This window comes from Allorhizobium sp. GW101-3B10 (genome assembly GCF_059424725.1).
In genome coordinates this window covers 734195-1639985 of record NZ_JBWKZR010000001.1, presented here as the reverse complement: position 1 = coordinate 1639985, position 905791 = coordinate 734195, and the positions used below count along the sequence as shown (strand labels likewise).

General features: G+C 64.2%; 864 protein-coding genes, 5 tRNA genes, 2 other RNA genes, 10 pseudogenes and 1 riboswitch (2 of these 882 cut by a window edge). Of the genes and pseudogenes, 408 read left to right on the top strand and 473 right to left on the bottom strand.

The window, feature by feature from the left end; all coding sequences use genetic code 11:
• From AC07Y0_RS07835 to AC07Y0_RS07805, 7 genes are all read right to left on the bottom strand, one after another.
• On the bottom strand, nt 1-1063 hold the 5' portion of the coding sequence (locus tag AC07Y0_RS07835; RefSeq protein WP_498676102.1) for a hypothetical protein. Its footprint begins 77 nt before the window's first position; 1063 of the gene's 1140 nt are visible here — the first part of the coding sequence; its start codon is at nt 1061-1063; the stop codon falls past the left edge of the window.
• Nucleotides 1063-2247: a hypothetical protein gene (locus AC07Y0_RS07830; RefSeq protein WP_498676099.1), complete on the bottom strand. Its 1185-nt coding sequence runs from the start codon at nt 2245-2247 to the stop codon at nt 1063-1065. The genes AC07Y0_RS07835 and AC07Y0_RS07830 overlap by 1 nt, the downstream gene beginning before the upstream one ends.
• A gap of 103 nt (nt 2248-2350) precedes the next feature.
• Complete coding sequence (locus AC07Y0_RS07825; protein WP_498676097.1) at nt 2351-2482, bottom strand: hypothetical protein; 132 nt, start codon at nt 2480-2482, stop codon at nt 2351-2353.
• A gap of 377 nt (nt 2483-2859) precedes the next feature.
• On the bottom strand, nt 2860-3351 hold the full coding sequence (locus AC07Y0_RS07820) for a histidine kinase (protein ID WP_498676095.1): 492 nt from the start codon (nt 3349-3351) through the stop codon (nt 2860-2862).
• A gap of 412 nt (nt 3352-3763) precedes the next feature.
• Nucleotides 3764-6919, bottom strand: a complete 3156-nt coding sequence (gene uvrB / locus AC07Y0_RS07815; protein ID WP_498676093.1) for an excinuclease ABC subunit UvrB — start codon at nt 6917-6919, stop codon at nt 3764-3766.
• Nucleotides 6920-7042: 123 nt separating this feature from the next.
• On the bottom strand, nt 7043-7936 hold the full coding sequence (locus AC07Y0_RS07810) for an HNH endonuclease (protein ID WP_498676091.1): 894 nt from the start codon (nt 7934-7936) through the stop codon (nt 7043-7045).
• Between the two features lie 75 nt (nt 7937-8011).
• Nucleotides 8012-10006 carry a putative bifunctional diguanylate cyclase/phosphodiesterase gene (locus AC07Y0_RS07805; protein WP_498676089.1) on the bottom strand — a complete coding sequence of 665 codons (1995 nt, stop codon included), beginning with the start codon at nt 10004-10006 and terminating at the stop codon, nt 8012-8014.
• 313 nt (nt 10007-10319) lie between these two features.
• Here AC07Y0_RS07805 and AC07Y0_RS07800 point away from each other — a divergent pair, with 313 nt between their 5' ends.
• The gene (locus tag AC07Y0_RS07800) at nt 10320-10670 is read left to right on the top strand and encodes a DMT family protein (RefSeq protein WP_498676087.1); all 351 of its coding nucleotides are present in this window, start codon (nt 10320-10322) and stop codon (nt 10668-10670) included.
• A gap of 33 nt (nt 10671-10703) precedes the next feature.
• Here AC07Y0_RS07800 and AC07Y0_RS07795 read toward each other — a convergent pair whose 3' ends face one another.
• Entirely contained in the window at nt 10704-11090 is a 387-nt protein-coding gene (locus tag AC07Y0_RS07795; RefSeq protein ID WP_498676084.1) for an acyl-CoA thioesterase, read from the bottom strand.
• 214 nt (nt 11091-11304) lie between these two features.
• Between AC07Y0_RS07795 and AC07Y0_RS07790 the strand changes: the two genes are divergently transcribed.
• On the top strand, nt 11305-13122 hold the full coding sequence (locus tag AC07Y0_RS07790; protein ID WP_498676082.1) for a methyl-accepting chemotaxis protein: 1818 nt from the start codon (nt 11305-11307) through the stop codon (nt 13120-13122).
• 69 nt (nt 13123-13191) lie between these two features.
• Here AC07Y0_RS07790 and AC07Y0_RS07785 read toward each other — a convergent pair whose 3' ends face one another.
• Nucleotides 13192-13701 (bottom strand): hypothetical protein, encoded by a 510-nt coding sequence (locus AC07Y0_RS07785; protein ID WP_498676081.1) that lies wholly within the window; start codon nt 13699-13701, stop codon nt 13192-13194.
• A 125-nt stretch (nt 13702-13826) separates the two neighbouring features.
• On the opposite strand from AC07Y0_RS07785, the gene AC07Y0_RS07780 reads away from it, so the two are divergent.
• The 3 genes from AC07Y0_RS07780 (at nt 13827) to AC07Y0_RS07770 (ending at nt 16130) form a co-directional block, all read left to right on the top strand.
• Nucleotides 13827-14231 carry an NAD(P)H-dependent oxidoreductase gene (locus AC07Y0_RS07780; RefSeq protein ID WP_498676080.1) on the top strand — a complete coding sequence of 135 codons (405 nt, stop codon included), beginning with the start codon at nt 13827-13829 and terminating at the stop codon, nt 14229-14231.
• 177 nt (nt 14232-14408) lie between these two features.
• Complete coding sequence (locus tag AC07Y0_RS07775; protein ID WP_498676078.1) at nt 14409-15002, top strand: hypothetical protein; 594 nt, start codon at nt 14409-14411, stop codon at nt 15000-15002.
• Nucleotides 15003-15308: 306 nt separating this feature from the next.
• Complete coding sequence (locus AC07Y0_RS07770; RefSeq protein ID WP_498676077.1) at nt 15309-16130, top strand: sulfite exporter TauE/SafE family protein; 822 nt, start codon at nt 15309-15311, stop codon at nt 16128-16130.
• Between the two features lie 19 nt (nt 16131-16149).
• Here the strand turns inward: AC07Y0_RS07770 and AC07Y0_RS07765 are convergent, their stop codons facing one another.
• The 3 genes from AC07Y0_RS07765 to AC07Y0_RS07755 form a co-directional block, all read right to left on the bottom strand.
• The gene (locus AC07Y0_RS07765) at nt 16150-17169 is read right to left on the bottom strand and encodes a GlxA family transcriptional regulator (protein WP_498676075.1); all 1020 of its coding nucleotides are present in this window, start codon (nt 17167-17169) and stop codon (nt 16150-16152) included.
• A 297-nt stretch (nt 17170-17466) separates the two neighbouring features.
• The gene (locus AC07Y0_RS07760) at nt 17467-17679 is read right to left on the bottom strand and encodes a hypothetical protein (protein WP_498676072.1); all 213 of its coding nucleotides are present in this window, start codon (nt 17677-17679) and stop codon (nt 17467-17469) included.
• Between the two features lie 74 nt (nt 17680-17753).
• Complete coding sequence (locus AC07Y0_RS07755; RefSeq protein ID WP_498676070.1) at nt 17754-17960, bottom strand: hypothetical protein; 207 nt, start codon at nt 17958-17960, stop codon at nt 17754-17756.
• Nucleotides 17961-18069: 109 nt separating this feature from the next.
• On the opposite strand from AC07Y0_RS07755, the gene AC07Y0_RS07750 reads away from it, so the two are divergent.
• On the top strand, nt 18070-18966 hold the full coding sequence (locus AC07Y0_RS07750; RefSeq protein WP_115669485.1) for a LysR family transcriptional regulator: 897 nt from the start codon (nt 18070-18072) through the stop codon (nt 18964-18966).
• A gap of 46 nt (nt 18967-19012) precedes the next feature.
• On the opposite strand, the gene AC07Y0_RS07745 is transcribed toward AC07Y0_RS07750, so the two are convergent.
• Complete coding sequence (locus tag AC07Y0_RS07745) at nt 19013-19741, bottom strand: pyridoxamine 5'-phosphate oxidase family protein (protein ID WP_498676066.1); 729 nt, start codon at nt 19739-19741, stop codon at nt 19013-19015.
• Nucleotides 19742-19808: 67 nt separating this feature from the next.
• On the opposite strand from AC07Y0_RS07745, the gene pdxR reads away from it, so the two are divergent.
• Nucleotides 19809-21215: a MocR-like pyridoxine biosynthesis transcription factor PdxR gene (gene pdxR / locus AC07Y0_RS07740; RefSeq protein WP_498676064.1), complete on the top strand. Its 1407-nt coding sequence runs from the start codon at nt 19809-19811 to the stop codon at nt 21213-21215.
• Between the two features lie 160 nt (nt 21216-21375).
• Here the strand turns inward: pdxR and AC07Y0_RS07735 are convergent, their stop codons facing one another.
• The 11 genes from AC07Y0_RS07735 to AC07Y0_RS07685 form a co-directional block, all read right to left on the bottom strand.
• Nucleotides 21376-21582, bottom strand: coding sequence for a CsbD family protein (locus AC07Y0_RS07735; protein WP_498676062.1), 207 nt, complete (start codon nt 21580-21582; stop codon nt 21376-21378).
• A 198-nt stretch (nt 21583-21780) separates the two neighbouring features.
• Nucleotides 21781-22848, bottom strand: a complete 1068-nt coding sequence (locus tag AC07Y0_RS07730) for an AI-2E family transporter (RefSeq protein WP_498676060.1) — start codon at nt 22846-22848, stop codon at nt 21781-21783.
• 205 nt (nt 22849-23053) lie between these two features.
• A complete protein-coding gene (locus AC07Y0_RS07725; protein ID WP_498676059.1) occupies nt 23054-23434 on the bottom strand; it encodes a VOC family protein in 381 nt (126 codons plus the stop codon).
• Between the two features lie 352 nt (nt 23435-23786).
• Nucleotides 23787-25826: an ASKHA domain-containing protein gene (locus tag AC07Y0_RS07720; protein ID WP_498676057.1), complete on the bottom strand. Its 2040-nt coding sequence runs from the start codon at nt 25824-25826 to the stop codon at nt 23787-23789.
• Nucleotides 25823-26131 carry a hypothetical protein gene (locus tag AC07Y0_RS07715; RefSeq protein WP_498676055.1) on the bottom strand — a complete coding sequence of 103 codons (309 nt, stop codon included), beginning with the start codon at nt 26129-26131 and terminating at the stop codon, nt 25823-25825. Before AC07Y0_RS07715 ends, AC07Y0_RS07720 begins: the two co-directional genes overlap by 4 nt.
• Nucleotides 26132-26173: 42 nt before the next feature.
• A complete protein-coding gene (locus AC07Y0_RS07710; protein ID WP_498676054.1) occupies nt 26174-27136 on the bottom strand; it encodes a methyltetrahydrofolate cobalamin methyltransferase in 963 nt (320 codons plus the stop codon).
• 90 nt (nt 27137-27226) lie between these two features.
• Entirely contained in the window at nt 27227-28330 is a 1104-nt protein-coding gene (locus AC07Y0_RS07705; RefSeq protein WP_498676052.1) for a methylenetetrahydrofolate reductase, read from the bottom strand.
• The gene (locus AC07Y0_RS07700; protein ID WP_498676050.1) at nt 28327-28911 is read right to left on the bottom strand and encodes a methylenetetrahydrofolate reductase C-terminal domain-containing protein; all 585 of its coding nucleotides are present in this window, start codon (nt 28909-28911) and stop codon (nt 28327-28329) included. The genes AC07Y0_RS07705 and AC07Y0_RS07700 overlap by 4 nt, the downstream gene beginning before the upstream one ends.
• Nucleotides 28904-29206, bottom strand: coding sequence for a virulence factor (locus AC07Y0_RS07695; protein WP_028735177.1), 303 nt, complete (start codon nt 29204-29206; stop codon nt 28904-28906). The genes AC07Y0_RS07700 and AC07Y0_RS07695 overlap by 8 nt, the downstream gene beginning before the upstream one ends.
• A 98-nt stretch (nt 29207-29304) precedes the next feature.
• Entirely contained in the window at nt 29305-30096 is a 792-nt protein-coding gene (locus AC07Y0_RS07690) for a formyl transferase (RefSeq protein ID WP_498676046.1), read from the bottom strand.
• An 18-nt stretch (nt 30097-30114) separates the two neighbouring features.
• The gene (locus tag AC07Y0_RS07685) at nt 30115-30762 is read right to left on the bottom strand and encodes an exopolysaccharide biosynthesis protein (RefSeq protein ID WP_498680193.1); all 648 of its coding nucleotides are present in this window, start codon (nt 30760-30762) and stop codon (nt 30115-30117) included.
• A gap of 263 nt (nt 30763-31025) precedes the next feature.
• Between AC07Y0_RS07685 and AC07Y0_RS07680 the strand changes: the two genes are divergently transcribed.
• Nucleotides 31026-31184, top strand: coding sequence for an entericidin domain-containing protein (locus AC07Y0_RS07680; RefSeq protein WP_104368096.1), 159 nt, complete (start codon nt 31026-31028; stop codon nt 31182-31184).
• Nucleotides 31185-31221: 37 nt separating this feature from the next.
• Here AC07Y0_RS07680 and AC07Y0_RS07675 read toward each other — a convergent pair whose 3' ends face one another.
• The gene (locus AC07Y0_RS07675; RefSeq protein WP_498676044.1) at nt 31222-31824 is read right to left on the bottom strand and encodes a DUF1638 domain-containing protein; all 603 of its coding nucleotides are present in this window, start codon (nt 31822-31824) and stop codon (nt 31222-31224) included.
• Between the two features lie 90 nt (nt 31825-31914).
• Between AC07Y0_RS07675 and AC07Y0_RS07670 the strand changes: the two genes are divergently transcribed.
• Both AC07Y0_RS07670 and AC07Y0_RS07665 read left to right on the top strand, forming a co-directional pair.
• Nucleotides 31915-32037, top strand: a complete 123-nt coding sequence (locus tag AC07Y0_RS07670) for an entericidin domain-containing protein (RefSeq protein ID WP_232363877.1) — start codon at nt 31915-31917, stop codon at nt 32035-32037.
• 86 nt (nt 32038-32123) lie between these two features.
• Complete coding sequence (locus AC07Y0_RS07665; RefSeq protein ID WP_498676042.1) at nt 32124-32264, top strand: hypothetical protein; 141 nt, start codon at nt 32124-32126, stop codon at nt 32262-32264.
• Nucleotides 32265-32291: 27 nt separating this feature from the next.
• Here AC07Y0_RS07665 and AC07Y0_RS07660 read toward each other — a convergent pair whose 3' ends face one another.
• Nucleotides 32292-32993 (bottom strand): corrinoid protein, encoded by a 702-nt coding sequence (locus tag AC07Y0_RS07660; protein ID WP_454745938.1) that lies wholly within the window; start codon nt 32991-32993, stop codon nt 32292-32294.
• Nucleotides 32994-33259: 266 nt separating this feature from the next.
• On the opposite strand from AC07Y0_RS07660, the gene AC07Y0_RS07655 reads away from it, so the two are divergent.
• On the top strand, nt 33260-34822 hold the full coding sequence (locus AC07Y0_RS07655; protein WP_498676040.1) for a trimethylamine methyltransferase family protein: 1563 nt from the start codon (nt 33260-33262) through the stop codon (nt 34820-34822).
• A 333-nt stretch (nt 34823-35155) separates the two neighbouring features.
• Complete coding sequence (locus AC07Y0_RS07650; RefSeq protein WP_498676038.1) at nt 35156-35860, top strand: ferredoxin; 705 nt, start codon at nt 35156-35158, stop codon at nt 35858-35860.
• Nucleotides 35861-35864: 4 nt separating this feature from the next.
• On the opposite strand, the gene AC07Y0_RS07645 is transcribed toward AC07Y0_RS07650, so the two are convergent.
• Entirely contained in the window at nt 35865-36575 is a 711-nt protein-coding gene (locus tag AC07Y0_RS07645; RefSeq protein ID WP_498676036.1) for an AAA family ATPase, read from the bottom strand.
• 209 nt (nt 36576-36784) lie between these two features.
• Between AC07Y0_RS07645 and AC07Y0_RS07640 the strand changes: the two genes are divergently transcribed.
• The gene (locus tag AC07Y0_RS07640; protein ID WP_498676034.1) at nt 36785-37534 is read left to right on the top strand and encodes a phosphodiester glycosidase family protein; all 750 of its coding nucleotides are present in this window, start codon (nt 36785-36787) and stop codon (nt 37532-37534) included.
• A gap of 16 nt (nt 37535-37550) precedes the next feature.
• Here AC07Y0_RS07640 and AC07Y0_RS07635 read toward each other — a convergent pair whose 3' ends face one another.
• Together AC07Y0_RS07635 and AC07Y0_RS07630 are read right to left on the bottom strand one after the other, a co-directional pair.
• The gene (locus AC07Y0_RS07635) at nt 37551-37904 is read right to left on the bottom strand and encodes a hypothetical protein (RefSeq protein ID WP_498676032.1); all 354 of its coding nucleotides are present in this window, start codon (nt 37902-37904) and stop codon (nt 37551-37553) included.
• Between the two features lie 60 nt (nt 37905-37964).
• A complete protein-coding gene (locus AC07Y0_RS07630; protein WP_498676030.1) occupies nt 37965-39713 on the bottom strand; it encodes an O-linked N-acetylglucosamine transferase, SPINDLY family protein in 1749 nt (582 codons plus the stop codon).
• A 214-nt stretch (nt 39714-39927) separates the two neighbouring features.
• On the opposite strand from AC07Y0_RS07630, the gene AC07Y0_RS07625 reads away from it, so the two are divergent.
• Nucleotides 39928-40962, top strand: coding sequence for a glycosyltransferase (locus AC07Y0_RS07625; protein WP_498676028.1), 1035 nt, complete (start codon nt 39928-39930; stop codon nt 40960-40962).
• Nucleotides 40963-40969: 7 nt separating this feature from the next.
• Here the strand turns inward: AC07Y0_RS07625 and bmt are convergent, their stop codons facing one another.
• The 4 genes from bmt to AC07Y0_RS07605 form a co-directional block, all read right to left on the bottom strand.
• The gene (gene bmt / locus AC07Y0_RS07620; RefSeq protein WP_028735189.1) at nt 40970-41986 is read right to left on the bottom strand and encodes a betaine--homocysteine S-methyltransferase; all 1017 of its coding nucleotides are present in this window, start codon (nt 41984-41986) and stop codon (nt 40970-40972) included.
• A gap of 96 nt (nt 41987-42082) precedes the next feature.
• The gene (locus tag AC07Y0_RS07615) at nt 42083-43132 is read right to left on the bottom strand and encodes a quaternary amine ABC transporter ATP-binding protein (RefSeq protein ID WP_498676025.1); all 1050 of its coding nucleotides are present in this window, start codon (nt 43130-43132) and stop codon (nt 42083-42085) included.
• Nucleotides 43125-44030 carry an ABC transporter permease gene (locus AC07Y0_RS07610; RefSeq protein ID WP_498676023.1) on the bottom strand — a complete coding sequence of 302 codons (906 nt, stop codon included), beginning with the start codon at nt 44028-44030 and terminating at the stop codon, nt 43125-43127. Before AC07Y0_RS07610 ends, AC07Y0_RS07615 begins: the two co-directional genes overlap by 8 nt.
• A 137-nt stretch (nt 44031-44167) precedes the next feature.
• Entirely contained in the window at nt 44168-45166 is a 999-nt protein-coding gene (locus AC07Y0_RS07605; RefSeq protein ID WP_498676021.1) for an ABC transporter substrate-binding protein, read from the bottom strand.
• Between the two features lie 673 nt (nt 45167-45839).
• Here AC07Y0_RS07605 and AC07Y0_RS07600 point away from each other — a divergent pair.
• The gene (locus AC07Y0_RS07600) at nt 45840-47294 is read left to right on the top strand and encodes a cobyric acid synthase (RefSeq protein WP_498676019.1); all 1455 of its coding nucleotides are present in this window, start codon (nt 45840-45842) and stop codon (nt 47292-47294) included.
• Between the two features lie 42 nt (nt 47295-47336).
• Here AC07Y0_RS07600 and AC07Y0_RS07595 read toward each other — a convergent pair whose 3' ends face one another.
• The 3 genes from AC07Y0_RS07595 to AC07Y0_RS07585 form a co-directional block, all read right to left on the bottom strand.
• The gene (locus AC07Y0_RS07595) at nt 47337-47459 is read right to left on the bottom strand and encodes a hypothetical protein (protein WP_498676018.1); all 123 of its coding nucleotides are present in this window, start codon (nt 47457-47459) and stop codon (nt 47337-47339) included.
• 207 nt (nt 47460-47666) lie between these two features.
• Nucleotides 47667-48062 (bottom strand): hypothetical protein, encoded by a 396-nt coding sequence (locus AC07Y0_RS07590; RefSeq protein WP_498676017.1) that lies wholly within the window; start codon nt 48060-48062, stop codon nt 47667-47669.
• Between the two features lie 149 nt (nt 48063-48211).
• A tRNA-Ser gene (locus AC07Y0_RS07585) sits at nt 48212-48301 on the bottom strand.
• 331 nt (nt 48302-48632) lie between these two features.
• Here AC07Y0_RS07585 and AC07Y0_RS07580 point away from each other — a divergent pair.
• The 8 genes from AC07Y0_RS07580 to AC07Y0_RS07545 all read left to right on the top strand — a co-directional run bounded on the left by AC07Y0_RS07580 (nt 48633) and on the right by AC07Y0_RS07545 (nt 56353).
• On the top strand, nt 48633-49667 hold the full coding sequence (locus AC07Y0_RS07580) for a septal ring lytic transglycosylase RlpA family protein (RefSeq protein ID WP_498676015.1): 1035 nt from the start codon (nt 48633-48635) through the stop codon (nt 49665-49667).
• A 68-nt stretch (nt 49668-49735) separates the two neighbouring features.
• On the top strand, nt 49736-50899 hold the full coding sequence (locus tag AC07Y0_RS07575) for a D-alanyl-D-alanine carboxypeptidase family protein (protein WP_498676013.1): 1164 nt from the start codon (nt 49736-49738) through the stop codon (nt 50897-50899).
• 107 nt (nt 50900-51006) lie between these two features.
• Nucleotides 51007-51702: a dTMP kinase gene (gene tmk, locus AC07Y0_RS07570; RefSeq protein WP_498676011.1), complete on the top strand. Its 696-nt coding sequence runs from the start codon at nt 51007-51009 to the stop codon at nt 51700-51702.
• Nucleotides 51699-52724 (top strand): DNA polymerase III subunit delta', encoded by a 1026-nt coding sequence (locus AC07Y0_RS07565; protein ID WP_498676010.1) that lies wholly within the window; start codon nt 51699-51701, stop codon nt 52722-52724. Before tmk ends, AC07Y0_RS07565 begins: the two co-directional genes overlap by 4 nt.
• Nucleotides 52725-52870: 146 nt before the next feature.
• Nucleotides 52871-54427 (top strand): methionine--tRNA ligase, encoded by a 1557-nt coding sequence (gene metG, locus AC07Y0_RS07560; protein ID WP_498676008.1) that lies wholly within the window; start codon nt 52871-52873, stop codon nt 54425-54427.
• Nucleotides 54428-54434: 7 nt separating this feature from the next.
• On the top strand, nt 54435-55217 hold the full coding sequence (locus tag AC07Y0_RS07555) for a TatD family hydrolase (protein ID WP_498676006.1): 783 nt from the start codon (nt 54435-54437) through the stop codon (nt 55215-55217).
• A 2-nt stretch (nt 55218-55219) separates the two neighbouring features.
• On the top strand, nt 55220-56044 hold the full coding sequence (locus AC07Y0_RS07550) for an MBL fold metallo-hydrolase (RefSeq protein WP_498676004.1): 825 nt from the start codon (nt 55220-55222) through the stop codon (nt 56042-56044).
• 72 nt (nt 56045-56116) lie between these two features.
• Nucleotides 56117-56353: an Lrp/AsnC family transcriptional regulator gene (locus AC07Y0_RS07545; protein WP_028735203.1), complete on the top strand. Its 237-nt coding sequence runs from the start codon at nt 56117-56119 to the stop codon at nt 56351-56353.
• A 179-nt stretch (nt 56354-56532) separates the two neighbouring features.
• Here the strand turns inward: AC07Y0_RS07545 and recX are convergent, their stop codons facing one another.
• Nucleotides 56533-57105 (bottom strand): recombination regulator RecX, encoded by a 573-nt coding sequence (recX, locus tag AC07Y0_RS07540; protein ID WP_498676002.1) that lies wholly within the window; start codon nt 57103-57105, stop codon nt 56533-56535.
• Between recX and AC07Y0_RS07535 the strand changes: the two genes are divergently transcribed.
• From AC07Y0_RS07535 to AC07Y0_RS07520, 4 genes are all read left to right on the top strand, one after another.
• Nucleotides 57088-57372: a hypothetical protein gene (locus AC07Y0_RS07535; protein ID WP_498676000.1), complete on the top strand. Its 285-nt coding sequence runs from the start codon at nt 57088-57090 to the stop codon at nt 57370-57372. The genes recX and AC07Y0_RS07535 overlap by 18 nt on opposite strands.
• Nucleotides 57369-57608 (top strand): hypothetical protein, encoded by a 240-nt coding sequence (locus tag AC07Y0_RS07530; RefSeq protein ID WP_498675998.1) that lies wholly within the window; start codon nt 57369-57371, stop codon nt 57606-57608. The genes AC07Y0_RS07535 and AC07Y0_RS07530 overlap by 4 nt, the downstream gene beginning before the upstream one ends.
• A gap of 127 nt (nt 57609-57735) precedes the next feature.
• The gene (locus tag AC07Y0_RS07525; RefSeq protein WP_498675997.1) at nt 57736-58713 is read left to right on the top strand and encodes a glutathione S-transferase family protein; all 978 of its coding nucleotides are present in this window, start codon (nt 57736-57738) and stop codon (nt 58711-58713) included.
• Between the two features lie 2 nt (nt 58714-58715).
• A complete protein-coding gene (locus AC07Y0_RS07520; RefSeq protein WP_498675994.1) occupies nt 58716-59327 on the top strand; it encodes an alpha/beta hydrolase in 612 nt (203 codons plus the stop codon).
• A gap of 242 nt (nt 59328-59569) precedes the next feature.
• Here AC07Y0_RS07520 and tgt read toward each other — a convergent pair whose 3' ends face one another.
• The 5 genes from tgt to coaD all read right to left on the bottom strand — a co-directional run bounded on the left by tgt (nt 59570) and on the right by coaD (nt 63501).
• Nucleotides 59570-60700: a tRNA guanosine(34) transglycosylase Tgt gene (gene tgt / locus AC07Y0_RS07515; protein WP_498675992.1), complete on the bottom strand. Its 1131-nt coding sequence runs from the start codon at nt 60698-60700 to the stop codon at nt 59570-59572.
• A 4-nt stretch (nt 60701-60704) separates the two neighbouring features.
• Nucleotides 60705-61790, bottom strand: a complete 1086-nt coding sequence (queA, locus tag AC07Y0_RS07510) for a tRNA preQ1(34) S-adenosylmethionine ribosyltransferase-isomerase QueA (RefSeq protein WP_498675991.1) — start codon at nt 61788-61790, stop codon at nt 60705-60707.
• A gap of 76 nt (nt 61791-61866) precedes the next feature.
• Nucleotides 61867-62376 (bottom strand): peptidylprolyl isomerase, encoded by a 510-nt coding sequence (locus AC07Y0_RS07505; RefSeq protein WP_498675989.1) that lies wholly within the window; start codon nt 62374-62376, stop codon nt 61867-61869.
• Between the two features lie 34 nt (nt 62377-62410).
• On the bottom strand, nt 62411-62980 hold the full coding sequence (locus AC07Y0_RS07500; RefSeq protein ID WP_498675987.1) for a peptidylprolyl isomerase: 570 nt from the start codon (nt 62978-62980) through the stop codon (nt 62411-62413).
• Nucleotides 62981-63006: 26 nt separating this feature from the next.
• The gene (gene coaD, locus AC07Y0_RS07495; protein ID WP_498675984.1) at nt 63007-63501 is read right to left on the bottom strand and encodes a pantetheine-phosphate adenylyltransferase; all 495 of its coding nucleotides are present in this window, start codon (nt 63499-63501) and stop codon (nt 63007-63009) included.
• A gap of 196 nt (nt 63502-63697) precedes the next feature.
• Between coaD and AC07Y0_RS07490 the strand changes: the two genes are divergently transcribed.
• From AC07Y0_RS07490 to AC07Y0_RS07480, 3 genes are all read left to right on the top strand, one after another.
• Nucleotides 63698-63871, top strand: coding sequence for a hypothetical protein (locus tag AC07Y0_RS07490; protein WP_498675982.1), 174 nt, complete (start codon nt 63698-63700; stop codon nt 63869-63871).
• Between the two features lie 81 nt (nt 63872-63952).
• Nucleotides 63953-64102 (top strand): hypothetical protein, encoded by a 150-nt coding sequence (locus AC07Y0_RS07485; protein ID WP_454745970.1) that lies wholly within the window; start codon nt 63953-63955, stop codon nt 64100-64102.
• Nucleotides 64103-64166: 64 nt separating this feature from the next.
• The gene (locus AC07Y0_RS07480) at nt 64167-64301 is read left to right on the top strand and encodes a hypothetical protein (RefSeq protein WP_498675980.1); all 135 of its coding nucleotides are present in this window, start codon (nt 64167-64169) and stop codon (nt 64299-64301) included.
• Nucleotides 64302-64473: 172 nt separating this feature from the next.
• Here the strand turns inward: AC07Y0_RS07480 and gyrA are convergent, their stop codons facing one another.
• On the bottom strand, nt 64474-67296 hold the full coding sequence (gyrA, locus tag AC07Y0_RS07475; RefSeq protein WP_498675979.1) for a DNA gyrase subunit A: 2823 nt from the start codon (nt 67294-67296) through the stop codon (nt 64474-64476).
• 191 nt (nt 67297-67487) lie between these two features.
• On the opposite strand from gyrA, the gene AC07Y0_RS07470 reads away from it, so the two are divergent.
• On the top strand, nt 67488-68117 hold the full coding sequence (locus tag AC07Y0_RS07470) for a MarC family protein (protein ID WP_498675976.1): 630 nt from the start codon (nt 67488-67490) through the stop codon (nt 68115-68117).
• Nucleotides 68118-68158: 41 nt separating this feature from the next.
• Here AC07Y0_RS07470 and AC07Y0_RS07465 read toward each other — a convergent pair whose 3' ends face one another.
• Both AC07Y0_RS07465 and AC07Y0_RS07460 read right to left on the bottom strand, forming a co-directional pair.
• Nucleotides 68159-68413 (bottom strand): hypothetical protein, encoded by a 255-nt coding sequence (locus tag AC07Y0_RS07465; protein ID WP_498675974.1) that lies wholly within the window; start codon nt 68411-68413, stop codon nt 68159-68161.
• 98 nt (nt 68414-68511) lie between these two features.
• The gene (locus tag AC07Y0_RS07460) at nt 68512-69039 is read right to left on the bottom strand and encodes a single-stranded DNA-binding protein (protein ID WP_498675973.1); all 528 of its coding nucleotides are present in this window, start codon (nt 69037-69039) and stop codon (nt 68512-68514) included.
• Nucleotides 69040-69318: 279 nt separating this feature from the next.
• On the opposite strand from AC07Y0_RS07460, the gene uvrA reads away from it, so the two are divergent.
• The 5 genes from uvrA to AC07Y0_RS07435 all read left to right on the top strand — a co-directional run bounded on the left by uvrA (nt 69319) and on the right by AC07Y0_RS07435 (nt 75819).
• Nucleotides 69319-72243: an excinuclease ABC subunit UvrA gene (uvrA, locus tag AC07Y0_RS07455; RefSeq protein ID WP_498675971.1), complete on the top strand. Its 2925-nt coding sequence runs from the start codon at nt 69319-69321 to the stop codon at nt 72241-72243.
• 12 nt (nt 72244-72255) lie between these two features.
• Nucleotides 72256-72843: a hypothetical protein gene (locus AC07Y0_RS07450; RefSeq protein WP_498675969.1), complete on the top strand. Its 588-nt coding sequence runs from the start codon at nt 72256-72258 to the stop codon at nt 72841-72843.
• A 65-nt stretch (nt 72844-72908) separates the two neighbouring features.
• On the top strand, nt 72909-73172 hold the full coding sequence (locus AC07Y0_RS07445) for a hypothetical protein (RefSeq protein ID WP_498675967.1): 264 nt from the start codon (nt 72909-72911) through the stop codon (nt 73170-73172).
• Between the two features lie 23 nt (nt 73173-73195).
• Nucleotides 73196-73999 carry a DUF72 domain-containing protein gene (locus tag AC07Y0_RS07440; protein ID WP_498675966.1) on the top strand — a complete coding sequence of 268 codons (804 nt, stop codon included), beginning with the start codon at nt 73196-73198 and terminating at the stop codon, nt 73997-73999.
• 173 nt (nt 74000-74172) lie between these two features.
• Nucleotides 74173-75819, top strand: a complete 1647-nt coding sequence (locus AC07Y0_RS07435) for a Na/Pi cotransporter family protein (RefSeq protein ID WP_498675965.1) — start codon at nt 74173-74175, stop codon at nt 75817-75819.
• 9 nt (nt 75820-75828) lie between these two features.
• Here the strand turns inward: AC07Y0_RS07435 and AC07Y0_RS07430 are convergent, their stop codons facing one another.
• The gene (locus tag AC07Y0_RS07430) at nt 75829-76710 is read right to left on the bottom strand and encodes an EamA family transporter (protein WP_498675963.1); all 882 of its coding nucleotides are present in this window, start codon (nt 76708-76710) and stop codon (nt 75829-75831) included.
• A gap of 71 nt (nt 76711-76781) precedes the next feature.
• Nucleotides 76782-78251, bottom strand: coding sequence for an NAD(P)H-hydrate dehydratase (locus AC07Y0_RS07425; RefSeq protein WP_498675961.1), 1470 nt, complete (start codon nt 78249-78251; stop codon nt 76782-76784).
• A 344-nt stretch (nt 78252-78595) separates the two neighbouring features.
• Here AC07Y0_RS07425 and AC07Y0_RS07420 point away from each other — a divergent pair, with 344 nt between their 5' ends.
• Together AC07Y0_RS07420 and glnA are read left to right on the top strand one after the other, a co-directional pair.
• Complete coding sequence (locus tag AC07Y0_RS07420) at nt 78596-78934, top strand: P-II family nitrogen regulator (protein WP_015916113.1); 339 nt, start codon at nt 78596-78598, stop codon at nt 78932-78934.
• A gap of 63 nt (nt 78935-78997) precedes the next feature.
• A complete protein-coding gene (gene glnA, locus AC07Y0_RS07415; protein WP_028735222.1) occupies nt 78998-80407 on the top strand; it encodes a type I glutamate--ammonia ligase in 1410 nt (469 codons plus the stop codon).
• 130 nt (nt 80408-80537) lie between these two features.
• On the opposite strand, the gene AC07Y0_RS07410 is transcribed toward glnA, so the two are convergent.
• A complete protein-coding gene (locus AC07Y0_RS07410; RefSeq protein ID WP_498675959.1) occupies nt 80538-81581 on the bottom strand; it encodes a TAXI family TRAP transporter solute-binding subunit in 1044 nt (347 codons plus the stop codon).
• A 17-nt stretch (nt 81582-81598) separates the two neighbouring features.
• Nucleotides 81599-82672 (bottom strand): hypothetical protein, encoded by a 1074-nt coding sequence (locus tag AC07Y0_RS07405; protein WP_498675957.1) that lies wholly within the window; start codon nt 82670-82672, stop codon nt 81599-81601.
• A gap of 199 nt (nt 82673-82871) precedes the next feature.
• On the opposite strand from AC07Y0_RS07405, the gene AC07Y0_RS07400 reads away from it, so the two are divergent.
• Together AC07Y0_RS07400 and hspQ are read left to right on the top strand one after the other, a co-directional pair.
• On the top strand, nt 82872-83804 hold the full coding sequence (locus AC07Y0_RS07400; RefSeq protein WP_498675956.1) for a DMT family transporter: 933 nt from the start codon (nt 82872-82874) through the stop codon (nt 83802-83804).
• A 73-nt stretch (nt 83805-83877) separates the two neighbouring features.
• A complete protein-coding gene (gene hspQ / locus AC07Y0_RS07395) occupies nt 83878-84207 on the top strand; it encodes a heat shock protein HspQ (RefSeq protein WP_454745984.1) in 330 nt (109 codons plus the stop codon).
• Nucleotides 84208-84303: 96 nt separating this feature from the next.
• On the opposite strand, the gene AC07Y0_RS07390 is transcribed toward hspQ, so the two are convergent.
• Nucleotides 84304-84945, bottom strand: a complete 642-nt coding sequence (locus AC07Y0_RS07390) for an invasion associated locus B family protein (protein ID WP_498675951.1) — start codon at nt 84943-84945, stop codon at nt 84304-84306.
• A gap of 267 nt (nt 84946-85212) precedes the next feature.
• Here AC07Y0_RS07390 and AC07Y0_RS07385 point away from each other — a divergent pair, with 267 nt between their 5' ends.
• From AC07Y0_RS07385 to AC07Y0_RS07375, 3 genes are all read left to right on the top strand, one after another.
• Nucleotides 85213-87015, top strand: coding sequence for an extracellular solute-binding protein (locus AC07Y0_RS07385; protein WP_498675949.1), 1803 nt, complete (start codon nt 85213-85215; stop codon nt 87013-87015).
• A 125-nt stretch (nt 87016-87140) separates the two neighbouring features.
• A complete protein-coding gene (locus AC07Y0_RS07380; protein WP_498675948.1) occupies nt 87141-87812 on the top strand; it encodes a DsbA family oxidoreductase in 672 nt (223 codons plus the stop codon).
• A gap of 58 nt (nt 87813-87870) precedes the next feature.
• On the top strand, nt 87871-88812 hold the full coding sequence (locus AC07Y0_RS07375; protein WP_498675946.1) for a DMT family transporter: 942 nt from the start codon (nt 87871-87873) through the stop codon (nt 88810-88812).
• A 51-nt stretch (nt 88813-88863) separates the two neighbouring features.
• Here AC07Y0_RS07375 and AC07Y0_RS07370 read toward each other — a convergent pair whose 3' ends face one another.
• The 3 genes from AC07Y0_RS07370 to AC07Y0_RS07360 all read right to left on the bottom strand — a co-directional run bounded on the left by AC07Y0_RS07370 (nt 88864) and on the right by AC07Y0_RS07360 (nt 93624).
• Nucleotides 88864-89589: a DNA helicase gene (locus AC07Y0_RS07370; RefSeq protein WP_498675943.1), complete on the bottom strand. Its 726-nt coding sequence runs from the start codon at nt 89587-89589 to the stop codon at nt 88864-88866.
• Between the two features lie 214 nt (nt 89590-89803).
• Nucleotides 89804-93310 carry a transcription-repair coupling factor gene (gene mfd, locus AC07Y0_RS07365; protein ID WP_498675940.1) on the bottom strand — a complete coding sequence of 1169 codons (3507 nt, stop codon included), beginning with the start codon at nt 93308-93310 and terminating at the stop codon, nt 89804-89806.
• On the bottom strand, nt 93307-93624 hold the full coding sequence (locus tag AC07Y0_RS07360) for an FAD assembly factor SdhE (RefSeq protein ID WP_454745990.1): 318 nt from the start codon (nt 93622-93624) through the stop codon (nt 93307-93309). Before AC07Y0_RS07360 ends, mfd begins: the two co-directional genes overlap by 4 nt.
• 98 nt (nt 93625-93722) lie before the next feature.
• On the opposite strand from AC07Y0_RS07360, the gene recG reads away from it, so the two are divergent.
• Complete coding sequence (gene recG, locus AC07Y0_RS07355) at nt 93723-95828, top strand: ATP-dependent DNA helicase RecG (RefSeq protein ID WP_498675939.1); 2106 nt, start codon at nt 93723-93725, stop codon at nt 95826-95828.
• Between the two features lie 14 nt (nt 95829-95842).
• Here recG and AC07Y0_RS07350 read toward each other — a convergent pair whose 3' ends face one another.
• The 9 genes from AC07Y0_RS07350 to pcsA all read right to left on the bottom strand — a co-directional run bounded on the left by AC07Y0_RS07350 (nt 95843) and on the right by pcsA (nt 105999).
• Nucleotides 95843-96514, bottom strand: a complete 672-nt coding sequence (locus AC07Y0_RS07350) for a DUF502 domain-containing protein (RefSeq protein WP_454745992.1) — start codon at nt 96512-96514, stop codon at nt 95843-95845.
• A 10-nt stretch (nt 96515-96524) separates the two neighbouring features.
• Nucleotides 96525-97028 (bottom strand): GNAT family N-acetyltransferase, encoded by a 504-nt coding sequence (locus tag AC07Y0_RS07345; protein ID WP_498675937.1) that lies wholly within the window; start codon nt 97026-97028, stop codon nt 96525-96527.
• On the bottom strand, nt 97025-98851 hold the full coding sequence (gene glmS, locus AC07Y0_RS07340; RefSeq protein WP_498675935.1) for a glutamine--fructose-6-phosphate transaminase (isomerizing): 1827 nt from the start codon (nt 98849-98851) through the stop codon (nt 97025-97027). The genes AC07Y0_RS07345 and glmS overlap by 4 nt, the downstream gene beginning before the upstream one ends.
• 110 nt (nt 98852-98961) lie before the next feature.
• Nucleotides 98962-100323 (bottom strand): bifunctional UDP-N-acetylglucosamine diphosphorylase/glucosamine-1-phosphate N-acetyltransferase GlmU, encoded by a 1362-nt coding sequence (gene glmU / locus AC07Y0_RS07335; protein WP_498675933.1) that lies wholly within the window; start codon nt 100321-100323, stop codon nt 98962-98964.
• Nucleotides 100324-100459: 136 nt separating this feature from the next.
• Nucleotides 100460-101533, bottom strand: a complete 1074-nt coding sequence (locus AC07Y0_RS07330) for a BMP family ABC transporter substrate-binding protein (RefSeq protein ID WP_498675931.1) — start codon at nt 101531-101533, stop codon at nt 100460-100462.
• Between the two features lie 38 nt (nt 101534-101571).
• Nucleotides 101572-102489: an ABC transporter permease gene (locus AC07Y0_RS07325; RefSeq protein WP_498675930.1), complete on the bottom strand. Its 918-nt coding sequence runs from the start codon at nt 102487-102489 to the stop codon at nt 101572-101574.
• Entirely contained in the window at nt 102486-103580 is a 1095-nt protein-coding gene (locus AC07Y0_RS07320; protein ID WP_498675927.1) for an ABC transporter permease, read from the bottom strand. The genes AC07Y0_RS07325 and AC07Y0_RS07320 overlap by 4 nt, the downstream gene beginning before the upstream one ends.
• Nucleotides 103570-105117, bottom strand: coding sequence for an ABC transporter ATP-binding protein (locus AC07Y0_RS07315; protein ID WP_498675925.1), 1548 nt, complete (start codon nt 105115-105117; stop codon nt 103570-103572). Before AC07Y0_RS07315 ends, AC07Y0_RS07320 begins: the two co-directional genes overlap by 11 nt.
• A 150-nt stretch (nt 105118-105267) precedes the next feature.
• Nucleotides 105268-105999 carry a phosphatidylcholine synthase gene (gene pcsA / locus AC07Y0_RS07310; protein WP_454746000.1) on the bottom strand — a complete coding sequence of 244 codons (732 nt, stop codon included), beginning with the start codon at nt 105997-105999 and terminating at the stop codon, nt 105268-105270.
• 197 nt (nt 106000-106196) lie between these two features.
• Here pcsA and AC07Y0_RS07305 point away from each other — a divergent pair, with 197 nt between their 5' ends.
• Nucleotides 106197-107396: a UbiH/UbiF family hydroxylase gene (locus tag AC07Y0_RS07305; RefSeq protein WP_498675924.1), complete on the top strand. Its 1200-nt coding sequence runs from the start codon at nt 106197-106199 to the stop codon at nt 107394-107396.
• Here AC07Y0_RS07305 and AC07Y0_RS07300 read toward each other — a convergent pair.
• A complete protein-coding gene (locus tag AC07Y0_RS07300; RefSeq protein ID WP_498675922.1) occupies nt 107373-108335 on the bottom strand; it encodes an AEC family transporter in 963 nt (320 codons plus the stop codon). The two genes, AC07Y0_RS07305 and AC07Y0_RS07300, sit on opposite strands and share 24 nt — an antisense overlap.
• Before the next feature lie 54 nt (nt 108336-108389).
• Nucleotides 108390-109139: a cytochrome c biogenesis CcdA family protein gene (locus AC07Y0_RS07295; protein WP_498675921.1), complete on the bottom strand. Its 750-nt coding sequence runs from the start codon at nt 109137-109139 to the stop codon at nt 108390-108392.
• A 188-nt stretch (nt 109140-109327) separates the two neighbouring features.
• On the opposite strand from AC07Y0_RS07295, the gene AC07Y0_RS07290 reads away from it, so the two are divergent.
• Nucleotides 109328-109403, top strand: a tRNA-Lys gene (locus tag AC07Y0_RS07290).
• A gap of 106 nt (nt 109404-109509) precedes the next feature.
• Here AC07Y0_RS07290 and AC07Y0_RS07285 read toward each other — a convergent pair.
• From AC07Y0_RS07285 to AC07Y0_RS07270, 4 genes are all read right to left on the bottom strand, one after another.
• Complete coding sequence (locus tag AC07Y0_RS07285; protein WP_498680192.1) at nt 109510-111051, bottom strand: phospholipase D family protein; 1542 nt, start codon at nt 111049-111051, stop codon at nt 109510-109512.
• 94 nt (nt 111052-111145) lie between these two features.
• Complete coding sequence (locus tag AC07Y0_RS07280) at nt 111146-112264, bottom strand: ABC transporter permease (protein ID WP_498675920.1); 1119 nt, start codon at nt 112262-112264, stop codon at nt 111146-111148.
• Entirely contained in the window at nt 112261-112968 is a 708-nt protein-coding gene (locus tag AC07Y0_RS07275) for an ABC transporter ATP-binding protein (protein ID WP_498675917.1), read from the bottom strand. Before AC07Y0_RS07275 ends, AC07Y0_RS07280 begins: the two co-directional genes overlap by 4 nt.
• A gap of 10 nt (nt 112969-112978) precedes the next feature.
• Nucleotides 112979-113608, bottom strand: coding sequence for an ABC transporter substrate-binding protein (locus tag AC07Y0_RS07270; protein WP_498675914.1), 630 nt, complete (start codon nt 113606-113608; stop codon nt 112979-112981).
• A 218-nt stretch (nt 113609-113826) separates the two neighbouring features.
• Between AC07Y0_RS07270 and AC07Y0_RS07265 the strand changes: the two genes are divergently transcribed.
• From AC07Y0_RS07265 to AC07Y0_RS07245, 5 genes are all read left to right on the top strand, one after another.
• On the top strand, nt 113827-114519 hold the full coding sequence (locus tag AC07Y0_RS07265; RefSeq protein WP_498675912.1) for a ceramidase domain-containing protein: 693 nt from the start codon (nt 113827-113829) through the stop codon (nt 114517-114519).
• A 220-nt stretch (nt 114520-114739) separates the two neighbouring features.
• Nucleotides 114740-116032, top strand: a complete 1293-nt coding sequence (locus tag AC07Y0_RS07260; RefSeq protein ID WP_498675911.1) for an efflux RND transporter periplasmic adaptor subunit — start codon at nt 114740-114742, stop codon at nt 116030-116032.
• A gap of 9 nt (nt 116033-116041) precedes the next feature.
• Complete coding sequence (locus tag AC07Y0_RS07255) at nt 116042-116761, top strand: ABC transporter ATP-binding protein (protein ID WP_498675909.1); 720 nt, start codon at nt 116042-116044, stop codon at nt 116759-116761.
• On the top strand, nt 116751-117956 hold the full coding sequence (locus AC07Y0_RS07250; RefSeq protein ID WP_498680191.1) for an ABC transporter permease: 1206 nt from the start codon (nt 116751-116753) through the stop codon (nt 117954-117956). The genes AC07Y0_RS07255 and AC07Y0_RS07250 overlap by 11 nt, the downstream gene beginning before the upstream one ends.
• Before the next feature lie 220 nt (nt 117957-118176).
• Nucleotides 118177-118800 carry a GntR family transcriptional regulator gene (locus AC07Y0_RS07245; protein ID WP_498675907.1) on the top strand — a complete coding sequence of 208 codons (624 nt, stop codon included), beginning with the start codon at nt 118177-118179 and terminating at the stop codon, nt 118798-118800.
• A gap of 92 nt (nt 118801-118892) precedes the next feature.
• On the opposite strand, the gene AC07Y0_RS07240 is transcribed toward AC07Y0_RS07245, so the two are convergent.
• From AC07Y0_RS07240 to cysG, 5 genes are all read right to left on the bottom strand, one after another.
• Nucleotides 118893-119705: a ferredoxin--NADP reductase gene (locus tag AC07Y0_RS07240; protein WP_498675905.1), complete on the bottom strand. Its 813-nt coding sequence runs from the start codon at nt 119703-119705 to the stop codon at nt 118893-118895.
• A gap of 188 nt (nt 119706-119893) precedes the next feature.
• Nucleotides 119894-120406 carry a DUF934 domain-containing protein gene (locus tag AC07Y0_RS07235; RefSeq protein WP_498675904.1) on the bottom strand — a complete coding sequence of 171 codons (513 nt, stop codon included), beginning with the start codon at nt 120404-120406 and terminating at the stop codon, nt 119894-119896.
• Between the two features lie 12 nt (nt 120407-120418).
• Nucleotides 120419-122089 carry a nitrite/sulfite reductase gene (locus tag AC07Y0_RS07230; RefSeq protein ID WP_498675902.1) on the bottom strand — a complete coding sequence of 557 codons (1671 nt, stop codon included), beginning with the start codon at nt 122087-122089 and terminating at the stop codon, nt 120419-120421.
• 8 nt (nt 122090-122097) lie between these two features.
• A complete protein-coding gene (locus AC07Y0_RS07225; RefSeq protein WP_498675901.1) occupies nt 122098-122412 on the bottom strand; it encodes a DUF2849 domain-containing protein in 315 nt (104 codons plus the stop codon).
• A 1-nt stretch (nt 122413) separates the two neighbouring features.
• Complete coding sequence (cysG, locus tag AC07Y0_RS07220; protein ID WP_498675899.1) at nt 122414-123856, bottom strand: siroheme synthase CysG; 1443 nt, start codon at nt 123854-123856, stop codon at nt 122414-122416.
• Between the two features lie 331 nt (nt 123857-124187).
• Here cysG and AC07Y0_RS07215 point away from each other — a divergent pair, with 331 nt between their 5' ends.
• Together AC07Y0_RS07215 and mazG are read left to right on the top strand one after the other, a co-directional pair.
• Nucleotides 124188-124700 (top strand): deaminase, encoded by a 513-nt coding sequence (locus AC07Y0_RS07215; RefSeq protein ID WP_498680190.1) that lies wholly within the window; start codon nt 124188-124190, stop codon nt 124698-124700.
• A 21-nt stretch (nt 124701-124721) separates the two neighbouring features.
• Nucleotides 124722-125561 carry a nucleoside triphosphate pyrophosphohydrolase gene (gene mazG / locus AC07Y0_RS07210; RefSeq protein ID WP_498675898.1) on the top strand — a complete coding sequence of 280 codons (840 nt, stop codon included), beginning with the start codon at nt 124722-124724 and terminating at the stop codon, nt 125559-125561.
• A 94-nt stretch (nt 125562-125655) separates the two neighbouring features.
• Here the strand turns inward: mazG and AC07Y0_RS07205 are convergent, their stop codons facing one another.
• From AC07Y0_RS07205 to dusB, 10 genes are all read right to left on the bottom strand, one after another.
• Nucleotides 125656-126243 (bottom strand): YdeI/OmpD-associated family protein, encoded by a 588-nt coding sequence (locus tag AC07Y0_RS07205; RefSeq protein WP_498675896.1) that lies wholly within the window; start codon nt 126241-126243, stop codon nt 125656-125658.
• 800 nt (nt 126244-127043) lie between these two features.
• Nucleotides 127044-128459 (bottom strand): GTPase HflX, encoded by a 1416-nt coding sequence (hflX, locus tag AC07Y0_RS07200; protein WP_498680189.1) that lies wholly within the window; start codon nt 128457-128459, stop codon nt 127044-127046.
• Nucleotides 128455-128706 carry an RNA chaperone Hfq gene (gene hfq, locus AC07Y0_RS07195; RefSeq protein ID WP_028735264.1) on the bottom strand — a complete coding sequence of 84 codons (252 nt, stop codon included), beginning with the start codon at nt 128704-128706 and terminating at the stop codon, nt 128455-128457. The genes hflX and hfq overlap by 5 nt, the downstream gene beginning before the upstream one ends.
• A gap of 108 nt (nt 128707-128814) precedes the next feature.
• Nucleotides 128815-129678 carry a D-amino-acid transaminase gene (locus AC07Y0_RS07190; RefSeq protein ID WP_498675895.1) on the bottom strand — a complete coding sequence of 288 codons (864 nt, stop codon included), beginning with the start codon at nt 129676-129678 and terminating at the stop codon, nt 128815-128817.
• A 22-nt stretch (nt 129679-129700) separates the two neighbouring features.
• Entirely contained in the window at nt 129701-131077 is a 1377-nt protein-coding gene (gene trkA, locus AC07Y0_RS07185; protein ID WP_498675893.1) for a Trk system potassium transporter TrkA, read from the bottom strand.
• A gap of 60 nt (nt 131078-131137) precedes the next feature.
• Nucleotides 131138-132502, bottom strand: a complete 1365-nt coding sequence (gene ntrX / locus AC07Y0_RS07180) for a nitrogen assimilation response regulator NtrX (protein ID WP_498675891.1) — start codon at nt 132500-132502, stop codon at nt 131138-131140.
• Entirely contained in the window at nt 132492-134750 is a 2259-nt protein-coding gene (locus AC07Y0_RS07175) for a sensor histidine kinase NtrY-like (protein WP_498675888.1), read from the bottom strand. Before AC07Y0_RS07175 ends, ntrX begins: the two co-directional genes overlap by 11 nt.
• A 148-nt stretch (nt 134751-134898) precedes the next feature.
• Entirely contained in the window at nt 134899-136350 is a 1452-nt protein-coding gene (ntrC, locus tag AC07Y0_RS07170) for a nitrogen regulation protein NR(I) (protein WP_498675886.1), read from the bottom strand.
• On the bottom strand, nt 136347-137483 hold the full coding sequence (locus AC07Y0_RS07165) for a two-component system sensor histidine kinase NtrB (protein ID WP_498675884.1): 1137 nt from the start codon (nt 137481-137483) through the stop codon (nt 136347-136349). Before AC07Y0_RS07165 ends, ntrC begins: the two co-directional genes overlap by 4 nt.
• The gene (gene dusB, locus AC07Y0_RS07160) at nt 137480-138484 is read right to left on the bottom strand and encodes a tRNA dihydrouridine synthase DusB (protein ID WP_498675882.1); all 1005 of its coding nucleotides are present in this window, start codon (nt 138482-138484) and stop codon (nt 137480-137482) included. Before dusB ends, AC07Y0_RS07165 begins: the two co-directional genes overlap by 4 nt.
• Nucleotides 138485-138655: 171 nt before the next feature.
• Between dusB and AC07Y0_RS07155 the strand changes: the two genes are divergently transcribed.
• The 3 genes from AC07Y0_RS07155 to AC07Y0_RS07145 are packed head-to-tail and all read left to right on the top strand — an operon-like array spanning nt 138656 to nt 141634.
• Nucleotides 138656-139867 carry a bifunctional 2-C-methyl-D-erythritol 4-phosphate cytidylyltransferase/2-C-methyl-D-erythritol 2,4-cyclodiphosphate synthase gene (locus AC07Y0_RS07155; protein WP_498675881.1) on the top strand — a complete coding sequence of 404 codons (1212 nt, stop codon included), beginning with the start codon at nt 138656-138658 and terminating at the stop codon, nt 139865-139867.
• Nucleotides 139864-140361: a CinA family protein gene (locus tag AC07Y0_RS07150; protein WP_498675879.1), complete on the top strand. Its 498-nt coding sequence runs from the start codon at nt 139864-139866 to the stop codon at nt 140359-140361. Before AC07Y0_RS07155 ends, AC07Y0_RS07150 begins: the two co-directional genes overlap by 4 nt.
• A 10-nt stretch (nt 140362-140371) precedes the next feature.
• Nucleotides 140372-141634, top strand: a complete 1263-nt coding sequence (locus AC07Y0_RS07145; RefSeq protein ID WP_498675877.1) for a family 8 glycosyl hydrolase — start codon at nt 140372-140374, stop codon at nt 141632-141634.
• Nucleotides 141635-141648: 14 nt separating this feature from the next.
• Here the strand turns inward: AC07Y0_RS07145 and AC07Y0_RS07140 are convergent, their stop codons facing one another.
• The 15 genes from AC07Y0_RS07140 to AC07Y0_RS07070 form a co-directional block, all read right to left on the bottom strand.
• Nucleotides 141649-142098 carry a type II toxin-antitoxin system RatA family toxin gene (locus AC07Y0_RS07140; RefSeq protein ID WP_454286812.1) on the bottom strand — a complete coding sequence of 150 codons (450 nt, stop codon included), beginning with the start codon at nt 142096-142098 and terminating at the stop codon, nt 141649-141651.
• A gap of 9 nt (nt 142099-142107) precedes the next feature.
• Nucleotides 142108-142677, bottom strand: coding sequence for an AAA family ATPase (locus AC07Y0_RS07135; RefSeq protein ID WP_498675875.1), 570 nt, complete (start codon nt 142675-142677; stop codon nt 142108-142110).
• Nucleotides 142678-142876: 199 nt separating this feature from the next.
• Nucleotides 142877-143842, bottom strand: coding sequence for a lipoyl synthase (gene lipA, locus AC07Y0_RS07130; protein WP_498675872.1), 966 nt, complete (start codon nt 143840-143842; stop codon nt 142877-142879).
• 201 nt (nt 143843-144043) lie between these two features.
• Nucleotides 144044-144298 carry a GlsB/YeaQ/YmgE family stress response membrane protein gene (locus AC07Y0_RS07125; protein ID WP_498675869.1) on the bottom strand — a complete coding sequence of 85 codons (255 nt, stop codon included), beginning with the start codon at nt 144296-144298 and terminating at the stop codon, nt 144044-144046.
• A 68-nt stretch (nt 144299-144366) separates the two neighbouring features.
• Nucleotides 144367-145812 carry a dihydrolipoyl dehydrogenase gene (lpdA, locus tag AC07Y0_RS07120; protein ID WP_498675866.1) on the bottom strand — a complete coding sequence of 482 codons (1446 nt, stop codon included), beginning with the start codon at nt 145810-145812 and terminating at the stop codon, nt 144367-144369.
• A 76-nt stretch (nt 145813-145888) separates the two neighbouring features.
• Entirely contained in the window at nt 145889-146128 is a 240-nt protein-coding gene (locus AC07Y0_RS07115; protein ID WP_498675864.1) for an HP1242/YdcH family protein, read from the bottom strand.
• Nucleotides 146129-146221: 93 nt separating this feature from the next.
• Complete coding sequence (locus AC07Y0_RS07110) at nt 146222-146860, bottom strand: SGNH/GDSL hydrolase family protein (protein WP_498675863.1); 639 nt, start codon at nt 146858-146860, stop codon at nt 146222-146224.
• Entirely contained in the window at nt 146857-147324 is a 468-nt protein-coding gene (locus tag AC07Y0_RS07105) for a hypothetical protein (protein ID WP_498675861.1), read from the bottom strand. The genes AC07Y0_RS07110 and AC07Y0_RS07105 overlap by 4 nt, the downstream gene beginning before the upstream one ends.
• 14 nt (nt 147325-147338) lie before the next feature.
• The gene (locus AC07Y0_RS07100; protein ID WP_498675859.1) at nt 147339-148679 is read right to left on the bottom strand and encodes a pyruvate dehydrogenase complex dihydrolipoamide acetyltransferase; all 1341 of its coding nucleotides are present in this window, start codon (nt 148677-148679) and stop codon (nt 147339-147341) included.
• 15 nt (nt 148680-148694) lie between these two features.
• Entirely contained in the window at nt 148695-150074 is a 1380-nt protein-coding gene (locus AC07Y0_RS07095) for a pyruvate dehydrogenase complex E1 component subunit beta (protein ID WP_498675857.1), read from the bottom strand.
• A 15-nt stretch (nt 150075-150089) separates the two neighbouring features.
• Nucleotides 150090-151136 carry a pyruvate dehydrogenase (acetyl-transferring) E1 component subunit alpha gene (gene pdhA, locus AC07Y0_RS07090; protein WP_454746041.1) on the bottom strand — a complete coding sequence of 349 codons (1047 nt, stop codon included), beginning with the start codon at nt 151134-151136 and terminating at the stop codon, nt 150090-150092.
• A gap of 145 nt (nt 151137-151281) precedes the next feature.
• Nucleotides 151282-151602 (bottom strand): FtsB family cell division protein, encoded by a 321-nt coding sequence (locus AC07Y0_RS07085; protein WP_454746042.1) that lies wholly within the window; start codon nt 151600-151602, stop codon nt 151282-151284.
• 143 nt (nt 151603-151745) lie between these two features.
• The gene (eno, locus tag AC07Y0_RS07080) at nt 151746-153020 is read right to left on the bottom strand and encodes a phosphopyruvate hydratase (RefSeq protein WP_498675855.1); all 1275 of its coding nucleotides are present in this window, start codon (nt 153018-153020) and stop codon (nt 151746-151748) included.
• 175 nt (nt 153021-153195) lie between these two features.
• The gene (gene kdsA, locus AC07Y0_RS07075; RefSeq protein WP_498675853.1) at nt 153196-154044 is read right to left on the bottom strand and encodes a 3-deoxy-8-phosphooctulonate synthase; all 849 of its coding nucleotides are present in this window, start codon (nt 154042-154044) and stop codon (nt 153196-153198) included.
• Complete coding sequence (locus AC07Y0_RS07070; RefSeq protein WP_498675852.1) at nt 154041-154934, bottom strand: VOC family protein; 894 nt, start codon at nt 154932-154934, stop codon at nt 154041-154043. The genes kdsA and AC07Y0_RS07070 overlap by 4 nt, the downstream gene beginning before the upstream one ends.
• A 250-nt stretch (nt 154935-155184) precedes the next feature.
• Here AC07Y0_RS07070 and lexA point away from each other — a divergent pair, with 250 nt between their 5' ends.
• A complete protein-coding gene (gene lexA, locus AC07Y0_RS07065) occupies nt 155185-155892 on the top strand; it encodes a transcriptional repressor LexA (RefSeq protein WP_498675850.1) in 708 nt (235 codons plus the stop codon).
• On the opposite strand, the gene AC07Y0_RS07060 is transcribed toward lexA, so the two are convergent.
• A complete protein-coding gene (locus AC07Y0_RS07060) occupies nt 155873-158425 on the bottom strand; it encodes a ComEC/Rec2 family competence protein (RefSeq protein WP_498675848.1) in 2553 nt (850 codons plus the stop codon). The two genes, lexA and AC07Y0_RS07060, sit on opposite strands and share 20 nt — an antisense overlap.
• A 283-nt stretch (nt 158426-158708) precedes the next feature.
• Here AC07Y0_RS07060 and gltA point away from each other — a divergent pair, with 283 nt between their 5' ends.
• A complete protein-coding gene (gene gltA, locus AC07Y0_RS07055) occupies nt 158709-159998 on the top strand; it encodes a citrate synthase (RefSeq protein ID WP_498675846.1) in 1290 nt (429 codons plus the stop codon).
• A gap of 80 nt (nt 159999-160078) precedes the next feature.
• Here the strand turns inward: gltA and AC07Y0_RS07050 are convergent, their stop codons facing one another.
• Nucleotides 160079-162718, bottom strand: coding sequence for a cation-translocating P-type ATPase (locus tag AC07Y0_RS07050; RefSeq protein ID WP_498675844.1), 2640 nt, complete (start codon nt 162716-162718; stop codon nt 160079-160081).
• A 278-nt stretch (nt 162719-162996) separates the two neighbouring features.
• Here AC07Y0_RS07050 and AC07Y0_RS07045 point away from each other — a divergent pair, with 278 nt between their 5' ends.
• Genes AC07Y0_RS07045 through AC07Y0_RS07025 form a run of 5 tightly spaced genes read left to right on the top strand, consistent with a single transcriptional unit; the run spans nt 162997 to nt 168454 of the window.
• On the top strand, nt 162997-164886 hold the full coding sequence (locus AC07Y0_RS07045) for a peptidylprolyl isomerase (RefSeq protein ID WP_498675841.1): 1890 nt from the start codon (nt 162997-162999) through the stop codon (nt 164884-164886).
• 19 nt (nt 164887-164905) lie between these two features.
• Complete coding sequence (gene trpD, locus AC07Y0_RS07040; RefSeq protein ID WP_498675839.1) at nt 164906-165928, top strand: anthranilate phosphoribosyltransferase; 1023 nt, start codon at nt 164906-164908, stop codon at nt 165926-165928.
• A gap of 5 nt (nt 165929-165933) precedes the next feature.
• Nucleotides 165934-166746, top strand: a complete 813-nt coding sequence (gene trpC, locus AC07Y0_RS07035) for an indole-3-glycerol phosphate synthase TrpC (protein ID WP_498675837.1) — start codon at nt 165934-165936, stop codon at nt 166744-166746.
• The gene (moaC, locus tag AC07Y0_RS07030; protein ID WP_498675835.1) at nt 166746-167231 is read left to right on the top strand and encodes a cyclic pyranopterin monophosphate synthase MoaC; all 486 of its coding nucleotides are present in this window, start codon (nt 166746-166748) and stop codon (nt 167229-167231) included. Before trpC ends, moaC begins: the two co-directional genes overlap by 1 nt.
• The gene (locus tag AC07Y0_RS07025; protein ID WP_498675832.1) at nt 167231-168454 is read left to right on the top strand and encodes a molybdopterin molybdotransferase MoeA; all 1224 of its coding nucleotides are present in this window, start codon (nt 167231-167233) and stop codon (nt 168452-168454) included. Before moaC ends, AC07Y0_RS07025 begins: the two co-directional genes overlap by 1 nt.
• Nucleotides 168455-168565: 111 nt before the next feature.
• On the opposite strand, the gene AC07Y0_RS07020 is transcribed toward AC07Y0_RS07025, so the two are convergent.
• The 5 genes from AC07Y0_RS07020 to AC07Y0_RS07000 all read right to left on the bottom strand — a co-directional run bounded on the left by AC07Y0_RS07020 (nt 168566) and on the right by AC07Y0_RS07000 (nt 174575).
• Nucleotides 168566-169099: a DUF992 domain-containing protein gene (locus AC07Y0_RS07020; protein ID WP_498675830.1), complete on the bottom strand. Its 534-nt coding sequence runs from the start codon at nt 169097-169099 to the stop codon at nt 168566-168568.
• A 1354-nt stretch (nt 169100-170453) separates the two neighbouring features.
• Nucleotides 170454-172091, bottom strand: coding sequence for a CTP synthase (pyrG, locus tag AC07Y0_RS07015; protein WP_498675828.1), 1638 nt, complete (start codon nt 172089-172091; stop codon nt 170454-170456).
• A gap of 134 nt (nt 172092-172225) precedes the next feature.
• A complete protein-coding gene (gene secG / locus AC07Y0_RS07010; RefSeq protein WP_498675826.1) occupies nt 172226-172651 on the bottom strand; it encodes a preprotein translocase subunit SecG in 426 nt (141 codons plus the stop codon).
• A 103-nt stretch (nt 172652-172754) separates the two neighbouring features.
• Nucleotides 172755-173528 carry a triose-phosphate isomerase gene (gene tpiA / locus AC07Y0_RS07005; protein ID WP_498675822.1) on the bottom strand — a complete coding sequence of 258 codons (774 nt, stop codon included), beginning with the start codon at nt 173526-173528 and terminating at the stop codon, nt 172755-172757.
• Between the two features lie 159 nt (nt 173529-173687).
• Nucleotides 173688-174575, bottom strand: coding sequence for an alpha/beta hydrolase (locus tag AC07Y0_RS07000; RefSeq protein ID WP_498675820.1), 888 nt, complete (start codon nt 174573-174575; stop codon nt 173688-173690).
• A 238-nt stretch (nt 174576-174813) separates the two neighbouring features.
• Here AC07Y0_RS07000 and parE point away from each other — a divergent pair, with 238 nt between their 5' ends.
• The gene (gene parE / locus AC07Y0_RS06995; RefSeq protein WP_498675818.1) at nt 174814-176874 is read left to right on the top strand and encodes a DNA topoisomerase IV subunit B; all 2061 of its coding nucleotides are present in this window, start codon (nt 174814-174816) and stop codon (nt 176872-176874) included.
• 299 nt (nt 176875-177173) lie between these two features.
• Nucleotides 177174-177608, top strand: a complete 435-nt coding sequence (locus tag AC07Y0_RS06990) for an alpha/beta hydrolase family protein (protein ID WP_498675816.1) — start codon at nt 177174-177176, stop codon at nt 177606-177608.
• Between the two features lie 22 nt (nt 177609-177630).
• On the opposite strand, the gene AC07Y0_RS06985 is transcribed toward AC07Y0_RS06990, so the two are convergent.
• Nucleotides 177631-178764, bottom strand: coding sequence for a DUF2336 domain-containing protein (locus tag AC07Y0_RS06985; RefSeq protein ID WP_498675815.1), 1134 nt, complete (start codon nt 178762-178764; stop codon nt 177631-177633).
• A gap of 86 nt (nt 178765-178850) precedes the next feature.
• Here AC07Y0_RS06985 and AC07Y0_RS06980 point away from each other — a divergent pair, with 86 nt between their 5' ends.
• A complete protein-coding gene (locus AC07Y0_RS06980) occupies nt 178851-179606 on the top strand; it encodes a hypothetical protein (protein WP_498675811.1) in 756 nt (251 codons plus the stop codon).
• Here AC07Y0_RS06980 and AC07Y0_RS06975 read toward each other — a convergent pair.
• A complete protein-coding gene (locus AC07Y0_RS06975) occupies nt 179597-180220 on the bottom strand; it encodes a flavin reductase family protein (protein ID WP_498675807.1) in 624 nt (207 codons plus the stop codon). The genes AC07Y0_RS06980 and AC07Y0_RS06975 overlap by 10 nt on opposite strands.
• Nucleotides 180220-180804 (bottom strand): nitroreductase family protein, encoded by a 585-nt coding sequence (locus AC07Y0_RS06970; RefSeq protein WP_498675804.1) that lies wholly within the window; start codon nt 180802-180804, stop codon nt 180220-180222. Before AC07Y0_RS06970 ends, AC07Y0_RS06975 begins: the two co-directional genes overlap by 1 nt.
• A 109-nt stretch (nt 180805-180913) precedes the next feature.
• On the opposite strand from AC07Y0_RS06970, the gene AC07Y0_RS06965 reads away from it, so the two are divergent.
• Nucleotides 180914-181861, top strand: coding sequence for an RgsD C-terminal domain-containing protein (locus tag AC07Y0_RS06965; RefSeq protein WP_498675801.1), 948 nt, complete (start codon nt 180914-180916; stop codon nt 181859-181861).
• 124 nt (nt 181862-181985) lie between these two features.
• Here AC07Y0_RS06965 and thrS read toward each other — a convergent pair whose 3' ends face one another.
• The 4 genes from thrS to AC07Y0_RS06945 all read right to left on the bottom strand — a co-directional run bounded on the left by thrS (nt 181986) and on the right by AC07Y0_RS06945 (nt 185374).
• Nucleotides 181986-183992, bottom strand: coding sequence for a threonine--tRNA ligase (thrS, locus tag AC07Y0_RS06960; protein ID WP_498675798.1), 2007 nt, complete (start codon nt 183990-183992; stop codon nt 181986-181988).
• A 122-nt stretch (nt 183993-184114) separates the two neighbouring features.
• Complete coding sequence (locus AC07Y0_RS06955; protein WP_498680188.1) at nt 184115-184543, bottom strand: DUF2267 domain-containing protein; 429 nt, start codon at nt 184541-184543, stop codon at nt 184115-184117.
• Complete coding sequence (yidD, locus tag AC07Y0_RS06950) at nt 184540-184923, bottom strand: membrane protein insertion efficiency factor YidD (protein WP_498675796.1); 384 nt, start codon at nt 184921-184923, stop codon at nt 184540-184542. The genes AC07Y0_RS06955 and yidD overlap by 4 nt, the downstream gene beginning before the upstream one ends.
• Before the next feature lies 1 nt (nt 184924).
• On the bottom strand, nt 184925-185374 hold the full coding sequence (locus tag AC07Y0_RS06945; protein ID WP_498675794.1) for an iron-sulfur cluster assembly scaffold protein: 450 nt from the start codon (nt 185372-185374) through the stop codon (nt 184925-184927).
• Nucleotides 185375-185652: 278 nt separating this feature from the next.
• On the opposite strand from AC07Y0_RS06945, the gene folE reads away from it, so the two are divergent.
• The 3 genes from folE to AC07Y0_RS06930 all read left to right on the top strand — a co-directional run bounded on the left by folE (nt 185653) and on the right by AC07Y0_RS06930 (nt 187808).
• On the top strand, nt 185653-186258 hold the full coding sequence (gene folE, locus AC07Y0_RS06940; RefSeq protein ID WP_498680187.1) for a GTP cyclohydrolase I FolE: 606 nt from the start codon (nt 185653-185655) through the stop codon (nt 186256-186258).
• 25 nt (nt 186259-186283) lie between these two features.
• Nucleotides 186284-186745 carry a phosphoribosyl-AMP cyclohydrolase gene (gene hisI, locus AC07Y0_RS06935; protein ID WP_498675792.1) on the top strand — a complete coding sequence of 154 codons (462 nt, stop codon included), beginning with the start codon at nt 186284-186286 and terminating at the stop codon, nt 186743-186745.
• Nucleotides 186746-186848: 103 nt separating this feature from the next.
• A complete protein-coding gene (locus AC07Y0_RS06930) occupies nt 186849-187808 on the top strand; it encodes a patatin-like phospholipase family protein (protein ID WP_498675790.1) in 960 nt (319 codons plus the stop codon).
• Between the two features lie 61 nt (nt 187809-187869).
• Here the strand turns inward: AC07Y0_RS06930 and AC07Y0_RS06925 are convergent, their stop codons facing one another.
• Both AC07Y0_RS06925 and AC07Y0_RS06920 read right to left on the bottom strand, forming a co-directional pair.
• Entirely contained in the window at nt 187870-188304 is a 435-nt protein-coding gene (locus AC07Y0_RS06925) for a CBS domain-containing protein (RefSeq protein WP_498675788.1), read from the bottom strand.
• A gap of 115 nt (nt 188305-188419) precedes the next feature.
• Nucleotides 188420-189184 (bottom strand): rhomboid family intramembrane serine protease, encoded by a 765-nt coding sequence (locus AC07Y0_RS06920; protein ID WP_498675786.1) that lies wholly within the window; start codon nt 189182-189184, stop codon nt 188420-188422.
• Between the two features lie 319 nt (nt 189185-189503).
• Between AC07Y0_RS06920 and AC07Y0_RS06915 the strand changes: the two genes are divergently transcribed.
• Complete coding sequence (locus AC07Y0_RS06915) at nt 189504-190115, top strand: PilZ domain-containing protein (protein WP_498675784.1); 612 nt, start codon at nt 189504-189506, stop codon at nt 190113-190115.
• A 16-nt stretch (nt 190116-190131) separates the two neighbouring features.
• On the opposite strand, the gene AC07Y0_RS06910 is transcribed toward AC07Y0_RS06915, so the two are convergent.
• Complete coding sequence (locus AC07Y0_RS06910) at nt 190132-193485, bottom strand: hypothetical protein (RefSeq protein WP_498675782.1); 3354 nt, start codon at nt 193483-193485, stop codon at nt 190132-190134.
• Between the two features lie 178 nt (nt 193486-193663).
• Between AC07Y0_RS06910 and AC07Y0_RS06905 the strand changes: the two genes are divergently transcribed.
• From AC07Y0_RS06905 to AC07Y0_RS06880, 6 genes are all read left to right on the top strand, one after another.
• The gene (locus AC07Y0_RS06905; protein WP_498675780.1) at nt 193664-194131 is read left to right on the top strand and encodes a peroxiredoxin; all 468 of its coding nucleotides are present in this window, start codon (nt 193664-193666) and stop codon (nt 194129-194131) included.
• Nucleotides 194131-194961, top strand: a complete 831-nt coding sequence (locus tag AC07Y0_RS06900) for a ferritin-like domain-containing protein (protein ID WP_498675778.1) — start codon at nt 194131-194133, stop codon at nt 194959-194961. The genes AC07Y0_RS06905 and AC07Y0_RS06900 overlap by 1 nt, the downstream gene beginning before the upstream one ends.
• Nucleotides 194962-195066: 105 nt before the next feature.
• On the top strand, nt 195067-196356 hold the full coding sequence (locus AC07Y0_RS06895) for a M23 family metallopeptidase (protein WP_498675776.1): 1290 nt from the start codon (nt 195067-195069) through the stop codon (nt 196354-196356).
• A gap of 52 nt (nt 196357-196408) precedes the next feature.
• Nucleotides 196409-197032, top strand: coding sequence for a LysE family translocator (locus AC07Y0_RS06890; protein WP_498675774.1), 624 nt, complete (start codon nt 196409-196411; stop codon nt 197030-197032).
• Between the two features lie 144 nt (nt 197033-197176).
• A complete protein-coding gene (locus tag AC07Y0_RS06885; RefSeq protein WP_498675772.1) occupies nt 197177-198697 on the top strand; it encodes a DEAD/DEAH box helicase in 1521 nt (506 codons plus the stop codon).
• On the top strand, nt 198698-199105 hold the full coding sequence (locus AC07Y0_RS06880; protein WP_498675770.1) for an NUDIX domain-containing protein: 408 nt from the start codon (nt 198698-198700) through the stop codon (nt 199103-199105).
• A 33-nt stretch (nt 199106-199138) separates the two neighbouring features.
• Here AC07Y0_RS06880 and AC07Y0_RS06875 read toward each other — a convergent pair.
• The 7 genes and pseudogenes from AC07Y0_RS06875 to AC07Y0_RS06845 all read right to left on the bottom strand — a co-directional run.
• Nucleotides 199139-199453, bottom strand: a pseudogene (locus AC07Y0_RS06875) (TfoX/Sxy family protein); the annotation flags it as partial.
• A 4-nt stretch (nt 199454-199457) separates the two neighbouring features.
• The gene (locus AC07Y0_RS06870) at nt 199458-201095 is read right to left on the bottom strand and encodes an NTP transferase domain-containing protein (RefSeq protein WP_498675768.1); all 1638 of its coding nucleotides are present in this window, start codon (nt 201093-201095) and stop codon (nt 199458-199460) included.
• Nucleotides 201092-201799 carry an XdhC family protein gene (locus AC07Y0_RS06865; protein ID WP_498675766.1) on the bottom strand — a complete coding sequence of 236 codons (708 nt, stop codon included), beginning with the start codon at nt 201797-201799 and terminating at the stop codon, nt 201092-201094. Before AC07Y0_RS06865 ends, AC07Y0_RS06870 begins: the two co-directional genes overlap by 4 nt.
• Entirely contained in the window at nt 201799-202128 is a 330-nt protein-coding gene (locus AC07Y0_RS06860; RefSeq protein WP_498675764.1) for an XdhC family protein, read from the bottom strand. The genes AC07Y0_RS06865 and AC07Y0_RS06860 overlap by 1 nt, the downstream gene beginning before the upstream one ends.
• A complete protein-coding gene (locus AC07Y0_RS06855) occupies nt 202125-203387 on the bottom strand; it encodes a vWA domain-containing protein (RefSeq protein WP_454746089.1) in 1263 nt (420 codons plus the stop codon). The genes AC07Y0_RS06860 and AC07Y0_RS06855 overlap by 4 nt, the downstream gene beginning before the upstream one ends.
• Before the next feature lie 3 nt (nt 203388-203390).
• Nucleotides 203391-204320, bottom strand: a complete 930-nt coding sequence (locus tag AC07Y0_RS06850; protein ID WP_454746090.1) for an AAA family ATPase — start codon at nt 204318-204320, stop codon at nt 203391-203393.
• Nucleotides 204321-204347: 27 nt separating this feature from the next.
• Entirely contained in the window at nt 204348-204842 is a 495-nt protein-coding gene (locus tag AC07Y0_RS06845) for a flavin reductase (RefSeq protein ID WP_498675762.1), read from the bottom strand.
• A gap of 186 nt (nt 204843-205028) precedes the next feature.
• On the opposite strand from AC07Y0_RS06845, the gene AC07Y0_RS06840 reads away from it, so the two are divergent.
• The gene (locus tag AC07Y0_RS06840) at nt 205029-206105 is read left to right on the top strand and encodes a branched-chain amino acid ABC transporter substrate-binding protein (protein WP_498675760.1); all 1077 of its coding nucleotides are present in this window, start codon (nt 205029-205031) and stop codon (nt 206103-206105) included.
• A 16-nt stretch (nt 206106-206121) separates the two neighbouring features.
• On the opposite strand, the gene AC07Y0_RS06835 is transcribed toward AC07Y0_RS06840, so the two are convergent.
• Nucleotides 206122-206886, bottom strand: a complete 765-nt coding sequence (locus AC07Y0_RS06835) for an SDR family NAD(P)-dependent oxidoreductase (RefSeq protein ID WP_498675758.1) — start codon at nt 206884-206886, stop codon at nt 206122-206124.
• Nucleotides 206887-207057: 171 nt separating this feature from the next.
• On the opposite strand from AC07Y0_RS06835, the gene rpe reads away from it, so the two are divergent.
• From rpe to AC07Y0_RS06810, 5 genes are all read left to right on the top strand, one after another.
• Nucleotides 207058-207735 carry a ribulose-phosphate 3-epimerase gene (gene rpe / locus AC07Y0_RS06830; RefSeq protein WP_498675756.1) on the top strand — a complete coding sequence of 226 codons (678 nt, stop codon included), beginning with the start codon at nt 207058-207060 and terminating at the stop codon, nt 207733-207735.
• Nucleotides 207732-208463 carry a DUF2259 domain-containing protein gene (locus AC07Y0_RS06825; protein WP_498675754.1) on the top strand — a complete coding sequence of 244 codons (732 nt, stop codon included), beginning with the start codon at nt 207732-207734 and terminating at the stop codon, nt 208461-208463. Before rpe ends, AC07Y0_RS06825 begins: the two co-directional genes overlap by 4 nt.
• Nucleotides 208460-208987, top strand: a complete 528-nt coding sequence (locus tag AC07Y0_RS06820) for a hypothetical protein (protein ID WP_498675752.1) — start codon at nt 208460-208462, stop codon at nt 208985-208987. The genes AC07Y0_RS06825 and AC07Y0_RS06820 overlap by 4 nt, the downstream gene beginning before the upstream one ends.
• A 59-nt stretch (nt 208988-209046) precedes the next feature.
• Nucleotides 209047-210348, top strand: a complete 1302-nt coding sequence (purB, locus tag AC07Y0_RS06815; RefSeq protein WP_498675750.1) for an adenylosuccinate lyase — start codon at nt 209047-209049, stop codon at nt 210346-210348.
• Between the two features lie 138 nt (nt 210349-210486).
• A complete protein-coding gene (locus AC07Y0_RS06810; RefSeq protein WP_498675748.1) occupies nt 210487-210789 on the top strand; it encodes a MafI2 family immunity protein in 303 nt (100 codons plus the stop codon).
• A 130-nt stretch (nt 210790-210919) separates the two neighbouring features.
• On the opposite strand, the gene AC07Y0_RS06805 is transcribed toward AC07Y0_RS06810, so the two are convergent.
• Nucleotides 210920-211390 carry a low affinity iron permease family protein gene (locus AC07Y0_RS06805; protein ID WP_498675746.1) on the bottom strand — a complete coding sequence of 157 codons (471 nt, stop codon included), beginning with the start codon at nt 211388-211390 and terminating at the stop codon, nt 210920-210922.
• A gap of 172 nt (nt 211391-211562) precedes the next feature.
• Here AC07Y0_RS06805 and AC07Y0_RS06800 point away from each other — a divergent pair, with 172 nt between their 5' ends.
• The 3 genes from AC07Y0_RS06800 (at nt 211563) to AC07Y0_RS06790 (ending at nt 216330) form a co-directional block, all read left to right on the top strand.
• The gene (locus tag AC07Y0_RS06800) at nt 211563-213017 is read left to right on the top strand and encodes a ferredoxin reductase family protein (protein WP_498675744.1); all 1455 of its coding nucleotides are present in this window, start codon (nt 211563-211565) and stop codon (nt 213015-213017) included.
• An 88-nt stretch (nt 213018-213105) separates the two neighbouring features.
• The gene (locus AC07Y0_RS06795; protein ID WP_498675742.1) at nt 213106-213654 is read left to right on the top strand and encodes an RBBP9/YdeN family alpha/beta hydrolase; all 549 of its coding nucleotides are present in this window, start codon (nt 213106-213108) and stop codon (nt 213652-213654) included.
• A 117-nt stretch (nt 213655-213771) separates the two neighbouring features.
• Nucleotides 213772-216330: a sensor domain-containing protein gene (locus tag AC07Y0_RS06790; RefSeq protein WP_498675740.1), complete on the top strand. Its 2559-nt coding sequence runs from the start codon at nt 213772-213774 to the stop codon at nt 216328-216330.
• Between the two features lie 45 nt (nt 216331-216375).
• Here AC07Y0_RS06790 and AC07Y0_RS06785 read toward each other — a convergent pair whose 3' ends face one another.
• On the bottom strand, nt 216376-216690 hold the full coding sequence (locus AC07Y0_RS06785; protein WP_498675738.1) for a DUF1476 domain-containing protein: 315 nt from the start codon (nt 216688-216690) through the stop codon (nt 216376-216378).
• Between the two features lie 234 nt (nt 216691-216924).
• Here AC07Y0_RS06785 and purC point away from each other — a divergent pair, with 234 nt between their 5' ends.
• The 6 genes from purC to AC07Y0_RS06755 all read left to right on the top strand — a co-directional run bounded on the left by purC (nt 216925) and on the right by AC07Y0_RS06755 (nt 220012).
• Nucleotides 216925-217689 carry a phosphoribosylaminoimidazolesuccinocarboxamide synthase gene (gene purC, locus AC07Y0_RS06780; protein ID WP_115669323.1) on the top strand — a complete coding sequence of 255 codons (765 nt, stop codon included), beginning with the start codon at nt 216925-216927 and terminating at the stop codon, nt 217687-217689.
• Between the two features lie 22 nt (nt 217690-217711).
• On the top strand, nt 217712-217954 hold the full coding sequence (gene purS, locus AC07Y0_RS06775) for a phosphoribosylformylglycinamidine synthase subunit PurS (RefSeq protein ID WP_454746103.1): 243 nt from the start codon (nt 217712-217714) through the stop codon (nt 217952-217954).
• Nucleotides 217955-217972: 18 nt separating this feature from the next.
• Nucleotides 217973-218230: a hypothetical protein gene (locus AC07Y0_RS06770; protein WP_498675735.1), complete on the top strand. Its 258-nt coding sequence runs from the start codon at nt 217973-217975 to the stop codon at nt 218228-218230.
• Nucleotides 218227-218898 (top strand): phosphoribosylformylglycinamidine synthase subunit PurQ, encoded by a 672-nt coding sequence (gene purQ / locus AC07Y0_RS06765; protein WP_498675733.1) that lies wholly within the window; start codon nt 218227-218229, stop codon nt 218896-218898. Before AC07Y0_RS06770 ends, purQ begins: the two co-directional genes overlap by 4 nt.
• 47 nt (nt 218899-218945) lie before the next feature.
• Nucleotides 218946-219329, top strand: a complete 384-nt coding sequence (locus AC07Y0_RS06760) for a hypothetical protein (protein WP_498675730.1) — start codon at nt 218946-218948, stop codon at nt 219327-219329.
• 116 nt (nt 219330-219445) lie between these two features.
• Nucleotides 219446-220012, top strand: a complete 567-nt coding sequence (locus AC07Y0_RS06755; RefSeq protein ID WP_498675728.1) for an acyloxyacyl hydrolase — start codon at nt 219446-219448, stop codon at nt 220010-220012.
• Between the two features lie 84 nt (nt 220013-220096).
• Here the strand turns inward: AC07Y0_RS06755 and AC07Y0_RS06750 are convergent, their stop codons facing one another.
• Complete coding sequence (locus tag AC07Y0_RS06750; RefSeq protein WP_498675726.1) at nt 220097-220375, bottom strand: DUF1127 domain-containing protein; 279 nt, start codon at nt 220373-220375, stop codon at nt 220097-220099.
• An 82-nt stretch (nt 220376-220457) separates the two neighbouring features.
• On the opposite strand from AC07Y0_RS06750, the gene AC07Y0_RS06745 reads away from it, so the two are divergent.
• From AC07Y0_RS06745 to AC07Y0_RS06720, 6 genes are all read left to right on the top strand, one after another.
• The gene (locus AC07Y0_RS06745) at nt 220458-221876 is read left to right on the top strand and encodes an aminotransferase-like domain-containing protein (RefSeq protein WP_498675724.1); all 1419 of its coding nucleotides are present in this window, start codon (nt 220458-220460) and stop codon (nt 221874-221876) included.
• A gap of 146 nt (nt 221877-222022) precedes the next feature.
• Nucleotides 222023-224245 (top strand): phosphoribosylformylglycinamidine synthase subunit PurL, encoded by a 2223-nt coding sequence (gene purL / locus AC07Y0_RS06740; protein ID WP_498675722.1) that lies wholly within the window; start codon nt 222023-222025, stop codon nt 224243-224245.
• 32 nt (nt 224246-224277) lie between these two features.
• The gene (locus AC07Y0_RS06735) at nt 224278-224511 is read left to right on the top strand and encodes a BolA/IbaG family iron-sulfur metabolism protein (RefSeq protein ID WP_028735353.1); all 234 of its coding nucleotides are present in this window, start codon (nt 224278-224280) and stop codon (nt 224509-224511) included.
• A gap of 30 nt (nt 224512-224541) precedes the next feature.
• The gene (locus AC07Y0_RS06730; RefSeq protein ID WP_454746111.1) at nt 224542-224769 is read left to right on the top strand and encodes a hypothetical protein; all 228 of its coding nucleotides are present in this window, start codon (nt 224542-224544) and stop codon (nt 224767-224769) included.
• A gap of 113 nt (nt 224770-224882) precedes the next feature.
• Nucleotides 224883-225215, top strand: a complete 333-nt coding sequence (gene grxD / locus AC07Y0_RS06725; protein WP_028735355.1) for a Grx4 family monothiol glutaredoxin — start codon at nt 224883-224885, stop codon at nt 225213-225215.
• A gap of 141 nt (nt 225216-225356) precedes the next feature.
• Nucleotides 225357-226562, top strand: coding sequence for a multidrug effflux MFS transporter (locus AC07Y0_RS06720; protein WP_498680186.1), 1206 nt, complete (start codon nt 225357-225359; stop codon nt 226560-226562).
• A gap of 78 nt (nt 226563-226640) precedes the next feature.
• Here AC07Y0_RS06720 and AC07Y0_RS06715 read toward each other — a convergent pair whose 3' ends face one another.
• The 4 genes from AC07Y0_RS06715 to rpsD form a co-directional block, all read right to left on the bottom strand.
• Nucleotides 226641-227462, bottom strand: a complete 822-nt coding sequence (locus tag AC07Y0_RS06715) for an inositol monophosphatase family protein (protein ID WP_498675718.1) — start codon at nt 227460-227462, stop codon at nt 226641-226643.
• A gap of 2 nt (nt 227463-227464) precedes the next feature.
• Entirely contained in the window at nt 227465-228346 is an 882-nt protein-coding gene (gene ttcA, locus AC07Y0_RS06710; RefSeq protein WP_498675716.1) for a tRNA 2-thiocytidine(32) synthetase TtcA, read from the bottom strand.
• Nucleotides 228347-228409: 63 nt separating this feature from the next.
• On the bottom strand, nt 228410-229336 hold the full coding sequence (locus AC07Y0_RS06705) for a glutaminase (RefSeq protein WP_498675715.1): 927 nt from the start codon (nt 229334-229336) through the stop codon (nt 228410-228412).
• A gap of 113 nt (nt 229337-229449) precedes the next feature.
• Nucleotides 229450-230067 (bottom strand): 30S ribosomal protein S4, encoded by a 618-nt coding sequence (rpsD, locus tag AC07Y0_RS06700; RefSeq protein WP_115669309.1) that lies wholly within the window; start codon nt 230065-230067, stop codon nt 229450-229452.
• A 336-nt stretch (nt 230068-230403) separates the two neighbouring features.
• Between rpsD and AC07Y0_RS06695 the strand changes: the two genes are divergently transcribed.
• The 3 genes from AC07Y0_RS06695 (at nt 230404) to AC07Y0_RS06685 (ending at nt 233212) form a co-directional block, all read left to right on the top strand.
• The gene (locus tag AC07Y0_RS06695; RefSeq protein WP_498675712.1) at nt 230404-231402 is read left to right on the top strand and encodes a TerC family protein; all 999 of its coding nucleotides are present in this window, start codon (nt 230404-230406) and stop codon (nt 231400-231402) included.
• Between the two features lie 149 nt (nt 231403-231551).
• Entirely contained in the window at nt 231552-232790 is a 1239-nt protein-coding gene (gene pepT, locus AC07Y0_RS06690) for a peptidase T (RefSeq protein ID WP_498675710.1), read from the top strand.
• The gene (locus AC07Y0_RS06685; protein ID WP_498675708.1) at nt 232787-233212 is read left to right on the top strand and encodes a DUF1810 domain-containing protein; all 426 of its coding nucleotides are present in this window, start codon (nt 232787-232789) and stop codon (nt 233210-233212) included. The genes pepT and AC07Y0_RS06685 overlap by 4 nt, the downstream gene beginning before the upstream one ends.
• A gap of 11 nt (nt 233213-233223) precedes the next feature.
• On the opposite strand, the gene AC07Y0_RS06680 is transcribed toward AC07Y0_RS06685, so the two are convergent.
• The 8 genes from AC07Y0_RS06680 to AC07Y0_RS06645 form a co-directional block, all read right to left on the bottom strand.
• Nucleotides 233224-234744 carry an ATP-binding protein gene (locus AC07Y0_RS06680; protein ID WP_498675706.1) on the bottom strand — a complete coding sequence of 507 codons (1521 nt, stop codon included), beginning with the start codon at nt 234742-234744 and terminating at the stop codon, nt 233224-233226.
• Nucleotides 234745-235020: 276 nt separating this feature from the next.
• Nucleotides 235021-235257, bottom strand: coding sequence for a DUF1127 domain-containing protein (locus AC07Y0_RS06675; protein WP_498675704.1), 237 nt, complete (start codon nt 235255-235257; stop codon nt 235021-235023).
• Between the two features lie 446 nt (nt 235258-235703).
• Entirely contained in the window at nt 235704-236993 is a 1290-nt protein-coding gene (locus AC07Y0_RS06670; RefSeq protein WP_498675703.1) for a hemolysin family protein, read from the bottom strand.
• A 97-nt stretch (nt 236994-237090) separates the two neighbouring features.
• Nucleotides 237091-237924, bottom strand: coding sequence for a glutamate racemase (gene murI / locus AC07Y0_RS06665; RefSeq protein WP_498675701.1), 834 nt, complete (start codon nt 237922-237924; stop codon nt 237091-237093).
• Nucleotides 237905-238735: an RNA methyltransferase gene (locus AC07Y0_RS06660; protein WP_498675699.1), complete on the bottom strand. Its 831-nt coding sequence runs from the start codon at nt 238733-238735 to the stop codon at nt 237905-237907. The genes murI and AC07Y0_RS06660 overlap by 20 nt, the downstream gene beginning before the upstream one ends.
• Nucleotides 238736-238804: 69 nt before the next feature.
• Nucleotides 238805-239362: a hypothetical protein gene (locus AC07Y0_RS06655; RefSeq protein ID WP_498675698.1), complete on the bottom strand. Its 558-nt coding sequence runs from the start codon at nt 239360-239362 to the stop codon at nt 238805-238807.
• A 76-nt stretch (nt 239363-239438) separates the two neighbouring features.
• A complete protein-coding gene (locus AC07Y0_RS06650) occupies nt 239439-239660 on the bottom strand; it encodes a hypothetical protein (RefSeq protein WP_498675694.1) in 222 nt (73 codons plus the stop codon).
• A gap of 36 nt (nt 239661-239696) precedes the next feature.
• A complete protein-coding gene (locus tag AC07Y0_RS06645) occupies nt 239697-240221 on the bottom strand; it encodes a hypothetical protein (RefSeq protein ID WP_498675691.1) in 525 nt (174 codons plus the stop codon).
• Nucleotides 240222-240451: 230 nt separating this feature from the next.
• Between AC07Y0_RS06645 and AC07Y0_RS06640 the strand changes: the two genes are divergently transcribed.
• From AC07Y0_RS06640 to AC07Y0_RS06630, 3 genes are all read left to right on the top strand, one after another.
• Entirely contained in the window at nt 240452-241666 is a 1215-nt protein-coding gene (locus AC07Y0_RS06640; protein ID WP_498675689.1) for an NADP-dependent isocitrate dehydrogenase, read from the top strand.
• Nucleotides 241667-241814: 148 nt separating this feature from the next.
• Complete coding sequence (locus AC07Y0_RS06635) at nt 241815-242435, top strand: glutathione S-transferase family protein (RefSeq protein ID WP_498675688.1); 621 nt, start codon at nt 241815-241817, stop codon at nt 242433-242435.
• A 198-nt stretch (nt 242436-242633) separates the two neighbouring features.
• Nucleotides 242634-244262 (top strand): SulP family inorganic anion transporter, encoded by a 1629-nt coding sequence (locus tag AC07Y0_RS06630; RefSeq protein WP_498675686.1) that lies wholly within the window; start codon nt 242634-242636, stop codon nt 244260-244262.
• A gap of 123 nt (nt 244263-244385) precedes the next feature.
• Here AC07Y0_RS06630 and alaS read toward each other — a convergent pair whose 3' ends face one another.
• Both alaS and recA read right to left on the bottom strand, forming a co-directional pair.
• Nucleotides 244386-247046 carry an alanine--tRNA ligase gene (gene alaS / locus AC07Y0_RS06625; protein ID WP_498675684.1) on the bottom strand — a complete coding sequence of 887 codons (2661 nt, stop codon included), beginning with the start codon at nt 247044-247046 and terminating at the stop codon, nt 244386-244388.
• A 158-nt stretch (nt 247047-247204) separates the two neighbouring features.
• Nucleotides 247205-248290: a recombinase RecA gene (recA, locus tag AC07Y0_RS06620; RefSeq protein WP_498675681.1), complete on the bottom strand. Its 1086-nt coding sequence runs from the start codon at nt 248288-248290 to the stop codon at nt 247205-247207.
• Between the two features lie 242 nt (nt 248291-248532).
• On the opposite strand from recA, the gene AC07Y0_RS06615 reads away from it, so the two are divergent.
• Nucleotides 248533-249477: a carbohydrate kinase family protein gene (locus tag AC07Y0_RS06615; RefSeq protein ID WP_498675678.1), complete on the top strand. Its 945-nt coding sequence runs from the start codon at nt 248533-248535 to the stop codon at nt 249475-249477.
• Between the two features lie 28 nt (nt 249478-249505).
• Entirely contained in the window at nt 249506-250432 is a 927-nt protein-coding gene (locus AC07Y0_RS06610) for a pseudouridine-5'-phosphate glycosidase (protein ID WP_498675676.1), read from the top strand.
• Nucleotides 250433-250445: 13 nt separating this feature from the next.
• Here the strand turns inward: AC07Y0_RS06610 and AC07Y0_RS06605 are convergent, their stop codons facing one another.
• Together AC07Y0_RS06605 and cckA are read right to left on the bottom strand one after the other, a co-directional pair.
• Complete coding sequence (locus AC07Y0_RS06605) at nt 250446-251168, bottom strand: helix-turn-helix transcriptional regulator (RefSeq protein ID WP_498675674.1); 723 nt, start codon at nt 251166-251168, stop codon at nt 250446-250448.
• A 152-nt stretch (nt 251169-251320) separates the two neighbouring features.
• On the bottom strand, nt 251321-253957 hold the full coding sequence (gene cckA, locus AC07Y0_RS06600) for a cell cycle histidine kinase CckA (protein WP_498675672.1): 2637 nt from the start codon (nt 253955-253957) through the stop codon (nt 251321-251323).
• A gap of 275 nt (nt 253958-254232) precedes the next feature.
• On the opposite strand from cckA, the gene AC07Y0_RS06595 reads away from it, so the two are divergent.
• Nucleotides 254233-255642, top strand: a complete 1410-nt coding sequence (locus AC07Y0_RS06595; protein WP_498675670.1) for a flagellar biosynthetic protein FliO — start codon at nt 254233-254235, stop codon at nt 255640-255642.
• Between the two features lie 107 nt (nt 255643-255749).
• On the opposite strand, the gene dksA is transcribed toward AC07Y0_RS06595, so the two are convergent.
• Nucleotides 255750-256169, bottom strand: a complete 420-nt coding sequence (dksA, locus tag AC07Y0_RS06590; protein ID WP_028735380.1) for an RNA polymerase-binding protein DksA — start codon at nt 256167-256169, stop codon at nt 255750-255752.
• Nucleotides 256170-256450: 281 nt separating this feature from the next.
• On the opposite strand from dksA, the gene AC07Y0_RS06585 reads away from it, so the two are divergent.
• From AC07Y0_RS06585 to AC07Y0_RS06570, 4 genes are all read left to right on the top strand, one after another.
• Nucleotides 256451-256945, top strand: coding sequence for a SixA phosphatase family protein (locus AC07Y0_RS06585; protein ID WP_498675668.1), 495 nt, complete (start codon nt 256451-256453; stop codon nt 256943-256945).
• A 116-nt stretch (nt 256946-257061) separates the two neighbouring features.
• Complete coding sequence (locus AC07Y0_RS06580; RefSeq protein ID WP_498675666.1) at nt 257062-258537, top strand: YcjX family GTP-binding protein; 1476 nt, start codon at nt 257062-257064, stop codon at nt 258535-258537.
• Nucleotides 258534-259616 carry a YcjF family protein gene (locus AC07Y0_RS06575; RefSeq protein ID WP_498675664.1) on the top strand — a complete coding sequence of 361 codons (1083 nt, stop codon included), beginning with the start codon at nt 258534-258536 and terminating at the stop codon, nt 259614-259616. Before AC07Y0_RS06580 ends, AC07Y0_RS06575 begins: the two co-directional genes overlap by 4 nt.
• A 130-nt stretch (nt 259617-259746) precedes the next feature.
• A complete protein-coding gene (locus tag AC07Y0_RS06570) occupies nt 259747-260292 on the top strand; it encodes a hypothetical protein (protein WP_498675662.1) in 546 nt (181 codons plus the stop codon).
• A 48-nt stretch (nt 260293-260340) separates the two neighbouring features.
• Here the strand turns inward: AC07Y0_RS06570 and folK are convergent, their stop codons facing one another.
• Genes folK through folP form a run of 3 tightly spaced genes read right to left on the bottom strand, consistent with a single transcriptional unit; the run spans nt 260341 to nt 262083 of the window.
• Nucleotides 260341-260865 (bottom strand): 2-amino-4-hydroxy-6-hydroxymethyldihydropteridine diphosphokinase, encoded by a 525-nt coding sequence (gene folK / locus AC07Y0_RS06565; protein ID WP_498675661.1) that lies wholly within the window; start codon nt 260863-260865, stop codon nt 260341-260343.
• On the bottom strand, nt 260849-261217 hold the full coding sequence (folB, locus tag AC07Y0_RS06560) for a dihydroneopterin aldolase (RefSeq protein WP_498675659.1): 369 nt from the start codon (nt 261215-261217) through the stop codon (nt 260849-260851). The genes folK and folB overlap by 17 nt, the downstream gene beginning before the upstream one ends.
• Nucleotides 261214-262083, bottom strand: coding sequence for a dihydropteroate synthase (folP, locus tag AC07Y0_RS06555; protein WP_498675657.1), 870 nt, complete (start codon nt 262081-262083; stop codon nt 261214-261216). Before folP ends, folB begins: the two co-directional genes overlap by 4 nt.
• Before the next feature lie 99 nt (nt 262084-262182).
• On the opposite strand from folP, the gene AC07Y0_RS06550 reads away from it, so the two are divergent.
• Nucleotides 262183-262809 carry a DUF922 domain-containing Zn-dependent protease gene (locus tag AC07Y0_RS06550; RefSeq protein WP_498675656.1) on the top strand — a complete coding sequence of 209 codons (627 nt, stop codon included), beginning with the start codon at nt 262183-262185 and terminating at the stop codon, nt 262807-262809.
• Nucleotides 262810-263083: 274 nt separating this feature from the next.
• On the opposite strand, the gene AC07Y0_RS06545 is transcribed toward AC07Y0_RS06550, so the two are convergent.
• Nucleotides 263084-263404, bottom strand: coding sequence for a 2Fe-2S iron-sulfur cluster-binding protein (locus AC07Y0_RS06545; RefSeq protein ID WP_498675654.1), 321 nt, complete (start codon nt 263402-263404; stop codon nt 263084-263086).
• Between the two features lie 139 nt (nt 263405-263543).
• Entirely contained in the window at nt 263544-263915 is a 372-nt protein-coding gene (locus tag AC07Y0_RS06540; protein WP_498675652.1) for an Hpt domain-containing protein, read from the bottom strand.
• Between the two features lie 480 nt (nt 263916-264395).
• Here AC07Y0_RS06540 and AC07Y0_RS06535 point away from each other — a divergent pair, with 480 nt between their 5' ends.
• A complete protein-coding gene (locus AC07Y0_RS06535) occupies nt 264396-270065 on the top strand; it encodes an apolipoprotein A-IV repeat region-like domain-containing protein (protein ID WP_498675650.1) in 5670 nt (1889 codons plus the stop codon).
• Between the two features lie 153 nt (nt 270066-270218).
• On the opposite strand, the gene AC07Y0_RS06530 is transcribed toward AC07Y0_RS06535, so the two are convergent.
• The 6 genes from AC07Y0_RS06530 to AC07Y0_RS06505 all read right to left on the bottom strand — a co-directional run bounded on the left by AC07Y0_RS06530 (nt 270219) and on the right by AC07Y0_RS06505 (nt 275982).
• A complete protein-coding gene (locus AC07Y0_RS06530) occupies nt 270219-270818 on the bottom strand; it encodes an ABC-type transport auxiliary lipoprotein family protein (protein WP_498675648.1) in 600 nt (199 codons plus the stop codon).
• A 47-nt stretch (nt 270819-270865) separates the two neighbouring features.
• A complete protein-coding gene (locus AC07Y0_RS06525; protein ID WP_498675645.1) occupies nt 270866-272236 on the bottom strand; it encodes an MlaD family protein in 1371 nt (456 codons plus the stop codon).
• On the bottom strand, nt 272236-273063 hold the full coding sequence (locus AC07Y0_RS06520) for an ABC transporter ATP-binding protein (protein ID WP_498675642.1): 828 nt from the start codon (nt 273061-273063) through the stop codon (nt 272236-272238). Before AC07Y0_RS06520 ends, AC07Y0_RS06525 begins: the two co-directional genes overlap by 1 nt.
• Nucleotides 273064-273073: 10 nt before the next feature.
• Nucleotides 273074-274222 carry an ABC transporter permease gene (locus tag AC07Y0_RS06515; protein ID WP_498675640.1) on the bottom strand — a complete coding sequence of 383 codons (1149 nt, stop codon included), beginning with the start codon at nt 274220-274222 and terminating at the stop codon, nt 273074-273076.
• Between the two features lie 193 nt (nt 274223-274415).
• On the bottom strand, nt 274416-275276 hold the full coding sequence (locus tag AC07Y0_RS06510) for a UDP-2,3-diacylglucosamine diphosphatase (RefSeq protein ID WP_498675638.1): 861 nt from the start codon (nt 275274-275276) through the stop codon (nt 274416-274418).
• Nucleotides 275277-275376: 100 nt separating this feature from the next.
• Nucleotides 275377-275982 (bottom strand): TetR/AcrR family transcriptional regulator, encoded by a 606-nt coding sequence (locus tag AC07Y0_RS06505; protein WP_498675637.1) that lies wholly within the window; start codon nt 275980-275982, stop codon nt 275377-275379.
• Nucleotides 275983-276172: 190 nt separating this feature from the next.
• Between AC07Y0_RS06505 and AC07Y0_RS06500 the strand changes: the two genes are divergently transcribed.
• The 5 genes from AC07Y0_RS06500 to AC07Y0_RS06480 all read left to right on the top strand — a co-directional run bounded on the left by AC07Y0_RS06500 (nt 276173) and on the right by AC07Y0_RS06480 (nt 281771).
• On the top strand, nt 276173-276358 hold the full coding sequence (locus AC07Y0_RS06500; protein WP_498675635.1) for a lipoprotein: 186 nt from the start codon (nt 276173-276175) through the stop codon (nt 276356-276358).
• A 180-nt stretch (nt 276359-276538) separates the two neighbouring features.
• Nucleotides 276539-278851, top strand: coding sequence for an NADP-dependent malic enzyme (locus AC07Y0_RS06495; protein ID WP_498675632.1), 2313 nt, complete (start codon nt 276539-276541; stop codon nt 278849-278851).
• A 153-nt stretch (nt 278852-279004) separates the two neighbouring features.
• Nucleotides 279005-279754, top strand: coding sequence for a helix-turn-helix transcriptional regulator (locus AC07Y0_RS06490; RefSeq protein WP_498675630.1), 750 nt, complete (start codon nt 279005-279007; stop codon nt 279752-279754).
• A 129-nt stretch (nt 279755-279883) separates the two neighbouring features.
• Nucleotides 279884-280525: an acyl-homoserine-lactone synthase gene (locus AC07Y0_RS06485; RefSeq protein WP_498675627.1), complete on the top strand. Its 642-nt coding sequence runs from the start codon at nt 279884-279886 to the stop codon at nt 280523-280525.
• 160 nt (nt 280526-280685) lie between these two features.
• Entirely contained in the window at nt 280686-281771 is a 1086-nt protein-coding gene (locus tag AC07Y0_RS06480) for a DUF2865 domain-containing protein (protein ID WP_498675625.1), read from the top strand.
• Between the two features lie 178 nt (nt 281772-281949).
• On the opposite strand, the gene bluB is transcribed toward AC07Y0_RS06480, so the two are convergent.
• The 3 genes from bluB to AC07Y0_RS06465 all read right to left on the bottom strand — a co-directional run bounded on the left by bluB (nt 281950) and on the right by AC07Y0_RS06465 (nt 285495).
• Complete coding sequence (bluB, locus tag AC07Y0_RS06475; RefSeq protein WP_498675624.1) at nt 281950-282651, bottom strand: 5,6-dimethylbenzimidazole synthase; 702 nt, start codon at nt 282649-282651, stop codon at nt 281950-281952.
• Nucleotides 282652-282697: 46 nt separating this feature from the next.
• Nucleotides 282698-282905, bottom strand: a riboswitch (cobalamin riboswitch).
• Between the two features lie 41 nt (nt 282906-282946).
• Nucleotides 282947-283780 carry a TolB family protein gene (locus AC07Y0_RS06470; RefSeq protein WP_498675622.1) on the bottom strand — a complete coding sequence of 278 codons (834 nt, stop codon included), beginning with the start codon at nt 283778-283780 and terminating at the stop codon, nt 282947-282949.
• A gap of 35 nt (nt 283781-283815) precedes the next feature.
• The gene (locus AC07Y0_RS06465) at nt 283816-285495 is read right to left on the bottom strand and encodes an NAD+ synthase (protein ID WP_498675620.1); all 1680 of its coding nucleotides are present in this window, start codon (nt 285493-285495) and stop codon (nt 283816-283818) included.
• A 220-nt stretch (nt 285496-285715) separates the two neighbouring features.
• On the opposite strand from AC07Y0_RS06465, the gene AC07Y0_RS06460 reads away from it, so the two are divergent.
• Together AC07Y0_RS06460 and AC07Y0_RS06455 are read left to right on the top strand one after the other, a co-directional pair.
• A complete protein-coding gene (locus AC07Y0_RS06460; protein WP_498680185.1) occupies nt 285716-287635 on the top strand; it encodes an LTA synthase family protein in 1920 nt (639 codons plus the stop codon).
• 224 nt (nt 287636-287859) lie between these two features.
• Complete coding sequence (locus AC07Y0_RS06455) at nt 287860-288786, top strand: hypothetical protein (protein WP_498675618.1); 927 nt, start codon at nt 287860-287862, stop codon at nt 288784-288786.
• Here AC07Y0_RS06455 and AC07Y0_RS06450 read toward each other — a convergent pair.
• Entirely contained in the window at nt 288765-289166 is a 402-nt protein-coding gene (locus tag AC07Y0_RS06450; RefSeq protein ID WP_498675615.1) for a GFA family protein, read from the bottom strand. The two genes, AC07Y0_RS06455 and AC07Y0_RS06450, sit on opposite strands and share 22 nt — an antisense overlap.
• 87 nt (nt 289167-289253) lie before the next feature.
• Nucleotides 289254-290630 (bottom strand): class II 3-deoxy-7-phosphoheptulonate synthase, encoded by a 1377-nt coding sequence (locus tag AC07Y0_RS06445; RefSeq protein ID WP_498675614.1) that lies wholly within the window; start codon nt 290628-290630, stop codon nt 289254-289256.
• A gap of 265 nt (nt 290631-290895) precedes the next feature.
• On the opposite strand from AC07Y0_RS06445, the gene AC07Y0_RS06440 reads away from it, so the two are divergent.
• Nucleotides 290896-291786: an alpha/beta hydrolase family protein gene (locus tag AC07Y0_RS06440; protein WP_498675612.1), complete on the top strand. Its 891-nt coding sequence runs from the start codon at nt 290896-290898 to the stop codon at nt 291784-291786.
• Nucleotides 291787-292331: 545 nt separating this feature from the next.
• Here the strand turns inward: AC07Y0_RS06440 and gor are convergent.
• The 3 genes from gor to rpiA form a co-directional block, all read right to left on the bottom strand.
• On the bottom strand, nt 292332-293720 hold the full coding sequence (gor, locus tag AC07Y0_RS06435) for a glutathione-disulfide reductase (protein ID WP_498675610.1): 1389 nt from the start codon (nt 293718-293720) through the stop codon (nt 292332-292334).
• 117 nt (nt 293721-293837) lie between these two features.
• Nucleotides 293838-294365 (bottom strand): DUF2059 domain-containing protein, encoded by a 528-nt coding sequence (locus AC07Y0_RS06430; RefSeq protein WP_498675607.1) that lies wholly within the window; start codon nt 294363-294365, stop codon nt 293838-293840.
• Between the two features lie 18 nt (nt 294366-294383).
• Nucleotides 294384-295082, bottom strand: coding sequence for a ribose-5-phosphate isomerase RpiA (gene rpiA / locus AC07Y0_RS06425; RefSeq protein WP_498675605.1), 699 nt, complete (start codon nt 295080-295082; stop codon nt 294384-294386).
• 156 nt (nt 295083-295238) lie between these two features.
• Here rpiA and gph point away from each other — a divergent pair, with 156 nt between their 5' ends.
• Nucleotides 295239-295922, top strand: coding sequence for a phosphoglycolate phosphatase (gph, locus tag AC07Y0_RS06420; protein ID WP_498680184.1), 684 nt, complete (start codon nt 295239-295241; stop codon nt 295920-295922).
• Between the two features lie 16 nt (nt 295923-295938).
• Here gph and AC07Y0_RS06415 read toward each other — a convergent pair whose 3' ends face one another.
• From AC07Y0_RS06415 to AC07Y0_RS06400, 4 genes are all read right to left on the bottom strand, one after another.
• Nucleotides 295939-297813 (bottom strand): L,D-transpeptidase family protein, encoded by a 1875-nt coding sequence (locus AC07Y0_RS06415; protein WP_498675602.1) that lies wholly within the window; start codon nt 297811-297813, stop codon nt 295939-295941.
• Nucleotides 297814-298140: 327 nt separating this feature from the next.
• Nucleotides 298141-299187 (bottom strand): ACR3 family arsenite efflux transporter, encoded by a 1047-nt coding sequence (gene arsB / locus AC07Y0_RS06410; RefSeq protein WP_498675601.1) that lies wholly within the window; start codon nt 299185-299187, stop codon nt 298141-298143.
• A gap of 43 nt (nt 299188-299230) precedes the next feature.
• The gene (locus AC07Y0_RS06405; protein WP_498675599.1) at nt 299231-299725 is read right to left on the bottom strand and encodes an arsenate reductase ArsC; all 495 of its coding nucleotides are present in this window, start codon (nt 299723-299725) and stop codon (nt 299231-299233) included.
• A gap of 11 nt (nt 299726-299736) precedes the next feature.
• Complete coding sequence (locus tag AC07Y0_RS06400; protein ID WP_498675597.1) at nt 299737-300069, bottom strand: ArsR/SmtB family transcription factor; 333 nt, start codon at nt 300067-300069, stop codon at nt 299737-299739.
• Nucleotides 300070-300224: 155 nt separating this feature from the next.
• Between AC07Y0_RS06400 and fumC the strand changes: the two genes are divergently transcribed.
• The 4 genes from fumC (at nt 300225) to AC07Y0_RS06380 (ending at nt 304967) form a co-directional block, all read left to right on the top strand.
• A complete protein-coding gene (gene fumC / locus AC07Y0_RS06395) occupies nt 300225-301616 on the top strand; it encodes a class II fumarate hydratase (protein ID WP_498675596.1) in 1392 nt (463 codons plus the stop codon).
• A gap of 85 nt (nt 301617-301701) precedes the next feature.
• Entirely contained in the window at nt 301702-301962 is a 261-nt protein-coding gene (locus tag AC07Y0_RS06390) for a ribbon-helix-helix domain-containing protein (protein ID WP_498675594.1), read from the top strand.
• A gap of 106 nt (nt 301963-302068) precedes the next feature.
• The gene (locus AC07Y0_RS06385; protein WP_498675592.1) at nt 302069-303676 is read left to right on the top strand and encodes a fumarate hydratase; all 1608 of its coding nucleotides are present in this window, start codon (nt 302069-302071) and stop codon (nt 303674-303676) included.
• A 223-nt stretch (nt 303677-303899) separates the two neighbouring features.
• Nucleotides 303900-304967, top strand: coding sequence for a GGDEF domain-containing protein (locus AC07Y0_RS06380; protein WP_498675590.1), 1068 nt, complete (start codon nt 303900-303902; stop codon nt 304965-304967).
• Between the two features lie 13 nt (nt 304968-304980).
• Here AC07Y0_RS06380 and AC07Y0_RS06375 read toward each other — a convergent pair whose 3' ends face one another.
• The 3 genes from AC07Y0_RS06375 to AC07Y0_RS06365 form a co-directional block, all read right to left on the bottom strand.
• On the bottom strand, nt 304981-305778 hold the full coding sequence (locus AC07Y0_RS06375) for a M15 family metallopeptidase (RefSeq protein ID WP_498675588.1): 798 nt from the start codon (nt 305776-305778) through the stop codon (nt 304981-304983).
• Between the two features lie 112 nt (nt 305779-305890).
• Entirely contained in the window at nt 305891-306499 is a 609-nt protein-coding gene (locus tag AC07Y0_RS06370) for a pyridoxamine 5'-phosphate oxidase family protein (protein ID WP_498675587.1), read from the bottom strand.
• 72 nt (nt 306500-306571) lie between these two features.
• Complete coding sequence (locus AC07Y0_RS06365) at nt 306572-307510, bottom strand: alpha/beta fold hydrolase (protein WP_498675585.1); 939 nt, start codon at nt 307508-307510, stop codon at nt 306572-306574.
• Between the two features lie 47 nt (nt 307511-307557).
• Between AC07Y0_RS06365 and AC07Y0_RS06360 the strand changes: the two genes are divergently transcribed.
• The gene (locus tag AC07Y0_RS06360; RefSeq protein ID WP_454746180.1) at nt 307558-308025 is read left to right on the top strand and encodes a MarR family winged helix-turn-helix transcriptional regulator; all 468 of its coding nucleotides are present in this window, start codon (nt 307558-307560) and stop codon (nt 308023-308025) included.
• Between the two features lie 43 nt (nt 308026-308068).
• On the opposite strand, the gene AC07Y0_RS06355 is transcribed toward AC07Y0_RS06360, so the two are convergent.
• Nucleotides 308069-308431, bottom strand: coding sequence for a gamma-butyrobetaine hydroxylase family protein (locus AC07Y0_RS06355; protein ID WP_498675582.1), 363 nt, complete (start codon nt 308429-308431; stop codon nt 308069-308071).
• A gap of 206 nt (nt 308432-308637) precedes the next feature.
• Here AC07Y0_RS06355 and moaA point away from each other — a divergent pair, with 206 nt between their 5' ends.
• From moaA to mobB, 5 genes are all read left to right on the top strand, one after another.
• Nucleotides 308638-309627 carry a GTP 3',8-cyclase MoaA gene (moaA, locus tag AC07Y0_RS06350; RefSeq protein ID WP_498680183.1) on the top strand — a complete coding sequence of 330 codons (990 nt, stop codon included), beginning with the start codon at nt 308638-308640 and terminating at the stop codon, nt 309625-309627.
• 151 nt (nt 309628-309778) lie between these two features.
• Nucleotides 309779-310690, top strand: a complete 912-nt coding sequence (locus tag AC07Y0_RS06345; protein ID WP_498675580.1) for a DMT family transporter — start codon at nt 309779-309781, stop codon at nt 310688-310690.
• 42 nt (nt 310691-310732) lie between these two features.
• Nucleotides 310733-311953, top strand: a complete 1221-nt coding sequence (locus tag AC07Y0_RS06340) for a multidrug effflux MFS transporter (RefSeq protein WP_498675578.1) — start codon at nt 310733-310735, stop codon at nt 311951-311953.
• Nucleotides 311953-312579, top strand: a complete 627-nt coding sequence (mobA, locus tag AC07Y0_RS06335) for a molybdenum cofactor guanylyltransferase MobA (protein ID WP_498675576.1) — start codon at nt 311953-311955, stop codon at nt 312577-312579. Before AC07Y0_RS06340 ends, mobA begins: the two co-directional genes overlap by 1 nt.
• Nucleotides 312576-313100: a molybdopterin-guanine dinucleotide biosynthesis protein B gene (gene mobB / locus AC07Y0_RS06330; RefSeq protein ID WP_498675574.1), complete on the top strand. Its 525-nt coding sequence runs from the start codon at nt 312576-312578 to the stop codon at nt 313098-313100. The genes mobA and mobB overlap by 4 nt, the downstream gene beginning before the upstream one ends.
• 83 nt (nt 313101-313183) lie before the next feature.
• Here the strand turns inward: mobB and AC07Y0_RS06325 are convergent, their stop codons facing one another.
• Nucleotides 313184-314857: an OmpA family protein gene (locus AC07Y0_RS06325; RefSeq protein ID WP_498675573.1), complete on the bottom strand. Its 1674-nt coding sequence runs from the start codon at nt 314855-314857 to the stop codon at nt 313184-313186.
• On the opposite strand from AC07Y0_RS06325, the gene AC07Y0_RS06320 reads away from it, so the two are divergent.
• The 5 genes from AC07Y0_RS06320 to AC07Y0_RS06300 all read left to right on the top strand — a co-directional run bounded on the left by AC07Y0_RS06320 (nt 314783) and on the right by AC07Y0_RS06300 (nt 319065).
• Nucleotides 314783-315688, top strand: a complete 906-nt coding sequence (locus AC07Y0_RS06320) for a hypothetical protein (RefSeq protein ID WP_498675571.1) — start codon at nt 314783-314785, stop codon at nt 315686-315688. The genes AC07Y0_RS06325 and AC07Y0_RS06320 overlap by 75 nt on opposite strands.
• Nucleotides 315689-316058: 370 nt before the next feature.
• Nucleotides 316059-316835 carry a transporter substrate-binding domain-containing protein gene (locus tag AC07Y0_RS06315; RefSeq protein ID WP_498675570.1) on the top strand — a complete coding sequence of 259 codons (777 nt, stop codon included), beginning with the start codon at nt 316059-316061 and terminating at the stop codon, nt 316833-316835.
• Between the two features lie 108 nt (nt 316836-316943).
• Nucleotides 316944-317747, top strand: a complete 804-nt coding sequence (locus AC07Y0_RS06310; RefSeq protein WP_498675567.1) for an ABC transporter permease — start codon at nt 316944-316946, stop codon at nt 317745-317747.
• Complete coding sequence (locus tag AC07Y0_RS06305; RefSeq protein ID WP_498675566.1) at nt 317744-318574, top strand: ABC transporter permease; 831 nt, start codon at nt 317744-317746, stop codon at nt 318572-318574. Before AC07Y0_RS06310 ends, AC07Y0_RS06305 begins: the two co-directional genes overlap by 4 nt.
• 224 nt (nt 318575-318798) lie before the next feature.
• Complete coding sequence (locus tag AC07Y0_RS06300) at nt 318799-319065, top strand: usg protein (RefSeq protein WP_498675563.1); 267 nt, start codon at nt 318799-318801, stop codon at nt 319063-319065.
• A gap of 6 nt (nt 319066-319071) precedes the next feature.
• On the opposite strand, the gene AC07Y0_RS06295 is transcribed toward AC07Y0_RS06300, so the two are convergent.
• A complete protein-coding gene (locus AC07Y0_RS06295) occupies nt 319072-319704 on the bottom strand; it encodes a DUF2270 domain-containing protein (RefSeq protein ID WP_498680182.1) in 633 nt (210 codons plus the stop codon).
• A 280-nt stretch (nt 319705-319984) separates the two neighbouring features.
• Here AC07Y0_RS06295 and AC07Y0_RS06290 point away from each other — a divergent pair, with 280 nt between their 5' ends.
• From AC07Y0_RS06290 to AC07Y0_RS06275, 4 genes are all read left to right on the top strand, one after another.
• Nucleotides 319985-320800: a class I SAM-dependent methyltransferase gene (locus tag AC07Y0_RS06290; protein WP_498675561.1), complete on the top strand. Its 816-nt coding sequence runs from the start codon at nt 319985-319987 to the stop codon at nt 320798-320800.
• A gap of 82 nt (nt 320801-320882) precedes the next feature.
• On the top strand, nt 320883-321149 hold the full coding sequence (locus AC07Y0_RS06285) for a c-type cytochrome (protein WP_498675559.1): 267 nt from the start codon (nt 320883-320885) through the stop codon (nt 321147-321149).
• Between the two features lie 89 nt (nt 321150-321238).
• Nucleotides 321239-322111 carry an NAD(P)-dependent oxidoreductase gene (locus tag AC07Y0_RS06280; protein ID WP_498675558.1) on the top strand — a complete coding sequence of 291 codons (873 nt, stop codon included), beginning with the start codon at nt 321239-321241 and terminating at the stop codon, nt 322109-322111.
• A complete protein-coding gene (locus AC07Y0_RS06275) occupies nt 322108-322800 on the top strand; it encodes a DNA alkylation repair protein (protein WP_498675556.1) in 693 nt (230 codons plus the stop codon). Before AC07Y0_RS06280 ends, AC07Y0_RS06275 begins: the two co-directional genes overlap by 4 nt.
• 15 nt (nt 322801-322815) lie before the next feature.
• Here the strand turns inward: AC07Y0_RS06275 and AC07Y0_RS06270 are convergent, their stop codons facing one another.
• The 4 genes from AC07Y0_RS06270 to AC07Y0_RS06255 form a co-directional block, all read right to left on the bottom strand.
• Nucleotides 322816-323304 carry an Lrp/AsnC family transcriptional regulator gene (locus AC07Y0_RS06270; protein ID WP_028735436.1) on the bottom strand — a complete coding sequence of 163 codons (489 nt, stop codon included), beginning with the start codon at nt 323302-323304 and terminating at the stop codon, nt 322816-322818.
• A gap of 64 nt (nt 323305-323368) precedes the next feature.
• Complete coding sequence (locus AC07Y0_RS06265) at nt 323369-324028, bottom strand: uracil-DNA glycosylase family protein (RefSeq protein ID WP_498675552.1); 660 nt, start codon at nt 324026-324028, stop codon at nt 323369-323371.
• A gap of 8 nt (nt 324029-324036) precedes the next feature.
• Nucleotides 324037-324648, bottom strand: coding sequence for a glutathione S-transferase (locus tag AC07Y0_RS06260; RefSeq protein WP_498675549.1), 612 nt, complete (start codon nt 324646-324648; stop codon nt 324037-324039).
• A gap of 21 nt (nt 324649-324669) precedes the next feature.
• Entirely contained in the window at nt 324670-325242 is a 573-nt protein-coding gene (locus AC07Y0_RS06255) for a thermonuclease family protein (protein ID WP_498675547.1), read from the bottom strand.
• Between the two features lie 122 nt (nt 325243-325364).
• Between AC07Y0_RS06255 and AC07Y0_RS06250 the strand changes: the two genes are divergently transcribed.
• Entirely contained in the window at nt 325365-326039 is a 675-nt protein-coding gene (locus AC07Y0_RS06250) for a hypothetical protein (RefSeq protein ID WP_498675545.1), read from the top strand.
• Between the two features lie 56 nt (nt 326040-326095).
• Here the strand turns inward: AC07Y0_RS06250 and AC07Y0_RS06245 are convergent.
• A protein-coding gene (locus tag AC07Y0_RS06245) for an IS3 family transposase (RefSeq protein WP_498673386.1) occupies nt 326096-327195 on the bottom strand; the annotation gives its coding sequence in 2 pieces (ribosomal slippage) (nt 326096-326943 and nt 326943-327195; 1101 coding nt in all).
• Nucleotides 327196-327260: 65 nt separating this feature from the next.
• Here AC07Y0_RS06245 and AC07Y0_RS06240 point away from each other — a divergent pair.
• Together AC07Y0_RS06240 and AC07Y0_RS06235 are read left to right on the top strand one after the other, a co-directional pair.
• Nucleotides 327261-328127, top strand: a pseudogene (locus tag AC07Y0_RS06240) (sensor histidine kinase); the annotation flags it as partial.
• A gap of 105 nt (nt 328128-328232) precedes the next feature.
• Entirely contained in the window at nt 328233-329198 is a 966-nt protein-coding gene (locus AC07Y0_RS06235; RefSeq protein ID WP_498675544.1) for an endonuclease/exonuclease/phosphatase family protein, read from the top strand.
• A 12-nt stretch (nt 329199-329210) separates the two neighbouring features.
• On the opposite strand, the gene AC07Y0_RS06230 is transcribed toward AC07Y0_RS06235, so the two are convergent.
• Both AC07Y0_RS06230 and cobT read right to left on the bottom strand, forming a co-directional pair.
• Nucleotides 329211-329621 (bottom strand): diacylglycerol kinase, encoded by a 411-nt coding sequence (locus tag AC07Y0_RS06230; protein ID WP_498675542.1) that lies wholly within the window; start codon nt 329619-329621, stop codon nt 329211-329213.
• Entirely contained in the window at nt 329614-330636 is a 1023-nt protein-coding gene (cobT, locus tag AC07Y0_RS06225; RefSeq protein WP_498675540.1) for a nicotinate-nucleotide--dimethylbenzimidazole phosphoribosyltransferase, read from the bottom strand. The genes AC07Y0_RS06230 and cobT overlap by 8 nt, the downstream gene beginning before the upstream one ends.
• A gap of 129 nt (nt 330637-330765) precedes the next feature.
• Between cobT and AC07Y0_RS06220 the strand changes: the two genes are divergently transcribed.
• The 3 genes from AC07Y0_RS06220 to AC07Y0_RS06210 are packed head-to-tail and all read left to right on the top strand — an operon-like array spanning nt 330766 to nt 332508.
• Nucleotides 330766-331548, top strand: a complete 783-nt coding sequence (locus AC07Y0_RS06220) for an adenosylcobinamide-GDP ribazoletransferase (protein WP_498675539.1) — start codon at nt 330766-330768, stop codon at nt 331546-331548.
• A 40-nt stretch (nt 331549-331588) separates the two neighbouring features.
• Nucleotides 331589-331810, top strand: coding sequence for a DUF1289 domain-containing protein (locus AC07Y0_RS06215; RefSeq protein WP_454746202.1), 222 nt, complete (start codon nt 331589-331591; stop codon nt 331808-331810).
• Nucleotides 331807-332508 carry a TIGR02281 family clan AA aspartic protease gene (locus AC07Y0_RS06210; RefSeq protein WP_498675537.1) on the top strand — a complete coding sequence of 234 codons (702 nt, stop codon included), beginning with the start codon at nt 331807-331809 and terminating at the stop codon, nt 332506-332508. Before AC07Y0_RS06215 ends, AC07Y0_RS06210 begins: the two co-directional genes overlap by 4 nt.
• Before the next feature lie 7 nt (nt 332509-332515).
• On the opposite strand, the gene AC07Y0_RS06205 is transcribed toward AC07Y0_RS06210, so the two are convergent.
• The 8 genes from AC07Y0_RS06205 to hmuQ all read right to left on the bottom strand — a co-directional run bounded on the left by AC07Y0_RS06205 (nt 332516) and on the right by hmuQ (nt 340787).
• Entirely contained in the window at nt 332516-333277 is a 762-nt protein-coding gene (locus AC07Y0_RS06205; protein ID WP_498675535.1) for an ABC transporter permease, read from the bottom strand.
• Nucleotides 333274-334200, bottom strand: coding sequence for an ABC transporter ATP-binding protein (locus tag AC07Y0_RS06200; protein ID WP_498675532.1), 927 nt, complete (start codon nt 334198-334200; stop codon nt 333274-333276). The genes AC07Y0_RS06205 and AC07Y0_RS06200 overlap by 4 nt, the downstream gene beginning before the upstream one ends.
• A gap of 109 nt (nt 334201-334309) precedes the next feature.
• Nucleotides 334310-335647 carry a diguanylate cyclase gene (locus tag AC07Y0_RS06195; RefSeq protein ID WP_498675530.1) on the bottom strand — a complete coding sequence of 446 codons (1338 nt, stop codon included), beginning with the start codon at nt 335645-335647 and terminating at the stop codon, nt 334310-334312.
• Between the two features lie 117 nt (nt 335648-335764).
• Complete coding sequence (locus AC07Y0_RS06190) at nt 335765-336586, bottom strand: response regulator (protein WP_498675529.1); 822 nt, start codon at nt 336584-336586, stop codon at nt 335765-335767.
• 307 nt (nt 336587-336893) lie between these two features.
• Entirely contained in the window at nt 336894-337157 is a 264-nt protein-coding gene (locus tag AC07Y0_RS06185) for a hypothetical protein (RefSeq protein WP_498675528.1), read from the bottom strand.
• A gap of 119 nt (nt 337158-337276) precedes the next feature.
• Nucleotides 337277-339760, bottom strand: a complete 2484-nt coding sequence (locus AC07Y0_RS06180) for a mechanosensitive ion channel family protein (protein ID WP_498675527.1) — start codon at nt 339758-339760, stop codon at nt 337277-337279.
• Nucleotides 339761-339912: 152 nt separating this feature from the next.
• Nucleotides 339913-340434, bottom strand: a complete 522-nt coding sequence (gene hutX, locus AC07Y0_RS06175) for a heme utilization cystosolic carrier protein HutX (protein WP_498675525.1) — start codon at nt 340432-340434, stop codon at nt 339913-339915.
• Nucleotides 340435-340445: 11 nt separating this feature from the next.
• On the bottom strand, nt 340446-340787 hold the full coding sequence (gene hmuQ, locus AC07Y0_RS06170; protein WP_498675523.1) for a heme-degrading protein HmuQ: 342 nt from the start codon (nt 340785-340787) through the stop codon (nt 340446-340448).
• Between the two features lie 231 nt (nt 340788-341018).
• On the opposite strand from hmuQ, the gene AC07Y0_RS06165 reads away from it, so the two are divergent.
• Genes AC07Y0_RS06165 through AC07Y0_RS06155 form a run of 3 tightly spaced genes read left to right on the top strand, consistent with a single transcriptional unit; the run spans nt 341019 to nt 343797 of the window.
• On the top strand, nt 341019-341912 hold the full coding sequence (locus AC07Y0_RS06165) for a heme/hemin ABC transporter substrate-binding protein (RefSeq protein WP_498675521.1): 894 nt from the start codon (nt 341019-341021) through the stop codon (nt 341910-341912).
• Between the two features lie 5 nt (nt 341913-341917).
• A complete protein-coding gene (locus AC07Y0_RS06160) occupies nt 341918-342997 on the top strand; it encodes a FecCD family ABC transporter permease (protein ID WP_498680181.1) in 1080 nt (359 codons plus the stop codon).
• Complete coding sequence (locus AC07Y0_RS06155; protein ID WP_498675520.1) at nt 342997-343797, top strand: heme ABC transporter ATP-binding protein; 801 nt, start codon at nt 342997-342999, stop codon at nt 343795-343797. Before AC07Y0_RS06160 ends, AC07Y0_RS06155 begins: the two co-directional genes overlap by 1 nt.
• A gap of 237 nt (nt 343798-344034) precedes the next feature.
• Here AC07Y0_RS06155 and AC07Y0_RS06150 read toward each other — a convergent pair whose 3' ends face one another.
• From AC07Y0_RS06150 to AC07Y0_RS06130, 5 genes are all read right to left on the bottom strand, one after another.
• Entirely contained in the window at nt 344035-344364 is a 330-nt protein-coding gene (locus AC07Y0_RS06150; protein WP_498675519.1) for a hypothetical protein, read from the bottom strand.
• Between the two features lie 238 nt (nt 344365-344602).
• Nucleotides 344603-344678 (bottom strand) — tRNA-Lys (locus AC07Y0_RS06145).
• Nucleotides 344679-344803: 125 nt separating this feature from the next.
• On the bottom strand, nt 344804-345721 hold the full coding sequence (locus tag AC07Y0_RS06140; protein WP_498675517.1) for a PhzF family phenazine biosynthesis protein: 918 nt from the start codon (nt 345719-345721) through the stop codon (nt 344804-344806).
• 73 nt (nt 345722-345794) lie between these two features.
• A complete protein-coding gene (locus AC07Y0_RS06135; RefSeq protein WP_498675515.1) occupies nt 345795-346535 on the bottom strand; it encodes an NUDIX hydrolase in 741 nt (246 codons plus the stop codon).
• Nucleotides 346535-347641, bottom strand: a complete 1107-nt coding sequence (locus AC07Y0_RS06130; protein ID WP_498675513.1) for an endonuclease/exonuclease/phosphatase family protein — start codon at nt 347639-347641, stop codon at nt 346535-346537. The genes AC07Y0_RS06135 and AC07Y0_RS06130 overlap by 1 nt, the downstream gene beginning before the upstream one ends.
• A 305-nt stretch (nt 347642-347946) precedes the next feature.
• On the opposite strand from AC07Y0_RS06130, the gene AC07Y0_RS06125 reads away from it, so the two are divergent.
• Nucleotides 347947-348285: an Imm42 family immunity protein gene (locus AC07Y0_RS06125; RefSeq protein ID WP_498675511.1), complete on the top strand. Its 339-nt coding sequence runs from the start codon at nt 347947-347949 to the stop codon at nt 348283-348285.
• 214 nt (nt 348286-348499) lie between these two features.
• On the opposite strand, the gene AC07Y0_RS06120 is transcribed toward AC07Y0_RS06125, so the two are convergent.
• On the bottom strand, nt 348500-349615 hold the full coding sequence (locus AC07Y0_RS06120; protein WP_498675509.1) for an IS110 family RNA-guided transposase: 1116 nt from the start codon (nt 349613-349615) through the stop codon (nt 348500-348502).
• 16 nt (nt 349616-349631) lie between these two features.
• Here AC07Y0_RS06120 and AC07Y0_RS06115 point away from each other — a divergent pair, with 16 nt between their 5' ends.
• Nucleotides 349632-350099 (top strand): Imm42 family immunity protein, encoded by a 468-nt coding sequence (locus tag AC07Y0_RS06115; RefSeq protein WP_498675508.1) that lies wholly within the window; start codon nt 349632-349634, stop codon nt 350097-350099.
• Here the strand turns inward: AC07Y0_RS06115 and AC07Y0_RS06110 are convergent.
• From AC07Y0_RS06110 to AC07Y0_RS06090, 5 genes are read right to left on the bottom strand one after another with little or no spacing between them, the layout of a single operon-like run.
• Complete coding sequence (locus tag AC07Y0_RS06110) at nt 350062-350457, bottom strand: hypothetical protein (RefSeq protein ID WP_498675506.1); 396 nt, start codon at nt 350455-350457, stop codon at nt 350062-350064. The two genes, AC07Y0_RS06115 and AC07Y0_RS06110, sit on opposite strands and share 38 nt — an antisense overlap.
• On the bottom strand, nt 350454-351167 hold the full coding sequence (locus AC07Y0_RS06105; RefSeq protein WP_498675505.1) for an ABC transporter ATP-binding protein: 714 nt from the start codon (nt 351165-351167) through the stop codon (nt 350454-350456). The genes AC07Y0_RS06110 and AC07Y0_RS06105 overlap by 4 nt, the downstream gene beginning before the upstream one ends.
• Nucleotides 351168-351171: 4 nt before the next feature.
• The gene (locus tag AC07Y0_RS06100) at nt 351172-352305 is read right to left on the bottom strand and encodes an ABC transporter permease (RefSeq protein WP_498675504.1); all 1134 of its coding nucleotides are present in this window, start codon (nt 352303-352305) and stop codon (nt 351172-351174) included.
• Complete coding sequence (locus AC07Y0_RS06095) at nt 352302-353465, bottom strand: efflux RND transporter periplasmic adaptor subunit (RefSeq protein WP_498675502.1); 1164 nt, start codon at nt 353463-353465, stop codon at nt 352302-352304. Before AC07Y0_RS06095 ends, AC07Y0_RS06100 begins: the two co-directional genes overlap by 4 nt.
• A complete protein-coding gene (locus AC07Y0_RS06090; protein ID WP_498675500.1) occupies nt 353462-354076 on the bottom strand; it encodes a TetR/AcrR family transcriptional regulator in 615 nt (204 codons plus the stop codon). Before AC07Y0_RS06090 ends, AC07Y0_RS06095 begins: the two co-directional genes overlap by 4 nt.
• A gap of 208 nt (nt 354077-354284) precedes the next feature.
• Between AC07Y0_RS06090 and AC07Y0_RS06085 the strand changes: the two genes are divergently transcribed.
• Nucleotides 354285-354662 (top strand): DUF4189 domain-containing protein, encoded by a 378-nt coding sequence (locus AC07Y0_RS06085; RefSeq protein WP_498675498.1) that lies wholly within the window; start codon nt 354285-354287, stop codon nt 354660-354662.
• Nucleotides 354663-354701: 39 nt separating this feature from the next.
• Here the strand turns inward: AC07Y0_RS06085 and AC07Y0_RS06080 are convergent, their stop codons facing one another.
• The 3 genes from AC07Y0_RS06080 to AC07Y0_RS06070 are packed head-to-tail and all read right to left on the bottom strand — an operon-like array spanning nt 354702 to nt 358405.
• A complete protein-coding gene (locus AC07Y0_RS06080; protein ID WP_498675496.1) occupies nt 354702-355730 on the bottom strand; it encodes an ABC transporter ATP-binding protein in 1029 nt (342 codons plus the stop codon).
• Nucleotides 355718-357412, bottom strand: coding sequence for an ABC transporter permease (locus AC07Y0_RS06075; protein WP_498675494.1), 1695 nt, complete (start codon nt 357410-357412; stop codon nt 355718-355720). Before AC07Y0_RS06075 ends, AC07Y0_RS06080 begins: the two co-directional genes overlap by 13 nt.
• Before the next feature lie 12 nt (nt 357413-357424).
• The gene (locus AC07Y0_RS06070) at nt 357425-358405 is read right to left on the bottom strand and encodes an ABC transporter substrate-binding protein (RefSeq protein ID WP_498675492.1); all 981 of its coding nucleotides are present in this window, start codon (nt 358403-358405) and stop codon (nt 357425-357427) included.
• Nucleotides 358406-358665: 260 nt separating this feature from the next.
• On the opposite strand from AC07Y0_RS06070, the gene AC07Y0_RS06065 reads away from it, so the two are divergent.
• Nucleotides 358666-360567 carry a CASTOR/POLLUX-related putative ion channel gene (locus AC07Y0_RS06065; RefSeq protein WP_498675490.1) on the top strand — a complete coding sequence of 634 codons (1902 nt, stop codon included), beginning with the start codon at nt 358666-358668 and terminating at the stop codon, nt 360565-360567.
• A 100-nt stretch (nt 360568-360667) separates the two neighbouring features.
• On the opposite strand, the gene AC07Y0_RS06060 is transcribed toward AC07Y0_RS06065, so the two are convergent.
• The 3 genes from AC07Y0_RS06060 to AC07Y0_RS06050 form a co-directional block, all read right to left on the bottom strand.
• Nucleotides 360668-361891 carry an aminotransferase-like domain-containing protein gene (locus tag AC07Y0_RS06060; protein ID WP_498675487.1) on the bottom strand — a complete coding sequence of 408 codons (1224 nt, stop codon included), beginning with the start codon at nt 361889-361891 and terminating at the stop codon, nt 360668-360670.
• A gap of 364 nt (nt 361892-362255) precedes the next feature.
• Nucleotides 362256-363275 (bottom strand): ketol-acid reductoisomerase, encoded by a 1020-nt coding sequence (ilvC, locus tag AC07Y0_RS06055; RefSeq protein ID WP_498675484.1) that lies wholly within the window; start codon nt 363273-363275, stop codon nt 362256-362258.
• A gap of 39 nt (nt 363276-363314) precedes the next feature.
• Entirely contained in the window at nt 363315-363986 is a 672-nt protein-coding gene (locus tag AC07Y0_RS06050; RefSeq protein ID WP_498675482.1) for a TetR/AcrR family transcriptional regulator, read from the bottom strand.
• Between the two features lie 368 nt (nt 363987-364354).
• Here AC07Y0_RS06050 and AC07Y0_RS06045 point away from each other — a divergent pair, with 368 nt between their 5' ends.
• The 4 genes from AC07Y0_RS06045 to AC07Y0_RS06030 all read left to right on the top strand — a co-directional run bounded on the left by AC07Y0_RS06045 (nt 364355) and on the right by AC07Y0_RS06030 (nt 365838).
• Nucleotides 364355-364600, top strand: a complete 246-nt coding sequence (locus tag AC07Y0_RS06045; RefSeq protein WP_498675480.1) for a hypothetical protein — start codon at nt 364355-364357, stop codon at nt 364598-364600.
• A 101-nt stretch (nt 364601-364701) separates the two neighbouring features.
• Nucleotides 364702-364962 carry a hypothetical protein gene (locus AC07Y0_RS06040; protein ID WP_498675478.1) on the top strand — a complete coding sequence of 87 codons (261 nt, stop codon included), beginning with the start codon at nt 364702-364704 and terminating at the stop codon, nt 364960-364962.
• Between the two features lie 81 nt (nt 364963-365043).
• Complete coding sequence (locus AC07Y0_RS06035) at nt 365044-365289, top strand: hypothetical protein (RefSeq protein ID WP_498675476.1); 246 nt, start codon at nt 365044-365046, stop codon at nt 365287-365289.
• A 159-nt stretch (nt 365290-365448) separates the two neighbouring features.
• Entirely contained in the window at nt 365449-365838 is a 390-nt protein-coding gene (locus tag AC07Y0_RS06030; RefSeq protein WP_498675475.1) for a DUF4087 domain-containing protein, read from the top strand.
• 1 nt (nt 365839) lies between these two features.
• On the opposite strand, the gene AC07Y0_RS06025 is transcribed toward AC07Y0_RS06030, so the two are convergent.
• A complete protein-coding gene (locus tag AC07Y0_RS06025) occupies nt 365840-366304 on the bottom strand; it encodes an Lrp/AsnC family transcriptional regulator (RefSeq protein ID WP_498680180.1) in 465 nt (154 codons plus the stop codon).
• Between the two features lie 159 nt (nt 366305-366463).
• Here AC07Y0_RS06025 and AC07Y0_RS06020 point away from each other — a divergent pair, with 159 nt between their 5' ends.
• Both AC07Y0_RS06020 and AC07Y0_RS06015 read left to right on the top strand, forming a co-directional pair.
• Nucleotides 366464-367180, top strand: coding sequence for an aspartate/glutamate racemase family protein (locus AC07Y0_RS06020; protein WP_498675474.1), 717 nt, complete (start codon nt 366464-366466; stop codon nt 367178-367180).
• A gap of 76 nt (nt 367181-367256) precedes the next feature.
• Nucleotides 367257-368180, top strand: a complete 924-nt coding sequence (locus tag AC07Y0_RS06015) for a bifunctional helix-turn-helix transcriptional regulator/GNAT family N-acetyltransferase (RefSeq protein WP_498675471.1) — start codon at nt 367257-367259, stop codon at nt 368178-368180.
• A 9-nt stretch (nt 368181-368189) separates the two neighbouring features.
• Here AC07Y0_RS06015 and AC07Y0_RS06010 read toward each other — a convergent pair whose 3' ends face one another.
• Entirely contained in the window at nt 368190-368594 is a 405-nt protein-coding gene (locus AC07Y0_RS06010) for a winged helix-turn-helix transcriptional regulator (RefSeq protein WP_498675470.1), read from the bottom strand.
• 139 nt (nt 368595-368733) lie between these two features.
• Here AC07Y0_RS06010 and AC07Y0_RS06005 point away from each other — a divergent pair, with 139 nt between their 5' ends.
• Nucleotides 368734-369615: an SDR family oxidoreductase gene (locus tag AC07Y0_RS06005; protein ID WP_498675469.1), complete on the top strand. Its 882-nt coding sequence runs from the start codon at nt 368734-368736 to the stop codon at nt 369613-369615.
• Between the two features lie 47 nt (nt 369616-369662).
• On the opposite strand, the gene AC07Y0_RS06000 is transcribed toward AC07Y0_RS06005, so the two are convergent.
• Nucleotides 369663-370415, bottom strand: a complete 753-nt coding sequence (locus AC07Y0_RS06000; protein ID WP_498675467.1) for a pyridoxine 5'-phosphate synthase — start codon at nt 370413-370415, stop codon at nt 369663-369665.
• A 316-nt stretch (nt 370416-370731) separates the two neighbouring features.
• Between AC07Y0_RS06000 and AC07Y0_RS05995 the strand changes: the two genes are divergently transcribed.
• The 3 genes from AC07Y0_RS05995 to AC07Y0_RS05985 all read left to right on the top strand — a co-directional run bounded on the left by AC07Y0_RS05995 (nt 370732) and on the right by AC07Y0_RS05985 (nt 373245).
• A complete protein-coding gene (locus tag AC07Y0_RS05995; protein WP_498675465.1) occupies nt 370732-371760 on the top strand; it encodes a hypothetical protein in 1029 nt (342 codons plus the stop codon).
• Nucleotides 371761-371950: 190 nt separating this feature from the next.
• Nucleotides 371951-372643: a MerR family transcriptional regulator gene (locus AC07Y0_RS05990; RefSeq protein WP_498675463.1), complete on the top strand. Its 693-nt coding sequence runs from the start codon at nt 371951-371953 to the stop codon at nt 372641-372643.
• Nucleotides 372644-372732: 89 nt separating this feature from the next.
• Nucleotides 372733-373245 carry a DUF4405 domain-containing protein gene (locus AC07Y0_RS05985; protein ID WP_498675461.1) on the top strand — a complete coding sequence of 171 codons (513 nt, stop codon included), beginning with the start codon at nt 372733-372735 and terminating at the stop codon, nt 373243-373245.
• Nucleotides 373246-373263: 18 nt separating this feature from the next.
• Here the strand turns inward: AC07Y0_RS05985 and AC07Y0_RS05980 are convergent, their stop codons facing one another.
• A complete protein-coding gene (locus AC07Y0_RS05980; protein ID WP_028735485.1) occupies nt 373264-374391 on the bottom strand; it encodes an ATP-dependent DNA helicase in 1128 nt (375 codons plus the stop codon).
• A gap of 50 nt (nt 374392-374441) precedes the next feature.
• Nucleotides 374442-375368: a helix-turn-helix domain-containing protein gene (locus tag AC07Y0_RS05975; RefSeq protein ID WP_498675459.1), complete on the bottom strand. Its 927-nt coding sequence runs from the start codon at nt 375366-375368 to the stop codon at nt 374442-374444.
• Nucleotides 375369-375535: 167 nt separating this feature from the next.
• Here AC07Y0_RS05975 and AC07Y0_RS05970 point away from each other — a divergent pair, with 167 nt between their 5' ends.
• The 9 genes from AC07Y0_RS05970 (at nt 375536) to AC07Y0_RS05930 (ending at nt 381130) form a co-directional block, all read left to right on the top strand.
• On the top strand, nt 375536-376681 hold the full coding sequence (locus AC07Y0_RS05970) for an amine dehydrogenase large subunit (RefSeq protein WP_498675457.1): 1146 nt from the start codon (nt 375536-375538) through the stop codon (nt 376679-376681).
• The gene (locus tag AC07Y0_RS05965) at nt 376678-377211 is read left to right on the top strand and encodes a MauE/DoxX family redox-associated membrane protein (protein WP_498675456.1); all 534 of its coding nucleotides are present in this window, start codon (nt 376678-376680) and stop codon (nt 377209-377211) included. The genes AC07Y0_RS05970 and AC07Y0_RS05965 overlap by 4 nt, the downstream gene beginning before the upstream one ends.
• A 26-nt stretch (nt 377212-377237) precedes the next feature.
• Nucleotides 377238-377837, top strand: coding sequence for a methylamine dehydrogenase accessory protein MauD (gene mauD, locus AC07Y0_RS05960; RefSeq protein WP_498675454.1), 600 nt, complete (start codon nt 377238-377240; stop codon nt 377835-377837).
• Nucleotides 377838-377858: 21 nt separating this feature from the next.
• Nucleotides 377859-378395 (top strand): methylamine dehydrogenase light chain, encoded by a 537-nt coding sequence (locus AC07Y0_RS05955; protein ID WP_498675452.1) that lies wholly within the window; start codon nt 377859-377861, stop codon nt 378393-378395.
• Nucleotides 378392-378835 (top strand): c-type cytochrome, encoded by a 444-nt coding sequence (locus AC07Y0_RS05950; RefSeq protein WP_498675450.1) that lies wholly within the window; start codon nt 378392-378394, stop codon nt 378833-378835. Before AC07Y0_RS05955 ends, AC07Y0_RS05950 begins: the two co-directional genes overlap by 4 nt.
• Nucleotides 378832-379308, top strand: coding sequence for a c-type cytochrome (locus tag AC07Y0_RS05945; protein WP_498675448.1), 477 nt, complete (start codon nt 378832-378834; stop codon nt 379306-379308). The genes AC07Y0_RS05950 and AC07Y0_RS05945 overlap by 4 nt, the downstream gene beginning before the upstream one ends.
• A gap of 118 nt (nt 379309-379426) precedes the next feature.
• Nucleotides 379427-379798 carry a COG4315 family predicted lipoprotein gene (locus tag AC07Y0_RS05940; protein ID WP_498675446.1) on the top strand — a complete coding sequence of 124 codons (372 nt, stop codon included), beginning with the start codon at nt 379427-379429 and terminating at the stop codon, nt 379796-379798.
• Nucleotides 379782-380336, top strand: a complete 555-nt coding sequence (locus AC07Y0_RS05935; RefSeq protein WP_498675442.1) for a sigma-70 family RNA polymerase sigma factor — start codon at nt 379782-379784, stop codon at nt 380334-380336. The genes AC07Y0_RS05940 and AC07Y0_RS05935 overlap by 17 nt, the downstream gene beginning before the upstream one ends.
• Nucleotides 380333-381130, top strand: coding sequence for an anti-sigma factor family protein (locus AC07Y0_RS05930; protein ID WP_498675440.1), 798 nt, complete (start codon nt 380333-380335; stop codon nt 381128-381130). The genes AC07Y0_RS05935 and AC07Y0_RS05930 overlap by 4 nt, the downstream gene beginning before the upstream one ends.
• A gap of 55 nt (nt 381131-381185) precedes the next feature.
• Here AC07Y0_RS05930 and AC07Y0_RS05925 read toward each other — a convergent pair whose 3' ends face one another.
• The 5 genes from AC07Y0_RS05925 to AC07Y0_RS05905 all read right to left on the bottom strand — a co-directional run bounded on the left by AC07Y0_RS05925 (nt 381186) and on the right by AC07Y0_RS05905 (nt 384481).
• The gene (locus AC07Y0_RS05925) at nt 381186-382046 is read right to left on the bottom strand and encodes a choice-of-anchor Z repeating domain-containing protein (RefSeq protein ID WP_498675438.1); all 861 of its coding nucleotides are present in this window, start codon (nt 382044-382046) and stop codon (nt 381186-381188) included.
• Nucleotides 382047-382131: 85 nt separating this feature from the next.
• The gene (locus tag AC07Y0_RS05920; protein WP_498675436.1) at nt 382132-382509 is read right to left on the bottom strand and encodes a nitrile hydratase accessory protein; all 378 of its coding nucleotides are present in this window, start codon (nt 382507-382509) and stop codon (nt 382132-382134) included.
• On the bottom strand, nt 382496-383155 hold the full coding sequence (gene nthB, locus AC07Y0_RS05915) for a nitrile hydratase subunit beta (RefSeq protein WP_498675435.1): 660 nt from the start codon (nt 383153-383155) through the stop codon (nt 382496-382498). The genes AC07Y0_RS05920 and nthB overlap by 14 nt, the downstream gene beginning before the upstream one ends.
• Nucleotides 383152-383817, bottom strand: a complete 666-nt coding sequence (gene nthA, locus AC07Y0_RS05910; protein ID WP_498675434.1) for a nitrile hydratase subunit alpha — start codon at nt 383815-383817, stop codon at nt 383152-383154. Before nthA ends, nthB begins: the two co-directional genes overlap by 4 nt.
• 70 nt (nt 383818-383887) lie before the next feature.
• The gene (locus AC07Y0_RS05905) at nt 383888-384481 is read right to left on the bottom strand and encodes a LysE family translocator (RefSeq protein WP_498675432.1); all 594 of its coding nucleotides are present in this window, start codon (nt 384479-384481) and stop codon (nt 383888-383890) included.
• Nucleotides 384482-384628: 147 nt separating this feature from the next.
• On the opposite strand from AC07Y0_RS05905, the gene AC07Y0_RS05900 reads away from it, so the two are divergent.
• From AC07Y0_RS05900 to AC07Y0_RS05885, 4 genes are all read left to right on the top strand, one after another.
• Complete coding sequence (locus AC07Y0_RS05900) at nt 384629-385474, top strand: aldo/keto reductase (RefSeq protein ID WP_498675431.1); 846 nt, start codon at nt 384629-384631, stop codon at nt 385472-385474.
• Between the two features lie 39 nt (nt 385475-385513).
• Entirely contained in the window at nt 385514-386797 is a 1284-nt protein-coding gene (locus tag AC07Y0_RS05895; RefSeq protein ID WP_498675430.1) for an SDR family oxidoreductase, read from the top strand.
• A gap of 1 nt (nt 386798) precedes the next feature.
• The gene (locus tag AC07Y0_RS05890; RefSeq protein WP_498675428.1) at nt 386799-387272 is read left to right on the top strand and encodes a DUF2269 family protein; all 474 of its coding nucleotides are present in this window, start codon (nt 386799-386801) and stop codon (nt 387270-387272) included.
• A 135-nt stretch (nt 387273-387407) separates the two neighbouring features.
• Complete coding sequence (locus AC07Y0_RS05885; protein WP_498675427.1) at nt 387408-387869, top strand: metalloregulator ArsR/SmtB family transcription factor; 462 nt, start codon at nt 387408-387410, stop codon at nt 387867-387869.
• A gap of 99 nt (nt 387870-387968) precedes the next feature.
• On the opposite strand, the gene ilvN is transcribed toward AC07Y0_RS05885, so the two are convergent.
• Nucleotides 387969-388541 carry an acetolactate synthase small subunit gene (gene ilvN / locus AC07Y0_RS05880; RefSeq protein WP_498675426.1) on the bottom strand — a complete coding sequence of 191 codons (573 nt, stop codon included), beginning with the start codon at nt 388539-388541 and terminating at the stop codon, nt 387969-387971.
• 22 nt (nt 388542-388563) lie between these two features.
• Entirely contained in the window at nt 388564-390342 is a 1779-nt protein-coding gene (locus AC07Y0_RS05875; RefSeq protein ID WP_498675424.1) for an acetolactate synthase 3 large subunit, read from the bottom strand.
• A gap of 346 nt (nt 390343-390688) precedes the next feature.
• Between AC07Y0_RS05875 and AC07Y0_RS05870 the strand changes: the two genes are divergently transcribed.
• The gene (locus tag AC07Y0_RS05870; protein WP_498675422.1) at nt 390689-392899 is read left to right on the top strand and encodes an ATP-binding protein; all 2211 of its coding nucleotides are present in this window, start codon (nt 390689-390691) and stop codon (nt 392897-392899) included.
• 432 nt (nt 392900-393331) lie between these two features.
• On the opposite strand, the gene miaA is transcribed toward AC07Y0_RS05870, so the two are convergent.
• Nucleotides 393332-394225: a tRNA (adenosine(37)-N6)-dimethylallyltransferase MiaA gene (miaA, locus tag AC07Y0_RS05865; protein ID WP_498680179.1), complete on the bottom strand. Its 894-nt coding sequence runs from the start codon at nt 394223-394225 to the stop codon at nt 393332-393334.
• Here miaA and serB point away from each other — a divergent pair.
• Nucleotides 394224-395114: a phosphoserine phosphatase SerB gene (serB, locus tag AC07Y0_RS05860; protein ID WP_498675420.1), complete on the top strand. Its 891-nt coding sequence runs from the start codon at nt 394224-394226 to the stop codon at nt 395112-395114. The genes miaA and serB overlap by 2 nt on opposite strands.
• A 19-nt stretch (nt 395115-395133) precedes the next feature.
• On the top strand, nt 395134-395685 hold the full coding sequence (locus tag AC07Y0_RS05855; protein ID WP_498675419.1) for a GNAT family N-acetyltransferase: 552 nt from the start codon (nt 395134-395136) through the stop codon (nt 395683-395685).
• Nucleotides 395686-395697: 12 nt separating this feature from the next.
• Here the strand turns inward: AC07Y0_RS05855 and AC07Y0_RS05850 are convergent, their stop codons facing one another.
• Nucleotides 395698-396459 carry a TylF/MycF/NovP-related O-methyltransferase gene (locus tag AC07Y0_RS05850; RefSeq protein WP_498675417.1) on the bottom strand — a complete coding sequence of 254 codons (762 nt, stop codon included), beginning with the start codon at nt 396457-396459 and terminating at the stop codon, nt 395698-395700.
• A gap of 274 nt (nt 396460-396733) precedes the next feature.
• Between AC07Y0_RS05850 and AC07Y0_RS05845 the strand changes: the two genes are divergently transcribed.
• The gene (locus AC07Y0_RS05845) at nt 396734-399121 is read left to right on the top strand and encodes a putative bifunctional diguanylate cyclase/phosphodiesterase (protein ID WP_498675415.1); all 2388 of its coding nucleotides are present in this window, start codon (nt 396734-396736) and stop codon (nt 399119-399121) included.
• A gap of 60 nt (nt 399122-399181) precedes the next feature.
• On the opposite strand, the gene AC07Y0_RS05840 is transcribed toward AC07Y0_RS05845, so the two are convergent.
• From AC07Y0_RS05840 to AC07Y0_RS05810, 7 genes are all read right to left on the bottom strand, one after another.
• A complete protein-coding gene (locus AC07Y0_RS05840) occupies nt 399182-400735 on the bottom strand; it encodes a Do family serine endopeptidase (RefSeq protein WP_498675413.1) in 1554 nt (517 codons plus the stop codon).
• A 100-nt stretch (nt 400736-400835) separates the two neighbouring features.
• Nucleotides 400836-401021 carry a DUF2065 domain-containing protein gene (locus tag AC07Y0_RS05835; protein WP_498680178.1) on the bottom strand — a complete coding sequence of 62 codons (186 nt, stop codon included), beginning with the start codon at nt 401019-401021 and terminating at the stop codon, nt 400836-400838.
• Between the two features lie 8 nt (nt 401022-401029).
• The gene (gene hflC / locus AC07Y0_RS05830; RefSeq protein ID WP_498675411.1) at nt 401030-401962 is read right to left on the bottom strand and encodes a protease modulator HflC; all 933 of its coding nucleotides are present in this window, start codon (nt 401960-401962) and stop codon (nt 401030-401032) included.
• Between the two features lie 2 nt (nt 401963-401964).
• The gene (gene hflK / locus AC07Y0_RS05825; RefSeq protein WP_498675409.1) at nt 401965-403080 is read right to left on the bottom strand and encodes an FtsH protease activity modulator HflK; all 1116 of its coding nucleotides are present in this window, start codon (nt 403078-403080) and stop codon (nt 401965-401967) included.
• Between the two features lie 146 nt (nt 403081-403226).
• Nucleotides 403227-403751: a dihydrofolate reductase gene (locus tag AC07Y0_RS05820; RefSeq protein WP_498675408.1), complete on the bottom strand. Its 525-nt coding sequence runs from the start codon at nt 403749-403751 to the stop codon at nt 403227-403229.
• A gap of 32 nt (nt 403752-403783) precedes the next feature.
• Nucleotides 403784-404578: a thymidylate synthase gene (locus tag AC07Y0_RS05815; RefSeq protein ID WP_498675406.1), complete on the bottom strand. Its 795-nt coding sequence runs from the start codon at nt 404576-404578 to the stop codon at nt 403784-403786.
• Between the two features lie 87 nt (nt 404579-404665).
• Nucleotides 404666-404974, bottom strand: a complete 309-nt coding sequence (locus AC07Y0_RS05810) for a DUF2853 family protein (protein WP_498675405.1) — start codon at nt 404972-404974, stop codon at nt 404666-404668.
• 210 nt (nt 404975-405184) lie between these two features.
• Here AC07Y0_RS05810 and AC07Y0_RS05805 point away from each other — a divergent pair, with 210 nt between their 5' ends.
• The 6 genes from AC07Y0_RS05805 to AC07Y0_RS05780 all read left to right on the top strand — a co-directional run bounded on the left by AC07Y0_RS05805 (nt 405185) and on the right by AC07Y0_RS05780 (nt 408063).
• On the top strand, nt 405185-405901 hold the full coding sequence (locus tag AC07Y0_RS05805) for a hypothetical protein (RefSeq protein ID WP_498675403.1): 717 nt from the start codon (nt 405185-405187) through the stop codon (nt 405899-405901).
• Between the two features lie 20 nt (nt 405902-405921).
• Nucleotides 405922-406290, top strand: a transfer-messenger RNA (tmRNA) gene (gene ssrA / locus AC07Y0_RS05800).
• A gap of 141 nt (nt 406291-406431) precedes the next feature.
• Complete coding sequence (locus tag AC07Y0_RS05795) at nt 406432-406941, top strand: SspB family protein (RefSeq protein WP_498675402.1); 510 nt, start codon at nt 406432-406434, stop codon at nt 406939-406941.
• Nucleotides 406942-407001: 60 nt separating this feature from the next.
• Nucleotides 407002-407193 (top strand): DUF4169 family protein, encoded by a 192-nt coding sequence (locus tag AC07Y0_RS05790; protein ID WP_498675399.1) that lies wholly within the window; start codon nt 407002-407004, stop codon nt 407191-407193.
• Nucleotides 407194-407287: 94 nt separating this feature from the next.
• Nucleotides 407288-407506 (top strand): ribbon-helix-helix domain-containing protein, encoded by a 219-nt coding sequence (locus AC07Y0_RS05785; protein WP_498675397.1) that lies wholly within the window; start codon nt 407288-407290, stop codon nt 407504-407506.
• A 185-nt stretch (nt 407507-407691) separates the two neighbouring features.
• Nucleotides 407692-408063: a hypothetical protein gene (locus tag AC07Y0_RS05780; RefSeq protein WP_498675395.1), complete on the top strand. Its 372-nt coding sequence runs from the start codon at nt 407692-407694 to the stop codon at nt 408061-408063.
• Between the two features lie 52 nt (nt 408064-408115).
• Here AC07Y0_RS05780 and AC07Y0_RS05775 read toward each other — a convergent pair whose 3' ends face one another.
• The 3 genes from AC07Y0_RS05775 to AC07Y0_RS05765 all read right to left on the bottom strand — a co-directional run bounded on the left by AC07Y0_RS05775 (nt 408116) and on the right by AC07Y0_RS05765 (nt 415125).
• Nucleotides 408116-409822, bottom strand: coding sequence for a hypothetical protein (locus AC07Y0_RS05775; protein WP_498675394.1), 1707 nt, complete (start codon nt 409820-409822; stop codon nt 408116-408118).
• Nucleotides 409823-409927: 105 nt separating this feature from the next.
• Nucleotides 409928-413641: an AsmA family protein gene (locus AC07Y0_RS05770; protein WP_498675391.1), complete on the bottom strand. Its 3714-nt coding sequence runs from the start codon at nt 413639-413641 to the stop codon at nt 409928-409930.
• A 74-nt stretch (nt 413642-413715) separates the two neighbouring features.
• Nucleotides 413716-415125, bottom strand: coding sequence for an FAD-binding oxidoreductase (locus AC07Y0_RS05765; RefSeq protein WP_498675390.1), 1410 nt, complete (start codon nt 415123-415125; stop codon nt 413716-413718).
• 176 nt (nt 415126-415301) lie between these two features.
• Between AC07Y0_RS05765 and AC07Y0_RS05760 the strand changes: the two genes are divergently transcribed.
• Nucleotides 415302-416264, top strand: coding sequence for an alpha/beta hydrolase (locus tag AC07Y0_RS05760; protein WP_498675388.1), 963 nt, complete (start codon nt 415302-415304; stop codon nt 416262-416264).
• Nucleotides 416265-416274: 10 nt separating this feature from the next.
• Here AC07Y0_RS05760 and AC07Y0_RS05755 read toward each other — a convergent pair whose 3' ends face one another.
• Genes AC07Y0_RS05755 through AC07Y0_RS05745 form a run of 3 tightly spaced genes read right to left on the bottom strand, consistent with a single transcriptional unit; the run spans nt 416275 to nt 421482 of the window.
• A complete protein-coding gene (locus tag AC07Y0_RS05755; RefSeq protein ID WP_498675386.1) occupies nt 416275-417021 on the bottom strand; it encodes a dienelactone hydrolase family protein in 747 nt (248 codons plus the stop codon).
• A 40-nt stretch (nt 417022-417061) separates the two neighbouring features.
• On the bottom strand, nt 417062-420238 hold the full coding sequence (locus AC07Y0_RS05750) for an efflux RND transporter permease subunit (protein WP_498675385.1): 3177 nt from the start codon (nt 420236-420238) through the stop codon (nt 417062-417064).
• On the bottom strand, nt 420235-421482 hold the full coding sequence (locus AC07Y0_RS05745) for an efflux RND transporter periplasmic adaptor subunit (protein WP_498675383.1): 1248 nt from the start codon (nt 421480-421482) through the stop codon (nt 420235-420237). The genes AC07Y0_RS05750 and AC07Y0_RS05745 overlap by 4 nt, the downstream gene beginning before the upstream one ends.
• Nucleotides 421483-421785: 303 nt before the next feature.
• On the opposite strand from AC07Y0_RS05745, the gene AC07Y0_RS05740 reads away from it, so the two are divergent.
• Together AC07Y0_RS05740 and AC07Y0_RS05735 are read left to right on the top strand one after the other, a co-directional pair.
• Nucleotides 421786-424410: an ATP-dependent helicase gene (locus tag AC07Y0_RS05740; protein ID WP_498675381.1), complete on the top strand. Its 2625-nt coding sequence runs from the start codon at nt 421786-421788 to the stop codon at nt 424408-424410.
• A gap of 52 nt (nt 424411-424462) precedes the next feature.
• Nucleotides 424463-425704, top strand: coding sequence for a hypothetical protein (locus AC07Y0_RS05735; protein WP_498675380.1), 1242 nt, complete (start codon nt 424463-424465; stop codon nt 425702-425704).
• A 29-nt stretch (nt 425705-425733) separates the two neighbouring features.
• Here the strand turns inward: AC07Y0_RS05735 and AC07Y0_RS05730 are convergent, their stop codons facing one another.
• Entirely contained in the window at nt 425734-426012 is a 279-nt protein-coding gene (locus AC07Y0_RS05730) for a DUF6074 family protein (RefSeq protein WP_498675378.1), read from the bottom strand.
• 1532 nt (nt 426013-427544) lie between these two features.
• On the opposite strand from AC07Y0_RS05730, the gene pncA reads away from it, so the two are divergent.
• The 3 genes from pncA (at nt 427545) to panB (ending at nt 429969) form a co-directional block, all read left to right on the top strand.
• A complete protein-coding gene (gene pncA, locus AC07Y0_RS05725) occupies nt 427545-428174 on the top strand; it encodes a bifunctional nicotinamidase/pyrazinamidase (RefSeq protein ID WP_498675377.1) in 630 nt (209 codons plus the stop codon).
• 93 nt (nt 428175-428267) lie between these two features.
• Entirely contained in the window at nt 428268-429140 is an 873-nt protein-coding gene (gene panC / locus AC07Y0_RS05720; protein ID WP_498675376.1) for a pantoate--beta-alanine ligase, read from the top strand.
• Nucleotide 429141: 1 nt separating this feature from the next.
• A complete protein-coding gene (panB, locus tag AC07Y0_RS05715) occupies nt 429142-429969 on the top strand; it encodes a 3-methyl-2-oxobutanoate hydroxymethyltransferase (protein WP_498675375.1) in 828 nt (275 codons plus the stop codon).
• A 33-nt stretch (nt 429970-430002) separates the two neighbouring features.
• Here panB and AC07Y0_RS05710 read toward each other — a convergent pair whose 3' ends face one another.
• A complete protein-coding gene (locus AC07Y0_RS05710; protein WP_498675373.1) occupies nt 430003-430251 on the bottom strand; it encodes a DUF2164 domain-containing protein in 249 nt (82 codons plus the stop codon).
• Between the two features lie 250 nt (nt 430252-430501).
• On the opposite strand from AC07Y0_RS05710, the gene AC07Y0_RS05705 reads away from it, so the two are divergent.
• Together AC07Y0_RS05705 and AC07Y0_RS05700 are read left to right on the top strand one after the other, a co-directional pair.
• Nucleotides 430502-431215, top strand: coding sequence for an AzlC family ABC transporter permease (locus AC07Y0_RS05705; protein WP_498675371.1), 714 nt, complete (start codon nt 430502-430504; stop codon nt 431213-431215).
• Nucleotides 431212-431523 (top strand): AzlD family protein, encoded by a 312-nt coding sequence (locus AC07Y0_RS05700; RefSeq protein WP_498675370.1) that lies wholly within the window; start codon nt 431212-431214, stop codon nt 431521-431523. The genes AC07Y0_RS05705 and AC07Y0_RS05700 overlap by 4 nt, the downstream gene beginning before the upstream one ends.
• Here the strand turns inward: AC07Y0_RS05700 and AC07Y0_RS05695 are convergent.
• Nucleotides 431501-433348, bottom strand: a complete 1848-nt coding sequence (locus AC07Y0_RS05695) for an aminopeptidase P family protein (RefSeq protein WP_498675369.1) — start codon at nt 433346-433348, stop codon at nt 431501-431503. The two genes, AC07Y0_RS05700 and AC07Y0_RS05695, sit on opposite strands and share 23 nt — an antisense overlap.
• Before the next feature lie 296 nt (nt 433349-433644).
• Here AC07Y0_RS05695 and AC07Y0_RS05690 point away from each other — a divergent pair, with 296 nt between their 5' ends.
• Complete coding sequence (locus AC07Y0_RS05690; RefSeq protein WP_498675367.1) at nt 433645-433818, top strand: hypothetical protein; 174 nt, start codon at nt 433645-433647, stop codon at nt 433816-433818.
• A gap of 199 nt (nt 433819-434017) precedes the next feature.
• On the opposite strand, the gene AC07Y0_RS05685 is transcribed toward AC07Y0_RS05690, so the two are convergent.
• The 3 genes from AC07Y0_RS05685 to AC07Y0_RS05675 form a co-directional block, all read right to left on the bottom strand.
• Nucleotides 434018-434908 carry a 50S ribosomal protein L11 methyltransferase gene (locus tag AC07Y0_RS05685; protein WP_498675365.1) on the bottom strand — a complete coding sequence of 297 codons (891 nt, stop codon included), beginning with the start codon at nt 434906-434908 and terminating at the stop codon, nt 434018-434020.
• A gap of 125 nt (nt 434909-435033) precedes the next feature.
• Nucleotides 435034-435633: an SCO family protein gene (locus AC07Y0_RS05680; RefSeq protein ID WP_498675363.1), complete on the bottom strand. Its 600-nt coding sequence runs from the start codon at nt 435631-435633 to the stop codon at nt 435034-435036.
• Between the two features lie 136 nt (nt 435634-435769).
• The gene (locus tag AC07Y0_RS05675; RefSeq protein WP_498675362.1) at nt 435770-435928 is read right to left on the bottom strand and encodes a hypothetical protein; all 159 of its coding nucleotides are present in this window, start codon (nt 435926-435928) and stop codon (nt 435770-435772) included.
• Between the two features lie 141 nt (nt 435929-436069).
• Between AC07Y0_RS05675 and AC07Y0_RS05670 the strand changes: the two genes are divergently transcribed.
• The 3 genes from AC07Y0_RS05670 (at nt 436070) to AC07Y0_RS05660 (ending at nt 439533) form a co-directional block, all read left to right on the top strand.
• A complete protein-coding gene (locus tag AC07Y0_RS05670; RefSeq protein WP_498675360.1) occupies nt 436070-436858 on the top strand; it encodes a DUF2189 domain-containing protein in 789 nt (262 codons plus the stop codon).
• Nucleotides 436859-437095: 237 nt separating this feature from the next.
• On the top strand, nt 437096-439066 hold the full coding sequence (locus tag AC07Y0_RS05665; RefSeq protein ID WP_498675358.1) for a methyl-accepting chemotaxis protein: 1971 nt from the start codon (nt 437096-437098) through the stop codon (nt 439064-439066).
• 2 nt (nt 439067-439068) lie between these two features.
• The gene (locus tag AC07Y0_RS05660) at nt 439069-439533 is read left to right on the top strand and encodes a chemotaxis protein CheW (protein ID WP_028735539.1); all 465 of its coding nucleotides are present in this window, start codon (nt 439069-439071) and stop codon (nt 439531-439533) included.
• 502 nt (nt 439534-440035) lie between these two features.
• Here AC07Y0_RS05660 and AC07Y0_RS05655 read toward each other — a convergent pair.
• Nucleotides 440036-440524, bottom strand: a complete 489-nt coding sequence (locus AC07Y0_RS05655) for a CreA family protein (protein WP_498675356.1) — start codon at nt 440522-440524, stop codon at nt 440036-440038.
• A gap of 49 nt (nt 440525-440573) precedes the next feature.
• Nucleotides 440574-441185 (bottom strand): 3'-5' exonuclease, encoded by a 612-nt coding sequence (locus tag AC07Y0_RS05650; RefSeq protein ID WP_498675354.1) that lies wholly within the window; start codon nt 441183-441185, stop codon nt 440574-440576.
• A 257-nt stretch (nt 441186-441442) separates the two neighbouring features.
• Here AC07Y0_RS05650 and AC07Y0_RS05645 point away from each other — a divergent pair, with 257 nt between their 5' ends.
• The 3 genes from AC07Y0_RS05645 to AC07Y0_RS05635 all read left to right on the top strand — a co-directional run bounded on the left by AC07Y0_RS05645 (nt 441443) and on the right by AC07Y0_RS05635 (nt 445151).
• Nucleotides 441443-443527, top strand: a complete 2085-nt coding sequence (locus AC07Y0_RS05645; protein WP_498675351.1) for a DEAD/DEAH box helicase — start codon at nt 441443-441445, stop codon at nt 443525-443527.
• Between the two features lie 335 nt (nt 443528-443862).
• On the top strand, nt 443863-444732 hold the full coding sequence (locus tag AC07Y0_RS05640) for a TIGR02587 family membrane protein (protein WP_498675348.1): 870 nt from the start codon (nt 443863-443865) through the stop codon (nt 444730-444732).
• 8 nt (nt 444733-444740) lie between these two features.
• On the top strand, nt 444741-445151 hold the full coding sequence (locus AC07Y0_RS05635; RefSeq protein WP_498675346.1) for a hypothetical protein: 411 nt from the start codon (nt 444741-444743) through the stop codon (nt 445149-445151).
• Between the two features lie 29 nt (nt 445152-445180).
• Here the strand turns inward: AC07Y0_RS05635 and AC07Y0_RS05630 are convergent, their stop codons facing one another.
• From AC07Y0_RS05630 to AC07Y0_RS05485, 30 genes are all read right to left on the bottom strand, one after another.
• The gene (locus AC07Y0_RS05630; protein WP_498675345.1) at nt 445181-446161 is read right to left on the bottom strand and encodes an NAD-dependent epimerase/dehydratase family protein; all 981 of its coding nucleotides are present in this window, start codon (nt 446159-446161) and stop codon (nt 445181-445183) included.
• A gap of 32 nt (nt 446162-446193) precedes the next feature.
• Nucleotides 446194-447405, bottom strand: coding sequence for a glycosyltransferase family 4 protein (locus AC07Y0_RS05625; protein ID WP_498675343.1), 1212 nt, complete (start codon nt 447403-447405; stop codon nt 446194-446196).
• A gap of 372 nt (nt 447406-447777) precedes the next feature.
• Complete coding sequence (ligA, locus tag AC07Y0_RS05620) at nt 447778-449943, bottom strand: NAD-dependent DNA ligase LigA (RefSeq protein WP_498675342.1); 2166 nt, start codon at nt 449941-449943, stop codon at nt 447778-447780.
• A gap of 84 nt (nt 449944-450027) precedes the next feature.
• Entirely contained in the window at nt 450028-450843 is an 816-nt protein-coding gene (locus AC07Y0_RS05615) for an endonuclease/exonuclease/phosphatase family protein (protein WP_498675340.1), read from the bottom strand.
• A 115-nt stretch (nt 450844-450958) separates the two neighbouring features.
• On the bottom strand, nt 450959-452407 hold the full coding sequence (locus AC07Y0_RS05610; RefSeq protein WP_498675337.1) for a phospholipase D-like domain-containing protein: 1449 nt from the start codon (nt 452405-452407) through the stop codon (nt 450959-450961).
• 64 nt (nt 452408-452471) lie between these two features.
• Nucleotides 452472-454145, bottom strand: coding sequence for a DNA repair protein RecN (gene recN, locus AC07Y0_RS05605; RefSeq protein ID WP_498675334.1), 1674 nt, complete (start codon nt 454143-454145; stop codon nt 452472-452474).
• A 32-nt stretch (nt 454146-454177) separates the two neighbouring features.
• Nucleotides 454178-454987: an outer membrane protein assembly factor BamD gene (locus AC07Y0_RS05600; RefSeq protein WP_498675330.1), complete on the bottom strand. Its 810-nt coding sequence runs from the start codon at nt 454985-454987 to the stop codon at nt 454178-454180.
• 303 nt (nt 454988-455290) lie between these two features.
• Nucleotides 455291-456247 carry a UDP-3-O-acyl-N-acetylglucosamine deacetylase gene (lpxC, locus tag AC07Y0_RS05595; RefSeq protein WP_498675328.1) on the bottom strand — a complete coding sequence of 319 codons (957 nt, stop codon included), beginning with the start codon at nt 456245-456247 and terminating at the stop codon, nt 455291-455293.
• A 285-nt stretch (nt 456248-456532) separates the two neighbouring features.
• Complete coding sequence (ftsZ, locus tag AC07Y0_RS05590; protein WP_498675327.1) at nt 456533-458287, bottom strand: cell division protein FtsZ; 1755 nt, start codon at nt 458285-458287, stop codon at nt 456533-456535.
• A gap of 96 nt (nt 458288-458383) precedes the next feature.
• Entirely contained in the window at nt 458384-459715 is a 1332-nt protein-coding gene (gene ftsA / locus AC07Y0_RS05585) for a cell division protein FtsA (protein ID WP_498675325.1), read from the bottom strand.
• Nucleotides 459712-460611, bottom strand: a complete 900-nt coding sequence (locus tag AC07Y0_RS05580; RefSeq protein WP_498675319.1) for a cell division protein FtsQ/DivIB — start codon at nt 460609-460611, stop codon at nt 459712-459714. The genes ftsA and AC07Y0_RS05580 overlap by 4 nt, the downstream gene beginning before the upstream one ends.
• Nucleotides 460612-460631: 20 nt before the next feature.
• Nucleotides 460632-461558: a D-alanine--D-alanine ligase gene (locus tag AC07Y0_RS05575; protein WP_498675315.1), complete on the bottom strand. Its 927-nt coding sequence runs from the start codon at nt 461556-461558 to the stop codon at nt 460632-460634.
• 230 nt (nt 461559-461788) lie between these two features.
• The gene (locus AC07Y0_RS05570; protein WP_498675312.1) at nt 461789-462643 is read right to left on the bottom strand and encodes a GGDEF domain-containing protein; all 855 of its coding nucleotides are present in this window, start codon (nt 462641-462643) and stop codon (nt 461789-461791) included.
• A gap of 151 nt (nt 462644-462794) precedes the next feature.
• Nucleotides 462795-463769, bottom strand: coding sequence for a UDP-N-acetylmuramate dehydrogenase (gene murB, locus AC07Y0_RS05565; RefSeq protein WP_498675308.1), 975 nt, complete (start codon nt 463767-463769; stop codon nt 462795-462797).
• The gene (murC, locus tag AC07Y0_RS05560; protein ID WP_498675301.1) at nt 463770-465182 is read right to left on the bottom strand and encodes a UDP-N-acetylmuramate--L-alanine ligase; all 1413 of its coding nucleotides are present in this window, start codon (nt 465180-465182) and stop codon (nt 463770-463772) included.
• Complete coding sequence (gene murG / locus AC07Y0_RS05555; protein WP_498675299.1) at nt 465179-466300, bottom strand: undecaprenyldiphospho-muramoylpentapeptide beta-N-acetylglucosaminyltransferase; 1122 nt, start codon at nt 466298-466300, stop codon at nt 465179-465181. The genes murC and murG overlap by 4 nt, the downstream gene beginning before the upstream one ends.
• A gap of 6 nt (nt 466301-466306) precedes the next feature.
• Nucleotides 466307-467461, bottom strand: coding sequence for a putative lipid II flippase FtsW (ftsW, locus tag AC07Y0_RS05550; protein WP_498675297.1), 1155 nt, complete (start codon nt 467459-467461; stop codon nt 466307-466309).
• 1 nt (nt 467462) lies between these two features.
• Nucleotides 467463-468872 carry a UDP-N-acetylmuramoyl-L-alanine--D-glutamate ligase gene (gene murD, locus AC07Y0_RS05545; RefSeq protein ID WP_498675295.1) on the bottom strand — a complete coding sequence of 470 codons (1410 nt, stop codon included), beginning with the start codon at nt 468870-468872 and terminating at the stop codon, nt 467463-467465.
• A 7-nt stretch (nt 468873-468879) separates the two neighbouring features.
• Nucleotides 468880-469980: a phospho-N-acetylmuramoyl-pentapeptide-transferase gene (gene mraY, locus AC07Y0_RS05540; RefSeq protein ID WP_498675294.1), complete on the bottom strand. Its 1101-nt coding sequence runs from the start codon at nt 469978-469980 to the stop codon at nt 468880-468882.
• Nucleotides 469981-470004: 24 nt separating this feature from the next.
• Nucleotides 470005-471438, bottom strand: a complete 1434-nt coding sequence (locus AC07Y0_RS05535; RefSeq protein WP_498675293.1) for a UDP-N-acetylmuramoylalanyl-D-glutamyl-2,6-diaminopimelate--D-alanyl-D-alanine ligase — start codon at nt 471436-471438, stop codon at nt 470005-470007.
• Nucleotides 471435-472895: a UDP-N-acetylmuramoyl-L-alanyl-D-glutamate--2,6-diaminopimelate ligase gene (locus AC07Y0_RS05530; RefSeq protein WP_498675291.1), complete on the bottom strand. Its 1461-nt coding sequence runs from the start codon at nt 472893-472895 to the stop codon at nt 471435-471437. The genes AC07Y0_RS05535 and AC07Y0_RS05530 overlap by 4 nt, the downstream gene beginning before the upstream one ends.
• A 61-nt stretch (nt 472896-472956) precedes the next feature.
• Complete coding sequence (locus AC07Y0_RS05525; RefSeq protein ID WP_498675290.1) at nt 472957-474708, bottom strand: peptidoglycan D,D-transpeptidase FtsI family protein; 1752 nt, start codon at nt 474706-474708, stop codon at nt 472957-472959.
• Nucleotides 474708-475082 (bottom strand): cell division protein FtsL, encoded by a 375-nt coding sequence (gene ftsL / locus AC07Y0_RS05520; protein ID WP_498675287.1) that lies wholly within the window; start codon nt 475080-475082, stop codon nt 474708-474710. The genes AC07Y0_RS05525 and ftsL overlap by 1 nt, the downstream gene beginning before the upstream one ends.
• Nucleotides 475083-475085: 3 nt before the next feature.
• The gene (gene rsmH, locus AC07Y0_RS05515; protein WP_498675285.1) at nt 475086-476111 is read right to left on the bottom strand and encodes a 16S rRNA (cytosine(1402)-N(4))-methyltransferase RsmH; all 1026 of its coding nucleotides are present in this window, start codon (nt 476109-476111) and stop codon (nt 475086-475088) included.
• A gap of 14 nt (nt 476112-476125) precedes the next feature.
• Nucleotides 476126-476566 carry a division/cell wall cluster transcriptional repressor MraZ gene (gene mraZ, locus AC07Y0_RS05510; protein WP_498675283.1) on the bottom strand — a complete coding sequence of 147 codons (441 nt, stop codon included), beginning with the start codon at nt 476564-476566 and terminating at the stop codon, nt 476126-476128.
• Nucleotides 476567-476985: 419 nt separating this feature from the next.
• Nucleotides 476986-477384, bottom strand: an RNA gene (gene rnpB, locus AC07Y0_RS05505) — RNase P RNA component class A.
• 82 nt (nt 477385-477466) lie between these two features.
• A complete protein-coding gene (locus AC07Y0_RS05500) occupies nt 477467-478654 on the bottom strand; it encodes an NAD(P)/FAD-dependent oxidoreductase (RefSeq protein WP_498675282.1) in 1188 nt (395 codons plus the stop codon).
• Between the two features lie 242 nt (nt 478655-478896).
• A complete protein-coding gene (locus AC07Y0_RS05495; protein ID WP_498675280.1) occupies nt 478897-479418 on the bottom strand; it encodes a lytic transglycosylase domain-containing protein in 522 nt (173 codons plus the stop codon).
• A 267-nt stretch (nt 479419-479685) separates the two neighbouring features.
• Nucleotides 479686-480447, bottom strand: coding sequence for an N-acetylmuramoyl-L-alanine amidase (locus AC07Y0_RS05490; protein WP_498675276.1), 762 nt, complete (start codon nt 480445-480447; stop codon nt 479686-479688).
• On the bottom strand, nt 480444-481181 hold the full coding sequence (locus AC07Y0_RS05485) for a TerB family tellurite resistance protein (protein WP_498675273.1): 738 nt from the start codon (nt 481179-481181) through the stop codon (nt 480444-480446). Before AC07Y0_RS05485 ends, AC07Y0_RS05490 begins: the two co-directional genes overlap by 4 nt.
• A gap of 234 nt (nt 481182-481415) precedes the next feature.
• Here AC07Y0_RS05485 and AC07Y0_RS05480 point away from each other — a divergent pair, with 234 nt between their 5' ends.
• From AC07Y0_RS05480 to AC07Y0_RS05465, 4 genes are all read left to right on the top strand, one after another.
• Nucleotides 481416-482291, top strand: a complete 876-nt coding sequence (locus AC07Y0_RS05480) for a DMT family transporter (protein WP_498675271.1) — start codon at nt 481416-481418, stop codon at nt 482289-482291.
• Between the two features lie 93 nt (nt 482292-482384).
• On the top strand, nt 482385-483599 hold the full coding sequence (locus AC07Y0_RS05475; RefSeq protein WP_498675268.1) for a pyrophosphate--fructose-6-phosphate 1-phosphotransferase: 1215 nt from the start codon (nt 482385-482387) through the stop codon (nt 483597-483599).
• A 47-nt stretch (nt 483600-483646) separates the two neighbouring features.
• Nucleotides 483647-484282, top strand: coding sequence for a LysE family translocator (locus AC07Y0_RS05470; protein ID WP_498675266.1), 636 nt, complete (start codon nt 483647-483649; stop codon nt 484280-484282).
• A gap of 105 nt (nt 484283-484387) precedes the next feature.
• The gene (locus AC07Y0_RS05465) at nt 484388-485344 is read left to right on the top strand and encodes a transglycosylase SLT domain-containing protein (protein ID WP_498675264.1); all 957 of its coding nucleotides are present in this window, start codon (nt 484388-484390) and stop codon (nt 485342-485344) included.
• 123 nt (nt 485345-485467) lie between these two features.
• Here the strand turns inward: AC07Y0_RS05465 and AC07Y0_RS05460 are convergent, their stop codons facing one another.
• Nucleotides 485468-486841, bottom strand: a complete 1374-nt coding sequence (locus AC07Y0_RS05460; protein ID WP_498675263.1) for a serine hydrolase domain-containing protein — start codon at nt 486839-486841, stop codon at nt 485468-485470.
• A gap of 187 nt (nt 486842-487028) precedes the next feature.
• Here AC07Y0_RS05460 and AC07Y0_RS05455 point away from each other — a divergent pair, with 187 nt between their 5' ends.
• The 5 genes from AC07Y0_RS05455 (at nt 487029) to AC07Y0_RS05435 (ending at nt 492410) form a co-directional block, all read left to right on the top strand.
• A complete protein-coding gene (locus AC07Y0_RS05455) occupies nt 487029-488276 on the top strand; it encodes a BtaA family protein (protein ID WP_498675260.1) in 1248 nt (415 codons plus the stop codon).
• On the top strand, nt 488276-488941 hold the full coding sequence (locus AC07Y0_RS05450; RefSeq protein ID WP_498675259.1) for a class I SAM-dependent methyltransferase: 666 nt from the start codon (nt 488276-488278) through the stop codon (nt 488939-488941). The genes AC07Y0_RS05455 and AC07Y0_RS05450 overlap by 1 nt, the downstream gene beginning before the upstream one ends.
• 135 nt (nt 488942-489076) lie before the next feature.
• A complete protein-coding gene (locus AC07Y0_RS05445) occupies nt 489077-489862 on the top strand; it encodes a glycoside hydrolase family 25 protein (RefSeq protein ID WP_498675258.1) in 786 nt (261 codons plus the stop codon).
• Nucleotides 489863-490082: 220 nt separating this feature from the next.
• Entirely contained in the window at nt 490083-491267 is a 1185-nt protein-coding gene (locus AC07Y0_RS05440; protein ID WP_498675255.1) for a lytic murein transglycosylase, read from the top strand.
• Between the two features lie 225 nt (nt 491268-491492).
• The gene (locus tag AC07Y0_RS05435) at nt 491493-492410 is read left to right on the top strand and encodes a DMT family transporter (protein ID WP_498675253.1); all 918 of its coding nucleotides are present in this window, start codon (nt 491493-491495) and stop codon (nt 492408-492410) included.
• Nucleotides 492411-492860: 450 nt separating this feature from the next.
• Here the strand turns inward: AC07Y0_RS05435 and metF are convergent, their stop codons facing one another.
• From metF to ettA, 3 genes are all read right to left on the bottom strand, one after another.
• Nucleotides 492861-493775, bottom strand: a complete 915-nt coding sequence (gene metF, locus AC07Y0_RS05430) for a methylenetetrahydrofolate reductase [NAD(P)H] (RefSeq protein WP_498675251.1) — start codon at nt 493773-493775, stop codon at nt 492861-492863.
• Nucleotides 493776-494795, bottom strand: a complete 1020-nt coding sequence (locus AC07Y0_RS05425; RefSeq protein ID WP_498675249.1) for an ArsR/SmtB family transcription factor — start codon at nt 494793-494795, stop codon at nt 493776-493778.
• A 197-nt stretch (nt 494796-494992) separates the two neighbouring features.
• On the bottom strand, nt 494993-496642 hold the full coding sequence (gene ettA, locus AC07Y0_RS05420) for an energy-dependent translational throttle protein EttA (protein WP_498675248.1): 1650 nt from the start codon (nt 496640-496642) through the stop codon (nt 494993-494995).
• Between the two features lie 256 nt (nt 496643-496898).
• On the opposite strand from ettA, the gene AC07Y0_RS05415 reads away from it, so the two are divergent.
• The 4 genes from AC07Y0_RS05415 to AC07Y0_RS05400 all read left to right on the top strand — a co-directional run bounded on the left by AC07Y0_RS05415 (nt 496899) and on the right by AC07Y0_RS05400 (nt 501829).
• The gene (locus AC07Y0_RS05415) at nt 496899-497876 is read left to right on the top strand and encodes an alpha/beta fold hydrolase (RefSeq protein WP_498675245.1); all 978 of its coding nucleotides are present in this window, start codon (nt 496899-496901) and stop codon (nt 497874-497876) included.
• A gap of 127 nt (nt 497877-498003) precedes the next feature.
• Nucleotides 498004-498966: a DMT family transporter gene (locus AC07Y0_RS05410; protein ID WP_498675243.1), complete on the top strand. Its 963-nt coding sequence runs from the start codon at nt 498004-498006 to the stop codon at nt 498964-498966.
• Nucleotides 498967-498977: 11 nt separating this feature from the next.
• Nucleotides 498978-500180 carry a succinate--glutarate CoA-transferase gene (gene caiB, locus AC07Y0_RS05405; RefSeq protein ID WP_498675241.1) on the top strand — a complete coding sequence of 401 codons (1203 nt, stop codon included), beginning with the start codon at nt 498978-498980 and terminating at the stop codon, nt 500178-500180.
• Entirely contained in the window at nt 500177-501829 is a 1653-nt protein-coding gene (locus AC07Y0_RS05400) for a thiamine pyrophosphate-binding protein (RefSeq protein ID WP_498675239.1), read from the top strand. The genes caiB and AC07Y0_RS05400 overlap by 4 nt, the downstream gene beginning before the upstream one ends.
• Here the strand turns inward: AC07Y0_RS05400 and AC07Y0_RS05395 are convergent.
• Nucleotides 501826-502725, bottom strand: a complete 900-nt coding sequence (locus tag AC07Y0_RS05395; RefSeq protein ID WP_498675237.1) for a LysR family transcriptional regulator — start codon at nt 502723-502725, stop codon at nt 501826-501828. The two genes, AC07Y0_RS05400 and AC07Y0_RS05395, sit on opposite strands and share 4 nt — an antisense overlap.
• Before the next feature lie 106 nt (nt 502726-502831).
• Between AC07Y0_RS05395 and AC07Y0_RS05390 the strand changes: the two genes are divergently transcribed.
• Complete coding sequence (locus AC07Y0_RS05390; RefSeq protein WP_498675235.1) at nt 502832-503656, top strand: SDR family oxidoreductase; 825 nt, start codon at nt 502832-502834, stop codon at nt 503654-503656.
• Between the two features lie 62 nt (nt 503657-503718).
• On the opposite strand, the gene AC07Y0_RS05385 is transcribed toward AC07Y0_RS05390, so the two are convergent.
• From AC07Y0_RS05385 to AC07Y0_RS05370, 4 genes are all read right to left on the bottom strand, one after another.
• Nucleotides 503719-504060, bottom strand: a complete 342-nt coding sequence (locus tag AC07Y0_RS05385) for a RidA family protein (RefSeq protein ID WP_498675233.1) — start codon at nt 504058-504060, stop codon at nt 503719-503721.
• Nucleotides 504061-504129: 69 nt separating this feature from the next.
• Entirely contained in the window at nt 504130-504468 is a 339-nt protein-coding gene (locus AC07Y0_RS05380; RefSeq protein ID WP_498675232.1) for a protein tyrosine phosphatase family protein, read from the bottom strand.
• Nucleotides 504469-504561: 93 nt separating this feature from the next.
• Nucleotides 504562-505392, bottom strand: a complete 831-nt coding sequence (locus tag AC07Y0_RS05375; RefSeq protein ID WP_498675230.1) for a DUF4432 family protein — start codon at nt 505390-505392, stop codon at nt 504562-504564.
• Nucleotides 505389-505922, bottom strand: a complete 534-nt coding sequence (locus tag AC07Y0_RS05370; RefSeq protein ID WP_498675228.1) for a MarR family winged helix-turn-helix transcriptional regulator — start codon at nt 505920-505922, stop codon at nt 505389-505391. Before AC07Y0_RS05370 ends, AC07Y0_RS05375 begins: the two co-directional genes overlap by 4 nt.
• A gap of 129 nt (nt 505923-506051) precedes the next feature.
• On the opposite strand from AC07Y0_RS05370, the gene AC07Y0_RS05365 reads away from it, so the two are divergent.
• Nucleotides 506052-507383, top strand: a complete 1332-nt coding sequence (locus tag AC07Y0_RS05365) for a L,D-transpeptidase (RefSeq protein ID WP_498680177.1) — start codon at nt 506052-506054, stop codon at nt 507381-507383.
• Between the two features lie 99 nt (nt 507384-507482).
• On the opposite strand, the gene AC07Y0_RS05360 is transcribed toward AC07Y0_RS05365, so the two are convergent.
• From AC07Y0_RS05360 to AC07Y0_RS05325, 8 genes are all read right to left on the bottom strand, one after another.
• On the bottom strand, nt 507483-508202 hold the full coding sequence (locus AC07Y0_RS05360; protein ID WP_498675225.1) for an AAA family ATPase: 720 nt from the start codon (nt 508200-508202) through the stop codon (nt 507483-507485).
• A gap of 232 nt (nt 508203-508434) precedes the next feature.
• Nucleotides 508435-509580 (bottom strand): iron-containing alcohol dehydrogenase, encoded by a 1146-nt coding sequence (locus tag AC07Y0_RS05355; RefSeq protein ID WP_498675223.1) that lies wholly within the window; start codon nt 509578-509580, stop codon nt 508435-508437.
• On the bottom strand, nt 509577-510962 hold the full coding sequence (locus AC07Y0_RS05350; protein ID WP_498675222.1) for an aldehyde dehydrogenase family protein: 1386 nt from the start codon (nt 510960-510962) through the stop codon (nt 509577-509579). The genes AC07Y0_RS05355 and AC07Y0_RS05350 overlap by 4 nt, the downstream gene beginning before the upstream one ends.
• 18 nt (nt 510963-510980) lie before the next feature.
• A complete protein-coding gene (locus AC07Y0_RS05345; RefSeq protein WP_498675220.1) occupies nt 510981-511400 on the bottom strand; it encodes a type II toxin-antitoxin system VapC family toxin in 420 nt (139 codons plus the stop codon).
• Entirely contained in the window at nt 511390-511815 is a 426-nt protein-coding gene (locus tag AC07Y0_RS05340; protein WP_498675219.1) for a helix-turn-helix domain-containing protein, read from the bottom strand. The genes AC07Y0_RS05345 and AC07Y0_RS05340 overlap by 11 nt, the downstream gene beginning before the upstream one ends.
• A gap of 79 nt (nt 511816-511894) precedes the next feature.
• Nucleotides 511895-513259 carry a glutamine synthetase family protein gene (locus AC07Y0_RS05335; protein ID WP_498675217.1) on the bottom strand — a complete coding sequence of 455 codons (1365 nt, stop codon included), beginning with the start codon at nt 513257-513259 and terminating at the stop codon, nt 511895-511897.
• Nucleotides 513260-513369: 110 nt separating this feature from the next.
• Entirely contained in the window at nt 513370-514920 is a 1551-nt protein-coding gene (locus AC07Y0_RS05330) for an amino acid permease (RefSeq protein ID WP_498675215.1), read from the bottom strand.
• A gap of 109 nt (nt 514921-515029) precedes the next feature.
• Nucleotides 515030-515803, bottom strand: a complete 774-nt coding sequence (locus AC07Y0_RS05325; protein ID WP_498675213.1) for an N-formylglutamate amidohydrolase — start codon at nt 515801-515803, stop codon at nt 515030-515032.
• A 180-nt stretch (nt 515804-515983) separates the two neighbouring features.
• On the opposite strand from AC07Y0_RS05325, the gene AC07Y0_RS05320 reads away from it, so the two are divergent.
• The 8 genes from AC07Y0_RS05320 to AC07Y0_RS05285 all read left to right on the top strand — a co-directional run bounded on the left by AC07Y0_RS05320 (nt 515984) and on the right by AC07Y0_RS05285 (nt 523808).
• Nucleotides 515984-516856 carry a MurR/RpiR family transcriptional regulator gene (locus AC07Y0_RS05320; RefSeq protein ID WP_498675211.1) on the top strand — a complete coding sequence of 291 codons (873 nt, stop codon included), beginning with the start codon at nt 515984-515986 and terminating at the stop codon, nt 516854-516856.
• Nucleotides 516857-517006: 150 nt separating this feature from the next.
• Entirely contained in the window at nt 517007-518113 is a 1107-nt protein-coding gene (locus AC07Y0_RS05315; protein ID WP_498675209.1) for an ABC transporter substrate-binding protein, read from the top strand.
• Between the two features lie 94 nt (nt 518114-518207).
• Nucleotides 518208-519098 (top strand): ABC transporter permease, encoded by an 891-nt coding sequence (locus tag AC07Y0_RS05310; RefSeq protein WP_498675208.1) that lies wholly within the window; start codon nt 518208-518210, stop codon nt 519096-519098.
• Entirely contained in the window at nt 519095-519877 is a 783-nt protein-coding gene (locus tag AC07Y0_RS05305) for an ABC transporter permease (protein WP_498675206.1), read from the top strand. The genes AC07Y0_RS05310 and AC07Y0_RS05305 overlap by 4 nt, the downstream gene beginning before the upstream one ends.
• 12 nt (nt 519878-519889) lie before the next feature.
• Nucleotides 519890-520948: an ABC transporter ATP-binding protein gene (locus tag AC07Y0_RS05300; protein WP_498675205.1), complete on the top strand. Its 1059-nt coding sequence runs from the start codon at nt 519890-519892 to the stop codon at nt 520946-520948.
• Nucleotides 520949-521110: 162 nt separating this feature from the next.
• Nucleotides 521111-522271 carry a polyamine ABC transporter substrate-binding protein gene (locus AC07Y0_RS05295; RefSeq protein WP_498675203.1) on the top strand — a complete coding sequence of 387 codons (1161 nt, stop codon included), beginning with the start codon at nt 521111-521113 and terminating at the stop codon, nt 522269-522271.
• A 476-nt stretch (nt 522272-522747) separates the two neighbouring features.
• Nucleotides 522748-523236: an HPP family protein gene (locus AC07Y0_RS05290; RefSeq protein WP_498675201.1), complete on the top strand. Its 489-nt coding sequence runs from the start codon at nt 522748-522750 to the stop codon at nt 523234-523236.
• Nucleotides 523237-523238: 2 nt separating this feature from the next.
• Nucleotides 523239-523808, top strand: a complete 570-nt coding sequence (locus AC07Y0_RS05285; RefSeq protein ID WP_498675200.1) for a TetR/AcrR family transcriptional regulator — start codon at nt 523239-523241, stop codon at nt 523806-523808.
• Between the two features lie 9 nt (nt 523809-523817).
• Here AC07Y0_RS05285 and metH read toward each other — a convergent pair whose 3' ends face one another.
• Nucleotides 523818-527585 carry a methionine synthase gene (metH, locus tag AC07Y0_RS05280; RefSeq protein ID WP_498675199.1) on the bottom strand — a complete coding sequence of 1256 codons (3768 nt, stop codon included), beginning with the start codon at nt 527583-527585 and terminating at the stop codon, nt 523818-523820.
• Nucleotides 527586-527779: 194 nt separating this feature from the next.
• Between metH and AC07Y0_RS05275 the strand changes: the two genes are divergently transcribed.
• Nucleotides 527780-529036 (top strand): AGE family epimerase/isomerase, encoded by a 1257-nt coding sequence (locus AC07Y0_RS05275; RefSeq protein WP_498675197.1) that lies wholly within the window; start codon nt 527780-527782, stop codon nt 529034-529036.
• Between the two features lie 7 nt (nt 529037-529043).
• Here AC07Y0_RS05275 and AC07Y0_RS05270 read toward each other — a convergent pair whose 3' ends face one another.
• The 5 genes from AC07Y0_RS05270 to AC07Y0_RS05250 form a co-directional block, all read right to left on the bottom strand.
• Nucleotides 529044-529511, bottom strand: a complete 468-nt coding sequence (locus AC07Y0_RS05270; RefSeq protein WP_498675195.1) for a hypothetical protein — start codon at nt 529509-529511, stop codon at nt 529044-529046.
• 75 nt (nt 529512-529586) lie between these two features.
• Nucleotides 529587-530789, bottom strand: a complete 1203-nt coding sequence (locus AC07Y0_RS05265) for an efflux RND transporter periplasmic adaptor subunit (RefSeq protein ID WP_498675193.1) — start codon at nt 530787-530789, stop codon at nt 529587-529589.
• 4 nt (nt 530790-530793) lie between these two features.
• On the bottom strand, nt 530794-533157 hold the full coding sequence (locus tag AC07Y0_RS05260) for an ABC transporter permease (protein WP_498675191.1): 2364 nt from the start codon (nt 533155-533157) through the stop codon (nt 530794-530796).
• A 4-nt stretch (nt 533158-533161) separates the two neighbouring features.
• Entirely contained in the window at nt 533162-533869 is a 708-nt protein-coding gene (locus tag AC07Y0_RS05255; RefSeq protein WP_498675189.1) for an ABC transporter ATP-binding protein, read from the bottom strand.
• Between the two features lie 90 nt (nt 533870-533959).
• Nucleotides 533960-535144 (bottom strand): PAS domain-containing HWE histidine kinase family protein, encoded by a 1185-nt coding sequence (locus AC07Y0_RS05250; protein ID WP_498675187.1) that lies wholly within the window; start codon nt 535142-535144, stop codon nt 533960-533962.
• A 142-nt stretch (nt 535145-535286) separates the two neighbouring features.
• Here AC07Y0_RS05250 and AC07Y0_RS05245 point away from each other — a divergent pair, with 142 nt between their 5' ends.
• Nucleotides 535287-535661, top strand: coding sequence for a hypothetical protein (locus AC07Y0_RS05245; RefSeq protein WP_498675186.1), 375 nt, complete (start codon nt 535287-535289; stop codon nt 535659-535661).
• 57 nt (nt 535662-535718) lie between these two features.
• Here AC07Y0_RS05245 and AC07Y0_RS05240 read toward each other — a convergent pair whose 3' ends face one another.
• Genes AC07Y0_RS05240 through AC07Y0_RS05230 form a run of 3 tightly spaced genes read right to left on the bottom strand, consistent with a single transcriptional unit; the run spans nt 535719 to nt 539457 of the window.
• The gene (locus AC07Y0_RS05240; protein ID WP_498675183.1) at nt 535719-536399 is read right to left on the bottom strand and encodes an acyltransferase; all 681 of its coding nucleotides are present in this window, start codon (nt 536397-536399) and stop codon (nt 535719-535721) included.
• A gap of 32 nt (nt 536400-536431) precedes the next feature.
• On the bottom strand, nt 536432-537745 hold the full coding sequence (locus AC07Y0_RS05235) for an HlyD family type I secretion periplasmic adaptor subunit (RefSeq protein ID WP_498675182.1): 1314 nt from the start codon (nt 537743-537745) through the stop codon (nt 536432-536434).
• Nucleotides 537742-539457: a type I secretion system permease/ATPase gene (locus AC07Y0_RS05230; protein ID WP_498675180.1), complete on the bottom strand. Its 1716-nt coding sequence runs from the start codon at nt 539455-539457 to the stop codon at nt 537742-537744. Before AC07Y0_RS05230 ends, AC07Y0_RS05235 begins: the two co-directional genes overlap by 4 nt.
• Nucleotides 539458-539752: 295 nt before the next feature.
• On the opposite strand from AC07Y0_RS05230, the gene AC07Y0_RS05225 reads away from it, so the two are divergent.
• From AC07Y0_RS05225 to AC07Y0_RS05215, 3 genes are all read left to right on the top strand, one after another.
• Complete coding sequence (locus tag AC07Y0_RS05225; RefSeq protein WP_498675179.1) at nt 539753-541639, top strand: sigma-54-dependent Fis family transcriptional regulator; 1887 nt, start codon at nt 539753-539755, stop codon at nt 541637-541639.
• A gap of 163 nt (nt 541640-541802) precedes the next feature.
• Nucleotides 541803-542876, top strand: a complete 1074-nt coding sequence (locus AC07Y0_RS05220; protein WP_498675178.1) for a 2,3-butanediol dehydrogenase — start codon at nt 541803-541805, stop codon at nt 542874-542876.
• A gap of 119 nt (nt 542877-542995) precedes the next feature.
• Complete coding sequence (locus AC07Y0_RS05215) at nt 542996-544798, top strand: NAD(P)/FAD-dependent oxidoreductase (RefSeq protein ID WP_498675176.1); 1803 nt, start codon at nt 542996-542998, stop codon at nt 544796-544798.
• A 94-nt stretch (nt 544799-544892) separates the two neighbouring features.
• Here AC07Y0_RS05215 and AC07Y0_RS05210 read toward each other — a convergent pair whose 3' ends face one another.
• From AC07Y0_RS05210 to AC07Y0_RS05200, 3 genes and pseudogenes are all read right to left on the bottom strand, one after another.
• The gene (locus AC07Y0_RS05210) at nt 544893-545099 is read right to left on the bottom strand and encodes a Rid family hydrolase (RefSeq protein ID WP_498675174.1); all 207 of its coding nucleotides are present in this window, start codon (nt 545097-545099) and stop codon (nt 544893-544895) included.
• A 32-nt stretch (nt 545100-545131) separates the two neighbouring features.
• A pseudogene (locus tag AC07Y0_RS05205) lies at nt 545132-545593 on the bottom strand (DDE-type integrase/transposase/recombinase); the annotation flags it as partial.
• Entirely contained in the window at nt 545530-545721 is a 192-nt protein-coding gene (locus tag AC07Y0_RS05200; protein WP_498675172.1) for a transposase, read from the bottom strand. The gene AC07Y0_RS05200 and the pseudogene AC07Y0_RS05205, both read right to left, overlap by 64 nt.
• A gap of 387 nt (nt 545722-546108) precedes the next feature.
• Here AC07Y0_RS05200 and AC07Y0_RS05195 point away from each other — a divergent pair.
• From AC07Y0_RS05195 to AC07Y0_RS05155, 9 genes are all read left to right on the top strand, one after another.
• Nucleotides 546109-547208, top strand: a protein-coding gene (locus tag AC07Y0_RS05195) for an IS3 family transposase (RefSeq protein ID WP_498675171.1) whose coding sequence is annotated in 2 segments (ribosomal slippage) — nt 546109-546361 and nt 546361-547208 — 1101 coding nt in all. Because the reading frame shifts where the segments join, the coding sequence is not laid out codon by codon here.
• Between the two features lie 141 nt (nt 547209-547349).
• Nucleotides 547350-547565 carry a type II toxin-antitoxin system Phd/YefM family antitoxin gene (locus AC07Y0_RS05190; protein ID WP_498675169.1) on the top strand — a complete coding sequence of 72 codons (216 nt, stop codon included), beginning with the start codon at nt 547350-547352 and terminating at the stop codon, nt 547563-547565.
• Nucleotides 547562-549544 carry a type I restriction-modification system subunit M gene (locus tag AC07Y0_RS05185; RefSeq protein ID WP_498675166.1) on the top strand — a complete coding sequence of 661 codons (1983 nt, stop codon included), beginning with the start codon at nt 547562-547564 and terminating at the stop codon, nt 549542-549544. The genes AC07Y0_RS05190 and AC07Y0_RS05185 overlap by 4 nt, the downstream gene beginning before the upstream one ends.
• Nucleotides 549541-550950, top strand: coding sequence for a restriction endonuclease subunit S (locus AC07Y0_RS05180; protein WP_498675163.1), 1410 nt, complete (start codon nt 549541-549543; stop codon nt 550948-550950). The genes AC07Y0_RS05185 and AC07Y0_RS05180 overlap by 4 nt, the downstream gene beginning before the upstream one ends.
• Nucleotides 550951-550952: 2 nt before the next feature.
• Nucleotides 550953-551594 carry a type II toxin-antitoxin system toxin DNA ADP-ribosyl transferase DarT gene (gene darT / locus AC07Y0_RS05175; protein WP_498675161.1) on the top strand — a complete coding sequence of 214 codons (642 nt, stop codon included), beginning with the start codon at nt 550953-550955 and terminating at the stop codon, nt 551592-551594.
• A gap of 11 nt (nt 551595-551605) precedes the next feature.
• Nucleotides 551606-552640, top strand: coding sequence for a type II toxin-antitoxin system antitoxin DNA ADP-ribosyl glycohydrolase DarG (gene darG, locus AC07Y0_RS05170; protein WP_498675159.1), 1035 nt, complete (start codon nt 551606-551608; stop codon nt 552638-552640).
• Nucleotides 552637-555654 carry a type I restriction endonuclease subunit R gene (locus tag AC07Y0_RS05165; protein ID WP_498675158.1) on the top strand — a complete coding sequence of 1006 codons (3018 nt, stop codon included), beginning with the start codon at nt 552637-552639 and terminating at the stop codon, nt 555652-555654. The genes darG and AC07Y0_RS05165 overlap by 4 nt, the downstream gene beginning before the upstream one ends.
• A 232-nt stretch (nt 555655-555886) precedes the next feature.
• The gene (locus AC07Y0_RS05160) at nt 555887-557134 is read left to right on the top strand and encodes a DNA cytosine methyltransferase (RefSeq protein ID WP_498675156.1); all 1248 of its coding nucleotides are present in this window, start codon (nt 555887-555889) and stop codon (nt 557132-557134) included.
• Nucleotides 557112-557591, top strand: a complete 480-nt coding sequence (locus AC07Y0_RS05155) for a very short patch repair endonuclease (RefSeq protein WP_498675154.1) — start codon at nt 557112-557114, stop codon at nt 557589-557591. The genes AC07Y0_RS05160 and AC07Y0_RS05155 overlap by 23 nt, the downstream gene beginning before the upstream one ends.
• A gap of 63 nt (nt 557592-557654) precedes the next feature.
• Here AC07Y0_RS05155 and AC07Y0_RS05150 read toward each other — a convergent pair whose 3' ends face one another.
• The 4 genes from AC07Y0_RS05150 to AC07Y0_RS05135 form a co-directional block, all read right to left on the bottom strand.
• On the bottom strand, nt 557655-563768 hold the full coding sequence (locus tag AC07Y0_RS05150; RefSeq protein WP_498675153.1) for a DEAD/DEAH box helicase: 6114 nt from the start codon (nt 563766-563768) through the stop codon (nt 557655-557657).
• Nucleotides 563765-567025 (bottom strand): STY4851/ECs_5259 family protein, encoded by a 3261-nt coding sequence (locus AC07Y0_RS05145; RefSeq protein WP_498675152.1) that lies wholly within the window; start codon nt 567023-567025, stop codon nt 563765-563767. The genes AC07Y0_RS05150 and AC07Y0_RS05145 overlap by 4 nt, the downstream gene beginning before the upstream one ends.
• A gap of 650 nt (nt 567026-567675) precedes the next feature.
• Nucleotides 567676-568869: an IS91 family transposase gene (locus AC07Y0_RS05140; RefSeq protein WP_498675150.1), complete on the bottom strand. Its 1194-nt coding sequence runs from the start codon at nt 568867-568869 to the stop codon at nt 567676-567678.
• Between the two features lie 3 nt (nt 568870-568872).
• On the bottom strand, nt 568873-569781 hold the full coding sequence (locus tag AC07Y0_RS05135; protein ID WP_498675149.1) for a tyrosine-type recombinase/integrase: 909 nt from the start codon (nt 569779-569781) through the stop codon (nt 568873-568875).
• 431 nt (nt 569782-570212) lie between these two features.
• On the opposite strand from AC07Y0_RS05135, the gene AC07Y0_RS05130 reads away from it, so the two are divergent.
• The 3 genes from AC07Y0_RS05130 to AC07Y0_RS05120 all read left to right on the top strand — a co-directional run bounded on the left by AC07Y0_RS05130 (nt 570213) and on the right by AC07Y0_RS05120 (nt 571970).
• Nucleotides 570213-570434, top strand: coding sequence for a helix-turn-helix transcriptional regulator (locus AC07Y0_RS05130; protein ID WP_498675147.1), 222 nt, complete (start codon nt 570213-570215; stop codon nt 570432-570434).
• A gap of 294 nt (nt 570435-570728) precedes the next feature.
• Nucleotides 570729-571490 carry a helix-turn-helix domain-containing protein gene (locus AC07Y0_RS05125; protein WP_498675145.1) on the top strand — a complete coding sequence of 254 codons (762 nt, stop codon included), beginning with the start codon at nt 570729-570731 and terminating at the stop codon, nt 571488-571490.
• 144 nt (nt 571491-571634) lie between these two features.
• Nucleotides 571635-571970 carry a MobC family plasmid mobilization relaxosome protein gene (locus AC07Y0_RS05120; RefSeq protein ID WP_498675143.1) on the top strand — a complete coding sequence of 112 codons (336 nt, stop codon included), beginning with the start codon at nt 571635-571637 and terminating at the stop codon, nt 571968-571970.
• Here the strand turns inward: AC07Y0_RS05120 and AC07Y0_RS05115 are convergent.
• Nucleotides 571853-572548 carry a hypothetical protein gene (locus AC07Y0_RS05115; protein WP_498680335.1) on the bottom strand — a complete coding sequence of 232 codons (696 nt, stop codon included), beginning with the start codon at nt 572546-572548 and terminating at the stop codon, nt 571853-571855. The genes AC07Y0_RS05120 and AC07Y0_RS05115 overlap by 118 nt on opposite strands.
• 193 nt (nt 572549-572741) lie before the next feature.
• Here AC07Y0_RS05115 and AC07Y0_RS05110 point away from each other — a divergent pair, with 193 nt between their 5' ends.
• The 3 genes from AC07Y0_RS05110 to AC07Y0_RS05100 all read left to right on the top strand — a co-directional run bounded on the left by AC07Y0_RS05110 (nt 572742) and on the right by AC07Y0_RS05100 (nt 575469).
• On the top strand, nt 572742-573215 hold the full coding sequence (locus tag AC07Y0_RS05110; RefSeq protein ID WP_498680334.1) for a hypothetical protein: 474 nt from the start codon (nt 572742-572744) through the stop codon (nt 573213-573215).
• A 3-nt stretch (nt 573216-573218) separates the two neighbouring features.
• Nucleotides 573219-573551 carry a hypothetical protein gene (locus AC07Y0_RS05105; protein ID WP_498680333.1) on the top strand — a complete coding sequence of 111 codons (333 nt, stop codon included), beginning with the start codon at nt 573219-573221 and terminating at the stop codon, nt 573549-573551.
• 67 nt (nt 573552-573618) lie between these two features.
• The gene (locus tag AC07Y0_RS05100; RefSeq protein ID WP_498675142.1) at nt 573619-575469 is read left to right on the top strand and encodes a type IV secretory system conjugative DNA transfer family protein; all 1851 of its coding nucleotides are present in this window, start codon (nt 573619-573621) and stop codon (nt 575467-575469) included.
• A gap of 92 nt (nt 575470-575561) precedes the next feature.
• Here the strand turns inward: AC07Y0_RS05100 and AC07Y0_RS05095 are convergent, their stop codons facing one another.
• Entirely contained in the window at nt 575562-576494 is a 933-nt protein-coding gene (locus AC07Y0_RS05095; protein ID WP_498675140.1) for a hypothetical protein, read from the bottom strand.
• Between the two features lie 399 nt (nt 576495-576893).
• On the opposite strand from AC07Y0_RS05095, the gene AC07Y0_RS05090 reads away from it, so the two are divergent.
• From AC07Y0_RS05090 to AC07Y0_RS05080, 3 genes are read left to right on the top strand one after another with little or no spacing between them, the layout of a single operon-like run.
• Nucleotides 576894-577127, top strand: coding sequence for a type II toxin-antitoxin system Y4mF family antitoxin (locus tag AC07Y0_RS05090; protein WP_498675136.1), 234 nt, complete (start codon nt 576894-576896; stop codon nt 577125-577127).
• A gap of 23 nt (nt 577128-577150) precedes the next feature.
• The gene (locus tag AC07Y0_RS05085) at nt 577151-577579 is read left to right on the top strand and encodes a very short patch repair endonuclease (RefSeq protein ID WP_498675134.1); all 429 of its coding nucleotides are present in this window, start codon (nt 577151-577153) and stop codon (nt 577577-577579) included.
• Nucleotides 577572-579035 (top strand): DNA cytosine methyltransferase, encoded by a 1464-nt coding sequence (locus AC07Y0_RS05080; protein ID WP_498675133.1) that lies wholly within the window; start codon nt 577572-577574, stop codon nt 579033-579035. The genes AC07Y0_RS05085 and AC07Y0_RS05080 overlap by 8 nt, the downstream gene beginning before the upstream one ends.
• Here the strand turns inward: AC07Y0_RS05080 and AC07Y0_RS05075 are convergent, their stop codons facing one another.
• The 5 genes from AC07Y0_RS05075 to AC07Y0_RS05055 form a co-directional block, all read right to left on the bottom strand.
• The gene (locus AC07Y0_RS05075) at nt 579036-580157 is read right to left on the bottom strand and encodes a protein NO VEIN domain-containing protein (RefSeq protein WP_498675130.1); all 1122 of its coding nucleotides are present in this window, start codon (nt 580155-580157) and stop codon (nt 579036-579038) included.
• A 10-nt stretch (nt 580158-580167) separates the two neighbouring features.
• Nucleotides 580168-582141, bottom strand: coding sequence for a hypothetical protein (locus AC07Y0_RS05070; RefSeq protein WP_498675127.1), 1974 nt, complete (start codon nt 582139-582141; stop codon nt 580168-580170).
• 195 nt (nt 582142-582336) lie between these two features.
• Nucleotides 582337-582618, bottom strand: coding sequence for a helix-turn-helix transcriptional regulator (locus AC07Y0_RS05065; protein ID WP_498675125.1), 282 nt, complete (start codon nt 582616-582618; stop codon nt 582337-582339).
• A 200-nt stretch (nt 582619-582818) separates the two neighbouring features.
• A complete protein-coding gene (locus tag AC07Y0_RS05060) occupies nt 582819-583172 on the bottom strand; it encodes a hypothetical protein (protein WP_498675124.1) in 354 nt (117 codons plus the stop codon).
• The gene (locus AC07Y0_RS05055; RefSeq protein WP_498675122.1) at nt 583169-583579 is read right to left on the bottom strand and encodes a helix-turn-helix domain-containing protein; all 411 of its coding nucleotides are present in this window, start codon (nt 583577-583579) and stop codon (nt 583169-583171) included. The genes AC07Y0_RS05060 and AC07Y0_RS05055 overlap by 4 nt, the downstream gene beginning before the upstream one ends.
• Nucleotides 583580-583674: 95 nt before the next feature.
• On the opposite strand from AC07Y0_RS05055, the gene AC07Y0_RS05050 reads away from it, so the two are divergent.
• From AC07Y0_RS05050 to AC07Y0_RS05040, 3 genes and pseudogenes are all read left to right on the top strand, one after another.
• Nucleotides 583675-583893: a helix-turn-helix domain-containing protein gene (locus AC07Y0_RS05050; protein ID WP_498675120.1), complete on the top strand. Its 219-nt coding sequence runs from the start codon at nt 583675-583677 to the stop codon at nt 583891-583893.
• 10 nt (nt 583894-583903) lie between these two features.
• Complete coding sequence (locus AC07Y0_RS05045; RefSeq protein ID WP_498675117.1) at nt 583904-584170, top strand: helix-turn-helix transcriptional regulator; 267 nt, start codon at nt 583904-583906, stop codon at nt 584168-584170.
• A pseudogene (locus tag AC07Y0_RS05040) lies at nt 584136-585113 on the top strand (site-specific integrase); the annotation flags it as partial. The gene AC07Y0_RS05045 and the pseudogene AC07Y0_RS05040, both read left to right, overlap by 35 nt.
• Before the next feature lie 200 nt (nt 585114-585313).
• Here the strand turns inward: AC07Y0_RS05040 and AC07Y0_RS05035 are convergent.
• A tRNA-Ile gene (locus AC07Y0_RS05035) sits at nt 585314-585389 on the bottom strand.
• 156 nt (nt 585390-585545) lie between these two features.
• On the opposite strand from AC07Y0_RS05035, the gene AC07Y0_RS05030 reads away from it, so the two are divergent.
• The gene (locus AC07Y0_RS05030; RefSeq protein WP_498675115.1) at nt 585546-586286 is read left to right on the top strand and encodes an SIMPL domain-containing protein; all 741 of its coding nucleotides are present in this window, start codon (nt 585546-585548) and stop codon (nt 586284-586286) included.
• A 111-nt stretch (nt 586287-586397) separates the two neighbouring features.
• Here AC07Y0_RS05030 and AC07Y0_RS05025 read toward each other — a convergent pair whose 3' ends face one another.
• On the bottom strand, nt 586398-586766 hold the full coding sequence (locus AC07Y0_RS05025) for a hypothetical protein (RefSeq protein WP_498675113.1): 369 nt from the start codon (nt 586764-586766) through the stop codon (nt 586398-586400).
• Nucleotides 586767-586911: 145 nt separating this feature from the next.
• Nucleotides 586912-587334 carry a secondary thiamine-phosphate synthase enzyme YjbQ gene (locus AC07Y0_RS05020; RefSeq protein ID WP_498675112.1) on the bottom strand — a complete coding sequence of 141 codons (423 nt, stop codon included), beginning with the start codon at nt 587332-587334 and terminating at the stop codon, nt 586912-586914.
• A gap of 254 nt (nt 587335-587588) precedes the next feature.
• On the opposite strand from AC07Y0_RS05020, the gene AC07Y0_RS05015 reads away from it, so the two are divergent.
• Nucleotides 587589-588065 carry a heme-degrading domain-containing protein gene (locus AC07Y0_RS05015; protein WP_498675110.1) on the top strand — a complete coding sequence of 159 codons (477 nt, stop codon included), beginning with the start codon at nt 587589-587591 and terminating at the stop codon, nt 588063-588065.
• A 22-nt stretch (nt 588066-588087) separates the two neighbouring features.
• On the opposite strand, the gene AC07Y0_RS05010 is transcribed toward AC07Y0_RS05015, so the two are convergent.
• Nucleotides 588088-588462, bottom strand: coding sequence for a nuclear transport factor 2 family protein (locus tag AC07Y0_RS05010; RefSeq protein ID WP_498675109.1), 375 nt, complete (start codon nt 588460-588462; stop codon nt 588088-588090).
• A 34-nt stretch (nt 588463-588496) separates the two neighbouring features.
• On the bottom strand, nt 588497-589426 hold the full coding sequence (locus tag AC07Y0_RS05005; protein ID WP_498675107.1) for a LysR family transcriptional regulator ArgP: 930 nt from the start codon (nt 589424-589426) through the stop codon (nt 588497-588499).
• A 91-nt stretch (nt 589427-589517) separates the two neighbouring features.
• On the opposite strand from AC07Y0_RS05005, the gene AC07Y0_RS05000 reads away from it, so the two are divergent.
• Both AC07Y0_RS05000 and AC07Y0_RS04995 read left to right on the top strand, forming a co-directional pair.
• Nucleotides 589518-590123 (top strand): LysE/ArgO family amino acid transporter, encoded by a 606-nt coding sequence (locus AC07Y0_RS05000; RefSeq protein WP_498675106.1) that lies wholly within the window; start codon nt 589518-589520, stop codon nt 590121-590123.
• Between the two features lie 80 nt (nt 590124-590203).
• Nucleotides 590204-591352, top strand: a complete 1149-nt coding sequence (locus AC07Y0_RS04995; protein ID WP_498675104.1) for an amidohydrolase — start codon at nt 590204-590206, stop codon at nt 591350-591352.
• Between the two features lie 23 nt (nt 591353-591375).
• Here AC07Y0_RS04995 and AC07Y0_RS04990 read toward each other — a convergent pair whose 3' ends face one another.
• The 4 genes from AC07Y0_RS04990 to dnaG form a co-directional block, all read right to left on the bottom strand.
• Nucleotides 591376-592497 carry a DUF930 domain-containing protein gene (locus tag AC07Y0_RS04990; RefSeq protein WP_498675102.1) on the bottom strand — a complete coding sequence of 374 codons (1122 nt, stop codon included), beginning with the start codon at nt 592495-592497 and terminating at the stop codon, nt 591376-591378.
• A 162-nt stretch (nt 592498-592659) separates the two neighbouring features.
• Nucleotides 592660-594714 carry an RNA polymerase sigma factor RpoD gene (gene rpoD, locus AC07Y0_RS04985; RefSeq protein ID WP_498675100.1) on the bottom strand — a complete coding sequence of 685 codons (2055 nt, stop codon included), beginning with the start codon at nt 594712-594714 and terminating at the stop codon, nt 592660-592662.
• 429 nt (nt 594715-595143) lie between these two features.
• Nucleotides 595144-596427, bottom strand: a complete 1284-nt coding sequence (locus AC07Y0_RS04980) for an adenylate/guanylate cyclase domain-containing protein (RefSeq protein WP_498675098.1) — start codon at nt 596425-596427, stop codon at nt 595144-595146.
• Nucleotides 596428-596504: 77 nt separating this feature from the next.
• Complete coding sequence (dnaG, locus tag AC07Y0_RS04975; protein WP_498675096.1) at nt 596505-598508, bottom strand: DNA primase; 2004 nt, start codon at nt 598506-598508, stop codon at nt 596505-596507.
• Nucleotides 598509-598603: 95 nt separating this feature from the next.
• Here dnaG and AC07Y0_RS04970 point away from each other — a divergent pair, with 95 nt between their 5' ends.
• Nucleotides 598604-598963, top strand: a complete 360-nt coding sequence (locus tag AC07Y0_RS04970) for a BrnT family toxin (RefSeq protein ID WP_498680176.1) — start codon at nt 598604-598606, stop codon at nt 598961-598963.
• On the top strand, nt 598926-599258 hold the full coding sequence (locus AC07Y0_RS04965) for a BrnA antitoxin family protein (protein WP_498675094.1): 333 nt from the start codon (nt 598926-598928) through the stop codon (nt 599256-599258). The genes AC07Y0_RS04970 and AC07Y0_RS04965 overlap by 38 nt, the downstream gene beginning before the upstream one ends.
• Nucleotides 599259-599311: 53 nt before the next feature.
• On the opposite strand, the gene AC07Y0_RS04960 is transcribed toward AC07Y0_RS04965, so the two are convergent.
• Nucleotides 599312-599764, bottom strand: coding sequence for a GatB/YqeY domain-containing protein (locus AC07Y0_RS04960; RefSeq protein WP_454746450.1), 453 nt, complete (start codon nt 599762-599764; stop codon nt 599312-599314).
• A gap of 326 nt (nt 599765-600090) precedes the next feature.
• Here AC07Y0_RS04960 and carA point away from each other — a divergent pair, with 326 nt between their 5' ends.
• Nucleotides 600091-601296, top strand: coding sequence for a glutamine-hydrolyzing carbamoyl-phosphate synthase small subunit (carA, locus tag AC07Y0_RS04955; RefSeq protein ID WP_498675092.1), 1206 nt, complete (start codon nt 600091-600093; stop codon nt 601294-601296).
• A 37-nt stretch (nt 601297-601333) separates the two neighbouring features.
• Here the strand turns inward: carA and AC07Y0_RS04950 are convergent, their stop codons facing one another.
• The 5 genes from AC07Y0_RS04950 to AC07Y0_RS04930 form a co-directional block, all read right to left on the bottom strand.
• A complete protein-coding gene (locus AC07Y0_RS04950) occupies nt 601334-602734 on the bottom strand; it encodes an MATE family efflux transporter (protein WP_498675090.1) in 1401 nt (466 codons plus the stop codon).
• Between the two features lie 158 nt (nt 602735-602892).
• Complete coding sequence (ypfJ, locus tag AC07Y0_RS04945; protein WP_498675088.1) at nt 602893-603819, bottom strand: KPN_02809 family neutral zinc metallopeptidase; 927 nt, start codon at nt 603817-603819, stop codon at nt 602893-602895.
• 113 nt (nt 603820-603932) lie between these two features.
• A complete protein-coding gene (locus tag AC07Y0_RS04940; protein ID WP_498675084.1) occupies nt 603933-604607 on the bottom strand; it encodes a glutathione S-transferase family protein in 675 nt (224 codons plus the stop codon).
• Between the two features lie 114 nt (nt 604608-604721).
• On the bottom strand, nt 604722-605444 hold the full coding sequence (locus AC07Y0_RS04935) for a DUF1868 domain-containing protein (RefSeq protein WP_498675082.1): 723 nt from the start codon (nt 605442-605444) through the stop codon (nt 604722-604724).
• Nucleotides 605445-605523: 79 nt separating this feature from the next.
• Nucleotides 605524-607008, bottom strand: a complete 1485-nt coding sequence (locus AC07Y0_RS04930) for an amidase (RefSeq protein ID WP_498675080.1) — start codon at nt 607006-607008, stop codon at nt 605524-605526.
• A 220-nt stretch (nt 607009-607228) separates the two neighbouring features.
• Between AC07Y0_RS04930 and AC07Y0_RS04925 the strand changes: the two genes are divergently transcribed.
• A complete protein-coding gene (locus AC07Y0_RS04925) occupies nt 607229-609577 on the top strand; it encodes a methyl-accepting chemotaxis protein (protein ID WP_498675078.1) in 2349 nt (782 codons plus the stop codon).
• A 247-nt stretch (nt 609578-609824) separates the two neighbouring features.
• On the opposite strand, the gene AC07Y0_RS04920 is transcribed toward AC07Y0_RS04925, so the two are convergent.
• The gene (locus AC07Y0_RS04920; protein ID WP_498675077.1) at nt 609825-610769 is read right to left on the bottom strand and encodes a phosphatase PAP2 family protein; all 945 of its coding nucleotides are present in this window, start codon (nt 610767-610769) and stop codon (nt 609825-609827) included.
• Between the two features lie 276 nt (nt 610770-611045).
• On the opposite strand from AC07Y0_RS04920, the gene carB reads away from it, so the two are divergent.
• From carB to AC07Y0_RS04885, 7 genes are all read left to right on the top strand, one after another.
• On the top strand, nt 611046-614528 hold the full coding sequence (gene carB / locus AC07Y0_RS04915) for a carbamoyl-phosphate synthase large subunit (protein ID WP_498675075.1): 3483 nt from the start codon (nt 611046-611048) through the stop codon (nt 614526-614528).
• A gap of 79 nt (nt 614529-614607) precedes the next feature.
• The gene (locus tag AC07Y0_RS04910; RefSeq protein WP_498680175.1) at nt 614608-614892 is read left to right on the top strand and encodes a type II toxin-antitoxin system RelE/ParE family toxin; all 285 of its coding nucleotides are present in this window, start codon (nt 614608-614610) and stop codon (nt 614890-614892) included.
• The gene (locus AC07Y0_RS04905; RefSeq protein ID WP_498675074.1) at nt 614864-615184 is read left to right on the top strand and encodes a HigA family addiction module antitoxin; all 321 of its coding nucleotides are present in this window, start codon (nt 614864-614866) and stop codon (nt 615182-615184) included. Before AC07Y0_RS04910 ends, AC07Y0_RS04905 begins: the two co-directional genes overlap by 29 nt.
• A gap of 114 nt (nt 615185-615298) precedes the next feature.
• Nucleotides 615299-615652, top strand: a complete 354-nt coding sequence (locus tag AC07Y0_RS04900; RefSeq protein ID WP_498675072.1) for an ArsR/SmtB family transcription factor — start codon at nt 615299-615301, stop codon at nt 615650-615652.
• Nucleotides 615645-616091 (top strand): SRPBCC family protein, encoded by a 447-nt coding sequence (locus AC07Y0_RS04895; protein ID WP_498675070.1) that lies wholly within the window; start codon nt 615645-615647, stop codon nt 616089-616091. The genes AC07Y0_RS04900 and AC07Y0_RS04895 overlap by 8 nt, the downstream gene beginning before the upstream one ends.
• Before the next feature lie 2 nt (nt 616092-616093).
• Nucleotides 616094-616558: an SRPBCC family protein gene (locus AC07Y0_RS04890; protein ID WP_498675068.1), complete on the top strand. Its 465-nt coding sequence runs from the start codon at nt 616094-616096 to the stop codon at nt 616556-616558.
• Between the two features lie 91 nt (nt 616559-616649).
• Nucleotides 616650-618188, top strand: a complete 1539-nt coding sequence (locus AC07Y0_RS04885) for an MFS transporter (protein WP_498675066.1) — start codon at nt 616650-616652, stop codon at nt 618186-618188.
• 97 nt (nt 618189-618285) lie between these two features.
• Here AC07Y0_RS04885 and AC07Y0_RS04880 read toward each other — a convergent pair whose 3' ends face one another.
• Complete coding sequence (locus AC07Y0_RS04880; protein ID WP_498675065.1) at nt 618286-619326, bottom strand: endonuclease/exonuclease/phosphatase family protein; 1041 nt, start codon at nt 619324-619326, stop codon at nt 618286-618288.
• Nucleotides 619327-619447: 121 nt separating this feature from the next.
• Between AC07Y0_RS04880 and AC07Y0_RS04875 the strand changes: the two genes are divergently transcribed.
• The 4 genes from AC07Y0_RS04875 (at nt 619448) to AC07Y0_RS04860 (ending at nt 623622) form a co-directional block, all read left to right on the top strand.
• Nucleotides 619448-620677: a T6SS phospholipase effector Tle1-like catalytic domain-containing protein gene (locus AC07Y0_RS04875; protein WP_498675064.1), complete on the top strand. Its 1230-nt coding sequence runs from the start codon at nt 619448-619450 to the stop codon at nt 620675-620677.
• 188 nt (nt 620678-620865) lie between these two features.
• Entirely contained in the window at nt 620866-621342 is a 477-nt protein-coding gene (greA, locus tag AC07Y0_RS04870; RefSeq protein ID WP_498675061.1) for a transcription elongation factor GreA, read from the top strand.
• 22 nt (nt 621343-621364) lie between these two features.
• Entirely contained in the window at nt 621365-622417 is a 1053-nt protein-coding gene (locus AC07Y0_RS04865) for a glycosyltransferase family 4 protein (RefSeq protein WP_498675060.1), read from the top strand.
• Nucleotides 622418-622428: 11 nt separating this feature from the next.
• Nucleotides 622429-623622 (top strand): capsular polysaccharide export protein, LipB/KpsS family, encoded by a 1194-nt coding sequence (locus tag AC07Y0_RS04860; protein ID WP_498675058.1) that lies wholly within the window; start codon nt 622429-622431, stop codon nt 623620-623622.
• On the opposite strand, the gene AC07Y0_RS04855 is transcribed toward AC07Y0_RS04860, so the two are convergent.
• The gene (locus tag AC07Y0_RS04855) at nt 623580-624503 is read right to left on the bottom strand and encodes a WaaZ-like lipopolysaccharide core biosynthesis protein (RefSeq protein ID WP_498680174.1); all 924 of its coding nucleotides are present in this window, start codon (nt 624501-624503) and stop codon (nt 623580-623582) included. The two genes, AC07Y0_RS04860 and AC07Y0_RS04855, sit on opposite strands and share 43 nt — an antisense overlap.
• A gap of 160 nt (nt 624504-624663) precedes the next feature.
• Here AC07Y0_RS04855 and AC07Y0_RS04850 point away from each other — a divergent pair, with 160 nt between their 5' ends.
• Both AC07Y0_RS04850 and AC07Y0_RS04845 read left to right on the top strand, forming a co-directional pair.
• On the top strand, nt 624664-625707 hold the full coding sequence (locus tag AC07Y0_RS04850) for a polysaccharide pyruvyl transferase family protein (RefSeq protein WP_498675057.1): 1044 nt from the start codon (nt 624664-624666) through the stop codon (nt 625705-625707).
• Complete coding sequence (locus tag AC07Y0_RS04845) at nt 625704-626789, top strand: glycosyltransferase family 29 protein (protein ID WP_498675055.1); 1086 nt, start codon at nt 625704-625706, stop codon at nt 626787-626789. Before AC07Y0_RS04850 ends, AC07Y0_RS04845 begins: the two co-directional genes overlap by 4 nt.
• A 25-nt stretch (nt 626790-626814) precedes the next feature.
• Here AC07Y0_RS04845 and AC07Y0_RS04840 read toward each other — a convergent pair whose 3' ends face one another.
• Nucleotides 626815-627282 (bottom strand): Lrp/AsnC family transcriptional regulator, encoded by a 468-nt coding sequence (locus AC07Y0_RS04840; RefSeq protein ID WP_454748813.1) that lies wholly within the window; start codon nt 627280-627282, stop codon nt 626815-626817.
• 227 nt (nt 627283-627509) lie between these two features.
• Between AC07Y0_RS04840 and trxB the strand changes: the two genes are divergently transcribed.
• The 4 genes from trxB (at nt 627510) to AC07Y0_RS04820 (ending at nt 631244) form a co-directional block, all read left to right on the top strand.
• Nucleotides 627510-628484 (top strand): thioredoxin-disulfide reductase, encoded by a 975-nt coding sequence (trxB, locus tag AC07Y0_RS04835; protein ID WP_498675052.1) that lies wholly within the window; start codon nt 627510-627512, stop codon nt 628482-628484.
• Nucleotides 628485-628504: 20 nt separating this feature from the next.
• Complete coding sequence (locus AC07Y0_RS04830; RefSeq protein ID WP_454746473.1) at nt 628505-629401, top strand: LysR family transcriptional regulator VtlR; 897 nt, start codon at nt 628505-628507, stop codon at nt 629399-629401.
• A gap of 387 nt (nt 629402-629788) precedes the next feature.
• Nucleotides 629789-630082, top strand: coding sequence for an ArsR/SmtB family transcription factor (locus tag AC07Y0_RS04825; RefSeq protein WP_498675049.1), 294 nt, complete (start codon nt 629789-629791; stop codon nt 630080-630082).
• 61 nt (nt 630083-630143) lie between these two features.
• Nucleotides 630144-631244, top strand: coding sequence for an alkene reductase (locus tag AC07Y0_RS04820; RefSeq protein ID WP_498675047.1), 1101 nt, complete (start codon nt 630144-630146; stop codon nt 631242-631244).
• 43 nt (nt 631245-631287) lie between these two features.
• Here AC07Y0_RS04820 and AC07Y0_RS04815 read toward each other — a convergent pair whose 3' ends face one another.
• Both AC07Y0_RS04815 and AC07Y0_RS04810 read right to left on the bottom strand, forming a co-directional pair.
• Nucleotides 631288-631695 carry a DUF6220 domain-containing protein gene (locus AC07Y0_RS04815; RefSeq protein ID WP_498675045.1) on the bottom strand — a complete coding sequence of 136 codons (408 nt, stop codon included), beginning with the start codon at nt 631693-631695 and terminating at the stop codon, nt 631288-631290.
• Nucleotides 631692-632717, bottom strand: a complete 1026-nt coding sequence (locus AC07Y0_RS04810; RefSeq protein WP_498675043.1) for an NAD-dependent epimerase/dehydratase family protein — start codon at nt 632715-632717, stop codon at nt 631692-631694. The genes AC07Y0_RS04815 and AC07Y0_RS04810 overlap by 4 nt, the downstream gene beginning before the upstream one ends.
• Nucleotides 632718-632818: 101 nt before the next feature.
• Between AC07Y0_RS04810 and AC07Y0_RS04805 the strand changes: the two genes are divergently transcribed.
• Nucleotides 632819-633712 carry a LysR family transcriptional regulator gene (locus AC07Y0_RS04805; RefSeq protein WP_498675041.1) on the top strand — a complete coding sequence of 298 codons (894 nt, stop codon included), beginning with the start codon at nt 632819-632821 and terminating at the stop codon, nt 633710-633712.
• Between the two features lie 10 nt (nt 633713-633722).
• Nucleotides 633723-634199 carry a bleomycin resistance protein gene (locus tag AC07Y0_RS04800; RefSeq protein WP_498675039.1) on the top strand — a complete coding sequence of 159 codons (477 nt, stop codon included), beginning with the start codon at nt 633723-633725 and terminating at the stop codon, nt 634197-634199.
• Here AC07Y0_RS04800 and AC07Y0_RS04795 read toward each other — a convergent pair.
• Nucleotides 634196-634462 carry a DUF2188 domain-containing protein gene (locus AC07Y0_RS04795; protein WP_028735661.1) on the bottom strand — a complete coding sequence of 89 codons (267 nt, stop codon included), beginning with the start codon at nt 634460-634462 and terminating at the stop codon, nt 634196-634198. The two genes, AC07Y0_RS04800 and AC07Y0_RS04795, sit on opposite strands and share 4 nt — an antisense overlap.
• 145 nt (nt 634463-634607) lie before the next feature.
• On the opposite strand from AC07Y0_RS04795, the gene AC07Y0_RS04790 reads away from it, so the two are divergent.
• The 3 genes and pseudogenes from AC07Y0_RS04790 (at nt 634608) to AC07Y0_RS04780 (ending at nt 635401) form a co-directional block, all read left to right on the top strand.
• Nucleotides 634608-634925 carry a hypothetical protein gene (locus AC07Y0_RS04790; protein ID WP_498675038.1) on the top strand — a complete coding sequence of 106 codons (318 nt, stop codon included), beginning with the start codon at nt 634608-634610 and terminating at the stop codon, nt 634923-634925.
• Between the two features lie 66 nt (nt 634926-634991).
• Nucleotides 634992-635175: pseudogene (locus tag AC07Y0_RS04785) on the top strand (site-specific integrase); the annotation flags it as partial.
• The gene (locus AC07Y0_RS04780; RefSeq protein WP_498675036.1) at nt 635141-635401 is read left to right on the top strand and encodes an IS1096 element passenger TnpR family protein; all 261 of its coding nucleotides are present in this window, start codon (nt 635141-635143) and stop codon (nt 635399-635401) included. The pseudogene AC07Y0_RS04785 and the gene AC07Y0_RS04780, both read left to right, overlap by 35 nt.
• 118 nt (nt 635402-635519) lie before the next feature.
• Here the strand turns inward: AC07Y0_RS04780 and AC07Y0_RS04775 are convergent, their stop codons facing one another.
• The 4 genes from AC07Y0_RS04775 to AC07Y0_RS04760 are packed head-to-tail and all read right to left on the bottom strand — an operon-like array spanning nt 635520 to nt 640127.
• Nucleotides 635520-636650 carry an NAD(P)/FAD-dependent oxidoreductase gene (locus tag AC07Y0_RS04775; protein ID WP_498675034.1) on the bottom strand — a complete coding sequence of 377 codons (1131 nt, stop codon included), beginning with the start codon at nt 636648-636650 and terminating at the stop codon, nt 635520-635522.
• A 44-nt stretch (nt 636651-636694) separates the two neighbouring features.
• On the bottom strand, nt 636695-637702 hold the full coding sequence (locus AC07Y0_RS04770; protein ID WP_498675032.1) for a Gfo/Idh/MocA family protein: 1008 nt from the start codon (nt 637700-637702) through the stop codon (nt 636695-636697).
• Between the two features lie 19 nt (nt 637703-637721).
• Complete coding sequence (locus AC07Y0_RS04765) at nt 637722-639230, bottom strand: amino acid ABC transporter permease/ATP-binding protein (RefSeq protein ID WP_498675031.1); 1509 nt, start codon at nt 639228-639230, stop codon at nt 637722-637724.
• Nucleotides 639231-639290: 60 nt separating this feature from the next.
• Nucleotides 639291-640127, bottom strand: coding sequence for an ABC transporter substrate-binding protein (locus AC07Y0_RS04760; RefSeq protein ID WP_498675029.1), 837 nt, complete (start codon nt 640125-640127; stop codon nt 639291-639293).
• A 228-nt stretch (nt 640128-640355) separates the two neighbouring features.
• On the opposite strand from AC07Y0_RS04760, the gene AC07Y0_RS04755 reads away from it, so the two are divergent.
• Nucleotides 640356-641426, top strand: coding sequence for a LacI family DNA-binding transcriptional regulator (locus AC07Y0_RS04755; protein WP_498675028.1), 1071 nt, complete (start codon nt 640356-640358; stop codon nt 641424-641426).
• Nucleotides 641427-641460: 34 nt separating this feature from the next.
• Here AC07Y0_RS04755 and AC07Y0_RS04750 read toward each other — a convergent pair whose 3' ends face one another.
• The 9 genes from AC07Y0_RS04750 to AC07Y0_RS04710 all read right to left on the bottom strand — a co-directional run bounded on the left by AC07Y0_RS04750 (nt 641461) and on the right by AC07Y0_RS04710 (nt 651488).
• Nucleotides 641461-641808 (bottom strand): cupin domain-containing protein, encoded by a 348-nt coding sequence (locus AC07Y0_RS04750; RefSeq protein WP_498675025.1) that lies wholly within the window; start codon nt 641806-641808, stop codon nt 641461-641463.
• A 63-nt stretch (nt 641809-641871) separates the two neighbouring features.
• The gene (locus tag AC07Y0_RS04745; RefSeq protein ID WP_498675023.1) at nt 641872-643197 is read right to left on the bottom strand and encodes an NAD(P)/FAD-dependent oxidoreductase; all 1326 of its coding nucleotides are present in this window, start codon (nt 643195-643197) and stop codon (nt 641872-641874) included.
• Nucleotides 643198-643208: 11 nt separating this feature from the next.
• A complete protein-coding gene (locus tag AC07Y0_RS04740) occupies nt 643209-644099 on the bottom strand; it encodes an ABC transporter permease (protein ID WP_498675019.1) in 891 nt (296 codons plus the stop codon).
• A gap of 41 nt (nt 644100-644140) precedes the next feature.
• Nucleotides 644141-645091 (bottom strand): ABC transporter permease, encoded by a 951-nt coding sequence (locus tag AC07Y0_RS04735; RefSeq protein WP_498675016.1) that lies wholly within the window; start codon nt 645089-645091, stop codon nt 644141-644143.
• Between the two features lie 126 nt (nt 645092-645217).
• A complete protein-coding gene (locus AC07Y0_RS04730) occupies nt 645218-646882 on the bottom strand; it encodes a peptide ABC transporter substrate-binding protein (protein WP_498675014.1) in 1665 nt (554 codons plus the stop codon).
• 136 nt (nt 646883-647018) lie between these two features.
• Entirely contained in the window at nt 647019-648350 is a 1332-nt protein-coding gene (locus AC07Y0_RS04725) for an NAD(P)/FAD-dependent oxidoreductase (RefSeq protein ID WP_498675013.1), read from the bottom strand.
• Nucleotide 648351: 1 nt separating this feature from the next.
• On the bottom strand, nt 648352-649065 hold the full coding sequence (locus AC07Y0_RS04720; RefSeq protein WP_498675011.1) for an SDR family NAD(P)-dependent oxidoreductase: 714 nt from the start codon (nt 649063-649065) through the stop codon (nt 648352-648354).
• Complete coding sequence (locus tag AC07Y0_RS04715) at nt 649062-649547, bottom strand: MarR family winged helix-turn-helix transcriptional regulator (protein WP_498675008.1); 486 nt, start codon at nt 649545-649547, stop codon at nt 649062-649064. Before AC07Y0_RS04715 ends, AC07Y0_RS04720 begins: the two co-directional genes overlap by 4 nt.
• A 300-nt stretch (nt 649548-649847) precedes the next feature.
• Entirely contained in the window at nt 649848-651488 is a 1641-nt protein-coding gene (locus AC07Y0_RS04710) for an ABC transporter ATP-binding protein (protein WP_498675006.1), read from the bottom strand.
• 98 nt (nt 651489-651586) lie between these two features.
• Between AC07Y0_RS04710 and AC07Y0_RS04705 the strand changes: the two are divergent.
• Together AC07Y0_RS04705 and AC07Y0_RS04700 are read left to right on the top strand one after the other, a co-directional pair.
• Nucleotides 651587-652522: pseudogene (locus AC07Y0_RS04705) on the top strand (type II toxin-antitoxin system HipA family toxin); the annotation flags it as partial.
• A 184-nt stretch (nt 652523-652706) separates the two neighbouring features.
• Complete coding sequence (locus AC07Y0_RS04700; RefSeq protein ID WP_498675004.1) at nt 652707-653228, top strand: DUF995 domain-containing protein; 522 nt, start codon at nt 652707-652709, stop codon at nt 653226-653228.
• A 166-nt stretch (nt 653229-653394) separates the two neighbouring features.
• Here the strand turns inward: AC07Y0_RS04700 and AC07Y0_RS04695 are convergent, their stop codons facing one another.
• Together AC07Y0_RS04695 and galE are read right to left on the bottom strand one after the other, a co-directional pair.
• Nucleotides 653395-653667 (bottom strand): hypothetical protein, encoded by a 273-nt coding sequence (locus AC07Y0_RS04695; protein WP_498675001.1) that lies wholly within the window; start codon nt 653665-653667, stop codon nt 653395-653397.
• Nucleotides 653668-653817: 150 nt separating this feature from the next.
• Nucleotides 653818-654810, bottom strand: coding sequence for a UDP-glucose 4-epimerase GalE (gene galE, locus AC07Y0_RS04690; RefSeq protein WP_498675000.1), 993 nt, complete (start codon nt 654808-654810; stop codon nt 653818-653820).
• 261 nt (nt 654811-655071) lie between these two features.
• On the opposite strand from galE, the gene AC07Y0_RS04685 reads away from it, so the two are divergent.
• Nucleotides 655072-656028, top strand: a complete 957-nt coding sequence (locus tag AC07Y0_RS04685) for a glycoside hydrolase family 26 protein (RefSeq protein WP_498674998.1) — start codon at nt 655072-655074, stop codon at nt 656026-656028.
• Nucleotides 656029-656116: 88 nt separating this feature from the next.
• Here the strand turns inward: AC07Y0_RS04685 and AC07Y0_RS04680 are convergent, their stop codons facing one another.
• The 5 genes from AC07Y0_RS04680 to AC07Y0_RS04660 all read right to left on the bottom strand — a co-directional run bounded on the left by AC07Y0_RS04680 (nt 656117) and on the right by AC07Y0_RS04660 (nt 662026).
• Complete coding sequence (locus tag AC07Y0_RS04680; protein WP_498674995.1) at nt 656117-657091, bottom strand: glycoside hydrolase family 26 protein; 975 nt, start codon at nt 657089-657091, stop codon at nt 656117-656119.
• Between the two features lie 17 nt (nt 657092-657108).
• Nucleotides 657109-657675, bottom strand: coding sequence for a DUF995 domain-containing protein (locus AC07Y0_RS04675; RefSeq protein WP_498674993.1), 567 nt, complete (start codon nt 657673-657675; stop codon nt 657109-657111).
• Nucleotides 657676-657696: 21 nt separating this feature from the next.
• Nucleotides 657697-659100, bottom strand: a complete 1404-nt coding sequence (locus tag AC07Y0_RS04670) for a UDP-glucose dehydrogenase family protein (RefSeq protein ID WP_498674991.1) — start codon at nt 659098-659100, stop codon at nt 657697-657699.
• A gap of 16 nt (nt 659101-659116) precedes the next feature.
• Nucleotides 659117-660976 carry a glycosyltransferase family 2 protein gene (locus tag AC07Y0_RS04665; RefSeq protein ID WP_498674989.1) on the bottom strand — a complete coding sequence of 620 codons (1860 nt, stop codon included), beginning with the start codon at nt 660974-660976 and terminating at the stop codon, nt 659117-659119.
• A gap of 69 nt (nt 660977-661045) precedes the next feature.
• Nucleotides 661046-662026 carry a UDP-glucuronic acid decarboxylase family protein gene (locus AC07Y0_RS04660; protein WP_498674987.1) on the bottom strand — a complete coding sequence of 327 codons (981 nt, stop codon included), beginning with the start codon at nt 662024-662026 and terminating at the stop codon, nt 661046-661048.
• Nucleotides 662027-662368: 342 nt separating this feature from the next.
• Here AC07Y0_RS04660 and AC07Y0_RS04655 point away from each other — a divergent pair.
• From AC07Y0_RS04655 to AC07Y0_RS04645, 3 genes and pseudogenes are all read left to right on the top strand, one after another.
• Nucleotides 662369-662518: pseudogene (locus AC07Y0_RS04655) on the top strand (transposase); the annotation flags it as partial.
• Nucleotides 662519-662713: 195 nt separating this feature from the next.
• Nucleotides 662714-663162 (top strand): annotated as a pseudogene (locus AC07Y0_RS04650) (calcium:cation antiporter); the annotation flags it as partial.
• A 155-nt stretch (nt 663163-663317) separates the two neighbouring features.
• Nucleotides 663318-664541 (top strand): OpgC family protein, encoded by a 1224-nt coding sequence (locus AC07Y0_RS04645; protein WP_498674985.1) that lies wholly within the window; start codon nt 663318-663320, stop codon nt 664539-664541.
• A gap of 77 nt (nt 664542-664618) precedes the next feature.
• On the opposite strand, the gene AC07Y0_RS04640 is transcribed toward AC07Y0_RS04645, so the two are convergent.
• Entirely contained in the window at nt 664619-665821 is a 1203-nt protein-coding gene (locus AC07Y0_RS04640; protein ID WP_498674983.1) for a pyridoxal phosphate-dependent aminotransferase, read from the bottom strand.
• On the opposite strand from AC07Y0_RS04640, the gene AC07Y0_RS04635 reads away from it, so the two are divergent.
• From AC07Y0_RS04635 to AC07Y0_RS04620, 4 genes are all read left to right on the top strand, one after another.
• Nucleotides 665811-665981 (top strand): hypothetical protein, encoded by a 171-nt coding sequence (locus tag AC07Y0_RS04635; protein ID WP_498674981.1) that lies wholly within the window; start codon nt 665811-665813, stop codon nt 665979-665981. The genes AC07Y0_RS04640 and AC07Y0_RS04635 overlap by 11 nt on opposite strands.
• Nucleotides 665982-666039: 58 nt before the next feature.
• Nucleotides 666040-666963 carry an EAL domain-containing protein gene (locus tag AC07Y0_RS04630; protein ID WP_498674979.1) on the top strand — a complete coding sequence of 308 codons (924 nt, stop codon included), beginning with the start codon at nt 666040-666042 and terminating at the stop codon, nt 666961-666963.
• Nucleotides 666964-667128: 165 nt separating this feature from the next.
• A complete protein-coding gene (locus tag AC07Y0_RS04625; protein WP_498674977.1) occupies nt 667129-667593 on the top strand; it encodes a hypothetical protein in 465 nt (154 codons plus the stop codon).
• Between the two features lie 313 nt (nt 667594-667906).
• Nucleotides 667907-669073 (top strand): PQQ-dependent sugar dehydrogenase, encoded by a 1167-nt coding sequence (locus AC07Y0_RS04620; RefSeq protein WP_498674975.1) that lies wholly within the window; start codon nt 667907-667909, stop codon nt 669071-669073.
• On the opposite strand, the gene AC07Y0_RS04615 is transcribed toward AC07Y0_RS04620, so the two are convergent.
• Entirely contained in the window at nt 669070-669699 is a 630-nt protein-coding gene (locus AC07Y0_RS04615) for a DUF1176 domain-containing protein (protein WP_498674973.1), read from the bottom strand. The genes AC07Y0_RS04620 and AC07Y0_RS04615 overlap by 4 nt on opposite strands.
• 118 nt (nt 669700-669817) lie before the next feature.
• Between AC07Y0_RS04615 and AC07Y0_RS04610 the strand changes: the two genes are divergently transcribed.
• The 3 genes from AC07Y0_RS04610 (at nt 669818) to AC07Y0_RS04600 (ending at nt 671963) form a co-directional block, all read left to right on the top strand.
• Nucleotides 669818-670708: a DMT family transporter gene (locus tag AC07Y0_RS04610; RefSeq protein WP_498674971.1), complete on the top strand. Its 891-nt coding sequence runs from the start codon at nt 669818-669820 to the stop codon at nt 670706-670708.
• 460 nt (nt 670709-671168) lie between these two features.
• Nucleotides 671169-671384, top strand: coding sequence for a cold-shock protein (locus AC07Y0_RS04605; protein ID WP_454746489.1), 216 nt, complete (start codon nt 671169-671171; stop codon nt 671382-671384).
• 150 nt (nt 671385-671534) lie between these two features.
• Nucleotides 671535-671963 carry a BA14K family protein gene (locus AC07Y0_RS04600; protein WP_498674968.1) on the top strand — a complete coding sequence of 143 codons (429 nt, stop codon included), beginning with the start codon at nt 671535-671537 and terminating at the stop codon, nt 671961-671963.
• 76 nt (nt 671964-672039) lie between these two features.
• On the opposite strand, the gene AC07Y0_RS04595 is transcribed toward AC07Y0_RS04600, so the two are convergent.
• Nucleotides 672040-672687 (bottom strand): MBL fold metallo-hydrolase, encoded by a 648-nt coding sequence (locus AC07Y0_RS04595; RefSeq protein WP_498674966.1) that lies wholly within the window; start codon nt 672685-672687, stop codon nt 672040-672042.
• A 257-nt stretch (nt 672688-672944) separates the two neighbouring features.
• On the opposite strand from AC07Y0_RS04595, the gene AC07Y0_RS04590 reads away from it, so the two are divergent.
• The 4 genes from AC07Y0_RS04590 to AC07Y0_RS04575 are packed head-to-tail and all read left to right on the top strand — an operon-like array spanning nt 672945 to nt 676185.
• Complete coding sequence (locus tag AC07Y0_RS04590; protein WP_498674964.1) at nt 672945-673460, top strand: MarR family winged helix-turn-helix transcriptional regulator; 516 nt, start codon at nt 672945-672947, stop codon at nt 673458-673460.
• A gap of 1 nt (nt 673461) precedes the next feature.
• Nucleotides 673462-674163 carry a response regulator gene (locus AC07Y0_RS04585; protein ID WP_028735674.1) on the top strand — a complete coding sequence of 234 codons (702 nt, stop codon included), beginning with the start codon at nt 673462-673464 and terminating at the stop codon, nt 674161-674163.
• 34 nt (nt 674164-674197) lie between these two features.
• Nucleotides 674198-675577, top strand: a complete 1380-nt coding sequence (locus AC07Y0_RS04580; protein WP_498674962.1) for an ATP-binding protein — start codon at nt 674198-674200, stop codon at nt 675575-675577.
• Between the two features lie 23 nt (nt 675578-675600).
• Nucleotides 675601-676185, top strand: coding sequence for a DUF1349 domain-containing protein (locus tag AC07Y0_RS04575; RefSeq protein WP_498674960.1), 585 nt, complete (start codon nt 675601-675603; stop codon nt 676183-676185).
• 14 nt (nt 676186-676199) lie between these two features.
• Here AC07Y0_RS04575 and AC07Y0_RS04570 read toward each other — a convergent pair whose 3' ends face one another.
• The 4 genes from AC07Y0_RS04570 to AC07Y0_RS04555 form a co-directional block, all read right to left on the bottom strand.
• Complete coding sequence (locus AC07Y0_RS04570; protein ID WP_498674959.1) at nt 676200-676559, bottom strand: tRNA-binding protein; 360 nt, start codon at nt 676557-676559, stop codon at nt 676200-676202.
• Nucleotides 676556-677374: a pyrroline-5-carboxylate reductase gene (proC, locus tag AC07Y0_RS04565; protein WP_498674957.1), complete on the bottom strand. Its 819-nt coding sequence runs from the start codon at nt 677372-677374 to the stop codon at nt 676556-676558. Before proC ends, AC07Y0_RS04570 begins: the two co-directional genes overlap by 4 nt.
• Nucleotides 677375-677376: 2 nt before the next feature.
• Nucleotides 677377-677877, bottom strand: coding sequence for a type III secretion system chaperone family protein (locus AC07Y0_RS04560; RefSeq protein ID WP_028735679.1), 501 nt, complete (start codon nt 677875-677877; stop codon nt 677377-677379).
• A gap of 470 nt (nt 677878-678347) precedes the next feature.
• Nucleotides 678348-678608, bottom strand: coding sequence for an accessory factor UbiK family protein (locus AC07Y0_RS04555; protein WP_498674955.1), 261 nt, complete (start codon nt 678606-678608; stop codon nt 678348-678350).
• A 191-nt stretch (nt 678609-678799) separates the two neighbouring features.
• Between AC07Y0_RS04555 and lgt the strand changes: the two genes are divergently transcribed.
• From lgt to AC07Y0_RS04520, 7 genes are all read left to right on the top strand, one after another.
• Nucleotides 678800-679645 (top strand): prolipoprotein diacylglyceryl transferase, encoded by an 846-nt coding sequence (gene lgt / locus AC07Y0_RS04550; protein WP_498674952.1) that lies wholly within the window; start codon nt 678800-678802, stop codon nt 679643-679645.
• Nucleotides 679646-679666: 21 nt separating this feature from the next.
• On the top strand, nt 679667-680767 hold the full coding sequence (locus AC07Y0_RS04545; protein WP_498674950.1) for a class I SAM-dependent methyltransferase: 1101 nt from the start codon (nt 679667-679669) through the stop codon (nt 680765-680767).
• A 124-nt stretch (nt 680768-680891) separates the two neighbouring features.
• Nucleotides 680892-681686, top strand: coding sequence for a peptidoglycan editing factor PgeF (gene pgeF, locus AC07Y0_RS04540; protein ID WP_498674949.1), 795 nt, complete (start codon nt 680892-680894; stop codon nt 681684-681686).
• A 1-nt stretch (nt 681687) separates the two neighbouring features.
• Nucleotides 681688-682839 (top strand): M24 family metallopeptidase, encoded by a 1152-nt coding sequence (locus tag AC07Y0_RS04535; protein ID WP_498674948.1) that lies wholly within the window; start codon nt 681688-681690, stop codon nt 682837-682839.
• Nucleotides 682840-682956: 117 nt separating this feature from the next.
• Nucleotides 682957-683802 (top strand): hypothetical protein, encoded by an 846-nt coding sequence (locus tag AC07Y0_RS04530; protein WP_498674946.1) that lies wholly within the window; start codon nt 682957-682959, stop codon nt 683800-683802.
• 116 nt (nt 683803-683918) lie between these two features.
• Nucleotides 683919-684851, top strand: coding sequence for a ribose-phosphate pyrophosphokinase (locus tag AC07Y0_RS04525; RefSeq protein WP_498674945.1), 933 nt, complete (start codon nt 683919-683921; stop codon nt 684849-684851).
• A 119-nt stretch (nt 684852-684970) separates the two neighbouring features.
• Entirely contained in the window at nt 684971-687250 is a 2280-nt protein-coding gene (locus tag AC07Y0_RS04520; RefSeq protein ID WP_498674944.1) for a methyl-accepting chemotaxis protein, read from the top strand.
• A 65-nt stretch (nt 687251-687315) separates the two neighbouring features.
• Here the strand turns inward: AC07Y0_RS04520 and AC07Y0_RS04515 are convergent, their stop codons facing one another.
• From AC07Y0_RS04515 to AC07Y0_RS04505, 3 genes are all read right to left on the bottom strand, one after another.
• Nucleotides 687316-687714: a DUF779 domain-containing protein gene (locus AC07Y0_RS04515; protein WP_498674942.1), complete on the bottom strand. Its 399-nt coding sequence runs from the start codon at nt 687712-687714 to the stop codon at nt 687316-687318.
• 112 nt (nt 687715-687826) lie between these two features.
• Complete coding sequence (gene adh / locus AC07Y0_RS04510) at nt 687827-689341, bottom strand: aldehyde dehydrogenase (RefSeq protein WP_498674940.1); 1515 nt, start codon at nt 689339-689341, stop codon at nt 687827-687829.
• A 139-nt stretch (nt 689342-689480) separates the two neighbouring features.
• The gene (locus AC07Y0_RS04505) at nt 689481-690440 is read right to left on the bottom strand and encodes a helix-turn-helix domain-containing protein (protein ID WP_498674938.1); all 960 of its coding nucleotides are present in this window, start codon (nt 690438-690440) and stop codon (nt 689481-689483) included.
• A gap of 364 nt (nt 690441-690804) precedes the next feature.
• Here AC07Y0_RS04505 and AC07Y0_RS04500 point away from each other — a divergent pair, with 364 nt between their 5' ends.
• The 6 genes from AC07Y0_RS04500 (at nt 690805) to AC07Y0_RS04475 (ending at nt 697049) form a co-directional block, all read left to right on the top strand.
• Nucleotides 690805-691404, top strand: a complete 600-nt coding sequence (locus tag AC07Y0_RS04500; protein ID WP_498674936.1) for a 50S ribosomal protein L25/general stress protein Ctc — start codon at nt 690805-690807, stop codon at nt 691402-691404.
• 231 nt (nt 691405-691635) lie between these two features.
• Nucleotides 691636-694011, top strand: a complete 2376-nt coding sequence (locus tag AC07Y0_RS04495; RefSeq protein WP_498674934.1) for an EAL domain-containing protein — start codon at nt 691636-691638, stop codon at nt 694009-694011.
• 31 nt (nt 694012-694042) lie between these two features.
• Nucleotides 694043-694759 carry a substrate-binding periplasmic protein gene (locus tag AC07Y0_RS04490; protein WP_498674932.1) on the top strand — a complete coding sequence of 239 codons (717 nt, stop codon included), beginning with the start codon at nt 694043-694045 and terminating at the stop codon, nt 694757-694759.
• A 92-nt stretch (nt 694760-694851) separates the two neighbouring features.
• A complete protein-coding gene (gene pth, locus AC07Y0_RS04485) occupies nt 694852-695589 on the top strand; it encodes an aminoacyl-tRNA hydrolase (protein WP_498674931.1) in 738 nt (245 codons plus the stop codon).
• 4 nt (nt 695590-695593) lie between these two features.
• Nucleotides 695594-696052, top strand: a complete 459-nt coding sequence (locus AC07Y0_RS04480; protein WP_498674929.1) for a GNAT family N-acetyltransferase — start codon at nt 695594-695596, stop codon at nt 696050-696052.
• 70 nt (nt 696053-696122) lie between these two features.
• Nucleotides 696123-697049: an oxygenase MpaB family protein gene (locus AC07Y0_RS04475; RefSeq protein WP_498674927.1), complete on the top strand. Its 927-nt coding sequence runs from the start codon at nt 696123-696125 to the stop codon at nt 697047-697049.
• A gap of 16 nt (nt 697050-697065) precedes the next feature.
• Here the strand turns inward: AC07Y0_RS04475 and clpS are convergent, their stop codons facing one another.
• Nucleotides 697066-697377: an ATP-dependent Clp protease adapter ClpS gene (gene clpS / locus AC07Y0_RS04470; RefSeq protein ID WP_498674925.1), complete on the bottom strand. Its 312-nt coding sequence runs from the start codon at nt 697375-697377 to the stop codon at nt 697066-697068.
• Between the two features lie 194 nt (nt 697378-697571).
• On the opposite strand from clpS, the gene ychF reads away from it, so the two are divergent.
• Complete coding sequence (ychF, locus tag AC07Y0_RS04465) at nt 697572-698675, top strand: redox-regulated ATPase YchF (protein ID WP_498674923.1); 1104 nt, start codon at nt 697572-697574, stop codon at nt 698673-698675.
• A gap of 48 nt (nt 698676-698723) precedes the next feature.
• Here the strand turns inward: ychF and AC07Y0_RS04460 are convergent, their stop codons facing one another.
• The 3 genes from AC07Y0_RS04460 to AC07Y0_RS04450 form a co-directional block, all read right to left on the bottom strand.
• The gene (locus tag AC07Y0_RS04460) at nt 698724-699815 is read right to left on the bottom strand and encodes a hypothetical protein (RefSeq protein WP_498674922.1); all 1092 of its coding nucleotides are present in this window, start codon (nt 699813-699815) and stop codon (nt 698724-698726) included.
• A 205-nt stretch (nt 699816-700020) separates the two neighbouring features.
• Nucleotides 700021-700227 carry a YgaP family membrane protein gene (locus AC07Y0_RS04455; RefSeq protein WP_498674920.1) on the bottom strand — a complete coding sequence of 69 codons (207 nt, stop codon included), beginning with the start codon at nt 700225-700227 and terminating at the stop codon, nt 700021-700023.
• Between the two features lie 78 nt (nt 700228-700305).
• A complete protein-coding gene (locus AC07Y0_RS04450; protein ID WP_498674919.1) occupies nt 700306-700968 on the bottom strand; it encodes a Crp/Fnr family transcriptional regulator in 663 nt (220 codons plus the stop codon).
• A gap of 67 nt (nt 700969-701035) precedes the next feature.
• Between AC07Y0_RS04450 and AC07Y0_RS04445 the strand changes: the two genes are divergently transcribed.
• The 5 genes from AC07Y0_RS04445 (at nt 701036) to AC07Y0_RS04425 (ending at nt 703960) form a co-directional block, all read left to right on the top strand.
• Nucleotides 701036-701503 carry a MaoC family dehydratase gene (locus AC07Y0_RS04445; RefSeq protein WP_498674917.1) on the top strand — a complete coding sequence of 156 codons (468 nt, stop codon included), beginning with the start codon at nt 701036-701038 and terminating at the stop codon, nt 701501-701503.
• On the top strand, nt 701500-701967 hold the full coding sequence (locus tag AC07Y0_RS04440) for a MaoC family dehydratase (protein WP_498674914.1): 468 nt from the start codon (nt 701500-701502) through the stop codon (nt 701965-701967). Before AC07Y0_RS04445 ends, AC07Y0_RS04440 begins: the two co-directional genes overlap by 4 nt.
• Before the next feature lie 12 nt (nt 701968-701979).
• Nucleotides 701980-702459, top strand: coding sequence for a glutathione peroxidase (locus tag AC07Y0_RS04435; protein WP_498674912.1), 480 nt, complete (start codon nt 701980-701982; stop codon nt 702457-702459).
• 4 nt (nt 702460-702463) lie between these two features.
• A complete protein-coding gene (locus tag AC07Y0_RS04430) occupies nt 702464-703270 on the top strand; it encodes an AraC family transcriptional regulator (RefSeq protein ID WP_498674910.1) in 807 nt (268 codons plus the stop codon).
• 78 nt (nt 703271-703348) lie between these two features.
• Nucleotides 703349-703960 carry a LysE family translocator gene (locus AC07Y0_RS04425; RefSeq protein ID WP_498674908.1) on the top strand — a complete coding sequence of 204 codons (612 nt, stop codon included), beginning with the start codon at nt 703349-703351 and terminating at the stop codon, nt 703958-703960.
• A 10-nt stretch (nt 703961-703970) separates the two neighbouring features.
• Here AC07Y0_RS04425 and AC07Y0_RS04420 read toward each other — a convergent pair whose 3' ends face one another.
• From AC07Y0_RS04420 to petA, 4 genes are all read right to left on the bottom strand, one after another.
• Nucleotides 703971-704513, bottom strand: coding sequence for an adenine phosphoribosyltransferase (locus tag AC07Y0_RS04420; protein WP_028735706.1), 543 nt, complete (start codon nt 704511-704513; stop codon nt 703971-703973).
• Nucleotides 704514-704636: 123 nt separating this feature from the next.
• Complete coding sequence (locus tag AC07Y0_RS04415) at nt 704637-705515, bottom strand: cytochrome c1 (RefSeq protein WP_498674906.1); 879 nt, start codon at nt 705513-705515, stop codon at nt 704637-704639.
• Nucleotides 705516-705539: 24 nt separating this feature from the next.
• Complete coding sequence (locus AC07Y0_RS04410; RefSeq protein WP_498674904.1) at nt 705540-706808, bottom strand: cytochrome b; 1269 nt, start codon at nt 706806-706808, stop codon at nt 705540-705542.
• A gap of 14 nt (nt 706809-706822) precedes the next feature.
• A complete protein-coding gene (gene petA, locus AC07Y0_RS04405) occupies nt 706823-707401 on the bottom strand; it encodes a ubiquinol-cytochrome c reductase iron-sulfur subunit (protein WP_498674903.1) in 579 nt (192 codons plus the stop codon).
• A 285-nt stretch (nt 707402-707686) separates the two neighbouring features.
• Between petA and AC07Y0_RS04400 the strand changes: the two genes are divergently transcribed.
• Nucleotides 707687-708634, top strand: coding sequence for an endonuclease/exonuclease/phosphatase family protein (locus tag AC07Y0_RS04400; RefSeq protein ID WP_498674902.1), 948 nt, complete (start codon nt 707687-707689; stop codon nt 708632-708634).
• Between the two features lie 21 nt (nt 708635-708655).
• Here the strand turns inward: AC07Y0_RS04400 and AC07Y0_RS04395 are convergent, their stop codons facing one another.
• The 4 genes from AC07Y0_RS04395 to AC07Y0_RS04380 form a co-directional block, all read right to left on the bottom strand.
• Complete coding sequence (locus AC07Y0_RS04395; protein ID WP_498674900.1) at nt 708656-710554, bottom strand: ABC transporter ATP-binding protein; 1899 nt, start codon at nt 710552-710554, stop codon at nt 708656-708658.
• 106 nt (nt 710555-710660) lie between these two features.
• Nucleotides 710661-711083 (bottom strand): DMT family transporter, encoded by a 423-nt coding sequence (locus AC07Y0_RS04390; RefSeq protein ID WP_498674897.1) that lies wholly within the window; start codon nt 711081-711083, stop codon nt 710661-710663.
• The gene (locus tag AC07Y0_RS04385; protein WP_498674896.1) at nt 711083-711553 is read right to left on the bottom strand and encodes a DMT family transporter; all 471 of its coding nucleotides are present in this window, start codon (nt 711551-711553) and stop codon (nt 711083-711085) included. The genes AC07Y0_RS04390 and AC07Y0_RS04385 overlap by 1 nt, the downstream gene beginning before the upstream one ends.
• Before the next feature lie 167 nt (nt 711554-711720).
• Complete coding sequence (locus AC07Y0_RS04380; RefSeq protein WP_498674893.1) at nt 711721-713574, bottom strand: ABC transporter ATP-binding protein; 1854 nt, start codon at nt 713572-713574, stop codon at nt 711721-711723.
• A 380-nt stretch (nt 713575-713954) separates the two neighbouring features.
• Here AC07Y0_RS04380 and AC07Y0_RS04375 point away from each other — a divergent pair, with 380 nt between their 5' ends.
• Complete coding sequence (locus tag AC07Y0_RS04375) at nt 713955-714410, top strand: tRNA (cytidine(34)-2'-O)-methyltransferase (protein WP_498674891.1); 456 nt, start codon at nt 713955-713957, stop codon at nt 714408-714410.
• A 212-nt stretch (nt 714411-714622) separates the two neighbouring features.
• Nucleotides 714623-716089, top strand: coding sequence for a cell envelope biogenesis protein OmpA (locus AC07Y0_RS04370; RefSeq protein ID WP_498674889.1), 1467 nt, complete (start codon nt 714623-714625; stop codon nt 716087-716089).
• A 121-nt stretch (nt 716090-716210) separates the two neighbouring features.
• On the opposite strand, the gene AC07Y0_RS04365 is transcribed toward AC07Y0_RS04370, so the two are convergent.
• Together AC07Y0_RS04365 and AC07Y0_RS04360 are read right to left on the bottom strand one after the other, a co-directional pair.
• A complete protein-coding gene (locus AC07Y0_RS04365; RefSeq protein WP_498674887.1) occupies nt 716211-717170 on the bottom strand; it encodes a flagellin N-terminal helical domain-containing protein in 960 nt (319 codons plus the stop codon).
• A 212-nt stretch (nt 717171-717382) separates the two neighbouring features.
• Complete coding sequence (locus AC07Y0_RS04360) at nt 717383-717643, bottom strand: hypothetical protein (RefSeq protein WP_498674883.1); 261 nt, start codon at nt 717641-717643, stop codon at nt 717383-717385.
• A 165-nt stretch (nt 717644-717808) separates the two neighbouring features.
• Here AC07Y0_RS04360 and hemF point away from each other — a divergent pair, with 165 nt between their 5' ends.
• The 3 genes from hemF to AC07Y0_RS04345 all read left to right on the top strand — a co-directional run bounded on the left by hemF (nt 717809) and on the right by AC07Y0_RS04345 (nt 719476).
• Nucleotides 717809-718723 carry an oxygen-dependent coproporphyrinogen oxidase gene (gene hemF / locus AC07Y0_RS04355; RefSeq protein WP_498674881.1) on the top strand — a complete coding sequence of 305 codons (915 nt, stop codon included), beginning with the start codon at nt 717809-717811 and terminating at the stop codon, nt 718721-718723.
• 153 nt (nt 718724-718876) lie between these two features.
• Nucleotides 718877-719149: a hypothetical protein gene (locus tag AC07Y0_RS04350; RefSeq protein ID WP_498674879.1), complete on the top strand. Its 273-nt coding sequence runs from the start codon at nt 718877-718879 to the stop codon at nt 719147-719149.
• Nucleotides 719150-719290: 141 nt separating this feature from the next.
• A complete protein-coding gene (locus AC07Y0_RS04345) occupies nt 719291-719476 on the top strand; it encodes a DUF1059 domain-containing protein (protein WP_498674878.1) in 186 nt (61 codons plus the stop codon).
• A 119-nt stretch (nt 719477-719595) separates the two neighbouring features.
• Here AC07Y0_RS04345 and AC07Y0_RS04340 read toward each other — a convergent pair whose 3' ends face one another.
• The 3 genes from AC07Y0_RS04340 to AC07Y0_RS04330 are packed head-to-tail and all read right to left on the bottom strand — an operon-like array spanning nt 719596 to nt 722101.
• Nucleotides 719596-720852, bottom strand: coding sequence for a CCA tRNA nucleotidyltransferase (locus tag AC07Y0_RS04340; RefSeq protein WP_498674876.1), 1257 nt, complete (start codon nt 720850-720852; stop codon nt 719596-719598).
• Entirely contained in the window at nt 720849-721481 is a 633-nt protein-coding gene (locus AC07Y0_RS04335; RefSeq protein ID WP_498674874.1) for a CoA pyrophosphatase, read from the bottom strand. Before AC07Y0_RS04335 ends, AC07Y0_RS04340 begins: the two co-directional genes overlap by 4 nt.
• Nucleotides 721478-722101, bottom strand: coding sequence for a DUF1285 domain-containing protein (locus AC07Y0_RS04330; RefSeq protein WP_498674871.1), 624 nt, complete (start codon nt 722099-722101; stop codon nt 721478-721480). The genes AC07Y0_RS04335 and AC07Y0_RS04330 overlap by 4 nt, the downstream gene beginning before the upstream one ends.
• 159 nt (nt 722102-722260) lie before the next feature.
• Here AC07Y0_RS04330 and AC07Y0_RS04325 point away from each other — a divergent pair, with 159 nt between their 5' ends.
• From AC07Y0_RS04325 to AC07Y0_RS04300, 6 genes are all read left to right on the top strand, one after another.
• On the top strand, nt 722261-723274 hold the full coding sequence (locus tag AC07Y0_RS04325) for an AAA family ATPase (RefSeq protein ID WP_498674869.1): 1014 nt from the start codon (nt 722261-722263) through the stop codon (nt 723272-723274).
• Between the two features lie 23 nt (nt 723275-723297).
• A complete protein-coding gene (locus AC07Y0_RS04320; RefSeq protein WP_498674867.1) occupies nt 723298-724218 on the top strand; it encodes a DUF58 domain-containing protein in 921 nt (306 codons plus the stop codon).
• Nucleotides 724215-727022, top strand: a complete 2808-nt coding sequence (locus AC07Y0_RS04315) for a DUF4159 domain-containing protein (RefSeq protein WP_498674865.1) — start codon at nt 724215-724217, stop codon at nt 727020-727022. Before AC07Y0_RS04320 ends, AC07Y0_RS04315 begins: the two co-directional genes overlap by 4 nt.
• A gap of 1 nt (nt 727023) precedes the next feature.
• A complete protein-coding gene (locus tag AC07Y0_RS04310) occupies nt 727024-729093 on the top strand; it encodes a hypothetical protein (RefSeq protein ID WP_498674864.1) in 2070 nt (689 codons plus the stop codon).
• A gap of 147 nt (nt 729094-729240) precedes the next feature.
• A complete protein-coding gene (locus tag AC07Y0_RS04305) occupies nt 729241-729564 on the top strand; it encodes a type II toxin-antitoxin system RelE/ParE family toxin (protein ID WP_498674860.1) in 324 nt (107 codons plus the stop codon).
• A 13-nt stretch (nt 729565-729577) separates the two neighbouring features.
• The gene (locus AC07Y0_RS04300; protein ID WP_498674857.1) at nt 729578-729895 is read left to right on the top strand and encodes a helix-turn-helix domain-containing transcriptional regulator; all 318 of its coding nucleotides are present in this window, start codon (nt 729578-729580) and stop codon (nt 729893-729895) included.
• Here the strand turns inward: AC07Y0_RS04300 and AC07Y0_RS04295 are convergent.
• Nucleotides 729892-730455: an alpha/beta hydrolase gene (locus AC07Y0_RS04295; protein WP_498674855.1), complete on the bottom strand. Its 564-nt coding sequence runs from the start codon at nt 730453-730455 to the stop codon at nt 729892-729894. The genes AC07Y0_RS04300 and AC07Y0_RS04295 overlap by 4 nt on opposite strands.
• A gap of 135 nt (nt 730456-730590) precedes the next feature.
• On the opposite strand from AC07Y0_RS04295, the gene AC07Y0_RS04290 reads away from it, so the two are divergent.
• Nucleotides 730591-731010, top strand: a complete 420-nt coding sequence (locus tag AC07Y0_RS04290; protein ID WP_498674853.1) for a GNAT family N-acetyltransferase — start codon at nt 730591-730593, stop codon at nt 731008-731010.
• Here the strand turns inward: AC07Y0_RS04290 and AC07Y0_RS04285 are convergent.
• Complete coding sequence (locus AC07Y0_RS04285) at nt 730994-731956, bottom strand: LysR family transcriptional regulator (RefSeq protein WP_498674851.1); 963 nt, start codon at nt 731954-731956, stop codon at nt 730994-730996. The genes AC07Y0_RS04290 and AC07Y0_RS04285 overlap by 17 nt on opposite strands.
• Nucleotides 731957-732053: 97 nt before the next feature.
• Between AC07Y0_RS04285 and AC07Y0_RS04280 the strand changes: the two genes are divergently transcribed.
• Nucleotides 732054-733028: an MBL fold metallo-hydrolase gene (locus tag AC07Y0_RS04280; RefSeq protein ID WP_498674849.1), complete on the top strand. Its 975-nt coding sequence runs from the start codon at nt 732054-732056 to the stop codon at nt 733026-733028.
• Here AC07Y0_RS04280 and AC07Y0_RS04275 read toward each other — a convergent pair.
• Nucleotides 733006-733581 carry a GNAT family N-acetyltransferase gene (locus tag AC07Y0_RS04275; protein ID WP_498674847.1) on the bottom strand — a complete coding sequence of 192 codons (576 nt, stop codon included), beginning with the start codon at nt 733579-733581 and terminating at the stop codon, nt 733006-733008. The genes AC07Y0_RS04280 and AC07Y0_RS04275 overlap by 23 nt on opposite strands.
• Before the next feature lie 257 nt (nt 733582-733838).
• On the opposite strand from AC07Y0_RS04275, the gene AC07Y0_RS04270 reads away from it, so the two are divergent.
• The gene (locus AC07Y0_RS04270; RefSeq protein ID WP_498674845.1) at nt 733839-734852 is read left to right on the top strand and encodes a glutathione S-transferase family protein; all 1014 of its coding nucleotides are present in this window, start codon (nt 733839-733841) and stop codon (nt 734850-734852) included.
• Here the strand turns inward: AC07Y0_RS04270 and AC07Y0_RS04265 are convergent.
• Entirely contained in the window at nt 734830-735321 is a 492-nt protein-coding gene (locus AC07Y0_RS04265; protein ID WP_498674844.1) for an NUDIX domain-containing protein, read from the bottom strand. The genes AC07Y0_RS04270 and AC07Y0_RS04265 overlap by 23 nt on opposite strands.
• 41 nt (nt 735322-735362) lie before the next feature.
• On the opposite strand from AC07Y0_RS04265, the gene AC07Y0_RS04260 reads away from it, so the two are divergent.
• Nucleotides 735363-736271, top strand: coding sequence for a metallophosphoesterase family protein (locus tag AC07Y0_RS04260; protein WP_498674842.1), 909 nt, complete (start codon nt 735363-735365; stop codon nt 736269-736271).
• 6 nt (nt 736272-736277) lie between these two features.
• Here the strand turns inward: AC07Y0_RS04260 and AC07Y0_RS04255 are convergent, their stop codons facing one another.
• The 7 genes from AC07Y0_RS04255 to AC07Y0_RS04225 form a co-directional block, all read right to left on the bottom strand.
• Nucleotides 736278-736961: a CerR family C-terminal domain-containing protein gene (locus AC07Y0_RS04255; RefSeq protein ID WP_498674840.1), complete on the bottom strand. Its 684-nt coding sequence runs from the start codon at nt 736959-736961 to the stop codon at nt 736278-736280.
• Between the two features lie 303 nt (nt 736962-737264).
• Nucleotides 737265-738038, bottom strand: a complete 774-nt coding sequence (locus tag AC07Y0_RS04250; protein ID WP_498674839.1) for an alpha/beta fold hydrolase — start codon at nt 738036-738038, stop codon at nt 737265-737267.
• Nucleotides 738039-738041: 3 nt separating this feature from the next.
• The gene (gene leuA, locus AC07Y0_RS04245) at nt 738042-739769 is read right to left on the bottom strand and encodes a 2-isopropylmalate synthase (RefSeq protein ID WP_498674837.1); all 1728 of its coding nucleotides are present in this window, start codon (nt 739767-739769) and stop codon (nt 738042-738044) included.
• Nucleotides 739770-740168: 399 nt separating this feature from the next.
• Entirely contained in the window at nt 740169-741350 is a 1182-nt protein-coding gene (locus AC07Y0_RS04240) for a benzoate/H(+) symporter BenE family transporter (RefSeq protein ID WP_498674835.1), read from the bottom strand.
• Between the two features lie 196 nt (nt 741351-741546).
• Nucleotides 741547-742680, bottom strand: coding sequence for a hypothetical protein (locus tag AC07Y0_RS04235; RefSeq protein ID WP_498674833.1), 1134 nt, complete (start codon nt 742678-742680; stop codon nt 741547-741549).
• 256 nt (nt 742681-742936) lie between these two features.
• Nucleotides 742937-743518, bottom strand: a complete 582-nt coding sequence (locus tag AC07Y0_RS04230) for an ATP-dependent Clp protease proteolytic subunit (RefSeq protein ID WP_498674832.1) — start codon at nt 743516-743518, stop codon at nt 742937-742939.
• Between the two features lie 114 nt (nt 743519-743632).
• Complete coding sequence (locus AC07Y0_RS04225; RefSeq protein WP_498674830.1) at nt 743633-744064, bottom strand: Lrp/AsnC family transcriptional regulator; 432 nt, start codon at nt 744062-744064, stop codon at nt 743633-743635.
• A gap of 125 nt (nt 744065-744189) precedes the next feature.
• Here AC07Y0_RS04225 and AC07Y0_RS04220 point away from each other — a divergent pair, with 125 nt between their 5' ends.
• Nucleotides 744190-745293: a saccharopine dehydrogenase family protein gene (locus tag AC07Y0_RS04220; protein WP_498674828.1), complete on the top strand. Its 1104-nt coding sequence runs from the start codon at nt 744190-744192 to the stop codon at nt 745291-745293.
• Between the two features lie 383 nt (nt 745294-745676).
• Here the strand turns inward: AC07Y0_RS04220 and AC07Y0_RS04215 are convergent, their stop codons facing one another.
• Together AC07Y0_RS04215 and AC07Y0_RS04210 are read right to left on the bottom strand one after the other, a co-directional pair.
• The gene (locus AC07Y0_RS04215) at nt 745677-747113 is read right to left on the bottom strand and encodes a coniferyl aldehyde dehydrogenase (protein WP_498674826.1); all 1437 of its coding nucleotides are present in this window, start codon (nt 747111-747113) and stop codon (nt 745677-745679) included.
• A 458-nt stretch (nt 747114-747571) separates the two neighbouring features.
• Nucleotides 747572-747775, bottom strand: a complete 204-nt coding sequence (locus tag AC07Y0_RS04210; protein ID WP_498674825.1) for an addiction module antidote protein — start codon at nt 747773-747775, stop codon at nt 747572-747574.
• A 321-nt stretch (nt 747776-748096) separates the two neighbouring features.
• On the opposite strand from AC07Y0_RS04210, the gene AC07Y0_RS04205 reads away from it, so the two are divergent.
• The gene (locus AC07Y0_RS04205) at nt 748097-749641 is read left to right on the top strand and encodes an anti-phage dCTP deaminase (RefSeq protein WP_498674824.1); all 1545 of its coding nucleotides are present in this window, start codon (nt 748097-748099) and stop codon (nt 749639-749641) included.
• Between the two features lie 16 nt (nt 749642-749657).
• Here the strand turns inward: AC07Y0_RS04205 and AC07Y0_RS04200 are convergent, their stop codons facing one another.
• Together AC07Y0_RS04200 and AC07Y0_RS04195 are read right to left on the bottom strand one after the other, a co-directional pair.
• The gene (locus AC07Y0_RS04200; RefSeq protein WP_498674820.1) at nt 749658-752219 is read right to left on the bottom strand and encodes a GcvT family protein; all 2562 of its coding nucleotides are present in this window, start codon (nt 752217-752219) and stop codon (nt 749658-749660) included.
• Between the two features lie 219 nt (nt 752220-752438).
• A complete protein-coding gene (locus AC07Y0_RS04195; RefSeq protein WP_498674819.1) occupies nt 752439-753182 on the bottom strand; it encodes an SDR family NAD(P)-dependent oxidoreductase in 744 nt (247 codons plus the stop codon).
• Between the two features lie 135 nt (nt 753183-753317).
• On the opposite strand from AC07Y0_RS04195, the gene AC07Y0_RS04190 reads away from it, so the two are divergent.
• Nucleotides 753318-754205 (top strand): AraC family transcriptional regulator, encoded by an 888-nt coding sequence (locus AC07Y0_RS04190; protein WP_498674817.1) that lies wholly within the window; start codon nt 753318-753320, stop codon nt 754203-754205.
• Between the two features lie 30 nt (nt 754206-754235).
• Here the strand turns inward: AC07Y0_RS04190 and AC07Y0_RS04185 are convergent, their stop codons facing one another.
• The gene (locus tag AC07Y0_RS04185; protein WP_498674815.1) at nt 754236-755705 is read right to left on the bottom strand and encodes a protein adenylyltransferase SelO; all 1470 of its coding nucleotides are present in this window, start codon (nt 755703-755705) and stop codon (nt 754236-754238) included.
• 317 nt (nt 755706-756022) lie between these two features.
• Between AC07Y0_RS04185 and AC07Y0_RS04180 the strand changes: the two genes are divergently transcribed.
• The gene (locus AC07Y0_RS04180; RefSeq protein WP_498674813.1) at nt 756023-756526 is read left to right on the top strand and encodes a hypothetical protein; all 504 of its coding nucleotides are present in this window, start codon (nt 756023-756025) and stop codon (nt 756524-756526) included.
• 230 nt (nt 756527-756756) lie between these two features.
• Nucleotides 756757-757329: a HupE/UreJ family protein gene (locus AC07Y0_RS04175; RefSeq protein WP_498674811.1), complete on the top strand. Its 573-nt coding sequence runs from the start codon at nt 756757-756759 to the stop codon at nt 757327-757329.
• An 82-nt stretch (nt 757330-757411) separates the two neighbouring features.
• Here the strand turns inward: AC07Y0_RS04175 and AC07Y0_RS04170 are convergent, their stop codons facing one another.
• From AC07Y0_RS04170 to AC07Y0_RS04155, 4 genes are all read right to left on the bottom strand, one after another.
• Nucleotides 757412-759640 carry a bifunctional diguanylate cyclase/phosphodiesterase gene (locus AC07Y0_RS04170; protein WP_498674810.1) on the bottom strand — a complete coding sequence of 743 codons (2229 nt, stop codon included), beginning with the start codon at nt 759638-759640 and terminating at the stop codon, nt 757412-757414.
• Nucleotides 759641-759776: 136 nt separating this feature from the next.
• Complete coding sequence (gene queF / locus AC07Y0_RS04165) at nt 759777-760241, bottom strand: preQ(1) synthase (RefSeq protein ID WP_498674809.1); 465 nt, start codon at nt 760239-760241, stop codon at nt 759777-759779.
• Nucleotides 760238-761167, bottom strand: coding sequence for a cation diffusion facilitator family transporter (locus AC07Y0_RS04160; RefSeq protein WP_498674807.1), 930 nt, complete (start codon nt 761165-761167; stop codon nt 760238-760240). The genes queF and AC07Y0_RS04160 overlap by 4 nt, the downstream gene beginning before the upstream one ends.
• 174 nt (nt 761168-761341) lie before the next feature.
• Nucleotides 761342-761938 (bottom strand): TetR/AcrR family transcriptional regulator, encoded by a 597-nt coding sequence (locus tag AC07Y0_RS04155; protein WP_498674805.1) that lies wholly within the window; start codon nt 761936-761938, stop codon nt 761342-761344.
• A gap of 156 nt (nt 761939-762094) precedes the next feature.
• On the opposite strand from AC07Y0_RS04155, the gene AC07Y0_RS04150 reads away from it, so the two are divergent.
• The 3 genes from AC07Y0_RS04150 to AC07Y0_RS04140 are packed head-to-tail and all read left to right on the top strand — an operon-like array spanning nt 762095 to nt 765085.
• Nucleotides 762095-763438 carry a flavin-containing monooxygenase gene (locus AC07Y0_RS04150; RefSeq protein WP_498674804.1) on the top strand — a complete coding sequence of 448 codons (1344 nt, stop codon included), beginning with the start codon at nt 762095-762097 and terminating at the stop codon, nt 763436-763438.
• Nucleotides 763435-764301 carry an alpha/beta hydrolase gene (locus AC07Y0_RS04145; protein ID WP_498674802.1) on the top strand — a complete coding sequence of 289 codons (867 nt, stop codon included), beginning with the start codon at nt 763435-763437 and terminating at the stop codon, nt 764299-764301. The genes AC07Y0_RS04150 and AC07Y0_RS04145 overlap by 4 nt, the downstream gene beginning before the upstream one ends.
• Before the next feature lie 10 nt (nt 764302-764311).
• Nucleotides 764312-765085 (top strand): SDR family NAD(P)-dependent oxidoreductase, encoded by a 774-nt coding sequence (locus tag AC07Y0_RS04140; protein WP_498674800.1) that lies wholly within the window; start codon nt 764312-764314, stop codon nt 765083-765085.
• Nucleotides 765086-765375: 290 nt separating this feature from the next.
• On the opposite strand, the gene AC07Y0_RS04135 is transcribed toward AC07Y0_RS04140, so the two are convergent.
• Nucleotides 765376-767565, bottom strand: a complete 2190-nt coding sequence (locus AC07Y0_RS04135; protein ID WP_498674798.1) for an anthranilate synthase — start codon at nt 767563-767565, stop codon at nt 765376-765378.
• Nucleotides 767566-767900: 335 nt separating this feature from the next.
• Between AC07Y0_RS04135 and AC07Y0_RS04130 the strand changes: the two genes are divergently transcribed.
• Nucleotides 767901-768815, top strand: coding sequence for an extensin-like domain-containing protein (locus AC07Y0_RS04130; RefSeq protein WP_498674796.1), 915 nt, complete (start codon nt 767901-767903; stop codon nt 768813-768815).
• Nucleotides 768816-768896: 81 nt separating this feature from the next.
• Here AC07Y0_RS04130 and AC07Y0_RS04125 read toward each other — a convergent pair whose 3' ends face one another.
• Together AC07Y0_RS04125 and AC07Y0_RS04120 are read right to left on the bottom strand one after the other, a co-directional pair.
• Nucleotides 768897-771110, bottom strand: coding sequence for a TonB-dependent hemoglobin/transferrin/lactoferrin family receptor (locus AC07Y0_RS04125; RefSeq protein ID WP_498674794.1), 2214 nt, complete (start codon nt 771108-771110; stop codon nt 768897-768899).
• Between the two features lie 284 nt (nt 771111-771394).
• Nucleotides 771395-773074, bottom strand: a complete 1680-nt coding sequence (locus AC07Y0_RS04120; RefSeq protein WP_498674792.1) for a formate--tetrahydrofolate ligase — start codon at nt 773072-773074, stop codon at nt 771395-771397.
• A gap of 273 nt (nt 773075-773347) precedes the next feature.
• On the opposite strand from AC07Y0_RS04120, the gene AC07Y0_RS04115 reads away from it, so the two are divergent.
• Nucleotides 773348-773866 (top strand): TIGR00645 family protein, encoded by a 519-nt coding sequence (locus tag AC07Y0_RS04115; protein ID WP_498674790.1) that lies wholly within the window; start codon nt 773348-773350, stop codon nt 773864-773866.
• A 40-nt stretch (nt 773867-773906) separates the two neighbouring features.
• Here AC07Y0_RS04115 and putA read toward each other — a convergent pair whose 3' ends face one another.
• The gene (putA, locus tag AC07Y0_RS04110; protein WP_498674789.1) at nt 773907-777026 is read right to left on the bottom strand and encodes a bifunctional proline dehydrogenase/L-glutamate gamma-semialdehyde dehydrogenase PutA; all 3120 of its coding nucleotides are present in this window, start codon (nt 777024-777026) and stop codon (nt 773907-773909) included.
• A 110-nt stretch (nt 777027-777136) separates the two neighbouring features.
• On the opposite strand from putA, the gene AC07Y0_RS04105 reads away from it, so the two are divergent.
• The 3 genes from AC07Y0_RS04105 (at nt 777137) to AC07Y0_RS04095 (ending at nt 778989) form a co-directional block, all read left to right on the top strand.
• Nucleotides 777137-777598 (top strand): Lrp/AsnC ligand binding domain-containing protein, encoded by a 462-nt coding sequence (locus tag AC07Y0_RS04105; protein ID WP_498674786.1) that lies wholly within the window; start codon nt 777137-777139, stop codon nt 777596-777598.
• Between the two features lie 166 nt (nt 777599-777764).
• A complete protein-coding gene (locus AC07Y0_RS04100; RefSeq protein WP_498674784.1) occupies nt 777765-778487 on the top strand; it encodes a response regulator transcription factor in 723 nt (240 codons plus the stop codon).
• A 49-nt stretch (nt 778488-778536) separates the two neighbouring features.
• The gene (locus AC07Y0_RS04095; RefSeq protein ID WP_498674782.1) at nt 778537-778989 is read left to right on the top strand and encodes a PAS domain-containing protein; all 453 of its coding nucleotides are present in this window, start codon (nt 778537-778539) and stop codon (nt 778987-778989) included.
• Nucleotides 778990-779032: 43 nt separating this feature from the next.
• Here AC07Y0_RS04095 and AC07Y0_RS04090 read toward each other — a convergent pair whose 3' ends face one another.
• The 8 genes from AC07Y0_RS04090 to AC07Y0_RS04055 all read right to left on the bottom strand — a co-directional run bounded on the left by AC07Y0_RS04090 (nt 779033) and on the right by AC07Y0_RS04055 (nt 787845).
• The gene (locus AC07Y0_RS04090; RefSeq protein ID WP_498674780.1) at nt 779033-780142 is read right to left on the bottom strand and encodes a DUF2333 family protein; all 1110 of its coding nucleotides are present in this window, start codon (nt 780140-780142) and stop codon (nt 779033-779035) included.
• Entirely contained in the window at nt 780135-781433 is a 1299-nt protein-coding gene (locus AC07Y0_RS04085) for a DUF6638 family protein (RefSeq protein WP_498674778.1), read from the bottom strand. Before AC07Y0_RS04085 ends, AC07Y0_RS04090 begins: the two co-directional genes overlap by 8 nt.
• A complete protein-coding gene (locus AC07Y0_RS04080; protein ID WP_498674776.1) occupies nt 781430-781834 on the bottom strand; it encodes an endonuclease domain-containing protein in 405 nt (134 codons plus the stop codon). Before AC07Y0_RS04080 ends, AC07Y0_RS04085 begins: the two co-directional genes overlap by 4 nt.
• 167 nt (nt 781835-782001) lie before the next feature.
• On the bottom strand, nt 782002-783918 hold the full coding sequence (locus tag AC07Y0_RS04075; RefSeq protein ID WP_498674773.1) for an AAA family ATPase: 1917 nt from the start codon (nt 783916-783918) through the stop codon (nt 782002-782004).
• Between the two features lie 3 nt (nt 783919-783921).
• Nucleotides 783922-785070 (bottom strand): hypothetical protein, encoded by a 1149-nt coding sequence (locus tag AC07Y0_RS04070; RefSeq protein ID WP_498674772.1) that lies wholly within the window; start codon nt 785068-785070, stop codon nt 783922-783924.
• A gap of 45 nt (nt 785071-785115) precedes the next feature.
• The gene (locus AC07Y0_RS04065) at nt 785116-786021 is read right to left on the bottom strand and encodes a prohibitin family protein (protein ID WP_498674771.1); all 906 of its coding nucleotides are present in this window, start codon (nt 786019-786021) and stop codon (nt 785116-785118) included.
• 122 nt (nt 786022-786143) lie between these two features.
• Complete coding sequence (locus AC07Y0_RS04060) at nt 786144-787232, bottom strand: hypothetical protein (RefSeq protein WP_498674770.1); 1089 nt, start codon at nt 787230-787232, stop codon at nt 786144-786146.
• A gap of 229 nt (nt 787233-787461) precedes the next feature.
• Nucleotides 787462-787845 carry a c-type cytochrome gene (locus tag AC07Y0_RS04055; RefSeq protein ID WP_498674768.1) on the bottom strand — a complete coding sequence of 128 codons (384 nt, stop codon included), beginning with the start codon at nt 787843-787845 and terminating at the stop codon, nt 787462-787464.
• Nucleotides 787846-788216: 371 nt separating this feature from the next.
• On the opposite strand from AC07Y0_RS04055, the gene AC07Y0_RS04050 reads away from it, so the two are divergent.
• The 5 genes from AC07Y0_RS04050 (at nt 788217) to AC07Y0_RS04030 (ending at nt 792319) form a co-directional block, all read left to right on the top strand.
• A complete protein-coding gene (locus AC07Y0_RS04050) occupies nt 788217-789098 on the top strand; it encodes a choline ABC transporter substrate-binding protein (protein WP_498680173.1) in 882 nt (293 codons plus the stop codon).
• A gap of 79 nt (nt 789099-789177) precedes the next feature.
• Nucleotides 789178-790053 carry a choline ABC transporter permease subunit gene (gene choW / locus AC07Y0_RS04045; RefSeq protein ID WP_498674765.1) on the top strand — a complete coding sequence of 292 codons (876 nt, stop codon included), beginning with the start codon at nt 789178-789180 and terminating at the stop codon, nt 790051-790053.
• Nucleotides 790050-791096 carry a choline ABC transporter ATP-binding protein gene (gene choV, locus AC07Y0_RS04040; protein ID WP_498674763.1) on the top strand — a complete coding sequence of 349 codons (1047 nt, stop codon included), beginning with the start codon at nt 790050-790052 and terminating at the stop codon, nt 791094-791096. Before choW ends, choV begins: the two co-directional genes overlap by 4 nt.
• 45 nt (nt 791097-791141) lie before the next feature.
• The gene (locus AC07Y0_RS04035; protein WP_498674761.1) at nt 791142-791891 is read left to right on the top strand and encodes a HugZ family pyridoxamine 5'-phosphate oxidase; all 750 of its coding nucleotides are present in this window, start codon (nt 791142-791144) and stop codon (nt 791889-791891) included.
• 110 nt (nt 791892-792001) lie between these two features.
• On the top strand, nt 792002-792319 hold the full coding sequence (locus tag AC07Y0_RS04030) for an ArsR/SmtB family transcription factor (RefSeq protein WP_498680172.1): 318 nt from the start codon (nt 792002-792004) through the stop codon (nt 792317-792319).
• Nucleotides 792320-792717: 398 nt separating this feature from the next.
• On the opposite strand, the gene AC07Y0_RS04025 is transcribed toward AC07Y0_RS04030, so the two are convergent.
• The gene (locus AC07Y0_RS04025) at nt 792718-792936 is read right to left on the bottom strand and encodes a hypothetical protein (RefSeq protein ID WP_498674759.1); all 219 of its coding nucleotides are present in this window, start codon (nt 792934-792936) and stop codon (nt 792718-792720) included.
• Here AC07Y0_RS04025 and aptA point away from each other — a divergent pair.
• Entirely contained in the window at nt 792929-794257 is a 1329-nt protein-coding gene (aptA, locus tag AC07Y0_RS04020; RefSeq protein ID WP_498674757.1) for an omega-aminotransferase AptA, read from the top strand. The genes AC07Y0_RS04025 and aptA overlap by 8 nt on opposite strands.
• 452 nt (nt 794258-794709) lie before the next feature.
• Here the strand turns inward: aptA and AC07Y0_RS04015 are convergent, their stop codons facing one another.
• From AC07Y0_RS04015 to AC07Y0_RS04005, 3 genes are all read right to left on the bottom strand, one after another.
• The gene (locus AC07Y0_RS04015; protein WP_498674755.1) at nt 794710-794922 is read right to left on the bottom strand and encodes a hypothetical protein; all 213 of its coding nucleotides are present in this window, start codon (nt 794920-794922) and stop codon (nt 794710-794712) included.
• A gap of 168 nt (nt 794923-795090) precedes the next feature.
• Complete coding sequence (locus AC07Y0_RS04010) at nt 795091-795501, bottom strand: SRPBCC family protein (RefSeq protein WP_498674754.1); 411 nt, start codon at nt 795499-795501, stop codon at nt 795091-795093.
• A complete protein-coding gene (locus tag AC07Y0_RS04005) occupies nt 795498-795821 on the bottom strand; it encodes an ArsR/SmtB family transcription factor (RefSeq protein WP_498674751.1) in 324 nt (107 codons plus the stop codon). The genes AC07Y0_RS04010 and AC07Y0_RS04005 overlap by 4 nt, the downstream gene beginning before the upstream one ends.
• 269 nt (nt 795822-796090) lie before the next feature.
• Here AC07Y0_RS04005 and AC07Y0_RS04000 point away from each other — a divergent pair, with 269 nt between their 5' ends.
• Entirely contained in the window at nt 796091-797197 is a 1107-nt protein-coding gene (locus tag AC07Y0_RS04000) for a branched-chain amino acid ABC transporter substrate-binding protein (RefSeq protein ID WP_498674748.1), read from the top strand.
• Nucleotides 797198-797332: 135 nt separating this feature from the next.
• On the opposite strand, the gene AC07Y0_RS03995 is transcribed toward AC07Y0_RS04000, so the two are convergent.
• Nucleotides 797333-798130, bottom strand: coding sequence for an SDR family NAD(P)-dependent oxidoreductase (locus tag AC07Y0_RS03995; RefSeq protein ID WP_498674745.1), 798 nt, complete (start codon nt 798128-798130; stop codon nt 797333-797335).
• A 384-nt stretch (nt 798131-798514) separates the two neighbouring features.
• Here AC07Y0_RS03995 and ade point away from each other — a divergent pair, with 384 nt between their 5' ends.
• The 6 genes and pseudogenes from ade to AC07Y0_RS03965 all read left to right on the top strand — a co-directional run bounded on the left by ade (nt 798515) and on the right by AC07Y0_RS03965 (nt 802174).
• Complete coding sequence (gene ade, locus AC07Y0_RS03990; protein ID WP_498674743.1) at nt 798515-800209, top strand: adenine deaminase; 1695 nt, start codon at nt 798515-798517, stop codon at nt 800207-800209.
• Between the two features lie 52 nt (nt 800210-800261).
• Nucleotides 800262-800462, top strand: coding sequence for a hypothetical protein (locus AC07Y0_RS03985; protein WP_498674741.1), 201 nt, complete (start codon nt 800262-800264; stop codon nt 800460-800462).
• A pseudogene (locus tag AC07Y0_RS03980) lies at nt 800459-800712 on the top strand (ParE family toxin-like protein). The gene AC07Y0_RS03985 and the pseudogene AC07Y0_RS03980 overlap by 4 nt, the downstream one beginning before the upstream one ends.
• A 137-nt stretch (nt 800713-800849) precedes the next feature.
• A complete protein-coding gene (locus AC07Y0_RS03975; protein WP_498674739.1) occupies nt 800850-801113 on the top strand; it encodes a type II toxin-antitoxin system Phd/YefM family antitoxin in 264 nt (87 codons plus the stop codon).
• A 3-nt stretch (nt 801114-801116) separates the two neighbouring features.
• Complete coding sequence (locus AC07Y0_RS03970; protein WP_498674737.1) at nt 801117-801383, top strand: Txe/YoeB family addiction module toxin; 267 nt, start codon at nt 801117-801119, stop codon at nt 801381-801383.
• Nucleotides 801384-801391: 8 nt separating this feature from the next.
• Entirely contained in the window at nt 801392-802174 is a 783-nt protein-coding gene (locus tag AC07Y0_RS03965; protein ID WP_498674736.1) for a potassium channel family protein, read from the top strand.
• A 12-nt stretch (nt 802175-802186) separates the two neighbouring features.
• Here AC07Y0_RS03965 and aac(6') read toward each other — a convergent pair whose 3' ends face one another.
• On the bottom strand, nt 802187-802633 hold the full coding sequence (gene aac(6') / locus AC07Y0_RS03960; RefSeq protein WP_498674733.1) for an aminoglycoside 6'-N-acetyltransferase: 447 nt from the start codon (nt 802631-802633) through the stop codon (nt 802187-802189).
• A gap of 15 nt (nt 802634-802648) precedes the next feature.
• Nucleotides 802649-804313: a beta-galactosidase BglA gene (bglA, locus tag AC07Y0_RS03955; protein WP_498674730.1), complete on the bottom strand. Its 1665-nt coding sequence runs from the start codon at nt 804311-804313 to the stop codon at nt 802649-802651.
• Between the two features lie 310 nt (nt 804314-804623).
• On the opposite strand from bglA, the gene AC07Y0_RS03950 reads away from it, so the two are divergent.
• Nucleotides 804624-805691: a glycosyltransferase family 4 protein gene (locus AC07Y0_RS03950; protein WP_498674728.1), complete on the top strand. Its 1068-nt coding sequence runs from the start codon at nt 804624-804626 to the stop codon at nt 805689-805691.
• Between the two features lie 18 nt (nt 805692-805709).
• Here the strand turns inward: AC07Y0_RS03950 and der are convergent, their stop codons facing one another.
• From der to AC07Y0_RS03935, 3 genes are all read right to left on the bottom strand, one after another.
• On the bottom strand, nt 805710-807137 hold the full coding sequence (der, locus tag AC07Y0_RS03945) for a ribosome biogenesis GTPase Der (RefSeq protein ID WP_498674726.1): 1428 nt from the start codon (nt 807135-807137) through the stop codon (nt 805710-805712).
• 38 nt (nt 807138-807175) lie between these two features.
• Entirely contained in the window at nt 807176-807847 is a 672-nt protein-coding gene (locus AC07Y0_RS03940; RefSeq protein ID WP_498674724.1) for a tetratricopeptide repeat protein, read from the bottom strand.
• 119 nt (nt 807848-807966) lie between these two features.
• On the bottom strand, nt 807967-808545 hold the full coding sequence (locus tag AC07Y0_RS03935) for an NnrU family protein (RefSeq protein ID WP_498674721.1): 579 nt from the start codon (nt 808543-808545) through the stop codon (nt 807967-807969).
• A gap of 126 nt (nt 808546-808671) precedes the next feature.
• On the opposite strand from AC07Y0_RS03935, the gene AC07Y0_RS03930 reads away from it, so the two are divergent.
• The gene (locus AC07Y0_RS03930) at nt 808672-809667 is read left to right on the top strand and encodes a polysaccharide deacetylase family protein (protein WP_498674718.1); all 996 of its coding nucleotides are present in this window, start codon (nt 808672-808674) and stop codon (nt 809665-809667) included.
• Between the two features lie 377 nt (nt 809668-810044).
• On the opposite strand, the gene sbmA is transcribed toward AC07Y0_RS03930, so the two are convergent.
• Both sbmA and AC07Y0_RS03920 read right to left on the bottom strand, forming a co-directional pair.
• On the bottom strand, nt 810045-811310 hold the full coding sequence (sbmA, locus tag AC07Y0_RS03925) for a peptide antibiotic transporter SbmA (protein ID WP_498674715.1): 1266 nt from the start codon (nt 811308-811310) through the stop codon (nt 810045-810047).
• A 165-nt stretch (nt 811311-811475) separates the two neighbouring features.
• A complete protein-coding gene (locus AC07Y0_RS03920) occupies nt 811476-812645 on the bottom strand; it encodes a YbfB/YjiJ family MFS transporter (protein WP_498674711.1) in 1170 nt (389 codons plus the stop codon).
• Between the two features lie 180 nt (nt 812646-812825).
• Here AC07Y0_RS03920 and AC07Y0_RS03915 point away from each other — a divergent pair, with 180 nt between their 5' ends.
• Complete coding sequence (locus AC07Y0_RS03915; protein WP_498674708.1) at nt 812826-813056, top strand: hypothetical protein; 231 nt, start codon at nt 812826-812828, stop codon at nt 813054-813056.
• 42 nt (nt 813057-813098) lie between these two features.
• Here the strand turns inward: AC07Y0_RS03915 and map are convergent, their stop codons facing one another.
• Both map and AC07Y0_RS03905 read right to left on the bottom strand, forming a co-directional pair.
• On the bottom strand, nt 813099-813848 hold the full coding sequence (gene map / locus AC07Y0_RS03910; RefSeq protein ID WP_498674707.1) for a type I methionyl aminopeptidase: 750 nt from the start codon (nt 813846-813848) through the stop codon (nt 813099-813101).
• Nucleotides 813849-813902: 54 nt separating this feature from the next.
• Nucleotides 813903-814949, bottom strand: coding sequence for an LLM class flavin-dependent oxidoreductase (locus tag AC07Y0_RS03905; protein WP_498680171.1), 1047 nt, complete (start codon nt 814947-814949; stop codon nt 813903-813905).
• Nucleotides 814950-815418: 469 nt separating this feature from the next.
• Between AC07Y0_RS03905 and AC07Y0_RS03900 the strand changes: the two genes are divergently transcribed.
• The 4 genes from AC07Y0_RS03900 to xdhC all read left to right on the top strand — a co-directional run bounded on the left by AC07Y0_RS03900 (nt 815419) and on the right by xdhC (nt 821554).
• Nucleotides 815419-816192 carry a 3-hydroxybutyrate dehydrogenase gene (locus tag AC07Y0_RS03900; RefSeq protein WP_498674706.1) on the top strand — a complete coding sequence of 258 codons (774 nt, stop codon included), beginning with the start codon at nt 815419-815421 and terminating at the stop codon, nt 816190-816192.
• Nucleotides 816193-816224: 32 nt separating this feature from the next.
• The gene (gene xdhA / locus AC07Y0_RS03895; protein WP_498674704.1) at nt 816225-817694 is read left to right on the top strand and encodes a xanthine dehydrogenase small subunit; all 1470 of its coding nucleotides are present in this window, start codon (nt 816225-816227) and stop codon (nt 817692-817694) included.
• Between the two features lie 398 nt (nt 817695-818092).
• Complete coding sequence (gene xdhB / locus AC07Y0_RS03890; protein WP_498674703.1) at nt 818093-820429, top strand: xanthine dehydrogenase molybdopterin binding subunit; 2337 nt, start codon at nt 818093-818095, stop codon at nt 820427-820429.
• 327 nt (nt 820430-820756) lie between these two features.
• Entirely contained in the window at nt 820757-821554 is a 798-nt protein-coding gene (gene xdhC / locus AC07Y0_RS03885; RefSeq protein WP_498674701.1) for a xanthine dehydrogenase accessory protein XdhC, read from the top strand.
• A gap of 102 nt (nt 821555-821656) precedes the next feature.
• Here the strand turns inward: xdhC and AC07Y0_RS03880 are convergent, their stop codons facing one another.
• Nucleotides 821657-821899 (bottom strand): hypothetical protein, encoded by a 243-nt coding sequence (locus AC07Y0_RS03880; protein WP_498674698.1) that lies wholly within the window; start codon nt 821897-821899, stop codon nt 821657-821659.
• A 108-nt stretch (nt 821900-822007) separates the two neighbouring features.
• On the opposite strand from AC07Y0_RS03880, the gene AC07Y0_RS03875 reads away from it, so the two are divergent.
• The 5 genes from AC07Y0_RS03875 to AC07Y0_RS03855 all read left to right on the top strand — a co-directional run bounded on the left by AC07Y0_RS03875 (nt 822008) and on the right by AC07Y0_RS03855 (nt 826481).
• Complete coding sequence (locus tag AC07Y0_RS03875; protein WP_498674696.1) at nt 822008-822925, top strand: LysR substrate-binding domain-containing protein; 918 nt, start codon at nt 822008-822010, stop codon at nt 822923-822925.
• Between the two features lie 120 nt (nt 822926-823045).
• Complete coding sequence (gene puuD / locus AC07Y0_RS03870; RefSeq protein WP_498674694.1) at nt 823046-824281, top strand: urate hydroxylase PuuD; 1236 nt, start codon at nt 823046-823048, stop codon at nt 824279-824281.
• Entirely contained in the window at nt 824278-825588 is a 1311-nt protein-coding gene (guaD, locus tag AC07Y0_RS03865; protein ID WP_498674692.1) for a guanine deaminase, read from the top strand. Before puuD ends, guaD begins: the two co-directional genes overlap by 4 nt.
• A gap of 7 nt (nt 825589-825595) precedes the next feature.
• Nucleotides 825596-826024 carry a hypothetical protein gene (locus tag AC07Y0_RS03860; protein WP_498674690.1) on the top strand — a complete coding sequence of 143 codons (429 nt, stop codon included), beginning with the start codon at nt 825596-825598 and terminating at the stop codon, nt 826022-826024.
• 19 nt (nt 826025-826043) lie between these two features.
• Nucleotides 826044-826481, top strand: a complete 438-nt coding sequence (locus AC07Y0_RS03855; RefSeq protein WP_498674687.1) for a potassium channel family protein — start codon at nt 826044-826046, stop codon at nt 826479-826481.
• Between the two features lie 23 nt (nt 826482-826504).
• Here AC07Y0_RS03855 and AC07Y0_RS03850 read toward each other — a convergent pair whose 3' ends face one another.
• Both AC07Y0_RS03850 and AC07Y0_RS03845 read right to left on the bottom strand, forming a co-directional pair.
• The gene (locus AC07Y0_RS03850; RefSeq protein ID WP_498674684.1) at nt 826505-828523 is read right to left on the bottom strand and encodes a RiPP maturation radical SAM C-methyltransferase; all 2019 of its coding nucleotides are present in this window, start codon (nt 828521-828523) and stop codon (nt 826505-826507) included.
• 211 nt (nt 828524-828734) lie between these two features.
• Complete coding sequence (locus tag AC07Y0_RS03845) at nt 828735-828923, bottom strand: hypothetical protein (RefSeq protein WP_498680332.1); 189 nt, start codon at nt 828921-828923, stop codon at nt 828735-828737.
• A 157-nt stretch (nt 828924-829080) separates the two neighbouring features.
• Between AC07Y0_RS03845 and AC07Y0_RS03840 the strand changes: the two are divergent.
• Nucleotides 829081-829248, top strand: a pseudogene (locus AC07Y0_RS03840) (alpha-hydroxy-acid oxidizing protein); the annotation flags it as partial.
• Nucleotides 829249-829309: 61 nt separating this feature from the next.
• On the opposite strand, the gene AC07Y0_RS03835 reads toward AC07Y0_RS03840, so the two are convergent.
• From AC07Y0_RS03835 to AC07Y0_RS03795, 9 genes are all read right to left on the bottom strand, one after another.
• Entirely contained in the window at nt 829310-830119 is an 810-nt protein-coding gene (locus AC07Y0_RS03835; RefSeq protein WP_498674682.1) for an anti-sigma factor family protein, read from the bottom strand.
• Nucleotides 830116-830715 carry an RNA polymerase sigma factor gene (locus AC07Y0_RS03830; RefSeq protein ID WP_498674681.1) on the bottom strand — a complete coding sequence of 200 codons (600 nt, stop codon included), beginning with the start codon at nt 830713-830715 and terminating at the stop codon, nt 830116-830118. Before AC07Y0_RS03830 ends, AC07Y0_RS03835 begins: the two co-directional genes overlap by 4 nt.
• A gap of 116 nt (nt 830716-830831) precedes the next feature.
• Nucleotides 830832-831368 carry a tetratricopeptide repeat protein gene (locus AC07Y0_RS03825; protein WP_498674679.1) on the bottom strand — a complete coding sequence of 179 codons (537 nt, stop codon included), beginning with the start codon at nt 831366-831368 and terminating at the stop codon, nt 830832-830834.
• 88 nt (nt 831369-831456) lie between these two features.
• Nucleotides 831457-832197 (bottom strand): metallophosphoesterase family protein, encoded by a 741-nt coding sequence (locus tag AC07Y0_RS03820; protein WP_498674678.1) that lies wholly within the window; start codon nt 832195-832197, stop codon nt 831457-831459.
• Complete coding sequence (uraH, locus tag AC07Y0_RS03815; protein WP_498674677.1) at nt 832197-832553, bottom strand: hydroxyisourate hydrolase; 357 nt, start codon at nt 832551-832553, stop codon at nt 832197-832199. The genes AC07Y0_RS03820 and uraH overlap by 1 nt, the downstream gene beginning before the upstream one ends.
• Nucleotides 832550-833050, bottom strand: coding sequence for an ureidoglycolate lyase (locus tag AC07Y0_RS03810; protein ID WP_498674675.1), 501 nt, complete (start codon nt 833048-833050; stop codon nt 832550-832552). The genes uraH and AC07Y0_RS03810 overlap by 4 nt, the downstream gene beginning before the upstream one ends.
• Before the next feature lie 6 nt (nt 833051-833056).
• The gene (locus AC07Y0_RS03805; protein WP_498674674.1) at nt 833057-833422 is read right to left on the bottom strand and encodes a HepT-like ribonuclease domain-containing protein; all 366 of its coding nucleotides are present in this window, start codon (nt 833420-833422) and stop codon (nt 833057-833059) included.
• The gene (locus AC07Y0_RS03800; protein ID WP_498674672.1) at nt 833419-833709 is read right to left on the bottom strand and encodes a nucleotidyltransferase family protein; all 291 of its coding nucleotides are present in this window, start codon (nt 833707-833709) and stop codon (nt 833419-833421) included. Before AC07Y0_RS03800 ends, AC07Y0_RS03805 begins: the two co-directional genes overlap by 4 nt.
• Nucleotides 833710-833848: 139 nt before the next feature.
• Nucleotides 833849-834889 (bottom strand): glutamine synthetase beta-grasp domain-containing protein, encoded by a 1041-nt coding sequence (locus AC07Y0_RS03795; RefSeq protein WP_498674670.1) that lies wholly within the window; start codon nt 834887-834889, stop codon nt 833849-833851.
• Between the two features lie 399 nt (nt 834890-835288).
• Between AC07Y0_RS03795 and AC07Y0_RS03790 the strand changes: the two genes are divergently transcribed.
• A complete protein-coding gene (locus AC07Y0_RS03790; protein ID WP_498674669.1) occupies nt 835289-835465 on the top strand; it encodes a DUF2735 domain-containing protein in 177 nt (58 codons plus the stop codon).
• A gap of 21 nt (nt 835466-835486) precedes the next feature.
• On the opposite strand, the gene alc is transcribed toward AC07Y0_RS03790, so the two are convergent.
• The 7 genes from alc to AC07Y0_RS03755 all read right to left on the bottom strand — a co-directional run bounded on the left by alc (nt 835487) and on the right by AC07Y0_RS03755 (nt 840820).
• Nucleotides 835487-836509 (bottom strand): allantoicase, encoded by a 1023-nt coding sequence (alc, locus tag AC07Y0_RS03785; RefSeq protein ID WP_498674666.1) that lies wholly within the window; start codon nt 836507-836509, stop codon nt 835487-835489.
• A gap of 1 nt (nt 836510) precedes the next feature.
• The gene (gene uraD, locus AC07Y0_RS03780; RefSeq protein ID WP_498674665.1) at nt 836511-837008 is read right to left on the bottom strand and encodes a 2-oxo-4-hydroxy-4-carboxy-5-ureidoimidazoline decarboxylase; all 498 of its coding nucleotides are present in this window, start codon (nt 837006-837008) and stop codon (nt 836511-836513) included.
• 135 nt (nt 837009-837143) lie between these two features.
• A complete protein-coding gene (locus tag AC07Y0_RS03775) occupies nt 837144-837422 on the bottom strand; it encodes a helix-turn-helix domain-containing protein (protein ID WP_498674663.1) in 279 nt (92 codons plus the stop codon).
• Nucleotides 837419-837730: a type II toxin-antitoxin system RelE/ParE family toxin gene (locus AC07Y0_RS03770; protein ID WP_498674662.1), complete on the bottom strand. Its 312-nt coding sequence runs from the start codon at nt 837728-837730 to the stop codon at nt 837419-837421. Before AC07Y0_RS03770 ends, AC07Y0_RS03775 begins: the two co-directional genes overlap by 4 nt.
• A 70-nt stretch (nt 837731-837800) precedes the next feature.
• Entirely contained in the window at nt 837801-838718 is a 918-nt protein-coding gene (gene puuE / locus AC07Y0_RS03765) for an allantoinase PuuE (RefSeq protein ID WP_498674661.1), read from the bottom strand.
• A gap of 111 nt (nt 838719-838829) precedes the next feature.
• The gene (locus AC07Y0_RS03760; protein WP_498674658.1) at nt 838830-839537 is read right to left on the bottom strand and encodes a DUF1045 domain-containing protein; all 708 of its coding nucleotides are present in this window, start codon (nt 839535-839537) and stop codon (nt 838830-838832) included.
• A 104-nt stretch (nt 839538-839641) separates the two neighbouring features.
• Nucleotides 839642-840820, bottom strand: a complete 1179-nt coding sequence (locus AC07Y0_RS03755) for an NAD(P)/FAD-dependent oxidoreductase (protein ID WP_498674655.1) — start codon at nt 840818-840820, stop codon at nt 839642-839644.
• Between AC07Y0_RS03755 and mnmC2 the strand changes: the two genes are divergently transcribed.
• The gene (gene mnmC2, locus AC07Y0_RS03750) at nt 840819-841565 is read left to right on the top strand and encodes a tRNA (5-methylaminomethyl-2-thiouridine)(34)-methyltransferase MnmC2 (protein ID WP_498674653.1); all 747 of its coding nucleotides are present in this window, start codon (nt 840819-840821) and stop codon (nt 841563-841565) included. The two genes, AC07Y0_RS03755 and mnmC2, sit on opposite strands and share 2 nt — an antisense overlap.
• On the opposite strand, the gene AC07Y0_RS03745 is transcribed toward mnmC2, so the two are convergent.
• The 3 genes from AC07Y0_RS03745 to AC07Y0_RS03735 all read right to left on the bottom strand — a co-directional run bounded on the left by AC07Y0_RS03745 (nt 841539) and on the right by AC07Y0_RS03735 (nt 846716).
• Complete coding sequence (locus AC07Y0_RS03745) at nt 841539-845618, bottom strand: PAS domain-containing protein (protein WP_498674652.1); 4080 nt, start codon at nt 845616-845618, stop codon at nt 841539-841541. The two genes, mnmC2 and AC07Y0_RS03745, sit on opposite strands and share 27 nt — an antisense overlap.
• A 259-nt stretch (nt 845619-845877) precedes the next feature.
• Nucleotides 845878-846450, bottom strand: coding sequence for a cytochrome b/b6 domain-containing protein (locus AC07Y0_RS03740; protein WP_498674650.1), 573 nt, complete (start codon nt 846448-846450; stop codon nt 845878-845880).
• A complete protein-coding gene (locus AC07Y0_RS03735; RefSeq protein ID WP_498674648.1) occupies nt 846450-846716 on the bottom strand; it encodes a PepSY domain-containing protein in 267 nt (88 codons plus the stop codon). The genes AC07Y0_RS03740 and AC07Y0_RS03735 overlap by 1 nt, the downstream gene beginning before the upstream one ends.
• Nucleotides 846717-846887: 171 nt before the next feature.
• On the opposite strand from AC07Y0_RS03735, the gene AC07Y0_RS03730 reads away from it, so the two are divergent.
• The 4 genes from AC07Y0_RS03730 (at nt 846888) to AC07Y0_RS03715 (ending at nt 850195) form a co-directional block, all read left to right on the top strand.
• The gene (locus AC07Y0_RS03730) at nt 846888-847187 is read left to right on the top strand and encodes a PepSY domain-containing protein (RefSeq protein ID WP_498674646.1); all 300 of its coding nucleotides are present in this window, start codon (nt 846888-846890) and stop codon (nt 847185-847187) included.
• Nucleotides 847187-847852, top strand: a complete 666-nt coding sequence (locus AC07Y0_RS03725) for a response regulator transcription factor (RefSeq protein WP_498674644.1) — start codon at nt 847187-847189, stop codon at nt 847850-847852. Before AC07Y0_RS03730 ends, AC07Y0_RS03725 begins: the two co-directional genes overlap by 1 nt.
• The gene (locus tag AC07Y0_RS03720) at nt 847852-849195 is read left to right on the top strand and encodes a sensor histidine kinase (RefSeq protein WP_498674642.1); all 1344 of its coding nucleotides are present in this window, start codon (nt 847852-847854) and stop codon (nt 849193-849195) included. The genes AC07Y0_RS03725 and AC07Y0_RS03720 overlap by 1 nt, the downstream gene beginning before the upstream one ends.
• Nucleotides 849196-849286: 91 nt before the next feature.
• A complete protein-coding gene (locus AC07Y0_RS03715) occupies nt 849287-850195 on the top strand; it encodes a purple acid phosphatase family protein (RefSeq protein ID WP_498674641.1) in 909 nt (302 codons plus the stop codon).
• Nucleotides 850196-850216: 21 nt separating this feature from the next.
• Here the strand turns inward: AC07Y0_RS03715 and AC07Y0_RS03710 are convergent, their stop codons facing one another.
• Together AC07Y0_RS03710 and AC07Y0_RS03705 are read right to left on the bottom strand one after the other, a co-directional pair.
• The gene (locus tag AC07Y0_RS03710) at nt 850217-851338 is read right to left on the bottom strand and encodes a DNA alkylation repair protein (RefSeq protein ID WP_498674639.1); all 1122 of its coding nucleotides are present in this window, start codon (nt 851336-851338) and stop codon (nt 850217-850219) included.
• A 6-nt stretch (nt 851339-851344) separates the two neighbouring features.
• Complete coding sequence (locus tag AC07Y0_RS03705) at nt 851345-851644, bottom strand: hypothetical protein (RefSeq protein ID WP_498674638.1); 300 nt, start codon at nt 851642-851644, stop codon at nt 851345-851347.
• A gap of 86 nt (nt 851645-851730) precedes the next feature.
• Between AC07Y0_RS03705 and AC07Y0_RS03700 the strand changes: the two genes are divergently transcribed.
• Entirely contained in the window at nt 851731-852414 is a 684-nt protein-coding gene (locus tag AC07Y0_RS03700; protein ID WP_498674637.1) for a helix-turn-helix transcriptional regulator, read from the top strand.
• 322 nt (nt 852415-852736) lie between these two features.
• The gene (locus AC07Y0_RS03695) at nt 852737-854119 is read left to right on the top strand and encodes a DEAD/DEAH box helicase (protein ID WP_498674635.1); all 1383 of its coding nucleotides are present in this window, start codon (nt 852737-852739) and stop codon (nt 854117-854119) included.
• A gap of 77 nt (nt 854120-854196) precedes the next feature.
• Here the strand turns inward: AC07Y0_RS03695 and AC07Y0_RS03690 are convergent, their stop codons facing one another.
• Nucleotides 854197-855081, bottom strand: a complete 885-nt coding sequence (locus AC07Y0_RS03690) for a DMT family transporter (protein ID WP_498674633.1) — start codon at nt 855079-855081, stop codon at nt 854197-854199.
• A 392-nt stretch (nt 855082-855473) separates the two neighbouring features.
• Between AC07Y0_RS03690 and AC07Y0_RS03685 the strand changes: the two genes are divergently transcribed.
• The 4 genes from AC07Y0_RS03685 (at nt 855474) to AC07Y0_RS03670 (ending at nt 859246) form a co-directional block, all read left to right on the top strand.
• On the top strand, nt 855474-856883 hold the full coding sequence (locus tag AC07Y0_RS03685; RefSeq protein WP_498674631.1) for a circularly permuted type 2 ATP-grasp protein: 1410 nt from the start codon (nt 855474-855476) through the stop codon (nt 856881-856883).
• A gap of 7 nt (nt 856884-856890) precedes the next feature.
• The gene (locus tag AC07Y0_RS03680; RefSeq protein WP_498680170.1) at nt 856891-857832 is read left to right on the top strand and encodes an alpha-E domain-containing protein; all 942 of its coding nucleotides are present in this window, start codon (nt 856891-856893) and stop codon (nt 857830-857832) included.
• Between the two features lie 26 nt (nt 857833-857858).
• Entirely contained in the window at nt 857859-858677 is an 819-nt protein-coding gene (locus AC07Y0_RS03675; protein ID WP_498674630.1) for a transglutaminase family protein, read from the top strand.
• Between the two features lie 104 nt (nt 858678-858781).
• Nucleotides 858782-859246: a hypothetical protein gene (locus tag AC07Y0_RS03670; protein ID WP_498674626.1), complete on the top strand. Its 465-nt coding sequence runs from the start codon at nt 858782-858784 to the stop codon at nt 859244-859246.
• An 18-nt stretch (nt 859247-859264) separates the two neighbouring features.
• Here AC07Y0_RS03670 and AC07Y0_RS03665 read toward each other — a convergent pair whose 3' ends face one another.
• Nucleotides 859265-859732, bottom strand: a complete 468-nt coding sequence (locus AC07Y0_RS03665) for a MarR family winged helix-turn-helix transcriptional regulator (RefSeq protein WP_498674623.1) — start codon at nt 859730-859732, stop codon at nt 859265-859267.
• Between the two features lie 250 nt (nt 859733-859982).
• On the opposite strand from AC07Y0_RS03665, the gene AC07Y0_RS03660 reads away from it, so the two are divergent.
• Together AC07Y0_RS03660 and cysQ are read left to right on the top strand one after the other, a co-directional pair.
• Nucleotides 859983-860059 (top strand) — tRNA-Arg (locus tag AC07Y0_RS03660).
• 135 nt (nt 860060-860194) lie between these two features.
• Nucleotides 860195-860968 carry a 3'(2'),5'-bisphosphate nucleotidase CysQ gene (cysQ, locus tag AC07Y0_RS03655; protein ID WP_498674620.1) on the top strand — a complete coding sequence of 258 codons (774 nt, stop codon included), beginning with the start codon at nt 860195-860197 and terminating at the stop codon, nt 860966-860968.
• Between the two features lie 39 nt (nt 860969-861007).
• On the opposite strand, the gene AC07Y0_RS03650 is transcribed toward cysQ, so the two are convergent.
• Nucleotides 861008-862699, bottom strand: a complete 1692-nt coding sequence (locus AC07Y0_RS03650) for a sulfatase-like hydrolase/transferase (protein ID WP_498674617.1) — start codon at nt 862697-862699, stop codon at nt 861008-861010.
• A gap of 285 nt (nt 862700-862984) precedes the next feature.
• On the opposite strand from AC07Y0_RS03650, the gene AC07Y0_RS03645 reads away from it, so the two are divergent.
• On the top strand, nt 862985-864340 hold the full coding sequence (locus AC07Y0_RS03645) for a hypothetical protein (protein WP_498674616.1): 1356 nt from the start codon (nt 862985-862987) through the stop codon (nt 864338-864340).
• Here the strand turns inward: AC07Y0_RS03645 and AC07Y0_RS03640 are convergent.
• Together AC07Y0_RS03640 and AC07Y0_RS03635 are read right to left on the bottom strand one after the other, a co-directional pair.
• Nucleotides 864315-866090, bottom strand: coding sequence for an FAD/NAD(P)-binding protein (locus AC07Y0_RS03640; RefSeq protein ID WP_498674614.1), 1776 nt, complete (start codon nt 866088-866090; stop codon nt 864315-864317). The genes AC07Y0_RS03645 and AC07Y0_RS03640 overlap by 26 nt on opposite strands.
• Nucleotides 866091-866322: 232 nt before the next feature.
• Nucleotides 866323-866940: a recombinase family protein gene (locus AC07Y0_RS03635; RefSeq protein WP_498680169.1), complete on the bottom strand. Its 618-nt coding sequence runs from the start codon at nt 866938-866940 to the stop codon at nt 866323-866325.
• A 355-nt stretch (nt 866941-867295) separates the two neighbouring features.
• On the opposite strand from AC07Y0_RS03635, the gene AC07Y0_RS03630 reads away from it, so the two are divergent.
• The 5 genes from AC07Y0_RS03630 (at nt 867296) to AC07Y0_RS03610 (ending at nt 870902) form a co-directional block, all read left to right on the top strand.
• Nucleotides 867296-867991, top strand: a complete 696-nt coding sequence (locus AC07Y0_RS03630; protein ID WP_498674613.1) for a hypothetical protein — start codon at nt 867296-867298, stop codon at nt 867989-867991.
• A 136-nt stretch (nt 867992-868127) separates the two neighbouring features.
• Nucleotides 868128-869090 (top strand): trypsin-like serine peptidase, encoded by a 963-nt coding sequence (locus AC07Y0_RS03625; RefSeq protein WP_498674611.1) that lies wholly within the window; start codon nt 868128-868130, stop codon nt 869088-869090.
• 153 nt (nt 869091-869243) lie between these two features.
• The gene (locus tag AC07Y0_RS03620) at nt 869244-869999 is read left to right on the top strand and encodes an EAL domain-containing protein (RefSeq protein ID WP_498674610.1); all 756 of its coding nucleotides are present in this window, start codon (nt 869244-869246) and stop codon (nt 869997-869999) included.
• Between the two features lie 136 nt (nt 870000-870135).
• Nucleotides 870136-870525 carry a globin domain-containing protein gene (locus AC07Y0_RS03615; RefSeq protein WP_498674607.1) on the top strand — a complete coding sequence of 130 codons (390 nt, stop codon included), beginning with the start codon at nt 870136-870138 and terminating at the stop codon, nt 870523-870525.
• 5 nt (nt 870526-870530) lie between these two features.
• On the top strand, nt 870531-870902 hold the full coding sequence (locus tag AC07Y0_RS03610) for a DUF423 domain-containing protein (RefSeq protein WP_498674604.1): 372 nt from the start codon (nt 870531-870533) through the stop codon (nt 870900-870902).
• Between the two features lie 109 nt (nt 870903-871011).
• Here AC07Y0_RS03610 and AC07Y0_RS03605 read toward each other — a convergent pair whose 3' ends face one another.
• The 4 genes from AC07Y0_RS03605 to pobA all read right to left on the bottom strand — a co-directional run bounded on the left by AC07Y0_RS03605 (nt 871012) and on the right by pobA (nt 873473).
• Nucleotides 871012-871401, bottom strand: a complete 390-nt coding sequence (locus tag AC07Y0_RS03605; RefSeq protein WP_498674602.1) for a DUF8817 family protein — start codon at nt 871399-871401, stop codon at nt 871012-871014.
• 44 nt (nt 871402-871445) lie between these two features.
• Entirely contained in the window at nt 871446-871712 is a 267-nt protein-coding gene (locus tag AC07Y0_RS03600; RefSeq protein ID WP_498674600.1) for a hypothetical protein, read from the bottom strand.
• Nucleotides 871709-872113 carry a DUF2325 domain-containing protein gene (locus AC07Y0_RS03595; RefSeq protein WP_498674597.1) on the bottom strand — a complete coding sequence of 135 codons (405 nt, stop codon included), beginning with the start codon at nt 872111-872113 and terminating at the stop codon, nt 871709-871711. The genes AC07Y0_RS03600 and AC07Y0_RS03595 overlap by 4 nt, the downstream gene beginning before the upstream one ends.
• 190 nt (nt 872114-872303) lie before the next feature.
• Nucleotides 872304-873473 (bottom strand): 4-hydroxybenzoate 3-monooxygenase, encoded by a 1170-nt coding sequence (pobA, locus tag AC07Y0_RS03590; protein WP_498674595.1) that lies wholly within the window; start codon nt 873471-873473, stop codon nt 872304-872306.
• Nucleotides 873474-873581: 108 nt separating this feature from the next.
• Here pobA and AC07Y0_RS03585 point away from each other — a divergent pair, with 108 nt between their 5' ends.
• The 5 genes from AC07Y0_RS03585 to AC07Y0_RS03565 all read left to right on the top strand — a co-directional run bounded on the left by AC07Y0_RS03585 (nt 873582) and on the right by AC07Y0_RS03565 (nt 881213).
• Nucleotides 873582-874466: a helix-turn-helix domain-containing protein gene (locus AC07Y0_RS03585; RefSeq protein ID WP_498674593.1), complete on the top strand. Its 885-nt coding sequence runs from the start codon at nt 873582-873584 to the stop codon at nt 874464-874466.
• 116 nt (nt 874467-874582) lie between these two features.
• Complete coding sequence (locus AC07Y0_RS03580; protein WP_498674592.1) at nt 874583-875944, top strand: NAD(P)-dependent oxidoreductase; 1362 nt, start codon at nt 874583-874585, stop codon at nt 875942-875944.
• Between the two features lie 24 nt (nt 875945-875968).
• Nucleotides 875969-877282, top strand: a complete 1314-nt coding sequence (gene preA / locus AC07Y0_RS03575) for an NAD-dependent dihydropyrimidine dehydrogenase subunit PreA (RefSeq protein WP_498674590.1) — start codon at nt 875969-875971, stop codon at nt 877280-877282.
• Nucleotides 877283-877490: 208 nt separating this feature from the next.
• Complete coding sequence (locus AC07Y0_RS03570; RefSeq protein ID WP_498674588.1) at nt 877491-880175, top strand: bifunctional diguanylate cyclase/phosphodiesterase; 2685 nt, start codon at nt 877491-877493, stop codon at nt 880173-880175.
• Between the two features lie 111 nt (nt 880176-880286).
• Nucleotides 880287-881213: a DMT family transporter gene (locus AC07Y0_RS03565; protein WP_498674586.1), complete on the top strand. Its 927-nt coding sequence runs from the start codon at nt 880287-880289 to the stop codon at nt 881211-881213.
• Here the strand turns inward: AC07Y0_RS03565 and AC07Y0_RS03560 are convergent, their stop codons facing one another.
• Nucleotides 881214-881867, bottom strand: coding sequence for a TetR family transcriptional regulator C-terminal domain-containing protein (locus AC07Y0_RS03560; RefSeq protein ID WP_498674583.1), 654 nt, complete (start codon nt 881865-881867; stop codon nt 881214-881216).
• Between the two features lie 297 nt (nt 881868-882164).
• On the opposite strand from AC07Y0_RS03560, the gene AC07Y0_RS03555 reads away from it, so the two are divergent.
• The 3 genes from AC07Y0_RS03555 (at nt 882165) to hydA (ending at nt 885804) form a co-directional block, all read left to right on the top strand.
• Nucleotides 882165-883418: a Zn-dependent hydrolase gene (locus AC07Y0_RS03555; protein WP_498674581.1), complete on the top strand. Its 1254-nt coding sequence runs from the start codon at nt 882165-882167 to the stop codon at nt 883416-883418.
• Nucleotides 883415-884056 (top strand): endonuclease domain-containing protein, encoded by a 642-nt coding sequence (locus tag AC07Y0_RS03550; protein WP_498674579.1) that lies wholly within the window; start codon nt 883415-883417, stop codon nt 884054-884056. Before AC07Y0_RS03555 ends, AC07Y0_RS03550 begins: the two co-directional genes overlap by 4 nt.
• A 293-nt stretch (nt 884057-884349) precedes the next feature.
• Nucleotides 884350-885804 (top strand): dihydropyrimidinase, encoded by a 1455-nt coding sequence (gene hydA / locus AC07Y0_RS03545; RefSeq protein WP_498674578.1) that lies wholly within the window; start codon nt 884350-884352, stop codon nt 885802-885804.
• A 383-nt stretch (nt 885805-886187) separates the two neighbouring features.
• On the opposite strand, the gene AC07Y0_RS03540 is transcribed toward hydA, so the two are convergent.
• Nucleotides 886188-886601, bottom strand: a complete 414-nt coding sequence (locus tag AC07Y0_RS03540; RefSeq protein WP_498674576.1) for a cupin domain-containing protein — start codon at nt 886599-886601, stop codon at nt 886188-886190.
• 124 nt (nt 886602-886725) lie between these two features.
• Here AC07Y0_RS03540 and AC07Y0_RS03535 point away from each other — a divergent pair, with 124 nt between their 5' ends.
• The 7 genes from AC07Y0_RS03535 (at nt 886726) to AC07Y0_RS03505 (ending at nt 896456) form a co-directional block, all read left to right on the top strand.
• The gene (locus AC07Y0_RS03535) at nt 886726-887514 is read left to right on the top strand and encodes an ABC transporter ATP-binding protein (RefSeq protein WP_498674573.1); all 789 of its coding nucleotides are present in this window, start codon (nt 886726-886728) and stop codon (nt 887512-887514) included.
• Between the two features lie 228 nt (nt 887515-887742).
• Nucleotides 887743-888627 (top strand): ABC transporter permease, encoded by an 885-nt coding sequence (locus AC07Y0_RS03530; RefSeq protein WP_498674571.1) that lies wholly within the window; start codon nt 887743-887745, stop codon nt 888625-888627.
• The gene (locus tag AC07Y0_RS03525; protein WP_498674569.1) at nt 888624-889490 is read left to right on the top strand and encodes an ABC transporter permease; all 867 of its coding nucleotides are present in this window, start codon (nt 888624-888626) and stop codon (nt 889488-889490) included. Before AC07Y0_RS03530 ends, AC07Y0_RS03525 begins: the two co-directional genes overlap by 4 nt.
• Before the next feature lie 20 nt (nt 889491-889510).
• Nucleotides 889511-890503, top strand: a complete 993-nt coding sequence (locus AC07Y0_RS03520; protein ID WP_498674568.1) for an ABC transporter substrate-binding protein — start codon at nt 889511-889513, stop codon at nt 890501-890503.
• Between the two features lie 353 nt (nt 890504-890856).
• Nucleotides 890857-892047, top strand: a complete 1191-nt coding sequence (locus AC07Y0_RS03515; protein WP_498674566.1) for an efflux RND transporter periplasmic adaptor subunit — start codon at nt 890857-890859, stop codon at nt 892045-892047.
• Between the two features lie 13 nt (nt 892048-892060).
• A complete protein-coding gene (locus tag AC07Y0_RS03510) occupies nt 892061-895387 on the top strand; it encodes an efflux RND transporter permease subunit (protein ID WP_498674565.1) in 3327 nt (1108 codons plus the stop codon).
• A gap of 445 nt (nt 895388-895832) precedes the next feature.
• Nucleotides 895833-896456: a Crp/Fnr family transcriptional regulator gene (locus tag AC07Y0_RS03505; protein WP_498674563.1), complete on the top strand. Its 624-nt coding sequence runs from the start codon at nt 895833-895835 to the stop codon at nt 896454-896456.
• 39 nt (nt 896457-896495) lie between these two features.
• On the opposite strand, the gene ureG is transcribed toward AC07Y0_RS03505, so the two are convergent.
• From ureG to AC07Y0_RS03435, 14 genes are all read right to left on the bottom strand, one after another.
• The gene (ureG, locus tag AC07Y0_RS03500; protein WP_498674561.1) at nt 896496-897107 is read right to left on the bottom strand and encodes an urease accessory protein UreG; all 612 of its coding nucleotides are present in this window, start codon (nt 897105-897107) and stop codon (nt 896496-896498) included.
• Nucleotides 897104-897541, bottom strand: coding sequence for a DUF3995 domain-containing protein (locus AC07Y0_RS03495; RefSeq protein WP_498674559.1), 438 nt, complete (start codon nt 897539-897541; stop codon nt 897104-897106). The genes ureG and AC07Y0_RS03495 overlap by 4 nt, the downstream gene beginning before the upstream one ends.
• Nucleotides 897538-898221: an urease accessory protein UreF gene (locus tag AC07Y0_RS03490; RefSeq protein WP_498674557.1), complete on the bottom strand. Its 684-nt coding sequence runs from the start codon at nt 898219-898221 to the stop codon at nt 897538-897540. The genes AC07Y0_RS03495 and AC07Y0_RS03490 overlap by 4 nt, the downstream gene beginning before the upstream one ends.
• On the bottom strand, nt 898214-898684 hold the full coding sequence (ureE, locus tag AC07Y0_RS03485) for an urease accessory protein UreE (protein ID WP_498674555.1): 471 nt from the start codon (nt 898682-898684) through the stop codon (nt 898214-898216). Before ureE ends, AC07Y0_RS03490 begins: the two co-directional genes overlap by 8 nt.
• 65 nt (nt 898685-898749) lie before the next feature.
• On the bottom strand, nt 898750-899619 hold the full coding sequence (locus tag AC07Y0_RS03480) for a GGDEF domain-containing protein (RefSeq protein ID WP_498674553.1): 870 nt from the start codon (nt 899617-899619) through the stop codon (nt 898750-898752).
• Nucleotides 899620-900016: 397 nt separating this feature from the next.
• The gene (locus AC07Y0_RS03475; protein WP_154722680.1) at nt 900017-900553 is read right to left on the bottom strand and encodes a peroxiredoxin; all 537 of its coding nucleotides are present in this window, start codon (nt 900551-900553) and stop codon (nt 900017-900019) included.
• 227 nt (nt 900554-900780) lie between these two features.
• Nucleotides 900781-902493 (bottom strand): urease subunit alpha, encoded by a 1713-nt coding sequence (ureC, locus tag AC07Y0_RS03470; protein WP_498674551.1) that lies wholly within the window; start codon nt 902491-902493, stop codon nt 900781-900783.
• A 5-nt stretch (nt 902494-902498) separates the two neighbouring features.
• Nucleotides 902499-903137: a Urease operon accessory protein gene (locus tag AC07Y0_RS03465; protein WP_498674549.1), complete on the bottom strand. Its 639-nt coding sequence runs from the start codon at nt 903135-903137 to the stop codon at nt 902499-902501.
• A gap of 28 nt (nt 903138-903165) precedes the next feature.
• Nucleotides 903166-903579: a lysozyme inhibitor LprI family protein gene (locus AC07Y0_RS03460; RefSeq protein WP_498674546.1), complete on the bottom strand. Its 414-nt coding sequence runs from the start codon at nt 903577-903579 to the stop codon at nt 903166-903168.
• Nucleotides 903580-903596: 17 nt separating this feature from the next.
• On the bottom strand, nt 903597-903902 hold the full coding sequence (locus AC07Y0_RS03455; RefSeq protein WP_498674543.1) for an urease subunit beta: 306 nt from the start codon (nt 903900-903902) through the stop codon (nt 903597-903599).
• Nucleotides 903903-903920: 18 nt separating this feature from the next.
• On the bottom strand, nt 903921-904178 hold the full coding sequence (locus tag AC07Y0_RS03450; protein WP_498674541.1) for a DUF1272 domain-containing protein: 258 nt from the start codon (nt 904176-904178) through the stop codon (nt 903921-903923).
• A gap of 12 nt (nt 904179-904190) precedes the next feature.
• Nucleotides 904191-904493 (bottom strand): urease subunit gamma, encoded by a 303-nt coding sequence (locus AC07Y0_RS03445; RefSeq protein WP_028736400.1) that lies wholly within the window; start codon nt 904491-904493, stop codon nt 904191-904193.
• A gap of 25 nt (nt 904494-904518) precedes the next feature.
• Nucleotides 904519-905337: an urease accessory protein UreD gene (locus tag AC07Y0_RS03440; protein WP_498674540.1), complete on the bottom strand. Its 819-nt coding sequence runs from the start codon at nt 905335-905337 to the stop codon at nt 904519-904521.
• A protein-coding gene (locus AC07Y0_RS03435; protein ID WP_498674538.1) for a CE1 family esterase crosses the window boundary here: on the bottom strand, nt 905280-905791 show its 3' end. 634 nt of this gene lie beyond the right edge of the window; 512 of the gene's 1146 nt are visible here — the last part of the coding sequence; its start codon lies off the right edge, out of view; the stop codon is at nt 905280-905282. The genes AC07Y0_RS03440 and AC07Y0_RS03435 overlap by 58 nt, the downstream gene beginning before the upstream one ends.

Genomic DNA, 905791 nt, shown 5'->3' with positions numbered 1-905791 from the left:
CAAGAAGTTCATCGTCTATTACCTCCCTCGGCTCTATCGGATTTGTGTCCTCGAAGTCTTCCTTGTGAACAAGTATGTTCCTTATTTTGTACAAGCGACGTCCAACTGCCGCCGCCTTTGCCATCGGCTCTGAATCTGAATTATTTATATCTTTAAATAGTTCAATTTTATTGAAACTCAATTCCTGCAGTAGCTCGTACCCAACCATCGAAAACAGGCCCTTAATTGACTCATCTTCCTTAGCTCGCCACTTGAGCTGCCGTCTGCAGTCAAGGGCTATGGGGACGGCGACTCCGCCAAGATTAAAGTTGCTTTTCAAAGCGATACCCCACGGCAGAGAAAATACATTTTCATAGTACCTATATATCTCTAGGAATATCTGACTGTGATGGGTAGATGTAAGGCTGTTGTATATGTTCTCAACGTCGCCGTGTGTGTGTTTCGAAAGGTTTATCAATTCGTTGTTGAGTCTCTCTCCAACAATGTCGGATCTCAAGCTTCTTATCTGGCTGGTGATGTATACAGGAAGAATCCAGGGGGAGCTTTGATATTCAGTTGCGTCGCAATCAATGCTGTATAGAGAAATGGACTGAAATAATTCAATAAGGTCGACAAATCTATGTCCTGTATAATCATTTTCCTTAGCTGGAGAGAGAATATCTGCGCAGTAATCTCTTCTTCTATATTCAGACTTAAGTTTATAGAAATCGTTCAGGTGAAACCGTGCCAATAGAAAATGGCAGGGCAAAAACTCTTCACGGGTAAAGCCAGCGGCACCCATCGTTTCGTCGAGTAGTTTGACTTCGTCAATACTGAGTGAATCTGTACCAATAAAGTAGTAGTTTCTGTTTTCATACGATGATTTTAAATAAGGCGCGCCCCCGCCAAGCGCCAGTGGTCTACTTTCAAATTTCATTGAATTCACGATGGGCGACTGATGTTGGAGGTCGTCAGGCGGCAATCCTTCAGTTGTTAGGCTGAACTGTTGTGCAGTAGCTCCTGCACACTCAAGTATGGGGACAAAAGTGTTCGCGATCAGTTCGTTGATTGTCGGCTTTGGCACTAGTGGGCCATCCATACAGGTTCGAAGTTCGTCAAGCGATCGGCATGTGTGAACATTGCCTTGAATGCGCTGGTAAACAGTTCGCGTTCATACCTCCCCACTTGGCCCGTGCGGCGCGACAGCAGCTCGTTTAGTGTTTGCAGTCTCAAAAATGCCCTGAATTCGCTCTGATCTGCTTGCTCGTTGAGCGACGCGCATATCTTTTCAACTGCATCCCGGAGTTGAGCCATCTTTGACGGAACATCAGTCCAGTTGGTTTCAAATCCTGGCAAATCAAAGAGATACAGTGATGCAGCTGCGCAGAATCCTGCCATGGCCGGGAATGAATTAAAAAGGTCCTTCCCTTCCGCTATCTTCACGTTTTCCGTGCTTTCATCCTCTTTGCTTGAAAACCGGGAAAGAGCCTGGTCAAACTTCGTCAGAAGCGAGAGAACATCTGTGAAATAGCCGATAAATTCAGAGTGAGATGTGGATTCAATAGCGTTCATCCGCGCGAAGTCTTCAGATATTTTGTCGCGCAAATCTACCTCGGCCTTTCTTGAGGTAAAGATGATAAACAGCTCGATTATCGATTGGCCTTGATACTGAGAATGCTGGCGGCGCCTCCGATTGTCATCTTTGGCAAAGATTTCAATTTCGTCGCCGATTTTGTCTCTGACGATCTTTACGATTTGCCCATAGACAGTCTCCAGTTGCCGACCGATTTCCCATGGAACCTGGCCAGTGTTGAGTACAAGCATGCGGTAAATCAGCGAGTTGACCTCAAGGGCGATCCAGAATTCTACTCTTACTAAGTTATTTCCGATATTACGGCCCGCGTTGATTGCCTCTTGCAGAGCAGTAGTGCGCTGCATCCCGTCGATGATTGACAGGCTATCAGTTTGGTCTTTGCCCAAAATCTGCAGCAACTCTTCTTTGGACGTTGAGCGCGATATGCGCTCATAGTTGTCGCCGTCGGTCTGGTAACCGATGACAACTGGAGGGAGAACTGCTCCCCTGGCGACATCCTCTACCATCCGCTGGCGAATTGTTTGCGCAGTTTTCGTGGTTAACTTACTTCGCTGTCCCTCGATCCCACCTTTGTTATGGTAAGCGTTCTCTGCCAACGCAAGATACTCAGTTACCGTGAGTGAGATCATTATGGAGAGGCACTTAACTCGGTGGTCTTCAATGAGGCTAAACATCAGTTTCTTCAAACTTTGTCGTTGATAGGTTTCCGCCAGCGGTGGGAACTACGGCCGGCGAATGCGTTTATCGCCTTAATTGTCGCACCCGTAAAGATTGTTTTTAGATCACCGTGCCGAACGCTCCGTTGCCCTTGGTCTCGCGCTTGCGCTTCTGGTTGCCGTCCGGGCCACTCGGACCCTCAACCTCATAGGAGTTGGCGCCGGGTTTGGAGCAGATGAGGGTCGGGGACAAGACCCCCTCACCAAGTTCGCCACGCCAATCGGCTTCGCCTCTTGGGGCGAACTATCCTCTCCCACCAGGGGAGAGGAGGGCGTCGCGTTTGTGGCTTGCCTCCGGCCAGCGCCACCTCTCCCCTTGTGGGAGAGGTTACAAAATCAACAGCTTAGCCGAAGGCTAAGTGTTAGATTTTGTTGGTGAGGGGGTGGTTGCTGGCGGCAATGGAAAGACCCCCTCACCTAGTTCGCCGAGCCAATCGGCTTCGCCTCTTGGGGCGAACTATCCTCTCCCACAAGGGGAGAGGAGGGCGTCGCGGGCTTTGGCCTTGCCCCTCATCCGCCCTGCCGGGCACCTTATCCCCGCAGGCGGGGAGAAGGAGACTCGTGGTCGGCCTACTTGACCGGCTTCAGCGAGTTGATGATCGCCACCAGGTCCGTGGCGTGTTTTTCCTGCTCTCCCTTGGTGCCCCAGTAGGTGATGACCAGCAGCTTTTCCGGATTGGGGGCGACGATCGACATGCCGATCGACACCGGCCCGTCCTTGTCGGTGCCGTCCCAGTCGAGATTGACCATGTCCATGCCGTTCAGCTTGTCGGTCGACTGCTTGAGGCTGGCCGGGTCGACGGTGACGCCGTTCTCGGTGAGGAAGTCGGCGGCGTCGTCGATGACGGCGTCGGTGGTCTTGGCGTCGGCGACGTCGATGAAGAAGTAGATCGCCTCGTCCGGCGAGGTGACCTCGGCGCCGGTGTCGGTTTCGTCCAGTGTCCAGCTGTCCGGCACGGTGATCGAGGCGATCGGCGCGTCGGACGGGAAGGACAGTTCGCCGGCCTTTGCGGCGGTGGTCAGGAGAAGGGCGGCGAAGGCCGCGGTGGCGAGGGTTTTCATGGGCGTGCTCCTTGGGCGGGCCGGATTGTTGCGGGCGCGAGCATAGCCGATGAGCGTGAACGGCGCGTGGCCCGGCTCGGGCGAAGCGACGGGATTTTGCCGCTTGGACCGAAAAAGGTCCGGGTGGGGCAAGGGGCGGAGGGGGTGGCGGCGGGGGCGGATGCGGCGAGGGCCTTGCCCCCCAATGCTCCCCACAAGGGGGAGGGTGCCCGTCCTGCCCGGCGGCCGAAACCCACCTCTCCCCTTGTGGGAGAGGTTACAAAATCAACGGCTTAGCCGAAGGCTAAGTGTTAGATTTTGTTGGTGAGGGGGTGATCGCCGAGGTTCGGTCTTGCCCCCTCACTTGGAATTTCTAGCACTTAGCTTTGCTAAGGTGCTGAAATTCCATTCTCCCCCACCGAGGGGGAGAAGGTTACCGCCCCGGCCGGCCGGTCTTGCCCTTGGTGCGGGTCTTGCGTTTCTGGTCGCCAGGATCCTCGTAGGAGCCGGCGCCGGGTTTGGCGCGGATGATCGGGCGGGGATCGTCGGCGGCGGGCCGGGAGACACCCCCCTCTGTCGCCTTCGGCGACATCTCCCCCTCAAGGGGGGAGATCGGACCGCGGTCGGGCTCGGTCTTCGGTTTCTGCGGCAGTTTGCCGGGCACCGGCTTTTCCGTGCGGCCGACGGTCATTTCGTCGAGGCTGTTCTGGCGGAACAGGCTCCTGGATGCCGGCGTCGGCATGTCGGTCCCCGGGCCCATGTCGTCGAGCGTCGGCTTGGCGAAGTAGGATGCGGTCTCCGATCTCCCTCCTTGAGGGGGAGATGTCGGCGGAGCCGACAGAGGGGGGTGGTCTCCGGGCGCCGCATCTTCGGGGGCTGCCCCCCTCGGTCCCTGCCGGGACATCTCCCCCTCAAGGGGGGAGATCGACCCGGGGCGGCCGTCCGTGTCCCGCGGCCGGCCGGTCTTGGAGCGGCCGGAGAGCGAGATGCGGGGTTCGCCGCCGCGTTCCAGTTGCCGTGCCTCGTCCTTGGCCATCGGGTCGTCCATGGCGGCGAGTTCGACGGCCTTGAGGCGCTTGATCTCGTCGCGCAGCCGCGCGGCGGCCTCGAAGTCGAGATTGGCGGCGGCGTCGCGCATCTGCTTTTCCAGCGCGTTGAGATGGGCCTGCAGATTGCCGCCGACCAGATGGCCGCCATCGGCAAAGCCCTTGCCGGCGACGCCGGAAATGTCGGCGCGCACATGGTCGCGCTCGTAGACCGAATCGAGGATGTCGGAGATGTGCGCCTTGACCGATTCCGGCGTGATGCCGTGCTCGATATTGTAGGCGGTCTGCTTCTCGCGGCGGCGCGCCGTCTCGTCCATGGCGCGCTGCATCGATCCGGTCACCTGGTCGGCATAGAGGATGACCTTGCCGTCGACGTTGCGCGCCGCGCGGCCGATGGTCTGAATAAGGGACGTCTCCGAGCGCAAAAAACCTTCCTTGTCGGCGTCGAGGATGGCGACGAAGCCGCATTCGGGAATGTCGAGGCCTTCGCGCAACAGGTTGATGCCGACCAGCACGTCGAAGGCGCCGAGGCGGAGATCGCGGATGATCTCGATGCGCTCCAGCGTGTCGATGTCGGAGTGCATGTAGCGCACCCGCACGCCCTGCTCGTGCAGGTATTCGGTGAGGTCCTCGGCCATGCGCTTGGTGAGCACGGTGACCAGGGTGCGGTAGCCCTTCAGCGCCGTCTCGCGGATCTCGCCGAGCACGTCGTCGACCTGGCTCTTGGCCGGGCGGATCTCGACCGGCGGATCGATCAGGCCGGTCGGGCGGATGACCTGTTCGGCGAACACGCCGCCGGCCTGTTCCATCTCCCAGTTGCCGGGCGTGGCCGAGACCGCGACCGTCTGCGGCCGCATGGCGTCCCATTCCTCGAAGCGCAAGGGGCGGTTGTCGAGGCAGGAGGGCAGGCGAAAGCCGTATTCGGCCAGCGTCGCCTTGCGGCGGAAGTCGCCCCGGTACATGCCGCCGATCTGGGAGACGGAGACGTGGCTCTCGTCGATGAACAGCAGGGCATTGTCGGGGATGTATTCGAACAGGGTCGGTGGCGGCTCGCCGGGGCGGCGGCCGGTGAGGTAACGCGAATAGTTCTCGATGCCGGCGCAGGAGCCGGTCGCCTCCAGCATCTCGATGTCGTAGCGGGTGCGCTGTTCCAGCCGCTGCGCCTCCAGCAGGCGGCCGCCCTTTTCCAGTTCGGCGAGGCGCTGTTTCAGCTCCTCCTTGATCGACTTGATGGCGCCGTTCAGCGTCGGCCGCGGGGTGACATAGTGCGAATTGGCGTAGATCTTCACCGATTTCATCTCGCCGGTCTTCTTGCCGGTCAGCGGATCGAATTCGGTGATCGCGTCGATCTCGTCGCCGAACATCGAGATGCGCCAGGCGGCATCCTCCAGGTGGGCGGGGAAGATCTCGATCGTGTCGCCGCGCACGCGAAAAGAGCCGCGGACGAAATTGATGTCCTGGCGCTTGTACTGCTGGGCGACGAGGTCGGCGAGCAGCTGGCGTTGGTCGAGCCGGTCGCCGACCGTCATCTGGAAGGTCATGGCGGTATAGGTCTCGACCGAGCCGATACCGTAGATGCACGAGACGGAGGCGACGATGATGCAGTCGTCGCGCTCGAGGATGGCGCGGGTGGCGGCGTGGCGCATGCGGTCGATCTGTTCGTTGATCGACGATTCCTTCTCGATGAAGGTGTCGGAGCGCGGCACATAGGCTTCCGGCTGGTAGTAGTCGTAATAGGAGACGAAATATTCCACCGCATTGTCGGGGAAGAAGTTCTTGAACTCCGAATAGAGCTGGGCGGCCAGCGTCTTGTTGGGCGCGAGGATGACGGCCGGGCGCTGCGTCGCCTCGATCACCTTGGCCATGGTGAAGGTCTTGCCGGAGCCGGTGACGCCGAGCAGCACCTGGGTGCGGTCGTCGTTCGCCAGGCCCTCGACCAGGTCCTTGATCGCCGTCGGCTGGTCGCCGGCCGGCTGGTAGTCGGACACCATGCGGATCGGAATGCCGCCCTCGGACTTGTCCGGCCGGGCCGGGCGGTGCGGCGTCCAGATCTTGCCGTCCTTGAACAGCGGATTGCCGCTCTCGATCAGCGAGGACAGCGCCTCGACGGTCGCGGTGACTGCGCCGGGCGCAAGCGTGCCGGCATCCTCCAGCGACACGTCCATGCCGGCGACCGGGTTGAGGCCGGCCGCCGCGCGGGTCTTCGGATCGGAGGAGCCGCCCATCGAGGTGCCGCGCGCGCTGCGGCCGGCGCTCGGTCCGGCCGCCTTGCCTTCGGCCGCCTTGGCCCCGGACTTGGTCAGCGTCTTGGCCAGCGCCACCTGTTCGGAATGCTTGCGCGCCTCAATCTCGATCTTCTTGCGGTGCTTGCCGGCCTTGGAGGCGAGCTCGCGCTGGCTCTCGACGGTCGACGCCTCGGCCTCCGCCTCGAGCTGTTTCACCCAGTCGGACACGCTGCCGGAGAGGGGCGCGCCGTCGAACGATGCCTGGGGAGCCTCCTCGAAACCTGAGGGGGCGGCGGGATTTTTCGGTGTCTTGGCCATGCGGCGAATATGGCGAGAGTCAGGGCGAAAGGGAAGGGGGGGCAACCGAGAACGAGAACAAAAAAGCAACTGCTGTCGTCCTGCTGACGGAAACTGTCAGGGGGGCGAACGGGTGCCCAGAGACTATCGCTTGAAGATGTTGTCTCGATGCCACGCGAGAAAATGGGGATGCGGCCGCAAATATGATGGTTCCGGCACACGCGCCGCCAGATCTCGGACCAGAAGGTGAGAAATGTCCTCGTTCAGGTGCCTCGACCGCAGGATCGTGAAGTCGTCCGACATCGACAGAAGTCCGCGGTCGAACATCCAGTGCACCGTGCCCGACAGGGCAATGCCGTTCTGGATGGAGTCATTACCGCCGCGCTCCACCGGCACTATGTGCGCGGCTTCGACCTCGGGGCGGCCTCCGCCGTTGATCAGCCGTAGGCCGGTAAAGGCGCAGGTTCGGTCATAGACATGGCGGACATGCTGGCGGAACTTGGCATCGCGGAAGGGGCGATTGATCGTCTGCTGCAGGATCGGGCGATCGAACGAGGGCACGACGTAGGCTGACTGTCCGCCTTCGTCGATCTGGAACGGGGCCGCGACAGAATCCGTCCTATCGGGCCACTCGTCTGGTTCGCAGAGGCCAGCTTCCACGATGGCGGCGAATTCGCGTTGATCGATGATGCGCACAGCCTGTACGCTGCGGCCGGGATTGACGATCCCCTCAGGGCTGACCAACTGCAATTCATAACCGCCGTTCTCGCGGTAGTCGAGCGGCCGATCGAAATCGATGTACTGATCGAGAAACGCGTAATGGTGGCCCGCCAAGTCTGGATCCGGCTCGACTGAAACAACGCGCGCCATGCCCGTGTAGTAGCGACTTGGTGACTGCGGAATGGGACCATAGTAGATAATCCAATCCCCGACCGTCTGCAGTACGCGGGAGTGGTAGGATTTGGGGTAGTGGTACCGCTTGCCCCGGATGTCCTTATAAGCACTCCCGTCCTTATGGTAGAAGATTGCGTTTGCCATGGTGTCTCCGAAACATGCCGCTGCGTCAGCATAGCAGACCAATCCGAGTCGGCCCTCTCCAGCGATTGCTCGTCCTCAGGCGACAGCCTTGCGGACGTCCTTGGTCTCGCCGTGGCGGGCGATCCAGGCGACCAGGCTTTCGACCGGCATCGGGCGGGCGAAGTGGTAGCCCTGGGCGATGCGGCAACCGAGTGCTTCGAGCACTGCGGCGTCCTGTTCGGTTTCGACGCCTTCGACGACGATGTCGAGCTTGAGGGCATTACCGAGACCCACCAGCGCGGCGATCAGGTCCTGGTTGGCGCGCGAGTCCGCCACGCCCTTGGCAAAGCTGCGGTCGATCTTCAGCCGGTCGACCTTGAGGCTGATCAGATAGGCCAGCGACGAGTGGCCCATGCCGAAATCGTCGACTGCCAGCTTGTAGCCGGCATTCTCCAGCCGCTTGAGCTGATAGCCGGCGCCCTCGGTGTCGAGGATCGCCTCCTCGGTGATCTCGATCTCGAGACGGGCCGGATTGATGCCGTGCTGCGAGGTCACGAGTTCGAGCATGTCGGCGACGGAATAGAGGGCGAATTCGCGCGGCGAGACATTGAGCGCGACGGTCACTTCGGCGAGGTCGAGCGCCGGCAGGCGGCTCAACAGGCGGCAGACGGCGGCGGCGACATGCGCAGTGAGCGACTCCGCCAGATGCAGCGACTGGGCGGCGGCGACGATTTCCGGCGGCGACACGAAGCCGAGCTGCGGGTGGTGCCAGCGCACGAGTGCCTCGAAGCCGGCAATGGCTCCGGTTTCGAGATTAACCTGCGGCTGGAACCAGGTCTCGACCCCGCCGCCGCGAATGGCAGCTTCGAGATCCTGCTCGATCAGGCGCTGGCGGTCGGCAAGCGCCTTGAGGCCCGGATCGAATTCGCGGATCTGGCGGCGGCCCTTGCCCTTGGCGTCGTAGAGCGCCATGTCGGCGGAGGCCAGCAGTTCGTCGGCGCTGGTGGCGTGGTCGGGGAAGGTCGCCAAGCCCATGCTGAGCGCGATGACCGACTGGCTGCCGCCGAAGGAGATGGGAGCGAGGCTTTCCTGCAGCAGGGCCTCCGCATGATCGCGGCAACGCCAGCGGGCGTTCGGGCCGGACACGATGATGGCGAATTCGTCGCCGCCGAGGCGCGCGATCAGGCCGTCGTCGCGCACGGTGGCGCTCAGGCGTTCGCCGACAGCGCGCAACAGCGCGTCGCCGGCACTGTGGCCGAGCGTGTCGTTGATCTGCTTGAAGCGGTCGAGGTCGATCAGCAGCAGTGCGACTTCGCCGCCGATGGTCTTTTCCCGGGCGATGTCACCGAGAAGCCGGCCGTTGAAATGCATGCGGTTGGCGAGGCCGGTGATCGTGTCGCGATTGGCCAGAACCTCGAGCCGGCGATTTTTCTGGTGGATCGCGTCATTGGCGATTTCGAGGGATTCCGCGAGCGTGGTCGCTTCGAGCTTGGCGATCTCGTTGCTGACGAAGACGCGTTCGGCGGTCATGTTGCTCTGTACCATCACGACCATGAGGCCGAGCACGTCGAGGGCCATGATCGCGGACGAGGTGTCACCGACATACGACAGCCAGGCGACGATCGACAGCAGAATCGGCACGGCAAAGGCCATCGACATCTGCGAATAGCCGATGCCGCGGATCATCGAGCCGGCCGAGATGCCGACCATGATCAGGCTGATGGTGGCATCCTTGCCCGCAGCGCTGAAATCCGGAACATAGAATGGCAGGGAAGCCCAGAGCAGTCCCGTCACCAGGGCGCCGAGGGACATGACGCGCAGTGCATAGTCGGGGTCGGTCGCGATATAATTGAACCGCACGAGACGGTGAGCGGAAAAGGCGCGGTAGGCCGCAGAGAGGATGATCGCCGAAAGCCATAGGGCGATGGGCACGGAAACGCCGTAGCCGAGCACGACGATCAGGACGGCCGACAGGGAGATCGCGATGTTGAAGGAGAGCGTCGACCGCAAGCCGGTGACGATGTGGACCGCCTGTGCCCGTCTCGTGGCGGACAGCAATTCGGTCGCTGGAGGAATTGCTTGCTGACTCAAATGCAATATCCGATTGAAAATCGTTTTTGGGAAAAACGGCTGTGATCCCTAGCCGTCACGCTCGCATGATTCTGATAAAATTCATTTAACGCCGAAGGGCGCCCGGGTCCGCCGTCCTTTTTCATAGGCATTCCTGCGCACTTTGGGTTGCAATTGGCGTGTGCAGCGGGGGCGTAGGCCTGCGGACGGATTGGACGCGGCGCGGTTGTGCGGCATGGTTTGACGATCGTCCGCGGATTCGTTATCGACGTCGCGCGATCGTCCATGGCCGTGCAAGGCTGACGTTCTCCGCCAACAATCCCAAGGAATATCGATGCCGACCTTCAGTCCCGCCGCCGTCTTGCCGATCGCAATGCTGGCGCTTTCCAACGTGTTCATGACGTTCGCCTGGTATGGCCACCTGAAGTTCAAGGGCTCGGCGATCTTCCTGGCCATTGTGGTCAGCTGGGGGATCGCCTTTTTCGAATACTGCCTGGCCGTGCCGGCCAACCGCATCGGCGCGCAGGTCTATTCGGCGGCCCAGCTGAAGACGATCCAGGAGGTCATTACCCTGCTGGTGTTCTCCGGTTTTTCCGTCTTCTGGCTGAAGGAATCGCTGACGATCAACCATCTGCTCGGATTTGCTCTGATCGCCGGTGGCGCGGCGCTGATCTTTCGCGCCTGAGCGGGCGGTGCGCGCCGGAACTGTCGCGCAGGCCTATTCGGCCGGGACCGGCGTCGGCTTTCCCTCTTGGTCGAGCGCCACCATGACGAAGGTGGCGGCCGTCACCTTTTCCATCGTGTGGGTGAGGTAACGCTGCGCCCAGACCTCGACGGCGAGCGTCATGGACGTGCGCCCGACCTTCGTGATGTCGGTATAGACGCACAGCGTGTCGCCGATCTTGACCGGCATGGCGAAGGCCATTTCCTGAACCGCGGCGGTGACGACGCGGCCACGCGCGCGCTCGGCGGCGCGGATGCCGCAGGCGAGGTCCATCTGCGCCATGACCCAGCCGCCGAAGATGTCGCCGGCGGCATTGGCGTCGCCCGGCATGGCAAGCGTCCGCAAGGTGAGTTCGCCGGTGGTTGCTGCTGCGCTGTGCATGGTCTTTCCCATCTGCTGTCGTCCGGGCCGCGATCCGGTTCGGGAATCGTCCGTCGGCCGAGCAGAGGGTATGAAATTGCCTGGCCGCGGGCAACACACCGCAGCGAGGCCTCATACTTAAGTACCCACCGCTAAATTTAGGGGATCGGCGTTTATCGATTTCGTAAGTTTCAAATGAGAATTTGCGGGTGAAAACTATGGGGGAGTTACAACCGTGAAAAATCTCAGCATTTCGACAAGGCTGTACCTGCTGGTGGCGCTCGCGCTCTGCGTGCTGGTAGCGACGCTGACCTTCAGCCTGTTCTATTCCTACAATTCGCTGGCCGACGAACGTCGCGCCGGTCTTGCCTCGATCGACCAGACGGCGCTCGCGGTCTTCTCCAAATATCACAAGATGGAGCAGGACGGAGCGATGACCCGCGAGGAGGCGCAGGCCAAGGCGCTCGAGGTCGTGGGCGCCATGCGTTACGGCAAGGACGGCTATCTCTGGGTCAACGACATGCAGCCGGTCATGGTCATGCATCCGATCAAGCCGGAGCTGAACGGCAAGAACCTGAGCGAGAACAAGGACCCCAACGGCAAGCACATCTTCCTGGAATTCGTGAAGACCGTGAAGGAAAGCAAGGAAGGCTTTGTCGACTACTACTGGCCGAAGCCGGGCTTCGAGGCGCCCGTCCTGAAATTCTCCCACGTCGTCGGCTTCGAGCCCTGGGGCTGGATCGTCGGCACGGGCGTCTACGCCGACGACCTGGCAGCCATGTTCTACAGCAATGCCATGTGGTTCGGCGCCATCATTGCCGCCAGCGTGATCATCATTCTCGCCTGCGCCTATGCGGTCGTCCGCAGCGTGGTCGCTCCGGTCGGCCGCCTGAGGGCCGCCATGGGCCGGATCGCCGAGGAGAAGGTTGACACCGAGATCGTCGATGCCGACCGCAAGGACGAGATCGGCGGCATGGCCGATGCATTGATCGTGCTGCGCGACTCGGTGCGCGACCGCATCACCATGCGCGGCCGCGAAGCCGAGCAGCAGCAGCGGCTGGACGCCGAGCGGCAGAACAACGAGACTGTGCTGCGCAGCGCCTCCGAGCGACAGAACTACGCCATCCACGAGATCGGCGACGCGCTCGAGCGCCTGGCCCAGGGCGACCTGACGGTCAATGTCGGCGAGATCGGCGCCGAGTACGACAAGCTGCGCCGCGACTTCAACGCCGCCGTGGCCGCGCTCAGCAGCGTCATGGGCTCGATCAACCAGACGAGCAACGTGGTCAGCGACAGCGCCGGCGACATCAGCGAGGCGACCAACAACCTGTCGCGCCGCACCGAGCAGCAGGCCGCCGCCCTCGAAGAGACCGCAGCCGCGCTCGACGAGATCACGGTGGCGGTGCGCACTGCCTCGGACCGTGCCAACGAGGCACGCGACATGGTCGCCGAGACCAAGAAGAGCGCCAACCGCTCCGGCGAGATTGTCCGCAACGCGGTCGACGCCATGGGCCGCATCGAGAGCTCGTCAAGCCGGATCAACCAGATCATCTCGGTGATCGACGAGATCGCCTTCCAGACCAACCTGCTGGCGCTGAATGCCGGCGTCGAGGCGGCACGCGCCGGGGAGGCCGGTCGCGGTTTCGCGGTCGTCGCCCAGGAAGTGCGCGAACTCGCCCAGCGTTCGGCCAATGCCGCCAAGGAGATCAAGACGCTGATCAGCGACTCGGCCGCCGAAGTCGGCAACGGCGTGGCGCTGGTGCGCTCGACCGGCGAGGCCCTGGTGGAGATTGAGAAACTGGTGAACCAGGTCAACGACCACGTCAACAGCATCGCCACCGCGTCGCGCGAACAGGCGACCGGCCTGCAGGAGATCAATACCTCGGTCAACCACATGGACCAGATGACCCAGCAGAACGCCGCCATGGTCGAGGAAACCTCGGCCGCCGGCCAGACGCTGGCGGAGGAAAGCCGGCACCTGCGCGAACTGCTGTCGCGGCTCAAGCTCGATGCCAGCGCCGCGGTGCAGCCGAGCCGGCGTCGCGCGGCCTGAGCAACGCCTTGAACGGCAAAGCGCCGGCGGGTCGCTCCCGCCGGCGCTTTCGTTTGTCCGGTCGTGTGGTCAGCGGGCGCCGCAGGTGGGGCCGAGCCGGCCGAGCGCGGCAGACGAGCCCTTGAGCGTGAATCGCCGCGCCTTGAAGGCCGTCTCGTCCGGGGTCAGCGTGACGTCGCTGCCGGCACGCAGGAGGGCGGTGAGCGGGCCGGAAAAGGCGGCGGGCGCATAGAGAACACCGTCCATCGCCTCGTACATCATCGTCACCTCCAGTTGCGTCCTGCCGTCGGAGAAGACCACGCGGCCGCTCCATTCCGGATTGCCGCCCGGCGGGTCGCCCTGGCCGCCGTCGTCGAAGCGCAGGGCGAACGCACCCTCCTCGCCGCATTGCAGGTAGAGCATCGGTTCACGCTCGCCGCCGGTCGCCGGCGCGCAGATATGGGCGGTGAGCGCCTTGCCGCCCTCGACCTCCCAGACTTCGGCCTTCCAGGCGCCGCAATCGGCGGCACGCGCGGGCAGGGTCGTGACGAGACCAAGGAGCGGCAGCAGGCTTGCTGCGAGGCAGGGTATCAGGCGCATTCTCGTATTCCCTGTTGCAGGGGCGGTTGAATTCGATCCAATCTAGGTCCGCTCCGCCCTGCCAGACAAGGGCAGAAAGCGCCTGTTCTTTCAGCCGTGCGCGCAAGCCGGCGCGGGAGACCGCCATGAGGCGCATCCTGATCATCCAGGGCCGTCCCGACGCCAGCGAGCCGCATTTCTGCCATGCGCTCGCCGACGCCTATGCCCAGGCGCCGCCGGGGCCGGTCAAGGTCTTCTTCGAACAGGCGCTCCGGCCGGGCTTTGCCTATTCCAGCGAGCTCGGACCGTTCAAGGAGGCGCTGCTCAAGGGCCGGTCGCTGCGGATCGTCATCACCATGGGCATGCCGGCTTGGTTCTCCCGGCTGGTCTACGGTGCGCACGGCCTCAAGGCGATGAAGGTCGGCATCTTCGCTTTCGTCGGCTTCAAGCCGATCCGGACAAGCCTCATCGGCAATGTCGCCGGCACGGACGGACGCGGGTGGGAGAGATGGATCGCAAGCATGAAGGCGCTCGGCGCGGCAGCCGCGTAACGGGCGGCGCGGCGCTATACCAAGGCTTAACGGCCGCATGGTAGCGTCGATGGGGCAGATTTCCGGCTTGCGGCTGCGGCAGAGTGGGTTTTCAGTATGGCGTCCTCGACTTTCCTTAAGCGTTCAGCTCTGGTCCTCCTGCCGGCCGCGGGCCTCGTGTCCTGTGTCGGCGACGGCATGGCACCGCCGACGGAAGTTGGCGCGGCCCGGCCGGCGCTCTCGGCCCGTGCCGAGCCGGAGGGCCGCGTTGCCGACCGGGAACTGCTCGGTCCGGTCGGAGCGCCTGCCGCCTATGCGCCGGCACCCGCCAGCACCAGCCGTGCCTCCGCAGCAATCGACTATCTCGACACGCCGAATCTCGCCGGGATCGACAGCCAGGCGGACGAGGATCCGCTCGGTGTCAACGATCCGCGGGGCGGTCCGGCGCCGGCCGCTTCGGACGATCCGATGCGATCAGCCGACCCGCAGGCGCCGTTCTTGCGCGAACAGGCCCTGCAGCAACCCATGCCGCAGGCCGCCGCCTATGACATTCCGGCAGACGGGGTGAATATCGATGCCGAACTCGGCGTCGGCGGCGAAAACCTCCTGGGCGTCGGCGAGCCCGCACCGCAGGCGCCGGCAGCACCCGTGGCCGCCCAGATCATGGTGCCGCAAGGGCCGATGGCGATCGCTGAAGGCCAGACCAGCCAGCCGGTGGTCGACGGCATCGGCACCGACAATCCGACGCCTGTGATTCTGCCGCAGGGCCAGGCGGCCGATCCCTCGCTGTAGCGGAGCCAGCGCATCCTGAGCTGAAGGCCAATGTAAAAGCCGGCGCGAGCGCCGGCTTTTGACCGTTTGGCAATGGGGCGGGGGACATTGCCGCCGGTCGCAAAGGGATGAGTGAAAAGCGCTGTCTGAAATCGCATCGTCAAAAGAGGCAGGGCTTTGGTGGCGTTCAAGCCTGGATCGTCTGCGCGGCGTACCGCTTGGCTGCTACCGGACCTTGCCTGCGGGTGACGTTAGGCTAGAAGCATCACGGATTGATGACAGTCGCGGCAACCTTGCGGGGATAGTGCCGGGAAAGGACCTCGCGTGATGGTGCCCGTTTCGGAACTGCTGATGTTTGCCGGCCTGCTGGTGATTGCCGGCGGCGTGGCCGGGCTGCTCGCCGGCGTCTTCGGCATCGGCGGCGGTGCCGTGCTGGTTCCGGTGTTCTACCAGGTCTTCGGCGTGGCCGGCGTGGATCCGGCCGTGATCATGCATCTGGCGGTCGGAACCTCGACGGCGATTATCGTGCCGACCTCGATCCGCTCGTTCGCCGCCCACCGGGCGCGCGGCGCGGTGGACATGGACCTGCTCAAGGGCTGGATCGTCGCTGTGCCGCTCGGGGCGGTGCTCGCCGCCGTCGTCGCCTCGCACGCGTCGAGCGAGATGCTGCGGCTGATCTTCGCGGTGATCGCGCTTCTGCTCGCGGCCCGCATGGCTTTCCTCAGCGGCCGCCTGCATCTCGGAACGGAACTGCCGGGCGAGCCGGCACGCTTTGCCGTCGGTACGGTGTTCGGCCTGATCTCGGGCCTGATGGGGATCGGCGGCGGTGTGCTCAACAACACCTTCATGACGCTCTACGGCCGGCCGATCCACCAGGCGGTGGCAACCTCGGCCGGCGTCGGCGTGCTGATCTCGATCCCGGGCCTGTTCGGCTATATCTGGGCGGGCTGGGGCGACAAGGGCCTGCCGCCCGCCTCGACCGGCTTCGTCAACTGGATCGCCGTGGCGCTGATCATCCCGATCGCCATGCTGGTCACGCCGCATGGCGCGAGACTGGCGCATGCCATGAGCAGGCGCCAGCTCGAGGTCGGCTTCTCGCTCTTCCTCGTCTTCGTCTCGGCGCGCTTCTTCTACAGCCTCTACGGCTGAGTGTCCGGCACGGTCTTCTTCAGGCGACGACGCCGGTGCGGCTTGCCGACATGGTCAGCTTGCGTTCGGCGCGCTCCTGCTGCGGCGAGCGGTTGTAGAGTTCGCGATAACACTTGGAGAAGTGCGAGGCCGACACGAAACCGCAGGCGACCGCCACCTCGACCACCGGCATGGACGACTGGACCAGCAGGTGGCGGGCACGGTCGAGACGGATCTCCAGATAGTAGCGGGCCGGCGAGCGGCCCATTTCCTGGCGGAACAGGCGTTCGATCTGGCGCCGCGACAGGTCGGCATCGTCGGCGATCTCCAGCAGCGACAGCGGTTCGGCGAGATTGCTCTCCATCAGTTCGATGATCGACAGCACCTTGGAGTTCTGCACACCGAGGCGGGCCCGGAGCGGCAGGCGCTGCCGGTCGGTCGGGCTGCGCACCCGGTCGGTCAGGTGCTGCTCGCAGACCCGGTTGACCAGACCCTCGCCGAAGTCCTGGCCGATCAGGTTCAGCATCATGTCGAGCGAGGCGGTGCCGCCGGCGCAGGTGTAGAGATTGCTGTCGACCTCGTAGAGATCGGCATAGACCTCCGCCTGCGGGAAGGCCTCGGAGAAGCCCGGCAGGTTTTCCCAGTGGATGGCGCAGCGCTTGCCGTTGAGCAGGCCGGCCTGGGCCAGCACATGGGCGCCGGTACAAAGGCTGCCGACGGCCGCGCCCCGGTTATAGGCCTCGCGCAGCCAGGCATTGACCGACTTGTTGTGGAATTCCTCCACATAGACGCCGGAACAGACGATCACCATGCTCGGCCGGTTTTCGCCGGACAGAAAGCGGCGTTCGTCGGCCAGCGAGGAGTTGACCTCCATGCCGATGCCGCTCGAGGAATGGACCTTCTGCCCATCCGTCGAGGCCAGGCGCCATTCGTAGGCCGAATAGCCCAGCATGCGATTGGCGATGCGCAGTGTCTCGATCGCGCCTGCGAAGGGCAAGAGCGTGAAATGGGGGACGAGAAAGAAGACCAGCGAACGTTTCTTGGTCGGCGCCTTGTTCATGTGTGTGATGCCCAGTGTTCCCGCGTTTTTCCGCTATTCCTTGCGTGGCAGGCGTCATGGAGATGTTCCGAATGCGACGCATGTCTCTAGGAACACGGCAGAATAGCGCGCTGGGGGCAAAAATGCGACATCCGTCACGCACTTTTCTCATTGCGACCCGGTTTGTCGCGGCGCATTTCGGGCACTTGAGGCATCAAGTTGAAAGTCCGATGGAATTTCGGGCGCGAGCCGGGAAATGGGGAAAACCCGGCTCGGCCCGATTGCGACGCGGCGGGGCGGGCCGTGTCGCAAATGCCGTCAAAGCGTGCGCGCCGGGCGGTCGTTGGCCGGCCAGCCGAGGTCCTTGCGCAGGTCGAAGGGCAGGGCTTCGAGCGCCCGGGCATCGGCCCGCCGTTCCTGCCACTGCCGCACGGCCCGGCCGGCGGTCATGAGAATTGCGAGAGGGTGCGCGACCGTCGGCAAGCGGCGGCTCTGCAGGGTGATCCGGCTATCAAATCCAACGAGGGTCATCGTCATCTTCCTTTTCGGTGGCCTTGGGGGCCTTTGCGTTTTGCTCCTGTATCATTCATCATTCAAACGAATGTTTATGATGCGAGCGATCGATTTTTGTTGTGTTTGTGGTGTGGCGACATGGCCGGATATTCTTCCGGCGGCCAGCCGATATCGCGCTGCAGTTCTGGCGGCAGGGCGGCCATTTCCCGGCGCGCCTTGAGATTTTCACGGGCGGTCGGCGTCAACGGCAAGCCGCTCTGCCAGCGGCGCATCATGTGGAGCATGGTTGCAATCAGCATTTCGGCCTCCTTGTGTTCTCTTGATGGTTGCAGCATGCACCCTGATTGACATTCAATCAAACGCGATGATATCGTTCTTAAGATCAGTTTTATTGAAGGATGCGCACCGATGACCCTGATGATCCGCCAACCGCTACCGCTGCTCGACAACGATATCCTGCGCACCTTCGTCGCCATTGCCGAGACCGGCAGTTTCACCTCTGCGGCCGACCGGGTGTTCCGCACACCGTCGGCGGTCTCCATGCAGATCAAGAAGCTGGAGGAGCAGCTGAGCGCGACGCTCTTCCTGCGCGACGCGCGTTCCGTCACCCTGACGGAGAGCGGCGAGACGCTTCTGCCCTATGCCCGGCGTATGCTGGCGCTGTCCAACGAGGCGGTCGGACGGTTCCGCATGCCGGAAATGAAGGGCGTGGTCCGCCTTGGCGCGCCGGACGACATCGGCGAGCGTTTCATGCCGACTATTCTGCGCCGCTTCGCCGAAATCTATCCGGCGATCATGGTCGACCTGACGGTCGATACCTCGGGGCAGCTGCGCCGCCGCCTGCAGGAGCAGCGCCTCGACCTCACGCTGGTCAATTGCGCGCCCGGCATGGTGAGCCATGACGGCGAGGTGATCCATACGGAGCAACTGGTCTGGGCCGGTGCCAAGTGCGGCACAGCCCACCTGCGCGATCCGCTGCCGGTGTCGATCTGGGAGGACGGCTGCTGCTGGCGGGCCGACGCGTTGTCGCGCCTCGACCGCGACAAGCGGCCCTACCGCATCGCCTATCTGTCCGCCCACACCATGGCGCAGCGCGCCGCGGTCATTGCCGACCTCGCCGTCGCGCCGCTGCCGCGCAGCTACCTGACCGACGACATGACGGCGCTCGGCTCCAAGCAGGGCCTGCCGGATCTCGGCTCGTTCGAAGTGCGCCTGCTGACCGGGCCGGAGACCAGCGAAACCATCCGCGCTGTGGCCGACAGCGTGCGCTTCGCCTTTTCCGAAATGATCGGCATCGCCGCCTGATCAATCGGCTGCGGGGATCGGCGCGCCGTTCGCCGCTGTCGTCGTCTCAGCCGGCCCCCTTCTCGTACAGCGCCTGGGCTTCGCGCAGGACCTGGTCGAGCCGGCGGCCCGGGCGGTAGGGCGCAAGGTGCTCCGGCATTGCCACGCCGGCCGGCACATGCGGGCTGATTTCGGCCTTGCCGACCACCGTCTCGACCGGAATGACGCCCGCCCAGACCGGCAGGCCATAATCCTCCTCGTCGTCACCGACGCCGGCGGCGCGGTGTTTCGCCGAGGCATCCTCGATCCGCATGCCGATGACCTTCGTCGCCTTCAGTTCCTGGGGATTGTCGGCACGCATTTCCGCGCTGCGGCCCGGATAGAAGCGGTCGACGATGGCCTTGAGCGCGCGGGCCTTCTCCTCCGGTTCGTCGATGATGCCGGCCGTGCCGAAGCACATGGCGGAGCGGTAGTTGGCGGAATGGTGGAAGCCGGAGCGGGCGAGCACCAGACCGTCGAGATGTGAGACCGTGAGGCAGACGGGCGCGCCCTTTTCCAGCTGGCGCAGCATTCGGCTCGCCGAGGAGCCGTGCCAGTAGAGCCAGTCGCCCTCTCGCCAATGGATCGTCGGCGTGCAGAAGGGCTGGCCGTCGATCACATAGGCGACGTGACAGAGGAAGGCACTGTCGAGCACGGCATAGACAGCGTCGCGGTCGTAGCTGCCGCGTTCGTGCAGGCGCTTGACGCGGTTGCGCGGCGTTGCGGGGAAGGATTTTTCCGGGGTCTGGATCGTCATGCTTGCCTCCTTGGCTGGCTTGAGGCAGAGCTACGCCGTTCGATTGGTTTGCAGAAGGTCCAATTCCATGAAGAAAAGTCGGACCAATGTGCCGGATTGGTCAAGCTCCGTGCCGGTGCTGCCGAAGGCCGGGCCGCGGCGGCTGGCGCTCTATCGCGAACTGCGCCGGCTGATCGAGGGCGGCTCGCTGCCGCCAGGGGCCAAACTGCCGACGACGCGGGATCTCGCCAACCGCTTCGGCCTGTCGCGCGGTGCGGCGGTTGCCGCCTACGAGATGCTGGTGGCGGACGGCTTTGCCGAGGCCCGCGTCGGGGCGGGCACTTATGTGGCGGCCGCCGTGCCGACGCGCGCCGCGCCGCAGCCGCCGGTGCTGCGGAATGCGCGCGAGGAAACCGGTCCGCTGCCGGGCGCGCTCGGCTGCTCGGCGGCCGATGCCCGCACCATCCAGGTCTTCCGCACGTTGCTGAACCGCCATCTGATGTTGCCGTCGCCCCGGCATTTTCACTATGCCGAGCCGGCCGGATCCCCGGAACTGCGCGAGGAAGTCGCCGCCTATCTCAGAGCCGCGCGCGGAGTGAACTGCACGGCCGATCAGGTGGTGCTGACCTCGGGCACGCAGCAGGCGCTGGACCTCGTCATCCGCACGGTGCTCAATCCCGGCGATCCGGTCTGGGTGGAGGATCCCTGCTATCCGATGGCCAGGGTCGCCCTTGCCGCCGCCGGCATGCGTATCACCGGCGTGCCGGTCGACGCCGAGGGGATCGATCCGGAGGCGGGGAATGCGCGTGCGCCGCATGCCCGCGCCGTCTACGTCTCGCCGTCGCACCAGTTTCCGCTCGGCGTGACCCTCTCCATGCGCCGGCGTCTGGCGCTGATCGACTGGGCGGTGCGCAACGACGCCTTCATCATCGAGGACGATTATGACAGCGAATATCGCTTTGCCGGCCCGCCGCTCTCGTCGATGCAGGGGATCGATGCGCAGGGCCGGGTGATCTATGTCGGCACCTTCTCCAAGGTGCTGATGCCGGGCTTGCGGATCGGCTATCTGGTCCTGCCTCCGGCGCTGTGCGCGGCCCTGCTCGACGTGCGGGCCCGCACCGACCGTTTTCCCTCGACGCTGGCCGAAGCGGCGCTGGCCGAATTCCTGCGCGAGGGCCATTTCGCCGCCCATGTGAAGCGGGCGCGGCGGCGGGTCAGGCAGGCGCGCGACAGCCTGGTCGCGGCGCTCGAAGGTTCGGGGCTCGAGGTGACCAGACCCGAGCAGGGCCTGCATCTGGTGGCCGGCCTGCCGGACGGCGTGCGCGACCTCGACATCAGCACGGAGGCCACGCGGCATGGCTTTGCCGTGCGGGCGCTCTCGCCGATGTATGTCGATGCCGAGCCGCGCCAGGGACTGGTGATCGGCTTTTCCGGCTTCCCCGCCGAGGTGCTGGGCGGCGCGGCGCGCCGCTGGGCGGCGTCGCTCCGGTTCTGACCGGGAGCGCGACTGACTGCTCGCGGTTTCTCCGCCGCCGGCATATTAGCTGATCCCGGGTTTGCCGAGGCGCTGACCTATGGGGTGACCGCCGCGCCGACGCGCGCACCACCGGAAAAGAGGCCGGAGGAGCCGGCCTCCTGCTGCATCGATCGTGAACTCAAAGCTTCTTGTTGAGCGTGTCGGCCACTTTGTTGGCGACATCCTTCGTGGCGGCCTTCAGATCACCAACGGCCTCTTGTACGTGGCCCTTGGCCACCTGGGCCGAGCCTTCGGCCTGAAGGCGCTCGTTTCCTACCGCTTCGCCGACCTTCTTCTTGATCGTTCCCGCCGCCTTGTTTGCCAGACCTGCGGTCTTGTCGCTCATGCTTCCCATCTTGGTCGCTCCCTCGTGGCGAATGATCCGAACCGTCTCGAACGGCTTGCCATGCCACGTCCTGGCATTTGGAGCATACATCACGGCAGGCGCCGGAGATTTGACAAAGGCCAGGAAATGGCGGGAACTTCAGTCTGGCGCCTTTCCTGCGAACCGTCGGGGGCGAAAGAGACACGGCCCGTACTGGGTTCAGCGAATACCGTCATTTCCCTCGACGCGTTGTCTCGACGCGGAGAATATGTCCCAGGCTGCGAAGAACATGGCGGCGATGACCGGACCGATGACGAAACCGTTGAGCCCAAATGTGACGATGCCGCCGAGCGTCGAAATCAGTACGACGTAGTCGGGCATCTTCGTATCCTTGGCGACAAGGATCGGACGAAGGAAATTGTCCACGAGGCCGATGACGAGCGCACCGAAAGCAATCAGGATGACGCCTTTCCCTATGGCGCCGGTCGCCAGGAGATAGATGGCGACAGGAACCCAGATCAGGCCGGAGCCGATGGCGGGCAGCAAGGAAAACGCCGCCATCACCACCGCCCACAGCAGCGGGGCGCCAATTCCAAGAAGCCAGAATATCAGTCCGCCGAGACCACCTTGCAGGAGCGCCACCAGAAGATCGCCTTTGACGGTGGCACGGATCACGATGGTGAACTTCTCGAGAAAGGCCTGTTTCTGCTCCAGCCGCAACGGGATGGCGTAGCTGATCCTTCTGTATAGAAGCCCCTCGTCCCTGAGCAGGAAGAACAGCAGGTACAGCATCACTGCTATGTTTGCCATGAACTGGAATGTACTCTGGCCGATGACGATGGCCTGGTTGGCGATATACTGGCTGCCATAGATGAGGCCGGTTGTTATTTCACTCTGCAGCGCCTCGAGACTGACGAGTCCGAAGCGATGGAGAAGGTCGGTAACCCACGTCGGCAAGAGGGCAAAAACCTGGCGAAACAGGAGAGCGAGATCGATGTCGCCCGACTGCACCTTGGTGTAAAAGGCAATTGCCTGCTGTGTCAGCGAAGCGCCAATCAGCGCCACCGGCAGGATCACGATCAGGACAATCAGGACAAGCGTCAGGAAGGCAGCAAGGTTTCGCGCCTGATGCGTTGCGCTCAGAATGCGACGGTACAGCGGAACGAAAAGGATCGCGATGATCGTTCCCCACAGGATCGCCCCGTAAAAGGGCCAGAGTACCCACGCGAACGCGAGGGAGACGACGATGATCAGCAGCAGAAAGGCATTGTCTTCGATACTGCGCATGCTGGACGGTTCCTGAGATTGGCCTAGGGCGTCGGGAAGTCTTCCGCATTGCGCGAATTGCCGGCCGGGCAATGCCGCAAGCCACAGTGTTATACCAAGTCTCGACGATATGAACCCATTGCGCCGGACGATTTTGGTTCCCGGCTAGGAGAAAACCACAATCGGACCTCTTGGTCCGGTGAGGATTCTCGACGACGACTTGGTATCAGATCGCGGCCGGGTCGGCTTGAAGGACGCCAAACAACAGCCCTCCGGGCTCGGCGCACGTGCAAAACCAGCCAATTCCAGGAATCGCGCGTTTCGGCTCGACGACGCGCCCGCCGTTTTGCTCGACCTTGCCAACAACGTCGTCCAGGTCAGGAACCGGGATCGTCATCAGAGTGAGCGGTCGGCCTTCCGACTGAGGGAAGTCTTTCGCTGCACCGATGCCGCCATCGATACCGGGCTCCCCTGGCGCTCCGGCCTCAATCCGATAGTACCCAGGGATCGGCTCGAATGGTACAAACCGCCATCCTAGGCACGCCTCGAAGAATCGCCTGGCCGTCTCAACGTCCGTCCCGGTGAGGTCAAAATACTGTGGCTTCAAAGCCTAGTTCTCCATGACCGATCAGGCAGGTTTCCCGCCGATGCTGGCGTTTGCGAGCCTAGTGGTTACGCACCGGCATCTCCATCGAAGTTTCGCCATCGGATCGCCGCCGCCGGGAGACGACGATCCGCCACCGCAACGCCGCTGAAAAGCACGTCTGGCGTGCTGCTCAGCGCCGATCGCCTCGGAACGCTCGGGGATCATGCGCCGGACGGGCGATCGGTGCAACGCCTGGCACCGAGAGCGAGTCCGGGGGCTTCAGAATGAGGAAGGCAGTGACGTTACACGCGGCTTGCACGGCATCAGCCCGTACAGGGACTGTTGCGGCATGCTGGAACGGGTTCTCGTCCAGTCACTCCCGGCTGCGGCGCCTCCTGCGGCCGCCGCCTTCGCCGTCGCCGTCCGAGAGGATCTTGCGTTCCGGCAGCGTCACCGCCGCGGCGAGCTTCGGGAAGGGGTCGACCTTGTTGGGCAGCGCCATGGCGTCGATGAAGAGCTGTTGAAAATGCGGCTCCAGCGCCGTCTCGATCTTCTCAATGCGGGTGACGGTGTCCTCGATCTCGCGGCGGTGGCCACGGTTCAAGAGCGCCATCAGTGCCCCGGTGCCGGCCGCATTGCCGACCGCCTTGACCTCGGAAAGTTCGCAGTCGGGAATGAGCCCGAGCACCATGGCGTATTTCGGATCGATGAAGGAGCCGAAGGCGCCGGCAAAGCGGATCGTGTCGACCGTCTCGACGCCGAGCTTTTCCATCAGGAGCTTGATGCCGGCATAGAGGGCGGCCTTGGCGAGCTGGATGGCGCGCACGTCGTTCTGCGTCACCGTGATCGTCTGGGCGCCGTCATGCAGCAGGTAGGAGAAGGTGCGGCCGGTCGCGAGGATGCGCGGGCTTTTCGCCGCCATGCCGCCATCCACCACGCCGTCAGTGGAGATGACGCCGGAGAGATACATTTCCGCGACGACCTCGATGATCGCCGAGCCGCAGATGCCGGTGATGCCGGTGCTGGCCGCGGCCTCGGCAAAACCGTCCTCGTCGGACCACTGCTCGACGCCGATCACCTTGAAGCGCGGCTCGAGCGTTACCGGATCGATGCGCACGCGCTCGATGGCGCCGGGGGCGGCGCGCTGGCCGCAGGAGATTTCCGCGCCCTCGAAGGCAGGACCCGTCGGCGAGGAGGCGGCGACGGTGCGTTGGCGGTTACCGAGCACGATCTCGGCATTGGTGCCGACATCGACCAGCAGCATCACGCGGTCCTGGCGGTGCGGGCCTTCGGCGAGGGTCGCGCCGGCCGCATCCGCGCCGACATGGCCGGCGATGCAGGGCAGGAGATAGGTGCGGGCGCCGGGATTGAGGACGAGCTCGATGTCGCTCGCGGGGCACGAGACTGCGCCGGAAACGGCGAGCGCGAAGGGTGCCTGGCCAAGCTCGGTCGGATCGATGCCGAGGAACAGGTGATGCATGATCGGATTGGCGACGAACACCGAATCGAGAATGTCGGTGCGGGCGACGCCGCCCTCCGCGCAGACCTTGTCGACGAGTTCGGACACCGCCTGGCGCACCGCCTTGGTCATGGCTTCCCGGCCGTCCGGGTTCATCATGACGTAGGAGACGCGGCTCATCAGATCCTCGCCGAAGCGAATCTGCGGATTGGACGTGCCCGACGAGGCGACGACGCGGCCCGAGAGCAGCGAGACGAGATGCATGGCGATCGTCGTCGAGCCGATATCGCAGGCAAGGCCATAGGCCTCGTTGTGCAGGCCGGGCCAGAGCGCAATGATGGTCGGGCGCTGGGTGTCGCTGTCGCGGTGGATGGCGGCGGTCACCGTCCAGTTGCCCTTGCGCAGGATCTTCTGCACCTGCGGAAGCAGATAAGGTTCGACCTGCAGGTCAGTATAGCCCCAGTCCTTCTCCAGCATGACCTTCATGCGGTCGAGATCGCCGAGCGGCTTGTGCATGTCGGGCTCATCGACCTCGACATAGCAGAGATGGACGGCGGGATTGCGCTCGATCACCCGGTCGCTGGCGGCCTTGCGCACCACCTGGGCATTGACCACGGCATCCTGCGGCACGTCGACGACGAGATCGCCCTCGATGGTCGCGGAACAGGAAAGCCGCCGGCCTTCCGGCAGCGTGCGCACCTCGGCATAACGCTTTTCCTTCGGCCCGGGCGGCGAGATGTGGTCGTTGGACGAGACGATGCCGTGCTTGGCGAAATTGCCTTCCTGCACCTCGATCTGGCACCGCCCGCAGGTGGCCCGCCCGCCGCAGACGCTCTCGACATAGACGCCGAGCTGGCGGGCTGCATCGAGCACCGGCGTGCCGACCGGGAACCGGCCGCGCTTGCCGGACGGCATGAAGAGGACGAGGGGGTCTGTCTGGCGCGATTCGGTCATGGTGCGGGCACTGCGGAAAGTTTCACGTAAAGGACAGCAATCGCAAGGATTGCGGCGAAGAGAACGGAGCTAATCCAGAACCACAGGTTTGCCAGTCGCTCAACTTTGGCAGCGCTGAAACCCGCCTGCCGAGCGTAGACCATATGCGCCACCGTCACGCCGCCCGTCACCAGGAGGACGGGCACCAGATAGGCCTGGAGCAATTCGCCGAAACGCAGGAACTCGCCCTTTTCGGTAAGGACGACGAAGTACAGGAGAAGCGCCAGCGGGGCCGCGACGAGAAGTACGGTCTTGCATGTTTTCAATACGTCTACTCCTCGACGCGACCGCGTCGCTGTCAGTTCAGTTCACTCCGTCGCGGCACCCGCACCCGCCCGGGCCGCACGGCCGCCGCGGCGGCCGGAGGAGGCGCCCGGGGCGGTGGTGGAGGCGGCGGCGCCGGGTTCTGCCGGCTTGTGGTCGCGGTAGGTCATGATCCAGTTGCCGCAATTGGGGTCCGTGCCGTTCAGCACGTTGGCGGCGCGCACGGCCTCCATTTCCTGCGGGCGGCAGGGGTTCATGATGGCCGACGTCATGCCGGCACCGATGACCATGGGGATGAAGCCGGCATTGATGCCGTGGCGGTGCGGCAGGCCGAAGGAGATGTTGGAGAGGCCGCAGGTGGTGTTGACCTTGAGCTCGTTGCGCAGGCGGTAGAGCAGGGCAAAAACCTGGCGGCCGGCATCGCCGAGCGCGCCGATCGGCATGACCAGCGGGTCGACGACGATGTCGCAGGGCTTGATGCCGTAATCCATGGCGCGTTCGACGATCTTCTTGGCAACGGCGAAGCGCACGTCCGGATCCATGGAAATGCCGGTCTCGTCGTTGGAGATGGCGACGACCGGCACGTCGTACTTCTTGCAGAGCGGCAGGATGGCCTCGAGCTTTTCCTCCTCGCCGGTCACCGAATTGACCAGCGGACGGCCCTTGGCGACCTTCAGCGCGGCCTCGATCGCGGCGGTGACGGAGGAGTCGATCGACAGCGGCACGTCGACCAGGCCCTGGACGATCTCCATGGTCTTGACCAGCAGGCCCGGCTCGGTCTCGTTCGGGTTGACCGAGGTGACGCCGGCATTGACGTCGAGCATGGTGGCGCCGGCGGCGACCTGTTCCAGCGCGTCCTTGATGACGGTGTCGAAATTGCCCTCGATCATTTCGGCGGCGAGCTTCTTGCGGCCGGTCGGATTGATGCGTTCGCCGATGACGCAGAAGGGCTGGTCGAAGCCGATGATGATTTCGCGGGTGGCGGATGCGACGATGGTACGGGTCATTCTGGTTCTCCAGTCAGGGCGCGTCGACGAGGTCTAACGTGCCGGCATGAGGGTTACAAGGGCGGCGGAGGGCGCTCCGTCCGGCTCTCTTCAATGCGGATTCTTCGGCTGGTGCTGGGCGGCGAGACCGGCGAGCTGCTGCTGGTCCTCGACCTTGTCCCCGCGGATCGATTCAAGCCGGTCGGCGACCATGGCGTCGGTCGGGTTGGCCTCGCGCGTCCACGGCTTGCGACCTTTCAGCACGCCCGATTCATGGACGATCTCGGCGACATATTCCTCCTGCCGGTAGGCCATGACATGCATGCCGGAAATGCCCTCGATCTCCTTCACCTCGTTGATGATGTCGATGCAGAGCTGCTTGCCTTCCTTCTTCTGGTCCTGCGCCCCTTCGAGACGCTTGATGACCGAATCGGGGATATGGATGCCCGGCACGTTGGAGCGGATCCACTTGGCCGTCTTGGCCGAGGCGAGCGGTCCGACCCCGACCAGGATGAAGCACTTTTCGTGCAGGCCGAGATCGCGCACCTTCTTCATGTATTCGCGGAACATCGGCACGTCGAAGCAGTACTGGCTCTGCACGAACTGCGCGCCGGCCTCGATCTTCTTGGCGAGCCGGTAGGGGCGGAAGTCGTAAGGCGGGGCGAACGGATTGATGGCCGCGCCGAGGAAGACGTGCGGTGGGGTGGAAAGCTTGCGGCCCGAGAGGAATTTCGATTCGTCGCGCATGGTGCGCACGGTTTCGAGCAGCGACATGCAGTCGAGGTCGAAGACCGGCTTGGCGCCCGGCTGGTCGCCGGCCTGCACGCCGTCGCCGGTCAGGCACATGATGTTCTGCACGCCCATGGCGGAAGCGCCGAGCACGTCGCCCTGGATGGCGATGCGGTTCTTGTCGCGACAGGCGATCTGCATGATCGGCGCATAGCCCATGCGGGTCAGAAGGGCGCAGATGCCGACCGAGGACATATGGCAGTTGGCGCCGGAGGCATCCACGGCATTGATGCCGTCGACCCAGCCGTCGAACACCGAGGCGCGCTCGTAGACGTCCTGCGGGTCGGCGCTGTCCGGCGGGTTGAGTTCGGCGGTGACGGCAAACTCGCCGCGCCTGAGCACCCGTTCCAGCCGGCCGCGCGAGGAATGGCCGGGAAGGGGATCGAGCGGTGCGCCGGGATCATGCGGGTTGATGTCAGGGCTCATGATTTCCGTTCCGAAGTGGACGTTTCGCGGGACGCGGCGGCCTCTGCCGTGACGCGCAGCCAGGACGAGGTTTCGCGCAGCGACTGGTTGACCGGCTTCTGCACCTTGAGGATCGCGTCGCCATTGGCCATGTTGCGGGAGCCGGCCCAGGCCTGCACCCAGACGCAGGGCATGTCCGGCTCGACCTCGCAATTGCCGTTGGCGCGCACGCCGCCGCAGGGGCCGTTGCGCAGCTGTTTCGGACAGTTCATCGGGCAGGACATGCCGGTCGAAGACAGCACGCACTGGCCGCACATGCGACAGTCGAACAGCAGGCCCTTGACGTTGCGCTCGACGAAGGTCACCGGCCGTTCGACCCGGGCATAGCCGAGCTTGTTCCACACGGGATGAAGCAGCAGGAAGGCATTGGCGAAGCGGCCGTAGAACCATTCGAGGAAACGCGAATGGCGGACCGACCACAGCCGGATCGTGTAGGAACGCCGGGCCCGACGATTGGGCGAGACGCTGCCTGGCGTATAGGCGCCGGTCGCGGCCTTCTTGGCGGGGGCGGCATTGCCGGGGGCGGGCTTTCCGTCAACCATTGTCGCGACCTCCGGCATGAACGAGAGAAACCAGGCGGGCCTTGTCATAGGCCGCTTCGAGTTCGGCGGCGGCCTTGTCGGCTTCCGCCTCCAGGTCGTCGCCGACCGGCAACGGATCGCCCTTGCGCCATTCGGCGAGATAATCGTCGGTTTCGGCGGCGCCGGTGCGCATGGCGGCCATGTCGATCGCCTCGGTGAACCGCAGCGACAGCTCGCGCTTGGCGGTCTTCCTGCCCTGCTTGACGATCACCTGGGCGGGAATGTCGCGCCAGTAGACGATGATCCGGTCGGCCATGTCCTCACTCTCCCTTTTCCGTCACAATGCACAGGCCGAAAGCGACGGACTGCGCTTGCGACGACGTCGCACAGAGCAAAAAGCGACGTGGCCAAGATTTACCAGATTCGCCGGCGGATTCCGTTCGCAAGCCAGGTCCAGATCGGCGGCGGAAATCGCAGCGCCGACGGCCCCTCCGGCTGGAAGGGCGCGAGACGACCGTCGACCGCATCCTGGACCGACTGGAGAGTGATGTCGATCGCCGTGACCGTCAGCAGCAGCGGGTAGGTTGCGATGAAATCGCCCCGGTCCGGCAGGGTGCGTACTTCGTAGAGCGTTCCCCCCGTATCCGTGCCCTGGTCGACCAGATGAAGGGTGGCGCCGAAATTGCCGGCATCCTCCTCGACCAGCGACCAGTAGCCGCCCATCTGGCCGCGATATTGCGGATTGATCCCGGCATGCAGGTTGATGACGGGGCAGGGCATGGCGGCAAGGGCGGCGGAACTCATCAGCCGGGTGCTGACGAGCAGGATGGCGGAGGGTTTGAACTGCGTGACCAGCGCGCGGGTCTCGTCGTCGTTGATCGAGGCGACCGCGTGGATCGGGACGCCGGGCGGGATGACGGGCGAAACGCCGGACGAGGCGAGAATGGACGCGATCCGCCGGCTGGCGAGAGGCCGCAGCAGCCGTGCGGCGATCATCGTGGCCAGCTGCCCGAGCGCCTGGATCCAGCCGAGCCGGGCGGCCCGGCGCCGCGTGATCGCCCATTTCGATTCCGGCTGCTCGACGACGACGTGAATGCTGGGGAAGCGCCTGGCGAGCGCGTTGATGACGAGCGCCGGATTGGCCCCGCCGGCCGTCATGACCATGACGGTCGGGGATTGGGGGTGGTCGGGTTGCTGCGCGCTCATTCCCATCGGCCCCCTCGATCAGATGACCAGGAACAGCACGGCGCCGGCCGTGTAGACGACGAAGGACGCGACGAGCAGGGAGACCGCGCCGACCGCGGTGCCGATCAGCACGCCGAAGCCGTCGCATTGGGAATGGGCAAAGCCGATGATGGCGAGTGCTAGCGCCGGCAGCCAGTTGCCGAGCGGGATCGGCAGGAAGACGACAACCGCGAGCACCAGGGCAAAGAAGCCGATCAGGCGTTCGGACAGGCGGCTTTCGAGGAACCAGAAACGCGGCTTGACGCACGTTTCCGCCCGCTTCAGCCACGGAGAAAGACGGTCGACGACGAGCTCGAAGGTCGCGGTGGTCACCCCATAGTCGCCGATGCGGCGGGGAAGGTAGATGCGGCCCTCGGCCGAGGCGAACATCTGCCAGGCGATGAACATCAGCGGCAGGCCGAGAAACAGCGTGGCACCCGGAGGCATGGGCACGAGATTGGGCAGCGCGAAGACGAGGAGGAAGGCGCCGAACGAGCGGTCCTGGAGGGCGATCGCGATGTCGCGAATGGTGATCGTCGGCTTGTCGTGGCGCGACAGGCGGACGAGAACCGCCGAGAGAGGCTCCGGCACCGCCTTCTCGCCGGCTGCCGTGAAATCATACGCTAAAGTTCCCACCCCGTCGGTCATGCGTTTCAAGCCTTTTCATTGTTGCTTCGACCTGGTCCCATCCTGCTATGGGTGGATTGCCGTGGCATTAAGGCGCAACTTATTTAGAGAGGCATGCTGAAAGTTGAGTTAAAGACAATCTATCGCCGCACCTCCCGCGGTGTGCTCCGTAACGTCAGCTTGGCATATCCGCGCAATCGGCGCCCGCTTTTTTCCGTTGCCATGTTTTTGGCCAAAGCCGGTGCCATGGACGCGAAATACGAACTGATCTTTCGGGGGACGATATGTCTGCAAAACGTATTTCGACGGCCGTGGCACTCGGCCTGGCACTCCTTGCTCTGACCGCTTGCGGCAACACGATCCGGGGCCTTGGCCGGGACATGGGCAATGCCGTCGACGCCACGCAGGATGCCGGCCGCAGCGTCGCCAATTCGGTGAAGTGAGCCGCAAGGCGGGGCCGATCGGCCCGCCCGGCCGGTCCTAGCCCAGGGCGCGCAGCGCCGGGTCCAGGTCGCCATAGCCGGTGAAGTGGTATTCATAGTCCAGGCCGAGATAGTCGGCCGCCCATTTCGCCTTCGCCTGCAGGGCGGGATCGTCCGTCTGCGCCAGATAGACGATCTTGGTGTAGTTGCCGAACACCATGTCGCGCAGCTCCGGATGCCTGTCGAGCTTCAGGGGCTCGATGACGAAGGCCTCGAACTGGCGGGTGATCAGGTCCGTCAGGTAGAAGGCGGTGAATTCGTGCTCGCATTCGGTCAGGAACTTTTCCGTGCCGGAGAAGAAGGCGTAGCAGTGCGGCCCGGCGATGCGCTCGATGCCTTCCTCGGCGCAGATCCTGTCGATCTCGCCCTGGGTGCCGCATTCGGCATAGCCGATGAAGATGCGCCCGTAGCCGGCGGCTTTTGCCGCTGCGATCTTTTCGCGCAGCGCCGGCGCGATCTTCTCCGGATGGACATGCCAGATCGCCGGCAGGCATTCGAGGTCGATATGGTCGAGCCCGTTGGCGTCGCGAATCGCCAGGATTTCGCGCGCGATCGCGCCGCAGGCGATGATCTGAACTTTTTCGGCGTTCGCGCGTTTCATGGTCGTATTCTCGACATTTTTCGAAGATGCCCACCCAACATGGAGCTTTCTATCATGAACACCCGGAAACTCACCCTCGCCGTCGTCCTCATGGCATCGGCCTTCGGCCTTGCTTCGTGCGGCAACACCATTCGCGGCATGGGCAAGGATACCGCCAACACCGTCAACGCGACGCAGCAGGCCGGGCAGGACGTCGGCAACGCCGCGAACTGACAATTGCAGGGGCCGAGGTCGGACCGGACGCCGGGCATTTTCCCGGCCGGTCACCGGGACGACCGGAGCCACGAGGAGATCGGATCATGACGCTCGATACCGTCGCCAAGTTCAGCGCCGTCTACATCCTGACCATCGTCGTGTCCGCGAGCGGCTATACGCTGTGGGAGGGATACCATCCCCGCACGACCGGCGTCTCCGCCGAATACCAGACAGCCGACCGCTGACCGCGGTCGGCTTTGTCGTGTCAGGCCTCAGGCCTGGGCCGCCAGGCTGTTGTGCTTGCGGGCGATGAACTCCTTCGCCGTCTCGACGGCGACGGCCGCATCGCGACAATAGGCATCGGCGCCGACCGCCTTGCCGAATTCCTCGTTGAGCGGCGCACCGCCGACGAGCACGATATAGTCGTCGCGCATGCCCTTTTCCTTGAGCGTGTCGATGACGACCTTCATGTAGGGCATGGTCGTGGTCAGAAGCGCCGACATGCCGAGAATGTCCGGCTTTTCCCGCTCGATCGCTTCGAGATAGTTCTCGACCGGATTGTTGATGCCCAGGTCGATGACGTCGAAGCCGGCCCCTTCCATCATCATGCCGACCAGGTTCTTGCCGATGTCGTGGATGTCGCCCTTGACGGTGCCGATGACCATCTTGCCCTGCTTCGGGGCGCCGGTGGCGGCGAGAAGCGGACGCAGGATGGTCATGCCGGCCTTCATGGCATTGGCCGACAGCAAAACTTCCGGAACGAACAGGATGCCGTCGCGGAAATCGATGCCGACGATGCGCATGCCCTCGACCAGGGCCTGGGTCAGCACGTCATAGGGCGTCCAGCCGCGCTCGAGCAGGATGCGCGTTCCCTGCTCGATTTCCTCTTTCATGCCGTCGTAGAGGTCGTCGTGCATCTGCTGCACAAGCTCTTCGTCGGACAGATCTTCGAGAATGATTTCGTCGTCTGACATGGGGCGCATCCCGCTTGGTGTTTGGCGATTCAGATCGCAGTCGGCTAAAAGACTGCCTCATCGGCAGTTAAACCTCAAGTTCGCTAAAATCTCTTTTCGAAAGCGACGTCGCAGCCGTGAAAAGCGACGGGGACGAATCCGGGTTCTGTCGCAGCCAATGTCTGTCTGGCGCAAGTGGTTGGCGCATTAAGGAATGTTTCCCACGCGAATTCGAATAGCATATTGAAAAGGAAGCAGCGCGAAGCGCGACAACGAGGAAGCCCAAGATGGACGAGATCACAGAGACCGGCGCGGGCCGCCGCACCCGAAGCGAAGGTCGCGGCGCAGCCGCCAGGCGCGCATCGCGCACCGGTGGCGGTGCCGGGCCTTCCATGCCCTATATCCAGCGCAAGATCCCCGTCTATGAAGTGCTCGACGAGGAAGGCCTGCAGATCATCGAGCGCAATGCCGACATCATTCTCGAGGAGATCGGCATCGAGTTTCGCGACGACGCCGAAGCGCTCGACATGTGGCGCGCCGCCGGCGCCGAGGTGAAGGGCGAACGGGTGCATTTTCCCAAGGGCCTGTGCCGCGAACTGCTGAAGACCGCGCCCTCCGAATTCACCTGGCACGCCCGCAATCCGGCGCGCAGCGTGCAGATCGGCGGCAAGGCCACCGTGTTCGCGCCGGTCTACGGGTCGCCCTTCGTGCGCGACCTCGACGGCAACCGCCGCTATGCGACGCTCGAGGACTTCCGCAATTTCGTCAAGCTCGCCTATATGGCGCCGTCGATCCATTCGTCGGGCGGCACGGTGTGCGAGCCGGTCGACATTCCGGTGAACGAGCGTCACCTCGACATGGTCTACAGCCACATCAAATATTCCGACAAGCCGTTCATGGGTTCGGTCACCGCGCCGGAGCGCGCCGAGGATTCGGTCGCCATGGCCAAGCTGGTCTTCGGTGATGAGTTCGTCGAGAACAATTGCGTGATGCTGAACCTCATCAACGCCAATTCGCCGATGGTGTTCGACGAGACCATGCTGGGCGCCGCCAAGGTCTATGCCCGCCACAACCAGGCCTGCGTTCTCTCGCCCTTCATCCTGTCGGGTGCCATGAGCCCGGTCACGGTGGCCGGCACGCTCACCCAGATCCTTGCCGAAGTGCTGGCGGGTGCGTCCTTCACACAGCTGGTGCGCCCCGGCGCGCCGGTGCTGTTCGGCACCTTTGCCGCCTCGATCTCGATGCAGTCGGGCGCCCCGACCTTCGGCACGCCGGAGCCGGCGCTGGTATCCTACGGCGCGGCCCAGCTCGCCCGCCGCCTCGGCCTGCCGTTCCGCACCGGCGGCTCGCTCTGTGCGTCCAAGGTTCCGGACGCCCAGGCCGCGCATGAGAGCGCCAACACGCTCAACATGACGCTGCTCGCCGGCACCAATTTCGTGCTGCATGCCGCCGGCTGGCTCGAGGGCGGCCTGTCGGCCTGCTACGAGAAGTTCATGATCGACCAGGACCAGCTCGGCATGATGCAGAAGATGGCGATGGGCGTCGACCTGTCGGAAGACGGCCAGGCGATGGACGCGATCCGCGAAGTCGGTCCCGGCGCGCACTATCTCGGCTGCGCCCATACCCAGGCCAATTTCCAGACCGCCTTCTACCGTTCGGCGCTGGCCGACAACAATTCCTTCGAACAGTGGGAAATCGAGGGCAAGAAGCGCGTCGAGGATCGCGCCAATGCGCTCTGCCGTTCGTGGCTCGACAGCTACGAAGCCCCGCCGCTCGATCCGGCGATCGACGAGGCGCTCACCGCCTACATCGCGGGCCGCAAGGATTCGATGCCCGACGCCTTCAGCTGAATCAATCCCGGCACCGCCAGGGAGCAAGGCGGAGCGGCGAAGGTCGCGGACATGATCCAGGAATCGGTCTGGCGACCGCACTACAAATACGAGGGGCCGCGATGAGCGGCCTTTCGGTTTTCTTCTCCCCAGCGGGGAGAAGGTGGCGCGCAGCGCCGGACGAGGGGGCCCTTGGCGCTAGGCAGAATGGCTTCGCCCCCCTCATCGCCTCGCATGCGCTCGGCACTTCTCCCCGATGGGGAGAAGAGGGTCTCCATGATCGCGCTTCGACAGTGTTGACGAAAACACCGTCGGCTGATCCCGTAGGGTCAACTCGGCAGTAAGGGAGGCGCGATGAGCAGCCTTTCACCCTTTCAAGATAGCATCGCGGCGCGTCTCGCGCCGCATGGGCTGCACCTGCGCGGCACTGCGCGCTTTCCGCACGGCGAGTGCGGGCCGCGGCTCGCCGACGGGCAAACGGCGCGTTCGGTGCTGCTGATCGGCAATGTCGGCGGCTCGATGTGGCCGGCCTTCTGCGCCTGGCGGGCGGCACAGCCGGACTGGGGCGGGGATCATCCGCTCGACCGCTGGTCCAAGGCGGTGATCGGTGCGCTTGCCGAGGCGACCGGTGCGACCGCCTACTATCCGTCAGACCCGCCTTACCAACCATTCCAGCGCTGGGCGGTCATGGCCGAAGACCTGCGGGCATCGCCGCTCGGCATCCTCATTCACCCGCGATACGGCCTCTGGCACGGCTATCGCGGGGCGCTGGGGTTTGCCGAGGAACTGGATGAGGTAGAGGGGCACTTGTCCGCGGCCCATCCGTGCGACGCTTGCCCGGACAAGCCGTGCCTGACGCGTTGCCCGGTGGGGGCGGTTGCGGCCGGCCGCTTCGATGTCGCGGCCTGCCGGCAGTTTCTCGCCGCCGACCCGGATGGTGCACACTGCATGGACAAGGGTTGCCTTGCCCGTGGTGCCTGTCCGGTCGGCCCGGAATTTCGCTATTCGGAAGGGCAGTTGCGCTTCCATATGGAAGCGCTCGGCCTGCTTCCCGGCTAGAGGATCAGGCCGCCCTGGCGACCGGGACCTTGCGTGCGGCAGCCGGGCGGGCGGCCCTCTGCGGCATCATGGCGAGGACCGCGTCGGCGAGACGCGCGGCATTCTCCAGCGCCTTCGGCAGGTTGGAGACGTCGTTCGGGTTCATCGCCTGCAGCATGCCGCCCTTGTCGAAGACGTCGCGATAGGCGGCGCGCTCGGCAATCGCCGCAGACAGGGTGGAAATGCCGCGTGCGGCGAGGAAGTCCTTGGCGGCCTGAAGTGCGCGGGTTGTCACCGCGGCATTGACGCGAGTCAGCACGACGGAGTGCGGAATGCGCACGTCGCAGCTTTCGTCGAGTTCCCTCAGCAGTTCCAGCACCTCGGCGCCGCCCTGGGCATCCATGGCGCAGCCCTGGACCGGGATCAGAACGTGGTCGGCGAGGCCGACGGCCTTGGCGAGCAGCGCGTCCTGGCTGGACGGCAGGTCGATGAGGATATAGCCGCCGCGCTTCTTCGCCCTGGCGGTCGCGGCTTCAATCGTCTCTTCGTTGACCGGGGCAACCGAAATCAGGCTGCTGGCGCCGGCAATCGCATGCCAGCGGCTGATCCAGCCGCGCGGGTCGGCATCGAGGATGGTCACGCGGTTGCCGCGTCCGGCGAGTTCGCTGGCGAGAATGAGGACTGCCGTGGTCTTGCCGGCGCCGCCCTTGGTGTTGGCAAATGTCAGTACTGGCATTTCGTTTCCTTCATGAAAAAAGGGTCCGAGCCGAGTCATCGCTCCAATTGGCAGCGTGGGGCATGCTGCCGACGGACATCCTTGGCGGCGATGGTTAACGAAAGGTAAATGCCCGGCATGTTTCGTTAATGATCGGTGGGGCCGATCTCCGGCTGGCGGTGCGCCGATGAAGGCGGTAAAGCTGTCCCCGGACTTTAAGGCGGGGCGTCATGCGGTTGATTTTCATCACCTTGTTTTTGCTGCTTGCGGCGCTGCCGGCGGCGGCTGCGAAGGCCGAGGACACTTGTTCGGCGCTCCAGCACGGCGGGATTTCCTATACCGTCTGCACCGTCGATCCCGCCCGGTCCCTGATGCGAATCTATCACCGCGACCCACAGGGCCAGCCTTTCGGCAGTTTTGATTCCCTCGCACGCCAGCTCTGGAAGGAGCGGCACTACCCGATCGTCGCGATGAATGGCGGCATGTATCACGACGATCTGTCGGCGGTCGGGCTGTTCGTCGAGCACGGATTCGAGCGGCAGGCGATCAGCACCAAGGCGGGCTGGGGCAATTTCCACCTGCTGCCGAACGGCGTCTTCTGGCTGAAGGGTGGCCAGGCAGGGGTGACGGAAACCAGGCGCTACCTGATGGATAAGATCGCGGCGGACTATGCCACCCAGTCGGGGCCGATGCTGGTGATCGACGGGCAGATCCACCCGCGTTTCCTGCCTGACAGCGACAGCCTGAAGTTCCGCAACGGCATCGGCGTCGATCAGGCGGGCAGGGTGCACATGGTTATTTCGGAGACGCCGGTGCGGTTCTACGACTTTGCCCTGCTGTTCCGCGACGTCCTCGGCTGCCGCAATGCGCTCTACCTCGACGGCACGATTTCGAGCCTTTACGACGCGGGAACCGGGCGGCGCGACCGCCTTTTCCCGCTCGGGCCGATCATCGCGGTGATCGGCACGGTTCCGCAATAAGGCGACGAACCGCGTCTCAGACCGCCGCCTTCGGATAGGCGCGCTCCAGTCCGCCGGAGCGGACGAGGCCGTTGCGCAAGGCGAGATAGGCGGGATGCTGGCTCGAGCGGGCGGCTTCCATCAGGCGGATCTGCAGCCGGGCGGGCGCGGCATTGCCGAGCCATTCGCCGCAGCGCTCCAGCTTCAGCGAGTTGAGGAACTTCGCCTCGCTTTCGCGATCGATATGGAGCGCCAGGCCGTCGAACAGGATGTTGTCGTGTTCCGGGTTTTCAAAGACGAGCTGGAGAAAGGCCTTGTCGGTCTCGACCAGGCTGCGCAACTTGTCGGCGACCATGGTGCTGTCGAGGGTGGATGTCTGGGTTTGCGGCATTGACGCCTCCTTCTTCCATGCATGTTTGGCTGTCGTGATAGTCCTGGACGGGCCCGATGATCAAGGTCGGCCGGCGGAAAACGGGCCATCCGGAGAGGGCAGTTCCGGCACGTCGAAATGGTCGGGTTCGAGCCCCTGCCGCGCGCGCTCGACCATCATCTCATAGGCCCGCTCGAGATGGCGGGTGAAACGGAGAGTGTCGAAAAGCGGCGCGACGAAGCGGTTTGTCGCGATCCGCCCGCGGATCTCGGCAAGGCGGCCGGGATCGCGGGCCAGCGTGACGCAGAGTTCGACCATGCCGTCCTCGTTCTCGGTCACCAAATCCGGCAGACCGAGCGCGGTCAGCAGGCTTTCCGACACCCGCGAGGTGAAATTGCGTCCCTTGCAGGTGATCACCGGCAGGCCCGCCCAGAGCTTGTCGGAGGTCGTGGTGTGGCCGTTGGTCGGAAAGGTGTCGAGGGCGATATCGGCGGCCTGAAGGCGAGCGACATGCTCGGGATAGTCCGCGCGCCGGGCAAAGTGGATGCGCTCGGCGCCGATGCCGAGCGTCGCCATGAAGGCGCAGAAATTCGCCTGGGCGTCCGGGTCGTCGCACATCATCCAGAGAATGCTCTCCGGAATGGCCGCGAGCACGCGGGCCCAGAGCCTCGCGGTGCGCGGCGATACCTTTCTGACCGCATTGAACGAGGCGATGACGAAGGCGTCGGCCGGCAGGCCGAGGCTGTCGCGCGAGGCGGCAGGCGGCAGGGCGCGGTGCACACTGTCATTGGCCTGGTAGCTGTGCGGCAGGCGGCAGAGCTTCTCGTGGTAAAAGGGCTTCGACGCATCGGGCGTGACGATCCGGTCGGACACGATGTAGTCGCAGTCGATCCCGGTTCCGCAGCCGGGAAAGCCGAGATAGGCCACCTGGATCGGCGCCAGGCCGCGATTGACGAGACTGACGCGCGCACCGCGCGTATGGCCCTTGAGGTCGACGAGAATGTCGATGCCGTGCGACCGGATCAGCGCCGCGGCCGCCTCGTCGTCGAGTGCGCGGATCGGCACGATCGGCCCGTACAGCGCCCGCATGCCCTGATCGACCGACAGCACGTCGTCGTCGGTGTAGCAGAAGAGGGTGACGTCGAAACGCTCGCGGTCGTGGGCCATGAGCACACCCTGGAACAGGCGCATGGTGGCGTGCTGGTCGCAGACGTCGTTCGACAGATAGCCGATGCGGATCCGCTCGGCGAAGGCGTGGGGCACGCCGCGCCGCGCAGCGCGCGACTGCGGCGTGAAGGCGGAGCCGCCATGCATCCGGGTGATCCTGGCATTGAGGCTCTCGTCGTCGCACCACATGATGTGGTCGTGCGGGTCGTCCACGCCGAAGGCGGCGGCCTCTCCGGCTTTCATCCGCTCAAGCAGGCGGGCATCCTGGGCCTCGCATTCCTCGAGGCACAATTGCTCGCGCAGCAGGCTGCGATAGGTATTTTCCGCCTCGATGTCAAAGGGACCGCCGCGGGCCGACTGGCGGGCAAGAACGAGGGCGGGTGCCCGGCGTCTCGCCCGCTTGTAGCTCCGGGCGGCCAAAAGGCGCAGCATGCGGGCGTTCTGCGGGTCGAGATCGGCGGCCTTCGCATAGAATTGGGCCGCCTGTTCCGAATTGCCGAGCTTGGCATGGCTCTGGGCGGCCATCAGCACCAGCTTGGTATCGGTCGCGGTCCGGGCGAGCAGGGGCGTCAGCAGGGCGACGCAGTCCTGGTAGCGACCGGCCCGGTAGGCATTGATCGCGTCCGGTAGTCCTTTTGCCGGCAGTCCTTTGGGCAGTGGCATTCTCGGCAGTGCTTCCCTGAGGTCGACAGTTCGGCAACAGGCTAGGGGCCGAGGCTTATCCAAGGCTGGTGCGAGCCCTGCCGCCGGCGTGGCGTTTGGTTGACAGGCAAGGCGCGAATGGAAAGGCTGTCGCGACGATTGGCCGTCGATTCGCGCCAAGACAACCATGACGTCGCGTACCGCGGCGGGCGCCTTCCAGGTCGGAGCCTACACAATGCCAGAATTGTCCATCTGCATGCCGAGCAATCGCAATCTCGAGCAGTCGCGCGCGGCGATCGACAGCGCGATCGCCTATTGCGAGGCACGCGACGCGGTCCTGATCGTGTCCGACAATTCCGGCGATCCGGAGAAGCAGGCCCATTTTCAGAACCGCTCGCCGCGCCTCACATGGATCGACGCCGGCAACGCCTCGCCCTTCGCCAACATGCGGCTGGCGCTGGACGCGGCCAAGACTCCCTTCGTCATGCCGATGGGCGACGACGACGAGATCCACGCCGTCGAGGGCCAGCCATCCTTCGATCTCGCCGGCCTTCCCTATGACTACATGGGCGTGCTGCCGGTGAGCGTCGTCTTTGCCGAGAAGCACGGCACGATGCATTCCAAGGCCTTCGCGCTGACCGACGAGGATCCGGGCGAGCGCATGGGCCAGTACATCAGCGGCGCCAAGGGCAATAACAGCCTCTACTACAGCATGTTTCGCCGGGACGTCTTCTCCGCGCTGCTGCACGACTTCGTCGAGCATCATCCGACCAAGGGCATGTATTGCGACTGGGCGCTGCTGCTGGCGCTCATCTGTTACGGCAAGATGGCGCACGATCCGGGCACGGTCTTCCGCTACAACATGGGCAACTGGGATTCTGCGGAAAAGATCGGCGACATGTATGTCGACCTCTATCGCAATGCCGGACTGCCGGCCGAGGCGATCAAGTTCGACAGCCTGCTGATGTATCTCGACACCTTCGTGTTCGCCATGCGCCAGGGAAGCCCGGTGCCGCCGGACCAGCGCCAGCGCCTCGGCCGGATCATCACCAACCGGCTGCTCGGCTCCTTCATCCAGAAGGTCGCCAACGCGCCGGAGGCCTACGACGGCACCGTCCGGCATCTGGCGACCATGGCGCTCGAGGAGCCGGACAGCTTTGTCGAGTTCCAGATCGCCATGATGATGGTCGACCGGCTGCAGCCGGGCCTGAAGGATCGCTACGTGACCTTCGTCAGGACCCTGATGGCACCGGCCGGAACCGGCGCCTGAGGACGTCTCAGCCGCGGCGGCGCGTGCGCCGGCCGCTTTCCTGGGCGCCGGATTCCGTCGCGGTCTTGTTGCGCAGCGGACCGATCTTCTCGACGATCGTCTCGATGGTCGGGCGCGGTCCCGGCGTATAGCCGTCGATCGCGGCTCGCATGGCGGCGAGATGGCCGCAGGACGTGCCGCAGCAGCCGCCGATGATCTTCGCGCCGGCATCGCGCGCCAGTCTCGCATATTCCGCCATCAGCGGCGGCGTGCCGGAATAGTGGATCTCCGTGCCGCGGAATTCCGGAATGCCGCAATTGCCCTTGACGATCACGGTCGCGGCCGGATCGGCGGCGGTCATGTCGAGCAGGCTCGCCAGGATGTCCGAGGCGCCGACGCCGCAATTGGCGCCGACCGCGAGCGGCCCCGGACCAATGTCCTTGGCGACGCCGTGGATGTCCTTCGGGTCGAGCCCCATCATCGTCTTGCCGGCGGTGTCGAACGAGCCGGTATAGGTATAGGGCAGGCCGACCTTGACGGCGGCTTCGGCCGCGGCCCGAATCTCGTCGGCCGAGGACATGGTCTCGATCCAGGCGACATCGGCGCCGCCGGCCTTCAGGCCCTCCATCTGCTCGACGAAGGCGGCCACCGCCTCGTCATAGGTCATGGCGCCGAGCGGTTGCAGCAGTTCGCCGGTCGGGCCGACGGAACCGCCGACGATGACCTTGCGCGGCGCCTTGTCGGCAACGGCACGGGCGATCTCGGCCGCCTTCTTGTTGAGCGCATGGACGCGATCCTGGGCATGATGGAGCTTGAGGCGATGGCGCGTGCCGCCGAAGGAATTGGTGAGGATGATGTCGGCGCCGGCATCGACGAAGTCCTGATGCAGCTTGGTGATCTTTTCCGGCTGGCTCTCGTTCCACAGTTCCGGTGCTTCGCCGGCCTCGAGCCCCATGGCGAAGAGATTGGTGCCGGTCGCGCCATCGGCGAGCAGCACGCCCTTCTCGGCCAGAAGTTCGGAAAGCGGATTGGGTGCGGTCGCCATGGTTCTCGGTCCTCGTGAGATCTGTGCTGCAGGATTTAAAGGCTAATGGCCTGGGCCGCAACGGACAAACGCAGGGCAGGGTGACCGCGCCTGCCTTTATTGCGCGGCGTCGAAGCGATGGGGATGGCCGGCCGGCGTCACCATGGCGGCCATGGTCGCCGTCATGTCGATGGAACCGACGACCTGTCCCGCAGCGTCGACGATCTCCGCTGCGGTCGCGCCGGCCTCCAGCATGATCCGGGCCGCGATTTCCAAGACGGCGTCGACGGGGACGGTCGGACTTCCCGGCGGTGCCGGCTTAGGCGTCATGATCGCCCCGGCGCGTATCACCCGTGCCCGGTTCACCTCGCGCACGAAGGCCGAGATATAGTCGTCGGCCGGCTGCAGCACGATGTCCTGGCCGCTGCCCTGCTGGACCACTTCGCCGTCGCGCAGCACGGCGATCCGGTCGCCGAGCCTCAGTGCCTCGTCGAGATCATGGGTGATGAAGACCACCGTCTTCTTCAGCTCCCGCTGCAGATCGAGCAGCATGGTCTGCATGTCGACGCGGATCAGCGGATCGAGCGCGGAAAACGCCTCGTCCATCAGCAGGATGTCGGCATCGGTGGCGAGCGCCCGGGCAAGGCCGACGCGCTGTTGCATGCCGCCCGACAGCTGGTTGGGATAGTGGCTCTCGAAGCCTGAAAGACCGACGCGCTCGATCCAGCGCCGCGCCCTGGTCAGGCTGTCCGAGCGGTCGATGCCCTGGATGTCGAGGCCATAGGCGGTGTTTTCCAGGACGGTGCGATGCGGCAGGAGGGCGAATTTCTGGAACACCATGGCGGTGCGGCCGCGGCGGAACGCCCGAAGTTCGGAAGGCGACATGCTGCAGACGTCGACGCCGTCGACCAGGACTTCGCCGACCGTCGGCTCGATCAGCCGGTTGATGTGGCGGATGAGCGTCGACTTTCCCGAGCCGGACAGGCCCATCACCACCGTGATGCAGCCGGCCGGCATGGTGATGTCGATGTCCTTGAGGGCCAGAACATGGCTCGATCGCTCGTTGAGCTCGGCCTTGCCGATGCCGCCCTTCACCGCCGCGACGAAATCGCCGCCACGCGGTCCGAAGATCTTGTAGAGGCCCCGGATCTCGATGCTGCTAGCCATGGACGACCTCGGTATAGCGCTGGATCCGCTTGCCGAAGGCCTGGCTGGTGCGGTCGAAGATGATGGCGATGACGACGAGCGCGAAGCCGTTGAGGAAGCCGACGGTGAAGAACTGGTTGGTGATCGCCTGCAGCACGTTCCGGCCCAGCCCGCCAACGCCGATCATCGAGGCGACGACGACCATGGCGAGCGCCATCATGATGGTCTGGTTGATTCCGGCCATGATGGTCGGCAGCGCCAGCGGGATCTGCACGTCGAACAGCTTCTGCCGCGGCGAGGATCCGAAGGCGTCGGCCGCTTCGAGCACTTCGCGGTCGACCAGCCGGATGCCAAGATTGGTGAGCCGGATCATCGGCGGGACGGCATAGACCACGACGGCGATTAGGCCCGGCACCTTGCCGATGCCGAAGATCATCACGACGGGGATCAGGTAGACGAAGCTCGGCAGGGTCTGCATGACGTCGAGCACCGGGTTCACGGTCGACTGAACCCGGTCGGAGCGAGCCATCAGGATGCCGATCGGCAGGCCGGTGACGATCGCGATCAGCGTGCAGACGGTGACCATGGCGAGCGTCACCATCGTGTCCTGCCAAAGCCCGACCAGGCCGATCGCGGTCATGGAGAGGAGCGTGCCAAGCGTGATCCGCAGGCTGTGGCTGGCGAGGTAGACGATCGCCGCCAGGATCGCCAGGAAGACGATCCACGGCGCGCCGACGAACAGGTTTTCCAGCCAGTTGAGGAACCATTGCAGCGGCTGAAGCGCGCTGTCGAGCGTGTCGCCATAGGCGCGCACGAAGGCCTTGAAGCCGGCGTCGACGGACTTGCGCATCTCGCGCAGCAGGTCAGCGTCGAGCGCCGGAAACTCGCAGAGCCTTTGCGGCAGATAATCGCAAAGCATGTCCTACCCCCTCCAGTCCCTTCGGCCGCCCGGGGCGCCGCCTACGCCCCGTCAACCCTCCCGGGCCAACTCCCGCCAGCACGGCGGACCGCGCATCGCACGCGGGCCGCCGAACGGTCACCGCCTACGGCAAGGGATCAGAGGCCGGCCTTGACCTTCTCGGCGATGTCGGCTGCAAGCCAGGTGGTCCAGACCTCCGGATAGGTTTCGAGAAAATGCTTTGCCGCCTCCTCGTTGGTCGCCTGGTTCTCGTCCATCCAGGCCAGCACCTTTCCGACGGTGTGGTTGTCCCACTTGCGCGTCTTCAGATAGTCGATCGCCACCGCATTCTTCTCGGCGAATTCCTGCGTGACGATCGTGTAGACGTCCGAGACCGGATAGGAGTTCACCTTCGGCGCGGCGCAGTCGGCGACCGCGGTGCAGGCGTCCCATTCCGCCTTATCGTGCCCGACGCCGAAGGACAGCTTCACCATTTCATACTTGCCGAGGATGGCGGTCGGCGCCCAGTAATAGCCGAGCCAGCCGGTCTTCTTCTCGAAGGCACTGGCGATCGATCCGTCGAGGCCCGCGGCGGAGCCGGTGTCGATCAGCTCGAAGCCCTTCTCCTTGGCGCCGAGCGCCTTGTAGAGATTGGCCGTCGATATCTGACAGCTCCAGCCGGAGGGGCAATTGACCACCGCGGCCTTGGACGGATCCTCGGGCGCGGGGAAGAGTTCCGGGTGTTCGAGCGCCTGCTGCACAGTTTTGATCTCGGGATTGGCGTCGGCGATGAATTTCGGAATCCACCAGCCCTCGACACCGCCGTCGCTGAGGATTGGCGCGAGCTGCAGGAGGCGGCCTTCGGCGACGGCCTTTTCCAGCACTTCGCGGGCCGAGTTCACCCACATTTCCGGGGCGATGTCCGGCTCGCCCTTCTCGTTCATCGAGGTGAAGGTCGGCATGGTGTCGCCGGTCACCAGCGTCGCCTTGCAGCCGTAGCCGCTGTCCAGGATCATCCTGTCGACATGGGCGGCGACGCCGGCCGAAGCCCAGTTCATCTCGGCAATCGTCACCTCGCCGCATTCGGCGGCCTGGGCCGCGCCCGGCAGAGCATAGAGGGCTGCGGCAAGGATGGTGGACGCGATGAGCTTGTTCATGGGTTTAAGACCTCCCAGTCTCGATCTTTGGCGACGCACAGGCGACGCGAGGGACATGGTGCTGATCCTTGGCACCTAGGGCGAAATCGGCAGGAAACAAGCCATGCCCGTATTGGTGTCGAACGGTCGGTGCCGGCGGATCGATCGGGCCATGCAGTTCAGCCTACGGGTTCCGGCGCAGAAATCAATCTCGGATGGTCGATCGGGCACCTGTCCATGATCGGCTGACAGGAAGGACCCACGCTATAGGCCGAACGCGCCCGGCGAAAAAAATCCAAAATTCGTCAATCGATTACGGAGAGCTAACCATCCGGTAAGAAATGCCGCGCTACAACGCTCCCAACGGCGCGTAACTGCCGTCAGCGCCTCCGGAGTTGGTATTGCGTCCCGGAGCGCTGCAGTTCTTTCGGCGAAAGGGTCCTGTAGGGACCCGCCGCTTCTTCCCTCGACATCGTAGAACCGACCCATCCGCGCGCCCAAGGCGTCGCGGTCAGCCTATTGTGATTCCAGGCGAACTGGCGCAAGGGGGAAGCGTCGCGCGGCGCCGCGGGCGGTCCCGCCACGATCGCGTGCGGCGTGGACGCGGTGCGCCATGACGCGGCCGGGCGGGTGTCTTTGCCCACGGTCGTGTTTAGCTGGCCTCGCGTGAGACGATGACCATTGGGGACGAGCGATGGCAAAGGCTGTGATGCTGCAGGGAACGGGGTCCGACGTCGGCAAGACGGTTCTCGTCGCGGGGCTTTGCCGGCTTGCCGCCAATCGCGGCCTCAAGGTCAGGCCGTTCAAGCCGCAGAACATGTCCAACAATGCCGCCGTTGCCGACGATGGCGGCGAGATCGGCCGGGCGCAATGGCTGCAGGCGCTGGCCTGCCGGGTGCCGTCCTCGGTGCACATGAACCCCGTGCTGCTGAAACCCCAATCCGAGACCGGCAGCCAGATCATCCTGCAGGGCAGGGTCTTCGGCCAGGCCAGGGCGCGCGACTATCAGAAGCTGAAGCCGCAGCTGCTCTCCGCCGTGCTGGAGAGCTTCGAGACGGTCAAGGACGGCGCCGATCTGGTCGTCGTCGAAGGGGCGGGCTCACCGGCCGAGATCAACCTGCGCGCCGGCGACATCGCCAATATGGGCTTTGCCACCCGGGCCGGCGTGCCGGTGGTGCTGGTCGGGGACATCGACAGGGGCGGGGTGATCGCCTCGCTGGTCGGCACGCATACGATCCTGCCCGACGAGGACCGCCGCCAGATCGTCGGCTACATCATCAACAAGTTCCGCGGCGACGTCAGCCTGTTCGACGAGGGCATCGAGGCGATCGGCCGTTTCACCGGCTGGCCCTGCTTCGGCATCGTGCCCTGGCTGAAGGCTGCCGGTCGCCTGCCGGCCGAGGATTCGGTGGTGCTGGAGCGGCTGGCGAGCGGCCGAGCCGGCGCGCTGAAGATCGCCGTGCCGGTCCTGTCGCGCATTGCCAATTTCGACGATTTCGATCCGCTGGCCGCCGAGCCTGAGGTGGACCTCGTCTATGTGCGGGCCGGCGAGCGCCTTCCCGTCGATGCGGGCCTGGTCATCCTGCCGGGGTCGAAATCGACGATCGGCGATCTCGAGGACCTGCGGGTCAATGGTTGGGACGCCGATCTCGCCGCCCATGTCCGGCGCGGCGGCCGGGTGATCGGCATTTGCGGCGGCTACCAGATGCTCGGGCGCACCGTCGCAGATCCGCTCGGGCTCGAGGGAGAGAGCCGCACCGTCGACGGTCTCGGCCTGCTGGATGTCGACACGGTGATGGCGCCGGAAAAGACGGTGCGCAACAGTCGCGCCCGCTCGGTCGAATTCGATGCGGATCTATCAGGCTACGAGATCCATCTCGGCGTCACGCAAGGCCCGGACTGCGCCCGCGCGGCGGTGCTCATCGAAGGGCGGCCGGACGGCGCGCGTTCCGCGGATGGCCGGGTGATGGGCAGCTATCTGCATGGCCTGTTTGCCAGCGATACCTACCGGGGCAGACTTCTGGAGAGTTTCGGGATCAGCGGCGGGGGAGGCGACTACCGCCGGAGTGTCGAAACGGCGCTGGACGAACTGGCCGAAGAGCTTGAGGCGCGCCTGGCGCCCGAGTGGCTGGGGCAGTGGCTGGGCTAGCGCGTCGCGGCCGGTCAAGCCGCGGCATCGCGCCCGAGAACGCTATTCCGCGGCGACGTCGATCGGCGAGGCCATCAGCTGGTTCTGGCCCATCGAGTTGTCATTGTACTTGAAAGCCAAGATGCTGAGCACCGAGGCGATGATGACGAAGAATATGGCGCGCATGTATTTGCTCCTAATGCTCGCTCCTATAACCACATTGCGGCAAAACTGGTTCCATTGCGCCTAAATCCATCGGTAAAATCCGAACGGTCGGCGTTTTTCAATTCACATGGCGATGGCAGAGCCTCAGTGAGGTTGAACCCACTTCACGGGCAACGGGCCCGAGCACCTGATATCGGCCGGAAGGACCGGGGTGCCACCCTCAGAAGATCATGGCGCTGGCGCAAAATCGATCGGCCATTCCGCAATGTCGGAATATGCGCTCGTGTACTCCGCTTCATCGGTGACAATTTTGCTTCGGCAATCGATCCCGCATTGACAATAATCATGCGAATTCAAGAGCTTCCCGTCCGAGAAGTAGTATTGAGATTTGACGCGACTGCCCTTGTTCACCACACCGAGGCTCAAACTGGCTGTCAGCGTTGCTGAGGTGATCTTGTCAGCCTGAATATTGTTGTCTGCCAAGTCCTTGGCAAACCAGAACTGCAACTCACCGGCTATCGCCAGGCTTGGAACATTTTCGCCATTGAAACGGCACCGTCCGCTCACAACATCGATTGCGAGGGTGCCGCTGCCCAGTTCTGCAATCTGCTTATAGCTATTCATCAGCCTCCAGCCACAGAACATGTGGCAGAGCGTGAAGACTGCATACTTCAGGCGCTTTCTTCTCATGTCTCCACACCCTGCCGATGTCCCTGACAGACAAGTGCCACTTCGAACTATTGCGCCCTAAAGCTGCTGATTTCGGTCGACCTTGGCGGAGGAGGTGGGATTCGAACCCACGGTACGGTCTCCCGCACGCCGGTTTTCAAGACCGGTTCCTTAAACCGCTCGGACACTCCTCCGGTGAACCGCCTTATGCGCAATGACAGGGCGCTTGGCAAGACGGTTTTGAGCACGGCGGGGAAACGGCCGGGGCCCTGCATCGCGACGGTTATCCGGGTTCGTCTCCGCAACTACCGTCTATTCCGCAGATAGTATGTCGTGATTGTTGTTATCTTTCTATTAACCATGTCGGCATTTGTTCTGGACAGTTTGAGCCAATTGTTCGCAATTCTGCCATGTTGTGGCCCGTTTACTGCATCGTATCAGGACGGTCGGCAGGTTGCCTCAGGGCAGACCGGCGGCGGCAGGGGGCCGTGACCGGGAATTCGGCAAGTGGGACAGATGACGGACATGAGCGGCGCAACTCTGATCAGCGGAGCGAAATGGCTCGCATTGACCGTGCTCTGCGCCAGCCTCGCCTCCTGCGCCACGACCGGTGGCAAGAGCCAGAACAAGAACAAGCGCTCCAAGGAATACTTTGCCGAATCGGAGTATGGCGTGAAGGCCAGCCCCCGCATGGTGAAGAACGGACCGGTGCCGAAGGGCGGCGGACGCTACATGGTCGGCAAGCCCTATACCGTGAAGGGCAAGGTCTACGTGCCCAAGGACAATCCGGCCTATGACAAGACCGGCATCGCCTCGTGGTACGGCTCGGCCTTCCATGGCCGGCAGACCGCCAATGGCGAGCTTTATGACCAGCATTACCTGTCCGCTGCCCATCCGACGCTGCCGCTGCCGAGCTATGCACGCGTCACCAACCTGACCAATGGCAGCTCCGTCATCGTGCGCATCAACGATCGCGGACCTTTCCATTCCGACCGCATCATCGACCTGTCCAACAAGACCGCCGACATGCTCGACATGGCGCACAGCGGCACCGGCAAGGTCCGGGTGCAATATGTCGGTCCGGCCCGCATGGACGGTCACGACATGCCCTATCTGATGGCCTCCTACATCAAGAAGGGCGACCGTTCGCCGGCCGTCAACCCGCAAGGGCAGATCGCCAGCGGCGTGATGGTCGCCTCGGCCGACAATTCGGTCATGCCGATGAACCCGTCCTATGCCGCACCGACGATGACCAGCCTGGCCGGCCCGACGCCGTCCGCGCCCTATCCGGCCGGCGGCATGGCGGCGTCCGCTACCGGCGCCTTCGACCAGTTCGTCATGTTGCCCGATTTCGGGCCCATGCCGACCGAACGTCCGCTCGACGGCCAATATCTCAGGCTCCCCGCCTCAAGCGCCGCATCGGCCTATGCCGAGGAAGCGGCCACAGCGCCCTCCGCGCTTGCCTTCGAGGCGATTATGGTGCGCAATGACGGCCTGTCCGAGGCGTCGATTCTGTCCTCGGTCGCGCGCGGCGCTACAAAGCTGTCCGCGCGTCGTTAGACACCAGGCCGGTCGATGCGCCGCAAACCGGGGCGTGCGGCCCCAGCGGCGATGAGCAGAAGTAGACCATGCGACACAGCCTTGCCCTTGCCCTCCTGTTCGTCGCCTCAATTCTTTCCTCTTCCGTCCTCGCCCAGCAGGCTGCCCCGCGCCTGTTCGAGACCAAGGCCGCCCAGGTCCTGATGATCGAGGCCTCGACCGGCACCGTGCTGCTCGCCAAGGGCGAGGACAAGCCGCTGCCGCCGGCATCGCTCGCCAAGCTGATGACGCTCGAGGTCGTGTTCGATGCAATCAGGCGGCGCGAGATCGGGCTCGACACGGTCTACAAGGTCTCCGAACACGCCTGGCGCACCGGCGGCGCGCCGTCGCGCACCGCCACCATGTTTGCGGCGCTGAAATCCGAGCTGCGCGTCGAGGATCTGCTGAAGGGCGCAGCCGTGCAGATGGCGAACGACGCCTGCATCATCCTCGCCGAAGGCATCGACGGCAGCGAGGAGAAATTCGCCGCCCGCATGAACGCGCGCGCCAAGGCGCTTGGGCTTGCCGCCAGCACCTTCGTCAATCCGACCGGCCTGCCGGATCCGGGCAACCGCACGACGCTGCGCGACATGGTCACGCTGGCGCGGCATCTGCAGTCGACCTATCCGGACTTCTACCGGCTGTTTGCCCAGCCCGAATTCGAATGGAACAAGATCCTGCAGCGCAATCGCAATCCGCTGATCGGCCGTGCCGCCGGGGTGGACGGCTTGGCTTCGGGCTTTGCCGAGGAGAGCGGCTATGCGCTGGTGGCTTCGGCGGAGCGCAACGGACGCCGGCTGTTCCTGGCGATCAGCGGGTTGGCGAGCGACAAGGAGCGGACGGAAGAGGCCCTGCGGCTGTTCGACTGGGCCTTCGGCACCTTCGAGATGCGGCATCTGTTCAAGCCGGGCCAGACCATCGGCGCGGCGAGCGTCTATGGCGGCGATTCCGGCGCGGTCGACCTGGTCGCGGCCGGGCCGGTCGATGTCTTCGTGCCGATCGACGATCCGCAGCGGCTGCAGGCACGCATCGTCTACCGCTGGCCGCTGCGAGCGCCGCTTGCTGCCGGCACGGAGGTGGGCGTTCTCCAGCTGCTGGCGGGCGAGCGGCTGCTGCGCGAGGTCAAGCTGCAGAGTGCCGCCGCGGTGGGCGAGGGAACGCTGCGCCAGAAAGCCGGCGACGCCCTGTTCGAACTGCTGTTCTTCTGGCTCTGAATCCTGTCTCGCCGATCTGGAGGCTTCCGATTGCGGTTTCGCGGCCCTAAGGAATGCGCTAAACAGGGCGAAATGGCCGGCGTGGCCGAAAATGCAGGGCGAAGATAGTGTCGACGGGTGCCGGATTGTTCGTAAGTTTCGAGGGAGGCGAGGGGGCCGGCAAGTCGACCCAGATTCGCCGTCTGGCCGACAGCTTGCGCCGCAGGGGCCTCGACGTCATCACCACGCGCGAACCGGGCGGCTCCGCCGGCGCCGAGGCGTTGCGCCACGTGCTCTTGTCCGGCGCCGCCGAGCCTTTCGGCATCCGCATGGAGGCGCTGTTGTTTGCCGCCGCCCGCAACGACCATGTCGAAACGGTGATTCGCCCGGCACTCGCCAAGGGTTTCGTCGTGCTGTGCGACCGCTTCATGGATTCCTCGCGCGTCTACCAGGGCGTGACCGGCAATCTGGAAGTGGAATTCATCGACGCGCTGGAGCGCATTGCGGTGAACGGCGTGGTGCCCGATCTGACGCTGGTTCTCGATCTTCCGGCAGCCACCGGCCTCGAGCGCGCCCGCGGCCGTCTGGCCGCGGAGGCGAGCGGCGAGGCGGCGCCGGACCGCTTCGAGCGCGAAGAACTCGACACCCATGAAAAGCGCCGCCAGGCCTTCCTCGACATCGCCGCCGCCAACCCGAAGCGCTGCCGCGTGATCGACGCCGACCGCAGCGTCGGCGAAATCGCCGAGAGCATAGCCGAGGCGGTTGAGCCGCTGCTTGCCGGCCTCAAGCCGGTGAGCCAGCCGGAAACGGTCGGCGCCGAATGAGCGAGGAACGCCACGGGATCCTCGACGGGGCGATCGCGCCGGCCGCCAACACGCGGCTCTTCGGCCATGAGGCGGCCGAAGGGTTCCTGGCGCGCACCTATCGCTCCGGCAAGGGCCATCATGCCATCCTGATCGAGGGGCCGGAGGGCATCGGCAAGGCGACGCTCGCCTTCCGCTTCGCCAATCATGTCCTGTCGCATCCGGATCCCGAGAGCGCGCCGGAGCGGATCGCCGACCCGGATCCGGCCTCTGGGGTGAGCCGCCAGATCGCCTCGGGCGCCAGCCACAACCTGCTTTACCTCGCCCGTCCCGTCGACGAGAAGACCGGCAAGGTCAGAACCGCGATCACCATCGACGAGGTCCGCCGCGCCGGACATTTCTTCTCGCAGACCTCGGGCACCGGCAACTGGCGCATCGTCATCATCGATCCCGCCGACGACCTGAACCGCAATGCGGCGAACGCCATCCTGAAGATCCTCGAGGAGCCGCCCAAGCGGGCCATGTTCCTGGTGCTCTCGCACGCGCCGGGCAAGCTCCTGCCGACCATCCGCTCGCGCTGCCTGCCGCTGAAGCTCGCGGCGCTCCCGGACGAGGCGATGCGCCAGGCACTCGGTCAGCTCGGCCTGTCGATTTCCGAGCCGCAGGCGGGGCCGATCCTGTCGCTCTCCAAGGGCAGCGTGGCGCGGGCGCTGAAGCTGGCGAACTACGGCGGCGCCGACATCATCGAAGCCTTCGAAAAGCTGCTCAGCGAGCAGGGCCCGGCGGCGCGGCGCACCATGTACAAGCTTGCCGACGCCTTGAGCGCCAAGGACAGTGACGTCGCCTTCGGCTTCTTCACCGAGCATCTCGGCGAATTCCTGATGGAACAGGCACGCGCCGCCGCGATCGCCGGCGATCTTGGCCGGGCGGAGCACTATGCGCGGCTCTCCGCCTCGATCACCGAGCAGCTATCCATCGCCGGCGCCTACAATCTCGAGCGTAAGCAGACCATCCTCGACATCCTCGCCACCGTCGCCGCCTAGACGGCGAAGATGGCCCCGACTGCCGCGCCATCGCCCCGGCGCAAGGCAGCTGTTCGATAAAACTGCTGTTTCTAAAGGCGCAGGAATGCTCTAAGAACCGGCGATACTCCCACAGGCGCAATCGACGCGGATCACAAAGACCGACCATGAACGACACCTACTTCATCACCACAGCCATCGCCTATCCGAACGGCAAGCCGCATATCGGCCATGCTTACGAGCTGATCGCCACCGACGCCATGGCGCGGTTCCAGCGGCTCGACGGAAAGGACGTCTTCTTCCTCACCGGAACGGACGAGCATGGCCAGAAGATGCAGCAGACGGCGCGGGCCGAGGGCATCGCGGTCGAGGATCTCGCCAAGCGCAATTCCGACGAATTCCGCGCCATGGGCAGGATGCTGAACTCGTCGAACGACGACTTCATCCGCACCACCGAACAGCGCCACCACATCACCGTCCAGGAAGTCTGGCGCCGGATGGAGAAGAACGGCGACATCTACAAGGACAGCTATGCCGGCTGGTATTCGGTCCGCGACGAAGCCTATTACCAGGAAGAAGAAACCGAGCTGCGCGCCGACGGCGTGCGCTACGGGCCGCAGGGCACGCCGGTCGAATGGGTCGAGGAGGAAAGCTATTTCTTCCGTCTCTCGGCCTATGAGGACAAGCTGCTCAAGCTCTACGAGGACCAGCCCGATTTCATCGGCCCGAACGAGCGCCGCAACGAAGTGATCTCCTTCGTGAAATCCGGTCTCAAGGACCTGTCGATTTCGCGCACCACCTTCGACTGGGGCATCAAGGTTCCGAACGATCCCAAGCACGTCATGTATGTCTGGGTCGACGCGCTGACCAACTACATCACCGCGACCGGTTATGTCGAAGACGAAAACGGCCCGCGCGCCAAGTACTGGCCGTGCGACGTGCACATCATCGGCAAGGACATCATTCGCTTCCACGCCGTCTACTGGCCGGCCTTCCTGATGTCGGCGGGCCTGCCGCTGCCCAAGCGCGTCTTCGCGCACGGCTTCCTGCTCAACAAGGGCGAGAAGATGTCGAAGTCGCTCGGCAACGTCGTCGACCCGGTCGACCTGGTCAACCATTTCGGCCTCGACCAGGTGCGCTACTTCTTCCTGCGCGAGGTTTCGTTCGGCCATGACGGCAGCTACAGCGCCGAGGCGATCGCCACCCGTATCAATGCCGACCTCGCCAACGGCATCGGCAATCTCGCCAGCCGCTCGCTGTCGATGATCGCCAAGAACTGCGACGGCAAGATCCCGGCGCCCGGTCCGCTGACCGACGCAGACAGGGCGATGCTGGCGACCGCCGACGCCATGCTCGCCACCTGCCGCGCCGAAATGGCCGAGCAGGCCATCCACAAGGCGGTGGCCACGATCATCGGCACGGTCAACGAGGCCGACCGCTATTTCGCCGCGCAGGAACCCTGGGTGCTGCGCAAGACCGACGTGCCGCGCATGGAAACCGTGCTCTACGTCACGGCCGAAGTGGTGCGCCAGATCGCCATCCTCTTCCAGCCGATCATGCCGGCCTCGGCGGAGAAGCTGCTGGATCTGGTCGCCGCACCCGCCGACAAGCGCAACTTTGCCGCCCTTGGCGAAGCCGGCCGTCTGGTTCCCGGAACCGAGCTTCAGGCGCCGGCGCCGGTCTTCCCGCGCTATGTCGCGCCGGAAGCGGACGCGAAGGCTTGATACGTCCATGCTGATCGATACCCATTGCCATCTCGACTTCGCCGACTTCGACGCGGAACGCGACGAACTGGTCGCCCGCGCCACGCAAGCCGGCGTGGCCCAGATGGTGACGATCTCCACCCGGGTGAAGAAGCTCGATACGCTGCTGGCCCTGACGGAACGCTATCCGGGCGTCTTCTGCTCGGTCGGCACCCATCCGAACAATGCCGACGAGGAGCTGGACGTCACGGCCGACGATTTCGTGCGCCTGGCGGAAAGCCATGACAAGATCGTCGCCATCGGCGAATGCGGGCTCGACTATTTCTACGACACGCAGAAGCCGGAAGATCAGAAGACCGGCTTCCTGCGCCAGATCGAGGCCTCGCGCCGCACGCAGCTGCCGCTTGTCATCCACAGCCGCAGCGCCGACGAGGACATGGCGGCGATCCTCACCGAGGAAATGGGGAAGGGGGCCTTCCCTTTCATCCTGCACTGCTTCTCCTCCGGTGAAGCGCTGGCCAAGACCGGCATCGAGCTCGGCGGCTATGTGTCCTTCTCCGGCATCCTGACCTTCCCGAAGTCGACCGAACTGCGCGACATCGCCAAGGGCCTGCCGCTCGACCGGCTGCTGGTCGAGACCGACGCGCCTTATCTCGCGCCGAAGCGCTGGCGGGGCAAACGCAACGAGCCGTCCTATGTGGTCAACACGGCCGAGGTCCTGGCCGAGACCATGGGTGTGAGCTTTGACGAGATGGCACGGATCACCACCGACAACGCGTTTCGCCTCTTTTCCAAGATGCCGAGGCTCTGAGCATGATCTATCGCCGCCGCTTCACCATCCTCGGATGCGCGTCGTCACCGGGCGTGCCGCGCATCAACGGCGACTGGGGTGCCTGCGATCCGAACAATCCGCGCAACCGGCGCACCCGCGCCTCCTTCATGGTGCAGCAGTTCGCGCCCGACGGCGGCATGACGACGGTGATCGTCGATACCGGTCCGGACTTTCGCGAGCAGATGGTCGCCGCCAAGGTGCAGCATGTCGACGCGGCGATCTATACGCATGCCCATGCCGACCATCTGCACGGCATTGACGACCTGCGCGGCTATTTCGTCATGCAGAAGCATCGCATTCCGATCTATGCCGAGGCCGACACCATGGCGCGCATCCGTCAGGGCTTTGGCTATTGCCTGGAAACGCCGGCCGGCAGCAACTATCCGCCGATCGTCCTGCCGATCATCATCGAGGATCTTTCGCAGCCGCTGGAGATCACGGGGAAGGGCGGCACAATCCGCTTCCAGCCGCTGGTCCAGCAGCATGGCGACATTCCCTCGCTGGGGCTGAGGATCGGCGATGTCGCCTATTGCTGCGACGTCAGCGACTTCCCCGACGAGACGGTCGCCAGGATGGACGGCCTCGACGTGCTGATCATCGACGCGCTGCAATACCGGCATCATCCGAGCCATCTGTCGCTCGAACAGGCGCTCGGTTGGATCGAGCGGCTGAAGCCGCGCCGCGCCTATCTGACCCATATGCATATTCCGCTCGATTATGAGACGGTGATGGCGGAAACCCCGCCGCATGTGGAACCGGCCTATGACCAGCTCGCCTTTGAGGTCGAGGTCGAGGCTGCGGCCTGAAATGTTCGCTCCGCACATGAGAAGTGTTCGGCAAGCTGTTGATTTCGTGAATGTTCAGCGAGGAGATCTACGATGAACTGCATTTTCATCCAGGTGCGCTGCCGGCCCGGCAAGACCTATGAGGTGGCGGACCGCATCTACGAAAAGGAAGTCGTGTCCGAACTCTATTCGACCAGTGGCGAATATGACCTCCTGGCCAAGATCTACGTTCCCGACGGCCAGGACGTAGGCAAATACGTCAATGCGATCTTCGTCGACATTCCCGATGTCGACCGCACGCTGACGACGTTGACATTCCACGCATTCTGATTTTGACAGCGCCTGGTCTCAAGCCGAGTTAGGCCTATGGCTGCCATGGTCAAATGCTGCGGACACCCCGTTCCCAGTATCTGGTAAAGTTCCATAATCTATCTTATGCGATCTTTGTATGTGGCTTTGGCCAACCCCCGCTGCTGCGCCTTCCGCCCGCTATCGGCAGCTCCCCGCCATCATACAAATGGCCGTCCTGCCAGCATCTCCTCCGCCTCGTCGCGGTCCATAGCCATCACCCTTCGACCGATCTCGAAGCCGAAGCCGTTGCGGGCGAAGGCGGAAAATTCCTTCGACTGGCGCTTGTCGTCGACCTCGACGTCAGGCCGGCGGTACGGACCGAAGGCCCGCTTGCGGGCGAAGACCAGAGCCGAGAGAAAATCGTCGGTCTCTTCCAGCGCCTGCTGTACGATCTCGCGATCAACGCCCTTCTCGATCAGCTTGCGGCCGATGGCGCGCTTCGACTTGCCGCTGCGTGCCGACGAGCGCGCCCGGATCTCGGCATAGGCCGTATCGTCGAGCGCCAGCATGCTGCGGCCGAATTCCACCGCCGCCGCCGATAGCGCCTTCACCTGCGCCTCCGAAATGTCCTCGAACTTCTGCTTTGCCTTGCGCGCGATGGCGTCGGACAGCTCCCGCTCGGTCATCATCCGGCGCGACAGACGATAGAGCGCCGAATTGCGCGACCAGGCCAGCATGCGCGGCGTCGGTGTGTCGGCCGCCGGCTCTCCCTGATGTTCGTCGTCGCTCACGCTCTTCCCATTCTCGCCGATGCGCTGTCCGCCCTGGGCCCGTTCGCGGGATATCATATTCGCCGACGTTTGCGCCATCCCGGATCGCCGCGGTGGCGCTGGCCCGGCATGGAGTATGACGACGGTGCGGCCAAAGAAAAGATCCGGCAAAAAGACGACGACAGCCTAACCTTGCTCCCGACAATAATAGAAAGAAAACATGCTCTGATATTCTTTGTAAACGAATCGACAGAAGAAGTTTTCGCAAAACTGAAAGTGAACCCATGAACGAGCGCGAACAACGTGAAGTATGGGCACTGCGTCGCGCAGAAGAGATAGCCTTGCGCGAGGGCGTCGGCCTGATGCAGGCGGCCCAATGGCTCGACAAGAAGCTGACGGTTCGGACCTCCAAGCAATTGCGAAACGCGATTTGCGATTCGCTGCTCGAGGCCATGGCCATGCCGCGCTTGCCCTCCCCGCAGGAACAGGCCCATTTGCAAAACAAGATCGACGCCAGGCCATAGGCGCCGGCATCCCGCTTTCCTTCATTGTTCGTGATCCGGCAACGGTTTGTCGCACAGCTCCGGCATTTCCCCGGCCGCCTGGGCGGTCTATGGGTGGATCTCACGAAACGCGGGAGACAGACCAACCATGCTCGTCAACGGAAAATGGACGGCCGACTGGCAGCCGGTACAGGCGACCGACGCCAAGGGCGGCTTCGTGCGCCAGACCTCCGGCTTCCGCAACTGGGTGACCGTCGACGGGCAAGCCGGCCCGACCGGCACTGGCGGCTTCAAGGCCGAGGCGGGACGCTATCATCTCTATATCGGGTTGATATGCCCCTGGGCCTCGCGCACCCTGATCGGACGCCAGTTGAAGGGGCTCGAAGACGTGATCTCGGTATCCGTGGTGGAACCTGCCCTCACCGACTTCGGCTGGCGTTTCGGCGATTTCCCCGGCGCCGATCGCGATACGGTCAATGGCGCCACCTACCTGCACGAGATCTATATCAGGGCCGATCCAACCTATACCGGCCGCGCCACCGTGCCGGTGCTGTGGGACAGGAAGACCGGCACGATTGTCAACAACGAGTCCGCCGACATTCTGCGTATGATGAATACTGGTTTCGGGACCTTGGCAAAGAACGCCATCGACCTCTATCCGGAGACGTTGCGCGAGGAGATCGAGGCGATGAATGCCGAGATCTATCCGAAGCTCAACAACGGCGTCTATCGCGCCGGCTTCGCCACGACGCAGGTCGCCTATGAGGAAGCCTTCGCCGACGTCTTCCACATGCTCGACGCGCTGGAGGCGCGGCTGTCCGACGGACGGGCCTATCTGAGCGGCGATCAGGTGACGGAGGCCGATATCCGCCTGTTCGTCACGCTGGTGCGTTTCGACGCCGCCTATCACGGCCTGTTCAAGTGCAATCTGCGCCGGCTTGCCGACTATGCGGCGCTCTCCGCTTATATGCTGCGTTTCCTTGCCCTGCCCGGCGTGCGCGAGACGGTGAGCATTCCCCATATCAAGCATGGCTACTACTCGATCAAGGCGCTCAACCCGAACCTGATCGTGCCGATCGGCCCGGACCTGCCCGGCCTCGATCCCGTCACCGTGTCGAGGGTCTGATCATGCATGACGCAACCCGCCTCGTCGTCTTCCTCCATGGCGTCGGGAGCCGGGGTGAAGACCTCCTGCCGCTCGCGGGCCCCTTGCGCCACGCCCTGCCCGGCACGGCCTTTGCCGCGCCCGATGCGCCCTTCCCCTTTCCCTACGGCATGGGCCAGCAGTGGTTCAGCATTGCCGGCGTGACCGAGGAGAACCGGGCGGGCCGCATCGAAGCCGCACGCGCCGACTTCGATCGCGTCATTCGCGAGACCATCGAGACATACGGATTTACCGAAAAGCTCGACCGGGTCGCCTTCGTCGGCTTTTCGCAGGGCACGATCATGGCGCTCGACGCGTTGGTTTCCGGACGTTGGCCGGTCGGCGCCATCGTCGGATTCTCCGGCCGCCTCGCCTCGCCGCTTCCGCTTTCGCCGGGCCTGGCAACGCCGGTGCTGCTCGTCCATGGCGCGGCGGATTCGGTGATCCCGGCTGCCGAGACGGTCAAGGCGGCTGCCACCTTGCAGGCGCTGGGCGTTGACGTCGATAGCCGGATCCTTCCCGGTCTCGATCACACGATATCGGCGGAAGGCATTGAACTGGCAGGAGAGTTTCTCGCCGTCAGGCTCGGCGGCTAAGCGAGGTTCGCCCAACCTCTAGCCTTTAGCCGGCAAGAGATTGCAGACCACTTCGCGAAAGACCCCCTCTGGCCTGCCGGCCATCTCCCCCACAAGGGGGGAGAAGACGAGCGGTTCGCTCCTCGGTTCGACCAAAACGACGACGTTAGCCCCTCCCCCTAGTGGGGAGGGGTTGGGGAGCGCAATTGCGGACCGAATGCAGCGGAAGGCTAACAAGCGCCCTCGTCTGCCCCGCCGCCCCGTCAAACCGGATCGATGTCGCCGCGGGCCCACATTTCCATCGTCTCCGCCTTGAAGTCCTCGAAGCGGCCCTCCTCGATCGACTTGCGGATGCCCTGCATCAGTTCCTGGTAGTAGGACAGGTTGTTCCACGACAGGAGCATGCCGCCGAGCGCTTCGTTGGAGCGGACCAGGTGATGCAGATAGGCGCGGGAATAGTCGCGGCTGGCCGGGCAATTCGACTGGTCGTCGAGCGGCCGCATGTCCTCGGCGTGGCGGGCATTGCGGATATTGACCTTGCCGCGGCGGGTGAAGGCGAGGCCGTGGCGGCCGGAACGGGTCGGCATGACGCAGTCGAACATGTCGATGCCTTCGGCCACCGATTTGAGGATGTCGTCGGGCGTGCCGACGCCCATCAGGTAGCGCGGCTTTGCCGTCGGCAGCACCGGCAGCGTGATGCCGAGCATTTCCAGCATGACGTGCTGCGGCTCGCCGACCGCGAGGCCCCCGACCGCATAGCCCTTGAGATCGAGTTGCTTCAGGCCCTCGGCCGAGCGCACGCGCAGGTCCGGGATGTCGCCGCCCTGGACGATGCCGAACATCGCCTTGCCCGGCTGGTTGCCGAAGGCGACGCGGCAGCGCTCGGCCCAGCGCAGCGACATTTCCATCGCCCGCTCGATGTCCTTGGGCTCCGCCGGCAGCGCCACGCATTCGTCGAGCTGCATCTGGATGTCGCTGTCGAGCATGCCCTGGATCTCGATCGAGCGCTCCGGCGACATATGGTGGGTCGAGCCGTCGACATGGCTCTTGAAGGTCACGCCCTGCTCGTCGAGTTTCCTGAGGCCGGACAGCGACATGACCTGGAAGCCGCCCGAATCGGTGAGGATCGGGCCAGGCCAGCGGATCAGCTCGTGCAGGCCGCCGAGGCGCGCGACGCGCTCCGGGCCGGGGCGCAGCATCAGGTGATAGGTGTTGCCGAGAATGATGTCGGCGCCCCCTTCCCGCACCTGGTCGAGATACATGGCCTTGACCGTGCCGACCGTGCCGACCGGCATGAAGGCCGGCGTGCGGATCACGCCGCGCGGCATCGAGATCTCGCCGAGACGGGCCTTGCCCGACGTGGCCTTGAGGGTGAACTGGAAGGTGTCGTGCATCGGTTCAGGTGTCTTTCCGGAAGAGCAGGCTGGCATCGCCATAGGAATAGAAGCGGTAGCCGTCCGCGATCGCATGGGCGTAGGCCGCCCGCATGGTGTCGAGGCCGGCAAAGGCCGAAACCAGCATGAACAGCGTGGATTTCGGCAGATGGAAATTGGTCATCAGCACATCGACGGCGCGGAATCGGTAGCCGGGCGTGATGAAGATGTCGGTCGCACCCGACCAGGGCTGGATCTCGCCCGCCTCGGAGGTGGCGCTCTCAAGCAGGCGCAGCGACGTGGTACCGACCGAAACGATCCGCCCGCCCCGCGCCCTGACCGCATTGAGCGCCGAGGCGGTGGCGCGCGAGACCTGGCCGATCTCGTGGTGCATCTTGTGATCGGCGGTGTCTTCCGCCTTCACCGGCAGGAAAGTGCCGGCGCCGACATGCAGCGTGACGAAATGGCGTTCGATCCCGGCGGCGTCCAGCCGGGCGAAAAGCTCGGGGGTGAAATGCAGGCCGGCGGTCGGGGCGGCGACCGCCCCTTCCTCCCGCGCATACATGGTCTGGTAGTCGGTCCGGTCCTTCTCGTCCTCCTCGCGCTTGGAAGCGATATAGGGCGGAAGCGGAATGTGGCCGACGGTGGCGATCGCCTCGTCGAGCGCCGAACCGGAGAAGTCGAAGCGCAGGGTCACCTCGCCCGCCTCGCCCTTTTCCTCGATGACGGCACCGAGCGTGCCGAGCAGGCAGGCATTGCCGGAATGGCCGAATTCGATACGGTCGCCAAGCTTGATGCGCTTGCCCGGCCGGGCAAAGGCCTTCCAGCGGCTGCCATCGACCCGCATGTGCAGGGTGGCGGAGACCGGCGTTCGCTCGGCCCCCTCGCGCAGCCGCACGCCTTCGAGCTGGGCCGGGATGACCTTGGTGTCGTTGAACACCAGCGCATCGCCGGGTTTCAGGAACGACGGCAGGTCGCAGACCCGGGCGTCCGACAGCACGGGCTTGCCGTCCGGCCGAACGACGAGCAGCCGGGCCTGGTCGCGCGGGCTCATCGGCCTCAGCGCGATATTCTCGTCGGGAAGGTCGAAATCGAACTGGTCTACGCGCATTGCTGCGACACCTCTTCAAAACGCGAAAACCCGCCCGGGCGCGATACGCCGGGGCGGGTCTCCAAATCAAGCCCGATCAAGCGTCGGCGGCAACCTTCATCGATACGATCGAGTCGGGATCGCTGACGGGCTCGCCCTTCTTGATCTGGTCGATGACGTCCATGCCGTCGATGACCTGACCCCAGACCGAATACTGCTTGTTGAGCCACGGGGCATCGGTGAAGCAGACGAAGAACTGCGAATTGGCCGAGTTCGGGCTCTGCGAGCGGGCCATGGAGCAGGTGCCGCGCACGTGCGGGGTAGCCGAGAATTCGGCCTTCAGGTCGGGCTTGTCCGAACCGCCCATGCCGGCACGGCCCGGGTTGAAGCTCTCGCCGCCCTTCTTGCCGAACTTCACGTCGCCCGTCTGGGCCATGAAGTCGGGAATGACGCGGTGGAAGACGACGCCGTCATAGGCGCCTTCGCGCGACAGTTCCTTGATGCGGGCCACATGGCCGGGGGCCAGCTCCGGGAAGAGCGCGATCACGACCTTGCCCTTGGTGGTTTCCATGATGACGGTGTTTTCCGGATCCTTGATCTCGGCCATGATATTTCTCCTCTTTGGGGCGGATGCCCGATTGTTACTTCTTGCCGACGGTGACCTTGATCATGCGGTCGGGATCGGACACTTCGCCGTTGCCGCCGTCGCCGCGCTTGATCTTGTCGACCAGCTCCATGCCCGACAGGACCTTGCCGACGACGGTGTATTCGCCGTTCAGCGGCGGATAGTCGGCGAACATGATGAAGAACTGCGAATTGGCGGAGTTCGGATCCTGCGACCGGGCCATGCCGACCACGCCGCGTTCGAAGGGAACCTTGGAGAACTCGGCCGGAAGGTCGGGCAGCTTGGAGCCGCCGGTGCCGGCGCGGCCGGCATTGAAGCCGTCTTCCATGTCGCCGAATTCGACGTCGCCGGTCTGGGCCATGAAGCCCTCGATGACGCGGTGGAAGGCGACGTTGTCATACTCGCCCTTGGAGGCCAGTTCCTTGATCTGCGCGACGTGCTTCGGCGCGACGTCGGGCATCAACTCGACGACGACCGGGCCATCCTTCAGCTGGATGGTCAGGGTATTGTCGCCCGAGGCGGCGTGCGCCGGGCCGATGGCGGCGACGGCGAGGAAAAGGGCAGCGGCAATTTGAAAGAGTCTCATGATCACTCCAATGACTTCAACGATGATCAGCGCGAGAGTTTGGACTTCAGCGCCTGGAAGACGACGGGCGGCACGAAGGCACTGACGTCGCCGCCCATGGAGGCGATCTGACGCACCAATGTGGCCGTAATGGGCCGCGAGGCCGTGCCGGCCGGCAGGAAGATGGTCTGCAGGTCCGGCGCCATCTGGTAGTTCATGCCGGCCATCTGCATTTCGTAGTCGAGATCGGTGCCGTCGCGCAGGCCGCGGATGAGGAGCCTCGCGCCGTTCTGGCGCGCCGCATCGACGGCGAGGCGATCGAAGGCGACGACGGAGACGTCGCCGGCACGGTCCGGAAGGCTTTCGGCGAGGGCGGCGGCGATCAGGCCTGCCCGCTCCTGATAGCTGAACAGCGGCGTCTTTCCCGGATGAACGCCGATCGCGACGATCACCTTCGATACCACGTTCAGCGATTGCACGAGCACATCGAGATGGCCGTTGGTCATCGGATCGAATGAGCCGGGATAGAAAGCGATCGTCATGGCAGCCCGATGGTTGTTTCGACGCCTTTTGTCATGGAAGCGCGCCAGCCGCAAGTGATTTGGGCCCGCCCCGCCCCTGCCCGGCAGATGAACGGATGCTGAATGCGGCGTTCAAGACGGCTTCAGCGGCCAGGGTTCATAACGCTGTCAGACGGGGCAGGCAAACATGCCGCCCATCCTGTGCCAGGGGACCACGATGCTTGCACTTCTCGCCATTTTCGCCGCAGTCGCGGCACTTTTCACCGAGTTCGGCCTGCTGCTGCTGCGCGCCTACCTTGAGGCCGGCGGATCCGCGTTCGGCCTTTTCCGTCGCGAAGATGAACGCCAGATGAACGGAACGTTAAGGCGCGTTTCACCTCGCCCCGAATAAAACCGATTGAATGGCATGAACGTTTGTTCGTGCCGCGCATTTTTACGGCAATCCAGGCCGTATTCCGAAAGGACGACTTCGATGCACGACAAGGTTACGATGATCAATCTCGTATGGGTGGCCATGATGACGGCGATGCTCGCCACCTCCGCCACCTTCTACATGAACGACCGGGCCGAGGCGAACAACTACGGTCCGCAGCTTGCCCGCTATTATCCGGTCGGACGTTAGTCGCACCGCATAGCCAGTCGAATGCCGGAATACGTGCCGCAGGATAAAGAAAGGAAGGACGAGCATGTTCACGACCCTGACGATACTCGCCGCCCTGATCTGCGGCATGTTCCTCGCGTCGGTCGCCTCGACGATCAACGCGCTTCGCCGTGAAGGCGACGAATTCCGGGCCATGGCCGAACGCCACCGGGCGTTCTGACAAGGCCCCGCCGCCGCTGCGGTCACACCCGCCCGGATCCACCCGGCCAGGCCAGTCCGCAGACGCATCATTCCTGACATTCGCTGCATGACCTCCAATGAAAAAGGCCGAAGCATCTTGACGATGCTTCGGCCTTTCCATGTCGAACCCGCCGCTTCCGGCGGGCTCTTTGTCATTCCTCGGTGTCTTCCGGCGCCGATGCGTCGTCCGCAGCCGGTGCGGCGCCGGCATCCGGCATGGTCTCGTCACCGGATGCGGGAGCGGCTTCGAGATCGCCCTCCTCATCGCCTTCCGGCTCGTTGATGCGCTCGACCGACACGACCTTCTCATCTTGGGCGGTCGAGAAGATGGTGACGCCCTTCGTTGCGCGGCTGGCAAAACGGATGCCGTCGACCGGGACGCGGATCAGCTGGCCGCCGTCGGATACGAGCATGATCTGGTCCTTGTCCTCGACCGGGAAGGCGGCGACCAGTTCGCCGATTTCGTTCGTCTTCGACGTGTCGGTGGCACGGATGCCCTTGCCGCCGCGGCCCGAGATACGGAAGTCGTAGGACGACGAACGCTTGCCGTAGCCCCGCTCGGAAACCGTGAGCACGAACTGTTCGCGTGCCTTGAGCTCCTCGTAGAACTGGTCGTCGAGCTGACCTTCCTCGGTCACCTCCTCACCGACGAGCGCGATGTCCTCCTCGTCCACGCCGCTGGCGCGGCGTTCGGCGGCCGAACGCTTGAGGTAGGCGGCACGCTGCCACGGCTCGGCATCGACATGGCCGAGAATGGTCATGGAGATGATCCGGTCACCGTCGGCGAGCGTGATGCCGCGCACGCCGATCGAGTTGCGGCCGGCGAAGACGCGCACGTCGTCGACGGGGAAGCGGATCGCCTGGCCGAGTGCTGTGGTCATCAGCACGTCGTCGCGTTCCGTGCATGTTTCGACCGACAGGATCTCGTCGCCCTCGTCCTCGAGCTTCATGGCGATCTTGCCGTTGCGGTTCACCTGGACGAAGTCGGAGAGCTTGTTGCGGCGAACCGTGCCGCGGGTCGTCGCGAACATGACGTCGAGATTGTCCCAGCTCTTTTCATCCTCCGGCAACGGCATGATCGTCGTGATGCGTTCGCCGGGTTCCAGCGGCAGCATGTTGATCAGCGCCTTGCCGCGCGAGGTCGGCGTGCCGATCGGCAGACGCCAGACCTTTTCCTTGTACACGATGCCGCGCGAGGAGAAGAACAACACCGGCGTGTGGGTGTTGGCGACGAACAGGCGGGTGGCGAAATCCTCGTCCTTCATCGCCATGCCGGAGCGGCCCTTGCCGCCGCGCCGCTGGGCGCGATAGGTGGCGAGCGGCACCCGCTTGATGTAGCCGGCATGGGACACGGTCACGACCATGTCCTCGCGGGCGATCAGATCCTCGTCGTCCATTTCCGGACCGCCTTCGATGATCACCGTGCGGCGCGGCGTGCCGAACTCGTCACGAACCGCCGTCAGCTCGTCCTTGACGATGGTCTGGATGCGCAGGCGCGACGACAGGATGTCGAGATAGTCGCTGATCTCGGCGCCGATCTTGTTCAGTTCCTCGTCGATTTCGTCGCGGCCGAGGGCCGTCAGGCGGGCGAGGCGCAGTTCGAGGATGGCGCGGGCCTGTTCCTCCGAGAGGTTGTAGGTCAGGTCCTCGTTGATGCGGTGGCGCGGGTCGTCGATCAGGCGGATCAGCGACTCGACGTCATGGGCCGGCCAGCGGCGGGTCATCAACTGCTCGCGGGCGGTCGCCGGATCGGGCGCGCGGCGGATCAGGCCGATGACTTCGTCGATATTGGCGACCGCGATGGCCAGGCCGACCAAGACATGGGCGCGTTCGCGCGACTTGCGAAGCAGGTACTTGGTGCGCCGGCTGACCACTTCCTCGCGGAAGGAGACGAAGGCGCGCAGCATGTCGAGCAGGCTCAGCTGTTCCGGCTTGCCGCCGTTGAGCGCCACCATGTTGCAGCCGAACGAGGTCTGCAGCGGGGTGTAGCGATAGAGCTGGTTGAGGATGACGTCGGCATTGGCGTCGCGCTTCAGCTCGATCACGACGCGATAGCCGTCGCGGTCGGACTCGTCGCGCAGGTCGGAAATGCCCTCGATACGCTTGTCGCGCACCAGTTCGGCCATCTTCTCGATCATCGTCGCCTTGTTCACCTGATAGGGAATTTCGGAGATGATGATATGTTCGCGGTCGCCGCGCATGGGTTCGATGCGGGCAACGCCGCGCATGATGACCGAGCCGCGGCCGGTCTCGTAGGCCGAGCGGATGCCGGAACGGCCGAGGATCATCGCGCCGGTCGGGAAGTCGGGACCCGGAATGATCTGCATCAGGTCCGACAGCTCGATCGCCGGATCGTCGATCAGGGCGATGCAGCCGTTGATCACTTCGGTGAGGTTGTGCGGCGGGATATTGGTCGCCATGCCGACGGCGATGCCGCCGGCGCCGTTGACCAGCAGGTTGGGGAAGCGGGCCGGAACGACCGACGGCTCGCTCATCGTGCCGTCATAGTTGTCGCGGAAATCGACGGTTTCCTTGTCGAGGTCGTCGAGCAGCGAATGCGCGACCTTCTCAAGACGGCACTCGGTATAACGCTGGGCTGCCGGCGGATCGCCGTCGACCGAGCCGAAATTGCCCTGACCGTCGATCAGCGGGAGGCGCAGCGACCAGTCCTGCGCCATGCGGGCCAGCGCATCATAGATCGCGGAATCGCCGTGCGGATGGTACTTACCCATCACGTCGCCGGTGACGCGGGCCGATTTCACGTATTTCTTGTTCCAGTCGATCCCCATCTCGCTCATCGAGAAGAGAATGCGGCGATGCACGGGCTTCAGACCGTCGCGGACGTCTGGAAGCGCGCGGCTCACGATCACGCTCATCGCGTAGTCGAGATACGACCGCTGCATTTCCTCCATGATGGAAATAGGCTCGATGCCTTGCGGGTACTTGCCGCCGCCGGGAGTGTTTTGCTCAGTCAAATCAGGTCACGATCTCTGTTCGGAATCACTGCGAAGTTTATAGCCGAAAGGGCTGGAAAGCGCCAATTTTGCCCGGCCGCACGGGGTGGTTATAAACAGTCTTTTGGCGCGTGGGAAAGCCAAGCCGATCAAGAACTTGCCAAGACTGCTCGGCTGGCATTTAAATGCTCCGGCAAAGCGGGGGAATATCCATGGTCGGTACGGATTCGATGATCAACGCCTTCACGACGTTGCTGGTCACGGTCGACCCGCCGGGGCTGGCACCGCTGTTCCTCGGGCTGACGGTGGGCATGAATCCCGGCGAGCGCCGCCAGGTCGCGGTGCGCGGCTCGCTGATCGCCTTTGCCGTGCTGGCCGTCTTCGCCCTGTTCGGCGCCAGCATCCTCGGCGCGCTCGGCATCTCCATGGGCGCCTTCCGCATCGCCGGCGGGCTGCTGCTGTTCGCCATTTCCTTCGAGATGATTTTCGAGAAGCGCAACGAGCGCAAGGAAAAGACGTCGGATGCGGCGATCACCAAGGATCACATCCACAATCTCGCAGTCTTCCCGCTCGCCATCCCGCTGATCGCCGGGCCCGGCGCGATTTCCGCCACCGTGCTGATCGCCGGCACGATGGACGGCGTCACCGGCAAGATCCAGCTGATCGCCGTCATCGCCGTCTGCCTGGCGCTGGTCTTTGCCGCGCTGATCCTCGCCGAACGGTTGAACCGCTTCCTCGGCGTCACCGGCCGGGCGTTGCTCACCCGCCTGCTCGGCGTGCTTCTGTCGGCTCTCTCGGTGCAGTTCGTCGTCGACGGCGTGAAATCGGCCTTCCCGGGCTGATGCGCCGGCCGGACGAAGCCGGCCTGCCGCCTGCGGCGAACTCAGCGCTGCGCCTTCAGGATGCGCTTCCAGATCGTGCCGCCGAGAAAGCGGTTGAAGACGATGAAGTAGGCGATGACCAGGGCAAACAGGATCAGCGCCGGCAACCCGTTCAACTGGAACCCCTCCTCCGTTCGTCCGCCCGCCACCGATGCGACGGCAAAGCCGAACACGAAGAAGGCGGTGAAGAAATCGAGCAGAAAGGCCAGGATGATGCGCCATGAGGCCGGCCCGGCTTGCGGTTTCATTTCTTCCATAGTGGTCCCCCCTAGTATCGGTCATCAATCATGCAAAGCGGCCCCGTTTCCCGCCGGAGACCCCCAACGAAAAAGCGGCGCCGAAGCGCCGCCATGAATCAGAACGGGATGTCGTCGTCGAGATCGCGGGAGAAGCCGCCCGACGGGGGAGCGCTGGCGCCGCCCCGCTGCTGGCCGCCGCCGCGCTGGGGTGCCGGCGCGCCGTAATCGTCGCCGCCGCCGCTATAGCCGCCACCGAAGTCGCTGCCGCCGCGCGCGGCGCCGGCGCCGTCGCCACGACCGCCGAGCATGGTCAGGTTGCCGTTGAAGCCCTGCAGCACAACTTCCGTCGAGTAGCGGTCCTGGCCGCTCTGGTCCTGCCATTTGCGGGTCTGCAACTGGCCTTCGACATAGACCGTCGAGCCCTTCTTCAGATACTGCTCGGCAACCTTGCAGAGACCTTCGTTGAAGATCACCACGGTGTGCCACTCGGTCTTCTCCTTGCGCTCGCCGGTGTTCTTGTCGCGCCAGCTTTCCGACGTCGCAATGCGCAGATTGGCGATCGGACGGCCGTCCTGGGTCCGGCGGATTTCCGGGTCCGCGCCAAGATTGCCGATCAAAATTACCTTGTTGACGCTGCCAGCCATATTACTCACCTTGCTGCCGCCATCATGCGGCTCCGAAACAGAGAAATCCGCCCACCTTAAACCAAACCGTCTTGCGGTTGGGCGGCGATCGGGGTTAATCCACAACGAAAATGTTCTTTATTTGTTCTAGTAATGCACTAGGATGCTGTCAATAGAATCATTTTACCGCCCTTTAATCCACTCCCGCCGCTCGACAGGGGCGCGGGCGTCACTAAATAAGGAGAGCTCTCCTCCCGAGTGCCCTCCCTGCAGAGCTTTGTCCAGTCGAGACCAGTCCACATGAGCGATTTGAAACATATCTCCATCCGCGGCGCGCGCGAGCATAATCTCAAGGGCATCGATCTCGATCTGCCGCGCAATTCGCTGATCGTCATGACCGGCCTGTCCGGCTCGGGCAAGTCCTCGCTCGCCTTCGACACCATCTATGCGGAGGGCCAGCGCCGCTATGTCGAGAGCCTGTCGGCCTATGCCCGGCAGTTCCTCGAAATGATGCAGAAGCCGGATGTCGACCAGATCGACGGTCTGTCGCCGGCGATCTCGATCGAGCAGAAGACCACCTCGCGCAATCCGCGCTCTACGGTCGGCACGGTCACCGAGATCTACGACTACATGCGCCTGCTGTTTGCCCGCGTCGGCGTGCCCTATTCGCCCGCCACCGGCCTGCCGATCGAGAGTCAGACGGTCTCCCAGATGGTCGACCGCATCCTCGCCTTCGAGGAAGGCACCCGCCTCTACATCCTGGCGCCGATCGCGCGCGGCCGGAAGGGCGAGTACAAGAAGGAGCTGGCGGACCTGATGAAGAAGGGTTTTCAGCGCGTCAAGATCGACGGCCAGTTCTACGAGATCGCCGAGGCGCCGGTGCTGGACAAGAAGTTCAAGCACGACATCGACGTGGTCGTCGACCGCATCGTGGTCAGGCCCGACATCGCAAGCCGGCTGGCCGACAGTCTCGAGACCTGCCTGCACGTTCTGTCCGACGGCCTGGCGATTGCCGAATTTGCCGACAAGCCGCTCCCTCCGGAAGAGACGGCGGCCGGCGGCAGTGCCAACAAGTCGCTCAACGACACGCACGAGCACGTGCTGTTTTCGGAAAAGTTCGCCTGCCCGGTTTCCGGCTTCACCATTCCGGAGATCGAGCCGCGGCTGTTCTCCTTCAACAATCCCTTCGGCGCCTGCCCGACCTGCGACGGCCTCGGCTTCCAGCAGAAGATCGACACCGCCCTGATTGTGCCGGAAAGCCAGCGCCGGCTGAACGACGGCGCGATCGCCCCCTGGGCGAAATCCTCCTCGCCCTATTACGACCAGACGCTCGAAGCGCTCGGCAAAGCCTTCGGCTTCAAGCTCTCGAGCAAATGGTCGGATCTGAAGGAGGCGGCGCAAAACGCGATCCTCTACGGCACCGAGGAAAAGATCGACTTCCACTATGCCGACGGCGCGCGCTCCTACACCACCACCAAGACCTTCGAGGGCATCGTGCCGAATCTCGAACGGCGCTGGAAGGAGACTGACAGCGCCTGGGCCCGCGAGGAGATCGAGCGCTACATGTCGGCGGCCCCCTGCCCGTCCTGCAACGGCTTCCGCCTGAAGCCCGAGGCGCTCGCGGTCAAGGTCAACGGCCTGCATATCGGCCAGGTGACCGAGATGTCGATCCGGGTCGCGCGCAACTGGTTCGTCGACCTGCCGGAAAAGCTGACGACCAAGCAGAACGAAATCGCCGTACGCATCCTCAAGGAGATCCGTGAGCGTCTCGCCTTCCTGAACGATGTCGGCCTCGACTATCTGAGCCTGTCGCGCAATTCCGGCACGCTGTCGGGCGGCGAGAGCCAGCGCATCCGGCTTGCCTCGCAAATCGGTTCGGGACTGACCGGCGTGCTCTACGTTCTCGACGAACCGTCGATCGGCCTGCACCAGCGCGACAATGCCCGCCTGCTCGATACGCTCAAGCACCTGCGCGACATCGGCAATACGGTGATCGTCGTCGAGCATGACGAGGATGCGATCCTGTCGGCCGACTATGTCGTCGACATCGGCCCGGCAGCCGGCATCCATGGCGGCGAGGTGATCGCCCAGGGCTCGCCGCAGGACATCATGGCCCATCCGAAATCGTTGACCGGCAAATATCTGACCGGCGAGCTCGGCGTCGCGGTGCCGTCCGAGCGCCGCAAGCCGAAGAAGGGCCAGCAGGTCAAGGTCGTCGGCGCACGCGGCAACAACCTGAAGAACGTCACCGCCGCCATCCCGCTCGGCGTGTTCACCGCCGTCACCGGCGTTTCGGGCGGCGGCAAATCGACCTTCCTGATCGAGACGCTCTACAAGGCCGCCGCACGCCGCGTCATGGGCGCGCGCGAAAACCCGGCCGAGCACGACCGCATCGACGGCTTCGAATTCATCGACAAGGTGATCGACATCGACCAGTCGCCGATTGGCCGCACGCCGCGTTCCAACCCGGCGACCTATACCGGCGCGTTTACCCCGATCCGCGACTGGTTCGCCGGCCTGCCGGAAGCCAAGGCCCGCGGCTACCAGCCCGGCCGCTTCTCGTTCAACGTCAAGGGCGGCCGCTGCGAGGCCTGCCAGGGCGACGGCGTGATCAAGATCGAGATGCACTTCCTGCCCGACGTCTACGTCACCTGCGACGTTTGCCACGGCAAGCGCTACAACCGCGAGACGCTCGACGTCACCTTCAAGGGCAAGTCGATCGCCGACGTGCTGGACATGACGGTCGAGGAAGGCGTCGACTTCTTCTCCGCCGTGCCGGCGGTGCGCGACAAGCTGCAGGCGCTGTTCGACGTGGGGCTCGGCTATATCAAGGTCGGCCAGCAGGCCAACACGCTGTCGGGCGGCGAGGCGCAGCGCGTCAAACTCGCCAAGGAACTGTCGAAGAAGTCGACCGGCCGCACGCTCTATATCCTCGACGAGCCGACCACCGGCCTGCATTTCCACGACGTCGCCAAGCTTCTCGAAATGTTGCAGGAACTGGTCAACCAGGGCAATTCCGTGGTGGTCATCGAGCACAATCTCGAAGTCATCAAGACCGCCGACTGGATCCTCGACTTCGGCCCCGAAGGCGGCGACGGCGGCGGCATGATCGTCGCCGAAGGCACGCCGGAGGACATCGTCAAGGTCGAGAAGTCCTATACCGGCCAGTTCCTCAAGGAACTGCTGGAACGGCGACCGCTGAAGAAGCGCCAGGCGGCGGAGTGAGGACGAACGGCGTTGAATCCGACTGATGCGTATTTTCAACTCATGCTAAGGATTCGCAGTCGGTTCGTCGTTTGTGATGATCGCAATCTGGGACTAGGTGATAACCTTGTGCGGGCTGAACTTATAGCTCTGAACGTGCGGAAGATTATCGAAGGAGTGGTATTTGCTTCCTTGAGTGCCGCAGAGATAAGAAATCAAAGGTTGCTCGCCCAGCAGCGAACCAAGGACCCCGACAAGCTTTTGAAATGGCTTCGCGATAAAGGGCTGTTGCATCTTCCCAGCGCTCAACGCATGGGCACGCTTGAACCTGGTTTTGCTGCGGTTCTTGAGGGTGGGAAAGGCGCAGCAGCAGGACTAGATGTGGCACCGAGCGAGCTATTGTCCATGTACTCACGTGCGAGTGCTCTTGTGCATGAGCGGCATCCAGAATCGATAGTATCGGAGAGATTGTCAAAAGAGCTTGCTGCGATCGAAGCCGATTTGTGCAGGCTAAAGAACTGGCTATGGCTACACATAATGTTTTTGTCAGGCACAGGATACTTAGTTCAGATGGGTAAGTACGAAACCTCATCCTTCATGGTGAATATTACAATGGAGTGAGGTCAGGATCGAGGACATTACGATCCGCAGCGTTGGGACGCGAGTTTCACACGGAGGCGTCAGCGATGACTCACAAATCAGTGCAGCTCATTCGCGAGGGAGAACACCTCGCAGAGGTCCCCGTCGAACTGGAGGACGTCGGCGAATGGGGAGCGTCGATGGGGCACGCCGGGATTGCCAAGCTCGATCGGGTGCGCCGCGCGCTACGAGCGGGCAATATCCGCGGCGCGCTACAGGAGGCGAGAGTTTTCCGGCTGGTACCCGAAAGTGGTGACGAAGACCCTGCCCTTGGTTTCGGCGAAAATCCGCAGGAACCGATTGAGCGTTAGAACCGAAAGACGAGGATAGCTTCATGACCCAATCCGGCACAATCCGCACCGGCATCGGCGGCTGGACCTTCGACCCCTGGGAAGGCACTTTCTATCCCGAGACGTTGACCAAGAAGCGGCAGCTCGAATTCGCCAGCCGCGAGTTGACGGCGATCGAGGTCAACGGCACCTATTATTCGAGCCAGAAGCCGGCGACCTTCGCCAAGTGGGCGGCGGACGTGCCGGAAAATTTCGTCTTCTCGCTGAAGGCCAGCCGCTTCTGCACCAATCGCAAGGTGCTGGCCGAGGCCGGGCCGTCGGTCGAAAAGTTCCTGACCCAGGGCATTACCGAGCTTGGAGCCCATCTCGGTCCGATCCTCTGGCAGTTCATGGGCACGAAGAAGTTCGAGCCGGACGATTTCGAGGCCTTCCTCGCGCTTTTGCCGAAGAGCCAGGACGGGATCGCCCTTCGCCATGTGGTCGAGCCGCGCCATGAGTCCTTCCAGGTGCCGGAATTCGTGAGCCTTCTGGCGAAATACGGCGTGGCGGCGGTCTGTGCCGATCATCACGACTATCCGATGTTCGCCGATGCGACGGCCGATTTCGTCTATGCCCGGCTGCAGAAGGGCGAGGACGACATTCCGAGCTGCTATCCGCCGAAGGACATCGACGCCTGGGCCGACAGGCTGAAAGCCTATGCTGGCGGCGGGGTGCCGGACGACCTGCCGGCCATCGCCCCGGATCGGACTGTCGAAAAGGCACCGCGCGACGTCTTCGCCTTCTTCATTTCGGGCGGCAAGGTCAATGCGCCGAACGGCGCGCGCGCCCTGCAGAAGGCGGTCGCCTAGAGGCGTTCGCTCCCCTCGATACCTGCATGCGCATCAAGTTGTGACAATGGCGATTATGGACTAGCGTCTGTCGCTTGGCCGGGCGCGTTCGACGCGGTTTAGGCCAACGCTCACCAGCTTTGCCGGGGCATGCCGTCGCATGCGATTCGGCCTATTTGCTCCGGGAATGCCGCATGTCAGGGATAGTCGTCTTCATCAATCTGGCCGGGGCCGTCGCTCTGCTGCTCTGGGCCACCCGCATGGTTCGCACCGGCATCGAGCGCGCCTATGGCAATCTGCTCAAGGAGCGGCTCAGGCTCGCGATCAGCAATCGCTTCTCGGCCGCGCTCGGCGGCTTCTTCTTCGCCATCGTGCTGCAGAGCGCCACCGCGGTCGCCCTGATCGTCTCGTCCTTCGTCGCCGGAGGTTATGTCTCCTCCGGCATCGGCGTCGCCACCCTGCTCGGCGCCGATGTCGGCTCGGCCTTCGTCGTGCGTATCCTGCGCTATGACCTGTCGCTGCTGATCCCGGTCCTGCTGCTGATGGGCACCATCGCCTTCCGCGCCTCGGAGCAACGCAACTGGCGTCAGGCCGGCCGCATCCTCTTCGGCCTCGGCCTGCTGCTGCTGTCGCTGCGGCTGATCGGCGAGGCGTCCGATCCGCTGCGCTCGAGCGAGATCCTGCCTTTGGTGTTCAACTACCTGTCGCGCGACTGGATCACTGCCTTTCTGCTGTCCGCCCTGCTCGCCTGGGCCTTCCATTCGAGCGTCGCGACCATCCTTCTGTTCGCCTCGCTTGCCGACCGTCACCTCCTGCCGCCGGCGCTGATCATTCCGCTCGTGCTCGGTGCCAATTTCGGCGCGGCCGTGATCGGCGCGATCCTCACCAAGAATGCCGAGGCCGGCGCCCGCATCGTGCCGCTCGGCAATGTCGTCATCCGCGGTCTGGGCACGGTGGCGGCCCTCGCCCTGCAGTTCGCCCTCGGCCTCGATCCCCTGTTCTTTGCCGCCCAGCCGGGCGATGCCGTGGTGGTGATCCACCTGGCGATCAATTGCGCGGTGCTGATCTTCGGCCTGCCGTTCAGCGGCATCGTGGCGCGGGCGCTGGAATCCTTCCTTTCCCGGCCTTCGCCGGACACGGCAGCGCCGGTTCGCCTGTCCGTGCTCAATCCGGCCGACCTTTCCAATCCACGCCAGGCGATCAGCAATGCGACGCGCGAGGTCCTGACGGTCTGCGAGAAGACCGAGGTCATGCTCAACTGGATCTTCGAGCTCTACGAGACCTGGGATGCAAAGAAGATGCAGCGGATCGAGGCGCTCGACGACGAGATCGACGCGATCCACCGCGACATCAAGTTCTATCTGGCCCGCATATCGGAAAGCGCGCTCGACGAGGCATCGGCGGCGCAGTGCCAGGCGCTGCTCGGCACGACCATCAAGATCGAGCAGGCCGCAGACATCATCTCGCAGAACATGCTGAACCGGGCCCGCAAGAAGCATGACCGCAACGCCGCCTTCTCGCCCGAGGGCTGGGCGGAACTCACGGCCATGCACAACGAGGTGGTGAAGAATGCGCGCCTCGCCTTCAACCTGCTGGTCAATCGCGACGTCGAGCATGCCCGCCAGCTCGTGGCGCGCAAGGAGGCGGTGCGCAATCTGGTGCGCGCCAGCGAGGAACAGCATATGCAGCGCCTGCGCAACGGCAATGCCGCGAGCTTCGAGTCGAGCTCGCTGCATATCGACACGATGCGCGACCTGAAGGAGATCAACTCGCTCTTCGCCTCGATCGGCTACCCGTTGCTCGAGGACGAGGGCATGCTGCGTCGCAGCCGGCTGCTCTAGGCCCGATCGTCAGGCGGTCGCCGGTTTGCGGCCGAGCCATTGCGGGTTGAACACGTTCATCACCAGGCCGACGACGATCAGCACGGCGGCGACGATTCTCAACGGGCCGAAGGCCTCGCCGAGCAAGAGGGCCGCGGACGACATGCCGAACACCGGCACGAGCAGCGAGAACGGCGCGACCGTCGAGACCCCGTAGCGGCTGATCATCGCGCCCCAGACGGCGAAGCCGAAAATGGTCGCGACATAGGCGACGAACAGCACCGCGCCGGCGCCCGCCAGATTGATGTTGGCGATGGCGGCGAGATCGCGGTCCCAGCCTTCGAACAGCGCCGAGATGATGATGAGCGGGATCGGCGGAACCAGGCTGACCCAGACCATCAGGTTGAGCATCGGCACATTGCCCGCCTTCTTCATCAGCATGTTCGAGCAGGCCCAGGCGACCGCCGCGGCAATGGCGAGCGAAAGGCCGGTGACGGTGAAATCGCCGTCGATGGAGGAGGCGATGAGCGCGATGCCGGTAAAGGCGACCGCCATGCCGGCCATCTGCAGCGGCCTCGGCTTCGCGCCGAAGACCAGGAAGGCGAGAAGCACGGTGAAGAAGGCCTGTGACTGCAGGAGCAGCGAGGCAAGGCCCGGCGGCACGCCGACATCCATGCCGATGAACAGGAAGGAAAACTTCACCACGCCCAGCATGATGCCGATGCCGATGATGATCCGCCACGACACGTCGGGCTTGGGAATGAAGAAGACGAGCGGCACCGCGGCGAAGAAGAAGCGCAGGGCCGAGAACAGCAAGGGCGGGAAATTGTCCAGCCCGAGCTTGATGACGACGAAGTTGAAGCCCCAGAGTGCCGCGACCAGCACCAGTAGCAGAACATGAACGGGTTTCACGCGATTCTCCCTGAGGTTTGCCGCAGCGATACTATGCCGGGCGCTGCCGTAGGAAGCGAATAGTCGTTATCTCACAGTTCAATATGATTGATGAGTTCTTCGGCGGTGAGGCCCCTGCCCGCTCTGTTGCCGGCCTCCCCATGGTACCAGACGCCGGCTGCCGCCGCCTCGAAGGCCGGCATGCCCTGGGCCAGCAGTCCGCCGATGATGCCGGCGAGCACGTCGCCCGAGCCGGCGGTGGCGAGCGACGGCGGCGCATTGGTGTTGACCAGCGCCCGCCCGTCCGGCGCGGCGATCACGGTGTCGGCCCCCTTGTAGACGACGACCGCATGGGATCGCGCGGCGGCGCCAAGCGCCATGTCGATCTTGCTGAGGGCTTCGTCGCCGGAGATATCCGGGAAAAGCCGGGCGAACTCACCCTCGTGCGGCGTCAGCACCAGCCGCGTCTCCCCCGTCGAGAAAGCCTCGAACAAGACAGGCGGATCGTCGCGAAACGACGTGATGCCGTCCGCGTCGAGCACGAGCCGGCGATCCTTGAGCGCCAGGACGAAATCACGCGCCTTCCGGCCGACGCCGAAGCCGGGCCCCAGCACGAAGCCATTGTGGCGCGGATCGTCGAGATAGGCGGAAAGGGCAGCGAGATCCTCGACCGCTCTCAGCATCACAGCGGTCAATTGCGCGGCATTGGCCCCCAGCGCATCTGTGGGCGATGCGATGGTGACGAGGCCTGCCCCAGCTCTCAGGCCCGCCGCGGCGCAGAGCCGGGCGGCCCCGGTCGCCGTCGCGGGGCCTGAAAAGACCGTCAGATGACCGCGGCGAAACTTGTGGGCCTCTGGTTCGGCCTTCGGTAGAAGTTCGGCCCAGGCGGCAGGCGTGTTGAGCCTGGCCGGCCCGGCCTCGGCCGCGACGATACGCTGCGGAATTCCGATGTCATAGACTTCGACGGGGCCGCAGAGGCGGCGGCCCGGCATCAGGACGTGACCGGGTTTGCGCGCCATGAAGGTGACGGTGTGGCAGGCCTCGAAGGCCGCCCCGAGCACCCTGCCCGTGCGCCCTTCCAGACCCGACGGCAGGTCGACGGCGATCACCGGCAGGCCTCGCGCGCCGACCTTGTCGATGACTGCCGCAACGGCCTCCGGAACCGGGCGATCGAGGCCGGCGCCGAAGATCGCGTCGATGATCGCGTCGCCCGGCCGCGGTTCATAGCAGTCGAGCGCGTCGGTGGCGATTGGGCAGCCTGCAAAGGCCGTGGCCGCATCGCCTCTCAGCCGCGCCGGATCGCCGAGGCGGAACACTGCAACCTCGGCGCCGGCATCGGCCAATGCCCGTGCCGCGACATAGCCGTCACCGCCATTGTTGCCGGGTCCGCAGAGCACGACGAAACGCAGTGCCCCGGGCAGGAGCCTGAGCGCCGCGGCCGCCACCGCCTGCCCCGCCTTCTCCATCAGGCCGAAGGAATCGATGCCGGACCGGGCCGCGGCCTGGTCGGCGCGCCCCATCGCGGCAGGTGTCAGAAGCAGGGTTTCATGATTGCTTTTCATGCAGGCATCAAAGCAGATTCCGGAGCCCCGGGGAACGGAAAGCATGCGCCAACGGAAAATGACGAAGAAATGTGCATTTGCATAAATAGTAGCCTTTTAATTGTGCTGAATTGCGCGCCAGCCGAAAAATCGGCGAATTGTCTGCGACGAAAGAACCGCACGAAATTTTAGTTTTTTGGCAAAACACGCTGGTGTTTTGCCCAGTCTTGCGCGAGATTTGCCTCGGGAACGTGAATTTTTCCCGTTTTCGATCGCAGTTTGTGCCATAACTGGCACGTTACATGCATCGAGTTGGCCGAGCGGGACTTTCCGCCATGTTGAGGGAAGCGGAGATATATTTTCTCATGAAAAAGATCGAAGCGATCATTAAGCCTTTCAAGCTGGACGAAGTGAAGGAAGCCCTTCAGGAAGTCGGCCTGCAGGGTATTACGGTCACGGAAGCCAAGGGCTTCGGCCGGCAGAAGGGCCACACGGAATTGTACCGCGGTGCGGAATATGTGGTGGACTTCCTGCCAAAGGTGAAGGTCGAGGTCGTCCTCGCCGACGAAAACGTCGAAGCTGTCATCGACGCGATCCGCAATGCCGCCCAGACGGGCCGGATCGGCGACGGCAAGATTTTCGTTTCGAACGTCGAGGAAGTCGTTCGCATCCGTACCGGTGAAACGGGCGTCGATGCCATCTAGTCGGTCTGTCCCGCCCTGCGGGACCGGACTCATCATCGTCATCACACTCAAGGAATTCAAAAAATGACGACCGCACAAGATATTCTGAAGCAGATCAAGGACAACGACGTCAAGTTCGTCGACCTGCGCTTTACCGACCCGAAGGGTAAGCTGCAGCACGTCACGATGGACGTCGTCTGCGTCGACGAAGACATGTTCGCCGACGGCGTCATGTTCGACGGTTCCTCGATCGGCGGCTGGAAGGCGATCAACGAGTCCGACATGGTTCTGATGCCCGACCTGGACACGGTCCACATGGACCCGTTCTTCGCCCAGTCGACGATGGTCATCATCTGCGACATCCTCGATCCGGTTTCGGGCGAAGCCTATAACCGCGACCCGCGCGGCACCGCCAAGAAGGCCGAAGCCTACCTCAAGGCGTCCGGCATCGGCGACACCGCCTTCGTCGGTCCGGAAGCCGAATTCTTCGTCTTCGATGACGTGAAGTACAAGGCCGATCCGTACAATACCGGCTTCAAGCTTGACTCGACCGAACTGCCGTCGAACGATGACACCGACTATGAAACCGGCAACCTCGGCCACCGTCCGCGCGTCAAGGGCGGCTATTTCCCGGTTCCGCCGATCGACAGCCTGCAGGACATGCGCTCCGAAATGCTGACCGTGCTGGCAGAAATGGGCGTCGTGGTCGAAAAGCACCACCACGAAGTGGCCGCTGCCCAGCACGAACTCGGCATCAAGTTCGACGCGCTGGTGCGCAACGCCGACAAGATGCAGATCTACAAGTATGTCGTGCACCAGGTCGCGAATGCCTATGGCAAGACCGCGACCTTCATGCCGAAGCCGATCTTCGGCGACAACGGCTCGGGCATGCACGTCCACCTGTCGATCTGGAAGGACGGCAAGCCGACCTTCGCCGGCGACGAATATGCCGGCCTGTCGGAATCCTGCCTCTACTTCATCGGCGGCATCATCAAGCATGCCAAGGCGCTGAACGCCTTCACCAACCCGTCGACCAACTCCTACAAGCGTCTGGTCCCGGGCTATGAAGCGCCGGTCCTGCTGGCCTACTCGGCCCGCAACCGTTCGGCCTCGTGCCGCATTCCGTTCGGCTCGAACCCGAAGGCCAAGCGCGTCGAAGTCCGCTTCCCGGACCCGACTGCCAACCCCTATCTCGCCTTTGCCGCCATGCTGATGGCCGGCCTCGACGGCATCAAGAACAAGATCCACCCCGGCAAGGCCATGGACAAGGATCTCTACGACCTGCCGCCGAAGGAGTTGAAGAAGATCCCGACCGTTTGCGGTTCGCTGCGCGAAGCGCTCGAAAGCGTCGACAAGGATCGCAAGTTCCTGACCGCCGGCGGCGTCTTCGACGACGACCAGATCGACTCGTTCATCGAGCTGAAGATGGCCGAAGTCATGCGCTTCGAAATGACCCCGCATCCGGTCGAATTCGACATGTACTACTCGGCCTAACGGCCCCGGCCGGCTTGCCTCCGGGCGGGCCGGTCACGAAGAACAGCAAAACCGGCGCGGTCTGCTCGACCGCGCCGGTTTTTTCATGCCGGAAAAAGTTAAGTTTCGCTTATGAAGCAATTCCAGCGCCTTACGGCGTTTTCTTCAGGCGCTGCTTGAGAAGGTTCAGATACTCCTCGTTGGCGTCAGGAGCCGGCGCCGGCTGTGCTGCGGGCGCCGTGCAGGCCGGCTTGTAGTCGAGCGCCATGCCCGCCTTGACGCAGGTTCCCACCTGCCAGCCGGGCGGCAGGGCCGTCAGGTCGACCGATTTCCACTTCGGGTGCCCCTTGGCCTCGAGGGCCGGCATGCCGTTGAGGATCAGGCTGGAGAAATCCGAAACCGAGCGGCAGCTCTCGCGGTGATAGGCGTTCTTCTTCGGATCGTAGTCATAGGTCATCAGCACGGCCTTGACGGCGACCAGATCGACGGGCTCCTGCTGGAAGGAATAGGTCGCGGCCGGCACCGTCGCCGCTGTATAGGTCGCCAGCAGCGGCGCATCCTTGATCGGCAGCAGATGGAACTTCGTGCCGTCGATCTGGGCATTGGCAAAGAGGGCGGCTGGTGCGCCCGCTACGTAGAAGAAGGCGTCGATCTCGCCCGACAAGAGCTTCGGCAGCGCCTCGTCGGGATTGATCGTCAGCCGTTCCGCCGCCTTGATCTGCAATATGTCGAGCATCAGCGTCGCGGTGAGATACGTGCCGCTGTCGGCCTTGCCGATGGCGATCTTCTGCCCGGCGAGCCCCTTGAGATCGGCGACGCCGCTTCGCGCCAGGACGTGGACCTCCTCATTGTAGAGCGGGAACATGATGCGCACGCCGCGCACCGCCTGCTGCACTTCCGGGTCATTGGCCTCAAAGGTCTTCAGATATTCGAGCACGTCGCTCTGGACGATGCCGAACTGGGTATTGCGCCGGTTGCGCACGCCGACGAAGTTTTCCAGCGAACCGGCACTCTCCACGACGTTGAGGCCAAGGCCGCATTCGGCGCCGAGCGCGGCGATGTCGCGGCCGATGCGGATATAGGTGCCGCTCGGCCCGCCGGTCATGATGTTGCGCTCGAAGCTGTCGGCCGCGGCTGTCGTGGCGACGAGGGCGAGCCCCAGGGCCGAGAGGAATGTGACGAGTTTCGTTGGCATGGCGAGGGTCCTTTCGCTCAGCAACCGCTTTTCAGGTCGCGCATCAGGTTGCGAAGTGTCACGACCGGCACCGAGCGGAAGACCGCCTGCAGGCCGGTCGTCACGCACTCACCGGACACCAGCAGGCTCCGCAGGCGCTGGTAGTCTTCCGCCGACAGCCGATCAAGGCCCGGCGTCCTGGCGAGCACCGCATCGACGGTGGGAGGGTCCCGCGGCGCGTCCGCGATGAGCGGCAGGTCCTCGCGGGGCTCCGGTGGTGCCGAAGGCGGACTGTCGGGCGCTGTATCTTGGCCTGGCGCGCTGTCCGCCCTTGCCGCGTCCAGCTCGGCCTGCAGTCCGGCACTGCGCTCACGCTCGCGGGCGAGCTTGTCCTCGGCCTTCGTCAGGGCATCCCGGCTGCGGGCCAGCTGGGCACCAAGGGCGTCACGCTCGGCGGAGATCTTGTCCCCAGCCGCCTCGGCCTTGGCCAGCTTCTCGGCAAGCGCGGCTATCTGCGCCTCGAGACGCGGGATCTCCACGGTCTTCAGCTGCGCCAGGGACTGCCCCGCTTCGCCTTCCGACGCTTCCAGCCTTTGCCTCAGGTCGGCAAGGGCGGCGTCGGCAGTTTCCTTGGCGCTTGCTGCTTCCTGTTTGGCCGTTTCGAGCGCCTTGTCCTGGGCGAGGCTGCGCTGGCGCGCGTCCGCCAGAGCCTTCTCCAGCCGGGTGTTTTCCTCTTTCTCCGACATAAGTTCGCGGCTCGTCGCCTCGATCCCGTCGGTCATGATGTCGAGTTCGCCGCGCTGGCTGTCGAGCGTCTGCCTCAGCGCGGCCGTCTCCGGGTCGCCGGCATCAAGGGCCGTCTCTGCCCGCTTGCGCGCTTCGACCGCTTCGGCGAGACGCCGGTTGCTGTCGCTCAACTGGGCGGACAGGTCGGCGATCTGCTGGTCGACCGTGGCAAGCCGACTGGCGTCCTGCAGGCCAAGATAGCGCATGGCGCCATATCCGGCGGCAGCCCCGAGCACCAGGCTGACAAGGATCGCGATCAGCAGCACGAACGGTGATCCGCCGCGCGCTTGCGTCAGCTGCTTATCCCTGCCCCATTGGTTGCTCACGGCATCTCCGCTTCGGCCTGTGTCCGTTGCCGTCTGGGTAGCGTGAATCCCCTGCCCGTGCAAGTTTTCGCCCCGGCGTACCGGGGCAAGGTTTCGCGGCTTTCCATCCCCGCACCGCCCTTGTAGTCTCCGCTTCGCCGCCGTGGGCCACGGCATGCCCCGCACTTCGTCTTCCTTGTCCGAAAGCCAGATCGCCTCCATGCCCCAGACCAAGACCTCGGCTGCGCCGCGACCGCTCGACTGGCTGCTCTATTTCCTCGCGCCGGTGTTCTTTTCCAGCAACCTGATCTTCGGTCGGGGCATTACCGGCGACATCGCGCCCTTCACCACCGCCTTCCTGCGCTGGGCGGGCTCGGCCCTGATCATCTTTCCCTTGGTCTATGCCGAGCGCAGGGTCTGCCTCGCCTTCGTGCGCACACACACCGGCATCTGGCTGGCGCTCGGCATCCTCGGCATGGGCATTTGCGGCGGTTTCGTCTACTGGGCGCTGACGCTGACGACGGCATCCAACGCGACGCTGATCTACACCACGTCCTCGCTGTTCATCATCCTGCTGCAATGGCTGTTCCAGGGGCGCCGCATCTCCCCGGTCGAACTGGTGGGCATGGTCGTCGCCTTTGCCGGGGTCGCGGTCATCGTTCTCAAGGGCGACTGGACGGCGCTCTTCCACCTGCGCTTCAACATCGGCGATTTCGGCATTCTCGCCGCGGCGATCGCCTTTGCGCTCTACTCGCTGCTGCTGCGTCATCCGGCGGTGCAGGCCATGCCGCCCATGCCGCTGTTCGGCCTGCTGTCGCTGTCGGGCACGCTGGTCCTCATTCCGCCGGCCCTCTACGAGGTGCTGACCGGCGGCCTTTTGCCGGATACGACGAGCGACTGGACCAAGCTTCTCGGCATCATTCTCTTTGCCTCGCTCGCCGCCTTCTACTGCTTCCAGCATGCGGTCCGCGTCTTCGGCGCGGCGATGGCCGGCGTCACGCTCTATCTCATGCCGCCGATGTCGATCATCATGGCGGTGCTCTTCCTCGGCGAGCAGTTCCAGGCCTATCACGCGGTCGGCATCGTGCTCGTCATGGGCGGACTGGTTCTGGCGACGGCACCCGGGCGCCGCGGCGCCAGACCGGCGGCCTGAGCGCGAAAGCATAGACAGGTCTTGATGTTTCACTCTTTCCTCCCCAAATTCATGAGGAAAGGAAGTGAAGCCCATGAAACAGCGCAACGCAAAATTTGGCATCGGGGAAGTTGTTCGCCACAAGGTCTTTCCGTTCCGTGGCGTCGTGTTCGACGTGGATCCGGAATTCGCCAACAGCGAGGAATGGTGGAATGCCATTCCGGCCGAAGTGCGCCCGTCCAAGGACCAGCCCTTCTACCATCTGCTCGCCGAAAACGCGGAGACGGAATACGTCGCCTATGTGTCGGAGCAGAACCTGGAAAAGGATCTCAGCGATGAACCGCTGCGCAATCCGCAGGTTCAGCAGATCTTCGTGCGGGAGCAGGCCGGACACTACAAGCCCAAGGCAAGCTTCGCCCACTGACGCGCGAGCGTCTCCCCGAGCATCGATGAAAACAAAAAAGGCCCGCGCAAGCGGGCCTTTCCATATCTATATCTCGGCAAGAGAGAGAGAGAGAGATCAGTTGCCCTGCTTGGCAGCGTCCTGGGCGTCGTTGATCGCCTTGTTGCGCTCTTCCTGCTTCTTCTGCATGGCTTCCTGCAGGAGGCGCTGGCGCTCCTCGGCCTGCGACTGCGACATGGCCTCGCCATCATAGGCGCCGGTGAAGCCTTCGAGCGGGATCTTGATCGGGTTCGGGGCGCGGCGGAAGTTGACCGAGGTCAGGACCACCTCATTGCCCTTCTTCAGGCTGGCGATGACCGCATCGGTCAAGGGCATTTCGGCCGTGCAGCGGTCCGGAAGGCAGACGGTGTAGTCGAGCTTGACGCCCTTGGCACCGTCGATCTGCATCATGATGCCCGGCGGGATCAGGCGAGCCGACGGAACGGTGACCTGGATGAGCTTGCGGTTGATCTTGCCTTCGATGGAGATCAGGCCAACAGCGGTGATCAGCTGGCCGTTCTGGGCGAGCTGCTGGTTCTGGACGACGCAGACGTCGGCCTCTTCCTGCTTGGTGCAGGTCTTGAACCACTTGGCCGGGCCGGCCGCCGCGGGAGCTGCTGCGTCCTGCGCGCTGGCAACCATCGGGGCAGATGCCGCGCCGAGGGTCAGAACGAGAGCAGACAGTGCCGTCCGCGTAGCTTTGGTTGCATTGAACATCATAACCTAATCCGTCTCCTGAAAACCGATATCGGGCACTTGTAAAGGCCGCGACACTCGCCGGTCGTGCTGCCTGTCAACTGTCGTCCAAATGAGGCAAATACATGACCTTGGCACCCGGCTCCCCTGTTACATCGCGAAGTCCGGAATATCCAGTCTTTCTTTGGGCGCATAGGGGAGCAAGGCGGCTTTTTGCATGGCGATGTGTTTGTTTTATGGTGTTCGTGCTAGCCTAATCGAGATTCTCGGACCTCGCGGAAAGGATAATTCGTGCGCCGCATAGCCCTCAGCCTGCTCTTTCTCGCCCAGTGCAGCCTTGCCCATGCCGAGCCGGTGCACGGGATCGCCATGCATGGCGACCCGGCGCTCGGTGCGGACTACACGCACTTCCCCTACGTTAATCCCGAAGTGAAGAAGGGCGGCAGGATCAATTACGGCGTCGTCGGCACCTTCGACAGTCTGAATTCCTTTGTCCTGAAGGGCATGCGCACGACCGCGCGTGGCATCTGGGACCCGGAATACGGCAACCTGTTCTACGAATCGCTGATGACGCGTTCGAGCGACGAGCCCTTCTCGCTCTACGGCCTTCTGGCAGAGACCGTCGAATGGGACGAGGACCGCACCTTCATCCAGTTCAACCTCAATCCCAAGGCCCGCTGGCACGACGGCAAGCCGGTGACGGCCGAGGACGTGATCTTCTCGTTCAACCTGCTGCAGGAAAAGGGGCGCCCGCCCTACAACAAGCGTCTTGCCGTGGTTGAGAAGATGGAGAAGGTCGGCGACAACAGTGTCCGCTTCACCTTCAACAACAAGGCCAACCGCGAGACGCCAATGATCCTCGCCATGTCACCGATCCTGCCGCAACACGCGGTCGACCCGGCGAAGTTCGACCAGTCCTCACTGGAAATACCGGTCGGTTCCGGGCCCTACAAGATCAAGTCGATCAAGCCGGGCGAGAAGATCGTCTATGCCCGCGATCCGAACTATTGGGGCAAGGACATTCCCTCCAAGGTCGGCTTCGACAATTACGACGAGATCTCCGTCACCTATTTCCTCCAGGATTCGACCCTGTTCGAAGCTTTCAAGAAGGGCGATGTCGATGTCTATCCGGAAGGCGATTCCGGCCACTGGGAGCGCGCCTACGACTTCCCCGCCGTCAAGAACGGCGACGTCGTCCGGGAGGTCTTCCAGCCCGGCCTGCCCTCCGGCATGCTCGGCTTCGTCTTCAATACCCGCCGGCCGATCTTTGCCGACGCCAAGGTGCGCGAAGCCCTGTCGCTGGCCTTTGATTTCGAATGGGTGAACAAGAACCTCTACGGCGGTGCCTTCAAGCGCAGCCAGAGCTTCTGGCAGAATTCCACGCTCGGCGCCTTCGGCAATGCCGCCGATGACCGCGAACTCGCCCTGCTCGGGCCCGCCAAGGACCGCATCGCGCCGGAGATTCTCGCCGGGACCTATGCCATGCCGGTCTCCGACGGCTCGGGCACCGACCGCAAGGTCCTGCGCCAGGCCGTCTCGCTGCTCGCCGAGGCGGGCTATGCGATCAAGGGCGGCAAGATGCTCGACAAGACCGGCAAGCAACTCACCTTCGAGGTGATGACCCAGAACGAGGGCCAGGAGAAGATGGCGATCGCCTATCAGCGCGCGCTGGCCCTGATCGGCATCCAGATGTCGATCCGCACGGTCGACGACGCGCAGTATCAGGCGCGGTCGAACAGCTTCGACTACGATATGATCGTCAAGGCTTATACCTCGTCCCTGTCGCCCGGGGCCGAACAGTTCAACCGCTGGGAATCCTCGTCGCGCGACGCCCAGGGCAGCTTCAACTATGCCGGCGTTGCCGATCCCGACATCGACCGCATGATCGAGGCGCTCGCCAGTGCCCGCAGCCTGGAGGATTTTCAGGCGGCCGTGCGCGCCTATGACCGCCTGCTGGTCGCCGGCCACTATGTCGTCCCGCTCTACCATATCGGCGAGCAGTGGGCGGCCCGCTGGACGCACATCGGCCGGCCGGAGAAGACGCCGCTCTACGGCTACCAGCTTCCTGTATGGTGGGACACGCGGGCGCAGTAGCGCCCGCGTCCAGTCTTTTCCCGGCGGCGGTTACGCCAAGGTAACCGGTTGAAATGCGCCGCGATTGCCCTTACGTGGCAGCGAACGGTCATTTTGGCCCTCAGCCGCCCGGAAAGGAAAGCATCATGGAACGCATCACCATCGACATCGTCTCGGACGTCGTCTGCCCCTGGTGCTATCTCGGCAAGGCGCGTCTCGACCTCGCCATTGCCGAGGTGCAGGGCGAGATCGGCGTCGACGTCAACTGGCGGCCCTACCAGCTCAACCCGGACTATCCGCCGGAGGGTGTCGACCAGCAGAAGGCATTGGCCGAAAAGCTCGGCGGCAAGGACAATATGGACCGCGCCCACGCGCAACTGCGCGAACTGGGTTCGGCCGTCGGCATTGCCTTTGATTTCGACGCGATCAAGGTCGGGCCGAACACGCTCGACGCGCACCGCCTGATCTACTGGGCCGGCGTCGAGGACCGCGAGATCCAGGATCGGGTCGTGGCGGCGCTGTTCAAGGCGAATTTCGAAGAAGGCCGCAATGTCGGCGATCCGGCCGTGCTGCTCGACATTGCCGAGGCCGCCGGTCTCGACCGTGCGCTCGTCGATGCGCTGTTGACCGGCGATGCCGACAAGGCCGAGGTGCTTGGCGAGATCGAGGCCGCCCGCCAGATGGGCGTGAACGGCGTACCCTTCCTGATCTTCGACCAGCAATATGCCGTGAGCGGTGCGCAGACCCCCGACGTGCTCGCGGGTGCGCTGCGCGACATCGCCCGGATGAAATCCGAAGCGCTTGCAAAACTCAATTGACGCGCTGCGGGAACGTCCTTAAGCACGGGTAACATCCTTCCTCCCGGGATTCCCCACCGTGCGCTCCGACGTCATTCTCAAGGGTATTCTGCTCGCCTTCGCGGCGTTTTTCGCCTATTCGATCAGCGACGCCTCGGTCAAGCTGATCGACGGGCGCATCAGTCCCTACGAATCCGGGTTCTTCGGGGCCGTCTTCGGCCTCGTCGCCCTGCCCTTCCTGTTGAAGCGCAACGACCGCTGGTACGATGTCTTCACCACGACCAGCCGTCCGCTCTGGGTCCTGCGGTTCTTTTCCTCCGGCATCGGTACGATCGGCAGCGTGACGGCCTTCACGCACCTGTCGATGGCCGAGGCCTTCTGCCTGATCTTCCTCCTGCCCTCCTTCGTCACCGTCATGTCGGTGGTGTTGTTGAAGGAGTCTGTCGGCATTCGTCGCTGGGGTGCGGTCATCCTCGGCTTTGTCGGCGTGCTGGTCGTGCTGCGGCCGGGCTTTCGCGAGTTGTCGATCGGCCATGTCGGGGCGGTGCTGGCCGGCCTTTCCGGGGCGCTGTCGATCATCATCTACCGGGCGATCGGCCCTTCGGAGAAGAACATCTCGCTCTATGGCGCGGGCCTCATGGGCGCGCTCGTCATCTGCGGCTTCGCCATGCTCCAGGATTTTTCCGCGCCTGACGCGACGCAGTGGGCCCTTCTCGCCGGCTACGGCCTGCTCGGGGCCCTTGGCAACGTGCTTTTGATGTACGCCTCGTTCTATGCACCGGCCGCCGTCGTCGGGCCGACCCAATACAGCCAGATGCTGTGGGGCATCCTGTTCGGATACGTCATCTTCGGCGACCGGGTCGATCTGCCCATGGTGGCCGGCATCGTGCTGATCGTCGGTTCAGGCCTCCTGACCCTGTCGCGCGAGCGCACCAAGGGCGTCGCCCTGCCGCCGGCGGTCGCCGGCAAGGACGAGGCAGCGTTAGCGATCAAGCCGGAAGACGAGACGGAAGCGTCGTGAGCCGGAGTGCCAGAAGTAAGATCGCCGCCACACACCGAGATCAGCAACCGCTCAGCCGACGTTCGAGGCAAATCTCATCTCTCCTCGGTTGAGGAAGCAGGTCTTGTCGAAGAGGGTGAGATCCAGCGGATTGGGCAACCTGACATCCTGAAGATCTGGCAGGGATCTGCCGCTCCCCTCATAGGCTCGGTCGACCTGCGAGATGAACACGAGAATGAGACCGCGCTCGCGCGCGAACTGTCGTAGCGCGCTGACCTGCACCATCAGATCCGGATTTTCGCGCCGATGGTCTAGGGCCTGCAGGTAGTCGACGACGGCAACGCTGCCGCGCGGCAGCGCGGCCAGAGCGTCGATCATGTAGTGGGCGTTGATCGCATCGGAATCGTGGAAGAGGAACAGCTTGTCGAAGTCACTTGGCTTTGCTCCGAGCGCCCGGAACAGGTCGCTGCGATCCCGTCCAGTATAGACCAGCGTGAAGAAGGCTGCCGGCCGGCCATCTCGCATTGCGGCCAATGCCAGCCGCAGTCCCATCATGGTCTTGCCCTGGCCCGGTCTTGCGCCGATAAGCATCAGATCGCCGGGCACCAGCCGGCCGAGCAGCGCACCGTCTGATTGGTCGGCCGCAGCCGTAGCGGTCCGTGCAGCCAGCATGCTCCAACTCGAAAACCCTTCCTCTACGGCGACGCGATCAAGCGCCTCATGCAGAGGAATATCCATTTTACGGCTTAGAATCCTAGCCTTACGTTTGAGATAGAATACGGGTGCGGAAAGCGGCATCGGTGAACCTCCTGCGCGGGCAGATGTCGCAACCCCTCCTCACGCGCGCCCGGTTGGACAGTTCTTGGTTCGAGAACCCTGCATGAAATGCTTTCCCGGATGGAGGGAGGAGGCACGGGTCATACCGATGCCTTCTTGTAGCGTGATTCGCCGGAAACAGTAATGTTCTGACGGACCGAAAAGCCGGCAGGTGTGCACCGATGGACCTTGCCGCTCAGCTCTTCGCCAGTTCCGCCAGCTGCGTCATCACCACCGCCGCGCCCTGTAGGCGCTTTTCCGGCGTCGGCAGGTCGCGGGTCAGGAACACGCTCTGGTCGGGGCGGATCTTGGCCATCGATCCCTGCTTGGCGATATAACCGACCAGCGCCGCCGGATTGGGGAACTGCTTGTTGCGGAACTGCACGACGACGCCCTTCGGGCCTGCTTCCAGCTTGTCGACATTGGCCTTGCGGCACAGCGCCTTGATGTAGACGACCTTCAGCAGGTGCTGGACCTCGATCGGCAGCGGTCCGAAACGGTCGATCATCTCGGCGCCGAAGCCGTCGATCTCGTTGACCTCGGTGATCTCGCCCAGCCTGCGGTAGAGACCGAGGCGCAGATGCAGGTCCGGCACGTAGTCGTCGGGGATCATCACCGAGGTTCCGACCGATATCTGCGGCGACCAGCCGCTGTCGGTGACCTCGTCGACGCCCTTCACCTCGGCGACCGCCTCCTCCAGCATGTGCTGGTACAGCTCGAAGCCGACTTCCTTGATGTGGCCGGACTGCTCTTCGCCGAGCAGATTGCCGGCACCGCGGATGTCGAGGTCGTGGCTCGCCAGCTGGAAGCCGGCGCCGAGCGTGTCGAGCGACTGCAGCACTTTCAGGCGGCGTTCCGCCGTCGTGGTCAGCACCTTGTTGACCGGCAGGGTCAGAAGCGCAAAGGCACGGACCTTGGAACGGCCGACGCGGCCGCGCAGCTGGTAGAGCTGGGCCAGGCCGAACATGTCGGCGCGGTGGACGATCAGCGTATTGGCGGTCGGCACGTCGAGGCCCGACTCGACGATCGTGGTCGACAGCAGCACGTCGTAGCGGCCGTCATAGAAGGCATTCATGATGTCTTCGAGTTCGCCCGCCGCCATCTGGCCATGGGCAACCGCGACCTTGAGCTCCGGCACGTCCGACTGCAGGAAGGCCTGGATGTCGGCGAGATCGGCCAGACGCGGGCAGACATAGAAGCTCTGGCCGCCGCGGTAGTGCTCGCGCATCAGCGTCTCGCGGATCACCAGCGGGTCGAAGGGCGAGATGAAGGTTCGGACCGCCATGCGGTCGACCGGCGGCGTGGTGATCAGCGACAGTTCGCGAACCCCGGTCATGGCGAGCTGCAGTGTGCGCGGGATCGGCGTCGCCGAAAGGGTGAGCACATGCACGTCGGTCTTCAGATCCTTCAGGCGTTCCTTGTGCTTGACGCCGAAATGCTGTTCCTCGTCGATGATCAGGAGGCCCAGATTGGCGAAGCTGACGCCCGTGCCGAGCAGCGCATGGGTGCCGACGACGATGTCGGTCTTGCCTTCCGCCACTTCCTTCTTGACGAGGTTCAGTTCCTTGGCGCCGACCAGCCGCGAGGCCTGCTGGATGCGGATCGGCAGACCGCGGAAGCGCTCTGTGAAGGTCTTGAAATGCTGGCGTGCCAAGAGCGTGGTCGGCACGACGACCGCGACCTGGATGCCGTTCATCGCCGCGATGAAGGCGGCGCGCAGCGCCACCTCCGTCTTGCCGAAGCCGACGTCGCCGCAGATCAGCCGGTCCATCGGTCGGCCGGCACCGAGATCGCCGCGCACCGCCTCGATGGCATTCAGCTGGTCCTCGGTCTCGTCATAGGGGAAGCGGGCGGCGAACTCGTCGTAGAGGCCTTCCTGGGTGGTCAGCACCGGCGCCATGCGCATCATGCGCTCGGCGGCGACGCGGATCAGCGCGCCCGCCATGTCGAGCAGGCGCTTCTTGAGCTTGGCCTTGCGCATCTGCCAGGCGCCGCCGCCCAGCTTGTCGAGCTGCGCATCCGAGCCCTCGGAACCGTAGCGCGACAGGAGATCGATGTTCTCTACGGGCAGGAAGAGCTTGGCGTCGTCGGCATAGAGCAGCTCGAGGCAGGCATGCGGCGCGCCGGCCGCCTCGATGGTGCGAAGCCCGACGAAACGGCCGATGCCATGCTCGGCATGGACGACGATCGAGCCCTCGTCCAGGCCAGCCACTTCCGAGATGAAGTCGGCGGCGCGCTTGCGGCGCTTGGAACGGCGCACCATGCGGTCGCCGAGAATGTCCTGCTCGCCGACGATGACGAGGTCGCCGGCCTCGAAGCCGCCCTCGAGGCTGAGCACGGCGGTCGCCGCCTCGCCCTTCTTCAGCCCGTCGAGATCCTTGAGCGCCGAGACTGACTTGAGGTTGGCAAGGCCGTGTTCGTCGAGCACCTGCAGCAGGCGGTCGAGCGAGCCCTCGGACCAGCCGGCGATCAGCACCTTGGAACCGGCCGCGCGCTTCTCGGCAATGTATTTCACCGCCTGGTCGAAGACGTTGGTGCGGGTATTGCCCTCGCCCGTCTCGATCGCCGTCTTCGCCCAGCGCGGGCCGGGACGTGCGGCGATCTCGATCACCTTGCGTGCCTCGCCGTCATGCTCGGCAAACGGGGTGAGCCGGAGCGGCGCATGCGTATCCAGCATCCGGCCGAATTCGCCGGCGCCGAGATAGAGCCGCTCGGGCGGCACCGGCTTGTAGGGCGTGCCCTGCGACAGATGGCCCTTGCCGGGCGTCCCGGTGTTCAGCCGCGCCTCGTAATAGTCGCGGATCAGTTTGGCGCGCTCCTCGGCCGCCTCCCGTACGGTATGGTCGGTGACGATACGGAAGCCCTTGAGATAGTCGAACACCGTGTCGAGATGGTCGTGAAACAGCGGCAGCCAGTGTTCCATGCCGGCATAGCGCCGGCCTTCGGACACGGCCGCATAGAGCGCGTCGTCGCGGGTGGCGGCGCCGAACAGCGAGAGATAGTTCTTGCGGAAGCGGCTGATCGAATCCGGGGTGAGCGTCACTTCGCTCATCGGATGGAGGTCGAGCGAGCGGGCCTGGCCGATGGTGCGCTGGCTGGCCGGATCGAAGGTGCGGATGCTCTCTAGCGTATCGCCGAAGAAGTCGAGCCGGACCGGCTCCTCCGAGCCCGGCACGAAGACGTCAAGAATACCGCCGCGCACGGCGAATTCGCCGACCTCGCGCACGGTCGCCACGCGCTCAAACCCGTTGCGCTCCAGCCGGGCGGCGATGTCGTCCATCTTGATCTGGTTGCCGGGGCGGGCGGAAAAGCCGAGGCTGTCGATCACCTCGGCCGGCGCCACCTTCTGCAGCATGGCATTGACGGTGACCAGCACGATCGCCGCATGCGGCTTCTTGCCGTGGGCGACGAGGCCGGACAGCGCCGTCAGGCGGCGCGCCGACGTATCGGCCGATGGCGATACGCGGTCGTAGGGCAGGCAGTCCCAGGCTGGCAGCGTCAGCACCGGGATTTCGGGCGCCGCAAAGGACAGGTTCTGCTCGATGTCGGCCATGCGCTGGCCGTCCGACAGGATATAGGCGACCGGCTGGCCGAGGCGGGCGAGTTCCGCCAGCACGAAGGCGTCCATGCCGTCCGGCACGTGCGAAACGGTGAGCGCGGACTTCGCCGCCGCGATCGTCCTGGTATCGAGAAGAGAGATCATTCCGAGCGTCCGAGCCCTTCCAGCGTGACCGGCGAGAAATCGGGGCGACAGGCGGCGATGCGCTCGAACAGCGGAGTCTGAAGATGCGCGGGCACGGGCGAAGCGCCGGTGATGTACTTCACCAGGTCCTGGTCCTCCTCGCTCATGATGCGCTCCAGCTCGTCGAGCGTGGCGTCGTCCATGGCGGCGATTTCGGCTTCGGCGAACTGGCCGAGGATCAGGTCCATTTCGCGGATACCGCGGTGCCAGCAGCGGAACAGAATGCGCCGGCGGCGCGGATCGAGTTCTGCACTGCTGAGGATCAAACCGGTCATATGCAAACACCTTCCTGTTGATGCGCCTCTATAGCGCCGTCCCAACCGCTTGTCAGCCTTGCCAAGCCGGTAATTCTCGGCGCATTTTGCCAGCCATCATGCGGCCAACGCTTCTCGATCCCCTGTTTGCCTCCGTCGCTTCGCTGTCCGGCGTCGGGCCGAAGCTTGCGCAATTGCTGGCGAGCCTGCTGGGCCGCGAGGATGCCGAGGACGCCCGCGTCGTCGACCTGCTGTTCCTCGCACCCTTCCGGCTGATCGACCGGCGCAACCAGCCGGGCATTGCGCTCGCCCAGCAGGGCGCGATCGTGACGATCACCGGGCGGGTCGACCGCCACCAGCCGCCGCCGCCCGGCAAGTCCAGCCTGCCCTACCGCGTCTTCCTGCACGACGAGACCGGAGAGCTGGCGCTCACCTTTTTCCGCGTCAAGGGCAACTGGCTGGAAAAGGCCCTGCCCGTCGACGAGACGATCATCGTCTCGGGCAAGGTCGACTGGTTCAACGGTCGCCCTTCCATGGTGCATCCGGACCTGATGGTGAAGGCGAGCGAGGCGGAGAACATGCCGCTGGTCGAGCCGGTCTATCCGCTCACCGCCGGGCTTTCGCCCAAGGTGCTGCGCAAGCAGATCGAGCATGCGGTGGAGCGCGTGCCGGAATTGCCCGAATGGGCGGATCCGGCGCTCGTCACCCGACAGGGTTTTCCGGGCATCCGCCAGAGTTTCGTCGACCTGCACCATCCGCGCGACGAAAAGGATGTCGATCCGCAGGCCCCGGCGCGGCGCCGGCTCGCCTATGACGAATTCCTCGCCGGCCAGGTGTCGCTAGCCCTGGTGCGGCAGAAGCTGCGCAAGGTGCCGGGCACGCCGGTCAGGGCGACCGGCGAGATTTCGGGCAAGATCCTCGCCGCCCTGCCCTTCTCGCCGACCGGAAGCCAGACGCTGGCGGTCGCCGACATCCTGAAGGACATGTCCTCGGACACCCGCATGCTGCGGCTGCTGCAAGGGGATGTCGGGGCCGGCAAGACACTGGTCGCCCTGCTTGCCATGGCTGCCGCCGTCGAAAGCGGTGGCCAGGCCGTGCTGATGGCGCCGACCGAAATCCTGGCGCGCCAGCATTACGCGACGATCTCGAAATTTGCCGCGAGCGCCGGCCTCAGGGTCGAGGTGCTGACGGGCCGCACCAAGGGCAAGGAGCGCGAGGCGATCTCCGAACGGATCGCATCCGGCGAGGCACAGATCGTCATCGGCACCCATGCGCTGTTCCAGGACACGGTGAACTACAGGAACCTGATGCTGGCCGTGGTCGACGAGCAGCACCGTTTCGGCGTGCACCAGCGTCTCCGGCTGACCGCCAAGGGCATCTCCCCGCACATGCTGGTGATGACGGCCACACCCATCCCGCGCACGCTGGTGCTTGCCGCCTTCGGCGACATGGACGTCTCCAAGCTCACCGAAAAACCGGCTGGGCGAAAGCCGATCCAGACGGTGACGGTGCCGAGCGAGCGCACCGGCGAGATCGTCGAGCGGCTGCGTGCCGCCGTCGCCGACGGCAAGAAGGCCTACTGGATCTGCCCGCTGGTCGAGGAATCCGACGTATCCGAGCTGATGTCGGCCGAGGAGCGCTTTGCCGTTCTCGAAAAGGCGATCGGTGCGCCGATCGGTCTCGTGCACGGACGGATGAGCGGGCCGGAAAAGGATGCGGCCATGCTCGCCTTCAAGAACGGCGAGACACGCTTGCTGGTGGCGACGACCGTGGTCGAGGTCGGCGTCGACGTGCCGGACGCGACGATCATGGTGATCGAGCATGCCGAGCGATTCGGCCTCGCCCAGCTGCACCAGCTACGCGGCCGGGTCGGGCGCGGCGATGAGGCCTCAAGCTGCATCCTGCTCTACAAGGGACCGCTCGGCGAAACCGGCAAGGCGCGCCTGTCGATCCTGCGCGACAGCGAGGACGGCTTCCTGATCGCCGAGGAGGACCTGAAGCTGCGCGGCGAAGGCGAACTGCTCGGCACGCGCCAGTCCGGCACGCCCGGTTTCCGCATCGCCAGCCTTGAGGCGCACGCCGATCTCCTGGAAATCGCCCGCAAGGACGCATCCTATCTGCTGGATCGCGATCCGGACCTGATGAGTCCGCGTGGCGAGGCGGTCCGGACGCTGCTCTACCTGCATCGCCGCGACGAGGCGATCCGCTTCCTCCGGGCCGGGTGACTTCGCGGAAACCGTCAGACGGTGGCGTCGGGAAGGGCCGGCGGCTTGTAGTCGGGCATGACGAGACCGCCGGAAAACAGCATCTTGGCCGCTTCCTCGGGGCTCATGTCGAGCACCTTCAGCTTGTCGCGTGGCACGAAGAGCAGGAAGCCGGCCGTCGGAACGGGTGTCGGCGGCAGAAAGACCGCGACCATCTCGACGCCGTCCTCGTTGAGCTTTGCGGCGATCTCGCCCTTGGCCTCCGTGGCGATGAACACCAGTGCCCAGACGCCGGGCGACGGAAATTCCATCAGCCCGACCTTCTTGAAGGAGGAGGACTGGTCCTTCAGCACCGATTCGAAGATCTGCTTGAGGCTCTTGTAGAGCGTGCGCACCAGCGGCGTGCGGTGGAAGATGCGCTCGCCGAAATCGACGATCGAGCGGCCGATCAGGTTCTTGCCGAGAAAGCCGATCAGCGTGATCGTCGTCACCGCGATCAGCAGGCCGAATCCGGGAATGGCGAACTGGAGATAGCTCTCCGGATTGTAGCGGCTGGGGATATACGGCTTCACCCAGCTGTCGGCCCAGTCGATGAAGGACCAGGTCAGCCAGATGGTGATGGCGACCGGTGCGCAGATGATCAATCCCGTGAGGAAATTGTTGCGGATGCGCGTCGCCAGCGAAATTCGCTCGGGGCTGTCGTTCATCGTCTCGCCGTTATGCTGCATCGCCGAAGAAAGCCGGATGGAAGGCGACCATGCCCGACGGAACTTCGCCGTGCAAGGGCAGGACGAGGAAAAATTCGGGCGGAACTCCGGACGTCGTCAGCTCCGGCCGGGCGGTGAAACCGAACCGGTTGTAGTAGGCCGGATCGCCGACCAAGGCGAAGCCCGAAGCGCCTTGCGCCTCGAGTCTTGCCAGGCCCTCGCGCATGAGCTTCGAGCCGATTCCGCTCCTCTGCCGCCCGGGTGCCACCGAAATAGGCCCGACACCGTACCAGCCACCCTCGCCGCCCGACAGCGTCACCGGCGAGAAGGCGACATGGCCGACGATCTGGCCTTCATCCTCGGCGACCAGCGAAAGCGTGAGCTTGTCGAGGCGCCGCAGGCGCTCGATGATCAGCGGCTCCGAGCCGTCGCTGTAGGGATGGCCGGCAAAGGCAGCCGCGGTGAGCGCGCCGATGGCGGCTTCGTCACCGGGCGCTTCCGGCCGGATCCTCATTCGACGGTCACCGACTTTGCCAGATTGCGCGGTTGGTCGACGTCGGTGCCCATGAAGACGGCGGTGTGGTAGGCGAGCAGCTGGATCGGCAGCGAGAACACCATCGGCGCGATGATTTCTGCGACATTCGGCAGGACGATGGTCGCCATCGTCTCCAGCTTGGAGGCGGCGGCACCCTTGTCGTCGGTGATGAAGATGATCCGGCCGCCACGGGCCGCCACTTCCTGCATGTTCGACACGGTCTTTTCGAAGAATCGGTCGTGCGGGGCAATGACGATGACCGGCATGTTTTCGTCGATCAGCGCGATCGGGCCGTGCTTCAGTTCGCCCGCGGCATAGCCTTCGGCGTGGATATAGGAGATTTCCTTGAGCTTGAGCGCGCCTTCCATGGCCAGCGGATAGCTGGTGCCGCGGCCGAGATAGAGCACGTCCTTGTATTTCGACAGGTCGCGCGCCAGCGCTTCCATCTGCGGCTGGATGGCATTCAGCACCTGGCTCATGATGCGCGGCATTTCCGCCAGGCTCTTCACCAGCTGCTTTTCCTCGTCGGCCGAAACCGTACCGCGCGCCTTGCCGGCGGCGATCGCCAGCGAAGCGAGAACGGCAAGCTGGCAGGTGAACGCCTTGGTCGAGGCAACGCCGATCTCCGGTCCGGCGAGGATCGGGAAGATGGCATCGGCCTCGCGGCCGATGGTCGATTCCTTGACGTTGACGATGGCGCCGATCTTCAGGCCTTCGTCATGGCAGTAGCGCAGCGAGGCCAACGTGTCGGCGGTCTCGCCCGACTGCGAGATGAACAGCGCCGCCTGGTCCTTCGACAGAGGCATTTCGCGGTAGCGGAACTCGGACGCGACGTCGATCTCGACCGGCAGGCGGGCATAGCGCTCGAACCAGTATTTGCCGACCAGGCCGGCGAGATAGGCCGTGCCGCAGGCGGAGATGGCAAGGCCGCGGAGCGACTTGAAGTCGATCGCTTCGTCGACCGGCTTTACCGAGTGGCTGTGGAAATCGACATAGTGCGAGAGAGCGTGCGAGATGACCTCCGGCTGCTCGTAAATTTCCTTTTCCATGAAATGGCGGTGATTGCCCTTGTCGACGACGAAGGCGGTCGCCTGGGAGATCTGGTGTGCGCGCTCGACCGGATTGCCGGAGAAATCGATGATCTCCGCGCCGTTTCGATGAAGGATGGCGCAGTCGCCGTCGACCAGATAGGCGATTTCGTTGGTGAACGGCGCCAGCGCGATCGCGTCCGAGCCGAGGAACATCTCGCCCTTGCCGAAACCGACGGCGAGCGGCGGTCCGAAGCGGGCAGCCATGATCGTGTCCGGATCGTCGGCGAACATCACCACCAGCGCATAGGCGCCCTTGACGTGGTTCAGCATGGCCAGCATGGCGGCGCGGTTGCCGAGGCCCTTGCGGCGGTACTTGGCGATCAGCTGGGCGACGATCTCGGTGTCGGTCTGGGTGGTGAAGACCGCGCCTTCCGCCGTCAGCTCGTCGCGCAGCTCGGAGAAGTTCTCGATGATGCCGTTGTGGACGACGGCCACGCCATCGACGAAATGCGGATGGGCATTGGTCTCGTTCGGCACGCCATGGGTGGCCCAGCGGGTGTGGGCGATGCCAATCGTGCCGGACAGCGGCTCGGAATCGAGCTTCTTCTCGAGGTTGAACAGCTTGCCCTCGGCGCGGCGGCGATCCATCACGCCATTGTCGATGGTGGCGACGCCGGCGGAATCATAACCGCGATATTCGAGCCGCTTCAGCGCATCGACGAGACGCCCCGCGACCTGTTGATTCCCGACAATACCGACAATGCCGCACATACACTTCTCCGTCTGGCTTCATCCTGGGGGCCAGTCCTAATGGTTTTGCCGATTTGCGCAATCCGCCCACCGGTCACATTCGGTTTCGCAACGTTACGCAGTCGCAGCAATCAAGCCTTCGCGCTGCGGGAGGCCTTCAGCGCCTCGTTGCGCGCGCGGATGGCCTTGGCCCGTTCCGGCTTGATTTCCTGCCGGGCGCGGCCGAGCGCAAGCGCGTCGGCGGGCACGTCCTCGGTTATGACGCTGCCGGAAGCGACGAAGGCGCCGGCGCCGACCGAGACGGGCGCGACCAGCGCGCTGTTGGAACCGATGAAGGCACCTTCCCCGATCCGCGTCTCATGCTTGTTCACCCCGTCATAATTGCAGGTGATGGTGCCCGCGCCGATATTGGCGTTGGCGCCGATGATGGCGTCGCCGATATAGGTCAGGTGGTTGACCTTGGCGCCCTTGCCGATTTCGGCCTTCTTGACCTCGCAGAAATTGCCGACCTTGGCACCTTCGGCGAGATTGGCACCGGGACGCAGCCGGGCAAAGGGTCCGACGGTCGCGCCGGCTGCCACATGCGCGCCCTCCAGATGCGAAAACGCATGGATGACAGCGCCACCCTCGACGGTGACGCCCGGTCCGAACACGACATTCGGCTCGATCAGCGCATCCTGTCCGATCTCCGTGTCGTGGCTGAGGAAGACCGTCTCCGGCGCGATCATCGACACGCCCGAAACCATCAGTTCGTGGCGGCGGCGTTCCTGCCATAGCCGCTCGATCACCGCGAGCTCGGCGCGGTTGTTGCAGCCGGTCAGCTGGTCTTCCGGCGCATCGACGGCGACGGTACGCCCGCCGAGCGAGCGGGCGATCTCGACGAGGTCCGTCAGATAGTACTCGCCCTTGGCATTGGCATTGCCGATGCGGGTGAGGAATTCCAGCGCCTTGCGGCCGTTGATCGCCATCAGGCCGCTATTGCACCAGGTGACCGTGCGCTCGGCGTCGGAGGCGTCCTTCTCCTCGCGGATGGCGATCAGCTCGCCGTCCTTGACCAGCAGCCGGCCGTAGCCGGTGGGATGGGCGGTGTGGAAGCCGATGACGGCCACGTCATTGCCCTCGGCCAGCGCCGCCCGCGCCGCCAGGAGCGGTTCGGCGGTGATCAGCGGCACGTCGCCATAGGCGACGAGAACATCGTCATAGCCGCGGGCGATGGCGTCGCGCGCCGCGAGCACGGCATGGCCGGTGCCCAGCCGCTCGGTCTGGATGAAGGGCGTAACGTTGACGCCGCCGATGCTGCCGGCCTTCACCACCTTCTCCGTGTCGCGCCCGACGACCAGCGCCACGTCGCTGATGCCCGACGATGCGATGGTCTTCATCACATGCGCGATCATCGGCAGACCGGCCACGGGGTGCAGCACCTTCGACATGGACGACTTCATGCGGGTGCTTTCGCCTGCGGCGAGGATGACGGCGAGACAGCTGCGGCTCATGATTACTCCCAGCGGGTAGAACAGGATTCGAAAAGATCAAGCGACGGCAGTCTCATAGCAGCAACCGTCAAACGGAACCAACAGCAAAAGGGGCGCCGCAAAGCAGCGCCCCTTTCAAAAATCATTGCAGCCGGAATTATTGCGGCAGCTTGTCGTCGACGCCGGCGATGTAGAAGTTCATGCCGAGCAGCGCGCCGTCCTCGGCCTTTTCGCCGTCCTTCAGCCAGTCCGAACCGTCCTGCTTCTTGATCGGGCCGGTGAACGGATGCAGTTCACCGGACTTGATCTTGGCTTCGATGTCCTGCGCCATGGCCTTCACGTCGTCCGGCATGTTGGTGTAGGGCGCCATGGTCAGGATGCCGTCCTTCAGGCCGTCCCAGATCTGTTCCGACTTCCAGGTGCCGTCGAGCAGTGCCTGGGTGCGCTTGATGTAATAGGCGCCCCAGGTGTCGACGATCGCCGTCAGCTGGGTTTCCGGTCCGGCCTTGATCATGTCGGACGCCTGGCCGAAGGCCTTGATGCCGCGTTCGGCGGCGACCTGCATCGGCGCGGTGGTGTCGGTGTGCTGGGTCAGGATATCCACGCCCTGGTCGATCAGGGCCTTGGCGGCATCGGCTTCCTTGCCGGGGTCGAACCAGGTATTGGCCCATACGACCTTGACCTTGAAGTCCGGATTGACCGACTGGGCGCCGTGCATGAAGGAGTTGATGCCCATGACGACTTCCGGGATCGGGAAGGAGGCGATGTAGCCGGCGACGCCCTTCTGGGACATCTTGGCAGCGATCACGCCCTGGATGTAGCGGCCTTCATAGAAGCGCGAATTGTAGGTGGCGACGTTGTCGGCGGCCTTGAAGCCGGTGGCGTGCTCGAACTTCACGTCCGGGAACTTGGCGGCGACCTTGACGGTGGCGTCCATGAAGCCGAACGAGGTGGTGAAGATCAGCTTGCAGTCGGAACGGGCGAGACGCTCGATGGCGCGCTCGGCATCGGGGCCTTCGGGAACGCTTTCGAGGAAGGGGGTCTCGATCTTGTCGCCGAAATGCGCCTGCAGCTGCTGGCGGCCGATGTCATGCGCCTGCGTCCAGCCACCGTCGGTCGTCGTGCCGACATAGATGAAGCAGACCTTGGTCTTGTCTTCGGCCTGGGCCGAAGCCGCGAAGCTGCCGAGGACGGCAGCGCTCGCGGCGAGTGCGATAAGCATCTTTTTCATGGGGAACCCCTTCTGGTTGTTGACAAAGGCTTGTGTTCTTACCGGTCAGGCACGAACGGCTTGCCGAGCGAGGCCGGAGTGTTGATCAGCGTGGTGCGCCGATTTTGCGAGATAATCACGAGGACCACAATGGTCGCGGCATAGGGCAGCGCGGAAAGAAGCTGCGAGGGTAAACCGATGCCGAAGGCCTGGGCGTGCAGCTGGCCGATGGTGACGGCACCGAACAGGTAGCCGCCGGCCAGCACCCGCCACGGCCGCCACGAGGCGAAGACGACCAGCGCCAGCGCGATCCAGCCCCGGCCGGCCGACATGTTCTCTACCCATTGCGGCGTGTAGACGAGCGACAGCTGGGCGCCGGCGAGCCCTGCGCAGGCGCCGCCGAACAGCACGGCGAGATAGCGGGTGCGGATCACATGAATGCCGAGCGTGTGGGCCGATCCGTGATTGTCGCCGATCGCCCGGAGCTTCAGGCCCGACCGCGTGCGGAACAGGAACCAGTTGACGCCGAGGACGAGCAGGACGGACAGATAGAAGATGACGTCCTGCCGAAACAGCAGCGGACCGACGACCGGGATGTCGGCGAGCAACGGAATGGCGATCGGCTGGAGCTTGACGCCCGGAACGCCGACGAAGCTTTCCCCCAGCATGCCCGACACGCCGAGGCCGAGAATGGTCAGCGCCAGACCGGTCGCGACCTGATTGGCGACCAGCGTCAGCGTGAGGAAGGCAAAGAGCAGTGAGAAGACGGCGCCCGCGAGAATGCCGGCACCCACCCCGATCAGCGGCGATCCGCTCATCTGCGCGACGGCGAAGGCGCACACTGCACCGATGATCATCATGCCCTCGACGCCGAGATTGAGCACGCCCGAGCGTTCGGTGACGAGTTCGCCCATGGCTGCGATGACGAGCGGCGTGGACGCCGTGATGACGGTCATCAGGATGGCTTCGATGATCATCGGCCGGCTCCTCCGAGCAGGGCGCGGCCTTTGCCGAGCACGATCTTGATGCGGTAGTGGATCAGCGTGTCACAGGACAGCACGAAGAACAGCAAGAGCCCCTGGAACACCCGCGTCACCTTGTCGGAGACCCCGATCGACAGCTGCGCGCCCTCCCCGCCGAGATAGGTCAGCGCCAGCACCAGGCCCGAGGCGATGATGCCGAGCGGGTTGAGGCGGCCGAGGAAGGCGACGATGATCGCGGTGAAGCCGTAACCCGGCGAGATCGACGGCTGCAGGTGGCCGATCGAACCCGAGACCTCGGAGATGCCGGCAAGACCGGCCAGCGCGCCGGAAAACAGCATGGAAAACCAGATCATGCCGCGCGAGGAGAAGCCGGCAAAGCGCCCTGCCCGCTCGGACTGGCCGAGCACCACGACCTGGAAGCCCTTCAGCATGTAGCGCATCATGAACCAGACGCCGACGGCGGCGATGATGGCGAAGGCGAAGCCCCAGTGGGCGCGGCCCGACGACAGCATTTCCGGCAGCACGCCCTCGGTGACGAAGGAGCGGCTCTGCGGAAAGTTGTAGCCCGCCGGATCGCGCCAGAGGCCGCGCACCAGCCAGTCGAGGAAGAGCTGGGCGATGTAGACCAGCATCAGGCTGGTGAGGATTTCATTGGTGTTGAAGCGGGCCTTGAGCAGCGCCGGGATAGCCGCATAGAGCGCGCCGCCGATCATGCCGAGGATCAGCATCAGCGGCAGGAGCAGCGGCGAATGCCATTCGTAGAACACCACCGGCAGGAACGAGCCGGTGATCGCGCCGATGGTGAACTGGCCCTCGGCACCGATGTTCCAGTTGTTCGAGCGATAGGCGACCGACAGGCCGACGGCGATCAGGATCAGTGGCGCCGCCTTGATGGCGAGTTCGTGCAGCGACCAGACCTCGAGCAGCGGCTCGATGAAGAAACTGAACAGCGCGTCGACCGGGTCCTTGCCGAGCAGGGCGAACATCAGTCCGCCGAAGATCACGGTGAGCGCCAGCGCGACGAGCGGCGACACGATCGCGAAGAAACCGGACATGCCCGGCCGGCGTTCGAGTTCAATGCGCATTCGCCGTCTCCAAACCGTGCATGCCGCCCATCAGGAGGCCGATCTTCTCGCGCGTCATCGTCGCTGCCGGATAGCTCTGCGACAGCCGCCCTTCGGAAATGGCCGCGACCGTGGTCGCCACCTCGAAGATCTCGTCAAGGTCCTGGCTGATGACCAGCACCGCCGATCCGGCGCGCGCCAGGTTGATCAGCGCCTGGCGGATGCGGCTGGCCGCCCCGGCATCGACGCCCCAGGTCGGCTGGTTGACGATCAGCACGGCCGGCTGGCGGTCGAGCTCGCGGCCGACGATGAATTTCTGCAGGTTGCCGCCGGACAGCGAGCCCGCGGCCGGATCGACGCCGCTTTTGCGTACGTCCATCGCCTCGCAGATGCGCTGCGTCGCCCCCTTCACCGCCTCGTGGCGGATCAGTTTCAGGATCCCGCCCGAGAGGAAGGTCCGCGCATCCGACTGGTTGCGGGCGAGCAGGAGATTGTCCGAGAGCGACAGCGCCGAGACTGCACCATGGCCGTTGCGTTCTTCGGGCACGAAGCCGGCGCCGAGCAGGCGGCGGCCGTTGATGCCGGTCCGACCGACCGAGCGGCCGCGGATGCGAACGGCCTCGTTGTCCTCGGTGGTATATTCTCCCGAAAGCGCGTCGAACAGCTCGCCCTGGCCATTACCCGCCACGCCGGCGATCGCCAGCACCTCGCCGGCCCGGACGCTCAGCGACAGGTTCTTGAGTTCCATGGCAAAGGGCGTGCGCGGGCGAAGCGTCAGGTTGCGGATTTCCAGCTGCACGTCGCCCGCTGGTGCATCGTCGTCACGCATGACCGTTGCGACCTCGCCGCCGACCATCATCCGGGCAAGCGTGGCAGGCGTCTCGCCGCGCGGATCGCAGGCGCCGGTGACCTTGCCGTGGCGCAGCACGGTGGCGCGGTCGCAGATGCGCTGGACCTCTTCCAGGCGGTGGCTGATGTAGAGAACCGAGCGGCCCTCGGCCTTCAGTTTGAACAGCGTCTCGAACAGCTTGTCGGCTTCCTGCGGCGTGAGGACCGAGGTCGGTTCGTCGAGGATGATGAGCTTCGGGTTCTGCAGCAGCGCCCGGACGATCTCGATCCGCTGGCGTTCGCCGACGGAAAGATCGGCGACATGCGCCGCCGGGTCGAGCGGCAGGCCGTAGGCCCTGGAGAGTTCGGCGGCCTTCTGCGAGATTTCGTCGATCGACACGTTTTCATCGAGCGCCAGCGCGATGTTCTCCGCGACGGTCAATGCCTCGAACAGGGAGAAATGCTGGAAGACCATGCCGATGCCGAGGCGCCGTGCGGCGGCGGGCGAGACGATGTCCTCCGGCTTGCCCTTCCAGCAGACGCGGCCGGAAGACGGGGCGAGAATGCCGAACAGCATCTTGACCAGGGTCGATTTGCCGGCGCCGTTTTCGCCCAGCAGCGCGTGGATCTCGCCGTGGCCGATTTCAAGGTCAATGCCGTCGCAGGCGGCAAAGCTGCCGAACAGCTTGGTCAGCCCCTCGACGGCCAGAAGTGGTTCGGTGTTCGTCATGTCACCCTTCGGCACAGTTCCCTCTTGCGCTCGCACCGCAGCCCCCAAGCGTGCCGATCAAAGCGAAAAACGATATTGATACGCGCTTTGCGTCATCCGGCAACCGACCCCCGACAACTTTTTTTGCACTTGCACATTGAAGCCGGCGGTTCAGGACTTCGACCTGCCGAGGGAGGGAAACCACTGCAGCACCGCGCCGATGCCATAGAGGTAGATGCCGGTGATGATGAAGCCGATCGTCACCCAGTCCGGCGTATGGAAATGCTTCAGAAGCGCATAGCCGCCGAAGCCGCACCAGAGGAAGAAGACCGCCAGATTGAGCGGGCGCAGACGCTGGACGCGCACCGGATGGAGGAAATGGATCGGCAGGAAGGTCAAAACCACGGAGGCGATGACGACCACCAGCGCCGTCGTCGCGTCAGCGTCGATGACGAACAGCGTGAACACGATCATGTTCCAGACGACGGGAAAGCCGGAGAAGAAATATTCGTCGGTCTTCATGCCCATGTCGGCATAGTAGATGGCGCTGGAGACGACAATCATGCCAGCGGCGACGAAGGACCAGGGCTCGCCGATCATGCCGCTCTGGTAGAGCGCAAAGGCCGGCAGCAGCACATAGGTGACGTAGTCGATGATGTTGTCGAGCGTGTCGCCCGACCAGTTCGGCAGGACTTCCTTGACCCTGACCTTGCGGGCAATCGGGCCGTCGATGCCATCGACCAGAAGCGCCAGACCCAGCCACCAGAACATGTCGACGAAGCGGCGCTCGGCCGCCGCGACCACACCCAGGAAAGCGAGGAAGGATCCGGAGGCGGTCAGGATGTGGACTGAGAAGGCACGCATTTCCGCGTAAGGCACCCGCCGATAATTGAAGATCTTCATATTCGGTTTTTTGCCCCGCTCTTCGCCCTCCGATTTCGTATCGACCGAAACCGCATTTTTTGCAACCGCGTTGGCAAAAGATGAACACATTTAGCGGGCTCTGCCGCCGCAGGCAGGATGGAGGCCTGCGCCAATTCGGCTTATGGATTTCTGTGTGCGGGCGCTCTAGATAGAGGGAAACTCAAGAGGTGGCCAAGATGAAAGAGTTCGATATCGCCGTGGTCGGCGGCGGCCTTGCAGGCTCCATCGCCGCGGTGGCCCTTGCCCGCGGCGGACGTCGCGTCGCCTTCGTCGCCCCGCCGACCGGTGGCGACAGGCGCACGACCGCGCTGATGGATCAGTCGGTCCGGATGATGGAGCGGCTCGGCCTCTGGGAAGCGGTGCAGCCCGCCGCCGCGGCCCTCTCGACCATGCAGATCGTCGACGGCACCAACCGGCTGCTGCGCGCGCCGGTCGTCGCCTTTCGCAGCGCCGAGATCGGGCTCGACGCCTTCGGCTACAACATGCCGAACAGCGCCCTGCTAAAGGTTCTGGGCGATGCGGTCGCGGCCGAACCCAACATCACGTCCTTCCCTTCCACCGCCGAAGACATCGCCTTTGGCCCCGACAAGGTCGTGATCCGGCTGGAAGGCGGCGAAAGCCTGGAGGCCGCCTTTGTCGTCGGCGCCGATGGCCGCAAGTCCAAGGTCCGCGAAAGCGCCGGCGTCGGCGTGCGCACCTGGTCCTATCCGCAGACGGCCATCGTGCTGAACTTCGCCCATACCGTGCCGCATCGCAACGTCTCGACCGAGTTCCACGGCGAAAGCGGCCCCTTCACCCAGGTGCCCCTGCCCGGCCTGCGCTCGAGCCTGGTCTGGGTGGTCGATCCGAAGGAAGCCGAGCGCCTGCTGGCGCTCACGAATGAAGACCTGTCCCGTGCGGTGGAAACCCGCATGCAGTCGATGCTGGGCAAGGTTTCGGTCGAGGACGGGGTTCAGGCCTGGCCACTTTCGGGTATGAGCGCCCATCGTTACGGCACGGGCCGCGCCGCCTTCATCGGCGAAGCCGGCCATGCCTTCCCGCCGATCGGCGCGCAGGGGCTCAATCTCAGCCTGCGCGACATTGCCGCCCTCGAAGACATTCTGTGCGACCGGACCGGCCAGCCGATCCCCGCCGACGCGGGAGATCGCTTCGACCGCAAGCGCCGCGTTGACGTGATCAGCCGCACGGCGAGCGTCGACCTGCTCAACCGCTCGCTCCTGTCGAGCCTCCTGCCGGTGCAGATGCTGCGGGCGGCGGGCCTGCAGGTGCTCTCCAGCGTCGCGCCGCTTCGCCATATGGTGATGCAGGAAGGTGTGGCGCCCGGCCGGGCACTGCGTTCTTTCCCGAGCTTCTTACGGGAAAAGATCCGGCGGTAGGATGCCGTTGGTGATGGCATAGAGCAGACCGGAGACCGACAGCACCGAAAGCACGGTGGTGATGAGGATGGTCGCCGAGGCGCGTTCCTGCCAGACGCCGTATTGCTGGCCGATGACGAAGACATTGGTCGCCGTCGGCAGCGAGGCGAGCAGGACTGCGGTGAAGATCCACAGCGGATCGAAATCGCCGACCAGCCCGAGCACGACATAGACCAGCAGCGGATGCAGCAGGAGCTTGATCGGCACGATATAGCCGATCTCGGCGGGAATGCGCTTCAGCGGACGCAGCGCCAGCGTCACCCCCATGGCAAACAGCGCGCAAGGGGCAGCCGCCTGGGCGAGATAGTCGATCAGCCGCTGCAGGGCGAGCGGCTGATCGAAATGCAGGCCGGCGGCCAGGAAGCCGATCGCGGTGGCGATGATGAACGGGTGGTAGGCGATCTTCCTCACGACATCGAGCGCCACCCGGCTGCGCGGCCGCTCGTCTCCGCCGGCAAAGGCCATCAGCGCCGGCGCGGCGATGAAATGGGCGGCGTTCTCGAAGCAGAAGACCAGCGCCACCGGAACGGCCGCGGCTTCGCCGAAGGCCAGCAGCGCCAGCCCCGGTCCCATGTAGCCGATATTGCCATAGGCTCCAGCCAGCGCCTGGATCGTGCAGTCGGGGATCGTATTGCCCCGCACGAACCGTCCGATCAGGAAGACGAGAACGAAGATCGTATAGGTGGCGGCGAGCGAGGCGGCGATGAAGTCGACGCGGGTCAGTTCCTCGATCGGCGTGCGCGACACCAGCTTGAAGAACAGCGACGGCAATGTGATGTAGATCACGAAGAAGTTGAGCCAGCCGAGCGCTTCGGCGGGCTGGCGCGTCAGCCGGCCCGAAATATAGCCGATCAGGATGAGCCCGAAGAAGGGCAGGACCAGTGCGATAATGTCTGCCAAGCCGCCGCTCCTCGCTTCCCGGGGTCGGACGTATGCGACCCTTCGTCTTCGGCCTTAGCCGATTTGCGACAGGATTGGAAAGGTCTGCTGGAACCAAATCGCCATGTCGGCGACGAATCCGAAGATGAAGGCAAGCCCGGTGAGGACGAGTAAGCCGCCCATGATCTTCTCGACCAGGCCGAGATGCCGGCGGAAGCGGGTGAGGAAGCGCATGAAGGCGCCGGAAAAGGCAGCGGCGATCCAGAACGGCACGGCGAGACCGAGGGAATAGACGGCGAGCAGCATGGCGCCCTCGCCGACCGTGTCGCGCGCTGCGGCCACGCCGAGGATCGCGCCGAGCACCGGGCCGATGCAGGGCGTCCAGCCGAAGGCGAAGGCAAGGCCCATGACATAGGCGCCCGACAGCGTCGCCGGCTTGCCGCCGCCGGAAATGCGCATCTCGCGCGACAAGAGCCCGATGCGGAAGACGCCGAGGAAGTTGAGGCCCATGATGATGATGATGACGCCGCCGATCTTGGCCAGCAGGTCGAGATGCTGGCGCAGCAGCGTGCCGATGGTCGAAGCGCCGGCGCCGAGCGCGACGAAGACGGTGGCAAAGCCGAGGGTAAAGGCGAGCGCCGAAAACATCACCGCGCGCCGCGCCTGGCGGTCCTGCGTCGCCACCCCGCCGCCACGGAACTGGTCGACGGAAATGCCGGCCATGTAGCAGAGATAGGGCGGGACGAGCGGCAGGACGCAGGGCGACAGGAAGGACAGCGCCCCGGCGAACAGCGCGCTGAGCAGCGAAATCTCGGCAATCGACACGAAGCAAACTCCCTTAGCGGCCCGGTGCCGCCTTCCTAGCGCCGTCGTCCCCCGCTTGCCAATCACCTTTCCGTTCGCTGCGACAATTGCGCCCCTTCGTCGCCGCGGTTCCGAAAATTTCGGTTGACCGGCAAGGGGCACCTGCCTATGTAACGCACACTTCCGCGGGGACGCCACGTCCCCCTTGGGAGAGCGTAGCTCAGCCGGTAGAGCAACTGACTTTTAATCAGTAGGTCCAGGGTTCGAATCCCTGCGCTCTCACCATTTCTTCCCTGTTCATACCGAAGACATAGGTAACGTCGTGTATCTAAGACATGGGTGACGACCGCGACCGGCCGACCAGCAATCTCAGCTGACTCGGGCACGCGGCTCACAATTGCGATTCGAGCGGCAGCAGTCCCGTGACGGTGGCGACGAATCGGCGCCAGTAGCTGGCGCCCGGTTCATCATGCTCTGGCGGTTGGTCGGGTTCGCCGTTCCATTGCAGGTCACCGTCTTCGATGCTCAGCCGGTAGGCATGGATCGGCCCGCTACGGATGAGGAATTCGCGCCGCACCTCGGCCGCCAGATCGGCATGGCGAAACAGCACGCCCATTTCGGTGTTGAGCGCGATCGACCGCGGGTCGTAGTTGAACGAGCCGATGAAGCCGGTCCGGTCGTCGACGGTGAAGGCTTTGGTGTGCAGGCTGGCATTGCTGGAGCCGAACAGCGAAATCCGCCCCGGCCGGCTCTCCGCCTTCAGTTCGAACAGATCGATCCCGCTTTCGAGCAGGCCTTCCCGGTAGTGGGCATAGGCGCCGTGGACGGCGGCGACGTCGGTGGCGGCGAGCGAATTGGTCAGTACCTTCACCTCGGCGCCGCGCTCGACCAGGCGGCGCAGGCTGCTTGCGCCCTCGTCACCGGGAATGAAATAGGGCGAGGTGATCTCCAGGCTGGTGGTCGCCGAAGCGATGACCGGGTCGATGCTCTCGTTGAGCCAGCTCTGCTGCCCGACATCGAGAACCTTTTCCGGCGGATCGGAAACGACCTCCGCCGAGGCCGTCCAGTGCGTCGCGCCGGCGGTCACCAGCGCCTTGGCCGCCTGCTCCCCCTGCTTCAGTCGGGAAAGGTAGAGCTTTGCCGGCTCGCTCGAGGCAGCATCTTCCAACCGTGCGCGCAGCCGCGTCAGTTCCCGGCGTTCGGGATCCGACAGGCTGCGGATCGGCAAAACGACCGGGCTGTTCCAGAAGCGGTCGAAGATGGTCGCGGTCTGGTCGACCGCCTGACCGACCATGGCGACGTCCAGATCTCGGAAATTGGCGGTGTCGGACGCGCCGAAATAGGCGTCTCCGATATTGCGCCCGCCGACGATCGCCAGCCTGCCGTCGGCGATCCAGGCCTTGTTGTGCATGCGCCGCGTCACCGTCAGGATGCGCAGCGCCATGTCCATGCCGCGCGCCAGCGTGCTGTCGCGGCTGAGCGCCGGATTGAAGAGCCGGACCTCGATATTGGGATGGCTGTCATAGGCCAGATAGACGTCATTGCCGCCGCGCGCATTGATGTCGTCGAGCAGGATGCGCACCCGCACCCCGCGATCGGCCGCCGCCAGCACCTCCCGGCCGAGAAGCCCGCCGGTGAAATCGTCGCGCCAGTAGTAATATTGCAGATCGAGGCTGCGGCCGGCGGCGCGGGCGGCATGGGCGCGGACCGCGAAGGCATCAATGTCGTCGGAAACCAGCCGAAGGCCGCTCTCGTCCGGGTGAGCGACGGTCTGCGGCTCGATCTCGCGGTCGAGCGGGGTCTCGCTTTCGGTGACCGGCAGCGCGTAGGAGGCCGGCCCGCGCGCCTGCGAGGCGAACCGCCCGTAGAGATAGACGGCAAGCCAGGAGGCCACGGCAAAAGCAATGATGCCGATCAACACGAATTTCGCGATGCGCAAGTCTGACCTCCGGAACCCCACTGCAGCACTCAGATAACGCGCGGGCATCGGAACGGTTCGATGCGGACTGCAAATATGGGCAGGAAAGTCAGCGAATGCCGCGGAGCGCCGAAGACGGCGTGGCGCGGGTGACGCGCCAGGCCGGATAGAGCGCGGCGAGCGGGCCGACCAAGATTACCCAGAACAGCGCCTCCGCGACGATGGCAAGACTGAGATAGGGTTCGAGCAGACCGGCCGAAATGCGCAGCCAAGACACCAGATGCATGCCGGCGATCCCAAGCCCGACCCCAATGACGCTGCCCATCAGGCACATCATCAGCCCCTCGACCACCACCAGCATGCGGATGCGCGCCGGCGTCCAGCCGATCGCTGCGAGGATGCCGAATTCCTGCACGCGCTCGGAAACCGACATCAGCAGCGTATTGGCCACCAGAATGGACGAGGCAAGGATCATGATGAGCGAGACCGCCGAGGTGACCGCATCCACCGTCTTGACGAAATCCATGTTCTCGGCGAATTCGGCGCTGTCGCTGACCTCGATCGTCGGCGACACCTTGGAGAGCACCGCCTTGACGGCCGCCGCCCTTTCGGGCTCGACGGGACGCGCCAGGCGGACCTGCACCAGCGAGACGCTGGCCGGGCGGCCGAAAAGTTCCTGGAGCCCCTTCAGCCGCGCCACGGCGACATTCTGATTGAAGACCGAGTCCGGGACCGAGATGCCGGTGATGCGGAAGGGTTCGTACTGGATCTGGATTTCGTCGCCCACCGTCTTGCCGAGCGCCTCGGCGACGGTGCGGCCGAGGACCACCTCGCGGTCGCCGGTGGGGATCACGCCTTGTTCCAGCGCCAGCGAGCGCCACAGGAAGCTGTCGTCCGGCCAGCCGGTGACGAAGATATTGGCCTCGTCGTCGACCTCGGCGATCGTCAGAATGATTCCCGCCGCCTCCTCGACGCCGGGCACGGCATCGAGCTTTTCGACCAGTTCGGCGGAAATCGAGCTGCTGACAAGGCTATAGGTGCCGCGCTGGCTGACGACATAGTCGCCGCCGACATCGCCGACGCCCTGGGCATAACTGTCCTGCAGGCCGCGCGTCAGTCCGGTGAGCGCAACGAAACTGCCGACCGCGACCGCGATGCCGAGCACGGTGAGTGTCGAGCGAAGTTTCTGCGACAGGAGGTTTCGTGCGGGCAAGGTCAGGAGATTCATGCGGAGACCTCGGATGTCGCGGCGATCCGCGGAACGCGCTGGTCGGAAACGATCCGTCCGTCGACCAGTTCGACCCGCCGGTCGCAGCGCTCGGCGATCGCCCGGTCATGGGTGACGATGACGACGGTGATCGCATTGTTGCGCTGCAGATCCTCGAGCAGGTCGATGATGTCGGCGCTGGACCGGCTGTCGAGGCTGCCAGTCGGTTCGTCGGCGACGATCAGTTCGGGCCGGTTGGCAAGCGCCCGGGCGATCGCCACCCGCTGCCGCTCGCCGCCGGACAGTTGCAGCGGATGCTGTCGGCCGCGCTGGCCAAGGCCCAGGCGCTCCAGCAGTTCCGCCACCCGGTCGCGGCGGTCGCGCGCCGAAATGCCCTGCCACAGCATGGCGAGTTCGATATTCTCCGCCACCGTCAGCGACGGGATCAGATAGAAGGACTGGAAGACGAAGCCGATCCGCTCTGAGCGGATGCGTGCCCAGTCGGTCCTGCCCCGCACGATCGCGCCGTCGAACAGCACCTCGCCCGAGCTGGGTTCCTCAAGGCCGCACAACACGTCGAGCAGCGTCGACTTGCCGCTGCCGCTCGGGCCGGTGATGGCGATGAAGTCGCCGCGCGCCACGGAGAAGGACACATCGTCCAGGGCGATGATGCGGCCGTTGTCATAGACACGGCGGCAGTTGCGGAGTTCGACCAGTTGGGACATGCGTGGGCTCTCAGTTCCGGCCGGCGAGTTCGGCGCGCAGGTTCTTGGTCAGCGCGGCGAGCGAACCGCCGAGCGCCCTGATCCGCGCCGCGTAGTCGTCGCGGCGGGCGACGGTCAGCGAGGCACCATTGCCGACGATATCGAAAAGGCAGAACGATCCGCCGCAGGGCCGCATCTTCCAGTCCAGCCTGCGTGCGCTGCCGTCGCGCCGGATCTGCGAGGTCAGCACCACGACATCCCGCGAACCCAGCGGCTTGGCCTCGTTGATCCGCAACCGATCGTCCGGACGGATGCGGCGATCGAGTTCCACGGCCATGACATCGCGCAGCACCAGACGGAACTCCCGACGCTCGGCTTCGCTGGCACCATCCCAGGCCTTGCCGGCAACCTTGCGCGCTATCTCGCCAAGGTCGAGATAGCGCTCGAGCAAAGGTGCAAGCTTCGCGGCGGGACCGCTGGCCGAGGCGACGGTCAAGGCATGGATTTTCTCCACCGCGGCAATGGCGCCGTCGATATTGGCGGCCGCCGCCGGAGACGCCGCCCCGCCCCATAGGGAAGCAAGGAATACCAATACACCGACCAGACCACGCCGACGATTTTCCGCGCCGCCAGAACCTTCGAACTTCAACCAAGCGTACATGCCGACCCCGGAAAGTACTCCGCAAGATGAATGCGGCACAACTCTCCCCTTTCCAATGCGCGAATCGTCCCCACGACTACTCAAGCGCGCGCTTGACATCATATGTACGGCGTACCTAATGCGCAAAGGAAAAGGCTTCTCGGCCAATTGGCAATTGGCCGCAGGGAGGCGGGTGCTTCGTTCAGGTCTTCTTGACCTGGGGGTCAACGGAATCGGTGATGACAAGCGACTGGAGTGCGCCGATTACGGGTGCCTATTGCGAACGGACCGCGTCGGGATTCTGGGGCGAACCGCTGAATGCCAGTTCCAGCCTGCTCGTCGTCGTCGTCAGCCTCCTCGCCCTGGTGCATGTGCTTCGCACCCGTTCCCTCTCTCCCGGCCTGATCGCGCTGATGGCGCTCGCCTTGGCGATCGGAATCGGCTCGTTCCTTTGGCATACCTTCGCGACGCGCTGGGCCGAGCTGGCCGACGTGCTGCCGATCTGGGCCTTCATCGCGCTTTACGGCGCAGCCGTGCTGAAAAACTCGGTGAAGACTCCGATCGCCCTCCCGGTCGCCGTCATCTTCGGCGCAATCGTGTTCGTAGCCGGTTTGGCCCTGTCGATGCGAGATACGCACATGCTGGGAGACACCGTCAGCGGCTCCACCCAGTACCTGCCGGCCCTGTTCGTCGTATTCGCGACCGGCCGCATGGCGTGGAAGGAACGTCATCCGTCGTTTCGCCTGATCGCCGTCGCAATCGCGCTGTTCGCCCTCTCCTTCGCCTTCCGCAGCCTCGACATGCCGCTCTGCTCCGTCGTTTCGTTCGGAACGCATTTTCTCTGGCACGTCACCAATTGCCTGGCCTTCGGCGTCTTGCTGGCGGCCCTGATCCGCTTTCCGCCGGGCAACGGCAAGGTGGCGGACAAGTGACGCCGAGGCTTGACGCGCGGCAATTGCGACAAGGCCCCACCATTACCAAGATTTAACTTCGCTTCTACTGAGGGCTGTGACACACCAGCCGTTGGCGATACCTGCGGTGGGGCGGGTCTCGTTGTGGATTGCAATTTGCCGGTACTTGATACGAGTCAATAACTGCCGGCCGCATTGCGGCGATACAGATTGAACCATGACCGGAGAAGATGGACGCGAAATGACGACCGATTCTGAGAAGACCCCATCCCCCGCCAAGAATAGCGAGGCCTCAGAACTCGCCGCGCTGCTCGGCAGTTCGCACAAGCGCGGAGGCCACTCGCGCTGGACATGGCGCCTGCTGGCCGCCGGCGTGCTCATTGCCGGGGCCTATGGTTACTGGTCCTACAGCTCCAAGGCGACCGCCTACACCTATGCGACGGTGGCAGCCAAAAAGGGCGACCTCACCGTTCTCGTGACCGCGACCGGTTCGATCGAGCCGACGGTGCAGGTAGACGTGTCGAGCGAACAGTCGGGCACCATCCGCGAGGTGCTGGTCGACTACAACAGCACGGTCAAGGAGGGCGAGGTGGTGGCGCGTCTCGACACCGCCAAGCTCGAGGCCAACGTCAAGAGCGCGGAAGCGAGCCTGCTCTCCGCCAAGGCGAGCGTGGCCAAGGCGGACGCCGACCTGAAGTCGGCCAAGGCGACGTTCGACCGATTGAAATCCTTGGTCAGCAGCCGGGTTTCGACGCAGCAGGAGATGGACGAGGCGGGCTTCACCTTCGAGGCGGCGGAGGCCACCAAGGCCAGCGCCGCGGCCAATGTGCTCTCCGCCGAAGCCGACCTCGACCAGGCCAGGCTCAATCTCACCAAGGCGACGATCGTCTCGCCGATCGACGGCATCGTGCTGTCGCGCGACATCGACCCCGGCGCGACGGTGGCCGCCTCGCTCGAAGCGCCGACCCTCTTCACCATCGCCGGCGACCTGAAGCGGATGGAACTGCAGGTCGATATCGACGAAGCTGATGTCGGCCAGGTTGCGGTCGGACAGACGGCGACCTTCACGGTCGACGCCTTTTCCGACAAGCGCTTTCCGGCCGAAATCACCGACGTGCGCTACGCCTCCGAAACCGTCAACGACGTCGTGACCTATATGGGCATTCTGCGGGTCGACAACGACCAGATGCTGCTCCGGCCCGGCATGACGGCGACCGCCGACATCGTCGTCCAGTCGATCACGGGCGCACTGCTGATCCCCAACACGGCGTTGCGCTACACGCCGCCGGAAAGCGAGGCGGAGACGAGTTCGGGCGGCGGCGTGTTCAGCTTCTTCCGTCCGCCGCGTTCGGGCTCGATCAGCGCGCCGGAACCGGAGGGCGCCGAACGTACCGTCTGGCTGATGAAGAATGACGTGCCGACGGCCGTCAATATCGAGGTCGGCGCAAGCGACGGGCAGAATACGGTCGTCACCAAGGGCGCCCTCGCCGAGGGCGACCTGCTGATCACCGATGCTGCGGAAAAGAACGGCTGAGGGCGCGACATGGCCAGCCCTCCCCTTATCCAGTTCCAGCAGGTTTCGAAGGTCTACGGCCGCGGCGAAGCGACGATCCGGGCGCTCGACACCGTCGACCTGGTGATCGAAAAGAACGAGTTCGTCGCGATCATGGGGCCGTCCGGTTCCGGCAAGTCGACCGCGATGAACATCCTCGGCTGCCTCGACGTGCCGAGTTCCGGCGAGTACCTGTTCCAGGACATCAAGACATCGGAGCTCGACCGCGGACAGCACACGCTGTTGCGCCGGCACATGCTCGGTTTCGTATTCCAGGGCTTCAACCTTCTGGCCCGCACCTCGGCCGTCGAGAATGTCGAGCTGCCCCTCGTCTACCGCGGCATGGAAGCCGGCGAACGCCGCCGTCTTGCCAATATCGCCCTGGCGCAAGTGGGACTTTCAGGCCGTGAGAGCCACACGACGCAGGAACTGTCGGGCGGCCAGCAGCAGCGCGTCGCGATCGCCCGGGCCATCGTCACCAGCCCGAAGGTGCTGCTCGCCGACGAACCGACCGGCAACCTCGACACCAAGACCAGCAAGGAGATCATGGAACTGATCACCGGCCTGAATGAGGAACACGGCATCACCGTCATCATGGTCACCCACGAAGACGACATCGCCGCCTATGCCAAGCGCAACCTGCGCTTCCTCGACGGCCGCCTGCATTCCGACAGCCAGAACGCAAAGGTCGCCGCAGATGTTGTTCTTTGAGACCGTCAAACTCGCATTGCGGGCCATCAGCCGCAACATGCTGCGCTCCTTCCTCACCGTGCTCGGCGTCGTGATCGGCGTCGCCGCCGTCATCGCCATGGTGACCATCGGCAACGGGACGACGGCGCAGGTGACGGCGGAGATTTCCAAGCTCGGCACCAATCTTCTCTTCGTTCGCCCCGGCCAGTTCGGCCCCGGACGGGCGAGCTCCGACGCCAAGAAGTTCACCGAGCGCGATGTTCAGGCGGTCCGCGACCAGATCACCGGCCTGCGCGCGGTGGCCGGCGTCAACCAGTCGAGCCAGGTGGTCATCTACGGCGGTGAGAACCATCAGACGACCGTGACCGGCACGACCGGAGGCTACTTCATCGCCCAGGACTGGACGCTTGCCAGCGGCCGGACCTTCCTGCCCTCGGAAGAACGTGGCGGCCAGGCCGTGTGTGTCATCGGCGAGACCGTTCGCAAGGAACTCTTCGGCTCCACGCCGGCGCTCGAGCAGAGCATCCGCGTTGGAAGCGTGTCCTGCGAAGTCATCGGCACGCTGGCCAAGAAGGGCCAGAGCGGCATGGGCAGCGACCAGGACGACATCGTCGTGATGCCGCTGAAGGTCTTCCAGCGACGGATCGGCGGCTCGACGGACGTGTCGAGCATGATCCTTTCCGCCGAGAACGGCGTGTCGACGTCGAAGATCCAGGCCAATGTCGAGCGGCTGCTGCGCGAACGGCGCAAGATCATCGCCGGCCGCGAAGATGACTTCTCGGTCAACGACATGACCCAGATGGCTTCGACGCTGACCGGCACGACGACCCTGATGACCGGCCTGCTCGGCGCGGTGGCGGCTGTCAGCCTCCTGGTCGGCGGGATCGGCATCATGAACATCATGCTGGTCTCGGTCACCGAGCGCACCCGGGAAATCGGTATCCGCCTGGCGATCGGCGCCCTGGAACAGCAGGTGCTGATGCAGTTTCTCGTCGAGGCGGTGACCCTGTCGCTCGCCGGAGGCATCATCGGCATCCTTCTCGGCCTCGGGCTTGCCTACAGCGCCGTGTCCTACATGAACGTGCCCTTCGTCAGCAGCCCCTCGGTGATCGTGCTGGCCTTCGGCTTCTCCGCCGCGATCGGCATGGTGTTCGGCTATTTCCCGGCGCGCCGGGCCGCTCAGCTCAACCCCATCGACGCCCTGAGACACGAATAGGCACGCTGCCCACCTCTCCAGCCTTTCGCCTCGTGGCAGACCCGCCGCGCCGTCCGGCCGCGCGGCGGCCTGTTGCGTCACCCGGCAAAGACAGATCTCCGCACTCGTCCGACCAGGACGACGAGGCATGCCAGCCAACGCCGTATGGCTTTGATATATCACGCAGACTTGCTATTCCGAATGCGACATGCCAAGTTGAAATATATCAGCGGAGGGGCGCATGACTGGAATCACCGGCTCGCAGAGTCACCTCGCCTATCTGGCGCTGGAACAGCAGATCGTCACGCTGAAGCTGAAGCCCGGCGCACTGGTGAACGAGCGGCAGTTGATTGAACTGTCGGGCTATGGCCGGACCCCGGTGCGTGAAGCGATCCAGAAGCTCGAATGGCAAGGGCTCGTGCTGGTGCGCCCGCGCGTCGGCCTGCAGATCGCCGAAATCCAGCCGACCGACCACAAGGCCATCATGGCCATCCGCCTGAAGCTCGAACCCCTGTTGGCCAGGCTCGCCGCCGAGAATGCCGATGACGCGCAGCGCGCAGCCCTGCTTGACTGCGCTAAGGCGATGACCGCGGCGGCCACCGCCGGAAGTTTCGACGCCTTCCTCAGCGCCGACAAGGAGTTTGACGAGATCATCGAGGAGGCCTGCCCCAATCCGTTCCTGATCTCCGCCCTCGCGCCCCTCCAGTCCCATTCGCGGCGCATGTGGTATGCGCGCGCCACGGTGGGAAAGATGGACCGCTCGGTCTCCCTGCACGTCGCCGTCATCCGCGCCATCCATCAGGGCAAGGGCGACCAGGCCGAGAGCGCCATGGAAGCGCTGATCGCCTATCTGAGCGAAGGCTGAGCGGACTGCTCGGCCCGACGGCTTGTCCCACGAAAGCAAAACGCCCGGCCATTGGCCGGGCGTTGAATTTTCGGACGACGGAACGGATCGCGTCAGCCGACGAAGGCGCGCTCGATGACGAATTCGGCCGGCTTGTTGTTGGCGCCTTCCGTGAGTCCCGCCTTCTCCAGCAGGGCCTTGGTGTCCTTGAGCATCGCCGTCGAACCGCAGATCATGCCGCGGTCGATCGCCGGATCGAGCGGCGGCACGCCGAGATCCGTGTAGAGCTTGCCGCTCTCCATCAGATCGGTGATGCGGCCCTGGAACGGATAGTCCTCGCGGGTCACCGTCGCATAGTGCTTCAGCTTGTCGCCGACGATCTCGCTCAGCATCTCGTCCGCCTTGATCTCGTTGACGAGATCGAAGCCGTACTGCAACTCGGCCACTTCGCGGCAGGTGTGGGTGAGGATCACTTCCTCGAATTTTTCATAGGTTTCCGGATCGCGGATCAGGCTGGCGAAAGGGGCAATCCCGGTGCCAGTCGAAAACATGTAGAGCCGCTTGCCGGGCGTCAGCGCGTCAAGCACCAGCGTGCCGGTCGGCTTCTTGCGCATCAGCACGCGGTCGCCGGGCTTGATCTTCTGCAGGTGCTGGGTCAGCGGACCGTCGGGAACCTTGATCGAGAAGAATTCCAGTTCGTCGTCCCAGGACGGGCTGGCGATCGAATAGGCGCGGTAGATCGGCTTGCCGTCGACCATCAGGCCGATCATGGCGAACTCGCCGGAGCGGAAGCGGAAGCCGGGCGGCCGCGTCATGCGGAAGCGGAACAGCCGGTCGGTGTAGTGCGTCACGCTGAGCACGGTCTCGGCATAGACGCCTTCCGGGACGATCAGTTCCGCATTCTCGGTTTTGACGGGAGCATTCATGCGTCTTTGGTTCCTATGGTCGCCTGACTGACTTTCGCTGGCAGCCCTATACCGCAAGTCTCGCAGCGGAAAAAGCCGGCATTTAGCCGCGTCCAGCGTTTCGTCGCCTCTATCGGATGCCTCAGTCGGGATCGGCTTTCCTTGACCTCCGTCAATTCAGCCCAAATACATCTCGACATTCTTATATTTTACGCCCCTCGGCCGCCGATCCGGCGCCAGCTGAAACCGTCGGCCTCGGTCGAGGGCACGGCGCTCGGCTGGTAGCGTTCGGCGATGCCCGGCAGCCGATTCTCCGCCAGGCGCGCCAGCGCCACCGGATTGGATACGGCAAAGCTGGTGAACCCGGTGCGCAGCATCAGCGGCACCTGGTCGATCAGCACGTCGCCGACCGCCCGGACCTCACCGGCAAAGCCGAGGCGCTGGCGGAGCAGCGTCGCCTGGCTGAAACCGCGGCCGTCGCTGAAGGCCGGAAAGCTGATCGCGACCAGCGCAATGCGGTCGAGATGCGGCGCAAGCCTTGCGACGTCGTCCGCCGGCCTCAGCAGCACGCCGAAGCCGTTCTCGTTGCTGTGTTCCACGGCGTCGAGGAAGACGTCGAGACCGACGACGGCGCGTTCGCCCTCGCCCGCCTTGATCTCGTCCGTCTCGATCACCCAGGTGTCGCTGTCGAGGAAACCCGACTGGTTCCAGATCTTGGTCATCTTGTCCATTTCTCAGGCCGCTTCGGCCGTCTGGCCGTAAAGGGCTTCCTTGAAGGGCTTCGGACCGACGCGGCGATAGGCGTCGATGAAGGTTTCCTTCGGTTCGAGGCGCAGGCCGAGATAGGTGTCGACGATCGTTTCGATGGCATCAGTCACACGCTCCGGCTCGAAGCCGCGGCCGATGATCTCGCCGATCGAAGTGTTCTCGTCGCCCGAGCCGCCAAGCGTGATCTGGTAGAGCTCGGCACCCTTCTTCTCGACCCCCAGCAGGCCGATATGGCCGACATGGTGATGGCCGCAGGCGTTGATGCAGCCGGAGATCTTGATCTTCAGCTCGCCGATCTCGGCCTGCCGCTCGGGCGATCCGAAGCGTATCGAGATTTCCTGCGCGACCGGGATCGAGCGGGCATTGGCCAGCGCGCAATAGTCGAGCCCCGGGCAGGCGATGATGTCGGTGATCAGCCCGGCATTGGCCGTGGCAAGGCCGGAAGCCTCCAGCGCCTGGTAGACGGCATAGAGATCGCCGAGCGCCACATGCGGCAGGATCAGGTTCTGCTCGTGGCTGACGCGGATCTCGTCGAAGGCCAGCCGTTCGGCGACGTCGGCGACCACGTCCATCTGAACGTCGCTGGCATCGCCCGGCGTGCCGCCGATGGGCTTCAGCGAGATCGTCACCATGCCGTAGTCCGGATGGCGATGCGGCTGCACGTTCTGGGCGGCCCAGGCGGCAAAGGCGCCGTCGGCCTTCTTGGCGCGGGCAAGCGCTTCCCAGCCATCGGCGCGGTCGGGCAGAGCCGGCGGTGCGAAATAGGTCTCGATCGCGCGGATGTCGCCTTCCGGCAGCTTCAGTTCGCTCTCGCGGATCTGCTGGAACTCGGCCTCCACCTGGCGCGTCACTTCCTCGACGCCCGTCTCGTGCACGAGGATCTTGATGCGGGCCTTGTACTTGTTGTCGCGCCGGCCGTGCAGGTTGTAGACGCGCACGATCGCCGTCACATAGGTCAGCAGGTCCTCTTCCGGCAGGAAGTCGCGGATCAGCTTGGCAACCAGCGGCGTGCGCCCCTGCCCGCCGCCGACATAGACGGCAAAGCCCAGCTCGCCGGCCTCGTTCTTCTTCAGATGCAGGCCGATGTCGTGCACCTGGATCGCGGCACGGTCGCGCGGCGCGCCGGTCACCGCGATCTTGAACTTGCGCGGCAGGAAGGAGAATTCCGGATGGATGGAAGACCACTGGCGCAGGATTTCCGCATAGGGGCGCGGATCGGCGACCTCGTCGGCGGCCGCGCCGGCGAAATGGTCGGCCGTCACATTGCGGATGCAGTTGCCCGAAGTCTGGATCGCGTGCATCTCGACGCTTGCCAGTTCGGCCAGGATGTCCGGCGTATCCGACAGCTTCGGCCAGTTGTACTGGATGTTCTGGCGGGTGGTGAAATGACCGTATCCCCGGTCATAGCGACGGGCGATGTGGGCGAGCATGCGCATCTGCTTCGAATTCAGCGTGCCATAGGGAATGGCGACCCGCAGCATGTAGGCGTGCAGCTGCAGATAGACGCCGTTCATCAGGCGCAGCGGGCGAAACGCGTCCTCGGCGATCTCGCCCGCGAGACGGCGGGTCACCTGGTCGCGGAACTGCTCGACGCGGGCCGAAACGAAGGCGTGGTCGAATTCATCATAGCGGTACATGGAAATCCTCAGGCGGCAATGAAGGCGGGATCGGCGAAACCGTGGCCGTCCGCATAGGCAATGGTCGGGCCTTCGGCGCGGATACGCTCGCGAAGACGCAAGGGCCGCAGCAGACCGCCCTTTTCCTCGACCTCGATGACGTTGACGTCGAGAACCAGGTTGCTGGTAAAGGCCTTGCGTCCGGCATCCTCGATGGCCGCGACCGCTTCGGCATGGCGGGCCACGAAGGCATCCTGCAGCTTTTCGGTCCACCGGCCGTTGGCGTCGAGCCAGACGGCGATGCCGTCGCCCAGGCGGTTGGCGGTCAGTACTTTGTCTGCCATGTCATGTCCTCTCGAAAGGGGCAAGGCTGGCGATCGTGCCGCGCAGCGGTTCGGAACGGGTAAAATTGCCGCCGGCGACGGCATCGCCGATGATCACCATCACCGGGCCTTTGAGTTCGTCGCGCGCCTCGAGCGCCGGCAGCTCGGCCAGCGTGCCGTGCATGAGGCGGCTGTCGCGGCGGCCGGCATTCTCGACAACAGCGACGGTCGTGTCTTCGGAAAGCCCGGACGCCATCAGGCGGGAGGCGACGGAGGCGGCATTGCTGCGGCCCATGTAGACGGCGACCGTGGCGCCCGACAGCGCCAGCCGCGCCCAGTCGGGCAGGGTCTCGCCATGGAGGTCGTGGCCGGTGGTGAAGACCAGCGAGGATGCGACACCGCGCAGCGTCAGCGGCAGCTCGAAATCGGCGGCGGCGGCGAGTGCCGAAGTGATGCCCGGCACGACCTCGTAGGCGACGCCCGCCTCGCGCAGCGCCGCCATTTCTTCGCCGGCGCGGCCGAAGACCAGCGGGTCGCCGGATTTGAGCCGCACCACGCGCTTGCCATCTCGGCCGAGTTCGACCAAGAGGTCGTTGATCTCGTCTTGCGACTTCGAATGGCAGCCCTTGCGTTTGCCGACGGAAATGCGGGTCGCGTCGCGACGGCCCATGTCGATCACGGCCTGCGGCACCAGCGCGTCATGCACGATCACGTCGCATTCCATCAACAGCCGGTGGGCGCGAAGTGTCAAAAGGTCTTCCGCGCCCGGTCCGGCGCCGACCAGGAAGATCCGGCCTTCGGCCTTCTCGTTCACCGCGTCCTTGAGCAGGCGCGTGGCGCGGCGGCGGGCATCGCTGACGTCGCCGGATGCGACGGCATCGGCAACACGGCCCTTGAAGAAGGAGCGCCAGAACAGCCGACGCGCCAGACCGCGCGGCAGCAGACGGTCGACCGCGGCGCGATAGCTGTTGGCCAGTTGCGCCACATGACCGAGAGTCCGCGGCAGCAGGCGGTCGATGTCGGCGCGGATCATCTGGGCAAGCACCGGGCCCGCCCCTTCCGTGCCGATGGCAACGGCGATCGGCGCCCGGTTGACCAGCGCCGGCGTATAGAAGTCGCAGAAGTCCGGCTGGTCGACGGCATTGACCGGGATGCGGCGGGCGCGGGCAGCCCGGACGATGGCACGGTCCAGCTCCGCATCGCCGGTGGCGGCGAACACCAGAACCGCATCCTCGACCTGGGCGGGGGTAAAGCTGCGGGCCACCGTTTCGATGTCGTGCTCGGCGAGATAGGCCGCATAGTCGGCGTCGGGCGCTTCGGCATAGGCGACGACCCGCGCCTGGGTGTTGCGCAGCAGGCGGGTCTTGGCAAAGGCCTCCGGCCCGTTGCCGAACACCACGGCAACGGCGTTCGCGACCTTGAAAAAGGCCGGAAATACCGAAAGTCGCTGTTCGCTCACGTCCATGCCCGATTCCGCGTTCTGGAAGACTGCCCATTTATCCCTGTATTCGACAAGGGATTGAAGAAACAGAAATCCGCCGGGCTTCGGAGAAGGATATTTCTTTGCTAGGCTTTTGCGGGAATAGAGCAAATCTCACCGAGCCGCATCGACCGGACGCGGCGGCGCAGCAAAACTCACGGGATAACGGCGCCGCAGACGAAAATTGCGCCTTCCGCTGACTGGGGGTCGCCGATAGGATCGGCCCTCGCTCAGCCAGGAGACCGCCTTGACCGCCGCCGACCTCACCCGCCGCCTGCTCGACGTCATCGAACACGATATCCTGCCGCTGACCGAAATGGGTGTCGCAGCCGGCAACAAGGTATTCGGCGCGGCGATCCTGAGGAAATCCGACCTGTCGCTGGTATTGGCCGAGACCAACAACGAGCTGGAAAACCCGCTCTGGCACGGCGAGGTGCACACGCTGAAGCGCTTCTACGAACTGGGCGAACGGCCGGCGACCAAGGACCTGATCTTCCTGTCGACTCACGAACCCTGCACCATGTGCATGTCGGCGATCACCTGGGCCGGCTTCGACAATTTCTACTATTTCTTCAGCCATGAGGACAGCCGCGACGCCTTCGCCATCCCGCACGACCTGAAGATCCTGAAAGAGGTCTTCGGTCTCGAGCCGGGCGGCTATCGCAAGGCCAACGCCTTCTGGAATTCCTATGCCATCGCCGACCTGGTCGCGGTCGACGACGATGCCGAACGGCTTGCGGCCCAGTCGACGCGCATCCGCGCCGTCTATGACCGGCTCTCGCAGGAGTACCAGTCCGGCAAATCCGACAACGACATTCCGCTCAACTGAACGACCAGCACAGAGGCCCGCATGGAACCCTCCAAGGACATTTCCCGCCTGCTCGACATCATGGCGGCGTTGCGCGAGCCCGAGACCGGTTGCCCCTGGGACGTGGTGCAGACCTTCGAGACGATCAAGCCGTACACGATCGAGGAGGCCTATGAGGTGGCCGACGCGATCGAACGCAACGATCCGGACGATCTGTGCGACGAACTCGGCGACCTGTTGCTGCAGGTGGTGTTCCACGCCCGCATCGCCGAGGAGGCCGGTCTCTTCGCGTTCGGCGACGTGGTGGAGGCCATCACGAAGAAGATGATCCGCCGCCACCCGCACGTCTTCGCCGTATCGGACGCCGCGACCCCGGACGCCGTCAAGCTGCAATGGGACGAGATCAAGCGGCAGGAAAAGCAGGAGCGCGCCGAACGCCACGCCGCGCGTGCGAGCGCTTCCGGCAAGCCCATGCCCGACGATCCGAAGGCCGGCTTCCTCGGACCGGTCCAGCGCAGCTTCCCGGCGTTGACCGAAGCGCTGAAACTCCAGGAACAGGCCGCCAAGGTCGGCTTCGACTGGTCGGAGGCCGAACCGATCCTCGACAAGATCGAGGAAGAGATCGGCGAACTGCGCGAGGCGCTGAGGGCCGGAGAAGCAAACAAGATCGCCGACGAACTCGGCGACCTGATCTTCGCGCTCGCCAATATCGGCCGCCACGTGAAGGCCGATCCGGAACAGGCCCTGCGCAGCACGAACACGAAATTCCGCAGGCGCTTCGGCTACATAGAGCGGACTCTTGAAGCGAATGGTGAGACGCTCCAGGCCGCGACGCTGGAGCGGATGGAGGAGTTGTGGCAGGAGGCGAAGGGTGACGGCTAAAGGACTTTGCCGACCACACTGCCAGTGTTGACGGCGAGTTCGGGCGGTTCGCAGGATGACCTGATCGGCCGGCAACACGGAACCGTTCGCGCCTTCACCTCTCCTGCAGCCCCTTGCCGGCCAGTATCCGGTCGCGGCTCTTTTCGATCCGCGAGACACGGGTGGCGGACTGCTTCGGCTGGGCGAAATGCAGCGCATAGCCGCGCTTGCGACCGGGAGTCAGCGCCTCGAACGCCTCCTGCAACTCCGGGTCCTCCTCCAGCGCGGCGAGAAGCTCTTCGGGGTAGACGATGTCGTCCTTCGGCAGGTCGACCTTCGCGCCCGCCTTTTCGAGTTCGATCGCCTCGCGGACATAGGTCCGGATGGTGGTCTCGATCGCCTTGATCTGGTCGAGGCCGGTGAACCTGAACATGCGCACGGCGCGGGAGTTGTCGCCGGGGGCGACGAGCAGGCCTTCCGGATCCTTGAGCAGCACGCCCTTGAAGAAGCCGAGTGCGGCATTCTCCTTGAAGCCCCAGATGACGGCGACGTTGCCGCCGTCAAAGGTGTAACAGGGCCCGCGCCACTTGAATTCTTCCGCGAGCCCGCAGTCGAGCAGGATCGCCCTCAGGGCCCGCAGTTCCTTCGGCCACACCTTGGCTTCGGAGAAGAAAGAGTCCAGCTTCTGCCGTTCGTCGCTCATCACATCCTCCTGGGGACAACTCCGATCCATTAGGCGGCTCTACCAAGTAGTGTCACCTGTCCATGACGTCGAATCATAATCCGCTGGCTCCTCCGGCACAGGATTCCCGAACATGTGGAAATGACATCGGAGACTGTCACGTAGAGAGAGCGCCTTACGGTCACTGAGAAATCCAAGGTCAAGCACGATCGGTCTTGTCGTAACGACACGACCTTCCGCCGGATGTATCGACGGAACTATAGCGGCGGCTGATACCGTCGCCCACCGTTCCGCAATCAACTGATAGATCGGAGGCCTGCGGGCGCCTCTGTTTCTGAACAGACGGACGGATTGCAGCTCACGCCAGACGAACCTCAGATTGACCGGCGCCCCGAGAACCAGCCCTTCGGTGGATTCCGAGACAAGCAGAGCATTTTCAGGGCGGTAGATTGGCGACTGATTGACGACGCGGACGGCAAGAACCATGCCGCTCATAACAGCCGCTGCAGCCAGCAGGAACTCGATTGCTGGCGCAAGACCAAGAACGGACGACACCCACTGACTGCATGCCAATCCCACGAACGCAAAAAACAACGAAAGCGACAGGTAGGGACGGTCTTCACGCCGCAGCTCCACAACCTCGCATGTATCGCCTGCGGGATCTGTATCGCACACTTGCGGGTTAGGAATTCCATTTGTCACGACCGTCCTCGGAAATCTGCACCTAACGTGCACCAGATCATCCGTGACCGTTCGCAGCCGTTGCGTCGACAGTCGCGGACAAAGAAGCCGCTATGTCGGGCATCCATTGCCCTGCGGCCTCACCGCTCCCAGTCTTCCTTTTCCGCCTTCTGGCCACCGCCGAGCTTGCGTTCCAGCTCGTCGGCCTGGCGGGCGGTCAGTCGCAGGTCGAGGCTGACGGAGCCGTCCTCGTTGTCCTCGCGGCCGTCGACCACGGCGTTCTCGTAGGCCCAGGAGATCAGCGCCTGCTTGTTCGACGGGATGACGATCGTCGCCTCGGTCAGCACCCCGGACAATCTCTCGGAGATCACGTCGAGCAGGTGGTCGACGCCTTCCCCGGTGATTGCCGAGACGGTCATGACGTTTTCGCGGGTCGCTGCCTTCTGCAACAACGCATCATGCATTTCCGGCTCCAGCCGGTCGATCTTGTTCCAGATCTCGATGATGCGCGCAGACTTCTCCTTGTCGTCGATGCCAAGGTCAGAGAGGATGCGCAGCACATCGCCCGCCTGCGCGGCATTGTCCGGATCGGACATGTCGCGCACATGCAAGATGAGATCGGCTTCCAGCACTTCTTCGAGCGTGGCGCGGAAGGCGGCGACCAGATGCGTCGGCAGGTCGGAGATGAAGCCGACGGTGTCGGAGAGGATGACGGTTCGGCCATGCGGCAGCTTCATCCGACGCAACGTCGGATCGAGCGTGGCAAACAGCATGTCCTCGGCCAGCACCCCTGCCCCGGTGATCCGGTTGAACAGCGTCGACTTGCCGGCATTGGTATAGCCGACCAGCGCCACGATCGGATGCGGCACCTTGCGGCGCTTGGCGCGATGCAGCTGGCGGGTACGGACCACCTGCTCGAGCTCACGCTCCAGCTTGATGATCTTGTCCTGCAGCATGCGGCGGTCGGCCTCGATCTGGGTTTCGCCCGGACCGCCCATGAAACCCGCACCACCGCGCTGGCGTTCAAGGTGGGTCCAGGAGCGCACCAGGCGGCCCTTCTGGTAGTTGAGATGGGCGAGTTCGACCTGCAGCGTGCCTTCCTTGGTGGAGGCGCGGCGGCCGAAGATTTCGAGGATCAGGCCCGTGCGGTCGATAACCTTGGCGTTCCATTCCTTCTCGAGATTGCGCTGCTGCACCGGCGTCAGCGGATGATCGACGATGACCAGGCCGGCATTGTGCTCATCCAGCTTTTCGCCGATCTCGGCGATCTTGCCGCTGCCGAGCAGGGTCGCCGGGCGCGGCTGGTTGACCGGCACGATCAGGCCCTCGCCGATCCGAAGGTCGATCGCGCGGGCAAGGCCCATGGCCTCTTCCAGCCGGGCTTCGTTCGACCGGGTCGGCGCAACCACGCCATTGTCCGAACCGGCGGCTGGCGCCGCATTGCGGCCCTGCTTGAGGACCGGAACGATGACGACGGCACACATGTCATCCCGGGGCTTTTCGTCCTCCGGGATGATCGATTCGTTTTTCGTGTCTCGGGTGGTTATGGCTTCAATCCTGTGACGAAGAGGTCTCTTCGCTTTCGAACATCTGCATCGGCTGTCCCGGCATGATGGTCGAGATGGCGTGCTTGTAGACGAGCTGCGAATGGCCGTCGCGGCGCAGCAGGACGCAGAAGTTGTCGAAGGACGTGACCACGCCCGTGAGCTTCACGCCGTTGATCAGGAAGATCGTCAGCGAAATCTTCTGCTTGCGAACGGTGTTGAGGAATAGATCTTGCAGGTTCTGAGAACGTTCCGCCATGGCGCCGCTTCTTTCTTTTTTGCCGGCCTTTGCGCCGGTGTAATTATTGTTCAAGCTTGTCAGAAAGGTAGGGTTTGTCCCTGCAAGCCCTTTATCTGGAAGTTGGTATCAAATCGCCGTCTTTTCCGCAATGTCGAAAAAGGCGGACCGGATTTTCTCCGAAAATGTGCCCGGATGACCGTTGCCGATCGTCTTTCCGTCGATCTCGACGATCGGAAAACAGATGCTGGTCGCAGCCGTGATGAACACTTCGCGGGCGGCGAGCATCTCGTCGCGCGAGAATTCGCGCTCGACCACCGGAATGGCGAGGCTCTGCGCCACATCCTTCAGCGTCGTGCGGGTGATGCCGCGCAGGATGCCGTGCTCGGCCGGGCGGGTGACGAGATTGCCCTCGCCATCGACGATCCACACATTGGTCGCCGCCCCTTCGGTCACCATGCCGCGCTGATCGACATAGATCGCCTCCTGCGCGCCGGCCTCCTTCGCCGCCTGCCGGGCGAGAACATTGGGCAGAAGGCCGACCGTTTTGATGTCGACCCGGTCCCAGCGGTTGTCGGCGACAGTGATCGCCTTGAGGCCGTTCGCGTTCTTCGCCGCGATGATCTGCGGATCGGTGCTCTTGGCGGTGACGACGAGCGACGGCGCCGTATCGGCGGCGGGAAACACATGGTCGCGCCGCGCTTCGCCGCGCGTCACCTGCAGGTAGAACAGGCCGTTCTTCACCCGGTTGCGCCGCGCCACTTCCCGGATGACCCCGACCAGCGCTGCGCGCGACATCGGCGACGGGATGCGGATTTCGTTGAGCGAGCGGTCGAGCCGGTCGAGATGGCGCGCGAGATCGACGATCATCCCGTGACGGATCTCGCAGACCTCGTAGACGCCGTCGGCGAACTGGTAGCCGCGATCTTCGATATGCACGCCCGCATCGCGGTGCGGCAGGTAACGGCCATTCACATAGGCAATTCTCGGCATCTTGGACCCGCCCGATCGGTTTCTAGAAATACTGGATCGACACGCGGAACATCTGCTCGACGTCCCTGACGGCCGCGGCCGCGGCAAACAGCACCACCCGGTCCTTGGCCTTGATCTTCAGGTCGCCGTTCGGCCTCAGCACCGTGCCGTCGCGATAAATCGCACCGATGCGGATGCCGGGCGGCAGGTGCAGGTCGCGGAAGGCGACGCCGACCAGCGGCGAGGTCTCCAGCGCCTCGGCCTCGATCACTTCGGCCATGCCCTTCTGCACCGCATAGACGGAGCGGATACGGCCCTTGCGGACGTGCTGGAGGACGCGCGAAATCGTCACTGCGCGCGGATTGATGTGGTGGTCGATGCCGATCGCGTGGGTCAGATCCTGGAAGCTCGGATTGTTGATCAGCACCATACCGGCCTTGCAGCCCATGCGCTTGGCCATGGCGGCGCTGAGAATATTGGTCTGGTCGCTGTTGGTCAGCGTCACCATCAGGTCGGCATCCTGTATCTCGGCCTGCTGCAGGATGTTCTGGTCCAGCGCCGAGCCGTGCAGCACGATCGAGTTGCTCAGCTTGTCGGAGACCATGACGGCCCGCTGCGCGTCACTCTCGATGATCTTGACCTTGGTCTTCGGCTGCACGTCCTCGATGGCGCGCGCCACGTAATAGCCGATATTGCCGCCGCCGGCGATCACCAGCCGGCCCGCCTCCTGTTCCTCGTGCCCGAACAGGCCGAGCGTGCGGCGGGTATGGTCGCGCTGGCAGATGACATAGGCGAGGTCGCCGACCAGCAACTGGTCGGTCGAACGGGCCACCTGCAGGCGGCCGTTGCGGTAAATCGCCGTCACCGTCGCCATCAGGTCGGGAAAGAGCTGGCTCAACTGCTGCAGCGGCGTGTTGAGGACCGGGCAGTCCTCCATGCACTCGATCGCCACCATGGTGATGTGGTCGTCGGCAAACCGCACGATATCGGTTGCGCCGGGAAAGGAGATGCGCCGCAGCACCATCTTGCCGACCTCGATCTCCGGCGAGATCGTCACGTCGATCGACATGTTCTGCCGGCTGAACAGGTCGGCATATTCCGGCATCAGGTAATTCTGCGCGCGAATGCGGGCGATCTTGGTGGGCACGGAAAAGAGCGCATGCGCCACTTCGCAGGCAACGATATTGACCTCGTCGTAGAGCGTGACGGCGATGATCATGTCCGCCTGGTCGGCGCCAGCCTTGGCGAGCATGTCCGGATGGGCGCCATGGCCGACATAGCCGCGCACGTCCAGGGTCTCGGTGATGTGGTTGACGAGCGAGGCGGAGGTGTCGATGACCGACACGTCATTGTCCTCCTGGGACAGGCGCTCCGCGATACCGTAGCCGACCTGTCCCGCCCCGCAGATGATGACTTTCATGATGGCTCTTTCAGAGAATGATCCGGACGCGGGGCCGCTCGGCCAGCACCCCGCGGGCCGTTATACGCCAAGCGATTTGAGTTTGCGATGGAGCGCGGAGCGTTCCATGCCGACAAATTCCGCCGTGCGGGAAATGTTGCCGCCGAAGCGGTTGATCTGCGCGATGAGATAGTCGCGCTCGAACATTTCGCGCGCCTCGCGCAGCGGCAGGGTCATGATGTGGGTGTCGTTGCGCGCCGAAATCTTCGGCAGCATGTCGGACAGGTCCTGCGGCAGCATTTCGGCGGTGATGTGCGTCTCGGCATTGTCGCTCTGCGCCAGGATCATCAGCCGCTCGATATTGTTGCGCAGCTGCCGGATATTGCCCGGCCAGTCATTGGCCTGCAGCACCGCCATCGCGTCCTCGCCGATCTTGCGGGCGCGAATGCCGGCCTGCTCGGAAATCTGGCGCATGAACATGTCGACCAGGAAGGGTATGTCCTCGCGTCGCTCGGCCAGCGCCGGAACCTTGACCGGCACCACGGCGAGACGGTGGAACAGGTCCTCGCGGAACCGGCCTTCAGCGATCAGGCTTTCGAGATTGTAGGCGGAGGACGAGATGATGCGCACGTCGACCTTGACCCGCTTGGAGCCGCCGACGCGCTCGAACTGCTGTTCGACCAGCACGCGCAGGATCTTGTTCTGCGTCTCGCGCGGCATTTCGCCGATCTCGTCGAGATAGAGAATGCCGCGATGCGCCTCTTCCAGCGCGCCGATGCGGCGCGGCTGGCCGGGCGCGCCCTCGGTGCCGAACAGCGCGATCTCCATGCGCTCCGGCGTGATCGTCGCGGCATTGAGCGCCACGAACGGCCCGCCCGCCCGGGCCGACCGCTTGTGGATCATGCGGGCGACCAGTTCCTTGCCGGAACCGGACGGCCCGAAGATCATGATGCGGCTGTTGGTCGGCGCGATCTTCTCGATGGTCTGGCGAAGCTGGGATACCGCGACCGACGTGCCGATCAGCTCCGAAGCATCGCCCGTGCGCTTCTTCAGTTCCGTGACTTCGCGTTTGAGCTTCGAGTTTTCCAGCGCCCGCTCGGCAATCAGGATCAGGCGATCGGCCTTGAACGGCTTTTCGATGAAGTCGAAGGCGCCGCGCTTGATGGCCGACACCGCCGTCTCGACATTGCCGTGGCCGGAGATCATCACCACCGGCAGGTCCGGATGCCGGCTCTTGATTTCGTCGAGCAGCGACAGGCCGTCGAGCCGGCTGCCCTGCATCCAGATGTCGAGGAAGACAAGGCGCGGCGCGCGGTCGGAAATCGCCGCGAGCGCACTGTCCGCGTCATGGGCGGTGCGTGTCTCGTGTCCCTCGTCGCTCAGAATGCCCGAGACGATCTCGCGGATATCCTCCTCGTCGTCGACTACCAGAATGTCAGAGGCCATGGACCATTTCCCTGTTGCTTTCGGCGTCCATGGCGGCCGGCGTCTCGATCCGCGGCAGGACGATGCGGATCATCGCTCCCCTTCCCCGGTCGAATTCCGCGGGTGCATCGTGCAGCTCCAGCTGGCCGCCATGTTCTTCGATGATCTTCTTTACGATGGCGAGACCGAGGCCGGTGCCCTTGTCGCGCATCGTCATGTACGGTTCGAGAATGCGGTGCCGGTTCTCCATCGGCAGGCCCCGGCCATTGTCGATCACATCGACCACGAAGCGATCCTGCTCGTGATCGAATGCGGAGCGAACCAGCACCTTGCCGCCCTCGCCCAGTTCCTCGCGCGGCACCGCCTCGATCGACTCGACCGCATTCTTGATCAGATTGCCGACCGCCTGGCCGAGCATGCGCGCGTCGAAGCTGCCTTCGAGCGGTTCATCGCCGAATTCGCGCGTGAATGTAATCTCGTGGTTGCCCATCTCGCGCAGGAACACCGCATCGCGCAGGATGTGGCGCAGGTCGGAACGCTGCTTGGCGGGCTTGGGCATACGGGCGAAGGCGGAGAATTCGTCGACCATGCGGCCGATGTCCTCCACCTGGCGCACGATCGTGTCCGTGCACTGGTCGAAGACCGCCCGGTCGTCCTCGGCAATCTGCTTGCCGTAGCGGCGCTTCAGCCGCTCGGCGGAAAGCTGGATCGGCGTCAGCGGGTTCTTGATCTCGTGGGCGATGCGCCGCGCGACGTCGGCCCAGGCTGTCGACCGCTGGGCGATCACCAGATCGGTGATGTCGTCGAGCGTGATGACGTAGGAATCGGCCGAGCCGCGCGTTTCCTCGCGCGTCACCTGCACGTTGAGGGTACGTTCCTTGCCGCCGCGGATCAGGTTGATCTGCTCGCGATATTCGCCGCGGTGACGCACGGCGGCCTCGGCGAGCACCCGGTCGACTTCCGGCGCGACCAGGTTCAGCTTCTTGCCGATCAGCTCTTCCGTCGGCAGGGCCAGGAAGTACTCGGCCGAAGGGTTGACGATCGTGATGACGCCGTCGTCCTCGACGCCGATCACCGCTGCCGTGACGCCCGACAGCACGGCCTCGATGAAGCGGCGGCGATCGTCGACCTCGTCCTTGGCCTCGAGGATTTCGTCGCGCTGGGTGCGGATCTGCGAGATCATCTTGTTGAAGGTCCGCGACAGGCTGCCGACGTCGCCGTCGGCGACGCGCACCGGCACGATGACGTTCCAGTTGCCCGAAGCGATGCTGTCGGCCGCCCCGATCAGCAGGCGGATCGGCCGCACGATCCGGTCGGCGACGGCGATCGCGGTCCAGATGGCGGCGAGCAGGACGATCAGCGCGAAACCGAGATAGAGCACCGCAAAGGCGATCTGCAGCGTCGTCCGGCCGGCTTCCATTGCCTTGTACTCGGCGGTGTTCTCCTCCATCAGCCGCATGGCGGACATGACCTTCGGATCGACCGCGCGGATCGTGTAGAGGAAGGTCCCGGAGATCGACTCGAGTTTGATGATGGCGCCGACGAGATTGGTGACCCCCGGCGGGATGAGGGTCGGCTGGCCGGCCGCCGCACTTTCGAGCGCATCCTTCGGAATGGCCGGCAAGGGCTTGTCGGTCGAGATTTCCGCCTGGGTGATGGCCGAGCCGTCCTGGCGCACGAGGAAGGCGCCGAGCAGGCCGCGCCCCTTGGCCTGGCGGGTCAGCAATTGCACGAAGCCGTTCCGGTCGAGATAATAGAGGGCCCGATTGCGCTCCAGGTCGTTCGCCATCGACACGGTCTGGCCCTGGAGATAGCTGGCATTCTCCATCATGTAGGCCTGGGCGATGTTCATCGACGAGGAGACGATCGACTGGGTGCGGATCGAGAACCACCGGTCGAGACCGACATTGAGCGTGATACTGGCGAAGATCGCCACAAGGATCGCCGGCGTGATCGCGACGATCGAGAACAGCACGACGATTCGCACGTGTAGCCGGGCCGCCGCCCGGCCCTTGGTCCGCGCGCGCACCAGACGCGTGACCTCGCGGCCGATCAGGAACATCAGCCCGACGATGAACAGCGAATTGATGATGGCCGAGGCGATCAGCACGTTCGAGGTCGGTTCGATCGACGTCAGGCCAAGCAGCACGGGAAGCGTGAATACCGCGCAGGCCAGCGCACCACCGGCAAGCGCCAGGCCCGGCAGAGCAAACGATGCCCGGCGATCCTGCGCCAAGGCGGGATCGCTTTCCGCCACGGATTCGGTCATTCGCCTGATCATTAACAAGAACTCCCGCGCTCTGCGCATGACCAGCTTTTCCCCGATTTAGCGCAGACGACGACGGTCGTGGGAGTCACGACCTCGTGTCCTTTGAGCAACGCATTGTGGCGAAAATGCAACGGGCTTCGCCGGCTTGTCAAGCCGACCGGGAACTGCGGTAGACCGAGACGCCCAACTCGCGGATTTTCTTGCGAAGCGTATTGCGGTTGAGCCCGAGCAGATCGGCGGCCTTGATCTGGTTGCCGCGGGTCGCCGTCAGCGCTGCGAGAATCAGCGGATACTCCACTTCCGTCAGCACCCGTTCATAGAGACCGGACGGCGGAAGCGCGTCGCCGAAGCCGGCGAAATAGGTCCGCATGTTCTCCTCGACCGACTGGGCGATCGTCATCGGACCGGACGGAACGCCGGCCTTGGCGATCGGGCTGTCGGAAATGTCGGAGCGCAGTTCCTGGTCGACGATCTCGCGCGAAATGACGTCCTGCGGATAGAGCGCCATCAGACGACGCACGACGTTTTCCAGCTCGCGCACATTGCCCGGCCAGGAATAGGACTTCAGCACTTCCAGCGCTTCCTGGTCGAAACGCTTCGGATCGAGGCCTTCCTTTTCGCCCTGCTGGATGAAATGGCGCACCAGGTCGGGAATGTCCTCGGCCCGGTCGCGCAGCGGCGGCAGCCGGAGCGGCACGACATTCAGGCGATAATACAGGTCCTCGCGGAACAGGCCCTGGTTGATCGACTGCTTGAGATCCTTGTTGGTTGCCGCCACGATGCGCACGTCGGTGCGGATCGGTGTGCGGCCGCCGACGGTCGTATATTCCCCCTGCTGCAGCACGCGCAGCAGCCGCGTCTGGGCATCCATCGGCATGTCGCCGATCTCGTCGAGGAACAGGGTGCCGCCCTCGGCCTGTTCGAAGCGGCCGGTGGAGCGGTTCTGCGCGCCGGTGAAGGCGCCCTTCTCGTGGCCGAACAGCTCGGATTCGATCAGGTCGCGCGGGATCGCCGCCATGTTGATGGCGACGAACGGGCCGTTGCGACGCTTGCCGTAGTCGTGCAGCGCGCGGGCCACCAGTTCCTTGCCGGTGCCCGACTCACCGGTGATCATCAGCGTCAGGTCGGTCTGCATCAGGCGCGCCAGCACGCGGTAGATTTCCTGCATGGCGGCGGAGCGGCCGACCAGCGGCATGCCGTCCTGCGTATCGTCGTCGAGCCGTGCCGGCTTCTTCTTCGGCTCGGCGAGCGCGCGCCCGATGATGGCGATCAGCTCGGTCAGGTCGAACGGCTTCGGCAGGTAGTCGTAGGCGCCCTTCTCCGACGCCTTGATCGCCGTCATGAAGGTGTTCTGCGCACTCATCACCAGGACAGGCAGGTCTGGTCGTGCCTTCTTGATGCGCGGCAGCAGATCGAAGGCGTTCTCATCCGGCATGACGACGTCGGTCACCACAAGGTCGCCCTCGCCGGCCGAAATCCACCGCCACAGCGTCGCCGCGTTGGAGGTGATGCGGACATCGTAGCCGGCCCGCGTGAGTGCCTGGTTGAGGACCGTGCGGATGGCGGCGTCGTCGTCCGCGACAAGAATCGTGGCAGTCATCGGGTGCTTCCTGTGGAGTTCGCCGGAAAGGAGTCGTCGAGCGCGATGTCCTTGGAGACGGGCATCAGCACGCGGAACGTGGTTCGGTTGGCCTGGCTTTCGCATTCGACGATGCCGCCATGGCCGTCGATGATCTTGGCCACCAGCGCCAGCCCCAGGCCGGAGCCGTTGGTCTTGGTGGTGATGAACGGATCGAACAGGTGCGGCAGCAGGTCGGACGGGACGCCCGGACCGTTGTCGTGCACGCAAAATTCGAGCGGCAGCGAGATCTTCTCGCGCGTGCCCGCCACCGATAGCCGGATGCCCGGCCGATAGGCGGTGGTCAGCTGGATTTCGCCGTCCGGGCGCTCCCCGATCGCCTCGGCCGCATTCTTGATGAGGTTGAGGAACACCTGCACCAGCTGGTCGCGGTTGGCGTACACCGCCGGCAGCGAGGGGTCATAGTTCTCGGTGATCTTGATATGCCGGGCGAAGCCGGCCTTGGCGATCGCCTTCACATGATCGAGCACCGAATGGATGTTGAGCGCGATCCGATCGACCGGACGCTCGTCGGAAAACACTTCCATGCGGTCGACCAGCGAGACGATGCGGTCGGTCTCGTCGCAGATCAGCCGGGTAAGCGGTCGGTCCTCGTCCGGCACCGAGGTCTCGAGAAGCTGGGCAGCACCCCGGATGCCCGAGAGCGGGTTCTTGATCTCATGCGCCAGCATGGAGGCAAGGCCGGTCACAGAGCGGGCCGCGGTGCGGTGGGTCAACTGCCGGTCGATCTTGTCGGCCATCGAGCGTTCCTGCAGCACCACGACGACGCTGCCGGGCTGGCTGAGCACGGGGGCGACATAGAGGTCGACCAGCTTCTCCTGGCCAAGCCGCGGCGAGCTGAGGTCGACGCGGTATTCGTTCACCGGGGCGCGGCGCTCGCGCACCTGCTCGATCAGCGCCAAAAGCGGACTGCCGAAGGGAATGAAGGTCGAGATGCGGTAGCGCCGCAGATGGCTGGCACTCGCGCCGAAGAAGGCCTCGGCCTCCCAGTTGGCAAAGGCGATGTGTCCGTCGGAATCGACCATGACGACCGGATGCTGAATGGCGTTCAGCACCGCCATGGCCAAGCCGTTGCTCAGGTTTTCCTCGGTCATGCAGCCTCCCGCCGGCGATCCGTGTCCAGTGCGGAATCCGCCAGGCATCGTGCCAGAGCCTTCGAAACGAAGGCCGGATCCCGGGATGTCATGATTTCCGCCTTTTGCGCGGCCGGAACATCCGGCGCAAAGCGCTCCAGATACCAGCCGACATGTTTTCGCGCGTGTCTGACCCCGACATCGGCGCCATAGTGCTCGAGCATCGCTTCATAATGCCCGGCGGCCAACTCGGGGATCTCGCAGCGATCCGGTCCCGCATGGCCGGCGACCCAGCCGGCATGCCACGGCCGTCCCTGGCAGGCGCGGCCGACCATCACCGCATCGGCGCCCGAACGGCGGCGGATCTCCTCGGCATCCTCGCGGGTCTCGACATCGCCATTGGCGACGAGCGGCACGGAGATCACGTCGCGCACGGCGGCGATCGCATCCCAGTCGGCCCGCCCCTCGTAGAACTGCATGCGCGTGCGGCCATGCACGATGATCATCTGCACGCCGGCCGCCTGGGCACGGGCGGCGATCTCCGGCGCGTTCAACGAGTTCTCGTCCCAGCCGAGGCGCATCTTTAGCGTCACGGGAACCTTGACGGCCCGAACCGTCGCCTCGACCAGCGACAGGGCGTGATCGGGATCACGCATCAGCGCGGAACCCGAATAACCGCCGATCACCTTCTTTGCCGGGCACCCCATGTTGATGTCGATGATGTCGGCGCCGTTGGCCTCGGCGATCCGCGCGGCCTCCGCCATCCAGTGGGCCTCCCGGCCGGCAAGCTGGACCATGTGCGGCGTCAGTCCCGCGCCTTTGAGACGCGACCAGGATTCGGCCGCGTTGTGCACCAGTTCCTTGCTGGCAACCATCTCGGTCACGACCAGACCGGCGCCAAAACGCCAGGCGAGCTGCCGGAACGGCAAATCGCTCACACCGGACATCGGAGCCAGGATCACGCGATTGCGGATCGCGATCGGACCGATCTCGAACGGTGACTGCAGTGCGCTTGAACTCAATTGATTATCTTTCAGGCATTCGAGGTATATGCACGATTTTTAGCCATTAAATACCGCCTTGCCAAGGGCTTTCCTCGGGCCTGCAACTAAATTCGAACGGATGCTGGAAAATCGATCGGGCAGCCGGTAGACCACACCCACGAGTTTTCCATGTCAAGGCCGGACACTGCAATGCAGCAATGCACGAATACAGCCATCGGCATCATCATCGTCGCCGCGGGACGCGGCGAGCGTGCCGGCTCATCTGTGGAGGGGCCCAAACAATACAGGCGAATCGGCGGAAAGCCGGTGATCGTCCATACACTGGAGCGATTTATTGCCTGGCCGAAGACCGCAAGGATCGTCGCGGTCATTCATCCCGACGATACCGGACTTTTCGAGGATGCGCGGAACGGCTTGTCCGGCGGCGCGGCGATCGATGTATTTTTCGGCGGCAGGACGCGCCAGCAGTCGGTGCTGGCGGGCCTGAGGGCGCTGTCGGGCTCCGGCATCACCCATGTGATGATCCACGACGCCGTGCGCCCCTTTTTCGACGCGGACCTGCTCGAACGGATCGCCGCGGGCATCGAAGCCGGCGAGACCTGCCTTCTGCCCGCCATGCCGGTGACCGATACGCTGAAGCGCGGCGATGCGGCGGGGCTGGTCGTCGAGACCGTGCCGCGCGCGGGTCTGTTCGGCGCCCAGACGCCGCAGACCTTCTCCTTTCGCGAGATCCTTGCGGCCCACGAGGCCGCCGCGACCTCCGGGTTGGACGATTTTACCGACGATGCCTCGATCGCCGAATGGGCGGGCCTGCCGGTCCGCCTGGTCGAAGGCTCGCCCGACAATGTGAAACTGACGCTGCAGAGAGATATCGCCATGGCCGATGCCAAGCTCACCCGCCAGAGCCTCCCGGACGTGCGCACCGGAAACGGCTATGACGTGCACCAGCTCGTGCCGGGCGACGGGGTGACACTGTGCGGCATCTTCATCCCGCACGATCAGGCGCTGAAGGGCCATTCCGATGCGGATGTCGCCCTGCATGCGCTGACCGATGCGCTGCTCGCCACCTGCGGCGCCGGCGACATCGGCGACCATTTTCCACCCTCCGATCCGCAGTGGAAGGGAGCGCCGTCGCGCATCTTCCTCGAACATGCCGCTGCGATCGTCCGTAAGGCCGGCGGCACCATTATGAACGCCGACATCTCGCTGATCGCCGAGGCGCCGAAGATCGGCCCGCACCGCCAGGCCATGCGCGAGAAGCTGGCCGAGGTGCTGGCCATTTCGCTCGATCGCTGCTCGGTCAAGGCGACGACCAACGAGACCATCGGCTTCGTCGGCCGCCGCGAGGGCATCGCCGCGATCGCCACCGCAACCGTCGTCTTTGCAGGAGACGTCCCATGAGCCTCTATCCGGCCGACATCGAAGCCATGGCGGCCCGGATCATTGCCGTTTTCGGTGCGCGCAGGCTGACGCTTGCCACGGCCGAATCCTGCACCGGCGGCCTGATCGTCGGCGCGCTCACGGAAATTGCCGGCTCGTCCACCGTCGTCGATCGCGGCTTCGTCACCTATTCCAACCAGGCCAAGATCGACCTGCTCGGCGTCAACCCCGAGACGCTGGAGCGCTGCGGAGCCGTGTCGCGACAAACGGCCAAGGAGATGGTCGAGGGCGCCCTGACCCGCTCGGGTTGCGATGTGACCGTGGCGGTCACCGGCATTGCCGGTCCGGGCGGCGGCACGGAGGAAAAGCCCGTCGGGCTGGTCCATCTGTCGGCCGGATCGCGCCTCGGGCCCCTCCTCCACCGCGAAATGCGCTACGGCGACCTTGGCCGCTCGGAGATTCGCCTCGCGACGGTTCGCACCGCGCTTGAGATGTTGCTCGAAGCGGCGGGCTGAGATGGCCGGGATGCGCTGGATCGCGGAGACTGCCCGGACCGTGCTGAAGGTCGCCCTGGCGCTCTGCCTGATGGCGTCGGCTGCGCCGGCCGCATCCTCGCCCTATACCCCGGGGTCCATTGCGCCGTCAGCCGACCAGGCGACGCTCAATCGAGCACTCGCGGAATTCTACAGCCAGTGGAAGTCGATCTATCTGCGCGAAGGCTGCGGCGAAGGCCGCGTGCTGGTGCGCACCGACGGCGACGGCAAGCCAACCTATGGCGGCTCGGCCAAGGCGACCATCACGGTCTCCGAGGCCCATGGCTACGGCATGCTCGCAACAGTGATGATGGCGGATGTCGACGCCGACGCCCATCGGCTGTTCGACGGCATGCTGCGCTTCTTCCACGACCATCCGGCCCGCTCCGATCCGGGCCTCATGGCCTGGAACCAGGTGGCGGACTGCACGGATGCCGGCGAGGACGTCGGGGGCTCCAACAGCGCGACCGACGGCGATCTCGACATCGCCTATGCACTGCTGCTGGCCGAGCGCCGCTGGGGCAACGGCGGCACGTTCGACTATGGCGCCGAGGCGCGGCGCGTGCTCACCGCCATCCTCGCCCATGAAGTCAATCAGCCGGGCAATATCCTGTTGATCGGCGACTGGGCGAAGTCCGGCGACGACGCGACCTATGCCGCGACGACCCGCTCATCCGACTTCATGCAGTCGCACTTCGCCGCCTTTGCCGAACGCACGGGCGACCGGCGCTGGCTCGACCTGCGCGACGCGATCTATGGCGTCATCGCCACTGTCGGCCAGAAGTACTCCCCCCGCACCGGCCTCATGCCCGATTTCATCGTCGGCCTGCCGGACAAGCCGAAACCCGCACCGGCCGGCTTTCTCGAAGGCGACCATGACGGCGCCTATTCCTGGAACGCCGCGCGTTATCCCTGGCGGGTCGGCCTGGACTTCCTGCTGACCGGCGACGAGCGGGCGCTGAAGGCGCTCCGCCCGCTGAACGCCTGGGCAAGAGAGGCGACCAAGGGAAAACCGGAGCGCTTCGCCGACACCTATCGGCTGAACGGCAAACCGGTGCCCGACGCCGGCCACGACCAGATGGCCTTCGTCTCCATGCTCGCGGTATCCGCCATGATCGATGCCGACAACCAGGACTGGCTCGACGCCCTGTGGGCCGCGATGGAGAAGAAGCCGGTGGCCGAGGAGGACTATTTCGGCAATACGCTGAAACTGATGGCGATGATCGCCGTCACCGGCCACTGGGCCAAGCCCTGATCCGCTGGTCGCAGTCAGTCGGTGTAGATCTTGTCGGCCCGGGTCTCGAAGGCTTCGGCGAACATGCGGAACGCGCGGTCGAACATCGAGCCCATCAGCGCGCCGAGAATGCGGTTCTTGAACTCGTAGTCGATGAAGAAATGCACCGAGCAACCGCCGTCGCGCGCCATCTCGAAGCGCCAGCGATTGTCGAGATAGCGGAACGGCCCCTCGATATACTTGACGTCGATGGCGAGTTCCGCCGGGTTCAGCAGCACCTGGGTGGTGAATGTCTCGCGGATCGCCTTGTAGCCGACCGTCATGTCGGCGACCAGCAACTCCTTGCCGTCGCGCTCGCGCCGCGAACGGATGGTCAGTGCCTCGCACAGCGGCAGGAACTCCGGATAGCGTTCCACATCGGCGACGAGAGCGTACATCCGTTCGGGAGAATGCTTGACGGGGCGGCGGGTTTCGAATTGCGGCATGCGCGAGAGCTAATGTCGCCCGTCGAGATTGGCAAGTAGCGCGCGGCTTTCGCCACGCGATTTCAACACCAGAAGCGGAATTTCTCCTTCATATGCCGCCAGCCTCTCGACAATCCGCGGCGCCGAGTCGCGTTCGAAATGCCAGACATAGCGGAGAAATTCTGGCGAAATCCGCTCCGGGCAGCCCTCCGCCATTTCCGGGCGGGTGCGCCCGGCATAGCGGAACCAGCGCGTGACGATGCCGTAGAGTGACACGTGGCGCGGCGGACGCAGCCAGATCACCAGGTCGGCGCGCGCCAGGCGCTCCGGCAGCGTGCGCGGGCTCGTCCCGTCCATCACCCAGCGCGGCAAGGCGACGAATTCTGCGATCCGCCGGTTGGCATCCTCGCGCGGCCGCGCCTGCCAGCCCGGCAACCAGAACACGTCCCGGTCCATCGAGACGTAGTGCAACCCGAAGCGCTCGGCGAGCGCCCGCGCCAGCGTGCTCTTGCCGCTGCCCGAACAGCCGATCACCAGGATGCGCGCGGCACCCGGCAGAAGCCGCACCGCCTCGGCCCTGTCTATTTCACGGGATGCCATTCAAGATATCACCAGACTTGTGCCGCACCGGAGTTTTCGGACGCTGTAACAGGCCTTGGCGACACATCCGTGACCGTTTCGAGCCGCGCTGACGACAACAGCCGACAATCCCGACCATCGGTCCAGACGCACCAACACTGGCAGTCCGACGAACGAGTGTCAGGCAGACCGATCCAGCGTCGTTCGGCCGGCCTATCGACTATCGTGTGGCCCAGAGTTTCTCGCGATTGGCCTTCAACCGTGCAAAATCGTCGCCGGCATGATGCGACGAGCGCGTCAGCGGGCTGGCCGACACCATCAGGAAGCCCTTGGCATAGGCGACCGTCTCGTAGGACTTGAATTCGTCCGGCGTGACGAAGCTCATCACCTTGTGGTGCTTGCGGGTCGGCTGCAGGTACTGGCCGATCGTCAGGAAGTCGACATCGGCGACGCGCAGGTCGTCCATCAGTTGCAGCACTTCGTTGCGCTCCTCGCCAAGGCCGACCATGATGCCGGACTTGGTGAACATGGTCGGGTCGAGTTCCTTGACCCGCTGCAGAAGCCGGATCGAGTGGAAGTAGCGTGCGCCTGGACGCACCGTCAGGTAGTTGCCCGGCACGGTCTCGAGATTGTGGTTGAAGACGTCGGGCTTGGCGGCGGCGACTCGTTCGAGAGCACCGGGCTTCTTCAGGAAGTCGGGCGTCAGGATCTCGATCGTCGTTTCCGGCGACGCCGCGCGGATGGCGAAGATCACCTTCTCGAAATGTTCGGCGCCGCCGTCGTCCAGATCGTCGCGGTCGACCGAGGTGATGACCACGTGGGAAAGGCCCATCTGCTTCACCGCCTTGGCGACGTTTTCCGGTTCGGCCATGTCCAGCGCATTCGGCTTGCCCGTCGCGACATTGCAGAAGGCGCAGGCGCGCGTGCAGATCTCGCCCATGATCATGAAGGTGGCGTGCTTCTTGTCCCAGCACTCACCGATGTTCGGGCAGCCCGCCTCCTCGCACACCGTGACGAGCTTGTTGTCCTTCACGATCGACCGCGTCTCGGCATAACCCTTGGAGGTCGGCGCCTTGACGCGGATCCATTCCGGCTTGCGCATCACCTCTGTATCCGGGCGATGGGCCTTTTCCGGATGCCGGACGCGGGCCTGCGGATCATTGATCTTGTCGAGAATGGTAACCACGTGTCGTTACTCCGCGCCGCTTCTGCCGGGCGCTCTTAGCATTGATGGCTGTGGGTGAAAACCAGCGTGTCGAGCGAGCCGTCGTGGCTCGGGCAGTTGTCCGCAGGCGCATGCGGTGCGGACATGACGGACAAAGCGCCTCGTCTGGCGATCCTCACAAACATGCCCTGCCCCTTCCCCTTTCGAGCGAGATCCGCCGCATCAGCGGCGAATGAGCTTGACCGCGTATAGCAGAAGGCTGGCGCCGACGAAGCTGGTCAGCAGGAAGCCGAGCCAGTCGCCCTGGACCATGATGCCGAAGCGCCGGAAGATCGCCGCGGCCACCACCGCGCCGACAATGCCGATGATGATGTTCATGATGATGCCGTAGCGCATGTCCAGGAACTTGCCCGCCATCCAGCCGGCAAAGCCGCCGACGATGATGGTCAGGAACCAGCCAATTTCAAACCCAGCCATTGCCTACTCCTTCGATTGAACAATCCCGCCCCCATATAGGCGGCGGGAACCGGCCCCACAACTCGCCTTTAGGCGTTGAGCGCCCTGCCATAGGCGTCGAGCACGCTTTCCTTCAGCGTCTCGGAAATGGTCGGATGCGGGAAGATCGTGTGCATGAGCTCTTCCTCGGTGGTTTCGAGGTTCATCGCCACGACAAACCCCTGGATCAGTTCCGTCACTTCCGCTCCGACCAGATGCGCGCCCAGCAGTTCGCCAGTCTTCTTGTCGAAGATCGTCTTGACCATGCCCTGGTCCTCGCCGAGCGCGATCGCCTTGCCGTTGGCGACGAAGGGGAAGCGGCCGACGCGGATGTCGCGGCCTTCCGCCTTCGCCTTGGCTTCGGTCAGGCCGACGGAGGCGACCTGCGGATTGCAGTAGGTGCAGCCGGGGATCTTGGCCTTGTCCATCGGATGGACATTCGGCAGACCGGCGATCTTCTCGACGCAGATGACGGCCTCGTGCTCCGCCTTGTGGGCCAGCATCGGCGGGCCGGCCACGTCGCCGATCGCATAGATGCCCGCGACGTTGGTCTTGCCGTAGCCGTCGATGGCGATGAAGCCGCGATCTGTCTTCACGCCGAGCGCTTCAAGCCCGATATTCTCGATATTGGCCTGGACGCCGACCGCCGAGATCATCCGGTCGGCGGTGATCTTCTCGACCGTTCCATCCTTCTTCTCGACATGGGCGGTGATGGAATTGGCGCCCTTCTCGACCTTGGCGACCTTGGCCTCCAGCAGGATCTTCATGCCCTGCTTGTCGAACTGCTTCTTGGCGAAGGCCGAGATCTCGGCATCCTCGACCGGCATGACCTGGCTCATCACCTCGACCACGGTCACGTCGACGCCCATGGTGCGGTAGAAGGAGGCGAATTCGATGCCGATGGCGCCCGATCCCATGACCAGCAGAGACTTCGGCATGGAGTCCGGGTTCATCGCCTCGAAATAGGTCCAGATCAGCTTGCCGTCCGGCTCGATGCCGGGCAGTGCGCGCGGGCGCGCGCCGGTGGCGACGATGATGTGCTTGGCGGTGTAGGTGCCTTCGCCCAGCGTGTTCTTCGGCAGGGGCGCCTGCGGCTGGACGATCGTCTTGGTGGTCTTGGAAACGACGACTTCGCCCGGCTTGGTCAGCTTCGCCTCGCCCCAGATGATGTCGACCTTGTTCTTCTTCATCAGGAAGCCGACGCCGCCGTTCATGCGCTCGGCGATGCCGCGCGAACGGGCGATGATGGCCTTCAGGTCCGGCGTGATCTTGCCTTCCAGCGTCAGGCCGTAGTTCTTGGCGTGTTCGGCGAGATGCAATACTTCCGCAGACCGGAGCAATGCCTTGGTCGGAATGCAGCCCCAGTTGGAGCAGATGCCGGCGAGGTGCTCGCGCTCGACGATCGCGGTCTTCAAGCCCAGCTGGGCGGCACGGATCGCGGCAATGTAGCCGCCGGGGCCGGAGCCGATAATGAGAACGTCATAGGCATTCGACACTGGTCTTCATCTCCTCTTTGACGGGCGGGCTCCACCTTCGAGGCGGAGCCCTTCCGGGGGATGAAGCCAGGCCGGATCAGGCCTTGGTCAGCATCCCGTAGATTTCATCCTTCAAAACCATGCGCTGCTTGCGCATCGTTTCCATCTCGACGTCACCGACGGGCTCCACTTCGGTTTCCGAACGATGGATGGCACGGTTCACGTCGCGATAATCCTCAAGCAACTTGGCAAAACGCTCGTCGCTCACCTTGAGCGCATGCATCTTGTCCGCATATTCCGGAAACTCGTCGTGGATTTCGTGCGGGGTATTCGACATTCGGTATCTCCTCTTGTGTCGGTCGATACCTGTAGACTATTCACCCGCAAACGCCACTCCCTTGATCTTGATCAACTTTCGCCGGGTATTCGGTCAGATCCCCAACAGCATGCGCACAACCGGTTCGATCCCGCGCCCGATCGCCCTTGTGTTGTCGGCATCGAGATGGATGCCGTCGAGCGGGCTGGTCTGCGACACCGAACCGGCATCGAAAAAGCCGCAACCGGCCTCGTCCGCGAGGTCGCGGTAGAAGCTCGCCAGCATCGCCGATTCGTCGAGCGCGCCGCGGAACATCGCGGCGAAATGCACGTTCGACGTCGCGCAGATCGGCGGCGGCGCAACGATCAGGATTTCCGGCACCTCGAAGCCAAAGCCCCAATCGTGGTGCCGGATCAGCTTGACCAGCCGGTCGATGCCCTTGGTGGCGCCGATGGCCGTGCCGGCGATGCCGCGCTTCATGTCGTTGGTGCCGAGCAGCAGGATCACCAGGTCCAGCGGCTTGTGGCTCTCCAGGACGCTCGGCAAAAGCTTCACGCCGTTGCGCTCCGCATCGGCGAGATGGTCGTCATAGGCGGTCGTGCGTCCGTTCAGGCCTTCGGCGATCACGTTGACCTGAGGCCCGAGCGCCGCACCGAGCACGCTCGGCCAGCGATCCGCAAACGCGTACCGACCGACCGTTTGCGGATCATATCCCCAGGTTAGGCTGTCGCCGTAGCAGAGCACGGTTTTCATACTACACCCCGCATCAAGCCGTCGTACCGATGAGCGCCCATGATCTTGAAAAACGCCCAATGCGCGACGGTCATGACCAGCCCCGGAATGAGCGCTCCGACGAGATACATTTTGTCGGAAGAGGAGCCCGCATCTGCATAGTTGTGATACATGCTGAGCAACCCCACGAACAAGACAATGGCGAAGCACAGCATCGCCAAATCGACAGCAACTCGCTTGGACGCCAGTTGGGCGAAGAAGGACAGCAGTCCCAACGCGACAGAGACCAGCGGTATGTTGACGATCACCAGGAAGAAGTCCTGATCTACGCCAGCCTCGTCACCGCCTTGTGGCGCAAGAACCATGGCCAATATCCAAAACGCCAATACTCCGGCAAGGCCGGCGAACAGCGCTGCACAAAACGACATCCCGAGAGAGCGCCTCAAGCGCACTCCCCAGGACAACGTTTTCTGCAAGTCGGCCACGTCCGCCTCCGCCCTTAGACGAGCATGCCCATCGGGTTCTCGATGTAGCGCTTGAAGGCGCCGAGCAGTTCGGCCCCGAGCGCGCCGTCGACGCAGCGATGGTCGGTCGACAGCGTCACCGACATGACATTGGCGATCTTCATCTCGCCGTTCTTCACCACCACCCGCTGCTCGCCCGCGCCGACCGCAAGGATCGTCGCATGCGGCGGATTGATGACGGCGGCGAACTGCTTGACGCCCATCATGCCCATGTTCGACACCGAGGTGGTGCCGCCCTGGTATTCTTCCGGCTTCAGCTTGCGGTCCTTGGCGCGCTTGCCCAGGTCCTTCATCTCGTTGGAGATCGCCGAAAGCGTCTTCAGCTCCGCATGCCGGATGATCGGCGTGATCAGGCCGCCCGGGATCGACACGGCGACGCCGACATCGGCGTGCTTGTGCTTGACCATGTTGGTCTCGGTCCAGGAGACGTTGGCATCCGGCACTTCCGTCAGCGCCATGGCCATCGCCTTGATGATCATGTCGTTGACCGAAAGCTTGTAGGCCGGTGCGCCTTCCTTGCGGGGGGCGGCGTCGTTGAGCTGGGCGCGCAACGCCAGCAGCGCATCGAGCTCGCAATCGACGGTGACGTAGAAATGCGGGATCGTCTGCTTCGACTCGACCAGCCGCTTGGCGATGGTCTTGCGCATGCCGTCATGCGGCACGAGTTCGTAGGAACCCGGCTCGAACAGCTTGAGCACGGCCTCTTCCGATGCACCCTTGGCCATGGCCGGTGCAGCTGCAGCCGGCGCTGCGGCAGACGCCGCCGTCGGCGCAGCCTTGGCGCCACCGCCGGCAACCGCCTTCTCGACGTCGCTTTTGACGACGCGGCCATGCGGACCGGAACCCGACACGGCAGACAGCTCAAGACCCGCTTCCTTGGCCAGGCGACGGGCGAGCGGCGAGGCAAACACGCGCTCGCCGGACTTGGCGACGGGTGCCGGCGTCGAAGGCGCCGGTGCCTTGTCGGTGATCGGTGCAGACACGGCAGGTGCCGCTTCCGTCTTGGCCGGCGCAGCCTCGGCCTTGGCCGGTGCGGCAGAACCGCCGCCGGCCGCGGCGGCCGCGACGTCTTCGCCGTCAGCCGCGAGAATGGCGATCAGGGCATTGACCTTGACCCCTTCCGTGCCGGCCGGGACGACGAGCTTGGCGACCGTGCCTTCATCGACGGCTTCGACTTCCATCGTCGCCTTGTCGGTCTCGATCTCGGCGATCACGTCCCCCGACTTGACCTTGTCGCCTTCCTTGACCAGCCACTTGGACAGATTGCCCTCTTCCATGGTCGGGGAGAGTGCCGGCATCGTAATGTTGATCGGCATGTGCTGACCCTCCCGTTACTTGTAGCAGACGGTTTTGACCGCCTCGACCACTTCGCCGACATTCGGCAGAGCGAGCTTTTCGAGATTGGCGGCGTAAGGCATCGGAACATCCTTGCCGGCGATCGTCAGGATCGGCGCATCGAGATAGTCGAAGGCCTGCTGCATGACGCGGGTGGCGATTTCCGTACCGACCGACGACTGCGGATAGCCTTCTTCGACGGTGACCAGGCGGCCGGTCTTCTTCACCGATTCGATGACGGTCGGCAGGTCCATCGGGCGGATGGTGCGAAGGTCGATGATCTCGACGTCGATGCCGTCCTTGGCCAGTTCCTCGGCCGCCTTGACCGCATAGGTCATGCCGATGCCGAACGAGACGATGGTCGCATCCTTGCCCACCTTGTGGACCCGCGCCTTGCCGATCGGCAGGACGAAATCATCCAGTTTCGGCACCTCGAACGAGTGACCGTAGAGGATCTCGTTCTCCAGGAAGATGACCGGGTTCGGATCACGGATCGCCGCCTTCAACAGACCCTTGGCGTCGGCCGCCGTATAGGGCTGGACGACCTTGAGGCCGGGGATATGGCTGTACCAGGCGGCATAGTCCTGGCTGTGCTGGGCACCGACGCGGGCGGCTGCCCCGTTCGGACCGCGAAACACGATCGGCGCGCCCATCTGGCCGCCCGACATGTAGAGCGTCTTGGCGGCCGAGTTGATGATCTGGTCGATCGCCTGCATCGCGAAGTTGAAGGTCATGAACTCGACGATCGGCCGCAGGCCGGCCATGGCCGCGCCGACGCCGACGCCGGCAAAGCCGTGCTCGGTGATCGGCGTGTCGACGACGCGCTTGGCGCCGAATTCCTGCAGCAGGCCTTGGGTGATCTTGTAGGCGCCCTGATATTCGGCGACTTCTTCACCCATGATGAAGACGTCCGGATTGGCGCGCATTTCCTCGGCCATGGCCTCGCGCAGCGCTTCACGCACCGTCATCGTCACCATCTCCGTGCCGGCAGGAACGTCCGGATCGGCGGCGATGGCGGCGACCGGCGCGGCAGGAACCGGGGCCGACGCAGCCGGAGCCGGGGCAACTGCGGCCGGAGCCGGAGCAACTTCCGCAGGCGCCGCCTTGGGGGCGGCGACATCCGAGGCGCTTTCGCCGTCCTGCAACAGGATGGCGATCGGCGTATTGACCTTGACGCCTTCGGTGCCGGCGGCGATCAGCAGCTTGCCGAGCACACCTTCATCGACGGCTTCCACTTCCATGGTCGCCTTGTCGGTCTCGATCTCGGCGATCACGTCGCCGGACTTGACGGCGTCGCCTTCCTTCTTGATCCACTTGGAAAGCGTGCCTTCCTCCATCGTCGGAGAGAGGGCGGGCATGAGAATTTCGATCGGCATGGGTTCCCTCCCCGATTACAGAAGAATGTCGGTGTAGAGCTCGGATACATCCGGCTCCGGATCGGCCTGGGCGAAATCGGCCGAGTCGGCGACGATGTCGCGGACGTCCTTGTCGATCGCCTTCAGCTCGTCCTCGCTCGCCCAGCCCTTTTCGAGCAGGCGCGCACGCACCTGTTCGATGGGATCGTGTTCGGAGCGCATCTTCTGCACCTCGTCCTTGGAGCGATACTTCGCCGGGTCGGACATGGAGTGGCCGCGATAGCGGTAGGTCATCATTTCGAGGATGACCGGGCCCTTGCCGGTGCGGCAATATTCGGCGGCCTGTTCGGCAGCCGCCCTGACGGCACGCACGTCCATGCCGTCGACCTGGAGGCCCGGAATGTTGAAGGCGAGGCCGCGCTGGGCGAAATTGGTCTGGGCCGAGGCGCGCGACACCGAGGTGCCCATGGCGTAGCGGTTGTTCTCGATCACGTAGATGACCGGCAGCTTCCACAGCTCGGCCATGTTGAAGCTCTCGTAGACCTGGCCCTGGTTGGCCGCGCCGTCGCCGAAATAGGCGACCGAGATCTGGCCGTTGTCGCGGTAGCGGTTGGCGAAGGCCAGACCGGTGCCGAGCGACACCTGCGCGCCGACGATGCCGTGGCCGCCGTAGAAGTTCTTCTCCTTGGAGAACATGTGCATCGAGCCGCCCTTGCCCTTGGACAAGCCGCCACGACGCCCGGTCAGCTCGGCCATGACGCCGCGCGCACTCATGCCGCAGGCCAGCATGTGGCCGTGATCACGGTAACCGGTGATGACCTGGTCGCCGTCTTTCAGCGCCATCTGCATGCCGACGACGACGGCCTCCTGGCCGATATAGAGGTGACAGAAGCCGCCGATGAAGCCCATGCCGTAGAGCTGGCCGGCCTTTTCCTCGAAACGCCGGATCAGCAGCATTTCGCGATAGGCCTTCAGTTCGGTATCGCGATCGAACTCGGCGATCGCTCCTTCGCTGAAGTCCTTCTTGGCTGGCTTGGCCGTAGTCTTGCGACCGGTAACAGTCGCGGCTTTTCGCGGCGCCATTCATCCCTCCCTAGGGTTATGTCGGATCTTTGCTGGGCAGCAGAATAGGCAAGAAAGGCGCGCTGGGCAATGCCATAAATGCATGGCTCTTATTCAATCTATCCGATTGAAAAAGAACGAAAATTTCAGATTAACCGGATTTCGGTTAATTCAGATAGCTGTCAAATATGACGATTTCGTCCGGCCGCGACATGTTGAGCTGGTACCGCGCCTTCTCGTCCATCATGTCACGCTCAAGCGAGCCGTCGCTCAGCAGCTGGACCTGGCGTTCCAGACGCTCACGACGCCCGACCAGCTCGGCAAGCTCGGCGCTTCGCGCGATGCGCTGCCGCTCGAAATCCTGCGCCGCGCGCAGGCCGTAGTCGCCATGCAGGGAATGATAACCGAAATAGGAGAGAAACGCGACAGTGACGGCAGGGAGAATGAGACGACCGAATTTTCTCTTCTTGTGATGCCTGGTCCACATGCGGATGATGCCTTGAAACGCAAAACTATGGTTTCAAATTATCGGCGATAGCTTAACCGATCGTTGACCGTAACGGCCCGGCCAAGAAAAAAGCCGCGTCCCTTTCGGAACGCGGCCCTGGATGGCGATGCGATCGGGGTCGATCAGGCGCGCAGGATCGAGGTGCCAGCGTAGCGGGCCTGCGGGCCGAGCATTTCTTCGATGCGGATCAGCTGGTTGTACTTTGCCAGACGGTCCGAACGCGACAGCGAGCCGGTCTTGATCTGGCCGCAGTTGGTGGCGACGGCGAGGTCGGCGATCGTCGAGTCCTCGGTTTCGCCCGAGCGGTGCGACATGACGGCGGTGTAGCCGGCCTTGTGCGCCGTTTCGACCGCGTCGAGCGTTTCCGTCAGCGAGCCGATCTGGTTGACCTTGACGAGGATGGAGTTGGCCACACCCATCTTGATGCCGTCGCGCAGGCGGGACGAATTGGTGACGAACAGGTCGTCGCCGACCAGCTGGCACGAATTGCCGATCTTGTCGGTCAGCGCCTTCCAGCCGTCCCAGTCGTCCTCGGCCATGCCATCCTCGATCGAGATGATCGGATACTTGGCGGCCAGTTCGGCGAGATAGTCGGCCATGGCTTCCGGCTCGAGCGTGCGGCCCTCGCCTTCCATCACATACTTGCCGTCCTTGAAGAACTCGGTCGAGGCGCAGTCGAGCGCGAGATAGATGTCTTCGCCCGGCCGGTAGCCGGCCTTCTCGATCGACTTCATGATGAAGTCGAGCGCTTCCGGCGCGCTCTTCAGGCCCGGTGCGAAACCACCTTCGTCGCCGACATTGGTGTTGTGGCCCTGGGCCGCCAGTTCCTTGCGCAGCGTGTGGAAGACTTCCGAACCCATGCGCACGGCGTCGCGCATATTGTCGGTGCCGACCGGCATGATCATGAATTCCTGGAAGTCGATCGGATTGTCGGCATGCGCGCCGCCATTGATGATGTTCATCATCGGCACGGGCAGCAGATGAGCGTTGGGGCCGCCGACATAGCGATAGAGCGGCAGGCCGGTGGCTTCGGCGGCGGCCTTGGCGATGGCGAGCGAAACGCCGAGGATGGCATTGGCGCCGAGGCGCGACTTGTTCGCCGTGCCGTCCAGTTCGATCATCAGATTGTCGATCTGGATCTGGTTTTCGGCCTCGAGACCGCCGATCGCGTCGAATATCTCGGTATTGACGGCCTCGACGGCCTTTTCGACGCCCTTGCCGAGATAGCGGCTGCCGCCGTCACGCAGTTCGACGGCTTCGTGCGCGCCGGTCGAGGCGCCCGACGGAACGGCCGCACGGCCCATGCTGCCGTCTTCGAGATAGACATCGACCTCGATGGTCGGATTGCCGCGGCTGTCGAGAATTTCGCGGCCGATAATGTCGGTGATGGCAGTCATGGGAGCCTCCCTGCTTTTGGGTGGGGATTGAGGATGGCCTGTCTTAATCGATGATGCGGAAAATACAATGGCAGCTGCATGACAGAAGCCGAAAGGCAATGCCGACATTCGTCCCAATGCAAAACGCCGACCCAAGGGCCGGCGTCCACATGGATGATAGTCGCTTGATCGCGGGTCAGGCGGCCTTGGCGATCGCGTCGAAAGCCAGCAGCTTTTCCAGCAGGCGTTTCATCTGGCTGATCGGCACCATGTTCGGACCGTCCGACGGGGCATTGTCCGGATCCTGGTGAGTCTCGATGAACAGGCCGGCGACGCCGACGGCGACCGCGGCGCGCGCCAGCGTCTCGACGAATTCACGCTGGCCGCCCGAGGAGCCGCCCTGGCCACCCGGCTGCTGCACCGAATGGGTGGCGTCGAACACGACCGGAGCGCCCATGGCCGCCATGATCGGCAGCGCGCGCATGTCGGACACCAGCGTGTTGTAGCCGAAGGAGGCGCCGCGCTCGCACAGAAGCACGTTCGGATTGCCGCTGGCATTGATCTTGTTCAGCACGTTCTTCATGTCCCAGGGGGCGAGGAACTGGCCCTTCTTGACGTTGATCACGCGGCCGGTCTGAGCCGCGGCCACCAGAAGATCGGTCTGGCGGCACAAAAAGGCCGGGATCTGCAGGACGTCGACGGTCGGTGCGACCAGCCGGCAGTGCTCTTCGGTGTGCACGTCGGTCAGCACCGGGAATCCGTATTCCTTCTTGAGATCGGCAAAGACCTCCATCGCCTTTTCCAGGCCGATGCCGCGCTCGGCCGAAAGCGAGGTGCGGTTCGCCTTGTCGTAGGACGACTTGTAGACGAGGCCGATGCCCAGCTCGCGGCAGATTTCGGAAAGCTGGCCGGCGATCATGAAGGCATGGTCGCGGCTTTCCATCTGGCAGGGGCCGGCGATCAGCGAGAACCGCTTGGAATTGGAGAAGACCGCCTTGGCGGTGCCGTCACCGACGACGACTTCGGAATGGGTCGAATTGCTCATGAAACCTCCTCGAATGCGAAGGGCACGCCCTGCCCCGCCTCGTGCGGAACGATCAGGCGCGCGCCGCGGCGGCTGAATGCGATGCCCTTAGCAGCGAGAAGCCGCTCTGTCACGCCGATATCCGCAACCTTGACGACGATCAGCCGGCCCATGAGGCCGCGTCCGCGATTCTCGGTATCGAGCCCGAAATAGCCGGCAAGCCCGGCCGGCGTCAGCACCTCGATGGCGGCATTGGCCGATTGCAGCGACAGCCCGAAGGAATGCGCCTCGACCGCGCGCTGCTCGAACACTTCCTCCAGCAGATACTGGAAGTCGCTCGGATTGTCCTCGCCGAGCACGACGGTCGACAGGCCGAGCGCGCCGTTCTCGTGCCGCGCCAGTGCGCCGCGATCGGCCGGCAGCGGATTGACCCGCTCGCAGGCAAACAGGAAGAAGTCGGGTGCCCGTAGATCGGCGGCAAAGGCGAGCCTGAAGCCGCCCATAACCTCCGACCCGTCCGCCATCTTGAACACGCGTTCGAAATGCAGCATCGGGCCGCCGGAAAAGCCCTCGGCGACGAAACGCCGATGGTCCGCATCCCCATCCTCGGTCTTGACGACGATCGCCGACAGCCCTTCGAGGCCGTTGCGGAAACGGAACGCCTGGTCGCGCGCCACGAACATGTTGCCGGCCTTGGCCGCCGCCTCGCATTCCTCGCGGCTGGCGATCGCCAGCGGCTCGAGATAGGTGTCGTCGCCGAAGAACACGCAGGCATTCTCCGTGCCGAACGGATGGCGCGCATCGGGCGCCACGGTGAATCCGAGGTCGGTCAGGCGCCGGCGCGCCGCCTCGAGCGACTGGACCGGAAGGACGAGGTGGTCGAGACCCCGCGGCTTGTTCAGTTCGGACATACGACACCTCTCGTCGGCGGGAGTGATCGCGCGGAGATTTGCGCCATTTGATCCGGATTGGCAAGCTGGCGGCGCAAGTCGGATGTCCCTCGCGGCGCGCAGGACCACCCTGGCTCAGGTCTCGTCCAGGCCGTTTTGCAAAGATTTTCATTTCGCACTGCACACTTCACGGAATCTTAGGCACTTGCGGAACACAAATGGAACATATAGTGTATGTTCCGTATTTGTTTCACCAATTGGGGCTCCGAACATGCTGACGCGCAAGCAACAGGAACTGCTTCTGTTCATCCACGAACGGATGAAGGAATCGGGCGTTCCGCCCTCCTTCGACGAGATGAAGGACGCGCTCGACCTCGCCTCCAAGTCCGGCATCCACCGCCTGATCACGGCGCTGGAAGAACGCGGCTTCATCCGCCGCCTGCCCAACCGGGCCCGCGCGCTGGAGGTGATCAAGCTTCCGGAAGCCTATTCGCCGAGCCTGCAGCCGCGCCGCGGCTTCTCGCCCAGCGTCATCGAAGGCAGCCTCGGCAAGACGCCGCCCGTCGCGCCGAAGGCGGTCGAGGAGACGTCGAATTCGGTCAGCGTGCCCGTCATGGGCCGCATCGCCGCCGGCGTGCCGATCTCGGCGATCCAGAACAACACCCACGACATCAACGTGCCGGCCGAAATGCTCGGCGCCGGCGAGCACTATGCGCTCGAGGTCAAGGGTGATTCGATGATCGAGGCCGGCATCCTGGACGGCGACACGGTCATCATCCGCAACGCCTCCAACGCCAATCCCGGCGACATCATCGTCGCCCTCGTCGACGACGAGGAAGCGACGCTGAAGCGCTTCCGCCGCCGCGGCGCGTCGATCGCGCTGGAAGCCGCGAACCCGGCCTACGAGACCCGCATCTTCGGGCCCGACCGAGTGAAGATCCAGGGCAAGCTGGTCGGCCTCATCCGCCGCTATCACTGACATCCTCGGCGGCCGCAGGGCCGCCGGCATCACTGGCCGGTGTTGAGGCGAAGGTGCCGTCGGGTAAGGGAGCGGTCTGAAAGCTGTCGCTACGCCAGTCATAGAGACGATGGACGGACCACGGCCGATAGTCGCCGGAGAACGACGCGGTCACGCGCATCTCCCGTGCTTTTCGGTCTCCGAGCGAAAGCTCCACCGCGCCGCTGCGACGCAATGTCTCGGCCGTGAAAAGCCGGGCGCCCGAGCGGCAGGACTGAAAAGCCACCCGCCGCGCCGATACGACGACGTCGGCCACGTCACAGGCGCCGCCGACAAAGGCCGCTTCCTCCACCGTGACGATCGTCCATCCGCTGCCGAGCCGCGCCACGCACCAGTTCTTGCCTTCGCAGACAAACCGCCCCTCGCCCGCTTCCTTCAACGCGCCGCGCATGCGTTCGCGCGCTTTGCGCAGATCGTCCTCCGACCATTTTGGCGCCTGCTGGCCCGGCGGCATCGTCGGCGGCAGGGACTTGATCGGCGGCATGGCCGGCGCCGGTGCTTCCGCAGCCGGAAGACCGGCCGCCTTGCCGAGATCCGTCGGCCCGAGATGTTCGCCGGTTCCGAGTGCCGCCTGCCATTGCTCGAAGGTGAAGCGCGGCGGGCGCGTTCGGTTGGTGGCGAGGCCTTGCTGCGAGAGGCGAAGGCCGACGAGCCGGCCGTCCTCCGCGATTAGCACGTCGGCCGGGGGTGTGCCCGGCACCAGCGCCGCCGTCCCAATGACCGCCGCGAGCAGGAGCGAGCCGGCATGCCGGAGCCATGTGCGCAGCAGCGTCATCAGCAAGAGGCCGACCGCGGCGACCGGCAGGAACCAGCCTGGCATGCGGGTGAAGCCGATCGCCTCGCCCCAGCCGGCGACGCCATGGGCGATCACCAGCACCCATTCGAGCCCGATGCCCATCAGCAACAGGAACGGGGCGTCGAGGCCGAAGGGCATCAGCAGCATGGCGACCAGTCCGGCCGGCATCACCAGGATCGAGATGATCGGCATGGCGGCGAGATTGGCCTCCAGCCCGTGCGGCGCCAGCCGGTGGAAATGGGCGATGGCGAAGATCGCCGTCGACAGCCCACCGATCAGCGAGGTGAGGAAGGTGCCGGCCATCAGCTTGCCGCCCTCGCCGAGGAATCTCGCCCCCGGGAAGCTCAGCCTCAGGCCGGGGTTCCACCGTGGCCGGGCGCGCCATGCCGGATAGCCGGCGATGAGCGCCGCAGTCGCGGCGAACGACATCTGGAAGCTCGGTCCCATCACCGCCGACGGCGTGGTGGCGATGATGACGATCGCCGCCAGCGCCAGGTTGCGCAGGCTGATCGCCGGCCGGTCGAACAGGACGGCGACCAGCATGATCGCCGTCATCAGGAAGGCCCTCACGGCCGAGACCTGATAGCCCGAGATCATCAGATAGGCGAAGGCCGCGAGCAGCGCGCCCGCAGCGGCGATCTTCTTAATCGGGACGGCCTGGGCCAGCCTCGGCAACAGGCTGAGCACCATGCGCAGCCCGACGAAGAAGATGCCCGAGGCGAGCGCCATGTTGAGCCCCGAGATCGCCGTGATATGGGCAAGGCCCGAGAGACGCAGCGCCTCCGTCGCTTCCTTTGACATCGATCGCCGCTCGCCGGTGATGATCGAGGCGGCAAAGGCGCCCGGATCGCCGCCGATCACGCGGCGGATGCGCGTCGATATGCCGTCACGCACGGAAAACAGCTGCCGTTCGGTCGCCGCCCACAGGCTCTGCTCGCCCGGTCCGGGGCCCAGCCCGCGCGGCGCACCGAGGAAGAAGCCGACGGCGCCGATGCCGTCGAAATAGCTGGCGAAGGAAAAGTCGTTGAGGCCTGGAAGCGCCGGCCCGGACGGTGGCGACAGGCGGGCCCGTCCCGTCAGCAGGTCACCGAGCATCGCCGGCGATCCCTTGCCCCGCGCCAGCAGCGACACCCGCTCCGGAGCACGGCGCAGGGGCGGCTCTGCCGTCGACATCAGGCGCACGACATAACGCCACTCGCCGTTGGCGCCCGCCTCCCGCCGCTCGACCACCCCGGTCACCACCGTCGTGACGCCGCTGTCCAGCATGGTGGTGGCCCGGCGCCGCACCTCGAGATCGGCCAGCAGCATGCCGGCAAGCATGAGGGCGGCCGCCGTGGCAAGCCGGCAACCGGGCTGGTTGCGGCCAGCGAGCAGCATGCCGGCACACGTTGCGACGCAGCAGAGGACCGCCAGCGCGAGGGTCGGCGGCGGCTGCCCGAGGCAGAACCAGACGACGGCCCCAGCCCCCAGGAACACCGGAACGAAATGAAAGAAATGGCCGTGATCGTGCTCCCGCCTCAGCGCGGCTTCGAAGCCCTCTGCCGCCCGTTGCAGCCTTTCGCGGATGCGAACGGGCATGCCGGCTGTCGGCAGGCGTCGAGGCACGGTTTCCTGGGTCGCGACGAGCGCCGTCACCGGCGGCGGAAACGTGTCCGCCACCTCGGTCAGCACGACTTCCCGGTCGGCCAACTCCGTCACTTGCCGCCCCCCAAACGCCCTGCCGGGCGCCGATTCCACCGCCAATTCGAGGCGGTTTCCAAGACGACAAATCTAACAAGCTATGCGTGCGCGGAAAAGCATCTTCGCGCCTAAATTATTCAATCGATTTAACGCCGATTATTTCATCTCACGCCTGCTTTCGCGATGCACAATTTGCCCTTTGGATAGCTTGGCATTAACTTCCGGATCATATAGCTACATCCCTACGCTTAAACCCAAGGCGCCCTTTCGGACGCCTAACCGCCAATTCCGGAGGATTAGCATGACGGACAAAAGCGCTTCTTTGAAACTCGGGGAAAAGTCGGTCGACCTGGCCGTCAAGGGCGGCACGATCGGCCCGGACGTCATCGACATCGGCGCCCTGTACAAGCACACCGGCGCGTTCACCTACGACCCGGGCTTTACGTCCACGGCGTCCTGCGAATCCAAGATCACCTATATCGACGGCGATGAAGGCGTGCTGCTGCACCGCGGCTATCCGATCGAACAGCTGGCCGAGAAGGGCGACTTCCTCGAAGTCTGCTATCTGCTGCTCTACGGCGAACTGCCGACCGCAGCCCAGAAGAAGGACTTCGACTATCGCGTCACGCACCACACCATGGTGCACGAGCAGATGAGCAAGTTCTTCACCGGCTTCCGCCGCGACGCCCATCCGATGGCCGTCATGGTCGGCACCGTCGGCGCGCTGTCGGCCTTCTACCACGACTCGACCGACATCACCGATCCGCACCAGCGCATGGTCGCCTCGCTGCGCATGATCGCCAAGATGCCGACGATCGCCGCCATGGCCTTCAAGTACCACATTGGCCAGCCCTTCGTTTACCCGAAGAACAATCTCGACTACGCCGCCAACTTCCTGCACATGTGCTTCGCGGTTCCCTGCGACGAGTACAAGGTGAACCCGGTTCTGGCCCGTGCCATGGACCGCATCTTCATCCTGCACGCCGACCATGAGCAGAACGCCTCGACCTCGACCGTGCGTCTCGCCGGCTCGTCGGGCGCCAACCCGTTCGCCTGCATCGCGGCCGGCATCGCCTGCCTCTGGGGCCCTGCCCACGGCGGCGCCAACGAAGCAGCCCTCAACATGCTGCAGGAAATCGGCACCGTCGATCGTATCCCGGAATACATCGCCCGCGCCAAGGACAAGAACGACCCGTTCCGCCTGATGGGCTTTGGCCACCGCGTCTACAAGAACTACGACCCGCGCGCCAAGATCATGCAGAAGACCATGTACGAAGTGCTGGAAGCCACCGGCCATGCGGACGATCCGCTGATGCAGGTGGCGCTCGAGCTCGAGAAGATCGCGCTCAACGACCCCTACTTCAAGGAAAAGAAGCTCTACCCGAACGTCGACTTCTATTCCGGCATCACGCTGCGCGCGCTCGGCTTCCCCACGACCATGTTCACCGTTCTCTTCGCACTCGCCCGCACCGTCGGCTGGATCGCCCAGTGGAACGAAATGATCGAGGATCCGCAGCAGCGCATCGGTCGTCCGCGCCAGCTCTACACCGGCGCGCCGCAGCGCGACTACGTTCCGGTCACCAAGCGCTAAGCGCTTCGCAGATCGTTCTTATGCAAGGGCCGGCGGTTTTCCGCCGGCCCTTTTTCATTGCCAGAGCAAGCCGCCGTGCGTCAGGGCCGCGCGGCCAGTTGCCGGCGATAGATGACCTTCTCGATCTCGCTCACCACCAGCAGGCTGGAGGCGAGCGCCATCAGGAAGAGCCAGTCGTTGAGCGTGATCGGGCTAATGCCGAGCAAGCCGTTCAGTCCCGGCACATACATCGCTCCCAGATGCAGCGCCTGCGAACCGATGATCCCGACCAGCAGGAAGGGATTGGAGGCAAGCGACTGGCGAAACACCGATCGCCGCTCCGAGCGGCTGTTGAAGCACTGGAAGTTCTCGAACAGCACGAACAGCACCAGCAGCAGATTGCGCGCCGTAAACTCGCTGACGCCGGTCGAGATCAGCCAGTAGAACAGGCCGAACCCGCCGCAGCCCATCAGCAGTGTCGCCACGACGATGCGACGGACCATCAACCGGTCGAACAGCGTTTCCTCGGGCTTGCGCACGGGGCGTTCGAGCTCGTCGCCCTCCGCCGGCTCGGTCACCAGGGCGATGTCCTGTACCCCGTTGGTAACGAGGTTCAGCCAGAGAAGCTGGACGGCGGTGAGCGGCATGGGCGTGCCGAGGATCATCGCCAGCAGGAAGAGCAGCACTTCAGCCGCCCCCGTCGACACGAGCATGAAGACCACCTTGCGGATATTGCTGTAGGCGACCCGACCCTCGCGGATGCCGGCGACGATGGAGGCGAAGTTGTCGTCGGTGAGGATGATGTCGGCGCTCTCCTTGGCGACATCCGTTCCGGCCCGCCCCATGGCCACCCCGACATGGGCGTGCTTGAGCGCCGGCGCATCGTTCACCCCGTCGCCGGTCACGGCCACATAGTGACCGTTGCGGGCGAGCGAGCGCACGATGGCGAGCTTGTGATCCGGCTTGACCCGGGCGAAGATGCGCACATGCCGGGTGAGCGCGTCGAGCGTCTGTTCGCCCGTCGCGATCGCCGCCGCCACCTCTTCGCCTGTGGCCACGTCCTGCGGTTCAAAGACGAGTCCCGCCTCTTTGGCGATCGCCGTTGCTGTGCGCGGATCGTCGCCGGTGATCACCACCACCTCGATGCCGGCGGTGCGGCAGGCAGCGAGCGCGGCCGGCACTTCCGGGCGGATCGGGTCCTGCATTCCGGTGAAGCCGAGGAAGTTCAGGTCGATCAGCATGTGGTCGCCGTAATCGCTGTTCAGCGTATGCGCCATGCGGCCCTCGGCAAAGGCCAGGACCCGCAAGCCCTTGCGGGTCATCGCATCCATCTGCCGATGCAAGAGGCCGTGGTCGACCGGAACCGCCCGGTCGCCCACCTGCATCGTGCCGCACATGGTCAGCAGCATTTCCGGCGCGCCCTTGACGAAGATGTGCAGGTGGTCGGCATCCACATGGAAGGACGCGGCGTATTTCAGCTCCGGCTCGTAAGGGATGCGCTTTTCCAGACGGTACCGTGCCATGAGATCGGTTTTGCTGACGCCTCCCTTGTGCGCGGCGGCCAGCAGCGCGATGTCGACCGTGTCGCCCATCGGATCGAAGCGGCCCTCGCCGTTTCGCCCCAACTCTCCCTCGTTGGGCAGGGTCGCCGCCCGCAGCAGGCGCTGGACGGCCGGGCTCGGAAGGTCTTGCTCGCCGTCATGGCTGCGAATGCCCCCGGCGACGGGATCGACGCCGGTGTCGAACAGCCAATGCGTATCGTCGGGCAGGCGGATATCGGTGACCGTCAGCTCGTTCAGCGTCAGTGTTCCGGTCTTGTCGGTGGCGATCATGGTACAGGAGCCGAGCGACTCGACCGCCGGCAGGTTGCGCACCACCACATTCACCTTGGCCATGCGGCGCATGCTGATGGCGAGCGCCACGGTGATGGCGATCGGCAGGCCCTCCGGAATGGCACTGACGGCAAGACCGATCGACATCGTGAGCAATTCGCCGAGCGCCATCTGGCGCCACAGGCCAACGCCGATCAGGAAGACGATGGCGACGCCGACCGCGACCGCGATCAGCCGGGTGAAATCCTCCATCCGGATCATCAGCGGCGGCTTGGCGGTCGAGCGCTCCTGGATGGCCCCGGCGATCTTGCCGAGCTCCGTCTGGCTGCCGGTGGCGACGACCAGGCCGCGGGCCCGTCCCCGGGTCACGATCGTCCCGGCAAAGACCGGATCGCCCGCTTCCTTCGCCACCGCGCGCGACTCGCCCGTATGCGCCGCCTCGTCGCATTGTAGGCCGCTTGCCTCGATCAGGCGGATGTCGGCCGGCACGCGTTCGCCGGATTCCAGCATGACGAGATCGTCCGGCACGAGGCCTGCCGCATCGATCACCTGCCGCTGGCCGTCGCGGATGACCGTCGCATGCGGCTGCTCAAGCGCCCGCAGCGCCTCGGCCGACTTGCCGGCGGAATATTCCTGGATCGCGCCGATGATGCCATTGACCACCAGCACGGTGGCGATGAACAGGGCGTCGGTGATCTCGCTGATGAGGGTCGAAAGCGCCGCCGAGGCCATCAGGATATAGATCAGCGGGCTCAGGAACTGAAGCGCCAGGACCTTGATGAAGGATGGGCTGCCGGCGACCGGCAGGCGGTTCTCGCCGAATTTCTCCAGCTGAAGCTCTGCCTCGGCGCTGCTCAGCCCCATCGGGGTTGCAGGCCCCTCGCCCATCATGTCACCCGTTTCCGCCATCCCTGCCCCGCATGTTCGAGGACGGCCAGAAGCCGTCGTGATTGTTGTACCCGATATTCATGCCGATGGTACCGCGACATTGTGAAAGGGGGACCTAGCGTGGACCTTGGCCGGCCGGTGCTGCGACCGATTCCGGTCTCCCCCGGGCGCTCCGCGCTGCGACCGTCTCGCCCGGCGCCTTTTCGCCGAACATCCCTTCATTTCCGCGGCGGTTTGTTCTAAGGAACGTCAACCGCTTCGCCGTCTGCGAAGAGCTGTAATGAGGTGATTTAGTTCCGATGATGGAAGTTCTGAGAAAAGCTGCCCACACCGTGGTCGCAAAAGTGTTGATGCTCTTGTTGGTCGCCTCCTTCGGGATCTGGGGCATCTCCGCATCCCTCTTCAACACCGCATCGGACACCGTCATCGCCGTCGGCGACCAGCAGGTGTCGGCGAGCGAGTTCAGCCTCGCCTACCAGCGCCAGCTCGCAGACCTCGGCCGCCGCTTCGGCGTGAAGCTTACCACCGAGCAGGCCAAGGGCCTCGGCGTCGAGAGCCAGGTCTATGCCCAGCTTTCCGCCGGCGCCGCCCTCGACCAGCTGTCGGAAGACATGAATCTCGGCCTCTCCAAGGACCGCCTGGCGCAGCTCATCGCCGAGGACCCGGCCTTCAAGTCCGAGACGGGCCAGTTCGACCGCAACCTCTTCACCGCGCGGCTGCGCAATGCCGGCCTGCGCGAAGACGACTATATCCTGGAGCGCTCCAAGGTGGCCGTGCGCAGCCAGATCGTCGAGGCGACCTCTGACGGCTTCCTTGCGCCGAAGACGCTGGTCGACGCGCTCAAGGCCCATCGCGACGAGACGCGCGACGTCAGCTACCTGCTGCTGACCAATGCCAATATCGACCCGATCAAGGCCCCGGACGAGGCCGCGCTCGCCGCCTGGTTCGAAACCGTTAAGGCCCGCTACCGCGCCCCGGAATACCGCAGCTTCGCCTATGTGAAGCTCGAGCCCTCCGACATCGCCGACAAGGCGGCGATCTCCGACGAGGCGATCCGCCAGGATTACGAGGCCCACAAGAAGAACTACGAGATCGCCGGCACCCGGACGATCGAACAGCTGAGCTTCGAGAACCGCGAGATGGCCGATGCCGCCGCCGCAGAACTCAAGGCCGGCACCGCCTTCGACCAGCTGGTCACCGACCAGGGCAAGACGGCCAGCGACGTGCTGCTCGGCGAATTCTCCCATGACAAGCTGCCCGATCCGGTACTGGCCGACGCCGCTTTCGCCGTCACCAAGGAAGGCGCGACGACCGACGTCATCGACGGCGCGCTCGGCCCGGTCATTCTGCGCATCACCAATATCAAGGAAGGCCGCACCCGTCCGCTGGACGAAGTGAAGGAAGAGATCCGCGAAACGCTGGCGGAAGCCGCCGCGATCGAGGACATCGCCACCGTGCACGACCAGTTCGAGGACCTGCGCGCCGGCGGCTCGACCCTCGAGGAAGCCGCCACCGAGCTGAAGCTCAAGCCGATCACCGTCAAGGCAGCCGACAGCAACGGCAAGGACGAGAAGGAAGTCGACGTTCCGAACCTTCCGGAACGCGCCGCGCTGCTCGCCGAAGTGTTCCAGACCGACGTCGGTGTGGAAGCTCTGCCGGTCAATATCGGCAATGACGGCTATATCTGGCTCGAGGTAAAGGACATCATCGCCGAGCGCGACCGCACGCTCGACGAAGTGCGTGAGAAGGCGACCGCAGACTGGATCGCCGAACAGCAGAAGATCGCGCTTGGAGCCCGCGCCGAGAGCCTGAAGGAACGCGCCGTCAAGGGCGAGACGCTGGAAGCCATCGCCACCGAACTCGGCATCGCGGTCGAGAGCAAGGCCGGCATCCGTCGCCAGACGGACGATGCGGTCCTCGGCACGGCCGCCGTCACCGCCGCCTTCAGTGGTCCGGTCGGCACGGTCGGCAGCGCCCCCGGCGGCGATCCGGAAACCCAGATCCTGCTCAAGGTGACGGATGTCAAGGCCCAGCCGACGAGCGACGCGCTCGTCAACGACGACGCCCAGATCACCGAGATCGCCAAGGCGGCCGGCGACGACATCCTCGACCAGATGGTGAGACGCCTGCAGGACGAATACGGTGTGACGATCAACCAGCAGCTTGCCGAACAGGCAATGGTGCGCTGAGGCGAAGGGAAGAAGGAAGATGTCCGGTCTGAAGCCCTATATCGCCAAGATCGCCACGCGCCAGGCCCTGACGCGTCAGGAAGCCAGCGAAGCCTTCGAGGTGCTGATGTCCGGCGAGGCCAGCATGGCCCAGATCGGCGGTTTCCTGATGGCGCTGCGCGTACGCGGCGAGACCGTCGACGAGATCGCCGGCGCGGTCTCCATCATGCGCTCCAAGATGATCGCAGTCGACGCCCCCGCCGATGCCATCGACATCGTCGGCACGGGTGGCGACGGCACCAACACCTACAACATCTCGACTCTGGCGGCGCTGATCGTCGCCGGCGCCGGTGTGCCGGTGGCCAAGCACGGTAACCGCGCCCTGAGTTCGAAATCGGGCGCCGCCGACAGCCTGTCGGCCCTCGGCGTCCGGCTCGACATCGATCCGGAGACGATCTCCCGCTGCATCCGCGAGGCCGGTATCGGCTTCATGTTCGCCCAGTTGCACCATCCGGCCATGCGCCATGTCGGTCCGGCCCGCGTCGAACTCGGCACCCGAACGATCTTCAACATCGTCGGTCCGCTGTCGAGCCCTGCCAGCGTCAAGCGCCAGCTGTTCGGCGTCTATTCGCCGGAATGGCTGGTGCCCGGCGCCGAGGCGCTGCGCGATCTCGGTCTCGAAAGCGCCTGGGTCGTCCACGGCAGCGGCCTCGACGAGGTGACCACCACCGGCCCGACGCAGGTCGCCGCGCTGAAGAACGGCGAGATCACCACCTTCGAGCTGAGACCGGACGATTTTGGCGTTCCGACCGTGCCACTCGAGGCGATCCGCGGCGGCGACGGCGAGGTCAATGCCGCGGCGCTGCGCGAAGTCCTGGCCGGCGCCCGCAACCCCTATCGCGACGTCTCGCTGTGCAACGCCGCCGCGGCCCTGATCGTGGCGGGCAAGGCCGACACCGTCCGCGAGGGCATGGAGCTGGCCAGCCGTTCGATCGACAGCGGCGCTGCCGCAGCCGCGCTGGACAAGCTGATCGCGGTTTCCAACCAGGCACCACGGGACTGACGGCCATGGCGGACATCCTCAAGCGTATCGAAATCTACAAGCGCGAAGAGATCGCCGCCGCCAAGGCCGCGCGGCCGATCGCCGAGCTGAAGGCGGTTGCCGCCGAACAGCCAACCCCGCGTGGCTTCTATCGCGCTCTGTCCGAGCGCCGCTCGGCGGGAGAATTCGGCCTGATCGCCGAGATCAAGAAGGCAAGCCCGTCCAAGGGCCTGATCCGCCCGGATTTCGATCCGCCGGCGCTGGCGGCCGCCTACGAGGCCGGCGGTGCGGCCTGCCTCTCGGTGCTGACCGACACGCCGAGCTTCCAGGGCTCGCTCGACTATCTCGTCCAGGCGCGGGCGGCCTGCGGCCTTCCGGCGCTGCGCAAGGACTTCATGTTCGAGACCTATCAGGTGTTCGAAGCCCGGGCCCACGGCGCCGACTGCATCCTGCTGATCATGGCATCGCTTTCCGACGACGAGGCGAAGCGCCTCGAGGACGACGCCTTCGCGCTGGGCATGGACGTGCTGATCGAGGTGCATGACGAGGACGAGCTGGAGCGGGCGCTGAAACTCGCCTCGCCGATGATCGGCATCAACAACCGCAACCTCCGGACCTTCGAGGTCAGCCTTTCGGTCAGCGAGCGGCTGGCCGCCATGGTGCCGGCCGACCGACTGCTGGTCGGCGAGAGCGGCATCTTCACCTTCGACGACTGCAAGCGGCTGGAAGCCTGCGGCATCACCACCTTCCTGGTCGGCGAGAGCCTGATGCGGCAGCAAGACGTCGCCGCCGCGACCCGCCTGCTGTTGACCGGCCGGCCTCCGGCACAGGTCGCCTGATGGGTGGTCTTACCCACATCACCGCCTCCGGCGAGGCACATATGGTCGATGTCGGCGACAAGGCCGAGACGGCCCGCAGCGCCACCGCCGAAGGCTATGTCCGGATGGCACCGGCGACCCTCGACGTGATCCGCTCCGGCAACGCCAAGAAGGGCGACGTGATCGCCACCGCCCGCATCGCCGGCATCATGGCGGCCAAGCAGACCTCGAGCCTCATTCCGCTCTGCCACCCGCTGATGCTGACCAAAGTCACCGTCGACATCGCGGAAGACGCCGACCTGCCCGGCCTGCGCGTCAGCGCGACCGCCAAGCTCACCGGCAAGACCGGTGTCGAGATGGAAGCGCTGACCGCCGTCTCGGTCGCCTGCCTGACCATCTACGACATGGCCAAGGCGGTCGACAAGGCGATGGAAATCGGCGGCATCAGGCTGATCGAGAAGACCGGCGGCAAGTCTGGCACCTTCCGCCATCCGGAGGCTCGCTGATGTCGCTGCTCTCTGTCGAAGAGGCCCAGCGCCGCCTGCTCGACGCCACCGCCCCCCTCGCCCGCAGCGAGACCTTGCCCCTGAGGGAAGCCGACGACCGCATCTTAAGCGCCGACATCCAGGCCCGGCTGACCCAGCCGCCCTTCGACGCCTCGGCCATGGACGGCTATGCGCTGCGCGCCGCAGACGCGCCGGACCCCGGTGCGGTTCTCAAGGTGATCGGCACCGCGGCGGCGGGCCATGGTTTCGACGGCACGGTCGGTCCGGGCGAGACGGTGCGCATCTTCACCGGCGCGCCGGTGCCGGCCGGCGCCGACGCCATCCTCATCCAGGAGGATGCCGAGAAGCTCGAAGGCCAGGTGATCCGCACCACGTTCCCGGTGACGCTCGGGCGCCACATCCGCCCGCGCGGCCAGGATTTCGCCGAGGGCGAAACCGTGCTGAAGGCCGGCGAACAGCTCGACTTCTCCCGCCTGATGCTGGTCGCGGCGATGAACCATGCGACCGTCGAGGTCTTTGCCAGGCCGCGCGTGGCGATCCTTGCCACCGGCGACGAACTGGTGTCTCCTGGCGAGCAACCCGGCCCGCACCAGATCATCGGCTCCAACACCTTCGGCATCGCGGCGCTCGCCCGCCAGGCCGGCGCCGAGGTCGTCGATCTCGGCATCGTCGGCGACGACCGCTTAGCGATCACTGCCGCCGTCGACAAGGCCCGGGCCTGCGGTGCCGACATTCTCGTCACCCTCGGCGGCGCCTCGGTCGGCGACCACGACCTGGTCCAGTCGACGCTGGTGACCGCCGGCATGCGCCTCGATTTCTGGAAGATCGCCATGCGTCCCGGCAAGCCGCTGATGGTCGGCGAGCTCGGCGACATGCGCGTGCTCGGCCTGCCCGGCAATCCGGTCTCGTCCATGGTCTGCGGCCTGCTGTTCATGGAACCGCTGCTGGCGAAGCTCACCGGGCGCCCGCCCCTGTCCCGCCTGTCTGTGGCGCGCACCTCGACCGTGCTTGCCGCCAACGACAAGCGCCAGGACTATCTGCGCGCCCGGCTGACCCGCGATGCGGACGGAACCCTGCTGGTGGAGAGTTACGGCAAGCAGGATTCGTCGATGATGAAGATCTTTGCCCGCTCCGACTGCCTGATCATCCGCCCGCCGCATGCCCCCGAACTGCCGGTCGGCGCCGAGACGCCGGTGCTGCTGCTGCGTCCGCTGGAGGGCTGACCGGAACGCTCCGGCTGCTCAGCAGAACGGCCGGCAAACGCCGGCCCTCCTGGTGGCTGTAATAAGGCTCTGTTCTCTCCGATTGCCCCGCTCCGCTGCCCGGACCGCGGCTCACACCTCCGGCGTCAGGGTGACGGAGGTGCCGGTGGCGGCGAGGTTGAGGCCGAGCTGGCCGGTGACGCTCACCGTCTGCAAGTGGATCGAGCCGGCCGTGCCGCCGACGAGGATATTGGCACCGATACCGGCACCGACGGTCGCCTCGGCGCTTGCGCCCTGGTAGAGGCCGCCGAGCGAGCCGTGGTGGTAGCCGGCCGTCGGGGCAAATACCGCCCAGACCAGCTTCGAGCGCGTGGTGAAGCCGATGTCGACGCCCATCTTGCGGATCGTGCCGCTATAGCGGTCGAGCGCCTCGCCGCCCATGGCGGAGGAGAACACGCAATCGGCCTGCTTGGCCGAGCCGATGACATAACCGACGCCGCCGCCGACATCGCAGGTCAGGTAGCCGATGCGCACGCCGCCGACCCGGTCGCTTTCCTGATAGGTCGGCACCGGCTCGCGCGCAGTGACCGCATCGGCGGAAACGGCCATGCCGGCCGAGAGCAACACCGGCAGTGCGGCGATCGCCGTGGTGATTGTCTTCTTCATCCCTGTATTCCTTCTTGTCTTTGCATTTTCCGCGCGGACCCATGGGCCGATGCAGGCGTGGAGCTTGGTCAACGCGCGTGGCGAAAGAATGATCCAATGACGGCGGCACCGCGGCGTTTGCGGGCGGCGACACCTCGCAGGCCTTTGCCGCCGGCGGTGACGCTGGCGCTGGTCGCTTTGCGCCCACGTCGGCGGGCAATCTCCCCCCTTGAGGGGGAGATGTCGGCGTAGCCGACAGAGGGGGGTAACTGCGAATGCGACGGGAGGGCTTTGGTCGAGTTTGGCTCCCTTCATTTTTCAATGTCAGCGCAAGTTCGCCCCCCTCTGTCCTGCCGGACATCTCCCCCACAAGGGGGGAGATCGGATGGGGCAGCCGTCTTGCCCAGCCGAAAACCCCGGTCAGGCCTCATGCCCTCCGGTTCCGCTGTCATTTCCTTTTGCCCAGGTCGAACCTGAGCGGACGGGGCGCCTCTGGCTGCCGCGTAAGGTAAAAAAATCAGATGACACCCGGAGGCGCCCCGTTCGGCGGTTTTTGCCCGCGACTTCGGCCTCTCTGCGGCGCCGGCCCTTGCCGGGGATTTTTCATGCGGGCCCGGCTTTTGACCGGCGGACGCCCGCACACCCTCGACAACCCGGTCTTACCACCATGCCACGCCACACAGGCGCTCCCGGCGCGCTGTCAGGGCCGGCAAGGTTTCGGGCCGTCCAAAGCCCGAAAAAACCTTGCCCCCACGTCGCCAGGGGGAGACCATTTTCCGCGGACCCGAGGTCTGGGTTCTTGCGTCTTTCCCCCAAATCCCGCGCCGGCCCCGCCTCGCCACAACGCCTTGTGGTGTATCCGCGACGGAACGAGGGCAGTTTAGGGCCGGTGTGCGAGGGCGGGGAAGATTGTGGCGCGTCGGCGCTGAATTTGCTGGGCAATTGGCGGTGGGCTTCCCCGTCTGTGCGGCGTGTGGGGCGGGATGCTTCGAGGCCCTCGCCTTGCGAGGGCACCTCAGCATGAGGGGTGCACGATGGCGGCTCTCGCCGCTGGTTGGCCATGGGAATGCCTCGCCAGGGCGCACCACGATAGCCCTCACCCTGAGGTGGGAGCGAAAGCGACCCTCGAAGGGCGAGGGCGGATGGGGGTGGGCGCTGCCGGCATGTGCGGCCGGATGCTTCGAGGCCCTCGCCTTGCGAGGGCACCTCAGCATGAGGGGCGAACGACGGCGGCTCTCACCGCGAGGCGGCCTCGGGAAATGCCTCACCAAGGCGCACAACGGAAGCTATCGGCATGAGGGCGGGCCCGCGGCCCCTCACGCGGCCGCCGCCACCTTCTCCCCGCGGGCGGGGAGAAGGCAAACCCAAGCCGATCTCAGACCAGCCGGCTCTGCTCGACGGCGGCTTCGATGAAGCTGGAGAAGAGCGGGTGCGGTTCGAGCGGGCGGGACTTCAGTTCGGGGTGGTACTGCACGCCGATGAACCACGGGTGGTCCGGGTATTCGACGGTTTCCGGCAGGAGGCCGTCGGGGGACATGCCGGAGAACACCAGGCCGCAGGCTTCGAGGCGGTCCTTGTAGTCGACATTGACCTCGTAGCGGTGGCGGTGGCGCTCGGAGATTTCCGTCGAGCCGTAGATCTCGGCGATCTTGGTGCCCTTCTTGAGGGTTGCCTTGTAGGCGCCGAGACGCATCGTGCCGCCGAGGTCGCCGGAGGCGGCGCGCTTTTCCAGCGCATTGCCCTTCATCCACTCGGTCATCAGGCCGACCACCGGTTCCTCGGTCTTGCCGAATTCAGTCGACGAGGCCTTTTCGATGCCGGCGAGATGGCGGGCCGCTTCGACGACTGCCATCTGCATGCCGAAGCAGATGCCGAAATAGGGCACCTTGTGTTCGCGGGCGAACTGGGCGGCGTGGATCTTGCCTTCCGACCCGCGCTCGCCAAAACCGCCGGGCACCAGGATGCCGTTGACCTTTTCGAGATAGGGCGCCGGGTCTTCCTTCTCGAAGACCTCCGACTCGATCCACTCGAGCTTGACCTTGACGCGATTGGCGATGCCGCCGTGATAGAGCGCCTCGATCAACGACTTGTAGGCGTCCTTGAGGCCGGTGTACTTGCCGACGATGGCAATGGTCACCTCGCCTTCCGGCGTGCGGATGCGGTTGCAGACCTCTTCCCACTGGTCGAGGCGGGGCTTGGGCGCCGGCTCGATGCCGAAGGCGGCCAGAACCTCGTTGTCGAGGCCTTCCTTGTGATAGGCCATCGGCACGTCGTAGATATTGGCGACGTCGAGCGCCTGGATGACGGCGGACGCCCGCACATTGCAGAACAGCGACAGCTTGCGGCGTTCGGCTTCCGGGATCTCGCGGTCGGCGCGCACGAGCAGGATGTCGGGATGAATGCCGAGCGCCTGCAGTTCCTTGACCGAATGCTGGGTCGGCTTGGTCTTCAGCTCGCCAGCCGCCGGAATATAGGGCATGAGCGTCAGGTGGACATAGACGGCGGTGCCGCGCGGCAGGTCGTTGCCGAGCTGGCGGATCGCCTCCATGAACGGCATGGCCTCGATGTCGCCGACCGTGCCGCCGATCTCGCAGATGACGAAGTCGTATTCGTCATTGCCCTCGATGACGAAATCCTTGATCTCGTTGGTGACGTGCGGGATGACCTGGACGGTCGCGCCGAGATAGTCGCCGCGGCGTTCCTTGTCGATGATGTTCTTGTAGATCCGACCGGTGGTGATGTTGTCGGTCTTGGTGGCCGAACGCCCCGTGAAGCGTTCGTAGTGACCGAGGTCGAGGTCCGTCTCGGCGCCGTCGTCGGTGACGAACACTTCCCCATGCTGGGTCGGGCTCATCGTGCCGGGATCGACGTTGAGATAGGGGTCCAGCTTGCGCAGTCGAACGCGGTAACCCCGCGCCTGCAGCAAAGCTCCGAGTGCCGCGGCCGCAATTCCTTTGCCAAGAGAGGAAACCACGCCGCCAGTGATGAATACATATCGCGCCATGGGCTTCACCGGATACCGTTTCGAATTCGATTCCGCCAGCCCAAAATCGGCCTTTACCCACTTTTTTGTTAAGCGGGGCGGAATATGCACAAAAGAAAACCGGCGGACCCGAGAGCCCGCCGGAGCGATGAGAAGTCAGGCGATCAGTTGCCGGTGGGTACGGCGTTCGGATCGGCCTTGGGGGCGGCCGGCGCCGGTGCGGCTGCACCATTGGCGGCCGGTGCGGCTGCACCATTCGTAGCAGGCGCCGGCGTGGTGGCCGGAGCGGCACCCGGAAGCTGGTCGAGCACGTTGCCGCCCGGAGCGGCCGTGCCGGCCGGGATGCGGTCGAGAATGTCGGTGGGCTTTGCTTCGTAGCGGGCGAGCAGGCCCAGGCCCAGCGATGTGATGAAGAACAGCGTCGCAAGGATCGCCGTGGTGCGGGTCAGCGCATTGGCCGTGCCGCGTGCCGACATGAAGCCGGAGCCGCCGCCGACACCGAGGCCGCCGCCTTCGGAACGCTGGATCAGAACGACGCCGACAAGCGCCAGCACGATCATGAGATGAATGACAATCAATACGGTCTGCATGAATTTTCCACCTGCCCGAAAGGGGCACAATCAATCGGTTGGCCGCTCTTTACATGAGAGGCCACGGCAAAGGAAGCCCTGAACGGCAGCACCCACCGCCTTTTCAGGCGGTAAGTTCCTCATAGACGCCGTATATGGCGAGGAAATCGGAGGCTTTCAAGCTGGCCCCGCCGATCAGCGCGCCGTCGACATTGGCGACGCCCATCAGTTCCTTCGCGTTGGACGGCTTGACCGAACCGCCATAGAGGATTCGCATCTTCTGGCCTTCCGCACCGAAGCGCTTGACGAGTTCGGCGCGCATGAAGGCATGCGCCTCCTCGACGTCGGTGGTGGTCGGGGTGAGCCCCGTGCCGATCGCCCAGACCGGTTCGTAGGCGATCACGGTGTTTTCGGCGGTGGCAGCGTCGGGCAGCGAGCCGGAGAGCTGGCGCTTGAGGATGTCCAGCGTCTGGCCGGCCTTGCGCTCGTCGGCCGTCTCGCCGATGCAGACGATCGCAGTCAGTTCGCTGGCATAGGCGGCCTCGGCCTTCGCCCGCACCAGATGGTCGGTCTCGGCATGGTCGGTGCGGCGCTCGGAATGACCGACGATCACATAGGTGCCGAAGCAGTCGGCGATCATTTCGGCCGAGATATCGCCGGTATGGGCGCCCGAGGCGTTCTGGTGGCAGTCCTGGGCGCCGATGGCAAGCGGGCTGTCGTCGCAGAGCGCGGTCGCCACATAGAGCAGCGTCGCCGGCGGGCAGATCAGCGTCTCGACCTTTTCCGACAGCGGGCCTTTGACGCCCTCGGCCATGGCCTTGATCTGGTCAAGCGAGGCACGCGTGCCGTTCATCTTCCAGTTTCCCGCGACAAGCGGACGGACATTCGGTGTCGTCATGGTCAAAACCCACCCCAGCTACGTTAGGCCGGACCTAGCAAATCGAAGGGGAGATGAAAAGCGCGGCGGCGGCGATTCGCCCGCAAATCAGGCGATATGGTGAAAATCCGACACGGTTTTGCAGCATTAATTAGCAGGGCCTGTGGGCAGCTTGCCACTTCACCGCGCCATCAGCAGCCAGTTGAGGATCGAGCGCCAGTCGCTCATGCGCACCGGCGTGCCGTGCGCGCCGGTCTCGAACAGGCTGAATCGGGTCGGATAGCCGGCCTTGTGCAGCCGGTCGTAGAGGGCGACTTGGTCGGACGAGGCATAGACGCTGTCGCGGCTGCCATGGGTGAAGAAGACCGGCAGCCTCGCCTTGTGCGCGGCGCTGCCGACGAAGGACGGATCGGTCGCCCCGCCGAGAATGGCAAGGCCGGCGAGCTGGGAGACCGTCTGGGCGTTGCGGGCCAATCCCCAGCAGATGAAGCTGCCCATGGAGGCGCAGGCGAGCACCACCGGCCGGCCGGGCGCGCGGGCGGCGGCATGGGCGATCAGGCCCGAAATGGCGGTAACGCCGGCGGCGTCGAAGGACGGCACCGAGGGAGCGTAATAGACGCCGCCGTTCCGGACGGCGAGGTTCTTCAGCCGGTTGAAATTACCGCCGAAGGAGAAATCGTTGATGCCGAGCCGCCGGTCGCCGCCGCGGCCGTGGATGAAGATCACGGTGAAGGCGGCACCGTCCGCCTTGCCAACACGGGCAACCTCCAGATTGCCGGAGGGCAGTGGCAGCGTCTCGCTGGCCTGCTGGCGCTTGACGCCGAGATCGACATATTTCGATTTCACCCGCCGCTCGGGGATCTGGTCGCGGCCGTTGATGTCGCGCAGTTCCTGGTAATCGACCACCTCGAAATCGCCGCCGTCGCGGCTCTCCAGCACGATCGACTGGGAAAACAACGCGTCCTTGAACGGCTGGAGCGCCTCGGCTTTGGCCTGGCCGGCGGCGAGCGCGCCGAGAAGCCCGGACAAAATGGCGGCCTTGCGGAAATGAGCTGTGGACATCTGCATCGAAGCGGGGTCTCCTTGCGGGATCAGGCCTTGCCTTCGCCCATGTCGGCACGCAAAGCTCGACAGACACGCAAGGTTTGAACGAATTCCTCGCGGCAGCCAGCCGGCACCGTCGCGCCTGCCCCGCCTTTCTGGCATGATCCCGCTGATTCGCAAGAGCGATCGGGGCGTGAGGCAGCTTGCGACCCCCGGCCCTGCCGATTGAGCCGACGCAACGGACAGATTATTGAACGACGCCATGGACGACAACGATCTTTTCGCCGCCCTGCCGCTTGTGCCCAAGCCGGCGGACGCCCCCTCGCCTGCGACCACGCCGAAGGCCGAGGCTCCGCGCCCGGCGGCCACGCCGAGGGCGAACAATACATCGAGCGAGAGCGAGTACGGCGCCTCGTCGATCCGGGTGCTCGAGGGGCTGGAGCCGGTGCGCATGCGTCCCGGCATGTATATCGGCGGCACGGATGAGAAGGCGCTGCATCACCTGTTCGCCGAAGTCATCGACAACTCGATGGACGAAGCGGTCGCCGGCCACGCCGATTTCATCGACGTGCATCTCGATGCCGAAGGGTTCCTCACCGTCACCGACAACGGCCGCGGCATTCCGGTCGAACTGCATCCGCAGGTGCCCGGCAAGTCGACGCTCGAAGTGATCATGACCAAGCTGCATGCCGGCGGCAAGTTCGACGGCAAGGCCTACGAGACCTCCGGCGGCCTGCACGGCGTCGGCGTCTCGGTCGTCAATGCGCTGTCCGACCTTCTCGAAGTGGAAGTGGCCCGCAATCGCAGGCTCTACCGCCAGCGCTTCTCGCGCGGCGTGCCGCTCGGCGGGCTGGAGGAACTGGGCGATGTGCACAATCGTCGCGGCACCCGCGTGCGCTTCCATCCCGATCCGCAGATCTTCGGCGACCATGCGAAATTCGATCCGGGCCGGATTTTCCGCATGGCCCGCTCCAAGGCCTATCTGTTCGGCGGCGTCGAGATCCGCTGGTCCTGCGATCCGGGCATGGTGCTGGAAGGCGGCGACATTCCGGAAAAGGCGGTCTTCCATTTCCCCGGCGGCCTGAAGGACTATCTGGCGGCCACGCTCGGCAAGGAATTCACCGTCACCCGCGAGATCTTTGCCGGCAAGACCGAAAAGACCGGCGGCCATGGCGCGATGGAATGGGCCATCACCTGGTATGGCGGCGACCCGATGGTGCATTCCTACTGCAACACCATCCCGACCGCCGAAGGCGGCACGCACGAGGCCGGCCTGCGCATCGCGTTGACCAAGGGCCTGAAGAACTACGCGGAACTGACGCAGAACAAGCGCGCCAAGGAGATCACCACGGACGACGTGATGATCTCGGCCGTCGGCATGCTGTCGGTCTTCATCCGCGAGCCGGAGTTCGTCGGCCAGACCAAGGACAAGCTGGCGACCGTCGAGGCCCAGCGTCTGGTCGAAAACGCGCTGCGCGATCCGTTCGACCACTATCTCGCCGACAATCCGAACGAGGCGGCCAAGCTGCTCGACTGGGTGATCGAGCGCGCCGAGGAACGGCTTCGCCGGCGCAAGGAAAAGGAAGTCAACCGCAAGACGGCGGTGCGCAAGCTGCGCCTGCCCGGCAAGCTCGCCGACTGCTCGCAGAACACGGCGGAAGGCGCAGAACTGTTCATCGTCGAAGGCGATTCGGCCGGCGGCTCGGCCAAGCAGGCGCGCAACCGCGCCAACCAGGCGATCCTGCCGTTGCGCGGCAAGATCCTCAACGTCGCCAGCGCCGGTCGCGACAAGATGACCGCCAGCCAGCAGATCGCCGATCTGATCCAGGCGCTCGGCTGCGGCACGCGGACGAAGTACCGCGAGGAAGACCTGCGCTACGAACGCATCATCGTCATGACCGATGCCGACGTCGACGGCGCGCATATCGCCTCGCTGCTCATCACCTTCTTCTATCAGGAAATGCCCGAGCTGATCCGCGGCAGCCACCTCTATCTCGCCGTGCCGCCGCTCTACGTCATCCGCCAGGGTGCCAAGAGCGTCTATGCCCGCGACGACGCCCACCGTGCCGAACTGATGGAGACGGTGTTCAAGGGCAAGAAGGTCGAGGTCGGGCGGTTCAAAGGCCTCGGCGAAATGATGCCGGCGCAGCTCAAGGAAACCACCATGGATCCGGGAAAGCGCACGCTTCTCAGGGTCGATATCGACGACGTCGACTTCGAGGGCACGCGCGATGCGGTGGATGCGCTGATGGGCACGCGGCCCGAAGCGCGCTTCCGCTTCATCCAGGAGCGCGCGGCCTTCGCCGAAAACCTCGACATCTGAGCAGCCCGACCCGCGTCAAGCGGGTCGCTCGCCCTGCCGAGGCGCGCCGTATTTCGGTCCGTCGATCAGCAGGGCGACCATGCGCTGCGATGCCCGGCCGGGATCAATGCCGGCGCCGACGGCGAGGCTACCGATGGCGCGCCTGGCCGCCGTCCAGCGCCTCTCGACGGCCTTTCTCCTGAGCGCGCTTAACGGGTCTCCGCCGCATTGCGAAACCTGTCTTGCTTTGGCTGCAATCCTCTGTTTGAACTCGCATCGGCGCAGATTGGCGCCGGCCCAGAGGATACCGGACAAGTCCCATGCAGACCGCCCTTATCGTGATGACCATTCTCGGCTGCGACGACAACGTGACTCAATGCCACTATGTCGCGACAGCGCAGGAACACTTCGTATCGGTCGCGCTCTGCGACGCAGCCTCGGAGAAGATCCTGGCGGGGTTCTCGGGCGTGAACTACCCCATGCTGGTCGCGGTGTGCCAGCCGCCGGAAAGCCAGACGGCGGCGATCCCGGCACCGCCCGCCGACGCCAACAAGCCGGTGGCGACCGAGATCGCGCCGCTTCCCGGACCGGCGGCAAGCCTGCCGGAGGAAGAACGCCAGTCGCTCGCCGCCCGCGCGGTCGGCAAGATCCGCAAGGTCCTGCCGGATACGGCCGACATCCGCATGGTGTTCGAGACGCCGCTGCACGTCGTCGCCGACAGCTATTCCTGGGTCGCCAAGAAGATTTCGCGCTAGCAGCAGTCCACGGAGGCGCCGCTCAGGCGGCCAGCACCAGCCCGGTGGCATAGTCGCGGGCGCGACGCCGCTCCTCGCCGATCGCCAGTTTCGCCACCATGTCCATCAACTCGCCGGCCGCCGGCGAAAGCGCGCCGAGGCTCTGCTGGCGCGCGATCAGCAGCGGCGCGATATTGTCCATGTCGGCGCTCGCCGTCTGCACGGCATTGCGCCACAGAAGAATGGCCTCGACGAAGACGGAACTGATGTCGCGCGACAGGCCGACCGATTCGAGTAATGCCCGCACCGCATGATAGCGCGCCGTCGCGAGGATCGAGCGCACGCGCCGCTCTTCCAGGCTCGACAGCGTCGTCAGGGCGCAGGCGAAGAAATCGGTGCGACCGACGCACAGCGCATGCATCAGGAAGGCGGGCGTGAGGCGCCCTTCGGCGCGCAGGTGCTCGACCAGCACCGGAAGCTCATCGGCGGCGACCGAGCCGAGGATGGCGATCGTCGCCGCCCTGCCCGCCTCGCGGGTGATGCGTTCGATGCGCCGCGCGCCGATCGCCGCCCGGACGAAGGCCGAGCCCGACAGGGCATCGGCGACGAACTGGACCAGCAGCTGGCGCACCGCCGCCGGCAGGTCGGGGCGATCGAGCAGCAGGGAACGCACGCCGTCATGGCCGCCATGGCGTTCGGCAATGCGCTTCAGGGTCAGCCGCGCGATGCTGGCGCTGTGATTTTCGAGGAGAACGACGACCTCTTCGGCATCGCCGATTTCGGCCAGCGCACCGGCGACGGCGCGCGACAGGCCGGGCCGGGCGGCGATCAGCGCCCGGGTGACGCCGCTGCCGCGGCCGGCGAGATCCACCAGATCCGAATCGGACAAGACCGGCGAGCGCAGGATCGGCAGCGAGGCGATCTCCGGCTGGTCCTCGGACAGCGACACCATCAGGGCGCGCGGCGCGTCGGACGAATCGGCCAGCGCCTCGGCCAGCGCCAGACGCACGCGCGGCGACGGATCATCGAGCAGGTAGGTCATTGCCACATGGGCAGCATTGCGCTCCGGCGGCGCCATGGCGGAACGAAGATAGGCCCTCGCCAGCGCATTGGCCGCGCGTGCCCTGTCTCCTGCCTTTGCCGTTTCCACCCACCGAAGAAAAGCCGCAACGATCACTGAACAACCCAATCCGCGAAGAGAACACGCATGGCCGAACGGCCATGGTTTGAAGCTAGCGGCAAAACGTTTAGATTTGGTTCACCATGTTCGTTAACCCCGAGGTCGACTTGCCCGTTCCCCCTGGTTTCAGCCTTGCCGGCCACCGCCTGCGCGCGATCCTCGTCACGCCCGTCAGTACGGACGATGCCGCCTGCCCGCCGGCAGCCGATGCGCTGGCGATTCTGGCCGGCAACACTCCGGGCGACTGGCCGTTGGCCGCGCAGATGATTCTCCGCCATCGGCAGGCGATGCCCGAGGTTCCGGTGCTGTTTGCCGTCGATGCCGGGCTCGACGCCGATGATTTGGACGCGTGCTTTGCGATAATCCTCCCCACCCGACCTGACGGCCTGATCGTCACCGGCGTCAAAAACGGCGCCGATCTGCAAAGGATGGACGTGATTCTGTCGGTGGCGGAGGCTGTCGCCGGGCTGGAACACGGCGCGACCGCCCTCCTCGCCATCATCGGCGACAATCCGGCGGGCTTGCTGGACGCCGGCAGCCTTGCCGGCAGGACGCCGCGCCTGAAGGCCATCGGCCGCAATGCCACGGCGCTTGCCGCCGCACTCGGCATCGACGGACTGTCGCCGGCGCCAGGCGCCGACAGCGCCGTTTCGCTCAGCCGCGGCCTGACGGTTCTGGCCGCCGCCAAGGCGGGCGTGGCCGCGCTGGACTGGATCGCCCCTGCCCTTGAGGGCCAGGCACTGATTGAGGCCTGTGCCCGCGCACGCGCCGACGGCTTCGGCATCCTGGCCACGGAAGACCCGGAGCAGCTGGCGGCGATCGCCGCCGCCTACCGCTGATCGGGCTTGGCCGGCGCCTGCGGCCGGAACAGCTCGAACACCGGCTGTATCTCGGCATAGTCCATGTAGCCGAGCCGCGTGACCGGGCGAGCGAGGCCGACGTCGAACCGGCCGTCCCGGATGACGCGCTCGTCGATATGGATGCCGACCACCTGGCCGAACACCGCATGGCTGTCGCTGTCTTCGCCCTCGATGGTCTTGAGGGTATGGATCTCCGTCACGCGGCATTCGAGCACGGCATGCGCCTCGCCGACATAGGGCGCATCGACCAGTTGCCCCATGACCGGCGTGAGGCCCGCGATGGAAAACTCGTCGGTGCCGTAGGGAACGGCGACGGAGGACGCATTCATCGGCTGCAGCAGGTCGGCGCTGACGAAATTCACGGTGAACACGCCGGTCTCCTGCGCATTGCGCAGCGAATCCTTGCGGCCGCTCGACGAGAACATGACGATCTTCGGCCGGTCGCTGACGGCGTTGAAGAAGGAATAGGGCGAGAGGTTGCAACTCCCGTCCCGCCCCTTCGTGCCGATCCAGCCGATCGGCCGCGGCGCGACGATCGCCTTGAAGGGATCATGCGCCAGACCGTGCGCGTTGCTTGCGGTATCGTAGAACATCAGCCTTCGCCGCCCACCCAGGTGACGACGTCGGACAGCGCCGGGCGCGGCCGCTCGGTGACCGGGAAGGTCGTCGAGCCGATATGGATGAAGCCGGCGACCTTCTCGCCAGGCCGGATGCCGAGCAGCGGATGGGCCTTCTCGTCATAGGCGAACCATTCGGTCAGCCAGTTCGCCACATAGCCATGGGCATTGGCGGCCATCAGCAGGTTGAGGCAGACCGCGCCGGCCGACATCAGTTGCTCCCATTCGGGAATCTTCACATGCGGGCCGGCAGTGCTGATCACGCCGATCACCACCGGCGCCCGGGTGAAGCGGGCGCGCTCGACGCCGATCATCTCTTCGGACAGTTCGGGATTCTTCTCGAGCGCCATGGCCAGAAGCGCCTCGCCGATGCGCGCGCGCTCGCCGCCGCGATAGACGACGAATCGCCAGGGCGCCAGTTTTCCGTGGTCGGGAACGCGCACGGCGAGCGTCAGGATCTGTTCGATCTCCGCGGTCGAGGGACCCGGTTCGCACATCTGGAAGGCGGGCACCGAGCGGCGCGCGGCAAGATAATCGATCAGCTTGATATCATTTTTCATATTCGGACACTTTCACGGCTCTTCTGGCGGCTGCGACGTCTTGAAATTGCCACCGCATTGGGATTGAACTTGCTGCCATTGGAGAGGAAGTCAACCAGTTGTGTCATCCATGAACGGCCATTCCCTTGCAGCCCGCTTCGTCCTCGTCGTGGCGGCCATGCTCCTCGTCCTGAGCCCGGCGCGCGGCGAAGACGCCTTCAAGGCTTTCAAGCAGCTCGACGGCTCGGTCAAGATGCCGAAGCTCAACGCCTTCTCGCCCACCATCGGCGCCACGATCCAGCCGAGCTCGGCGCGCAATGTCAGCCTGGAAGCACGCTTGACGGGCGACGGCGAGGCGATGCAGCAGGGTCTTTCCTGGCGGGTCTTCAGCCCCATTCCCGGCGCCGACGGCAAGCTGCCGCTGCTGGCCAGCGCCGAGGGCGGCTCCGCCGACTTCCAGCTTTCCCCCGGCGACTACTTCGTCAACGTCTCCTTCGGCCGCGCCGGGGCGACCAAGAAGCTCACCATCCCGTCCGAGGGCGAGGTCGAAAAGCAGGTCCTCGTGCTCGACGCCGGCGGCATACTGCTCAACGCGGTGTCGGGCCCCGACACCCGCATTCCCGCCAAGGATCTCAAGTTCGACGTCTATTCGTCCGAGGTGCAGGCCGACGGCGAACGCGGCCTGGTGCTGGCCGACGTGCCGCCGGACACCATCGTCCGGCTCAATGCCGGCACCTATCACATCGTTTCGGAATATGGCGCGGTCAATGCCGTTGTGCGCGCCGACATCAAGGTCGAGGCGGGCAAGCTGACCGAGGCGATGATCCAGCACCGCGCCTCGCAGATCAATCTCAAGCTCGTCTCCGAGCCCGGCGGCGAAGCGATCGCCGACACCGCCTGGTCGGTACTCACCGGTTCGGGCGACATCGTCGCCGAAAGCGTCAGCGCCTTCCCGGTCATGGTGCTGGCCGAAGGCACCTACACGGCCGTCGCCCGCAACAAGGAAAAGATCTACCAGAAGGATTTCACCGTCGACGCCGGGCGCAACGAGGACGTGGAGATCCTGCTCACGCAGTGAGGCGACGCGCTTCCGGTCCTGGGAAACTCTGTGAAGCACACCCTGAACATGAAAAAGGCCGCCCGAAATAGGGGCGGCCTTTTCTGTTTCGTCTGCCGGCTAGACACCGGCTGCGAGACTGCGATCAGGCGCGGGCGGCCCTGGCCGCAAGCTTACGCTTGAGGTCCGGCGCGGTGGCCTCGAGGCTGAGCGAGGCGATCGCCTCGTCGAGCGTCATCGACACCTGGTCCTGCGAACCGAGGCGACGGATATTGACGGTGCGCTCCTCGGCTTCGCGCTTGCCGCAGACGATGATCACCGGAACCTTGGTCACCGAATGCTCGCGGACCTTGTAGTTGATCTTCTCGTTGCGGAAGTCGGTCTCGACGGCAAGCCCCGCTTCGCGCAGCACCTCGGCGACCTCGCGGCCGTAGTCGTCCGCATCCGAGGTGATCGTCGCGACGACCGCCTGGACCGGAGCGAGCCACAGCGGCATGTGACCAGCGAAGTTCTCGATCAGGATGCCGAGGAACCGTTCCATCGAGCCGCAGATGGCGCGGTGGATCATCACCGGCTGGGTCTTTTCCGAGTTCTGGTCGATGTAGAAGGCGCCGAAGCGTTCCGGCAGGTTGAAGTCGACCTGCGTCGTGCCGCACTGCCATTCGCGGCCGATGGCGTCCTTCAGCGTGTATTCGAACTTCGGACCGTAGAAGGCGCCCTCGCCCGGCAGGATACCGGTCTTGATGCGCCCGCCGGACTGCGCCTCGATCTGCTGCAGCACCTCGGTCATCACCGATTCGGCGCGGTCCCACAGGTCGTCGGAGCCGACGCGCTTGTCGGGACGGGTCGACAGCTTGACGACGATCTCGCTGAAGCCGAAGTCCTCATAGACCGAGAGGATGAGGTCGTTGATGCGCAGGCACTCGGCCGCCATCTGCTCGTCGGTGCAGAAGACATGCGCGTCGTCCTGGGTGAAGCCGCGCACGCGCATCAGCCCGTGCAGCGCGCCCGATGGTTCGTAGCGGTGCACATTGCCGAACTCGGCGAGGCGGACCGGCAGTTCGCGGTAGGACTTCAGGCCGTGCTTGAAGATCTGGATATGGCCCGGGCAGTTCATCGGTTTCAGCGCGAAGACGCGTTCGTCCTCGTGCTCTTCGCCGGCGACGGTGACCTTGAACATGTTGTCGCGGTACCAGCCCCAGTGGCCCGAGGTTTCCCACAGCGACTTGTCGAGCACCTGCGGCGCGTTGACTTCCTGATAGGTGCCGGCCAGACGGCGGCGCATATAGGCGACCAGCGTCTGGAAGATGCGCCAGCCCTTGCCGTGCCAGAAGACGACGCCGGGGCCTTCTTCCTGGAAATGGAACAGGTCCATTTCGCGGCCGAGCTTGCGGTGGTCGCGCTTTTCCGCTTCCGCGAGGATATGCAGGTAGTTGTCGAGCTGTTCCTGCTCGGCCCAGGCCGTGCCGTAGATGCGGGTCAGCATCGGCTTGGTGGAATCACCGCGCCAGTAGGCACCGGCCACCTTCATCAGCTTGAAGGCCGTGCCGATCTGGCCGGTCGAGGCCATGTGCGGGCCACGGCAGAGGTCGAACCAGTCGCCCTGGAAATAGATCTTGAGGTCCTGGTCGGCCGGGATCGCGTCGACGAGCTCGACCTTGTAGGCCTCGCCCTTGTCGGCGAAGACGTCGCGGGCCTTGTCGCGCGACCAGATTTCCTTGGTGAACGGCTTGTTGCGCTGGATGATCTCCTTCATCCGTTTCTCGATCTTCGGCAGATCTTCGGGCGTGAAGGGCCAGTCCTCGCGCGTGTCGGGATGGACACGCTTGAAGTCGTAGTAGAAGCCGTTTTCGATCACCGGACCGATGGTCACCTGGGTGCCGGGCCACAATTCCTGAACCGCCTCGGCCATGACATGGGCCGTGTCGTGGCGGATGAGTTCGAGGGCGCGCGGATCCTGCCGGGTGACGATCTCGATGGCGCCGGTCTCGACCGGGTCGGACAGGTCGCGCAGCGTGCCGTCGAGCCTGATGGCGAGTGCCTTCTTGGCCAGCGACTTGGAGATCGCTTCGGCAACCTCGCGGCCGGTCGTGCCGGCGGGGTAAGCGCGGACGGAACCGTCGGGGAATGTGAGGGAAACGGATTCTGACATGGTTTGCTCCTAATCCAGTCCCGCCAACCAATGCGGGTGGTAAAAAAAGGCCGGCTCGGCCGGCCATCAACGCGCCGGGTGATAATGCCAAACCGGGCGTGAGTAAAGATTATGTTGGACGATCACGGCGCCCAGAAGTCCCTTGCCGCGGGCGGCAATTGGCCAAGCACGCGCTCGAACGCCTCGGCATCGACATGGCGGCGAAGGGCGGCGGCGACATCGGCAATGGCGGTCTCGGTGGAGAAATTGTGATCCGGGCGCAATTCCCTTGCCTCGTGGCTCATCTCCTCGCGCGAGGCAAAGGCCCTCTGCGGCTCTTCCACGTTCCAGTCGCTGACGAAGATCGCCCGCAGTACGGGCGGCAGGACATCGGCGAAGCGAAGCGCCTGCTGCACCGTCAGACGTCTGCGAAAGACCTGCAGCACACCCTGCAGCATCGTGTAGGCCTGGTGCGTCGTTGCAAGCATCGAGGTGTCGCGCAGGTCTTCCATGATGCGGTCGAAATCCCGCGACGCCTGTCGGTATTCCATCGGCATGGGCATGAGGATCAGTGCTCCTTCTCGCTCCGTTTTCGCCCTGCCCGCCAGTAGGACCACGGCGCCCACCAGCGATAGTGACTGTCCAGGACCTCTGGCACAGGATCGACGCCCCAGGTGCCGCCCGGACCGCAGCGCCCGACGCGAAACAGCGTCAGCCACCCGCCCGACCACAAGCCGTGGCGGGCAATCGCCTCATAGCCGTATTCGGAACAGGTCGGCATGTGCCGGCAGGAATTGCCGATCAGGCTCGACAGCGTCAGCTGGTAAAGGCGGATGAGCCCCATGCCGATGAGCCGGTCGGGAGTCTTACGAAAAGGTCCGGACCAGTTGCGCGAGCGGCCTTGGCTGCCTGGCTCCTTGCCGGAATGCCCGCAATCGGGGGCGTTGCACATCTCAGCCGGCCACGGCGACGGCTGCGCCCTTCGCCTCGATCTGGTCGAGACAGTCGACCACCGCCTCGAAGGTCAGCATGGTCGACGCGTGACGGGCCTTGTAATCCTTGACCGGCTTCAGGAAGCGCATGTCCTCGAACCGGCCGGAGGGTCCCTCGCCGCCGTCCTTCAGCATGGCGAGCATGTCGATGCGGGCCTGGCGGATTTCCGCCGGCGTGGCGCCGATCACGTGGCGCGCCATGATCGAGGACGAAGCCTGTCCGAGCGCGCAGGCCTTCACCTCGTGGGAAAAGTCGCTGACCACCCCGTTGGCCATCTTCAGATAGACCTTGACCCGCGAGCCGCACAGCTTCGAGTGCTTCTCGGCGCTGGCATCGGCATCGGCGAGCTTTCCCGTCCGCTCGATATTGCCGGCGAATTCGAGGATCCTGGAATTGTAAATGTCGTCCATGGTCGGCCTGGCACTTTCCTGAAGCGGCTATACGTCGTCGGGTGCGGAACGGATTGTCGCCACCTACGCGACACTGTGTTGCGCCCGTGTTCCTTCACACTTCCCAACTCGCTATTATATGTAAGGTCAGAACTCGGTCCAAACAAAACACGCGCAAATTCCTGCGCCGGAGCGAGAATTCGAAGAACGGACTTGCCAAGATGAACCGAGTTACGCATTTACAGGCGGAAAAGTCGAAACAGGCGGTCCGGAACCTCAAGGACCGGGAGACCATGGGCATGGATGCCATCGTCAACAAGATCGTCCCCGTGGATCAGCGGCCCAGTCGCGAAGAGGCGGAAGACGCCGTGCGGGTGCTGCTGCGCTGGGCCGGCGACGACCCGGCGCGCGAAGGCCTGCTCGACACGCCGAAGCGCGTCGCCAACGCCTATCGCGAACTCTTTGCCGGCTACGATGCCGACATCGAGGACGTGCTCGGCACGACCTTCGAGGAGGTCGCCGGCTATGACGACATCGTGCTGGTGCGCGACATACCGTTCTTTTCGCACTGCGAGCACCACATGCTGCCGGTGATCGGCAAGGCGCATGTCGCCTACCTGCCCGACGGCCGCGTGCTCGGCCTGTCGAAGATCGCCCGCGTCGTCGACGTGTTCGGCCGCCGCCTGCAGACGCAGGAAGCCATGACCGCCCAGATCGCCGCGGCGATCGACGAAACCCTGGCACCCAAGGGCGTCGCCGTGTTCGTCGAGGCCGAGCACATGTGCATGGCCATGCGCGGCGTGCAGAAATCGGGCTCGACGACGCTCACCACCACCTTCACCGGCCGCTTCAAGGACAATGCCGCCGAACAGGCGCGCTTCATGTCGATGGTGCGCGGCCGCTGACCGAATCTTGTTTAAGGACTGACTGATGGCCGTCACCTTCGCTCCGCCGCCCGCCGACAAGCACGCGCTCGAGGAGGACGGCCGCTTCACGCCGAAGTTCGACGCCAACGGCCTGGTGACCGCCGTGGTGACGGATGCTCGCGACGGCGAACTGCTGATGGTCGCGCATATGAACGGCGAGGCGCTGGCCCTCACGCTCGAGACCGGCATCGCCCACTATTTCAGCCGCTCGCGCGGCAAGATCTGGAAGAAGGGCGAAAGCTCCGGCAATCTCCAGACGGTCCGCGAGATCCGCACGGATTGCGACCAGGACGCCGTCTGGCTGAAGGTCGAGGTGGCCGGCCATGACGCGACCTGCCATACCGGACGCCGCTCGTGCTTCTATCGCAGCGTCGGCCTCGTCGAGGGCGAGGCACGGTTGGAGATCACCGACGATCACCGGCATTTCGATCCCGACGACGTCTACGGCCGGCCGGACAAGGCCTGACGTTCCGGATTCGAACGACTCTGGCCCTCCGCTAAACGAATTGGTAAACATCCAGTGCGCTAATGATGTACTGGGAGTTGTTCAGCCATAAGGGTGTGCGGATATGCTGAACTGGAGTATGAGAAACGGCACGGCATCGCGTTCGATGCAGCCGGCCGGTGACGGGCCAACGATAGGCGTTCCGCTGGTGAAAGAGCCCGAAAAGCCAAAGAAGACGAAAATCGCCCTGGCGCTCGGCGGCGGCGCTGCGCGCGGCTGGGCCCATATCGGGGTGCTGCGTGCGCTGGACGAGGCCGAGATCGAAGTCGGCATGATCGCCGGCACGTCGATCGGTGCCCTGGTCGGCGGCTGCTATCTCGCAGGAAAGCTGGACGAACTCGAATCCTTCGCCCGTTCGCTCACCATGCGGCGGATCGCCTCCCTGCTCGACCTGACGATCGGCGGCGCCGGCCTCCTGGGCGGCATGCGGCTGACCAAGCGCATGCAGGAACATCTGGAAGGGCTGATGATCGAGGACCTGCCCAAGCCCTTCGTCGCCGTGGCTTCCGAACTCAACAGCGGCCATGAAGTGTGGATCGACGGCGGCAACCTGATCACCGCGCTTCGGGCTTCTTACGCCCTTCCCGGCATTTTCGAGCCGGTGAAATGCAACAACCGCACGCTGATCGACGGCGCGCTGGTCAATCCGGTCCCGGTTTCGGTGTGCCGCGCCTACGAGCAGCCGCTCGTGATGGCGGTCAACCTGCAATACGACGTGTTCGGCCGCTCCGCGGTCGTCAAGCATCGCGCCAGCAAACTCCCCGACAGCCTGAACGACACACCCAGGGACCACCACAAGCTCGGACTGACCAGCGTCATGGTGCAGGCCTTCAACATCATCCAGGATCGGATTTCGCGCGCCCGCCTTGCCGGCGACCCGCCGGACCTGGCGCTTCATCCGCGCGTCAACGAGATCGGCCTGTCGGAATTCCACAAGGCCGGAGAAGCGATCGATCGCGGCTATGAGGAAGCGCAGGCCCGCATCGGCGAGCTGAAGCGCATGCAGGAATCCTTCGCCCGCTGACCCGCCCTCAAGGGACGCACCAGCGGACGGTAAAGAGAAGGCCGGGGCGCGGGCCCCGCCGTCAGCCGGCGATATAGGCCTTGATCTGCTCGGCCTCGGTCTCGACCTCGCGGATACGCGACTTCACCACGTCGCCGATCGAGATGATGCCGCACAGCTTGCCGTTTTCCTCGACCGGAACGTGACGGAAACGCCGGCTGGACATCACTTCCATCAGTTCGTTGACCGTCGTGCCCTCGTTGCAGCGATAGACATTCGCGGTCATCATCGCCGAAACCGGCTGATTGAGCGCGCCGGCCCCCGAACGCCCGATCGAGCGGACCAGGTCGCGCTCGGTGAAGATGCCGACGATGCGGCTCTCCATCCCCACGACCACCACCGCGCCGATCTTGTGTTTGTCGAGTGTCCGGGCAGCTTCGGCCAGCGTGACGTTGGGACCGATGGTCACGACATCACGGCCTTTGACTTCCAGTATGCTCCTGACTGACGCTGACATTCGTTCCTCCTTCGCATTCGGCCCGTTCGGGCCTGCGTCCGCATTCCTCCATGCGTCCGCGACAGGCGAAATGGTGCCCGTTATCTCAGAGGAATGCAATATAGCGGCGACGCAACTAAAAGGATCGGTTGGGTAGGGGAACGGGATCGAAGAGGCCGAACAGCAGGAAGCCGAACAGGAACCCGCCGATATGGGCGTCCCAGGCGATCGTGCCGGCAAGATCGCCGAACAGCGGCAGGCCAAGCGCGATGGCGATGTTGCCGAGAAACCAGAAGATGATGAAGACCCTGACGGTGCGCAGCGACAGCGCCTCTCCGATCGAGAGCCGTGCCGGCTGCGTGCCGGTATAGTGCGACACCGCCCGGCCGGAACTGCCGAATGCGAATCGGCAGGCAGCTCCCATCAGCGCCGACACGACGCCCGAAGCGCCGATCATGATCGTCGGCTGGCCCCAGTTGACGCCGGCATGAACCGCCGCACCCGCCGCCGACGACGCGATCCAGAAGACGACGAAGCGCAGATTGCCGATACGGCGGACGACCGGTGTGCCGAAGGCGGCAAGCCACAGACCGTTGAAGGCGAGATGTTCCAGGCTGCCATGCAGCAGGGAATAGGTCACCGGCGTCCACAGCCACTCATAGGCCTGCTCTGACAGAGGATAGATGTAGCGCAGCGGCAGGAAGCCGAAAGTGACGGCGAGCCATTCGGCGGCGGATGCCGAGAGAAACAGCGACTGCGCCGCGTAGATGGCACCGAGCACCGCCAGGGCGGCCAGAATGCCGGTGGGCAGGTTGAACACCGGCACGCGCTGCTGCGGAGCATTGCCTCCCCCTTCGGGAGACTCATCGCCCAACGGCGAACTGGGGGGCAACTCATCCATGCGGCACCAACTTTCGTGACTTCAACGAAGCTGCATAGCCGACCGCAGGAATAAAAAAAAGCCGCCCGTCAGTGCCGGGCGGCGTGTGGGGACCTCGGGAGCCGGGCTCCTGCCCCAAATTGGTGCCGAAGGATGACCTTCGTGACGTGATGAATGTCATTTGCCACAACCGAACGAGGGCTGCAACGATCAGAAAGAATTAACCTTAATCCCACAGTATGGGCTTGCGAATACGCAGGATCTGAGCGCCGCGCAAAACGTTATGTTAACGGCTTGCCGGTAATTGTTTAACGATAGCGAAATATTTCAGAACAGCACCATGTATTCCTCTCCGGCAGCGCAGAACGGTGGTCTTGTCTCTCCTGCTCAACGGCGGGCGTTCCAACGCGTCTCCGTGAACCTGCAGGGCCGGCTGATGCTTGCCAACTATGAGGAATATGTCTGCAAGGTGGTCGACATGTCGCCGGGCGACGTGCGGTTTGCCTGCGCCGGGTGCCCGGCGCCCAATGAGCGGGTGATCGCCTATATCGACCATCTCGGTCGCGTCGAGGGCACCGTGATCAAGCTCGTCGAAGGCGGCTTCGTCATGTCGATCAACGCAACGGGCCGCAAGCGCGAGAAGCTGGCCGCCCAGTTGACCTGGATCGCCAACAAGCACGAGCTCGGCCTGCCCGAAGACCGCCGCCACGACCGTTTGACGCCGCGCGTCACGCGCACCGAACTGATGCTCGAGGACGGACGCCGCTATCCCTGCCGGCTGATGGACCTGTCGCTCTCCGGCGCTGCGGTCGACATCGACATCCGCCCGCCGATCGGCACGGCGGTCCAGCTCGGCAACATGCGCGGCCGCGTCGTGCGCCACTTCCTCGAAGGCGTGGCGATCGAGTTCCTGACGCTGCAGTCGCGCGAAGCCCTCACCGAATTCCTTTAGAGCGCTGCCCGGCCGCTCAGCGAAACTCGAAGATCTGGCGGAACACGCCGGGCGCGATAATCGACAGCGGATTGACGACGAGCTTCGGCTGTTCGGTGGCACCCGTCAGCTTGAACGTGATGCCGAGCAAGCCGCGATCGCGGCCATTGCCGAGCAGGATGCCGATCACCGGCAGCTCGCCGAACAGGCGGTTGAGGCCGTAGGCCGGCATGAAGGTGCCGGTCAGGTCGATCTGGCCCTTGGCGTCGCGCACCATCCCCTGGAACGTCGCACCGACCTGCTCGCCACGCACCACGCCGTTTTCGACGCGCAGCCCGCCGTCGACATAGACGAGGCGGGCAAAGGCGCGCTGGAAGCGGGCGGAGCTGACGTCGATGTCCTTCTTGACGGCCGTGTTGAGGCTCTTGCCGTCGGCGCCGGCGGGCGTGGTGACGATCGACTGCAGCCGCTGCTCGTTCTCGACGCGGAAATCGCGCACGTCGAGCGAGCCGCTCCACGTGCCGTTGGCGTACTCGGAAAGCTTCAGGTTCATCAGACCGCCGATCATGCGGTTGTAGAGGTTGACGAAGCGGGCCACGGCGCCGGCATCGCTGCTGGTCACGGAGACCTCGCTGAGTTCCGAGGGGCGGCGCAGCTTGGCGACGACCGCCTGGCCGCCGTCGGTGACGCCGGACACGTCGAGCGCCGTTGTCTTGCCGCCGTTCGAGCCGTAGAGGATCGACACGCCGGAGAGCGCTTCATCTCCGAATCCCACGACGCGGTCGAGCCGTCCCTTGATCTTCAGGTTCGTGCTTTTCGCGCCCCCGTCCCCCTGGCCTCTGCCTGGCGACTTGAGCTCGGCGATCAGCGAGCGCACATCGGCCGACTTGCCGGACACCGAGATGTCATAGCCGCCCTTGTTCTGACGGACGACCAGCGAATAGTCGTCGGCGGGCGCAAGACGCATCCGCTTCAGATCGGCCGAGACGAGGCCCTGCTTGCCGACCACCAGGGAGCCGGCGGCGCCGAAGCCGTCGCCGTCGAGGACGAATTTCTCGATGCTGGTCTGGCCCTCGCTTTCGACCGCCTCGAAGGTCGCCTTGGCTCCGATCCCCTGCCCCTTCGCCCAGCCGATCCACGGCACGGTCAGGGTCGCCGAGGACAGGTCGATGACCGCGGCCTGGCGCTGGTCGTCGACACGAGACAATTCGACGGTGATCGGTCCGTCGACCAGGTCGTCGAGGCCGGGCGCGAAGCGGCGGCGTTCCTCGTTGCCGAGCTTCAGCTTGACCACGCGCTCGCGCGCAACCGGCTTGTCCTTGTCGACCGGCTCGGTGACCTGAAGCTCCATCGGTACGTCATCGATCCGGGCCTTGCCCTCCAGCCGCGCCGCCTTCGGGTCGACGTCGAGCGTGCCGGTGAGTTCGGTGATCTTGCGCCCCGAATAGGGTTTGGCCACATCGACCTCGGTCAGTTCGAGATGCGCCTTCCAGTCGGGATCCGGCGGATGCTGGTCGGAAATCAGGCCGAGCCGCACATGGGCCTCGCCGCGCACCGCGCCGGTGAAGTCCGCGACGGCAAAGCCGACACGCTCCAGGGCCCGGATCGGCTTGAAGGAGACGAGTTCGGCGACCGCGTCGGCGGCGCCGGAGACGGCGATGTTGATGTCGGCCATCAGCGGCTTGCGATAGATGTCCTCGAGCTTCAGTTCGCCGCGTTCGACCTTCACGACCCGGCCCGACGGGAAATAGGACGCCGCCGAATGGATCGTGGTGACGACCTGCCGGCCGGCGAGCTCGAGATGGGCGGACGTATCGCGCAAGGGCGGGATTTCGCCGGTGATGTTCATGCGCGCGTCGACGATGTCGAGGCTGACGCGCAATTCGTTTTCGTCGAGATGCAGCGGCTTCGGCTCGACCGTCAGGCGGTCCTGCGGGATGAAGACAGAAATCTGACCGTTGGTGATCGTGCCGCCGAAAATGTTGGCGAGCACCCAGCGGCGCGGTTTTGCGGCGATCCAGTAGGGCCAGAGTTGCTTGACCACCGAGGTCTTCATGTCGCGGATCAGCGCGTCGAACCGTATTTCGGGACCGGTCCCGACGAAACGGATGCCGAGCGAGGCATCCATCGTGCCGTTCGGCGTGGAGACCGTGAAGGTATCGAACTTGAGTTCGTGCTTCTCATTAACATAGCGACCGAACAGCTTGAGCGAAAACGGGAAAGGTGCCTCGCCGGCAGACGGAACGTCGGCCCGTCCCTCGCTCACCAGCAGATCGATGCCGATGCCCGAACCGGTCTCGGTGTTCCCCGGCAAACGGTCCAGATCGATCAGGCCGCCCGACAGCGGCAGGATCATGCCGCCGAACTCGGCGCGCGAGGACGACAGCTCCAGCGTGTCCTTGGTGAAGTCGTAGCCGAAATTGAGCCGGGCGCGCGTCAGCTCCTGCGCGATACCGTCGGAATAGATCGTCCCGCCCGCCGTCTCGACGATCATGTTCATCTCGGGCGACTGCCCCTCGCCGGCCCGCTTTGCCGAAATCGTCACCTTGGCCGATCCGTCCAGCCCCTGGCGCGGATTGCCGGCCGCGCCGCGCTTCAGCAGGAAGGGTGTCAGGCGCACGTCCGCAAGCCGAAGGGTCAGGGACTGTGCCTTGCCGCCGGTATTGGCGGTGAGCGCCGAAATCTCCGTCTGCTGGCCGTTCACCGAGACCGCGCCGAAGAAGGACAGCGAATCGTCGGCGCCGCGCTCCATGGCGAGATCATCGACGGAAATCAGCAGGGGGCGCCCGTTGGTGCCGGTGGTGGAGACTTCCAGCCCGCCGACGCGCATGCGATCAAGCCCGCCCTTGGCGATGAAGGACTGGATCTGGTCGAGTTCGAGAAAGGCCCGGTCGAGAACAGCGGGAATGCCGTCGATGCGCAGATTGGCGAAGTCGATCGGCGGACCGGCCGGAAGGAGACGCGCGTCGAGCGCCACGCCATGGGTGACGATCTCCTTGACCTTGAACTGGCCGCCGAGCAGGGCGATCGGGTCGAGCACCATGGCGACCGATTGGGTGAGCGCCAGCGGGCTCTTGCCGCCCTCGGGCACGATCGCGACATTGCGCGCTTCGACGGCGAGCTGGAACGTGTCGGAAAAACGGATCGCGGTCTCGCCGATCTCGGCCCGGTATGCCGGCCCGACGGCGGAATTGAGCACGGCGCGCGCACCGTTCGACAGCGCCGCATCGAGCGCCCCGCTCTCGACCACGGCAAAGACCCCGCCGACGACGACGAGAATGAGGCCGGAAATGCCGATGAGATAGCGCAGGATCCGCCGCGCCAGGGTGGCCCGGGGCGGGCAATGGACGATCAACGGATCATCGACGAGCGCCGACGGAAGTTCGTGCAAGGCCACGAAGTCCTGTCTGCGAAACCGTACCTTTTCGCCCCGGATTTCTCCCATGTGCCGGCGATTGTCTCCGTCGATCGATGTCGTTATCACAGTCGCGCGTGGACGACTGCGTCGCGGACTATATATCGAGTGTGCCGACAATCATCCATAATGCGGGCAAAAGAAAGGTACTCCCATGGCAGAATTGATCGCAGGCGATCTCGCTCCGGATTTCACCCTGCCCCGTGACGGAGGCGGGACGGTCTCGCTGGCCGCGATGCGCGGATCCCCCGTCGTCCTGTATTTCTATCCGAAGGACGATACCAGCGGCTGCACGACCGAAGCGCTGGCGTTTACGGCGCTGGCCGACGAGTTTGCCAAGGCCGGTGCCAAGGTGATCGGCCTGTCGCCGGATGCCGTCAAGAGCCACGACAAGTTCGTCGCCAAGCACCGCCTCTCGGTCATTCTCGCATCGGACGAGGAAAAATCCGTCCTTTCCGCCTATGGCGTGTGGAAGGAGAAAAGCATGTATGGCCGGACCTACATGGGCGTGGAGCGTTCCACCTTCCTGGTCGACCGTGACGGCCGCGTGGCCGCCGTATGGCGCAAGGTGAAAGTCGCCGGCCATGCCGAAGCAGTGCTGGAAGCGGTTCAAGGGCTCTGATGGCAGGTTCCGACCCGGTCCGGATCACCTCGTTGCGCGGCGGCGCGACCCTGGCGATCCTCAGCCCAGACCTCGACGAGAAGACCGAGCTGGCGCAGGAGACGGCGCGGCGCTGGCATGCGCGCCGCCTGTCGCTGCGCTCGCCGCTCGATCCGGAACTTCCCGAGCGGCCCGGCCGGCCGGAAAAGCCGCTACTGGTTCCGCCGAAGGCGACGGAGAAGCGCTCGCTGCACACGCTTCCCGGCCGCATCGCCATGCTGCATGCGCTCGCCCATATCGAGCTCAACGCGGTGGACCTTGCGCTCGACATCGTCGCGCGATTCGCCTCGGAACCGGTGCCGCATTCCTTCTTCGACGGCTGGATGCGCGTCGCCTTCGAGGAGGCCAAGCACTTCCGCATGGTGCGCGAGCGCATGCAGGCGCTGGGCGCCGACTATGGCGACATGCCGGCCCATGACGGCCTGTGGCAGGCCGCACACTCGACCCGCAACGACCTGACCGCGCGTCTGGCCGTCGTGCCGCTGATTCTCGAGGCGCGCGGCCTCGACGTCACCCCGTCGCTGCAGGAAAAGATGCGCGAGACCGGCGATATCGACAGCGCCGACGTGCTCAAGGTGATCTACGAGGACGAGAAAGGCCATGTCGCGATCGGCGCCAAGTGGTTCCGCTTTCTCTGCGCCCGCGAGAAGAAGGACCCGGCGGCGACCTTCAAGCAGCTCGTGCGGGCCAATTTTCGCGGAGCGCTCAAGGCACCGTTCAACGACGTGGCGCGCGCCGAGGCCGGTCTGACGCCGTCCTTCTACCGCTCGCTGACCTCGACCAGCAGCTAGAGCCAAGCCCTTCAATTTCCGTCAATTCAGCCATTATTAACCTTAACGGTGTGTAATCCCGTCAAGCTCGAACCTGATGCGGAGAGAGCATGAAGGGAGACACCCGTGGCGGGAAAGACATCCAATCAGGTCTTTGGCAAGCGACGGCAAGAGCATGTCGTCATCCTCGCCAGCGGCGACAGGATTCGCCACATGACCGTGCGCCCCTGGATGGCGGCAATCGCCTTCTGCTTCGTCGGCGTCATGGCCATCGGCTATCTCGGCGCCACGACTTATCTCGTCTTCCGCGACAACCTGATCGGCGCCTCGATGGCGCGCCAGGCCCGCATGCAGCACGAATATGAAGACCGGATCGCCGCACTCCGCGCCCAGGTCGACCGCGTCACCTCGCGCCAGCTGCTCGACCAGCAGGTGGTCGAGGAGAAGGTCGAAAAGCTGCTGGAGCAGCAGGTGGCGCTCGCCTCCCGCCATGGCCGCCTCGACGCCCTGCTCGACCGCGCCCAGGCCGTCGGCGAACTGCCCGAATCAGGTCCGCTACCGACCATCAAGCCCGGCGAACCGAACAAGCAGGCCAGCCTTTCGGGCGGTGCCGCCGCGATCGAGAACCTGCTCGGCGGCGGCAAGGCCGAACCGGCGCAGAAGACGTCGGCCCTCGGCTACGTGCCGCTGACCGACACCGTGGCCGATCGCGCCGACCGGCTGTTCTCGCACATGACGCTGTCGCTGAAGGACATCGAACAGGACCAGATCGACCGAATCCAGCAACTGACCAACGGCGCGACCGAAACCGCCGAGGAGATTTCCGGCATCCTGCTGCGCAACGGCATTCCGCTCGACGAGGCGGCGAACGCCGATGCCGACGAGGGGATCGGCGGTCCCTATGTCGCGCCGCAGTCCTCCACGCCGTTCAACGCCTCGCTGAACGAGCTCGATGCGGCGCTCACCCGTCTTGAGACCATGCGCGACACGGCCAAGCGCATGCCCTTTGCCAATCCCGCCCCCGGCAAGGACATCACCAGCCGCTTCGGCAACCGCCCCGATCCCTTCCTCGGCGGCCTTGCCATGCATGCAGGCATCGACTTCCGCTCGCCCGTCGGCGGCGAGATCAGGAGCACGGGTGCCGGCAAGATCATCGCCGCGGGTCCGGCCGGCGGCTACGGCAACATGGTCGAGATCGACCACGGTCTCGGCCTGACGACGCGCTACGGTCACATGTCGCGCGTGCTCGTCAAGGTCGGCGACGAAGTGGCGAGCGGCGACGTGATCGGCCTGTCGGGCAGTACCGGCCGCTCCACCGGCCCGCACCTGCATTACGAGGTCCGCCGCAACGGTGAGGCGCTCGACCCGATGCGCTTCCTCAATGCCGGCATGAAACTGACAACGCTGATCGATTGACCGGCCGGCACCGGGCTGTAAAGTGGGCCATGCCCGCAACGCCGGATCAGCCATGGAACCGCAAGCCCTTCTCGCTTTCGCCCTCGCCTTCTTCGTCTTCGCCGCGAGCCCCGGCCCCGACAACATGACGATCATGGCGCGCACCGTCTCGCATGGCGCGTCGTCGGGCATCGCCTACGGCGTCGGCACGGTGATCGGCATCCTCATCTATCTGGCACTCGCCGCCTTCGGCCTGTCGCTGATCGCCAGCGAAATGGGCCTTGCCATGACCGTGCTGCGTTATGCCGGCGCGGCCTGGCTCATCTACATGGGCATCCGGCTGTGGACGGCGAAGCCGGTCGTCGCCGAGCTTGGCGAACCGGAGCGCCGCCGCGACCTCCTGACGGTCTGCCTCACCGCGATCGCGCTCAATCTCGGCAACCCGAAAATGCCGCTCTTCTACCTCGCCCTTCTGCCCAACTTCGTCGGCGCGGACTTCTCCGCCGGAGGCTATCTGTCGCTCGCCGCAGTCATTGTCGCCGTCGAGATGGTGGTGGTCGGAGGCCATGTCTGGATCGCCGGCCGCGCGCGGCGGCTGCTGCGCACGCCGCGCATCGTCAGGGCCGTCAATCGCGGATCGGGTACGGTGCTCGCCTGCGCCGGGATCGCGGTAATCGCCACGCATCGTGGCAGTTGATCCCACTATTCATCCTTTGTTACTACAAATCCGGCAGTTTCCTTGACTTTCAAGCATTTTGGCACTATCCCGCGCTGACGTTAACGCCCACGTCCAGGGCGGCACAATAGCGTTCGCAAGAACCGGAACGGAACAGATTCCCCTTTGACCACATTTTCTGACCTTGGCCTGAGCCAAAAAGTACTTTCTGCCGTCACCGACGCCGGCTACACCGTGCCGACGCCGATTCAGGCTGGCGCCATCCCGTTTGCCCTGCAGCGCCGCGACATTTGCGGCATCGCGCAGACCGGCACGGGCAAGACTGCTTCCTTCGTACTGCCCATGCTGACCCTGCTCGAAAACGGCCGGGCCCGCGCGCGCATGCCGCGCACGCTGATCCTCGAGCCGACCCGCGAACTGGCCGCCCAGGTCGCCGAGAACTTCGAGAAATACGGCAAGAACCACAAGCTGAACGTTGCGCTCCTGATCGGTGGCGTGTCGTTCGAAGAGCAGAACCGCAAGCTCGAACGTGGCGCCGACGTGCTGATCTGCACGCCCGGCCGCCTGCTCGACCATTGCGAACGCGGCAAGCTGCTGATGACCGGCGTCGAGATTCTCGTCATCGACGAAGCCGACCGCATGCTCGACATGGGCTTCATCCCGGACATCGAGCGAATCGCCAAGATGATCCCGTTCACCCGCCAGACGCTGTTCTTCTCGGCCACCATGCCGCCGGAGATCCAGAAGCTCGCGGACCGCTTCCTGCAGAACCCGGAACGCATCGAAGTCTCGCTGCCGTCCTCGACGGCCACCACCGTGACGCAGCGCCTCGTCGCCGCCCACAACAAGGACTACGAAAAGCGTTCGACGCTGCGCGACCTCATCCGTTCGCAGCAGGACCTGAAGAACGCCATCATTTTCTGCAACCGCAAGAAGGATGTCGCCGACCTGTTCCGCTCGCTCGAGCGCCACGGCTTCTCGGTCGGCGCCCTGCATGGCGACATGGACCAGCGCTCGCGCACCAACATGCTGGCGGGCTTCAAGGACAACCAGATCACCCTGCTCGTCGCCTCCGACGTCGCGGCCCGCGGCCTCGACATTCCGGACGTGAGCCACGTCTTCAACTTCGACGTTCCGATCCATGCCGAGGACTATGTCCACCGCATTGGCCGTACCGGTCGTGCCGGCCGCTCCGGCGCCGCCTTCACGCTGGTGACCCGCAGCGACACGAAGTATCTCGACGCGATCGAAAAGCTGATCGGCAACAAGATCGAATGGCTGGACGGCGACGTCTCGTCGCTGCCGCCGATGGCCGAAGGCCATGACGAGGGCCGCGGCAAGCGCGGCTCGCGCGACAAGGATAAGGACCGGGGACGCGAGCGCCGCAGCGGTCACAAGACCGAGACAAAGGCCGAGCCCGTCAAGGCACGCGAGGTGGAACCCGCAAAGGCCCGCGAAGCAGAAGAAGTCATCGAACCGGTAAGGACCGAACCATTGAACACCGAGCGCAAGGCAGACAGGCGACCCACTCAAGGTAACCGCAGCGCGCGGCCGAACCCGGCCAACGACGATCAGCGCGAGCGCCGCCGCAGCCATTATCGCGACCACGACGACGGCCCGACCCCGGTCGGCTTCGGCGACGAAATCCCCGCCTTCATGCTGATCGTCGCTGCCGCGAAGTCCTAAGTGTCCAAGCCCGGCATAGATTTCCCCGGTGTCGGCGTCGGGTTGGCGATCCTGCGCGACGGCAAGCTTCTGCTCTGCCGTCGTCTGAAGGCGCCCGAAGCCGGCTTCTGGAACATCGTCGGCGGCAAGGTGGACCACCTGGAGCCGGCGGCGATCGCGGCCCGCCGCGAGGCCGAGGAAGAAACGGGCCTGACGATCGGCGCGATCGAATTCGTCACGACGACGGAACAGATCATCGAAGCCGACGGCCAGCACTGGATCTCGCTGCTCTACAAGACCACCGACATTCAGGGCGAACCGCAGCTGACCGAGCCGGACAAGCTGTCGGCCATCGGCTGGTTCGATATCGACGCGCTTCCCGAACCGCTGTCAGCCTTTACCCGTGTGCTTCTGCCGTTGCTGCGTTGAGCCGCGCGGCCGTGCCGGCTTGACCTTGGCGACTTCCGCCCTCAGGCCCGCCTCGAAGGCCAGCCGCACCCATTTCGCCATTTCGTCCAGATCGTCATAGGCGTCTTCGGGCACCGACCAGTAGGGCATGGCGACGGGGTTCTTGCCCTCGCGCTGATAGACCCACTGTCGCGCGCCGGCCGCCGAGAACGCCGGTGCCGACTGCGCATCGGCCTTCAGCATGAGCTCGTCGAACAGGTAGAGGGCGATGATCACGCCCTGGTGGTAGATGCCCTTGCCGCTGAACATGCGCTTGATGCCGACCGGCCCGAGCGACGAGAAGACTTCCTCGATCTCGACATTGTCCATGCGCCTACCCCTTCAGGATTCCACCGGCCGCAATCACGGCCTCGGGCGTGTCGACGTCCAGCCGGGCGGCAACACCGATCTCGACGTCGACGATCGGCAGGCCGGCGGTCTCGATGATCGGCCGGGCGCCGATGTCGCCTTCGAGGGACTTGATCGCCTCGAAGGTCGAGCGCGGCAGGATGACCGGATTGCCGCGCTTGCCGTCGGCGACGGCGCGCACGATCGAACGGCCTGCCGATGCGCGAAAGGCCGACACCAGTGCGTGAAGATCGCCGACCGACACGCCCGGCATGTCGGCCAGCAGGACGAGAACGCCATCGGCCCCGCCGGCATTGGCCGCGGCAAAGCCGGCTTTCAGCGAACTCGCCATGCCGCTCGCATAGTCGGGATTGTCGACGCAGGCCACGGCAAGGCCCTTCAGGCTGTCGGCGATCTCCAAGGCGCGATGGCCGGTGACGACGATGACCTCGCCCGCCCCCGCCTCCAGCGCGATCCGCGCCGAGCGGCGCACGAGCGGCTCGCCCTCGAACTCGGCCAGCAGCTTGTGCCGCCCGCCCTCGCCCATGCGGCTCGACCGGCCGGCGGCGAGAAGCACGGTCGCCACCTTGAGAGGCTGGTGTTCGACCTCGGTCGCCAGTTCGCGCGGCAGTGGCCGGCTTGGAATTTCCATCAGCAGCCCTCCGACCCCCAGGCCCGTCAGTTCGTGAGACGTCGGCGTTTCGCCGGCCAGGAGCCGGTTCAGCACCCAGTCGAAGCCGTTTTCCTTCGGCGAGCGGGCGCAGCCGGGCGCACCGATCACCGGGACGCCGTCGACATGGCCGAGAACCAGAAGATTGCCGGGATCGACGGGAAGCCCCACCTGATCGACGACGCCGCCGGCCATACGGATCGATTCGGGGATGACGTCGACGGCATCGCACATGGCCGAGGCACCGAAGACGACGATCATCGGTGGCCGAGCATCCTGATGGCGCAAGGCGTTCTCGATCGCCGCGGCAACCGCCTCGGCCCGATGGGCGACCCGTTGTTCGGCCACCAGTTCGCTCGACGAGGGGATCAGGCGCTGTTCCAGCACCCGCGCGGTCTTGTCCATCACCGTGGGCTTCAGCGACGGCAGTTCGGTGGCGATCAGCTGGACGGCGTGCGGTTGGTAGGGCTTGAGTCGGAAGGCGGCGCCTTCGGTGAGGATCGCCCGCGCCTGCTCGACGCTGTCGCCGGGCACCGCGAGCGGAATGATCTTGACGGTCGCTACCAGATCGCCGCTGCGCACGTCGCTATGGTCGGCGAGACAGGCGAGCGTGATCGCCGGATCGACGCGGTTGAAGCGGTCGACCAGCGCCTTGTCCGCGACGAACAGGCCATTGCAGGTGGCGTGGAAATTGACGCGGCCGGTGGAGGCCGGGGTGAGCCGCAGGTTGGCCGGGTCGATTGCCGAGGCGCAGCGCTCCGCCGCCTCGTCCTCGCCGAGGTCGCCCGCCTCCATGCGACAGGCGATCACGCTGGCGATGCCGGCCTCGGCGAGTGCTGTGACGTCTGCCGTCCCGAGTACATGCCCCTTCGGCAAGCGCCCGGCGGGCAGCTTCACCGCATGGGCGAGGATCAGGCCCTCGGCATCGCTCGCGGCGAACTCCCCGAAGATCATGCGGGCTCGCCTCCGGCCACGGAGAGCGAGCGCCGGCGGAAGGCCTGGATGACGTCCGCCAGGGTGGCGACGGCGATCTCTGCCGGGGTCGCGGCGCCGATGTCGATGCCGACCGGCGCCGAAATACGGGCGATCTCCGCTTCGGAGAAGCCCTGCGCCATCAGCCGCTCGACCCGCTTCGCATGGGTCTTGCGGCTGCCGAGCGCGCCGACATAGAAACAGCCGGCTTTCAGCGCCGCGGCGATCGCAAAGTCGTCGATCTTCGGATCATGGGTGACGGCGACGAGGGCGCTGTAGCGGTCGAGTGGACGGGACGACAGCACATCCTCCGGCCAGTCTGCGACGAGGTCGATGCCGGAAAACCGTTCCGGCGTGGCAAAGGCGGTGCGCGGATCGATGATGGTCATATCATAGCCGGCGATCGCCGCCATCGGATAGAGCGCCTGGCTGATATGCACCGCGCCAATCACCACGATGCGCGGCGGCGGCAGGTGCACGTTAAGGAAGAGCGGACGCCCGTCGATCTCGACGGCGCCGGACTTGCCCGAGCGGAAGCGCTGCTCGATCTCCGCGCCGAGCGCGCCTTCGACGGCATCGCCCTCGACCACCACCCGGTCGTGAGCGTCGGCAAGATCGGTGATCAGGATCGCCGCCTGCCGCGCGGACCGCGCCGCGTTGAGCGCCTTGAGGCTGGAGAGCTGCATCAGGAAAGCCTCTCGACCAAGACGCGGATCTTGCCGCCGCAGGAGAGCCCCACCCGCCAGGCGGTTTCGTCGGCCACGCCGAATTCGAGCATCTTCGCCCGGCCCGACTGCAGCACGTCGAGCGCCTCGGTGATCACCGCTCCCTCGACGCAGCCGCCCGAAACCGAACCCTCGAAATTGCCGTCCGCATCGATCACCAGATGGCTGCCGACCGGACGCGGCGCCGAGCCCCAGGTCTCGACGACGGTGGCGACCGCCACCGCGCGTCCCTGCCCGATCCAGTCCTCGGCGATGAACAGCGGATCCCTCGTCTGCATGTCGGTGGTCATTGGAGCCCCCTCAAGGTGCGGAGAAGCCGGCGCGGATCGCCCTTGTCCGCGGACGTGGCCGAAAGCGCGCCGACCAGGTCGGACAGCGAATTGAGATTGTGGACCGGCCGCAGTTCGTCGACATGCGGCAGCATGGCCCGCACGCCGCGCGCCCGCGCCTCGAAACCCTCGAAGCGCAGCAGCGGATTGAGCCAGATCAGCCGCCGGCAGGACCGGTGCAGGCGATCGGTCTCCGTGGCCAGCAGCTCGGCCCCCTCGCGCTCCAGCCCGTCGGTGATCAACAGCACGATGGCGCCCTGCCCCAGCACGCGGCGCGCCCATTGATGGTTGAACTCCTTCAGCGTCTCACCGATCCGTGTGCCGCCCGACCAGTCGCGTACCGCATCCGTGCACTGGTCGATCGCCTCGTCGGGATCGCGATTGCGCATCTGCCGCGTCACATTGGTGAGCCGCGTGCCGAAGACGAAAGTGTGCACGCGCCTGCGGCGCTCGGTCAACACATGGAGGAAATGCAGGAAGATGCGGGTGTACTGGCTCATCGAGCCGGAAATGTCGGCGAGGATGACGAGCGGCGGCGGTTGGCGGCGGCGCTCGCGATATTTCGGCAGGATCAGATCGCCGCCGGTGCGCATCGCCGCCCGCATCATCGCCCGCGGATCGACATGGCGCGACCGCGAGGTCGGCTGGTAGCGCCGCATCGGCACCGCGTCGAAGGGCATGGTCATGCGCTCGATTTCGCGCCTCGCCTGCGACAGCTCCTCTGCCGTCATCTGGGCAAAGTCGGTGCGGCGCAGGACTTCACTGCCGGAGACGGTAAAGCGGGCGTCGATCTCGATGTCCGGCTCGTCGCGCTCGCGGCTCTGGCGCTCGCGCTCGGCAAACAGCGCATCGCTCACCCGCGACGATCCCGCCTTGGCCTTCTCCCGCTCGCTGCTGTCGAGCGCCACCGGCGACATCATGGCGATCATCTTGTTGACCAGGTCGCGCGAGCGCCAGAACAGGCGAAAGGCCTCGTCGAACACCGGCTGGTCCTCGTGCCGCTTGACGAGTACGGCCGAAAGCGCGGCATGGAATTCCTCGCGCGAACCGATGCCGATCGCATCGATGGCGGCGATCGCATCGGCAACCGCGCCTGGGCCGGGCTTCAGCCCGGCGCGGCGCAGGACGCGGGCGAAATAGACGATGTTGTCGGCGAGCCGCCCGTCGCCGATCGGCGGCGTCACGACGACAATGCCTTCCCCGGTTCCCGGCGTCTGCATGGCCTAGCCCGCCGCCAGCAGTTCGGCCTTGACCTCGGAGAGCACCTTGTGGCCCTCGCCGCCCTGGATCCGGGCAATGTCCTCCTGGTATTTCAGGAGCGTGCCGAGCGTATCGGCAATGGTTTCCGGATCGAGCGCCAGCCGGTCGAGTTCGGTGAGCGCGGTCGCCCAGTCGATGGTCTCGGCAATGCCGGGATTCTTGAACAGGTCGATGGTGCGGATCTTCTGCACATAGGCGACGATCTGGCGCGACAGCTGCTCGTTGCACCCCGGCACCTTGCGCCGGATGATCGCCAGTTCCTCGGCCGCCTTGGGATAGTCGACCCAGTGGTAGAGACAGCGGCGCTTCAGGGCATCATGCACCTCGCGGGTGCGGTTGCTGGTGACGATGACGATCGGCGGCTCGGTCGCCTTGACCGTCCCGAATTCGGGAATGCTCACCTGGAAGTCGGACAGCACTTCGAGCAGGAAGGCCTCGAAGGCCTCGTCGGTGCGGTCGAGTTCGTCGATCAGGAAGACCGGGGCACGGCCCGGCTCGCATTGCAGCGCCTGCAAAACCGGGCGGCGGATCAGGTGCCGCTCGGAAAAAAGATCGTGTTCCAGCCGGTTGCGGTCGGAGATGCCGGTGGCTTCGGCAAGGCGGATCTCCAGCATCTGCGCCGGATAGTTCCACTCGTAGACGGCGGACGCGACGTCGAGACCTTCATAGCACTGCAGGCGGATCAGCGGTCGGTCGAGCGCCTTGGCGAGCACCTTGGCGACCTCGGTCTTGCCCACACCCGCCTCCCCTTCGAGGAAGAGCGGACGCTGCATGCGAAGCGCGAGGAAGAGCACGGTCGCCAGCGGCCGCCCCGCCAGATAATCGTGTGCGGACAGGAGTTCGATGACGGCGTCGATCGATGCCGGCAGGCCAGTTCTTGACGTCTCCGCCATGGTTCCTCCCCTTGATTGGGAGGAAGCTTACAGGCTGCGATAGCCGCGGTCCAGATAGATGAGCGAGGCGTCGATCGGGCCGAAATGCACAGCCTTGACCTCGCCGAACAGCACGGTGTGGGTCGCCGTCACCTTGCTGTCGGTGACCCGGCAGTCGAAGGAAACGATCGAATCGGTAAGCACCGGCGCGCCGGTCACCAGCGTCTGCCATTCGGCCAGCGCGAACCGATCGTCAGGCGCCAGTCCGCCGAAGCCGGCAAAGGCATTGGCGAGCGCCTGATGGTGGGCGCCGAGCGAATTCAGGGCGAAATAGCCGCTCTCGAAGAACACAGTATTGTTCGGATTGCCATTGTTGAGGCAGACCAGCAGGCTGGGCGGACGGTCGGACACGGAGCAGGCAGCGGTAATGGTGACGCCGCGTCTGACGCCCTCGTACTCGGTCGTGACGATCTGCACATGGCCGGCATAGCGGCTCATCGCTTCCCGGTAGACGACGGGGTCCATCTGCTGCGAGTTCAACAATCTCTTCTCCGGGGTGCTTTCGCCCTTTTGGCATATTGACCGTCAATATGGCCTCCAAGGTTTACGTTTTCCACAACGCGACGGATTTTTCGCGTCAAAGGGCGACTGCGTTTGGCGTTGCCGAGGCCCGTCGCCTGCGGATAGGATGGCGCCGACCGTTCAGACGAACAGGAAGACCCGTTGCCCATGCCCCGCCGAATGTTGCTGCCCGCCCTGTTCCTGCTCACCGCCGCCCCGGCGCTGGCCGAGGGACCGAAGATCGCGCTGGTGGCGCCACAGGCCGGCTCCTTCGCCATCCTGGGCAACCAGATGCGCGATGGCGCAGGCCTTGCGGCCAAGAAGCTCGGGCTGGAACTCGCCCTGATCGAGGAAAGCTGCGAGCCCGGCAGCGGCCCGGCCATTGCCCGCCAGGTGCAGGAATCAGGATCGAAGGCGGCCATCGGCTTTCTCTGCTCGGAATCGCTCGACGGCGCTCTTCCCCTCCTCAAGGACGCCGGCATTCCGGCCGTCACGCTTTCGGTGCGCTGGAAGGGCGTGATGGAGGACGCGCTGAAGAACGGTTGGCCGCTCTACCGCATGGCTCCCTCGACCGACGACGAGGCCGAACGACTGAGCGAAGTGATCCTGCGCGACTGGTCGGGCACGGCCTTTGCCCTGATCGAAGACGGCACGATCCATGGCCGGGAACTCACCGAGACGATCCGCAACGCGCTGGAGGAGCGTGGCCTGAAGCCGGTCTTCACCGACACCTTCCGACCCGGTCAGGAGCAGCAACTGGCGCTGGTGCGTCGGCTGAAGAAGGCCGGCGCGACCCATGTCTTCGTCGGCGGCGACCGCAACGACGTCGCCATCATCGCCCGCGACGCCCTTGCCGAAAGTGCTGCCCTCACCCTGATGGGCGGGGAAGCGATGTATGCGGCCGATACGCCGGTCCCGCTTGCCGGCGGCGTGCTAGCCGTGACCCTTCCCGACTATGCCGCCCTGCCGGCCGCCGAAGCGGTCGTTGCCGAACTTAAGGCTGCGGGAATCGAACCGGAGGGCTATGTGCTGCCGGGCCATGCCGCGGTAACGGCCGTCGCCGAAGCGGCGGGTGCCGCCGGCGCGCTGTCCCTGCCGCTGGCACAGGCGCTCGGCGAGGCGCATTTCGACACCGTCATCGGACCGATTGCCTTCGATGAGCAACACGAGCTGACCGACAACCCCTATCGCCTGCTGGAATGGCGACAGGGCGCCTTCGTCGCCCCACCGGCACCGGGCCAATAGGCCGGATCGGCAGATCTCAGGACGAATAGGGCCAGAAGGCCTGGGTGAAGACCCCGCCGTCGACCCACAGCGTCTGGCCGGTGACATAAGCCGCCTGCGGGCCGGCGAGGAAGAGCACGGGGCCAGCGATGTCGGCGGGCGTTCCGACCCGGCGAAGCGGCGTGACGCGACCCCAGGTCTCGGCATAGTCGGGCGCTTCCGCGCGCGTCCGCTCCGTTTCGATGGCGCCGGGTGCGACGCAATTGACGCGGATGCCATGCGGTCCAAGTTCTACGGCCGACACCTTGGTGAACTGCTCGATGCCGCCCTTCGAGGCGGTGTAGTCGACCAGTCCCGGGAAGGCGAGCTTGTTGCAGCCCGAACCGATATTGATGATCGCCCCGCCCTTGCCCGTCGCCACCATGCGCCGGCCTGCCTCGCGCGTATTGAGGAAGCAGCCCTTGAGATTGGTGCGGATCACCGCGTCCCAGCTCTCTTCGGACAGTTCGAGCAGCGGCGACCAGGTCTGGATGCCGGCATTGTTGACCAGCACGTCGGGGGCGTCGCCGAACCAGGCGGAAGCCTCGTCCATCAGATGGGAGACCGAGGCGGCATCGCCGACATCGGACTCGAAGGCGCGCACCTGGCCGCCGCCGGTCATGGCCTCCGCCGCAACGGATTCCGCAGCGTCAGGCGTATCCCGATGGGTGAAGGCGACCTGGTATCCGGCATCGACGAAGGCCGAAACCAGATGCCGCCCGATCCCGCTGCTGCCTCCGGTGATGATCGCATACCGTCCCATTGCCCGCCTCCTGCCTGCGTTTGCTGCAGCCCAGAAGTGAACAAGCCTTGAAGCCGGGTCAAGGGGCGGGCGCGGCGGGGCAGACCTTCGCAGTGTTGCCGGGGGTGCGGGGCGGTGCTATGGGCTGGCCGAAACGCGCCCCAAACCGCTGGACATTCCGGAGTTTCTGCCATGACCCGCCCCCTGCTGATCGCCCCGTCTATCCTTGCCGCCAATTTCGCCAAGCTCGGCCAGGAAGTGGCCGACGTCGTCGAAGCCGGCGCCGACTGGATCCATCTCGACGTCATGGACGGCCATTTCGTGCCGAACATCTCCTACGGCCCGGCCGTGATCAAGGCGCTTCGCCCCTACACCAAGGCGGTGTTCGACTGCCACCTGATGATTTCCCCGGCCGATCCCTTCCTCGAAGCCTTCGCCGATGCCGGCTGCGACGTGATCACCGTGCATGCCGAGGCAGGTCCCCACCTGCACCGCTCGCTGCAGAAGATCCGCTCGCTCGGCAAGAAGGCCGGTGTCTCGCTCAATCCGGCAACGCCCGTCTCGGTCCTGGAACACGTCCTCGACGACCTTGACCTGATCCTCATCATGAGCGTCAATCCCGGCTTCGGCGGCCAGAAATTCATCCCCCAGGCGACGGCCAAGCTCGCCCAGGCCAACATGCTGATCGGCAACCGTCCGATCGACCTGCAGGTCGACGGCGGCGTGACCGCCGAGACGGCTCCGCTCGTCACCGCCGCCGGCGCCAATGTGCTGGTCGCAGGATCGGCCGTCTACAAGGGCGAAGGCGTTGACGACTACCGCAAAACGGTCGACACTTTGAAAAAGGCTGCACTGGAGGGGCGTCGTTGACAGTATTGCGGACATGGCTCGGGGCGGCCACGGCGATGATCTTCGCCGCCGCACCGGCCGTGGCCGGCGATATCGCAGCGGTTCAGTCGATCGGCTTTTCCGATGACGGCAGCGTCTATGCCTTCGAGGAATACGGGATCCAGGACGGTTCCGGCTTTCCCTATTCCAACATCTATGTGATCGACACGGTCAAGGACGCCTATCTCCCGGGCACGCCGATCCGCATTCGCCTCGACGACGAGAATGCTGGCCTGTCCGATGCGCGCCGCGCGGCGATGGACAAGGCACAGCCGCTGATCGGAAAATACGAACTCGGCGACAATCCCGGCAGTCTGGTCGCCTTCAATCCGGTGAGCGAGGTGGGCGTGGAGAAACACGAACTGCGCTATCTGGAGTACCCCGCCGACCCGGCCTTCGGGCAAACCTATACGCTGAAGATCGAGGAATTTTCCGTCGCGCCGACCGGCTTCTGCGTCGACCAGGTCGATGCGCTGGCCGCCTTCCGCCTGAAGCTGACGGAAAAGGACGGGAGCCCGGCGGGCGAACTGGTCTACGAGGACAAGAGCGTGCCGGCCAGTCGCGGCTGCACCGTCGGCTATCGCCTCGGCGGCGCGGTCACCTATTCGCCGCTTGGCGGAGCGGCCCTGCACATGGCGCTGGTCAACGTGCTCAGCCGCGGCTTCGAAGGCAATGACGGCCGCTGGATCGCCGTCCCGGTCCGCCCGTGACGCCGCATTCGCCCGATCCCCGACCCGCCTTTGGATTTCGCGCCCGCCTCGCCGCAAGCCGGCCACCGCTTGCCGAATGGCTGATCGGCGCGCTGCTCTGGGGCTTGCTCATCGCCCTGTCGGTCACCTTCTCCGCCTATGGGCTGCATCGGCTGCCGGGAAGCCACAAGGCGATCGTGCTCGGCCTGTATTTCACCGGTGCTGCCCTCGGCTGGATCGCCGCCCTGCCGCTCATGCGCTTTGCCAGCCTCTCCCGACCGCCGGAGACGCGCTTTGCCGCAGCTTTCCTGTTTCTCGGTGCCGGCACCGCGGCTCTGACCGCGCTGCTCTTTGCCCTGCACTACCGGCAATTCTATGCGCAGTGGCATCAGCCGTTCGGCACGGTAATCTGGTTCTTCCAGTTCGCCTTTACCTCCGCCTCCGCCGTCTATCAGTTCGCCGTGCTCGGCATCCGCCACTATCTCCCCTTTGGCCTGATCCTGCTGATCGGCGCCAGCATCCTCCATGCGCGCCGCAGCCGTTGAGATTGCCGCCCGTCTTTGCTAAAGCGACGCCAACTCCAGCCGTAAAGTGAGAACGTCCGATGATCCCGCGTTATTCCCGGCCTGAAATGGTCGCCATCTGGTCTCCCGAAACCAAGTTCCGCATCTGGTTCGAGATCGAGGCGCATGCCTGCGATGCGCTCGCCGAACTCGGCGTCATCCCGAAGGAATCTGCCCGGACCATCTGGGAAAAGGGTGGAGCGGCGAAGTTCGACGTCGACCGCATCGACGAGATCGAGGCCGTCACCAAGCATGACGTGATCGCCTTCCTCACCCATCTCGCCGAATTCATCGGCCCGGACAGCCGCTTCGTCCACCAGGGCATGACCTCGTCCGACGTGCTCGACACCACGCTCAACATCCAGCTGGTGCGCGCCGCAGACCTGCTGCTGGCCGACATGGACCGGGTGCTGGCCGCGCTCAAGACCCGTGCCTTCGAACACAAGGACACGGTCCGCATCGGCCGCAGCCACGGCATCCATGCCGAGCCGACGACGATGGGCCTGACCTTTGCCCGCTTCTATGCCGAAATGAGCCGCAACCGCGCCCGCCTGATCGCCGCCCGCGCCGAGATCGCCACCGGCGCCATTTCCGGCGCCGTCGGCACCTTTGCCAATATCGACCCCAGCGTCGAGGAGCATGTCTGCGAAAAGCTCGGCCTCGTGCCCGAGCCGGTCTCGACCCAGGTCATCCCGCGCGACCGCCATGCGATGTTCTTCGCGACGCTCGGCGTCATCGCCTCGTCGATCGAAAACGTCGCGATCGAGATCCGCCACATGCAGCGTACGGAAGTGCTGGAAGCGGAAGAATTCTTCTCGCCGGGCCAGAAGGGCTCGTCGGCCATGCCGCACAAGCGCAATCCGGTGCTGACCGAAAACCTGACGGGCCTTGCCCGTCTGGTGCGCATGTCGGTCGTGCCGGCCATGGAGAACGTGGCGCTGTGGCACGAGCGCGACATCAGCCACTCAAGCGTCGAGCGCGCCATCGGCCCGGACACCACGATCACCCTCGATTTCGCTTTGAACCGTCTGGCCGGCGTCATCGAAAAGCTGGTGATCTACCCGGAAAACATGTTGAAGAACATGAACAAGTTCAAGGGTCTGGTGATGAGCCAGCGGGTTCTTCTGGCGCTCACCCAGGCCGGCGTCTCCCGCGAGGACAGCTACCGCCTCGTGCAGCGCAACGCCATGAAGGTCTGGGAGCGGGGCGCCGACTTCCTCGAGGAACTGCTCGCCGACCCGGAAGTGCGCGCTGCCCTGTCTGAGGAAGAGATCCGCGAAAAGTTCGACCTCGGCTACCACACCAAACACGTCGACACGATCTTCACGCGCGTCTTCGGCTGATCCTTTCGAACTGCGACCGGCGTGCAGATGCATGCCGGTCGGCTTCTTCTGCTCCGCCGGGCGGGGAGAACCTTCCGGGTATTTGCACGAAGTCTTAGGCTCTAAAGCAAGCAGATCACTCCACGCCAGGACGTTTTGATGGAAGCACCGGATCGAGAAATAGTGCTTCGGCTCAGCATTCAAGGCGCGTTGCTAGGCGCAGTGTCATCGACACTGGCTGCCGTTACGTGCGGCTGGGTCGGCGACAATATTGTCATCGAATTTCTGGTCGACCCGGACTTCACCGATGAAGACCGGGAACGTTGTGAGATCGTCGCAACGGAGGTCGTCGCCGATTTCCACGATGCAACGATATCGACGGCGTTCACCTCACCGCCTTCAGATGGACCGAAAGTACCCGTCTCGAAGCGATGGTGGGTATTCAAGAGGTTTGAGCCATAAGATATGGCGCCTGAATATAACGAACTTCCGCAGTTGTCCTTCCCGATCCACGGAATCGCCGCGTGCGAAAGCTTTCCGCAAGTAGGTCTCTGACTTTCTTCCGCTGCCTAGGGCCACTATGCGGAATGACCTAACTCGGGCCGGCTGAATCCCTCCGCTTCGGCTCGTCGCTCTCCTCCTCCATCGCCTCCTCGACATGGCGCTCGACCTCCTCGAGCCGCTCGCCGCGCGCTTCGCCGTCCGCCGCGGCCGCTTTCGCCAGGAGGCGGTTGAGCTTCTTCAGCTCGTTCTCGTCGAGGCTTTCGATGCCGATGAAATGGTTCTGGGCGCCTTGGCTAGTCAGGATCAGTTCGTCGAGCTTGGTCTGGATGGCGCGGGTATCGCGCATCTGCGCATTCTGCAGGATGAACACCATCAGGAAGGTGATCAGCGTCGCGCCGGTGCTGGCGAGTGCCTGCCAGGTGCTGGAATAGCCGAAATAGGGTCCCGCCAGCGCCCAGAGACAGAGCAGGCCGAGCGCGGCGAAGAAGATCGTCGGACGGCCGGACCATTCGGACACCGCCGAGGCAAAACGGGCAAAGACATTCACGCGGTCGGCCATCGCTCACTCCCTGCGAAAGGTGCAGAGAAACGCCCATGCCTTGCGATGGTTCCCGGCGACCAGCACGACGTGTCACGTTGACTTGGCGGGCTTCCCCGGCAACTATCCTTCTACACATAGACGATCCTATATGCATGACCGTTGCGCGGCACCGGATGGAACTGGGGAAAGCATGGCACGATCCGCACAGCCGCGACCATGGGCTTTCTCGGGCCGATCGCTCGCCGCTCTCTACCTGATCCTGACGGCCGGCCCCGTCGTCCTCGCATCGCTGAACGGCGGTCTCAATTCCCCGACGGTCTACCCCGTTCTGGCGCGGGCCACAGGCGTCGCGGCGCTGGCGATGTTCATGATGCAGTTCGCCACATCCGGCCGCTTCGAGGTCATTTCAGGCCGGATCGGCCTCGACCGCACCATGGGCTTCCACCGCCTGGCGGCGGTGGGCGCGCTGTGGATGATCCTCTTGCATGTCGTCTTCTTCCTCTTTCGCGGAAGGGACGGCAGCCTCGACGTCCTCTGGCAGCGGCTGGTGCTCTACATGACGACGCCCGATCTCGCCTCCGGCATCGTCGCGGCCGGACTGGCCGTCATCCTCGTCATCACCGGCAAGCGTCTGCGCGGACGCATCTTTCCCTATCAGGCCTGGCGGGTCGGCCATGGGGTTCTGGCCGTGGCTCTCGTCGCGCTGTCGCTACAGCACGCTTTCACCCATGCGCGCTTCATGGCCGATCCCTTCGGCGCCACCGCCATCCTCGCGGTCGCGCTGCTCGCGCTGTCATCGCTTCTCGTGGTCTATGTCCTGCGGCCCCTCCAGGCTTTCCGGCCGGGTTTCAGGGTCGAATCCGCCCGCGCGCTCAGCCCGAGCGTGGCCGAACTGGTGTTGACGACCGACCGACCGGAGCGCTTCCGCTTCTCAGCCGGCCAGTTCGTCTGGCTGACCATCGGCCGCCGCCACACCGTCACCGACAATCCCTTCTCCATCGCCTCGGCCCCGTCCGACCTGCCGCGCCTGCGGTTCCTCATCCGCAATGCCGGCGACATGACGGCAGCGGTGCCCAGCCTTGCCGTTGGAACGCCGGTCGGCGTCGACGGGCCGCATGGCAGCTTCACGCTCCGGGAGGCCGGCTCCGGGCCATTGCTGCTGCTGGCCGGCGGCATCGGCATTGCGCCGGTGATGAGTCTGCTGGGCGAGCTCGCCGCCGCGCGCGACACGAGACCGATCCGGATGATTGCCGGCGCGCGAAGCCCGCAGGATCATGTCGTTCGCGGTGAAATTCCACCGCTGATGGGCGGGCTGGATTTCCAGGCTATCTTCCTTGCCGACAGCGATGGCGATGGCGAAGATTGCGAAACCGGTGCCTGCAGCCCCGATCACGTCAGGCGCGTGCTCCAGGGGCTGGACCCCGGCGAAACGACGGCCTTCGTCTGCGGTCCGCCGCCGATGATGGAAAGCGCCGTGGCAATCCTGCTGGAAGCCGGCGTCCCGCTGGACGGCATCGTCATGGAGCGTTTCGACTTCGACGCCGGCAATGACGCGGTCTGCCATGCGGTCCGTCGGCGCTTCATCGCCCTCACGGCCACGGTCTTTGCCAGCGTGCTGTCCGTCGCGCTGATCGCCGCCGCCTAGCAGGAACCTGCGCATCAGAATCTTTTTGCCGGGCCGGACAAGGCGCACCCCCTTGACGCACGGGCGCTCCGACAGCAGATAAGGCGACATGAAAGCATCCGACGCCGACATTCTCATGATTCCGGGTTACACCAATTCCGGACCCGAACACTGGCAGACCCGCTGGCAGTCGCGGCTGTCGACGGCGCGCCGCGTCGAGCAGGCGGAGTGGTCGAAGCCGGTGCGCGAGGACTGGGTCGCCCGCCTCGTCGAGGAGGTCAATGCCTCGACCCGGCCGGTGGTGCTGGTCGCCCATTCGCTTGGTGTGCCGACCCTGATCCACGCCGTGCCGCACATCGCCGGTAAGGTCGCCGGCGCCTTTCTCGTCGCCCCGCCGGACGTCGCCAATCCATCAATCCGGCCCAAGCACCTGATGACCTTCGGCCCCTACCCGCGCGAACCGCTGCCCTTTCCGTCGATCACCGTCGCCAGCCGCAATGACCCCTTCGGCACCTACGAGCATGCCGACGACATTGCCAATGCCTGGGGTTCGCTGCTGGTCGATGCGGGCGAGTCGGGTCACATCAATGCGGAATCCGGCCACGGCCCCTGGCCGGAAGGCACCATGGTCTTCGCGCAGTTCCTGAGCCGGTTATAGGCCGCGGCGCTTTGTCCCAGCCTGGGACCCAGCTGCAGCGCGCCCATTAAGCCGACCTTAATTCTCGAGATCTACCCTAGCGCGCAACTCGAAATCGATATTTCGAAAGAGTAGCCGTTGCGTCAGAACGTCCAAGTATCCGCAAAGCCCACTGCAACACCCGGCAACGAATCGCACGCCTGGCTGGACCATTTGCCCCTCGCCAGTGCCATGCTCGACGGCAGGGGCAGGGTCACCGCGACCAACGCATCCTTTCGCGCACTCTTTGCCCATGCCCGATCGCTTCATGGCATGACCGTATCCGCCCTGCTCGCGCCGGACGACCGGGTCGCCTTTCAGGCGATGCTGGTCGCCGCGCTGACGACGACAGGGGAGCCCCGCAAACTGGAGTTCCCCGTGCCGCTGCTGGATGGAACCCGCCGGTGGGTCATCGCCTGCGCCGCGCCCGTTTCGTTGCGGACCGACGCCGGCGGTCCGGCGCTTCTTCTGCAACTCACCGATATTACCGATCTGAAGGACCGTGAAGCGGATCTGGTCGAACGCGAGAGCCGTTGGAACAACGCGCTCGTCGGCTCCGCCTCGGGCGTCTGGGACCTGCGCCTCGATACCGGCGCCATGTACTATTCCGACGTCTGGCGGGCAATCCGCGGTCTCGCACCCGACGAGCCGCCGCCGGACGCCGAGGAATGGCTGGACCTGCTGCATCCCGACGATCGCGAACGGGTCCTGCACGCCATCGAGCGCCAGAACGCCGGCGATCCGGCCTATATGACCTTCGACTATCGCGAGCGGCACAAGCTCGGCCACTGGATGTGGATCGAATGCCGCGGCGCCTGCGTCGAATGGAATGCCGCCGGCCAGCCGGTGCGCATCATCGGCACCGATACCGACATCACCGGACGCAAGGCTTCCGAGGAAGCGCTCAACCGCATGTCACGCCGACTCAAGCTCGCACTCGACGTCTCGCGCATCGGCGTGTTCGAGGCGGACTTTGCCACCGGCATCGCCGACTGGGACGCGGGCATGCGAACCATCTTCGGTCTCGACGGCGATTCGGATGTCCGGATCGGCGGCGAATGGGAGGAGATGCTGCATCCTGAGGACGCCGAGCGCGTGATGAAGAAGGTCGAGCATCACGTCGAAAACCTGCTGCCCTTCTCCGACGAGTACCGGGTCGTCCTGGCCGACGGCACCACCCGCTACATTCGTTCGCGCACCCTGCCCTTCATCGACAGCGACGGGCACCGCAAGATGGTCGGCGCGAATTGGGACGTGACGGCCGACCTCGCCCTGCACAAGGAGCTGGAGCGCGCCAAGACGCTGGCCGAGGCGCGGAACCGCGATCTCGAGAAAGCCAAGGAGCGGATCGAGCACATCGCCCTTCACGACCACCTGACCGACCTGCCGAACCGCCGCTATCTCGACGAGCTGCTGGAGCAGCTTTCGAGGGACGACCGGCAGAACGGCGGAGGCCTCGCCATTCTTCACATCGATCTGGACCGCTTCAAACAGATCAACGACACGCTCGGCCACAGCGCGGGTGACGCGATGCTGCGTCATGCGGCCCGCATCCTGCGCGAGAACGTTCGCGAAGGCGATTTCGTCGCCCGGATCGGCGGCGACGAATTCGTCTTCGTGGCGCGTTTCGACGGAAAGCGGCACCAGCTCTCGGCGCTCGCCGACCGGCTGATCAACGAGCTGCGCAAGCCCGTGGCCTATGAGGGTCAGGACTGCCGTTTCGGCGCCAGCATCGGCATCGCCTGTGACGCCAAGGGCCGGACCGATCCGCGCCAGCTTCTGCTCAACGCCGATATCGCCCTCTACCACGCCAAGAACAGCGGCCGCGGCCGCTATGCCTACTTCTCGCTCGACCGCAGTGACCGCATGAAGGACAGCCGACGCCTCGCCGACGAGATCCTTCGCGGCCTCGAACGGGACGAATTCCTGCCGTATTACCAGTTCCAGTTCGACGCCAACACGCTCGACGTGGTCGGCGCCGAGACCTTGGCGCGCTGGCGACACCCCGAACGCGGCATATTGACCCCGGGCACTTTTCTAACCGCGGCCGAGGAGATCGGCGCCGTCGCAGACATTGACGGCCTGATCCTCGAGAAGGCACTCGCCGACCTGAAACGCTGGAAGGCGCAGGGCGTGAATGTGCCGAAGATCTCCGTGAACGTCTCCTCGCGCCGGCTGCATGATCCGGCGCTGAAGCACAAGCTGAACGCGCTCACGTTCGAAGCAGGAACCGTTTCCTTCGAATTGCTGGAATCCATCTTCCTCGACGAGAACGACGAGTCGGCGATGGAAAACCTGCGGCACCTGAGGAAGCTCGGGATCGAGCTCGAAATCGACGACTTCGGAACCGGCCACGCGTCGATCGTCAGCCTGCTGCGGCTGAGCCCCAAAACGCTCAAGATCGACCGGGAGCTGGTTCAGAAGGTGGCCGACTCGCGGGCGCGCCGCAACCTCGTCGGCTCGATCATCGACATCGGCCGCTCGCTGGGCATTCGCGTGGTGGCGGAAGGGGTGGAGACGGCCGGTCACGTGCGCGTCCTGCGCTCGCTCGGCTGCGACGTGCTGCAGGGCTATGGTCTTGCCGTACCCATGCCGTTCGAAGAGACGATCGGATTCCTGGACCGTCAGGAATGGCGTCGGACGAAAATCGCGTCCTGACCAGGCGCCTTCCGGCGCCCGGTTTGTCCATTCAATTGCTGGCGATCATTCGCCCTGAATCTGCGCGACGGCGATGGTCAGGAGTTCCTGCATCTTGGCACGGATCTCCTCTTCGCTGACGGATACGCCGCCGGCCGCCAGGTCACCGCTGACCTTGCGCAGCACGTCGCCGTCCCCGGCTTCCTCGAAGTCGGAGGCGACCACTTCCTTGGCATAGGCATCGATGTCGGTCTTGCCGAGCAGGGCGCCGGCCCACTGGCCCAGCAGCTTGTTGCGCCGAGCCTCGGCCTTGAAACGGAGTTCCTGGTCGTGCGCGAACTTGTTCTCGAATGCCTTTTCGCGATCACTCATGCCGCTCATCTGCGTCTCCCAAAATATGCCGCCACCATGCGGGTTTCGTTCCCCCATTAATCAAAAGGCGGTACAAAGTGCAATGCGAACTTAGTTGATTCCCCAAGCGCGCCTATGCTTTGGACGATTTCAATCGAGGCGACAACTGTTGCATTGTGAAAACCCATCTTTTCCGCTAAGGGACCGCTTCGACAATCCACTTGCGTCCCCATGTGTGACGCCAACAACAGAGAAAAACCAGCCATGAACCGTCGCCGCCGTGTTTACGAAGGCAAGGCCAAGATCCTGTACGAGGGTCCGGAGCCCGGCACGCTGATCCAGTTCTTCAAGGACGATGCAACCGCATTCAACAAGAAGAAGCACGAAGTCATCGACGGAAAGGGCGTTCTCAACAACCGCATTTCCGAATATCTCTTCACGCACCTGAACAAGATCGGCATCCCGACCCACTTCATCCGCCGCATGAACATGCGCGAGCAGTTGATCAAGGAAGTCGAGATGATCCCGCTCGAGATCGTCGTGCGCAACGTCGCCGCCGGCTCGCTCGCCAAGCGTCTGGGCATCGACGAAGGCATCGTGCTGCCGCGCTCGATCATCGAATTCTACTACAAGTCCGATGCCCTCGCCGACCCCATGGTCTCGGAAGAGCACATCACCGCCTTCGGCTGGGCCAATCCGGCCGAGCTCGACGACATCATGGCGCTCGCCATCCGCGTCAACGACTTCCTGTCGGGCCTCTTCCTCGGCATCGGCATCCAGCTCGTCGACTTCAAGATCGAATGCGGCCGCCTCTATGAAGGCGACATGATGCGGATCATCCTCGCCGACGAGATCTCGCCGGACAGCTGCCGGCTGTGGGACATCGAGACGCATGAAAAGCTCGACAAGGACCGGTTCCGCCAGGATCTCGGCGGCCTGCTCGAAGCCTATCAGGAAGTGGCCAAGCGCCTCGGCATCATCAACGAAAACGAGCCGCTGCGCGGCACCGGCCCGGTGCTGGTAAAGTAACAAGCCCAGGGAGACTTTAAGAGTGATCAAGGCACGCGTGACCGTAACCCTCAAGAACGGCGTTCTCGATCCCCAGGGTAAGGCGATCGAGGGCGCGCTCGGCGCACTCGGTTTCGAAGGCGTCGGCCATGTCCGCCAGGGCAAGGTCTTCGATCTCGAAGTCGAAGGCACGGACAAGGCCAAGGCCGAGGCCGACCTGAAGGCCATGTGCGAAAAGCTCCTCGCCAACACCGTCATCGAGAACTATACTATCGCCATCGCCTGAAGGTGATGGAGCGACGGGATGACGGAAGTGACGAACGAGCTCATGTATGAGCTCATGAAGCGAATGCACACCGATATTTCCACCCTGAAAGAGGGGCAGAACGAAATCAAGGCCGAGCTCAACGCTGTGCGCGGCACGATGATCTCCATGCAGCAGGAAATCCACAACGTCTATAGCGTTTTGGCACGTCACGAACACCGCCTCGATCGCATCGAAAATCGCCTGGAGCTGCGGGAGCTCCAGGAAGCACAAGCAAGGTTTGAGCCCCACCCATGAAATCCGCCGTTCTGCAACTTCCTGGCCTCAACCGCGACCGCGACATGATCGCCGCGCTGACGAAGATCTCGGGCCATGCACCGGTCACCATCTGGCAGACCGAGACGAGCCTTCCGGATGTCGACCTGATCGTCATTCCGGGCGGCTTCTCCTATGGCGACTACCTGCGCTGCGGGGCGATTGCCGCGCGGATGCCGGTCATGCAGGCCGTCAAGGCCGCCGCCGAACGCGGCGTCAAGGTGCTCGGCGTCTGCAACGGCTTCCAGATCCTGCTCGAGGCGGGCCTCCTGCCCGGCGCCCTGATGCGCAACGCCTCGCTGAAATTCGTCTGCAAGGAAATCAAGCTCGAGGTGGTCAACGCCGAGACCGATTTCACCCGCGCCTATGCCAAGGGCCAGATCATCCGCTGCCCGGTCGCCCACCACGACGGCAACTACTTTGCCGATGCCGAGACGCTGAAGGCGATCGAAGGCAATGGCCAGGTGGTCTTTCGCTATGCCGAGGGGACCAATCCGAACGGCTCGATCAACGACATCGCCGGCGTGATCAACGGGAAGGGCAATGTGCTCGGCATGATGCCCCATCCGGAGAACCTGATCGAAGCGGCCCATGGCGGCAATGACGGGCGCGGCATCTTCGCCTCCGCCCTCGACGTAATCGCCGCTTAACCAGACAGATGATAGAAGGCCGGGCTCTTAACCGGAAAGCACCCCGCATGCGCCCTGCCCTCAGCCTTCTCGTCGTCTCCTTGCTGGCCCTCGCCTCTTGCCAGTCCGAATCGAAAGCACCGATCGCCCACGGGCAGTCGGCGCTCGACATCATGGAACGCGTGGCCGTCGGCGCCAACAATTGCTGGATCAAGTCCGGCGATCCGGCCTTCAAGGCTTATGCCATGGCGCCCGAACTCAACTCGTTTTCCGGCAAGCCGCGCATTCTCTTGGTGCGCAAGGGATCGAGCGACATTCGCCCGCTCCTCGTCGTCCAGGCCGAGGGCAAGCCCGCACGGCTGGACGCCTTTGGCCCGATGATGAGCGAACCTGTCGCCGGCCGCATCGCCTCTGACGTGACACGCTGGTCAAAGGGCTCCAAGACCTGCTGACCGATTCCGGTTTTCGCGCAGGTTTCACAGCGCATCCGACCTATAGCCCATCGCCATTCAAAAATACGTGTGATAGCGTCTGCCTCGAAAATGCCCGGATTCGAGCTGGACTGACCATGACGTTCAACGCCTCTATGCGCCTTGCTCTCGCTTTCACCGCCATTGCGTTTACGCCACTCCTTGCTCAAAATGCCGCGGCGGCAGACTGGTCGATCAAGGAGGTCCGCGCAGGCGTCACAGGCTCCATCCAGGCGCGCAGCACCTTCGAACCCGGCTTCTTTCCCACCGTCGCACTCTATTTCGACCCGCTCGACCGGGCCAATGCCGCCACCTGGCAGGACGTCATTCTGAGGCCGCGGGTCAATGTCGGCGCATCCGTCAGCAGTGCCGGCGAAGCCAGCCAGATCTTCGGTGGCCTCGCCTGGACCGTGGACATCACTGATCGCTTCTATGTGGAGCTCGGTTTCGGCGCCGCCGCGCACAACGGCGACAACAAGGACGACGGCACGAACGGGCCGAAGCTCGGTTGCTCCCTGATGTTCCGCGAATCCGCCGCGGCCGGCTTCCGCCTGACCGACAAGCTCGACATCGTCGCCTCCATCGACCATTCGTCGAATGCCGACCTCTGCGACCCCAATGACGGCATCAGCCATGCCGGCCTTTCCCTCGCCTACAAGTTCTGATGACGGGAGCCCTTCGGGCGAAAAACCGTCTCGATCCTGGCGCCCATGGCCTCGATTGCGGGTTCGAGGGCGGCCCTGCGTCGATCAGAGCATCAACAGCCGCGACTTCTGAACCTCCCGCTCGGCATCGATCCGCGTCAGGCCAATGTCGCGGAGTTGATCGTCGGTGAGGTCGTGCAAGGCGAGACGCCCCGCCCGCTTCATCTGCCAATGGGACAGCCCCTGCCACAACCGTGCGAGGAACCGCTTGGGGCGAACGGAAGGCTTCAGCATGTCGCCCGACGAACGGAACAGCGTCTCGCGCGCATAGCCATCGGGATAGATTGTATCAATTGTACTGATGTATCGCGCTGAGTCGGTCATATTGAACCTCTCCATTCCAATTTTATCGATACAATCGCACTATATTGACCAGAATGACGAGGCAATGTAGTGAATTGTCATGATGACAAATTGGCTCCCAGACTTGCACCTAGGCAAAGGCCCGATCTATGTGCGTCTCGCCGACCAGATCGAGACGGCGATCGCCGGCGGCACCCTGCCGGCGGGAGCCAAGCTGCCGCCGCAGCGCAATCTCGCCTATGACCTCGGCATCACCATCGGCACGGTGAGCCGCGCCTATGCATTGGTCCACGAACGGGGGTTGGTCAGCGGCGAGGTGGGGCGCGGCACCTTCGTGCACGACACGCATGACGCACCGCCGGAGGCCAATCTCGATCCGGTGACCGCGGCGCTCGTCGGCACCCGGCCCATTATCCCGCCCCCCGGCAAGATCCGCTTCGACAGCACCGCCGCGCCGGATGTCGCACAGGGCGCCTACCTCCAGAGCCATATCACGGCGATCCTCAGAGACCACCCGAGCGACATTGCCAGCTACACGCGCAGTTTCCCCGACCACTGGTTCACGGCCGGCGCCCGCTGGCTCGGCAAGCGAGACTGGGCTCCGTCCCCGCGCGACATCGTACCGACGCTCGGCGCCCATGCGGGCATCATGGCGGTCATCACCGCCGTGACGTCGCCGGGCGACAAGGTCGTGTTCGAGCACCTGACCTATTCCCAGGTGAGTCGCGCCGCCGGACTGGCCGGACGCCGCACCATCCTCGTCGAGAGCGATGCCGGAGGTGTGTTGCCGGAGGATTTCGAGCGCGTCTGCGCCCAGCAGCATCCGAAGGTCGCCTTCCTCATGTCGTCGGCACAGAACCCGACGCTCGCGTCCATGTCGCTCGAGCGCCGCCAGGCGATCGTCGACGTCGCGCGGCGCTACAGCGTCTGGCTGATCGAGGACGATCTTTACGGCGCCATGTCGCCCGAGCCCCTTCCGCCGCTCGCCCAGCTCGGACCTGAACGCACCTTCATGGTCGGCGGCCTGTCCAAGTCGGTCGCGGCCGGCGTACGCGGCGGATGGGTCGCCTGCCCGCCGCATTTTGCCCAGCGCGTCCGTATCGCCCACAAGATGATGACCGGCGGAATGCCCTTCCTGCTCGCCGAACTCTGTGCCCGGCTGGTCCTGTCCGGCGACGCGGCCCGGATCCGGGCGCTTTGCGCCGAAGAGATCGCCGCGCGCGAGGCGCTGGCCAGGGAATATCTCTCGGGTTTCGACTTCGTGTCGCACTCCGCCGTCCCCTTCCTCTGGCTGGCACTGCCCGATCCGTGGCTGTCCGGCACATTCAAGAACGCAGCCCTCACCGAAGGCGTGCTGATCGACGACGAGGATGAGTTCAAGGCCGGGCGCTCGGAAAAGGTACTCCACCGCGCCCGCCTGAGTTTCTCGTCTCCTCAGCATCGTGACGAAGTGCGGGCCGGATTCGCCATCGTACGACGCCTGCTGGAGAACGGTGGCGCCGGTTACGACAGCATCGCCTGAAGACCGGAGGCGTGCTGGCGGCCTGCCTTGCGACAAAGCTTTGGACAGAGCCTGCCGTCAGCCGCATTTTCCTGTCGCACCATTGCCATTCATGCGCTAAAGAAGCGCCCAAACCCCGATTTCCGGCAGGCTATCCAGGACCAGCGATGACGATCCCCAACACGATCCAGATCACCCCCGAACTCATAGCCTCGCACGGGCTGAAGCCGGACGAATACGATCGCATCCTGCAATTGATCGGCCGCGAGCCGACCTTCACCGAGCTCGGCATCTTCTCGGCCATGTGGAACGAGCACTGCTCCTACAAGTCGTCGAAGAAATGGCTGAAGACGCTGCCGACCAAAGGTCCGCGCGTGATTCAGGGTCCCGGCGAGAATGCCGGCGTCGTCGACATCGACGACGGCGACTGCGTCGTCTTCAAGATGGAGAGCCACAACCACCCGTCCTATATCGAGCCCTACCAGGGCGCTGCGACCGGCGTCGGCGGCATCCTGCGCGACGTCTTCACCATGGGTGCCCGTCCGATCGCGGCGATGAACGCACTGCGCTTCGGCGCACCCGACCATCCGAAGACCCGCCATCTGGTATCCGGCGTCGTCGCCGGCGTCGGCGGTTACGGCAATTCCTTCGGCGTGCCGACCGTCGGCGGCGAGGTCGAATTCGACGCCCGCTACAACGGCAATATCCTGGTCAACGCCTTTGCCGCGGGTCTCGCCAAGTCGAACGCCATCTTCCTCTCGGAAGCCAAGGGCGTCGGCCTGCCGGTCGTCTATCTCGGTGCCAAGACCGGTCGCGACGGCGTCGGCGGCGCGACCATGGCGTCTGCCGAATTCGACGAATCGATCGAGGAAAAGCGCCCGACCGTGCAGGTCGGCGACCCCTTCACCGAAAAGTGCCTGCTGGAAGCCTGCCTCGAACTGATGCAGACCGGCGCCGTCATCGCCATCCAGGACATGGGTGCCGCCGGCCTCACCTGCTCGGCGGTCGAAATGGGCGCCAAGGGCGACCTCGGCATCGAGCTCGACCTCGACAAGGTACCGGTCCGCGAAGAACGCATGTCGGCCTATGAGATGATGCTGTCGGAGAGCCAGGAGCGCATGCTCATGGTGCTCGAGCCCTCGAAGGAGGAGGTCGCCAAGGCGATCTTCGTCAAGTGGGGCCTCGACTTCGCCATCGTCGGCCACACCACCGACGACCTGCGCTTCCGCATCATCCATCAGGGCGAGGAAGTCGCCAACCTGCCGATCAAGGATCTCGGCGACCAGGCGCCCGAATACGACCGCCCCTGGGTCGAGCCCAAGACCCCGGCGCCGCTGGCCGAAAACGACGTACCGCAGGCCGACGTGGCCGATGCGCTCGTCAAGCTGGTCGGTTCGCCGAACAACTGCTCGCGCCGCTGGGTCTATGAGCAGTACGACACGCTGATCCAGGGCAATTCGCTGCAGCTTCCCGGCGGCGATGCCGGCGTGGTGCGCGTCGACACCCATCCGAAGAAGGCGCTGGCCTTCTCCTCCGACGTCACCCCGCGCTATGTCGAGGCCGATCCGTTCGAAGGCGGCAAGCAGGCGGTTGCCGAATGCTGGCGCAACATCACCGCGACCGGCGCCCTGCCGCTGGCCGCCACCGACAACCTCAATTTCGGCAACCCTGAAAAGCCGGAAATCATGGGCCAGATGGTCTTCGCCATCAAGGGCATCGGCGAGGCCTGCAAGGCGCTCGACTTCCCGATCGTCTCGGGCAACGTCTCGCTCTACAACGAGACCAACGGCCAGGCCATCCTGCCAACCCCGACCATTGCCGGCGTCGGCCTCCTGAAGGACTGGGCCAAGATGGCCCGCATCCGCTTTGCCGCCCAGGGCGAAGCCGTGCTTCTCGCCGGCGCACCGTGCGGATGGGGCAGCCATCTCGGCCAGTCGGTCTACCTGCGCGACATCCACGGCCGCACCGACGGCCCGGCGCCGCATGTCGACCTGGCGCATGAGAAGAAGGTAGGCGACTTCGTCCGCGGCCTCATCGAGGACGGTCTTGCAACCGCCGTCCACGACTGCTCGTCGGGCGGCCTGGCGCTGGCTGTCGCCGAAATGGCCATGGCCTCGGGCATCGGCGCGACCATCAACGCGCTCAACGACGCCGATCCGATCGCGGTCTTCTACGGCGAGGACCAGGGCCGTTACGTCGTGACCGTCAGCCAGGACAATGTCGATGCGGTGCAGATGCGCGCCGACGCGGCAGGCGTCTTCTGCCCGTGGATCGGCCGTACCGGCGGTAACAATGTCGTGCTGGGCGACGCCCGTCCCGTCGCAATTGAGGAATTGCGTTCGGCGCATGAATCGTGGTTCCCTCGCTACATGGACGGCAGCATTGCCTGAGGCGATGCTTCGCATACGCAGGAGAAGCAGACATGGCTATGAAACCCGGTGACATCGAAGACCTGATCAAGGCCGGCATTCCCGGCGCGAAGGTGGTCATCCGCGACCTCGCGGGCGACGGCGATCACTACGCCGCCGAAGTCGTGGCCGAGGCGTTTCGCGGCAAGTCGCGCGTGCAGCAGCATCAGATGGTCTACGACGCCCTGAAGGGCAATATGGGCGGCGTGTTGCATGCGCTCGCCCTGCAGACCTCCATTCCGGACTGAAGCACCAGGGGAACGACAGGGAAGCGTCAGATGGCTGATCTCGTCAAGGAAGTGATCGAAAACGTCGTTCAGGGCGTGCTCAAGGAAATCCTGAAGAAGACCACGGGCCGCGGCACGACGCGCCGCCGCAAGCGGCAGGCCCGCTCGGCCACGACCGGACGTTTCGTCAGGAAGACCAGCCGCCCGCGCAAGCCGGCCAAGAAGCAGGTCAGCCGCCGCCGCACCGCCGCCAATCGCAGCCGCCAGCGCACCCGCTGACGGCTGCAGGCCAGTCATGCGTATTTGCGCTCTGGCAAAGACGGCGACTGCTTGCTATTTAGAATGCACAATCGAGACAGCGGCCCTTGAAACCGCATGTGAAAGGATATCCCATGAGCGTCCAAGATTTCATCGCCAATGAAGTGAAGAGCAACGACGTGGTGCTGTTCATGAAGGGAACGCCGCAGTTCCCGCAGTGTGGCTTCTCCGGCCAGGTCGTCCAGATCCTCGATTACGTGGGCGTCGACTACAAGGGCATCAACGTGCTCGCCGACAACGAGATCCGCCAGGGCATCAAGGACTATTCCAACTGGCCGACCATTCCGCAGCTCTACGTCAAGGGCGAGTTCGTCGGCGGCTGCGACATCATCCGCGAGATGTTCCAGGCGGGCGAGTTGCAGAAGCATTTCGAGGACCAGGGCGTCGCCGTTCGCGGCGCTGCCTGACCCGATCCGTCATCCGCGTTTAGCGGATTTCGTCATTCACTCAACTTTTTCAAGGCGTTGCCCCAAGCAACGCCTTATCTCTGTTTTGGATATTGAGCCATGACTACAACGTTACAGCCGGCGCCCGCCAATTTGCGGGGTATGAGCCGAGTCGAATTCATCGCCATGATGGCCTTCCTGATGTCGCTCAATGCACTGGCCATCGACATCATGCTGCCAGGCCTGCAGGAGATCGGCATCGCGCTGAACGTGGTCAATGAGAACCACCGCCAGTATGTCGTCTCCGCCTACCTGATCGGCTTCGGCGTCGCCCAGCTGTTCTACGGCCCGATCGCCGACCGGTTCGGCCGGCGCCGTCCGATGCTGTTCGGCCTCGGCATCTATATCATCTCGTCGCTGGCCGTCGTCCTGGTCCCCTCCTTTGCCAGCCTGCTCGTGCTGCGCTTCATCCAGGGCATCGGATCGGCCGCGACCCGCGTCATCACCGTCTCGATCGTCCGCGACGTCTACGGCGGCCGGCAGATGGCGGAAGTCATGTCGCTGATCATGATGGTCTTCATGGTGATCCCGGTGATCGCACCGGGAACCGGCCAGGTCATCATGTTCATGGGCCACTGGCACTGGATCTTCGTCTTCATGGCGGTGTCGGCCATGGTGGTCGGCCTGTGGATGTTCGTCCGCCTGCCGGAAACGCTGACGGCCAAGGACGTCCGGCCGTTCACCGTCTCGTCGATCTACCAGGGTTTTCGCATCGTGCTGACCAACCGCATCGCGCTCTGCTACACGATCGCCAGCACCTTCATCTTCGGCGCGCTGTTCGGCTTCATCAATTCGGCGCAGCAGGTCTATGTCGGGATCTACGATCTCGGCGCGTGGTTTGCCGCCGCCTTCGCCGGCGTGGCGCTGTTCATGGCTCTGTCGTCCTTCGTCAATGCCAGGCTGGTCGGCCGGATCGGCATGCGGCGCCTGTCGCATGCCTCGCTTCTCGGCTTCATCGCCATCAACTTCGTCTGGTTGGTGGCGCAGGTGCTCGGACCGCAGCCCATGCCCTTCCCCCTGTTCATGGTGTTCTTCTCGCTCGCCATGTTCCAGTTCGGCTGGATCGGCTCGAACTTCAACTCGCTCGCCATGGAGCCGCTCGGCCATGTCGCCGGCACGGCCTCGTCCGTGCTGGGCTTCATGGGCACCGTCGGCGGATCACTGATCGGCGCGGCGATCGGCCAGGCCTATGACGGCACGGCCCTGCCGATGGTCGCCGGCTATTTCACCGTCTCGGTAATCGGCCTCGTCTTCGTCCTGATCGGCGAACGCGGCGTGCTGTTCCGCCAGCAGAACCCGCGCGTCTGACGACGGCGACCAACACATGAAAAAGGCGCGTGGACCGCAAGTCCCCGCGCCTTTTCTTTTCAACCAAAACTCACGCTCTCAGAGCGTGAAGACCTTTTCGCGCAGTTCCTGCCAGCTGTCGCGGTCGGGTGCAAGCAGCAGCCCGCCTTCGAAATTGTGCGGCAGGTAGCGCGAACCGTCGAGGCGGGCGACATGGGCGCCTGCTTCCTGCGAAATCAGCGTGCCGGCCAGATGGTCCCAGGGCATCAGCTTCTTGTACATCAGGAAGTGCAGGTGACCGGCGGCGAACGTGCGGTATTCATGCGCCGAGCAACGATAGCTGGTGAACAGCCTGACCTCGGCGAGATTGGCAAGGATCTGCCGCTTGGCTGCGGTCTCCATGTAGGTCAGCGCCGCAATGCCGACCATCTGGTCGAGCGGCACGGCGGGCGCCACTGCCACCTGGGCCTGCGATCCGTCCGGGCCGCACATCCAGGCGCCCGATCCCTTTTCGGCGATCAGCCAGTCATTGCCCATCGGATCATAGATGATGCCGGCGACCGTCTCGCCCTTCGATACCACGCTCAGCATCACGCCGAACAGCGGCAGCCCCGCCGCATAGTTGAACGTGCCGTCGATCGGATCGACGATGACGGCAAGATCGGCGTCGGCGATCCTGTCGAGCAGTGCCGGGTCGGCTGCGACCGCCTCTTCGCCGATGAACACGGCGTCGGGCATGACTTCGGCCACGCGCTGGCGGATCAGTTCCTCCGCCGCCTCGTCGGCCTCGGTGACGAGGTCGATGGCCTCGGTCTTCATCCGCACGTCGCCGTCGCCCAGCTTGCGGAAGCGCGGCAGGATCTCCGTCGCCGCCGCCTCCTGAAGTGCGTTGGCGAGCGCCGCAATGTCGAGTTCGGCCATGGTCAGACGTCCTTTGTCAGAAGGGAGGAAAAGTCGAAGAGCTTCGGGTCGAGCAGATGCGAGGCATCGACATGGCCGAGCGCCCGCAGCATGGCATCCTTACGGCCCGGCATCTTCGCCTCGATCCCCGCCAGCATCTCCTTCATCGCATTGCGCTGCAGGCCGTCCTGCGAGCCGCAGAGATCGCAGGGGATGATGGGGAATTCCATGGCGGCGGCAAAGCGCGCCAGATCGTCCTCGGCCGCATAGGCGAGCGGACGCAGCAGCATCAGGTCGCCGTCGTCGTTCAAAAGCTTGGCCGGCATGGCCGAGAGCCGGCCGCCGTGGAAGAAGTTCATGAAGAAGGTCTCGAGAATGTCCTCGCGGTGGTGGCCGAGCACCAGGGCATCGCAGCCCTCCTCGCGCGCCACCCGGTAGAGATTGCCGCGGCGCAGGCGCGAACAGAGCGAGCAATAGGTCGCACCGCTCGGCATTTTTTCCTTCACCACCGAATAGGTGTCGCGATATTCGATGCGGTGTTTCACGCCGATCGAGGCCAGATAGTCCGGCAGCACGTGCTTCGGGAAATTCGGCTGGCCCTGGTCGAGATTGCAGGCCACGAGTTCCACCGGCAGAAGGCCGCGCCATTGCAGGTCGAGCAGGATGGCCAGCAGCCCATAGGAGTCCTTGCCGCCCGACAGGCCGACCAGCCAGCGCTTCTGGCCCTTCAGCATGTCGAAGTCGGTGATCGCCTGGCGCACCTGGCGGATCAGCCGCTTGCGCAGCTTGTTGAAGCCGACCGAGCGCGGCGCGCGGGCGAAGACCGGATGCACGCCGGCTGCGTCCGCGGCGAATTCCTCGTCCTCGGCAGACAGGTCGACGGTCAGTTCGGCTGGGACGGTCATGGCTTCAGACTCCGCGGGCGCTTCGGGCGCGCGCCCTGCCAATGCCCGGTTGCCGCGGCAAGATCAAGCCCCGAATACCGACCAGCCGGTGCGCGCCGCCAGCATTTCGAGCGCGACCGAGCCGAGCGCGGAGTTGCCGACCTTGTTGAGGCCCGGCGACCAGACGGCGATCGAGGCCTTGCCCGGCGCGATGGCGAGAATGCCGCCGCCGACGCCGCTCTTGCCCGGCAGGCCGACATGGAAGGCGAAGTCGCCCGATCCGTCGTAATGGCCGCAGGTCAGCATTAGCGCATTGATGCGTCGCGCCCGCTTGGCCGAGACGACCGAATAGCCGCTGATCGGATCGGCGCCCTGGGCGGCGAGGAACAGTCCGGCGCGCGACAGCTGCCGACAGGTCATCGACAGCGCGCACTGGTGGAAATAGACGCCGAGCACATGATCGACCTCGTGATGCAGGTTGCCGAAGGAGCGCATGAAATTGGCCAGCGCATAGTTGCGGAAACCCGTCTCCGTCTCGGACCGCGCGACCGCGCGGTCGATGCTGATCGTTTCGTCGTCGGCCAGATAGCGCACGAAGCGCAGCACCTCGCCGATCGCCTCCTTCGGCTTGTGGCCGGCCAGCACCATGTCGCAGACCACGATCGCGCCGGCATTGATGAAGGGATTGCGAGGGATTCCGTGCTCCTGCTCGAGCTGCACAATGGAATTGAAGGCGGAACCGGAGGGCTCACGTCCGACGCGCTTCCAGATCGATTCGCCGGCCTTGCCGAGCGCCAGCGTCAGCATGAAGACCTTGGAGACGCTCTGGATGGAAAACGGCGTCGCCGCATCGCCCGCGGTGAAGACCTGGCCGTCCACCGTGGTCACGGCGATGCCGAACTGATTGGGATCCACCTTGGCAAGCTCGGGAATGTAATCGGCGACCTTGCCCTCGCCGCGCCGCTCGGCAAGCGACAATGCGATGTCGTCGATGATCGCCTGAAGGTCCATCTGCTTCCTTTCACAGCCAAGCGCCGCACGCCCATATTCGCCGCAAAATATTGCCGTTCAAATAGAAAAAGCCGCCCCGAAAGGCGGCTTTCAACAATCCGGTCGCGCAGCGATCAGCGCGAGTAGAATTCGACGACCAGCTGCGGTTCCATGACGACAGCGTAGGGAACGTCGGACAGGCCCGGGACGCGAACGAAGGTGGCAACCATCTTGTTGTGGTCGACTTCGATGTAGTCCGGAACGTCACGCTCGGCGAGCTGGACCGATTCGAGAACGGTGACCAGCTGCTTCGACTTCTGGCGAACTTCGATCACGTCGCCAGCCTTGCAGCGGTACGAGCCGATGTTGACCTTGACGCCGTTGACGGTGACGTGGCCGTGGTTAACGAACTGACGGGCAGCAAAGACCGTCGGGACGAACTTGGCGCGGTAGACGATCGCATCGAGACGCGATTCGAGCAGACCGATCAGGTTCTCCGAGGTGTCACCCTTGCGACGGTTGGCTTCGTCGTAGGTGGCGCGGAACTGCTTCTCGCGCAGGTCGCCGTAGTAGCCCTTGAGCTTCTGCTTGGCGCGCAGCTGCACGCCGAAGTCCGAAAGCTTGCCCTTGCGGCGCTGGCCGTGCTGGCCGGGGCCGTATTCGCGACGGTTGACCGGGGACTTCGGACGACCCCAGATATTCTCGCCCATGCGGCGATCGATTTTGTACTTGGATGCAGCGCGCTTGCTCATCGCATTTCCTTTACAACAGGTTACACCAGTCCGTTACCAGACTGGATCAAGGAAACACGCCCTCCTCTGAACTCCGTTTTGGAAGCTCTGACAGGCCTCTCACATAAAGCGTATGGAAAGTGCCACGGGACATGTCAAAGAAAACACCGGGCGACAGGCCCGGCGTTGATGGGGTCATTAGCGGTGGATCACGCGAAAGTCAACGGCCAGCGCTTGAACTAATTGCGCGAGTGACCATTTCGGGGAAACGCAGCACCGGGCCCCTCTGACGCGAGTGCCGGATTCCCGTGATGTCGGAGCTGCGATCATCAACCGTTCCGGCAAAGGAAACCCGCAATGGATTTTCTTTGGACAGACTTCCTGGGGACCGCCGTCTGGATGTGGCTCTCCTTCCTGGCCCTTGTGATCTTTCTACTCGCCCTCGACCTTGGCGTCCTGCATAAAAAGAGTGCCGAGATCGGCATTCGCGAAAGCTTCCTTCTCTCCGCCTTCTACATGTCGCTCGGTCTCGCCTTCGGCGGCTGGGTCTGGTGGCAGTCCGGCCAGCAGGCCGGCATCGAATACCTGACGGGTTTCGTCGTCGAGAAGAGCCTGGCGATGGACAATATCTTCGTCATCGCCATGATCTTCGGCTACTTCGCCATCCCCCGCGCCTACCAGCACCGGGTCCTGCTCTGGGGCATTCTCGGCGTCATCGTCCTGCGCGGCATCATGATCGCCGCCGGCGCCTCGATCGTCGAGAACTACCACTGGGTGCTGTACCTCTTCGCCGCCTTCCTGATCGTCACCGGCATCAAGATGCTGCTGACGGCCGACAAGGAATACGACGTCTCGGGCAATCCCGTGCTGCGCTTCCTGCGCAAGCACCTGCCCGTCACGGAGAAGCTGGAGGGGCATCACTTCTTCGTCCGCCGCGAGGACCTCATGTCCGGACGGATGAAGACCTATGTCACGCCGCTCTTCCTGGCGCTGGTCATGGTCGAACTGGCCGACCTGGTCTTTGCGGTCGACTCCATCCCGGCGGTGTTCGCCATCACCACCGATCCCTTCATCGTCTATACCTCCAACATCTTCGCCATCCTCGGCCTGCGTGCGCTCTATTTCGCGCTGTCGGCGCTCATCCACCGCTTCACCTATCTGAAGTATGCGCTGTCGGTGGTGCTAATCTTCATCGGCGCGAAGATCTTCATCGCCGACATGCTGGGGCTCGCCAAGATCCCGCCGGTGGTCTCGCTCGGCGTGACGGTCGGCATCCTCGCCGCCGGCATCCTCGGATCGCTCTGGGCGACCCGCAACGAGGAAAAGACTGCCGCCACGGCGCTGGAGCAGAAGTAAGGAAGACCGCGCAGGGCGGCCAGCCGGCCGCCCTGCCGCGCTCCGCCAGCGCTGCGACTGTTGCTTCACGAGGACGCGGCAAAGCATTCACCTCGCTCGCCGGGGCGGCTATAGCTAGGCGACCCCGCAACCGCAGATCGGATTCGCCCATGCCCGACACCGTCCTCGACCGCCTTCTTCGCTACGTCGTGATCGACACCCAGTCCGACCCGACCTCGTCGGCACAGCCTTCGACCGAGAAGCAGAAGAATCTCGGCCGGCTGCTGGTGAAGGAACTCCTGGCGATCGGCCTTGGCGACGCCCATCTCGACGAGCACGGCAATGTCTATGCGACCCTGCCCGCCAATGTGGAAAAGCAGGTCCCCGTCATCTGCTTCTGCTCGCACATGGACACGGCACCCGATTTCACCGGCACCAGTGTCAAGCCGCAGCTCGTGCGCCACTATGCCGGCGGCGACATCCGCCTGACCGGCGACCCCAACCAGGTCATCCGCCTGGCCAACAATCCGGAACTCAACGACCAGATCGGCCACGACATCGTCACCACCGACGGCACGACGCTGCTCGGCGCTGACGACAAGGCCGGCATCGCCGAGATCATGACCGCGATCCAGTTCCTCGTCGCAAATCCCACAATCCCGCACGGCATGGTGAAGGTGCTGTTCACCACCGACGAGGAGGTCGGCCGCGGCGCCGACAAGGTGGACCTGAAGAAACTGGGTGCCGACTTCGGCTACACGCTGGACGGCAGCACGGTCGGCGAGATCGAGGACGAGACCTTTTCGGCCGACGGCGTCGACATCGCCATATCCGGCGTCGCCATCCATCCCGGCACCGCCAAGGGCAAGATGGAGAACGCCATTAAGATCGCCGCCGAGATCGTCGCCCGCCTGCCGAAGGACCAGGCGCCGGAGACGACCGAAGGCCGCCAGGGCTTCATTCATCCGACCGACATCGCCGGCTCGATGGAAGGCGCCAAGCTGAGCTTCATCATCCGCGATTTCGACGACAGGGGCCTTGCCGAGAAGGAGGCACTGCTCGAGCAGATCACCCGCGAGGTCATGACGTCCTTTCCAGGCTCCACCTACACGTTCACGGTCAAGGAGCAGTATCGCAACATGAAGGTCGTGCTCGACCAGCACCCCCAGGTGGTCGACAATCTGATCGAGGCGGTGAAGCGCGTCGGCCTGACCCCGGTCCGCCACAGTATCCGCGGCGGCACGGACGGCTCGCGCCTGTCCTTCATGGGCCTGCCCTGCCCCAACATCTATACCGGCGGCCATGCCTATCACTCGCCGCTTGAATGGGTGAGCCGGCAGGACATGGAAAAATCGGTCGAGACCATCGTCGAACTGGTGAAGGTCTGGGAGGAAAGGACGCCCGCGTGAACGATCTCTTCGACCTCGAACGCTTCGTCGAAGCCCAGCAGCCGGTCTATGCGAGGGTCGTGAGCGAACTTCGCAACGGACAGAAGACCAGCCACTGGATGTGGTTCGTCTTTCCGCAGATCGCGGGCCTGGGCGGAAGCCCGATGGCGATCCGCTACGCCATCGGGTCGCTTGCCGAAGCCCGCGCCTATCTCGACCATCCGGTGCTTGGGCCTCGGCTGAGCGAATGCTGCGAGATCCTTGAGGGGCTGGAGGGCAGAACCGCCGAGGCGATCTTCGGCTATCCGGACGTGCTGAAGCTGAGATCGTCGCTCACGCTCTTTGCCCGCGCGGCCGGCCAGGGCGACAGCGTGTTCGATGCGTTGCTCGAAAAGTACTACGCGGGAACGCCCGACCCGCAGACGCTGGCGTTGATCGCCTAGCCTTCTGCCGGTTACTCCGCCGCCGAGGGAACCTCGCAATCGTCCGTCGCATTCGGATCGCCGGGCGCCGTCTCCACCTGCAGGTCCGGGAAGGCGACGATGCGCTTGCCGGCGAAGTCGGTATGGACGACGATCAGATTGTGTTCCTCGAAATAGCCGAGCAGACGGCGGGCGCGGCGGGCCGAATGGGTGCCGTAGGCCTTGGCGATGCACTGGTCCGAGGGGCAGGCCTCGCCGCGGATGGCGGCACGCGCCATCAGCAGGAAGACGCCCTGCAGGTCGTCGGAGACACGCTGCGACAGGTCGAGCGCCATGGCCCAGCTTTCGCTGCCGGCGGTCTCTTCGTCGACGCCGGAGCGGGTGATCGCCACGCGGCGGCGAAATTCGCCCATGGCCATGGGCGGGCCGGCCACGCGCCGCATGCGGGCGCGCACCAGAAACTCCTGATAGAGAACCGAATCGGTGCGATAGGCGGCCTGCGGGTCGGCGAGAATTTCGGCCAGCACATGGGCAAGCTTTTCCTCACGTTCCTCCGACGACATTTCCGGCGCCGACGGCCGGCCCTCGACCGGGCCGGCAGAACCACTCGCCGCGGGGGCTGCCTTCGACAGTTCGGCGAGGATGTCGGTCGTCGGCCGCGGCGCCGGCGGCGCGCGCCTGACCATCGGCCGGGTGAATTCTTCCGGATCGGGCGTGAAGATCAGGTCCTCGACGTCCTGCGGGGCGTCCGGCAGCGGCATCAGCTTCGGGCTCGACGAACGCGCCGAGGTCTCGACCGTGCCGATGACGATCGGCAGCGGCCGGCGCGACAGGGCCGGCCCGAGCGCGACGAAATTGCCGCGCTTCAAGTCGCGGAACATCTCCGCCTGGCGCCGGTCCATGCCGAGCAGGTCGGCCGCACGCGCCATGTCGATGTCGAGGAAGGTGCGACCCATCAGGAAGTTCGAGGCTTCGGCCGCGACGTTCTTGGCGAGCTTCGCCAGGCGCTGCGTGGCGATCACGCCGGCAAGCCCGCGCTTTCGGCCGCGGCACATCAGGTTGGTCATCGCGCCGAGCGACATCTTGCGCGCGTCTTCCGAGACGTCGCCGCCGACCGAAGGCGCGAACATCTGCGCTTCGTCGACCACCACCAGCACCGGGTACCAGTATTCGCGCTCGGCATCGAACATGCCGTTGAGAAAGGCGGCGGCGGCGCGCATCTGCTGTTCGATGTCGAGGCCTTCGAGGGTCAGGACGCAGGACACGCGGTGCTGGCGGATGCGGTTGGCGATGCCCGCAAGCTCGGCCTCGGTGCGCTCGCCGTCGACCACCAGATGGCCGAACCGGTCGGACAGAGTGACGAAGTCACCTTCCGGGTCGATGATGACCTGTTGCACCCACGGCGCCGACTGCTCGAGCAGGCGCCTGAGCAGATGCGATTTTCCCGACCCGGAATTGCCCTGCACGAGAAGACGCGTGGCCAGAAGCTCCTCGATATCGAGCTTGGCCGGCTCCCCGCCCGACAGAGTACCCATATCGATTCCGACCTGCACCAATACCACCTCGTCTGATCACGCGCTCGCCGGGCGAACACCTCGCCCTGCGAGCCACAGATGCTTTAGCAAATAAACTGCGAATCGGCGTCGAGAAAGACCCGGCATCAACAGGCAATTATGCCTCAGGGACCGACAAACTTCGAGCGCCGGGCGCATCTTTCCGCTCTTTGTCGGACGGAATGCCCGTGACGACCCCCCGGACCCGGCAGCCGCTGCACAGCCTGCCCCGGAGGGCTTCGGCGAAGCGTGCCGCCGAAGCCCTGCCATGCTTTGTCATAGCCGGATGTCCCAGGCATCGAAGCGCGGCGAACGCCGCCAGGTCTCCTGTGGTGGCAGGCCGATGTCCCGCAGCATGTAGTCGGAAAGATCGCTGACCGAATTTGACCTCCGGCGCCGCTTCCAGGCAACGTAGACCAGGGCGCGAGCCGATGCCCATACACCGAATTTCCGGCACAGGTCGTCGACCGCGGCCAGAGGGTCGTCTGCAATTATAGATTGTTCCTTATGCATAGCTTTTCCGTCCCGGCGCAGCGACGCGGCCAGGTCCTCTCGATGGAAAACAAGGGTGTGAGACGACCGGGAGAACGCAGCCATGCGTCTCGGCGACCGATCACGTCAATTTTGTTGAAAATGGCGCCAGACGCCGGGAATCCTGGACGGAAGACCGTTCAGGCGGTGGTTCGCGACCCCGGAGTGCAAAGCACCGAGAGAAGGAACATTGATCCGCCAGCAAGGCGCATGAATGCAAAATGATGTGACATCGACGCCTCCTGTGTTTGAGCTGCGGACGGCCTCAAGTTCTCACAAGACAAAGCAACCGACAAGTGCGCAATTGCGGATTGCAAACATCGGCGGATCACAGTTGCAGATCGGCAACAGGTGGCGAGCAGGCCGCCACGACGAACGCGGCGGCCGAAACGTCGGCCTTCAAGAAGGCAGTCAGGAGCAGGAAGCCGTCAGATCGAGGGTTCGCCCACCGGAGAGACCAGCAGCTTGTCGATGCGCCGTCCGTCGAGGTCGATCACCTCGAAGCGCCAGCCATTGGCCTCGAAGCTTTCGCCCAGTTCGGGAATGCGCTTCAACTCGGCGATGACATAGCCGGCGACCGTCGTGTAGTCGGGATCCGATTCGACCGGAATGCGGATGCGGTCGACGAACTCGTCGATCGGCGTCCAGCCGGCCACGAGATAGGAACCGTCGTCGCGGCGCACCACGTAGGGCTCTTCGTCCTCGTATTCCTGGAAGACGCCGGTGATCGCTTCCAGAATGTCGCCGGAGGTGATGATCCCTTCGAAATGCCCGTATTCGTCATAGACGAGCACCATGTGCAGCGGCGTCTTGCGGATCGCCTGGATGATGTCGACAGCGCTGGCAAGGTCCGAGACGATCGGCACCTCGCTCAGATGCTGGCGAATGTCGAAATCGGAGCCGAGCGCGATGGCATCGTAGATGCGCTTGGAAAACAGCACGCCGATGATCTCGTCGGAATCGCCGGAGCGGACCGGCAGGCGCGAATGGGCCGCACTGCGCAGCTTGTCGCGGATTTCCTCGAGCGTGTCGTCGACGTCGAGCACCTCGACGTCGCGGCGCGGCGTCATCAGACCACGCGCGGTGCGGTCGGCAAGGCGCATGACGCCGGAGATCATTGCCGATTCTTCGTTCTCGATCACGCCGGCGCTCTGCGCCTCGGCCAATACGGACTTGATTTCCTCGTCGGTGACCGTGCCGGCCGAAACGCCCTGCTGACCAAGCAGCCGCAGCAGCAGGCGTCCGGAATTGTCGAGCAGCCACACCAGGGGCGCTGCGACCTTCGACAGGATCAGCATGGGCGCGCCGACCTTGGCGGCGACCGCTTCGGGATTGCGCAGGGCGATCTGCTTCGGCACGAGTTCGCCGACGATCAGTGACAGATAGGTGATCATCACCACCACCGAACCGACGCCGAGAGCGCTCGCCACGTTCTCCGAAAGCCCCTGCTCGGCCAGCCATCCGGCCAGCCGGGCGCCGAGCGTGGCGCCGGAGAAGGCACCGGACAGGACGCCGACCAGCGTGATGCCGATCTGCACCGTGGACAGGAAGCGGCCGGGCTCCTCGGCGAGCCTGAGCGCGATGGTCGCGCCGCGATTGCCCTGTTCGGAAAGCACCTTGAGGCGCGTCGTGCGCGAGGAGACGACCGCCATCTCGGACATGGCCAAAACGCCATTCAGAATAGTGAGCAAGGCAACGATCAGAATTTCCGTAAACAAAATAAGCTCGAGGCTCCTGTGAACATGCGGCCTGTCCGGCGGCGGCCAAGACCTCTACCATGACTGGCCACCGCTTTCCAAATATCGGCGAGTAGATTTAGCGGTCCGCCGCCACCTTTAGCAAGGGCGTTACGATGTCGAGGCCGAGGCCCTGCATCAGGCGGCGGGTGGAAAAATCGGGATTGCCCGAGGTGAAGACGGCAAAATCGAAGCCTTCCGGGTGTTCCGCCCCCTCGACCAGCGGTACCAGCCGGCGGGCCTGGCGCGCGATCGCCTCCGCCGGATCAAGCCAGTCGACCGGCCAGGGCGCGAGCCGGCGAAACACGTTGGCGAGGAACGGATAGTGGGTGCAGGCGAGCACGACGATGTCGGTGCGCGCGCCGTCCTTCTCGACGAAACACGGCGCGATCTCCGCCAGCACCGCCTCGTCCGACACCGGCTCGCCGCGGATATAGGCTTCCGCCATCCGCGCAAGGTTTTCGGACCCGACCAGCCGCACATGACACCGGGCGGCGAAGGACTGGATGAGGTCGCGGGTATAGGCGCGCTTGACCGTGCCGGGCGTGGCGAGCACCGAAACGAGCCCGGACCGGGTGCGCTCGGCCGCCGGCTTGATCGCCGGGACCGTGCCGATGAAGCGCATGTCGGGAAAGGCATGACGCAGATCCGTGCCGGCCAGAGTGAAAGCGGTGTTGCAGGCGACGATCACCGCTTCGGGATCATAGGTCGCGAGCAGTTCGGCGAACAGATCGAGGATTCGCTGTCGAAGCGGTGCCTCCTCCCAACCGCCGTAGGGAAAGCCGGCATCGTCGGCAACGTAGATGAAGCCGCGTTCCGGCATCAGGACGCGCGCCTCGCGCAGCACGGTCAGCCCGCCGATGCCGCTGTCGAATACCAGCACCGGCTTCAGTTCATTCCCCGTCTGCGCCATCGTCCGCCCCGTCCAAGTCCTGCCAAGGGCCCGCCTTGCCGCGCGGGCTCTTGCGGCTGTAGCGATCGAATGTGGCGAAAACGCCGCGCATGATGCTGATCTCCTGTTCGGAATAGGCGCGGCGCGTCAGCACGGCGCGCAGATTGTCGATCATCTTCGGCTTTTTGGCCGCAGGCCGGAAATAGCCGCGCGCATCGAGCGCCTCCTCGACGGATTCGATCATGCCGAACAGCTGTTCCTTGGTGGCCGGCTTCTGCTCGAGCGGCTGGAACGAGGTTTCAGCCAGATCCTCCAGCCCGCCCTTCATCCACTCATAGGACATCAGCAGCACGGCCTGGGCGATGTTGAGCGAGGCGAAGGCGGGGTTGACCGGAAAGGTGACGATCTCGTCGGCCAGCGCAATCTCTTCGTTGGTCAGCCCCCAGCGCTCGCGCCCGAACATGATGCCGGTCGCCTCGCCCGCCTTGAATTTCGCCCGCAGGGTCGCAGCCGCCACCACCGGCGAACGGACGGGCTTGAAACCGTAGCGTTCGCGCGCGGTCGTGGCATAGACGAAATTGAGGTCGGCCAACGCCTCCTCCAGGGTGTCGAACACGCGGGTCGCGTCGATCACATGGTCGGCCTTGGAGGCTGCAGACCGCGCCTTCTCGCTCGGCCAGCCGTCGCGCGGATTTACCAGGCGCAGTTCCGACAGGCCGAAATTGGCCATGGCGCGCGCCACCATGCCGATATTCTCGCCGAGCTGTGGCTCGACAAGAATGATCGCCGGCCCTTCGGCCAGAAGTTCGCGTTCGGAATTGGTGCCTGACATATTAAGCCTCGAGAAGGATATCGGGGCTCCATTCGCACAAAAACGGCCGAACGCAAAGGGCGCGGGCGATTAGTCCTCGCCCTTGAACCCCTTCAGCATGTGGTCGATGTCGCTCCGGACCAGATCGGCGTACCGGGCCTTGACCGATGTCTCAATCCGCCCGTCCTGGTAGTCGGCGTTCCAGAAGTTGTCGATGACGTAGCGTCCGTCCTCCTGGATGACGTGGAAGCGCAGGGCGGGCTCCTTCATGTCGGGCTTCTGGCCCCAGCAGGACGAGACGTCGAAATAGACGTCTACCGGCACCAGATCGCCCGTCGGCTTGCCGGTCACGATCCTGAGATCCTTCATCTCGCAGGGGTCCTGGCTGACAACCACTTCGTCCTGCCCCGTCATGAAGCCCTGCATATCGAGCAACTCGTCCCCGAGCGCCGCCATGCGATAGATCTGCGCGAAGCTCCGGCTGTAGATCGATGTCAGCAGGATCTCGTCGAAATAGTCGCTGGCCGCGCTGTTGCCCTCGATGCCGTCGGCGACCTTCATCAGGGCCATAACGGGATCCTGCGGTTCGCCCGCCTGGGCAGCACCTGCGACCAGCGAGGTTGCGAGCAGAAGCACACGAAATATCATGAGGCCACCTCCAGCAGCGGACATTCAACTTATCTCATGATGGCCCGAGAGACGCGTGAAGCGCGCCGAGCCATCGTCATTGCGCCAGCGCATCGAGCTCGGCGCGCAGCGGTGTCCGGTCCACGAACCGGATGTCGTCGACCACGTAGCGCTTCTCGCCGACCTCGTCGCTTTCCTGAACCAGGCGGTAGACGACCTCCGTGACCTCGTCCTTGCCCTCGTATTCGCCGTCATAACACCAACTGCACGCCAAAACCGACAGTCCACAGGCGACCGCCACCAACTGCATCGCCTTCATGATGCATTCCTCGGGTTCACGTTCGGGGCCGTTGCCTCACTGGGCGGCGATCTTCTTCAGCTCGTCCTTGATCGACTCGCCCGAATTGCCGTCGACGACCGGATAGATGTCGTCGATCACCGGACGCCCGCCCTCCTCCTGGACGTGGAAGATCAGCACGGTGTCCTTGAGGTATTCGGGATCGTCGCCGAAGCATTTGCGGTTGTTGAACAGCGCCGTCACCTGGCCGTCGCCGTCATCCTCGACGCGGATGTTCTCGAAGGCGCAACCGTCCTGTCCGCGGGCGATCGGATCATAGTCGAAGGGGGAGCCCGTGGTTTCGCCTTCCGGCGGATCATAGGCGGGATGCTTGGATGCCTCCTTGTAGGCGGCGACGAAATCGGCGCTGAACAGGCGAACGAGGCGTTCCTCGCTGAAGACGTCCTCGGAGGTGGCGTTCTCGCCCTTCCAGTTGCCGGCCGCGACGTCGATGACTTCCTTGACCGGGGCGGTGAGTTCCGCGGCAAGAGCGGGGCAGGCCGCGAGACAAAGCGAGACGACGGCGGCGGCGAGAGACTTCATGGCGCAGGTCCTGCAAAATGAGGGAAACGGATCGGCGGCAATCTAGCGGAGCGCGGGCAAACCACAAGGCCGGCAAAAGGCCGCCGATACGGCCAAAGTTGGTATGATTTTGTGAACGAAAAGGCGCTACAGCGGGGGCTCTGCGCTTTCAGTTCCCGATCCGGAATGCTATAGCCCAGCCAGACTGACAACAGGGACCCTCGTCCCTCCCCCTAGCCGCGAGGATACTCATGAAAAAGATCAAGGTTGCAAACCCCGTCGTCGATCTCGACGGCGATGAGATGACGCGCATCATCTGGCATTTCATCAAGGAAAAGCTGATCCTGCCCTATCTTGATCTGCAGATCGAATATTACGACCTCTCGGTCGAGAACCGCGATGCGACCAACGACCAGGTGACGATCGATTCCGCCAACGCCATCAAGAAGCACGGCGTCGGCATCAAGTGCGCGACGATCACGCCGGACGAACAGCGCGTCAAGGAATTCAACCTCAAGGAAATGTGGAAGAGCCCGAACGGCACGATCCGCAACATCCTCGGCGGCGTCATCTTCCGCGAGCCGATCATCTGCAAGAACGTGCCGCGCCTGGTTCCCGGCTGGACCAAGCCGATCGTCGTCGGCCGTCACGCCTTCGGCGACCAGTACAAGGCGACCGACTTCAAGTTCCCCGGCAAGGGCACGCTGACCATCAAGTTCGTCGGCGAAGACGGCGAAGTGATCGAGAAGGAAGTCTACAAGGCCCCCGGCGCCGGCGTCGCCATGGCCATGTACAACCTCGACGAGTCGATCCGCGATTTCGCCCGCGCCTCGATGATGTACGGCCTGATGCGCAAGTGGCCGGTCTACCTGTCGACCAAGAACACCATCCTCAAGGCCTATGACGGCCGCTTCAAGGACATCTTCGAAGAAGTCTACCAGAACGAGTTCAAGGCTCAGTTCGACGAAGCCGGCATCATCTACGAACACCGCCTGATCGACGACATGGTCGCATCGGCGCTGAAGTGGTCCGGCGGCTATGTCTGGGCCTGCAAGAACTACGACGGCGACGTGCAGTCCGATACGGTCGCGCAGGGCTTCGGCTCGCTCGGCCTGATGACCTCGGTCCTGCTCACCCCGGACGGCAAGACGGTGGAAGCCGAAGCCGCCCACGGCACGGTCACCCGTCACTATCGCCAGCACCAGAAGGGCCAGGAGACCTCGACGAACTCGATCGCCTCGATCTTCGCCTGGACCCGTGGCCTCGCGCACCGCGCCAAGCTCGACGACAATGCCGAACTCGCCCGCTTTGCCACGACGCTGGAAAAGGTCTGCATCGACACCGTCGAAAGCGGCTTCATGACCAAGGACCTGGCGCTGCTGATCGGCCCCGACCAGCCGTGGCTGTCGACCACCGCCTTCCTCGACAAGGTCGACGAAAACCTCAAGAAGGCCATGGCCGCCTGAACCATTTGGTTCGGCTCAACGCCTCCAGATGACGGAAACCCGGCCTCGCGCCGGGTTTTCTTTTTTTGCACCCGACCGTCTTGCGCAGCCTGGACAAGGCTGTTAACAATTGGAACATAAGGGGAACACAACAGCGAGGGATGAAGGAATGGCCGATCTGACGCTCTATACCAATCCCATGTCGCGCGGCCGCATCGCCCGCTGGATGGTCGAGGAAACCGGCCAGCCCTATGACACCGTGATCGTGCCTTTCGGTCCGGCGATGAAGTCGGCCGAATACCGGGCGGTGAACCCCATGGGCAAGGTGCCGGCGGTGCGCCACGGCGACGTCGTCGTCACGGAATGCGCAGCGATCTGCGCCTACCTGGCCGACACCTTCCCGGAGGCGAAGCTCGCGCCTCCGAACACGCAGCGCGGCAGCTACTATCGCTGGCTGTTCTTCGCCGCGGGTCCCCTGGAGGCAGCGGTCAGCAATCGCAGCTTAGGCTTCGAGGTTCCCGACGAGCGACGCGGCATGATCGGCTACGGCAGTTTTCAGGACGTGATGGATACGCTCGAAATCGCCGTCTCGACCAATCCTTTCGTCGCCGGGCAGGCCTTCACCTCAGCCGACGTCTATGTCGGCTCGCATATCGCCTGGGGCCTGCAGTTCGGCTCGATCGAAAAGCGGCCCGCCTTCGTCGACTATCTCGGCCGCGTCAGCGGGCGTCCCGCCTTTCAGCGAGCGAGGGAAAAGGACGATCAGGCGGCGGCAGCGATGCAGCCATAGGGACTGCCGAAGGTCCCACCGCCGCGGATCGGCGGATGAAGAACGCACGGATCGGGTGGGCGGATATGATCGATGGTCGGGATCGTCGCGCCGGACCGGAAAGCGCACAGAACGATTTTACCGCGACCGAGACTCAGGATATGAAAGGGACGCGTTCAAGACTGTATCTGCTCCAACGCCGGTGAGCGATCGGCCCTCATGAATCAGGACTTCACGCCAAAAATCGTCAGCGTCGTCCAGGAAGGCTATTCCGTGGCCCGCCTGAAATCGGACGCGCTGGCCGGGCTGACCGTGGCGATCGTCGCCCTGCCGCTGTCGATGGCGATCGCCATCGCCTCCGGCGTCACCCCAGACCGGGGGCTCTTCACGGCGATCGTCGGCGGCTTCCTGGTTTCCCTGCTCGGTGGCAGCCGGCACCAGATCGGCGGACCGGCCGGCGCCTTCATCGTGCTGGTCGCGACCACGGTCGCGACCCACGGCGTCGAGGGCCTGATCGTCGCGACGATGATGGCTGGCGTCTTCCTCATGCTGGCCGGCGCACTGAAGCTCGGCGACTATGTGAAGTTCATCCCCTATCCCGTCACCGTCGGATTTACCGCCGGCATCGCGGTGATCATCTTCGCCAGCCAGATCAGCGAATTGCTGGGCTTGAGGCTCGCGGTCAGGGAACCCGGCGCGCTGGTCGACAAGGTCCCCGTGCTGATCGAGGCTCTGCCGACGCTCAGCCCGTCCGCCGCAGCAGTCGCGGCCCTGACGGTCGCGACCATTCTCGTTTTGCGGACGTTTCGGCCGACCTGGCCCGGAATGCTGATCGCCGTCTGCCTTGCCTCCGCCGTGACGGCACTCCTGCATCTCGACGTATCGACGATCGGCACCCGCTTCGGCGGCATTCCCCGCAGCCTGCCCTTGCCGCAACTGCCCGACTTCTCGCCCACCCTCATGCGTGCCGTCCTGCCCGACGCCATCGCCTTTGCCCTGCTCGGCGCGATCGAATCCCTCTTGTCGGCGGTCGTCGCCGACGGCATGACCGGCCGGCGCCACCGGTCCAATGTCGAACTGATCGGCCAGGGCGTCGCCAATATCGGCTCCGCCCTGTTCGGCGGCATGTGCGTCACGGGCACCATCGCCCGGACCGCGACGAATATCCGCGCCGGCGCGACCAGCCCGGTCGCCGGCATGCTGCATGCGCTGGTGCTGCTGCTGTTCATGGCGATCGCCGCCCCGCTCGCGAGCTACATACCGTTGCCGGCGCTTGCCGGCGTTCTCGCCATCGTGTCGTGGAACATGATCGAGCGCCCGGCCTTCGTCGCGCTGATCAAGACCTCGCGCGGCGACGCCGTGGTTCTGCTGGTGACCTTCCTGCTGGTGGTGTTCCGCGACCTGACCGAAGGCATCATCGTCGGCTTTACCCTTGGCGCGCTGCTGTTCATCGACCGCATGGGCAAGAGCGTGACGGTCGCCCCGCATGACGACGAGCCGGAACGGCCGCTGGACAATACCGACAGCAGGACGGTGGTCTATCGGCTCGGCGGCGCCTTCTTCTTCGGTGCGGCGGCGACCGTCGGCTCGGTGCTCGACCGCATCGCCGACCAGTATCACCATTTCGTGCTGGACTGCTCGGCCCTGTCCTTCATGGATTCGACCGCCGCCAACGTGATCGCCGGCACGGTCCGCAAGGCGCGGCGTGCCGGCGTTTCAGTCTATATCGCCGGCGCCGGCCCCGAGCTGCAGCGCCTCCTCGAAACCCACGAGGTGCACGGAACGAACGTGACCTATGTGCGAAGCGTGGAAGAGGCCCGCAAGCTCATCGCGACACGGCCGGCATAGCCAGCGCAAAAGGTGCATCGCCGGCCGACCACGAAAAAGGGCCGGCGCACGGGACGCCGACCCATAATTCCTTCTAATCAGGCACAACGACAGAAGGGCAGCGCCCTCCCCGAACGCCTTCGCTCAGCCGGCGAGCGCCGCGACCACGGCCTCGATCGCCGCATCCGCCTTGTCGCCGTCCGGGCCGCCGGCCTGGGCCATGTCGGGACGGCCGCCGCCGCCCTTGCCGCCCAGCGCCGCCGAGGCGACACGCACCAGATCGACCGCGCTCGCCTTGCCCACCAGATCGGCGGTGACGGCCACGACCGCACTGGCCTTTCCGTCTTCCGACACGCCGATCAGCACGACCACGCCCGAACCGAGCGACGCCTTACCGTCGTCGGCCAGGGCCTTGAGGTCCTTGGGATCGACGCCGTTCAGCACCTTGCCGATGAAGCGGATGCCGTTGATCTCGCGCGCGGCGTCTTCGGCCGCGGCCTGGCCGCCGCCCATGGCGAGCTTGCGCTTGGCGTCCGCCAGTTCACGCTCGAGCTTGCGGCGCTCGTCGATCAGCGATTCGACGCGCGACACGAGGTCGGCGGGCTGGACCTTCAGCGTCGAGGCAAGCTGCTTCACGCGCTCGTCCTGGTCGGCGAGGTAGGCGCGGGCCGACTCGCCCGTCAGCGCCTCGATGCGGCGCACGCCGGCACCGACAGCACTCTCGCCGAGAATGCGTACCAGTCCGATATCGCCGGTCGCGCCGACATGGGTGCCGCCGCACAGCTCGACGGAATAGGGCTTGCCGGCCTTCGGGCCTTCGATCGCCGTGCCCATCGAAACGACGCGCACTTCGTCGCCATACTTCTCACCGAACAGCGCCATCGCCCCTTCGGCGATCGCGTCGTCGACGCTCATCAGGCGGGTGGTGACCGGCGAATTCTGCACGATGATGGCGTTGGCCATCTCCTCGACGACCTTGAGTTCTTCCGCCGACATCGGCTTCGGATGGGAAACGTCGAAGCGTAGGCGTTCGGGCGCGACCAGCGAACCCTTCTGGGCAACGTGGGTGCCGAGCACCTCGCGCAGCGCCTCGTGGATCAGGTGGGTGGCCGAATGGTTGGCGCGCAGCCGCGAGCGGCGGGCGTGATCGACCGTCAGCGCCACGGCGTCGCCGACGCGGATCGTGCCCTCGGAGACCGTGGCGATATGGACGAACAGGCCCTCGCCCTTCTTCTGCGTATCGCTGACGACGACGGTCGCGCCATCGGCAGTGATCAGGCCGGCATCGCCCATCTGGCCGCCGGATTCGCCGTAGAACGGCGTCTGGTTGACGACGATCTGGACGCTCTCGCCCCTGGCCGCGCTGTCGACCGCGGCCCCGTCGCGCACGATCGCCTGCACCTGGCCTTCGGCCGTTTCGGCGCTGTAGCCGAGAAACTCCGTGGCGCCGTGCTTTTCCTTGAGTTCGAACCAGACGGTCTCGGTCGCCTTGTCTCCCGAACCGGTCCAGTGGGCGCGCGCCTCGGCCTTCTGCCGCTGCATCGCATCGTTGAAACCGGTGAGGTCGACGCCGATGCCGCGCGCGCGCAGCGCGTCCTGCGTCAGATCGAGCGGGAAGCCGTAGGTGTCGTAGAGTTTGAAGACGGTCTCGCCGTCGAGGCTGTCGCCCTTGTGCAGGTTCACGGTCGCGTCCGACAGCAGCGAGAGGCCGCGCTCCAGCGTCTTGCGGAAACGGGTTTCCTCCAGCTTCAGCGTCTCGGCGATCAGCGCCTCGGCACGCACCAGTTCGGGATAGGCACGGCCCATCTGCTGCACCAGAACCGGCAGCAGCTTGTAGATGACCGGCTCGCGCGCGCCGAGCAGTTCGGCATGGCGCATGGCGCGGCGCATGATGCGGCGCAGCACATAGCCGCGGCCCTCGTTCGACGGCAGCACGCCGTCGGCGATCAGGAAGGCCGAGGAACGCAGATGGTCGGCGATGACGCGGTGGCTGGCACGGCGCTCGCCCTCGGCCGGAACGCCCGTCAGGTCGACGGAGGCCTCGATCAGCGCGCGGAAAAGGTCGATGTCGTAGTTGTCGTGATGGCCCTGCAGGACGGCGGCGACGCGCTCGAGGCCCATGCCGGTGTCGATCGACGGGCGCGGCAGGCTGACGCGCTCTTCCTTCGTCACCTGCTCATACTGCATGAAGACGAGGTTCCAGATCTCGATGAAGCGGTCGCCATCCTCTTCCGGCGAGCCGGGAGGGCCGCCCCAGATATGGTCGCCGTGGTCATAGAAGATTTCCGAGCACGGACCGCACGGACCGGTATCGCCCATGGCCCAGAAATTGTCGCTGGTCGGAATGCGGATGATGCGGTCGTCGGTCAGACCGGCGATCTTCTTCCACAGGTCGAAGGCCTCGTCGTCGGTGTGGTAGACGGTGACCAGCAGGCGCTTGCGGTCCAGGCCGAATTCCTTGGTGATCAGGTTCCAGGCAAGCTCGATCGCCCGTTCCTTGAAATAGTCGCCGAAGGAAAAATTGCCGAGCATTTCGAAGAAGGTGTGGTGACGCGCGGTATAGCCGACATTGTCGAGGTCGTTGTGCTTGCCGCCGGCGCGCACGCATTTCTGCGCGGTCGCGGCCGTCGTGTAGGGACGCTGCTCAAGCCCGGTGAAGACGTTCTTGAACTGCACCATGCCGGCATTGGTGAACATCAGAGTGGGGTCGTTGCGCGGCACCAGCGGGCTCGACGACACGATTTCGTGGCCGTTCGCCTTGTAGTAATCGAGAAAAGTCGACCGGATGTCGTTCACGCCGCTCATGTCATGCCCTTCATTCTGGCCGGAAACCGGCCAATCCGCGAAAATCAATGGCTTTTATCGCCCGCCATCCCCCCTGTCCAGCCGCCCGACGCAAAACCGGCCACACCTCTTTCGATATGTGGCCGGTCTTTGAACGGGAAAATGACAGGGTGCCGCACTTACGCGTCGCCGGCGTCGCCCTCTTCGCTGTCCGGACCGCCGTTCTGCAGGAAGCGTTCGGCGATCAAGCCGGCATTCTGGCGAAGCGCCATCTCGATTTCCTGGGCGAGCGCCGGATTGTCGCGCAGGAACAGCTTGGCGTTTTCACGGCCCTGGCCGAGGCGCTGGCTGTTGTAGGAGAACCACGCCCCCGACTTCTCGACGATGCCGGCCTTGACGCCGAGATCGACGAGTTCGCCGGTCTTGGAAACGCCCTCGCCATACATGATGTCGAACTCGACCTGCTTGAAGGGCGGTGCCATCTTGTTCTTGACGACCTTGACGCGGGTCTGGTTGCCGACGACCTCTTCGCGGTCCTTGACGGCGCCGATGCGGCGGATGTCGAGACGGACCGAGGCGTAGAACTTCAGCGCATTGCCGCCGGTGGTGGTTTCCGGCGAGCCGAACATCACGCCGATCTTCATGCGGATCTGGTTGATGAAGATCACCATGGTGTGCGACTTCGAGATCGAAGCGGTCAGCTTGCGCAGCGCCTGGCTCATCAGGCGGGCCTGAAGACCCGGCAGGCTGTCGCCCATCTCGCCTTCGATTTCGGCGCGCGGGGTGAGCGCGGCAACCGAGTCGACGACCAGGACGTCGATCGCGCCGGACCGCACCAGCGTGTCGGTGATTTCGAGCGCCTGCTCGCCGGTGTCCGGCTGCGAGATCAGGAGATTCTGCAGGTCGACGCCGAGCTTGCGGGCATAGACCGGATCGAGCGCGTGTTCGGCGTCGACGAAGGCGCAGATGCCGCCCTTCTTCTGGGCCTCTGCGATCGTCTGCAGAGCCAGCGTCGTCTTGCCCGAGCTTTCCGGGCCGTAAATTTCAACGATTCGTCCCCTCGGCAAGCCGCCGATGCCGAGCGCAATGTCGAGGCTGAGCGAACCGGTCGAGATCGTCTCGATTTCGACCACGCTCTCGTTTGCCCCGAGTTTCATGATCGAGCCCTTGCCGAACGACCGTTCGATCTGCGAGAGCGCCGCTTCCAATGCCTTGCTTTTGTCCACCGATTTGTCCTCTACGAGCCGCAAAGAATTTTGTGCCATCTGGTCCACCTTTAGGTTATTGAAGCCGCATAGGCAATGAAGCAGCCGAAGGCCAATATGTACACGTTTTGTTCCGATTTGGCAATACCATGCCAAACTATTGGTATTTCTACATATTCAGAAGAATGTTCGCTTTTTGTCCGGACATTCTGCGGCACGGGCGCGGCAGGCTTGCGACGATATTTTTCCGTCGGTTTTCCCCGCTTCGATTCGCAAGGTGAGACCCGCCCGGGGAAATGCCGATGACACTCGACATTCTTGTCCTGGGCGGCGCCCATATCGACCGGCGCGGCCGCCTGGACGGCCCGACCCGCATGGGTGCCAGCAATCCCGGGCGATGGCTGGAAGAGCCCGGCGGCGGCGCCTTCAACGCCGCCTGCAATCTGGCCCGCCTCGATTGCCGGGTGCGCATGATCGCCCCGCGCGGCGGCGACGCCTATGGTGAACGGGTGGCCGACGCGGCCGAACAGGCCGGCATCGAGGATTGTCCGGTCGTGTTCCTCGACCGCGCCACGCCGAGCTATACGGCGATCCTCGAAGCCGACGGCAACCTGATCGTCGCGCTCGCCGACATGGCCCTCTACGATCTGTTCTCTGCGCGCCGCCTCAAGAGCCGGTCGATGCGCGACAGCCTTGCGCTGGCACCCCGGTTGCTGTGCGACGCCAATCTTCCCGGCGAGACCATCCTCGCCCTTGCGGCCAGCGCCAACCGGCTCGGCAAGCCGATCGCGGCGATCGCCATTTCTCCGGCCAAGGCGACCAAGCTCAAGGCGTGCCTGCCGCTTCTCGACCATGTCTTCATGAACGCCGCCGAAGCCGAAGTGCTGGCCGGCGCCCGCGCCGAACATCCTGCCGACTGGCCGGTCCTGCTGCGCCGGGCCGGCCTGCGCGCCGGAACGGTCACCATGGGTGCCGGCGCGACGGTGGCGTTCGACGAGAGCTGCACAGCCCTGCTCGCCCCGCCGCGCCTCGACGAAATCTCCGACGTGACGGGTGCAGGCGACGCCTTCGCCGCCGGCTACCTCTCGGCCAGCATTGCCGGGGAGCCGATCGCAGAGGCGCTGCGCCACGGCACCGCCTGCGCCGCGATCACCCTGCTTTCGCCGCACGCCACGGCGCAAAACCTCACACCCGATCTCCTAAAGTCGGGGCTGGCCCTTGTGCCGGCTGCCGCTATCCTGTCATGACACCTGCACGAGAATCCCGGACACGACCATGAGCAAATCCATTTCGCCCCTTCTGCCGATCGTCTATTCCAGAGAGGTCGTCGCCGCCAAGGCGCGCGGGGCGCCGATCGTCGCGCTCGAATCGACGATCATCACCCATGGTATGCCCTTTCCCGGCAATCTGGACATGGCGCGCAGCGTCGAGCAGATCGTACGCCAACACGGCGCGGTTCCCGCCACCATCGCGGTGATCGGGGGCGTGCTGCATATCGGTCTGGAGGACGAACAAATCGCCGCGCTGGCGCAGATGAGCGGCGTGATGAAGCTGTCGCGCGCCGACCTGGCCTTTGCGCTCGCCGAGCGGCGCACCGGCGCAACCACCGTGGCCGCGACGATGATCGCCGCGGCCCGCGCCGGCATTTCGGTCTTCGCCACCGGCGGCATCGGCGGCGTCCATCGCGGCGTCGAGGAAAGCTTCGACATTTCCGCCGACCTCGAGGAACTGGCCCGCACCGCCGTCATCGTCGTCTCCGCCGGTCCGAAAGCCATTCTCGACATTCCGAAGACGCTCGAAGTGCTGGAAACCCGCGGCGTTCCGGTCGTCACCTATGACAGCGAGGAATTCCCGGCCTTCTGGTCGCGCAGCTCCGGCTTGCGCAGCCCGCTCAACCTGCCGAGCCCGGCGGCAATCGCCAATTTCCAGCGTATGCGCGAACAGCTCGGCATCGACGGTGGCATGCTGATCGCCAACCCGGTGCCGGTCGAGGACGAGATCGCCCGCGAGGAGATGGAGATCTATATCGGCCGGGCGCTCGCCAGCGCCGAACGCGAGGAAATCACCGGCAAGGAGGTCACCCCCTTCCTGCTCGACACGATCTTCCACATGACCAGCGGTCGCAGCCTGAAGACCAACATCGCGCTCGTCGAGAACAATGCCCGTCTCGCCGCCGAGATTGCGGTTGCGATGAACAACTGACGATCCGACCGTTCTAGGTGATGTAGCCCAACCGGATCGCCTTGCCCACCGCATGCTCGAGGCGGTCCGCACCAAGCTTGCGGCAGAGCGAAGCGACCAGATAGTTGACCGTGCGCGTCGACAGCGAAAGCCGCCGCGCGATCGCTGCCGTATCGAGCCCGGCCGCCGCCATTTCCAGACACTCGATCTCAAGGCTGGAGATGCCGGTTCGCTGCCAGTTGCGCCGCTTGTCCAGGACCTCCATGCGGTCGAGAAGATGAATCGACAGGAAGCTGAACTCGTCGAGGTCCGCCGGGGACAGGGCCTCGCGCTCGCCGGAGACCCCGAACATCTGCTTGCGCCCGTCAAACATGGGCAGGGTGGCATAGGCGCCCCCACTCATGCCGTATTCCTTCAACAGGAGCATCAGTCGTCCGACCTGCGGCGACGTGCAGGCCTTTCCCGCCAGATCGCTCACATGCCACTGGCAGGCAAGCCGATCGGATGCCGAGAGGATGCGCAGCGGCGCGGCCGGCAGTCCGCCGATGGAATCGAAACCCTCGATGAAACCCGTCGGAACATTGGTCAGGAGAAGCTGGTCGCGAAGGGTCTCGGTCGAAGCCAGCCGCGAGGAAAAGAGCTTGAAGTAGTCGAAGCGGAAACGTTGCAGCAAGAGATCAATCGCGGTTCCGATCTCGCTCAGGCTTTCCGCCGCCTGGATGCGGACAAGCAGTTTCCTGCCGCCGCCGTCTGACACCCCATCTCCGTCCATCCCACCTCGATCACATGCCGCATTGCTGCCCTGGCGTACCCACCCCGGAACGATCTGGTCACCAGCCTTGCGCGAGAGGCATCCCGCCGGTGAACTCACAGATTTCACCTTCAGTAGGCCGGTGATCGGCCCAAATGTCAATTTGACCCGTCGAGCATTTCGCGAACGGCCACGGCAAGCTGCTTGAGGGAGAACGGCTTGGGCAGGAAGCCGAATTTCGCATCGGCCGGCAGGTTGCGCGCGAAGGCATCCTCGGCATAGCCGGAAACGAAGATGAACTTCATGTGCGGATACTTCTTGCGCAGTTCGGTCAGAAGGGTCGGGCCATCCATTTCCGGCATGACCACATCCGAGACGACGATGTCCACCGCACCGTCAAGCTCTTCCAGGATGTCGAGGGCCTCGACCCCCGATCCGGCCTCGTGCACGGTATAGCCGCGGGTTTCCAGCATGCGCTTGCCACCGCGCCGGACAGCCTCCTCGTCCTCGACCAGAAGGACCACGGCCGACTTGCCGGTGAGATCGGTGGGCTCGTCCTTGGCCGCACCTTGAGCCCCTTGCGGCCCCCCGGATGCGCGGTCGTCGCCGGTTCCGGGGCCGATCGCCCCTGCTGCGCCGGTTACGCTCGCCGGGACGATTTCCGGGATGTGGCGCGGCAGGAAGATGCGGAACTTGGTGCCGCGCCCGACTTCCGATTCCGGATAGATGTAGCCGCCGGACTGCTTGACGATGCCGTAGACCATCGCAAGGCCGAGGCCCGTTCCCTTGCCCACTTCCTTGGTGGTGAAGAAAGGCTCGAAGATCTTGTCCATGATCTCCGGCGCAATGCCGGTCCCGGTGTCGGCCACTTCGACCAGGACGAACTCTTCCGCCGGCAGGCCGCGATAGTTGAAGGCCGCGGCTTCATCGGACGAGATGTTGCGCGTCGTCACCGTGATCGTCCCGCCGTCCGGCATGGCGTCGCGGGCATTGACGCAAAGGTTGATCAGCACCTGCTCGAATTGCGACAGGTCGGTCTTCACCGCCCACAGATCGCGGCCGTACTCGACCTTGAGCTTGACATTGCTGCCGGAGATCAGCCGGTCGACCAGCATGCGCAGATCGCCGATCACGTCCGTCAGGTTGAGCACGCTCGGCCGCATGGTCTGCTTGCGCGAGAAGGCGAGCAGCTGGCGCACGAGAACCGCCGCGCGGTTGGCGTTGCGCTTGATCTCCATCAGGTCGGCGAAGCTCGAATCCGACGGCCGCGCCTGCAGCAGCAAATGGTCGGAGGACAGGAGGATCGCGGTCAGCACGTTGTTGAAGTCATGCGCAATGCCGCCGGCGAGCGTGCCGACCGCATTCATCTTCTGCGTCTGCGCCATCTGCGTCTCGAGCGCCTTCTGGTCGGTCACGTCGACCGCATAGACGATCGCCGCCTCTTCCGGCGCCTCGTCGCTCTGGTCGATCACCGCATTGACGTAGAAGCGGAAATGCCGCGTGTCGTTGACCGGATGGCGGCTGTCGATCGGTGCGATGTCGACCTGGCGATCCTTGGCCGCGGCCAGCGCCTCGTGGAAGCGCTCGCGCTCGTTCTCGTGGATGACGACTTCCAGCTTGCCGCCGCGGTCGACGTCGTCGCGGCTGACGATGTCTGAGAACAGCTTGAGGAAGGGCGCATTGGTGCGCAGGATCCGCCCCTCGCCGTCCACCGAGGCAATGGCCATCGGCGTATTGTTGAAGAAGCGGGTGAAGCGCATCGAGGCGATCGACGCCGACTGGTCGCTGCCGCCTTCCTGACGGGCCAGCACGATCGAACGGCTTTCGCCCGGGGCGCCGTCGCGCGCCGAGCGCACCCGATGGACGAGCCGGACCGGCAGGCTCTGGCCGTTGACGCGGCGAAGGTCGAGGTCGAGCGTCTCGGTCTTCGACTGACCCGGCTCCGCCTGGACGGAATCGATCAGCGCCATACCCTCGCCCGCCACCAGATCGGCGATCGTCATCGAGCCCGGGCTGAACTGGGTCAGGTCGACGCCCAGCCATTCGGCGAGCGTCGCATTGATATAGTAGATCTCGCCCTTGCGGCCGGCCGAGAAGAAGCCGGCGGGCGCGTGGTCGAGATAGTCGATGGCGTGCTGCAACTCCTTGAAGAAGCGCTCCTGGTCGTCGCGCTCGGACGTGATGTCGCTGATCTGCCAGATATGCAGTTTCTTGCCGAGGCTGCGCTCGCCCGACAAGAGGCGTGCCTTCAGCCGGTACCAGTGCGCGCCCGATCCGCTCGCCGTGTGCGTGCCGAGCGGCTTCAACAGCCGGAATTCCTCGTAGCCCTCGCGGCCTTCGCGCAGACCGTTAGTCAGGCGGTAGAGCGCCTCGCTCGATTCGCGGTAGCGCGACAGAAGCGCCTCGAGCGTCTGCACCTCGGTTGCCTTCTTGGCACCGGTCATCCGCCCATAGGCGCCGTTGGCATAGACGACGCGGCCGTCCTCGTCGGTGATCAGGATGCCCTCCGGCTGGCTGGCGAGAAAGCCGCGCGCCAGCGTGTCCGAATGGGACTGCGGCATCACCTCGACGAAACCGATCACGGCGGCGACGATGAAGAAGATGCCCATCATCGCCAGGATACCAAGGATGCCGAGAACGAACTCGTTGTCGAGCTGGCCCTTGAAGAGAACGAATGCGACCGCAGCTCCCAGCAAGACGACGGCCAGCAGGATGACGCGCAGTGCCGTACCCGAACGCGTTGCCCGATCCACCAGGGGACCCTCGTCGTCTGCGCCCTTCGGCTCTCTTGTCATATATGCCTCGTGCTCGAACCCGGATGCCGCGTCGCCGCCTGCGATGATGTAAGGAATCGGGCGTGTCGATCATCTTTAGCAATTTGCGGCAGCCGCAAAAAGCTCCGTACAGGCATATTGCGCGCACCCATACACAGCAATCCCCACAGGAATGCCGCATTTTTCGAGGAACATGCATGTTTTATCCGAAGCGCCGGCCGAGCCGGCCTCCCAGCCCTTGCCGGATTGCGAAATAGACCGTCTTCTGCCAGAAAGCGGAAAAAGGAGAGCCCGACATGTTTGACGAACTGGTGACCGCCTATGGGAACCGTTTTCTGGTCGCAGCACTCGGCGTCAGTCTTGCGCTTCTGTGCCTGTTCATCGTGCTGTGGCTGCTGCGCAACCGGGCGCCCTCGCCCTTCGTCCGCGGCGGCCGCAACCGCCAGCCGCGCCTGCAGGTTCTCGACGCCGCCGCCGTCGACGCGCGCCGCCGGCTCGTTCTGGTCCGCCGCGACAATGTCGAGCATCTGGTGATGATCGGCGGGCCAACCGATATCGTCATCGAAAGCGGCATCGGCGACGAACGCGCCTATCTGTCGGCGACCCCTGTCAGGGACGCCCCCTTGCAGGTCGCTGCCGACCTTCCGGCAGCCGGACAGCCGCAGCCCGAACCGGCCCCCGCGCCGCGCGCCCTGGACCGGATGGAAACTCCTGTCGCGGCGGCGGCAAGGCCCGAGGCCGTGCCCGCACCCCGACCCGAAGCGCCTGTCGCCGCCCGTCCCGTGACGCCCGCGCCAGCCGCGACGCCGGCGCCGATGGCCGCCGCCACCGTGGCGAAGGCCGCTGCCCCCCTTGCAACCCCGGCACCAGTCCAGGCGCCGCAGCCCCGTCCGGAACCGAGCTTGGAGATGCGCGCACCCGAAGCGCCAAAGGTCGAGGCGACTCTGTCGCCGGCGCCAAGGCCGGAATCTGCCGCGCCGCTGCGGGATGCCGCCGAATTGGCCAGGCCGGAAGGCTTCCGGGCCGAGCCCCCGGTCCTGCGCCCCGTATCCGAGGTCCTGGGCCAGCCGTCGCCTGCTGCGTCTGCGAGACCGGACGCGCAACCTGCGCAGCCCGTTCCTCCGGCAGCGCCGATGATCCAGACCGCCGCCCCGGCGCCTATTGCCGCCCCGGCCCCGGCCGCGGAACCGGAGATTCGCCCGGTCGAGGCTTCGGCGCGCTTTGCCGCACCGACGGCTGCCACCGTGATGACAGCCCCGATCGTCGCCCCGCAGCCCGAAAACGCACCGAAGCCGGCGGCAGACCTCGCCGTCATCCCGCAAAGCGATGCCGCCGATATCCTGGAAGCAGCGCGCCAGCGCGTGCTTTCGCCGGCGTCCGGTCCGTTGGCGCGCAGCGACACCCGCGCAGATCTGCCTTCCCCCATGCCTGAAGCGCCCGTACGGTCCGGAGAGTTGAGCGAGTTCGAACGCGTCCTGGAAGAAGAGATGGCACTGCATCTGGCGGCCAACGATGCGTTGCCGACGGCCTCCACACCGTTCCAGCCCCTATTGCCCGAGACACGCGCCGACCGGCCCGTCGTCCCGCCGATCGCAACGCCTGCGCGCGTCGATCCGGTGCGTCCGGCCACGACAAAGCCGCAGGAGCCCGATCTGCAGAACGAGATCGCCCGCATCTTCGGCGAGATGTCCGCCGATCGCAACTGAGCCGCGGCCCGCTCGCTCCTCAACGCAAAAATGCCGGCGCGAGCCGGCATTTTCACATCGGCCTTGCGGCCGTTGGAGCTGAAAGACAGACTGCGTCCAGCGCCGCCTTATTCGTCGCGATAGACCTTCTCGCGCCGCTCGTGGCGCTCCTGCGCCTCGATCGACAAGGTCGCGATCGGCCGGGCGTCCAGGCGCTTCAAGCCGATTGGCTCGCCGGTCTCTTCGCAATAGCCGTAGGTGCCGTCATCGATCCGCTGCAAGGCGGCATCAATCTTGGAGATCAGCTTGCGCTGACGGTCGCGGGCACGAAGCTCGATGGCACGGTCGGTTTCGGAGGATGCCCGGTCGGCGAGGTCGGGATGGTTGGCACTTTCTTCGGCAAGGTGGCCGAGGGTTTCACGAGCTTCCCGCAGGATGTCGTTTTTCCATGCGACCAGCTTGGCCCGAAAGTAAGCCCGCTGGCTCGCGTTCATGAACTCATCGTCTTCCGAGAGAACATAATTGCTAAGATTGATCTTCTCACTCAACGCGATTCTCCTGAAGAACATCTCAATGGCCGGCTGTATATCCTTTCGATAACCGGGGTTCAAGCCTAATGGGCGAATGTTAAGGCATTTTTAAATCTGTCACATTTTTGGGCTAAGGGCATATTTTTTCACCGCTATTTTCCTCTTCGGCGGCGGCGCTGCCGACCGGGGCTCCAACCGCCTCCTCCGACTGTGGTCTAATCGGTTTGAACGCCTGTTGACGGACCTCCCCGACAAAAGCTAGTGCAGGATAAGAAAGCCCAGTCGCGGAATTCCTTCGGATGACCCTCCTTGCCTCGCCTCCCCAACGCATCTACCTCATGAGGCACGCGAAGTCCGGCTGGGCGAAACCCGGCGAGCGCGACTTCGATCGCCGACTGGACGACGCAGGCCTGATCGAGGCGGAACAGGTCGCCGGCGTGGCGGCCAGGCGTGGCTATCGCCCTTCCATCGTGCTCTCGTCCTCGGCCGTGCGCTGCCGCCAGACCGCGGAGGCACTGCGCCGCTCGATCGACGGGGCGACCGAATTCCGCTTCCTCGATGAACTCTACAATGCACCGGCCGACACCTATGTGGACCTGATCGAACAGAGCCGGCAATTCGACTCCGTCATGCTGGTCGGCCACAATCCGGCAATCGAGGAGCTTTTCGCCACACTGGCCGGCATGGATGCCGTCAACCGCACCATCCCGGAAGGCTATCCAACCTCCGGCCTCGCGGTCCTCGACCACCACCCGGCCGGTGGCGACTGGATCCTCACGGACTTCATCGCCTGACAGCCCCGGGCGCGGCCCCGAAAGTCCGCCTGCGACGATCCGGCGGCCGTCCTGTCCTTTTTCCTTGACCGCCCGCGTCCTATATGCGGGAGGCACATCACGCGGGGACGAATGAATTGCCGCCATCCTTGACCAGCTTCACCGACGAAGCCGCAATCGCTTTCGACAATCTCGCCGACCGCGCGGCCAACCTCGTCAATCCGACCATCCGCCTCGGCGTCACCGGCCTGTCGCGCGCCGGCAAGACGGTGTTCATCTCCTCGCTTGTGCACAATCTGCTGCATGGTGGACGCCTGCCGCTGTTCGAACCGATCCGTTCCGGCCGCGTGACCGCCACGCGCCTCGAGGAACAGCCCGACGATGCCGTGCCGCGCTTCCAGTACGAGGATCATATCCGCGCTCTGGTGCGCGACCGCATCTGGCCGGATTCGACCCGGGCGATCTCCGAGCTTCGCCTGACCATCGAATACAAGAGTGCCAGCGGCTGGAACCGCATGTTCTCGCCCGGCCGCCTGTCGATCGACATCGTCGACTATCCCGGCGAATGGCTGCTCGACCTGCCGCTGCTCGCCCAGGACTTTCGCCAGTTCAGCGACACGACGGCGGAGCTCGCCCGCACCGGCATCCGCAAGGAGCTTGCGGGCGACTGGCTGGACCTGTGCGCCGCCATCGACATGGACGCGCCGGCGGACGAAATGGTGGCGCGGCAGCTGGCGACGACGTTCACCACCTATCTGCGCGCCTGCAAGGCCGACGAGCGCTCGCTGTCGACGCTGCCGCCCGGTCGCTTCCTCATGCCCGGCGACCTCGACGGCTCGCCGGCGCTGACCTTCGCGCCGCTGGTCGGCGTGCCGGAGACGCGCGCGCCGAAAGGATCGCTGCGTGCCATGATGGAGCGCCGCTTCGAGGCCTACAAGACGGTCGTGGTGAAACCCTTCTTCCGCGAGCACTTCGCCCGCCTCGACCGGCAGATCGTCCTGGTCGACGCGCTCCAGGCGATCAATCGCGGCCCCGAAGCCGTTCAGGACCTGGAGCGGGCGCTCGCCGACGTGCTGGCCTGCTTCCGCGCCGGCACCAACAATCTCCTCACCTCGCTGGTCCGCCGACGGATCGACCGCGTGCTGGTGGCCGCCACCAAGGCCGACCACCTGCACCACGAAAGCCACGACCGCCTCCAGGCGATCACCCGGCGGCTGGTCGATCGCGCCATCCAGACCATCGGCATGTCGGGTGCCGGCATCGACGTCATGGCGATCGCCTCCGTCCGCGCCACCCGCGAGGCGACCGTCAAACGCGACGGCCATGACCTGCCGGTCATCGTCGGCACGCCGATGGCGGGCGAGAAAGTCGGAACCGAGCGCTTCGACGGCAATCGCAAGACGGCCGTCTTTCCCGGCGACCTGCCGGACGATGCGGAAGCGTTCTTCCGCTCGATCGACGAAGGCGCGGACCGTCTGGACCTGCCCGAACTGGACATCGTGCGGTTCCGTCCGCCGCTGATAGAGGAGACGGGCGGCGGGATCACCCTTTCGGTCCCGCATATCCGCCTCGACCGCGCCATGCAGTTCCTGTTTGGAGATCGTCTCGCATGAAAAGGCCCCAGTCGCCGCCCCACGCCGCTCCGCGCCGTCCCGCCTCCTTCGCCATCGAGCCGGACGTCACCACCGTCCCGAAGACCGGCGGCCCCAGGGCGCCGCAGAGTTTTGACGACGAGATTGAAATCACCCCAGACGAAGCCGACCCGTTCATCGGCGGCGATCTCGCCGCAGTCGAACCGCTGGCGATCGCCGGGCCGCGCCGCCGTGGACTGTCGCTCGGCAAGATCGCCGCCGGCGCCTTCGGCCTGCTGCTGTCGCTGGCCTTCGGCCTGTGGCTCGACGGCCTGATCCGCGACCTGTTCGCCCGCTCGGACTGGCTCGGCTATGCTGCGCTCGCGGTGCTGGCCGTCGGCCTGCTTGCCCTGTTCCTGCTTCTGGCGCGCGAGGTCGTCGGCCTCTACCGGCTCGAAGCGGTGCAGAACCTCAAGGCCGACGCCGAAAAGGCCGCCGCGGAAGGGCGCAAGCCCGCCGCCCGCACCGTCGTCCGGCAATTGATGCGGCTCGTCTCCGCCCGCCCGGAAACGGCGCGCGGCCGCGCCACGCTCGAAGCGAGCGAAGAGGACATCATTGATGCCCCGCAGCTGATCGAACTGGCCGAACGCGAGCTTCTGGCGCCGCTCGACATCCGCGCCCGCGGCCTGATCCTCGGCGCATCGAAGCGCGTCTCGGTGGTCACCGCCATCAGCCCGCGCGCCATCGTCGATCTGGCCTATGTGCTGTTCGAGGTCTTCCGCTTGGTGCGGGCCATGGCCGAGCTCTATGGCGGCCGGCCAGGCACCATCGGCATGCTGCGGCTCCTGCGCGACGTCATCGCCCACCTTGCCGTCACCGGATCGATTGCGGTTGGCGACGGCCTTGCCCAGCAGATCCTCGGCCACGGGCTCGCATCGCGGCTCTCGGCACGCCTTGGCGAAGGCGTGATCAACGGCCTGATGACCGCGCGAATCGGCATCGCCGCCATGGACCTCTGCCGACCCCTGCCGTTTCGCGCGGTGAAGCGGCCGGGCATCGGCGATTTCATCTCCGACCTCACCCCCAGCATGACAGGCAGGCCCGAGCAGCCCATGAAGTGACGCCAGGCGGGGCTGAAGAGGCGCATTTACCGTTGCCCACGGCTTCTTTTGCGTCTAGGGCAAGGATGCATTAACCATCTCCCGTTAGTTTGACGGCAGGTTATTGGTTGCTCGTACCAAGGTAGAGTCAATGTCGCTCCGTATCTTCTCGCCAGTCGGCCGCATTGCCGTCATGTCCGTCATCGCTTTGACGGTATCGGCACCGATCGCCGATGCCGCCTCGCGCGACAAGCGCTTCTTCCAGTCGGTTGCGGGGGTCTGGAAAGGTCCGGGCGAGATCGTCGCCGGCAAGTACAAGGGCACCAAGTTCACCTGCAGCCTTACCGGCCTGCCGGCGGACGGAAACCTGACCGGCATCACGCTCGACGGCACCTGCCGCGTCGGCGTCTTCTCGCAGCCGATGAAGGCGACGATCGCCGAAGTCGGCGGCAAGTATCAGGGCCAGTTCCTCGACGGTGCCGAAGGCAAGGGCCTCGACATCGTGTCCGGCGCCGTGACCGGCGACCGCGTGGTCATGGGCATCAACCGCAACAAGCTCAACGGCGCCATGGTCGCCCGCCTGCAGAACGACAGCGCGATGAACATCACGATTTCGGTCAAGGTCGAGGACCGCATGATCCCGGTGATCGGCCTGAAGCTCAATCGCCAGGTCGACGCTTACGCCGTCAAGAACTGACGCGCCGCGGCCAGGGCTGCAGGCACCTGCCCACCCGCTCGCCTACCCTCAACCGCGCCACCAGGCGCGGTTTTCGTTTGCAACGATGATGCCTTCGGCACTGGTCTGGGCGAGCCAGTCCGCGACCGCCCTGCCCTTCACCTTGAGATCGCCGGCGATGTCGGCAAGCGGCATCAGCACGAAGGCGCGTTCCGTCATGCGCGGATGCGGCACGGTCAGCGCCTGCTCGTCGATCTCCAGGCCGTCATAGGTCAGGACGTCGATGTCGATGGTACGCGGCCCCCAGCGCTCGGTCCGCACCCGCTTCATGTCGCGTTCGATGTCGAGGCAGGTTTCGAGCAACCGGAGCGGCGGAAGCCTCGTCTCGATCGCGGCGCACGCATTGTAGAAGTCGGCCTGGTCGGTCTTGCCCCAGGGCGGCGTGCGGTAAAGCCGTGACACGGCCGCAACACGGCAGTCGTCGCGGGCATCGAGACGACGCAAGGCCAGGCCCATGGCCGCGACCGGGTCACCGATATTGCCCCCGAGCCCCAGCGTGGCCGGGCGCCAGTCGTCCTCAACGGAAATGTTCAACGCTCACCTGTACATAGTCGAGAATTCCGGGCACCGGGGCGCTCGGCTTGCGCACCGAGATCTTCGCCCGGATGATCTCCGGGAACCGGGCACACAGCGCCTTGGCGATCGTCAGCGCCAGCGCCTCGATCAGGAAATGCCGGCTGCTGGTGACGGTCTTCTCGATCACCATGAAGGCAACGCCGTAGTCGACCGTACCCTCCAGCGCGTCGTTCTCCAGAGCCGCTCCGGCCGACACATCGAACTCGGCATCGACGTAGAAGCGCTGACCGAGCACCTCCTCCTCCGGATAGACGCCATGGCGGGCGAAGAACGCGCAGTTCTTCAGAGTGATCGTGTAGACGTCCGTCATCGCGCCTGTCCCTTGCCGGATTCTCGTTGTGCCGCGATCATAGCATCGGCGACGGCCAGCGCGTCCCGGTTGATCGCGACATTGTGCACCCGGAAAACCGAAGCGCCCCTCAGCCTGAGCAGTGCGGTCGTGGCCGCCGTCGCGGCGTCGCGCTCGCCGGCATCCCGGCCCGTCAGCGTGCCGAGGAAGCGCTTGCGCGAGGTTCCGACCAGCAGCGGATAGCCGAGCGCCAGCAGTTCGTCGCAGCGCGCCATCAGCGCCATGTTCTCCTCGACCGTCTCCTTGGCGAAGCCGAAGCCGGGATCGAGCACGATCGCCTCGCGCGCCACCTTCGCTTCCGCGGCGATCGTGAGCGACCGTTCGAGATAGTCGAACTGGTCGGCGATAACGTCGGCCAGCCGTTCGCGTCCGCGGCCCGTATGCATGATACAGAGCCCGGCCCCGGTCGATGCCGCGATCTCCGCGATCTCCGGTTCCTTCTGCAGGCCATAGACATCGTTGATGATATGGGCGCCGGCGGCCACGGCGAGGCGCGCCGTCTCGGCACGGTAGGTGTCGATCGAAATCAGCGCCTCCGTCTCGCGCGCCAACCTCTCGATCACCGGGAGCACCCTGTCCTGCTCTTCCGCGGGGCTGACGGGCGCCGCGCCCGGCCGGGTCGACTCGCCGCCGATGTCGAGGATATCCGCGCCGTCGGCGAGACAGCCAAGCGCATGCGCGACCGCCTTGTCGACGCTGAAATGCCGGCCGCCGTCGGAAAAGGAATCGGGCGTGACGTTGACGATCGCCATCAGCCTGCCCTTGCCCTCGAGGGAAATGCCGCGTCCGTGGGCGGCCCGCCAGTATGCGCTCGTTCCGATGGTCACAGCGCTGTCCCTTCCGGCGAAAAATCGCACACGCCGATATTGCACTCTCAGAGCCTATGCCCCAAGGTCGCGGCGAATTCAACACGACGGACACCGAGAATGAAGACTGCGCGCCGTTTGAGCGTCCTCACCGCCGCTGCGGCACTGCTATTCGGCTTGGGTCCTGGAGCCAGGGCCGAGACGATCGTGCGCAAGTCGGTCTCCTATTTCCAGATCGGCGGCACGACGGCCGAGGATCTCGACCGCGAACTGGAGCGCCGCGGACCGGAAACCCGCAGCAGCGGTTCACGCCATCCGGGTGCGACGCAGATCAAGTTCGGCGGAGAATTGACCTATGTGCATTCCGCCGGGCAATGCCGGATCGGCGAAACCAATGTGACGCTCAACACCCGGATCATCCTGCCCAACTGGAAGAACCGCAAGAAGGCCCATGGCGATCTGGCGCTCATCTGGGACGCCCTGTCGAGCGACATCAAGCGCCACGAGGAGCGTCACGCCGAAATCGCCCGGCAGTATGCGCGCAAGCTGGAAATGGCGCTGAAGAAGCTCCGCCCGCAACGCAACTGCGAGGCCATGCAGGCCAAGGTGGCGCAAGCCACCGACAAGATCATCTCGGCCCATGACGCCGCACAGATGGATTTCGACCGAGTCGAAGCGGTCAATTTCGAGAAACGCATGATTCGCATTCTCGAATATCGAGCAAAGCGCAATTCCCCTAAGAATTGAGGTGTATCGGCCCGCCGGCCAGGCAAAAATGCCACAGGGCTTGCGTGAAACTTGCGCGCGAGCCTGTGAATAACTGGCTATTTCTCGGCGTGGTACTTGATCATTTTCTGAAATATAACTGTCATCAAGTTCAGTTGGTCACATGAAGACGGTTCCCGAGTTCTCCCTGGCGCATCCTGGTGCCACAGGTGTTCCCTCCCTCGCCTGGTTATGGCGATGCGCCCTCCTGCCTCGCTCCTCGCTGGCCGACGAGCGGGGCTTTTTTTGTCTTCCGTCAGCCCTGGCGCTCGGGAACGCGCACGACGAGACCATCGAGGGCCGAAGTGACCTTGATCTGACAGGAGAGACGGGAATTGGGCTGCACGTCGACGGCGAAGTCGAGCATGTCTTCTTCCATCGCCGACGGCGCCCCGACCTTTTCGGTCCAGGCCTCGTCGACATAGACATGACAGGTGGCGCAGGCGCAGGCGCCCCCGCATTCGGCCTCTATGCCGGGAACGGAATTGCGCACGGCATTCTCCATGACCGTGGATCCTTCGTCCGCAGCGAGTTCATAACGCGTGCCGTCGAAAGCGATGATGGTGAGTTGTGCCATGATGAGGTGTCCAGACTTCGCCGATTGCAAAAAACGGCGAAGTCATCACCCAAAACCGCAAGGCAGTCAACATTCGGCCGGCCAAATTTGCAGCAGGCCGCTGCATTGCATCAAGCTATGCTTGTGCAATGCGCAATCGTCAGCGGCAGAGCTTCAGGATGAAGTTTTCGGCTTCGATCACCCGGGCAGCGATCGCGGCAACCCGGCCGGCATCCGGACCGTCGCGTTCGACAGCCTCGGCAGCGTTCAGAACAGCATGGGCGCCGACCGCATCGGCGGCCTTCTTCAGGCGCTGGGCGATCACGACGCAGGCCGTTCCCTCGGACTCGTTGGCGAGTGCCTGGAGGCAGCCGCGGGCCTGACGGGCAAACATCTGCAGGATTTCGATTTCGACCGCCTTGTCGCCCTTGGTCTTGGTGGCCAGCTGGACCAGGTCGATCGGCCGGTCCTTGGAGGGGCAACGCGCACCGTAGTTTTCGGGGGCTTCGAATGCGATATTGAGTGCGGCCATGGGACGATTTCCTTCTTATGGGTTTTCTTGGTACAGTCATCTTCGGCGCTGCAGGGTCCATATCCGGTTAAATCCACGCCGATTTGCGGGCAAAACCTCGCGATATGGTTAACAACCTCTAAACGACGGAAGCGTATGGTTTTTCACGCGCTAATTTAGTTTAAATGCTGTTAACAATCGCTCCATCGCATTAGGAATGCCAACCCCGCTTAATTGTCTCTGCTTTCTGAATGTGTCACTACGGTACGGATGATATGGGTGAAGGGTGGAAACCTTTGCCCACAAGCCGGATGATGATAGGAAACGATCATCGTGCTCTCTATAAGGGGCAGCTCCGGCGACGTATTCCGATGGAGATTTCATCTGGCGTGGCGGCAGGATGGGTCCCCGTGAAAAGTTGTTTTGCCGGACGCCCCGTCGCGAGCGACCAGGGGCGGCAGGCACGACGGCTCAATAGGCTTGGTAACGAGGCGTAATCCTATGGCGAACAACAAGACGGTCGAGTCGATTGACGACAGCGCGTTCCAGGCGCTCGAAGCGGCTCTGAGGATCGATTTCGACGAACAGGAGACGCCGGCCGGCCGAGGCAGGCAGGCGTCAGACGCACCGGAGGCCAAAGTGTCCGAGTCCAGCAACCAGCGTCCTGCCCCTCCCAAGAAGTCGAGCGAACGTCGCCCGGCCCGCGCCGCCGACCTGGCGCCCGAAATGGCACCCAAGGCCCCGGCCTTCGAACCCGCCAACGATGCATCCCGCCGTAACCCGGCCGCCATCATGAGGACGCTGGAAGGCGCCTCCATGCGTAGCGCCATGCGCAATGCCACGATCGTCTCGGTGCTCTGGGTGCTCGGCGCCGTCGGCCTCAGCCAGCTTCTCTACGGCACCGCCATCTGGCAGGCGCCCAGCGTCGCGGACGTCGTGGCCATGCCCGGCGTCGTCGCGATCTTCGTCGGCACGGTCATCCCGGTCATGCTGTTCTTCGCCTTCGCCATCATGATGGCCCGCGCCCATGACCTGCGCAACGCGGCACGGTCCATGGCGGAAGTCGCACTGCGCCTCTCGGAACCCGAGACCATCGCCTCCGAGCGCATCATGACAGTCGGTCAGGCCGTGCGCCGCGAAGTCTCGGCGATGAACGAAGGCATCGAGCGCACCATCGCCCGTGCCACCGAGCTCGAAACGCTGGTCCATTCGGAAGTGACCGCGCTCGAACGCAGCTATTCCGACAATGAACTGCGCGTCCGCGGCCTCGTCCATGAACTCGGTTCCGAGCGCGACGCCATCGTCAATCACGCGGAACGCATCCGCAGCTCCATCGTCGGCGCCCACGAGCAGTTGAAGGAAGAACTGTCGCTGGCGACCGAAGAGATCGCGGTCCGCCTTGCAACCTCGGGGGAGGCATTCGCGTCGCTGATCGACACCCGCGCCGCCGCGCTGATGGAAAAGTCGGACGCCGCCGCAACCTCGATCGGCAGCCTGCTGTCGAGCAAGACCGAAAACCTCGTCCAGACGCTGAGCGCCTCGGGAATCTCGCTGGCGAGCGAATTCGACACCCGTCTGCAGCAGCTCACCGGCACGCTCCAGGAGCGCGGCCGTGAACTGCTCGGCGAGTTCGAGACCCGCGCCTCGACCCTCGACGCCAATACCGAAAAGCTCAATGCGGCGCTCAGCGAACGCGCCCGCCAGCTCAATGAGACGCTGGCCGAACGCACCCGCGAGATCGCCGATCGCCTGACCAGCGGCGAACAGGGCATCACCAGTTCGCTCGACCAGGTTCTGGCCAAGCTCAACGCCACGCTCGACGACAAGGGCGCCGCCTTCCGCCACAGCCTGCAGTCCAGCGCCGACGACGCCATCGTCGACCTCGACCTGCGCTCCGGCCTGTTCGAAGATCGCCTTCAGGCGACCATCGGCCTGGTCAACTCGGCCTTCGACGAACGGGTCGCCGAATTCGCCAGCGCATTCGACCAACGCGCCGGCTCGCTCGACAGCAAGCTGATGGAAAGCCTCGCCCGCATCAACGAGACCGTCACCGGCGGTTCGGAGGCGATCGACGGCATTCTCAATTCGAGCATCGAACGCCTCGGCTCGACGCTGACCGACCAGTCCTTCGCGCTGGCCACCGCCGTCGGCACGGGCCAGGAGTTGATCGACGACGCCCTGTCGACCCGCGCCCAGGAAATCGCCGATGCGATGTCGGCCCGCGCCCTTGCGCTGAGCGAGAGCCTGGAGAACGCCCACAAGCGCATCGACGCCGTGATGGAAGAACGAGGCGGGGCGCTCTACTCCGCCCTTTCCGACAACCAGAACCGCTTCGAGGAAACCCTGTCGAGCCGCGCCGAGACGATCGTCAATGCGCTTGCCGGAAACCAGGATCGCTTCGCCGAAACCCTCGACAGCAAGACCCGCGAGATCGCCGATACGCTGGCCGACGGCCAGAAGCGTCTCGACCAGACGCTGGAAGGCCGCGCCTCCTCCATCATCGAGGCCGTGTCCGGCACCGAGGACAGGCTGGCCGCGACCCTCGACGCCCGCAATCAGGCGATCGCGCAGACCTTCGCGGACGGACAGCGGCAGATCGACACGACGCTCGAAAGCCGCGCAGCGACACTGATCGATGCCGTCTCCGGGACTGAGCGCCGGCTCGCCGACGCCCTCGACCGCCGTACCGCGACGATCATCGACACCGTGGCCGATGCCGACCACCGCCTCGAAGCCGCCTTCGCCGACAAGGCCGAAGCGATCCGCAGCGCCTACAGCGAAAACCAGGACCGCCTCGACCTGTCGCTGGCCGGCCACGCCGCCTACCTCGCCTCCACGCTGGAACAGGCCGGCGAGCAGCTGGAAAAAACGCTTGGCGAAGGCACCGGCCGCATCGGCGAGACCATGGCGTCCGGCCTTTCCGGCCTCGGCGAGACCATGGCGTCCGGCCTTTCCAGCCTCGGCGAATCCATGACGTCCGGCCTTTCCGGCATCGGTGATACGATGGCGTCCGGGCTTGCCGGCATCGACGGCAAGCTCTCCGACACCCATGAGCGAATCCGCGCCACGCTGGAAGACCGCGGCAACGCGATCAACCTTACGCTGCGCACGGCCCAGGAGCAGTTGGACGGCACGCTCGCCGAACAGGGAGCCGCCATCGGCGCCTCGATCGCCGCCTCCACCGGCATGCTGGAAATGACTCTCGAGGAGCGCGAGGAAGCGCTGCGCCGCGCCATCGATGAAAGCGGCAAGGCACTCGACGAACGCCTGCGCGGCACGGCTGGCGCGCTCACCAGCCAGATCGGCGAGGCCGCCAGCGAAATCACCCGCACGGCCCAGGACTTCTCCGGCCGCATCGAACAGTCGGTCGGCGGCATGGCGAGCCGTATCGACGATACCAGCAGCCGCATCGAGGTCAGCCTCGAAACGCTCGAGGAGCGGATCAAGAGCGGCCTCGACGGGGTCGACACCCGCATCGGCGACGCCGGCGAAATATTCGCAAGCCGCCTGACCGAGAAGGTCTCCGATCTTGAGCGTGTCGGCGGCGACGCCGTGGAACGCGTGTCGCGCGTGCTCGATGATGGCGCCTTCAAGATTGCCGAGACCTTCGACAGCCGCACCGCGCAGATCGACGAACGCCTGTCGACCATGGACCGCGCCCTCAATATCGGCCTCGACAACGTCAATCGCACGATCGAGGGTAAGGCCGCCGGCCTCGCCGCCGCGCTGCGTGGCGCCGTCGCGGACGCCGCCCGCGACCTGGACAGCGAAGCCCAGCGCTCCGTCGAGCTCCTGAACCAGACGGGCGCCCAGTTTGCCGAGCGTATCGGCGAACGCAGCGCCGAGCTCAGCCGCACGGTCGAGGAAAAGTCCGAAGACCTCGCCAACCGCATTTCCGAAACGCAGACCCGCCTCGCCGGGCAGGCTGCGGCCGTGGCCCAGACCTTCGCCGAAGCCGGCGACGTGATCGCCAACAAGGTCGCGGAAGCCGAAGCCCTCGTCGGCACCCACATCTCCGCGCTGTCGGGCACGCTTTCCGACGCCGGCTCGGCGCTCGAGGCCCGGGCCGCCGCGATCCGCGAGCAGCTGACCGGCAACACCGAGGAAATCACCTCGACCATGGATGCCGTCGAAAAGGCGCTCGAAGCGCGGGGCAACACCATTCGCACCGTGCTCGACGAACGGACCCGCGAACTCAACTCGATGCTCGCATCGCGTTCGGCGGAACTGTCGCGCTTGATCGACGAGAAGGCCGCCCCCCTGGTCGCCGACTATGCCGAGACCGGCCGCACGGCGGCGGAACGGATCGCCGAAGCGGCGGCGCTCAGCGCCGAACGCCTGCGTGCGGAGAACGACGCCATCGTCGAAGCGATCGGCCATCGCGCCGACAAGGCGGCAGAGACCATCAATGCGGCCGAGACGAGCTTGACGCAGAGCGCCGGACGTCTGATCGAGCGCCTGAGCGAAAGCAATTCGGGCCTCGCCAACATGATCGAGCAGGTGGCCGCCAATATCGTGGCCGCCGACGGCCAGCTCGGCCAGACGACCGAGCGCTTTGCCGAGACCACCTCCAAGGCCGCCGACCTGCTGCAGACCTCCGGTCGCCTGCTCGACGGCAAGCTTGAGCGTCTGGCCGCCGTCTCCGGCGAAACCCTGTCGCAGGTCACCTCGATTGTCGGCCGCTTCGGCGAGCATTCGAAGGTGCTGAGCCAGGCCTCCGAGCTTCTGTCCGCCGCCCAGTCGAACCTCGTCGGCACGCTCGAGGAGCGCCAGCAGGCGCTGCGCGACCTCGCCGTCGGCCTCGTCAAGCGCTCTGAAGAGATCGAGACGACGATGCAGAACCTCGGCAACATGGTCGACAGCGCCTTCGAGCGCGCCGAGCAGCGGTCGGGCCAAGTTGCCGGCAACCTGCGCCAGAGCATCCAGACCTCCTTTGCCGACATCGGCAAGATCCTGTCCGAAACGGAAAAGCAGGCGCTCTCCACCGCAGGCAACATGCGCGGTGCGCTGATGTCGGCTGGCGAGGACGCCAACCGCGCCATCGAGAAAACCCTGTCGGAAGCCGAGAAGCGTTCGGGCGATCTGGCCGATCGCCTGCGCGGCGGGCTCACGGCCTCGCTGTCCGACGTCGACAAGCTGCTCGGCGAAGCTGGGCGCAAGTCCGATGGCGCCGCCAACCACCTGCGCGAAGCCATGCGCCAGGCGGTCGAGGAAGCGGTCACCCGCTTTGCCGGCGCGACCGACGAGATTCGCCGTTCGGCCCAGGACATCCGCAAGGAACTGGATATGACCCGGAGCGAGCTGAAGCGCGGCGCGTTCGATCTTCCGGAAGAAGCCAAGGAAAGTGCAGCAGCCATGCGCCGCGCGGTGTCCGAGCAGATCAAGGCGCTGCAGGACATTTCGCAGCTCGTCGGCCGCTCGACCCAGGTCCTGGAAATCTCCGAGCCTGTCGCCCGCAAGCTGGCCGAGGCAAAGCCCGTCGAGGCACCGAAAACGCCCCCTGCACCCGCTCCGGCCCCGGCTCCCGTCGTCGCCCAGCAGCCTGCACCTGCACCCGTCGTGGCCCCCGCTCCGGCCCCTGCGCCGGCACCGGTTCCGGCCCGCACGATGGAACCGCTCGGCCTGCGCGGCAGCATCAACCCGTCGACCGCCCCTGCTCCCGCTGCAGGTGGCGTATCCGGCGGATGGATCAGCGACCTGCTGCGCGGCGCCTCGCGCGACGAGCATGAGGAAGCGGTCGCGGCGCCCGCTCCGCGCGCACCGGCACCCCGTCCGGCCGCCGAGGCCCCGGCCGCACCGCGCCAGGCCGACACCCGCAATCCGCGCCACATGGTGGAATCGCTGAACTCGCTGTCGGTCGACATCGCCCGCGCCATCGACCACGACGCATCGGTCGACCTGTGGCGCCGCTACCAGCGCGGCGAGCGCGACGTGTTCACGCGCCGCCTCTACACGCTGAAGGGCCAGCAGACCTTCGACGAGATCAAGCGCAAGTATGAGCGCGAACCGGAATTCCGCGTCGCCGTCGACCGCTACATCGCCGATTTCGAAAAGCTGCTCGGCGACGTCGCCCGTACCGACCGCGACAAGACCGTGACCCAGTCCTACCTGACCTCGGACACCGGCAAAGTCTACACCATGCTGGCCCACGCCGCCGGCCGGTTCAGCTAAGAGCGAAACGCCGGCGGGCAACGCCGGCCGCAGCTGACAAACAGCACGAAAGAAAGAGCCCCGGCGCCTGAATGGCCCGGGGCTCTTTCTTGTTTATCGTATGTGAGGCAAAGGACGACCGGTCCGCGGCTCCTGCCGGGCCGTTGGCCGGCCTCAGATCTGGGTCAGCGTCCAGGCGACGATTTCCGCGCTCACGCGGCCGAAGGCCTGGTCCATGGCGCGGATATAAGCCTCGTTGGACGTGCCCGACGCCGGCTCGCTGGCGCTGAACACTTTCTGCGCCTTGACCGCGCCGTTGCGGTCGTTGAGCAGCTTGACGGAGATCTCGACCACCCCCCTGTCGCCGCCGACCGTATCGATCTCGAAGGCACGGACGTCGGTGATCAGCTGGTAGTCGATGGCAAGGCCCTGGCCGGGCTTGCCGACGCCGTCCAGCTTGCCGGTGTTCTCGAAGGTCTCGACCAGCTTGGCTTGGACCATCCGGGTCAGCTTGTCGCTCCACTGGGAGTTCGACAGATAGCGGATCTCGGACGGCGAGACGCGCACCAGCACCTGCTCGCTGTCCAGCGCCTTCAAGGCCGAAGGATCGGCGACCAGCAGCTGGCGGCTGCGCGCCGGTCCGCTGCTCTTGACGTCGGGGGCCGCCGTGATGTCGAAGGTATCGTTCGATGCCTTCGACCCGCAGGACGACAGCCCTGCGACCAGCAGCGGCACGAGGATCGCAGCCCTCATTGCCGTCGTGCAACGCGCCATGATAGCGGTTCCGCCCATGTGACCCCTGTCCCTTCCCGTCCCGTTCGTCATCGTCTCGTTCGCCCGTCAAACTGCTTGACGTTGTCGCCGCCGAACAGCAGCCGCTGCGGATTATTGTCGAAATTGGTGATCGCGTCGTTCAGACCGCGCACGGTCTGGCGCGTATCGGTGACCAGCGACTGAATGTCCCTGAGCCCGGTATTGGAGAAGCGCGTCAGATTGTCGGCGATCGGGCCGATCCTGGCGTTCAGGTTGTCGGCGGCACCGCGGATCGACACCAGCGTCTTGCGCGCCTCGGCGCTCAGCGAATCCGCCTCGCCCGAGCCCAGGAAGGCATCGACCTTCTTCAGGATGCCGTCGATCTGGTCCGAGGCATTGTTCAGCTTGTTGGAAAGCTGGGTGAAGTCGGTGATCGCCTGATCGATGTCCTGGGTGCGATCGGTGATGCTCTGGCTGAGATCCTTGAAGCCGCTGATCGCTTCGCGCGCATCGGCGGATGCGACCGAGACGTCGTCCATCACCTGGGTGATCTTCTGTGAATCGACCGCGGCGATCACCGCGTCGACCCTGCCCAGCGTCTTGTCGGCATTCTCGCCAAACTTCTGGAAGGTCGCTGCCGTGTCGCGGAAGGTCTCGATGGCCGGACCGATGCTGTCCGAGGCATCGGCGAAATTGCCGGTGAACGCCTCTGTATTGGTGAGGATCTGGTCAATCTTGTCCGAATTGAGCGCCTTGAACAGGCTCTCGGCCGCGCCGAGCGTCGAGTCGAGTCGGCCCGACAGGCCGGAGACCGATTCCGACAGCGCGCTGACGCTTGCCAGGAACTTGTCGATGCCGTCGGCATTGTCGGCCAGCGACTTGGAGAAGGTCTCGGCGTTCTTGACGGTATTGGTCAGCGGATCTCGGGCATCGGTGATGAAGCCCTGCAGCTGGCCGATCGCATCATCGGCGCGCTTCAGGATCTTGTCGGCCGTCGCCAGGAGGTTGGTGACGCTCGACTGATCGGCGAGCAATACCGCCGGCTCACCGGTGGCGATCGCCTTCTCGAGAATATTGGCGTCCCCCGCATTGCCGCCGGAGAGTTCGATATAGGCCGCCCCGGTCAGGCCCTGGATCTCGAGCACCGCCTTGGTCGAGGCGGTGACGGGCGCGTCGGCCCTGACCTCGGTGAAGGCCACCGAGAATTGCGGATCCTCCTTGTCGATGTAGAGACTGCGCACGGAGCCGACGGCGATGCCGTTGAAGCGCACCGGAGAGCCGATGCTCAAGCCGTTGGCCGAACCCGGAATGCGGATCGCCAGCGGGGCGAGCGTCCCGCCGCGGCCGTATTCCGCCATCCAGTAGACGAAGCCGAAGGCGGCCGCGATGACCAGCATCGTGAAAAAACCGACGATCGCATAATTGGCTTTGGTTTCCATCAGTCAGTCACTCTACCGGATGCCACCGGGTTGCCCCGGCGAGGAATGGAACGGGCCCGCTTGCCCCTGAAATAGGATTTGACCCAAGGATCTTCGCTGGCGAGCATATCGTCCAAGGTGCCTTCGACCAAGACTCGCTTTTGCCCCAGAACGGCGATGCGGTCGCAGACGGAAAACAGACTGTCGAGGTCGTGGGTGACCATATAGACGGTCAAGCCGAGCGTGTCGCGCAGCCTCGCGATCAGTTCGTCGAATTCCGCGGCGCCGATCGGGTCGAGGCCGGAGGTCGGCTCGTCGAGGAAAACGAGATCCGGGTCGAGCGCCAGCGCGCGCGCCAGCGCCGCACGCTTGATCATGCCCCCGGACAGTTCCGACGGATACTTGTCCGCAGCATCCGGGTCGAGACCGACGAGATCCAGCTTGAGGTAGGCCAGCTCATCCATCAGCCACATCGGCAGGTCGAGATATTCACGCATCGGCAGCTGGATGTTCTCCTTGACGGTCAGCGCCGAGAACAGCGCACCGTGCTGGAACAAGACGCCCAGCCGCGTGTCGAGTTCCATCCGCGTGCGCTCGTCCACCGTATTATAGTCGGAACCCAGGATTTCGATCGTGCCGGACCGACGCGGCAACAGCCGCAGGACCGTGCGCATCAGCACCGACTTGCCCGCACCCGATGCGCCGACGAAGCCGAGAATTTCGCCGCGATAGATGTTGAGGTCGAGATTGTCGAGAACGACCTTGCTGCCGAAGGCGACCGTCAGATCCCTGACCGACAGCACCTTCTCGCGCTCGCCCTTCTCTACCGCCCCGGTTTCCGTGTTCACGCCCGCCACCTCAGAAATCGATTGCCGAGTAGAAAATTGCAAACAGCGCATCCACCAGGATGACGACGAAGATGGCCTTCACCACCGCCGCCGTGACGTGTCGCCCGAGAGACTCGGCGCTGCCGCCGACCTTCATGCCCTCGACCGCGGACACGATACCGATGATCAGCGCCATGAAGGGTGCCTTGATCATCCCGGACGCCACGGTCGAATAGTCGATCGCATCATGCAGGCGCGTGGTGAACACGTCGAAGGTGATGCCGGAATAGGTCCAGGCGACCACGGAGGCTCCGTAAAGCGCGGAGAAGTTGGCGACGATCGTCAGGAGCGGCAGCACGACGGTCAGGGCGACCAGTCGGGGAAAAACCAGGACGCCGATCGGGTTGAGGCCGATCACCTTCAGCGCGTCGATCTCCTCGCGCATCTTCATCGAGCCTATTTCGGCGGTGATCGCGCTGCCGGAACGGCCGGCGATCATGATCGCCGTCAGCAGAACGCCGATCTCGCGCAATTGCAGGATGCCGACGAGGTCGACGACGAAGATCTCGGCGCCGAAATACCGTAGCTGAAACGCGCCCTGCTGGGCGATGATCGCCCCGATCAGGAAGGACATCAGCATGATGATCGGCACGGCTCGGACGCCCATATGGTCCATCTGGGTGACCACGGAGGCAGGTGAGACGCCGCTGCCGCGCCCGAGCTTGGTCTGCGCGCCGTGCACGGCCGAGCCGAGCACGAACATCATCGCCACCACATCGAACCACAGATCAACGATCACCTTGCCGACCGGCGCGAACAGCCGCTGGAACAGCGGCCCCTTGGCCGCAGGCGGGGTGGGATGCTTGACGTCTTCCGGCAGGACCCGCAGCAGTTCGCGCATCGCCGGACTGCCGCCGGTCAGCTTGATATCGCCGCCCGCCTTCTCGCGAGCGGCGACGAAGCGGCGTACCAGCCAGGCGCCCGCCATGTCCATCTCCGAGACCGCGTTCAGATCGACCTCGATGGGCCGGCTGCCGTCCACGGGAACCAGCCGGCCATTGTTCTGCAGCAATGTGCCGAGGCTGTTGTTGCGCCAGGCGCCGGACAGCCGGATGCGATGCCCTTCGCCCGGCAATTCGTCGATATCAATCGCGGCGCTCTCTGGGTGTACGGACTTCAAGGTTCTGACAACTTCCACGCATTGCGCCACGCGGGCTCGGCCAAATCATCTTGCCGGCGCAAATCACTCAAGCGCGCAGTATAACGACACGCACCGGCAATGAAATCCTTAAGGAAGCGTTTATCGCGGCGCGTCACCATGAAGACACACGCCCACGGTCAGTTCCGGCCAACGTGTGAACCGACGCTCCGGTTCAGGCCGCCTGGACGTCTTTCGCATTCGCCACTTCGGCGGCGATCGCAACCGCCACAGCCCGGGGCGGCGCTAGGGCGGCGACCTTCTTGGCGGCGGCGCCGATCAGATGGCCCCAGGAAATCAGCTCGAAGCGTCCGTCGTGATGCTCGACGATGGCCGTGCAGCTCTCCACCCAGTCGCCGGTGTTGATGTAGTGGATGCCGTCGATGTCTTCCATCACAGCATGGTGGATATGGCCACAGATCACGCCATCCACGTCGTTGCGTCTGGCTTCCTCGGCAACGACGCGCTGGAACTCGCCGATGAAGTTGACGGCCTGCTTCACCTGCAACTTGGCCCAGGCGGAGAAGGACCAGTAGGGCATGCCGAGGCGGCGACGCACCGCAGCCAGCAGGATGTTGATGTTGATCGCCATGTCGTAGGCCCAGTCGCCGAGATAGGCGACGAGGCGGGCATTGCGCACCACGACGTCGAATTCGTCACCGTGCAGTACGAGGTAGCGCTTGCCGTCGGCAGTCTCGTGGATCATCCGTTCGGCCACTTCGATGCCGCCGAAATGGGTGCCGGGAAAGCCGCGCAGGAATTCGTCGTGATTGCCGGGAATGTAGACGATGCGGGTGCCTTTGCGTGCCTTGCGCAGCAGCTTCTGCACGACGTCGTTGCAGTCCTGCGGCCAGTACCAGCTGCGCTTCAGCCGCCAGCCGTCGACGATGTCGCCGACGAGAAAGATCGTCTCGGCCTCGTGGGTGCGCAGGAAGTCGAGCAGGAAGTCCGCCTTGGCCGCCTTCGAGCCGAGATGCACGTCGGAAATGAACAGGGTTCTGAAGTGACGGATTTCCGAATCTGTATTCACGGTCATGGGCCTCTCGCTTGACGAGCCTTCGCCCCCTCCAAAACCAGACTCGTGTTTCAGGATGATGACAGGCCCGCTTGACGGGGTGCCGCAATCGGCAAGGCCCCTATTGCTGGACGAGTTCAGGCAGTTCGCAACGGGAGATCTCGCCGGCCTCCACGCGGTCGACGCCCAGCGAGACGAGGATGAGTTCGGCCACTTCGCTGCCGGCCTCGCGCCAGCTCTTGTAGCCTTCCAGCACCAGCATCATGCCCGACAGGGTCGCACCGCCGATGATCGCGACCATCGATGTCACCTGCTCCTGGCGGATGGCATAGCGGCCGGTGCCGATCGCCGTGACGATCTCCTCGGTCGAGGATGCGGTCAGCAATCCCCGCAACGATTTGTTGCTGAAGCCAAAATGCACGATGAAACGGCCCCATTGCGGCTCCTCGTGCGCCCGGCGCAGGAACAGCCGGATCCCGCAGGACAGGCGGCGCGCAGGATCGGCAATCTCGACGATACTCACCCGGACGCGTTCCTGCATCTCGCAGGCGAGATCGCCCGCAACCTCCTCGAACAGGCGGTCGGGATTGGGGACGGCATTGTAGATCGTGCCGCGCGCGACGCCCGCCTCCTCGGCAAGATCGCTTACATTGACCCGGCTCGCGCCCAATCGCGCGAAGAGACGCATCGCCGCCTCATGGATGCGACACTGAACACCAGACTTCACGGCCGACTCCCTTCAGAACGCCCTAGTCGTACCGCATCGGACGGCCACAAGCCAAGACCCCTGCGCAATTTCTCAAACAATGATGTTGACAACTGAACACATGTGTTCAATATGAGGCACGCAAGTTCAACTACCCAAACGACAGGCCAACGAGAGCCGCCGCGCGGGACATCCACCAGGAGAACGGATCGTGGAAAAGTTACTCGTCGCCCTGCTTATCACCGCAGCGCTTGCCGGCTGCTCGCAGACCACCCGCCCGACGGACGAAAAGCAGACCGCCTGCGCCTATGCCGGCCTGTCCGGCAATGATTGTGCCAAGTCCAAGTACGGCTACCGTCCCACGACTCAGCCTTCGCTCGTATCGCCTTCCACCTGAGACCAGCCCCCGTCTTTGCTGGATCGAAGGCAAGCCCGGCGCTCCCCCGCCGGGCTTTTTCGTGCGCGCGGGAAAAGCCTTCGCCGACAAAATCGGTGAGGAGGGCGGCGGGGTACTCCCAGTCCCGTTCATTTGGTGTATGCAGGAACGCAATCCAAAGAAAAGCGGACACGGGAAAGCATGGATACCAAGGACAAGAACAAGTCGCAGCCGACAACCGCCACGGCCGACCTCGATGAGCAGGCACTTTTCTACCATCGCTATCCGCGACCGGGAAAACTGGAAATCCAGGCCACCAAGCCGCTCGGCAACCAGCGCGACCTCGCGCTCGCCTATTCGCCCGGTGTGGCGGCCCCCTGTCTTGCCATTCGCGACGAACCGGAACTGGCCGCGGAATATACCGCCCGCGCCAACCTGGTCGCCGTCATCTCCAACGGCACGGCCGTGCTCGGGCTCGGCAATATCGGGCCGCTCGCCTCGAAGCCGGTCATGGAAGGCAAGGCCGTCCTGTTCAAGAAGTTCGCCGGCATCGACGTCTTCGACATCGAAATCGACGCGCTGACCGTCGATTCCATGGTTTCGACCGTTTCGGCGCTCGAACCGACCTTCGGCGGCATCAACCTCGAGGACATCAAGGCGCCGGAATGCTTCGAGGTCGAGCAGCAGCTGCGCGACAAGATGAATATCCCGGTTTTCCATGACGACCAGCACGGAACGGCGATCATCGTCGCCGCCGCGATCCTCAACGGCCTGGAACTGGCCGGCAAGAAGATCGGGGACGTCAAGATCGTCGCCTCCGGCGCCGGCGCCGCGGCGCTCGCCTGCCTCAACCTTCTCGTCATCCTCGGCGCAAAGCGCGAAAACATCTGGGTGCACGACATCGAGGGCCTGGTCTATCTCGGCCGCGAAGTGCTGATGGACCAGTGGAAATCCGTCTATGCCCAGGACAGCGCCAATCGCACGCTCGCCGAATCGATCGACGGCGCCGACGTCTTCCTCGGCCTGTCGGCCGCAGGCGTGCTGAAGCCGGAACTGCTGGTGAAGATGGCGGAAAAGCCGCTGATCATGGCGCTCGCCAACCCGACGCCGGAAATCATGCCGGATCTTGCCCGCGCGGCGCGCCCCGACGCGATGATCTGCACCGGCCGCTCCGACTTCCCCAACCAGGTCAACAACGTCCTGTGCTTTCCCTACATCTTCCGCGGCGCGCTCGACTGCGGCGCGACGACGATCAACGAGGAAATGAAGATGGCCGCGGTGCGCGCCATCGCAGCCCTTGCCCGCGAGGAAGTCTCCGAGGTCGCCGCCCGCGCCTATTCCGGCGAATCCCCGACCTTCGGTCCGAACTATCTCATTCCCTCGCCGTTCGACCCGCGTCTGATCCTGCGCATCGCGCCGGCCGTCGCCAAGGCCGCCGAGGAGAGCGGCGTGGCACGCCGTCCGATCACCGACTACGATGTCTATTTCGACCAGCTGAACCGCTTCGTCTTCCGCTCCGGCTTCGTCATGAAGCCGATCTTCGCGGCAGCGAAGAAGGCATCGAGCAAGCGCGTCATCTTCGCCGAGGGTGAGGACGAGCGCGTGCTGCGCGCCGCCCAGGTCCTGCTCGAGGAAAGCAGCGGCAAGCCGATCCTGATCGGCCGTCCGCAGATCATCGAGAGCCGCCTGCAGCGCTTCGGTCTTCGCATCCGTCCGGGCGTCGATTTCGATCTGGTGAACCCCGAGGACGATCCGCGCTACCGTGAATATGTCGAGGACTATTTCGCCCTGGTCGGCCGGGCCGGCATCAATCCGGAGGCCGCCCGCACGATCGTGCGCACCAACAATACGGTGATCGGCGCGCTGGCCGTGCGCCGTGGCGATGCGGACGCCCTGATCTGCGGCGTCGAAGGCCGATTCGACCGCCACCTGCGCGATGTCGGCCAGATCATCGGCAAGAAGCCGGGTGTGCGGGCCTTTTCGGGCCTCAGCCTGCTGATCTCCCAGCGCGGCGCCATCTTCTTCACCGACACCTTCGTCACCTATAATCCCTCCGCCGCCGAGATCGCCGAAATGACGATCCTCGCCGCCCAGGAGATCCGCCGTTTCGGCATCACGCCCAGGGCCGCCCTCGTGTCGCATTCGAACTTCGGCTCGCGCGATTCCGAAAGTGCCCGCAAGATGCGCGAGGCGCTGCAACTCATCCGCGCCCAGGCGCCGGAGCTCGAGGTCGACGGCGAGATGCAGGGTGGTTCGGCCCTGTCGGAAGCCCTGCGCAAGCGGGCCATGCCCGACGGCACGCTGACCGGCGAAGCCAATCTCCTGGTTTTCCCCAACCTCGATGCCGCCAATATCTCCCTCGGCATCGTTCGCACCATGATGGACGCGCTGCATGTCGGGCCGATCCTGCTTGGTGCCGCCCTGCCCGCCCACGTCCTGTCGACTTCGGTCACCTCACGCGGCGTCGTCAACATGGCCGCCCTTGCCGTCGTGGAAGCCGCGCAGCCCGACTGACGCGGGCCTGCGCCAATCCCGGAACATCCGGTATACCCCGCCATCGCCGGTGACGGGGCCTTCGGCTGGGTAAGCTCGTCATCCAAATTACCCGCTGGACATCATGGCCTCCGGCGAACACTCTTGACCCATATTTATTGCAGGGTTTCAGGAATGACGAACCAGGGCGGCTACTTCGACCTGCTGGACTGGCTGCACGATCAGAAGGTCGTGCGTCCGCTCCCGTTCTTGAGGCAGATGCAGACCACCTTCGGCATCACCCACATCTTCTATATCGACGCCATGTGCACGCCGGCAGGCGTCAAGGCGCATCGCCTGTGCCACACCTTCGGTGCTGCGGGGGTCCATGCCGTCAGGGCGCTCGGCCCCAGCGTCTTCGAGCCGCCGCTCCGCCTGGCTTTGGCGGCGATCCGGCCGCTCGACTGGAACGTGCTGACACCAGGCACGCCGGCCCGCGACGGCCTCGACCGGGTGGCCGAGCGCCTCGGCATCACGCCCTGCGGCGTAGCCTATCCGCTCCTCTCGCGCGAGGGCCGCCAGGCCATGCTCGCCGTCCATATCGATGCCGAAGCCTGCGACTGGCACAGGTTCCGCCGGTTGCATGACCGCGACCTGCAGGCGCTCGCCATCGAGTTTCATGCCACGCTCCTCCAGGGCAGCGAGCCCGGCGTGGGCGGCGGCGGCGAGACCAAACCCCGGCTGACGCGACGCGAGCGCCAGGCCCTCTACTGGGCCGCGGCAGGAAAAAGCTACTGGGAGACCGCGGTGATCCTGGGAATCACAGAGCGCACGGTCCGCTATTTCATGTCCAATGCGCGCCGCAAGCTCAATGTCGTGTCCAACACCCAGGCGGTCGCCGAAGCCGCCTGGCGCGGCCTGCTGCCGGGGCCGGACCTGCACTGACCACCTCCGCCATTTGGGGCGCACAAGCATAATCCGCAATTGCAATTTCGCGACCTGTCGCTACCGACAGTTTCATTTCATATGTAATTTGCCATCTTTCAGTCGCCTGGACAAACAAGGGAGACTGGAATGATCAGGATCATCAATGGCGCCAATCGCAACGAATATCCCGAGGAAATCGCCGCCATGCACCGGCTGCGCAAGCGGGTTTTCCACGATCTTCTGAAATGGGACGTAACCGTCAGGGACGACTGGGAAGTGGACCACTATGACGATGCCAACCCCATCTACGTCATGTCCTATTCGCCGGAGGGCCTGCTGCGCGGCTCCCTGCGGCTGCTGCCGACACTCGGCCCCAACATGCTCGACGACACCTTCCCGATCCTGCTCGGAGGGCGGCCGGAGATCCGCAGCGCCGAGATCTGGGAATCGAGCCGCTTCTGCATCGAGCCGGAAATCTCGCAGGACCGCGCCTCGAACCAGGTGACGATTGCAGCCGCCGAACTGATGTGCGGCGTCGGCGAGATCGGTCTTGCCTCCGGGCTCAGCCACATCGTCACCGTGACGGACGTCTTCCTCGAGCGGATGTTCCGGCGCATGGGTTGCCCGGGCGAACGCATCGCCGAACCGCACAAGATCGGCTCGGTCCACGCCGTCGCCGTCGCATGGGAGGTGACGCCCGACCTGCTGGCACGGATGAAGGCGGTCGCCGAAATCGACGGACCCTTGCTGGTCGAACCTCTGTCGATCGAACAGCCCCGCGCCGCCTGACACTTCTTCCGAAAAGGCAAAGCGCCGCGATCCCGCGGCGCTTTGCGTTAACACAGATTTGTGTTCCTGTTTGGCGCTTTGTCCCTCGCAAACTAAGGTGAAAATGCCTATAGGCTCACCAGTAATCCGTACAAGGACCGACGCCGACCGGGGACGCGACTTGCACCATCGCAGACATCGATTGCTCCTGACGCTTGCCGTCGTGTTTGCCTGCCAGCCGCTTGCTGCGCAGGCGTCGGTCGTGTGCGAAAGCCTGCGGCTGCGGCTCGCATCCCAGCCGGAAGTGATTGCCGACACGAGCGAGATGCGCCGCTATGCGAGCGCCATCGCCCGGCAGAACCTGGAAATCCGCAAGGTCCGCTACGACATGCGGCGTCTGCGCTGCGACGGAGCGGTCGTCGAATACCGGGCTGACGGCACCAGCCAGTGCGGCGAGCTCTCCACCGCCTTGACCCGCATGGAAAGCAACAAGCAGATGCTCGCCGGCAAGCGCGACGCGCTGCGCCAGGAAGGCACCGGCGCCAATCAGACGCGCCAACGTCTTCTGGAGGCACTCGAGGCCAATGGCTGCAACACGGACCAGCCGGGTCCGACGGACATGCCGATGGCGCCGCCCCGAACGCTCGGCCGGCCGCTCGAAACCACGGAGCCGATGAGCGAGGCGAGCCGCGCGGGCCGATTCCAGACGTTCACCGGGCACGGCAGCCTCAGAACGCTGTGTGTGCGAACCTGCGACGGCGCCTTTTTCCCGATCTCGTCGAACACCTCGCCGCTCAATTTCCGGCGTGACGCGCAGATCTGCGAACAGATGTGTCCGGAGACCGAGACGGAGCTCTTCTACCATTCGATGCGCACCGAGGAGAGCGCCGACATGGTGTCGGCCGAGACCGGCCAGCCCTACCGGATGCTGCCGACCGCCTTCGCCTACCTGAACCGATCGCGCGGCGACAATCCGTCCTGCGGCTGCGACCTCGCCGGCTACTATCGCCGGATGCAGGGCCAGTCGGCGCAGGGCAATGCCGGCGGCAACAACAAGGCAGTCATCGAAATCGGCCGCTCGGCCGAGGCGACCGCGAAAGCCGATGGCCTGCCCGCGCGGTCCACTCCCGCAATGCCGCAGGATCGGGCCTATGACCCGCAATCTGCCGCCGTGCGCCAGGTCGGCCCCACCTTCCTGCCGTCCGCAACCAGCGACATCGATCTGCGCAATCCGGCGCTGCCGGGTCCCCAGCCGCTTCAGCAATAGCAGCGCCGCCGGCCGCAAGGACCGGCCGCCGCCTCCCCGCCAGCCGAACGCAAACGGCCGGGCGAGAGCCCGGCCCTCTGACGTTTCCCTGGAAAATCGGTTCGATCACGCGGCGTGCGGCCGCGCCGGGCGGATGCGCTGCGGTTCCCGTTGACTGCCACAAGATACGACCAAAAGCCTAGGTCGCTTCGGGCGGCCGGAGATTTCCCCAGACCTCGTCGAAGACGAGTTCATCGATCGGCAGCCTCTGCCGCCAGCCCTTCAGCGCCAGTTCCGGCTGGTCGTAGAGCCGGTCGACATAGCCGACACAGAACCAGCCGATCACTTCCACATGGGCCGGAATGCCGAGCACGGCGCGCACATCGTCCTGATGAAAGATGCTCACCCAACCTACGCCTACCCCCTCGGCCCGCGCGGCAAGCCAGAGGTTCTGCACGGCGCACACGGTCGAATAGCTGTCCATGCGGGGATTGTGGGTGCGCCCCAGCACCACGGGTCCGCCGCGGGTCGGATCGCAGGTGACGCAGATGCCGAGCGGCGCCTTGCGGATGCCTTCGAGTTTCAGCCGCATATAGGTCTCGCGCTGCTCGCCGTCGAACAGGGCCGCGGCTTCCTCATTGGCCCTGGCGAAGGCCCGCCACACCGCCTCGCGGCGCGCGGCGTCCCGTACCAGGAGAAAATTCCACGGCTGCATGAAGCCGACCGAGGGCGCGCTGTGGGCGGCGTCCAGCAGGCGCGCGATCAGGTCTTCGGGCAGAGGATCGGGCAGGAACTGGTCCCGCACGTCGCGGCGGGTCCGGATCGCCCGGTAGACGGCCTCGCGCTCTTCCACGGAAAAGGCGCCGGCCCGGACGAGATGGTCGTTCGGTTCGTCGTGCATCGTCATATCCCCAACAATGCGTCCGACCGCCTGCTGTCCTCGCAGGCTAAGCCTATCTTGCCAGGCCGGTCTTCTGACTGGGCTTCGTCTGCATCGCGCCGACCTTCCCGGCCCGAAGGGCCAGTGGCTCGAACCGCCTCCGGTTCGTTGGCGCGAGGCATCCACCTCACAGCGTTGGGCACGTGCCGGAATTCCACCGGCTTCCCGATTCTCCCGCCCCGACGAGGGCAGGCACCTGACCGGAGAATGTCTACAGCATCGCCGCCCGAAGGCAAGACGGCTTGCTCGTCTCTGCCTAAACGACCGCCGGGAAATACCGGACATAAGCGAATTCGTTGCCATCGGGCGACCAGCACGGGACGTTGATCGTGCCCTGCCCGCCGAACAGTTCGAACAATGTCTCCGGATTGCTCCCGTCCGGATCGATCAGCCGCAGCCGCACGTCGAGATCGCGCGGATGGTCGAAGACGTCCGGGTCGTAGGACAAGAGCAGGACCTTGTCGCCCTTCGGCGACGGATGCGGGAACCAGTCGCCGAATGCGCTATCGGTGACCCGCTCCGCGGCGCCACCCTCGGCCGGCACGCGCCAGATCTGCATCCGCCCCGAGCGGCTGGAATTGAAATAGATCCATCGGCCGTCCGCCGAATAATCCGGTCCGTCATTGCGCCCTTCGCCGAAGGTCAGCCGGGTCTCCTCTCCGCCATCGACGGAGATCGTGTAGATGTCGAAGACATCGTTGCGAATGCCGCAGTAGGAGAGCGTGCGGCCGTCCGGCGACCAGCCGTGCCAGTAGGACGGCAGGTTACGCGTCACCTGGCGCGGCGTGCCGCCCCCGGCCGGCAGGATGTAGATGCACGACTTGCCGTGCTCCACCTTGTCCGACACGACGAGCCATCGGCCGTCGGGCGAGATCCCATGGTCGTTGTTGCAGGCGGTGGCAAAACCGGTATCGATCTGCACCGGCGCGGCACTGCCGTCTGCCGGCAGGCGATAGAGCAATCCCTCGCCATTGATGATGAGGGATGCGCCGTCGGGGCTCCAGTTGGGCGCCTCGACCAGTCGCTCCGTCTGCCATACGACGCGCCGGGCGCCACTGCGAATATTGAAGATCTCCACGGAACTCCGCATCGCTCGCTCCCTGGAAGTTCCGGCAACCGCCTCTGTCAGCGGTCGCGGAAACGATTGGTGATCGGATAGCGCCGGTCGCGGCCGAAATTCTTGCGGGTGATCTTCACCCCCGGCGCCGACTGGCGGCGCTTGTACTCGGCGAGATAGAGCAGGTGCTCGACGCGGTGCACGGTCGCGATCTCATGGCCGCGCGCGACGATCTCGTCGACGGACATTTCCTTCTCGACCAGGCATTCGAGGATGTCGTCCAGCACCGGATAGGGCGGCAGCGAATCCTGGTCCGTCTGGTTGGGCCGAAGCTCGGCCGACGGCGCCTTGGAGAGGATGTTGGCCGGGATGACCTCGCCCGACGGGCCGAGTGCGCCCGGTGGCACATGCTTGTTGCGCCACGCGGCGAGCGCATAGACCTGCATCTTGTAGAGGTCCTTGATCGGATTGAAGCCACCGTTCATGTCGCCGTAGAGCGTCGCATAACCGACCGACATTTCCGACTTGTTGCCGGTCGTCACCACCATCGAACCGAACTTGTTGGAGATCGCCATCAGGATGGTGCCGCGGGCACGGCTCTGCAGGTTCTCTTCCGTAATGCCGCTCTCGGTGCCCTCGAACATGTCGGAAAGCGCGGAGAGGAAGCCGTCGACCGGCTCGCCTATCGGTACCGTGTCGTAGTGGCAACCGAGAGCCTTGGCACAGGCGGCAGCGTCAGTGAGCGATTCCTTCGAGGTATAGCGATAGGGCAGCATGATGGCGCGCACCCGCTCCTCGCCCAGCGCATCCACGGCGATCGCCGCGCAGATGGCCGAATCAATGCCACCCGAGAGGCCGAGCACGACGCTCTTGAAACCGTTCTTGTTCACATAGTCGCGGAAGCCCAGCACGCAGGCGCGATAGTCGGCCTCTTCCTTTTCCGGAATGCGCGACATCGGCCCCTCGCCGCAGCGCCAGCCGTCCGCGGCCCGTTTCCAGGTGGTGACCGACAGGGTGGATTCGAACTGGCTCATCTGGAAGGCCAGCGTCTTGTCGGCATTGAAGCCGAAGCTCGCGCCGTCGAACACCAGTTCGTCCTGGCCGCCCAGCTGGTTGGCGTAGATCAGCGGCAGGCCGCTCTCGATCACCTGTTTCAGCGCCACCTGGTGGCGGATGTCGACCTTCTCGCGGAAGTAGGGCGATCCGTTCGGCACCAGCAGGATCTCGGCACCGGATTCGGCCAGCGTCTCGCACACGCCGAGATCGCCCCAGATGTCTTCGCAGATCGGAATGCCGAGGCGGATACCGCGGAAATTGACCGGCCCCGGCATCTCGCCGGCGCTGAACACGCGTTTCTCGTCGAACTCGCCGTAGTTCGGCAGATCGATCTTGTCTCGCGTGGCAATCATCTTGCCGCCGTCCAGCACCGCGACCGAATTGTAGCGGCCCTTCTCATCCTCGCGCGGAAAGCCGATCACCACGCCCGGCCCGCCATCCGCGGTATCGGCGGCAAGCTGCTCCACCGCCGTGCGGCACGCCTTCAGGAAGGCCGACTTCAGCACCAGATCCTCCGGCGGATAGCCGGAAATGAAAAGCTCGGTGAGGAGCAGCAGATCGGCGCCCTGGGATGCGGCTTCGGCGCGCGCGTCCCGGGCCTTGGCAAGATTGCCGGCGACGTCGCCGACAGTCGGATCGAGCTGCGCAATGGCAATGCGGAGGGTGTCGGATCGGGTCTGAATATCGCTCATGACCCTCGTTTAGCGCGTGCCGCTCGCCTCCGCAATGTCGGCGTGCGAAAGGGGCGTGCCGCGCTGCAACAAACGGTGTTGAAAATCGCAGGAACAAGGCACCGCACGGCTTGGTTCATCTAGCGTTCATGACGACTATGTGACAGCTATGTGAAACTTCTGTTAAGCTTCTTGTCGATTGCTGGAGAGCGCGTTGGCTGAGATTATCTCCGAGCCTGGAATGTCCATTGCGGGCGCAAACGTCGCCCTTCAGGGTGAAAATGGCACACGTTCACAACAGCGCGCCCGCGCGTTCCGCGCCGCGGCAAGACTCGTCAATTCGCTGGTGCTGGCGCTTCTGACGATCATCGTCACCGAATGGCTGGCGCGCGGCACGCTGATCGACGTCTCCGACTACCTTCTGTCCACGGCCCGTCCCGGCATGGTCGCGGTGCTGGCGCTCTTCCTGCTCTTCATCGCCGCCGACGCGCTGTTCGGCCGGGCCTACCAGTCGGCGCTGATCCTCGTGCCGCTGGCGATCCTGCCGGCCTTCCTGTCGATGCAGAAGCAGCAGTACCTCTCCGATCCGCTCTATCCGAGCGACATGCTGTTCGGCCGCCAGATCGGCGAACTCGTGCCCGTGATGTTCGCCGCCCGGCCCTTCGCCGCGATCGGCCTGGTCCTTGGTGTGCTCGCCCTGCTCGCGCTGCTCGGCTATCTGCTCGTGCTCGGACGCCGCCACTTTCCGCAGCTCTCGGCGCCGTCGAAGCTTTTCCGGCTCCTCGTCTCCCTGCCCCTGATCGGCGGCTTCCTGTCGCTCATGGATCCCAACTCGTTCTCCTATGTCCGCGACCGGCTGAACATCGTGCCGATGATGTGGGACCAGCAGGAGAACTATCGCCACAACGGCTTCCTGCTCGCCTTCGCCTTCAACGTGCCGATGGCCAATGTCCAGGCGCCGGGCGGCTATGGCCCTGACGTGATCGCCGACATCGCGCCGGAGCGGCTGCCTTCGACCTTCTTCGGCGGCCGCAACGCCGACGTGATCATGGTCATGAGCGAGTCGCTGTGGGATCCGACACGCCTCAACAACGCCGCGCTCTCGCCCGATCCGATGCCGACCATGCGCGCCAATTCCTCGGGCAACCTGTTCTCGCCGGAGTTCGGCGGAATGACGGCCAATGTCGAATTCGAGGCACTGACCGGCTTCTCCAACGCCTTCCTGCCCTATGGCAGCATTCCCTATCAGCAGTATGTGCGCCGGCCCCTGCCCTCGCTCGCCACCTTCTTCGCCTCGAAGGGCTATACGACGCGCGCCTTCCACCCGTTCCAGAGCTGGTTCTGGAACCGGGCCAATGTCTACCAGTCGCTCGGCTTCCAGTCCTTCATGTCGGAAGAGAACATGCCCGTCATGGACAAGCGCGGCCTGTTCACCTCGGACGACGCACTGACGAAGGAGATCATCCGTTCGGCCGACCAGACCAAGGAACCGTTCTTCTTCTTCGCCGTCACCCTCCAGGGCCATGGACCCTACGAGAAGAACCGCTATGCGAAGAACACCATCAACGTGCAGTCTGCAGCGCTTGCGCCGGAAAACCGCGACAGCCTGGCGACCTATGCCCAGGGCGTGCGCGAAGCCGACAGCAGCCTCAAGGCACTGATGGACTGGGCCAAGAAGCGCCGCCGCGAGACGATCATCGTGCTTTTCGGCGACCACCTGCCGCCGCTCGGCAATGTCTATACCGAGACCGGCTACATGCCGGACGTCGTCGCCACCCGCAAGGCCTCCGTCGGCGTGATGAAGCGCGAGCATGAGACGCCGCTGGTGGTCTGGTCGTCGAAGCGCGGCGTGCAGAAGGACCTGGGCTCGATCAGCCCGTCGCAACTGCCCTATTACGTGGTGCGCCTCGCCGGCTACCGGCACGCCTTCTACACCGGCGTTCTCGGCCGGCTGCACGAACGCTATGCCGTCGTGGACCGGCACCAGCTGATCGAGCGCAACGACCGGCCCCACCCCGACTGGGCGACCTCCGGTGCGCCGATCGATCCGCTGATCCGCGACTACCGCTATCTCCAGCACGACCAGATGTTCGGCGAGGGCTTTGGCACGGAGCGCTTCTTCCCCGAGCAGGCGGAGCGCATGGAGGCACCGGCCAGCTGAGGCGTCGGCGGTTGCAGGACAACCGACCGCAATACCTCCGGTGACCGATCTCCGTTCCCCGCCTTGCGTCGATGACGTAAACCGGCCATTGACACAAAACGGATAAGAAATTTGTCTAGCCAGCAGCTAGGCTCCATTGCCGCGTCGTCATTCCGTTTTAGGAATGCCGGCCGGATGCAGGCCGACCCGAACATCAAAGACCTTTAGCAAAGCGTAGACCAGCCATGCGGCCACTGACCCGCGCCGAAATTGCCGGCCACCCCCTGTTCCCGACAATCGAGAAGCAGATCGCCGAACACCTGATCGGCATACACCTGCGCACGCCGCGCCTGTCGCGGCTCAAGGCCTCGCATCGCAAATGGCTGATGACCCATTCGCTGTTTGCCCTGTCCCTCCAGCGCCGGGACGACGACCCCCTGTCCGGGCTGACGGCGACCCGCTTCGTCGAGATCGTCATGAAGCTCGGCGCGGCAAGCCGCAACACGGCGACGGCCTTCCTCGCCGAACTGGTCGCCTACAAGTTCCTGCGGGACATCCCCGATGTGCCCGACCGCCGCGTGCGCGTGCTGGAAACGACCGAATCCGCCTATGGGGCGATGGCATCCTGGTTCATGGGACACATGGCCTGTCTCGACCGGCTGGACGGCGGAGTGCGCGAGCAGACCGCCGCCGCGGATCCGCGCATCTTCCGCATCGCGCAGCCCTTTGCCGCCGCCCATCTGGTCGAGGATCCCACCTGGCGCGATCCGCCCGACAGCATCGGCCACTTCCTGTGGTCGGATCTCGGTGGCATGGTTCTCCACGATCTGATCGCCCGCATTCCCGGCACCTTGGCCGATCAGGAACGCATCGATGTCGGCCCCTTGTCGCTGCCGGAACTGAGCGAGGTCTACATGATCTCCGCCACGAACCTGAAGCGCATGTTCAAGAAGGCCGAGATCGACGGTCTGCTGGGCTGGCAATTGCCGCGCCGGCGCGGTTCGCTCTGGCTGTCGCGCCCGTTCGTCAGCGACTACTTCACATGGCAGTCGGCGAAATTCGCGGCTCTCGAACAAGCGTTCCACCATGCGACCGGCGAGCTTGGCATCACCCTGCCGGCACTGCAGGCACCTCGCCCGCAGCCGGTTCTTCAGGTGGGCTTGCCGGCCTGATAGGTCGGCAGACCGTCATCGATCGCGTAGAATTCACCCTTGTCGGCACAGAATATGTGATAGCCGCCGACCAGCCCGCTCGGCTCGTCGAACGCCCCCGCCATGACCGAGACTTGGTCGCTGCCGTCGCGCTGCCAGAAAAGTGCCGAACCGCATCGGCTGCAGAAGCCCCTCTGCGCGCCCTCGCTCGACCGGTACCATCCGAGCATGCCCTCGCCCGTCAGCTGGATGTGATCGCGCGGCACGTCGGTCGCGGCGTAGTAGAGGCCGGTCTGACGCCGGCATTGCGAGCAATGACAGAACACGACCTCGCGAACCGGCCCACGCGTGCGGAAGCGGACGGCACCGCACAGGCAGGCCCCGGTTCTCAACTCGTCCATTCGATACCCCCGATCTGGCAAAACGAAACCGGGCCAGCTTGGGGAAGCCGGCCCGGTCGGTCAAATGCGCTTATCTGAAGCTTAGCTTCAACCGTTTGCGACCATCATCCGCTTTTCGTCGCGGCCGCCCTTCATCCGCTCTGCGAGCAGGAAGGCCAGTTCGAGCGCCTGGTCGGCATTGAGACGCGGGTCGCAATGGGTGTGGTAGCGATCCTGCAGGGCTTCCGCCGTGACCGCACGCGCACCGCCGGTGCATTCCGTCACGTCGTTGCCGGTCATCTCGATATGGATGCCGCCCGGATGCGTTCCTTCCGCACGATGGATCTGGAAGAAGCTCTCGACTTCCGACAGAACCCGCTCGAACGGACGGGTCTTGTAATTGTTGAGCGTGATCGTGTTGCCGTGCATCGGATCGCAGGACCACACGACCTTGCGGCCCTCGCGCTCGACCGCGCGGATGAGGCGCGGCAGGTGCTCGGCAACCTTGTCGTGACCGAAACGGCAGATCAGCGTCAGACGACCGGCCTCGTTGTTCGGGTTCAGGATGTCGATCAGGTTCAGGAGATCGTCCGCCTGCAGCGACGGACCGCACTTCAGTCCGAGCGGGTTCTTGATGCCGCGGCAGTATTCCAGATGCGCGTGATCCGCCTGGCGGGTGCGGTCGCCGATCCAGATCATGTGGCCGGACGTGGCATACCAGTCGCCGGACGTGGAATCGACGCGCGTCAGCGCCTCTTCATAGCCGAGAAGCAGCGCCTCGTGGCTGGTGAAGAAATCGGTCTCGCGCAGGCTCGGATTGGTCTCCGAGCTGATGCCGATCGCCTTCATGAAATCCATGGTCTCGGAAATCCGGTCGGCGAGCTTGCGGTAGCGCTCGGCCTGCGGGCTGTCCTTGACGAAGCCGAGCATCCACTGGTGCACGTTGTCGAGATTGGCATAGCCACCCATGGCGAAGGCGCGCAGCAGGTTGAGCGTCGCCGCCGACTGGCGGTACGCCATGATCTGGCGATCTGGATTGGGGATGCGCGATTCCGGCGTGAACTCGATGCCGTTGATGATGTCGCCGCGATAGCTCGGCAGCTCGACGTCGCCCTGCTTCTCGAAGTCGGACGAGCGCGGCTTGGCGAACTGGCCGGCGATGCGGCCGACCTTGACCACCGGCAGCTGCGCGCCAAAGGTCAGCACGACGGCCATCTGCAGGAAGGCGCGGAAGAAGTCGCGGATGGTGTCCGCGCCATGTTCGGCAAAGCTCTCGGCGCAGTCGCCGCCCTGCAGCAGGAAACCGTTGCCTTCGGCCACGTTGCCGAGCGCCTTGGTCAGGCGACGGGCTTCACCGGCAAAGACGAGCGGCGGAAACTTGGCGAGACGCGCTTCGGCATCGGCAAGGGCGCCCATGTCCGGATAGGCCGGAACCTGCTTGATCGGCTTGCTGCGCCAGCTGCTCGGGGTCCAATTCTGTGCCATGATCGTCACCTGCTGTTCGAAATAGGACGGCCTCCTCCCGGCCGCTTTGGATCGGGGGCTTATAGACCCTTATATTTGCCTTGCAAAGCCGAACTTGAAGGGCCACCGGCAACGATTCTGCCGGGGCGGCGAAAAAGACACCCCGCGCTCTGCCCTCGGACCAGATCAGCCGCCCCCTGTTGGCCCAAATCCTCGGACTTGCATTTACATGGACGTAAACGTAAGATTTTTCGTCGTTGGGCGTGGGAGATGGAGGAGTTCAGCCATGCAGGACCGGACCGCCGTCGCGCGCGAAGACATCACATTTGCCGCGAAAGACAGCTTTCCACTCACTGGCACCCTGTTTCGCGGGCATGGCGACGGCCCCCTCGCCCTGATTTCATCCGCCGCCGCCGTACCGCGCGGCATCTACGCGCGCTTCGCCGAACACCTAGTGGCCGAACGCGGCTTCCGTGCGGCGCTGACCTATGACTACCGCGGTGTCGCGGGCTCCCGCATTCCCCGCAGCTGGAAGGAACGGCCGAGCATGGCCGACTGGGCGGAAAAGGACATGGCGGCGGCGGTCGATCGTCTGGAAAGCGTCGCGCCGGGTCATGTCATGGTCGGCGTCGGCCAGTCTTTCGGCGGCCAGGGGCTCGGGCTCTGCGGCCGCGCCAACCGCTTCGACCGCTATCTCATGGTCGCTGTTATGTCCGGCCATTGGGCCTACACCGCCGAGCCCTACAAGGTTTTTGCCTCGATGAACCTCGTTGGCGTTCCCCTCGCTTTGCTGACCGGCCGCGTTCCGGGCTGGATCGGGCTCGGGCAGACCCTGCCCGGCACCGTCTTCCGCCAATGGGCGCGTTGGGGCCGCTCGCCGGACTATTTCTTCGCCGACGCCAAGATGGATGCCGCCCGGCGCTTCGCCGAAGTGCGCACACCCATCCTGTCGATCGGCGTCGAAGACGACGTGTGGGGCACGCCGAAGGCCCAGGAGGCCATCCTCAAGGCCTACGTGAACGCGCCCGTCGAGCGGATGCGCGTTTCGCCGGCGGTGGCCGGCCAGCCGATCGGCCATCTCGGTTTCTTCCGGCCGGCCTTCCGCGACAGCCTGTGGAAACCGGCCGTAGACTGGCTGAGCGACGTTCCCTCTTCATCGTCGGCGATCGCGTCCTGAAACCGGCGGCCCGCATTTCAACCGATTAATGCGACAGATTCTCCCCTTTCGTCCGCGTGGTGATGGAGGCTGGTGTTCATCGAAAAATTGTCATACTCTAACCTTCGGATGCGAGCTGACCGCTTGCGTCAGGAAGTTTGTTTAGACAAGCTTCGCGCCAGTCTCGACCGCTACAGCGGGGTTGGGCAGATATTGTACCTGCCTTCGGGGACGGCGTGGGCTGCTCCCGCGTATCAGTAACGATCATGAGGATCTGTGCTATGGCGTATGATTGGAGTGGTGTTCGTACCAGGCGTATGCGGCGGCTGAAATTTGCAATCGCCTCCTGTCTCGGGCTGATGGTGCTGGCGGCACCGGTTCTGGCCTTCACCTGAAAAGATTTTTCGCACTCGACGGAACCCGCGCGGCGTTCCGGCGTTTGAGCATCGTCAGACCGGCAAGACTACGCTTGTCCGAAGTTCCTTCCGCACGAATTGCCCCGTCATCGACGGGGCATTTTTCGTTCTGAGCCAAGCGTTCCATCGGCGGATGCCAGCTCGCCCCACCTACACCCGCTCGCCGTTCCGGATCCGATAGCTCGGGCTGTACATCGTCACAAGTTCCTCTGCCGCGGTCGGATGCACGGCCATCGTCCGGTCGAAGTCGTCCTTGGTGCAGCCGGCCTTCAGCGTGATGCCGAGGATCTGCGCCATCTCGCCGGCATCGTGACCGAGGATGTGCGCGCCAACGACCTTGCGGTCGGCGGCATTGACGATCAGCTTCATGATGGTCCTCTCGCTGCGCCCGGAAAGCGTCGCCTTCATCGGCCGGAACTGGGCGCGGTAGACCTCCAGGTCGCCGAAACGCTTGGCCGCGTCCTCTTCCGACAGACCGACTGTCCCGATCTCCGGCTGCGAGAACACCGCCGTGGCGATCATGTCGTGGTCCGGAGAGGTCGGATTGTTCTTGTACTCGGTCTCGATGAAGCACATCGCCTCGTGGATCGCCACCGGCGTCAGCTGGACGCGGTCGGTGACGTCGCCGAGTGCAAAGATGCTCGGCACATTGGTGCGCGAGTACTTGTCGACGATGATCGCGCCGCGCTCGTTGGTCTCGATCCCTGCTGCCTCGAGGCCGAGCCCCTTGGTATAGGGATCGCGGCCGAGCGCGAGCATGACCTGGTCGGCAACCAGTTCGCCGCTGTTCTTCGTCGCCGCCACCAGGCGGCCATCGGGACCCTTGCTCACCTGTTCGATGATGTCGTGGCACAGGATGCGGATACCCTTGGCCTCCATCGCCTCATGCAGGCCGCGCCGCATGTCGTGGTCGAAGCGGCTCAGGATCTCCGCGCCGCGATAGATCAGGGTCGTCTCGACGCCGAGACCGTGGAAGATGTTGGCGAACTCGACGGCGATATAGCCGCCGCCGGCGATCACGATCGCACGCGGCAGTTCCTTCAGGTCGAAGGCTTCGTCGGAGGAGATGCAAAGCTCGTGGCCCGGCAGCGCCGCATGCGGATTGGGCGCGCCGCCGACGGCGATGATGATCTTTTCCGCGGTGACGATCTTGCCGGACTTCAGCAGGCGCACGCTGTTCGAGCCGGCCAGTTCGGCGCGCGTCTCGATGATCTCGGCGCCGGCATTGTCCAGCCCCTTGCGGTAGAGACCCTCGAGCCGGGCGATCTCCCTGTCCTTCGCCGCAACCAGCGTCGGCCAGTCGAAACGGGTCTCGCCGACGGTCCATCCATAGCCTGCCGCATCCTCGAAATGCTCGTGGAACTGCGACGCATAGACGAGCAGCTTCTTCGGCACGCAGCCACGGATGACGCAGGTGCCGCCGAAGCGGTATTCCTCGGCGATCGCGACCTTCTTGCCGAGCGATGCGGCCACACGCGCACTGCGCACCCCGCCGGAGCCGCCACCGATCACGAACAGATCATAGTCAAAATCGGACATGGCGTATCTCCCTGCAAATCATCGGTACGGATGGTGGCCCTGATATAGGATGCGGTGTCACCAAAATAAAAGCCCGGAACGTGTCCGGGCTTTGCATTTCTCAAGAAGCGGCTGAGCTCAGGGCTTGGGGGCCGCAGGCGTGGCACCGACTTCCTTGAGCATGGCTTCGTTGGCCTGCTTTTCCAGGTCGCGGGCGACGCCGGCGGTCCAGATGTCGGCGGCTTTCATCAGCTCGCGCATGGCGATCGGGCCGTCCTTGAGCAGTTTCTTGCCGGCTTCGCTGGTGTAGAAGGCCGTCATGGCATTGAGCTCTTCGACGGTGAATGCCTTGGCATAGACCAGGGCCGCCTCGCGCTCGAGGTCGCCGCGGCGCGGTGCGAGCTTCAGGGCCTCGGCATCGACGGTTGCCGAAATCTTGTCCTCGAGGTTCGGATAGGCCTGAATGAGCTGGGTCTTCAGACGATCCGAAATGTTCGGCAGGATGTTGTCGAGGCGGTCGGTCGCGCCGAGCGCGGTGACTGCGGCACGCGCCGCCTGGACGTGTTCAGCCGAGATTTCCTGCGCCTGGGCGGAAAAACCCATGAAGAGGCCGCCGGCAATGACGGTGACAGAAGCGAAACGCCCCAAACCCGAAAATTTGACCATGAAATCCATTGCTCCTGTTTAGTTCTTTGCGTCCATGACCCGCGCACCCGCCGGTCCGGCGATGATGGCAAGCGAGGCCAGATTGATGAATAGCCCGTGCTCGACCACACCGGGGATGGTGTTGAGCGCCATGGCCAAGGCCTCTGCATCAGGAATGCGGCCAAATGATGCGTCGAGAATGAGGTGGCCGCCGTCTGTGGTGAAGAGCCCGTCGCCGGAAGCGCGCAATTTGAGTTCGCCGGTCAGACCGAGGCGCTCGGCCGTCTTTTCCACCGCGATCCGCGTCGAAGCCTGGCCGAAGGGATTGATTTCGATCGGCAGCGGAAAGCGACCGAGGACATCGACGACCTTGCTTTCGTCGGCAATGACGATCATGCGTTCGGAGGCCGCCGCCACGATCTTCTCGCGCAGCAGGGCGCCGCCGCCACCCTTGATCAGCCGAAGCTGCGCGTCGACTTCGTCGGCGCCGTCGATGGTGAGATCCAGTTGCGGAAGCTCGTCGAGCGACTTCAACGGCACGCCGAGTTCCAGGCACAGCCGCGCCGTGCGTTCCGAAGTCGGCACGCCCTCGACCTTCAGGCCACCGGCCACCTTTTCCGCCAGAAGCCGGACAAACTCCTCCGCGGTAGAACCGGTGCCGATGCCGAGACGCATTCCGTCTTCGACATGCTCCAAAGCCGCAGCCGCAGCCTTTATCTTCATCTCGCGGGCGTCCATGCGCCAAAAGCTCCTGTCCGTTTCGTCGTCAGCTGTTTACACGCCTCGCCGGGCAAACGAAAGCCCCTTTCCGATAGCGCCGTATCGGTTGCCTTTTGTCGGTATTTCGCCTACCCGGCTAGTGTATTCCCGCGTTCCATCAGCCAGAGACGGAGCCTGCCCTTGAAAGCCCCCACGATCGTCTTCGACCTTGACGGCACGCTCGTCGATACCGCCCCGGACCTTGTCTCCAGCCTGAACCATACGATCGCCGTCGCCGGCCTGTCGCCGGTCGGCTACGGGGACCTGACCCATCTGGTCGGCCACGGCGCCCGCGCCATGATCGCACGCGCCTTCGCGCTGCGCGGCGTGCCGCTTGCCGAGGAGGAGCTCCAGCCCCTGCTCGACCGCTTCATCGATCACTACACGGCGGGCATGCCTGGCGAGAGCCAGCCCTATCCGGGTCTCGTCGATGCGCTCGGGCGCTTGCGGGAGGCCGGCTTCCGGCTCGCCGTCTGCACCAACAAGATGGAGGGACTGGCGGTCCCGCTGATCGAGAAGCTGGGCCTCACCCATCATTTTGCGGCGATTGCCGGCGGAGACACCTTTGCCGTGCGCAAGCCCGATCCGGGCCATCTCACGGCAACGATCGAGCGGGCCGGCGGTGATCCCGGCCAAGCCGTCATGGTCGGCGACAGCATCAACGACATCCTGGCCGCCAGGAACGCCGGCATCCCGTCCGTCGTCGTGCCCTTCGGCTATTCCGATCGTCCGGTCGAGGAACTCGGCGCCGACCGGCTGATCCGCCATTTCGACGAACTGACGCCGTCGCTGCTGTCGGAGCTGATCGGGCGGGCCTGACACCCGCCCTCAAACATCAGCCGCGCGGCGCCCGTGCGTCGCTGGTCGCCTTGAAGGCCTTGCGGGTCGAATCGTCGCGGCCGTAGACGTCGTCGAAATAATCGACCCCGCCGTCCTTGTTCGGCCAGGCGGTGAAGTAGGCCACGTAGACCGGGATCTTCTGCGGCACCTGCACCGCCCGGTTCTGACCCGACGCGATCTGCTTGGCGATCTCGGCCGTCGTCGTGCCCATTACAGCTGCCGCCATCACCCGCGGCTCGGCCAGGCGCACGCAGCCATGGCTGAGTGCGCGCATGTCGCGCTGGAAGAAGCTCTTCGACGGCGTGTCGTGCATGTAGATCGAGTGCGTGTTCGGGAACAGGATCTTCAACTCGCCGAGCGCGTTGTCGCTGCCCGGAGGCTGGCGGACATCGACGCTGTGAGTGGTGTTCCAGTCGACCTGGCTCGACGAGACCTTGCGACCGCCATAGCTCACCTCATAGCCGAGCCGGTCCAGATAGCTGGGATCGGCCCGAAGCTTGGGGAGCATTTCGTTGACGATGATCGACTTCGGGACGCCCCAATAGGGGTTGAACTCGACCGTCTCGATCTGGTCCTGGAAGAAATAGGTCTGGTTCGACTTAGACCCGACGACCACCCGCATGGCCAATTGCTCGCGGCCATCGTTGACATAATAGGCCGTGAAGGCCGGCTGGTTGATGAAGACGTAGCGTTGGCCCAGATCGTCCGGCAGCCAGCGCAGCTGTTCCATGGCAATGACGAGCTTGTCGATCTTCTCGGCATTGCTGTGGCCGGTCAGCTGACGGATGGTCGCGCGGCCGACGACGCCGTCGGGCTTCAGGCCCCTTTCCTTCTGGAAGGCCTCGACCACGGCCACCAGCTCGGGCGTGTATTCCGGTGCACCGGTATAGGCGGACAGCACCGCCGCGTGGGTCGCCTTGAGTTCCTCCGAGCCTTCGGTTCGGATCGCCGCCAGGATGTTGGCGAGTTCCGGATTGCTCTGGCCGGGCTTCAGCAGGGTGCCGGGTGCGATCTCGACCCGGGCGCCCGCCTGGCTGTCGGCCGCACGCAGGCGCGCCAGCTCCGCCTTCATTGCCTGGAACTGCGCATTGTCCGGATCGCGCGAACGCAGATAGGCGGCAACATCCGGGCTCAGCCGCAGCATGTTGAGGACGGGCTTCAGGTTGACCGCCTTGCGCTTGAAGTCGTGATAGCCGGAGATCTTATTCGGATCGATCCGGCCGCGCGCCGTGTCGGTGGCGTAGGTCAGGAGCTTGGCGGAGAGCGCCACTTCGAACCTTGCAAGCTCGCGGGCAAGCTTGTCCGGGTCGGCCGGATCGGCGGCCTCTGCCGGCAGTGCGACTGCGTAATCATCCGGTGCAAGTCCGGCTTCGCCAGCCTGGCTCAGGCCCTGCATGGCCTGGCGCGCCCGATCGGTGATCCCCGCATCGGTGACCCAGATCAGCGGCTTGTTGTCCTTGTAGTAGGTTTCCACGGCTGCGGCGATTTCGTCCGGTGCGCGTACGCCGGTCTCGGCGAGAAAGCGGCGCACCTGCGGCTGGTCGCTGGCAACGGCCGGGCTTGTCGTATTGACATCCGGGGCGGCCGGAACCGTCGGCGCCTTGATCGCGACAGGACGCGTAGCCTCTGCCTTGTAGGTGTAGTAGCGCGGACCGGCGACCTTCGGCAACGGCTCCGGATCGCCCATTTCCAGCCCACCCCGGGCCTGGGGCTCGAAGATCGTTCCCATGCCGGACCTCGGGCTGGATTTGCCCGGCCCGCCGCGCAGCAGATCGAGAAGCGTGGCCGCCTCAGCCGCCTGGGGAAAGGCATTGAGGCTCGTCATCGCAGCCAGCACTGCCGTCGCCGCGATCTTCTTGTACTTTGTCATTCTCGCACTCGTTCCAGATCTGTCGTCGCGAAGCGGCGCCCGGGGCCGCCGCCGTTCATGGTGCGGATCACTAGCCCAAAGGCATATCATTGAAAAGTTGCCGACGCTTCGGCGCCGAAGCCAACCGGTTTCAAATTTGCGTGAGTCCGCGGATGCCGGCACGCCGGCACTCAAGCCGACTTTAATGAAAATACTCGTTAAATTTTCCTTTACCGGCCGACAAAAGGTTGCGCACAGGCAAATGCGAGCGAGATCGGCCGCACGATTTTACCCGGCCGCGTGCCATATATGACACGTCGCACGACCACTCGATCGCCCGTTCCCCGCTCAGGCGGGAAAATAACGCCGCGTGCCATTGGCCACGGCCACGAGCACCAGCATGGCGGGCACTTCGACGAGAACGCCGACGACGGTCGCCAGGGCGGCGCCGGAATTGAGGCCGAAGAGGCTGATGGCGACAGCAACCGCCAGTTCGAAGAAGTTCGAGGTTCCGATCAGCGCGGCCGGCGCCGCCACATTGTGCGGCAGCCGCCAGAGATAAGCCCAGCCATAGGCAATGACGAAGATCAGCGCGTTCTGCAGCAGCAAAGGTATGGCGATGAGCACGATGACCAAGGGCGAAGAGACGATCGTCTCGGCCTGGAAGCCGAACAGCAGCACGACGGTCGCCAGCAGCCCAACGATCGAGAACGGCTTCAACTGCGCAATAAAGCGGGCAATGGCCTCACCGTCATGCCGTGCGTCGAGCCGGCGACGTGTCAGATAGCCCGCGGCGAGCGGAATGACCACGTAGAGGATGACGGAGAGCAGCAGCGTCGTCCACGGCACCGTCACGTCGGTGACACCGAGCAGGAAGGCGGCGATCGGGGCGAAGGCGACGACCATGACCAGATCGTTGATCGAGACCTGCACGAGCGTGTAATTCGCATCGCCGCGCACCAGCTGGCTCCAGACGAAGACCATGGCCGTGCACGGCGCGACACCGAGCAGGATCATGCCGGCGATGTATTCCTTGGCATCCTCCGGGGAGACGAGGTCCGCGAAGACATACTGGAAGAACAGCACGCCGAGGATCGCCATGGTGAAAGGCTTGATCAGCCAGTTGACCACCAGCGTCACGCACAGCCCCTTGGGCTTGCGGCCGACATCCTTCAGCGAGTCGAAGTCGATGCTCACCATCATCGGGTAGATCATCACCCAGATCAGCACCGCGACGACCAGATTGACGCTGGCATATTCGATCGCCGCCACCGCCTGGAACAGGCTGGAAAAGGACAAGCCGAGGCCGACGCCGGCCGCGATGCACAGCGCTACCCACAGCGACAGATAGCGCTCGAAGAATCCGAGCGGAGACGGAGACGAAGTCGAGGACATGAGCAAACGCCGATCGTTGAAGTAAGGGTGCGCCAGCGCGCCTTTAGGATTTGCCGATGTCGCTGATCCGCTTCTGCAGCGCGAGCCGGTCAAGGCTTGCGATCGGCAGGTTGACGAAGATGGAGATGCGGTTGTTCAGCATGCGGTAGGTGTCGGCAAAGGCCAGCGCCTTTTCCGTGTTGGTGCCCTCGACGGCCGCCGGGTCGGGTACGCCCCAATGGGCGGTCATCGGCTGGCCGGGCCAGACCGGGCAGGATTCGGCGGCAGCCGAATCGCAGACCGTGAAGACGAAATCCATCTGCGGCGCGCCGGGCACGGCAAACTCGTCCCAGCTCTTCGAGCGCAGGCCGGAGACATCGTGGTTCGCCCGCTTCAGCAGGTCGATCGCCATCGGGTGGACCTCGCCCTTCGGATGGGATCCGGCGGAATAGGCGGTGAAGCGTCCCCGCCCCTCGCGGTTGAGGCAGGCTTCGGCGAGGATCGAGCGGGCGGAATTGCCCGTACACAGGAACAGCACGTTGAAATGATCTTGGGTCATCGGAGGGACCTTCAGCAGCGACAGGTGATTTCTTCAAGTATCGGCCGGCACAGCTCGGGCGAACCGCCGCAGCAGTCCTCGAGCAGGAAGGCCATGAGTGCGCGCATCGCCTCGAGATCGGCGCGATAGCGGATATGCCGGCCCTCACGCTCGCTGCTCACCAGGCCGGCATTGGCCAGCACGGTCAGGTTGGCCGAGAGCGTGTTGGCGCGAAAGTTGAGCGCGACGGCAATGTCGCCGGCGTTGAGGCCGTCCGGCGCGTGGCGCACCAGCAAGCGGAAGATCGCCAGCCGTCCGTCATGGCCGAGCGCCGAAAGCGCGTCGAGAGTCTGTTTCGTATCCATATTTCCAGAAATCATGAATTATCGAAGTTTACAAGAGGCCGCACCGCGAAAATTTAACATGAATTTCGCACTCAAAAATTCAGCCGGCCATTGCACCGAACCCGACGAAGACTAATTATCCCGTCACGAAACTGTTCGAGAGCAAGGCCAGCACAATGAGCAATACCCGTACCGAATCCGACACCTTCGGCCCGATCGACGTCGCCGCCGACCGCTATTGGGGCGCCCAGGCGGAGCGCTCGCGCGGCAATTTCAAGATCGGCTGGGAAAAGCAGCCCCTCTCCGTCGTGCGTGCGCTCGGCATCGTCAAGCAGGCGGCGGCGCGCGCCAACATGGCGCTCGGCGGGCTCGATCCCAGCCTCGGCGAGGTCATCGTCAAGGCGGCGCAGGAGGTGATCGACGGCAAGCTCGACGACCATTTCCCGCTCGTCGTCTGGCAGACCGGTTCCGGCACCCAGTCCAACATGAACGCCAACGAGGTGATCTCCAACCGGGCGATCGAGATGCTCGGCGGCGTGATGGGCTCGAAAAAGCCGGTTCACCCCAACGACCACGTCAACATGAGCCAGTCGTCGAACGATACCTATCCGACGGCCATGCACATCGCCTGCGCCGAACAGATCGTCCGCCACCTGATTCCCGATCTGAAGCACCTCCACGAAGCCCTTGATGCCAAGGCGAAATCCTTCGCTCATATCATCAAGATCGGCCGCACCCATACGCAGGACGCGACGCCTCTGACGCTCGGCCAGGAATTCTCCGGCTACGCTGCCCAGGTCGCCTCGGCGATCAAGCGGGTCGAGCTGACGCTGCCGGGTCTCTACGAACTGGCCCAAGGCGGCACCGCCGTCGGCACCGGGCTCAACGCGCCGGTCGGCTTTGCCGAAAAGGTGGCGGAAGAGATCGCCGGGATCACCGGCCTGCCCTTCGTCACCGCGCCGAACAAGTTCGAGGCGCTCGCCGCCCACGACGCCATGGTCTTTGCCCACGGTGCGATCAACGCCGCCGCTGCCGCCCTGTTCAAGATCGCCAATGACATCCGCTTCCTCGGCTCCGGCCCGCGCGCAGGGTTGGGCGAACTGTCGCTGCCGGAAAACGAGCCGGGTTCGTCGATCATGCCGGGCAAGGTCAACCCGACGCAGTCCGAGGCGCTGACCCAGGTCTGCGCCCATATCTTCGGCAACAATGCCGCCATCACCTTCGCCGGCAGCCAGGGGCACTTCGAACTCAACGTCTACAATCCGATGATGGCCTACAACTTCCTCCAGTCGGTGCAACTGCTCGGCGATGCGGCCCGCTCGTTCACCGACAATTGCGTCGTCGGCATCGAGGCGCGCGAGGACAACATCCGCAAGGGCGTGGAGAACTCGCTGATGCTGGTCACGGCGCTGAACACCCGTCTCGGCTACGACACCTGCGCCAAGATCGCCAAGACCGCCCACAAGAACGGCACGACGCTGCGCCAGGAAACGGTCGGCGGCGGCTATCTCAGCAATGAGGAGTTCGACGAACTGGTGCGGCCGGAGTTGATGATCGGGCCGAAGTGACAACGCTATGGCGGCCGCTGCAAGCTTCCACATGCATACGCACGGGGAATTCCGCTTTCCTTCGTAATCCGCTAATGTGGCGCACATGCTGCAACCCGCCAAACAACCACTGACGGTCTATCTCGATCCGGACGTCGTCGCCCGGGTCGAGGCGCTGGTCGGCGCGGGACGTTACGACAATGCCAGCCAACTGGTGCAAGAGGCGCTGGCCATGTGGCAGTCGGCCTTCAATCAGCGGGAATTCGAACTGGAACTCAAGAAGGCCTATGAGCGTGGCATCGCCCTGAGGGGCCGCGACAATGTCCATGCCGCGGACTTCCTGCGCACATTGGGCGATCGCGCCTGAGCGGGATGGCCCCATACGGCCTCCCTCTTTAGAATCATTGAAATTTAACGTCCGCCGCCTTACACCACCGCCATCCGACAACCTGCCTCCGAAAGGCTTTTGACTGATGGCTGACGCTCTCTTTCCCCTCGGCGAAGACACCACCCCCTACCGCAAGATTTCCTCCGACTACGTATCCGTCGACAGCTTCAAGGGCCAGGACGTCCTGTCCGTCGATCCGGAGGGCCTGCGCCTGCTCGCCGAGACGGCCTTTGCCGACATCAACCATCTGCTGCGTCCGGGCCATCTGAAACAGCTCGCCTCGATCCTTTCGGACCCCGAGGCGACCGACAATGACCGCTTCGTGGCCTATGACCTGCTGAAGAACGCCAACATTGCCGCAGGCGGCGTGCTGCCCATGTGCCAGGACACCGGGACGGCCATCATCATGGCCAAGAAGGGCCGCCGCGTCTGGACCGAGGGCGGCGACGAGGTGGCGCTCGCCAAGGGCGTGATGGATGCCTACGAGCGCAAGAATTTGCGCTACTCGCAGCTGGCGCCGCTGAAGATGTTCGAGGAAAAGAACACCAGGACCAACCTGCCGGCCCAGATCGACATCTACGAGGAAGGCGAGGACGCCTACAAGTTCCTGTTCATGGCCAAGGGCGGCGGCTCGGCCAACAAGACCTATCTCTACCAGGGCACGCCCTCGCTTCTCACCCACGACCGGATGATCGAGTTCCTGAAGGACAAGATCCTGTCGCTCGGCACGGCGGCCTGTCCGCCCTACCATCTGGCGATCGTCATCGGCGGCCTGTCGGCCGAGATGAACCTGAAGACGGTCAAGCTCGCCTCGGCCCGCTATCTCGACAGCCTGCCGACCGAAGGCTCGGAATCGGGCCACGCCTTCCGCGATCTTGAGATGGAGCAGGAAATCCACAAGCTGACCCAGTCGCTCGGCGTCGGCGCGCAGTTCGGCGGCAAGTATTTCTGCCATGACGTGCGCGTCATCCGCCTGCCCCGCCACGGCGCCTCGCTGCCGATCGGCCTTGGCGTCTCCTGTTCCGCCGACCGCCAGGCGCTCGGCAAGATCACCAAGGACGGCATCTATATCGAACAGCTGGAAACCGATCCGTCGAAATACATGCCGGAGATCGACGAGGCAGCGCTGTCCTCCGCCGTCGTCAAGATCGACCTCAACCAGCCGATGAGCGCCATCCTCGCCGAGCTGACCAAACATCCGGTCAAGACGCGCCTGTCGCTGACCGGCACGATCATCGTCGCCCGCGACCTTGCCCATTCCAAGATCCGCGAGCGGCTGGAAAAGGGCGAAGGCATGCCGGACTATCTGAAGAACCACCCGGTCTACTATGCGGGCCCGGCCAAGACCCCGGCCGGCTATGCCTCCGGCTCTTTCGGCCCGACGACCGCCGGCCGCATGGACAGTTACGTCGACCAGTTCCAGTCCTTCGACGGCTCGATGGTGATGCTCGCCAAGGGCAACCGTTCGCGCGCCGTGCGCGAGGCCTGCAAGAAGCACGGCGGCTTCTATCTCGGCTCGATCGGCGGTCCCGCCGCGCGCCTTGCCCAGGACTGCATCAAGAAGGTCGAGGTTCTCGAATATCCGGAACTCGGCATGGAAGCGGTGTGGAAGATCGAAGTCGTCGACTTCCCGGCCTTCATCGTCACCGACGACAAGGGCAACGACTTCTTCCAGGAATTCAACCTCGGCTGAGCCGGACAGCAAAAAAGTAAACGTCGGGGGCGGCATGGAAGAGCCGCCCCCTTTTTTACGCGGGACGTTTCGTCTGCAATTTCAGCGTGTTGCGAAACATCGGTGCAAGCACTGCAAAATATCGCCGACTATTTCAGGGGTGTCCGGCATTAAATATTTCCAAACAATTTTCGTCTAACTATTGGAAAGGATCGTGGATCCGAGAGATGAATGGAGTTCGCCGATGAACACGGCAACGACGCCGAAGGCGCAGATTCCCGACATAGCGGCGCAGATCACCTATGCCATGCGCACGATGGGCGTCGCCCCCATTCCGCGGAACTATGAACTCTTCTACGAAGCCTATATCGGTTCCAATCCGACCCTGACGAAGGAGCTTGCCGCGCTCGGCAGCAAGGCCACCCAGGAGGAGCTGGACGAACTCGGCCAGCAATATTTCGGCAATCACCAGAGCCGGGTGATCGAGAATGTCCATTCCAAGATCATCACCGAACTCGACGGGCTGCTGCGGCTGCTGAAACAGGAACAGACATCGCTCGAGAGCTACAACAAGCTGCTCGGCGAAACCTATACCCGCATCAGTTCGAAGAACAACACCAGCGCCGACATCCTGCGCAGCGCCATCACCCTCCTGTCGGACGCGACCGGCGACACCATGGCCCACGGCTCCCAGACGGTCGAGCAGGTCAGCCAGAAGTCCCAGGAGATGGACCAGGTCCGCAAGGAACTGGACGAATACAAGCGCATCGCCAACACCGACTCGCTGACCCGCATCGCCAACCGCCGCGCCTTCGACGAGCGCCTGGCATCGATCTACAATGCGACGACGAGCGCGCCGCTGACCGCCCTGGTTCTGGCCGACATCGACAATTTCAAGAAGATCAACGATACGTATGGCCATCCCGTCGGCGACAAGATCCTCGCCACCGTGGCCACGGTGATCCGCGGCAACGTCCGAAAGGATTGTTTTGTCGCCCGGACCGGCGGCGAGGAGTTTGCCGTCATCATCGAGGGCAATACCGCCGAAGAGGTCAACCAGATGTGCGAGCGCGTCCGAACCTCGCTCGAGGCGACGCCCTTCAAGAACTCGCGCACCGGCGTCAACTACGGCCCGATCACCCTTTCGCTCGGCTTCTGCATGGCCGGCGACGCCGAGGATCCCGGCGAACTCTACGCCAAGTCGGACATCGCCCTCTACTGCGCCAAGAATGCCGGCCGCAACCGCACGAAGATCTTCGAGGACGGCATGAAGAAGGACTTCACCAAGAGCTGGCTGATCTACAAACGGTAGCTCGTCGGAGCACTTACGGACAAGCCGAAACGCCGCCGGCCTTGGCAATTGCGATCAATTCGGGCCGGTATTCGAAGTGCATCGTGTCGTAGTGATACCACCGCCCGCCCCAGATGAAACCATGGCGCTCGAAGACGTCGATGATCGCCATCGGGAACTTGTTGGCATAGTTCGGCACCTTGCCGGGCTTGCCGCCGGACCAGATCCAGTAGTCGGCGAACTTGGTATTGATGTCGATCGCCGCGCCGAAACTGTGGACCGACATGTTGGAGGCGTTCGCCACCTTGCGCCAGTTGAACGTGCCGGCCGAAGGCGCGAGGTATTTCTTCAGCTCGGGTTTTGACTTGAGTTCGTCACGGACCTTTTCCAGCGCCGCCGCCGCACCCTGCCTCTTCGTCACCCGGAGGCTCTCGCCGAACCAGGCCACCTTGACCAGCGAGCGCTCCACCTCCCTGGCCGACGCGCCGTAGAGCCGCATCATCAAGGGATCACTGCGGATGCGGCCGGGATCGAAATTGACCGCCGGCTTGGTTTCGCACGGCCCGACCGGATAATCCTGCGAAAGGCTGTCCTCGACGTCGCCCTTTTCGAGCTTGGTGAAATGGTCCTTGGCCTTGCCGTCGTCGATCAGAAGGGGCTCAGCCCCGTCTCGAAAGGTCAGGCGACCATCCTCGATGCCGGCGATCGTCTCGGGATAGGCCGCCACGAGCAGCCTCAGCTTCTCGTCCAGCCCGAGGTCGGCGGCCGCTGCCGCAGAACCGGCCAGAGCAAAGCCCAGGCACATCAGTGCAAATGACCCGACACGCTTCATCCGCTCCCCCTTGCTGGCTGTCACAGCCCCGCGGCCAAAGGGTCGCACGGGCGGCCGGCCCTGACAATGCGTCATGCCGCCGCCGAGAGAGGGAGCTGAGCCGACGCCTTTCTCACCACATGGTCTTGGCGGCCCGCTCCGGCCATTGGCGATCATAGGTTTCCTTGTCGAAATCGGTCTGCGCCGCCTTCAGCAGATCGCCGGGCGTCGGCAGGGTCTTCGGGTCGACAAAACTCTCAGGATTCCACAGATCGGCCCGCATGATCGCCCGGGCGCACTGGAAATACACTTCGTCGATGGTCACCAGCACCACGCTGCGCGGGTGCTTGCCGTCCATCTCGAAGCTGTCGAGCAGGTCGGCACCCACCGAGACGACGGCCTGGCCGTTGACACGGATCGCCGTGTTCGAGCCGGGAATGAGGAACATCAGCGCGACGCGCGGATCGCGCACGATGTTCATCAGCGAATCGATCCGGTTGTTGCCGCGCCAGTCGGGAATGGCGAGCGTCTTTTCATCTTCCACCCGCACGACCGCGCCGCGATCGCCGCGCGGCGAGCAGTCGAGCCCTTCGGGACCGACGGTCGCCAGCGCCATGAAGGGCGATGCCTCGATCATGCGGCGATACTCGGCGGTAAGCGCCGGCGTGACCTTGACGAGCGAGGCCTCCGACACGCCCTGATAGATTTCCCTGAGCGCTTCGGGGGTGCGGATGATCGTCATGGCCTCTCCTTCCAGGTCTGTCGCAATGGGGCGCGGCACGCGGCCGCCGGCCCCGTCTACGACTGGACCGTATCAGAAGGATGACGCCGCACGCAGCCTCGTCGTCTCACCGATCTCACCGGAAGAGCCGTCTCCAAGAAGAAAATCCGAGACAGCGGCAATCACCCCCGGCGCGCTGACGATGCGGCGATGCCCCTGCCCGTTCGCCCAGTGATGGCGGATGTGATCGGCAACGCCGAGATAGCGACGGGCCTGGTCGGCGCTGACCTCCTTGTCGTCCTCGGCATGCACCACCAGCAGGGGCTTGCCGAGCCGAAGCGCGATTGGCACGCCGTCCAGCGCCTCGACGGGACAGCCGACCCGCCGCTCGGTTCTGGCAATGAGCGCCCGGCCGGTCGCAGCTGTGAGGCCGACCATCCGCGCAAAGCCGGTAAACACATCGTCGATCCGCGACGGTGCACCGATCACGACCAGACGGTGCGCCTTGATGGCCGGGATGCCGGGAAAACTGCCGCCCGCCGCCGCCATCAGGGCCGCGCCGCCGAAGGAGTGGCCGACGGCGGCATCGAAGGGTCCGAAGCGCTCCTGCACCCTGGCCATGGCTTCCGCGGCCAGGCGCATGTCGAGGCTCCGGCCATAGGAGCGGCCATGTCCCGGCAGGTCGAGCACGAAGACTTCCGCGCCCGCTTCCCGCAGGCCCATGGCCAGATCGGCCAGATATTCGGCCCGCGAGCCCCAGCCGTGCACGACGAGCACCCGCGGCGCAGAACAGTTCGGCGAGCCGATCCTGTGGACGCCGACCCGGGCCCCGGCAGGTCCGAGCCGCAGCTTCTCGGCGAGTGCCAGCGTGCGCGCGCCCTCGGCAAAAGCCGCCTTCGCCTTGGCCTCCCGCGGCCGCTTCGGCGGCGTGCGGCAGAAAAGGGCAAGGGCGGCACGACTTGCAAGCTCCGGAGAGACGCGCCCGAGTGCGGAGAAACCGAATCGGGTGACCTTGATGGCAAAGGATGGCATAGTCGGAATCCCTGTGAATGTTCAACGATGAACAATAAAGTACAACCATGAACAAAAATCAAGCCCTGCCGTGGGACCACCCGCGCTTCAAGAGCTGGATCTCCGTCGGCCGCGCCTGCCAGCTCATGCAGCAGGCGCTGACGCGCGCGCTCTCCTCGCTCGACATCAAGCCGCCCCACCTGGACATCCTGATCAATCTCTACCGCTTCGAAGGCATCTCGCAGCAGGAGCTGGCCCGCAAGCTGCTGGTCGGCCGCTCCAACATGAGCATGCTGCTGCCGCAGATGGAAAAGCGCGGCCTTATCGAGCGGCGCCCGGACAGCCGCGACAAGCGCATCCTGCGCCTGTTCCTCACCGAGCAGGGCCGCGACCTGACGACCCGCGCCATGGTAATCCAGACGGACCTGATCGAGCGCACGCTTTCGGTGACCCCGATCGAGGATTGCATGATGATGGCGACGCATATGGAGAAGCTGATTGCCCGCCTGCAAAGCGAGGAGGCCGCGGAGGACTGAAGCTTACGGCCCCCGGCCCTTCTCCATTCTGGAGGGCTCGCGGTCAGCGGCGGTCGCGGCTGAGCCCCTTTTCCGCCAGCTCGCGTTCGTATTCGGCAAACTTCACCTCGCCGGTCTCGCCGAGTTCGCGCAGATAGGTCCAGGTGAAGATGCCGCTGTCATGGCCGTCGTCGAAGGCGATGCGCACCGCGTAGTTGCCGGTCGGCGCGACGGCCTTGATCGCCACCTCGCGTTTGCCGGGCACGGTCACCTTCTGTCCGGGCCCATGGCCCTGCACTTCGGCCGAGGGAGACAGGACCCGCAGCATTTCCGCCGGCAGAGCCGCCGTCACGCCGTCGTTGAAGCTCACCGACAGCATCCGCCGATCCTTCGACACCTTGAGTTCGGTTGGCCAGAAATCGCTCATCTTCGCATCCGTCAAATTGTCCTGCGCCGAGAACTATGCCCGCATCTTGTGCAGCGCAAGACATTTTGCCGGCCCGACAAGCACCCATTTGCTTGACGTTGGGCACCATGCTGACCATCTTAGCGGCATATGAGGGAGGTCGTGCTTTGAATTTCAGTGCCGGACCATGGCAGGATGCAACCGCGCTTGCGCCAAATGACTCGCCGATGGTCGATCCGTTCGGCCGCGCCGTGACCTATCTGCGCGTCTCGGTCACCGACCGCTGCGATTTCCGCTGCACCTACTGCATGTCGGAAAACATGAATTTCCTGCCGAAGAAGGACCTGCTCACCCTCGAGGAGCTCGACCGGCTCTGTTCCGCCTTCGTCGCCAAGGGCGTGAAGAAGCTGCGCCTGACCGGCGGTGAACCCCTGGTGCGCAAGAACATCATGTTCCTCGTCCGCAGCCTGTCCCGCCATCTCGAAAGCGGCGCGCTCGAGGAACTGACGCTCACTACCAACGGCTCGCAGCTGTCGCGCTTTGCGGCGGAACTCGCCGATTGCGGCGTGCGCCGCATCAACGTCTCGCTCGACACGCTCGATCCGGAGAAGTTCCGCACGATCACCCGCTGGGGCGAGTTCGACAAGGTGATGGAAGGCGTGCGCGCCGCCCAGGCCGCGGGCATCCGGGTCAAGCTCAATGCCGTGGCCCTCAAGGATTTCAACGAACACGAGATCCCCGAGCTGATGCGCTATGCCCATGCCAACGACATGGACCTGACGCTCATTGAAACCATGCCGATGGGCGAGACCGGCGAGGACCGCACGGACCAGTACCTGCCGCTGTCCCTGGTTCGCCAGCGGCTGGAGGAGAGCTTCACCCTCACCGACCTGCCGCTCTCCACCGGCGGCCCCGCACGCTATGTCAGGGTCAAGGAGACCGGCGGCAAGCTCGGCCTGATCACGCCCATGACGCATAATTTCTGCGAGAGCTGCAACCGCGTGCGCCTCACCTGCACCGGCACGCTCTATATGTGCCTCGGCCAGGACGATGCGGCCGACCTGCGCACCGCGCTGCGCGCATCGCCCGACGATGCCTTCCTGTCGGCGGCGATCGACGAGGCGATCGGCCGCAAACCGAAGGGCCACGACTTCATCATCGACCGCGACCACCGCCGTCCGGCCGTCGCCCGCCACATGAGCGTCACCGGCGGCTGAATGCCGACGGAGGTCTTGCTGGCTCTATGCACTCCGACACGTCGCACACTGCTTTTCTTGCGTCCAATCCGACAAACACCGTATAAGGCGATATCGGACATGCGTCGCTTCCGTTAGAAGGGGCGACAGAGATTTCCAGGATTCCCCCCGAATGGCACTGTCCAACAATACCAAGGGTGCCTTGCTGATGGCGCTCTCGATGGCCGGCTTCACGTTCAACGATGCGCTGAGCAAGGCCGTGACCCCGCTGATGAATGTCGGCCAGCTGATGTTCGTGCGCGGCGCACTCACCACCATTCTGGTCTTCCTGGTGGCCCGCCACATGGGCGCCCTCGGCGACATCCGCATGCTGACAAGGCCAACCGTGCTGTTGCGCATGTTGTTCGAAACGCTGGCCGCCGTCACCTTCCTCAGCGCGCTTGGGCAGATGCCGCTCGCCAACGTCTCGTCGATCCTGCAGTCTCTGCCGCTCGCCGTCACGCTCGGCGCTGCCCTCTTCCTCGGCGAGCCGGTCGGCTGGCGGCGCTGGACGGCGATCGGTATCGGTTTCCTCGGCGTGCTGATCATCATCCGGCCCGGCCCCGAAGGCTTCACGCTGGCCTCGCTCTACGTGCTGATGAGTGTCGTCTTCGCAGCCGCCCGCGACCTCGTCACCAAGAAGATCGATTCCGGCACATCGTCGCTCGCCATCACGCTCAGCACCGCCGCCGGCATCACCATCGCCGGTGCAGCGCTGATCGTTCCCTTCGGCGGCTGGCAGCCGATGAGCGCTTCGACCTGGGGGATCATGCTGATCGCCTCCTGCCTGATCTTCATCGGCTACCTGGCGATCATCATGGCCATGCGCACCGGCGAGATTTCCTTCATCGCTCCGTTCCGCTATACGAGCCTGCTCTGGGCGGTCACGCTCGGCATGGTCTTCTTTGGCGAAGTTCCCGACATCTGGATGGTAGTCGGCACGGTAATCGTCATCGGTTCCGGCCTCTACGCCTTCTATCGCGAGAACAAGCGCCGCGCGGAGATGGCGAGGCTTGAGGCCGCGTCGGCCAAACCGGCCCTGTAAGCCGGCCAGCGAGCACCCATGGACGCGACAAGGAAAGACAGCTTGAAGACCGCCCGCTTCCTCGACCGCCGGTCGCCCCCGCACATCGTCACGCTGGTGGCCATCGCCGGCCTCTCGGCGCTGACGATGAACATCTTCCTGCCGTCGCTGCCCAGCATGGCGAAGGACTTGGGCGTGTCCTACGGCACGATCCAGATCCTGATCTCCGGCTATATCGCCATGACGGCCGTGGTGCAGATCGCCATCGGGCCGCTGTCCGACCGTTTCGGGCGGCGGCCGACCGTCATCGGCAGCCTCGTCATCCTGCTGGCCGCCACCCTCGTCTGCATGGTCGCGACCGACATCTACACGCTCATCGCCGCCCGCATGCTGCAGACCGCCGTGGTCGCCGGCATCGTCCTGTCGCGCGCCATCGTGCGCGACATGGTGCCGATGGAAGAGGCCGCCTCGATGATCGGCTACGTTACCATGGGCATGACCATCGTGCCCATGATCGGCCCGACGCTCGGCGGCGTGCTGGGCGACGCCTTCGGCTGGCGCGCCAATTTCGTCGCCATCTTCGCCCTCGGCGTGGTGGTGCTGGCGCTGGTCGCGGCCGACCTCGGCGAAACCAACCGCAACCGCAGCGCCAGTTTTTCCGCGCAGTTCAGGGCCTGGCCGGGGCTGCTCGCCTCGCCGCAGTTCTGGGGCTACACGGCGGTGGTGACCTTCAATTCCGGCGCCTTCTTCGCCTTTCTCGGCGGCGCCCCTTTCATCGGCGCAACGCTGATGCAGATGAGCCCCAGCACGCTCGGCTTGCAATTCGTCTTCATCGCCGCCGGCTACATGGCCGGCAACTTCGTCTCCGGCCGTTACGCGCGGCGCTACGGCACCTCCAACATGATGCTCGCCGGCACCATCGCCATGATCGTCGGAACGCTGGTTCCGGCCGCCTTCCTGCTGGCGGGCGTGAACTCCGCCTTCGCCTTCTTCGGACCGCAAGTGATCGTCGGCTTCGGCAACGGCCTCACTCTGCCGAGCGCCAATGCCGGCGTCGTCAGCGTCAAGCCCCATCTCGCCGGTTCGGCCTCGGGCCTGAGCGGCGCCATCGCCATGGGCGGCGGCGCGGCGACCTCGGTATTCGCCTCCTCGATCCTCACCGTCGAGACCGGCGCCATGCCCATGCTGCTGGTCATGCTGGCCTGCGGCGTGCTCGCCGTGGCCGCTATCCTCTACCTGCGCTATGGTGATCCTCAGGACAGTTGGAGAGCCGAGGAGGAGTGATGCACGACCGATCCGTCCCCGCGCTGATCCTCGCCGGTGGCCTGTCGCGCCGCATGGGCCGCGACAAGGCCTCGGCCGAGCTTGCCGGCAAACCGATGATCGTGCGGGTCGCCGAACGATTGAGGCCTCAGGTCGGCGCGCTGGCCATCAACGCACCTGAGGATTTTGCGGTGGGTGTCGACCTGCCGCTCGTTCCCGACACGATCGGCGGCCATCCGGGGCCGCTCGCCGGCGTGCTCGCCGGCCTGCGCCGCGCCGCCACCATAACGCCCGCCGCGACCCATCTACTGACCGTCCCGGCGGACACGCCCTTCCTGCCGCTCGATCTCGTGGCGCGGCTCGAAAGCGCGGCCGCGGCACCCGACCAGATCGTGCTGGCCGCCTCCGACGGTCAGGTCCATCCGGTCGTCGCACTCTGGCCGCTGTCGCTCGCGGACGATCTGGAGACATGGCTGGCCGAGCCCGAAAACCGGAAACTGCAGGCCTTCATCGCCCGCCACGCATCCTTGGCTGTCGACTTTCCCCTCCTCGCAACGCCGGCCGGGAGCCTCGATCCCTTCTTCAACGTCAACACGCCGGACGATTTCGCAACGGCCGAACGCTTCATCGAGGTGCGAGCCACATGACCGACGAACCACGCATCTTCGGCATTTCCGGCTGGAAGAACTCCGGCAAGACCGGCCTGGCCGTCCGCCTGGTCGAGGAGTTCACCCGTCGCGGCTACCGCATCTCGACCATCAAGCACGCCCATCACGACTTCGACATCGACAAGGTCGGCGCCGACAGCTACCGCCATCGCCAGGCCGGCGCCCACGAGGTCGCCCTCGTCTCGGGCACGCGCTACGCCATCATGCACGAACTGCGCGGGGCAGACGAACCGAGCTTCGAGGACATCCTCGCCCGGCTCGGTCCCTGTGATCTGGTGCTGATCGAGGGCTACAAGCGCGAGCCCGTACCGAAGATCGAGGCCCGCAGGCTGGACGCGAAGAATCGCCAGCCGCTGGCCCCGAACGATCCGCACATCGTCGCGATCGCCGCCGATCATCCGGTCGCCGGTGAGCCCCTGCCCGTCTTCGACCTCGACGACACCCAGGCGATCGCCGACTTCATCGCCCGCGTCACCGGTTTGCCGCAACCCCGCGCATGAAGACTTCAGCGTAGACCAGACATGAAAAAGGGCCGCCGGATCATCTCCGGCGGCCCTTTCGATTGCGATCGTCAGTCGACCTGTCAGTTGGCGGCGGTCGCCGGGCGAACGAGCGAGGTGACGCGGCGGATGGCGACGCGGCGGTTCTGCTGTTCGTCTTCGGCCGTGCGGATCTTCAGGTAACGTTCGCCGTAACCCTGGACCGAGAGGTTTTCCGGCGGGATGCCGTAGACTTCGGTCAGCAGGTTGGCGACGGTTTCCGCACGCTGGTCCGACAGGATCAGGTTCGAACGGTCCGAACCGACGGCATCGGTATGGCCTTCGATCAGGAAGGTCTCGCCCGGATCCTTGGCCAGCACCTGTTCCATGGCCGCGGCGACCTTGCGCAGCGTCTTGGCCTGGGCCAGCGGCACCTCGGCCGAGCCCGACGGGAAGGTGATCGTGTCGAGGTCGATACGGCGGACCTTGTCACGAATACGGGCCGACGACTTCACCTCCTCGATCGAGTAGACGCGTTCGACGCGCTCGACCGGCGGCTGGGCGAGGAAGTCGTAGTAATCCCGATCCGGTGCATCGGACGTGGTGACGATATAATCCTGGACCGGAATGGTCAGGCGCATCGGCGGCAGGCTGTAGCCTACGTCGACATAGACATGCGGTTCGTCACGGTCGGCTTCCGGCGCATAGAACAGGACATATTCGTCGCCACCCGCCGTGAAGCGCGAGCGAAGGATGATGTCGCCGAAGCGGTTGTAGACCGTCACCAGGCGCGAGCCATCATTGCGCTCGATCGTTTCGCGAACACGACCACGCGACAGTTCTTCGTAGAAGGTCTGCTCCTCGTCATAGCGCAGGCGCGAACGGTCGTCACCGCGAACGACTTCCAGGTTGCCGATGTTGATGATCGTCCGGTTGTCGACTTCCTCGATCACCCGCACTTCGTTCACCTGATTGACGATGTTGGTCTCGTTGTTGTTATTCGTGACGTTCGTGACGGTGGTCACATTGGTCACATTGTTGATGACGGTGGTCGGCACTTCGAAGGTCGGAGCGGAGTCGCGCGTCGTTCCTTTCTCCGTGATGATGGCTTCCATCACCTGCGGTTCGAACTTCGGCGCTTCGCCCTGGGCCTCGAGATCGCTTGTGGGGGCTGCGACGACCGGGGTTTCTTCGCGAAGCACGGTGCGGGCATCGCGGACATTGGCAGCACCGGTATTGTCTGCGTCCTTGTCGCTGTCGAGCACGGCAGCGCCGTTGTCGACCGGCAGCACCACGGTTTCGGCCGTGCTGGACGGATCCTCGGCGATCTGCTGCTTGTCTTCTTCGGTGCGCTCGTCGATGACCTCGACCACCGGCGCATCCTTCGGCGCTTCGACGGCCGGCACGACGACCTGTTCGCCGGTCGGCTGCGCAGCCGGCTCGGTCGTCGACTGATCCTGCGGCACGACCGGGGTTTCGCCCGGAACGGCGTCCTGGGCAGGCTTCAGCTGATCATCGGTCAGCGGGCTCTCGGCCGGCTGCTCGGCAGGAGCCGGTTCCGCTGCAGGAGCCTCCTCGGCCGGCGCCTGATCGGCAGGGGCCGCCTCATTGGCCGGAGCCTCCGGGGTCGGAGCCGGTTCCTCGGCCTGGGCCGGCTTTTCGGCCGGGATCTGCTCGGCAGGCGCTTCCTCTACGGGAGCCGGTTGTTCTGCCGGCGCCTGTTCGGCCGGCGGGCACGCATCGGCAGATGCCGCCTGCGATCCATCGGCACAGGTCACGGCTTCCGCTGCCGGCTGCTGCTCGGCGGCTTTCTGGGCTTCTTCGGCAGCCTGTTGCTCGGCGGCCTTCTGCGCTTCTTCTGCGGCCTGCTGTTCGGCAGCCTTCTGGGCCTCTTCGGCGGCCTGCTGTTCAGCGGCCTTCTGAGCCTCTTCGGCAGCCTGCTGTTCTGCGGCCTTCTGGGCCTCTTCGGCAGCCTGTTGTTCGGCAGCCTTCTGAGCCTCTTCGGCAGCCTGCTGTTCTGCGGCCTTCTGGGCCTCTTCGGCAGCCTGTTGTTCGGCAGCCTTCTGGGCCTCTTCGGCAGCCTGTTGTTCGGCAGCCTTCTGCGCTTCTTCAGCAGCCTGCTGTTCTACGGCCCGCTGGGCTTCCTCGGCGGCCTGCTGCTCGGCAGCCTTCTGCGCTTCTTCGGCGGCCTGCTGCTCGGCAGCCTTCTGCGCTTCTTCGGCAGCCTGCTGCTCGGCAGCCCGCTGGGCTTCTTCTGCGGCCTGCTGTTCAGCGGCCCGCTGCGCTTCCTCGGCAGCCTGCTGCTCGGCAGCCCTCTGGGCCTCCTCGGCTGCTTGCTGCTCGGCGGCCTGCTGGGCTTCCTGAGCCTGCTGTTGCTCGGCGGCGCGCTGGGCGTCGATCGCGTCACAGCTCGCCTGGTCGGCCGCCTCGCTTCCGTCGCTGCAGGTGACGGCAGCCTGGGCCAGCAGGATCATGCCTTCGACCGCACCCGGACGGGATTGGCTGGCGGCGTCCTGCGCACGCAATACGGCCGCGGCGGCCACCGGCTCGACCATCGCCGCGGCGGAAAGTACCGGCACGGCAACGGTGGCGAACAGTCTCGATCTTAGATTCATATTCGTTTCCTTGCGAAGCGTGTCACCACGCGGAGAGTGTTGGAGGAGCCAATGGCGAGGAGGCTTTTTTAAGGCCACGCGATTCTCCCGCTCCCATGCGGCAGAACCTAGTTGTTCGCGAATTAACCCTGGCTGAACGAAAAAGTTTCCTTCCATCGACGTTTTTCGTCATCCCGCCGCAGCCATCCCCGCCACGTCGCTATTGCTCAACTGTACAATTTTTTATCGGCGACGCGTCTTTGCAGTTGATTTTCCCTAGAAAAGAGTAGGAATATCGCGACAGGTACGACACGCCGGTGTCGCGCTTGCCCTGTTCAGCGCAGGAATCATAACAACCGCGCGAACGACCAACAGAGAGGATCTCATGCGTATTTCGACACGTTTCTTCGCCGCCGCTTCGATTGCCGCCTTGTCGCTTTTTGCCGGCAGCGCAATGGCCGAAGGCGAAAAGCTGATCATCGGCACCGAGGGTGCCTACCCGCCCTTCAACAACCTCGAATCGGACGGCACGCTCGTCGGCTTCGACATCGACATCGCCAAGGCTCTTTGCGATGAGATGAAGGTCACCTGTGAATTCGTCACCCAGGATTGGGATGGCATCATCCCGGCGCTGCAGGCGAAGAAGTTCGACGCCATCATCGCCTCGATGTCGATCACGCCGGAACGCCTGGAAAAGGTCGACTTCAGCGACAAGTACTACAACACCGGACCGGCGATCGCCGTGCCGAAGGATTCGCCGATCACCGATGTCGCCGGCCTGAAGGGCAAGGTGCTCGGTGCGCAGTCGTCCACCACCCACGCCAACTATGCTGAAAAGCACATGGCGGATTCCGAGCTGAAGGTCTACCCGACCACGGACGAGTACAAGCTCGATCTCGAAGGCGGCCGCGTCGACGCCGTCATCGACGACGTCGTCGTCCTGTCGGAATGGGTCAAGTCCGAAGCCGGCGCGTGCTGCAAGATCCTGACCGCGCTCGCCCCCGACATCGAAATCAACGGCCCGGGCGCCGGCATCGCCGTTCGCAAGGGCGAAACCGCGCTTGCTGAAAAGTTCAGCGCCGCGATCAAGGCGATCCGCGCCAACGGCAAGTACAAGGAAATCAACGACAAGTTCTTCGATTTCGACGTCTACGGCGAGTAAGCGTTGAGAATCTGATCCCGGAATGGCGGAAGGCTTGCACTTCCGCCATTTCCACTTGAAAAAGAATGACAAAAATTTGCGGCTCGAACCGCAGAGGGGAAATTCAGCATGAGCGGATTGTTTTCCGCGCTCGGGTCGTTCTGGGCCTGGTTCCAGTATGCCTTCGATCCGCTGTGCGGACCGGCCGGCGTCTTCACCATTTTCGGCAGTTCCTCGATCGTCGCCTGTGGCGCGACCGGCTGGGGCGACGAGATCGCCTTCGGCGTCAAGGTCACCGTCTCCCTTTCTCTCGCGACGCTGCCCATCGGGCTGCTGATCGGCTTTTTCGTGGCGCTTGCCATGCAGTCGGAAGAAAAGACGCTCAGGCTCGCCGGCGGCATCTATACGACGATCTTCCGTGGCCTGCCCGAGCTGCTGACGCTGTTCATCGTCTATTACGGCGTGCAGATGGGCATCCAGTCGATCCTCTCGTGGTTCGGCAACGACCAGCGGATCGAGATCAATGCCTTCGTCGCCGGCATGATCGCGCTGTCCGTGGTATTCTCCTCCTATTGCTCCGAAGTGCTGCTCTCGGCCTTCCGCGCCATTCCGAAAGGCCAGTACGAGGCCGGCGATGCGCTCGGCCTGCATCGCGCCCGGACCATGCGGCTGATCATCGTGCCGCAACTGATCCGCATCGCCCTGCCCGGCCTCGGGAACCTCTGGATGAACCTTCTTAAGGACACGGCGCTCGTCTCCGTCATCGGCCTGTCCGACATCCTGCGCCAGACCGGCATCGCCGCAAAGGTCGCCAAGGAGCCGTTCTTCTTCTATCTGCTGGCTTGCGCCCTCTTCCTCTTTCTTGCCGTCGTCTCGTCGATCGGCATCAGCGCGATCGATCGCTGGAGCAACCGCGCCGGAGTCCGCCGATGAGCTACGCCACCCAACTCATTCCGCCGCGCCCGGCCCCGCCGCAGCGCATCGTTGCCCTCAGCGGCTCGCGCATCCTCGGCCTTGTCGGCATCGCATTGTGGCTGCTGCTCGGCGCCGCCCTCGCCTATATGATGATCAGCAACTGGGATACCGACAAGTTCGTCAAATACGGACCGCGCTACCTGTCCGGCCTTTGGGTCACGCTGACGCTGGTAGTGACCTCGATCACGCTCGGCGCCCTGCTCTCGGCGCCGATCGCCTTTGCCCGGATGTCGAAGAACCGCGTGCTGAATGTCATATCCTACGCCTATGTCTACGTCTTCCGCGGCACGCCGCTGCTCGCCCAGATCTACCTGATCTACTACGGCTTCGGCTCGTTCCGCCCGCAGATCGAAGCGGTCGGCCTGTGGTGGTTCTTTCGCGAGGCCTGGTATTGCGCGCTGCTGTCGATGACGCTCAACACCGCGGCCTATCAGGCGGAAATCCTGCGCGGCGCGATCCTCAGCGTGCCGCGCGGACAGACCGAAGGCGCCAAGTCGCTCGGGCTCAGCCCCTTCGTCACCTTCCGCAAGATCATCCTGCCGCAGGCCCTGATCGTGGCGCTTCGCCCCTATGGCAACGAGATCATCCTGATGGTCAAGGGCTCGGCCGTCGTCGCGGTCGTCACCGTCCTCGATCTGATGGGTCAGACCCGCTACACCTTCTCGCGCACCTTCGACTACCAGGCCTATCTGTGGGCTGCGATCTTCTATCTGTCGATCGTCGAGGCCATGCGCCATGTCTGGGCGGCGATGGAAGCGCGGCTGACACGCCATCTCAGGCGCTGAACCCGCCACGTCCTGCCCTCGCGCTGGCAGCACTCGATGAGTTCGGCTGCCAAGTCATTGGTTTCGAACAGAAATTCCGACCCGATCCACCCTCGTTAAGCTTCCGTTAACCTTGCGATGCTGTCATGGATGATAGGCCGCCCCCTCAGGCGGCCGATCGGTCCGCCGAAGCGGAACACCGCCGGCTCCGGTCCTCTGGATAAGGGAACGAAGACGAGGTTGTCATGAACAACGAAATGGAACTGATGCTGAAGGGCTACGGCCTGACGACGGCGCAAATCCTCTACCGCCTGCCCGACCATCCCACCCTGCTGCAAACCTATGTCTGGCAGCAGTATGATCTGGCGCCGGACTTCCCCGAGATGAAGGGCTTCCTGAAATTCTGGCAGGAAAAGCTCGACGGGCCGCTGCATTCCGTCCGCTATGTGCACCAGCAGCTGATAGCCGCCAACGAATGGCGGGCGCTGAGGGGCGAATTCATCCTGCACTGACGCCGGTCAGACATGCACCTCGCCATGGGCGAACTCGCCGTCGTCCGGTTCGCGGTGGAGTGCTGAGTAGACCACGGCACAGTGCAACAGGCCGACGGCGGCCAGAACCAGCCATCCCGGCAAGGGGCCGAGCGTCGCGTTGGCCACCAGGTCGCCGAAGGAATGGATGAACTCGACCGAGGGCTCGTCCGGCAGCAGCTTGGGGCTGGATATCTTGAGCGCCCAGGCCAGCAGCAGGATGAGATACATCCAGACATAGTTGCGGCGGATGCGGCGGAACAGCGCCTCGCGGTAGCTCATTAGAAAGGCGGGGCTGCGCAGGCTTGCCGCGATCGCCACCGCCCAGTCGGGATTGAGCTCGGCCTGCGGGCTCAGCACCTGGGCGAAATAGTGCCGCTCCAGCTGGCGCACCCGTGCCCGGTAGACGTCGAAGAAACGGTAGCGCCGCGCCTCGATCATCAGGAACAGCGAAATCAGCAGCATGGCGAACAGCACCACGCCATGATGCGAGGTCGGTGTCGACAGCGACACCGAGAGCAGGCCGGCGACCACGGTCATGGCCCAGTTCGAGGTACGGTCGATCCGGTCGCGCCAGCTGGTCATTCGGCCGATCTCGCCGCGATAATAATGGATGATCATATTGGCTTTTTCGACCGAATTCGCCGGCAGGGCCGGCCCGTCGCCATGCGTCTTGCCTGCCCCCTGGATGATCGTGCCCGCACCCTGGATGATTTCGCCCTGTTCCGCCATGCCGCTGCCCACCTCCCGTGTAACCTTCGTGGTTACCCCGCCTAACGAGGCACGGCAAGGCCGTGTTCCGGCCACAGGCCGGCCTCACGCATTGCCAAAGGCCCGGCGACCCTTTAGAGGCTGGCCAAACGGGCGCCGGCGGTCGGCGCGCAACGATTGGAGTTTCCCCATGGCCAAGATCGACGAAGACGCATTGGCGGAAGCCTACAACCGGGCGCTGGCGCTCGAAAAGGCCGGCGACATCGACGCCGCCGTCAAGGCCTATGAGGAAGTGCTGGCTATCGACCCCGAGGACCATGGCGGTGCCTCCGTCCGCATCGCCTCGCTCGGCCGCGGCGAAGCCCCGCCGAAGGCGCCGGACGCCTATGTCGAGACGCTGTTCGACCAGCATGCCGAAGCCTTCGAGGACATTCTCGTCGAACAGCTCGGTTATGCGGTTCCCGCCATGGTGCGCCAGCGGCTCCAGGCGCTGGAGCTCGGTCCCTTCAAGCGTATGCTCGACCTCGGCTGCGGCACCGGCCTCACCGGCGGCACGCTGCGCGACATGGTCGACGACATGACCGGCATCGACATTTCCGAAAACATGGTCGAGATCGCCCACGAGAAGGATCTCTATGAGACCCTCTACGTCGCCGAGGTCGAGGATTTCCTTGAGGACAATGACGACGAGGCCTTCGACCTCATCACCGCGACCGACGTGCTGCCCTATCTCGGCGCGCTCGAGCCGCTGTTCTTCGGTGCGGCGGAAAACATGCTCGCCGGCGGCCTCTTCATCTTCTCGTCGGAGACCCTGCCCGAAGACGTGCTGGCCGGCCGACCCTACATGGTCGGTCCGCACCAGCGCTTCGCCCACTCGGAAGCCTATATCCGCGAGCGGCTTGCCTCGACCGGCTTCGAGATCGTCGAGATGTCCGAGATCAATGTGCGCATGCAGGACGGCAACCCGTCTCCGGGCCATCTGGTGATCGCGCGCCTCAAGGGCTGAACCGATTGCCGCGCCGGTGATTTGATGAGAAGCTGAGGGGCACGCCGGAGGCGGCCCCGTCTCTTCTCGTCAGAGGTCCCCTATGATCCGCGCCATGTTTCTCGCCGTTCTTCTCTGTCTGGCCGGAAAGGCCTGGGCCGCGGGCGATCCCGTCGCCGGCGAAGCCGCCTATACGAAGGCCTGCGCCCGCTGCCACCGCAGCGTCGACCGCCTCGTCCCGATGATCGCCGGCCCTGACGCGGCGGCCAGGAGCGCCTATCTCGATGGCTTCCTCGCCGACCACAAGGCACCCGATCCGGCCATGCGCGCCGACATCATCGCCTACCTGCTGAAAGTTTCGGCCTTGTGAGAACCGCAGCCCGGCCTGCCGCGCTTTTCCTTCGCCGCGCAATGCTTTAATCCTGCCCACACGAAACACGAGGCAGGAGAATTCTGAGCATGGCCAAGGTCGCATTCATCGGTTTGGGCGTCATGGGTTACCCGATGGCGGGGCACCTGAAGACCAAGGGCGGTCACGACGTCACCGTCTATAACCGCACCGCCGCCAAGGCCGAGAAGTGGGTCGCCCAGTTCGGTGGCAAGGCCGCGGCCACTCCGGCCGAAGCGGCAAGGGATGCCGATTTCGTCTTCACCTGCGTCGGCAATGACGACGACCTGCGCTCGGTGACGATCGGCAAGGGCGGCGCGCTGTCCGGCATGAAGTCCGGCGCAATCCTGGTCGACAACACCACCGCATCGGCCGAGGTCGCCCGCGAGCTTGCCGAGGCGGCAGCGGCAAAGGGCTGCGGCTTCGTCGATGCGCCCGTTTCCGGCGGCCAGGCCGGCGCCGAGAACGGCGTGCTGACCGTCATGTGCGGCGGTGATCCGGAAACCTTCGACAAGGCCAGGCCCGTGATCGATGCCTTTGCCCGTATGGTCGGCCTGATGGGTCCCGCAGGCGCCGGCCAGCTCACCAAGATGATCAACCAGATCTGCATCGCCGGCCTGGTCCAGGGCCTTGCCGAGGGGATTCACTTTGGCAAGAAAGCCGGCCTCGACATTGAAAAGGTTATCGAAGTCATCTCCAAGGGGGCGGCCGGTTCCTGGCAGATGGAAAACCGCCACAAGACGATGAACGAGGGCAGGTACGAGTTCGGCTTCGCCGTCGACTGGATGCGCAAGGATCTCGACATCGTGCTGTCCGAGGCCCGCCGCAACGGCGCGGCCCTCCCCGTCACCGCCCTGGTCGACCAGTTCTACGGCGAAGTGCAGAAGCTCGGCGGCAATCGCTGGGATACGTCCTCGCTGCTCGCCCGGCTCGAAAAGAAATGACGCTGACGCCTGCATCTTCGGTCGACGAAATCGTCGCCTATCTCCAGTCGTTGAGGAACGAAGCCAACATTGCCGGCATGGCACGGTTCGGCATCGACACGACCACGGCGCTCGGCATCACGACGCCGCAGATGCAGGCTCTTTTCCGGCAGGTGAAGCGCGACCACCGCCGGGCGCTCGCCCTGTGGGACACGGGCCTGCGCGACGCCCGCATGCTGGCGATCCTGACCGCCGATCCCCAGGCGCTGACGATGGACGAGGCGCGGGCCTGGACGGGCGACTTCAATTCCTGGGAAATCGTCGACACCGCCGCGGATATCTTCACCGACACGCCCTACTGGCGCGATCTTGTCGCGGAGTTCGCCGCCGACGAGCGCGAATATGTCCGCCGCACGGCCTTTGCCATGATCGCCGGCGCCACCGTCCATAACAAGGACGAGCCGGATCTGGCCCTGCTCGCCTATCTGCCGCTGATCGAGAAATACGCGACCGACCCGCGCAACTTCGTCCGCAAGGCCGTGAACTGGGCGCTGCGCAATATCGGCAAGCGCAACCGCACCTGCCACGCTCCGGCGCTGGCGCTCGCCGAAAAACTGGCGGCGAGCGACGACAAGACGGCACGCTGGATCGGCAAGGATGCCGTGCGCGAACTGACGAGCGAAAAGATCCTCAGGCGCCTGAAGCCCTGAGGCTCGGCGCGAGCCTCAGTCCTCGGAATTGCGCTGGTTGTCGAGCAGCATGTAGTCGAGCGGCAGTTCCGTCGTGTACTTGATCTGCTCCATGGCGAAGGCAGAGGACACGTCGCGGATCTCGATCTTGGCGATCATGCGCTTGTAGAAGGCGTCATAGGCGGCAATGTCCGGCACGACGACCCGCAGCAGGTAGTCGACGTCGCCGCTCATGCGGTAGAACTCGACGACTTCCGGGAATTCCGCCACCACTTCGGAAAAGCGCTTCAGCCATTCGATCGAATGGCTGGAGGTGCGGATCGAGACGAAGACGGTGACCTTGGTATTGACCTTGACCGGATCGAGCAGCGCGACGCGGCGACGGATGATGCCGTCTTCCTCCATCTTCTGGATGCGCCGCCAGCACGGCGTGGTCGACAATCCGACCTTCTTCGCCAGATCGGCGACGGCCAGAGTGGAGTCTTCCTGAAGGATGCGGAGAATTTTTCGGTCGAGTCTGTCCATGCCAAAGCCTTTCGAATAATTTTCTCGATATAGCTCAAATTTGGTTAAAGCAAAGAAAATCGTTTCAGCCAGCCAACGTCTCCACCGCGCATTTCAGCACCGGCAGAACCTCGGCCTCGAACCAGGGATGGCGCTTCAGCCAGCCGGTGTTGCGCCAGCTCGGATGCGGCAGCGGCAGGACCTTCGGCCCCTCGACATTACCCTGCCAGTAGTCGCGCCAGTGCTCGACCGTCTCGGTCATCGTTTTTCGCCGGCGGCCGCCCAGATGCCAGGCTTGCGCATATTGGCCGATCGCCAGCACCAGCTCGATCTGCGGCATGGCCGCCATCACCGTCTCCCGCCATTGCGGCGCGCATTCGCGCCGCGGCGGCAGATCGTGGCCGCTTTCGTTGTAACCGGGAAAGCAGAAGCCCATCGGGGCGATGGCGAAGCGCCGGCGGTCGTAGAAAGCCTCTCGATCGACGCCGAGCCACTGGCGAAGCCGGTCGCCCGAGGCATCGTTGAACGGCAGGCCCGTCTGGTGAACTTTCAGCCCCGGCGCCTGCCCGGCGATTAGGATGCGGGCTTCAGAGGAGATTATGGCGACGGGGCGAGGCTCGTGCGGCAAGCGGTAGTCAGGCCCGCCGGCCGGACAATCGCGGCAGATGCGGCAGGCGGCAATGGCGCGCCGAAGCGGGTCCATCGCCTCGTCCATGCCCTCGACAGCACCACCGTTCTCCATCATGCGGCCGGTCAGAGGGCCGCGCTCGGCCGCTGATGCACGGCCTTGTACCAGCGCCAGACATGCGTCAGCTCCTCCGGACAGGTGATCTTCGCCGGCTTCATGAATTCGAAGGCGATCATCGCGGTGATGTCGGCGATCGTGTAGCGCGGCCCGGCGATGAATTCGCGGGTCGCCAGCTCGCCGTCGAGGAAGCGCAGGAAGTCCAGCACCTTCGGCTTGTTGACCTCCCCCCATTCCGGCACCTGCGGCACCTCCCATTCGCGCATGGCCGGATGCAGGTGGCGGAAGGCGGCGGCCACCGCGGCGAAGAAGCTCAACTCCGCCCGCCGGTTCCACATCTCGACCAGCGCCTTGTCCTTGGCATCGATGCCGAACAGCGGCGGATCGGGCTGGCTCTCCTCGAAATAGCGGCAGATGGCGACCGATTCGCACAGGATCGTCCCATCGTCGAGTTCAAGGATCGGCAGCCGCTGCAAGGGATTTTTCGAGGTAATCTCGGGGGACTTGTGCCCGAGCGACCCCATATCGACCGGCACGATCTCGACCTCGATCCCCTTTTCCTTGAGGAACACCGTGACCCGCCGTGGATTGGGCGCCCGCCCACCGTCATAGAGCTTCATGATACCTCCCGCGATGTTGGCTCAGTTGACACCAAGCCAACGGCCAATGAAAGCCAAAAAGCCGGGAGAATGTTCCCCTTCTTCGAGCTCCGCCCCTGCCTGATGGCTGCGCCGCCAGTCGGCGGGCCGCTCGAACTCGCCCGCCCAAAGGCCGAGACCGTCAAGCCGCGCCGCCGCCTCCTCGCGGACATAATCGCCATAAGAGACGGCAAGCCCCTCGCGCACCAGCCCCGCATTGACGTCGGCCTTGCCGGCCCTGCAGCGGACCAGCAACCGGCCATAGCGGTCGCGCTCGCCGCCGCTGCAGGAGAAATCGCCATGCGCCGCCCAATCGGCAAGCCTGAGCTTCGCGGTCTCGCCGCAGGCGGTCGGCGCACCGTCTTCGCGGCAACTCTGGTCGATCTCCGGCGCGTCGATCCCCTCGAGCCGGAAACGCGCGCCGGCCTGCATCAGCGTGTCGCCGTCAACCACGGTGAAATGCCCGGCGACGACCTGCCGATTGCCGTTCTCCAGCTTGGCGGCGATCAGAAGCCCGAGGAAAAGCATCGAAAGCCCGACGACGGCATCGCGCAGAATGCGCCATGTGCGCTTCACATTTCGGCCCATTTCAACAACGAAACCTTGGCGAGCATGGCAAACAAATCCTTTTCGACAGCATCTTCTTAAGAATTACCCGCTAATTTTGCCTGATCCGCGACAAGTGACCATCCGACAATATGAGTAAAGGCGTCCCAACCTCGACTGACAAGAACATCGTCGACCTCTCCCGCGGCCATCGCAACACGGCTGTGGCGAAGGCGGTCCGCACGACGCGCGAACGCTTGCAGTCGAACAAGGCCGGGACGATGCTGTTCGAGAGCGAAATGCTCGGCATGCATGTCGGCGCGACCCTGCAGGGTGCGGCCGTGATGCCGATCGTCATCCTCATGGTCAGCGGATTCGGCGCCTACATCAATCCTGACCCGACGCTCTTCCTCTGGACGCTGGCGACCCTTACCGTCCACGCGCTCAACATCATCCTCGTCAAGCGCGCCGCGCGCCATGACCTGACCACAGCGAACCTGGTCAAGTGGCGCCGCCTGCTGCTCGCCGGCCAGGCCGCCATGGGCGTCTGCTGGGCCGTCTTCTCGCTGCAGTCCTGCACCGCCTGCAGCGGCGACACCTTCGTGCTCTACAAGGGCGCGGCCCTGCTGATCGTGCTGTCGGTCACGGCCATGTCGAACATGCTGCTGCGCCAGGCGGTGCTGTTCGGCTTCCTGCCGACCGTCGGCGCGCTGGTCTATGTGGCGATCACCACCCGCCATGCGCTCGACATCGGCGTCACCGCGCTGTTCACTACCGCGCTCGTCTTCTTCATCTACATCACCAGCCGGCTGCATCAGGCCAACTGACCTGAGACCCACTTTCCCTCCAGTTTTCGGGAGAGTCTTGGGTTTTTAATCTGGCCTCATGCGGCCTGTTTTTCCATAGCCATTTTCATTGCGAACTCGCTGGGGGTGATATTGCCCAGCGACGAGTGGGGTCTGCTCCTGTTGTAATCCTCCTTCCATGCGTTGATGGCGGCTCGGGCCTGAGTGAGCGACGAGAACAGGGTCTCGTTGAGGCACTCGTCACGGAAGCTGCCGTTGAAGCTTTCGACGAAGCCGTTCTGCATCGGCTTGCCTGGGGCGATGTAGTGCCATTCGACCTTTGCTTCCTGGCACCATTTGAGGATGGCCATACTGGTCATCTCCGTGCCGTTGTCCGAGACAATCGTCCTCGGCTTTCCCCGTCTGGCGATGAGACTATCCAGTTCGCGGGCAAGCCGTGCCCCCGACAGGGATGTGTCGGCGACCAGGCACAGGCATTCACGGGTGAAGTCGTCGACCACCGCCAGAACACGGAACCGGCGGCCGTCGGTGAAGGCATCGCTGACGAAGTCCAGGCTCCAGCGCTCGCCCGGACGCGACGGCAGAGCCAAAGGACGTCTCGTCCCCAAGGCCCGCTTTCGGCCGCCGCGCTTGCGCACCGTCAGCTTCTCCTCGCGATAGAGACGTCGAAGCTTCTTCAGGTTCATGACCATCCCCTGCCGGTCGAGCATCACGTGGATACGGCGATAGCCGAAGCGACGACGCTCGGACGCCACCTTCTTCATCGCCTCGCGGATGGACGCATCGTCCGGCCGCACGCTCCGATATCGCATGCTCGAACGATCCACCGATAGAACCTCGCACGCCCGACGCTGGCTCACCCCGTGCTGCGCACAGACGTGAGCCACCGCATTCCGCTTCACATCGGGCGTCACCATTTTTTTGCAGCGACATCCTTCAGGATCGCATTGTCCAGCATGGCCTCGGCGAGCAGCTTCTTCAGCTTGGCGTTCTCGTCCTCGAGCGCCTTCAGCTTGCGGGCATCGGACACGTCCATGCCGCCGTACTTCGCCTTGTATTTGTAGAAGGTTGCATCCGAGATGCCGTGCCTGCGGCAGACATCGACTGTCTTCGCGCCCGCCTCCTGCTCCTTCAATATTCCGATGATCTGTTCTTCCGTGAACCGTGAACGCTTCATTCGTCCGTCTCCTTGATGTGACGGACTCTACCAAATTCTGGAGGAAGTTCAGGGTCTCAGGTCACAACCTCAAGCTCCTCTCCTTCCAGACGGAAAAGGACGACCTGATCGCCGAGCTCGAAGTGGCGAAATCGCTGTCCGACGAGGCGCGCCGCCGCGCCGAGGAGGCCAACCTCGCCAAGTCGCGCTTCCTCGCCTCGATGTCGCACGAGCTGCGAACGCCGCTCAACGCCATCCTCGGCTTCTCGGAGGTCATGGCGACGGAAGTGCTCGGCCCGCTCAACAATCCGCTCTACAAGGAATATTCCGGCGACATCCATCGCTCCGGCCAGCACCTGCTCGACCTGATCAACGAGATCCTCGACCTGTCGCGCATCGAGGCCGGCAAATACGAGCTGAACGAGGAAGTCGTGTCTCTGCTCGATCTCGCCGAGGACTGCGTCGGCATGGTCCAATTGCGCGCCAAAGCCAAGAACATCACGATCGAGGAACAATTCGAACCCGATTTGCCGGCCGTCTGGGCCGACGAGAAGGCCATGCGCCAGGTCGTGCTCAATCTCCTGTCCAATGCGGTCAAGTTCACCCCCCAGGGCGGCGAGATCCACATCAAGGCCGGCTGGACGGCGGGCGGCGGCCAGTATGTCTCCATCCGCGACAACGGTCCCGGCATTCCGGAAAACGAGATCCCGGTCGTTCTGTCCGCCTTCGGCCAGGGCTCGATCGCCATCAAGAGCGCCGAACAGGGCACGGGCCTCGGCCTGCCGATCGTCCAAGCGATCCTTGCCAAGCACGGCGGCGAATTCAAGCTCAAGTCGAAGCTGCGCGAAGGCACCGAAGTCATCGCCATCCTGCCCGCGCGCCGCGTGCTCGAAAGCCTGCCGGCCGTGACCGAGACCCATGCGGTCGAGCCGCGCAAACGTCAGTTCGCCTGACCGCCGGCTTCGCCCAGGCTCACGCCGCAATCACGTTTTTCTTTCGTGCGTCTGTCATCAATCCCGCCTATCTTCGGCGAAAATCGACGGATTCGGGAGATCTCCATGACCAAGCTGCTGTCCGCAATGCTCTTCTCGACGGCCCTCGCCGGCGCACCGGCCCTGGCCGCCGACACGCCGACCGAGCTCACGGTCATGAGCTTCAACATCTGGGGCGGCGGTGCCAACGAGCAAAAGGACGTGTCGGAGACGGCCGCCGCGATCCGCGCCGCCGGCGCCGACATCATCGGCATCCAGGAGACCAAGCCGGAACCCGACGTCTGCGACGCCGACGATTGCGTGCCGACCGGCCAAAGCGTCGCCAAGCAACTCGCCGAGGCGCTGGGCTTCCACTACTACGACCAGACCAAGACCAATCCGGCGCTTTGGGCCAACGCGATCATCAGCCGCTACCCGATCGGCAAGCCGACCGACAATGATCTCGGCGCCGAAATCGACGTCAACGGCCGCAAGGTCTACGCCTTCAACATTCATCTCACCGACTTCCCCTACCAGCCCTACCAGCTGCTCGGCATTGAATACGGCCCGGCCCCCTTCCTGAAGACCGCCGACGAAGCCGTCGCTGCGGCCACCAAGGCGCGCGGCCCGGCGCTTGATCTGGTGATGAAGGACATGAAACAGGCCGAGGGCGCCGACGCCGTCTTCCTCTTCGGTGACTTCAACGAGCCGTCCCATCGCGACTGGACCGACGCGGCCGTCAAGGCGGGCCGCCAGCCGATGGCGGTGAAGTATCCGTCTGCGCTGAGGATCGAGCAGGAAGCCGGCATGACGGACCTGCTGCGCACCGCCTATCCCGACGAAGTGGCCAAGCCCGCCTTCACCTGGACGCCGACATCCGAGCCGACCGCCAAGGACGATCATCATGACCGGATCGACTACGTCTTCGGCCGTGGCCCGAAGCTGGAGACGTTGAGCGTTTCCGTCGTCGGCGAAAAGAAGCCGGAGGCGGACATCGTCGTCACACCGTGGCCGGCGGATCACCGCGCGGTCGTCGCCAAGGTTCGCTTTTAGAGCGGTTGCCGGTTAGGCGGCGAAGAAAACGATGTAGCCGGCATAGAGACCGTTCGCCACCAGCAAGCAGAAGACGGCAAACGAGCCGAGATCCTTGGCGTTGCGGCCCACCGTCGAGATTTCCGGCGAAATGCGGTCGACCAATTCCTCGATCGCCGTGTTGACCGCCTCGACGCAGAACAGCACCAGCATCAGGATGATGAAGGTGACAAATTCGCCAAGCGTCGCGCCGACGAAAGCGAACAGCGCAAGGCCGATGACCAGCGCCAGCAGCTCGTGGCGAAACGCCGCCTCGCCGATCAGCCGGCGAAAGCCCTGGAGGGAATAGCGACCGGCCGCGAAGAAATGGGCGATGCCCGTCTTCTTCTCGATCGCCGCCGCGGCCTTGGCCGCGGCTTTCTTGTCGCACGCGTCGTTAGCCATCGGACTTCGTGGATACCCCGGCGCTCTGGAAGGTCGCCATGCCGGAATGGCAGGCGGCGGCGGCCTTGACGATGCCGGCAGCAAGGGCGGCACCCGTGCCCTCGCCAAGCCGCATGCCGAGCGCCAGGAGCGGCGTCTTGCCGAGTTTCTCGATCGCCTTCAGATGGCCCGGCTCGCCGGACACGTGACCGATCAGGCAGTGGTCGAGCGCCGACGGATTGACGGCCTTGAGGATGGCTGCGGCCGAGGTCGCGACATAGCCGTCGATCAGCACGGGGATCTTCTGCATCCGGCAGGCGAGGATGGCGCCGGCCATGGCGGCGATCTCGCGCCCGCCGAGGCGGCGGAGAATCTCCAGCGGGTCGCCGAGATGGTCCTTGTGGAATTCGACGGCGGTCTTCACCGCGTCGATCTTGCGCTTCAGCACGTCGCCTTCCGATCCAGTACCCGGACCGACCCATTCCTCGGCCGTGCCGCCGTAGAGCGCCAGATTGATCGCGGCGGCGATCGTCGTGTTGCCGATGCCCATTTCCCCGATGCATAGCAGGTCGGTGCCGCCGGCGATCGCCTCCATGCCGAAGGCCATGGTCGCGGCGCAGTCGCGCTCGGAAAGGGCGGCCTCGCAGGTGATGTCGCCGGTCGGATAGTCGAGCGCCAGGTCGAAGATCTTCAGGCCGAGATCATAGGTCGCGCAGATCTGGTTGATCGCCGCCCCGCCGGCGGCGAAGTTCTCGACCATCTGCTGCGTCACCGACGACGGATAGGGCGTGATCCCGTGCTTGGTCACGCCGTGATTGCCGGCGAAGATGGCGACCAGCGGGCGCGTGACGGCCGGTGGACGGCCGGTCCAGGCGGCGAGCCAGAAGGCGATCTCCTCGAGCCGGCCCAGCGCGCCGGCCGGCTTGGTCAGCTGCCGGTCACGCTCGCGCGCCGCCACCAGCGCCGCAGTATCGGGACCGGGCAGGTCACGCAACAGCGCACGGAAATCGTCGAATGGCAGGCCGGTCACGGTCATGAGTAAGGCTTCCTTGTAATCTGCGTCGAAATCGGGCTTTGTTGGCTCCTCTAATACGGACCGCGCCCTGCCGCAACAAGCCAAAAAACGGTGCGCACCGTCGTCTTTGCAATGGAGTGAACCGATCCCATGGATTGGCGTGCCTATCTGACCGACACCGCCCGGGCGGTCTCTTTCCTCAGCCGGATCACCGTGCCGGCCCGCGTTTTCGAAGGCCATGACGGCAGTCTGTCGCGCGGGGTCAGGGCCTTTCCGCTGGCCGGCCTGCTGGTCGCCCTGCCGGCGGCCGCGACACTCGGCCTCATGCTTCTGCTCGACGCGAGCCCTCTCCTTGCCGCCTTTGCCGCGCTTGCCGTGCAGGCCGGCGTGACCGGCGCGCTGCATGAGGACGGCCTGTCGGACGCCGTCGACGGCCTTGGCGGAGGACGCGATCGCGACCATGCGCTGGCGATCATGAAGGACAGCCGCATCGGCTCCTATGGTGCCGTTGCCCTGGTCATCGCCTATGGGCTTCGCGCCGCCGCGATCGCGGAACTGGCCACGCATCTCGGCCCCCTCGCCGCCTCTCTTTGCCTGCTGGCCGTCGCCGCGCTCAGCCGCGCGCTGATGGTATGGCACTGGTCGGCGCTCCCGCCGGCGCGCACCGGCGGCCTGGCGGTCGCAGCCGGTGCGCCGCTCAAGTCCTCGCTGAACAGCGCGCTCGTCACCGGCCTCGTGCTCGCCGCGGCCCTGATGGTTCCCTCGGCCTCGCTGTTTGCCTACTTCCTCGCCGTGCTGGTCGCGGCCGTTGCCGCCGCCGGCTTCACCGCCAAGGTCCGCCGCAGGCTGGCCGGCCACACCGGCGATACGATCGGGGCCACCCAACAGGTGACGGAGATCGCAGCACTTGCGGCCCTTGCCATGGCCAGCTGAGCACCCGATATAATCCCGACCCCGTAACCAAGGCCGCCTGATGGAATCGCCCTGCATCCTCGTCTGCTCGATCGACATGAACACCGGTTACTGCTTCGGCTGCGGCCGCACCGGCGACGAGATCGGCGCCTGGACGAGCTATACCGACGCCGAGCGCCGCGCGATCATGGCCGCCCTGCCCGCGCGCCTCGAGACCGTCGAGCGCAAGCCACGCCGCGAGACCCGCCGCAGCCGCATGGCCAGGGAGCGGGAGACCAATTGATGCGGCTGATCATCGTTCTTGCCATTCTCGGCTTCGGCCTCGCCGTGCTCGTCGTCAACCACGACACCGGACAGAGCTTCGGCATGGCCAACGAGGATTTCGGCAGCTTCATCCGCCTGCTGCCCTTCGCCGCCCTGCTGTCGGTCGGCCTTGTCGCCTCGCGCCGCTCGCTGGGCGAGAGCGCCCGGCAGCTCGCCGTCTGGCTGCTGATCATGCTCGCGCTCGTCACCGGCTATCTCTACCGCATGGAATTGCAGTCGATCGGAGACCGGCTGCTGGCCGGGCTCATCCCCGGCCACGCCGTGGTCGTCACCACCAGCGAGGGCGCGGCGGAGGTCATCCTGCACAAGTCGCTCGGCGGCCATTTCGAAACCTCGGTCGACGTCAACGGGGTATCGGTTCCGGTGCTGATCGACACCGGCGCGAGCGCCGTGGCTCTGCGCTACGAGGATGCCATGCGCATCGGCATCGATCCCGCCGACCTCGCCTTCACCCAGACGATCCTGACGGCCAACGGTCGGGCCATGGCGGCGCCGGTCCGCCTGCGGCAGGTGGCGCTTGGTCCGATCCTGCGCGAAGGCATCCAGGCCGCCGTGATCGAAAAGGGCCAGCTCGACCAGAGCCTGCTCGGCATGAGCTTCCTGTCGACGCTCGGCTCGCTGCAGATGCAGAGCGACGAACTGCGCCTGCGCGACTGAACGGTGGTCAGGCGCGCAGCTTGTAGCCCGTGCGGAACACCCAGGCGAGAAAGCCGAGGCAGACGGCGAGGAACAGGCCGATCATGCCGAGGCTGATCAGCGGATGCACGTCCGACACCTCGAAGAAGCTCCAGCGGAAGCCGCTCACCAGATAGAGCACCGGATTGAAATGGCTGACCGTCTGCCAGAAGGGCGGCAGCACGCTCACCGAGTAGAAGGTGCCGCCGAGGAAGGTCAGCGGCGGAACGACCAGCATCGGTACCATGCTCAGCTGTTCGAAGTTCTTCGCCCAGATGCCGATGATGAATCCGGCCAGGCTGAAGGCGATCGCCGTCAGCAGCATGAAGAACAGCATCAGGACAGGGTGATCGATGCGCAGGTCGACGAAGAAGGCGGCCGTGGCGAGAATGATCAGGCCGATGATCATGCCCTTGGTCGCCGCTGCGCCGACATAGCCGATGAGGATTTCCGTCATGGCGATCGGCGCCGAGAGGATCTCGTAGATCGTGCCGGTGAATTTCGGGAAATAGATGCCGCTCGAGCCGTTCGCCACGCACTGGGTGATCAGCGTCAGCATGATCAGGCCCGGGGTGATGAAGCCGCCATAGCCGACGCCGTCGACCGGCTCCATGCGCGAACCGACGGCCGCGCCGAAGACGATGAAGTAGAGCGCCGTGGTAATGACCGGCGAGACCACGCTCTGCAGCAGGGTGCGGCGCGTGCGCGCCATTTCGTAATAATAGATCGCCTTGATCGCTTCGAAATTCATCTGCCTTCTCCGATCAGGGAAACGAAAATGTCTTCCAGCGAGGTCTGGTGGGTCGACAGGTCGGCAAAACCGATGCCCGCCGCCTCGACGGCTGCCAAGAGCCGCGCGATGCCGCCGTGATTGCTCTCGTCGTCATACTGGTAAACCAGCTGCTCGCCGGTCTCGGACAGCGAGAGGTTCCAGGCGGCAAGCGCCTCGGGTATCTCGCTGATCGGCGCCTTCAATTCGATGCTCAGCTGCTTGCCGCCGAGCTTGCGCATCAGCGTGTCCTTGTCCTCGACCAGCATCAGCCGGCCACGGTCGATGATGCCGATGCGGTCGGCGATCTCCTGCGCTTCCTCGATGTAGTGGGTGGTGAGGATGATGGTCACGCCCCCTTCGCGCAGGCGGCGCACCAGCTGCCACATGTCCTTGCGCAGGCTGACATCGACGCCGGCGGTCGGCTCGTCGAGAAACAGGATGCGCGGCTCGTGCGACAAGGCTTTGGCGATCAACACCCGGCGCTTCATGCCGCCCGACAGTTCGCGCAGCGCATTGTTGCGCTTCTCGAACAGCGTCAGTTCGCGCAGCAGCTTGTCGATATGCTCCGGCGCCGGCTTCTTCCCGTTCAGGCCGCGGGAGAAGCTGACCGTGTTGACCACGGTCTCGAACATGTCGGTGGTCAGTTCCTGCGGCACCAGGCCGATCAGACCGCGGGTCTTGCGGAAGTCGCGCACCACGTCGTAGCCGTCCACCGTCACCGAGCCTTCGCTCGGATTGGCGATACCGCAGATGATGGAGATCAGCGTCGTCTTGCCTGCGCCGTTCGGGCCGAGCAAGGCAAGGATCTCGCCCTCCTCGATGTCGAGCGACACGTCGTCGAGCGCCTTGAACCCGTTGGCATAGGTCTTGGAGAGGGAACGCACGGAAATGATGGGGGCCATGGCCGGAGACTCCGGATGGGAGGAAGGTCGTCTGCCCTATATAGGCAGCGCGCCGGCGATTGCCAGCGTTCCGCCCGGCCTCGGGCGGACCGGAAGATGCGGGCAGGCCTCAGCCGCCGGTGGCGAGCATCCGCAGGAGCGTGTTGTCGGAATAGACCCGGTTGCGGCCGTAGCGCTTGGCGAGATAGAGAAACTGGTCTGCCGCGTTGAGGTAATTGCTGAAATTCTCCAGCCCCGCCACTTCGGCAACCCCGATCGACGCGGTCACCGCGATGTCGGTATCGTCGAGCGCGACCCGCAATTCGGCCACGCACCGGCGCACGGTTTCGCAGAACTGGCTTGCGCTCTCGCAATCCATGCCTGTCAGCAGAATGCCGAACTCCTCGCCACCGAGCCGCGCCAGCAGGTAGTCGTTGTCTTCCACCAGGCTCGACAGCCGCGTGGCGACGGCCTTCAGCACGCGGTCACCAATCTCGTGTCCGTAGGTGTCGTTGAGCTGCTTGAAATGATCGATGTCGAGCATGGCCATGCTGCAGGCCTCTCCCCTATCGAGGCAGCTCGCGACACGGGCAGGGCCTTCGTCGAAGAAGTGGCGGCGGTTGCGCAGGCCGGTGAGATAGTCGCTGAAGGCGGCAAGCCGCAGTTGGCGCATCTGCGACAGGGTCTCGATATTGTGGCCGATCCGGCACTGCAGTTCCTCGACCACGAAGGGCCGATAGACGAAGTCGTTGGCGCCGGCCTTGAGGAAGCTTGCCGAGAGGAGCCGATCCGCGGACGAGGAGATACCGATGATCCTCAGGCGGTCGGACCCATGTTCGCGGCGGATGCGCCGGGTCAGCTCGTAGCCGTCCATGTCCGGCATGTTGTAATCGGTGAGGACCATGTCGATGCCCGGATGGCGCACCAGCATGTCGAGGGCCTCGCTGCCGGTCGTCGCCTCGAAGACCTGGAATTGCTGCACCCTGAGCAGGTCGGTGAGCATCTTGCGCGCCGAGGCCACGTCGTCGACCACCAGCACCCGCACATGGCGGTTGGAGAGAACGCGCTCGACCGCGGAGACGACCATGTCGACGGCACGCTCGTTGTTCTTGATGACGTAATCGGCGACGCCGCGTTCGACCAGGCGCTCGCGCATGTGGCGGTTGAAATCCGCGGTGAACACCACGGCCGGAATGCCCATCGCCACGACTTCGTCGAGGATCTGGCCATCGGGCGAATCGGGCAGGTTGAGATCGACCACCGCCGCGTCGAAGGGTTGATTCGTCGCCTCAGCCGCTTGGTGGAATGCCTTGGTCGACGCGCAATGCGTGACCCTGAGCCCGTGCTCCTTCTCGAAGCGATGGCAGAGCAGGGAGGAAAAGGTGCGGGAATCCTCGATTACCAGCACATGCGCACGTTTGCGCGATGCGGCATGAGATCCTGGTGACGGTTCGCTCGGCAGTGACATGGTATTTGCCTTCGGAAATCAGTCGGTTTTCAAAAATGCGCACAGAGTACACAGTCTCCGACCCGAGAATCCCTCCCCGGATCGGCAAAAAATTCGACAGTCCTGCGGTCCGGTGGCTTACTTGCGTGCCGTCGCCGCCTTGATCTGCACGAGCGTGTCGAGGTTCTGGTTGACCCGACAATAGAACTCTTCATCGATGAACGGACGCAGCATGAAGTCGTTGCCGCCGACCTTGAGGAAGCGGGCGGACAGCAGGCGATTGGTCGAGGACGACACGCCAATGATGCGAAGCTCGTGGCTGCCGCGCGCGCCACGGATGCGTCGCGTCAGCTCGAAGCCATCGATGTCCGGCATATTGTAGTCCGTCACCACGAGGCCGATGTCCGGATTGGACTTGAGGATCTCAAGCGCCTTGGCTCCGCTTTCGGCGGTGCTGACGCGGAAATTGTAGCGCTTCAGGCGGCTCGACAGCAGCGCCCGGGCCGTCGGGCTGTCGTCGACGATCAAGACGTGATGGCGATGATTGGTCAGGAAGCGATAGACCGACTCGGCGAGCATTTCGACGGCGAAGATATTGTCCTTGAGGATGTAGTCGACAATGTCCTTGGCGAGCAGCTTTTCGCGGGTCTGCTCCTGGAACGTGCCGGTAAAGACGACCACGGGGATGTTCTGGTCGATCAGATATTCGAGCGCCTCGCCGTTTTCCGCTCCGGGCAGATTGATGTTGGAGATCGCCAGCGTAACGGCTTCTTCCGATAGCTCGTTCGCGGCCTGCAGGTCCTCGAAGGTTCTGCAGATCTCGACATTGATGCCGAACAACTCCCTCATGCGCGTACTGATCATGGACGTGAAGACGTTCGAATCCTCGGCAACAATGATTCGAACATCCGGGAAAGTTTCTCCGGAATATTGCATTCCGGAAATGCCTAGAAAAGCCATGACGCGCCTTCAACCTGAGAGAACTATTGGCATTTTAGCCGATACGGCTTGCAGATCCGTTAATCGACGATATGCGATCGAAGCATGCGAAGATTAATTCGTCATAAAAGCCGAGGCGTCACTTGTGTCTCTTCTTGACGATTGCCTGCTGTGCAGCGACCGGGGACAAGATGCCGCAGGGTCCCGGCCGAATCCCGCGTCTTTCTCGGTCGGGTGGCCGCGCGTTGCCACGCCCTGAACACGCAAAAGCGCTCGGACTTGGCCGGGCGCTGTATTCTGCCGATTCTGTTTGCTGATCGGGAGCCGGCTACTTGACCGTGGCAGCGCCATCCTTGATCTCGACGGTTTCGCCCCCCTCGAGGCCGATGCGGTCGCCGTTCGGCAGGGTCAGGAAACAGCCCGACGGGCAGATGGTCTCGGAGGCGCCGGCATCGATCGCGACTTCCGTGCGGTTGCCGTCTTCGACGACGGTCAAGACGACGGCACTCGAACCGGCATTGGATATCGACGCAGCCCAGGCACCGCTCGCCGAGCCGAAAAGGACCACTGTGGCTGCCAGAAACTTGATCATTACGCATTCGGCGCTTGCTGCGCCGCCCTCTCGTTTTGCCCGTCCGCCGGCTGTTGCCGGTCGATCAGGCATGCCCCTCTTCTAATATGCTTCCCCTGAACGCCTGCTGAACATGCCGTTCATGGCAGGATCTTGTCATCATCCGGGAGATCGCGCAAATCCGTCCGGGTCTCCTGGTTGCGGGCTCTGGCCCGACCACCGAAAACACGTCGGGCCTCCTCGTCGAGATGCAGGTGCACCTCCTGATGGGGATAGGGCATGAGGATGCGCTGCGAACGGAACCGCTCGAGGATCGTCACCCGCAATTCGTTGCGGATTGGCAGGGCGCCCAGCACGTCGCCGATGAAGCCGCGCAGCTCGAAATCGAGCGAGGACGCACCGAAGCCGTTGAACAGCACCACCGGCTCCGGATTGCGCAAAAGGCCCGGATGGGCGAGCGCGATCTCCATCAGCAGGTCCATCACCTGGCGTGGGTCGCTCTCATAGGAGACGCTGACCGGGATCTCGATGCGGCCAAGCTTGTTGCGATGGGTCCAGTTGCCGACCGGCGCGTTGATGAGTTCCGAGTTCGGCACGATGATCGACTGGCGCTGGAACGTCTCGATCTCGGTGGCGCGCACCGAAATGCGGCGCACGAAGCCCTCCGTCGTGCCGGTCGCCACCCAGTCGCCGACCTTGAAGGGCCGCTCGACCAGGAGGATCAGGCCGGAGACGAAGTTGGAGACGATGTTCTGCAGGCCGAAGCCGATGCCGAGCGACAGGGCGCCGGCGACCAGGGCGAGGCTCGACAGGTCGATGCCCGCCGCCGATATGCCGATCAGTCCGGCGATCCCGGTGCCGAGATAGCCGACTCCGGTCTTGACCGAATTGCGCACGCCGGCATCGACCTGCGAGCGGGCCATGACATTGCCGTCGAGCCATTTCTGCAGCCAGCGCGTCGCGACCAGGCCGAGGGTGAACAGCAGGATGCCGCCCAGGATGCCGAAGATCGAGATGCGGATCGTGCCGACATTGATCTCGGTGAAGATATTGATCAGCCAGAGCTCCAGATCGCGCGGCTGGAAGCCCCAGGAGATCAGGATGAGCGGAATGCCGATCGACAGCGCGAAGACGTAGATCAGCAGACCGGCGACGATGCCGGCCTGGTCCAGTGCCACCGGCTTGAGGGAGAACCTTTGCCCCAGATACCGGCCGACCCGCGTCTCGCCGAACTGGTTCGCAGCCGAAATCGCCTTGCCGGAGAGAATGCCGATATACATGGTGGCGACGACGGCGCCGGTCAGGACCATCTGCGTCGCAAGGAAACGGGACAGCCCGACATAGCCGATAGCGCTCAGCACGATCAGGCCGATGCCGATGATGCGCAACGGCACCGCGACCGCCTTCGGCCAGGACCGGCCTCGCTCCGACGGATCGCCGCTTTGGGCGAGCATCGGGCGCAGGAAGGAGACCACGAAGACGATCAGCCCGACCACGACCGAGGAAAGGAAGCTCTTCATCACCGTGAGCACGACGGGAGAGCTCAAGGTCTCGCTGACCGCGCCGAGCACGTAATCGGAGCCGTTGACGACCGCCATGGAGAGCACGGCGAAGTTCAGGTCGCGCGCGCCCTTGTCGGACAGCTTGACGAGCCGCCAGCTCGGCGCCTTCGGCGCAAGCACCGCCCGCGCCAGCATGGCGACGAAGAAGACGAGCCCGCCAAAACCGAACAGCGCTGCGGCGATCGGCGCGATGTCCGGCCGCAGCACATTGAACGTGTCGAGAAAGAAGAAGCTCGCGACGAGGAAGGCGGCAAGGGCCAGGGCCGGCAGGATCGTCGACCAGAACGCCACCGAGAACCGGCTCATATAGCTGGGATCGCTCTCGGCCGGGTCCCGGCGGATGAGCGAACCGAACAGCCGGTATTCGCTGACGAGAAGCACCAGCGCCATGGCGAGCGACAGCGTGACGGCCGTGCCGAGCGGCACCCGCTTGTACTTCCAGATGAAGGAGAACCAGCTGCTGACGGTGCGCTGGAAGTCGCTGAATTCCGCCGAGAAAGCGTTGATCGCGTCATCGACCACGTCGCCGGAAATCTCGGTGTGTTCGAACAGGCGCTCGGTGAACAATTGACGCCGGAGGTCGGTGATGGTGTCGGAGAGGTTGGACGCACGGATCGACAGGTCTTCCGCCCGCCCGGTCAGCGTGTTGATCTCGAGGCGCGCCGCATTCAGGCGATTGCGTTCCTCGGTGACGCTCGGCGCCTCTTCCGGTTCGCCTTCGGCCGGCTTCTCGCCGAGCTGGGCCAGCCGCGCCTTCACGTCGTTGAAGCGGGGCCTGAGCTCGACCGATATCTTCAGCAACTGGCGGATGAGTTCGTCGGCCTTGACCTTGATGTCAACCAGCGCCGCGTCGTCGCTCTTGCGCTCCTCGACCTGCCCCTCGACCACGCCCAGCTGCTTTTCCGCCTCCGCGATCTGGGCGCTGACGCTCTCGATGACATCGTCCCGCGCCGGCACGACGTCCTGGGCGAATGCTGGGACAGCGCAGTAGGCCGCGACGAGGGGCTGGAAAGCCAGCGCCATGACGAGGGCGAACGGAAAGAGGCGGCGGTTGCGAAACAAAGTCGGTCCTTGCAATGGTCTCAAATCTGCGCGGACCATAGTGGCTGTTTTAGCCAAAAGAAAGAACGCCATGACGAGCCCTTACGACGAAAATCGCCGGGCGTCGGTGAGGACACCCGGCGATCAAATCGGCAGAGCCGCGAACGGGCGGCTCAGGCGGTTGCCATCGCCTTGCGCAACGCTTCGAACCGCTGCAACTGGTCGGCCAGCAACGCCTTCTCCGCGTCGCGCCGCACGAAGACCTTGAACATCGCCCGGCCGTCGCCGTTCATGAACCAGACGGAACACGACCGTCGTCCATGGAAGCCGCGGTCGACGAAGGCGATCGAGGCGCAGCGATCCTTGCGGATATGCCCGCCGATCGGACTGTCGCCGTGGATGTTGAACCAGCCGTGGCCCTCGCTGCCCTCCGGCAGCGTCCCCTCGACCTCCAGCACGATGTCGTCGGTGTGGACGATCATCAGCACGTCGCCCCAGCCTGCCATGTCCTGCCAAATCGGCAGGAATTGATCGGAGGAGGCCAGCACTGCGGCGCCGGCCGGCAGGACCGCCAGAACCTCGGCCGGGGTCACGTCAGCCTGAACGGCGATCGCCTCGACGACACCGTCGGGCATTTCGGCAAGTGCTGCGCGCGCCCGCTCGGCGCGCTCGTGGCTGGTTGTCGGCATATCCATCGTACTGCTCCTCACGCCGCCTGGTCGACGCGCTTGCCGTCGCGGTCCTCGTGGATGATGACCTCGAAACCCTCGAAATGCGGGCCGGACAGGTACTGGACCTTGGATTCGCCGGCACGAGCATGAGCGGCACGGAACTGCTCGGATTTGGTCCAGGCCTTGAAATGCTCCTCGGTCTCCCAGACGGCATGCGAGGCATAAAGCGTGTGATCTTCGGCGGTCGGGCCCTTCAGCATGTGGAATTCCACATAGCCAGGCACCTCGGCGAGACGGCCCTTGCGGTTCGCCCACATGGCCTCGAAGGCCTCCTCGTGGCCGGGCACGACCCGAAAACGGTTCATCGCAATAAACATGGCTGAAATCCTCTCTTGTGTCTGTCGGGCAAGTCGCCGGATGGGTCGACAATGGCCGTTCCGCTGCCGCCCTTCGCACCCGTGTCGCGGAGGCGCCGTGTTGCCTTGGTATTTAAACTTGTGTATTTATGTCAAGTTAAATGTCGCCGGCAACGGCGCACCCCGATCATTCGGCTTCCGGCGCTCAGCGTGCCGGTAGCGCTTCCCTTTTGGCAACAGGAATTTTCCAGCATGCAGTTTTTCCGAGCCTCGCGCACCGCCGCAAGAACCCTCGCCGCGCCCCTTGTTCTCCTGGCGCTTGCCGGCGCATCGGCCCGCGCCGAGGAGGTCCCGACGGATGCGAAACGGATCGTATCGATCGGCGGAACAGTGACGGAGATCATCTATGCGCTGGGCGAGGACGTCCGCATCGTCGCCGTCGACAGCACCAGCACCTATCCGGCGAGCGCGGCCGACAAGCCCGATGTCGGTTATATCCGCCAGCTCTCCGCCGAGGGCGTGCTGTCGCAGAAGCCCGACCTGATCATCGCCGAAGCCGGTGCCGGCCCGGCCGACGCGATGGCCATCCTCAAGGCCAGCGGCATTCCGATCGTTTCCATTCCGACGCCGCCCGAGGCAGGTGCGATCGCCGGCAAGATCCGCGCGGTCGGCGCAGCCGTCGGCAAGGCCGACGCGGCGGACAGGCTCGCCTCCGAGGTCGATGCCGCCCTGAAGACGCTGGAAAGCCGGGTATCCGCCCTTCCCGTGCCGAAGAAGCGCGTGCTCTTCGCCCTGTCGCTCGCCAATGGCCGCGTCATGGCTGCCGGTACCGACACCTCGGCCGACGCCATCATCCGGCTCGCCGGCGGCATCAATGCGGCTGACGGCATCGCCGGCTACAAGCCGCTGAGCGACGAGGCGGTGATTGCTGCCGCACCCGAAGTCGTGCTGGTGATGGACAATCCGGCCATGCACCTGACCGCCGAACAGGCCTTCGCCCTGCCCGCCCTGCAGTCCAGTCCCGCCGGAAAGGCCCAGGCCTTCATCGCCATGGACGGGCTCTATTTGCTCGGTCTCGGCCCGCGCACGCCGCAGGCGGCGCTCGACCTGGCGGCCAAGCTCTATCCGGACGACGTGAAGCCGTGAGCGCGATGGCTTCGTTGATGGGACGGGCATCGGTCGCCGGCGATCGTTCCGGCCTCGGCATCGCCGTCATCCTGCTACTGCTGGTCCTGCTGGCCGGCGCGGCCCTGATCTCGCTGATCAGCGGTCCGACCGGGGTCGGACTGCAGGACCTCGTCACCTATCTCGGCGGCGAAGCCGACAGCCTCGCCGACCAGGACCGCATCATCCTGGAAGCGGTCCGCCTGCCGCGCACGGCGCTTGGCCTGCTGGTGGGCGCCGGCCTCGGCATTTCCGGCGCCATGATGCAGGGACTGTTCCGCAATCCGCTGGCCGATCCCGGCATTGTCGGCGTCACATCGGGCGCGGCCTTCGCCGCGGTCTGCGCCATCGTGCTTGGCGGCACGGTGCTGGCGCCGCTCCAGGCCCTGTTCGGCAACCAGTTCCTGCCGGTCATGGCCTTTTCCGGCGGCCTCGCCAACACCTTCCTGCTCTATGCCATCGCTACCCGCAACGGCCAGACCTCGACCACCGCGCTCATCCTGTCGGGCATCGCCATCGGCGCCATGAGTGCGGCGGCGACCGGTCTGTTGATCTTCGTTGCCGACGACCGGGCGCTGCGCGACATCACCTTCTGGTCGCTCGGGTCGCTGGGCGGCGCGACCTATGCCAAGGTGCTGTCCATCCTGCCCTTCATCCTTCTCGTCATGGCCGCCCTGCCCTTCGCTGCCCGCGGTCTGGACGCACTGGTGCTGGGCGACGCCGCCGCCTTCCACATGGGCGTGCCGGTACAGCGGCTGAAGCGCATCTCGATCCTTGCGGTCGCCGCCGCCTGCGGCGCGACTGTGGCTGTCGCCGGATCGATCTCCTTCGTCGGCATCGTCGTTCCGCACCTGCTCCGGCTGGCGATCGGCCCGTCGCACCGCTTCCTGCTGCCGGCCTCGGCACTAGGCGGCGCAAGCCTGCTGCTCCTGGCCGACAGCCTCGCCCGCACGGTCGCTGCCCCGGCCGAACTGCCGATCGGCATCATCACTGCCATTCTCGGCGCCCCGGTCTTCCTCATGCTGCTGCTCGGCCGCAACGGCCGCGCCGCCATGGAGGGCCTGTGATGTTCGTCGCGCAGAATGCCAGCGTCATCCGAGATGGCCGCGCCCTGGTCGCCGATGTCGATCTGGCGCTGCGGCCCGGTGTGTTCACGGTCGTGATCGGCCCGAACGGCGCGGGAAAATCGACCCTGCTCAAGGCCCTGTCCGGCGAGATCCCACCCGATCGCGGCCAGGTCTTCTGCCATGAAAGGCCGCTCGCCCGGCTGTCCGCCGTCGAGCTTGCGGCCGATCGCGCCGTGCTGCCGCAGTCGACCACGCTGTCCTTCCCCTTCACCGCGCTCGAAGTCGTGCGCATGGGGGCGATCGCCAATGGCAGCCTCGATCCGACCCGGGCTGCCCGGGCTGCCCTTGTCCGCGTCGGGCTCGAAGGCTTCGAGGCGCGCCCCTGCCGCGCCCTTTCGGGCGGCGAGCAGCAGCGCGTCCAGTTCGCCCGCGCACTCGCTCAGGTGCCCTTGCCGGTCGAACACGGCCGCGCCCGTGCCCTCTTCCTCGACGAGCCGACCTCAAGCCTCGACATCGGCCACCAGATCGGCGTGCTGGAGATCGCCCGCGATTTCGCCCGGCGTGGCGGCGCGGTTCTCGCCATCCTCCACGACCTCAACCTCGCGGCGGAGTTCGCCGACCATCTGGTGGTCATGCATCATGGTCGGATCGTGTCGGAAGGGTCGCCGCTCGCCACGATCGACGACCGGGTCATCGCGGATGTCTACGGCATCAGCGGCGCGGTCGGACGCCTTCCGGCGGCGTCCGTGCCCTTCGTGCTGCCGCAATCCCGGCACGCGCCGCGCGCGAAAGCCGGCTAGGCAAGTTATCCACAGCAATCCACAGGCGGGAATCGATCAATCGACCGCAAAAACGGGAACACGGGGCGAACATCGCCACGAACCGGAGGGAACAAAAGGGCATTTTCCGATTGTCGCTGTGGTGCGGACCGGCAATCTGCCGGCCGGTCGAGGGAATCGCAGCGCTGTCGAAGACGCTGAGCCGGGCAAGGAACGGGCCGCCAGCCTTCGGCCGGCGGCACCGTGAGGTCGGAACGCTTATTCGTGGATCGTGTAGGAACCCAGTTCGCAGAGGTTCTGGCTGTCTTCGGTCGTATCGAGGTCCGAGCTTTCCTCGAACTCGAAGCGCATGTCGTATTCGCACTGGGTGCGCCCGTCGGCAATGGTCAGCTGAACGCTTGCGCCCGGCTCCAGGACGTGATCGCCGAACACATCGCCTTCCCAGCTGTCAACGCCGACCGGCGAGGTGTAGAAATGGGTGAGCACCGAGCTCGTGCCGTTGGTCAGCGTGAAGACCAGATCTTCAGCCTGGGCGGAGGTCGAGAAGAGGACGGCCAGCAGACCGGCGGCGGAGAGAATACGTTTCATATGGCTGCAATGCTCCAAGCCCGAAAGTGGGCGGGAACGACATATCCCTTGCCTTCGTGACGAAGCAATTGAAGCGCGCGAGAATTCGTGGCTGATGCCAATAATGGCCTGCAACGGGTTGCGTGAACCGCGGCCGGGAAACGCGCCAAGGGCCCGGCGCAGAAGGCGGCCAAAGGCCGACAAGCACTGACGTGCGCCTTGAAGCGCAACATCAGAAAACAGTGCTATGGGATTGAAATGGTGGGTGATGTAGGGCTCGAACCTACGACCCGCTGATTAAGAGTCAGCTGCTCTACCAACTGAGCTAATCACCCGACCAACGCCTTCCGGCGGTGTGAGAGCGCGTATAAACAGCATCTCCGATATTGTCCAGCGTTGAGGCAAAAAAACTTGGCTCAAACTTCAAAAAAATTACAAGAAGCGAAAAAAGCCAACGTTTTCAGAGGTCCAGAATTCCCGACGCAATGCGCACCGCCTGCCCGCCGATCCGCGCCCGGCTGATCTCGCCGTCCTTGGCGTCGACATGCAGATGGATATAGGACGGCCGCCCCATCTCCACGCCCTGCTCGACCATCAGCGGGTGATGACCGTCCGGAAGCCCGTCGAAATGATGGATGGCGCCGGACAGGGCCGCGACCGCCGAACCGGTCGCCGGGTCCTCGGCAATGCCCATGTCGGGGGAGAACATTCGCGCGTGGAACTTCGCCGCATGATGCACCCCGCCCCGGCAATAGACATAGGCCGAAGTCAGCATGCCTTCGCAGAGCGGCGCGATGCGCTCCCAGAGCTGCGAATCGAATTCCAGGGTTTCCACCGCGGTCAGGTTGTGCACCGGCACCATCAGGAAGGGCACGCCGGCGCCCCAGACGGACGGCACGTGATTCTCGAAGCCGATATCGGAGATCTTGAGCGCCAGCGCGTCGGCGATGCCCTGACGGTCCAGGGCAAGTTCGTAGCGGATCGAGGTCTTCGGCAGGTCGAATTCGGCAAAGCTCGCCTCGCCGTCGCGCAGCCTGACGGCGCAGCGCACCGGCCCGACATTTTCCTCCAGCACGGAGACGAGATCGAGCCCGCCGCTGTTGTTGCCATAGGCGCGCTCGGCGAGTGCCACCGCGGCGCCGACCGTCGGATGGCCGGCAAAGGGCAGCTCCCGTCCCGGCGTGAAGATGCGGATGCGGGCGGAGTGGGCGGGATTTGAGGCCTTCTGCACGAACACCGTCTCCGACAGATTGGTCTCCCCCGCGATGGCCTGCATCGCCGCGGGCGACAGGTCCTCGCCGTCGAAGATCACCGCGAGCGGATTGCCGGCGAGCTTCTGGTCGGTGAAGACGTCGTAGATGGAATAATGCCGCGCCAAAGGATCCTCCGCGATCGTTGATCGATTTGGCCAGAGACTGCCCGACCTTGCCCGCGCGCGCAAGCGAGCGATGTCAGCGCGGTCCGGCGAAGAACCAGTCGAGCACAGGCAGCATGGCCGGATTGTAGGGGTGCGCTGCGGGATCGGGCGAGCGGATGGCTACCGCACCGGCGATCTCCTTCTCCTCGTCGACCTCCATATGCGCGGCGATCCGGTCCAGGATCGCACCGGCCGGCAGATCGAAGCGGTAGAGCCGCGCGATGGTCAGCCGCCGACGGGCATAGCTGGCGAAGAAGCGCCCGTCGGTTGCCGCCTCGCCAAGGTCGAGGCCGGTTTCCTCGCGGACCTCGCGCACCATGTTGCCGGCGATGTCGCACTGGCCGTCGACGATGTCGTGCGGATCGAGCGATCCGGCGGCGCAGTAGACCAGGCCGGCATTGGCGGTGTGCGCGCCCATGCGCACCGCGATCAGCGCGCCGTCCGCCGAGGCGATCACCGGAAAGGCGAAGACATGGAAGCCGCCCTGCCCGAGCGGCTGCTTGCGCCACCAGAGAAAAGTCGAATAGGGCACGACATAACCCTCCCCCTCCACCACCCCCTTGCTGAGTGACAGCCGGTGCTGGAACACCATGCGGCCGTCGTACAGCGCCGGATTGGCGGCGATCTCCGCCTGCCAGTTCGCTTTGGCCGCCGCCCGGTTCTCCAGGTGGAACGGATGGGCGCCGTCGAGCACGCGCAGCCGGACGCCCTCCACCGGGAACAAATGCGCCACGGGCGGAAAGCCGGTCGCGCTGTCGGCATCGGTCGCAGACATCAGAGCTCCAGCGCCATGACGATCGGGCAATGATCGGAAGCCTTCGGCCGGTCCCAGCCGATGCGCGGGTAACGCTCCACGGTCTGCCCCGGCGGGAATGGCGTGCGAAAGGGTTGGCCGTTGCGGATGATCTCCGGCGCCCTGCCGGCATTGCGGCGGGCCAGCGCCGGCGACAGCCAGAGATAGTCCAGCTGGCAGAGATGCTGCTCTTCCGGCCCGCGCGCATGATAGAGCGTCCAGCGGTCGAGCGGGTCGCGCCGGCGCATGACGTTCTCGGCAAAACCGTCCGAGGAAAACACGTCGAGCGCGCTCTCCAGCCGGTCGCGGTGGACGAACTGATGACCGAGCCGCCGGTCGCCGATCACATCCACCCGCTCCTGGTAGTCGTTCATGTCGCCGCAGATGACGAAGTTCTCGTCGGCCGTCTCGCCCTTGCCGAAGCGCGCTTCGATGATGTGGCGGATCGCCTTGGTTTCGGCTTCCCGCACCGGCATGGTGAAGCTGCGCCCGTCGATCCCGTCGCGCCCGCTGGTCATCGATTTCAGATGCACGACATAGATGGTCAGCGGCCGCCCGCCGATCTTCAGGTCGAGTTCCAGGCAGTCGCGCTTGAAGATCTTGTCGTCGGCCTTGGCGGTCGCCGCAAGCGCCGGGGTAAACAGGTCGAGGTCGCGATAGGTCAGCGCCGCATGGCTGCGGATATCGACGATCTCGATCTTCTCGCCGTCCCGCGTCTCGTCGCGCATCATCACGCCGACGTCGATGCCGCGGCTGTCATTGCCCTCGACGAGATATTTGTGGCGATAGCCGGAACCCACCATGCGGAACAGATAGCCGTATTCGAAGGCCTTCAGCGCCTCCATGCTGTCGACCTCCTGCAGGCACAGGATGTCGGCCCCCATGTCGGCGATGGCGAGCGCCGAGAGCTGGCGGGTGTCGTCGGTCGAGGAGACCACGCGGGCCGATTCCAGCCGCTGATAGTCCTGCTCGTTGCGCACTTCGAACAGCTGCATCACCCGGTCCTGGCGCAACTGGTTGCGAAAGCCGGTGAAGTCGAACCTGGTCATCAGGTTCTCGATGTTGAACGTGCCAAGCCTGAGCGTCATGATTCTTTTCCCGTTTTCCGACCCAGTATAGACCAGCCTCCGTGAACGGACATATGGCGCGCGATGCCGTTGATCGATGAGGAAAACTACACGTGCCCGGCACTGGGCAGTCCTTGTGAACGCTCGTTAGGTGGCTACCGCCAGGGAACCGCCATTATGAGCCGCCACCGACCGCTGGATCAGAACGTAGAGACACGACGCAACTGTTCTTGCATCCAGTCTCCACTTGGAGATTCATCTTGGGAGCCGCTGCCAAGGTCCAAGTCTGTCTGGGCAGGCATACCTTTTTGCGGTAAGGCACCTTCTTGGGGCGTCACGATGGGGTAGAACAGGTGATTGTCGGAGACAGCAACGTATTTGCGGTCGAAAGCGTGATCACGAAAGCCATTCCGGCTCTCTCGCAACGCGCTCTAGGTTTCTTTGTCATTCACGTCGGCGGACGAACCTTTGGCGTTAAGGACTCTTGCGCCTCCATGCTGGGGTGTTCCTTCGGCGAAGTGAACAATCGACTGCAGCGGCGCGGAACGCATTTCGCAACCGTCCTGGCCAATGTCGATGCTGCACGAGTGGCTGACGCTCTGATGTCCGTTGTCAATGCGTTGGGCGCGAGGAAGCTACCGTTCCGGAGAAACGGCTGTTCATGATGATGATCGCGTATGGGTGGAGGCGGAACTCAAGGACGTCGGTGATCAAGCTCTGATGCGCGGGTTGGCTACCGCATTCCCGATTGTGCGTCCGGGGCTATTCCGATCTTACTGCGGGCGTCGGTCGAATGCCGGCCACAAAGCGTCTGACGGGTGTTCCCCTGCCGTTGTTCCGCCCCCGCCCATGCGCGAGATGCAAGTTCGATGCGGCGATCTACGATCTGATCGACTGCGCCTCCCTTGCAACGGCCCACATGAAGCCACTCAACTCGCGGGCAATGGCGGTACAAACCACCGTCGTTCGCTTTCCTCGTCCGGTCAGCATTCGATAACGAGCCGTCAACCGGCTCTGAGCCTTCCATGCTATCTCCCGCACTTTCGGCGGCGCTTGCTCCATACGGTACAGCTTCCTCGCGCCAACCTTCGGCGGATGGCGATATGTCCAGGCGCTCTCGACCAGCATGTGCCGAACACGCCCATTGCCTGCCTTGGTGATTGAACCCCGTCTGACTATCTCACCCGTTGATCGCTCACCAGGAACCAAGCCGAGATAGCCCATCAATTGGCGGGGGCTCTCAAATCGGGTGACGTCACCGACCTCTGTTGCGAAGGTGACGGCGACGATCAAATCGACCCCTCGTAACGTCTGTAGAGCTCGAACGACGGGCGCGAGAGACCAAGTGGGGATAAACTCCTCAATCACCTTGTCCAGTCGTTCGACGCGCTCCTTCGAGAGGCGCACCGCCTCGACCATTTCCTGCAAAGCGATCTGATGCGCGGGGTGATCGAACTGTTGCTCCTGCAGCCAGCACAGATATCGCATCGTCCAGCCCTTCTTGCGTGGATAGATGCGACTATGCTTGAGCATAAAGGCACTTACCTGTTGCCGATGAACCCGTAATGTCTCGACCGCAGCAGCTCGAGCACGAACAAGATCGCGCATAGCCTCATGGCCCTCGTCGGGAACCCACACTGCCGTGAGCTCGCCGGCCCTCAATAGCCGGGCGAGCGCGAGCGCGTCTCGACGGTTCGTCTTCACCCTGTCGCCAGGCTTCCTCGGGATCAATGACGGGGCGACAACCATGCATTCATGGCCAAGGGATTTGATCAGCCGATGGAGGCCATAACCGGTCGGGCCGGCTTCATAGCAGAAATGCACGTGATCAAACTTCGCGGCTATTCGCTGAATTATGCGACGCATGCTGACATCGGATGCATCAACCTCGCCGAAATAGCGTACCTCTCCGTCCCGGCCAGATTCGGCAACAGCAATCGCATTCTTCAGCTTGGCGACATCGATTCCGACAAAAGCTTCTCTATAATCTGCCACGGCTCGTCCTCCTGTGATGAGGATCGGCTCGGCCCGTCCGAGCAACCCTCGGAAGACCAGTGTAGGGCGAGCCACCTCAGGCGCGAAGACGGACATACGGTCTTACCTTGATGCAATCTATCATGACGCACCACGAACGGATTACTTTGGGCTGACGCGCGAGGCGTTCGCAAAAGCTCTCTACTCGAACGCGGTGACATGGGCTCCGGATGGAGATGCCGCATTTGATGACGGAAGCCATGTTCTCCAGTTCGACGTAGGGAGGAGAGTCCGTCTTGTCGCTTTCGTGAACACAGGCTCTCCGGACGAAATGGTTGGCACTATCCGCGAAGAATGGTTGGACGCTGATCTTTTCTACGGTGTTCTCTCTCGCTGGAGAGACTTGTTCGTCGCAGAGTGGGAAAGCAAACTGGCACAAGACAGTCGCCTCTCTCCTAGAGTCTCGCCTATCGGCGCATGGACCGCCATCCGACAGCGGCGATGATCGCCCAGACCGCCGTGCGCAGCAGCATCGCGCCTACGGTGCGCATCTCGTAGAGGCCGCCGCCGGCGACATGCAGGCCGAAGGCCGCCAGCACCAGAACGGTGGCCACGGCGATCGCGATGGACAGCCAGACGGCCCAACTCCGGTTCAGCAGGAGACCCAGGCCTGCCAGGACATAGAAGAAGCCCGCGATGAAATTGAACCACAGCACGAACGGCACGGCATTGCCGACGGCCGCCCGTGCGGCCTCGCCGCCGAACAGCGCCGTACCTCCCGAGAAGATCGTCAACAGACCGAAGACCAGACCGATCGCGCCTGCCGCCTTCAGCCCCCAGCCGCCTCGCAAAATCGTGTTCATGCCTTGCTCCCTTCCTGGTCTTCCAGCCGACCATCGCGCAGATGGAAAAGCCGATCGAAACGGTCGTAGATCTTTTCGTCATGGGTTACAGCAACGATGCAGGCGTCCTGCTCGGCGGCAAGCTTGCGCAGCAGATCCATGACGATCCCCGCTCGCTTGGAATCGAGCGCCGCGGTCGGCTCGTCGGCGAGAATGATGCGCGGGCTGTTGGCGAGCGCGCGGGCAATCGCCACACGCTGCGCCTCACCGCCCGACAGCAGCGCCGGCATGGCGTCCTTGCGGTGGCCGACTTCCAGGTAGTCCAGGAGTTCGATCGCCCTGCGCCTTGCCTCGCCGGCCGACTTCCCCGCCAGTTGCAGCACCAGCGCGACATTGTCCTTGGCATCGAGGAACGGCAAGAGGTTGTGGAACTGGAAGATGAACCCGATCTTGTCGAGCCGCAGGCGCCTGAGGTCGTCCCTCAGCCAGCGGTTTTCGTAGACCGGCTCCCCGTCCAGCCATACCCGCCCCTCGGTCGGGTCGATGATGCAGCCGATGATGTTGAGCAGCGTGGTCTTGCCCGATCCGGATGGCCCGAGCAGCGCCACCACCTCGCCGGCGCGCACCTCGAGGTCGACGCCGCGCAGGGCATCGACGCGCGTCGCCCCCTCGCCATAGTGCTTGGAGATCGCCTTGAGGTCGATGATGAGGCGGCTTTGCGGATCGGTCATGGCGTCAGCCTCCGATCGCCGTTGCTGGATCGACCCTGAGCGCGGCGCGAATGCCGAGCCCGCTCGCCAGGATGCAAACGACCAGGATAATGCCGGCAAGAGCCACCGCATTGATCGGCTCCAGCAGGACACGGCGGGGAAAATAGTCCTTGATCAGCAGGATCAGCATCAGGCCGAAGCTCCAGCCGACGGCGCCGAGCGCGATCGATTGCTGGACGATCAGCCCGATGATGGTGCGGTCGGGCGCGCCGATCAGCTTCAACGTCGCGATCTGTTTCAGCTTCTCCATGGTCATGGTGTAGATGATGAGCGCGATGACGACGGCCGAGACCGTCAGCAGAATGCCGAGAAACAGGCCGATCTGCCTGCGCGCCCGGTCGACGACGGAGCGGACCAGCAGGTCTTCCTGTTCGGCCTGCGTCATGGCCGAGAGGTGTTTCCACTGGCGCACGGTGCGCGCCACGGAATCGACATCGGCATTGGCGTCGACGCGGGCGATGACGGCGGCCACCGTATCCGCGCTCTCACCCGTTGCGCCCCGTGCCGACTGGACGCGGGCGGCAGGTGGTGCGAGCTGCGATTGCAGCGTCTGCGCGTCGGAAAGCGTGACGTAGAGGACGGGATCGCCGCCGGAGTTCATCGCATCCTCGACAAGTCCGACGACTTCGAACCGGTTGCGGCCAAGCGCGATCCGGTCGCCGACCTGAAGGCCGGACTTGCGATCCGCGACCGCCTCGAAGTGGCTCTGCCCGATACCGCGCCCCTCCACGACCACATCCGGTCCGCCGGGGTGACCGCGCTCGTAGCCGATGATGTAGAGGCGCAGTGTCTTGCCGGCAAAGGCGGCTTCGACGGTCTGGTAGGTGATGCTGCCGGCATCGCTCACCCCGTGCAGGCGCGCCACGGCATCGCGCGTCTCGCCGGGGATCTTGGAGGACTCGGCGAAGGGGCCCTGGCGGCCCGCTTCCACCACCCAGAGATCGGCCTGCGGTGCCCTGACGATGTTCAGCGCATCGGCCACCAGGCCGTTGTAGATGCCCATCATCGCCAAGACCACAGCCATCAGCAGGCTGAGGCCAAGGCAGGTGAGCACGAAGCGAAACAGGTTATGACGGACATCGCGATAGGCAAGGTTCATGGCCTCGCCTCCTCAACGATGCGCGCGGCACGTCCCTCGACAAGGCCCTTGGCGGCCGCCGTGACGACGCGGGCGCCCTCCGGCAAGCCTGCGACGATCTCGACCCGGGCATCTTCCGTGCGATGGCCGAACGTCACCGGCACCTGCGCGAGCTTGCCGTCGACGACGACGAACACCCGCCCCTGATGGCCGTCGAAGCCGCTGATCGCCGCCTCCGGCACCAGCAGCGCCTGCGGCAGTTCGTCGACCGTGATCCGCACTTCGGCCTGTTCGCCGAGAAAGGCCTGCGGCGGACACTTGTCGCAGGTGATCCAGACGCGGCGCTCCTCGTTGGCGCGGTCGCTCTCGATGCCGATCCGCGCCACCCTGCCCGCGTAGACGTCATGCGGCATAGACCGCAGCCGAACCTCGGTCGCCTGGCCGACGGCCAGCGCGCCGGCGCGTTCCTCGTCGATATAGGCCAGTGTCCACACGGTCTTGGGATCCATGAGGGTGTAGATCACATCGCCGGCCCGCACCACGGCACCCGCCTCCGCATGGCGCGCGACGACCACGGCGTCGAAGGGTGCCTCCAGAACATGCTGCTTCAGCACGGCGGTTTCGTAATCCAGCGCCGCGCCGGCGTCGACCTCCTGCGATCTGAAAACATCCACCTCCGTCTGCGCGACGGTGAGTTCGGCAGCCGCAACCTCGACATCGCGTTTCGCCTCCTCTGCAGTCTGGCGAGAGATCGCATTTCGACCGGCCAGTTCCTGCTGGCGCGCATCGGCCGCCTGGCGTTGCGCAAGCACCGCCGCCGCCTTCTCGACATTGGCCTCGGCCTTGTGGGTATTGGCGGCCGCCGCGACGATCGCCGCCTGCGCACGAGCCACCCGGGCCTGTTGCGCATCGCGATGCAGGCGGGCCAGAACCTGGCCGCGCGTCACGACATCACCGCTGTCAACCGAGAGGTCGGAGAGCGCGCCGCCGACCTCGAACCCGATCTTCGACACGATCCGCGCCTCGACCGTGCCGAGGCCGTAGACCCTTACCGCGACATTCCGTTCGACTGCGGCAACCGGAACGGCGACCGGCCGCTTGGTGAGAAACACATAAGCAAGAGCAATTGCCGCGATGACCCCCACGGCCACCAAAAGGACCCGGATCTTTCCGCCCGTCATGACTGCTTCCCTTCTGTCGCCGATCCCGTAAACAAAGCCATCTGCACGGCCAGCAGCCGCACGCCCTCCGGCTGCAGGGCAAATCCGCGCGCACCCAGCGACCAGCGCATCGCCAGCCCCTGAACGAGCGAAATCAACAGCACGGCGCCGTCCGCGGGATCGAGATCCGGGCGAACGGTGCCCGCTTCGCGCGCACGCGCCAGCTCGCCGGCAAGGATGCCATGGAACGTCGTCATCAAGCCGACGAAGGTCTGGCGAAGCGCACCATTCTCGACCCGCAGTTCGCGGGAAAACAGGATGGCCGGAATGGCAGGATGGGCTTCGATGAGATTCAGTTGCGTCTGAACCAGCGCAGCGATCCTGCCTTCCGGCATGGCGCTGGCGGCAAGCGCCTCGTCCCACGCGGCCTTCAGCCTAGCGCTGATGTCCGCCGCCAGCGCGTGCCACAGGGCCTGCTTGGTCGGAAAATGGCGAAAGATCCCGGGCTGCGTCAGGCCCACGGCCTGGGCAACGGCATTGGTCGTCAGCCGGTCGGGTCCCAGCTCGTCCGCCAGCCGCAGCGCGGTCGCCAATATCTCCGCCTTGCGGTCTTCCGCCGATTTTCGCGCCATGACTCGGCTCCTTAGTTAGTTATTACAAACTAACTATTCCTCCGAACCTCTTCTGTCAATGATCCGCATCGGAACGGGGTCCACAAGGAGACCCGCAGGATCGAACGACGCGGCAAGGGCCGACGGACAGGCAACCCAAAAAACGTCCTTCCACCCCCGCCCGTCATCATCCTATGATTGGACATCAGCATGACCGGGGGAGTTCTGCATGCGCCGTGCCTATTCATTCCTTGCCGTCCTGGCCGTCATCTTCACGACCCTGGCTCCGGCCCTGGCGGTCGCCGACAGCTATGGCGCCATCGCCTATTCGCCCTCCACCCGCGCCGACGGCTGGTCGAACTCCTTCTCCACCCGTGCCGACGCGGAGCGCAGGGCCTTGCGCGAATGTTCCGGCCGCGCCCGCGACTGCCGCGTCGCGATCTGGTTCAAGAATGCCTGCGGGGCGCTCGCCGTCGGCCAGAACGGCGGCTGGGGTTCCGGCTGGGCGTCCGACCGTAGGCGCGCCGAACTCGAGGCGATCGGCGTCTGCAACCAGTATGCCGGCCGCTGCCGCGTCACCCGTTGGGTGTGCTCCGGCGCTCCGTGAGCGTTGGCCAGGGCGCCGGACACGGATCCGGCGCTCACCTCAGAGCCGCCAGCCGGCATTGATCCTCACCGTCACCCGCTCACCTTCGTTGCAGGCGACGCGGCTATAGGCCCGAAGCTTCTGGCCGTCGCCGAGCGTCAGCCTCAGCGCATAGCGCTCGCCCTCGAAGAGAACGCCCTCGACTTCCGCCGGAAGCCCCTCGCCTCCGAGCACCACGTCCTGTGGCCGCACCAGCACGTCCATGCGCGTCCCTCCGGGCACCCGGTCGACCAGCCGCGTCAGGATCTCGTCCCAGCCCAGATCGCGCCGCACGGCGCCGCGCTCCGGAAGAGCGAGGATCGCGCCCTGCCCGATCAGCCCGCCGACGAGCCGGCCTTCCGGCCGCGCATAGATCTCGGCCGGCGCCGCCACCTGCAACAACCTGCCCTCCGACATCACCGCGACATCGGTAGCGAGCGCCATGGCCTCGGCCTGGTCATGGGTGACGTAGATCATCGTCGCACCCGAACGGGCATGGAACTCGCGAAACGTCTCCTCCATCTCCTGGCGCAGATGCCGGTCGAGATTGGCGAGCGGCTCGTCGAGCAGGACGACGTCCGGCGCCGTCACCAGGCAGCGCGCCAGCGCCACGCGCTGCCGTTGCCCGCCGGAGAGATCCGCCGGCCGGCGCCCGGCATAGGCTTCCAACCGTACGGCCTTCAGCGCGTCGCTCACCTTCTCCCGGTAGCGTTCGCCGGAGATACCGCGCACCTTCAGCGGATAGCCGACATTGTCGGCGACCGTCATGTGCGGCCAGAGCGCATAGGACTGGAACACCATCGCCATGTTGCGCTTTTCCGGCGGAACGACGCCGCCCGCATCGGCGAGCACCCGTTCGCCGAGCAGGATCGAACCATCGCTCGGCGTCTCGAAGCCGGCGATCATCCGAAGCACGGTCGTCTTGCCGCAGCCCGACGGCCCGAGCAGCGCCAGGAATCCGCCCTCGCGAATGTCGAGTGACACGTCGTTGACCGCCGCCTTGCCCGTGCCGTAGTCCTTACAGAGCTTGTGGAGAATCAGTTTCGCCACGGGACGACCCCTTTCGGCAGCCTTGCCGCCATGAGTTCGAGCAACAACATCAGCACCACGACCATCAGCACCACCAGCACGGAAAGCGCCGAGGCGAGGTCGTAGGAACCGCTGTCGTCGAGATTGTAGATCGCCACGCCGAGCGTCTGGGTGCCGGCCGACCAGAGAAGGGCCGAGACGGTGAGCTCGTTGCAGGAGATGAGGAAGACGAGGATGACCGAAGCGCCGGCGGCGGGCGCGATCAGCGGCACGATGATGTCGAACAGCCGCCGGTAGAACCCCGCACCCGACAGCCGTGCCGCCTCCTCCAGTGCCGGATCGAGCTGGCGAAGCGCGCTGACGATAGGCTTCAGCCCGACCGCCAGGAAACTGGCGAAATAGGCGGCGAGGATGATCCAGATCGTCCCGTAGATGGTCACGCCGAGGAAGGGCAAGGGTGCGGCGAAGACCAGGACGAAGGCGACGGAAATGACGATCCCCGGCAGCGCATACGGGATTTCGATCATCGCCGACAGCAGACCCGTCCAGCGGCTGGCACCCCGCGTCAGCGTGTAGCCGGCGAGAACGCCGATCACCAGCAGGCCGAGGGCCGTGGTGCCGGCCAGGAAGATCGAGTTGCCGAAGGCGGTGCGCGTCACGGTCTGGCGGAACAGGATTTCCTCGTAGGCAGAAAACGACGCCGTCTTCAGCGACAGCACGACGCCATAGGCCGGCACCAGCGAGGCGGAGACGAGCGCCGCCATGGGCGCGATCAGCATGACGAACAGCAGCAGCCAGAGGAAGGCTTCGAGGGCCGGCCGCCAACGGCCGAGCCGGAAGGTTGCCGAGGCGCCGGAGAGCCCGATCACCCGGTAGTCGCGGCCCCTCAGCGCCCGTTCCTGGATCTGCAGGCCGGCAACCGCCATCAGGCCGATCATCGCCGACAGCACGGCGATGTCACCGAAGGTATTGCCGCCGAAGCTGGCGAGCCGCGAATAGATGAGCGTCGGCAGCGTATAGATCTGCGCCGGCAGTCCAAGAATCGCCGGAATGCCGAAATTGCCGACACCGGAGACGAAGGCGATCGCCGCCCCGGCGATGATGCCCGGCAGCGACAGCGGCAGGATAATGTCCTTCAGCACGCGAAAAGGCGAGGCGCCGGCGAGCTTCGCCGCCTCGATGCCGTCGCGCGGCAGGGCGAGCAGCCCGGCCCTGAGCGACAGATAGACCAGCGGCGCATGCTGCACACCGTAAAGCAGGGCAATGCCGCCGACCGAATAGAGCGGTTGCGGACTTCCCATGGCCGGCGCGATGCCGAGTGCCTTCAGGAGCGGGCTCGACGGGCCGGACATGCCGACCCAGGCGAGCGCCTGCACCTGCGGCGGGATCATCGTCGGCAGCATGAAGAGAAAGCTCAGCAGCCACTTGCCGCGCACGTCGGCCAGCGTCAACGCCAGGGCGAAGAGCCCGCCGATGGCGACCGCTGCGACCATGCCGAAGAAGGAAGTCGTGAGCGTATTGACAGCGGCCGACCAGACGCTCGGCTCGAGGACGAGCGCGAGTGCCTTGCCCGACAGGATCGAGGAAATGCCCGCTCCGACCAGCCGCGCCAGCGGCAGGACGCAGAGGCACGCGACGAAGGTGACGACAAAAGGAAACAGCCAGCGGGGCTGGCTGTTCGCTTTGGCAAGGAAATGCGGCATTGACCGTTTCGATCAGTTGGTGCCGAAGATGCCGGAGAAGGTCTTCAGGTCTTCCTCGGTGGCCTTCAGCGCGGCGGCGGCGTCGATCGGCAGGACCTTGATGGTGTCACGGGCCGGGAAGCCTTCGGGAACCGGCATGCCGTTGCGCGCCGGGATATAGCGGAGCTTGAGGAAACCCTCCTGGCCCTTTTCCGACAGCACGTAGTCGACGAACTTCTTCGCCGCTTCGGCATTCTTGGTGGTCGACAGGATCGCGACCGGCTCGGTCACGGCCGATACGCCCTCCGTCGGGAAGACGAACTCGACCGGCGCGCCCTTGGCCTTCTCGCGGATCGGCATGTAGTCGACGACGACGCCATAGGCCTTCTCGCCGGAGGCGACCGCCTTCAGCACCGCGCCGTTGCCGCCGGCGGCAATCGCGCCATTGGCCTGCAGGGCCTTGTAATAGTCCCAGCCGAGGCTGGAGACGCCGGCCAGCGTCTGGGCGTGAATGAGAGCGGCCCCCGAGGTGAGCGGGCTCGGCATGGCGACCAGGCCCTTGGCTTCCGGCTTGGCCAGATCGGCCCAGCTCGTCGGCTTCATCGCCGCGGCGGTATTGTACATGATGCCGGTGGTGATCAGCTTGGTCGAATAGTAGGCGCCATCGGCGTCGTAGAGGCTGGCGTCGTAGTTGACGGCTTCCGGCGACTTGTAGGCCATCAGCTGGCCGGCCTGCTTCATGCGCTCCAGCGTGACGGTATCGGCGATCAGCAGAAGGTCGGCGGCCGGGCTGCCGGCTTCGATCTCGGCCATCAGCTTGGCCATGATCTTCGGCGTGCCGTCGCGCACCCAGTCGACCTTGATGTCGGGGTTCGCGGCCATGAAGCCGTCGACGGTCGCTTGCGCATCCTCGTTCGGCTGGCTGGTGTAGAGCACCAGGTTGGCAGCGCCGGCAGAGGTCGCCAGAACGCCGACGGCAACCAGCGCGGAAAAGACGGAAAGCAGGTTCTTCATGGAAAGCATCCTCGTTATTCAAATGAGGCCGATGCATAACCACACGGGCTTGACAGGCATGTGACAGCCGCACTGCCGGCCGGGAGCCCCGAAATCCCCGGAGACGGCGGCCTGAGCACCGGCGAGGCGCCGAAATCCGGGAAATGCTTGACTTTTATGGGTCAGCCTTCGCCTTGTTCCCGAGGGCACGATTGAAGTTGCGGGCGATTCCTGTAATGGCGGATTTTCCTTATTTTTGAAGACGAACCGAGAGTACCAACATGAAGACGGGCGGAAACTGGCGGGCGCGGTTGCGCTATGAGTTCGACAAGAGCATGGCCGGCGGCGCGGTTGCGCTGATCGGCTGGCTGGCACTGATTTCACTGGTGGTGATTTCGCTTGCCGGCGCGTTTCTGGCCCTCACCGGCATCGCGCCGGAAGGCGGCGAACCCGTGAGCTTCATCGAGGGCACCTGGGCGTCGCTGATGCGCACCTTCGACGCCGGCACCATGGGCGGCGACCAGGGCTGGGGCTTCCGCCTCGTCGCGCTCGTCGTGACGCTCGCCGGCATCTTCGTCTTCTCCGCCTTGATCGGTGTCATCAGCTCGGGCCTCGAAAGCAAGCTCGACGAATTGCGCAAGGGCCGCTCGCGGGTCCTCGAATCCGACCACACGATCATCCTCAACTGGTCATCCTCGATCTTCGACGTCATTTCCGAACTGGTGATCGCCAACCAGAGCCGCCGCCGTCCGCGCATCGTCATCATGGCGAACAAGGACAAGGTCGAGATGGAAGACGAGATCGCCACCAAGGTGGCCGACCTCAAGAACACCAAGATCGTCTGCCGCAGCGGCGACCCGACCGATCTCTACGATCTCGACATCGTCAATCCGCAGAATTCCCGTTCGATCATCGTGCTGTCGCCGGAAGACGAGGATCCGGATTCGCAGGTCATCAAGTCGGTGCTGGCGCTGGTCAACGACCCGAAGCGCCGTCCGCAGCCCTACATGATCGCCGCCGAAATCCGCGATGCCGGCAATGCCGACGTCGCCCGCATCGTCGGCGGCAAGGAAATGCAGATGGTGCTGGCCGACGACCTGATCTCGCGCATCGTCGTGCACACCAGCCGCCAGTCGGGGCTTTCGGCCGTCTATTCGGAACTGCTCGATTTCGACGGCTGCGAGATCTACACGATCGAACAGCCGGCGCTGGAGGGCAAGCCCTTTGCCGCCGGCGTCATGGCCTACGAGAACTGCACCCTGATCGGCCTGTGCGACCGCGCCGGCAAGATCCACATCAACCCCGCCCCGAACCGCGTCATCGAGCCGGGCGAACGGGCCGTGATCATCGCCGAGGACGACGACTCGATCCGCATCTGGAGCAACGAGATCAACCTCGCCAAGGACGCCATCCTGACCCCGGTCAAGCGCCCGGTCGGTCCCGAGCGCACCCTGGTGCTCGGCTGGAACCGCCGCGGCCCGATCATCGCCAGCGAGCTCTGCCGCTACGTCACGCCGGGCTCGCACCTGACGATCGCCGCCCACACGCCGGAATTCGAGGCGGATATCGCCGGCCTCCGCCTGCCGAACGGCAATATGACGATCGACTACCATGTGATCGACACCAGCAGCCGCGCCGCCCTCGATCGCCTGAACATTCCGAGCTTCGACCACGTCCTGGTGCTCGGCTACAGCGACGACATGACGATGCAGTCGGCCGACACCCGCACCCTGATCACCCTTCTGCACATCCGCAAGATCGCCGAGGGCGCTGGCCTGCACATCAACGTGGTCAGCGAGATGACCGACGTGCGCAACCGCGAACTGGCCGAAGTCACCCGCGCCGACGACTTCGTCGTCAGCAACAAGCTGGTCAGCTTGATGCTGGCCCAGGCCTCCGAAAACGAGTTCATGGCGGCGATCTTCGCCGAACTGCTCGACGAGGACGGCTCGGAAATCTACATGCGCCCGATCGGCGACTATGTGGCGATCGACCGCCCGGTGAACTTCTTCACGGTCGCGCTCGCGGCACTGCGCCGCGGCGAGATCGCCATCGGCTATCGCCGCCAGCGCGGCGACGACGAAGACCACCGCAATCTCGGCGGCGTCACCGTCAACCCGTCCCGTTCGGAAATGCTCACCTACAGCCCCGACGACATGGTCATCGTGCTGGCCACCGAATAGGGAACGCACGTCCCGATGCTGGACGGAGAATTGAAAAGGGGTCCGCCGCGCGATGCGACGGACCCCTTTCTCATGGTCGGTGGACGGGAGCCGGCGGCCGTCAGGCCGCCGCCGCCATGGCCCCACCGATCAGCCGGCCGAGGCGCTTGATGCCTTCGTCGATCATCTGCTCGTTGGCGCAGGAAAAGGAAAGCCGCAGCGTGTTTGTGCCCGACCGGTCGGCAAAGAAGGCCTGGCCCGGAACGAAGGCGACCTTCTCGGTCTCGACCGAGCGCGCCAGAAGTTCCGCCCCGTCCAGCCCTTCCGGCAGCGTCACCCAGATGAACATGCCGCCCTCCGGCTTGGTCCAGGTCGTGCCGGCTGGCATGTAGGTGGCCAGCGCCTTCAGCATGGCATCGCGGCGCGCGCTGTAGGCGGCGCGGATCTTGGCGACCTGGGCATCGAAATGCCGTTCCGCGACATGGGCGATGGCGATCTGGTTGATCGACGAGGAATGCAGGTCGGCGGCCTGCTTCATCAGCACCAGCTTGCGGATGACCGGCATGTTGGCGACGACGAAGCCGACGCGCAGGCCCGGTGCCAGCGTCTTGGAAAAGCTGCCGCAATAGATGGTGCGCGTGTCCTCGATCGAGCCCTTCTCGGCGATCTCGAGCGCCAGGATCGGCGGCACCGGCTCGCCGTCGTAACGCAGCGACTGGTAGGCCGCGTCCTCGATGATGGCGATGTCGAGTTCCTCGGCGAGCTTCAGCAGCCGCTCGCGCGCCGCGCGGTCGACGGTCTCGCCGGTCGGATTGCAGAAATCGGCCGAGAGATAGGCGAACTTGACCTCGCCGCCGAGATTTTCCGCCGTCGCCTTGTAGCTTTCCGGCGTGCGGTTGCCGAGCGTCAGCTGGTCATAGTTCGGTTCGTAGGCGTTGAAGGCCTGCAGGGCGCCGAGATAGGTCGGCCAGCTGACCAGCGCCGTATCCTTCGGCGACAGGAACAGCTTGCCGAGATAGTCGAGGGCCTGCTGCGAGCCGGAGGTGATGAAGATGTTGTCGGCGGTGCAGGCGATGCCGATCTTCTCCATTTCGCCCTTCAACCATTCGCGCAGCGGCTTGTAGCCTTCGCTGACCGAATACTGCAGCGCGGCCGTCACCTGGTCGCCGCTGAAGATGTCGGCATAGGCCGCCTTGAATTCCTGGTCGGGAAAGAGCGCCGGGTCGGGAATGCCGCCGGCAAACGAGATGATGTCCGGCCGCTCCAAAAGCTTCAGCAGCTCGCGGATTTCAGAGGCGCGCATGCGCGACGAACGCGTCGCAAAAATATGGTCCCAATTCAGCACAGGGGTTTCCTCGACGTTTTTTATGATGCTGAAAATGACCACACAAACGACGATATGTCAACAATACTGACCTATCGTCCGTTATAATATTCCGCATCTGAAATGCGATGTGCGAGAAACTATATTACGCACCAAAGCGAGCGCGCGCACGATTCGACCGGAGCCCCTCACCCCACGGGGGTCGCACGCAGACAGCGAGCCTGCGGCGCGGAAATCGGACGCTCCAGCCGCAGAGCGCGAGGCGCGCGACGCAGCCGCCATGCGAACCGAGGTCCCGAACAGCCGCGGCCTGAAAACGAAAATCCCCGGCTCGTCACCGGGGATCTTCTCATTGCGGTCGCCGTATCGCCAGAGCCGGAGAGGCTTAGTTGCGGTCCTTGTCGACCAGCTTGTTCTTGCCGATCCACGGCATCATGGCGCGCAGCTTGGTGCCGACTTCCTCGATCTGGTGGCTGTCGTTCAGGCGACGGATGCCCTTGAAGCGGGCGCCGCCGGCGCGGTATTCCTGCATCCAGTCCGAGGTGAACTTGCCGGTCTGGATGTCCTTGAGGACGCGCTTCATCTCGGCCTTGGTCTCGTCGGTGATGATGCGCGGGCCGGTGACGTATTCGCCCCACTCGGCCGTGTTCGAGATCGAGTAGTTCATGTTGGCGATGCCGCCTTCATAGATCAGGTCGACGATCAGCTTCACTTCGTGCAGGCATTCGAAATAGGCCATTTCCGGCGCATAGCCGCCTTCGACCAGGGTTTCGAAGCCGGCGCGGATCAGCTCGACCAGACCGCCGCAGAGAACGACCTGCTCGCCGAACAGGTCGGTTTCGCATTCTTCCTTGAAGTTGGTCTCGATGATGCCCGAACGACCGCCGCCGACGCCGCAGGCGTAGGAGAGCGCGAGTTCGAGAGCATTGCCGGAGGCGTTCTGGTGAACGGCAACCAGGCAGGGAACGCCGCCGCCCTTCTGGTATTCGCCGCGAACCGTGTGGCCCGGGCCCTTCGGTGCGATCATGACGACGTCGAGCGAAGCCTTTGGCTCAATCAGGCCGAAGTGAACGTTGAGGCCGTGGGCAAACGCGATGGCCGCGCCGTCGCGGATATTGCCGGCGATGTCGGCCTTGTAGATGTCGGCCTGGAGTTCGTCCGGGGTCGCCATCATGATGAGGTCGCCCCACTTGGCGGCGTCGGCAACCGTCATGACCTTGAAGCCGTCGGCTTCGGCCTTCTTGATGGTCGGCGAACCGGCCTTGAGCGCGATCGCGACATTGGCCGCGCCCGAATCCTTGAGGTTCAGCGCATGGGCGCGACCCTGGGAGCCGTAGCCGACGATGACGACGTTCTTGGCCTTGATGAGATTGAGATCGGCATCACGATCGTAATAGACGCGCATTGTATGTTCCTTCCCTATGCTTGTCGGTTGTGGTGACTGTCATTGACCCGGCTGGCCGGAACGGGTTGCCCCGTCGCGGCCGGCCAGAACCTTTTCCGTGCCGTAGAGCGTCAGGAAGGCATTGACCGCCTTCTCCGCCCGGGCAGCGAAACTCTTTGTCTGCGGCATGTCGCCGAGCAGCATGCGCACGTGCATGTCGCTGACGATCAGCCCGTAAAGCGTCCGATAGGCCTCCTCGCCGTCGGAGAATCGCAAGAGGCCGTCGCGTTGTCCCGCGTCCAGCAGCGCCCTCGCCCGCCGGTCGATCTGCCGGCGGCCGCGCTCGAGGAGCAGCGTGCCGAGCTTCGAGCCGTCGCGATTGGTCTGGCCGATCGCCAGCCGGTTGAGCGCCAGCGACACGTCGCCGGCCAGCACGTCCAGCAGGTCGTGAGCAAAGATTTCCAGATGTTCGGTGAGGCTCGCCGCCGTCAGCCGTTCTCCGGGGCGCTCGAAGGTGCGCACCTTGCTCGCCTGGTAGGAGATCATCGCCGACAGGAGTCCGTCGCGATCGCCGAACCACTTGTAGAGGCTTTCCTTGGAGCAGTTGGCGGCGCGCGCCAGCCCGGCCGTCGTCAGCGCCTTGTCGCCACCCTCCACCAGAAGCCTCAGGGCTTCGGCGAGAACGGCGCTCTGGCGCGGCGTGAATTCGGCGTTGGCGGTTTCGGTCTGCACGATTGACATCTCTCAAGTACCGTACGGTACGGTTCTGTTTAAGGGCAAAATTTGGCTCCGTCAAGAGGCTTCGCAACCGCTGTGCGGATCCTCCGGTTACGATTTCGCCGGCCATCACATTTATTTGAACGTAGTGCCTCATAACAATTTTGGCGCCAAAAACCCGACCTTGGAGCGCTTTCTACCATGCTGTTTTTACACAACAATTGCGACCTATATGCAACCTTTTACGCATTGCAAGATATCGAACTACTTAGTTCGATTGTGCGCAATCATCTCTTGCAATCGGCGAGGAGGAGGCGCAAATCATGTTCATCGAACCACACAGTTCGACCCAAACAACACAGAGTGCAAAGAGGAATTTGATCATGAAAATCGCAATTGCAGCAGCGCTCGCTACCCTCGTCGCCGCACCGGCAGCCTTCGCCCTCCAGCCGATCCCCGGCTCCATCACCTATGGTGGCCACGAAGCCCGGCTCGAAAAGGCCCCCGCCGGCTCCAACTTCTTCCATGTCTTCTACGGCCCGTATGGCGAGGAAGTCCGTGAAGTCTACCAGGTCAACGCCGACCGCACCGTCTCGCTGGTGTCGCGCACCGTCACCAACAACGACTGACCCCTGCTCCCGACTGAGGACCCCCGCCCTCAGCCCCCACAACCCAACGAAGAACTGATGTGTAGCTATGCCATCAGGAAATGAAATCAAGGAGACATCCCATGAAGACCCTCATCGCAATCACCGCCGTCGTCGCTTCGCTGGCCGGCGCATCCGCAGCCTTCGCTCTGGAACCCACCAATGGCAGCGCCGCTCCGGTCCAGTCGTCCGGCAACGTCGACCGCACGGTCGTCGGCTCGATTACCCCGGTGAACGGCGTCCAGGCTGACCGCGCCCGCGTCGACAGCGGCAACCTCAACGCCGTCTACGGTTTCAACTCCGGTCGCGGCGTAACCGTCGGTTCGCCGTCGCACCAGGAATAAGCCAGACCTCCCAAGCCTCGGGCCGACACGACGTGTCGACCTGAGCTGGCCCGGGAATTTCACTCTGAAAGGAATACGACCATGAAGACCCTCATCGCAATCACCGCCGTCGTCGCTTCGCTGGCCGGCGCATCCGCAGCCTTCGCTCTGGAACCCACCAACGGCAGCGCCGCTCCGGTCCAGTCGTCCGGCAACATCGACCGCACGGTCGTCGGCTCGATCACCCAGGAGAGCGGCGCCAAGGCAGACAGCGGCAACCTCAACGCCGTCTACGGTTTCAACTCCGGTCGCGGCGTCACCGTCGGTACGCCTTCCCACGAGGAATGACACCGACCCATACGGTACGCCGTTCGGCAAACAGGCCCCGAAGCGCAAGCTCCGGGGCCGTAATTTTTGCGGTTCCCGCGCCTTGTCCCATTTTTGGCGTTTGGCGAAGGCGGCTCCCGGCGCTATTGCATGGGTTGTCCGCAACAAGGAACCGCACCGATGCAGCCGCGCCGAACCGCCCTCCTTCTCAGCCTCGCCCTTCTGGCCGCGCCGCACCTCGCCGCCGCCAAGGAAAACCGCTGCGGCTGGATCCAGAATCCGACGCCAGGCAATTACTGGCTCGACGACTCCGAGGGCATGTGGATCATGCTGACCCAGGGCTCGGACGAGGAGCCGCTCGGCATGGAGAACTTCCCCGACATCTCGACCGGCGACTATGTCGCCTCGAACGGCAATTACGGCTACACCTGCGGCTGTATCCAGGCCGAGACCGAACGCAACACCGACAGCCAGGATTCCGCCGCCGGCCGGATCACGGCGATCTACGGGGTGAAGCTGCTGCCGCTGAAGAAATGCCTCGCCGATCCCGCCCTGCCGAAGCCGGAGTGAGCTATACGGCGTAATCGACCGGTACGGCCGATCCCGCCTTCAGCGTTTCCATCGAGATGAAGGCGGACACGTCGAACAGTTCGATCCGCTTCACCAGCCGCCGGTAGACCACGTCATAGTGCTCGACGCGGGGCAGCACGATCTTCAGCAGATAGTCGTAGGAACCGGTCAGCCGATGCGCCTCGACGATCTCGGCGAGATCGCTGATTGCCCGGCGGAAACTCTCGATCCACTCGTCCGAGTGGTGCGCCGTCTTGACCAGCGCGAAGACCGTGGTCGGCACGCCGACCCGCTCGCGGTCGAGCACGGCGATGCGCCGTTCAATATAACCCGTCTCCTCCAGCCGCTGGATGCGCCGCGAACAGGCGGACGGCGACAACGCCACGCGCTCGGCCAGGTCTGCCACGGAAACCGAGGCGTCCCGCTGCAATGCATCCAGAATCTTCCGATCGCGATCGTCGAGCACTTCCGCCCCACCCAATAGACAGTTGACGCATTCATTGTGCAACATCACGGCGTATTGCGCAATTGACACGCGCCACAACCCGCTCTTTTTCGAAAAAATGCAACGCGTTTGCCCCAGGCCTTGGCCATAATCCGCGACACCAACCAGGGGAACAAGACCATGAAGACAATCGGCCTGATCGGCGGCATGAGTTTCGAGAGCACGGCGGTCTACTACCGCCTCATCAATGAGATGGTCCGCGCCGAGCTTGGTGGCATCGCCTCGGCGGAAGTCCTGATGCACTCGGTCAACTTCGCCGAGATCGTCGGCTACCAGAAGGCCGGCCGATGGGATCTCGCCGAGAAGCGCCTGGCCGACTGCGCGCTCGGGCTTCAGGCCGCCGGCGCCGCCTGCATCCTGATCTGCACCAACACCATGCACCTGGTCGCCGACGGCATCGCCGCCCGCCTCGACATTCCGCTGCTGCACATCGTCGACGAGACCGCTGCGGCCATCAAGGCCGCCGGCTTCCGCCGTCCGCTGGTTCTCGCCACCCGATACACCATGGAACACGGCTTCTACACCGACCGCATGCGCGCGCTTGGCCTTGATCCGCGCGTGCCGGATGCCGAAGACCGAACGATCATCCACGACGTGATCTTCGAAGAGCTGTGCGCCGGTACGGTCAAGGAAACGTCGCGCGAGGCCTATATGGCCATCATCGACAAGGCCAGGCAGGCCGGTGCCGATTGCGTCATTCTCGGCTGCACCGAAATCTGCCTTCTGCTCGATCCCGATGCGCTGCCCCTGCCCGGCTTCGATTCGACCGCCATTCATTCGCGCGCCGCGGCCGATTTCGCGCTCAGCGCCGAACCTGCCCTCAGGCTCGCGATTTAGTTGACTGCGTCAACAATTTGATTGTCAGAGTAAAACGGCCATGCTAGCGATCGGACCTCACGGGGAGGTCCGATCCATGCGCGAATCCACAGACATCACGACGATAGAGGCGATGCGCGCCTTCAACCGGTTCTACACCGACCGGATCGGCATCCTCGACCGCGCCTATCTCAAGGCCGACTACACACTGGCGGAAGCCCGCATCGTCTATGAGATCGGTACGCGCGGACAGGTCCTCGCCGTGGAACTCGTGCGCGACCTGCGCCTCGACCCGGCCTATCTCAGCCGCATATTGAAGAAGTTCCGCGAGCGGAACCTCGTCATCGTCGCACCTGACCCGGCCGACGGACGAAGCCAGCGTCTGTGCCTCACCGACAAGGGGAGGACCGAATTCGAGACGCTGGCCGAGCTGTCCCGCAGCCAGTTGCGCCGGATGGTGGCGCCGCTCGGACCGGCCGAACAGGCGTCCCTCGTCGAAGCGATGGCGACCATCACCCGCCTGATCGAACCCGGCGACCACGCCACCCCGGTCCTGCGTCCGCACCGTCCGGGCGACCTCGGCTGGATGATCCAGTCGCAGACCGAGTTCTACGTGCGAACCTTCGGCTGGAACGGGCGCTTCGAAGCTCTGGTCAGCCAGGTGGCCGCCGATTTCCTCGAGCGCTACGATGCAAGGCGCGACCATTGCTGGATCGCCGAGCGTGCCGGCACGCGCATCGGCTCCGTCATCGTCATGGACGGCGGCGAGAACATCGCCAAGCTAAGAATGCTCTATGTCGATGCGGCGGCCCGCGGCCTTGGGCTCGGCAAGCTGCTGGTCGAGCAATGCGTCCACTTCGCCCGCCATGCTGGTTACCGCCAGCTCACGCTCTGGACCAACGACATCCTGCACTCGGCACGGCATATCTACGTCGCGGCGGGATTCCGGCTCGTCGCCGAGGAGCGGCATACGATGTTTGGACCGGAACTCAACGGCCAGACCTGGACGCTCGACCTCTGACGGCAGAGCTCAGCCGTTGCGTTCATCGAAGCTGCGGCGTGCGTCCTTGACGGCAAGAAAGTTCGCCTCCGCCCATTCGAGCAGCACGCACAACGCCTTGAACAGCGAATGCCCGAGATCCGTCAGCCGATACTCGACGCTCGGCGGCTTGGTCGGAAACACCGTGCGCAGCGCATAGCCGTCGCGTTCCAGGTCGCGCAGCGTCTGGGTCAGCATGCGCTGCGAGATATCCGGCACCAGCCGACGAAGTTCGCCGAAGCGATAGGGCTTTTCCGAAAGCGCCAGCAGGATCAGCGTCGACCATTTGCCGCCGATGTGATCGATCACCGTGCGCACCGGGCAATTCTCCAGCTTGGGGCCGTCACCCCCGTATCCGGCGATCTTTTCTTCGAAACGGGTGATGGCGACGGTCATGGCGGTTCCCTATCGGTAAGGTGGGCACCAAAAACTGCCTTCTTTACAAGCGCTCGTCAATCTCCATTTTAGCGTAACTCTCATTTTGAGAGCAGCTATTCGTTCGGCAGCACCTGCCACCATTGCCAAAGGAAAGACCATGAGCAAGATCCTCGTCACCGGCGCCGCCGGCCATCTCGGCCGCCTCGTCATCAAGCACCTGATCGAAAGCCAGAAGGTGGCCGCCTCCGACATCGTCGCCGGCAGCCGCGACCCCGCCAAGCTCGCCGATCTGGCCGGTCTGGGCGTCGGCACGCGCCGCGTCGATTTCGACGACAAGGCCTCGCTCGAGGCCGCGTTCGCCGGTATCGACCAGCTGCTGATCGTCTCCACCGACGAGCTTGGCGCTCCGGGCAAGCGCCTGGCGCAGCACAGCGCCGCCGTTGCCGCCGCCAAGGCCGCGGGCGTCGAGCGCATCTCCTACACCTCGATGCCGCAGCCGGACGATTCGGAAGTCACCTTCAAGGGCGACCATCTGGGCACGGAACAGGCGATCAAGGCTTCCGGCCTCGCCTACACCATCTTCCGCAACGGCTGGTACATGGAGAACCTGTTCATGAACCTGCCGCAGGCGCTTGCCAGCGGCCAGTGGTATACCTCGGCCGGTGAGGGCCGGATCGCCCATATCGCGCGCGAAGACATTGCCCGCGCCATCGCCGCAGGCCTCGCGAAGCCGGTAGAAGGCAACGCCACCTACACGCTGACCGGCGAGACGGCTTATACCACGGAAGAAATCGCCGCCCTGGTCCGCGACCTGACCGGCAAGCCGCTTGCCGTCGTCAACCTGACCGATGCCCAGCTGTCCGAAGGCATGGCCGCCGCCGGCGTGCCCGCGCCCTTCATCCCGACGATCGTGTCCTTCGACGCCAACACGCGCGAAGGCAAGATCGCCATGGCGACCGCCGACGCCGAGACCCTGTCGGGTGTCAAGCGCTTGTCGCTGAAGGCCTTCCTCGAGGCCAACAAGGCCGCGCTCGGCTGACAAGCCCCCGGGCCGGACGATCCGACGCGCGGAACCGCCTTCCGCCGTCAGATCTTCTGGCCGCAGGCATGGCGGAAACGGCGCACCGTTTCCGCCATGCCGAATTCCAGCGCATCGGCCGTCAGGCCATGGCCGATGGAAACTTCGGCCAGTTTCGGAATGCGCTTGATCAGCGCCGGAAGGTTGGCGACCGTCAGGTCATGGCCGGCATTGATGCCGAGACCGACGTCAAGGGCGGCATCGGCCGTGCGGCCGAGACGGTCGATCTCTTCGGCCGCCTTGTCCGGATTGTCGTAGCAGCCGCCATAGGGCCCGGTGTAGAGCTCGATCCGGTCGGCACCCGTCTCGCGTGCCTGTTGCACCGCCTCGACATCGCCGTCGCCGTCGGCAAACAGCGAAACCCGCATGCCCCTGCCCTTCAGCCGCGCGACGACCTCGCTCAGGAACGACCGGTGTTTGGCGAAGTCCCAGCCGTGATCCGAGGTCGCCTGGCTCGGATCGTCCGGCACCAGCGTCACCTGCTCCGGCTCGGTCGCCTCGCACAGCGCCAGGAAGTCCTCGGTCGGATAGCCCTCGATGTTGAATTCGGCCTGCGGGAATGCGTCGTCGATCAGCGCCCGCAGCACCGGCAGGTCCGCGAAACGGATATGCCGCTGGTCGGGGCGCGGATGAACCGTCAGGCCACTGGCGCCGGCTTCGAGCGCGATGCGGCCGAGATGGGCGACGTCCGGCCAGGGCAGATCCCGGCGGTTGCGCAGCATGGCGATGGCATTGAGGTTTACGGAGAGCTTGGCGGGCATTCAGCGGTATCCATGAAGGGTGGCATTCGTCCAGAATCCATTTAGGCGATCATGCGAGGGAAGGCCAACGAGAATCACATATGGTCCCATTGACGATACTGATGGATGGGTCGAGGCGTGTCCGGCGTGGCAGAAATCCCCCCTATTTCCGGTATTGACGGCCTATTGCGACTATGATTCTCAAGTTTTTCTTTGTGTCATCCGTCACACTCGCTAAGTTGCGGCCCAGCAGTTTCACCCAGAACGGACAGCACCTCGCAGCACCCGCCAAGGCGGTCGGCACGGCGGGGCGGCGGAAAACCCGGATGGAGACCCAATGACCCAGGTTCGGCGTATCGACGGAGAAAGGATCCGTCTGGCGCTCGCGGCAATCCTGTCGAGCCAGACCTTCGCGCGATCCGAGAGATTGCGGACCTTCCTCAAATTCGTCGTCGAGCATGAACAGCTCGGCCTTGCGCATCAGCTGAAGGGCTACACCATCGGCATGGACGTGTTCAGCCGCGACGGCGCACTCGATCCGGGCGTCGACGCTCTGGTGCGGGTACAGGCCGGCAAGCTGCGCCGGCTGCTCAATCTCTATTACGCCGACGAGGGCCGCAACGACCCGGTGCGCATCCGCATACCGCTCGGCGGCTATGTTCCGGTCTACGAATGGGGACCGGATTCACGCCGGACGCTCGACGCCGTCTTTCCTTCTCTTGTCGCGGCCGAGAAGAACGGCGCCGATGCGATCCGCATCGGCCTGGAGGCCGGCGGCAATGCGGGCGCGGCCAGCAGGCCGACGCATGCCCCGGACCGGCACATGCATGCCCTTCCGCAGATCTTCATCGTCGTCACCGCCGGCAGCGACTGGCGAGCGAAGACCTTCGACAATGCGTTGAGGATTTCGGAGGCAAGGCTTTGCGGCTGCAAGCTGGCGCCACAGCAGACCTCCCTCCCGGCGGAAGTGGACGACCTCGATTTCCTGCTGCAACTGGATGCCTCGTCCGGCAGCGGTCCGCTGACCGCCCGCTTGGCGCATCCTGCGACCGGCGATGTCATCACCCGCCAGGCCCGCCCGGCCGGCGATACCGCCGACAGCCGCCGGATTGCCGCCTTCGCCAATCTGTTCGTCGCCGAGACGATGACGCTCTGCGGCGAGGTCTACGCCTTCTGCCGCCGCCATCGGCTCTCCTCCGCGCTGATGGACTGCCTGGAGGCGACCTACCAGTACAAGCTCGAGAACTCGCATGACGCGTATATCGAAGCGATCCGTCACCAGCAGCGCCTCGCCCACCCTCACCGACTGCCGGCCTTCATCACCGAGCTGTCCGACCTTCTTGCTCTGACGATCCGCCGATCCTGACCCTGCGGACCGCGGACTGCGGTTGATTTGCCAAACCCGATCAAGCCGCCTAGTCTAGTTTTTCGCTATCTATTGCAGCCCAGCCTGAAATAGGTTGTGGGAGATCGGCGCGCGGATGCGCTGGCCAGACGGCCGCTTGGGACGGAGCGGAAAATTCGCAGACTTGATGCAACGCTGGACGGGGGAGGTCATGGCGGACGGATCGAAAATTCTGCAGAGCGACAGCAAACGGCCAGACGGCGTGACGGGTGACGCCGAATTCCTGCCCGGCACTCCTCTGCCCCGCGACCTGCCCGCCGAACCGGTCGCCATCGCCGACATGGCGGAATTGTTCGGCGTCACCCACAGGACCCTGCACTTCTACGAGGAAAAGGGTTTGATCAAGGCCCGGCGCATCGGTCTCATGCGGGTCTACAGCCGCGCAGATATAGCCCGCATGGCGCTGATCACCGCCTGCCGCGAAGTCGGCATGCCGGTCGCAGTGATCCAGGATCTCATGGAGACGTTGAAGTCGGCGCGGTCGCACGAGGAAGCCGATAGGCTTTTCGAGGAAGCCCTGCTGGCCCGGAAGCGCGAACTGACCGCCGGCCTTTCCACCATCCATCGGCAATTGCAGCAGCTCAGCTCGCTGCTGTCGCATGACGCTCTGGATGTTCAGGCCGAACGCACCGCGCTGCGCAAGAAGATCCCGCTGAGCGACCTTGAACGCCGCTGCCTCGAGCTGATGGCCGAGGGTTACGCCTCCCTGCGTGTCGCCCGCGCGCTTGCCTTGACCAGCTCGGATGTCGCCGCGCTGGAAGCCACGATCATCACCAAGCTCGAGGCGCACAACCGCTTCCAGGCCGTCGCCAAGGCGGTCTTGCTGGGTATTGTCGCTTCGTAAAGCACTTTTGAATTTGGTCAAAGATGACAGAGATTTAACACGACACCGCGACTGGACGGCATTAGCGATTGGAGGAAAGCAACAAACAGATGGTCCTCCCAATGCCCGCCTTTCTCTCCCGCTATGCCACGCCTTTCACCACCGGCCTCTTCCTCGTCTCGCTCGTCTCCGGTATCGCCCTGTTCTTCCACTTCAGCACCTCCGCTTTCCGCGAGATGCACGAATGGCTGAGCATGGTGCTCATCCTGCCCTTCGTCCTGCACATCTGGAAGAACTGGCGTCCGTTCCTGATGTACCTCAAGCGTCCGCCCATGGCTGTCGCGCTCGGCCTGTCGCTCGCCGCCGGTCTTGCCATGGCCTGGCCGGCCCTGACCGGGGAAACCTCCGTTTCGCCGCAGGTCGCCATGATCGAACTCGTCGCCAATGGTACGCCCGCCCAGGTCGCGCCGCTCTACAATCAGACGGAAGAGGCCTTCATCGCAACCTTGAAGGAAAAGGGCTTCACCGCGGCTGAAGCCGGTAAGTCGCTGGTCGACATCGCCACCGCGTCCGGCAAGGGCGAGCGCGACGTCGTCATGACACTGACCGCCCTGAAGCAGTAACTTGTCCACGGCAGACGCTTACCGGACGATGGTGAGCGTCTCCGCCGCGCGGGTCACCGCCGTATAGAGCCAGCGTTCGCGGGTATCGCGAAACGCCCAGCTCTCGTCGAACAGCACGACGTCGTTCCACTGCGACCCTTGGGCCTTGTGCACGGTCAACGCGTAGCCATAGTCGAATTCGTCATAGCGCTTGCGCGTGGCCCACGGGATCTCCGCATCCACGTCCTCGAAGGCGGCCTTCAAGAGCTTGATCTTGGCCGCGCCGCGATCCATGTCGTCGTCTTCGGGTTTGATCAAGAGGTTGATGCCCGGCTTCACCGTCTCGCGCGACGAGGTCATCACCTGCCACAGCGAGCCGTTGAGCAGCCCCTTCACCTGGTCGTTCCTGAGACATACGAGCTTGTCGCCCGCCTGCGGATAATCGACGGTGAAGCCTTTGAGCTCGCGCAGACGCTTGTTGTAGCGCCGCCGCGTCTTGTTGGTGCCGACCAGCACCTGATCGGCCCCCAGCACCAGATCCTGCGTCACCTCGTTCTTGGAGATGACCTTGGCGGTGCCGTAGTCGCCATACATGATCTCCTTGCCTTCGCGCACATGCATGGCAAGCTGGATGATCGGATTGTCCCGCGCCTGGCGATGGATGTCGGTGAGCAGATAGTCCGGCTCCTGGTCGGTAAAGAAACCGCCGCCGGAGACCGGCGGCAGCTGGCCGGGATCGCCGAGCACCAGGATCGGCGTGCCGAAGCTCATCAGGTCGCGGCCCAGCTGCTCGTCGACCATCGAGCATTCATCGATGACGATCAGCGCGGCCTTGGCGAGCGGGCTCTGCCGGTTGATCGAGAACATCGGCGCGATCGAGGTGCGGCCCGTCTCCTCGTCCTCCACGGCTTCCTCGCCGCGCGGCCGGTAGATCAGCGAATGGATGGTCCGGGCATTAGTCGCGCCGCGCGAGCGCAGCACCTGCGCCGCCTTGCCGGTGAAGGCCGCAAAGAGCACCTCGCCATCGACATTCTCGGCAAAATGCCGGGCAAGCGTGGTCTTGCCCGTACCGGCATAGCCGAACAGGCGAAACACCGGTTGCTTGCCCTCCTTCAGCCATTTGGCAACGGCTTTCAGGGCTTCGTCCTGCTGGGGTGCGAACTGCATGCTTGGTGCTTGGCAGGATTCCCCTGCCTTGGCAAGGCGAAGGCCTGGGCTCAGCCTGACCGTCCAAGGGTTTGCGACGGGGTCTCCCCATAGAGCTCGGCATAGTAGGCGGAAAACCGCCCGAGATGCCAGAATCCCCATTTCATCGCCACGTCGGAAACGCCGTTCCCGGCCCCCCTGGCCGCCAGCAGGTCGCGCCTGGCGCCGTCCAGCCGCTTCTGCCGCAGCCAGGCACCCGGGCCGATCCCCACCGTCTCGACGAAGGCGAACCTCAAGAGTTCGGACGGTACCGCCAGCCGCTTGGCCAGCGCCGTGACCGACATCGGCTCGTTCGGCTGGTCCTCGACGATCTCGCGGGCCCGCCGGTAGAGGGCATAGTCATGCACCGACGGCGTCCGGTCGCTGCTCTCGCGCCGCATGATCGCGGCATAGAGAAAGCTCAGCTTGTCGCAGATGAGCTCCGGCAGGAAGCGGGCAAGATCGTCGCCGGGGCAGCCCGCCTCGGTTGCAAAGGCCGCCATCAGCGTCAGGAACCAGCCCATCACCGCCTCCGCCTCGGGAAGCTTCTGCGCCGTCGTCACCGAACTCTGCGGCGTGGCTAAGTCTCCGAGCTTGGCCGCATCCACCATGGTGATCAGCACGTCGCTTCCCTCGTCCAGCGCAGCATGCACTTCATGCCCGCCCTTGAGCACGGAAACCTCTGAAGAACCAAGAGAAACGGCGTTGACGCGCCAGGCGTTGCGCTGTGCCAGCGAATGCAGGAAGACGAGGCTTCCCTCAGGTGGACAGGTCGCCTCCTCGACCGCGACCTCGACCCGTTCGCGCGAGATCGACACGCCGTCGAACTGCAGCGTCTGCAGGGTGCCCTGGTAGCGGCCCGGCCGCAACTGCGAGTAGCGCTGGCTCCAGCCGGCGAGGCCCCCTTCCTGCTCGGAGGCGTCGGCAAAAACGGCATTAGTTACGCGGAACTCGGACATGGTCGGCGGTCCTTCGGGCGGATAACCGGCCTGATTGAAAGCGCGTGCCGTGAAATAGTCAATCCGAATCTCTGCCCAATATTTGGGCTTAACGATTTCCGAAACTGGATAGCAGGATGCGACAATGCGCCGCTAGCATCGCCACAGATCAACATGGAGACCATGCCGTGGCAACGCTGAGCCGACTAGCCCTGGGCGCCCTGTGCGCCGCCGCAACCCTCCCCGCCTTCGCCCATGCGGAGGAGTTCACGCCCGAAACCGTGACGCTGAAGGAAACCATCGATCCCGGCCCGAATGTCTTCGTCTACCAGCAGGAACTGAAGGGCGCCAGCTCGATCGCCGTGTTCGGCAAGGACGACCTCGCCTTCAAGGGCTTCATGACCGCCGGCGTCATGGGGCAGATGCTGATCGGGGCCGACGGCAAGACCGCCTACGGCCAGTCCAACTACATGAAGCGCCTGACGCACGGCCCCAACGAACAGGTCCTCGAGATCTACGACATCGCCAAGCTCTCGGCGACGCGCGAAGTGATCCTGCCGCCCAAGGCGACCCAGGCGCTCGGCTACGTGCCGATGCTGCAGCAGACGGCGACCGGCAAGTTCCTGCTCGTGCAGAACGCGACGCCGGCCACCTCGGTCACCATCGTCGACCTCGCCGCAGGTGCGGTGACCGAGGAAATCCCGACGCCGGGCTGCTACGGCATCTATCCGTCCGCCCCCGGCGACAAGTTCGCAACCGCCTGCGGCGACGGCACCTTCGTCAGCTTCACGCTCGGCGCGGACGGCAAGATGGCGGAGAAGCTCGCCGGGGAAAAGGCCTTCGACGTCGATGCCGATCCGGTCTTCATCACCGCCGCCCCCTATGACGGCGGCTATGTCTTCGTCACCTATGGCGGCAAGGCGATCGTGCTGAAGGACGCCGACGGCCCCCTGAAGACGGTCGAGACCATCGCCCTCAACGACGGCATCGAAGGCAATTGGGCGCCCGGCGGCTACGAACTGGTTGCCGTCAATGCCAAGACCGGCGTGCTGTTCATCACCATGCATCCCGACGCCAAGGACGGCAGCCACAAGGCCGCCGCGCACGAGATCTGGGCCTATGACCTGAAGGCCAAGAAGCTCCTGTCGCGTTCGCCGGTCGAGCACATCGTCTCGATCGCGGTGAGCCCGGACGACAAGCCCGTCCTGTTCGGCACGACCGAGACCGGCTCGCTGCTGCGCTTCGAAACCGACCCGGCCGCCGGCTACGCGCTGAAGGCCGCCGGCGAAGCCGGGCTCACCGGCTTCCCGCTCGTCGTGCAGGTGGTCGAATGATGGAGCCCCTCGTCCCGCCGCTCGTGGCGGCAACCGCAACGGTCTTCATGGCGCTCATCTTTGCCCGCGCAGCCTTGCACAAGGTGTTCGACTTCACCGCCTTCACCGGCTTCCTCGCCGACTATGAACTGGTGCCCGAAAGCGCCATGCGGCCGGTCGCGATCGTCGTCGCCATTGCCGAGCTGGCGGTCATCCTGACCGCCATCGTCCCGGCGCTGCATTTGGTCAGCGCCTTGCTCGCCGCGGGCCTGCTGCTTGGCTATGGCGCCGCCATGGCGATCAATCTCAGGCGTGGCCGCGACCGCATCGAATGCGGCTGCGGCGGCGCGGTCCAGCCGCTCGCCTGGACGCTGGTCTGGCGCAATGCCGTGCTCGCCGCCCTCGCCCTCGTCGGCGCCGGATCGAGCGCCAGCGGCTTCGGCGTGGCCGAGAGCGCAGCTGTCATCATCGGCGGCCTCACCTTCTTCACGACCTATCTGCTGGCCGACCAGATCCTGGCCAATGCCGCCTTCATCCGCCTGAAACGCTAACGCCCAACCACGGAAAGTACAGTTCGATGAATGTCATGGTTTTTTCTCTGGCCTTGCTCTGGGTGGTCGTCCTCTTCCTGATCGTCGCCCTCTTCGCCCTCTCCCGCCAGATCGGCATCCTGTTCGAGCGCATCACCCCGCTCGGCGCGCTGGTCAACGACAGCGGTCCGAAGGTCGGCGAGCCGACCCCGCTGTTCAAGCTGCCGAGCCTGACCGGCGGCGAGGTCTTCGTCGGTCCGCGTCAAGGCCGCTCCACGCTGATCTTCTTCCTCTCGCCCACCTGCCCGATCTGCAAGAAGCTGCTGCCGATCCTGCGTTCGGTGCGCCAGGCGGAGAAGGAATGGATCGACGTCGTGCTCGCCAGCGACGGCGACGTCGACAGGCACAAGCGCTTCATCCAGACCGCCGATCTCGGCTCCTTCCCTTACGTGAACTCGACCGAGCTCGGCCTTGCCTACCGCGTCTCGCGCCTGCCCTTCGCGGTCCTGCTCGATGAAAAGGGCATCATCCGCTCCAAGGGGCTGATCAACAGCCGCGAACAGCTCGAAAGCCTCTTCAACGCCAAGGAACTCGGCGTCGAGTCCATCCAGGGCTACCTGGACGGTTACGCCACCGCCCGCAGCTGATTTCAGAAAGGAACGAAACCCGTGCTCTCTCTCATCGACAAGTTCACCGACTGGATGGACCGCCTGGCCGAAACCGGCAGCCGCCGCATGGCCCAGTCGAGCGGCCGCCGCTCCTTCCTCGCCCGCTCCGGCGCAGTGCTCGTCGGCGGCGCCCTGCTCCCGGTCCTTCCCTTCGACCGCACCTTCGGCCAGGCGACCGCCTGGGCGGCGGAAGAAGGCGACGCCTCGACCTGCGAATACTGGCGTTACTGCGCGCTGGACGGCAATCTCTGCAATTCCTGCGGCGGCTCGCTCACCCAGTGCCCGCCCGGCTCGGAAATCTCCAAGGTCTCCTGGGTCGGCACCTGCACCAATCCGATGGACGGCAAGGACTACCTCGTCTCCTACAACGACTGCTGTGGCAAGGCGATCTGCGACAACAGCCCCTTCTGCAACACCAACGAGCGCGAGCGCCCCGGCTATCGCATGGGCCTGCACAACGACATCAACTGGTGCATGGCCAACGCCTCGCAGGGTTATCACTGCACCGTCGCCGCCCTGGTGGGTCTCGCCGAATGAGACTGCGTGCCGCAATCCTCCTGCTGGCGGGTCTCGGCGCGCCGGCAGCAGCACTGGCCGAAGACGGAGCCGCACTTTTCGACACCTCCTGCTCGGCGTGTCACCAGTCCGGCGGCATCGGCAATCCCGGCATCGCCCCGCCGCTCAACGACCCGGCGCTGTGGCAGCGCCTCGGCACCAGGGCCCCGGACTATGTCGCGGGCGTCATGATCTCCGGGCTGTCGGGCACCATCACCGCCGGCGGCCAGATGTATGCCGGGCTGATCATGCCGTCCCACGCCGCGATCACCGATGCGGAACTGGCGGCGATCGGCACCTACATTCTCTCGACCGTCAATGCGACCGGCCTTGCGCTGGACGCGGCCCATCTCGAAGCGGCACGCCAGGCCAAGCCCTCGCATGCCGACCTGCGCAAGCTCCGCAAGGGATCAACGGAATGACCAAGCGTCTCGCCCCCATCCTCGCCATCGCCACCCTCGTCTCGGCCTCGCTTGGCGGGTCACCCGCCGCCCGTGCCGAAAGTGCGGGACCGCTCTCGGCACGGGCCAACTACATCCTGCGCTGCACCGGCTGTCATGGCCTGGAAGGCGCGGGCAGCGAGATCGGCGGAATCCCTGATTTTCGCGGCTATGTCGGCGCCTTCTCGCGCACCAAGGACGGCCGCGCCTATCTCATGCATGTGCCCGGCGTGGTGAACTCCAGCCTCACCAATGCCGAGATCGCCGCGGTGATGAACTACGTCATGCAGACCTTCGGCGGACAGTCCCTGCCGGCCGACTACAGGCCCTTCACGGTGGAGGAGATCGACGCCTTGCGCACCCATCCGGTCGAGGACGTCGTCGCTTACCGTCGCGACGTGGTGAAGGCGTTGACGGCCGCCGGTATCGCCACCGCCGGCTATCCCTGGCCGTAATTTCGCGTCGGACGAAAAAACTTCTGATCGGGCGGGAATAAAACCGCCCCTTGCGATGTCTCATGCACAGGCAGGCCCATGACGGTGCCTGCCGCAAACCTCTCCGGAGAAGACATCCATGAGAAACCGCGTTCTCCTCACCATCGCGCTCGCCGCCTTTGCCGGCTCCGCGCTCGCCGCCCCGGTCAAAACCGTGAAGAGCGGCAAGGGTCCGGTTGTGGCCGCCGACAACGGCATGACCCTCTACACCTTCAAGAACGACAAGAAGGGCGTCTCCAACTGCTACGACGACTGCGCCAGGAACTGGCCGCCCTTCATCGCCGCTTCCGGTGCCAAGGCCGAAGGTGCATATTCGCTGGTGACCCGCAAGGACGGCACCATGCAATGGGCCAAGGACGGCAAGCCGCTCTACTTCTGGGTCAAGGACAAGAAGGAAGGCGACGCCACCGGTGATGGCGTGAAAGGTGTCTGGGATGCCGCAAGGCCCTGACGGCGACAACCGGAGGCCGGGGGAAACCTCCCCCGGCTCCGGCCCGTTCGAAAACGACGTGCTCGCGCTGCTGCCGCAGCTCCGGCGCTATTCGCGCAGCCTTGCCCGCTCGCAAGCCGAAGGCGACGACCTCCTGCAGGATTGCGTCGAGAAGGCGCTGACCAACCGGCGCCACTGGCGCGGCGTCAACCTCAAGGCCTGGACCTACGCGATCATGACCAATCTCTATCGCAACCGCTATCGCCGCAACGCGCGCCATCCCGCCGTCAGCATCGACGAGGCGGCCGAACTGCCGATGGCAGAGATCCACAGCGATCCGCTCGAGCGCGACCGGCTGGTGGCGGCCCTCGACAGCCTGCCGGAGGAGAACCGCGCCGTGCTGATGCTGGTCATCGTCGAGGGCTACGGCTATCAGGAGGTGGCCGACATGCTCGATCTGCCGATCGGCACCGTCATGTCCCGCCTGTCGCGCGCCCGCCAGCGCCTGCGCGATCAATTGAACGACAGCAACATCATTTCGTTGCGGAGACCGCGATGACCGACAAAAATACCCCCGTCAGCGAAAACGACCTGCATGCCTATGTCGACGGCTTTCTCGATCCGGATCGGCGGCGTGAGGTCGAGGCCTGGCTGGACGCCAATCCGGACGCCGCCGCGATGGTCGCCGACTGGCAGCAGCAGAACGCAGACATCCGCGGTCTCTTTGCCGGCCGCGCCGAGGCCCGGGCGGAAGATGCCGTCCTTGTTTCCAAGGCGGGAGATCGGGCGGAGCGCGGGTCTGCCCGCAACCTTCGGCCGCTCTGGCAGGTCGCCGCCGCCGTGATGCTCTTCGTCGGCGGCGCGATTGCCGGCCAGTTGGCGCCGCCCTTTTTCACCGGCGAACCGCAACCGGCATTGCAGGCCATCGCCGCCCTGCCCAATCAGTCGCACTCGGCCTTCCTGATCTATGCGAGCGACGTCCGCCATCCGGTCGAGGTCGGCGCCGACGAGCAACAGCATCTCGCCGCCTGGCTCGGCAAGCGGCTCGACACGCCCCTGCGCATCCCCGACCTCACGGCGGTCGGCCTGAAGCTCGTCGGCGGCCGGCTGGTGCCGGTTTCCGGCAAGGCCGGTGCGCTATTGATGTACGAGGACGATGCCGGCGAACGGGTCACGGTTCTGCTCGGTCGCAACGAGGAGAACCGCGAGACCAGCTTCCGCTATGCCAGCGACGCGGGTCTCGAGACCTTCTACTGGATCGACGGCCCGATCGGCTATGCCGTGACCGGCGAGATCTCGCGCGAACGGCTGCAACAGGTGGCCGACGAATGCTACCGGCAGTTCGAGACCTGACGCCGCCGATCGGGCAAAAAGCGTACCCGACCCGGCATCTGCCGTAACCGCCGGCTCACCCGACGACTGCCAGCTCGACCGCCGCCGATGTGCCGCCGCCCTGCGTGCCGGCTGTGACGACGACCGGCAATTTGCCGGCCTTCGCCAGGTCCTCGGAAGACAGGGTCACGACCAGCAGACCGGCGTTCTTGAACACGCAGTCCCTCTTCTTGTCGCCGACCTTGACCGTGGACTTGTCATCGAAGCCGCTGCCGACCACCTTGAGCGTCAGGTCCGGGTCTTGCACCTTCTTTGCCGGAGGATCGAGCTTGTCGATCTTCGGCCGCGCCACCGGCGGCTTCTCGGCCGTGCGGAACACAGCCTTGAAGATCTCTTCCAGCTTGTCGGACGCCTCCTTGGCGAACATGCCGGCCAGGGCGCCGAGTGCGGCAAAGCCGAAGGGATTGGCGGTGTCCATCACCGCACCGCTGTCGCCGAGCGAGGCCGAGAACAGGCCGCCGCGCACGACCATGTAGAGGAACAGCGCCAGCCCCATGCCGATCGGCACCTTCATCAGATACCACCAGGTCCAGTTCGGCTCGTAGCGGCCGAGACCGTGGAAATTGGCGTAAGTGCGCGCAGCGGAGACCGCACTGCCGAGCGCACCCGAAACGAGCACGATCATCAGCAACCGAACCTCCACCTGATCGGTAAAGTTCCACAGGGACCGCAGTTCGGGCGCGGTCTTGCCTTGCGGCGTAAAGGGGCTCGGCCAGATTGCCACCAAAAGGCATGTGAGGAGAACCGGCAGGATCAGCAGGTAGACGCCAAGCGACCGTTCGAGTTTCCACTCGGCTCTCAGCCGTGCTTCCTTGCGCCGTCTGCTCTCTCTGGCTCGCTCGGCCCTGCCCGTCGAATTCGTCGTTTCCGCAGCCATCCTGCACCCCCGGCTAGCATTGCCCGCATCCGCCTGGACGATACTCCAAGCGAGTACAAATGCAACCGTGCCGCGAATGCGTGCCTCAGGAGCAACGCAGCGGATCGTTGGCGAGCAGGATCGGGCTGCCATGCGGCGTGGCCTCGGCCGCACGCTTCCAGCTTTCCTGCAGCGACAGCACCGTCTCCGGGTCAGCGAGCCCCTTGGCGCCAAGCAGCGTCGTCAAGGCCGCGACCCACCCGTCGAAATAGTCGGAACCGTCCTCGGCGCGCTCGGGCCTGTGCAATTCCGCCGACAATGTCTCGGCCCATTCGGCCCAGCTGAAAAGGCCCCGCTCGTGCAGGTGCACGGTCATGGCGAAGGCCTGCGCATGCCACGGCTCGGCAAAAACCGGATCGCCCTCCGCCGACTTAGGCAGGCCGGGCGACTGGCTCAATGCGGAGGGGATCTCACATGCGCTCAAGATAGCTCTCCCATGCGTCGATCGAAACGCTCAGCGTCGGATCGCAGCCGTCCCCCCAGATCTCGGCGGCATCGAACACCACGGTATAGACCCATTGCGGGTTCTCGCCTTGTCCATGGGCATTGTCGTCGGGGAAGACGAAACTGCCCTGCACCGCCTCGATCATGCCGACCTTGTCGCGTGCATAACGCGGCAGGCGCGTGTGGGTCTCCGGATGGAAGTTGCGGGTCCTGACCCGGTCGCCGGCGGCAAACTTCGGCTCGACATGCAGCGGCCGGTCGCACGGGCCTCCGCGGGCGAGCACACCGGCCACCATCTCGGCCTTCAGGATGCGCATCGGCACGGCACCCTGCGTCACGCTTCGCCCCGAACGAAGCTCGTCGCGCGTGGCAAATCCGTGCCGCTCCAGCAGCGCCTCCAGCGCCCGGATCCAGATCTCGTAATAGCTCGCCGAGAGGTATTCGGCGGGCGGAATGCTTTCGCGCGCGTGCCGGCTCTCGTCGATGTTCCATGCCCCGAAGGCGCCGCAGGAGAGCGTCAGGCCGAGCGCACGCTTTTCCCACTCGGCGTGGAAGACCGGTTCGTCCTTTTCCGGCGCGACCGGGCCGAAGCCCATCTGCCCGCCGAGATCGTGCGGCCCGTTCAAGATGCTGCTCCCGGCGAAAGCGCAAGCCCCGTGCCGATCATCGAATCGCGGGTGACGAGGCCGGCCAGCGCCGCCTCGTCCAGGCCCTCCGTACCGGCGGGGCGCTCCGGCACCACGAGGTAGCGCAGTTCCGCTGTCGAATCCCAGACGCGGATCTGCGTTTCCGGGTTCAGCGTCACGCCGAAATCGGCCAGCACGGCGCGCGGATTGATGACGGCGCGCGAGCGGTAGGCCGGCGCCTTGTACCAGACCGGCGGCAGCCCGAGCACCGCCCACGGGTAACAGGAACAGAGCGTGCAGACGACCATGTTGTGGGTGCCCGGCGTGTTGAACACGGCCCGCATGTGCTCGCCCTGGCGGCCGGTATAGCCGAGGCTGGCGATCGCCGCGGTCGCATCGGCGCGCAGCCATTCGGCATAGTCCGGATTGGCCCAGGCTTTCGCCACCACGCGCGCCCCGTTGCGCGGCCCGACCCTGGTCTCGTAGGTCTCGACGATGGCGTCGATCGCCGCCGGATCGATCAGCCCCTTTTCGGTGAGCAGGGTTTCCAGCGCACGCACCCGCGCCTGCATGTCGCCATAGTGGTTGTCGTGGTGATGGTGCCCATGGCCGTGGTCATGCCCGTGGTCATGGTCGTGATGATCGTGGCTGTGGTCGGACAAATCGCTCTTCCCCCCCTGGAAGAACCCAGTCTTAAGCACCCCCGCACGGTTGGCAAGAGCCCGGCGAACCCTACCGCAGCATCGGCCAGAGGCTGGCGACGAGAAGCACGGCCATGGTGATGTTGAACCATTTGAGCCGCACCGGCACGGAGAGCCATTCACGCAGCACCGAGCCGAAACCCGCCCAGGTCGAGACGCTCGGCAGGTTGACCGCGGCAAACACCAGTCCGATGACGACCACGCTCCACACATAGCTGTTCGGATCGACATAGACGGCCATGGCGGTCACGGCCATCACCCAGGCCTTGGGATTGACCCACTGGAAGGCGGCGGCACCCAAAAAAGTCATCGGCCGGGCCGAGGCCTTGCCTTCGCCGAGCGTGCGCGAGGAGCCGATCTTCCAGGCGATGTAGACGAGGTAGATCCCGCCGGCGATCTTGAGCCCCGTATAGAGGAGCGGCACGGTTACCAGCAGCGCGCCGAGCCCCAGGCCCACGCCGATCAGAAGCGACAGAAACCCGACACCGATGCCCAGCATGTGCGGAATCGTGCGACGGAAGCCGAAATTCACCCCGGAGGCGAACAGCATCATGTTGTTCGGCCCCGGTGTGATCGAGGTGGCGAAGGCAAAGGTCACAAGGGCGGTCAGCGTCGCCGTATCCAAGGCAGGTCTCCCGAAGAATTTGCCGCACGATAGTGGGGCCAAGCCTGCCCCGCCACCGCAGATTTGTCACCATGGCAATCCGCCATGGATTGAAACCGCCCGACGCTGGACTAAGCTGGAGGACCCGCCAAGCGATGAGGAGTCCCGATGCACGATCCGATCCCGACCGTCACCCTGCCCTCCGGCATCGACATTCCGGCGCTCGGCCTCGGCACCTGGCAGATGGGCGAGGTGAAGGCCCGGGCCAATGACGAGATTGACGGCCTCAGGCTCGGCCTCGATCTCGGCATGACGCTGATCGACACGGCGGAAATGTATGGCGAGGGCGGCGCCGAACGCATCGTCGGCAAGGCGCTCGAAGACCGGCGCGACGAGGTCTTCCTGGTGAGCAAGGTCTATCCGTGGAACGCCAGCCGGACCGGCACCATCGCCGCCTGCGAGGCGAGTCTGCAAAGGCTCGGCACCGACCGCCTCGACCTCTATCTCCTGCACTGGCGCGGGGAGCATCCGCTCGCAGACACCGTCGCCGCCTTCGAGCAACTGAAGGCCGCCGGCAAGATCGGCGCCTGGGGCGTCTCCAACTTCGACACCGCCGACATGGAGGAACTGCTGACCGTGCCGCAAGGCGAGAATTGCGCCGTCAACCAGGTGCTCTACAATCTGTCGCGCCGCGGCATCGAATACGATCTCCTGCCCTGGTGCCAGAGCCGCGGCATTCCGGTCATGGCCTATTCGCCGATCGAGCAGGGTCGCCTCGTTCACCATCCCGAACTGATCCGCATCGCCAAGGCCTACCAGGCCACGCCCGCCCAGGTCGCGCTTGCCTTCATTTTGGAACGCGAGAGCGTGGTCGCCATCCCGAAGAGTTCCAACCTCCGGCGCGTGCGCGAAAACCGCGACGCCGTCGACCTCGACATTTCCGACGAGGACTGGGCCGCCCTCGACGCCGCCTTCCCGCCCCCGGCGCGCAAGACGGCGCTCGACATGCTGTGAAAGCGAAGGCACCTCGATCTGCCGCCAGGAAAGACAAGCATGACCATTCTCGTCCTCGGCGCCTCCGGTTTCATCGGCCAGGTGGTCTGCCAAACCTTGAGCGATGAAGGCTACGCCGTCACCGGCCTCGGGCGCGATATCGCCAGGGCAAGTGCCCGCCTGCCCGCGATCACATGGATGGCCTGCGACCTCGCGCAGCTTCGCCGCGCAGGCGATTGGCAATCCTTGCTGGAGGGTGCAACGGCCGTGGTCAATTGCGCCGGCGCACTGCAGGACGGCCTTCGTGATGATCTGGCCGCCGTTCAGCGCGACGCCATGCTGGCGCTGCAGGCCGCCTGCACCGAGCGAGCCGTGCCGCCGATGATCATACAGATCTCGGCGCCGGAGAATCTGGCCGCTCCCGGCACCCGGTTCATTGCCACCAAGCTGGAGGCCGATGCCGCCCTGTCCCGGTCGGGCTTGGCCCATGTGATCCTGCGCCCGACCGTGGTCGTCGGCCGCAATGCCTATGGCGGAACGGCGCTTCTGAGGGCGATTGCCTCGATGCCCCTCGTGCTCCCGCTTGTCGATCCGCACAGTCCGCTGAATGCGGTGCATGTAACCGATGTCGCCCGTGCCGTGGCGGACGCGATCGCCGGCCGCATCCCGAGCGGCAGCGATCTGATCGTTGCCGGCCGGCCGACGCGCAGCCTGGAGGAAATGGCACGTTTCTATCGCGCCTGGCTCGGCCTGAAGCCCGCACCGGTGCTGCGCCTGCCCGCGCTCGCCGCGCGCCCGCTCACCCTCCTCGCCGATCTCGCCGGCCGTCTCGGCTGGCGCTCTCCGCTGCGCTCGACCGCCATACGCATCAGCGGTTTCGGCGTCGCACCGGCGGCGGACCGGGAGACGCTGTGGACGCCCGATCCCCTGATCCGCCTGCGTGGTGAACCAGCCGCAGCCCAGGACCTCTGGTTCTCGCGGCTTTTTCTTCTGAAACCGGTCGTCATCCTCACCCTTTCGCTGTTCTGGATCACGTCCGGCAGTATCCCGCTCCTTGCCCTGACGCGGACGGCCGGCCTGTTTGGCACCGGTCTTTCGACGGACATCGCCCTCGCCGTCACCCTTGCCACCTCGATGCTCGACATCGCCCTCGGGCTCGCCGTCCTCATGCATCCCTTCGCCCGGCGCGCACTTCTTGCCATGCTCGCGGTCTCGTTCGCCTATCTTCTTGGCGGCACGATCATCCAGCCCGCGCTCTGGCTCGATCCGCTGGGCCCGCTGGTCAAGATCTTTCCGTCGATCGCGCTGACGCTCTGCGCACTAGCCACCCTGGAGGAGCGCTGACATGCTGGAGGACCTGCTGCGCCTTGCGCACGTCGTCGGCGCGACCGTGCTGTTCGGCACCGGCGCCGGTATCGCCTTCTTCATGCTCATGGCCAACCGGACCCGCGATGCCCGGCTGATCGCCCATGTCTCAGCCACGGTGGTGATCGCCGACACGCTCTTCACCGCGACGGCCGCAATTCTCCAGCCGATCACCGGCGCCTGGCTCGCCCATCTGATCGGCTGGCCGCTGGCAACGGAGTGGATCGCCTTCTCGCTCGGCCTCTATGTCGTGGTCGGCTTGTTCTGGCTGCCCGTCGTCTGGATCCAGATACAGTTGCGCGACATGGCCCGGGTCGCGGCGGCGCGAGATGAGCCCCTGCCGGAGCGCTATCACCGCCTCTACCGTGTCTGGTTCGCCTTCGGCTTTCCCGCATTTCTCTCGATGATCGGCATCCTCTATCTGATGTTGATCAGGCCCGATCCGGTGCTCTAAACCGTTGACAGAAATGATCGTTCTTGGCACTAGGCACTGCCCTGCCTGCCGGACGCGAAAGGCGGCAATTAGGGAAATAGCTAATTAGGAACTTGCGCGCACGCCGGGCCGCCAAAGAAACGAGGATCCTGACCCGTGAAGAAAAGCCGTTCAGCGAAGACCGCACGGATCGACATGGCGCGGACGACACAGCAGGTTTTCCAGGCGCTGGCCGCCGCGCCGCGCCGCGCGATCCTCCAACATCTCGCGGCCTCGGGCCTGACCGCCGGCGAGATCGCCTCGCGCTTCGACATGGCAAAACCCTCCGTCTCGCAGCACCTCACCATCCTCGAAACCGCCGGCCTGATCAGCCGCGAAAAGCGCGGCCAGTTCGTCCACTATGCCCTGGTGCGCGATACGGTGGACAAGGTCCTGTCCGGTTTCCTCGAGGAGATTGGTGCGGCCGGATCGGAGGCACTGCCGGCGGCGAGGACCAAGCCCGCCAACTCAGACAAGACGCCCGCCCGCAAGACGGCAGCCGTCGAAACGGCAGATGCCGATGGTGAGGCAGCCAACGTGCAAGCCCAGCCGGCACCGGCGCAGATGTCGATGTTCTAGCCGACGGGATCGCTAGCGGCATTCGCTCCTGTATTGACACACAAACGACAACGGGCGCCCAAGGCGCCCGTTGTCGTCTCGTTCGATCCCTGCGGCCGATCACATGCCCTGCGGGCCGCGGTTCATCGCCGCGATCCCGGTGCGGCAGATCTCGTTCAGGCCGAGCGGCTTCATGATCGCCACGAACTGGTCGATCTTCGACGACTTGCCGGTGATCTCGAAGATGAAGTGCTCGACGGTCGCGTCGATGACCTTGGCCTGGAAGGCGTCGGCCAGGCGCAGCGTCTCGGCGCGGGTCTCGCCCGTGCCGGCCACCTTGACCAGCGCCACCTCGCGCTCGACCGGCCGTTCCTGGCCGAGGTCGCGGGCGCGCACCGTCAGATCCACCACGCGGTGAACCGGAATGATCCGCTCGAGCTGCGCCTTGATCTGCTCGAGCACGCTAGGTGTGCCGCGCGTCACCACCGTGATGCGCGACAGATGCGCCTCGTGCTCGGTCTCCGAGACGGTGAGGCTTTCGATGTTGTAGCCGCGGCCGGAGAACAGGCCGATCACCCGGGCGAGCACGCCCGGCTCGTTGTCGACCAAGATCGACAGCGTATGGCTTTCGGCGGCGGCGGTTTCCTTGGCGATGAAATAGGCCGAACCGGTTGGCTGCTGATGTGCGTTCATGTCTCTGTTCCTATTTCAATCGTCAAACCAGCTGGCGGCCCTTGGCGTCGATGGCGTTGGCCACCGCTTCGTCGGTCGCCTCGTCGGGCAGCAGCATTTCATTGTGCGCCTTGCCCGACGGGATCATCGGGAAGCAGTTGGCCAGGTTGGCGACGCGGCAGTCGAAGATCACCGGCTTCTTGACGTTGATCATTTCGAGGATGGCGTCGTCGAGATCTTCCGGCTTCTCGCAGCGCAGGCCGACCGCGCCATAGGCATCCGCCAGCTTGACGAAGTCCGGCAGAGCCTCGGTATAGGAGTGCGACAGGCGGTTGCCGTGCAGCAGCTGCTGCCACTGGCGCACCATGCCCATGTACTGGTTGTTGAGGATGAAGATCTTGACCGGCGCCTCGTACTGCACGGCGCAGGACATTTCCTGGATGCACATCTGGATCGAGGCGTCGCCGGCAATGTCGATGACCAGGCTTTCCGGATGGGCGATCTGCACGCCGATCGCCGCCGGGAAGCCGTAGCCCATGGTGCCGAGACCGCCTGAGGTCATCCAGCGGTTCGGCTGTTCGAAGCCGAAATACTGCGCCGCCCACATCTGGTGCTGGCCGACTTCCGTGGTGATGTAGGTGTCGCGGTCCCTCGTCAGCGCCGACAGCCGCTCGATGGCGTATTGCGGCATGATGACGTCCTTCGACGGCGTGTAGGCGAAGGAATTGCGCGCCCGCCACTTCTCGACGCTCACCTTCCACTCGGCCGTCTGGGCAGCGTCCGGCTTCTTCGGCAGCGCCCGCCACAGGCGGACCATGTCTTCCAGCACATGGCCGACATCGCCGGTGATCGGCACGTCGACCCGGACGTTCTTGTGGATCGACGACGGATCGATGTCGATGTGGATCTTCTTCGAATTCGGCGAGAACGCGTTGAGCCGGCCGGTGATGCGGTCGTCGAAACGCGCGCCGATGCAGACCATGACGTCGCAGTCATGCATCGCCATGTTGGCCTCGTAGGAACCGTGCATGCCGAGCATGCCGAGCCAGTTCTTGCCGGATGCCGGATAGGAGCCGAGGCCCATCAGGGTCGAGGTGATCGGGAAGTCGGTGAGTTCGACCAGTTCGCGCAGGAGCTTGGAGGCTTCCGGCCCGGAATTGACGACCCCGCCGCCCGAATAGATGATCGGCCGGCGCGCATTGGCCATCAGCTCGACGGCGGCGCGGATGGCGTTGATGTCGCCCTGCACCTTCGGCTGGTAGCTCTTCTGGATGATATGGTTGGACGGCGGCGTATAGGTGCCGGTGGCGAACTGCACGTCCTTCGGCACGTCGACGAGGACCGGGCCCGGACGGCCGGACTGAGCGATGCGGAAGGCCTCGTGGATGATGCGGGCGAGATCGTTGACGTCCTTGACCAGCCAGTTGTGCTTGGTGCACGGCCGGGTAATCCCGACGGTGTCGCATTCCTGGAAAGCGTCGGAGCCGATCAGCGAGGTCGGGACCTGGCCGGAGATGCAGACGAGCGGAACGCTGTCCATCAGCGCGTCCTGCAGCGGCGTCACCGCATTGGTGGCACCCGGGCCGGAGGTCACCAGCATGACGCCAACCTTGCCGGTGGAACGGGCATAGCCTTCGGCCGCGTGGCCCGCGCCCTGCTCGTGGCGCACCAGGATGTGCTGGATGTCGTCCTGCTGGAAGATCTCGTCATAGATCGGCAACACGGCGCCGCCCGGATAGCCGAAGATGTGCTCGACCCCGTTGTCCTTGAGCGCCTGGAGGACGATCTCGGCGCCCGTCATCTGATTGTCTTTGCCCGTCATGCCTCTTCCCGTCTCACTCTGTCTTGCTGGATTGTCTTCAAGGGGGTGCTACCCCGGTTTTGGCCATAAAAAAAGGCCCCTTTGAGGAGCCTGTCTTCTAGCGCATGGGTGGCTGTCGCCGGATGGTCACACCACCCTGCCCATGCGCTTTCCCACCACAATAAGGATCTGCGAATTGTTCATGGGAAGAAGTGATAGACAGAAATATGGCAGGCGTCAACGCGGACGAGCCTAAAAACCAGACCGAAACGACCGCCGATCGGGCACCCTGCGCAATTATCGCGCATTTGTTATACCCCCTGTTAAAGCCTTGGGCACTAGACTGCACCCGACCAGGGAGCCGATATTGCGCAACAGTGACCTTCAGACATCCAGTCAGGCCGGCGAGCAAGATCGCCGCGACCAGATGGCGCGGGGAAACCGCTTCCTCGGCCGTGTCGTCGCCTGCAACGGTTCGCGCGCGACGATCGCGGCCATCGCCGAGGATGGAGGCACGGAGCTGACCGAGCTCTGGTCGGTCGGCCGGCTGATCTCGATCACTGTGGGCCAGAACCGCGTCGTGGCGCTTGCCTATTCGATGCAAACCGGCACGAAAAACTGGGGCGAAGGCGAGGACAACACCGTCCTCATCGAGGTCGAACTGCTGGGCGAAGTGCATGTCGGCGACGACGGCAGCGAGCTCTTCTCGACCGGTATCTCGCGCTATCCCTATCTCGGCGCCATCGCCCATCGCATCCGTGCTGCCGACCTCCTGCGCATCTACGACACCCGCAAGGGCGACACCGCCGTGATCGGCAAGCTCACCCAGGACGAGAGTATCGACGCGACGATCCACGTCCCCTCCATGCTGTCCAAGCATTTTGCCGTGGTAGGCTCGACCGGGGTGGGCAAGTCGACTGCCGTCTCGCTGCTGCTGCGCAAGGCGATCGAGAGCGATCCCAAGCTTCGCGTGCTGATCCTCGACCCGCACAACGAATTCGCCGCCGCCTTCCCCGAACACGCTGTCGTCATCGACACCGACACGCTCGACCTGCCCTTCTGGCTGATGCGGCTCGAGGAATTCGCCGAGGTCCTGTTCCGCGGCCGCCCGCCAATCGCCGAAGAGCTCGACGTCCTGCGCGACCTGATGCCGGAGGCCAAGCGCGCCTTCCGCGGCAATGAGAGCGCACTGATGCGCCGCACCAGCGACAAGAGCTCGATCACCGCCGACACCCCGGTGCCCTACCGCATCGCCGACCTGCTGGCGCTGATCGACGAGCGCATCGGCCGCCTGGAGGGCCGCGGCGAGAAACCCATGCTGCGCTCGCTGAAGATGCGCATCATGGCGGCGATCAACGACCCGCGCTACCATTTCATGTTCTCCAACAACACGATCAGCGACACGATCATGGAGACGATCGCCCACATCTTCCGCATCCCGGGAGACGACCGGCCGATCTCGACCTTCCAGCTCGCCGGCATCCCGTCGGAAGTGGTCAACTCCGTCGCCTCCGTGCTCTGCCGCATGGCCTTCGAATTGGCGCTGTGGTCGAACGGCGCGATCCACATGTTGGTCGTGTGCGAGGAAGCCCACCGCTACGTGCCTGCCGACCCCAATCTCGGCTTCTTCCCGACCCGCCAGGCGATCGCCCGCATCGCCAAGGAAGGCCGCAAATACGGCGTCTCGCTCGGCATCATCACCCAGCGCCCCGGCGAACTCGACCAGACGATCCTGTCGCAGTGCTCGACGCTCTTTGCCATGCGCCTGGCCAACGACCGCGACCAGGAGATCATCCGCTCGGCGATCCCGGACTCGTCGATCTCTACCACCAGTTTCATTTCGTCGATCGGCAACGGCGAAGCGATCGCCTTCGGCGAGGCCATCGCCGTGCCGATGCGCATGCGCTTTACGCGCGTCGACGAAAGCCACCTGCCGAAGGCGAACGGCGTCACCGCCAAGGCCTCGGACGACAGCCCCGACACCGTCGACCTGCGCACCATCGTCAGCCGCATGCGCGCCATTGCCGGCCCCGACATCTCCGCCTTCCAGCAGAGTTTTGACGCCGGACTGTCGGGCGGACTCGACGAAGCAGACGAATACGCGCTGGGCGCCGCGACGGGCGAACTGCCGAGAGCCGGCATCCCCGAGAACGAGGCATTGCCCCATCTCGGCCACGATGCGAGCTTCGAGGAAATCCGCCAGGCCCTGATGACCCCGCCGCCGCAATCGGCCCCGCCGGCCCTGCGCCAGCCGGAACCGGCATTCGAGCGCCCGGCTCCGCGGCTCGACGCCCGGCAGCCCGACGCCGCCCAGTTCGACCGGCCGCGGCACGACGCCCCGCCGATCGAACCCTACCGCCCCGACATGCTGCCGCGCACCGCACCGTCGGACGAGCCTCCACGCTACGCCCGCCGGCTGGACGATCCGTCGGACGCCCTCCGCGACCCCTACACCGCCCGGCCGCAACCGTCGCCGGAGCGAACCGAACCCGCCCCGCCGATCCGGCGCGAATCCGGTTCGTCGCTGCGCGAGAGCATCCTGAAAAAGCCGCTGTCGAGCCTCTACCGCAAGGACTGAGGCTGCCCCGTCAGGCGCGAACGACAACCCTCACCGAGTCTCAGCGTCCGGCGCGATCGGCGGACACCTCGACGATAGCCCTCACCCTGAAGTGGGAGCGCCAGCGACCCTCGAAGGGCGAGGGCGTATGGCTGAGATGCGGCATAGCCAGCCGAACGCTTGAAGCGCGCGGAGGAGAAATTGCCCCTCACCCTAGCCCTCTCCCGCAGGCGGGGGTGAGAAATGGTCGGCGAAGCCGACGAAACGATCCAGTGAATCGTTTCAAATGACGAACGCCATGAGCAAAAGCGAAGGGCTGGCAAAGGTGCCGGCAGGCGGATGAGGGGCAGCCGCGGCGTGCCGTGGCCGGAATGCCCTCACCCTGAGGTGGGAGCGCCAGCGACCCTCGAAGGGCGGGGGCGGATGGCGGATCATGAAACCAGTGCCGCCCCCTCAGCCGACCCTCTCCCAGCTCTCGTCCATCTGGTTGCGGAACCAGGTCATCTGCCGCTTGGCATATTGCCGTGTGGCGGCCGAGGCCGTTTCGACGACCGCTTCCGGCGTCATCTCGCCCCGCAGCATGGCGGCGATCTGCGACACGCCGATCGCCTTCATCGCCGGCATGTCCGGCGAAAGCCTAAGCGCGAGCAGCGCCTCGACCTCCGCGACCGCGCCGTCGGCGAACATCCGCGCGAAGCGGCGGTTGATCCGCTCATGCAGCAGCCTGCGGTCCGGCAACTTGACGATCTTGCGCGCCCGCTCCGGATCGACGATCACCGGCCCGCCCTGCCCCTGGAACGCGGCGATCGACCGGCCGGTCGCCTCCAGCACCTCCAGCGCCCGCACGATGCGCTGCCCGTCCTGGCGGCCGAGCCGCGCGGCCAACGCCGGATCCCGGCTTTCGAGCTCCTGATGGAGCGCCTCCGGGCCCTCCGCGATCAACCGGTCGCGCAGGCGCTTGCGGATCTCGGCCGGGATCGCCGGCATGTCGTCGAGCCCGCCGGTCAGCGCCTTGAAATAGAGCCCGGTGCCGCCGACGATCACCGGCAGCACGCGCTTCGTCTTCAGATCCGCGATCAGGGCCGCCACGTCCCGCAGCCAATCGCCGGTCGAATAGGCGGAACCTGCCGGCACATGGCCGTAGAGATGGTGCGGCACGCCCTCCATCTCTTCCTCCGAAGGCCGCGCCGTCAGGACCCTCAGCGTGTCATAGACCTGCATGCTGTCGGCATTGATGACGTGGCCGCCATGCCGCTTTGCCTGTTCCAGCGCCAGCGCGGACTTGCCGCTGGCGGTCGGCCCGGTTATCAGGATCGCGTCGATGTCGTTTTCAGGGTTTTCCATCATGGCCTTCGTTGCCACGCTTCTCGCCAATCCGTCAAATCCGATCCTTGAGCCCGCGCTTGCCGAGCGCGCCGCCGAGAGCCTCAAGGCATCCGGCCTCTACTGGCTCGCCGACGGCATCGCCTGCGACATCGTGCTGAAGGACGGCACCGACGAAAAGGCCGCCGAAGCGGAGCTTCGCGCGCTGATCGGCGATCAGAAGATCGACGTCGCCGTGCAGGATGCCGACACGCGGCGCAAGAAATTCCTGATCGCCGACATGGATTCCACCATGATCGGCCAGGAATGCATCGACGAACTGGCCGCCGAAGTAGGCCTCAAGGACAAGGTGTCACTGATCACCGCCCGCGCCATGAACGGCGAGATCGCCTTCGAGCCGGCGCTGCGCGAACGCGTCGCATTGCTGAAGGGCCTGCCGATCAAGGTGGTCGACGAGGTGATTGAAAAGCGCATCACGCTGACTCCCGGCGGCCTGGAGCTGATCGCCACGATGAAGGCCAAAGGTCACTACACCGCCCTCGTCTCCGGCGGCTTCACCGTCTTTACCGCGCCGATCTCCGCCCGCCTCGGTTTCCACGAGAACCGCGCCAACATCCTGCTGGAAAAGGACGGAATCCTCACCGGCGAAGTGGCCGAGCCGATCCTCGGCAAGCAGGCCAAGGTCGACGCGCTGGTCGACATCTCCGCCCGCCTCGGCATCGACACCCACGAGGCGATCGCGGTGGGCGACGGCGCCAATGACCTCGGCATGCTGGAACTTGCCGGCTCCGGCGTCGCCCTGCACGCCAAGCCCTCGGTCGCCGCCCAGGCGAAGATTCGCATCGACCACGGCGACCTCACCGCCCTGCTCTACCTCCAGGGTTATCGCAAGACCGATTTCGTCGCGCCCTGATCGCGCACGGAGAGCGGCCATGGCACCGATCCTCGAAACGCCGCGTCTCATTCTGCGCAACTGGCGCGACGACGACCGCGACCTGTTTCGCGAGATCAACCGCGACCCCAAGGTCATGGAATTCTTTCCTTTCCGCCGCAGCACGGAGGAAGCCGACACGATGATGGAGCGCATCCGCGCCGTCATCGATGAGACGGGCTTCGGTTTCTACGCGGTGGAACTGAAGGAGAGCGCCGAGCCGATCGGCTTCTGCGGGCTGGCCAGGGCCGGGATTTCTCCGATCCTGCCGGAAGACACCGTCGAGATCGGTTGGCGGCTCGCCACCCGCTTCTGGGGCCAGGGCTACGTCACCGAAGCGGCCCGCGCGCTCATCGATTTCGGATTCGCGACCAAGGACTTGGACGAAATCGTTGCATTTGCGGTTGAAGCCAACAGCCGCTCGACGGCGGTCATGGAGCGGATCGGTATGCGCCGCGACGCGGATGGCGACTTCGACCACCCGCGCGTCCCTGACACCCATCCGCATCTGAAGCGGCACGTCCTTTACCGGATCGGCCGTCCCGAGGTTTGAACAGGGGCGCGATCAGGCGCCCTTGACGATGTAGCCGCCCGGCGCATTGGCCCACGGGAAACGCTTGACCGGTGCGACAATGCCGTTCTTGCGGGCGAAATCGTCCCAGGCGCGCGTCTCGCCCGGCCATTTGCTCGTTGCATACTCGTCGAGGATCAGCACGCCGCCCGGCACCAGCCGGTCCCAGCAATGCTCGAGAATGGTCTTGGTCGGCTCGTAGATGTCGACGTCGACATTGATCAGGCAGAAGCGCGATTCCGGGTTCTTCTCCAGCCATTCCGGCAGGGTCTTGGAAATGTCGCCCTCGACGATCTGGCCGCGTCCGGTCGGCAGCACGCCGTCCTCGTTGTGCAGCTTCAGGAGTTCGCGGAACTCGTCGAGGAAATTCTCGGAGCTTAAGCCCCCGACTTCCTTCTGCACGTTGGCGTCGAGCGCGCCGTCCTCTTCATGCAGGCTCGGAAATCCGGCGAAGCTGTCGAAGCCGATGACCTTCTTGTGGGTGGCGGTCGGGGTCAGGACCTCGATGAACTTGTGCCAGCTGAAGAAGGACTTGCCGTAGTAGACACCGAAGTCGGCATAGTGGCCCGGCAGTTCCACGGTCAGCTTGAACAGCTCGTAATGCGCCAGCTGCCGGATGAACGAACGCCGGCTCACATAGGTCGGGAACAGATCCAGATAGTGGCGCACGTCGTGCGGCCAGCGGGTGGTGATCTCGTTGAGCTTGGCGAAAAACTTGCTCTCGCCGTCTGAGGGGTAGAAAAAAGTGTCCTTCATGTCCGATGCGCCTTCCCGCCTGGTCGCGTCCGGCCGACACAGCCCTCGATGATGGGCCTTTGAGTCGTCGCCGCTGCGTCTGTCTGCTGAGCGGAACCTAGGCAGCGAAACTTGTCCCAGGCTGTGAGCACCATCAAGGGCGCAAACGCCCGCATTTGTCGCGATTTGGGACAGCCCCCCCGACATTAATCATCCGCTCACGCTGTTTCGACGCACCGCGCGCGGTCTGCGCCGTTTCACGAGCTTTTAAGTTCCTGCATTTATTCTAATATCCATGAACGCCATCAAACCCGCCCGGCTTCTCGAAAAACTCCGTGCCGTCGGTGATGCATTCGTGCGTCTCGGCGAAGCCGGCCAGACCGAAGCCGAGGCGGACCATATCCGCGCGATCCGCCTGTCGACGGTCTTGCGCAATACGCCGTGGATGATGGCTGCCAATATCGCCAATGCCGCGGTCGCGCTCCTGGCCTTTGCCGGCAGCGACATGTTCCCCTGGGTCGCCGCCTGGGCGATGATCGTCATCCTGATCGCGGCCTATACCGGCATCGCCAAATGGCGCAACCGCAAGCAGCCGCCGCGGCGGACGGCCTCCTTGCGGGGCTCGCGGCAAGCCATCGTCTTCGCCGCCGTGCTGAGCGGGCTTTGGGCGGCCCTGACGGTCTTGTTCTACCTGCATGCCACCGACCAGCAGCGTCTGGTGATCGTCGCGATCTCCGTCGGCATGATGGGGGGCGGCGGTTTCGCGCTCGCCATGGTCCCGCCGGCGGCGATCACCTTCAGCGTCTTGATGGGACTGGGATCGCTGCTGGCCCTCAGCGTCGCAGCGGAAGCGGTAGGCATCAGCCTGTTTGCGCTCTACGTCATCTACACCGCGATCATCGTGCGTTCGTCGCTGGCGCTCTGCGAAAGCCTGACCATGCGCGTGCGCGCCCAGATCGCCACCGGCGAACAGCGCGACGTCATCGGCCTGCTGCTCAACGACTTCGAGGAGAACGCCGCCGACTGGCTGTGGGGCCTCGACCGCGATCTGCACCTGCACCGTGCCTCCCCGCGCCTATTCGAGCAACTCGGCTGTACCGAGGAGGAAGCCTACGGTCGCGCGCTGTGGGATCTGCTCCCCTGCGAAAGCGCAGGCTGCAGGGCACGGCACAAGCTGGGCGGTCTGGACGCCCTTCGTCACCAGTTGACCAGCCATACCTCCTTCCGCGACTTCGAGCTGTGCGTCGTCCGGAACGGAGAACAGGGTGTCTGGTCCCTGAGCGCCAAGGCCATCTTCGACGACCACGGCACTTTCACCGGCTATCGCGGCGTCGGGCGCGACGTCACCCAGGCGCGCGAGGCGCACCGCCGGATCGAACATATGGCACGCCACGACAGTCTCACCGATGTCGGCAATCGTGTCCAGCTCAACGAGGACCTCCATCGGGCGATCGACCGCCTGGAGCGCTTCGACGAGCATTTCTCCATCCTCCTGCTCGACCTCGACCGCTTCAAGCAGGTCAACGACACCCATGGTCACGGCGCCGGCGACCAGTTGCTGCGCGAGGTGGCCAAAGTGCTGCAATCGGTGTGCGGCGAGACCGACACGCTGGCCCGGCTGGGCGGCGACGAGTTCGCCGTCATCCATACGTCGACGCAGGACCCGCGCGACGCGGGGGCACTCGCCGAAAGGCTGGTCAATGCGCTCTCCCAACCCTTCCCGCTGGCTTCCGGCACGGCTCGCATCGGCGTCTCGATCGGCATCGCCTGCGCCCCCAATGACGGCCGCGACGCCGACACCATGATGCGGCATGCCGACCTTGCGCTCTATCGTGCCAAGGCCGACGGGCGCAACCGCTTCCACTTCTTCGACACATCGCTCGACGCCGCCGCGCGCCGCCGCAACCTCATCGAACAGGAACTGCGCGCCGCCGTGGCGGCCCGGTCCCTGACGCTGCACTTCCAGCCGCTGGTCGACAGCGGCAGCGGCCAGGTCGTCTGCGTCGAAGCCTTGTTGCGTTGGCACCATCCGACGCTGGGAGCCATCAGCCCGACGGAATTCATCCCGATTGCCGAGGACATCGGCCTGATCGAGACGATCGGCGCCTGGGTCATCCGCCAGGGATGCATGGCCGCAGCCTCCTGGCCGGAATCGGTGCGGATCGCGGTCAACCTGTCGCCCCGCCAGTTCGCCGGAACAGGGCTCTATGCCGCCATCACCGCCGCCCTGCGCGACAGCGGCCTGCCGCCGGCCCGTCTCGAGCTGGAAGTGACGGAATCTCTGCTGCTGAAGACCGATGCGCTGGTCGAAGCGACGCTGGCTGCCCTCGCCGCCCTCGGCGTGCGCGTCGCACTCGACGATTTCGGAACGGGCTATTCCTCGCTCAGCTATCTGCGCAGATACCGCTTCGACAAGCTGAAGATCGACCAGTCCTTCATCTCCGACATTGAAACGAACACCGATAGCCGCGCCATCGTCGACGCCATCATCCGGCTCGGGCACGACCTTGGCATGTCTCTGGCTGCGGAAGGCGTCGAGACCAAAGCGCAATACGAGATCCTGCGGACCCTCGGTTGCGGCGAAATCCAGGGCTATCTGATCGGCCGGCCGATGCCGGACGAGGACCTGGAGCGGTTCCTGACGGACCCGAACGAGACACGGGCGATCCGCCATAGCGCCTGAGATGCGCGCCGCCGGCCAGCGGCCGGACCGCCGATCTGCCGGATGCCCGAAGCGCCGGGACTATTCGAGGGGAATGGCGACGTGGCGCAGGTTGCCCTCGGCGTCGGCGATCATCACATAGGCGTTGCGCCGACCCTCGTTCTTGAGCGCGCTCAGCGTCTGGCCGACATCCTCCGGCGTCTCGACGAATTCCTGGGCCACCTCGACGATCACCTGGCCCGGCTCCAGACCCTTTTCCGCAGCCGGCGAACCCGGCTTGACGGACGTGATCACCACACCCTCGACGCTCTCGGCGATGGAATAGGTCTTGCGCGCGGCATCGTCGAGCGTACCGAGTTCGAGCCCAATCGCGCCCAGCACGGCCGGAAGCTGCGCATCCGGCACCGCCGGCGACTGCTGCTCGCCGCCCTCTTCGCCGGGAGCGGTCTCCTCGCCGTCCTCCTGTGGCAGGTCGCCGTCCTGCGGCGGCGTGCCGGATGCCGACGATGCGTCGGCCGCCTGCTCGTCGTCGAGCTGGCCGAGCTTGACCTTCAGGTTCTGTTCCTTGCCGTCGCGCAGGATCTTCACCTCGACCTCGGCGCCGACCGCGCTCTCGGCGACGATCCGCACCAGGTCGCGCGTGTCGTCGACGCCCTTGCCGTCGAAGCCGATGATCACGTCGCCGACCCGGATCGGGCCGTTCTCGACCGGCCCGCCCTTGACCAGCCCGCTCACCAGCGCACCGCGCGCCTTGCCGATCTTCAGGCTCTCGGCCACCTCATCGGTAACCGGCTGGATACGCACGCCGAGCCAGCCGCGGCGCGTCTCGCCGAATTCGATCAGCTGCTTGATGACGTTTTCCGCAAGTTCGGTGGGAACCGCAAAGCCGATGCCGATCGAGCCGCCGCTTGGCGAGATGATCGCCGTGTTGATGCCGATCACCTCGCCGCTCATGTTGAACAGCGGGCCGCCGGAATTGCCCTTGTTGATCGCCGCGTCGGTCTGGATGAAATTGTCGTAAGGGCCGGCATTGATGTTGCGGCCGCTCGCCGAGATGATGCCGACGGTGACCGAGCCGCCGAGCCCGAAGGGATTGCCGATCGCCATCACCCAGTCGCCGATGCGCATCTTGCGCGAATCGCCGAATTTCACCGCGGTAAGCGGTGCGGGCGGTTCGACCTTCAGCACCGAAAGGTCGGTCTTCGTGTCGGTACCGACCAGCTTGGCCTTGAGCTTGGAACCGTCGGGGAAGATCACCTCGATGTCGTCGGCACCCTCGATCACGTGATTGTTGGTGACGACGAAGCCGGCCGGGTCGATGACGAAGCCGGAACCCAGCGAATTGACCTTGTTGTTGTCGCCGTCCTTGCCGCGGTTCTTGAAGAAGTCCTCGAACAGTTCCTGGAACGGCGAGCCTTCCGGCACCTGCGGCACCGGCCCCTCGCCCTCTTCCTTGACGCTCTGGGAGGTGGAAATGTTGACCACGGCGCCGAGCAGGCCCTGCGCCAGGTCGGCGACCGATTCCGGTCCCTGCGCCAGGGCCGGACGTGCCGGACCGAGCGAACCGAGGGCCAAGGCCGTCCCGAGCAGCAGAGCCGGGATGAGCGTGCGGGACTTGGCGGCGGTCAGGGTCATGCGGTCTTCCTCTCGCGAACTGGCGTCTTTTTTGGCCGCAGCATAAGGCGGAAAGATGAAACGGGAAATCAATTTCGCCGGAGCGATGAACGCGGCGAAGTTAGCCGCGCACCAGCCAGACAAGCCCGACGCCGCAGGTCACGGAGACAAGGCCTGCAAGCCGCAACTGCTCCGGCGGAATCGACGGGAGCAGGCGCGCCATCTGCACGAGAAAGCGAGGGGCCAGTGCATAGACCAGCCCCTCGATGATCAGGAAGAAGGCAAAACCTGCGAGCAGATCCGCCATGGTCACCGTCAGTTACCGACGGCCGGTGCGGCAGGTGCAGCCGGTGCGGCCGGGGTCGCGGGCGTGCCCTCGGAGTCGTTGAAATAGCGGAAGAACTCCGAATCCGGCGACAGCACCATCGTCGTTCCGGTACCACTCAGCGCTCCGGTATAGGCCCGCATCGAGCGATAGAACTCGAAGAACTGCTCGTCGCGGCCGAAGGCCTCGCCGAAGACCCGGTTACGTTCGGCATCGCCCTGACCGCGCAGGATTTCCGAATCGCGCTGCGCTTCCGCCTGCAACTCGACGACCTGGCGGTCGGCGATGGCGCGGCGGCGCTGGCCTTCTTCGTTACCGCGGGCGCGGATCAGTTCGGCCTCGGCCAGACGTTCGGCCTTCATGCGGTCGAAGGTCTGCTGCGAGACTTCCTGGGTCAGGTCGGTGCGGCGGATGCGCACGTCGGAAATGGTGACGCCAAGCGATTCGGCATCGACCCTGAGATCGTTACGCACTTCCTGCATCATCGATGCCCGGGCGTCGGAGAGCGCCGCCTCGAAGCCGCGCAGACCGTAGACGCGACGCAGCGAGGCGTCGAGACGGGTGCGCAGGCGCGATTCAGCCGATTCGCGGTCGCCGGAAACGGTTTCGCGGAAGCGGCGGGCGTCGGTGATCTTGTAGACCACGAAGGCGTCGACCTCGTAGAATTTGCCGCCGGATACCTGGACGCGGATGTTGTCGAGGTCGAAGCGCAGCGCCTGGTCCTCGACATACTGGACACGGTCGGCGTCGGCGAAGGCGAAGGGCAGCTTGAAGTACAGGCCCGGCTCCTTGTGCACGGCCTGGATCTGGCCGAAGCGCACGACGATCGCCTGCTGGCGCTCGTTGACGACGAAGATCGACGAATAGACCAGCAGCAGCAGCGCGGCGAGCCCGATCAGGGCATAAGCGAGACGATTGGACATGATCAATTGCCTCCCTGCGTCTGGGTCTGGGGCTGGGTCGCGGTCTGGCCCATGCGGCCGACTTCGTTGAGCGGCAGGTAAGGCACGACGCCCTGCTGGTTCTCGCCGATGATGACCTTGTTCGAGTTCTTCAGAACCTGCTCCATGGTTTCGAGATAGAGGCGCTTGCGGGTCACGTCCGGCGCCTTGCTGTATTCCTCGTAGATGTCGACGAAGCGCTGCGCTTCACCCTCGGCTTCCTTGACGACGCGATCCTTGTAGGCGGCGGCCTCTTCGCGGATCTGCGCGGCCTGACCGCGGGCCTGGCCAAGCTGCTGATTGGCATACTTGTTGGCTTCCTCGACGAAACGGTCCTCGTCCTGCTCGGCGCGCTGCACTTCGTCGAAGGCATCGGCCACTTCGCGCGGCGGGGCCGCATCCTCGATCGCCACGGCATTGATCGAAATGCCGGCGCCGTAATTGTCCATCGTGCCCTGCATGATGGTCTTGACGTCGGCCGCGATCTGCTGGCGGGCGTCGCGGAAAATGTCCTGCGCCGGACGGCGGCCGACCACTTCGCGCATCGCGCTCTCGGCGACCTGCTGCAGCGTCAGCTGCGGGCTTTCCAGGTTAAACAGGAAGGCCTTCGGATCGCTGACGGTGAACAGGACCGAGAACTGCACGTTGACGATGTTCTGGTCGCCCGACAGCATCAGGCCGGCATTCGACGAGGACGCAGCCTTGGCGCCGATGTTCTGCTGCTGCTCGGTGACCTTGACGATCTCGACGGTCTCCAAGGGCCACAGGTGGAAGTGCAAGCCCGGCATGGAAACGTCTTCGGTCGGCTTGCCGAAGCGCAGCTCGACGCCGCGCTCGTCCGGTTGGACGGTATAGACGGCCTGAACCAGCCAGAAGGCTGCAAGGACAAGAGCCAGGACAGTGATCACGCCGCCGTTGAACCCGCCGGGAATGATGCTCTTCAGCCGGTCCTGACCGCGCCGGATCAGGTCCTCGAGATCCGGGGGCGTATTGCCGCCACCGCCGCCGCGCGGTCGGTTCGGCCCCTGCCCCCAGGGGCCCTTGTTATCACCGCCGCCGCCGCCCCATGGGCCGCCGCCGTTCTGATTGCTCCAGGGCATTCATACCTCTTAGCTTTGAATTCTCTCCCGATGCCTGCGCGGTTGCCTTGCGGCTCCTCGCGGACGTTAGTCCCGTTATAGGTATCGGCACCCGTGCTTTCAACGGAAAGCACCTAACTTCTTCGAGAGTTACGGAAAATAGTGCGTTATGCCGCAGGCCTGCGGCGATAGACGGTGTATCGCGTCGGGAAATTGTCCTTTTCGCCGGCGGGCACGTTCGTTTCCTCGATTTTCTCGAAGGCCGCCGGATCGATCGCCGGGAAGACGGTATCGCCGTCCATCGCCGCCTCGACATGCGTCACATGCAATTCGTCGGCGAACGGCAGCGCCTGCCGGTAGATCTCGCCGCCGCCGGCGACGCAGACCGCATCGACGCCCGCGGCAGTGGCGATCGCCTTGGCCCGCGAAAGCCCCTCCTCGAGGCTCCCCGCCGTCTCGACGCCCGGCATCTCGATCGCCGGGCCGCGGCTGACGATCACGTGCGGCCGCCCGGGCAAGGGTTTTCCGCCGACGGATTCGAAGGTCTTGCGGCCCATCACCAGCGGTTTGCCGAGCGTCAGCGCCTTGAACCGCTTGAGGTCGGTCGACAGCTTCCACGGCATGTCGCCATCGCGGCCGATCACGCCATTCTCGGCCATGGCGACGACGATGACGATCTTGGGGTCAGACATTGCCGGCCTTTCGCATGAACCATCCATGACCATCAGACGGCGATCGGCGCGCTGATGCTGGGATCGGCCTCATAGCCTTCGAGGCTGAAGTCTTCGAACCGGAAGGCGAACAGGTCGCGCACCTGCGGATTGATCCGCATCGTCGGCAAAGCCTTCGGCGCGCGCGACAGCTGCAGCCTCGCCTGCTCGAAATGGTTGGCATAGAGGTGGGCATCACCCAGCGTGTGGACGAAATCGCCGGGCTCGAGATCCGTCACCTGCGCCACCATCATCGTCAGCAGCGCATAGGAGGCGATGTTGAAGGGCACGCCGAGAAAGATGTCGGCCGAGCGCTGGTAGAGCTGGCAGGACAGTTTTCCGTCGGCGACGTAGAACTGGAACAGGCAGTGACAGGGCGGAAGCGCCATCTCGTCGACTTCCGCCGGGTTCCAGGCGGAGACGATATGGCGGCGCGAATTGGGGTTCTTGGTGATGCTCGTCACCAGATTGGCGATCTGGTCGATATGACCGCCCTTGCCGTCTGGCCAGGAGCGCCACTGCGCGCCGTAGACCGGCCCGAGATCGCCGTTCTCGTCCGCCCACTCGTCCCAGATGCTGACGCCGTGCTCCTTGAGATAAGCGATGTTGGTGTCGCCCTTCAGGAACCACAGGAGCTCATGGATGATCGAGCGCAGATGCAGCTTCTTGGTCGTGGTGACCGGAAAACCCTCGGAAAGGTCGAAGCGCATCTGGTGACCGAACACCGAGCGCGTGCCGGTTCCGGTGCGGTCGCCCCGGTCGGAGCCGTTCTCCATCACGTGCCGCAAGAGGTCGAGATACTGCTTCATGATTCTGCCGCCGATTCCTGTTCGGCGGCAATGTAGCGTCCCCGCGCGGCGGAACCAAGCGGCCCCGCCGGTTTTCCCATGCTGAGCTCAGAGGTCGTCCAGTTTGCCGAGTTCCTTGGCGACCAAGTAGTAGAAGGTCACGCGCGACTTGCTGTTGTCCTTCGCCATGATCGTGCATACCGTATCGACGGCCTTGTCGGCGGACGGGCCGGTCACGCCGAGCTTCTTGCCGCACCACTTTTCCTTGACGCGGGCAAGTTCATCCGGATCGGACGCGGAGACGAGCGAGGAATCACGGTTGCGCAGGGCAATTCCGAGGTGACGCACGATCTTGTTGACCGCCTCCTCGTCGGCGCCCGGGTCGTAGTGCTTCACTTCTGCAAGATAGTCCGTCATGGCCTTCTTCCTTTCGCTGAACGCGGACGTCTCATGCGCGCCCGCTTGATAAACAGAATGTGAGAAGCGTGTGTGACCGTCAAGCGCCCGGCCCATGCCCGGTGGGACGCGGCGCAAAATTCGCCGGCGCCAATTGAGTTTTGCCAGGAATCCGGCGATGAACGTCAACCGGCACGCACAGTCGTCCAGAACACACGGAGACACACGCGAATGGCATTCAAACGACTTGTCCTGGCCCTGCTGACGGCGCTTACGACGGCGACGGCTCCCCTTCCCGCCCACGCCCAGTCCGGTGCGCCCCATCGACACGTCGGCATGTGGAATGTCGAGGCCGGCGGGCCGGCCGGAAAGTGCCAGATCGAGCTGCAGAGCCACACGTTTGCCGGACGCCTCGCCGCCCGCTCGATCATGTGCATGGGGCCGCTCGCCTTCGTCAACGGCTGGGCGCCCGACCGCAACGGCTTTTCCCTTCTCGGGCTCGACGGCCGCCCCATCGCCAGTTTCGCCCCGGCGCGCGGCATCATGAACGGTCGGCTCGCCGACGGCTCGCTGGTCATCATGCGACCGGCCGGCCGCCAGCGCATGGATGCCGCACAGCCGACGCCGGGCGGCGGCGCAAACCCCTGCTACATCCGCGAGGACACCGGCAAGTGCGTCGGCCCCGAGGACACGGTCGCGCCGCGCGGACCCCATCCGGTCCGGGTTTTGATCACCGGCCTGATGAACATCCGCCGCGAACGCAGCCTCGAAAGCCAGGTCGTCGGGCAAGTGAAGGCCGGCCAGTGCATCATCGTCAACGCCTGTTTCGACACCAAATGGGGCGTTCGCTGCGAGATCCCGATGGACGGCGGCGCGACCCGCGGCTTCATCCTGAAGTACTATGAGAAGAAAGGCCGCGACTATGTCGGCTTCGTCAATCGCTGCTGACGCAAACTTCCTTTCGCTTTGCCCTTTTCATTGGCGGATGAAACACCTATATCTGCCTTGCCGGGGCTTGCTCCGGCTATGGCGATAAACGGTCGGTGTAATAAGCCTATTGGACCCGGGGGCGGTACCCGGCGCCTCCACCAAAAACCGGTCGGTCTTCGAAGACCGGCTTTTGATGGGGGCGAAATAGGATCGACAAGGGTGTAAAGATCGAACTTTTGCTCGGCATGATACCGCCGTTATCGGGTCACAAGTGTAGTTGCAAACGACAACAACGCTAAGGGTTATGCTCTCGCTGCCTAATGGCGGTGCGGGAAATCCGAACTAAGCCCTCAAGGTTAGCCCCTTGAGGCGGGGTCCGAAGGCACCTGGCAACAGAAGCCTTCACCTTCCCTCCCCTTTGCCTACCCTCTGCTTTTCAAATCGTGTAATATGCATCGTTATGACTCGGGTGACGGGGGCTTTCCCCGAATGCGGCGTCGTGGCATATAGCCGCGCAAAGACGCCAAGCAAGAGAAAGACAGGATCATATGGGGAACGACCATATTCGCTACGACATTCTGGCTCAGGACGCGCTGCGCGGCGTCATCCGCAAGGTGTTGACCGAAGTCGCAGCCACCGGCCGTCTTCCGGGTGACCATCACTTCTTCATCACCTTCCTCACCGGCGCGCCGGGCGTGCGCATCTCGCAGCACCTCAAGACCAAATATGCCGAGCAGATGACGATCGTGGTGCAGCACCAGTTCTGGGACCTCAAGGTCACCGACAGCCAGTTCGAGATCGGGCTCTCCTTCTCCGACACCCCGGAAAAGCTGGTCATCCCGTTCAACGCCATCCGCGGCTTCTACGACCCCTCCGTCAACTTCGAGCTCGAATTCGACGTGCCCCTGGCCGATGAAGACGAGGAAAGCGCGGAGATCACCGCCTACCCGGTTTCGGCCGTCGAACGGAGCGAGGACCAGTCCGAGCCGAAGGCCGGCGACGAAGAGAAGAAGCCGGGCTCGGTCGTCTCGCTCGACGCCTTCCGCAAGAAGCAGTAGTCTTCGAGGAGACCCCGCGCGTCGTCGCCCGATGGCGCGCCCCGTTCCGGGATGAGAGGCATGAGCGCAGACGTCGTCAATCTCCGTCAGTTCCGCAAGGCCAGGACCCGCTCCGAAAAGGAGAAGCAGGCGGAACAGAACCGCCTGACCTTCGGCCGCAGCAAGGCCGAGAAGACGCTGACGAAGGCGCTCAACGCCAAGGCCGAAAAGACTCTCGACCAGGGCCGCCTCGAGACGTCGGACGACGAATAGCCCACCGGCAAATTCGATTCCCGATCAAGCACCTGCGCGGTTTTCCGGATTCACCTTGTCAGCCGCCTGAATCAGATTCCGAGCCGGAGCCGCGATGATCCGCAAGCACTCGATCACCCTGCACGGCCATCGCACCAGCTTTTCGCTGGAAGAGGCGTTCTGGGACGAACTGAACGCCATCGCCGCGGAACGGCAGATCCCGCTGGCCGCCCTCGTGGTCGAGATCGACGAGACCCGCGACCCGCGCACCAATCTCTCCTCGGCCGCAAGGCTCTATGTTCTCGCCCGCCTCAAGGCGGCAGCCGAGCGTTGACCCGCCACTAATGTAGCGGGCGCACGATTATGTCCAATAACCTTTTATTAAGAAGGCCATCCTAGTCTTGGACTATTCATGATTGCGTCGATGCCCCGTATTTTAAGGCTCAGTTGCGCGTATTGCCCATCGATCCAACCGTGTGACGTGATTTCACGAAGCTCCTTTTTCTCAAGGATTTAGACATGGTAACCGCAATTTCTTCAACGTCCGCCACCACGTCCACCACCGCCCTCGACCAGGCCGGCTCCTCCAGCACCTCGCTGAAGTCGTCGATCGCCAAGCTCGAAAGCCAGATCACCTCGAAGGAAGAGGAACTGGCCAGCGCCGAGACCGACGACCAGAAGTCCGAGATCAATGACGAACTGACCGAGCTTCGCGCCTCGCTGGCCAAGCTCGAAGCGCAGCAGACGCAGATGGAAGCGGCTGAAAACGCCGCGAAGACGCCCACCGCCGAGCAGGCGAAGCCCGCGCTCCTGTCGGGCGAAAGCGACAAGATCGGCAGCACCAATTACGACGAAGAAACGCCCTTCGGCGAGCGCTACGCCTATGTCTGAGCGCAGGCTCCAGTGACCAAGGATAAAGGCGGCCGGCAAGGGCCGCCTTTTTTCATGGCCGCGGCTCGGCCTTGGCCGGGCATGGCTTGAAGCGCGTCGCGCCATCGGTATCGAGCGCGCCGGTCGCCGACAGCGACATCAGCGCCTCGCCATCACGCTCGTAGACATGGCGGTCGAGCCAGAAGTCGGCCTCGCCGGAACACAGAAGGTCGACCACGAGGCTCTCCTTGAGCACCGACGCGGCGCCGAAATTGCAACCATATTCATAGCCCCTCACCAGTGCCCTGTCCTTGGCCGCATCATATTCGAACGTCAGCGGCCCCATGTCGCAGGAATATTCCGTCTCCGGATCGGCGTTCTCGACGGCATAGCCGTCCTTCGCCTTGGCAAGTTCGGCAACGAAAGCGGTCACCTTGCCGTCCAGCACGCCGCCGGTCTCGTAATCCCAGTTGCCGAGCCGCCAGCCGGCCGCCTCGGCGAAGTCCTCGAAGCGCTTCTTGCCCTTGCAGGCCGTTGTGTCGTCGCAGTCGAGGAAATAATCCTCCATCTGCTTGTCGATCTCCTCCAGCGTCATCAGTTCCAGCGCCGCCGGATAGTAGCCGAGCAGTGCCGCATTGCCGAGCGCCCCGGCGCAGACGCCTGCGGTCTGCTGTTCGAAACAGGCGCGCATCGACGCCGTCAGCCGCCGCTCGACCACGGGCCTGAAGGCATCCTCGCGCGTCACGTCGCTCGCCTCGCCGTCACGCAAGGCCATGATCTTCACCGGCGGCGCAGATTCGGCATAGCTCGAAAAGGCGTACAGGAAGCGATCGTCTCTGAGGTCGAATTCGATATTACCGTCCTCGTCGAGATCGGCCGGCACGACGCCGAACCCGTCGAACGTGCCGAGCTCGACGGTCTTGACCGCATCGTCGCTTGCATGGGCGAGCGCCACCGCCGTGCAGCAATGCGCCCCGCCGCTGAACGCGGAAAACACCACGCCCGGCTGCGCCCATTGCAGCGGATAGATGCCGATCTGGCCGCGCGCCATCTCGTCCGGCCCGGTTTCGAGGCGAATCACCGTCTCGCCCTTCTCCTTGTGGCGGACCTTGAGCACGGCCGTCGCCGTGCCCTCGTCATTCTGTTCGCCGCTCAGCGTCAGCGTCCAGTCTTCGCCGCTATAGGTCTTGCCGAAATTAGCGCGCGTCCAGTCGACCATCATGCCGGAGCCGATCGTCACCTCCTTGGCTTCGCTCGTCTCCTCCGTCTTGGCCGGGCCGAAATCGCCGCGATCGAGCGCCCGGGCGCAGTCGGCGATCTGCTTCAGCGTATCGTTGGAGCCGGACAGCGAGAACGGGCCGTAGCTGACATTGTCGACGCTCAGCGTCATACGTCCGGCATCGCGCAGCGCGGCCATGAAACTCGCATGGGGATTGGTCAGGTAGAGCCCGCCCGAGCCGTCGGTGACGTTCGCCCGCATGGTGCCGGTCCACTTGCGCCGATCGGTGTGGACGACGACGTCATAGTCTTCCTCGTTGGTCAGCCAGCCAAGCTTGCTGCTGGCGATCAGCACGACCACGTCCTTGCTGTTCGGCCGCACGAAGAACAGGCCACCCTTGCCCCCCTTCGGCGAGGCGATGCAGACCTTGTCCTGGCGGTCATAGGCGACCGTCCAGCCGCGATTCTCGGCGAACGGCTGATAGCGTTCCTCTGAACGCGCAGGACCGGCAGCGCCGGCCAAAACAAGCAGGAAAACATACGTGAAAACAGTGCGAAGCATTCTCAGGCCCCCCTTGCCAGGCCGGGTTCCGACCGGCGACATGTTCCAGCCTAGGCCCCGGCCCCGCGGCAGGCAAGCGGCCCCGCGGTCGCAGTGTTTCAGCCTTTAGTTGACGCCCGGCAGCCCCTCGAACTGCAGCTGCACCGGAGGCAGGGCGCCGCCGCGGGTGACGCCTTCGCCGCGCGGCACCGGCAGTTGCGGCGCCTCCGCATCGCCGATCGGCGGCGGAGCCTGTCTGGCCGCCTCAGCCGCCTTGCGGCGCGCCTCTTCCTCCGCCGCCCGACGCTCGGCCGCGGCCTTCAGCCGGACCTCCTCGGCGATCCTTGCCCGCTCGGCCGCAGCCCTGGCGCGTTCCTCCGCACGGTAGCGGTAGAGGGCCGCCTCGCGGCGCAGGCGCTGTTTTTCCAGCACGTTGGACTGCAGCGTCTCGACCCTTCGGCGCTCTCGCTCGAAGGCGCGCTGCGACAGGAAATTGGCCAGGTCGCCGACGTCCAGCTTGCGTTCGGGGCTGGCGACATCGCCCGAAAGCAGCAGCCGGACGCCCGGCTCCGCGCCGGCCAGCGCGTCGTCACCCGCTGCGAAGGCCATGCGGATGTCGGCTTCGGTCCGGCGCTCGGCAAGATCGACCCGCGCCGTACCATCCAGCTTCGCCGCCTCGTTGGCGAGCGACAGCGTGGTAACGCGCAACACCCCGTCGGTGATGTTGAACGGAACCTCGACATTGGCAAAGGCGCTGGACGCGCCGCCGAGCAGGCGCTCGGCAAGGCCCTGGACCTTCTCGGCGGTAACCTCCCCCTCGATCGCGTCGGCCTCCGGCAGGATCTTGGTCAGGAGCCTGCTGTCGAGGCGATGCACGGTGAGCGCCGCAACCTTGGCCGTGCCGGAACCGTTGGTCGCCTCCAGCAGGCCGCTGACGCTGGCGCCCGTCGCCTCGGCCACGAGGTCGAGGTCGAGCTTGCCCTCCAGCACACCCGCTTCGTCCACCCGCCCGATTGCCTTCTCGACGGCGGTGAGGTCGGCCTGGCGCAACGAGATCCGCCCCTGATAGAAGCCGTTGCCGTCGGTGTTGGCGACCATCAGCCGACCGCTCATCGTGCCGCCGAGCCATTGCCCGGCCGCGTCCTCGAGCGTCAGTTGCCCGCCCGCACCACTCAGCTTGCCGGAGAAACCGGCGATCGGCGCAAACACGCCCGGCGAGAAGCTCTTGGCGGTGAAAGCGAGGTTGAACTCGAAATCGCTGCGCGGCTTCGGCAGCGGCGCTGCCGAGACGGTCCCCGTGCCGGGATCGGTCACGGGCCCCAGCACGCCTTCCGCCAGCCAGGCGAGATCGACGCTGTCGAGCGCGAGTTCGCCGCCGACCTTGGGAACGGCGCCGTTCCAGTCGACCGAGAGTGCGCCGGTGATCCGGTTGCCCGCAGCCTCCGCATCGATCGCCGAGATGGCGGCCTTGCCGTCACCCAGGGCCAGTTCGGCGCCGAGCCGCGCCGGCAGCCCCGCCCCGCCCTGCGGCAGCACGACGCCGGTCATCATCAGATAGGGTTCGATATCCGGGCTCTCGAGCTTGACCGTGCCGCTTCCCTTGGGGAAGCCTGCCGCCGCAAGCCCGATCTTGCCGCGCGCCGAAAGCGTCGTGCGTCCGGCAGCTAGGGTCAGCGTCGCATCGGCCGGTTCGTTGCCGGCACCGTTGACGCTGAACTGCAGCCGCCCGCCCTCGCCGCCGCCGATCGGCAGCGGGTCGAGACCGGCTTGCCCCAAGAGAATCTGCGCCTCCGGGTTTTCCAGCGTTGCGGCAAGGTTGACCTTCGCGTCGCCGTTGAGCTTGGCCAGGTCGTCGACGCCGTAGTCAAGGGCGATGCGGCTGCCGTTCGACGTGCCGGCGACCTTGACCGCCATGCCACCGCCCGCCGCCTCGCCGAAGACAAGGCTCGCCGTCAGATTGCTGTTGCCGTACCAAGAGGCGCTCTTCACCAGCCGCGCGGCCAGCGGATGTGTCGGCAGGCGCCCTGCGATCAACGCCAGGAACGGCCCCGGATCGCCCGAGGACAGCGCCACCTGCGCCTTGCCGGAAGGCGATGTCACCGGCCCCTTGACCGTGCCGCTCGCCTTCAGCGCCGCCCCGGCCAGGTCACCGATGTTCAGCCGGTCGATGACGACGCCCGCGCCGTCATAGGTGAACACCGTCTCGACCTCGCCCGCCTCCATGCCGTAGCCGGTCAGCCGGCCGACCTTCAGCCGCGTGGCGATCTTCTCGGCAAGCAGCGCATGGTCGGCTTCCTCGCCGACGATCAGCCCCGCCACGGCGCGCGCCGCGTCGAGGTCGATCTCATTGCCGGTGAGGTCGATCGACAGCGTCGCCGCCTCCTTGTCGAGCGACTGGCGCTCCAGGCGCCCGTTGAGCAGCGCCGGCCCGATCGCCAGTTCCAGCTTCTCGAAACGCTGGATCTGCGGCGTCAGGTTGACGGCGGCGGAAAAACCCATGGACTTCAATTGGCGGACGGCCGGATCGACGCCGCCTGAAATCCAGGTGGACAGGCCCGATGGCTGGGTCGACGCGACCAGCAGGTCGCCGCTGAACGAGGGCGCGGTGCCGAGCACCAGCCGCCCCTTGGCCTCCACCTGCGTGCGTCCGGGAAGCACCACGACGGCGCGCTCGACATTCCAGCCACGTCCATCGGGGCGCACATCGAGCGTCACGTCGCGCAGCACCGTGTCGCCGGCGACGATGGCCGGCAGCCTCAGCGTCGCCTTTCCCGGCAGGTTGGGAATCGGGATCTCGCTCGCCATGGCGATCAGAAGATCGAGCCGCTCCCGCACCGAGCCGGCCGCATTGCGCCCGGTTTTGCCCTTGGCGCTTTCATTGGCGAGCCGGTTGACGTCGACCTGCTGGCCCTCCGCCGTCAGCAGGAATTCCGGATTGGCGCCGGTATCGAGCTTGGCCTCACCGGTCACGACATAGGGATCGGCCGCCTCGCCCAGCTCGAACCGGTAGGACTTGACGACGATGCGCTCATTGGTGAGTTCGAAATCGCCCTTGGCCCGCGGCTGCGGCGTCTTCGGGTCGGCCTTGGCGGTCTGTATGCCCTTCCACACCGCCTGGAAACGGCCCTGATAGTTCGGCTTGCCCGCTTTAAGGCTGAGATTGCCGTCGAGCTCGATGTCGAACGGCCGGGCGTCCGGCTGCAGCCTCAGCTTCAGCGAGATGGCGTCGGCGCCGATCTCCGGCTGCAGGCTGGAGAGGAAGAAATGGCCGGCCTCGCCGTCGAGCGCCGCCTTGCCGTCGACCGACCACGGACCGGCCAGCGAGCGCGCCGACATGTCGGCATCGAGCCCGGTAAGCTTGCGGGTGCGGCCGGTCTGCTCGTCGATGAAATCGATCTCGCCGCCGACGATGCGAACCTTCTCCAAGACGACCGTGCGGGCCGGGATATCGGCACTGCTGCCGCGCAGCCAGTCGAGCGTACCGTCGGCGGAAAGCCGGATCCGCGCCTTCGGCTCCTCGATGCGCATGTCGAAGATGCGGGCCTCGCCGGAGAGCAGCGGCGCGAGCTCGGCATCCATGGAAAAGCGCGCGACATGCACCAGCGGCTTGCCGTCTTGGTCGGCGCCGACCGTCACGTCATGCAGCGTCACCGAGGGGAACGGCAGCAGGCGCGCCTCGACCTCGCCGAGCACCGTGACCTTCTTGCCCAGCACGCGACTGGCCTGGCTCTCGAAATCCTTGCGGAAATCGGTCCAGTCGACGAACAGCGGCGCCAGCAGCGCTCCGAACAGCGCGACGACCAACACCCCGCCAAGGAAAACCAGTATGCGTCCGAGCACGTCTTTCGACTCCCATCACTTCCGGCGCAAAGGTAATGCAATTCCCGTCGGGGGCAAGCCGCGAGCGGCGCTCTTCACATACGGAAGATCTTGCCCGGATTGAATATATTGTCCGGATCGAGGCTTTTCTTGATCGACCGCATCAGCGGGATGGCCGAGCCCAGTTCCTGTTCGAGATAGCTCATCTTGCCCTGGCCGACACCATGCTCGCCGGTGCAGGTGCCCTCCATGGCCAGCGCCCGGGCGTTGAGCCGCGCCATGAACGCCTCCGACTTGGCGAGTTCCACCGGGTTCTTGTCGTCGAACAGCATCAGCACGTGGAAATTGCCGTCGCCGGCATGGCCGACGATCGGCGCCAGAAGCCCGGTCTCGCGAATGTCGGCCTGGGTCTCGGCGACGCAGTCGGCGAGCCTGGAGATCGGCACGCAGACGTCGGTCGACAACCCGTTCAGTTCCGGCGCCAGCGCCCGGCCGGCCCAGTAGGCATTGTGGCGCGCCTTCCACAGCTGCGCCCTCTCCTCGGCATTGGCGGTATAGCGGAATTCGTCCGACCCGTACTCGGCGGCGATTTCCCGGAACTGCGCGGCCTGCAGCTCGACCGTCTCCTCGGTGCCGTGGAACTCGACGAACAGCGTCGGCTTCTCCGGATAGGAAAGCTTGGAATAGGCGTTGACCGCCTTCATCTGCATTTCGTCCAGCAGCTCGATGCGAGCGACCGGAATGCCCATCTGGATGGTCATGATCACGGTGTCGCAGGCCGCCTTGAGGCTCGGAAAGGCGCAGACGCCCCCGGAAATCTTGGCCGGAATGCCCTGCAGCTTCAGCGTGATCGAGGTGATGATGCCGAGCGTGCCCTCGGCGCCGACGAACAGCCGCGTCAGGTCATAGCCGGCCGACGACTTGCGGGCGCGCTGTGCCGTCCTGATCTCCTCGCCGTCGGCGGTGACCACGGTGAGCGCCAGCACATTGTCCTTCATCGTGCCGTAGCGCACCGCATTGGTGCCCGAGGCGCGCGTCGAGGCCATGCCGCCGATCGAGGCATTGGCGCCGGGATCGATCGGGAAGAACAGGCCGGTGTCGCGCAGATAGGTGTTGAGCTCCTCGCGCGTGATGCCGGGCTCCACGGTGCAGTCGAGGTCTTCGGCATTGACCGACAGCACCTTGTTCATCCGGGTGAAATCGACCGAGATGCCGCCGCTCGGCGCGTTGATATGGCCTTCGAGCGAGGAGCCGGTGCCGAACGGGATCATCGGCACTTTGTGGGCCGCGCAGGTCTTCACCACCGTCTTCACGTCGTCGCTCGTCTCGACGAAGACGACACCGTCGGGAAGCTGGGCCGGGAGATAGGAGGTCGTGTGGCTGTGCTGCTCGCGGAAGGACTGGCCGGTCTGGAAACGCTCACCGAAGCCCTGCTTGAGGATGCCGAGCACGGTCGTGATCCCCGCCTCGTTGCGAACCCCTGCGACGACATCCTTCAAGGCCATGCGAACCGTCTCCCCCGCTCTGCCGCCTCGGCAGTATGCTCACCAAAACAGGACCGAGCTATGGGCCAAGTCGCTCCCGCTTGTCCAGTGTCGAGACCATGCCCGCCGACGGTAATGCACAAATGGGCCGCGCGAAAGCATTGCGGTGCGAAATGGCCTTGGGTTAGATGGTCTTCATGAGAACCGTCCTCAAAGGCCTCGTCATCATCCTTGTCCTCCTCGGCGCCGCCAGCGGCTATGTCTGGTGGAATTACGCTGCCATGGTGACGATGATCCTCAAGCCCCAGACGGCGGCCGCCGGTGACATCACCGACGAGAGTTTCGGCCTCGTCACCCCCGACGGCAAGCACTTTGCGCTCGGCGATCTCGAAGCAGCGCTGGCGAGCTTCACGCCGTCCGCCGATGGCACGCCACGCCCGCTGGTGCTGTTCGTGCACGGCTTCGGCCCCGACCCGGACGGCGAGTTCGGCCTCTACACCATGGGTGAACTGGCCAAGGGTGCCAATGCCGATGTCATCATGTTCAACTGGCCGTCCTGGATTTCGATGACCGAATTCCCGGTGCTGAACGCCAAGGCGGCGAGCGAAAGGCTGATCCTTCTGCTCCGGAAAATGGCCGGGCTGCGCGGCCCAGGCCTGCCGCTGGCGGATCGCCCGGTGATGATCGTCGGCCATTCGATGGCCGGAGAAGTCTTCCGCCATCTGGCCGAGGCGACCCCCGACCTGCCCGCCGGCCTGGTGAAACGCATCCTCTTCGCCGTCCCGGAAACGGCGCTGCCCGATCACCGGCTATGGATGGAAAAACTCGGCTTTGCCGACGAGATCTTCGTCTTCGTCAACGCGGACGATCCGGCCCTCCAGGTGACCACGCGCATGTACAACACGGCGCGGCTCGGCAGGACGCTCACCAATCTCGACGGCTCGGCCGAACCGCTGGCGCAGAATGCGAACTACATCCTGCTCGACCCGGAAAGCTGGCGCCACTATTTCTTCGTCTCCGGCCAGCGCAGCGAGGCGATCGACCAGATCTTCGCCGACATCCTGAAGAACGGCGCCCCCGCCCTGAAGAATGTCTACCTGCGGCCCGAACCCGCGGGCAATGTCTTTGTCGTCGTCGGTCCGGGCGCCGAAGGCAACTGACGCCGGGCGATCACGCCTTCAGCGTCTCGCCCAGGAAAGTGGTCAACCGCCGCCAGTGCCGCTCGGCCCCGGCCTCGTCGTAGACGCTGTGGTCCGGCACACACCAGCCATGCGCCATGCCGACATAGTTCTCGAGCAGAAAATCCACCTCGGCCGTGCGGAAAGCCTCGACGAGACGTGCCGCCTGCTCCGGCGTGAACGACCCGTCGACGCCGGCCGCGCCGATATGCACGCGCGCCTTGATGGAGGCCGCCTTCAGGTGCGGGCTGTCCGGCTTGTCGCTCGCCAGGTTGCCGCCGTGAAAGCTCGCGGCCGCCGCGATCCGCTCCGGATAGGCCGCCGCCGCAGACAGCGCCCGCGAACCGCCCATGCAATAGCCGACCACGCCGGCCGGACCGCCGGCCCCGGCATCGGAAAGCGCATCGAGGAAATAGGCCGTATCGGCCGCCGTCATCGCCTGGCGCGTGCCGTCGATCATCGCCCGCAACTGCCTGGCGCTCGCCTCCTGCCTGAACGCGGTCTTCGCATCGAACGGACCATAGGCGCCGAAGCGGTAGAACAGGTCCGGCACCAGCACGACATAGCCCTCGCCCGACAACCGTTCGGCCATGTGGTCGAGCGCCGGCCTAGGCCCGAAAGCGTCCATGTAGAGCACCACGCCCGGGCGAATGACGGCCGGGCTCGCGGCACCGGGCAGGAACAGCCCGGCCTTTGCAGTGCCGTCCCCGGTCCTGATGGCGATCTCGCGTTTGCTCATGGACCGTTCCTCCCGTCTTTCGGCCAGGCGGCGAAGCGGATCACTCGGCCGCCTCGATCGCCGCGGCGACCTGCATTTCCTTGTGCAGCCGCGCCTCCTCGTCGGCATGCGGCTTCGAGAAGCGCGCCAGCCCCAGATAGGCGAGCGGCGTCACGTAGAGCGTGACGACCGTGGCAAAACCGAGCCCGCCGACGATCACCCAGCCGAGCGCGATGCGCGCCTCGGCGCCCGCCCCGTGGGCCAGCACCAGCGGCACGCCGCCGAGGATCGTGGCGATCATCGTCATCATCACCGGACGAAGACGCAGATTGGCGGCATTCTCGATCGCTTCGCGCACCCCCTGCCCGCGATCGCGCAGCTGGTTGGCGAATTCGACGATCAGGATGCCGTTCTTCGCCATGATCCCGACCAGCATGACGAGGCCGATCTGGCTGTAGACGTTGAGGCTCGTCCCGGTCAGCAGCAGCGCGAACACGGCACAGGCGAGCCCCAGCGGCACCGTCGCCATGATGATGATCGACGACAGCACGCTTTCGAACTGGGCCGCCAGCACCAGGAAGATGATGACGATGGCAAAGCCGAAGGTCGAGCCCATACCGCCGCTGTTTTCGCTGAGCGTCGCCGCCTCCGCGAGCGGCAGAAGCCGGGCGCCCGGCGGCAGGTTCGGCTCGGCGAGCGCGATCGCCTTCTCCAGCGCCGCTCCGAGCGACAGCCCGGGTCCGAGGCCGGCGGTCACCTGCACGGCGGCCAGCTGCTGTTCGCGCGCCAGCGACGGCGCCACCGCCTTCTCCTCCAGGCTGGCGATCACCGACATCGGCACGGTCTTGCCATCCGCGGTCCTGAGGAAGATGTTTTCGAGATCGGTCGGATCGTCGATCGGCCGCGTCGTCGACGCGAGCTTCACCGGATAGGCCTCGCCGTCGACATAGACGTCGCCGATCGAGCGGCCGTCCAGCAGCGACTGCAGCGCCTGGGCAAGCCCGGTGATGTCGATCCCCAGATCCGCGGCCCGTTCGCGGTCGATCGACACCCCGAGTTGGGCCTGGCTGATGTCGTTCGACAGCCGCGGATTGTCGAAGCTGCCGTCGGCCTCCAGATCCGCCACCAGCTTGATCGCCGCCTGGGTCAGTTGTTCGTGGCTGGAACCGACGAGCGCAAACTGCAGCCCGCTGCCACCGCCGCGGATCCTCAGGCTGTTCGGCTGCATGGCAAAGGCGTTGACGCCCGGAATGCCGGACGCGATCCGCGTCACGTCCTGGACGATCGCGTCCTGGCTGCGCTCCCGCTCCCCCCAGGGGGCAAGGGTCAACACCATGAAGCCGCTGTTCTTGTTGCTGCCGAATCCGGAGATCGAAAACAGGTTGGCGACCTCGCCGCTGTCGCGCAGCGGCTTCATCGCCTCTTCGATGCGCTGCATCTGGTCCTGCATGTAGTCGAGGCTCACCCCCTGCGGCGCCGAGACGCGCACCATCACCGCGGAGCGGTCCTCGCGCGGCGTGAGTTCGCTGGTGATCAGCGAGAAGGCGGCAAAGGCGACGAGCGAGAAGGCGATGCAGACCGCAACGACGACGATCGGCGCATTGAGGCAGGCGCTGAGGCTCCGGCGATAGAAGCGCGAAAACGCGTCGCCGAATCGGGCCAGCGGCCCGCTGTGATGCTCGATCGCGTGCGCGGTCAGCATGCGCGAGGCGAGCATCGGGCAGAGCGTCAGTGCCACGATCGACGACAGCGTCACCGAGAAGGCCAAAACGAAGCCGAATTCGCGGAACAGCCCGCCCACCTGACCCGGCAGGAAGGAGAGCGGGATGAACACGGCGGCCAGTGTGGCCGTCGTGGCGATGACGGCGAAGAACACCTCGCGCGTGCCGAGCACGGCCGCGGCCCGCGGTCCGAGCCCCTGGCTGCGCCGGCGCACGATGTTCTCCAGCACCACGATCGCGTCGTCGACGACGAGGCCGGTCGCCAGCACGATGGCGAGCAGCGTCAGGATGTTGATCGAGAAGCCGACGAGGTAGACGGCCGCCACAGTGCCGATCAGCGAGACCGGCATGGTGACCGCCGGAATGATGGTCGCGCGCCAGTCGCGCAGGAAGAGGAAGATGATGCCGATGACGATCACGGCGGCGAGAATGAGCGCATTGACCACCTCGTCGATCGAGCCGCGGATGAACACGGCGTCGTCGCTGGTGATGCGGATCTCGGTGCCTTCCGGCAGCTCCGTCTGCAGCCGCCCGACCATGGCCTTGACGCCATTGGAGATGCTCAGCGTGTTCGACTGCGCCTGGCGGATGATGCCCATGCCGATGCCGGCCTTGCCGTTCGAGCGCAGCGCCGTGGACGACAGGTCCGGCCCGAAGGTCACGGTCGCCACGTCGCCGAGCCGCACATTGTCGCCGATGAGCAGCCGGGTGAAATCCTCCGGCGTCTTCAGGTCGGCGGTGGCGCGCACCACGATGTCCTGCGTCGACGACGTGATCGAGCCGGCCGGCACGTCGAAGGCGATGTTGGACAGCGCAGACGTGAGCGTCGCCACCGTCAGCCCCCGGCTCGCCAGCGCCGCCTGGTCGACGTCGACGCGGAAGATCTTGTCCTGGTCGCCGTAGAGTTCGATGTCGGCCACGCCGTCGACCGAGGCCAGCCGGTCGGCGATCTCGTTGTCGACCAGCAGCGTCAGGTCCTCGATGTTCATCCGGTCGGAGGTCACCGCCAGCCGCATGATCGGGTCGCTGTCGGAATCTGCCTTGACGATGCGCGGCTCGTCGGCATCGTCCGGCAGGCTGTTCGACACCCGCGAAATGGCATCGCGCACGTCGCTCGCCGCGACATTGAGGTCCGTGGTGTCGGAGAATTCGAGCGTCACGCGGCTCGATCCGAAGGACGAGGTCGACGACATGGATTTGAGCCCGGCGACGCGCGCCACGGCCCCTTCCACCACCGTCGTCAACTGCTGGTCGATGGTCTGCGGCGAGGCCCCGTCGAACGAGGTCCGAACCGTGATCACCGGCCGGTCGACGTCGGGCAGTTCGCGCACCTCGATGCCGTAGAAGGCGGCAAGGCCGGCCACCACCATCAGCGCATTGGCGACCGCCGCAAAGATCGGCCGGCGGATGAAGAGCGCGGTGAAACCGGTCTGCTTGTCGGGCGCAGCCCCCGCAACAGGGCCCTGTACCTCCCCGTCGCCGTTCTTGCCGTCGCTCAAATCGCTGTCCCCGCTCATCGGCTTGCCACCGGTTTTTCGCCGTTCGCGGGCTTCGCACCGGCTTCGTCGCCGATCACCTGCACCGCCCGGCCGGCGCGCACGCGTTGAATGCCTTCGGTCACCACCCGGTCGCCCTCGGCAAGCTCGCCCTCGACCAGGACGGCGTCGGGATTGCGCTGGACGATCCGCACCGGCACCTTCTCGGCCTTGCCGTCGGTCACGCGCCAGACGAAGGAACCGTCGCTGTCCCACTGCACGGACAGGGGATCGACGGCGGGAAAGCGCTCACCGTCGAAGCTCATCGCCACGGTAAAGGCCATGCCGGCGCGCAGGTCGTCGTTCTCGTTGGCGATCTTGGCGCGGATGCGCAGCGTCCGGCTCGCCTCGTCGATGCGGTTGTCGACCGCCGCCACGCTGCCCTCGTAGAGCTTGCCCTGGCGCGCCACCGCGGTTGCGGTCAGCGGCTGGCCGACCTTGATGATCGGGGCGAAACGTTCCGGCACCCAGAAGTCGATCAGCAGTTCGGAGCGGTCGTCGACCGTGGCAATCGCCGTCGAGGTGGTGACATTGTCGCCCGGATTGACGGTGACGATGCCGGCGACGCCGTCGATCGGCGCGACGATCTCGCGCCGCTTCAGCTCCAGTTCGGCCGAGGCAAGCGCGAGTTTCGCCCCTTCGAGCGCGATGGCGGCATCGAAGGCATCGATGCGCGAGGCTGCGGATTTCAGGTTGGTGTAGAGCTCGTTCTTCTCGGTCGCGCTCTTCAGTGCCACCTGCGCCTGATCGCGGGCGATGCGCTGCTCCTCGTTTTCCAGCCGCGCGATCACCTGGCCCTTGGTGATCCGGTCGCCGGACTTGATGGCGATTTCGGACAGCATGCCCGAAACCTGCGGCATGATGGTGACGGACTGGATGGCGTCGCCGGTGCCGAGCGCCGAGAGACGGTCGTTGACCGTGCCCACCTCGACCGGCCGCACGACCACCAGCGCCTGCGCCCCGGCCCCGCGGCGATTGCCGCCCTGGCCCTGCGCGCCCTGTCCGGCGCCCTGCCCCTGCCCCTGCGCACCCTGGCCCTGCCGCGCCTGGCCGTTCCCTGCGGCGTCGCCCGTTTCCTCCGCCGCCGGCGCGACGAGGGCGACCACTGTTTCGGGCACGCCGATCCGCCGCAGCACGCCGTCGGCGCCGGGCACGAACCAGACCCACAGGAATAGGCCTGCGGCGATCGCCACGAGACTGAGGGTCAACTGCTTCCAAAATGCCATTGGGAACTCCGGCCTGTGCTGCGCCCGCCGGGTCTCGCCTTGGAGACGCCATGCAGCCATCAGGCGAATTGCGGGTCATCTGTCCGGCAATATTTCGCTGCAAGGCACAAACGGCAAGGCGCAATGGCCAAGATTACGAAATTGTCATCTCGCAGGCCTCCGGCCCGTGCGGGCGATCAATTCGGTCGCCTTGCCGATCGCACCCGGCAAAACCGTCGACATTCCCTGCGGATAGCGCCCGGATCGGAATGAAAGGGGAACATCTTTTCTGGTCTTTCCGATCCGAATCACTACATTGGCCGCATGAGTAACGGTTTCGACGACATACCCTTCTTCGACGACGAGGAACCCGCCCCGCGCAAACCCGTCGCCGAAGGACGCGCCCCCGCCGCGGCACCCGCCGCCGGCGGCCTCGGCATCGCGGCGCGCGCCATGGCGGCGCGCGACCAGAACCGCGTGCCCGACTATCTTTCCGGCCTCAATCCGGAACAGCGCGAAGCCGTGGAAACGCTGGACGGCCCCGTCCTGGTGCTGGCCGGCGCCGGCACCGGCAAGACCCGGGTGCTGACCACCCGCATCGCCCATATTCTCGCGACCGGCCGCGCCTTCCCGAGCCAGATCCTCGCCGTGACCTTCACCAACAAGGCGGCGCGCGAGATGAAGGAGCGCATCGGCCTGCTCGTCGGCGGCGCGGTCGAGGGCATGCCCTGGCTCGGCACCTTCCACTCGATCGGCGTCAAGATCCTGCGCCGCCACGCCGAAATGGTGGGCCTGCGCTCCGATTTCACCATTCTCGACACCGACGACGTCATCCGCCTGATCAAGCAGATCATCCAGGCAGAAGGCATCGACGACAAGCGCTGGCCGGCCAAGCAGTTCGCCCAGATGATCGACGGCTGGAAGAACAAGGGCCTCGACCCCGCGCAGATCCCCGAGGGCGATGCCCGGGCCTTCGCCAACGGCAAGGGCCGCGAACTCTACGCCGCCTACCAGAACCGCCTGAAGACCTTGAACGCCTGCGACTTCGGCGACCTTCTCCTGCATCCGATCCGCATGTTCCGCGCCAATCCGGACATCCTGAAGGACTATCACCAGAGGTTCAAATACATCCTGGTCGACGAATACCAGGACACCAACACCGCGCAATACATGTGGCTGCGGCTGCTGGCGCAGCGGTCAGGCCCCTCCTCTGCCCAGCGGGGACCCAAACCTCATCCTGAGGAGGCGCGCAGCGCCGTCTCGAAGGACGAGGTTTGGCCAGATCGGGCAGTATCCTTCGAGGCCTCGCTGCGCTCGGCACCTCAGGATGAGGCACCAAAGGTCAACATCTGCTGCGTCGGCGACGACGACCAGTCGATCTATGGCTGGCGCGGCGCGGAGGTCGACAACATCCTGCGCTTCGAGAAGGATTTTCCCGGCGCCAAGGTCATCAAGCTGGAGCGCAACTACCGCTCGACGGAGCATATCCTCGGCGCCGCCGGCCATCTGATCGCCCATAACGAGGGCCGTCTCGGCAAGACGCTGTTCACCGACCGCGTCGATCCCGATGACGAGAAGGTGGTGGTGCATGCCGCCTGGGATTCGGAAGAGGAAGCCCGCGCCATCGGCGAGGAGATCGAGCGGCTGCAGCGCGGCAATGCCGACGGCAAGAAGCACGCCCTCAACGACATGGCGATCCTGGTGCGCGCCTCCTTCCAGATGCGCGAGTTCGAAGACCGCTTCGTCACCCTCGGCCTCAACTACCGCGTCGTCGGCGGCCCGCGCTTCTACGAGCGCCTCGAGATCCGCGACGCCATGGCCTATTTCCGCCTGGTCTGCCAGCCGGCCGACGACCTCGCCTTCGAGCGCATCGTCAACACCCCGAAGCGCGGCTTGGGCGACACCACCATCCGCACGCTGCACGACTATGCCCGCGCCCGCGACGTGCCGATGCTGGCCGCCGCCGTCGACCTGATCGAGACCGACGAGGTCAAGCCCAAGGCCCGCAAGGCGCTGTTCGACGTGATTCAACACTTCAGGCGATGGTCGGAACTGCTTGAAACGACGCCCCATACCGAGCTTGCCGAGCAGATCCTCGAAGAGTCCGGCTATACCGACATGTGGAAGAACGACAAGTCGGCCGAAGCCCCCGGGCGCCTGGAAAACCTGAAAGAACTGATCCGCTCGATGGAGGCCTTCGAGAGCCTGCGCGGCTTCCTCGAACACGTCTCGCTGGTCATGGACACCGAGCAGAATGCCGAGATGGACGCCGTGTCGATCATGACGCTGCATTCGGCCAAGGGGCTGGAATTCGAGACCGTCTTCCTGCCCGGCTGGGAGGAAGGCCTCTTCCCCCACCAGCGCTCGCTCGACGAAGGCGGCCGCTCAGGCCTCGAGGAGGAACGCCGCCTCGCCTATGTCGGCATCACCCGGGCCAAGCGCCGCTGCCACATCTGGTTCGTCTCCAACCGCCGCATCCACGGCCTGTGGCAGTCGACCATGCCGTCGCGCTTCCTCGACGAGCTGCCGGTCACCCATGTCGAGGTCGCCGAGAGCGAGCAGTCCTATGGCGGCTACGGTCGCGGCGGCTACGGCCAGTCGCGCTTCGACAAGGCCGATCCCTTCGCCAACAATTACTCCACCCCCGGCTGGAAACGCGCCCAGGCCAACAAGTCGGACGCCACCCGCGACAACTGGGGCAACCGCTCCGGCCACGCCATCGAGCGCATCGGCTATGGCGAGAGTGGCCCGAAGGCCAAGACCATCGAGGGCGAACTGGTGGCCAAGTCCACCACCACCGAACCGTCGAAATTCACCGTCGGCGACCGCGTCTTCCACATCAAGTTCGGCAACGGCAACATCGCCTCGATCGAGGGCAACAAGCTCACCATCAACTTCGACCGCGCCGGCGAAAAGCGCGTGCTGGACGGGTTTGTCGAGAGGGTGTGATTGACAATCTAAGCAAACAAATGCGTGCATACGTCGAAAGACGGAGGGCAAGATGGCATTCTGGGCACAACCGCTTAATGATCGTGAGGTCGTGGATCTCTTTGAAGAAGCTCATAGGAAATTCCCCGAAGTTTCCGGAAGTCTCCGGGCCGGGAACGTAAATTTTACCTTAGCAAATTTTGATAGCGAGAATCTAAAGTTACTGAAGCGGAATTCAGGCTATTCGGTACGAAATTTCGATCTCGCGTATGGTAGAACTTCGTTCTCTTACCAAAGGGAGAATGAAAAAGGATCACCGCTCGCGAAATTGGAATTGAACTCAAATCAGAACGCGAAACCCGCGACAGATGAGTTTCAATTCTCTCTTTTTGTCCTGAAAAAACTCGGAAATCCGCCTCCGGGCGGAGACGCATCAGACCCGAGCAACCTCAACGTTCAGTTCGTGAAAATTGAAACAGTTCTTGCAGGGGCAGTTGACCAGTTCTCCGAACTTCAAAGGTCGTTCCACGAGAAAAACGAGAGCCTCCGCGAGGCCCATACACATGAGATTGAACGCCTCAAGATTGAGTTAGAATCTCAAAAGGAAGAGTACGCAGAGCGCTTTCAAACCGAGCGAGAGAATCTTGACGCCGAAATCGAAGCGAAGAGATTAGAAATTGAAAAAGCGAAAAAAGATCTGGATGATCGGTCAAACACTTTTGTCCGGAGAGCGATACGCAGCGAGATAAAAGAGTCGATCACCGGCTCGCTCGCTTCGTCCTTGTTTTCTGCCAACACTGCTTCCCAGCGACGGCCTGTGCGATGGGCTTATTGGCTCTTCATTGTCGCCGCCGCCGCATTTACCATTTTCAGTAGCTATCAGATCGCACTCCTCCCTTCGCTCGAGGCAGCAACCGGCATAATTCTCATTATCAAAGCATCGGTCGGAGGCTTCACCACAATTGGATTGGCCCTCCTTTATTTGAAATGGGAAACGACATGGATAAATCAACAAGCGGAATTTGAACGGATCCTGTCGGCAACCAGAACCGACATTGATCGTGCAAGCTGGGTAGTCGAATCTCTTCTGGAGTGGAACAGAGAAGCTCAGACGCCTATGCCGGCCGAACTGCTTGCTGCTTTGACTCGTCGGCTCTTTGACTGGGATGCAAAACTGGAAGAGAGCCAGTCGCCTGCGGACTCGCTTGCCTCGGCCATCTTAGGGTCGGCCTCAAACCTAAAGATCGGCCCCAACGGAGCGGAATTGGATATCAGCAACAGGGGTCTCAAACGCCTACAAGCTGATCAACAATAGCTTCCGCACTGGAAAGGGGCAGCGCCCCCTCACCCACGCGCCTCTTGCGTCCGGTGCAGCCACATCAGTTCCATCTGGACCGCCGCCTGGAAATCCATGATCTCGGCGCGCATCTCTTCTTCCGGGCAGCCGAGTGCCAGAAGTTCGGCGCCGAGCCCGCGGCAGGTCGTGCGCCAGAAATCGACGGCGGCCGGTCCATGGCAGTTGTCGAGCGCGACGGCCGAGCGGCGAACGAGGTCGCGGCGGCTGGCAAGCGGGAAAAAGGCGATGGACGGGGTGGCCTGGCCGATCATGGCGTCGTTACTCATACGTTACATCCTCACGTTGACAAAACACGTGTAGAATCAACATGGTTAACGTTCCGTTTCGCGCAGAGTCCGAAGTCCGGAAAAGGGCATATGAAGCCCCCCGGGCATGCGCGCGCGGCGATTGAAGCCCCCGTCGACCGTCGCAAAGGCGGCCTTTTTTTCCCGGCTGAACCGGCCGCCCCCGATCTCCCCCGAGGCAGCCTGAAGCCCGCCTGCTCCGCCAGCCTATAGGTGGTCACCTGGTCCCCCGGCCCGGCACCCACCGACCTGCGCCCGCCGGCCCTCACGGCGACATATCGCCGGCCGCCCTGCTCATGGGTCATCGCCCTCGCCGGCCCGGCTCTTCCGGCGCCCTTCGTGGGTCGCTTGCGCTCCCCCCTCAGGGTGAGGGCTATCGTGGTGCACCTTGGTGAGGCATTCCCTAGGCCGCCTTGCTGCGAGAGCCGCCGACGTGTGCCCTCATGCTGAGGTGCCCTCGCAAAGCGAGGGCCTCGAAGCATCCCGCGCCAAGCATTTCCCTCATGCTGAGGTGCCTGGCCGCAGGCCAGGCCTCGAAGCATCCCGCGCCACACGCACCCCCATACGGGGAAGCCCACCGCCGATTCCCCAGCAAATTCAGCGCCGACGCACCCCGACTTTCCCCGCCCCCAAACACCGGCCCTAAACTGATCCCGTTCCGTCGCGGATACACCACAAGGCGTTGTGGCGAGGCGGGGCCGGCGCGGGGTTTGGGGGAAAGACGCAAGAACCCAGACCTCGGGTCCGCGGAAAATGGTCTCCCCCTGGCGACGTGGGGGCAAGGTTTTTTTCGGGCTTTGGACGGCCCGAGACCTTGCCGGCCCTGACAGCGCGCCGGGAGCGCCTGTGTGGCGTGGCATGGTGGTAAGACCGGGTTGTCGAGGGTGTGCGGGCGTCCGCCGGTCAAAAGCCGGGCCCCGCGTGAAAAATCCCCGGCAAGGGCCGGCGCCGCAGAGAGGCCGAAGTCGCGGGCAAAAACCGCCGAACGGGGCGCCTTTGGGTGTCATCTGATTTTTTTACCTTACGCGGCAGCCAGAGGCGCCCCGTCCGCTCGGATCTGTTCCGGGCAAAAGGAAATGACAGCGAAACCGGAGGGCATGAGCCCGGCCGGCGTTTCCGATTGGGCGAAACACGAGGCATTTAGCTGGGCGAAGGACCGGTAAGTAGGTTGGGCGAGAGGCCGGCCCCACGTCGATCTCCCCCCTTGAGGGGGGTAAGGAACGGTCCGCGCAGCGGAGCAATCGATCCTGTGAATCGATTGCAGTGACGAACGCCGGCAGGACAGAGGGGGGCGAGCTTGCTCGCCCGGTGGTCGCGACAGACCCCCGCATCGACAAAGTTCGGCCTCGGTCCTCGCGGCTACCCCCCTCTGTCGGCTACGCCGACATCTCCCCCTCAAGGGGGGAGATTGCCCGCTGCCGTCGGCGACGAGCGACACCAACCGCCGCTTCCCCCTTGATCCCGCGGTCCCCCCTTGCCATCTTGCGCCGCACCCGAAGAAAAGGACGACGACCATGACCAAGGCCCTGCTGCTGATCGATATCCAGAACGGCTTCTGCCCGGGCGGCAACCTGCCGGTCGCCGATGGCGACGCGGTCGTGCCCGTCGCCAATGCGCTGATGAAGAGCGGCCGCTACGACCTGATCGTCGCCTCGCAGGACTGGCACCCGGCGAACCATGGCAGCTTCGCCTCGCAGCATCCCGGCGCAAAACCCTTCGACTTGGGCGAGCTCTCCGGCAAGCCCCAGGTGCTCTGGCCCGACCATTGCGTGCAGAGCACGGCGGACGCCGAATTCCATCCCGGTCTCGATATCTCGGCCATCGCCTATGTGCAGAAGAAGGGCGAGAACCCGGCCGTCGACAGCTATTCCGCCTTCCGCGACAACGACCGCGCCGCACTCACCGGCCTTGCCGGCTATCTCAGGCAGAAGGGCGTGACCGAACTCGACCTGATGGGCCTCGCCACCGACTACTGCGTGAAATTCTCCGCCCTCGACGCGGTCGACATGCTGCCGGGCGTCAAGGTCCGCTTCATCGAGGACGGCTCGCGCGGCATCGATCCGCAAGGCGTCAAGGCCGCGATCGACGAGATGAAGTCCGCCGGCGTCGCCGTCGTGTCGAGCCGGGACATCCTCGCCGCCTGATCCGGCACATGCCCTTCCCCCTTCGGCCGATTGATTTCCCCGCCCATCCACGCTAGGGGACCGGCGCGCCATAAGGTATTGCGGAGGACCGATATGGAGACCATCACCACCATTGCCGACCTCAGGGAGAGGCTGGCCGTTCACCGGCGGGCGGGCCGCTCGATCGGCTTCGTGCCGACCATGGGCTATCTGCATCAGGGCCACCTGACGCTGGTCGGCCGGGCCAAAGCGGAAAACGCCGTCACCGTCGTGTCGATCTTCGTCAACCCGCTGCAATTCGGCGCCAACGAGGACCTGGCGAAATATCCGCGCGATCTCGAGCGCGACAGCGCCCTGCTTGAGGAGGCCGGCGTCGATGTCCTCTTCGCCCCCGGCGTCACCAACATGTATCCGCGGCCGATGGAAACGGTGGTCGACGTGCCGAAACTCGGCTCGGAACTCGAAGGCGCCGCCCGCCCCGGCCATTTCGCCGGCGTCGCCACCGTCGTCACCAAGCTCTTCAACATCGTCCAGCCCGACGCCGGCTATTTCGGCGAGAAGGACTACCAGCAGGTGGCGATCATCCGCCGCATGGTGGACGACCTCGCCCAGCCGGTCCGCATCGTGGCCGTGCCGACCGTGCGCGAGGCCGACGGCCTCGCCTGCTCGTCGCGCAATGTCTACCTGACGCCCGCCGAGCGCACCGCCGCCGTGATCGTGCCGCGCGCCCTTGACGAGGCCGCAAGGCTGATCCGCTCCGGCATCGCCGATACGACAAGGCTCGAACAGATGATCGCCGATTTCATCCGCGCCGAGCCGCTGGCCACCCCCGAGGTGGTGGCGCTCCGCCACCCCGAGACGCTCACCGAGATCGACACCGTCGCCGGCCCGGTCCTGCTGCTGCTCTTCGTGCGCATCGGCCAGACCAGACTTCTCGACAACCGGGTGATCGACATCGCATCCGAAAACGGCATGGAGGCCGCCTGACATGAGCACCCCGCCCCGCCAGAAGCGGCTGACCCCGAACGACATCACGGCACTCAAGGGCCAGCGTCCGGTCGTCTCGCTCACCGCCTATACCACGCCGATGGCGCGCCTGTTCGATCCGCATTGCGACCTGTTGCTGGTCGGCGACAGCCTCGGCATGGTGCTTTACGGCATGGACACCACGGTCGGCGTCACCGTCGAAATGATGATCGCCCATGGCCAGGCCGTCATGCGCGGCGTCAACCGCGCCTGCGTCATCGTCGACCTGCCCTTCGGCTCCTACCAGGAATCGAAGGAACAGGCCTTCCGCACCGCCGCCCGCATCATGAAGGAAACCGGCTGCGACGGCGTCAAGCTCGAGGGCGGCGAGGAGATGGCCGAAACCGTCGCCTTCCTCGTATCCCGCGGCGTACCGGTCTTCGGTCATGTCGGGCTGATGCCGCAGCAGGTCAACACCTCGGGCGGTTACCGTTCCAAGGGCCATACCGACAAGGAAGCCGACAAGATCCGCCGCGATGCCCGCGCCATCGACGAGGCGGGCGCCTTCGCCATGGTGATCGAGGGAACGGTCGAGCCGCTCGCCCGCGAGATCACCGGCACGGTTTCGGCCGCCACCATCGGCATCGGCGCCTCGCCGGCCTGCGACGGCCAGGTCCTGGTCTCCGACGACATGCTCGGCCTGTTCAACGATTTCAGGCCGCGCTTCGTCAAGCATTTCGCCGAACTGGCCGAGGTCATCTCCAGGGCGGCCGAGGACTATGCGACGGAAGTGAGGGCCCGCACCTTCCCCGGGCCGGAGCATACCTTCCAGGTCCGTCCGAAGAAGTAGGTCCGGAGACCGGGCGCGAAATGGCCCGGCGACCTATTTGCCGGGTGTCTGCTCCAGCTGGTAGATCGCATCGTTGATCACCTCGATCTGGTTGGTGATCACCGCCTGTGCGTCGTAGAGCCCGCGATTGTAGAAATGCGCGCCGATCTGCTTGGCGAAGAATTCGAGCATGGCCTCGGCCTCGAACCGGCCGACGTCGAGTTCGAATTCGGTGAGGAAATAGTCCCGCACCTGAGCGACGATCGCCGCTTGATCTTCATCGGAGAAATCGAGTTTCGGCACCGGCCATTCCCCTTGTGTTGCCACATCGTCCAGATGGCAAAACACTAAAGCATGTCCGGGCAAAGTGCGAAGCGGTTTTCCGTCTGCCGGGGCGCGAAACCACAAGGATCGAGCATCACGGCCACGGCCTTGGAAGCGGAAGGCCTCCTTGATGACATGTCAGGGGAATCAATCGATCCATCAGGCTTATTCGTTTGTTCGCACGGCAGCTTGCCTCTAAGGGCTATCCTCAAACGAGGTGCGACATCCGATGAATTCCGACTTTACCGAGGGCCTGCGCGGCAGCACGCCGATCCTCGTCTCGACCATTCCCTTCGCCGCCCTGTTCGGCGCCATCGCCGTCAGCAACGGCCAGACCGTCGCCGAGGCGACGCTGATGAGCGCCATCGTCTTTGCCGGCGCCAGCCAGCTGGTGGGCATCGAGCTGTTCGGCCATTCGGTGCCGCTCTGGGTCATCGTGCTGTCGATCTTCGCCGTCAACTTCCGCCACATCCTCTATTCGGCGGCGATCACGCCCTTCATCGCGCATTTCTCCCCGCTGCAGAAAGCTGTGTCATTCTTCCTGCTGACCGATCCGCAATTCGCGCAGACCCTGACGCGCGGCGAGACCGGAAGGAGGGTTTCGTTTGCCTGGTACATGGGATTTGCCACGACGATCTATGTCGGCTGGGTCGGCGTCAGCGCGATCGGCGCCGGCTTCGGCAGGCTCATCGGCAATCCCGCCGCCTGGGGTTTCGACGTGCTTTTGCCGATCTACTTCATGGGTCTGGTGCTCGGCTTCCGCAGGCGATCGAACTTCCTCGCCGTGGTCTTCGTCAGCGCGGTGGTCTCGGTCCTTGCCCAGCAACTGGTCGGCTCGCCCTGGCATGTCAGCATCGGCGCGCTGGCCGGCGTCATCCTGGCAGCCCTGCTGCCGCCCAAGGCCGCAGCCGCAACTGCCGCCGAAGGGGAGGACAAGCCATGAGCGAGTTCTTCACCCCCTACATGACCCTGCTGATCCTCGTCGGCGCGGTCGCCACCTACCTCACCCGGATCGGCGGCTACCTGCTGATGAGCCGGCTGAAGAACGTGCCGCCGCGCGTCGATGCGGCCCTCAATGCCGTGCCCGCGGCGGTCCTGACCACGCTGGTCGCCCCCGCCCTCTTTTCCGGCGGGCTGGACGTGAAGGTCGCCATGGCCGTCTCGCTGGTGATCGGCCTTGGCGCCTCCTCCATCCCCATGCTGATCGGCGGATGGGTCGTCGTGATGCTCATGCGCCAGCTGATAGGCTGAACGGCTCGGTCGCCCGTTCCAGCCAGGCCTTCGCCTTTTCGTCGTGCATCAGCGGCATCAGCTCGTCGCGGGTCTTGGCATGATAGTCGTCGAGCCAGCGCAATTCCTCGTGCGTCAGCAGGTCGGTCACGACGAGATACTTGTCGATCGGCGCATAGGTCAGCGTCTCGAAGCTCATCATCGGCATGTCGCCGCCTTCCACAGGCTCGGCCTCGCGCACATAGACGAGATTCTCGATGCGGATGCCGAAGGCGCCCGGCCGGTAATAGCCGGGTTCGTTGGAGAGGATCATGCCGGGCAGCAGCTCCTGGGTGGCGAGCCGGCTGATGCGCTGCGGCCCCTCATGCACGGAGAGATAGGAGCCGACGCCGTGGCCCGTGCCGTGGGCATAGTCGGCGCCCGCCTTCCACAGCGCGATGCGCGCCAGCGGATCGAGGTCGCAGCCGCGCGTGCCCTTGGGGAAACGCGCCGTGCTGATGGCGATCATGCCCTTCAGCACCAGGGTGAAGAAGCGCTTCTGCTCGTCCGACACCGCGCCGATCGCCACCGTGCGGGTGATGTCGGTCGTGCCGTTGACATATTGCGCGCCGCTGTCGATCAGGAACAGGTCACCCGAATGGATCGGCCGGTCGGACGTGGTCGTGGCGCGGTAATGGATCACCGCCCCGTGCTCGCCGGCACCGGCGATCGTGTCGAAGGAAATGTCCTTGAGCGGGTTCTGCATGCGCTCGCCGACGCGCATGCGCGCCTCCTCCAGCGCCTCGGCCGCACCGATCTCGGTGATCGAGCCCGGATGCTGGTCGTCCAGCCAGGAGAGGAATTCGACGACCGCCGCGCCGTCCTGCAGGTGGGCGGCGGCCGAGCCGTTGAGCTCGACCGAGTTCTTCACCGCCCGGGCGATCTTTGCCGGATCGGCACCGGTCACGACGGTCCCGCCATGGCCGCGGATGAGTTCGACCAGGGCGAAGGGCGCAAGTTCCGGGTCGACCAGGATGCGCTTGCCCTCGACGGCAAGCTTCTCCAGATGCGCGACCAGCATGCGCGGATCGATCTGGCGGCACATCTGCCCGAGATAGGCCTCGACCTCGATGCCGGTCTTGCGCTTGTCGAGGAAGAGCTCGGCCGAGCCGTCCGCCTTGATGATGGCACGGGCCAGGGGATGGGGCGTGTGTGGCACGTCGCTGCCGCGGATGTTGAAGATCCAGGCGATCGACGAGGGATCGGTGATCAGCGCGGCGTCGATCTGCTTGTCGGAGAGGTCGGCGGCGATCCGGGCGATCTTGTCCTTGGCCAGCACGCCGGAATATTCGATCGGCTGGATGACGACCGGACCCAGCGGCTCGGCCGGACGATCCGTCCAGATCGCGTCGAGCGGATTGGCCCCCAGCACCACCAGCGCGCCGTCCTGCTTGGCCAGCGCCTTTTCCAGCCGCTCCACCTCCTGGCTGGTGTGCAGCCACGGATCGATGCCGAGCCGGAAGCCCTTGGGCGCGTGCTTGACGATCCACTTGTGCGGCGGCTCGCCCACCAGATCGCCGGGCGAAAACACGTCGGGATCGACCTGCTCGGCGAGCTGCGTCACATAACGCCCGTCGACGAAGACGACCGCCTTTGCCGTGGTGATCAGCGCCTGCCCGGCCGAGCCGGTGAAACCGGTGAGCCAGGACAGCCGCTCGGCGCAGGCCGGCACGTATTCGCCCTGGTATTCGTCGGCGCGCGTCACCAGGAAACCGTCGATGCCGAGCGCGTCGAATTGCGCCCTAAGCCGCCCCACCCGCTCGCGTCCGAACTCAGGCGTGGAGGTGACATCGAAGGACTGGAACATGACGACCGCTTTCTTCAGGCTGGAATCTGGAGCGCCCCTTATAGCAAGCGGCACCGATCCTGCACCATGGCAAAAGCCGCCCGATACCTGCTGCCCGGAAATCGTGCGGCAATGCAGCATGGAGGCGGAAGGACGCCAGATTTGCGGTCAAAGATTCGGCACAAATGCTGCGTCGGGACGCTACCCATGCGCCATACGCATGACACCCATGTAGCAACCCCACTCACTCAAAGCGTTTGCAGAGCCTATATTCCACTCATCGAACAGCGCAGTCACAACCTGCAAGGAATATGGCAATGGCAAACTCCTTCTTTCGCAATGCCTTCAACCGCTTCGTCGCCGCCCGCGAACTGCAGGCCAGCCGCTACGTCAACGGCGCCCTGATGAACCTCGACGACGAGACCCTGAAGTCGCTGGGCACCAACCGCGAAGAGCTGCGCCGCAAGGGCGTCCGCGCTTCGGCATTCTGAGCCCAACCGCCGGAAAGGCGGAACCGGCGGCTTGACGACATCACTAGCCTGCTTGTAGCTCTCCTCCCAAAGCTCGCAGGTCCCGATCAGGCGACTGATCTGAAAAAGGCGGCATCCCCGGATGCCGCCTTTTTCATGTTCTGTCGGTCGGATGCGCCATGCATCTGACGCAATTGTGCAACGCAGAAATTGCGGACCCTCAGGACAGCCCGCGACCCTGCCGCAGATGGATCGTCACCCAGCCATTGCGCCAGATCGTCCGCACATGGGCCAGGCCCGCGCCGTTATAGGCGGCGATCACCTTCCAGCGCTGGCTGGCAAGAATGCCCGACAGGATGACCGAGCCGCCGGGCGCCAGATGCGTCGCCAGCTGCGGCGCCATCTTCATCAGCGGGCGGGCGAGAATATTGGCGATGATCAGGTCGAACGGGCCGTATTCGCCAAACGCGGTCGAATGGAAGCCAGGCGCAACGCGGAACTCGATGCCGTCGACAAGACCGTTGCTGCGGGCGTTCTCCCGGGCGACCCGCACGGCGATCGGATCGATGTCGGTCGCCAGCACCGGAATGTGCTTCAGCTTGCGAACCGCGATCGCCAGAACGCCGCTGCCGGTGCCGAGGTCCAGCGCATTGCGCACGGTCCGCGACCGCACCACCTCGTCGATCACTTCCAGGCAACCGGCCGTCGTTCCGTGGTGGCCGGTGCCGAAGGCCTGGCCGGCCTCGATCTCGATCGCCAGGTCGTTGACCCGAACCTTGTCGCGGTCATGCGAGCCATGAACGATGAACCGCCCTGCCCGGACCGGCTTGAGGCCTTCCAGCGACTTGGCGATCCAGTCGATGTCGGGCAGCACCTCCCTCTGGATCGGCAAGCCCGGGAAGGTCTCGGCGAAAAGATCTTCGAGACGCCCGCGGATCTCGTCCTCCTCCTCGGTCAACATATAGACGGAGGCTTCCCAGACATCGTTCTTCTCGTCCACTTCGGTCGTGGCGATCGCCAGATCCTCTTCGCCGAAGCAGATCGTCATGAGATCGAGAATCTCCGTCGCCATGGCTTCGGTCGTCGTCACAAAGAGGCGAATTTCACTCACGGTCGGTCATCCTGTCGAAAAGGGAGAGAACGGGACGGCGACGGAGCGCCGCCCGGCGCTTGCGCCTGCGGTACAACGCGGCGCGGCCGATGGCAACAGCAGAGGGCCCCGGCCAAGCGCCGGCGTCAGCCCTTGGCGAGGTTCTCAAGCTTCTTGATCGCCACGTCCGGGTTCTCGCCATAGGAGATGGTGCCGACGAACCGGCCCTCCTTGTCGAGCAGGAAGACCGAGGCGGTGTGATCCATGGTGTAGTCGCCGTTCGGATCCTTGTCGTCGAGCGGAATCTTCTTGGCATAGACGCGGAAGCCCTTGACCACCTCGCCCACCTTCTGCGGATCGCCGGCAATGCCGATGACCCGGTCGGTGACGTTGGAGATATAGGCGCCGAGCATTTCCGGCGTGTCGCGCTCCGGGTCGACGGTGACGAAATAGGCCTGCAACTTGGTCTTGTCCGGATCGACCGTGGTCAGCCAGCCGTTGAGCTCGAACAGTGTCGTCGGGCAGACTTCCGGGCAATGGGTGAAGCCGAAGAACAGCGCCGTCGGCTTGCCGCGGAGGGCCTGCTCGGTGATCGGCTTGCCGTTCTGGTCGACGAGGTGGAACGGCACGCCGAACGGCGCCTCGGCGATCTTGTCCTTGGTGTCGGTTACCGCCAGCGTCAGCCAGCCGAGCACGCCGGCCAAAACGACGACGCCGGCCCAGAGGAGAATGCGCAAAGTCTTCATCGAAGGTCAGGTCCCTTTGGAACGTCGGCAGGAAAGTTACCTGCCGATACGTCGAACCGTGCCGAAGTGCAAATCAACTCGCCGTTTGCACGCCGCAGCGCGCCGATTTGTCCCAGGGCGAGCCGCCCTCTGGCCGTCAAAAGCAGGAGGACAGGCCGTTCTCGGCATAGGTGAGCACTATATCCGCGCCGAATCGCATCCAGCCGGCAAAGACGACGGCGGTCAGCGCCGCCGCGCCCGCAATCAGGGCGGCGATCAGGGCGTGATTGAGCGGTCTTGGCGCGAGGCGATCCATCTCTCTTACATAATACGCGGCCCGGCCATGCGAAAGGGGAAAGGCGCGCGCTTCGTCGGGAAATAAATCGATCAATACCGAGAGTTCTTATGGCCGCCTTCACATGTTATGATTGTGATGCAGACGTTTTGGGAGGAACGAATGGAAGAACAGGTCATTCAGACGGCATTGCCGCCGAAGATGCGGATCAACCGGCTCGAGATGAAGGACGTCACGGGGGCGCTGGCCGAAGGGGTCAGGGACTTCCGGCGTTTCCCACTGTTCGGCCTGTTCTTCGGCGGCATCTATGCGCTCGGCGGTCTCTTCATCGTCGTGATGCTGAGCCTCTACCACCAGCCGTGGATGATCATACCCGTCGCCATCGGCTTCCCGCTGATCGGCCCCTTCGTCGCCGTCGGCCTCTACGAAATCAGCCGGCGCCACGAGCGTGGCGAAGCGATCAGTTGGCGCGGTGTTCTCACCGAAGTCTTCCGCCAGCGCGAGAGACAGCTCTCGTGGATGGCCTTCGCCGTACTCTTCATCTTCTGGATCTGGATCTACCAGGTGCGGCTGCTGCTCGCCCTGTTCCTCGGCTTCAAGATCCCCGCCTCGCTCGCCGCCTTCGCCACCGTCGTGACGACCACGCCCGAAGGCATGCTCTTCCTGCTGGTCGGGACCATCGTCGGCGGGATCATCGCCACCGTGCTCTTCTCCCTGACCGTCATCTCCATGCCGCTGCTGCTCGACCACGACATCGATTTCGTCACGGCCATGCTGACCAGCATCCGCACCGTGGTGGAGAACCCGGTGCCCATGCTGACCTTCGGCCTGATCGTCGCCGCAACCGCCTTCCTTGCCCTGCTGCCCTTCTTCGCCGGCCTGTTCGTCGCACTGCCGGTGCTCGGCCACGCGACCTGGCACCTCTATCGCCGCGCCATCGCCCCGGCATGAGCACCGGACCGGGCGGCGCGTTCCAAGCGCCAGATCTTCAACCGAAGCTGCGACTTCGCCAGCAATATTATCCGTTGCTTAACCACTATTTGGGATCATCTGACCGCGAGATGACCGGTTCGGTCATTCGGACATAACGTCCACCGGGACGGGTTCTCTTCTCCTCGGGCCTCTGCATGCAAGACAGGATCGCCGATGTGCTCCATCGGTGACGCATCTGGGGCAATGGGGAGGCGCATGCTAGACTTTATTTCGGGACGCGGGCTGTCGGTCCGGCAAAAGCTGATGACGCTCGGCGCTGCGACCTCGCTCGGCATCGGCTCGATGCTGGCGGTCGGCTGGTACGAGAACGCACAGGTCGACACCGCCCTGACCCGGGCACTGGCGCTCCAGCACCAGGTCGAGCAACTGAACGAGATGCAGCTCGCCAATTCCCGACTCGTTCTCGCCGCGATGGACACCATCATCGATCGCAGCGAAGGCGCCATCCAGAAGGAGCGTGCCGAAACCATCCGATCCGCGGCGACCTTGCTCTCCGCCGGCGCCCCCGTCATGAAGGCCATCGCCCAGGAAGGCGGCAACCCGGCCCTGGCGGAAACCTATGACGCCGACCTCGCCGAAATCGTCAAGGCGATCGAGGTGGACCTGAAGCGCCTGGTCGAGACCGGCGCGCCGGAAGCCGAATATGCAGCCATCGACGACGCCATCGACGGCGCCGGCGACCGGCTGTCGAACACGCTCGACCAGACCGCCACGCTTGCCGGCCAGATCATGCAGGCGAGCGTCGAAGGCGCGACCGCCAGAGCAGGCGCCTCCCTCTATATCCAGCTTGGCCTCGGTCTGCTCGCGCTGTGCACCACGCTGTTGCTTCAGGCCGTGCACGGCAATGCCATCGTCAACGGCATCCGCGCCGTCCGCTCCGCCATGCAGCGCGTTCTCGACGGCGATCTGGATACCACGATCGACGCCAACGGCCGCCGCGACGAAATCGGCGAAATGGCCCGCGCCGTCGACATCTTCCGCAACGCCGCCGTCGAGAAGCGCGCACTGGAATCCTCGTCCGCCGAAGCCAGCCGGCGCAACGAACAGGAGCGCGAAGCCCGCGCCGCCGCGCTTGCCGCCGACAATGCCGCCGTCAAGCGTGCCGTCGACCAGCTGGCCCTCGGCCTCAATCGCCTGTCGGAAGGCGATCTCTCGGTCACCATCGCCGAAGTCTTCCCCGGCGACCTCGAACGGTTGCGTGCCGACTTCAACCAGACGACCAACCGCCTCCAGAGCGTCATGGGCGAAATCGCCTCCAACAGCAGTTCCATTCGCGCCAACGGCCTGCAGATGCGCAGCGCCGCCGACGATCTCGCCCGCCGCACCGAACAGCAGGCGGCATCGCTCGAAGAGACCTCCGCCGCCCTCGACGAAATCACCGCGACCGTGCGCAACGCCACCGAGCGCGCCGAAGAGGCGAGCCACATGGTCGATAACGCCAAGGTCTATGCGGAAAAGTCCGGTTCCGTCGTCAGCGACGCCATGGCCGCCATGGAACGCATCGAGGATGCCACCGGCGAGATCGGCAAGATCATCAACGTCGTCGACGAGATCGCCTTCCAGACCAATCTTCTGGCGCTCAATGCCGGCGTCGAGGCGGCCCGCGCGGGCGAAGCCGGCAAAGGCTTCGCCGTGGTCGCCCAGGAAGTGCGGGCGCTTGCCGGCCGCGCCGCCGAGGCTGCCCGCGACATCAAGACCCTGGTCGGGCGCTCCAGCGCCGAAGTGAAGACCGGCGTCGAACTCGTCACCGCGGCCGGCGAGGCATTGCACCGCATCGGCGAGGACGTGCTGCGCATCAACGAGCATGTGAAGTCGATCGTCACCTCGGCCCGCGAGCAGTCTGTGGGCCTCAGCGAGATCAACTCGGCCGTCGGTCAGATGGACCAGGTCACGCAACAGAATGCCGCCATGGTCGAACAGACCAATGCGGCCAGCCATACCCTTGCCGGCGACGCGGAGAATCTCTCGCGTCTCGTCGGCCAGTTCAGGATGACCGGGAGCGCCTATGCCGCCCCCGCTCAGCCGCAGGCGGCCACCGCCGTCTCGCTGCCAAAGCCGTCCCCCGCGAAGAGCCTGATCGGCAAGGTCGCGGGAACATTCAACCGAAGCGCTGTCGCCCGCGTCGCAAGCCAGAGCGCCGCAGCCGAAAACTGGGAAGAGTTTTGAAAATGAGCAATGCAATCAAGCAGTCCGGCGCCTATCTCGAGATCGTGTCCTTTCATCTCGCCGAACAGGAATTCTGCATCGACATCATGGCGATCCGCGAAATCCGCGGCTGGGCGCCGGTGACCCCGATGCCGCATACCCCGCCCTACGTGCTCGGCCTCATCAACCTGCGCGGCGCCGTAATCCCGGTCATCGACATGGCCTGCCGCCTCGGCATGAAGATGACCGAACCGTCGGAGCGCGCCGCCATCATCGTCACCGACATCGCCGGCAAGCTGGTCGGCCTGCTGGTCGAACAGGTCTCCGACATGATGACCATCAAGGGCGAAGACCTGCAGCCCGCACCGGAGATCATTCCCGAGGAACAGCGCGCCTTCTGCCGCGGCATCGTCGCCCTGGAGAAGTCGATGGTCTGCTTCCTCAATCTCGACACAGTCATCGCCGACGAGCTCGCCCAGGCCGCCTGATCGCCTGATCGCCTGAGTATTTCGGATCTTCCCACCCCTAACCCCGCTTGCCGCGGGGTTAGGGGCCGTTTTTGTGCATCCGGCAAAGACAGGCTGCCGCGCGCGGCAAACTTTCCGCCGCGCCAAAGCCCATAAAACGACGCCCTCTTCATATCATTCGGACATTCAGGCCATCGACGCCGCCGGTATCGTCCATGTCCGTCAGGGACAACATCCAGCCGAAACGAATTGCGCTCCGAACTCGAAAGAGATCGGAGCGCAACTTTGTTCGAATTCGAGGCTGCAACCCCTCGCATGGCAAGACATGAACAGCAAGCGAACAACTTGGGGTGATGTGCCGCGTACCGATGTCCATTTGAAGTTTGCCAAACTTTGGCGGGCAGCGAAAGTGACATGGCGCGAAAAAATGAACATTGGGCCGTTCCGGACTGACCAATTTTGGGCCAAAGAGCAACCATGCCGCCGGACCCGGCCATACAACCATCCGGCGTACCCGGCCGGCTTACGGCTTGCCGTTCACCCAGTTGACCGGCTGGCCGAACAGCGGCACCGTCGAGATCGCCATCTTGGCTGAGCCGTCGACGACCTGGCGCGAGTGAATCAGGTAGATCAGCGTGTCGTTGGCCTTGTCGTAGATGCGATTGACGACCAGTTGCTTCCAGATCAGCGACATGCCCTCGCGGAACACTTCCTCGCCCTCCTTCGACAGATCGATGTCGCCGATCTCGATCGGCCCGGTCTGGCGGCAGGCGATCGAATTGTTCGACGGATCCTCGAACCAGTTGCCCTTCGACAGCCGGTCGATGATCGAACGGTCGAAATAGGTGACGTGGCAGGTGATGCCCTTGATCTTCGGATCGGTGACCGCCTCGACGATGATGTCGTTGCCGACCCAGTCGACACCGACCTCCCCCACGACCTCGGCAGCGGCCGGGTTGGCGAGGGCTGAAAGAGCGACCGTGGCGGACAAGAGCAGGGATCGGATCGACATGGCAAATCTCCAGGGATGACTGCAAACTAGATAAGGGCGGCAGGCCGCCTTACAAGGCCGGCTCGCGCCGGGCCATGCGGCGCACCGAGCAGGCGTCGTAGCCGCCGCGGTAGAGCCGGCCGGCGGAGATCCCGATCCGCGCCGGCAGCTCCGCCATATGGGCGGCACCAGCCTCGCGCATCATGGCGATCGAGGCAAGCGCACAGACCCGGGCATCGTCCGCCGCATTGTGATGCATGAAGGTGAGCCCAAGATGGGCGGCGAGGCTGTTCAGACGATGCGAGCCGAGCTGCGGCCACATGCGCTGGGCCATCTTGACGCTGCACAGATAGGACAGTTCCGGATAGGGCTGGCGATAGGCATCGAGGGCGGAGCGCCAGACCGAGAAGTCGAAGGCGGCATTGTGGGCGATCATCATCGAACCTGAGAAATCCTCGGCGAATTCGTCCATCACTTCGGGAAACTCAGCCGCATCCTCGACATGCTCCGGCCGGATGCCGTGAATGGCGATGTTGAACGGCGAGAACCGCATGGACTTCGGCCGGATCAGCCGCTCTTCGACGCGCACCACTTCGCCGCCCTCGATCCAGGCGAGCCCGACCGAACAGGCGCTGCCGCGCTCTTCGCTCGCTGTTTCGAAATCGATGGCGATGGTTTTCAAGGGAAACGACTCTTCGGATTCGTTGGCGCTGTCCGGTCATACGGCTTACGCCCAGGCGAAGCAAATACGACATATCCCCGCAGCATGGCCCGGCGGCCGGCTTTCGACACCCGGGCTTCGCCCGCATTTCTCGCCTTTTTCGGCCCTCCCCCTATACATTTCGGCGTTAGCCGGGTAGGAACGCCCCAAACATACCCGCAATCGGCGGGCGCGGTGCATTGGCCCGCTCCACACACCCATTTCGAAAGACCTATTCCATGACAGAATTCAACGGCATCGTAGCGCCGATCGCAGAGGCATTGTCCAAGCGCGGCTATGCGACGCTGACCCCGGTGCAGCAGGCCATGCTCGACCCGGAACTCGAAGGCGCCGACGCGCTGGTCTCGGCCCAGACCGGGTCGGGCAAGACGGTCGCTTTCGGCCTCGCCATCGCGCCGACGCTTCTCGCCGGCGAAAACCGCTTCGGCCGCGCCGGGGCGCCGCTGGCTCTCGCCATCGCGCCGACCCGTGAGCTTGCCATGCAGGTCATGCGCGAACTGGAATGGCTCTATGAGAAGACGGGCGCGGTGATCGCCTCCTGCGTTGGCGGCATGGACGTGCGCAACGAGCGCCGGGCGCTCGAACGCGGCGCCCACATCGTCGTCGGCACGCCGGGCCGCCTGCGCGACCACATCACCCGCCGCGCGCTCGACCTCTCGGGGCTGCGCGCCGTCGTGCTGGACGAGGCCGACGAAATGCTCGATCTCGGCTTCCGCGAGGATCTCGAATTCATCCTCGATGCCGCACCCGACGACCGCCGCACGCTGATGTTCTCGGCCACCGTGCCGCGCTCGATCGCCGACCTGGCCAAGAGCTACCAGCGCAATGCCAAGCGCATCGAGACGGTGTCGGAAAAGAAGCAGCATGTCGACATCGAATACCGCGCGCTGACCGTCGCCAATCCCGACCGCGAGAACGCCATCATCAACGTTCTGCGCTTCTACGAAGCCCGGAACGCCATCGTCTTCTGCTCGACCCGCGCCGCCGTCAACCACCTGACGGCCCGGCTGCACAATCGCGGCTTCTCGGTCGTGGCGCTGTCCGGCGAGCTGTCGCAGAACGAGCGCACCCATGCGTTGCAGGCCATGCGCGATGGCCGGGCCCGCGTCTGCATCGCCACCGACGTCGCCGCCCGTGGCATCGACCTGCCCGGTCTGGAACTGGTCATCCATGCCGACCTGCCGACCAATTCGGACACGCTGCTCCACCGTTCGGGCCGCACCGGCCGCGCCGGCAACAAGGGCGTCTCGGCGCTGATCGTGCCGATGAGCGCCCGACGCAAGGCCGAGCGCCTGCTCGCCGGCGCCAATGTGCAGCCGACCTGGGTCCTGCCGCCCTCGGCCGACGACGTTCTGGCCCGCGACGACGAGCGGCTGCTCGCCGATCCGGCCCTGTCGGAAAAGATCAACGAGGACGAAGCCCCGTTCATCGCCACCCTGCTGGCGACCCACGGAGCCGAACAGGTGGCCGCCGCCTTCCTGCGCCTGCAGCGCGGCAATCGCTCGGCCCCCGAAGACCTGATCCCGGTCAGCCTCGACGCCGGCGCTAAGCGCCGCGAGCCGGACTATGCCAACCCCTCGAGCCCGGCGACCAAGCCGCGCTCGGATTTCGGCGCCAGCACCTGGTTCTCGCTCTCCGTCGGCCGCCGCCAGAGCGCCGAGCCGCGCTGGCTGATCCCCATGCTCTGCCGCAACGGCAACATCACCAAGGCGGTGATCGGCGCGATCAAGATGCAGCCGGAAGAGACCTTCGTGGAGATCGCCGAGAGCGGCGTCGAGGGTTTCGTCGAAGCGATCGGCCCGAACAAGACACTGGAGCGCGGCATCATCGTCAAGCGCCTGGACGGCACGCCGGACTTCAGCGCGCCGCCGAAGGAGCGTCCGGTGCGCGACGCAAAACCCTTTGCCGAGAAGAAGCCCTACGAAGGCAAGAAGCCCTACGACGACGCCAGGCCGCAGGGCGACAGGAAGCCGTGGGCCGACAAGCGCGCCGCTTCGCCGGCACGCAGCGTGCCGGACGACCTGGCCCAGGCCGATGCCGAGGTCTGGGGTGCAGCGCCGGCCAAGCCTGCACGCGACGACTGGAGCAGCGACAAGCCTGCCTTCAAGAAGAAGCCGAAAGGCGCCTCGAACGCCTATGACAAACCCGCAAAGCCCGACTGGGCCGGCAAGCCGAAGGGCGACAAGCCCGCCTATGCGGGCAAGGCCGACAAACCAGCCTATGCCGGCAAGCCGAAGGGCAAGTTCGACGATCGCGGCCCGGCATCGGGTCCGAAGAAGAAGAGCTTCAAGCCCAAGGGCTGATCCCCGCTCGAACGCAATGTTACGCAAAGGCCCGCGTATTCCGATGCGCGGGCCTTTGCATTTGCCGCCTCGCCCGCTCCGCCAGGCACCGGTTTCGATCGTGGCCTTTGCCCCTCACCCTGGCCCGACCGGGGTCGAGCCGCGTGTCTCGCCCCGTCCTTCGGACCCCCGCAGGCGGGGAGAGGGAATCCCGTGCCGACCCTTTTCTGCCGTGCCCCCATGGCCTGGCCGGCCCCGCCCCGTCGTCGACGAGGCGACAAGGATGGCACGGGCGGCGAGGGAACAATTGTCCCGCCTCCGCGTTGTCGAGCGCGCAGGAATGGAGCGGGGGCGGTATGTCGGATTTTGCAGTGCGGGGTCATGCGCTGGACCAGCGGCGAAAGGCGAGATCGGCCTTCCTCGCCGGCATGGGGCGTGGGCTCGCCGGGGCGCTCCTCTTCTCCCTCCCCATGCTGATGACCATGGAAATGTGGCAGCTCGGTTTCCATATCGCCCGCGAAAAACTGCTGTTCCTGACGGTCCTCGACCTGCCCCTGCTGGTCATCCTGTCGCATCGCATCGGCTTCGAGGAAACCTTCGACTGGCGCGAAGACGTGCGCGACGCGATCGTCGCCTATGGCATCGGGATTGCGGCGAGCGCGGCGATCCTGTTCCTGTTCGGCCTGCTGAACCTCGATATGCCGTGGAGCGAGGTGATCGGCAAGATCGCCATCCAGGCCGTGCCGGCCAGCATCGGCGCCATGCTCGGCCGCAGCCAGCTGACGCGCGACGAGGACGCCGACTGCGAGGGACCCGAGCCGCGCCAGCGCCGCACCTCCTATTTCGGCGAGCTGTTCCTGATGGTGGTCGGCGCGCTCTTCCTGTCGCTGAACGTCGCGCCGACCGAGGAGATGATCCTGCTCTCCTACAAGATGACCCCCTGGTATGCGCTGGCGACCATCATGCTGTCGATCGCGCTGATGCACGGCTTCGTCTACGCCGTATCCTTCGAAGGCGGCCACGAGCTTTCGCCCGACACACCCTGGTGGCACGCGCTGATCCGCTTCACCCTGCCCGGCTACGTCATCGCGCTGTCGATCAGCCTGTTCATGCTGTGGATCTTCGAGCAGGTCGACGGCACGGCACTGACGCCGCTGGTCTTCGCCATGATCGTGCTCGCCTTCCCCGCCGCCATCGGCGCCGCTGCGGCGCGTCTCATCCTGTGAGGTATTCCATGAGCCCTTCGCACAGCCGCAGGCATACCGAAGCCGACGATCCGCACTGGCTGGAATGGCTGACCGGCCTCGTTTCAGCGGGCCTCGTCCTGGCATTGATCGGCTGGCTCGGCTGGAAGGCTCTGCGCGAAGTGAGCGAACCGCCGGATCTCTCCGTCCAGGTCACCGACACCGAACAGGCATCGCGGGGCTTTCGCGTTTCCTTCGATGTCACCAACAGCGCCAACAGCACGGCTTCCAGCGTTACGGTGCGTGGCGAACTGATCAGGGAGGGCCTGCCGATCGAGGCGATCGAGGTGATGTTCGACTACGTGCCGGCGGAATCGACGGCAAGCGGGGCGATGCTCTTCGTCCACGATCCGGCGACCGCCGAAATGCGGCTGCGTGCCACCAGCTTCACCGACCCTTGAAGGCACCCTTTGTGGTCGCCCGCCACGCTTCAGGCGGCGCAGCCGGCGGAAAACTCCAGGTGATCCAGCATCCGGGCGACGCCCTCGTCCAGCGTGACCTGGGGCTTCAACCCGAAAGAGGCCTGCATCGCCGTATCGCCGCAACGGTAGAAGACGCCCTCCGGCTTGTCGGACTGGCCGCGCACCCGAGGCTGCCAGCCGATCTGCCCGGCGATCATCTCGGCAAGGTCGATGAAGGGGGTGGCGATGCCGGTCGACAGGTTGAGGCTTACCCCCGCCGGCAGACGGTCGACGGTGCGCCAGATGAAATCGACGCAGTCGGAGATGTGGATGAAGTCGCGGCATTGGCGCCCGGATCCCCAGACCGCCACCTCCGCCCGCCCGGCCTCGGCCATCAGGCGTCGGCAGATCGCCGGGAAGGGATAGGCGAGGTCCTGATCCTCGCCATATCCGGAAAAGGGACGATAGGCCACGGCCCGGCCGCCATATCGCTCGACATAGAGCTTCATCAGGAACTCACCGGTGAGCTTGGCCCAACCATAGCTGAGGTCGGGAACGCCAAGACCCGCCTCGAACGAAATCATGTCCTCGCGGAGCAGGACATGGCCGAGAGGCCCCTGGAGGGCGACCGGATAGGCCGCACTGGAACTGGAGTACACGACCGTGCCCGGGCGCGTCTCGACCGCCCACTTCCACATCAGCGAATCGACGGCGAGATCCTCGGCGACGCAGAGCGCCTGGGTTTCCAACATGATGCGCCCGCCGACCACCGCGGCCAGGTGGTAGACATAGTCGAAACGCTCCGCCGAGCGGGCGAAATAGTCGCGGCAATCCATCGGCACGAAGGTGAATTGGCCCTTGGGCGGCACCGGCCAGTGCTCTGGCGCGAGAGCGCCGGTCCCCTGGACCAGCCCGTCGACGCAGACGACATCGAGCCCCTCCGACAGCAGACGTGCGCAGATATGACGCCCCACGAAGCCGGCGCCGCCGGTCACCAATGCCCTCGCCATGGTATCCCCCTCTCCCCTCACGGGCCTTGTCGTCAATGTACGGGCAGGCTGGAATTCCCCCTGTAGATGTCGAGGATGCGCCGTCGCCATTCGTCGTCGGAGGGCGCGATGCGCTTGCCGTATTCATAGGCGCCTTCGCTGAGGTGCCGGACGAGCACGTCGTTGTCCATCAGGGCAATCGTCTCGGCGAGCGAATCCGCATTGCCGCTCTCGAAGACGAGCCCCGCGTCGTTGCGCACCACCTCCTCGGCGATCAGCGCGTTGCTTGAAACGATCACCGGAATGCCGCTCATCACCGCTTCCGCCGCCACCAGGCCATAGGGCTCGGGCATACGCGACGGCATGACGAAGAAGCGCGAATCGGCTGCCAGCCTGCCGACCTCGCTGTCGTCGAGCCAGCCTGGCACATAACAATGGGGCAGCGCCGCCTGAATCTCCTCGAGCAGCGGCCCGCGGCCGATCAGCGTCGCCGAGCGGCCCGTCTTGTTGAGAGCTTCGGCCAGCGTCCGCACCCCCTTCTCCCAGGTCATGCGCCCGAGGTAGAGCATGCGGTCGTTCTGCCAGGACTTGGCCGGCACGGCCGTCAGCGGCTTGCACGGTGTGCGCAACGTCCGGAATTGCCGGATCGCTCCACCGTTCAGATAAGGCTCCATGCTTTCATGCGCGAGGATGACCTCGACCCGGTCCCAGAAATCCGCACCTGCCCCCAGCTGGGTGAGCATCCGGGTGACGCGCCAGAGCTTGTGCAGGTAATTGCGCTTGTCGCAGTCGCTGGCAAGGCAGCCGAGGGAGAGCGGCCTCTGCAGGCAGACCTCGCCGCTGCGGAAATTGAGATAGCCGCCGTTCGGGCAACTGAGGAAGAAATCATGGGCCGTCACGATGACCCGGACCCTGTGGCGGGACAGCGCATGGAAGATCGACGGAGACAGGATCTGCGACCAGCCATGCACATGCACCACCGTCTCCTCGTCGCTGGCAGCGAGCAGCCGGTCGAGCGCCGCATAGGCGGCGCGATTGTAGTTGCGGTCGATCACGTCGCGGGCGTGGACGCCATCGCGCAGCGGTCTTTCGCCGAGCGCCACGACCTTCGCCTTCGGAAAACTGCGCCGCACGGCCTCCCCGTCGTCGCCCACCAGCACCGTGCAATCGATGTCCGCCTCGGTTGCGGCATCGATGCATTGCATCGCCACCTTGGTGGCGCCGCCCAAGACCACAGACACGTCGTTGATCACCAGAAGCCGCATGCCCCGCAGTCCGCCGAAGAGAACCAAACGACAGGACCATGCGCCGCCTCTCAGGCCCGCCGACGCCCCCCGTTTGCATCCTCGATTGACCGCCATTTGGCGGGGTAGTTCAACCTATCCTTTTGCACTATCGGGTACGAACTTCCGGTCAGTTCGACAGCCTTGAGTCCCGGCGGCCCGCGCCGTTTCAACCGGCGGCCAGCGCCGGCCATTCGTCCGCGTCCATGACGGTCACGCCAGGCCCGCGGGTCTTGCCGAGCTTGGGGCGCGGGGCATCCGATTGCCATAGTCTCCGAACCGCATTGGTTCAAATATCTATAGTCGTTGCGTCTGCAACTTTGGTTTGTCGTCGCGCTTGCTTGTCAGAGATCTCTAGCCGGGACCGCCAACCAACTCCAGCCACTCCTCTTCGGTCATGACCTTGACGTCATACTTTTGAGCATCCGCCAGTTTCGATCCAGCCCCCGGACCTGCGATTACCAGATCTGTCTTTCTCGACACCGACCCGGACACCTTGGCACCCAGGCTCTCGGCCTTTGCCTTCGCCTCGTCGCGGGTGAACTTTTCCAGAGCGCCGGTGAAGACCACGGTCTTGCCGGCGACCGGGCTGCCGCTCACGACCGGCGCCTCGGCGTCGATCGGCGTTACTTCCTGGAGCAGCCGGTCCACCACTTCGAGATTGCGCGGCTCCTTGAAGAACTCGACGATCGAGGCGGCGACCACCTCGCCGATGCCGTCGATGGCGTTGAGCTCGTTCCAGGCGTCGCCGAACATCGGCGCAGCCGCCTTCATCGCCTCGGCAAAGGCCGCATAGGAGCCATAGGAGCGCGCCAGCAGCTTGGCGGTGGTCTCGCCGACATGGCGAATGCCGAGCGCGAAGATCAGCCTGTGCAGGGCGATCTCGCGGCGTGCGTCGATGGCGTCGAACAGCTTGCGCACGCTGACGCGGCCGAAACCCTCGATATTCTCGAGCTTGACCAGCGGCGAGGCCTCCTGCCGGCGCTTCAGCGTGAAGATGTCGGGCGCGGTGCGGATCTGGATCGCCGGATCCGCGGCCTCGAAGAAGAAGTCGACCTGCTTGGTGCCGAGCCCCTCGATGTCGAAGGCATTGCGCGAGACGAAATGCTTGATGTGTTCCTTTGCCTGCGCCGAGCAGACGAAGCCGCCGGTGCAGCGCGTGACCGAATCGAGCTTGCCGGTCTTCTCGTTCATCTCCCGCACCGCATGGCTGCCGCAGACCGGGCACCTGGTGGGAAACGGGTAAGGAACGGCATCCGCCGGGCGCTTTTCCAGCACCACGTCGAGCACCTGCGGGATGACGTCGCCGGCCCGCTGGACGATGACCGTGTCGCCGACCCTAATGTCGTGATCCTCCGGCCGGATGCGCTCGCCGGAATTGCCGATTCCCTGGATGTAATCGGCATTGTGCAGCGTCGCATTGGTCACCACCACGCCGCCGACCGTGATCGGCTCCAGCCGCGCCACGGGGGTGAGCGCGCCGGTGCGGCCGACCTGGATGTCGATCGCCTCGACGGTGGTGAAGGCCTGCTCGGCCGGGAACTTGTGGGCGGTCGCCCAGCGCGGGCTGCGCGAGCGGAAGCCGAGGCGTTCCTGCAGGTCGAGCCGGTCGACCTTGTAGACGACGCCGTCGATATCGTAGTCGAGATCGGCGCGCATCAGACCGATCTGGCGATAGTGGTCGAGCACCTCGGCCGTCGAGGTGAGCCGCTTCATCAGCGGGTTGACCGGGAAACCCCATTCGCGGAATCTTTCCACCATGCCCATCTGCGTGTCGGCCGGCATCTCGGACATCTCGCCCCAGGCATAGGCGAAGAATTTCAGCTTGCGGCTGGCCGTCACCTTCGGGTCGAGCTGGCGCAGCGAGCCGGACGCGGTGTTGCGGGGATTGACGTAAGAGGGTTTGCCTTCGGCCTCCATCTGCGCGTTCAGCGCCAGGAAAGCGCTTTTCGCCATATAGACCTCGCCGCGCACCTCGACCACGGCCGGCGCACCGGCCGGCAGCTGCCGCGGGATCTCCTGGATGGTCAGGATATTGGCGGTGACGTTTTCGCCGGTCGTGCCGTCGCCACGGGTCGCGGCCGTGACGAGCCGGCCGTTCTCGTAGCGGATCGACATGGACAGCCCGTCGATCTTCGGCTCGACGGTAAAGGCGATCGAATCGTCCGGCAGGCGACCGAGGAAGCGATAGACCGAGGCGACGAAATCGGCGACGTCCTCGTCGGAGAAGGTATTGTCGAGCGACAGCATCGGCCGCGCATGGACGACCGGGGCGAAGGTCACCGATGGCGCGGCGCCGACGCGTCTCGACGGGCTGTCGGGGCGGACAAGCGCCGGGAACCGGGCCTCGATGGCGTCGTTGCGCCGTTTCAGCGCGTCGTAGTCGGCATCCGAGATCTCCGGTCGGTCCTTGGCGTGATAGAGCGCGTCATGGCGGGCGATCTCTTCCGCCAGCCGGGCAAGCTCGGCCCTCGCCTGCTCCTCGCTCAGATCCTCGACTGCAATCATATGCTCTGCCATAGCCCCTGCTCCGAATTCGACTCGACGGTCTTAGCCGAAATTCACCGGATGAAAAACCTCACGCAGTGCCTGCGAACGGATGGCTCAGCCCAGACTGCCGGCGCAAAGATCGATCCGCGCCAGGAGCGGCAGGTGATCGGAGGCCTTGCGGGCAAGCGGCGTGTCATGCACCGCCATCTCGGCGATCAGGTCGGTGCGGTTGGCCATGATCCGGTCGAGCGAGAGCACCGGCATGCGGGCCGGATAGCTGGGGATCGGGGTCGGCAGCGGGCCGAAGACCGATTCGAGGCGGGTGAGCGCCGATCCGGGGCCGAGGCGCCATTCGTTGAAATCACCCATCAAAAGGGTCGGTCGGTCTTCGCGCCGGCCGATGATGTCGAGGATGGTATCGGCCTGCTGGCGGCGGGCCCAGCGCAGGAGGCCGAGATGGGCGGCGATGATTCGCAGTCCCTCGCGCGATTCGAGGTCGATTTCGGCGACCAGCGCGCCGCGCGGCTCGAGCCCCGGAAGCGCCACCTGGTGCACGTCGCGCACCACGCCCTCCTTGAACAGCAGCACATTGCCGCGCCAGCCATGCGATTTCGGCTTGTGCAGCACCGGCACCGGCATCAGCCCGGTCTCCAGCCGAAGGCGCGGCAGGTCGAGCAGGCCCGACCGCTCGCCGAAGCGCTGGTCGGCCTCCTGCAGGGCGATCACGTCCGGGTTCATTTCGCGGATGACCTCGATGATGCGTTCCGGGTCGAAGCGGCCGTCGGTGCCGACACATTTGTGGACATTGTAGGACGCGACCAGCATGCAGCCGTCGCGCTCCTCCCGCGTCAGCGGATTATGGATGCGATTGGACCGGTTCTTGATCGAGGCGATGACTGCGGAAGCCAGATTGTGGTTGGTCTTCGTCATTTCACTTCCATGCACACTGCAGCATTGCCAGCCCAGCCCCAAGCATAGGGCGCGAAATGGGAGAAACCACGCCCGTTGCGCAATGACGACAGGATTTCAACAAGACAGATCTCCATCACAGATAGGGCGAACCGAGCCAAAGGAAACGGTCGAACAGACGGTAAACGAACGGGCGCCGGCGCAGTTCCTCCTGCGTGACGGGCTCGGCCCCCTCCAGCGAGGCGTCGATGCGCGCATCTATCGTCGCAGCGAAATCCGGATCGAAGACTTCGATGTCGATCTCGAAATTGAGCCTGAGCGAGCGCGAATCGAGATTGGACGAGCCGACAAAGGCCCATTGTCCGTCGACCGTCATCAGCTTCGAATGGTCGAACAGGCCCTGGGCGCGGAAGATCCGGCTACCGTCCTTGAGGATCTGGTCGAACTGGGCGGCCATGGCATGGCTGACGATGGCAAGATTGTTTTGCGCCGGGATGACGATATCGACGGTCACCCCGCGGCGCGCCGCCGTCGCGAGTGCACCGAGCAGGATGTTGTCGGGCAGGAAATAGGGCGACATGATGCGGATCGACCTCTCCGCGACGGAAAAGGCGCCCATCATGATCTTCTGGTTGGTTTCGAGATTGGTGTCGGGGCCGGAGACGACGCTGCGCACGAAGCTCGGCGCGCCGGGCTCGGCGGCGAACGGCGCGACGCCCCAGTCCGCCCCGGTGAGAATCTCTCCCGTCTCGAAATGCCAGTCCTCGGCCGCCACGGCGAAGATGTCGGCGACCGCCGGTCCGGTCAGCCGGAAATGCGTGTCGCGGGCCGCCTCGTCGCCCTCGAAGCCGGCGCGGATGTTCATGCCGCCGAGAAAGGCCACGGCCCCGTCGGCCACCAGGATCTTGCGGTGGGTGCGCAGATTGGCATAGGGCAACCGCAGCCCCATGATGACCTTGCCGTTGAACGTGGCGACCGCCACCCCTGCATCGGTCAGATAGCCGATGATGCTCGGCACGCTGTAGCGGGCGCCGACCGCGTCGATCAGCACGCGGACCGTCACGCCGCGCCTGTGGGCGGCGATCAGCCGGTCGGCCACCCGAATCCCCGCGGCGTCGCGGTCGAAGATGTAGGTTTCGAGGATGATGCTGCGCTCGGCGGCGGCGATCGCCTCGCAGAAGGCGGCATAGGTCTCGCCGCCTGACGACAGCATGTCGATCCGGTTGCCGGAGGAGAGCGCGTGCTTGGAGACCCGGTCGCCGAGCGTCTTCAACCCGGCCATGCGGCTGCCGAAGCGCGACTCCACCGCCTCGCGCGACACGCGGTAGTGCGACAGCGTGCGCCACAGCTCGTCGAGATGCAGCGCGCGGCGGGAAATCAGCGACTTGCGACGGATGCGGTTGACCCCGACCACGGCATAGATCAGCGCGCCGAGCAGCGGCGACAGCACGATGACGCCAACCCAGCCGATCGCCGAGCGGACCTCGCGCTTGGTCATGGTCGCATGGATCGCGGCGGCCGTTCCCATGGCAATCGACAGGACGGCAAGGATATGCGGCCAATAGGCAGACAGGACTTCGAACATCGTGCACCGAGGGAAACAGGTTTCGGCCTTGAATGCAATCGCCGCACCAAAGGTCCGCCGGCGCTCAGTTTTCTCCGGCCAGAAGCCGCGCCGCGGCGGCTCTCGCCTCGTCGGTGACCGAGGCGCCGGCAAGCATGCGGGCGATCTCCTCGCGTCGGTGTTCCGGCTCCATGGTCGCAACCCGGGTGGCGATCTTCTCGCCGCCCTCGCCCGTCGGCCCCTTGGAGATCAGGAGATGCGTGGCGGCACGGGCGGCGACCTGCGGCGCATGGGTGACGGACAGCACCTGCACCTTGGCGGAGAGCCGCTTGAGGCGCTGGCCGATCGCATCGGCGACCGCGCCGCCGACGCCCGTGTCGATTTCGTCGAAGACCAGGGTGGGCGCCGAACCGCGATCGGCGAGCGCCACCTTGAGCGCCAAAAGGAAGCGCGACAGCTCGCCGCCGGATGCGACCTTCATGATCGGCCCCGGACGCGTGCCGGGATTGGTCTGGACGTGGAATTCCACGGTGTCGATGCCCTCGGCGGTCGCAGCCTCCGGATCGCTCGCCACCTCGACCATGAAGCGCGCGCGTTCCAGCTTCAGGGCCGGAAGCTCGGCCATCACCGCCTCGGAGAGCGCAGAGGCGGCATTGCGGCGCTTCGCCGAAAGGACCCCGGCCAGGTGATCGTAATGCGCCTTCGCCTCGATCACGCCGGTCTCCAGCGCGCCGAGCTTCTCCTCGCCGGCATCCAGCTCGGCGAGATCGGCGATCATCTTTTCGGCGAGCGCCGGAAGACCGGTCACCGGCACGGAATATTTGCGGCCCGCGGCGCGCAGGGCAAACAGACGCTCTTCGACCCGTTCCAGTTCGTTCGGATCGAATTCGGTGCGCCGAAGTGCTGCCTCGACCTCCATCTGCGCATTGGAGAGATTGTCGAGCGCCGAATCGAGCAGCTGCACGGTATCCTCGAGAAGGCCCGGCGCCTCGTGGCTCTTGCGCTCCAGCCGGCGGACCAGCGAAGCGATCAGCGGCACCGGCGAGGCATGGCCGTTGAGAAACTCCGAAGCCTCGGCGATGTCACCGGCGATGCGCTCCGACTTCTGCATCGCGGCGCGGCGGTCGGCGAGTTCGTCCTCCTCGCCGTCGCGCGGGGAGAGCTTTTCCAGCTCCTCGACCGAAGCGCGAAGATAATCCGCCTCGCGGGCCGCCGCCTCGACGCGGGCCCGATGGGCTTTCAGCACCCGGTCGGCATCGCGCCAGCGGCGATAGCTCTCGCCGAGGCTGACCGCCTCGTCGGAGAGGCCTGCGAATGCATCGAGCAACATGCGGTGGGCATCGGTGTCGACGAGCGCGCGGTCGTCGTGCTGGCCGTGGATCTCGACCAGAAGCTGGCCCGCCTGGCGCATCAGCTGCACGGATACGGGCTGGTCGTTGATATAGGCGCGGGTGCGGCCGTCGGTCGACTGGACGCGGCGGAAGATCAGGTCGCCGTCATCGTCGACGCCGTTGCCGCGCAGGAGGGTGCGGGCCGGATGGCCCATCGCAACGTCGAAGACCGCAGTCACCTGCCCCTTGTCCTCGCCATGGCGCACGAGCGATCCGTCGCCGCGCCCGCCGAGCGCCAGCGACAGGCTGTCGAGAAGGATGGACTTGCCGGCGCCGGTTTCGCCCGTCAGGACGGAGAGCCCGGCTTCGAAGGCAAGATCCAGCCGCTCGATCAGAACGATATCGCGGATCGACAGCTGGACCAGCATGGCAAACTCATCTCGCGTCTAGGAAAGAAGGGTCAGCTCCCGACAAGAATCTTCTTGCCGGCCCTTGCGATCCACGAACCGGAATTCTCGCGGGGCTCGAGACCGCCCGACTTCAGGAGCTTGTAGGAATCGGCATACCACTGGCTGTCGGGATAGTTGTGGCCGAGCACGGCGGCAGCCGTCTGGGCTTCCTGCACCACGCCCATGGCGAAATAGGCCTCGACCAGGCGCGCCAGCGCTTCCTCGATCTGGTTGGTGTTCGGATATTTCTCGACCACGACGCGGAAGCGCGAAATGGACGCGAGATATTCCTTGCGTTCCAGATAGTAGCGCCCGATCTGCATTTCCTTGCCGGCGAGCTGGTCGCGGGCGAAACGGATCTTGGCCTGGGCGTCGTCGACGTATTCGGAGTCCGGATAGTTGTCGACCACCTTCTGCATGGCGTCGATCGTCTGCAGCGAGCTCTTCTGGTCCTGCGTGACGTTGGAGATCTGCTTCCAGTGCGACAGGCCGACGAGATACTGCACATAGGCGGAATCGTCGGAACGCGGATAAAGGTTGAGATAACGGTTGCCGGTGGAGAGGGCCTCCGTGTAGCGCCCCAGGCGATACTTGGTGAACGTGCTCATCACCAGCGCCTTCTGCGACCATTCTGAGAAGGGATGCTGCGCGTCGATGGCGTCGAACTTGCGCGACGCCTCGACGATGTTGCCGGCCTTGATGTTCGCCAGGCCCTGATTGTAGAGCGTTTCCGGCGGGTCGGTTTCGACGCCGAGCTTGGTGATGTCGATGTCCGGGTCGGACTGGCATGCCGTCAGCAGCGCGCCGGATACCGTCATCATCACACATATACTGGCAATACGCGCGGCTTTATTCACAACGACCGACCCTACATGACTCATTCGACAGTTCCCGATTGCAGCGCCGCTAGAAAACAGTCGCTTTCAACACGCGTTTCTAGCCATAAAAGCAGTATGAGAGCAACGCAATGATGGCGATTTAACGCATTTTTGTGGCGGGACGAAACGAAAGCGCAGAAATGGCCGCGGACGCCCGGCGTCGCCGAAACGCGGAATTTTCCGTCCCGGCATAAAAAAGGGCCGAGGATAGGATGCCTCGGCCCGAGTCTGGAGGTAATTTGAAGGTCAGGCGGACCAGGGAGCGAATTCCGGCACGTTGACCGCGACGAATTCGCGCGCCCGCGCCTGGAGGCTGCGCGCCGGCGCCTCGACGACCTCGTAGGCATCCCGGTTGTCCAGGAGCGCCTTCAGCGCATTGGCGTTCAGCTTGTGGCCGCCGCGATAGGACCGGTAGCAGCCGATGAACTGCGCCCCGGCAAGCGCCAGGTCGCCGACGGCATCGAGCGTCTTGTGGCGGACGAATTCGTCCTTCTCGTAACGCAGGCCCTCGACGTTGATGACCGTATTGTCGTCGGAGATGACGACGGAATTCTCGAGCGAGGAACCGAGCGCGAAGCCGGCGGCCCACAGGCGCTCCACATCGCGCATGAAACCGAAGGTGCGGGCCCGAGACAGCTCGTTCTTGAAGGTCGCAGCCGTCAGGTCGCCGGCCCATTTCTGCCGGCCGATCAGCGGGCTTTCGAAATCGATCTCGACCTCGAAGCGCGTGCCGTCATAGGGACGGAATTCGGCCCAGGAGGCGCCGGCTTCGATGCGGACCGGCTTGGTCACGCGGATATAGCGGCGCTTGACGCCGAGATTGACGATGCCGACCTGCTCGATCGCATCGATGAACACTTCCGAGCTGCCGTCCATGATCGGCATCTCGGCGCCGTCGACCTCGATCACCAGATTGTCGAGGCCGAGCGCATAGATGGCCGCCATGACATGCTCGATGGTGGCGATCGACCGGGCCGGGGAGAAGCCGAGCACGGTGCAGAGATCGGTATTGCCGACCTGCGAGGAAACCGCCTTGAACTCGGCAGAACTGCCATCGTCATAGGTGCGCACGAACACGATGCCCGCGCCGGCCTCGGCCGGCAGCATGTTGAGGGTCACCGTGCGCCCGGAATGGACGCCGATACCCGTCAGGCTGAGGGGAGCTGCGATGGTGGTCTGGAAGCCCAGCAATGCGATTGCCATGAAAAACTGCCTTTAGCGGTGCAACCTGCCCCTGCCCTCAGGCACGGATGTTGCGGCTGCTCTTGTCATTTTCGGATCGGGGAATCAGCGGCCGCTGCCGTCCATGCCCATTTCCGACCCCATACATACGGACAGGGCCGCGTCGTGCCAAATCACTGTTTCTTTCGCATTGTAACGAAACCATACAATTGAAAACAAAAGGAAAACCGCCAACCGGCGGAGGCTTGTAAAACACAAAGGGCCCGGGTCGTGAGACCCGGGCCCTTGATCACTGAAAGCGCTCGATCAGTTGGATTGGCGGCGAAGGAAGGCCGGGATTTCCAGCTGGTCGTCCTCGTGGCTCGAACGCGACGGGGGCGTGGCGCGACCCTGGTCGTCAAGCTGGCCGCGACGCGGCGCATAGAGGCTGGCTTCCGGCGAAAGAGCGCGACGCTGCGGTGCGGCCGTGGCCGGCGCAGAGGCGGTCATGTCGACGGCGGGTTCTTCCTCCTGATGGCGGCCAAGCGAGTTGGTGATCCGCTTCAGGAGACCCATCGGACCGCGTTCGTCCTGGGCGGCCGGAGCCGCCGTGTGGGCGCGGTGATCGATTTCGGCACGCAGCACCGGCGGGAAATCTTCCACCTTGGGCATGCGGACCTGATCGACGGTCTGGCGGACTGCCGGGGCAACCGGCTCGTGGCGAACCGGCGCCGGAGCCTGCATGTCCGGGGCGGCTTGCATGGCCGGAGCCGGACGGCTCATGACCGGAGCAGAAGCGGCAACCGGCTCGGCCGGCATACGCGCTGCGGGCTGTGCTTCGGCGGCAGCAGGCGTGGCGAACAGCCGGCTCTGCGGGCGGAATTCCGGTTCGGCGGCCGGCTGCGGTGCCATGGCAGCCTGACGCGCGATGGCGATTTCCAGTTCGCGTTCCATTTCAGCTTCAGCCGAACGGATCGTTTCTGCCACCGGGTCGATGGTCTTGGGTGCCTGCGCCATTGCAGGCTGAACTGCGGCCGGAGCAGAAGCAACGGCCGCCGAAGGACGGATAAGGGGCTTTGCGACCGGAGCGGCGTCGCGGCCGGCCATGGCATTGGCCGCACGATCGATGCCGGTGGCAACGACGGACACGCGGATCAGGCCTTCGAGCGCTTCGTCGAAGGTCGCGCCGAGGATGATGTTGGCGTCCGGATCGACTTCTTCGCGGATGCGGGTCGCAGCCTCGTCGACTTCGAACAGGGTCATGTCGCGACCGCCGGTGATCGAGATCAGCAGGCCCTGTGCGCCCTTCATCGAGGTTTCGTCGAGCAGCGGGTTGGCAATGGCGGCTTCGGCAGCCTGCATCGCACGGCCCTGGCCCGAAGCCTCGCCGGTACCCATCATCGCACGGCCCATCTCGCGCATCACGGAGCGAACGTCCGCGAAGTCGAGGTTGATGAGGCCTTCCTTGACCATCAGGTCGGTGATGCAGGCGACGCCCGAGTAGAGAACCTGGTCGGCCATGGCGAATGCGTCCGCGAAGGTCGTCTTGTCATTGGCGATGCGGAACAGGTTCTGGTTCGGGATGACGATCAGCGTGTCGACCGACTTCTGCAGTTCCTCTATGCCGGCCTCGGCGAGCCGCATGCGGCGCTGACCTTCGAAGTGGAACGGCTTGGTGACGACGCCGACGGTCAGGATGCCCTTGTTGCGGGCGGCCTGGGCAACGACGGGTGCCGCACCGGTGCCGGTGCCGCCGCCCATGCCGGCGGTGACGAAGCACATGTGGGTGCCGTTCAGGTGATCGATGATCTCGTCGATGCACTCTTCAGCGGCGGCACGGCCGACTTCCGGCTGCGAGCCGGCGCCGAGGCCTTCGGTGACGCTGACGCCGAGCTGGATGATTCGCTCGGCCTTGGTCATGGTCAGCGCCTGGGCATCCGTGTTGGCGACGACGAAGTCGACGCCCTGGAGACCGGCGGTGATCATGTTGTTGACAGCGTTGCCGCCGCCGCCGCCGACGCCGAACACGGTGATCCGAGGCTTCAGCTCGGTGATATCTGGCTTTTGCAGCTTGATGGTCATTTCAGACTTCCTTCTTTCTCCGGCCGCAGCGCCACGCCGGCCATTCATTTCAACTTTTCGCCCCGACCGGTCCCGCGAGACCGACCTGGACTGAACTCAAAAACTTTCCTTCAGCCATTGGCCCATGCGGGCTATCCGGCTGTTTCCGTTGCCGAAGGGGGAGAACAGACCGCCCTGCCCGGCATGGGTTTCCTGATCGGCGACCTGCGGATAAATCATCAATCCGACTGCGGTCGAAAAAGCGGGACCCTTGGCCGCGGCCGGGAGGCCGGCGACACCCATCGGGCGCCCGATTCGCACGTTGCGGGCCAGAATGCGGCGAGCCGCCTCGGGCATACCGGTCAGCTGGCTGGCGCCGCCCGTGAGGACGACTCGCTTGCCGACGACGGGCGAGAAGCCCGACTTCTGAATCCGATCGCGCAACAGTTCAAGAGTCTCTTCGATGCGGGCGCGAATAATGCGCGTCAGCAATGCCTTGGGCACCTGCAGCGGCTGGTCGCGGTCGTCCTCGCCGATCGGCGGCACGGAAACCACGTCGCGCTCGTCCGCACCGTTGGCGAGAGCCGAACCATGGACCACCTTCAGACGCTCGGCATCCTCGATGCGGGTCGACAGGCCGCGTGCCAGGTCGGTTGTCACATGATGACCGCCGATGCTGATGGCGTCGGTGTGAATAAGCTTGCCTTCGGCGAAGACCGAGATCGTCGTCATGCCGCCGCCCATGTCGATGGCGGCGCAGCCGAGTTCGACCTCGTCGTCGACCAGGGCTGCAAGGCCGCTGGCGTAAGGGGTGGCGACCACGCCCTCGACGGTCAGGTGCGCACGGTTGATGCAGAGTTCGAGATTGCGCAGCGCGGCCCGTTCGGCGGTCACGACATGCATGTCGACACCCAGGACGTCGCCGTACATGCCGAGCGGATCGCGGATGCCGCGCTCGCCGTCCAGCGAGAAGCCCGTCGGCAGCGAATGCAGCACGGCCCGGTCATTGCCCTGGGACTGTTGCCCGGCCGCGACGAGAACCTTCTTCAGGTCGCTGCCTTCGACTTCCTGTCCGCCGAGATCGATGGTCGCGGTATAGACGTCGGAACCGATGCGGCCGGCGGATACGTTGACGATCAGGCTCTCGACGGTGAGGCCGGCCATGCGCTCGGCCGCATCGACGGCGAGGCGAACGACGCTCTCGACCGCATCGAGATCGGAGATCACGCCGCACTTCACACCGCGCGAACGCTGGTGGCCGATGCCGATGATCTCGACATTGTGGGTGCGACCCGGAAGAACCGAGCTTTCCTTGCGGGGCGTCAGGCGGCCGATCATGCAGACGACCTTGGTCGAGCCGATGTCGAGCACGGAAACCACATGCGCCCGCTTGGACGACAGCGGCTTCATGCGGGGCAGGCCGAAATGGGAGCTTCCGAACAGACTCATATGCTCAGCCCCACCTTCTTCAACATCTTGCGCCGCTCTTCGACAGCAGCCAGCCGGCGCTCCTGCGCACCCGGCGTCAGCTGGATGGTGGTGCGATCGGGAAGGCGGAAGTCGACGGCGGCGATGTCGCGCTCCAGCAGACGCTGTTCAGCGTCGAGACGCGACAGCTTGGCCAGCGCCGCACCGATATTGTCTTCCGGCAGCTTCACGACAACGCCGTTGTCGAGATGGATGTCCCAGCGGCGGCCGGCGACGCGCACGAAGGCCTTCACCCGCGCGGCAATGTCCGGGAACTTGGCGAACTCGCCCTCGACGGCGGCCGCGGCCGTTTCGGCATCACGCCCAACGAACAGCGGCAGGGAGGCAAACTTGTTGTCGCGCAGCGGAGCGATCACGCTGCCGGACTTCTCGATCAGCGAGAGCTCGGTGCCGTGCTGCCAGATGCCGTAGGCCTGACGCTCGCGCAGGACCACTTCGACGGCGCGCGGATAGATCTTGCGAACCTCGGCCGATTCGACCCAGGGCAGGTCCGACAGCGCCGCACGGGCGGCAGCGATGTCGAGACCGAGCAGGCTGGTCGAGCCGTCGAGGCCGAGAAGCTGGAGAATATCGATTTCCGACGTGTGCTCGTTGCCGGAGACGCGCACGTCCTCGACGGCAAAGCCGGCACCGGTGGTGACAGCCTGAACGACCGCCGGACCGTGACCGCCGACAACGATGCCGTAGAGCGCGACGGCGGAATAGAAGCCGACGAGCGATACCTTGCCGGTATGGGCCGGGATGGAGATGCGGCCGGAGCACAGGCTCACGACGAAGCGCACGACGCGGCGCATCGGCCGGGGCAGGACACGCCCCTCGCCAGCAGAAACGGAGGCTACGCCGTAGCGTCCACCCATATCCGCAGATCTATCGCCGTTCACCGCAAACAAGACGCGTCCTCCACCATCCACCGAAGAAACTCACCAAAACCAAGACCGGCATGCGCCGCCATTTCCGGCACCAGCGAGGTCGGGGTCATACCGGGCTGGGTATTGATTTCCAGCCAGATCAACTCGCCATCCTCGGAAAACCGGTCGTCGTAACGGAAGTCCGAGCGACTCACTCCGCGACACCCGACCGCCTGATGTGCCGTGAGGGCCAATGATTGTATTTTTTGGTAAATTTTCGGTGAAATTTCCGCAGGAAGTACGTGACGGGACCCGCCCGCAACATATTTGGAATCATAGTCATAGAAGCCATGCCCCTGCGGCACGATCTCGATGACGCCGAGCGCCTTGTCGCCCATGACGCCGCAAGTCAGCTCGCGGCCGGCGACATAGTGTTCAACCATGACACGGTCGCCATAGCGCCACTCGCTGGAGCCCAGCGACTGCGGCGGATGCGACGCATCCTCGCGCACGATGACGACGCCGAAGCTCGAGCCCTCACGAACCGGCTTCACGACATAAGGCGGCGCGATCGGATGTTCGTTGCCGATGTCGAAACGCGACATCACCCTGGCTTCGGCGACCGGGACGCCGGCATGACCGGCGACGATCTTCGCCTGCCCCTTGTCCATCGCGAGCGCCGAAGCGAGCACGCCGGAATGCGTGTAGGGAATCTGCAGATATTCGAGAACGCCCTGAATCGTGCCGTCCTCGCCGAAAGGCCCGTGCAGCGCATTGAAGGCCACATCCGGACGAAGGTCGGCGAGTACCTGGCCGATATTGCGGTCGACGTCGATTCGCGTGACGCGGTAACCTTCACCCTCGAGAGCAGCAGCGCAGGCATTCCCCGACGACAGCGACACCGGCCGCTCGGAAGAAAGACCACCCATCAGGACGGCTACATGCTTGCCACTCATCAACGCCCCCGCAAATTGCAGACCAACTCTCGGACATCGGGCGGCGATGACGCCATCAGGAAAGGCCCTGTCCTTTGCTCAAGTTAGACAACAGTAAGGTTAATGAAGTGTTTACTTTCGTTAACCGACCGCATCGGACGACGGATTTATTTGCTCGGCCGGCGCGTGATGAAGTGAGCACAAGGCTTTGGAAACAAACGACGAAATTGGGGTTAATGGCGCGCGGCCGCTCAGCCGGCAAGACGCTCGGAACGCGCCTGATGGAGGACCGGCGACAGGGCGATGGCCCCGTTCGACAGCGAGTCGATGTCCCGATGGCGCACGATTCGATTGCGTCCGCTCGCCTTGGCGACATAGAGCGCACGGTCGGCCTCGGAGAAGATCTCGTTGAAGCCCCGGACGCCGGCCAGGTCGGCAATGCCGCCGGATATCGTGATGCGCACGGTTCTTTCACCGGCCGCCACCTCAAGTGCGGCGACCCGCTGGCGCACCATGTCGGCGCGCTCAGCAATGGCTGAGGCGCCGTCCCTCGACCAAAGGACGGCAAATTCCTCGCCGCCGATGCGGGCACAGACCTCGCCGTCGGCGAAGGTTTCCCGGATGACCTCGGCGACCGCGGCAATGACGTCATCGCCGGCCGAATGCCCAAAAGTGTCGTTGACCGCCTTGAAGCGGTCGATGTCGAACAGCACGAGCGAGGCATCGCCACGACTGTCGTCGAATGCCTTGTGGAAGGCCCGGCGGTTGAGCAGGCCGGACAGCATGTCGATCCGGCTGATCCGTTCCAGCTCGGAGCGCGAGACGCCGAGATCGTAGATGGCGAAGCCGACCACGGCATAGGCGATCACCGCGACGACGAAGGACACCGGCGGCGTCAGCACCGTGGCGATCACCAGGGCCGGAAAGAGATCGTAGGGCAAGAGATCGAAAGCGACGAGGACGAAATGGGCGCAGAGGTTCAGCCCATAGGCCAGCATGGCGATCTTCGTCGCCATCCATATCGCACGCCTGACCACTGCGCGGCGGCTGGAGAATTCGCCGAGCGTCAATTGCCGCACGATCCAGTTTCTGGTCGCATTCCCCATGACCCACTCTCCCAAGACGCAGGTAGAATAGAGACGCCCGCTTAACAATTCGTCGAGCGGGCGTGCGAGGGATGAATTATCTGGAATCAATCTTCCCGCCCCGGGCGGCAAACCGGAGAGAAGGGGAGCCGGCCCTGCCCGCTCCCGCCCGTTACTCCGCCGTCACGCCGTGGAACGGCCTGACCTCGCGGCCCGGCATGAAGATGCCGATCCGCTTGATTTCCCATTCGAGCTTGATGCCGGAATGCTCGAAGACACGCTGGCGCACGGTCTCGCCGAGATATTCGAGATCGTAGGCCGTGGCATGGCCGACATTGATCATGAAATTGCAGTGCAGCGACGACATCTGTGCGCCACCGATCATCAGGCCGCGGCAGCCGGCCTGGTCGATCAGTTCCCAGGCCGAATGGCCCTCCGGGTTCTTGAAGGTCGAGCCGCCGGTCTTTTCCTTGACCGGTTGCACCGTCTCGCGGTGATGGCGAACCGCGTCCATGTCGGCGCGGATCTTGGCCTTTTCTTCCGGATAGCCCTCGAACAGCGCGCTGGTGAAGATCAGTCCCTCCGGCGCGTTGGAGTGGCGATAGCTGTAGCCCATCTCGGCCTTCGACAGGACATGCACATTGCCCTTGCGGTCGACCGCCTCGACTTCGACCAGCCGCTCGGCCGTCTCCCCGCCATTGGCGCCGGCATTCATCAGCAAGGCTCCGCCGATCGAGCCCGGAATGCCGTAGTAGAAGTGGAAGCCACCGATATTGTGGTCCATCGCCATGGCGGCGATGTGCTTGTCGGGGCATATCGCGCCCGCCCGGATGCGGTTTTCACCGGCGAGCTCGACCTGGCCGAAACCCTTGGCGGACAGGCGGATGACGACGCCCGGAATGCCGCCGTCGCGCACCAGGAGGTTCGAGCCGACGCCAATTACGGTCAGCGGAACGTCCTGCGGCAGAAGCTTGAGAAAGGCGACGAGGTCGTCCCGGTCGTGCGGCTGGAACATCAGCTCGGCGAGGCCGCCGGCCTGGAACCACGTCACGCGATCCATCGGCGCATCCGGCGTCAGCCGACCGCGCAACTCTTCAACACCCGGCCCGAGCGAGGCCAGCAGCTTTTCCCCATCCACCTGTTTCATTCAAGACTTTCCCGAAAACGCTTCCAGTTCGCGCGGCAGCGACGCCGCCCACTGGGTGATGTTACCTGCTCCCAAGAGAATCACGAAATCACCCGGTTGTGCAATGCCCGCAACGATCGGTGCCAGCTGATCGGGCGACGGCAGGTAGCGGGCGTCGCGATGGCCGCCGGCGCGGATGCGCTCGACCAGGGCCTCGGCATTGGCGCCCTCGATCGGATCCTCCCCCGCGGCATAGACCGGGGCGAGAAGCAGCGTGTCGGCATCGTTGAAGCAGTTGGCGAAATCCTCGAACAGGCTCGACAGGCGGGTATAGCGATGCGGCTGGTGGACGGCGATGATGCGGCCCTCACAAGCCTCGCGTGCCGCCTTGAGCACGGCCTTGATCTCGACCGGATGGTGGCCGTAGTCGTCGAACACCTGCACGCCGTTCCACGTTCCGGTCAGGGTGAAGCGCCGCTTGACGCCGCCGAAGGAGGAAAGCCCCTTGCGGATCGCCTCTTCCGCAATGTCGAGCCGGTTGGCGACCGCGATCGCGGCGCAGGCATTGGCGACGTTATGGCGGCCCGGCATCGGCAGCCGGAGGTCCTTGAAATTGAACACCCGGCCGGTACGGCGGCGGCGGATCTCGACGTCGAAGATCGAATGCGTGCCCTCGAGCCTCACATTGGAATAGCGCACGTCGGCCTGCGGGTTCTCGCCATAGGTGATGACCTTGCGATCCTCGATGCGGCCGACCAGCGCCTGGACTTCCGGATGATCGAGGCACATCACGCCGAAGCCGTAGAACGGCACGTTCTCGACGAACTGGCGGAAGGCAGCGCGCACGGCGTCGAAGGTTCCGTAATGGTCGAGATGCTCGGGGTCGATATTGGTGACGATCGCCACTTCGGCCGGAAGCTTGAGGAAGGTGCCGTCCGATTCGTCGGCCTCGACCACCATCCACTCGCCCTCGCCCATGCGGGCATTGGTGCCATAGGCATTGATGATGCCGCCATTGATGACGGTCGGGTCGAGCCCGCCGGCATCGAGCAGGGCCGCAACCATCGAGGTCGTCGTGGTCTTGCCGTGCGTGCCGCCGATGGCGATCGCATTGCGGAAGCGCATCAGCTCGGCCAGCATTTCGGCGCGGCGCACGATCGGCAGCAGCTTTTCGCGCGCCGCGACGAGTTCCGGATTGTCCTTCTTGATCGCGGTCGAGACGACCACCACCTCGGCATCGCCGAGGTTTTCGGCCGTGTGGCCGACATGGACCTCGATGCCCTTGGCGCGCAGGCGCTGGACATTGGCACCGTCGGCCTGGTCCGATCCCTGGACGCGATGGCCGAGATTGTGCAGCACTTCGGCGATGCCGCTCATCCCGATCCCACCGATGCCGATGAAATGGACGAGCCCGATGGAGGTCGGCATTTTCATGAATTGGCTCCCTTCACGTGAGCGATATCCTTGCCAGCGGCAATAGACTCAACAAGGTCGGCGAGCAAGCGTGTTGCGTCGGGCTTTCCCGCTGTTCTGGCGGCCTCGGCCATCCGTGCCAGCCTTTCCGGCTCCTGCATGGCACTCGTCAACAGTTGCGCCAGGCGCTCGGGCGAAAGCTCCGACTGGGCAATGACGCTCGCGCCGCCGGAGGCCGCAAGGGCCGCTGCATTGGCCGCCTGGTCGTGGTCGAGCGCATAGGGGTAAGGCACGAGGATCGACGGGCGCCCGACCACCGACAGTTCCGAGACCGTCGAGGCGCCGGAGCGGCAGATCACCAGATGGGCAGCTGCGATGCGTCCGGCCATGTCTGTGAAGAAGGGCGAAACCTCGGCCGGAACGCCGAGCTTTTCGTAACACGACTTGACGCGTTCGGCATCCTCCGGCCGCGCCTGCTGCGTGACCGTCAGGCGGTTCCGCAGGGATGCGTCGAGCAGGCTGATGGCGTTCGGCAGGGCCGAGGAGAAGAACTGCGCACCCTGGCTGCCGCCGAACACCACGAGGCGGAACGGGCTGCCGGGCTGCGACGGGCTGTAGGGGATGGACGAAGCGGCAATTACCGCCGGGCGGACCGGATTTCCGGTGACCACCGTCTTGCCGGCATAGGTCCCGCCCTCGGGAAGGAAGCCGCCGGCGATCGCCTTGACCCGCGTGGCGAGCGCCTTGTTGGCGCGCCCCATGACCGCGTTCTGCTCGTGCAGCAGCGTCGGCACGCCGAGGCCGGCGGCCGCCAGCAGCGGCGGCACCGTCGGATAGCCGCCAAAGCCGATCACGGCCTTCGGCTTCAGCTGGCGGATCAACCGCTTCGCCTGGCGAAAGCCTTTCCACAGCGAGAGCAGCGCTCGCGCCACCGCCACCGGGTTCTTCGAGCCGATGGTCGCCGAGGCGACGGTGTGGATCGCCTCGGCCGGGAAGGTGCCGGCATAACGTTCGGCCCGGCTGTCGGTCACCAGATGCACGGAATAGCCGCGCTCGGCGAGCAGGTGCCCCAGGGCCTCGGCCGGAAACAGATGGCCGCCGGTACCGCCGGCGGCGAGCAGGATGATGCCTTTTGTCATGATGGCTTACTCCGCCGGAACGCCGTGCGCGGCGCGAAAGAGGCTGCGCTCCTGGGCGCGCTTTTCCGGCCGCCGACGCGTCAACGCCAGGATGAAGCCGGCAGTGACGCAGATCGCAATCATCGACGAGCCGCCATAGGAGATGAGCGGCAACGTCATGCCCTTGGCCGGCAGCAGTTCGAGGTTAACCCCGATATTGATCATCGACTGCGTGCCGATCAGCAGGACGAGGCCGGCGACTGCGAAGCGGTTGAAGTCGTTGCGCTCCTTGAAGGCGTGGCTGAGGCCGCGCAGAACGAGGAAGCCGAAGATGGAAACCAGCACCATGCAGAAGAAGATGCCGAACTCCTCAGCAGCAACCGAGAAGATGAAGTCGGTATGGCTGTCCGGGATGATGCGTTTGACGATGCCCTCGCCCGGCCCCTGGCCGAACCAGTCGCCGCGGATGATCGCCTGGCGGGCGGTATCCACCTGGAAGGTGTCGCCCTCGCCGGTGAGGAACCGGTCGATACGCCCGGCGACGTGCGGCAGGGTGAGATAGGCGCCGAAGACGCCGGCAACCCCGATGCCGCCGAGCAGCGTGATCCACAGCCACGGCATGCCGGCCATGAAGAACATGCCGCCCCAGACGATCGAGGTCAGGATGGTCTGGCCAAGGTCGGGCTGGGCGACCAGAAGGGCGGCAACGATGCCGAACAGGATGATGGCGAAGAGATTGCCGGGGATTTCCGGCTGGCGCGCATGTTCGGCAAACAGCCAGGCGCAGATGACGACGAAGGCCGGCTTCATGAACTCGGACGGCTGGATGGAGATGCCGGCAATGGTGATCCAGCGCCGCGCGCCCTTGACCTCGATGCCGAAGAACAGCGCCGCCACCATCATCAGCAGCGAGACCGCAAGGATGACCATGGCGGTGCGGCGGACCTGGCGCGGCGACAGGAAGGAGAGGCCGATCATCACGCCGAGCGCCGGGATCATGAAGGCGGCATGGCGCTTGACGAAGTGGAAGCTGTCGAGGTTGAGCCGCTCGGCGACCGCGGGCGATGCCGCGAAGGAGAGCATGAAACCGATCCCCATCAAGAGGATGAAGGTGATCATGAACAGACGATCGATCGTCCAGAACCAGTCGGCGACCGGACCTCTCTCAACGCGGCTTACCATCTCAGTTGCCTCCTGTTGGCACGTCGACCAGCATCGTCACTCCGTCGAGGGCCGCGACGTGGCCGACGAAGGCATCACCTCTGACTTCGAAGTTCTTATATTGATCGAAGCTTGCGCAAGCCGGTGATAGCATCACCGCCACCGGATTATTTTCCGCCGCCGCATCGGCCGCCGCGTGGGCCACCGCCTGGGCGAGCGTGCCGGAGATTTCGTAAGGCACCGCATTGCCGAGCGTCGAGGCGAAAGCCGAAGCTGCCTCGCCGATCAGGTAGGCCTTGGCGATGCGCGAAAACAGCGGCGAAAGGCTGGCGATCCCGCCTTCCTTCGGCAGGCCGCCGGCGATCCAGTAGATCCGCTCGTAGCTCGACAAGGCCGGCGCCGCCGCCTCGGCATTGGTGGCCTTGGAATCATTGACGAAGACGACATGGCCGCGCCGGCCGACCGGCTGCATACGGTGTTTCAGACCGGCGAAGGAGGAGAGCCCCGCCCTCACCTCGTCCGGCGACACGCCGACGGCGAGGCAGGCGGCGATGGCGGCGGCCGCGTTCTGCGCGTTGTGCGCGCCGCGCAGCGTCTGGATGCCGTTGAGGTCGACGAGCACGGCTGTCGCGCCGCCATGCGCCTCGATGATCCGGTGTCCGTCGTTGTAGAGCCCGTCGACCAGCGGCTGGCGCTTGGAAATGCGCACGACCTTGCTGCCGGCCCGCTCGACGCGGTCGGCGATCAGTTCCGAGTAGCTGTCGTCCACGCCGATGACGGCCGTACCGCTGCCGGCGACCAGGCGCTCCTTGACGTCGGCATAATGCTGGATGGTGCCGTGGCGATCGAGATGGTCGGGCGTAACGTTGAGCAGGATGCCGGCGGTCGGATTGAGCGTCGGGGCGAGATCGATCTGGTAGGACGAGCACTCGACGACGAAGAAGCGGCCGGCCTTCGGCGGATCGAGCGTCAGCACGGCCCGGCCTATATTGCCGCCGAGCTGCGTGTCGCGGCCGCAAGACTGGAGAATATGGGCGATCAGCGCCGTCGTGGTCGACTTGCCGTTGGTGCCGGTGATGGCGATGAACGGGCAATCCGGCGCATGGACCCGGCGCTCGCGCACGAAGATCTCGACATCGCCGATGACCTCGACGCCCTCGGCACGGGCGAGATCGACCGACCAATGAGGCTTCGGATGGGTGAGCGGCACGCCGGGCGACAGGACCAAGGTGGAGACGGCCTTCCAGTCGATGCCGCGCAGGTCCTCGGTCGGGATGCCCTCGGCCCTCGCCTTGGCGACGCTGTCGGGATTGTCGTCCCAGCAGACGACGTCGGCACCGCCGGCCACCAGCGACTTCGCCGTGGCGAGGCCCGAGCCGCCGAGGCCGAACAGCGCTACCCTTTTGCCCTTGAACGTGGTGGCCGGGATCATTGCGCCCTCACCGCAGTTTCAGGGTGGAAAGGCCGAGCATGGCCAGCCCGACCGCGATGATCCAGAAACGGATCACCACCTGGCTCTCGGTCCAGCCGAGCTTTTCGAAATGGTGGTGGATCGGCGCCATCAGGAAGACGCGCCGGCCGGTCAGCTTGAAATAGCCGACCTGGATGATGACCGACAGGGTTTCGGCGACGAACAGGCCGCCGATGATCGCCATGACGATCTCGTGCTTGGTGGCGACCGCCACCGAACCGATCAGGCCGCCGAGCGCCAGCGAACCGGTATCGCCCATGAAGATCGCCGCCGGCGGGGCGTTGAACCACAGGAAGCCGAGGCCGGCCCCGATCACCGCGCCGAGCACGACGGCCAGTTCGCCGGTGCCGGGGACGAAATTGATCTGCAGGTAGTTGGAAAACACCGCATTGCCGGTGAGATAGGCGATGATGCCGAAGGAGGCCGCCGCGATCATCACCGGGACGATGGCGAGCCCGTCGAGGCCGTCCGTCAGGTTGACCGCATTGCCGGCCGAAACGATGACGAAGCCGCCAAAGACGATGAAGAACAGGCCGAGATCGATGCTGAAGTCCTTGAGGAAGGGAAAGGCGATCGAGGAGCCGAAGGTCGAGCCCTGCGGTCCGGAGTTGAGTGCCGTGGTCATCATGAAATAGACGGCGATGCCGGCGATGACGAATTCGATGCCGAGGCGCGCCTTGCCGGAAAAGCCCTTCTCGGTCTGCTTCGTCACCTTGAGATAGTCGTCATAGAAGCCGATGGCGCCGAAGCCGAGCGTGACCAAGAGGGTGGCGACCACGTAGACGCTGGAAAGGTCGGCCCAGAGCAGCGAGGAGACGACGATGCCTGCGAGGATCATCAGCCCGCCCATGGTGGGCGTGCCGGCCTTCTTGAAATGGGTCTGCGGCCCGTCGGCACGGATCGGTTGGCCCTTGCCCTGACGGACGCGCAGCGAAGCGATCATGGCCGGCCCGAACAGGAAGACGACCAGGGCGGAGGTAAGGAGCGCGGCTCCCGTGCGGAACGTGATGTAACGGAACAAGTTGAAGAATTGAAAATTGTCCGACAGTTCCACAAGCCAGATCAGCATTGGAGCCCTTTCCAAAAGCCCGGATTAAATTTGGCGCCCCGTGTCGTGGAATGCCGGATACTTGTCAAGCAGAGCGGAGACGATCTTGCCGAATCCGAGGCCGAGCGAGGACTTGATCATGATCACGTCGCCGGGCGCTACGGCTTCGGTGACGAATTCGACCATTTCCGCCGTGGTCGGTTGGTATTCGACGTGAACGCTCTCCGGCAGGGCGTCGCGCAGCGCCGCCATCTCCGCACCGGCCAGCCAGACATGCTCGATGCCGGCAGCCAGCAGCGGGCTCACCAGTTCGGCATGCACCGCGGGCGAGAACTCGCCCATTTCCAGCATGTCTCCGAGCACGGCGATGCGCCGCCCCTCGCCCTCCGGCTGGGCGGCGGCCAGCACGGCAATCGCCGCGCGCATGGAAGCCGGGTTGGCATTGTAGCTCTCGTCGATCAGCGTGAAGCTCGCATTGCCGATCGACAGGCGATGGCGGGCGCCGCGGCCCTTGACGGCGGAAAGCTGCGACAGCGCGTCGATCGCCGCATCCATGTCGGCACCGACCAGCGCCACCGTGCCGAGCACGGCCATGGCGTTTTCGGCGATGTGCCGGCCCGGCGCGCCGATGATGACTTCGCGGGTCTCGCCGCCGTGAGAAAACCAGACGGTCGAAAGCTCGGCCGCGCCGTCGAACTCGGCGAGCCGGAACTCCGCCTTGGCGTGTTGGCCGAAGCTGTGAATATTGTCGATGCCGGCCGCCTGCGCCGCCTGCTCGAGGAAGTCGAACTGGCTGTTGTCGCGATTGAGGATGACATCGCCGCCCGGCACCACGCCTTCGAAGATCTCGGCCTTCGCCGCGGCGATTTCCTCGATGTTCTTGAAATTGCCGAGATGGGCGGGGGCGATCGTGGTGATGATGGCCACGTCCGGCCGGACCATGCGCGACAGCGGTCCGATCTCTCCGGCATGGTTCATGCCGACTTCGAACACGCCATAGCGGGCCTCGACCGGCATGCGGGCGAGCGTCAGCGGCACGCCCCAGTGATTGTTGAAGGAAGCGACGGCGGCATGCACATTGCCGGACGGCTCTAGCGCCAGCCGCAGCATTTCCTTGGTGGTCGTCTTGCCGACCGAACCGGTCACCGCGATGATCGTGGCGGAGCTTCTGTCGCGCGCCGCAACCGCGAGCTTCTGAAGGGCGCCGAGCACGTCTTCGACGACGATCATCGGCACCGTCAGGCGTCCAAGCGCCGGAAGCTTGCCTTCGGAGACGACCAGCAGCGACGCGCCGTTGGCGATCGCCAGGCTGGCGAAATCATGACCGTCCACCCGGTCGCCCTTGATGGCGAAGAAAGCCTCGCCCTGCGCGACCGTCCGGCTGTCGATGGATATGCCGGTGATCCCCGCGGGCAGCGACCCGAAGGGACGCCCCGCCATGGCCTCGATCATTTCCTGCGACGTCCAAAGAAAGGTCAATGGTCAAACTCCTCCAGTGCTTTGCGCAATTCCGCATGATCCGAGAACGGCAGCGTGTCATCGCCGACGGTCTGGCCCTCCTCATGCCCCTTGCCGGCCACGATCAACGTGTCCCCCGATGACAGCATGGCGACTGCGGCGCGGATCGCCTGCGCCCGGTCGCCGATCTCGATGCCCTTGGGCGCCGCCGCCATGATCTCCGAGCGGATGACCGCCGGGACTTCGGAGCGCGGATTGTCGTCGGTGACGATGACGATGTCGGCGAGCCGGCAGGCGATCTCGCCCATGATCGGCCGCTTGCCCTTGTCGCGATCGCCGCCGCAGCCGAAGACCGTAATGACCCGGCCGGTGGTGAAGGGCCGCACCGACGTCAGCACGTTTTCGAGCGCATCCGGCTTGTGGGCATAGTCGACATAGGCGAGCGCCCCGGCCTTGGACTGCCCCACCAGTTCGAGACGGCCGGACGCGCCCTGAAGCTTTTCCAGCGCCTTCATCGCGACAGCCGCCGGAACGCCGGTGGCGATCGCAAGGCCCGCGGCGACCAGGGCATTGGCGACCTGGAAATCGCCGGCGAGCGGGATATGCACCTCGAAGATCTCGTCGCCGAAATGCACTTCCGCGACCTGCTTGTGGCGGAAATGCTCGACCCGCTTCAACGCCAGGAACTCACCACTGCGACCGACGGTCAGCACCTTGTGGCCGGCTTCGGTGGCCACCCGGATCCCCTCGGCCGACCAGGGATCGTCGGCGAAGATCACGGCCGGAGACCCCTTCGGCAACAGCGTGTCGAACAGCCGCATCTTGGCGGCCATGTAGTCCTCGACCGTCGGATGATAGTCCATGTGGTCGCGGCCGAGATTGGTGAAGGCGGCGGCGGCAAGCCTCACGCCATCAAGCCGGCACTGGTCGAGACCGTGGCTCGAGGCTTCCATGGCCGCATGGGTCACGCCTTCGTCGGCAAGGTCGCAGAGCAGTCTGTGCAGTCCGATCGGGTCGGGCGTCGTCAGCGAACCGTACTCGTTGCGGGTCGGCGAAACGACGCCGGTCGTGCCGATCTGCGCGGCGGGATGCCCGGCCTCTGCCCAGATCTGCCGGGTGAAGGAGGCGACCGACGTCTTGCCGGCCGTGCCGGTGACGGCGACCATGGTGGCCGGCTGGCGGCCGAAGAAATTGGCTGCGGCAAGGGCGAGGAAACGGCGCGGATTGGCGACGACGATGACCGGTACAGCGGCATCGACAGCATGGCCGGCGACGACTGCCGACGCGCCGCGCGCGACCGCATCGGCGACATAGGCCGCACCGTCGGCCTTGGTGCCGGCAAGGGCGACGAAGAGCATGCCCTTTTCGATTTTGCGGCTATCAGCAGACAGGCCGGAGATCTCGAGGGCGCCGACCGATTCGCCGGCCTCGTCGACCTGATTGTGAAACTCCTTGCCCGCCAGATCCCGCAACAACATCGATTATGTATCCACTGCTGAGAGGCGATTTTTACGAATCGCCTCCTGAATTGAAGTTCGTTCAATAAGAGACGAGCAAGGCAGAGCCGTCGTCCCCGAATTTGGGTTCTACACCGAGAATTGCGGCGCTTCTGCGGATGATCTCGCCGACCATCGGGGCCGCCGAGGTGCCGGCGAGCGCCGCCCCATTGCCCTTGTCGGTCTTGGGTTCGTCGATGACGGCCAGCACCACATAGCGGGGATCGTCGATCGGGAAAGCGGCAAGGAAGGCATTGAAGTTCTTGTCGCCGACGTAGCGTCCGTTGACGACCTTGTCGGCCGTGCCGGTCTTGCCGCCGACGTTGAAACCATCGACGCGGGCGTTGCGGCCCGAGCCCTTCACCCCGTTCACCTCGAAGAGGTAGCGCATGTCCTTGCTGGTCGAAGGCTGGATGACCTGCTGTGCCACCAGATCGGCCTGTTCGGGCGTGCGCGGCAGGAAGGTCGGCTCGATCAGCCGACCGCCATTGACCAGCGCGACCCCGGCGACCGCCGTCTGCAGGGGCGTGGTCGAGACGCCGTGGCCGAACGAGATGGTGATCGAGTTGAGCTTCTTCCACTGGCGCGGTTGCGAGGGCATGGCCACTTCCGGCAATTCGGTCTGCATCTTCGAGAGCAGGCCGAGCCGGGTGAGGAATTCCTTGTGGGCGTCCGTGCCGACGATGTCTGCGACCTTCGCCGTGCCGATGTTGGACGAATACTGGAAGATTTCCGGAACGGTCAGGATGCGGTGCTTGCCGTGGAAGTCCTGGATGGTGAAGCCGCCGATGCGGATCGGATAGCGGGCGTCGAAGGAATCGTTGATCGACACCTTTCCGGAATCGAGACCCATGGCGATGGTGAAGGACTTGAAGGTCGAGCCCATCTCGAACGTGCCGTTCGACATGCGGTTCAGCCAGCCTTCCTGGGCGCTGGCCGCCGGATTGTTCGGATCGAAGTCCGGAAGGGATGACATGGCGAGCACTTCGCCAGTACGCACGTCAAGAACGACCGCGCCGGCGCCGAGCGCCTGGAATTTGGCGACCGCCCCGGCCAGAACGTCGCGCACGATGTTCTGGACCCGAAGGTCGATCGACAGCTTGACCGGCTCGAGCGGGGAATCGCCCGTCATGCCGAGGTCGCGCAGGTCCGCGAGGCCCTGGTTGTCGATGTATTTCTCCATGCCCGACATGCCGCGGTTGTCGATATTGACATAGCCGACGACGTGGGACGCGGTGGGGCCGCCGGGATAGAAGCGGCGCTTCTCCGGGCGAAAGCCGATGCCGGGAATGCCGAGTGCGAGAACCTGGCTCTGCTGCTTCGGCGTCAGCTGGCGGCGCAGCCATTGGAAATGCGAATTCGGATTGGAGAGCTTCTTGTAGGTGCCCTTGATGTCCAGGTCGGTGAGCACGGTCGCCAGCTTTTCCACCGCCTCGTCCGCGTCGACGATCTTGTGCGGCTCGGCGAACAGCGAAACCGTGCGGATGTCGGTCGCCAGCACCTCGCCGTTGCGGTCGAGGATGTCGGGACGCGAGGCCATCAGGCGGTCGGCCGGCAGAATGCTGGAGGTCACTTCCGGCTGGGCATAGCCGTATTGCACGAGACGGCCGCCGACAACCGCGTAGGCCACGGTGAAGCCGGCGATCATCAGGCCCACCCGCTTGCGGGCGAGTTCGGTCTTGCGCTTGCCGGTGCCCTTGAAGGCGGCGCCGTTGATCGAGGTCCCGCTCCGGTGCACGTCGGTCGAGAAATGCGCCTGGCTCTTCAACAACATGATTCGTGAAAGGAAAGTCATCAGGGCTTCACCGATCCGGTTGTGATGAGATCCGAGACAGGATCCTTGCTCTGCTCGCCTTCGGCCACTTCGGGCTTGGGCAACTGGTCGCGCGGCATGGGAAGCTCGACCGGCCGTGCCAGCTGTTCCGGCAGGGTGGGCTCGAGCTGCAGCTCGGTGCCATAGACCTTGAGCAGGCGCTCCAGCCGGTTCGGCTGAGTCAGGAGCGCCCAGTCGGCCTTGAGCAGGTCGATCGTATCCTTCTCGAGCTTGATCTCGGCCTCAAGGCGGCGGACCTCCTCGAGCTTGTTATCGGTATGATGCTTGATCTGGTAGGTGACGGTCGCCGCGGCCGCCATGGCACCGATCAACAGGAGGTCGAAGGTTTTAATCATCGATCACACTCCGATCTTGTCGAGACTTGCGAGATCCGGCAGGTCGAAGATCGACATGTCGGGGCGCTCGGCCGGGGCGGCGGTGCGCTGGCCGGCACGCAGCTTGGCGGAACGGGCGCGCGGATTGATCTCCGCCTCGGCCTCGCTCGCCGCGATCATCGGCTTGCCGACCGGCTCGAACGTCGCCGCCCGCTCCTGCACCATGGGCATGTGGCGCGAGCCGGACGCCTTGCCGGAACGTTCGGTGAAGAACTTCTTGACGATCCGGTCCTCCAGCGAATGGAAGGTGACGACCACCAGCCGCCCGCCGGGTTTCAGCGCCTGCTCGGCGGCAAACAGCGCCTGGGCAAGCTCGCCGAGCTCGTCGTTGACGAAGACGCGCAGCGCCTGGAAGACACGGGTCGCCGGATGGATCTTGTCCTTGGCCTTGCGCGGGGTGACGACTTCGATGAGGCCGGCGAGATCGCGGGTGGTGCGGAAGGGCTCGCGCAGGCGCTGCTTCTCGATAGCACGGGCGATGCGGCCCGCCTGCTTCTCTTCGCCGAGGAAGCCGAAAATGCGGATAAGGTCGCCGACCTTGGCGCGATTGACGACGTCGGCGGCGGAAACGCCGGCACCCGACATGCGCATGTCGAGCGGTCCGTTCCGCTGGAAGGAAAAGCCGCGCTCGGCCTCGTCGATCTGCATGGACGAGACGCCGATGTCGAGCACCACGCCGTCGAGCCCGCCTTCCGGCGCGTAGTCGGCCAGATGGGAGAACTGCGTATGATGGAGCGTCAGATGCCCGCCGCGCGCCGCGACCAGCGCCTGGCCCGCGGCAATCGCCGTCGGGTCGCGGTCGAGCGCGATGACGTCGGCCCCCGCATCGAGAATCGCCGTCGTATAGCCGCCGGCACCGAAGGTGCCGTCGAGGATGACCTTGCCCGGCCGCGCGTCGAGCGCCGTCAGGACCTCGGAGAGGAGGACCGGAATGTGGCGAACCGGTCCGCCATCGGCTTCAGAAGAACCTCCGCCAAGATTCGCCGCCATTCCGTTTCCCCGTCCTATGAAGTTTGCAGTCCTCGCAGCCTGCGCCCTTCCCTCGCCGCCACCTGCGCCTCGTGAAACGCCTGCGGCTGCCAAAGCTGAAAATGATCCGACCGCCCGACGAAGCAAACCTCCGTCGCGATGCCGGTAAAGTCCCGGATGAAATCCGTGACCATGAGACGCCCTTCGGCATCGAGCCGCATGAAGACGCCGCCGCCATGGATCAGCAACGACATCTCGTTCCCCTCGCGCGCAAACGGATCTCCCGCCGAAATCTGCCGTTCGTAGCGCTCCAGCAGATCGGGGCCACCGACGCTGATTGCCGGAAAGACGAAATCCTGGATGCAGTAGAGCTCCTGGATGTCGCGCTGCGCCAGAACGGCACGGAACGGCGCAGGCACGGAAACCCGCCCCTTGGCATCGATCCTGTTTGTCGCACTGGACAGAAAGCGGTTCATGACGATCGACCGCTCCCCCTTCTGGCAAGAGGCTCCCTATCGAGCCCTGCAAACCCAAAATCACCTGCACCGCCGGACTGCCGCAAAAGATCGGGGGCCACCCTCCGCATCTGGTGACCGACCCACTTTCGACTGCGATTTCCGGGGCTTCAATCAACCCCTCAACGGTACGCTTATGGGATAACATGGGACTATATGGGCGTCAATGGGACAGAGCTTCCGCGATCCTCCAAGGGATTCAAATATTGATAAGCGGTTAAGCTTAACGAATCGTTAGAACCACCTGTCGCGCCACTGCTTTTTCACCCCGGACCTTGACCGTAGCTGGACAAGGGCAAGCCGAAATTGTGACGGTTTTTCAGAACATTGGATTTGTTCGTTGAATCCATTCCCGCCCCGGTGCCTGGGGGGAAGGAAAAATCGCCAGTTGGCCTGTAAGCCGGGTTCTGTATGGCTCCGGTCGCCCGGAACGTGGCAGCCATTCATCTGGGACAGCGTTTGCACGCTGCCTCACGCAACCCACCCGGATGACTGGCCCGGAAACAGGCTGTGGCCACGCTTGCGCATGACCCGCGTCATCCCTATTCGGTCTTGCTCCCGGTGGGGTTTACCGTGCCGTCCCTGTTGCCAGCGACGCGGTGGGCTCTTACCCCACCCTTTCACCCTTACCTCGCGAGCGAGGCGGTTTGCTTTCTGTGGCACTTTCCCTGAGGTCGCCCCCGCCGGACGTTATCCGGCACCGTGTTTCCGTGGAGCCCGGACTTTCCTCACCCTACCGCCTTTCGGCATTGGTAAAGCGCGGCTGCCCGGCCAACTGGCACCGCGTCCTTAACCGAGCGGCCCGGCGATTGCCACCAAAAAGGAGTCTCCTCCAATGGCAGGACGCCGGATGGTGAACAATCAGCGGAAAGCGGGGCGGAAAACATCGCCATAGGCCGCTTCGTCGAGGGCGCCACCGTGAAGAAGCGCCGCGCCGAGCCGGCCGATCTCGTCCGAACTCTTGGCCGCGGTACCGCAGCCGCCGGTCATAACGGCGATCCGGTCGCTGGCAAAGCCGATCGCCGGATAGTTGTTCGGCGTGAACGAGGTGACGCAGGCGGCCATGCTGAGCGGCGCGCCGGCCAGATCCGGAACCAGCCCGTCGATGATTCGCTTGAGATGATCGCGCGTGCCGGCACGGCCGCCGCTGCGAAACCAGGCGCGAATGTCCGGCTCGGTTTCAAGCCGGAGATCGTCCGGATCGCCGCCGATCTTCAGATAGGTCTTGCCGTCCGGATAGCGCACGGGCGGAAGAAGATAGATATGGTCCCGCGGATCGTCGGGTTGGTGGATCAGCGACGGCATGCCGGCATAGCGGGAAAGCTCGGCCTCGGGGATCTCGAAGAAGGAGACGGTGCGCGCATAAACCGAAAGATCAACCGGTCTCGGCAAGAGATTCTCGGCAATGGAGAATCCGCCGGCGGCGACGAGCACCTTGTCGCCTCTCACTTCGCGTCCCTCCGCCGTCCGGACGAGGACGCTGCCGCCGGACTCCTGCGTGCTGACGACGGTATCAGTAATGACGGTCGCCCCTGCGCGGCGCGCCAGGACCGACTGCGCCTCGACCAGGCGTCGCGGATTGACGTAGCCGGCCTCGGCCGCCTCGAACACGCCTTCGCATCCGCTGCCGAAGGAGAAATAGGAAAACCGTTCGGCCAGTCGCCGGTCGTCGATCAATTCGACATCTGCCCCCACCCGTTCGGCCGCAGCGCAGATGTCGGCGACATAGGGATCACGGCCGCCACGCTCAGGCCCGACCATCAGGCAGCCCGTGGGGTGGAAGAACTCGATCCCGCTCTGCGCGGCGATCTCGCCGTAGCGGGCAATGGACCGCTTCGCCAGCAGCGCCCAGACCGGGTCCGGATCGATGGTGCGGGTGATGCGCGCCTCGTCGTAGTGACTGGCGAAAACGCCCTCGTGACGGGCGGCATCCTTGGGCTCATCCGGGCCGATCAGCGCGACCCCGTCGGTCTGTTCTGCCAAATGGCGGGCAGCGGCGGCCCCCATCATGCCACAGCCGATGATGATGTATTTGTAGCTTTCGCCCATTCCTGTCCCCTGTCGACGCGAATCCCGACAGCTTTTCCCGATCAGGGCTTTGCCGGCAAGTGCGGAATCGTCCCCACGAGAAGCCTGCCCGCAATTTCGTCGCCGGGATGGGCGGCCGCCATTCCCGGGTAGCGCCTGGGGCCGAGCGGCACTGCACCGCCTTGGACAGCCCTCCGAAACGGTCGGGCGAGATGGAAGAACGGCCGGGGTTATCGCACGCGCCTGGCCGGTCATTCAGAGGCTTACGAAGCGATCAGCGCCAGCACCTTGCCGCAATAGCGCTTGGAGACCGGGTTCATCCGCTTGGCGCCGTGACCGGCATTGTATTTGAGGATGGTGGTGCAGGTCTGGCCGTCGCCCAGGTCGTGGGCCATCGAGAGGTACTTCATGCCGTAGCGGATGTTCGTCTCGGGATCGTACAGGCCCTTGGAAGAACCCGAATAGCCCATCATCCGTGCCGTGGCCGGCTTGATCTGCATGAGACCGATTTCGCCGGCGCTGCCGCGGGCCTTGGGATTGAAATTGCTTTCGACCCTGACGACCGCATGGGCGAGTGCCACCGGAACGCCGTAGGTTTTGGCGTATTTGGAGATCAGACTCGTATAGGGGCTCTTGGAGAAGGAAGGCGCCGGATAGCCCGCCTCGCGGTTCACGGTCTTGAGCGGAGCCCTGAAGCTGCGCTCCTCGTCTCCGGCCGATGCCGTCATGGACGAGGACAAAAGAATACCGAGGCATGCCGCAGCAGCAACAATTCGCTTCATCATGTAAAAGTCAGTCTCCGAACCAGAGAGGTGGGCGAACGTCCGTTCCGGACGCAAATCTTCCTCGTTCGCCCTACCCGTCGGGTAGGTCGCCGCCCATGCTCTCATCGTTGATATTTGCAAACACGGTCCGCAAAAACTGGGTGCCCGTGCCGCCGTTCAGTTCGTTCTTTAGAGCGGCGAAATGGGGAATTCGTGTGGCGATGCAACAAATTGGCGTTTCACGCGTTTGGCGGCGCCGTCGAAATACGGTGTTTTCGGCCTGCCATTTCAGGCGTAGCGGGGCAGCGTCGTCAGCAGCCGATGTAGCGTTTCGACCGTCGACATGTCGGCGATCCCGTCCACCCGCTCGGGGCGGAAATGGCGCTGGAACGCAGCCACGACGCCTTCCGTCTTGTCGGAATATTCCCCGGTAATTTCAATATCATATCCATAAAGCGACAACATCGACTGCAGGGCCTCGACCGGCTGGCCGTGGTCGCCCTTCTGGAAAAAGCGGCCGCCCTGCACCGGCACCGGCTCGACGAAGTGGCCGACGCCCGCCGCATGCAGCCGTCCCCAGGGGAAATTTTCGCCCGGATCGACCTTGCGAACCGGCGCCACATCGGAGTGCGCCAGCACCCGTTCAGGAGCGATATCGTGCCTCCGGCCGCAATCGCGACACAATTCAATGACCGCCTCGATCTGCTTTTCGGGGAATCCGGGGAGCCCCGCAGGGTGCCCGGCATTGGCGATCTCGATGCCGATCGAGTGAGAATTGATGTCCGTCTCGCCCGCCCAGAAGCTCTTTCCTGCATGCCAGGCGCGCCGATCCTCCGGCACCATCTGCACGATCCGGCCGTCCTCGTGGACGAAATAGTGGCTGGAAACCTGGCTTTCGGGATTGCACAGCCAAGCGAGCGCGCCGTCATGCTCGGGCATTCCGGTGTAGTGCAGAAGGATCATGTCGGGGCGACAGCCGCCCGCCCTTTCGCCCTGGTTGGGCGACGGCATCATGGTGGCGCCGGCGAAATCGGCGGTGAAAGGCTTCATGCGGCGCGGCGTTCTTTCTCGATCGCCGAATAGGCGGCGTTCAGCTTTGCCATGCGGTGGTGGGCCACGGCATGGAACTCGCTCGGCACGCCGCGGGCATGCAGCCGGTCGGGGTGATGCTCGGCGGCGAGCGCCCGGTAGCGCTTGCGGATGGTGGCGAAATCGTCCGACCGCTGGACCCCCAGCACGCCATAGGGATCGCCCTCGAGATGCAGGTGGCGCTGGGTGATCATGTGGAAGCGTTCCTCGGACAGGCCGAAGATCTCGGCGATGCGCGACAGGAAGGCCAGTTCCTTCTCATGCACCAGGCCGTCGGCCGTGGCGATGTGGAACAGCGCATCGACGATGTCCTCGAGCACCGGGCAGAAATTGTCGCAGGTCCGGCACAGCTTGGCGAGCTTCTCCGCATAGGCCTCGAAGCCGGCGACGTCCTGACGCGCAAGATTGTACAGCCGGGCGACGTTCTTCGCCTCTTCCTCGGGGAAATCGAAGATGCTGCGGAAGGCATCGACCTCCGCCGCCGTCACGATGCCGTCGGCCTTCGCCATCTTGGCGGACAGCGCGATGATCGCAACGGAGAAGGAAACGCGACGGCGGGTTTCGGGATCGCCCTCGAAAACGGTTCGAACCGCCTCGACCATACCCGACAGGACGCTGCCCGCTGCATCGCCGATAGCGCCCAGCAGACGATCCCACAACGACGCGATCTGTTCGCAGGCGAAATCGATAATCATCAGCGAGCTTGACCAAATATCGCCGGAAAAAGCAAGCCAAGTGCCCCATCTGCGACATTAAACTTTATTCACGTTCGATTGCAAAACGCTGAATCACAGGGCTGAAACCCGCCCCGCAACGGCCTTGCGACCCTTCGAATTCCCTGGGCCGGCGGCCGGTCCATCTCGCGGATTGATTGGACTATTCGCCGGGCTCATGCGACCACCGCCGCATTTACTCCCAGCGGAGCCCGCATGAAATCGGCAATTCCCTCTCCCGCGCTCGGCCTCGTCCTCGGCATGATCGGCGTCACCATATTCGGGCTCACCCTGCCGATGACGCGCATCGCCCTCGACGGCTTCTCGCCGCTTTTCATCACCTTCGGCCGGGCGGTGATCGCCTCGGCGGCAGCCGGCACCGCGCTTCTCGTGCTCGGCAAACGCTGGCCGCGCGGTGCCTTTCCGGCCCTGTTCCTCGCCGGCATCTGCCTCGTCTTCGGCTTTCCGATCTTCTCCTCGATCGCCATGCAGAGCCTGCCGGCCGCCCATGGCGGCGTCGTGCTCGGCCTGCTGCCGCTGCTCACCTCGATCTTCGCGGTGATCGTCGACGGCGAACGGCCAAGCCCCGTTTTCTGGCTGTGCGGCGTGGCCGGGGCAGGCCTCGTCGTCGCCTTCTCCGCCCGCCAGAGCGGTTTCCATCTCGAGGTCGGCGATCTGTGGCTGCTCGCTTCCGCCGTCTCGGCCTCGCTCGGCTACGTGCTGTCCGCCCGGCTGGCGCGCCGGCTGTCGGGCTGGGAGGTCATCTCCTGGGCGCTGATCGTCATGCTGCCGCTGTCGCTGGTCGGCGCGGCGCTGACCTTTTCGAGCGGCGTCACGGCACCCGGCCATGCCGCGATCGGCGCGCTCCTCTACCACGGCCTGCTGTCGATGTTCGGCGGCTTCATCTTCTGGAATGCGGGGCTCGCGATCGGTGGGATTTCGCGCGTCGCGCAGATCCAGTTGATGCAGACTTTCGTCACGTTGCTGTTTTCCACACTCCTGCTCGGCGAGCACATCGGCATTGAAACGATTATATTCGCAATTGCCGTCGCCTTCGTCGTCTGGCTGGGCCGAAAGGCCCGTATTTCCTGAAGTTTTCGCTTTACAAGGCCATCTGCTCGTCGCATCCATTCGCGCGGAAAAGCTGAAAGACAACGGCGCCAGAGGCGCGCCGAAGGAGGATCAATGGCCAAACAGAAAGTTGCAATGCTGACCGCCGGCGGTCTGGCGCCGTGCCTCTCGTCCGCCGTCGGCGGATTGATCGAGCGCTACACGGACATCGCACCGGACATCGAGATGATCGCCTATCGCTCCGGCTACCAGGGCGTGCTGCTGGGAGACAGCATCCAGATCACCAAGGACATGCGCGAGAAGGCCCATGTGCTGCACCGCTACGGCGGCTCGCCGATCGGCAACAGCCGCGTCAAGCTGACCAACGCCGCCGACTGCGCCAAGCGCGGCCTGACCAAGGAAGGCCAGAACCCGCTGCGCGTCGCCGCCGAGCGCCTGGCCGAGGACGGCGTCACCATCCTCCACACCATCGGCGGCGACGACACCAACACCACCGCCGCCGACCTTGCCGCCTATCTCGGTGCCAACGGCTACAACCTGACGGTCGTCGGCCTGCCGAAGACCGTCGACAACGACGTCGTGCCGATCCGCCAGTCGCTCGGCGCCTGGACGGCAGCCGAAGTCGGTGCCCGCTTCTTCGACCACGTCTCGAACGAACAGAGTGCGGCCCCGCGCACGCTCGTCATCCATGAAGTCATGGGCCGCCATTGCGGCTGGCTGACCGCCGCGACCGCGCGCGCCTACATCGACCGCACGCGCAACAACGAGTATGTCGAAGGCTTGATGATGAACACCGAGCTCAAGAACATCGACGGGCTCTACCTGCCGGAAACCCATTTCGATCTCGAGAGCGAGGCCGGCCGCCTCAAGGAGATCATGGACAGAAGCGGCTACGTCACCCTGTTCGTCTCGGAAGGCGCCTGCCTCGACGAAATCGTCGCCGACCGCGAGGCCGCCGGCGAGGAGGTCAAGCGCGACGCCTTCGGCCATGTGAAGATCGACACGATCAATGTCGGCAATTGGTTCCAGAAGCATTTTGCCAAGCTGCTGAAGGCGGACCGCTCCATGGTGCAGAAGTCGGGCTACTATGCCCGTTCCGCGCCGGCCAACTACGAGGACCTGCGCCTGATCCAGAGCATGGTCGACCTCGCCGTCGAAAGTGCGCTCAACAAGGTCTCGGGCGTGACCGGTCACGACGAAGACCAGGGCGGACGCCTGCGCACCATCGAATTCCCGCGCATCAAGGGCGGCAAGGCCTTCGATCTCAACACCCCGTGGTTCCACGAAGTCATGGATTACATGGGCCAGAAATTCCGCCCGGCCAATTGACGGAACGGGCGAAAGCTGGCTTGCTCTTCAGTGGAGGAGTAGAAACGATGTCACTGGAACACTGGCTGGCTTTCGCCGCCCTGTCGGCGGTCTGCCTGATGTCGCCGGGCCGCGTGCCGATGCTGATCGTATCCTATGCGCTCGGCCAAGGGCGCAAATCGATGCTGGCGACGATTCCCGCGGCAATCCTCGGCTCGCTGCTGGCGATGGCCCTCGTGATCCTGTCGCTGGGCTGGCTGCAATTCGTGGCACCGGAGATCCTCGATCCGATCCGCTGGATCGGTGGCGCCTATCTCGTCTTCGCCGTCATCCGCACCTGGCGCAGGCCCGGCGGCGGCGTGCCGCTCGCCGACAACGACAACCTGCCCCAGGAAAAGCCCCTGCGAATCATGCGGTACGTCTTCGCCCAGACGGGCCTCGATCGCCGCAGCTACGCCTTTTTCGTGGCACTCATCGCACAATTCCTGGATCCGGCAGCGCCCTTGCCCGAGCAGGCGCAGGTGTTTGTCGAGACGTTTCTCGGCCTGGCGCTGGTCTCCTGGCTCGCCGCCGCGATCGGCGCGGGCCCGCTGCATCGCTTCATCCGCAGCCATTCTCCGAAGCGTTCGACCAGGCGGCGGGATCGCAATGTGCTGATTTCGTCCAGTTCCGTAACGGCCGGTTACCGCAAGATTGCCGCATGATCCAATAGTCAGCTTGCCGCAATTTGGCCCATCCATTATGACAACGGAATGTTAATGGACGGCGCTCGCTTCGCTTGCGGCTCGAGGATTGATTGGGAAGTCGGCATGATTGCAAAGAGAGACCATGGATTGCACCTCGGCCTCGCCGCCGTGCTGCTCGCGGGACTGGCCGGCTGCACGAGCAGCATGGAAGACGCCGCAAAGCAGGAACTGAAGGCAAATCCGGTCGCCGGCACCGCCGCCGGGCAGGCCCAGACCGCAGCCGCCGAGGCGGCGAGCACCCTTCCCGCCCCCGTCGATCCGGCCGCAGCGGCCGTGCCCGCGCCGATCATTCCGGGCACGGAAACACCGGCCCCCATTCCCGTCTTCAAGGCCGTAGCGCTCGCCAATCCGGGCGCCACACCGGTGGCGATCGCCATGGCGGCCGGCCAGGAAAACATCGCCATCCAGACCGCGGCCATGCCGACCTCGCCGAATATGGTGACCACGCTGCAGATGTCGACGGATACGGCCGATCCGGCCGTGCTTCCGCCGGAGGTGACCGCCCAGCAGACGATCGTGCCGGTCGCCAAGCCCGCCGGCGGTGCGCTCGCCTATGCCTCGCCCTCCGCCGCCACGTCGCTTGCCGCGCTCGACTCGCAGTTCGACGTCACGCCGCCCGGCCCCGCCCCGATGCTCGAAGCCACCAAGCCGGCCACGTCCGGCCCGACGGTGATCAACGCTTTGATCAAGAAATATGCGGCGATCTATCAGATGCCGGAATCGCTGATCCACCGCGTGGTCAACCGCGAAAGCACCTACAAGCCGACCGCCTACAACAACGGCCATTACGGCCTCATGCAGATCAAATATTCGACCGCCAAGTCGATGGGCTACGACGGCCCGGCCTCCGGCCTGTTCGATGCCGAAACCAATCTGAAATACGCGATCAAGTATCTCAAGGGCGCCTGGCTCGTCGCCGACAAGAGCCATGACGGTGCCGTCCGGCATTATTCGCGCGGCTACTACTACGACGCCAAGCGCAAGGACATGCTCTACGTCCTCCAGCCCGGTTTCATGTGATTGGCGGCTGCTGACCCTCGGCACCGCGCCAGGGTCCCGCCGCACGGGACTTCGATCCCCCACCCTCGCCCGCCAGGCTCACACGCCAGCGCCGAAGGCCACGACGGCCGACGCATGAGCCGGTCAGCGCAGCGCGTCCGAGACGGCCTTCACCAGTTTCTGCGGCCGATAGCCGAGCTTGGAGGGCGTCAGGCCCAGCCGCACGACGACAAGACGTTCCGAAGGGATGACCGCGACCACCTGCCCGTCATGGCCCTCCAGCCAGAAGGTCTCGGGCGTCAGGCCGAAGCTCTCGTCGGGTTCGTCGCCCGGCCCTACCTGCCAGGCCTGGATCTCCGTATAGCGCCCGCCGGACGCGGCCGTCGGCCTCTGCATCGCGGTGACGAAACCATTCGGCAACAGCCGCTCCCCGTTCCACACGCCGTCGTCGACGAGGAACTGGCCGAAGCGCGCCCAGTCGCGGGCGGTGGCGTAGAGATAGGAACTGCCGACGAAGGTTCCCGCGGCATCGGCTTCGAGCACGGCGCTCGTCATGCCGAGCGGGTCGAACAGCGCCATGCGGGGATAGGCGAGCGCCTGCGCCTGGTCGGGGAACTTGCTCATCCAGATGCGGGTGAGCAGGACGCTCGTGCCCGAGGAGTAGCCGAAGCTTTCGCCCGTCTTCGCCAGCACCGGTTTCGCGAGGCTGAAGCCCGCCATGTCCGGTTCGAGATAGAGCATGCGGGTCACGTCGGTGACGTCGCCATAGTCCTCGTTGAATTCGAGCCCGCTCTCCATCGCCAGCAGGCTGCGCAGCCGGATCGACGCGTGCGGCGCATCCGTCCAGCCCGCCAGAAGCTTGTCATCGTCGAGGGAGAGGCGTCCCTCCTCGACCAGCCGGCCGATGATCGCCGCATTGACAGTCTTTGCCATGGACCAGCCGAGCAGCGGCGTTCTGGCGGAAAAGCCCTCACCATAGGCTTCGCCGACGATCCGGCCGTCCTTGATGACGACGACTGCCCGCATGCCGGGGCCGCCAAGCGCCGGGTCGGCAAGGAGTGAAGCGATGCGGCCGTCCGTCGGGCCGGTCTGCTCGCCGGCCGGCCACGGTGTCGCCGGGTCGCCCGCAGGCCTCGGCGGCAACAACGGGGCGGCAACGGCGCGCGCCGCCTCAACGTCGCCATCGGGAACGCTGGCGCAGCCGAGGCCCTCGCGATAGACGGCGGTGCCAGCGGCAAACGCTCCGAGCATCCGCGCCGTGACCACCTTGTTCTCGGTGTCCACGGTGATGCCGATCAGTTTCAGCAGCGGATGGCCGGGCGCCTGGACGTCGAGCGCCAGCACCGCCTCCGGATCGCGCCCGGCGAGGAAGACGTTGGAGCAGATCATCTTCGCCGCATAGCCCGTGCCGACCCGAAGCAGTTCAGGCGGCGCAGCGGACAGCCAGACGATCGCGCCGCCCACCAGCAGGATCGCGGTCAGCACCGCTCCCTTCAGTACCGTCACCAACAGTTGCATGGACGTCTCCTCCGCCGATCTCCATTCATGCAAGCAGGAATTGCCGACGCGCGAAAGGCGTCAAACGCAGCTGCGCACGGCTTTTTTGCACGTGCAAGACCCGCCCGCATTCGCCAACAGGCCGCGTCATCAAACTGTAGCAGTGCGCGGCTAAACGCCATCAACGTTCAATGGATGGCTGACACAGATGACCGATGTTGCGCCCGATGCCGGCTTTCGCAAGAACCACAAGCTGAAGAGCGCCCTGCTCCAGCACAAGCCGCTGAGCCGCGACGGTCTGTCGGAGCGGCTGTTCGAATTGCTGTTCTCCGGCCTAGTCTATGCCCAGATCTGGGAAGACCCCGAGGTCGACATGGAGGCCATGGAACTCTCCGAGGGCCATTCGATCGTGACGATCGGTTCGGGTGGCTGCAACATGCTCGCCTACCTGTCGCGCCATCCTTCGCGGATCGACGTGGTCGACCTCAATCCGAACCATGTCGCGCTGAACCGGCTGAAGCTTGCCACCTTCCGCCACATGCCGGATCACGAGGCCGTGGTGCGTCAGTTCGCCGGCGAGCGCAACCGCACCAACAGCCGCAATTTCGACCGCTACGTCGCCCCCAATCTCGACGACTGGACGCGCAGCTACTGGAACCGGCGCGGCCTCGACGGCAAGCGCCGGATTGCCGCCTTCGACGGCAATTTCTGCCGCACCGGCCTGCTCGGCCGCTTCATCGGCGCCGGCCATCTGCTGGCGCGCCTGCACGGCGTGGATCTCACCGAATTCGCCCGGACGACATCGCTGCGCGAACAGCGCCAGTTCTTTGACATGCGTATCGCGCCCTTGTTCGAAAAGCCGCTGATCCGCTGGATGACCAGCCGCAAGAGCTCGCTCTTCGGCCTCGGCATTCCGCCGCAGCAATATGACGAGCTTGCCAGCCTTTCCCAAGGCGGCACGATCGCCCCGGTGCTGCGTCACCGGCTGGAGAAGCTCGCCTGCCACTTCCCGCTCAAGGACAACTATTTCGCCTGGCAGGCCTTCGCCCGCCGCTATCCGAAGCCGAACGAGGGCGCCCTGCCGACCTATCTGAGGGTAGAGAATTATCCGGCGATCCGCGCCAATACCGGGCGGGTGACGGTCCATCACGCCAACTTCACCGAGCTTCTGGCCTCGAAACCGGCCGGCAGCGTGGACCGCTACAGCCTGCTCGACGCGCAGGACTGGATGAACGACGACCAGCTCAACGCCCTGTGGAGCGAGATCACCCGCACCGCCGCCCCCGGCGCCCGCGTGATCTTCCGCACGGCCGCGGAGAAGAGCGTGCTCGACGGGCGCCTTTCCGACGCGGTGCTCAGCCAGTGGACCTACCACGCCGCCCGCTCGCAGGAACTGAACAAGCTCGACCGTTCGGCGATCTACGGCGGCTTCCACATCTACGAGAGGAAAGCCTGATGGCCGTCGAGCCGACCGCTGGCGCTAACCTCGATACCGAACACGCCGAACGCATGGACGGCATGTATCGCTACCAGCGGCACATCTACGACCTGACGCGCAAATACTACCTCTTCGGCCGTGACCGGATGATTGCCCGCCTCGACGTGCCGCGCGACGGCACGCTGCTGGAAGTCGGCTGCGGCACGGGGCGCAATCTCCTGCTCGCCCACCGCCTGCATCCGACAGCCAGACTCTACGGCCTCGACATCTCCGCCGAAATGCTCGTCTCCGCGCGGGCGAATTTTCGCGGCATTCCGGTCGTGCAGCAGTTGCAGGTGGCCGATGCCACCCGCTTCGACGCGGCCGCCTTCGGCGTGAATGGCTTCGACCGGATCATGATCTCCTATGCCCTGTCGATGATCCCGGACTGGGAGGGTGCCATCGACGCCTCGCTTGCCGCGCTCAAGCCCGGCGGATCGCTGCACGTCGTCGATTTCGGCCAGCAGGAGCGCCTGCCCGCCTGGTTCCGCAGCCTGCTGCAGGGCTGGCTTTCCCGCTTCCATGTCACGCCCCGGGCAACGCTCCGCGAGGCGATGGCGGCGAGGGCCGATGCGGTGAACGGACGGCTGGAATTCGAGGCCGTCGGCCGCGGTTATGCCTGGCATGCGGTAATTCGCACCTGAACCGCATAAGAACAGTTGAAAATAACCGATATTTAACGATGATGGAGGCAGAAAGAGGTTTGCGCCTCTTTTGTATTTGCGTGTGCGCGCGCAGCATCAGGGGCATAATCTCGAATTCGTTTCTATGGATGTTCCATGCGGTGGCTTATTCTCTCGCTCCTGCCGATCGCGCTGACCTTCAGCGGCTGCACATCCGCCAGCTATGACCTGATGGAAACCGCGTCGATCTCGACGCCGCGTTTCGGCGACAAGGACCCGCAGGATTTCGGCGACAAGACACCGAATCACCACAAGGTGCATGGCATCGACGTGTCGAAATGGAACGGCGACGTCGATTGGGTGAAGGTTCGCAAGTCCGGCGTCTCCTTCGCCTTCATCAAGGCGACCGAAGGCAAGGACAGGGTCGATGCGCGCTTCGACGAATACTGGCGCCAGGCCGCCGCCGCCGGCATTCCGCACGCGCCCTATCACTTCTACTATTTCTGCTCGACGGCCGACGAACAGGCCGACTGGTTCATCCACAACGTGCCGAAGGCCTCGATGCACCTGCCGCCGGTGCTCGACGTGGAATGGAACCCTACCTCGAAGACCTGCAACTATCGCCCGAGCGCCATGACGGTGCGCGCCGAGATGAAACGCTTCATGGACCGCATCGAGGCGCATTACGGCAAGCGGCCGATCATCTACACCTCGGTCGACTTCCACCGCGACAATCTCGAAGGCAGCTTCCAGGACTACCATTTCTGGGTTCGCGCCGTCGCCCAGCATCCGGAAGAGATTTATCCGGAGCGCCGTTGGGCCTTCTGGCAGTACACCTCGACCGGGGTGATTCCCGGAATCAAGGGCGACACCGACATCAATGTCTTCGCCGGCACCGAGAAGAACTGGAAGAACTGGGTCGCCGCCGTCTCGAAGCGCTGACGACCTTGGTTTTGCCGAGAAAAATGCCGTATCGAGCGCAGTTTTTCCGCGACGATCTCGCTTTGGTCAAAAAGTCGGCCAATATCGTTTCTGCATCGTTCCGCCCGGCCGCCGTTCGCGACCGGGCGGATTTCGTCAAGCCATTCACGGCGCCGTCACGACCGGGGTGTTCCCTTGGCCGCAGCGCCCATTCACTGCCCGAACCCGCAAGGATGATTCCATGAAGACCGCCTCCCGCCTCGCTCTTGCCCTGACCGCCCTTCTCGCCACCTCCTCGCTTGCCGCAGCCCAGCAATGCGGCGGCGATCTCGGCGCCTTCCTCGAGGGCGTGAAGGCCGAAGCGGTCGCCGCCGGCGCATCGCCCGAGGCCGCGGATGCAGCGCTTGCCGGCGCGCAGATCGACCAGAAGGTTCTGTCGCGCGACCGCTCGCAGGGTGTCTTCAAGCAGACCTTCCTCGAATTCTCCAAGCGCACCGTCAGCCAGGCGCGCCTCGACATCGGCCGCCAGAAGATGCAGCAATATGCCGAAGTCTTCGGCCGCGCCGAGCAGGAATACGGCGTGCCGGCCGGCGTGATCGCCGCCTTCTGGGCCATGGAAACCGATTTCGGCGCCGTGCAGGGCGATTTCAACACGCGCAACGCGCTCGTCACGCTCGCCCATGACTGCCGTCGCCCGGAACTCTTCCGCCCGCAGTTGCTCAACCTCATCACCATGGTCCAGCACGGCGACCTCGATCCGGCCACCAATACCGGCGCCTGGGCCGGCGAGATCGGCCAGGTGCAGATGCTGCCGAAGGACATCGTCGCCTTCGGCATCGATGGCGACGGCGACGGTCATGTCAACGTCAAGAAGAGCTCGCCCGACGCCATCCTGACTGCGGCCAAGTTCATCGAACATCTCGGCTTCCGCCGTGGCGAGCCGTGGATCCAGGAAATCGTGGTGCCGGAAAACCTGCCCTGGGAAAAGACCGGCTTCGGCAGCACCATGACGGCCGCCGACTGGTTCGCGCTCGGGGTGAAGCCGCGCGACGGCAACACCGCGTCTGGCGGACTTCCGGCCTCGATCGTGCTGCCGCAGGGCCGCAACGGACCGGCCTTCCTCACCTATCCGAACTTCAACATCTATCTCGAATGGAACCAGTCGTTCATCTACACGACCTCGGCCGCCTATTTCGCCACCCGCCTGATGGGCGCCGAACCCTACCAGAAGGGCAATCCGGAGCCGGGTCTCGGCGATGAGGAGATGAAGGCGCTGCAGACCAAGCTGCAGGCGATGGGCTACGATGTCGGCAAGATCGACGGCATTCTCGGCTCCGGCACGCGCATCGCCATCCAGAAGGAACAGCAGCGCCTCGGCATGCCCGCCGACGGCTGGGCGACGCCTGCCCTTCTCGCCGCTCTTTGATCCGGACAGGGCGGCGCGAGTCCCTGCGCCGCCCACCGTCTCCCTCCAGGGAGGCATGCCCGGGAGTCCCGGCAACCCGCCCTCCCGAAGGTGGCATCGGCTGGACGGACGGCAAGCCACGCGCCGCCCCGCGCGACGATCCTTGACAGGGTGACAAGTTTCGGGTGGCCTGCGGAACACCCCTCGCCTACACCTCGCTCCAGTTCATATCCAAGGAGCCAGCCGATGCCGCCCGTCACCCCGCCCCGTCTCAACACCACGACCTGGTCACTGCTCGCCCTGCTCGGGCTGATCTGGGGCGGCTCGTTCTTCTTCGGTCGGGTCGCGGTGCCCTATGTGCCGCCGTTGACGCTCGCCTTCCTGCGGCTGTCGATCGCCGCCCTGGCGCTACATATCTACCTGCATGGCCGCATGGACCTCTACCGGTCGCTATGGCAACGCTGGCCGGCCTTCCTGCTGCTCGGCCTCATCAACAACGCCATCCCGCACACGCTGATTCTCTTCGGCCAGACGGAAGTCGGCGCCGGCCTTGCCGCCATTCTCAACGCCACCACACCGATCTGGACCATGCTGATCGCCAACCGTTTCACCGCGGACGAGAAGCTCTCGCCGGCCAAACTCGCCGGCACGGTGCTCGGACTTGCCGGCACCGCCGTGCTGATCGGCCCGAGCGCGTTCAAGGCCAGCGACATTCCGCTCTGGGCCGTCGTGCTGCCGGTGATGGCCGCGATCTCCTACGGCTTCGCCGCGACCTATGGCAAACGCTTCCGCGACCTGCCTGCGCCGGTGACTGCCACGGGCCAGCTGACCGCATCCTCGCTGATCATGCTTCCGACCGCGCTGCTCGTCGACCATTCGTGGCAGATCCCCTTCCCCCCGCTCGAAGCGGTCGCGGCAATCCTGGCGCTGGCGCTGATCTCGACCGCCTTCGGCTATATCCTCTTCTTCCGCATCATGGCGCTGGCCGGAGCCACCAACACCTCGCTCGTCACCCTGCTGGTGCCGCCGAGCGCGATCCTGCTCGGCGCGCTGTTCCTGGGAGAAACTTTGCAGCCCCTGGATCTGGTCGGAATGCTGCTGATCGGCATAGCCCTGCTCGTCCTCGACGGTCGCCTCCCGTTCTTTCGCCGCAGTGCAGCATGATCCAGGCAAGCGTCGAGAACTGTGCCTGCAAGAGGCGATGCGAAGGCCCGTCGATCACGCTTGTTAAGCAACATTAACAAACGCTGAAATTATGCAAGCGGTTGAATTTTCTACGGAAGCCTGGGGGTGCGACAAGTTTTCCACCGTCTTCGACGGCAGTGCAGCACATTAAATGCTTTCCTTGAGACACAAATCCGACATATTATCTAACAGTCAACACAAGGAGGCAGACATGGGACTTACGAACTCTCTCAATGTCCTGATCGTCGGTGCGGCGTTTGTGTTCATTGCCACAATGCTGTTCATCTAACCCAAATGAGTTGAACAAGGGGTCTTTGAAGAACCGCCAGCGGTCAGGCCCTAAGCCGTAAGAGCTTTCCAGTTTCCATGAAGAAGGCGCATGATCCGATCGGACATGCGCCTTCTTCGTTTTCGACGGTTGTGGGCTGCTCACGCGGCGGCGCCGGCCCCTTCTCGCGAGCGGTTCTGCGGTCCAAGGCCGAGATTGCCGAGCGTCGCCGCGACCAGTGCCGAACGGTTCATCGTGTAGAGATGGAAATCGCCGATACCACGGCGCAGGAGATCGTCGATCTGCTCGGCCGCCACTTCGGCTGCGACCTCGGCGCGCGCCTGCGGCTGCTCGTCGAGACCAGCGAAGCGCTCGTCGAGGAAGCCCGGGATGCTTGCGCCGCACATCGAGGCGAAGCGCTTCAGCTGGGTCAGATTCTGGATCGGCATGATGCCGGGCACGATCGGGATCGAGATGCCGGCCGCCCTCACCCGCTCGAGGTAACGCTCGAAGATGTCGTTGTCGAAGAAGAACTGGGTGAGCGCGCGGCAGGCTCCATTGTCCACCTTGCGCTTCAGCATGTCGATGTCGCTCGCCTCGTCCGGGCTCTCGGGATGTTTTTCCGGATAGGCCGACACCGAGATCTCGAAATCGCCCAGCTCACGCAGGCCGGCGACCAGTTCTGCGGCATTGGCATAGCCGCCCGGATGCGGCTGGTAGGCGGTGCCCATGCCGCCCTGCGGATCGCCGCGGAGTGCCACGAAGTGCTTCACGCCGACGGCGCGGAACTGCTCGACCACCTGGTGTACCTCCTCCTTCGTCGCCCCGACGCAGGTCAGGTGCGCGGCGGTGCGAAGCGGCGTCTCGGCGATCAGCCGGCGCACGGTCGAAAGCGTCGGCTCGCGGGTCGTGCCCCCGGCGCCATAGGTGACGGACACGAAATCCGGTGCCCAGTCCGCCAGCTCGTCGACGGTCTTCCACAGCTGGTCCGCCATGTCTTCCGACTTCGGCGGAAAGAATTCAAAGGAGTAGCGCAGGCGCTCGGCGGCCTTGCCGTTTCGATCGTCAGTCGCCATTCACCTGCTCCCGGTCTGTGCGGTGGCCCCGCTGATTTGCGCTTCTGAGACCTCGGCGCCCTTGCGCGCGAGCCAGATGGTCACGGTCAATCCGCGGCTGGCGGTGCTGCCCGGCGGCAGGTCCACGGTCCGCTCGACCGCCATGCCGTATTTCGCCAGCCATTCGGCCATGGTCTGATGCGAGAAACCGAGCCGCACATGGGCATGCTCGTCCCGCAGGTATTCGAGGGTGTGCGGGGCAAGATCAATGATGATCAGCCGCCCGCCCGCCTTCAGCATGCGGCTCGCCTCGGCAAGCGCCAGTTCGGGCTGGACGAGGAAGTGCAGCACCTGGTGGATGATGACGATGTCATACTCATTGCCGTCGAGCGGCAGGTTGAGGATGTCTCCGTGGCGGACCGAAGCCTTGAGCACGCCGGCCTTGTCGAGATTGGCGCGCGCCACCGAAAGCATGTCGCGGCTGGCATCGATGCCGGTCGCGCGGCGGTAGCCGTCCTGCAGAAGCTGGAGAATGCGGCCGGTGCCGGTACCGAGATCGAGCAGGGCATCGACCGTCTCCGTGCCGATCAGCTCGAGCAGCTTGGCCTCGACGGCGGCGTCATCGACATGCAGGCGGCGCAATTCGTCCCATTCGGAGGCGTTGCGCTTGAAATATTCCTGGGCACGCTCGGCCCTTGCGCGCTTGACGGCCGCCAGGCGTTCGCTGTCGCGCAGGAGCACGGCATCGTTCTCGCAGGTGGCGGCCAGCAGCACATTGGCAAGCGCTGCCGCATCGCCGTCCTGCTTCAGGCGGAAATAGGCCCAGGCGCCTTCCTGGTAGCGGTCGATCAGACCGGCCTCGGCCAGCAGCTTCAGATGGCGGGAGATGCGCGGCTGCGACTGGCCAAGAATGTCGGTCAGGTCGGTGACCGTCAGGTCGCCGGCCGAGAGCAGCGCCAGCAGTCGCAGGCGCGTGGGTTCACCGGCCGCCTTCAACAGTTCCACCAGGGCATCGACGCCGAATTTCATGTTTGCCGTCATTCTTCACCCAATCAAGACATAAACATATCTTTATGTCAGTCCCGAATCTTGCGCAAGGGCAAAGTGCGAAAACCTGCGAACGAGCGGCAACCTTCCACGACAGACGGCAGCACGGCCAGCCGCAGGAAAGCATTCAGCGACAAGCCGACGGCAACAAAAAACCCCGGCGAACCGGGGTTTCTGCAGAACCTGGAAGCTTAGCGCGTCAGGCGCTTGTAGCTCATGCGCTTCGGATTGACCGAATCCGCGCCGAGGCGGCGGATCTTGTCCTTCTCGTAATCCTCGAAGTTGCCTTCGAACCATTCGACATGGCTGTCGCCTTCGAAGGCGAGGATGTGGGTCGCGAGACGGTCGAGGAACATGCGATCGTGCGAGATGATGATCGCGCAGCCGGCGAAGCTTTCCAGCGCGTTCTCGAGCGCGCCGAGCGTTTCGGTGTCGAGGTCGTTGGTCGGTTCGTCGAGCAGCAGCACATTGCCGCCGGCCTTCAGCATCTTGGCGAGATGCACGCGGTTGCGCTGGCCGCCGGACAGGTTGCCGACCTTCTGCTGCTGGTCGCCGCCCTTGAAGTTGAAGGCGCCGCAATAGGCTCTGCTGTTCATGTCGAACTTGCCGAGCTTGATGATTTCGGCGCCGCCGGAGATTTCCTCCCAGACGGTCTTGTTGCCGTCCAGCGTATCGCGGCTCTGGTCGACATAACCGAGATGCACGGTGTCACCGATGCGGATCGAGCCGCTGTCGGGCTTCTCCTGGCCGGTGATCATGCGGAACAGCGTCGTCTTGCCGGCGCCGTTCGGGCCGATGACGCCGACGATGCCGCCGGGCGGCAGCTTCATCGTCAGGTCCTCGATCAGCACGCGATCACCATAGCCCTTGGTGACGCCGTCGAGCTCGATGACCACCTGGCCGAGACGCTCGCTGACCGGGATGATGATCTGCGCGTCGCCGGGACGCACGTTCTCGGCGGCTTCCACCAGCTGCTCGTAGGACTTGATGCGCGCCTTCGACTTGGCCTGGCGGGCCTTGGGGCTGGATGCGATCCATTCCTGCTCGCGCGAGATCGCCTTCTGGCGGGAGGCGTCTTCGCGCGCTTCCTGCTGCATGCGCTTGGCCTTCGCCTGGAGATAGGCGGAATAATTGCCTTCGTAGGGGATGCCGCGGCCGCGGTCGAGTTCAAGGATCCAGCCAGTGACGTTGTCTAGGAAGTAGCGGTCGTGGGTGATCATCAGCACGGCGCCGGGATACTGGCGCAGGTGATTTTCAAGCCAGCCGATCGTCTCGGCGTCGAGGTGGTTGGTCGGTTCGTCGAGCAGCAGCAGGTCCGGCTGCGACAGCAGCAGCTTGCAGAGCGCGACGCGGCGACGCTCGCCGCCCGAAAGGCTGGTGACGTCGGCATCGCCCGGCGGGCAGCGCAGCGCGTCCATCGCCATCTCGACCTGGTTTTCCAGGTCCCAGAGGTTCTGGCTGTCGATGATGTCCTGGAGCTTGGCGCCCTCGTCTGCCGTCTCGTCGGAATAGTTCATCATCAGTTCGTTGTAGCGCTCGAGGATCGCCGTCTTCTTGGCGACGCCTTCCATGACGTTCTCGAACACGGTCTTGGTCGGGTCGAGATGCGGTTCCTGCTCGAGATAACCAAGGGTGGCGCCTTCGGCCAGCCAGGCTTCGCCCGTATATTCCTTGTCGAGGCCCGCAATGATCCGCAGCACGGTCGACTTGCCGGCGCCGTTCGGGCCGAGAATGCCGATCTTGGCGTCGGGATAGAAGGACAGGTTGACGTTTTCGAGGATCTTCTTGGCGCCGAAGGCCTTGTTGAGGCCGGCCATGTGATAGATGAACTGACGTGCCATCGTGTTGAGTTGCTCCGCGGGCGTGAAGGGGATTTGCCGCTATGTAGGCGAAAGCGCCGCACGGAGCAATGCGAAACGCAGCAGATCCGGGCTCTTTTCTGGCCAGGCTCGGACGCATTGAACCGTTTCAGCACCGCGCAAGCCCTCAGCTCGCGCCGCGGCGGCGTTCCGTCGACAGAAGTCGCGTCCGGAAAAAATCCTTTGCGGCTCCGCCGGATGCCCTTTAACCCTTGAACCGAGTTTGGGGAGGACGGCAATGGCATTCGAAACCAGCAGGCGGCTTGCAACGGTAACGGGCGCAGAGCTCAGCTATCACCTGGAGGAAGCATCGGGCACTGCGCGTGGCATCGTCCTCGTCTGCCATGGCCTCGCCGAACATTCACGCCGCTACCGCCGCTTCGCCGAGGCGCTCTCGGCCGCAGGCTACCACGTCTTCGCCCACGACCACCGCGGCCACGGCGAAACCACGGCGATCGGCGCGCCGCGGGCGCGCTTCGCCAGTCGAGAGGGCTGGAAGGCCGTGATCTCCGACACGCTGTCCATGCGCGAGCTGGCGGCCGGGCAATATCCCGGACTGCCGGTGATCCTCTTTGGCCACTCCATGGGTGGGCTCGTCGCCCTCAACACGGTTTCGGATCATCCCGAGGCCTTCGATGCGGCGGCGGTCTGGAATTCCAACTTCAACCCGGGGCTTGCCGGACGCTTCGCCCAAGGGGTGCTGGCGATCGAGCGCATGCTGAAAGGTTCCGACGTGCCGAGCCTGATCCTGCCGCGCGCCACCTTCCTCGCCTGGGGAAAGCGCATTCCCAACCGCCGGACCGATGCCGACTGGCTGTCGCGCGATGCGCAGGAGGTCGATGCCTACGTCAACGACCCGCTCTGCGGCTTCGACGCCAGCGTTTCGCTGTGGCGCGATGTCTTCACGCTGACCTTCCGGGGAGCGTCGGCGGAGCAGCTGCAGCGTCTGCCGAAGGACAAGCCGATCCACCTGGTGGGCGGCGGGCAGGACCCGGCGACCGACAATGCCCGGGCGATCGAATGGCTCGGCAAACGCCTGGGCGGGGTTGGCTTCCGGGCCGTCACCACCCGGATCTACCCGGACATGCGCCACGAAACGCTGAACGAGATCGGCCGCGAGGGCGCGACCGCGGACTTCGTCGGCTGGTGCGACGCGGTGACGGCGCAGGCTGGGGCGCCCAAGGTCCGAAGCGCTGGCGATGCCGAAACGGAATGATCCCATGAGAGAAATTCAAGTGCTTCCGGCAAAGGGCGAAGCTATAGATATCGCAAGAGTAACTTGTCCGTAGCACCGCAAGCGCAAAGCTGCAGGCGGTCCTGACCGCAGAAGAGCAAGGCCCGCGATGACCACCCCACCCGGACAGCCCGCGCCGGCCCTGCCCGCCTCGTCCCCGGATGTGACGATCGGTCTGCTGCTCATGGTCGCAGCGGTGCTGATCGCGCCGTTCATCGACATCTTCTCCAAGCTCGCCACCGAAACCACCTCACCGATGGAGATCACCGCGGTGCGGTTCTTCTTCCAGATGGTCTTCATGCTGCCGATCTTCGTCTGGCGGCAGACCCTCCCGCGCTTCTCGCGGACCAATACCCGCTACCACGTGGCGCGCGGCGGGCTGATCGCCCTCTCCATGGTCTGCTATGTCACGGCGCTCTCGGTCATGTCGGTTGCCGATGCCGTGGCGATCTTCTTCATCGAGCCGATCATCCTTACGGTGCTGTCCAGCATATTCCTTAAGGAGACCATCGGCTGGCGCCGCTACACCGCCTGCGCCGTGGGCTTCTGCGGCGCGCTGCTGATCATCCAGCCGAGCTTCGAGGAGGTCGGTTTCATCGCCCTTCTGCCGGCGGTCTCGGCGCTGTGCGTCGCCATCTTCGCCATCCTGACGCGCAAGCTCGCCCATCGCGAGGACCCGTGGTCGATGCAGATCGAGACCGGATTCTGGGGTCTGGTGATCTCGGCCGCGGCCATCGCCCTCTTCGGCCGGAGCATGCCGTCGATCTTCGCGCCCAGCCTGCCCGATCTCACCAGCATGGTGTGGATGACCAGCGTCGGCCTTGCCGCGGCGATCTCAGGCATATTCGGCGTCTATGCCTATCGCTCGGCCCCGGCCTCGACGTTGGCGCCGCTGCAGTATCTGGAGATCGTCACCACGACGATCTTCGGCTGGCTGGTCTTCCGCGACTTCCCCGACCCGATCAAATGGCTGGGCATCGCCATCATCATCGGCTCCGGCCTCTTCATCATCTGGCGGGAACGCCGCTTCACCTCGAAGCCGGTCTCCGAAAACGCCACGCTTGCGCCATGACAGGACCCAGCATGACCGAAAACCCCGTCAAGAAGCCGCCGCTTGCCGGCATCCGCGTGATCGAGCTCGCCCGCGTGCTGGCCGGCCCCTGGGCCGGGCAGATGCTCGCCGATCTCGGGGCCGACGTCATCAAGGTCGAGAACCCGGAAGGTGGCGACGACACGCGCGCCTGGGGACCACCCTTTGTCGAGGGCAAGGACGGCGAGAACCTGTCGGCCGCCTATTACCACTCGACCAACCGCAACAAGCGCTCGATCGCCATCGACTTCCGCTCGCCAGAGGGCCAGGAGATCGTCAAGCGCCTGATCGCCAGCGCCGACGTGGTGATCGAGAACTTCAAGCTCGGCGGGCTGAAGAAATACGGCCTCGACTATGAAAGCCTGAAGGCGGTCAACCCGAAACTTGTCTACTGTTCGATCACCGGTTTTGGGCAGAACGGGCCCTATGCCGAATTCGCGGGCTACGACTACATCGTCCAGGGCATGTCGGGTTTCATGTCGATCACCGGGGAGCCGGACGGCCAGCCGATGAAGGCGGGCGTGGCGATCGCCGACATCTTCACCGGCATCTATGCCGTCACCGCAATCCAGGCCGCCCTGATCCATGTGATGAAGACCGGTGAAGGCCAGTTCGTCGACATGGCGCTGCTCGACGTGATGGCGGGCGTGCTGGCCAACCAGAACCTCAACTACCTCATCTCGGGCAAGGCCCCGGTCCGCCTCGGCAATGCCCATCCCAACATCAGCCCTTACGAGGTCGTGCCGACCGCCGACGGCCATCTGATCCTTGCCGTCGGCAATGACGGCCAGTTCAAGCGGCTCTGCGCCATTCTCGGCATGGCCGGGATCGCCGAGGACGAGCGCTTCGCCACCAACAAGGCCCGCGTCGCCAACAAGGTGGAAGTCCGCCGCATCGTCACCGCCGAGACGGCGAAATGGGCGAAGCGCGATCTCCTGACCGCCTGCGAGACCAATGCCGTGCCGGCCGGGCCGATCAACTCGATCGCCGAGATGTTCGACGACCCGCAGGTGAAGGCCCGCGAGCTGCGCATCGAACTCGAGGATGCCGACGGAAACGTCATCCCGGGCGTGCGCACGCCCATCGTCCTGTCCGAGACGCCGCTGCGCTACGAGCGCCCGAGCCCGCGCGTCGGCGAGCACCAAGAAGAAATCCTCGCCGAACTGGCCGAGATCGAAAGGGAGAGAAACCAATGAAAAAGACTGGCGGGGAACTGATCGTCGAGGCGCTCAAGGCCAATGGCGTCGAGCGCGTCTCCTGCGTGCCGGGCGAAAGCTATCTGGCCGTTCTCGACGCGCTGCGCGACAGCGGCATCGAGACGCTCGTCTGCCGCCAGGAAGGTGGCGCCGCGATGATGGCCGATTGCTGGGGTCGACTGACCGGCAAGCCCGGCATCTGCATGGTAACCCGCGGTCCGGGCGCCACCAATGCCACCGCCGGCCTGCACATCGCCAAGCAGGATTCGATCCCGATGATCCTGTTCATCGGCCAGGTTGGTCGTGACATGCGCGAGCGCGAGGCCTTCCAGGAGGTCGAATACCGCCGCGCCTTCACCGAATTCGCCAAATGGGTCGGCGAGATCGACGACGCCCGCCGTATCCCGGAATTCGTCACCCGCGCCTTTGCCATCGCCACCTCCGGCCGCCCCGGCCCGGTCGTGCTGTCGCTGCCGGAAGACATGCTGGTCGATGAGGTCGAGGCCCCGGCCGCCAAGCCCGCCATGCCCGTCGAAGCCCATCCCGGGCCTTCGCAGATCGAGCGGCTGGGCGAGATGCTTGCCACCGCCAAGCGCCCGATCGCCATTCTCGGCGGCACGCGCTGGACCAAGCAGGCCGTCTCCGAATTTGAGGATTTCGCCAACCGCTGGAAGCTGCCGATCGGCTGCTCCTTCCGCCGCCAGATGCTGTTCGACCACCTGAACGCCTCCTATGCCGGCGATGTCGGCATCGGTATCAATCCGGCGCTGTCCAAGGAGATCAAGGAGGCAGACCTCGTGCTGTTGATCGGCGGGCGTTTCTCGGAGATGCCGTCGTCCAGCTACACGCTGCTCGACGTGCCCTACCCGTCGCAGACGCTCGTGCATGTCTATCCGGATCCCTCCGAGCTTGGCCGCGTCTATCGCCCGGACCTCGCCATCTGCGCTGCCCCGGTCGAGTTCGTCGGCGCGCTGAAGTCGCTGAAGGCGCCGGAACAGCCCGTCTGGGCCGCCCGCACCGAGGCCATGCACGCCGCCTATCTCTCCTGGTCGACGCCGCCGACCCAAGGCCCCGGCCCGGTTCGCATGGGACCGATCATGGACTGGATCGAGGCCAACACGGCCGAGGACACCATCTTCACCAATGGTGCGGGCAATTACGCCACCTGGGTGCACCGCTTCCATCGCTTCCGCGACTTCGCCACCCAGGCCGCCCCGACCTCCGGCTCGATGGGCTATGGCCTGCCCGCCGCCGTCGCCGCCAAGGCGCTGCATCCGGACCGTGAAGTCATCTGCTTTGCCGGTGACGGCTGCTTCATGATGCACGGCCAGGAATTTGCCACCGCCATCCGCTTCGACCTGCCGATCATCGTCTGCCTGGTGAACAACGGCATCTACGGCACGATCCGCATGCACCAGGAGCGCGAATATCCCGGCCGCGTCAGCGCCACGGATTTGACCAACCCCGACTTCGCCGCCTTCGCCCGCGCCTATGGCGGCCACGGCGAGACCGTCGAGGCAACGGAAGACTTTGCTCCCGCTTTCGAGCGCGCCCGCGCTTCGGGCAAGCCCTCGATCATCGAGATCAAGCTCGACCCGGAGGCGATCACGCCGATGAAGACGCTGACGCAAATCCGCGAGAAGACCTAGGTCTTCCGCGACATCTGCCGAGCCAGGTCGGCAAAGGCGCGCAGGGCCGGCGGCAGATGGCGGTGGCCCGAATAATAGAAGCACAATCCCGGAAATGGCGGCGTCCAATCCTCCAGCACCGTGACCAGACGGCCGGCCGCAAGGTCGGCTGCAACATTTCGCTCGGTCATATAGGCGAGCCCCGCGCCACCGATGGCCGCCTCGCGCATCAGGTGCATGTCCTGCAGCGTCAGCGGACCCTCGACATCGACGCGGATCTCCTCCCCATGTCGCTCGAACTCCCAGCGATAGATCGTCCCGCTCGGCAGGCGCAGGCGCAAACAGGCATGTTTTGTCAGGTCAGCCGGAACCAGCGGCTTGCCGTGTCGTTCGAAATACTGCGGTGATCCGACGACGACGAAACGCTCGTGCTGCGTCAGGGGAACGGCGATCATGTCCTGCGGCACCATATCCATCAGCCGGATGCCGATGTCGAAGCCCTCGGCGACAATGTCGACCATGCGTCCGTCGCTGACGATATCGACATGGACATCCGGATAGCGGCGCAGGAATTCGAGAACGATCGGCATCAGCAGGCCTCGTGCCGCACCCTCCGACGTGTTGATGCGCAATCGCCCCGCCGGCGTGGCGCGCGACTGCGTGGCCGCCTCCATCGCCGCTTCGATCTCCTTCAGCGCCGGCCCGACCTTGTCGAGGAACTGCTCGCCGGCCTGCGTCAGCGAGACGCTGCGCGTGGTGCGGTTGAACAGCTTGACGCCCATGCGGGTCTCGATCGCCGCAACCGCGTGGCTGAGCGCCGAAGCCGACATACCAAGCTCCATGGCCGCCGCGCGAAAACTCCGCGCCGCCGCCACGGCCGCGACCGCACGCAGTTCGACCAGTCCCGACTTTTTCATTGTCTTGTATCCTGCATCAAGTCATGCACAAATATGCCTGTTATCAGGACAATGCCAGCGGCCTATCTCTGTTTCCATCACTGAACCCAGATGAACGAGGCACATCATGACCAAGACAGTTTTCATTACCGGCGCATCCTCCGGCATCGGCAAGGCATCGGCCAAGCTCTTTCAGGAGAAGGGCTGGAACGTGGTTGCGACCATGCGCACTCCGGAGAAGGAATCAGACCTCGACCAACTCGACCGTGTTCTGGTGACGCGCCTTGATGTCCAGGATCCGCAGAGCATCCAGGCCGCCGTCGAAGCCGCGATCACGCGGTTCGGCCGCATCGACGTGCTGGTCAACAATGCCGGTTATGGCCTCTATGGCGTGTTCGAGGCGGTGCCGCGCGAGAGCATCCAGCGGCAGTTCGACGTCAATGTCTTTGGCGTCATGGATGTCACACGCGCCCTTCTCCCGCACTTCCGCGCCAACAGAGCCGGCACGATCATCAATGTGAGTTCAGGCGCCGGCCACTTCACCTTGCCGATGATCTCGCTCTACTGCGCCAGCAAGTTCGCGCTGGAGGGTTTTACGGAAGCGCTTTCCTACGAGCTGCTGGCGCTGGATATCGGGGTCAAGCTGGTTGTCCCGCATGGCGGCGTCGCCGAGACCGCCTTCCAGCAACGCTCGGCCGCGGATTTCGCCGACGAGAACACGCCGACCAACTACCGCCCATTCCTGGAACGCTCTACCGTGGCTTTCGCCAGAATGGGCGGCGCGTTGACCATGACATCGCGGGATGTGGCGGACGTGGTGCATGAGGCAGCGACCGATGGAACCAGCCGGTTGCGCTACTTCGTCGGAGACGACGCACGTGGCTTCGTCAAGGCGCGCAGCGAAATGGCCGACCAGGACTATGTCGACTTCATGCGTTCGCACTTCGCCTGAGTCCAAGAAAAAGCCGACGCATCACTACGATGCGCCGGCTTTCGGAATCGCGTTGGCAGACTTCAGATCGCCGCGGTGACGATGAACTCGACCTTGTAGTCCGGGGTCGCAAGCGCCGCTTCGCTGGTGGCGCGGGCCGGCGGGTTCTTCGGGTCGATCCAGGCTTCCCAGACGGCATTCATTTCGCCGAAGGTCGCCATGTCGGAGAGGTAGATGATCGTCTGCAGGATCTTCGACTTGTCGGTGCCGGCAACGGCCAGCAGGCGGTCGACTTCGGCCAGGGCCGACTTCGACTGTTCGGTGACGGACGTGCCGTCGCCGACCTGACCGGCCAGATAGACGGTGTTGCCGTGGACGACCGCGCCGCTCATGCGGGCGCCCGGCTCGATACGCTTGATGGTCATGGCAAATACTCCTGTTGCACGTGATGGGACGGAAAGGCGAGAGGGCGAGCGAAAGCCGATACGGCTGGCTCAGCCGCGCAGGTGCTGGCTCTTCTGGTAGGTCGCGGTGGAACGCGCGCCGGAACGGCAATAGCCGAGCATCGGCCGGTCGAAATCGTCGAGGGCATCGACCATGCCGGAAATGGCGTCGGGCGTGACGCCCATCGGGCCGACCGGCACATGGGCGATCTTGAGGCCGAGTTCCTCGGCGCGCTGAGCGATCTCGGCAAAGGTCGGCTGATCCGGTTCTTCGCCATCCGGGCGATGGCAGACGATGGACTTGAAGCCGAGCGCCTTGATCGTGTCGAGATCGGCGACCGTAATCTGGCCGGACACGGAATATTCGTCGTTGATCTGCGATATGTTCATGGCGTTGCTCCCTGCTTGCGAGGGGCAAACATCTACGATGCGGGCAGGCGGGCGTCAATCGCCGCGCGCCCCGTTCGACCGCATGGAGAGGCCTCAGACGAAGGCAAAGGAGAGCCCGTATTCGCGGCTTTCGCCCGGCGCGAGATCGACGAACTCCCCGCGTTCGGCGAGCCTGGCGCGCGGCTCCCAGCGATGCGAGACCGGCTCGATGCCGAGCACATGGGCGGGTGCGGCCTGGTTGCGCCAGACCTGCAGGAAGGGCAGCGTGTCGGTGCGGAAGCGCACCACCAGCGTCTTGCCGCCGATCGCTGCGATCGGCCCCAGGCGTACCTCGGCCCATCCGCCCTTGCCGGCCGGCACGCAGAACACGCCACCATCGCCCTCGCCGAAGGCCCAGGGAAAGCCGCCCCCGTCCAGCATGGCGCCTTCGAGCCGCACGCCGTCGTCGAAGTGCTTTGCCCCGAGGTTCATGTGGTACATGAGAAACGCCGGGAAGGCCGTCGTGCCGGTATTGTTCACAGTGTCGGCAAGGCTCACCTCCCCGGTCGTCCCGTTGATGCGCCAATGGCGGTCGAGCCGCGCTTTGCCGCCATCCGCCAAGGTCACATCGACGCTCGCGCGACACTCCGTGTCGTCGCCCCCGCCCGAAAGCACGACATCGCGCGCCGGATGCGACGAGAAGGATCCATGCAGCGGATACCTGGCCCCGCTTCTGCCGTCGATCGGTTCGGGGTGGCGAATATGGTCCGGTCCGCAGGTGAAGAGAAAACCTTCGAGCGAATGATCGATGCGCGGGTCGCCGTCGTCCGGGATCGCCCGGCCTGGCGCCAGGTCGACACCGCCGACCACGCAGGCGCCGATATCGAGAACGGAGCCTTCGTCCAGCATCAGCGCCGGACCCTTCCGCCCCTTGAATTCCATCATGCCGCAGGCTCCCCCATCGACGGCTGCGGCGCCGTGAACTGGCCGCTGGCGATCATCACTTCGATGCCGGACAATCCGTCCGCGAGGGACCTGAGGTACGGCAGATCGATCGCGCCTTCAAGCCATCGCTGGTAGTCGGTGGCGCGCCTCTTGAGCATGGCATAGCCCGCCATGCCGGCTGCCGTGAGCGCCAACAACTCGAACCTTCGGTCGTCGTGATCACGACACCGCTCCAGCCAGCGGCGATCCTCGAGCGCCTTCACCGCGCGGCTGATCTTGGTCTTGGTCAGTCCCGAATGGCCGGAGATCGCTTTCGCCGTCTTGTGGATCCGCTCCCCCAGCGACCAGAGCACCTGCCACTCCGCCCAGGAAATCTCCTCGCCGACACCACTGAAGCGCATGAAATGCGCACTCAATCGTTCGGCGACACGGCTGAGGCGATATGGCAGAAAATTATCGATATCGAACCGATTCGGCATCGTTCCCCCTACGATGAGCAGGCAAGGCCAAGCCTGCGCTGCAACGCCCACAAAACTCCGCCTCCCCCCTAGGAGTCGGTATTTAAAGCAATATTCACCATGAATTCACCTTTTCCACACTAGTGTCAAATTTGCCGCGTTTGTCGGATGGGCAAAAGAAGGAAGCGAATCTTGATCGACATGCTGAAAGCGGGAGTGATTGTGGCATCCGTCGCGGCCCTGCAGGCCGGCGTGGCTACATCCGCCCTCGCCAACGACCCCTATGGCTACCGCAACGGTTCCGTCCTGCTGGTATCGCCGGACGGCGACCTGCTCGACTACGTGCCGGAAGAGGGCGATGTGGTGATCAGCCGCGACCGCATGGGCCGGCGCGTCCTGATCGACCGCTACGGCAATCTGGTGGCCACCGAAATGCCCGCCGAAACCTATTTCCCGCGCCAGCGCGAGGCCCGGGCGCCCGCCGCCTATGACGAATTCGGCGATCCGCAGCCAGTCTGGGAGGATGACGCCATCGTCACGGGCGCCATCCCCTCGCCCGGCGCCGTCGACCGCCAGGATCTCGGCGAACCGCTGCCCGGCATGCCGTCCGGCGGACCGGACATGGCGCCGCCGGCCGATCAGGCCCCGGCGCGCACCGTGACGCCGGAAATCCCGGTGAAGAGCAATCTGTCGCAGCTGGAAATCACCGCGTTGCAGGTCTTCCTCGACCGCGAGGGCGTTTCCCCCGGCGTGATCGACGGCAAGATGGGCCAGAACGTCAACAAGGCCCTGGTCGCCTGGCAGCAGATCACCGGCGAGACGATCGACCCGAACAATGCCGAGGACATTCTCGAGCGCCTCCGCCTGTCAGGCGGACTGGCGATCACGGCCTACACGATCACGCCCGGCGACGCGGCGGGTCCTTACGTCGCCGCCATCCCCGAGGACTACGCCCACAAGGCGCAGCTTCCGGCACTGTCCTTCACCTCGACCACCGAAATGCTGGCCGAGAAGTTCCACATGGACGAGGCCTATCTGAAGGCCCTCAATCCCGGTGTCGACTTCACCATTCCCGGCACGACCATCAAGGTGGTCGATCCCGGCCAGACCAGGAAGGGCGAGGTCGCTCGGATCGTCGCCAACAAGGGACTGAAACAGGTCTTCGCCTACGGCGCCGACGGCGCGCTGATTGCCGCCTATCCGGCCAGCATCGGCTCGACGGACACTCCCTCGCCGTCGGGCACGGTGACTGTCGAGCGCATCGCCTTCGATCCGGGATATACCTACAACCCGAAGATCAACTTCCAGCAGGGCGCGAACGACAAGGTTCTCTCCATCCCGCCAGGTCCGAACGGCCCGGTCGGCACGGTCTGGATGGCGCTCTCCAAGCCGACCTACGGCATCCACGGCACGCCCGAGCCGTCGAAGATCGGGCGCACCCAGAGCCACGGCTGCATTCGCCTGACCAACTGGGACGCGACGGAACTCGCCAAAATGGCCAAGCCCGGCGTCACCGTAGAATTCATCGACTGACGCCTCCCCAGCCCGCCCGACGACACGACACGACGAAAAGAGCCGCCAGATCGAAATCTGGCGGCTCTTTCATGCTGCTCGGGAGGAGTGGGAGGAGGATCAAGCAGCGTTTCGAACGACACGGAACATGCGGCGCGGCTCCTGGCTGCGGATGACCTTGGTCGGCAACAGGCGGCGAACCTCGCCGGCGAAGGCCTGCGCATTCTCGCGCGCCTTGTCGAGATTACTGATTCTGGCGGCATCCATGCTGTAGAGCGTGCCTCCGCAGTCGAATATCTCGCGGAATGCGCTGCGCTCGACGATCGGCGTGTCCATGACATTGACGCCGCGGGCGGACAGAAGCCCCTTGATGGTCAGCAGCGCCCGGGTCGTCACCATGGAGGTGACGCGGGTCAGCACGACCGAATGGGCGATCTTGAGGCGACCGGCGCTCTCCATCATCTTGATCAGGTCGAGGATCTGCGCGGCACCCTTGGCATCCATGGCACAGCCCTGAACGGGAATCATCACATGGTCGGAAAGGCCGATCGCGGTGGTGACGATGGCGTCGCGCGCACCGGCGAGATCGATGATCGTGTAGTCGGCAGTGCGCGACGACTCGCGCAGATGGCCCTGAATCGAGGCGACGGACACTTCGGAAATCACTTCGATATTATGCTGGGAGCCGGAGGCCTCGTGCCATTGCGTGATCCAGCGCTGCGGGTCGGCATCGAGGATGGCGACGCGATAGCCCTGGTGGGCGAGCTCGGTCGCAAGCAGCAAGGCGGCAGTGGTTTTGCCGGCTCCGCCCTTGGCATTGGCAAATGAGATGACTGGCATGCTGTTTCCTCGAAAGGGTCTGGACCGAGCGTCTCATCGCTCTTGATGGCACCCTTGGCTCATGGTGTCAGTAAATGCATCATTGCTAACTATGGTTAACAAACCGGTAAGAGCAGCCCGGCCGGCCTCCCCCAAAAATGGTAGCCCAGCCCCGCCATCCTGCTGACCGGCCAAGAAAAAACCCGCCGCACTGTCTGTGCGACGGGCCTTGCCATTTATTAACGTCGGTCGCTCAGAAGCAGTCGAGGAACAGCGCCTTGGTGTTCTCGAGCGTCATCTTCACCGGGTTGCCGCCGCAGCTCGGATCCTCGATCGCCATGGCGGTCAGTTCATCGACGCGGTCGGACTTGATGCCCATGGCCGTCAGGTTTTCCGGAACGCCCAGCTCGGCCCGCAGCGACAGGACGTAGTCGTAGAAGCCATCGAACCCGCCCGAAATTCCGAGATAGGCCGCCGCGCGGGCGATCTTCTCTTCGATGGCCGAACGATTGAAGCGCAGGACCGGCGGCATGACGACCGCATTGGTCATGCCGTGATGGGTGTTGTAGACCGCGCCGATCGGATGCGACAGCGAATGGATCGCGCCGAGGCCCTTCTGGAAGGCGACAGCCCCCATGGCGGCGGCCGACATCATATTGGTGCGGGCTTCGAGGTCGGTACCGTCCTTGTAGGCGCGCGGCAGGTATTCCTTGACCAGACGCATGCCTTCGAGCGCGATGCCCTGGCTCATCGGATGATAGAAGGGCGAGGAATAGGCTTCGAGGCAATGGGCGAAGGCGTCCATGCCCGTACCTGCCGTGATCATCTTCGGCATGCCGACGGTCAGCTCCGGGTCGCAGATCACGACGCCGGGCAGGAACTTCGGATGGAAGATGATCTTCTTCACGTGCGTCTTGGAATTGGTGATGACCGAGGCGCGGCCGACTTCGGACCCGGTGCCGGCGGTGGTCGGGACCGCGACGATCGGCGCGATCCCGTCGGAATTGGCCCGCGTCCACCAGTCGCCGATGTCCTCGAAGTCCCAGACGGGGCGCGTCTGGCCGGCCATGAAGGCCACGCACTTGCCGAGATCGAGACCCGAACCGCCGCCGAAGGCGACGACGCCGTCATGGCCACCGTCCTTGTAGGCCTTGATGCCGGCTTCGAGGTTGATCTCGTTCGGGTTGGGGTCGACGTCGGCGAACAGCGCGCGGCCGAGGCCGGCTTCCTCCAGCACGTCCAGCGCGGTCTGGGTGATCTGCATCGGCGCCAGGCCGCGGTCGGTGACCAGCAGCGGCCTCTTCATGCCGAGCGACTTGCAGGCGTCCGCCAGTTCCTTGATGCGGCCGCGTCCCATCTTGATGGCGGTAGGATAGCTCCAGTTTGCGACGATATTCATTTCGTGACCTTCTTGAGGTGGTAGGATTTCGGACGGGTGAGGTTCTGGAAGCCGAGGACCGAGAGCGAGCCGCCCTTGCCGGTCTCCTTGCAGCCGGTCCAGCACAGCGCCGGGTCGAGATAGTCGGCGCGGTTCATGAACACGGTGCCGGTCTCGATTTCGCGGCCGATGCGGGCGGCGCGAGCCGGATCCTGCGTCCACAGCGAGGCCGTCAACCCGTAGGGGCTGTCGTTCATCAGGGCGAGCGCTTCCTCGTCGTTCTTGACCTTCATGATGCCGACGGCCGGACCGAAGGTCTCGTCCCTCATGAAGGACATGGTGTGGTCGACGTTCACCAGGATCTGCGGCATCAGATAGGCGTGGCCGTCGTCCTGCGGAAAGAGCTTCGGATCGACGAGCGTCTTGGCGCCCTTGGCGACGGCTGCGGCGATCTGCTCGCGCACATGGGCGGCAAAGCGGCGGTGCGCCATCGGCCCAAGCGTCGTTTCCGGATCGAGCGGATTGCCGAGCTTGTAGTTCGACACCCAGGCGACCGACTTCTCGACGAAGGCGTCGTAGAGGTTCTCGTTCACATAGATGCGCTCGATGCCGCAGCAGCACTGACCGGAATTGTAGGTGGCGGCATCCATCAATGTATCGACGGCGGCGTCGAGATCGGCGTCCTCCATCACATAGCCCGGATCCTTGCCGCCCAGCTCGAGGCCGATGCCGGCGAAGGTGCCGGCGGCCGCCCGCTCGATGGAGCGTCCGCCCTCGACCGAACCGGTGAAGTTGATGAAATTGAACTTGCCGGTGGCGATCAGCGCCGAGGTGGTGGCGTGGTCGAGGAACAGGTTGACGAAGACGTCGTCGGGAACACCGGCCTCGACAAAGGCACGCACCATGCGCTCGCCGACCAAAAGCGTCTGCGTCGCATGCTTGATGACGACGGTATTGCCGGCCATCAGCGCGGGCGCCACGGTATTGATCGCCGTCATGTAGGGGTAGTTCCACGGCGCGATGACCAGCACGACACCATGCGGCTCGCGCTCGATGCGGCGCTCGAAGGTGGCGCTGTCTTCAACGACGAGCGGCGCAAGCGCGTCGGCGGCGATCGAGGCGACATAGTTGGTGCGCTCGTTGAAGCCCTTGAACTCACCGCCATAGCGCACCGGACGGCCCATCATGTGGGCAAGTTCCGGCACGACTTCGTCCTTCATCTCGTTGAGGCGCGCGACGCCCTTCAGGACGAGCTGGACGCGCTCCTCGAGCGGACGGCGCGCCCAGGCCTTCTGCGCCTTGCGGGCGCGCGCCACCGCTTCGCTTGCGGCCTCCAGCGACATGGCCGGGCGTTCGGCGTAAACCGATCCGTCGATCGGCGAAATACATTTGATCATGGTCATTTTCTTCTCCAGATAGGCCTAACAGGCCAGTACTTTCACATGCCCCAGGGCGCCATAGGACAGAATGGCGCGGTCCCGGGTGACTATCGTCAAGTCATGCTCACGCGCGGTCGCAATCAGGATGCGGTCCGTCGGGTCGTTGTGTATCGGTTGCGGCAGGAAGGACGAGGCGATCAGGATGTCGGGCGAAGCCGGGAGAACCTCGACCTGGCCCGCCGCGGAAAAATCCTGAAACCAAGCGGAAGCCGATTTTGTTGTCGGAAGCCTACCCTTGCTGATCAACATCCCAACCTCCCAGGCAGACATGACCGACACTGCAACCTTCTTGTTATCATCAACCGCCTGAAGCAATACATCGTCTATCCCGGCGGCGACCGGCTCGTCATGCGCGAGCCAGATCATGGCGCAGGTGTCCAGCAACAGACCATTATCGGTCATCGTAGACTTTAGCCCATTCGGGATCCACAGGGGCCGTGAGATCAAGATCGTCCGGAATTCGCATCGTCCCCTTCATGCATCCGATGATCGGATGACGACGGATGCCCCTGTCTCCTTCACTATCGACGGGAGGGCGCTTGGTGTCTCCGGTTGATGCGTAGTACCCTGACTGCCCCATTTCTTCGAACCCTCCGACAGATGAACCGCGATGTGCCGAGATCTCGAGAAGCGTCAGCCCCAGGAGGGCGGCCACCCGGTCCTGTTCCTCGGCGGACATGTTACGCTTGCCGTTGAACATGCGGGAAACCGCGCTTGGATCCATTCCCAGGGCACCGGAAAAGCGCCGAAGAGAATAGCCTTTCTGCTTCAGTCGCTCGGTGAACCAGTCGCTATCGATCGGAAACTTCTGCGTCACCACACGACCTCCTAAGCGGAGCCCAATTTAGCGCAACGTTGCGATTATATCAACACAACAATCCAGCCAGCATCAACACTCATGCCCGTTCGAACCCTCTCGCCACCTCCCAGTCGGTAATCTTGCGGTCGTATTCCTCCTGCTCCCATTCGGCGGCGCGGACATAGTGCTCGACGACGTCGTCGCCGAAGGCATGCCGCAGCATGGCCGAGCCGTTGAGCGCGACCGCGGCCGAGCGCAGCGTCCGCGGGATCTCGCGCACGTCGCGAGCCCCGTAGGCATCCCCCGTGAAGGCCGGCTCCAGCTCGAGCTTGCGCTCGATGCCGTCGATGCCGGCGGCGATCAGAGCCGCCATGGCGAGATAGGGATTGAGGTCAGAGCCGCCGACGCGGCATTCGACGCGGATGCCCTTGGAGCCTTCGCCGCAGAGCCGGTAGCCGGCGGTGCGGTTATCCTTCGACCAGATCGCCTTGGTCGGCGCGAACGTGCCGGCCATGAAGCGCTTGTAGGAATTGATGTAGGGCGCGAGGAAATAGGTGATTTCGCTGGCATGGGTGAGAAGACCCGCCATGTAGTGCTTCATCGTCGTCGACATGCCGTACTCGCCGTTCGGATCGAAGAACAGCGGCGTCTTGCCGTCGACGCTCCACAGCGACTGGTGGATGTGCGACGAGGAGCCGGCGGCATTGTAGTGCCACTTCGCCAGGAAGGTGATGGCCTTGCCGCGCGACCAGGCGATCTCCTTGCAGGCATTCTTGATGATGACGTGACGGTCGGCCATGGTCAGCGCGTCGGCATAGCGGACGTTGATCTCTTCCTGGCCGGCGGAGGCTTCGCCCTTGGAATTCTCGACCGGGATCTCGGCACCCTGGAGGCCCTTGCGGATCGCCCGCATCACGTCTTCTTCCTTGGTGGTCTGGAAGATGTGGTAATCCTCGTTGTAGCCGCTGGCGAGTTGCAGGTCGCGATAGCCGGAGGCACGGGCGTCGTCATAGGTCTGGTCGAACAGGAAGAATTCCAGTTCCGTGGCCATGAAGGCCTTGAAGCCCATGGCCTCGAGCCGGGCCACCTGCTTTTTGAGGATGGCGCGCGGCGAATGCGGCACGTCCGCATGGGTGTGATGGTCCTGAACGTCGCAGAGCACCAGTGCCGTGCCTTCGAGCCACGGCACGCGCCGCAACGTCGCAAGATCGGGCTTCATGGTGTAGTCGCCATAGCCCTTTTCCCAGCTCGTCGCCTTGTAGCCCGGCACGGTTTCCATCTCCATGTCGGTCGCCAGCAGGTAGTTGCAGCTATGGGTTTCCTCGTAGGCGCTCTCGACGAAATATTCCGCCTGAAAGCGCTTTCCCATCAGCCGTCCCTGCATGTCGACCTGACAGGCGAGCACAGTGTCGATGCGGCCTTCGGCAACATCCTTCTTCAAATCGTCGAACGTGTAGGTCATGTGAGTGAGCCCGCTGATTATTGTTGTTGCCGGCCCTGCCGGCCCGCTTTTCCCATGTGTTCAGGAGACCCCGGCCGCCGGGCGGCCGGGGAGTTTGCCGGGTGCAAGGCTCAGGCCTCGCCGACAGCCTTTTCGGCTGCGGCGATGCCAGCCTGGCGCCGGGCGACCTCGTCACCGATCGGCGGGCCCTTGAAGCGCTTGTTCTCGAACGCGAACCACACGACGGCGGTGATCACGAAGAAGCCGATGGTGATCGGCAGCGCCCAGTCGTTCGGCGGCTGGATGCCGATGTAGAAGATCAGCGCCATGGCGAGAAGGACGAGAACCGCCACCACGCGGAACGCGCCGGCGCCGATGTTCCACGGCCCCATCGTCGGCCACTTCGGCGTGCCGATGGCAACGAAGCCCAGCGCGATCGGCAGTGCGAACGAGAGGAACAGGAAGATGACCGTGCACGACACGACGATCGAATAGGCCGGCGTGCCGGCGATGGTGATGGCCGAAGTGAACCAGACGAACAGGACCGACAGGATTGCGCCGATCCAGATCGAGGCAACCGGCGTGCGGTGCTTTGGGCTGACCTTCGAGAGTACGGCGGAGCCCGGCAGGCCCTTGTCACGCGAGAAGGCGAAGATCATGCGCGAAAGCGAGGTCACGGTCGCGAGGCCGCAGAGGAACTGCGAGAGGAAGATCAGGAAGTACAGGATTTCCTTGACCGTCGGGTTGACCTGGCTGTCCATGGCCCAGAAGAACACGTTCCAGCCCTGCTTTGCAGCATCATCCATGTTCGGCAGCATGAGCACGAACGAGCACAGCATGACGTAGCCAAACACCGCCGACCAGATCACCGAAGTGATCATGCCCTTCGGTACCGAATGGGCGGCCTTGACCGTCTCTTCGGACGTGTGCGCAGACGCGTCGTAGCCGGTGATCGTGTAGATCGGCAGAAGCAGGCCGAGCAGGAAGGCCATGCCGCCGGAGACGGCGAACGGCCAGACCAGAGAAGCACCTTCCGTGCCGGTGTAGTTGGAGAAGGTGAACAGGCGGGCGAACTCGAAGCTCGGCGCGGACACCAGGCAGACGATCGTCAGAAGGATGGCCGTTGCGAAGATCAGGTATCCGGAGAAGTCGGTCAGCTTGGCGGTGAGCCCGATGCCGAAGTGGTTGATCAGGGCCTGGACGGCTGTGATCGCCGCGACGAAGACCACGCGGTGCATGAGCGTGTCTTCGATGCCGAAGTAGGAACCGAAGGCGCCGAAGAAGAAGTAGAACGTGCCGACGTTGATGGCGCCGAGAACGGTCACCAGGCCGAGCAGGTTGAGCCAGGCCGCCAGCCATCCGGTGAAGCGGTTGCCGAGGATCGAGCCCCAGTGGTAGAGGCCGCCTGCGGTCGGATAGGCGGAACTGATCTGCGCCAGACCGATGGCAAACAGGCCTGAAATCAGGCAGCCGACCGGCCAGCCGATGCCGATGGCAGCACCGCCGGCACCCGACGTCGCCTGGCCGAGCGAATTGATGCCGCCGGACAGAATGCAAATGATCGAGAAAGAAATGGCGAAGTTGGAAAACGAGCTCATTCGCCGCTCGAGTTCCTGAGCATAGCCCATCGAGTGCAACATGTGCACATCGTGCTTTTTGTCTGCTTCGGTATAATCTGACATGACGTCCCCCAATTAACCGATCATCCGCGGGATTGCGGATAATTTCGTATCCTGCGCCGCCGGCGGCGCCGACGGCTGTTTCGCAGATCAACTGATCCCCGGGGCCTTGTTATTGGCTGGCAGTATCGATCGCCTTGCGTATCAATCCCGCCAGATAGTCGGCCACAACCCCTTGGCCGACCTCATCTCGTATCAGGTCGTTTCGGACCTCGATCATTACGTTCAAATGCCCGTCCGGCAGGCCGTGCAGCTGAAGACTATGGGTAACGCCGTCCTCCGGTCCATAGGGTTTGTTGCGTTCGACGCGGTAGGGCCCGCCCTCGGCGGCCGCGAGCATCGCGTCGGCCAGCCGGCTGTCGTCGTCGTGCAGTATGCCGATTTCGACCGCACGTTGCTCGCCGAGATAGACCGGCGTGAAACTGTGGACCGTGACGATCACCGACGGACGCCCGGAAGCCTTGCGGGCCGCGAGGACGGCGCAGACCCGGTCATGGAACGGCACGTAGAGTGCGGCGGTGCGCGCATAGCGCTCGGCAACAGTCAGACCGTGGTTGCCGGGAATATCGTAGATCTCACTCTTCTCCGGCATCGCAGCCGGAGACTCCGGCGGACGGTTGCAGTCGTAGACGAGCCGCGAGAAGCGCTGATGGACAAGAGTCCCGTCGAGCATGACGGAAAGGCGTTTGGCAACCTCGAGCGCCCCAGGGTCCCAGGCAATGTGGCTGACCAGGGCGTCGCTGTCGAGGCCGAGATTGCCGGCCCGTTCGGGCATGCGGCGGGACGCGTGTTCGCACACGAACAGGCAGATCCCCGCCCCTTCTGCATTCTCGACGGCCACGGCTTCGCCGTCAGCCTCTGTTAGGATGTCCGACCTCAAGAGCATGCGGAAACTCCCCGGCGCCTTCCGGCTTTTTATCATTGCGAAGAGAATTCTTCACGATTGCCAAGCTGTCAACTGCGTTATGAAAATTTCTATTCAATTTGCACATTGACAGATTTTCCTACTGCAAGGATAGTTTTGTGACAGACCGGCGAAAGATCGGTCCCAGGGGAAAAACAGCAGTTGAGCAATACGCCGAAGACAGTCTCGGACGTGATCCGCGCCCATTTCGATGGGTTGACGCGCGCTGAACGCCAGCTCGCGGAGAGCCTGCTCGACAATTATCCGGTGTCGGGCCTCGGCTCCATCACCACGGTCGCGGAGAATGCCGGCGTCTCCACCCCGACCGTCGCGCGCATGGTGCAGAAGCTCGGCTATAAAGGCTATCCCGAGTTTCAGGCGCACCTGCATCACGAGCTGGAGGCCACACTCTCCAATCCGATCGCCAAGCATGACCGGTGGGCGTCGAACGCACCGGGCACGCATATTCTCAACCGCTTCGCCGAAGCGGTGATGAACAACATGCGCCAGACGCTGAGCGAACTCGACACCGCGACCTTCGATCAGGTCGCCAGGCTGCTCGCCGACCGCAAGCGCAGCATCTATTTCGTCGGCGGCCGCATCACCGGTGCTCTGGCCGAATACTTCTTCACGCACATGCAGGTCATCCGGCCGAAAACCACGCTGATGTCGTCGAACACCAGCGCATGGCCGCAGCATATGTTGAACATGAGTGCCGGCGACGTCCTCGTGATCTTCGATATACGTCGTTATGAGGATGATATTGCGACGCTGGCAAACGTAGCCAGAACGGGCGGCGTGACTATAGTGCTGTTTACCGATCACTGGACTTCGCCCGTGGCCAAATACGCGCAGCACAGCTTCAAGGTCCAGATCGAGGCGCCGTCCGCATGGGATTCCTCGGTCGTCACGCTGTTCGTCATCGAGGCCTTGATCGAGGCGGTACAGAGCTCCGCGTGGGAGGAGACGCGCGAGCGCATGAATACGCTTGAAGGTCTGTTCGAGCAGGCGCGGCTGTTTCGCCGGCCGCGTTGATCGCCATCGCACCGAAAGGGGAGAAGAGAGGAGCCAGAATATCGGGAAGAAGCGACAAGCCAGCAAAAAGCGCTGCCGCGCCCGTCACATAACTATCATGCAAGCTGAATATCAGTCCCGCATCGCTGTACACCAACAAGGAGAACTTCAGTGATTACGAATTTTCGCCGCATGCTCTCGCTGTCGACCGCCATGGTCGTCGCATCCACCTCACTCGCATTCGCTGAGCCGAGCGCCGAACTGATCGAAGCTGCCAAGAAGGAAGGCATGCTGACCACGATCGCCCTGCCCCACGACTGGTGCGGCTACGGTGCGGTCATCGACGGCTTTAAGAAGACGTATCCGGAAATCACCGTCAACGAACTGAACCCGGATGCCGGCTCGGCCGACGAAGTCGAAGCCGTCAAGGCCAACAAGGACAACAAGGGCCCGCAGGCTCCGGACGTCGTTGACGTCGGTCTCGCCTTCGGCCCGCAGATGAAGGCCGAAGGCCTGCTGCAGCCGTACAAGGTCTCGACCTGGGACGAAATTCCGGACACCATCAAGGACGCCGAAGGCTTCTGGTACGGCGACTATTACGGCGTCATGTCGATGATCGTGAACAAGGATCTCGTCAAGGAAACCCCGAAGAACTGGGCTGACCTGCTGAAGGCCGACTATGCCGGCCAGGTCGCTCTCGCCGGCGATCCGCGCGCTTCGAACCAGGCCATCCTCGGCGTTCTCGCCGCTGGTCTCGCTTCCGGCGCCAAGGCTGGTACCGAAGCCGGAGAAGCCGGCCTGAAGTACTTCGCCGAACTCAACAAGGCCGGCAACTTCGTGCCCGTCATCGGCAAGTCCGGCACGCTCGCCCAGGGCTCGACCCCGATCGTCGTCGCCTGGGACTACAACGCCCTGTCCTGGAAGGACACGCTGGCCGGCAACCCGCCGGTTGACGTCATCGTTCCGGAATCGGGCGTTCTCGCTGGCGTCTACGTTCAGGGCATCTCGGCCTACGCGCCGCACCCGAACGCCGCCAAGCTGTGGATGGAGTACCTCTATTCCGACGAAGGCCAGACCGCATGGCTCGCCGGCTACTGCCACCCGGCCCGCTTCAACGCAATGTCGAAGGCCGGCAAGATCCCGCAGGCCCTGCTCGACAAGCTGCCGCCGGCCGCTTCCTACGAGAAGGCCTACTTCCCGACCCTGGAAGAAGTCGACGCCAACAAGGCTGCCGTCACCGGCGGTTGGGACAAGGTCGTCGGCGCCAACGTACAGTAATTAAACGCTGTGAAATGCCGCCCCGGTCTTGAGGCCGGGGCGGCTTTTCTCTTCAATAGAAGCCGCGCATGAAGCGCGGACGGGGGACAATTCGATGGCGTCTGACAGCACGGCCGTATCACACACCACGCGCCCGACAAGGCGGCTGCCGCTCCAATGGGTCGGCATTGCGCCTTTCGCGGCCTTTGCGTTGCTTTTCCTGATCCTCCCGACGATGAAGATCGTCGTCGGCGCGTTCCAGACCCCGGATGGCAGCTTCACGCTCGAGAACATTCAAGGCCTGTTCACGCCCTCCATTCTCGCCGCCTACTGGATCTCGATCAAGATCAGCCTGTCTTCTGCGCTGCTCGGCTGCCTGATCGGCTTCGGCATGGCGACCGCCGTCATTCTCGGCGGGCTGCCGCTGTGGATCCGCGGTCCGCTGCTGACCTTTTCCGGCGTCGCCTCCAATTTCGCCGGCGTGCCGCTCGCCTTCGCCTTCCTGGCGACGCTTGGGCCCATGGGCCTGGTGACCGTCTTCCTGCGCACGCAGATCGGCATCGACCTGCGCTCGCTCGGCTTCAACCTTCTGTCCTTCTGGGGGCTGACGCTCACCTATCTGTTCTTCCAGATCCCGCTGATGGTGCTGATCATCACCCCGGCCATCGACGGCCTGAAGCGCGAATGGAAGGAAGCAGCCTCGATCCTCGGCGCCACCAACCTGCAATATTGGCGCATGGTGGCCTTCCCGATCCTCCTGCCCTCCATCCTCGGCACACTTGCGCTTCTGTTCGCAAATGCGTTCGGCGCTGTCGCAACGGCGATCGCGCTCACCGGCTCGTCGCTGAATATTGTGCCGATCCTGCTCTTCGCCCAGATCCGCGGCGACGTGCTCGGAAACCCGCACCTCGGATATGCGCTGGCCTTCGGCATGATCGTGGTCACCGGTGTTGCCAATGCGATCTATATCTGGCTGCGCGCCCGCAGCGAAAGGTGGTTGAAATGAAGAAGCTCTGGGCCTGGGGGGCCTTGGCATTCGGCCTCCTCTATTTCCTCCTGCCGCTCATCGGCATGACCAATTTCTCGCTGAAGATGCGGCGCGGCGAATACTCCTTCGACGCCTATGCCAAGGTGCTCGGCGATCCCCAGTTCCAGCAGACCTTCACCTATTCGGTGACGATGGCGCTGGTGACCATCCTCTTCGGCGTCATCCTGGTGGTTCCGACCGCCTACTGGGTCCGCCTGCGCCTGCCGGGCCTGCGCCCCTATATCGAGTTCGTCACGCTGCTGCCGCTGGTCATTCCGGCGATCGTCATCGTCTTCGGCTATATCCGCCTCTACAACACCTCGAGCTGGCTGCCGCTGACCGGATCGCTGATGGGCACCAACCTGCTGCTGATGTTCGGCTATGCGACCCTGTCCCTGCCCTACATGTACCGGGCCGTCGATACCGGCCTGTCGTCGATCGACGTGCGCACCCTGACCGAAGCCGCCCAGAGTCTCGGCGCCGGCTGGACCCGCATTCTCTTCCGCATCATCCTGCCGAACGTGCTGATCGCCGTCCTGTCGGGCGCCTTCCTGACCTTCGCCATCGTCATCGGCGAATTCACCATGGCGGCGCTGCTGAACCGGCCGGCCTTCGGCCCCTACATGCAGCTGCTCGGCGCCAACCGCGCCTATGAACCGGCCGCCCTGGCGGTCATCGCCTTCGGCATTACCTGGGGCTGCCTCGGGCTGATCCAGCTCGTCTCGCGCTTCCAGAAAACCACGCAACGCCCGGCCTGAGGATCACATCCCATGACATTCCTGACCCTGACCAACATTCAGAAGTCCTTCGGCCCGGTCAAAGTCGTCCATGACTTCAACATGGCGATCCACAAGGGAGAATTTGTCTCCTTTCTCGGGCCGTCGGGCTGCGGCAAGACGACGATCCTGCGCATGGTGGCGGGTTTCGAGACCCCGACCGGCGGCGCGATTGTCATCGATGGCCGCGACCAGTCCAGCCTGAAGCCGAACCAGCGCAATATCGGCATGGTGTTCCAGGCCTATGCGCTGTTTCCCAACATGAACGTCTTCGACAATGTCGCCTTCGGCCTCAAGATCCACGGCATGCCCAAGCCCGACATCGAGAAGCGCGTGAAGGAAATGCTGGCGCTGATCAATCTCGATCATCTCGCCGAACGCTATCCCTACCAGCTGTCGGGTGGCCAGCAGCAGCGCGTGGCGCTGGCCCGGGCGCTCGCACCGAAGCCACAGGTCCTGCTGCTCGACGAGCCGCTCTCGGCGCTGGACGCCAAGATCCGCGTGTCGCTGCGCGAGGAAATCCGCCAGATCCAGCGGCAGCTCGGCATCACCACGATCTTCGTCACCCATGACCAGGAAGAGGCCCTGTCGATCTCCGACCGGGTCGTCGTGATGAATGCCGGCCGCGCCGACCAGATCGGCACGCCCTTCGAGATCTACAACAAGCCGTCGACCCGCTTCGTCGCCTCCTTCGTCGGCACGCTGAACCTGATCGAGGCGAAGGTCGTCAATCCGCAGGACAGCACCGTCGCCATCGGCGACCTGACGATCGCCATCAAGGAGAAGATCGACGCCCCGGCGGGCAGCACGGTCCAGCTCGCCATGCGTCCGGAAGCGGGCTCGATCATGGACGGCGCCAAGGGCGACACGACGCTGCGTGGCGAGGTCGTATCCAGCCATTTCCTCGGTTCGGTCATTCGCACACGCATCAATGTCGCCGGCAACATCGTCTCCTTCGACATGTTCAACGATCCGAGCATTGCGCCGCCGTCGCTTGGCGACACAGTGGCGCTCAAGATCGATTCCGCCGATCTGCTGATCCTGCAGGCGTGACGTGGCGCGTCCTCACCGGACGCGCCACCCCTCTTGCGACCCCATTGCGCTCGACCTGGCAGCGTGGATTTTGCACGCCTGAACTGCTCCCGGGCATTCCATTTTCTTTACAAAATCATGGAACCATAGGCGGAAGCAAACAGAAGCGTGAGGATCCTGCGCATGTGGAAGCACGACAGAGATGATCTGCCGGTGGCTCCGCCCCGATTCATGGACGAGTTCATGCGGCTCAAGCGCGGCTCGGTGAACCGCCGACATTTCCTCGGGGTCACCGGGCTCGGCCTAGCCGCAGCCGTGATGGGCGCGGGCGGGAGGCCGTCTTGGCGCGAGGCGAGAGCGCAGGCGATCGGCGGCCATGTCTGCCTCAACTCCTGGCCGAACTACCATGATCCGGCGACCTTCGAGGCCTTCACCGCGGCAACCGGAACGACCGTAGATCTCACCGTCACCAACTCCAACGAGGAGATGCTGAAGAAGCTGCGCACCGGCGTGGCGGACTGGGATCTCTTCGTCCCGACCAATTACACGATTTCCACCTATGTCGAACTCGGACTGATCGACGAACTGGCGCTCGAGCGCCTCAGCCATTACAGCGCGGCCGGCCAGAATCCGCTCTTCACCGGGGCCGGCCAGATTTCCGGCCGCACCTATGCCGTGCCGAAGAACTGGGGCACGACCGGGATCGCGACCAATACCGATGAGCTCGGGACGAAGATTGCAAGCTGGGCCGATTTCTTCGCCGTCGCGATGACCGAGGCCAGCGGCCGAACCGTGATACACGACTACCAGTTGACGACGATCGGCTGCGCGCTGGTTTCGCTCGGCTATTCGTTCAATTCGGTCGAGCCTGCCGAACTCGCGGCGGCAGAAAAGCTGCTGCTCGCGGTCAAGCCGCACCTGCTGGCGATCAACAGCGACTACCAGCCCGCCATGCGCGCCGGCGATGCCTGGCTCGCCATGTGCTGGGCCAATGACGGCCAGCAATTGCACCGCGACATGCCGGAGATCGCGTTCGCACTGGGCAAGGACGGAGGCGAGATCTGGACGGACTACTTCGCCATCCCGACCGCCGCGCGGAACAAGGCGGCCGCCTACGCCCTGCTCGACTTCCTGATGGACCCGCAGATCGCTGTGAAGGAACACCTCGCCAACGGTGCGGCGACCACCGACAGCCGCGTGCTGGAACTCCTGCCGCAAGAAGTCCGGACGAACACCATCATCTATCCGGACCAGGCAGCCCTTACCGAGCTGGAGTTCGGAGCCGCCGTGACGCTGACCGATCCCGGCCGGGCAGAGCTGATGGCACGGTTCAAGGCCGCTTGACGGGCGCTGTCGGGATCAATGCCGTTTCCCCGTTTTCCGAATTGGCGTCGCAAGCTGCCGTAATCGCGCCGTGCTGGCATTGGAAGAACTGAACGTGCCGGCCCATGGCTTCATCGGCGCCTGCCGGCGCGAAGAGGTTTTGCGATTCAGCATCAAAGCCTTGCAGCCGGCGCTTGAATCAATTCGCCAACGACCTGACTCAGCCTCTGAACAGCCTGAATCGATACATCAGGCGCGCCAGATCACGACCAGGTCAAGGCCAATGGCCCCGAACCCGACGACCGCCCAGGATCCCCCATCTGTTCCATCGCGGGAGCGCGCTTTCGGAAGTGCCGCCCGACGGCCTCACACGCTCGCCCCCTTGGCCGCACGGTGTCCGCACCGAATAGCCGCTGATCCACCCGGCCACCGAAGCTTGACAGGTTTGACGTCCACCTGTACCAATCGGTAAACTCCGTCACGAAAGGTACAGACAGATGCAAGCCTTCCTCCGCCGCCATCAACCGCCCGTTGCTGCAAGCCGCTGGCTCCTCTCAGGCATCGGCGGTCTCATCGCCATCGCCCTGGCCGGGGCGCTGAGCCACTATGCCGGCACGCCGTTCCTGATGGCGCCCTTCGGTGCGACCTGCGTATTGATCTTCTCCGCGGCGGCCAGTCCTTTCTCCCAGCCAGCGAATGTCATTGGCGGCCATCTGGTCTCGACGCTGATCGGCCTCGTTCTTCGCGCCGCCCTGCCCAATGAATGGTGGGCGGTCGCGCTGGCCGTCGGGCTGTCGATCGCCGCCATGTCGGCGCTGAGGATCACCCATCCGCCGGCAGGTGCCGATCCGATCGTCGTCTTCGCCGCCGACCCGGGCTTCGAATACCTGCTCTTCCCCGTGCTGTCCGGATCGCTGTGCCTCGTTGCTGTCGGCGCGCTGTTCCACCGCGCCACCCGCACGCCCTATCCGCTGAAGGCTGGTTGACCATGGCCCGTCTCGTCGCCGAACGCCACGACGTCATTCCGCAGCTTGCCGAGATCTTCCGCGAGCAGGGTTACGAAGGAACGAGCCTGAAGATCATCACGGAGCGGACCGGGCTCGGAAAGGGAAGCCTCTACCACTTCTTTCCCGGCGGCAAGCAGGAGATGGCGGAGGCAGTGCTCGACGATGTCGACGGCTGGTTCCGCACGCATATCTTCGCACCGCTGCGCGAGACGAAGGATGCGAACGCGGCGATCGAGGCGATGTTCGCCAGCGTCGAGACCTATTTCCGCTCCGGTCAGAGGGCCTGCCTGATGGGCGTAATCGCCTCGAGCGGGGCGATGGACATCTTTGCTGAACGTGTCCAGGACTATTTCGCCGGCTGGAAACGGGACCTCGCCGCCACGTTGGCGCGTGCCGGATTTGCCGGAGACGAGGCGAGCGCCCTCGCCGAAGAAGTCCTGGCCGGCATCCAGGGCGGGCTGATCCTTGCCCGCGGACTGGAGGACACGCAGGCCTTCACGCGTGTCCTGGCACGCCTGAAAGCCCGCTGCCGGCCGCCCCTGCGGCGATAGTGGCGACGATCACGCCGCCTCTTCGCCGGGAACCGCCGGCACGTAGTTGAGCACCGGCCCGAGCCAACGCTCGATCTCCCGGATCGTCATGCCCTTGCGCGCCGCATAGTCTTCCACCTGATCGCGCTCGACCTTGGCCACGCCGAAATAATAGCTGTCCGGGTGGCCGATATAGAGGCCGGACACCGACGAGCCGGGCCACATCGCATAGCTCTCGGTGAGCTTCACGCCGGTCGCCTTCTCCGCGTCGAGCAATGCAAACAGCGTGGTCTTCTCGGTGTGGTCGGGTTGGGCCGGATAGCCGGGCGCCGGGCGGATGCCGGCATAGGCTTCGGCGGCCAGTTCGTCCGGCGTGAAGGCTTCATCGGGTGCATAGCCCCAGAATTCGCGCCGCACGCGCTCGTGCATACGCTCGGCGAAGGCCTCGGCGAAGCGGTCGGCCAGCGCCTTCACGAGGATCGAGGAATAGTCGTCATTGGCCCGCTCGAAACGTTCGGCAATGGCGATCTCCTCGAAGCCGGCCGTGACGACGAAGCCGCCGACATAGTCGGCAACGCCGCTCGCTTCCGGCGCGACGAAGTCGGACAGCGCCACGTTGGGCCGTCCGTCGCGCTTTGACAGCTGCTGGCGCAGCGTGAAGAGCGTCGCGAGCTCCTCGCCCCGGCCTTCGTCGGCATAGAGCCGAATGTCGTCGCCCACCGCATTGGCCGGCCAAAAGCCGACCACCGCCCGCGGCCGGAACCATTTCTCAGCGATGATCTTGGACAGCATGGCCTGCGCATCGGCAAACAGTTGACGTGCCGCCTCGCCCTGCTTCTCGTCCTCGAGGATCGCCGGATAGCGGCCTTTCAGCTCCCAGGTCTGGAAGAACGGCGTCCAGTCGATGTAGTGGGCGAGCTCTTCCAGATTATAGTCGTCGAAGACCTTGGTCCCAAGGAATCGCGGCTTGGCCGGCTTGTAGCTCGACCAGTCGAGCTTCACGGCGTTCTCCCGGGCCCTCGCCAATGGCAGGCGCTGCTTTTCCGCTTCGGCGCGGGCATGGGCCTCGGCCACTTTGGCATATTCGGCACGAATGCCGTCGCTGTAGGCCTGCCTGGTGTCCGGCGACAGCAGCGCCGAGACGACGCCGACGGCGCGGCTGGCATCGGTCACATAGACCGCCTGCCCTGCCTTGTACTGCGGCGCCACCTTGACGGCCGTGTGCACGCGGCTGGTGGTCGCCCCGCCGATCAGCAGTGGGATAGAAAAGCCCTGCCGCTCCATTTCCGCCGCGACATGCACCATCTCGTCGAGCGACGGCGTGATCAGGCCCGACAGCCCGATGATGTCGACCTTCTGCTCGCGCGCCACCTCGAAAATCTTCGTCGCTGGCACCATGACGCCGAGGTCGATGATCTCGTAATTGTTGCAGGCGAGCACGACGCCGACGATGTTCTTGCCGATGTCATGCACGTCGCCCTTGACGGTGGCCATCAGCACCTTCCCGGCGGCCTCGCGCTCGCCGGTCCCGCCATTGGCGCGCTTTTCCTCTTCCATATAGGGCAGCAGAACCGCCACCGCCTGCTTCATCACGCGGGCGGACTTCACCACCTGCGGCAGGAACATCTTGCCGGCGCCGAAGAGGTCGCCGACCACGTTCATGCCGGCCATCAGCGGACCTTCGATGACATGCAGCGGACGATCGGCCTTGAGCCGCGCCTCCTCCGTGTCGGCCTCGATGAACTCGGTGATGCCGTTGACCAGGGCGTGCTCCAGCCGCTTCTCGACGGGAAGATCGCGCCAGCTCATGTCCTGGGTTCGGGCCTGTTTCTCGCCGGTGCCGCGATAGCGCTCGGCGATTTCCAGCAGCCGCTCGGTGCCGTCGGCGCGGCGGTTGAGCACCACGTCCTCGCAGGCCTCGCGCAGTTCCGCGTCGATGCTTTCGTATACCGCCAGCTGTCCGGCATTGACGATGCCCATGTCCATGCCCGCCTGGATGGCGTGGTAGAGGAAGACGGCATGCATCGCCTCGCGCACCGGCTCGTTGCCGCGGAAGGAGAAGGAGAGGTTGGAAACGCCCCCGGAAATATGCACCAGCGGCATCTTCTGGCGGATCGTGCGGGCCGCCTCGATGAAGTCGACGCCGTAATTGTTGTGCTCCTCGATCCCGGTCGCGACGGCAAAGACGTTCGGGTCGAAGATGATGTCTTCCGGGGCAAAGCCGGCCTGTTCCGTCAGCAGCTTGTAGGCCCGCTCGCAGATCTCGACCTTGCGTTCATAGGTGTCGGCCTGGCCCTGCTCGTCGAAGGCCATGACGACGACGGCGGCTCCGTAGTTGCGGACCAGTTTCGCCTGCGCGATGAAGGCTGCCTCACCCTCCTTCATCGAGATCGAGTTGACGATCGCCTTGCCCTGCACGCATTTGAGCCCCGCCTCGATGATCGGGAACTTGGATGAATCGATCATCACCGGCACGCGGGCGATGTCCGGCTCGGCGGCGATCAGATTGAGGAACTCGACCATCGCCTTTTCCGAGTCGATCAGGCCTTCGTCCATGTTGATGTCGATGATCTGCGCGCCGTTCTCCACCTGGTCGCGGGCGACAACGAGGGCTGCCGAATAGTCGCCGGCGGTGATCAGCTTGCGGAACTTGGCCGAGCCGGTGACATTGGTGCGCTCGCCGACATTGACGAAGGGAATGTCCTTGGTCAGCACGAAGGGCTCGAGGCCCGAAAGCGCCATGAACGGCCGGTGTTCGGCCGGGCGGCGCGGCGCCTTGCCGGCAACCGCCTCGGCGATCGCCCGGATATGCTCCGGCGTCGAGCCGCAGCAACCGCCGACCACGTTGACCAGTCCCTCCTCGGCAAAGCCTGAAATCTGGCGCGCCATGTCCTGCGGGCTTTCGTCATACTGGCCGAATTCATTGGGCAGACCGGCATTCGGATAGGCGCAGATGAAGGTGTCGGCAACGCCCGACAGTTCCTGCAGATGCGGCCGCATGGCATCGGCGCCGAGCGCGCAGTTCAGCCCGATGGTGAACGGGTTGGCGTGGCGCACCGAATACCAGAAGGCCGACGGCGTCTGGCCCGACAGCGTGCGGCCGGAGAGATCGGTGATCGTGCCGGAGATCATCACCGGCAGGCGCACGCCCTTGGCAAGGAAGCGTTCCTCGCAGGCGAAGATCGCCGCCTTGGCATTCAGCGTGTCGAAGATCGTCTCGATCAGGATGATGTCGGCGCCGCCGTCGATCAGGCCGTCGATCTGCTCCCCATAGGCGATGCGCAGGTCGTCGAAGGAGACGGCGCGGTATCCCGGATTGTTGACGTCCGGCGAAATTGATGCGGTGCGGTTGGTCGGACCGATGGCGCCGGCGACGAAACGGCGCCGGCCATCCTCGCGCTCTGCCCGGATCGCGGCACGGCGGGCGACCAGTGCGCCGTCGCGGTTGAGGTCGTAGACCGCCTCTTCCATCTGGTAGTCGGCCTGGGCGATGCGGGTGGACGAAAACGTGTTGGTCTCGATGATGTCGGCGCCGGCCATCGCATAGCGGAAATGGATTTCCTCGATCGCGTCCGGCTGGCTGAGGATAAGGAGGTCGTTGTTGCCCTGCTGGTGACAGGCGCAGCCAATGAAGCGCTGACCGCGAAAGGCCTCCTCGTTGAGGCCGAGCCCCTGGATCTGTGTGCCCATGGCGCCGTCGAGGATCAGGATCCGTTCGCTGGCCGCTTGTCTGAGCGCGCGCATGACCTCCGCCCCATCCCGCTTCGTGGCTTGCGAACCGAACAGCGTGTCGAGCATAGGCTACCCCTTCCTTACAAAAGACAATACAGCGAAGTCACATAAAGATATGTTTATGTCAACATACGAATGACATTGTCACCTCATTTACCCTTCGCGCCGCCATCGGTGGAGGAGGTCTTCGGGCGCGGTGACAAGCGCGGCTTTTGCCGGTATGGAATTCAAACGATTAGATGCACGATGGGAGGAACGTCATGTCTGCGGTCACCACAACTTCGACCCTGGCAGAAAACTGGACCGGCCGACCCTACCACCGCAAATGGCTGCTGAACCAGGCAAACGGCCTGTTCGGCTTCTTCCAGTATGGCAGTATCAATCCGAAGGGCGGCTTCTTCGACCTCTCCCGCGACGGCAAGCCGCTGAACTCGGACAATCCGGTACGCGGCATCCATGCCAGCGCCCGCATGGTGCATTGTTTCGCCATCGGTGACCTGCTCGGCCGGCCCGGCGCGGCCGACATCGTCGATCACGGCATGCAGTTCCTGTGGAACCGCCATCGCGACGAGACCCATGGCGGCTATTTCTGGCAGGTCGACGACCAAGGCGCAGCCGATGCCTCGAAGCAGGGCTACGGCCATGCCTTCGTCCTTTTGGCTGCCTCCTCCGCCAAGATCGTCGGCCACCCCCTCGCCGACCGCATGCTGGCAGACATCACCGAGATCCTGGAAACCCGCTTCTGGGACGACAAGCACGGCGCGATCGCCGAGGAGTTCTCCGCCGACTGGCAGCCGGCGCCCGGCTATCGCGGCCAGAACTCCAACATGCATCTCACCGAAGCGCTGATGGCCGCCTTCGAGGCGACCGGCGAGTGCCACTATCTCGACAAGGCGACGAGCATCGCCGACCTCCTGATCCGCCGCCGCGCCGCCGAACAGGGTTACCGCGTGCCCGAGCATTTCGACGAAGCCTGGACGCTCGACCGCATCTACTATCACCCGAACGAGATGTTCCGTCCGGCCGGCACCACGCCCGGCCACTGGCTGGAATGGGCCCGTCTGGTGTTGCAGCTCTGGGTACTCGGCGACAAAAAGCACGACTGGATGCCGGAAGCGGCGCGCGGCCTGTTCTTCCAGTCCATGTCGCTCGGCTGGGACAAGGACAGGGGCGGCTTCTTCTATACGCTCGATTGGGAAAACGTCCCCGACAAGAAGATGAAACTCTGGTGGCCACTGTGCGAGGGCGCTGCCGCCGCGCATTTCCTCAACCAGCATCTGCCGAGCGACTTCCACGAGGAAAGCTACCGCAGGATCTGGAGCTTCATCGCCAACAACAGCCTCGACCATGCTTTCGGTGGCTGGCACGAGGAACTGACCGAGGACCTGAAACCCTCCAACTCGCTTTTCCCCGGCAAGGGCGACATCTACCACGCCCTGCAGGCCTGCCTGATCCCGCTCTTTCCGGCCACCGGCAGCCTGACGCGCGTGATCGGCGAAACCGGCGGAGCGCTCTGACCGCCGCCTATTGCTTTGGCGGTTTTCCGTTCGAGCGGAAGGTCGCCGAGAACTCCACGCCTCGCGGCGTCCTGCCCTTGCAGCGGACGGTCACGGGTCCCTTGGCGATGTCGCCATGGCTGCAGGCGCCGCTCGCGGGAGCAGCCATCGGAGCGGTCGCGGAGGTTCCGTCGTTGTAGATGACCCGGTCGAGTGCATAGGTGCTCCGGTCCCCGCCCCTGGCGAAACCTGAGAAGGTCAGCATCCTGTCCTTGGCGAGCAGGAAATAGAAGCCGGTGCGTCCGTCCGCATAGCGCATGATGCCAACCTTAGAGCCGCAGCCCGCGGTGAGGTCGTCCTTGCCGGCAACGACCTCAAGGCATTGTCCTTCGAGCGCCTGGAAGCCGACGAGTGCCGGCCGTTCTGCGGCTGTAGCGAGCACCGGCGACAGAAGGAACGCGAGCGCCAACCCGCCTATCACTGTGGTCTTGCGCATCGACTCTCCCCCTCTCGTTTCGGCTGAAACTGCCTTGGCGCTCCGCGAACTTCAAGGGGTCCCCTGGCGCCTCCGCTATTCCTGCCGCTGCTCGACCAGCGTTCCTTCGCTGATCACGTCGCTCGGGTGCAGTATGACCTGGTCGCCCTCGGCCAGCCCGCCGATCAGTTCCGCCGTCTCGTCGTTCATATGGCCGATCTCGACAGCAACCTGCCTTGCCCGGCCGTCACGGATGGCGAACAGGCTCCACTGCCGGCCGTCGCGGAACAGCGCACTGATCGGCACTTGCGGCGTCTCGTCGCTCTGCCAGAGGGTCAGCCGCGCATAGACCCGGAAACCGTGGCCGAGGCGCGGATCCTTGTCCTCCAGATCGAGCACCAGATTGACCCGCTGCTCCTCGATGCCAAGCGCCGAGACCTTGGTGAAGCCGGCCGGATCGATGCGCCGGACCGTGGCCGAAAGCGCCTTGTCTCCGCCCCAGTCGAAGATCTCCGCCTTGGAGCCGGGGGCGATGCGCACCGCATCCGAGGACAAGAGATCGACCGTCACCTCGAGATCCGCCGGATCGCCGATCTCGGCGATCTTGGTGCCGATCGCCACCGGCTGTTCGCTCCTGGCGAAGACCGACAGGATAACGCCGTCGACCGGTGCGGTCAGGTAGATACAGCAACTGGCCTCGGGCCTGCGGTTGGGATCCTTGGGCGGGATGAGCCGCGCCTCGGCGCTGGCAAGCTCAGCCTTGCGCAACTCGATCGCGGCCTTGGCCGAGCCGATCTGCGCCTCCAGGACCTCGACATCCGTGCTGGCCTTCTGCAACGCGCTCTGGGCCAGGAAATTCGTCTTGGCGAGCGCCTGCGCACGCTGCAGGTTGTCGCGCGAAAACTGCAGGTCCGACTGCAGGCGCTTCAGGTCAATCTCGGCCATCGAGACCGCAGCCCGCGCGGCATCCCGCGCCGCAATCAGTTCGGCCTCGCTGCGGCTGTCGATCAGCGGCGGATCGAGCGGATGGATCGCCGCCACCACGGTAATGCCCGCCTTCACCGCGTCGCCCTCGTCGAGCACGGTGCGGGCGAGATGTCCGGCGATCGGCGACGAAACCGCATAGACTTGCCGCACCCGCGTCACGCCCTCTTGCGAGACGGTGACGCGCATGGGGCCGCGCGTCACCGCGCCGACGTCGACCAGTTGCGGTTTCTCCCTGAGCGCATAGGCAAAGCCGGCAACCATCGCGCCGACCGCCACGACACCGATGACCCGCTTGATCCATTTTCCCTGCATGGGGTTACTCCCTCGATTTCAGAACCGCGATGAGGTCGAGTTCATCGATGCGCCGGCGCACGATCAGCGCCGAAGCCAGCGATGCCCCGAGAACCACGAGGCTCGCAATGGCAAATGTCGATGCGTTGATGAAGAAGGGTATGCGGAACAGATCACTCTCGATCCCCTCCACCACCAGCCTGGCAAAGCCGTAGCCGAGCAGCCAGCCGAGCGGCTGGGCGGCGAGGATGACCACCGCGAGTTCGGTCATCAGCACGCTGGAGACCTCCGCCGGGGTAAAGCCGAGCACGCGCAGGCTCGCCAGCTCGCGCGCCCGCTCCGAGAGCTGGATGCGCGCCGAGTTGTAGATCAGGCCGAAGGCGACGATGACGGCCAGCGTCGTATAGACGATCTGGATCATCACGATGTTCTCCTCGATGGTCGCCCGGAAGCGCTCGCGCGACAGCCCGATCAGCATGACGAAAGCCAGCGCGGGTGTATTCTTGATCTCGGCAAAGAGGGCATCCTTCTCCAGTGCGTCGAGCGAGACGCGCGCGCCGGAAATGCGCCGCCCGTCGCCGACCAGCCGGTGCAGCGCCTCGATATGCATATAGGCGTCGATGCCGACCAGGCTCTGGCTGATGCCGGTCACCGGAACGCTCACCTTTCGGTGGTCGCGTTCGACCAGTTCGACCTCGACGCTGTCGCCGACCCTGACGCCGAGCGCCTCGGCGACGCGCCCGATCAGCAGGATGCCGCTCGGCGGCGGCGGAATGGGCCGCATCTCGGCATCCATGATGCGTCCGAGATCGGTGTCGCTGCCGACGCCGAAGATCGTCAGATCCTTCTCCTTGTTGCGGTTGCGCAGCGTCACCGAAATGGCGCGAAACGGTTCGGCGCGCATCACGCCCGGCAATTGCCGTACGGAATCGAGGGCCGCCATCGGCCTGTCCTGGTCGAAATAGAGGCTCGCATCCTGCCGCTCCATGCGGAAGAAGATCTCGTTGACCATGTAGCCGATGGCATCCGCCGAAAACATCGAAACCACCAGCAGGGCGACGGAAAAGGACACGCCGAGCGAGGTCAGGAACGAGCGGAGCGGTGCCCTGATGATCTGCCTGAAGGCCATGATGGTCAGTTGGGACACGAACTTCGGCCCGCGTCCATGCCCCTTGAACAGCGAGCGGAAGCGCAGCGGCGCAGGCGGCTGCATGGCGACGGCGGCCGGCAGAACAACGACAGCCCAGATCGCCCGGATCGCCCCGGCAAAGGCGGCCGCGACGCAAATCCCCGCGGAGATCGCATAGAGGTCGAAGCTCTCGCGGAAGATCAGGAAGGGGAAGGAGAAGAAGCGCGCATAGAGCTTGGTCATCTCGCGCCCGGTCCAGTTTCCAGCCAGAAAGCCGATCGCCACGCCAATCAGCGCAATGACGATCGTCAGCTTGAGATAGTGCCAGGCCACCTCGGTCTCGCGATAGCCGAGGGCCTTCAACAGGCCGATCTGTTCGCGCTCCAGCGTGATCAGCCTTGTGAGGATCATGTTGACCAGGAAGGCGGCGACAAACAGGAAGATGGGCGGAATGACGGCCGCCATTGCCCTGAGCTCGTCGAGTTCGTTGGCGAGGAAGGTGTCGGAGATCTGGTCTTCGCGCCCATAGGCGCCGCGTCCACCATATTGTTCGAGCAGGTCGTCGATGGCGGCCGTGATGACGTCGAGGTTCGTGCCGCGCAGTGTCGAGAGCACGACATTGTTGAAGGCGTCGCCCATATCGAAAATGCCTTCGAGGGCCTTGCGCGACATGTAGAAAACGCCGAAGCGCCGCGGATCCGGGACCATGTCGCCGGGGCCGATCGTGTAGATATATTCCGGCGACAGAACGATGCCGGTCACGGTCAGCACCTGCTTGCGGCCATTCATCACGGCGGCAAACTGGCTCCCCTCCCGGAGGCGATGCGCCTTGGCGAAGCTGTCGAGCACCGCGGCCTCGTTGGTGCGCCCCGGTTCGGGCAGACGGCCGCTGCGAATATAGAGACGGTTGACGCCCGGCTGGCCGCTGTCCGGCAGGGAGACCGCCACGCCGGTCGCCGGCTCGACCATGCCCTCGATGTCGAGCAGCACATATTTGACGATGCGAAGCTCCAGTCCGCCGATCCCTTCGATCGCGGCAATCCGGTCGCGCAGATGCAGCGGCGCCCGGTTGGCCTCGGCGAAGAGATTGGCAAAGCGGTAGCGTTCGTAGAAGACGTCGCGCGTCCCCTCGAGCGAACGGTAGGAGCCGATGGCGATGATGATCGTCGCAACGCCGCAGGCCATGACCAGCGCTACGGCGAGCACCTGGGCCCAGAGCCTGAGCAGGTCGCGGTAGAGCTTGCGGTCGAGCATCGACATGGCGCTACCAGCTCACGGCGGAGGGCGGCAGCCGCACCGCATTGGTCGAGGATTCTTCGATCCGGCCGTCGCGGAAGGAAAAGACGCGATGGGCGATCTGGCGGATCGCAGCATTGTGGGTGATAATCCCCATGGTCGTGTTGAACTCGGCATTGACGCGGCACAGCACGTCGAGCACGAGCACGCCGGTCTTGGAATCGAGCGCCCCGGTCGGCTCGTCGCAAAGCAGCACGTCCGGCCGCTTGACGATGGCGCGGGCAATCGCCACGCGCTGCTGCTCGCCGCCGGAAAGTTGCGCCGGGAAATGATCCATGCGGTCCTTCAGCCCGACCATTTCCAGCGCCTCGCCGGGGTCCATGGGATTGCTGGCGATTTCCGTGACGAGTGCGACATTCTCATAGGCCGTCAGGCTCGGGATGAGATTGTAGAACTGGAAGACGAAGCCGATATGGTCGCGGCGGAACTGTGTGAGCTGTCGCTCGCTGAAGGCGGTCAGCTCATGGTCGGCGCAGCGAACGCTTCCCGCCGTCGCCCGGTCGAGTCCGCCCATGATGTTGAGCAGGGTCGACTTGCCGCTGCCCGAGGGGCCGAGCAGCACGGCCATCTCGCCGCGCTCGAGGCTCAGATCGACGCCGCGCAGCGCCCAGACCTCGACATCGCCGGTGCGATAGGTCTTTGTCACGCCCTGAACCTGGAAAAGAGGCTCTGCCATCCTGCACCCTTGCTGAACTCGGTCGACGATAGAGTACGGCGCGGGGTCGGGCTTTGACCATTGTCAAAGTGCGCAAGCCCGCAAGCCCTGCTAGCCGGGAACGTCAGGGGATATGTCGATGCGGCCGGCGAGCCGGAATGTGAGGCCGCTCGGTTCGAACGCCATGCGCCCCTCGCCGGAGAAGATCGCCGAGATGATCCGCTCGGTCAGGCGTGAGCCGAAGCCGCGGCGCCCAGGCACCGTCACCGGCGGGCCACCGATCTCGACCCATTCGAAGGACAATGTCCCGTCTTCGCCGACCGACCAGCTGATCTCGATCCGCCCGTCGGGAATCGACAAGGCACCGTATTTGGTCGCGTTGGTCGCCAGTTCGTGAATGGCCAGCGACAGCCCCAGCGCCTGCTGAGCCGTCAGATAGATCGGCACCCCGGAAATCACGAAACGATCGTCGCGATCGCGATGCGGCACGAGCGCCGCCATGACGATTTCCTCGAAGCCCGCGGCCGTCCGCAGCGTGCCGGTGAGAATATCCTGCGCCTTGGACAGGGCGCCGATCCGCGCCGTCACGGTGGCGATCGCATCAGCGATCGATTCCGCCCCGCGCAAGCTCTGTGTCACGATCGATTGCGTCATCGCCAGCGTATTCTTCATGCGATGGGCAAGCTCCTGGTTCAGGAGCTTCAGTTCGCCCTCATGACGCGCGCGCTCGCGAATATGCTCCTGCGCCCGCTCGTAGGCCACCTGCAATGCCTCACGGTCGGCCACCGCCCGGGTGGTCTCGGTCACGATGTTGAGCAGGCCTTCGATGGCGCCGCCATCGCCGCGAAGCGGGCTGTAGGAAAAGGTCCAGTGGGTCAGTTCGGGATAGCCGTTGCGCTGCATGGTGAGCGGCATGTCCTCCATCCAGGTGGCCTCACCCGCCAGCGCGCTGCGAACAAAGGGCAACATGTCGTCCCAGACATCCGCCCAGACCTCCTTGAACGGCCGTCCGAGCGCCTTGCCGGCGCGCTGACCGAGCATCGGCACATAGGCGTCGTTGTAGAACTTCAGCAGCTCGCGACCCCACCAGAAACACATCGGCTGCCGGGACGACAGCACCAGACTGACCGTGGTCTTCAGCGAAATCGGCCAGCCCTCGATCAGTCCGAGGCTGGTGGCGCCCCAGTCGAAGCGCCGGATCTCCTCGCCGCTCGCTCCGCCGCCGGCCAGGAAATCGCCGGACGGAAGGGTCCGGGGGGAAGCAGGCCAGGCCTCGCTCGCATTCGAATACGCCATACAGCCGAAACCCCGATCCAATTGATGCGACTATTTCAGAACGGGACAGGCGTTGCAATTGGCGCTAGACTAAACCTGCAAGGGAACAATGTTCCTTGCCGAAGCCTTTGGTGGATCTCAGCCTGTTGCCCTCGGAGGGACTATGAAGCCCATTTTGTTTGCCGCCGCCCTGCTCGCCGCCCCGCCCCTCGCCCATGCCCAGTCGCCCGGTCTTGGAGACACCTGCGCCCTTGTCGCGCGCAACTTCGAGATGGTCAAGGCGGTCAAGGTGGGCATCGTCCAATCCTTTCCGGAATTGAAACCACCAGGCGTTCGCATGACCTATTCGACGAAGATGGACGCCGCGGAGATGGATATCCGGGATACGATCGAATGCCAGTTCGAAACGGCATCCGCCCCGTTCAAGCTCATCAAGTTCTGCCTCGGCAGCAGCACGTGCTATTCGGCCGACGAGAAGAATGCGGATCGCCTCCGCCGTTTCCAGGAGGCTCAGTCGCTGCTCGCCAAGCCAAACTGAGATGCAACAGTTGCAAACCGCCATCGGCCTTCCGGCCGGTGGCCATGACTGGACGCCCTAGTCGCGCCAGGCGTTCATTTCCTCTTCGGAAAAGATTTTCTTGCGGCTTCGGTTCCATGTCACGCCGCGCTTGGCGATGCGGGCCGGCACGCCGACGATGACGACCCCTTCCTCGTCGAATACCCCGTTCACGAAGGCCATGGCGCCGACAATGCTGTCCGCGGCGATGCTCGCCCCCTTGTTGATGACGGCGCCGACACCCACCCAGACATGATCGCCGATTGTGATCGAAGCGGGCGTATTGAGACGCTTGCCGGTCTGGCGGTCGATCACCGAATGTGCATCGGTCGTGCGGATCTCGATGTCGCGCGAGAGCATGCACCAGCGACCGATCCTGACGCTCGCCCCCTCCTGGCACAGGATGTAGACGCTGTTGCTGGTCGAATGGTCGCCGAACACCACGGTCTGGCCGTGGTCCTTGACGACGATCTTTCCCCGGAAGTGGCAATTGTCGCCGATCACCACGGTGTTCCGCGTGCCCTGGATCTCGATCGAACCGTCGAAACGGGTTCCACTGCCGATCGTGACAGAGTTGCCGGTTCCCCGCTTCACGATGACGTGCCCCTTGAGCGCGGCTGCGCCCTTGTTCTCGAAACTGTTGCCCTCAGGCATGTCGAGCAGAAAGAACCAGCGCGCCCGGATGAAACGGACCACCCGCGAGACATACGACAGCTTCATTTACCCCCTCCCCGACAGCCTTGTCTTCCGGCTCATTCCTCCCGCATGGCGCGGGCGGCATGGTCGGTAATCGGCTTCAGGAGCCAGGACAGCACGTTGCGTTCGCCGGTGCGCACGAAGGCCTCCGCCGGCATGCCGGGAACCAGTTCCAGGCTGGCGTGCCCGGCGACATCCGCCTTGTCGACGGCGATATCGGCCCGGTAAAAGGCCGCGCCGGTGCGCTCGTCGACTTCCAGGTCCGCGGAGATGCGGATCAGCTTGCCGTCGAACTCCGGCGTCGTGTTGCGGTTGAAGGCGGTGAACCGCACGGTGGCCGGCTGCCCGACCAGCAACTGGTCGACATCGTCCGGCCGCACCTGCGCCTGCACCACCAGGTCGGCTTCGCGCGGCACGATCTCCATCAGCGCCTCGGCCGGTGATACGACGCCGCCGGTGGTATGGACCATGAGCTTGTGGACCACGCCGGCGACCGGCGCGCGGATATCGACCCGCTGCAGGTCCTCGATCAGCGCGATCTCTTCGCTGCGCATTTCGCCCTCCCGGGTCTCGAGGTCGCGCAGTTCCGTCGATACCTCAGCCCGCATGGCCTGGTCGATCTGGATCTTCTGCAGGCCGATCTCCTCGATGCGGGCCTTGGTTGCCGCGATCTGCGCCTTGAGCTGGCCGAACTCGCCGTTCAGCCGCACGGCCTCGCGCTTCAGCGCGAGCACCTGGCTGAGCGAGGTCAGGTTCTTGGCATAGAGCGCGTCCTGAGCCACCGCCTCCTCGGCGATGAGGGCAATCTCGTCTTCCTTCGCCTTGACCTGCACGGCGAGCCCTGAGACCTGTTCGTCGAGCTGCGTCACCTGGCCGTCGAGGCGTTCCTTCTGCCCCTGGCGCTCGGCGAGCCGGTCGGCGAAGAGCCGCCGCTCCGCCTGCATGATCGCGTCGCGCGCCTCCGGAGGCAGGCGCTCGACAAGGGCTTGCGGCACGTCGACCTGCCGCGCATCGCCGAGTTCGGCGAGCAGGCGCGCCTTGCGGGCATAGAGCTGGTCAAGCGCCGCCTTGGTCGCGTCGAGCTTGGCGCGGGTCACGGTGTCGTCGAGCTTGATGAGGATCTGCCCCGCCTCGACCGCGCGTCCCTCCGCCACCAGCAATTCGCCGACCACGCCGCCCTTGGGATGCTGGACCTTCTTGACGCTGCCCTCGACCACCAGGAAACCGGAGGCGATGACCGCGCCTGACAGGCTGGTGGTCATGGCCCAGCCGCCGGCTGCGGTGAGGAAGAGTACGGTGGCCAGGAGGCCGGCGACGAGGTGACGGTCGAGCGACAGGCCAAGGACCGTCTGGCGCGAAACGGGCATCATGCCTGGCCCTCGTTCTCGATCACGGTCAGCGCCCGCGGCGACGCAGGCCGCTTGGGTGTCTGCGGCGCCTGACGCGCCTGCGCCAACGCCTTGAGAATTTCGTCGCGCGGTCCGAAAGCCTTGACGGCTCCCTGGTCCATGATCAGCAGACGGTCGAGCACGGCCAGCACGCTGTCGCGATGGGCGACGACGACGGCGATGCCGCCGCGGGCCTTGACGCCGCGCAGCGCCGCGGCCAGCGCCTGCTCGCCCTCGGCGTCGAGGTTGGAATTGGGCTCGTCGAGCACGACGAGGAAGGGATCGCCATAGAGGGCGCGCGCCAGCGCGACACGCTGGCGCTGGCCGGCGGAAAGGGTCTCGCCACCGGCGCCGAGTCGCGTCTCGTAACCGTCGGGCAATCCGACGATCATGTCATGGGCGCCCGCCGCCTTCGCCGCCGCGACGATCGCCGCATGGTCCGCCTCGCGGTCGAGCCGGGCGATGTTCTCGGCGATCGTGCCGGTGAAGAAATCCGACTGCTGCGGCATGTAGCCGACGTGCCGGCTGCGCGCTTCCGCCGACCACTGGTCGAGGCTCGCCCCGTCGAGGCAGACCTTGCCGCGCAGCACCGGCCAGGCGCCGGTGAGCGCCCGCACCAGCGAGGATTTGCCCGACGCGCTCGGGCCGATGATACCGAGCACCGTTCCGGCCTCCAGGCGGAAGCTGACGTTCTGCACTGTGATCCTTTGCGCACCCCCGGGCGGCCCGACATAGACCCCCTCGACGCCGAGGCTGCGGCTCGGGGCCGGAAGCGCCGTGCGCGTCTCCTCCGCCGGAAACGCGGCAAACGCCCGGTTGAGGCGTTTCCACGCTTGCTGCGCCGACAAGAGCCCGCGCCAGTTGGCGACCAGTTGCTCGACCGGCGCCAGCGCCCGGGCGACGATGATCGAGCCGGCGATGATGGCGCCGCCGCTCAGGCTTCCCTCGACCACGAGATAGGCGCCAAGCCCGAGCGAGGCCGACTGCACCACCTGGCGGATCGTCTTGGAAAGACCGGAATAGAGCCCGGCAATGTCGCCGGTTCGGCGCTGCGCCTCCGAAGCGGCGTCGGCCGTTTCGTTCCAGCGGGCGGCAGCGCGCGAATGCATGCCGAGCGCCACGAGGATCTCGGCATTGCGGCTGGCGTCCTCGCCGACCGCATTGCGGTTGGAAAGCTGGGCCGACTGTTCCAAGGTCGGCTTGCGGGTCTGCCAGCTGGCGGCGAAGTTGAGCAGCAGAAGCAGGACCAGCGTGCCCGTCGCCAGCCAGCCGATGGCCGGATGCAGGAAGAAGCAGGCGACCAGATAGACCGGCAGCCACGGCAGGTCGAAGAAGGTGACGGGCCCAGGCCCGGCCAGGAACAGGCGGATCTGGTCGAGATCCTGGGCGGGCCTCAGAATATCGCCGCCGAGCTTCAGTTTCAGCGGCCCGCCGGCGATGACGGCAAAGACCCGCTCGGTCAGGTTGGCATCGACGATGCCGGCGAAGCGCGCGAGGATGCGCGTGCGCAGCACGTCGAGCAGGCCGGAAAAGACGAACAGCAAAAGGGCGAACACGGAAAGGGCAATGAGGGTCGGTACGCTCCTCGACGGGATGACCCGATCATAGACCTGCAGCATGAAGAACGGGCCGGTCAAACCCAGCACGTTGAGCACAAGGCTGATGATGGCCGTACCGATTAGCGCTCGGCGCATGGAAACTCCGTGGTTCAAGGCGGACCGCCACATCCAACGAACCGCCGACCTTAGTCAATCCCATGTTGGTGCGGCAGGCGATTTTTTGCAACATTGGTCGGGGTGCTGGGGATGGTGCGGGTGTTGCGCGTTTTCCGGCAGAGTTCGGGCGTGAACTGGCGGACTTCGCGGCACACGTCTCACAAGCGCTACGGATCACGGTCGAAATGCGCCGAAGGATTAGGCAGCCCGCGCAATTGCGGATATGATCTCTTGGAATATCACGGGAGGCGGCCCCTCAAGAGCCGGTGATTTGATGGGTTTTGCGGATCACGTTAAGGAAATCGAGCGGGTCGGCCAGGGAAGCAACACCGGTCGCGACGCCGTCGTCGTGGAATCCTGGCGGCGTTGCCTGGACACCTACCAGCTCGACCCGGCGCAGGCGCGCGAGGCGGTCATCGTCTCGCAGACGCGGCTTCGCGAACATCGCCAGCAGGCGGAAGACCTCGTGCACATCGCCCGCTCCGGTCTGGAGCGGCTCTACCGCCAGGTTGCCGAACAGAACTATGTGCTCCTGCTCTCCGACCGTCAGGGCGTCACCGTCGAATTCCTCGGCGATCCCTCCTTCAACAACAACCTGCGCAAGGCAGGCCTCTATCTCGGCTCCGAATGGGCCGAGCCTCGCGCCGGCACCTGCGCCGTCGGCGCCTGCATCGCCACCGGCGAGGCGCTGACCATCCACCAGACCGACCATTTCGACATCACCCATACGCCGCTATCCTGCACTGCCGCGCCGATCTACGACACGCAAGGCGCCCTGGCAGCCGTTCTGGACATTTCGCTCCTGAGTTCGCCCATCCTGAAGGCGAGCCAGAACATGGCGCGCCATCTCGTCTCTTCCACGGTGCGGCGCATCGAGCTCGCCAACCTCATGGCCAACAGCCGCCACGATCTGGTGCTGCGCTTTGCCGGCGCCCCAGAGTTCCTCGACGTCGATCCGGAAGCGGCGATTTCCGTCGACGGCGCAGGCCGCATCACCGGCATGACCCATGGCGGCGCGCGCCTTCTTGCGGCCTCGCGCGGGCTCGACTGGCGCAGGCCCGAGCTTCTGATCGCACAACCGGTCACCGACTTCTTCGAAGCGGGGCTCGACGAACTCGCATCCCTCACCCGCGCCAGCCTGCCGCAGGATCGGCGGATCGCCGTGCGCGACGGGTCGACCCTCTTTGCCCATGCCATCGAGCCGCAGCAGCGCACGGTGAGCGCGCCGGTTGCGCGTCCGTCCCGCCAACCGCCGGCAATGAGCAGTCTGGGCGGCAACGTTCCGACCGTCGACGAACTGAGGCGCAAGGTGACGAAACTCGCACCGAGCCAGCTGCCGATCCTCATCCAAGGCGAGACCGGGACCGGCAAGGAATACCTGGCCCGCATCGTCCACACCGTGAGCGGGCTTTCCGGCCGCTTCGTTGCGGTCAATTGCGCAGCCATTCCCGAACAGCTGATTGAGAGTGAATTGTTTGGCCATGCGCCGGGAGCCTTTACCGGCGCGCTCGCCAAGGGGCGCAAAGGGCTGGTCGAGGAGGCGCAGGGCGGAACCCTGTTCCTCGACGAGATCGGCGATATGCCCTACGCCGCGCAAAGTCGGCTGCTCCGGGTTCTGGCCGAAGGCGAAGTCCTGCCCGTGGGCGGCTCGGTACCCCGCAGGGTCGATTTCCGTGTGCTTTCGGCGTCGCACCGGTCGCTAAACGACATGGTTGCGGCGGGTACGTTCCGCGAAGACCTCTATTACCGACTGAACGCCGCTGCACTTTCGCTGCCGCCGCTCTGCGAGCGCGAGGACCTGCCCTGGCTGCTCGAACGACTGCTCGATAAGCATGGCACGGAGGGCCGGCCTCTCAGGCTCTCCAGCGCTGCCAGACTGCTGATCCTCAACTATGCCTGGCCGGGCAATATCCGCGAGCTGGACAATGCCATCGCCTTTGCCTCGGCGCTCTGTGATGAAGGTCTTGTCGAGGTGGCGGACCTGCCGGACCAGCTGACGGGCATGACGTCGAGCCTCGGCGACGACAGCCATCAAGCCGACCTCAGGGCAGTGCTTATGGCCTGCAAGGGCAATGTATCCGAAGCCGCCCGGCGGCTCGGAATCGATCGCACGACCATGCATCGCCGCATGAGACGGCTCGGCATAGACCGTCCACATTGAGCGTCACACTGCGGCATACGCCACAGCTGTTGCGCCACAGCTGTGGCATGCCGCGCCGCTGCCGGCACGAAAAGCCGAAGCATTTCAGTCCTCAGCGCCGGTGCGTGCCGCTGGCATGGGCATTGCTCCTCTCCTGCTGTCAAAGGCAGCCTATGGAGGAAACATGCGCGCACTCAGATTTCACGCAGCCAAGGACTTGCGGCTCGACGAGATCCCCGAGCCGAAGCAGCCGGGGCCGGGACAGGTTCTCGTGCGCAACCGCTTCGTCGGTATCTGCGGCACAGATCTTCACGAATACAGCTACGGCCCGATCTTCATCCCCAAGGAGCCGCATCCCTTCACCGGCGCGCATGGCCCCCAAGTCCTCGGCCATGAATTCGGCGGCGTGGTCGAGGCCATCGGCGAAGGCGTGACGTCCGTCGCCGTCGGCGACCGCGTCTCGATCCAGCCGCTCGTCATGCCGCGATCGGGCGACTATTTCGCCGATCGCGGTCTTTTCCATCTCAGCACGCAACTGGCGCTGGTGGGCCTCAGCTGGGATGGCGGCGGCATGGCGGAAGCCGCCATCGTCAACGAATACAATGTCCAGAAGATTCCCGACGAGATGACCGACGAAGAGGCCGCACTCGTCGAACCGACGGCCGTCGCCGTCTATGCCTGCGACCGCGGCGGCGTCACCGCCGGCAACAGCGTTCTGGTGACGGGCGCCGGGCCGATCGGCATGCTGACCCTCCTTGCCGCCCGCGCGGCCGGCGCGTCCCAGCTCTTCGTCTCCGATCTCAACGATGCCCGGCTGGAGCTGGCCACGAGCGTGCTGCCCGACGTCATCACGATCAACCCGAAGCGCGACAATGTCGGCGATGTCGTCCGCGCGCAGACGGAGGGACAGGTCGGTTGCGACGTGGCGATTGAATGCGTGGGCAACGAACACGCGCTCAAGGCCTGCGTCGATGCGGTACGCAAACAGGGCGTGGTCGTCCAGACCGGATTGCACCCGCACGAAAACCCGATCGACTGGTTCCAGGTCACGTTCCGCGACCTCGAGGTCAAGGGCTCCTGGGCCTATCCGACGCACTACTGGCCGCGCGTCATCCGTCTGATCGCCTCGGGCCTACTGCCGGCGACCAAGATCGTCACCAAGCGCATCACGCTCGACACGGCGGTGAAGGAGGGCTTCGACGTCCTGCTCGATCCGGCCGGCACCCATCTGAAGATCCTGATCGATCTTTCGAAATAAGCATCTCTGCCGACGCCTGTTCCGGGAGAGGAGCCCGGCCGGCGGAGGCTTTGACGCTTTGCGGAACGCCCCATACGGGCGTTCCATGACCACCCCCAAGCATCCATGGAGGAGAAAAAATGCTTGATATCAGCCCCGGAACCAAGATCGACACGATGCTTTCAAAGCTCGGGCAGGCGCTGGAAAGCGGCGACATCGACGCCGCCGTCAACCTGTTTCAGGCCGATTGCTACTGGCGCGACCTGGTGACATTCACCTGGAACCTGAAGACGCTGGAAGGCCATGAGCAGATCCGCGACATGCTGACCAGCCAGCTTGCCGCCGCCAGGCCCTCGAACTTCGTGCAGGACACGAAGGAGGCCGCCTCGGAGGCCGGCGGCGTCACCGACGGCTGGTTCGAATTCGAGACCGGCGTCGCTCGCGGCTATGGCCATATCCGCCTCAAGGAAGGGCTGATCTGGACCCTGCTCACCACCATGACGGAGCTGAAGGGCCATGAGGAGCCCAAGGGTTTTCGCCGTCCGATGGGGGCCGAACACGGCCATGACCGGGAGCGCAAGACCTGGAAGGAAAAGCGCGAGATTGAGGCCGCCGAACTCGGCTATTCGGTCCAGCCCGAGGTCGTCATCATAGGCGGCGGTCAGGGCGGCATCGCGCTCGGCGCGCGCCTTCGCCAGCTCGGCGTGCCGACGATCATCATCGAGAAGAACGAACGGCCCGGCGACAGCTGGCGCAAACGCTACAAGTCCCTCTGCCTGCACGATCCCGTCTGGTACGATCACCTGCCCTACATCCCCTTCCCGGAGAACTGGCCGGTCTTCACGCCCAAGGACAAGGTCGGCGACTGGCTGGAAATGTACACCAAGGTCATGGAGCTGAACTACTGGGGCTCCACCACGGCCAAGTCGGCACAGTATGACGAAAAGACCGGCGAATGGACGGTTGTCGTCGAGCGGGACGGCAAGGAAGTGGTGCTGCGGCCGAAGCAACTGGTGCTGGCGACCGGCATGTCCGGGAAGGCCAATGTGCCGAAATTCGAGGGCCAGGAGATCTTCAAGGGCGAGCAGCAACACTCCTCGCAGCATCCCGGCCCGGACGCCTATGCCGGCAAGAAGGTCGTGGTGATCGGCTCCAACAACTCCGCCCACGATATCTGCGCGGCGCTCTGGGAGGCCGGCGCCGATGTCACCATGCTGCAGCGCTCCTCCACCCATATCGTCAAATCCGATTCGCTGATGGAGATCGGTCTCGGCGATCTCTATTCCGAGCGGGCGGTCCAGGGTGGCATGACGACGCGCAAGGCCGATCTCATCTTCGCCTCCCTGCCCTATCGGATCATGCATGAGTTCCAGATCCCGATTTACGACAAGATCCGTGAAAAGGACGCGGACTTCTATGCGGCGCTCGAAAAGGCCGGGTTCATGCTGGACTTCGGCGACGACGATTCCGGTCTCTTCATGAAATATCTGCGCCGCGGTTCGGGCTATTACATCGATGTCGGAGCCTGCGACCTCGTCATCGACGGCTCGATCAAGCTGAAGTCCGGCGTCGACGTGTCCCACCTGACGGAAAACGCGGTGGTGCTCAAGGACGGGACGGAACTGCCCGCCGACCTCGTGGTCTACGCCACCGGCTATGGCTCGATGAACGGCTGGGCCGCCGATCTGATCTCGCGCGAAGTGGCCGACAAGGTCGGAAAATGCTGGGGTCTCGGCTCCAACACGACCAAGGACCCGGGTCCCTGGGAGGGCGAGCAGCGCAACATGTGGAAACCGACGCAGCAGGAGGCGCTGTGGTTCCACGGCGGTAACCTGCACCAGTCGCGCCACTATTCGCAATATCTGTCGCTTCAGCTGAAAGCCCGCCAGGTCGGCATCGACACGCCGATCTATGGAATGACCAAACCGCAACACCTGTCGTAAGACCCATCAGGGCGCCGGCCACGCCGGCGCCCTTGCTGTGGGCTCAGAAGGCATCTGAGCTCCACATTAGCCAAGTCACAAGACGAGACAAACGTTAGAAACAACTACACTCAAGCCCAAAGTCCTTCGCGCTACTTCCCTTCCACGACGCCTCGGCCTCGATCTCGACCTCGTAGTCGCCGATCAGGGCGCCGGCTTCGATCAGGGTGTTGGCGGGCAGGATCTCGGAAAATAAGCGGCGGTGAGCGCGGGACACGGGCTCCCATTGCGCGGCATCCTTGAGGTAGATGCGGGTGCGCACGACATCCTACATGCTCCCGCCGAGCGCCGGGCACGGCGGCTCATGGAATGAACCAGATTGGGGTGCCTGAGGAATGAGGCCCAATCCATGCTGGTGAACTGCGAGCTCTGATCCGAGTGGACCAGCACCTGATCCTTCAGCTTGCGTCGCCACACCGCCATGAGCGGAGCCTGCAGCACGACGTCGGTTGCTTGGCGGCTCTGCATCGCTCAGCCGATCACCCGGCGGGAATAGAGATCGATGACGACGGCCAGATAGGCAAACCCCTCGCAGGTCCGGACGTAGGTGATATCCGTCACCCAGGCTCTGTCCCGAGTCTCGACGTCGAACTGCCGGTCGAGCGTATTGTCGACAACGACGGAGGGGCGGCCGCCATATTGGCCGGGACGGCACTTGTAGCCGATCTGCACCTTGATCCCGGCAAGGCGGGTTAAACGTGCAATCCTTTTCGGGCAGCATGTCTCGCCTTGGTCGAGAAGGTCGTCGTGAAGCTCTTCTGCTCATAGAGCGAATGCTGGCTGCCCCCCACCCGCTGCGAAACCTCCGCTGCCGGGTAGCCACGCTCGGTGATCTGCCGCACCGCGTCGCGCTTGAACTCTTCCGTGAAGTTGCCTTTGCCCATGAAGGCCTCCTTGCCTCAGTTCTAGGAAAGAAGGTGTCTACAAATCCAGGGGCTATTCATTCGCAACGATTTTTGGCTCTGTCAAAGGAATGCTCGAGGTCTTAGGGCAGAGGTATGCGACGTTGAAAACTATGGATCTGGTCCTCCCGTTGCTGAAAGAGGCCGCCGCTATTCTGAGCAAAAGCAACAGGAAAGACTAGCCGGCCCCGCAGTAATTCGGCAGGACGCGCTTCTGGATCAAATGCGGTAGTTCTACTTTTTTACCGGCAGTCCAGCGTTCCCGTTCCGAGGAACAAAGCCAACACCAAAACCGAATAACCGCCTGACCTGAGACCCTGAACTTCCTCCAGAATTTGGTAGAGTCCGTCACATCAAGGAGACGGACGAATGAAGCGTTCACGGTTCACGGAAGAACAGATCATCGGAATATTGAAGGAGCAGGAGGCGGGCGCGAAGACAGTCGATGTCTGCCGCAGGCACGGCATCTCGGATGCAACCTTCTACAAATACAAGGCGAAGTACGGCGGCATGGACGTGTCCGATGCCCGCAAGCTGAAGGCGCTCGAGGACGAGAACGCCAAGCTGAAGAAGCTGCTCGCCGAGGCCATGCTGGACAATGCGATCCTGAAGGATGTCGCTGCAAAAAAATGGTGACGCCCGATGTGAAGCGGAATGCGGTGGCTCACGTCTGTGCGCAGCACGGGGTGAGCCAGCGTCGGGCGTGCGAGGTTCTATCGGTGGATCGTTCGAGCATGCGATATCGGAGCGTGCGGCCGGACGATGCGTCCATCCGCGAGGCGATGAAGAAGGTGGCGTCCGAGCGTCGTCGCTTCGGCTATCGCCGTATCCACGTGATGCTCGACCGGCAGGGGATCGTCATGAACCTGAAGAAGCTTCGACGTCTCTATCGGGAGGAGAAGCTGACGGTGCGCAAGCGCGGCGGCCGAAAGCGGGCCTTGGGGACGAGACGTCCTTTGGCTCTGCCGTCGCGTCCGGGCGAGCGCTGGAGCCTGGACTTCGTCAGCGATGCCTTCACCGACGGCCGCCGGTTCCGTGTTCTGGCGGTGGTCGACGACTTCACCCGTGAATGCCTGTGCCTGGTCGCCGACACATCCCTGTCGGGGGCACGGCTTGCCCGCGAACTGGATAGTCTCATCGCCAGACGGGGAAAGCCGAGGACGATTGTCTCGGACAACGGCACGGAGATGACCAGTATGGCCATCCTCAAATGGTGCCAGGAAGCAAAGGTCGAATGGCACTACATCGCCCCAGGCAAGCCGATGCAGAACGGCTTCGTCGAAAGCTTCAACGGCAGCTTCCGTGACGAGTGCCTCAACGAGACCCTGTTCTCGTCGCTCACTCAGGCCCGAGCCGCCATCAACGCATGGAAGGAGGATTACAACAGGAGCAGACCCCACTCGTCGCTGGGCAATATCACCCCCAGCGAGTTCGCAATGAAAATGGCTATGGAAAAACAGGCCGCATGAGGCCAGATTAAAAACCCAAGACTCTCCCGAAAACTGGAGGGAAAGTGGGTCTCAGGTCATATTCACCGTACAGCGCCTTGAACCAAGGTGGCAAAATAGCCAAAATAGCCAAATTAGCTTCGATTCGAACTGAGGTTGCGCATGCAAACAATGTCGGCGAAGGATGCGAAAGATGGCTTTGGCCGTCTCATCGACCTTGCGCGAATGGAGCCCGTAACCGTTGAGAAACACGGGCGTCCTGTCGTCGTTGTGATGGCCGTTGAGGAATATGAGCGATTGCGCGATAGCGCCAGTAGTCCCGCAACCTCAGTGAAGCCGCTCACCGCCGAGCCGCGCAATGGAATGAGTAAAGCATGAGTAACGGGGATCTAACCTGGATCACGAACTTCATTTGGGGCATCGCCGATGATGCTCTGCGCGATCTTTATGTTCGGGGCAAATACCGCGACGTGATCCTGCCCATGATGGTGCTCCGCCGCCTCGATGCTGTCTTGGAACCGACCAAGGCCGCCGTCCTTTCGATGAAGGAGAACCTGGACAAGGCTGGCATCACCAATCAGGACGCTGCACTTCGTCAGGCGGCGGGACAGGCATTCTACAACACATCGCGATTCAGCATGCGCGATCTTCGCAATCGCGCGTCTCAATCGCAGTTAAAGGCTGATTTCGAGGCCTTCCTCGATGGCTTCTCGCCGAATGTCCAGGAGATCCTCGACAATTTCGAGTTCCGCAACCAGATCCCTAAGCTCTCCAAGGCTGACGTGCTCGGTACGTTGATCGAGAAGTTCCTCGACAACGCGATCAATCTCGGCCCGAAGCCTGTGCTGAACGGCGACGGATCGGTGAAGCATCCCGGCCTGGACAACCATGCCATGGGCACGATGTTCGAGGAACTTGTCCGCAAGTTCAACGAAGACAACAACGAAGAAGCGGGGCAACATTGGACACCGCGCGACGCCGTGAAACTCATGGCGAAACTGCTCTTCGTGCCGATCGCGGATGACATTCAATCCGGCACCTACCTGCTCTACGACGGCGCATGCGGTACCGGGGGCATGCTGACGGTCGCGGAAGAGACGCTGAACGAACTTGCCGAAGCGCACGGCAAGCAGGTTTCCACGCACCTGTTCGGTCAGGAGATCAATGGCGAGACTTATGCCATCGCCAAGGCTGACCTGCTGCTCAAGGGCGAAGGCGAAGAGGCGGATAACATCATCGGCGGACCGGAATGGTCAACGCTCGCGAACGACGCCTTCCCATCGAAAGAGTTCGACTTCATGTTGTCGAACCCGCCCTACGGAAAGAGTTGGAAATCTGACCAGGAGCGTATGGGCGGCAAGTCCGGGATTCGCGATCCGCGCTTTGTGATCGAGCATGCGGGTAATCCAGAATACAGCCTCCTGACGCGCTCCAGCGACGGACAGATGCTGTTCCTGGCCAACATGCTGTCCAAGATGAAGCACAACACACCGCTTGGGAGCCGTATCGCCTCGGTTCATAACGGCTCGTCGCTTTTCACGGGCGATGCGGGCTCCGGCGAAAGCAATGTGCGGCGCTGGATCATCGAGAACGACTGGCTTGAGGCCATCGTGGCCCTGCCGCTCAATATGTTCTATAACACGGGCATCGCAACGTATGTCTGGGTTCTGTCGAACCGGAAGCCAGGCCACAGGCGCGGTAAGGTGCAGTTAATCGACGCCACCACGTGGTCCAGCCCACTTCGCAAGAACCTGGGCAAGAAGAACTGTGAACTCTCGGAACCTGATGTCGACCGTATCCTCCAGACTTTTCTTGCCTTCGAACCGAACGAGCATTCGCGCATCTTCGACAATGCCGAATTCGGCTATTCGAAGGTCACCGTGGAGCGTCCCCTTCTGGCACGGGGCATCGATGCCAACCGCGCCTATGCGCCCAAGGAGATCAAGGTGCTGAAGGAAGAAGGTCGGATTGCCGAGGATGGCGTGCCAGTCATTCGTCGTATTCACAAACCGGGCAAGGTCGAGGCCGATCCATTGCGCGGGCTGTTCCCGCGCACGATTGACGGCAAGCGTTGTGTCGTCGAATACGAACCCGACAGCGACCTGCGCGACACCGAGACGGTGCCATTCAAAGAACCCGGAGGAACCGAAGCCTTCATTCGCCGCGAGGTGCTGCCGCACGCGCCCGATGCCTGGATAGATGAAGCCAAGACCACAATCGGCTACGAAATCAGCTTCACCCGCTACTTCTACAAGCCGCAGCCGCTGCGGACACTCGACGCCATCCGCGCCGACATTCTGGCGCTGGAGCGCGAAACGGATGGCCTGATGGCCGAAATCATCGGTGCGGCGCGATGATTGATGGCTTGCGCCCATATTCCGAGACAAAGCCGAGTGGCCTGCCGTGGCTCGGAGAAATGCCGGCGCATTGGGATGTTCGGCGCAACGGTCGTCTGTTCGGATCAAGGCGGGAAACCGGGTTCCCTGACCTGCCCGTGCTCGAAGTGTCGCTTCGGAGCGGAGTTAGGGTTCGCGACTTCGAAAACGGCACGCGCAAGCAGGAGATGGGCGACCGCTCAAAATATCAGCGCGCGGTTCGTGGCGACATCGCCTACAACATGATGCGCATGTGGCAAGGTGCCGTTGGTGTTGCGCCCGTCGATGGGCTTGTCAGCCCGGCCTACGTGGTTGCTCGTCCATTCGAGGAAACTGACGCTGCCTATTACGCCTACCTATTCCGCACATCAGCCTACATGCGCGAGGTCGATACCTTTTCTCGGGGCATAGTTCCGGATCGCAACCGGCTCTATTGGGAGGCTTTCAAGCAGATACCTTCGGTCTACCCGCCATTCGAAGAACAGCGGCTAATCGCACGGTTGCTGGATTGGCATGGAGCGCAGACGGCAAAGCAGATCCGCGCGAAGAAGAAGATCATCGCACTTCTGAACGAGCAGAAACAGGCAATTATCCACCGCGCAGTCACCCGCGGCCTCGATCCGAACGTCCGCCTCAAGCCCTCAGGAATTGCATGGCTTGGTGACGTACCCGAGGGGTGGGACGTGGTTCCATTGAAGCGCTTGGCTTCATTCAAGAGCGGTGCGGGTTTCCCTGTCAGTGAACAAGGCGGTAAAGATCTCGACATCCCCTTTCTCAAAGTTTCTGATATGAACCTGGCAGGAAACGAGAGATACATAGAAGCGTGGAACAACTCGATATCACGGCAAACTGCGCGGGTGCTCGGGGCATATATCTTTCCAAGAAATACCATTATCTTTCCGAAAGTCGGCGGAGCTATGCTGACGAACAAGCGCCGCATACTTAAGCGAGAAAGCTGTATAGACAATAATATTATGGGCTGCACTGTCAGAAGTGGCATCATACCGTATGTTTTTTTGACTCTTGAGCAAATTGATTTCGGGAAGGTTTCGAAACCTGGCCCCGTCCCCGCAATTGGTGAAGGGGAGGTTCGTGAAATTCGAGTCGCCCTTCCTCAGATCGAGGAACAGCAAAAGATTCTGGAATGGCTGGACTCCGAGACGCGCAGCATCGACCAGGCCGTTAATTTTGCCTATTCCGAAATAGCCCTCATCCAAGAGTTCCGCACCCGCCTTATCGCTGATGTTGTCACTGGGAAGCTGGACGTCCGCTCTGCCGCGACCAGTCTGCCCGAAGCGGTCGAGTATGAAGCCATCGTCGAACTTGCCGAGGACGACGAGTTCGAAGAAGCTGCTAATGAGCTAGAGAACGAGGAGGTCGCCGCCTGAAAATGCCCGTTCCCGCCCAGCCCAAAATCTATCACATCGTCCATGTCGACCGCCTTGCTTCGATCATCGCGGACGGCTTTTTGTGGTCGGATGCGGCTATGGTTCAGCGGCAGGGTGTTGGCACGACAATCGGCATGAGCAATATCAAGGCTCGTCGATTGAACGAACTCAGCTTGAGCTGTCATCCCGGCTTGCATGTTGGTCACTGCACCCCATTCTATTTCTGCTCCAGATCGGTGATGTTGTACCTGATCTATAGGCGGAATGAAGAGCTTGCCTACAAAGGCGGACAGGAACCTATCGTTCACCTCGAAGCCGATCTCTATGCGACGATTGCTTGGGCACAGCAAAATAACCGACGCTGGGCGTTCACGCTGTCGAATGCTGGCGCGTACTATTTCGAGGACATTGCAGACGTTACTCGCCTCGGTGAGGTCAACTGGGATGCTGTTCAAGCTCGGCAGTGGGCCGGCACTGCCAAGGAAGGCAAGCAGGCCGAGTTCTTGATTGAGCAATCGTTCCCTTGGCATCTCGTCGAACGGATCGGCGTCTTTTCTCAGGGATACGTGCAACATGTGTCGCAGGCCATGCAGGGTGCCGCGCACAGGCCCAGGATAGAAATCAAAAGAGAATGGTACTATTGAGGGGGATGGCAATGATCGAGTTCAAGACAGGAGACATCCTTCGGGCAGACGTGGAAGCCCTCGTCAACACGGTCAATTGTGTCGGCGTCATGGGGCGCGGTATTGCGCTGCAATTCAAGAATGACTTCCCGGAAAACTTCAAGGCTTATGAAGCCGCCTGCGCACGCGAAGAGGTGCAGCCGGGCAAGATGTTCGTGTTCGAGACGAGGACACTGACTAACCCAAAGTTCATCATCAACTTCCCAACCAAGCGTCATTGGCGCGGCAAGAGCCGGATGGAGGACATCGATGCGGGCCTCAAGGCGCTGGTTGACGAGATCCGCGCGCGCGGCATTCGCTCAATCGCCATCCCGCCGCTTGGCAGTGGCCTCGGTGGCCTGAACTGGGCGGATGTGCGCCCCCGCATTGTCGAGGCCTTGAGCGGCCTCAACGATTTACAGGTCATCGTTTACGAGCCGAATAGCGCCCCTGTCGCCACCAAGTCGCGCGAGGTGCCGAACATGACCCCCGGCCGCGCGGCGCTCGTCGTGCTGATGCACCGCTACCTAGGCGGGCTGATGGACCCATTCGTGACGCTGATTGAAGTTCAGAAGCTGATGTACTTCATGCAGGAAGCGGGCGAGCCGCTGCGCCTGAACTACATCAAGCATCATTACGGCCCTTATGCCGATAACCTGCGGCATGTGCTTCGTACCGTTGAAGGCCACCTCGTGTCGGGCTACCACGACGGCGGCGATGCGCCCGAGAAGCAACTTGAACTCGTGCCCGGCGCTATGAAGGAAGCGGAGGCATTCCTCGGTCCACAGGCCGATACACGCAACCGCTTTGATCGGGTCGGCAAGCTTGTCGAAGGGTTCGAAACGCCATTCGGTCTTGAACTGCTGGCGACTGTTCATTGGGTTGCTAGCCGAGAGCACGCGACGAATGCCGAGGACGCCGTTGCCAAGGTTCATAAGTGGAACGACCGCAAGAAGCGTTTCACGGCCCGCCAGATCGGCATAGCCTTCGAAACCCTTCGCGCGAAAGGCTGGCTTGAGGCCGCATGAAAACCGACACATCGGAAAAGGGCCTTGAGGCTCTCATCGTCGCTGAAATGACGGGCCGTCGGATGGAGGGGCTAGTACCCGCATCCGGAGGATTTTCCGAAGACCCGGAGCCCTTCGTTGGCTTGCACAACTGGCTGCTCGGTAACCCGAAGGACTATGATCGGGCCTGGACGGTCGATCTGGTACAGTTACGCGCCTTCATCGGCGCGACACAGCCCCAGTTGGTCCCGGCATTCGATCTCGACAATGACAGCCCGGCACGCCAGAAATTTCTTGCACGGCTACAAGGAGAGATCGGAAAGCGCGGGGTCATCGACGTTCTGCGCAACGGGGTAAAGCATGGCGCCCATGACGCTGATCTCTTCTACGGCACGCCGTCCCCCGGCAATGCGAAAGCCGCCGAGCGCTTCGCGCTGAACCGCTTCTCCGTCACGCGCCAGCTTCGCTATAGCCGCGATGACACGGCACATGCGCTCGACATGGCGTTGTTCATCAACGGGCTTCCGATTGCGACCTTCGAGTTGAAGAACAGCCTCACCAAGCAGACCGTTGAAGATGCCGTCGAACAATACAAGCGCGATCGCGATCCACGCGAAAAGCTCTTCGAATTCGGTCGTTGCATGGTGCATCTCGCAGTTGACGATGCCCAGGTGAAATTCTGCACGCATCTGAAGGGCAAGGCATCATGGTTTCTGCCCTTCAACAAGGGCTGGAACGATGGAGCTGGGAATCCGCCGAACCCTGCTGGTATCAAGACTGACTACCTATGGAAAGATATCCTCACGCCAGTGGGTTTGACGGACATCATCGAGAACTACGCGCAGATCGTCGAGCGCAAAGATCCAAAGACCAATCGGACGAAGCGGGATCAGCTTTTCCCACGTTTTCATCAGCTCGATGTTGTGCGCAAGCTTCTGGATGATGCCAAGGCCAAGGGCGCGGGTCGGCGCGTGCTGATCCAGCATTCGGCGGGATCCGGAAAATCGAATTCCATCGCATGGCTGGCGCATCAGCTCGTGCGACTTGCGAACAGCGCGGGTCAGGTGTTTGACTCGGTGATCGTCGTCACCGACCGACGCATTCTCGATCAGCAAATCCGGGACACGATCAAGCAATTCGCCCAGGTTGGTTCGACCGTCGGGCATGCGGAGCGCTCTGGCGATCTTCGACGGTTCATTGCTGATGGCAAAAAGATCATCATCACCACCGTTCAGAAGTTCCCGTTTATCCTCGATGACATCGGCGCGCAGCACAAGGACCGACGCTTTGCCATCATCATCGACGAGGCGCACTCGAGCCAGGGCGGCAAAGCTGCCGCCGCATTGAATGCTGCGTTGACGGGCGCGGACGATGGCGACGAGGACGAAACTCTCGAAGACAAGATCAACGCGATCATGGAGCAGCGAAAGATGCTGCCCAACGCGAGCTATTTTGCCTTCACAGCGACGCCGAAGAACAAGACGCTTGAGATATTTGGCGAACCGTTCCCCGAAGGCGATGCCGTGAATCACCGTCCCTTCCACAGCTACACGATGAAGCAGGCGATCCAGGAAGGATTCATCCTGGATGTGCTTCGCTATTATACGCCCGTCAACAGCTACTATCGGCTCGTCAAGACGGTCGATGCCGATCCAGAGTTCGACACCAAGCGGGCGACGAAGAAGCTTCGGCGATATGTCGAGAGCAACGATCACGCGATCAAGCTCAAGGCCGAGATCATGGTGGATCACTTTCACGAGCAGGTGCTGGCGCTCAACAAGATCGGCGGCCACGCGCGAGCGATGGTAGTGACGTCAGGCATCGAACGCGCGATCCAGTACTATCAGGCCGTGAGCGCTTATCTGGTAGAGCGCAAGAGTCCTTATCGCGCGATCGTCGCTTTTTCAGGCGAGCATGAATTCCACGGCGTGAAAATGACTGAGGCTAGCCTCAACGGGTTTCCCTCGAAGGATATCGTCGATCAGATCGAAACCGATCCGTATCGCTTCCTGATTTGCGCCGACAAGTTCCAGACGGGCTACGACCAGCCACTTCTGCATTCAATGTACGTGGACAAGGCCCTATCGGGCATCAAGGCGGTTCAAACGTTGTCCCGGCTCAATCGGGCGCACCCTCAAAAGCACGACGCCTTCGTTCTGGATTTCATGAACGATACCGAAACGATCCGCGCGTCTTTCGACACGTTCTATCGCACCACGATCCTGAGCGACGAAACCGATCCGAACCGGCTTCACGATCTCAAGGCCGCGCTGGACGGCCATCAGGTTTACAATCCGGCTCAAATTGACCTACTCGTCGGATTGTACCTTTCGGGCGCTGATCGAGATCAACTCGATCCCATTCTCGACGCTTTCGTCGCCGCCTACAATGACAACCTCGACGAAGATGGCCAAGTCGACTTCAAAGGCAAGGCAAAGGCTTTCGCGCGAACCTACGCCTTCATCGCCTCAATCCTTCCTTACACGAATCCCGATTGGGAAAAGCTGTCGATCCTCCTGAGCTTCCTGCTACCGAAGCTGCCTGCGCCCCGTGAGGAAGATCTCTCCCAGGGCATACTCGAATCTGTCGATATGGATAGCTACCGGATTGAGAAGCAGGCCGCGCAGCGGGTTCAGCTCACTGATCAGGATGCTGAGATCGATCCCGTTCCCACGGACGGAGGTGGCCACAGAACCGAACCTGAGTTGGAGCGGCTCTCGAACATCATTAGAAGCTTCAACGATCTCTTCGGCAATATTACCTGGGCCGACACGGACCGCATTCGCCGACTGATAGCAACTGAGATCCCGGAAAGGGTTGCAGCCAATGCTGCTTATCAGAACGCAAAACAAAACTCCGACAAGCAGAACGCGCGGATCGAACACGACAAGGCCCTAGCCGGCGTGATCGTCGGGCTGATGAAAGATGATACCGAACTATTCAAGCAGTTCAGCGACAACCCGGAATTCAAACGCTGGCTTACCGACACGATCTTCTCAGCGACATATGATCAGCCTCCGATGCATGCCACTTGATGGCGAGTATGGTCGGGTTTGGGGCAGGAAGCGGACTGGCAGCTTCGCGCCGTCAATGTCGCCGCCGGGTGAGCACGTTGTTGTTCCTAAAAGCTGCCGTAGGTCTACATTGACGATCGCCGCTGTGCCGACGATCGTCGCTCTTAGATTTTCCTCAGATTGATGCCCGTCGCTGTGCTAAAACCAAGCGGAGTCACTGCTCACCTTCTGTCAATTAGTATGTGAACGGTAAATGTATTTGAGATCGAGCATCGACAAACCCGAGAGCACATCAACATCCGACGCCGAGCTGAACGGTCCGGTGCCCGCCTCTCCACGACGTTCAAAGAGACAATTCGCTGTCGCTGGGCTGTTTGCTGGAATTGGTGGCCTAGAGAGGGGCTTTCACGAACAGGGCCATCGAAGCGTTCTACTCTGCGATGCCGACGATCGTGCCCGAGCCGTGCTTTCCAATCGCTTCCCAAAGGTGAGGATCTCCGACGATGTTCGGGCGCTCGGCGAGCTTCCGCAATGCGACGTCCTGACCGCGGGATTCCCTTGTCAGGATCTTAGCCAAGTCGGCCGGCGGCAGGGAATATCGGGGCCTAACTCGGGGTTGATCGATGTCGTGCTCGACCTGCTCCTGAAAGCACGGCCGGGACCAACCTGGCTTGTTCTCGAGAACGTGCCTTTCATGCTGAGCCTCGACGGCGGCCGCGCGATCGATCGGATTGTGACGGCGCTTGAGGCAATGGGTTTCATGTGGGCCTATCGCACCGTCGATGCTCGCGCGTTCGGATTACCGCAACGCCGCCGCCGCGTCGTGATCCTAGCCTCGCGCTACGAAGACCCTCGACCGGCACTTCTTGGTGTGGACGCCTCAGCTCCTGTCATGGACAAGCGCGGCGCTCATGCCTGCGGGTTCTATTGGACAGAGGGGAATACGGGGCTCGGTTGGGCCATCGATGCGACACCACCCTTGAAGGGCGGTTCGGCGCTGCACATCCCTTCGCCGCCTGCCATCTGGTTTCCACAACGTCGCTTGATCGGCGTGCCCTCGATTGAGGATGCGGAAAGACTTCAGGGATTCGACGCAAAATGGACAGAAGTTCCGGGGGAGGATGTCCGCCAGACACGCCAGCGCTGGCGATTAGTCGGCAATGCTGTCAGCGTGCCATTTGCCTCTTGGATCGCGCAGCGATTGCAAACGACTGGCGACTATCATTCGAATGACGAGTTCCACGTTGGCGGAACACGCTGGCCCAGCGCGGGTTGGGGCTTCGAAGGCCAGCGCGGTCGATCCGCGGTGTCGGAATGGCCAGTATTGAAGCCGCAGTTGCATCTTTCTTCATTCATATCGCGCCCGCTGAAACCATTGTCCCGAAAGGCGACTGCCGGTTTTCTCTCTCGTCTCGAACGAAGCACGCTGCGTTACGAGGAAGCTTTTCGCCTCGATCTCCATCACCATATTGCAGCGCATGACGCATCCGAAACCAGTTGATGCCGTCGCGCCGGCGACGTCCAAACGAATGGCAGCGACGGCAGGGCGCAACAATCAGCGCGAGCGCGCCTTGCGATCCGAGCTCCATCGGCGTGGACTCCGTTTTCGGCTGCACCAACGCCTACTAGCCAATTCGCGGCGCACCGTGGACATAGTCTTCAGCCGCTCACGCGTTGCCGTCTTGCTTGACGGCTGCTTCTGGCACGGCTGCCCAACGCACGGCACTTGGCCCAAGAATAATGCGGCATGGTGGCGGGAAAAGATCGAAGCCAATATTGCGCGCGATCGCGACACGGATCGCAGACTGACAGACGCGGGCTGGCACGTATTGCGTATATGGGAGCACGAACCAATCGAGGTCGCCGCCGACCTGATCGAAGCATTAGTGCTCCTATGCAGCAATGCAAAATCTATTCCCGCCTTGCGTCAGCCGACCGGCAAGCCTGACAGCAATTAACAGATCACGATGTGACATCGGAGCGCCAGAAACGCAAGGCTGCGCAATTCGCTCGATTCCGGATTAATTCAATCTGACGGCGAAGAACGTGCCGTTTGGGCCGTTCTCGACCACAAAGGGTTCCTGAATCGCCGCGATTTGAACATGAACCGATGCCATCGGGTCGAAGGAAACCACGCTTTGCGTGGTCCAAGAGCCGACGCCCTGATCGAAGAATATCGTTCCCGCTCCTTTCGCGGATCGGAATTCAAGCCGGCGCCGGTGCGGCAAATGCTGGTGTAGGCGAAGCTTTGCCGTCGGAGCAATCGTCGTGAGCAGGTGGCGAAGGACAATGTCACGTTCGGTGACATCCGGCCAATCGTCCCTCAAGGTCTTGCCCACGCGCGGGCGACGACCGTCACGGCGTTGGATTAACGTGTCAACGTTGATGAGTGTGTCGGGGTTCGAAAACCCCATCAAGAATTCGGTCACGAGCCGCGCCACCAGCGGACTGAAGAGATACCGATCCGAATAGGTCAGCTCAAGGCACGGCTCGTCGAAGACGGTCGCCAGCGCCTCGTTGCGCATAATCATCGCACGTCTTAGCCGCTCCCCGAAGCCGCTCGCCGGGCCATCGATCTGGTCGTCAATCTCGAAGATGCTTTCACGCATGCGTTCGATCAACAAGGAGGATGTATCGATCGGCACGACCGCTTCCCCGCCGACGTCAATCGGACCACGGACGACCGGGGCGGTCGACGTGCTCGCCCAGGTCGCCGAGATGCCACTGGCCGCAGGATCGAGGGATTGCCAAGCCGTCGCTTGATCGCCTCGGTTAGTGAACGCGAGAAGGTTAAGTTCAGCGGTGGAAATGTTCCGCAGGTGCGCCCGTGCGCGCTCGATCCAAAGAGCAATACGTCGCCGTGTGACAGCATCGGCTCCTGCGACTGCGCTTGCATCGACCAATACCGACACCGCTCGTCCGCGAGCGCCCCATCGCTCGACAATTGGCGCCATCGGCCAAGCGTCGAAATCCCATTCCAACGGCGTGCCGTGTAGGACGACTGACAATTCGGTGGACGAATCGGTGGACATCCTTTCGTTTAGAGCGTCGGCAAGGGGCGCCGCCTCGTAAACAGTGGCATCTCCGAAAAATCGATGTTGTTCGGGAAGCGCGATGCGACCGAGTGTAGTTCCGAGCAATGCTGCCGCTGCCGCGCGATCAGTCGTGTCGGCTACGTGCTGGGCGTCCGGTGCCAGGACGCAACGGGGACAGGCACGCTGCGCTTCGGGGTCGCCGCAGCGCCCCGGGCGCATGCAATCCAGGAAGGTCGCAGCCTCGCGCAACAGACCTACCGGATCGCGCGAAATGGTGGTGGAGAAGCCGGCGCCACCGCTCGCACGATCAAAGACCACCGCACTGAAATTGTCGCGCCCACGGGCGTTCGGCGCGGCAGGTGCAGCGAAACCCATCTCGTCGGCGTCGATACCCAGTCGCTGGGCGACGGCCTCCCGCAGGGCAAGCGCGATGGTGAGCGCCACTTCCTTGGAACGACACTCGTAGAGCTGGATCTCGCAGAGGTCGGTGCGGATCTCGTGACCCAGCATCAGATTACGGGTGACGGCATATGGCGCGAATTCGGGGGCGCCGCTGCACGTGACCTGATCGATTGCCGTGGGCGCCCCACGCAGTGGCCGATGGCCAGCGAGCCCCGGACCACCGGCGGCATCGGGTTCGGATTCGGCCCGACCACAGTGGAGGCAGAGCGCATAGCCGTGACCGTGGTCTCCTGGGTTGAACCAGAAAACGGTACCGTCGGCGCTTGCGCGCACGCGTCCGACGTCGGGATCCGGGAGCGAGCGCCATGGGGCGTCCCGCGCGGACACCCAAGGATCGACGACTTTGCTGCTCCCAACGTCGGAAGGGTCGTCGTGGACGTGGAAGCGAACGTCGACTGAGAACCCGTTCGGACTGAGATAACGCCTGGGTTCGAGGTTACTCGATCCGCATTCCACGCACGGTGTCTCCTCGACCGCGGACGGCTTGGACGAAAGCGCGCCGCAGGTCCTGCAGGACGACATAGTCCTCAAGCTCTGGATCTCGCGCAAACCGGCTTCCGACACCGGTCGTTGCCAATTGAGGGTGACACCCGCCGATTCCCGCACCACCCCGTCGACGACGATCCCTCGTCCTGGCGCGTACTCATAGATCCCTACTTCGCGCGACCGCGATGGATAGCCACGGCCGAAACTTCGCTCTTGGGGCTCCGCACCGGCATCGCTTGCTCGTTGCTTCGCGACCTTTTCACTGGCGGTTTCGGTCACGAATTGAACGACGTCAGTCGGAAAACCGTAGGATGGCAGGAACCCGCGCCCGGCGAGTTCGCCAAGCAGATAACCCCGTTCGAGGCGCCGACGTTGAAGCTCACGGGCCTTGTTCACGGCCGCTAGCTCAACGTCGCCCGATAACGTTGCCGCCACCTCTGGCGCGAGCGCCTCCCATTCGGCGCGGACCTCGGCCGAGATGCGCTCGATTCGGTCCCGAAGAACCTCGACCAGGTCCCAACCCGGCATGACAGGCGTTCCCGTGAGCAAGGTCCTCAACTGATCCGTTAGCGCAGTATCGGCCGGGACTCGATCGAGCCACGCCTGGAACGCCGTTGCCGGTGGCGAGTCCGTGGCGGTGTTCGAATCGTCCAACAGACCGAAGAATGTTCCGTTCGTGAGCTTGTGGAGTTCCGCGCCCAATCCGGAGAGAAACCGGGCCAGCAGGAGCGCCGCGGCGTGACGCGTTGCAATCGTGGGACTCTCAAGGCTCACGCGAGGCGTCTTGACCTGCCGCAGCAGATAATCGAGCGGATTGGCAATGGTCATGCGATCGAGAGGACGATCCTTGCACAATGTCAGGCCCACGGCGATCGGTTGACGTTGACGTCCCGCGCGACCGACGCGTTGCCGATAATTGGCGATCTCGGGCGGTGCGTTGCTGTTCAGCACGGCTTCGATGCTGCCGATGTCGACACCCATCTCCATTGTGGTCGAACAGCCGAGGACGTTGATCTGTCCAGCCTTGAACTCCCTCTCGTACCGTCTGAGCGTCGTGCTGGCCTGTTGGGCGGAATGCTCGGCGGCGCGGAGCCACGGCAGGAACTTGGCAGCGCGATCGTGCTGGTCACCCCACCGGCCGGCGTCTCGAAGCTCCGTGACGATCGGATCGGCGGCCAACCATTCGTCCAGGCGATCTTCGTCGACGGCATGACCGAGCGCATCCCGGCGCCAAGGGTATTTCAATGTCGGCATCCTGATAGGTGCCGCCACGGGATGAGTTCCATCGACGTCGTAAGGGCTCAATCCGCGCAACGTCGTATCGAGGACCCGACGCGTGGTCGGGCACCAGTATGCGTTCTCGACCTTCGCCACGGAGAGATCACCGAGTTTGAGGCGGTAGCCATTGCCGGTGTCGACCATGAAACGCATGAGCGTGCGCCACGCGTCGGCGAGCACTTCACCAACTACGTCCTTATCGCTGCGATTGTCGGGGTCGAGCCTCACGGCTTGAAACAGCAGCCGGACGACGCGGGTCAGACGCACGCCATAGGGGTTCGGCCAAAGACGAACGTACCTGCTCGATTTCTCGCCAGGCGCCCAAGGTTTGACCTCGATGTGGCTCTGCCGTCGATCGATCCAATTGAGCCACCAGCGATCGAAATCCAGGGCAACGTTGGTCCTGAGGAAGTGCGTCACCAGCAGCCTTAGAAGGTCTCGCCAGTCGGCGTCGTTCAACCCCAACGTCCGCACCGATGCCGGAAGCGGCGTCGCTGCATCGTCGATACCGGGTAGCTCGAACCGAAACAAACCCAGTGTCTCGGCCGAATTTGCGCGGACCGGCCGTCGCATGGCTTCACGATAGAGCAGGAATTCCGCGAGGGTCTCCGCGTCATCGAACCGAGGATCGCGGTTCGTCGTTGTCCAGAGCGAGCGCAAGAAATGATCGACGGTCGTATGGGTCGACAAACGTCGAACCAGGTCTTTCCACGGTTTCGGTCCGCTACCGATCATCTTGGCGCGGTCGCGCTCAAGATCGTCGGCGAGGCTCGCAAACATGGCGTCCTCGGGCGACTGTCGCAATCGAGCGATACGGTCTTCGAGTAGCGTCAGTGCCACGGGATCATAGGACGGACCATCTTGGACGAACTGATAGATGAAGCCGCGAACGAAGGTGCGCTCGGAGGCGATCTGGACGTTGGCCGCGTGTCGTGCGGTGCCCTGCCGTGCATCGGTGAAGGTGATCAATCGCCGCCCGTCGAACGGGAGTGGCTCGTCCGACTTGGGTTCCGGGGAGAGATCCGCAAGAAAGCCAGGCGTAATCTGCGCCATGAGAAAGGGCGCTCCAGCCACCACCGCTCGCATCGCCCCGCGCTCCGGATCGACACGGCTCGGCGCCTTGGCGCACGCGGGACAGGTAGACGTGTCGCGACTGGCAGAGAAGGTGAAGCTTCTCTCGGCGGCCGCGTCGATCGCTCCCGTGGCGAGATCCACGTCCAGTCGGATGGATCCAGCCTTGATGGGTAGGCTCAGATAGCGTCGTGAGACGATCGCCGGCGCGATCGGCATGCTCAACTCCGCCTCGTCGTCGTCCGCGGCGTCGGTGGAATCCTCTCGCTCCAGCGTTTGTTCGAAACCATCCTCGTCGTTTCCGTCGCTCCAAGGCGCGATCCGCGACCCACCGTCATATTCCTCGGCTCGCAGAGCACCTTCTCCGCAGAGCGTGCAGCAGACCCATTCGAGAACGATCGACGCACAGTGCGGGCAATGCTCGCGAGCGTCGGAAAATATCGGACCAAACGTCCAGTCGGACCCTTCGCGAAGCGACGGGCTCTCCGGACATTCCGGATTTATGCATGCCCACAGCCCAGCGACGGTCTTGTGGAACAGATGGATGCGATTGGGCAGAATGGAATCGTTGCCGCTCGCTGCCATGACCGGGTCCGCATTCGGGTCCCGTGCGCGGGCGGTTTCGACGAGCATGGCGGTCGCATCGGCGGAACCGCCAGCCAGCGTCGCCACGCGCTCCGACCATCGGCCCCACGAGAATATCTTGCCGTTCCGCAATTCTTCGCGCGTTACGCGCAGCATTTCCGAGGCAGCCAACATTTCCCCGCTGACAAGCGGATCGAGACTGGCCAAGTCGTGTGAGCGAAGATGACGGCTCTCGAAAAGGTCCGGCGCGGGCGGCAGCGGCGCTCGGTGCCCTTCGATGACGTGAATCGCATCCGCGGGCGCACCGGAGAGATCCTGGAGGAAACGATGGAGGTCGGTAGCAGCGTTGACGCCCCCGATCGTGGCCGAGGTGGCCACATACCTTATCTCGCTGGGTTGGCGACCGAACGCCAGCGCGACACGGCGCAACAGGAGCGCGACTTCTGCCGCCTGGGCACCCATGTACGAATGCGCTTCGTCGAGGACGATGAAGTCCAATTTGCCCTGCGATGCCGCGAGGATGGGCGCGTCGTTCTGGCGAATGAGCATGTATTCGAGCATCGTGGCGTTCGTTACGAGAACGGGCGGCGGGGACGCTCGCAAGGAGAGGCGATCACTCACGCGCCACGGCTTTTCGGCGCGTGAGGCCGCCCGAATGCTCTCGGGCGTCTCGCCGTTGTAGAGGCAATATCGCAGGCTGCCGCCAAATGGCTCGAACCAACGGCTGAGCCGTTCTTCCTGACTACTGATGAGCGCGTTGAGGGGGTAGAGCATCAGCGCGCGCACGCCGTCGAGCGCATGCCGGCCACCATCGGAGAGGCGCACCAGCCGATCCAGGATCGGTACGAGAAAGCATTCGGTCTTGCCCGAACCGGTTCCGCTGGAGACGATTACGGATGCCGGTTCGGCCGCGGTGAGGCAGCGCCACGCATTCGCTTGGTGGACATAAGGCGGAAAGGAAACCGAGCGCAGTACGTCGATCGTACGGGGGTCCAGGATCGCGGGATCGAGAGCCTCCCAGCCACCGGCCAGGGGGAGCCAAGGAAATGCCCCTTCGACGAAGGGCTCGGCAATCAGCGATCCTTCGGCGCCGGCGGGAGCGGCCCAAGTCGTGCGCAGATGCTCCGCGAGCGTCCGCGACTTCGGTCGCAGCATACCGAGAATGGCGTCCGCTGCCTGCTGCGGCAGGCGCACCATCATTCGGTCCAAGTCGATCATGCCCGCCCCTTTTCCATCCTCGCGGCACCCCGCAATTGTTCGTCTATCCCGATCGGCACCATGGATTCGAAGAATTCGGGGTCGTAGAGCCAAGCGTCTCTGCATCGCCGAAGTTCATGAGCCGAGAGCGCGACCTTGCCGGTCGCGTGATCGGCAACGGCGAAGGGTGCAGCGATGATCTCGCCGAAGGCCTCGTCGTAGGGACTCCAACGTATTTGCTGTGCCGACTTATTGCTGGGAGAGAGCAGGCCTTGCGGGGGCGGATCGGTTTCGACATGTCGCGCGATGAGCCGATCGATTTCGGGTCGTATCGTCTCGCTGGCACCTAGCTTCAGAAACTGTCCGTCAGCGCTATCGATCGACAACCCTACGCGTGACATTTCGGCCGTCACGAGCACGAGGAATACAGCTTTGGCGTGCCCAGCCAACTCATGACGTAATCCCACGATGTCGCCAAGCGCCGACAAGATGCTCCGATAAGTGATCGCGTCGTCGATGCCGGCTTCCGTAAGCCGACGGCGGGTATCCTCGATCCGTGCCGCGAACGCGTCGAGCCAGTTCGCGATCGTCGTCGACGACCAAATGAATGGCAGGTCGCGCTGCAAGTCAAGCAAGGCGGCGCGCTCGTCGAGGGTGTCGCACGCCGCCAGTAACAATGCTGCGAGACCCGGCGATCGATCGAGCGCCTTCAAGGCGTCGATGGATGAAATCGGCAACCCTTCTCGTCGCGCAAGAGCCAAGAGATTCACGATAGTGCGCCGGTCAGAGGCGGCGACTTGGGCCGGCTGCGCATAGGCCTCGACGAATGCGATCACCCTCGCGGCGGAAGCATCGGTGCCTATGGCACGCTCAAGGAGCGTGATGCCCGCAGTCGCAGCCCGTGCAGCGGCCGGGACGATCCGCGGGCGGAGCTTCGCACCGTTTTTGCGGCGGCCGAAGACTAGCCAGGGTCCCGGCGGCAGCAATCGTGACAATTCGGCTCGCATCGCAGCTTGCGTCGCCGGAGCTGTCACGGGGGATGTGCCTGCAGATGGGTGAGCGAGGGCGAATGCCTGCATATCGAGCCCGTAGGTCGTTGTCAGAACGGAGAAGGCGTTGGCACGTGGCGCATCGAAAAGATCGACGTCCTCGGCATACCAACGAATCTCCGCAATTTGATCCGCGCTGCCGATGGCGCCAAGCGTCACCTTCGCGTCGAGGCTTTCGGAGCTCCCAAGAAGCTGCCGCATCGAATCTGCGAATGCGGAGAGCGGCACTTCGCCCGAGATCTTTCGCATCACGCACAATCTCGGGGCATCCACCGCCCGCAGTTCCATGGTCAGCGTGATGTCACTCGCTGCCAAGATGCGGATACCCTTCAGGTCATCGAGCGACAGCACCGAGCGAGGTGGCATCAAACGGTCGGAGGCGTCGAACAGACGGAGGTCATTGCCGGGATCGGGAACGGTGAGCGTTAGCTCGGAATCCCAGCGGGCGCGCAGCACTATCGTCGCGATGCCCGCCGGTGGACCGAGTGACACGATCGCCGCATCACGATCGAACCCGATCTGGAGATCGGACGCGCCCTTCGCGGCGAGCATACGGGTTTCAAGTCCCTCGACCCGCAATTCCCGACGGCCACGATGCACGCTGATCTCGAAGGCCGCGGGCACGATGGCAGCCCCAATGGTGAGGCGCAACTCGCCCCGTTCAATTACCGCGAGATCGACGGCACCCCAAGGCCGAGCCCCGTCGATGGGACGCCACGCCCCCCTCCCTTTCGGTCGCCAGTGCACGTCTGCTCGGCGCGGTGCGGCGAGATGCCCGTCGCGCGCTATCCAGCATGAGGGGGTTCCCCGGTACACCGGTTCGCGGACGCCGCGCAGGAGGTCCCCGACCAGTACGAGGCGGGCATCGACGGTACGCTCGGCGCTCGTCTTCCACGTCCACGCGGTACCGCTGAGGTCGAGGCGCGCTGTTCCGGCAAAGCCGACCAACCGACGATCCGTACCGACAACCTGCCCGAGGTCTTCATATCCAGCAGAAAAGCTTACGGCGCCGAAGAATTCCGGTTTGACGGCAAGCGCAAGCATCGGGCGGCTGGTTTGCACTGGCGATGGCCCGAGCACACGCATGCTCGACGGCAATTCGGGTCCATCCACTCGCTCAAGATCGAGAGCGATCACTGGATCGTCGAGTGCTTCACCGCCGGTGGCGATAAACTCCGCGATCGTCGCCCCGCCGGCCTGAACGAGAAGGCGGGCTTCGTCTTGCAACGCGAGCGGGGCGTCGAACTGGTCCACGAAGGCCCTGAGTTCGTAAGCCGGGCCATCTTCATCTTCGAAAGTCTCGATAGCGGCGACGGCCAGCATATCGTCGCAATAGGGCGCGCGCGGCAGCACCCGCAGCCGCCGGCCTTCTCGAATTGCCCCGCCGATGGACGATGGTAGCCGTCTCAGGTCCACAGCGCCCGTTAGGCCCAGTGCCGCACGCGGCTGCCAACCTCCCGCCGTGCGAAGAAGATGCCGCGTCACGTCGAGCGCATTGGCCCCATCGGCACGCGTTCTAACGATCTGTTCGACCATCGCGCGAATGTCTTCGCATTCGACGTCGAAGGGGAGCTCTTCGCGCCAACCATGTCGGTGCTGGTCTAGGAATTGAACGGGATCGCCGCGGGATTCCATGGGCGGGAGCAACCGTCGCAACTCGACGATCTTGTCGCAAAGGTCGACTGCCGGATCGAACAGTGCCTGAGCCAGTCTGGTGGAAACTCGCCACGCTTCCGCGCCTACGGCATCGCGAGTGGCGAACCCCCGCTCGGCACACAACACGGAGTGCTTCAACCAGGACGAGATACGCGGATCCTCGCGAACGGAGGCAACCGGAAAGCCTGCTTCTCGAACGATCGCAAGTAGGCGCTCCCCACCGCTAGGAGCGGGACGCCGCCAGACATGCAGCCCCAAGTCGATCATTCCTTCGACGTCACGGTACCGCACCGGAGCATGTGGGCCATATTCGAGACCTAGCGTCTTCAATGGGCGGATCCAATCCCAGTGGCCACCACCCCGCTCACGTCGAAACCACTCCGCGACGTGACAGATCACGAGAGCCGCACCACTACGATTTTGCAGAACAGTTCGCCCGGCGCGTCGTAGTATGTCACGCCGCCGCTCCAATTCGTGCGTTGAAAATCGATAGGCATAGAGAGGCCGTCCGTCAGGTTGATCAAGACCTCTGGTCGCCAACAACGAAGAAAATGCGTCCCTTAGGTCAACCAAAAGCTGAATTCCCCCCCCGTCATTCGCTTCGGTGCAATATGCCGTATTCGAGCGGGAATATCACTCAATATCTACGCCATTTCGCCAAAGTGCATGGCGGCCGGAGGGGCGTACTGTATTCGCACTGGTTGGGGCGTATTCGTTACTTCTCCTCGTCGGCAACCTCCGCGATAGCGACGCTATCATCATCGGAACCAACTCAATCATGCCGCTCCCGGTCACGATGGGCCCACCAGTGAGGCCGCCGAAGCTCGGCGCCAACGCCGGGTCAAAATGGCTTAAAGCTTGACGGTGGTGCAAGCTGAACGGCCGCTATCTCCCCAGCCACACCGCAAGCGGAACTTCCGTTTACGTGAAGAGTTTCGGGCGCCGGCAGGCGTACGAAAGTCCCCGAGGAAGGAACCCGCGGACCACAGTCGGAGGCTATGGAGATTTCGATCTACGGCTGATGTCTGCGGTGGCGCGACCGCAGCCAGAGAGTGGGGTGATGGATGCGGACAGGCCGCTTCGTTGCGCATCCGCGCGGTATAGCCGGCCCGGCGCCCGGCTCGTCGCGACCCTGTCGGCGGCGATAATCACCATGAATGCGCGTGGGTCGGTTGCCGGAGGCGAGGCGCCTGCGGCTGAAGCCTGGACCATGCCATGCCGGGTCATGAAGCTGTCTCCCGGTTCGTCGCCGTCGCATCCGGTGGTCCTCGCGGCTGCCTCCAGCGTTCAAACACCTCGATGACGATCATTCGTCCGCCGCAGCAGAGGCATGGCGGGCGGAAGTCATCCGGTTCGCCTGGTGTGTCGTCATCGGCCGGTACGGCGACGTGCAGCAGTTCGCGAGCGAGCACGAGGCTGGTCTTGCGGGCTGAGCCGGCGAGCAGGCCGTAATGCCGGATACGATGGAAGCCGCGCGGCAAGACATGGAGCAGGAAGCGGCGGATGAACTCATCGACCGCGAGCGTCATGATCTGCTGTCGGTCGCAGACGTCGCGGCGGTAGTCCTTGTAGCGGAAGGTGACGCCAGTCTCGTCGAAGGTGATCAGGCGGCGGTTCGAGATTGCGACCCGGTGGGTGTAGCGGGACAGGTAGGCGAGCACTGCCTCCGGCCCTGCGAACGGCGCTTTGGCATAGACCACCCAGCGTTTCTTTCGGACCGGCGATAGATGCCGCAAGAATGTCTGCCGCTCGGCGAGATGAGCAAGTGCGCCAAAGAAGCAGAGCCGCCCGGCATCGTGCAGAGCGACCAGCCGGGCAAGGAACAGCCGTCGAAACAGTTTGCCGAGTACGCGTACAGGAAGCAGGAAAGCCGGGCGCGATGATATCCATCGGCTACCGTCCGGCGCGATGCCACCGCCAGGCACGATCATGTGCACATGCGGATGGTGCGTCATCGCCGATCCCCAGGTGTGGAGCACGGCGGTGATGCCGATGCGCGCGCCGAGATGCTTGCGATCGGCCGCGATGGTCAGCATCGTCTCCGACGCCGCCTTGAACAGCAGGTCGTAGACGAGCGCTTTGTTCTGGAACGCTATGTCGGCGACCTCGGCCGGCAGCGTGAACACGACGTGGAAGTAGCCGACTGGAAGCAGATCGGCCTCGCGTTCGGCAAGCCATGTCCGTGCCGCCGCGCCCTGGCACTTTGGGCAGTGCCGATTGCGGCAGGAGTTGTAGGCGATCCGCCACTGGCCGCAGTCCTCGCAGGCCTCGACGTGACCGCCCAGCGCTGCAGTGCGGCAGTTCTCAACCGCCGACATCACCTTCAGTTGCTGCAGGCTCAGGTGCCCTGCATGGGCGCGCCGGTACGCCGCCCCGGCAGCACGGAAGATGTCGGCGACCTCGATCGAGGCACGCAAGGCTCAACCGTCGGGGAAGGCCTCTTCCGGCTTGAACAGACCGAGCGTGTCGAGCGGACTCGTAACTGTGCGGACCGTCCTGGTCGCCACCTTTGCGTAGAGGGCGGTGTTGTTGAGTTTTGCGTGTCCGAGAAGGACCTGGATGATCCGAATGTCCGTGCCGTCCTCCAGCAGGTGGGTGGCGAAGCTATGGCGCAACGTATGCGGCCCGACCCGCTTGGCGATGTCGGCGGCCTGGGCCGCCTCAACGACGATGCGATAGAGCTGCCGCGTGCTGATCGGCTTCATTGCGTTTTGGCCGGGGAATAACCAGCCGTCGCGATGCATCACACCCTGCTGCCGCCCCACCTTCCACCACTGGCGCAGCAGGGTGAGCAGGTCCTCCGAAAGCATGGCATTGCGATAGCGCCCGCCCTTGCCACGCTCGACGCGCAGCAGCATCCGCTCGCTGTCGACGTCGGCGACCTTCAGCATCGACACCTCCGCAACACGGAGGCCGGCGCCATAGGCGACCGACAATGCTGCCTGGTGCTTGAGGCAGGTGGTGGCATTGAGCAACCGGGCAACCTCGTCGCGGCTCAGCACCACAGGCAGATTCCGAGGATGCGCCAGCCGGACGAGCCTGCGCGCCAGGTCCGGGCGGTCGAGGGTCTGGGTGAAGAGGAAGCGTAACGCCGACACGATGCTGTTCATCGTCGGAACGGGAACGCCATCGTTCTGCTGCTCGATCTGGAACCGGCGCAGATCGTCGGCGGTCGCCGTGTCTGGTGACCGCCCGAGGAAGGTCGCCAGGCGTCCGATGTCGCGAAGATAGTTGCGCTGCGTTTCGCGTGAGAACCGTCGCATGTTCATGTCGTCGATCAACCGCTGGCGCAGCGGGCTGATGGGTGTGTCGGGTTGGGGGTACTGCATGATCAGGCTCCTTTGTTAAAGAAGCCCGTCATGCTCTGCCCTTGCCGGAAGACGTTCAATCCAGGCGCAATCTCCAGCCAGCGCCCTCTACCTCAGCCGTAGACGCCCTCCCGCGCAGCGGGTTCGTTCCACGGCCCCATAACGGACATTCCTCATGGTCGCATAGCAGTAAACTGGATCAAAGAGGAAAAATCACACAACCTTGCAGCGGATTCAATATAATTCACAAATCCTCTGAAATGAAGATTCCGAAGGACTCAATACAGCTCTCACCTTCAACAATTACCGACAACAACGAAACGCAAGGATTCGTTTGAATAGGATTCATTTCTCATCTATTGTCAACAATAGTTTAGCCATTGTTTACGATTTACATTATGTAAACTCTTTAATGCACATCATTTCGTGCGGCTGTTAAATTTCGTCATGCCATGATGAAAGCAAACGATGGAGAAGTGCAGATGCCTACATTAAAAAAGCGGCTGTACACGCCGCGAGAAGTTTTCCGCAATACCACCCTCTCTCGGAGCACCATCAACAGGATGGTGAAGAAGGAAAAGTTTCCAGCCCCGATCCGGATTTCGTACCGTCGCATCGCGTGGGATGCCGATGAAGTTGACCACTACATCGTCAACTGCCCGACGAATCCCTGAGCGAAAGCTAAAGCTATCCGGCCCGCGTCGCGTGGGCCGGCACCTATGAAGCTGAGTTGGCGTTGTCAAAAATGTTGCCAAAATTGAACACGGAAGCTGCGGAAACGCTTAACCGCTTGAAAATTTGGTGGGCCCGGAGGGCCTGCCGAATTCCAAGAAAATCAGCAGCTTAACCCCGTGTGGGACGAAGACCCCATTTTATAAAAATCAATGGCTTAGTAAAGCCGCCGTCCCACTTTTTCCGGCCGTTTCCGCCCCTTCTTTCCCGGTCGTGTTGCGACCAGGGAGGCGCGCATGAGCGGGGCGCGACCGTTTCGGGACGTGAAGCTGCAATGGCTTCAGCAATTGAGCTGCGACAAGGATTTGAGCGACAACGCGCGATCCGTGGCGCTCTACATCATCACCACGCATTTGAACGGCCACACCGAAAAGGCGTGGCCGTCCTATCAAACGATTGCCGACGCGACCGGCAAGAGCGTCAAGACCATTCAGCGCGCCGTCCGTGAACTTGAGATCAAAGGATGGTTCGAGGTCCAGCGCGGAAATGGCGTCGGGCACAACACAGAATATCGTCCCTCAGCGGCATCGATTTTACGCGCATCGGACGCCCGGGAAAAGACGGACAAAGTTGTCACCCTTTACCCTGACAAAGGCGGTCAAAATCGTCCGGAAAGGCGGTCAGATGTGTCCGGCGAAGGGGGACAAATATGTCCACCAAACTTAGAGAAAGAAGAAATATATAAACCTAACCCGCGCGAGGACGCCCCGCCGCGCGTCGAGACGCGGCGAGCCGTCCCGCTCGTCTTCGTGGCCGAGACCAAGGCGGATCAGGTCGAGCAATGGCGCACCTGGTTGCGACGTCACGGCTTTCCTTCGATCGATGCCTTAGGCATGCGGACGGTGAAAAACGGAAAGCCCGGCTATGCCCTGCCCAGCTATTGGCCACCGGACGAGACGAGCCCCAGTGCGCTGGATTGGATCGCTTTCTTCAGCCGCCGCCGAGACCACATCGCCGCCGACACCGCCCGACAAACCGACCTACGGAGGGCGTCATGACGGCCGGCGATCTGAAGGGAGCAAGGCCGACCCCTGTCATACGGCGAGCCTTCTGACAGGGAGCCTTGTGAGGGGAGGCAAGCCTCCCCTTCAAACCCCACCAAGAGCACGCGGCGACCGCCCAAAGGCGAACTCAATGCCGTCGTGGTTTTCCGCTGCACGGCATCGGAAAAGCAGGCGCTGACCGCACGTGCGGCGCGGGCCGGTCTGCCCTTCGCCACGTTGATGCGGGAAGCGCTTGGCCTCACCGAGGCGCGCCGCCGCCGTCCGGTTCCCAAGGTGGACCCGAAGCTGGTGCGCGCCGTCGCGCGGATCGGCGGCAACCTCAACCAGATCGCCCGATGGCTGAACACGGCCCAGGCTCAGGGCCAGGTATCCGCCATCGACACAATCACGGTTGCCGCCCGCCTGGTCGCCATCGAGCGGGCGCTTTCGGAAACTCTTGAGCAGTTCACGGCAAAGGATAGCGCGCCGTGCTGATCAAGTTCTTCCGCAACGGCCAGGGCGGCGGATCGGGACCGGTTGACTACCTGGTCGAGCGCGACGTCGTCGCTTACGACCAGAACCGCAACGCGATCCGCGACGAGCGCGGCGAGATCATGCTGTTTGCCCGCGAGCCCCTGCCGGAAGTGCTGCGCGGCGATGCAGACCGCATGCGCGCGCTGATCGACGTCTGCCCGCACCAGTGGACCTATCGCGCCGGCGTCATCGCCTTCACCGCAGAGGACGCGCCGAACCCTGCCCAGCAACGACAGGTGATGGACGCCTTCGAGAGCCTTGCCTTTGCCGGTCTCGAAGCCGACCAGCGCGATATGCTCTGGGTCCGCCATACCCACGAGGGCCGCGTCGAACTGCATTTCGTGACGCCGCGCATGGAGCTTGCGAGCGGGCGCAGTCTCAACATCGCACCACCCGGCTACCAGAAACATTACGACGCCTTGCGCGACGTCCTGAACAAGGAACACGGTTGGAACGATCCGATGGCGCCGGAGCGTGCCCGCGAGACCGTCAGCCTCATCGAGAGCGTCAGGCGCGGCGATGCCCGTGAGTTGATCCATGACTGGATCGTCCAGCGCATCGAGACCGGCGACATCCGCGACCGCCCGAGCATGACCGAGGCTTTGACGGCGGCAGGTTTCGACCTGCCGCGCGCCGGCAAAAACTACATCACCGTGCGCGATCCGGAGACGGACGAGCGCTGGCGCCTGAAAGGAGACCTGTTCCGTGAAGACTGGACCCGAGAGAATACCCTTGAGCGAGCGCTTGAAAGATCGACTGGCGAGCCCAGCCGCTCCGGAAGCCGGCTCGACGCCATCGACCTCAACGAGCTTCGAGACCGATTGGAGCGAAGCCTTGAAGCGCGCGCAAGCTACAATCGAGACCGATATCCGCAACTTCACGGACGCGAACCGCCGGAATTTGAGCGAGGCACTGGCGATGACCGAGGCGGACGTGAACCGGCTCCGGGCGATGGTACAGCCGTTCTTCCTGACCATGGGCGCGGTGACGTTGCTGATCGTCCTGTTGAGCTTCACCGCGAGCTGGTTTTGGGCGGGCCTGATGATCGACCGCGCCCAGAGCGCCAGCCTCTGGCAAATGGGCTTGCAGATCAACCAGACCAGCAACGGCAAGGTCCTTACATGGGACGTCAACCGCCTTCAGCTGATCACCTGCCAGGCCGGGAGCGACAAAGCGCCATGCCTGAAGATCGTCCAGGGAGATTGACCGATGACCACACCCACCAGACCACCGATGCCCGAGAGCTTGTCGCCGCTGGAGCGCGAATTGCTGGGCTACGTCGAGACCTTGGTGAACACATTGCAGAGCGGGACCGCGCAGTTCGAGGCGCTGGAGAAACGCTCGACCGACATGATCGAAAATCGGCAAGCAGCTTTGGAAGGATCGCTGAAATCGCTCATCGCGTCACAGGCTACCTTCATGAACGCCTGGCTCGCCTCCGGCAATCCTTCCAGCGACACAGCGTCGACCGAGCTGGCCGAAGCGTTCGCCCTGCTGGAGCAGGCCGAAGCGATGCTGGAGACGGTCGCGCCGCCGACGTGACAACCCGATCACCCGCGCCCGGTCGCGGCCGCATCTGATTTTTCATTTCCGTCTGGAGTCTCGATCAATGAATTTGATTATTCCGCCCTATCGTTATGCCCTTTCCATCGCCGTCGTGGCGGCCGGTTTCCTGCTGATGGAAACCGCGCCCTTGTTCTGGCCACCCATCTACCAAAATTCCCGCGCCGCGATCCTGGTCATGTTTTGCGGGTTTGCGCTGCTGACCTTGGCGGGAGACACCCAGGGCCGCATCCGCAGCGCGTCGGGCTTAGCTGTGGGGGCTGCCCTCCTTGCCGCGTCTGCTCTCGCCCTTACCGACCCCACCATTGCGGCAGGCGTTCTGCTCGACAGCTTCAAAGCTTGGCGAAATGCCGGCTATTCCGGAATCGAGAGCGTCCAGGGGATGGTTTCGACATGGGACCGCTTCACAGAGGCGCAAAAGCTTGGCGTGCAAACCAGCCTCGCCATCGGCCTGCCTGTGCCGCTGTTCCTGATTCTGTGGGGGATTTCGATTGCCGCCCCAGTATCATCCAGCCGTATCTCCAAACAAGGCCCATGGCGCGCCCGGTGGATGAACCGTCAGGAGTTGCGCCAGCTCCGCCACAACGGTACCGGCTTGCCGCTCGGTCTCTCCAGCGGCGCCATGCTGCGCTATTGCCCCAACCCGAAAACCGGATGGCGCGCCGGTCACCATGTCGCCATCGCCGGCACCCGCGCCGGGAAAGGGGTGTCCGTCGTCATTCCTGCCATCATCGACCATGACGGGCCGGTCGCGGTCCTGGACATCAAGGGCGAGAACTTCGCCGTGACGCGCCGATATCGGCAGTCGCTCGGCCGTCAGGTCGTGGTTCTCAACCCCTTCGGCGTCATCGAGCCGTCGAAGGATCGTTTCAACCCACTCGACTATATCAGGCAAGCGCACCTCGTCCGCGACATCGAGGTCATTGCCGAGGGGCTTGTTCGACCGGAAGGTGGAAACGGTGCGCACTTCGCCGAAATGGCGAAATCCATGATTGCCGCCGTAATCGAGATCGTCATGACCACGCGCGCGGAAGCCGATCGCAACCTGATCACCGTCATGGACCTGTTGTTTTCCACCGGCTTTGAAAAGACACTGACGGAATGGGCCGGAGCGCCAGAGACATTCGGCACCCGCCCAGCGGCCGCCGCTGCCACCTTCCTTGCAGCCGGCGAGAACGAGCGCGGCGCGATCAAGACAACGATCAAGAAGGCTTACGATTGGGCGCGTTCCGACGAATTGCGCGCCTTTCTCAGCACCTCCACATGCTCGCTCGAAGACCTGTTCGAGGGCCGCGCCGATCTCTTCATGGTCGTGCCTCTCGACCAGGTGGACGCCCAGGCCGTCTTTCTCCGGCTGCTCACAAACATCATTCTCGGCATGGCCGTGCGCCTGGAGGGTGCCAAGAAGCCGAAAAAGAACGTGTTGCTAGTCTTGGACGAGTTTGTCCGTCTCGGCCGGATGGAAAAGCTGATCAACATTGCCAACGTCGCCGCCGGCTGCGGCATCGAGGCGCTATTCATTACCCAGGACAAGGGGCAGATCGAAAGCGTCTATGGCAAGGGCGACACCGCCAGCATTCTCGGCTCCTGCGTCACCACGCGGATTTTCGGCCTCGGCCGCGCCGAGTTCGAAACCGCCAATTGGGCAGCCAATGCGCTGGGCGATCAGACGGTTCTGACACGCACCAAGCAATCGTCCGCGAAGTTCGGCGAAAGCTGCAAGACCTCCACCGCCGAACAGCGCCAGAAGCTCATGACCGCTGATCAGATCCTGGAAATGAAGACCGGCAAGATGCTGCTATTGACGGGCTCGAAACCTCCCGCGTTGATTGAGGCGATCGTTTCGCACCGGCATCCGGCATATCGGGGAACGCTGGACCGAAATCCAATGTTGTAATTTACTTGTACATTCCGCAGTCGGACATTGGCTATTGGAACTCAAAGGCGGCAATCTACAGGGCACGGAACGCGATTGTTCGTCGGATCGGGTCATCTGGCGCGGGATAGCTTGTCCAAGTCCCCGTGAACTTTCTCCACAAGGGAGGTGTTCAGGGCGTTGAAGAACTGATCGCAAAAGCACTCGATGAACATCAAATGCTCAAGTCGAACGTTAAGCTCCTGCCCCCTCTCGAATTTGAATACGTCAGTGATGAGCGTAGCGGTAATATCTGCTAGCTTGTCGGAGACTGTGCCGACACCGTGAACAATCAGGTTACGCACTTCTCCAATAGCCTCTATCACGCGAGCCCAGTCAGAAATATCGCTCTTTTTGAAGCCTGATGGCCTCTTTAAACCAGTATTCTGAAAGTAGGCTTTGAAAACGTCATGTAGGCCGTCGTAGATTCGCTTCCTTTGCCACTTCTGTAGGCGAGAAGCCCAAGCTGTCTCCCATTCAGCCGCAGCATCTCGTCCCTGATCTTTTCGGCGATACAAACGTTTGAGCTCGCGAAATTCCTCTCCCTTAATCAGATCTGATGGATCATCGTTGAGGTAAATCAGGTACATCTCAAAGATAATTTCTTCCAGAAGCCCATATAGATCAGTCAATGCGAAGGCCGAAAGAGAAGGCATTGAAAGCTCATAGTTTCGGGCCGTGTCCGCAGCAGTCCAGGTTTCCAGCACCACGATTTTTGCCTGCCCATCCGGAGCTCGGAATGTTTTTGTCTCCAGGCCTAGTTCTGGGTGCGATCGATACCGATCGCGCGCAACGTGCATAGCATTAATGGTGATTGCCCATCGTAGATAGACATCCTTCACATCTCTTCGCCACTCGGGGATCTTCCTGGTTGTATCTGCAATCCAGCTAGGTGTCTTATCCCCTTTCTCCAAAAGTATGTCGAAAGAGCCTTCGCCTTTCCGTCCAACCCAGTCCTGATGGGGATGCTTCTTAAAGCCTGCCCTTCGTCTCAAACTTTCGCTCATTTTCACCTCTGCTTATGTGTGGCCAATACAGCTTCAGCACACTAAATTAAAAAAATACAATTTTTGCTACCTAGGCTGGCTATTCAAATGTTTCTCAGGACGTCGTTTGCAATATCGGTCCAGCGTTGATTTGCAGTTGGCGTCCCATCTCTTCAAAACGTCTACCAAGTCAATGACGCACATAATAAATTGGTCGTAATTTCGGCGCGTTCCCGCCCTTGCGGCATATCGTATCCGCACGCGATAAACTTGGTAGCTTGGCACTCACCATCAGGGTAGTTCATCCTAACCTGCCAAAGCTCGCATCGCCGCATCGGTACCCATTGGAATTCCCGATCGGGATATTTTTCTCGACAAATGGGCTGGTACCCTACTATTTTCCCGATCGGGAAAGTGAAGTTGATGAAACAAGTAAAAACTCCGGCCGATATCGGTTTATTGATCAGGAGAGAACGCAAAGAGCAAAACTTGCGGCAGGACGAACTCGCCGGGGTCTCTGGCGTTGGGGTCCGGTTCATTGTGGATCTCGAAGCAGGTAAGCCAACAGCCCAGATTGGAAAAGTCCTGCAGGTCCTACAGACGCTTGGCTGTTCAGTCGACATTCTCGTGCCTGGTGAACGCAAACGCTCATAGAGCCAAGCACGACGGAGGGACAATTGGCCGACCGACTTGACACCCAACGCCGCTCCCAGAATATGGCCGCTATCAAAAGCCAGAATACCCAACCTGAACTGATAGTTCGCAGGGCATTGCACCGGCTCGGTTATCGTTTTCGCCTCCACCGGAAGGAGCTACCGGGTTCACCGGACATTGTTCTTCCGAAGTTCAAGACGGCAATCTTCGTTCATGGCTGTTTCTGGCACCGGCATGTCGGATGCAAATATGCCTACACACCAAAATCCCGGACAGATTTTTGGGAGAAGAAATTTGCTCAGAACATGCTACGGGATGAGAAGGCTGTTCACGCCCTGCAAGACGCTGGTTGGCGCGTCTTGGTCATATGGGAATGTTCGACTAAGGATAAGGATCAAGTCCAAAAAGCGATTCTGAATTTTTTGGCGTCAGATGGCGGGTGTGATGGATAAACCAACAACGGCGATGCAACGGAAAATTGCGCGTCTCTCAGCAGGAGAGCAGCCAAGAGTTCTCGACCTATTCGCTGGTTGTGGCGGTATCTCTCTTGGTTTTCAAGCTGCGGGTTTTCGAATTGATGCAGCCGTTGAGATCGATTCGACGGCCGCTGCATCGCACGCATTGAACTTTCATGGCGGTGACCCAGCGCATTCAAAGGCTCGGGACATCACACAATTGGAGCCGCAGGACCTGACTGATGAGCTGGGGCTGGGTGACGCAGCTGAAGCGTTTGACGTCGTAGTTGGCGGACCGCCATGTCAGGCGTACGCCCGTGTTGGGCGTGCCAAGCTGCGCGAGATATCCGAGCACCCGGAGGCATTCAAGGTTGACCCGCGCGGCAACTTATATCTGCGTTACTTGCACTTCGTGCGGGCAACGGAGCCGCTGGCGGTGCTGGTGGAAAACGTTCCTGACGCCCTAAATTACGGCGGCCATAATGTAATGGCGGAAATAGCCGAAGTCCTTTCGGGACTTGGATATGAGGCACGTTATTCGTTGATCAACACCGCATTTCACGGCGTTCCACAGATGCGAGACCGTGTCTTCCTGATGGCCGTACATCGATCCGTGAAAGACGCTCTGGAATTCCCGCCGGCGGTCCGGCATTTCACTCTCCCATCCGGCTACGCAGGGACCCGAGCCGTTGCCTTCAAGAATATCGACCCTCTGTTTAAGGGATCATTTGTAGAAGCAGACCATGGCGACCAGCATTTACCAATGCCAGTTACGGCAGTGGAAGCGATCGGCGATCTACCAACTATTACACTGCATCTTGAGGGTAAGCTGAGACGAGGAATGAAGCGCCTCGATCAAGCTCTTTCCTATCCAAAAGTTCGAGTACTTTCCGAGTATGCCAAACAAATGCGCTCATGGAAGGGATTCGAGGCCCCTGCCGAGGGGCTGACAGACCACGTAATTAGAAACTTGCCCCGCGACATCGATATTTTCAGGAAGATGCCCAACGGTGGTGAATATCCGGCCGCTCACGCGACGGCGGTGGCCTTATTCGAAGCTGAAGTTGAAAGGCGAGAGGCTGACGGCATCACGCTTTCGGAGGCTGATAAAGAAAAACTCAAACGGGCTATGGTTCCTCCATACCCAGTTCACAACTTCCCAAATCGCTGGTGGAAGCTCCGACCAGAAGCGCCCTCCCGGACGCTTCTTGCGCACATAGGCAAAGATACCTATTCGCATATTCATTATGATAGTGCCCAAGCGCGAGTTATTTCAGTTCGGGAGGCTGCTCGGCTTCAGTCATTCCCAGATGGCTTTAGATTCTGCGGAGCCATGAATGCAGCATACCGCCAAATTGGTAACGCGGTTCCACCGCTTATGGCGCAACGGCTGGCAGCTCAAATCAGACTTGCGCTGCCAGCAGCCCGTTCAAATCTTGAGGCTGCCGAATAACTATTCATCTGGCTCGTCTTGGTACGAGGCCGTGACGGATTCTGACCATGGTTCCAGCGAAGAGGGCGCAATCGTCCACCCCGTAGGTGATACTCCGGGCACCGGCTGCATTGACGCAAGGATTCGCCTTGCCAAGTCAGGGAGACCTTTCGTTCTACGTATCAAGCCACCTTCAGCAGATAAATTTGAAACACGCCATACTTCGAAATTCTCATCTCCAGCAGCGTGTTCAATCTCTGCCTGGGAAAACATCATTGTACGGCTATGTTCGCCGGTGGTGGATTTTACTTCTACTTTCAGAGGCTCTGTGCCTTGGTAGACCGTAAAATCAAACGGATGTGTGGCGTTCGTTTCAGATTCCCAAATCGCTTGGCTAATTTTCTGCTCCGCAATTTGTCCATGTAGATAGGCGGCAACGAGCGTTTCTCCATCACGCCCTATTCGCTCGGCGGTTGCCTTTGCTTCAGCAAGCGAATCATGTGACGTCCGGCGGATTCCTCGTTTTCGCACCACTGCGAGAGCCGCGGCCGAGCCTTGAACAGCCTCTATAAGAACTTGGTCGAGCTCTGGATCGATAAGCTCGCGGATCGGGTGGTTTTCCGCGCAAAAATCCAAAAGCGGCAACAAGTCCGCCTCTGTTAACATCCTCATTCTTGCTGAGCCGAGAATACCGTCCAGGGACTCGAAGAGGTGAACTTCTTCACTATCGACGCCTGAGACAAGCAAAATGTCGATAGCTTGGGGTACTTCGGCTCCTTCGAAACGGAAAAGCGCGAGATCGTTTTCCTGCAAGTTGTCATAGCGATCGGGTCTCGGCGCATCCTGGTCCGCCGTGACGGTTTCTCCATTCAAGCGCCAATTCTTTTGAGTGCCACCAGCCGCAATGACCTTCCGCATTACTGTTCTCGGTGGGCTAATAAGGCCCGGACCAAATATCCTTATTTCACACGGAAATCGTAGTGGCGCACCCGCTGATCTTGCCGGGGCGAGCGGGAACAACAAATCAATAAATACGTCTCGATTAAGGTTTATGGCCTTTTGATTTCCCGATTTCAAACGTCGAAACTGAACATCAAAGAAGGTTAAGTCAGATTTACGAAGGCGCTTAACTGCAAAAGTCATTTAAATTCACCTAAATGTCGTCGCCATACGCTTGGCGTTGATAAGCCTGTGCACCAGCTTGATCGTTCAAAAGCGCAATCAATTCTTTCAGGCAAATCGCATAGAAAGTTGTGTTTGCGGAGCGGACGACATGAGTCAAGCCATGATGCGGACGATGGTGTATGTGATCGAAATCCAACAATGAAAGAACTGTATAGTCTTTCTTGTACTCCGTGCCCATGTCCCAAAAGACAGCCAAAGCAACGTCCTTTTGCTTTTTGACGCCGCTTTCAAACTCTCTGATCAGACCATCGAGAGAGAATTTATATTCAAGTATTTGAGGATGGCCAACATAGGCCTTTTGCAGCTGTTCGGCATATACACCAAGAGGGTTTGTCACTTCGTCGAAGACCAAATGTTCCATAGGTTCCTCGGCCACAAACCTTAGCACACCGTCATACTGCGCGACCTGAGACGTCGCCAAAAGCCTCACCCCTCTGATAACGCCGCCGGCAAGTAACTGATTGAACAGAACGATTACATCTTGCTCCGACAATGGCTCCGATTGCACAGAAATCTTCCGCGTGGGCAAGAAAAAGTTATCATTTTTCAAAAGGAGAGGATGATCATCTTCATGCTTTTCCTGCTCGCGAAGCCAGTCATGCAAGTGAATCTCGCGCCCAATATCCGGCTCCTCTCCGCTGTCACCCTTTAGAAGGTCTCGCCTACCAGCAAGATGGCCCACGATGAAAACTGCAATCTTTTCGGCGAGAGTCCTCAACTCCGGTTGAAAGCCCTTTCGCCCCAGGTCGGGCTCAGCTCCCGAGAAATGTACGATCACATGTGTCTGATTTTGATGCCCTATACTTTTGGTGAGGGGGATCGTGATCAAATCACCCTGGGCCATGTGATTGTTGGCCATTTGAAGGCCGCCCCGGAGAATTCTATAGTTTTTCCTTAGCTTTGCTTTGACATCGTTGAGCTGGTCCCAAATCGCTGTCGAATAAGCAAAGTATCCGTATGCAGAAATCGAATGAGAAATTATATTGTTTTTCTCATCTTCCGTAAGATTGCGCATTTGAGCGAGCAATTCAGCAGGCGTAAACCAATCAAATAACCCATTCGAATTGCGATACTTCTCAATCGCTCGATTTGGGTCTTTTCCGGCGTCTATGGCCGCTTTTTGGGCACCGATGACGACACTAAGTCTCTGGCTTGCCTTGATTTCTTCATGAGGATATTTGTACTTTGCCTTGCAGTCGATCGAAACATTCGATACGCCGGCGGCATCTACAACTGTGAGATCGAAGCTGATTAAACTGGCCGCGCCATCTTCAATGTTGATATGTCCCAGCGGAGTCTTTACCAGAAGTAGATATAACCACTGCTCCGGTGTGGTGGCCTGATACCATGATAGGTTTGACGGGCGGGTGTTTTTTCCGCCAAACGTGATCTTAAAGCTAGTCCCTTGGTTTAGGGCGTCAAAGCGCGCCTCTGCAGAGGCAATTGGTGAAACCTGGGGGCGATGCACCGTGCCAGACGAGTCTTCGACCCAGTCTCGGCCATTCCGAAAACGACCCGAGAAATGGAAATTTGGGTTCTTAGTCCGAATCTCGAGTTCGTTGAAACCGTATGCGATGTAGGTTGCTCCAACTCCCTTGTTGCCACGGCTCGTAGCCTCTTTCTTGAAGGAGATATTTGGAGCCATGAACGCCCGGAACTGTTCGCGGTCAAAGCCTGTGCCATTGTCAACAACCTGGAAAGAATTTTCCTTTAGGTTGATTACAATATCCAGCTTCGGCACAAAGCTTTCATCAGTATCTTGCCGCTTTTCCACAGCGTCCATTGCATTCTGAATTAATTCAGACATCGGATCATAAGTTCCGACGTAAGACTTCAGGATATTTTTTATTTCTCTTTTCTTTGCGGCCGTTAGTATTTCCAGGTCACTTCGGTTCGCTATATCCAGAGGGTCCCAGGGCTGAAGTTCTGTTTGCTGATCCAAAATGGTCCCCTCTGCACAATATGGTACGTTCAGCCAACGAGCGGTTGGCAATTCGATAGCGCTCAATGCTGCCTAACTGTGAGTCTATGGTGATATAACTTAATCAACCTATCGTATCCACACCCGAAACCGAACGCTCGGCTGACCGCAATCAGGGCGATTCGGGTGGCGGGAGATACACCGTTCAGTAATCACTCATCCAATCTGCTTCTGCACAAAACCAACTTTGAAGCCAAACAACCTACCGATTTTTTGCAGCGTTTTCAGCGTTGGATTTGACGCACCTACTTCGATTTCTGCCACTTGACGCCGTGTGAGCCCCAATGTCTTGGCAAACTCTTCCTGTGTCATCCCGATACCTCGGCGGATTTCCGAAACGGCATCCGGTAACACCAATTCAGCGTGGCGCGCCCTGTCGGCCAAGGCTCGCCGGTTCTCCAGGATTTCGTCTTTCGTCGGCTTCTTCCAGCGTACCATGCTTCCACTGCCTCTTGTATCTCCAGCGTGCCCACGCCTGATCTCAGGAACGTCCTTCTCGAACTCGACAGTCTTGGGGGAATTCCACACGCCGTTAAATTTGGTTTGTAGCGCAAGTCGCATTAATTGACCCTTTAAATGGGTCAATTAATGCATTGCTTAAGCTATTTAACCCCTCAAAGTGGGTTCAATCGTTGCCTTCAAAACTGCCAGCTACCGAAGCGGTCATTGAAGCTTCTGATCCGGCTGACCATCTTCCGGCCAAGCAACGCACTACCGCTGGCGAACAGCATGAGGGACAGGCTCAGCACAGGCGTCAACCAAGCATCGGAGTCGCCTCTCCCATCAAACACAATGAGCAAGACAGCTCCGATTGCTGCGAAGAAGACCATCCCGAAATCGTACTGCTTTGAAAGGCTCGTGAGCCGGGCCGAATGCTGGGCATAGCGCAATTGCCTTGCCAACCTTCGCTTTTCGGATGCCAGTTGCTCGCGCTGGCGACCAAGGACATATACGCCCTGCATGATCTGCTCTTCGAAGCTCGATTTACTCATATTGCTGACCTCAGATATTTTTCTGCAATTTCCTCTGTGAATTCGCCGTGTTGTTCGGCGTAGTCGATCAGGAACCGGATGAGCTTCAAGCGCTTGTCCGGTTCCACCTGACAGTCTTCCCTTGCGATGAAAGCGTCAACCGCACCCGTGACCTGATGATACAGGTCGACGGTGTCCCGATTGTACGGGCTTCCTTCCCCCGTGAGCATCCACACGGGGTTCACATTGAATTTGACGTGCAGAAGCCGGAGAAGTTTTGCCGGGATCTCACGATTTCCGCGCTCGTAGGTGTTGTAGGCGCTTTGCGATACTTCAAGCGCTTCGGAAAAGGGCACTTGCTTTAACCCGGAGTCCTTCCGGATTTTCCCCAGCCGTTGCCCCATCGCTTCCATGAATCCATCTTGCATCGAAATATCTCAAATGCGATAAAAGTGTTGCGTCCAGCGCAATTATATGATTCGTTCTGTCTCGTGTCGAATTATCTCTAGGGAGTTGAGCAGTTATGCAATCTCAGCTTTTATCACCGAAGCAATTGGCCGACCGGTCCGGATGGCCGGTTGCTCGCATCCGGAACCTGATCGCCAAGCAGGAAATCCGTCATGTCCGGATTGGCGGAAGCCTCTTCCTGCCGGAAACCGCCGTGGATGAGTATCTTGCTGCGAATATGGTCGAGCCCAGGCAGAAGACCTTGGCGCTTGCTGATAGCGCCTCTAGAGCGTGAGGAGCAGCACATGAAGCAGCAAGCTGAAGCGCTAGCCCCACGACCGCTCTACAAATTCGCGGTGAGCCGCGTCCGAGCGGCGGAGCTACTGGACGTCTCGACGGGTACCTTTGATGACTGGGTCCGCCGTGGGTTGATGCCCCGGGGCGTGAAGATCGGCGCGTTGCGCCGATGGGATGCGGAGGAAATCCGGGCGTCCTGGTACGACATCAAAGAACAGGGCTTGAGCGGAGACGAAGACGATGGCGAAAACCCGTTTGATCACGCGGTTGGGTAGCCAGCGCGTCCCTTTCAAATATTGCTCGCGGGATATCGATCGGCACGGCAACGAACGGTTCTATCTCCGCCTGCCAGGAATGCCGAAGTACCGGATGACGTCGGCCTATCTGGACGAGGCGGGCAGCGTCACCCAGGCGTTTACCGAGGAATATCATCGCGTGCTGGCTGGCGATCGTGGTGAAAAGACGGTCCCAATTTCAAGACTGGAGCCCGGCTCCGTTCGCTGGCTTGTCGAGACCTATTATCGGTCCAAGGCATTTCAAAGCCAGTCTCCGGCCACGCAGAAAGACAAGAAAAGCGTTCTCAATCGCTATTGCAGCATTGTGGGCGAACTGCCCTTCAAGAAGATTCGCAAATCCGACATCGAAGCCAGTCAGATGAAGCGTGTTGGCACGCCCGGCGCTGCTGACAAGCTGGTGAAGTACCTGAAGGCGCTCTTCAATTGGGCTATCAGCGCCGAGCTGGCGACCTTCAACCCCGCGAATGGCGTCACCAAAATTCATAAGTCCCCCGGCTTCCATACCTGGAGCGAAGCGGAAGTGGCGCGCTATCGCGCAGCCTATCCATTCGGCACCATGGCCCGGCTTGCAATGGAACTGATGCTGAATTTGGGCGTCAGACGCTCGGACCTCGTCAAGCTCGGCTGGCGGAACCTCGTCGGCAACCGTATCGAATTCATGCCGGAGAAGGGTTCGGGCAAATATGCACAGTCCCTCAGCCTGCCGGTCACGGACGAGCTTCGCGAGGCGCTGGACGCGATTGCGCATGATCAGCCGACCTTCCTTGTCACCGAATACGGCAAGGCTTTCAGCGGGAACGGGTTCGGCAACAAGATGCGCCAGTGGTGCAACGACGCTGATTTGCCGGAATGCTCGTCGCACGGCCTCAGAAAGGCATCCGCGACCATCCTCGCCGAGGCCGGAGCGACCGAACATCAGTTGATGGCGATCTTCGGCTGGTCTGATTCCAAGATGGCGCAGCACTACACCAAAGCCGCCCAATCCAAGCGCATTATTGATGCCGGTTTCGAGCGCCGCAAAACCTACGTAGCCCGCAATAATGTCCCACTTTCATCAAGCCGGAATTCCGGTGAGACAAATCGAGGAAAAAATGATGCAAAAACAAAGTCCGAAGACAGAAATGGTGGGCCCGGAGGGACTCGAACCCCCAACCAAGCGGTTATGAGCCGCCGGCTCTAACCATTGAGCTACAGGCCCAGCCCGGCGTCTGGCGCCGCAGGCGGCGGGCAATGGCACCCGGCACCTTGGCTGACGCTCTAGCCGAATTCGCCACAGGCGACAAGTCTCCGCCGCAATGGCTTCACAATCGCCGGTCATCAAGGCAAGTGTAAGGGACGCCAATCCGAGGAAACCATGATGAACCATCTGAAGACAACGAGGCTCGCACTTGCCGCCACCCTCTCCTGCGCAGTGCTCCTGCCGCTCTCCGCGCTTGCCGCGGAGCCGGAAATCCGCGAGGCGACGATCATCGTCTCGGGCGAGGGAGATGCGGCGATCGCCCCCGACATGGCGGTTCTGAACCTCAGCGTCGTGCGCGAGGCCGAAACGGCGGCAGAGGCGCTGAAGGCCAACAGCCAGGCCATGGCCGAGGTCATCGCCGACCTGAAAGCCAAGTCCATCGCCGACCGCGACATCCAGACCTCCGCCTTCTCCGTCGATCCGCTCTACCGCCAGGACAAGGCCGACGACGACACCTACGAGGCGCCGGTGATCGTCGGCTACCGGGTCACCAACGGGCTGACATTGCGCGTCCGCGACCTCACCATGCTCGGCGGGCTGATCGATGCGGCCGTCAAGCTCGGCGTCAACCAGGGCGGCGGGATCACGTTCACCAACGACAATCCCGATGCGGCGATTGCCGAGGCCCGCAAGAAGGCCGTGGCCGAGGCGATGGACAAGGCCAAGGTGCTGACCGAAGCCGCCGGCGTCAAGCTCGGCCGCGTCATCGAGATCAGCGAGAACTTCGCCCGCCCCATGCCGCAGCCGATGTATCGCGCGGCCATGGCCAAGGAGATGGCCGATGCGGCACCGATCGCCGCCGGCGAAAACGAATACACGGTGACCGTCAACATGACCTACGCCATCGCGCAATAGCCCGCGGCATTCCCCGCCCGGCTTTCCACCGGGCGGACACCCTTGCTGATCGTGAAAATGCGAAAGGCCCGCCATCTGGCGGGCCTTCCTCGTTCCGACGGGCGGAGACGATCAGTAGGCGATGACGGGGCAACCGCGGACATTGGCGAAGACCATGCGGTCGAACTCGCCGTGGCGGAAGCCGGCGACGACGACCCGGCGCGGTGTCACATTGTGGATACGGGCACGGCGCAGGCCGCTCCAGCGGGCCTCTTCCACCGCGCGGCGCGGCGAGCAGCCTTCGGGGCGGTGGCGGCGCGGGTGATGACCCCAGCCTGGGCGGTGACCGTAGCGGTCGTAGCGATCATAGCCGGGTTCGCCGCCGCCGATATAGATGCCCCAGCCGAAGTCGGAGCCGGCCACGGCGGTCGACACGGTGCCGACGGTGGAAGCGAAGGTGACGAGGGCAACAAGGCCCAGTTTTGCAAGCATGCCGGTCATGGGGTTCTCTCCTTTGGCTGTCCGGCCTTGGCCGGGTGACGCTCCCGCTTTCCTCAGCGATTGGGAGGAGATTGCCTGAACATGCCTGAATGCGGTCCGAACCTGTTATTCAGCGATCGTTCATACACAGAAAGCGGCCGGCGGCTCAGCCGCCGATGTGCAGGATCACCTCGCGCCGATGCGGCAGATCGCGGTGCTCGAACAGATAAAGCCCCTGCCAGGTGCCGAGCAGCAGGCGCCCGGCGGAAAACGGGATGCCGATCGACACCTGCGTCAGCGCCGCCTTGATATGGGCCGGCATGTCGTCCGGCCCCTCCTGCCGGTGCTCCATCCAGCCCATCGCCGGGTCGGACGAAGGCGGCACCAGGCGGCGGAAGAAGGCCTTGAGATCGCGCTGGACGGACGGATCGGCATTCTCCTGGATCAGCAGCGAACAGGATGTATGGCGCACGAAGACCGTCAGCAGCCCCTCGTCCGCAGCCTCGGCCGCGAGGAACGCCACCGCCTCATGGGTGAACTCGTAGAGCCCCTGCCCTTCGGTCCGAATCTCTAGCCGCCGCAAGGCCATGCGCTCCTCCCTCTTGCTCGGCCGGCACGTCGTCCGGCAGTTTCTATATGGGCCAGATCCGAGCGCGGTCACCGCGGACGGCCAGGCCGTAGCCGGTCGTGGCGCTGCCCCCGGCACCTGCCGGCCGCACGGCCGACCGCTGCGGCCAAGACCGCTTCGCCGCCGGGGCACCGGTGTATAACATGGCCGCGGCCTTTGCGTGCCGCACGCAACGCGTTAATCTTCTGCCAACCCCGCAAGGAAGAGGAGACACCATGTCGAACGACCGAGACCTGCTCGACACCCTGGCCGGCCAGGAAGACGCCCTGGTCTTCAAGGCCTTCAACGAAATCACCGCGATCGAGGTGGGCGAGCACCTGCTGCGCTCCGCGCGCGCCGGCGACCTGCCGGTGGTGATCAACATCCGCACGGCCGACCGCGTGCTGTTCCATGCCGCCCTGCCCGGCTCCTCGCCGGACAATGACGAATGGGCGCGCCGCAAGAGCAATGTCACGCTGCGCTTCCACCGGTCCTCGATGCGCGTCGGCGAAAACTACCGGCTGAAGGGCCGCGAAGTCTGCGTCGAACTGGGTCTCGATCCGATCGACTATGCAAGCCATGGCGGCAGTTTTCCCGTGCGCGTCGCCGGGACCGGCGTGGTTGCCGCCATCACCGTTTCGGGGCTGACCTCCGAGGACGATCACGGCCTGATCGTGCGGGTGCTGGAAGACTATCTTTCGGAAGAACAATAGGCTGCCGAAGGCCGGATGAGCGTCAAAGCGCGCTCGACAGGTAGAGGCTGAGCCGGGTCAGGTGATCGTCTTCCGCTTCGAAGACCAGGACGCAGGGCAGTGAAAACCGCGCGCCCTCACCCGATCCGGACGTGCCCGCGCTATCGGTGCCGCCGATCGTGCCGTCATAGGCGCCGCGCAGGCCGGCCTCGTCGGCCATGGCGACGCCATTGGCGAAACGCGCGTCGTGACGCAGCAGATAGGCCGACAGTGTGTCGCGGATCGAGGCGAAGCCGATCACCCGCTGGCCGTCAGGCATGTCGAGCACCGCATCGGCATCGAACAGAGCTTCGAGGGCGGCAAAATCGCGCTGGTTGAGCGCCTCGATGGCGCGCGACATCTGTTGTCGGATGGGCATGGACAGATTCTCCGCTGAACTGGTCCTCATGCACTTAGGGCAGCAGACGCGCCTCGGCAATGGCGCGTCTAGGGGTGGCGTGCGGCGGCCGCAGGCTGCTTCGCGCCGTCTCGCTCACCGCCTGGGTGAGCGGCCTGAGGGCCGTGGCGACCGAACGGCTCCAGTGCCAGTAGAGCGGCACGTCATAGGCTGCATCGGCCAGCAGCGGCACAAGCCGCCCCGCGGCGATCGCCTCCGAAACCAGCCCTTCCGGATTGAGCCCCCAGCCGACACCGGCAAGCGTCGCATCGACGAAAGCCTGCGAGGAGGGTAGCCAGTGGGTCGGCGGCACGATGCCCTCGCCGACATGTGCCTCGATCCAGCGGGCCTGCAGCATGTCCTTGGTGTTGAAGGTCAAGGCCGGCGCCCGCGAAAGGGTCTGCGCCGTCACCCCGTCGGCAAACCAACGAGCGACGAAGTCCGGGCTCGCCGTCGCGAGGTAGCGAAGCGCGCCGAGCGGCCGGCAGTCGCATCCCTGCACCGGCGCGTCGGAACCGCTGACCGCCGCACGCACCTCGCCGCGGCGCAGCCATTCGGCGCTGTGTTCCTGGTCGTCGAGCACCAGATCGAACAGGCAATCCGGCACGGCCGCCATCGCCGCGACGAACCAGGTCGCCAGGCTGTCGGCATTCACGGCAATGCGGATGGTGGGCATTCGGCCGTCCAGCGCCCCGCGGCCGAGCTCCAGGGTCAGCGTGCGCTCGAGCAGCGCCACCTCATCCGCATGCCGCGCCAGCCGCAGCCCCGCTTCGGTGCCCTTGCACGGCTGGCCACGGATGACGAGCACGGCGCCGACGCGTTCCTCGAGCAGCTTGACGCGCTGCGAGATGGCAGACGGCGTGACGCCGACCTGCCGGGCGGCGCGCTCGAAGCTGCCCGTCCGCACCACGGAGGCCAGCGCATCCAGAAGCGCATAATCGAGCATGTTAAGCACTCCTAATCCAGATGAAGAAATATTAGTTTCTCTAATTTTGCAGCACTCACTAGTCAAGACGAGTTTCGTGTTGGAGCTTGCCATGCTGATTGCCGCCACCGCCGGTTTCTTCCTCGGGCTGAGCCTGATCGTCGCGATCGGCGCGCAGAACGCCTTCGTCCTGCGTCAGGGGCTGCGGCGCAGCCACGTCTTCGCCATCTGCCTCACCTGTGCGGCCTCGGACGCGGCGCTGATCGCCGCCGGCGTCGGCGGGCTTGGCAAGGCCATCGCCGCCCTGCCCTGGCTGACACCCCTCATGCGCTATGGCGGGGCCGCCTTTCTTGCCTACTACGGGCTTCGTAGTCTTCGGGCGGCACTGAGCGGCAATGCGGCGCTGAAACCTGAAGGAGAGGCGCAGGAAAGTCTTGCCGCAGCGCTTTTCACCTGCCTGGCACTCACCTGGCTCAACCCGCATGTCTATCTCGACACCGTAGTCCTGCTCGGCTCCATCTCGACGCAGTATCCGGGCCAAGGTCTGGCCTTCGGCCTCGGCGCCACGACCGCGTCCTTCCTCTTCTTCTTTTCGCTGGGCTTCGGCGCGCGCTATCTGCGCCCGCTTTTCGCCCGTCCTGCCGCCTGGCGCGTGCTCGACGGGCTGATCGCGCTGGTGATGGGATCGATCGCCGTCAATCTGGTGTGGAGCAGTTGATCCGCCGACGATCGGCGATGGGCTATCGCCCGCAACCGGTGTAGGTTCGGGGCAATATCGTCTTGCACCGGATGCGCCCGATGTTCCTCACCAATCACGACATGGTCGATCTCGTCGACTTCCGTCACGACCTTCACCGCCATCCGGAAATCTCCGGCGAGGAAGAGGAAACCGCGCGCCGCGTGGCGGATTTTCTGGGGCCCATGAAGCCCGTCCGCATCCTGACGGGGCTGGGCGGCCACGGCGTCGCTGCGGTGTTCGAAGGAGCCGAACCCGGCCCGACCCTGCTGTTCCGCTCCGAGATCGACGCCCTGCCGATCGAGGAGAAGACGCAGATCCCCCATGCCTCCACCATTCCCGGCAAAGGCCATCTGTGCGGTCACGACGGTCATTCGACCATCCTGCTCGCCCTCGGGCTCGGTCTTTCGCGCGCCGCTCCCAAGCGTGGCCGGGCCGTTCTGCTGTTCCAGCCGGCGGAAGAGAACGGCGTAGGGGCGGCGGCCGTCATTGCCGATCCGCACTTTGCCGAGATCCGGCCGGACTTCGCCTTTTCGCTGCACAACCTGCCGGGCCTTGCGCTCGGGCAGGTCGCGCTGACCGACGGCCCGGTCAGCTGCGCCTCGCGCGGCATGAAGATCAAGCTCTCCGGCAAGACGGCCCATGCCTCCCAGCCGGAAACCGGGCTCTCGCCGATGACGGCCATGGCAAGCCTGATGCCGGCCCTGACCGCCCTGTCCCGCAGCGCGCCGCCCGACCGCGATTTCCGCCTGGCAACCGTCACCCATGCCGCGCTAGGTGGACGGGCCTTCGGCATCGCCCCCGGTGACGGCGAGATCTGGGTGACGCTGCGCACCCTCGTGGACGACCGCATGGCCGAACTCTGCGCCGAGGCCGAAGCGCTCGCCAGCCAGGCCGCCAAGGCGGAAGGGCTCGATCTGGACATCACTTACGACGACATCTTCCTGCATTGCGAGAACGCGCCGGAAGCCGTCGCCCACCTCGTCCGCGCGCTCGATGCCGAGGGCGTCAGCCACGACCGCGACAATCTGCCGATGCGGGCTTCCGAGGATTTCGGCCGCTTCCGCGCCTGCGCACCCTCCGCCATGTTCTTTCTCGGATCGGGCGAAGACCACCCCGCCCTGCACAATCCGGACTACGACTTCCCCGACGATCTGATCGCCATCGGCGCGCGGGTGTTCATGCGCGTGGTGCGCGACATCCTGGGCTAAGCCAGGCCAGGCGCGGCTGCAGACTAGAAGTCGGGAAAGCCGTATCGCTTCCACTCGGATTTCGGAATCGACCGGCCGACTTCGAAGGCGAAGGACAGGACGCGCGTGGCGTCGGTGTCGATCTCGCAGCGGAAGCGCACATCGAACCACTGGCCGGCGGCACGAAATGCCGCCTTGTTGACCTCCAGCACATTGCCGTCCTGCAGGCGGAACGACGGCAGAAGCTCCGGCCGGTAGGCCGGCGTTCCGTGGCGCAGTTGCTCCCGCAGTTCGGTGACGCACAGCTGGTCGGCCCGGTCGGGACGCGGAACGTCGCTCATCGCCGTCATCGCCGCCGCGTCGCCCGAAAGACTGGTCGAATAGAGCGTCTTCACCTCGTCGAGCTCGGCCTTGGCCGGTGCCGCCTCGGTCGTCGGTTTCTCGGCGGCCTTCGGCTCGGCCGCTGGCGGCTCGGGCCTCTCGGAAGGCGTCGGGCGGGCAAAGGCGATCGTCGTCTCCTCCGGCTTTTCCGCCGGCTTCGCCCCGTCGGCCTCGGCGCCATCCTGACCGGTGTCGACTTCGGGCAAGGTGATGTCGTCGGGCAGTGGCGTGCCCTCCGGCTTGTCCGCCTCGGCAGTCTTTTCGTCCTCGGTCGGCACCGATTCCGGCTTGTCGGCCGGCGGCTCGCTCTCTTCGGGCGGCGTTTCGGCCGGCTTTGCAGCCTCCTCGACCGCATCGCCGCTCGTGTCCTGGCGCGGCCCGGCATCCTTTTCGCCGAACTGGATCACGGGACGCAGCACCGGCATGGGCGGCGCCTGCTCTTCGTTTGCTGCCTCCTCGACCGGCGGCTGCTCGGCCGGCCTCTCGGGCGGCGTCGGCACGCTCTCCGGCGGCGGTGGTTGCGGCGCCGGCGGCGGAGGTGGTGGTGCCGCTGCCTGCTCCTGCTTCGGCGGCGCAGGCTCGGGCTCTTCGGTTTTCTCCGGCTCCGGCTCCTTTTCCTCCGGCGGCGGCACGATCTCGACCGCGACGCTTTCCTCCGGCTCCGGCTGGGACATGGGCTCCGGCATTTCCACGAACAGAACCGCAAAGGCGACGAGATGCAGCAGGATGGAGACGACGAGCCCCCCACCCAACCTTCCCCAACGCTTTGACGGTGTCTTTTCCATGCCGCTCGATAGGCCTTTCCCAAGTCCCGGCTGATGTGGCCCCAAAAAGCGGCGCCATCAAGGGACAAATGCGTGATCGCCGCTCGATGTGACCGCGGCCAAAAGAAAACCCGACTGGATCGCTCCGGCCGGGTTGTCGTTTCGTCGGACCTTTTATGCGGCTCAGCTGTCCAGGAACGAGCGCAGCTTGCGGCTCCGGCTCGGGTGCTTGAGCTTGCGCAGCGCCTTGGCCTCGATCTGGCGGATGCGTTCGCGGGTGACCGAGAACTGCTGGCCGACTTCTTCGAGCGTGTGGTCGGTGTTCATGCCGATGCCGAAGCGCATGCGCAGCACGCGTTCCTCGCGCGGGGTGAGCGAGGCGAGAACGCGGGTCGTGGTTTCGCGCAGGTTCGCCTGGATGGCCGCGTCGATCGGCAGAAGCGCGTTCTTGTCCTCGATGAAGTCGCCGAGATGGCTGTCCTCTTCGTCGCCCACGGGGGTTTCGAGCGAGATCGGTTCCTTGGCGATCTTCAGGACCTTGCGGACCTTTTCGAGCGGCATGGCGAGCTTTTCGGCCAGTTCTTCCGGCGTCGGCTCGCGACCGATCTCGTGCAGCATCTGGCGCGAGGTACGGACGATCTTGTTGATCGTCTCGATCATGTGCACCGGAATGCGGATCGTCCGGGCCTGGTCGGCGATCGAACGGGTGATCGCCTGCCGGATCCACCAGGTCGCATAGGTCGAGAACTTGTAGCCGCGGCGATACTCGAATTTGTCGACCGCCTTCATCAGGCCGATATTGCCTTCCTGAATGAGATCGAGGAACTGCAGGCCACGGTTCGTGTACTTCTTGGCAATGGAGATGACGAGGCGCAGGTTGGCCTCGACCATTTCCTTCTTGGCGATGCGCGCTTCGCGCTCGCCCTTCTGCACCATGTGCACGATGCGGCGGAATTCCGTCACCGAAATGCCGGTCTCGGTCGCCAGGTTCTGGATCTCGCCGCGGATGTCGCGGATCGTCTGGTTTTCCTCGCGGGCAAAATCCTTCCAGCCACGGGCCGAGAGGTTGCCGATCGACTTCATCCAGTTCGGGTCGAGTTCCGCACCCTGATACTGCTCGAGGAAACTGTCGCGCTTGACGCCGTAGGATTCGGCGAGACGCAGCAGCTTGCCCTCGTTCTGCACGAGACGCTTGTTGATGTCGTAGAGCTGCTCGACCAGGCTGTCGATGCGGTTCTGATTGAGCGACAGCGACTTGACCGCCGTGATCAGCTGATCCTTGAGCTCCTTGTAGCGGCGTTCCTGGCCGGACGACAGGGTGCCGGCGCAGGCAAGGCGCGCCTCGACCTGCTGGTCCTGCAGCTTGCGGAGCTTCTTGTAGGTGTCGGCGATCGTGTCGAGGGTTTCCATGACCTGCGGGCGCAGTTCCGCTTCCATGGCGGCCAGCGACAGGTTCGATTCGTCCTCGTCCTCTTCCTCCTCTTCCGGCGGAGCACCGTCGCCGCCGACATCGGTGATGTCGTCGTCGCCGCTCGGCGCGCGGGCGCGGCGGGTCTTTTCCTTCTCCTCGGCCGCCTTGCGGTCGGCTTCGATCTTTTCCGGGCTCTGGAACTGCGGCGCAGCCTTGGCCTCGGGGCCGGAATAGGTGGTTTCGAGATCGATGATCTCGCGCAGAAGAGTCGTGCCTTCGTTGAGTTCGTCGCGCCAGATGATCAACGCCTGGAAGGTCAGCGGGCTTTCGCACAGGCCGGAGATCATCGTCTCGCGGCCGGCCTCGATGCGCTTGGCGATGGCGATTTCGCCTTCGCGCGACAGAAGCTCGACCGAACCCATCTCGCGCAGATACATGCGCACCGGGTCGTCCGTGCGGTCGGTCGGCTCTTTCTTCTTGGCGGTCGCCAGCTGCGTGCCCTGCGACGGCGCAAGTTCGCTGCCCTCGCCGTCACCGTCGCTGTCGTCGTCGCTGTCCTCGGCCGGGGCCGCCTCTTCGGCGTCCTCGTCCTCGATGACGTTGATACCCATGTCGGACAACATGGCCATGGTGTCCTCGATCTGCTCGGAGGTGACTTCCTCCGACGGCAGGACCGAGTTCAGTTCATCCATGGTGACATAGCCGCGCTTCTTGGCGGCCTTGATCATTTTTTTGACCGCGTCATCCGAAAGGTCGAGAAGCGGACCGTCGGTAGCGCCGTCGCGTTCGCTGTCTGCTTCTTCGTTTTCTTTGACTTTGGATGCCATCTATTTCGTCGCTTTCCTGACGTGTGATCTTGTCCGCACGATGCAAAGCGGAGAGCGGCCCGAAGGCCCCTGCCCGCTACGATTTCTGTCAATGACCTAACGGAATGGTGCTTAATTCCCGATTAACTAAGGACTGCATCGCCGCCGCGCAAAAGCCCTCGTTCTTCCGAATGACCGGTCATGGTACTAGAGATTCGCCTGGACCCACTTCACCCTTGTGTGCCTGTATTGGTGATTCCCACAATTTTCCCTGCCGTCAAGCTCTTCCCGTACGATTGCCCGGGAAAACGGGAAAATTCTTAACACTGATGCCTGTCTTTGCTGCTGTGGGCAGATGTAGGTCCGAAAGCGCAGGAAACAAGGGGCAAGGCTTCGACAGGCCCCGGCCCGCCTGTCGCAGGCCGTCTGCCCGGCCGGGAAACGGCACGCCTACGCCTTGCGGCCGTTGAGAAACCAGACGCGCATCGAGCCCTTGCCCTTGACCTCGATCTCACCGCGCAGTTCGAAGTCGAAGCGATCCTCCAGCATGCCCTTGAGATGCTCGCCGACCTGGATGCGCCCGGCGACGCCGTGGGATTCCATGCGCGCCGCCATATTCACCGTATCGCCCCACACATCATAGAGCAGCTTGTTGGAGCCGATCACGCCGGCGACCACCGGACCGCTGTCGAGGCCGATGCGCACGTCGACCGTTTCGCCATATTCCGCCGAGATCTGCCGGCAGCATTCCAGTATGTCCAGCGCCATCAGCGCCACGCTCTCGGCATGATCGGCGCGGGGCTCGGGAAGACCGCCAGCCACCATATAGGCGTCGCCGATGGTCTTGATCGTCTCCAGCCCGTGGCCGGCCGCCAGATCGTCGAAACTGCGAAACACCCGACCGAGAAAGGTCACCAGTTCGTTGGGCGGCCACTTGGCGGCCCGCGGGGTGAAGTCGACGATATCGGCAAAGAGAATGGTGGCCGAATCGACGTGATCGGCAACCATGGCCGTTTCGCGGTGCTGGAGGCGAAGGGCCACGGCACGCGGCAGGATGTTTTCCAGCAGGCGCGTCGAGAAACGGTGTTCCTTTTCCAGCGCCACCTCCGCCAGGCTCGCCTCCTGGAAAGCGAAATAGACGGTGGTGAAGATCAGCAGGAAGACCAGCGGCACCGTCATCAGGAAGAGGATTTGGACCAGGGCAGGATCCGCCGCCGCAAGCGCCGGCATCGGGAAGAATATCGCGACCGCCAGGAACGCCAGGAGAGCCAGCACCGTCACCAGGGCCGACAGAAGCACCCGCTCGGCACCGAAAATCAACATCGCCGCTGCGGCCCCCGCCAGAAAATAGAGCGGCAGCCCCGACCCGCGTCCGAAGAGAAAACAATAGAGGATAGCGAAAGCGAGCCAGGTGACGCTGAAATAGAGCGCGGCGGCGGACGGTCCAAGCCGATGGAAACACGGCGTGATCGCATAAAGCACGATCTGCGGCGCCAGAACCACGATCGCCGGCCACAGGCCCTGGTAGTCATAGAGGGCGTAGAGCAGGATATAGGGCACGGTCATCAGGCTGCAGAGCAGCGAGACGACATTGGTCACCGCCATCCGCCGGCGCACATGCGAAGGATAGCCCGCAGTTCCACAGCCTGCGAGCAGGCGCGACACCGGCAGGGATTGGCGGGAACCGGTGCGGCGCTCCCGACATGATGGCATTTCAAGGTCTTGCGTCGACACGACTTGTTCCGCTTCGCCGTTTGCACTGCTGAATGAAGTATTCACCGCGTTACAGCAACCGTTTAAAGCGGAACGTTCTAAGAATTATGACCCGTGGCCGCTCCCTTGACACGTCCGGACATGACGCCGAAGCCGTCGATGATCGCCTCTTGGTTTTCCATTCGGGTAATCTCGAGCTGCACCTGGTGCAATGCTCCGATCACCTGGTCGATCCGTCCCCCGTCCTCGGCCTCCGTCGCCTCGGCGACCTCACGCTCGAGTTCGATCCGCTGACGCCTCAGCGCCTTGGTCCGCTTGTGCAGCGAGAGCGCCTGGCGATAGCCCTCCCCCGCATCCTCGGGGGCTGCGATCTCGGTCGCCGTCCATAGCCGCGCATTGCGGATCTGCTGGTCGAGGCTCTTGATCAGGCCGCCATGCCCCTGTTCTTCGAGGCGGGCGATCAGCGTCTCGCGCGTCAGTTGCGCACCGGCGCCGGCCGCGATCGTCAGCAGCGAGGACCACAGCTTCTGCAGCTCGCGGTTCTCGTAGTCGATCGACGCGATCTCGTCATACTCGTCCTGCAGCAGTTGCGGGTGGTTGACGATGGTCAGCGCCAGTACGCTCTCCCTCAGGGCCGGTTGGTCCTGGTGTCCCTTGACGAGACCCGATCTCGCCAGCCGATCGGAGACGCCGGCGCTCGTTGCCGAAAAGCCGGTGCCCGGCCGCCCCTGTTTCCCCTTGTCGCCGCCGCGTCCGCCGCGATTGCCCCCGTCGAAGCCGCCGCGCCGTTCGCCACGATTGGCCGAGGCGGGCTGGAAGAAGGCGTTCAGCCGGTCGCGAACGTCCTGCTGGTAGTGGCGGCGCACATTCTCGTCGGCGATGACCGCAACCACCTGCTTCATCCGGGCTTCGAGTTCGGCGCGCTTCTCCGGCGTGTCGAACTGGCCGGCGCCCAGCTCGCGGATCCACAGCATCTCCGCCAGCGGCCGCGCTTCCGAGAGCACCTTGTCGAACGGCGCGCGGCCGTCCTGCTTGACGAGGTCGTCCGGGTCCTTGCCGTCGGGCAGCATGGCAAACCGCACGGAGCGGCCAGGCTTGAGATGCGGCAGGGCCAGGTCCACGCCGCGGAAGGCCGCCCTCTGGCCGGCGCTGTCGCCGTCGAAGCAGAGCACAGGCACCGGCGTCATCTTCCACATCAGCTCGAGCTGGTTCTCGGTCAGCGCCGTGCCGAGCGGCGCAACCACATTCTCGATGCCGGCCTGGTAGAGCGCGATCACGTCCATATAGCCTTCGACGGCGATCAGCGTGTCGGCCCCGTCGGCGCCCTGGAGCGCACGGCGCGCCCGGGAGAAATTGAACAGCACATTGCCCTTGTGGAAGAGCTCGGTCTCGGGCGAGTTCATGTATTTCGCCATGGCATCCTGCGCCATGGCCCGGCCGCCAAACGCGATCACCTTGTCGCGCGACGACAGGATCGGGAACATTATGCGGTCGCGGAAATAGTCGTAGGAGACAGGAATGTCCGGGCCATGCCGCACCAGCCCGCAGGCCTCGATCTGCTCCTTGGGCACGCCCTTGCCCGCCAGATATTCCTTCAGCGCGTTGCGGCTTTCGGGCGCATAGCCGAGCCGGAAGGTCTCGATCGTGCGGCCCGACAGCCCGCGCTCGCGCAGATAGGCCCTGGCCCTCGCGCCGCTCGCCGTCTGCAACTGGTCCTGGAAGAACTGCGTCGCCATTTCCATGACGTCCTGCAGCGTCGTGCGTTCCTTCTCGCGACGCTCCGCCTGCGGATCGGCCTTCGGCATGGCTATGCCCGCCATGTCGGCGATCTGCTGCACGGCCTCGGGAAAGCTCAGCCCCTCAAGATCAGTCAAAAAGCGGAAATGGTCGCCCGACACGCCGCAGCCGAAGCAGTGGTAGCGGCCCTTGCGGTCCTCGCAGTGAAAGCTCGGGCTCTTCTCGCCGTGAAACGGACAGCAGGCCCAGTAGTCCCCGCGCGACACGTTGGTCTTCTTGCGATCCCACGCCACGCGTCGACCGACCACGGCCGAAATCGGCACGCGGTCGCGTATCTCGTCGAGAAAGTCGTTGGAAAAGCGCATGTCTGTCCCTTGATGGTTCCCTTCATATAGGCGGGTGCCCCGGCAAGCGCCAAGGGTTTTGCGGCTTGCACCCGCTATTCACAGCCTTGACCGGAATGACGGCTGTATATACATTTGAGTTTGAGCTGCGACACGGTCAGGAGACGGATGGCTTTGGGATGCCGAACGACCAGTTGCCTGACCTCGTCGCGTTCGAATGGGACGAGAGCAAGCGGGAAAGGAACCTCGCGAAGCACGGCATCGATTTTGAGGATGCAGTCCTGGCGCTCTCGACTGGGCGGGTCGAATTCCCGTCACCGAGAGGGGATGAAGAAAGGAGCATCGCGATCTGCCGGGATTCGGAAAGGCTTATCGCCGTCATTTACACAATGAGAGGAAGCGTTTGCCGGATTATTTCGGTCCGCGCGGCAAGAGACAATGACCGAAGAGAATATCACGCGCGTTACCCTGGATGAAATCCTTGCAAGGCGGGCGCGCGGCGAAAAGAGCAAAACCGACTGGGCCCGCGTCGATGCGCTGACCGATGAGGACATCGAACGCGCCATGCGTGACGATCCCGACTGGAAGGATCTGATGGACATCGACTGGTCCAAGGCCGAGATCGTCATTCCGCAGAAGAAGAAGGCGATCTCGATCCGGCTGGACGAGGATATCGTCGATTTCTTCCAGACGTCCGGAAAGGGATACCAGACCCGCATCAACGCGGTGCTGCGCCATTTCATCACCGAGCAGAAGCGCTCGAAAGGCTGAACGCAAAACTCCGCCCGAAGGCGGAGTTCCGGCAGTCCGTTGCGAAGCGATCCTTACTTCAGCAGATCCTTCACCACTCCGGAGGCCTTGGCGAAATCGATCTGTCCGGGATAGCGCTCCTTCAGCGTGTTCATGCACTTGCCCATGTCGCGCAATCCTTGCGCCCCGGTTTCGGTGATCACCGAAGCGCAGAGCTCGCGCACCTTCTCCTCGGGCAACTGCTCTGGCATGAAGCTCTTGATGATGCAGATTTCCTGCCGCTCCTGCTCGGCAAGCTCGGGCCTGCCGTTGTCGGCGTAGATCTTCGCCGATTCGTCGCGCTGTTTGATCATTTTCATCAGGATCTGCATGATCTCGTCATCGGTGACCGGATCCTTGCCGACACCGCGATTGGCGATGTCGCGATCCTTGATCGCCGTCTGGATCAACCGCACGGTCGACGTGCGGCGCACATCCTTCGCCTTGAGCGATTCCTTCATAACGTCGGTAAGCCTGTCGCGCATCATCTCTTCATCTCCACGGAAAAGCCGGTTGGCGGGCTCCGCCAATTGTGGCTTTTCCTTGTCATTTTGGTCGAACTCTTAACCAGACCTGCAGGTCCACGCAAATCAATTAGACAACCCATTGAAATACATGGGTCTAAATTCCACGCTTTCCACAACGGCGAATTGACCTCGCGGATCGATCCGTCTATTTTCCGGCACCTGCACGAAAATTGTCATCAGGGGAAAAGCGCGCGCTTCGCTGCGCGACCTTGATCTGCGATCATAAATGGCGCGTGGGCTCCGGTTCTTCAAGGGATCGGTGGTCCTCGGCCGGACAAGGAACGAACATGACCTCGACAGCCCCATGGACCACCCGCAAGCCGACCGCGCTTCTCGTTCTCGCCGACGGCACCGTCATCGAAGGCCACGGGATCGGCGCCACCGGCAAGGTACAGGCCGAAGTCTGCTTCAACACGGCGCTGACGGGCTACGAGGAAATCCTGACCGACCCGTCCTATCTCGGCCAGATCGTCACCTTCACCTTCCCGCATATCGGCAATGTCGGCACCAATGAGGAAGACATCGAAGACCTGACGCCGGCGGCCCGCCACGGCGCGGTCGGCGTGATCTTCAAGGCCGACATCACCGAGCCTTCGAATTATCGCGCAGCAAAGCATCTCGACGCCTGGCTGAAGGCCCGCGGCATCATCGGCCTGTGCGGTGTCGACACCCGCGCGCTCACCGCATGGATCCGCGAACACGGCGCACCGAACGCGGTCATCGCCCACGACCCGGGCGGCGTCTTCGACATCGATACGCTGAAGGCGGAAGCCAAGGCCTGGAGCGGCCTCGTCGGCCTCGACCTCGCCAAGGTCGCCACATCCGGCCAGTCCTCGACCTGGGACGAAAAGCCCTGGGTGTGGAACGAAGGCTATTCGACGCTCGGCGCAGCGGATGCCAGGTATCACGTCGTCTGCGTCGACTTCGGCGTGAAGCGCAACATCCTGCGCCTCTTTGCCGGCCTCGACTGCAAGGTGACCGTCGTTCCGGCATCGACCAGCGCCGAAGACATCCTGGCCCTCAATCCGGACGGCATCTTCCTGTCGAACGGCCCGGGCGACCCGGCCGCGACCGGCGAATATGCCGTTCCGGTCATCCAGAACCTGATCAAGTCGAACAAGCCGCTGTTCGGCATCTGCCTCGGCCACCAGATGCTGGGCCTGGCGCTCGGCGGGAAGACCGAAAAGATGCACCAGGGCCACCATGGCGCCAACCATCCGGTCAAGGACTTCACCACCGGCAAGGTCGAGATCGTCTCGATGAACCACGGCTTCGCGGTCGATTCGAAGTCGCTGCCGGAAGGCGTTGAAGAGACTCACGTTTCCCTGTTCGACGGTTCGAATTGCGGCCTGCGCCTCGCCGGCAAGCCGGTCTTTTCGGTGCAGCACCACCCGGAAGCTTCGCCCGGCCCGCAGGACAGCCACTACCTTTTCCGCCGCTTCATCAACATGGTGCGCGAGACGAAGGGTGAGCCGGCGCTCGCAGAGCGCTGATTCGACTCTCACATTAGAAATTGAAGATGCGGCCCGGTCAGACCCGGGCCGTTTTCATTTCGTAGCGCACCTTGTGGAAGAAGCGCAGGCAGAGCAGCAGCGCCGCGCTCATCAGGCCGATCAGGAAGCCGAGCCAGATGCCGATGCCGCCGAAACCGAGCGGAAAGGCCATGACCCAGGCGAGGAAGAAGCCGATCGGCCAGTAGGAGATCAGCGCCATCACCATCGGAATGCGCGCATCCTTCAGGCCGCGCAGCAGGCCGCTGGCGATCGCCTGCAGGCCGTCGACCAGTTGGAAGATGCCGGCGATCACCACCAGCGGCACGGCGAAGTCGAGCACGGCCGCGGCCTCGGACGTATTGGCATCGATAAAGGCGCTGCTGAGCGCGCGCGGCATCAGGTAGAACAGAAGTCCGCCGGCAATGGCGATGGCGCTGGCGATCCCCAGCACGGCGATCGCCGCCCGCATCAGGTCCGGGTAATCGCCCCGTCCATGCGCAACCCCGATCCGCACCGTCGCGGCCTGCGACAATCCGAGCGGGATCATGAAGGCGATCGAGGCGAGCTGCAGCGCGATACCGTGGGCCGCAAGCTCGATCGTGCCGATCTTGCCCATCATCAGCGAGGCGGCGGTGAACAGGCTGACCTCCGCCAGAACCGTGACGCTGATCGGCAGTCCAAGATGCACCACTTCCCACAGCGCGTGCCAGTCCGGCCGCCAGAAGCGGACGAACAGCTCGTAGCGGCGCGTCTCCGGGCGCGTCTGGATATAGGCGACCATGAACAGGAAGCTCGCCGTCTGGACGATCACCGCGACGATGGCCGCGCCGATCATGCCGAGCCGCGGCAGGCCGAAATGGCCAAGCACCAGCGAATAGGCAAGCACCGCGTTCATCAGGAGCACGGCGACCGTGACATAGAGGATGATCCCCGCTCGGCCGATCGCGCTGACAAGCGAACGCAGCACGGCAAAGAGAAGGGCCGGCAAAAGGCCGAACTGCACGATCATCACGTAATTGGCGGCGAGCGCTGCGACCGCCGGTTTCTGTCCGAGCGCGAGAAGGATCGTCTCGGCATTGAAGAACAGCGGCGCGGTCAGAAGCGTGTAGCCGATCGACACCCACATGCCCATGCGGATCGCCCGGCGAACGGAGACCACGTCGCCCCGGCCAAAGGCCTGCGCCACCATCGGCACGACGGCGATCGAGAAGCCCGAGCCGAAGATGAAGATCGTGAAGAAGAACTGGCCCGACAGCACCATGGCGGCCAGCGACTGCGCGCCCAACTGCCCGACGATCACCACGTCCGTCGTATGAATGCCGAGCTGCGCCAGTTGCGCCCCGATCAGCGGAATGCCGAGCGCGAGCGTGGCGCGAATGTGCGATGCCCAACTGCTGGCTGCTTTGCCGGTTCCGGCGAATGCAAAACGACTAGACATGACGATATCCAAGACGAAAAAAGCCGCTTCCAGACGATACTGGCGAGCGGCGCTTGTCCTCTGGATAGAAGAAACCCGCTACGGTAGCAAGCCGCAGCGGGATAGTGCAAAAAATATCGTCAATAGTTCACAAACGCTGATGGGCGTGCGCAATCGCCTTAGATCGCGCCTGAAAACGTGTCGCAGGCCGTGAACTCGCCGCTTTCGAAGCCGCGCTTGAACCACTTTGCCCGCTGCGCCGAGGTGCCGTGGTTGAAGCTGTCAGGCACGACATAGCCCTGGCTGCGCTTCTGCAGCGTGTCGTCGCCGATCTGATGGGCGGCATTCAGCGCCTCTTCGAGGTCGCCGGCCTCGAGCAGGCCCTTCTGCTCGGTATACTTGCCCCAGATCCCGGCGAAGCAGTCGGCCTGCAGCTCGACGCGGACCGACATCTGGTTGGCCTCGACTTCGCTCATCGACTGGCGCATCTGGTTGAACTTCGGCAGGACGCCGGTCAGGTTCTGCACGTGATGGCCGATCTCGTGCGCGATCACATAGGCCTCGGCGAAATCGCCGGAGGCGCCGAACTGATCGCTGAGCTGCTGGAAGAAGGCGGTGTCGAGGTAGACCTTGCGGTCGCCGGGGCAGTAGAATGGCCCCGTCGCCGAGGATGCGAACCCGCAAGCCGAGCTGACCTGCCCGGAGAACAGCACCAGGGTCGGCTCTTCATAGGTCTCGCCTTCCGCCTGGAAGATGCCGTTCCAGGTGTCCTCCGTCTCGGCAAGCACGGTGCGGACGAAGGCGGTCATCTCGTCGCCTGCGGGCGAGCTCGGACGCTCGCCCACCGTCTGCTCGTAGCCGGACTGCTGCGTCGAGCCGTCATCCAGCATCTGCAGCATGTCGATGCCCATCATCTTCAGGACGAAGTAGATCACCACCAGGAAAATGATCGTGCCGATGCTCAAGCCGCCGCCCCGACGACCGCTGCCCATCGGGATCTGAATGCCGGAACGGCCGAACGGATTGCGGCCCCCACCCGTGGGGCCGGCCGACGTACCGCGCCGATCCTCGATATTGTCCGACTGACGCCGACCCTTCCATTCCATGATGTGCTTCCTCTCCGTCACATATCCTTGCGGCTTGAAACACTTCATAGAGCAAAGCGTTCCCGCGGGCCACGCAAATTAGGGAACAATTGCATAGCCCGCAGATCGGCACCTCAGGTCGTGGCATAGCTGTAGGCGCCGCCGCGCGCCAGGGCGCGCTGATAGGCCGGCCGGGAGCGGATCGCCTCGAGATAACGACGGACGGCGGACAGGGGCCGCCCCATCCTTGGTTCGATCCGTGACATGGCTGCCTCCACCGGGAAGCTCATCGCAATGTCCGCAGCCGAGAAATCGGCGCCGGCGAAATGGCCGCGGCGGGCGAGTTCGCTTTCCCAGAAGGCGATGTGGTCTTCGAGTTGCGGATCGATGAAGCTCCTTGCCGCGGCTTTGGAGATCATCGCCGCGATGGGTCGGATCAGCAGTGGTACCTGGCCCGGCAGCTTGGTGAAGACCAGTTTCATCACCAGCAGCGGCATGGCCGATCCCTCGGCGTAGTGCAGGAAATAGGTGTAGCGCAGCCGCTCGTCGGACCCTGCCGCGGGGCGCAGGGCTTCACCGCCATAGGTGTCGATCAGATATTCGATGATCGCGCCGCTTTCGGCGATCATCTTGCCGCCATCCTCGATCACCGGCGACTTGCCGAGTGGGTGCACCGCCTTGAGGCTTTCCGGCGCCCGCATGTCGGAACCCCGACGATAGACATTGATGTCGTAGGGAACGCCGAGTTCTTCGAGCAGCCAGAGGATGCGGTGGGCGCGGGAGTTTTCGAGGTAGTGGACGATAATCATCGGGTGCTCCGTGGTCGAGGCTCGGCAGGAAAGGCGGCGGGCGCGATGAAACCACTACGTCCCCGCGACCGGCGCGGTTTCATAGCCCCGGAACTTTCCTTCGGTTCCATGGTCTCAGCCCTGCGGCTCGATGACCAGCAGTTCCTCGAAGTGATTCATGTCCTTGAAGCTGCAGAAGGCGGGAGGACACAGCTCCAGCAGTTCGGCCCTTCGACGAATGTCATCGACGACCTCGGCCAGCATCCGCTGCCAGCGGATCAGGGCTTCCTCGTCGAAGCGCTCGATGACGTAGGCAAAGGTGATGTGGAACTCATAGTCGTCATGATCGGGATGGCGACAGCCGAACAGATCCGCCAGACGGTCGCGCCAGGTCTTCAAGGCCAGCCGATCCGTTTCCGATGCGCCCACCACGGCGAGGCCGGTGGGCAGCACCTCGGCCACGCGCATCCGGAAGGGCGGACCGCCTTGAAAGCCGACGAGACGCTGTTCGAGCACCGCTGTCGTATCGTCGATCGGCGTGTCGAGCGGCAGTTCGGGCGGCCAGTATCCCGGCTTGCGGCGGGTCTCGATCACGCCCTGGAACAGGGTCATGTGCAGACTGGAAATGGGCGTGAAGGCAAGGCATGCCGCCTCCGGCATGGCAAGAAAGCGCCCCCGCGCATCCACCAGGGCCCTCTGCGTCTCCGATCCCTCGATCAGATGGCAAACCACCGTGTTGCCGGGCTCCGGCAGGAAGCGACCGGTCGCATCGTAGCGACTGCCGAAATGCGCCGGGACGCCGGGATTGCGCACCTTGGAAAAGGGGAAAAGCTTCGGCGAGATCATTGCCGCGTCCATGACGTCCATCCTTCGATCGAGGGGAGATGGGCGCCGCTTTAGGCCGCCAATGATACCGTCTTGTGACAGGCCTCCACGCTCAGGCCGGTGGGCGCCGATCCTTCCATGGCCTTGCCTGTTCCAGTTCTCCTGCGAGGCTGAACAGGGTCTCCTCGTCGGCGAAGCGCCCGACGAAATGCATGCCGATCGGCAATCCCTCCAGCGACCAGCAGAGCGGCACAGACATGGCCGGCTGGCCGGTGACGTTGAACACCGGCGTCCAGGGGATGAACTCGAAGGTCTGGGCGGCCAGCTGGTCGGCGATGCCGAGCTTCTTCAGCAGCGACCCGCCGTGGATATGCCCCATGAAGCGGATCAGCTTCTTCTCGATCGGTTTCGGCTGGAGCGCCCCAATCTTGACCGGCAGGCTGGAGAGAACCGGCGTCATCAGCACGTCGTGGTCCTCGAAGAAGCCGAGGACAGACCGCGCCGAAAGCTTCAGATAGCGCAGCGCCGCAGCCAGTTCGGCGGCGGAAAACGCCTGGCCGAGCAGGCCGAGGCCGAAGGAGGACGCATCGAAATCCTCGGGCCACACCCGAACACCGCTCAATGCGGCGATGAACTCGATGTCGGCGCGCAGTTCGGCGGCAAGGACGGTGAGGAAGGCGAGCGAGAACCGCTCGCGCTCGACCGGGGGAGCCGCCTCCACCACCTCATGTCCCAATCCTTCAAGCAGGCGGACCGTCTCGGCAAAGGCCGCGCGAACCTCCGCTGCGACGGCCTTGCCGAGCATCGGTTCGCAGGACACCGCGATCCGCAGCCGTTTCGGAGGACGCCCGACGGCCTCGAGCCATGATCCGCGAAACTCCGGGAGGGGATGCGGATTGCCAACATCCGGCCCATGGGTGGCGTCCAGCATGGCGGCGGAATCGCGCACCGAGCGGGTCAGTACATGCTCGCCGGCAAAGCCGGACCAGGCCTCGCCGATGAAGGGACCGACGGGCGTTCTGCCGCGCGTCGGCTTCATGCCGAACAGGCCGCAGGCCGAGGCCGGGATGCGGATCGAGCCGCCGCCGTCGCCCCCGGAGGCGAGCGGCACCATGCCCGAAGCGACGGCCGCCGCCGAACCGCCGGAAGAGCCGCCCGGCGTGCGCGTCAGGTCCCAGGGGTTGCGGGTCGGGCCAAAGGCCTCCGGCTCGGTATAGGGCGTCAGGCCGAATTCCGGCGTATTGGTCTTGCCGAGGATGATCAGCCCCGCCCGTTTCCAGCGCTTGACCAGTTCGTTATCGCCGGAGGTCGGGATCTTGGCCCAGAGACGGTTGCCCTGCGAGGTCGGGATGCCTGCCACTTGCGAGAGCAGGTCCTTGAGCAGGAAGGGTACGCCGGCAAACGGGCCGTCGCCGAGCGGTCCGGCAGCCGTTTTCCGCGCCTCGTCGAACATCGGCCGGATCACCGCATTGAGGGGTGGATTGAGCCTCTCGATCGCGGCGATCGCGGTCTCGACCAGCTCCGGCGCACTGACCTCTCCGCGCCGGACCAGGTCGGCAAGTCCCAATCCGTCATGCTCAAAATAGGAAGAATACATCCCATGCCCCCGTTTTTTACCCAAACTAGCAGGTCAAACCCCGCCGACAACGCAATAATTCGAGTAAAGCGCCGAAACGGCACGCAGATTGGGAGTGCTTAAACACCTGCTTAACCACGAAAAGTCTAATCTTGCCCGGCCGCGCTGAAACACTGCGCGGTCGCCTGCCGGTTCGCCCTGTGGACCGAGGGCTCAGTAACTTGCTCGGGAGGGGCACCCCATGCTTTTCAAATCGGCCACAAGCCGCAACATATTCACGGCGGTCGCGCTCGGCGTGGTCACGACCATCGGCGTTGCCGGCACGCTCGTGTCCATCTCCTACGACAATATCCGCACTGCCAGCCTTAACGAAATGCGCGCAGCCGCCCAACAGGCCGCTGCCGAGATCGATGCGGGTCTGCGTGACGGGCACAGGATGGTCAGCGGCCTGGAGGCGGCGATCACGTCGCTGCGCGAAACCGGCTCGGCAACGCGCGAGAATACCGTCGCGCTGATGCAGAAGACACTCGAAGGCTATCCGGGCGCAATCGGGCTTTCGACCGGCTGGGAGCCCAATGCCTTCGACGGCAAGGATGCGGACTATGTCGGCAAGCCTTTCCATGATGCGAGCGGCCGCTTCGTGCCTTACGTCTTCCGCGCCGGCAGCGACATCAAGGTCGAGGTTCTGGTCGACTACGACAAGCCGGGCGCCGGCGACTACTACCAGCTGCCGGTGAAGACCGGCAAACCGGTCCTCATGGAGCCCTACGTCTATCCGGTGAATGGCAAGGACGTCCTGATGACGACCCTGTCGCTGCCGACCCGTGCCAATGGTGCGGTCGTCGGCTATGTCGGCGCCGACATCGACCTCGACAAGACGGCAGCCGACCTGGCCGCCAAACGCCCGCTGGGCGACGGCTATATCGCGCTGCTTTCCTCCGCCAATGCTTTCGTCAGCCACCCGGACAAGGCGGTGATGGGCAAGGCGCTCAAGGAAAGCGGCGTCGACACCGCAGCCTGGGAGCGCGCCCTGGCAAAGCCCGGTGAGGCTCAGACCATCGTCCGGCCCGACGGCACCGAAGATCTCGCCATGGCTCTGCCGATCGTGCCGTTCGAAGGCGCCGTCTGGAACGTCGTCGTTTCGGTCCCGAGCGCGACGGTCTATGCCAGTCTCACCAGAATCGTGTGGAACTCCGCGGCGATCATCGGCCTGGCGACCGTCCTTCTGGTCGTGGCCGGCTGGTTGCTGGCCCGTGGCTTCATCGGTCGCATCAACCGGGTGATCCACCAGACCACGCAGATCGCCGAAGGTCGCCTCGACGTCGAGCTGACCGACCGCGAAAAGCCCGACGAACTGGGCGATCTCTCCCGCTCGCTGCAGATCCTGCTGGAAAACAACCGCCGCAAGGTGCAGCTCGAGAATGAAGCCGAGGCGCACCGCGTCCAGGAAGAAATCGAACGGACCGAACGGTCCAAGGGCCACATGGCACGCGAGGAGGAAATCCGCTTCGTCGTCACCGAACTCGGCAACGGCCTGGCCCGCCTGTCGGACGGCGACATGACGGTTCGCCTCGAAAAACCGTTCAGCGGCACGCTGGATTCCATCCGCGGCAACTTCAACGAATCGATCGAGAAGCTGCAGGCCGCCATGCTCTCCTTCCGGGAGAATGCCTCGACCATCCAGAACGGTTCGAACGAGATCCGCTCCGCCGCCGACGACCTCGCCCGCCGCACCGAACAGCAGGCAGCCTCGGTCGAGCAGACAGCCGCGGCGCTGGCCGAAATCACCCGCTCGGTCCATGAATCGACCCAGCGCGCCGAGGATGCCGGGCTCCAGGTCAGCCGCACCAAGGAAGGTGCCGAGCGCTCGGGCGAAGTGGTTCGCACCGCCGTCGACGCCATGAGCGCGATCGAGCAGTCGTCGCAGTCGATCTCCAACATCATCGGCGTGATCGACGAGATCGCCTTCCAGACCAACCTGCTGGCGCTGAACGCCGGTGTCGAAGCCGCTCGTGCTGGCGAAGCCGGCAAGGGCTTCGCCGTCGTCGCCCAGGAGGTGCGCGAACTCGCCCAGCGGTCCGCCAATGCCGCCAAGGAGATCAAGGCGCTGATCACCGCCTCCGGCGAACAGGTCAAGCACGGCGTCTCGCTGGTCGGCCAGACCGGCGAAGCGCTGCAGGCGATCGTCTCCGAGGTCCAGCAGATCAACACCAACGTCCAGGCGATCGTGCTCGCCGCCCGCGACCAGTCGACGGGGCTGAGCGAGATCAACTCGGCCGTCAACATCATGGACCAGGGCACGCAGAAGAACGCGGCCATGGTCGAGGAAACCAACGCCGCCTCGCACACGCTTGTGTCGGAAGTCTCGGCGCTTTCCGCCCGTCTCGATCAGTTCAACCTCGGCAATGGCCGCGGCACCGCGGCTGCGATGCGGACCGCACCAGTGGCAACCGCCCCGGTCCGGCCGGTCGCGGCAAGCCCCGCCCGGTCTGCACCGGTCGCCTCCCCGGCCCGCGCCCTCGGCAACCGCCTGGCCGCGGCGATCGGCGCCAAGCCCGCGCCGACCACGAGCGATTGGGAAGAGTTCTGAGCCTGAGGGCCAGAGCACCGAAAACAGCAAATGGCGGGCCACGAGCCCGCCATTTTTCGTTCTGGAAGTCTGCAATTGCCATCCGAGGGTGAAAGCCCGCAGCTCTGTGCAGTGCTTCACGTCCTTGAGGGCGCAGAAGCGCGACGCTCGCGCTCGATCACAACGGAAATTCCTGTTCACGGGTGGTGAGACGCGTCTGTGGCGGCGACAGCGTCCCATCGGATCTGCGGCGCGATCGGAGCACGCGTCAGCGCGCCTTGAAAGTCGGGACTGGAATGGCAACCGAAACCCTGGTGACCAAGGCGCTGCGCCGGATTGCGCCGACGGCGAGAAGCGCGAGCAAGGCCAGGACCATGCCCGCGATGACGTCGATCACATAGTGCCCGCCATGGGTCAGGGTGGAAACCACCATCAGGACATTCAGCACCAGGATCGGATAGCGCAGCCAGACATGGCTGGCGGCGAACGCCGCGCATAATATGGCCACCGCCGTGTGCAGCGAGGGAAAGGTCAGGATGCCCTGGGCCTTCGCGACCGACAACACGAACGTCGCCTGATCCCGCACCGCATGGAATTCGTTGAGGAAAGCATAGCCGAAATGGACGTTCACCGACGAGAGCGCCTGCGAAGCGATCCCGTAGGTCACATGGGCGCCAAGGGCCGGGAACCATACCGAGATCACGCTCGCACCGAAGCCTGCCATGCCGTAGCCGAGGACCAGAGCGAATGCGGAACCCGGGTGCCCCAGAAGAATCAGCAGCATGGGAAGCACCAGCAACTGAGGTGCAAAGGACGAATAGGCGTGCATGAGCAGCCAACTGAGCACGGGCATACCGTCCACCCACCGGACGAAAGCAAGGCCGTCGAAGCCAAGCCATTGATCCAGCCGCGCGAGAAACGGGTCCGCCAGGGGATAGTTGGCCGAGACAGCCAGATAGGATGAAATCAGCACCAGCAGAGAAAGCGCGATCCCGCCGGCCAGCACCTCGATGAGGAGCGACGCGGCCTTCAGTCCCCTGATTCTCGTGACCAGCACGCCGACGACCAGCAAAGCCAGCGTGGCGACCGCAGGCGTGAACGAGCGGTCGTCGAGCACGATCTTGGATGCAGCCAGAAACGTCAGGACGCTGCCGGTACCGATCAGGACCAGGCCAAGAAGGGCCACCCTAAAATTGGTCAATCCGTCAGACACCACCTTCGCCCCCAAGCCCGAGACACGCCATAGGACTCATGCCCGTTTTGCATTAAGATTCGGTTGGTCCGGCAGCCGGATCGGTGGCACGCTCGCCCATGAAGCTGGCCCTCGGAGGATCTCGGAATTTTCCTGGCCTAATGTGCAATTTCGGGGTTCCGCTTCGGTCAACATTTCCCTATAAGCCGCTTCTAGCCTTAAAAGACCTCGTTTGCGCCCCGGCCGGTGAATTCACCCTGGCCGGCCTTTCGCGCAACTGAAAATTGGAAGACGCCGATGCCGAAGCGCCAAGATATCAAGTCCATCCTCATCATTGGCGCGGGGCCGATCGTCATCGGTCAGGCTTGCGAATTCGACTATTCCGGCACCCAGGCCGTCAAGGCGCTGAAGGAGGAAGGCTACAGGGTCATCCTGGTCAACTCCAACCCGGCGACCATCATGACCGACCCGGGCCTGGCCGACGCAACCTACGTCGAGCCGATCACGCCGGAAGTCGTCGCCAAGATCATCGCCAAGGAACGCCCGGACGCGCTGCTGCCCACCATGGGCGGCCAGACGGCCCTCAACACCGCGCTGTCGCTCAAGCGCATGGGCGTGCTCGACCGCTACAATGTCGAGATGATCGGCGCCAAGCCGGCCGCGATCGACAAGGCCGAGGACCGCGCGCTGTTCCGCGAGGCCATGGCCAAGATCGGCCTCGAAACGCCGAAGTCGATGCTGGCCAACGCCACCGAAATCAAGGATCTGGACCGCAAGACGCACGAGGTCGCACGCGCCGAAATCAAGGCCCGCCTCTCCGGCGCCGAACTCGACACCGCGCTCGACGCGCTGGAAAACCAGTGGAACCTCGGCGAGACCGACCGCAAGCAGCGCTACATGAACCATGCCATGGCGGTTGCCGCCCAGGCGCTCGACGTCGTCGGCCTGCCGGCGATCATCCGCCCGTCCTTCACCATGGGCGGCACCGGCGGCGGCATCGCCTACAACCGCTCGGAATTCTTCGAGATCATCGGTTCGGGCCTCGATGCCTCGCCGACCACCGAAGTGCTGATCGAAGAATCGGTCCTCGGCTGGAAGGAATATGAAATGGAAGTCGTCCGCGACAAGGCGGACAACTGCATCATCATCTGCTCGATCGAGAACATCGACCCGATGGGCGTGCATACGGGCGATAGTATCACGGTGGCGCCGGCCCTGACCTTGACCGACAAGGAATATCAGATGATGCGCAACGCCTCGATCGCGGTCCTGCGCGAGATCGGCGTCGAGACCGGCGGCTCGAACGTACAGTTCGCCGTCAACCCGAAGGACGGCCGCCTCGTCGTCATCGAAATGAACCCGCGCGTGTCGCGCTCCTCGGCGCTCGCGTCGAAGGCCACCGGCTTCCCGATCGCCCGGGTCGCCGCCAAGCTCGCCGTCGGCTATACGCTCGACGAATTGGAAAACGACATCACCGGCGGCGCGACCCCGGCCTCGTTTGAACCGTCGATCGACTATGTCGTCACTAAGATCCCGCGTTTCGCCTTCGAGAAATTCCCCGGCGCCGAGCCGACGCTCACCACCGCGATGAAGTCGGTCGGTGAAGTCATGGCCATCGGCCGCACCTTCGCCGAATCCTTGCAGAAGGCGCTGCGCGGTCTCGAAACGGGTCTGACCGGTCTCGACGAGATCGAGATTCCCGGCCTTGGCCAGAGCGACGACAAGAACGCCATCCGCGCCGCCATCGGCACGCCGACACCCGACCGCCTGCGCATGGTCGCCCAGGCGCTGCGGCTTGGCATGTCGGCGGAAGAGGTGCACGAAGGCTGCAAGATCGATCCGTGGTTCATCGCCCAGCTCAAGGGCATCGTCGACATGGAGGCCCGCATCCGCGAGCACGGCCTGCCGGAAGACGCCGAGAACCTGCGCATGCTGAAAGCCATGGGCTTCTCCGATGCCCGCCTCGCCAGCCTCACCGGCAAGCGTCCGAAGGAGGTGGCCGAGATCCGTAACGCGCTCAACGTCCGTCCGGTCTTCAAGCGCATCGACACCTGCGCCGCCGAATTCGCCTCGCCGACCGCCTACATGTACTCGACCTACGAGACGCCCTTTGTCGGGCAGACCCGCTCCGAAGCGGAGGTTTCCGACCGCAAGAAGGTGGTCATCCTCGGCGGCGGTCCGAACCGCATCGGCCAGGGCATCGAGTTCGACTACTGCTGCTGCCATGCCGCCTTCGCGCTGAAGGACGCCGGCTTCGAAGCCATCATGGTCAACTGCAACCCGGAAACCGTATCGACCGACTACGACACCTCGGACCGTCTCTATTTCGAACCGCTGACGGCGGAAGACGTGATCGAGATCCTGCGCGCCGAGCAGGAGAAGGGTGAACTGGTGGGCGTCATCGTCCAGTTCGGCGGCCAGACCCCGCTGAAGCTCGCCGAGGCGCTGGAAAAGAACGGCATCCCGATCCTCGGTACCGCGCCGGACATGATCGACCTTGCCGAAGACCGCGACCGCTTCCAGAAGCTCCTGATGAAGCTCGACCTCAACCAGCCGAACAACGGCATCGCCTACTCGGTCGAGCAGGCCCGCCTCGTCGCCTCCGAAATCGGCTTCCCGCTGGTCGTGCGCCCGTCCTACGTACTCGGCGGCCGCGCCATGCAGATCATCCACAACGAGAGCATGCTGCAGTCCTACCTGCTCGACACGGTTCCGGGTCTTGTTCCGGAAGACATCAAGCAGCGCTACCCGAACGACAAGACCGGCCAGATCAACACCCTGCTCGGCAAGAACCCGCTTCTGTTCGACAGCTATCTGACCAATGCCATCGAAGTCGACGTCGATGCACTGTGCGACGGCACGGACGTCTTCGTCTCCGGCATCATGGAGCATATCGAGGAAGCAGGCATCCATTCGGGCGACAGCGCCTGCTCGCTGCCGTCGCGCTCGCTCAGCAAGGAAACCCTCGACGAACTGGAGCGCCAGACCAAGGCCATGGCCAAGGCGCTCAACGTCGGCGGCCTGATGAACGTGCAGTACGCCATCAAGGACGGCGTGATCTACGTTCTGGAAGTCAACCCGCGTGCCTCGCGCACGGTGCCCTTCGTCGCCAAGACCATCGGTGCGCCGATCGCCAAGATCGCCGCCCGCATCATGACCGGCGAGAAGCTCGACGCGGCGATCGCCGCCTATGGCGCCAAGCCCGACCCGCGCAACCTCAAGCACATCGCCGTCAAGGAAGCCGTCTTCCCGTTTGCCCGCTTCCCCGGCGTCGATACGCTGCTCGGTCCGGAAATGCGCTCGACCGGAGAAGTCATCGGCCTCGACACCGATTTCGCCCTGGCCTTCGCCAAGAGCCAGCTCGGCGCCGGCGTCGAACTGCCGCGTGACGGCACGGTCTTCGTCTCGGTCCGCGACGAGGACAAGGTCCGCGTCCTGCCGGCCATCAAGCTTCTGACGGAGATCGGCTTCAAGGTCATGGCGACCGGCGGCACCCAGCGCTTCCTCGCCGAACAGGGCATCGAGGCGATCAAGATCAACAAGGTTCTGGAGGGCCGCCCGCATATCGAGGACGCCATCCGCAACCGGCAGGTCCAGCTGGTGGTCAACACCACCGACAGCAACAAGGCGATCTCGGACTCCAAGTCGCTGCGCCGCGCCGCCTTGATGCAGAAGGTGCCCTACTACACCACCATGGCCGGCGCGCTCGCCGCCGCGGAAGCCATCCAGGCCCTGAAGAAGGGCCAGCTCGAAGTTCGCCCGCTGCAGAGCTATTTCTGACAGCTCGAACGACAGCGTGCCGCAAAAAAGAACGACCATAACGCGTCGCGTTATGGTCGTTCTTTGTTATATTCGGGAAATGATCCGAAGCTTTGCAGACGAAGCAACGAGCCTGGTTTGGTCCGGTCTGCGAAGCCGGAAGCTTCCGCCCGACATACAAGCAGTCGCGTTGCGGAAATTGCGCATGCTCAATCAGTCGCGCTCGATCACAGATTCGCGCGTGCCGCCAGGAAACCTGCTCGAAGCATTGAAAGGCAATCGCCAGGGGCAGCACAGCATCCGCGTGAACGACCAATGGCGGCTTTGTTTCGTTTGGAAGGATGGAGGAGCAGAGGATGTCGAAATCGTCGACTATCATGACTGAAGCGGAACACCTCCCAAATCCCTCGCCGGGTGAAATCTTGGCCGAGGAGTTCATGAAGCCAATTCAGCTCAGCCAGAACGGCCTCGCCCGCGCGATCGGTTTGCCGCCTCGCCGCATCAACGAAATCGTCCTTGGAAAGAGATCGGTTTCGGCGGATACCGATCTTCGCCTGGCGCGGTACTTCGGCGTCAGCGAGGGGTATTTCCTTGGGCTCCAGGCGGATTTCGACCTGTTGCAGCGGCGGCGCGTCATCGCCGACGAATTGGCCGCCATCACGCCCCGCGCGGCCTGATATCAACTTCTCCGCCCATTGCCGTGTTGCGAACGCCTTAGCGCGGAACTGGGATTGACCGTGTTTGTCATGTCATGTATTTAGCCATTAGGTTAATTAACCAATGAGCTAAATATGTCTCTCGACCCCCTCTCCGATACGCTCTCCGCGCTCGCCGACCCCACCCGCCGGGCGATCCTGGCGCGACTGGCGCGCGGCGAGGCGACGGTCAACGAACTGGCCGAGCCCTTCGCCATGAGCCTTCCGGCGGTCTCCAAGCACCTGAAGGTGTTGGAGCGGGCCAAGCTGATCTCGCGAAGCCGCACCGCCCAGTGGCGCCCCTGCCGGCTGGAGCCGGAGCCGCTGCAGAAGCTGGACAGCTGGCTCGAGGAATACCGCGATCTTTGGGAGCACCGCTTCGACCGGCTGGAAACCTATCTCGAAACCATCAAGCACGACGCTGACAAGAAAGGCGACGATCATGAGTGACAAGCTTGAAATCCTGAACACGCGTCTCTTTGCGGCGAGCCGCCAGGCGGTGTTCGATGCCTTCGCCGAGCCCGACCAACTGAAGCACTGGTGGGGTCCCCACGGCTTCACCAATACCGTCCCCGAATTCGATTTCAGGCCGGGCGGCAAGTGGCGGATCGTCATGACCGCCTCCAACGGCACCGATTTCGACAACCACGCCACGTTCGAGGAGATCGTCGTGCCGGAGCGGATCAGCTATGTCCACCACCTGCCCATGCACGTCTTCACGATGACCATGACTTTCGACGAGGAGGCGGATGGCACGCGGCTCACCTGGCGCATGCTATTCGATGCCACCGAGGAAAACCTGCAGCTCGAGAAATTCCTGGCGGCGGCCAACGAGCAGAATTTCGACCGCCTGGAAGACCACCTTCAAAACCAGACCGGGAAGGCTTGACCATGACAGTCCACGCAGATCCGAACAGAATCCTCTCCGTCTCGCGCCTCGTCGGCGCTCCTCCCGAACTCGTCTTCAGGATGTTCTCCGAGGCCCGGCATCTCGACGCCTGGTGGGGGCCGGACGGCTTCACCAACGAGACCCATGAAATGGATTTCTCGGTCGGCGGCCTGTGGCGCTACACGATGCATGGCCCGGACGGCAAGGCCTGGCCGAACTGGATCCGCTACCGTGAGATCAACCCGCCGACACGCCTCTTCTATGATCACGGCGGCGAGATCGACGAGCCCGCCCATTTCGAGGGCGAGATCCGCTTCGAGGCGGAAGGAAACAAGACCCGCGTGACGCTGACCCTCGTCTTTCCCACGCCCGAGGCGCGCAACGCGACGCTGAAGTTCGGTGCAGTCGATGGCGGCAACCAGACGCTCGCCAAGCTCGACGCTTATCTCAGGACGCAGACCGGCTGAACCACCGGGAGTTGCGGCCGAACAAAATTGACACTTGCCAAGGCGGGGAATTCGCGAAATTCTCCGCCGGATTTTTCGCGGACACGAGGTCATGACCGAATCTTTGCCCATTGCAGCGCGGGCGACCGGCCGCGAATGGATCGGACTGTTCGTCCTTTCCATCGCCTGCCTGGTCTATTCCATGGACCTCTCCGTCCTGTTTCTCGCCATGCCCGCGATCACCGCCGATCTGGCGCCGTCGGCCGCCGAACTGCTCTGGATCAACGACATCTACGGGTTCATGGTCGCCGGCTTCCTGGTGACGATGGGCACTCTTGGCGACCGGGTCGGCCGCCGCAGGATCCTGATGATCGGCGCTGCCGCCTTCGGTCTGGCCTCGCTCTTCGCCGCCTTCGCCACGACCGCGTCGATGCTCATCTTTGCCCGCGCCCTGCTCGGCATCGCCGGGGCCACCATCGCCCCCTCCACCCTCTCGCTGGTCGTCAACCTGTTCTCCGACGAGTCCGAGCGAAACCGGGCCATCGGCATCTGGGGCACGGCCTTTGCCCTTGGCGGCCTGATCGGACCGCTGCTCGGTGGCGTCCTGCTGGAATTCTTCCACTGGGGATCGGTGTTCCTGATCAATGTCCCGGTCATGCTGGCGCAGGTCGTCGCCTCCCCCTTCCTGCTGCCGGAATTCCGCAGCGAAGAGTCCGGCCGGATCGATGTTGCGAGCGTGCTTCTGTCGCTGGCGACCGTCCTGCCCGTCATCTACGGTCTCAAGCACATCGCCACTGACGGCTTCGAGCCGGTCCAGCTGTTGCCGATCGCGATTGGCCTCGGTCTGGGCGTCCTGTTTCTCCGCCGCCAGATGCGCCTGGAAGACCCGCTGATCGACCTGTCGCTGTTCGCCATCCCCTCCTTTACCGCTTCGCTTATGGTCAACCTGTTCGGCGTCTTCTTCGTCTTCGGCATCTTCCTGTTCCAGAACCAGTTCCTGCAGCTGGTGCTCGGGCTTTCGCCGCTGCAGGCCGCGCTCTGGTCGATTGCGCCCAGCCTTGTCTTTACCGTCATGTCGCTCCAGGCCTACCGGATCATCAACCGGCTGGGCCCGGTCCGTACCGTGCTGCTCGGGCTTGCCGTCAATGCGATCGGTGCGGCCGTCATGGCGATGGCGGCGTATGGCCAGAGCCTCTACGGGGTGCTGTTCGCCAGTATGCTGATCGGCCTCGGCTTCGTACCGGTCGTCTTGACCACGACCGGCCTCATCGTCGGCTCCGCCCCGCCCGAGCGCGCTGGTGCTGCCTCGGCGATCTCCGAGACCAGTGCGGAATTCGGCGGCGCCATGGGTGTTGCCCTGCTCGGCAGCCTCGCCAGTGTCATCTACCGGCTGGCCATGGCCACCACCGACCTCGGCGCCTTGCCGCCGCCTCTGGCTGAGGCCAGCCGTTCGACGCTTGCCGCCGCCGTCGAGGTCGCGGGCAGCATGAAGGGCGAAGAGACGCCCTGGCTCGGCGTGGCGCGCGACAGCTTCTCGCTCGGCTTTGCCGTCTCCTGCGCCGTTGCCGCGATCACGCTGGTGGCGCTCGCCCTGCTCGCGCGCAGGGTCTATGGCACGAACCCGCCGGCAGCCGCAACGGCTGCCCACTGAGACAGCGGCCGAAGAAAGCACCGGACCACGCCGCATTGCCGATGCGCGGGTGGGTGCTGGGCGAAGCGCTATGATAAGCGCCTCGCCCAGCCTCCCCTCAGACGGCGGGACCGGTAATCGTGGCCACGACCGGAGCATGGTCCGACACGACGCCGCGCACCGAGTCGTCGAAGAGATGCGCATCAAACACCTCGACCTTGCTCACCGTACCGTGTCGCCGCGGATTTTTCGGATTGAGGCCGTTCGACAGGATCACGTAGTCGAGAACCGAGCTGTGGCTGGCGCTGACGTGGGTAACCGGGCGGGTGTTCTGCTGGTTCGGCACGAGATTCCAGGCGTCGTAGAGCTTGAAGACGTGCTTCAGATGGGCGAATTCCTCCGGGATCGCATCCCCGGCCACGCTGCCCCAGGAAAACACCCGTTCGCCCTGCGTCAGGATGCCGAGCGTGTGGGATTCGGGATCCTCGTTCATGTCGCCGAGCAGGATCACGGCCGCGTCGGGATCGACGTCAATCGTGCGCCGGAAGGTGCGGTAGAGCGCAGCCGCCTCGGCGGCCCGCTTGGCCACCTGGTCGACGCCGGCCATGGCCCTCAGCGCATAGTAGCGCTTCACCTTGTCCGCCCAGTCGCCGATCGCGTCGATCTCGTCCGGATCGACGAAGGCGCCCTGCGATTTCAGATGGCAGACATAGACCATGACCTCACCGATGCCCGGCACCTGCACGACGGCCTCGACCGGAACGCGCGAGAAGCCGAAGCTCTGGTCGATCACCGTGTCGGCCGGGATGCCGGCGACACCGGCTAGGTCGTTCACCGTGGTGAAAGGCAGCCGCGAGGCGATCGCCACCGTAGCGTTGACATAAACCTCCGGGTCGTCCGGATCGAAGATCGCGCGCGCCGCCTTGAAGAAGTAGGGATAGCCGGCCGCCTGGGTGAGAACCCTCAGGGCCTCGTCGGAAACCACTTCCTGGAAACCGACCACATCGGCGTTCATCTTTGCCAGCATGCCCGAAATCCATGCGAGCTTCGCCGCCCATTGCTCCGGCGTGTAGGTCGCATTCGCCTTGCGCTCGTGCCAGAAGATGCCCGGCGCAGCAAAATGGTAGAGATTGAAGGTGGCCACTCTCAGATCAGGCATGCTCGTCCTCCCCTTGCCCGCAATCCTCGACAGGATGTCGCAAGACTGCGGCATCCACTTAAAATTGTAAACATGACACGGCTGTGATAGCTTCGATGCGCTACGATGACGGGGGCAGACCATGGGCAAGAACATCGTTCTTCTGTTCGACGGAACCTCGAACGAGATCGCCGCCGACCGCACCAATATCCTGCGCCTGTTCGGCACGCTGCGCCGTACCGAAGAACAGATCGTCTACTACGATCCCGGCGTCGGCACCTTCGGCGCCGACAATGCCTGGTCGCGCTGGTGGCGCAAGGCGGTCGAGATCTGGGGCCTTGCCACCGGCTGGGGCATCGACGCCAACGTCAAGCAGGCCTATCGCTTCATCGTCGAGAACTACCAGGCAGCCCCGCGCGACAAGGACGGTAAGAGAATCGGCGAGGACGACCGGATCTATCTTTTCGGCTTCAGCCGTGGCGCCTATACGGCAAGGGTTCTCGCCGGCTTCATCCACAGTCTCGGCCTGATCCGGCCGCAGCAGCTGAACCTGGTCGACTATGCCTACCGCACCTACAAGGGCATTTCCGAGCACAAGACGACGGCCGATGGAGAGGACGAGGCAGGCAATTCCGCCTTTGCTGACATGCGGCTCTACGAGCGCACGCTCAAGGGCTACCGCCCTGCGATTGAGCTGCTCGGCCTGTTCGACACCGTCGCCTCGGTGATCGAATCCGGCAGGGTCGGCCTGAAACTCAAGACCCACCCCTTCACCCACCGCAATCCGAGCGTCCGGCGGGTGCGCCATGCCGTCGCCATCGACGAGAAGCGGACCATGTACCGCGCCGAACCCTGGGTTCCCGACCAGCCCTTCTGGGGCAGCCCCTTCCGGCCGCCCAAGGACAAGCCCGTGGTGCCGCAGGACGTCAAGGAGGTGTGGTTCACCGGCGTGCACGGCGATGTCGGCGGCGGCTACCCCGAAAAAGAGAGCGCACTTATCAAGCTTCCGCTCGCCTGGATGATCGAGGAGACGAAGGCCATGGGACTCGACTATGCGACACTCACCGTCAACGAGGTCGTGCTCGGCAAGAATCCGAAGAAGGCCTATGTCGAGCCCGATTCGATGGCCAGAGCACACGACTCCATGAACCTCGTCTGGCGACTGGTCGAATATCTGCCGCGTCGCATCCCCTCCTCGTCCTGGCGCCACGGCGGCAAGGGCGGTGGGGTATATCTGCCGCTCTCGGATCCGCGCTTCATTCCGGAAGATGCCCTGATCCACCGATCCGTGGTCGATCGGCTGAACGGAATGCCATCCGACGGTCCCTATCGCCCCCGCAACCTGCCGAAGAACTACCGGATCGAGCCGTGACCGGCCACCGCGCGGCGCTGCCCGCTCGAGGTTCCTGCGAAAGGAAAAATTAAACCTCTGGAAATTGCGCGATCCTATCTGCTATAGTTCTTTGATCGTTGATTTGAACTGGTTCCGTGGCTTCGCTTCGGGACCTGTTTTCTTTTATGTCCAGCGCCAAGCGGGCATGAAATGCGAAGGAAAATGACATGGTAGAAAAGGTACCGATGACGCAGTCCGGCTTCACGAAGCTGAACGAGGAACTGCGTTGGCGCCAACAGGAAGAACGCCCCCGCATCATCGAGGCGATCGCCGAAGCGCGCGCCCATGGCGACCTTTCCGAAAACGCCGAGTATCACGCCGCCAAGGAAGCCCAGAGCCATAACGAAGGTCGTATCGGCGAGCTTGAAGACCTGATTGCCCGCGCCGAAGTCATCGACCTGTCGAAGATGTCCGGCTCCACGATCAAGTTCGGTGCGACCGTCAAGCTCATCGACGAGGACACCGAAGAGCACAAGACCTACCAGATCGTCGGCGACCAGGAAGCCGACGTGAAGGCCGGCCGCATCTCGATCTCCTCGCCGATCGCCCGTGCCCTGATCGGCAAGGAAGTCGGTGACAACATCGAAGTCGTCGCACCCGGCGGCTCCAAGGCCTACGAGATCCTCGCGATCCACTGGGGCTGATCCCGCCCGGAAGGCTTCCCCCTTGCCTCCCCTCCACGACATCACGGTGATCGCGCCGCATTTCAAGCGGCGCCTCTCCGGCGTGACTTCGACCGTCGTCCAGCTCATCCCCGAACAGCGACGGCTCGGGCGTGGCATCGTCACGCTCGGCCCCGGCCTGCCGGACGACCTGCCGCGCATGGCGTGGTGGCAATTGCCGGCGCTCTGGCCCCGGCCGAAATCCGCCCGCCACCGCGTCTGGCACGCCCGCCGCAACAACGAGATGTTGTTCGGCCTTTTGCTGCGCGACGTCCTGCGCATGCCGCTGAAGCTGCTGTTCACCTCGGCCGCCCAGCGTCGCCACACCGCCTATACCCGCTGGCTGATCGCGAAGATGGATGCCGTGGTCGCCACGAGCGCCCGCTCAGGCTCGTTCCTCGAAGTGCCGCATACGGTGATCCGGCACGGCGTCGACATCGACCGCTTCCATCCGGGAGACGGTGCCGACGACACGATCGCCGCAACCGGCCTTCCCGGACTATATCTGGTCGGCTGTTTCGGCCGCGTGCGCCACCAGAAGGGCACGGACCTCTTCGTGCACGCCATGATCGAGCTCCTGCCGCGCTATCCCGACTGGACGGCCGTGATCAGCGGACGCGTGACGCCGGACAACAAGGCTTTCGCCGACCAGCTGAAGGCCGAGATCGCGGCTGCCGGCCTGTCGTCGCGCATCGTCTTTCTCGGCGAGGTGGATGACATCAGGCCCTGGTACCGGCGGCTCACCCTCTATGTCGCACCCTCGCGCAACGAAGGCTTCGGCCTCACCCCGCTCGAAGCGATGGCATCCTCCACCGCGTCCGTCGCCAGCGATGCCGGCGCCTATGCCGAACTGATCGCCGAAGGTGAAACGGGCAAGGTCGTGCCCGCCGGCGAATACGAGCGCCTGCGCGACGCGATCGCCGGCTATCTCGCCGACCCGAACGAGGCGATTGAGGCCGGCCGGCGCGGACGCGCCCATGTGGTCGAGAATTTCGCCCTGGTGCGGGAAGCGACGGCGCTGGAGATGGTCTATAACCGGCTTCTCCTCGAGAACTGACGGACCGCGCCATGGGCAACAGGGATTTCATCGTCTGCCGGACCAGCCACGTACGCGGCTTCGTCGCGCGCTTCCAGGACCGTGTCGCCGCATTGCCGTCCGACCTCAAGAGCGCCGTCAAGATCGTCCTGAAACGCAAGGGCTTTTCCGGCCTGCTGCGCACGGTCCTCGTCAATGGCGGGCCGGTGCTCGACGAACTGGCCGAGCGCAACCTGAAGCGCCGGCAGATCCGTTTCCGCGCGGTGTTTTCCAATCCGCTGGTCGCCTGGATCTATCGCAAGGGAACGCGCATTCAGTGCCGCCTGATCGCCGCCGCCTTCGAGGCGCGGCTCGAGGAAGACCCGCAGGCCAGCGTCGTCGTGTTCAACGGTTATCTGATGCCGGACTCGATCCTGGCCGCCGTGGCAACCCGCGAGAAACGTCGCATGGTCTTCCTGGAGAAGGGATTCTTTCCCGCCACGCTGCAATGCGACCCGCACGGCATCAACCACCAGAGTTCGCTGCCGCGCGATCCCGACTTCTATCGTGCCTTCAGCCCCGCGGAACTGGGCGACAAACCGACCGCACTGGTCAAGCGTGCGTCCAAGCTGAAGGACGACGGCCCGGCCGCCCTGCCCGGCCGCTATGTCTTCGTTCCCTTCCAGGTTCCGAGCGACATGCAGATCCTGGCGCTGTCGCCGTGGATCCGCGACATGCGCCACCTCTATGACGAGATTTTCCGGCTCGCCGAGGCGGAAGGCCAAAGCCAATTCGTCATCAAGGAGCATCCGAGCTTTCCGCTGTCGATCCGCGCCGAGGTCACGCCGCATCCGCGCATCCACTTCGCCAACCACCACGACACGCAGGCGCTGATCGAGGGCGCCGACGCGGTGATCACGGTCAACTCGACCGTCGGTCTCGAATCGGTGCTGCTGGAGAAGAAGGTCATCACCCTCGGCCTCGCGCCCTATGACATCGAGGGACTGGTGCTGAAGGCCGGCAATGCCGCGGACCTGCTCACCGCCTTCCGCTTGCTCGACAGCTGGTCACCCGACGCGGACCTGCGTGAACGGGTCATCCGCTATATCCAGAACGTCTTCCTGCTCCAGGGCGAGCTGAAGAACCCCGATCCCCGCCTGCCTGGCATGATCGCCGCCCGCCTGGCCGGCACGGATCGGCACGGTCAGGCGGTCGCGGCCTTTGCTGAGGCGAAGCGCGGATCATAAGGGAAACCCGCGCCGATCAGGGCGGAGACCGGCGAGAAATTCAGGATCTCAATGCGATCCGCGGCGCAGACCCGGCGTGCGAGCGCGAAATGCGCGACGATGCGCCCCGCCGCTCCGGCAATGCCCGACCCTGCCGTATCGCCGGCCTTCTCGTAGAAACGCGGCTCGCCGGCATTCGAAATGTCGATGCCGAACAGGCCGATGATGGCCGGCCGGCAAAAGGCGGCGAACTGCAGCGCCGACACGGCGACCGAGCCGCCCTGGAACACGCCCCGCGACGGATCGCGCGAAAACCCGGCGCCATTGTCCGCGAGTACGGCAAAGTCCAGGCGCTTGAGGTCTTCGTCCGAACGCCGCCGCACCCGATAGGGCTTGCGGACATCGTCGATCAGAATGACCCGTTTGTCGGCGAGCCAGCCCCGATCCGTCTCGCAGATTGCCCGAATGACACCCACTGACAGGAGGCAGGTCGTCCCGGCATTGATCTTCTCGCGCATCAGCGGAAAATGCCGCCAGATGAAGCGCTCGTCCTCGATGGCGACCGCCAGGGGCGCACCGATGCGCGTCCCGATCAGGTTGATGGCGCCGTTGAGCAGGATCACCTCATGGGGTGCAACCCTCGAAAAATCGACGCCCGCGATCGAAGGTCCCGAACCGACGATATGAATGGTCTCATGCGCAGTCTTGCGCAGCAGATCGGCATGATGAAGCGCAGCGAACCGCTCGCCCTTGTACAGGATTGCCCCCTCGCCCAGCGGCGTCGTGGGGAGGCGTAGTTCCAGCCCCGGAAGCCAGTTTTGCGCATGCGCCCAGGCCTTGCCGAGGAAGACGGTCGCAGCGAGCTTGACGATCGAACGCTTGAGCGGGCGCTCCGATTTCAGTTTCAACGCCGTTCTCTCCTTCCCGGACCGCACCGGACAGTCACGCATCAGCGCCCTGCCAAGAAACTTGATTGTGCCGCGCCTCTCGGCCTAAATGCTCGCCAATCCAAGCATGGCCTGCCAGAGACGGCCATTCCGGCATACGCGAAAGATCGATCCCTTGCCACTCAAAGCCGTCATATTGAACGACACCCGCGGCGACAACCATTTCGGCTGCATGCGGGTGATGCGGATCATCGAGCAGAACCTCGAGGCCCGCGGGATCGAGATCGCCGCGACCAGTCTGGTGCGCAACGACTGGAAGCGCGACGAGGCTTTCCTGAACGCCATGCGCGCCGCCGACCTCATCGTCATCAATGGCGAGGGCACGCTGCACCACGGCAGCAAGCAGGGTGTGAGACTGCTCGACGTGGTCGCCCACCCGGCCCGCGGCGCGACGCCGGTGGCGCTGATCAATGCGGTCTATCAGGACAATCCACCGGCCTGGAACGAGCGCCTTGCCCGTATCGACCTCATCTCGACGCGCGATTCGTGGAGTGCGGCCGAAGTGGAAAAGGCGATTGGCCGGAAGGTCGGCTTCGTGCCCGATCTCTCGCTGACCGAGGGAGCGATCGCGACGCCCGGAACGGCGCGGCGCGATCGGCTGCTGGTCGGCGATTCCGTCAATCGGGATGTCGGCCGGCAGCTGCTGGCCTTTGCCGACCAGCGAGACGATGCGCGCTATCTGCCGATCCTCACCTCGATCAAGCCGCCCAAGCCCCACTATCCGCCGCCCCTGCGGGCGCTGCGCCAGGCCTATATCGACCTGCACGCCACGCTCTTCGGCTGGCGCCACCGGCACACCGAGTTCAACACCTCCGAGGCCGGATTCCTCAAGAGCCTGCAGTCCGGCTACCTGCATCTTAGTGGCCGCTTCCACGCCGTCTGTCTCTGCCTTGCGACCGGCACGCCCTTCCTGGCGCTCGAATCGAATTCCTGGAAGATCGCCGCCCTGCTCCATGATTTCGGCCTCGGCGCCGAGCGCATCGTCACGCTCGATGAGGCCCGGCGCCGGATCGAAGCGAACGAGCGCTTCGACTTCACCCCGCAGGAGCGCGAGACCGTCGCGACCGGCCTTGCCGCAGCACGCAAGGGGGCCGACGACCTGTTCGACAGCCTGCTCGCCCTTGCCAGGTCCAAGACCGCCGGAGCCGCAAAGCCATGAAGAATGCCTATGCCAGGATTGCCGGCATCCTTGCCCACTCACTCGGTGCCGCCCGCCTGACGCTTCACGGCGAAGGCATCGCCGCCCGGCAGATCGCAGCACTACCGATCGCGCACCCTGCGGCCGGCCCCGCACCGACCGAAGCCACTCTGGTGGTTTCGGTAAACGAGCTGGAAAAGGCGGAACCAGCCGTGCTCAACGCCCTGATCGAGAGCCGGAAGCGTGGCGGTACGCACCAGATCTTCGTCGTATCGACCATCTTCTCGTTGAAACTCGATGAGGCCGGGGTCAACGTCAACCGCATCATCGAACGGCCGGAATGGTGGCGCGACCGTCTGGCGGCGCATTTTCCAGACGTCAGCCGATTGCCGGAGGTGGAGACGCATGAGGTGATATTCCTCAGTTGGGCGCCCGGGCCGGCCGTGCGAAAGCGCCTGGGCAAGGCCTTGAAGATGATGAAGCTCGCCAGCCGCATCCGCTCCCTGCCCGGTCGGCTGCTGCAGCATTTTCGCGTCAAGCGCGCCGGCTTCATGTCCGAGCGACTGCTGTCGCACCTGCTCAACGGCAAGTCCGTCGCGCTGGTCGGCAATGCGGTCAGCCTTCGGGAAAAGACCTATGGCATGGCGATCGACGCAAACGACATCGTCATCCGCTGCAACCGCGCGCCGATCATCACCACCCGCTCGCATGGAACGCGTACCGACTGGATCGCCACCAGCATCGACATTCCGGAAGACGTGGCCCGCGAGCGCGGCGCCCGGCTCATTCTCTGGATGTCACCGAAATTGAAACGCCTGCCATCCTGGTTGTTCCGCTGGCCGCAGGTGTTCATGAACACCAAGGCCGGCAACCAGCGGCTCGCCGAACGACTAGGCAGCCGTCCCTCGACCGGTGCCATGGTGATCGATCTTCTGGTGCGATCCAACTGCCGCAGCGTCGAACTCTATGGCTTCGATTTCTTCAGCGGCCTGTCGCTTTCGGGCGTGCACACGCGCGAGACGACACCCCACGACTTCGGCTCCGAAGAGGTCTGGGTCCAGCAACTGCTCGAAATGGACAACCGCTTTTCCTTGCACCGCTGAGTAGGTCCCGCAGCGCGCCTGACGCTCAGATCTCCACCAGACCGGCCTTCTTGACCTGGCGGATGGTCAGCATGGTGCGCACCGTGTGGACGTGCTCGTTGGCGGTTAGCACCTCGATGACGAAGTCCTGGAACTTGGTCAGGTTCTCCGCCACGCAATGCAGCAAAAAATCGCTGTCGCCGGACACCATCCAGGCCTGGCGCACCATCGGCCAGCCGTCGGTGGCCGCGGCAAAGGCCTTGAGATTGCTTTCCGACTGATGCTTGAGGCCGATCATGCAGAAAGCGACGAGGTCAAAGCCCAGCTTCGGGGCATTGAGCATCGCGTGATAGCCTTCGATGATGCCCGCCTCTTCCAGCTTGCGCACGCGCCTGAGGCAGGGCGGCGCCGAAATGCCCACGCGCTCGGACAGCTCGACATTGGTCATTCGACCGTCGCGCTGCAGTTCCCGCAGGATCTTCAGATCAATTGCGTCCAGCTCGGCTCTCACCAGGGATCGACCTTTCATGGGATGATGATCCCGATATCTAGCTGAATCGCGCCAATAAGCAAGAATCTGTCGGAGACGAGCACAAAAATTGCCGCGCTTCGCCACTGCCTTGTTGGTATTGCAAAGCTGACCTTGAATAAATGCATGGACCATTCATAAATGAGGCTACAAACAAGCGTCGCGCGGCCTTATATCGCCCCTCCCTCTGCTACGCTTTGAAAGGACTAGCCATGACTGCCCGCCATACCAAGGTGCTGATCATCGGTTCCGGCCCGGCCGGATATACCGCAGCGATATACGCCGCCCGCGCAATGCTGAAGCCCGTCCTGATTGCCGGCATGGAACAGGGCGGCCAGCTGATGATCACCACCGACGTGGAAAACTATCCGGGCTTCGCCGATCCGATCCAGGGGCCATGGCTGATGGAACAGATGCTGAAGCAGGCGACGCATGTCGGCGCCGAGATCGTCAACGACCTGGTGACCGAGGTCGACCTGTCGCACCGTCCCTTCACCGCCAGGACCGATTCCGGCCAAGTCTGGAGCGCCGACACGCTGATCATCGCCACCGGCGCCAAGGCCAAGTGGCTTGGCATCGAGAGCGAACAGCACTTCCAGGGCTTCGGCGTCTCGGCCTGCGCCACCTGCGACGGCTTCTTCTATCGCAACAAGGACGTCATCGTCGTCGGCGGGGGCAATTCAGCAGTCGAAGAGGCGCTCTATCTCTCGCACATCGCCAAGTCGGTGACCGTCGTGCACCGCCGCGATTCGTTCCGCTCGGAAAAGATCCTGCAGGAACGCCTGTTCGCCAAGGACAATATTCGCGTGATGTGGAACACCGAGGTCGCCGAAATCACCGGCGCCCCGGCCAAGCCGCCGATGCCGCCGTCCGTCAGCGGCGTGAAGCTGCGCGACACCCAGAACGGTACCGTCACCGAAATGCCGATCGACGGCGTCTTCGTCGCCATCGGCCATGCGCCGGCCGTCGAACTGTTCAAGGGCAAGTTGAAGCTCAAGGCCAACGGCTATCTGTGGACCGCACCGGATTCGACCGCCACCGACATCGAGGGCGTCTTTGCCGCGGGTGACGTGACCGACGACATCTATCGCCAGGCGATCACCGCCGCCGGCATGGGCTGCATGGCAGCTCTCGAGGCCGAACGCTTCCTGTCAGCCGCGCCGGTCCGGGCCGAAGCCGCGGAATAACGATAAAGAGAGGGGGCGGCATGCCTTTGGATTGGGACAAGCTGCGCATTTTTCACGCGGCGGCGGAAGCGGGGTCGTTCACCCACGCGGCCGACAGGTTGCATTTGTCCCAGTCGGCCATCAGCCGTCAGGTCAGCGCGCTGGAGCAGGAGATCGGCGTCAAGCTGTTCCACCGCCATGCGCGCGGCCTGATCCTGACCGAACAGGGCGAGCTGCTCTACCGCACCGCCCATGACGTGCTGCTAAAGCTCGAAACGGTCAAGATGCAGCTGACCGAGACGACGGAAAAGCCGAGCGGCAAGCTGCGCGTCACGACGACCGTCGGCCTCGGCCAGGGCTGGCTCACCGACAAGATCCAGGAATTCCTCCAGCTCTATCCCGACATGTCGATCCAGCTGATCCTCGACAACGAGGAGCTGGACGTCAACATGCGCCATGCCGACTGCGCCATCCGCCTTCGCCAGCCGCAGCAGTCGGACCTCATCCAGCGCAAGCTGTTCACCGTGCACATGCACGTCTACGCGGCCCCCTCCTACATCAACCGTTACGGCGAGCCGCAGTCGATCGAAGATCTCGACAACCATCGCATCATCACCTTCGGTGAACCGGCACCGGGCTACCTGCTCGACGTAAACTGGCTGGAAGTGGCCGGGCGTACGTCGGACAATCCGCGCCAGCCGCATCTGCAGATCAACAGCCTGACCTCGATCAAGCGCGCCGCTCTGCTGGGAATCGGCATCGCCATGCTGCCCGACTACATCGTCGGCCGCGATCCGGGTCTGTTGCAGCTGGTGACCAGTGCCGACGTGCCGTCGTTCGACACCTATTTCTGCTACCCGGACGAAATGAAGAACGCAGCAAAACTGAAGGCTTTCCGCGATTTCATCGTGGCAAAGGCCCGCAATTGGAACTTCTAGGGGCCGATTGCGGAGCCAAAGGTTAAGGCCTGCGGTCAGCGCATGCCAGCAATGCATAAAAAAGCATTGTTCACTGCACAAAAAACCACTATATCGCACTCAGTTGATGCACATGGTGGCTTTTTCCTCCCAGTTCCACCGCATCAGCTGTTCCCCTCTGGAGGTTTTTGACCTTCATAATTAAAGGGCCCTGGAGCAATCCGGCGGCCCTCTTTTTTTGCGCACATGACGGATGGTCGCTTTCCGCCCGATGCAGCACCGCGAAATCCTGCGCGTCAGAATGTCCCAAAATTGGACATCTTTGCATGCTCTTTCACGCGACCGTGAGTTGACGGTCCCCAATCCTACCATATGTGAAACGGCATACACCGATACGGACGACTGCTGATGAATCTCGATGATACCCTCAAAGCGCTTGCACACCCTGCTCGCATCGAAATGCTGAACTGGCTCAAGGAGCCGGAACGCCATTTCTCCGCGCAGCTCCAGCCCCTGGCGCTGGGCGTGAGCGCCGGCCAGTTCGAACGCTGCGGCCTGTCGCAGTCGACCGTCTCCGCCCATCTCGCGACCCTGCAGCGCGCGGGCCTGATCTCCTCGACCCGCGTCGGCCAATGGGTTCTGTACCGCCGCAACGAAGACACGATCAGCGCCTTCCTCGAAGCCTTGAAGAAGATGCTCTGAAGCCCCAGATTCGACCAGCCGGTGCCCTCCTCCCAATTCACCGGCCTTTCTGGAGATCTTCATGACCAGTCTCTTTGATCCGATCGAGATCGGAAACATTTCCCTTTCAAACCGCATTGCCATGGCACCGCTGACCCGCAATCGCTCGCCGGGTGCCGTCCCCAACGATCTCAACGTCACCTATTACGAACAGCGCGCCACGGCCGGCCTGCTGATCTCGGAGGGGACGCCAATCAGCCATCAGGGCCAGGGCTATGCCCAGGTGCCCGGCCTGTACCTCCCGGAGTCGATCGAAGGCTGGAAGCGCGTGACGTCCGCCGTGCATGCTGCCGGCGGCCACATCGCCGCCCAGATCTGGCATGTCGGCCGCGTGTCGCATACCTCGCTCCAGCCGAATGGCGGCCAGCCCGTCGCCCCGTCGGCCATCCGCGCCAAGTCCAAGACCTATATCGTCCACGAGGACGGCACCGGCGGCTTCGTCGAGACTTCCGAGCCGCGGGCCCTCACGCTCGACGAGATACCGGGCATTGTCGAGGACTATCGCCGCGCCGCCCGCGCCGCGATCGACGCCGGTTTCGACGCGATAGAGATCCACGCCGCCAACGGCTACCTGATCGACCAGTTCCTGCGCTCGAACTCCAATACCCGCACCGACGCCTATGGCGGCTCGATCGAGAACCGCACGCGCTTCGCCCTCCAAGTCGTGGATGCGATCGTCAAGGAAATCGGCGCGGAGCGCACCGGCATCCGGCTCTCGCCAGTCACCCCCGCCAACGACGTCTCGGACCCCGAACCGCAGCCCCTGTTCAATCATCTGGCCGAAAAGCTTGCGGCCTATGATCTCGCCTTCATCCACGTCATCGAAGGCGCCACCGGCGGACCGCGCGACAACCTTCCCTTCGACTGGGCAGGCTTCAAGGCGGCCTATCGCGCCAAGGGCGGCAAGGCGGCCTGGATGGTCAACAACGGCTATGACCGTGCCATGGCGATTAATGCGGTCGCCTCCGGCCGGGCCGACATGGTCTCCTTCGGCAAGGCCTTCATCGCCAATCCGGACCTTGTGCAGCGCCTGAAGGAAAACGCGCCGCTCAACGAGGCGGACCGCGCGACCTTCTACGGCGGCGGAGCCGACGGCTACACGAACTATCCGAAAATGGCCTGAGTCTGACAGCAGGAACCCCGGCCCATCGCCGGGGTTTCTCCTTTCAGGCCCTGCGGTCGCCCTGCCCGCCGAACGCCTCGTTCACCAGTCCGACAGCCGCCCCCATCATGAAGAGCCCGTTGACCGGATGCAGCGCGGAGACAAATGCAAGGCCAAGCTCGCGTCCGAGGGCGACCAGCAGGACCTGCAGGCAATAGAGGCAGAACAGCAGAACCGTGTGGCGGCGATAGCGGTGCGCCGAAGGGCTCGCCAGCGACAGCGCCAGCAAACCGATGACCGGCAGCGACAGGCCGCCGCCGATTGCACCGTGGAGCGACCACAGGGCCGCATCGGAGAAGATCGACAGCCCCGCCAGGAAGAACTGCCCGCAGATCCCGACCACCAACGCGGCGGACATGAGGCGGACGCCGGCGCTGACGCGGGCCGGCTGGATGGTCGAAACGGAACTCATGCCGCCCTCCCACGAGCGAGGCTCGGCGCGACCGACGAGGCCGCGGCGGGCTTGTCGAGACACCCCAGAGATGACAGCGTCGCCCGCACAGCCTCGTCGATCGGCGTCTGCGGCTCGCTTCCGAGCATCGCCACCAGCCGGGCGTTGCGCATGCGGATCGGCTGGCGCCACAGATAGCGCATTTCAGCCAGTTCCCGGAACAACGGCACGAACGGCGAAGCCAGCCGGACCACCATCCACGGAAAGCGTTTGATCTTCAGATCCGGCTTGCCGGTCGCCCGGCCGATCGCCGCCGCCATTTCGGTTCCGTCGGCATCGAAGAAGCCGTCCATGTGGAACCGCGCGAACGGCGGAAGCTTGTCGGCCCGCTCGATCAACTGCATCATGGTTTCGGCGACATCCGGAAGATAGGCCCATTGATGCCCAACGCCGCGCTTGCCGGGATTGGTGACGAAGGTAACCGGCTTTCCCGGCCTGATCAGCCCCTGCGCAAACCAGTTGTTGCCGGCACCGGGGCCGAAGAAGTCGCCGGCCCGCACGATCAGCACCGGTGTACCGCGCCCGGCTGCCGCCTCGAGACGCTGCTCGAGGGCAACACGGATCCTGCCCTTGGCGGTCTGCGGGTTCTGAGGGCTGTCCTCGTCGATCAGCGGAAAGGCATCGGGCCCGAAATTGTAGACCGTCCCGGGCATGACGATCCGCGCGCCGACTGCGCCGGCGGCAGCGATCGTATTGTCGATCATCGGCAGGACCAGTTCGCCCCAGTTGCGATAGCCCGGCGGATTGACGGCATGGACGATCAGGCTGGCGCCCTGGGCAGCCTTGACGATGTCCTCGCGGCGCATGGCGTCCCCCGGCACCCATTCGAACTGCGGATGGCGCAGCGCCATCTCCCTGGCATTCCTGTGCATGGCGCGCACGCGGTAGCCGCGGGCGGCAAGCTTGTGGGCCATGGCGCCGCCGATCCCGCCGGTGGCGCCGAGAACGAGGGCAAGCGGCAATTGCATCAATTCCTGGGTCATGACGTATCTCCTGTGTCCGGCATGTTGCGATGACCGGAATATCGCTTGCAGACGCTCCATACGGAATTGCCTATTTATCTTGACTTGCTATACATATTTGAATGGGTGAGCTGAACGCAAACTGGGATTACTACCGCACCTTCCTCGCCGTGTTGCGCGAGGGGTCGCTGTCGGCCGCCGCCCGGGACCTGGGCCTGACGCAGCCAACCGTCGGCCGGCACATTGATGCGTTGGAAGCGCTCTCCGGCGCGCCGCTCTTCCTGCGCTCGCAGCAGGGCCTGCTGCCGACGGAAACCGCGCAGCAGATGAAACCCTATGCCGAGACCATGGCGGCCACCGCAGCCAGCCTGGCGCGTGCTGCAAGCGGCCAGCCCGGCAGCGTCACCGGTACGGTACGCATCAGCGCCAGCGAGGTGATCGGCATTGAAGTCCTGCCGCCCATCATAGCCGAACTTCAGGAACGGCATCCCGCTCTCAATGTGGAACTCTCGGTCTCGGACGCCGTGGAGGATCTGCTGCGCCAGGAGGCCGATATCGCGGTGCGCATGGTGCCGCCGTCGCAGGGGGCACTGGTGAGCCGCCGGATCGGCGCGATCCCCCTCGGACTGCACGCGCACCACCGCTATCTCGAGCGCCACGGCACGCCGACAGGGCTCGATCAGCTCTCCTCCCACCGGCTGATCGGCTTCGACCGGCAGCTCGCCTATATCCGGGCGATTCTCAAGGACAAGCCCAAGCTCGCCGACATCCATTTCACGATGCGCACCGACAGCAACCTCGCCCAGATGGCCATGATCCGGGCAGCCGGCGGCATCGGCATGTGCCAGAACACGCTTGCCCGGCGCGATCCCAACCTGGTTCCGGTCCTGGCAGAGGCGATCGAGCTGTCGCTGGAAACCTATGTCGTCATGCATGAGAACTTGAAGACGGCGGCCCGCTGTCGCGTCACCTTCGACGCCTTGGTCGCCGGGCTGCTCGACTACGTTTCCCGATGAGGAGAATTGGATGACCGAGCTTTCACGTGCCGAGCGCGACGCGTCAGCGGGAACCGGCAGCGGCCCTACCGGCGGCTTTGCACCGCTGGTGCCCGAACTCGACGTCACCAGCATCGCGGCGAGCCTCGCCTTCTGGTGCGACGGGCTCGGCTTTCGCGTGGCCTACGAACGGCGGCAGGCGAAGTTTGCCTACCTCGAGCGCCAAGGTGCGCAGGTCATGCTGTGTGAAATCAACGGCAATTGGCGGACGGCACCGCTCGAACGGCCGTACGGCCGCGGCATCAACTTCCAGATCGCCACCGACGACCTCGAATCCATACTTGAAGCCCTTCGCAAACTGGATTGGCCGCCCTTCGAAGAACCGAGCGAAAGCTGGTATCGCGTTGGCGAGACAGAGGAAACCGGTTCACGGGAGTTCCTCGTGCAGGACCCTGACGGCTATCTGATCCGGTTCGCCCAGTCGATCGGCCTCCGCAGCATCCGCTAGGCCGGCGTTTCACCGGACTGGTAGCGATCGACGATCTCGACTTCCGGCCGGTCGCCGCCGTCACTGACCTCGTAGTGCCACTTGCCCTTCTCGTCCTGATAGCTGATCTTGACGGGCTCGTCGCCGACCTGCTGTTCCTGCATGACGATACGTGCTGCCTCCAGGGCCTCGTCGTGGCTGGCAAAGCTTTCGGAGAAAACGTCGCCGAGCTTGTAGGCCCATCCCCCGTCATGGGGAACGATCTCGTAGGCAACCTTGGTCATTCTGTCCTCCTTTCTTATGCTTGGGCTTAGTATCGCATCAAGCGCACCAATCCGCAAACCCGAAGCGGGGCGGAACAGTTCCATCCGCCCGACCGTTCCCGCCCATCGCCCGTAAGGGGCGGTACGCAATGCACAGGAGCCGTCCATGCTGAGACAGGAGAAGATCCTTCTCTTTCCGATCCTTATGGCAGTTTTCGGATTCAGTTTGGAACACGAGATCCTCGCCATGGGCACGGTCGTGTCGCTCGCCGCGGCTGCTGCGCCGATTGCCGCCATCGTCGCGGCATCGCTGCGCGTCGCCCACCATGCGGAAGTGCTCGCCGTCAAGGTCGGCGATCCCTACGGCACGATGATCCTGACGCTGTCGGCGGTGGCGGTCGAGGTGCTGATCCTCGCCATCATGATGAACAACCGTCCCACTCAGCCCTCTTCCGTCACCGATTTTCACGCGCGAACGCATTGAATAATAACGTTTTTTCGCAATTTTCAGCGACCCGCGCTCTGGCGAACTGGGATCGGAGAAATCGTTATGGCAAGCCTTTCCGACACAGCCATCCGACAGGCCTTCAAGCGGGTCGAGAAGACCGGGAGGCAGGAAAACCTCCCCGATGGCAACGGGCGCGGCACGCGTCGCCTCATTCTGTCCGTCAAGTCCATGCCCACGCGCGTGACGGCCGAATGGATGGCCCAGCAATGGCGCGGCGGCGACCGGCGCCGCGGCCGGAAGATGTCGGCGGCTTGCCCGGCTTCGAGGACTTCCTCGAAGCAATGGCAAAGCCTCGACATGCGCAACACCGCGAAGTCGTGGACTGGTACGGCGGTCGCTTCGAGCCGGAAGATATTGACGTCGATACGATCAATGATCGGATAGCCAAACTCGCGCGCCGCCGAACCCTCGGAGAAGCTGGCTACGCAAAAAGCCAGAACAAACGCCACTGACGGGAAGCCGGCCCATCCGTGGCCTACGCCGGATGCTTACAGCAGGATGGCTACGTCGCGCCAATCAATCGGGCCTGCAGCAGTTCGAGTTTCGCTCGCCCAGGCCTGGCGGGACAGTCTATAGTGACGCGAAACGCTCGGGCCTGAAGGTCGCAAGCATGGTATGTTCCTTGCCGGTCGCAACCTCGTAGGCGAGCAGTTCGCCGACGATCAGGCCGAGCGTCGCGCCGCTGTGGCTGAAGGCGACGTAGTAGCCGGGGATGGCCTTGAGCGCACCGACCACGGGTTCGCCGTCGCCGGGGATCGGTTTGCCGCCAACGCCGACGGAGGCGACCTCGAGCCTCGGATTGCCCTTCATCACCCTGGCCGCCTCCGCCAGCAGCGCCTCAACCACGGCTTCGTCGATGTCGTAGCCGCCGTCGGGACGCGCTTTCACGCCTTCGTCCGCGGCCCAGTCGGCATCGAGCGAGAAGGTGCCGCCGGGCGCAGGCCGCACGGCCACGCGCGGGGTGTTGAGGACGGCGCGCAGCGGGTGGGAGAACGGCTTGGTCTGCACCAGCAGGGCGATCGGGGTGTCATCGCCGATCACCTGGCCGCTGTCCGCCGCCATGCGCGGCACCGCCGGCCCCGTTGCGACCACGACGGCGTCGCTGAGGAAGTGTCGGCCGGTGGCGGTTTTCGCACCGACGGCCCGGCCGGCCTCGACCAGAACCTTGGCCGCGCCCTGATCCGTCACCACCACGCCCCCGAGAGCGGAAAACTCTTCGAGAAGCATGCCGATCAGGACCGGAAGGTCGACCCAGCCCTCGCCGGGATTGAAGATCGCGCCCTGGCGGGTGATCGCCCTTGCGTCGAGACCGGGCGTGACCTCGGCGACATCGGCTGCGCAGACGCGCCGTGCGTCATAGGCAAGCGAAACCTCGTGGCGGTAGGCGGCGTCGATCTCGTTGCGCTCGTCGTCGGCGTCCCAGGTCAGGCCGCCGTCGAACCGAAGCCAGTCCGTATCGGGGTGCTTGGCGAAAAGGGTGCGGTAGCGATCGATGCCGGCCATGCGCAGGCGGTGATAGGGCTCCGAGCGCATGCGCGCCGAGTTCAGCCAGGAGAGCGAGCGGCCGGACGCGCCGTTGGCCGGAGGGCCATCATTGAGGATGGTGACCCTGATGCCGCGGCGGGCAAGCTGAACGCCGGTGGAAACGCCGAAAATGCCGGCGCCGATGATGACGGCCGAAGAGATGCTGTTGTCTGTCATGGGATGTCTTTCGATCGGTGGGTCATGGAAATGGTCGGGACGTCTCAGGGCTGCTCCCAGCGGCCGGAGACGGCGGAGCGGAAGAGCGCGTCGATCACCTTCATGTTGGCGATCGCATCTCCCAGTCCCGTGTCGAGCGGCTTGCCCGAGAGAATGGCTTCGCAGAGGGCGTCGGCCTGTTCGCGGTACTGGTCGACCGCCGCGATGGCGATCTCCTCGCGCCCGCCGCCGGCAAGATCGCGGCCGTCGTCGAGGATCAGCCGGCTAGGCTGATCGGCCGGCGCGTTGAAGGGAATGGGGATTTCCAGGCGTCCGCGCGTGCCGAGCACCGTGACCATCTGCGTCAGGGCAAGTTGCGTGGAACAGGTGAAGGCGAGCTGCCTGCCCTGCGGAAACGCCAGCAGACCGCTGGTCAGCCTATCCGTTCCGAAGACCGGATCGCGCTCCACCAGGGCGATCGCCCGCAGCGGTTCGGCGCCGAACAGGAAACGGGCGGTATTGATGGCGTAGCAGCCGACGTCGAACAGGCCGCCGCCACCGATATCCGCGCGGTTGCGCACGTTCTCAGGATCGTCGAGATAGTAGGAGAAGATCGTCTGGATCGCCCTCGCCTCGCCGATCCGCCCTTCCGCCACCAGCGCCTGCGCCTTCTTCCATTGTGGGTGATGACGCACCATGAAGGCTTCGGCGACCGGCAGGCCGGTGGCCTTCTGCGCGTCGGCCAGCGTCATGGCCTCTGCTGCGTCGAGCGCGATCGGTTTCTCGCAGAGCGCCGGCTTGCCCTGCTCCAGTGCCTTTATCGTCCAGGGCACATGCAGATGATTGGGCAGCGGATTGTAGATCGCGTCGATCTCGGGATCGGCCAGCAGGTCCTCGTACCGGCCATAGGCCTTGGCGATGCCGAACCGGGCCGCCATGTCGCTTGCCTTGCCGGCATCGCGCGAGGCGATGGCCGTCACCCGGCCGAGGCGGCTGGACTGGATGGCGGGAATGGCCGCCTTGGCGGCAATGCCGGCGCAGCCCAGCACGCCCCATCTGATCGTTGCTGTCATCTGGCTCTCCTCTGCGCCATCAAAGCACTTCCGCAAGGAAGCGCTGCAGACGCGGGCTCTGCGGGTTGTCGAAGATCGCCCCGGGCGTGCCGGCTTCCACCACACGCCCCTCGTCCATGAACACGACCTGATCGGCGACCCGGCGGGCAAAGCCCATTTCATGGGTGACGACGACCATGGTCATGCCGCGTCCGCCAAGGTCGGCCATCAGGTTAAGGACACCCTTGACCAGTTCCGGATCGAGCGCGCTCGTCACCTCGTCGAACAGGATGACCTCCGGTTCCATGGCGAGCGCCCGGGCGATCGCCACCCGCTGCTGCTGGCCGCCCGAAAGGCCGCCGGGGCGGTGATGCTGCCGGCTCTCCAGCCCGACATCGGCCAACCGCGCCTTGGCGATGCGCTCGGCTTCGGCCATAGGCAAGCCCTTGATCTTGGTCAGCGACAGCATGACGTTTTCGAGCGCCGTATGGTCGGGAAAGAGGTTGAAGTGCTGGAAGACCATGCCGACCCGTCGGCGCAGCGTTTCGGGCTTCATCGACAGGATGCTTTCGCCGTCGATCTGGATGTCGCCGCTCTTCGGCTCGACGAGACGGTTGAGGCCGCGCAGCAGCGTCGACTTGCCGGAGCCGGACGGACCGATGATGCAGGTGACGCTGCCCGGCTTCACCGAAAGATCGACGCCCTTGAGCACATCGAGGTCGCCATAAGCCATGCCGAGATTGCGCACGTCGAGGCTGCCGCCCTTGAAGGCGGTCCCGGAGGCGCGGGCGGCGGCGTCGAGTTCGCTGACCTCCTCCAGCCCGCTGGTTACGGCCGAAGGACGCTGCTTGCCCAGTCTCAGGCGATTGTCGATGGCGTTGACGACATGGGTGAGCGGCACGGTGACGAAGAGGTAGAACACGCCGGCCAGAAGCAGCGGCGAAAGATTGCCCGTCACGACCGCCTGGTCCTGCCCGACACGAAAGATCTCGCGCTCGGAGGCCAGCAGGCCGAGGAAGTAGACGAGGCTGGAATCCTTGACGTTGCCGATGAACTGGTTGACCAGCGCCGGCAGCACGCGGCGCACGCCCTGCGGCACGACGATCAGCCGCATGCCCTGGCCGTAGCTCATCGACAGCGCCCGGCAGGCCTCCATCTGGCCGCGGTCGACGCTCTGGATGCCGGAACGGAAGATCTCGCCGATATAGGCGCCGGCGATCAGGCTGAGCGCCAGGATGCCGAGCGGATAGGGCGAGGGGCCGAACAGTTCGCGGCCGATGCGGGCAAATCCCTGCCCGATCAGCAGAATGGTGACGATGGCCGGCAGGCCACGGAAGATATCGGTATAGAGGCGCGCGGGAATGCGCAGCCAGGCCGAGCGGGAAATGCCCATGATGGCGAGCACCATGCCGATGACGACGCCCAGCACCGTCGAGGCGGCCGCAAGGATCAGCGTGTTCTTCAGGCCGACGGTGATCATGGTCGGCAGCACTTCGGCCATCGCGTTCCAGTCAAGGAAACTGCGGCGCAGGTTTTCGAGCCAGTTCATCAGGAAATCCCTTGGAGGAAAGACCGGTCCGACCGACAGGGTCGGACCGGCAAGGCGGCATCACTGCTTGGGAAGATACGAATCCGGCATCGGCGTGCCGGGGAACCATTTTTCGTGCAGGGTCTTCCAGGTGCCGTCCTGCATGGCTTCATGCAGGGCCTTGTTGATCGCTTCGCGCAGCGCGTCATTGCCCTTGCAGATGACGAAGCCGGCCGGCGCGTCGAAGCTCGGAATGTTGACCCCGACCTTCAGGTCGGCATAGCGGGCGGAATAGTCCTTGGCGGCCTCGTAGTCGAGGAAGTGGGCGTCGACCGTGCCGTTGTTGAGCCCGGAGATGGCGGAGTTGTTGTCCGGGAACTTCACCAGATCGGCGCCGGTGAAATTCTTCTCGGCATAGATTTCCTGCAGCGTGCCCTGCACGACGCCGAGACGCTTGCCCTTGAGGCTCGCGGCGTCGGTGATGCCGGCATCCGGCGTCAGCACGGTGAGGAAGCCCGCGAGATAGCCATCGGAGAAGTCGACGGTCTCCTTGCGCTTGTCGGTCGTGCCGATGGCGGCCGCCGCAACATCGAAGCGGCCGTTGGCGACCGAGGGCATGAGCGCGGAGAATTCCTGCCCGGTGAAGATCACCTGGTCCTTCTTGAAGCCGAGGCGCTCGGCGATGTTGAGGAAGAGCTCGATGTCAAATCCGGAAAAATTGCCGTCGGCGGTGGTGAAGGCATAGGGCTTGGCGTCCCCCATCGTGCCGACGCTGATGACGGCGGGGTCGATGAGGCCGAGCGGATTGTCCTGGGCAAGCGCCGGGATTGCGGCACCGGCCAGCACGCCGAAGGCAAGCGCGACGGCGGTCGCACGCATCCGGGCAAAGGGGGCATTGAAGGCTTCGATGAATTGCATTGGTTTCGTCTCCTCTGGTGATCTTGTCTGCGAGGTCTTCAGGGCGCACGGGTCCCATCCGAAAGGCGGCAAAACCCGCCCGTCCGGCCCGTGCAGTTCGCATGTCGGCACTTGTTTTTCTTACCTCAGAGACCGGTCTCAAATTGAAAGAGACCGGTCTCTTTGACTTTTGCCAATTGTTATAGACGCATTTGCCAATCGTCAATATCTCTTGTAAGGCTACCGCTCATGGAACAGAGCCCGCCCCGAAATACGTCCGTCACAGTGGCCGATGTCGCACGCATGGCGGGCGTCTCGAAGGCGACGGCCGCCCGTGTGCTGGGCGGATACGGAACCGTCAGCGAACGGGTGCGCGAAGCCGTGACCGCCGCCGCCCGCGCCCTCAACTACCGGCCGAACGAACTGGCCCGCAGCATGACCACGGGACGCTCGGGCACGATCGGCGTGGTGGTGGGCGACATCGAGAACCCGTTCTTCAGCCTCGCGGTCAGGGGCATTACCGACATTGCCCGGCAGGCGGGTTTCACCGTCATCCTGATCAATTCCGGCGAGGACGCGGAAACGGAAAAGGCCGCGATCCGCACGCTGCTCGCCAAGCGCGTGGACGGCCTGATCGTCTCTCCGGCCCGCGAGAGCGATATCGACCATCTGAGGGAAGCGACGCGCTCCGGCCGGCCGATGGTGCTGCTCGACCGCGGCAGCGAGATGCTCGGCGTCGACACGGTGGTCGCCGACGATCGGCATGCGGCGGAAGGCATCACGCGCCGGCTGATCGCGCGCGGGCACAAGCACATCGCCTATCTCACCGCCTGCGACACCCCGGACCACCGCTTTCATACGCCGGCCGACATCAATACGGGCTCGGTGCGCCGCCGCATCGAGGGCTTTCTCGGTGTCTGCCGGGAGGCCGGCCTCAAAGGGATCGAAGACTGGGTGCATGTCGGCGCGACGACGCCGGAGCATACCCATCGCATCGTCGAGGCCATGCTCACCTCGGCACAGCGTCCGACGGCGATCATCGCCTCCGACAGCGTGATCGGTCTCGAAGTCTTCAAACTCTGCCGCGAGCTTGGCATCCGCATCCCGCACGATCTGTCGCTGGTGTCGTTCCACGACGCCGACTGGACCTCGGTCACGACGCCGCCGGTCACCGTCGTGCGTCAGCCGGTCTATAAGCTGGGCGAGACGGCGGCCAGGCTGCTGGTCGAGCGCATGAACGGAGACGAAGCGCCGGCGACGCGCATCGTGCTGCAGACGGACCTGGTGGAACGCGCCTCCGTCGCCGACGCACCCGCATAGACGTTCCGCCAGGCGCGTCGGCGAGCGGAGCCTTTTAGGGCTTCGGAACGACGGTTGCGAGCTTGCGGAAGGGCGACAGGATCTCCAGACGGCTCGGCACGCCTTTGGCGATGCTGACGATCGAACCGGGGCCGATCTTCACCGGCTCCTCCTCCGCCTGCGCATACATCGCCTCGCCTTCGACGACGACGAACGTCTCTTCGAGATCACGGCCCGGATAGTTGTAGATGCCGGGCTCGGCCTTCCACACCGCGACGATCGTGCCGTTCTCCATCGGATCCTGCCAGATCGCCCGGCGATAGGAACCGCCCTCGCGCCCCTCGGCCGGCATGGCGGGGGTCAGGTCGATGTCGTCGGCAATGTTGTAGATCGGCATGCTCATGGCAGTCTCCTTGGTTGTCCGTGGTGTCGGCCCGCGCGGCGGCGGGCTTCTCGAGGTGAAGGGTCAGGCGTGCGGCGGCAGGTCCGCTCCGGAAAGCCGGGTCTGGAGGTTGTCGCGCAGTCGGTAGTAGCGAAGCGTCAGCGCGGGGCCGAAATTCATGTAGAAGGGTGCTGCGGCCAGCGGCTCGAGCTTCAGCGCGAGTTCGTTCTGCGGCTTGCCGAGCGCCCATTCCGACAGGATCGAGCCGAGCATCGAACCGGTCGGCACGCCGCGGCCCGACAGACCCGTGAGCGCCACGACGCCGGGCGCCAGGTCGTAGAAACGCGGCACCGTGCGGTACTGCATGTCGAGCTCGCCGAACCAGAAATACTCCCAGCGGATCTCTTCGTGGATCTGCGGATGCAGCCACTTCAGCCGATCGCTCATCACCTGGCGCGTATAGGCAATATCGCGGCCGCGCCTTCCCATCGGGAACATCGAGGCGACGATCCGGCCTTCGGCATTGTACTTGTAGACGTAGATGTCGCCGCGCCCGTCGTGGATCGTCGTGTTGCGCGGCAGGACGGTCCGGTGCGTCTCCTCAGAGAGCACCTGGGTCGCGGCGACGAAGACGCGCTGGATCTTGAACGTGCGGTCGAGCTTCGGCCAGCCGCCGACCGTGTAGGCGCCGGTGGTGAAGATGACCTTGTCGGCGATCGCATGGCCCTGCTCCGTCCTCACCTCCCAGCCGCCGCCGGCATGGCGGTCGCAGGAAAGCGCCGCCGATCCGGTGAAGATCCTGCCGCCCTCCTGCAGGACGGCACCGGCAAGGCCCCGGGCATAGCTCAGCGGATTGAGATGGCCCGCCTCCTCGTGCAGCCATCCGCCGTGAAAACGCGGGCTGCCGGTGATCGCCGCGACCTCGTCCCGGCCGATCAGGCGGGTCCGTGCCCCCACCGCATTGTAGGTCTCGACCTTGTGCCTGATCTCGTCGAGCGCGCCCCTGTGCGGCGCGCCCATGACATAGCCGTTCTGCACCCATTCGCAGTTGATCTGGTAGTCGCGGATCATCGCCGAGACGCGGTCATTTGCCCGGGTCTGTCGCTCGATCAGCCGCTCCGCCCAAGGCTCGCCCAGCATGTCCCTCAGTTCGGGCAGGCTGTAGTGGGTGAAGGTCGGCGTGCAATGGCCGGCATTGCGACCCGAACCGCCAAAGCCCGCCTCTTCGCGCTCCAGCACCACGACGCTGACGCCGGCCTTGGCGAGTTCGAGCGCCGTCGTCAGTCCCGCATAGCCGGCACCGACGATGCAGACATCGGCCTTCGCCGCAGCGGCCAGAGGCTCGGTCCGGGGTGCGGGTCTTGCCGTCGCATACCAGAGCGTGACGTCGAAGGGCGAAAAGGCCGCCATGGTCCGCTCCCTCAGTTCAGATCGCTGCGGGCGTCGAGCGCGTCGCGCAGGCCGTCGCCGATGAAGTTGAAGCTGGTGACCGCGAGCGTGATCGCCACACCGGGAACGATGGCAAGCCAGGGCGCCTTGTCGAGATATTGCTGCGCACCGTTGAGCATGTTGCCCCAGCTCGGCAGGGGCGGCTGGATGCCGTAGCCGAGGAAGCTGATATAGGCTTCGAGCAGGATGGCGCGGGCGACCGTCAGCGTGGCCGCGACGATGATCGGCCCGACCGCGTTCGGCAGAAGCTCGCGGAACATGATCCAGCCGTTGGGCAGCCCCACCATGCGCGCCGCCAGAACGAAATCGCGTTCCCGCAGCGAACGCACCTCCGCCTCGACCAGCCGGGCGATCTCCATCCAGCTCGTGACGGCGATGATCACGGTGATCGTGAAGGGGCTGGGCTTGACGAAGGCCGCCAGCGCCAGCAGCAGGAAGATGCTGGGGAAGGACAGGAAGGCGTCGACGAAACGCATCAGCACGGCGCCGACCCGGCCGCCGTAATAGCCGGCGACGACACCGATCACCGTGCCGATCAGCGTCGACAGGATCATGGCGAAAAAGCCGACCAGCAGCGAGATGCGGCCGGCGTTGAACAGGCGGGCGGCGATATCGCGGCCCAGCGGATCCGTGCCGAAGATGTGATAGCCGGTCAGCGGCGGAGCGAACCGGGCGCGCAGGTCGATATAGAGTTCGTCATAGGGCAGGATGTGCGGCCCGAACACGCAAGCAAGGATCATCATGCTGATCATGACGAGGCCGACCACGGCGAGCTTGTGACGGGCAAACCGGCGGACCGTGCGGCCCTGCCACCAGCGGGAACTGGCTGCGGCAGCGGAGGAAGGGAGCGTTGCGGCGGACATGATCTCTCCTATGTGTGACGGCAGCTGTCGCGGAACAGGCTTCATCCGAGCCGGATGCGAGGATCGACGAGGGCGACCAGCAGGTCGGCGAGCAGACTGCCGAACAGCACGAGAATGGCGGAAAACATCAGCAGGCCCATCACCACCGGATAGTCATGGTAGCCGAGGCTATCGAGGAAAAGGCGCCCCATGCCCGGCCAGGTGAAGACCGTTTCCGTGACGAGCGCACCGCCGAGAATGGTCGGAAGCTGCAGCCCGGCAAGCGTGATCATCGGCAGCAGCGCATTGCCGACCACGTGTTTCATCAGCACCCGGCGCGGCGTCAGCCCCTTCGCCCGTGCCGTGCGCACGAAGTCCTGGTTGATGACGTCGAGCGTCGCCGTCCGCATGTAGCGGCTCCACACCGCGATGTTGACGAGGGCGAGCACGAGGCTCGGCATTATCAAATGGATGGCGTAGTCGTAGAGCGACTGGTCGCCGATCGTGTACATGTTGCCGGCCGGCAGCCACTTGAGCTTCAGCGCGAAGACGTAGATGGCGACGAGGCCGAACCAGAAGGTCGGGATCGAGAGTGCGACCATGGCGCCGACGGTGGCGGTGTAGTCGAAGAGCGAATAGCGCTTCGTCGCTCCCTTGATGCCGATCCACGTGCCGATCAGGATCGAGATCAGCGTCGACGAGACCATCAGCAGCAGAGTTGCGAACAGATGGCCGGAGATGATCTCCAGGACGGGTCTTTGATCGCGATAGGACTTGCCCCAGTCCCCCTGCAGGAGGCGCCAGGCCCAGTCGAAATATTGGATCGGCAGCGGGCGGTCGAGGCCCATCTGCTGGGCGATGCGGTCGAGCGCCTCACGCGTCATGCCGGGCGTCAAGGCAAACTGCGACAGCGGCCCGCCGGGCGCGAGGTTCAGGACGGCAAAGCCGATGATCGAGACCAGCACGAGCAGCACGAGGCTCTGCGAGAGCCGGTTCAGTAGATAGGTCAGCATGGGCGTAACTCCGGGTCAGTCGAGCGGACACGACAGAGGATCGTCAGCGGCAATGGACGGCGCGCCGGCGCGTTAGGGCCGGCCGCGGTGGATGGCCGGGCTCCGAAGAGCCCGGCATTGCAACGATCAGCTCAGGCTCCAGCTTCCGACGTTCCAGGTGTCGATGCGGGTGTTGATGTTGAACTTGACGTTCTCGATACCCTGCCGGTGGCCACGCACCTTGGCGTACTGGAAGAGCGGCAGGAACGGCAGTTCCTTGCGCATGATCTCCTGGATCTTCAGATAGGCGACCTTGCGGTCCTCCGGCACGAAGAGGCTGCCGCCCTTGGCCAGCAGGTCGTCCACTTCCTGGTTGGCGTACTGCCAGGTGTTCTGGCCGGAGCCGCCCTTGGCCGGGCTGGAGGTGGAGCGGAAGAAGTCGGAGGTGTCCGGATCAGGCCCGGTCAGGAAGTCGAGGCCGACGATGACCGTGTCGAACTGCGAGAGCATCCAGTAGTCGCCCCACATGACGGCCGGCGGCAGGTTGGAGATGGTCATCTCCACGCCGAGATCCTTGAACGACTGCTGCATGTACTGCTGCACCTGTTCGCGGATGTGGTTGCCCGCCGTGGTCGAGCAGGTGAAGGCGAGCTTCACGCCGTCCTTGGCGCGGATTCCGTCGGCGCCCGGCGCCCAGCCGGCGTCGTCGAGCAGTTGCTTGGCCTTGTCCATCGAATATTCGTGCTTCGGCAGGTCCGGATTGTAGTAGATCGACTGCTGCGGCATGTAGCTTTCGGTCGGCGTCGGCAGGCCGTAGTAGAGCGCATCGATGATCGATTGCTTGTCGATCGCATGGTAGAGCGCCTCGCGCACCGCCGGATCCTTGAACTGCGGACGTTCCATGTTGAAGGTGAAGGACTCGACGGTGGAGGCCGGATCGACGGTCACGACCTTGCCTTCGAGCGCCTTGGCTTCGTCATAGTGGTCGGGCGTGATCCACTGCAGGCCGACCACGTCGATGTCGCCGGTCTTGAACTGCGTGTACATGACGTTGAGATCTGGAATGTATTTGTAGATCACCCGCTCGACATGGGGGCCGTCGGCAAAATAGTCGGCGTTGGCCTCGAGCAGGATATAGTCGCCCGCGACGCGCTCCTTCCACTTGAACGGCCCGGTGCCGATTGGCGCATTGTTGTAGGCGGCGGTGTTCTTGTCGGCTTCCGCGCCGAGAATGTGCTTCGGGGTGATGAAGGTGGACGCGAGGATCGACGGATAGGGCGCGAAGGGCCTTTCCATCTTCCAGGTGAGCTCGGTCGGCGAAACGACCGTCAGCTCGCGGACCAGTTCATGACCCGTCTTGCGCCAGGAACGGAAGTTGGGATCGACCAGAAGTTCGAGGGTGAACTTCACGTCTTCGGCGGTGAACGGCGTCCCGTCATGCCATTTCACGTCGTCGCGCAGCTTCACCTTCCACGACAGACCATCGGCGGAAATGCCGCCATTCTCGACGGTCGGAACCTCGGCGGCGAGCGCGGCGACGAACTTGCCCGTCTCATCGACGTAGAAGAGCGGGTCGAAGATGCTGAAATGAATGCCTTCATCGACCTCGATATGCGGCATGTGCGGGTTGAAGACGGTGGGCTCCTGCGAGAAGCCGACGGTCAGCTGGCCCTTCGGCGTCTTGGATTCCTGCGCCAGGGCGCGGGTCAGTCCCGGCAGGCCGGAGAGGACCACCCCGGAAGTGCCGAGCGCCAGCAGGCCGAGAACCTGACGGCGTGTCGTATGCATGAACGGCTTTTTCTGTTCGGACATTTTAGTTCCCCTTCATCCGATGGATTGCTTTGATCTCATGTCGTTGCGTCCGCCTCTTCGGGCGGTAGGCCTCCCCTCGGCAGTTGCCTGCCGCATGCATCGGAGACAGGCGGCCAGGCCGCCTGCCCCCTCACCTTTAGAAGCCGCTGATCAGTTCGATCTTCGAACCATCGGAAAAGCGGCTGAAACGGAAATCGCGGCGATCGACGAGCGGTGTGCGGCCGGTGACGATATCCGCCATCAGCCGGCCCGCCGCCGGACCGATGCCGAAGCCATGGCCGGAAAAACCGGTGGCGACGTGGAAGCCGGGGATCGCGTCGATGGCGTCGATGACCGGAACAGCGTCCGGCGTCACGTCGATCATGCCGCCCCAGCGCTGGGCGATCTCGGCCTTCTTGAACACCGGGAAGGCCTGCGACAGGCGTTTCAGGGCCGCGTCGGCCATGGCCTTGGAGGGGATGGGATCGAGCACGCGGTTGTATTCGAAGGGCGACGCCTCATCGAGCGCCCAGCGCCGCGGAATCCGGGCCTCGTCGAAGAATCGGCCGCCGAGCCGGAGCCGAAGCGAGCGCCATTCATGCGACAGGGCCGGCAGGAATTTCAGCGCATGGCGGAAGGAATCCGGCACGATGTCGACGATGTTCTGAAAACCGTCGGCGATCGTGTAGCCGCCGTCCTGGCGCTTGCGCAGCGCAAAGCCGCTCGCCCACAGGGCCTCCTCCGGTCCTCCCTCCAGCGGCTTCGTGCGAAGGACCGAGTTCAGGACCTTCAGCTGCGGCAGGTCGAGGCCGTTATTGCCGAGGAAGAGGCTGGACCAGGCACCGCCGGCGAGCACGACCGACTTGCAGGCGATCTCCCCCCGTTCGGTCACGACGCCCGACACGCGGCCGCCGGACAGCTGAAGGCCGCGAACGGCGCATTCGGTGAGGATATGAGCACCGCGATCGCGTGCAGCTTCGGCAATGGCGGGCGCTGCCTTCTGCGGCTCGGCGCGGCAATCGCCGGCCGTGTAGAGCGCGCCCGCGATCTTCATCGTATTGCCGGGATATTTCGCGTTGAACTCAGCGGCACTCAGCATGCGGGATTCGATCTGGTAGCCTTCGAGGTTCCGGTTCCAGCGTTCATGCTCATCGAACTGCTTGTCGTCCGCGCAGGTGAAAACGATTCCCGATCGCGTGAAACCCGTCTCGCGACCCGTGCGCCGATTGAGATCAGCCCAGATCCGCAGCGATTCAGCCATCAGCGGCACCTCGCGCGGGTCCCGCCGGGAGATGCGCACCCAGCCCCAGTTGCGGCTGGATTGCTCGTGGCCGATGCCGCCCTTTTCGCAGAGCGCGACCCTCAGGCCGCTGTCCGCAAGTTCCAGGGCAGTCGAAGTTCCGATGATCCCGCCACCGATGACGACGACATCCACCTCTTTGGGCAGGTCGACATCGCCATGGACGGGAACGACATAAGGACCGGGCATGTCAGAAAAATTCCTCAAGCTGGCAGTTGACGGCGAATTCGGCGACGGACGCTTCGTTCGGAAGGGAAAGCAGCATGGCGATGATGCGGGCGAGATCGTCCGGCTGCGTCAGCTGATCGCTGGCGCGATCGGTGAGTGCGGCCGCCATGTCGGTGGCGACGAAGCCGGGGCACACCGCGGTGGCGCGCACGCCCTTGTCGAAACCGGTCTGGCGGATGGCGTGCGCAAGCGCGACGGCCGCAAATTTCGACAGCGAGTAGCTTCCTGCAGCGGCCGACTTGACCCGCTTGCCGGAGAGCGAGGCGAGGATGATGACTCGGCCCCGGCCCGTTGCGCACAGCGCCTCCCAGGCCGCCTTCGCCAGCCGCCGCGGCGTCTTGACGTTGACCGACATCATGGCCTCGATGTCGTCGTCATCGGCTTCGATGACCGTCTTCGGGATCATGATGCCGGCATTGGCGACCAGCGCGTCGATCCGGCCGAAGCGGTCGAGTGCCTGGCGCACCCAGCGCGCTTCGCCGCCCACGTCGCCCGCATCATAGGCCGCAAGCTGAACCCGGTCCTCATGGCCCGCGGCCCAGCCCGGCATGACCGGCGTACGCATGCCGAGCGAGACCGACCAGCCCTGCTGCAGCAGTTCGGCGGCGACATGGCTGCCGATGCCGCGACTGGCGCCGGAAATGAGCGCGACGGAACCTTTGGGATGACCGTTCATGAAAGCCCCACAATCCGCCGATAGGCGCGCCGAAGAATGTCGATGAGCAGCTTCTGCTCGTCTTCCGGAATGAAGGAGAAGAAGTCGCGGGACTGCTTGGGCACGATCTCGCGAACCTTGACCGCAAGGGCCGCCCCCGTCTCGGTGATGTAGAGTTCCTGCGCGCGGCTGTCTTCGGGCGAGACTTCGCGCCGGATCAGACCGTGGTCGACCATCTGGTCGATGAGCCGGCCCATGGCCGAACGGTCCCTCAGGATCAGATGGGCGATCACGGACGGGCGGATGCCCGGATAGTCGTCGACCAGCAGCAATGTCGTGATCTTTCCGGTTCCCTTCGCCACGTCCAGCCCCTCGAGCCTTTCGTCGAGATCACGGGAAACGGCGATGTTGACGGTGCGGATGTAGAAGCTCAGCGTATCTTCCAGGACATCGATGTTGATGTCCTGCGGCATGGTCGGCGGTTTGGCAGGCGGTTTGCTCATGGGGGTTCCGTTCGAATGGACAAAAGGGCTCCCGTCCGGCAACGCGCTCTCCAGCGCGCCGTCGTCAGGGTCTTCCGGCCATGTCGTAGTGCAATTTCGTGCCCATATGAAAGGGCAATTAGTGGATAATATCAACTATTTTCTTGGCATAATTTTGATTATTTTCACTTTAATATCAATGATTTAACAAAAAGAAGCGTCAACGCCGGCCCTGCGAAAAGCCAGCGGAAAGAGGGCCGCAAAGGCCGGAACGGGACTGGTGGGAGGGGGCCACCCCCCGCCATTGGTCGCCGTTCGTGATCAGACAGCCACTGCGGCCGGTTCCCAGTCGGCGCCGGGGATCGCGGCGACGAGCTTGCGGGTATAGTCGTGCTGCGGATCGCGGAAGATCCGCGTCGGCGGGCCCTGCTCGACCACCACGCCCTTGTGCATGACCAGCACCTCGTCGCAGATCTGGCTCGCGACCCGCAGATCGTGGGTGATGAAGATCATCGCGACCTTCGTCTCCCTCTGCACCCGGGCCAGAAGCTCAAGGATCTGCGCCTGGATCGACACATCGAGGGCCGAGACCGCCTCGTCAGCCACCAGGACCAGCGGATCGAACATCAGCGCCCGGGCAATCCCGATGCGCTGGCGCTGGCCGCCGGAGAACTCGTGGGGAAAGCGGTCATAGGACTGCTCGTCGAGCCCCACCACTGCGAGGAGCCTGAGCGCCTTGGCGCGCGCCTCCTGAACCGTGGTGCCGTGCGCCACCGGCCCGACCGTCAGGATCCTGCCGATCGTATGGCGCGGATTGAGCGAGGCGAAGGGATCCTGGAAGATCATCTGGATATAGGGCCGAAGCGGCCGGAAACTCTCTTCCGTCATTTGGGCAATGTCGCGCCCGTCAAAATGGATCGCGCCGCCGTCCGGCTCCAGGAGCTTGAGAAGCACCCGGCCGAGCGAGGACTTTCCCGATCCGCTTTCGCCGACAACCCCGAGCGTCTGGCCCTTGCGCAGGCTGAAGCTGATGCGATCCACCGCCTTGACCACCCGTCCCTTGCGGAAGAATGACCCGGTGCTGCGATACTCCTTTTCGAGGTTTTCGACCGTGAGCACCACCGGAGGCTCCTCGCTGACGGCTCCGGCGTTCGCCCGCATGCGCGGTACGGCGGCGACGAGGCGTTGCGTGTAGGGATGCGCGGGATGGACGAGAACCTGGTCCGCCCTGCCCTGCTCCACCACGAAGCCCTTTTCCATCACCACGACCCGGTCGGCGATCTCGGCGACCACGCCGAAGTCGTGGGTGATGAACATCACGCTCATGCCCTTGCGCTTCTGGATCTTGCGGATGAGATCGAGGATCTGCGCCTGGGTGGTGACGTCGAGAGCGGTCGTCGGCTCGTCGGCGATCAGCACGTCCGGATCGAGCGCAAGGGCCATGGCGATCATGACGCGCTGGCGCTGGCCGCCGGACAAGCGGAACGGATATTGCAGACGCATCAGCGGCGGATCGGGCAGCCCGACCTCTTCGAGCAGGTCGAGAACCTTTTGCCTGCGGCTCTCCGCCGTACCATAGCGGTGCGCCTCCAGCACCTCGGCGATCTGGTCGCCGACGGTCATCAGCGGATTGAGGGCAGACAGGGGGTCCTGGAAGATGATCGATACCGCCTGGCCGCGAAGCGGCCTGAGCGTCTCCTCGCGGGCGGCGAGAATGTCCATTCCCTTGAAGTGGATTTCGCCGGTGCTGACTTTGATCACGGGCGAGAGGAGCCCCATGATCGCGTTGGCGGTCACGGATTTTCCCGATCCGGACTCACCGATGATGCAGAGGATTTCTCCTGCACGGAGATCGAATGAAATGTTCTTGACCGCATGGGTGCGCTCCATTCCCGGCGGCAGATCCACCGTGAGATTGCGAACGGACAGCACCACGTCGGCCGACGTGGAGGTTTGCGACATAAGTTCCCCTTGTTTTTTGTCAACTATGTTCGCTTGGTCAGCACTTACCGTGCGCGGGAGATAGTGGACTATATCCACTATATTGTCCAGTGATCGTCGCCCTGGAAACAGAGGATGTCCCCCGCCTTGCCGCGCAAGCCTCGCTGGACGAACTCCTGGAAGCGGCGGAACTCATCGAAAAGGGCTCCCCTCTTACGCCCGCGCTCGACCAGGTCCTCAATCACGGCGCCTCGGTCGGCGGCGCGCGCCCCAAGGCGCTGATCAATGACGGCACGAAGAAATTCATCGCCAAATTCTCCGCAAGCAACGACACGTATAGCGTCGTGAAGGCCGAATTCATCGCGATGAAGCTGGCAAGCGCCTGTGGGCTCAACGCAGCTTCAGTTTCGATGACCCATGCCGCTCGCAAGGACGCGCTACTGATCGAGCGATTCGACCGCACGCGCACACAGGCTGGCTAGGCACGGCGCGCGATGGTCTCGGCGCTGACCATGCTTGGCCTTGACGAGATGCTGGCGCGCTATGCCTCCAACGAGGATCTGGCGGAACTGATCCGCCATCGTTTCAGCGATCCCAAGGACACGTTCAAGGAGCTTTACGGCCGGATCTGTTTCAACGTGCTGTGCAGCAAAACCGACGACCATGCGCGCAACCATGCCGCCTTTTGGGACGGCAAGATGCTGACCCTGACGCCAGCCTATGACATCTGCCCGCAGAACCGCACGCGCAACGAAGCCACGCAGGCTATGTTGATCAAGGGCGGCGGCCGCGCCAGCACCCTGAAAACCTGCCTTGCGGCCGCGCCTGATTTTCACCTGAAAGAGGTGGAAGCCGCAGCGCTGATCGAGCGCCAGATCACGGCGATCGCCGAACACTGGCAAGAGGTCTGCGACGAAGCCGACCTGAGCCACGTCGACCGCAAGCTGTTCGCCGGGCGTCAGTTCCTCAACAGCTACGCCCTTGAGGGGCTCGATGACCATACGGCCCTGCAGAACGCGTTTCGTGCCGCTCGGGATCTGCTGATCTCAGGATGAGTCGCCCGAGATTAAGGCGACGCGGCGGCTCAAGCGCAGTCGGTCAGACCCATCGCGCGCAGCGCAGGGCAAGCTGATGCCTATAGCGCCACATGGAGAAAATCCGCACTGTCGTTTGGTCCAAGAGCATGGTAGAAAGAACAATGATAGAAATAATAGAGACTTAGGTAGTATCGAGAGGCCGATGAAAAACCCCTTCCATTCCCACACCGTTAGAGTGACAGCATTCATGCTAACCCTCCTGGCAACGACCAACGTCAATTCGGCGGATGTCATTGACCAGGCGCCTGAGCAGGCGGTGGAGGCACGCCCTCTGACGACTGGCGAACTCTACGACATCTACGCAAACCGCACCTGGATCTGGGAGGACGGCGCGGGCTATTTCGAGGTCGCCGCCCGCCGCTTCACGGCCTTCACAAAGAGCGGACGTAACGGAAGCTATGCCGAGGGTCGATGGTTCCTGACGAATCCGGGACGCGCCTGTTTTCGCGCGACCTGGTCTGCCGCGGATGGGAATGCCGAGGCCCTGACCTGCTTCGAACACAAAACGGACGGCAGAACGATCTCGCAACGTCGGCTGCCAGACGGTGAGTGGTATGTGTTCAGCCACCTTCCCCGCCAGACCGGCGACGAGATCCTCAAGCTGAAGACCGGCAATCGCGTAGCCGCCAGCTACGAGCGTAACAAGCTGGCTCTTTCTCGATAGCGAGGGACGAACGCCCACCGCTTGCCGTGGCGTGATTAACGACGTCGCGCAACCTGCGTCGTTCGCACATTGCCACCCGTCAGCTCCCAACCCGGATCGACGAGTCGGGGTGGTGGACCGGGTGGAAACTCATGGGAGGTGGGGCAGCACCGCACCTCCCATGGTATCAGAGCATGCTCGCGCGCTGGACGCATCGACCCTTCTGGCCGAAGCCGCTCGGCATGCAGACATAGGCCGAGCCCGACACGCGTACCTTTTTGCGCATCTGGGGCCACAGCGGCGTCGTCTGGGCAACCGCCTTCACCATCGGAGCTCCCCTCTTTTCGGCGAAACTCGGCGCAGCCGTGAACGACAGGCAGGCCGTCGCCAGCATGATCCTGGCGATCACGTTCGGGAGGCGTCGCTTCGGGGCGCGATCGACGGATGGGCTGTCTGGCATGGAATCGTATCCTCTTGGGTTGGCACCGCCGGCACTCCCGGCTTTGGAATCAGTCTAAAAGACGAATATTAACGTCCACTAACACTGATCCCGGCAATTCTAAGGAATCGCGGGTGATGACCGATTTTTTTCGTTTGGAGGACACGGAATTCAGCCAGCAGGGTGCCGGGCCTTCTTCTTGAGGTGCCACCGCCAAGCCGTCTCCACGATCTCGCCGATGGAACTGTGTGTCGGCTGCCAGCCGAGGACGGCGCGCGCCCTCGAGGCATCCGCGACCAGCACCGCCGGGTCTCCGTCTCGCCGCGCGCCGCGTCGATGGGGAACCTCAAGACCCGTGACCGTCCGGACGGCCTCGATGACCTGCATGACCGAACAGCCGGCGCCGGTGCCAAGATTGAGCGCCTGCGACGCCTCCCCGGCGAAAAGCGCGTCGAGGGCCCTTACATGGGCATCGGCGAGATCGGTGACGTGGATATAGTCCCGAATGCAGGTCCCGTCGGGAGTGTCGTAGTCCGAGCCGTAGACGGTTACGTCCTCGCCCTGCTGATCCGCGGCCGCCAGCACGAGCGGAATGATGCGGGTTTCCGGATCGTGGTCCTCGCCAATCTCGCCGTCCGGATCGGCGCCCGCGGCATTGAAATAGCGCAGCGCGATCCATTGCAGGCCGTGCGCGATTTCGAAATCCGGCAGCATCCGTTCGAACATCAGCTTCGACATCCCGTAGGGATTGATCGGCCGCTGTGCATCGGTCTCGGCTATCGGCACCCTGTCGGGAATGCCATAGGTCGCGCAACTGCTCGAAAAGATGAGACGCTTCACGCCCTGAGCGATCATCGCCTCGAGCAAAGCGAGGCTGCCGCCGACGTTATTGCTGTAATACTTTCCGGGGTCGGCAACGGATTCGCCCACATAGGCGAAGCCCGCGAAATGCATCGCCGCCTCCGGTCGATAACGCGAGATGACCTCGTCGAGCCGTCGACGGTCGCGCACGTCGCCATGCTCGAAAGGCCCCCAGCGCACGGCCTCGCGATGGCCGTTAACCAGGCTGTCGTAGGTAATTGGCCGATAGCCGCGCGCGGCCAGCTCCTTGCAGACGTGGGAGCCGATATATCCGGCTCCGCCGGTGACGAGAATGGTCTTCATCTTGCTGTACCGGTCCAAGTGTTTCTTCTTCTCTCAGCGTTACGATAAAAGCCGGCCACAAAGCTACCAAACTTTCGGCCGAATCACGCCGTAGGGCCTGCCGGGGCCTGGACGCGAATTGAGTTCGCTGCGGTGAGCGACATCGCTGCATCAACTGCGGTCCCCAAATGCGAGAACTCGTTAGAAGACAACGGATCGCTTTAGCATTTCCGAAATCACGTGATGGGAGAATGACGATTGGTTCACCTAGGAACGATGGTGATGAAGGGCATTGTGATGGGCTTGGTGTCGATAGCCGTTCTCGCGCTGGGCGGCGTGGCGGCGATCCCGGCGACGGCCCCGAAGGGCGTGACGGAGGAGAACGCGCGGGTCGCCCTCGGCGTCTACGATCCTCATCGCGAATTCGCCGGCGAAAGCGACGTGGATATCGAGCACATCTTCGTCTACTGGCAGGCGCTGGACGTCCAGGATCTGAAGGGCCGGCTCGCCTATGCGCGAAAGCGCGACCGCGCGATGATCGTCACCGTGGAACCCTATACCAAGGCCGCCAACTGGCGTGACGGCGGTGAACGGCTGTTCGGCGACATCACCGCCGGCAGATTCGACAAGCAGATCGATACCGTCTGTGGCGCAATGGGCGATTTTGGCGGCCGGCTGCTGGTCCGCTGGGGCCACGAGATGGAAGACGCCACGGGCCGCTATCCCTGGGCGCGAAAGGACAGTGAAGGCTACAAGTCGGCCTATCGATATTTCGTGGATGCCTGCCGTCGCCACGTGCCGGACGCAGCCTTCGTCTGGTCCCCGAAGGGCGAGAAGAATCTCGCGCGATACTATCCGGGAGATGCCCATGTCGACTATGTCGGCCTGGCAGTCTGGGGCCTTCAGGCCATGGATCGGGACTATTTCGGAGGCTGGCGCGATTTCCGGCAGACCTTCAGGGAAAAATACGACCGCGTCGCCGGCTTCGGCAAGCCGGTCCTGATCGCCGAGCTGGGTGTGTCGGGCGATGCGGCCTACCGGCGCGACTGGTTTGGCAGTCTCTATGACACCGTTTCCCGGCGCGGCGAGTTCGGCCTGCTGCAGGGCGTGGTCTATTTCAACGACAAGGAACCGCACCAGTGGCCGCTTGGTTACGGTGCCCCGGACTGGCGCATCAAGAGTGGTTGGTTCGCGAATGCCCGACGCCTGTCGACGGCCGTGGCCCAGAACACGCCCTGAGCGATATCCCTGGACCGAAACCCTCAATGGCAAAAGGGCCGGCTCATTGCCGGCCCTTCGTCTTTCACCATGTGCTCGGCCGAAGGCGTCAGCCGCGCTTCGGACGCTGCGGGTAGGACGGAGCGTCGCGCACGACCCGCCAGTTCGGCGTTCCGAGCCCGTGCGGCCAGGGCCAGACTTCCTTGTCGTTGAAGTAGACGACTTCCTCGAGCGCCGGGTACTCGGGATAGCCGAGCGTCGCTTCCTCGACCCACTTGGTGATGTATTCCTTGCTGCCTTCATACGCCAGTTCGGCGACCCAGATCGGCTTGCCGAACCCGGACGACTGTTCGTATCCCTGCTTCACGCTCTCCGCGAAGGAGCGCGGCCCGCCGAATTCGATCTTGTCGAAATCCTCGTAGCCGAACACGCTGAGACCGATGATGTCGACGAACTCGTCACCGGGATAGTAGTCCTGCAGACCCTTTTCGCCGCGCGGCGACCACATCATGGTGGCATTCGGCAGCGTCTTCTTGACGATCGCATGCATCCGCTTGAAGGCCTTGATATAGTCCGCCGGCGGCCACAGCGACCAGGTGAAGCGGCCGTAGGGGTTCTCCATCTCATGCGCCCAGCGGATAATGATCGGGCACTTGAAGCCGGAGACCGCGTCGCAGATGGCTTGCATGTTTGCGTCGTAGTAGCCGGAAAGGACGCGCTGGCGCAATTGGTTCGACGAGACGTTCCAGTCTAGGTCCCAGGACCAAGGCTCGACGGTGATGAGGATTTTGCGGCCGCGTTCGAAGGCATAGGCGTCTGCCATGCCCAGGCCGGACAGGTCGACGTCCTCCCAGGGCAGGAACAGGTGCTCGGTGACGTCGCCCTTCTCGTCCTTAAAATCGCCATAGGGGTCATAGGCGCCGAACCGGGATCCGTCAGGATGAATGATCGGACGCTTGTCCTTCATCACATCCCTGAAAGGTGCCGCGTCCTGCGCTTGTGTCCGCCCGGCGGCAAACACGAACGTGGCGCCGCCCGCGAGCGCGGCTGCGGTCCGGAACATTCCACGTCGGGACATACTCATGTTCTTCTCGCTCATCGTTAGTTGCCTTTCTGATTTGAATCCTTGGCGCCTATCTCGGCTTTGATCTTCGCTAATTCCTCAGATACAAGGTCCTCCTTCGTGAACTTGGCGTACTCGTCGGTCTCGAGCAGCGGCGTGTGCTTGAATGCATACCAATCTCCGCCGACCTCGCGGCGCTGGTAGATGATGCCGTCGGCCTGCTTGTGGAGGAAGCAGGTTCTGGCATCGCTTGTAGACGCGGGCTCATGCCAAGTGGAAACGAGACAGAGGCGCCCGCCGTCGGTGACGAGGAAACGGCCCTCGCCATACTTGGGACCATCCTTCCCACGCGTAAAGGCGAGGAACCGTCTCTCCTTGTCGAAGAAGCGCCCGGCGCCCTCGCTCCATCGCCACGAGCGATCCTTGATCAGCATGAAGATTTCGACCGCAGTCAGCGGCCGGCCATCGGCGGGCAACGGCTCCTGCGCAAGGACTGGCCCGACACCGAGCGCGATGGCCGCGGCGAGCGCGACAACGGCCTCTGTCCGTCTGCGTGCCTTGACGAGCTGGGCCCTGTATCTTGCCGGAACCAATCCCATTTCCATTCCCTTGCCTGCGAATTCGAACTACGCGAACTCTTCTTCCGCTTTCCGTGTGAAGGCGTTGATGTCGGGGCTCATGAACTGCGGCTCGAATTGCGCGATCGGATGCGGTTCAAGGCCGGTTCGTCCAATGGTTTCGACCGTAAATCCATATTTTGCCGCCTCCTCCGGCGGATAGACCCGACGCAGGTCGATCAGCAAATGCGACCGCATCACCGACGATAGCATCGCCAGATCAATATGTCTTATACTCTCCCAATCCGTCATTATAACTACCGCGTCGGCACCCTGCGAACATTGATATGGGTCAAGATGGTAGGTGACATCCTTCAAGATCTTCTTCGCCTGCTCGATGCCTTCAGGGTCATAGGCGTGCACGTCTGCGCCTGCTCTCTGCAGGAGCTCGATCAACGGAATGGACGGAGAATCGCGCATGTCGTCGGTGTCGGCCTTGAACGTCAGTCCGAGCACCGAGATCTTCTTTCCCTCCACTTTGCCGTGCATAATGTGACGCACCTTCAGCGCCATCCGGCGCTTGCGGGCGCTGTTAGCCGCGACGGTTTCCTCGACGATCCTCAGGTGGACGCCGAACTCCTGCGAGGTGCGCACCAGCGCCAGCGTATCCTTGGGGAAGCATGAGCCGCCATAGCCGGGACCCGCCTGGAGGAATTGCGGGCCGATGCGGCTGTCCGTTCCCATGCCAAGCGCCACGTCGGCAATGTCGGCATCCACGGCCTCGCACAGATCGGCCATCTCGTTGATGAAGGTGATCTTGGTCGCCAGGAACGCGTTCGCGGCGTACTTGATGAGTTCGGCGCTGCGGCGCTTGGTCTTGATCAGGCGATAGCCCTTCGCCTGCAAAGGCGCGTAAATGGCGCTCAACGTATCTTCGGACGCCTTGTCGTTGCACCCGATAACGATACGATCCGGCTCCATGAAATCTCCGATCGCGGATCCCTCGCGCAAGAATTCGGGATTGGATGCGACATGGATCGTGATGCCGGGACGAGTCTTCCTGACGATCCGCTCGACGGCGTCGCCTGTGCCGACGGGAACGGTGGACTTGTCGACGATCACCGCGCCGGGTTTCAGCACGGCGGCGAGCTCACGCGCGCATTCGTAGACAAAGGAGAGGTCGGCCTCGCCGTCGGTCTTGCGGGGTGGAGTGCCAACCGCGATGAACGCCGCATCGCAGGGCGCCGCGTCGGCGATCTTCGTCGAGAAGGTCAGCCGTCCGGCGGCCACACCCTCGTGGACGAGCGTCTCGAGGCCAGGCTCATAGATCGGAATGCCGCCCCTCTGCAGCATGACGATCCGTTCCGCGTCGATGTCGACGCAAATCACATCGTGGCCCATTTTGGCAAAACACGCGCCCGCGACCAAGCCCACATAGCCGGTGCCGACGACTGCAAGCTTCTTTCCAACCATTTTTTTCACTCCGGTTTCAATACTCTTCAGCGCGGGGATTCCAGCGCGGCTCGAATCTCAGTTCTGGCTCGCCCGACATCGATTGGCCGGCGCCGGAGTAGGAGTAGATCCGTCGCGTCAAGGAGAAAGCGGTAATGCCCTCGTTCCAGGCCGCTAACCCCTTCAGTCCGTTATCGTGAACGGCGAGGCTGATACCGCCGCTCAACGTCGCGAACAGGACTGCGACCAGCAGGCCCTGCGCGGTTCGCGGCAGGAAGTCTGACCCATTCTCCAGACTGTGCCGGATCAGTACGAGGAGCGTGAGACCGCCATAAATGACGGCATTCATGATATTGAACACGTAGAAGCCGGCAGCCGTGCCGGGGTCGCGCACCAGCCAAGCCGTGGCGGCAGAAACGAGCGCAAGGAAGAGATAAGGAGCGATCACCCGGAAGGGCAGCGGCGCCGTGCTCTTTTGACCTTTAGGGGTAACGCGGAAATCCGCGACCCGGCCGCCCAGATGGTCGATGATCGCCGCCACCGTGCCGATAAGAGACCAGGGCCAGCGCAAGAAGAGAAAGGCGATGCCTTCCCAGGAGAGGATCTTCGCATCCGCGGGACGGAACATTCCTGTCGAGCGCCACCAGTAGGCCAGGATGAGAACCACCGTCGAGACCGGAAGCATATGCGTGAAGAAATCGAAATAGGTCGCGTTGACCATCGGCGCGCCGCTCAGCAGCGAGTAGAGCGGCATCACGTACATCATCGCCATCATGACCGAAAACAGCGGATACCAGAACTGCGAGAACAGGAACTGGAACCGAATGCGCCCATGGAGCCTCGGCATGTAGGTCGGCGAGTATTTCAGAAGGATCGTCATCAGGCTGCGCGACCACTGAAACTCCTGCACGACGAGGTCGGTGAAGGTTTCCGGCCCCGCGCCGTGCGCGATCGCGTTGACGGCATGGACCCCGCGCCAGCCGCCGGCATTGAACAGCAGGGTGGTGGAGTGGTCCTCTGCGAGTTCCGGACCAAGGCCGCCGATCTGCTTCAACGCAGCTGTGCGAACCGTGTAATGCGAGCCGATGCAGAGCGGGCCCCACCCCGAATTGTATCCGACTTGCAATGCCCCATGCAGGCTGGCCTCGACATAGAGCCGTCCCCGCGCCGCCCAGTTTTGCTCGGCATTGGTGTCGCAGATGCTCGGTGCTGACACGTAGCCGACCTTCGGGTCGATGAAGGGCGCCACGGCGCGCTTCAGATATCCGGGAGACGGCACGTGGTCGGCGTCGAACTGGGAGACGATGTCATAGCGGCTGTAGCCGTAATGATCGTAGAAATAGGCGAGATTGCCTTCCTTGCAGCGTGCCCGCCGGGGCCAGTCGGCCCGCTGGTAGTCCTCGGCACCGCGCCGGGTCGAGACCCGAACGCCATTTTCGTGACACCATGCGAGTGTTTCGACGCTCGGTGCCTCGTCCGCGAGCCAGACGTCGTGCCGCACGCCCTCCTGATGCAGCGCCCCGAGCAGCGTCTTCTGCACGACGGCCAGCGGTTCGGACGGAGCCTTGGTCACGACGGCCGCGATCCGCCAGTCGGACGGCACGTCCACGTTGTCCACAGGCACCGTGGCGAAGGCGAAGATGAAGATGAAATAGGCCGGGATCAGCGTGATCCAGGCGAGCGCGATGGTCACCGCGATGTAGCGCGGATAGCTTTTGACATGCGCGCTGTCGAACCACCATTCGCCGAGATAGCCGACGCAGCCGAGCCAGACGAGGATTCCGATCCAGTTGACCGCCTTTCGCCAACCGGAAAACACCGGCTGCAGAAGCTGCCCGTCCGCGACTCGAACCTTCGACTGGAAGGTGCCGTCTCCGATATGCGGGATCGCGCTCATCGCCGCCCGCCTTTCGGCTGCGGCGGGAAATCGGCACGTGGAAACCACTGTCCCTGAGATTGCATGGCGTCACGCGAACTCCGGAACGGTCTCGACCGCCGCCGTCATGGCGCGGCCGAAATGGTCGATGGTTGGGCGCAGCCCGTCCGCGATATCGACTCTCGGCCGCCAGCCGAGCAGGGTCGTCGCCCTCGAGATGTCGGGACAACGGACCTTGGGGTCATCGACGGCATTCGCCAGATGCACGATGCGCGAACGGGATCCTGTCATGGCCAGCACGAGTTCGGCCAGTTCGTTGATGGCGATCTCGTGGGGGTTGCCGAGGTTGACCGGCTGTGGATGCTCGCCGTCGAGTTCCATCAGCAGCAAGATACCGTCGACCAGATCATCGACGTAGCAGAAGGACCGGGTATAGCTTCCATCGCCGTAGACCGTCAGGTCCTCACCTGCCAGCGCCTGGACGACGAAATTCGAGACCACCCGGCCATCATCGGCACGCATGCCGGGCCCGTAGGTGTTGAAGATGCGCACGACCCGCACGTCGGCGCCGCGGACCCGGTGATAGTCGTGGAGCAGGGTCTCGGCACAGCGCTTACCCTCATCGTAGCAGGCGCGCGGTCCCATCGTCTTCACGTTGCCGTTGTAGCTCTCCCGCTGAGGATGCTCGAGCGGGTCCCCGTAGACCTCGGAGGTCGAGGTGTGCAGCAATCGGGCATCGTTTGCCAGGGCCAGCTCAAGCATGTTGCGCACGCCGAGCACGCTGGTGAGCGCCGTCTTGATGGGATCGGCCTGATAGGCGGGCGGCGAGGCCGGACACGCGAGGTTAAAGATGCGATCGACCTTCAGCGACAACGGCTCGCAGATGTCGTGATGCAGGAAACGGAAGTTCTCGTGGCGCCGGAGTTCGTCCACATGCTGCGGCATTCCTGAGGTCATGTCGTCGACGCAGATGACATGGTCGCCCTGCAGCAACAGTCTCTTGCAGAGATTGAATCCAATAAAGCCTGCACCGCCGGTAACGAGAGATACTCTTGAAACGCTGACTGTCATTTCCGGATGCCCCCCGAACGCTTGAACTCAATGCATTTGGGCTTACGCCCCTTACCTAGTTATATTGATATGTTAGAATACCTTAAAATTCTAGGGGTGAATTTCCGTAGAGCCGTGTTAGTGCTATTTTAACCAATAAAAGTCAGAGCACTGCGTTTACACCGCCCGATCAGAGCAGTGCTGGCAGCAAGCTGACGGGACAAATCATGGTGGCAATGCTGCGCGCCGGCCCGCTTGGCCGTTACGTCCTCTCCCTAAGCATGTTCGACGAGCTGAACGTGCCCCCCCCCGGAAATGTCCCCGGTTTGAGGTTCGTCTATTCTCCGGAGAAGGAGACGGAGAATGATGCGTTCCCGTTTCAGCGACGAGCAGGTCATCGGTAAATTGAAGGAACATCAGGTCGGGCTTTCGGCTGTTGAGCTGTGCCGCAAGTATGGTGTCAGCGACGCGACCTGTTACAGGTGGGGTTCGCGGTATGGCGGCATGGAAATGGTCGAGGCCAAACTGTGTTTCGGCGTGATGCGGAGGATCAGAAGAACAAGGTCAGATGCCGTGATGCGAAAGGCTCCGCCATGCCGATTGATGATCGGCAGTGAAGCCCGAAAACACTGCGGATCTGCGGCCCCGGCTGCAGATCACAGCCACAAACAAAGGCGCGAACACGATCCCGCCGACGCGGATGCGCCGACGGCCCGCTCGATCGGCGTCATCCTGTTCGGCGTCGTTCTGATCGGCGTGCTCGCCGAGCTCATGTCGACCTTCATGAACACCGGCCTCAAGGAGATCGGCGCGCCGATCGCGCTCACCACCCCCTCGTCGCCGGCATTTCCGCCGGGCCAGAGATCCTGACCGCACTTCACGCCGCCCTTGCCGACCGCATGCAGGCGACGGTCAGCATCGCCATGGGCGCCTCGCTCTCCACCGTCATCCTGACCGTAGCCGTCATCGAGGCGATCGCGCTCTACACCGGCCAGCCCTTCATCATGGCGATGAAGCCGGTGCAAACCGTGATGGTCGCCATCACGCTGATCGCGGCGGCGATCAACCTCAACGACGGCGAAACCGACGCAATCGAAGGCATGACCCATTTCATCCTGTTCGCCACCTTCATCATGCTGTCCGTCCTCGGCCTTTGACGGCTTTTCCTCACCCGGAAGGGCGGAACTTTTCCCACCCTTGCCGCTTTCCCCGGACATGGAACCCAACTTGGTGAGTGGTTCGCCCCATTCTCACCAAGATGGCGGGCCAGAAACCTCCCGCGGTCGCGGGGGGCAAACTCGGGAGCCGAATCTTGAAGAGACTCGACATCATCGACGGCATGCGCGGCTATTTTCTGGTCTTCATGCTGATCAACCATCTGGTCTTCACCGGCGGCCTCTGGCTCGTCCAGATCAACCACCGCAACCTGGCCTTCGTCGAGGATGCGCAGGGCTTCGTCTTCCTGTCCGGCCTGCTGACAGGGATGGTCTATGCCCGCAAGATGATGAAGGATGGCTATGCCGTCGCCCGGGACCGGATCTGGTCGCGGGTCTTCGAACTCTACCGCTACGCCATGGGGATCGTGCTGGTGATTCTCGCCCTGCAGCTCATGCTGCCCGGTGCCGCGGAGATCTGGACCAACTGGCTCGGCGCAACCCGAGTGGACGATCCGCTGCGTCTCGCAGCCATTGCCGGCTTCCTGTTCCAGCCGACCTTCATGGACATCCTCCCGCAATACATCATCTACATGTTCTTCGCCCCGGCCATCATCTGGCTCTGCCTCCAGGGTCGGTGGAAGACGGTCGCGATCATTTCCGTGCTGGCCTGGATGGCCGCCCAGCTCGGACTGCAACGCATCGTCACCTATCCGGTCAGCGACTGGCTGTCCGGCGGTGCAGCGTCGGAAAAGGAGGGCATTCGCGCCTCGTTCAACCTGCTCGGCTGGCAGATCGTCTTCTTTGCCGGCCTGCTCGCCGGAACGCTGACCTCGATGAAGAAGGTTGAGTGGACCCGCATCTTCGATCCCCGCAAGGATTTCATCGCCAAGGCGGCGCTGGCCGTCTGCGCCTTCTTCCTGCCGCTGCGCATCCTCACTGCCCACGGCATGATGCCGGGTATCGTGCTGGAAAAATTCGGCCTCATGGAAGTGCGCGCCGACTTCGGTCCGGTCTATCTCCTGAACTTCGCCGCCGTCGCCTATGGCCTCGCCTGGCTGCTGATCGCCGGCCCGCGCCACGAGAACGCGACGATCCGCAAGATCGCCTCGACGCTCACTGGCCTGTTCTCGCTGAGCTATTTGCAGCTGCTCGGCCGGCATTCGTTGCAGATCTATGTCTGGCACGTGCTGATCGTCTACGGCGTCTTCTATCTCGACGGTCGTTTCGGCGCCTTCTCCGACGCGACCAAGACCGTGATCACCTTCGGCTCTCTGGCACTGCTCAGCCTGCCCGCGCTGTGGCGCGAGCGCAACCGCACGCCCGCCACTCCGGCACCCGCGCCGGCCAAATTGCCGGCGACCATGAAGATCGCCACCTGACGGCAGTCATATCACCAACCAAAGAAAAGGGCGGGACCGCGAGGCCCCGCCCTTTCCCAGTCCGTCTATTGCAGCACCTATTTGCAGGCCGCGCAGAAACGCTGGATGCGCTTGCAGGCTTCTTCCAGCTGTTCTTCCGACGTCGCGTAGGAGATGCGGAAGTTCGGGCCGAGGCCGAAGGCCGAACCGTGCACGACGGCCACGCCTTCCGATTCCAGCAGTTCGCTGACGAAATCCTCGTCCGTTTCCATGACCTTGCCCGACGGAGCGGTCTTGCCCATCAGCCCGGCGCAGGACGGATAGACGTAGAAGGCACCTTCCGGCGACGGGCAGACGATGCCCTTGGCCTGGTTCAGCATCGAGACCACGAGGTCGCGGCGGCCTTCGAAGATCTTCTTGTTGGCCGGGATGAAGTCCTGCGGACCGTTGAGCGCCTCAACGGCGGCCCACTGGGCGATCGAGCAGGCGCCCGAGGTTTGCTGGCCCTGGATCATGTCCATGGCCTTGATCAGCTCGAGCGGACCGGCCGCATAGCCGATGCGCCAGCCGGTCATGGCATAGGCCTTCGACACGCCGTTCATCGTCAGCGTGCGGTCGTAGAGCTTCGGCTCGACCTCGACCGGGGTGACGAACTTGAAGTCGCCATAGGTCAGGTGCTCGTACATGTCGTCGGTCAGGATCCAGACATGCGGGTGCTTGACCAGCACGTCGGTCAGCGCCTTCAGCTCGTCATGGCTATAGGCGGCACCCGACGGGTTGGACGGCGAGTTGAAGATGAACCACTTGGTCTTCGGCGTGATGACGCTTTCGAGTGCAGCCGCCGTCAGCTTGAAGTTGTTTTCCTGCTTGGTCGAGACGAACACCGGCGTACCGCCGCACAGCGCCACCATTTCCGGGTAGGAAACCCAGTAGGGTGCAGGCACGATGACTTCATCACCCGGGTTGAGGGTCGCCATCAAGGCGTTGAAAAGAATCTGCTTTCCGCCGGTGCCGACGATGGTCTGCTCAGGCTTGTAGTCGAGGCCGTTCTCGCGCTTGAACTTCTCGGCGATCGCCTTGCGCAGTTCCGGAATGCCCGAAACCGGCGTGTACTTCGTCTCGCCGCGGTTGATCGCGTCGATCGCCGCCTTCTTGATGTTGTCGGGCGTATCGAAGTCCGGCTCGCCGGCGCCAAGGCCGATCACGTCGCGGCCCTTGGCCTTCAGCTCGCGGGCTTTCTGCGAGACTGCGATGGTTGCGGAGGGCTTTACACGGGAAAGAGCGTCGGCAATGAAGGCCATTGTGATTGTCCTGAAGCTGTTGATCGGCGGAACCTCGATCGGCCAAGGCCCCAGGTTCAAGTTCTATGGCGAAATCGCTCCCGCGTTTCAAGCGGAAAGCGGCACGGCGCGGGCAATCGCCAAAGTTTTCATTTTTAAGTCTTTCTTAACGCGCCGGTAAGTCTTCGGCGATAGACTTGCGTGCAATTTCGATTCCAAACAATCATGACGCGAAGCCGATGACCACGAACAGCATCTACGCTCAGCTCGTCAAGACAGGAGACGCATGGTCGGCGGCCTATGGCCCCTTCGTGCTGCGCTCCGCCCTGCAGCCGATTTTCAAGAGGGTGGCCGACGGTGTCTTCGACATTCATGCCTTCCAGGGACTGGTGCGGGCCGAGCGCAACGGAGAGGCCTATCCGCCGTCGCAATTCTTCTCTCTGGTCGCCCCTGAGGATCTGCCTGCCGTCGACAGCCTGCTGCGCAGCATCCACATCCTCAATGCCGGCCTGATGCAGCGGGAACGGACACTGGTGCTGGTGAGCTTCCAGCCGCAGCTTTTCACCGACGGCGTCGAGCTGCGCCACGAACTCGACCGCATCCGCCTCGCCGCCCATGAGGCCAGACTGGCGCCCGAACGCATCGTGTGCGACGTGTCGGCCGGCAGCTCTAACGGCAAGGTCTTGGCCCGGACGATCGAGCAGTTGCGCCGCGCCGGCCTGCGCATCTCGATGTCGAACTACGAGGCGAGCGAGCATGACATCCAGGATGTGCTGGCGCTGCGACCCGACTTCGTCCGCTTCGACGGGGACTGGGTTCGGGAATATCTGCACAATTCCGCGGGCTTCGCCCTGCTTCGCGTCATCGTCCGGCAGTTGCAGGACGAGGGCATTGAGCCGATCTTCGAGCGCCTGGAGGAGACCTGGCAGGTCGATCTCTGCCTCGACCTCGGCGTGACCTTGCTGCAGGGCTACGCGCTGGCACGGCCGCAGATCGCCCCCACGGCGTTCAACGACGAGTTTCCGGAAATGCTGCTGCCGCCGTCAGAGCCGGCAACCGCCCCGGCAGCGCAGTCGCAAGCCCAGCCGCAGCCCCCTTCGCCGGCGGCACAGCGTCGCGAGCCCGGGCTGCGCCCGCCCCGCGTGTTCGGCAAGAGGCGCTAGCAGGCCTCTCCCGCAGGCATCGTGCTCAACCGTGAGGCAGGCATCGATTTCGCCACGATATCGCCACGACAAATACCGGATGACGCCGCAATTCGGTCCCCGTGAAGCCCTCAAACGGGGTTCTTCTCGCTCGCATTGCACGAATTCAATTGCGAGGACTGACGAATGTTTCTGGAAGACGAGAGTTCCGAAGCGCGTCCCTGGTTCCAACGGTTCTTTGAGCGCGGCCGCGTGGCGTTTGTCGGCCTGTTCGCCTGCGCCGCCATGTTGATCGGTCTGGCCGCCACTGCCCGTGCCGAGACCGTGCAGGCGCAGCCGCCGGGCAACGCCGCCATCGTCCTTTCCCTCGCCGCCGCCCCGGATGCCAGCGATCAGGCACAGCCGTCGCAACTGGCGACCGCGGTCACCGTTGATCCGATGCCGACCGCCTCGACTCCGATCGTCGCCCCGCGGCTGGTCACCACCCCCACCGGCCTCGCGCTGCCGCGGGCCGAGACGCTCTCCGACAGGTACATCCTTCTCGGCCTGATGATGGTCTGCTTCGCCGCGATGGCGGCGGGCAGCCTGGCGCTCTGGCGCCGCAGCCTGAAGGAACTGTTCCGGGCGGAGACGGGCCGCCGTCGTGTCTGAACATGGCGCCCGCGACCGCCCGCCCCTGTGGCGCCGTCTCGGCCCGGCCGAGCGTGCCGTGGCCCTCTGCCTTGTCATCGTCGCGATCGGCGGCCTGTTGCTGATCGCCGACGGGCTCTACATCAAGGCCAAGGCGGCGGATTTCCTCCCTTCTTCGGGTGCAACGTCCCTCGGACCCTCCGTTCCGCAAGTGCTTGACGACCGGAGGCGCGCCTCAGGCCCGGTGCGCCCGGCGGTCCCGTTCTTGGGCTCGCCCCTTGCCAACGCAGCTTCACTCCCCAGATAGAACTCTGGATCACAGGAAGGCCGCCAGATGTTCAGGACCACCGCAAGACAAAGCCCGGGCTATTGCGTGCGATCAACGGCCTATGCCGCGCTCGCCCTTGTGCTGGCGGCAGCTCCGGCCATGGCAGCCGATCGCTTTTCCTCGAAGAAGGCAGAGCTGGAAGTCACCGTGCTTGCGACCGGCCTCGAACATCCGTGGTCGGTCGAAGTGCTGCCGGACGGCGCCTATATCGTCACCGAGCGGCCCGGACGGCTGCGGATCGTGCGGGACATGAAGCTCGGCGAACCGATCGCCGGCCTGCCCGAACTCTTCGTCGGCGGCCAGGGCGGCCTGCTCGACATGGCCCTCTCTCCCGACTTCCCCGAAAGCCGGAAGCTCTATTTCACCGCCTCCATACCCGGGGCCGGAGGCCAGGGAACGGCGCTCTTCGCCGCCCGCCTGTCCGACGACGAGGCGAAGCTGGAAGACGTCGAAAAACTCTTCGCCATGAACCGCTTCACCGACACCACCCAGCATTTCGGCTCGCGCATCGCGATCGCCAGGGACGGCAGCCTGTTCTTCGGCATCGGCGAGCGTGGCGACATGGATCGGGCGCAGGACCCGCAGGATCATGCCGGCTCGATCCTGCATGTCGGCACGGACGGCAAGCCTGCTGCCGGCAACCCCTTCGCCGATGGCGGCAAGGGCCTCCCCGAGATCTGGTCGATCGGCCACCGCAATCCGCAAGGCATCGTCATCGATCCCGCCGACGGCACGCTCTTCACCGTCGAGCATGGTGCGCGCGGCGGCGACGAGATCAACGCGCCGAAAGCCGGCAGCAATTACGGCTGGCCGGTCGTCTCCTACGGCAAGCATTATTCCGGCGCGGAAATCGGCATAGGCCAGTCGGCCGAGGGCTATGAACTGCCCGTCCACTATTGGGATCCGTCGATCGCACCGGGTGCCATCGATGTCTACCGCGGCGCCATGTTTCCGGAATGGGATGGCGACTTTCTCGTCGCCGCCCTCAAATACGAACTCCTGGCCCGCATCGAACGCGACGAGAGCGGCGCGATCATCGGCGAGGAACGCCTGATCGCTGGCGAATACGGGCGCCTGCGCGACGTAAAGGTCGCCCCGGACGGCTCCGTCCTGCTGGTGACAGACGAGGAAGACGGCCAGTTGCTGCGCGTCAGCCGCGCCGTCTCCCCCTAGTCCGCTGATCGAGGCGGACCTGCCCAGACCGGCGTCCAGTTCTGCGGCCCGCCAAGGTCATTGGCGTCGCAGGCGCCTTTGACCCGCTGGTCCATCAGCACGAGCACATGGTTGTTGCGCGTCAGGTCGACATGCCACCGGTACCACGAACCGCAATCGCCGGAGCCCCGGCCACGGTGAAAGGACGTCAGTGTCTTCGTCGAGGGTTCGTAGGTCAGATTGTAGGCGATCATCAGGATTGACGGCCCCTCCTTTGTCATGTCCGGAAACACGATGCGGTGGAGGCTGGCTTCGTCGATGCCGAAATAGAGGGCGTACGGTTCGTTGTAGGCACCGGGCGTGCCGCAGGGCATGAGAACCAGACGATTGCCCTCAGCGTCCTCCAGGTCCGTGCCGGGCGCGAACCGGAGCCTCGCCTCGTCCACATGACAGGGGGAGGCTTCCTGCGTGAACGCCGGGAGAATGGGCGCCGGTATCGCGTCATAGCCGTCGATCGCTTTCGCGACAGATCGTTCCGTCGCCGGCATTACGCCGCTTGGTTCGGTGGCACACGTCGCACCGGCAGCCGCCGTCGCGGCGCTGGCGATCGTCAGCAGTCCCCTCGTCAATACTCGCGCTGCCGTCATGTTCCTGTTCGTTTCCGGATGTCTCTCGCCGAACGTTCGTCCCGACGTTCGACCTTGTCGAACACAAAATCAACTGTTACGCCTCGCCTCCCACCATCCATCCGCGATCCGGAACCCCATGTCTCGCATCCAGGCCAATCTCCTCCTCCTTCTCGCCGCCGCGATCTGGGGCGGGGGCTTTGTCGCGCAGTCGGAGGCGATGGAATGGCTTGGCCCCAACTGGTTCAACGCGCTGCGTTTCACGCTGGCGACGCTCGCCGTATTGCCCTTCGCGCTCCGCGAGGGGAAAGGCGCCGGCCGGCCCCTGGCACTTCGCGACTATGGCTGGTTCCTGCTGGTCGGCCTCTCCCTGCTCGCCGCACAGACCCTTCAGCAGATCGGCATCCAGTCGACCAGCGTCACCAATGCCAGCTTCCTCACCGGCCTCTATGTCGTTCTCGTTCCGGTGATCGCCGTCGCCGCCCTGCGGCGTCGTCCGCACTGGGTCATCTGGCCCGCCGCATTGCTGACCGTGCTCGGCATCCTGCTGCTGAACGGCGGATCGCTCTCGGCGCTCGGCGACGGCGACATCCTCGTCATTCTGTGCGCCGTCTTCCTCGCCGTGCAGATCACCCTGACACCGATCGCGGTCAGGATCAGCGAACGGCCTTTGGCGCTCGCCACGGTGCAGTTCGCCGTCTGTGGCCTCGGCGCCGGGCTCGCCGCCACGGCGCTGGAGCCGATCAGCACCGGCGCCATCGCCGCCGCCCTGCCCGAGATCCTCTATGGCGGATTGCTCTCCTCGGGCCTCGCCTTCGTCCTGCAGATCATCGGCCAGCGCTACACAACCGCCCCACAGGCGGCGATCTTCCTGTCGTCGGAGGCGCTGTTCGGCGCGCTGTTCGGTGCGGTGCTGCTGGCGGAATCGCTTCCCGGCATCGGCTATGTCGGCTGCGGCCTGATCTTTGCGGCCATGCTGCTGGTGGAACTCGTGCCGGAGCTGACCAGGCGGCGGGCCCTTGCCGCCTAGCGACTACTTCACCCGATCCGAAAACACGCCAACTTTTCCTAATGAAGGAAGGTTTTGACCAAAAAAAATGCATCGCTCGCGATGCAATCCGCGTCGGGCGAGCAAAATATTTCGCCGAAGAGGCCTCAAGCCCTGAGAATAGGGGCTTTCGGCTCGCCAACCACCGCCGGAAGTTGGAAAACTTTCGCTTGCCAATTTTTAATAAACCAAGCACTCTTTGCGGGTTCGGGCAATTTTTGCAAGCACGGGAAGACCTTATAACACATGCGCGCCGGAGACGCCAAAAGTTCCGGGCAGGTTATGCACTGTAGAGGCGAGTATACTTGCTTTTTTGGCGCCGGCTTGCGGTAACAGGGGCCCCTTTCCTCAAATGTCGAGAAATGCCTGTCGAGCACCCGGTTACGGGTAACATTGCAATGCTGCCCCGCCGACACAGGGCAGAGAGAAAAGGACCTGACGCATGGCCGAGACTGGCATCGTAAAATTCTTCAACACCGACAAGGGCTTTGGCTTCATCAAGCCTGATAATGGCGGCGCGGACATCTTCGTACACATTTCCGCCGTCCAGGCTTCCGGACTGCAGGGACTTTCTGAAAACCAGAAGGTCAGCTACGACACTGAACCGGATCGTCGCGGCAAAGGGCCGAAGGCCGTCAACCTGCATATCGCCGGCTGACACTGACATTTTGCTTCGGCACTGGCTTTTCCGCCCGGCAGGTTTGCCGGGTTTTTTCGTTCAGGCTGCATTCAGCCTTTCGCCCCTATCCTGACTTCATTGTTCGCTATACGCGACGAAGACAATTGCAGGTTACAGGAAGGCAGAGCCATGATGAACTTCGCGAAATATTCCCTGCTGTCGGCTGCGATCGCCATCGTGCCGCTGGCTGCATCGACCCAGGCCAATGCGGGCGACTATTACCGGCGCCATCACAATGAGGACGCGCTCGCCGCCGGTGCCATCGGTCTGGCCGCCGGCCTCGTCACCGGATCATTGATCGCCAGCCAGCCGCGCACCGTCTATGTCGAACCTGAGCCCGTCTATATGGAGCCGGCACCGCGTCGCGTCTATGTCGAGCCGGAGCCGGTCTATGTCGACGACTACCCGCCGGCACCGCGCCCGGTCTATGGCGCAGCCGTCGAGCCGTGGTCGCCGGAATGGTATGACTACTGCTCGGCTCGCTACCGCAGCTTCAATGCCCGCTCGGGCACCTATGTCGGCTACGACGGCCGCTCGCATTTCTGCACCGCCGGCTGAGCCGGCAGCGTTCGAACCCAAGAGAAATGCGCCGCACCGCCGGCGCATTTTTTGTTTCAGCCTTGCAAATGCGCGCTCAGATCCCGCGCAGGAAGGGATTGGTGCGACGCTCCTCGCCGATCCGTCCGCCCGGCCCGTGGCCGCAGATGAAACCGACATCGTCGCCGAGCGGCAGCACCTTGTCGCGGATCGAGGCGAGCAGCGTCTGATGATCCCCGCCGGGCAGGTCGGTCCGGCCGATCGAACCGGAAAACAGCACGTCTCCGACGTGTGCGAAATTCTGTGCGCGGTTGAAGAAGATGACATGGCCCGGCGCATGACCCGGGCAGTGGAAGACCTCGAATTCATGCGCGCCGAACGACACCCTGTCGCCCTCTTCCAGCCAACGATCCGGCACGGTGTTGCGCACCTTCATCGGAACGTTGAACATCAGCGCCTGCTGCTCGAGCTTCTGCAACAGCGGCAGGTCGTCCTTGTGCGGACCGACAATCTCGATGCCGAGGGCTTCTTTCAGTTCCTGCGCCCCGCCGGCATGGTCGATATGGCCATGGGTCAGCCAGATCTCCTTGAGCGTGATGCCGTTTTCCTTGAGCGTCTGGAGGATCACGACGACATCGCCACCGGGATCGACGATCACACCCTCGTGCGTATCGCTGTCGAACAGGATCGTGCAGTTCTGCTGGAAGCGTGTCACCGGAATGATCCCGGCCTGCATTTGTCCCATGGGGCGGTTCCTTCTTTTCGCGCAGGCAGCGCATAACACGTCCCAGACAAAACTCAAATCCGCGCAACCTTGCCGGTAAACTGTGCGATCCCGGTAATTTCGTTGGAGTTTTTCCCCGTCTGCGCTTAGTTTTGCGGCAAAACGGGTGCCGGCCTGACGGTCGTATCGCACTCATCGGGAATGACCGGCAGCCATTGCCGCGGCAGGTCGATAAGACCGCCGCCCAACAGGCGCCGCCAGAACAAGGAAGTGACAAAGTGGCTCGACAGTCTGCGGGTAAGGCTGCCAGGAAAGAACTGCCGGAAATGCCGGTGGTCGACGACAAGACCATCGATTTCGAGACGATCGAACTCCTGTTCTTCGCCTATCGCGATTTCGTCTCGGATCCCGACGCGATCCTCGCCAAGATCGGCTATGGCCGCGCGCATCACCGCGTCGTCTATTTCGTCAGCCGCCGTCCCGGCATGACGGTCGCCGACCTGCTCAACATCCTGCAGATCACCAAGCAGAGCCTCGCCCGCGTGCTGAAGGAACTGATCGACTCGGGCTATATCCGCCAGATGGCCGGCCCGGCCGACCGCCGCCAGCGCCGCCTCTACCCGACGCTGGCCGGTCGCGAACTGGCGCTTGCCCTGTCCGAACCGCAGTCGCGCCGCATCGCCAAGGCGTTGGAGGGCTTCACCCCCGCCATGCGCGAGGGCGTGCACAAGTTTCTGGAAGGCATGAGCCGCTCGGATACAGTGCAGCCCGCGGACACGGCCGGAGTGGACTGACATGGCGCGCAAGATCTTCATTGCCGATGATGCGCCCCATCTCCTCGTCGTCGACGACGACACGCGCATCCGCGACCTGCTGCAACGCTATCTCTCGGAACAGGGCTTCCGTATCACCGTCGCTGCCGATGCCGGAGAGGCAAGGCGCAAGCTCGAAGGCCTGCACTTCGACCTTCTGGTGCTCGACGTGATGATGCCGGGCGAATCCGGCCTGTCGCTGACCCGCAGCATCGCCGCCGACAAGCAGATCCCCGTCATCCTGCTGACTGCCCGCTCGGAGGCGGAATCGCGTATCGCCGGTCTTGAGGCCGGTGCCGACGACTACCTCGCCAAGCCGTTCGATCCGCGCGAACTGGTGCTGCGCATCAACAACATCCTGAAGCGCAACCTGAACGCCGACCAGCCGAAGATCGAGCAGGTCATGTTCGGGCCGTATAGTTTCTCCATCCTGCGCAAGGAACTGAAGCGCGGGCCGGAAGTGATCAAGCTCACCGACCGCGAGCAGGACATCATGCTGCTTTTCGCCACCCGCGCCGGCGACACCATTCCGCGCCACGAACTGATCGGCAACGACACCGAAGTCGGCGAGCGCACGATCGACGTGCAGATCAACCGGCTGCGCCGCAAGATCGAGGACGACCCGGCCAATCCGGTCTGGCTGCAGACCGTGCGCGGCATCGGCTACCGGCTGAGCATGGACTAGCGCCGGTCGGCGCAGCAACGGAAGCGAAGGCAAGATGACGCTGTTCGACAGCATCCGCAGGGACAATGATCGTTCGCCCGGCGGGCTCAAGGGCCTGTCGCGCTGGCTGAGGCACCAGTTGCCGACCGGCCTCTATGCGCGCTCGCTGCTGATCATCATCCTGCCCATGCTGATCCTTCAGACCGTTCTGGCCGCCGTCTTCATGGAACGTCACTGGCAGATGGTGACGGAGCGCATGTCGAGCGCCGTCACGCGCGACATCGCCGCCATCATCGCCCTGATCGAGGCCTATCCGGCGGACGTCGATTTCAAGAACGTCGTGCGCATTGCCCGCGACAAGCTGAACATGACGGTCTCGATGGAAGCGGGTGGGCAACTGCCGGCGACGCGGCCGAAGCCGTTCTTCTCGATCCTCGACCAGATCCTCTCCGACCAGATCGAAAACCAGATCGCCAAACCGTTCTGGATCGACACGGTCGGTGATTCCCGTCTGGTCGAGATCCGCATCGCGCTCGACCAGGGCGTTCTCCGCATCTTCGCCCGTCGCAACTCGGCCTATGCCTCCAACACCCACATCTTCCTCTTGTGGATGGTCGGCACTTCGTTGGTGCTGATCGTCATCTCCACGCTCTTCCTGCGCGGCCAGATCCGGCCGATCCTGTCGCTCGCCAAGGCGGCGGAGAGCTTCGGCAAGGGCCAGCGACCGCCGGAGGACTTCAGCCCCCGCGGCGCCGACGAAGTGCGCCGTGCCGGCCTCGCTTTCATCCTGATGCGCGAGCGCATCGAACGGCAGATGGAACAGCGCACCGCCATGCTGACCGGCGTCAGCCACGACCTGCGCACCATCCTCACGCGCTTCAAGCTGCAGCTGGCGCTCGCCGGCGACAATCCCGACCTCCAGGGCCTCAACCAGGACGTCGACGACATGCAGACCATGCTCGAAGGCTACATGGCGTTTGCTCGTGGTGAAGCCGAGGAGGATGTCGGCAAGCTGAGGCTCGGCGAACTGTTCGACAAGCTGAAGGCGGACTTCGAACTGCACGGCAAGGCGCTCACCTACCACATCGAAGGCGACGAGGAGGTGTCCGTCCGGCCAAACGCCTTCACCCGCCTTGTCACCAACCTCGCCTCCAACAGCCGCCGCTATGCCGACCGCGTCGAGATCGAGGCGAAGCACAGCGCGAAATGGCTGACGATCGTGATCGACGATGACGGTCCCGGCATTCCGGCCGACTATCGCGACGACGTGTTCAAGCCGTTCTTCCGCCTCGACGAGGCGCGCAATCTCGATGCGTCGGGGACTGGGCTCGGCCTGGCGATCGCCCGCGACATCGCCCGCAGCCATGGCGGCAATGTGACGCTGAGCGACAGCCCGCTTGGCGGCCTGCGCGCCACGATCCGGGTGCCGGCCTGATGCCCGATCAAGGAGGGCCACCCATGTCGACGGACTGGAACGCCATGACCTGGCTCAACCCGCCACCGTGCACGCATGTGGAGCCCGAGGGCCTGCATGTCGTCACCGGCCATGAAACCGACTTCTGGCAGAAGACCTATTACGGCTTCCACCACGACAACGGCCATTTCCTCCACCAGCCCCGCACAGGCGAGTTCACCATCGAGACGCGTTTCACCGGCCGCTTTGAGGCGCTCTACGATCAGGCTGGCCTGATGGTCCGGCACGATGAGCGCCACTGGCTGAAATGCGGAATCGAATTCACCGACGGCCTTTGCCATCTGAGCACGGTGGTCACCGTCGCTGGCCGCTCCGACTGGTCGGCCTTTGCGCTTGCGGATTTCTCCGGTGCGCTCGAACTTCGCCTGAGCCGGCTCGGCGATGCCATGTTCGTGCAATACCGCGTACGGCCCGAAGGGCTCTGGCGGATGGCGCGGCTTGCGTATTTTCCGCCCGGTCTGGAAAGTCTGGATGTCGGGGTGATGGCCTGCTCGCCGCAACGCGCCGGCTTCGAGGTGGTGTTCCACCAATTCCGGGTGAGCGATCCGGCGAGCCGCGACATCCACTGACGCCGCGGACGGCCTCACATCATCTTCATGCCGTTCGGCACCGGCTGCTCGACCGCCGCAAGCACGATCGCGCCGTTTTCGTCGGCAAAGCCGAGCGTCAGCACTTCGGAGCGGAACGGACCGATCTGGCGCGGCGGGAAATTGACCACGCCCAGCACCTGCCGGCCGATCAGGCTCTCCGGCGTGTAGTGCACGGCAACCTGCGCCGACGATTTCTTGATGCCGATCTCGGGGCCGAAATCGATCTTGATCTTGATCGCCGGCTTGCGCGCTTCCGGAAAGGGCTCGGCCTCGACGACCGTTCCGACGCGGATATCCACCTTCTCGAAATCGGCATAGCCGATCTCGGGCTGAACCCTGGTCGTCTCGCTCATCCGGCCAGTTCCTCGGCCCGCTTGCGCGCCGCCTCAATCGCCTGGTCGAACAACGGCTGCATGCCGCCCTCGGCCATCAGCACGGCCAGGGCTGCCGCTGTCGTTCCGCCCGGCGAGGTTACGTTCTGCCGCAGTTTCGCGGCGGCGTCGGGGGACTGGTGAAGCAGTTCACCAGCCCCCGCGACCGTCTCCCGTGCGAGACGCATGGCCAGGTCCGCCTGCAGGCCGGCTTTGCGGCCCGCCTCAGCCATGCACTCGACGAGATAAAACACATAGGCCGGGCCGCTGCCCGACACGGCCGTCACCGCATTGATCTGCTCCTCGCCGTCCAGCCATTCGACCGGGCCGGAAACCTTGAGGAGACGATGAACCACGTCGCGCTGCTCGGCGCTGACGGCATCATTGGCGAAGGCGCCGGTCACGCCGCGACCGATCATCGCCGGCGTGTTCGGCATGGCGCGCACCATGGCGGCGGCGCCCAGATGTTGTTCCATGAAGGCAAGCGTCTTGCCGGCAGCAACCGAAACCACGACGGTCTGCGGTCCGACCAGCGCCTTGAGCGGCGGCAGAACCGCCTCCATCACCTGCGGCTTGAGGGCAAGGAACAGGATACCGGCCTTGAGACCGGCGGGCACCTCCCTGGTGTACGTCGCGCCGGCATCGGCGATCTGCTTCAGCATGGCCTCCGACGGACCAGGGTCGATCACCGTGACGGAAGACCCCGGCACGCCGCTCTTCAACCAGCCGGACAGCATGGCGCCGCCCATATTGCCGGCACCGACGAGTACGACGGATCCCATCGTCGAATAGGTCATGCTCAGGCTTCTCCGGCTGTTTCGAAAAGAACCGCTTCCATGGCGCTCTTGGCGTCCATGCCGGACCAGACCACGAATTGGAACGCCTGGAAATAGGCTTCGCACGCATCGACCGCGCTCGACAGCAGGACTTCCACCTGGCGATTGGTCGGCTCGGCACCACCGGCCAGCAGCAGCGACTGGCGGAAGATCACCACGTCCTCGTGCCGCCAGATGTCGAAATGGCCCATCAGCACCTGCCCGTTGATGTGCGACAGGAGCCTGATGACCTCGTTGACGCGCGCTTCCGGAATTTTCAGGTCGAAGGCGGAAGCGAGATGCAGCGCCTCGAACTCTTCCATCCACGAGAAGGACACGTGGTAATCGGCCCATCGCCCCGCGACCGTCATGGCGAGTTCATCCTCGCCCGAGCGCTCGAACGACCAGTCGTTGTTCGAAGCGACGAATTCGATCATGTCGACCGGGTTGGACTGTCGTTCGAATTCAAATTCCATCAGGCTCATGCGACACCTTCTTGACCGGGATGAATGCGATATTTCGAGTGGCGACACCCAAGGACACAGACAAATTAACCGGATACAACACTAGGAATGATTACCTATGGACCCCAGGATACAACACCCACCCTGTCCGAAACTTGCGCAGGTCCGTTTCGAATCATCATTTAAAATCAGTGTATAATGGCGAAGACCAAGTACCAGCCCCGAAACGGCGTTTTGGCCAACGGGTCTGTGGACAGCAGTTGCGGCACAACCTGTGCACTCGCCCTTAAACGACTCTGGCCATTGGCTTTTTTCCAGCCGCGAGCATGTGGAAAAATAACCTGTATGAACCCGCAGCCGGCAGCGGCGAAAGAAACCGGGCGGAAAAAGAAAAAGCCTGGCGCGAGGCTTCGCGACAGGCTGCGGAAGACGATGGATTCTGGTCGGAAAGGCCCTCAGACATGGGCCTCCCGGATACACGAAAAACGCGCTTACTTGGCTTTGGCCGCGAGCTTGGCCTCGAGCGCCTCGATGCGCTTCAGCAGGGCGTCGTTCTCGTCGCGCGCCTTGACCGCCATCTCGCGGACGGCCTCGAACTCCTCGCGCTTGACGACGTCCATGCCGTTCAGCCAGCGCTCGGCCTGCGAATGGAACGCGGTCTCCACCTCCTTGCGCACGCCCTGGGCGGCGCCGGCGGCATCGGTCATAAGCTTGGCGAATTCGTCCATAATACGGTTCGGGCCCGTCGACATGGCAGTGACTCCTCTTGCGTTCGATCCCTGGACGGTGTCCTCGGTAACAGCAGTTGAGGTAGGCATTCGACAGCACCGTTGCAAGCAAATTTCGCGCCCGCGCCCGCGTGCGTTCACGACGCGGCAAGATTCCATCTTGACCGTGCCATAGCGGAACGCCATTTTCCGGCAACATTAGAGAAAGAGCACCCTTGTCGTCAGCCGCCGAACTTCTTTCCATCCTGACCTTCCCGGCGATCGATCCGGTGGCCTTCTCCCTCGGCCCCCTGGCGATCCACTGGTACGGTCTCGCCTATGTCGCCGGCATCATGCTGGGATGGCTCATGGCGCGCGGCATGCTGCGCAATGAGAAACTCTGGCCGAACGACACGCCGCCCTGCACCGCCGCCCATCTCGACGATTTCCTCGTCTGGGTGGCGCTCGGCATCGTGCTCGGCGGCCGCATCGGCTACATCCTGTTCTACGATTTCGCCGCCATCGTCGCCGACCCGGTCCGCGCGATCGAGATCTGGAACGGCGGCATGTCCTTCCACGGCGGCTTCCTCGGCGCGACGCTGGCCATGGTCTTCTTCGCAAGGCGCAATGCGGTCCCGCTGTGGAGCCTGTTCGACATCGTCGCCAGTGTGGCGCCGCTCGGCATCCTGTTCGGCCGCATCGCCAATTTCGTCAACGGCGAACTCTGGGGACGCCCTTCGGACGTGCCCTGGGCCATGGTCTTCCCCACCGGCGGCCCCTTCCCGCGCCATCCGAGCCAGCTCTACGAAGCCCTTCTCGAAGGCCTGCTGACCTTCCTCGTGCTGCAGGTGGTCGCACGCCTGCTCGGCGGCTTCCGCCAGCCCGGCCTGGTCACCGGCTGTTTCGTCATTCTTTACGCCTTGTCGCGTATCACCGTCGAATTCTTCCGCGAACCGGATCCGCAACTCGGCTATCTCGCCGGCGGCTGGCTGACGATGGGCATGCTCTTGTCGTTGCCGATGCTTGCGGTCGGCGCCTGGGCGCTCCTGAGAGCCCGCCGCGCCGCCGGCCCGCGGTCGTGACGCGAACATGAGGCGCCCCGCATGACCACTGCCCTCGCCCAGAAGATCAAGTCCCTGATACTGGCCAACGGCCCGATCAGCGTGACCGACTATTTCGCACTCTGCCTCGCCGATCCCGAGCACGGCTATTACAAGACGCGCAATCCCTTCGGCCGGGCGGGCGACTTCGTCACAGCCCCCGAGATCAGCCAGCTGTTCGGCGAGATGGTCGGCATTTTCCTCGTCGTCGCCTGGCAGCGCCATGGCGAGCCGCTCGATGCCCGGATCGTCGAGATCGGTCCCGGCCGCGGCACGATGATGGCCGACATGCTGCGGGTCGTCGCAAGGCTCGCGCCCCGCCTTTACGAGACGGCGAGCATCCATCTCGTGGAAACCAGCCCGGCGCTGCAGACCGTGCAGCGCGAGACGCTGTCGGCCCATGGCGGCAAGATCGCCTGGCACACGAGCTTCGACGAAGTGCCGGAAGGCTTCTCGCTGATTGCGGCCAACGAGCTTTTCGACGCCATTCCGATCCGCCAGTTCGTCAAGACCCCGACCGGCTTTCGCGAGCGTATGGTCGGCCTCGATGCGGATGGCGAGCTGTGTTTCACCGCAGGCGTTGCCACGCTCGATCCGGCACTTCTGCCGCCGCGCCAGATCGCCCCGCCGGATGGCGAGATCTTCGAGATCGCCCCCGCCCGCCAGGCGGTGATGACCACGCTCTGCGACCGCCTGCTGAAGTGCCACGGCACGGCGCTGGTGATCGACTACGGCCACATGGTCAGCGGCTTCGGCGACACGCTCCAGGCCGTCCTGGCGCACGAATATGACCCGCCGCTCGCCCATCCGGGCATGGCGGACCTGACCAGCCATGTCGACTTCGAGAATCTCGCTCGCACCGCACTCGCGGCCGGCGTCCATGTCAACGGCTGCATGTATCAGGGCGACTTCCTGATCGGCCTCGGCATTGAGGATCGCGCGGCTTCGCTCGGCCGTGGCAAGGACGAACTGACGCAGGGCGAAATCGTCAAGGCGGTCGAGCGTCTGGCCGGCGCCGGAGAGGGGCGCATGGGCGAGCTCTTCAAGGTCATGGCGATCTCGAGCCCGGCCGTGGCCCTGCCCCCATTCAAGGGAGCCAATTGACAGGGGCGGCGGCGATAAGCCAACATCGCGCCGACTGAAACTGCGGCGGGATCCTTGTTTCCCTAATGTTTTCAGGGGCGAGGCGTTCGAATCGATCGCCCGCGCGCCGCTTCGGAGGCTGCTTATGCAGGACCACCCTTTGCCCGACCCGATCACCAGCCCCCTGTTTGCCGAAGCCGAGAGCAAGGGCATCCGCCATGGCTATTTCACCCGCAAGGGCGGTGTATCGCAGGGCATCTACCGCGGCCTGAATGTCGGTCTCGGCTCTCGCGACGAAAGGGAGAAGGTCGAGGAAAACCGTCGCCGCGTCACCGGCTGGTTCGGCCTTGCGCCTCAAAGACTGGCGACTGTGCATCAGGTCCATTCGCCGGACGTGGTGGTCGTCGACCGAACCTATGCCGGCGACCGCCCGACGGCCGATGCGCTCGTCACCGCCTCTCCCGGGGTCATCCTCGGCGTGCTTTCGGCCGATTGCGGCCCGGTGCTGTTTGCCGATGCCGAAGCGGGTGTCATCGGGGCTGCCCATGCGGGCTGGAAGGGTGCGCTCGGCGGCGTGCTGGAGAACACCATTTTGGCCATGCAGTCGCTCGGCGCGCGGCGCGAGGCGATCACCGCCTGCCTCGGCCCGTCGATCAGCGGCGCCAATTACGAAGTGGGACCGGAATTCGTCGATCGCTTCATCGCCGAGAACCCGGCCTTCGCCCAGTTCTTCTGCCCCTCGGAAAAGCCTGGCCATGCCATGTTCGACCTGCAGGGCCTGACGGTGAAGCGGCTGACCGATGCCGGGGTGCGGGCCGAAAGCCTCGGCATTTGCACCTATGCCGACCCTGACGCCTTTTTTTCCTACCGCCGCACGACCCATGCCGGCGAGCCTGACTATGGACGACAGATATCCGCGATTGCCATAAGGGAGGACTGACATGGCCCTGCACTTCGACGCGAGCGAATATGCCGTCCGGCTGGAGCGGTTGACCGCCAGCATGGCCGAGCAGAAACTCGACGCCATCCTGCTCTTTGCCCAGGAAAGCATGTACTGGCTGACCGGCTACGATACGTTTGGCTATTGCTTCTTCCAGACGCTGATCGTCAAGGCGGACGGCACGATGACGCTGCTGACGCGCTCGGCCGACCTGCGTCAGGCGAAGCAGACCTCCAACATCGAGAACATCGTCATCTGGGTCGACCGGGTGAACGCCGACCCGACCATGGACCTGCGCAATCTCCTGAGCGAGATGGACCTGCTCGGCGCGAGAATCGGCATCGAATACGACACCCACGGCATGACGGGCCGTGTCGCCCGCCTTCTCGACAACCAGCTCACCAATTTCTGCGAGATCATCGACGCCTCCTATCTCGTCAGCGAGCTGAGGCTGGTGAAAAGTGCGGCGGAAATCGCCCATGTGGAGCGGGCCGCCGCACTCGCCGACGATGCGCTGGACGCCGCGCTGCCGCTGATCAGGGCCGGCGGTGACGAGGCCGCGATCCTCGCCGCAATGCAGGGGGCGATCCTGGCCGGCGGAGGGGACTATCCAGCCAACGAATTCATCATCGGTTCCGGCTCGGATGCGTTGCTGTGCCGCTACAAGGCCGGACGCCGCGCGCTCTCCGACAAGGACCAGCTGACGCTCGAATGGGCGGGCGTCAGCGCACACTATCACGCCGCCATGATGCGCACGATCATCATCGGCGAGCCGAGCGCCCGCCACCGCGAGCTCTATGTCGCCTGCCATGAAACCATCAAGGCGATCGAGGAGGTTCTCCGCCCGAGCTTTACCTTCGGCGACGTGTTCGACACCCATGCGCGGATCATGGACGAGCGCGGCCTTGCCCGCCATAGGCTCAATGCCTGCGGCTATTCGCTTGGCGCCCGCTTCTCGCCTTCCTGGATGGAGCATCAGATGTTCCACACCGGCAATACGCAGCCGATCCTGCCCGACATGTCGCTCTTCGTGCACATGATCATCATGGACAGCGAACGCGAAACTGCGATGACTCTCGGCCACACCTATCTGACCACGGCCGAAGCGCCGCGCGCGCTCTCGCGCCATCCTCTCGAACTGCTGGTGCGGTAGCCGGCGGCCCCCTGAGACGACTGTCCCTCCTCTTCGCCGGCACTCTAAGGAATTGATAGGATTTTAACGTTATCCTCTTCAAATCCACACGGAGGTGGCACGAGGACAGCAGCGACGATGAAACTCTCCCGAACGGCGACGGCCGGCCTGATCGCGGCGGCAGCACTCACGGCCTGCAACACGCCCGATGCCCTGGTGCCACCGATGGAAATCGGCGACGGCGGCCAGCCCGTGAGCGAGAACGAACTGTCGCAAGGCCCGCAATCAGCCTATTCGGAACCGTCCTACACCCAGAGCCCCTCGCTCGCCGAGCAGGGTTATAGCCAACAGCCGCAGAACTCGTTGGAAGCCCAGGCCGCCGCTCTCGCATCGGGCCAGAGCAATCCGGTCGCCTCTCCGCCGCTCTCCGGCGGACAGTTCAGCGAGGACAGCTATCCGCAAGCTCCCGCCCCGGCGGCCCAGCAGCTCGCACCCGCGGAGGGACCGCTGCAGCCGCCCGCCCAGCCGGCCGAACCCGCCCAGGCACCCCAGCAGGCGGCGCAGCAGCAGCCGGCCCCCGCCCAGCCGAACGTCGCCGCCCTCGCCCCGGCCGGCGCCGCCGGCACGATCCGCTTCCTGCCGATCATCGGCGCCCCGGTCCAGTCGATCACGCCGCTGTCGCGCCAACTCGGCGCCGAGGCGCGTGGCAAGGGCCTGACGATCAAGAGCGCCAGCGATCCGGCCAGCGAACACATCCTGAAAGGCTATTTCTCCGCCTTCGGCGACGGCGGCACCGTCACCGTCGTCTATGTCTGGGACGTGCTGGACAGCGGCGGCAACCGGCTGCACCGCATCCAGGGCGAGGAGAAGGTCCCGTCCGCAGCGACCGATCCCTGGGCCGGCGTACCGGCTTCGCTCATGCAGCAGATCGGCACGAAGACCATCGCCGAATACACGTCATGGCGGCAGACGCGCGGCGGCTGAACGGCACGGCCTGGAATCTTTTCGCGAAAAAGGTAGGCATTTCCGGCAAACCACTTGCATTCGGGGGGAAGGGCGCTAAAAAGCGCCCATCTCAGCATGACAACAGGCGGACCAACATGAAGGTTTTCGCAGGTAATTCGAACCGGCAGCTCGCCGAGGCAATCTGCAATTATCTCAACGTACCACTCGGAAAAGCCAGTGTCAGGCGGTTCGCAGACCAGGAAATTTTCGTAGAAATCCAGGAAAATGTGCGCGGTGAGGACGTCTTTGTCGTCCAGTCGACATCATTTCCCACCAACGATCACCTGATGGAACTGCTGATCATGATCGATGCCTTCCGCCGCTCGTCGGCCAAGCGCATCACGGCAGTCCTTCCCTATTTCGGCTATGCCCGCCAGGACCGCAAACCCGGCCCGCGCACCCCGATCTCGGCCAAGCTCGTCGCCAATCTGATCACCGAGGCCGGCGCCGATCGCGTGCTGACCCTCGACCTGCATGCGGGCCAGATCCAGGGCTTCTTCGACATCCCGACCGACAACCTCTATGCCGTGCCGCTGCTCGCCCGAGACGTTAAGGATCGCTACGACACGAAGAACGTGACGGTCGTCTCGCCCGACGTCGGCGGTGTGGTGCGTGCCCGTTCGCTCGCCAAGCGGCTCGACTGTCTGCTGGCCATCGTCGACAAACGTCGCGACCGGCCGGGTGAATCGGAAGTCATGAACGTCATCGGCGAGGTGGCCGGCAAGGACTGCATCCTGATCGACGATATCGTCGACAGCGGCGGAACGCTCTGCAATGCGGCCGAAGCGCTGTTGAAGAACGGGGCCACCAGTGTCACCGCCTATATCACTCATGGCGTGCTGTCCGGCGGCGCGGTCGCCCGCGTGACCTCCTCCAAGCTGCGCGAGCTGGTCATCACCGACTCGATCCAGCCGACCACGGCGGTCCAGTCCGCCCACAACATCCGCGTGCTGACGACGGCCAACCTGCTGGGCGAGGCGATCAACCGCACCAGCGCCGAAGAATCGGTATCGAGCCTGTTCGACTGATCCCTGGCGGCGCACGCAAGCGCGCCGCCACTCCCAGATCAACCACCCCTCGCTTAACCGCTCCGTAAGCAATTCGCTCGAAACTTCCCATAGGTTGTATGCCCGTGGGAGGGAAATTTATGTTACGAAGCCATTTGGGCGGCGCCAAACCGCGCGCCTTGTCATCCGTCAAAGCCAAATTTGCCGCGCTCGTCGTCGGCGCAACGCTCGTCTCTTGCCTGTCCGTCGGCATCCTGAGCTACCAGGTCGGCAAGAGCGGCCTGATCGAGGCCGGCAAGCTTCGGCTCGAATCCGTCACCAATACCCAGTCGAAGGACCTCAACGCCTATATCAGGCGGATCGACCAGTCCCTCTCTGACCTCGCGCAGAACACGGCGATCGGCGAAGCGACGGACATGATGGTCAACATCATTCCCCTCGAAGCCAAGGACATCAAACAGGTCTTCCAGCCCGCCGGCATGAGCATCGACGAGCGCGCCGCCATCGACGGCTCAAAGCTCAAGCTGCTCTACGGCGTGCGCCATGCGAGCTTCCACGGCACGGCCGCAAGCGCCTGGAAAAACACCAATGCCAGCGACGTGATCATCATCGATAACGCCGGCACGCTGGTCTACACGGTCACCAAGGGCAAGGAATTCCTCTCCACCGTGGCCGACCCCGAAAATGCGGCGATCAAGGAGATCTACGACCGCGCCAACGCCGGCAAGCTCGACGAGACGCATGTCTCCGGCTTCGCCGACTACCCGCAGGGCGAAGACGGCGCCTCGGCGCTGATCGCAAAGCCGCTCGCCATCTCCGTTTGGGGAGAGACGGTGAAGAAGGGCGTGGTGATCATGCGCATTTCCGCGAGCAGGCTTTCCGCCATGCTGGCGCCCGACGGGCTCGGCACCAGCATCGACGATGCCTTCCTGCTCAGCGGCGACGGCACGGTGCGCGGCGGCACGGTCAGCGGCGGCAAGGACGCCGTGATCGCCCCAGCGCTGAAAACCGCAGCATCGACTGGCGAAACCGGGTCGACCTTCGCCGTTTCGGGCGACCATTCGTCCTTCTACTCCTACCTGCCCGTCACCCTGTTCGGCCAGAAACACCTGCTCGTCGTCGGACAGGACGAAGCCAAGGTGCTTGCCTCCGCCAACGAACTCGCCTGGTGGGCGGTGTTGACGACCGTGGCCGTTCTCGTCGCCATGGGCGGGGTGGGCATGATGGTCTCCTCCGGCCTCACCCGGCCGCTCACCGATCTGGCTCGCCTGATGAACCGGCTGAACGAGGGCGACAAGAATATCGACATCACCGCGACGGGTCGGGCCGACGAGATCGGCGTCATGGCGCGGGCATTGGAATCCTTCCGCCAGAACGCGGTCGAAAAGGAGCGCATGGAAGCGGATGCCGTGCAACGCGGCGCCCAGATCGACGACGAGCGGCGCCAGCGCGAGGCGGAGAAGACCCGCAGTGCCAAGGAACTCGAGGATGCCGTCTCCGCCCTCGCCGGCGGTCTGCAGAACCTGTCGGGTGGCCGCCTCGACCTGCGCATCGAGCGGCCCTTCGTGGCGTCTCTCGATCACCTGCGCGTCGACTTCAACAACTCGGTGGAACGCCTGGAAGACACCATCCGCACCATCAGCGAAAGCGCCGACACGATCCGCGCGGGATCTGCGGATCTGAAGAGCGCCTCGGAGAATCTCTCCCATCGCACGGAGCGCCAGGCCGCCTCGCTGGAAGAGGCAGCCGCGGCCCTTGGCGAAATGACCGGATCGGTCAACGACGCCCTCAAGCGCTGCGAGACCGCCGTCAAGGTGACCGCCGACACGCTCTCGGACGCCAAGACCTCCTCCAGTGTGGTCAATGACGCGATCGTTGCCATGGAGCGGATCGAAAGCTCCTCGGCCAAGATCCGCCAGATCATCGACGTGATCGACCAGATCGCCTTCCAGACCAATCTGCTGGCGCTCAATGCCGGCGTCGAGGCAGCTCGTGCCGGCGAGGCCGGCAAGGGCTTTGCCGTCGTCGCCCAGGAGGTGCGGGAGCTCGCACAGAAGTCCTCGGGCGCCGCCCGCGACATCAGCCAGCTGATCAACACCTCGACCAACGACGTCGCCGACGGCGTGGCTCTGGTGCTGAAGACGGGCGAGAGCCTGCACAAGATCGAGGGCAATATCGAGACGATCAACAACCATATCGGCTCGATCGCCGACGCGTCGCGCGAACAGTCGCAGCGACTCGGCGAGATCAATGCCTCGGTCAACGATCTCGACCAGGTGACTCAGCAGAATGCGGCCATGGTCGAGGAAACCACCGCCGCCGCCTTCGCGCTGGCCAGCGAAGCCGACGGACTGACCCAGCAGGTCAACAGTTTTGCCATCGACCACGCCCCGCGCGGACCGGCCCGCCGCGCCGCCTGAGACAAGACTGCCAGGACTGAAAAGTCCCGCGAAGCGCAGGCTCCGCGGGACTTCCTGTTTCGAGCCTATGCGGAGGTCTTCGCCGCGACTGCCGGAACGGCGCAGGCCTCGCCGCCGGAAAACAGCCGCGAGCGCGTGAGGAAGCGTCGCTCGCGTCCGTTGTCGAGCGAGAACATACCCCCTCGCCCCGGCACCACGTCGATAATCAGCTGCGTGTGTTTCCAGACCTCGTACTGCGACCCGCTGATATAGACCGGCACGCCGCCGATCTCTCCGAGCTTCACGTCGGTCTCGCCGACCCGGTACTCGGCGGTCGGATAGCACATCGGCGACGAGCCGTCGCAACACCCGCCGGACTGATGAAACAGAATGTCTGGATGATCCGCCTGGATCTCTCGGATGAAGTCGAGCGCCGCCTGCGTGGCTATCACGCGCGGCTCCGCCGGATTGGTCTCGTCGATCATGGCGTATTCCTCCTTCCCGAAACGGCAATCCCTCCCCCTGCCAGGGGCAGGGAGAGGGACGGCAAGAGGCTGAAGCGGGGGCAACAGACCTCTTCCCTGTGGAGATGGTGGATCAGAAGAAGCCAAGCGCCTTCGGGCTGTAGCTCACCAGCATGTTCTTGGTCTGCTGGTAGTGATCGAGCATCATCTTGTGGGTCTCGCGACCGATGCCGGACTGCTTGTAGCCACCGAAGGCCGCATGGGCCGGATAGGCATGGTAGCAATTGGTCCACACACGGCCAGCCTGGATGTCGCGGCCGAAATTGTAGCAGCGATTGGCGTCGCGGCTCCACACGCCCGAGCCGAGGCCGTAGAGCGTGTCATTGGCGATTTCGAGCGCTTCGGCATCGTCCTTGAAGGTCGTGACCGACACCACGGGTCCGAAGATTTCCTCCTGGAAGACCCGCATCTTGTTGTGGCCCTTGAACACCGTCGGCTTGACGTAGTAACCGCCGGCGAGATCGCCCGCCAGGTTGTTGCGCTCGCCGCCGATCAGCACTTCGGCGCCTTCCTGGCGGCCGATATCCATGTAGGACAGGATCTTTTCCAGCTGTTCGCTGGACGCCTGGGCGCCGATCATCGTCGACATGTCGAGCGGGTCGCCCTGCTTGATGGCGGCAACGCGCTTCAGCGCTTTCTCCATGAAGCGGTCGTAGATCTTCTCATGGATCAGCGCGCGGCTCGGGCAGGTGCAGACCTCGCCCTGGTTGAGCGCAAACATGGCGAAGCCTTCGAGCGCCTTGTCGAGATAGTCGTCGTCCTCGCGCATGACGTCTTCGAAGAAGATGTTGGGCGACTTGCCGCCGAGTTCGAGCGTGACCGGGATCAGGTTCTGGCTGGCATACTGCATGATCAGCCGGCCGGTCGAGGTCTCGCCGGTAAAGGCGATCTTGGCGATGCGCGGGCTGGTGGCCAGCGGCTTGCCGGCTTCAAGGCCGAAACCGTTGACGATGTTCAATACGCCCGGCGGCAGCAGGTCGGCGATCAGTTCGGCGAGTACCAGGATCGAGGCCGGGGTTTGCTCGGCCGGTTTCAGGACGACGCAATTGCCGGCGGCGAGCGCCGGTGCGACCTTCCACGCAGCCATCAGGATCGGGAAGTTCCACGGAATGATCTGGCCGACGACGCCGAGCGGCTCATGGAAGTGATAGGCGATCGTGTCGTGGTCGACTTCGCCGATCGTGCCTTCCTGGGCGCGAATGCAGGCGGCGAAATAGCGGAAATGGTCGATGGCGAGCGGAATGTCGGCCGCCATGGTTTCGCGCAACGGCTTGCCGTTGTCCCAGGTCTCGGCGCGGGCGAGCAGTTCGAGATTGTCCTCCATCCGCTGCGCCACCTTCATCAGGATGTTGGAGCGTTCGGTGGTGGACGTCCGACCCCATTTGTCCTTGGCGGCGTGGGCTGCGTCGAGCGCCAGGTTGACGTCCTGCTCGTCGGAGCGGGCAACCTCGCAAAGCTTGCCGCCGGTCACCGGCGTGGTGTTGTCGAAGTAGCGGCCATTGACCGGCTCGACCCACTGGCCACCGATGAAATTGCCGTAGCGGAGCTTGAACGGCGTCTTGCTCGTGGTCTGCACCTGAATGTTCATGCTGTCATCCTCCCTGGAAAAGGTCCCTCCAACGGACCCGTGCGAGGATGATTGCGGAGAACGGTCGGCGGCGATAGGGAGGCGAAATCATACCGCAGCGCACACTGTTTCAGGAATGCGACAGATAAGGCCTATCGGACTATTGCAGGGAGAACCGCTTGATCTTGCGATGCAAGGTGGCCCGGCTGATGCCGAGAAACTGTGCGGCTTGCGAAACATTGCCATTGGTGCGTGTCAGCGCGCGCCGCAGCGCCGCCCGCTCCGCGTCGTCCAGATCGGAACTCGCATCACCTCGGCTCTCGAGCAAGGCGTCGGCCGCCGGCAGCCCCTGGGCGATCCGCTGGTCATCGAGCTTGAGGGCGGCACGCGCGGCCTTTGTTGCCCCGAGGATCAGGTCGTCATAGTCGACCGCGATGAGGGCCGCGGTTGCAGCATGGGCGGTCGGCACCATGATGATGCGCGCGCCCGGAAAGGCCTGGCGGAAGAGTGTTGCCTCGACCCGCGAGGCGACGTCGCGCACCGCCTGGGACAGGATCGCCAGCGTCATGTCGGTCACGTCGCTCCGGCAGGTGGAAATGTCGAGGGCGGCAGCCACCCGGCCCATGTGGTCGCGGATCGGCGCCGTGGCGCAGCTCAGCTCGATGTTGGAGCTGAGGAAATGCTGCTCCCGGTGGATGATGACGGCACGCTCGTCGGCCAGCGCCGTGCCAATTCCGTTGGTGCCGACGCTCGCCTCGCTCCAGACATTCTGCTGCCATAGCCCCAGTTCGCGGAAGTCGGCGTCGTCGCCGGCCGATCCTCGCCGATCGAGCACGATCCCGTCGCGGTCGGACAGCACGATGCAGCAACCGGAGCGCCCGATCGTCTGGTGCAGGCGGTCCACCTCGTCGCTGCAGGCAAGGACGAGATGCTCCATCCGCTCCCGCGCCGAGCGGAACACCGCATCCTCGACCTGGACCGGCTTGCGGCCCTCTTCGGGGGCCAGTTGGTGGAGGTTGAGGCAGCGCCGCCACGACGCGGCGATCGGCGAACTTGCGGCCGCGGAACTCTGCGACGCGGTCGCGTAGACGAGGTCAGAATGGTTGGATGGCTGGCGCATCGGCTCCTCCCAAAGCGATAATGCCTTCGTCGTGGGACTCTTTCAATGACCATGGACTAAAACAAGCACTGCCGCATTGTCGTGGCGCAAACTGTCGCAGATGTGAGACACCTTCGCCAGCCACCTGCCCGCCCGCATGGAAAACGGCGCTGGCCTCAGAGCCGAAAGGTGGCATGCTCGTCCCTTGGCGAGGAAAACGCCCGGCAAAGCTTGCCTTTCCGGCGCTTCTGTTCTATAGCGCGCCCGTCCGTGTAGACACCCTTGGAGGCAACGCGGATGAGGATCTCTATGAGGCCTCCGGTTTCAGCAGGCGACGATATGGTACGCCGGCGAGACTCTCCAAACAACCTCGAAAGGTAAAACCATGAGCCACTCTTCTTACGAGCTCAAGGCCGAGGCGCGCGAACGGGTAGGTAAGGGGTCCTCCCGTGAACTTCGCCGCAACGGTTTGATTCCCGCTGTCATCTACGGTGACAAGCAGGCCCCCATCGCGATCTCGCTCAACACCAACGAAGTGACGAAGCGTATTCACGCCGGCGGTTTCATGACCACCGTCGCCACGATCGAAGTCAACGGCGAGAAGATCAGCGTCCTGCCGAAGGACTACCAGCTCGATCCGGTCCGCGACTTCACCATGCACGTCGACTTCCTGCGCGTCTCCGCTGACAGCAAGGTCACCGTGGAAGTTCCGGTCCACTTCATCAACGAAGACAAGTCGGCCATCAAGATCGGTGGCGTTCTGAACGTCGTTCGTCACGAAGTCGAGCTGCACTGCCCGGCCAACGACATTCCGGAATTCATCACCGTCGACCTCGCCGGCCACAAGATCGGCGACAGCCTGCACATCTCGCATGTCAAGCTGCCGGCTGGCGTCACCCCGGTCATCACCGACCGCGACTTCACGATCGCCACGATCGTCGCTCCGGCTGGCGGCATCGCCGAAGAAGGCGAAGCAGAAGCCTGATAATATACGGCAGCATCGTTGCCGCATGACGATCCCGCCTCCCATCGGAGGCGGGATTTTTTATGCAAGAACCGAGCAGATAGATATAACTTGCGCGAAATTTGTGAGCCACTGCTTTAGCGAGATTTAATCAATTCGTGAAAGCCTGCGGTTTCAATTCATGGGCATCGGGGAGCATATCGTCTTGGCTTTGATCAAGGACCGTCACATGTTTGATGGGACCGCCGCGCCATGACCCGGTCGATCGAAAGCCGTTTCCTTGCCATCGTCGCCGTCACCGTCTTCATTCTGGTGGTACCGCTGTTCGCGCTGTTCCTGACGCTGTCGTCCGAACGCGCCGCCAAGGAACTCCAGGATCACGTGGAAATCCTGCTGGCCACCAATTCCCAGGCGCTGGCCAAGCCGATGTGGGACTTCGACCGCGAGGGCGTCGAACAGATCGCCGCAACCATCGTCTCCGCCAACGGTGTCAGCAAGGTGCAGGTCCGAGACCTGTCGGGCGGCATCAACATCTCCTTGCCGCCCCTGCCGGCCTGGCCGAAAAGCGGCGTGGAATCGAAGTCGCGGGAAATCTTCTACGAGGGCGTGGAAGGCCGAAAGCCGGTCGGAACGATCACCATCTACTACGGCCGGTTCGATACGCTGTCCTCGTTGCGCGACGCGGAAGCCATCCTGATCGGCATTTTCGTCGTCGCCGTCCTTGGCGTCGTCCTCGCCGCGATCTTCGGCAACCGCCTGATGATCATCCAGCCCCTGATGAAGCTGACGGCGGCGATCGAGGCGACCCGCCAGCTCGGCTCGCGCCATCACGTCGACTGGCACTCCAACGACGAGATCGGACGGCTGGCGAAGAGTTTCAACGCCATGCAGATCCAGCTCGAGCAGGAAGAGCGCGAACTGAAGATCGCCCACCGCCGCGCCACCGACATCTACAACCTGACCCCCGCCATGCTGTTCTCGCTCGACGAGCAGGACCGCATCACCGGCGTCAGCGACTACTGGCTGCTGGCCACCGGCTACCAGCGCAACGATGTGCTCGGCAAGCGTTTCGCCGACCTCGTGCATGAGGATGCCCGCGAGGGCTATCTCGAGCGCAAGCGGCAGAAGCACCGCGAGAATGCCGTGGTCGAGAGCACGACCAAGTTCGTCTGCGCTGACGGCAACCTCATGGACGTACTGATCGTCGAGGCGAGCAAGGAGGGCAAGACCGGCGAGAACGGGCTGTCGCTGAGTGTCATGACCGACGTGACCGCGCTCAAGCAGTCCGAGGCCCGCAACCACCGCCAGGCCATCACCGACCACCTGACCGGCCTGATGAACCGCCAGGGTTTCGAAAACGCGCTGGATGCCGAAATCCGCCAGACCGACGCAATGGGCGGGGAACTGGCCTGCATCTTCGTCGACCTCGACCGCTTCAAGTGGATCAACGACAATCTCGGCCATCAGGCCGGCGATACGGTCCTGCGCATGCTGGTCGACCTGATGCGCCCGCTCCTGCCGTCCGGCGCCGTGGCCGCCCGCCTCGGCGGCGACGAATTTGCCGTTCTCCTGCGCTCCGCCAGCGTCGAGCACGACGCGCTGGAGCTCAGCCACCGCCTCTGCGCCATCTTCGATGAGCCGCTGCTGGTGCAGGGCGCCACGGTGCGCCTCAGCGCCAGCGTCGGCGTGGCGCTCTATCCGCGCCATGCCAGCAATGCCGCCGAGCTGCTGCAAAAATCCGACATGGCCATGTACAGCAAGAAGCGCGACGGCAAGAACGGCGCCCTGCTCTACGATCCGCTGATCCAGGACACCACCCGCCAGCGCGCCGCGATCGAGCGCGACATCGAGGCTGGCCTCGAGGAGGACTGGTTCGAGGCCTATTTCCAGCCGATCGTCGATCTCGCCAGCAACCGGGTCGTCGGCTACGAGGCGCTGCTGCGGCTGGAGCACCCGACCAAGGGCACCCTTCCGCCCAGCGACATCATCAAGGTCGCGGAAGAAACCGGTGCGATCACCCGCATCGGCAACCGCATTCTGGAAAAGGCCCTCGCCAATCTGGTGAAGATCTCGAAGGCGACGAAGGACGACGAGGCCTATATCGCCATCAATTTCTCGCCGCTGCAGTTCGACCAGGGCCTGCCGATCCGGCTCGCGGCACTGAGCACCCGCTACGGCATCGCGCCGCACCGCCTGGTGATCGAAATCACCGAAGCGACGCTGCTACACGACAACCCGCAGATCCGCACCATTCTCGACGAATTCAACCGCTTCGGCTGCCGCATCGCGCTCGACGACTTCGGCACCGGCTATTCGTCGCTCAGCTACCTCAACCGCTTCCCCGTCGACATCGTCAAGATCGACCAGTCCTTCATCCGATCGCTTTCGGTCGAGGAGCCGGAACTGCAGCACAAGAGCCGCATGCTGGTCGAAGGCATCACGGCGATTTCGCACAAGATGGAATGCTCGGTCGTGGCCGAAGGCATCGAGACTGAGGAACAGCGCGACATCCTGCGCCAGTTCGGCGTCGATCGCGGCCAGGGCTATCTGTTCGCCCGGCCGCAACCGGTCAGCCAACTGATCGAGACAATGGCAGTAAAACGCAACCGCAGGAGCTCGGTCGCCTGAGCATCCGCTGATATCGAGAAGGAAAGTGCCTATGAGGATCGCCGCATTTCTTCTGTCGATGACATTGGCCGGCGCCGCTAGTGCCGAGACCATCCATTTCACCACCGAGGACTACCCGCCCTACAATTTCCGCGAGGGCGGCGAATACAAGGGGGTCGGCTACGAACAGACGGTCGCCCTGATGAAATACGTCAAGGCCGATCACACGATCGAGATGATGCCCTGGGCCCGGGCGCTGTCGCTTGCCGAGACCGACCGGACGCACTGCGTGTTCACCACCGCCCATATCGCCGAGCGCGACAAGCGCTTCAAATGGGTGGAGCCGCTCGCCATCGACCGCAACGTGATGATCGCCAACAAGGCCTCCGGCATCAAGCCGCGCTCGATCGAGGAAGCCCGCCAGTACACCGTCGGCACCCAGCGCAACGACTATACCCAGGATCTTCTCGAGCGGAACGGCTTCCCGAAGATCGACCTCGCCACCGACCTGAAGCTCACCTTCAAGAAGCTGATGAGCGGACGCATCGACCTGATGCCGATCTCGGAAAAGTACTTCGAGGACCTGAAGGCTGAAGGCAACGCCATCGAGGCGCTGTTCGTCCTGTCCGAACAGAAGTTCGCCATCGCCTGCAACATCGACTTTCCCGATGCGTTGATCGCGGAAATGCAGGCGGGCCTGGACAAGCTGATCGCCGACGGAACGCAGAAGACCATCTTCGAAAAGTACAAGATGCCGACCGGCGACTGACCGGCGCAAGCGCCGCCGCCGCAAACCGGGTTGACAAGGCGACCGTTTCGCGGTGCTGAGAGGCGACCTTTCATCATCGACGGACACGGCTCATGATCATCATAGCGGGGCTCGGCAATCCCGGCGCGAAGTACGGCGACAACCGCCACAATATCGGCTTCATGGCGGTCGACGCCATTCACCGGCGCCATGCCTTCTCGCCCTGGGCGAAGAAGTTTAGGGCCGAGATCGCCGAAGGCGAGATCGCCGGCGAAAAGGTGCTGCTGATGAAGCCGCAGACTTTCATGAACCTGTCTGGCGAATCGGTCGGAGAAGCCATGCGCTTCTACAAACTCGGCCCTGGCGACATCGTCGCCGTGCATGACGAACTCGACCTCCTGCCCGGCAAGGTGCGCATCAAGACCGGCGGCGGCCACGGCGGCCACAACGGACTGAAATCCCTCGATGCCCATTGCGGCAAGGATTACCGGCGGCTGCGCCTGGGCATCGGCCATCCGGGCGACAAGGACCGCGTGCATGGCCATGTGCTCGGCGACTTCGCCAAGATCGATCGCATCTGGCTGGAACCGTTGCTCGACGCCATCGCCGACAATGCCGACCTGCTCGTCAAGGGCGACGACGGCAAGCTGATGAACAAGCTGGCGCTCGCCACCGGCGGCAAGGAGGAGGCCCCATCGCCCGCCAAGGTCGACAAGGCCGACAAGCCTGCCAAGCCGGCCGGCCAGTCGCATATCCGCCAGGCCCGCAACAACGTCCAGCCGAAGAAGCTTCCCGAAACGGGGCCGATGGCGGAAATGCTCAAGCGCATGTTCGGCAAGAAGGACGATTGACGCGATGTCGAAGACCGTCGAGGTCCGGCCGTTGCAGAAAAGCGATCTGGCAGGCCTGCTCGCGCTTTATGCGCAGCTCATCGAAAACGACCTGCCGCTTGCTCCTGCCTTGGCCGAGACACGATTCGATGAAATGCTGAATCATGACGGCCTTACCGTGTTCGGTGGTTTCGCCGACGGCGTTCTCGCCAGCACATGCGTCCTGATCGTGGTGCCCAATCTCACCCGTGGCGGCATGCCCTATGCCTTCATCGAGAACGTGGTGACCGACGGGGCGCATCGCCGCACCGGCCTTGGACGCCAGACGGTGAAGACCGCGATCGATGCGGCATTCGACGCCGGCTGCTACACGGTTCGCCTGCAGACGGGCGGAAAGCGGCCCGGCACGCTCGACTTCTACAGGAGCTGCGGCTTCGACATGACGAAACACGGGCTGGAGGTACGCCGGATCCCACCCCGCTAGGTTTCGCCCGCTCACCCGGGCGGAACAAGGACGGCCGCTGCTGCATTGACCAGCCTTGGAGGCCCCTTACATGCAACTCGCCCTATCGCCGCTACCCCTGCCCGGTCCCTTGAGCCGCAGACTTGATCTCTTTGCCCTCAAGCTGTCCCAGCCCAAGGGCATGACTTTCGACTTCTCCACGCCGCAGGGAGAACCGGCGCTGGTGCCGGCCGACTCGGTCTCCTGGCAGGTGTTCAAGAATCCGGTCACCGTTTTCATCGGCGGCATCGCCGCGGTGCTGCTGGAACTGGCCGAGCCGCATGTGCGCGACGGGGTCTGGCAGCACAGCAGCTTCCGCACCGACGCGCTCACCCGCATGCAACGCACCGGCCTTGCCGCGATGATCACCGTCTACGGCGCGGCCAGCCGCGCCGAGGCGATGATCGAGGGCGTCAACCGGCGGCACGGATCGGTGACCGGCCTGACGGCGGAGGGAAAGCCTTACCGTGCCGACGATCCGATCCTGCTCGACTGGGTCCAGGCGACCGCCGCCTTCGGCTTCATGGAAGCCTATCACCGCTATGCCCGGCCGCTCTCCGACGAGGCCCGCAACCGCTTCCTCGCAGAGGGCAAGGCCGCGGCCGACCTCTACGGCGCGACCAATGCGCCGGTCTCCGTTTCCGAGATGAACATGCTGTTCGACGTGATGCGTTCGAGACTGGTGAAAACCGAGATCGTCTTCGAATTCCTCGACATCGTCGGCAAGGTTCCGGCGCTGCCGGCGGCGCTCCGTCCCTTCCAGAAGCTGCTCATCACCGCTGCAGTCGAGCTTGTGCCCGGCTGGGTGCGCGACCGGCTGGGGCTCAGGCAATCCTGGTCGCTAACGCCGATGCAGCGCGCCCTGGTCAAGGCCGCGGCCTTCGGCGCTGAGCGCATCATGCTGCCCTCGTCTGCCCCCGTTCAGGCCTGTCGCCGCCTGGGACTCCCAGACACCTACCTCTACCGCCAGCGCCCTTGATCACGGCGCAGCACGCCTATTCCTCGGGTTCCGTGGTGAACATCAGCGGAAAGCCGGCGTCCTTGCCGAGATCCGTCGCCTCCTTGGCCTTGGTCTCGGCAATGTCGCGCGTGCAGACGACGACCACGGCCGAGCCGAACTTGTGGGCCGTCATCATCACCCTGTAGCCGGTCTCCTCGCTCATGCGGAAGACCGCCTTCAGCACCATGGTGACGAACTCGCGCGGCGTGTAGTCGTCATTGAGCAGCAGGACCTTGTAGAGCTTCGGCCTTTCCGGCTTCGGCTTGGTCACCGTCTTCGGCTTGAGGGCGACATCGTCTCCCGTCATCGGAACCTCTCCAACGATGACATCGGGCCCGGATCTTCGGCGGCCGGCCCGGAGTTTGCATTCTAGCGCAACGCGCAGCGACCGTCGACGGTGCGCGCAGATAGGCCGGCACCGTTCCGGAGACTTGACCGCACCCTTCCTTTATCCCATAGGCGTGGGCAAAGATCATTCCAAGCTAAGCAGGTACTCTGGCCATGGGCTTCAAATGCGGTATCGTCGGCTTGCCCAATGTCGGCAAGTCCACCCTCTTCAACGCGCTGACCAAGACGGCAGCGGCTCAGGCCGCCAACTATCCGTTCTGCACGATCGAGCCCAACACCGGCGAAGTCGCCGTTCCGGACCCGCGCATGCAGAAGCTCGCAGCCGTCGCCGGCTCGAAGGAAATCATCCCGACCCGCATCTCCTTCGTCGACATTGCCGGCCTGGTGCGCGGCGCGTCGAAGGGTGAAGGCCTCGGCAACAAGTTCCTCGCCAATATCCGCGAAGTCGATGCCGTCGTGCACGTGCTGCGCTGCTTCGAGGACGACGACATCACCCATGTCGAAGGCCGCATCAACCCGGTCGGCGATGCCGAAACCATCGAGACCGAGCTGATGCTCGCCGACCTCGAAAGCCTGGAACGCCGCGTCGAGCAGACCCGCAAGCGCGCCGCCTCGAAGGACAAGGAATCGCTGGCCCAGTTGCCGGTCATGGAAGCCGTGATCAAGCTGCTGAACGAAGGCAAGCCGGCCCGCCTGCTGCTGAAGACGCTTGCCCCCGACGATATCGAGATCCTCAAGAGCCTGAACCTCCTGACCTCGCATCCGGTGCTCTATGTCTGCAACGTCGCGGAAGCCGATGCGGTGAGCGGCAATGCCCATACGGAGGCCGTCGCCAAGATGGCGGCCGAACAGGGCGCGGAATGCGTGATCATCTCGGCGGCAATCGAATCGGAAGTGGCCCAGCTGCCGGAAGAAGAAGCCAAGGAATTCCTATCCGCGCTTGGCCTGGAGGAAGCGGGCCTCGACCGCCTGATCCGTGCCGGCTACCACCTGCTGGATCTCATCACCTATTTCACCGTCGGCCCGAAGGAATGCCGCGCCTGGACCATCGTGCGCGGCACCAAGGCCCCGGCCGCCGCCGGCGTCATCCATACCGACTTCGAACGCGGCTTCATCCGCGCCTTCACCATCGCCTATGACGACTACATCAACTACAAGGGCGAAGTCGGCGCCAAGGAAGCCGGCAAGGGCCGCGACGAAGGCAAGGAATATGTCGTCCACGACGGCGACGTGATCCACTTCCGTTTCAACACCTGAAACGAACCGCCCCCGACATTACAATGAAACGTCAAGCTGCCGCCCTTTTTACCGAAGAGGCGGCAGTTTTGCCTGAAGCGACGGCGGAAGGGTCGAGACCACGCCCCGGCGAAACCACGGCCAGCCAATGCCGATGGTCAGCACCACGAGCCCGACGATCAGCAGGGTGACGAAGACATAGAAGCCGATTTCCATCTGCGCCTTCTCGAACAGCTTGTAGATGGCAAAGCCGAGCGACAGCAGGCCTGAGGTGACGAAGGCGCGGCGGTCGATCACCAGGCCTATGCCCATGAACATCGCGACGATCACGACCACCATCAGGGCCTCGAAGCTGCCGGCAGTCTCGGAGAAGACGGCGAAACCGCCGGCATCCCCGATGAAGACGAAGGACAACATGGCGTAGAGCAAGGCCGGTGCCGCACCCAGATGCATCCAGAACGCCACGTCCGAATTGCGCGTCGTCCTTGCCGGATCCTTGAGGTCGAAGCTGAGCGCAAGGGCAAACAGCGCCAGCGCCGCCGCCAGCAGGATGACCGAGGTCGTCGTGCGATGGTTGAGGATGAAGCCCGGATCGCCGGTTGCCGCGATGATCCCGTTGAAGAGGGCCACCAGCCCCAGGCCACAGGCCGTCATGAACAGGAGCGCCAGCGACAGCGGCACCCGGTAGCGCCAGTAGAAGGGCGCGAGCAGGACCGGGAAAGGCAGGACAAAGAGCAGCGCATAGACCGCCGGCCTGATCCCCTCCCCGTCCGTTTCCAGCACGAGGGCCGCAACGACGGCGATCCACTGCACGAAGGCGACAGTCAGCGCGACGGCCGGCAGGGCCAGCCGCTGTCGGCGCACCAGCACTTCGGCAAGGATCAGGATCGCCGGCAACGCGCCATAGACCGTGCTCACGCCCCAGATCCCGGCGAGCAAGATGACGATGCCGATGGTGATCAGCACATCGTGAAAGCCGCGCACGAAACGCGGCGTCTCGGTGTCGCCCACCGGGCTTTCCGCCTCGGCCGCGTCCATGTCCGGCGGCATCGCCGCGCTGGTCCTGCGGGTTATGTAGGACTGCAACTGCTCGGCCTGGCTGTCGCTGATGATACCTTCAGCGGCCGCATCGGCCAGAATGGCCTTCATATTGGGAACCACGAAACCGTCCTTCGGTGAATTCTGTAACGCCCCTAGATACAGAGCCGCCGATCAGCGGACCAGACCCGTGCCGTCGATTTTCCGAATTGGTGTCGACGGGGGCTTCGAAAGGACTTGCGGCGCATATGCCGTCGCCGAATGGAAAAAGGACCCGCCAGCAGCCAGCCAGCGGGTCCCTCTTGTCGCAACGGGAGTGATCCGAAGATCAGACCTTCTTCATCGGGCAGGTCGACGTACCGAGGATCGAATAGAGCGGGCAGGTCGAGAGAAGCCCGGTCAGAAGCGGTACGATGCCGAGGAGAGCGAGATAGCGCCACGAGGAATCGGGATAGATGAAGAACAACGACAGCACGACGAGACCGACGACGATGCGCAGGATACGATCGATCGATCCGACATTCTTGGCGAACATGGCAATTTCCTTTCGGGGCTGGGCATCTTGCACAGGACCGTCACTATAGCGCGCGGAGCCGATGCGTCGGTGACTAAGTCACGCTTTCGACGACTTGGCCATGCGGCCAAGCTCGGCCGCGTCCAGCACACGGATCAGACCCCGCTCATTGGCGATGACGCCTTTCGAGCCGAGCGCTTCGAGCCGGCGCGACACGACCTCGCGCGCCGAACCGATCATCACCGCCAGTTCCTGATGCGTCACCTCGATCACGTCATGGCCGGCGGCCCTCTCGACCAGCGCATGGGCGAGCCGCTGCTCGACCTTGACGAAGGCGACCTGCTCCAGCACGAACATCAGATCGTTCAGGCGCGCGGCAAAGGCGCGGAACACGAAGGCGCGAAAGGTGGCAGACGTCGCCATCAGTGTCTCGAACACCGCCTGGGGTACCATCACCGCGACAAGATCGGTCTCGGCGATCGCCTCCCCCGTATAGACAGCGCCTCCGAGTACGCCGAGCGTGGTCTGCACGCAGGTCTCGCCGGGCGTCACCGCATAGAGCAGCAGTTCGCGCCCGCTCCGCCCCGTCAGGTAGACGCCGATGCGCCCGGAAACGAGAATGACGAAGGCCTCGGCCTGGTCGCCCGGGCGAAACAGCGTGGTGCGGTCGGCAATGAGCTGCGGCCGCAATCCCTCCAGATGCCCCAGCGCCTCCCGGTCGAGTTCCGAAAGGAACGACGCCTGTTCGATCCATCCCGCCATCGGCACTCCTTGTAATTGTAGTTCGAGGCGGCCATTCTGCACAGAAACGCCCACAAGGAAACGTCGCATGCTATCCCCGAAACTGCATTTCGAAGACTTCCATGTCGGAAGGGTGTTCGAGCTTGGACCGAAGATCGTCGATGCCGCCGAGATCATTGAATTCGCAACGGAATTCGATCCGCAACCGATGCATCTCTCGGAACAGGCCGGCAAGGCCAGCATCCTTGGCGGGCTCAGCGCGTCTGGCTGGCACACCAGCAGCATGTTCATGCGGATGATGATCGATTCCTACCTCCTCTCGTCCGTGTCGGAGGGCGCGCCCGGCATCGACGTCATGGAGTGGAAGAAGCCGGTTCTGGCCGGCGATACGCTCAAGGGCCGCTCCACGGTCACGGCTGCGCGCACCATGCGCTCGCGCCCGCATATCGGCATCGTCACCTTCAGTCACGAACTGGAGAACCAGCGCGGCGAGACGGTGCTGCACTCGGAAAACGCCATCATGTTCCGCATTCGCGACGAGGAAAATGCCGCATGAAGATGACCGAACTCTACCCTGCGGGCCACAAGGTCGAGACCGGTTCGACGCTCTTCACCGCCGAGGACATCATCCGCTTCGCCGAAAAATTCGACCCGCAACCCTTTCACACGGACCCGGAGGCGGCGAAATCCTACGTCTTCGGCGCACTCTGCGCCTCGGGCTGGCACACCTGCGCCGGATGGATGCGCTGCTTCATCGACTTCTGGGGCGCCGAGATTCGGCGACTCAGGACCGAAGGCATCGCACCGCCGAAGCTCGGCCCCTCGCCGGGCTTCGAACAGTTGCAGTGGCTGAAGCCGGTCTATGCCGGCGACATGATTACCTATAGCCTGACCAGCGTGGAAAGCCGGCCGCTTGCGTCGCGACCCGGCCTGATCCTCAACATCGGCCTTGGCGAAGGGGTCAACCAGAACGGGGAAACGGTCCTGCGCTTCAGGACCAAGATCCTCGAATTCGAATAGGAGAAGAGCCCCATGAACCTGCACGATTTCCACGCCGTCGACATCGACGGCAAGGACCGCCCGCTTTCGGACTTCGCCGGCAAGCTGGTTCTGGTCGTCAATACGGCGAGCGCCTGCGGCTACACCCCGCAATATGCCGGCTTGCAGCACCTGCAGGAAAGCTTCGCCGACGATCTCGTCGTCCTCGGCTTCCCCTGCAACCAGTTCGGCGGCCAGGAGCCGGGCAGCGAAGCGGAGATCAAGGCCTTCTGCGACATCAACTACAAGGTCGGCTTCCCGCTGTTTGCCAAGGTGGAGGTCAATGGCGAAGGCGCCCATCCGCTGTTCAAGTACCTGACGCATGAAGTGCCGGGCATCCTCGGCACGGAGGCGATCAAATGGAACTTCACCAAGTTCCTGGTCGGCCGCGACGGCGTGCCGATCGCCCGCTACGCCCCGGGCACCAAACCGGAAGACATCGCCGGCGACATCCGCAAGGCGATCGGGGGCTGAGGCGATGCGGGCGCGCACGAGCGAGTTTCGGCTGCTCCCGACCGGACATCCGGGACTGTCCGCCGTCGTCGCCCGCTCGGCCCACAGCTTCCCGCGCCACACCCATGACGAGTTCGGCATCGGCCTGATTACCCGCGGCGGCCAGATGTCGGCCTCCGGTCGCGGACAGGTGACTGCCGGCGCCGGCGACATCATCACCGTCAATCCCGGCGAGGTGCATGACGGCGAGCCCCTGCGCGGCGAGGCCCGCGAGTGGCACATGCTCTATCTTTCGCCGGGATGCATGCATGAGGTCTCGCTCGGCTTCGGGCCGGCCGGCGAGTTCGAGTTCACCGCCCCCGTCTTCCAGAACGGCGAACTGGCTCGGACCTTCGCGGCCGCCTTCAGGCGGCTGGTGCAGGCCGATGTCGCACAGCCGCAACTGGCCGCCGACGAGGCCTTGCTGAAGCTCTTCGCCTCATTGGTGAGAAGGACGGATCGCCAGGCACCCGATCGCCTTCACACCGGCCTGCAGCGCGCACGGGCACTGCTCGATGCCGACCCGGCAAGCAATCATTCGCTCGGCGGCCTCGCCGCCGAGGCGGGCCTCGGCCGCTTCCAGCTGCTGCGGGCCTTCGTCTCCTGGACCGGGCTGACCCCGCACGCCTATCTGATGCAGAGGCGGGCAAGCCACGCCCGACACCTGATCGCCGCCGGCCACGGGCTTGCCGCCGCCGCGCTCGAAGCCGGCTATGCGGACCAGAGCCACATGACCCGAGACTTCCGCCGCCGCTATGGCCTGACCCCGTCCGCTTTCGCCGGCAGCCGCTGACAGGCTGCAATTCCGTTCAAGACCGGTCCCCGCGGCGGCACTAGGCTGTCCCGGAACGCAATCCGAACGGAAGAGATCATGCTGCTGGAATTCACCCTCACCTCCCTGATCGTCATCGCCACGCCCGGCACCGGCGCGCTCTATACGATCGCCATGGGGCTCTCGCACGGCCGTGCTACCGCCCTCGTCGCAGCGCTCGGCTGCACGCTCGGCATCGTGCCGCACATCGCCGCCGCCATGCTCGGCCTGGCTGCGGTCCTGTCAACCAACGAGACCGCCTTCAACCTTCTGAAATTCGCCGGAGCGCTCTACCTGATCTGGATGGCGATCAGCGTCTGGCGCGATACCAGCCTGCTTACGCCGTCCGCCGACGACAAGCCGAGGTCCGGCCACGAGATCGTCCGCCATGCGGTCCTGATCAACCTGCTCAATCCGAAACTGTCGATCTTCTTCCTGGCGCTGCTGCCACAGTTCGTCCACCCCGACCAGCCGCACGCGCTTTTGGCCATGAGCGGCTACAGCATTGCCTTCATGCTGATGACCCTGGTGGTCTTCGCCCTTTACGGCTGGTTCGCCGCCCTTGCCCGCGACCGCGTGCTGTCGAGCCGGGCGCTCACCAACGCCATCCGCCGGGTCTTCGCCGCAGGCTTCCTGATGCTCGGCGTGAGGCTCGCCCTCGCCGAGCGTTGACGTGCCAGGCTCAGTGGCCGGAGAATTCGACCAGCGTGCGCACCTCGACGCCCAGCGCCTCAAGCTTCTGGCGGCCGCCGAGATCGGGCAGATCGATGACGAAGCAGGCCGAGACCACGTCGGCGCCGAGCTTGCGCAGCAGCTGCACCGCGCCGACCGCCGTACCGCCCGTGGCGATCAGGTCGTCGCACAGGATTACCTTCTCGCCCGGCTCGACGGCGTCGATATGCATCTCCATCTCGTCGACCCCGTATTCCAGGCTATAGGCGATGCTGACCGTCTCATGTGGCAGCTTGCCCTTCTTGCGGATCGGCACGAAACCGGCCGAGAGCTGATGCGCGAGCGCACCCCCGAGGATGAAGCCGCGCGCTTCCATGCCCGCCACCTTGCCGACCTTCAGGCCCGCATAGGGCTGCACCAGTTCATCGACGGCGCGGCGGAAGGCGCGCGGATTGCCGAGCAGCGTGGTGATGTCGCGGAAGATGATGCCCGGCTTCGGATAGTCGGGAATGGAGCGGATCGAGGAAGCGAGCTCCAGCGCAAAATTGCTCATGTTGGGTCCATTGTCTGGTCTGTGGGAGGATGACGCCGGACACTATCAAGTCGGCAAATCCAGACCAACAAAAAAGGCGACCCGAGGGCCGCCTTTTCCGTTCAAACTCCAAAACCCGAAGGCTCAGTGTTCCTTGTTGGCATAGACCGACTTCTTCGTCATGTAGACGAGAGCGGTGAAGATCGCCAGGAACACCATGACCATGAAGCCGGTGCGCTTGCGTTCTTCGAGGTGCGGCTCGGCGGCCCACATCAGGAAGGCGGAAATGTCCTTGGCATACTGGTCGAGCGTCTGCGGGGTGCCGTCGTCATAGGTGACCTGATCGTCGGCGAGCGGCGGGGCCATGGCGAGCGCGGCAGCGCCGGCGAAGTACGGGTTGAAATACGTACCTTCGGCGACGGTGACGCCTTCCGGCGCCTCCTGGTAACCGGTCAGCAGCGAGTAGATATAATCCGGGCCGCCTTCCTGGTACTGCGTGAAGATGTCGAAGACGAAGGTCGGGAAGCCGCGCTCGACGCCGCGAGCCTTGGCCAGCAGCGACATGTCCGGCGGAGCCGCACCGCCGTTGGCGGCCGCAGCGGCTTCGTCGTTCGGGAACGGCGACGGGAAGTAGTCGGACGGAACGGCCTTGCGGGTGAACATTTCACCGTCGCCGTTCGGACCGTCCTGCACTTCATACTCGGCGGCGAATGCCTTGACCTGTTCCTCGGAGTAGCCGAGGTCTTCCAGCGTGCGGAAGGGCACCAGCTTCATCGAGTGACAGGCCGAGCAGACTTCCTTGTAGATCTTCAGGCCGCGCTGCAGCTGCGCCTTGTCGTACTTGCCGAACGGACCGGCAAACGACCAGCCGAGATTGTGCGGCTTGATGATCGGATAGTGGCTGGCAGCCGCGGCATGTTCCACGGCAGCCGCCAGGTCATGGCCTTCTTCCGCTGCCGAGGCGCTGGAAACGAAACCAGCCATGGCAGCGATCAGCGCGATGCTTGTAACAAGCTTTTTCATGTTGTTGATCCCTCTCTCGCGCACTCAGGCCTGGGTCGCGGCAGATTTGCCGCTCTTTTCGAGAACTGCCTCGGTAATCGAGTTCGGAATGCGGCGCGGGGTTTCGAAGAGACCCAGAAGCGGCATGATCACCAGGAAGAAGCCGAAGTAGTAGGCCGTACCGATCTGCGACAGGACGACGTACAGGCCTTCAGCCGGACGCGAGCCGAGCCATCCGAGCATGATGGCATTGGCGACGAAGATCCAGAAGAACAGCTTGTACCACGGGCGGTAGACGGCCGAGCGAACCTTCGACGTGTCGAGCCAGGGCAGGAAGAACAGCACTAGGATCGCGCCGAACATGACGAGCACGCCGCCGAGCTTGGAGTCGATGAACAGCACGTTGAAGGTGATGGCGCGCAGCATCGCGTAGAACGGCAGGTAGTACCATTCCGGAACGATGTGGGCCGGCGTCTTCAGCGGGTTGGCCATCGTGTAGTTGTCGGGATGGCCGAGGTAGTTCGGCATGTAGAAGATGAACCAGGCGAAGACGATCAGGAAGACCGCTACGCCGAAGGCATCCTTGAGCGTTGCGTAGGGCGTGAACGGAACGGTGTCCGTCTTCGACTTGACTTCGACGCCGGTCGGATTGGTCTGGCCGGTGACGTGCAGCGCCCAGACGTGCAGGACGACGACGCCGGCGATCATGAACGGCAGCAGGTAGTGCAGCGAGAAGAAGCGGTTCAGCGTCGGCTGGTCGACGGCGAAGCCACCGAGCAGGAACTGCTGGATCCACTCGCCGACCAGCGGGAAGGCGGTGAAGAAGCCGGTGATGACGGTCGCGCCCCAGAAGGACATCTGACCCCAGGGCAGGACATAGCCCATGAAGCCGGTTGCCATCATCAGCAGGTAGATGACCACGCCGAGGATCCAGAGGATTTCGCGCGGAGCCTTGTACGAGCCGTAATAGAGGCCGCGGGCGATGTGCAGGTAGACGGCGATGAAGAAGAAGGATGCGCCGTTGGCATGCATGTAGCGCAGCAGCCAGCCGTGGTTCACGTCGCGCATGATCTTCTCGACCGAGAAGAAGGCGATGCTGGTGTCGGCGGCATAGTGCATGGCCAGAACGACGCCGGTCAGGATCTGTACGATCAGCATCACCGACAGCATGGCGCCGAAGGTGTAGGCGTAGTTCAGGTTGCGGGGAACCGGATAGGCGACGAAGCTGTCATAGATCATGCGCGGCAGCGGCAGCCGCGCGTCGATCCACTTTTCAAGGCCGGTCGACGGCTGGTAACTGGAATGATCACTCATATTTCTGAATCCCCTCAGCCGATCTTGATCACAGTATCGGAAACGAATGCAAATGTCGGAACGGGCAGGTTCTGCGGTGCCGGACCTTTGCGGATACGGCCAGCGGTGTCGTAGTGCGAGCCGTGGCAGGGACAGAACCAGCCACCGAAATCGCCGGCCTGACCGAGCGGTACGCAGCCGAGATGGGTGCAGACGCCGATCATCACCAGCCAGTTTTCCTTGCCTTCGCCGGCCGAGCGGGCGAGGTCCGTTGCTTCGGCGGCGGCATCGCCGTTGGCGTTGCGGGCGACCGGGTCCTTGAGGTCGGCGAGCGCAACGGCCTTGGCCTCTTCGACTTCCTTGTCGGTGCGGTTGCGGATGAACACCGGCTTGCCGCGCCACTTGATCGTCAGCGACATGCCGGGCTCGAGTGCCGCAACGTCGACTTCGATCGCACCGAGTGCGAGCGTGGAGGCGTCCGGGCGCATCTGGTCGATGAACGGCCAGGCAACCGCAACGGCGCCGACCGCACCGGCCATGCCCGTGGTCAGGTAAAGGAAGTCGCGGCGAGTAGGCTCGCCCAAGGTTTCGCTATTCATCTCGTGCTCGCTCACGGTCAAACCATCCTCTTCGCAAATTCTGCGACACACCGCATTGCCAGGCGACGGCGAATCCGCGCGCGGACACGATTGCGCCACAGATTCCCGCCAATTTGGCGCCTTCTAAGCTTGATATCGGATTATGTCCAGTCTTCACAGGGGGATGGGGGCACAATGTCGCGGATTTATTCACGCCTCTCTGCGCGTCGTTCGGACCGTCGGCGGGCATGTTGCAATGCGGTGTAAATTGCGGCATGGTCGCGCCTTTCAGACCCCGTCCGGGCCCACGGATTTGCACCTTTGACAAGAGATCGAATTTCCTCCGCTCTGGGCGTGCTCATCTCTTTCGGCCTGCTTGTCGTCAGCCTGCGCTATGTCACCGACTTCTGGCTGTTGGCCTTCTTCTTTAGTCTACAGCCGCAACTCGGCGTCGTCGCGGCGCTCGGTGCCCTCACCTGCCTGGCACTCCACCGCAGTGCCTTCGGCTATGTCCTGCTGGTCGTGTCGTTGCTGCTCTGCGGCCACGCCTTCTGGATGCAGCGGGAATTCCTGCCGGCATCCGACATTGCCGTTCCGGCCGACGCGACGCGCTTCCGGCTGCTGTCCTTCAACATGCTGGGCAAGAATTACGAAAATGTCGGCCGCATCATCGACATGGTCAAAGCCTCGGGCGCGGACGTCGCTTACCTGCTCGAATCCGGGCCGCTCCTGCATCACCTTTCGGACCTGTCGACCGCCTATCCGTACCGCATCGGCTGTGGTGTCCAGATCGAAGCCTGCGACCTGATGATCCTGTCGAAATACCCGATCGAGGCTCCAAGCGTCGTCAGCCTCAGCGATATCCGCAGCAACCGCTTTGCCGTGGCGACGATCCGCATCGGCGGACGGCCGATCGAGTTCGCCGCGATCCACCTGACCAAGCCCTACTTTGATGACTACCACACCACCGAGCTGCGCCGCGCCGGCGCCATCCTGCGCAAGCGCGGCGGAACGCTGGTGATCGGCGGCGACTTCAATTCCGATACCATCGCCCCGGACATGCAGCGCTTCCTCAGGCGCTCCGACCTGCAGACGGCCGGAACGGAGCCGGCCACCTGGCCGGTCGAGGCCGGCATATTCGGCATTCCGATCGATCACATCTACATATCGAAGGCCGTCATCCCGCTGTCGCTCACGCGCCTCGAGGACGACTACGGCTCCAACCACTACGGCCTGGTCGCCGATCTGGCTGTTCCGCCGCTGCCCTGATCGGTCGAGAGATCGGAGACGTCAGGCGGTCGCGGACACGCTCGCATCCGCCTCGTCGTCGCCGTCGTGGGTATTGAGGAAACCGCCGGACTGGCGCGCCCAGAGGTCGGCATAGAGACCGCCCTTCTCGACGAGCTCGGCATGGGTCCCCTCCTCGATGATCCGGCCCTTGTCCATGACCACGAGACGATCCAGGGCGGCGATGGTCGACAGGCGGTGGGCGATGGCGAGCACCGTCTTGCCCTGCATCAGCTTGTCGAGATTGGACTGGATGGCAGCCTCGACTTCCGAGTCGAGCGCCGAGGTCGCTTCGTCGAGCACCAGGATCGGTGCATCCTTGAGCATGACCCGGGCGATCGCGATGCGTTGCCGCTGGCCGCCGGAGAGCTTGACGCCGCGCTCGCCGACATGCGCGTCGAAGCCCTTGCGTCCGCGCTGGTCTTCCAGTCGTTCGATGAACTCGAGCGCCTCGGCGCGGTCCGCCGCCTTGCTCAGCATCTCCTCCGTCGCATCCTCGCGGCCGAAGACGATATTGTCGCGGATCGAGCGATGCAGCAGCGCCGTGTCCTGCGTCACCATGCCGATCTGCGACCGCAGGCTCTCCTGTGTGACGGTGGATATATCCTGGCCGTCGATCAGGATGCGCCCGCCTTCGACGTCGTAGAAGCGCAGGAGCAGGTTCACCAGCGTCGACTTGCCCGCCCCCGAACGTCCGACGATGCCGACCTTCTCGCCGGGGCGGATGGTGAGCGTCAGGTGATCGATCGCCCCCTTCTTGCGGCCGTAGTGGAAGGAGACGTCCTCGTAACGGATTTCCGGGCTCCGGACCTCGAGTTCAGCGGCACCCGGCCTGTCGGTCAGTTCGATCGGCTTGGAGACGAGTTCCGCCGAGTTCTGGATCGTGCCGATATTGCGCATGATGCCGTTGAGCTGCGTCATCATCCGGCCAAGGAGCATGTTGAGCCTGAGCACCAGGCCGAGCGTGAAGGCGACGCCGCCGGCCGTGATCGCGCCGGAGAACCAGAGATCGACGGACAGCGTGGCGATCATCAGGATCATCGCCCCCGACAGCATGGCAAGCGACGAACGCACCCCCGTCAGGAGCCGGGCGAACGGCGTCAGCGTCGCCTGGAACCGGTCGAAGCCGGCGCGGATATAATGGTCGTTCTGCTGCTCGCGCCCGAACAGCTTCAGCGTCTGGATGTTGGAATAGGAATCGACCATGCGGCCGTTCAGCATCGAGGCTGCTTCCGCCGTCTCCCTGGCGTGGCGGCGGATGCGCGGCACGAAAATGCGGGCCAACACGAGGAACACGGCGATCCACAGCGCGATGATGCCGGCGAGCCGCCAGTCGAGCTGCGCCACCAGCGCCATGGTCGAGGCCGTATAGATCACCATGAACCAGACGACCTGCAAGAGCGAGGTCAGGAGGTCGCCGGTGGACTGCCCGGCCGACCAGACCTTGGTGACGATGCGGCCGGAGAAATCGTTCTGGAAGAAGGAGAGCGACTGGCGCGCGACATGGGCATAGGCCTGCCAGCGCACCAGATTGAAGAAGTTGAGGACGATCACCTGCTCCTCGACCAGCGCCCCGATCGTGACGACGACGAAGCGGCCGGCGAGCACGATCAGCGCCATGACGAGCAGTTCGCCGCCATGGGCGGCGAGCAGGCCTTCCCAGCCTGCCTCCTTCGGCACGGTGTCGAGCAGATCGACGAGACGGCCGACGAACCAGAACAGGGCCGCCTCGAGCATGGCGACCGCGCCGCCGAACAGCGCCATCATGACGAAGGGCATCTTCGCCTGGCGCACATAGAACCAGACAAAGGCCCAGGTTCCGGACGGCGGCCTGAGGTCGTCCGTGCGGGCGAAGGGAGAGATCCAGTTTTCGAACAGGCGGGCGACGGAGCGGAAGATCATGCCAAGCGATATAGGCGGATTCCCGAGCGGGGCAAAGAAAATGCGGCCGGAAAGGGATTACATTTGCGTCATGCCCGGAATTTCTCCGACGGCGCTCTTCGTGCCCTCACTTCGAAAAGCGCGTGAGATAAATGCCGAACAGGATAAGCGCCACGCCGGCCGGCTGGCCGACATGGAAGGTTGCGGTGCCGCGCAGATAGTCGATCGCCAGCCCGGCGATCATCTGCCCGCCGATGATCAGCAGGGCCGAGCGGGCAGCGCCGATGCGCGGGAAGACATAGGACGAGATGGCGACGAACACGGCGCCGACCATGCCGCCGGTAAAGGCCCAGCCCGGCACCTGGCCGAGCAGCGCCAGGCCCTGCCGCTCGAACAAGACGACGAACACGGTGAGCAGGGCAAAACCGATGAAATGGTTCCAGAACGAGGCGCGAAACGCCCCGCGGTCCATGGTGAGGCGCCCGTTGATCGAGCGGCTCATGCCGACGGCGGCCCCGCCGGCAAGCGCGATCAGAACAGAGGTCAGCATCACGCGCCTCCCGAATAGATGATGAGCGCGCTACCGGCGATGACGCAAAGAGCCGCCAAAAGGTCGAAGCGGTTGAGCATCCGCTTCGGCGTGCCGAACAGCCCCCAGAGATCGGAGATCAGGCCGAACAGGATCTGCCCGACCAGAAGCAACGAAAGCCCGCCGGCGAGCGCCAGCTCGGAATTGACCGCGATCGAGGAGAGCGCCACGGCAAAGGCGCCCGGCGCGCCGCCGAGATAGGACCAGAGCGGCGGCTTCGACACCCCCTGCCCCGCGCCGCGCCTGCCGGTAACCAGCAGCAGATTGACGCGCAACAGCAAGAAGGCGGCGACGGCCCCCACCCCATGCACCACCCATGAGGCGACAAAGGGCGTCGAATGCGCGGCGAGCCCGCTATTGATGGTGATCATGACGGCCAGCAAGCCGCCGGCCAGCCCAGCCCAGACCCAATCGAGATAATGTCGCATCATGCCCCGCTCAGCAGCGCCTTGTCCCGCTTCGTCCGGAGGCGGGACAGCGCTGCTTAGCCCCGCCCTTCCCTGCCGACAATCGATTTGTCCGCGAAGCCCCTTCACGAAAACTGCATGCCCTTCGCCCGCGCCGCGATCGGCGGGGCGAAGGGCTGTGCGGCGGAAGATTATTCCGCCGCAGCCTCGGTTTCGTGCTGATCGGCGAGGAAGCCGCCGGACTGGCGGTTCCACAGGTCGGCATAGACGCCGCCCTCGGCCACCAACTGGCCATGTGTCCCCGTCTCGATGATCCGGCCCTTGTCGAGCACGACCAGCCGGTCCATCTGGGTCAGCGTCGACAGGCGGTGAGCGATGGCGATCACCGTCTTGCCCTCCATCAGCGAGAACAGGCTTTCCTGGATTGCCGCCTCGACTTCGGAATCGAGCGCCGAGGTCGCCTCGTCGAGCACCAGGATCGGTGCGTTCTTGAGGAACACCCGGGCAATCGCGATGCGCTGGCGCTGGCCGCCGGAGAGCTTCACGCCGCGCTCGCCGACCTGCGCGTCGAGCCCCTTGCGGCCCTGCATGTCGACCAGGCCCTCGATGAACTCGGTGGCATTGGCGCGCCTGGCCGCCTCCAGAACCTCCGCGTCGCTCGCCTCGGGCCGCCCATAGGCGATATTGTCGCGGATCGACCGGTGCAGGAGCGAGGTATCCTGGGTGACGACGCCGATCAGCGACCGCAGGCTGTCCTGCGAAACCCCGGAAATGTCCTGGCCGTCGATCAGGATGTGGCCCTTCTCCAGATCGTAGAAGCGCAGCAACAGGTTCATCAGCGTGGTCTTGCCGGCACCGGAGCGCCCGACGAGGCCGACCTTCTCGCCGGCCTTGATGATCAGCGAGAAGTCCTCGATCACGCCCTTGTCCTTGCCATAGTGGAAACGGACATGGTCGTAGACGATCTCGCCCTTCGGCGCGGCAAGCGCCTTGGCTCCGCCGGCATCGACGATGTCGTGCGGCTTCGTCATCATGCCCATGCCGTCATAGACCGTGCCGATGTTTTCGAAGAGCGCCGAGACCTCCCACATGATCCACTGCGACATGCCGTTGATGCGCATGGCAAGGCCGATGGCGACCGCGATCGCGCCGACAGAGACCGTGCCGCCCAGCCAGAACCAGATGCTGAGACCGGATATGGCAAAGAGCACGATGGCATTGTTGATGTCGACGAAGACGTTGAGCAACGTGATCTGCCGCATCTGCCGATGAACCGTGTCGAGGAAGGCGTTCATGCCGTCCTTGGCATAGGCTTCCTCGCGGCCGGCATGGGAGAACAGCTTCACGGTGGCGATGTTGGTGTAGCTGTCGACGATCCGACCCGTCATCATCGAGCGCGCGTCGGCCTGCTCGCTGGAGAGCCGGCGCAAGCGCGGGACGAAGAAGGTGAGGATCAGCGTATAGACGACGATCCAGATGATCAGCGGCGCGACCAGCCGCCAGTCGGCGGCGAAGACCAGCGCCAGCATCGAGACGAAGAAGCTGATCGCATAGACGAACACGTCGATGATCTTCATCACCGCTTCACGCACGGCAAGGGAAGTCTGCATCACCTTCGTCGACACCCGGCCGGCGAACTCGTTGGCAAAGAAGGTCATCGAATGGCGCAGCAGGAAGCGATGCATCTGCCAGCGGGCGATCATCGGGAAATTGCCGGCCAGCACCTGGTGCATGGTCAGCGTATGGATGAACCCGACCACCGGCAGGCCGATAAGAAGCAGGGCCGCCATCCAGATCAGCCGGCCCTGCTCCGTCTCAAGGAAGGTGGCGCGGTCGGCAACCGACAGCCAGTCGACGATATTGCCGAGGAACTGGTAGAGCAGGACCTCGCCGACGGCGATCAGCATCGAGCACAGTCCGAGCAGCAGCAGCCAGGGAGCGGCCGGCTTGGTGTAATGCCAGCAGAATGCCACGAGCCCCTTCGGCGGCAGCACGGGCGCTTCCGGCGGATAGGGATTGAGGCGGTTCTCGAACCACGAAAACATGCGGAATTCTCCAGAAAATCAGCGCCCGGCGTATGACCGGAATCCGTCCTGCGGATCCGGAAGGGCCAAAAATCAGACAATGAGGCCGCAACCGGCCGCAAGGTGATTCAAATGGAAAAGTCTTGAAAGAGGGGCGACTGTGTCGCCGTCACGCAGCCTGCCAGTAGTGCGGCACCGGAAGGCGCGTCATACCATGTGATATCATCGAGGCCTCCCTGTTGCGTGTTGAAGAGGAGTGCTTTCTACCTTTCCTACGCAGAATTGAAAAGCATCAAACCTCCGGTCGATGCTCGATCCCGCCGACCTGTTGCCCGAAGACAACAGGCAATTGCACCTGACCACCCCTTGAGCGACATGGCCGTACCGCGATAGGAAGGGCCATGACCGGACTTCGCATCGCCCTCTACCAGCCCGACATTCCCGGCAATACCGGCACGATCCTCAGGCTTGCCGCCTGCCTCGGCCTCGGCGTCGACATCATCGAGCCCGCCGGCTTCGAAATTTCCGACCGCAACCTGAAGCGCGCCGGCATGGACTATCTGGCCAGCGTGTCGCTTGTCCGCCATGTCAATTTCGAGCGCTTCGAGGACTGGCGGCGCGACAGCGGGCGGCGTCTGGTCCTCGCATCGACCAAGGCTGCGGAACGCTATACCGACTTCGCCTACCGCCCCGACGACATCCTGCTGTTCGGCCGCGAAAGTGCCGGTGTTCCCGAGCCCGTCCACGACAGAGCCGACGCGCGCGTCCTCATTCCCATGGTCGAGGGGCAACGCTCGATCAATGTCGCGATGTCGGCGGCGATGATCGCCGGCGAAGCCCTGCGCCAGACCAGCTGACGTCGTTTGCGGCAGTGGCGCCGCGCGCATTCCCTGCCCGCCCATCAATCAACCGTCGTGAAACCACGCTAGACTGGCCGCGGCCGCCGACCCGCGGCCCGTCCATCGGTTACGTTTGCAACTGCGGCATGATGGCTCGTGGTTCCCGCAGAGTTTGCTAATTCTACCGATAGATGCTATATTGCACCGCAGCATAAACCGGGAGACGATCGATGTTCGAGACCGCATTCGCCCTGAGTCTGACCCAGTTCGCCAGAAGTCTGAGCTTTCCGGAGCGGCTTCAGCATCGCCCAGCCCGCAACGCCGCGCTTGAGCCCTGGCGCCTGCGCAACACCGGACTCGATGCGATCTTCTATGACGTGAAGTCGCTGACCGCCGAGGAAACCTTCTACATCAGCGATTCCCTCGCCTCCGAAGGCCTGATCATGATCGTGCCGCCGAGCGGTGGCCCGATGCTGACGATTTGCGACAGCGTGGCGGAATACAAGCTGCGCGGCGGGCGCGACGTGCACGCCCTGGCGGTCGCCGGCATCGGCGGCTCGGCGATCGGAGCTGCGGCTTTCGCCCGCAACGTCGCCGACGCCATCGGTGAACCGGTCGCCGCCGTGGTCTCGGGCTACGGCCTCGGCGACATCATCAACGAGACGATCGGCGGCTCGTTCTTCTTCGGCTGGCTCGGCCATATGCGCAACGATCTCGAAGTGATCGACGACGTCGTCGGCCGCCCGCATCTCGGCGCCTACGAAGACCGCCACAAGCTGGCCCTGAAGCAGCATCCGAGCGCCCTCGACACCGACACCGTCGAAACGCTGCTGGCCGATCCCGGCCTCTCCTTCCATCTGCTCGCCGGTCATTCGCGCGGCAACCGCGTGCTGTCCGAGGCTCTCTACGCCATCCGGGAAGAGGACCCCTCCCGCCTGCGCAAGATGGCAAGCGGCCTGCGCATCGTCACCTTCGGCGGGCGCATCACCATGCCGCCGGATTGCCGCGACGTGGTCGACGTGATCGGCGAACTCGACTGGTTCGGCGAGATCAACTCCCGCCCGCAGATCGCCAGCGACATCCGCGTGCCGCTCGCCGGACACGCGACCAATACCGACTTTGCCGGCGCCTTGCAGGTCACCAAGATCCTCAGGGACATCGTCGCCCGCAGCCTGCCGGCCGTTGTCGAGCCTGAACAGTCGGCCACGACCGAGGCGGTCGGCGCCGGGGCGCCAGCCCTTTCACCGAGCCCGGCAATCGAGGCCGAAGCGGCCATCGAGACGGTATCCGACGAACCGGAACAGATCGACGACGCCGTACAGGTCGCCGAGCCCGAACCGGTGGCAGATGCCGATCTGGCTGCGGAAACCGGACCGGTCACGGATGCCGTGATCGAACCGATCCAGGCGCTGGCGTCGGAGAAAGCGGAAGAGCCCGTCGCCGTTATGGCAGAGCGTGAAGAAACGGATGAGGCGGTCGTGGAACAATCTCCTCGGGCCGTCGCCGCCGATGACGAGGAGATGCCTGCCGCCCCGATCGAAGCGATCGCCGAGGAGCAGCCCGCCGAAGCCGAAGCACCGGCAATCGTGGCCGCTCCTGAACCGGTCTCGGCCGCCGTCCCGCAGCGCCACGCATCGAGCAAGGCGACCCGTGCAACGCGCAGGACCCCGAAATCGAAGGGTCCGACCCGCCGTTGACGGGCGTCAGAACTCGACATTCCCCAGACAAGTGAGCCCGGCACATCAGGACGATGTGCCGGGCTCTTCATGTAAAGCATGGGCGAAGCCTTTTCCGCCCTCCTGTATCAATGCGTCACCCTCAGGCGAACAGCTTGAGCGAGGCCCCCATCGAATTGTTGGCAATGTTGAGCCCGATGGTCTGCAACTGCTGCTGGACCTTCTGCGCCGAAAGCTTGGCCGATTCCTCTTCCATGTCGGCATCCACCAGACGGCCGATGCCGATCTCGGTGATGTCCTGGAGGTCCTGCAGGAACTCCGTGCTGGAAGCGATCCGGCTTCGGGTGGCGCCGAGATTGGCGCTGGCGTCGATCATGTTGGTCATCATCGAATTCATCGCCGAGATCATGCCGTCGAATTCGGCGCTCGTCGTCGCGTCGGACACCGAAATCTCATGGGACGTGGCGGCAACCGGAACGGCCGAATTGGCATCGAGCAGATGGTACTCATAGGCCACCCCACTCTTCGTCGTGCCCGCATAGGACTGCGTGAGCAATCCGTCCTGCGCGTCCTGGCCGCTGACCAGCGTCGACTTCGCCGTGTCGAAATCGATCACGTTGACCGACACGTCTCCGTCGCCATTGCTGGTGACGGAGGCGACCATGGACTGGACCTTGGGCTGCTGCCCGGCATCGAGGTTGAGCCAGTTCTGGCCGTTGAACGAACTCGACTGGGCGATCGTGCCGAGTTGCGCCTTGAGCTGGGTGATCTCCGCATTGACCGCCGAGCGGTTCGTGCCAACCGCCTGGGCGAGGATCAGCTTGGACTGGATCTCGGCGACGATCGACGTCGCCGCTTCCATCCCGAGCGCGGCGGTATCGGTGATTGCGGCGGATAGCCCGGTCGCGTCCTCGGCGCTGGACAGCGACATGGCATCGGCGCTCATCGTCGTTGCGATCGACCAGTAGGCGGCGTTGTCCGATGCCTCGTCCACCCGCTTGCCGGAAGCCACCCGTGTCTGTGTCGCTTCGAGCGCCCTGCTCGAACCGGTCAGCAACGACAGTGCCGAGGCGGCCGTCGAATTGAAGGAAACACTTGTCATCAGTTGTCCTTGCTGTGAACCACGAAAAATGCCGGGCGGTGGCCATGGCTTTGACGACGGGCTTCATGCCGGGTCCATGCAGAGGCGCACAGACCGTCAACAGGGAAGATGATGCCAGAGCCGATTTGATATCGGCTTTAAGAAAACCTTAGAAGTTTAGCGATTGCTGGAAATACCAGAGAAATGCCGGGGGCTCCCGGCAGCCGGCCCCGTCAGTCGGCCGATGGCAGCCGGCGCATGGTGAACTCGATCTGGTCGCCGTCCAGCTGGCGCCAGCTCTCGACTTCGGTCCAGTAGGCGGCCTTGGGGAAGGTGTCGAACCATTCCCGCGCCTTGGCCCGCGCCTCGTCGCGCGTCAGGCAGAAGGTCTCGCGCACGAAATGGCCGCCGTCCTTGCCGGCCTTGGCCAACCGGTGGTCGGCAATGCGCTTTTTCAGGCCGTCGAGCGGCGGAGGACCGGGTATTCTGCTCATCAAACACCTCGCTGGCAGACAAAATAATGCCCCTCTTGCGGTTTTGCGAGTCGATTTTCGGGGACGTGGCCGCAGCGCCGCTGTTCGAGACCGGGCCGTCCTGTTAATTCCTAAACTGCAATAGGCGACGAGTCGCCAAGCATGGGCTGATGCCCAGGGGAAGCCATGCAAAGACCTGATCTGCCGAAAGGCCTGCCAGACGACATCGAGGACAAGAAGCTGGCGGCACGCGCTTGGTTCGAAAGCCTGCGCGACACGATCTGCGCCTCCTTCGAAGCGCTCGAGGACGAGCTTTCCGGTCCGCTGGCCGACCAGGCGCCCGGCCGTTTCGCGCCCAAGGACTGGCAGCGTGACGGCGGCGCCGGGGGCGGCGGCCGCATGTCGATGATGGAAGGCCGCGTCTTCGAGAAGGTCGGCGTGCATACCTCGACGGTCCACGGCGAGTTCTCGCCGGAATTCCGCAAGACCATGCCCGGCGCCGAGGAAGATCCGCGCTTCTGGGCCTCGGGCATCTCGCTGATCGCCCATCCGGTCAATCCGAACGTGCCGGCCGTGCACATGAACACCCGTATGGTGGTGACCACCAGCCAGTGGTTCGGCGGCGGTGCCGACCTGACCCCGGTGCTCGACCGGCGCCGCACCCAGGAGGACCAGGACAGCCGCCTGTTCCACCGCGCCATGGAAATCACCTGCGGCCGCCACGCCGCCGTCGCGGACTACCCGGCCTACAAGGCCTGGTGCGACGAGTATTTCTTCCTGCCCCATCGCAACGAGGCGCGCGGCATCGGCGGCATCTTCTTCGACTGGCTGCACTCCCCCGAGGAGCGGGGCGGCTGGGCCGCGGACTTCGCCTTCGTCCAGGACGTCGGTCGCGCTTTCAATCTCGTCTATCCGAAGATCGTGCGGTCGAACTTCAACCAGCCCTGGACCGAAGAGGACCGCGACGAGCAGTTGATCCGCCGCGGCCGCTACGTCGAGTTCAACCTGCTCTATGACCGCGGCACGATCTTCGGCCTGAAGACCGGCGGCAATGTTGAATCGATCCTGTCCTCCATGCCGCCGGTGGTGCGCTGGCCCTGAACCGGGGCAAGGCAAGACCCCTTCAGGGCGAACAGCCGGGCGCGTCTGTTTCTGGTCACATTTCTCGGAGCCCGCGCCTGCGACACTAAATTGCATTTGGAATAGGCTGCCGTCGTGTTATCTTTCTCATTGGTTACATGGAGGAGATGTGCGATGGCCTACCCGAGCAGCATTCCGCCCCAGCAATCCACAGCCACCGACCGAGCGCTTGATGCGCTTGAGCTCATTGATCGCCTTGCCGAACAATTGCGGGCGACGAGCGGCGTCGATCTTCCCCACGCCTATTTCGTCGAACAGGTGCAGTTGGGGCTGGCCGACCGCGATCTGGCCGATCTCGCAGCCGCAAACGACATTGAGGGCGCTCCCCGCCGTCGTCATCCGCAGACCAACGGCTCGGTGTTCCGCGCCTGGGCCATGCCGGAATAGGCAGTTCGAACGCACCTCCGCGCCGCAAAAGACCGCGGTCACCACCGTGGACGTTGCGCGCCTTACGTGTCTCGCCTTTGTCTGATTAGCGCTTCATGATATATTTCAATGCCTTGAACCCAGTCGAAGAGGAGATCCGACATGAAGCAGTTTGAATGCGGTTCACTGGTTCCGGGTTGCCCTTGGCACACCCGTGCCGAGGAGGAAGCCGAAGTCGTCCGCCGCACCGTCGAGCACATGCGGACTGCGCATGGCGAAACGATCATCCGCGAAACCATGGTCGACGCCATCAAGGCCCGGATCACCGATCAGGCAAAAGCCGCCTGACGGTCAGGGGTCTCCATGGCCCCGCCGGCACTTGATTCAACATCTGAGAACCGCCGCGAAATCCGTGCAGTTTCAGTCGCTTGGCCGGCCTGACGGAATCGTTTTCGCAACGACTTGAATCAGTTCCTGACGAGGTCCGACAGCCGGGCGAGCAGCTTCGCCCGGTCGAAGGAGAAGTTGGACGAGATCCATTCCTGCTCCAGCGCTTTCAGCGTTTCACCCACCTTGGGTCCCGGCGAAGTCCCGGCCGCCAGCACATCGGCGCCGCTCAAGGGAAAGGACGGCCGCTCGAATTTTTCCGCCCGCGTCAAGAGGACTGACAGCCGCCCGGCCCGCGCCATCGCCTTCGGGTCTGCGGCGGCGTTGCTGCGCGCGGTGGCCAGATCGATCTTCAGCGACGCGATCACACTGTCCTTGCCCAGGCGATAGAGCTCACGGTCGAAGGCCGCGTCCGTCACCTCACCGTTCGGCTTCGGCGCCCGGGCAAAGCGGTCGAGGAAAGCGGCCTCGGCATTCGAGAGGCGCAGCCGTTGCGCAAGGGCCGCCAGCCGCTCGGCGTCCTTGGGCACGATCGCAGCGAGCCGCAGCATCGGCTCCGGCTCCCATCCGAGCGCCTGCTCGGCGGCGACCAAGGCCGGAATCGCGTCGATACCCCACTTTTCGGTTTCGGGCAGGATGGCCCCGAGCACGCCGGACTGGCGCATCCACAACAGCGCGCGGCCCGGATCGCGGGCCGACAGCAGCTTCTTCGTCTCCGCCCAGACCCGCTCCGCCGAAAGGGTCGAAAGCTTGTCCTTCGCCCGCGAACAGGCCTTGAGGCCCGCTGGATCCGGCCGCCCGCCGCCATAATGGGCGAAGAAGCGGAAGAAGCGCAGGATGCGCAGATAGTCCTCGGCGATCCGCGTGTCCGCGTCGCCGATGAAGCGCACCGTCTTCGTCTCGACATCCGGAAGTCCGCCGATGAGGTCGATCACCTCGCCATCGGCACCGACATAGAGCGCGTTGATCGTCAGGTCACGGCGCTCGGCGTCCTCCTGCCAGTCCTCGCCGAAAGCCACCTTGGCGCGGCGGCCGTCGGTCTCGACATCGCGGCGAAGCGTGGTCACCTCGAAGCCCCTGCCGTCGAGCACCAGCGTCACCGTGCCGTGGTCGATCCCGGTCGGCACCGCCTTGATCCCGGCCGCCTTGGCGCGCTCCATCACCGTCTCGGGCGGCAGCGTGGTCGCAAGGTCTATATCGGCGACCGGCAGGCCCATCAGGCTGTTGCGCACCGCCCCGCCGGCGACGCGCGCCTCGCCGCCATCGACATTGAGCAGCGCGAACAGCCGCTGCAGCGCCGGATCGGTGAACCAGGTCTCGTTCGACAGGTTGGTCATGCATAGAGCCTTTCATAAAGCGTCCGGATGATGCCGGCGGTAATGCCCCAGATATGGCGCTCGCCATAGGGCATCACGTAGAAATGCCGGATGATCCCCTGCCAGGTGCGGCTGTCGCGCTGGTGATTGTCCGGGTTCATCAGGAAGGACAGCGGCACTTCGAAGACCGCATCGACCTCGTCGGGATTGGGCTTGATGACGAAGCCGCGCCGGACCACGGAGAGCACCGGCACGATGCGAAAGCCCGTGCCGGACAGATATTGCGGCAGCCGGCCGACCGTCTCGACGAAGGACGGATCGAGCCCGATCTCCTCCTCCGCCTCGCGCAGCGCCGCGACTTCCGGCGACAGGTCGCCCTCGTCGATGCCGCCGCCGGGAAAGGCGACCTGGCCGGAATGCTTGCGAAGCTTCGCCGTGCGCTGGGTCAGGATCACCTTGGCCCCCTCTGGATCATCGACCACCGGAACCAGAACGGCCGCGTCCTTGAGCTTCAGCCCCTCGACCTCGAGCAGCGTCGCCGGATTGAGGATGTGGTCGCCGTGATCGCGCCAGGCATGCTCGATCGGCGCACCGATCTGGTTCAGCGCGCGGTGACGGAAGTCGGCGGCGGAATAGATGTCGAAACTCATTTCGACAGCCGGTCGAGTTCTGCCGCCGGCATCACCGGAAAGATCGTCCCGCCCGAGCGGATCGCGAACATCTCCACCCCGTCGATCTCCACCGTCTCGCCTTGCTCCACAAGGTCATACATAACGGCGCGCGACACCAGCGCCTCCAGCCGCCCGCGCACATGCAGGTAAGGCTTGAGCTCATGGTTCTCACCATGCACGACGAAGCGCAGCGCATAGTCCGGCCCGGCCTCGACCACGTCGCCGACATTGGTGCGGAAGGTCAGCAGCTTGTTCCCGTCCCGCTCGCTCTCGCTCATCTCGACCGCGAGAAAGGGTGCATCCTCGATGCGGATGCCGACTTTCTCCACAGGTGTTACGAGATAGGTCTTGCCGTCCTCGTCCTTGCGCAACACCGTCGAGAACAGCCGCACCAGCGGCGCGCGGCCGATCGGCGTGCCCATGTAGAACCAGGTCCCGTCGGCGCGGATTTCCATGTCGATATCGCCGCAGAATGGCGGTTCCCAGCGCTCCACGGGCGGCAGGCTCGGCTTGCCGCCGGCCGTCTGCGCCGCCGCGCGCGAAATCATCGCCGCCAGTCCGGCCGCATCCGTCGTCGCCTTCAGCGTATCGCCTGCCATCTTTGCGTCCCGGTTGGTGCCTAATCAGTGTTATGTCACGAGATAGTCATTCGAAACGCGCTTGTCAGCCGCCCGTTGGGGAATAAGTTAGTTTCATGTGCCGCTGTCGGGAAGACCGCCCCGATTCGGCCGCGACGGCAAAACCAGATGGAGAAGACCATGGGCCTGATGCCAACCCCGGATGCCGCCCTCGACGAAAAGGCCATCATCGCGGCCGCCGAAAAGGCCCTGGCCGACATCGCCGCCGTGCGCCTGGCCGTCTCGAAGGTCATTTTCGGTCAGGAAAAGGTGGTCGAGAACACCCTGCTCGCCATCCTCTCGGGCGGCCATGCGCTGCTCGTCGGCGTGCCGGGTCTTGCCAAGACCAAGCTCGTCACCACGCTCGGCACCGTGCTCGGCCTCGACGCCAACCGCATCCAGTTCACCCCCGACCTGATGCCCTCCGACATTCTCGGCACCGAGGTCATGGACCAGGACGAGAACGGCCGGCGCTCCTTCCGCTTCATCAAGGGTCCGGTCTTCGCCCAGTTGCTGATGGCCGATGAGATCAACCGCGCAAGCCCGCGCACCCAGTCGGCGCTGCTGCAGTCGATGCAGGAATATCAGGTGACCATCGCCGGCCGGCCCTATGACCTGCCCGCTCCTTTTCACGTTCTCGCCACCCAGAACCCGCTGGAGCAGGAAGGCACCTATCCGCTGCCCGAAGCCCAGCTCGACCGCTTCCTGCTGCAGGTCGACGTAGGCTATCCGGAACTGGCCGCCGAACGGCAGATCCTGCTCGAAACCACCGGCGTCAGCGACCAGAAGGCGGCCGGCGTCCTGACCGCCCCCCGCCTGATCGAGATCCAGAAACTGATCCGCCAGATGCCGGTTTCCGACAGCGTCGTCGACGGCATTCTGTCCCTCGTCCGCTCCGCCCGCCCCGGCCACGGCAATGCCGAGACCGACAAGGCGGTCGCCTGGGGCCCCGGCCCGCGCGCCGGCCAGGCGCTGATGCTCTGCGCCCGCGCCCGCGCGCTCTATGAAGGCCGTCTTGCCCCTTCGCTCGACGACGTCCATGCACTGGCCGAACCCGTTCTCGAACACCGCATGGCGCTCACCTTCGCCGCCCGCGCCGAAGGCATGTCGGTGCGCGACGTGATCGCCGGTCTGGTGAAGCAGGCGCGCGGCTAGAAACCGGGAAGGATCGCGGACACGTGGCAGCCATCGGCCAGATCGTCGAGCAGACCCCCGCCGGGGACGCGCTGACCCGCGCCCGCCAGCGCGCCAGCCTCGTGCCCGATTGCATGGTGGAGGCCCGCCGTATCGCCAATACGGTGATCGCCGGCTGGCATGGACGGCGCAAGCGCGGCATCGGCGAGAATTTCTGGCAGTTCCGCCCCTATGCGGAAGGCGAAAGCTTCGCCCGCATCGACTGGCGCCGCTCCGCCCGCGACGACCACACCTATATCCGCGACCGCGAATGGGAGGCCGCCCACACCGTCTGGCTCTGGGCCGATCTTTCGCCGTCGATGATGTACAAGTCGACGCTCGCCCCCGTCTCCAAGGAAAGCCGTGCCCTCGTGCTGATGCTGGCGCTTGCCGAAATCCTCGCCCGCTCCGGCGAACGCATCGGCTGCCCGGGCGTCATGGAGCCGGCCTCGGCCCGCAACGCCGCCGAACGGCTGGCGACCGCGATCATCCACACGCCGCTGTCGGGGGGGCTTCCGGACACGGCGATGATCCGCGGCGCGAGCGACATCGTTTTGATCGGCGACTTCCTCGACGACGCCGACGCGATCATGGAGAAAATCGCGCCGCTCGCCCGCCGCGGCCTGCGCGGCCACGTGGTCGAGATCGCCGATCCGGCCGAGGAAAGCTTCCCCTATACCGGCCGTACCGAATTCACCGATCCGGAAACCGGCCAGAAGCTCGTCTCCGGCCGCGCCGAGGGTCTGCGCGACGACTATCGCCGCGCCTATCTCGCCCGGCGCGAAAACCTCGGCGAGCAGCTGCGCCGACTCGGCTGGAGCTTCGTCCACCATTCGACCGACCGTCTCGCCTCCGAGGCGCTGGTCGCGGTCCACATATATCTCTCCGGCACGCCGCCGCTCGTCAGCCGGAGCGCCGCGCCATGAACGCCCTGCCGCTCGCCTTCGCCACTCCCGCCGTGCTGATTGCGCTCGCCGCCCTGCCGTTGATCTGGTGGCTGCTGAAGCTCACCCCGCCGCGCCCGAAGACCGAAGTCTTCCCGCCCCTGCGCATCCTCGCCGGTGTGCTCAAACGCGACGAGACGCCGTCGAAGAGCCCGTGGTGGCTGACGCTGCTGCGCATGATGCTCGCGGCCCTGGTGATCTTCGCGCTGGCCGACCCGGTGCTCAATCCGCGCAACGCCTCACTTTCCACCGACGGCCCGCTGGTGCTTCTCGTCGACAATGGCTGGGCGACCGTCGCCGACTGGGACCGACGCGTCGCCACCGCCGAAGCCCTGATCGGCGATGCAAGCGACCGCGACCTGCCGGTGTCGATCGTCTTTGCCGCCGATGCCAGCCACGACGCCGTGCCGACCGGCGCCGCAGCCGCCCTGGAAAAACTGCGCGCCGCAAGCCCGAAGCCGCTGCGGCCTGACCGCGCCCACGCGCTCAACGCCCTTCGCGCAGCACTTGACGGCACGAGGCCCGGCACGCTGGCCGTCCTCTCCGACGGCATCGCCGCCGACGACAAGGAAGACCTGATGGCCGACCTGGCCGCCCTTTCGCCGGCACAGCTCCGCCTGATCGAGGGCGACAACGCCGCCGCGACCGCCATCACCGGCGCATCCAACGGCGCCGATGCCCTCACCGTCACCCTGTCGCGCCTCGACGGCAGCGCCGCGCGGAGCCTGATCGTCGACGCGCAGGACCGCCAGGGCCGCGTCATCGCCTCGGGCAATGTCGACTTCGCCCCCGGCGCAACCGTGGCCAGCGGCCAGATCACCGCCCCGTTCGAACTGCGCAACGACTTTGCCCGCCTGTCGATCGCCGGCCTTGCCACGGCCGGCGCGACGCACCTGCTCGATGACGGTTTCCGCCGCCGCCGCGTGGCGCTGATTTCCGGCGATGTCGGCGACGATTTCCAGCCACTGCTTTCGCCGCTCTACTATATCGAGCGGGCGCTCGCGCCCTATGCCGACCTGATCAAGCCCGGCGTCGCCGATCTCGCCGTCTCCGTGCCGGAGATCCTGGCGCAAAAGCCCTCCGCGATCGTGCTGGCCGACATCGGCCGCCTGCCGGAAGCGGTCTACGAGCCGCTGCAGGCCTGGATCGCTCAGGGCGGCACGCTGATCCGCTTTGCCGGCCCCCGCCTCGCCGCCGCCCCGGTCGGCGATCCGCTGGTGCCCGTCATCCTGCGCCAGGGCGAACGCGAACTCGGCGGTGCGCTGTCTTGGGCGGAGCCGCAGCCGCTCGCGGACTTCCCGAAATTCGGCCCCTTTGCCGGCATGCCGAGGCCGGACGGCGTGTTGATCAAGCGCCAGGTGCTGGCGGAGCCGACGCCGGATCTGGCCGAACGCACCTGGGCGAGTCTTGCCGACGGCACGCCGCTCGTCACCGTCAGAGAAAGCGGCGCCGGCCGCACCGTGCTCTTCCATGTCAGCGCCGAGGCCACCTGGTCCGACCTGCCGATCTCCGGCGAATTCGTCGAAATGCTGCGCCGGGTGGTGCAGCTGTCGCGCGCCGGCACGGCCGCGGCCAATGCCGATCCGGCAGCCAGGGCCACGCTTGCGCCCTTCCGCCTGCTCACCGAACGCGGCGCGCTGACCGCAGACACAGCCAACGCCCGCCCGCTCGATCTCGGCGAGGCGCGGCCGACGTCGGCGACCTTCGACAACCCGCCCGGCCTCTACGGCACCGAGGACGGCTTTGCCGCGTTGAACCTCCTGCCCGCCGGCGCCGAGCTGAAGCCGCTGAAAGTCGATGCCGCGCTTGCCGTGGCCCGCGAACCGTTGGCCGGCACCGCCGCCCTGCCGCTGAAGCCGATCCTGCTGACGCTGGCCTTCGCACTTCTCGTCATCGACAGCCTCGTCGTTCTGTTCATGGGCGGCGCCTTTTCCCGCCTGCCGCGCCGCACCGCCACCGCGTCCGTCGTGGCGCTCGCTTGCCTCGCGCTCTTCGCGCCAGGCGACCGCGCATCGGCCGACGACGCCAAGCCCGGCGACGCGGTGATCCTCGAACGCCTCGACAACACCCATCTGGCCTATGTCGTCACCGGCGAGGCCGAGGTCGACCAGTTGTCGGAAGACGGCCTGCGCGGCCTCACCGATTTCCTCACCTACCGCACGACGCTGGAGCCGGCCCCGCCCGTCGGCCTCGACATCAGCAGCGACGAGCTGTCCTTCTACCCGATCATCTTCTGGCCGATTTCGGCGACCGCCCCCATGCCGTCTGCCGCTGCGATCAGCCGGATCGACGCCTATATGCGCGCCGGCGGCACCGTGCTGTTCGACACGCGCGACCAGTTCTCCGCGCTGGGCGACGAAAGCGGACCGAGTGCCAATGGCGAGCGGCTGCAGGCGATCCTCGCCAATATCGACATCCCGCCGCTGGAGCCGGTGCCCTCCGACCACGTGCTGACGCGGTCCTTCTATCTGCTGACCAATTTTCCCGGCCGCTACACCGGCAGCCCGCTCTGGGTCGAGGCGCGCCAGGAGGCCAGGACCTCCAACAGCGGCGTCGCCTCCACCGGCGACGGCGTCTCGCCGATCCTGATCACCGGCAACGACCTGCTCGGCGCCTGGGCGATCGATGCCAATGGTGCCTCGGTCCTGCCGACCGTGCCGCCGGACGAGATGCAGCGCGAAATGTCCTTCCGCTCCGGCGTCAACATCATGATGTACATGCTGACCGGCAACTACAAGGCCGACCAGGTCCATGTGCCGGCCCTCCTCGAACGGCTGGGGCAGTGACATGACACTCCAGTTCGCTCCCTTCATTCCCTGGTTCATCCTTCTGGCCCTCGCCGTGCTGGCCCTTATCCTCGCCACGGCGGGTTTCGCCCGCGGCGTGCGCGGCACCGGCATCCGCCTGCTCGCCTCGGCGGCCGTGCTGGCAGCACTCGCCAATCCGCTTCTGATGCAGGAGGACCGCGAGGCGCTCTCCACCGTCGTTCCGGTCATCGTCGACCGCAGCCAGAGCCAGGAAACGCCGGAACGCATCGCCATGACCGATGCGGCGCTCGAGGGCCTGAAGGATCGGCTGTCGCGCTTTGCCCGCATCGAGCCGCGCATCGTCGAGGTGCGCGACCCCGCCACCTCCGACGCGCCCTCGACCCGGCTGTTCGAGGCGCTGGCCTCGGCCATCTCCGATGTGCCGCCGGCGCGCATCGGCGCCGCCGTCTTCATCACCGACGGACAGGTCCACGACGCGCCCGCCGCCGGCCAGGCGCTTGGCTTCGATGCCCCCGTCCACGGCCTCGTCACCGGCAAGGCCGACGAGTTCGACCGCCGCATAGAGGTGCTGCGCGCGCCGCGCTTCGGCATCGTCGACGAGGACCAGGAACTGAGCTTACGCGTCTTCGACGACGGCCGCCGCACCGATACGCCGGCCACCGTCACCGTGCGCATGAACGGCGAGGAGATCGCCACGCTGAATGCCACGCCCGGTGTCGAGACGCCCTTCGGCTTCAAGGTGCCGCGCGGCGGCAATAATGTGCTGGAATTCACCGTCGCCGCCACGCCCGGCGAGGTCACCGAGGTCAACAACAAGGCGATCCACCTGATCGAGGGCATCCGCGAGAACCTGCGCGTGCTGCTCGTCTCCGGCGAGCCCCATGCTGGCGAGCGCGCCTGGCGCAACCTGTTGAAATCCGACGCCGCCGTCGACCTGGTGCATTTCACCATCCTGCGCCCGCCGGAAAAGCAGGACGGCACGCCGATCAACGAATTGTCGCTGATCGCCTTCCCGACGCGCGAACTCTTCGTCGAGAAGATCAACGATTTCGACCTGATCATCTTCGACCGCTACCAGCACCGTGGCGTGCTGCCGATCCTCTATTACGACTACATCGCCGAATACGTGAAGAAGGGCGGTGCCCTGCTGATCGCCGCCGGCCCGGAACATGCGGGCGAGGATTCGATCGCCATTACCCCGCTCGCCTCCGTGCTTCCCGCCGCCCCGACCGGCAACATGCACGAGGCGGCTTTTTATCCGCGCCTCTCCGACCAGGGCAAGCGCCACCCCGTCACCCGCGGGCTCGACGGCTCGGCCCTCGAGCCGCCGCAATGGGGCCGCTGGTTCCGCAGCGTCGACGTCGACCCGCCGCGCGGCGAAACGGTCATGACCGCCGCCGACGGCCGCCCGCTTCTGGTGCTCGACCGCGCCGAGGAAGGCCGCGTCGCCATGCTGCTCTCCGACCAGGGCTGGCTCTGGGCCCGCGGCTTCGAGGGCGGCGGCCCGCATGTCTCGCTCTATCGCCGCATCGCCCATTGGCTGATGAAGGAGCCGGAACTCGAGGAAGAGGCCTTGAAGGCCCGCGCTAGCGGCCGCACGCTGGAAGTGACCCGCCAGACGATCGCCGGCGATCCGGGCGCCGCCACCATCCGCACGCCGTCGGGCAAGACCGAGACGCTGGCGCTGACCGAGATCGCGCCCGGCCTCTATCGCGGCGAAAAGCGCATGGACGAAACCGGCCTCTTCACCATCGCCAACGGCGAATTCTCCACCCTCGTCCATGTCGGCGCGGTCGACGCGCCCGAATTCAAGGCCATGGTCTCCACCCTCGACACGCTGAAGCCGATCGCCACCGAGACCCGCGGCAGGATCGCCCGCCTCGACGACGGCAAGGGCGGCCTTCGCCTCCCCGACATCCTTCCCGTCCGCGGCGACGTCCGCATCGCCGACGACCGCCGCCTGCTGGTGCGCCTCACCGACGAAACGGTGCTGAAAGGCGTCAATACCCTGCCGCTGTTTGCCGGCTTCGCGGGATTGGCGGTGCTGCTCTTGGCGATGTCGACGACGTGGTGGCGTGAGGGGCGGTAGAGCGGGCGCTTGCGACCGACTTGCCGGATCAACATGGATCAGACTTGAGGCTCGGCAGACCAGCGCCAGAAGCTGGGCTCGGGCCCCAAGGAGGGGGTATTCGGATATTGCTTGCGTTGAATTCGTTTTTAAACGAAGATATATTATATGCTGACCATACGCCACTACCTGACGCGCGATGGCGAGGACCTGATTGTCGAATGGCTGCGGACACTCCGTGACCTGCAGGGCAAGGCAGCGATTATCCGGCGACTGAACCGGCTGGAGTTGGGCAACTTCGGTGATTTCAAACCGATACGCGAGGGCGTATTTGAACTGCGCATAGATGTGGGCCCGGGCTACAGGGTCTATTGCGCGAGGTCAGGCAAGGCTGTGATTCTGCTCTTATGCGGGGGAAGCAAGCGAACGCAGGACGCCGATATCGACCGAGCCTGCACCTACTGGCGCGACTGGAACAGCCGCACCGACTGAAGGAGTGATGTTGATGAAAGACCGCAGCCATGACGATGCGATGGCGGATCTCTTCCGAGATGATCCGCAGATGGCGGCTGCCACGCTCGACGCGATCCTGGCAGACGGCGATCAGGGTGAGTTGCTGGTGACGCTTCGCCAGATGACCAAGGCCTTCGGCGGCCTGCCCGCCGTCGCGAAGTCGGCCGAACTGAACCCGACGCAACTCTACCGGACCCTCTCGGAAACAGGGAATCCGGAACTACGCAACCTGAGCGCCCTGCTTCGCAGCATGGGCATGCGCTTGTCCGTGCAACCGCTCGACAAGGTCACCTCGCACACTGCGTCCTAGGCAGAAAACTGGCTGAGCCACGAGCGGGTCAGAATCGCATCTGCACGGTTCGGCGCCCATCCATGCCCCGCTTCAAGCGCATGATGTGTCACTATCGAGCCGGCATCTGAAAGCTGCATGGCCAGCCGGGGCGCAGCGCATGGCTTCCGTCGGTCATCGTTCTTGCCAGACAGGATGAGAACGGGCATCGCAGCCATCGTGGGGAACACAAAATCACCCGCAAGTGGCTCCGGGCGTAGCAATACAGCACCGGCGAACCGTTCAGGTGCGATCGACAGCAGGGCCGAGATAAATATGGCCCCGCTGGAATAGCCAAGCGCCACCAAGCTTCCGCCCATTGCTCCCAGGTCACCCGTCGGGGACAGCGTTTCTCTGGCAAGCGCAACGACCGCACTTGTATCAATACTGCGGTCAGGACGGCGCGTGGTGAATGTGAATCCTTCTCCGGAGGCTATCGGCCCCCTCGGCGCCAGATGCGGCCAGTTTGGCGCAACCTCATGAGCGAATGCAGACAAGGCAGTCTCATCCTGGGCTGAACCATGAAAGGTAACAAGTCTCAAGGTCGCCACTCCATCGACACGGGCTCGAACCCAGCTAGCAGAGTTGACTCAGGCCGACAATGTTCGACAATCTGCCGTTGATTGCGCTGCCAGCCCCCCATCGACATCCGCCCCAATTCCCCCTAACCTCTCCCCATGAACCTCCCCCTCCCCCTTTCCGAAACCGTCCCCGACGACGCCCGTGAAACCATCCTCGCCGGGATCAAGGCGCACAACAATGCCCTGCTCGGGCCGACCGACCGGCGCGACCTGTTCATTCCGCTGACCGATGCAGAGGAACAGGTCGAGGGCGGCCTGGTCGGTTATACCGGGCGCGGCTGGCTCTATGTGGAAATGCTGTTCGTGCCGGAGCACCGGCGCGGCCAGGGGCTGGCCGGTGCGCTGCTGCAAAGGGCGGAGGACGAGGCGAAGGTCCGCGGCTGCAAGGGTGCCTATATCGACACGATCAATCCCGACGCCCGCCGCGCCTATGAGCGGCAGGGCTATTCGGTCTTCGGCACGCTCGACAATTTCACCGGCGACTTCGCGATCACCTGGCTCATGAAGCGATTTTAAGGCCCGTTGTCGGCGTCACGGTCAAAGTCTCGCTCATCACCTCGCGGATCTGCTGGCGCAGCCAGCGCCCGGCAAGGTCATTGTCGGAATGGGTCGGCCAGACCATGGCGACCGGCCGGAACCTCAAGCTCAGCGGCACCGGACTCGTGACAAGTCCCAGCAGCGGCCCGTAGCGCTGGGCGATCCGCGCCGAGACCGTGGCGATCACCGGGCTGATGCGCGCCGTGACCAGAACCGACATGAAATCGGGCGCCGCCGTGACGATGTTCAGCTCCACGCCGGCAAATTCCAGCGCTTCCTTGATGCAGCCGTGCAGGCTTTCCGTTTGCGAGATGACGGCATGGTCGGCCGCCAGATAGGCGTCGAACGGCACGGGATTATCCAGCGCCAGCAGTTGAGGATTGTAGCAGCAGGCCACCTCGGCATCGAACAGCATCTCGCAGATCCGCCGGTTCGCCTGGGCATAGGTGCAGCCAACGGCAAGATCGATGGCACCACCGTCGAGCATCGCATCCACCTCGTCCGGCTGGCAACCGCGCGCCAAGATCTTGATACCCGGCGCCAACCGGCGCAGCCGCGCCGTCAGGTCCGGCAAAAGCAGCAGCTCGACCTCTGCCGACATGCCGATCCGCACCACGCGCTGCTCGGTCGCCGGATCGAACATATCGGCCGCCGTCAATGCCGTCTGTGCCTGCTTCAGCGCCTGGCGGATCGGCCCGGACAGGCTGCGCGCCCGCGCCGTCGGCTGCATGGTCTGGCCGTTGCGCAGGAACAGCTCGTCCTGGAACAGGACTCGCAAGGTGGAGAGCGCATGGCTCATCGCCGGCTGTTGGATCTTCAGCCGCCGCGCCGCCCTGGTCACGCTGCCCTCCGCCATCAGGGCGTCGAAGGCGACCAGCAGGTTGAGGTCGAAGGAACGAAGATTGAAATGATCGATAGTGTCCATGAGCCGTATCGATTTGATTGCTGACCCAGTCATAGATACCTGTTTGCAAGGTTCTTGCAAGGCCACCTCGTCACATCGAACAATCGGGAGTGCCACCATGCACACACGTCGATCCATTCTCAAAACCGCCGGCACTGCGGTGCTGGCCGCCGGCGCCGCGACCAGCCTGCCCCTGTCGGCCTATGCCAAGGCACCGTTTGCGGCGCGCCAGGCGCCGGCCTTCTATCGCCTCAACCTCGGCACGGTCGAAGTGACGGCCCTGTCCGACGGCACCATTTCCCTGCCGCTGGCCAAGCTTTACAAAAACACCACCGAGAAGGAGGCCACAGCCGCCCTTGCCGCCGCCTTCCAGGGCAGCCCCACCGAGACCTCCGTCAATGCTTTCCTGGTCAACACAGGCGAGAAGCTTGTGCTGATCGACGCCGGCACCGGCAACTATTTTGGGCCTTCGCTTGGCCATCTCGTTACCAATATCGAGGCCTCAGGCTATCGCGCCGCCGACATCGATGACGTCATCCTCACCCATGTCCACACCGACCATTCCGGCGGTCTGGCCATCGAAGGCAAGCGCGTGTTTGAAAATGCCACCCTGCATGTCAACAAGCGCGAGGCAGCCTTCTGGCAGGATCCGGCCGAACGGCAGAAGACGGCGGAGGCGATCAAGACGCAGTTCGCCGAAGCCCACGCCGCACTGACACCCTATATCGACGCGGGCCGTTTCGAGACCTTCGCCGACGACGGCGATGTTCTGCCTGGCTTCGGGTCGATCCTCAGGGCCGGCCATACGGCGGGCCACAGCGCCATCGTGGTGGAAAGCAAGGGCAGCAAGATCGTCTTCTGGGGCGACATCACCCATGGCGACGTCCTGCAGTTCGACCAGCCGGATGTGGCCATCGAATTCGATCACGACAAGGACGCGGCGATCGCCGCACGGGCCAAGGCCTTCGACGAGGCGGTGGCCGAGGGCTATCTGGTCGCCGGCGCCCATATCGCCTTTCCCGGCATCGGGCATGTGAGGCGCGACGACAGCAATTTCGACTGGGTGCCGGTCAACTACGACTCGACACTCTGAAACGACAAGCCGGGCGGCCCTGCGTGGCCGCCTCGCACTCCCAATCGTCATCCGCCGGCCGCCAGGCGATCAGACCCGTCAGCCGCTCGTGCACGTCGGCGCCGAGCGGCACGACCAGCACTCGCGCCGGATCGACCGGGCCCGGAAAATCCAGCGCCTTCCAAGCCACCTTCTCGAAGCCGAGCGGCATGTAATACGGCGGATCGCCGATCAGGATGACGGCTTCGGAGCCGGCGCGGCGCGCCGCCTCGATGGCGATGCGCACCAGTTCCCGGCCGATCCCCCGGTTCTTGTGCGAGGGACGGACGGCCAGCGGCCCGAGCAGATGGCCCTTGACCGTCCCGGCAATCACCGGCGTCATCCGCACCGAGGCGATCGTCTCGCCGTCGTCGGCGCAGATGAAGGACAGGTGCCGGTCATGCGGCCCCTGCTCGCGGATGCGGGCAGCCGCGCGGGTATGCCGGCCGGGGCCAAAGGCTTCTTCGTTGATGTGTTCGATGACCGCGTCGTGCGACGCATCCTCGGTGAGGTAGACAAGACCGTGATTTTTCATGGATGAACGAACCAGCAAGACAGACAGAGATATGGGTTCTCGTTAACGCCCAAGGGGCGTTCGGGAAGCATCAGCGTCGTCGCAGGGTCCGTGGTGCGGTCATGGAAAAGGGTCATCCGTTTTGCGAAATCCCGGATAGCAGCAAATTTTCCGGCCGTCCAATGGAAAAACGCAGTGTTCACCCCTTGGCATCTCCCAATATGCGCGGCGAGGCGTATCTATGGGCCAGGACATGAACAACTGACAGGAGAGCGCCGATGGGCATGCTCATTGACGGCGTCTGGCACGACGTCTGGTATGACACGAAATCCACTGCCGGCCGCTTCGAGCGCTCCAAGGCGCAGTTCCGCAACTGGGTGACCGCCGACGGCTCGGCTGGCCCGACCGGCAGCGCCGGATTCAAGGCCGAGGCCGGGCGTTACCACCTCTATGTGTCGCTCGCCTGTCCCTGGGCCCACCGCACCCTGATCTCCCGCAAGCTGAAGGGCCTGGAAGGCCTGATCTCGCTGTCGATCGTCGATCCTCTGATGCTGGAAAACGGCTGGGAATTCCACGACCGCGACGGCGCGACCGTCGACCATCTGTTCGGCTCGGATTTTCTCTACCAGGTCTACCTGAAGGCCGATCCGGCCTATTCCGGCCGCGTCACCGTGCCGGTGCTGTGGGACAAGCAGACCGGAACGATCGTCTCCAACGAGTCGGCCGACATCATCCGCATGTTCAACACGGCCTTCAACGGCCTGACGGGTTCGCAGACCGACTACTACCCTGACGACCTCCGCCAAGACATCGACGCGCTCAACGACCGGATCTATGACGCGATCAACAACGGCGTCTACAAGGCCGGCTTCGCCACGACTCAAGCCGCCTATGAAAGTGCGGTCATGCCGCTCTTTGCCATGCTGGACGAACTGGAGGAGCGTCTCGCGACCAATCGATACCTGTTCGGCGCGCGCCTGACCGAAGCCGACTGGCGGCTGTTCACCACGCTGGTGCGCTTCGATCCGGTCTATGTCGGCCACTTCAAGTGCAATATCCGGCGCATCGTCGACTATCCGAACCTTTCGGCCTATGTCCGCGACCTCTACCAGACGCCGGGCGTCGCCGAGACGGTCGACATGCGCCACATCAAGCACCACTACTACCGCAGCCACAAGACGATCAATCCGACCGGCATCGTACCCGTCGGCCCCGCCCTCGACCTCGACCGCCCGCATGGGCGTGACGCGCTGGCGGAGACGCCGGAACTCACCAGATATCGGCGGGGCTGACCTCGCCGCTCAACTCCGCCAGCCGCCGGAGCGTGGCGGAGGTCACGTCCTTCGGCAGGTCGCGCGGATCGAAGAAACCGGCCTCGACGATCTCGCGGTCGGCAAGCCGCGGCGCCGTCTGGACCACTTCGGTGCGATAGAGCAGCACATGGTCGCGCGGGCTGATGCGGCGGTTGAAATAGACATGGAAGAGCTGCGGCGGGGCGGTGAGCTGAAGATTGCCCTCCTCGCGCAGTTCCTTCTCCAGCGCCTCGAAGGCCGTCTCGTGCCGCTCGACGCCGCCGCCCGGCATGTACCAGCCGGGAACATAGGAATGGCGCACGAGGAAGATCTCGCCTTGCGGGTTGAAGCAGGCGGCCCGCACGCCGAGCGTCATGCCGCGCGACATGGCAAAATAGCCGTGCAACACCTTCAGCAACAGGCGCCGCCGCAGCCCCGTCCCCTCATCCAGGCCCTTTTGCTGGTTCATTCTTCTTGCTCCCGTCGCACCGCGTCTTTAAGAGTGGCGCCATGTTCAAGCTCGCGCATATATCCGATGTTCATCTGGGCCCGCTCCCGAACCTGACCATCCGCGAATTGGCCTCCAAGCGCATCACCGGCTATGTGAACTGGCACCGCAACCGGCGCAAGCATCTTTTCACCAATGCGCTCGATCTGGTGATGGAGGACCTGCGCCAGCACGAGCCTGACCACCTGGCCATCACCGGCGACATGGTCAACCTCGCCTCCGGCATCGAGATTCGCCTTGTCGCCGAGTGGCTGCGCCAGGCCGGCGCGCCGCTCGATACCTCGGTCGTACCCGGCAATCACGACGCCTATGTGCCCGGCGCTCACGACAAGGCGGTGCAAGCCTGGTACGACTACATGCGCGGCGACGACGACCCGCTGATCTGGCGGGACGGCTACAAGCTGTTTCCCTATATCCGCCGGCGCGGACCCGTGGCCCTGATCGGCTGTTCCACCTCGATCGCCACGCCCCCCTTCTCCGCCACCGGCTATTTCAGCGCCCGCCAGGCGCGCGAGACGGCCGAACTCTTGAGGGCTGCCGGCGAGGAAGGCCTGTTCCGCGTGGTGATGATCCATCATCCGCCGATCCGGGGTGCGGCCGCCTCCCACAAGCGCATGATCGGCATCCGTCGTTTCGCCGCGGCGATCTCGCTGGGCGGCGCCGAACTCGTGCTGCACGGGCATACCCATCTCAACACGCTCTACTGGCTTGACGCCCACGGCAAGCGCGTGCCTGTCGTCGGCATCGCCTCGGCCTCGCAAGGCCCCGGCGCGCCGAAACCGCCCGCCGGATACAATCTCTTCTCGATCAGCGGCGAGCCGGGCGCGTGGAATCTCAAATGGGACCGCCACAGCCTGTTCGACGCCGCCGTCAAACTCCGCCACGACCATCACCAGATCCTTTTCGGCTAGAATGCTTCAATCTGGCCGGGAGACGCTCTCGGCTCTGTTGCGCTCGCGGTGGCGAGCGACGATCGCCCGCAGGTTGTCGGAAAGGACCGCTATGGCCGCCTGCGCCTCGTCGAGCCCGAAGCCGGACCATCCCATGCGCTTGACCACGACCGGCTTGCAGATCCGGAAGAACACGGCCTGGCCGATGAGCGAAAACACGGTAAGCGACAGCGCGTCGGCATCGCCGGGACGGCCGACGGCAATGGCGAACAACTGGCAGAAACGCTCATGCAGCGGCTGCGCCATCTTCTCGTAGAGCAGGCCGTCGACCTCGCCCGGCACGACCAGTTCCCGGGTCATGAAGGTGGAGATCCGGTCGGCGTCCGGCCGCGTCGAGCCGATCAGGATCAGCGTGCCGATCATGCCGTCGAGAAGATCAAGCGCCTCGTCCGGCGTCAGCATTGGCGGCAACGGCTGCGTCAGCGGAGCGCCGAGCGATTCGAGAACGACCCCGATCACATATTCGATGCATGCCGTCCTCAGGCCCGGCTTTCCGCCGAAATGATAGGCGATGCTGCCGATATTGGCCGCGGCATGGTCGGCGATCTGCCGCGTTGATACGGCTTCGTATCCGCGATTGCCGAACAACTCGAGCGCCGCCGAGATCAGCGATGCCCGCGTGCCGGCCGCCCCCGATACCTGTCTGGCCATGCACTCCTCCCAGCGAACAATCAGTCGATTGACTAATCGGGAGCGGCAGCAAATTCAACTGCGTTCCCGCGGCCCAATATGCCGCGCGGATCGAGCCGGCAGGAAGCCGGCGCGGCGCGGGCGCATCGACAGCTTGCCGCTCGCCCGGGCGAACACGATTGACGAGTGCGGCAAACAGAGGATCGGGCCATGCAGGGCCAGCAGCACCCTGCCCCAGGATCTGCAATGCTGACGCCCCCTTGCCGGTCCGTCAGACGGGTCATGCCTTGCCGTCACGGCCAAAGGCGTCCATCCGCCGATGGGTCAGGCCGTCATCTCGCGAATCACGGCGGCCACCGCCTCCGGGCATTCGTCGATCAGCATGTGGCCGGCATTGGCGATCCTGGTCAACGCTATGTTGGCGGGCAGCCGGTCTGCCTGCCACGACGGCAGGATGCAGTCCTCCCCGCCCCAGACCACCCGGATCGGCATGGTGAGCGCCGCCAGCGCATCGAGCGGCAGTTCGCCCTGCAGCCGTTCGCCGCTCGGCGCCACGAAGGTGATCGCCTCGAAGATATGCTGAAAGGCCGCCTGCGCGCCCGGCTGGTGCCGGACCGCCAGCATGTCGTCGACCAGATCGTCATCGATCGTCGCATTGAAGCCGGACATGCCTTCCAGCGCCCATATCAGGTCGAGATGGGTTTCGGCCTGGGCATAGTGGGACAGCAGGCGGTGGTTGATCGAGGGGCCGAAGCCGCCGGGCGCCAGGAGCGTCGCGCTCAAGACCCGCTTCTGCTCGCGAAGCGCCAGGAGCGCCGCCGTGGCGCCGCCGAGCGAATGCCCGGCGACATGAAAGGCGGTGACGCCGCGCAGGTCGAGATCGTTGCGGATCGCCTTGGCCATCTTGCCGGCCCCGCCGATCCCGTCGGCTTCGAGCGAGCCGGCATGACCGGGCATGTCATAGGCGATCACCGGCAGGGCGGGGCCGAGCCCCGCCATGACCTTTTTCCAGACGAAAGCCCCGCAGCCGAAACCGTGCAGAAGCACGAGCGGCGGTGCGCTCCTCACATCTCCGATCACTACCGCGTGGAGCGCCATGGTTCAGCCCTTCGTCGCGCGTTCGTCGAGAACCCGGTTTGCCGCCGAGACGATCGCCTCGAGCGAAGCCGCGACGATATTGGTGTTGATACCGACGCCGAACAGCTTGCCGCCCGGATGCACCACTTCGACATAGGCGATCGCCGAGGCGTTGGAGCCGTGCTGCAGCGAATGCTCGGAATAGTCGGCAACCGTCAGCTCGATACCCAGATAGCTCGACAGCGCATTGATGAAGCCGTCGATCGGGCCGGTGCCCTGCCCTTCGATCCGCTTCGTCTCGCCGCCGTCGGTGATCTCGGCGGCGACGATGCGGCGGCCCTTCTGGGCCGGATCGGCATAGGTGTGGTGATCGACATATTTCAGGCGTCCGCCGGGCTGCTCGACATAGCGCTCGATGAAACGCTCATAGATGCGCTTCGAAGGCAGTTCGACACCTTCCTCGTCGGTGATGCGCTGGATGTCCTCGCGGAACTCCACCTGCAGGGCGCGCGGCAGGTTGATGCCGTAGTCCTCCTGCAGGATGTAGGCGATGCCGCCCTTGCCGGATTGCGAGTTGATGCGGATGATCGCCTCGTAGGTCCGGCCGACGTCCTGCGGGTCGATCGGCAGGTAAGGCACTTCCCACAAGGGAGAATTGGCCGTGCGCCGCGCCTTCATGCCCTTGTTGATCGCATCCTGGTGCGAGCCGGAAAACGCGGTATAGACCAGCTCGCCGACGTAAGGGTGGCGCTCCGGAATGGTCATCTGGTTCGAATATTCATAGACCGCCTTGATCCGCTCGATGTCGGAACAATCCAGTTTCGGATCAACGCCTTGCGTGAACATATTCAAGGCCAGCGTGACGATGTCGACATTGCCGGTGCGCTCGCCATTGCCGAACAGCGTGCCCTCGACGCGGTCGGCGCCGGCCATCAGGCCGAGCTCGGTCGCCGCGATCCCGGTACCGCGGTCGTTGTGCGGATGCAGCGAGATGATGACATTCTCGCGATTGTCGATGTTGCGGCACATCCACTCGATCTGGTCGGCATAGATGTTCGGCGTCGCCATCTCGACGGTCGACGGCAGGTTCAGGATCAGCTTGTTGTCCGGCGTCGGCTTGATGATGTCGATGACGGCATTGGAAATCTCCAGCGCCACCTCCAGTTCGGTGCCGGTGAAGCTCTCCGGCGAATATTCGAAGCGAAAGCCGCCATTCGCACCCGTGGCGGCCTTCGCCGCCATGTCGGTGATCATCTTCGCCGCATCGACGGCGATCTGCTTGATGCCGGCGACATCCTTGCCGAACACGACGCGGCGCTGCAACTCGCTGGTCGAATTGTAGAAATGGATGATCGGACGCTTCGCGCCTTCCAGCGCCTCGAAGGTCCGCGTGATCAGCTCCGGCCGGCACTGCACCAGCACCTGCAGCGATACGTCGTCAGGCACATTGCCTTCCTCGACGCACCAGCGGGCAAAGTCGAAATCGGTCTGCGAGGCGGACGGAAAGCCGATCTCGATTTCCTTGAAGCCCATGTCCAGCAGCAGCTGGAACATGCGGGCCTTGCGGTCGTGGCCCATCGGATTGACCAGCGACTGGTTGCCGTCGCGCAAGTCCACCGAGCACCAGATCGGCGCCTTGGTGATGGTCTTCGACGGCCAGGTGCGGTCCTTGATGTCGATCTGCGGATAGGCGTGGTACTTGATCACCGCCTCGGGCATTCCCACAACGCCGGCTCCGGATTTCATCGTCATGTCGTTCATCTCTTCCTCTTCCGCATATGCCCGGCTCTTAGCGCATCAAGCGCGATTTCGCGACGGCAAATGCTGGCCTCAAGTCGGCCAAATGGTCTCAGTGTAGGGGATTTGCTTCGAGGAGCTGAGCCATGCGGCTATCCGGCCGCCGGGCGCTCCTCAAAGGACCCGGCAACCGCGGATAAGGCTAAGAAGAAGCGAGTTTGGCGCCGACGCGACGAAGCCGGCCGCGGGACGGGCAGCTTTCAGGGTCGCAAACAGGGTCGAGCCGATATGGGTCATGATGGACAAGAGATAACGCGCGACGACACATCGCGCAAGCCCGTTATTCGGCGCCAGTGAGGGACTTCAATTTTTCCTCGAGCCATCGGGCGCAAGAACACCATCCTCGCCTCACGTTCACCGCCGGGCGGCGGCGATCTTCAGGAAACCAAGCATCAATCCCCCGGCCACCAGCCCCCAGAAGGCACCGGAAATGCCGCCGAAGGAGACGCCGGACGCGGTGATGAGGAAGGTGACGGCCGCCGCCTCGCGGGTTTCCGGCTCCTTGAAGGCGGCAACGGCCGAGCCGGAAAACGCGCCGATCAGCGCGAGGCCTGCCACCGCCTGGATCAGGATCGGCGGCGCAAGCGAGACGAAGGCGGTGACCGCGCCGGCCAGAAGACCGAACACGATATAGCCGACGCCGCCGATGATCGCCGCCCAGTAGCGCCTCTTCGGATCGGGATGGGCGTCCTCGCCGGCGCACATCGCCGCGGTGATCGCCGCCAGGTTGACCGCATGGCCGCCGAAGGGGCCGGAAAGCAGCGAAAACAGCCCGGTCACGGCAAACAGCGGCCCGGGATTGGGATTGTAGTGGTTGACCTTCAGCACGGCGATGCCGGGAATGTTCTGCGACGCCATGGTGACGATGAACAGCGGCAGCGCGATCGAGATCAGCGCCGGCAAGGTGAAGACCGGGGCGACGAGTTCAATCGGCGGCGCCAGCGACTGCGCCCAGGTCGCCATCGCGCCCTCCGGCAAGTCCACGCCGAACACCATCACGATGACGAAGGCGAGCAATGCCGCCGGCACGGCATAGAGCCGCTTGAAGGCCAGCACCGCCGCCCAGGCGACGAGGATCGGCAGGCCGAGCATCGGATCGAAGGCGATCGCCTTGAACGGGGCGAAGCACAGGCCGAGGATGACGCCCGACAGCATGGCATTGGCGAGCGGCGCCGGGATCGCCGCGACTGCCCGGCCGAGCGGCCGGAACAGTCCCGCGATGACGATCAGCAGACCGCAGACCAGGAAGGCGCCGACGGCGGCGGCAAAACCGCCCTCGACCGTGCCGGCGGTCGCCAGCAGCGCCGCCCCCGGCGTCGACCAGGCGATCGACACCGGCAGCTTCGTCCAGGCGCTCAAGACGATCGCGCAGAGCCCCATCGACACCGACAGTGCCATCAGCCCGGAGGCCGCCTCATAGTCTGTCGCGCCGACGCCCTTCAGCCCCTGCAGCACCACGGCGAACGAGCTGGCAAATCCGACGAAAGCCGTCAGGCAGCCCATGAAAAAGCTTTGGAACGAAAGGTCTTTGAACATCGGGAGCCCGGCGAACGAAAATGACTATCGTTCACCAACAGCAAAGATCGGTCCGATTGGCAAGCCGGGCACGCGGCAAACGGGTACGGCCGTAATCCGCAACAAGATCGTCGGCGCACCTTCTCAAGACGAGCAAGCATCCGCGGTCGCTCCCTGCCCCGGGCTGGCGGGAAGGCTCCGACACGAGAGAAGCAGCTCAGTTGTCCGGCGCAGCCAGCCGGAAACTCGTCACCGCGTCCAGAATGCGCTTCTGGCCCTTGTTGTCGCCGAGGAAGTGATAGCCGACGATGGTATAACCGCGCTTCTTGTAGACCACATAGGCCGCGATGCTGCGAACCGTCGCTCCGCTCACCTCGCCCTGGTACTGGCGCATGACCACCGGCACCTTGGGCAGGCCGACGCCCGGATGCTCGCCGGCCGGCTTGGCCAGCCGCTCGTTCATGAAGAAGATCTTGTCCGCCAGGTTTTCCTCCCAGGCATCGGCAAAATCCTTGACCTTGGTGCTCTGGTCGAGGTCCAGCGCCCAGACGATCACGCCCTCCACCCGGTCCGGATGGCGCATGTCGAGGGAATAGGGCTCGGCAGCATCGATCTGGCTCGACCAGATGCGCGGCACGGCGATCCAGAATCCGCGATCGGAATTGCGGCGCCAGACGATTGTGTCCTCGTCGTCGGTGGCGGGCGCAGGCTTGCCGGCGGACTCCTCCTCTTCCGCGCTCTTGGCTGGAGGCGCCGGCGTCTGCGGCTCCTCCTCGGCGGCTTCCGGCTCGGCCGCCTTCGGCTCGCCGATGGCGAGCGTTGCCGAACAGTTCTCGAACACTTTCATATGCTCGTCGAATATCCCTTCCGGTGCCGAATAGGACATCAACAGGAACACGCGCGGCGCGGTCACCACCATCTGGATATGATTGAACGTGCGCAACTTGCCGGCGGTATCCGTGGTCTTGTAGCTGGCGATGACGAAGGGCGCCTGCTGGCCGGCGATCGGAGCTTCACCCTCCTTGAGGATGCGGCCGTCGCGGATGTCGAGCAGTTGCGCCTTGAGCACGCCGAGCTGGGCCTTGGCCGTCTTCTCGCTGGTCTTTGCCCGGTCGATCACCTGGACGATGATGGTGGCGTCGCGGGCGGTGCCGCCCAGCCCGGAAAACACCCGGTCGGTGTTTTCCGCCTGCTGGAAATCCCAGTCCGAGGGAAACTCGCAGGAGAAGCCCGAATTGTCCTTGTAGGTCCGGAACACGGTCTCCTGCGCACCGGCCGGAATCACGGCCGCAAGCACCAGAGACGCCACCAGAAGCAGGCACTGGACCATAGCTTTGGCAAAATTCCGCATCGATCTCCGCCTCCCGTTGCACGATCGACCATATTAGCCCGATCGGCTGTGTCAAACGATATGCGGCTAGACCTTCGTCGGGCGAAGGGCGGCGGATGGCCGGAGCTTGACGATCGTCAGGAAGGGACGCGGGAAATCGACAGGGAAGGCCCCAGGCATTCCGTGTGACCGCCGCGCGGTCGCAGATCCCGGCAAGACAAAGCCCCTGCCGACTCTCGCCGACAGGGGCCTGTGAATGCAGTCTCCGGGCCGAAGCTCAGAGTTCCGACTGCTTCTCGGCGATCTTGCCGACGAGGCCGTATTCCTTGGCTTCTTCGGCCGACAGCCAGTAGTCGCGGTCGATGTCCTTGGCGACCTTCTCTTCCGACTGGCCGGTGGCCTTGGCGAAGATCTTGATCAGGCGCTTGTTCATCTTGATGATTTCGTTGGCCTGGATCTCGATGTCGGAGGCCATGCCGCGGGTGCCGCCCGAGGGTTGGTGCAGGAGGAAACGGGTGTTGGGCAGGCAGATGCGCCGTTCCTTCGGAACCGAGACGTAGATCAGCGCACCGGCCGAGGCGACCCAGCCCGTGCCGATGATGGTGACCTTCGGCTTGATGAACTTGATCATGTCGTGGATCGAGTCACCCGATTCCACATGACCGCCCGGCGAGTTCACATAGACGCGGATGTCGTCGTCGGAGGCGGCGGCAAGTGCCACCAGTTGAGTGCAAACCTTCTGCGCCAGTTCCTGGGTGATCCCGCCATAGATGAAGATCGAACGCGACTTGAAGAGGTTCGCTTCCGTTTCCTTGCCGAGCGGCAGTTCCTTGCTCTTGTCGTCTTCGTCTTCATTCATCGGATAGTCTCCACTTGGATTCGGTCACCCGCACATAGTGCGACTCATGTCCTAAAACAATGCGGGAAAAAGGGGAAGCGCGGAACCGGTGAACAGCGCGTTAGCGCGGGCTGCCTAGCGCGAGATCCGCGTCGACAGGATGATCGACGACAGCGTGCGCTCGACGCCGGCGATCGCCCCGATGCGGTCGATCAGTTCGTCGAGTTCGGCAATCGAGCTCGAGGCCAGGATGGCGATCAGGTCGAACGAGCCGTTGACCGAATGCAGCGTCGTTACCTGGCGGATGGCGTCCAGCTCGGCGGAAACCATCGGCAGCGACTTCGGCGCAATGGTGATCAGCACATGGGCGCGGATCAGCCCGCTCTGGAAGGCCTCCGACAGCCTGACCCCGTAGCCGGCGATCACCCCTTCGCGTTCCAGCCGCTCCAGCCGCGCCTGCACCGTCGTCCGCGACAGGCCGAGCCGCCTGGCGAGATTGGCCACCGGCATGCGGGCGTTCTCGCCGAGCAACGCCAGAAGTTCGCGATCCTTGTCGGTAATTTGCATTTCGTCCAATCCTCTCGGCAATATGCCGAAACAGATACCACGAAACGAACATATCGTCGCTATGAATCGAAAGGCGCAGTCGGCATCCTGTGCAAACCTGACGAAATTCAAGAGGGGATATTTCAATGAAGGACGTAGTCATCATCGGCGGCGGCAAGATCGGCAGCGCCATTGCACTCATGCTGGCCGACAGCGGCGCCTACAGGATCACGGTCGCCGACCGCAGCGAGGCGCAGTTGGCCGCCATCGACCGCCATCCGGCGATCACGACCGCCGCCGTCGACATCACCGATGCGAACGCCCTCGACGCGGTGCTGGCCGGCAAGTTCGCCGTGCTCTCGGCCGCCCCCTTCCACCTGACCGGCGCGGTCGCCGAAAGTGCGGCCCGCACCGGCACCCACTATCTCGACCTCACCGAAGACGTCGCCACCACCCGCAAGGTCGAGCATCTGGCGAAGAATGCCAGGACCGCCTTCATCCCCCAGTGCGGCCTGGCCCCCGGCTTCATCTCGATCGTCGCCAACGACCTGACCAAGCATTTCGACACGCTCGACAGCGTGCGCATGCGCGTCGGCGCGCTGCCGCAATATCCGTCCAACGCGCTCAACTACAATCTGACCTGGAGCACGGACGGCCTGATCAACGAATATATCGAGCCCTGCGAGGCGATCGTCGAGGGCAAGCTGATCAATGTTCCGGCGATGGAAGAGCGCGAGGAATTCTCGCTCGACGGCGTCACCTACGAAGCGTTCAACACGTCCGGCGGCCTCGGCACACTGGCGAAGACGCTCGAAGGCAAGGTGCGCACGATGAACTACCGCACCATCCGCTATCCGGGCCACCAGGCGATCGTCAAGGCGCTCTTGAACGACTTCAACCTGAAGAATCGCCGCGACGTCCTGAAGGACCTGTTCGAAAATGCGCTGCCCGCCACCATGCAGGACGTCGTCGTCGTCTTCGTCACCGTCTGCGGCGTAAAGGACGGCCGTTTCCTGCAGGAAACCTATGCCAACAAGGTCTATGCCGGCGTCATCGGCGGCCGCCTGATGAGCGCCATCCAGATCACGACGGCTGCCGGCATCTGCACCGTGCTCGACCTGCTGGCCGACGGCAAGCTGCCGCAAAAGGGCTTTGTCCGCCAGGAGGAAGTCAGCCTTCCCGCCTTCCTCGCCAACCGCTTCGGCCGTGTCTACGACCCGGAAGTGGCAAGGCTCCCCAAGGTGGGGTGATCGGTCTCCTGGGGGGAGGAGTGGACCGACAAGGTCCTGGATGGAGCGGCGACAACAAAAAGACGAGCCGCTCCGTCCATCCCGCCCAGCCCTACGCGCCACCTTCTCCCTAGCGGGGAGAAAAGGCTGCGCTACGACGTTTCCGGCCTCCTCGCCCACCGGGGAGAGGAGGCCGAGCGAAGCGGAGGCGGGGTGAGGGGGAAGCCCCGCGCGCCAAGGAAACGAGTCTTTCGCCCCGCCGATGGTGATTTCTGAGGGGGCCGACGAATCGGCCACTCTCCCCGACCGCTTTTTCCAAAGTGAGCTTCGCCCCCCTCATCCGGCCCTGCCGGGCCACCTTCTCTCCGCTGGGGAGAAGGGCCCCACCGCCAGCGCCTCCACCCTCAGCCGAAGCGTGCCAGCACCTTCAGAAGCATGCCGGCCAATTTGCCATAGGGCGGATAAAGCAGCGCCACCGCCGACAGCCGCGACTGGCGCAACACCGGCTTTTCCTTGCTCATCGCCACGAAGCCCGCCTCGCCATGACAAGCGCCATAGCCTGAGGCGCCAACGCCGCCGAAGGGCAGATTGTCCTGCGCCAGGTGCAGGATCGTGTCGTTGATCGTCACGCCGCCGGAAATCGTTCCGTTCAGCACCCGCCCCTCGGCTTTCCTGTCGGTCCCGAACCAGTAGAGCGCCAGCGGCCGGTCGCGGGCGTTGATGAAGGCCAGCGCCTCGTCGAGCGTATCATAGGGAATGACCGGCAGGATCGGCCCGAAGATTTCCTCCCGCATCAGCGCCATCGTGTCGTTGGCCCCGGTGACAACGACCGGCGCGAGGATGCGCCGCGCCGCATCGGTGCCGGGCAGCAGTTCGATCACCTTCGCCCCCTTGTCGCGCGCCTCCTCGATCAGGCCGGCGAGCCGGTCGAAATGGCGCGCGCTGATGATCGACGTATAGTCGGGATTGTCGGCAAGCCTCGGATATTGTCTTTCCGCCGCCGCCTTCGTCGCTTCCACGAAGGCCTCGACGCGGTCGCGCGGCACCAGCGCGTAATCGGGCGCAACGCAGGTCTGGCCGGAATTCAACAGCTTGCCCCAGATCAGCCGCGGCACGGCGCTGTCCAGATCGGCGGAGGCATCGATGATCGCCGGTGATTTGCCGCCGAGTTCGAGCGTGACCGGCGTCACGTTCCGTGCCGCTGCCTCCGCCACTTTGCGGCCGACAGCGGTCGAGCCGGTGAACATCAGGTGATCGAACGGCGCCGCACTGAAGGCGGCCGCCACCTCCGGCCCGCCGGTGATGACCGCCAACTCGTCCTCGGCGAAGAACGCCTTGACCGCCGCATCCAGAACCTCGGAAAACCGCGGCGTCAGCTCGGACGGCTTGAGCATGGCCCGGTTGCCGGCGGCAAGCGCCCCCACCAGCGGCGAGAGCGTCAGGTTCATCGGATAGTTCCACGGCGCGATGATGCCGACGACGCCGAGCGGCTGGCGCAGGATCAAACCCGATCCCGGCTGCCCCGTCCAGGCGAGCGGCACGCGGCGCGGCCGCATCCAGCCCTTCAGGTGCCGCCGCGCATGGCGGATCGCCGCCCGCGTCGGCACGATGTCGGCGAGCGTGGTGACCACCGCCGACCGATTGCCGAAATCCTCCGAGATCGCCTGGGCAAGGCGCTCCTGCCAGACAAGGATCATCCGCTCCAGCCGGTCGAGACGGTCGACCCTCAGCGCGAGTGCCGGATTGATGTCCGTGAGATAGGCCGCCCGCTGGCGCGCCAGCACTTTCCCGATCGCCAACTCCGGCGAAACCGCCTGCCGATCGTAACCGTTCCCGTCCATCATCCGCCTCCCAATGCTCCGACGCTCTACAGATGAGCCGAGACCGGAGATTGTTCAAGTGCGAACAGATGACAGGCGGGAATTAAACACCGCCGATCCTGGATCGCCCTCAGGCTGAGCTGCTCGCGACACCGGTCCTCGAAGCATCCTGATGTGTCGTGGATCGCGGGCCTCGTGCTTCGAGGCCGGGCGCTGCCCGCCAGCTCGGCATGAGGGACATGGAGTGGAACCGTTCGCGCGACGCCCCATCTCGCCCTTGGTGGGGGAGAAGGCGATTTCGATGAATTGGGCGCAGCACCTGCCGCGGCCAAACATCAGAAATCGCATGTGGGGGGGATTGTTGGTCCTGCCCGCAGCACCGGTCCCCTCACCAACAAGATCTGAAGTTTAGCCCTGATCGGGCTAAGCCTTCGATTTTGTAACCTCTCCCACAAGGGGGAGAGGTATCGCCGCCGCCCCTATCCCTCGTCGATCGGCAGCGCCGAGAGCTTGAGCCCCATGGCCTTCATCAGCTTCAGGACGGTGGCAAATTCCGGATTGCCGTTTTCGCCGAGCGCCTTGTAGAGGCTCTCACGCCCAAGCCCTGCCTCTTCAGCTATCGCCGTCATGCCGAGCGAACGCGCGACAGTGTTGAGCGCCCGGCAACTTTTAATCGATCCCACACATCGGAATACAATCAACGTTCACAACAAAAAGGGGCCCCACTCTGGAGCCCCTCATACAATCGCGATTCGATGAATTAATCGCAATTAGTCTCGTATACCTTGGAGCCAAGCGTAAAATGATCCCTAAAGTCACGAATCGCGTCGTTGTAGGCGTGCTCGTTTTTCTGCACCAACGACTCGAGTCGATCCAACAGTGGCTTAGGCTGCTGGACACTTGAAGCGCCCTTTTTTTCCACACGAGGTTGCATTGTGTTCCCTGAAATTAGGTGTAATCGTGAGTCTAGCATCACTAGAAATCCTTAACAAACGAAGAAGCCAATGGCCACCGAAACGTTCCCAAAACCCGACAAAAATCTACCCGAGATTTTTATCGGAATTGTCTCGCCCGTGGGAACCGGATTGAAAACCACCATTGACGCACTGGCAAAGGAATTCAACGTTAAAGGATACAACGTTCATCACATAAAAATTTCTGACCAATTTCCAGCAATCAGCGACACCTTTGGCTACACTAAATTAAATACACGCACACGATATGATCGAATTGATACCTACATTAATTTTGGAAACTATCTACGTAATCAATTAGGCGGACGCGCACTTTCTGCTTTCGCAATATCCCAGATCGCTGAAAAACGCTCAGAGGACAAAACCCGAGGAGACTTATTCATCATCGACCAACTGAAAACTGAACAAGAACTCGATCTACTCCGAGAGGTTTACGGGAACTGCTTTTTCCAGATATCAGTTTATTCTGCCCGAGATGTCAGGGTTGATAACCTCGCGAATACGATGGCCCATGACAACAAAAAGCGCGACGCCAATTTTTTCCGAGGTAAAGCAGAAACGCTCGTCGCGAGAGACGAAGACGAATTCAACGAGCCTAATGGACAGAAAGTAGGCAAAATATTCCAATATGCCGACGTGGTTATAAATGCAGACAGAGCCGACGATCACAACAACGTACCTCAACAAGTACGCCGATTTGTTGAGCTTCTTTTTGGACATAACGGTTATTCGCCAAATCGGTTGGAATACGGAATGTATCTGGCGCACTCAGCAGCGCTTCGAAGCCTGGACCTGTCAAGGCAAGTTGGGGCGGCAATATTTCGGAAAACAGGCGAAATCGCAGCTCTGGGTGCGAATGAAGTACCGAAGGCAGGCGGGGGCACCTATTGGGCTGATGACCCATTCGACGCACGCGAGTACAAGTTGGGAGCGGACAGCAACGATAAAAGAAAAAATGAGATACTTGACGAGGTGATCGAAATTATTTCCGGAGGAAATCCGGCGCTAACTAAGGATAAAATAAAACAATTAGAGAAATCCCAGTTCATGGACGCTCTGGAATATGGCAGGATCGTTCATGCGGAGATGTCAGCTTTAAGCGACGCTGCTCGCCTGGGTATTTCAGTTCATGACGCAACAATATATTGCACAACATTTCCATGTCATATGTGTGCAAAGCACATCGTTGCGAGTGGGATATCAAAAGTGGTATTTCTTGAGCCCTATCCAAAAAGCTTAACTTCCGACCTGCACTCTGACTCTGTGAAAATTGAAGGTATGTCGAGAGGAGCTTATGGCAAATTCCCTGCGGTGGAATTCGCGCCATTCTTTGGCATCACACCGCGCAGATACAGGGAGTTCTTTCACCGAGTCAAAAGAAAAAACGGTATCGAATTCGAAGATTACCGGAACAATCAGCCCATGCCTATGGTTCGCTCAAATCTCGCTGCCTACCTTCCTTTAGAAACGGAAACTTTCAAGGCGTTGAAACAAAGCATCACCCAAATACTGGAAAAACCGAGACGGCGCAAAAAACCCGCCAGCCTCTCGACCGACGGGTCCATAACCCTCTGAGTAAACCGCTCCCGCCTCAGCTCCGCGGCTTCAGATTCTCCGGGTCATACAGCGGCTTGTACCCCACCGCCGCCACCTCGACCGGATAAGTCTCGGCAAAATACTCGACGTTCAGCTTCCGCCCCACCTGGCAATATTCGTGCGGCAAATACGCCAGCGCGATATTCTTGCCGATGGTCGGGCCGAAGGCGATCGAGGTGGTGTAGGAGCGGCGGCCGAGGCTGTCGATGAGGGTCTCGCCGGTTGCCGGGTCCATGACCGGCAGCGAGCCGACCGGATAGCGGGCGACGCCGTTTTTGTCGGTGTTTTCCGTCATCACCAGCGTGCAGAGCATGGCCGGCTGGTGGTCGCGCGCCTTGTATTCCAGATGCTTGGACTTGCCGCGGAAATCGGCTTCCTTGACCTTCGGGCGGGCAAGATCGGCCTCGATCAGGTTGTACTGGGTCAGGAGGTCGCCGTTCTGCAGGCGCAGGCTCTTTTCCATGCGGCGGGAGTTGGCATAGGTCTCGACGCCAAAGGCCATGACGCCGGTGGAGCGCAGCGCGTCCCAGACGGCCAGGCCGTCCTCGTACTTCATGTGCAGTTCCCAGCCCTGCTCGCCGACATAGGAAATGCGGAAAGCGGTCACAGGCTTGCCGGCGATTTCGATCGGCTTGATCGCGGCAAACGGGAAGTTCTCGATGTCGAGCCCGGCCGGGTCGGCGACGACCTTCTTCAGCGTGGCGCGGGCGTTCGGGCCCCAGATGCCGATGGTGATGAATTTCTCCGAGACGTCGGTGATGGTGACGTCGAGGCCCCGATCTTGCGCCACGCGCTTCATGTAGTGGTAGTCGCGCGGGCCGGCATCGGCGCCGTTCACGAGACGGCAGCGGTCGGCCATGCGGAAGACGGTGAAGTCGGCGCGCACCATGCCCTCGTCGTCGAGGAAGTGGGTGTAGATGCCCTTGCCGATATTGCCGTCACCGCCGATCTTGGCGGCGCAGAGCCATTCCAGCAGCTCGACATGGTCCGGCCCTTCGATGTCGACCATGTGGAAGTGGCTGAGGTTGACGATGCCGCAATCCTCGCTCATCGCCAGATGCTCGGCGTTCGAGACGCGCCAGAAGTGGCGGGTGTCCCACTCGTTCGCGCGGACGGGAACGCGGTCGCCGTATTTCTCAAGGAGATGCTCGTTGGCCTTGTAGCCGTGCGCGCGCTCCCAGCCGCCGAGTTCCATGAAGTAACCGCCGAGCTCCACTTCACGCTCGTAGAACGGCGAGCGCTTGACGTTGCGGCCGCTGGCATACGGTTCGCGCGGATGCACGGCGGGGAAATAGATCTTCTGCGCGGCCTCGAAGCAGCGCCCGGCGATGAAGTCTTCGGTCAGCTGATGCGGATAGAAGCGGGCGTAATCGATCGAGTTGTGGTCGATCTCGGTGCGGCCGTCGGTCATCCAGTCGGCGATCAGCTTGCCGTAGCCCGGACCATCCTTGACCCAGATGGCGACGCAATACCAGAGGCCGCGGACCTTCTGGCTCTCGCCGCAGGACGGGCCGCCGGCGGCCGAGACCTGCAAGAGGCCGTTGAAGGAATGGCCTTCATTGTAGCCGAGTTCGCCGAGGATCGGTGTGAGCTCCATGGCCCGCTCGAGCGGCTCGAGGATCTGTTCCATCTCCAGATCGCGCTGCGAGGGCGAAAGCCGCGCCTCGTGCTTTTCCAGGAGCTCGCGCGGATGGCACATGCGCGGTTCCTTGGTCTCGTAATAGCCCCATTCGATCTGGCCGCCCTCTGTCGTCTTCGGGTCGCCGGTGTCGCGCATATAGGCGGAATTGCCCTGGTCGCGCAAAAGCGGATAGCCGATTTCCTTGCCGGTGCCCTCGAACTCGTTGAACGGGCCGAAGAAGGTCAGCGGATGGTCGACCGGCATGACGGGCAGGTCCTCGCCGACCATTTCGGCGATCAGGCGGCCCCAGAGGCCGGCGCAGACGATGACGTGGTCGGCCATGATCGTGCCGCGATGGGTAACCACGCCCTTGATGCGGCCGCCCTCGACGATCAGCGATTTTGCCGGCGTATTGGCGAACATATTGAGCTTGCCGGACTTTTCCGCCGCATCGACCAGCTTGCCGGCGACCGTTTGGCTGCGCGGAATGACGAGGCCGGCGTCAGGATCGAACAGGCCGCCCTGCACCATGTCCTCCTCGATCAGCGGGAACTTTGCCTTGATCTCGGAGGGACTGACATAGTGGGCGCGGGTGCCGAACGCCTTGGCCGAGGACAGCTTGCGCTTGATCTCCTCCATCCAGGCATCGTCGCCGGCGCGCGCCACTTCCAGGCCGCCGATGCGGGCGTAGTGGCCCATCTTCTCGTAGAAATCGATCGAGTACTGCGTCGTCCAGACCGACAGGAAGTCGTGGCTGGTGGTGTAGCAGAAGTCGGAGGCGTGGGCGGTGGAGCCGATGTCGGTGGGAATGCCCGACTTGTCGATGCCGACGATGTCGTCCCAGCCGCGCTCGATCAGGTGATGGGCGATCGATGCGCCCACGATGCCACCCAGCCCGATGATGACGACCTTCGCCTTTTGCGGAAACTCTGCCATAGCCTCAAAATCCTGTTTGATGTTTGACGCGGATTTTAGGGCGACCGGACGCGTCACCACATTCTCAATGCGACATTATCGAAATGCTGCACGACCCAGTTTTCGGCGGACCTTCGATCTGCGACTGCCAAGTTTGCGACATCCGCGATACGGACACAAGAAGCTTTGCCATCTCGGCCGGCGCGCACCCTCCATGGGCGTGCCGGCCGCCATCACCGCTCAGATCATATAGCCGCCGGAAACCTCGATCGACTGCGCATTGATCCAGCCCGCTTCGTCCGACAGAAGGCCGGCGATGGCGCGCCCGACATCGTCCGGCTCGCCGATCCGCCCAAGCGCCGTCTGCGACGCCAGCAGCGCCTCGAAGGCGTCGTCGAGCCCGCCGCCGAGCTCCGTGCGGATGGCACCCGGCGAGACCGCATTGGCGCGGATGCGGCGCTCGCCGAACTCCTTCGCCATGTAACGGGTCAGCACCTCCAGCCCGCCCTTGAAGGCGGCGTAGGGCGCGACACCCGCCGTCGCGACGCGGGTCGTGGCGCTGGTCACGTTGACGATCTGCCCGCCGTCGCGGATCAGCGGCAGCAGGGCCTGCGTCAGGAAGAACGGCCCCTTGAGGTGGATGTTGAACAGCCCGTCGAACTGTTCTTCCGTCACGGTCGCGATCGGGTTGAACAGGCCGTAGCCGGCATTGTTGACGAGACCGTCGAAGTCCGCGCGGCCCCAGACGGACTGCAGAGCCGCGCTGACTGACTCGCGGAAGGCGGGAAAGGACGTGCTGTCCGTCACGTCGAGCTTCAGCGCCACGGCCTTGCCGCCCTCGAACGCGATGTCGCGCACCACCGTCTGGGCAGCGTCCGGCTGGCTGTTATAGGTGAGGATGACGCCCATGCCGCGCTTGGCACATTGGACGGCGGTGCTGGCGCCGATGCCGCGGCTTCCGCCGGTGATGATGACGATTTTCATGGAAATGGCTCCGTTTCGTTGACGGCGCAGGTCTAGCCGGCATGGGCTCCGGCGCGCGCGCCCGATCCTCTTCGAAACTTGCCTATTCGTGCTTTCGGCTTGCGGTCGCGCCAAGTCTCTGCAAGATCGCCACCCATGGAAGAACAGCTGCAGGAACTGCGAAGACTGGCATCGCGCGCCGAGAACCGGCGAACGGAAACCGGCATTCCCCGCGTCGCCATGGTCCGGGGCGCCATTCCGGAACACGAACTGACGGCGGTCTATGAGCCGATGGTCAACCTCGTCCTGCAGGGCGGCAAGACGATCACGGTGGGCGAGCGCAGCTTCCATTACGACCCCGCGACCTATTTCGTCATGACGGTCGATCTGCCGGCCGCCGGCTCGGTCCATGCCTCGGCCTCTGGCGCACCCTACCTTTCGGTGGCCCTGACACTCGATCCCGCCCTCGTCGCCACGCTTCTGTCGGATTTGCCCAAACCTGCCGCAGGCGGCGTACAGGACGGCGCCTTCTCGGTCGCGCCGGTCACCGGCGAGCTTCTGGATGCCTGGCTTCGCATGCTGCGCCTGATGGACCGCCCTCAGGACATCGCCGCCCTCTCCCCGGCCTATGAACGCGAAATCCTCTACCGGGTGCTGCAGGGACCGCATGGCTGGATGCTGCGCGACATGGCCAGTCCCGGCACGGCGCTGGCGCGGATCGCCGTCACGATCCACTGGCTTCGCCGGCATTTCGCCGAACCGCTCAAGGTCGAGACGCTGGCGGACATGGCGGCGCTCAGCATTTCCGCCTTCCACCGCCATTTCAAGGCGGTCACGGCGCTGAGCCCGCTGCAATACCAGAAGCGCCTCAGGCTCCTGAAGGCGCGCTCCCTGCTGATCGTCGGCGAGGCGACCGCCACGTCCGTCGCCTACGCGGTGGGATATGAGAGCCCCAACCAGTTCAGCCGGGAATATGCCCGCCTCTTCGGCCTGCCCCCTGCCCGCGACCTCGCCCGGATTTCAGCCGAACTCAGGTCGCGATAGCGCGGGGGGCTCTGAGGGCCGGACGCGCCGTCACGTTCCGCAGAAGGTTCGCTCCACCCGCTCTTCGACCGCCGGCTTTTCCTGATAGGCGGCAAATTCGGGGATTTCCGCATAGGGGTTCTGCAGAGCCGCGTGCAGCCGCTCGAACACCGTGAAGTCGCCGGCAAGACCGGCCTGGATCGCTTCCTCGATGCGGTGGTTGCGCGGGATGACGGCCGGGTTGACGGCCTCCATCGCCGCCTGCCGCTCGCCCATGGTGCGGGGATCGCCCTCGAGGCGCAGGCGCCAGCGCCGGAGCCAGTCGCCAACGCCGATGGGATCGGCAAATTCGGCCTCAAGGACGGGATCGCCAGCGCCGCCGGCGACCTTGCCGAGCGCGCGCAACGTCCGGGTGAAGTCCGCCTCGCCGTCCTGCATCAGCTTCAGCAGGCTGTTGACGAGATCGAGGTCGCCCCCCGCCTCGCCGGCAAGGCCGAGTTTGGCCCGGAACAGGTCGAGCCAGCGCGACTGGAACAGTCGGCCGAATTCCGCCAGCGCGGCATTGGCCGCCGCAACGCTCTCCTCCTCGCTCGATGTCAACAGCGGCAGCAGCGTCTCGGCGAAACGCGCGAGGTTCCACTGGGCGATCCCCGGCTGGTTGGCATAGGCATAGCGCCCGCGCTGGTCGATCGAGGAGAACACCTTGCGCGGATCATATTCGTCGAGGAAGGCGCAGGGGCCGAAATCGATCGTCTCGCCCGAGACCGCCATGTTGTCGGTGTTCATCACGCCATGGATGAAGCCGACCGACAGCCAGCGCGCCACGAGATCCGCCTGACGCGCCGCGACCGCATTGACGAGCGCCAGATAGGGCTGCTCCACGCCTTCCAGCTCCGGGTAGTGGCGGGAAATCACGTGGTCGGCGAGCGTCCTGATCGCCTCGTCATCGCCGCGCGCCGCAAAGAACTGGAAGGTGCCGATGCGGATATGGCTCGCCGCCACGCGCGTCAGCACCGCGCCGGGAAGCTTCGTCTCTCGATGCACCACCTCGCCGGTCAACACCGCGGCGAGCGCCCGGGTCGTCGGAATGCCGAGCGCGTGCATCGCTTCCGAAACGAGATATTCGCGCAGGACCGGCCCGAGTGCGGCCCGCCCGTCGCCATTGCGCGAAAAGGGTGTGACACCTGCACCCTTGAGCTGAATGTCGCGGCGCTGGCCGTCCCGGTCCACCACCTCGCCCATCAGGATCGCCCGCCCGTCGCCGAGCTGCGGTACGAAATTGCCGAACTGGTGGCCGGCATAGGCCATGGCGATTGCCGCCGCCCCTTCGGGCAGGCTGTTGCCCGAAAAGATTGCGGCCAGATCCTCATCACTCGCTCCGGCGAAATCGAGGTTCAGCTCTTCGGCCAGCGTCTCGTTGAAGCGGATCAGCCGCGGCGCACGGGCGGCAGCCGGGCTGGCGGGGCGGTAAAACCGCTCCGGCAGACGCTGGTAACTGTTGTCGAATGCAAACACGGCCATCGCTCCGGATTGTCGTTCGCCCGCCAAACAGGCGGGTCTCCTGCCCTCAATATGGGGCCGAGCTTGGCGCGAGCAAGCGCAAAGCCCGCCGGAACCTGCCGCAGCGAAACGCCGGTGGGGAAAACCGGACCAAATCTGGGTGCATACCCGGCGCGCTATTGTCTCCAGGATTGCCGGCCTCTTAACGTATCGTCCGATCGGAATGTGCGCTTCGGGGTCACGGGGCGGCAGAGCCGCATTTTATTCGCCGCGGCTCCTGCCTCTCCGGAAGGGGCGGCGCAAGGCCCGGCTGCTGATTGTCGAGGGGAAGATCAGACATGAAGATTCGTTTCGCCGCCGTCGCGGCCATTGCCGCCGCGATGCTCGCCGGCTGCACCACCACCGAGGAAGCCAACACCGTCATCCAGTCGCGCTGGATCGGCCAGCCGGCCGAGCTGTTCTTCACCCAGTACGGCCCGCCGATCTCGGAGTTTCCGATGGGCAGCGGCAACATCCTCTACACTTGGCGCGGCGGCGACAAGACCCGCTACATCCCGCCGCAATATTCGACGCCGGAACCGGTCCAGACCACGACGCGCACCGTGACCCGCGAGGCCAAGCCCGGCGTGACGGTGACCAAGACCACGACGCTCGGCGGCGGCTACGCGCCCCAGCCGCAGATGATCTCGCCGCCGCGCTACGAGGAGCTGTTCTGCGAACTGCAGATCACCGCTGACCCGTCAGATCGAATCGTCGCCATCCGCGCGACCAACGACACCGACGGCGAAGGCTTGAGCTTCTCGCGTTGCGCCGAAGTGCTGGACGCCCATCCGCAGAAGTAGTTTCGGCCGTACGGCTGTGTGTTTCACCCTCCGCGCCCGCGCGCGGAGGGTTTCTCTTTGCTGCGGCTGCCGCGTTTCCGGCGGTGCAGACGCCGCTGTGGGAACAGCCGCGGTCAGGGCTTTGGCGTAGACAGCGACAAAGCGCTTACGATAGTCTTCGCAGTGCGATATAGCCGAAGGCCGGCGCGACTGATTTCCGGGCGCCGTGTCGACCACAAAGAGGGACAACCATGTTCAAACGCCTTTCGATGACCGCAGTAATTTTTGCCACCGCCACCGCCCCCGCCTTTGCCCACCTCGATCCGGCCGAGCATGGCTCGCTGATGGCGGGTCTTTCCCATCCGCTCTCGGGCGCCGACCATATCCTCGCCATGGTGGCCGTCGGTCTCTGGGCCTCGCAGATCGGCGGACGTGCCCTTTTCGCCGTCCCCGCCGCCTTCGTCGGCACCATGGCGCTGGGTTTCCTGCTGGCCGTCTCCGGCATTGAAATCCCGTTCGTCGAGCCGGCCATCCTCGCCTCGGTCATCGGCCTCGGCCTGCTGGTCGCAACCGCCGTGCGCCTGCCGGTCCCCGCATCGGCCGCCGTCGTCGGCTTGTTTGCGCTGTTCCACGGCCATGCCCATGGCGGCGAACTCGGGGCCGCCGGCGCAGTCCAGTTCGGCCTCGGCTTCCTCTTCGCCACCGCCGCCCTTCACGCCGCCGGCGTCGGCCTCGGCATCGCGCTCGGCCGCATGGGTCCGCTCATCACCCGCCTGCTCGGCGTGGCGACCGCTGTCGGCGGTGCAGCCCTCGTGCTCGGCTGATTCGGCAGAAGTCGATCAGTGGAAATGCGATCGGCGGGTCCTCACCCGCCGATTTTTTTATGTCTGATCGATTGGAATAGACCTAGACGGACGAAAGCCGTGGCGTCGTCTTCGCCCGGCCCGACAACAGGGCGCCGACATCCTCCTGGGTCATGGGCTTGGCAAACAGGAAGCCCTGCAGCTCGTCGCAGCCGATGCGGATCAGAAAATCGTTCTGCTCCTTGGTCTCGACGCCTTCGGCCGTGGTCTTCAGGCCCTTGGCCCGGGCCAGCTCCACGATCGCCTGGATGATGGCCTCGTCGCCGCGATCCTTGCCCAGGCCGTCGACGAACATCTTGTCGATCTTGATATGATCGACATCGGTTTCGTGCAGACGGCCGAAGGTCGAAAAACCGGTGCCGAAATCGTCGAGTGCGATGTGGATGCCGACGGCCCGCAGCGCGCGGATATTGGCGGCGCAGCTGTCGGAACTGTCCATCCAGGCCGTTTCGGTGACTTCGAGTTCCAGCTTGTGCGGCGAAAGCCCGGTCGCAGCAAGAATGGCCATGACTTCGATGGAAAAGGCGCTGTCGCGCAACTGAACCGCAGAGACATTGACGGCGATGTTGTCGATCGGCCAGGCGGCGGCGGCGCTGCAGGCCTGCTCGAGAACCATGCGGCCAAGCTCGCGGATCAGGCCGCACTCTTCGGCAATCGGCACGAAATAGACGGGCGAAATCAGGCCGCGGGTCGGATGCTGCCAGCGCACCAGCGCCTCGACGCTTCCCACCTGGCCGGTCCCGGCGAAATACTTCGGCTGATAGAGCACCTGGAACTGCTTGCGGTCGGCGAGCGCATCGCGCAGGTCCCGCTCGATCTCCGCCCGCTCGCGGACCAACGCATCCATGTGCTGCCCGAAGATCGAATAGCATCCGCGTCCGCTCGCCTTGGCACTGTAGAGCGCCACGTCCGCCTTGCGGGTCAATTCGGCGCGGTCCGTGCCGTGCAACGGCGAAAGCGCCACGCCGATCGATATTCCGACGAACACGCTCTGCCCGTCGATGCAGATGGCCTGGCCGACGGAATCCACGATGGCCGCGCAAAGCGCCTCGATCGCCTCGACCTGGTCATAGGTCACCAGCACGTTGAACTCGTCGCCTCCGACACGGCACAGCGAGGCGCCCGGTGGCACGAGTTTGCCGATGCGCGATCCGATCTCGCAAATGACGAAGTCGCCGGCAGGGTGGCCGAGCGTGTCGTTGATCGGCTTGAAGCGATCGAGATCGAGATAGAGGATGGCAATCTGGCGGGGCTTGTCCCCGACCTCCGAGAGCGCTGTGTCGAGCCGCGCTTCGAACGCAGCGCGATTGAGCAGGCCGGTCATGGAATCATGGGTCGCCAGATAGCGGATGCGCTCTTCCTGCTCGCGATTGGCCATCGCGCGACGGTAAAGCATGGCGATGAAGATGCCGACGACGACGACCAGGCACAGAAGAATGATGACCAGTGCCGGCGTAATCGATTGCAGGAAGGCCAGTCCCGGACGGTAGGACTGCCAGACGACATAGCCGATGCTGTCACCGCTGTTCGTCACCAGCGGCAGGCTGGCCTTGTTGATTGTCGCCTCTTCCGTCAGCGAGAAATGCATGTTGCTGAAGTCGTACTTCGTCTCGAGTTCCTTGAGAAAGGGACCGTCGATATAGCGGACAGCGACATGGACGAATTCCTCGCCTGCGACCTGTTCGATGTCGCCGCTGTCGCTGACGATCGGCTTCAGGCTGACGACGGCCGGACGGCCGTTGAGGAAGCGAAAATCGGTGACGCCGGGGCTGTCGATCCCTTCTTCGATTCCGATCGTCTCTCCTTGGCGCAACGCCGCCACCAGTTGCTGCAGCATGGGGGCCGTGGTTTTCTCGATCGAAGCGTAGCTCGTCGCCTCGTCCTGCACGCCGTTTGAGAAGGCGTAGACCGGCTGCCCGTCCGGCTTGACGACGTAAGCGGCGTCGTGGCCGAAATAGGTGTGCATCCACTCGCCGAGATTGGCGTTTATCCACTCCAGGCTTTCGGGCGACGCATAGCCGCGGACATTGACGACAGCGTCGTCCCACACCGTAGCGCTCTCCTGGTCATGGGCGAGCTGGAAACGGAAACGGCCGATCACATGGCGCGCCATCTCGGTCTGTCGCGCGGTCGATACAGCGTCGATCTTCCAGGTCGACCAGACGAGGAAGGAAAAGGTTCCGGCAGCCAGAACGACCAAGCCGAGGACGGCGGCCGCGACGACCTTGACGATGGAAAAGTCGGCCGCTCGGCGGAAGCCAGGAATCGCCATGATATGTGAGCCTCTGTTCATGTACTGAACAAATGGCAGGTTTGCCTTAACACCGCACTTCGCAATTAGGTTTCCGATCCGTTAAAACTGTCCCGGATCCGCCCTCGCGCCGGAGATTTCGCCCCTCGGGATTCGCTCAGCCGCGGCCGCGATAGGTGGCCACGCCCTGTTCCGGCAGCCAGACACCCTCCGGCGGCGCGCCGGTCTGCCAGAAGACGTCGATCGGGATGCCGCCGCGCGGATACCAGTAGGCCCCGATTCTCAGCCATTTGGGATCGAGCAGTTCGATCAGCCGTTTGGCGATGTAGATCGAGCAGTCCTCGTGGAAGGCGCCATGGTTGCGGAAGGAAAACAGGAAGAGCTTCAGCGACTTGGACTCGACGAGAAAATCGCCGGGAATGTAGTCGATGACGATGTGGGCGAAATCGGGCTGCCCGGTCATCGGACAGAGCGAGGTGAATTCCGGCGCGGTGAAGCGCACGACATAGTCGGTGCCCGCATTGCCGTTCGGCACGCGCTCCAGCACGGCGGTCTCCGGGCTGGTCGGCGCTTCGACACTCTGGCCGAGCTGCGAGAGCCCGCTGACATCGGTCTTGCTCATGATTTCCGCTCCTTTGCTCTTGCCCCGACACCGACCCTGACGCCATGCGCCCTCTCGCTCTCGGGTTCGACATGAATGGTCACGCGTCCGCCCGGAAGCACAGCCTTGACGGCAGCCTCCAGCCGGTCGCAGATCTTGTGCGCCTCGCGAACCGGCATGTCGCCGGGGACGACGAGGTCGAAGGCGACGAAGGTGACGGCGCCGCCGCGGCGCGTGCGCAGATAATGGACGTCGAGCGAGCCCGTCGAATTTTCGGCGATCGCCTGCTTGATCGCCGCCTCTTCATCGGGCTCGACCGCCTTGTCCATCAACCCCGCCACCGAATGCGAGATCACCTTCCAGCCCTGGTAGATGATGTTGATGGCGACGAGGATGGCAAGCACCGGATCGAGGATCGCATAGCCGGTGGCGACCACCAGCACCAGGCCGAGGAACACGCCTGCCGAAGTCACCACGTCCGACATGATGTGATGGCCGTCGGCAGCGAGCGCGGGAGACCGGTGCGTCTTGCCGATGCGGATCAGGGCCCGGGCCCAGATCAGGTTGATGAGCCCCGCTGCGCCGTTGATCGCAAGCCCCAGCACCGGCGCCTCCAGCACCTGCGGATCGGTGAGCGCTCCGACCGCCTCGCGGATGATGAGCAAGGCCGCGACGACGATCAGCACGCCTTCCAGAACGGCGGACAGATATTCCGCCTTGTGGTGGCCATAGGGGTGGTCGTCATCCGCCGGCTTCTGCGCATAGCGGATGACGAAATAGGCGACGAAGGCGGCGACCACGTTGACGGTCGATTCCAGCCCGTCCGACAGGAGCGCCACCGAGCCCGTCACCCACCAGGCGACGAGTTTCAGGCCCATCACGCCGAATGCCAGCGGAATGCCCCAGAAGGCGAGGCGCGCGACGATGCCATTGCCCTGTTCCGTCATCACTTTTCTTGCCCTTGCAGATGCGAACGAATTGCAGAAATTCGCCCGTAGAAAACGCAAAACCGCCCGCGTTCGATGCGCGGACGGTCGTTGGCCCCGGTATGGTCGAAGTCGATCCTCTTGTCAAAGGCCATGACGCCCGGCGGCACTCAGTTATGCCAACAAAAGGCGAGTCTAGCGCCCTTGGCCGGGCTCGAGAGAACTGCGGAACAGCGAAACGAGGAAGGAGATGCGGGCTTCCGCCGTCTCCGGCGCCAGCGAGACCTGCACCACCAGATCGACGCCAAGGGCTATCATTGTCTCGGCCATCAGCGCGGCATCGTGTGGCCTGATGCGGCCGAGCGCCGTCCAGTCCAGCAGGTCCTTTTCCAGGTCCCTCTGGATGTCGGTCTTGCTGTCGGCAAGGTAGAAGATCCGCCGGAAGATGGTCTGGTTGCGCGCGATCAGCAGCGCATTGTCCGGATCCTTGAGCGCCACTTCCGCCGCAAGCGCAAAAGGCGCGCGCAGAAAGGCCTCGACCGTTTCGGCCTCGCGCCGGCTGCGGCGCAGGTTCTCGGCCAGCGGCTGCATGATCTCGGCGACCAGCGCCTCGAACACCGCCTCCTTGTCGTGGAAATAGTTGTAGAAAGACCCCGGCGCCAGACCGCTGCCCCGCACGATGTCCCTGACGGTCGCCGCGCCATAGCCGAGCTGCGACAGCACGGCCCTCGCCGATGCCAGCAGGGCATCGCGGTTCGCCTTCTTGTTCTGCTCTCGCTTCGATTCGCTCACCCCGGATTTCTCCCACAAAGCCGGCCGGGCGTGAAGGGGAGCGCGGCACGCGACAGCGCGCAACAGAAAAATGACGCCTGCGTCATTTAATAATTGACACAGGCGTCATTTTTATCGAACGTCAGTTCCAGGGAACACTTTGGGAGGAGGAAACCCATGTCATCGAAACGTGTCGCCGTCATCGGCGCCGGCCCGGCCGGCATTGCGGCCATCAAGAATTTCACCGATCTCGGCTTCGAGGTCGTCGGCTTCGACCGCTGCCAGGGCGTCGGCGGCAACTGGCGGTTCGACGATCCGACCGGCCATTCGAGCGTCTTCGAGACGACACACATCATCAGCTCGAAATACACCTCGTCCTACGAGGATTTTCCGCTGCCGGACAATGTCGCCGACTATCCCTCGCACCGCGTTCTGGCGAAATACTTCGAGGACTATGCGCGCACATTCGGCGTCGACCAGCGCGTGCGGTTCGAGACCGAAGTCGTCAAGTGCGAGCCGGCGCCCGGCGACCGCTGGTCGGTGAGCTGGCGCCGCTCCGGCGACGAGGCGTTCACGACCGAAGTCTTCGACGCGCTGTGCGTCTGCAACGGCCATCACCATACGCCGCGCATGCCCGACTATCCCGGCACCTTCACCGGCAAGATGATGCATTCGCACGAATACAAGCGCGCCGCCCCCTTCGCCGGCCAGCGGGTCCTGGTCATCGGCGGCGGCAATTCGGCCTGCGACGTGGCGGTGGAGACCTCGCGCGTCTCGGCCAGGACGGCCATCAGCTGGCGCCGCGGCTACTACCTCATCCCTAAATTCATGCTCGGCCAGCCGGTCGACAAGCTGTTCTACCGCTTCACCTGGCTGCCCAAGCGCCTGCAACTGATGGGGCTCGAATTCCTGCTCAACCTGCTGCAGGGCAAGAACCGCGACATCGGCCTGCCCGATCCGGATCACCGTATCATGGCGACCCATCCGACCCTCAACTCAGACCTCTATCTCGCCATCCGCCACGGCAAGGTGGAGCCTAGGCGGGACATTCAGCGCCTCGACGGCAAGCGCGTGCATTTCGTCGACGGCACGTCGGAGCAATTCGACGTCATCGTCGCCTGCACCGGCTACCAGATCACCCACCCCTTCCTCGACAAGGCCGTGATCGATCTGTCGAAGGCGCCGGTGCGGCTCTACCAGAAGATGCTGCCGGAGAAGCTGAAGAACCTCTATTTCATCGGCCTGTTCCAGCCGCTCGGCTGCATCTGGCCGGGCGCCGAACTGCAGGCCAAGCTTGCGGCCCGCCACCTCGCCGGCCTGTGGCGCCCGAGCGCGCCTCTGCCGCAGCTGATCGACCATGAGCTGGCTCACCCGGATGTCGACCAGGTGAATTCGCCGCGCCACACCGTCACCGTCAACGACATGGCCTTCCGCAAGCGGCTGAAAGCCGACCTTGCCCGCTCGGCCCCGGTGCCGGCGCGGCTGGGTCTGGTCACGCCGCGGCTTGCGGCCGCCGAATGAGCCGCCTGACCACCGGGACCGCGCCTGGTCCCGCCGGCCGCCTCGGCCTCCGGCGCATGGAGGCCGAGGGACGAAAGCGGGGCGAGCTTCTCTTCGTCCATGGGGCCTGGTCCTCGAGCTGGTATTGGGAAGAGCATTTCATGCCCTTCTTCGCCGATGCCGGCTTCGACGTCGTGGCCCTGAATCTGCGCGGCCACGGCGACAGCGAAGGCCGGCTGCGGCTGGCGACGATCAACGGCTATGTCGACGACGTCGCCGCAGTCGCCGCCACGCTCATGAACCCCGTCATCATCGGCCATTCGATGGGCGGGCTGATCGCCCAGCGCTATGCCGTGCGTCATCCGGTGCGCGGCCTTGCCCTCCTCGCCTCCGTCCCGCCCTGGGGCGCCTGGTCGGCGCTGTGGAGTGTCATCCGCGAAAGCCCGGCCAAGCTCATCGCCTGCACGCTCGCCTTCGATCTGAAGCCGATCGTCGCCGACCGCGATCTCGCCCGTCGCCTGCTGTTCTCGCGGGAGCCCTCCGTGCGCGACATGGATCACCTGCTCCACCATCTCGGATCGGAATCCTATCTCGCCTTCCTCGGCATGCTCTTCCAGCGCCTCACACCCCGCCTTCCCGATCATGTCCCGCGCTTCGTGCTCGGCGCCGACCGCGACGCGCTTTTCCCGGCAGAGACCGTCCGCGCCACCGCGCGGGCGCTGAAGACCGAGGCCCACCTGATCCCGCAATGCTCGCACATGCTCACCGTCGAGCACCGCTGGCGGGACGCGGCGGAAGCCATGCTGGCCTGGCTGGACGGCTACATCCCCGCGCGGGCGGCCGTCGACGGTACGGCCGCCCGCACCAGTCTCGACGCCGGATAGGGAGCCCGCGATGCGAAAGAAATCGATCCTCATCACCGGCGCCGGGTCCGGCATCGGTCTGAAGTCCGCCCTGCTGTTCGCGTCACGTGGTTGGCTCGTCGGCGCAGCCGACATCGACGCCGCGAGCCTGGAACGCCTCGCCGCCATGGCACCGGCCGGCAGCATCGTGCCGATCGTCGGCGACGTCACCGATCACCAGGCGGCGATCCATATGGTCGAGGCCTTCACCGCGCAGACGCTCGGTCAGCTCGACGTCGCCTTCCTTTCGGCCGGCATCCTGCGCATGGGCGCCTATATCGACATCGCGCCGGGGGACCACGCCCTGATCAACCGGGTCAATATCGACGGCATCCTGAACATGGTCGGCGCCACCTTCCCGGCGCTGAAGAGAACGCCCGACGCCCACCTGATCAGCATGAGCTCGGCCTCGGCCGAATACGGCGTGCCCGAGCTTGCCGTCTATGCCGCCTCCAAGGCCTTCGTCCGCAGTCTCACCGAGGCGCTCAGCATCGAATTCGCCGAGCACGACATCACGGTGAGCGCCATCACGGTGGCCTATGTCGCAACGCCGATGGTCACCGACGCCAAGGTCAAGGCCCGCTCGATCGAGAAGCTCGGCGTCAAGATCACCCCGGAACGCGTCGCCGAAACCGTCTGGTGCGCCGCCCACGGCCGAAAACTCATGTGGCGCATCGGCCTCGACGCCAAGCTGCTTCACCTCGTGGTGCGTCTGCTCGGGGACCGGTTCAGTTGGATTGGAAAAAGGCTGGCCGGTTACGACTAGCGGCCAAGGCAAGGCGTTTTCACGCAATGGCGGCGTCGATTGAAAACCCTCTTCTCCCCAGCGGGGAGAAGTGCCGAGCGCATGCGAGGCGATGAGGGGGCCAAGTGCGCAGGCCTTATGAGCTGCGCTCCCCCTCATCCGGCGCTACGCGCCACCTTCTCCCCGCAGGGGAGAAGAGGGACCGATACCGCTCGCCCGAGTCAGATCGAACGCCCCGACCACATCTCAGCCAAACGCTTTACAGCCAGTCTGAAACCCGCCGGAGGGCGGGCTTCCCGGATCTCGCAGCCTTACGCCGCCTTCACCTTCACCCTTCTCGCCAGATGCGCCACGACGTTCTCGATCATGCGCATGCCGGCATCGTGGCCGAGCGTCATGATCGATTCCGGATGGAACTGCACGGCGGCGACCGGTTCCTTGGTGTGCTCGATGCCCATGATGGTGCCGTCCTCGCTTTCGGCCGTGATCATGAAGTCGCGGTCGAGCGTGGTCGGGTCGGCGAAGATCGAGTGATAGCGGCCGACGGTCACTTCCTTGCCGAGGCCGGAGAAGACGAGGCCGGGTTCCAGCACGCGGATGCGCGACGGCTTGCCGTGCATCGGCACGGCGAGCTGGCGCAGTTCCCCGCCATAGGCTTCGGCGAGCGCCTGCAGCCCGAGGCAGACGCCGAAGATCGGCAGATTGCGGGCGCGCGCCTTCTTGATCGTCGCCTTGCAGTCGAAATCCTTCGGGCTGCCCGGTCCGGGCGACAGCACGACGAGGTCCGGATCCATCCGGTCGAATACTTCCTCCGGTACCGGCGTGCGCACGGTCGACACCTCGGCGCCGGTCTGGCGGAAATAGTTGGCGAGCGTGTGGACGAAACTGTCCTCGTGGTCGACCAGCAGGATCTTGACCCCCTGCCCGACCTTGGCGACACCGCGCTTGGCCTTGCCGTCGTTTCCGGTCTTGGCATCACGGATCGCCGCGATCATCGCCGAGGCCTTGAGTTCGGTCTCGGCCTCCTCCTCGTGCGGATCGCTGTCGTTCAGGAGCGTCGCGCCGGCGCGCACCTCGGCAATGCCGTCCTTGATGCGCACGGTCCTGAGCGTCAGCCCGGTATTCATGTCGCCGTTGAAGCCGACCATGCCGATCGCCCCGCCATACCAGGCGCGCGGGCTCTTCTCATGCGCCTCGATGAAGCGCATGGCCCAGAGCTTCGGCGCACCGGTGACGGTGACGGCCCAGGCATGGCTGAGGAACCCGTCGAAGGCGTCCATGCCGTCGCGCAGCCGCCCCTCGATATGGTCGACGGTGTGGATCAGGCGCGAATACATCTCGATCTGCCGGCGGCCGATGACCTTGACCGAGCCCGGCTCGCAGACGCGGGACTTGTCGTTGCGGTCGACGTCCGAGCACATGGTGAGCTCGCTCTCGTCCTTCTTGGAGTTCAAGAGCTTGAGGATCTGTTCGCTATCGGCGATCGGATCGTCGCCGCGCTTGATCGTGCCCGAGATCGGGCAGGTCTCGATGCGCCGGCCCGAGACGCGCACGAACATTTCCGGCGAGGCGCCGACCAGATATTCCTGGTGGCCGAGATTGATGAAGAAGGAATAGGGCGACGGATTGATTTCCTTCAGCCGCTTGGAAATCTCCGACGGCTTGCTATCGCAGCGTTCCATGAACTTCTGCCCCGGCACGACCTCGAACAGGTCGCCCCTGCGGAAGCTCTCCTTGGCCTTCACCACCAGTTCGGCATATTCGCCCGGACGATGGTCGCCGCGCGGCGGGATCGTGTCGGTGTGCTTGAACGGTTCCGGCGCGATCTCGCCCGACTTGCCCTTTGTCGAAAGCTCGCCCTTGGCGAAGTCGTAGCGGTCGATCCAGGCCTTGGCGGAATAGTGGTCGACGACGAGGATTTCGTCGGGCAGGAACAGCACCATGTCGCGCTGGTCCTCCGGCCGCTGGAGCGACAGCTTGATCGCATCGAACTGGAAGGCGAGATCGTAGCCGAAGGCGCCGAACAGGCCGATCGACGAATCCGCATCGGAATGGAAGAGATCGGTGACGGCGCGAAGCACGGTGAAGACGGTCGGGATCTTCGAGCGTTCCTCTTCGGTGAACACGCGGTCCGGTTCGTTGACGACGAGGTCGAGACGCTGCGCCGTGCGGGCACCGAGCGTCAGGTCGGCGACGGTCGAAAGCCTGTCGGCGATCAGCGAAAGGAGCACTTCGCCGCGCTCGTTATAGGCCTCGATCCACACCTTGCGGCCGAAGCAGGAAAGCCCGAGCGGCGGATCGATGATGGCGGTGTCCCAGCGGGTATAGCGGCCCGGATACTCGTAGTTGGAGGAGAACACCGCGCCGCGCCGTTCGTCGAGCCGGTCGATATAGCTCGAAATGGCATCGGCATAGGGCGTCGGCCGTCGCTCGCGCGTGACGGTGATCCCGCCCCGCGTCTCGTAGGTCTCTCCGCCATCGTCCCGAATGATCGTCGCCATGCTTCCGTTTCTCCGTCTTCTAAGGCCCGGATCGAGGCGCCTTGAATACAAAAAAGCCGCCTCAGGTTCTCCGGGCGGCTTTGGGGTCACTTGTCGTTGGACATGACTGGTCAAGGCCGCGTTAGCGTGCCCACCACCAGTTACCGATGTTCATCGACTTGATCATGAGCGATTTCATAGCGTGGGCCGCATTTGCGCGCAACGGGATTTTCCGCGCCACCGGCATTTTCCGGTAGAGCGCATGCGCAAGCCCGTCAGGAGGATGGCCGCTCCCGCGCAACCATTCGCCCCGCCGCGCGTTCTCTTGGGTGCCCATCCAACCGAAAGGCGGCCGAATGACGAAGCGGCTTGCAGTCATCCTGATCGGCCTCGGCCTGCTCACCGGCGCGGCCCTGCCGCCCACAGGCCCGGTCCCGACCGAGAAACCGCCCGCGCCCGCGGATCAGCCCGCCGTTCCGGCCCCCACCGAAAAGCCGCCTGAAGCAGAGGAATCCGTGCCGGTCCCGCCCCCCGTCCCCGCACCAGACCCGCCGCCTGCCGAAGACGTGGTTCCGGCGGAGAAACCGGAGGATGCTCCCGCGCCCGCCCCCGACGTCCGGCTGCCCGGCCCGCCGCCGCCGGCGCGCGGTCTTCCGCCTGTCCCCGGCCTTCAGCCCGCAAAGCCCGCGGCCATCCGCGTCGCGCCGGAAGATCCAGCGCAATTCGCCGCCTGCCAGTCTGAGCTCAAGACGCTCGGCACGGTGTTCGAAACCGCCGCCCCGATCGACGACGGCGAAGGCTGCGGCATGAGCAATCCGGTCATCGTCAGGGAAATCCTGCCCGGCATCAAGCTCGCGCCCGAAGCGACCTTCCGCTGCGAGACGGCCCTGCAGCTGGCGCACATGACGCGCGAGACGATCATCCCCGCCGCGCGCATCGCGCTGGCCGACAAGGGCGAACTGAAGGCGATCCAGCAGGCCTCGGCCTATGTCTGCCGCAACCGCAACAGTGCGGCGAACGGCAAGATCTCCGAACACGCCCACGGCAACGCGATCGACATCGCCGGGCTCGAATTCGACAAGGGCAGCGTGCCCATGGTGATCGCCGCCCAGGACGACGGCTCCTTCCCCGCCGCCTTCCAGCGCAGCCTCAACGCCGCGGCCTGCCTCTACTTCACCACCGTACTCTCCCCCGGCAGCGACGACGCCCACAAGGACCACCTGCATCTCGACGTCATCGAGCGCAAGAGCCGCTACCGCTTCTGCCGGTGAAGGCCGTGGTGACCAGACGAAAACGAAAAGTGGTGGCGCCCTGTCCGCGCCACCCCGTCATTGCTGTTGAAAATCAATCGTCTAGAATTTCTGCGTAATGGAAATCTTGAAGGTGCGGCCGGGTTCCGAATAGTAGTCCTTCGGCTGCGAGGCGCTCGCGGTCAGGTCGATGTCGCGCCATTTGACCGCGTCGTAGTATTCCTGGTCGAACACGTTGTAGACGCCGGCGGTAAGCCGCAGGCCCTTCATCTGTTCCGGCTCCCACCAGCCGGTGAGATTGACCAGACCATAGCCGTCCGGCTGGAACTCGGCGGTCGAATCCTCGTCCACCGCGGCAACCCCGATGAAGCTCAGGTCCGTGCCCCAGGTCTCGGTCTGGTAGCCGACCCCGACAATGCCCTTGAACGGCGGCACGCTGTCGATGAGTTCGCCGGTTTCCTCGTCCTCGCCATTGGCATAGGCGAAGGAGGCATGCACGTTGAAGCCGTTGTCGAAAACCTTGTGGGCCCGCGCCTCGAAGCCGAAGATCCGCACCCGGTCGAGGTTCTCGTAGGTGGTCGACCCCCAGGGAAAGCTCGGATTGGTATAGGTCGTCTCGCTGTCAATGAAATTCCTGTACTTGTTGTAGAAGGCCGTCACCCGGCCGCCGAACTCGGCATCGCCGAGATTGGCGCCGATCTCGAAGCCGTTGCTGGTCTCGGATTCGAGGTCGGGATTGCCGATCACCTGATACATCGGCGGCGTCGAGTAGCTCAGATAGAGTTCCGAAACGTTCGGCGCCTTGAAACCCATGGCCCACTGGGCAAACAGCTCGACCTTGGGATTGACCTCGTAGGCGGCGCGCAGCTTCGGCGAGAACTGGAAGTCGCTGCGGTCGTCCGGCAGGCCGCCGGTCGCATAACCGCTATTGGCGAGATAGTCGTCGGTCTCCTGCGGCTGGTAGTCGAACCAGTCGAAGCGGATGCCGGGCGTCAGGCTGAAGCCGGTGTCGCCGAAGGTGATCTTGTCGTCGGCGAACAGCCCGACCCGGAAGGCGTCGACATCCGGCATGTCGGACTGGTTGGTGTGGTGGAACGAGCACGAATAGGGCGGAACCGCCGCCGTGTCGCACACGTCCTCGCCGGCGGTGTACTGGCCGTATTGCGAGAAGGAGACATTGCCGCCGATCGTGACGTCATGGCGCGTCGTGCCAAGATCATACTGGTTGGCCAGCGAACCGACGACGCCCACAGACTGCTCGTCCATCTCATTGGAGCGGTACCACGGGCCCGCCAGCGAACCGACGCGCGTGCCGTCGACGGCCGAGCTGGTTTCCACCCGCTGCCAGTAGATCGTCAGGTCCGCCTTGTCGACCGGGCCGGTCAGGTCCGGTGCGTCGTATCGGTAGTCGATCGAGACGCGGTCGCGCTGCTTCAGCTCGTCGCCGTCGAGTTCGGAATAGTTGCGGGATGCAGTCTCCTCGGTCTTGAGGTCGGTGGCGATGTCCTTGCGGAAGCGCTCGGCCGTCAGGCCGATCATGTGGCCGGCGCCGAAATCCTGGCGGAGCTTGAACAGCAGGTTGTGCTGGTCGAAATCGGCCGGATTGGCCTCCGAGCGGGTGGCCCCCGTTCCGCCGACCGAACCCTGGTTGTCGCGCTCGTGGCCGGCCTTGTAGCCGCCCTGGAACAGGATCGAGGTGTTCTCGACCTTCTTGGCGATGGCGACCGATCCGCCGAGCGAGTTGTCGGTGCTGTCATAGGTGGTCTTGGCCATGCCGCCGAAGGTGGCGCCCTCGGCAATCAGGTCCTCCGGCTCCAGCGTCCGCAGGATCATGGCGCCGCCCAGCGCGCCCGAACCGGCGCGGCTCGAGTCGGCGCCGCGCATGATGTCGACGGTCGAGAGCGTCGAGAAGTCGAAGGTGTCGATGCCGCCGTCGGCCCGCGTCGAGGAGCCGAGCGAGGTGGCGCCGGCTTGGCGGGCGTCGTTGACGAGATAGGGGATCGGAATGCCGTCGATCGTGGTGAGCACGCGGTCGGCCTCGAGGCCGCGAATGTTCACGCCCGCGCCGGCAAAGCCCGCCTGGACGCCCGGCTCGGTGGTGTTGCCGAGCTCGTCGATGCTGGTGATCTGCTTCTTTTCGATCTCGGCCGCCGTGGTCTCGGTGGCAAGCGGCGTGTCCGCCGCCGAGCCAGCCGGAATGCGCTTGCCCTTGACCAGGATGGTCTGGAGCTGCGTGTCGGCGGCCGGCTGCGCCGTCGCGCTCTGCGAGAAGGCGCCCGAGGCCGGGACAAGCCCGGCGAGCGCGGTGCAGGTCATGAGGATTGCTCTGAAAGGATGCGAGCCCATAAAATTCCCTTTATCCGCGGCCGCAAAAGTCCCCAGCCGCGGATGAGCACCCGCGACGGCCGGCCGGATCAATCTGTGTCTAAAACGTGGCAAAGGGCTGCAACTGCCCTCTTAATGCCATCTATAAAACATGATTATTCAAGTCAATATATAAAACATGATTTCAGTTGTCATGTTTTAATGCGCGGCTATGCGCATGCCGAAATACCACATCGGCTTTGCCGGTCCGGATCGGGTGAAGTGCGTGAAACGCTCTAGAAAAGCCCTTCGATGAAACCCTGTTCGTTGAGTGCGATGCGCTCGGCAGCCGGCGAGCTCGGCAGGCCCGGCATGGTCATGATCTCGCCGGTGATGGCCACGACGAAGCCGGCCCCGGCCGACAGACGCACTTCCCGCACGTTGACGACATGCCCCTCCGGCGCGCCGCGCAAGGCCGGATCGGTCGAGAAGGAATACTGCGTCTTCGCGATGCAGACCGGCAGGTGGCCGTAGCCCTGCGCTTCCCAGGCCGCAAGCTGGTCCCGTACCGTCTTCGCCGCGGTCACCTCGGCCGCGTGATAGATCTTCGACGCCACCGTCTCGATTTTTTCCAGGAGCGGCATGGCGTCCGGATAGAGCGGCCTGAAGCCGGCCTGGCCTGAATCGGCCAGCTCCGCCACGCGATGCGCCAGTTCGGCAATGCCGGCCGAACCGTCCGCCCAGTGGCGGCAGACGATCGCATCGGCCCCGAGCCGCGAAACATATTCCTTGACCGCCGCCACCTCCGCTTCGGTATCGGAGGTGAAATGGTTGATCGCGACGATGACCGGCACCCCGAAGCGCCGCACATTGGCGATGTGGCGGCCGAGATTGGCGCAGCCGCGCGTCAGCGCCTCGACATTCTCGACACCGAGATCGTCTTTCTTCACCCCGCCATTCATCTTCAACGCCCGGACCGTCGCAACGATCACCGCGGCGGCAGGATTCAGCCCCGCCTTGCGGCACTTGATGTCGAAGAATTTCTCCGCCCCGAGATCGGCGCCGAAACCGGCCTCCGTCACGACATAGTCGGCGAGCTTCAGCGCCGTCTTCGTGGCGATCACCGAATTGCAGCCATGGGCGATGTTGGCGAACGGCCCGCCGTGCACGAAGGCCGGATTGTTCTCCAGCGTCTGAACCAGGTTGGGCTGCATCGCGTCCTTCAAAAGCACGCTCATGGCCCCGTCGGCCTTGAGATCGCGGGCAAAGACCGGGCTCTTGTCTCGCCGGTAGCCGACGATGATGTCGCCGAGCCGCCGTTCGAGATCGGCAAGGTCTGCCGCGAGACAGAGGATCGCCATTACTTCCGAGGCCACGGTGATGTCGAAGCCGCATTCCCGCGGGAACCCGTTGGCGACACCGCCCAGCGAACCGACCATCTGCCTGAGCGCCCGGTCGTTCATGTCCATCGCCCGCCGCCAGGTGATGCGGCGCACGTCGATGTCGAGGGCATTGCCCCAGTAGATGTGGTTGTCGACCATGGCCGCGAGCAGGTTGTGGGCCGAGGTGATGGCGTGGAAATCGCCGGTGAAGTGCAGGTTGATGTCTTCCATCGGCACGACCTGCGCATGGCCGCCGCCGGCCGCCCCGCCCTTGACGCCGAAACACGGCCCGAGCGAGGGCTCGCGGATGCAGACCATGGCCTTCTTGCCGATGCGGTTCAGTCCGTCCACCAGGCCGACGGTCGTCGTCGTCTTGCCCTCGCCCGCCGGGGTCGGATTGATCGCCGTCACCAGGATCAGCTTGCCGTCGCTGCGCCCTTCCAGGGAGCGGATGAATTTGGCCGAAACCTTCGCCTTGTCGTGGCCGTAGGGCACGAGCTGTTCGACCGGAATGCCGAGCTTCGCGCCGATCTCCTGGATCGGTTTCTTGGACGCCGCACGGGCGATCTCGATGTCGGACTTGAATTCACCCATGGACTGCAGACTCCCCTTTCCCCGCTCCGGCCCTTGAGACCGTTGCCGCGCCAATAGATCGCAGAACCGCCTTCAAGGCGATACCGCGCCAGCCTCCGATTTATCCGACAGCGACAAGAAAGGAAATGAATGCGGCCTCTCGGGCGAAATCTGTCCACCATGGACCTTTCCGCCCGCATATGGCCGCAACCGCGCCATCCGTCGGTCTTGCAGCCAACGCCCGCTCCGCCTATGTCTGCCAGCCACAATCGAACGTCTGTGGAGCAACGCCCCATGAAATCCCTCGAATTGCTGGTCGAACGGATCATCCTGTCGAGCCGCTGGCTCCTCGTCGCCTTCTACCTCGGACTGGTCGCCGCACTCGCCGTCTATGCTGTGTCCTTCGGCTACAAGTTTCTCAAGGTCGCGGGCAACGTCTTCACCTACAATGATGCCGAAATGATCCTCGCCATGCTCGGCCTGATCGATGCCGCACTGGTGGCGAGTCTGATCGTCATGGTGATGATTTCCGGCTACGAGAACTTCGTCAGCCGCTTCGATGAGGCCGAGGACCAAGTCTCCTTCCTCGGCAAGCTCGATTCCGGCAGCCTCAAGATCAAGGTCGCCTCCTCAATCGTCGCGATCTCGTCAATCCACCTGCTCCAGGTCTTCCTCAATTCGAGCCAGTACACCGACGGCAAGATCATGTGGCTGACGCTGATGCACCTCGCCTTCGTCTTCTCGGCGCTCATGCTCGGCTTCCTCGAAATGATGATGAAGAAGGCCAAGGAGGCCGGCCCGGACAAGGGATGAAAAGACGGGAGGCTTTCGCCTCCCGCCCTCGTCTTTCGGATCAGCCCTCGCCGATCGCGATCAGGCTGGCATTGCCTCCCGCGGCGGCGGTATTCACGGAGATCACCTGCTCCACGGCAAAGCGCATCAGATAGGCCGGACCGCCGGCCTTGAAACCGGTGCCCGACAGGCCCGATCCGCCGAACGGCTGGGTGCCGACCACCGCGCCGATCATGTTGCGGTTGATGTAGACGTTGCCGGTGTCGAGCGCCTCCGTGACGGCTCGGATGGTCGACTCGATGCGGCTGTGGACCCCAAGCGTGAGGCCGTAGCCGGTGGCGGCGATCGACTCGATCACACGGCCCAGATCCTTGGCCTTCCAGCGCACCACATGCAGCACCGGGCCGAACACTTCCTTGGTCAGCGCCTCCGGCCGGTCGAGCTCGATGATATGCGGGGCGAAGAAATTGCCCGTATTCGGCACCGTGCCGGCATAGCGGACCTTCTGGCCCTCGTGCATCTCGGCCACATGACCTTCGAGCATGGCCTTCTGCTTCTCGTCGATCACCGGGCCGACATCGGTCGTGGTGAGCGCCGGATTGCCCAGATTGAGCTCGCGCGCCGCCCCCTCGATCATGTCCAGCATGCCGTCGGCAATGTCTTCCTGGAGATAGAGGATGCGCAGAGCCGAGCAGCGCTGGCCGGCCGAGCGGAAGGCCGACATGACGACGTCGTCGGCCACCTGTTCGGCAAGCGCCGTCGCATCGACGATCATCGCGTTGATGCCGCCGGTCTCGGCGATGAGCGGCACGATCGGGCCGTTCTTGGCGGCGAGCGTGCGGTTGATCGCCTGCGCCGTTCCGGTCGAACCGGTGAAGGCGAGGCCGCCGAGCTGCGGATGGGCCGAAATGGCGGCACCGATCTCCGGACCGCCCGGCAGAAGCATCAGCACATCGGCCGGAATGCCGGCCTGGTGCATCAGCTTGACCGCTTCATAGGCGATGAGCGGCGTCTGCGGCGCGGGCTTGGCGACGACGGCATTGCCGGCGACGAGCGCGGCCGAAACCTGGCCGAGGAAGATCGCCAGAGGAAAATTCCACGGCGAGATGCAGGCAAACACCCCGCGCCCGCGCCAAAGAAGCCGGTTGCTCTCGCCGGTCGGGCCGGGCATGGCCTCGGCCTCGCCGAACAGCTTGCGCGCCTGGGCGGCGTAGTAGCGGCAGAAATCGACCGCCTCGCGGATTTCGGCAATACCGTCGTCCAGCGTCTTGCCGGCTTCGGCGGACAGCAGCGCCAGCAGCCGGTCGCGATTGGCTTCCAACAGGTCGGCGGTCTTGTCGAGGCAGGCGGCGCGCTCCTCGACCGGCGTCTTCGACCACACGGCAAATCCCTTGCGGCCCGCGGCAAAGGCACGATCGACGTCGGCGACGGCCGCATTGCGCACGGTTCCGACGACCCGGCTGCGGTCGGCCGGCGACAGGACCGGAACGGCCTCCGCCTGGCCCGTCGCCCCTGGAACCAGCGGGGCGGCATCGACCTTGGCCGTCTGGCCGGCCAGCGACGCGATCAACTCTTCAAGGCTTTCGCGATGGCCGAATTCGAAGCCGGCGCTGTTCTTGCGCTCGCCGTAGAGCGCGAGCGGCATGGGGATCTGGTTGTGGCGCACGCTCTTGCCCTGGTCGATGCCGAGCCGTTCAACCGGCCGTTCGAGCAGGTTGGCGATCGGCACGTTCTTGTCGCCGGCAACCGCGACGAAGGACGAGTTGGCGCCGTTCTCCAGCAGGCGGCGCACCAGATAGGCGAGCAGGTCGCGATAGCCGCCGACCGGCGCATAGATGCGGCAGGCGATGCGTTCGTTGCCGGAGAGCAGGTTGTTGTACAGGGCTTCGCCCATGCCGTGCAGGCGCTGGAATTCGAAGCCGGTGCGGTCGGCACCGGCCAGTTCCAGGATCATCGACACGGTGAGCGCATTATGCGTGGCGAATTGCGGAAAGATCCGCTCGCGCTTGGAAAGCATCTGCGCGGCGCAGACGAGATAGGACAGATCGGTCGCCGGCTTGCGGGTCCAGACCGGATAGTCGTCGAGGCCGCGTTCCTGCGCCCGCTTCACCTCGGTATCCCAATAGGCGCCCTTGACGAGGCGCACCATCATGCGCCGGCCGTTCCGCTTGCACAGGTCGTCGATATAGTCGATCACCTGCGGCGCGCGCTTCTGGTAGGCCTGGATGGCCAGCCCGAAACCGTCCCAGCCGGCCAGCGACGGATCGGAGAACACCGCGCCGATGACGTCGAGCGACAGTTCAAGACGGTCGGCCTCCTCGGCGTCGACGGTGAAGTTCAACTGGTGCGCCTTGGCCATCTGGGCGAGCTTCAAGAGATCCGGCACGAGCTCGCGCATCACCCTGTCATGATGGGTGGCGAGATAGCGCGGATGCAGCGCCGACAGCTTGACCGAAATGCCCATGCGGTCCGGCAGCTGGCTGCCCTTGCCGTGCTTGGCCATGAAGGCGCCGATCGAGTCGATCGCGTCGGCATAGGACTTGAAGTAGCGCTTGGCGTCTTCCGCCGTTCGGGCGCCCTCACCCAGCATGTCGAAGGAATGGCGATAGCCCTTCTCCTCGCTCTTGGCGGCGCGGCCGAGCGCGTCCTTCATCGTTTCGCCGAGCACGAAGTGATGGCCGAGGAAACGCATGGCCTGCTTGGTGGCCGAGCGCACGGTGGGCAGGCCGAGCCGCTTGACGAGGCCGCGCACCACGCCTTCCGGCGTCTCGCCGGGACGGATGACGCGGGCGGACAGGCCCAGCGCCCAGGCCGAGGCCGAGACGAACCAGCTGTCGCCATGCGCCTCGTGCTCGCTCCAGCCGCCCTCTTTCAGCTTGTCTTCGATCAGCCGGTCCTGGGTCAGCGCATCGGGCACGCGCAGCAGCGCTTCGGCCAGCACCATCAGCGCCAGGCCTTCGCGCGTCGACAGGCCGTATTCGCGCAGGAAGTCCTCGACGCCGCCGATCGAGCCGGAATTGTCGCGGATCGCCTCGATGAAGCGCGTGGCGCGCTGGTCGATCGCGGCATTCTGCTGGGCTCCCAGCGTCAGGCGGGCGGCAAAGCCGCGCATCATCTGGTCGTCGTCGCCGGCGAAAGGCGCGGAAAAGCGGGGGAAATCGGGCATGGCACTCTTGATCATTGTCACCTCCGTGTTATCGGCAAGGTATCGACAGATAGGTGATTTTAATCGCTGATTTTCGGTGTATAGTCAGTGACTATAACTGCATTTTCGCCGCATGGTAGATTTAGATGAAAGAACTCGACAGACTGGACCGGAAGATCCTCAGGACCCTGCAGAAGGAGGGTCGGCTGACCAATATCGAACTTGCCGAGCGCGTCAGCCTCTCGCCGACGGCGACCGCCGAACGGGTGCGCCGGCTGACCCGCGACGGCATCATCACCGGCTATATGGCCATTCTGTCGCCGGAAAAGCTCGGACGCAACTTGCTTGTGTTCATCGAGGTCAAGCTCGACCGCACCACGCCGGATGTTTTCGACGCCTTCGCCGCGGCGGTCAAACGCTCGGACGACGTGATGGAGTGCCACATGGTGGCGGGTGGCTTCGACTACCTGGTGAAGGCGCGCGTTGCCGGCATGGAGGCCTATCGCCAGTTCCTGTCGGAGGTCATCCTGCCGCTCCCCGGCGTGCGCGAAACCCATACATACGCCGTCATGGAAGAGGTCAAGACCGGCTCGGCCCTGCCGGTCTAGCCCCCGATCGTCCGCACCCCATCCTTTGTTTACCAAGTGGTGTGCTTTTTCCGTTTTGAACGTAGACTTTGTTCCATTCCGCAGTAAGAAAGTGCTGGCTTTTCAGTGCAACTGATATATTTGTTATTGTTAACATTTCCCTTACCCTCAACTTTCGAATTCACATATGATTTCCGCCGACCGTCAATCGCTGCTGAGCGGTGAAATTGCGAGCAGCCAGACACGCGCTCATTTTATGAGTGTCATGGGCCGGGTTGTCGGTGAATTCGGCCTCGACCACGTCACCGTCATGGCGGCGCCAAGCCCCAACGATATCGCGATCATCCCTCTCGTTCTCGAGAGCACCCTGCCTGCGCAGTTCTCCCGCGAGTTCGACAAGCACCAGTTCCTGCGCTACTGCCCGATCCTCCCGAAATTCAGCAATTCGGTCCTGCCGCAGACCTGGTACCTCGGAGAATCCGGCCCCTCGGCTAGCTTCGACTGCCCTGAGAAAATGTATGAACTGATGAGCCGTTACGGTCTCCTGATGGGCACGATCTTCCCGATGACCTCTGTCGATTCGGGGCGCTACTTCCTGCGCTACGACGGCAGGCGCTCGCCGCTGCACCAGGTTGAACTGAACGAGCTCGGCATGATCTCGCTGCACGCCTTCGACGTCTTCGACCGGATGCGCCGGTCCGAGATCGCCGTGCCCAACGTTCTTTCGGTCCGCGAGCTCGAAGTGCTGCGCTGGACGGCCCAGGGCAAGACCTCGGTCGAGATCGGCCAGATCCTGTCGCTCTCCGACCATACCGTCAACGCTTACATGACCAATGCCATCAGAAAGCTGGATTGCGTGAACCGGACGCAGTTGGTAGCCAAGGCGATACGTCTGAAGCTGATCAACTGATTCCTGGTGGAATGTGGGCGTGCCTGCGATCAGGGGAAAGAGAACCTCGTTGCCCCTGCGTTTCGACCAACTCGATCACAAGCAATTCCAGGACTGCACCACGGTCGGCATGAGCGAACGCGAGGTGGTCGAACTCGCCCAGGCCTTCCACCTCTACGGCTTCTGGAGCATCAACCTCGACACGGGCCTTTTCCTCGCCACGCCGGACGTCTACCGCATCTTCGACATGCAGCCGGAGGACGGGAGAATGAACCTCGTCGAGTTCCGCGAACACATCCACCCCGACGATCTTCCGATCCTGATGGAATGCTTCGAGCGCTGTTCGTCGCAGAAGCAGAGCTATCACATGATCTACCGGATCAAGCGCGGCACCGACTGGAAGTTCGTCCGCACCGTCGGCAAGTTCCGCGAGAAGCCCGGCACGTCGGGCGAGATCGTCGGCATCACCTACGAATTCTTCGAGCGCCTGCGCACCGCGGCATTCTCCGACGGCGACGACTGAAGGCGGAGAAGCCGACCCGCCGCTGGCGGGCCGGCAAAGGCGCCTAGCGGTCCAGCACCGAGCGCAGCTCGACCATGTTGGAACGCACCCTGAGGATATAGAAGCCCATGGTTGCCAGATGGGTCGGCATGATCCAGCCGTCTTCCGACCCGTTGGAGATGATCGCCGGCTGGATGCGCAGGGCGCCCTGCAGCTGCTTTTCCATTTCCGTCCAGATGGCGGTCAGGTTGCGTTCGCGGATCACGTCGACGAAGTCGGCGCGGGTCGCCTGCAACAGCGCATACTGCGCATAGAGCTGGCCGTAGGCGAACCAGAAGCGGTCGTCGGCACGCGTGTCGAACCAGCCGGCATTGTACTCTTCGGAGCGGCGGCGAAGGATGTCGGACGTGTTGCCGAGGTCGCTCGCCATGCGATCGAGCAGTTGCACGAGATTGTCGGCGCGCGCATCGAAGATCGCGGTGCAGGTCTCGAGCGACGAATTGAACTTGCGCCAGCTCTCGACGGCCGAGCGGTAGTAGTTCGGCGTCGGTGTCTTGAAGCCGAGCGGATCGGTGCCGAAATACCAGGTGCCCTCGTCGAACTGGATATTGCCGCGGGCGTCCTGCAGGTCGTTGTTGATGCTCGACGTACCGCGCACGCGACCGAGATTGTCGGCCAGCTCGATCGCCAGGCGACGCGCGACCTGGTTGACGCCGCGCTGGAACGACGCCTTGTTGTCGAAGAACGGGGTATGGTCCCAATCCACGCCGAAGAGGCCCATCTTGTAGACCAGCGACGACGAGATCCAGATATTCTGGTTGACGTTCGTATCGGTGAGGTCGGCGACCACGGTGACGATGGCCGAATTCTGGCAGGTACCCGGCTTGGCGGCGTTTTCCTGCCCCGCCGCGATCTGGCGCGCCGGGAACTTGTAGGCCTGGGCGAATTCGGGATCGAAGCCGTACCAGACCTGGGTGCGCCAGACGAACTGGCCGTAAAGGGCGATCAGCGCCAGCACGAACAGCAGGACCGGGATCTTGATCAGCCAGTTGCGCCGCTGATACCAGCTGTGCGCCGCCAGGAACGGCCAGAAGATTGCAGCCACCACCATTCCGATGCCGCGTCCGATGGCAGCGAAGACGCGTTGGAAGAACGCGATGATCGGATCAAGCATTGTCGTCTTCTCCTATGCCGTAGAGGCGTTTGCGGAAACCCGCCTTGTCCTGCAGATAGGTCTGCGACAGACGGGATACAACGAATTCCCGGAAGCCATCGCTAAACCCTTCGTAGGCATCGTAAAAGCCCTGCTTGTCGAAAATGAACCGCGACACGAAGTCCATCGGCGTCATCTGCGAAATCAGGCGGTTGGTGAGCCACTGGTCGGCATGGTCGGGCCTCGCCCTGACCAGCAGGAAGCGTCTCCGCGCCTCCACATCGTCGATGCGGATGCTGCCGGAAACGCCGACCGCCCGGATCATCTCCTGCAGGAAGGGATAGGTGCCCTCGGCCGCGATGCGCTCTGCATTGCGGTGCAGGAAGGTCTGCAGCCAGACGGCGTCGACCTTGGAGAAGTCCATCGTCGGATCGGCCGCATAGGCGACACCGAGCGCCGCCATCTCGGCGCGGTGGGCCAGAAGCCCGGAACTTTCGACCCAGCTTGCCCGCGGCAGCTCGACCCGCCCCGTCTTGGTCAGGAAATCGAAGATCTGCGCCGGGTCCTTGATCGAGATGTAGCTGACCTGCCAGGGCCGCGAGCGGCGGAAGCCGGGCGCCGACGGATCTGAGATCACCGTGGTGATCTTGTCGTCGACGAAGACATAGGTGCCGCCGAAGTGATTGGCCCAGAAGGCGTCGTGGCGGAACACCAGCTTGTCGGGCACCAGCACGTTCTGGCGGATGTCGCCGGTCAGCTTGGCAAGCTCGACCATGCGGTTGAGCAGCGCGTCGTCGCGCCAGGCATCGGGCTCGCTTTGCAGTCGGTCGGAGAGCCGGCGAAGCTCCGCCGCCTTGCCGAGCACGTCCTCGGCAGAGAGCACCCGGAACTGCACCTCGTTGATCGACAGGAGATCCTCCAGGCTCTCGACCGTCGCCACCGAATCCTCGATCTCGCCGTAGAGCGCATCCTTGATCGTCACCGCGTTGATGGCGCGCGCATTGGCCTTGAAGAACTCGTGCATCAGGCCGGCCGTGTTGGAAAAACTGGTATGCACGACCGGCAGGCTCTCCTGTTCCGGCGTCAGGATGACGAAACGCCGGTTCACCCGGTTGGGATCGAGATAATCCTTGTCGCCCAGTTCGTCGGCGACCTGCGGCGAAAAGCCGGTCATGTCGATATCGAATTCGGCAAGCGCCGTCGGCTTCAGCCCGAAACCGGACAGCGCCTTGTTGTAGCGCGCGACGAGATGCGGCTCGGTGACGGCGAGCAGCCGGCCGTAGATCAGTTCGGCTTCGAGGAGACGGTTCATTTATTGTCGCTCGACGGAAAGAACGCGAAATCGCGGCTGCGGCATGGTTCGGCGATCCGGCCGTCGAGCACCGCCATAATCGTCTCCAGCACAGCGCCACGCTCCAGCAGCACGTCAGTGTTCCAGAGCCGCGCCACAGACCATCCGTTCAGGTTCATAAAGGCATTCCGTTTCTCGTCATATTCGCTTTCGGCATGTTGGTGACCGTCAATCTCTACCACGAGCAGAGCTTCACGGCATGCGAAGTCTGCGAAATACGGTCCGATGGGCAATTGTCGGACAAACTTGAAACCATTCAACCGTCGCCCCCGAAGCTCGTACCACAACACAGCCTCGGCATCGTTATCAACATGATGCAGGCTTCGTGCGCGAGTTGTCTTGCGTCTGTTCGGCCCCCTCATAACGCCTCGCCAGAAGATTGCCCCTCACCCTAACCCTCTCCCCGCAAGCGGGGAGAAGGAAACCGGCTGTGTCGGCCGCCGTCCCTTCTCCCCGTTTACGGGGAGAAGGTGCCCGAAGGGCGGATGAGGGGCAAGGCCGGCTTAACTGCTGGCAGAATAGAGCCCCCCTACCACCGCCCCTCGCGCTTCATCGCCTCGATCGCGCCGATCGCCCGTTCGCGCTGCCGCTCCCGGCGGATGATCTCGTTGACTGCCGCTTCGTCCGACTTGTCGGCATAGCGGAACTCGCTGTCGGCATAGCGGTTGATCTCCTGCAGGATCATCTCCATCGTCACCGGCCCGCGCAGCTCGGCGATCATCGCCTTCTTCTCGTCGTAGCCCTTGTGCATGAAGGCCTCGGGCGTCGCGAACCAGTCGTCCGGCAGTTCGACGTCCATCGCCCGCATCTTCACCGCATCGGTGATGTTCTTGATCGCCCGGCCGGTAAAGCGCGGTTCGGCCAGCTTGATCTCGTGCAGATAGGCGCCGACGTCGGCGAGCGTCTCGATCCGGCCGCGTTCCTTCTCGAACCGCTCCCAGACCGCGACGAGCCCCTCCTCTTCCGGCCGGCCGTGCTTTTCGTAGGAGATGCCGACCGCCCGCTTGATCTCCTGGTTGGCAAACAGCTGGTGCTCGCCGAGAGGGATCGTGTGGTTCTTGCCGATCAGCAGCGCGAAGATGTCGATGTAGTCCTCTTCCGTCTGTGGACCGTCGACCAGCCAGCGCGCCCCGGCACGCTGCCTGAGCGCATCGTCGACATTTTCCGGATAGTTCGAGAACATGCCGAAGGTGCAGTTGCCCCGCACCACGGTGGATGCCCCGGCGAAGGCCTCCATCAGGACGGCGGTGATCTCGTGCTGGCCGGCCGACGCCCGGTCGTCGGACCGCTTCGCCGCCACCTGGTCGACGTCGTCGATCGTGCCGAAGCCGATGACGCGCGGGTTGACGACATTGTCGATGAAGGCCTTGCAGTTCTGCCCCGACTTGCCCTGGTAGGACGAGATCTGGTCGACGCCGAAATTCTCGTAGTGGAAGGCATAGCCGGCCACCTGGCAGTAGTCGTTGAGCAGCCCGGCGATCATCTGGATCAGGATGGTCTTGCCGGTCCCCGGCATGCCGTCTCCGATGAAGGTGAAGAGAAAGCCGCCGAGTTCGACGAACGGATTCATCTGCCGGTCGAAATCGTAGGCCATCAGCATCTTGGCGAGCTTCATCGCCTGGAACTTGGCGATGTGGTTGCCGACGATCTCCTCCGGCTTCTTGAAGGTCATCACCAGCGGCTTGCGCCGCTGGCCGGGCGCGACGTCGAAACCGTCCAGGGTGAAATCGTCCTGGTCGATGCGGATATGCGTGTTCTCGAAGGCGGAAAGCCCGGTGAACCGCGCCTTGCGGGTCAACAGTCCGTCGATCGCCGCGCGGGCAAAGGCGCGCGCCCGCTGGCCGAGCGTCGCGTCGTCGGCGGCCCCCTTCAGCGCCGCATCGAGCCCGGCCACCATGCTCTTCAGCGCATCCTGCGGCGTATCGAACAGGAAATCCGGCTCCGGCGTATCGTTGACCGGCTCGCCCTCGCCGGCCAGCGTCGAGAGCAGATAGGCGGCCAGCGAAAAGGCCGAGACATAGGCCGAGGCCGACAGCAGCGCCTTGAAGCGGGCGGCCTCCTCGCCCTGCAAAGGCGCCGTCACATTGCGCGCCTGCAATTGTTCCAGATCCGTCTGCCGGCCGAACACTTCGCCAATCGCCAGAGAAACCTGGATGCCGCGCCGAACCCGGTAGAGCACGCCATGCTGGGTCGGCGACAGAAGCGGATCGCTGCTGCCGGACGACTGGATGGTCTTTGCCAGCTCCACCTCGCGGGTGCGCCGCACGCCGCCGGTCGAAACCGTCGAGACGAAGCGCCGCCCGGTGCCGGCCAGCGCCGTACCCGCCGCCCCCTCGCCCGGATCGAGCGCCACGAACCGCGTCACCAGCGCCTGCGCCACGGCCAGATGCCGGGCGATTTCGTCCTCGCGAAGGGTGGTGAGGCCTGCGTTCAACCCGTTGCTCATCGGCTAGACCTCGCTGACGACGTTGTTCCCGGAAATGACATGGACCTTGTAATTGCCGAAGATCGCATTGGCCTCGCCCGAGGCATAGAGCGCCTGGTAGGCGTCGTGCGGCACCAGCGCATGTTTCTCATAGGCCGAAACGCCCATGCGGGCGGCTTCGAGGTCGTTTGTGTCGATGTGGAATTCCTGCGTCGCCGGCGTCGAGGAGAAGAAGCCCTTGGTCGCCGGACGCTCGGCCTTGGAAAACACTTCCTGCACCGTCCAGGTGAGCAGCCAGGCGTTCTCGGGCTTCCGCACCCGCGACAGGATCTCGTTGATGCGCGCATTGTTCTCGGTGATGCCCGCCGAATAGAACGGCCCGAGCACGAGGCGCCTCAGCTGTTTGGGATGCAGCGTCGGGAAATCCTTGTCCATGTTGGTGGCGATCGTCGCCGGCGTCAGCGAATAGGCGCCGTTCTTCGAGGCAAAATCGTCGAACTGGGCGGCGAGCTGCGGATTGAGCAGCCCGCCGACCGGCAGCGGAATGTCGAGGTCCGGGTTGATCTTGCCGTCCTTGCCGACCAGCAGTTCCTGGATATTCTCCGAGGAATCCTCGATGCCGGCGACATAGACCATCGGCAGCGTGTTCGATCCGTCGAACACCGCCCAGGTCACGACGTAATAGGGCCGCCCGGACTTCTCGTTGACCGCGACGCGCACCGTCTCCGGCAGGACATAGGGTGAGAAGATGTCGCCCTTGCCGATCTGCTCGAGATAGATCCGCTCGGCCATCTGCGACTGAAGGGCACCGGGAAAGGCCTTGGTGCGCAGGATGAAATCGGCCATTTCCGCCCGGATCGCCTGGGCGTCCGGAATGTTGGCGAGCCGCTTGTCGGCAGTGAGCCGGTCGTTCTCCAGCTCCAGCACGTTCTGGAACACCGGAAAGCCGCTCTCGGCGCGGGAGATGCGGAACTGCTCGGTGAACCCGATGCGGTTCTCCCAGCAGGCAAAGGAGTTCTTCAGCCGCGCCACATAGGGCAAGAGCAACTGGCCGGCAAACCCGCTTCCCGCCAGCGCGAGATCCGGATTGGACAGATAGGTCTCCAGCCCGCCGAGCGCGGCGCGGATGGAGTTGAAATACTGGGCGACGGGTGCGCCGTTTTGCTCGAGCATCGTCTGGTTTCTTCCAATCGTCTTCGCCGGCAGGGCGCCGCGACCTTACTTCACGCCGATGAAAGGCACGGCCGCCCCGGGGATCATCGTGGTCGGCAACTGGCCGTCCCAGCGTTCCGCCGCCGTCAACTCGATGAGCGAGGGGTTGTCGCGCAAGGCGGCGCCCTTGGCGCGGATCGCATCGGCCTCAGCATCGCCGGCAAGCCGCGTCGCCGCGGCTTGCGCCTCGGCCTGGGCCCGCACCGCGTCGGCCTGGGCGTTCGCCTGGGTCACCGTGATCTCGGCCTGCACCTTCTCGCGCTCGGCATTCTGGCGCAGCTTCTGCACCTCGACCTCCGCCAGCATGCGGTTTTCGATCGACTGCTCATAGGCGTCGGAGAAATCGATGTTCTCGATCTGGACGCTGTCGATCATCACCGGCCCCTTGACGGAATCGCGGATGGCCGTCTCGGTCTCGGCATTGAGCCGCACGCGCTCCTGGATCGCCGTCACCGCATTGAACTGCCCGAACACGTTCTTCGCCTGCTCGAACACCCGCCGGTCGATCAATCGCTCGACGAGCCCCTGCTCGCTGCCATAGTCTGCATAGATGCGCTCGACCTCGCCGGCGGGCAGCCGGTAGTTGACGGAGAGTTTGATCACCGCGGCCTGCTGATCGCGCGAATAGGCCAGAACCTCGTCATAGATCTGCGCCCGGCTCTGGACGCTGATCTTCACCACGCGGTCGAGGAAGGGGATCTTGAAACCAAGGCCTGGCTCTGCGGTACCGACGACGGCACCGGTTCTGAGGATCACGCCGCGTTCGCCCTCGTCGATGGTATAGAACGACTTGAGGCCGACAACGAAGACGAGGAAAGCAAGCCCCGAAATCACGACGGCCTTGCCCAGCAGTCCACGCGGGCCCGTCGTCCCGTCACCGCCCTTTGCGGCACCCAAAAGAAATTTGGCCATTCAGTTCCCCAATGAAGTTCCTCTGAAACATGGAACCGGCAAAGGCGGCGCCAGCGCCTCGCCAGCCTTGCCGGAGGGCACGCGAAGATCGCCGCTCCGGCCCCGGACACCCCAAACGGGCGTCACGACTTCACGTAATTGGCCGAATTGTGCTTTTCGAGAACCGCCTGGAAGCGCCGCGCGAAGGCCTCGTCGGCGAGCTTCTTGCGGCGCTGGATGTCCTGGGTCGCCAGCATGTTCTTCTCGTGCAGCTCGAGCAGGTCGCCGATATGCTTCTGGGCGGCGGCGCCCACGCCGGCCATGGTCTCTTCGGCCGCCGTGTCGACCTGGCTGCCGAGCGTGTTGATCTTGTGGGCGACGTCCTGCTGGGCGGCCGTCTTCAGCGAGTCTTCCAGCGCCTTGTAGAGCACGATGCGCTGCTCGGTATCGATGGTCAGCTTGTTGATCAGCGTGTTCTGCGCCGCGATCTGGTTGTTGAGGCTGTCGACGAAGGTCTGGAACATCGAGGTATAGCGTTCGAGCGTCTGGCTCTCGGCCAGCAACTCCTGTTCCTTGGCCTGCGCCTGGTTATACTCGGTCGCAAGCTTCGAGCGCTCGCCCTCGAGTTGCGTGCGGGCCGACTGGTCGATCGAGGCGGCGATCCTGTTCTCGATGTCGAGCAGCATCGGGTTCAGTTCCTCGATGCGCTTCTGCGTCGTCTCCAGCGTCGCGATCGTGCCCTTGCGCCGTTCGATCACCTGGATCAGGCTCGCCTCGGAGCTCTTGTAGCGCTGGTCGAGAACGGTGCGCTGCTCCTTCAGGATGCCGACGATGCTGTCGGACTTCGCCAGCAGTTCCTGCAGGTTTCCGGCCAGCGACATGTTACGCACCCGTTCGGTGCGCATGCGCTGGGCCCTCTGCTTGGAGAAGATGCCGATGAACTTCTCGTAGCCCGAATAGCTCTTCATGCTCTCGAACTCGGCGCCGAACACGTTGGTCGCGTCTTCCAGCCCGATGATCAGGTCGGCGATATTCGCCTCCATCACCTTCTGTTGCTTGATCACGTCCTCGATGCGGGCGTTCTCGATGTCGAAGTTGACGTCGCCCAGCTTGGTATCGGCCTTGGCGAACTGGTCGAGCACCACGCTCGACTGCTCCATCTTGCCCCTCACCTCGTTGACCATGGTGCGGGTCTTCTCGATTTCGCTGTCGAAGGATTGTAGCGAGGCCATGCGATCGTCTCCCTGAACTGTCGCCGGATACCCGTCCGGCCCAAGCGGCATGTGACCGCAACCTTATAACAAATCAATGATATTAGAACCGCCGCGGCTGACGCCGGACAGAAAAATACAAGTCAGATATGGAGGCTGTCGCCGCGCCTGCAAGAGCGGCAGGCAAAAACGGGCAGCGGCACGCCTTTGCGCCGCTGCCCGTCAATGGAAGGTCGATGAACCAGGCCGCTTACTTGGCGGTCGGGTTCTTCAGGTAGGCGATGACGTTTTCGATGTCATCCTCCTTCTTGAGCCCGGCAAAGGTCATGGTCGTGCCCTTGACCAGGTCGCGCGGCTTGGGAAGATATTCCTTCAGCAGCTCCTCGGACCAGACCTTGCCGTCGGCGCCGAAATCGGTCATGGCCTTCGAATACTTGAAGCCTTCCACGGTGGCGACCTTGCGGTCGACGACGCCCATCAGCGACGGGCCGACCTTGTTCTTGGCTTCCGTGGCCGTGTGGCAGGCCTGGCATTGCTTGAACACCTTGGCGCCGGCGACGGCATCACCTTCGGCGAAGGCTGCGCCCGCCGGAATGGTCAGCGAAGCAGCCAGGATCAGACAGCGAAGTTTCATGAACTCTCCCTTTGAATATCGTGGCGCGCCGCGCGAATACGGCTCGTCCATCGGACAAACTAGAGCAACCATGCGCCAATTTCCACAGGACGCAATGCCGCGGGCGAAAACATCATCGAGCCCCCCTAGTCTTTTCAGCAACTTCCCCGGGTCAAGCTCGACTTAAGAATCGTTCGGCAGGCGCTTTTTCCACGTCGCAAACAGGGAGGGGTTTGAGGCGCAAATGCGCAGGTGCGCTTGCTTTTGTGGTGTATAGAATGTTGACTTGGGAACATTAAAAAAACGGGAGTACCACTATGACGAAAATCAAAATCCATCGCCTGACGATTGCCACCCTTGCCACAGTCCTCGCGCTCGGCAGCGTACAGGCGATGGCGGCCGAAGCAGAAAGCTGCTCCGCCGTCCGCTTCTCCGACGTCGGCTGGACCGACATCACCTCGACCACCGCAACCGCGTCCGTGATCCTCAAGGCGCTCGGCTACGAGCCCACCGTCACGGTTCTGTCGCTGCCGGTCACCTATACCTCGATGAAGAACAAGGACATCGACGTCTTCCTCGGCAACTGGATGCCCAGCCAGGCCAACGACATCAAGCCCTATACCGAAGACAAGTCGGTCGAATCCTACGGCCCGAACCTCGAGGGCGCGAAGTACACGCTGGCCACCAACGCCAAGGGCGCCGAGCTCGGCATCAAGGATTTTGCCGACATCGCCAAGCACAAGGATGCGCTGGAAGGCAAGATCTACGGCATCGAGCCGGGCAATGACGGCAACCGCATCGTGCTCGAACTGATCGAGAAGAACGAATTCGGCCTGGAAGGCTTCGAAGTCGTCGAATCCTCCGAACAGGGCATGCTGGCCCAGGTCGCCCGCGCCGAACAGGACGGCTCGCCGGTCGTCTTCCTCGGCTGGGCTCCGCACCCGATGAACGCCAACTTCAAGCTGACCTATCTCACGGGCGGCGACGCGACCTTCGGCCCGAACTTCGGCGGCGCATCGGTCTACACCAATGTTCGCGCCGGCTACCTCGCCGAATGCCCGAACGTCGGCAAGTTCATTACCAATCTCAAGTTCTCGCTCGACATGGAGAACCTCGTCATGGGCGGCATCCTGAACGAAGGCAAGGACCCGGAAGTCGCGGCGACCGATTGGCTGAAGGCCAACGGCTCGGCGATCGAGCCCTGGCTCGCAGGCGTCACCACCAAGGACGGTGGCGACGCACTGGCGGCGGTCAAGACTGCCCTCGGCCTCTGAGGCAACTGACCAAGGGAGCGGCGAAAGCCGCTCCCTCTTCATTCAGGAGTATCACGAGCCGAAAAGGCACTGGGGAACCATGGACTGGCTGACGGATTACAAGATCCCGATCGGGGTTGGCGCCAAGGAGGCAGTCAACTGGCTGACCACCAATCTGAAATTCTTTTTCGACTTCATTGCGACGATCCTCAACGCATCGATCAATGCAATGCTGTTCGTGCTTCAAGCGCCCTATCTCAAGGGCACGGACTTCGCGGACTATTATCCGCTGATCATGATCGTCGCGTTTACCGGCGTGGCCTGGGTCATGCGGCGCTCCGTGGGCGTCGCGGCCTTCACGCTGGTCGGCCTGCTGATCATCTACAATCAGGGCTACTGGAAAGAGACGATGGAAACGCTGGCCCTGGTGCTGGCCGCGACCGGCGTCTCGATGGTGGTCGGCATCCCGATCGGGATTGCCGCGGCCCGCCGTCCGTGGCTCTATTCCGGCATCCGGCCGATCCTCGACCTGATGCAGACGATCCCGACCTTCGTCTACCTGATCCCGGCGCTCATCCTGTTCGGTCTCGGCATGGTGCCGGGCCTGATCGCCACCGTGATCTTCGCCATTCCCGCGCCGATCCGGCTCACCCGCCTCGGCATCATCTCGACCCCGCCCTCGCTGGTTGAAGCCGCCCAGGCCTTCGGCGCCACCCCCTCCCAGGTGTTGCGCAAGGTCGAACTGCCCTTCGCCATGCCGCAGATCATGGCCGGCCTGACGCAGACCATCATGCTCTCGCTGTCGATGGTGGTGATCGCCGCCCTCGTCGGCGCAAGCGGGCTCGGCGTGCCGGTCGTTCGCGCACTCAACACCGTCAACATCGCCAAGGGCTTCGATTCCGGCCTGTGCATCGTCATCCTCGCCATCATCCTCGACCGCATCTTCCGGTCATCCGACGAAGGAGACGCCGCATGACCGCCGTTCAATTCGACAATGTCTCGATCATTTTCGGACCGAACCCGCAACGCGCGCTGACCATGGCGGATGCGGGGCGCACCCGCGACGAGATCAGCGCCGAGACCGGGCTGGTTCTCGGCGTGGCCAATGCCTCGCTCGACATCAAGGAAGGCGAGATCCTGGTCCTGATGGGCCTGTCGGGGTCCGGCAAGTCGACGCTGCTGCGTGCCGTCAACGGGCTGGCGCCCGTGGTGCGCGGCGACGTCAAGGTATTCAACGACGGCAAGACGACCAATCCCTACACCTGTTCGCCGCAGCAGCTGCGCGACCTTCGCATGCACACCGTCTCCATGGTGTTCCAGCAGTTCGGTCTCCTGCCGTGGCGCACCGTCGCCGAGAATGTCGGCTTCGGCCTGGAACTGGCCGGCGTGCCCGAGGCCGAGCGCCGCATGCGGGTGGAAGAACAGCTCGAACTGGTCAACCTGGCGAAATGGTCCACCCGCAAGGTGCAGGAACTGTCGGGCGGCATGCAGCAACGCGTCGGGCTTGCCCGCGCCTTTGCCACGGGCGCCCCGATCCTTTTGATGGACGAGCCCTTCTCGGCCCTCGATCCGCTGATCCGCACCCGCCTGCAGGACGAACTTCTCGAGTTCCAGCGCCGCCTGAAGAAGACCATCCTCTTCGTCAGCCACGACCTCGACGAGGCCTTCCGCATCGGCAACCGCATCGCCATCATGGAGGGCGGGCGGATCATCCAGTGCGGCACGCCGCAGGAGATCGTCCGCAACCCGGCCGACCAGTATGTCGCCGATTTCGTCCAGAACATGAACCCGATCAACATGCTGACCGCGCGCGACGTCATGCATGCCGGTGTCGGAAGCGCGCCCGGTCAGGGCACCGTGGCCGGCACGGCGAAGCCCGAGACACCGCTCGTCGAGATCCTCGACGTGCTGTCGCGCCAGCCCGGGACAATCGGCGTGGTTGACAACGGCGCGATCATTGGGACGATCTCGGCGCAGGATGTCGTCGCCGGACTCACCCTTCACCGGCGCAAGGCCTGATCGGACCCCTCCGTTCAGGCGGCATCGCAGGAGACGGAGATAGTCATGACGGACAAGCCCTCGGTGATTCGCGAAACCGACGACGAGGCGCGCGGGCTTGCCCGCCGCCTCCTGCGTTCGGCCCGCTATGTCGCACTGGCCGTGATCGATCCGCAGACGCATTTCCCCTCGGTGAGCCGCGTCCTCTTGGGAACCGACACGGACGGTTCGGCGGTCATTCTCGTCTCGGCGCTCTCGGCTCACACGAGGGCGCTCGAGGCCGACCAGCGCGTTTCGCTGCTGGCCGGCGAGCCCGGCAAGGGCGATCCGCTCGCCCATCCGCGCCTCACCCTGCAATGCGTCGCCGAACCCGTCGAGCGCGGCAGCCCGACGCATGACCGTCTCAGAAGCCGGTTCATCGCCCGCCACCCGAAGGCGAAGCTCTACATCGATTTCCCCGATTTCCGCTTTTTCCGGCTCGTGCCCCGGTCGGCAAGCCTCAACGGCGGCTTCGGCCGCGCCTATCTGCTGCCCGGCGAAGACTTCAGAATCGCGCCGGAACCCACCGGGAATTTCTCCGGAAGGGAGCTCGAACTACTACAAGATTTAGTGAGTACGAAACCGGAACTTGCGCAGCAGGTGGCGACCGAACGCTGCGGCCAGAAGCCGGGAAAATGGACTTTCTGTGGCTTGGACAGGGCCGGAATTGACCTAATTTCAGGCGATTTACTGGTTAGATACGATTTTGGGCATCATATAGGATCGGAAACAGAACTCTATTCCGCATTAGCTAATACAGCATACCCGGTACCTTAAATTTAGGCATATACAATTTCTTGAGCATTGTTAGAGTTCTAACATAGCCAATTTGATGGATTGCAAACCGTCGCCTTCCCCCCGAGGCCCGGAAAACGAAAGTTGATATGATGAAAACCAAGGCATTGTCCGAACAGTCCATTGCAGCAGCCGGCCTTCTTACCGCCATGGCGAATCCCAAGCGCCTCATGATCCTTTGCAGCCTGGTCGAGGGCGAAGTTCCCGTCGGCGTCCTCGCCACCCAGGTCGGCCTCAGCCAGTCCGCCCTGTCCCAGCACCTTTCGAAATTGCGCGCCCAGAAGCTGGTGAAGACCCGCCGCGACGCGCAGACCATTTATTATTCCAGCACCTCCGAATCGGTGATGAAGATCCTCGGCACGCTGGAAGACATCTATTGCTCGACCACGGCTAGTAAATCGGCCGCCTGACATAGCGCCGCCGGCGGTGGTGACAGGCAGATCGATCGGGACCTGGCGTTTGCCCGATCTGCATTGCGGCCATTTGAAATCACCCAGTGACAGGCTCGGGCCGGCAGATCTCTGATTTGCCGGTCATTGTTCTTCACAATGCAGGGATTTCTGGCAATGCAGGCACCGATCCCTCGCGTGGGAACCCCGGGATCGGCACCTGCCAGCGCTTGCCGCCGGTCCGCCGGATGACGCCCAATCTGCCCTTCGGGTCGGCCATCCTGCATTCGGCACTTTCCACCACCGACCTTGCCCTGAGCTTGACGGAAAGCTCGGCGCCCTCCGCAACAGGGCGCCTGGAGCCCCCATCTGGGACGCCGCTGACCGGCCGGCCACGGCACCGTCCCGGTCGGGCACGATCAGCGCCGGGCGAGCCGGCCGGACAGGGCCTCCACGCCGGCGTTTTCCGGGGGAAACATAACCGGAACCCGCACCATCCATGATGTTTCGTGATGACGGTTGACGACCTTGGTCGCGCTGTTAATTTGTCCGGGTTTTCTCGAATATCCGGCATATTCGCCGCCAACCGGGAAATGGCCGCCCGAAACACAAAGGCCATGGAGAAATTTGATGTCCAACCGCCTGAATACAACGCCCAACGACCTGCGCGCCTTCTGGATGCCGTTCACCGCGAACCGCCAGTTCAAGAAGGAACCGCGCCTGTTCGTCGGCGCCAAGGATATGTATTACACGACCCATGACGGCCGCCAGGTGCTCGACGGCACCGCCGGTCTCTGGTGCGTGAACGCCGGCCACTGCCGCCCGAAGATCACCGAGGCGATCCGCGAACAGGCCGGCGAACTCGACTATGCTCCGGCCTTCCAGCTCGGCCACCCCAAGGCCTTCGAGCTTGCCAACCGTCTGGTCGACCTCGCGCCCGACGATATGGCGCATGTCCTCTACACCAATTCCGGCTCGGAATCGGTCGAAACCGCACTGAAGGTGGCGCTCGCCTACCAGCGGGTGAAGGGTCAGGGATCGCGCACCCGCCTGATCGGCCGCGAACGCGGCTACCACGGCGTCAATTTCGGCGGCATCTCGGTCGGCGGCATCGTCACCAACCGCAAGATGTTCGGCACGTTGCTGACGGGCGTCGACCACATGCCGCACACCCACCTGCCGGCCAAGAATGCCTTTTCCAAGGGCATGCCGGAGCATGGCGGCGATCTCGCCGACGAGCTGGAACGCATCGTCACACTTCATGACGCCTCGACGATCGCCGCCGTCATCGTCGAACCCGTGGCCGGCTCCACCGGCGTGCTGATCCCGCCGAAGGGCTATCTGCAGCGCCTGCGCGAGATCTGCACCAAGCACGGCATCCTGTTGATCTTCGATGAAGTCATCACCGGATTCGGCCGCCTCGGCGCTCCCTTTGCCGCGCAGTACTTCGACGTCAAGCCGGACATCATCACCACCGCCAAGGGACTGACCAACGGCGTCATCCCGATGGGCGCGGTCTTCGTCACCTCCGAGATCCATGATGCTTTCATGACCGGTCCGGAACATCTGATCGAGTTCTTCCACGGCTACACCTATTCCGGCAACCCGATCGCCTCGGCCGCAGCCCTCGGCACCCTCGACACCTACAGGGAAGAGGGCCTATTGACCCGCGCCGCCGAGCTTGCGCCCTACTGGGAAGAGAAGCTGCATTCGCTGGCCGATTGCCCGAACGTCGTCGACATCCGCAATATCGGGCTGATCGGCGCGATCGAACTTGCGCCCATCGCCGGCGAACCGACCAAACGCGCCTTCAACGCCTTCCTCAAGGCCTATGAATCGGGCCTGCTGATCCGCACCACCGGCGACATCATCGCCCTCTCGCCGCCGCTGATCATCACCAAGGCCGAGATCGACGAACTGTTCGACAAGCTGCGCAAGGTGTTGGTGGCGAACATCTGAGCCTGGCGTTCAGAGCAAGATCCGAAGCGGCCGGAAACGGCCGCTTCTTTCGTTTCGGCCCCTCGACAACCCATGCGTCGCGCCCGGCACAGCGATCGCCGCAGCTGCCCGTCCATCGGCCACGACGCCCGCGTCCCGTCTTCTCCCCGGCGGGGAGAAGGTCGCGCGCAGCGCCGAATGAGGGGGTGGCAAAGCCTCGGGGCAAGACACGACCGGGCATGGGTAGCCCCCATGGGAGATGCGCCGAGGTATTCCCATTAGAGACAAGCGATCGGGACACGAGGCCCCAGCGATAAGCGACCGGGCCATGCGGGGTATGCGTCCCGGCATGCGACCAAGGCGCCCCACTCCATCACCAGCGACCGGGGCATAGGGGACCCCCTCATCTGCCCTTCGGCCCTCTTCTCCCCGCTGGGGAGAAGAGGGCGTCGGCGCTGGCCGCCAGCCCTACGCTATCCCTCCGCCCTACGCCGCCTCGCGACATAGGGCTGCGCGAACATGTAGAGCCCCGTGACGAGCAGCGGGATCAGCGGCACAAGCGCCAGCAGGCCGATCCAGACGGCCGGTTCGGCCATGCCCATCGCGGCGATATTGGCAATGACCGCCAGGGTGAAGGCGAGCGACAGCCAGCGGTGAATTTGCCGGATCCATTTGTTCCAGTGCACGGACACACTCCTCCTGATTGCGGGCCGCACACGCTGGCCCTTGGTTGATCGCGTTGGTTTTCGGCAGAGCACGACCGCACCGTCAGCGGCCCCGCCCTGTGACGGGACCGAGTGATGACGACGCCAGCAAGGCCCGTGCTCTGTGTCTAAGGAAGCGGGGCGACCGCCTCAGTCCATGCGCGCCAGAACGTCTTCCAGGCTGTCGATGAATCGCGGCCAGCCCTGCTTCGCGCCGCCGTAGAACATCGGCTGGTCGGCCTTGAAGCCAGTCTGCTCCATGCGCAGCATGGTGCCCTTTTCCGTCGGCGTCAGCGTCCAGGTGACGACGCTTTCCAGCGGCTTCGCATTCCAGCTGTAGGAGAGCTTGCGGTTTTCCTCGACGGTGCGCACGCTGCATTCCACCGTACCCCAGTCGGCCCGAAGCGTGAAGGCATGGCCGACCGCCGGCTTGAACTCGTTCTTCATCAGCCATTCCTCGATCAGTTGGGGCTGGGTGAGCGCACGCCAGATCTTCTCCGGCGCATGCGGCAGCTCCCGTTCGACCACGACGGAAAGCGTTTTGCTGGCAGTATCGTTCATTGGTCCATCCTTTTCAGCAGGTCCTCGAGATCGTCGAACCGGCTTTCCCAGAAGCCGGTCATCTGTTTCGTCCAGTCCACCAGTGGCGCCAGCGCCTCCAGCCGCGCACTGTAATGGGTCTGGCGCCCCTCGTGCCGGTCGAGCACGAGGCCCGCCCGCTTCAGCACGCCGAGATGCTTCGACACCGCCGGCTGCGACACGCCGGCCTGCGCCGTCAGCGCCCCGACCGTCTGCTCACCCCGGCGGCAGAGCCGCTCGAAGATCGCCCGGCGCGTCGGATCGGCCAGGGCGGCGAAGAGAAAGTCAGGCGTGTCGTTCATCGAAATTCATAACCCGTTGGCTATTGATCAATTCAATAACTCTACGGTTATAGGTTTGTCAAGACCAGTCGCCGGTTTGAGAAATCCGCAAGGTTGAACGGGGGAATAAGTCGCACACTGCGCAAAATACGACTGGTCAGCCCACTCGCTCCGGTGTCTAATGAGGTCCCGCTAAAGAGCGCCTCCAATCATCCCGACGGCCAGAACCGCCGGGAAAAGACAGCTGTTCGGGAGCAGCAGAAAACGGCGCCCATCCAAGGAGAAAAGACATGAACCTGAAACTGCTGACGAGCACCGCACTGGTCGCCGCCCTCGCCTTCGCGTCCGGAGCGCGCGCCGAAATCGTCATCGGCCTGATCGCGCCGCTCACCGGCCCGGTCGCCGCCTACGGCGAACAGGTCAAGCACGGCGCCGAAGTCGCCGTGGACGAGATCAACAAGCAGGGCGGCATCCTCGGTGAAACCGTCGTGCTGAAGCTCGCCGACGATGCCGGCGAACCCAAGCAGGGCGTTTCGGCCGCCAACCAGCTGGTCGGCGACGGCATCCGCTTCGTCGTCGGCCCGGTCACCTCCGGCGTCGCCATCCCGGCCTCCGACGTGCTCGCGGAAAACGGCGTGCTGATGGTCACGCCGACCGCGACCGCCCCGGATCTTACCAATCGCGGCCTGACCACGGTGCTGCGCACCTGCGGCCGTGACGACCAGCAGGCAGAAGTCGCCGCCAAATATGTCCTCGCCAACCTCAAGGACAAGAAGATCGGCATCATCAACGACAAGGGCCAATACGGCAAAGGCCTCGCCGACGCCTTCAAGAAGACACTGAACGAAGGCGGCGTGACCGAAGTCTTCAACGACGCGCTCACCCCCGGCGACAAGGACTTCAGCGCGCTGACGACCCGCCTCAAGTCGGAGGCCGTCGAAGTGATCTACTTCGGCGGCTATCACCCCGAAGGCGGCCTGCTCGCCCGCCAGCTCGCCGACCTCGGCGTCAAGGCGACGATCATCGGCGGTGACGGCCTGTCGAACAGCGAATTCGCCTCGATCGGCGGGGATTCCGCCAACGGCGCGATCTTCACCAACGCCTCCGACGCGTTGAAGAATCCCGATTCCAAGGCTGCAGCCGACGCGCTCGCCGCCCGCAATATCCCGGCCGAAGCCTTCACGCTCAACGCCTATGCCGCCGTCGAGGTGCTGAAGGCCGGTATCGAGAAGGCCGGCAGCGCCGAAGACGCCGCAGCCGTCGCCGAGGCCCTGAAGACCGGTGAGCCGATCGCCACCGCCATCGGCAAGGTCACCTACGGCGAGACCGGCGACCTCACCTCGCAGACCTTCTCGCTGTTCAAGTGGGACGCCGGCAAGATCGTCGCCGTCGAGTAAGGCGCCCAGCGGCCGGCTCAAGTGCAAGACGAAACAGTGGGGCGGCCGGCGACGGCCGCCTTTTCCCGTCGGCGGAAAACACGGGGCCTCCTGCAGAAACGACCGCCCCCGCCCCCTGGCGCCCCGGGCGCAGGTTCACTCCGGAATCATTCCGGCCGTCAGGTTCACATAGGCTGCCGTCATCGCACGCGCCTTATCCGACATCAGGAAGACGGCTGTCTGGGCAACATCCTGCAGGGTCGGCAGCTGTTCCAGCATAGTCGTCCCCGCCGCTGCGATCAGCCATTCATCCACCGTGAGGCCCATCGCCGCCGCTTTCGGCGCAAACAACTCGGCCGTGTAGGAACCGGCTTTCGGCGCATCCGCCAGCGCGTGCGGACCGAGACAGACGGCGCGGATGTTGCGTGGCCCAAGCTCGGCGGCGAGCACGCGGGTAAAGGCTTCGACGCCGGCGGAGGCGACGCTGTTGCCGAGATGTCCCGGCGCGGCCGACCGTCCGGCAGGTGTCGTCAAGGTGAGCACGAGCCCCCGCCGATCCTTGCCCATGTGTCGTACTGCGGCCTTGCTGGTGTTGAACAGAGAGGTCAGAAACCGATCGACCGGCAGCATGAAGTCCTCAAGATCGAGCGTGTCGATGAACGAGCCCTGGTCGTGCAGAGAGCTTGTGGCATCCATGACCACATCGATCTCGTCGAGCCGAGCCGCAATGCCGTCGACGGTGCGGGTGACCAGGTCGGGCTCCAGCGTGTCGACGAGGAAGGTCTCAAGAGCCCCGGGGCCGATTTCAAGCGCGCCAGCCGCGGCTACGAGCCGTTGCGCGTCCCGCGCGCCGATGAAGACGCGGGCGCCCTCCGCCAGACAGGCGCCGGCCACCGCGGAGCCGATCGCCCCCGAACCGCCAAAGATGAGGATATTCTTGTTGGACAGAAGCATGATGATCTCCATCGCTGTCGTGAAGTCCGGGCACGAGCATGCCCAAACGCACGGGTTCACGGAATTCATTCACCCTTATGGTTGAATGTATATTCAGTAGCTCCGCCGCAAAGAATAGTCAACCATTTGGTTTAATGAATTGCCGACCGCGCTGACGGCGATCGCCGAAGTGAACCCAGGCAGCCTCACCCCACATCGAGACCGCCGCGGCATGGCGGTGCATGCCGACCCACAACGACGCGGATCCGGCACCGCCCTCCGGTGGCCCCCGCGGCCGTGGACGCTGTGCCGTTCGGGTCGGTGTTGAGGCCGAAGCAACGAGGCGGCATTTCCCTCGCACCGCGCAGCCGCTACAGTCGGGCAACAACGGAATCGGAGAGACCCATGACTGATCTGGACCGCCGCATCGACCAGGGCGTGGGCCGCACCCCCGCCGACATCGTGCTGAAGGGGGGAAGGTTCTTCGATCTCGTCACCGGCGAGCTCGTCTCGTCGGACATCGCCATCTGCGGCGACACCATCGTCGGCACCGGCGAAAGCTATGAGGGCCGCGAGGAAATCGACATTTCCGGCAGGATCGTCGTCCCCGGCTTCATCGACACCCATCTGCACATCGAGTCGTCCCTCGTCACGCCGCACGAGTTTGACCGCTGCGTCCTGCCCTATGGCGTGACGACCGTGATCTGCGACCCGCACGAGATCGCCAACGTGCTGGGCACGGAAGGCATCCGGTTCTTCCTCGAGAGTTCCGAACGCACGATCATGGACATCCGCGTCCAGCTCTCCTCCTGCGTGCCGGCCACCCATCTGGAGACTTCCGGCGCCGACCTGCCCATTGAGGCGCTCTTGCCCTTCCGCCACCATCCCAAGGTGATCGGGCTTGCCGAATTCATGAATTTCCCCGGCGTGATCCACAAGGATCCGATCTGCATCGCCAAGCTCGAAGCCTTCCAGGACGGCCATATCGACGGCCATTCGCCGCTTCTGTCCGGCCGCGACCTCAACGGCTATCTCTCCGCCCGCATCCGCACCGACCACGAATGCACCAATGTGCCGGAAGCCATGGAGAAGATCCGCAAGGGCATGCACATCCTGGTGCGCGAGGGCTCGGTGTCAAAGGACCTGCACGCCCTGATGCCGATCCTCACCGAACGGCTCTCGCCCTTCCTCGCGCTCTGCACCGACGACCGCAATCCGCTCGACATCGCCGAGGAAGGCCATCTCGACTACATGATCCGCACCGCCATCGCCCATGGCGTCGACCCGCTCGCCGTCTACCGCGCCGCCTCGATCTCGGCGGCCCGCGCCTTCGGCCTGCGTGACCGGGGCCTTGTCGCTCCCGGCTGGCGCGCCGACCTCGTGGTGATCGACAGCCTCGAAAGCTGCAAGGCCGAGATGGTCTTTGCCGCCGGCCGCCGCGTCACCGATGCCCTGTTCGCCACCCGCGAGGCGGTCGCCCCTGTCGGGCTCGACAGCGTCAAGGCCTGCATCGTCAAGGCCGCCGATTTCGGTGTGCCGGTCACCGAGGGCGAGACCCCGGTCATGGGCGTGCTGCCCGGCAAGATCATCACCGAATACCGCCGCTTCCGGCTGCCCTCGAACGGCAACCAGACCACCGTCGATCTCGACCGAGACATCATCAAGGTCGCCGTCATCGAGCGCCACGGCAAGAACGGCAACCATGCCAACGGCTTCGTCCAGGGCTTTGGCCTGAAGAAGGGCGCGATCGCCTCGACCGTCGGACATGACAGCCACAATATCTGCGTGGTCGGCGTCTCCGAGGACGACATGGCGATGGCCGCCAACCGCCTGGACGAGATTAAGGGCGGCTTCGTCGTCGTCGAGGACGGCAAGGTCACCGGCGAGATCGCCCTTCCCGTCGCCGGCCTGATGAGCCTCGAACCCTTCGAGACCGTGCGCGACACGCTCCATCACTTGAGAAAGGCCGCCTATGCCCTTGGAACGACTCTGCAAGAGCCCTTCCTCCAGGTCGCCTTCCTGCCCCTGCCGGTCATCCCGCACCTGAAGATCTCCGACAGGGGCATGGTCGACGTCGACAAGTTCTGCCTGATCGGGTGAGCGCTTGGCAGTGAGCGCCACACGCACTATCTTGGCCGGGATGGAGACGGACATGACGAAACTGGAACAGATCGAAAAGATCGTCCGCGACCTGCCGCCGGAGGAGTTCGATGGCTTCGCCCGCTGGTGCGAGGAACTGAGCGCCGACCGCGGGGACCGGCGCATCGAGAACGATTCGACAAGCGGCAGACTGGACGCCCTCGCCGATGCCGCTCTCGCGGCCTTCCGCAAAGGGGCCAGCAGGCCGCTGTGAACCATCACGCCACCGCCGGTTCTGGGCCTGCTACGACGCACTGCCGGAAACCATACGGCGGCTGGCCGACAGGAACTTCGAGAGGCTGAAGGCGGATCCCCATCATCCCTCGTTGCATTTCAAGCAGATTGGCAAACTGTGGTCCGCCCGCGTCGGGATCGCCTATCGGGCACTGGCTGTCCTGACCGGCGACGACGTCGTATGGTTCCGGATCGGTTCTCATGCCGACTATGACAGGTTGACGGGCTAGAACAGGGTCGTCCGACCGGGTCAGCATGGTCGGCTCTCCGAGGATGACTTGACGATCGCTCCCAACCGCCTGATCGGGAGAGTGCTTGTGGAAAACGGAGAGCTGTACTATATTCGGTACAACTCAGGAGGTCGGTGATGGATACGATATTCTTCTCGAAAGCCCGGGCGGAGCTTGCCGGACTGCTCGACAAGGTGAACGAGGATGCGGCCGCGGTGGAAATCGTCCGGCGCGACAAGCCGTCGGCGATTCTGATTGGCAAGGAAGAATACGAGGGCATGATGGAAACCATTCACCTTCTGTCGTCCCCGGCCAACGCCGCGCGTCTGCTCAAGGCGAAGTCAGAGATCGAGGCGGGGCAGTTCACCGTTCGCGACATTCCGCTCGAGCGCAAGGCCTGAACCGTGCAGCTCGCGTTCACTGAGGACGCGTGGGCGGACTATCTGTATTGGCAGGAAACCGACCGCAAGACGCTGGCGCGCATCAACGACCTTCTTCGCGATACGCTGAGGAACCCGTTCTCGGGCATCGGCAAGCCTGAACCGCTGAAAGGAAGTCTCAAAGGCTTCTGGTCGCGCAGGATCAACCAGGAACACCGCCTGGTCTATCGGGTCACGGAGCGCGATGCCGATCAGGTGCTGGTCGTCGCCCAGTGCCGCTATCACTATTAGGAAACACGATGTCTCCCCAGCCGGCCGCACCATCCCTCCTCCGCCAGCGCCTGTCCCGCCTCTATTTCGGCGAGGATGCTGCGGCGATCCGGTTCCAGTTCGCGCTGATGGTCATCGACCTCGCCATCATCGGCTTTTTCCTCGCCGGTCCCTACCTGCGCGACCGGCCGAGCTATCTGATCATCGACTACGTGATCGCCTTCTGGATCGCGGCCGAGCTGTTTGCCCAGTGGACCATTTCGTCCTCGACCCGGCGCATGTTCGCCAAGCCGATCACCTGGCTGGATCTCCTGGTGCTCTGCACCCTGCTCTTCCCGCAATGGCTGTTCAATTTCGGCTTCCTGCGCGTCGCCCGCATCTGGGCCGTGGCGCGGCGGCCGGTCTTCAAGCTGATGCTGCGGCGCCTCGGCCTGCGCGAGCAGGTCGACGTCGTGACCGCCTTCATCAACCTGTTCGTCTTCCTCTTCCTGGTGACGGGCTTCGTCTACACCTTCTTCTTCTACCGCGAGGACGCCGGCACCGGTTTCATCGACGCCTTCTATTTCACCGTGGCGACCGTCACGACCACCGGCTTCGGCGACATCACCCTGCCCGGCACGTTCGGCAAGCTCACCTCGATCGTCACCATGATCATCGGCATCTCGCTCTTCGTGCGCCTCGCCCAGGCGATCGTCAGGCCCTACAAGGTGTCCTTCCCCTGCCCCGAATGCGGGCTGCAGCGGCACGACGCGGATGCCGTCCACTGCAAGGCCTGCGGCCATATCCTCAACATCCCCGACGAGGGGCTTTGAGATCGAGCGGGCTCAGGCCACCGGCTTGCGGAAGTAGACGACGCGCTCGGTCTCGGCAAAGCCGAGCGCCTGATGCATCGCGTGCGAGACCCGGTTGTCGATCTCCGCGTCGGACGCCATCTCCTTGACGCCTTTGCCCCGTGCCCAGTCTTCGAAGGCCGCGATCAGCGCCCGCGCCACCCGCTGTCTGCGGAAGGCGGGCGCGACATAGATCCCTTCGAGGAAGGCGACCGGCGATCCCTCGCAGCCATTGACGTAATCAAAGCGCATGGCGGCCTCGAGAAATCCGATCACGGCGCCGGCCGCGTCGACAGCGACGAAGGCGGCCCGCGTGTCGGAACTGGCGAAAGCCTCATCGACTTCCGCGGCATGGCCTTCGCCAGATTCCTCCGGCCAGAGCTGTTGCCTAAGAGCGATCCAGCCGGTGCGGTCCGCCGCCGTCGCAGGTCTGACGTCCATCGGCACTCCCTCCCTTCAAATCCGCGCGCAAAAACCGTCCCGCGCCTCGACCAGCACCACGCCATCGACAATGCTGCCGGAAAGGCCGGGCATGCCGACCAGTTCCTTGATGGCAATGCGCTGCGGCAGCTTCACCTCCTGCGGGCCGCCCCTCAGGTTGAAGACGAAGAGCAGCCGGTCCTCGCCCTTCTTGCGGGTGAAGGCGAGTACGTCCTCGTCGAGATCGAGGAATTCCATGTCGCCGTCGGTGAGCGCGGCATGCGCCTTGCGGAAGGCCAGCGTCTGCCGGTAGTGCTCCAGCACCGAGCCCTCCTTGGCGTCCTGGGTGTCGACCGCAACCGCCCTGTGTTCGGCCGGAACCCGCAGCCAGGGCTTGGCCGCCGTGGTGAAGCCGGCATGGTCCGCGGCCGAAACCCAGGGCATCGGCGTGCGGCATCCGTCGCGCCCCTTGAAGGCCGGCCAGAAGCGGATGCCGTAGGGGTCGGTCAGGTCCTCGAATTGGAGTTCCGCCTCCGGCAGCCCCAGTTCCTCGCCCTGGTAGAGGCAGATCGAACCGCGCAGCGTGGATAGAACGCTGATGGCGAGCTTCGCCACCGCCTCCCGCTCCTCGGCATTCTGGGCGAACCGGCTGACATGGCGATGGACATCGTGATTGGAAAAGGCCCAACACACCCAGCCGTCGGCGACCGACTTGTGGAAGGCGTCGACGCAATGGCGAATGTGGTTCGGGGTGAAATCGGGGCCCAAGAGATCGAAGGTGTAGCACATGTGCAGCTTGTCGCCGCCGGCTGTATAGGCCGCGACCGTTCTCAGCGACCGCGCGCCGTCACCCACTTCGCCGACCGAGGTGCGGCCCTCATACTGGTCGAGCAGCGTGCGGAACCGCTTGAGAAAGCCGATGTTTTCCGGCTGGGTCTTGTCGTAGAGATGGCTCTGCATGCCATAAGGGTTGACGTCCGGCGCGTCGAGCCCGGCCTCCTCGCTGTCGGGCATGTGAGCCGGATTGTCGCGCAGTTCCTTGTCGTGGAAATAGTAGTTCACCGTGTCGAGGCGGAAACCGTCGACGCCGCGCTCCAGCCAGAACCTGGCCGCATCCAGGAGCGCCTCCTGAACCTCGCGATTGTGAAAGTTGAGATCCGGCTGCGAGGCGAGGAAATTGTGCATGTAATATTGCTTGCGCACCCCGTCCCACTCCCAGGCGGGGCCGCCGAAGACCGAAAGCCAGTTGTTCGGCGCCGTGCCGTCCGGCTTGGCGGCCGCCCAGACGAACCAGTCGGCCTTGGGATTGTCGCGGCTGGTGCGGCTTTCCTTGAACCACGGATGCTGGTCGGAGGTATGCGACAACACCTGGTCGATGATGACCTTGAGGCCCAGGCCATGGGCCTGCGTCATCAGCGCATCGAAATCGGCAAGCGTGCCGAACATCGGGTCGACGTCGCAATAGTCGGAGACGTCATAGCCCATGTCGGCCATCGGCGAGGTGAAGAAGGGCGAGAGCCAGATGGCGTCGACGCCGAGCGAGGCGATGTAGGGCAGCCGTTCCGTCACACCCTTGAGGTCGCCGATCCCGTCGCCGTCGGTATCCTGGAAGGACCGCGGATAAACCTGGTAGATGACGGCGCCGCGCCACCAGTCGGCATTGCTCTTCTGCGGCTTGGCCTTGGCCGGGCTCTTCGTCATGCGCGCTCCTCGAGGGGATGGTGAAACGGGTGGGTGCGTCTGCAATATAGGACATGACGCGCCTGAGGCGAGTGGCGAAATCGCACAAAGGGCAAGAGACCGAAGCACCATGCACGGCAAGCCGTCCTGCTCCGCGTCACCGGCCTGACATGCAGCTGTAACATTGCCCGCCCATAACGGCCCTGAACGATGGAGAAACCTTGAGTCCCGAGGCAGCCTCCCGCTCGAGGCGGGTGTCCGAGCCGGGACGCGACGCGGACCACCGGCCCATGCGCCGCCGGCCCGCCAGCGAGAGAACAGCGACCGCGCCATGCCGAAGATCATGATCGTCACCGATGCCTGGCACCCGCAGGTGAACGGCGTCGTCCGCTCGATCGAAACCACCAATCGCGAACTGGCGGCCATGGGCTACGACGTGGCGATGATCACACCGAGGCCGTTTCGCAGCATTCCCATGCCGACCTATCCGGAGATCCGCCTGTCGCTCGCCACCTACGGCCAGATCGCCCGCCGGATCGAGGCGGAGAAGCCGGACTTCATGCACATCGCCACCGAAGGCCCGCTTGGGCTTATGGCGCGGCGCTGGTGCCTGAAGAAGCACATGCCCTTCTCCACCAGCTACCACACCCGCTTTCCCGAATATGTCCGCACCCGCGTGCCCGTGCCGCTCTCCTGGCTCTATGCCTATGTGCGCTGGTTCCACAATCGCGGCGGCGCCTGCATGGTGGCGACCGAGAGCCTGAGACGCGAACTGGCGGCCAAGGGCATCGCCAATCTCTGCCTGTGGAGCCGCGGCATCGACCTTTCCCTGTTCCATCCCCGCCCGCAGACCGACAACCCCTTCGGGCTCCCCCGTCCGATCTTCATCACGGTCGGCCGCGTCGCGGTGGAGAAGAACCTGCCCGCTTTCCTCGATCTCGACCTGCCAGGCTCCAAGGTGGTGGTCGGCGACGGCCCGGCGCGTGCCGAGCTTCAGGCCCGCTATCCGGACGTGCTGTTCACCGGGGTGAAGTTCGGCGAGGACCTGGCGAGTGCCTATGCTGAGGCCGACGTCTTCGTTTTCCCGTCGAAGACCGACACTTTCGGCAATACCATTCTGGAGGCGCTCGGCTCCGGCGTTCCGGTCGCCGCCTATCCGGTCACCGGCCCCGCCGACATCATCCCGGCGGCGAGCGGCGCGGGTGCGCTGGACGAAGACCTGCGCACGGCCTGTCTTGCCGCGCTGGAGCGATCGCGGGAGGAAGCCCGCCACCTGGCCGAGGGCTATACCTGGCAGGCCGCGACGAAGCAGTTCCTGGACAATGTCATCGAGGCGAAGACGCAGGCCAAGCGGCGGCGGCTGTCGCGGCGACTGCCGGTCCGCCCCGCGGGCGCCTGACGCGGCGGCCCCTGCCTGTCAGCGCTTCTTCTTGCGGTTCTCGAAGGGATTTTCCGCCGCCTTGAAGTGGATGCGGATCGGTACGCCCGGCATCTGGAAATCGACCCGCAGACCGTTCGTCAGATAGCGCACATAGCTCTCCGGCAGCGCATCGGCGCGCGTGCAGGAAATCATGAAGGCCGGCGGGCGGGCCTTCACCTGGGTCATGTATTTCAGCTTGATGCGCCGGCCCGAAACCGCCGGTGGCGGATGCTGGACCTGAGTATGCTCGAGCCAGCGGTTGAGCTTGGCGGTCGAAATGCGCTTGTTCCAGGTGCGGTCGGTCTCGATGATCGCCTGCATCAGCTTGTCGAGGCCGTAGCCCGTCTGGCCGGAGATCGGCACGGCGCGGATGCCGCGCGCCTGCGGCAGAAGACGGTCGGTCTTTTCGCGCAGGTCGGCCAGCACTGCCTGCGTGTCCTCGACCAGGTCCCACTTGTTGAAGGCGAGCACGGCGGCACGGCCTTCGCGCAGCACCAGGTCGACGATCTGCAGGTCCTGCTTCTCGAAGGGGATGGTCGCGTCGAACACGATGACCACGGTTTCGGCAAAGCGGATGGCGCGCAGCGCGTCGGCGACGGAGAGCTTTTCCAGCTTCTCCTGCACGCGGGCCTTGCGGCGCATGCCGGCCGTGTCGAACATCTTGATGGTGCGGCCGCGCCAGTCCCACTCGACCGAAATGCTGTCGCGGGTGATGCCGGCCTCAGGCCCGGTCAGAAGCCGGTCCTCGCCGAGGAAGCGGTTGATCAGCGTCGACTTTCCGGCATTCGGACGCCCGACGATCGCCACGCGCAAAGGCTTGGTCTCGTCATATTCCGGCTCGATGTCCTCGCCGGTTTCGCCGCCGACTTCGTCGGCCGAGACCCGAACGTCGGTCTCCGCCTCGTCGATGTCTTCCGGGAAAGCGCGGTCCTCGCCGATCGCCGAAACGATCGCGTCGCGCAGGTCGATCATGCCCTGGCCGTGCTCGGCCGAGATCGGCACGGGCTCGCCGAGCCCCAGCGTGAAGGCGTCGTAGAAGCCACCGTCGGAGCCCTTGGCTTCCGACTTGTTGGCGACCAGCACGACCGGCTTGCCGCTACGGCGCAGGAGCTCGCCGAAGGTCTTGTCGAGCGGGGTGAGCCCCGCCTTGGCATCGACGACGAACAGCGTCAGGTCGGCATCGTCGATCGCCATCTCGGTCTGGGCGCGCATGCGGCCCTCGAGCGTGTCCGGCCCGGTCTCTTCGAGGCCGGCGGTGTCGATGATGGTGAAGCGGAGGTCGATCAGCTTGGCGTCGCCCGGGCGACGGTCGCGGGTGACACCCGGCGTATCGTCGACGAGCGCCAGCTTCTTGCCCACCAGGCGATTGAACAAGGTGGACTTGCCGACGTTCGGACGCCCGACGATGGCGACGGTAAAGCTCATGACTGATCGTGTCCTTCTGGCGTTTCCGCCGTGCTGGCTTACGGCGCCTTGCCGGAAGCCGTGATGTTGTCGAGCAGGATCTGGGCGCGGCTGGCAACATTGCGCGGCGCCTCGCCGTCCTCGACGATCTGTTCGAACCATTCGCGCGCCTTGGTCATGTCGCCGGCCTTGTAAGCGGCAAGACCCAGCGCCTCGCGGGCCGAGTGGCGCATCGCGTCGCGCGGCGTCGCCATGGCTTCGACCTCGGCCGAAACCTGCTCATACGTGCCGTTGTCGATCAGCAGCCAGGCGGCCCGCATGCGGGCGACGTCGCGGATGACGGCCGGAACCGAGTTGTCCTTGCCGATCGCCGAAAACGCGACGATCGCAGCGGTCGGATCGCCCTTTTCCGCCTCGACGGTGGCCGAGCGCATGCGCGCCAGCACCGCATAGGCGCCGTAGCCGTCGGTCTCCAGCGCAGCGAGCGCGGCCTTCGCCTCATCCGCCTTGCCTTCGTTGGCCAGCGTCAACGCAGCCAGGAACTTGTCGCCGGCATCCGACGACTGGCTTTCGTGCCAGTATTCGTAGCCGCGATAGCCGGCGGTGCCGACGACGATCAGCACGGCGACGGCGATGACGAAACGGCCGTAGTTCTTCCACGCGTTGCGGAACTGGTCGGAGCGGAGCTCCTCATTGACTTCGCGGATAAAGCTGTCGTTGTTGTCAACCATGAATGCTTCCGGACCGGCCGGCCTTTCGATGCAATGGGATGCGTGAGCGGCCTTCTAACCGATTTTTCCGCACTTGTAAGCGGAAAACGGCAGGAAGGCCGGTTGGCGGGCGCGATGCCTCACAGGGGAAGCGGCGCTACGCCGAACAGAAGCGCATGCAGCTTCCAGATGAACAGCCCCCAGACCAGCAGGCCGACGACCACGGCGGCGAGGTCCCACTTGGCCGAGACGAAGGGACGAAGCGTCACTTCACCGGCACGCTGGCGGCGCTTCAGCGCGATGCGGGCGATCACGCCCCAGGCGAGGAAGGAGGCGAACATCAGCACCGAGCGAAGGTCGCCATTGGAGAGAAGATGCGCCAGCGCCCAGATCTTCACCGACAGCACCATCGGATGCTTGGCCTTCGTGGCGATGTGGCCGGCCGGCAGAATTCCGGCAACCAGACAGATCACGGCAAACAGCATCAGTGTCAGCGTCAGGTGCGTCATGCCCTTGGGCGGGAACCAGAGATCGATGACCGGGGCCTGCTGCCAGCCGAGGACCAGCACGACGAGCGCCAGAATGCTGATAAGCCCATGCACGCCCTTCCAGCCGTTCTCGCCGAGCTTTTGCACCATGGCGCGGCGGAAACCGGGCGCCACGATGCGGATCATGTGCGTGCCGATGAAGAGAATGATCCCGAGGATCAGGATTGTCATGGTTTGGACCCCAATTGAACTTTCGTCTCCATGGCATAAAGGTCCCGGATCGGAAATTCCACCCTGTTCAAAGCTTCGCCGCATTTGGCTGACAGAAAACCGCCTTGATTTTTTCCAGGTTTTTCCATGTCGCGTTCCCTTGCTGCCGTTTGTCTCGCCCTCCTCCTCGCTCCGCCGGTTCTGGCCGAGCCGCAGGCCGTGGCGGAGCCAGCCCGGCCGAAACAGCTGCTGCTGATCTCCTTCGACGGCGCGCATGACAATACGCTGTGGGAGAAGAGCCGCGACATCGCCCGCCGTGCGGACGCGCACTTCACCTACTTCCTCTCCTGCACCACGCTGATCCCTCGGGAAAAGGCGAAGGACTACAAAGCGCCGGGCATGAAGGCCGGGAAGTCGAACATCGGCTTCGCACCGACCGTGGAGGATGTCGCCGTCCGCCTCGATCATATCTGGAACGCCCGCCAGGAAGGCCACGAGATCGCCAACCATGCCTGCGGCCATTTCGACGGCAAGGACTGGACCAAGGCCGACTGGCTCTCGGAATTCGAAACCTTCCGCAGCGTCGTCACCAATGCCTGGAAGGCGAACGGCCTCGCCGACCGGGAGCCGCAAGGCTGGGCAGCCTTTGCCCGCACGGGCATTCGCGGTTTCCGCGCGCCCTATCTTTCGGCTCCCGACAGCCTGGTCGCGGCGGAGAACGAATTCGGCTTCGCCTATGATGCGAGCCTCGTCACCAAGGGGGCGATGTTGCCGAACGAGGACGGTTCGCTCGTCCGCTTCGGCCTGCCGCTCATTCCCGAAGGCCCGCAGAACCGCCGGATCATCGGCATGGACTACAATCTCTTCGTCCGCCATTCCGCCGGCATGGACAATCCCTCGCAATCGCAGGAATTCGAGGCGCGCAGCTACGCGGCCTTCAAGGCCGCATTCGACAAGCAGTACGAAGGCGAACGCATCCCGCTGCAGCTGGGTTTCCATTTCGTCGAGATGAACGGCGGCGCCTACTGGCGGGCGATGGAGCGGCTGGTGACCGACGTCTGCCACCGCGCCGACGTCGCCTGCGTCAGCTATTCCGAGGCGATCGACCTTCTGGCGAAGCAGCCGGCCAGCCCCCGCTCCTGATTCCGAGACGGGGAAGATTTTTCCACGCTTGCCAGAAATTGACGCGTGCGATCAGCCACATGGGCAAAAACCGCCGGTGCGGTTTTCCCCGCACGCCGCGATCCGGCCTATCCTGCAAGGGTCATCGGACGGGGCACCGGGTCGCGAACCGGCTTCTCCACCTCTTCGAGGCGCGGTGCGATGACGGTCGTGACGGCAGGGTTCTGGCGGAAACAAGGATGATCGCCGCAGGACCCGAAGGCAGCCGGCGCGATCGGGGCAGGCGGAAAGCCTGATACCAATCCCCAAGATCCACCCCGCCTGCCCTCCTCCCGAATGCGAAACCGCGCCGGATCGCTCCGGCGCGGCTGAAGGCGCATGTCTTCTGTCGTCTCGGCTCAGTCGCGGACGAGCACTTCACCCTCTGCCGCCAGATATTCCTGGTCGATCTCCGGCAGCGGCTCATTGTCGATCGCCGCTTCGAAGGCGACGAGACGCTTGTAGATCGACAGCAACTCGACGATCGTCGGCCAGACGTTGACCAGATACTGGAATGAGTTCGAGACCTGGCCGAAAGCCGTGGCGATCTGCTGATAGATACCATAGGTGATTTTCACCGCGACGATTGTCGGCACCAGCATGAAGATGAGGAACAACCCGTCCGCCTGTATGTAGAACGAGCGAGCAAGGTTGAAATAGGTGTAGTGGAAATACAGCCGGAAATAATTGCGCCGCACATTGTCGAACAGTTCGGCGATCGTCAGCGGCTTTGCCCGGTTCGGATCGTCCTCACCATAAACCAGTTCCTTACGATAGGCCGCTTCCACCCGCTGGTTGCGGAATTCCAGCCCGGGAAGCTTGATACCGACCATCGCAAGCAGCGCAGTGCCAAACACCGACCAGACAAGCGCCAGCCAGAATAGGCTATGCGGGATCGAGCCAATGATCGGCAGGTCCGTAACGTATTTCGACAGGGCGAACAGGATCGGCAGGAAGGCGACGAGGTTCATCACCGCACTGATCAGGCTGACGCCGAGCCCTTCAAAGGTACTGGCAAACCGCATCGTGTCTTCCTGAACACGCTGCGAGGCACCTTCGATATGACGCACCTTCGGCCACATCGACATATAATAATTGTTCATCGCCGTGCGCCAGCGGAAGACATAGTGACTGATGAAAAAGCGTACGATCACAAAGACCGCCACGTTCAGGAAAGCGATGCTCCAGAACGTGATCATGAGACTGTAGAAATCCCAATTCGTAATCCCGGGCTTGCCTGTCAGCGCGTTCTGCAGGAGGTCGCCGAAAGGGCGCCGCCAATTGTTCAACAGCACCGAAACCTGAACGTCGAAATAGGTGGTGAAGATGATGAAGTAGGAGCCCCAGATAGCCCAATGTCGCCACGGATGGTCCTTGGCGTAGATCTCCCAGAATATCCCGAATGCCACCGCCCAAACGCCGGTGTAGATGTAAAACCACAGATAGTCGCGCGTGATGAAAAAGCTCAGGTTGATGATTGGCTCTACATCTTCCGGCAGCGGCGGCAGTCCGATGGCAGTCCCCATCTGTTCGCCGAACAAATACCAGACGAGGATCGAGAGAAGGGTCCAAATTGCGAAGGACGCAAAAAACAGTCTCGGATTGGGAAAAAATGATTTGAACACGGGGACAGCTGCTTTCTCGGCGGGGGACGGAAGGGCCTTTGAAACCCGGTCTTTGGCGCGAAACTAGGGCAGAAAAAAGTGGCCAGCAATGCCATCAACCGAATGTGACGAATTTGGCCGCCGCCAATTCACAGTTTCGCGCCGTCCCGCGATACCCCTGTCATTTCAGGGCAGCCGCCGCAGCACCGGCAGGATGAGTCCTGCCGAAGCCAGAAGCACCAGCGCCGCGACCAGGCTCGGCGCCGAAAAGCTACCCGTGCGCTCCGCCAGCCAGCCTGCGACCAGCGGCCCGAGGATCTGGCCGATGCCGAAGGCGGCCGTCATGAAGGCGAGCGCCCGGCGCTGGCTTTCTGGCGAAAGCGCCCGTCCGAGCCTCAAGCCATAGGCCGTGATGATCATGAAGGTCACCCCGAGCAGCGCCCCGCCGACCAGAGGCGCGGCCGGCGACGGCAGGGCGACGGAGGCGAGCACCCCGATAGCCTGGATCAGCAGGCCGGCGAGATAGGCGCCGCCGAGCCCGATCCTGAGCATCACCGGCCGCCAGGCAAACAGCGAGGCTGCGGCCGCAAGTCCGGTGACGAACCAGGTGAGGAATTCCACCGTCGCGCCGGCATTGCCCATCCGCGCCATGGTGACGATGAAGGTCGCGGTCACCACATAGCCGAAACCGAACAGGCCGTAGGACAGCGTCGTGAGCACCACGGCCGCGCTCCAGGCGATCGGCGGCTCGCGCGGGACCTGCGAGGCGTGGAAGGGGGAGCGCGGCAGGAGCCGGGCGACGACGACGAAGACAGCGAACGCGATCGCCGCGCCCACCAGCCAGTCGGCCCGCCAGCCGAATCCCGAAAGACCGACCAGCATGACCATCAGCGACGAGGCGGCGATGCCGAGGCCCACGCCGGCAAAATGCGCCGACTGCACCGCCTCGCTGCCGGCCCGCGCAGCGTGGCCGAGCACGATCGAGGTGACGAAGATCATGGCGAAGGCGCTGGCGACGCCGGACAGGAAACGCAGCACGACGAAGACGGCGACCGAATCGGTAAGACCCATGCCGGCGAGAAGGACGGCGGTCGCCAGCAACGCCGCAAGCCCGATCAGCCGCTCGCGTCCCGCCGCCCAGCCATAGGCGCCGGCCACCGCACCGGCGAGATAGCCGGTGAAATTGGCCGCGGCAACGATCCCGGCCTCGGTCGAGGAAAGCCCGAGATCGCCGATCATGCCGGGCAGGATCGGCGTGAAGGAAAACCGTCCGAACCCCATGGCCGCCGCCATGGCAAGAGCCCCGGCAAGGGCGGTGGACACGAGATGGCGGCGGTCGGTCGAGGCTGTCGTCATGCGCACGCTTATTGCACCGCAAGAGGCCGCCCACAAACCACAAATACTGATCGCCGATGCAACGGCAAGCGATGGATCGCCCCTCTCGCAAGGGCTTCGCCCTGTGCGGGTTCACAATCCCCGGCTTGCCCCGGCCGCAAAAATCGCTAGTGGAGGGGCAACGAATCCAAGGAGTGCCCCATGAGCGACCTCACCCTGAGCCAGGCCATCGACAATATCTACACCTCGATCAACAACGACAATGAGGATATCGACCTGCACATCGCGGCGCTGAAGGCGGCCATGGCCCGCGAAGGCGTGAAAGAAGCTGTGTTCGAGACGGCCAAGCTCGCCCAGTCCAACCGCCAGGGCCGCAAGATCATGCAGTCCTACTTCAAGAAGAAGGGCGTCGCCGTCGCCTTCTCCGTCTGAGATCGGACGGCTGGCGCTCTGTGGTCAGGGCGCCTCGTCACGTCAGTCGGCGAGCGTCAGGATGATCGGACCGTTCCTGGTGACGACGATGGTGTGTTCGAACTGCACGGTCGGCGCCTTCGGGTCGCTGTAGAGCGTCCAGGGATCGTCGCCGTCCTCGGCCCACAGGCCGCCGAGCGACAGGAAGGGTTCGATGGTGAAGACCAGGCCTTCCTCCATGATCCGCGTTTCGTCCGGATCCGGCCAGGTGGACAGTTCCTTCGGCTCCTCGTGCAGCGAATGGCCGATGCCGTGGCTCGCCAGGTTCTGGATCAGCGTGTAGCGGTTCTTCCTGGCGAAGGTGCCGATGGCATTGCCGATATTGATCATGGGCTGGCCGGTGCGCACCTGGTTGAGACCGACCCACAGCGCCCGCTTGCCGTCGCGCAAGAGCCTTTCGATCTTCGGCTTGGCCGGCGGCACGATGAAGGACGAACCGGTATCGCCAAACAAGCCGTTCTTCACCCCCGACACGTCGATATTGACCAGATCGCCGGCCAGAATCTTGCGGTCGCCGGGAATGCCGTGTGCGATCTCCTCGTTGACGCTGATGCAGGTGGCGCCGGGAAATTCATAGCAGAATTCCGGCGCCGACTGCGCGCCCGCATCGTCGAGCACCTTGCGGCCGATCTGGTCGAGTTCGCGGGTGGTGATGCCGGGTTCCAGCGCCGCCCCCATGATCTTCACCGCGCTTGCGCAGATCCGGCCGATATCCTTCAGGCCGTTGAGGTCGTCTTCGCTGGAAACAATCATCGTGCGTCTTCCGGGCCTGAGACCCGCTCTTTGTAACTCTGGGATGGCGGGTGCTTACGCCCCCGCTTCCGACGGGGTCAACGCCTTTCTGACCAGCGGTGCGACTTTTGTGCCGTAGAGTTCGATACCGCGCATGATGTCGCGATGCGGCATCGGCCCGATCGCCATCTGCAGCAGGAAGCGGTCGTTGCGGAAGATCCTGTGGTTGGCGACGATCTTTTCCGCCACGGTTTCCGGATCGCCGACGAAGAGCGCGCCGCGCGGCCCCCGCGACGCGTCGAAATGCGCCCGGTTTGTCGGTCCCCAGCCGCGCTCGCGGCCGATGCGGTTCATCACCGTCGCCTGCGGCTCGTAGAAGAGGTCGGCGGCGCGTTCATTGGTGTCGTGGATGAAGCCGTGCACGTTGATCGAGGTCTTCAGCGCCTTTGGATCGACGCCGGCCTTGGCGCCGCTCTGGCGGTAGAGGTCGAACAGCGGGGCGAAGCGGTGCGGCTCGCCGCCGATGATGGCCAGCGCCAGCGGCAGGCCGAGATGGCCGGCCCGCGCCGCCGACTGCGGCGTGCCGCCGATGGCGATCCACAGCGGCAGCGGATCCTGCAACGGCCGCGGATAGACGCCGCGCCCGGCGATAGCTTTGCGGGTCTCGCCTTCCCAGGTCACCACCTCGTTCTCGCGGATCTCCATCAGCAGCTGCAGCTTTTCGGCAAACAGCAGGTCGTAGTCCTCGAGGTCGTAGCCGAACAGCGGAAAGCTCTCGATGAAGGAGCCGCGCCCGGCCATGATCTCGACCCGGCCGTTCGACAGGAGATCGACCGTCGCATATTGCTGGAAGACCCGCACCGGATCGTCGGAGGAGAGCACGGTCACGGCGCTCGACAGCCGGATGTTCTTCGTCTTCACCGCGGCGGCAGCCAGGATGGTCGCGGGGGAGGACGCCATGTAGTCGGGACGGTGATGTTCGCCGAGCCCGAAGACGTCGAGCCCCACCGCGTCGGCGAACTGGATTTCCTCGAGCAGGTCGTCGAGGCGACGCTTGGCCTCCGCGCCCTTGTTGGCCGCGTTCGGATCGACATCCGCGAATGTGTAAAGCCCGAGTTCCATCATTTTCTTCCCGTTGAGGTCACGCAAGAGATAGGCGCGAACCGGCCAGCCGGCAAATGCGATTTGCCGCACACAGCGTTCACCGGCTGCGCCCCGCCCTGCCCCAACGTTCGTCTTTTCAACGGCTTGGCGCGAAAAACGGAATCACTTTGCCAGCGGGTCGCGGAGCAGTGCCACATCCGGGCGGGAACCGGCCCTGGGCGCCCCGCCGCGGCATGACGAACGGGAGCCAGCCCGTCGACTTCAATCGGACTCTGAATCGCAAGCTTTGCGGCCAAGCCGCTGCTCCGATTCATCTTTTCCCCGACGATCCGCCGCCGCCCCGTTCCCCGGCGCACCCGCCGGCCACCCCGAAACGAGGGCCGCAGGCATTTAAAAAGCCAATTGCCAGCCCTCGCGATTTGCGCATAACCTTTGCGATCTACTGCGGCGCAGCAGAACGCCGCAGGCTTTCGGGAGGATTCGAGACATGAACAGAACCGTCGTCGTCACCGGATCGACCAGCGGCATCGGCCTGGCCATCGCCCGGGCGTTTGCCGCCCATGGTGACAATGTCGTCATCAACGGCTTTGGCGATGCCGCCGAGATCGAGGCGATCCGCCAGAGCCTGGAAGTCTCCGGCGGCCGGGCGATCTATCACGGCGCCGACATGTCGAAGCCGGCCGAGATCGACGACCTGATGGCGACCGCCGCGCATGAGTTCGGCATGGTCGACGTTTTGGTCAACAATGCCGGCATCCAGCATGTCTCGGCGGTCGAGGACTTTCCGACCGAGAAATGGGACCAGATCATCGCCATCAATCTGTCCAGTTCCTTCCATACCATTCGCGCAGCTGTGCCCGCGATGAAGGAAAAGAAGGCCGGGCGCATCATCAACGTCGCATCCGCCCACGGCCTGATCGCCTCGCCCTTCAAGTCGGCCTATGTCGCCGCCAAGCACGGCATCATGGGGCTGACCAAGAGCGTGGCGCTGGAACTGGCCGAATTCGGCGTGACGGTGAATGCCATCTGCCCCGGCTATGTGCTGACCCCGCTCGTCGAAAAGCAGATCCCCGACACGGCCAGGGCACGCGGCATTTCCGAGGCTGAGGTGAAATCCGACGTGATGCTGAAATTCCAGCCGACCAAGGAATTCGTGGCCGTGGAGGAAGTGGCGGCGGTGGCGATCTTCCTTGCCAGCGATGCGGCGCGCCAGATCACCGGCACGCATATCTCGATAGACGGCGGCTGGACCGCGCAATAACATCGGCCCATGGGCCAGCGAGAAGACAAAGCATGACCGATTGCATCCGTTTCATCCTGAACGGCGAGGACGTCGCAGTATCCGGCTTCGAGCCGACGGAGACGCTGCTCGACTTCCTCAGGCTGAAACGCCGGCTGACCGGCACCAAGGAAGGCTGCGCCGAGGGCGACTGCGGCGCCTGCACCGTTCTCGTCGGCCGGCTCGACGGCGGACGCCTCGCCTATGAGACGGTCAATGCCTGCATCCGCTTCCTAGGCTCGCTGAACGGTACCCATGTGGTGACCGTCGAGCACCTGGCCGCCGAGAACGGCAATTTGCATCCCGTCCAGCAGGCCATGGTCGACTGTCACGGCTCGCAATGCGGCTTCTGCACGCCGGGCTTCGTCATGTCGCTCTACGGCCTGTGGCTGTCGAACGACAAGCCGTCGCGCGCCGAGATCGAGCGCGCGCTGCAGGGCAATCTCTGTCGCTGCACCGGCTATGAACCCATCGTCAAGGCGGCCGAACAGGTCGCGCGCACCCGCCCGAGCGCGCTGTTCGACCCGCTGGAGCGCGACCGCACCAATATCATGGCCCGGCTGTGGAACCTGCAGGGCAGCGATACCATCACCGTGGTCAAGAACGACCGCCGGCTGATCGTGCCCGGTTCGGTCGCAGCGCTCGCCGACCTGCTGGCCGAAGAGCCCGAGGCGACGATCGTCGCTGGTGCGACGGATGTCGGGCTGTGGGTCACCAAGCAGATGCGCGACCTCAACCCGGTGGTCTTCATCAACCACCTCACCGACCTGCAGACGATCGCGTCGGACGACCGCGCCATCACCATCGGCGCCGGCGTCAGCTATTCCCGGGCCTTCGACACGCTCAAGGCCGAAATCCCCGCGCTCGGCCGGCTGATCGAGCGCATCGGCGGTCAGCAGGTGCGCAACATGGGCACGATCGGTGGCAATATCGCCAACGGCTCGCCGATCGGCGACACACCGCCGGCGCTGATCGCGCTTGGCGCATCGGTCAGGCTGCGCTCGGCCTCGGGCAGCCGCGAGCTGCCGCTCGAGGATTATTTCATCGACTACGGCAAGCAGGACCGCCGCGCGGGCGAATTCGTCGAGAGCATCCGCGTGCCGCGCCCGGAGGCCGGCAACCACTATGCCGTGCACAAGATCTCCAAGCGCCGCGACGAGGACATTTCGGCGCTTTGCGGCGCCTTCCACCTGACGCTTGGCGAGGACGGCACGGTTTCCCACATCCGCATCGCCTTCGGCGGCATGGCCGCCACCCCGAAACGCGCCCGCGCGGTCGAAGCCGCCCTGTTCGGCAAGCCGTGGAACGAAGCGACGATCGACGCCGCCCGCGAAGCCTTCGACCAGGACTACAAACCGCTCACCGACTGGCGCGCCACCGCCGAATACCGCCAGCTGACTGCCAAGAACCTGCTGACCCGCTTCTTCCTCGAGACGACCGGCACGCCGCAGGAGTTGAAGCGGTTTGCAGAGGAGGAGGCGTGACGATGCAGGGACACCCCCCTCTGTCGGCTACGCCGACACCTCCCCCTCAAGGGGGGAGATGGTCGAAGCCGCACCCGTCTGTCCGTACTCCGGAGATGGCAGGGCAAAAGGCGCCTTGTTCAAATATGAGGTCTGATGCTCGGGCAAGGCGTCACCGCGTGTCGATCTCCCCCCTTGAGGGGGAGATGCCCGGCAGGGCAGAGGGGGGTGAAACGCGCCAGGATACGTCAGCCAGTGCGCGCCCTCTTCTCCCCAGCGGGGAGAAGTGCCGAGTGAAACGAGGCGATGAGGGGGCCGGGTGCGCTGTGGCCGGCGAGCTTCGCTCCCCCTCATCCGGCGCTTCGCGCCACCTTCTCCCCGCCGGGGAGAAGACACGTCCGGCCGCAGGAGCCTGAGTGATGCATAAGCCGACCTTCGAGACCTACAAGCTGATCAACGGCCCGATGCACCAGTCGCTCCGCCATGATTCGGCGCACAAGCATGTCGCCGGAAGTGCCGAATATATCGACGATATTCCCGAACCCGCCGGCCTCCTGCACGGCGCACTCGGCATGTCCGACCGGGCGCATGCCGAGATCCTCTCGGTCGATCTTTCCGCAGTGAAGGCCTATCCCGGCGTCGTCTCAGTGCTCACGGCCAAGGACGTGCCGGGCGTCAACGACGTCTCGTCCGGCGGGCGCCATGACGAGCCGCTGCTGGCCGACGACAAGGTCGAATTCCACGGCCAGCCGGTCTTTGCCGTCATCGCCGAAACCCGCGATGCCGCCCGCCGCGCCGCGCGCCTGGCCAGGATCGAATACCGCGACCTGCCCTTCTGGACGGATGTCGATGCGGCGCTCGCCAACGAGGCGCCGCTGGTCACCCCGGGCATGGTGCTCAAACGCGGCGAGCCGGAGGCCGAGCTCGACAAGGCCGAGCATCGCCTGAAAGGCTCGATGCGGATCGGCGGGCAGGAGCACTTCTATCTGGAAAGCCACATCGCGCTCGCCATTCCCGGCGAGGACGACGAGGTGGCGCTGTGGTCCTCGACCCAGCACCCCTCCGAGATCCAGCACATCGTCGGCCATGTGCTCGACATTCCGAGCCATGCGATCACCGTCAACGTGCGGCGCATGGGCGGCGGCTTCGGCGGCAAGGAGACCCAGGGCAACCAGTTTGCCGCCCTCGCCGCCCTCGCCGCCAAGAAGCTCAACCGCGCCATCAAGTTCCGCCCCGACCGCGACGAGGACATGGCGCTGACCGGCAAGCGCCACGACTTCCGCATGGACTTCGACGTCGCCTTCAACGGCGACGGCCGCATCCATGCGCTCAACGCCAACTTCGCCGCGCGCTGCGGCTATTCGGCCGACCTCTCCGGCCCGGTCACCGACCGCGCCCTCTTTCATGCCGATTCGAGCTATTTCTATCCGCATGTGAAGCTGACCTCGCAGCCGCTGAAGACCCATACGGTTTCCAACACGGCGTTCCGCGGCTTCGGCGGCCCGCAGGGCATGCTGGGGGGCGAGCGCATCATCGAGGAGATCGCCTACCGGCTGGGCAAGGATCCGCTCGAGATCCGCAAGGCGAATTTCTACGGCGATGTCGGTTCCGGCCGCAACGTCACGCCCTACCACCAGACGATCGAGGACAATGTGATTGCCCGCGTGGTCGAGGAACTGGAAACCTCCTGCGACTACCAGGCGCGGCGCCGCGCGATCATCGAATTCAACCGGACGAGCCCGGTCATCAAGAAGGGCATCGCGCTCACCCCGGTGAAGTTCGGCATCTCCTTCACCATGACCGCCTTCAACCAGGCCGGCGCCCTCGTGCACGTCTACCAGGACGGCTCGATCCATCTCAATCACGGCGGCACGGAAATGGGCCAGGGCCTCTACACCAAGGTCGCCCAGGTCATTGCCGAGTGCTTCCAGGTCGATGTCGAGCGCGTCAAGATCACGGCGACGACGACCGGCAAGGTGCCCAACACCTCGGCGACCGCTGCCTCCTCCGGCACCGACCTCAACGGAATGGCAGCCTATGACGCCGCCCGCCAGATCAAGGAACGCCTCGTCGCCTTCGCCGTCGAGCATTTCCAGGTTCCGCCGGACGAAGTCGAGTTCCTGCCGAACCGGTTGCGCGTCGGATCGAAGGAAATCCCCTTCCCCGACTTCGTAAGACAAGCCTATTTCGCCCGCGTCCAGCTCTCGGCCGCCGGCTTCTACAAGACACCGAAAATCCATTGGGACCGCGCCGCCGGCCGCGGCACGCCGTTCTACTATTTCGCCTATGGCGCGGCGTGCTCGGAAGTGTCGATCGACACGTTGACCGGCGAATATCTGATGGATCGCACCGACATCCTGCACGACGTCGGCAAGTCGCTCAATCCGGCGATCGATATCGGCCAGATCGAGGGCGGCTTCGTCCAGGGCATGGGCTGGCTGACGACGGAAGAACTGTGGTGGGACGCCAAGGGGAGGCTTCGCACCCATGCGCCGTCGACCTACAAGATTCCGCTCGCCTCCGACCGGCCAAAAATCTTCAACACGCGGCTGGCCGAATGGTCTGAAAATGCCGAGCCGACGATCGGCCGCTCCAAGGCCGTCGGCGAACCACCGCTGATGCTGGCGATCTCGGTGCTGGAAGCCCTGTCCATGGCCGTCGCCTCGGTCGCCGACTACCGCCATTGCCCCCACCTCGACGCCCCCGCAACGCCCGAGCGCGTGCTGATGGCCGTCGAGCGGCTGAAGGGAATGTGATGGCAAGGATGGCACCCCTCTTCTCCCCATCGGGGAGAAGGTGGCGCGCAGCGCCGGAAGAGGCGCGCGCGAGCGGGCCTGCACGCCCCTCATCCGCCTGCCGGCACCTTCTCCCCGCAGGCGGGGAGAAGGACGATCGGCGTGCGCACCCCGCAACCAGGGAGAAAGACGCGTGCCGCGGACGTCTCGCGGTTCAAACGCGCTGTGCTCCGGAGACATGCGGGACGTGGCTGACCGCCGGCGACAGGGCGCAAGGCTTCCGGATCGTCCCTTCTCCCCGTCACGACGGGGAGAAGGTGCCGGCAGGCGGATGAGGGGCAAACAGCAATGACTGCGCCTTCCCTCCCCGCCTTCCTCGCCACCCATCCCGATGCCGTCCTCGTCGACGTCGCCGAGGCCAAGGGCTCGACGCCGCGCGAGGCGGGCGCCTTCATGGTGGTGGCGGCCGACGCGCTGTTCGGCACGATCGGTGGCGGGCAGCTGGAATTTCTCGCCATCGACCATGCCCGTACGCTGCTGGCCAGCGGCGCGCCAAGCTCGTCCCTCGACGTGCCGCTCGGCCCCGAGATCGGCCAGTGCTGCGGCGGGCGCACCCGGCTCGCCTTCACCCGCCTCGACGCACGGTCGCAGCAGGTTCTGGTCGACCGGCAGGCAAAGCTGGAAACCGCCTATCCCGACGTCTTCCTCTTCGGCGCCGGCCATGTCGGGCTCGCGCTGGCGGCGGCCCTTGGCCCCCTGCCCCTGACCGTCACGCTCGTCGAGACTCGCGACCTTGCCCCAGGCGGTCTGCCGCACGGCGTCGCGCTGCACCGGGTTGCCGTGCCCGAAGCCGAGGTGGCGATGATCCGGCCGGGCGGCGCGGCCGTCATCCTCACCCACGACCATGCGCTGGATTTCCTGATCGCCCGCCAGGCGCTCGCCCGCCCCGATCTTGCTTATGTCGGCATGATCGGCTCGGCCACCAAGCGCGCCACCTTCGCCCGCTGGCTGGACCGCGAGGGCGGCGATCCGTCCATGCTCGACAGGCTCGTCCTGCCGATTGGCGGCAGCGCGCTCCGCGACAAGCGCCCCCCGGTGATCGCCGCCCTGGTCGCGGCCGAACTGCTCACCGTTCTGCTGAGCTGACCGAAGCATGGGCGGTCAGCGCCCACCTGAATCACCGCATGAAGCGGCGGAATCAGTTCGTCAGCTGGCCGGCGCATCGTCTTGATCCGGCAAGGCATTTGCTTAGAGCGGGCCGGAGCGCAGCCAGTCGCCGTGGCGCCTGGGGTTGGAGAAATAGGCCTCCGTGCGGTTCCGCGACGGACGGCCCTCGAGAAGGCCGAGATCCTTCTTCACCTCCGGCGGCAGATCCTCGGTGGCCGTGCGATCCGGCTGGAACAGGCGCTCGACAAAGCGGCGCAGTGGCCGGAACACGGCTCCGGGCGTCATGCCCGCGGGAACCCAATTGCGTCTTGTCGCTTGCAGCATCGTCGTCTCCTCTCCATCGGCGAAATGACCGGATGGACCAAGAGATGCGCCGGATTGCCGCCGGTTTCCAATTCGAATACGGTAGGCATGCATCAAGAGAGCTTATCCATGAAACTGTCGAGACAGTTCCCGCTCAATGCCCTGCGCGTCTTCGAGGCGGCGGCCCGGCATATGAGCTTCACCAAGGCCGCCGAGGAGCTGGGCATGACCCAGACGGCGGTGAGCTATCAGGTCAAGCTGCTGGAGGACAATATCGGCGAGCCGCTGTTTCTCAGGAAGCCGCGCCAGATCGTGCTGACGGAAACGGCCGAGCGCATGCTGCCGAAGGTGACGGATGCCTTCGCCGTCCTGCGCGAAGCGATCGCCACCGCGCGTCAGGATGCCGACGAGATCCTGGAAATCCACTCCACGCCGACATTCGCCTCCCACTGGCTGGCCCGGCATCTCGGCGCCTTTCAACTCGCCCATCCCAACATTGCAGTCCGACTTCTCCGCGGCTCCGTGCTGACCGACTTCAACCGGGAAAGCGCCGACCTCGCCATCCGCATCGGCCGGGGGCCGTGGCCCGGCCTCGCGGTCCACCCCCTGCTTCGGCTGAGCTATTCGCCGATACTGAGTCCGAGACTGGCCGAGAGCGTCGGCGGCATAAAGGAGCCGGCCGATTTGCTGAAGCTGCCGTGGATCACCGACGACGACGGACGCTGGACATACTGGTTCACGCTGGCGGGCCTCGATGCCGCGGAGCACACCGCACGGACGTTCGACGCAGGCGGCGTGCTCGATCTTGAAACCGGAGCCGCGATGGCCAGCCATGGCGTCGCCATGCTGAGCCCTTTCTTCCTTCAGGACGAACTGGCGTCCGGGCGGCTCATACAGCCGTTCGAACTCAGCTGGCTGGACGACAACCGCTATTGGCTGGTCTATCCGGAAAGCCGGCGCAACCTGCCCAAGATACGCAAATTCCGCGAATGGCTGGAGACCACACTGGCACCGGAACGAGCCGCCATGGGCCTGGAAGCGCAATAGCGCGCGCGGACCTCAATCAAAGAAATTCTCTGGATTGGCCCGCGATCCGACCTGCGGGGCTTCCCTTGCGGTGGATAATTTCCCAGACTGGAAGGCCGGGGGGAAGAAAGGGAACTTCTGATGTATGAATACGCCATTGCCTGGGAATGGCTCTCCTTTGCCGTGCGCTGGCTGCACGTCATTACCGCGATCGCCTGGATCGGCTCGTCCTTCTACTTCATCGCGCTCGATCTCGGCCTGGTGAAGCGCGCGCATCTGCCGGCCGGTGCCTATGGCGAGGAATGGCAGGTGCATGGCGGCGGTTTCTATCACATCCAGAAGTATCTCGTCGCGCCAGCGACCATGCCGGAGCACCTGACCTGGTTCAAATGGGAAAGCTACGTCACCTGGCTCTCGGGCTTTGCCATGCTGGCCGTCGTCTACTACGGCGGGGCAGACCTCTTCCTGATCGACCGGCACGTGCTCGACCTCACCCAATGGCAGGCGATCGCCCTTTCCGTCGCCTCGCTCGCGGTCGGCTGGCTGATCTACGACCAGCTCTGCAAGTCGCCGCTCGGCAGGAACATCTGGGTGCTGATGGGCGTGCTCTACGTGGCGCTGATCGCCATGGCCTGGGGCTATACCCAGGTCTTTACCGGCCGCGCCGCCTTCCTGCATCTCGGCGCCTTTACCGCCACCATCATGTCGGCAAACGTCTTCCTGATCATCATCCCGAACCAGAAGATCGTCGTCGCCGACCTGATCGCCGGCCGCACGCCCGACCCGAAATACGGCGTGATCGCCAAGCAGCGTTCGCTGCACAACAACTACCTGACGCTCCCCGTCATCTTCTTCATGCTGTCCAACCATTATCCGCTGGCCTTCGGCACGGCCTATAACTGGGTGATCGCCGCACTTGTCTTCCTGATGGGCGTCACCATCCGCCACTGGTTCAACACCACCCATGCCCGCAAGGGCCGGCCGACCTGGACCTGGCTTGCCACCCTGTTGATCTTCATCGCCATCATGTGGCTGTCGACCGTGCAGAAGGCCCCGGTCGAGGAGGAAGTGTCGGTCGCGCCGAGCAACCTGCGCTTCGTCGAGAACGCCCATTACGAAGCAGCCCGCGACGTCGTCATGTCGCGCTGTTCGATGTGCCATGCCGCCGAACCGGTCTGGGAGGGAATCGTGCGGCCGCCGAAGGACGTGAAGCTGGAGACCGATGCCGAGATCGCCGCCCATGCGCGCGAAATCTACATCCAGGCCGGCCGCAGCCACGCCATGCCACCCGGCAACATCACCGAAGTCTCGGCCGAGGAGCGCGCCCTGCTGGTCGCCTGGTTCGAGAGCGCGGTCTCGGAGGCCAAGCAGCCATGAGCGCCGTCCTCTATCGCGGCCGAACCCTGAGCTTCTCCCGCGCGCCGGAGCATATCGACGACACTGGCAGCTATCGCTACGAGAGCGACGGCGCGCTGCTGGTCGAGGACGGCAGGATTGTCGCCCTGGGCGATTTTGCCAGCGTCAGCGCCGGCGCGCCGGAAGGCACGGAGGTGGTCGACCACCGCCCGCACCTGATCCTGCCCGGCCTGATCGACACCCATGTGCATTTTCCGCAGATGCAGGTGATCGCGTCCTATGCCGCCAACCTGCTCGAATGGCTGAACACCTATACCTTCCCGGAGGAATGCCGCTTCGTCGAAAGCGCCCATGCGGAGCGCATCGCGAAGGCCTTCTTCGACGAATTCTTCCGCAACGGCACGACCACCGCGGTCGCCTATTGCTCGGTGCACAAGGCTTCGGCCGACGCCTATTTCGCCGAGAGCCTCAGGCGCGGCAGCCTGATGGTCGGCGGCAAGGTGATGATGGACCGCAACGCGCCTCAGGGTCTGCTCGACACGCCGGAGACCGGCTATGACGAGACGCGCCAGGTGATCGCCGACTGGCACGGCAAGGGTCGCAACCACGTCGCCATCACCCCACGCTTCGCCATCACCTCGACGCCTGGGCAGATGGAGCGCGTGCGGGCGCTGGCTGAGGAGTTCCCCGACCTGCACATCCAGACGCATCTGTCGGAAAACCACGACGAGATCCGCTACACCTGCGAGCTCTTCCCCGACGCCAAGGACTACACCGACATCTACGCGCATTACGGCCTGCTGGGCCGCAAGAGCCTGTTCGGTCACGCGATCCACCTGTCGGACCGCGAGGCGGATGCCATGAGCGAGGCGGGCGCGGTCGCCGTGCATTGCCCCACCTCCAATCTTTTCCTCGGCTCCGGCCTGTTCCCGATGCGCAAGTACCAGCAGCGCGAGAAGAAGCTGCGCATCGCGGTTGCCACCGACATCGGCGGCGGGTCGAGCTATTCCATGCTGAAGACCATGGACGAGGCCTACAAGATCCAGCAATTGCTCGGCGAACGGCTGAACCCGCTAGAAAGCTTCCACCTGATGACCCTCGGCAATGCCGAGGCGCTGTCGCTTCAGGACCGGATCGGCACGCTGGAACCGGGCACCGACGCCGATTTCGTCGTGCTGAACGCCGCAGCCACCCCGGCCATGGCGCTGCGCATGGAAACCGTCCGCTCCCTTGCGGAAGAACTGTTTCTGCTGCAAACCTTGGGAGACGACAGATCCGTCGTCGAAACCTATGTCGCGGGCAAGGCAATGAAGCCGGCCGCCGCCTGAGGGATCGATGCAGCACGGCTATTCCGGCACACCGCTCGCCAAGAAGCTCGGCCTCAAGCCGGGCATGGCGACGCTATTCCTCGACCTTCCGGAGCATTTGCGGGATCTCACGCTGACCGAGGGGCTGGCTCGCGTCGAAACCCGTCTCGACGGCGTCACGACGCGGGAGTTCGACCTGATCCATACGTTCGAAACCAGCCGCGAGCGGCTTGCCGACCGCCTTCCGGCGCTTCGCGCCGCGCTCAAGGCCGATGGAATGCTGTGGCTTTCCTGGCCGAAAAAGTCCTCTGGCGTGCAAACCTCGATTACCGAGGACGTTCTGCGGGAAGTGATCCTGCCGACCGGCCTGGTCGACGTGAAGGTCTGTGCCGTGGATGCCATCTGGTCGGGGCTGAAATTCGTGTTCCGCAAGGAACTGCGCGGAACGCTCGTCTGATGAGCGCGGAAATCAATCCATGAACCTGTTTGCCAACCTCGCCCTCGGCACGCTGATGATCTCGCTGACCGTCGTGATCCACACTTTCGGCCTGATCGGCGTCACCCGAGCCATGAGCTGGATCAGCGACCGCATCCGCCTGCACGGTCATCGCAGCCACCTGCTGGCGATGAATACGGTGGTCATCGGCGTTTTCGTCGTACTGACCACCGAAGTCTGGCTCTGGGCGCTGTGCTATCGCCTGCTCGGCTTCATTTCCGACTTTCCGACGGCCCTCTATTTCGCCACCATCACCTTCTCGACGGTCGGCTATGGCGACATCGTCCCGAGCACGGAATGGCGCATGCTGGCCGCGCTCGAGGGTGTGAACGGCTTCGTGCTGATCGGCTGGTCGACCGCCTACCTCGTCGCCGCCGGCATCCGCGTCGGTCCCTTCCGCTCCGGCGAGCATTTCTGAGCCGGCGGCCGGTGCGGCGCCGGCTATGGCGAGGCGGCCTTGGTGTTTGCGTGATCCGCTGCGGTCTCGCCCCCGCGTCCGGGGCCTGCGACAATAATCATTTCGCCGCGGTCCGGATCGAATACGGCGGTCTCCCGGATCGCCTGCACGAGGGCGGCTGCGGCATTTCCCGTCGGCTGGTAAGCGGCCGACAGCGGGACGGCGACAACCAGGAGCCATGCACCGATCTCCACCAGGATGCGCCGGGCCAGCATAGCATCGATGCGGTTTTCGACATCCTCCCTAAGCTCGGCAGTGAATGTAGAGATATAGGCGTCACGCTTTCGGGCTCTGGAAAGATCGTCAAAAATCTGCCGGTCGAGCCCGGACAGAAGGGTGACGGGTTGCCGTCTGCAGGAGCGCGTGTCGATGATCAGGACTGACGTGCCCTTGTCGACGCTGACCAGCACGCTGGATTCGTGCTCCTTCTTCCAGCAATCCACACGATCGCGAACCTCCATCGTGTAGCCGGCGACGTCGCCGCTGCAGGCATATTCGCCGTCGAAAAAATAGGCCAGATCCTCAAGCCTGTCGCCGGCAAAGGGAAATGCATAGCGATACGCCGGCGCTGGCAGCTTGTGCCCGACGCCCAACTGGGCGGACTGCTGGAACATCGGGCTGAAACGGTGAATTCCGACGGGGCCGGCTCCGACCGGCGGCTGCAGATGGAAAAGCGATGGAAGGAGTTCGGCCGTCTTTCTGTATTCTTCCGCCGCCTCGCCAGGAAAGCCCCACAGGATGTTCCATCCGGGCGTTATGCCGGTCGCCGCGCAGTCGACGAGAAGCTGTACGTTCTGGATGGCCCGCACACCTTTGCGCATCAGCTCCAGTATCGAATCCGACAGGCTTTCGATGCCCGGTTGAACATGGGTCACCCCGGCGCTGCGAATGATCTGCAGGTGCTCGCGGGCCAGATTGGATTTCACCTCCCAGAACGCCTCCATGCGAATATCGGCAGTGGTCAGGCGGGGCAGGAGCGTCTTCAGATATTTCATATCGAGAATATTGTCGGTTACCGCTATGCGGCAACCGGGATGCGTCCGGATGAGGTCGATCAGTTCGACATAGGCGCGATCCGGCGATTTGGACCGATAGGCCATGCCTTCGCCATTCAGACCGCAGAACGTGCAATGGTGCTTCTCCCCCCACCAACAGCCACGCGCCGTCTCGAACGGCAGCTCAACCCGGAAGAACGAGCGATCGAGTTCAAGCGCTTCCAGTTGGCGGAAGTAGTCGGAATATTCCGGGATAGGCAGGGCATCCAGCTCCGCGCGCGACGACAGACTGACGGCAGCACCGTCCCGCCGGGCGCCGAGTTTCGCCCCTGCGCCTCGACGGGCGGTCTTCTCCATGTTGTCTTTCCGGTCGCTAAGGATCTGGTCGAAAGCTCGTTCGCCCTCCCCCGACACGACCCTGTCGATCCAGGGAGCGATCTCGCTCAGAGCCTGCCCCATGACACCTTCGCAATTGGCGCCGCCCATGACGATGAAGGACGAAGGGCTGAGCGCCCGGATCTCCCGGGCGAGGGCGATGGAGGCCGCATGCTGCTGAAATACGCTCGTGATACCGACGAGTTCCGGCTTCTCCGCGGTGATCGCCCTTGCGCAGTCCTTCACGAAACCAGCGGCCAAGGACTTGGCTGACAGCAGCTGGGCGATAAACTCGCCGACATCCACGGGCCGGTTGAGGATCGTTCGCGCACTGTCCTGGAACAATGGCCTGACGATCGCTTCGATGAATTCCTGGTCCGGCCTTCGACCCGAATCCGGAAAACAGTCCGAGAACACCCACTCGCCGACAAGGGAATGGGTGGGCAGTCGCGAGGCGATGTCGTTGTAGAAGCGATCGCCGATCAGCTTGGCAAACTTCAGGTTGAAGTAGTGCACGGAAACGTCCCATTGCCGCAACAGCGCGAGCTGTTTCAGCAGACCCAGTGCGATCGAGGGCGAAAAGATCATGCCGAAAGGCATGGACACCAAGGCCACGCGCATGAGGTTCTCCATTGTGACGTCATCGTCCGCGGGAACGCCACGGCCAAGGCGCGCGAGCATTCCTATGGCAGGGCTGGCAAACTGATCCACCCTGAGAACGCAGCGCAACGGGTTGAGAAAACTGCTCAGCTCAAAGCGAGTGCTGGGCCGAAGGCACTGCGCATTTCACGCATCTGACCTCTGCCCCGGCCCAGCCAGATCACTCCCGCGATCGCAATCAGACCTATCCCCAAACGACGCCGACATACTCCTGGTCGACCTTCGGGTTCTTGACCGACGCCGTCAGCTTGTCGGTCAGATAGGCGCTGAGTTCCTTGTTCTGAATGGTAACGCTTCCATCATGGTTCAGCTTGAAATTCTCGGCGGTCAGTGTCGCATCGGCAGGCAAACGCAATTTCTTTTCTTCGGCCATTTTCGTTTTCCTCAAAAGAAACGCCCGCATAACGGGCGTTTTTCGCTGCTACACCACAACTATATCGGGATCTTTAAAATTTACAACAACCTTAAGAAAATTTCCACTGCGCCTTCGGGTCCCACAAGAACGCCCAAAGCGACAATGCAGGCACTGTATCGGCCGCCCCTTCCTCCATGGCCTCGGCGCCATGGGCAAGCCGGGCCTCACCAAGACGCTGGAGATCATCGCCGAGGAGATGGACACCGCCATGGCACTCTGCGGCAAGCGCCGGATCACGGAAATCGACGGCGACATCATCGCCGAGAAGCCGTTCAAGGCCTGAAATCGGAAGGCACGGAGGCGTGGCATCGCAGCTGCTGGCTCCTGCGTCCTGCCAGGACCTGCTAGGCCGACATGCGTCCCGCCAAATCCCGTGCCAGCGCCTGCATCCGCGCCTTCGGCGCATGCCCGATCAGCATCAGCGCATGCGATCCGTTCGACCAGTGGACCACCGTCATGCCGAGGCGCTGTTCGGTGTCCGGGGCGATGGCCGGCCCGGCCTTGCGCACGATGCAGAAGGCTAGCGGCCCGCTTTTAGGATCGAGATAGAGGATCTGGGCAAGCGGCCGGCCGTCATAGGAAAGGACCTGCGCCCGTTTGAAATCCACCCCTTCGAGGGCGACGGCCTGCGGCGTCAGCGCCAGCGCCAGCCGCTCATTGACCGCTCCGAGTTCCGCTACCTGTCGCTCCGGCGGCGGCGCCACGCCGACGAGCGTGTCGGCATCGTAGAGCGCCATGTACTGGGCGACCAGGCCGCGCCATTCGCCGGCCTCCGCCTGTTCCTCGCCATCACCGGCGCCGGTGCCACGCAAGGGCTGCAGGGCGAAGCGGTCGAACACCATGCCGAAGGCGACCGAGGCGGCGAGCGCGGCCAAGAGCCCGCGCCGGCTGATGGCCAGGCCCGACCTTGCGGGTCTCGCCGCGGAAACCTCATCCAGCATCGCCTCGAGGCGTGCAACCGGCGCCTCGTCGAGCAGCGGCCGATAGGCCTCCGCGAAGGGCAGGCTCGCCCGCATCAGGAACTCGACGCGTTCGGCGACCGCCGGATCCGTGTCGATCCGCCGTTCGACCGCAGCCGCCTCTTCCGGCGACAGCGCGCCGTCGATGAAGGCCGTCAGGTGCTCGTCGCTCAGCATGTTTGCGTCTTCTTTCATCGCGCCGCCTCCGAGGTCGCCTCTGCGAGTTTTGCTCGGGCCGCGGCCAGCCGGCTCATCACCGTGCCGATCGGTACGTCGAGGATCGCGGCGACCTCGCGATAGGCCATTCCCTCCACATAGGCGAGGAAGACGGCGCTGCGCTGCGCCTCCGGCAGGGCATCGACGAGGCGCATGACCTGATTGGCGAGCAGCCGCCGGTCGGCCTCGATCCCGCCGTCGAACGACAGCACCTCGCCCGCCTCGACCGTGCCCTGGCCCTGGCGCACCCGGCGCGCGCGAAGCTCGTTCAGCCAGATCGAATGCAGGATGGCGAAGAGCCAGTGATCGATATGCGGGCCGGAAAACTGTGCCGCCCGCTCCAGCGCCCTGACACAGGTCTGCTGCACCAGATCGTCGGCCACGTCGCGGGCGCGCGCCAGCACGAAGGCATAGCGCCACAACCGCCCGAGATGCGGCACGAGGCCGCTGCGGACATCGGTTTCGCTGGCGATGGCTTCCTCCCGAACAGGATGGCTCGCCGCAGATGCCGGACGATCCGGCACCCGCGGGCGCGGGCGACTCTGGGAGGCGAGACTGAACGGCGCGACCGACATTTGCAAGGAACCGGCGGTGAAAATGGGAGCAGCGACGGCTGGCTGACGCGGACGGCCTGCGATGCCCGAAAGCATGGCCGCGGACCGTCCCGTTCCATTCAACCGGGCGGCGGCGATCAGATCTTCTTCGCGCCGCTGATGACGGCGTTCAGATCCTGGTATTCCTCGCAGGTCGTGCCGCAGATCGCGTCGATGGCCTGCAGCTGCTCCTCGGCGAGATCGACCTTGCCCTTGATGACATAGGCCTCGCCCAGATATTCGCGGACCTTGGCATACTGCGGATCGACCGCCACGGCCTTCAGATAATAGCCGATGCCCTCGTCGGTGCGGCCGAGCTTGCGGGTCGCATAACCGCGATAGTTCAGCACCTCGGCGCCGGACTGGTCCTTGACCGTGTCGAGCACGGCCAGCGCCTCCTCGTAACGCTCGGCCTTGGCCAGCGAATAGGCATAATCGGCAAGGTTCTCGTCGCTCAGGTTGGCGCCGGACTGCTTCACGCATTTCTGGCTGGTCTTGTCATAGACCTCGCCCTTCTTGCAGACAGGCGTGGTGTCGCTGTCGCTGCCCTCGGCGAAGGCCGGAGCACAGAAAAGCGTGGCGGACAGCGCGCCGACGGCGGCGAGCGATGCGATGCGAAGGGGAGCGAAGATCATCGGGGTTTCCTCTGCGTTTGGGGTTGCAGGAGGTGAACACCTCGGCCCGCCGCATTATTCGGCGCCATCGCGAACTTTTTTTGCTGCCTCAGGCGATCCAGCCGGTCGACAGCGCACTCACCCAATCGGCCATGCCGTGCACCCTGGCCAGCTCCGCGGCAGCCGCGTTGTCGTAGCGTACCTGCCGGAAGGTCGGCTGCCAGCCGCGGCTGGTCTTTTCCAGCACCGCATAGGCGGCAAAAGGCGCGCCGGCCTGGGCCTTGTGGTAGAAGGGCCTGTCATAGTCGAAGCCCGGGCAGCCGACGCTGCCGGGATTGACGATCAGCCGCCCGTCGGAAAGCTGGGCGGAGCGGGCGATATGGCTGTGGCCGCACAGGATCAGCGGCTGTTCGATGCCCTTGGCTATGGCTTCGATCTCACCGATCGGCCTCAGGTGAAAGATGCCGGCCTCGTGCAGTGTCTCCATCCAGTAGGTATTGTCGTCCTGGGGCGTCGCGTGACAGAGATAGACCTCGTCGCGATAGACGGCACTGAAGGGCAGCGCGCGGATCCAGTCGAGCTGGGCTTGCGAAAGCTGCGCATGGGACGGCCGCTCCCAGTCGCCCATCGCCTCGAACGGCCGGTCGATCAGCGCCCGGTCGTGATTGCCGCGCACCGTCACGGCATCGAGCGGGATCAACAGATCGGCGGTCAGCCCCGCTTCGAGCGGGCCGGAAAAGCAGTCGCCGAGATTGACGATCTCGCTGATCCCCTGCCGGCGGATGTCTTCAAGCACCGCCTCCAGCGCCAGGTGGTTGCCGTGCACGTCGGCAATGGCGGCAAAGATCATCAGCTGCCCCGGTAGGTCGAATAGCCGTAGGGCGAAAGCAGGAGCGGCACATGATGGTGCGCGCTCGGATCGGATATGCCGAAGCGGATCGGGATGACGTCGAGGAAGGGCGGCTCGGTCAACGAAACGCCGCTCGCCTTCAGATAGTCGCCGGCATGGAACAGCATCTCGTACTGCCCGGCCTGGAAATCCGCGCCCTGGAGCAGCGGCCCGCCGTCGATCCGTCCGTCGGCATTGGTGAAGACCGTGGTGATCAGCTCGGCCTCCTCCCCGTTCATCCGCATCAGCTGGATCTTCAGCCCTTCGGCGGGTCTGCCGAGGGCGGTATCGAGGACGTGGGTGGTGAGGCCGGTCATAGATGGGGCTCCAGAATGCGGTATGGCGTTGCGAAGAAATGCTCTTCGAGATTGTTGCCCGGACCGTCGCGATCGACAACCAGAAAATCGGAGACGGCGCCGATTGCCATCAGCGGATGGTGCCAGACATTGCGGCGATAGTTCACCCCCTGGTCGGGACGCGCCAGGAAGACCTCAGGCCGGCCGGGCCGACCGCCCTCGTCCGGCGACACGGCCACCAGGAAGGACCGCCCCGACAGCGGCGAAAAGCTCTGGCTGCCGAGCGGGTGGCGCTCCATCATGCCGATCTCGTAGGGAAAGCTGCGCGGCTGGCCGCGGAAGACGTTGACGATCACACGCGCCCCCTCGCCGGAAACCTCGGGCGAAAACAGCGCATGGAATCGCTCGGTCGTGCCGCCGTTGATCAGGCGCATGGTGGAAGGATCGGCCTCGATCACCTCGCCGAACGGCGAGAAGGCGGCGGCGGTGAGCGGCTGGATGGAAAGGAGATCGGTCAAGCGGGGTCATTCTCCCTGGATATGCGGATGGCGCAGCTGATCGAGCTGGGCGATGAGTGCCGGCAGGTCCTTTTGGACGGTGTCCCAGACCAGCGGCCAATCGGGATCTCCGTATTGGCGGAGGACCACGTTGCGCAACTCCTCGATCTTCGACCAGGCGATGTCCGGGTGCTCGGACGCCACATCCGGAAAACGGCTGAGTATCCTGGATGCAGCGGCGGCGATCAGCACGAACGTCATCGCGACCGCGCGCTGGGTCAGGATTTCCCGCTCGAATGTCTCCAGTGTCGATCCGCTGACGAAGCCGATCGCCTCGGAGGCTGCCTGCTGCATGTCGAGTAGATTGTCGAGCAGTCGTTGCTCCGGGGTCATATGGCCGCCGCCTCGGCCAGGATCCGCTCGCGCATCCGGGGCTTCAGGCCGCCCGAGGTCACCACATCCACCTTGCATGGCAGCAGCTTCTCCACCTCGGACTGCAAACCGCCCAAGTCGAACAATGTCATTCCCGGCAACGCGTCGACCAGGATGTCCAGATCGCTGTCGATACGGTCCTCGCCGCGGACCACCGAGCCGAAGACGCGCGGGTTGGCCGCGTTGAAGCGATTCGTCGCCTCGCGGATCACCTGACGGTTTTGTTCCAGCACTTCGGACGGCTTCATCGGACATCTCCTTGGCGGCCAATATAGGCGAGCCGGCCCGTCGAGGGAAGCGCTGCACAGCGCAAGGGGCTGATCCTCAAACGCAAACGACGCCGGCTTTCGCCGGCGTCGTCGTCATCGTCTTGGGAAAGAGACCCGATCAGGCGGCGCTGCGGCCGTAGTCGGCGGTGGCCACTTCCGAGATCGTCTTCAGCACCTGCGAAGCGATCTGGTAGGGGCAGCCCTGGGAGTTCGGACGACGGTCTTCAAGATAGCCCTTGTAGCCGTTGTTGACGAAGGAATGCGGAACGCGGATCGAGGCGCCGCGGTCGGCCACGCCGTAGGAGAACTTGTCCCACGGAGCGGTCTCGTGCTTGCCGGTCAGGCGCATGTGGTTGTCCGGACCGTAGACGTCGATATGCTCTTTCCAGTTCTTGGCGAAAGCAGCCATCAGGGCCTCGAAATATTCCTTGCCGCCGACTTCGCGCATGTACTTGGTCGAGAAGTTGCAGTGCATGCCCGAGCCGTTCCAGTCGGTGTCGCCGAGCGGCTTGCAATGGAACTCGATGTCGATGCCGTAACCTTCGCACAGACGCAGCAGCAGGTAGCGGGCGATCCAGATCTGGTCGGCGGCCTTCTTGGAGCCCTTGCCGAACACCTGGAATTCCCACTGGCCCTTGGCCACTTCGGCATTGATGCCTTCGTGGTTGATGCCGGCTTCGAGGCAGAGGTCGAGATGTTCCTCGACGATCTGGCGGGCGACGTCACCGACGTTCTTGTAGCCGACGCCGGTGTAGTACGGGCCCTGCGGTGCGGGGAAACCATGTTCCGGGAAGCCGAGCGGGCGGCCGTCCTTGTAGAAGAAATATTCCTGCTCGAAGCCGAACCAGGCGTCCTCGTCGTCGAGGATGGTGGCGCGGGCGTTCGACGGATGCGGGGTGACGCCGTCCGGCATCATGACTTCGCACATGACCAGCGCGCCGTTGGTACGGGCCGGATCGGGATAGATGGCGACGGGCTTCAACACGCAGTCGGAGCTCCGGCCTTCGGCCTGCATCGTCGACGAGCCGTCGAAACCCCAGAGCGGAAGCTGCTCCAGCGTCGGGAAGCTGTCGAATTCCTTGATCTGCGTCTTGCCGCGAAGGTTCGGAACCGGCGTGTAGCCGTCCAGCCAGATATACTCGAGCTTAAACTTGGTCATTCTTCGTCTCTCTTCAGTCAAGCGCTCGCCCAAGAGCGCAACAGAGGGCTGATTCTCCGGGTTCCCGGCGAGTCCCGATTAAGAAAGCATGAAGCGTGCCAGTTTCGCCGAAACGCGCGCCAATGGACCTATTTTTTAGCGCCCCCGCCAGAATTGGCGGCCTCGCACCGCTGCCATCCACGGTCCTTTTGCCTATTTTGTGGGAACTTCCGCAGCCATGGCGTGTTTCCCTGCACGACGGATCGCGCGAGGCGAAATGATGAAATCACGATCATCGGCAGCGCGCCGCAAATTATGCCTACATATTAGGCATAATGCACTTTCCGTGTGCATCAGCCTGAAAACTCTGGTAGGCTCAGCCATCGAGCATCGTTCTCGATGAACAACGAGGGCAGTAGCATGACGACGAACATGGTTCGGGAATCGGCGAAGATCTTAGAGTTCCCGGTTCGAAACATTCAGAAGCTGATGGAAATGCGGGAGCGCGAGGGCCGCGCACGCCCGGTCATCGTCGAATGCGGCAACTGGTATCACCAGGAAGCGATCCGGGAGATGGAAGAGGCACCCAAGCAGTAGGCGCCCCACCAGGTTCCGGCCTCAGGCCTTGGTGCCGAAGAGGCGCAGGCGCATGACGCCGCCATCCGGATGCATGGCGAAGCGCACATGGGTCACCGGCCCGATATCGGCGACGAGCGACCCGGAAAATTCGTGTTCGCGGTCCATCTCCAGCTTCTGCCGGGTGAGGATCGGCTTCCAGCCTTCCGAGCGGGTAATATCCTCCGGGCTGAACGTGTCGCCGGCCTCCGGCAGATAGGCGCCGAGCAGTTCGCAGGTGTCCGGATAATTTCCCTTGAAGAAATGCGTATCGACGACGATGCGCTTGATCAGGCCGGCGTGGCCGAGGCGGATGATCGCCCAGTCATGGCCCGGTCCGCGCCGACGCTTGGTCTCCCAGCCGTCGCCCATGTTGAGGCCGCGTCCCGGCCCGAGCATCTTGTCGGGATGGCCATAATGGGCATCCGACCAGGCGAGCGCCTTGGCGCCGTGGAAGACATAGGCGAGATCGAGTTCCTGATCCGCAGCAACCTTCGACCAGTCGAAATGGGCCGCCCCGTAAACGCGTAGCCGCGCCACGCCGCCATCCGGATAGATGTGCAGCCGCAGATGCGTCCACACCCTGTCGCGGTCGGCATTCTCGAAGAAATGCTGGGCGCCCGGACCGAGCGGCGCCTTGGCCAGAAGCTCGGTCCACACCGTCGCCTCGGTCGGATCGCCCTCGGCGACATGGGCCGCCTCGATCGAGCAATGCGGCGGGTAGTTGCCGGTGAAGAAGCGGGTGTCGACGTCGAAGCCGAAGATGCGGCCGGGCATGGCCAGCCGGATCACCGCCCAGTCGTGGCCGGGAACACGCTTGCGCCGGCTTTCCCAGCCGTCCATGTACTTGCCGTTGTCGTCGTAGAGATCCGGATCGAATTCGGCCGGCGCGTCGTTCAGCATGCGCGACAGCGGCGCGAAGAACTCGTCGGTCGAGAAGATGCCCTGGGCGCCGAGGCGGGCCGAGGCGAGATTGACGGCGCCTGCGGCAAAGTCGGGCAGGACCACGGTAGAGATTTCGGGCATGTCAGTCGTTCTCCGGAATGAGGCTTTCGAGGCGAAGCCGGGCAATCTTCTCGACCTGCGCGCAGGCCGTGTCGAATTCCGTCTCGCGGCTGTTGTCGATCCGCGTCTCGAAGGCGGCAAGAATGTCGTCCTTCGTCAGCCCCTTCACGGCGATGATGAAGGGGAAGCCGAATTTGCTCGTATAGGCGGTGTTGAGCGCGGTGAAGCGGGCATGTTCCTCGGGCGAAAGCCGGTCGAGCCCCGCCCCCGCCTGCTCCTTACGGCTGTCCTCGGTCAATCCGCCGGCGATCGCCAGCTTACCGGCCAGATCCGGATGGGCGCGCAGCACGCCGAGCCGTTCGTCAGGTGAGGCGCTCCGGAATTTATCGGTGAGCACCACATGCACGCCGGACGCCGAAAGCGGCTGGGCGACCAGACCGGCATCGAAGGCCCGCTCGGCGATGAAAGGCGAGTGTTCGAACACGCCGCCGAAGCGGGAAATGAAGTCCGCCTTTTCCATGAAGTCTCCCGGCACGCGAAGCAGTTGATTGGATCAGAGGCCAAGGAGTAGCGAAGCCCGGAAGGCTTGTCGAGGCGCCGCCCCGGTCCGATGAGGCAAGGCAAGGACGGCCTCCGGCGCTATGCCACGAAGGGATCAGGTCTCGACCAGATTGATTTCCAACCTTGCGCCGGTCGCCTCGGCATAGCGCCTCAGCGTCGAGAGCGACGGCGAGACGCCGCCGCCTTCCAGCCGGGCGATCGCCGATTGCGTCGTCCCGATCCGGCGTGCCAGTTCCGCCTGCGACAGCTTGGCCCGGGTGCGGGCAAGCACCAGTGCCTCGATCAACCGGAACTCCTCGTCCGCCTTCTGATATTCGGCCCGGAACTCCGGGTTCTCCATCAGCTTCTTCTTGAGATCGGCGATCCTGGTCATGCTTTCACCTCTTTCAGGCGCGCCCGCGCCAATTCCAGCGCCCCCTTCGGGGTCTTCTGCGATTTCTTGACGAAGACATGCAGCACGACAACGCGCCGCCCCGTCACCGTGACATAGATCCCCCGCGCGATACCCTCCGATGCTTTGGCGCGCAGTTCCCAGAGCTTGCCGTCGAGATGCTTGACATGCGGCTCGTGCAACTGCTCGAGCCCGACAGCCTCTATCGTTTCGAGGAGGCGGATCAGACGCGCCTGCAATCCCGGCGGCAGCGCCAGGATCTCGGCATCAACGGCATCGTGGGTTTTCACAATCCATCGCATATACGCTATATAGCGCATCCGCTATGACGCTGCAAGATCGAAGCAGCAGTCCCGCGACTCAGACCGGCTTGTGATGCTTGTGCCAGTGTTCGGCGATCTCGATGCGTTTCGGGATCCACACCTTCTCGTGGCTCGTCACGTAGTCGATGAAACGGGCAAGGGCTGCGGCGCGGCCGGGGCGGCCAACGAGGCGGCAGTGGAGGCCGACCGACATCATCTTCGCGCTGCCCGCCTTGCCTTCCGCATAGAGCACGTCGAATGCGTCCTTCAGATAGGTGAAGAACTGGTCGCCGGAATTGAAACCCTGCGGCGTGGCGAAACGCATATCGTTGGTTTCGAGCGTATAGGGGATGATGAGGAAGGGTTTGCCGTCCACGCCTTTCACCCAATAGGGCAGGTCATCGGCGTAACTGTCGGAGGAATAGAGGAAACCGCCCTCCTCCATCACCAACTTCAGGGTGTTGTCCGAGGGTTTGCCCTGGTACATGCCGCGCGGATGGGAACCGGTCAGTTCCCTATGCAGGCGCACCGCTTCGAGAATGTGCTGGCGCTCGAGTGCTTCGGGAAAATCCTTGTATTCCAGCCAGCGATAGCCGTGGCTGGCGATCTCCCAGCCGGCCTCCTTCATCGCCGCGACCGCGTCCGGATTGCGCGCCATGGCGCGCGTTACGCCGTAGACGGTGACGGGCACCTGACGCTCCGTGAACATCCGCCACAGCCGCCAGAAGCCGGCGCGCGAGCCGTATTCGTAGATTGATTCCATGTTGAGATTGCGTTGGCCGGGCCAGGGCTGCGCCCCGACGATCTCGGACAGCAGGTTTTCGGAAGCCGGGTCACCGTCGAGAATCGAGCTTTCGCCGCCCTCCTCATAGTTGACGACGAACTGCACGGCGATGCGGGCATCGCCCGGCCAGCGCGGATCGGGAGTGTTGCGACCGTAACCTACGAGGTCGCGCGGGTAGCTGTCGTTGTGCATCAAATCACCCTGAAATCGGACACCAGACGGTAAGCAGGCCGGCGCCCGATGTCGAGATGCAAACGCAGGCGCAGGGCGCTGCCTTTTAGGCTCCGCTGCGTACGCCGGCGTTCAGGCGATCTTGCGGGCGGCGACGCGACCCATCGGATGCAGCGAATGCACGAGGAAGGGCGCGCCGGGTTCCTTCTCGACGAACAGCGCCAGGTTGGCGATCTCGACCGGTTCGCCGAGCACGGGGTCGAAATGGGCGCCGAGCGCCGCCTCGATCCGGCCGAAATCGCGCGACAGCAGCGGGCCGGTCAGCGTCATGTGGAAGCGGAACTCGTCCATCACGTAAGGATGGCCCCAGCGATGCAGGTTGGAGAACTGCGGCGCCGACAGGCCGTCGGGATTGCGCCGCTCGATCTCCGCTTCGCTGAGCGGCGCGCGGTAGCCGTCGAACTGCTGAACCACGGCGGCCGCCAGATAGTCGAGCGAAGCGCAGGGTTTCTCCGGCACGAGGCCGTAGAAATCGCCGAGACGGCCGACCACCAGCCGCGGAATCTCGAAGGGTTCGAGCGTGCCGGCAAAGCGCATGAGTTCGCGCAGCAGCGCCGCCTCGGTGCTGTCCAGATGCAGGTGGAACGGCGCCTTCAGCGTCGCGTGGAAGCCGTAGCGGCGCGGCAGCGCCGTGTGAAAGGCGATCTCATGGATACCCAGGCCGCGCACCGCCGGATGCTCGACCGGCTCGCCGGAATAGACGTTGCGCCCGAGCCAGCTTGCGGCCGCGAGCGTCAGCGGATCGCTGAAGGACGGGGTGAAATAGATGGCATACCGCATGCGACACCTCGCTTCCGGGGGACGTCCATTTTAGCAAGAGACGTTATACCAGAGCAGTTAGGTGATTTGCGTGACAGTATGACGAAGGGAAACGGGAAAGACGTTCACGCTTTGCGTGTGGCAACGGCGATGTGGCTCGCGAGATGGAAACCGTCCGGCATGGTCATCGGCCGGCCCTGGACCGCGCCGAGCGCTTCCTCGGCCAGACGATGCGCCATGCCGAAACTGACCTTGAAACCGCCGGTCAGCGCGATGACGCGGGCATTGCCCGGATGCGGTCCGACCATCGGGTCGCGATCGATCGCCTTGGGGCGAAGGCCCGCCCAGCGTTCGACCACGTCGGCCATCTTCAGCACCGGGGCGAGCAGACGCGCCCGTTCGATCAGGTCCTCGATCTGGCCATCGGTCGAAAAGGGGTTGTCGAAACGGTCCTCGCTGGTGCTGCCGATGGCGGCCAGTCCACCCTCGTGCGGCACAATGTAGAGCCCGTCGAGATAGAGCAGAGGCAGGTCGGGATCGATGTCGCCCTTCAGCAGGGCGGCCTGTCCCTTGACCGGCTGGCCGAGCGGCCGGGCGAGTGGCGGGCCGAGCGTTTCCAGGAGAGGGAAAGACCGGTGGCCCGCCGACACGATGCAATGGCCGAAGGCGACGCTTGTGCCGTCCGACAGCCGGGCCGTAGTCCCCTCGATACTCTCGACGCCGCAGCCTTCGATGATCCGCACATGCTGCGCCCTGCGCAGGCGCTCGACCAGCGTGCCCGTGAGGCCGCGCGGCGAGACCCGCGCCGCGAACGTGTCGTGGACCAGCCCGGCGCCTGCAACGTCCGGGGTCGGCCAATCCGGACCAAACGGCGAAACGTCGACCGCATTCCAGAGAAACGATCGGTCCCCTGCCCGCCAGTTGACCAGCGCCTCCCGCTCATGGCGTTCGGCGATCGTCCGCAAATGTGGCTTCGGCAGCGGGATCAGGCGGCCGGAACGGCGATAGCCGGCGGACCGGCCGGTCTCGGCCTCGAGGGCGCGCACCTCGTCTTCCAGCGACAACAGGGCATCGAACTGGTACTGCTTCTTGTCGTTCCACTTGTCCGGCATGTGCGGCATCAGCGCGCCGAGCAGGCCGCCGCTTGCACCCCACGCCAGCGGTCCGGCGTCGACCAGCAACGTGTCTATGCCGAGGCGATCCGCCTTCAGCGCCGCCCAGAGCCCCATCACGCCGCCGCCGGCGATCAGTAGTGCTGCGCGCGATTGACCGACAGGCCCGCTGGCATTATCCGCAATGGTCATGACCCATTCCACTTCGACATCACCGACCGCGCCGGCCGCCCAGGAACTCACCTGGCGCGACGGCGATATGCCCTATTCGACCGCCTTTGACGACCACTTTTATTGCCAGACCGACGGACGCCTCGAATGCGGCCATGTCTTTCTCGCCGGCAACGGCCTGCCGGAGCGCTGGGTCCGCCCCGGCACCTTCCGCGTCGGCGAACTGGGCTTCGGCACCGGTCTCAACGCCTGCGAGACCTGGCGGCAATGGAAGGCGACGCGGCTGAAGGACGGACGCCTGCACTTCGTCTCGTTCGAACTCTATCCGATGCGGGCGGAAGAGCTATCCCGGGCCCTGTCGCGCTGGCCTGAGATCGATGCCGAACGCCAGGCGCTCACCGCCCTCTGGCCGGAGAACCCGACCGGAACGGTCGAATTCGACCTCGACGAACAGACCCGGCTGACCGTGCTTTGCGGCGACGCGCTGCAAAGCCTCACATCGAGCCCGCTTGCCTTCGACGCCTGGTTTCTCGACGGCTTTGCGCCGGCGCGCAATGCCGCCATGTGGTCGCCGGAGCTGATGGCGGAGGTCCATGGCCACACCGTGCCGGGCGGCAGTTTCGCCACCTATGCCGCGGCCGGCTTCGTGCGCCGCAACCTGATCGCGGCGGGCTTCGCGGTCGAGCGGCGCAAGGGGTTTGCCGGAAAACGCGAAATGCTTTGCGGCGTGAAGCCCGGCTCAGTGGCCGGAATCGGCCAGGACTGAGCCGTCACGCAAAGAATGGCCGAGCCAGCGCTCGATCTTTGCCTCGAGCTGTTCCGGGCTGATCGGCTTCGACAGATAGTCGTCCATGCCGGCGGCGAGACAGGCCTCCCGGTCGCTGTCGAGCGCATGGGCGGTAACGCCGATGATTGGCACGTGCCGGCCCTCGCCCTCGGCCTTCTCGGCCTCGCGAACGGTGCGCGCCGCCTGATGGCCGTTGAGGACCGGCATCGAGACGTCCATGAGGATCAGCCGCGGATTGTCGGTCCGCCAGGCGGCGATCGCCTCGCGGCCGTTGCCGACGATACGGTGGGACAGATCGGTCGACTGTAGGATCTGCCGGAAGACGATCTGGTTGACCTCGTTGTCCTCGGCGACCAGCACGTCGCAACCGGCCCGCGCCGGCATGGCCGTATCGCGCCGCGCCAAAGCCGGAGACCTGGGCTGCGCCGGACCGCTGGCCGGGACCGCGAGGCTCCTGCGATCGGTTCCTGCCGGAGGCGCTAGCCGCGCGGCCGGCTCCACCATGCTCAGCGGCTTGCCGAGCCTTGCGGCCCGGACCACGTCGACGATGGCGCTGCGCAGGAGATTGGCGCGCGCCGGCTTCATCAGATGCGCCTGGACGTTCAACTGCTGGAAGATCCGCTCGTCGCCGACCATGTCCATCGAAGTCAGGAAGATCATCGCGATGCTCTCGAACCGCTTGTCGGCGCGGATCATCCGGGCGACGTCGAGCCCGTTCATCACCGGCATCTGGTAGTCGATGATCAGGGCATCGATCGACACGCCGATGCGATGGGCTTCCTCGAGCACCGCCATCGCCGCGTGACCGCTTTCCACGGCAACGCCGTCGAAGCCCCAGAGCTCGAGCTGCTCGGTGAGGATGCGCCGATTGATGTCGTTGTCGTCGATCACCAGGACGCGCGCGCCCTCGACATTGACCGGCAGCGGCTGCGGCCTGTGGCGCTCGTGGGCGACGGTGAACGGCACCTGGACGGTAAAGACGGAGCCCTCGCCGACGGCGCTTTCGACATCGATATGGCCGCCGAACAGATCGACGAGGCCGGCCGTGATTGCCAGGCCGAGCCCGGTCCCTTCATGGCGCCGCGTCGACGAGGTATCGACCTGGGAGAATTTGTCGAAGATCGACGCCCGCTTGTCTTCGGGGATGCCGATGCCGGTATCCTCGATTCGAATCGTCAGCATGACCTGCGAACCGTCCGAGGGAGTGCTCGACAGCTCGATCAGCACATGGCCCTTCTCGGTGAACTTGATCGCATTGCCGACCAGGTTGGTGACGATCTGGCGGAAACGGCCGGGGTCGCCCGACACCATGTGCCGCACGGTCACGTCGCCGCAGACGATCAGTTCAATGTCCTTTTCCGCCGCCGAGGCCGACAGCAGCGTCGCCACGTCCTCGATCGCCTCGACGGGATCGAACGAAACCTGGCGCAGCTTGAGCTGTCCGGCATCGATCTTGGAGAAGTCGAGAATATCGTTGATGATGGTGAGGAGTGCGTTGCCGGACTTCACGATAATATCGACGAACGTCTTCTGGCGAGTATCCAGCGCCGATTTCGCCAAGAGTTCCGCCATGCCGAGCACGCCATTCATTGGCGTGCGAATCTCGTGACTCATATTGGCGAGGAATTCTGACTTGGCCTTGTCGGCCGCCTCGCTGCGCGCCAGAAGCTCGGTCAGTTCCCCTTCGCGAGCCTTGATGTCGGTGATGTCCGAATAGAGCAGCATCCAGTGCCCGCGCCGGCTGACCGTCGCCTCCAGCTGCACCCAGGTCTTGCCATCGGCCAGGAACACCTCGGAGAAGGACTGATGGGAGAGGATCTTGTCCTGCCATTTCTGCAGCTCGGCCATCGGCTCGTCGCCGAAATCGCCCCGCTTGGCGCAATAGGCAAAGCAGGCATGCCAGCTCTGCCCCGGCTCGAGATACATCGACGGAACATTGAGGATGCGCGCCAGCGCCTCGTTCGACTGGAGGATGACGCCATCCTCGACGAAGACGAGGCCCTGCGCCATGACGCGCGTCGCATCCTGCATGAACTGGCCAAGGCGTTCGAGCTGCTCGCGCGCCTCGCTGATTTCGCGTTCCTTTTTCCGCATCTCGGTGAGATCGGCATAGGTCAGCAGAATACGGTCGCCAGTCAGGCGCGTGGCGGTGCTCAGCACGTGTTTTCCGTCGGCATACGCCATCTCGCGAGTCACCGACCCGCGAAGTTCCGCGAAGGCAGCGACGCGCTGCCGGTAACCCTCTTCGAAGTCGATCTCAGGCCAGCTCCACCCCTTCTTTTGATTGAGCTCGCAGTAATGGCGAAACGACATACCCTCGAGCGGCGTGCCTTCGGGCCAGGCCCAGATCGTCGCGCATTGCTCATTGGCGAATTCGACGTTATAGTCACGATCGAGGATTGCCACGCCGACCGGCATAATTCGGAAGACGCTGACGAGATCGTCGTAAAGCTTCTGCGCCCGCACCTGCGCCTCCACCAGCTCGCGCTCGCGCGCCTTGAGCAGCGAGACATCGGTGATCGACCCGACGATGTAGCGCCGTTCGTCCGGCGTGATGATCCGGCCGAGGGAGGTAATGACCGAGTGGATCCGGTCGCCGGCCATCGGCAGTTCCTGAGCTCGGTCCATCGCCTCGCCGGTTTCGAGCAGTTGAATATTGTCCTCGCGCAGCTGCTGCCCCGAACGCGGAAACATCTCCTCCTCGGTCAGACCGTAGAATTTCTCGCGTTCGCCACCCTGCAACGCGGCATAGGCGGAATTGGCGAAGATCAGCCGGCGTTCGCTGTCTCGAATGAAGACCGGAACCGGCAATTGCTCGATCGCCGTGCGGTAGAGGACACTCTCCTGCTCGCGCTTATGCAGAGCGGTGATATCGGAATAGGTGATCAGGATCTTGCCTGAGGCGAGCCTCTTGCTGCGGATCGCCAGGATCTGGCCGCTCATTGTCTCCGCCCGCGAAGTGGTGTCGTTCTCAGCATCGCTAAACTGCGAGACACGCTTGGCGAACAGGGCTTCGACGTCGGCCTCGACGCTCTGCGATCCGCCGCCACGGACGGTAAAGGCCAGGAAGTCGCGATAGTGCCAGCCGGTCATGTCGATCGGCGCATCGGCCTCGAGCATGTCGTAGAAGGCGTCGTTGGCGTATTCGATGGCGTAGTCCGCACCGAGGATCAGGATGCCGACCGGCATCGACTTCAGCAGGCTCTCGACATGCTGATGCAGGCCTTCGGCCTCGTTCTGGGCCTCGACCAGCTGGGCCTCGCGGTTCTTCAGCAGCGATATGTCTGTGATCGAGCCGACCATGTAGCGATCGCCGTTCGCCATTTCGATGCGGCTTGCCCGAGAGATCACCGGCACGACGACCCCGTCCTTGCGGCGGAAGACGTCCTCCTGCTCGCAGGTAATGCCCTCCTCAAGGACGTGGCGGTTGCCCTCGTAGTACTCGTCACCGCGATCGGGGAAGCACTCGTGCTCCGTCTTGCCGATCAGCGCTTCCTTGGGCGCGCCGACCATGTCGACGAAGGCGCGATTGACGAAGACCATGCGATGATCGGCGTCGCGCACATAGGTCGCGACCGGAAGGTCTTCGAGCGTGGCATGGAACAGATCGCCCGGGTTCTGCGCCGCAACAGCTTTCGGCGCGGCCTTGGCCGCCGGCCGCCGAGACCGCGTCGACCTGGACGGCGCCTCGTCGAACAGGCCGAAGACGTAGATCGCGTCGTCGTCGCCGAAGAATCGCTCGACCCTTAAGGGATAGCGTTCGTGACCATGAGGGTCAAAGACCAGTGTCGTCTGTTCGTCACCGAACACCACGACCTGACGCTCGCGGTCGTCGCGCACGCCATCCTCGAGCCGGCCGAATAGTTCGCGGTCGGTCTTGCCGACAAAGGCCTCCGCCCGCTCGCGGAAGAAGGCGGCATAGGCGCCGTTGACCGCAACATAGCGCAGCTCGCTGTCCTTGATGAAGGCGGGCACCTCCAGTTCGGCGATCTTTTCGCAGGCCAAGTTGAGCAAGTCGCCACCCGTATTCAAGAACTGTAATCCTTCCCAGAAAATGCTCTCGAATGGTAAATGCGAGGTAACCATGGAACATGGTTCGGCAGCTGCGCCGGCAAAGCCGGAGCCCGAACGGGACCATATTGTACGGTTTGCCTTGTCCGAGCCTGTCAGCCCCGGAAGAACCATGCGTCGGCAGGGCTGCTGACGCGAAAAGTCCCGGACAGAGGGGTGCGCCGTCCGGGGCTTTCTTCTCGGCCGTATTCACGCGGAGACCAATCTCCCGGCCTTGAACTCAGCGGCTGCGCTTCCAGCCGTTCAGCATGGCACGCACGAGATTCTCGCGGTGCTCGAAGCTGGCAAAGGCGACGCCGGCGAGATGCAGGGCGACGAGACCGAGCGTGCCGTAGACGAGCGCCTCATGCGTCTCCTCGACCCATTCGATCCCCCAGAAGGCATCCGTGGTCATCATGTAGCCGGTGGCGGCAATGCCCGAGATCGCCGCAAGCAGCGCGATCACCATCGCACCGCCGGCCGGGTTGTGCCCGAGGTAACGCTTGGCCCGCATACGCGCCGTATCGGCGAGGAAGGCGAGCACCGTGGTCGGCCGATAGATGAAGTTCGCGAACCGCGCATGTTCGGTGCCGACCAGCCCCCAGACGACGCGAAGCGCCACGAGGCCGGCGATCAGATAGCCGGAAAGGATATGGGCCGACTTCCATTCGTCTCCGGTCAGGAAGGAAAAGGCGAAAAGCCCGACCAGCGACCAATGGAAGATCCGTACGAACGGATCCCACACCTTGATCCATTCCGTCCGCTTCAAGCGGACGGAATCGGCGCCATGCAAATCCTGCGTGGCGCCAGTCATCAGTCCGCTCCAACCTGTTCGCCGGTTTCCGGATTGAAGAGGTCTTCGACCTTCTTGCCGTCCTTGATGCCGTACACTTCGTAGCAGGTGCCTTCGACCTTGACCTGGCGGACTTCATAACCCATCGCCACGGCCTTGGCCTTCATCGCATCTTCGGTCATCCACTTGTCCTTCGGCACGTTGCCACAGGCATTTTCGCTCTCGGCGTAGGCAGCCGAGGCGAATGCAGCGGTGGAGATGAGGGAGGCGAGAATGATTTTCTTCATGGATTTCGTCCTTCGTCGTTAGGCCGTGGCGCCATTGCCATCGACCGTTGACGCAGACCCTAAAACGCGTCCGCTGAGCGATAACTGACGGCAATTGTCAGCGAAAAATCAGTTTCGCCGTGTTATTGAGATGCGATGGGCGGTCATGCGAGACATATCTATCGGCAGTTGATGACAACGGGATGCTCGGCCGTCCTGTTGCTCGCCCTCTCTTGTCCGGCGATGGCCGATGGCACGAGCGACGACCACGACACGGTGCTCAAGGCCGTCGACAGCGGCGAGGCCCGATCGCTGGCCGAACTCAAGCGCATCGTCATGGAGCGGGTGCCCGGCGAAATCGTCTCCGTCAAGCTCGACCACGAGCGTTCCGTCCTTGTCTACGAATTCCGCATCCTGACCGCCGTCGGCCGCCTCGTCGAAGTCGAGGTCGATGCAGCCGACGGCACGATCCTCGAAATCGAGAACGAATAATGCGCCTGCTTTTGATCGAGGATGATCCGCTGATCGCGCGCGACGTCACGCTTCACCTGGAGCGGGCGGGCTATGTCGTGGTGCATGAACGCGATGGCGAATCCGGCTGGTATACCGGCGATTCGGAGGAGTTCGCCGCCGTGGTGCTCGATCTCGGCCTGCCGGCCATGGACGGCCTGGCGGTGCTGAAACGCTGGCGCGCCGCCGGGCGGCGGATGCCGGTGCTGGTCCTCACCGCCCGCGGCAACTGGCAGGAACGGGTCGAGGGCATAGACGCCGGCGCCGACGACTACCTGACCAAGCCGTTCCAGATGGCCGAGCTTCTGGCCCGTCTGCGGGCGCTCATCCGGCGCAGTGCCGGCGAGGCCAATCCCGTGCTGCAGATCGGCGACATATCGATCGACACGCGTACCAGCACCGTGAGCCGCGCCGGCCTGCCCGTCGACCTCACCCCGCTCGAATATCGCTGCCTCGCCCACCTCGCCCACAATCGCAGCCGCAACGTCTCGCAACTCGAACTCACCGAACAGCTCTATGCGCAGGATTTCGAGCGCGACAGCAATTCCGTCGAGGTGCTGATCGGCCGGCTGCGCAAGAAGCTCGGCAAGGACACGATTTCGACCCGGCGCGGCTACGGCTATCGCTTCGGCGGGGACGAAGGCTGATGCGGTCGATCCGCCGCCGTTTTCTGATCGTATCCGCCGCCAGCGTGCTTCTCGCCATGGTGCTGGCCGCCATGGTCTTCGTTTCGCTGTTCAGCCGAAACCTGGAGCGCCGCATCGACGAGGAGCTGACCGGGCATATCAACCTGTTTGCCGGCACGCTGCGCTTTGCCGCGGACGGCACCCTCGATCTGCCCGACCGGCCCGTCGACCGTCGCTTCACCGAGCCCTATGGCGGGCTCTACTGGCAGGTGGAGGACGATCGGAACAAGCGCCAGCTGCGCTCGCCGTCACTGTGGGACTATGCCCTGCCGCTGCCCGCCGACACGCATGAGCCGAGCGCAGTGCATCGCTACACCTTGCCGGGACCGGACGGCGCCGACCTCATCGTGCAGGAACGCCAGATCATCGTCGCGGCACCCGAAGGCCCGCGGCCCGTGCGGGTTGCGCTGGCCATCGACGCACGCACGCTGACGGAAGCGCGACGCGCCTTCGTGCTCGACATCATTCCCTTCATGGTCGCGCTGGCCGCCTTCCTGATTGCCGCTTCGCTCGCGCAGCTGACCTTCGGCCTGCGTCCCATTTCCTCGGTCAGCGAGGGGCTGAACCGCATCCACGAGCGCAAGGCCGAACGACTGGACGGCCGCTACCCGAAGGAATTGCAGGGGGTGGTCGATGCGGTGAACCGCCTGCTCGACGCTCAATCCGACATCATCGAGAAGGCGCGGACCCGCTCGGCCGACCTCGCCCACGGCCTCAAGACGCCGCTGACCGTCGTGGCGAACGACGCAGCGACGCTGAAAGAGCGGGGGCAGACGGATATCGGCGAAGAGCTTGCCCATCTGGCCTCCGTCATGCAGGCGCATGTGGACCGCGAGCTGGCGCGCAGCCGCATCGCCGCCACCGCCGAGCTGCGCGCCTCGGATGCCGACGTCGCCACCGCCGTCGACCGCATCGTGCGCACCCTCAAGCGCACGCCAAAGGGCGGCGACCTTGCCTGGCGGGTCGACGTGGCGCCGGGCGTCACGGTCGAGGTCGATCCCCACGATCTTGAGGAACTGCTCGGCAATATCCTCGACAACGCCGTCAAATGGAGCCGCTCGATGATCGGCGTCACCCTCGACCGTGTGGGGACGAGACCCCGCCTGGTGATCGAGGACGACGGCCCCGGCGCCGATCCGGCCGGCATGAAGCGGATGACGGAGCGTGGCATCCGTCTCGACAGCCAGACGCCGGGCACCGGCATCGGCCTTTCCATCGTCAAGGACATCGCTTCGGTCTACGATCTCGGCGTCGAGATTACGAATCGCGAAGCGGGCGGACTGAGGGTGTCCATTTCATTCTGACTCGCGACTGTCGGGCGACGTGCGGACGGCCGCCGCAGTGCGTACCGAGACCACGCAGGCCAGACCCACGCAGACCGAGAAGGGCTTTTTCATGTTGCACACCCGCCGCAGCCTCATCCAGGGCGCGCTCGCCTCGCTGGCCTTCGGTGGCATCGGCCATGCGGTAGGCACGGGCGCGAAGGAGCTCTCCTTCCTGGTGGTCGGCGACTGGGGAGACGGCCAGTCGCGCACCACGGCAGACGCGGTTGCCAAGGCCATGGGCGCGATCGGCCGGCAAAACGCCATATCCTTCGTCATCTCGACCGGCGACAACTTCTATGAGAGCGGCGTCGAAAGCACCTCCGACAGGAAGTGGCAGACCAATTTCGAAGACGTCTACGATGCACCGTCGCTGCAGGTTCCCTGGTATGCGGTGCTCGGCAATCACGACTACGGCGGCAGCACCTCGGCCCAGATCGACTATTCGAAGAAAAGCCGGCGCTGGACCATGCCCGACCGCTATTTCGCCGTCAGCAAGGACTTTGGCGGCGCAAGCGCGGGCTTCTTCTTTCTCGACACACAGAGAATGAAGGGGGACACCCTGCTCGAGATCGTGTCCCACCTGGATGCGGAAGTGCAGCTTCGGTGGCTCGACCGGTCGCTTGGAGAAAGCCGGGCGCCGTGGAAGATCGTCGTCGGTCATCATCCGGTCTTTTCCGGCGGCCGCCATGGCGACAGCGAGTTCCTGGGCGAACGCCTGAAACCCATCCTCGAGCGCCATGGCGTCGCCATGTATCTGTGCGGCCACGATCATCACCTCGAAGCGCTGCGCTCGGAACAGGTGGCCTATTTCGTCTCGGGCAGCGGCAGCCGGAGCCGTCCACCGCATCCCCATGCGAAAAGCCTGTTCGCCTCGGCCATGCCGGGCTTCCTGCTGGTCAAGTTGACGCCGAACGGAGGCACCGCCTCTTTCTTCAGCAAGGATGCGGCCCTGCTCTACAGCCAGCCGCTGAAGATCTGACGCACGGAGGCGGCCGCGCCTTCACCGGTCGTCCTGGGTGGAGGCCGGCGCAGCCAGCGTGAAGGTCGCGTAAGCAAGGCTTGCGCCATTCACCAGGATCTCCAGCCCGTGTTCGCCCGGATAGTAGACCCGGGTGGTGATCGGCCGGAAGGCATGACGCCGGTCGACCGTCACGCCCTCACTTGGCGCAAGCGTCAGGCTCCTGCCCTTGAACACCTTGGGCCGCAGGCTGCCGTCCTTCATGCGATGGTGGATGGCATAGTCGAGCATGACCTGTTGCGGCTCGGGCGTCGCGTTGCTCAAGCCGATGCGGAACGCAAGCTGGCCCGGAAAGGCGACCTCGGCACTCTCCAGCGAGAGGTTAGCCGCCACGCCGTCGAGCGGCCGGAAGCCGAAATTCGCCAGGGCCGCTGCATGGCCCTTCTTGAGCAGCGTCCGGGAGGCATGTTTCAACAGCCACAGCCGTTCCGGCGAGGCGCCCGGGCGATGCGACGCGACGAAGCCGGCGACGAGATCGGGATGGTCCTTGGCGATGTCGTTGAGGCTGTTGGCCACCGAGCGGCGCACATAATCTTCGCGGTCGTCGATCAGAGCCGTCAGGATCGGCAGGATCGGTGCTGGATCGCGCACCAAGGCCGGCAGGCGCATGGCCCAGGGCAGACGCGGCCGCGTGCCTTCGCTCGCCAGCCGCCGGACGTGGTGGTTCGGATCGCCGGTCCAGCCGGAGATGATGGAAAGCGACACCGACTGCTCGCGGTGGATGTAGGGGCGAATGCCGAATTCCGCGGTGAAGTGCGGCGTCAGCGCCTTCAGGAGATCAAGGGCGATCTCCACATGGTCGAGACCATGGGCGGCGATATACTGGTTGAACGACAGAAGCGCCCAGCCCGTCAACCCGCCCCGGCCGTCCTGTGGCAGGCAGGCCCGAAGGATCGGCGCGGCCCTTTCGAAATCCTGCGGCAGGCTGTTGCGCAGGGCATCGGCGATCAATTGCCCGCGCTGCATCAACTCGAGCGACTCGAGGTTCGGCATCACGGCGGCGAGAAAGTCCCGCTCGGCAAAATCCGGCCAGGCCCGCGACAGGGCGCTTGCCGTGTCGCGGGCTGTCTGCGCGCCGATCAGATGTTTCAGCGGCTCGGCCATGATGTCTCAGATCGCCTCTCGCGTTTCGAAATGCTGCATCAGCGATACCGCGCTGATCGCCGCCATGTAAGGGGCGAAGGCGGGATCGCGCCCGACCTTTTCCGCCGCCGCATCGGCCGCCGTCTTGTCCTGCCACTCGACGAGATCGGCGATCATGTCGCCCTGTCCCAGCGCCGTCAGCGCGCGCCAGCTGACGAAGCCCGGATAGTGACGGACCGCCTGCATGGCCGCGAGGCGGGCCGCCTCGGCCTGAGGCTTGTCGGCCACGGTGCAGACGGCGATTTCGAGCACGGTGTTCTTGGTCATGGAAGGCTCTCCTGGTTGTCGATGCGCTTGACCTAGCACAAGCCAACTGACAACCTTATGGCAATTCCTTTTATCGAAAGTCTTCGATGCGGCCCGCAGATCGCCTCTTCCGAATCATCCAATTGATGCGCGCCACCGGGCGGGCCATGACCGCCGCCGAGATCGCCGCCCGGATGGAGGTCGCGCCGCGCACCATCTACCGCGACATGGAGCACCTGATCGCCTCGGGCGCCCCGATCGAAGGCGAGCGCGGGGTCGGCTACCTCCTGCGCGAGGCCTTCGACGCGCCGCCGCTGACCTTCACCTTCGAGCAGCTGGAAGCGCTCGCCTTTGGCTTGAGGGCCGTGGAAATGCTGGGCGATCCGCGGCTCGGCCAGGCTGCCCGGGAAGCGAAGGACAAGATGCTGGCGCTCTTGCCGCCCGAACACGCCGCACGGCTGGTCGGTGCACCGATCCATGCCTTCCGGGCCGCAAGCCAGCCCGAGCCGCCGGATTGCCTGGGTGACGTGCGAGCCGCGCTCTCGGCCAGCCGAAAGGTCTGGATCGCCTACCATTCGCTTTCCGGCGAGCGGAGCAAGCGAACCGTCTGGCCGCTCGGCCTCAGCGCCTTCGGTGCCCTGTGGGTGGTCACCACCTGGTGCGAAAAGCGCAATGACTTCCGCGATTTCCGCCTCGACCGCGTCGAGGACTGGAAGGTGCTTGCCGAACGGTTCGAGCCGGACGAGAACCAGACCTATGCGGTCTACCTGGCAGGCCTGCAGGCGAGCTGATCGGACAGCGCCAGGTTCCGGCCACGACCCGTCTTTTGCCGCAACGCAAAAACATTTCCTTGACTTTCCGGGTCGAAAGGCCCATCTGCAGGTCAGCTTTCACCTTCCGGCCACCGCGTGAGCGGCCCGCGATCTCGTAAAGACGCGAAGAAGGATCCAAAGCGCACGACAAATGGTTGCTCGATGCAACCGAACGCGCTGGAAAGTTTTTTCCAACTTACAAGTTCCCAATTCACGCGGGGTTCTTGACGCTACGAGACAGGCAGGATCGCAAGCAGCGATTTCGCCCGATGTCGCGTGGCGCCCCGAAAAGGTATTAGAATTGACCAACTTTCTTGAGCTTGGCCTGTCGCAGAACATTGCCGCCACGGTTGCAGGCCTCGGCTACGACACCCCGACCCCGATCCAGCTGAAGGCGATCCCGATCGTGCTGGAAGGCCGCGACCTGATCGGTCTGGCCCAGACCGGCACCGGCAAGACGGCGGCCTTCGGCCTGCCGCTGATCGAAATGCTGCTCGCCAAGCCGACCCGTCCGGACAACCGGACGACCCGCACTCTCATTCTTGCGCCGACCCGCGAACTGGTGAACCAGATCGCCGACAGCCTGCGCTCCTTCATCAAGAAGACCCCGCTCAGGATCAACCAGGTCGTCGGCGGCGCCTCGATCGGCAAGCAGCAGCTGCAGCTGGAAAAGGGCACCGACATCCTCGTCGCCACCCCCGGCCGCCTGCTCGACCTGATCTCGCGTAACGCCATCTCGCTGCGCGCCGTCACCTATCTGGTGCTCGACGAAGCCGACCAGATGCTCGACCTGGGCTTCATCCACGACCTGCGCAAGATCTCCAAGATGGTTCCGGTCAAGCGCCAGACCCTGCTGTTCTCGGCCACCATGCCGAAGACGATTGCCGATCTCGCCGCGACCTTCCTCAACAACCCGGCCAAGGTCGAAGTCTCGCCTCCGGGCAAGGCCGCCGACAAGGTCGAGCAGCATGTACACTTCGTCGCCGGCCAGAACGCCAAGACCGAAATGCTGAAGAAGATCCTCACCGACAATCCGGACGGCCGCTCCATCGTCTTCCTGCGCACCAAGCATGGCGCGGAAAAGCTGATGAAGCACCTGGAGATCGTCGGCTTCTCGGTCGCCTCGATCCACGGCAACAAGAGCCAGGGCCAGCGCGAACGGGCCCTCAAGGGCTTCCGCGACGGCGAGATCCGCACGCTGATCGCCACCGACGTCGCCGCCCGCGGCATCGACATCCCGGCCGTCAGCCACGTCTTCAACTACGACCTGCCGGAAGTGCCGGACGCCTACATCCACCGCATCGGCCGTACCGCCCGTGCCGGCCGTGACGGCATCGCGATCGCTTTCTGCGGTCCGGACGAAGGCCGCCTGCTGCGCGATGTCGAGCGCCTGATGGGCATCGACATTCCGGTCGCCAGCGGCGAAGCACCGACCAACTTGAGCCGTCCGGCCCGCCCGCAGCGTCGTGGCGGCGGTGGCGGCGCTCCCGGCGGCAACAACCGCAATCACCAGGGCCAGGGTCGTCCGAAGCATGACGGCGAAGGCCGCCCGGCCGGCAAGCCCGGCCAACGCAAGGGTGGCAGCGGCGGCGCAGGCCGTCCGGCCGCAGCCCATGGCAAGCCGGCCTCCGGTCGCCCGAGCGGCCCCGGCGGCCAGCAGCGCACCCGCCGCCGCGAGGCGTGAGCCTTTCTGGCTGACGGAATGATAGACTGAAGATGGATATGGCGCGGCCCCGGCCGCGCCATTTTCGTTGCGGCCCGTCAGGCGGGCTGCTGAGCGGGCTTGCGGTTGGTGAGATAGACGCCGGCCACCACCACGCCCGTACCGATGATCATCGGCAGCGTCAGCTTTTCGCCGAAGACGATGGCCGCCTCGACCGCCGCCAGCGGCGGCACGAGATAGATCAGCGAGGCAGCCTTCGACACGTCGCCGCGCCGGATCAGATAGAGCAGCAGCGCGATCGCGCCCATCGAGATGCCGACCACCGACCAGGCCAGCGTGGCGAAGAGGCCGATCCCCCATTCGATATGCAGGTCCTCCAGCAAAAGGGCGGCCGGAATGGTGACGATCAGCGCGCCGACATATTGCAGCGTCGCCACCGCCCTCAGGTCTCCCTCGCGCAGATAGCGCTTCTGGTAGATCGTGCCGGCGGTCACGCAGGCCATGCCCAGCACGTTGACCGCGACCGCATAGGCCGGGATCACGTCGGCATCGATCGAGAACACTTTCGGCAGGACGGCGATGGCAATTCCGGCAAAACCGATGAACAGGCCGAGACGCTGGGCAAGCGACAATTTTTCGCCAATCAGGTAGGCGGCGGCAAGGCCGGTCATCAGCGGTTGCAGTCCGGCGATGATGCCCGAAAGCGCGGCCGGCACGCCCTGCCCGATCGCCCACCACAACATGCCGAGATAGAGCCCGTGCAGGAACATGCCGGAAACGATGGCGTGGGTGATCGCCATGCGGCTTTTCGGCCAGGTGACACCGGCGAACCGGCACACAAGATAGAAGAGGACGACGGCCACGCCGTAGCGCAGGGCGAGGAAGGTCAGCGGATCGGCGAACAGGTTCGCATACTTGGCCGCCACCCAGCCGGTCGACCACAGGAGAACGAAGAGCGCCGGCGCGAGGCGGCTGAGGGTCATGCGGTGCCTCCAAGAAGATCCAGGGCCGCCGGAATGCCTGGAGGTCTCCCGGTCGCCTGTCGTTAGCGGCGACATGGGCCTAGGTCAAAGGAGTTTTCCTGCGGCGCTGGATGAATTCCGCTGAACCATCTCCGGCCTGAAACTTTTTTTGCCGCGCGCCATGATGACATTTTAGGCAAAATGCGGAAAAGCGGACGGCCATCAACCGAAGATCGGCCTCGTCGGCCGCGCATTTCCCTGCCCTGCCGCGCTCCACGCATCCGCAAACTGCTGTAACTATAAGCTTTTGCCGCTTTTTCGCGCCGGCCAGATTATTCGTCTTCGACGCTGCACGCTTCTTGCATTGGCCAATGGGTTGTATTCAAATGGTAAAAAAGAAGGGGATGGCGCCATTGGCATTTGATGAAATGATTAATGCGGACAACAGTCCGCGACTGCCCTACCAGAACTACCACGACTGGTACTCCCATCAGGATCCGGCCCGACTGATTGCTAAGTCGCGAGACGCGGAGAACATCTTCCGAAAGACGGGCATCACCTTTGCCGTTTACGGCCACGCGGACTCCGCCGAAAAGCTCATTCCCTTCGACATCATCCCGCGCATCATCTCCGGCAGCGAATGGCGTCGTCTCGCCCAGGGCATCGAGCAGCGCGTGCTGGCGCTCAACGCCTTCCTCGACGACATCTACCACAAGCAGGAGATCATCAAGGCCGGGCGCATCCCGCGCCAGCTGATCGAGAAGAACGACGCCTTCCTGCCCGAGATGATCGGCTTCAGGCCGCCGGGCGGCGTCTACACCCACATCGTCGGCACCGACATCGTGCGCACCGGCGAGGACCAGTTCTACGTTCTCGAGGACAATGCGCGCACGCCCTCGGGTGTCAGTTACATGCTGGAAAACCGCGAAACCATGATGCAGATGTTCCCGGAGCTGTTCCAGGAGAACAAGGTGCAGCGGGTCGAGGACTATCCCTACCTGCTGCGCCAGTCGCTGGCATCCCTCGCCCCTCCGGGCTGCAAGGGCAAGCCGCGCGTCGCGGTGCTCACCCCCGGCATCTACAATTCGGCTTATTACGAGCATTCGTTCCTCGCCGACATGATGGGCGTCGAGCTCGTCGAAGGCTCGGACCTGCGCGTCATCGACGGCAAGGTGAAGATGCGCACGACACGGGGCTATGAGGCGATCGACGTGCTCTACCGCCGCGTCGACGACGAATACCTCGATCCGCTGACCTTCCGCCCCGACAGCTGCCTCGGCGTGCCCGGCATCATGGACGTCTATCGCGCCGGCAACATCACCATCGCCAATGCGCCCGGCACCGGCATTTCCGACGACAAGGCGATCTATTCCTACATGCCGGAGATCGTCGAGTTCTACACCGGCCGCAAGGCGCTGCTGGAGAACGTGCCGACCTGGCGCTGCTCGGAAGCCGACAGCCTGAAATACGTGCTGGAGCATCTTGAGGAACTGGTGGTCAAGGAAGTCCACGGCTCGGGCGGCTACGGCATGCTGGTCGGCCCGACGGCATCGAAGAAGGAACGCGCGACCTTCGCCGAGAAGCTGAAGGCGAGGCCCAACAACTACATCGCCCAGCCGACGCTGTCGCTGTCCACCGTGCCGGTGCTGGTCAACAAGGGGATCGCGCCCCGGCACGTGGACCTTCGCCCCTACGTGCTCGTTTCCGACAAGGTGCAGATCATCCCCGGCGGCCTCACCCGCGTGGCCCTGAAGCAGGGTTCGCTCGTGGTCAATTCCAGTCAGGGCGGCGGCACCAAGGATACCTGGGTACTGGAGGACTGACATGGTCATGCTCGGAAGAACGGCCAACGGCCTCTACTGGATGTTCCGCTACATCGAGCGGGCGGAAAACATCGCCCGCCTGGTCGACGCCGGCCTCAGAATGTCGCTGACCCGTAGCGGCGCGAACGATGACGACTGGGGGGCGGTGCTGCTCAGCGCCGACGTGCGCGAGGGATTCGACGCGAGCCATGCCAAGCTCACAGCCGCCGATGCGATCGACTTCCTGCTGCGCGACACGGCAAACCCGTCGAGCGTGCTGTCCTGCATCGACTCGGCGCGCAACAATGCCCGCATGGTGCGCACCGCGCTCACCCGCGAGACCTGGGAAGCGACCAACGAGTGCTGGATCGAGCTCAAGCAGATGCTCGCCCGCAAGCTGAAGTCCGCCGACCTGCCGGAGGTCATCGACACGGTCAAGCGTCGCGCCGGCCTGATCCGCGGCGCCTTCCACGGGTCGATGCTGAGGAACGAGATCTACAATTTCGCCCGCATCGGCACCTTCATCGAACGCGCCGACAACACCAGCCGCATCCTCGACGTCAAATACTACGTGCTGCTGCCGGCGATCACCCATGTCGGCTCGTCTCTCGACAACATGCAGTGGGAATCGATCCTGCGCTCGGTCTCGGCCCACCGCTCCTATCGCTGGGTCTATGACGGCGAGTACAAGGCGGCCAACATTGCCGACTTCCTGATCCTCAACGGCCAGATGCCGCGCTCGCTCGCCTATTCCTACGAGAAGATCGTCAGCAATCTCGGCTATGTCGCCAAGGACTACGGCGAGCGCCTGACGGCCCACGATACCGCCGAGAAGGTGCGCGCGACCCTGCAGTCGACGACGATCGGGGAGATCATGGACCAGGGCCTGCATGAGTTCCTCGACAACTTCATCTCGCGCAACAACCGGTTGGGCCAGGAAATCACCGAGGGCTACCGCTTCTACAGCTGAGGCAGGCCGGGAATGGACAAGAGATCATGCGTTTGAAGATCACGCACACCACCCACTATCGCTTCGATGCGCCCGTCCTCTATTCGCTGCAGCGGCTGAGGTTGACGCCGCCGAGCTGCCCCGGGCAGCACGTGGAAAGCTGGCACATCACCGTCGACGGCGCCAAGGTCGAGGCGGGCTACAACGACCAGTTCGGCAATCACGTGCATCTGGTCTCGACCGATGGCGAAGCCCATGAGGTTCGCATCGAGGCCTGCGGCGAGGTGGTGACCGAAGACCATGCCGGCGTCTTCGGCCCGCATATCGGCTATTGCCCGCTCTGGCTGTTCCTGCGCGACTCGCCCCGCACCAAGGCCGGAAAGCTCACCCGCGAACTGGTCAGAAGCCTTTCTGCGGACGAGCCGCTGGCCATGATGCACAATCTGATGGAGGCGATCCACGCGGCGGTCGACTATCTTCCCGGGTTCACCGACAGCGACACCACGGCCGAACAGGCTCTCGAGGCCGGTCAGGGCGTCTGCCAGGACCATGCCCATGTGATGATCGCGGCGGCCCGCAGCATGGGCCATCCGGCGCGCTACATTTCCGGCTACCTGAAGATGGACGACAAGGTCGAGCAGGCGGCGACCCATGCCTGGGCGGAAGTCCATCTGGCGGGCCTCGGCTGGGTCGGTTTCGACGCGGCGAACAATCACTGCCCGGATGCCCGCTACGTGCGGCTGGCGACCGGCCTTTGCTATGCCGACGCCGCCCCGGTGTCGGGCATGCGCATCGGCCAGTCCGGCGAGGATCTCAAGGTCACCGTCCTGGTCGAATCGAAGGGCCAAAGCCAGAGCCAGAACTGACCTTCGCAGCACCGGAATGTGCCGGCGCGTCGCCGTCCGGCGATGGCAAGCCCGGCGCCACCTTGCCGTGCTCTCTTCTCCACCAGCCATGAGGAGAGGCAGCGATGCTGTTCGGCAAATCACTCTTTCAGTCCGTCGTCGAACGGCTCGCCGAAGAGGCGGACGATGCGGATGCCGCCCCCGTGGTCACGGCCTACCGGGTCTCCGGCCTGTCGAGCGGCTTCGTCGCCGAGAGCGTCGACCATGGGTCGGCCGCGGCCTTTCACCTCGACGCCTATCTCGCCCTCATGCCGGACCCCATGCCCGAACCGATACCGGCGCCGCCCGCAGCGCCGGTCAGACCCGTCATGCCGAGCCATCTGGCGCGGCTGGCGATCGAGCAGATTGCAGAAGATCTCGACCTGAAGGCGGAAGATGACCGGGAGACGCTTGGCGAAAAGCGCCGCGCCTTTGCCCGCCACAATCACCCCGACCGGTATCATCCGGATTTTCGCGACATGGCCACGACGCGCATGAAGATCGCCAACCTGCTGGTCGACGAAGCGATTCGCAGGCTCAGGCCGGTCTGACGACCGCGCCGTCCTGTCTCAGTCGTAGAGGCGCTTCAACAGCCCGATCAGCTGGTCGCGTGCCTGCTCTCCGCCAAGCTGCGCCAGCAGGCGCTCCTCGTGCTCCTGCCAGATCGGCAGCAGTTCATCGAGATAGGCAAGCCCGGCATCGGTGATATAGAGCGACTGCACGCGCCGGTCGATCTCGGATTTGCGCCGCGCGACGAAACCCTTGTTCTCCAGCCCGTCGACGATGGCGACGAAATTGGCCCGCTGGATGCCCAGCGCCTCGGCCACTTCGCTCTGCTTGGCGCCCTGATTGCGGGTCAGCACCATCAGGACGGCAAAATCCGTCGGCCGCAGGCCCTTGGCCGAGAAGGCCTCGTTGAAATCCTGGAACACCGAAAGCTGCGCCCGCCGCAGACGGTAGCCGACCGCGTCTTCCATCATCGAAAAATCTATCTTGGAAGCGCTGCGTGCCACCTCCTCAGCCTGATCGTCCATCATGCCGTCGCCATTCTTGTACTCGTTTCCCCCCACCCAGACGGAGGCATTGCGAAAATACCTTAATATCTGGAAATCTATGAATGATTTTATAGCATTGCATTGCCCGCACAAGGGTTTGCCGACGCCGCCGGGCAAAAGTTGACAGATTTCCCCGCGTCAATTCGCGCATTTTCCGCATTGATGCCAAGGGAAGTCTAGGGTATGACCGCCAAACCAGATGAACGGCGAGTCACACGACGCGCCGTCGGATGCACCCGTAGCTCAGCTGGATAGAGTGTTGGATTCCGATTCCAAAGGTCACAGGTTCGAATCCTGTCGGGTGCGCCATCAGCTTCCTTCACCGGCAACAGTTCAGGCAGCACATCTCCCAAGACGCGATCCTGTTTCACGCATGGTCGGCGTCAGCGCGGATGAAACGCCTGGCAGGCGACCGCCGGTGGACCGGATGAAGGGGAATGTGGCGTGCTGAGAACCTTTGAACACGCGGCCTTGGCCGCCGGCCGCGCCATCCTGGAGATCTGCCAGGCGAGTGCCGCGGTCACCCTGAAGCCCGACGCCTCGCCGGTCACCGTGGCGGACGAGCGCGCCGAAGCGATCATTCTTGCCGCCCTTTCCGAAGCCCTGCCGGACGTGCCGGTGGTCGCCGAGGAAGCGGTCGCCGCCGGAAAGATCCCGGATACCGAGGGCTCGACCTTCATTCTGGTCGACCCGCTCGACGGCACCCGCGAATTCATTGCCGACCGGCCGGAATTCACCGTCAACATCGCACTGATCGAAAACGGCGTGCCTGTCGCCGGTATCGTCTATGCGCCGGCCCTGGGCGTCGCCTATGTCGGATCGAAGGCCGGCGCCGAGAAACTGACCATCTCGCCGCAGTTCGAGATCGTGGAGCGGCGGCCGATCGCGGTTCGCCCGGGCCACCGGCCGCCGGTCGCCGTTGCGAGCCGCTCCCATGGCAGCCCGCAAACGGAGCAGTACCTGACCGACCACGCCATCAGCGAATGCCGCTCGATCGGGTCGTCCCTGAAGTTCTGTCTTCTCGCCGAAGGCGTGGCGGACATCTATCCGCGTTTCAGCCGGACGATGGAATGGGACACCGCGGCCGGCGACGCCGTGCTGCGGGCGGCGGGCGGCACGACGCTTTGCCTCAACGGCACGCCGCTCACCTACGGCAAGCGCAACCAGGCCCTCGATATCGATTTCGCCAACCCGTCCTTCGTCTCCCGCGGCGGCTGAGGCAAACGGCCCTGCCGGGCGGTTTGCAGCACGAGGCCGTCAGTTCACCACCAGCAGTCCACCGTCGATCCGGCCCTTGATGTGGCGGTCGACGCCGGCGCGATCGGCGCAGGTGTGAAGCCACCCCTTGCAGGCCTCGCTCAGCGCCAGCAGATCCGTCCAGACCCGTGAAACCGGCATATTGGCCGCGGCAAGCACCCGCGCCGACAGGAAGGCCGCATCCTCCGCCTGGTGCAGAAGGCGATAGTCGACCGGCGTGCCGAAGCCCTCGACGCGATAGAAGGTCTCGTAGAGCGGCGAGCGGAAGTCGGTGAGCATGGCCTCGGCCGGCCGGCCGGCGGTGAGGTGGTCGCGGGTCACGGTCGCATGATGGTCGCCGAATTCGACCATGACCGTGCCCCGCGGACCCGGCTCCGACTTGCGGCGGTCGAAGAAGGCCTTCAGGTCGGCGCGCGCCAGCCAGACCCGCCGCATATATTCGCTGACCTCGCCGGCACCATCATATTCGTGCGGCGGCGCCTGCTCGTCCGGCAGCAGGACATAGTCATAGGGCTGGTGGGCGAACATCGTCTGCACATGGATGAAGAGCGGACGCGGGTCGTCGCGGCGGTGATCGGCGACCAGTTTCTCGATGAAGGCGAAATAGCGCTTGTCCCGCACCGTCATGGGTTTGAACCCCATGCCATCGGCGTCGTAGATCTCCTGGAAACCGATCGACGTCAGGAAGGCGCCCTCGTTCAGCGCGTTGAAGGGCAGCGGCATGACGGCCACGGTGCGGTAGCCGCAGCGCGCCAGGAGATCGGGCAGCGCACCCTTGATGCGGTGCTCCAGCAATTGCGTGACATAGGCCGCCTGCCAGCCGAAATCCGCGGTCGACAGGCCGGTCAGCACCGAAAAATTGGTCATCCAGGTGCCGGCCCCGATCGTCTCGACGTGGAGCGGCTTGATCGTCCCGTCGCCCGAGCGAAACGTGTCCACAAGTCCGGTGGACATCGGAATGCGCGGCACGACGCCAGGCGCCGTCTGGCTTTCGGACAGCACCATGAACAGATCGGGCTTCACCCGCGACGGGCCGCAATCGGCATCGTCGACCAGGGGAGTGGCGACGCTCGCATGGGCGACCCGGGCGGCGATCGGCAGTTCGCCCAGGAGGTCGGGCAGGTTGCGCAGCGACAGAGGCAGGGCAGAGGCATTGTATCCGGCGATGTAAGGCAGGTAGTCCGCCTCGCGCGGATTGTGGATCGGGTGGGTGATTTCCGCGGCCAGGGCGAAGACGAAGACCAGCGGCAGCCGGACGAACAGCGGCACGCGCAGCGCCCGCTCGCTGCGGAAGAGCCCCCTCAGCAGAACTCCCACCAGAACGATCGCCAGGCCGCCGGCCACGGCATGGAAGCGGTAGTGCGACCACAGGAAATCGACGATCGACAGATCGGTGCCGGTGAAGAAGAAGTCATAGGCATGCAGCGCCAGCCCCTTCAGCTTGAACTTGACGACCGAGAGCAGCGTCAGAAGCATGATGAGGGTGCCGGCCGCGTAGAGCGAGAAGACGGCCCTCCGGCCGAAGACGAAGAAGATCCCGGCCAGCGCCAGCGTCACGGCGAACGTGTAGGGCATGAAGCGCCAGCGCGTGTCGAAATAGTAGACGAGCAGGAAATAGAGCGCCGCCGCGACCAGCACGGCCATCGGATGCAGGATCACGGCGGCAAGCCGAGCCTGCCAATTGCCTGTCATGCGCGCCTCCTCTGAAGGGCGAGGACACAAGCTTTACACGGCCAGGGGGCAAAGAAAACACGGTCTTCGTGTTATACTTAATTGGAGAGCAACCAAAGAGTGTCGGCCAGCGCGCCGGCATTGCCGTTTTCAACGGCCGGCATTCCTGTCAAGTTCCGGGGTGAACGGCATCCGGAGTCGGGGGCAGACATGGGGCGAAGAAGGCGGGCAGACGGAACGGGCACGACGCCCTGTCAATGGTTGGCGACCGGCGGCATGATCCGACGTGGCCCACCGCGGAGCACGATGCTCTGTCTGCTCGCCCTGATCTCCTGGGCCGTGCCGACCACCGCGCAGGACGGGCAGCCCGGCCCGCTCGACACGGTAGAGATCGACAAGCTGTTTCCGCCTACCGATCCGGACGCACCGCAAACGCCTGAGGCTCCGGCAACCGATCCGGGAAAACCGGACGCCGACACGACGGTCAGCGACGACCCTTTGAGCGACCTTCGCGACATAAAAAAGCGCACGCTGGAGGAACGCACGGAGCAGGCGATCCAGCGATACAAGACGATGGTTGAAACCGCCCGCACCCTGCTCAAGCAACCGGAAACGCCCGCAGCCCCGCCCCCATCGCTCGGCGTCGAATGCAATGACCAGGACGACGTCGTGAAGATGCTTACGAGCCAGCTCGTCCAGAACTATGTGAAGACGGCCGGCGATCCGGAGGCGGCCGCCCTGGATGCGCTGATCGAGGCACGTCGCGGCCTCCAGCTTCTCGGCAAGGACGCGAGCGAAAGCTATGCGATGGAATCCGAGTTGGCCGGTCGGCTGATGCGCAAGGCGGAACAGCTGTTGCGCAGCACGCGCAAGCAGCGAGACAAGATCCTGCCTGTCGTCGCCTTCGCCAACCGCACGGCCCAGCTAATCCAGCTTCTCGGCGACACGGGGCTCGAACAGAAGCTGATCGTCGAAGCCGGCGCATGGGCGGCGGAACTCATACCGCCGATGCTCGACGATATTTCGGCCAAGCACGACTACAGCCTGGTAAACGCTGTTTTCCAGGTGGCGCGCACCGCCAATTCGGTCGGGCTCGACACCGGCAATGCGGACATCGACAGCCTGATGCGCCGTATCGAGGCTGTCATGCAGTTCGACCTCACACTGGCGTTCCATCTGACGAGCACCGGTGCCAACGGAAACGTCGAGGAATGGGAGCTCAAGAGCGAGTTCCCGCTGCGCTACACGCTCGGCGGCAGTGGGAAGACCTTGCGCGCCGTCCTGGTTGGAGACGGTACCGGCGACTATGTCAGCTATGTCGACAAGGAGCCCGGCTCCAAACTCACCATGCAGGCCCCGAGCTTTCCGGTGGGCGCCAAGATCGAGGATTTCGATGCCTGCCTTGGCTCGGCGACCCTCATCGTCGACCAGTTCTATGCGCAGACCGAGACCTATCTGACCCATGACGGTTTCCCGGCAGAGCTGCCGACCGTGCAATGGGCCTGGATCATGATGTTCGAGGAACGGCAGTCCGGAGGGGCCTTTGCGTTCAAGGTTCCGGTAAACAACCCGAACGCCACCGCCATCGACAGGCAGATCCGCGTCATCATGGGCGTGTTCGACGGCACGCTGACGATCAAGCTGGTGCACCGGCCGAAGTGAGGCGGGAGCGCACGCACGCATCGGTCGTAGTTAACCCGCCCCCTAAGGGGCGACAAGCGCCGGCGCCGGCTCGGCCTGCATCCTCGCGCCAGGGATTCCCCGCCTCCGCGAGAATGGCATTGGCCACCGTCTCGCCCAGCTCGAACGAACTGGTGATGCCCTGGACGAAGGGGAACTGGTGCAGCAGGAAAGGCAGGGCCAGGCAGTAGAGCCGGTTGCAGAGCGGCTGGTCGAACGCCAGCCGGTAACAGGCATCGAGCCCGACGCCGCCGGCCTCCTCCTGCTCGGCGACCGCGTCGCCCATGATGATCCGTCCGCCAGTGTGCACCTTGGCCTTGCCGACGACGCCCTGGATCAACAGGCTTGGGAAGGGAATGTCGGCCGCCGACAGTCGTCCCTGCCCGGTCGCATCGACAAAGGCGTCAAACTGCACGCGGCCGTCGGGCCATGTGACGATAGCCCCGCGCTCGCAGGTCTCCGAGTCGAGCTCGTAGTCCGAACCGAGCGTGATGATGTCGAGCACGCCGGCACGGCGAAGCGCCAGGATCCGCTCGATCGAGGCATGCGGAACCGTCGCATAATTGTCGACGAACAGGCTCTTGAAGTGGCGATGAAAGCGCTTGAGATCACCGGCATTGAGATGCGGCACGACCTGGGCGATCACCTCGTGCATGCGCAGGATCGCATAGCGCCAGGCAATCGTCGTGCGGCTCTCGTAGTTCTGCTTGGCCTCGGCAAGATTGCGCGCCGCCCAGACGAAGGGCTCCTGCGATTCGCGCTCTGCGAAGTAGGCCGCCCCGATCGTCTCGACCGTCAGATGGGCAAGGCCGAGCTTCGCCGCATAGTCGGGATCGCAGGCGCTCAGCTCGCGGGCAAATAGCCCGAACACCGCATCGAGCAGATCCTCCCGGCCGCTCTCGACGAGCGCATCGATCGCCTCCTCGGTGCAGATCGACAGCGGCTCGTAGGGAATGGCGAAATAGAAGTCCGCCTCCGGCAGCATGCCCTTGCGCGACATCAGGCTGATGCGCAGATCCTGCAAGCCGTTGGCCGGCTGGTATTCGAGAAGCCCCGCTTCGTCGTGATACAAACTGCCGTGGCGGGTGGCGACCGTCACCATCGCGTCGATGGCGCTGAGCGACGTGCCGAGAATGCCGACCCGCCCGGCCGGAATGGTCTTCAGCAGGTTTGCCGGCCAGGGCGAGGCGAAAAAGCCGGGCTTCACTTCGGTCACGTCGGCAAAGCTGTGACCCGTCGCCATGACCACATGGCCGAACGCGTAGTGTTGCGGCGGCTCCTCCGGGCGGGCGACGGTCAGTCGGATGTCGTCGCTGCCGAGCGCGATGTCGGTGACCTCGTATCCGGCTCTCACGTCGATCGCATGGCCGCGGGCGATGCCCTCGACGACGAGGCGGTCGAACTGCGACTTGAAATATTCGCCAAGGACGATCCGCGGATAGAAGGCGCGCTCGCCGATGGCAGCCCTCTGTACGCGCATGCGCTCCAGCTCTGCGTCGGACTGGCGGTCAAGCCAGTCGACCAGTGTCTCGCGGATCGGCGGGATCTCGATGCTGGCGATATTGGCGAGCATGGCCCGGTCGTTGACGGCGGGATGGTAGGGCATGCCCTTGCCGGCGACCGCTTCCTTTTCGAAGATCGTGATCGTCAGCGGCCGAACGGAGGCCAGAAGGCCGCGTAGCGTGTAGATCGCGGTGGGGCCCGAGCCGATGAGCGCGATTGTCTGGGTCATGGTCCGCCTTTCTGAAGGCCGGCATCGGATCGGCCGGCTTGAACGTGACGGGTCGGGCATGACAACCGCCAGCGACGGGCCTTCGTGACCGCGATGTCTGGCGCCGATCGAGAAAGTGCCGCACCGCCGAAAGTCCATGGAGCCCGCTCCCGCCTGCCGATAGCGCGCGAACGAAATCTTTGTTCCCCGCCGCCGCAAATTTTGCTTCCACGGACAGCGCCCGACCACCTGGTCAACCCTCGAGCAGCACGGCCCCTGCCGGCGGACGGAGGGGAGACCTCGCCTCAGGCGACCCGCCGGTCGTGCGGCGCATGCAGCGATAAAGCGTCGAGCGGCTGACGCCGAACTGCCGCGCCGCGGCGGCAAGCGGAACCCCCTGCCCGATCGCCTCAAGGGCCGCATCGACCTCGCCGGGCATTAGCTTGATCGGCCGGCCGATCGCGCTGCCGCGCGCCCTGGCGGCCGACATGCCGGCCTTGGTGCGCTCCGAGATCAGCGCCCGCTCGAACTCGGCGAGCGCCCCCATGATATGGAAGATCAGGATGCCGCCGGCCGACGCCGTGTCGATCGACTCGGTGATCGAATAGAGCCCGATCTCCTTGCGTCCGAGTTCGGCCACCACCTCGATCAGATGGGAGAGAGACCGGCCCAACCGGTCGAGGCGCCAGATGACAAGCGTGTCGCCGGCGGAGAGCTCGTTCAGCGAGCGGGCAAGGCCGGGGCGCGAGCGCGACGCGCCCGACTGGCCCTGGTCGGCATAGATCTCCGCGCATCCGGCGGCGCGGAGCGCCTGCATTTGCATCTCGATGTTCTGATCATGGGTGGAAACACGGGCATAGCCAATTCGCATCGTCACACGCGCCAGACATCCTTTTCGCACCCCGCCGCGGGGCACTGCTGCAGCCGCGAAAGTGTATCACAAGCGTTCCTTTTTGAGCACGACGCAATATCTGAGTCAATATCAAAATACACGTATAGGTGTATAAATCCTCTACGCGTTCGCTTTCGGAACGCGACCGCTAAGTCATTTGCAATGCTGCACTTTTTGTCACCCCTACATTTTACGGGAAAATCGGAATCGTCGAACCAATTGCGTTCACAGGTTGAATTTTTTCAAAAGGGGCTTGTGCAAATAGGAACGCTTTAGCGACGCCGGAAGCGTCCTGCAGCAAATCGTTGAACCCTAGAGAAGGAAGGAAATTGCCATGCCCAATTATTCGCTCACTCTCAACATCGCCCCCAGCGACCTCAACGTCATCAAGGCCGCCGGCCAGCGGTTGACGCTCGCCAAGCCGGTCGGCAGCGGCGATCCGAATGTCGTGTGGCTGTCCATCGATCCGTTCCAGTCGACCACCGTCGAGTGGACGGAAGACTACTGGATCTACGCCTCGACGACCGAGATCGCCCAGGGCAACAACATCTCCAAGCTGTCGGAAGTCACCCCCGGCCCGGCTCTCGACGCCGGCTACTACCCCTTCACCCCGGCGGCGACCTTCGGCGTGTTCCAGAACAGCCCGGCAATCCCCAGCGGCACCTTCGCCGCCGAGAACATGATGCCCTATAGCCAGTACCCGGCGCTCACCTTCGGCCTGTCGCAGTCGGCCATGGTCAGCAAGAAGCTGGCCGAACGCAAGCCGATCTCGGCCCAGTCCGTGCTGTCGCAGCAGCAGATCCAGATGACGCCGTTCACCAACGTCTATGTCTGGCTGCAGAGCCAGTTCGCCAGCGAGACGATCATCACCAAGATCATCGGCAACAATGCGGTGGCCCGCTTCGGCGGCGGCGTGACCGACATCACGCTGAAATACGATCCGAACCGCGGCATCTTCGTCCCGGACGTCAAGTCCGAGGGCCTGATCGAGCGCGGCATGATCGAACTGCGCATGCCTTTGATGATCTGAGGCAGACAGCGAGCACGGGTGGCCGGATCATCCGGCCACCTCCCCGTCACCGAACCATGGGCAGCGAGGCAGAAAACGCTCCGCGCCGGATGCACTCCCTTGCCGTCGCGCCCGACAAGCAAAGAGGATCAGGACAATGACGAAACTGCATGGCGCCGCGCGCCGCACGACCTCCGCCCTGCTTTCCCTGGCGCTCGCCGCCTCGGTCGCATCGGCGGCCGATCTGAAGATCGAAAACCTGAAGAAAGCCAAGGACGCCCAGGCGCCGCTCAGCCTGGAGGAGCTGCGATCGGCAAGACCTATGCCGAGCAAGGAAGTCACGCCGGAAGAGCTTCAGAAGATGCGTGAACGTTTCCGCGCACTCAATCCCGGCATGCTCGACCTCAAGGCCGATCCCGGCAAGCAGGGCAGCCCCGTCAAGGGCGTGCCGGAGAAGGTGGACGACCCGGCCGCCGCGGCTCCCTACTGGAGCGCCGGCCGGCTGACCTTCCGCGACGACGAGGGCGATCTGTCGACCTGCAGCGCGCAGTTCGTGGAGGACGCCGCCGTCATCCTGACGGCCGCGCACTGCGTCATGAACGAGGAGAACGGCAAGTGGTTCTCGGACTTCGTGTTCGAGCGGGCCTATAACAATGGAGAAAGGGCCCAGACGGTCGGCTGGCGTTGCGTCTCGCTGTTCGACGCCTTCCATGATCCGGACCCCAACTTTGCCTACGACTATGCCTTCATCCTCGCGGACAAGACGGATGACCAGGCGCCGCTCGAACTGGCGATCGGAACGCCGGCGAGCACCGCACTGACCGCAATCGGCTATCCCGACAATTTTGGCGGCAGCGAGTTCCTCTACAAGGTCGACGGCGAATGGGCCGAAGTTGTAGGCGGTATCGTCACGATGAAGGGCAATCCCATGCGCTCGGGCAATAGCGGCGGCGCCTGGTTCACCGACTTCAAGGTCGACGGCGGCGCCGGCGAAAACCGGGTCATCAGCCTGAACTCGCACCATCTCGAAGGCAATACCGAGGACGAGAACGGCCCGCTGTTCACTGCCGACACCAGCCGCCTGCTGGCGCATGTCGCGGACGCCAAGTGCCTCGACTGACATCAGCCAGGCCTCCACTATGGGGAAACCCGCCACGCGCGGGTTTCCTGCCCGTTCCGATCCGGCTTTGGGCGCGTTCCACGCAAAAGATCGGCCGCGTCAGGCAATCGTAACCAATTTACGTGATAACGGCGGGACAGCAGGAGTCTCGCGATGAATGTATCATGCGCCGGTTGCCGCGACGGCCAGGCCTTTCAAAACCCTTTCTCCATGGCGTTCCAGCCGATCGTCGATGTCGAGCGGCGCCAGGTCTTTGCCCATGAGGCGCTTGTGCGCGGGGCGAAGGGAGAAGGCGCCGGCTCCGTGCTGTCCACCGTCGACCCGGGCAATCGCTACGCCTTCGACCAGCAATGCCGGGTGAAAGCGATCGAGCTTGCCTCGCGTCTGGACCTGACCGCCAGCGATGCCCGGTTGTCGATCAACTTCATGCCGAACGCGGTCTACGAGCCGCGTGCCTGCATCCGCGCCACGCTGGCCGCCTGCAAGACCTTCGATCTGCCGGCGCAGCGCATCATCTTCGAATTCACCGAAGGCGAGGCGCTCGACGTGGCGCATCTGGAGAACATCCTCAAGACCTACCGCGAAATCGGCTTCATGACGGCGATCGACGATTTCGGCGCCGGCCATTCCGGGCTCAACCTGCTGGCCAAGATGCAGCCGGACATCGTCAAGATCGACATGGACCTGATCCGCGGCATCGATACCGACAGGGCGAAGCGGGTGATCCTGAAACATCTGGTCGCCATGCTGGGCGACCTTGCTGTGACGGTGGTCTGCGAAGGGATAGAGACTGAAGAGGAACTGAAGGCGATCCGCGACACCGGGGTCACCCTGATCCAGGGCTACCGGCTGGCCCGGCCGAGCTTCGAGCGCCTGACGCCGCTTGCCGAAATCGCCCTGCCGGACTGATCCACCTCACCGCAGATGCGGTCCGGTGTCGGCCCAGGCCGCGCCGCGCACCATTTGTCGCAGCACGCCCCCCAAGGCCACCCTTGCCCAAGAGCCGCCAAACCGGCAAAAGAGGGCAGGAAACCGAGGCCTGGACGTGACAGAAGAAACGATCACCCTTTACGAAGCGATCGGCGGCGACGCCACGGTGCGAGCGCTCTGCCGCCGCTTCTACGAGCTGATGGACACGCTTCCGGAGGCCGCGCATTGCCGCGCGATCCATCCGCCGAGCCTGAAGGACAGCGAAGAAAAGCTCTACGAATACCTGACCGGCTATCTCGGCGGTCCGCCGATCTACATGGAAAAACGCGGGCATCCGATGCTGCGCCGCCGCCACATGGTCGCGGAGATCGGCCCCGAAGAGCGCGACGAATGGTTCCTGTGCTTCCGCCAGGCACTCGACGAAACGGTAGAGCACGAAAAACTGCGCGAGATCATCTGGGCACCGATCGAGAAGCTCGGCTTCCACATGCAGAACAAGGAATGACGGCGATGACGGGATTTTGCGACCGGATCCGCCCGCTCGTGCTTTTGCTGGCCGGGCTGATGGGCGCCTGCGGCGTGGCGCTTGCCGCCGCCGCCACGCATATGGGCGGTGCGCTGCTCGGACCGGCCTCCGCCATGTGCCTCGCCCATGCGCCGGCCATGCTGGCGCTTTTCGCCGGCCACAGGCTGATCCGGACGGCCACCAGTGCGGGCGCGCTGATGGGCCTCGGCACCCTGCTCTTTGCCGGCGATCTCGTTTTCAAGCAGTTCTACGGCACGGGCCTGTTTCCGATGGCGGCGCCGACCGGCGGTATTCTGATGATGCTCGGCTGGCTGCTGGCCGGGATCGGCGCATTTTTTCCCGTATCCCGGAGCTGACACCGCAGCCCGCAGGGCGACAGCCGCGAGACCAGGCCGCGCGGTGTCGACTGTTTCCGCAAGGATCGACGGGAGCGACCTTGCGGTGGAACGGCATTGACCAGACGGGTCAGAGGCCGGCGGTTTCCCTGCGCCCGAACAGAAGCAGATTGCCGTGGGGATCGCGAATATAGAAACGGGCGATCTTTTCGTCGCCGTCCTCGTCTTCGATCCGCACCAGGCCGTCCACTCCGCGCGCCAAAAACTCTTCGTAAAGCGGCGTCAGGGAATCGCTGCGGATGAAGACCGAGCTGTTGACGGCCATGTGCGGGTCGTCGCAGTTCCAGAAATGCAGGACCATGCGGCCCCGCCTCAGCACGAGGTATTCTTCACAGGCCGCCGGCTGCTGTTCGAAGCCGAGCGCATCGACATAAAAATCACGGGTCTGGGAGAAGTTGAGCGACGGAAGGATCGGTGTGACGTCGACGCCACCAAGATCCACGGGGTTGATCGCGTTCATGCAGTCCGTCCTTGAAAGGTCCTGCGCCGCCGCAAGCTTCGGTGCTACCCATTCTTGCGTAAGGCATTCCGCTGCCATTTCGGTGCAGGAAAGTTGATGATCGTGGCGTCGCCATAGGGCAACCTGCATGACATGGGTGTGGTGGGGCGCTGATGCAAGCCCGGCAAGGGTACGATTTCCGCGCTGTGTTGCCGAACGGCCCGGACGTCGGCCAGCCGTTCATGCAGGGCCGGCACCAGGCCCTCGCAATTGTGCCCCGCCAGCTTGTGCAGGCCGATCAGCAGGGTGGCGTCGAAATCATCGTCGGTCATGAATTGTCATTCCTCTCATTCAGGGTCTGCAAAGCCCGCTCCAGGCTGGACTTCGAGCCATTGCGCAGGGGAATGAAGGTCTTGCCGAATTTCTTGCAGCCGCTCTTCACCCTCAGACACGCATCATGGCTGATACAGTCGATGGGGCAGAAAACGCAGTCGACCGAGGGCAGCACGGTATCGATGCGCGACACCGCTTCCCTCAAACCGCCGTCATGGTGGATGAGTTCCGCGCCATGATTGCTGGCGATCTGGCGCAGATGCGCGACCTGGCAGTCCCGCCCTCCGACATAGAGGAAGCTGCGAACGCTGAGCGCAGACTTTTCAGCGGGTGCGCCCGCGCCCTGGTCCGCTTTGGCCGCCAGCTTCTGGGCCGCCTGCTTCTTGCCGTTTTTCGCCATGTCCGTTCCTCAAATCTCGCCGCCACCTGGGCACGGCTTTTTCCCATCTTGTGAGACCGGACCTTATTAAACTTGATATTTACAGTAAAGATTAAAACATGACAATTCGCATCATATTTTGACACAAGACGAATGCGGCCGGCTGCGTGGCAGCCGGCCGCAGGCGCGGGGACGTTCGATGCCGGTCGGCCTAGTATGGCAGACCGACGTAGTTCTCTGCCATGGCGCTCTGTGCGGCCCTCGAGCTGGAAAGGTAGTCAAGCTCCGCCTCCTGCACCTTCTGGCCGAAATCGCCCTCATCCGGGAAGCGGTGCAGCAGCATGGTCATGGACCAGGAGAAGCGCTCGGCCTTCCAGATCCGCGACAGGGCGCGGCCCGAATAGGCGTCGAGAGCGGCCGGGGACCGGTCACCATAGAATTCCTGCAGGCCCTCGAACAGGTAATGCACGTCGGATGCTGCGAGATTGAGCCCCTTGGCACCGGTCGGCGGCACGATGTGGCCGGCATCGCCGACCAGGAACAACCGGCCGAACCGGAGCGGCTCGGCGACGAAGGAACGCAGCGGCGCGATCGATTTCTCGATCGACGGGCCGGTGACCATGGCTTCCGCCACATCGGCCGGCAGGCGACGGCGGATCTCGTCCCAGAAGGCGTCGTCCGACCATTGTTCGACCTTGTCGGAGAGCGGCACCTGGACATAGTAGCGCGAACGGGTGAGCGAGCGCTGCGAACAGAGCGCAAAGCCGCGCGCGTGGTTCGCATAGATCAGCTCATGATCGACCGGCGGCACATCGGCGAGAATGCCGAGCCAGCCGAACGGATAGACCTTCTCATAGGTCTTGAGCCCCCGCCCTTCCACCGCCGCGCGGCTCGGTCCGTGATAGCCGTCACAGCCGGCGATGAAATCGCAGTCGATTCGGTGCGTGGTGCCATCCATCTCGTAGGTGACATAGGGGGTTTCGCCGTCGAATTCGTGCGGCGTGACGTGGGCGGCATTGTAGATGGTCTTGCCGCCGTCGGCCTCGCGGTGGTCCATCAGGTCGCGCGTCAGTTCCGTCTGGCCGTAGACCATGACGGAGGTGCCGGTGAGACCTTTCAGGTCGATCCGATGGCGCCGGCCGGAGAAGGACAGCGCAAAGCCGTCATGGACAAGCCCTTCCTTGTGCATGCGCGTCCCCGCGCCCGCCCTGTCCATCATGCCGACGGCACCCACTTCCAGCACGCCGGCGCGGATGCGGCCGAGGATGTAGTCGCGATCGACGCGATCGATGATGACATTGTCGATGCCGGCCTTGCTGAGCAACTGACCGAGCAAAAGGCCCGAAGGCCCGGAGCCGATGATGGCGACCTGGGTGCGCATGGAAATCCTCCTCCTGTTCTTGCGGAATGATAAGCCGCAGCGCCTTGCCGACAATGGAAGATTCCGGCACACTCTTGGACAATTCGAACACGGAGCCAAGCCCGAGGCGTGACCAGACCCGTACCGATCTACAGCCTCTACGGCGAGAAGCCGACAGAACATGCGGAGTTCTGGGCCCATGCCGAGACGATCTTCAGTCGAAGCTCGCAGCACAGCTGGGAGATCCGGCCGCATCGCCATGAGCGGCTGTTTCAGATTCTGCACATCCGCGCCGGCCAGGGCGAAGCCCTGATGGACGGCCGATGGCAGGCCTTCGGGCCGCTGACGGTGATCGTCATGCCCGAGCGCCACGACCACGGCTTTCGCTTCTCCCGGGATGTCGACGGTGCGGTCATCACGCTGGTGTCGCGGCGGTTTCCGGCGGACTATCCAGGCCATCCGGGACTAGCCGAATGGCTTGCGCGGCCAAGCCTGACCCGCCTGCCTGCAGACCACCCCGACACGCCCTATCTCGGCGAAACGCTCGACCGGGCCGAGCGCGAGATCGTCGAAGGCGCGGCGCGGCCGGCGACTCTGGTCGAGACCATGCTGACCACGGCGCTGCTCCTGACCATGCGGATGAGCGGCGCGGAACGGGAACGGCGCGAGGCCGACCGCGACCGGGAGCGTTTTGCCCGGCTGACGGACCTGATCGGCGAGAGCTTTCGCATCCGGCTGCCGGTCGACCATTACGCCGCGCAACTCGGCATCTCCGCGACGCATCTCAACCGCATCACCCGCGCCATCGCCGGCAAACCCGTGAGCCGCCTGATTGCCGAGCGCATCATCCTCGAAGCCAAGCGCGACCTGGTGTTCAGCGCCTTGTCGATCCAGCAGATCGCCACCCGGCTCGGCTTCGAGGACCAGGCCTATTTCAGCCGCTTCTTCACCCACAATGTGGGCATGCCTCCCAAGGTCTACCGGGAGCGCGAGCAGGCGCGGCTGGAGGGCTAGAACCCCTGCACTGCCTAGGGTTTGTGCATCGCGCCGGGATAAATTTTACCGTTTGATAAATTTTTTTTCCTGGGTTAGCCTGTCCTCAATCGCACCATATAAAAGAGGGAACTTCGATGCGACGACTGGAACCGGGCCTGAAGGCCGGGCGGCTTGACGCTGCCGAATACGTGAAGAATTTCTCCGATCTGCATCCGCGTCTCGACGACCATGAGGCGCTGGTGGCCTCGGACCGCTGTTACTTCTGTCATGACGCGCCGTGCATGACGGCCTGTCCCACCTCGATCGACATTCCGCTGTTCATCCGCCAGATCTCGACCGGCAATCCGATCGGCTCGGCCAAGACGATCTTCGACCAGAATATCCTCGGCGGCATGTGCGCCCGCGTCTGTCCGACCGAGACGCTCTGCGAAGAAGCGTGCGTGCGCAACACGGCGGAGGAGCGCCCGGTCGAGATCGGCCGGCTGCAGCGCTATGCGACCGACATCGCCATCGAGCAGAACCGCCAGTTCTACACGCCGGCAGCGACGACCGACAAATCGGTGGCCGTCGTCGGCGCCGGCCCGGCCGGCCTTGCCTGCGCCCACCGGCTCGCCATGCACGGCCACCACGTGACGATCTACGATCACCGCGAAAAGGCCGGCGGTCTCAACGAATACGGCATCGCCGCCTACAAGGCGACCAACGACTTCGCCCAGAAGGAAGTCGACTACATCCTGTCGCTCGGCAATATCGACGTGTTGGACGGCCAGATGCTCGGCCGCGACTTCACCCTCGCCGATCTTCAGGCCAAGCACGACGCCGTCTTCCTCGGCACAGGCCTTGGCAACGTCAACGCGCTGAACATTCCCGGCGCCCATGTCAACGGCGTGCTGGATGCCGTCGAGTTCATCGCCAACCTGCGCGAAGCCACCGACAAGGGTGACGTCCCGGTCGGCCGCGACGTCGTCGTCATCGGCGGCGGCATGACCGCCATCGATGCGGCCGTGCAGGCGAAGCTGCTCGGCGCAGAGAACGTCACCATCTGCTACCGCCGCGGCAAGGAGCACATGAACGCCTCCGAGTTCGAACAAAACCTCGCCGCCTCCAAGGGCGTGCACATCCGCCATTGGCTCCAGCCGAAGGAAGTGGCGCATCACCACGGCCACGTTTCGGCGATCACGCTGGAATACACCCATGTCGAAAACGGCATCATGAAGGGCACCGGCCATGCCGCCGAGATCAAGGCGGACCAGATCCTCGTCGCCATCGGCCAGAAGATCGACCTCATGGGCGTGGAGCAGTTCCAGCTGCAGGCCGGGAAGATCGCCGTCGACGGCGAGGGCCGGACCTCCGTCCCGGGCGTATGGGCCGGCGGCGACTGCGCCTTCGGCGGCCAGGACCTCACCGTTTCCGCCGTCGCCATGGGCCGCGATGCGGCCGAATCCATCAATCGTTCTCTCGCCGTGCAAGCGGCGGGAGCAAGTGCTGTCGCTTGACCCGGGATCGAGAGGAACGAAACCATGGCTGATATTCGCAACAATTTCGTCGGCATCAAATCGCCGAACCCCTTCTGGCTCGCCTCTGCGCCGCCGACTGACAAGGCCTACAATGTCGAGCGCGCCTTCAAGGCCGGCTGGGGCGGCGTGGTGTGGAAGACGCTGGGCTCGGAAGGCCCGCCGGTCGTCAACGTCAACGGCCCGCGCTACGGGGCGATCTGGGGCGCCGACCGCCGTCTTCTCGGCTTGAACAACATCGAGCTGATCACCGACCGCCCGCTTCAGGTCAATCTCCAGGAAATGAAGCAGGTCAAGATGAACTGGCCGGACCGGGCGCTCGTCGCCTCGATCATGGTGCCTTGCGTGGAGGAAGAGTGGAAGGCGATCCTGCCGCTCGTCGAGGAGACGGGCGCCGACGGCATCGAACTCAATTTCGGCTGTCCGCACGGCATGTCGGAACGCGGCATGGGCGCCGCCGTCGGCCAGGTGCCGGAATATATCGAAATGGTGGTGCGCTGGTGCAAGCAGTATACCCGCATGCCGGTTATCACCAAGCTGACGCCGAACATCGCCGACATCCGCAAACCCGCCCGCGCCGCCAAGGCCGGCGGCACCGATGCCGTCTCGCTGATCAACACGATCAACTCGATCGTCTCCGTCGACCTCGACAATTTCGCCCCCAACCCGTCGGTCGGCGGCAAGGGCACGCATGGCGGCTATTGCGGGCCGGCGGTCAAGCCGATCGCGCTGAACATGGTGGCCGAGATCGCCCGCGATCCGGAAACCTACGGCCTGCCGATCTCCGGCATCGGCGGCGTGACGATCTGGCGGGACGCCGCCGAATTCCTGGTTCTCGGCGCCGGCAATGTGCAGGTTTGCACCGCCGCCATGACCTACGGCTTCAAGATCGTCGAAGAGATGATCACCGGTCTTTCCGACTGGATGGACGCCAAGGGCCATCGCAGTCTCGACGACATCACCGGCCGGGCCGTGCAGAACGTCACCGACTGGCAGTATCTCAACCTCAACTACATCGCCAAGGCGCGCATCGACCAGGATGCCTGCATCAAGTGCGGCCGCTGTCACATCGCCTGCGAGGACACCTCGCATCAGGCGATCACGGCGGAAGTCAACGGCCTGCGCCATTTCGAGGTGATGGAGGACGAATGCGTCGGCTGCAACCTTTGCGTCAATGTCTGTCCGGTGGAGAACTGCATCACCATGGTCGGCCTGGAAGCCGGAACGCTCGACCAGCGCACCGGCAAACCGGTCGATCCGAACTACGCCAACTGGACCACTCATCCGAACAATCCGATGGCCATGCAGGCCGCCGAATAATAAAATTCTACGGATTGATTTGCACAGACCCCCGAAAGGGGGTCTTTTTCTTTGGCTTTACTCGGATCAGCCAGGAACAGGCATGATCGAGCAGGATTTCATCGCAGTGATTCAACAAATTTCAAGGGTTTCATGAAATTCTCCTCATTTAGAGTGGATCAAGGCACAACCAAAGATTGCCGAGGCCTATTGAATGGGGACGCGAGGCATGGCCAGGGGCAGCGGGAAAAGAGGTTGGGGCACGCTGAGCGCGGCTCTTCAATACTATATTCCCGCCGTCATCGTCGTTGCCGCAGTCGCGATCGCGCTTCTCTATGCCGACCATCAGAAGAGCCGCCTGCATCAGGAAAACCTGCGCAATGGGGTCGCCGAGCAACTCGGACTGATCCGCGCCCGTCTGGAGGGGGGCATCAACGCCAATATCCAGCTGGTGCAGGGCATGGTCGCCGTCATCGAGACGGAACCGAAGATAAACCAGCAGCGCTTTTCCGCCCTGGCACGCCGCATTTTCGACACGCCCCACCAGCTACGCAACCTCGCCGCAGCACCCGACCTGGTGGTTCGCCTCGCCTATCCGCTTTCCGGCAATGAACGGCTGATCGGCTTCGACTACCGCACGAGCGAAGCCCAGCGAAAGGCCGCGCTTCTGGTGCGGGAAACCGGTCGTCTGGTGGTGACGGGGCCTGTCGACCTCGTTCAAGGGGGGCGTGGACTGATCGCCCGCTATCCGGTCGTCGTCACCAACGGCAAGGGCGGGCGCGACTTCTGGGGTCTGGTGGCCGCCGTCATCGACCTGGACAAGCTCTACGCCTATGGCGGGCTTGATGTGGACGGTCTGGGCATCGACGTGGCGATCGCCGGCAGGACGGAGGATGGCAAGCTCGGCGAACCCTTCTACGGCAACGCCGCAGTCTTCAAGGACAACCCGGTCGGCATGCCGATCAATTTCGGCAACGAGATATGGGAAATCGTCGCGACGCCAAAGGGCGGCTGGAACCAGCCGGCGCCGGATCTGTGGATCTCGCGCTCCCTGATGCTTCTGGTGGGCGCCATGATCGTCGCGCCCGTGGCCTGGATCGCCCGGCTGCTGAGCGAGAGGCAATCCCATATCGCCGCCCTTCGCCAGCGAGAGGAGCAACTGCGCGTCCTGTCCCACCGGCTCGAAATCGCGCTGGAAGCCTCGCGCATCGGCGTCTGGGAGCTCGATGTCGGCAGCGGGCAGCTGCATTGGGATGCGCGCATGCAGCAGCTCTACGGCGTCCAGAGAGATGGCGAATATACATACGAGACGTGGCGCAACGCCCTGCATCCCGACGACCTCGATGAAGCCGAGCGCGTCTTCGCCCGGGCCATCGAAACCGGCAAGGACTACGTCACCGAGTTCCGCGTCATGACGGCCAACGGCGAAGTGCGCCATATCCGCGCCTACGGCACGACCTATCGCGACAGCCGCTTCCGCAAGAAGCTGGTCGGCGTCAACTGGAACGTCACCGCCGATGTCCGGCTGCAGCAGGAACTGCGCGAGGCGAAGTTGCAGGCCGAGTTGCAGAACCTGGAGCTCGAGGAAGCCCGCCAGCACATGGAGCACAATTCGCTGCATGATGCGCTGACCAACCTGCCCAATCGCCGCTATCTCGACCAGCATCTGATGCGGCTCGACGCGGAGGCGGCAACCGATGCCAGCGCAACCGTGCTGCATATCGATCTCGACCGGTTCAAGGACATCAACGACACGCTTGGCCATGGCGCCGGCGACGCCATCCTGCGCCATGTCGCAGCCAAGCTCCGCGAAAACACGCGCACCGAGGACTTCGTCGCCCGCATCGGCGGCGACGAATTCGTCATCGTCTGTGCCGACACCATGACCGAAGGCGAATATGGTGACCTTGCCCGCCGGCTGATCGACGCCGTCAGCACGCCGATCACCTATGCCGGACACGAATGCCGCGTCGGTGCCTCCATCGGCATTGCCATGCGGGAGAAGGGCGACGTCATGGCCGAGCAGCTGCTGGTCAATGCCGACATCGCCCTTTACGAGGCCAAGCGCCACGGCAGAAACCGCGTCGAGCGCTATACCGAGCACCTGAAATCGCTGACGATCAACACCAAGAAGACCGCCGACGCAATCCTCCGCTCGCTGGAGCAGAACGACTTCATCGCCTATTTTCAGCCGCAGTTCGACGCCAACACGCTGGAGATCAACGGCGTCGAGGCGCTTGCCCGGTGGAGCCATCCGGATGAGGGAATCCTCGGCCCGGACCGCTTCCTGAAGATCGCCGAAAGCCTCAATGTCGTGTCGCAGATCGACGCGGCCATCCTCGACCAGGCTCTCTTCCAGCGCACCCGCTGGCTGGCCAACGATCTGGCCATCGACCGGGTCTCGGTCAACATCTCCGCCCAGCGGCTGTTCGACGAGAGCCTGCTCCAGCGGCTGGATGAGCTCGATCTCGTGCCCGGCAGCCTGTCCTTCGAGCTTCTGGAATCCATCTCCTTCGACGACAAGGGCGCCGCGGTCACCAGCAGCATCGAACGGATCAAGGCCTACGGCATCGACATCGAGATCGACGATTTCGGCACCGGCTATGCCTCGATCCTGAGCCTCCTGAAGCTGTCGCCGCGCCGTCTGAAGATCGACCGCCAGCTGACCGCGCCGATCATCTCCTCATCCGCCCAGCGCCGGCTCATCAGCTCCATCGTCGACATCGGCCGCTCGCTCGGCATCGAGATCGTCGCCGAGGGCGTCGAGACCATGCATCACGCCTCGATCCTGCGCGATCTCGGCTGCCAGACCCTGCAGGGTTATGCCCTCGCCCGGCCGATGGACGGAAACGCCTTCATCGAATTTGCCCGCAGCCGGTCCTGGATGAAGCTGAAGACGGCAGAGGCCGTCTGACCTCTCCCTTTCGCAGCACGTCCGTCCGGGCAGCCTTTCCTTCGCCGTCGCAGCCGTGATAAGCAGTCGGCCCCGGCCATTCCGGCCCCGATCAGTGACCTCGAAGCCTCCGTGACCAAGCCAGATTCCGCCAGCGGCCGCCACAATATCCACGCCATGGGACGGGAGAAGCTGAAGGCTCACCTCGCCGTGCTGCTGTTTTCCCTGCTCGTTTCCGGCTCGTTCTCCTTCGGCGGCATCGCCACGCAGCTGATCGACCCGATCGCGCTGCAGGCGCTGCGCTATGCGCTGACCGTGGCCCTGATCGGCATCCTCTGCCTGAAGCTGGGTGTCTCCCTGGCGCTGCCGCAGGCGCCGTGGCGCTTCGGCGTGCTCGGCCTCTTGATGGCAATCTACATGACGACCATGTTCGTGGCGCTTCAGTTCACCAAGCCCGTGGCGACCGGCGCGATCTTCACGCTGATGCCGCTGCTGAGCGCCGTCTTCGCCTGGTTCCTGATGCGCCAGCATACCCGTCCGGGCGTGCTCGTCAGCCTGCTGATCGCCGCAACCGGCGCCGTCTGGGTGATCTTTCGCGGCGATGTGGACGCGCTCGTCGCCTTCGACATCGGCCGCGGCGAGATGATCTATTTCGTCGGCGTGCTCTGCCATGCCGCCTATGTGCCGCTTCTGCGGCTCTTCAACCGCAAGGAAGCGCCGCTTGCCTTCGTCTTGTGGGCCGCGGTCGCGACCTTCGGCTTCATCCTCGTTCCGGCGGCACCCCGCCTCGTTGCGGTGGACTTCCTGGCCCTGCCGCCGATCGTCTGGATCGCGGTCCTCTATCTTTCGGTCATCGCCACGGCCGTGACCTTCTTCCTCCTGCAATATGCCTCGATGCGGCTTCCTGCCCCCAAGGTTCTCGCCTACGGCTATCTAACGCCGACCTTCATCATCGTCATCGAAGGGCTGATCGGCCACGGCTGGGCCTCGGCTCCCGTCTTCCTCGGGGCGCTGGTCACGGCCTGCGGCCTGCTGGTGATGGCACTGCTGCCGGATTGATCAGGCGCCGGCGGCCTTTCGCGGAATGAGGCCGCGCACGAAGAGCTCTTCCAGATAGCGCACCGCATCCTCGAAGCGGGACGTGCTTCTTTCGCCCTCGCCGAGCACCGCCTGCACCTGCACGTCGAAATCGGCATAGTGCTGCGTGGTCGACCAGATCGAGAAGATCAGGTGGTAGGGATCACAGTCATAGACCTTGCCGGCCCGGATCCAGGAACGGATGACCTCGACCTTCTCGTCGACCAGTTCCTTCAGCTGCCCCTTCAGCATGTCCTCGATATGCGGCGCGCCCTGCAGGATCTCGTTGGCGAAGAGCCGGCTCTCGCGCGGAAAATCGCGGGCCATCTCCAGCTTGCGGCGGATATAGGAGCGGATTTCCTCTTCCGGGTCGCCTTCGGCATCAAAGGCCCTCAGCGGCTCGAGCCAGTTTTCCAGCACCCGGTCGATCAGCGCCCGGTGCATGCCCTCCTTGGTGCGGAAATAGTAAAGCAGGTTCGGCTTCGACATGCCGGCGACCTCGGCGATCTGGTCGATGGTCGAGCCGCGGAAGCCTCTCAGCGAAAAGACGTCCAGCGCCGCTTCCAGGATGAGCTCTTCCTTCTCCTCCTGGATCCGGGTCCGCCTCTGTGTCTGTGCCGCTCTCGGTATTGCCATCCGCTGCCCGCTCCGCCCGCGACCAAGCCTAAAAGCTTGATCTTTCTCAATTTTACCCGTGCACTTTTTTCGGGCAGATGCCCGCTATTTTGTCGTGATTTTTCGCTTTTTCCGTCTTGAGTGCCGCGTCGGAAGCTGTAATGTTTACCAGTCGGTCAAATTATTGGTCAGTTGTCAAATAAAGGCAACCGGCCATTTCGCCAGCCAGAGAAACAAAAAACATCGGCTGTCGGCGACAAGGGGAATTACGGGGCATGCGGTTTGCATGCCCCCTCGAAAACAGGTGAGGATACTGGCATGACGGCTCAACCCGGCGTGAACTTGCGCGTGAATGGCGACCGCCTTTGGGATTCGCTGATGGACATGGCGAAGATCGGCCCCGGCATCGCCGGCGGCAACAATCGCCAGACGCTGACCGACGCCGACGCCGAGGGCCGCAAGCTCTTCCAGACATGGTGCGAAGAGGCCGGCATGACCATGGGCGTCGACAAGATGGGCACCATGTTCATGACCCGTCCCGGCACCGATCCCGACGCCCTGCCGGTCTATGTCGGCTCGCATCTCGACACCCAGCCGACCGGCGGCAAGTATGACGGCGTGCTCGGCGTCCTGGCCGCCCTCGAAATCGTCCGCTCGATGAACGATCTCGGCATCCGGACGAAGCACCCGATTGTCGTCACCAACTGGGCCAACGAGGAAGGCGCGCGTTTTGCCCCGGCCATGCTCGCCTCGGGCGTCTTTGCCGGCATCCATTCGCTCGACTATGCCTATGGCCGCCAGGATCCGGACGGCAAGACCTATGGCGAGGAGCTGAAGCGCATCGGCTGGCTCGGCGACGAAGAGGTCGGCGCTAGGCAGATGCACGCCTACTACGAATACCATATCGAGCAGGGTCCGATCCTCGAGGCCGAGGACAAGCAGATCGGCGTCGTCACCCACTGTCAGGGCCTGTGGTGGCTGGAATTCACGCTCACCGGCCGCGAGGCCCATACCGGCTCGACGCCGATGAACCTGCGCGTCAATGCCGGCCTCGCCATGGCCCGCATCATGGAAATGGTCCAGACGGTGGCCATGGACAACCAGCCGGGTGCGGTCGGCGGCGTCGGCCAGGTGAAGTTCTCGCCCAATTCCCGCAATGTCCTGCCCGGAACGGCGATCTTCACCGTCGACATCCGCACGCCGGATCTCGCCAAGCTCAACGCCATGCGCGCCCGCATCGAGAAGGAAGCGGCCGCGATCTGCGAAACGCTCGGCGTCGGCTGTTCGGTCGAGGCCGTCGGCCATTTCGACCCGGTCACCTTCGACCCGAAGCTGGTGGAAACGGTGCGCAACGCCGCCGAGCGGCTCGGCTACAGCCACATGAACCTGATCTCCGGCGCCGGCCACGACGCCTGCTGGGCCGCCAAGGTGGCGCCCGCCACCATGATCATGTGCCCCTGCGTCGGCGGCCTGTCGCACAACGAGGCCGAGGACATCTCCAAGGACTGGGCCACCGCCGGCGCCGACGTGCTGCTGCAGGCCGTGCTGGAGACGGCGGAGATTGTGGCGTGATGTCACTCGCCTTCGGCGCCCCCTCATCCGGCCCTTCGGGCCACCTTCTCCCCGCTGGGGAGAAGAGGGTGTCTGTGGCGACCTCGCCATCTCCACCGACCGGGTCGGCGACGCCACTGTTTGGCTTAGAGGCATGGAGCGGACGGCATCGGCGTGACCTCTTCTCCCCAACGGGGAGAAGGTGGCGCGTAGCGCCGGATGAGGGGGGCACCCACATGGCAGGCGATCAACCGGATATCACCAAGCGGCGCGCCGGCAAGACGGATCAGGCGCGCTCACTGAGACAGAACGAAACGGAGGCCGAATTTCGCCTCTGGAGCGATCTTCGCAACCGGCAACTGAACGGCCACAAATTTTCCCGACAAGTCCCGCTCGGTGCCTATGTCGCGGATTTCGTCTGCCGGGAGCGGCATTTGATCGTCGAACTCGACGGCAGCCAGCATGCCGAAGGCATTGCGGATGAGCGGCGCACCCTTTGGCTGAACGAGCATGGCTATTCCGTCCTGCGCTTCTGGAACGACGAGGCGCTCAAGGAGCGACGTGCGGTATTGGAGACCATTCTGGCGGTTCTGGAAGGCCGGATCGTGGATCAATGCGAAACCATCCGCTTCTCTCCGGCTAAACCGGAGAACCGGTGACCGCCATGCCGCAACAGTGCTCGCTTCGCGCCCCCTCATCCGGCCCTTCGGGCCACCTTCTCCCCGCTGGGGAGAAGAGGGAGGATGTGGCGACCTCGCCGTTCCCAGCGACAGTTGCAGTGACGGAAATCCTGGGCCTCGACAAAGGGCGCGCGCGGCGCCGGCGTGACCGCTTCTCCCCGGTGGGGAGAAGGTGGCGCGTAGCGCCGGATGAGGGGGTGCCGAAGGCACGCTTTTCCCTCGCCATGCATCGAAATCATCACAATAGCGCACAAGACACGGGGTGAAACGACATGAGCACAGTCATCAAGGGCGGAACCATCGTCACCGCCGATCTTACCTACAAGGCCGATGTGAAGATCGAAGGCGGGGTGATCGTCGAGATCGGGCCGGACCTCAAGGGCGACACGGTTCTCGACGCCGCCGGCTGCTATGTCATGCCGGGCGGCATCGACCCGCATGTGCATCTCGAAATGCCGTTCATGGGCACCTATTCCGCCGACGACTTCGAAAGCGGCACGCGGGCGGGCCTTGCCGGCGGCACCACCATGGTGGTCGACTTCTGTCTGCCGGCGCCGGACCAGTCGCTGCTCGACGCGCTCTCGATGTGGCACAACAAGACCAGCCGCGCCAATGCCGACTATTCCTTCCACATGGCGATCACCGGCTGGAACGAACGCGTCTTCGACGAGATGAAGACCGTGGTCCAGGACAAGGGCATCAACACCTTCAAGCACTTCATGGCCTACAAGGGCGCGCTGATGGTGAACGACGACGAGATGTTCGCCTCGTTCTCGCGCTGCGCCGAACTGGGCGCCCTGCCGCTCGTCCATGCGGAAAACGGCGACGTGGTGGCGGCGATGACCGCAAAGCTGCTCGCCGAAGGCAACAACGGTCCGGAAGCCCACGCCTATTCGCGCCCCGCCGAAGTGGAAGGCGAAGCGACCAACCGCGCCATCATGCTGGCCGACATGGCGGGCGTGCCGCTCTATGTCGTGCACACGTCGTGCGAACAGGCCCATGAAGCCATCCGCCGCGCGCGGCAGAAGGGCATGCGCGTCTATGGCGAGCCGCTGATCCAGCACCTGACGCTCGACGAGAGCGAATATTTCGACAAGGACTGGGACCACGCCGCCCGCCGCGTCATGTCGCCCCCCTTCCGCAACAAGCAGCATCAGGATTCGCTGTGGGCCGGCCTGCAGTCGGGCTCGCTCTCCTGCGTCGCCACCGACCACTGCGCCTTTACTACCGAGCAGAAGCGTTTCGGCGTCGGCAACTTCGCCAAGATCCCGAACGGCACCGGCGGTCTGGAAGACCGCATGCCGATGCTGTGGACCTATGGGGTGGCGACCGGCCGCCTGACGATGAACGAGTTCGTCGCCGTCACCTCGACCAATATCGCCAAGATCCTCAACATCTATCCGAAGAAGGGTGCGGTCCTCGTCGGCGCCGATGCCGACCTCGTCGTCTGGGATCCGAAGCGCTCCAAGACCATCTCGGCCAAGAGCCAGCAGTCGGCGATCGACTACAACGTCTTCGAAGGCAAGCAGGTCACCGGCCTGCCGCGCTTCACGCTCACGCGCGGCAAGGTGGTGATCGAGGAAGCGACGGTGAAGACCGAGGAAGGCCACGGCCAGTTCGTCAGCCGAGAGCCCTTCACGGCGGTCAACAAGGCGCTGTCCACCTGGAAGGAACTGGTCGCGCCGCGCAAGGTCGAGCGCAGCGGTATTCCGGCGACGGGGGTGTGACGGTAGAGATGGCCGCAGTGCTTGAAGCCACCCCCCTCTGCCCCCTGAGCCTGTCGAAGGGCGGGCGTCTCCCCCTCAAGGGGGGAGATCGGGTGGGGCTGGCCGCTCGGCTGGGACAGACTGCGCAGAGCAACATCTCGCCACTGGGACGTCCCGTTCCGGCAGAACATCCGCGGGGTCCGATCTCCCCCCTTGAGGGGGAGGTGTCCGGCAGGACAGAGGGGGGTAGAGCGCCCACAACCGAAACCCTCTTCTCCCCAGCGGGGAGAAGTGCTGAGCGCAGCGAGGCGATGAGGGGGCCAAGTGCGCTGGACCTTATGAGCTTCGCTCCCGCTCATCCGGCCCTGCGGGCCACCGTCTCCCCACCGGGGAGAAGGCCAGCCTCAAACTTCCACCAACCCATCCAGTTCCGGCAGAAGAACGACGCTTTCCTGCTCGTTGGGATCTGTCCGCGCGATCAGCGCCGTGCAGGGCGCGTTGGAGAGGTTCGCCGGCAGGTGCGGCACGCCGGCCGGGATGTACATCAGTTCGCCGGCATGCAGGATCACATGGTTTTCCAACCGGTCGCCGTACCAGGTATGCGCCTGGCCCGACAGGCAGTAGATCGCCGTCTCGTGGTTCTCGTGCAGATGCGCCTTGGCCCTCGCGCCCGGCGGCATGGTCAGAAGGTGCATGCAGATGCCCTTCGAGCCGACCGTTTCGGCCGAAATGCCGGCGAAATAGCTCAGACCCTGCTTACCGTCATAGGTGCTTTCGGGCCGAACGATCCGGCAGGTGGGTTTGAATGACGTATCCATGCTGGCACTCCTCCATGAGCTCCGAAATTCCCGCAAAGTCCGATAGGCCGGCCCGTGCCTGCCATGTATTGATAGTGTGCAAGAGGCTTGGCGCCTTTGCAAGAAAGCCCATAGGTTCCCATCGATGACCGCTCCCTTTTCCGTCGTGTCCGCCAAGGACCTCTGTCTCACCTTCCAGACGGGGGACGGGCCGGTCCATGCGCTGTCCAATGTCGATCTCGAGGTGAAGAAGGGCGACTTCGTTTCCTTCATCGGCCCGTCCGGCTGCGGCAAGACCACCTTCCTGCGCGTCATCGCCGATCTGGAGAAACACACCTCGGGCACGATCACCGTCAACGGCATGACCCCGGAGAACGCCCGCAAGGACCGTTCCTACGGCTATGTCTTCCAGGCGGCGGCGCTCTATCCCTGGCGCACGATCGAGAAGAACATCGCCCTGCCGCTCGAGATCATGGGCTTTTCCAAGGAAGAGCAGAACAAGCGGGTCGAGCAGACGCTGGAGCTGGTCAACCTCACCGGTTTCGGCAAGAAATTCCCCTGGCAGCTGTCGGGCGGCATGCAGCAGCGCGCCTCGATCGCCCGCGCGCTCGCCTTCGACGCCGACCTGCTGTTGATGGACGAGCCCTTCGGCGCGCTCGACGAGATCGTCCGCGACCATCTCAACTCCGAACTGCTGAAACTCTGGGACCGCACCGACAAGACGATCTGCTTCGTCACCCACTCCATTCCCGAAGCGGTCTATCTGTCGACCAAGATTGTCGTCATGAGCCCCCGCCCCGGCCGCGTCACCGACATCATCGAATCGACGCTGCCCAGGGAACGCCCGCTGGAGATCCGCGAAACACCGGAATTCCTCGCGATCGCCCACCGCGTCCGCGAGGGCCTGAAGGCGGGGCACAGCTATGAGGAATAGCGTGATCGTGTCTCGGGTGCTGCCATTGTCCTTCGCCGCTCGCGTTGCGAATGAGAAGCCCCTCACCCTGACCCTCTCCCCGCAGGCGGGGAGAGGGGACGGCCGGCGCGGTGCCGCTCGTCCCTTCTCCCCGTCAGAACGGGGAGAAGGTGCCGGCAGGCGGATGAGGGGCACAGGACGCTTCCGCGTGGCAGAGGGGGGTGCAAACCTCAAGATGGGAGGCCGTCCATGACCTCCCCCTCCCTCCTCCGCGACCGCGTCCTGCCGATCCTCACCGTCGTCTTCGCCATCCTCGTCGTCTGGCACATCTTCGTCGTCTACCTCAACGCGCCCTTCGTGCGCGACCAGGCGGCCAGGGCGAGCGAAGAGATCACCTTTTCCCAGGTGGTCGAGCGCACCTTTGCCCAGGAGCGGCCGGTACTGCCCGCCCCGCACCAGATCTTCCTCGAACTGTGGGACACCACGGTCAACAAGGCGGTCACCTCCAAGCGCAGCCTCGTCTACCATGCCGGCGTCACGCTGTCGGCGACCCTGCTCGGCTTCGTCATCGGCACCGTGCTCGGCATCCTGCTTGCTGTCGGCATCGTCCACAACCGGGCCATGGACCGGTCGCTGATGCCCTGGGTGATCGCCAGCCAGACCATTCCGATCCTGGCGATCGCGCCGATGGTCATCGTCGTCCTGAACTCGGTCGGCATATCGGGCATCCTGCCCAAGGCGCTGATCTCGACCTACCTGTCCTTCTTCCCGATCGTCGTCGGCATGGTGAAGGGACTTCGAAGCCCTGACACCATCCTGCTCGACCTGATGCACACCTATCATGCGAGCCCCTCCCAGACCTTCTGCAAGCTGCGCTGGCCGGCCTCGATGCCCTACCTGTTCACCTCGCTCAAGGTCGCGATCGCCATCTCGCTGCTCGGCGCGATCGTCGCCGAACTGCCGACCGGCGCCATTGCCGGCCTCGGCGCGCGGCTGCTCTCCGGCTCCTATTACGGCCAGACCATTCAGATCTGGGCGGCGCTGTTCATGGCCGCCGGCCTTGCCGCCATCCTGGTCTCGATCGTCGGCGTCGCCCACGCCCGGGTGCTCGCGCGCATGGGGGTCAAGCCATGAACGGATATCTCGTCTTCGCCCTCGTCTTCTGGCTGTCCGCCTGGGGCCTCAACGAATGGCTGGTGCGCCGGACCTTCAAGGATCGCACGGTGCGCCGCATCGTCAACATCGCCGTGCCGCTGATCTTCGGCACGACGCTGCTGGTCATCTGGGAATGCCTGGTGCACGGCTTCAACATCCCCTCGATCCTGCTGCCGGCACCGTCGATGATCTGGGCACGGCTCACCACCTCGGTGCCGACGCTGTGGGCCGATTTCCGGCAGACCTTCCTGAAATCGGTGATCACCGGCTATGCGCTCGGCTGCGGTCTCGGTTTTGCCGTCGCCATCCTGGTCGACCGCTCGCCCTTCCTGCAGAAGGGCCTGCTGCCGATCGGCAATTTCGTCTCGGCCCTGCCCATGGTCGGCGTCGCGCCGATCATGGTCATGTGGTTCGGCTTCGACTGGCAGTCCAAGGTCGCCGTCGTCGTCATCATGACCTTCTTCCCCATGCTGGTGAACACCGTGCAGGGGCTGTCGGCGGCGAGCCACATGGAACGCGACCTGATGCGCACCTATGCGGCATCGTGGTGGCAGACGCTGGTCAAGCTGCGGCTGCCGGCCGCATGGCCGTTCATCTTCAACGCGCTCAAGATCAATTCCACGCTGGCCCTGATCGGCGCCATCGTGGCGGAGTTCTTCGGCACCCCGATCGTCGGCATGGGGTTCCGCATTTCCACGGAAGTGGGTCGCAGCAATGTCGACATGGTCTGGGCGGAGATTGCGGTTGCCGCGCTCGCCGGATCGATCTTTTATGGGGTGGTGGCGCTCGCCGAGCGCGCCGTCACCTTCTGGCATCCGTCTGTCCGTGGTGGACAGGCGTAAATAAGAAAGAGGGAACCAAAATGACATTGAAACTCGCATCCCTGCTGCTGGCCGGCGCCGTCTCGCTGACCGCCATGCAGGCGGCCGCTGCCGAAAAGGTGACGCTGCAACTGAAGTGGGTCACCCAGGCTCAGTTCGCCGGCTACTACGTCGCCAAGGACAAGGGCTTCTACGAGGAAGAAGGTCTGGACGTCGAAATCAAGCCGGGCGGCCCGGACATCGCGCCCCCGCAGGTTCTTGCCGGCGGCGGGGCCGACGTGATCGTCGACTGGATGCCGTCCGCTCTCGCCACCCGCGAAAAGGGCGTTCCGCTCGTCAACATCGCCCAGCCGTTCAAGTCCTCGGGCATGATGCTGACCTGTCTCAAGGAAACCGGCATCACCAAGCCGGAAGACTTCAAGGGCAAGACGCTCGGCGTCTGGTTCTTCGGCAATGAATATCCGTTCCTGTCCTGGATGGCCCATCTCGGCATCAAGACCGACGGTGGCGCCGACGGCGTGACCGTGCTGAAGCAGGGCTTCAACGTCGATCCGCTGCTGCAGAAGCAGGCCGCCTGCATCTCGACCATGACCTACAACGAATATTGGCAGGTCATCGACGCCGGCATCAAGGCCGAAGACCTGGTGACGTTCCAGTACGAGAAGGAAGGCGTGGCCACGCTCGAAGACGGCCTCTACGTCCTTGAGGATTCGCTGAAGGACGCTGCCTTCAAGGAAAAGATGGTCAAGTTCGTCCGCGCCTCGATGAAGGGCTGGAAGTGGGCCGAAGAGAACCCGGATGACGCAGCCGAGATCGTCCTCGAAAACGATGCCTCGGGTGCCCAGACGGAAGTCCACCAGAAGCGCATGATGGGCGAAGTCGCCAAGCTCACCGCCGGCTCGAACGGCGCGCTGGACGAAGCCGACTACAAGCGCACCGTCGCCACCCTGCTCGGCGGCGGTTCCGACCCGGTCATCACCAAGGAGCCGGTCGGCGCCTACACGCTCGACATCACCAACGAAGCCCTCAAGTAAAACCAGGGCAGGCGTTCGAAATAGAGGCGTCCGGATCCAGGTCCGGGCGCCTTTTTGCTTGAACAGGTTGGAGTTACGGATGCGAAAGCAGCCGACCATTCCCGACCGGATTGCAGATTGATTTGTGCGCCGCAGCAGATTAAAAAATTAGAGGCTTGGAGATCCCTTGCGGGGACTTGTATCAGGCCGCGTCGATACCAACTAAAGTTCCAGACATTACAATCGGCAGAATTGTCGTCCGGTCGCAAAGACGCTATACCGACCTGCTTGGGGCGGGAACCGTGCGTTCCGGCCGGTAATGCCCGCATCTCATGATTTTTTGACAGCCTGTCCAGAAACCTCGGAAGGGACACATGGTCCGCTCTACGAACGTCACTGCCGGATTGCTTGTTTTGTCCGTCGCCTTTTTCCCGTTTGCCGCCGCCGCCGAAGAGGCTCCGGCGAGCCAGCCGAAGCAGTCCCTGCCGTCCATTGTCGTGACCGAGGCAAGCACGCGTGCGTTGATCGACCGGATCGTCGCGACCGGAACGATCAAGGCCACCGAGGAAATCTACGTGCAGCCGCAGGTCGAGGGCCTGTCGATCCGCTCGCTCGAAGCCGATGTGGGCGACCGCGTCGCCGCGGACGCCGTCGTGGCGCGGCTGAACGACGACAGCCTGCTTTTGCAGAAGAGCCAGCTGGTGGCGACCAAGGCCAAGGCCGAAGCGTCGCTTGCCCAGTACAAGGTGCAGCTTGGGGATGCGAAGTCCGGAGCCGCCGAGGCAGAACGTCAGTACAAGCGTGCCCAGACCCTGGGCAAGTCGGGAACGCTGTCCCAGTCCTCGATCGACCAGGCCGAAACGACGGCGACCAGTGCCATCGCCAAGGTGGACAGCACGGTGCAGGCGATCGCCATCGCCGAGGCCGACATCAAGGTGGTCGAGAGCCAGCTTGCCGACATCGATCTGAAGCTCGCCCGCACCGATGTGAAGACTCCGGTCGCCGGCGTGATCGCCGACCGCAACGCCAAGGTCGGCGCGATCGCCAGCGGTGCCGGTGAGCCGATGTTCACCGTCATCCGTGACGGCGAGATCGAACTCGTGGCCGACATTTCGGAAACCGACATCCTGAAGATGCGGGTCGGGCAGAAGGCCAGGATCAAGGTCGCCGGCGGCGCGGCAACGCTGGACGGGTCCGTTCGGCTGATCTCGCCGCTCGTCGACCCGCAGACGCGCCTCGGCGCGGTCCACATCGCTATCGACGACGACCAGGGCGCACGCTCCGGCATGTATGCGAGCGCCGAGATCATCATTGCCGAAGCCGATGGCGTGGCGTTACCCTTGTCGGCAATCACCACCGACAAGCACGGCACGACGACGCGCCTGGTCACGGACAACGTGGTCAAGCAGGTCAAGATTGAGACGGGCATCCAGGATGGCGCCTTCATCGAGATCAAGGACGGGCTAAAGCAAGGCGATGTGGTGGTCGCCAAGGCCGGCGCCTTCGTCCGCGACGGCGACCGCATCAATCCAGTCCGCGACGAGACGTCGGCGGAGTCGAACTGAGCAGGAGCGCGCCGTGAATTTTTCCGCCTGGTCCATTCGCAATCCGATCGCACCGATTCTCGGCTTCTTCCTGCTGATGGTCGTGGGCGTGCAGTCGTTCTTCGCGTTGCCGATCACCCGCTTTCCCAACATCGACGTGCCGCTCGTGGCCATCACCGTTCAGCAGAGCGGCTCATCCCCGGCCGAGCTGGAAATGCAGGTGACGAAGGAGATCGAGGACGCCGTCGCCAGCATCACCGGCGTTGACGAACTCTCGTCCACGGTCACCGACGGCCAGTCGCAGACGGTCGTGATGTTCCGCATGGAAATTCCGACGGAACAGGCCGTTCAGGACGTCAAGGATGCCATCGACGGCATTCGCGGCGACCTGCCGGCCTCCGTCGAGGAACCGATCGTGTCCAAGGTCGATGTCGAGGGGCAGGCGATCCAGACCTTTGCCGTTTCCTCGCCCAACATGTCGCTCGAGGAACTGTCCTGGTTCGTCGACGACACGATCAAGCGCGCGCTGCAGGGCCAGCCGGGCATCGGCCGTATCGACCGCTACGGCGGCGCCGATCGGGAGATCCGGGTCGAGCTGAACCCCGACCGGCTGGACGCCTATGGGATCACCGCCGCCGACGTGAACGGGCAACTGCGCGGCACCAATGTCGATCTCGGCTCCGGCCGCGGCCAGGTTGCCGGCGCCGAGCAGGCGATCCGCACGCTGGGCGATGCGCGCAACGTCTCCGACCTCGCCAATACGACGATCGCGCTTTCGGGCGGCCGCTTCGTCAAGCTGTCCGACCTCGGCACGGTCCAGGACACCTACGAGGAACAGAAGTCGTTCTCGCGCTATAACGGCGAACCGGTCGTCACCTTCGCCGTCTTCCGCGCCAAGGGCGCCAGCGAAGTCTCGGTGGCCGAAACCGTCGGCAAGAGCCTGACGCAGGTCCGCACCGAGTACCCGGATGTCGATATCGAGCTGATCAACGACTCGGTCTACTTCACCTACGGCAATTACGAAGCCGCCATGCATACCCTGCTGGAAGGCGCGATCCTTGCCGTCATCGTGGTCTTCCTGTTCCTGCGCAACTGGCGCGCCACGCTGATCTCAGCGGTTGCCCTGCCCTTGTCCGCGATCCCGACCTTCTGGATCATGGACATGATGGACTTCTCGCTCAACCTCGTCAGCTTCCTGGCGCTGACGCTCGCGACCGGTATCCTCGTCGACGATGCCATCGTCGAGATCGAGAACATCGCCCGTCACATCAAGATGGGCAAGACACCCTATCGTGCTGCCATCGAGGCGGCGGACGAGATCGGCCTTGCCGTCATTGCCACGACCTTCACCATCATTGCCGTCTTCGTGCCGGTGTCGTTCATGCCGGGCATTCCCGGCCAGTACTTCATCCAGTTCGGCCTGACCGTCGCCTTCTCGGTGTTCTTCTCGCTGATGGTGGCGCGCCTGATCACGCCGCTGATGGCCGCCTATCTGATGCGCTCCGAAGACGCGATGGACGACCACCACGACAACGACAGCGCCTTCATGAAGGGCTATACGCGGCTGGTGCGCACGACGACGACGCACTGGTATGCCCGCTATGCCACGCTGATCGGCGCGTTCGCCTTCCTCGGCGCCTCCATGTTCCTGCTCAGCCAGGTCCCCGGCAGCTTCCTGCCGCCGGAGGACGCCGGCCGCGTCACCCTTTCCGTGGAACTGCCGCCAAACGCGACGCTCGCCGAAACCGAGAAGAAGACGGACGAGATCTACGCCGCGGTTAAGGATCTCGACGGCGTGGAGAGCACCTTCATTCTTGGCGGCGCCTCGCCGAAGGGTGACATGGAGCTGCGCCGCGCCAGCGTGACGCTGAACCTGATCAAGATCGAGCATTCGCTGCTGAAGACCATCGTCAACAAGGGCATCGGCGGCATTCCGCTAGTCGGCGACTATCTGCCGAAACTGCCGGTCGAGGGCCGCACCCGTCCGCAATGGGATATCGAGCGCGAAGTCTTCGAAAAGCTGAAACCGATCGCCGATATCCGCGTGCTGAAGCTCAACGACCGCGGCGAACGCGACCTGACCTTCAACTTCCTGTCGAAGAACGAGGAAGAGCTGAACGACGCGGTCGGCCTGCTCGAAGCCAAGCTGCGCACCGTACCGTCGCTGGCCAATGTCAGCGCCGAAGGCGCCCTGCCCCGGCCCGAACTGCAGATCCGTCCGCGCAAGGACGAAATGGCCCGCCTCGGCATCACGCCGAGCCAGATCGCCGAAACGGTTCGCGTCGCCACGATCGGCGACATCGACGCGGCCCTGTCGAAGATTTCGCTCGACAACCGCCTGATTCCGATCCGGGTCCAGGCCGCGCTCGACCTCAGAACCGATCTGGCCGCCATTCGGTCACTGAAGATCCGTACCGCGACCGGCGCCACCGTGCCGCTCGCCAGCGTCGCCGACATCGACTACTCGGAAGGTGTCAGCTCGATCAAGCGCAACAACCGCAACCGCGTCGTCACCATCGGTGCCGACCTGCCGCAGGGCGTGGCGCTCGACACCGCGTCCGCGGCCTTCCGACAGACCGTCGAACAGGCCGATATTCCGGCAAGCGTGCGCCTGGCCGAAAGCGGCGACACCAAAGTGCAGAACGAAATGCAGCAGAGCTTCCTCAACGCCATGCTGCTCGGCTTGCTGCTCGTGCTGACCGTCCTGATCCTGCTGTTCAAGGACGTCATCCAGCCCTTCACCATCCTGCTCTCCCTGCCGCTCGCCATCGGCGGCGTGGCGGTGGCGCTGATCGCCACCAACAATGCGCTCTCCATGCCCGTGCTGATCGGTATCCTGATGCTGATGGGCATCGTCACCAAGAACGCCATCCTGCTCGTCGACTTCGCCATCGAGATGCGCCATCGGGGCATGGCTCGCGTCGAGGCCATGGTCGAGGCGGGCCGCAAGCGTGCCCGGCCGATCATCATGACCTCGATCGCCATGTCGGCGGGCATGCTGCCCTCGGCGCTCGGGGTCGGCGAAGGCGGTTCGTTCCGCGCGCCGATGGCGATCGCCGTCATCGGCGGCATCATCGTCTCGACCGTCATGAGCCTGCTCGTGGTGCCGGCCTTCTTCCTCATCATGGACGACCTGTCGCGCCTGCTCGGTTGGCTGTTCAGCCGCATGGTCGGCAAGAAGGAAGAAGAGCGCCAGCCCCTCTCCCCCGAGACCCTGACGGACATCACGGAAAAGAACAGCGCGGCGCTCTCGACCATGGAGGAACGCCTCGCCGCCGTGGAAAAACGCCTGCCCGAAACACCGCGCAAGAGCGGCGAGAGTGCCAAACTCATTTCCCTGCCGCCGCTTGCGGCGGAGTGAACCACGCACGAACAAGAACAAGGCCGGGCAAACGCCCGGCTTTTTTCCGCGTTTTATGCGAATTTCCGCCAAAATCGCTCTATCCGGCGAGGTGATTGATCGAAATCAATTCACCCGTTCCCGGCCTTGCCTATCGTTACTTTGCTGAGAAACAAGCGAAGTGAGGGTGGTTTCTTGGCCAGGGAGCGAAACGGGACGCAATAGCCAGTCCCACCCTTTCCGGCCACGGAACATCGGAGTTGCGGGACGGATCGCGTGCGTAGTGGCGGCATGGCGGAGCCGTCTGCCGGACGAGACGACCGCGTTCACCCCGCTCCTGCCTCGCCGTTTTTCACCGAGACTGGCCAACGCGCTCCACCAGGAACGCAATCTGGAGCCGAAAACCGTGAACAAGATTTTGAAATTGAACACACGCGACAAAAACACCCTGCTCAGGACGCCCTTCATGGCATCACTCGGTGCGAGCGCGCAGGCGCGCATGCTCGAGATCGCCACCGTGATGAACTACGAAGCGCGGGACATCCTCTTCCGCGAAGGCGAGGCGGCGGAGAGTTTCTACTGCGTGCTGAACGGCTATGTCCGGCTGTTCCGGCTGAACAAGGACGGTCGCGAGGCGGATATCCGCATCTGCGGCCCCGGCGACACCTTTGCCGAATGCCTGCTGGCGATGGGCGACCACTACCTCTACAATTCGCAGGCCGCCGAGACCATCACGGTCGCGCGCTTCGAGTTGAACAAGGTGCGCGCCTTGGCCGAGCAGGAAAAGGACGTGGCCAAGGCCATCATCCAGTGCCTGTCGAACCATTTGCGCAACACGATGGACTGCATCGCCAACGACCGGCTGCAGACCGCGCCGCAGCGCGTCGCCCACTACCTGCTCGACAACTGCCCGCAGGACGGCAGCTCCGCCTCGATTCGCCTGCCCTTCCAGAAGAGCCTGCTGGCCGGAAAGCTGGGCCTTGCCCCGGAAGCGCTGTCGCGCGCCTTCTCGTCGCTCCGGCGCTCCGGCGTCACGGTGCGCGGCCGGATCATCCAGATCGCCGACATCAGCGCGCTGAAGCAGATCTGATCCGTCGCCGCTTCGCCAGGCATTCGAACGGGCGGCCCCTCAAAGCCCGCCCGTTTCCTTGAGGAAACGGACGATCTCGGCGATCCCCTCGCCGCGCTTCATGTCGGTGAAGACGAAGGGCCGTGCGGCGCGCATGCGCCCGGCATCGCCCTCCATCACGGTAAGGTCGACGTCGACATAGGGAGCCAGATCCTTCTTGTTGATCACCAGAAGGTCCGAGCGGGTGATGCCCGGCCCGCCCTTGCGCGGGATTTCCTCGCCCTGGCAGACCGAAATCACGTAGATCGTCACGTCGGCGAGATCCGGCGAGAAGGTCGCGGCCAGATTGTCGCCGCCGGATTCGATGAACACCACGTCGAGGTCTGGGATGCGGGTATGGAGATCGGCAATGGCCTTGAGATTGATCGAGGCATCCTCGCGGATCGCCGTGTGCGGGCAGCCGCCGGTTTCGACCCCGACGACGCGATCGGAGGTGAGCGCCTGCATGCGGATCAGCGCATCGGCGTCCTCGCGCGTGTAGATGTCATTGGTGACGACGGCGACGGAATAGTCGTCGCGCATCGCCTTGCAGAGCTTTTCGGTGAGCGCCGTCTTGCCCGAACCGACCGGTCCGCCGATGCCGACCCGCAAGGGTCCGTTTGCCGATTTCATGCCGAGTATCCTGTTGCAAGAAGAGTGAAGCCCGCGCCGATGACGAGACAGAGCGGCCCATAATAGCGCCGGTCGAGGCTCGCGAAAGGCTCCTGCGGAACCAGTGCACGCCAGGCCGGGACATAGGCCGCAACGCCGCGGGCGAGGAACACGAAAGCCACAACCAGCCCCGCCGCCGGCAACGACCAGATCCAGAACGGCCAGCCGCAGACGGAGCCAAGCGCCAGCGCGACATAGGCGACCACGCCGAGCGCCCCGGCGACCAGCGCGGAAGCAGCACGCGGCGGCATGTGGTCCCTGTGGGCAAAGCCTGCGACCATCCGGGCAAGATCCCCTTCGCTCGTCGCGGGAAAGGTTGAGCCTGCGGCCCAGGCAAGATGCAGCGCGGAGATCGCCAGAAGCACAAGGGACAGGAAGACGGCGAGTATGGTCATGACTGGAACAGCCGCGAATACTGGGTTTCGTGCCGCATCGACAGCAGGTCGGCGAGCACCGTCGCCGAACCGAGATCATCGAGCCCCATGGTCTCGACGGCCTGCGCCCTTGCGATCAACTGTCCCTCCAGCCCGGCGAGGATCGCCACAGCCTGGCGCTGGCCGATGACGCCAAGGCGGATGGCGGCGGAGACGAGCTGCGCGCACTGCGCCTGCAGGAAGGCGAGCAGGGTTTCGGCAAGCACCACGCCGTTGGCTGCGGCAACAGCACCGATCGCGACGCTGTAGGCCGTGCCGGCACCGAGCCGGGACAGGACCGGCTGCGGCCAGGCGGAGGCCGCGGCGAGGAACGCATCGCCCTGGTTGATCGCCTCATAGTAACGCTCGGCCGAGCCGGCCAGCGCCGCGGCAAGGGCTGCGACCTCCGACAGCCGCCCGGCATCGTCGAAGGCGCGGTGCGCTTCGGCAAGGAGGATGGCGTCGTTGCGCAGCGACCCCGCGCCGAGCAGGACTTCAAGCCAGGCGGCGAGATCGCCCGCACCGGACACATGCCCCTCGGCGACTGCCGCCTCCAGGCCGCCCGAATAGGCAAAGCCGCCGACCGGAAAGGACGGCGACAGCCAGACCATCAGCCGGATCAGGCTTTGCGGATCGCCGGCGCCGCGCAGCCGTTCAGGCATGGTCGTGATTGTGGTTCGAATGTCCGCCACCATGGGAGTGATAGGCGCCGCGCATCGGCTGGAAGCGTTCCGTGACCTCCGTGACGGTGGCGCCGAGGCCGGTCAGCATGTCCCGGATCACGTGGTCCCTGAGGATGAGGATGCGCTCCTCCTCGATCTGCGCCGGCAGATGCCGGTTGCCGAGATGCCAGGCCAGTTCGACCAGATGCAGCCGGTCGCGCGACCGGACTTCGAAAAGCTTCTCTTTGGCGGCCCGCACCTCGATGGCATTGCCGTCGTCCATCAGCAGCAGGTCGCCATGGGCGAGAAGCACCGGCTGCTTGAGGTCGAGCATGACCATGTCGCCATCCTCGAGGTGCAACAGCTTGCGCCTGAGATGCCGCTCGTCATGGCCGAGCGTGACGGAGCCGACGACCGTTTCTTCGGACGTCCCGGCGGGGAGATAGGTGGTGACGCGACGCATGGCTTTCCCGAACTGGTTATTTTTCAACCATGCAAAAACAAGAGGCAAACGGCAAGGCTGAAGTTTCAGCCGGCCGCCGGAACCTGTTCGCCGGAGAAGTGCATCATGCCGATGTGGGTCGCATCGTTCGCGAGGTTTTCGAGCGGTCCAAAACCCGCTTCCTCGGCCTCGTGGACCACGCGGTTGCGCCCTCCGGCCTTCGCCTGGTAGAGCGCGCGGTCAGCGGCCGAATAGACGCTCTCCGGACGCCGCTCGGGGCTGAATTCGGCTATGCCGGCCGAAACCGTGGTGCTGATGGCAACCCCCTCGCAATGGATCGCCCGCGCTTCGACCAGGTTGCGGGCGCGCTCCACGAGGGCGATACGCTGCACCACTCCCCCGCCCCGGACGATCACGCCGAATTCCTCGCCGCCGAGCCGCGCAATCAGACTCTGGTCACCGAACACCTCGCGCAGGACTTCCGCCACCGCCTTGATGACCTCGTCGCCGGCACCGTGGCCATGGCAGTCGTTGACGGACTTGAAGCGGTCCAGATCCAGGATCACTAGCGACGCCCCGGCGCCGGTCTCGGCCAAGGCGGCATTGAAGGCGCGCCGATTGAGCAGGCCCGACAGCATGTCGGTCAAGCTCAGACGCTCGAACTCGGCGCGAGAAACGGTCAGTTCTCGGATCACATGCCCCGTGACGAGCGCAAGCGCGCCGGAAACCGCGCCGCCGAACAGCCACGAGCAGGCGACCGACAGCTTGACCGCATCGGCCAGCGACAGCGGCAGTAGTCCGAGAGCATAGCCCAGCGGCAGCAAGGCAATGTTGAACATGAAGGCCAGCAGAACGGCACGAAAGGTCATCTTCAAGGCAAAATTGTAGACCGCCGCACGGCTGTCGAAACTACCGAGATCAACCTGATGCGACACCCATCTCTTAAGAATATCCACCGCGCCGCCCCCTGTTCATGCAGCACTGATCGAATAGGCCCGTTCCCTTGGCTTATTGCTAATCAAATCGCTAAAATACCAAACAAAGCCAAAATAGAATTGTAAAGCCCTGTGGCAAATATTGATAACCTTTGATTGCATGCTTTACAACATTGCTTCAGGCACAAACTCACTTGCGGAGTCGTCGGAAACGCCCAAAATCCGCCCTAATTTGGCCGACGGACTGCCTAGCACCATGATTTGAATACTGCATTCAAGTTGTCCGATGGACGCAAAACGCATCGACCGATTGTTAACGCCGGCGCGCCCGACACCTCCCGGACAACCCTGCCGCGTTAACGAAAACAGGCCCGGGTGAGCCCGAGCCTGTCCGATTCGAATTCTGTGGCGAATTGCCTCAGGCGGCGATCTTCGCCTTCAGCTTTTCCATGATGTTCTGCGGCGAGGAGACGCCATAGGGATCGCTGTCGCAGTTGTCCGAATAGCCCTCTTCCTCGAACCACTGCTCGACCAAGCCATCATTGATGATGGCGGCGTAGCGCCAGGAGCGCATGCCGAAACCGAGATTGTCCTTGTGGACCAGCATGCCCATCTTGCGGGTGAACTCGCCCGAACCGTCGGGGATCAGCTTGACGTTGTTGAGGTTTTGCGACTTGCCCCAGGCGTTCATGACGAAGGCGTCGTTGACCGAGATGCAATAGATCTCGTCGATGCCTTCGGCCTTGAACTCCGGATACATCTTTTCGAAGTCCGGCAGCTGGTAGGTCGAGCAGGTCGGCGTAAAGGCGCCCGGCAGGGAGAAGAGGATGACCCGCTTGCCCTTGAAATAGTCGGCCGACGTCATGTCCTGCCAGCGAAACGGATTGGGGCCGCCCACCGATTCGTCGCGAACGCGGGTACGGAAGGTGACATCGGGAACTTTCTTACCGATCAACATGGCAATCTCCTTAGAAATCAAAAAAAGATCCGGCCTGCCCGCGCAATCGGGGCGATCGGCCCTGAGAATTAGAACTAACCTAAAATCGGTTGCAACGCAGCATGAAACCGCCGCAACGGGCCTGCGCATGGCAGAATTGCACAGGGCGCATAGCTATATGTCCCTGGACCTACCTTCCTACCGCTCCATCGACATGCCTCGCAAACCGGTGGAGCGGCAGAAGCTCAGAACAGGAAATACCGCTGCGCCATTGGCAGGACCGTCGCCGGCTCGCAGGTCAAAAGCTCGCCGTCGGCGCGCACCTCGTAGGTTTCCGGGTCGACTTCCACATGCGGGGTCAGGTCGTTGAGAATCATCGACTTCTTGGAAATGCCGCCGCGGGTGTTCTTCACCGCCACCAGTTGCTTGGCCACCCCGAGCTTGCCGGCGAGACCGGCATCGAGCGAGGCCTGGGAAACGAAGGTGACGGAGGAATTGGTCCGCGCCTTGCCGTAGGCGCCGAACATCGGCCGGTAGTGCACCGGCTGCGGTGTCGGGATCGAGGCATTCGGATCGCCCATCGGCGCGGCCGCGATCATGCCGCCCAGGAGCACCATGCTCGGCTTCACGCCGAAGAAGGCGGGATCCCAGATCACCAGGTCGGCGCGCTTGCCCACCTCGACCGAGCCGATCTCGTGGGAAAGCCCCTGGGCAATCGCCGGATTGATCGTGTACTTGGCGATGTAGCGGCGGACGCGGAAATTGTCGTTGTCGCCGGTCTCCTCAGCCAGCCGCCCGCGCTGGCGCTTCATCTTGTCAGCCGTCTGCCAGGTGCGGATCGCCACTTCGCCGACGCGGCCCATGGCCTGGCTGTCCGACGAGATGATCGAGAAGGCACCAATGTCGTGCAGGATGTCCTCCGCCGCGATCGTCTCCTTGCGGATGCGGCTCTCGGCGAAGGCGATGTCTTCCGGGATCGACGACGACAGGTGGTGGCAGACCATCAGCATGTCCAGATGCTCGGCGATCGTGTTGACGGTGTAGGGCCGCGTCGGATTGGTCGACGACGGGATGACGTTCATCTGGCCGCAGATCTTGATGATGTCCGGCGCATGGCCGCCGCCCGCCCCTTCGGTGTGGAAGGCGTGGATGGTGCGGCCGCGGATCGCGCCGATCGAATCCTCGACGAAGCCGGATTCGTTCAGCGTGTCGGTGTGGATCATCACCTGCACGTCATACTGGTCGGCCACGGTCAGGCAGCAGTCGATGGCGGCCGGCGTGGTGCCCCAGTCCTCGTGCAGCTTGAGCGAGGAAGCGCCGCCGAGGATCATTTCCTCCAGCGCGCCGGGCAGCGAGGCATTGCCCTTGCCGGCAAAGGCGAGGTTCATCGGGAAGGCGTCCGCCGCCTCGATCATCCGGGCGATATGCCAGGGACCGGGCGTGCAGGTCGTGGCGAGCGTGCCATGGGCAGGACCCGTGCCGCCGCCGAGCATGGTGGTCAGCCCGCTCATCAGCGCTTCCTCGATCTGCTGCGGGCAGATGAAGTGGATATGGCTGTCCATGCCGCCGGCGGTGACGATCTTGCCCTCGCCCGCAATCACTTCCGTGCCGGGTCCGACGATGATGGTCACGCCCGGCTGGGTGTCCGGATTGCCGGCCTTGCCGATCGCGGCGATGCGGCCGTCCTTGAGCCCGATGTCGGCCTTGACGATGCCCCAGTGGTCGACGATCAGCGCATTGGTGATGACGGTGTCGACCGCCCCATGGGCGCGCGTCACCTGGCTCTGGCCCATGCCGTCGCGGATGACCTTGCCGCCGCCGAACTTCACCTCGTCGCCATAGGTGGTGAAATCCTTCTCGACCTCGATGAACAGTTCGGTGTCGGCGAGCCGCACCTTGTCGCCGGTGGTCGGTCCGAACATAGAGGCATAGGCCTTGCGGGACATCTTGTAGGGCATGACGATCAGACTCCTTGGGAGGGGGAGGACGCAGTGTCTGGATTGAGCCGCACCAGCTTGCCGGAGGCCACATGGGCCTCGATCAGCTGGCGCTCGGCGGCAAACGGATGGCCGTCCCAGCCCTCATGGCTGAAGCCGGCCAGAAAGATTTGGTCGCGGTCGTGACCCGGATCCGCCAGCACGTCGGCGAGAACCTGCGCCACGACGATCATGCCGCTGCTCGGCACCACATAAGGCCCCGGCTCGTAGGCCAGAAGCGCCTGGTCGACCGCCTCGTGCACGTCACGCGACAAGACGCGGTGGCGCTTGTCGCAGGCTTCGGCCGCCGCGGCGAAGCCGGCCGTGTAATCGTCGCAGAAATCGTCGAGTTCCGGATGGCTGACCAGCAGGGCCTGCCGCATCTGGCCGAACTTTTCCGGATCGCGCACCGACCAGATCTCCGAGCAGGCGCTGACCGGCGGGCTGTCCAGCCAGGCGCCGGACAGCATGGCGCGCGCCGGCCGCCCGGTATTGCACACGGCCACGACGTCGGTGCGGCTGCCGGCCGCCCCGAAGTTGCGGCACTCGTTGAAACGGATGACCCGGTCGGCGGCGTCGATCCTGGCCGCTGACCCTTCCGGTACATCTCCGTTTCCGACGATCATGATGCGCTGTCCCATCTTACTCCGATCGTCAGTTGCCGAAGCCGTTGACGAGGTCTTCGAGCTCGACGGTGCGCTTGCGCGTCACTTCGGCCAGACAGAGCTCGATGATCGCGGGCTCGAGCGTTCCGCCACGCACCGAAAAGCCTTCGACGTCGCAATGGGCATCGCGATACTGGATCCACGCCCTCTGCGCCTTCATCAGGGCATCGACGCCGCCGCGCTGATCCTCGTCGAGCGCGGCATCCCAGTCGGCAACGGCCTTCTTGGTCTTTGCCCATTGCGCATTCAGCTTCTTGTCTTCCGCTTCGTGCTCCTGCACGGCGCAGAGGGTCATGTCCGACTGGGTGACCGCATCCTCGCACTTGATGATCGGCTCGTCCTCGGCCAAGGCCGGTAGGGCCATCAGCGTGGCAAGGCCGCCGACCGCCAACAGCCTCTTCATCGTCTTTACCTGCCCCATCAAAGCGCACCCATGATCTTCTGCCGGAATCCGTAGACCTCGCGTTTGCCGGCGAGCGGGATCAGCGTGACCTGCCGCGTCTGGCCGGGTTCGAAACGCACCGCGGTTCCGGCCGGAATGTCGAGCCGCATGCCGCGCGCCGTGTCGCGATCGAAGGAAAGCCCGGCATTGGTCTCGAAGAAATGATAGTGGCTGCCGACCTGCACCGGCCGGTCGCCGGTATTGGACACTTCGATCGTCACGGTCGGTTGACCGGCATTGAGTTCGATCTCGCCGTCTGCGGCAATGATTTCACCGGGGATCATGGACAGTCCCTCCCTTGATCAGGCGGCCTTGACGGGCTTGCAGCCCTCGGCCTTGAACACGCGTATGGTCGACGCTGGATTGTTTACGAGTTTTGCGGCCGGCCGGATCGGTCGGCGCACCAGTTCGCCGCCGCAGTTCGGGCAGAAACCGCGGAGCACGGTCGCCGCACAGTCGCTGCAGAAAGTGCATTCGAAGCTGCAGATCAGCGCATCGCCGCTTTCCGGCGGCAGGTTGCGGTCGCAACATTCGCAATTCGGCCGGAGTTCGAGCGCCATCGTCGCGTCCCCTCACCGGATCGGTTCGTGGACGGTCACCAGCTTGGTGCCGTCGGGAAAGGTCGCTTCCACCTGCACGTCGTGGATCATCTCGGCAATGCCCTCCATCACCTGGTCGCGGGTGATGACATGGGCGCCGGCCTCCATCAGCTCGGCGACCGGACGTCCGTCGCGTGCGCCCTCGACGACGAAATCGCTGATCAGGGCGATCGCTTCCGGATAGTTGAGCTTGACGCCCCGCTCCAGCCGGCGCCGCGCCACGATGGCCGCCATGGCGATCAGCAGTTTGTCTTTTTCCCTCGGGCTCAGGTTCATGACCGCTCCACGTTCTTGATCACTGTCATAGATTCCAGACTTTCGGCACTGACGACCCGCCGCGCAAGACGGAAATCACCGGGATCAGGCTTTTTCTCAAAGTGTACCCATCTTCGGCCGCGAGCCGGGCGACAAGCTTTCCGTTCCACTGGCTGGCGCCGCCGGGGTTATTGCCAAGCGCGGCGCGCACCTTGGGCAGCATGGCCTCACACAGCGGACCTGTGTAAAGCACGGTGGCGAAGGCGACCTTGCCGGCGAGCACAGCCGCCGAAGCCGTGAGGTCGGCGACGTCTCCCTCCATGCGTAGGTCCTCGGCATGGATCAGCCGGCCGCCGCGGCGGATGCGCCAGCGGTCGCGCACCATGCCCTGCGCCATGGCCTCGCCCATGGCCTTGCGCCCGAGCAGGATCGCCTCGACGGCGACGAATTCGGCACTCTCGTCGAGATCGACCTCAAGCCGGCGCGACAGGGCGGCATTGTCGAAGAGAATGGATTCCTGCGGCAGCCAGTGCACCCTGGCGCCTGAGGCGGCCTCGATGCGGGTGACGACTTCGGCCGCGCCGGCGGACGCCTTGTAGACCTTCTCGCAGGCCTGGGTGGTGACGGTCAGAAACGTGTCGGGACCGGCGGAAAACGACCAATCCATGCGGTCGCCGCCGGTCAGTCCACCGGCAGTATTGATGATCACCGCCTCCATTTCCGCGGTAAAGGTCTCGGGCAGGCGGATCTTGGCCGCCCCCTCCTGATAGAGCTCGGCGAGGCGCGTGCGCCCGCCGAACGGCTTCGTCACAAGCCTTCCGACGCCCCTGGCGCGCTGAGGTCTGGTTGCACTGGCTGTCTGCACGCTGTTCCCTGCCCGCCTTTGTTATTCTTGGCGGTTGTTGTCGTGTCGGTGCAGGTCGCCTTGGCGCTCGACGCCATCAGCTCCCCTCCCGCACTGCGAAAGAAGTCCCACATTCTGCCGGTCGCATCAACCTCCCGGATGGCTTCGTCCCCGGTCGAGGCGAGACGGAAGCGGATGTTTTTGCCGGGCCAGTCATGCGTGGCGTCGGCAATCACATACGACATGACGCTCGCACCCGCGCGGCAGCCGGGATAGGTGGTGACGGCGAGCGTGTCGCCCTTGTCGGTGAGCGCCCGACCGTCGCAGCCATTGAGCTCGGCCCAGCGCTTGACTGCGACCTCGCCACCATATTGCCAATAGGCCTTGCCGCCGCCGGCGAAGGGGTTGACGTGGTCCTTCAGGCCGGAAAAGGCGATGATCGAGATCGGCTTGGCCGGCTGGCAGCTCGCCTTGC

Bases quoted from the DNA above. Each gene is read 5' to 3' on its own strand.
- AC07Y0_RS05750 (WP_498675385.1), bottom strand. From the start codon at position 420,238: ATGAGCGGGGACAGCGATTTGAGCGACGGCAAGAACGGCGACGGGGAG.
- AC07Y0_RS06110 (WP_498675506.1), bottom strand. From the start codon at position 350,457: ATGAACACGATTTTGCGAGGCGGCTGGGGGCTGAAGGCGGCAGGCGCG.
- AC07Y0_RS04735 (WP_498675016.1), bottom strand. From the start codon at position 645,091: ATGCTGACCTATCTACTGAACCGGCTCTCGCAGAGCCTCGTGCTGCTC.
- AC07Y0_RS07115 (WP_498675864.1), bottom strand. From the start codon at position 146,128: ATGTCGAATACCCCGCACGAAATCCACGACGAGTTTCCGGAATATGCG.
- AC07Y0_RS03850 (WP_498674684.1), bottom strand. From the start codon at position 828,523: ATGGAGAACCTCATGCGCGTGGCCTTGGTGTCCATGCCTTTCGGCATG.
- AC07Y0_RS04635 (WP_498674981.1), top strand. From the start codon at position 665,811: ATGAAGGCCATTGTGATTGTCCTGAAGCTGTTGATCGGCGGAACCTCG.
- AC07Y0_RS05995 (WP_498675465.1), top strand. From the start codon at position 370,732: ATGACCCAGGTTCGGCGTATCGACGGAGAAAGGATCCGTCTGGCGCTC.
- AC07Y0_RS05245 (WP_498675186.1), top strand. From the start codon at position 535,287: ATGAAGCCCATTTTGTTTGCCGCCGCCCTGCTCGCCGCCCCGCCCCTC.
- AC07Y0_RS05470 (WP_498675266.1), top strand. From the start codon at position 483,647: ATGTCACTGGAACACTGGCTGGCTTTCGCCGCCCTGTCGGCGGTCTGC.
- AC07Y0_RS04885 (WP_498675066.1), top strand. From the start codon at position 616,650: ATGACCGAATCTTTGCCCATTGCAGCGCGGGCGACCGGCCGCGAATGG.
- AC07Y0_RS05795 (WP_498675402.1), top strand. From the start codon at position 406,432: ATGGGGAACGACCATATTCGCTACGACATTCTGGCTCAGGACGCGCTG.
- gltA (WP_498675846.1), top strand. From the start codon at position 158,709: ATGACGGACAAAAGCGCTTCTTTGAAACTCGGGGAAAAGTCGGTCGAC.
- AC07Y0_RS07775 (WP_498676078.1), top strand. From the start codon at position 14,409: ATGGCACCGCCGACGGAAGTTGGCGCGGCCCGGCCGGCGCTCTCGGCC.
- AC07Y0_RS03830 (WP_498674681.1), bottom strand. From the start codon at position 830,715: ATGTCGGTCGCGCCGTTCAGTCTCGCCTCCCAGAGTCGCCCGCGCCCG.
- AC07Y0_RS05075 (WP_498675130.1), bottom strand. From the start codon at position 580,157: ATGACTTTTGCAGTTAAGCGCCTTCGTAAATCTGACTTAACCTTCTTT.
- panC (WP_498675376.1), top strand. From the start codon at position 428,268: ATGGAGACCATCACCACCATTGCCGACCTCAGGGAGAGGCTGGCCGTT.
- pobA (WP_498674595.1), bottom strand. From the start codon at position 873,473: ATGCGCACCCAGGTCGCCATCATCGGCTCCGGGCCTTCGGGCCTTTTG.
- bmt (WP_028735189.1), bottom strand. From the start codon at position 41,986: ATGGCGACCGCACCCAATCCGCTTTCCGAACTTCTGGCCGAGAAGGGC.
- AC07Y0_RS04335 (WP_498674874.1), bottom strand. From the start codon at position 721,481: ATGAGTTTCGACATCTATTCCGCCGCCGACTTCCGTCACCGCGCGCTG.
- AC07Y0_RS07360 (WP_454745990.1), bottom strand. From the start codon at position 93,624: ATGACCGGTTTGATCCTCAGCAGTGCAGAACTCGATCCGCGCCGCCGG.
- AC07Y0_RS05485 (WP_498675273.1), bottom strand. From the start codon at position 481,181: ATGATTATCGATTTCGCCTGCGAACAGATCGCGTCGTTGTGGGATCGT.
- parE (WP_498675818.1), top strand. From the start codon at position 174,814: ATGGACGACAACGATCTTTTCGCCGCCCTGCCGCTTGTGCCCAAGCCG.
- AC07Y0_RS05410 (WP_498675243.1), top strand. From the start codon at position 498,004: ATGACCACCCCACCCGGACAGCCCGCGCCGGCCCTGCCCGCCTCGTCC.
- ntrX (WP_498675891.1), bottom strand. From the start codon at position 132,502: ATGGCCTCTGACATTCTGGTAGTCGACGACGAGGAGGATATCCGCGAG.
- AC07Y0_RS07640 (WP_498676034.1), top strand. From the start codon at position 36,785: ATGCGGTTGATTTTCATCACCTTGTTTTTGCTGCTTGCGGCGCTGCCG.
- AC07Y0_RS06720 (WP_498680186.1), top strand. From the start codon at position 225,357: ATGAGCCGAGTCGAATTCATCGCCATGATGGCCTTCCTGATGTCGCTC.
- AC07Y0_RS07660 (WP_454745938.1), bottom strand. From the start codon at position 32,993: ATGTCAGACGACGAAATCATTCTCGAAGATCTGTCCGACGAAGAGCTT.
- AC07Y0_RS04200 (WP_498674820.1), bottom strand. From the start codon at position 752,219: ATGGCAGAGTTTCCGCAAAAGGCGAAGGTCGTCATCATCGGGCTGGGT.
- ilvN (WP_498675426.1), bottom strand. From the start codon at position 388,541: ATGAACGCACATCAGCAGCCAACCGGTTCGGCCTATTTCATCGCCAAG.
- AC07Y0_RS06455 (WP_498675618.1), top strand. From the start codon at position 287,860: ATGCGGCCACTGACCCGCGCCGAAATTGCCGGCCACCCCCTGTTCCCG.
- AC07Y0_RS05580 (WP_498675319.1), bottom strand. From the start codon at position 460,611: ATGGGTGGACGCTACGGCGTAGCCTCCGTTTCTGCTGGCGAGGGGCGT.
- secG (WP_498675826.1), bottom strand. From the start codon at position 172,651: ATGCAGACCGTATTGATTGTCATTCATCTCATGATCGTGCTGGCGCTT.
- AC07Y0_RS06005 (WP_498675469.1), top strand. From the start codon at position 368,734: ATGAGCAAGATCCTCGTCACCGGCGCCGCCGGCCATCTCGGCCGCCTC.
- AC07Y0_RS04760 (WP_498675029.1), bottom strand. From the start codon at position 640,127: ATGCAATTCATCGAAGCCTTCAATGCCCCCTTTGCCCGGATGCGTGCG.
- AC07Y0_RS05345 (WP_498675220.1), bottom strand. From the start codon at position 511,400: ATGACCGATAATGGTCTGTTGCTGGACACCTGCGCCATGATCTGGCTC.
- pdxR (WP_498676064.1), top strand. From the start codon at position 19,809: ATGAAGAAAAGTCGGACCAATGTGCCGGATTGGTCAAGCTCCGTGCCG.
- AC07Y0_RS05355 (WP_498675223.1), bottom strand. From the start codon at position 509,580: ATGAATATCGTCGCAAACTGGAGCTATCCTACCGCCATCAAGATGGGA.
- AC07Y0_RS06755 (WP_498675728.1), top strand. From the start codon at position 219,446: ATGACGTTCAACGCCTCTATGCGCCTTGCTCTCGCTTTCACCGCCATT.
- AC07Y0_RS03875 (WP_498674696.1), top strand. From the start codon at position 822,008: ATGAAACTGTCGAGACAGTTCCCGCTCAATGCCCTGCGCGTCTTCGAG.
- AC07Y0_RS06030 (WP_498675475.1), top strand. From the start codon at position 365,449: ATGCAGCCGCGCCGAACCGCCCTCCTTCTCAGCCTCGCCCTTCTGGCC.
- AC07Y0_RS03465 (WP_498674549.1), bottom strand. From the start codon at position 903,137: ATGATCGTCGGAAACGGAGATGTACCGGAAGGGTCAGCGGCCAGGATC.
- AC07Y0_RS04140 (WP_498674800.1), top strand. From the start codon at position 764,312: ATGCGAAAGAAATCGATCCTCATCACCGGCGCCGGGTCCGGCATCGGT.
- AC07Y0_RS06115 (WP_498675508.1), top strand. From the start codon at position 349,632: ATGAGGATCGGCTCGGCCCGTCCGAGCAACCCTCGGAAGACCAGTGTA.
- AC07Y0_RS05200 (WP_498675172.1), bottom strand. From the start codon at position 545,721: ATGGGCAAAGGCAACTTCACGGAAGAGTTCAAGCGCGACGCGGTGCGG.
- AC07Y0_RS07135 (WP_498675875.1), bottom strand. From the start codon at position 142,677: ATGGCATCCCGTGAAATAGACAGGGCCGAGGCGGTGCGGCTTCTGCCG.
- AC07Y0_RS04750 (WP_498675025.1), bottom strand. From the start codon at position 641,808: ATGAGCATGCCGATCTACAACATTGCCGACGACATCGACCTGACCCCC.
- AC07Y0_RS05475 (WP_498675268.1), top strand. From the start codon at position 482,385: ATGGCCAAACAGAAAGTTGCAATGCTGACCGCCGGCGGTCTGGCGCCG.
- AC07Y0_RS06195 (WP_498675530.1), bottom strand. From the start codon at position 335,647: ATGTCACTGCCGAGCGAACCGTCACCAGGATCTCATGCCGCATCGCGC.
- AC07Y0_RS04215 (WP_498674826.1), bottom strand. From the start codon at position 747,113: ATGGACGGGAACGGTTACGATCGGCAGGCGGTTTCGCCGGAGTTGGCG.
- purB (WP_498675750.1), top strand. From the start codon at position 209,047: ATGATCCCGCGTTATTCCCGGCCTGAAATGGTCGCCATCTGGTCTCCC.
- AC07Y0_RS05480 (WP_498675271.1), top strand. From the start codon at position 481,416: ATGAAATCGGCAATTCCCTCTCCCGCGCTCGGCCTCGTCCTCGGCATG.
- AC07Y0_RS04340 (WP_498674876.1), bottom strand. From the start codon at position 720,852: ATGACCAACCTGTCGAACGAGACCTGGTTCACCGATCCGGCGCTGCAG.
- AC07Y0_RS05945 (WP_498675448.1), top strand. From the start codon at position 378,832: ATGACCAAGCGTCTCGCCCCCATCCTCGCCATCGCCACCCTCGTCTCG.
- AC07Y0_RS05080 (WP_498675133.1), top strand. From the start codon at position 577,572: ATGGATAAACCAACAACGGCGATGCAACGGAAAATTGCGCGTCTCTCA.
- AC07Y0_RS03820 (WP_498674678.1), bottom strand. From the start codon at position 832,197: ATGATCTTTGCCGCCATTGCCGACGTGCACGGCAACCACCTGGCGCTG.
- ilvC (WP_498675484.1), bottom strand. From the start codon at position 363,275: ATGCGCGTCTATTACGATCGTGATGCCGATCTCAATCTCATCAAGGCC.
- AC07Y0_RS04560 (WP_028735679.1), bottom strand. From the start codon at position 677,877: ATGAGCCTGATGGAATTTGAATTCGAACGACAGTCCAACCCGGTCGAC.
- AC07Y0_RS05375 (WP_498675230.1), bottom strand. From the start codon at position 505,392: ATGATGGAATTCAAGGGGCGGAAGGGTCCGGCGCTGATGCTGGACGAA.
- AC07Y0_RS05670 (WP_498675360.1), top strand. From the start codon at position 436,070: ATGGAAGAACAGGTCATTCAGACGGCATTGCCGCCGAAGATGCGGATC.
- AC07Y0_RS03855 (WP_498674687.1), top strand. From the start codon at position 826,044: ATGAACCTGTTTGCCAACCTCGCCCTCGGCACGCTGATGATCTCGCTG.
- hisI (WP_498675792.1), top strand. From the start codon at position 186,284: ATGGCCGTCACCTTCGCTCCGCCGCCCGCCGACAAGCACGCGCTCGAG.
- hspQ (WP_454745984.1), top strand. From the start codon at position 83,878: ATGAAACAGCGCAACGCAAAATTTGGCATCGGGGAAGTTGTTCGCCAC.
- AC07Y0_RS03490 (WP_498674557.1), bottom strand. From the start codon at position 898,221: ATGCCTGAACGGCTGCGCGGCGCCGGCGATCCGCAAAGCCTGATCCGG.
- AC07Y0_RS04240 (WP_498674835.1), bottom strand. From the start codon at position 741,350: ATGTTCAAAGACCTTTCGTTCCAAAGCTTTTTCATGGGCTGCCTGACG.
- AC07Y0_RS04935 (WP_498675082.1), bottom strand. From the start codon at position 605,444: ATGGACGCGGCAATGATCTCGCCGAAGCTTTTCCCCTTTTCCAAGGTG.
- AC07Y0_RS07400 (WP_498675956.1), top strand. From the start codon at position 82,872: ATGCCCCAGACCAAGACCTCGGCTGCGCCGCGACCGCTCGACTGGCTG.
- AC07Y0_RS06760 (WP_498675730.1), top strand. From the start codon at position 218,946: ATGCGCCCTGCCCTCAGCCTTCTCGTCGTCTCCTTGCTGGCCCTCGCC.
- glmU (WP_498675933.1), bottom strand. From the start codon at position 100,323: ATGAGCCGCAGCTGTCTCGCCGTCATCCTCGCCGCAGGCGAAAGCACC.
- AC07Y0_RS04075 (WP_498674773.1), bottom strand. From the start codon at position 783,918: ATGAGCAACGGGTTGAACGCAGGCCTCACCACCCTTCGCGAGGACGAA.
- AC07Y0_RS07305 (WP_498675924.1), top strand. From the start codon at position 106,197: ATGAAAGAGTTCGATATCGCCGTGGTCGGCGGCGGCCTTGCAGGCTCC.
- xdhC (WP_498674701.1), top strand. From the start codon at position 820,757: ATGACTGCGCCTTCCCTCCCCGCCTTCCTCGCCACCCATCCCGATGCC.
- AC07Y0_RS04665 (WP_498674989.1), bottom strand. From the start codon at position 660,976: ATGAGCGCGATCCCGCATATCGGAGACGGCACCTTCCAGTCGAAGGTT.
- AC07Y0_RS04230 (WP_498674832.1), bottom strand. From the start codon at position 743,518: ATGAATGAAGACGAAGACGACAAGAGCAAGGAACTGCCGCTCGGCAAG.
- AC07Y0_RS03930 (WP_498674718.1), top strand. From the start codon at position 808,672: ATGTCGCGTTCCCTTGCTGCCGTTTGTCTCGCCCTCCTCCTCGCTCCG.
- AC07Y0_RS05975 (WP_498675459.1), bottom strand. From the start codon at position 375,368: ATGTCCGAGTTCCGCGTAACTAATGCCGTTTTTGCCGACGCCTCCGAG.
- bglA (WP_498674730.1), bottom strand. From the start codon at position 804,313: ATGACGAAGAGCCCGGCCAAGGCCAAGCCGCAGAAGAGCAATGCCGAC.
- AC07Y0_RS05680 (WP_498675363.1), bottom strand. From the start codon at position 435,633: ATGAAGACTTTGCGCATTCTCCTCTGGGCCGGCGTCGTCGTTTTGGCC.
- AC07Y0_RS03790 (WP_498674669.1), top strand. From the start codon at position 835,289: ATGACGACGAACATGGTTCGGGAATCGGCGAAGATCTTAGAGTTCCCG.
- coaD (WP_498675984.1), bottom strand. From the start codon at position 63,501: ATGACGATCGCTTTCTATCCCGGCTCATTCGATCCGATGACCAACGGC.
- AC07Y0_RS05820 (WP_498675408.1), bottom strand. From the start codon at position 403,751: ATGTCTGACCCCAAGATCGTCATCGTCGTCGCCATGGCCGAGAATGGC.
- AC07Y0_RS07485 (WP_454745970.1), top strand. From the start codon at position 63,953: ATGCACGACAAGGTTACGATGATCAATCTCGTATGGGTGGCCATGATG.
- AC07Y0_RS04660 (WP_498674987.1), bottom strand. From the start codon at position 662,026: ATGACAGTCAGCGTTTCAAGAGTATCTCTCGTTACCGGCGGTGCAGGC.
- AC07Y0_RS05300 (WP_498675205.1), top strand. From the start codon at position 519,890: ATGACATTCCTGACCCTGACCAACATTCAGAAGTCCTTCGGCCCGGTC.
- AC07Y0_RS04895 (WP_498675070.1), top strand. From the start codon at position 615,645: ATGAGTGACAAGCTTGAAATCCTGAACACGCGTCTCTTTGCGGCGAGC.
- AC07Y0_RS05025 (WP_498675113.1), bottom strand. From the start codon at position 586,766: ATGACCGGCATGCTTGCAAAACTGGGCCTTGTTGCCCTCGTCACCTTC.
- AC07Y0_RS05455 (WP_498675260.1), top strand. From the start codon at position 487,029: ATGACCGATGTTGCGCCCGATGCCGGCTTTCGCAAGAACCACAAGCTG.
- AC07Y0_RS06270 (WP_028735436.1), bottom strand. From the start codon at position 323,304: ATGGACAGACTCGACCGAAAAATTCTCCGCATCCTTCAGGAAGACTCC.
- AC07Y0_RS05115 (WP_498680335.1), bottom strand. From the start codon at position 572,548: ATGGATCAACTCACGGGCATCGCCGCGCCTGACGCTCTCGATGAGGCT.
- AC07Y0_RS04205 (WP_498674824.1), top strand. From the start codon at position 748,097: ATGGCCACCGAAACGTTCCCAAAACCCGACAAAAATCTACCCGAGATT.
- AC07Y0_RS05665 (WP_498675358.1), top strand. From the start codon at position 437,096: ATGCTAGACTTTATTTCGGGACGCGGGCTGTCGGTCCGGCAAAAGCTG.
- AC07Y0_RS06205 (WP_498675535.1), bottom strand. From the start codon at position 333,277: ATGAATTTCGAAGCGATCAAGGCGATCTATTATTACGAAATGGCGCGC.
- AC07Y0_RS05935 (WP_498675442.1), top strand. From the start codon at position 379,782: ATGCCGCAAGGCCCTGACGGCGACAACCGGAGGCCGGGGGAAACCTCC.
- AC07Y0_RS06065 (WP_498675490.1), top strand. From the start codon at position 358,666: ATGAAGACGGGCGGAAACTGGCGGGCGCGGTTGCGCTATGAGTTCGAC.
- AC07Y0_RS07645 (WP_498676036.1), bottom strand. From the start codon at position 36,575: ATGCCAGTACTGACATTTGCCAACACCAAGGGCGGCGCCGGCAAGACC.
- ettA (WP_498675248.1), bottom strand. From the start codon at position 496,642: ATGGCACGTCAGTTCATCTATCACATGGCCGGCCTCAACAAGGCCTTC.
- AC07Y0_RS06275 (WP_498675556.1), top strand. From the start codon at position 322,108: ATGACGCTGACGCCTGCATCTTCGGTCGACGAAATCGTCGCCTATCTC.
- AC07Y0_RS03495 (WP_498674559.1), bottom strand. From the start codon at position 897,541: ATGACCATACTCGCCGTCTTCCTGTCCCTTGTGCTTCTGGCGATCTCC.
- ligA (WP_498675342.1), bottom strand. From the start codon at position 449,943: ATGGCAGAGCATATGATTGCAGTCGAGGATCTGAGCGAGGAGCAGGCG.
- AC07Y0_RS06900 (WP_498675778.1), top strand. From the start codon at position 194,131: ATGGCAGGTTCCGACCCGGTCCGGATCACCTCGTTGCGCGGCGGCGCG.
- AC07Y0_RS04695 (WP_498675001.1), bottom strand. From the start codon at position 653,667: ATGCCAGACAGCCCATCCGTCGATCGCGCCCCGAAGCGACGCCTCCCG.
- AC07Y0_RS05675 (WP_498675362.1), bottom strand. From the start codon at position 435,928: ATGGATCGCCTCGCGCCAAGACCGCTCAATCACGCCCTGATCGCCGCC.
- ttcA (WP_498675716.1), bottom strand. From the start codon at position 228,346: ATGACCGTCCCAGCCGAACTGACCGTCGACCTGTCTGCCGAGGACGAG.
- AC07Y0_RS07230 (WP_498675902.1), bottom strand. From the start codon at position 122,089: ATGTACCGCTATGATGAATTCGACCACGCCTTCGTTTCGGCCCGCGTC.
- trpD (WP_498675839.1), top strand. From the start codon at position 164,906: ATGTCCGGTCTGAAGCCCTATATCGCCAAGATCGCCACGCGCCAGGCC.
- AC07Y0_RS06045 (WP_498675480.1), top strand. From the start codon at position 364,355: ATGAAAATCGCAATTGCAGCAGCGCTCGCTACCCTCGTCGCCGCACCG.
- AC07Y0_RS06945 (WP_498675794.1), bottom strand. From the start codon at position 185,374: ATGGACGACATTTACAATTCCAGGATCCTCGAATTCGCCGGCAATATC.
- ureE (WP_498674555.1), bottom strand. From the start codon at position 898,684: ATGCGTCGCGTCACCACCTATCTCCCCGCCGGGACGTCCGAAGAAACG.
- AC07Y0_RS03595 (WP_498674597.1), bottom strand. From the start codon at position 872,113: ATGGCGAAAAACGGCAAGAAGCAGGCGGCCCAGAAGCTGGCGGCCAAA.
- AC07Y0_RS04305 (WP_498674860.1), top strand. From the start codon at position 729,241: ATGCTGACCATACGCCACTACCTGACGCGCGATGGCGAGGACCTGATT.
- AC07Y0_RS06230 (WP_498675542.1), bottom strand. From the start codon at position 329,621: ATGGCTAACGACGCGTGCGACAAGAAAGCCGCGGCCAAGGCCGCGGCG.
- AC07Y0_RS05530 (WP_498675291.1), bottom strand. From the start codon at position 472,895: ATGTTGTTGCGGGATCTGGCGGGCAAGGAGTTTCACAATCAGGTCGAC.
- AC07Y0_RS07245 (WP_498675907.1), top strand. From the start codon at position 118,177: ATGACTGGAATCACCGGCTCGCAGAGTCACCTCGCCTATCTGGCGCTG.
- AC07Y0_RS04795 (WP_028735661.1), bottom strand. From the start codon at position 634,462: ATGACCAAGGTTGCCTACGAGATCGTTCCCCATGACGGGGGATGGGCC.
- hmuQ (WP_498675523.1), bottom strand. From the start codon at position 340,787: ATGTTTATTGCGATGAACCGTTTTCGGGTCGTGCCCGGCCACGAGGAG.
- AC07Y0_RS05735 (WP_498675380.1), top strand. From the start codon at position 424,463: ATGGCATTCTGGGCACAACCGCTTAATGATCGTGAGGTCGTGGATCTC.
- darG (WP_498675159.1), top strand. From the start codon at position 551,606: ATGATCGAGTTCAAGACAGGAGACATCCTTCGGGCAGACGTGGAAGCC.
- AC07Y0_RS05790 (WP_498675399.1), top strand. From the start codon at position 407,002: ATGAGCGCAGACGTCGTCAATCTCCGTCAGTTCCGCAAGGCCAGGACC.
- AC07Y0_RS04380 (WP_498674893.1), bottom strand. From the start codon at position 713,574: ATGTTTTCGTGGTTCGAGAACCGCCTCAATCCCTATCCGCCGGAAGCG.
- AC07Y0_RS03730 (WP_498674646.1), top strand. From the start codon at position 846,888: ATGACAACGGGATGCTCGGCCGTCCTGTTGCTCGCCCTCTCTTGTCCG.
- AC07Y0_RS04160 (WP_498674807.1), bottom strand. From the start codon at position 761,167: ATGACGGAACAGGGCAATGGCATCGTCGCGCGCCTCGCCTTCTGGGGC.
- AC07Y0_RS03935 (WP_498674721.1), bottom strand. From the start codon at position 808,545: ATGACAATCCTGATCCTCGGGATCATTCTCTTCATCGGCACGCACATG.
- AC07Y0_RS05335 (WP_498675217.1), bottom strand. From the start codon at position 513,259: ATGACCTACACGTTCGACGATTTGAAGAAGGATGTTGCCGAAGGCCGC.
- AC07Y0_RS05030 (WP_498675115.1), top strand. From the start codon at position 585,546: ATGATGAACCATCTGAAGACAACGAGGCTCGCACTTGCCGCCACCCTC.
- AC07Y0_RS06070 (WP_498675492.1), bottom strand. From the start codon at position 358,405: ATGAAGAACCTGCTTTCCGTCTTTTCCGCGCTGGTTGCCGTCGGCGTT.
- AC07Y0_RS06715 (WP_498675718.1), bottom strand. From the start codon at position 227,462: ATGGCCGAACTCGACATTGCGGCGCTCGCCAACGCACTTCAGGAGGCG.
- ureC (WP_498674551.1), bottom strand. From the start codon at position 902,493: ATGCCCTACAAGATGTCCCGCAAGGCCTATGCCTCTATGTTCGGACCG.
- thrS (WP_498675798.1), bottom strand. From the start codon at position 183,992: ATGTCAGAATCCGTTTCCCTCACATTCCCCGACGGTTCCGTCCGCGCT.
- AC07Y0_RS04545 (WP_498674950.1), top strand. From the start codon at position 679,667: ATGACCACTGCCCTCGCCCAGAAGATCAAGTCCCTGATACTGGCCAAC.
- AC07Y0_RS04100 (WP_498674784.1), top strand. From the start codon at position 777,765: ATGATTTCCGCCGACCGTCAATCGCTGCTGAGCGGTGAAATTGCGAGC.
- AC07Y0_RS04285 (WP_498674851.1), bottom strand. From the start codon at position 731,956: ATGGACACTATCGATCATTTCAATCTTCGTTCCTTCGACCTCAACCTG.
- AC07Y0_RS06285 (WP_498675559.1), top strand. From the start codon at position 320,883: ATGATCCGCGCCATGTTTCTCGCCGTTCTTCTCTGTCTGGCCGGAAAG.
- serB (WP_498675420.1), top strand. From the start codon at position 394,224: ATGGCCTTCGTTGCCACGCTTCTCGCCAATCCGTCAAATCCGATCCTT.
- AC07Y0_RS07530 (WP_498675998.1), top strand. From the start codon at position 57,369: ATGAACGAGCGCGAACAACGTGAAGTATGGGCACTGCGTCGCGCAGAA.
- ftsZ (WP_498675327.1), bottom strand. From the start codon at position 458,287: ATGACCATCAAGCTGCAAAAGCCAGATATCACCGAGCTGAAGCCTCGG.
- AC07Y0_RS07330 (WP_498675931.1), bottom strand. From the start codon at position 101,533: ATGAAAAAGATGCTTATCGCACTCGCCGCGAGCGCTGCCGTCCTCGGC.
- AC07Y0_RS06540 (WP_498675652.1), bottom strand. From the start codon at position 263,915: ATGGCCGCACTCAATATCGCATTCGAAGCCCCCGAAAACTACGGTGCG.
- AC07Y0_RS06360 (WP_454746180.1), top strand. From the start codon at position 307,558: ATGAACAAAAATCAAGCCCTGCCGTGGGACCACCCGCGCTTCAAGAGC.
- mfd (WP_498675940.1), bottom strand. From the start codon at position 93,310: ATGATCTCTCTTCTCGATACCAGGACGATCGCGGCGGCGAAGTCCGCG.
- AC07Y0_RS03530 (WP_498674571.1), top strand. From the start codon at position 887,743: ATGACCTCCCCCTCCCTCCTCCGCGACCGCGTCCTGCCGATCCTCACC.
- AC07Y0_RS07670 (WP_232363877.1), top strand. From the start codon at position 31,915: ATGGCATCGGCCTTCGGCCTTGCTTCGTGCGGCAACACCATTCGCGGC.
- putA (WP_498674789.1), bottom strand. From the start codon at position 777,026: ATGATCAAGAGTGCCATGCCCGATTTCCCCCGCTTTTCCGCGCCTTTC.
- AC07Y0_RS05850 (WP_498675417.1), bottom strand. From the start codon at position 396,459: ATGAAGGACACTTTTTTCTACCCCTCAGACGGCGAGAGCAAGTTTTTC.
- AC07Y0_RS03905 (WP_498680171.1), bottom strand. From the start codon at position 814,949: ATGGAACTCGGGCTTTACACATTCGCGGATGTCGATCCGAACGCGGCC.
- AC07Y0_RS06865 (WP_498675766.1), bottom strand. From the start codon at position 201,799: ATGCAGCTCTCCAGCCTCAAGGCGCTCAACGCGGCGCGGTCCGCGCGG.
- AC07Y0_RS05415 (WP_498675245.1), top strand. From the start codon at position 496,899: ATGGCATTCGAAACCAGCAGGCGGCTTGCAACGGTAACGGGCGCAGAG.
- purL (WP_498675722.1), top strand. From the start codon at position 222,023: ATGACGATCCCCAACACGATCCAGATCACCCCCGAACTCATAGCCTCG.
- caiB (WP_498675241.1), top strand. From the start codon at position 498,978: ATGACCGAAAACCCCGTCAAGAAGCCGCCGCTTGCCGGCATCCGCGTG.
- AC07Y0_RS05925 (WP_498675438.1), bottom strand. From the start codon at position 382,046: ATGGCTGCGGAAACGACGAATTCGACGGGCAGGGCCGAGCGAGCCAGA.
- AC07Y0_RS05900 (WP_498675431.1), top strand. From the start codon at position 384,629: ATGCACGATCCGATCCCGACCGTCACCCTGCCCTCCGGCATCGACATT.
- AC07Y0_RS03450 (WP_498674541.1), bottom strand. From the start codon at position 904,178: ATGGCGCTCGAACTCCGGCCGAATTGCGAATGTTGCGACCGCAACCTG.
- AC07Y0_RS04345 (WP_498674878.1), top strand. From the start codon at position 719,291: ATGAAGCAGTTTGAATGCGGTTCACTGGTTCCGGGTTGCCCTTGGCAC.
- AC07Y0_RS06785 (WP_498675738.1), bottom strand. From the start codon at position 216,690: ATGAGCGGCATGAGTGATCGCGAAAAGGCATTCGAGAACAAGTTCGCG.
- AC07Y0_RS04555 (WP_498674955.1), bottom strand. From the start codon at position 678,608: ATGTCGACGGGCCCGAACCGTATTATGGACGAATTCGCCAAGCTTATG.
- AC07Y0_RS06570 (WP_498675662.1), top strand. From the start codon at position 259,747: ATGTCGCTCCGTATCTTCTCGCCAGTCGGCCGCATTGCCGTCATGTCC.
- AC07Y0_RS03680 (WP_498680170.1), top strand. From the start codon at position 856,891: ATGCTCGGAAGAACGGCCAACGGCCTCTACTGGATGTTCCGCTACATC.
- AC07Y0_RS06155 (WP_498675520.1), top strand. From the start codon at position 342,997: ATGTTCGTCGCGCAGAATGCCAGCGTCATCCGAGATGGCCGCGCCCTG.
- AC07Y0_RS05010 (WP_498675109.1), bottom strand. From the start codon at position 588,462: ATGCCCATCCGACAACAGATGTCGCGCGCCATCGAGGCGCTCAACCAG.
- AC07Y0_RS04495 (WP_498674934.1), top strand. From the start codon at position 691,636: ATGACCCGGTCGATCGAAAGCCGTTTCCTTGCCATCGTCGCCGTCACC.
- AC07Y0_RS06380 (WP_498675590.1), top strand. From the start codon at position 303,900: ATGAACACGGCAACGACGCCGAAGGCGCAGATTCCCGACATAGCGGCG.
- mazG (WP_498675898.1), top strand. From the start codon at position 124,722: ATGGAACCCTCCAAGGACATTTCCCGCCTGCTCGACATCATGGCGGCG.
- AC07Y0_RS06020 (WP_498675474.1), top strand. From the start codon at position 366,464: ATGAAGACAATCGGCCTGATCGGCGGCATGAGTTTCGAGAGCACGGCG.
- AC07Y0_RS03640 (WP_498674614.1), bottom strand. From the start codon at position 866,090: ATGACCCAGACAATCGCGCTCATCGGCTCGGGCCCCACCGCGATCTAC.
- AC07Y0_RS06465 (WP_498675620.1), bottom strand. From the start codon at position 285,495: ATGAGCGATATTCAGACCCGATCCGACACCCTCCGCATTGCCATTGCG.
- AC07Y0_RS03940 (WP_498674724.1), bottom strand. From the start codon at position 807,847: ATGGTTGACAACAACGACAGCTTTATCCGCGAAGTCAATGAGGAGCTC.
- pcsA (WP_454746000.1), bottom strand. From the start codon at position 105,999: ATGAAGATCTTCAATTATCGGCGGGTGCCTTACGCGGAAATGCGTGCC.
- AC07Y0_RS07260 (WP_498675911.1), top strand. From the start codon at position 114,740: ATGACGACCGATTCTGAGAAGACCCCATCCCCCGCCAAGAATAGCGAG.
- AC07Y0_RS07545 (WP_028735203.1), top strand. From the start codon at position 56,117: ATGAACTGCATTTTCATCCAGGTGCGCTGCCGGCCCGGCAAGACCTAT.
- AC07Y0_RS04365 (WP_498674887.1), bottom strand. From the start codon at position 717,170: ATGACAAGTGTTTCCTTCAATTCGACGGCCGCCTCGGCACTGTCGTTG.
- AC07Y0_RS05845 (WP_498675415.1), top strand. From the start codon at position 396,734: ATGAACGCCATCAAACCCGCCCGGCTTCTCGAAAAACTCCGTGCCGTC.
- AC07Y0_RS07550 (WP_498676004.1), top strand. From the start codon at position 55,220: ATGATCTATCGCCGCCGCTTCACCATCCTCGGATGCGCGTCGTCACCG.
- AC07Y0_RS04225 (WP_498674830.1), bottom strand. From the start codon at position 744,064: ATGCAAATTACCGACAAGGATCGCGAACTTCTGGCGTTGCTCGGCGAG.
- AC07Y0_RS06750 (WP_498675726.1), bottom strand. From the start codon at position 220,375: ATGACCGACTCAGCGCGATACATCAGTACAATTGATACAATCTATCCC.
- metH (WP_498675199.1), bottom strand. From the start codon at position 527,585: ATGCTCGACACGCTGTTCGGTTCGCAAGCCACGAAGCGGGATGGGGCG.
- AC07Y0_RS06695 (WP_498675712.1), top strand. From the start codon at position 230,404: ATGGATTTTCTTTGGACAGACTTCCTGGGGACCGCCGTCTGGATGTGG.
- AC07Y0_RS03700 (WP_498674637.1), top strand. From the start codon at position 851,731: ATGCGGCCCGCAGATCGCCTCTTCCGAATCATCCAATTGATGCGCGCC.
- AC07Y0_RS07175 (WP_498675888.1), bottom strand. From the start codon at position 134,750: ATGACCGAATCCGTGGCGGAAAGCGATCCCGCCTTGGCGCAGGATCGC.
- AC07Y0_RS03880 (WP_498674698.1), bottom strand. From the start codon at position 821,899: ATGCTGCAAGCGACAAGACGCAATTGGGTTCCCGCGGGCATGACGCCC.
- clpS (WP_498674925.1), bottom strand. From the start codon at position 697,377: ATGACGGGAGACGATGTCGCCCTCAAGCCGAAGACGGTGACCAAGCCG.
- uraH (WP_498674677.1), bottom strand. From the start codon at position 832,553: ATGACCGGCCTCACCACCCACGTCCTCGATACCGCCCTCGGCAGACCC.
- AC07Y0_RS06840 (WP_498675760.1), top strand. From the start codon at position 205,029: ATGCCCCGCCGAATGTTGCTGCCCGCCCTGTTCCTGCTCACCGCCGCC.
- puuE (WP_498674661.1), bottom strand. From the start codon at position 838,718: ATGCACAACGACAGCTACCCGCGCGACCTCGTAGGTTACGGTCGCAAC.
- xdhA (WP_498674704.1), top strand. From the start codon at position 816,225: ATGACCGATTGCATCCGTTTCATCCTGAACGGCGAGGACGTCGCAGTA.
- AC07Y0_RS03705 (WP_498674638.1), bottom strand. From the start codon at position 851,644: ATGACCAAGAACACCGTGCTCGAAATCGCCGTCTGCACCGTGGCCGAC.
- AC07Y0_RS05190 (WP_498675169.1), top strand. From the start codon at position 547,350: ATGCAAACAATGTCGGCGAAGGATGCGAAAGATGGCTTTGGCCGTCTC.
- AC07Y0_RS04535 (WP_498674948.1), top strand. From the start codon at position 681,688: ATGGCCCTGCACTTCGACGCGAGCGAATATGCCGTCCGGCTGGAGCGG.
- AC07Y0_RS06930 (WP_498675790.1), top strand. From the start codon at position 186,849: ATGCTGAACTGGAGTATGAGAAACGGCACGGCATCGCGTTCGATGCAG.
- AC07Y0_RS07505 (WP_498675989.1), bottom strand. From the start codon at position 62,376: ATGGCCGAGATCAAGGATCCGGAAAACACCGTCATCATGGAAACCACC.
- AC07Y0_RS03825 (WP_498674679.1), bottom strand. From the start codon at position 831,368: ATGATCTTCGCTCCCCTTCGCATCGCATCGCTCGCCGCCGTCGGCGCG.
- AC07Y0_RS04170 (WP_498674810.1), bottom strand. From the start codon at position 759,640: ATGGCGATTCCTGGCTTCCGCCGAGCGGCCGACTTTTCCATCGTCAAG.
- AC07Y0_RS07590 (WP_498676017.1), bottom strand. From the start codon at position 48,062: ATGAATAGCTATAAGCAGATTGCAGAACTGGGCAGCGGCACCCTCGCA.
- AC07Y0_RS03580 (WP_498674592.1), top strand. From the start codon at position 874,583: ATGCGACGACTGGAACCGGGCCTGAAGGCCGGGCGGCTTGACGCTGCC.
- AC07Y0_RS05050 (WP_498675120.1), top strand. From the start codon at position 583,675: ATGCAATCTCAGCTTTTATCACCGAAGCAATTGGCCGACCGGTCCGGA.
- AC07Y0_RS04280 (WP_498674849.1), top strand. From the start codon at position 732,054: ATGCACACACGTCGATCCATTCTCAAAACCGCCGGCACTGCGGTGCTG.
- AC07Y0_RS07460 (WP_498675973.1), bottom strand. From the start codon at position 69,039: ATGGCTGGCAGCGTCAACAAGGTAATTTTGATCGGCAATCTTGGCGCG.
- AC07Y0_RS04725 (WP_498675013.1), bottom strand. From the start codon at position 648,350: ATGCCCGGTCCTTATGTCGTTCCCGTCCATGGCGATGTCGACCTGCCC.
- AC07Y0_RS04800 (WP_498675039.1), top strand. From the start codon at position 633,723: ATGACCGAGCTTTCACGTGCCGAGCGCGACGCGTCAGCGGGAACCGGC.
- AC07Y0_RS07025 (WP_498675832.1), top strand. From the start codon at position 167,231: ATGTCGCTGCTCTCTGTCGAAGAGGCCCAGCGCCGCCTGCTCGACGCC.
- ychF (WP_498674923.1), top strand. From the start codon at position 697,572: ATGGGCTTCAAATGCGGTATCGTCGGCTTGCCCAATGTCGGCAAGTCC.
- metF (WP_498675251.1), bottom strand. From the start codon at position 493,775: ATGGCGACTGACGATCGAAACGGCAAGGCCGCCGAGCGCCTGCGCTAC.
- AC07Y0_RS07655 (WP_498676040.1), top strand. From the start codon at position 33,260: ATGGACGAGATCACAGAGACCGGCGCGGGCCGCCGCACCCGAAGCGAA.
- AC07Y0_RS06980 (WP_498675811.1), top strand. From the start codon at position 178,851: ATGTTCGTTAACCCCGAGGTCGACTTGCCCGTTCCCCCTGGTTTCAGC.
- preA (WP_498674590.1), top strand. From the start codon at position 875,969: ATGGCTGATATTCGCAACAATTTCGTCGGCATCAAATCGCCGAACCCC.
- AC07Y0_RS04740 (WP_498675019.1), bottom strand. From the start codon at position 644,099: ATGTCCGCCGCAACGCTCCCTTCCTCCGCTGCCGCAGCCAGTTCCCGC.
- AC07Y0_RS06105 (WP_498675505.1), bottom strand. From the start codon at position 351,167: ATGACCGATCCGCAAAGCCGCCTCATCATCGACCTCAAGGCGATCTCC.
- AC07Y0_RS07465 (WP_498675974.1), bottom strand. From the start codon at position 68,413: ATGGAAGAAATGAAACCGCAAGCCGGGCCGGCCTCATGGCGCATCATC.
- AC07Y0_RS07525 (WP_498675997.1), top strand. From the start codon at position 57,736: ATGCTCGTCAACGGAAAATGGACGGCCGACTGGCAGCCGGTACAGGCG.
- AC07Y0_RS04145 (WP_498674802.1), top strand. From the start codon at position 763,435: ATGAGCCGCCTGACCACCGGGACCGCGCCTGGTCCCGCCGGCCGCCTC.
- AC07Y0_RS05105 (WP_498680333.1), top strand. From the start codon at position 573,219: ATGACCACACCCACCAGACCACCGATGCCCGAGAGCTTGTCGCCGCTG.
- AC07Y0_RS04745 (WP_498675023.1), bottom strand. From the start codon at position 643,197: ATGGCGGCCTTTTCGCCCTTCGACGTCACGCTCTGGTATGCGACGGCA.
- AC07Y0_RS06215 (WP_454746202.1), top strand. From the start codon at position 331,589: ATGGAATCGCCCTGCATCCTCGTCTGCTCGATCGACATGAACACCGGT.
- AC07Y0_RS06130 (WP_498675513.1), bottom strand. From the start codon at position 347,641: ATGACGCTCAGGCTTGGCACGTTCAACATCGAGAACCTGATGACCAGG.
- AC07Y0_RS06965 (WP_498675801.1), top strand. From the start codon at position 180,914: ATGAACGGCCATTCCCTTGCAGCCCGCTTCGTCCTCGTCGTGGCGGCC.
- AC07Y0_RS05460 (WP_498675263.1), bottom strand. From the start codon at position 486,841: ATGCAACTGTTGGTGACGGTACTGAAGGGAGCGGTGCTGACCGCGATC.
- folE (WP_498680187.1), top strand. From the start codon at position 185,653: ATGGATGCCATCGTCAACAAGATCGTCCCCGTGGATCAGCGGCCCAGT.
- AC07Y0_RS05500 (WP_498675282.1), bottom strand. From the start codon at position 478,654: ATGGGCGAAAGCTACAAATACATCATCATCGGCTGTGGCATGATGGGG.
- AC07Y0_RS07150 (WP_498675879.1), top strand. From the start codon at position 139,864: ATGAGCCTCTATCCGGCCGACATCGAAGCCATGGCGGCCCGGATCATT.
- AC07Y0_RS06610 (WP_498675676.1), top strand. From the start codon at position 249,506: ATGAGCAAATCCATTTCGCCCCTTCTGCCGATCGTCTATTCCAGAGAG.
- hydA (WP_498674578.1), top strand. From the start codon at position 884,350: ATGAGCACAGTCATCAAGGGCGGAACCATCGTCACCGCCGATCTTACC.
- AC07Y0_RS06575 (WP_498675664.1), top strand. From the start codon at position 258,534: ATGAAAAGGCCCCAGTCGCCGCCCCACGCCGCTCCGCGCCGTCCCGCC.
- choV (WP_498674763.1), top strand. From the start codon at position 790,050: ATGACCGCCGTTCAATTCGACAATGTCTCGATCATTTTCGGACCGAAC.
- choW (WP_498674765.1), top strand. From the start codon at position 789,178: ATGGACTGGCTGACGGATTACAAGATCCCGATCGGGGTTGGCGCCAAG.
- AC07Y0_RS03920 (WP_498674711.1), bottom strand. From the start codon at position 812,645: ATGACGACAGCCTCGACCGACCGCCGCCATCTCGTGTCCACCGCCCTT.
- AC07Y0_RS04420 (WP_028735706.1), bottom strand. From the start codon at position 704,513: ATGAGCAATTTTGCGCTGGAGCTCGCTTCCTCGATCCGCTCCATTCCC.
- AC07Y0_RS07820 (WP_498676095.1), bottom strand. From the start codon at position 3,351: ATGAAAACCCTCGCCACCGCGGCCTTCGCCGCCCTTCTCCTGACCACC.
- AC07Y0_RS07795 (WP_498676084.1), bottom strand. From the start codon at position 11,090: ATGCACAGCGCAGCAGCAACCACCGGCGAACTCACCTTGCGGACGCTT.
- AC07Y0_RS06770 (WP_498675735.1), top strand. From the start codon at position 217,973: ATGACGGAAGTGACGAACGAGCTCATGTATGAGCTCATGAAGCGAATG.
- AC07Y0_RS04990 (WP_498675102.1), bottom strand. From the start codon at position 592,497: ATGGAAAAGACACCGTCAAAGCGTTGGGGAAGGTTGGGTGGGGGGCTC.
- AC07Y0_RS04815 (WP_498675045.1), bottom strand. From the start codon at position 631,695: ATGAGTTCCGTTTCGACCATCCAGCCGGCCCGCGTCAGCGCCGGCGTC.
- AC07Y0_RS04195 (WP_498674819.1), bottom strand. From the start codon at position 753,182: ATGAAAATCGTCATCATCACCGGCGGAAGCCGCGGCATCGGCGCCAGC.
- AC07Y0_RS06305 (WP_498675566.1), top strand. From the start codon at position 317,744: ATGAGCTACGCCACCCAACTCATTCCGCCGCGCCCGGCCCCGCCGCAG.
- AC07Y0_RS07535 (WP_498676000.1), top strand. From the start codon at position 57,088: ATGTTCGTCGTCGCTCACGCTCTTCCCATTCTCGCCGATGCGCTGTCC.
- AC07Y0_RS03845 (WP_498680332.1), bottom strand. From the start codon at position 828,923: ATGGCCGAAGAAAAGAAATTGCGTTTGCCTGCCGATGCGACACTGACC.
- AC07Y0_RS07445 (WP_498675967.1), top strand. From the start codon at position 72,909: ATGACTCACAAATCAGTGCAGCTCATTCGCGAGGGAGAACACCTCGCA.
- AC07Y0_RS06035 (WP_498675476.1), top strand. From the start codon at position 365,044: ATGAAGACCCTCATCGCAATCACCGCCGTCGTCGCTTCGCTGGCCGGC.
- AC07Y0_RS06925 (WP_498675788.1), bottom strand. From the start codon at position 188,304: ATGTCAGCGTCAGTCAGGAGCATACTGGAAGTCAAAGGCCGTGATGTC.
- hemF (WP_498674881.1), top strand. From the start codon at position 717,809: ATGCAAAGACCTGATCTGCCGAAAGGCCTGCCAGACGACATCGAGGAC.
- AC07Y0_RS07190 (WP_498675895.1), bottom strand. From the start codon at position 129,678: ATGCCGAGAATTGCCTATGTGAATGGCCGTTACCTGCCGCACCGCGAT.
- AC07Y0_RS05930 (WP_498675440.1), top strand. From the start codon at position 380,333: ATGACCGACAAAAATACCCCCGTCAGCGAAAACGACCTGCATGCCTAT.
- AC07Y0_RS05385 (WP_498675233.1), bottom strand. From the start codon at position 504,060: ATGACCATCAAGCGTATCGAGCCGGGCGCCCGCATGAGCGGCGCGGTC.
- AC07Y0_RS04375 (WP_498674891.1), top strand. From the start codon at position 713,955: ATGACCGGACTTCGCATCGCCCTCTACCAGCCCGACATTCCCGGCAAT.
- AC07Y0_RS06200 (WP_498675532.1), bottom strand. From the start codon at position 334,200: ATGGCCCCCATCATTTCCGTGCGTTCCCTCTCCAAGACCTATGCCAAC.
- AC07Y0_RS05100 (WP_498675142.1), top strand. From the start codon at position 573,619: ATGAATTTGATTATTCCGCCCTATCGTTATGCCCTTTCCATCGCCGTC.
- AC07Y0_RS07045 (WP_498675841.1), top strand. From the start codon at position 162,997: ATGATGGAAGTTCTGAGAAAAGCTGCCCACACCGTGGTCGCAAAAGTG.
- AC07Y0_RS07410 (WP_498675959.1), bottom strand. From the start codon at position 81,581: ATGCCAACGAAACTCGTCACATTCCTCTCGGCCCTGGGGCTCGCCCTC.
- AC07Y0_RS03650 (WP_498674617.1), bottom strand. From the start codon at position 862,699: ATGACAGGCAATTGGCAGGCTCGGCTTGCCGCCGTGATCCTGCATCCG.
- galE (WP_498675000.1), bottom strand. From the start codon at position 654,810: ATGAAGACCATTCTCGTCACCGGCGGAGCCGGATATATCGGCTCCCAC.
- AC07Y0_RS07705 (WP_498676052.1), bottom strand. From the start codon at position 28,330: ATGAGCCCTGACATCAACCCGCATGATCCCGGCGCACCGCTCGATCCC.
- queF (WP_498674809.1), bottom strand. From the start codon at position 760,241: ATGAGCAAGACCGATGTCAGCGGGCTCTCGCAGCTCGGCCAGAGTGTC.
- AC07Y0_RS04805 (WP_498675041.1), top strand. From the start codon at position 632,819: ATGGGTGAGCTGAACGCAAACTGGGATTACTACCGCACCTTCCTCGCC.
- metG (WP_498676008.1), top strand. From the start codon at position 52,871: ATGAACGACACCTACTTCATCACCACAGCCATCGCCTATCCGAACGGC.
- AC07Y0_RS04505 (WP_498674938.1), bottom strand. From the start codon at position 690,440: ATGCGCCAGCCATCCAACCATTCTGACCTCGTCTACGCGACCGCGTCG.
- AC07Y0_RS07235 (WP_498675904.1), bottom strand. From the start codon at position 120,406: ATGACCAAGATCTGGAACCAGTCGGGTTTCCTCGACAGCGACACCTGG.
- AC07Y0_RS04080 (WP_498674776.1), bottom strand. From the start codon at position 781,834: ATGAGGGGGCCGAACAGACGCAAGACAACTCGCGCACGAAGCCTGCAT.
- AC07Y0_RS06010 (WP_498675470.1), bottom strand. From the start codon at position 368,594: ATGACCGTCGCCATCACCCGTTTCGAAGAAAAGATCGCCGGATACGGG.
- AC07Y0_RS03710 (WP_498674639.1), bottom strand. From the start codon at position 851,338: ATGGCCGAGCCGCTGAAACATCTGATCGGCGCGCAGACAGCCCGCGAC.
- miaA (WP_498680179.1), bottom strand. From the start codon at position 394,225: ATGATGGAAAACCCTGAAAACGACATCGACGCGATCCTGATAACCGGG.
- yidD (WP_498675796.1), bottom strand. From the start codon at position 184,923: ATGTGCAACGCCCCCGATTGCGGGCATTCCGGCAAGGAGCCAGGCAGC.
- AC07Y0_RS06810 (WP_498675748.1), top strand. From the start codon at position 210,487: ATGGAAGCACCGGATCGAGAAATAGTGCTTCGGCTCAGCATTCAAGGC.
- AC07Y0_RS06485 (WP_498675627.1), top strand. From the start codon at position 279,884: ATGATCAGGATCATCAATGGCGCCAATCGCAACGAATATCCCGAGGAA.
- AC07Y0_RS03540 (WP_498674576.1), bottom strand. From the start codon at position 886,601: ATGGATACGTCATTCAAACCCACCTGCCGGATCGTTCGGCCCGAAAGC.
- AC07Y0_RS07155 (WP_498675881.1), top strand. From the start codon at position 138,656: ATGCAGCAATGCACGAATACAGCCATCGGCATCATCATCGTCGCCGCG.
- AC07Y0_RS05150 (WP_498675153.1), bottom strand. From the start codon at position 563,768: ATGATCGACTTGGACCGAATGATGGTGCGCCTGCCGCAGCAGGCAGCG.
- AC07Y0_RS05705 (WP_498675371.1), top strand. From the start codon at position 430,502: ATGAATTCCGACTTTACCGAGGGCCTGCGCGGCAGCACGCCGATCCTC.
- AC07Y0_RS06290 (WP_498675561.1), top strand. From the start codon at position 319,985: ATGGCCAAGATCGACGAAGACGCATTGGCGGAAGCCTACAACCGGGCG.
- AC07Y0_RS03755 (WP_498674655.1), bottom strand. From the start codon at position 840,820: ATGACCATTGCGGATAATGCCAGCGGGCCTGTCGGTCAATCGCGCGCA.
- AC07Y0_RS05775 (WP_498675394.1), bottom strand. From the start codon at position 409,822: ATGCTTCGCACTGTTTTCACGTATGTTTTCCTGCTTGTTTTGGCCGGC.
- AC07Y0_RS05780 (WP_498675395.1), top strand. From the start codon at position 407,692: ATGGTAACCGCAATTTCTTCAACGTCCGCCACCACGTCCACCACCGCC.
- AC07Y0_RS04845 (WP_498675055.1), top strand. From the start codon at position 625,704: ATGAAGAATGCCTATGCCAGGATTGCCGGCATCCTTGCCCACTCACTC.
- AC07Y0_RS05155 (WP_498675154.1), top strand. From the start codon at position 557,112: ATGACGCATCCGAAACCAGTTGATGCCGTCGCGCCGGCGACGTCCAAA.
- rpiA (WP_498675605.1), bottom strand. From the start codon at position 295,082: ATGGACGCCCGCGAGATGAAGATAAAGGCTGCGGCTGCGGCTTTGGAG.
- AC07Y0_RS05400 (WP_498675239.1), top strand. From the start codon at position 500,177: ATGAAAAAGACTGGCGGGGAACTGATCGTCGAGGCGCTCAAGGCCAAT.
- trpC (WP_498675837.1), top strand. From the start codon at position 165,934: ATGGCGGACATCCTCAAGCGTATCGAAATCTACAAGCGCGAAGAGATC.
- AC07Y0_RS06370 (WP_498675587.1), bottom strand. From the start codon at position 306,499: ATGACGATCATCCGCACCCCCGAAGCGCTCAGGGAAATCTATCAGGGC.
- AC07Y0_RS07280 (WP_498675920.1), bottom strand. From the start codon at position 112,264: ATGAATCTCCTGACCTTGCCCGCACGAAACCTCCTGTCGCAGAAACTT.
- AC07Y0_RS07085 (WP_454746042.1), bottom strand. From the start codon at position 151,602: ATGTGGACCAGGCATCACAAGAAGAGAAAATTCGGTCGTCTCATTCTC.
- AC07Y0_RS05265 (WP_498675193.1), bottom strand. From the start codon at position 530,789: ATGCAGGGAAAATGGATCAAGCGGGTCATCGGTGTCGTGGCGGTCGGC.
- AC07Y0_RS04300 (WP_498674857.1), top strand. From the start codon at position 729,578: ATGAAAGACCGCAGCCATGACGATGCGATGGCGGATCTCTTCCGAGAT.
- AC07Y0_RS05985 (WP_498675461.1), top strand. From the start codon at position 372,733: ATGGTCCTCCCAATGCCCGCCTTTCTCTCCCGCTATGCCACGCCTTTC.
- moaC (WP_498675835.1), top strand. From the start codon at position 166,746: ATGGGTGGTCTTACCCACATCACCGCCTCCGGCGAGGCACATATGGTC.
- AC07Y0_RS03535 (WP_498674573.1), top strand. From the start codon at position 886,726: ATGACCGCTCCCTTTTCCGTCGTGTCCGCCAAGGACCTCTGTCTCACC.
- AC07Y0_RS04780 (WP_498675036.1), top strand. From the start codon at position 635,141: ATGGATGGCCCAGCAATGGCGCGGCGGCGACCGGCGCCGCGGCCGGAA.
- AC07Y0_RS05660 (WP_028735539.1), top strand. From the start codon at position 439,069: ATGAGCAATGCAATCAAGCAGTCCGGCGCCTATCTCGAGATCGTGTCC.
- lexA (WP_498675850.1), top strand. From the start codon at position 155,185: ATGCTGACGCGCAAGCAACAGGAACTGCTTCTGTTCATCCACGAACGG.
- AC07Y0_RS07325 (WP_498675930.1), bottom strand. From the start codon at position 102,489: ATGATCATCGAAGCCATCCTGATGACCGTCATCACGGCGTCCACGCCG.
- AC07Y0_RS05990 (WP_498675463.1), top strand. From the start codon at position 371,951: ATGGCGGACGGATCGAAAATTCTGCAGAGCGACAGCAAACGGCCAGAC.
- greA (WP_498675061.1), top strand. From the start codon at position 620,866: ATGGTAGAAAAGGTACCGATGACGCAGTCCGGCTTCACGAAGCTGAAC.
- AC07Y0_RS07500 (WP_498675987.1), bottom strand. From the start codon at position 62,980: ATGAGACTCTTTCAAATTGCCGCTGCCCTTTTCCTCGCCGTCGCCGCC.
- AC07Y0_RS04435 (WP_498674912.1), top strand. From the start codon at position 701,980: ATGAACCTGCACGATTTCCACGCCGTCGACATCGACGGCAAGGACCGC.
- lpxC (WP_498675328.1), bottom strand. From the start codon at position 456,247: ATGGCAATCGCATTGCTGGGCTTCCAGACCACCATCGCAGCTCCCCTC.
- carB (WP_498675075.1), top strand. From the start codon at position 611,046: ATGCCGAAGCGCCAAGATATCAAGTCCATCCTCATCATTGGCGCGGGG.
- AC07Y0_RS04685 (WP_498674998.1), top strand. From the start codon at position 655,072: ATGAAGGGCATTGTGATGGGCTTGGTGTCGATAGCCGTTCTCGCGCTG.
- ftsL (WP_498675287.1), bottom strand. From the start codon at position 475,082: ATGATTAAAACCTTCGACCTCCTGTTGATCGGTGCCATGGCGGCCGCG.
- AC07Y0_RS05965 (WP_498675456.1), top strand. From the start codon at position 376,678: ATGATGGAGCCCCTCGTCCCGCCGCTCGTGGCGGCAACCGCAACGGTC.
- xdhB (WP_498674703.1), top strand. From the start codon at position 818,093: ATGCATAAGCCGACCTTCGAGACCTACAAGCTGATCAACGGCCCGATG.
- AC07Y0_RS05730 (WP_498675378.1), bottom strand. From the start codon at position 426,012: ATGAGTAACGACGCCATGATCGGCCAGGCCACCCCGTCCATCGCCTTT.
- AC07Y0_RS06905 (WP_498675780.1), top strand. From the start codon at position 193,664: ATGGCAGAATTGATCGCAGGCGATCTCGCTCCGGATTTCACCCTGCCC.
- AC07Y0_RS04275 (WP_498674847.1), bottom strand. From the start codon at position 733,581: ATGAAAAATCACGGTCTTGTCTACCTCACCGAGGATGCGTCGCACGAC.
- AC07Y0_RS04425 (WP_498674908.1), top strand. From the start codon at position 703,349: ATGCTGCTGGAATTCACCCTCACCTCCCTGATCGTCATCGCCACGCCC.
- alaS (WP_498675684.1), bottom strand. From the start codon at position 247,046: ATGAGCGGCGTGAACGACATCCGGTCGACTTTTCTCGATTACTACAAG.
- AC07Y0_RS07205 (WP_498675896.1), bottom strand. From the start codon at position 126,243: ATGAGCGACGAACGGCAGAAGCTGGACTCTTTCTTCTCCGAAGCCAAG.
- AC07Y0_RS04605 (WP_454746489.1), top strand. From the start codon at position 671,169: ATGGCCGAGACTGGCATCGTAAAATTCTTCAACACCGACAAGGGCTTT.
- AC07Y0_RS06675 (WP_498675704.1), bottom strand. From the start codon at position 235,257: ATGCATAAGGAACAATCTATAATTGCAGACGACCCTCTGGCCGCGGTC.
- AC07Y0_RS05435 (WP_498675253.1), top strand. From the start codon at position 491,493: ATGCCGCCCGTCACCCCGCCCCGTCTCAACACCACGACCTGGTCACTG.
- AC07Y0_RS07600 (WP_498676019.1), top strand. From the start codon at position 45,840: ATGGCAAAGGCTGTGATGCTGCAGGGAACGGGGTCCGACGTCGGCAAG.
- AC07Y0_RS07770 (WP_498676077.1), top strand. From the start codon at position 15,309: ATGGTGCCCGTTTCGGAACTGCTGATGTTTGCCGGCCTGCTGGTGATT.
- AC07Y0_RS03995 (WP_498674745.1), bottom strand. From the start codon at position 798,130: ATGCTTCTGTCCAACAAGAATATCCTCATCTTTGGCGGTTCGGGGGCG.
- AC07Y0_RS07140 (WP_454286812.1), bottom strand. From the start codon at position 142,098: ATGCCGCAATTCGAAACCCGCCGCCCCGTCAAGCATTCTCCCGAACGG.
- AC07Y0_RS04010 (WP_498674754.1), bottom strand. From the start codon at position 795,501: ATGAACGATACTGCCAGCAAAACGCTTTCCGTCGTGGTCGAACGGGAG.
- AC07Y0_RS06190 (WP_498675529.1), bottom strand. From the start codon at position 336,586: ATGGCTTTTCTAGGCATTTCCGGAATGCAATATTCCGGAGAAACTTTC.
- pth (WP_498674931.1), top strand. From the start codon at position 694,852: ATGATCATCATAGCGGGGCTCGGCAATCCCGGCGCGAAGTACGGCGAC.
- AC07Y0_RS06445 (WP_498675614.1), bottom strand. From the start codon at position 290,630: ATGGCACAGAATTGGACCCCGAGCAGCTGGCGCAGCAAGCCGATCAAG.
- AC07Y0_RS07390 (WP_498675951.1), bottom strand. From the start codon at position 84,945: ATGATGTTCAATGCAACCAAAGCTACGCGGACGGCACTGTCTGCTCTC.
- AC07Y0_RS06855 (WP_454746089.1), bottom strand. From the start codon at position 203,387: ATGCAGACGCCGGGAACCGGGGAAGGCATTGTCGTCGTGACGCCGCCG.
- AC07Y0_RS05645 (WP_498675351.1), top strand. From the start codon at position 441,443: ATGACAGAATTCAACGGCATCGTAGCGCCGATCGCAGAGGCATTGTCC.
- AC07Y0_RS07750 (WP_115669485.1), top strand. From the start codon at position 18,070: ATGACCCTGATGATCCGCCAACCGCTACCGCTGCTCGACAACGATATC.
- AC07Y0_RS03505 (WP_498674563.1), top strand. From the start codon at position 895,833: ATGGCATCACTCGGTGCGAGCGCGCAGGCGCGCATGCTCGAGATCGCC.
- AC07Y0_RS05760 (WP_498675388.1), top strand. From the start codon at position 415,302: ATGAGAACCGTCCTCAAAGGCCTCGTCATCATCCTTGTCCTCCTCGGC.
- AC07Y0_RS04450 (WP_498674919.1), bottom strand. From the start codon at position 700,968: ATGGCGGGATGGATCGAACAGGCGTCGTTCCTTTCGGAACTCGACCGG.
- AC07Y0_RS06595 (WP_498675670.1), top strand. From the start codon at position 254,233: ATGTTTGACGAACTGGTGACCGCCTATGGGAACCGTTTTCTGGTCGCA.
- AC07Y0_RS04640 (WP_498674983.1), bottom strand. From the start codon at position 665,821: ATGGCCTTCATTGCCGACGCTCTTTCCCGTGTAAAGCCCTCCGCAACC.
- AC07Y0_RS07000 (WP_498675820.1), bottom strand. From the start codon at position 174,575: ATGCAGATGTCCACAGCTCATTTCCGCAAGGCCGCCATTTTGTCCGGG.
- AC07Y0_RS03605 (WP_498674602.1), bottom strand. From the start codon at position 871,401: ATGAACGCGATCAACCCCGTGGATCTTGGTGGCGTCGACGTCACACCG.
- AC07Y0_RS04260 (WP_498674842.1), top strand. From the start codon at position 735,363: ATGTTCAAGCTCGCGCATATATCCGATGTTCATCTGGGCCCGCTCCCG.
- AC07Y0_RS03515 (WP_498674566.1), top strand. From the start codon at position 890,857: ATGGTCCGCTCTACGAACGTCACTGCCGGATTGCTTGTTTTGTCCGTC.
- AC07Y0_RS05570 (WP_498675312.1), bottom strand. From the start codon at position 462,643: ATGGGGAATGCGACCAGAAACTGGATCGTGCGGCAATTGACGCTCGGC.
- AC07Y0_RS07630 (WP_498676030.1), bottom strand. From the start codon at position 39,713: ATGCCACTGCCCAAAGGACTGCCGGCAAAAGGACTACCGGACGCGATC.
- AC07Y0_RS04330 (WP_498674871.1), bottom strand. From the start codon at position 722,101: ATGGCAGGCGATACGCTGAAGGCGACGACGGATGCGGCCGGACTGGCG.
- pdhA (WP_454746041.1), bottom strand. From the start codon at position 151,136: ATGGCGCCGCGAAAAGCCGCGACTGTTACCGGTCGCAAGACTACGGCC.
- adh (WP_498674940.1), bottom strand. From the start codon at position 689,341: ATGAACATTCAGGTGCAGACCACGAGCAAGACGCCGTTCAAGCTCCGC.
- AC07Y0_RS06310 (WP_498675567.1), top strand. From the start codon at position 316,944: ATGAGCGGATTGTTTTCCGCGCTCGGGTCGTTCTGGGCCTGGTTCCAG.
- AC07Y0_RS06165 (WP_498675521.1), top strand. From the start codon at position 341,019: ATGCAGTTTTTCCGAGCCTCGCGCACCGCCGCAAGAACCCTCGCCGCG.
- purQ (WP_498675733.1), top strand. From the start codon at position 218,227: ATGAAATCCGCCGTTCTGCAACTTCCTGGCCTCAACCGCGACCGCGAC.
- AC07Y0_RS07480 (WP_498675980.1), top strand. From the start codon at position 64,167: ATGTTCACGACCCTGACGATACTCGCCGCCCTGATCTGCGGCATGTTC.
- AC07Y0_RS05465 (WP_498675264.1), top strand. From the start codon at position 484,388: ATGATTGCAAAGAGAGACCATGGATTGCACCTCGGCCTCGCCGCCGTG.
- AC07Y0_RS06915 (WP_498675784.1), top strand. From the start codon at position 189,504: ATGTATTCCTCTCCGGCAGCGCAGAACGGTGGTCTTGTCTCTCCTGCT.
- AC07Y0_RS04900 (WP_498675072.1), top strand. From the start codon at position 615,299: ATGTCTCTCGACCCCCTCTCCGATACGCTCTCCGCGCTCGCCGACCCC.
- AC07Y0_RS05395 (WP_498675237.1), bottom strand. From the start codon at position 502,725: ATGAAAAAGTCGGGACTGGTCGAACTGCGTGCGGTCGCGGCCGTGGCG.
- AC07Y0_RS05255 (WP_498675189.1), bottom strand. From the start codon at position 533,869: ATGGCAGAGCCTCTTTTCCAGGTTCAGGGCGTGACAAAGACCTATCGC.
- AC07Y0_RS04350 (WP_498674879.1), top strand. From the start codon at position 718,877: ATGGCCTACCCGAGCAGCATTCCGCCCCAGCAATCCACAGCCACCGAC.
- AC07Y0_RS04530 (WP_498674946.1), top strand. From the start codon at position 682,957: ATGAAACTCTCCCGAACGGCGACGGCCGGCCTGATCGCGGCGGCAGCA.
- AC07Y0_RS06495 (WP_498675632.1), top strand. From the start codon at position 276,539: ATGGATACCAAGGACAAGAACAAGTCGCAGCCGACAACCGCCACGGCC.
- pepT (WP_498675710.1), top strand. From the start codon at position 231,552: ATGCCCGACACCGTCCTCGACCGCCTTCTTCGCTACGTCGTGATCGAC.
- AC07Y0_RS07745 (WP_498676066.1), bottom strand. From the start codon at position 19,741: ATGACGATCCAGACCCCGGAAAAATCCTTCCCCGCAACGCCGCGCAAC.
- AC07Y0_RS05290 (WP_498675201.1), top strand. From the start codon at position 522,748: ATGCAAGCCTTCCTCCGCCGCCATCAACCGCCCGTTGCTGCAAGCCGC.
- AC07Y0_RS05980 (WP_028735485.1), bottom strand. From the start codon at position 374,391: ATGCAGTTCGCACCCCAGCAGGACGAAGCCCTGAAAGCCGTTGCCAAA.
- eno (WP_498675855.1), bottom strand. From the start codon at position 153,020: ATGACTGCCATCACCGACATTATCGGCCGCGAAATTCTCGACAGCCGC.
- AC07Y0_RS06535 (WP_498675650.1), top strand. From the start codon at position 264,396: ATGGCGAACAACAAGACGGTCGAGTCGATTGACGACAGCGCGTTCCAG.
- AC07Y0_RS04755 (WP_498675028.1), top strand. From the start codon at position 640,356: ATGGAACAGAGCCCGCCCCGAAATACGTCCGTCACAGTGGCCGATGTC.
- dnaG (WP_498675096.1), bottom strand. From the start codon at position 598,508: ATGCGCTTTTCCAACGACTTTCTCGACGAGATACGCGACCGCGTGCCG.
- AC07Y0_RS04860 (WP_498675058.1), top strand. From the start codon at position 622,429: ATGGGCAACAGGGATTTCATCGTCTGCCGGACCAGCCACGTACGCGGC.
- AC07Y0_RS07635 (WP_498676032.1), bottom strand. From the start codon at position 37,904: ATGCCGCAAACCCAGACATCCACCCTCGACAGCACCATGGTCGCCGAC.
- AC07Y0_RS05215 (WP_498675176.1), top strand. From the start codon at position 542,996: ATGCTTGATATCAGCCCCGGAACCAAGATCGACACGATGCTTTCAAAG.
- AC07Y0_RS06860 (WP_498675764.1), bottom strand. From the start codon at position 202,128: ATGACCACCGACATGCAGACGAGGGATCCGCTGTTCATCGCCGAGGAC.
- AC07Y0_RS05225 (WP_498675179.1), top strand. From the start codon at position 539,753: ATGGGTTTTGCGGATCACGTTAAGGAAATCGAGCGGGTCGGCCAGGGA.
- AC07Y0_RS04190 (WP_498674817.1), top strand. From the start codon at position 753,318: ATGGAAGAACAGCTGCAGGAACTGCGAAGACTGGCATCGCGCGCCGAG.
- murD (WP_498675295.1), bottom strand. From the start codon at position 468,872: ATGATCCCGGCCACCACGTTCAAGGGCAAAAGGGTAGCGCTGTTCGGC.
- AC07Y0_RS04620 (WP_498674975.1), top strand. From the start codon at position 667,907: ATGTTCAGGACCACCGCAAGACAAAGCCCGGGCTATTGCGTGCGATCA.
- AC07Y0_RS04060 (WP_498674770.1), bottom strand. From the start codon at position 787,232: ATGGCCTCGCTACAATCCTTCGACAGCGAAATCGAGAAGACCCGCACC.
- AC07Y0_RS04455 (WP_498674920.1), bottom strand. From the start codon at position 700,227: ATGTTCGCCAAGAATGTCGGATCGATCGATCGTATCCTGCGCATCGTC.
- AC07Y0_RS06970 (WP_498675804.1), bottom strand. From the start codon at position 180,804: ATGAAAAATGATATCAAGCTGATCGATTATCTTGCCGCGCGCCGCTCG.
- AC07Y0_RS05325 (WP_498675213.1), bottom strand. From the start codon at position 515,803: ATGCTCTTGAGGTCGGACATCCTAACAGAGGCTGACGGCGAAGCCGTG.
- AC07Y0_RS06470 (WP_498675622.1), bottom strand. From the start codon at position 283,780: ATGCGGAGTTCCGTGGAGATCTTCAATATTCGCAGTGGCGCCCGGCGC.
- AC07Y0_RS04940 (WP_498675084.1), bottom strand. From the start codon at position 604,607: ATGATTATCGTCCACTACCTCGAAAACTCCCGCGCCCACCGCATCCTC.
- AC07Y0_RS07780 (WP_498676080.1), top strand. From the start codon at position 13,827: ATGAGGCGCATCCTGATCATCCAGGGCCGTCCCGACGCCAGCGAGCCG.
- AC07Y0_RS05740 (WP_498675381.1), top strand. From the start codon at position 421,786: ATGAGTAACGGTTTCGACGACATACCCTTCTTCGACGACGAGGAACCC.
- AC07Y0_RS06635 (WP_498675688.1), top strand. From the start codon at position 241,815: ATGGCCGATCTGACGCTCTATACCAATCCCATGTCGCGCGGCCGCATC.
- mauD (WP_498675454.1), top strand. From the start codon at position 377,238: ATGAATGTCATGGTTTTTTCTCTGGCCTTGCTCTGGGTGGTCGTCCTC.
- AC07Y0_RS03665 (WP_498674623.1), bottom strand. From the start codon at position 859,732: ATGATGGACGATCAGGCTGAGGAGGTGGCACGCAGCGCTTCCAAGATA.
- AC07Y0_RS06550 (WP_498675656.1), top strand. From the start codon at position 262,183: ATGAAGACTGCGCGCCGTTTGAGCGTCCTCACCGCCGCTGCGGCACTG.
- glmS (WP_498675935.1), bottom strand. From the start codon at position 98,851: ATGTGCGGCATTGTCGGTATTGTCGGGAATCAACAGGTCGCGGGGCGT.
- ypfJ (WP_498675088.1), bottom strand. From the start codon at position 603,819: ATGGAATGGAAGGGTCGGCGTCAGTCGGACAATATCGAGGATCGGCGC.
- AC07Y0_RS04675 (WP_498674993.1), bottom strand. From the start codon at position 657,675: ATGGAAATGGGATTGGTTCCGGCAAGATACAGGGCCCAGCTCGTCAAG.
- AC07Y0_RS07270 (WP_498675914.1), bottom strand. From the start codon at position 113,608: ATGTACGCTTGGTTGAAGTTCGAAGGTTCTGGCGGCGCGGAAAATCGT.
- AC07Y0_RS07370 (WP_498675943.1), bottom strand. From the start codon at position 89,589: ATGCCGCTTTCCGCACCCGTATTCTATCTCAAACGTAAGGCTAGGATT.
- murC (WP_498675301.1), bottom strand. From the start codon at position 465,182: ATGAAAATGCCGACCTCCATCGGGCTCGTCCATTTCATCGGCATCGGT.
- AC07Y0_RS06095 (WP_498675502.1), bottom strand. From the start codon at position 353,465: ATGACGGGCGGAAAGATCCGGGTCCTTTTGGTGGCCGTGGGGGTCATC.
- AC07Y0_RS07625 (WP_498676028.1), top strand. From the start codon at position 39,928: ATGCCAGAATTGTCCATCTGCATGCCGAGCAATCGCAATCTCGAGCAG.
- AC07Y0_RS03455 (WP_498674543.1), bottom strand. From the start codon at position 903,902: ATGATCCCCGGTGAAATCATTGCCGCAGACGGCGAGATCGAACTCAAT.
- AC07Y0_RS07830 (WP_498676099.1), bottom strand. From the start codon at position 2,247: ATGTTTAGCCTCATTGAAGACCACCGAGTTAAGTGCCTCTCCATAATG.
- AC07Y0_RS04970 (WP_498680176.1), top strand. From the start codon at position 598,604: ATGACGGCTGTATATACATTTGAGTTTGAGCTGCGACACGGTCAGGAG.
- AC07Y0_RS07435 (WP_498675965.1), top strand. From the start codon at position 74,173: ATGTCAGGGATAGTCGTCTTCATCAATCTGGCCGGGGCCGTCGCTCTG.
- pncA (WP_498675377.1), top strand. From the start codon at position 427,545: ATGACCAAGGCCCTGCTGCTGATCGATATCCAGAACGGCTTCTGCCCG.
- AC07Y0_RS05135 (WP_498675149.1), bottom strand. From the start codon at position 569,781: ATGCAGTACCCCCAACCCGACACACCCATCAGCCCGCTGCGCCAGCGG.
- AC07Y0_RS03735 (WP_498674648.1), bottom strand. From the start codon at position 846,716: ATGAAGAAAATCATTCTCGCCTCCCTCATCTCCACCGCTGCATTCGCC.
- AC07Y0_RS03950 (WP_498674728.1), top strand. From the start codon at position 804,624: ATGCCGAAGATCATGATCGTCACCGATGCCTGGCACCCGCAGGTGAAC.
- AC07Y0_RS03460 (WP_498674546.1), bottom strand. From the start codon at position 903,579: ATGAAGAGGCTGTTGGCGGTCGGCGGCCTTGCCACGCTGATGGCCCTA.
- AC07Y0_RS05690 (WP_498675367.1), top strand. From the start codon at position 433,645: ATGGCAAACTCCTTCTTTCGCAATGCCTTCAACCGCTTCGTCGCCGCC.
- AC07Y0_RS07755 (WP_498676070.1), bottom strand. From the start codon at position 17,960: ATGCTGATTGCAACCATGCTCCACATGATGCGCCGCTGGCAGAGCGGC.
- AC07Y0_RS04125 (WP_498674794.1), bottom strand. From the start codon at position 771,110: ATGACCTGCACCGCGCTCGCCGGGCTTGTCCCGGCCTCGGGCGCCTTC.
- AC07Y0_RS06040 (WP_498675478.1), top strand. From the start codon at position 364,702: ATGAAGACCCTCATCGCAATCACCGCCGTCGTCGCTTCGCTGGCCGGC.
- AC07Y0_RS06375 (WP_498675588.1), bottom strand. From the start codon at position 305,778: ATGAAGCGTGTCGGGTCATTTGCACTGATGTGCCTGGGCTTTGCTCTG.
- AC07Y0_RS07490 (WP_498675982.1), top strand. From the start codon at position 63,698: ATGCTTGCACTTCTCGCCATTTTCGCCGCAGTCGCGGCACTTTTCACC.
- AC07Y0_RS05425 (WP_498675249.1), bottom strand. From the start codon at position 494,795: ATGACGGCAAACATGAAATTCGGCGTCGATGCCCTGGTGGAACTGTTG.
- AC07Y0_RS04790 (WP_498675038.1), top strand. From the start codon at position 634,608: ATGCTGAGACAGGAGAAGATCCTTCTCTTTCCGATCCTTATGGCAGTT.
- AC07Y0_RS05940 (WP_498675446.1), top strand. From the start codon at position 379,427: ATGAGAAACCGCGTTCTCCTCACCATCGCGCTCGCCGCCTTTGCCGGC.
- AC07Y0_RS05165 (WP_498675158.1), top strand. From the start codon at position 552,637: ATGAAAACCGACACATCGGAAAAGGGCCTTGAGGCTCTCATCGTCGCT.
- AC07Y0_RS05810 (WP_498675405.1), bottom strand. From the start codon at position 404,974: ATGACGGACTATCTTGCAGAAGTGAAGCACTACGACCCGGGCGCCGAC.
- AC07Y0_RS04325 (WP_498674869.1), top strand. From the start codon at position 722,261: ATGGGCCTGATGCCAACCCCGGATGCCGCCCTCGACGAAAAGGCCATC.
- der (WP_498674726.1), bottom strand. From the start codon at position 807,137: ATGAGCTTTACCGTCGCCATCGTCGGGCGTCCGAACGTCGGCAAGTCC.
- AC07Y0_RS04370 (WP_498674889.1), top strand. From the start codon at position 714,623: ATGTTCGAGACCGCATTCGCCCTGAGTCTGACCCAGTTCGCCAGAAGT.
- AC07Y0_RS04570 (WP_498674959.1), bottom strand. From the start codon at position 676,559: ATGAGCGAGACGACCAGGGTTCAGCCCGAGATCGGCTATGCCGATTTC.
- AC07Y0_RS06440 (WP_498675612.1), top strand. From the start codon at position 290,896: ATGCAGGACCGGACCGCCGTCGCGCGCGAAGACATCACATTTGCCGCG.
- AC07Y0_RS06085 (WP_498675498.1), top strand. From the start codon at position 354,285: ATGCGCCGTGCCTATTCATTCCTTGCCGTCCTGGCCGTCATCTTCACG.
- AC07Y0_RS04030 (WP_498680172.1), top strand. From the start codon at position 792,002: ATGAAAACCAAGGCATTGTCCGAACAGTCCATTGCAGCAGCCGGCCTT.
- AC07Y0_RS05365 (WP_498680177.1), top strand. From the start codon at position 506,052: ATGCTGAAAGCGGGAGTGATTGTGGCATCCGTCGCGGCCCTGCAGGCC.
- AC07Y0_RS04670 (WP_498674991.1), bottom strand. From the start codon at position 659,100: ATGGTTGGAAAGAAGCTTGCAGTCGTCGGCACCGGCTATGTGGGCTTG.
- AC07Y0_RS05390 (WP_498675235.1), top strand. From the start codon at position 502,832: ATGACCAAGACAGTTTTCATTACCGGCGCATCCTCCGGCATCGGCAAG.
- AC07Y0_RS07420 (WP_015916113.1), top strand. From the start codon at position 78,596: ATGAAAAAGATCGAAGCGATCATTAAGCCTTTCAAGCTGGACGAAGTG.
- AC07Y0_RS06460 (WP_498680185.1), top strand. From the start codon at position 285,716: ATGTCCATTGCGGGCGCAAACGTCGCCCTTCAGGGTGAAAATGGCACA.
- AC07Y0_RS05495 (WP_498675280.1), bottom strand. From the start codon at position 479,418: ATGATGAAGCGAATTGTTGCTGCTGCGGCATGCCTCGGTATTCTTTTG.
- AC07Y0_RS06355 (WP_498675582.1), bottom strand. From the start codon at position 308,431: ATGAGCGATTTCTGGCCAACCGAACTCAAGGTGTCGAAGGATCGGCGG.
- AC07Y0_RS07070 (WP_498675852.1), bottom strand. From the start codon at position 154,934: ATGTCCGAACTGAACAAGCCGCGGGGTCTCGACCACCTCGTCCTTCCG.
- AC07Y0_RS05045 (WP_498675117.1), top strand. From the start codon at position 583,904: ATGAAGCAGCAAGCTGAAGCGCTAGCCCCACGACCGCTCTACAAATTC.
- ftsW (WP_498675297.1), bottom strand. From the start codon at position 467,461: ATGGTAAGCCGCGTTGAGAGAGGTCCGGTCGCCGACTGGTTCTGGACG.
- AC07Y0_RS06450 (WP_498675615.1), bottom strand. From the start codon at position 289,166: ATGGACGAGTTGAGAACCGGGGCCTGCCTGTGCGGTGCCGTCCGCTTC.
- ureG (WP_498674561.1), bottom strand. From the start codon at position 897,107: ATGAAATCGGCAAACGGACCCTTGCGGGTCGGCATCGGCGGACCGGTC.
- AC07Y0_RS05700 (WP_498675370.1), top strand. From the start codon at position 431,212: ATGAGCGAGTTCTTCACCCCCTACATGACCCTGCTGATCCTCGTCGGC.
- AC07Y0_RS05020 (WP_498675112.1), bottom strand. From the start codon at position 587,334: ATGGCCTTGCGGCGGCTAGAGATTCGGACCGAAGGGCAGGGGCTCTAC.
- AC07Y0_RS04730 (WP_498675014.1), bottom strand. From the start codon at position 646,882: ATGTCCGAACAGAAAAAGCCGTTCATGCATACGACACGCCGTCAGGTT.
- AC07Y0_RS03805 (WP_498674674.1), bottom strand. From the start codon at position 833,422: ATGACCCCGGAGCAACGACTGCTCGACAATCTACTCGACATGCAGCAG.
- AC07Y0_RS03520 (WP_498674568.1), top strand. From the start codon at position 889,511: ATGACATTGAAACTCGCATCCCTGCTGCTGGCCGGCGCCGTCTCGCTG.
- AC07Y0_RS05765 (WP_498675390.1), bottom strand. From the start codon at position 415,125: ATGGCCTTGAAGGATGTCGTCGCAGGGGTTCGCAACGAGGCGGGGATC.
- panB (WP_498675375.1), top strand. From the start codon at position 429,142: ATGAGCACCCCGCCCCGCCAGAAGCGGCTGACCCCGAACGACATCACG.
- cysG (WP_498675899.1), bottom strand. From the start codon at position 123,856: ATGGACGTGAGCGAACAGCGACTTTCGGTATTTCCGGCCTTTTTCAAG.
- AC07Y0_RS05695 (WP_498675369.1), bottom strand. From the start codon at position 433,348: ATGTTCCAGTCCTTCGATGTCACCTCCACGCCTGAGTTCGGACGCGAG.
- AC07Y0_RS03620 (WP_498674610.1), top strand. From the start codon at position 869,244: ATGAATGTATCATGCGCCGGTTGCCGCGACGGCCAGGCCTTTCAAAAC.
- AC07Y0_RS03560 (WP_498674583.1), bottom strand. From the start codon at position 881,867: ATGGCAATACCGAGAGCGGCACAGACACAGAGGCGGACCCGGATCCAG.
- AC07Y0_RS05060 (WP_498675124.1), bottom strand. From the start codon at position 583,172: ATGAGTAAATCGAGCTTCGAAGAGCAGATCATGCAGGGCGTATATGTC.
- AC07Y0_RS04600 (WP_498674968.1), top strand. From the start codon at position 671,535: ATGATGAACTTCGCGAAATATTCCCTGCTGTCGGCTGCGATCGCCATC.
- AC07Y0_RS03630 (WP_498674613.1), top strand. From the start codon at position 867,296: ATGCCCAATTATTCGCTCACTCTCAACATCGCCCCCAGCGACCTCAAC.
- AC07Y0_RS04580 (WP_498674962.1), top strand. From the start codon at position 674,198: ATGACGCTGTTCGACAGCATCCGCAGGGACAATGATCGTTCGCCCGGC.
- AC07Y0_RS07380 (WP_498675948.1), top strand. From the start codon at position 87,141: ATGGAACGCATCACCATCGACATCGTCTCGGACGTCGTCTGCCCCTGG.
- AC07Y0_RS05005 (WP_498675107.1), bottom strand. From the start codon at position 589,426: ATGCTCGATTATGCGCTTCTGGATGCGCTGGCCTCCGTGGTGCGGACG.
- AC07Y0_RS03690 (WP_498674633.1), bottom strand. From the start codon at position 855,081: ATGACCCTCAGCCGCCTCGCGCCGGCGCTCTTCGTTCTCCTGTGGTCG.
- AC07Y0_RS07110 (WP_498675863.1), bottom strand. From the start codon at position 146,860: ATGAAAACCGTGCTCTGCTACGGCGACAGCCTAACCTGGGGATATGAT.
- AC07Y0_RS04625 (WP_498674977.1), top strand. From the start codon at position 667,129: ATGTTTCTGGAAGACGAGAGTTCCGAAGCGCGTCCCTGGTTCCAACGG.
- arsB (WP_498675601.1), bottom strand. From the start codon at position 299,187: ATGTCCTCGACTTCGTCTCCGTCTCCGCTCGGATTCTTCGAGCGCTAT.
- AC07Y0_RS04520 (WP_498674944.1), top strand. From the start codon at position 684,971: ATGTTACGAAGCCATTTGGGCGGCGCCAAACCGCGCGCCTTGTCATCC.
- puuD (WP_498674694.1), top strand. From the start codon at position 823,046: ATGTATGAATACGCCATTGCCTGGGAATGGCTCTCCTTTGCCGTGCGC.
- AC07Y0_RS04585 (WP_028735674.1), top strand. From the start codon at position 673,462: ATGGCGCGCAAGATCTTCATTGCCGATGATGCGCCCCATCTCCTCGTC.
- AC07Y0_RS06135 (WP_498675515.1), bottom strand. From the start codon at position 346,535: ATGTCTGCGACCGATGCCGACAGCGCGACCGGCTTTCCGCCCGTGGCG.
- AC07Y0_RS03625 (WP_498674611.1), top strand. From the start codon at position 868,128: ATGACGAAACTGCATGGCGCCGCGCGCCGCACGACCTCCGCCCTGCTT.
- bluB (WP_498675624.1), bottom strand. From the start codon at position 282,651: ATGCACGACGAACCGAACGACCATCTCGTCCGGGCCGGCGCCTTTTCC.
- AC07Y0_RS03725 (WP_498674644.1), top strand. From the start codon at position 847,187: ATGCGCCTGCTTTTGATCGAGGATGATCCGCTGATCGCGCGCGACGTC.
- AC07Y0_RS04265 (WP_498674844.1), bottom strand. From the start codon at position 735,321: ATGAACCAGCAAAAGGGCCTGGATGAGGGGACGGGGCTGCGGCGGCGC.
- AC07Y0_RS03760 (WP_498674658.1), bottom strand. From the start codon at position 839,537: ATGCGGTATGCCATCTATTTCACCCCGTCCTTCAGCGATCCGCTGACG.
- AC07Y0_RS06315 (WP_498675570.1), top strand. From the start codon at position 316,059: ATGCGTATTTCGACACGTTTCTTCGCCGCCGCTTCGATTGCCGCCTTG.
- AC07Y0_RS03645 (WP_498674616.1), top strand. From the start codon at position 862,985: ATGCTCTGTCTGCTCGCCCTGATCTCCTGGGCCGTGCCGACCACCGCG.
- AC07Y0_RS04480 (WP_498674929.1), top strand. From the start codon at position 695,594: ATGTCGAAGACCGTCGAGGTCCGGCCGTTGCAGAAAAGCGATCTGGCA.
- AC07Y0_RS05130 (WP_498675147.1), top strand. From the start codon at position 570,213: ATGATGAAAGCAAACGATGGAGAAGTGCAGATGCCTACATTAAAAAAG.
- AC07Y0_RS05305 (WP_498675206.1), top strand. From the start codon at position 519,095: ATGAAGAAGCTCTGGGCCTGGGGGGCCTTGGCATTCGGCCTCCTCTAT.
- AC07Y0_RS05855 (WP_498675419.1), top strand. From the start codon at position 395,134: ATGGCACCGATCCTCGAAACGCCGCGTCTCATTCTGCGCAACTGGCGC.
- hfq (WP_028735264.1), bottom strand. From the start codon at position 128,706: ATGGCGGAACGTTCTCAGAACCTGCAAGATCTATTCCTCAACACCGTT.
- AC07Y0_RS05295 (WP_498675203.1), top strand. From the start codon at position 521,111: ATGTGGAAGCACGACAGAGATGATCTGCCGGTGGCTCCGCCCCGATTC.
- rsmH (WP_498675285.1), bottom strand. From the start codon at position 476,111: ATGGCGGCGAATCTTGGCGGAGGTTCTTCTGAAGCCGATGGCGGACCG.
- AC07Y0_RS04925 (WP_498675078.1), top strand. From the start codon at position 607,229: ATGCTTTTCAAATCGGCCACAAGCCGCAACATATTCACGGCGGTCGCG.
- AC07Y0_RS05445 (WP_498675258.1), top strand. From the start codon at position 489,077: ATGCGGTGGCTTATTCTCTCGCTCCTGCCGATCGCGCTGACCTTCAGC.
- AC07Y0_RS03835 (WP_498674682.1), bottom strand. From the start codon at position 830,119: ATGAAAGAAGACGCAAACATGCTGAGCGACGAGCACCTGACGGCCTTC.
- AC07Y0_RS05490 (WP_498675276.1), bottom strand. From the start codon at position 480,447: ATGAAGCCTTTCACCGCCGATTTCGCCGGCGCCACCATGATGCCGTCG.
- AC07Y0_RS06090 (WP_498675500.1), bottom strand. From the start codon at position 354,076: ATGGCGCGAAAATCGGCGGAAGACCGCAAGGCGGAGATATTGGCGACC.
- AC07Y0_RS05260 (WP_498675191.1), bottom strand. From the start codon at position 533,157: ATGTCGATGCTCGACCGCAAGCTCTACCGCGACCTGCTCAGGCTCTGG.
- AC07Y0_RS06345 (WP_498675580.1), top strand. From the start codon at position 309,779: ATGGCACTGTCCAACAATACCAAGGGTGCCTTGCTGATGGCGCTCTCG.
- AC07Y0_RS06630 (WP_498675686.1), top strand. From the start codon at position 242,634: ATGAATCAGGACTTCACGCCAAAAATCGTCAGCGTCGTCCAGGAAGGC.
- AC07Y0_RS04150 (WP_498674804.1), top strand. From the start codon at position 762,095: ATGTCATCGAAACGTGTCGCCGTCATCGGCGCCGGCCCGGCCGGCATT.
- AC07Y0_RS05180 (WP_498675163.1), top strand. From the start codon at position 549,541: ATGATTGATGGCTTGCGCCCATATTCCGAGACAAAGCCGAGTGGCCTG.
- trxB (WP_498675052.1), top strand. From the start codon at position 627,510: ATGACTGCCCGCCATACCAAGGTGCTGATCATCGGTTCCGGCCCGGCC.
- AC07Y0_RS04235 (WP_498674833.1), bottom strand. From the start codon at position 742,680: ATGCGGAATTTTGCCAAAGCTATGGTCCAGTGCCTGCTTCTGGTGGCG.
- AC07Y0_RS05250 (WP_498675187.1), bottom strand. From the start codon at position 535,144: ATGGCGTATTCGAATGCGAGCGAGGCCTGGCCTGCTTCCCCCCGGACC.
- AC07Y0_RS05240 (WP_498675183.1), bottom strand. From the start codon at position 536,399: ATGAAGCTGTCGTATGTCTCGCGGGTGGTCCGTTTCATCCGGGCGCGC.
- cobT (WP_498675540.1), bottom strand. From the start codon at position 330,636: ATGACCGTGACCGGCCTGCCATTCGACGATTTCCGTGCGCTGTTGCGT.
- AC07Y0_RS07615 (WP_498676025.1), bottom strand. From the start codon at position 43,132: ATGGCTAGCAGCATCGAGATCCGGGGCCTCTACAAGATCTTCGGACCG.
- AC07Y0_RS06160 (WP_498680181.1), top strand. From the start codon at position 341,918: ATGGCTTCGTTGATGGGACGGGCATCGGTCGCCGGCGATCGTTCCGGC.
- AC07Y0_RS07125 (WP_498675869.1), bottom strand. From the start codon at position 144,298: ATGGCTGGGTTTGAAATTGGCTGGTTCCTGACCATCATCGTCGGCGGC.
- AC07Y0_RS07575 (WP_498676013.1), top strand. From the start codon at position 49,736: ATGCGACACAGCCTTGCCCTTGCCCTCCTGTTCGTCGCCTCAATTCTT.
- pgeF (WP_498674949.1), top strand. From the start codon at position 680,892: ATGCAGGACCACCCTTTGCCCGACCCGATCACCAGCCCCCTGTTTGCC.
- AC07Y0_RS06545 (WP_498675654.1), bottom strand. From the start codon at position 263,404: ATGGCACAACTCACCATCATCGCTTTCGACGGCACGCGTTATGAACTC.
- AC07Y0_RS07800 (WP_498676087.1), top strand. From the start codon at position 10,320: ATGCCGACCTTCAGTCCCGCCGCCGTCTTGCCGATCGCAATGCTGGCG.
- AC07Y0_RS04615 (WP_498674973.1), bottom strand. From the start codon at position 669,699: ATGACGGCAGCGCGAGTATTGACGAGGGGACTGCTGACGATCGCCAGC.
- AC07Y0_RS04830 (WP_454746473.1), top strand. From the start codon at position 628,505: ATGCCTTTGGATTGGGACAAGCTGCGCATTTTTCACGCGGCGGCGGAA.
- AC07Y0_RS07610 (WP_498676023.1), bottom strand. From the start codon at position 44,030: ATGCTTTGCGATTATCTGCCGCAAAGGCTCTGCGAGTTTCCGGCGCTC.
- hflK (WP_498675409.1), bottom strand. From the start codon at position 403,080: ATGCCCTGGAGCAATCAGAACGGCGGCGGCCCATGGGGCGGCGGCGGC.
- AC07Y0_RS05125 (WP_498675145.1), top strand. From the start codon at position 570,729: ATGAGCGGGGCGCGACCGTTTCGGGACGTGAAGCTGCAATGGCTTCAG.
- purC (WP_115669323.1), top strand. From the start codon at position 216,925: ATGAACCGTCGCCGCCGTGTTTACGAAGGCAAGGCCAAGATCCTGTAC.
- AC07Y0_RS05835 (WP_498680178.1), bottom strand. From the start codon at position 401,021: ATGGCGGATCTGCTCGCAGGTTTTGCCTTCTTCCTGATCATCGAGGGG.
- AC07Y0_RS06295 (WP_498680182.1), bottom strand. From the start codon at position 319,704: ATGATCATCCATTATTATCGCGGCGAGATCGGCCGAATGACCAGCTGG.
- AC07Y0_RS06490 (WP_498675630.1), top strand. From the start codon at position 279,005: ATGACGAACCAGGGCGGCTACTTCGACCTGCTGGACTGGCTGCACGAT.
- AC07Y0_RS06660 (WP_498675699.1), bottom strand. From the start codon at position 238,735: ATGTCAGGCACCAATTCCGAACGCGAACTTCTGGCCGAAGGGCCGGCG.
- murB (WP_498675308.1), bottom strand. From the start codon at position 463,769: ATGAAACAGGTGGATGGGGAAAAGCTGCTGGCCTCGCTCGGGCCGGGT.
- AC07Y0_RS04175 (WP_498674811.1), top strand. From the start codon at position 756,757: ATGTTCAAACGCCTTTCGATGACCGCAGTAATTTTTGCCACCGCCACC.
- AC07Y0_RS04700 (WP_498675004.1), top strand. From the start codon at position 652,707: ATGAAAAACCCCTTCCATTCCCACACCGTTAGAGTGACAGCATTCATG.
- AC07Y0_RS04385 (WP_498674896.1), bottom strand. From the start codon at position 711,553: ATGATGCGACATTATCTCGATTGGGTCTGGGCTGGGCTGGCCGGCGGC.
- AC07Y0_RS04490 (WP_498674932.1), top strand. From the start codon at position 694,043: ATGAGGATCGCCGCATTTCTTCTGTCGATGACATTGGCCGGCGCCGCT.
- AC07Y0_RS07695 (WP_028735177.1), bottom strand. From the start codon at position 29,206: ATGGCCGACCGGATCATCGTCTACTGGCGCGACATTCCCGCCCAGGTG.
- AC07Y0_RS05230 (WP_498675180.1), bottom strand. From the start codon at position 539,457: ATGCGCCGAGCGCTAATCGGTACGGCCATCATCAGCCTTGTGCTCAAC.
- AC07Y0_RS03570 (WP_498674588.1), top strand. From the start codon at position 877,491: ATGGCCAGGGGCAGCGGGAAAAGAGGTTGGGGCACGCTGAGCGCGGCT.
- AC07Y0_RS04270 (WP_498674845.1), top strand. From the start codon at position 733,839: ATGGGCATGCTCATTGACGGCGTCTGGCACGACGTCTGGTATGACACG.
- AC07Y0_RS07650 (WP_498676038.1), top strand. From the start codon at position 35,156: ATGAGCAGCCTTTCACCCTTTCAAGATAGCATCGCGGCGCGTCTCGCG.
- AC07Y0_RS04825 (WP_498675049.1), top strand. From the start codon at position 629,789: ATGAATCTCGATGATACCCTCAAAGCGCTTGCACACCCTGCTCGCATC.
- AC07Y0_RS05285 (WP_498675200.1), top strand. From the start codon at position 523,239: ATGGCCCGTCTCGTCGCCGAACGCCACGACGTCATTCCGCAGCTTGCC.
- AC07Y0_RS03975 (WP_498674739.1), top strand. From the start codon at position 800,850: ATGGATACGATATTCTTCTCGAAAGCCCGGGCGGAGCTTGCCGGACTG.
- aptA (WP_498674757.1), top strand. From the start codon at position 792,929: ATGTCCAACCGCCTGAATACAACGCCCAACGACCTGCGCGCCTTCTGG.
- AC07Y0_RS06015 (WP_498675471.1), top strand. From the start codon at position 367,257: ATGCGCGAATCCACAGACATCACGACGATAGAGGCGATGCGCGCCTTC.
- AC07Y0_RS05815 (WP_498675406.1), bottom strand. From the start codon at position 404,578: ATGAAGCAGTATCTCGACCTCTTGCGGCACGTGATGGAGAACGGCTCC.
- AC07Y0_RS06640 (WP_498675689.1), top strand. From the start codon at position 240,452: ATGAAAAAGATCAAGGTTGCAAACCCCGTCGTCGATCTCGACGGCGAT.
- AC07Y0_RS03670 (WP_498674626.1), top strand. From the start codon at position 858,782: ATGCTGTTCGGCAAATCACTCTTTCAGTCCGTCGTCGAACGGCTCGCC.
- AC07Y0_RS04070 (WP_498674772.1), bottom strand. From the start codon at position 785,070: ATGCTCGAGCAAAACGGCGCACCCGTCGCCCAGTATTTCAACTCCATC.
- AC07Y0_RS07320 (WP_498675927.1), bottom strand. From the start codon at position 103,580: ATGCGCATTGAACTCGAACGCCGGCCGGGCATGTCCGGTTTCTTCGCG.
- tgt (WP_498675992.1), bottom strand. From the start codon at position 60,700: ATGCACGACACCTTCCAGTTCACCCTCAAGGCCACGTCGGGCAAGGCC.
- rpe (WP_498675756.1), top strand. From the start codon at position 207,058: ATGACCCGCCCCCTGCTGATCGCCCCGTCTATCCTTGCCGCCAATTTC.
- glnA (WP_028735222.1), top strand. From the start codon at position 78,998: ATGACGACCGCACAAGATATTCTGAAGCAGATCAAGGACAACGACGTC.
- AC07Y0_RS06745 (WP_498675724.1), top strand. From the start codon at position 220,458: ATGACAAATTGGCTCCCAGACTTGCACCTAGGCAAAGGCCCGATCTAT.
- AC07Y0_RS06525 (WP_498675645.1), bottom strand. From the start codon at position 272,236: ATGGAAACCAAAGCCAATTATGCGATCGTCGGTTTTTTCACGATGCTG.
- AC07Y0_RS06075 (WP_498675494.1), bottom strand. From the start codon at position 357,412: ATGCCGCATTTCCTTGCCAAAGCGAACAGCCAGCCCCGCTGGCTGTTT.
- AC07Y0_RS05000 (WP_498675106.1), top strand. From the start codon at position 589,518: ATGCTGATTGCCGCCACCGCCGGTTTCTTCCTCGGGCTGAGCCTGATC.
- AC07Y0_RS04065 (WP_498674771.1), bottom strand. From the start codon at position 786,021: ATGGCCAAATTTCTTTTGGGTGCCGCAAAGGGCGGTGACGGGACGACG.
- ntrC (WP_498675886.1), bottom strand. From the start codon at position 136,350: ATGACTGCCACGATTCTTGTCGCGGACGACGACGCCGCCATCCGCACG.
- AC07Y0_RS04055 (WP_498674768.1), bottom strand. From the start codon at position 787,845: ATGAAACTTCGCTGTCTGATCCTGGCTGCTTCGCTGACCATTCCGGCG.
- AC07Y0_RS04960 (WP_454746450.1), bottom strand. From the start codon at position 599,764: ATGATGCGCGACAGGCTTACCGACGTTATGAAGGAATCGCTCAAGGCG.
- AC07Y0_RS07735 (WP_498676062.1), bottom strand. From the start codon at position 21,582: ATGAGCGACAAGACCGCAGGTCTGGCAAACAAGGCGGCGGGAACGATC.
- AC07Y0_RS07165 (WP_498675884.1), bottom strand. From the start codon at position 137,483: ATGACCGAGGAAAACCTGAGCAACGGCTTGGCCATGGCGGTGCTGAAC.
- AC07Y0_RS07350 (WP_454745992.1), bottom strand. From the start codon at position 96,514: ATGAACGACAGCCCCGAGCGAATTTCGCTGGCGACGCGCATCCGCAAC.
- AC07Y0_RS06800 (WP_498675744.1), top strand. From the start codon at position 211,563: ATGGCACGATCCGCACAGCCGCGACCATGGGCTTTCTCGGGCCGATCG.
- AC07Y0_RS07765 (WP_498676075.1), bottom strand. From the start codon at position 17,169: ATGAACAAGGCGCCGACCAAGAAACGTTCGCTGGTCTTCTTTCTCGTC.
- AC07Y0_RS07100 (WP_498675859.1), bottom strand. From the start codon at position 148,679: ATGCCGATCAACATTACGATGCCGGCACTCTCCCCGACCATGGAAGAG.
- AC07Y0_RS06250 (WP_498675545.1), top strand. From the start codon at position 325,365: ATGAGTAAAGGCGTCCCAACCTCGACTGACAAGAACATCGTCGACCTC.
- AC07Y0_RS05785 (WP_498675397.1), top strand. From the start codon at position 407,288: ATGATCCGCAAGCACTCGATCACCCTGCACGGCCATCGCACCAGCTTT.
- AC07Y0_RS07785 (WP_498676081.1), bottom strand. From the start codon at position 13,701: ATGCGCCTGATACCCTGCCTCGCAGCAAGCCTGCTGCCGCTCCTTGGT.
- AC07Y0_RS06150 (WP_498675519.1), bottom strand. From the start codon at position 344,364: ATGAAACGTATTCTCTCCGCCGCCGGTCTGCTGGCCGTCCTCTTCTCG.
- AC07Y0_RS04445 (WP_498674917.1), top strand. From the start codon at position 701,036: ATGCTATCCCCGAAACTGCATTTCGAAGACTTCCATGTCGGAAGGGTG.
- AC07Y0_RS03525 (WP_498674569.1), top strand. From the start codon at position 888,624: ATGAACGGATATCTCGTCTTCGCCCTCGTCTTCTGGCTGTCCGCCTGG.
- AC07Y0_RS04775 (WP_498675034.1), bottom strand. From the start codon at position 636,650: ATGACAGACAACAGCATCTCTTCGGCCGTCATCATCGGCGCCGGCATT.
- AC07Y0_RS05630 (WP_498675345.1), bottom strand. From the start codon at position 446,161: ATGGCGAGGGCATTGGTGACCGGCGGCGCCGGCTTCGTGGGGCGTCAT.
- AC07Y0_RS06730 (WP_454746111.1), top strand. From the start codon at position 224,542: ATGGCTGATCTCGTCAAGGAAGTGATCGAAAACGTCGTTCAGGGCGTG.
- AC07Y0_RS03600 (WP_498674600.1), bottom strand. From the start codon at position 871,712: ATGACCGACGATGATTTCGACGCCACCCTGCTGATCGGCCTGCACAAG.
- AC07Y0_RS03445 (WP_028736400.1), bottom strand. From the start codon at position 904,493: ATGAACCTGAGCCCGAGGGAAAAAGACAAACTGCTGATCGCCATGGCG.
- AC07Y0_RS07595 (WP_498676018.1), bottom strand. From the start codon at position 47,459: ATGCGCGCCATATTCTTCGTCATCATCGCCTCGGTGCTCAGCATCTTG.
- AC07Y0_RS04710 (WP_498675006.1), bottom strand. From the start codon at position 651,488: ATGTCGCAAACCTCCACGTCGGCCGACGTGGTGCTGTCCGTTCGCAAT.
- proC (WP_498674957.1), bottom strand. From the start codon at position 677,374: ATGACCTATTCGACGATGGGATCCGTCGTACTCGTCGGTGCCGGCAAT.
- AC07Y0_RS05890 (WP_498675428.1), top strand. From the start codon at position 386,799: ATGCTGGAGGACCTGCTGCGCCTTGCGCACGTCGTCGGCGCGACCGTG.
- tpiA (WP_498675822.1), bottom strand. From the start codon at position 173,528: ATGACGACACCGAATGTCCGTCCGCTTGTCGCGGGAAACTGGAAGATG.
- AC07Y0_RS03915 (WP_498674708.1), top strand. From the start codon at position 812,826: ATGAGCGACCTCACCCTGAGCCAGGCCATCGACAATATCTACACCTCG.
- AC07Y0_RS07095 (WP_498675857.1), bottom strand. From the start codon at position 150,074: ATGCCGATCGAAATTCTCATGCCCGCCCTCTCTCCGACGATGGAGGAA.
- AC07Y0_RS07675 (WP_498676044.1), bottom strand. From the start codon at position 31,824: ATGAAACGCGCGAACGCCGAAAAAGTTCAGATCATCGCCTGCGGCGCG.
- AC07Y0_RS04720 (WP_498675011.1), bottom strand. From the start codon at position 649,065: ATGAACGGTCATCCCAAAGGTTCCGTCGCGCTCATTTCCGGCGCCAGT.
- AC07Y0_RS06890 (WP_498675774.1), top strand. From the start codon at position 196,409: ATGGAACCGCAAGCCCTTCTCGCTTTCGCCCTCGCCTTCTTCGTCTTC.
- AC07Y0_RS05270 (WP_498675195.1), bottom strand. From the start codon at position 529,511: ATGCGCAAGACCACAGTGATAGGCGGGTTGGCGCTCGCGTTCCTTCTG.
- AC07Y0_RS04930 (WP_498675080.1), bottom strand. From the start codon at position 607,008: ATGTATTCTTCCTATTTTGAGCATGACGGATTGGGACTTGCCGACCTG.
- fumC (WP_498675596.1), top strand. From the start codon at position 300,225: ATGAGCAATACCCGTACCGAATCCGACACCTTCGGCCCGATCGACGTC.
- AC07Y0_RS05840 (WP_498675413.1), bottom strand. From the start codon at position 400,735: ATGACCCTGACCGCCGCCAAGTCCCGCACGCTCATCCCGGCTCTGCTG.
- AC07Y0_RS07710 (WP_498676054.1), bottom strand. From the start codon at position 27,136: ATGACCCGTACCATCGTCGCATCCGCCACCCGCGAAATCATCATCGGC.
- grxD (WP_028735355.1), top strand. From the start codon at position 224,883: ATGAGCGTCCAAGATTTCATCGCCAATGAAGTGAAGAGCAACGACGTG.
- AC07Y0_RS07315 (WP_498675925.1), bottom strand. From the start codon at position 105,117: ATGACGAACACCGAACCACTTCTGGCCGTCGAGGGGCTGACCAAGCTG.
- AC07Y0_RS06870 (WP_498675768.1), bottom strand. From the start codon at position 201,095: ATGATCTTCGGGGAGTTCGCCGCGAGCGATGCCGAGGGCCTGATCCTC.
- AC07Y0_RS05875 (WP_498675424.1), bottom strand. From the start codon at position 390,342: ATGACGGGCAAAGACAATCAGATGACGGGCGCCGAGATCGTCCTCCAG.
- AC07Y0_RS07810 (WP_498676091.1), bottom strand. From the start codon at position 7,936: ATGGCAAACGCAATCTTCTACCATAAGGACGGGAGTGCTTATAAGGAC.
- AC07Y0_RS04390 (WP_498674897.1), bottom strand. From the start codon at position 711,083: ATGCTGACCTCTGTTCTGATCGCGCTTGCCGGCGGGGCCGCCGTCGGC.
- AC07Y0_RS04995 (WP_498675104.1), top strand. From the start codon at position 590,204: ATGTTCCTCACCAATCACGACATGGTCGATCTCGTCGACTTCCGTCAC.
- AC07Y0_RS06390 (WP_498675594.1), top strand. From the start codon at position 301,702: ATGCTGCAACCCGCCAAACAACCACTGACGGTCTATCTCGATCCGGAC.
- AC07Y0_RS07470 (WP_498675976.1), top strand. From the start codon at position 67,488: ATGGTCGGTACGGATTCGATGATCAACGCCTTCACGACGTTGCTGGTC.
- mnmC2 (WP_498674653.1), top strand. From the start codon at position 840,819: ATGACCCATTCCACTTCGACATCACCGACCGCGCCGGCCGCCCAGGAA.
- AC07Y0_RS07680 (WP_104368096.1), top strand. From the start codon at position 31,026: ATGTCTGCAAAACGTATTTCGACGGCCGTGGCACTCGGCCTGGCACTC.
- AC07Y0_RS07565 (WP_498676010.1), top strand. From the start codon at position 51,699: ATGAGCGAGGAACGCCACGGGATCCTCGACGGGGCGATCGCGCCGGCC.
- AC07Y0_RS04765 (WP_498675031.1), bottom strand. From the start codon at position 639,230: ATGAACTGGCTCGAAAACCTGCGCCGCAGTTTCCTTGACTGGAACGCG.
- AC07Y0_RS06990 (WP_498675816.1), top strand. From the start codon at position 177,174: ATGCAGACCGCCCTTATCGTGATGACCATTCTCGGCTGCGACGACAAC.
- AC07Y0_RS04005 (WP_498674751.1), bottom strand. From the start codon at position 795,821: ATGAACGACACGCCTGACTTTCTCTTCGCCGCCCTGGCCGATCCGACG.
- AC07Y0_RS07020 (WP_498675830.1), bottom strand. From the start codon at position 169,099: ATGAAGAAGACAATCACCACGGCGATCGCCGCACTGCCGGTGTTGCTC.
- AC07Y0_RS07275 (WP_498675917.1), bottom strand. From the start codon at position 112,968: ATGTCCCAACTGGTCGAACTCCGCAACTGCCGCCGTGTCTATGACAAC.
- AC07Y0_RS07225 (WP_498675901.1), bottom strand. From the start codon at position 122,412: ATGGCAGACAAAGTACTGACCGCCAACCGCCTGGGCGACGGCATCGCC.
- AC07Y0_RS04415 (WP_498674906.1), bottom strand. From the start codon at position 705,515: ATGAAAAAGCTTGTTACAAGCATCGCGCTGATCGCTGCCATGGCTGGT.
- AC07Y0_RS05755 (WP_498675386.1), bottom strand. From the start codon at position 417,021: ATGAGCAAACGCGAGATCGCCATCAGGACCGGGGACGGCACTGCAAAG.
- AC07Y0_RS06735 (WP_028735353.1), top strand. From the start codon at position 224,278: ATGGCTATGAAACCCGGTGACATCGAAGACCTGATCAAGGCCGGCATT.
- AC07Y0_RS06795 (WP_498675742.1), top strand. From the start codon at position 213,106: ATGAAAGCATCCGACGCCGACATTCTCATGATTCCGGGTTACACCAAT.
- AC07Y0_RS04185 (WP_498674815.1), bottom strand. From the start codon at position 755,705: ATGGCCGTGTTTGCATTCGACAACAGTTACCAGCGTCTGCCGGAGCGG.
- AC07Y0_RS06530 (WP_498675648.1), bottom strand. From the start codon at position 270,818: ATGGCGCGTTGCACGACGGCAATGAGGGCTGCGATCCTCGTGCCGCTG.
- AC07Y0_RS07720 (WP_498676057.1), bottom strand. From the start codon at position 25,826: ATGACCGAATCGCGCCAGACAGACCCCCTCGTCCTCTTCATGCCGTCC.
- AC07Y0_RS04120 (WP_498674792.1), bottom strand. From the start codon at position 773,074: ATGGGTGAATTCAAGTCCGACATCGAGATCGCCCGTGCGGCGTCCAAG.
- AC07Y0_RS04965 (WP_498675094.1), top strand. From the start codon at position 598,926: ATGACCGAAGAGAATATCACGCGCGTTACCCTGGATGAAATCCTTGCA.
- AC07Y0_RS06705 (WP_498675715.1), bottom strand. From the start codon at position 229,336: ATGGACCTTCAGGCGATCATCGACGACATCGCATTGTCGCTTGCCGAG.
- AC07Y0_RS05615 (WP_498675340.1), bottom strand. From the start codon at position 450,843: ATGACGAAGACCAACCACAATCTGGCTTCCGCAGTCATCGCCTCGATC.
- AC07Y0_RS04050 (WP_498680173.1), top strand. From the start codon at position 788,217: ATGGCGGCCGAAGCAGAAAGCTGCTCCGCCGTCCGCTTCTCCGACGTC.
- AC07Y0_RS03720 (WP_498674642.1), top strand. From the start codon at position 847,852: ATGCGGTCGATCCGCCGCCGTTTTCTGATCGTATCCGCCGCCAGCGTG.
- recG (WP_498675939.1), top strand. From the start codon at position 93,723: ATGCGGCCAACGCTTCTCGATCCCCTGTTTGCCTCCGTCGCTTCGCTG.
- AC07Y0_RS06585 (WP_498675668.1), top strand. From the start codon at position 256,451: ATGACCCTCCTTGCCTCGCCTCCCCAACGCATCTACCTCATGAGGCAC.
- AC07Y0_RS07440 (WP_498675966.1), top strand. From the start codon at position 73,196: ATGACCCAATCCGGCACAATCCGCACCGGCATCGGCGGCTGGACCTTC.
- AC07Y0_RS06185 (WP_498675528.1), bottom strand. From the start codon at position 337,157: ATGATCAAGTTTCTGGCAGCCACAGTGGTCCTTTTCGGCTCGGCGAGC.
- guaD (WP_498674692.1), top strand. From the start codon at position 824,278: ATGAGCGCCGTCCTCTATCGCGGCCGAACCCTGAGCTTCTCCCGCGCG.
- AC07Y0_RS04430 (WP_498674910.1), top strand. From the start codon at position 702,464: ATGCGGGCGCGCACGAGCGAGTTTCGGCTGCTCCCGACCGGACATCCG.
- AC07Y0_RS07240 (WP_498675905.1), bottom strand. From the start codon at position 119,705: ATGAATGCTCCCGTCAAAACCGAGAATGCGGAACTGATCGTCCCGGAA.
- kdsA (WP_498675853.1), bottom strand. From the start codon at position 154,044: ATGAGCAATTCGACCCATTCCGAAGTCGTCGTCGGTGACGGCACCGCC.
- AC07Y0_RS04395 (WP_498674900.1), bottom strand. From the start codon at position 710,554: ATGATCTTCCGCTCCGTCGCCCGCCTGTTCGAAAACTGGATCTCTCCC.
- AC07Y0_RS05235 (WP_498675182.1), bottom strand. From the start codon at position 537,745: ATGATGCCCGTTTCGCGCCAGACGGTCCTTGGCCTGTCGCTCGACCGT.
- AC07Y0_RS07730 (WP_498676060.1), bottom strand. From the start codon at position 22,848: ATGCGCAGTATCGAAGACAATGCCTTTCTGCTGCTGATCATCGTCGTC.
- recA (WP_498675681.1), bottom strand. From the start codon at position 248,290: ATGGCACAAAATTCTTTGCGGCTCGTAGAGGACAAATCGGTGGACAAA.
- AC07Y0_RS05220 (WP_498675178.1), top strand. From the start codon at position 541,803: ATGCGCGCACTCAGATTTCACGCAGCCAAGGACTTGCGGCTCGACGAG.
- AC07Y0_RS05360 (WP_498675225.1), bottom strand. From the start codon at position 508,202: ATGCCAGTCATCTCATTTGCCAATGCCAAGGGCGGAGCCGGCAAAACC.
- AC07Y0_RS03635 (WP_498680169.1), bottom strand. From the start codon at position 866,940: ATGCGAATTGGCTATGCCCGTGTTTCCACCCATGATCAGAACATCGAG.
- AC07Y0_RS05275 (WP_498675197.1), top strand. From the start codon at position 527,780: ATGTCTGCGGTCACCACAACTTCGACCCTGGCAGAAAACTGGACCGGC.
- AC07Y0_RS03740 (WP_498674650.1), bottom strand. From the start codon at position 846,450: ATGACTGGCGCCACGCAGGATTTGCATGGCGCCGATTCCGTCCGCTTG.
- AC07Y0_RS07665 (WP_498676042.1), top strand. From the start codon at position 32,124: ATGACGCTCGATACCGTCGCCAAGTTCAGCGCCGTCTACATCCTGACC.
- AC07Y0_RS04680 (WP_498674995.1), bottom strand. From the start codon at position 657,091: ATGAGTATGTCCCGACGTGGAATGTTCCGGACCGCAGCCGCGCTCGCG.
- rpoD (WP_498675100.1), bottom strand. From the start codon at position 594,714: ATGGCATCCAAAGTCAAAGAAAACGAAGAAGCAGACAGCGAACGCGAC.
- AC07Y0_RS04595 (WP_498674966.1), bottom strand. From the start codon at position 672,687: ATGGGACAAATGCAGGCCGGGATCATTCCGGTGACACGCTTCCAGCAG.
- AC07Y0_RS06265 (WP_498675552.1), bottom strand. From the start codon at position 324,028: ATGATGGAGAACGGTGGTGCTGTCGAGGGCATGGACGAGGCGATGGAC.
- AC07Y0_RS05330 (WP_498675215.1), bottom strand. From the start codon at position 514,920: ATGTCAGATTATACCGAAGCAGACAAAAAGCACGATGTGCACATGTTG.
- AC07Y0_RS06000 (WP_498675467.1), bottom strand. From the start codon at position 370,415: ATGCCCGCCAAGCTCTCCGTAAACCTCAATGCCATCGCCATGCTGCGC.
- AC07Y0_RS05745 (WP_498675383.1), bottom strand. From the start codon at position 421,482: ATGGCATTTTGGAAGCAGTTGACCCTCAGTCTCGTGGCGATCGCCGCA.
- AC07Y0_RS05525 (WP_498675290.1), bottom strand. From the start codon at position 474,708: ATGACTTTCCTTTCACGAATCATGTTGTTGAAGAGCCAGGCGCATTTC.
- AC07Y0_RS06615 (WP_498675678.1), top strand. From the start codon at position 248,533: ATGACACTCGACATTCTTGTCCTGGGCGGCGCCCATATCGACCGGCGC.
- trkA (WP_498675893.1), bottom strand. From the start codon at position 131,077: ATGAAAGTCATCATCTGCGGGGCGGGACAGGTCGGCTACGGTATCGCG.
- AC07Y0_RS05380 (WP_498675232.1), bottom strand. From the start codon at position 504,468: ATGAACATATCGCAGATCAACGACGAATATTCCGTGTCCGGCCAGATT.
- mraZ (WP_498675283.1), bottom strand. From the start codon at position 476,566: ATGAACCGCTTTCTGTCCAGTGCGACAAACAGGATCGATGCCAAGGGG.
- mobB (WP_498675574.1), top strand. From the start codon at position 312,576: ATGACCGACGAACCACGCATCTTCGGCATTTCCGGCTGGAAGAACTCC.
- AC07Y0_RS06400 (WP_498675597.1), bottom strand. From the start codon at position 300,069: ATGGATACGAAACAGACTCTCGACGCGCTTTCGGCGCTCGGCCATGAC.
- AC07Y0_RS04500 (WP_498674936.1), top strand. From the start codon at position 690,805: ATGAGCCACTCTTCTTACGAGCTCAAGGCCGAGGCGCGCGAACGGGTA.
- AC07Y0_RS04360 (WP_498674883.1), bottom strand. From the start codon at position 717,643: ATGAGCAGAATACCCGGTCCTCCGCCGCTCGACGGCCTGAAAAAGCGC.
- AC07Y0_RS07345 (WP_498675937.1), bottom strand. From the start codon at position 97,028: ATGAGGATCCGGCCGGAAGCGCCCGGTGACGAAGCCGCCATCGGCGCG.
- AC07Y0_RS03800 (WP_498674672.1), bottom strand. From the start codon at position 833,709: ATGAAGCCGTCCGAAGTGCTGGAACAAAACCGTCAGGTGATCCGCGAG.
- AC07Y0_RS04770 (WP_498675032.1), bottom strand. From the start codon at position 637,702: ATGACAGCAACGATCAGATGGGGCGTGCTGGGCTGCGCCGGCATTGCC.
- AC07Y0_RS04000 (WP_498674748.1), top strand. From the start codon at position 796,091: ATGAACCTGAAACTGCTGACGAGCACCGCACTGGTCGCCGCCCTCGCC.
- AC07Y0_RS03610 (WP_498674604.1), top strand. From the start codon at position 870,531: ATGACGGGATTTTGCGACCGGATCCGCCCGCTCGTGCTTTTGCTGGCC.
- AC07Y0_RS04315 (WP_498674865.1), top strand. From the start codon at position 724,215: ATGAACGCCCTGCCGCTCGCCTTCGCCACTCCCGCCGTGCTGATTGCG.
- AC07Y0_RS04105 (WP_498674786.1), top strand. From the start codon at position 777,137: ATGAAAGAACTCGACAGACTGGACCGGAAGATCCTCAGGACCCTGCAG.
- AC07Y0_RS04090 (WP_498674780.1), bottom strand. From the start codon at position 780,142: ATGCTTGATCCGATCATCGCGTTCTTCCAACGCGTCTTCGCTGCCATC.
- AC07Y0_RS07265 (WP_498675912.1), top strand. From the start codon at position 113,827: ATGACAAGCGACTGGAGTGCGCCGATTACGGGTGCCTATTGCGAACGG.
- AC07Y0_RS04255 (WP_498674840.1), bottom strand. From the start codon at position 736,961: ATGGCCAGACAGGTATCGGGGGCGGCCGGCACGCGGGCATCGCTGATC.
- AC07Y0_RS07425 (WP_498675961.1), bottom strand. From the start codon at position 78,251: ATGAAAAGCAATCATGAAACCCTGCTTCTGACACCTGCCGCGATGGGG.
- AC07Y0_RS04950 (WP_498675090.1), bottom strand. From the start codon at position 602,734: ATGTCTAGTCGTTTTGCATTCGCCGGAACCGGCAAAGCAGCCAGCAGT.
- AC07Y0_RS04525 (WP_498674945.1), top strand. From the start codon at position 683,919: ATGAAGGTTTTCGCAGGTAATTCGAACCGGCAGCTCGCCGAGGCAATC.
- AC07Y0_RS06645 (WP_498675691.1), bottom strand. From the start codon at position 240,221: ATGAAGTCTCTCGCCGCCGCCGTCGTCTCGCTTTGTCTCGCGGCCTGC.
- AC07Y0_RS06300 (WP_498675563.1), top strand. From the start codon at position 318,799: ATGAACAACGAAATGGAACTGATGCTGAAGGGCTACGGCCTGACGACG.
- mobA (WP_498675576.1), top strand. From the start codon at position 311,953: ATGCACGACCGATCCGTCCCCGCGCTGATCCTCGCCGGTGGCCTGTCG.
- AC07Y0_RS05350 (WP_498675222.1), bottom strand. From the start codon at position 510,962: ATGACCATGATCAAATGTATTTCGCCGATCGACGGATCGGTTTACGCC.
- AC07Y0_RS04085 (WP_498674778.1), bottom strand. From the start codon at position 781,433: ATGAACCGTCTCCTCGAAGCCGAACTGATCTACGGCCGGCTGCTCGCC.
- AC07Y0_RS04310 (WP_498674864.1), top strand. From the start codon at position 727,024: ATGACACTCCAGTTCGCTCCCTTCATTCCCTGGTTCATCCTTCTGGCC.
- AC07Y0_RS07690 (WP_498676046.1), bottom strand. From the start codon at position 30,096: ATGAGCGCGCAGCAACCCGACCACCCCCAATCCCCGACCGTCATGGTC.
- AC07Y0_RS06805 (WP_498675746.1), bottom strand. From the start codon at position 211,390: ATGGCCGACCGCGTGAATGTCTTTGCCCGTTTTGCCTCGGCGGTGTCC.
- alc (WP_498674666.1), bottom strand. From the start codon at position 836,509: ATGCCCGAAATCTCTACCGTGGTCCTGCCCGACTTTGCCGCAGGCGCC.
- AC07Y0_RS04875 (WP_498675064.1), top strand. From the start codon at position 619,448: ATGGGCAAGAACATCGTTCTTCTGTTCGACGGAACCTCGAACGAGATC.
- AC07Y0_RS03555 (WP_498674581.1), top strand. From the start codon at position 882,165: ATGACGGCTCAACCCGGCGTGAACTTGCGCGTGAATGGCGACCGCCTT.
- AC07Y0_RS05450 (WP_498675259.1), top strand. From the start codon at position 488,276: ATGGCCGTCGAGCCGACCGCTGGCGCTAACCTCGATACCGAACACGCC.
- queA (WP_498675991.1), bottom strand. From the start codon at position 61,790: ATGCGCGTAGACCAGTTCGATTTCGACCTTCCCGACGAGAATATCGCG.
- mraY (WP_498675294.1), bottom strand. From the start codon at position 469,980: ATGCTGATCTGGCTTGTGGAACTGTCGGACAATTTTCAATTCTTCAAC.
- AC07Y0_RS04410 (WP_498674904.1), bottom strand. From the start codon at position 706,808: ATGAGTGATCATTCCAGTTACCAGCCGTCGACCGGCCTTGAAAAGTGG.
- AC07Y0_RS03860 (WP_498674690.1), top strand. From the start codon at position 825,596: ATGCAGCACGGCTATTCCGGCACACCGCTCGCCAAGAAGCTCGGCCTC.
- map (WP_498674707.1), bottom strand. From the start codon at position 813,848: ATGATTGTTTCCAGCGAAGACGACCTCAACGGCCTGAAGGATATCGGC.
- AC07Y0_RS06920 (WP_498675786.1), bottom strand. From the start codon at position 189,184: ATGGATGAGTTGCCCCCCAGTTCGCCGTTGGGCGATGAGTCTCCCGAA.
- AC07Y0_RS04820 (WP_498675047.1), top strand. From the start codon at position 630,144: ATGACCAGTCTCTTTGATCCGATCGAGATCGGAAACATTTCCCTTTCA.
- uvrB (WP_498676093.1), bottom strand. From the start codon at position 6,919: ATGGCCAAGACACCGAAAAATCCCGCCGCCCCCTCAGGTTTCGAGGAG.
- AC07Y0_RS03985 (WP_498674741.1), top strand. From the start codon at position 800,262: ATGACGAAACTGGAACAGATCGAAAAGATCGTCCGCGACCTGCCGCCG.
- AC07Y0_RS05015 (WP_498675110.1), top strand. From the start codon at position 587,589: ATGTCGAACGACCGAGACCTGCTCGACACCCTGGCCGGCCAGGAAGAC.
- AC07Y0_RS04250 (WP_498674839.1), bottom strand. From the start codon at position 738,038: ATGGCGCTCCACGCGGTAGTGATCGGAGATGTGAGGAGCGCACCGCCG.
- AC07Y0_RS05805 (WP_498675403.1), top strand. From the start codon at position 405,185: ATGGCATTCAAACGACTTGTCCTGGCCCTGCTGACGGCGCTTACGACG.
- hutX (WP_498675525.1), bottom strand. From the start codon at position 340,434: ATGGATATGCCGACAACCAGCCACGAGCGCGCCGAGCGGGCGCGCGCA.
- cckA (WP_498675672.1), bottom strand. From the start codon at position 253,957: ATGACAAGAGAGCCGAAGGGCGCAGACGACGAGGGTCCCCTGGTGGAT.
- AC07Y0_RS04575 (WP_498674960.1), top strand. From the start codon at position 675,601: ATGTCGACGGACTGGAACGCCATGACCTGGCTCAACCCGCCACCGTGC.
- AC07Y0_RS05610 (WP_498675337.1), bottom strand. From the start codon at position 452,407: ATGTTCGAAGTCCTGTCTGCCTATTGGCCGCATATCCTTGCCGTCCTG.
- AC07Y0_RS07605 (WP_498676021.1), bottom strand. From the start codon at position 45,166: ATGAACAAGCTCATCGCGTCCACCATCCTTGCCGCAGCCCTCTATGCT.
- AC07Y0_RS07700 (WP_498676050.1), bottom strand. From the start codon at position 28,911: ATGGTTGACGGAAAGCCCGCCCCCGGCAATGCCGCCCCCGCCAAGAAG.
- AC07Y0_RS07520 (WP_498675994.1), top strand. From the start codon at position 58,716: ATGCATGACGCAACCCGCCTCGTCGTCTTCCTCCATGGCGTCGGGAGC.
- AC07Y0_RS05310 (WP_498675208.1), top strand. From the start codon at position 518,208: ATGGCGTCTGACAGCACGGCCGTATCACACACCACGCGCCCGACAAGG.
- AC07Y0_RS04115 (WP_498674790.1), top strand. From the start codon at position 773,348: ATGAAATCCCTCGAATTGCTGGTCGAACGGATCATCCTGTCGAGCCGC.
- AC07Y0_RS05895 (WP_498675430.1), top strand. From the start codon at position 385,514: ATGACCATTCTCGTCCTCGGCGCCTCCGGTTTCATCGGCCAGGTGGTC.
- AC07Y0_RS05625 (WP_498675343.1), bottom strand. From the start codon at position 447,405: ATGCGGCTTCTGGTGATCAACGACGTGTCTGTGGTCTTGGGCGGCGCC.
- AC07Y0_RS04630 (WP_498674979.1), top strand. From the start codon at position 666,040: ATGACCACGAACAGCATCTACGCTCAGCTCGTCAAGACAGGAGACGCA.
- AC07Y0_RS07685 (WP_498680193.1), bottom strand. From the start codon at position 30,762: ATGACCGACGGGGTGGGAACTTTAGCGTATGATTTCACGGCAGCCGGC.
- AC07Y0_RS06415 (WP_498675602.1), bottom strand. From the start codon at position 297,813: ATGACAAAGTACAAGAAGATCGCGGCGACGGCAGTGCTGGCTGCGATG.
- AC07Y0_RS03675 (WP_498674630.1), top strand. From the start codon at position 857,859: ATGCGTTTGAAGATCACGCACACCACCCACTATCGCTTCGATGCGCCC.
- AC07Y0_RS06100 (WP_498675504.1), bottom strand. From the start codon at position 352,305: ATGAACCTTGCCTATCGCGATGTCCGTCATAACCTGTTTCGCTTCGTG.
- AC07Y0_RS07255 (WP_498675909.1), top strand. From the start codon at position 116,042: ATGGCCAGCCCTCCCCTTATCCAGTTCCAGCAGGTTTCGAAGGTCTAC.
- AC07Y0_RS04130 (WP_498674796.1), top strand. From the start codon at position 767,901: ATGACGAAGCGGCTTGCAGTCATCCTGATCGGCCTCGGCCTGCTCACC.
- AC07Y0_RS07760 (WP_498676072.1), bottom strand. From the start codon at position 17,679: ATGACCCTCGTTGGATTTGATAGCCGGATCACCCTGCAGAGCCGCCGC.
- AC07Y0_RS03900 (WP_498674706.1), top strand. From the start codon at position 815,419: ATGAACAGAACCGTCGTCGTCACCGGATCGACCAGCGGCATCGGCCTG.
- AC07Y0_RS06430 (WP_498675607.1), bottom strand. From the start codon at position 294,365: ATGGTCAAATTTTCGGGTTTGGGGCGTTTCGCTTCTGTCACCGTCATT.
- AC07Y0_RS04440 (WP_498674914.1), top strand. From the start codon at position 701,500: ATGAAGATGACCGAACTCTACCCTGCGGGCCACAAGGTCGAGACCGGT.
- AC07Y0_RS04880 (WP_498675065.1), bottom strand. From the start codon at position 619,326: ATGCCTGATCTGAGAGTGGCCACCTTCAATCTCTACCATTTTGCTGCG.
- AC07Y0_RS04890 (WP_498675068.1), top strand. From the start codon at position 616,094: ATGACAGTCCACGCAGATCCGAACAGAATCCTCTCCGTCTCGCGCCTC.
- AC07Y0_RS04910 (WP_498680175.1), top strand. From the start codon at position 614,608: ATGATCCGAAGCTTTGCAGACGAAGCAACGAGCCTGGTTTGGTCCGGT.
- gor (WP_498675610.1), bottom strand. From the start codon at position 293,720: ATGTCCGATTTTGACTATGATCTGTTCGTGATCGGTGGCGGCTCCGGC.
- AC07Y0_RS04610 (WP_498674971.1), top strand. From the start codon at position 669,818: ATGTCTCGCATCCAGGCCAATCTCCTCCTCCTTCTCGCCGCCGCGATC.
- darT (WP_498675161.1), top strand. From the start codon at position 550,953: ATGCCCGTTCCCGCCCAGCCCAAAATCTATCACATCGTCCATGTCGAC.
- uvrA (WP_498675971.1), top strand. From the start codon at position 69,319: ATGAGCGATTTGAAACATATCTCCATCCGCGGCGCGCGCGAGCATAAT.
- AC07Y0_RS06235 (WP_498675544.1), top strand. From the start codon at position 328,233: ATGACCAAGCTGCTGTCCGCAATGCTCTTCTCGACGGCCCTCGCCGGC.
- AC07Y0_RS04135 (WP_498674798.1), bottom strand. From the start codon at position 767,565: ATGGCGACGATCATTCGGGACGATGGCGGAGAGACCTACGAGACGCGG.
- AC07Y0_RS06280 (WP_498675558.1), top strand. From the start codon at position 321,239: ATGGCCAAGGTCGCATTCATCGGTTTGGGCGTCATGGGTTACCCGATG.
- AC07Y0_RS07050 (WP_498675844.1), bottom strand. From the start codon at position 162,718: ATGGCGGAAACGGGTGACATGATGGGCGAGGGGCCTGCAACCCCGATG.
- rpsD (WP_115669309.1), bottom strand. From the start codon at position 230,067: ATGAGCAAGCGCGCTGCATCCAAGTACAAAATCGATCGCCGCATGGGC.
- AC07Y0_RS05065 (WP_498675125.1), bottom strand. From the start codon at position 582,618: ATGGTACGCTGGAAGAAGCCGACGAAAGACGAAATCCTGGAGAACCGG.
- AC07Y0_RS04715 (WP_498675008.1), bottom strand. From the start codon at position 649,547: ATGAGCAAACCGCCTGCCAAACCGCCGACCATGCCGCAGGACATCAAC.
- AC07Y0_RS05185 (WP_498675166.1), top strand. From the start codon at position 547,562: ATGAGTAACGGGGATCTAACCTGGATCACGAACTTCATTTGGGGCATC.
- AC07Y0_RS05055 (WP_498675122.1), bottom strand. From the start codon at position 583,579: ATGCAAGATGGATTCATGGAAGCGATGGGGCAACGGCTGGGGAAAATC.
- ftsA (WP_498675325.1), bottom strand. From the start codon at position 459,715: ATGAGTCTGTTCGGAAGCTCCCATTTCGGCCTGCCCCGCATGAAGCCG.
- AC07Y0_RS06405 (WP_498675599.1), bottom strand. From the start codon at position 299,725: ATGACCCAAGATCATTTCAACGTGCTGTTCCTGTGTACGGGCAATTCC.
- carA (WP_498675092.1), top strand. From the start codon at position 600,091: ATGACCTCGACAGCCCCATGGACCACCCGCAAGCCGACCGCGCTTCTC.
- leuA (WP_498674837.1), bottom strand. From the start codon at position 739,769: ATGACGATGAAATCCGGAGCCGGCGTTGTGGGAATGCCCGAGGCGGTG.
- AC07Y0_RS05440 (WP_498675255.1), top strand. From the start codon at position 490,083: ATGAAGACCGCCTCCCGCCTCGCTCTTGCCCTGACCGCCCTTCTCGCC.
- murG (WP_498675299.1), bottom strand. From the start codon at position 466,300: ATGACAAAAGGCATCATCCTGCTCGCCGCCGGCGGTACCGGCGGCCAT.
- AC07Y0_RS03775 (WP_498674663.1), bottom strand. From the start codon at position 837,422: ATGACCAGGATCGCCGATCTCAAGAAGAAGCTGATGGAGAACCCGGAG.
- AC07Y0_RS04035 (WP_498674761.1), top strand. From the start codon at position 791,142: ATGACGGACAAGCCCTCGGTGATTCGCGAAACCGACGACGAGGCGCGC.
- AC07Y0_RS06650 (WP_498675694.1), bottom strand. From the start codon at position 239,660: ATGAAGGCGATGCAGTTGGTGGCGGTCGCCTGTGGACTGTCGGTTTTG.
- AC07Y0_RS03965 (WP_498674736.1), top strand. From the start codon at position 801,392: ATGTCTCCCCAGCCGGCCGCACCATCCCTCCTCCGCCAGCGCCTGTCC.
- AC07Y0_RS05160 (WP_498675156.1), top strand. From the start codon at position 555,887: ATGTATTTGAGATCGAGCATCGACAAACCCGAGAGCACATCAACATCC.
- AC07Y0_RS04290 (WP_498674853.1), top strand. From the start codon at position 730,591: ATGAACCTCCCCCTCCCCCTTTCCGAAACCGTCCCCGACGACGCCCGT.
- AC07Y0_RS04905 (WP_498675074.1), top strand. From the start codon at position 614,864: ATGTCGAAATCGTCGACTATCATGACTGAAGCGGAACACCTCCCAAAT.
- AC07Y0_RS05635 (WP_498675346.1), top strand. From the start codon at position 444,741: ATGAGCCCTTCGCACAGCCGCAGGCATACCGAAGCCGACGATCCGCAC.
- AC07Y0_RS05655 (WP_498675356.1), bottom strand. From the start codon at position 440,524: ATGTCGATCCGATCCCTGCTCTTGTCCGCCACGGTCGCTCTTTCAGCC.
- AC07Y0_RS06510 (WP_498675638.1), bottom strand. From the start codon at position 275,276: ATGACCGTGAATACAGATTCGGAAATCCGTCACTTCAGAACCCTGTTC.
- AC07Y0_RS04475 (WP_498674927.1), top strand. From the start codon at position 696,123: ATGCAACTCGCCCTATCGCCGCTACCCCTGCCCGGTCCCTTGAGCCGC.
- AC07Y0_RS03715 (WP_498674641.1), top strand. From the start codon at position 849,287: ATGTTGCACACCCGCCGCAGCCTCATCCAGGGCGCGCTCGCCTCGCTG.
- AC07Y0_RS05600 (WP_498675330.1), bottom strand. From the start codon at position 454,987: ATGATGACGGTATCCGGCGCGCTGCTGACGGCATGCCAGTCCGACCCG.
- ade (WP_498674743.1), top strand. From the start codon at position 798,515: ATGACTGATCTGGACCGCCGCATCGACCAGGGCGTGGGCCGCACCCCC.
- AC07Y0_RS06975 (WP_498675807.1), bottom strand. From the start codon at position 180,220: ATGTTCTACGATACCGCAAGCAACGCGCACGGTCTGGCGCATGATCCC.
- AC07Y0_RS06835 (WP_498675758.1), bottom strand. From the start codon at position 206,886: ATGGGACGGTATGCGATCATCACCGGAGGCAGCAGCGGGATCGGGCGG.
- AC07Y0_RS05095 (WP_498675140.1), bottom strand. From the start codon at position 576,494: ATGAGCGAAAGTTTGAGACGAAGGGCAGGCTTTAAGAAGCATCCCCAT.
- AC07Y0_RS05950 (WP_498675450.1), top strand. From the start codon at position 378,392: ATGAGACTGCGTGCCGCAATCCTCCTGCTGGCGGGTCTCGGCGCGCCG.
- AC07Y0_RS06385 (WP_498675592.1), top strand. From the start codon at position 302,069: ATGGCTGACGCTCTCTTTCCCCTCGGCGAAGACACCACCCCCTACCGC.
- AC07Y0_RS07580 (WP_498676015.1), top strand. From the start codon at position 48,633: ATGAGCGGCGCAACTCTGATCAGCGGAGCGAAATGGCTCGCATTGACC.
- hflC (WP_498675411.1), bottom strand. From the start codon at position 401,962: ATGTCCAATCGTCTCGCTTATGCCCTGATCGGGCTCGCCGCGCTGCTG.
- AC07Y0_RS06655 (WP_498675698.1), bottom strand. From the start codon at position 239,362: ATGATATTTCGTGTGCTTCTGCTCGCAACCTCGCTGGTCGCAGGTGCT.
- murI (WP_498675701.1), bottom strand. From the start codon at position 237,924: ATGGCGCAGACGGGGAATGAACTGAAGCCGGTGCTGGTATTCGACAGC.
- AC07Y0_RS05640 (WP_498675348.1), top strand. From the start codon at position 443,863: ATGTCGGATTTTGCAGTGCGGGGTCATGCGCTGGACCAGCGGCGAAAG.
- uraD (WP_498674665.1), bottom strand. From the start codon at position 837,008: ATGGAAAAGGCGGACTTCATTTCCCGCTTCGGCGGCGTGTTCGAACAC.
- AC07Y0_RS07145 (WP_498675877.1), top strand. From the start codon at position 140,372: ATGCGCTGGATCGCGGAGACTGCCCGGACCGTGCTGAAGGTCGCCCTG.
- AC07Y0_RS07555 (WP_498676006.1), top strand. From the start codon at position 54,435: ATGCTGATCGATACCCATTGCCATCTCGACTTCGCCGACTTCGACGCG.
- AC07Y0_RS03795 (WP_498674670.1), bottom strand. From the start codon at position 834,889: ATGACCAAGTTTAAGCTCGAGTATATCTGGCTGGACGGCTACACGCCG.
- folB (WP_498675659.1), bottom strand. From the start codon at position 261,217: ATGACGGACGTCTACACGATCACTCTGAAGAACTGCGCGTTCTTCGCC.
- AC07Y0_RS04515 (WP_498674942.1), bottom strand. From the start codon at position 687,714: ATGATCGACGAGACCAATCCGGCGGAGCCGCGCGTGATAGCCACGCAG.
- AC07Y0_RS04220 (WP_498674828.1), top strand. From the start codon at position 744,190: ATGAAGGACGTAGTCATCATCGGCGGCGGCAAGATCGGCAGCGCCATT.
- AC07Y0_RS04810 (WP_498675043.1), bottom strand. From the start codon at position 632,717: ATGACCCAGGAATTGATGCAATTGCCGCTTGCCCTCGTTCTCGGCGCC.
- AC07Y0_RS06220 (WP_498675539.1), top strand. From the start codon at position 330,766: ATGGATTGGCGTGCCTATCTGACCGACACCGCCCGGGCGGTCTCTTTC.
- moaA (WP_498680183.1), top strand. From the start codon at position 308,638: ATGGTCGATCCGTTCGGCCGCGCCGTGACCTATCTGCGCGTCTCGGTC.
- AC07Y0_RS04180 (WP_498674813.1), top strand. From the start codon at position 756,023: ATGAAGATTCGTTTCGCCGCCGTCGCGGCCATTGCCGCCGCGATGCTC.
- AC07Y0_RS06850 (WP_454746090.1), bottom strand. From the start codon at position 204,320: ATGGCGGAGACGTCAAGAACTGGCCTGCCGGCATCGATCGACGCCGTC.
- AC07Y0_RS07215 (WP_498680190.1), top strand. From the start codon at position 124,188: ATGGGTGTCGCAGCCGGCAACAAGGTATTCGGCGCGGCGATCCTGAGG.
- AC07Y0_RS06260 (WP_498675549.1), bottom strand. From the start codon at position 324,648: ATGAAGCTCTATGACGGTGGGCGGGCGCCCAATCCACGGCGGGTCACG.
- AC07Y0_RS06365 (WP_498675585.1), bottom strand. From the start codon at position 307,510: ATGCCATCCTTTGCCATCAAGGTCACCCGATTCGGTTTCTCCGCACTC.
- recN (WP_498675334.1), bottom strand. From the start codon at position 454,145: ATGCTGGTCCAGCTGTCGATCCGCGATATCGTTCTGATCGAGCGGCTG.
- AC07Y0_RS05575 (WP_498675315.1), bottom strand. From the start codon at position 461,558: ATGAGTGGCAAGCATGTAGCCGTCCTGATGGGTGGTCTTTCTTCCGAG.